The 922746-nt window shown below is 56.1% G+C and carries 844 protein-coding genes, 2 tRNA genes, 2 other RNA genes, 8 pseudogenes, 2 riboswitches and 1 other annotated feature (1 of these 859 cut by a window edge); of the genes and pseudogenes, 394 read left to right on the top strand and 462 right to left on the bottom strand.

The features are described from left to right. The 3 genes from dapA to ACUTSW_RS04800 all read right to left on the bottom strand — a co-directional run. Positions 1-570: the 5' portion of a 4-hydroxy-tetrahydrodipicolinate synthase gene (dapA, locus tag ACUTSW_RS04810; RefSeq protein WP_020438930.1), read on the bottom strand. The gene continues 315 nt to the left of window position 1, outside the view; only the first 570 of its 885 coding nucleotides appear in the window; it begins with the start codon at positions 568-570; its stop codon lies beyond the left edge, outside the window. A 203-nt stretch (positions 571-773) separates the two neighbouring features. Beyond that, positions 774-1037 (bottom strand): DUF3811 domain-containing protein, encoded by a 264-nt coding sequence (locus ACUTSW_RS04805; protein WP_006324956.1) that lies wholly within the window; start codon positions 1035-1037, stop codon positions 774-776. Between the two features lie 107 nt (positions 1038-1144). Next, positions 1145-1810 carry an HD domain-containing protein gene (locus ACUTSW_RS04800; protein WP_020438931.1) on the bottom strand — a complete coding sequence of 222 codons (666 nt, stop codon included), beginning with the start codon at positions 1808-1810 and terminating at the stop codon, positions 1145-1147. Positions 1811-2046: 236 nt separating this feature from the next. Here ACUTSW_RS04800 and ACUTSW_RS04795 point away from each other — a divergent pair, with 236 nt between their 5' ends. Further along, a complete protein-coding gene (locus ACUTSW_RS04795) occupies positions 2047-2442 on the top strand; it encodes a nuclear transport factor 2 family protein (protein ID WP_004943831.1) in 396 nt (131 codons plus the stop codon). Here the strand turns inward: ACUTSW_RS04795 and ACUTSW_RS04790 are convergent. Then, a complete protein-coding gene (locus ACUTSW_RS04790) occupies positions 2439-2708 on the bottom strand; it encodes a hypothetical protein (RefSeq protein WP_004943833.1) in 270 nt (89 codons plus the stop codon). The two genes, ACUTSW_RS04795 and ACUTSW_RS04790, sit on opposite strands and share 4 nt — an antisense overlap. A gap of 200 nt (positions 2709-2908) precedes the next feature. Between ACUTSW_RS04790 and ACUTSW_RS04785 the strand changes: the two genes are divergently transcribed. Together ACUTSW_RS04785 and ACUTSW_RS04780 are read left to right on the top strand one after the other, a co-directional pair. After that, entirely contained in the window at positions 2909-3220 is a 312-nt protein-coding gene (locus tag ACUTSW_RS04785) for a hypothetical protein (RefSeq protein ID WP_037430818.1), read from the top strand. A 30-nt stretch (positions 3221-3250) separates the two neighbouring features. Then, the gene (locus tag ACUTSW_RS04780) at positions 3251-3631 is read left to right on the top strand and encodes a nuclear transport factor 2 family protein (protein WP_020438934.1); all 381 of its coding nucleotides are present in this window, start codon (positions 3251-3253) and stop codon (positions 3629-3631) included. 9 nt (positions 3632-3640) lie between these two features. Here ACUTSW_RS04780 and ACUTSW_RS04775 read toward each other — a convergent pair whose 3' ends face one another. Next, a complete protein-coding gene (locus tag ACUTSW_RS04775) occupies positions 3641-4018 on the bottom strand; it encodes a RidA family protein (RefSeq protein ID WP_062870671.1) in 378 nt (125 codons plus the stop codon). 156 nt (positions 4019-4174) lie between these two features. On the opposite strand from ACUTSW_RS04775, the gene ACUTSW_RS04770 reads away from it, so the two are divergent. Then, positions 4175-5029 (top strand): aminoglycoside phosphotransferase family protein, encoded by an 855-nt coding sequence (locus ACUTSW_RS04770; RefSeq protein WP_445583832.1) that lies wholly within the window; start codon positions 4175-4177, stop codon positions 5027-5029. Here the strand turns inward: ACUTSW_RS04770 and ACUTSW_RS04765 are convergent. From ACUTSW_RS04765 to ACUTSW_RS04755, 3 genes are all read right to left on the bottom strand, one after another. Beyond that, entirely contained in the window at positions 4994-5497 is a 504-nt protein-coding gene (locus ACUTSW_RS04765; protein WP_434462971.1) for a cupin domain-containing protein, read from the bottom strand. The two genes, ACUTSW_RS04770 and ACUTSW_RS04765, sit on opposite strands and share 36 nt — an antisense overlap. An 83-nt stretch (positions 5498-5580) precedes the next feature. Then, on the bottom strand, positions 5581-6078 hold the full coding sequence (locus ACUTSW_RS04760) for an MEKHLA domain-containing protein (protein WP_445583831.1): 498 nt from the start codon (positions 6076-6078) through the stop codon (positions 5581-5583). A gap of 93 nt (positions 6079-6171) precedes the next feature. Next, positions 6172-7356 (bottom strand): benzoate/H(+) symporter BenE family transporter, encoded by a 1185-nt coding sequence (locus tag ACUTSW_RS04755; protein ID WP_445583830.1) that lies wholly within the window; start codon positions 7354-7356, stop codon positions 6172-6174. Positions 7357-7469: 113 nt separating this feature from the next. On the opposite strand from ACUTSW_RS04755, the gene ACUTSW_RS04750 reads away from it, so the two are divergent. Together ACUTSW_RS04750 and ACUTSW_RS04745 are read left to right on the top strand one after the other, a co-directional pair. Then, positions 7470-8033, top strand: coding sequence for a helix-turn-helix domain-containing protein (locus tag ACUTSW_RS04750; protein WP_445583829.1), 564 nt, complete (start codon positions 7470-7472; stop codon positions 8031-8033). Between the two features lie 159 nt (positions 8034-8192). After that, complete coding sequence (locus ACUTSW_RS04745; protein WP_445583828.1) at positions 8193-10283, top strand: prolyl oligopeptidase family serine peptidase; 2091 nt, start codon at positions 8193-8195, stop codon at positions 10281-10283. Between the two features lie 71 nt (positions 10284-10354). On the opposite strand, the gene dtpA is transcribed toward ACUTSW_RS04745, so the two are convergent. From dtpA to rsxD, 5 genes are all read right to left on the bottom strand, one after another. Further along, positions 10355-11875, bottom strand: a complete 1521-nt coding sequence (gene dtpA, locus ACUTSW_RS04740) for a dipeptide/tripeptide permease DtpA (protein WP_445583827.1) — start codon at positions 11873-11875, stop codon at positions 10355-10357. Positions 11876-12722: 847 nt separating this feature from the next. Then, positions 12723-13364 (bottom strand): endonuclease III, encoded by a 642-nt coding sequence (gene nth / locus ACUTSW_RS04735; protein WP_062789525.1) that lies wholly within the window; start codon positions 13362-13364, stop codon positions 12723-12725. Continuing rightward, positions 13364-14062, bottom strand: coding sequence for an electron transport complex subunit E (locus ACUTSW_RS04730; protein ID WP_013812717.1), 699 nt, complete (start codon positions 14060-14062; stop codon positions 13364-13366). The genes nth and ACUTSW_RS04730 overlap by 1 nt, the downstream gene beginning before the upstream one ends. Then, positions 14059-14688: an electron transport complex subunit RsxG gene (rsxG, locus tag ACUTSW_RS04725; RefSeq protein ID WP_004943879.1), complete on the bottom strand. Its 630-nt coding sequence runs from the start codon at positions 14686-14688 to the stop codon at positions 14059-14061. Before rsxG ends, ACUTSW_RS04730 begins: the two co-directional genes overlap by 4 nt. A 9-nt stretch (positions 14689-14697) precedes the next feature. Further along, entirely contained in the window at positions 14698-15783 is a 1086-nt protein-coding gene (rsxD, locus tag ACUTSW_RS04720) for an electron transport complex subunit RsxD (RefSeq protein WP_445583826.1), read from the bottom strand. A 379-nt stretch (positions 15784-16162) separates the two neighbouring features. On the opposite strand from rsxD, the gene ACUTSW_RS04715 reads away from it, so the two are divergent. Beyond that, the gene (locus ACUTSW_RS04715; RefSeq protein WP_445583825.1) at positions 16163-17056 is read left to right on the top strand and encodes a helix-turn-helix domain-containing protein; all 894 of its coding nucleotides are present in this window, start codon (positions 16163-16165) and stop codon (positions 17054-17056) included. A 91-nt stretch (positions 17057-17147) separates the two neighbouring features. On the opposite strand, the gene rsxC is transcribed toward ACUTSW_RS04715, so the two are convergent. The 6 genes from rsxC to ACUTSW_RS04685 form a co-directional block, all read right to left on the bottom strand. After that, a complete protein-coding gene (rsxC, locus tag ACUTSW_RS04710) occupies positions 17148-19553 on the bottom strand; it encodes an electron transport complex subunit RsxC (RefSeq protein WP_445583824.1) in 2406 nt (801 codons plus the stop codon). After that, positions 19546-20118, bottom strand: coding sequence for an electron transport complex subunit RsxB (gene rsxB, locus ACUTSW_RS04705; RefSeq protein ID WP_004943888.1), 573 nt, complete (start codon positions 20116-20118; stop codon positions 19546-19548). The genes rsxC and rsxB overlap by 8 nt, the downstream gene beginning before the upstream one ends. Continuing rightward, positions 20118-20699: an electron transport complex subunit RsxA gene (gene rsxA / locus ACUTSW_RS04700; RefSeq protein ID WP_004938443.1), complete on the bottom strand. Its 582-nt coding sequence runs from the start codon at positions 20697-20699 to the stop codon at positions 20118-20120. Before rsxA ends, rsxB begins: the two co-directional genes overlap by 1 nt. Before the next feature lie 145 nt (positions 20700-20844). After that, on the bottom strand, positions 20845-21285 hold the full coding sequence (locus ACUTSW_RS04695; RefSeq protein WP_062870685.1) for a DUF2569 domain-containing protein: 441 nt from the start codon (positions 21283-21285) through the stop codon (positions 20845-20847). 147 nt (positions 21286-21432) lie between these two features. Beyond that, the gene (gene araA / locus ACUTSW_RS04690; protein ID WP_445583823.1) at positions 21433-22938 is read right to left on the bottom strand and encodes an L-arabinose isomerase; all 1506 of its coding nucleotides are present in this window, start codon (positions 22936-22938) and stop codon (positions 21433-21435) included. 36 nt (positions 22939-22974) lie between these two features. Continuing rightward, on the bottom strand, positions 22975-24660 hold the full coding sequence (locus ACUTSW_RS04685) for a ribulokinase (RefSeq protein ID WP_445583822.1): 1686 nt from the start codon (positions 24658-24660) through the stop codon (positions 22975-22977). Between the two features lie 362 nt (positions 24661-25022). Between ACUTSW_RS04685 and ACUTSW_RS04680 the strand changes: the two genes are divergently transcribed. The 4 genes from ACUTSW_RS04680 to araC all read left to right on the top strand — a co-directional run bounded on the left by ACUTSW_RS04680 (position 25023) and on the right by araC (position 29826). Continuing rightward, positions 25023-26006, top strand: coding sequence for an arabinose ABC transporter substrate-binding protein (locus ACUTSW_RS04680; RefSeq protein ID WP_062870688.1), 984 nt, complete (start codon positions 25023-25025; stop codon positions 26004-26006). Positions 26007-26067: 61 nt separating this feature from the next. Continuing rightward, positions 26068-27603, top strand: coding sequence for an L-arabinose ABC transporter ATP-binding protein AraG (gene araG / locus ACUTSW_RS04675; protein WP_445583821.1), 1536 nt, complete (start codon positions 26068-26070; stop codon positions 27601-27603). A gap of 17 nt (positions 27604-27620) precedes the next feature. Beyond that, positions 27621-28604, top strand: a complete 984-nt coding sequence (gene araH / locus ACUTSW_RS04670) for an L-arabinose ABC transporter permease AraH (RefSeq protein WP_062870690.1) — start codon at positions 27621-27623, stop codon at positions 28602-28604. A 304-nt stretch (positions 28605-28908) separates the two neighbouring features. Beyond that, entirely contained in the window at positions 28909-29826 is a 918-nt protein-coding gene (gene araC / locus ACUTSW_RS04665; RefSeq protein WP_013812728.1) for an arabinose operon transcriptional regulator AraC, read from the top strand. Between the two features lie 168 nt (positions 29827-29994). On the opposite strand, the gene ACUTSW_RS04660 is transcribed toward araC, so the two are convergent. The 5 genes from ACUTSW_RS04660 to sodA form a co-directional block, all read right to left on the bottom strand. Then, the gene (locus ACUTSW_RS04660; RefSeq protein WP_445583820.1) at positions 29995-31119 is read right to left on the bottom strand and encodes a terpene synthase family protein; all 1125 of its coding nucleotides are present in this window, start codon (positions 31117-31119) and stop codon (positions 29995-29997) included. Continuing rightward, on the bottom strand, positions 31116-32153 hold the full coding sequence (locus ACUTSW_RS04655) for a Rieske 2Fe-2S domain-containing protein (RefSeq protein WP_445583819.1): 1038 nt from the start codon (positions 32151-32153) through the stop codon (positions 31116-31118). The genes ACUTSW_RS04660 and ACUTSW_RS04655 overlap by 4 nt, the downstream gene beginning before the upstream one ends. An 83-nt stretch (positions 32154-32236) precedes the next feature. Next, positions 32237-33214 (bottom strand): sodorifen biosynthesis class I SAM-dependent methyltransferase SodC, encoded by a 978-nt coding sequence (sodC, locus tag ACUTSW_RS04650; RefSeq protein ID WP_445583818.1) that lies wholly within the window; start codon positions 33212-33214, stop codon positions 32237-32239. Beyond that, entirely contained in the window at positions 33211-35055 is a 1845-nt protein-coding gene (sodB, locus tag ACUTSW_RS04645; RefSeq protein WP_445583817.1) for a sodorifen biosynthesis 1-deoxy-D-xylulose-5-phosphate synthase SodB, read from the bottom strand. The genes sodC and sodB overlap by 4 nt, the downstream gene beginning before the upstream one ends. Before the next feature lie 26 nt (positions 35056-35081). Next, positions 35082-35621: a sodorifen biosynthesis isopentenyl-diphosphate Delta-isomerase SodA gene (gene sodA / locus ACUTSW_RS04640; protein WP_445583816.1), complete on the bottom strand. Its 540-nt coding sequence runs from the start codon at positions 35619-35621 to the stop codon at positions 35082-35084. A gap of 470 nt (positions 35622-36091) precedes the next feature. On the opposite strand from sodA, the gene ACUTSW_RS04635 reads away from it, so the two are divergent. Together ACUTSW_RS04635 and ACUTSW_RS04630 are read left to right on the top strand one after the other, a co-directional pair. Continuing rightward, a complete protein-coding gene (locus ACUTSW_RS04635; RefSeq protein WP_445583815.1) occupies positions 36092-37132 on the top strand; it encodes an oxidoreductase in 1041 nt (346 codons plus the stop codon). Between the two features lie 75 nt (positions 37133-37207). After that, the gene (locus ACUTSW_RS04630) at positions 37208-38203 is read left to right on the top strand and encodes a bile acid:sodium symporter family protein (RefSeq protein WP_004943926.1); all 996 of its coding nucleotides are present in this window, start codon (positions 37208-37210) and stop codon (positions 38201-38203) included. Between the two features lie 32 nt (positions 38204-38235). On the opposite strand, the gene add is transcribed toward ACUTSW_RS04630, so the two are convergent. The 9 genes from add to ACUTSW_RS04585 all read right to left on the bottom strand — a co-directional run bounded on the left by add (position 38236) and on the right by ACUTSW_RS04585 (position 45733). Then, the gene (add, locus tag ACUTSW_RS04625; RefSeq protein ID WP_445583814.1) at positions 38236-39234 is read right to left on the bottom strand and encodes an adenosine deaminase; all 999 of its coding nucleotides are present in this window, start codon (positions 39232-39234) and stop codon (positions 38236-38238) included. 184 nt (positions 39235-39418) lie between these two features. Continuing rightward, entirely contained in the window at positions 39419-39997 is a 579-nt protein-coding gene (locus ACUTSW_RS04620; protein WP_445583813.1) for an AAA family ATPase, read from the bottom strand. Further along, a complete protein-coding gene (locus ACUTSW_RS04615) occupies positions 39994-40431 on the bottom strand; it encodes a PTS sugar transporter subunit IIA (protein ID WP_063198603.1) in 438 nt (145 codons plus the stop codon). The genes ACUTSW_RS04620 and ACUTSW_RS04615 overlap by 4 nt, the downstream gene beginning before the upstream one ends. A 9-nt stretch (positions 40432-40440) precedes the next feature. Further along, positions 40441-40710 carry a hypothetical protein gene (locus tag ACUTSW_RS04610; protein ID WP_063198571.1) on the bottom strand — a complete coding sequence of 90 codons (270 nt, stop codon included), beginning with the start codon at positions 40708-40710 and terminating at the stop codon, positions 40441-40443. A 204-nt stretch (positions 40711-40914) separates the two neighbouring features. Beyond that, complete coding sequence (locus ACUTSW_RS04605) at positions 40915-41757, bottom strand: class II fructose-bisphosphate aldolase (RefSeq protein WP_006324985.1); 843 nt, start codon at positions 41755-41757, stop codon at positions 40915-40917. Next, positions 41744-43111, bottom strand: coding sequence for a PTS sugar transporter subunit IIC (locus ACUTSW_RS04600; protein WP_004943944.1), 1368 nt, complete (start codon positions 43109-43111; stop codon positions 41744-41746). Before ACUTSW_RS04600 ends, ACUTSW_RS04605 begins: the two co-directional genes overlap by 14 nt. Next, on the bottom strand, positions 43104-43418 hold the full coding sequence (locus tag ACUTSW_RS04595; RefSeq protein WP_037432810.1) for a PTS sugar transporter subunit IIB: 315 nt from the start codon (positions 43416-43418) through the stop codon (positions 43104-43106). The genes ACUTSW_RS04600 and ACUTSW_RS04595 overlap by 8 nt, the downstream gene beginning before the upstream one ends. A gap of 10 nt (positions 43419-43428) precedes the next feature. After that, complete coding sequence (locus tag ACUTSW_RS04590) at positions 43429-44409, bottom strand: 6-phosphofructokinase (RefSeq protein WP_062870699.1); 981 nt, start codon at positions 44407-44409, stop codon at positions 43429-43431. 568 nt (positions 44410-44977) lie between these two features. Continuing rightward, positions 44978-45733, bottom strand: a complete 756-nt coding sequence (locus ACUTSW_RS04585; protein WP_006324989.1) for a DeoR/GlpR family DNA-binding transcription regulator — start codon at positions 45731-45733, stop codon at positions 44978-44980. A gap of 101 nt (positions 45734-45834) precedes the next feature. Here ACUTSW_RS04585 and ACUTSW_RS04580 point away from each other — a divergent pair, with 101 nt between their 5' ends. Then, positions 45835-46431: an NUDIX domain-containing protein gene (locus ACUTSW_RS04580; protein ID WP_445583812.1), complete on the top strand. Its 597-nt coding sequence runs from the start codon at positions 45835-45837 to the stop codon at positions 46429-46431. After that, complete coding sequence (locus ACUTSW_RS04575) at positions 46428-46793, top strand: NUDIX hydrolase (RefSeq protein ID WP_126482459.1); 366 nt, start codon at positions 46428-46430, stop codon at positions 46791-46793. Before ACUTSW_RS04580 ends, ACUTSW_RS04575 begins: the two co-directional genes overlap by 4 nt. A 95-nt stretch (positions 46794-46888) precedes the next feature. Here ACUTSW_RS04575 and ACUTSW_RS04570 read toward each other — a convergent pair whose 3' ends face one another. Together ACUTSW_RS04570 and malX are read right to left on the bottom strand one after the other, a co-directional pair. Then, positions 46889-48070: a MalY/PatB family protein gene (locus tag ACUTSW_RS04570; protein ID WP_445583811.1), complete on the bottom strand. Its 1182-nt coding sequence runs from the start codon at positions 48068-48070 to the stop codon at positions 46889-46891. Further along, positions 48063-49682, bottom strand: a complete 1620-nt coding sequence (malX, locus tag ACUTSW_RS04565) for a maltose/glucose-specific PTS transporter subunit IIBC (protein WP_445583810.1) — start codon at positions 49680-49682, stop codon at positions 48063-48065. The genes ACUTSW_RS04570 and malX overlap by 8 nt, the downstream gene beginning before the upstream one ends. 260 nt (positions 49683-49942) lie before the next feature. On the opposite strand from malX, the gene ACUTSW_RS04560 reads away from it, so the two are divergent. Further along, positions 49943-50974: a Mal regulon transcriptional regulator MalI gene (locus ACUTSW_RS04560; protein WP_445583809.1), complete on the top strand. Its 1032-nt coding sequence runs from the start codon at positions 49943-49945 to the stop codon at positions 50972-50974. Here the strand turns inward: ACUTSW_RS04560 and ACUTSW_RS04555 are convergent. Next, on the bottom strand, positions 50971-51846 hold the full coding sequence (locus tag ACUTSW_RS04555; RefSeq protein WP_445583808.1) for a LysR substrate-binding domain-containing protein: 876 nt from the start codon (positions 51844-51846) through the stop codon (positions 50971-50973). The genes ACUTSW_RS04560 and ACUTSW_RS04555 overlap by 4 nt on opposite strands. 257 nt (positions 51847-52103) lie before the next feature. Between ACUTSW_RS04555 and ampC the strand changes: the two genes are divergently transcribed. After that, positions 52104-53240: a class C beta-lactamase gene (ampC, locus tag ACUTSW_RS04550; protein ID WP_445583807.1), complete on the top strand. Its 1137-nt coding sequence runs from the start codon at positions 52104-52106 to the stop codon at positions 53238-53240. Positions 53241-53249: 9 nt separating this feature from the next. On the opposite strand, the gene ACUTSW_RS04545 is transcribed toward ampC, so the two are convergent. Beyond that, positions 53250-54179, bottom strand: coding sequence for a LysR substrate-binding domain-containing protein (locus tag ACUTSW_RS04545; RefSeq protein WP_445583806.1), 930 nt, complete (start codon positions 54177-54179; stop codon positions 53250-53252). 102 nt (positions 54180-54281) lie between these two features. Between ACUTSW_RS04545 and ACUTSW_RS04540 the strand changes: the two genes are divergently transcribed. Next, complete coding sequence (locus tag ACUTSW_RS04540) at positions 54282-55439, top strand: serine hydrolase domain-containing protein (protein ID WP_445583805.1); 1158 nt, start codon at positions 54282-54284, stop codon at positions 55437-55439. 45 nt (positions 55440-55484) lie between these two features. Here the strand turns inward: ACUTSW_RS04540 and ACUTSW_RS04535 are convergent, their stop codons facing one another. After that, a complete protein-coding gene (locus ACUTSW_RS04535) occupies positions 55485-57008 on the bottom strand; it encodes a YdgA family protein (protein WP_445583804.1) in 1524 nt (507 codons plus the stop codon). A gap of 143 nt (positions 57009-57151) precedes the next feature. Next, positions 57152-58330 carry a mannose-6-phosphate isomerase gene (manA, locus tag ACUTSW_RS04530; protein ID WP_445583803.1) on the bottom strand — a complete coding sequence of 393 codons (1179 nt, stop codon included), beginning with the start codon at positions 58328-58330 and terminating at the stop codon, positions 57152-57154. 554 nt (positions 58331-58884) lie between these two features. Between manA and ACUTSW_RS04525 the strand changes: the two genes are divergently transcribed. Next, on the top strand, positions 58885-59199 hold the full coding sequence (locus tag ACUTSW_RS04525; protein WP_062871337.1) for a hypothetical protein: 315 nt from the start codon (positions 58885-58887) through the stop codon (positions 59197-59199). 268 nt (positions 59200-59467) lie between these two features. Continuing rightward, entirely contained in the window at positions 59468-60865 is a 1398-nt protein-coding gene (fumC, locus tag ACUTSW_RS04520) for a class II fumarate hydratase (RefSeq protein WP_445583802.1), read from the top strand. 61 nt (positions 60866-60926) lie between these two features. Here the strand turns inward: fumC and ACUTSW_RS04515 are convergent, their stop codons facing one another. Next, positions 60927-61595 (bottom strand): peroxiredoxin-like family protein, encoded by a 669-nt coding sequence (locus ACUTSW_RS04515; protein ID WP_445583801.1) that lies wholly within the window; start codon positions 61593-61595, stop codon positions 60927-60929. 97 nt (positions 61596-61692) lie between these two features. Here ACUTSW_RS04515 and ACUTSW_RS04510 point away from each other — a divergent pair, with 97 nt between their 5' ends. The 3 genes from ACUTSW_RS04510 (at position 61693) to ACUTSW_RS04500 (ending at position 63736) form a co-directional block, all read left to right on the top strand. Next, positions 61693-62583, top strand: a complete 891-nt coding sequence (locus ACUTSW_RS04510; protein ID WP_445583800.1) for a LysR family transcriptional regulator — start codon at positions 61693-61695, stop codon at positions 62581-62583. 1 nt (position 62584) lies between these two features. Then, positions 62585-63274, top strand: coding sequence for a helix-turn-helix transcriptional regulator (locus tag ACUTSW_RS04505; protein WP_445583799.1), 690 nt, complete (start codon positions 62585-62587; stop codon positions 63272-63274). A gap of 93 nt (positions 63275-63367) precedes the next feature. Continuing rightward, positions 63368-63736 (top strand): VOC family protein, encoded by a 369-nt coding sequence (locus ACUTSW_RS04500; RefSeq protein WP_445583798.1) that lies wholly within the window; start codon positions 63368-63370, stop codon positions 63734-63736. Here the strand turns inward: ACUTSW_RS04500 and tus are convergent. Then, the gene (gene tus / locus ACUTSW_RS04495; RefSeq protein WP_445584445.1) at positions 63726-64664 is read right to left on the bottom strand and encodes a DNA replication terminus site-binding protein; all 939 of its coding nucleotides are present in this window, start codon (positions 64662-64664) and stop codon (positions 63726-63728) included. The two genes, ACUTSW_RS04500 and tus, sit on opposite strands and share 11 nt — an antisense overlap. Before the next feature lie 159 nt (positions 64665-64823). Then, the gene (locus ACUTSW_RS04490) at positions 64824-66089 is read right to left on the bottom strand and encodes an MFS transporter (protein ID WP_445584444.1); all 1266 of its coding nucleotides are present in this window, start codon (positions 66087-66089) and stop codon (positions 64824-64826) included. A 149-nt stretch (positions 66090-66238) separates the two neighbouring features. On the opposite strand from ACUTSW_RS04490, the gene ACUTSW_RS04485 reads away from it, so the two are divergent. The 3 genes from ACUTSW_RS04485 (at position 66239) to bioD (ending at position 69323) form a co-directional block, all read left to right on the top strand. Further along, positions 66239-67129 (top strand): LysR substrate-binding domain-containing protein, encoded by an 891-nt coding sequence (locus ACUTSW_RS04485; protein ID WP_445583797.1) that lies wholly within the window; start codon positions 66239-66241, stop codon positions 67127-67129. Positions 67130-67287: 158 nt separating this feature from the next. Beyond that, the gene (gene mlc, locus ACUTSW_RS04480; RefSeq protein WP_445583796.1) at positions 67288-68505 is read left to right on the top strand and encodes a sugar metabolism global transcriptional regulator Mlc; all 1218 of its coding nucleotides are present in this window, start codon (positions 67288-67290) and stop codon (positions 68503-68505) included. 146 nt (positions 68506-68651) lie between these two features. Then, positions 68652-69323, top strand: coding sequence for a dethiobiotin synthase (gene bioD / locus ACUTSW_RS04475; protein ID WP_004944013.1), 672 nt, complete (start codon positions 68652-68654; stop codon positions 69321-69323). Here bioD and clcB read toward each other — a convergent pair. Continuing rightward, on the bottom strand, positions 69320-70600 hold the full coding sequence (gene clcB, locus ACUTSW_RS04470) for a voltage-gated ClC-type chloride channel ClcB (protein WP_445583795.1): 1281 nt from the start codon (positions 70598-70600) through the stop codon (positions 69320-69322). The two genes, bioD and clcB, sit on opposite strands and share 4 nt — an antisense overlap. 274 nt (positions 70601-70874) lie before the next feature. On the opposite strand from clcB, the gene ACUTSW_RS04465 reads away from it, so the two are divergent. Further along, complete coding sequence (locus tag ACUTSW_RS04465) at positions 70875-72362, top strand: MDR family MFS transporter (protein ID WP_013812765.1); 1488 nt, start codon at positions 70875-70877, stop codon at positions 72360-72362. A gap of 35 nt (positions 72363-72397) precedes the next feature. On the opposite strand, the gene ACUTSW_RS04460 is transcribed toward ACUTSW_RS04465, so the two are convergent. Beyond that, the gene (locus ACUTSW_RS04460; RefSeq protein ID WP_445583794.1) at positions 72398-72697 is read right to left on the bottom strand and encodes a DUF1161 domain-containing protein; all 300 of its coding nucleotides are present in this window, start codon (positions 72695-72697) and stop codon (positions 72398-72400) included. A gap of 89 nt (positions 72698-72786) precedes the next feature. Next, positions 72787-73155: a DUF1283 family protein gene (locus ACUTSW_RS04455; protein WP_004944024.1), complete on the bottom strand. Its 369-nt coding sequence runs from the start codon at positions 73153-73155 to the stop codon at positions 72787-72789. Between the two features lie 149 nt (positions 73156-73304). On the opposite strand from ACUTSW_RS04455, the gene ACUTSW_RS04450 reads away from it, so the two are divergent. Continuing rightward, the gene (locus ACUTSW_RS04450) at positions 73305-73634 is read left to right on the top strand and encodes a YnfA family protein (protein ID WP_004944027.1); all 330 of its coding nucleotides are present in this window, start codon (positions 73305-73307) and stop codon (positions 73632-73634) included. A gap of 19 nt (positions 73635-73653) precedes the next feature. Here ACUTSW_RS04450 and ydfG read toward each other — a convergent pair whose 3' ends face one another. From ydfG to ACUTSW_RS04405, 9 genes are all read right to left on the bottom strand, one after another. Continuing rightward, positions 73654-74403 (bottom strand): bifunctional NADP-dependent 3-hydroxy acid dehydrogenase/3-hydroxypropionate dehydrogenase YdfG, encoded by a 750-nt coding sequence (gene ydfG, locus ACUTSW_RS04445; RefSeq protein WP_006325026.1) that lies wholly within the window; start codon positions 74401-74403, stop codon positions 73654-73656. Positions 74404-74599: 196 nt separating this feature from the next. Next, on the bottom strand, positions 74600-75121 hold the full coding sequence (locus ACUTSW_RS04440) for a GNAT family N-acetyltransferase (protein ID WP_445583793.1): 522 nt from the start codon (positions 75119-75121) through the stop codon (positions 74600-74602). Between the two features lie 98 nt (positions 75122-75219). Continuing rightward, a complete protein-coding gene (locus ACUTSW_RS04435) occupies positions 75220-76278 on the bottom strand; it encodes an aldo/keto reductase (protein WP_445583792.1) in 1059 nt (352 codons plus the stop codon). A 3-nt stretch (positions 76279-76281) separates the two neighbouring features. After that, positions 76282-77736 (bottom strand): MFS transporter, encoded by a 1455-nt coding sequence (locus ACUTSW_RS04430; RefSeq protein ID WP_445583791.1) that lies wholly within the window; start codon positions 77734-77736, stop codon positions 76282-76284. Between the two features lie 221 nt (positions 77737-77957). Then, positions 77958-79037, bottom strand: coding sequence for an ABC transporter ATP-binding protein (locus ACUTSW_RS04425; RefSeq protein ID WP_063198520.1), 1080 nt, complete (start codon positions 79035-79037; stop codon positions 77958-77960). Further along, on the bottom strand, positions 79037-79990 hold the full coding sequence (locus ACUTSW_RS04420; protein ID WP_079250985.1) for a carbohydrate kinase family protein: 954 nt from the start codon (positions 79988-79990) through the stop codon (positions 79037-79039). Before ACUTSW_RS04420 ends, ACUTSW_RS04425 begins: the two co-directional genes overlap by 1 nt. 21 nt (positions 79991-80011) lie before the next feature. After that, entirely contained in the window at positions 80012-80851 is an 840-nt protein-coding gene (locus ACUTSW_RS04415) for a carbohydrate ABC transporter permease (protein ID WP_445583790.1), read from the bottom strand. Beyond that, on the bottom strand, positions 80841-81749 hold the full coding sequence (locus ACUTSW_RS04410) for a carbohydrate ABC transporter permease (RefSeq protein WP_445583789.1): 909 nt from the start codon (positions 81747-81749) through the stop codon (positions 80841-80843). The genes ACUTSW_RS04415 and ACUTSW_RS04410 overlap by 11 nt, the downstream gene beginning before the upstream one ends. Positions 81750-81758: 9 nt before the next feature. Continuing rightward, positions 81759-83009, bottom strand: a complete 1251-nt coding sequence (locus tag ACUTSW_RS04405; protein ID WP_445583788.1) for an extracellular solute-binding protein — start codon at positions 83007-83009, stop codon at positions 81759-81761. A gap of 101 nt (positions 83010-83110) precedes the next feature. On the opposite strand from ACUTSW_RS04405, the gene ACUTSW_RS04400 reads away from it, so the two are divergent. From ACUTSW_RS04400 to xdhC, 5 genes are all read left to right on the top strand, one after another. Then, positions 83111-84283, top strand: coding sequence for an ROK family transcriptional regulator (locus ACUTSW_RS04400; protein WP_445583787.1), 1173 nt, complete (start codon positions 83111-83113; stop codon positions 84281-84283). Positions 84284-84573: 290 nt separating this feature from the next. Beyond that, positions 84574-85905, top strand: coding sequence for a guanine deaminase (guaD, locus tag ACUTSW_RS04395; protein WP_445583786.1), 1332 nt, complete (start codon positions 84574-84576; stop codon positions 85903-85905). Next, on the top strand, positions 85902-87332 hold the full coding sequence (gene xdhA, locus ACUTSW_RS04390; protein ID WP_445583785.1) for a xanthine dehydrogenase small subunit: 1431 nt from the start codon (positions 85902-85904) through the stop codon (positions 87330-87332). The genes guaD and xdhA overlap by 4 nt, the downstream gene beginning before the upstream one ends. Continuing rightward, positions 87325-89727: a xanthine dehydrogenase molybdopterin binding subunit gene (xdhB, locus tag ACUTSW_RS04385; RefSeq protein WP_445583784.1), complete on the top strand. Its 2403-nt coding sequence runs from the start codon at positions 87325-87327 to the stop codon at positions 89725-89727. The genes xdhA and xdhB overlap by 8 nt, the downstream gene beginning before the upstream one ends. After that, entirely contained in the window at positions 89711-90487 is a 777-nt protein-coding gene (gene xdhC / locus ACUTSW_RS04380; protein ID WP_445583783.1) for a xanthine dehydrogenase accessory protein XdhC, read from the top strand. Before xdhB ends, xdhC begins: the two co-directional genes overlap by 17 nt. A gap of 76 nt (positions 90488-90563) precedes the next feature. On the opposite strand, the gene ACUTSW_RS04375 is transcribed toward xdhC, so the two are convergent. After that, positions 90564-91889 (bottom strand): 6-phospho-alpha-glucosidase, encoded by a 1326-nt coding sequence (locus ACUTSW_RS04375; protein ID WP_062870729.1) that lies wholly within the window; start codon positions 91887-91889, stop codon positions 90564-90566. Further along, positions 91886-93544, bottom strand: coding sequence for an alpha-glucoside-specific PTS transporter subunit IIBC (locus ACUTSW_RS04370; protein ID WP_445583782.1), 1659 nt, complete (start codon positions 93542-93544; stop codon positions 91886-91888). The genes ACUTSW_RS04375 and ACUTSW_RS04370 overlap by 4 nt, the downstream gene beginning before the upstream one ends. Before the next feature lie 300 nt (positions 93545-93844). Between ACUTSW_RS04370 and ACUTSW_RS04365 the strand changes: the two genes are divergently transcribed. The 4 genes from ACUTSW_RS04365 (at position 93845) to dcp (ending at position 100129) form a co-directional block, all read left to right on the top strand. Next, a complete protein-coding gene (locus tag ACUTSW_RS04365) occupies positions 93845-94549 on the top strand; it encodes a GntR family transcriptional regulator (RefSeq protein ID WP_013812786.1) in 705 nt (234 codons plus the stop codon). Positions 94550-94944: 395 nt separating this feature from the next. Then, the gene (locus tag ACUTSW_RS04360; protein ID WP_445583781.1) at positions 94945-96747 is read left to right on the top strand and encodes a glycoside hydrolase family 13 protein; all 1803 of its coding nucleotides are present in this window, start codon (positions 94945-94947) and stop codon (positions 96745-96747) included. Between the two features lie 465 nt (positions 96748-97212). Next, on the top strand, positions 97213-97689 hold the full coding sequence (locus ACUTSW_RS04355) for a c-type cytochrome (RefSeq protein WP_445583780.1): 477 nt from the start codon (positions 97213-97215) through the stop codon (positions 97687-97689). 238 nt (positions 97690-97927) lie between these two features. Further along, positions 97928-100129 carry a peptidyl-dipeptidase Dcp gene (gene dcp, locus ACUTSW_RS04350; protein ID WP_166728803.1) on the top strand — a complete coding sequence of 734 codons (2202 nt, stop codon included), beginning with the start codon at positions 97928-97930 and terminating at the stop codon, positions 100127-100129. A 58-nt stretch (positions 100130-100187) separates the two neighbouring features. On the opposite strand, the gene ACUTSW_RS04345 is transcribed toward dcp, so the two are convergent. The 5 genes from ACUTSW_RS04345 to ACUTSW_RS04325 form a co-directional block, all read right to left on the bottom strand. Next, positions 100188-101495: an MFS transporter gene (locus ACUTSW_RS04345; RefSeq protein WP_062870734.1), complete on the bottom strand. Its 1308-nt coding sequence runs from the start codon at positions 101493-101495 to the stop codon at positions 100188-100190. 120 nt (positions 101496-101615) lie between these two features. Further along, positions 101616-102257: an N-carbamoylsarcosine amidohydrolase gene (locus tag ACUTSW_RS04340; protein WP_445583779.1), complete on the bottom strand. Its 642-nt coding sequence runs from the start codon at positions 102255-102257 to the stop codon at positions 101616-101618. Positions 102258-102266: 9 nt separating this feature from the next. Then, positions 102267-103019 carry a maleate cis-trans isomerase family protein gene (locus ACUTSW_RS04335; RefSeq protein ID WP_004944093.1) on the bottom strand — a complete coding sequence of 251 codons (753 nt, stop codon included), beginning with the start codon at positions 103017-103019 and terminating at the stop codon, positions 102267-102269. 16 nt (positions 103020-103035) lie between these two features. After that, positions 103036-103830 carry an alpha/beta hydrolase gene (locus tag ACUTSW_RS04330; protein WP_445583778.1) on the bottom strand — a complete coding sequence of 265 codons (795 nt, stop codon included), beginning with the start codon at positions 103828-103830 and terminating at the stop codon, positions 103036-103038. After that, a complete protein-coding gene (locus tag ACUTSW_RS04325) occupies positions 103827-104978 on the bottom strand; it encodes an FAD-dependent monooxygenase (protein WP_063198480.1) in 1152 nt (383 codons plus the stop codon). Before ACUTSW_RS04325 ends, ACUTSW_RS04330 begins: the two co-directional genes overlap by 4 nt. Positions 104979-105308: 330 nt before the next feature. Here ACUTSW_RS04325 and ACUTSW_RS04320 point away from each other — a divergent pair, with 330 nt between their 5' ends. The 8 genes from ACUTSW_RS04320 (at position 105309) to ACUTSW_RS04285 (ending at position 115784) form a co-directional block, all read left to right on the top strand. Further along, a complete protein-coding gene (locus ACUTSW_RS04320) occupies positions 105309-106367 on the top strand; it encodes a 2,5-dihydroxypyridine 5,6-dioxygenase (RefSeq protein WP_062870739.1) in 1059 nt (352 codons plus the stop codon). Positions 106368-106434: 67 nt separating this feature from the next. Next, on the top strand, positions 106435-106908 hold the full coding sequence (locus ACUTSW_RS04315; protein WP_020438979.1) for a MarR family winged helix-turn-helix transcriptional regulator: 474 nt from the start codon (positions 106435-106437) through the stop codon (positions 106906-106908). 215 nt (positions 106909-107123) lie between these two features. After that, positions 107124-107663 carry a (2Fe-2S)-binding protein gene (locus tag ACUTSW_RS04310; protein ID WP_445583777.1) on the top strand — a complete coding sequence of 180 codons (540 nt, stop codon included), beginning with the start codon at positions 107124-107126 and terminating at the stop codon, positions 107661-107663. Further along, positions 107656-111231 carry a molybdopterin cofactor-binding domain-containing protein gene (locus ACUTSW_RS04305; protein WP_445583776.1) on the top strand — a complete coding sequence of 1192 codons (3576 nt, stop codon included), beginning with the start codon at positions 107656-107658 and terminating at the stop codon, positions 111229-111231. Before ACUTSW_RS04310 ends, ACUTSW_RS04305 begins: the two co-directional genes overlap by 8 nt. Before the next feature lie 418 nt (positions 111232-111649). Further along, complete coding sequence (locus ACUTSW_RS04300) at positions 111650-112018, top strand: hypothetical protein (protein ID WP_445583775.1); 369 nt, start codon at positions 111650-111652, stop codon at positions 112016-112018. 91 nt (positions 112019-112109) lie between these two features. Further along, positions 112110-112340: a hypothetical protein gene (locus tag ACUTSW_RS04295; protein WP_445583774.1), complete on the top strand. Its 231-nt coding sequence runs from the start codon at positions 112110-112112 to the stop codon at positions 112338-112340. Positions 112341-112377: 37 nt separating this feature from the next. After that, positions 112378-113646, top strand: coding sequence for an HlyD family secretion protein (locus ACUTSW_RS04290; RefSeq protein ID WP_445583773.1), 1269 nt, complete (start codon positions 112378-112380; stop codon positions 113644-113646). A gap of 2 nt (positions 113647-113648) precedes the next feature. After that, positions 113649-115784, top strand: a complete 2136-nt coding sequence (locus ACUTSW_RS04285; protein WP_445583772.1) for a peptidase domain-containing ABC transporter — start codon at positions 113649-113651, stop codon at positions 115782-115784. Between the two features lie 38 nt (positions 115785-115822). On the opposite strand, the gene hpxO is transcribed toward ACUTSW_RS04285, so the two are convergent. Together hpxO and ACUTSW_RS04275 are read right to left on the bottom strand one after the other, a co-directional pair. Beyond that, the gene (gene hpxO, locus ACUTSW_RS04280; RefSeq protein ID WP_062792437.1) at positions 115823-116980 is read right to left on the bottom strand and encodes an FAD-dependent urate hydroxylase HpxO; all 1158 of its coding nucleotides are present in this window, start codon (positions 116978-116980) and stop codon (positions 115823-115825) included. Positions 116981-117161: 181 nt separating this feature from the next. Further along, on the bottom strand, positions 117162-117416 hold the full coding sequence (locus tag ACUTSW_RS04275) for a hypothetical protein (protein ID WP_445583771.1): 255 nt from the start codon (positions 117414-117416) through the stop codon (positions 117162-117164). A 64-nt stretch (positions 117417-117480) separates the two neighbouring features. Between ACUTSW_RS04275 and ACUTSW_RS04270 the strand changes: the two genes are divergently transcribed. Beyond that, entirely contained in the window at positions 117481-118533 is a 1053-nt protein-coding gene (locus tag ACUTSW_RS04270; RefSeq protein ID WP_062871338.1) for a P1 family peptidase, read from the top strand. Positions 118534-118555: 22 nt separating this feature from the next. Here the strand turns inward: ACUTSW_RS04270 and ACUTSW_RS04265 are convergent, their stop codons facing one another. Then, positions 118556-119062 carry a DUF1003 domain-containing protein gene (locus tag ACUTSW_RS04265; RefSeq protein ID WP_062870745.1) on the bottom strand — a complete coding sequence of 169 codons (507 nt, stop codon included), beginning with the start codon at positions 119060-119062 and terminating at the stop codon, positions 118556-118558. A 237-nt stretch (positions 119063-119299) separates the two neighbouring features. On the opposite strand from ACUTSW_RS04265, the gene ACUTSW_RS04260 reads away from it, so the two are divergent. The 6 genes from ACUTSW_RS04260 (at position 119300) to licT (ending at position 127766) form a co-directional block, all read left to right on the top strand. Continuing rightward, the gene (locus tag ACUTSW_RS04260) at positions 119300-121525 is read left to right on the top strand and encodes a molybdopterin cofactor-binding domain-containing protein (protein WP_445583770.1); all 2226 of its coding nucleotides are present in this window, start codon (positions 119300-119302) and stop codon (positions 121523-121525) included. Next, on the top strand, positions 121522-121980 hold the full coding sequence (locus ACUTSW_RS04255; RefSeq protein ID WP_004944127.1) for a (2Fe-2S)-binding protein: 459 nt from the start codon (positions 121522-121524) through the stop codon (positions 121978-121980). The genes ACUTSW_RS04260 and ACUTSW_RS04255 overlap by 4 nt, the downstream gene beginning before the upstream one ends. 11 nt (positions 121981-121991) lie before the next feature. Then, positions 121992-123296 carry a c-type cytochrome gene (locus ACUTSW_RS04250; RefSeq protein WP_445583769.1) on the top strand — a complete coding sequence of 435 codons (1305 nt, stop codon included), beginning with the start codon at positions 121992-121994 and terminating at the stop codon, positions 123294-123296. A gap of 322 nt (positions 123297-123618) precedes the next feature. After that, entirely contained in the window at positions 123619-125490 is a 1872-nt protein-coding gene (locus ACUTSW_RS04245) for a beta-glucoside-specific PTS transporter subunit IIABC (RefSeq protein WP_445583768.1), read from the top strand. Continuing rightward, a complete protein-coding gene (locus ACUTSW_RS04240; protein WP_062870749.1) occupies positions 125487-126899 on the top strand; it encodes a glycoside hydrolase family 1 protein in 1413 nt (470 codons plus the stop codon). The genes ACUTSW_RS04245 and ACUTSW_RS04240 overlap by 4 nt, the downstream gene beginning before the upstream one ends. Positions 126900-126926: 27 nt before the next feature. Further along, complete coding sequence (licT, locus tag ACUTSW_RS04235; RefSeq protein WP_004944140.1) at positions 126927-127766, top strand: BglG family transcription antiterminator LicT; 840 nt, start codon at positions 126927-126929, stop codon at positions 127764-127766. Between the two features lie 166 nt (positions 127767-127932). On the opposite strand, the gene ACUTSW_RS04230 is transcribed toward licT, so the two are convergent. Beyond that, entirely contained in the window at positions 127933-128853 is a 921-nt protein-coding gene (locus tag ACUTSW_RS04230) for a LysR family transcriptional regulator (protein WP_062870750.1), read from the bottom strand. A 100-nt stretch (positions 128854-128953) separates the two neighbouring features. Here ACUTSW_RS04230 and ACUTSW_RS04225 point away from each other — a divergent pair, with 100 nt between their 5' ends. Next, positions 128954-129526 carry a chromate transporter gene (locus tag ACUTSW_RS04225; RefSeq protein WP_013812810.1) on the top strand — a complete coding sequence of 191 codons (573 nt, stop codon included), beginning with the start codon at positions 128954-128956 and terminating at the stop codon, positions 129524-129526. Next, positions 129523-130044 carry a chromate transporter gene (locus ACUTSW_RS04220; RefSeq protein WP_006325093.1) on the top strand — a complete coding sequence of 174 codons (522 nt, stop codon included), beginning with the start codon at positions 129523-129525 and terminating at the stop codon, positions 130042-130044. Before ACUTSW_RS04225 ends, ACUTSW_RS04220 begins: the two co-directional genes overlap by 4 nt. On the opposite strand, the gene ACUTSW_RS04215 is transcribed toward ACUTSW_RS04220, so the two are convergent. After that, the gene (locus tag ACUTSW_RS04215; protein ID WP_330761962.1) at positions 130045-130401 is read right to left on the bottom strand and encodes a protease inhibitor Inh/omp19 family protein; all 357 of its coding nucleotides are present in this window, start codon (positions 130399-130401) and stop codon (positions 130045-130047) included. A 199-nt stretch (positions 130402-130600) separates the two neighbouring features. On the opposite strand from ACUTSW_RS04215, the gene ACUTSW_RS04210 reads away from it, so the two are divergent. From ACUTSW_RS04210 to ACUTSW_RS04200, 3 genes are all read left to right on the top strand, one after another. Next, positions 130601-130843: a type II toxin-antitoxin system ParD family antitoxin gene (locus tag ACUTSW_RS04210; RefSeq protein ID WP_197912673.1), complete on the top strand. Its 243-nt coding sequence runs from the start codon at positions 130601-130603 to the stop codon at positions 130841-130843. Further along, positions 130836-131129 carry a type II toxin-antitoxin system RelE/ParE family toxin gene (locus ACUTSW_RS04205; protein ID WP_197912672.1) on the top strand — a complete coding sequence of 98 codons (294 nt, stop codon included), beginning with the start codon at positions 130836-130838 and terminating at the stop codon, positions 131127-131129. The genes ACUTSW_RS04210 and ACUTSW_RS04205 overlap by 8 nt, the downstream gene beginning before the upstream one ends. A 343-nt stretch (positions 131130-131472) precedes the next feature. After that, complete coding sequence (locus ACUTSW_RS04200; protein ID WP_445583767.1) at positions 131473-132369, top strand: PhzF family phenazine biosynthesis protein; 897 nt, start codon at positions 131473-131475, stop codon at positions 132367-132369. A 145-nt stretch (positions 132370-132514) separates the two neighbouring features. Here the strand turns inward: ACUTSW_RS04200 and ACUTSW_RS04195 are convergent, their stop codons facing one another. After that, a complete protein-coding gene (locus ACUTSW_RS04195) occupies positions 132515-133417 on the bottom strand; it encodes a DMT family transporter (protein ID WP_445583766.1) in 903 nt (300 codons plus the stop codon). Positions 133418-133595: 178 nt separating this feature from the next. Here ACUTSW_RS04195 and ACUTSW_RS04190 point away from each other — a divergent pair, with 178 nt between their 5' ends. The 3 genes from ACUTSW_RS04190 to ACUTSW_RS04180 are packed head-to-tail and all read left to right on the top strand — an operon-like array spanning position 133596 to position 135307. Further along, the gene (locus ACUTSW_RS04190; RefSeq protein WP_445583765.1) at positions 133596-134465 is read left to right on the top strand and encodes a helix-turn-helix domain-containing protein; all 870 of its coding nucleotides are present in this window, start codon (positions 133596-133598) and stop codon (positions 134463-134465) included. A gap of 17 nt (positions 134466-134482) precedes the next feature. Then, on the top strand, positions 134483-134920 hold the full coding sequence (locus tag ACUTSW_RS04185) for a glyoxalase (RefSeq protein WP_445583764.1): 438 nt from the start codon (positions 134483-134485) through the stop codon (positions 134918-134920). A 54-nt stretch (positions 134921-134974) separates the two neighbouring features. Beyond that, entirely contained in the window at positions 134975-135307 is a 333-nt protein-coding gene (locus tag ACUTSW_RS04180; RefSeq protein WP_445583763.1) for an NIPSNAP family protein, read from the top strand. 81 nt (positions 135308-135388) lie between these two features. Here ACUTSW_RS04180 and ACUTSW_RS04175 read toward each other — a convergent pair whose 3' ends face one another. From ACUTSW_RS04175 to ACUTSW_RS04165, 3 genes are all read right to left on the bottom strand, one after another. After that, positions 135389-136585, bottom strand: a complete 1197-nt coding sequence (locus tag ACUTSW_RS04175; RefSeq protein ID WP_445583762.1) for a multidrug efflux MFS transporter — start codon at positions 136583-136585, stop codon at positions 135389-135391. 126 nt (positions 136586-136711) lie between these two features. Further along, positions 136712-137926: a glycosyl transferase gene (locus ACUTSW_RS04170; RefSeq protein WP_445583761.1), complete on the bottom strand. Its 1215-nt coding sequence runs from the start codon at positions 137924-137926 to the stop codon at positions 136712-136714. Next, positions 137919-138749 carry a mannosyl-3-phosphoglycerate phosphatase-related protein gene (locus ACUTSW_RS04165; RefSeq protein WP_445583760.1) on the bottom strand — a complete coding sequence of 277 codons (831 nt, stop codon included), beginning with the start codon at positions 138747-138749 and terminating at the stop codon, positions 137919-137921. Before ACUTSW_RS04165 ends, ACUTSW_RS04170 begins: the two co-directional genes overlap by 8 nt. A 294-nt stretch (positions 138750-139043) precedes the next feature. Between ACUTSW_RS04165 and ACUTSW_RS04160 the strand changes: the two genes are divergently transcribed. The 8 genes from ACUTSW_RS04160 (at position 139044) to ACUTSW_RS04125 (ending at position 147115) form a co-directional block, all read left to right on the top strand. Further along, positions 139044-139907, top strand: a complete 864-nt coding sequence (locus tag ACUTSW_RS04160; RefSeq protein ID WP_445583759.1) for a GNAT family N-acetyltransferase — start codon at positions 139044-139046, stop codon at positions 139905-139907. A gap of 246 nt (positions 139908-140153) precedes the next feature. After that, positions 140154-141026, top strand: a complete 873-nt coding sequence (locus ACUTSW_RS04155; RefSeq protein ID WP_004944177.1) for a MurR/RpiR family transcriptional regulator — start codon at positions 140154-140156, stop codon at positions 141024-141026. 17 nt (positions 141027-141043) lie between these two features. Next, the gene (gene ddpX, locus ACUTSW_RS04150) at positions 141044-141607 is read left to right on the top strand and encodes a D-alanyl-D-alanine dipeptidase (protein WP_434463026.1); all 564 of its coding nucleotides are present in this window, start codon (positions 141044-141046) and stop codon (positions 141605-141607) included. Positions 141608-141641: 34 nt separating this feature from the next. Next, a complete protein-coding gene (locus ACUTSW_RS04145; RefSeq protein WP_062870763.1) occupies positions 141642-143192 on the top strand; it encodes an ABC transporter substrate-binding protein in 1551 nt (516 codons plus the stop codon). A gap of 51 nt (positions 143193-143243) precedes the next feature. Then, positions 143244-144260: an ABC transporter permease gene (locus ACUTSW_RS04140; RefSeq protein WP_063198414.1), complete on the top strand. Its 1017-nt coding sequence runs from the start codon at positions 143244-143246 to the stop codon at positions 144258-144260. Continuing rightward, positions 144260-145174, top strand: coding sequence for a D,D-dipeptide ABC transporter permease (gene ddpC / locus ACUTSW_RS04135; RefSeq protein ID WP_434463028.1), 915 nt, complete (start codon positions 144260-144262; stop codon positions 145172-145174). Before ACUTSW_RS04140 ends, ddpC begins: the two co-directional genes overlap by 1 nt. After that, entirely contained in the window at positions 145174-146178 is a 1005-nt protein-coding gene (locus ACUTSW_RS04130) for an ABC transporter ATP-binding protein (protein ID WP_445583758.1), read from the top strand. The genes ddpC and ACUTSW_RS04130 overlap by 1 nt, the downstream gene beginning before the upstream one ends. Next, entirely contained in the window at positions 146168-147115 is a 948-nt protein-coding gene (locus ACUTSW_RS04125; RefSeq protein WP_020453820.1) for an oligopeptide/dipeptide ABC transporter ATP-binding protein, read from the top strand. The genes ACUTSW_RS04130 and ACUTSW_RS04125 overlap by 11 nt, the downstream gene beginning before the upstream one ends. A 12-nt stretch (positions 147116-147127) precedes the next feature. On the opposite strand, the gene lpxA is transcribed toward ACUTSW_RS04125, so the two are convergent. Together lpxA and ACUTSW_RS04115 are read right to left on the bottom strand one after the other, a co-directional pair. Further along, positions 147128-147916 carry an acyl-ACP--UDP-N-acetylglucosamine O-acyltransferase gene (lpxA, locus tag ACUTSW_RS04120; protein ID WP_445583757.1) on the bottom strand — a complete coding sequence of 263 codons (789 nt, stop codon included), beginning with the start codon at positions 147914-147916 and terminating at the stop codon, positions 147128-147130. Between the two features lie 234 nt (positions 147917-148150). Continuing rightward, entirely contained in the window at positions 148151-149677 is a 1527-nt protein-coding gene (locus ACUTSW_RS04115; RefSeq protein WP_445583756.1) for an MFS transporter, read from the bottom strand. A 117-nt stretch (positions 149678-149794) separates the two neighbouring features. On the opposite strand from ACUTSW_RS04115, the gene ACUTSW_RS04110 reads away from it, so the two are divergent. Next, positions 149795-150661, top strand: a complete 867-nt coding sequence (locus ACUTSW_RS04110) for a LysR family transcriptional regulator (RefSeq protein ID WP_062870768.1) — start codon at positions 149795-149797, stop codon at positions 150659-150661. A gap of 7 nt (positions 150662-150668) precedes the next feature. Here the strand turns inward: ACUTSW_RS04110 and ACUTSW_RS04105 are convergent, their stop codons facing one another. Then, entirely contained in the window at positions 150669-150950 is a 282-nt protein-coding gene (locus ACUTSW_RS04105; RefSeq protein ID WP_004944199.1) for a YjcB family protein, read from the bottom strand. Between the two features lie 294 nt (positions 150951-151244). Between ACUTSW_RS04105 and mrdA the strand changes: the two genes are divergently transcribed. Together mrdA and ACUTSW_RS04095 are read left to right on the top strand one after the other, a co-directional pair. Next, positions 151245-153170, top strand: coding sequence for a penicillin-binding protein 2 (gene mrdA, locus ACUTSW_RS04100; RefSeq protein WP_445583755.1), 1926 nt, complete (start codon positions 151245-151247; stop codon positions 153168-153170). A 102-nt stretch (positions 153171-153272) separates the two neighbouring features. Then, positions 153273-154991, top strand: a complete 1719-nt coding sequence (locus ACUTSW_RS04095) for a penicillin-binding transpeptidase domain-containing protein (protein WP_445583754.1) — start codon at positions 153273-153275, stop codon at positions 154989-154991. Between the two features lie 103 nt (positions 154992-155094). Here ACUTSW_RS04095 and ACUTSW_RS04090 read toward each other — a convergent pair whose 3' ends face one another. From ACUTSW_RS04090 to ACUTSW_RS04080, 3 genes are all read right to left on the bottom strand, one after another. Beyond that, entirely contained in the window at positions 155095-155295 is a 201-nt protein-coding gene (locus tag ACUTSW_RS04090) for a hypothetical protein (protein WP_445583753.1), read from the bottom strand. A gap of 528 nt (positions 155296-155823) precedes the next feature. Next, positions 155824-156036, bottom strand: a complete 213-nt coding sequence (locus ACUTSW_RS04085) for a glycine zipper 2TM domain-containing protein (protein ID WP_004944210.1) — start codon at positions 156034-156036, stop codon at positions 155824-155826. Positions 156037-156172: 136 nt separating this feature from the next. Further along, positions 156173-156700, bottom strand: coding sequence for a GNAT family N-acetyltransferase (locus ACUTSW_RS04080; RefSeq protein WP_445584443.1), 528 nt, complete (start codon positions 156698-156700; stop codon positions 156173-156175). A gap of 275 nt (positions 156701-156975) precedes the next feature. Here ACUTSW_RS04080 and ACUTSW_RS04075 point away from each other — a divergent pair, with 275 nt between their 5' ends. After that, positions 156976-157110, top strand: a complete 135-nt coding sequence (locus tag ACUTSW_RS04075; protein WP_006325135.1) for an AcrZ family multidrug efflux pump-associated protein — start codon at positions 156976-156978, stop codon at positions 157108-157110. A 40-nt stretch (positions 157111-157150) separates the two neighbouring features. On the opposite strand, the gene ACUTSW_RS04070 is transcribed toward ACUTSW_RS04075, so the two are convergent. The 6 genes from ACUTSW_RS04070 to ACUTSW_RS04045 form a co-directional block, all read right to left on the bottom strand. Beyond that, positions 157151-157912, bottom strand: a complete 762-nt coding sequence (locus tag ACUTSW_RS04070) for an amino acid ABC transporter ATP-binding protein (RefSeq protein ID WP_445583752.1) — start codon at positions 157910-157912, stop codon at positions 157151-157153. Beyond that, positions 157909-158826, bottom strand: coding sequence for an amino acid ABC transporter permease (locus ACUTSW_RS04065; RefSeq protein WP_445583751.1), 918 nt, complete (start codon positions 158824-158826; stop codon positions 157909-157911). Before ACUTSW_RS04065 ends, ACUTSW_RS04070 begins: the two co-directional genes overlap by 4 nt. Continuing rightward, positions 158823-159737 carry an ABC transporter substrate-binding protein gene (locus ACUTSW_RS04060; protein WP_445583750.1) on the bottom strand — a complete coding sequence of 305 codons (915 nt, stop codon included), beginning with the start codon at positions 159735-159737 and terminating at the stop codon, positions 158823-158825. Before ACUTSW_RS04060 ends, ACUTSW_RS04065 begins: the two co-directional genes overlap by 4 nt. Positions 159738-159753: 16 nt before the next feature. Next, positions 159754-161091 carry an LLM class flavin-dependent oxidoreductase gene (locus ACUTSW_RS04055; protein WP_445583749.1) on the bottom strand — a complete coding sequence of 446 codons (1338 nt, stop codon included), beginning with the start codon at positions 161089-161091 and terminating at the stop codon, positions 159754-159756. Between the two features lie 17 nt (positions 161092-161108). Beyond that, positions 161109-162428, bottom strand: a complete 1320-nt coding sequence (locus tag ACUTSW_RS04050) for an MmgE/PrpD family protein (protein WP_445583748.1) — start codon at positions 162426-162428, stop codon at positions 161109-161111. 229 nt (positions 162429-162657) lie between these two features. Next, complete coding sequence (locus ACUTSW_RS04045) at positions 162658-163545, bottom strand: LysR substrate-binding domain-containing protein (RefSeq protein WP_445583747.1); 888 nt, start codon at positions 163543-163545, stop codon at positions 162658-162660. Positions 163546-163666: 121 nt separating this feature from the next. On the opposite strand from ACUTSW_RS04045, the gene ACUTSW_RS04040 reads away from it, so the two are divergent. Both ACUTSW_RS04040 and ACUTSW_RS04035 read left to right on the top strand, forming a co-directional pair. Beyond that, complete coding sequence (locus ACUTSW_RS04040) at positions 163667-164824, top strand: serine hydrolase domain-containing protein (RefSeq protein ID WP_445583746.1); 1158 nt, start codon at positions 163667-163669, stop codon at positions 164822-164824. Then, positions 164824-165999 (top strand): MFS transporter, encoded by a 1176-nt coding sequence (locus ACUTSW_RS04035; RefSeq protein WP_445583745.1) that lies wholly within the window; start codon positions 164824-164826, stop codon positions 165997-165999. The genes ACUTSW_RS04040 and ACUTSW_RS04035 overlap by 1 nt, the downstream gene beginning before the upstream one ends. Positions 166000-166107: 108 nt before the next feature. On the opposite strand, the gene ACUTSW_RS04030 is transcribed toward ACUTSW_RS04035, so the two are convergent. After that, the gene (locus ACUTSW_RS04030; RefSeq protein WP_445583744.1) at positions 166108-166518 is read right to left on the bottom strand and encodes an Exc2 family lipoprotein; all 411 of its coding nucleotides are present in this window, start codon (positions 166516-166518) and stop codon (positions 166108-166110) included. Positions 166519-166846: 328 nt separating this feature from the next. Between ACUTSW_RS04030 and ACUTSW_RS04025 the strand changes: the two genes are divergently transcribed. Continuing rightward, entirely contained in the window at positions 166847-168262 is a 1416-nt protein-coding gene (locus ACUTSW_RS04025) for an MFS transporter (protein WP_445583743.1), read from the top strand. On the opposite strand, the gene ACUTSW_RS04020 is transcribed toward ACUTSW_RS04025, so the two are convergent. The 4 genes from ACUTSW_RS04020 to ACUTSW_RS04005 form a co-directional block, all read right to left on the bottom strand. Next, positions 168237-168794 carry a dihydrofolate reductase family protein gene (locus tag ACUTSW_RS04020; RefSeq protein ID WP_445583742.1) on the bottom strand — a complete coding sequence of 186 codons (558 nt, stop codon included), beginning with the start codon at positions 168792-168794 and terminating at the stop codon, positions 168237-168239. The genes ACUTSW_RS04025 and ACUTSW_RS04020 overlap by 26 nt on opposite strands. Continuing rightward, complete coding sequence (locus tag ACUTSW_RS04015; RefSeq protein ID WP_445583741.1) at positions 168791-169192, bottom strand: VOC family protein; 402 nt, start codon at positions 169190-169192, stop codon at positions 168791-168793. The genes ACUTSW_RS04020 and ACUTSW_RS04015 overlap by 4 nt, the downstream gene beginning before the upstream one ends. An 84-nt stretch (positions 169193-169276) precedes the next feature. After that, positions 169277-170524 (bottom strand): LVIVD repeat-containing protein, encoded by a 1248-nt coding sequence (locus ACUTSW_RS04010; protein ID WP_006325166.1) that lies wholly within the window; start codon positions 170522-170524, stop codon positions 169277-169279. A 9-nt stretch (positions 170525-170533) separates the two neighbouring features. Beyond that, positions 170534-171607: a sugar ABC transporter substrate-binding protein gene (locus ACUTSW_RS04005; RefSeq protein WP_004944331.1), complete on the bottom strand. Its 1074-nt coding sequence runs from the start codon at positions 171605-171607 to the stop codon at positions 170534-170536. Positions 171608-171829: 222 nt separating this feature from the next. On the opposite strand from ACUTSW_RS04005, the gene ACUTSW_RS04000 reads away from it, so the two are divergent. After that, complete coding sequence (locus ACUTSW_RS04000; protein WP_445583740.1) at positions 171830-172918, top strand: oxidoreductase; 1089 nt, start codon at positions 171830-171832, stop codon at positions 172916-172918. Positions 172919-173109: 191 nt separating this feature from the next. On the opposite strand, the gene ACUTSW_RS03995 is transcribed toward ACUTSW_RS04000, so the two are convergent. Continuing rightward, on the bottom strand, positions 173110-174132 hold the full coding sequence (locus ACUTSW_RS03995) for an SDR family oxidoreductase (protein ID WP_445583739.1): 1023 nt from the start codon (positions 174130-174132) through the stop codon (positions 173110-173112). Between the two features lie 124 nt (positions 174133-174256). Between ACUTSW_RS03995 and ACUTSW_RS03990 the strand changes: the two genes are divergently transcribed. Continuing rightward, positions 174257-174874 (top strand): TetR/AcrR family transcriptional regulator, encoded by a 618-nt coding sequence (locus tag ACUTSW_RS03990; protein WP_006325179.1) that lies wholly within the window; start codon positions 174257-174259, stop codon positions 174872-174874. A 23-nt stretch (positions 174875-174897) separates the two neighbouring features. On the opposite strand, the gene ACUTSW_RS03985 is transcribed toward ACUTSW_RS03990, so the two are convergent. The 10 genes from ACUTSW_RS03985 to ACUTSW_RS03940 all read right to left on the bottom strand — a co-directional run bounded on the left by ACUTSW_RS03985 (position 174898) and on the right by ACUTSW_RS03940 (position 190918). Then, positions 174898-176325, bottom strand: coding sequence for a hypothetical protein (locus ACUTSW_RS03985; protein ID WP_445583738.1), 1428 nt, complete (start codon positions 176323-176325; stop codon positions 174898-174900). Beyond that, positions 176306-178219 carry a hypothetical protein gene (locus ACUTSW_RS03980; protein WP_445583737.1) on the bottom strand — a complete coding sequence of 638 codons (1914 nt, stop codon included), beginning with the start codon at positions 178217-178219 and terminating at the stop codon, positions 176306-176308. Before ACUTSW_RS03980 ends, ACUTSW_RS03985 begins: the two co-directional genes overlap by 20 nt. A gap of 10 nt (positions 178220-178229) precedes the next feature. Next, positions 178230-179885 (bottom strand): hypothetical protein, encoded by a 1656-nt coding sequence (locus ACUTSW_RS03975; protein WP_241920764.1) that lies wholly within the window; start codon positions 179883-179885, stop codon positions 178230-178232. 13 nt (positions 179886-179898) lie between these two features. Then, on the bottom strand, positions 179899-181734 hold the full coding sequence (locus tag ACUTSW_RS03970; RefSeq protein WP_445583736.1) for a hypothetical protein: 1836 nt from the start codon (positions 181732-181734) through the stop codon (positions 179899-179901). A 67-nt stretch (positions 181735-181801) separates the two neighbouring features. Beyond that, complete coding sequence (locus tag ACUTSW_RS03965; RefSeq protein ID WP_445583735.1) at positions 181802-183943, bottom strand: hypothetical protein; 2142 nt, start codon at positions 183941-183943, stop codon at positions 181802-181804. A gap of 21 nt (positions 183944-183964) precedes the next feature. Next, positions 183965-185395 (bottom strand): hypothetical protein, encoded by a 1431-nt coding sequence (locus tag ACUTSW_RS03960; protein ID WP_445583734.1) that lies wholly within the window; start codon positions 185393-185395, stop codon positions 183965-183967. Continuing rightward, positions 185395-187146, bottom strand: coding sequence for a hypothetical protein (locus ACUTSW_RS03955; protein ID WP_445583733.1), 1752 nt, complete (start codon positions 187144-187146; stop codon positions 185395-185397). Before ACUTSW_RS03955 ends, ACUTSW_RS03960 begins: the two co-directional genes overlap by 1 nt. Positions 187147-187150: 4 nt before the next feature. Continuing rightward, complete coding sequence (locus ACUTSW_RS03950) at positions 187151-188758, bottom strand: hypothetical protein (RefSeq protein WP_445583732.1); 1608 nt, start codon at positions 188756-188758, stop codon at positions 187151-187153. Positions 188759-188843: 85 nt separating this feature from the next. Next, positions 188844-189368, bottom strand: coding sequence for a hypothetical protein (locus ACUTSW_RS03945; protein ID WP_006325192.1), 525 nt, complete (start codon positions 189366-189368; stop codon positions 188844-188846). A gap of 626 nt (positions 189369-189994) precedes the next feature. Continuing rightward, positions 189995-190918 carry a LysR family transcriptional regulator gene (locus ACUTSW_RS03940; protein ID WP_445583731.1) on the bottom strand — a complete coding sequence of 308 codons (924 nt, stop codon included), beginning with the start codon at positions 190916-190918 and terminating at the stop codon, positions 189995-189997. 103 nt (positions 190919-191021) lie between these two features. Here ACUTSW_RS03940 and ACUTSW_RS03935 point away from each other — a divergent pair, with 103 nt between their 5' ends. Continuing rightward, positions 191022-192224: an MFS transporter gene (locus ACUTSW_RS03935; RefSeq protein WP_445583730.1), complete on the top strand. Its 1203-nt coding sequence runs from the start codon at positions 191022-191024 to the stop codon at positions 192222-192224. Between the two features lie 143 nt (positions 192225-192367). Here ACUTSW_RS03935 and ACUTSW_RS03930 read toward each other — a convergent pair whose 3' ends face one another. Both ACUTSW_RS03930 and ACUTSW_RS03925 read right to left on the bottom strand, forming a co-directional pair. Continuing rightward, positions 192368-193237: an NmrA/HSCARG family protein gene (locus ACUTSW_RS03930; RefSeq protein ID WP_445583729.1), complete on the bottom strand. Its 870-nt coding sequence runs from the start codon at positions 193235-193237 to the stop codon at positions 192368-192370. A gap of 27 nt (positions 193238-193264) precedes the next feature. Then, positions 193265-194200, bottom strand: coding sequence for an NADP-dependent oxidoreductase (locus ACUTSW_RS03925; RefSeq protein WP_445583728.1), 936 nt, complete (start codon positions 194198-194200; stop codon positions 193265-193267). 102 nt (positions 194201-194302) lie between these two features. On the opposite strand from ACUTSW_RS03925, the gene ACUTSW_RS03920 reads away from it, so the two are divergent. Together ACUTSW_RS03920 and ACUTSW_RS03915 are read left to right on the top strand one after the other, a co-directional pair. Further along, positions 194303-195178, top strand: coding sequence for a LysR family transcriptional regulator (locus tag ACUTSW_RS03920; RefSeq protein WP_445583727.1), 876 nt, complete (start codon positions 194303-194305; stop codon positions 195176-195178). A gap of 98 nt (positions 195179-195276) precedes the next feature. Beyond that, positions 195277-195399, top strand: a pseudogene (locus ACUTSW_RS03915) (MmcQ/YjbR family DNA-binding protein); the annotation flags it as partial. Between the two features lie 221 nt (positions 195400-195620). On the opposite strand, the gene ACUTSW_RS03910 reads toward ACUTSW_RS03915, so the two are convergent. Then, positions 195621-196727, bottom strand: a complete 1107-nt coding sequence (locus ACUTSW_RS03910) for an ABC transporter ATP-binding protein (protein WP_445583726.1) — start codon at positions 196725-196727, stop codon at positions 195621-195623. A 365-nt stretch (positions 196728-197092) separates the two neighbouring features. Between ACUTSW_RS03910 and ACUTSW_RS03905 the strand changes: the two genes are divergently transcribed. The 6 genes from ACUTSW_RS03905 to ACUTSW_RS03880 all read left to right on the top strand — a co-directional run bounded on the left by ACUTSW_RS03905 (position 197093) and on the right by ACUTSW_RS03880 (position 204402). Beyond that, positions 197093-198328: an extracellular solute-binding protein gene (locus ACUTSW_RS03905; protein ID WP_445583725.1), complete on the top strand. Its 1236-nt coding sequence runs from the start codon at positions 197093-197095 to the stop codon at positions 198326-198328. A 198-nt stretch (positions 198329-198526) separates the two neighbouring features. Then, positions 198527-199834, top strand: a complete 1308-nt coding sequence (locus tag ACUTSW_RS03900; protein ID WP_006325200.1) for a carbohydrate ABC transporter permease — start codon at positions 198527-198529, stop codon at positions 199832-199834. A gap of 4 nt (positions 199835-199838) precedes the next feature. Next, a complete protein-coding gene (locus ACUTSW_RS03895; RefSeq protein WP_037430937.1) occupies positions 199839-200690 on the top strand; it encodes a sugar ABC transporter permease in 852 nt (283 codons plus the stop codon). Between the two features lie 4 nt (positions 200691-200694). Then, positions 200695-201900 (top strand): glycoside hydrolase family 53 protein, encoded by a 1206-nt coding sequence (locus tag ACUTSW_RS03890; protein WP_020439017.1) that lies wholly within the window; start codon positions 200695-200697, stop codon positions 201898-201900. Positions 201901-201951: 51 nt separating this feature from the next. Next, a complete protein-coding gene (locus ACUTSW_RS03885; protein WP_445584442.1) occupies positions 201952-204012 on the top strand; it encodes a beta-galactosidase in 2061 nt (686 codons plus the stop codon). 69 nt (positions 204013-204081) lie between these two features. After that, complete coding sequence (locus tag ACUTSW_RS03880) at positions 204082-204402, top strand: PTS transporter subunit EIIB (RefSeq protein WP_004944371.1); 321 nt, start codon at positions 204082-204084, stop codon at positions 204400-204402. Between the two features lie 142 nt (positions 204403-204544). On the opposite strand, the gene ACUTSW_RS03875 is transcribed toward ACUTSW_RS03880, so the two are convergent. Beyond that, entirely contained in the window at positions 204545-205810 is a 1266-nt protein-coding gene (locus tag ACUTSW_RS03875) for a maltoporin (protein ID WP_063198330.1), read from the bottom strand. Between the two features lie 266 nt (positions 205811-206076). On the opposite strand from ACUTSW_RS03875, the gene ACUTSW_RS03870 reads away from it, so the two are divergent. The 3 genes from ACUTSW_RS03870 (at position 206077) to ACUTSW_RS03860 (ending at position 208862) form a co-directional block, all read left to right on the top strand. Next, positions 206077-207150 carry a LacI family DNA-binding transcriptional regulator gene (locus ACUTSW_RS03870; RefSeq protein ID WP_062790844.1) on the top strand — a complete coding sequence of 358 codons (1074 nt, stop codon included), beginning with the start codon at positions 206077-206079 and terminating at the stop codon, positions 207148-207150. 306 nt (positions 207151-207456) lie between these two features. After that, positions 207457-207726: a metal-sensing transcriptional repressor gene (locus tag ACUTSW_RS03865; RefSeq protein ID WP_062790842.1), complete on the top strand. Its 270-nt coding sequence runs from the start codon at positions 207457-207459 to the stop codon at positions 207724-207726. An 8-nt stretch (positions 207727-207734) separates the two neighbouring features. Then, positions 207735-208862, top strand: coding sequence for a nickel/cobalt efflux transporter (locus ACUTSW_RS03860; RefSeq protein WP_445583724.1), 1128 nt, complete (start codon positions 207735-207737; stop codon positions 208860-208862). Positions 208863-208986: 124 nt separating this feature from the next. Here the strand turns inward: ACUTSW_RS03860 and ACUTSW_RS03855 are convergent, their stop codons facing one another. From ACUTSW_RS03855 to ACUTSW_RS03840, 4 genes are all read right to left on the bottom strand, one after another. After that, the gene (locus ACUTSW_RS03855; protein WP_006318355.1) at positions 208987-209181 is read right to left on the bottom strand and encodes a ribbon-helix-helix protein, CopG family; all 195 of its coding nucleotides are present in this window, start codon (positions 209179-209181) and stop codon (positions 208987-208989) included. 162 nt (positions 209182-209343) lie between these two features. After that, the gene (locus ACUTSW_RS03850; RefSeq protein WP_063198323.1) at positions 209344-210132 is read right to left on the bottom strand and encodes a spermidine synthase; all 789 of its coding nucleotides are present in this window, start codon (positions 210130-210132) and stop codon (positions 209344-209346) included. A 37-nt stretch (positions 210133-210169) separates the two neighbouring features. Next, the gene (gene fabZ / locus ACUTSW_RS03845; protein ID WP_004944391.1) at positions 210170-210625 is read right to left on the bottom strand and encodes a 3-hydroxyacyl-ACP dehydratase FabZ; all 456 of its coding nucleotides are present in this window, start codon (positions 210623-210625) and stop codon (positions 210170-210172) included. Positions 210626-210896: 271 nt separating this feature from the next. Continuing rightward, entirely contained in the window at positions 210897-211391 is a 495-nt protein-coding gene (locus ACUTSW_RS03840; protein ID WP_062870808.1) for a TIGR00645 family protein, read from the bottom strand. Positions 211392-211699: 308 nt separating this feature from the next. On the opposite strand from ACUTSW_RS03840, the gene ACUTSW_RS03835 reads away from it, so the two are divergent. The 3 genes from ACUTSW_RS03835 to ACUTSW_RS03825 all read left to right on the top strand — a co-directional run bounded on the left by ACUTSW_RS03835 (position 211700) and on the right by ACUTSW_RS03825 (position 216762). Beyond that, positions 211700-213160: a serralysin family metalloprotease gene (locus ACUTSW_RS03835; protein ID WP_445583723.1), complete on the top strand. Its 1461-nt coding sequence runs from the start codon at positions 211700-211702 to the stop codon at positions 213158-213160. Positions 213161-213478: 318 nt separating this feature from the next. Beyond that, positions 213479-215836, top strand: a complete 2358-nt coding sequence (locus ACUTSW_RS03830; RefSeq protein ID WP_445583722.1) for a TonB-dependent receptor domain-containing protein — start codon at positions 213479-213481, stop codon at positions 215834-215836. A 107-nt stretch (positions 215837-215943) separates the two neighbouring features. Continuing rightward, positions 215944-216762, top strand: coding sequence for a heme/hemin ABC transporter substrate-binding protein (locus ACUTSW_RS03825; RefSeq protein WP_445583721.1), 819 nt, complete (start codon positions 215944-215946; stop codon positions 216760-216762). Here ACUTSW_RS03825 and ACUTSW_RS03820 read toward each other — a convergent pair. Together ACUTSW_RS03820 and ACUTSW_RS03815 are read right to left on the bottom strand one after the other, a co-directional pair. Beyond that, positions 216759-217052, bottom strand: coding sequence for a SelT/SelW/SelH family protein (locus ACUTSW_RS03820; RefSeq protein ID WP_063198314.1), 294 nt, complete (start codon positions 217050-217052; stop codon positions 216759-216761). The two genes, ACUTSW_RS03825 and ACUTSW_RS03820, sit on opposite strands and share 4 nt — an antisense overlap. Positions 217053-217119: 67 nt before the next feature. Next, entirely contained in the window at positions 217120-219078 is a 1959-nt protein-coding gene (locus ACUTSW_RS03815; RefSeq protein WP_445583720.1) for a sigma-54-dependent Fis family transcriptional regulator, read from the bottom strand. Between the two features lie 195 nt (positions 219079-219273). Between ACUTSW_RS03815 and ACUTSW_RS03810 the strand changes: the two genes are divergently transcribed. From ACUTSW_RS03810 to ACUTSW_RS03800, 3 genes are all read left to right on the top strand, one after another. Further along, a complete protein-coding gene (locus tag ACUTSW_RS03810) occupies positions 219274-220290 on the top strand; it encodes a Gfo/Idh/MocA family oxidoreductase (RefSeq protein WP_445583719.1) in 1017 nt (338 codons plus the stop codon). Beyond that, positions 220290-221069 carry a TIM barrel protein gene (locus tag ACUTSW_RS03805; protein WP_445583718.1) on the top strand — a complete coding sequence of 260 codons (780 nt, stop codon included), beginning with the start codon at positions 220290-220292 and terminating at the stop codon, positions 221067-221069. The genes ACUTSW_RS03810 and ACUTSW_RS03805 overlap by 1 nt, the downstream gene beginning before the upstream one ends. A 93-nt stretch (positions 221070-221162) precedes the next feature. Continuing rightward, on the top strand, positions 221163-222086 hold the full coding sequence (locus tag ACUTSW_RS03800) for a substrate-binding domain-containing protein (protein ID WP_445583717.1): 924 nt from the start codon (positions 221163-221165) through the stop codon (positions 222084-222086). 31 nt (positions 222087-222117) lie between these two features. Here the strand turns inward: ACUTSW_RS03800 and ACUTSW_RS03795 are convergent, their stop codons facing one another. Beyond that, on the bottom strand, positions 222118-223335 hold the full coding sequence (locus ACUTSW_RS03795; RefSeq protein WP_445583716.1) for an MFS transporter: 1218 nt from the start codon (positions 223333-223335) through the stop codon (positions 222118-222120). A 96-nt stretch (positions 223336-223431) separates the two neighbouring features. Between ACUTSW_RS03795 and ACUTSW_RS03790 the strand changes: the two genes are divergently transcribed. From ACUTSW_RS03790 to ACUTSW_RS03770, 5 genes are all read left to right on the top strand, one after another. Continuing rightward, positions 223432-224370 carry a LysR family transcriptional regulator gene (locus ACUTSW_RS03790; protein WP_445583715.1) on the top strand — a complete coding sequence of 313 codons (939 nt, stop codon included), beginning with the start codon at positions 223432-223434 and terminating at the stop codon, positions 224368-224370. 160 nt (positions 224371-224530) lie between these two features. Further along, on the top strand, positions 224531-225292 hold the full coding sequence (locus ACUTSW_RS03785) for a dimethylarginine dimethylaminohydrolase family protein (RefSeq protein ID WP_445583714.1): 762 nt from the start codon (positions 224531-224533) through the stop codon (positions 225290-225292). A gap of 27 nt (positions 225293-225319) precedes the next feature. Beyond that, the gene (locus tag ACUTSW_RS03780; protein WP_004944430.1) at positions 225320-226093 is read left to right on the top strand and encodes an ABC transporter substrate-binding protein; all 774 of its coding nucleotides are present in this window, start codon (positions 225320-225322) and stop codon (positions 226091-226093) included. A 55-nt stretch (positions 226094-226148) separates the two neighbouring features. Then, positions 226149-226841, top strand: a complete 693-nt coding sequence (locus ACUTSW_RS03775) for an ABC transporter permease (RefSeq protein WP_004944436.1) — start codon at positions 226149-226151, stop codon at positions 226839-226841. Then, positions 226841-227563, top strand: a complete 723-nt coding sequence (locus tag ACUTSW_RS03770) for an ABC transporter permease (protein ID WP_062870819.1) — start codon at positions 226841-226843, stop codon at positions 227561-227563. The genes ACUTSW_RS03775 and ACUTSW_RS03770 overlap by 1 nt, the downstream gene beginning before the upstream one ends. 6 nt (positions 227564-227569) lie before the next feature. Here the strand turns inward: ACUTSW_RS03770 and ACUTSW_RS03765 are convergent, their stop codons facing one another. Beyond that, on the bottom strand, positions 227570-228025 hold the full coding sequence (locus tag ACUTSW_RS03765; RefSeq protein WP_062790820.1) for an Lrp/AsnC family transcriptional regulator: 456 nt from the start codon (positions 228023-228025) through the stop codon (positions 227570-227572). A gap of 14 nt (positions 228026-228039) precedes the next feature. On the opposite strand from ACUTSW_RS03765, the gene ACUTSW_RS03760 reads away from it, so the two are divergent. From ACUTSW_RS03760 to ACUTSW_RS03745, 4 genes are all read left to right on the top strand, one after another. After that, a complete protein-coding gene (locus ACUTSW_RS03760) occupies positions 228040-229143 on the top strand; it encodes a succinylglutamate desuccinylase/aspartoacylase family protein (protein ID WP_445583713.1) in 1104 nt (367 codons plus the stop codon). Positions 229144-229423: 280 nt separating this feature from the next. Then, positions 229424-229522 (top strand): YoaK family small membrane protein, encoded by a 99-nt coding sequence (locus ACUTSW_RS03755; RefSeq protein WP_147424934.1) that lies wholly within the window; start codon positions 229424-229426, stop codon positions 229520-229522. Between the two features lie 41 nt (positions 229523-229563). After that, the gene (locus ACUTSW_RS03750; RefSeq protein ID WP_445583712.1) at positions 229564-229770 is read left to right on the top strand and encodes a hypothetical protein; all 207 of its coding nucleotides are present in this window, start codon (positions 229564-229566) and stop codon (positions 229768-229770) included. A gap of 96 nt (positions 229771-229866) precedes the next feature. Next, positions 229867-230895 carry a zinc-binding metallopeptidase family protein gene (locus ACUTSW_RS03745; RefSeq protein WP_445583711.1) on the top strand — a complete coding sequence of 343 codons (1029 nt, stop codon included), beginning with the start codon at positions 229867-229869 and terminating at the stop codon, positions 230893-230895. Between the two features lie 9 nt (positions 230896-230904). On the opposite strand, the gene adhP is transcribed toward ACUTSW_RS03745, so the two are convergent. Both adhP and exaC read right to left on the bottom strand, forming a co-directional pair. After that, positions 230905-231930: an alcohol dehydrogenase AdhP gene (adhP, locus tag ACUTSW_RS03740; protein ID WP_062870822.1), complete on the bottom strand. Its 1026-nt coding sequence runs from the start codon at positions 231928-231930 to the stop codon at positions 230905-230907. A gap of 46 nt (positions 231931-231976) precedes the next feature. Beyond that, positions 231977-233497, bottom strand: coding sequence for an acetaldehyde dehydrogenase ExaC (gene exaC, locus ACUTSW_RS03735; protein WP_073439434.1), 1521 nt, complete (start codon positions 233495-233497; stop codon positions 231977-231979). A 276-nt stretch (positions 233498-233773) separates the two neighbouring features. Here exaC and ACUTSW_RS03730 point away from each other — a divergent pair, with 276 nt between their 5' ends. Further along, positions 233774-235579 carry a sigma-54-dependent Fis family transcriptional regulator gene (locus ACUTSW_RS03730; protein ID WP_445583710.1) on the top strand — a complete coding sequence of 602 codons (1806 nt, stop codon included), beginning with the start codon at positions 233774-233776 and terminating at the stop codon, positions 235577-235579. Positions 235580-235609: 30 nt separating this feature from the next. Here the strand turns inward: ACUTSW_RS03730 and ACUTSW_RS03725 are convergent, their stop codons facing one another. Then, positions 235610-236218: a TetR/AcrR family transcriptional regulator gene (locus ACUTSW_RS03725; protein ID WP_445583709.1), complete on the bottom strand. Its 609-nt coding sequence runs from the start codon at positions 236216-236218 to the stop codon at positions 235610-235612. 58 nt (positions 236219-236276) lie between these two features. On the opposite strand from ACUTSW_RS03725, the gene ACUTSW_RS03720 reads away from it, so the two are divergent. Then, on the top strand, positions 236277-237305 hold the full coding sequence (locus tag ACUTSW_RS03720) for an MDR family NADP-dependent oxidoreductase (RefSeq protein WP_445583708.1): 1029 nt from the start codon (positions 236277-236279) through the stop codon (positions 237303-237305). A 52-nt stretch (positions 237306-237357) separates the two neighbouring features. Here the strand turns inward: ACUTSW_RS03720 and ACUTSW_RS03715 are convergent, their stop codons facing one another. Beyond that, the gene (locus ACUTSW_RS03715; RefSeq protein ID WP_445583707.1) at positions 237358-238281 is read right to left on the bottom strand and encodes an ABC transporter substrate-binding protein; all 924 of its coding nucleotides are present in this window, start codon (positions 238279-238281) and stop codon (positions 237358-237360) included. Between the two features lie 129 nt (positions 238282-238410). Beyond that, positions 238411-240510 carry a putative bifunctional diguanylate cyclase/phosphodiesterase gene (locus tag ACUTSW_RS03710; RefSeq protein WP_445583706.1) on the bottom strand — a complete coding sequence of 700 codons (2100 nt, stop codon included), beginning with the start codon at positions 240508-240510 and terminating at the stop codon, positions 238411-238413. Positions 240511-240945: 435 nt separating this feature from the next. Between ACUTSW_RS03710 and ACUTSW_RS03705 the strand changes: the two genes are divergently transcribed. Genes ACUTSW_RS03705 through ACUTSW_RS03695 form a run of 3 tightly spaced genes read left to right on the top strand, consistent with a single transcriptional unit; the run spans position 240946 to position 244579 of the window. After that, positions 240946-242088, top strand: coding sequence for an HlyD family efflux transporter periplasmic adaptor subunit (locus ACUTSW_RS03705; protein WP_311992664.1), 1143 nt, complete (start codon positions 240946-240948; stop codon positions 242086-242088). Beyond that, entirely contained in the window at positions 242081-243637 is a 1557-nt protein-coding gene (locus tag ACUTSW_RS03700) for an MFS transporter (RefSeq protein ID WP_445583705.1), read from the top strand. Before ACUTSW_RS03705 ends, ACUTSW_RS03700 begins: the two co-directional genes overlap by 8 nt. A 24-nt stretch (positions 243638-243661) precedes the next feature. After that, positions 243662-244579: a LysR family transcriptional regulator gene (locus tag ACUTSW_RS03695; RefSeq protein ID WP_445583704.1), complete on the top strand. Its 918-nt coding sequence runs from the start codon at positions 243662-243664 to the stop codon at positions 244577-244579. 75 nt (positions 244580-244654) lie between these two features. Here ACUTSW_RS03695 and ACUTSW_RS03690 read toward each other — a convergent pair whose 3' ends face one another. Beyond that, positions 244655-247090, bottom strand: coding sequence for a glucose/quinate/shikimate family membrane-bound PQQ-dependent dehydrogenase (locus tag ACUTSW_RS03690; protein ID WP_445583703.1), 2436 nt, complete (start codon positions 247088-247090; stop codon positions 244655-244657). Between the two features lie 787 nt (positions 247091-247877). Between ACUTSW_RS03690 and ACUTSW_RS03685 the strand changes: the two genes are divergently transcribed. Beyond that, positions 247878-248024, top strand: coding sequence for an alpha/beta hydrolase (locus tag ACUTSW_RS03685; RefSeq protein ID WP_445583702.1), 147 nt, complete (start codon positions 247878-247880; stop codon positions 248022-248024). A gap of 379 nt (positions 248025-248403) precedes the next feature. Here the strand turns inward: ACUTSW_RS03685 and ACUTSW_RS03680 are convergent, their stop codons facing one another. Beyond that, a complete protein-coding gene (locus tag ACUTSW_RS03680) occupies positions 248404-249336 on the bottom strand; it encodes a LysR family transcriptional regulator (RefSeq protein ID WP_445584441.1) in 933 nt (310 codons plus the stop codon). A 267-nt stretch (positions 249337-249603) separates the two neighbouring features. On the opposite strand from ACUTSW_RS03680, the gene ACUTSW_RS03675 reads away from it, so the two are divergent. Beyond that, positions 249604-250320: an AzlC family ABC transporter permease gene (locus ACUTSW_RS03675; protein ID WP_020439042.1), complete on the top strand. Its 717-nt coding sequence runs from the start codon at positions 249604-249606 to the stop codon at positions 250318-250320. Then, a complete protein-coding gene (locus tag ACUTSW_RS03670) occupies positions 250317-250613 on the top strand; it encodes an AzlD family protein (protein WP_037430946.1) in 297 nt (98 codons plus the stop codon). The genes ACUTSW_RS03675 and ACUTSW_RS03670 overlap by 4 nt, the downstream gene beginning before the upstream one ends. 111 nt (positions 250614-250724) lie before the next feature. Here ACUTSW_RS03670 and ACUTSW_RS03665 read toward each other — a convergent pair whose 3' ends face one another. Both ACUTSW_RS03665 and ACUTSW_RS03660 read right to left on the bottom strand, forming a co-directional pair. Further along, a complete protein-coding gene (locus tag ACUTSW_RS03665) occupies positions 250725-252197 on the bottom strand; it encodes a pyridoxal phosphate-dependent decarboxylase family protein (RefSeq protein WP_004944506.1) in 1473 nt (490 codons plus the stop codon). An 18-nt stretch (positions 252198-252215) separates the two neighbouring features. After that, positions 252216-253601, bottom strand: coding sequence for a diaminobutyrate--2-oxoglutarate transaminase (locus ACUTSW_RS03660; protein WP_445583701.1), 1386 nt, complete (start codon positions 253599-253601; stop codon positions 252216-252218). Positions 253602-254539: 938 nt separating this feature from the next. On the opposite strand from ACUTSW_RS03660, the gene ACUTSW_RS03655 reads away from it, so the two are divergent. The 5 genes from ACUTSW_RS03655 to ACUTSW_RS03635 all read left to right on the top strand — a co-directional run bounded on the left by ACUTSW_RS03655 (position 254540) and on the right by ACUTSW_RS03635 (position 262516). Next, the gene (locus ACUTSW_RS03655; RefSeq protein ID WP_445583700.1) at positions 254540-255829 is read left to right on the top strand and encodes a hypothetical protein; all 1290 of its coding nucleotides are present in this window, start codon (positions 254540-254542) and stop codon (positions 255827-255829) included. Continuing rightward, positions 255826-256227 (top strand): hypothetical protein, encoded by a 402-nt coding sequence (locus tag ACUTSW_RS03650; RefSeq protein WP_004944514.1) that lies wholly within the window; start codon positions 255826-255828, stop codon positions 256225-256227. The genes ACUTSW_RS03655 and ACUTSW_RS03650 overlap by 4 nt, the downstream gene beginning before the upstream one ends. Before the next feature lie 11 nt (positions 256228-256238). After that, the gene (locus ACUTSW_RS03645) at positions 256239-256643 is read left to right on the top strand and encodes a fucose-binding lectin II (protein ID WP_013812915.1); all 405 of its coding nucleotides are present in this window, start codon (positions 256239-256241) and stop codon (positions 256641-256643) included. A 104-nt stretch (positions 256644-256747) separates the two neighbouring features. Beyond that, on the top strand, positions 256748-257140 hold the full coding sequence (locus tag ACUTSW_RS03640) for a hypothetical protein (RefSeq protein WP_445583699.1): 393 nt from the start codon (positions 256748-256750) through the stop codon (positions 257138-257140). Positions 257141-257419: 279 nt separating this feature from the next. Then, positions 257420-262516 carry an RHS repeat domain-containing protein gene (locus tag ACUTSW_RS03635; RefSeq protein ID WP_445583698.1) on the top strand — a complete coding sequence of 1699 codons (5097 nt, stop codon included), beginning with the start codon at positions 257420-257422 and terminating at the stop codon, positions 262514-262516. A gap of 31 nt (positions 262517-262547) precedes the next feature. On the opposite strand, the gene ACUTSW_RS03630 is transcribed toward ACUTSW_RS03635, so the two are convergent. Continuing rightward, positions 262548-263771, bottom strand: coding sequence for an NADH:flavin oxidoreductase/NADH oxidase family protein (locus ACUTSW_RS03630; RefSeq protein ID WP_445583697.1), 1224 nt, complete (start codon positions 263769-263771; stop codon positions 262548-262550). A gap of 71 nt (positions 263772-263842) precedes the next feature. Between ACUTSW_RS03630 and ACUTSW_RS03625 the strand changes: the two genes are divergently transcribed. Continuing rightward, positions 263843-264289 (top strand): MerR family DNA-binding transcriptional regulator, encoded by a 447-nt coding sequence (locus tag ACUTSW_RS03625; RefSeq protein ID WP_434463083.1) that lies wholly within the window; start codon positions 263843-263845, stop codon positions 264287-264289. Positions 264290-264329: 40 nt separating this feature from the next. Further along, positions 264330-264707 carry a nuclear transport factor 2 family protein gene (locus ACUTSW_RS03620; RefSeq protein WP_445583696.1) on the top strand — a complete coding sequence of 126 codons (378 nt, stop codon included), beginning with the start codon at positions 264330-264332 and terminating at the stop codon, positions 264705-264707. 6 nt (positions 264708-264713) lie between these two features. On the opposite strand, the gene ACUTSW_RS03615 is transcribed toward ACUTSW_RS03620, so the two are convergent. The 5 genes from ACUTSW_RS03615 to ACUTSW_RS03595 form a co-directional block, all read right to left on the bottom strand. Beyond that, positions 264714-265523, bottom strand: coding sequence for an alpha/beta fold hydrolase (locus tag ACUTSW_RS03615; RefSeq protein ID WP_445583695.1), 810 nt, complete (start codon positions 265521-265523; stop codon positions 264714-264716). A gap of 81 nt (positions 265524-265604) precedes the next feature. Beyond that, positions 265605-266834: a pyridoxal phosphate-dependent aminotransferase gene (locus tag ACUTSW_RS03610; RefSeq protein ID WP_445583694.1), complete on the bottom strand. Its 1230-nt coding sequence runs from the start codon at positions 266832-266834 to the stop codon at positions 265605-265607. Further along, complete coding sequence (locus ACUTSW_RS03605; protein ID WP_445583693.1) at positions 266831-267475, bottom strand: RraA family protein; 645 nt, start codon at positions 267473-267475, stop codon at positions 266831-266833. Before ACUTSW_RS03605 ends, ACUTSW_RS03610 begins: the two co-directional genes overlap by 4 nt. Further along, on the bottom strand, positions 267475-268158 hold the full coding sequence (locus ACUTSW_RS03600) for an RraA family protein (RefSeq protein ID WP_445583692.1): 684 nt from the start codon (positions 268156-268158) through the stop codon (positions 267475-267477). Before ACUTSW_RS03600 ends, ACUTSW_RS03605 begins: the two co-directional genes overlap by 1 nt. Positions 268159-268191: 33 nt before the next feature. Further along, positions 268192-268851, bottom strand: coding sequence for an RraA family protein (locus ACUTSW_RS03595; RefSeq protein WP_445583691.1), 660 nt, complete (start codon positions 268849-268851; stop codon positions 268192-268194). A gap of 122 nt (positions 268852-268973) precedes the next feature. Here ACUTSW_RS03595 and ACUTSW_RS03590 point away from each other — a divergent pair, with 122 nt between their 5' ends. Continuing rightward, positions 268974-269897, top strand: a complete 924-nt coding sequence (locus ACUTSW_RS03590; protein WP_445583690.1) for a LysR substrate-binding domain-containing protein — start codon at positions 268974-268976, stop codon at positions 269895-269897. 79 nt (positions 269898-269976) lie between these two features. On the opposite strand, the gene ACUTSW_RS03585 is transcribed toward ACUTSW_RS03590, so the two are convergent. Further along, complete coding sequence (locus ACUTSW_RS03585; protein WP_445583689.1) at positions 269977-270729, bottom strand: MipA/OmpV family protein; 753 nt, start codon at positions 270727-270729, stop codon at positions 269977-269979. 370 nt (positions 270730-271099) lie between these two features. On the opposite strand from ACUTSW_RS03585, the gene bamA reads away from it, so the two are divergent. Both bamA and ACUTSW_RS03575 read left to right on the top strand, forming a co-directional pair. Beyond that, positions 271100-273544: an outer membrane protein assembly factor BamA gene (gene bamA / locus ACUTSW_RS03580; protein WP_445583688.1), complete on the top strand. Its 2445-nt coding sequence runs from the start codon at positions 271100-271102 to the stop codon at positions 273542-273544. Between the two features lie 323 nt (positions 273545-273867). Further along, the gene (locus tag ACUTSW_RS03575; protein WP_013812921.1) at positions 273868-275073 is read left to right on the top strand and encodes an aldose 1-epimerase family protein; all 1206 of its coding nucleotides are present in this window, start codon (positions 273868-273870) and stop codon (positions 275071-275073) included. 75 nt (positions 275074-275148) lie between these two features. On the opposite strand, the gene ACUTSW_RS03570 is transcribed toward ACUTSW_RS03575, so the two are convergent. Further along, complete coding sequence (locus ACUTSW_RS03570) at positions 275149-276102, bottom strand: LacI family DNA-binding transcriptional regulator (protein WP_062870830.1); 954 nt, start codon at positions 276100-276102, stop codon at positions 275149-275151. Positions 276103-276398: 296 nt separating this feature from the next. On the opposite strand from ACUTSW_RS03570, the gene ACUTSW_RS03565 reads away from it, so the two are divergent. From ACUTSW_RS03565 to ACUTSW_RS03545, 5 genes are all read left to right on the top strand, one after another. Continuing rightward, a complete protein-coding gene (locus tag ACUTSW_RS03565) occupies positions 276399-276713 on the top strand; it encodes a PTS sugar transporter subunit IIB (protein WP_004944534.1) in 315 nt (104 codons plus the stop codon). Between the two features lie 12 nt (positions 276714-276725). After that, on the top strand, positions 276726-278054 hold the full coding sequence (locus ACUTSW_RS03560; RefSeq protein ID WP_062870831.1) for a PTS sugar transporter subunit IIC: 1329 nt from the start codon (positions 276726-276728) through the stop codon (positions 278052-278054). A 20-nt stretch (positions 278055-278074) separates the two neighbouring features. After that, positions 278075-279478: a glycoside hydrolase family 1 protein gene (locus ACUTSW_RS03555; RefSeq protein WP_445583687.1), complete on the top strand. Its 1404-nt coding sequence runs from the start codon at positions 278075-278077 to the stop codon at positions 279476-279478. Next, a complete protein-coding gene (locus ACUTSW_RS03550) occupies positions 279471-279773 on the top strand; it encodes a PTS lactose/cellobiose transporter subunit IIA (protein ID WP_006325362.1) in 303 nt (100 codons plus the stop codon). Before ACUTSW_RS03555 ends, ACUTSW_RS03550 begins: the two co-directional genes overlap by 8 nt. Positions 279774-279992: 219 nt before the next feature. Next, positions 279993-281375 (top strand): carbohydrate porin, encoded by a 1383-nt coding sequence (locus ACUTSW_RS03545; protein ID WP_006325364.1) that lies wholly within the window; start codon positions 279993-279995, stop codon positions 281373-281375. A 49-nt stretch (positions 281376-281424) separates the two neighbouring features. Here ACUTSW_RS03545 and ACUTSW_RS03540 read toward each other — a convergent pair whose 3' ends face one another. Continuing rightward, a complete protein-coding gene (locus ACUTSW_RS03540) occupies positions 281425-282015 on the bottom strand; it encodes a TetR/AcrR family transcriptional regulator (protein ID WP_434463089.1) in 591 nt (196 codons plus the stop codon). Between the two features lie 97 nt (positions 282016-282112). Between ACUTSW_RS03540 and ACUTSW_RS03535 the strand changes: the two genes are divergently transcribed. Both ACUTSW_RS03535 and ACUTSW_RS03530 read left to right on the top strand, forming a co-directional pair. Then, positions 282113-283012 (top strand): ABC transporter six-transmembrane domain-containing protein, encoded by a 900-nt coding sequence (locus ACUTSW_RS03535; RefSeq protein ID WP_445583686.1) that lies wholly within the window; start codon positions 282113-282115, stop codon positions 283010-283012. Between the two features lie 81 nt (positions 283013-283093). Beyond that, a complete protein-coding gene (locus ACUTSW_RS03530; RefSeq protein WP_445583685.1) occupies positions 283094-286180 on the top strand; it encodes a multidrug efflux RND transporter permease subunit in 3087 nt (1028 codons plus the stop codon). Positions 286181-286249: 69 nt separating this feature from the next. Here the strand turns inward: ACUTSW_RS03530 and ACUTSW_RS03525 are convergent. Together ACUTSW_RS03525 and ACUTSW_RS03520 are read right to left on the bottom strand one after the other, a co-directional pair. Continuing rightward, positions 286250-287296, bottom strand: a pseudogene (locus ACUTSW_RS03525) (NAD(P)/FAD-dependent oxidoreductase); the annotation flags it as partial. 49 nt (positions 287297-287345) lie between these two features. Next, a complete protein-coding gene (locus ACUTSW_RS03520) occupies positions 287346-287783 on the bottom strand; it encodes a winged helix-turn-helix transcriptional regulator (RefSeq protein WP_445583684.1) in 438 nt (145 codons plus the stop codon). 148 nt (positions 287784-287931) lie between these two features. Between ACUTSW_RS03520 and ACUTSW_RS03515 the strand changes: the two genes are divergently transcribed. Beyond that, the gene (locus ACUTSW_RS03515) at positions 287932-288819 is read left to right on the top strand and encodes an SDR family NAD(P)-dependent oxidoreductase (protein WP_445583683.1); all 888 of its coding nucleotides are present in this window, start codon (positions 287932-287934) and stop codon (positions 288817-288819) included. 48 nt (positions 288820-288867) lie between these two features. After that, complete coding sequence (locus tag ACUTSW_RS03510; protein WP_311992632.1) at positions 288868-289164, top strand: YciI family protein; 297 nt, start codon at positions 288868-288870, stop codon at positions 289162-289164. A gap of 118 nt (positions 289165-289282) precedes the next feature. Here the strand turns inward: ACUTSW_RS03510 and ACUTSW_RS03505 are convergent, their stop codons facing one another. After that, positions 289283-289681 carry a winged helix-turn-helix transcriptional regulator gene (locus tag ACUTSW_RS03505; protein WP_445583682.1) on the bottom strand — a complete coding sequence of 133 codons (399 nt, stop codon included), beginning with the start codon at positions 289679-289681 and terminating at the stop codon, positions 289283-289285. A 126-nt stretch (positions 289682-289807) separates the two neighbouring features. Here ACUTSW_RS03505 and ACUTSW_RS03500 point away from each other — a divergent pair. The 3 genes and pseudogenes from ACUTSW_RS03500 to ACUTSW_RS03490 form a co-directional block, all read left to right on the top strand. Further along, a pseudogene (locus tag ACUTSW_RS03500) lies at positions 289808-290458 on the top strand (SDR family oxidoreductase); the annotation flags it as partial. Then, a pseudogene (locus tag ACUTSW_RS03495) lies at positions 290455-290913 on the top strand (EamA family transporter); the annotation flags it as partial. The pseudogenes ACUTSW_RS03500 and ACUTSW_RS03495, both read left to right, overlap by 4 nt. Positions 290914-291551: 638 nt before the next feature. Beyond that, complete coding sequence (locus ACUTSW_RS03490) at positions 291552-291767, top strand: hypothetical protein (protein ID WP_445583681.1); 216 nt, start codon at positions 291552-291554, stop codon at positions 291765-291767. Positions 291768-292141: 374 nt separating this feature from the next. On the opposite strand, the gene ACUTSW_RS03485 is transcribed toward ACUTSW_RS03490, so the two are convergent. The 3 genes from ACUTSW_RS03485 to ACUTSW_RS03475 all read right to left on the bottom strand — a co-directional run bounded on the left by ACUTSW_RS03485 (position 292142) and on the right by ACUTSW_RS03475 (position 294951). Beyond that, positions 292142-292750 (bottom strand): class I SAM-dependent DNA methyltransferase, encoded by a 609-nt coding sequence (locus ACUTSW_RS03485; RefSeq protein ID WP_445583680.1) that lies wholly within the window; start codon positions 292748-292750, stop codon positions 292142-292144. Between the two features lie 171 nt (positions 292751-292921). Continuing rightward, on the bottom strand, positions 292922-293875 hold the full coding sequence (locus ACUTSW_RS03480; RefSeq protein WP_445583679.1) for a 2-hydroxyacid dehydrogenase: 954 nt from the start codon (positions 293873-293875) through the stop codon (positions 292922-292924). Between the two features lie 179 nt (positions 293876-294054). Beyond that, a complete protein-coding gene (locus ACUTSW_RS03475) occupies positions 294055-294951 on the bottom strand; it encodes a LysR family transcriptional regulator (RefSeq protein ID WP_111738462.1) in 897 nt (298 codons plus the stop codon). 84 nt (positions 294952-295035) lie between these two features. Between ACUTSW_RS03475 and ACUTSW_RS03470 the strand changes: the two genes are divergently transcribed. After that, complete coding sequence (locus ACUTSW_RS03470) at positions 295036-295821, top strand: NAD(P)H-dependent oxidoreductase (protein ID WP_166729107.1); 786 nt, start codon at positions 295036-295038, stop codon at positions 295819-295821. Between the two features lie 43 nt (positions 295822-295864). Here ACUTSW_RS03470 and ACUTSW_RS03465 read toward each other — a convergent pair whose 3' ends face one another. After that, positions 295865-296419: an NAD(P)H-dependent oxidoreductase gene (locus tag ACUTSW_RS03465; protein WP_445583678.1), complete on the bottom strand. Its 555-nt coding sequence runs from the start codon at positions 296417-296419 to the stop codon at positions 295865-295867. Between the two features lie 105 nt (positions 296420-296524). Here ACUTSW_RS03465 and ACUTSW_RS03460 point away from each other — a divergent pair, with 105 nt between their 5' ends. Continuing rightward, complete coding sequence (locus tag ACUTSW_RS03460; RefSeq protein WP_445583677.1) at positions 296525-296893, top strand: winged helix-turn-helix transcriptional regulator; 369 nt, start codon at positions 296525-296527, stop codon at positions 296891-296893. Here ACUTSW_RS03460 and ACUTSW_RS03455 read toward each other — a convergent pair. From ACUTSW_RS03455 to ACUTSW_RS03440, 4 genes are all read right to left on the bottom strand, one after another. Then, a complete protein-coding gene (locus ACUTSW_RS03455; RefSeq protein ID WP_445584440.1) occupies positions 296874-297830 on the bottom strand; it encodes a bifunctional helix-turn-helix transcriptional regulator/GNAT family N-acetyltransferase in 957 nt (318 codons plus the stop codon). The genes ACUTSW_RS03460 and ACUTSW_RS03455 overlap by 20 nt on opposite strands. Positions 297831-297901: 71 nt before the next feature. Then, positions 297902-299092, bottom strand: coding sequence for an MFS transporter (locus ACUTSW_RS03450; protein ID WP_445583676.1), 1191 nt, complete (start codon positions 299090-299092; stop codon positions 297902-297904). Positions 299093-299182: 90 nt separating this feature from the next. Further along, positions 299183-299653 carry a cyclophilin-like fold protein gene (locus tag ACUTSW_RS03445; RefSeq protein ID WP_445583675.1) on the bottom strand — a complete coding sequence of 157 codons (471 nt, stop codon included), beginning with the start codon at positions 299651-299653 and terminating at the stop codon, positions 299183-299185. Positions 299654-299739: 86 nt separating this feature from the next. Further along, complete coding sequence (locus ACUTSW_RS03440) at positions 299740-300768, bottom strand: alpha/beta hydrolase (protein ID WP_445584439.1); 1029 nt, start codon at positions 300766-300768, stop codon at positions 299740-299742. 306 nt (positions 300769-301074) lie between these two features. Here ACUTSW_RS03440 and ACUTSW_RS03435 point away from each other — a divergent pair, with 306 nt between their 5' ends. The 4 genes from ACUTSW_RS03435 to ACUTSW_RS03420 all read left to right on the top strand — a co-directional run bounded on the left by ACUTSW_RS03435 (position 301075) and on the right by ACUTSW_RS03420 (position 305406). Then, the gene (locus ACUTSW_RS03435) at positions 301075-301965 is read left to right on the top strand and encodes a LysR family transcriptional regulator (RefSeq protein WP_445583674.1); all 891 of its coding nucleotides are present in this window, start codon (positions 301075-301077) and stop codon (positions 301963-301965) included. Positions 301966-302405: 440 nt separating this feature from the next. Beyond that, complete coding sequence (locus tag ACUTSW_RS03430; RefSeq protein ID WP_445583673.1) at positions 302406-303353, top strand: LysR substrate-binding domain-containing protein; 948 nt, start codon at positions 302406-302408, stop codon at positions 303351-303353. A 47-nt stretch (positions 303354-303400) separates the two neighbouring features. Then, positions 303401-303640, top strand: a complete 240-nt coding sequence (locus ACUTSW_RS03425; protein WP_311992597.1) for a hypothetical protein — start codon at positions 303401-303403, stop codon at positions 303638-303640. Between the two features lie 269 nt (positions 303641-303909). Beyond that, positions 303910-305406 (top strand): serralysin family metalloprotease, encoded by a 1497-nt coding sequence (locus ACUTSW_RS03420; protein WP_445583672.1) that lies wholly within the window; start codon positions 303910-303912, stop codon positions 305404-305406. 52 nt (positions 305407-305458) lie between these two features. On the opposite strand, the gene ACUTSW_RS03415 is transcribed toward ACUTSW_RS03420, so the two are convergent. Continuing rightward, a complete protein-coding gene (locus ACUTSW_RS03415) occupies positions 305459-306091 on the bottom strand; it encodes a helix-turn-helix transcriptional regulator (protein WP_445583671.1) in 633 nt (210 codons plus the stop codon). Positions 306092-306785: 694 nt separating this feature from the next. On the opposite strand from ACUTSW_RS03415, the gene ACUTSW_RS03410 reads away from it, so the two are divergent. Continuing rightward, positions 306786-308060, top strand: coding sequence for a Glu/Leu/Phe/Val family dehydrogenase (locus tag ACUTSW_RS03410; RefSeq protein WP_311992594.1), 1275 nt, complete (start codon positions 306786-306788; stop codon positions 308058-308060). A gap of 43 nt (positions 308061-308103) precedes the next feature. Here the strand turns inward: ACUTSW_RS03410 and ACUTSW_RS03405 are convergent, their stop codons facing one another. Next, positions 308104-309645, bottom strand: coding sequence for a long-chain-fatty-acid--CoA ligase (locus ACUTSW_RS03405; protein WP_445583670.1), 1542 nt, complete (start codon positions 309643-309645; stop codon positions 308104-308106). Between the two features lie 261 nt (positions 309646-309906). Here ACUTSW_RS03405 and ACUTSW_RS03400 point away from each other — a divergent pair, with 261 nt between their 5' ends. Next, positions 309907-310476, top strand: coding sequence for a DJ-1/PfpI family protein (locus tag ACUTSW_RS03400; RefSeq protein WP_004944657.1), 570 nt, complete (start codon positions 309907-309909; stop codon positions 310474-310476). Positions 310477-310641: 165 nt separating this feature from the next. Here the strand turns inward: ACUTSW_RS03400 and ACUTSW_RS03395 are convergent, their stop codons facing one another. The 5 genes from ACUTSW_RS03395 to ACUTSW_RS03375 all read right to left on the bottom strand — a co-directional run bounded on the left by ACUTSW_RS03395 (position 310642) and on the right by ACUTSW_RS03375 (position 318613). Beyond that, positions 310642-311019, bottom strand: a complete 378-nt coding sequence (locus ACUTSW_RS03395) for a DUF1493 family protein (RefSeq protein WP_445583669.1) — start codon at positions 311017-311019, stop codon at positions 310642-310644. 180 nt (positions 311020-311199) lie between these two features. Next, entirely contained in the window at positions 311200-312654 is a 1455-nt protein-coding gene (locus ACUTSW_RS03390; protein ID WP_445583668.1) for an efflux transporter outer membrane subunit, read from the bottom strand. Between the two features lies 1 nt (position 312655). Beyond that, positions 312656-315826, bottom strand: a complete 3171-nt coding sequence (locus ACUTSW_RS03385; protein WP_445583667.1) for an efflux RND transporter permease subunit — start codon at positions 315824-315826, stop codon at positions 312656-312658. Positions 315827-315828: 2 nt separating this feature from the next. After that, positions 315829-316983, bottom strand: a complete 1155-nt coding sequence (locus tag ACUTSW_RS03380; protein WP_445583666.1) for an efflux RND transporter periplasmic adaptor subunit — start codon at positions 316981-316983, stop codon at positions 315829-315831. Between the two features lie 115 nt (positions 316984-317098). Beyond that, positions 317099-318613 carry an MDR family MFS transporter gene (locus tag ACUTSW_RS03375; RefSeq protein ID WP_445583665.1) on the bottom strand — a complete coding sequence of 505 codons (1515 nt, stop codon included), beginning with the start codon at positions 318611-318613 and terminating at the stop codon, positions 317099-317101. A gap of 43 nt (positions 318614-318656) precedes the next feature. Here ACUTSW_RS03375 and ACUTSW_RS03370 point away from each other — a divergent pair, with 43 nt between their 5' ends. Next, positions 318657-319364, top strand: a complete 708-nt coding sequence (locus ACUTSW_RS03370) for a TetR/AcrR family transcriptional regulator (protein WP_062870881.1) — start codon at positions 318657-318659, stop codon at positions 319362-319364. A 154-nt stretch (positions 319365-319518) separates the two neighbouring features. Continuing rightward, a complete protein-coding gene (locus tag ACUTSW_RS03365; protein WP_004944676.1) occupies positions 319519-320568 on the top strand; it encodes a type II asparaginase in 1050 nt (349 codons plus the stop codon). Between the two features lie 62 nt (positions 320569-320630). Here the strand turns inward: ACUTSW_RS03365 and ACUTSW_RS03360 are convergent, their stop codons facing one another. Beyond that, positions 320631-321824 carry a benzoate/H(+) symporter BenE family transporter gene (locus ACUTSW_RS03360; RefSeq protein ID WP_445583664.1) on the bottom strand — a complete coding sequence of 398 codons (1194 nt, stop codon included), beginning with the start codon at positions 321822-321824 and terminating at the stop codon, positions 320631-320633. A gap of 298 nt (positions 321825-322122) precedes the next feature. On the opposite strand from ACUTSW_RS03360, the gene ACUTSW_RS03355 reads away from it, so the two are divergent. After that, positions 322123-323517, top strand: a complete 1395-nt coding sequence (locus ACUTSW_RS03355) for an aminotransferase-like domain-containing protein (RefSeq protein ID WP_004944686.1) — start codon at positions 322123-322125, stop codon at positions 323515-323517. Positions 323518-323549: 32 nt separating this feature from the next. Here the strand turns inward: ACUTSW_RS03355 and ACUTSW_RS03350 are convergent, their stop codons facing one another. Beyond that, complete coding sequence (locus ACUTSW_RS03350) at positions 323550-324119, bottom strand: helix-turn-helix domain-containing protein (protein WP_004944689.1); 570 nt, start codon at positions 324117-324119, stop codon at positions 323550-323552. 129 nt (positions 324120-324248) lie between these two features. On the opposite strand from ACUTSW_RS03350, the gene ACUTSW_RS03345 reads away from it, so the two are divergent. Next, positions 324249-325154 (top strand): DMT family transporter, encoded by a 906-nt coding sequence (locus ACUTSW_RS03345; RefSeq protein WP_445583663.1) that lies wholly within the window; start codon positions 324249-324251, stop codon positions 325152-325154. Positions 325155-325162: 8 nt separating this feature from the next. On the opposite strand, the gene ACUTSW_RS03340 is transcribed toward ACUTSW_RS03345, so the two are convergent. Then, positions 325163-326077: a LysR family transcriptional regulator gene (locus ACUTSW_RS03340; protein WP_445583662.1), complete on the bottom strand. Its 915-nt coding sequence runs from the start codon at positions 326075-326077 to the stop codon at positions 325163-325165. Positions 326078-326643: 566 nt separating this feature from the next. Here ACUTSW_RS03340 and ACUTSW_RS03335 point away from each other — a divergent pair. The 8 genes from ACUTSW_RS03335 (at position 326644) to ACUTSW_RS03300 (ending at position 334782) form a co-directional block, all read left to right on the top strand. Next, positions 326644-327882, top strand: a complete 1239-nt coding sequence (locus ACUTSW_RS03335) for an SfnB family sulfur acquisition oxidoreductase (protein WP_445583661.1) — start codon at positions 326644-326646, stop codon at positions 327880-327882. 11 nt (positions 327883-327893) lie between these two features. Next, on the top strand, positions 327894-329099 hold the full coding sequence (locus tag ACUTSW_RS03330; protein ID WP_445583660.1) for an SfnB family sulfur acquisition oxidoreductase: 1206 nt from the start codon (positions 327894-327896) through the stop codon (positions 329097-329099). Continuing rightward, positions 329099-330469 carry an LLM class flavin-dependent oxidoreductase gene (locus ACUTSW_RS03325; protein ID WP_445583659.1) on the top strand — a complete coding sequence of 457 codons (1371 nt, stop codon included), beginning with the start codon at positions 329099-329101 and terminating at the stop codon, positions 330467-330469. The genes ACUTSW_RS03330 and ACUTSW_RS03325 overlap by 1 nt, the downstream gene beginning before the upstream one ends. A 32-nt stretch (positions 330470-330501) precedes the next feature. Next, positions 330502-331314 (top strand): MetQ/NlpA family ABC transporter substrate-binding protein, encoded by an 813-nt coding sequence (locus ACUTSW_RS03320; RefSeq protein WP_006325453.1) that lies wholly within the window; start codon positions 330502-330504, stop codon positions 331312-331314. A gap of 3 nt (positions 331315-331317) precedes the next feature. After that, complete coding sequence (locus ACUTSW_RS03315; protein ID WP_445583658.1) at positions 331318-332409, top strand: methionine ABC transporter ATP-binding protein; 1092 nt, start codon at positions 331318-331320, stop codon at positions 332407-332409. Then, positions 332393-333046, top strand: a complete 654-nt coding sequence (locus ACUTSW_RS03310) for a methionine ABC transporter permease (protein WP_013812980.1) — start codon at positions 332393-332395, stop codon at positions 333044-333046. The genes ACUTSW_RS03315 and ACUTSW_RS03310 overlap by 17 nt, the downstream gene beginning before the upstream one ends. A gap of 23 nt (positions 333047-333069) precedes the next feature. Beyond that, positions 333070-334020 carry a sulfonate ABC transporter substrate-binding protein gene (locus tag ACUTSW_RS03305; RefSeq protein ID WP_445583657.1) on the top strand — a complete coding sequence of 317 codons (951 nt, stop codon included), beginning with the start codon at positions 333070-333072 and terminating at the stop codon, positions 334018-334020. 339 nt (positions 334021-334359) lie between these two features. Then, a complete protein-coding gene (locus tag ACUTSW_RS03300) occupies positions 334360-334782 on the top strand; it encodes an energy transducer TonB (protein ID WP_020439079.1) in 423 nt (140 codons plus the stop codon). Positions 334783-334832: 50 nt separating this feature from the next. On the opposite strand, the gene ACUTSW_RS03295 is transcribed toward ACUTSW_RS03300, so the two are convergent. The 4 genes from ACUTSW_RS03295 to ACUTSW_RS03280 all read right to left on the bottom strand — a co-directional run bounded on the left by ACUTSW_RS03295 (position 334833) and on the right by ACUTSW_RS03280 (position 339158). Continuing rightward, positions 334833-336662: a family 2A encapsulin nanocompartment cargo protein cysteine desulfurase gene (locus ACUTSW_RS03295; RefSeq protein ID WP_445583656.1), complete on the bottom strand. Its 1830-nt coding sequence runs from the start codon at positions 336660-336662 to the stop codon at positions 334833-334835. Next, positions 336637-337569: a family 2A encapsulin nanocompartment shell protein gene (locus tag ACUTSW_RS03290; protein ID WP_004944722.1), complete on the bottom strand. Its 933-nt coding sequence runs from the start codon at positions 337567-337569 to the stop codon at positions 336637-336639. Before ACUTSW_RS03290 ends, ACUTSW_RS03295 begins: the two co-directional genes overlap by 26 nt. A 141-nt stretch (positions 337570-337710) precedes the next feature. After that, positions 337711-338664: a serine O-acetyltransferase EpsC gene (epsC, locus tag ACUTSW_RS03285; protein WP_445583655.1), complete on the bottom strand. Its 954-nt coding sequence runs from the start codon at positions 338662-338664 to the stop codon at positions 337711-337713. 53 nt (positions 338665-338717) lie between these two features. Then, on the bottom strand, positions 338718-339158 hold the full coding sequence (locus ACUTSW_RS03280) for a rhodanese-like domain-containing protein (protein WP_445583654.1): 441 nt from the start codon (positions 339156-339158) through the stop codon (positions 338718-338720). A gap of 349 nt (positions 339159-339507) precedes the next feature. Between ACUTSW_RS03280 and ACUTSW_RS03275 the strand changes: the two genes are divergently transcribed. The 7 genes from ACUTSW_RS03275 (at position 339508) to ACUTSW_RS03245 (ending at position 347313) form a co-directional block, all read left to right on the top strand. Continuing rightward, positions 339508-340458 carry a 2-hydroxyacid dehydrogenase gene (locus ACUTSW_RS03275; RefSeq protein WP_445583653.1) on the top strand — a complete coding sequence of 317 codons (951 nt, stop codon included), beginning with the start codon at positions 339508-339510 and terminating at the stop codon, positions 340456-340458. Positions 340459-340584: 126 nt separating this feature from the next. Continuing rightward, a complete protein-coding gene (locus ACUTSW_RS03270) occupies positions 340585-341892 on the top strand; it encodes an MFS transporter (RefSeq protein WP_063199525.1) in 1308 nt (435 codons plus the stop codon). 88 nt (positions 341893-341980) lie between these two features. Next, on the top strand, positions 341981-342715 hold the full coding sequence (locus tag ACUTSW_RS03265) for a MurR/RpiR family transcriptional regulator (RefSeq protein WP_006321961.1): 735 nt from the start codon (positions 341981-341983) through the stop codon (positions 342713-342715). Positions 342716-342851: 136 nt separating this feature from the next. Continuing rightward, positions 342852-344288, top strand: coding sequence for a 6-phospho-beta-glucosidase (locus ACUTSW_RS03260; RefSeq protein WP_445583652.1), 1437 nt, complete (start codon positions 342852-342854; stop codon positions 344286-344288). A 639-nt stretch (positions 344289-344927) separates the two neighbouring features. Continuing rightward, on the top strand, positions 344928-345656 hold the full coding sequence (gene pcaH, locus ACUTSW_RS03255) for a protocatechuate 3,4-dioxygenase subunit beta (protein ID WP_004944742.1): 729 nt from the start codon (positions 344928-344930) through the stop codon (positions 345654-345656). Beyond that, complete coding sequence (gene pcaG / locus ACUTSW_RS03250) at positions 345656-346279, top strand: protocatechuate 3,4-dioxygenase subunit alpha (protein ID WP_445583651.1); 624 nt, start codon at positions 345656-345658, stop codon at positions 346277-346279. Before pcaH ends, pcaG begins: the two co-directional genes overlap by 1 nt. Before the next feature lie 98 nt (positions 346280-346377). Then, complete coding sequence (locus tag ACUTSW_RS03245) at positions 346378-347313, top strand: LysR substrate-binding domain-containing protein (RefSeq protein WP_063199537.1); 936 nt, start codon at positions 346378-346380, stop codon at positions 347311-347313. Here the strand turns inward: ACUTSW_RS03245 and pcaC are convergent. The 5 genes from pcaC to ACUTSW_RS03220 all read right to left on the bottom strand — a co-directional run bounded on the left by pcaC (position 347310) and on the right by ACUTSW_RS03220 (position 353444). Beyond that, a complete protein-coding gene (gene pcaC, locus ACUTSW_RS03240; RefSeq protein ID WP_241922242.1) occupies positions 347310-347699 on the bottom strand; it encodes a 4-carboxymuconolactone decarboxylase in 390 nt (129 codons plus the stop codon). The two genes, ACUTSW_RS03245 and pcaC, sit on opposite strands and share 4 nt — an antisense overlap. Beyond that, positions 347692-349056, bottom strand: a complete 1365-nt coding sequence (locus ACUTSW_RS03235) for a 3-carboxy-cis,cis-muconate cycloisomerase (RefSeq protein WP_445583650.1) — start codon at positions 349054-349056, stop codon at positions 347692-347694. The genes pcaC and ACUTSW_RS03235 overlap by 8 nt, the downstream gene beginning before the upstream one ends. Positions 349057-349201: 145 nt before the next feature. Further along, positions 349202-350380 carry a 4-hydroxybenzoate 3-monooxygenase gene (locus ACUTSW_RS03230; RefSeq protein ID WP_445583649.1) on the bottom strand — a complete coding sequence of 393 codons (1179 nt, stop codon included), beginning with the start codon at positions 350378-350380 and terminating at the stop codon, positions 349202-349204. A gap of 10 nt (positions 350381-350390) precedes the next feature. After that, positions 350391-351746 (bottom strand): MFS transporter, encoded by a 1356-nt coding sequence (locus ACUTSW_RS03225; RefSeq protein WP_445583648.1) that lies wholly within the window; start codon positions 351744-351746, stop codon positions 350391-350393. Positions 351747-352082: 336 nt separating this feature from the next. Beyond that, positions 352083-353444: an MFS transporter gene (locus ACUTSW_RS03220; RefSeq protein WP_445584438.1), complete on the bottom strand. Its 1362-nt coding sequence runs from the start codon at positions 353442-353444 to the stop codon at positions 352083-352085. 526 nt (positions 353445-353970) lie between these two features. On the opposite strand from ACUTSW_RS03220, the gene ACUTSW_RS03215 reads away from it, so the two are divergent. After that, entirely contained in the window at positions 353971-354834 is an 864-nt protein-coding gene (locus tag ACUTSW_RS03215) for a shikimate dehydrogenase (RefSeq protein ID WP_445583647.1), read from the top strand. A gap of 38 nt (positions 354835-354872) precedes the next feature. On the opposite strand, the gene ACUTSW_RS03210 is transcribed toward ACUTSW_RS03215, so the two are convergent. From ACUTSW_RS03210 to ACUTSW_RS03200, 3 genes are all read right to left on the bottom strand, one after another. Next, positions 354873-356747 (bottom strand): bifunctional sugar phosphate isomerase/epimerase/4-hydroxyphenylpyruvate dioxygenase family protein, encoded by a 1875-nt coding sequence (locus ACUTSW_RS03210; protein ID WP_445583646.1) that lies wholly within the window; start codon positions 356745-356747, stop codon positions 354873-354875. 183 nt (positions 356748-356930) lie between these two features. Next, positions 356931-357809 (bottom strand): ATP-grasp fold amidoligase family protein, encoded by an 879-nt coding sequence (locus ACUTSW_RS03205; protein ID WP_434460140.1) that lies wholly within the window; start codon positions 357807-357809, stop codon positions 356931-356933. A 29-nt stretch (positions 357810-357838) separates the two neighbouring features. Further along, a complete protein-coding gene (locus ACUTSW_RS03200) occupies positions 357839-359164 on the bottom strand; it encodes a lysine N(6)-hydroxylase/L-ornithine N(5)-oxygenase family protein (RefSeq protein WP_202290429.1) in 1326 nt (441 codons plus the stop codon). Positions 359165-360306: 1142 nt separating this feature from the next. On the opposite strand from ACUTSW_RS03200, the gene ACUTSW_RS03195 reads away from it, so the two are divergent. Then, entirely contained in the window at positions 360307-360954 is a 648-nt protein-coding gene (locus ACUTSW_RS03195) for a TetR family transcriptional regulator (RefSeq protein ID WP_445583645.1), read from the top strand. A gap of 21 nt (positions 360955-360975) precedes the next feature. After that, on the top strand, positions 360976-361809 hold the full coding sequence (locus ACUTSW_RS03190) for an IclR family transcriptional regulator domain-containing protein (protein ID WP_020439094.1): 834 nt from the start codon (positions 360976-360978) through the stop codon (positions 361807-361809). On the opposite strand, the gene ACUTSW_RS03185 is transcribed toward ACUTSW_RS03190, so the two are convergent. From ACUTSW_RS03185 to ACUTSW_RS03145, 9 genes are all read right to left on the bottom strand, one after another. After that, positions 361806-363143 carry a D-serine ammonia-lyase gene (locus ACUTSW_RS03185; RefSeq protein WP_445583644.1) on the bottom strand — a complete coding sequence of 446 codons (1338 nt, stop codon included), beginning with the start codon at positions 363141-363143 and terminating at the stop codon, positions 361806-361808. The genes ACUTSW_RS03190 and ACUTSW_RS03185 overlap by 4 nt on opposite strands. A gap of 132 nt (positions 363144-363275) precedes the next feature. Then, entirely contained in the window at positions 363276-363965 is a 690-nt protein-coding gene (locus ACUTSW_RS03180; RefSeq protein WP_445583643.1) for a VIT1/CCC1 transporter family protein, read from the bottom strand. Positions 363966-363993: 28 nt separating this feature from the next. Continuing rightward, positions 363994-364464, bottom strand: coding sequence for a VOC family protein (locus ACUTSW_RS03175; protein WP_445583642.1), 471 nt, complete (start codon positions 364462-364464; stop codon positions 363994-363996). Positions 364465-364477: 13 nt separating this feature from the next. Then, complete coding sequence (locus tag ACUTSW_RS03170; protein WP_063199583.1) at positions 364478-364831, bottom strand: DUF1428 domain-containing protein; 354 nt, start codon at positions 364829-364831, stop codon at positions 364478-364480. A gap of 116 nt (positions 364832-364947) precedes the next feature. Continuing rightward, positions 364948-366378 carry a diguanylate cyclase gene (locus ACUTSW_RS03165; protein WP_445583641.1) on the bottom strand — a complete coding sequence of 477 codons (1431 nt, stop codon included), beginning with the start codon at positions 366376-366378 and terminating at the stop codon, positions 364948-364950. A gap of 375 nt (positions 366379-366753) precedes the next feature. Next, positions 366754-367215 (bottom strand): GNAT family N-acetyltransferase, encoded by a 462-nt coding sequence (locus ACUTSW_RS03160; protein ID WP_166729094.1) that lies wholly within the window; start codon positions 367213-367215, stop codon positions 366754-366756. Between the two features lie 92 nt (positions 367216-367307). Continuing rightward, positions 367308-367979, bottom strand: coding sequence for a methionine ABC transporter permease (locus tag ACUTSW_RS03155; RefSeq protein ID WP_004944784.1), 672 nt, complete (start codon positions 367977-367979; stop codon positions 367308-367310). Beyond that, complete coding sequence (locus tag ACUTSW_RS03150) at positions 367976-368956, bottom strand: methionine ABC transporter ATP-binding protein (RefSeq protein ID WP_445583640.1); 981 nt, start codon at positions 368954-368956, stop codon at positions 367976-367978. Before ACUTSW_RS03150 ends, ACUTSW_RS03155 begins: the two co-directional genes overlap by 4 nt. Further along, positions 368956-369768, bottom strand: coding sequence for a MetQ/NlpA family ABC transporter substrate-binding protein (locus tag ACUTSW_RS03145; protein ID WP_445583639.1), 813 nt, complete (start codon positions 369766-369768; stop codon positions 368956-368958). Before ACUTSW_RS03145 ends, ACUTSW_RS03150 begins: the two co-directional genes overlap by 1 nt. Before the next feature lie 247 nt (positions 369769-370015). Here ACUTSW_RS03145 and ACUTSW_RS03140 point away from each other — a divergent pair, with 247 nt between their 5' ends. Both ACUTSW_RS03140 and ACUTSW_RS03135 read left to right on the top strand, forming a co-directional pair. Beyond that, positions 370016-371527 carry an FGGY-family carbohydrate kinase gene (locus ACUTSW_RS03140; protein ID WP_445583638.1) on the top strand — a complete coding sequence of 504 codons (1512 nt, stop codon included), beginning with the start codon at positions 370016-370018 and terminating at the stop codon, positions 371525-371527. Continuing rightward, the gene (locus ACUTSW_RS03135) at positions 371524-372552 is read left to right on the top strand and encodes a 2-hydroxyacid dehydrogenase (protein WP_445583637.1); all 1029 of its coding nucleotides are present in this window, start codon (positions 371524-371526) and stop codon (positions 372550-372552) included. The genes ACUTSW_RS03140 and ACUTSW_RS03135 overlap by 4 nt, the downstream gene beginning before the upstream one ends. On the opposite strand, the gene ACUTSW_RS03130 is transcribed toward ACUTSW_RS03135, so the two are convergent. The 11 genes from ACUTSW_RS03130 to ACUTSW_RS03080 form a co-directional block, all read right to left on the bottom strand. Further along, complete coding sequence (locus tag ACUTSW_RS03130; RefSeq protein ID WP_445583636.1) at positions 372549-373493, bottom strand: carbohydrate kinase family protein; 945 nt, start codon at positions 373491-373493, stop codon at positions 372549-372551. The two genes, ACUTSW_RS03135 and ACUTSW_RS03130, sit on opposite strands and share 4 nt — an antisense overlap. Then, the gene (locus ACUTSW_RS03125) at positions 373480-374463 is read right to left on the bottom strand and encodes an ABC transporter permease (protein WP_445583635.1); all 984 of its coding nucleotides are present in this window, start codon (positions 374461-374463) and stop codon (positions 373480-373482) included. The genes ACUTSW_RS03130 and ACUTSW_RS03125 overlap by 14 nt, the downstream gene beginning before the upstream one ends. After that, the gene (locus ACUTSW_RS03120) at positions 374460-375476 is read right to left on the bottom strand and encodes an ABC transporter permease (protein WP_445583634.1); all 1017 of its coding nucleotides are present in this window, start codon (positions 375474-375476) and stop codon (positions 374460-374462) included. The genes ACUTSW_RS03125 and ACUTSW_RS03120 overlap by 4 nt, the downstream gene beginning before the upstream one ends. Further along, positions 375473-377038, bottom strand: a complete 1566-nt coding sequence (locus ACUTSW_RS03115; RefSeq protein WP_445583633.1) for a sugar ABC transporter ATP-binding protein — start codon at positions 377036-377038, stop codon at positions 375473-375475. The genes ACUTSW_RS03120 and ACUTSW_RS03115 overlap by 4 nt, the downstream gene beginning before the upstream one ends. 4 nt (positions 377039-377042) lie before the next feature. After that, on the bottom strand, positions 377043-378014 hold the full coding sequence (locus tag ACUTSW_RS03110; protein WP_006325526.1) for a sugar ABC transporter substrate-binding protein: 972 nt from the start codon (positions 378012-378014) through the stop codon (positions 377043-377045). Between the two features lie 190 nt (positions 378015-378204). Then, complete coding sequence (locus ACUTSW_RS03105; RefSeq protein WP_445583632.1) at positions 378205-379878, bottom strand: glycoside hydrolase family 13 protein; 1674 nt, start codon at positions 379876-379878, stop codon at positions 378205-378207. A gap of 16 nt (positions 379879-379894) precedes the next feature. Further along, complete coding sequence (locus ACUTSW_RS03100) at positions 379895-381010, bottom strand: ABC transporter ATP-binding protein (RefSeq protein WP_062870931.1); 1116 nt, start codon at positions 381008-381010, stop codon at positions 379895-379897. A gap of 61 nt (positions 381011-381071) precedes the next feature. Then, positions 381072-382433 carry a family 4 glycosyl hydrolase gene (locus ACUTSW_RS03095; protein WP_063199604.1) on the bottom strand — a complete coding sequence of 454 codons (1362 nt, stop codon included), beginning with the start codon at positions 382431-382433 and terminating at the stop codon, positions 381072-381074. Between the two features lie 32 nt (positions 382434-382465). Beyond that, complete coding sequence (locus tag ACUTSW_RS03090) at positions 382466-383311, bottom strand: carbohydrate ABC transporter permease (protein WP_006325530.1); 846 nt, start codon at positions 383309-383311, stop codon at positions 382466-382468. Beyond that, positions 383308-384300 carry a carbohydrate ABC transporter permease gene (locus tag ACUTSW_RS03085; protein ID WP_434460165.1) on the bottom strand — a complete coding sequence of 331 codons (993 nt, stop codon included), beginning with the start codon at positions 384298-384300 and terminating at the stop codon, positions 383308-383310. Before ACUTSW_RS03085 ends, ACUTSW_RS03090 begins: the two co-directional genes overlap by 4 nt. Before the next feature lie 42 nt (positions 384301-384342). Continuing rightward, complete coding sequence (locus ACUTSW_RS03080) at positions 384343-385608, bottom strand: ABC transporter substrate-binding protein (protein WP_445583631.1); 1266 nt, start codon at positions 385606-385608, stop codon at positions 384343-384345. A gap of 123 nt (positions 385609-385731) precedes the next feature. On the opposite strand from ACUTSW_RS03080, the gene ACUTSW_RS03075 reads away from it, so the two are divergent. Further along, positions 385732-386667, top strand: coding sequence for a LysR family transcriptional regulator (locus ACUTSW_RS03075; RefSeq protein WP_006318272.1), 936 nt, complete (start codon positions 385732-385734; stop codon positions 386665-386667). On the opposite strand, the gene ACUTSW_RS03070 is transcribed toward ACUTSW_RS03075, so the two are convergent. Continuing rightward, positions 386668-386937, bottom strand: a complete 270-nt coding sequence (locus ACUTSW_RS03070) for a PTS transporter subunit EIIB (protein ID WP_004944838.1) — start codon at positions 386935-386937, stop codon at positions 386668-386670. It abuts the gene before it with no gap. Positions 386938-387283: 346 nt separating this feature from the next. Between ACUTSW_RS03070 and ACUTSW_RS03065 the strand changes: the two genes are divergently transcribed. Beyond that, positions 387284-387457: a hypothetical protein gene (locus ACUTSW_RS03065; protein ID WP_013813029.1), complete on the top strand. Its 174-nt coding sequence runs from the start codon at positions 387284-387286 to the stop codon at positions 387455-387457. A gap of 56 nt (positions 387458-387513) precedes the next feature. On the opposite strand, the gene ACUTSW_RS03060 is transcribed toward ACUTSW_RS03065, so the two are convergent. After that, positions 387514-389937, bottom strand: a complete 2424-nt coding sequence (locus tag ACUTSW_RS03060; protein WP_445583630.1) for a DUF3772 domain-containing protein — start codon at positions 389935-389937, stop codon at positions 387514-387516. Between the two features lie 509 nt (positions 389938-390446). Between ACUTSW_RS03060 and ACUTSW_RS03055 the strand changes: the two genes are divergently transcribed. Continuing rightward, entirely contained in the window at positions 390447-392174 is a 1728-nt protein-coding gene (locus ACUTSW_RS03055) for an ABC-F family ATP-binding cassette domain-containing protein (protein WP_445583629.1), read from the top strand. 68 nt (positions 392175-392242) lie between these two features. Here the strand turns inward: ACUTSW_RS03055 and ACUTSW_RS03050 are convergent, their stop codons facing one another. Together ACUTSW_RS03050 and ACUTSW_RS03045 are read right to left on the bottom strand one after the other, a co-directional pair. Then, a complete protein-coding gene (locus tag ACUTSW_RS03050; protein WP_445583628.1) occupies positions 392243-392605 on the bottom strand; it encodes a cupin domain-containing protein in 363 nt (120 codons plus the stop codon). 80 nt (positions 392606-392685) lie between these two features. Further along, complete coding sequence (locus ACUTSW_RS03045; protein WP_445583627.1) at positions 392686-393498, bottom strand: AraC family transcriptional regulator; 813 nt, start codon at positions 393496-393498, stop codon at positions 392686-392688. Between the two features lie 267 nt (positions 393499-393765). Between ACUTSW_RS03045 and ACUTSW_RS03040 the strand changes: the two genes are divergently transcribed. Continuing rightward, positions 393766-394992, top strand: a complete 1227-nt coding sequence (locus ACUTSW_RS03040) for a M24 family metallopeptidase (protein ID WP_445583626.1) — start codon at positions 393766-393768, stop codon at positions 394990-394992. A 41-nt stretch (positions 394993-395033) separates the two neighbouring features. Here the strand turns inward: ACUTSW_RS03040 and ACUTSW_RS03035 are convergent, their stop codons facing one another. The 6 genes from ACUTSW_RS03035 to ACUTSW_RS03010 all read right to left on the bottom strand — a co-directional run bounded on the left by ACUTSW_RS03035 (position 395034) and on the right by ACUTSW_RS03010 (position 400552). Then, entirely contained in the window at positions 395034-396410 is a 1377-nt protein-coding gene (locus tag ACUTSW_RS03035) for a cation diffusion facilitator family transporter (protein ID WP_445583625.1), read from the bottom strand. A 26-nt stretch (positions 396411-396436) separates the two neighbouring features. Further along, on the bottom strand, positions 396437-396616 hold the full coding sequence (locus ACUTSW_RS03030) for a hypothetical protein (protein WP_434460177.1): 180 nt from the start codon (positions 396614-396616) through the stop codon (positions 396437-396439). A 112-nt stretch (positions 396617-396728) separates the two neighbouring features. Then, positions 396729-396821, bottom strand: coding sequence for a protein MgtS (mgtS, locus tag ACUTSW_RS03025; protein ID WP_013813036.1), 93 nt, complete (start codon positions 396819-396821; stop codon positions 396729-396731). 144 nt (positions 396822-396965) lie between these two features. Next, positions 396966-397988, bottom strand: coding sequence for a magnesium transporter (locus ACUTSW_RS03020; RefSeq protein WP_445583624.1), 1023 nt, complete (start codon positions 397986-397988; stop codon positions 396966-396968). Positions 397989-398060: 72 nt separating this feature from the next. Further along, a riboswitch (M-box (ykoK) riboswitch) is annotated at positions 398061-398234 on the bottom strand. A 148-nt stretch (positions 398235-398382) separates the two neighbouring features. Continuing rightward, positions 398383-400047, bottom strand: a complete 1665-nt coding sequence (locus tag ACUTSW_RS03015) for an ABC transporter substrate-binding protein (protein ID WP_445583623.1) — start codon at positions 400045-400047, stop codon at positions 398383-398385. A gap of 109 nt (positions 400048-400156) precedes the next feature. Beyond that, positions 400157-400552, bottom strand: a complete 396-nt coding sequence (locus ACUTSW_RS03010; protein ID WP_445583622.1) for a VOC family protein — start codon at positions 400550-400552, stop codon at positions 400157-400159. Positions 400553-400673: 121 nt separating this feature from the next. Between ACUTSW_RS03010 and ACUTSW_RS03005 the strand changes: the two genes are divergently transcribed. From ACUTSW_RS03005 to fusA, 5 genes are all read left to right on the top strand, one after another. Then, positions 400674-401564: a LysR substrate-binding domain-containing protein gene (locus tag ACUTSW_RS03005; RefSeq protein ID WP_445583621.1), complete on the top strand. Its 891-nt coding sequence runs from the start codon at positions 400674-400676 to the stop codon at positions 401562-401564. 244 nt (positions 401565-401808) lie between these two features. Then, entirely contained in the window at positions 401809-402825 is a 1017-nt protein-coding gene (locus tag ACUTSW_RS03000) for an iron ABC transporter substrate-binding protein (protein WP_004944876.1), read from the top strand. A gap of 25 nt (positions 402826-402850) precedes the next feature. Continuing rightward, positions 402851-404434 carry an ABC transporter permease gene (locus ACUTSW_RS02995; RefSeq protein ID WP_445583620.1) on the top strand — a complete coding sequence of 528 codons (1584 nt, stop codon included), beginning with the start codon at positions 402851-402853 and terminating at the stop codon, positions 404432-404434. After that, positions 404431-405468 carry an ABC transporter ATP-binding protein gene (locus ACUTSW_RS02990; RefSeq protein ID WP_445583619.1) on the top strand — a complete coding sequence of 346 codons (1038 nt, stop codon included), beginning with the start codon at positions 404431-404433 and terminating at the stop codon, positions 405466-405468. The genes ACUTSW_RS02995 and ACUTSW_RS02990 overlap by 4 nt, the downstream gene beginning before the upstream one ends. A 201-nt stretch (positions 405469-405669) precedes the next feature. Further along, complete coding sequence (gene fusA, locus ACUTSW_RS02985) at positions 405670-407775, top strand: elongation factor G (protein WP_445583618.1); 2106 nt, start codon at positions 405670-405672, stop codon at positions 407773-407775. Positions 407776-407808: 33 nt separating this feature from the next. On the opposite strand, the gene ACUTSW_RS02980 is transcribed toward fusA, so the two are convergent. Both ACUTSW_RS02980 and ACUTSW_RS02975 read right to left on the bottom strand, forming a co-directional pair. Further along, positions 407809-408774, bottom strand: a complete 966-nt coding sequence (locus tag ACUTSW_RS02980) for a DMT family transporter (protein ID WP_445583617.1) — start codon at positions 408772-408774, stop codon at positions 407809-407811. A 133-nt stretch (positions 408775-408907) separates the two neighbouring features. Continuing rightward, on the bottom strand, positions 408908-409570 hold the full coding sequence (locus tag ACUTSW_RS02975; protein ID WP_445583616.1) for a DUF2239 family protein: 663 nt from the start codon (positions 409568-409570) through the stop codon (positions 408908-408910). A 301-nt stretch (positions 409571-409871) separates the two neighbouring features. Here ACUTSW_RS02975 and ACUTSW_RS02970 point away from each other — a divergent pair, with 301 nt between their 5' ends. After that, entirely contained in the window at positions 409872-410294 is a 423-nt protein-coding gene (locus tag ACUTSW_RS02970) for a GIY-YIG nuclease family protein (protein WP_445583615.1), read from the top strand. Then, positions 410294-410710 (top strand): MarR family winged helix-turn-helix transcriptional regulator, encoded by a 417-nt coding sequence (locus ACUTSW_RS02965; protein WP_445583614.1) that lies wholly within the window; start codon positions 410294-410296, stop codon positions 410708-410710. The genes ACUTSW_RS02970 and ACUTSW_RS02965 overlap by 1 nt, the downstream gene beginning before the upstream one ends. Positions 410711-410714: 4 nt before the next feature. Here the strand turns inward: ACUTSW_RS02965 and ACUTSW_RS02960 are convergent, their stop codons facing one another. From ACUTSW_RS02960 to ACUTSW_RS02950, 3 genes are all read right to left on the bottom strand, one after another. Further along, positions 410715-410999: a hypothetical protein gene (locus ACUTSW_RS02960; RefSeq protein WP_445583613.1), complete on the bottom strand. Its 285-nt coding sequence runs from the start codon at positions 410997-410999 to the stop codon at positions 410715-410717. Beyond that, a complete protein-coding gene (locus ACUTSW_RS02955; protein WP_445583612.1) occupies positions 411000-411332 on the bottom strand; it encodes a hypothetical protein in 333 nt (110 codons plus the stop codon). A gap of 706 nt (positions 411333-412038) precedes the next feature. Continuing rightward, positions 412039-412866 carry an AraC family transcriptional regulator gene (locus tag ACUTSW_RS02950; RefSeq protein ID WP_445583611.1) on the bottom strand — a complete coding sequence of 276 codons (828 nt, stop codon included), beginning with the start codon at positions 412864-412866 and terminating at the stop codon, positions 412039-412041. A 230-nt stretch (positions 412867-413096) separates the two neighbouring features. Between ACUTSW_RS02950 and ACUTSW_RS02945 the strand changes: the two genes are divergently transcribed. After that, positions 413097-414530: an NAD-dependent succinate-semialdehyde dehydrogenase gene (locus tag ACUTSW_RS02945; RefSeq protein ID WP_445583610.1), complete on the top strand. Its 1434-nt coding sequence runs from the start codon at positions 413097-413099 to the stop codon at positions 414528-414530. 89 nt (positions 414531-414619) lie between these two features. On the opposite strand, the gene ACUTSW_RS02940 is transcribed toward ACUTSW_RS02945, so the two are convergent. Genes ACUTSW_RS02940 through ACUTSW_RS02930 form a run of 3 tightly spaced genes read right to left on the bottom strand, consistent with a single transcriptional unit; the run spans position 414620 to position 417496 of the window. Then, entirely contained in the window at positions 414620-415525 is a 906-nt protein-coding gene (locus ACUTSW_RS02940; RefSeq protein WP_445583609.1) for an alpha/beta hydrolase, read from the bottom strand. Further along, the gene (locus tag ACUTSW_RS02935) at positions 415515-416411 is read right to left on the bottom strand and encodes an alpha/beta fold hydrolase (protein ID WP_445583608.1); all 897 of its coding nucleotides are present in this window, start codon (positions 416409-416411) and stop codon (positions 415515-415517) included. Before ACUTSW_RS02935 ends, ACUTSW_RS02940 begins: the two co-directional genes overlap by 11 nt. Positions 416412-416440: 29 nt before the next feature. Further along, positions 416441-417496, bottom strand: a complete 1056-nt coding sequence (locus ACUTSW_RS02930; RefSeq protein ID WP_445583607.1) for a sugar phosphate isomerase/epimerase family protein — start codon at positions 417494-417496, stop codon at positions 416441-416443. 141 nt (positions 417497-417637) lie between these two features. On the opposite strand from ACUTSW_RS02930, the gene ACUTSW_RS02925 reads away from it, so the two are divergent. Then, a complete protein-coding gene (locus ACUTSW_RS02925; RefSeq protein WP_445583606.1) occupies positions 417638-418231 on the top strand; it encodes a TetR/AcrR family transcriptional regulator in 594 nt (197 codons plus the stop codon). Here the strand turns inward: ACUTSW_RS02925 and ACUTSW_RS02920 are convergent. The 3 genes from ACUTSW_RS02920 to ACUTSW_RS02910 form a co-directional block, all read right to left on the bottom strand. Continuing rightward, the gene (locus ACUTSW_RS02920) at positions 418228-418533 is read right to left on the bottom strand and encodes a cupin domain-containing protein (RefSeq protein ID WP_445583605.1); all 306 of its coding nucleotides are present in this window, start codon (positions 418531-418533) and stop codon (positions 418228-418230) included. The genes ACUTSW_RS02925 and ACUTSW_RS02920 overlap by 4 nt on opposite strands. A gap of 99 nt (positions 418534-418632) precedes the next feature. Continuing rightward, entirely contained in the window at positions 418633-420513 is a 1881-nt protein-coding gene (locus ACUTSW_RS02915; protein ID WP_445583604.1) for a potassium transporter Kup, read from the bottom strand. Positions 420514-420581: 68 nt separating this feature from the next. After that, positions 420582-421493, bottom strand: a complete 912-nt coding sequence (locus ACUTSW_RS02910) for a LysR substrate-binding domain-containing protein (RefSeq protein ID WP_445583603.1) — start codon at positions 421491-421493, stop codon at positions 420582-420584. A 170-nt stretch (positions 421494-421663) separates the two neighbouring features. Between ACUTSW_RS02910 and ACUTSW_RS02905 the strand changes: the two genes are divergently transcribed. From ACUTSW_RS02905 to ACUTSW_RS02865, 9 genes are all read left to right on the top strand, one after another. Next, a complete protein-coding gene (locus ACUTSW_RS02905) occupies positions 421664-422614 on the top strand; it encodes a branched-chain amino acid ABC transporter permease (protein WP_445583602.1) in 951 nt (316 codons plus the stop codon). A 9-nt stretch (positions 422615-422623) separates the two neighbouring features. Continuing rightward, positions 422624-423736, top strand: coding sequence for an ABC transporter permease subunit (locus ACUTSW_RS02900; protein WP_445583601.1), 1113 nt, complete (start codon positions 422624-422626; stop codon positions 423734-423736). Next, positions 423733-424503, top strand: coding sequence for an ABC transporter ATP-binding protein (locus tag ACUTSW_RS02895; RefSeq protein WP_062790563.1), 771 nt, complete (start codon positions 423733-423735; stop codon positions 424501-424503). The genes ACUTSW_RS02900 and ACUTSW_RS02895 overlap by 4 nt, the downstream gene beginning before the upstream one ends. Then, positions 424496-425209, top strand: coding sequence for an ABC transporter ATP-binding protein (locus tag ACUTSW_RS02890; protein WP_062870964.1), 714 nt, complete (start codon positions 424496-424498; stop codon positions 425207-425209). The genes ACUTSW_RS02895 and ACUTSW_RS02890 overlap by 8 nt, the downstream gene beginning before the upstream one ends. Before the next feature lie 34 nt (positions 425210-425243). Further along, positions 425244-426407, top strand: coding sequence for a branched-chain amino acid ABC transporter substrate-binding protein (locus tag ACUTSW_RS02885; protein WP_445583600.1), 1164 nt, complete (start codon positions 425244-425246; stop codon positions 426405-426407). A gap of 18 nt (positions 426408-426425) precedes the next feature. Beyond that, positions 426426-426917 (top strand): L-2-amino-thiazoline-4-carboxylic acid hydrolase, encoded by a 492-nt coding sequence (locus ACUTSW_RS02880; RefSeq protein ID WP_020439122.1) that lies wholly within the window; start codon positions 426426-426428, stop codon positions 426915-426917. Continuing rightward, on the top strand, positions 426914-428140 hold the full coding sequence (locus tag ACUTSW_RS02875) for a Zn-dependent hydrolase (protein WP_073440148.1): 1227 nt from the start codon (positions 426914-426916) through the stop codon (positions 428138-428140). Before ACUTSW_RS02880 ends, ACUTSW_RS02875 begins: the two co-directional genes overlap by 4 nt. A gap of 91 nt (positions 428141-428231) precedes the next feature. Beyond that, a complete protein-coding gene (locus tag ACUTSW_RS02870) occupies positions 428232-428579 on the top strand; it encodes an ArsR/SmtB family transcription factor (RefSeq protein WP_004944937.1) in 348 nt (115 codons plus the stop codon). A 3-nt stretch (positions 428580-428582) separates the two neighbouring features. Next, complete coding sequence (locus ACUTSW_RS02865; protein ID WP_062870967.1) at positions 428583-429116, top strand: SRPBCC family protein; 534 nt, start codon at positions 428583-428585, stop codon at positions 429114-429116. Here ACUTSW_RS02865 and ACUTSW_RS02860 read toward each other — a convergent pair whose 3' ends face one another. Continuing rightward, positions 429117-430145: a transporter gene (locus tag ACUTSW_RS02860; protein ID WP_434460219.1), complete on the bottom strand. Its 1029-nt coding sequence runs from the start codon at positions 430143-430145 to the stop codon at positions 429117-429119. It lies immediately after the preceding gene. A 204-nt stretch (positions 430146-430349) separates the two neighbouring features. Between ACUTSW_RS02860 and ACUTSW_RS02855 the strand changes: the two genes are divergently transcribed. From ACUTSW_RS02855 to ACUTSW_RS02840, 4 genes are all read left to right on the top strand, one after another. Then, positions 430350-431960: an inorganic phosphate transporter gene (locus ACUTSW_RS02855; protein ID WP_445583599.1), complete on the top strand. Its 1611-nt coding sequence runs from the start codon at positions 430350-430352 to the stop codon at positions 431958-431960. A gap of 26 nt (positions 431961-431986) precedes the next feature. Next, positions 431987-432901, top strand: a complete 915-nt coding sequence (gene ppk2 / locus ACUTSW_RS02850) for a polyphosphate kinase 2 (protein ID WP_004944949.1) — start codon at positions 431987-431989, stop codon at positions 432899-432901. 163 nt (positions 432902-433064) lie between these two features. Next, positions 433065-433898 carry a D-alanyl-D-alanine endopeptidase gene (gene pbpG / locus ACUTSW_RS02845; RefSeq protein ID WP_445583598.1) on the top strand — a complete coding sequence of 278 codons (834 nt, stop codon included), beginning with the start codon at positions 433065-433067 and terminating at the stop codon, positions 433896-433898. Between the two features lie 145 nt (positions 433899-434043). Then, positions 434044-435030 (top strand): LLM class flavin-dependent oxidoreductase, encoded by a 987-nt coding sequence (locus tag ACUTSW_RS02840; protein WP_445583597.1) that lies wholly within the window; start codon positions 434044-434046, stop codon positions 435028-435030. 66 nt (positions 435031-435096) lie between these two features. On the opposite strand, the gene ACUTSW_RS02835 is transcribed toward ACUTSW_RS02840, so the two are convergent. Beyond that, a complete protein-coding gene (locus ACUTSW_RS02835; RefSeq protein ID WP_445583596.1) occupies positions 435097-436401 on the bottom strand; it encodes an aminotransferase class I/II-fold pyridoxal phosphate-dependent enzyme in 1305 nt (434 codons plus the stop codon). 68 nt (positions 436402-436469) lie between these two features. Between ACUTSW_RS02835 and ACUTSW_RS02830 the strand changes: the two genes are divergently transcribed. The 3 genes from ACUTSW_RS02830 to pdxY are packed head-to-tail and all read left to right on the top strand — an operon-like array spanning position 436470 to position 438277. Continuing rightward, positions 436470-436724 (top strand): hypothetical protein, encoded by a 255-nt coding sequence (locus ACUTSW_RS02830; RefSeq protein WP_445583595.1) that lies wholly within the window; start codon positions 436470-436472, stop codon positions 436722-436724. Continuing rightward, positions 436721-437437 (top strand): glutamine amidotransferase, encoded by a 717-nt coding sequence (locus ACUTSW_RS02825; protein WP_445583594.1) that lies wholly within the window; start codon positions 436721-436723, stop codon positions 437435-437437. Before ACUTSW_RS02830 ends, ACUTSW_RS02825 begins: the two co-directional genes overlap by 4 nt. Then, positions 437438-438277 carry a pyridoxal kinase gene (gene pdxY / locus ACUTSW_RS02820; RefSeq protein WP_445583593.1) on the top strand — a complete coding sequence of 280 codons (840 nt, stop codon included), beginning with the start codon at positions 437438-437440 and terminating at the stop codon, positions 438275-438277. 44 nt (positions 438278-438321) lie between these two features. Here pdxY and ACUTSW_RS02815 read toward each other — a convergent pair whose 3' ends face one another. From ACUTSW_RS02815 to olsF, 3 genes are all read right to left on the bottom strand, one after another. After that, a complete protein-coding gene (locus ACUTSW_RS02815) occupies positions 438322-439035 on the bottom strand; it encodes a flagellar regulator YcgR PilZN domain-containing protein (RefSeq protein WP_445584437.1) in 714 nt (237 codons plus the stop codon). Positions 439036-439108: 73 nt separating this feature from the next. Beyond that, entirely contained in the window at positions 439109-439891 is a 783-nt protein-coding gene (locus ACUTSW_RS02810; RefSeq protein ID WP_062870977.1) for an N-formylglutamate amidohydrolase, read from the bottom strand. A gap of 97 nt (positions 439892-439988) precedes the next feature. After that, positions 439989-441710, bottom strand: coding sequence for an ornithine lipid synthase OlsF (olsF, locus tag ACUTSW_RS02805; RefSeq protein ID WP_330761718.1), 1722 nt, complete (start codon positions 441708-441710; stop codon positions 439989-439991). A 551-nt stretch (positions 441711-442261) separates the two neighbouring features. Here olsF and ACUTSW_RS02800 point away from each other — a divergent pair. From ACUTSW_RS02800 to uspE, 4 genes are all read left to right on the top strand, one after another. Beyond that, positions 442262-442573: a hypothetical protein gene (locus tag ACUTSW_RS02800; protein WP_197930932.1), complete on the top strand. Its 312-nt coding sequence runs from the start codon at positions 442262-442264 to the stop codon at positions 442571-442573. A 230-nt stretch (positions 442574-442803) separates the two neighbouring features. Beyond that, the gene (gene ogt / locus ACUTSW_RS02795; protein ID WP_062870979.1) at positions 442804-443328 is read left to right on the top strand and encodes a methylated-DNA--[protein]-cysteine S-methyltransferase; all 525 of its coding nucleotides are present in this window, start codon (positions 442804-442806) and stop codon (positions 443326-443328) included. 364 nt (positions 443329-443692) lie between these two features. Next, a complete protein-coding gene (locus ACUTSW_RS02790; protein WP_004944979.1) occupies positions 443693-444457 on the top strand; it encodes an FNR family transcription factor in 765 nt (254 codons plus the stop codon). A 126-nt stretch (positions 444458-444583) separates the two neighbouring features. Then, positions 444584-445546, top strand: a complete 963-nt coding sequence (gene uspE / locus ACUTSW_RS02785) for a universal stress protein UspE (RefSeq protein ID WP_062870980.1) — start codon at positions 444584-444586, stop codon at positions 445544-445546. 56 nt (positions 445547-445602) lie between these two features. On the opposite strand, the gene pntB is transcribed toward uspE, so the two are convergent. Further along, positions 445603-446997, bottom strand: coding sequence for a Re/Si-specific NAD(P)(+) transhydrogenase subunit beta (pntB, locus tag ACUTSW_RS02780; RefSeq protein WP_062870981.1), 1395 nt, complete (start codon positions 446995-446997; stop codon positions 445603-445605). A 10-nt stretch (positions 446998-447007) separates the two neighbouring features. After that, entirely contained in the window at positions 447008-448537 is a 1530-nt protein-coding gene (gene pntA / locus ACUTSW_RS02775) for a Re/Si-specific NAD(P)(+) transhydrogenase subunit alpha (protein WP_445583592.1), read from the bottom strand. Between the two features lie 586 nt (positions 448538-449123). Here pntA and ydgH point away from each other — a divergent pair. Both ydgH and ACUTSW_RS02765 read left to right on the top strand, forming a co-directional pair. Beyond that, positions 449124-450074 carry a DUF1471 family protein YdgH gene (ydgH, locus tag ACUTSW_RS02770; protein WP_004944994.1) on the top strand — a complete coding sequence of 317 codons (951 nt, stop codon included), beginning with the start codon at positions 449124-449126 and terminating at the stop codon, positions 450072-450074. A 245-nt stretch (positions 450075-450319) separates the two neighbouring features. Further along, on the top strand, positions 450320-451711 hold the full coding sequence (locus tag ACUTSW_RS02765; RefSeq protein WP_006325624.1) for an amino acid permease: 1392 nt from the start codon (positions 450320-450322) through the stop codon (positions 451709-451711). A gap of 36 nt (positions 451712-451747) precedes the next feature. Here ACUTSW_RS02765 and ACUTSW_RS02760 read toward each other — a convergent pair whose 3' ends face one another. Then, a complete protein-coding gene (locus tag ACUTSW_RS02760) occupies positions 451748-452155 on the bottom strand; it encodes a hypothetical protein (protein ID WP_445583591.1) in 408 nt (135 codons plus the stop codon). 130 nt (positions 452156-452285) lie between these two features. Between ACUTSW_RS02760 and folM the strand changes: the two genes are divergently transcribed. From folM to ACUTSW_RS02740, 4 genes are all read left to right on the top strand, one after another. Then, positions 452286-453008 (top strand): dihydromonapterin reductase, encoded by a 723-nt coding sequence (gene folM / locus ACUTSW_RS02755; RefSeq protein ID WP_445583590.1) that lies wholly within the window; start codon positions 452286-452288, stop codon positions 453006-453008. Between the two features lie 73 nt (positions 453009-453081). After that, a complete protein-coding gene (rstA, locus tag ACUTSW_RS02750; RefSeq protein ID WP_004945009.1) occupies positions 453082-453807 on the top strand; it encodes a two-component system response regulator RstA in 726 nt (241 codons plus the stop codon). Further along, the gene (rstB, locus tag ACUTSW_RS02745) at positions 453804-455108 is read left to right on the top strand and encodes a two-component system sensor histidine kinase RstB (RefSeq protein WP_062870983.1); all 1305 of its coding nucleotides are present in this window, start codon (positions 453804-453806) and stop codon (positions 455106-455108) included. Before rstA ends, rstB begins: the two co-directional genes overlap by 4 nt. 63 nt (positions 455109-455171) lie before the next feature. Beyond that, complete coding sequence (locus ACUTSW_RS02740; protein WP_062870984.1) at positions 455172-456671, top strand: carboxypeptidase M32; 1500 nt, start codon at positions 455172-455174, stop codon at positions 456669-456671. A gap of 168 nt (positions 456672-456839) precedes the next feature. On the opposite strand, the gene ACUTSW_RS02735 is transcribed toward ACUTSW_RS02740, so the two are convergent. Beyond that, on the bottom strand, positions 456840-457745 hold the full coding sequence (locus ACUTSW_RS02735; protein WP_445583589.1) for an alpha/beta fold hydrolase: 906 nt from the start codon (positions 457743-457745) through the stop codon (positions 456840-456842). Between the two features lie 186 nt (positions 457746-457931). On the opposite strand from ACUTSW_RS02735, the gene asr reads away from it, so the two are divergent. Both asr and ACUTSW_RS02725 read left to right on the top strand, forming a co-directional pair. Beyond that, positions 457932-458225, top strand: coding sequence for an acid resistance repetitive basic protein Asr (gene asr / locus ACUTSW_RS02730; RefSeq protein ID WP_004945019.1), 294 nt, complete (start codon positions 457932-457934; stop codon positions 458223-458225). A gap of 303 nt (positions 458226-458528) precedes the next feature. Then, positions 458529-459350 carry a trypsin-like serine peptidase gene (locus ACUTSW_RS02725; RefSeq protein WP_445583588.1) on the top strand — a complete coding sequence of 274 codons (822 nt, stop codon included), beginning with the start codon at positions 458529-458531 and terminating at the stop codon, positions 459348-459350. Positions 459351-459384: 34 nt separating this feature from the next. Here the strand turns inward: ACUTSW_RS02725 and hrpA are convergent, their stop codons facing one another. After that, the gene (gene hrpA / locus ACUTSW_RS02720) at positions 459385-463272 is read right to left on the bottom strand and encodes an ATP-dependent RNA helicase HrpA (RefSeq protein WP_445583587.1); all 3888 of its coding nucleotides are present in this window, start codon (positions 463270-463272) and stop codon (positions 459385-459387) included. A 269-nt stretch (positions 463273-463541) separates the two neighbouring features. On the opposite strand from hrpA, the gene azoR reads away from it, so the two are divergent. Beyond that, the gene (azoR, locus tag ACUTSW_RS02715) at positions 463542-464147 is read left to right on the top strand and encodes an FMN-dependent NADH-azoreductase (protein WP_004945026.1); all 606 of its coding nucleotides are present in this window, start codon (positions 463542-463544) and stop codon (positions 464145-464147) included. Between the two features lie 127 nt (positions 464148-464274). On the opposite strand, the gene ACUTSW_RS02710 is transcribed toward azoR, so the two are convergent. From ACUTSW_RS02710 to ACUTSW_RS02700, 3 genes are read right to left on the bottom strand one after another with little or no spacing between them, the layout of a single operon-like run. Further along, positions 464275-464598, bottom strand: coding sequence for a YdbL family protein (locus ACUTSW_RS02710; RefSeq protein WP_004945028.1), 324 nt, complete (start codon positions 464596-464598; stop codon positions 464275-464277). A gap of 14 nt (positions 464599-464612) precedes the next feature. After that, entirely contained in the window at positions 464613-464810 is a 198-nt protein-coding gene (locus tag ACUTSW_RS02705) for a YnbE family lipoprotein (RefSeq protein WP_004945033.1), read from the bottom strand. Beyond that, entirely contained in the window at positions 464807-467419 is a 2613-nt protein-coding gene (locus ACUTSW_RS02700) for a YdbH family protein (protein ID WP_445583586.1), read from the bottom strand. The genes ACUTSW_RS02705 and ACUTSW_RS02700 overlap by 4 nt, the downstream gene beginning before the upstream one ends. Positions 467420-467896: 477 nt before the next feature. On the opposite strand from ACUTSW_RS02700, the gene ACUTSW_RS02695 reads away from it, so the two are divergent. Next, a complete protein-coding gene (locus ACUTSW_RS02695; RefSeq protein ID WP_004945038.1) occupies positions 467897-468889 on the top strand; it encodes a 2-hydroxyacid dehydrogenase in 993 nt (330 codons plus the stop codon). Positions 468890-468909: 20 nt separating this feature from the next. Continuing rightward, positions 468910-469338, top strand: coding sequence for a heat shock protein HslJ (gene hslJ, locus ACUTSW_RS02690; RefSeq protein ID WP_445583585.1), 429 nt, complete (start codon positions 468910-468912; stop codon positions 469336-469338). A gap of 44 nt (positions 469339-469382) precedes the next feature. Here hslJ and ACUTSW_RS02685 read toward each other — a convergent pair whose 3' ends face one another. Then, positions 469383-469643 carry a DUF333 domain-containing protein gene (locus ACUTSW_RS02685; protein ID WP_062790523.1) on the bottom strand — a complete coding sequence of 87 codons (261 nt, stop codon included), beginning with the start codon at positions 469641-469643 and terminating at the stop codon, positions 469383-469385. A 551-nt stretch (positions 469644-470194) separates the two neighbouring features. Then, positions 470195-470527 carry an SMR family transporter gene (locus ACUTSW_RS02680; protein WP_004945049.1) on the bottom strand — a complete coding sequence of 111 codons (333 nt, stop codon included), beginning with the start codon at positions 470525-470527 and terminating at the stop codon, positions 470195-470197. Positions 470528-470776: 249 nt separating this feature from the next. Here ACUTSW_RS02680 and nifJ point away from each other — a divergent pair, with 249 nt between their 5' ends. Further along, positions 470777-474310, top strand: a complete 3534-nt coding sequence (gene nifJ / locus ACUTSW_RS02675; RefSeq protein ID WP_445583584.1) for a pyruvate:ferredoxin (flavodoxin) oxidoreductase — start codon at positions 470777-470779, stop codon at positions 474308-474310. 4 nt (positions 474311-474314) lie between these two features. Here nifJ and ACUTSW_RS02670 read toward each other — a convergent pair whose 3' ends face one another. Together ACUTSW_RS02670 and ACUTSW_RS02665 are read right to left on the bottom strand one after the other, a co-directional pair. Continuing rightward, the gene (locus ACUTSW_RS02670) at positions 474315-475556 is read right to left on the bottom strand and encodes an alginate lyase family protein (RefSeq protein ID WP_445583583.1); all 1242 of its coding nucleotides are present in this window, start codon (positions 475554-475556) and stop codon (positions 474315-474317) included. A 70-nt stretch (positions 475557-475626) separates the two neighbouring features. Beyond that, positions 475627-476229 (bottom strand): helix-turn-helix domain-containing protein, encoded by a 603-nt coding sequence (locus ACUTSW_RS02665; RefSeq protein ID WP_445583582.1) that lies wholly within the window; start codon positions 476227-476229, stop codon positions 475627-475629. 43 nt (positions 476230-476272) lie between these two features. Here ACUTSW_RS02665 and ACUTSW_RS02660 point away from each other — a divergent pair, with 43 nt between their 5' ends. The 6 genes and pseudogenes from ACUTSW_RS02660 to ACUTSW_RS02635 all read left to right on the top strand — a co-directional run bounded on the left by ACUTSW_RS02660 (position 476273) and on the right by ACUTSW_RS02635 (position 480734). Next, a complete protein-coding gene (locus ACUTSW_RS02660) occupies positions 476273-476986 on the top strand; it encodes a B3/B4 domain-containing protein (RefSeq protein WP_445583581.1) in 714 nt (237 codons plus the stop codon). Between the two features lie 687 nt (positions 476987-477673). Continuing rightward, positions 477674-477877 (top strand): annotated as a pseudogene (locus tag ACUTSW_RS02655) (IS256 family transposase); the annotation flags it as partial. 158 nt (positions 477878-478035) lie between these two features. Then, on the top strand, positions 478036-478509 hold the full coding sequence (locus ACUTSW_RS02650; RefSeq protein WP_445583580.1) for a hypothetical protein: 474 nt from the start codon (positions 478036-478038) through the stop codon (positions 478507-478509). 258 nt (positions 478510-478767) lie between these two features. After that, positions 478768-479237: pseudogene (locus tag ACUTSW_RS02645) on the top strand (tyrosine-type recombinase/integrase); the annotation flags it as partial. Between the two features lie 17 nt (positions 479238-479254). Continuing rightward, on the top strand, positions 479255-480193 hold the full coding sequence (ttcA, locus tag ACUTSW_RS02640) for a tRNA 2-thiocytidine(32) synthetase TtcA (RefSeq protein ID WP_063199761.1): 939 nt from the start codon (positions 479255-479257) through the stop codon (positions 480191-480193). A 142-nt stretch (positions 480194-480335) separates the two neighbouring features. Then, positions 480336-480734: a VOC family protein gene (locus ACUTSW_RS02635; protein WP_004945067.1), complete on the top strand. Its 399-nt coding sequence runs from the start codon at positions 480336-480338 to the stop codon at positions 480732-480734. Positions 480735-480952: 218 nt separating this feature from the next. Here ACUTSW_RS02635 and zntB read toward each other — a convergent pair whose 3' ends face one another. Next, positions 480953-481936: a zinc transporter ZntB gene (gene zntB, locus ACUTSW_RS02630; protein WP_004945070.1), complete on the bottom strand. Its 984-nt coding sequence runs from the start codon at positions 481934-481936 to the stop codon at positions 480953-480955. A 145-nt stretch (positions 481937-482081) separates the two neighbouring features. Here zntB and ACUTSW_RS02625 point away from each other — a divergent pair, with 145 nt between their 5' ends. Then, on the top strand, positions 482082-483143 hold the full coding sequence (locus ACUTSW_RS02625; RefSeq protein ID WP_445583579.1) for a hypothetical protein: 1062 nt from the start codon (positions 482082-482084) through the stop codon (positions 483141-483143). A gap of 75 nt (positions 483144-483218) precedes the next feature. Here the strand turns inward: ACUTSW_RS02625 and ACUTSW_RS02620 are convergent, their stop codons facing one another. Next, entirely contained in the window at positions 483219-484853 is a 1635-nt protein-coding gene (locus ACUTSW_RS02620) for a peptide ABC transporter substrate-binding protein (protein WP_062870996.1), read from the bottom strand. Between the two features lie 158 nt (positions 484854-485011). Beyond that, positions 485012-485362, bottom strand: coding sequence for a hypothetical protein (locus ACUTSW_RS02615; RefSeq protein WP_004945080.1), 351 nt, complete (start codon positions 485360-485362; stop codon positions 485012-485014). A gap of 207 nt (positions 485363-485569) precedes the next feature. Between ACUTSW_RS02615 and mpaA the strand changes: the two genes are divergently transcribed. Continuing rightward, entirely contained in the window at positions 485570-486277 is a 708-nt protein-coding gene (gene mpaA, locus ACUTSW_RS02610; RefSeq protein WP_013813106.1) for a murein tripeptide amidase MpaA, read from the top strand. Here mpaA and ycjG read toward each other — a convergent pair. Continuing rightward, positions 486274-487254 carry an L-Ala-D/L-Glu epimerase gene (gene ycjG, locus ACUTSW_RS02605; protein ID WP_445583578.1) on the bottom strand — a complete coding sequence of 327 codons (981 nt, stop codon included), beginning with the start codon at positions 487252-487254 and terminating at the stop codon, positions 486274-486276. The two genes, mpaA and ycjG, sit on opposite strands and share 4 nt — an antisense overlap. A gap of 223 nt (positions 487255-487477) precedes the next feature. Between ycjG and tpx the strand changes: the two genes are divergently transcribed. Continuing rightward, positions 487478-487981 carry a thiol peroxidase gene (gene tpx, locus ACUTSW_RS02600; RefSeq protein WP_006319550.1) on the top strand — a complete coding sequence of 168 codons (504 nt, stop codon included), beginning with the start codon at positions 487478-487480 and terminating at the stop codon, positions 487979-487981. A 63-nt stretch (positions 487982-488044) separates the two neighbouring features. Here tpx and tyrR read toward each other — a convergent pair whose 3' ends face one another. From tyrR to ACUTSW_RS02585, 3 genes are all read right to left on the bottom strand, one after another. Next, the gene (tyrR, locus tag ACUTSW_RS02595) at positions 488045-489616 is read right to left on the bottom strand and encodes a transcriptional regulator TyrR (RefSeq protein WP_445583577.1); all 1572 of its coding nucleotides are present in this window, start codon (positions 489614-489616) and stop codon (positions 488045-488047) included. Between the two features lie 329 nt (positions 489617-489945). Beyond that, positions 489946-491007, bottom strand: a complete 1062-nt coding sequence (locus ACUTSW_RS02590) for a YcjF family protein (RefSeq protein ID WP_004945097.1) — start codon at positions 491005-491007, stop codon at positions 489946-489948. Next, positions 491004-492401, bottom strand: a complete 1398-nt coding sequence (locus tag ACUTSW_RS02585; RefSeq protein WP_006325650.1) for a YcjX family GTP-binding protein — start codon at positions 492399-492401, stop codon at positions 491004-491006. Before ACUTSW_RS02585 ends, ACUTSW_RS02590 begins: the two co-directional genes overlap by 4 nt. Before the next feature lie 315 nt (positions 492402-492716). Between ACUTSW_RS02585 and ACUTSW_RS02580 the strand changes: the two genes are divergently transcribed. Beyond that, complete coding sequence (locus ACUTSW_RS02580; protein WP_445583576.1) at positions 492717-494561, top strand: hypothetical protein; 1845 nt, start codon at positions 492717-492719, stop codon at positions 494559-494561. 13 nt (positions 494562-494574) lie between these two features. Here ACUTSW_RS02580 and pspD read toward each other — a convergent pair whose 3' ends face one another. The 4 genes from pspD to pspA form a co-directional block, all read right to left on the bottom strand. Then, complete coding sequence (gene pspD, locus ACUTSW_RS02575; protein WP_006325657.1) at positions 494575-494838, bottom strand: phage shock protein PspD; 264 nt, start codon at positions 494836-494838, stop codon at positions 494575-494577. A gap of 96 nt (positions 494839-494934) precedes the next feature. Further along, complete coding sequence (pspC, locus tag ACUTSW_RS02570) at positions 494935-495294, bottom strand: envelope stress response membrane protein PspC (protein WP_004945110.1); 360 nt, start codon at positions 495292-495294, stop codon at positions 494935-494937. Next, positions 495294-495521, bottom strand: a complete 228-nt coding sequence (pspB, locus tag ACUTSW_RS02565) for an envelope stress response membrane protein PspB (protein ID WP_004945113.1) — start codon at positions 495519-495521, stop codon at positions 495294-495296. The genes pspC and pspB overlap by 1 nt, the downstream gene beginning before the upstream one ends. 59 nt (positions 495522-495580) lie before the next feature. Beyond that, positions 495581-496246: a phage shock protein PspA gene (gene pspA / locus ACUTSW_RS02560; protein WP_004945117.1), complete on the bottom strand. Its 666-nt coding sequence runs from the start codon at positions 496244-496246 to the stop codon at positions 495581-495583. A gap of 184 nt (positions 496247-496430) precedes the next feature. Here pspA and pspF point away from each other — a divergent pair, with 184 nt between their 5' ends. After that, the gene (pspF, locus tag ACUTSW_RS02555) at positions 496431-497438 is read left to right on the top strand and encodes a phage shock protein operon transcriptional activator (protein ID WP_445583575.1); all 1008 of its coding nucleotides are present in this window, start codon (positions 496431-496433) and stop codon (positions 497436-497438) included. A gap of 193 nt (positions 497439-497631) precedes the next feature. On the opposite strand, the gene zigA is transcribed toward pspF, so the two are convergent. The 3 genes from zigA to folE2 are packed head-to-tail and all read right to left on the bottom strand — an operon-like array spanning position 497632 to position 500311. Then, positions 497632-498819 (bottom strand): zinc metallochaperone GTPase ZigA, encoded by a 1188-nt coding sequence (gene zigA / locus ACUTSW_RS02550; RefSeq protein ID WP_445583574.1) that lies wholly within the window; start codon positions 498817-498819, stop codon positions 497632-497634. Between the two features lie 12 nt (positions 498820-498831). Continuing rightward, positions 498832-499392 (bottom strand): carbonate dehydratase, encoded by a 561-nt coding sequence (locus ACUTSW_RS02545; RefSeq protein ID WP_445583573.1) that lies wholly within the window; start codon positions 499390-499392, stop codon positions 498832-498834. Beyond that, a complete protein-coding gene (folE2, locus tag ACUTSW_RS02540) occupies positions 499382-500311 on the bottom strand; it encodes a GTP cyclohydrolase FolE2 (protein ID WP_445583572.1) in 930 nt (309 codons plus the stop codon). The genes ACUTSW_RS02545 and folE2 overlap by 11 nt, the downstream gene beginning before the upstream one ends. A gap of 206 nt (positions 500312-500517) precedes the next feature. Here folE2 and sapA point away from each other — a divergent pair, with 206 nt between their 5' ends. From sapA to ACUTSW_RS02510, 6 genes are all read left to right on the top strand, one after another. Further along, positions 500518-502167: an ABC transporter substrate-binding protein SapA gene (sapA, locus tag ACUTSW_RS02535; protein ID WP_004945131.1), complete on the top strand. Its 1650-nt coding sequence runs from the start codon at positions 500518-500520 to the stop codon at positions 502165-502167. Further along, complete coding sequence (gene sapB, locus ACUTSW_RS02530) at positions 502164-503129, top strand: putrescine export ABC transporter permease SapB (RefSeq protein WP_004945135.1); 966 nt, start codon at positions 502164-502166, stop codon at positions 503127-503129. The genes sapA and sapB overlap by 4 nt, the downstream gene beginning before the upstream one ends. Then, positions 503116-504006, top strand: a complete 891-nt coding sequence (sapC, locus tag ACUTSW_RS02525) for a putrescine export ABC transporter permease SapC (protein WP_006325668.1) — start codon at positions 503116-503118, stop codon at positions 504004-504006. The genes sapB and sapC overlap by 14 nt, the downstream gene beginning before the upstream one ends. After that, positions 504006-504998 carry a putrescine export ABC transporter ATP-binding protein SapD gene (gene sapD, locus ACUTSW_RS02520; protein WP_004945143.1) on the top strand — a complete coding sequence of 331 codons (993 nt, stop codon included), beginning with the start codon at positions 504006-504008 and terminating at the stop codon, positions 504996-504998. Before sapC ends, sapD begins: the two co-directional genes overlap by 1 nt. Position 504999: 1 nt before the next feature. After that, positions 505000-505812, top strand: a complete 813-nt coding sequence (gene sapF, locus ACUTSW_RS02515; RefSeq protein ID WP_004945147.1) for a putrescine export ABC transporter ATP-binding protein SapF — start codon at positions 505000-505002, stop codon at positions 505810-505812. 419 nt (positions 505813-506231) lie between these two features. Then, a complete protein-coding gene (locus tag ACUTSW_RS02510) occupies positions 506232-507422 on the top strand; it encodes a CMD domain-containing protein (protein ID WP_445583571.1) in 1191 nt (396 codons plus the stop codon). On the opposite strand, the gene ACUTSW_RS02505 is transcribed toward ACUTSW_RS02510, so the two are convergent. Continuing rightward, positions 507423-508322 carry a LysR family transcriptional regulator gene (locus tag ACUTSW_RS02505; protein ID WP_062871008.1) on the bottom strand — a complete coding sequence of 300 codons (900 nt, stop codon included), beginning with the start codon at positions 508320-508322 and terminating at the stop codon, positions 507423-507425. It abuts the gene before it with no gap. A gap of 72 nt (positions 508323-508394) precedes the next feature. Next, on the bottom strand, positions 508395-509564 hold the full coding sequence (dacD, locus tag ACUTSW_RS02500; RefSeq protein WP_445583570.1) for a serine-type D-Ala-D-Ala carboxypeptidase DacD: 1170 nt from the start codon (positions 509562-509564) through the stop codon (positions 508395-508397). Positions 509565-509840: 276 nt separating this feature from the next. Between dacD and ACUTSW_RS02495 the strand changes: the two genes are divergently transcribed. The 3 genes from ACUTSW_RS02495 to ACUTSW_RS02485 all read left to right on the top strand — a co-directional run bounded on the left by ACUTSW_RS02495 (position 509841) and on the right by ACUTSW_RS02485 (position 516659). After that, entirely contained in the window at positions 509841-512147 is a 2307-nt protein-coding gene (locus ACUTSW_RS02495; RefSeq protein ID WP_445583569.1) for an FdhF/YdeP family oxidoreductase, read from the top strand. A 209-nt stretch (positions 512148-512356) separates the two neighbouring features. Next, entirely contained in the window at positions 512357-514291 is a 1935-nt protein-coding gene (locus ACUTSW_RS02490; protein ID WP_063201048.1) for an exoribonuclease II, read from the top strand. Between the two features lie 307 nt (positions 514292-514598). Beyond that, positions 514599-516659 (top strand): carbon starvation CstA family protein, encoded by a 2061-nt coding sequence (locus ACUTSW_RS02485; protein WP_445583568.1) that lies wholly within the window; start codon positions 514599-514601, stop codon positions 516657-516659. Here the strand turns inward: ACUTSW_RS02485 and fsa are convergent. Further along, a complete protein-coding gene (gene fsa / locus ACUTSW_RS02480) occupies positions 516652-517317 on the bottom strand; it encodes a fructose-6-phosphate aldolase (RefSeq protein ID WP_445583567.1) in 666 nt (221 codons plus the stop codon). The genes ACUTSW_RS02485 and fsa overlap by 8 nt on opposite strands. A 210-nt stretch (positions 517318-517527) precedes the next feature. Here fsa and ACUTSW_RS02475 point away from each other — a divergent pair. Both ACUTSW_RS02475 and ACUTSW_RS02470 read left to right on the top strand, forming a co-directional pair. Beyond that, positions 517528-517614, top strand: a pseudogene (locus ACUTSW_RS02475) (hypothetical protein); the annotation flags it as partial. Between the two features lie 48 nt (positions 517615-517662). After that, complete coding sequence (locus ACUTSW_RS02470) at positions 517663-518409, top strand: DeoR/GlpR family DNA-binding transcription regulator (protein WP_020439138.1); 747 nt, start codon at positions 517663-517665, stop codon at positions 518407-518409. 41 nt (positions 518410-518450) lie between these two features. On the opposite strand, the gene araD is transcribed toward ACUTSW_RS02470, so the two are convergent. Continuing rightward, on the bottom strand, positions 518451-519146 hold the full coding sequence (gene araD / locus ACUTSW_RS02465; protein WP_445583566.1) for an L-ribulose-5-phosphate 4-epimerase: 696 nt from the start codon (positions 519144-519146) through the stop codon (positions 518451-518453). A 370-nt stretch (positions 519147-519516) separates the two neighbouring features. On the opposite strand from araD, the gene osmB reads away from it, so the two are divergent. After that, positions 519517-519735: an osmotically-inducible lipoprotein OsmB gene (gene osmB / locus ACUTSW_RS02460; RefSeq protein ID WP_004945176.1), complete on the top strand. Its 219-nt coding sequence runs from the start codon at positions 519517-519519 to the stop codon at positions 519733-519735. Between the two features lie 203 nt (positions 519736-519938). On the opposite strand, the gene yciH is transcribed toward osmB, so the two are convergent. Together yciH and pyrF are read right to left on the bottom strand one after the other, a co-directional pair. After that, positions 519939-520265, bottom strand: coding sequence for a stress response translation initiation inhibitor YciH (gene yciH / locus ACUTSW_RS02455; protein ID WP_004945179.1), 327 nt, complete (start codon positions 520263-520265; stop codon positions 519939-519941). Positions 520266-520276: 11 nt separating this feature from the next. Further along, entirely contained in the window at positions 520277-521005 is a 729-nt protein-coding gene (gene pyrF, locus ACUTSW_RS02450; RefSeq protein ID WP_241922184.1) for an orotidine-5'-phosphate decarboxylase, read from the bottom strand. A 328-nt stretch (positions 521006-521333) separates the two neighbouring features. Between pyrF and bhsA the strand changes: the two genes are divergently transcribed. Further along, complete coding sequence (gene bhsA, locus ACUTSW_RS02445; protein ID WP_445583565.1) at positions 521334-521594, top strand: multiple stress resistance protein BhsA; 261 nt, start codon at positions 521334-521336, stop codon at positions 521592-521594. 167 nt (positions 521595-521761) lie between these two features. Continuing rightward, positions 521762-522058 (top strand): Arc family DNA-binding protein, encoded by a 297-nt coding sequence (locus ACUTSW_RS02440; protein WP_004945188.1) that lies wholly within the window; start codon positions 521762-521764, stop codon positions 522056-522058. Positions 522059-522100: 42 nt separating this feature from the next. Here the strand turns inward: ACUTSW_RS02440 and lapB are convergent, their stop codons facing one another. The 3 genes from lapB to pgpB form a co-directional block, all read right to left on the bottom strand. Further along, positions 522101-523270, bottom strand: coding sequence for a lipopolysaccharide assembly protein LapB (gene lapB, locus ACUTSW_RS02435; RefSeq protein ID WP_004945190.1), 1170 nt, complete (start codon positions 523268-523270; stop codon positions 522101-522103). Positions 523271-523276: 6 nt separating this feature from the next. Then, complete coding sequence (locus ACUTSW_RS02430) at positions 523277-523579, bottom strand: LapA family protein (protein ID WP_006325701.1); 303 nt, start codon at positions 523577-523579, stop codon at positions 523277-523279. Between the two features lie 343 nt (positions 523580-523922). Then, positions 523923-524693 carry a phosphatidylglycerophosphatase B gene (gene pgpB / locus ACUTSW_RS02425; protein WP_445583564.1) on the bottom strand — a complete coding sequence of 257 codons (771 nt, stop codon included), beginning with the start codon at positions 524691-524693 and terminating at the stop codon, positions 523923-523925. 278 nt (positions 524694-524971) lie between these two features. Between pgpB and ribA the strand changes: the two genes are divergently transcribed. Next, positions 524972-525565 carry a GTP cyclohydrolase II gene (gene ribA, locus ACUTSW_RS02420; protein WP_006325706.1) on the top strand — a complete coding sequence of 198 codons (594 nt, stop codon included), beginning with the start codon at positions 524972-524974 and terminating at the stop codon, positions 525563-525565. Positions 525566-525621: 56 nt separating this feature from the next. Here ribA and acnA read toward each other — a convergent pair whose 3' ends face one another. Then, positions 525622-528294 carry an aconitate hydratase AcnA gene (gene acnA, locus ACUTSW_RS02415; RefSeq protein ID WP_445583563.1) on the bottom strand — a complete coding sequence of 891 codons (2673 nt, stop codon included), beginning with the start codon at positions 528292-528294 and terminating at the stop codon, positions 525622-525624. Between the two features lie 242 nt (positions 528295-528536). On the opposite strand from acnA, the gene ACUTSW_RS02410 reads away from it, so the two are divergent. Further along, positions 528537-530321 (top strand): hypothetical protein, encoded by a 1785-nt coding sequence (locus ACUTSW_RS02410; protein ID WP_445583562.1) that lies wholly within the window; start codon positions 528537-528539, stop codon positions 530319-530321. 159 nt (positions 530322-530480) lie between these two features. Here the strand turns inward: ACUTSW_RS02410 and cysB are convergent, their stop codons facing one another. Both cysB and topA read right to left on the bottom strand, forming a co-directional pair. Continuing rightward, on the bottom strand, positions 530481-531455 hold the full coding sequence (gene cysB / locus ACUTSW_RS02405; protein ID WP_004945202.1) for an HTH-type transcriptional regulator CysB: 975 nt from the start codon (positions 531453-531455) through the stop codon (positions 530481-530483). A 355-nt stretch (positions 531456-531810) separates the two neighbouring features. Further along, on the bottom strand, positions 531811-534408 hold the full coding sequence (topA, locus tag ACUTSW_RS02400) for a type I DNA topoisomerase (RefSeq protein WP_004945205.1): 2598 nt from the start codon (positions 534406-534408) through the stop codon (positions 531811-531813). A 425-nt stretch (positions 534409-534833) separates the two neighbouring features. Between topA and ACUTSW_RS02395 the strand changes: the two genes are divergently transcribed. Then, positions 534834-535085, top strand: a complete 252-nt coding sequence (locus tag ACUTSW_RS02395) for a YciN family protein (RefSeq protein WP_006325742.1) — start codon at positions 534834-534836, stop codon at positions 535083-535085. A gap of 46 nt (positions 535086-535131) precedes the next feature. On the opposite strand, the gene sohB is transcribed toward ACUTSW_RS02395, so the two are convergent. Beyond that, positions 535132-536178: a protease SohB gene (gene sohB, locus ACUTSW_RS02390; RefSeq protein ID WP_062871018.1), complete on the bottom strand. Its 1047-nt coding sequence runs from the start codon at positions 536176-536178 to the stop codon at positions 535132-535134. A 359-nt stretch (positions 536179-536537) separates the two neighbouring features. On the opposite strand from sohB, the gene ACUTSW_RS02385 reads away from it, so the two are divergent. After that, positions 536538-537299 (top strand): YciK family oxidoreductase, encoded by a 762-nt coding sequence (locus ACUTSW_RS02385; protein ID WP_063201071.1) that lies wholly within the window; start codon positions 536538-536540, stop codon positions 537297-537299. A 13-nt stretch (positions 537300-537312) separates the two neighbouring features. After that, positions 537313-537903, top strand: coding sequence for a cob(I)yrinic acid a,c-diamide adenosyltransferase (cobO, locus tag ACUTSW_RS02380; protein WP_445583561.1), 591 nt, complete (start codon positions 537313-537315; stop codon positions 537901-537903). 44 nt (positions 537904-537947) lie between these two features. Here cobO and rluB read toward each other — a convergent pair whose 3' ends face one another. The 5 genes from rluB to rnm form a co-directional block, all read right to left on the bottom strand. Next, the gene (gene rluB / locus ACUTSW_RS02375) at positions 537948-538844 is read right to left on the bottom strand and encodes a 23S rRNA pseudouridine(2605) synthase RluB (protein WP_004945221.1); all 897 of its coding nucleotides are present in this window, start codon (positions 538842-538844) and stop codon (positions 537948-537950) included. A 208-nt stretch (positions 538845-539052) separates the two neighbouring features. Beyond that, a complete protein-coding gene (locus ACUTSW_RS02370; RefSeq protein WP_445583560.1) occupies positions 539053-539850 on the bottom strand; it encodes an alpha/beta fold hydrolase in 798 nt (265 codons plus the stop codon). A gap of 151 nt (positions 539851-540001) precedes the next feature. Further along, on the bottom strand, positions 540002-540361 hold the full coding sequence (locus tag ACUTSW_RS02365; protein WP_004945227.1) for a Rap1a/Tai family immunity protein: 360 nt from the start codon (positions 540359-540361) through the stop codon (positions 540002-540004). A 114-nt stretch (positions 540362-540475) separates the two neighbouring features. After that, entirely contained in the window at positions 540476-541096 is a 621-nt protein-coding gene (locus ACUTSW_RS02360) for an L-threonylcarbamoyladenylate synthase (RefSeq protein WP_013813142.1), read from the bottom strand. 47 nt (positions 541097-541143) lie between these two features. Continuing rightward, entirely contained in the window at positions 541144-542031 is an 888-nt protein-coding gene (rnm, locus tag ACUTSW_RS02355; RefSeq protein WP_020439146.1) for an RNase RNM, read from the bottom strand. Between the two features lie 242 nt (positions 542032-542273). Then, positions 542274-542377 (top strand) — a sequence feature (Trp leader region). Between the two features lie 25 nt (positions 542378-542402). Between rnm and ACUTSW_RS02350 the strand changes: the two genes are divergently transcribed. From ACUTSW_RS02350 to ACUTSW_RS02325, 6 genes and pseudogenes are all read left to right on the top strand, one after another. Further along, positions 542403-543965: an anthranilate synthase component 1 gene (locus ACUTSW_RS02350; protein ID WP_445583559.1), complete on the top strand. Its 1563-nt coding sequence runs from the start codon at positions 542403-542405 to the stop codon at positions 543963-543965. Further along, positions 543965-545559, top strand: a pseudogene (trpD, locus tag ACUTSW_RS02345) (bifunctional anthranilate synthase glutamate amidotransferase component TrpG/anthranilate phosphoribosyltransferase TrpD). The gene ACUTSW_RS02350 and the pseudogene trpD overlap by 1 nt, the downstream one beginning before the upstream one ends. Positions 545560-545562: 3 nt before the next feature. Further along, positions 545563-546924, top strand: coding sequence for a bifunctional indole-3-glycerol-phosphate synthase TrpC/phosphoribosylanthranilate isomerase TrpF (gene trpCF, locus ACUTSW_RS02340; protein ID WP_174523961.1), 1362 nt, complete (start codon positions 545563-545565; stop codon positions 546922-546924). Between the two features lie 38 nt (positions 546925-546962). Further along, positions 546963-548153, top strand: a complete 1191-nt coding sequence (trpB, locus tag ACUTSW_RS02335; protein WP_004945250.1) for a tryptophan synthase subunit beta — start codon at positions 546963-546965, stop codon at positions 548151-548153. Next, complete coding sequence (trpA, locus tag ACUTSW_RS02330; RefSeq protein WP_445583558.1) at positions 548153-548959, top strand: tryptophan synthase subunit alpha; 807 nt, start codon at positions 548153-548155, stop codon at positions 548957-548959. The genes trpB and trpA overlap by 1 nt, the downstream gene beginning before the upstream one ends. A gap of 220 nt (positions 548960-549179) precedes the next feature. Beyond that, positions 549180-549494: a BON domain-containing protein gene (locus ACUTSW_RS02325; RefSeq protein ID WP_004945257.1), complete on the top strand. Its 315-nt coding sequence runs from the start codon at positions 549180-549182 to the stop codon at positions 549492-549494. Positions 549495-549535: 41 nt separating this feature from the next. Here the strand turns inward: ACUTSW_RS02325 and ompW are convergent, their stop codons facing one another. After that, complete coding sequence (ompW, locus tag ACUTSW_RS02320) at positions 549536-550180, bottom strand: outer membrane protein OmpW (RefSeq protein WP_006325752.1); 645 nt, start codon at positions 550178-550180, stop codon at positions 549536-549538. Between the two features lie 282 nt (positions 550181-550462). On the opposite strand from ompW, the gene ACUTSW_RS02315 reads away from it, so the two are divergent. Both ACUTSW_RS02315 and ACUTSW_RS02310 read left to right on the top strand, forming a co-directional pair. Further along, positions 550463-550903: a YkgJ family cysteine cluster protein gene (locus ACUTSW_RS02315; protein ID WP_063201088.1), complete on the top strand. Its 441-nt coding sequence runs from the start codon at positions 550463-550465 to the stop codon at positions 550901-550903. A 97-nt stretch (positions 550904-551000) separates the two neighbouring features. Continuing rightward, positions 551001-551753 (top strand): YciC family protein, encoded by a 753-nt coding sequence (locus ACUTSW_RS02310; protein ID WP_004945267.1) that lies wholly within the window; start codon positions 551001-551003, stop codon positions 551751-551753. A 47-nt stretch (positions 551754-551800) separates the two neighbouring features. On the opposite strand, the gene ACUTSW_RS02305 is transcribed toward ACUTSW_RS02310, so the two are convergent. Then, entirely contained in the window at positions 551801-553504 is a 1704-nt protein-coding gene (locus tag ACUTSW_RS02305) for a SulP family inorganic anion transporter (protein WP_041416973.1), read from the bottom strand. Between the two features lie 234 nt (positions 553505-553738). Between ACUTSW_RS02305 and ACUTSW_RS02300 the strand changes: the two genes are divergently transcribed. Both ACUTSW_RS02300 and yciA read left to right on the top strand, forming a co-directional pair. Then, positions 553739-554278 carry a septation protein A gene (locus ACUTSW_RS02300; RefSeq protein WP_006325764.1) on the top strand — a complete coding sequence of 180 codons (540 nt, stop codon included), beginning with the start codon at positions 553739-553741 and terminating at the stop codon, positions 554276-554278. Positions 554279-554353: 75 nt separating this feature from the next. Beyond that, the gene (gene yciA / locus ACUTSW_RS02295; protein WP_004945276.1) at positions 554354-554782 is read left to right on the top strand and encodes an acyl-CoA thioester hydrolase YciA; all 429 of its coding nucleotides are present in this window, start codon (positions 554354-554356) and stop codon (positions 554780-554782) included. A 64-nt stretch (positions 554783-554846) separates the two neighbouring features. Here the strand turns inward: yciA and tonB are convergent, their stop codons facing one another. Next, positions 554847-555587, bottom strand: a complete 741-nt coding sequence (tonB, locus tag ACUTSW_RS02290) for a TonB system transport protein TonB (protein WP_004945279.1) — start codon at positions 555585-555587, stop codon at positions 554847-554849. Positions 555588-555824: 237 nt separating this feature from the next. Then, positions 555825-556478: an epoxyqueuosine reductase QueH gene (locus ACUTSW_RS02285; protein WP_445583557.1), complete on the bottom strand. Its 654-nt coding sequence runs from the start codon at positions 556476-556478 to the stop codon at positions 555825-555827. Positions 556479-556659: 181 nt separating this feature from the next. Between ACUTSW_RS02285 and ACUTSW_RS02280 the strand changes: the two genes are divergently transcribed. Both ACUTSW_RS02280 and ACUTSW_RS02275 read left to right on the top strand, forming a co-directional pair. After that, positions 556660-556956: a YciI family protein gene (locus tag ACUTSW_RS02280; RefSeq protein ID WP_445583556.1), complete on the top strand. Its 297-nt coding sequence runs from the start codon at positions 556660-556662 to the stop codon at positions 556954-556956. 332 nt (positions 556957-557288) lie between these two features. Then, positions 557289-557501 (top strand): KTSC domain-containing protein, encoded by a 213-nt coding sequence (locus ACUTSW_RS02275; RefSeq protein WP_006325768.1) that lies wholly within the window; start codon positions 557289-557291, stop codon positions 557499-557501. A gap of 73 nt (positions 557502-557574) precedes the next feature. Here ACUTSW_RS02275 and ACUTSW_RS02270 read toward each other — a convergent pair whose 3' ends face one another. Then, entirely contained in the window at positions 557575-558150 is a 576-nt protein-coding gene (locus ACUTSW_RS02270; protein WP_197930898.1) for a TetR/AcrR family transcriptional regulator, read from the bottom strand. A gap of 124 nt (positions 558151-558274) precedes the next feature. Here ACUTSW_RS02270 and ACUTSW_RS02265 point away from each other — a divergent pair, with 124 nt between their 5' ends. Beyond that, the gene (locus tag ACUTSW_RS02265; RefSeq protein WP_445583555.1) at positions 558275-559750 is read left to right on the top strand and encodes an MFS transporter; all 1476 of its coding nucleotides are present in this window, start codon (positions 558275-558277) and stop codon (positions 559748-559750) included. Positions 559751-559871: 121 nt separating this feature from the next. Here the strand turns inward: ACUTSW_RS02265 and ACUTSW_RS02260 are convergent, their stop codons facing one another. Beyond that, a complete protein-coding gene (locus ACUTSW_RS02260) occupies positions 559872-560048 on the bottom strand; it encodes a YciY family protein (protein WP_004945296.1) in 177 nt (58 codons plus the stop codon). A gap of 253 nt (positions 560049-560301) precedes the next feature. On the opposite strand from ACUTSW_RS02260, the gene cls reads away from it, so the two are divergent. Together cls and ACUTSW_RS02250 are read left to right on the top strand one after the other, a co-directional pair. Next, on the top strand, positions 560302-561762 hold the full coding sequence (cls, locus tag ACUTSW_RS02255; RefSeq protein WP_013813202.1) for a cardiolipin synthase: 1461 nt from the start codon (positions 560302-560304) through the stop codon (positions 561760-561762). 56 nt (positions 561763-561818) lie between these two features. After that, positions 561819-562142 (top strand): HI1450 family dsDNA-mimic protein, encoded by a 324-nt coding sequence (locus tag ACUTSW_RS02250; protein WP_004945300.1) that lies wholly within the window; start codon positions 561819-561821, stop codon positions 562140-562142. Between the two features lie 93 nt (positions 562143-562235). Here ACUTSW_RS02250 and oppF read toward each other — a convergent pair whose 3' ends face one another. The 7 genes from oppF to ACUTSW_RS02215 form a co-directional block, all read right to left on the bottom strand. After that, a complete protein-coding gene (gene oppF / locus ACUTSW_RS02245; protein ID WP_020439159.1) occupies positions 562236-563237 on the bottom strand; it encodes a murein tripeptide/oligopeptide ABC transporter ATP binding protein OppF in 1002 nt (333 codons plus the stop codon). Continuing rightward, positions 563234-564250: an ABC transporter ATP-binding protein gene (locus ACUTSW_RS02240; protein WP_004945304.1), complete on the bottom strand. Its 1017-nt coding sequence runs from the start codon at positions 564248-564250 to the stop codon at positions 563234-563236. Before ACUTSW_RS02240 ends, oppF begins: the two co-directional genes overlap by 4 nt. Positions 564251-564261: 11 nt before the next feature. After that, a complete protein-coding gene (gene oppC, locus ACUTSW_RS02235; RefSeq protein ID WP_004945306.1) occupies positions 564262-565170 on the bottom strand; it encodes an oligopeptide ABC transporter permease OppC in 909 nt (302 codons plus the stop codon). Positions 565171-565184: 14 nt separating this feature from the next. Next, positions 565185-566105: an oligopeptide ABC transporter permease OppB gene (oppB, locus tag ACUTSW_RS02230; protein ID WP_311992390.1), complete on the bottom strand. Its 921-nt coding sequence runs from the start codon at positions 566103-566105 to the stop codon at positions 565185-565187. Between the two features lie 83 nt (positions 566106-566188). Next, on the bottom strand, positions 566189-567826 hold the full coding sequence (oppA, locus tag ACUTSW_RS02225; protein WP_445583554.1) for an oligopeptide ABC transporter substrate-binding protein OppA: 1638 nt from the start codon (positions 567824-567826) through the stop codon (positions 566189-566191). A 150-nt stretch (positions 567827-567976) separates the two neighbouring features. Further along, positions 567977-569614 carry an ABC transporter substrate-binding protein gene (locus ACUTSW_RS02220; RefSeq protein WP_445583553.1) on the bottom strand — a complete coding sequence of 546 codons (1638 nt, stop codon included), beginning with the start codon at positions 569612-569614 and terminating at the stop codon, positions 567977-567979. 690 nt (positions 569615-570304) lie between these two features. Then, positions 570305-570949 (bottom strand): YchE family NAAT transporter, encoded by a 645-nt coding sequence (locus tag ACUTSW_RS02215; protein WP_004945318.1) that lies wholly within the window; start codon positions 570947-570949, stop codon positions 570305-570307. 521 nt (positions 570950-571470) lie between these two features. Between ACUTSW_RS02215 and adhE the strand changes: the two genes are divergently transcribed. Further along, positions 571471-574143, top strand: coding sequence for a bifunctional acetaldehyde-CoA/alcohol dehydrogenase (gene adhE / locus ACUTSW_RS02210; RefSeq protein ID WP_445583552.1), 2673 nt, complete (start codon positions 571471-571473; stop codon positions 574141-574143). A gap of 125 nt (positions 574144-574268) precedes the next feature. Here adhE and ACUTSW_RS02205 read toward each other — a convergent pair whose 3' ends face one another. Beyond that, positions 574269-574853 carry a thymidine kinase gene (locus ACUTSW_RS02205; protein ID WP_004945324.1) on the bottom strand — a complete coding sequence of 195 codons (585 nt, stop codon included), beginning with the start codon at positions 574851-574853 and terminating at the stop codon, positions 574269-574271. Between the two features lie 700 nt (positions 574854-575553). Here ACUTSW_RS02205 and hns point away from each other — a divergent pair. Beyond that, a complete protein-coding gene (gene hns / locus ACUTSW_RS02200) occupies positions 575554-575961 on the top strand; it encodes a histone-like nucleoid-structuring protein H-NS (RefSeq protein WP_004945327.1) in 408 nt (135 codons plus the stop codon). 208 nt (positions 575962-576169) lie between these two features. Here hns and ACUTSW_RS02195 read toward each other — a convergent pair whose 3' ends face one another. The 5 genes from ACUTSW_RS02195 to rssA all read right to left on the bottom strand — a co-directional run bounded on the left by ACUTSW_RS02195 (position 576170) and on the right by rssA (position 581723). Beyond that, positions 576170-577180 carry an NAD-dependent epimerase gene (locus ACUTSW_RS02195; protein ID WP_445583551.1) on the bottom strand — a complete coding sequence of 337 codons (1011 nt, stop codon included), beginning with the start codon at positions 577178-577180 and terminating at the stop codon, positions 576170-576172. Positions 577181-577189: 9 nt separating this feature from the next. Next, positions 577190-578533: a UDP-glucose dehydrogenase family protein gene (locus tag ACUTSW_RS02190; RefSeq protein ID WP_062791847.1), complete on the bottom strand. Its 1344-nt coding sequence runs from the start codon at positions 578531-578533 to the stop codon at positions 577190-577192. Positions 578534-578576: 43 nt separating this feature from the next. Further along, entirely contained in the window at positions 578577-579494 is a 918-nt protein-coding gene (gene galU, locus ACUTSW_RS02185) for a UTP--glucose-1-phosphate uridylyltransferase GalU (RefSeq protein ID WP_004945340.1), read from the bottom strand. A 208-nt stretch (positions 579495-579702) separates the two neighbouring features. Beyond that, positions 579703-580716 carry a two-component system response regulator RssB gene (rssB, locus tag ACUTSW_RS02180; RefSeq protein ID WP_062871353.1) on the bottom strand — a complete coding sequence of 338 codons (1014 nt, stop codon included), beginning with the start codon at positions 580714-580716 and terminating at the stop codon, positions 579703-579705. 104 nt (positions 580717-580820) lie between these two features. Next, positions 580821-581723, bottom strand: coding sequence for a patatin-like phospholipase RssA (rssA, locus tag ACUTSW_RS02175; RefSeq protein WP_004945347.1), 903 nt, complete (start codon positions 581721-581723; stop codon positions 580821-580823). Positions 581724-581870: 147 nt separating this feature from the next. Between rssA and ACUTSW_RS02170 the strand changes: the two genes are divergently transcribed. The 9 genes from ACUTSW_RS02170 (at position 581871) to ACUTSW_RS02130 (ending at position 586303) form a co-directional block, all read left to right on the top strand. Next, positions 581871-582335 carry a YchJ family protein gene (locus ACUTSW_RS02170; RefSeq protein ID WP_020439162.1) on the top strand — a complete coding sequence of 155 codons (465 nt, stop codon included), beginning with the start codon at positions 581871-581873 and terminating at the stop codon, positions 582333-582335. Positions 582336-582461: 126 nt separating this feature from the next. Beyond that, positions 582462-583310: a formyltetrahydrofolate deformylase gene (purU, locus tag ACUTSW_RS02165; protein WP_004945352.1), complete on the top strand. Its 849-nt coding sequence runs from the start codon at positions 582462-582464 to the stop codon at positions 583308-583310. Positions 583311-583589: 279 nt separating this feature from the next. Then, a tRNA-Tyr gene (locus ACUTSW_RS02160) sits at positions 583590-583674 on the top strand. A 41-nt stretch (positions 583675-583715) separates the two neighbouring features. Then, a non-coding RNA gene (locus tag ACUTSW_RS02155) (RtT sRNA) lies at positions 583716-583842 on the top strand. Positions 583843-583938: 96 nt separating this feature from the next. Continuing rightward, positions 583939-584023: transfer RNA gene (locus ACUTSW_RS02150), tRNA-Tyr, on the top strand. Between the two features lie 45 nt (positions 584024-584068). After that, positions 584069-584195, top strand: a non-coding RNA gene (locus ACUTSW_RS02145) — RtT sRNA. A gap of 179 nt (positions 584196-584374) precedes the next feature. Further along, complete coding sequence (locus ACUTSW_RS02140; RefSeq protein WP_062871034.1) at positions 584375-584947, top strand: LOG family protein; 573 nt, start codon at positions 584375-584377, stop codon at positions 584945-584947. Between the two features lie 102 nt (positions 584948-585049). Beyond that, the gene (gene xthA / locus ACUTSW_RS02135) at positions 585050-585856 is read left to right on the top strand and encodes an exodeoxyribonuclease III (protein WP_004945359.1); all 807 of its coding nucleotides are present in this window, start codon (positions 585050-585052) and stop codon (positions 585854-585856) included. 45 nt (positions 585857-585901) lie between these two features. Further along, on the top strand, positions 585902-586303 hold the full coding sequence (locus ACUTSW_RS02130) for a pyrimidine (deoxy)nucleoside triphosphate diphosphatase (protein WP_445583550.1): 402 nt from the start codon (positions 585902-585904) through the stop codon (positions 586301-586303). A gap of 17 nt (positions 586304-586320) precedes the next feature. On the opposite strand, the gene ACUTSW_RS02125 is transcribed toward ACUTSW_RS02130, so the two are convergent. The 5 genes from ACUTSW_RS02125 to ACUTSW_RS02105 all read right to left on the bottom strand — a co-directional run bounded on the left by ACUTSW_RS02125 (position 586321) and on the right by ACUTSW_RS02105 (position 591400). After that, a complete protein-coding gene (locus tag ACUTSW_RS02125) occupies positions 586321-586611 on the bottom strand; it encodes a DUF1496 domain-containing protein (protein ID WP_445583549.1) in 291 nt (96 codons plus the stop codon). Further along, the gene (locus ACUTSW_RS02120; RefSeq protein ID WP_063201124.1) at positions 586608-588533 is read right to left on the bottom strand and encodes a DNA topoisomerase III; all 1926 of its coding nucleotides are present in this window, start codon (positions 588531-588533) and stop codon (positions 586608-586610) included. The genes ACUTSW_RS02125 and ACUTSW_RS02120 overlap by 4 nt, the downstream gene beginning before the upstream one ends. After that, positions 588533-589651: a tRNA 2-selenouridine(34) synthase MnmH gene (mnmH, locus tag ACUTSW_RS02115; protein WP_445583548.1), complete on the bottom strand. Its 1119-nt coding sequence runs from the start codon at positions 589649-589651 to the stop codon at positions 588533-588535. The genes ACUTSW_RS02120 and mnmH overlap by 1 nt, the downstream gene beginning before the upstream one ends. Next, positions 589651-590694 carry a selenide, water dikinase SelD gene (gene selD / locus ACUTSW_RS02110; RefSeq protein ID WP_445583547.1) on the bottom strand — a complete coding sequence of 348 codons (1044 nt, stop codon included), beginning with the start codon at positions 590692-590694 and terminating at the stop codon, positions 589651-589653. Before selD ends, mnmH begins: the two co-directional genes overlap by 1 nt. A gap of 154 nt (positions 590695-590848) precedes the next feature. Next, positions 590849-591400, bottom strand: a complete 552-nt coding sequence (locus tag ACUTSW_RS02105) for an NAD(P)H nitroreductase (RefSeq protein ID WP_445583546.1) — start codon at positions 591398-591400, stop codon at positions 590849-590851. 160 nt (positions 591401-591560) lie between these two features. On the opposite strand from ACUTSW_RS02105, the gene sppA reads away from it, so the two are divergent. The 4 genes from sppA (at position 591561) to ACUTSW_RS02085 (ending at position 596697) form a co-directional block, all read left to right on the top strand. Further along, complete coding sequence (sppA, locus tag ACUTSW_RS02100; protein ID WP_445583545.1) at positions 591561-593417, top strand: signal peptide peptidase SppA; 1857 nt, start codon at positions 591561-591563, stop codon at positions 593415-593417. 93 nt (positions 593418-593510) lie between these two features. Then, positions 593511-594527 carry an asparaginase gene (ansA, locus tag ACUTSW_RS02095; protein WP_063201135.1) on the top strand — a complete coding sequence of 339 codons (1017 nt, stop codon included), beginning with the start codon at positions 593511-593513 and terminating at the stop codon, positions 594525-594527. A gap of 24 nt (positions 594528-594551) precedes the next feature. Then, positions 594552-595184, top strand: coding sequence for a bifunctional nicotinamidase/pyrazinamidase (gene pncA / locus ACUTSW_RS02090; protein ID WP_445583544.1), 633 nt, complete (start codon positions 594552-594554; stop codon positions 595182-595184). A gap of 232 nt (positions 595185-595416) precedes the next feature. Further along, on the top strand, positions 595417-596697 hold the full coding sequence (locus tag ACUTSW_RS02085; protein ID WP_445583543.1) for a glycoside hydrolase family 18 protein: 1281 nt from the start codon (positions 595417-595419) through the stop codon (positions 596695-596697). 38 nt (positions 596698-596735) lie between these two features. On the opposite strand, the gene ACUTSW_RS02080 is transcribed toward ACUTSW_RS02085, so the two are convergent. Together ACUTSW_RS02080 and msrB are read right to left on the bottom strand one after the other, a co-directional pair. Beyond that, positions 596736-597008, bottom strand: a complete 273-nt coding sequence (locus ACUTSW_RS02080; RefSeq protein ID WP_004945385.1) for a YeaC family protein — start codon at positions 597006-597008, stop codon at positions 596736-596738. A 63-nt stretch (positions 597009-597071) separates the two neighbouring features. After that, the gene (msrB, locus tag ACUTSW_RS02075) at positions 597072-597485 is read right to left on the bottom strand and encodes a peptide-methionine (R)-S-oxide reductase MsrB (RefSeq protein ID WP_062871044.1); all 414 of its coding nucleotides are present in this window, start codon (positions 597483-597485) and stop codon (positions 597072-597074) included. 348 nt (positions 597486-597833) lie between these two features. On the opposite strand from msrB, the gene gapA reads away from it, so the two are divergent. After that, positions 597834-598829 carry a glyceraldehyde-3-phosphate dehydrogenase gene (gene gapA, locus ACUTSW_RS02070; RefSeq protein ID WP_004945391.1) on the top strand — a complete coding sequence of 332 codons (996 nt, stop codon included), beginning with the start codon at positions 597834-597836 and terminating at the stop codon, positions 598827-598829. An 82-nt stretch (positions 598830-598911) separates the two neighbouring features. Beyond that, positions 598912-599787 carry a D-hexose-6-phosphate mutarotase gene (locus tag ACUTSW_RS02065; RefSeq protein WP_062871045.1) on the top strand — a complete coding sequence of 292 codons (876 nt, stop codon included), beginning with the start codon at positions 598912-598914 and terminating at the stop codon, positions 599785-599787. 182 nt (positions 599788-599969) lie between these two features. Here the strand turns inward: ACUTSW_RS02065 and ACUTSW_RS02060 are convergent, their stop codons facing one another. Next, a complete protein-coding gene (locus ACUTSW_RS02060) occupies positions 599970-600734 on the bottom strand; it encodes a MipA/OmpV family protein (protein WP_434460342.1) in 765 nt (254 codons plus the stop codon). Positions 600735-601162: 428 nt separating this feature from the next. Between ACUTSW_RS02060 and yeaG the strand changes: the two genes are divergently transcribed. Together yeaG and ACUTSW_RS02050 are read left to right on the top strand one after the other, a co-directional pair. After that, on the top strand, positions 601163-603097 hold the full coding sequence (gene yeaG, locus ACUTSW_RS02055) for a protein kinase YeaG (protein ID WP_006325823.1): 1935 nt from the start codon (positions 601163-601165) through the stop codon (positions 603095-603097). A gap of 64 nt (positions 603098-603161) precedes the next feature. Then, positions 603162-604433, top strand: coding sequence for a YeaH/YhbH family protein (locus tag ACUTSW_RS02050; RefSeq protein WP_445583542.1), 1272 nt, complete (start codon positions 603162-603164; stop codon positions 604431-604433). Between the two features lie 28 nt (positions 604434-604461). On the opposite strand, the gene ACUTSW_RS02045 is transcribed toward ACUTSW_RS02050, so the two are convergent. After that, entirely contained in the window at positions 604462-604893 is a 432-nt protein-coding gene (locus ACUTSW_RS02045) for a GNAT family N-acetyltransferase (protein WP_445584436.1), read from the bottom strand. Between the two features lie 609 nt (positions 604894-605502). Between ACUTSW_RS02045 and ACUTSW_RS02040 the strand changes: the two genes are divergently transcribed. Then, positions 605503-606075 (top strand): type 1 glutamine amidotransferase family protein, encoded by a 573-nt coding sequence (locus ACUTSW_RS02040; RefSeq protein WP_445583541.1) that lies wholly within the window; start codon positions 605503-605505, stop codon positions 606073-606075. 48 nt (positions 606076-606123) lie between these two features. Here ACUTSW_RS02040 and ACUTSW_RS02035 read toward each other — a convergent pair whose 3' ends face one another. After that, on the bottom strand, positions 606124-606813 hold the full coding sequence (locus ACUTSW_RS02035) for an alpha/beta hydrolase (RefSeq protein WP_445583540.1): 690 nt from the start codon (positions 606811-606813) through the stop codon (positions 606124-606126). Between the two features lie 548 nt (positions 606814-607361). Further along, a complete protein-coding gene (locus ACUTSW_RS02030; RefSeq protein ID WP_004945416.1) occupies positions 607362-607520 on the bottom strand; it encodes a YqaE/Pmp3 family membrane protein in 159 nt (52 codons plus the stop codon). Positions 607521-607876: 356 nt separating this feature from the next. Here ACUTSW_RS02030 and ACUTSW_RS02025 point away from each other — a divergent pair, with 356 nt between their 5' ends. Then, positions 607877-608053 (top strand): GhoT/OrtT family toxin, encoded by a 177-nt coding sequence (locus ACUTSW_RS02025; protein ID WP_004945419.1) that lies wholly within the window; start codon positions 607877-607879, stop codon positions 608051-608053. A gap of 50 nt (positions 608054-608103) precedes the next feature. On the opposite strand, the gene ACUTSW_RS02020 is transcribed toward ACUTSW_RS02025, so the two are convergent. Next, complete coding sequence (locus tag ACUTSW_RS02020; RefSeq protein WP_445583539.1) at positions 608104-610221, bottom strand: TonB-dependent siderophore receptor; 2118 nt, start codon at positions 610219-610221, stop codon at positions 608104-608106. 903 nt (positions 610222-611124) lie between these two features. Between ACUTSW_RS02020 and ACUTSW_RS02015 the strand changes: the two genes are divergently transcribed. Then, positions 611125-611607, top strand: a complete 483-nt coding sequence (locus ACUTSW_RS02015) for a hypothetical protein (protein WP_445583538.1) — start codon at positions 611125-611127, stop codon at positions 611605-611607. Between the two features lie 10 nt (positions 611608-611617). Here ACUTSW_RS02015 and ACUTSW_RS02010 read toward each other — a convergent pair whose 3' ends face one another. Further along, the gene (locus ACUTSW_RS02010) at positions 611618-611773 is read right to left on the bottom strand and encodes a hypothetical protein (protein ID WP_004945427.1); all 156 of its coding nucleotides are present in this window, start codon (positions 611771-611773) and stop codon (positions 611618-611620) included. A gap of 152 nt (positions 611774-611925) precedes the next feature. On the opposite strand from ACUTSW_RS02010, the gene ACUTSW_RS02005 reads away from it, so the two are divergent. The 6 genes from ACUTSW_RS02005 to ACUTSW_RS01980 all read left to right on the top strand — a co-directional run bounded on the left by ACUTSW_RS02005 (position 611926) and on the right by ACUTSW_RS01980 (position 618707). Further along, positions 611926-612735 (top strand): ATP-binding cassette domain-containing protein, encoded by an 810-nt coding sequence (locus tag ACUTSW_RS02005; RefSeq protein ID WP_445583537.1) that lies wholly within the window; start codon positions 611926-611928, stop codon positions 612733-612735. Between the two features lie 3 nt (positions 612736-612738). Then, positions 612739-613521, top strand: coding sequence for an ABC transporter ATP-binding protein (locus ACUTSW_RS02000; protein ID WP_445583536.1), 783 nt, complete (start codon positions 612739-612741; stop codon positions 613519-613521). A 24-nt stretch (positions 613522-613545) separates the two neighbouring features. Then, on the top strand, positions 613546-615054 hold the full coding sequence (locus tag ACUTSW_RS01995; RefSeq protein ID WP_445583535.1) for an ABC transporter substrate-binding protein: 1509 nt from the start codon (positions 613546-613548) through the stop codon (positions 615052-615054). A 23-nt stretch (positions 615055-615077) separates the two neighbouring features. Further along, positions 615078-616781, top strand: a complete 1704-nt coding sequence (locus tag ACUTSW_RS01990) for an ABC transporter permease subunit (RefSeq protein ID WP_445583534.1) — start codon at positions 615078-615080, stop codon at positions 616779-616781. A 62-nt stretch (positions 616782-616843) separates the two neighbouring features. Further along, positions 616844-617404: a 3'-5' exonuclease gene (locus ACUTSW_RS01985; RefSeq protein WP_445583533.1), complete on the top strand. Its 561-nt coding sequence runs from the start codon at positions 616844-616846 to the stop codon at positions 617402-617404. A 109-nt stretch (positions 617405-617513) separates the two neighbouring features. Further along, a complete protein-coding gene (locus ACUTSW_RS01980) occupies positions 617514-618707 on the top strand; it encodes a multidrug effflux MFS transporter (protein WP_445583532.1) in 1194 nt (397 codons plus the stop codon). A 3-nt stretch (positions 618708-618710) separates the two neighbouring features. Here the strand turns inward: ACUTSW_RS01980 and dadX are convergent, their stop codons facing one another. Both dadX and ACUTSW_RS01970 read right to left on the bottom strand, forming a co-directional pair. Further along, positions 618711-619784 (bottom strand): catabolic alanine racemase DadX, encoded by a 1074-nt coding sequence (gene dadX, locus ACUTSW_RS01975; RefSeq protein ID WP_445583531.1) that lies wholly within the window; start codon positions 619782-619784, stop codon positions 618711-618713. A 72-nt stretch (positions 619785-619856) separates the two neighbouring features. Then, a complete protein-coding gene (locus ACUTSW_RS01970) occupies positions 619857-621161 on the bottom strand; it encodes a D-amino acid dehydrogenase (protein WP_063201182.1) in 1305 nt (434 codons plus the stop codon). A gap of 536 nt (positions 621162-621697) precedes the next feature. Here ACUTSW_RS01970 and ACUTSW_RS01965 point away from each other — a divergent pair. Beyond that, positions 621698-623233 carry a SpoVR family protein gene (locus tag ACUTSW_RS01965; protein ID WP_004945446.1) on the top strand — a complete coding sequence of 512 codons (1536 nt, stop codon included), beginning with the start codon at positions 621698-621700 and terminating at the stop codon, positions 623231-623233. Between the two features lie 269 nt (positions 623234-623502). Beyond that, the gene (locus ACUTSW_RS01960) at positions 623503-625467 is read left to right on the top strand and encodes an acyltransferase family protein (RefSeq protein WP_445583530.1); all 1965 of its coding nucleotides are present in this window, start codon (positions 623503-623505) and stop codon (positions 625465-625467) included. A 443-nt stretch (positions 625468-625910) separates the two neighbouring features. Here the strand turns inward: ACUTSW_RS01960 and fadR are convergent, their stop codons facing one another. Further along, on the bottom strand, positions 625911-626630 hold the full coding sequence (gene fadR, locus ACUTSW_RS01955) for a fatty acid metabolism transcriptional regulator FadR (RefSeq protein WP_062871059.1): 720 nt from the start codon (positions 626628-626630) through the stop codon (positions 625911-625913). Between the two features lie 243 nt (positions 626631-626873). Between fadR and nhaB the strand changes: the two genes are divergently transcribed. Together nhaB and dsbB are read left to right on the top strand one after the other, a co-directional pair. Beyond that, complete coding sequence (nhaB, locus tag ACUTSW_RS01950; protein WP_062871060.1) at positions 626874-628445, top strand: sodium/proton antiporter NhaB; 1572 nt, start codon at positions 626874-626876, stop codon at positions 628443-628445. A gap of 123 nt (positions 628446-628568) precedes the next feature. After that, positions 628569-629099 carry a disulfide bond formation protein DsbB gene (gene dsbB, locus ACUTSW_RS01945; RefSeq protein ID WP_445583529.1) on the top strand — a complete coding sequence of 177 codons (531 nt, stop codon included), beginning with the start codon at positions 628569-628571 and terminating at the stop codon, positions 629097-629099. A 511-nt stretch (positions 629100-629610) separates the two neighbouring features. On the opposite strand, the gene ACUTSW_RS01940 is transcribed toward dsbB, so the two are convergent. Then, positions 629611-630057 carry a YcgN family cysteine cluster protein gene (locus tag ACUTSW_RS01940; protein WP_062871061.1) on the bottom strand — a complete coding sequence of 149 codons (447 nt, stop codon included), beginning with the start codon at positions 630055-630057 and terminating at the stop codon, positions 629611-629613. 407 nt (positions 630058-630464) lie between these two features. On the opposite strand from ACUTSW_RS01940, the gene ACUTSW_RS01935 reads away from it, so the two are divergent. Next, positions 630465-630713 (top strand): CsbD family protein, encoded by a 249-nt coding sequence (locus ACUTSW_RS01935; RefSeq protein ID WP_004945460.1) that lies wholly within the window; start codon positions 630465-630467, stop codon positions 630711-630713. A 69-nt stretch (positions 630714-630782) separates the two neighbouring features. On the opposite strand, the gene ACUTSW_RS01930 is transcribed toward ACUTSW_RS01935, so the two are convergent. From ACUTSW_RS01930 to ACUTSW_RS01920, 3 genes are all read right to left on the bottom strand, one after another. Then, on the bottom strand, positions 630783-631439 hold the full coding sequence (locus tag ACUTSW_RS01930) for a fumarylacetoacetate hydrolase family protein (RefSeq protein WP_004945462.1): 657 nt from the start codon (positions 631437-631439) through the stop codon (positions 630783-630785). A gap of 82 nt (positions 631440-631521) precedes the next feature. Then, on the bottom strand, positions 631522-632595 hold the full coding sequence (locus tag ACUTSW_RS01925; protein WP_063201189.1) for a lytic murein transglycosylase: 1074 nt from the start codon (positions 632593-632595) through the stop codon (positions 631522-631524). Between the two features lie 62 nt (positions 632596-632657). Beyond that, positions 632658-632930, bottom strand: a complete 273-nt coding sequence (locus ACUTSW_RS01920; protein ID WP_013813309.1) for a YcgL domain-containing protein — start codon at positions 632928-632930, stop codon at positions 632658-632660. Between the two features lie 136 nt (positions 632931-633066). Here ACUTSW_RS01920 and minC point away from each other — a divergent pair, with 136 nt between their 5' ends. Genes minC through minE form a run of 3 tightly spaced genes read left to right on the top strand, consistent with a single transcriptional unit; the run spans position 633067 to position 634879 of the window. Further along, the gene (gene minC, locus ACUTSW_RS01915; protein ID WP_004945469.1) at positions 633067-633768 is read left to right on the top strand and encodes a septum site-determining protein MinC; all 702 of its coding nucleotides are present in this window, start codon (positions 633067-633069) and stop codon (positions 633766-633768) included. 25 nt (positions 633769-633793) lie between these two features. Next, positions 633794-634606 carry a septum site-determining protein MinD gene (gene minD / locus ACUTSW_RS01910; RefSeq protein WP_004945470.1) on the top strand — a complete coding sequence of 271 codons (813 nt, stop codon included), beginning with the start codon at positions 633794-633796 and terminating at the stop codon, positions 634604-634606. Positions 634607-634609: 3 nt separating this feature from the next. Beyond that, positions 634610-634879, top strand: a complete 270-nt coding sequence (minE, locus tag ACUTSW_RS01905; protein ID WP_004945472.1) for a cell division topological specificity factor MinE — start codon at positions 634610-634612, stop codon at positions 634877-634879. Positions 634880-635117: 238 nt separating this feature from the next. Here minE and rnd read toward each other — a convergent pair whose 3' ends face one another. From rnd to ACUTSW_RS01880, 5 genes are all read right to left on the bottom strand, one after another. Next, positions 635118-636239 (bottom strand): ribonuclease D, encoded by a 1122-nt coding sequence (gene rnd, locus ACUTSW_RS01900; RefSeq protein ID WP_062871354.1) that lies wholly within the window; start codon positions 636237-636239, stop codon positions 635118-635120. Between the two features lie 89 nt (positions 636240-636328). After that, positions 636329-638017, bottom strand: coding sequence for a long-chain-fatty-acid--CoA ligase FadD (gene fadD, locus ACUTSW_RS01895; RefSeq protein ID WP_062871065.1), 1689 nt, complete (start codon positions 638015-638017; stop codon positions 636329-636331). Positions 638018-638225: 208 nt separating this feature from the next. Then, entirely contained in the window at positions 638226-638816 is a 591-nt protein-coding gene (locus ACUTSW_RS01890) for a Slp family lipoprotein (RefSeq protein WP_062871066.1), read from the bottom strand. 101 nt (positions 638817-638917) lie between these two features. After that, entirely contained in the window at positions 638918-639619 is a 702-nt protein-coding gene (tsaB, locus tag ACUTSW_RS01885) for a tRNA (adenosine(37)-N6)-threonylcarbamoyltransferase complex dimerization subunit type 1 TsaB (protein WP_062871067.1), read from the bottom strand. Positions 639620-639684: 65 nt separating this feature from the next. Further along, complete coding sequence (locus ACUTSW_RS01880; RefSeq protein WP_004945486.1) at positions 639685-641589, bottom strand: ATP-dependent DNA helicase; 1905 nt, start codon at positions 641587-641589, stop codon at positions 639685-639687. Positions 641590-641770: 181 nt separating this feature from the next. On the opposite strand from ACUTSW_RS01880, the gene ACUTSW_RS01875 reads away from it, so the two are divergent. After that, complete coding sequence (locus ACUTSW_RS01875) at positions 641771-642115, top strand: RidA family protein (RefSeq protein WP_004945489.1); 345 nt, start codon at positions 641771-641773, stop codon at positions 642113-642115. A gap of 57 nt (positions 642116-642172) precedes the next feature. Here the strand turns inward: ACUTSW_RS01875 and mdtI are convergent, their stop codons facing one another. The 4 genes from mdtI to zwf all read right to left on the bottom strand — a co-directional run bounded on the left by mdtI (position 642173) and on the right by zwf (position 645680). Continuing rightward, the gene (gene mdtI / locus ACUTSW_RS01870) at positions 642173-642502 is read right to left on the bottom strand and encodes a multidrug/spermidine efflux SMR transporter subunit MdtI (protein ID WP_020453871.1); all 330 of its coding nucleotides are present in this window, start codon (positions 642500-642502) and stop codon (positions 642173-642175) included. Continuing rightward, positions 642489-642857: a multidrug/spermidine efflux SMR transporter subunit MdtJ gene (mdtJ, locus tag ACUTSW_RS01865; RefSeq protein WP_062791864.1), complete on the bottom strand. Its 369-nt coding sequence runs from the start codon at positions 642855-642857 to the stop codon at positions 642489-642491. Before mdtJ ends, mdtI begins: the two co-directional genes overlap by 14 nt. 551 nt (positions 642858-643408) lie before the next feature. Then, positions 643409-644050 carry a bifunctional 4-hydroxy-2-oxoglutarate aldolase/2-dehydro-3-deoxy-phosphogluconate aldolase gene (locus ACUTSW_RS01860; protein WP_445583528.1) on the bottom strand — a complete coding sequence of 214 codons (642 nt, stop codon included), beginning with the start codon at positions 644048-644050 and terminating at the stop codon, positions 643409-643411. A gap of 154 nt (positions 644051-644204) precedes the next feature. Then, positions 644205-645680, bottom strand: coding sequence for a glucose-6-phosphate dehydrogenase (gene zwf, locus ACUTSW_RS01855; protein WP_004945501.1), 1476 nt, complete (start codon positions 645678-645680; stop codon positions 644205-644207). A gap of 395 nt (positions 645681-646075) precedes the next feature. Here zwf and ACUTSW_RS01850 point away from each other — a divergent pair, with 395 nt between their 5' ends. The 3 genes from ACUTSW_RS01850 (at position 646076) to ACUTSW_RS01840 (ending at position 649562) form a co-directional block, all read left to right on the top strand. Then, positions 646076-646948 carry a MurR/RpiR family transcriptional regulator gene (locus tag ACUTSW_RS01850; protein ID WP_006325867.1) on the top strand — a complete coding sequence of 291 codons (873 nt, stop codon included), beginning with the start codon at positions 646076-646078 and terminating at the stop codon, positions 646946-646948. A gap of 180 nt (positions 646949-647128) precedes the next feature. Further along, entirely contained in the window at positions 647129-648571 is a 1443-nt protein-coding gene (gene pyk / locus ACUTSW_RS01845) for a pyruvate kinase (RefSeq protein WP_004945505.1), read from the top strand. Between the two features lie 106 nt (positions 648572-648677). Continuing rightward, entirely contained in the window at positions 648678-649562 is an 885-nt protein-coding gene (locus ACUTSW_RS01840; RefSeq protein ID WP_445583527.1) for a leucine-rich repeat domain-containing protein, read from the top strand. Between the two features lie 69 nt (positions 649563-649631). Here ACUTSW_RS01840 and lpxM read toward each other — a convergent pair whose 3' ends face one another. The 3 genes from lpxM to znuA all read right to left on the bottom strand — a co-directional run bounded on the left by lpxM (position 649632) and on the right by znuA (position 653047). Next, positions 649632-650600 carry a lauroyl-Kdo(2)-lipid IV(A) myristoyltransferase gene (gene lpxM / locus ACUTSW_RS01835; protein WP_445583526.1) on the bottom strand — a complete coding sequence of 323 codons (969 nt, stop codon included), beginning with the start codon at positions 650598-650600 and terminating at the stop codon, positions 649632-649634. A 149-nt stretch (positions 650601-650749) separates the two neighbouring features. Beyond that, positions 650750-652072 carry a murein DD-endopeptidase MepM gene (gene mepM, locus ACUTSW_RS01830; protein ID WP_062871071.1) on the bottom strand — a complete coding sequence of 441 codons (1323 nt, stop codon included), beginning with the start codon at positions 652070-652072 and terminating at the stop codon, positions 650750-650752. A gap of 21 nt (positions 652073-652093) precedes the next feature. Further along, positions 652094-653047, bottom strand: coding sequence for a zinc ABC transporter substrate-binding protein ZnuA (gene znuA, locus ACUTSW_RS01825; RefSeq protein WP_062871072.1), 954 nt, complete (start codon positions 653045-653047; stop codon positions 652094-652096). 78 nt (positions 653048-653125) lie between these two features. On the opposite strand from znuA, the gene znuC reads away from it, so the two are divergent. Beyond that, positions 653126-653884 (top strand): zinc ABC transporter ATP-binding protein ZnuC, encoded by a 759-nt coding sequence (gene znuC / locus ACUTSW_RS01820; RefSeq protein WP_062871073.1) that lies wholly within the window; start codon positions 653126-653128, stop codon positions 653882-653884. Then, a complete protein-coding gene (znuB, locus tag ACUTSW_RS01815; protein WP_006325884.1) occupies positions 653881-654666 on the top strand; it encodes a zinc ABC transporter permease subunit ZnuB in 786 nt (261 codons plus the stop codon). Before znuC ends, znuB begins: the two co-directional genes overlap by 4 nt. A gap of 62 nt (positions 654667-654728) precedes the next feature. Here znuB and ruvB read toward each other — a convergent pair whose 3' ends face one another. The 7 genes from ruvB to ACUTSW_RS01780 form a co-directional block, all read right to left on the bottom strand. After that, entirely contained in the window at positions 654729-655733 is a 1005-nt protein-coding gene (gene ruvB / locus ACUTSW_RS01810; RefSeq protein ID WP_004945523.1) for a Holliday junction branch migration DNA helicase RuvB, read from the bottom strand. 19 nt (positions 655734-655752) lie between these two features. After that, on the bottom strand, positions 655753-656367 hold the full coding sequence (gene ruvA / locus ACUTSW_RS01805) for a Holliday junction branch migration protein RuvA (RefSeq protein ID WP_004945526.1): 615 nt from the start codon (positions 656365-656367) through the stop codon (positions 655753-655755). A 112-nt stretch (positions 656368-656479) separates the two neighbouring features. Further along, positions 656480-657001 (bottom strand): crossover junction endodeoxyribonuclease RuvC, encoded by a 522-nt coding sequence (gene ruvC, locus ACUTSW_RS01800; protein WP_004945529.1) that lies wholly within the window; start codon positions 656999-657001, stop codon positions 656480-656482. A 73-nt stretch (positions 657002-657074) separates the two neighbouring features. Further along, positions 657075-657818 (bottom strand): YebC/PmpR family DNA-binding transcriptional regulator, encoded by a 744-nt coding sequence (locus ACUTSW_RS01795; protein ID WP_445583525.1) that lies wholly within the window; start codon positions 657816-657818, stop codon positions 657075-657077. 19 nt (positions 657819-657837) lie between these two features. Next, positions 657838-658284 carry a dihydroneopterin triphosphate diphosphatase gene (nudB, locus tag ACUTSW_RS01790; RefSeq protein WP_006325886.1) on the bottom strand — a complete coding sequence of 149 codons (447 nt, stop codon included), beginning with the start codon at positions 658282-658284 and terminating at the stop codon, positions 657838-657840. After that, positions 658284-660068 (bottom strand): aspartate--tRNA ligase, encoded by a 1785-nt coding sequence (gene aspS, locus ACUTSW_RS01785; protein ID WP_445583524.1) that lies wholly within the window; start codon positions 660066-660068, stop codon positions 658284-658286. Before aspS ends, nudB begins: the two co-directional genes overlap by 1 nt. A 73-nt stretch (positions 660069-660141) precedes the next feature. Beyond that, positions 660142-660333 (bottom strand): FmdB family zinc ribbon protein, encoded by a 192-nt coding sequence (locus ACUTSW_RS01780; protein ID WP_012145506.1) that lies wholly within the window; start codon positions 660331-660333, stop codon positions 660142-660144. Positions 660334-660575: 242 nt separating this feature from the next. Here ACUTSW_RS01780 and ACUTSW_RS01775 point away from each other — a divergent pair, with 242 nt between their 5' ends. From ACUTSW_RS01775 to cmoB, 5 genes are all read left to right on the top strand, one after another. Beyond that, complete coding sequence (locus ACUTSW_RS01775) at positions 660576-661154, top strand: hydrolase (protein WP_445583523.1); 579 nt, start codon at positions 660576-660578, stop codon at positions 661152-661154. A 72-nt stretch (positions 661155-661226) separates the two neighbouring features. After that, on the top strand, positions 661227-662042 hold the full coding sequence (locus ACUTSW_RS01770; RefSeq protein ID WP_445584435.1) for a DUF72 domain-containing protein: 816 nt from the start codon (positions 661227-661229) through the stop codon (positions 662040-662042). A 102-nt stretch (positions 662043-662144) separates the two neighbouring features. Continuing rightward, positions 662145-662540, top strand: a complete 396-nt coding sequence (locus ACUTSW_RS01765; protein ID WP_004945554.1) for an MAPEG family protein — start codon at positions 662145-662147, stop codon at positions 662538-662540. A 103-nt stretch (positions 662541-662643) separates the two neighbouring features. Then, the gene (cmoA, locus tag ACUTSW_RS01760) at positions 662644-663387 is read left to right on the top strand and encodes a carboxy-S-adenosyl-L-methionine synthase CmoA (protein WP_063201210.1); all 744 of its coding nucleotides are present in this window, start codon (positions 662644-662646) and stop codon (positions 663385-663387) included. After that, positions 663384-664355: a tRNA 5-methoxyuridine(34)/uridine 5-oxyacetic acid(34) synthase CmoB gene (gene cmoB, locus ACUTSW_RS01755; RefSeq protein ID WP_445583522.1), complete on the top strand. Its 972-nt coding sequence runs from the start codon at positions 663384-663386 to the stop codon at positions 664353-664355. The genes cmoA and cmoB overlap by 4 nt, the downstream gene beginning before the upstream one ends. A gap of 36 nt (positions 664356-664391) precedes the next feature. On the opposite strand, the gene ACUTSW_RS01750 is transcribed toward cmoB, so the two are convergent. The 3 genes from ACUTSW_RS01750 to cutC form a co-directional block, all read right to left on the bottom strand. After that, positions 664392-665759: an FKBP-type peptidyl-prolyl cis-trans isomerase N-terminal domain-containing protein gene (locus tag ACUTSW_RS01750; RefSeq protein ID WP_445583521.1), complete on the bottom strand. Its 1368-nt coding sequence runs from the start codon at positions 665757-665759 to the stop codon at positions 664392-664394. Beyond that, positions 665756-666157 (bottom strand): hypothetical protein, encoded by a 402-nt coding sequence (locus ACUTSW_RS01745; RefSeq protein ID WP_445583520.1) that lies wholly within the window; start codon positions 666155-666157, stop codon positions 665756-665758. The genes ACUTSW_RS01750 and ACUTSW_RS01745 overlap by 4 nt, the downstream gene beginning before the upstream one ends. Before the next feature lie 567 nt (positions 666158-666724). Continuing rightward, the gene (cutC, locus tag ACUTSW_RS01740; protein ID WP_020439185.1) at positions 666725-667483 is read right to left on the bottom strand and encodes a copper homeostasis protein CutC; all 759 of its coding nucleotides are present in this window, start codon (positions 667481-667483) and stop codon (positions 666725-666727) included. 102 nt (positions 667484-667585) lie between these two features. On the opposite strand from cutC, the gene ACUTSW_RS01735 reads away from it, so the two are divergent. Beyond that, positions 667586-668737, top strand: a complete 1152-nt coding sequence (locus ACUTSW_RS01735; RefSeq protein WP_020439186.1) for a MalY/PatB family protein — start codon at positions 667586-667588, stop codon at positions 668735-668737. On the opposite strand, the gene ACUTSW_RS01730 is transcribed toward ACUTSW_RS01735, so the two are convergent. Next, positions 668734-669297: a VOC family protein gene (locus tag ACUTSW_RS01730; RefSeq protein WP_037433035.1), complete on the bottom strand. Its 564-nt coding sequence runs from the start codon at positions 669295-669297 to the stop codon at positions 668734-668736. The genes ACUTSW_RS01735 and ACUTSW_RS01730 overlap by 4 nt on opposite strands. 922 nt (positions 669298-670219) lie before the next feature. On the opposite strand from ACUTSW_RS01730, the gene argS reads away from it, so the two are divergent. Then, positions 670220-671950, top strand: a complete 1731-nt coding sequence (gene argS / locus ACUTSW_RS01725; RefSeq protein WP_004945573.1) for an arginine--tRNA ligase — start codon at positions 670220-670222, stop codon at positions 671948-671950. Positions 671951-672023: 73 nt separating this feature from the next. On the opposite strand, the gene murJ is transcribed toward argS, so the two are convergent. The 4 genes from murJ to rimJ form a co-directional block, all read right to left on the bottom strand. Further along, the gene (murJ, locus tag ACUTSW_RS01720) at positions 672024-673559 is read right to left on the bottom strand and encodes a murein biosynthesis integral membrane protein MurJ (RefSeq protein WP_063202760.1); all 1536 of its coding nucleotides are present in this window, start codon (positions 673557-673559) and stop codon (positions 672024-672026) included. Between the two features lie 166 nt (positions 673560-673725). After that, positions 673726-674646, bottom strand: coding sequence for a Gfo/Idh/MocA family protein (locus ACUTSW_RS01715; protein ID WP_166728919.1), 921 nt, complete (start codon positions 674644-674646; stop codon positions 673726-673728). After that, on the bottom strand, positions 674639-675283 hold the full coding sequence (locus tag ACUTSW_RS01710; protein ID WP_063202756.1) for a YceH family protein: 645 nt from the start codon (positions 675281-675283) through the stop codon (positions 674639-674641). Before ACUTSW_RS01710 ends, ACUTSW_RS01715 begins: the two co-directional genes overlap by 8 nt. 9 nt (positions 675284-675292) lie before the next feature. Then, on the bottom strand, positions 675293-675877 hold the full coding sequence (gene rimJ / locus ACUTSW_RS01705; protein ID WP_006325909.1) for a ribosomal protein S5-alanine N-acetyltransferase: 585 nt from the start codon (positions 675875-675877) through the stop codon (positions 675293-675295). 344 nt (positions 675878-676221) lie between these two features. On the opposite strand from rimJ, the gene mdtH reads away from it, so the two are divergent. From mdtH to ACUTSW_RS01680, 5 genes are all read left to right on the top strand, one after another. Further along, on the top strand, positions 676222-677427 hold the full coding sequence (gene mdtH / locus ACUTSW_RS01700; RefSeq protein ID WP_062871086.1) for a multidrug efflux MFS transporter MdtH: 1206 nt from the start codon (positions 676222-676224) through the stop codon (positions 677425-677427). 86 nt (positions 677428-677513) lie between these two features. Continuing rightward, entirely contained in the window at positions 677514-677762 is a 249-nt protein-coding gene (locus tag ACUTSW_RS01695; protein ID WP_013813348.1) for a hypothetical protein, read from the top strand. A 127-nt stretch (positions 677763-677889) separates the two neighbouring features. Then, positions 677890-678537 carry a glutaredoxin 2 gene (gene grxB / locus ACUTSW_RS01690; protein WP_004945588.1) on the top strand — a complete coding sequence of 216 codons (648 nt, stop codon included), beginning with the start codon at positions 677890-677892 and terminating at the stop codon, positions 678535-678537. Between the two features lie 30 nt (positions 678538-678567). After that, positions 678568-680208, top strand: a complete 1641-nt coding sequence (locus tag ACUTSW_RS01685; RefSeq protein ID WP_445583519.1) for an ABC1 kinase family protein — start codon at positions 678568-678570, stop codon at positions 680206-680208. A gap of 153 nt (positions 680209-680361) precedes the next feature. After that, positions 680362-680925, top strand: coding sequence for a lipoprotein (locus ACUTSW_RS01680; RefSeq protein ID WP_445583518.1), 564 nt, complete (start codon positions 680362-680364; stop codon positions 680923-680925). 234 nt (positions 680926-681159) lie between these two features. Here the strand turns inward: ACUTSW_RS01680 and yebF are convergent, their stop codons facing one another. The 4 genes from yebF to dbpA form a co-directional block, all read right to left on the bottom strand. Continuing rightward, entirely contained in the window at positions 681160-681519 is a 360-nt protein-coding gene (gene yebF / locus ACUTSW_RS01675) for a protein YebF (RefSeq protein ID WP_062871090.1), read from the bottom strand. A 71-nt stretch (positions 681520-681590) separates the two neighbouring features. Continuing rightward, positions 681591-681899 carry a N(4)-acetylcytidine aminohydrolase gene (gene yqfB / locus ACUTSW_RS01670; protein ID WP_013813352.1) on the bottom strand — a complete coding sequence of 103 codons (309 nt, stop codon included), beginning with the start codon at positions 681897-681899 and terminating at the stop codon, positions 681591-681593. Between the two features lie 39 nt (positions 681900-681938). Further along, on the bottom strand, positions 681939-682262 hold the full coding sequence (locus ACUTSW_RS01665; RefSeq protein ID WP_062871091.1) for a YebG family protein: 324 nt from the start codon (positions 682260-682262) through the stop codon (positions 681939-681941). 88 nt (positions 682263-682350) lie between these two features. Beyond that, positions 682351-683733, bottom strand: a complete 1383-nt coding sequence (gene dbpA / locus ACUTSW_RS01660; RefSeq protein ID WP_004945607.1) for an ATP-dependent RNA helicase DbpA — start codon at positions 683731-683733, stop codon at positions 682351-682353. Between the two features lie 242 nt (positions 683734-683975). Between dbpA and purT the strand changes: the two genes are divergently transcribed. Then, a complete protein-coding gene (gene purT / locus ACUTSW_RS01655) occupies positions 683976-685154 on the top strand; it encodes a formate-dependent phosphoribosylglycinamide formyltransferase (RefSeq protein ID WP_445583517.1) in 1179 nt (392 codons plus the stop codon). A gap of 33 nt (positions 685155-685187) precedes the next feature. Here the strand turns inward: purT and ACUTSW_RS01650 are convergent, their stop codons facing one another. Next, on the bottom strand, positions 685188-685433 hold the full coding sequence (locus tag ACUTSW_RS01650) for a YoaH family protein (RefSeq protein WP_004945613.1): 246 nt from the start codon (positions 685431-685433) through the stop codon (positions 685188-685190). 63 nt (positions 685434-685496) lie between these two features. Further along, complete coding sequence (locus ACUTSW_RS01645) at positions 685497-686504, bottom strand: glycosyltransferase (protein WP_445583516.1); 1008 nt, start codon at positions 686502-686504, stop codon at positions 685497-685499. 528 nt (positions 686505-687032) lie between these two features. Between ACUTSW_RS01645 and pabB the strand changes: the two genes are divergently transcribed. From pabB to ACUTSW_RS01625, 4 genes are all read left to right on the top strand, one after another. Beyond that, positions 687033-688406 (top strand): aminodeoxychorismate synthase component 1, encoded by a 1374-nt coding sequence (gene pabB, locus ACUTSW_RS01640; RefSeq protein ID WP_445583515.1) that lies wholly within the window; start codon positions 687033-687035, stop codon positions 688404-688406. Next, positions 688403-688981, top strand: a complete 579-nt coding sequence (locus ACUTSW_RS01635; protein WP_062871095.1) for a CoA pyrophosphatase — start codon at positions 688403-688405, stop codon at positions 688979-688981. The genes pabB and ACUTSW_RS01635 overlap by 4 nt, the downstream gene beginning before the upstream one ends. Before the next feature lie 446 nt (positions 688982-689427). After that, positions 689428-690792, top strand: a complete 1365-nt coding sequence (gene sdaA / locus ACUTSW_RS01630; protein ID WP_006325926.1) for an L-serine ammonia-lyase — start codon at positions 689428-689430, stop codon at positions 690790-690792. A gap of 281 nt (positions 690793-691073) precedes the next feature. Further along, positions 691074-692690 carry an EAL domain-containing protein gene (locus tag ACUTSW_RS01625; protein ID WP_062871096.1) on the top strand — a complete coding sequence of 539 codons (1617 nt, stop codon included), beginning with the start codon at positions 691074-691076 and terminating at the stop codon, positions 692688-692690. Positions 692691-692708: 18 nt separating this feature from the next. Here the strand turns inward: ACUTSW_RS01625 and ACUTSW_RS01620 are convergent, their stop codons facing one another. Continuing rightward, on the bottom strand, positions 692709-694253 hold the full coding sequence (locus ACUTSW_RS01620; RefSeq protein WP_445583514.1) for a TerC family protein: 1545 nt from the start codon (positions 694251-694253) through the stop codon (positions 692709-692711). Between the two features lie 570 nt (positions 694254-694823). Between ACUTSW_RS01620 and manX the strand changes: the two genes are divergently transcribed. From manX to mntP, 5 genes are all read left to right on the top strand, one after another. Beyond that, positions 694824-695795, top strand: coding sequence for a PTS mannose transporter subunit IIAB (gene manX, locus ACUTSW_RS01615; protein WP_062871097.1), 972 nt, complete (start codon positions 694824-694826; stop codon positions 695793-695795). A 55-nt stretch (positions 695796-695850) separates the two neighbouring features. After that, on the top strand, positions 695851-696651 hold the full coding sequence (locus ACUTSW_RS01610) for a PTS mannose/fructose/sorbose transporter subunit IIC (RefSeq protein WP_004945641.1): 801 nt from the start codon (positions 695851-695853) through the stop codon (positions 696649-696651). 15 nt (positions 696652-696666) lie between these two features. Continuing rightward, on the top strand, positions 696667-697509 hold the full coding sequence (locus ACUTSW_RS01605; RefSeq protein ID WP_062871098.1) for a PTS mannose transporter subunit IID: 843 nt from the start codon (positions 696667-696669) through the stop codon (positions 697507-697509). Between the two features lie 55 nt (positions 697510-697564). Continuing rightward, the gene (locus ACUTSW_RS01600; protein ID WP_062871099.1) at positions 697565-698023 is read left to right on the top strand and encodes a DUF986 family protein; all 459 of its coding nucleotides are present in this window, start codon (positions 697565-697567) and stop codon (positions 698021-698023) included. A gap of 221 nt (positions 698024-698244) precedes the next feature. Further along, positions 698245-698428: riboswitch (yybP-ykoY riboswitch) on the top strand. Between the two features lie 11 nt (positions 698429-698439). Then, a complete protein-coding gene (gene mntP / locus ACUTSW_RS01595; protein WP_004945650.1) occupies positions 698440-699009 on the top strand; it encodes a manganese efflux pump MntP in 570 nt (189 codons plus the stop codon). A gap of 66 nt (positions 699010-699075) precedes the next feature. Here the strand turns inward: mntP and ACUTSW_RS01590 are convergent, their stop codons facing one another. Beyond that, positions 699076-700425 carry an MFS transporter gene (locus ACUTSW_RS01590; RefSeq protein WP_445583513.1) on the bottom strand — a complete coding sequence of 450 codons (1350 nt, stop codon included), beginning with the start codon at positions 700423-700425 and terminating at the stop codon, positions 699076-699078. Positions 700426-700590: 165 nt separating this feature from the next. Here ACUTSW_RS01590 and ACUTSW_RS01585 point away from each other — a divergent pair, with 165 nt between their 5' ends. Then, a complete protein-coding gene (locus ACUTSW_RS01585; RefSeq protein ID WP_445583512.1) occupies positions 700591-701328 on the top strand; it encodes an ArsR/SmtB family transcription factor in 738 nt (245 codons plus the stop codon). Here the strand turns inward: ACUTSW_RS01585 and rlmA are convergent. Beyond that, positions 701325-702143 carry a 23S rRNA (guanine(745)-N(1))-methyltransferase gene (gene rlmA, locus ACUTSW_RS01580; protein ID WP_445583511.1) on the bottom strand — a complete coding sequence of 273 codons (819 nt, stop codon included), beginning with the start codon at positions 702141-702143 and terminating at the stop codon, positions 701325-701327. The two genes, ACUTSW_RS01585 and rlmA, sit on opposite strands and share 4 nt — an antisense overlap. A 132-nt stretch (positions 702144-702275) precedes the next feature. Between rlmA and ACUTSW_RS01575 the strand changes: the two genes are divergently transcribed. Further along, positions 702276-702989: a polyphenol oxidase family protein gene (locus ACUTSW_RS01575; RefSeq protein WP_445583510.1), complete on the top strand. Its 714-nt coding sequence runs from the start codon at positions 702276-702278 to the stop codon at positions 702987-702989. A gap of 55 nt (positions 702990-703044) precedes the next feature. On the opposite strand, the gene cspE is transcribed toward ACUTSW_RS01575, so the two are convergent. From cspE to ACUTSW_RS01560, 3 genes are all read right to left on the bottom strand, one after another. Beyond that, positions 703045-703254 carry a transcription antiterminator/RNA stability regulator CspE gene (gene cspE, locus ACUTSW_RS01570; protein WP_002221949.1) on the bottom strand — a complete coding sequence of 70 codons (210 nt, stop codon included), beginning with the start codon at positions 703252-703254 and terminating at the stop codon, positions 703045-703047. 41 nt (positions 703255-703295) lie between these two features. Beyond that, positions 703296-703412: a DUF2627 domain-containing protein gene (locus ACUTSW_RS01565; protein WP_002211058.1), complete on the bottom strand. Its 117-nt coding sequence runs from the start codon at positions 703410-703412 to the stop codon at positions 703296-703298. Positions 703413-704284: 872 nt separating this feature from the next. Next, on the bottom strand, positions 704285-705283 hold the full coding sequence (locus tag ACUTSW_RS01560; RefSeq protein ID WP_445583509.1) for an MBL fold metallo-hydrolase: 999 nt from the start codon (positions 705281-705283) through the stop codon (positions 704285-704287). A gap of 222 nt (positions 705284-705505) precedes the next feature. Between ACUTSW_RS01560 and ACUTSW_RS01555 the strand changes: the two genes are divergently transcribed. Beyond that, positions 705506-705796 (top strand): hypothetical protein, encoded by a 291-nt coding sequence (locus ACUTSW_RS01555; protein ID WP_197930851.1) that lies wholly within the window; start codon positions 705506-705508, stop codon positions 705794-705796. Positions 705797-705835: 39 nt separating this feature from the next. Here the strand turns inward: ACUTSW_RS01555 and ACUTSW_RS01550 are convergent, their stop codons facing one another. The 3 genes from ACUTSW_RS01550 to ACUTSW_RS01540 form a co-directional block, all read right to left on the bottom strand. Continuing rightward, a complete protein-coding gene (locus ACUTSW_RS01550; protein WP_062871106.1) occupies positions 705836-707203 on the bottom strand; it encodes an amino acid permease in 1368 nt (455 codons plus the stop codon). 175 nt (positions 707204-707378) lie between these two features. After that, positions 707379-707615 carry a DUF4060 family protein gene (locus ACUTSW_RS01545; protein WP_004945669.1) on the bottom strand — a complete coding sequence of 79 codons (237 nt, stop codon included), beginning with the start codon at positions 707613-707615 and terminating at the stop codon, positions 707379-707381. A gap of 67 nt (positions 707616-707682) precedes the next feature. Beyond that, positions 707683-707997 carry a phage protein NinX family protein gene (locus ACUTSW_RS01540; RefSeq protein WP_006325943.1) on the bottom strand — a complete coding sequence of 105 codons (315 nt, stop codon included), beginning with the start codon at positions 707995-707997 and terminating at the stop codon, positions 707683-707685. A 169-nt stretch (positions 707998-708166) separates the two neighbouring features. On the opposite strand from ACUTSW_RS01540, the gene fos reads away from it, so the two are divergent. Further along, positions 708167-708574: a fosfomycin resistance glutathione transferase gene (gene fos / locus ACUTSW_RS01535; protein WP_241922148.1), complete on the top strand. Its 408-nt coding sequence runs from the start codon at positions 708167-708169 to the stop codon at positions 708572-708574. Positions 708575-708624: 50 nt separating this feature from the next. On the opposite strand, the gene ACUTSW_RS01530 is transcribed toward fos, so the two are convergent. Further along, positions 708625-708897 (bottom strand): YebO family protein, encoded by a 273-nt coding sequence (locus ACUTSW_RS01530; protein WP_004945679.1) that lies wholly within the window; start codon positions 708895-708897, stop codon positions 708625-708627. Between the two features lie 99 nt (positions 708898-708996). Continuing rightward, positions 708997-709140, bottom strand: coding sequence for a PhoP/PhoQ regulator MgrB (locus ACUTSW_RS01525; RefSeq protein ID WP_006325944.1), 144 nt, complete (start codon positions 709138-709140; stop codon positions 708997-708999). A 178-nt stretch (positions 709141-709318) separates the two neighbouring features. On the opposite strand from ACUTSW_RS01525, the gene ACUTSW_RS01520 reads away from it, so the two are divergent. Then, positions 709319-709552: a YobH family protein gene (locus ACUTSW_RS01520; protein ID WP_445583508.1), complete on the top strand. Its 234-nt coding sequence runs from the start codon at positions 709319-709321 to the stop codon at positions 709550-709552. Between the two features lie 40 nt (positions 709553-709592). Here the strand turns inward: ACUTSW_RS01520 and ACUTSW_RS01515 are convergent, their stop codons facing one another. Continuing rightward, a complete protein-coding gene (locus ACUTSW_RS01515) occupies positions 709593-709832 on the bottom strand; it encodes a DUF2766 family protein (RefSeq protein ID WP_004945684.1) in 240 nt (79 codons plus the stop codon). A gap of 201 nt (positions 709833-710033) precedes the next feature. Between ACUTSW_RS01515 and ACUTSW_RS01510 the strand changes: the two genes are divergently transcribed. Together ACUTSW_RS01510 and ACUTSW_RS01505 are read left to right on the top strand one after the other, a co-directional pair. Further along, entirely contained in the window at positions 710034-710246 is a 213-nt protein-coding gene (locus tag ACUTSW_RS01510) for a YccJ family protein (RefSeq protein WP_004945687.1), read from the top strand. 513 nt (positions 710247-710759) lie between these two features. Beyond that, positions 710760-711146, top strand: a complete 387-nt coding sequence (locus tag ACUTSW_RS01505; RefSeq protein WP_013813378.1) for a helix-turn-helix domain-containing protein — start codon at positions 710760-710762, stop codon at positions 711144-711146. A 28-nt stretch (positions 711147-711174) separates the two neighbouring features. Here ACUTSW_RS01505 and ACUTSW_RS01500 read toward each other — a convergent pair whose 3' ends face one another. The 5 genes from ACUTSW_RS01500 to lysM form a co-directional block, all read right to left on the bottom strand. Then, positions 711175-711528 carry a DUF1304 domain-containing protein gene (locus ACUTSW_RS01500; RefSeq protein WP_004945694.1) on the bottom strand — a complete coding sequence of 118 codons (354 nt, stop codon included), beginning with the start codon at positions 711526-711528 and terminating at the stop codon, positions 711175-711177. A gap of 428 nt (positions 711529-711956) precedes the next feature. Next, on the bottom strand, positions 711957-712898 hold the full coding sequence (locus tag ACUTSW_RS01495; protein WP_445583507.1) for a pirin family protein: 942 nt from the start codon (positions 712896-712898) through the stop codon (positions 711957-711959). A 96-nt stretch (positions 712899-712994) separates the two neighbouring features. After that, positions 712995-713159 (bottom strand): hypothetical protein, encoded by a 165-nt coding sequence (locus tag ACUTSW_RS01490; protein ID WP_169800866.1) that lies wholly within the window; start codon positions 713157-713159, stop codon positions 712995-712997. A gap of 23 nt (positions 713160-713182) precedes the next feature. After that, positions 713183-713323 (bottom strand): hypothetical protein, encoded by a 141-nt coding sequence (locus ACUTSW_RS01485; protein ID WP_004945701.1) that lies wholly within the window; start codon positions 713321-713323, stop codon positions 713183-713185. A 287-nt stretch (positions 713324-713610) separates the two neighbouring features. After that, a complete protein-coding gene (lysM, locus tag ACUTSW_RS01480) occupies positions 713611-714057 on the bottom strand; it encodes a peptidoglycan-binding protein LysM (RefSeq protein ID WP_062871108.1) in 447 nt (148 codons plus the stop codon). Positions 714058-714286: 229 nt separating this feature from the next. Between lysM and ACUTSW_RS01475 the strand changes: the two genes are divergently transcribed. Both ACUTSW_RS01475 and ACUTSW_RS01470 read left to right on the top strand, forming a co-directional pair. Then, a complete protein-coding gene (locus ACUTSW_RS01475; RefSeq protein WP_006325949.1) occupies positions 714287-714478 on the top strand; it encodes a YdfD/YebW family protein in 192 nt (63 codons plus the stop codon). Between the two features lie 130 nt (positions 714479-714608). Further along, positions 714609-714833 carry a biofilm development regulator YmgB/AriR family protein gene (locus ACUTSW_RS01470; protein WP_062871109.1) on the top strand — a complete coding sequence of 75 codons (225 nt, stop codon included), beginning with the start codon at positions 714609-714611 and terminating at the stop codon, positions 714831-714833. Between the two features lie 82 nt (positions 714834-714915). Here the strand turns inward: ACUTSW_RS01470 and ACUTSW_RS01465 are convergent, their stop codons facing one another. The 6 genes from ACUTSW_RS01465 to ACUTSW_RS01440 all read right to left on the bottom strand — a co-directional run bounded on the left by ACUTSW_RS01465 (position 714916) and on the right by ACUTSW_RS01440 (position 723011). Next, on the bottom strand, positions 714916-715998 hold the full coding sequence (locus ACUTSW_RS01465) for a porin (RefSeq protein WP_062871110.1): 1083 nt from the start codon (positions 715996-715998) through the stop codon (positions 714916-714918). A gap of 651 nt (positions 715999-716649) precedes the next feature. Further along, complete coding sequence (gene astE / locus ACUTSW_RS01460; RefSeq protein ID WP_004945711.1) at positions 716650-717633, bottom strand: succinylglutamate desuccinylase; 984 nt, start codon at positions 717631-717633, stop codon at positions 716650-716652. 11 nt (positions 717634-717644) lie between these two features. Then, a complete protein-coding gene (gene astB, locus ACUTSW_RS01455) occupies positions 717645-718985 on the bottom strand; it encodes an N-succinylarginine dihydrolase (RefSeq protein WP_445583506.1) in 1341 nt (446 codons plus the stop codon). A 240-nt stretch (positions 718986-719225) separates the two neighbouring features. Further along, the gene (gene astD / locus ACUTSW_RS01450; protein WP_445583505.1) at positions 719226-720710 is read right to left on the bottom strand and encodes a succinylglutamate-semialdehyde dehydrogenase; all 1485 of its coding nucleotides are present in this window, start codon (positions 720708-720710) and stop codon (positions 719226-719228) included. After that, entirely contained in the window at positions 720710-721744 is a 1035-nt protein-coding gene (gene astA, locus ACUTSW_RS01445) for an arginine N-succinyltransferase (RefSeq protein WP_434460424.1), read from the bottom strand. Before astA ends, astD begins: the two co-directional genes overlap by 1 nt. Positions 721745-721796: 52 nt before the next feature. Next, complete coding sequence (locus ACUTSW_RS01440) at positions 721797-723011, bottom strand: aspartate aminotransferase family protein (protein ID WP_063202703.1); 1215 nt, start codon at positions 723009-723011, stop codon at positions 721797-721799. A 660-nt stretch (positions 723012-723671) separates the two neighbouring features. Here ACUTSW_RS01440 and ACUTSW_RS01435 point away from each other — a divergent pair. Beyond that, positions 723672-724646: an alpha/beta hydrolase gene (locus ACUTSW_RS01435; protein ID WP_241922144.1), complete on the top strand. Its 975-nt coding sequence runs from the start codon at positions 723672-723674 to the stop codon at positions 724644-724646. Here ACUTSW_RS01435 and ACUTSW_RS01430 read toward each other — a convergent pair. The 6 genes from ACUTSW_RS01430 to ACUTSW_RS01405 form a co-directional block, all read right to left on the bottom strand. Continuing rightward, positions 724643-725611, bottom strand: a complete 969-nt coding sequence (locus ACUTSW_RS01430; protein ID WP_041417596.1) for an ABC transporter ATP-binding protein — start codon at positions 725609-725611, stop codon at positions 724643-724645. The genes ACUTSW_RS01435 and ACUTSW_RS01430 overlap by 4 nt on opposite strands. Next, positions 725601-726587, bottom strand: coding sequence for an ABC transporter ATP-binding protein (locus ACUTSW_RS01425; RefSeq protein ID WP_062871115.1), 987 nt, complete (start codon positions 726585-726587; stop codon positions 725601-725603). Before ACUTSW_RS01425 ends, ACUTSW_RS01430 begins: the two co-directional genes overlap by 11 nt. Further along, a complete protein-coding gene (gene opp4C, locus ACUTSW_RS01420) occupies positions 726584-727534 on the bottom strand; it encodes an oligopeptide ABC transporter permease (RefSeq protein WP_006325976.1) in 951 nt (316 codons plus the stop codon). The genes ACUTSW_RS01425 and opp4C overlap by 4 nt, the downstream gene beginning before the upstream one ends. A 2-nt stretch (positions 727535-727536) precedes the next feature. Further along, the gene (locus tag ACUTSW_RS01415) at positions 727537-728493 is read right to left on the bottom strand and encodes an ABC transporter permease (protein WP_006321561.1); all 957 of its coding nucleotides are present in this window, start codon (positions 728491-728493) and stop codon (positions 727537-727539) included. 48 nt (positions 728494-728541) lie between these two features. Further along, positions 728542-730230 (bottom strand): ABC transporter substrate-binding protein, encoded by a 1689-nt coding sequence (locus ACUTSW_RS01410; protein ID WP_445583504.1) that lies wholly within the window; start codon positions 730228-730230, stop codon positions 728542-728544. Between the two features lie 154 nt (positions 730231-730384). Further along, on the bottom strand, positions 730385-731803 hold the full coding sequence (locus tag ACUTSW_RS01405) for an aminotransferase-like domain-containing protein (RefSeq protein WP_063202694.1): 1419 nt from the start codon (positions 731801-731803) through the stop codon (positions 730385-730387). Between the two features lie 144 nt (positions 731804-731947). Between ACUTSW_RS01405 and ACUTSW_RS01400 the strand changes: the two genes are divergently transcribed. From ACUTSW_RS01400 to ACUTSW_RS01390, 3 genes are read left to right on the top strand one after another with little or no spacing between them, the layout of a single operon-like run. Beyond that, complete coding sequence (locus tag ACUTSW_RS01400; RefSeq protein ID WP_445583503.1) at positions 731948-733348, top strand: cytochrome ubiquinol oxidase subunit I; 1401 nt, start codon at positions 731948-731950, stop codon at positions 733346-733348. Positions 733349-733350: 2 nt separating this feature from the next. Further along, on the top strand, positions 733351-734358 hold the full coding sequence (gene cydB, locus ACUTSW_RS01395; protein WP_445583502.1) for a cytochrome d ubiquinol oxidase subunit II: 1008 nt from the start codon (positions 733351-733353) through the stop codon (positions 734356-734358). Between the two features lie 14 nt (positions 734359-734372). Continuing rightward, positions 734373-734522: a DUF2474 domain-containing protein gene (locus ACUTSW_RS01390; RefSeq protein ID WP_073972093.1), complete on the top strand. Its 150-nt coding sequence runs from the start codon at positions 734373-734375 to the stop codon at positions 734520-734522. A 10-nt stretch (positions 734523-734532) separates the two neighbouring features. On the opposite strand, the gene ACUTSW_RS01385 is transcribed toward ACUTSW_RS01390, so the two are convergent. The 29 genes from ACUTSW_RS01385 to ACUTSW_RS01245 all read right to left on the bottom strand — a co-directional run bounded on the left by ACUTSW_RS01385 (position 734533) and on the right by ACUTSW_RS01245 (position 769391). Beyond that, positions 734533-734799 (bottom strand): hypothetical protein, encoded by a 267-nt coding sequence (locus ACUTSW_RS01385; protein WP_445583501.1) that lies wholly within the window; start codon positions 734797-734799, stop codon positions 734533-734535. Continuing rightward, complete coding sequence (locus tag ACUTSW_RS01380) at positions 734796-735020, bottom strand: hypothetical protein (protein WP_004945754.1); 225 nt, start codon at positions 735018-735020, stop codon at positions 734796-734798. Before ACUTSW_RS01380 ends, ACUTSW_RS01385 begins: the two co-directional genes overlap by 4 nt. 122 nt (positions 735021-735142) lie before the next feature. Beyond that, positions 735143-736234: a fatty acid desaturase family protein gene (locus tag ACUTSW_RS01375; RefSeq protein WP_445583500.1), complete on the bottom strand. Its 1092-nt coding sequence runs from the start codon at positions 736232-736234 to the stop codon at positions 735143-735145. Continuing rightward, a complete protein-coding gene (locus ACUTSW_RS01370) occupies positions 736231-737313 on the bottom strand; it encodes a fatty acid desaturase family protein (protein ID WP_445583499.1) in 1083 nt (360 codons plus the stop codon). The genes ACUTSW_RS01375 and ACUTSW_RS01370 overlap by 4 nt, the downstream gene beginning before the upstream one ends. Further along, positions 737306-738439, bottom strand: a complete 1134-nt coding sequence (locus ACUTSW_RS01365) for a sterol desaturase family protein (protein ID WP_445583498.1) — start codon at positions 738437-738439, stop codon at positions 737306-737308. Before ACUTSW_RS01365 ends, ACUTSW_RS01370 begins: the two co-directional genes overlap by 8 nt. After that, positions 738436-739053, bottom strand: a complete 618-nt coding sequence (locus ACUTSW_RS01360; protein ID WP_445583497.1) for a phosphatase PAP2 family protein — start codon at positions 739051-739053, stop codon at positions 738436-738438. Before ACUTSW_RS01360 ends, ACUTSW_RS01365 begins: the two co-directional genes overlap by 4 nt. Then, positions 739050-740336 carry a F390 synthetase-related protein gene (locus ACUTSW_RS01355; protein WP_445583496.1) on the bottom strand — a complete coding sequence of 429 codons (1287 nt, stop codon included), beginning with the start codon at positions 740334-740336 and terminating at the stop codon, positions 739050-739052. The genes ACUTSW_RS01360 and ACUTSW_RS01355 overlap by 4 nt, the downstream gene beginning before the upstream one ends. Beyond that, positions 740333-741139, bottom strand: coding sequence for an MBL fold metallo-hydrolase (locus ACUTSW_RS01350; protein WP_445583495.1), 807 nt, complete (start codon positions 741137-741139; stop codon positions 740333-740335). The genes ACUTSW_RS01355 and ACUTSW_RS01350 overlap by 4 nt, the downstream gene beginning before the upstream one ends. Next, positions 741132-742148 (bottom strand): NAD-dependent epimerase/dehydratase family protein, encoded by a 1017-nt coding sequence (locus ACUTSW_RS01345; RefSeq protein WP_445583494.1) that lies wholly within the window; start codon positions 742146-742148, stop codon positions 741132-741134. Before ACUTSW_RS01345 ends, ACUTSW_RS01350 begins: the two co-directional genes overlap by 8 nt. Then, positions 742145-743152, bottom strand: coding sequence for a 3-oxoacyl-[acyl-carrier-protein] synthase III C-terminal domain-containing protein (locus ACUTSW_RS01340; protein ID WP_445583493.1), 1008 nt, complete (start codon positions 743150-743152; stop codon positions 742145-742147). The genes ACUTSW_RS01345 and ACUTSW_RS01340 overlap by 4 nt, the downstream gene beginning before the upstream one ends. Positions 743153-743436: 284 nt before the next feature. Continuing rightward, positions 743437-744114, bottom strand: a complete 678-nt coding sequence (gene narI / locus ACUTSW_RS01335) for a respiratory nitrate reductase subunit gamma (protein ID WP_062871128.1) — start codon at positions 744112-744114, stop codon at positions 743437-743439. Positions 744115-744116: 2 nt separating this feature from the next. Then, positions 744117-744839 (bottom strand): nitrate reductase molybdenum cofactor assembly chaperone, encoded by a 723-nt coding sequence (narJ, locus tag ACUTSW_RS01330; RefSeq protein ID WP_445583492.1) that lies wholly within the window; start codon positions 744837-744839, stop codon positions 744117-744119. Beyond that, positions 744836-746380 (bottom strand): nitrate reductase subunit beta, encoded by a 1545-nt coding sequence (gene narH, locus ACUTSW_RS01325; protein ID WP_445583491.1) that lies wholly within the window; start codon positions 746378-746380, stop codon positions 744836-744838. The genes narJ and narH overlap by 4 nt, the downstream gene beginning before the upstream one ends. Next, the gene (locus ACUTSW_RS01320; RefSeq protein WP_445583490.1) at positions 746377-750144 is read right to left on the bottom strand and encodes a nitrate reductase subunit alpha; all 3768 of its coding nucleotides are present in this window, start codon (positions 750142-750144) and stop codon (positions 746377-746379) included. Before ACUTSW_RS01320 ends, narH begins: the two co-directional genes overlap by 4 nt. Positions 750145-750425: 281 nt before the next feature. Then, the gene (locus ACUTSW_RS01315) at positions 750426-751679 is read right to left on the bottom strand and encodes a hypothetical protein (protein WP_445583489.1); all 1254 of its coding nucleotides are present in this window, start codon (positions 751677-751679) and stop codon (positions 750426-750428) included. A gap of 50 nt (positions 751680-751729) precedes the next feature. Beyond that, the gene (locus tag ACUTSW_RS01310; RefSeq protein ID WP_445583488.1) at positions 751730-752632 is read right to left on the bottom strand and encodes a glycosyltransferase family 2 protein; all 903 of its coding nucleotides are present in this window, start codon (positions 752630-752632) and stop codon (positions 751730-751732) included. A 103-nt stretch (positions 752633-752735) separates the two neighbouring features. Beyond that, a complete protein-coding gene (locus tag ACUTSW_RS01305) occupies positions 752736-753722 on the bottom strand; it encodes a glycosyltransferase family 2 protein (protein ID WP_445583487.1) in 987 nt (328 codons plus the stop codon). 6 nt (positions 753723-753728) lie between these two features. Further along, on the bottom strand, positions 753729-755615 hold the full coding sequence (locus ACUTSW_RS01300) for a carbohydrate-binding protein CenC (protein ID WP_445583486.1): 1887 nt from the start codon (positions 755613-755615) through the stop codon (positions 753729-753731). Next, complete coding sequence (locus ACUTSW_RS01295; protein ID WP_445583485.1) at positions 755612-756355, bottom strand: glycosyltransferase family 2 protein; 744 nt, start codon at positions 756353-756355, stop codon at positions 755612-755614. Before ACUTSW_RS01295 ends, ACUTSW_RS01300 begins: the two co-directional genes overlap by 4 nt. A gap of 1 nt (position 756356) precedes the next feature. Further along, complete coding sequence (locus ACUTSW_RS01290; RefSeq protein ID WP_006326041.1) at positions 756357-757415, bottom strand: glycosyltransferase family 4 protein; 1059 nt, start codon at positions 757413-757415, stop codon at positions 756357-756359. A 1-nt stretch (position 757416) separates the two neighbouring features. Next, the gene (locus ACUTSW_RS01285) at positions 757417-758322 is read right to left on the bottom strand and encodes a glycosyltransferase family 2 protein (RefSeq protein WP_004945816.1); all 906 of its coding nucleotides are present in this window, start codon (positions 758320-758322) and stop codon (positions 757417-757419) included. Between the two features lie 141 nt (positions 758323-758463). Beyond that, entirely contained in the window at positions 758464-759312 is an 849-nt protein-coding gene (locus ACUTSW_RS01280) for an ATP-grasp fold amidoligase family protein (protein ID WP_445583484.1), read from the bottom strand. Continuing rightward, entirely contained in the window at positions 759302-760591 is a 1290-nt protein-coding gene (locus ACUTSW_RS01275) for a flippase (protein WP_004945822.1), read from the bottom strand. The genes ACUTSW_RS01280 and ACUTSW_RS01275 overlap by 11 nt, the downstream gene beginning before the upstream one ends. 6 nt (positions 760592-760597) lie before the next feature. Continuing rightward, positions 760598-762775: a polysaccharide biosynthesis tyrosine autokinase gene (locus ACUTSW_RS01270; RefSeq protein WP_445583483.1), complete on the bottom strand. Its 2178-nt coding sequence runs from the start codon at positions 762773-762775 to the stop codon at positions 760598-760600. A gap of 28 nt (positions 762776-762803) precedes the next feature. After that, positions 762804-763937: a polysaccharide export protein gene (locus ACUTSW_RS01265; protein ID WP_020439216.1), complete on the bottom strand. Its 1134-nt coding sequence runs from the start codon at positions 763935-763937 to the stop codon at positions 762804-762806. A gap of 46 nt (positions 763938-763983) precedes the next feature. After that, positions 763984-765033, bottom strand: coding sequence for a UDP-N-acetylglucosamine--undecaprenyl-phosphate N-acetylglucosaminephosphotransferase (wecA, locus tag ACUTSW_RS01260; protein WP_445583482.1), 1050 nt, complete (start codon positions 765031-765033; stop codon positions 763984-763986). Between the two features lie 167 nt (positions 765034-765200). After that, positions 765201-766157, bottom strand: coding sequence for an NAD-dependent epimerase/dehydratase family protein (locus ACUTSW_RS01255; RefSeq protein WP_004945832.1), 957 nt, complete (start codon positions 766155-766157; stop codon positions 765201-765203). A gap of 182 nt (positions 766158-766339) precedes the next feature. Further along, on the bottom strand, positions 766340-767245 hold the full coding sequence (locus tag ACUTSW_RS01250; protein WP_445583481.1) for a winged helix-turn-helix domain-containing protein: 906 nt from the start codon (positions 767243-767245) through the stop codon (positions 766340-766342). Positions 767246-767996: 751 nt separating this feature from the next. Beyond that, complete coding sequence (locus ACUTSW_RS01245; RefSeq protein ID WP_062792539.1) at positions 767997-769391, bottom strand: NarK family nitrate/nitrite MFS transporter; 1395 nt, start codon at positions 769389-769391, stop codon at positions 767997-767999. A 363-nt stretch (positions 769392-769754) separates the two neighbouring features. On the opposite strand from ACUTSW_RS01245, the gene narX reads away from it, so the two are divergent. Then, positions 769755-771539: a nitrate/nitrite two-component system sensor histidine kinase NarX gene (gene narX, locus ACUTSW_RS01240; protein ID WP_445583480.1), complete on the top strand. Its 1785-nt coding sequence runs from the start codon at positions 769755-769757 to the stop codon at positions 771537-771539. A gap of 11 nt (positions 771540-771550) precedes the next feature. Beyond that, entirely contained in the window at positions 771551-772201 is a 651-nt protein-coding gene (gene narL, locus ACUTSW_RS01235) for a two-component system response regulator NarL (protein WP_006326049.1), read from the top strand. Here narL and ACUTSW_RS01230 read toward each other — a convergent pair. Continuing rightward, positions 772198-773712 carry a YchO/YchP family invasin gene (locus ACUTSW_RS01230; protein ID WP_445583479.1) on the bottom strand — a complete coding sequence of 505 codons (1515 nt, stop codon included), beginning with the start codon at positions 773710-773712 and terminating at the stop codon, positions 772198-772200. The genes narL and ACUTSW_RS01230 overlap by 4 nt on opposite strands. Before the next feature lie 529 nt (positions 773713-774241). Here ACUTSW_RS01230 and ACUTSW_RS01225 point away from each other — a divergent pair. Continuing rightward, positions 774242-774916 carry a prepilin peptidase gene (locus tag ACUTSW_RS01225; protein WP_445583478.1) on the top strand — a complete coding sequence of 225 codons (675 nt, stop codon included), beginning with the start codon at positions 774242-774244 and terminating at the stop codon, positions 774914-774916. Positions 774917-775080: 164 nt separating this feature from the next. Then, positions 775081-775647, top strand: coding sequence for a YbhB/YbcL family Raf kinase inhibitor-like protein (locus ACUTSW_RS01220; protein WP_445583477.1), 567 nt, complete (start codon positions 775081-775083; stop codon positions 775645-775647). A 4-nt stretch (positions 775648-775651) separates the two neighbouring features. Here ACUTSW_RS01220 and cobA read toward each other — a convergent pair whose 3' ends face one another. From cobA to chaB, 16 genes are all read right to left on the bottom strand, one after another. Continuing rightward, the gene (gene cobA, locus ACUTSW_RS01215; RefSeq protein WP_445583476.1) at positions 775652-776467 is read right to left on the bottom strand and encodes a uroporphyrinogen-III C-methyltransferase; all 816 of its coding nucleotides are present in this window, start codon (positions 776465-776467) and stop codon (positions 775652-775654) included. Between the two features lie 13 nt (positions 776468-776480). Next, complete coding sequence (locus tag ACUTSW_RS01210) at positions 776481-779132, bottom strand: nitrate reductase (protein ID WP_445584434.1); 2652 nt, start codon at positions 779130-779132, stop codon at positions 776481-776483. After that, positions 779129-783274, bottom strand: a complete 4146-nt coding sequence (nirB, locus tag ACUTSW_RS01205) for a nitrite reductase large subunit NirB (protein WP_445584433.1) — start codon at positions 783272-783274, stop codon at positions 779129-779131. Before nirB ends, ACUTSW_RS01210 begins: the two co-directional genes overlap by 4 nt. Before the next feature lie 10 nt (positions 783275-783284). Beyond that, on the bottom strand, positions 783285-784073 hold the full coding sequence (locus tag ACUTSW_RS01200; protein WP_006326063.1) for an ABC transporter ATP-binding protein: 789 nt from the start codon (positions 784071-784073) through the stop codon (positions 783285-783287). A 10-nt stretch (positions 784074-784083) separates the two neighbouring features. Next, the gene (gene ntrB / locus ACUTSW_RS01195) at positions 784084-784968 is read right to left on the bottom strand and encodes a nitrate ABC transporter permease (protein WP_445583475.1); all 885 of its coding nucleotides are present in this window, start codon (positions 784966-784968) and stop codon (positions 784084-784086) included. Positions 784969-784976: 8 nt separating this feature from the next. Beyond that, entirely contained in the window at positions 784977-786236 is a 1260-nt protein-coding gene (locus ACUTSW_RS01190) for a CmpA/NrtA family ABC transporter substrate-binding protein (RefSeq protein WP_062871153.1), read from the bottom strand. A 441-nt stretch (positions 786237-786677) separates the two neighbouring features. Then, entirely contained in the window at positions 786678-787958 is a 1281-nt protein-coding gene (locus ACUTSW_RS01185; RefSeq protein WP_062871154.1) for a nitrate regulatory protein, read from the bottom strand. A gap of 55 nt (positions 787959-788013) precedes the next feature. Beyond that, on the bottom strand, positions 788014-789588 hold the full coding sequence (locus tag ACUTSW_RS01180) for an ABC transporter substrate-binding protein (protein ID WP_445583474.1): 1575 nt from the start codon (positions 789586-789588) through the stop codon (positions 788014-788016). Positions 789589-789724: 136 nt separating this feature from the next. Next, a complete protein-coding gene (locus tag ACUTSW_RS01175; RefSeq protein WP_445583473.1) occupies positions 789725-790396 on the bottom strand; it encodes an ABC transporter ATP-binding protein in 672 nt (223 codons plus the stop codon). Further along, positions 790393-791235 (bottom strand): ABC transporter ATP-binding protein, encoded by an 843-nt coding sequence (locus tag ACUTSW_RS01170; RefSeq protein WP_445583472.1) that lies wholly within the window; start codon positions 791233-791235, stop codon positions 790393-790395. Before ACUTSW_RS01170 ends, ACUTSW_RS01175 begins: the two co-directional genes overlap by 4 nt. Further along, positions 791225-792094 carry an ABC transporter permease gene (locus ACUTSW_RS01165; RefSeq protein ID WP_063201966.1) on the bottom strand — a complete coding sequence of 290 codons (870 nt, stop codon included), beginning with the start codon at positions 792092-792094 and terminating at the stop codon, positions 791225-791227. The genes ACUTSW_RS01170 and ACUTSW_RS01165 overlap by 11 nt, the downstream gene beginning before the upstream one ends. After that, positions 792091-793143: an ABC transporter permease gene (locus ACUTSW_RS01160; protein ID WP_445583471.1), complete on the bottom strand. Its 1053-nt coding sequence runs from the start codon at positions 793141-793143 to the stop codon at positions 792091-792093. The genes ACUTSW_RS01165 and ACUTSW_RS01160 overlap by 4 nt, the downstream gene beginning before the upstream one ends. Beyond that, positions 793143-794711, bottom strand: coding sequence for an ABC transporter substrate-binding protein (locus tag ACUTSW_RS01155; protein ID WP_062871159.1), 1569 nt, complete (start codon positions 794709-794711; stop codon positions 793143-793145). Before ACUTSW_RS01155 ends, ACUTSW_RS01160 begins: the two co-directional genes overlap by 1 nt. Positions 794712-795016: 305 nt before the next feature. After that, positions 795017-795970 carry an HTH-type transcriptional regulator Cbl gene (gene cbl, locus ACUTSW_RS01150; RefSeq protein ID WP_004945885.1) on the bottom strand — a complete coding sequence of 318 codons (954 nt, stop codon included), beginning with the start codon at positions 795968-795970 and terminating at the stop codon, positions 795017-795019. 301 nt (positions 795971-796271) lie between these two features. Further along, the gene (locus ACUTSW_RS01145) at positions 796272-796967 is read right to left on the bottom strand and encodes a gamma-glutamylcyclotransferase (protein WP_062871160.1); all 696 of its coding nucleotides are present in this window, start codon (positions 796965-796967) and stop codon (positions 796272-796274) included. Between the two features lie 386 nt (positions 796968-797353). After that, positions 797354-797581 (bottom strand): putative cation transport regulator ChaB, encoded by a 228-nt coding sequence (chaB, locus tag ACUTSW_RS01140; protein WP_062871161.1) that lies wholly within the window; start codon positions 797579-797581, stop codon positions 797354-797356. Positions 797582-797711: 130 nt separating this feature from the next. Between chaB and ACUTSW_RS01135 the strand changes: the two genes are divergently transcribed. Together ACUTSW_RS01135 and chaA are read left to right on the top strand one after the other, a co-directional pair. Then, positions 797712-798530 carry a siderophore-interacting protein gene (locus ACUTSW_RS01135; RefSeq protein WP_445583470.1) on the top strand — a complete coding sequence of 273 codons (819 nt, stop codon included), beginning with the start codon at positions 797712-797714 and terminating at the stop codon, positions 798528-798530. Between the two features lie 372 nt (positions 798531-798902). Beyond that, positions 798903-800003: a sodium-potassium/proton antiporter ChaA gene (gene chaA, locus ACUTSW_RS01130; protein WP_013813448.1), complete on the top strand. Its 1101-nt coding sequence runs from the start codon at positions 798903-798905 to the stop codon at positions 800001-800003. A gap of 57 nt (positions 800004-800060) precedes the next feature. Here chaA and lpxO read toward each other — a convergent pair whose 3' ends face one another. From lpxO to ACUTSW_RS01090, 8 genes are all read right to left on the bottom strand, one after another. Then, positions 800061-800963 carry a lipid A hydroxylase LpxO gene (gene lpxO / locus ACUTSW_RS01125; RefSeq protein WP_004945898.1) on the bottom strand — a complete coding sequence of 301 codons (903 nt, stop codon included), beginning with the start codon at positions 800961-800963 and terminating at the stop codon, positions 800061-800063. Between the two features lie 232 nt (positions 800964-801195). Continuing rightward, positions 801196-801981 (bottom strand): phosphate starvation-inducible protein PhoH, encoded by a 786-nt coding sequence (gene phoH / locus ACUTSW_RS01120; RefSeq protein ID WP_004945903.1) that lies wholly within the window; start codon positions 801979-801981, stop codon positions 801196-801198. Between the two features lie 718 nt (positions 801982-802699). After that, positions 802700-804847 carry a TonB-dependent receptor PqqU gene (gene pqqU, locus ACUTSW_RS01115; RefSeq protein WP_166728901.1) on the bottom strand — a complete coding sequence of 716 codons (2148 nt, stop codon included), beginning with the start codon at positions 804845-804847 and terminating at the stop codon, positions 802700-802702. Between the two features lie 213 nt (positions 804848-805060). Beyond that, positions 805061-806359: an iron uptake transporter deferrochelatase/peroxidase subunit gene (gene efeB / locus ACUTSW_RS01110; RefSeq protein WP_445583469.1), complete on the bottom strand. Its 1299-nt coding sequence runs from the start codon at positions 806357-806359 to the stop codon at positions 805061-805063. A gap of 10 nt (positions 806360-806369) precedes the next feature. Then, on the bottom strand, positions 806370-807500 hold the full coding sequence (gene efeO, locus ACUTSW_RS01105; RefSeq protein ID WP_062871164.1) for an iron uptake system protein EfeO: 1131 nt from the start codon (positions 807498-807500) through the stop codon (positions 806370-806372). Between the two features lie 19 nt (positions 807501-807519). Further along, on the bottom strand, positions 807520-808365 hold the full coding sequence (efeU, locus tag ACUTSW_RS01100; protein ID WP_006321371.1) for an iron uptake transporter permease EfeU: 846 nt from the start codon (positions 808363-808365) through the stop codon (positions 807520-807522). A gap of 250 nt (positions 808366-808615) precedes the next feature. Further along, on the bottom strand, positions 808616-810100 hold the full coding sequence (gene putP, locus ACUTSW_RS01095; RefSeq protein ID WP_445583468.1) for a sodium/proline symporter PutP: 1485 nt from the start codon (positions 810098-810100) through the stop codon (positions 808616-808618). A 193-nt stretch (positions 810101-810293) separates the two neighbouring features. After that, a complete protein-coding gene (locus tag ACUTSW_RS01090) occupies positions 810294-810554 on the bottom strand; it encodes a hypothetical protein (RefSeq protein ID WP_445583467.1) in 261 nt (86 codons plus the stop codon). A 102-nt stretch (positions 810555-810656) separates the two neighbouring features. Here ACUTSW_RS01090 and putA point away from each other — a divergent pair, with 102 nt between their 5' ends. The 3 genes from putA (at position 810657) to ACUTSW_RS01075 (ending at position 815420) form a co-directional block, all read left to right on the top strand. Then, entirely contained in the window at positions 810657-814628 is a 3972-nt protein-coding gene (gene putA, locus ACUTSW_RS01085; RefSeq protein WP_445583466.1) for a trifunctional transcriptional regulator/proline dehydrogenase/L-glutamate gamma-semialdehyde dehydrogenase, read from the top strand. A gap of 166 nt (positions 814629-814794) precedes the next feature. After that, positions 814795-814977, top strand: coding sequence for a type II toxin-antitoxin system HicA family toxin (locus tag ACUTSW_RS01080; RefSeq protein WP_445583465.1), 183 nt, complete (start codon positions 814795-814797; stop codon positions 814975-814977). Positions 814978-815006: 29 nt separating this feature from the next. Beyond that, positions 815007-815420 (top strand): type II toxin-antitoxin system HicB family antitoxin, encoded by a 414-nt coding sequence (locus tag ACUTSW_RS01075; protein ID WP_445583464.1) that lies wholly within the window; start codon positions 815007-815009, stop codon positions 815418-815420. 32 nt (positions 815421-815452) lie between these two features. Here ACUTSW_RS01075 and tcyN read toward each other — a convergent pair whose 3' ends face one another. From tcyN to ACUTSW_RS01040, 7 genes are all read right to left on the bottom strand, one after another. Further along, positions 815453-816205 carry an L-cystine ABC transporter ATP-binding protein TcyN gene (gene tcyN / locus ACUTSW_RS01070; protein WP_062871168.1) on the bottom strand — a complete coding sequence of 251 codons (753 nt, stop codon included), beginning with the start codon at positions 816203-816205 and terminating at the stop codon, positions 815453-815455. A gap of 3 nt (positions 816206-816208) precedes the next feature. Further along, the gene (tcyL, locus tag ACUTSW_RS01065) at positions 816209-816871 is read right to left on the bottom strand and encodes a cystine ABC transporter permease (protein WP_006321381.1); all 663 of its coding nucleotides are present in this window, start codon (positions 816869-816871) and stop codon (positions 816209-816211) included. Continuing rightward, complete coding sequence (tcyJ, locus tag ACUTSW_RS01060; RefSeq protein WP_006326095.1) at positions 816871-817671, bottom strand: cystine ABC transporter substrate-binding protein; 801 nt, start codon at positions 817669-817671, stop codon at positions 816871-816873. The genes tcyL and tcyJ overlap by 1 nt, the downstream gene beginning before the upstream one ends. 113 nt (positions 817672-817784) lie before the next feature. After that, positions 817785-818777, bottom strand: a complete 993-nt coding sequence (locus ACUTSW_RS01055; RefSeq protein WP_004945944.1) for a D-cysteine desulfhydrase — start codon at positions 818775-818777, stop codon at positions 817785-817787. 125 nt (positions 818778-818902) lie between these two features. Beyond that, positions 818903-819412, bottom strand: a complete 510-nt coding sequence (fliZ, locus tag ACUTSW_RS01050; RefSeq protein ID WP_004945946.1) for a flagella biosynthesis regulatory protein FliZ — start codon at positions 819410-819412, stop codon at positions 818903-818905. Positions 819413-819468: 56 nt separating this feature from the next. Then, positions 819469-820191, bottom strand: a complete 723-nt coding sequence (locus tag ACUTSW_RS01045) for an RNA polymerase sigma factor FliA (RefSeq protein ID WP_004945948.1) — start codon at positions 820189-820191, stop codon at positions 819469-819471. A gap of 182 nt (positions 820192-820373) precedes the next feature. Beyond that, positions 820374-821615: a FliC/FljB family flagellin gene (locus tag ACUTSW_RS01040; protein WP_445583463.1), complete on the bottom strand. Its 1242-nt coding sequence runs from the start codon at positions 821613-821615 to the stop codon at positions 820374-820376. A 281-nt stretch (positions 821616-821896) separates the two neighbouring features. On the opposite strand from ACUTSW_RS01040, the gene fliD reads away from it, so the two are divergent. From fliD to ACUTSW_RS01015, 5 genes are all read left to right on the top strand, one after another. Next, positions 821897-823300, top strand: coding sequence for a flagellar filament capping protein FliD (gene fliD, locus ACUTSW_RS01035; protein WP_445583462.1), 1404 nt, complete (start codon positions 821897-821899; stop codon positions 823298-823300). 27 nt (positions 823301-823327) lie between these two features. Next, positions 823328-823738 (top strand): flagellar export chaperone FliS, encoded by a 411-nt coding sequence (gene fliS, locus ACUTSW_RS01030; protein WP_004945956.1) that lies wholly within the window; start codon positions 823328-823330, stop codon positions 823736-823738. Beyond that, complete coding sequence (fliT, locus tag ACUTSW_RS01025; protein ID WP_006326098.1) at positions 823738-824106, top strand: flagella biosynthesis regulatory protein FliT; 369 nt, start codon at positions 823738-823740, stop codon at positions 824104-824106. The genes fliS and fliT overlap by 1 nt, the downstream gene beginning before the upstream one ends. A 347-nt stretch (positions 824107-824453) precedes the next feature. Further along, a complete protein-coding gene (locus tag ACUTSW_RS01020; RefSeq protein WP_445583461.1) occupies positions 824454-825320 on the top strand; it encodes a helix-turn-helix transcriptional regulator in 867 nt (288 codons plus the stop codon). Then, on the top strand, positions 825320-825550 hold the full coding sequence (locus ACUTSW_RS01015) for a hypothetical protein (RefSeq protein WP_445583460.1): 231 nt from the start codon (positions 825320-825322) through the stop codon (positions 825548-825550). Before ACUTSW_RS01020 ends, ACUTSW_RS01015 begins: the two co-directional genes overlap by 1 nt. Before the next feature lie 259 nt (positions 825551-825809). Here ACUTSW_RS01015 and fliE read toward each other — a convergent pair whose 3' ends face one another. Next, entirely contained in the window at positions 825810-826124 is a 315-nt protein-coding gene (fliE, locus tag ACUTSW_RS01010) for a flagellar hook-basal body complex protein FliE (RefSeq protein WP_445583459.1), read from the bottom strand. Between the two features lie 317 nt (positions 826125-826441). Here fliE and fliF point away from each other — a divergent pair, with 317 nt between their 5' ends. The 15 genes from fliF to ACUTSW_RS00935 all read left to right on the top strand — a co-directional run bounded on the left by fliF (position 826442) and on the right by ACUTSW_RS00935 (position 838474). Continuing rightward, on the top strand, positions 826442-828145 hold the full coding sequence (gene fliF, locus ACUTSW_RS01005) for a flagellar basal-body MS-ring/collar protein FliF (protein WP_445583458.1): 1704 nt from the start codon (positions 826442-826444) through the stop codon (positions 828143-828145). Further along, a complete protein-coding gene (gene fliG / locus ACUTSW_RS01000) occupies positions 828142-829134 on the top strand; it encodes a flagellar motor switch protein FliG (RefSeq protein WP_241922118.1) in 993 nt (330 codons plus the stop codon). The genes fliF and fliG overlap by 4 nt, the downstream gene beginning before the upstream one ends. Next, on the top strand, positions 829127-829825 hold the full coding sequence (gene fliH / locus ACUTSW_RS00995; protein WP_062871178.1) for a flagellar assembly protein FliH: 699 nt from the start codon (positions 829127-829129) through the stop codon (positions 829823-829825). The genes fliG and fliH overlap by 8 nt, the downstream gene beginning before the upstream one ends. Continuing rightward, entirely contained in the window at positions 829825-831186 is a 1362-nt protein-coding gene (gene fliI, locus ACUTSW_RS00990; RefSeq protein ID WP_062871179.1) for a flagellar protein export ATPase FliI, read from the top strand. Before fliH ends, fliI begins: the two co-directional genes overlap by 1 nt. A 21-nt stretch (positions 831187-831207) precedes the next feature. Continuing rightward, positions 831208-831654, top strand: a complete 447-nt coding sequence (gene fliJ, locus ACUTSW_RS00985; RefSeq protein WP_006326110.1) for a flagellar export protein FliJ — start codon at positions 831208-831210, stop codon at positions 831652-831654. Further along, complete coding sequence (locus ACUTSW_RS00980) at positions 831651-832874, top strand: flagellar hook-length control protein FliK (RefSeq protein WP_445583457.1); 1224 nt, start codon at positions 831651-831653, stop codon at positions 832872-832874. The genes fliJ and ACUTSW_RS00980 overlap by 4 nt, the downstream gene beginning before the upstream one ends. A 169-nt stretch (positions 832875-833043) precedes the next feature. Further along, positions 833044-833526, top strand: coding sequence for a flagellar basal body-associated protein FliL (gene fliL / locus ACUTSW_RS00975; protein WP_004946053.1), 483 nt, complete (start codon positions 833044-833046; stop codon positions 833524-833526). Between the two features lie 5 nt (positions 833527-833531). Further along, positions 833532-834533, top strand: coding sequence for a flagellar motor switch protein FliM (fliM, locus tag ACUTSW_RS00970; RefSeq protein WP_004946056.1), 1002 nt, complete (start codon positions 833532-833534; stop codon positions 834531-834533). After that, positions 834530-834943 (top strand): flagellar motor switch protein FliN, encoded by a 414-nt coding sequence (gene fliN, locus ACUTSW_RS00965; protein ID WP_004946060.1) that lies wholly within the window; start codon positions 834530-834532, stop codon positions 834941-834943. Before fliM ends, fliN begins: the two co-directional genes overlap by 4 nt. Then, positions 834943-835344 (top strand): flagellar biosynthetic protein FliO, encoded by a 402-nt coding sequence (fliO, locus tag ACUTSW_RS00960; protein WP_004946063.1) that lies wholly within the window; start codon positions 834943-834945, stop codon positions 835342-835344. The genes fliN and fliO overlap by 1 nt, the downstream gene beginning before the upstream one ends. Positions 835345-835391: 47 nt before the next feature. Then, positions 835392-836117 carry a flagellar type III secretion system pore protein FliP gene (gene fliP / locus ACUTSW_RS00955; protein ID WP_062871182.1) on the top strand — a complete coding sequence of 242 codons (726 nt, stop codon included), beginning with the start codon at positions 835392-835394 and terminating at the stop codon, positions 836115-836117. Positions 836118-836159: 42 nt separating this feature from the next. Continuing rightward, positions 836160-836429, top strand: a complete 270-nt coding sequence (fliQ, locus tag ACUTSW_RS00950; RefSeq protein ID WP_004946069.1) for a flagellar biosynthesis protein FliQ — start codon at positions 836160-836162, stop codon at positions 836427-836429. Positions 836430-836431: 2 nt separating this feature from the next. Continuing rightward, positions 836432-837214 carry a flagellar biosynthetic protein FliR gene (gene fliR / locus ACUTSW_RS00945; protein WP_445583456.1) on the top strand — a complete coding sequence of 261 codons (783 nt, stop codon included), beginning with the start codon at positions 836432-836434 and terminating at the stop codon, positions 837212-837214. A gap of 363 nt (positions 837215-837577) precedes the next feature. Next, on the top strand, positions 837578-837865 hold the full coding sequence (gene sra / locus ACUTSW_RS00940; protein ID WP_445583455.1) for a stationary-phase-induced ribosome-associated protein: 288 nt from the start codon (positions 837578-837580) through the stop codon (positions 837863-837865). Between the two features lie 462 nt (positions 837866-838327). Beyond that, a complete protein-coding gene (locus ACUTSW_RS00935; protein WP_445583454.1) occupies positions 838328-838474 on the top strand; it encodes a hypothetical protein in 147 nt (48 codons plus the stop codon). 377 nt (positions 838475-838851) lie between these two features. On the opposite strand, the gene flgL is transcribed toward ACUTSW_RS00935, so the two are convergent. The 11 genes from flgL to flgB form a co-directional block, all read right to left on the bottom strand. Further along, positions 838852-839811 carry a flagellar hook-associated protein FlgL gene (gene flgL, locus ACUTSW_RS00930; RefSeq protein WP_062871185.1) on the bottom strand — a complete coding sequence of 320 codons (960 nt, stop codon included), beginning with the start codon at positions 839809-839811 and terminating at the stop codon, positions 838852-838854. Positions 839812-839869: 58 nt separating this feature from the next. Continuing rightward, positions 839870-841516, bottom strand: a complete 1647-nt coding sequence (gene flgK / locus ACUTSW_RS00925; RefSeq protein ID WP_063201886.1) for a flagellar hook-associated protein FlgK — start codon at positions 841514-841516, stop codon at positions 839870-839872. A 189-nt stretch (positions 841517-841705) separates the two neighbouring features. Next, positions 841706-842662: a flagellar assembly peptidoglycan hydrolase FlgJ gene (flgJ, locus tag ACUTSW_RS00920; protein ID WP_445583453.1), complete on the bottom strand. Its 957-nt coding sequence runs from the start codon at positions 842660-842662 to the stop codon at positions 841706-841708. Beyond that, positions 842662-843762 carry a flagellar basal body P-ring protein FlgI gene (locus ACUTSW_RS00915; RefSeq protein WP_445583452.1) on the bottom strand — a complete coding sequence of 367 codons (1101 nt, stop codon included), beginning with the start codon at positions 843760-843762 and terminating at the stop codon, positions 842662-842664. The genes flgJ and ACUTSW_RS00915 overlap by 1 nt, the downstream gene beginning before the upstream one ends. Positions 843763-843772: 10 nt before the next feature. Continuing rightward, positions 843773-844474 (bottom strand): flagellar basal body L-ring protein FlgH, encoded by a 702-nt coding sequence (gene flgH / locus ACUTSW_RS00910; protein ID WP_004946079.1) that lies wholly within the window; start codon positions 844472-844474, stop codon positions 843773-843775. 75 nt (positions 844475-844549) lie between these two features. Further along, positions 844550-845332 carry a flagellar basal-body rod protein FlgG gene (flgG, locus tag ACUTSW_RS00905; RefSeq protein ID WP_004946081.1) on the bottom strand — a complete coding sequence of 261 codons (783 nt, stop codon included), beginning with the start codon at positions 845330-845332 and terminating at the stop codon, positions 844550-844552. An 18-nt stretch (positions 845333-845350) separates the two neighbouring features. Next, on the bottom strand, positions 845351-846106 hold the full coding sequence (locus tag ACUTSW_RS00900; protein WP_062871188.1) for a flagellar basal body rod protein FlgF: 756 nt from the start codon (positions 846104-846106) through the stop codon (positions 845351-845353). Between the two features lie 12 nt (positions 846107-846118). Beyond that, on the bottom strand, positions 846119-847351 hold the full coding sequence (flgE, locus tag ACUTSW_RS00895; RefSeq protein WP_004946087.1) for a flagellar hook protein FlgE: 1233 nt from the start codon (positions 847349-847351) through the stop codon (positions 846119-846121). Positions 847352-847412: 61 nt separating this feature from the next. Beyond that, a complete protein-coding gene (flgD, locus tag ACUTSW_RS00890) occupies positions 847413-848090 on the bottom strand; it encodes a flagellar hook assembly protein FlgD (protein ID WP_004946091.1) in 678 nt (225 codons plus the stop codon). 12 nt (positions 848091-848102) lie between these two features. Further along, on the bottom strand, positions 848103-848507 hold the full coding sequence (gene flgC, locus ACUTSW_RS00885) for a flagellar basal body rod protein FlgC (RefSeq protein ID WP_004946094.1): 405 nt from the start codon (positions 848505-848507) through the stop codon (positions 848103-848105). 5 nt (positions 848508-848512) lie between these two features. Continuing rightward, on the bottom strand, positions 848513-848926 hold the full coding sequence (gene flgB / locus ACUTSW_RS00880) for a flagellar basal body rod protein FlgB (RefSeq protein WP_004946096.1): 414 nt from the start codon (positions 848924-848926) through the stop codon (positions 848513-848515). 159 nt (positions 848927-849085) lie between these two features. Here flgB and flgA point away from each other — a divergent pair, with 159 nt between their 5' ends. From flgA to ACUTSW_RS00855, 5 genes are all read left to right on the top strand, one after another. Beyond that, the gene (gene flgA / locus ACUTSW_RS00875) at positions 849086-849739 is read left to right on the top strand and encodes a flagellar basal body P-ring formation chaperone FlgA (RefSeq protein WP_445583451.1); all 654 of its coding nucleotides are present in this window, start codon (positions 849086-849088) and stop codon (positions 849737-849739) included. A 328-nt stretch (positions 849740-850067) separates the two neighbouring features. After that, positions 850068-850394 carry a flagellar biosynthesis anti-sigma factor FlgM gene (gene flgM, locus ACUTSW_RS00870; RefSeq protein WP_062871190.1) on the top strand — a complete coding sequence of 109 codons (327 nt, stop codon included), beginning with the start codon at positions 850068-850070 and terminating at the stop codon, positions 850392-850394. An 83-nt stretch (positions 850395-850477) separates the two neighbouring features. Beyond that, a complete protein-coding gene (locus tag ACUTSW_RS00865) occupies positions 850478-850912 on the top strand; it encodes a flagella synthesis protein FlgN (RefSeq protein WP_062871191.1) in 435 nt (144 codons plus the stop codon). Positions 850913-851142: 230 nt separating this feature from the next. Further along, positions 851143-851529 (top strand): type II toxin-antitoxin system RelE/ParE family toxin, encoded by a 387-nt coding sequence (locus ACUTSW_RS00860; protein WP_062871192.1) that lies wholly within the window; start codon positions 851143-851145, stop codon positions 851527-851529. Next, positions 851510-851812: a helix-turn-helix domain-containing protein gene (locus ACUTSW_RS00855; protein ID WP_445583450.1), complete on the top strand. Its 303-nt coding sequence runs from the start codon at positions 851510-851512 to the stop codon at positions 851810-851812. Before ACUTSW_RS00860 ends, ACUTSW_RS00855 begins: the two co-directional genes overlap by 20 nt. A gap of 42 nt (positions 851813-851854) precedes the next feature. Here the strand turns inward: ACUTSW_RS00855 and ACUTSW_RS00850 are convergent, their stop codons facing one another. The 9 genes from ACUTSW_RS00850 to ACUTSW_RS00810 all read right to left on the bottom strand — a co-directional run bounded on the left by ACUTSW_RS00850 (position 851855) and on the right by ACUTSW_RS00810 (position 862086). Continuing rightward, a complete protein-coding gene (locus ACUTSW_RS00850; protein WP_063201870.1) occupies positions 851855-852259 on the bottom strand; it encodes a flagellar protein FlhE in 405 nt (134 codons plus the stop codon). Next, on the bottom strand, positions 852259-854337 hold the full coding sequence (gene flhA, locus ACUTSW_RS00845; RefSeq protein WP_445583449.1) for a flagellar biosynthesis protein FlhA: 2079 nt from the start codon (positions 854335-854337) through the stop codon (positions 852259-852261). The genes ACUTSW_RS00850 and flhA overlap by 1 nt, the downstream gene beginning before the upstream one ends. After that, positions 854330-855481 carry a flagellar biosynthesis protein FlhB gene (flhB, locus tag ACUTSW_RS00840; protein WP_445583448.1) on the bottom strand — a complete coding sequence of 384 codons (1152 nt, stop codon included), beginning with the start codon at positions 855479-855481 and terminating at the stop codon, positions 854330-854332. Before flhB ends, flhA begins: the two co-directional genes overlap by 8 nt. Before the next feature lie 176 nt (positions 855482-855657). Then, the gene (cheZ, locus tag ACUTSW_RS00835; protein ID WP_006326140.1) at positions 855658-856302 is read right to left on the bottom strand and encodes a protein phosphatase CheZ; all 645 of its coding nucleotides are present in this window, start codon (positions 856300-856302) and stop codon (positions 855658-855660) included. Between the two features lie 10 nt (positions 856303-856312). Next, the gene (cheY, locus tag ACUTSW_RS00830) at positions 856313-856702 is read right to left on the bottom strand and encodes a chemotaxis response regulator CheY (RefSeq protein WP_006326141.1); all 390 of its coding nucleotides are present in this window, start codon (positions 856700-856702) and stop codon (positions 856313-856315) included. A gap of 68 nt (positions 856703-856770) precedes the next feature. After that, positions 856771-857820: a protein-glutamate methylesterase/protein-glutamine glutaminase gene (locus ACUTSW_RS00825; RefSeq protein ID WP_199634820.1), complete on the bottom strand. Its 1050-nt coding sequence runs from the start codon at positions 857818-857820 to the stop codon at positions 856771-856773. Continuing rightward, positions 857820-858692 carry a protein-glutamate O-methyltransferase CheR gene (gene cheR / locus ACUTSW_RS00820; RefSeq protein ID WP_064799894.1) on the bottom strand — a complete coding sequence of 291 codons (873 nt, stop codon included), beginning with the start codon at positions 858690-858692 and terminating at the stop codon, positions 857820-857822. The genes ACUTSW_RS00825 and cheR overlap by 1 nt, the downstream gene beginning before the upstream one ends. Positions 858693-858720: 28 nt before the next feature. Beyond that, a complete protein-coding gene (locus ACUTSW_RS00815; protein ID WP_062871198.1) occupies positions 858721-860346 on the bottom strand; it encodes a methyl-accepting chemotaxis protein in 1626 nt (541 codons plus the stop codon). A gap of 84 nt (positions 860347-860430) precedes the next feature. Next, on the bottom strand, positions 860431-862086 hold the full coding sequence (locus ACUTSW_RS00810; protein WP_425057557.1) for a methyl-accepting chemotaxis protein: 1656 nt from the start codon (positions 862084-862086) through the stop codon (positions 860431-860433). 290 nt (positions 862087-862376) lie between these two features. Between ACUTSW_RS00810 and ACUTSW_RS00805 the strand changes: the two genes are divergently transcribed. Continuing rightward, positions 862377-862580: a hypothetical protein gene (locus ACUTSW_RS00805; RefSeq protein ID WP_063201852.1), complete on the top strand. Its 204-nt coding sequence runs from the start codon at positions 862377-862379 to the stop codon at positions 862578-862580. A 91-nt stretch (positions 862581-862671) separates the two neighbouring features. Here the strand turns inward: ACUTSW_RS00805 and cheW are convergent, their stop codons facing one another. The 6 genes from cheW to flhD form a co-directional block, all read right to left on the bottom strand. Next, positions 862672-863172, bottom strand: a complete 501-nt coding sequence (gene cheW / locus ACUTSW_RS00800) for a chemotaxis protein CheW (protein ID WP_004946138.1) — start codon at positions 863170-863172, stop codon at positions 862672-862674. 174 nt (positions 863173-863346) lie between these two features. Further along, the gene (gene cheA, locus ACUTSW_RS00795) at positions 863347-865317 is read right to left on the bottom strand and encodes a chemotaxis protein CheA (protein ID WP_445583447.1); all 1971 of its coding nucleotides are present in this window, start codon (positions 865315-865317) and stop codon (positions 863347-863349) included. Between the two features lie 4 nt (positions 865318-865321). Next, positions 865322-866287: a flagellar motor protein MotB gene (motB, locus tag ACUTSW_RS00790; RefSeq protein WP_409442734.1), complete on the bottom strand. Its 966-nt coding sequence runs from the start codon at positions 866285-866287 to the stop codon at positions 865322-865324. Next, a complete protein-coding gene (gene motA, locus ACUTSW_RS00785) occupies positions 866284-867174 on the bottom strand; it encodes a flagellar motor stator protein MotA (RefSeq protein ID WP_006326150.1) in 891 nt (296 codons plus the stop codon). Before motA ends, motB begins: the two co-directional genes overlap by 4 nt. 158 nt (positions 867175-867332) lie before the next feature. After that, positions 867333-867917 carry a flagellar transcriptional regulator FlhC gene (flhC, locus tag ACUTSW_RS00780; RefSeq protein WP_004946150.1) on the bottom strand — a complete coding sequence of 195 codons (585 nt, stop codon included), beginning with the start codon at positions 867915-867917 and terminating at the stop codon, positions 867333-867335. After that, positions 867917-868267: a flagellar transcriptional regulator FlhD gene (gene flhD / locus ACUTSW_RS00775; protein ID WP_004946152.1), complete on the bottom strand. Its 351-nt coding sequence runs from the start codon at positions 868265-868267 to the stop codon at positions 867917-867919. The genes flhC and flhD overlap by 1 nt, the downstream gene beginning before the upstream one ends. Positions 868268-869321: 1054 nt before the next feature. On the opposite strand from flhD, the gene ACUTSW_RS00770 reads away from it, so the two are divergent. The 4 genes from ACUTSW_RS00770 to ACUTSW_RS00755 all read left to right on the top strand — a co-directional run bounded on the left by ACUTSW_RS00770 (position 869322) and on the right by ACUTSW_RS00755 (position 871685). Continuing rightward, entirely contained in the window at positions 869322-869699 is a 378-nt protein-coding gene (locus tag ACUTSW_RS00770) for a hypothetical protein (RefSeq protein WP_445583446.1), read from the top strand. After that, on the top strand, positions 869692-869907 hold the full coding sequence (gene ydgT / locus ACUTSW_RS00765) for a transcription modulator YdgT (protein ID WP_004946155.1): 216 nt from the start codon (positions 869692-869694) through the stop codon (positions 869905-869907). Before ACUTSW_RS00770 ends, ydgT begins: the two co-directional genes overlap by 8 nt. A 151-nt stretch (positions 869908-870058) precedes the next feature. Next, positions 870059-870478 (top strand): universal stress protein UspC, encoded by a 420-nt coding sequence (gene uspC, locus ACUTSW_RS00760; protein ID WP_445583445.1) that lies wholly within the window; start codon positions 870059-870061, stop codon positions 870476-870478. A gap of 172 nt (positions 870479-870650) precedes the next feature. Further along, on the top strand, positions 870651-871685 hold the full coding sequence (locus ACUTSW_RS00755; RefSeq protein WP_445583444.1) for an NADP-dependent oxidoreductase: 1035 nt from the start codon (positions 870651-870653) through the stop codon (positions 871683-871685). Between the two features lie 241 nt (positions 871686-871926). Here the strand turns inward: ACUTSW_RS00755 and sbmC are convergent, their stop codons facing one another. After that, the gene (sbmC, locus tag ACUTSW_RS00750; RefSeq protein WP_445583443.1) at positions 871927-872397 is read right to left on the bottom strand and encodes a DNA gyrase inhibitor SbmC; all 471 of its coding nucleotides are present in this window, start codon (positions 872395-872397) and stop codon (positions 871927-871929) included. A 45-nt stretch (positions 872398-872442) separates the two neighbouring features. After that, positions 872443-873285: a tryptophan 2,3-dioxygenase gene (kynA, locus tag ACUTSW_RS00745; RefSeq protein WP_006326156.1), complete on the bottom strand. Its 843-nt coding sequence runs from the start codon at positions 873283-873285 to the stop codon at positions 872443-872445. 425 nt (positions 873286-873710) lie between these two features. On the opposite strand from kynA, the gene ACUTSW_RS00740 reads away from it, so the two are divergent. Continuing rightward, positions 873711-874061 (top strand): hypothetical protein, encoded by a 351-nt coding sequence (locus tag ACUTSW_RS00740; RefSeq protein ID WP_445583442.1) that lies wholly within the window; start codon positions 873711-873713, stop codon positions 874059-874061. Positions 874062-874504: 443 nt separating this feature from the next. Here ACUTSW_RS00740 and umuC read toward each other — a convergent pair whose 3' ends face one another. From umuC to ACUTSW_RS00725, 3 genes are all read right to left on the bottom strand, one after another. Next, positions 874505-875773, bottom strand: a complete 1269-nt coding sequence (umuC, locus tag ACUTSW_RS00735; RefSeq protein WP_445584432.1) for a translesion error-prone DNA polymerase V subunit UmuC — start codon at positions 875771-875773, stop codon at positions 874505-874507. Between the two features lie 328 nt (positions 875774-876101). Further along, a complete protein-coding gene (locus tag ACUTSW_RS00730; protein WP_445583441.1) occupies positions 876102-877370 on the bottom strand; it encodes a glycoside hydrolase family 75 protein in 1269 nt (422 codons plus the stop codon). A 160-nt stretch (positions 877371-877530) separates the two neighbouring features. After that, the gene (locus tag ACUTSW_RS00725; RefSeq protein ID WP_445583440.1) at positions 877531-878748 is read right to left on the bottom strand and encodes a hypothetical protein; all 1218 of its coding nucleotides are present in this window, start codon (positions 878746-878748) and stop codon (positions 877531-877533) included. A 603-nt stretch (positions 878749-879351) separates the two neighbouring features. Here ACUTSW_RS00725 and oxlT point away from each other — a divergent pair. Beyond that, positions 879352-880608, top strand: a complete 1257-nt coding sequence (oxlT, locus tag ACUTSW_RS00720) for an oxalate/formate MFS antiporter (protein ID WP_445583439.1) — start codon at positions 879352-879354, stop codon at positions 880606-880608. Positions 880609-880658: 50 nt separating this feature from the next. Here the strand turns inward: oxlT and dsbG are convergent, their stop codons facing one another. Then, a complete protein-coding gene (gene dsbG / locus ACUTSW_RS00715) occupies positions 880659-881420 on the bottom strand; it encodes a thiol:disulfide interchange protein DsbG (protein ID WP_062871207.1) in 762 nt (253 codons plus the stop codon). A 217-nt stretch (positions 881421-881637) separates the two neighbouring features. Here dsbG and ACUTSW_RS00710 point away from each other — a divergent pair, with 217 nt between their 5' ends. Continuing rightward, positions 881638-882132: a thioredoxin family protein gene (locus ACUTSW_RS00710; RefSeq protein WP_445583438.1), complete on the top strand. Its 495-nt coding sequence runs from the start codon at positions 881638-881640 to the stop codon at positions 882130-882132. Between the two features lie 138 nt (positions 882133-882270). Here ACUTSW_RS00710 and ACUTSW_RS00705 read toward each other — a convergent pair whose 3' ends face one another. The 4 genes from ACUTSW_RS00705 to umuD all read right to left on the bottom strand — a co-directional run bounded on the left by ACUTSW_RS00705 (position 882271) and on the right by umuD (position 886878). Next, complete coding sequence (locus tag ACUTSW_RS00705) at positions 882271-883626, bottom strand: NosD domain-containing protein (protein ID WP_434460536.1); 1356 nt, start codon at positions 883624-883626, stop codon at positions 882271-882273. Positions 883627-883651: 25 nt separating this feature from the next. Continuing rightward, positions 883652-885073, bottom strand: a complete 1422-nt coding sequence (locus tag ACUTSW_RS00700) for a glycoside-pentoside-hexuronide (GPH):cation symporter (protein ID WP_004946181.1) — start codon at positions 885071-885073, stop codon at positions 883652-883654. A 138-nt stretch (positions 885074-885211) separates the two neighbouring features. Further along, positions 885212-886222: a LacI family DNA-binding transcriptional regulator gene (locus ACUTSW_RS00695; RefSeq protein ID WP_062871210.1), complete on the bottom strand. Its 1011-nt coding sequence runs from the start codon at positions 886220-886222 to the stop codon at positions 885212-885214. A gap of 233 nt (positions 886223-886455) precedes the next feature. Beyond that, on the bottom strand, positions 886456-886878 hold the full coding sequence (gene umuD / locus ACUTSW_RS00690) for a translesion error-prone DNA polymerase V autoproteolytic subunit (RefSeq protein ID WP_445583437.1): 423 nt from the start codon (positions 886876-886878) through the stop codon (positions 886456-886458). A 537-nt stretch (positions 886879-887415) separates the two neighbouring features. Between umuD and ACUTSW_RS00685 the strand changes: the two genes are divergently transcribed. Beyond that, a complete protein-coding gene (locus tag ACUTSW_RS00685; protein ID WP_445583436.1) occupies positions 887416-888036 on the top strand; it encodes a response regulator transcription factor in 621 nt (206 codons plus the stop codon). A 53-nt stretch (positions 888037-888089) separates the two neighbouring features. Here ACUTSW_RS00685 and ACUTSW_RS00680 read toward each other — a convergent pair whose 3' ends face one another. Genes ACUTSW_RS00680 through ACUTSW_RS00665 form a run of 4 tightly spaced genes read right to left on the bottom strand, consistent with a single transcriptional unit; the run spans position 888090 to position 892885 of the window. Beyond that, positions 888090-888911, bottom strand: coding sequence for an alpha/beta fold hydrolase (locus tag ACUTSW_RS00680; RefSeq protein ID WP_445583435.1), 822 nt, complete (start codon positions 888909-888911; stop codon positions 888090-888092). A gap of 48 nt (positions 888912-888959) precedes the next feature. Further along, positions 888960-890588 carry an MFS transporter gene (locus ACUTSW_RS00675; protein WP_445583434.1) on the bottom strand — a complete coding sequence of 543 codons (1629 nt, stop codon included), beginning with the start codon at positions 890586-890588 and terminating at the stop codon, positions 888960-888962. Further along, on the bottom strand, positions 890575-891003 hold the full coding sequence (locus tag ACUTSW_RS00670; protein ID WP_006326169.1) for a DoxX family protein: 429 nt from the start codon (positions 891001-891003) through the stop codon (positions 890575-890577). Before ACUTSW_RS00670 ends, ACUTSW_RS00675 begins: the two co-directional genes overlap by 14 nt. 4 nt (positions 891004-891007) lie before the next feature. Then, entirely contained in the window at positions 891008-892885 is a 1878-nt protein-coding gene (locus tag ACUTSW_RS00665; protein WP_445583433.1) for an amidohydrolase, read from the bottom strand. A gap of 313 nt (positions 892886-893198) precedes the next feature. Here ACUTSW_RS00665 and ACUTSW_RS00660 point away from each other — a divergent pair, with 313 nt between their 5' ends. Genes ACUTSW_RS00660 through ACUTSW_RS00640 form a run of 5 tightly spaced genes read left to right on the top strand, consistent with a single transcriptional unit; the run spans position 893199 to position 900494 of the window. After that, on the top strand, positions 893199-893885 hold the full coding sequence (locus tag ACUTSW_RS00660) for a hydrolase (RefSeq protein WP_445583432.1): 687 nt from the start codon (positions 893199-893201) through the stop codon (positions 893883-893885). 54 nt (positions 893886-893939) lie between these two features. Beyond that, positions 893940-894182 (top strand): DUF1427 family protein, encoded by a 243-nt coding sequence (locus tag ACUTSW_RS00655; protein WP_434463164.1) that lies wholly within the window; start codon positions 893940-893942, stop codon positions 894180-894182. Position 894183: 1 nt separating this feature from the next. Beyond that, entirely contained in the window at positions 894184-894453 is a 270-nt protein-coding gene (locus ACUTSW_RS00650) for a DUF1427 family protein (RefSeq protein ID WP_062871219.1), read from the top strand. A 23-nt stretch (positions 894454-894476) separates the two neighbouring features. Further along, positions 894477-894860 (top strand): response regulator transcription factor, encoded by a 384-nt coding sequence (locus tag ACUTSW_RS00645; protein ID WP_445583431.1) that lies wholly within the window; start codon positions 894477-894479, stop codon positions 894858-894860. Between the two features lie 30 nt (positions 894861-894890). Further along, entirely contained in the window at positions 894891-900494 is a 5604-nt protein-coding gene (locus ACUTSW_RS00640; protein WP_445583430.1) for an AAA family ATPase, read from the top strand. Positions 900495-900585: 91 nt separating this feature from the next. Here ACUTSW_RS00640 and ACUTSW_RS00635 read toward each other — a convergent pair whose 3' ends face one another. Continuing rightward, complete coding sequence (locus ACUTSW_RS00635; RefSeq protein ID WP_445583429.1) at positions 900586-901422, bottom strand: IclR family transcriptional regulator domain-containing protein; 837 nt, start codon at positions 901420-901422, stop codon at positions 900586-900588. 245 nt (positions 901423-901667) lie between these two features. On the opposite strand from ACUTSW_RS00635, the gene ACUTSW_RS00630 reads away from it, so the two are divergent. From ACUTSW_RS00630 to pcaD, 4 genes are read left to right on the top strand one after another with little or no spacing between them, the layout of a single operon-like run. After that, entirely contained in the window at positions 901668-902354 is a 687-nt protein-coding gene (locus ACUTSW_RS00630; RefSeq protein WP_445583428.1) for a 3-oxoacid CoA-transferase subunit A, read from the top strand. A gap of 11 nt (positions 902355-902365) precedes the next feature. Continuing rightward, a complete protein-coding gene (locus ACUTSW_RS00625) occupies positions 902366-903046 on the top strand; it encodes a 3-oxoacid CoA-transferase subunit B (protein ID WP_062871224.1) in 681 nt (226 codons plus the stop codon). Beyond that, the gene (gene pcaF / locus ACUTSW_RS00620) at positions 903024-904226 is read left to right on the top strand and encodes a 3-oxoadipyl-CoA thiolase (RefSeq protein ID WP_006326178.1); all 1203 of its coding nucleotides are present in this window, start codon (positions 903024-903026) and stop codon (positions 904224-904226) included. Before ACUTSW_RS00625 ends, pcaF begins: the two co-directional genes overlap by 23 nt. After that, positions 904223-904990 carry a 3-oxoadipate enol-lactonase gene (pcaD, locus tag ACUTSW_RS00615; protein ID WP_445583427.1) on the top strand — a complete coding sequence of 256 codons (768 nt, stop codon included), beginning with the start codon at positions 904223-904225 and terminating at the stop codon, positions 904988-904990. The genes pcaF and pcaD overlap by 4 nt, the downstream gene beginning before the upstream one ends. A gap of 16 nt (positions 904991-905006) precedes the next feature. On the opposite strand, the gene arsC is transcribed toward pcaD, so the two are convergent. From arsC to ACUTSW_RS00600, 3 genes are all read right to left on the bottom strand, one after another. Then, positions 905007-905438, bottom strand: coding sequence for a glutaredoxin-dependent arsenate reductase (gene arsC, locus ACUTSW_RS00610; protein WP_445583426.1), 432 nt, complete (start codon positions 905436-905438; stop codon positions 905007-905009). A 20-nt stretch (positions 905439-905458) separates the two neighbouring features. Next, a complete protein-coding gene (locus tag ACUTSW_RS00605) occupies positions 905459-906742 on the bottom strand; it encodes an arsenic transporter (protein WP_445584431.1) in 1284 nt (427 codons plus the stop codon). Positions 906743-906813: 71 nt separating this feature from the next. Continuing rightward, on the bottom strand, positions 906814-907152 hold the full coding sequence (locus ACUTSW_RS00600; RefSeq protein WP_445583425.1) for a metalloregulator ArsR/SmtB family transcription factor: 339 nt from the start codon (positions 907150-907152) through the stop codon (positions 906814-906816). Positions 907153-907317: 165 nt separating this feature from the next. Between ACUTSW_RS00600 and ACUTSW_RS00595 the strand changes: the two genes are divergently transcribed. Beyond that, the gene (locus ACUTSW_RS00595; protein WP_445583424.1) at positions 907318-908427 is read left to right on the top strand and encodes a YbdK family carboxylate-amine ligase; all 1110 of its coding nucleotides are present in this window, start codon (positions 907318-907320) and stop codon (positions 908425-908427) included. A 121-nt stretch (positions 908428-908548) separates the two neighbouring features. After that, positions 908549-908728: a hypothetical protein gene (locus ACUTSW_RS00590; RefSeq protein ID WP_006319248.1), complete on the top strand. Its 180-nt coding sequence runs from the start codon at positions 908549-908551 to the stop codon at positions 908726-908728. A gap of 71 nt (positions 908729-908799) precedes the next feature. Here the strand turns inward: ACUTSW_RS00590 and ACUTSW_RS00585 are convergent, their stop codons facing one another. Next, positions 908800-909720, bottom strand: a complete 921-nt coding sequence (locus ACUTSW_RS00585; protein WP_445583423.1) for a LysR family transcriptional regulator — start codon at positions 909718-909720, stop codon at positions 908800-908802. Positions 909721-909821: 101 nt separating this feature from the next. Between ACUTSW_RS00585 and ACUTSW_RS00580 the strand changes: the two genes are divergently transcribed. The 4 genes from ACUTSW_RS00580 (at position 909822) to ACUTSW_RS00565 (ending at position 912237) form a co-directional block, all read left to right on the top strand. Further along, positions 909822-910280 carry a DMT family transporter gene (locus ACUTSW_RS00580; protein WP_006326192.1) on the top strand — a complete coding sequence of 153 codons (459 nt, stop codon included), beginning with the start codon at positions 909822-909824 and terminating at the stop codon, positions 910278-910280. A gap of 5 nt (positions 910281-910285) precedes the next feature. Further along, on the top strand, positions 910286-910750 hold the full coding sequence (locus ACUTSW_RS00575; protein WP_004946241.1) for a DMT family transporter: 465 nt from the start codon (positions 910286-910288) through the stop codon (positions 910748-910750). A 114-nt stretch (positions 910751-910864) separates the two neighbouring features. After that, positions 910865-911461 carry a hypothetical protein gene (locus tag ACUTSW_RS00570; RefSeq protein WP_445583422.1) on the top strand — a complete coding sequence of 199 codons (597 nt, stop codon included), beginning with the start codon at positions 910865-910867 and terminating at the stop codon, positions 911459-911461. A gap of 2 nt (positions 911462-911463) precedes the next feature. Further along, positions 911464-912237 (top strand): DUF3307 domain-containing protein, encoded by a 774-nt coding sequence (locus tag ACUTSW_RS00565; protein WP_445583421.1) that lies wholly within the window; start codon positions 911464-911466, stop codon positions 912235-912237. 32 nt (positions 912238-912269) lie between these two features. Here ACUTSW_RS00565 and mgtA read toward each other — a convergent pair whose 3' ends face one another. Both mgtA and ACUTSW_RS00555 read right to left on the bottom strand, forming a co-directional pair. Next, on the bottom strand, positions 912270-914969 hold the full coding sequence (gene mgtA, locus ACUTSW_RS00560; RefSeq protein ID WP_445583420.1) for a magnesium-translocating P-type ATPase: 2700 nt from the start codon (positions 914967-914969) through the stop codon (positions 912270-912272). A gap of 200 nt (positions 914970-915169) precedes the next feature. Then, positions 915170-915868, bottom strand: coding sequence for an MgtC family protein (locus tag ACUTSW_RS00555; RefSeq protein WP_004946253.1), 699 nt, complete (start codon positions 915866-915868; stop codon positions 915170-915172). Positions 915869-916384: 516 nt separating this feature from the next. Between ACUTSW_RS00555 and ACUTSW_RS00550 the strand changes: the two genes are divergently transcribed. Then, a complete protein-coding gene (locus ACUTSW_RS00550) occupies positions 916385-918568 on the top strand; it encodes a glycoside hydrolase (RefSeq protein WP_445583419.1) in 2184 nt (727 codons plus the stop codon). Positions 918569-918632: 64 nt separating this feature from the next. Beyond that, on the top strand, positions 918633-920018 hold the full coding sequence (locus tag ACUTSW_RS00545) for a CoA transferase (RefSeq protein WP_445583418.1): 1386 nt from the start codon (positions 918633-918635) through the stop codon (positions 920016-920018). Position 920019: 1 nt separating this feature from the next. Here the strand turns inward: ACUTSW_RS00545 and ACUTSW_RS00540 are convergent, their stop codons facing one another. After that, positions 920020-920892: a LysR substrate-binding domain-containing protein gene (locus tag ACUTSW_RS00540; RefSeq protein ID WP_445583417.1), complete on the bottom strand. Its 873-nt coding sequence runs from the start codon at positions 920890-920892 to the stop codon at positions 920020-920022. A 101-nt stretch (positions 920893-920993) separates the two neighbouring features. On the opposite strand from ACUTSW_RS00540, the gene ACUTSW_RS00535 reads away from it, so the two are divergent. Continuing rightward, positions 920994-922409, top strand: coding sequence for a pyridoxal phosphate-dependent decarboxylase family protein (locus ACUTSW_RS00535; RefSeq protein ID WP_445583416.1), 1416 nt, complete (start codon positions 920994-920996; stop codon positions 922407-922409). Positions 922410-922746: the final 337 nt, after the last annotated feature.

Here is a 922746-nt window from a genome sequence, read left to right as displayed (position 1 = left end):
GAGGATCAGGTTATCTTCGCCGGTCATGACGTCGATCTCGCCGTCGTCAATCAGTGCCATGGTTGTGTCCGGGTTACCGCCGCAGTCCTTGATCGCCTTCACCTGAGGATGGCGTGCGATCTTCCTGATAGTTTGCAGTTCCATCACGATGCCGGTGCGTTGCGGGATATTGTACAGGATCACCGGCACGCTTGAGGCATCGGCAAGTTGGGTGAAGTAATCCACCAGGCCGCATTGCGATGGGCGGATGTAATAGGGCGCGGGGATCAGCACCCCGGCGATATCGCGCAGTTGGATCTCCTGCTGCATCTGCAGGGTGTCCAGCATGTTATTGCCCGATAACCCCATCACCACCTGGCTGGCCGGCACGACGTCCAGCACCGCGTCGAGCACCGCCAACTGTTCTTCATTGCTTAACGCCGCCGCTTCACCGGTGGTGCCGCAGACCACCAACCCGGAGACGCCGGAGGCGATCAGGTATTGCGCCAGCCGTTTAACCGCAGGCAGATCGACGGCGTTATTATTGAATGGGGTAACCAGCGCAACCCAAATACCGGAAAATGAAGCCATAATAAGTTCCTTCAGTGCAAACGACAGATAAGCCAGATGAGAAAATGCCAGAGGATATCCGCCGATAATGAATATTCTTCATTATGCTGTCAATTTACAACTTCTTGATAACATTGTTATTCATGATTTGAATGGGCTGATGAGTTTGGCTAATGAATCGGGGGCAATAAAAAACCCCGCACTGGCGGGGTTTTCGTATGGCATTAACGCGGTGGGCGGGTGCTGATTGAAGCGGACCAACTGAAGGTTTCGCCGCTGGGTTTGACCCGGTTGGCTTTACGTTCGGCACGCGTCGCTTTTTCAATTTTCTCGCGGGCGGCCATGATGCGTGCCACGACTTCATCCTTGGTCTTGTTGTTCTCGGCATTCGTCAGTTCCCGGCCGAGGTTTTTACGCGCCTTGTCCAGCTCGGTTTTTACTTCACGTTGCTCGCTTTCCGTCATGTCTTTCAGCGTCAGTTTTTTCATCGTTGCAGCCTGGTCAGTGAAGATGGTTGTCAGTGTACAGCAATTATTGCGGCGAAGATGCCGGTAGCGTAACGGAATCGATGCATTTGGGGCATTAACAGCGATTTTCACATTTCTTCCAGCAACTCGCTGAGGAAGCGACGCATGCGCTCGGTGCGCTCCTGTGCCATTTGTCGACCGGCCGCGGTCTGAAAGCCTTCCTGCAGCTTAAACAGTTTGGTTTCGAAGTGATCCAGCGTGAAACGCTTATCGTCATATTGGCGCTGTTGCGCCAGCGGATCGGCGGCATCGTACAGCGCGCTGCGCATACGCCCGCCGATGTAGAAACAGCGCGCCACGCCAATCATGCCGATGGCGTCCAAACGGTCGGCATCCTGGATGATTTTCGCCTCCAGGGTTTCCGGCGTAATGGCGGCAGAAAAGCTGTGCGCTTCGATGGCATGGACCGTTTTGGCGATATCCTGCGTTTCCCAATCCAGTTGCGCGAGCGTCAGAGCGGCTTTCTCCGCCGCCATACGTGAGGCCAGGTGGCGCTGCGGCGAGTTCTTTTCTACCGCGACGCAGTCATGCAACAGCACTGCCGCACACAGAATACGCCGGTCGCCGCCTTCCTGAATGCTGATCTGGCGGGCGTTTTTCCATACACGGTGCAAGTGGGCAACGTCATGCGAGCCATCGTCGGAATCGAGGGTCAGCGGTAATAGCGCCTGCGCCAATTCCTGATGGGGTGAGAAAGGCCGCAGCAATTCCTGTGGCAGCAGTGGAAAATGCACGTTTTGCTCCTTGGTGGCGGTGATTGTTAATCATCATAGCAGCCGCAGATGAGGCGGTTATGACACCGCAGTAACAGAATTGTTTACTGTATTGCAATAGACTATTGCCGTAATTACGGTTTTTGTACCGGAATAAGCAACCTACAATAGTCTCATTCCGGTCATCCCCGCCTGGTGTTAGCCTGTGTCTGCGGGGCATGGCCGGAATATCCCGCTAATGCCACAGGAGAACAGACATGCCAACGAATCTGGAAATTGTACGCGCTACCTATGAGGGTGGCAGTGCCGAAGTGAACGGTCGTAACCTGCTGGCGGCGTTGGCGCCCGAGGCAGAATGGACCGAAGCGGCAGGCTTTCCTTATGCCGGTACCTACGTTGGGCCGCAGGCCATTTTTAAAAATGTTCATCAGCGTTTAGGGACAGAATGGCAGGGCTACCGCGCCGACGTCGAACACTTCTACGATGCCGGTGAAAACGTGATCGCCCAAGGGTTCTATCATGGCACCTATGGCGCGACCGGCAAATCATTCACTGCATCCTTTGCGCATATTTATCAGCTGCGCGAGGGGAAAATCGTCAAGTTCACGCAAATCGTGGACAGCGCAAAAGTGCTGGAAGCCATGCAGGACTAAAGGCCACTGTGCTTGCCGTATTTACGATCGTATTCCCGCCGGTAGCCGCGCGCCTTGTTGCGATCGCGGATCCACAAATAGCCGCACACCAGCGCGACGGCGCCTGAAAAGGTAATGTTGCGCATATCGCGGTCATAGCAAAACACCAATACAGCATCCATCGCCGCGACAAAGGCAATCCATTTGTACATATGGGATTGCCGCCGCGTAGCCGCGTTGAGGCGCTTTAACTGTCTGGCTTCGTGCATAACCGGTTTTTGCTGCATAACTTTCCGCGGGTGATAATTCTCTTGGCGATAAATTACCAGAATATTCCTGATGGCGGCAAAGGTTAACGCACGCCGCGCCGCTGTTTTTCCCGTCGGCATTCCTCCGCTGAAAATCTGCGCACGGGGTAGTGAATAAACCCCAAAGCATGATACGTTACCTATTCACTATTTGTGTTTTTTTATTCATTCGGGGCGCAATGATTGTCAGGACCTGGCACGGGTGCGTGCCGTTACGGCATCAGCAAGGATTTACCGATCATTTAACTGTCACAGGGCTGCAGCATGCTGAAGCTACGGCTGGAAATCTTGGTGCTTTTGTTCGCCAAGAGGTCCAGGGCCAGTATGCGCACTTCTTTCTGGCCACCTACTGGGAGTCTCTGGCGGCGATAAAACGTTTCGCCGGCGAGGATTATCAGGTAGCGGTCACTTATCCGGACGATGAAGCCTTCGCTTTAATTTCAGATCCTTATGTCTTTCATCATCGGGTTGATGAAATCGCCGCGCTGTAATTGTCAGGTTAACTACGAGCAGGGGATAGTATGAACAACAAAACGATACGCCCGGAAGATGTGGTTCAGCAGCAGCTTGATGCCTATAACGCCCGCGATATTGACGCCTTTATGGCGTACTGGGCGGAGGATGCGCAGTATTATGAACATCCGGATACGCTGCTGGCCAGTGGCAAGGCGGAGATCCGCGAACGCCATATTGCGCGTTTCAAGGAGCCAAGCCTGTACGGTGAACGGGTCAAGCGCATGGCCTTGGGCAGCATGGTGATCGATCAGGAAGTGGTTACGCGCAATTTCCCGCAGGGACGCGGTAAAATGGACGTGATCGCCATTTACGAAGTTGAACAGGGCAAGATCGCGAAGGCCTGGTTCAAAGTCGGCCCGTGCGAGCTGGATGAGGGCGCATTATAGCGCCCAATCTCACAGCGCCACGACGGCTTCGATCTCCACGCATGCCTGCGGCGAGAACAGTGCGTTGACCGCGACCAGTGAACAGGCCGGCAGCGCACCATCAAAATAATCAAACAGCACGGGCCGAATTGCCTGCAGATCGCCAATGTCAGTTAAAAACACGGTGATTTTAATCAGCGCTTTGAGATTGGTGCCTTCGGCGGCGGTGATGGTCGCCAACTGCTCCAGAATGGCCTGCGTCTGTTGCTGCGCCGTTTGCCCCTGAGCTTCGGTGGCGAAGGCCGTTAGTCCGGAGACATACAGCGTATCGACGTGGCGCACCGCGTGGACATAAGGCCCGCCCGGCGTAGGTAACTGCGGATAATTAATGCGCTTCAATGACGTCATGATAAAAACCCCGCAAGATTAATTAAAAAAAACAGGCAAACTTGGTTAGGATACTGCAATTAACACCGGGAATACGCCGAGAGCTGTTGATTTCTAATAGTATCACCGGTGCCAATTTTTCACCGTGATTGCCATCAATAAGGACGCCTGCTCGCAATGAATCCGGCCTTTATTCCCTATGTGCAACGCTGGCAGTTGGAACCTGACGGCAAAGCATTTGAAACTCACAGCAGCCTGCTGATGCCGGTGCGGTATCAGGGCGCTGCCGCCATGCTGAAAATCGCCCGCGAACAGGAAGAGAAGTTCGGCGGGTTGCTGATGTGCTGGTGGCAGGGCGAAGGCGCTGCGCAAGTGCTGGCCTGGCACGAGGACGGCATCCTGCTGGAGCGTGCTCAGGGCATCCGATCGCTGGCGCAAATGGTGCGAGACGGCGACGATCGGCAGGCGACGACCATTCTTTGCCAAGTGGTTGCCCGCCTGCATGCGCCACGTTCACAGCCCTTACCGGAGCTTATTCCGTTGCACCTGTGGTTCAACTCGTTGTGGCCGGCGGCGCAAGCCCACGGCGGCATGCTGCGGCTCAGCGCCACGGCGGCGGCGGAGCTGCTGACCAGCCCGCGAGAGCAGAGCGTGCTGCACGGGGATATTCACCACGACAACGTGCTGGATTTCGGCGAGCGCGGTTGGCTGGTGATCGATCCCAAACGCCTCTACGGCGAACGTGCCTTCGACTATGCCAATATCTTCTGCAACCCCAATTACGGCATTGCCACCGATCCGGATATTTTCCAGCGCCGCGTGGAGCAGGTCTGCCAATTGGCTGGCTTGGAACGCCAGCGTTTGCTGCAATGGATCCTTGCCTGGGCGGGGCTGTCCGCAGCCTGGTTTATGGAAGACGGCGAAGCGGCGGATATCGATTTTCGGGTAGCGGAGCAGGCTGCGCGCGCGCTGGGCCTGCCGCTGCCGGAGGGGGACTCAGGGTTCACCCTCCCAATAATCGAGCGACGCTGAAGGACGTTGCAGATAGCGCACCGGTTGACCATTCTCGCGCTGGGCGATTGCCTGAAACTTGCCTGAGTCCGGATATTCCACCAGTTCAGGCTGCTCACGGGTGCTGACGGAAAGATATTTCAGCGGTACCGCCGAAGTGTTGATGATTTGGTGCGGATATTCCGGGCCGGGTGGGATAAAAATAACGTCGCCGCTTTTGATCGGCAATTGCTCACCGGCGACCCGCAGCGTTCCGGTTCCCTCCAGCACGATAAACATTTCTTCCTGCGCATAGTGAAAATGATAAGGGCAGGAACGCATGCCTGGCGCCACCACGTCGATGGACGCTCCCAGCTTGCTGGCGGCGGTGCCGGTGCCTAAACGGGCGCCGACGCTGTCATATAACGGCGGACGGCTATCGTGCGTTTTTTCGACTTCTTCAAGATTGCGGATCAGTCGCTGGGCTAACAGCGCGGCGTTATCATTCATAATCCATATACTCCATCGTGACAATGTCACTTAATGATTGACTGTGGTGGTAAAAGCCTCTAAGCCTGTCGAAGCTATACGCATCAACCTTTATCGTTTTGCACCCTGCATGTTCTCCGGTGGTTAAACCAGCCTGGTCGGCGTTTCGGCTGTGGCCAGAACAGTGCGCCCTGACCCCCACCCGGGATCTGCCATACCGCGCAATCATAAATAGTGAAGGCGTTGCCAAATTTATCGACTCGCAGGCCTTGATACCCCTGCGCGATGCCCTGGCGGGTGGTTTTATCCAGCAATTGCTGGCGTTCCGCGCGATCTACCGGCGAGGCGCTCAATCGTGAAGGCAGCGCGATAAATTCATCGAAGGAATAACCGAAACACTGCTGCGCACAATGATTGGCGTAGATAAAAACCGGATCCACACCGCCCTGATGAGCCAACAGGCTGTACGGCGCCTGTTGGTGCAGCCAGAGACAATGCTGGTCGGCAGTAGCGGCCTGCGGCCCAGGCAGGCCGCCGCCCGTCCACTGGCGATAGGCGGAATCGATACGCAGAATCAGATCAATCAGCTCGGAAGATGGCATAGCGACTCCCTTAACGGATCCAAAGCGGGGCAATAATCGCCCCTTTGACAGTTAAGCAGAAGATCGCTGAAGCGGAAAAGAATTACGCCTGGATTAATCTATTGTGCGCCGTGGCAGAGACAAAATGAGATGCGCGATCGCCCCGCCAATAATTCCCCAAAATGCAGAGCCGACGCCGAGCAGCGTCACGCCGGAAGCGGTGATCAGAAAGGCGATCAGGGCAGCATCGCGTTGCTTTTCATCCTGCAACGCGCGTTGCAAACTGCCGGCGATAGTGCCTAGCAGCGCCAGCCCGGCAATGGTGTGGATCAGTGCCGGCGGCAACGCACTGAACAACATGCCGATAGCGCCGCCGAACAGCCCGGCGAGCAGATAAAACACCCCGGCGGCCACGGCGCCCATATAACGGCGCTGCGGGTCGGGGTGCACGTCCGGCCCCATGCAAATGGCGGCGGTAATGGCGGCGATGCAAACGGAGAACCCGCCGAACGGTGCCAGCAGCAGTGCGGTCAGCGCCGTCCAGCTGATCAGCGGTGAAGTAGGGACGCGATAGCCTGCGGCCTTCAGCGTAGCGATGCCGGGGGCGTTTTGCGATGCCATGGTCACCACAAAGAAAGGTACGCCGATGCCAAGCAGCGTCGACCAAGTGAAATGCGGTGCAATAAATTCCGGCACCGCGAAAGCCAGCGGTTGCTGAGAGAGATGAATACTCCCCTGCAACGCCGCAATAGCCAGCCCCACCAGCAACGTCAGCACAATCGCATAACGCGCCAAATAGCGGCGGCTCACCAGATACACCAACCCCATCCCGGCGCTGAGCACGAAATTTACCTGTAACGAAGCAAAAGCGTCCAGGCCGAAGCGCAGCAGGATCCCCGCCAGCATTGCCGCCGAAATCGCCTGCGGAATATAGTCCATCAGCCGGGCGAACAGCCCGGTGACGCCGCACAGCAGGATCAACCCGGAGGCAAAGATAAACACGCCAATCGCTTCGTTGATCGGCGTGCCGGGCAGGCTGGTGACCAGCAGCGCCGCACCAGGGGTCGACCAGGCTGTCAGGATAGGTGTGCGGTAATACAACGAAAGCCCAAGCGAGGTCACGCCCATCCCAAGCCCCAGCATGCTCAGCCAGCCGCCGATCTGCACTGGCGCAGCACCGGCCGCCGCCGCGGCCTGAAAGATAATGGCCGCGGAACTGGTGTAACCCACCAATACCGCGACAAACCCGGCCATAACGGCGGGTAGGGTCAAATGACGCAAAGAGATGGCTGGGCGCATGGCAGACTCCGGCTATGATTGTGCGTTATAACGCACGACGATGAATGAGCATAGCATCGTGCGTTATAGCGTACAAGTGGCTATAATCAGCCGGAATTCAGAACGGGGGAATCATGCAGGAACTGTCCGGCTATCTGGCGCAAACATTGAAATCGCTGCGTGCGCAGCGCGGCTGGAGCCTGGCTCAGGCGGCTGAGAATACCGGCGTCAGCAAGGCGATGCTGGGGCAGATAGAACGCGGCGAATCCAGCCCAACGGTGGCGACGCTGTGGAAAATCGCCACCGGTTTTAACGTGGCGTTTTCCGCTTTTTTGGAGATCTCGCCGCTGCAAGAGCAGGCCACCTTGCACCGTTATGGCGATGCGCCGGTGTTCAACCAGTACAACGCCGATATGCGGGTGGTGCCGCTGTTTCCGTTCGACAGGCAATTGGGTTTCGACATGTTCGTTATCGACCTGGCGCCGGGAGCGCTCAGCGAATCGTCGGCGCACGAACCGGGCGTCATCGAACATGTGATCGTCATCAGCGGCCAGTTGGAACTGGCGGTCGACGGTCAGTGGTACAGCCTGGCCAGCGGCGAGGCAATGCGCTTTCAGGCCGATCGGCCACATGCTTACCGCAACGCCAGCCAGGAGACGGTGCGCATTCACGATCTGATCCACTATCCTAAATTTTGACTCAACGGCACGGGCGCAGGCTTTGACTCCACTGCGTCAACGATCTACCTTGTTGAAAATGAGTCTTATTTATCCAGGAAGGGGAACTTGATTTTGCCGGTTAGCAATCGACGCCAGTTTATTAAACTCAGTGCACAAACTGCAGGAGCCGTATTCGCGATGACTTCATTACCGAACAGTGTCCGCCTGGCGATGGCGGCGGAGGGCGGCGCCAGCGCCACCGATGAGTTCCTGTGGCTGGAAGCGCTGCAGGGCAAGGCCGCGCAGGCATGGGTGAAGCAGGAAAACCAGCGTACTGCTGCGCGTTTTGCCCAAGGCAAAGGCTTCCAACAGGTGGAAAAACAGGTGCTGGATATCCTGAACAAGGACAGCCAAATTCCATGGGTCGCCAAGCGCGGCGATTACTACTACAACTTCTGGCAGGATCAAACCAATCCGCGCGGGCTATGGCGGCGCACCACGCTGCAGGAATACCGCAAGGCCAACCCGGTCTGGGAAACGGTGCTGGATATCGATGCGCTCGGCAAGGCGGAAGGCAAAGACTGGGTGTTCCAGGGGTCCGTGCCGTTACCGCCGGAGTATCGTTATTGCCTGCTGGAGCTGTCGCCGGACGGGGGCGACGCCACAGAAATACGCGAATTCGATCTGGTCAGCAAAGCGTTTGTGAAAAACGGTTTTGTGCTGCCGGTGGCGAAAAGCCAGGCATCGTGGATTGATAAGGATACGCTGTTTGTCGCCACCGACTTTGGCGCAGGTTCGATGACCCAATCCGGTTATGCGCGCATCGCCAAACGTTGGCGGCGCGGCACGCCGCTGAGCGCCGCCCAGACGCTGTATGAGGCGCAACCGCAGGACATGACGGTGTTTGCTTACCATGACCACACGCCGGGGTTTGAGCGTAGCTACGTGGGTCGCAGCCTGGATTTCTATCGCCGTGAAACCTTTGTGCTGGCCGAGCAGGATCGGCAAATAAAAATTGATATCCCCGCTGACGCCGAGTTCAGCACGCACCGTGAATGGCTATTGATCAAACCAAGCAGCGACTGGGACGTGGGGGGGACGCGCTATCCTTCAGGTTCGCTGCTGGCGGCGCATTTCGATGACTATCTGGCGGGTAAACGCGAACTGACGGTGTTATTCACGCCGACCGCGCAGGCGGCGCTAAGCGGTTATAGCGGTACGCGCGACCACCTGATCCTCAGCATCATGGACAACGTGGTGAACCGACTGGAAGTGCTGACGCCGCAGGGGAAAAGCTGGCAGCGCAGGCCGCTCGGCAAGCCGGGCGCCATCAGCACGATTTCCGCCGGCGGGATTGACGATGAAACCAACGATTATTTTCTGACCATTGGCGGGTTCCTGCAGCCGACTTCGCTGTACCTGGGGAATCTCGACGGTGGCGAGGCCGAGCTGCTCAAGCAGGGGCCGCAGGACTTTGACGCCGGCGGTTATCAGGTCAGCCAGCATTTTGTCGCCTCCCGCGACGGCACCCGCGTGCCGTATTTCCAGATTTCGGCCAAAGATATCAAGCTGGACGGCAGCAACCCAACGCTGCTGTACGGCTATGGCGGTTTTGAAGTGTCGCTGCTGCCGGGTTACATGGGCAGCAAGGCTCCGGCCTGGCTGGAGCGCGGTGGGGTGTATGTGGTGGCGAATATCCGCGGCGGCGGGGAATATGGGCCGGCCTGGCACCAGGCGGCGCTTAAGCAGAACCGCCATCGCGCCTATGAGGATTTTGCCGCCGTGGCGCAGGATCTGATTGCGCGAAAAGTGACATCGTCACAGCATTTGGGCGCGCGTGGCGGCAGTAACGGCGGGCTGCTGGTGGGTAACATGCTGACGCTGTACCCGCAGTTGTTCGGCTGTATTGTTTGTGAGGTGCCGTTGCTGGACATGCTGCGTTATACCCAGCTATCCGCCGGCGCTTCCTGGATTGCCGAATATGGCGATCCGGCCAAAGCGGAGGAATGGGCGCACATCAAAACCTTCTCGCCTTATCACAATATCAAAGCGGATGTGCCTTACCCGCCGGTGCTGTTTTACACCGCCACCAGCGACGATCGCGTCAATCCGTCGCACGCCCGCAAAATGGCGGCGCGCATGCAGCAAATGGGTTATCAGCAGGCCTATTTCTATGAGAATACCGAGGGCGGGCATAGCGCTGCGGCGGATAAGAAACAGGCTGCGTTCCACAGCGCGCTGGTCAGCGAGTTTATGTGGGCAACCCTGAGCGGCAAGTCGCCAGACTGAGAATAGAGAGGTTGAAATAAAAAACGGGGCGTTGTTGAGACGCCCCGTTTTTTGTCTGTCCGAAACCGTTATCAGTTAACCGCTGCGGCGGCCTGCGCTTTCTTTTCGGTGTCTTCTGCGGTGTCCAGCGTCATGCGGTACAGCTTCGGTGCGGTCAGCATCATCAGAATGGCAATGACGGCGGTGGCGATACCGATTTGCATAAACACGTGGCTGTAGATAGCCAGCGAAGCGTGCGCGTCGTTGATGTCGCTTGGTACGGCGGTCAATCCCGCAACCTTGCCGGCAATCAGCGCGGCGGCGGCGGTGGTCAGGAACCAAGACCCCATGATAAAGCCCATCAGGCGTTGCGGTACCAGTTGCGCCACCATGGCCAGACCCAGGCCGGAGATCATCAGTTCACCGATGCTTTGCAGCCCATAGCTCAGGATCAACCAGTTAACCGACACGATACCCTGTTCGTTGGCGAAGCTGGCGCCCCACGGCAGTACCAGGAAGGCGCCGGAGCACAGGATCATGCCGAAGGCGAACTTGTGCGGCATCGGCAGACGGTCACCCATCTTGTTATACAACGCCGCCAGAATCGGGCTGGCCAGCATAATCCAGAACGGGTTCAGCGCCTGATACTGTTCAGGTTCAAACGCCAGGCCGAGGATATTGTGCTCGACGTTATGAATGGCGAAGAAGTTCAGCGAGGTCGGCATCTGGGCATACAGCACGAAGAACACTACTGCTTCCAGCATCAGCAGAAAGGCAACGATCATCTTGCGGCGCGCAGCGCCATGCAGCGTAAAGGCTTCCTTGGCGAACACGACCACAATACCCAGGGAGATAATCGCCAGCGCCCAGCGGGCAATGATCTGGTTGTGCAGCAACCAGCTTGACAGGGCAACCAGCGCCACGATGCCAACCAGCACCATCAACAGCTTCTTGACCTGCAGCGGTTTAAAGTCTGGCTTGGAGCCGTGCTGTTTCACCCATTTGTGGCACACCATAAAGTTGACCAAGGTGATCAGCATGCCCACCACGCTCAGTGAGAACGCGACGCTCCAGCCATATTTCGCCGCCAGCCACGGGGTCGCCAGCATCGACAGGAAAGAGCCGATATTGACGGACATATAGTACATGGTGAATGCACCGTCCAAACGCGGGTCGTCTTTCTCATAGCAGGTCGACAGCAGGGAGGATGGGTTCGCCTTGAACAGGCCGCTGCCCACGGCGATGGTCGCCATGCCCAGATAGACCCAGAAGATTTCATGGCCGGAGTACGCCACCATGGCATAACCGACGGCCAGTACCAGCGCACCCAGCACGATCACGCGCTTGGAGCCCAGCACTTTATCCCCCAGCCAGCCGCCGATGGCAACGAAGCCATACACCAGAGCGCTGAAGGACGAAAACAGGGTAATGGAGTCGGCTTCGCTCAGGCCAAGCATTTTGACCAGATAAACCGCCATGATGCCTTGCAGGCCGTAATAACCGAAACGTTCCCACAGTTCGATCGAGAAGATCAGGTAGAACGCCTTAGGTTGTTTGAAGGCGTTAAGACTGACGCTTTCAGGGTGTTTGCTGTTGTTGTTTGCAGTTGACACTGGTACCTCTGATTTTTCACTGCCCCGTCTCGTAGAGACGAGAAATTGCAAAAGGTGATGCAGGACTGCATCCTTCTGCGTTGTTATAGGATGGGATGACGGCGGTTAATGTTCACTATCTTTGTCAACGAGGCAAGCCGTTTGTCATACTCTGTTACATATAACGTTCGCGTTGTGAAACAACCATGTTGCAAATGTTATTCAGCATTAACTTTTGCCTTGATTTGTTTTGGCGAGTTTTTGTTTTGATTAAAAGCTATACGAAATTTAATTAGTGATATATTCTGCTGAATTGTCTTTTTGTGGTCGATATCAATACCTTTGATGATCAACCCACTGGATTGTTGTGTGTAATGGGTGTTTTGTAAAATTATAGAAATTTAAGACAATGGGGCTGGCGGTTGTGACGACGATGTGATCGTGAAAGCGTGATTTATGCCGCAATTTTTGACTAAATTTTCGCTTGAAAATAACATGGAAGTGATTTTTTCTCTGAAATCCACGAAATTGCCAAGGTTACTGCTGCTCGGTATCACATTTCTGATAAAAAATAAGGCAGTGACCGGGGAAGTGGCGCATGCAGGGTAGCGTGTGCAGAATGTTATATCTGCAACAGGCTGCAGCGTTAAAGAGCGCTGTTCAAGGCCGGAGGTTAGGGCAGACGGGCCTGAGTTCAAGCGGCTGCAACGTCGTGGCTGGGGTTATGGGACGTGGCCCAAAGAGATGGGCCCTTTGAAGGTAGAACTGCGTTGCAGGCCACCTATTTGGCCCGACCAACTTCGGAGGACATGTCTTGCGATGCGCGCCAATGACCGCCGGAGGCGATCACGGCCGTGGTGTGACAGGGTTAAGCCTCGGGGTAAGCTTTCTCTTTAAACTCGCATAAATCTTCAATGATGCAGGAGCCACAGCGGGGTTTGCGCGCAATGCAGGTATAGCGGCCGTGCAGGATAAACCAGTGATGGCAATCGACCTTGAACTCGCCCGGCACCACCTTCAGCAGCTTCTCTTCGACCTGATCAACATTTTTGCCCGGCGCGAAGTTCGTGCGATTACAAACGCGGAAGATATGGGTATCTACCGCAATGGTCGGCCAACCAAAGGCGGTATTGAGCACCACGTTGGCAGTCTTGCGGCCTACGCCGGGCAATGCCTCCAGCGCGGCGCGATCTTCCGGCACTTCGCCGCCGTGCAGCTCAAGCAGCATGCGGCAGGTTTTGATGACGTTCTCGGCCTTGCTGTTAAACAGGCCTATGGTCTTGATGTAACTTTTGACGCCGTCGACGCCCAACGCCAGCAGCGCCGCCGGGGTATTGGCCACCGGATACAACTTGGCGGTGGCCTTGTTGACGCTGACGTCGGTGGCCTGCGCGGAAAGCAGCACTGAAATCAACAGCTCGAACGGCGTGGTGTAGACCAGTTCGGTGGTGGGCTGCGGGTTGTTGTCACGCAGCCGGGTCAGAATTTCCAGGCGTTTGAGTTTATTCATTACGCTTTCTCTGCTTGTCCTGGTTCCAGCGTCGGTTCGGCCACCGACGCCCTGGCGGTGCGCGCCTTCATCCGTTCATCAATCAGGTATTTCACCGCCAACAGCAGGCCCAGGCCAATAAAGGCGCCTGGCGGCAGCATGGCCAACAGGAACGGGCTGTCGAAATGAACCACTTCAATGCGCAGCACCTTGGCCCAGCTTCCCAGCAGCATATCGGCGCCGTCGAACAGGGTGCCGTTGCCGAGCAGCTCGCGCATCGCTCCCAGAGTCACCATGACGCCGGTGGCGCCCAGACCGATAGCCATGCCGTCCAGGGCCGACAGGCCAATCGGTTTTTTAGCCGCCACCGCTTCGGCGCGGCCGACCACGATGCAGTTGGTGACGATCAGCGGAATAAAAATCCCCAGCGACTGGTAAAGGCCGAAGGCGTAGGCGTTGATCAGCATCTGCACGATACTCACTACGGCTGCGATGATCATGACGTAAATAGGGATACGGACTTCACTTGGCACCCAGCGACGCACCGCAGAAATGGATCCATTGGTCAGCGTCAGCACCAGCGTGGTCGCCAGCCCCAGCCCCAGGGCGTTGGTAACGGTAGAGGTGACGGCCAACAACGGGCACATCCCCAATAACTGAACCAGGGCGGAGTTGTTCTTCCACAGCCCCTGGACAATCAACTCTTTTGCTTCACTCATTCGCTGGCTCCGCAGGCAGGTAAGGTGTTGAGTTTAGGCGGCAGCGTTTCCATATACAATGCCGTGCGGCGAACGGCGTTGACGACCGCGCGCGGCGTGATGGTGGCGCCGGTAAACTGGTCGAACATGCCGCCGTCTTTCTTCACCGCCCAACGCTTGTCGTCCGCGCCTTCAATTTTCTTGCCGCTGAAGAACGAAATCCAGTTCGAAATGCGCAGCTCAATCTTGTCTCCCAGCCCCGGTGTTTCGTGGTGTTCGATCACCCGGGTACCGAGCACGGTGCCGTTGAAATCGGCGCCGACCAGCAACTGAATGGCGCCGGAATAACCATCCGGTGCGGTGGTTTCCAGTGCCGCCGCCGTTGGTTGGCCGTTCTTGCGTGCCAGATACAGGCGGTGCGGGGCGCCGTTGCCCAGCGCCGGGTCGCTGACCAGGAAGCATTCGGTCTGCATGTTGTTATCGTAGTTTTCCGGCGGCACCACTTGATCAAGCAGCGCTTTTTGCTGCAGTTCCGCCTGATGAGCGATGGTTTTCTGCGTCAGGCTATGCACCACGGCGGTCAGGCCGGTCGTCACTGCGGCGAACACCGCCAGCGTGGTGCCATGCTTTCTCATTGAATTTAGCATCATGGCTCCTTAGCGATGGCCGTACACGCGCGGTTGCGTGTAGTGGTCGATCAGCGGCACGGTAATATTGGCCAGCAACACGGCGAAGGCCACGCCATCTGGATAGCCGCCATAAACGCGGATCAGCCATACCAGCACGCCAATCAGCGCGCCGTAGATCAGGCGGCCTTTTGGCGTGGTGGAGGCGCTGACCGGGTCGGTGGCGATAAAGAACGCGCCCAGCATGCTGGCGCCGGAGAACAAGTGGATCAATGGCGATGCCTGATGCGTGGGATCAATCCACCAGGCCAGGCCGGAGCAGATAGCGATGGTCGCCAGCATGCTGAACGGGATCTGCCAGTGAATCAGGCGGCGCGCCAGCATAAACAGGCCGCCTGCCAGGAAGCCGAGGTTAATCCACTGCCAGCCGATGCCGGCAAGCGTGCCGCCGAACAGCGGCTGTTGCAGCATCTGCTCGACGCTATGACCGCTGCGCAGGCCGGTTTTGAAACCGTCCAACGGCGTAGCCTGACTGATGCCGTCAACGCCCATTTGCAGTTCGTGAATGGTGGCACCCTGCGCGGTATGGCCGCTGAAAATAGCCAGCAGGGTATCCTGGAATGACAGCGCGGTGGCGCGCAGTTCATCCGGCGGCAGCCAACTGGTCATCTGCACCGGGAAGGCGATCAGCAGCACCACGTAACCGACCATGGCCGGATTGAACGGGTTTTGCCCCAGGCCGCCGTAAAGCTGTTTGGCGATAACGATGGCAAAGAAGGTGCCGATAACAATCATCCACCAGGGGGCCAGCGGCGGCAGGCTGATGCCGAGCAGCAGCGCGGTCAGCAGCGCCGAGTTGTCCGCCAGCCGGGCGCGTACCGGTAATTTGCGCAGGGCGAGGATAGCGCCTTCCGCCAACAGGGCGACGATCATCGCCAGCGCGGTTTGGATCAGGTTACCGTAGCCGAAAAACCACACCTGCGCCGCCATGCCCGGAATGCAAGCCAGCATCACCCACAGCATGATGCGGCTGGTGCTTTGCTGGTTATGGGTGAAAGGGGAACTGGCGATGTGCAAGCCTTTGGCGGCTGTTTGTTGTACCGGCCTGAACTTCATAGAATCACTACACCTATCTTTGCCGTTGATCGGCAGGTTCGACGCGCCTCACAGCGGAGACGCAGGGAAAATAATAGCGCTGCATTCTACCTCAATCACTGAAAGGGTAATACGTCTTAATTGTAGGGGTATTAGGCTTTTAGCACGGGTTGCGCTGTGGCTTAATCGCGCTGTGGCGCGATCGGATTTTTTTTCGCGGCAAAACTACGCTAGCTTGAGCATGCAGTAGTCAAACTGTTGGCATCGCGGGCCGGCGTCAGGCGATAACCGCTGGATTTGTATGTTATTTTTGGTACGTTTTTTCGCACAAAATAACAACTTTTACATAATCCATGTGGGTTATTATCCCGATTATTATTAAGTTAGTGAATGCATAATAATGACTAATGAAGATGTATTTTTTATTGAAGAATTAATTGAGTGGGTTGAGATACATCTGGAGAAACGGCCTAATCTGGACGAAGTCGCACGCATTTCCGGCTACTCCAAGTGGCATTTGCAGCGCAAATTCAAGCGTATCACCGGCATTCAACTCGCCACCTACATCCGTTCACGCATCCTGACGCGTGCCGCAGTGGCGTTACGCATTACCCACCGTTCGATCATCGACATTTCAGACGAATTGGGCTTTGACTCCCAGCAGACCTTCACGCGCATGTTCAAACAGCGTTTCGACACCACGCCCAACCGCTATCGCTCGATGGACAAATGGGATGTGAAGAACCTGATGCCGCGTTTCAGTTTCGACGCCAGCTTCGCGGCCGATTACTATCCGGAGGTGAAACGTCTGACGCTGCCGGATATGCAACTGGCCGGTTTCTCGCGCCAACTGGATTTTGCCGCTGAAACCGAAATCGAACCTGCTTCCTGCATGGCGATGAAGGACGAGATTTTCACCGATTTCTTTCGCGGGCTGAATGTGGACTGCCGCCGGGTGTACAGCATCCATTCCGCCCGTAACCGTGATGACAAGCAGTGGTCATCCACCCACGTGATGGCGGTAGAGGCGGAGAACAAAAAGGATATTCTTTCGGGGCATCAGATCGACAATATTCATATTCCCGGCCGCGAGTATATTTCTATCAACCATTTGGGCACGGCGAAAGAGTGTTTACAGTTCTTCGCTTATCTGGTGACCCACGTGATGCCGGGGCTGCGCCATGAGGTGCAGGGCAGTGTGGAAATGGAAATTATTCAAACCAAAGAGTGGAACCAGGACTCGAAGATGCGTCAGATCGACGTTGATTATACCTATCTGATTTCTATTGATTAGGCTGCGTCCCTTCATGATCCGTGGTGCATTCGCAGTTCCATCAAGGGACACAGCATAACGCGCCTTGCGATCTGCAAGGCGCTTTCTTCCGTTACTCTTTTTCCGTCTCGGCCGTAGCCAGACTCTGCGCCGCCTTCTTGGCTTTGACGCGGGCAATAGCCGCTGCGACCGCCGCTTTGCGCGGATCTTCCTCCGTCACCGCCGCTGCCGGTTCGGCTGGCGCGGCTTCGACAGGCGTTTCAACTCCGGCCTGCTGCGCCGCCTTTTTGGCTTTGACGCGGGCAATAGCCGCTGCGACCGCCGCTTTGCGTGGATCCTCCTCCGTCACCGCCGCTGCCGGTTCGGCTGGCGCGGTGTCGACAGGCGTTTCAACACCGGCCTGCTGCGCCGCCTTTTTGGCTTTGGCGCGGGCAATAGCCGCTGCGACCGCCGCTTTGCGCGGATCCTCCTCCGTCACCGCCGCTGCCGGTTCGGCTGGCGCGGCTTCGACAGGCGTTTCAACTCCGGCCTGCTGCGCCGCCTTTTTGGCTTTGACTCGGGCAATAGCCGCTGCGACCGCCGCTTTGCGTGGATCTTCTTCCGTCACCGCCGCTGCCGGTTCGGCTGGCGCGGCTTCGACAGGCGTTTCAACCCCGGCCTGCTGCGCCGCCTTTTTGGCTTTGGCGCGGGCAATAGCCGCTGCGACCGCCGCTTTGCGTGGATCCTCCTCCGTCACCGCCGCTGCCGGTTCGGCTGGCGCGGTGTCGACAGGCGTTTCACCACCAGCCTGCTGCGCGGCTTTTTTGGCTTTTACCCGTGCCAATGCGGCGGCAACTGCCGCTTTACGCGGATCTTCACCTTCAGCGACCGTTGCCGCATCTGGAGCGGTTGTCGTCTCCAACTGAGCGCGGCGTTCACGCGCCTGAGCCTTGCGGGCTTCACGGGCGGCGATCATCTCGCTGTTGTCTGGGGCATCACCGCTCATTGTGCCGGTTGCCGGCGCGGCATTTTTACTGCGTACGCGCGCCAGAGCGGCCTGCACGGCATCCTGATCGTCATCGGTCAACTTGACCGCGGCTTTTTTGTGGCGTTCTTCACGCGCCAGTTTTTCGCGCTCCAGTCGCGCCAGCTTGGCTTCATAACGCGCCTTGGCTTCGGCGGTGCGTGCGGCTTCCTGATCGATGGCTTTGATCTCGGCCTTTTCCTGGCGGTAATACTGCACCAGCGGAATATTGCTTGGGCAGACAAAGGCACAGGCACCGCATTCAATGCAGTCGAACAGGTTATGATTGCGGGCTTTTTCGTGTTCTTCGCCGCGGCTGAACCAGTAAAGTTGTTGCGGCAACAGGCCCGCCGGGCAGGCATCGACGCACAGACCGCAGCGGATACAGGACTGTTCAGGCTCCTGCGGCGCCATTTCGTTGACCGACGGGGCCAGAATGCAGTTGCTGATTTTAACGATCGGCACGTTAAGGGCGGGCAGGGTAAAGCCCATCAGCGGGCCGCCCATCACCACCATTTGCTGTGCCTGCGGCTGGAAGCCGGCAAAATTCAACAGGTGCTGCACCGGCGTGCCGATGCGCGCCCACAGATTGCCCGGCTGGCTGAGCGCATCGCCGGTCAGGGTCACTACGCGCTCGATCAGCGGTTCGCCGTCGACAATGGCGCGCTTAATGGCGAAAGCGGTGCCGACGTTTTGCATCAGCACGCCGATGGCGGAAGAGTGCTTGCCGTGCGGCACTTCCTTGCCGAGCAGGATCTTGGTGAGCTGCTTGGCGCCGCCGGAAGGGTATTTGGTCGGGATCACCCGCAGGGCGATGCCCGGTTGATCGCGCAACGCCAGCTTCAGGGCTTCGATCGCTTCCGGCTTGTTGTCTTCGATGCCGATCAGCGTGACTTTAGGTTGCAGCAGGTGACGCAAAATCTGCGTGCCTTCGATAATCTGGTCGGCGTGTTCGCGCATCAGACGGTCATCGGCGGTGATATAAGGCTCGCATTCGGCGGCGTTGAGGATCAGCGTTTCCACGCCGTTCATGCCGCCCTGCAGCTTGCTGGCTGTAGGGAAACCGGCGCCACCCAGCCCGGCGATGCCGGCCTGATGAATGCGTTGCAATAGATCCTGCGCCGCCAGTTGGCGATAGTCCGCCACCGGCGCACGCTCGCACCAGCGGTCTTCGCCATCCGCCTGGATTATCACGCATAACTCCGCCAGCCCGGAAGGGTGAGCGGTGATATGCGGTTTGATGGCACTGACGGTGCCGGAGGTCGGCGCATGTACCGGCACCGTGCGGCCGCGGCCCACGGTCAGCGGTTGGCCCTTCAGCACTCGGTCACCGACGTTGACGCACAGCTCGCCTTCCGGTCCAAGATGCTGTTGCAGGGGAATAATAAAACTGTCGGCCAACGGAGCGGTGCGCAGAGGCACTCCGCTGGACTGAGTCTTCATTTCCGGTGGATGGATCCCGCCGTCGAAATCCCAAATCCGGTCTTTTTTGAAGGCGGCGAACAGATTAAGCATGTTGCTCCACGTGGATCACTTGCACCGGAATCGTCTTCATATCCCACTTCCAGTTGGCAGTGGTGGTGGCGACCGGCTTCATTTCAATACAATCGGTAGGGCACGGCGCAACGCACAGGTCACAGCCGGTACAGAGATCGGTAATTACGGTGTGCATGGCGCGCGTGGCGCCGACGATGGCATCCACAGGGCAGGCCTGAATGCACTTGGTGCAACCGATGCAGTTGGCTTCATCGATATAGGCCACCTGGCGCACCGGCTCTGCGGCGGCTTCGCTGCCCAAGGGTTGCGGCTCGACGTTAAGCAGTTCTGCCAGTTTCAGCATCACCTGCTCGCCACCCGGCGCGCATTTGTTGATCATCTCGCCGTTGGCGACGGCTTCGGCATAAGGGCGACAGCCGGGGTAACCGCACTGGCCGCACTGGCTCTGCGGCAGGATCTCGTCGACCTGCTCGGCCACCGGATCTTCTTCCACTTCAAAGCGGCGTGCGGCAAAGCCCAGCACCAGGCCGAACAACAGGCCGAGGGCGCTAAGCGCGGCAATAGCAATCCATAACGCCGTCATTAGAATTTCACCAGCCCGGTAAAGCCCATAAAGGCCAGCGACATCAGCCCGGCGGTGATCAGCGCGATGGAAGAACCGCGAAATGGCGCCGGCACGTCGGCGACTGCCAAGCGTTCACGAATGGCGGCGAACAGCACCATCACCAGCGAGAAACCGGCGGCGGCGCTAAAGCCGTACACCGCCGATTGCAGGAAGTTGTAGCCGAGATTGACGTTAAGCAGCGCCACGCCGAGCACCGCACAGTTGGTGGTGATCAGCGGCAGGAAGATACCCAGCAGGCGATACAGCGCCGGGCTGGTTTTGCGCACCACCATCTCGGTAAATTGCACCACAACGGCGATCACCAGAATGAATGACAGCGTGCGCAGGTACACCAGATCCAGTGGAACCAGAATAAAGGTGTTGATCACCCAGGCGCTGACGGAAGCCAGCGTCATGACAAAGGTGGTCGCCATCCCCATGCCGATGGCGCTTTCCAGCTTCTTGGATACGCCAAGGAACGGGCACAGGCCAAGAAACTTCACCAAAACGAAGTTATTCACCAGGACGGTGCCAACAAACAGGAGCAGGTATTCGGTCATTGCGATGCCTAAAAAAATAAAAGCCGCCTATTATCGGGAATTGGCGGCATAACGACAACATATGGATAGCAAGGTTATTGCTCTTTTTGCCCTTTTTTGGCGAAAATTTACACAATTATCCGCACAAAACGTGCCACAGCGGCACTCAGCGTTCGGTAAAGGTGCCTTTTACCCGTTGGGAACGCTTCATGTAGGGCACCAATAGCGCCGCCATCAACAGGGGCCAACCCAAACTGCGTACCGCCAGTTCGTCCGGCACCGGCGCAAAGGCGAAGGCTTTTATCGCCAGCAGCACGGTGATCAACAACCACACCAGGAACAGTTTGGGGAAACGCTGCGAGCGCTGGCAAAACAGCCACAGTAGCCACAGGGTAAAGCACCACATCGCCAGCGTGGTCAGGACGGACAAATACCATTGCAGGGTAAATGCCTGAGCGTTGGTCAGCAGATATTCGCGCGATTCCGGCATGAAAATCGCCATGCCATACAGGAGCATCATCAGGCTGGCGCTAAGCAGGGTGACAATCATATAGGCCATCGGGGCCAGCAACCAACCGCCAATACGGGTGTATTCAGCTTGAGACATAAACGGCTTCCTGGGTAAGACATGAAGCCGCATAGCTTAGCGGGTAATAGGGGGTTAGTCATCAATATCAAGCGGATGGTCGGGACAATGAGGCAAGGGCAGCACGTTTGGCTACCGGCAGCCGGTTTTGCCCCGGCTGCCGACAGATTAACGGCGGTTTAGCTGGTAGTAGGCTTCGTTCCAGCGGATTTCGTTTTTGAACGCCGGCAGAGCGGTGGCGTTATCGATCAACAAGAACTCGATGTTGTGCATCTCGGCGTACAACCGCAGTTGGTCTGCGTCCAGTGCCTGGGAGAACACAGTGTGGTGCGCGCCGCCGGCCAGGATCCAGGCTTCTGCGGCGGTGGCCAGCGTCGGCTGAGCCCGCCAGATGGCGCGCGCTACCGGCAGCTTGGGCAGCGGGTGCGGTTGTTCCACGGTATCCACCTGATTGACCAGCAGGCGGAAACGGTCGCCCATGTCGATCAGGCTGGCGTTAACCGCCGGGCCGGCCGGGGTGGAGAAAATCAATCGCGCCGGATCCGCCTTGCCGCCGATGCCGAGCGGTTGAATGTCCAGCAGTGGCTTGCTTTCTTTGGCGATTGAGGGGCACACCTCCAGCATGTGCGAACCGACCACCAGATCGTTGCCCGGCTGGAAGTGATAGGTGTAATCCTCCATAAACGAGGTGCCGCCGTTCAGCCCATCGGCCATCACTTTCAGGATGCGCAGCAACGTTGCGGTCTTCCAGTCGCCTTCGCCGCCAAAGCCGTAACCCTGTTGCATCAGGCGTTGCACCGCCAGCCCCGGCAGTTGCTTCATGCCGTGCAGATCTTCAAAGTTGGTGGTAAAGGCCTGGAAATTGCCTTGTTCCAGAAAACGCTTCATCCCCAGTTCGATGCGTGCCGCGTCGATCAGGTTCTCGCGCTTTTCACCGTTGATTTTCGCCGCATCGCTCAGCACATAGCTGGCTTCGTATTCTTCAATCAGCGTGTCCACATCGCCACGGCTGACCTCATTGATCACGCTGACCAAATCGCCGATGCCATAGGCATTGACCGAGTAGCCGAACTGGATCTGCGCGCCGACCTTGTCACCTTCAGTCACCGCCACTTCACGCATGTTGTCGCCAAAACGTGCCACTTTCAACTGCCGGCTCGCCTGTTTGGCGGCGGCGGCACGCATCCACTGGGCGATGCGGCGGTGTGCTTCAGGATCCTGCCAGTGGCCGGCAACCACGCTGTGCTGTTGGCGCATGCGGGCGCCGATAAAACCGAACTCACGGCCGCCGTGGGCGGTCTGGTTCAGGTTCATAAAGTCCATATCCATGCTGTCCCAAGGCACCTGGGCATTGAACTGGGTATGGAATTGCAGCAGCGGTTTGTTGAGGATAGACAGCCCGGCGATCCACATTTTGGCCGGCGAAAAGGTGTGCAACCAGGTCAGGATGCCGATGCACTCCTGGCGATAGTTGGCGTCGCGGCACAGTGCGGTAATTTCATCCGGTGTGGTGACCAGCGGCTTCAGCACCAGTTTTACCGGCAACCCCGCCTCACGGTTGAGACTTTCCACGACCTGTTCGGCGTGCGCCTTGACCTGTTGCAGGGTTTGCGGGCCGTACAGGTGCTGGCTGCCGATGGCGAACCAGACTTCATGCTGCTTAAATGCATCCATCAGAGACTCCTGGGGGTTAGCGTTGGGTATCGGGATTCAGCATGGCGAATCTGCGCCAGGGGCGTAGCGCGGCTCGGCGGCCAGGCACCATTGCTGATAGCGTTGATAAAGCTGTTGATAGCGCGCGACACGCGGCGGATCCGGCTGCAGCGTGCGTTCGATTCCGCAGGCCATCTGGCGCTGCGCCTCGGGCACGTTACTGAAACGGCCTGCGGCTACGGCGGCGAAGATCGCCGCACCCAGCGCGCAGCATTGATCGGAGGCGACAATCTGCAGCGGGCGGTTCATCACGTCGGCGCAGGCCTGCATGATCGTCGGCGATTTCCGCGCGATGCCGCCCATGGCCAGCACGTTGTCGACCGGGATGTCCTGCCGTTCGAAGCACTCCATGATGGCGCGGGCGCCAAAGGCGGTGGCGGCAATAAATCCGCCAAACAGCGTCGGCGCGTCGGTCCCGAGGTTCAAATCGGTAATCACGCCTTTCAGACGCTGGTTGGCATAGGGGGTGCGGCGGCCGTTAAACCAGTCCAGCACCACCGGTAGGTGATCCAGCGACGGATTGTTGGCCCAGGACTCGGTCAGCGCGGCCAGCAGGCCGGCTTCAATCTGTTTCAACTGCGGTTGCAGTTCGGGGTGGTTTTTCGCCGCCTCATGCAGCGGCCAGCTCAGCAAACGGCTGAACCAGGCATACATATCGCCAAAGGCCGATTGTCCGGCCTCCAGACCTATCAGTTCCGGTACTACGCTGCCGTCGACCTGGCCGCAGATCCCTTCGATCGCGCGCCCGTCGACCCGCTGACGATCGGCGATCAGGATGTCGCAGGTGGAGGTGCCAATCACCTTCACCAGGGTATAGGGTTGCGCCCCGGCGCCCACCGCGCCCATATGGCAATCGAACGCGCCACCGGATAACACCACGCTCTGCGGCAGCCCGAGGCGTGCGGCCCACTCGGCGGTGAGCGTGCCGACCGGCAAATCGGCGGTGTGGGAGTCTTCAAACAAAGGCCAGGGCAAGTCTTCGACCAGCAGGGGATCGAGCGCGGCGAAAAACGATTTCGGCGGCAGGCCGCCCCAGTCGGGGTGCCACAACGTTTTATGCCCGACGCTACAGCGCCCGCGTTTCAAACGTTGTGGAGCGGTGGTGCCGGACAGCAGCGCCGGCACCCAGTCGCACAGTTCCACCCAAGAGGCGGCGGCCTGCCGCACCCCGGCGTCCTGACGCGAAACGTGCAGGATCTTGGCCCAGAACCATTCGGATGAATAGACGCCGCCGATATAGCGAGAATAGTCGGGGAAATCGCCGCTGCGGCACAGCCGGTTGATAGCGTCGGCTTCCTCGATGGCGGTGTGATCTTTCCACAACACAAACATGGCGTTCGGGTTGTCGGCAAACTCCGGCCGCAGCGCCAGCACCTTGCCTTGCGCGTCAATCGGCGCAGGCGTGGAGCCGGTGGAATCGACCCCGATGCCGATCACCTGCAGCCGTTGCTGCGGGGACATGCGCTGCACCAGGCTGACGATCGCCTGTTCCATGGCTTCTATATAGTCGAGCGGGTGGTGGCGAAACCGGTTCTCTGCGGCGTTGCAGAATTCGCCGCGCTGCCAGCGAGGGTAGTAAACCACTTCGGTATCCAGCTCCTGGCCGTTATGGCAGTCAACCGCCAATACCCGCACCGAATCGCTGCCGAAGTCCAATCCCAGGGCAATAGCGTCTGCCGTCATGATGTTGACTCCTGATGTGTAAATACGCTGTGACAACCATAGGAGCGGGAGCGGTGGGCAGGTGAGGAGCCATTAGCTGGAAGTATGCACTTTTCTGCTTCGCACAGTGATTTTGTGACGGTTGTCATAAGTTGATGCTTGGCGAAACTCGCTAAATATATGCACATATCTGCTGTAATCCACGGATGTGATAGCGCTCTACATTTCGGCAACAAATACCCGCTAAAACTTAATCCGTCTTACAGCTGGTGTTGGGAGATGCCGCGCAAACAAGCGGCGCACCGACAACAGGCACCCTAATGATAACGTTTTCACGGCGAGCGAATTTATTCGCCGAAGAGAACAACACTGCGGAGAGCATCATGCATAAATTCACTAAGGCGTTGGCGGCACTGGGGCTGGCAGCCGTTATGTCACATTCGGCTGTCGCCGAGACCATGAAACTGGGCTTTTTGGTCAAGCAGCCAGAGGAACCCTGGTTCCAGACCGAATGGAAATTTGCCGACAAGGCCGGTAAGGATCTCGGTTTCGACGTGATCAAAATCGCCGTGCCGGACGGGGAGAAAACCCTTAACGCCATCGACAGCCTGGCGGCCAGCGGAGCCAAGGGCTTTGTCATCTGCACGCCGGATCCGAAGCTCGGCTCGGCGATCATGGCCAAGGCGCGCAGTTACAACCTGAAAGTGATCGCCGTGGACGATCAGTTCGTCACTGCCAAAGGCAAACCTATGGACAGCGTGCCGCTGGTGATGATGGCGGCCACCAAAATCGGTGAACGCCAGGGCCAGGAGCTGTGGAAAGAGATGAACAAACGCGGCTGGAAACCGGCGGACAGCGCCGTAATGGCGATCACCGCCGATGAGCTGGATACCGCCCGTCGCCGCACCGGCGGTTCGATTGCCGCGCTGAAAGCGGCCGGCTTCCCGGAAAAACAAATCTACTCGGTACCGACCAAGTCCAACGATATCCCGGGGGCGTTCGACGCCGCCAACTCGATGCTGGTGCAGCATCCTGAAGTGAAAAACTGGCTGATTGTCGGCATGAACGACAACACCGTGCTGGGCGGCGTGCGCGCCACCGAAGGCCAGGGCTTCAAGGCACCTAACGTGATCGGCATCGGCATCAACGGCGTGGATGCGGTCAGCGAACTGTCCAAGGCGCAGGCCACCGGTTTCTACGGGTCGCTGCTGCCAAGCCCGGACATTCACGGCTACAAGAGCATTCAGATGCTGCATGACTGGGTAGAAAAGGGTGTGGAGCCGCAGAAATTTACCGAAGTGACCGACGTGGTGCTGATCACCCGCGACAACTTTAAAACCGAACTGCAGAAAAAAGGCCTGATGTAATCACCGAGCCGCCCGCAGCGTTAACGCCGGGCGGCATTTTTGACCGCAGGAGGATCGCATTATGACCGCCGCATTGCCGTATCTGACGTTTAAAGGCATCGGTAAAACCTTCCCGGGCGTGAAGGCGCTGGACGATATCAGTTTCAGCTGCCAGGCCGGGCAGATCCACGCGTTGATGGGAGAAAACGGCGCCGGGAAATCCACGCTGCTGAAAATCCTCAGCGGCAACTACGCGCCGACCCAGGGCGAAATTCAACTGAAAGGCCAGCCGGTACAGTTCGCCAATACCACCGACGCCCTGAACGCCGGGGTAGCGATTATCTACCAGGAGCTGCATCTGGTGCCGGAAATGACGGTGGCGGAGAATATTTATCTCGGCCAGTTGCCGACCAAACTCGGGCTGGTGGATCGCAAGCTGTTGCGTTACGAATCCCGCTTGCAACTGGAGCATCTCGGGTTGGATATCGACCCGGATACGCCGCTGAAATACCTGTCGATCGGCCAGTGGCAGATGGTGGAAATCGCCAAGGCGCTGGCGCGCAACGCCAAGGTGATCGCGTTTGACGAGCCGACCAGTTCGCTGTCCGCCAGAGAGATTGAGCAATTGTTCCGGGTGATCCGCGAACTGCGCGCCGAAGGGCGGGTGATCCTCTACGTTTCGCACCGCATGGAAGAGATCTTTGCCCTCAGCGATGCCATCACGGTATTCAAAGACGGCCGCTATGTGCGCACCTTTGACGACATGAGCCAGGTCAACAACGCGCAGCTGGTGCAGGCGATGGTGGGCCGCGATCTCGGTGACGTCTACGGTTATCAGCCGCGTGAGCTGGGGCCGGTGAGATTGTCGCTGCAGGGATTGCAGGCGCCTGGCGTCAAAACCCCTATCGATCTGAGCGTGCGCGCCGGGGAGATCGTCGGGCTGTTCGGCCTGGTGGGCGCCGGACGCAGCGAACTGATGAAGGGCATTTTCGGCGCCACGCGGGTCAGCCGCGGGCAACTGACGCTGGATGGCCAGCGGCTGGACATCCGTTCGCCGATAGACGCTATCCGCGCCGGCATCATGCTGTGCCCGGAGGACCGCAAGGCGGACGGCATCATTCCGGTGCATTCGGTGCGAGACAACATCAACATCAGCGCGCGGCGTAAAAGCATCCGCGCAGGCTGCCTGATCAATAACGGCTGGGAAATCAGCAACGCCGACCACCACATCCGTGCGCTGAATATCAAAACCCCAAGTGCCGGTCAGCTGATTATGAATTTATCCGGCGGTAACCAGCAGAAGGCGATTCTGGGCCGCTGGCTGTCGGAAGAAATGAAAGTGATCCTGCTGGATGAGCCGACGCGCGGTATCGACGTCGGCGCCAAGCATGAAATTTACCATGTGATTTACCAACTGGCGCAGCAGGGCATCGCGGTGCTGTTCGCTTCCAGCGATTTGCCCGAAGTGCTGGGGCTGGCGGACCGCATCATCGTGATGCGCGAAGGCGCCATTTCCGGCGAATTATTGCATGACGATGCCAGCGAGGAAAAAGCCCTCAGCCTGGCGATGCTGCGCACCCCCGATATTGCCCCTGATGCCGCTGCGGCGGTGGCTTGATTGTGAAGGAGAAAGAGATGTCGACCATAACGACCCATTCTGTGAAAAACCGCAGCGGCCGGGGGCTGGCGCGTATCTGGGACAGCTACGGCATGCTGGTGGTGTTCGCGGTGCTGTTTATCGCCTGCGTAGTGTTTGTGCCTAACTTCGGCTCTTTCATCAACATGAAAGGGCTGGGGCTGGCGATATCCATGTCCGGCATGGTGGCCTGCGGCATGCTGTTTTGCCTGGCCTCCGGCGACTTCGATCTGTCCGTCGCTTCGGTTATCGCCTGTGCCGGGGTTACCACGGCGGTGGTGATCAACCTGACCGAAAGCCTGTGGATCGGCGTAGGCGCCGGCCTGCTGTTGGGCGTGGCGTCGGGGTTGATTAACGGTTTTGTCATCGCCCGGCTGAAAATCAACGCCCTGATCACCACGCTGGCCACCATGCAGATCTTGCGCGGGCTGGCCTACATCATTTCCGACGGCAAAGCGGTGGGCATTGAAGACGAGCGCTTCTTCACCCTGGGTTACGCCAACTGGCTGGGGTTGCCTGCGCCGATCTGGATCACCGTCGCCTGCCTGATCCTGTTCGGTTTCCTGCTCAACAAAACCACCTTTGGCCGCAATACGCTGGCGATCGGCGGCAACGAAGAGGCGGCGCGGCTGGCCGGGGTGCCGGTGGTACGCACGAAAATCATCATCTTTGTGCTGTCCGGGCTGGTGTCGGCCGCCGCCGGCATCATTCTGGCTTCGCGCATGACCAGCGGCCAGCCGATGACCTCGATCGGCTATGAGCTGATCGTGATCTCGGCCTGCGTGCTGGGCGGGGTGTCGCTGAAGGGGGGTATCGGCAAAATTTCCTACGTTATCGCCGGCATCCTGATCCTCGGCACGGTAGAGAACGCGATGAATTTGCTGAATATCTCGCCGTTCTCGCAATATGTGGTGCGCGGCGTGATCCTGCTGGCGGCGGTAATTTTCGACCGCTACAAACAGCAAGCCAAACGCACGGCGTAGAAAATCGTTAACCCTGCTCACAGTTCTGCCATCGGCTCAGGCAGTAATCTGCCGGGCCGATACACTACGTATACCAGACTGCTGACAAAGCCCGTTATTAGGGATAGCGTGCCGAAGGGGTCGTAACGGCCTTGGCCGTCGACCAATTTGCCGGGAGCAAATTGGAACGACTTCATGTCGGCCCGCAGGGTGGGACACAGGGATGTGTCCCATAATGGCCCCTCGGTGCGCTAGGCCCGGGTATCTCGGACTCAAAGACAACTTTGTCATCAACCTCACAATACAAGCCGTTTGAGGAGGACCGATGTATCATCGCATGGCACAGGAACCGCAACCGAACCCGCTGTTACCGGGTTACACCTTCAATGCCTATCTGGTGGCCGGGCTGACGCCGATCATGGCGGACGGCCCGTTGGATTTCTTTATCGACCGCCCCGGCGGCATGAAGGGCTATATTCTCAACCTGACCATCAAGGGCCAGGGAAAAGTGTTCGACGGCGAGGACACCTTTTACTGCAACCCCGGCGATCTGCTGCTGTTTCCTCCCAAGGCATCCCATTACTACGGCCGTTCACCAGACAGCGACTGTTGGTATCACCGCTGGGTTTATTTCCGCCCGCGCGCCTATTGGGCCGATTGGCTGGAATGGCACAGCAAAACCCATGAGGTAGGGCGCCTGACGCTGCCAAACAATAACCTGCTGCTGGAATTCGATCGGTTGTTCGCCAATATCGAACAGACCCAGCGTTCCGGCCGCCGTTTTGCGGAAGAGCTGGGCATGAACCTGCTGGAACGCCTGTTACTGCGCGCGATGGAAGAAGATCCGCTCAGCCCGCAAAAAATCATGGATCCGCGAGTCATCGAAGCCTGTCAGTTCATCACCGGCAACCTGGCGGGCGAGTTGCGCATTGACGAGGTGGCTCGCCATGTCTGCCTGTCGCCGTCGCGGCTGGCGCACCTGTTCCGCGAGCAGGTGGGCATCAATATCCTGCGCTGGCGCGAGGATCAGAGGGTGATCCGTGCCAAGCTGCTGTTACAGACTACTCAAGAGTCGATCGCCACCATCGGCCGGGTGGTGGGCTATGACGATCAGCTCTATTTTTCCCGCGTATTTCGCAAGCGGGTGGGGGTCAGCCCAAGCGATTTCCGCCGCCGCAGCCTGGAGATTAACTACCCGGCGAAAAGCGAGCGCCAAACGCCTTACGCGGCTGTGACCGGTTAACTGCGTTGAGGACATGCGCGGTAACCGGGCTGCCAGGGGAGAGGGAACCCGGTTACCGCGTATACGACTATTTCAGCAGCGGGTTGGAATCCGTGATTTTCTCGATGGCGATGCTATAAGTTCTCGGGGAACTACGTCGCCAGTTTAGCCATGTGCCAAATTCAAAGGTTAACGCTGTTGCCCGCGAGCCGGATCGTACTCCCACCACCATTTCAGCGCGTCTATATCGATAATGCGGGTGTTATTGAAGGTTTCAGCTGGCTGCGGTTGTGTCAGTTGACCACCTTCGAAAGCCCCTTCATCGCTATGGCCGCTCATCGATTTATAACGGCGAGTGTTTTGCGACCAGACGGTCGCGCCGACATAGTAACGAACCACCGATTCCAGATAGGCTTTCAACCCGGCAGAGGCCGTTTTTTCGACTTCGGTACGCAAACGCATAAATAGCCCCAGCAACCGCAGCCGCATTTCAAGATATTCCTCAATACCCTGCTCAAAGCTGTATTGTCGTTCGCGAATCAACACGCGGATAAGATTGTGTTCTTTATAATTCGAGCCGCGCACCATTTCTTTCAGATAGGCATGAGGCTCCGTTTCCCAGGCCATCAGGTGTGACAACATTTCAAACAACGCTCGCACGCGGCGATCCTCAAATTCCCGCTGCGACACATCAACATTGGCGATCACATGCCCCAACGTCGGGAACGACCAGGCACCGCCACCGGTTACACGCATGGAAATATAGTCATTCAGCGAAGGGGCCGGATTGATGGCCTTCCACATCTCAGACATCATGTAGATGCGTATCGATTCGACAAAACGGGCGGTTTGCTCCGGTTTGGCGTATTTATCCAGCCGGACTCGCAGGTCACGTGCAGCAAGAGCATAACGATCCTGCGAAAGCGGGTATTCCGGTGACTCAAACTGCCGCCAGATTTCCGCCGAAGCCTGAATAAATTTTTCCGGATTGCGGGAAATCGGGCCCTCATCGCAATATTCATCGTCGTAGGCAAAAGCCCACATGCAAAAATCCACCCCAACCTGCAGCAGTTCATCACTGCCAACGGGATACATCATCGATCCCAGCCAGCTACAGTGAATGTTGGCCAACCGCTGGCGCTGGTCATCATCCTGATACAGTTCAAAGCGATCCGCGTAGGCTCGGGTGGCTTGTTCGAACGGATCACTGTCATAGCAGTCCTGATCCAAATAAGGTGTGGCGTTGCCGGATGCAAAATGGGGATGAATAGCAAAGATGAACGGCTGGGGGAGTGCCGGCAGTTTAATCGTCATTCAGTGTCTCCTCTCGGATAGAATTGCGTGCTCCAGCGGCGATATACCGCCATATTGCCTTCGCCCGCCATTAATCTGGGCTGTTCGATAAAGCGCCTGTTACGCCAGACGTCAAAGTCCTCCTTAACCGTTTTAACAAACCAGTGGTGGATGTAGAGCAACAAGACCGCATAGACAAAGCGCTGCAACCGGCGCGGCAAACGTGTAACCCGCTCAACGCGAATGGTATCGATCATGCGGAACTCCCAACTCAGCGGGGCGATCTGCGTGCCCAATGCCTGGGTGCGGGCAGTCAGCCCCAAACGGGTGAACTCGGCCTCACCCACAGCGTAGCCGAGGCCAAAGCACCGCATTTTCATATTTACCACTTGGCCGAACACCTTGGCCTGCATGGTGTAAGTCATTTGATGCCGATCTTCCTGATGCCGGGTAACGACCTCCTGCAAACCATGCAGATAGGCGAAATGTAGCGGATCGGCGCTATTCTCCGTCATGTCCTGGCACAATCCCTGCAACAGAAATTTTTCATAACGGCCCTGTGAGAACCCCACAAGATCCAGCGCTGGCAGTTGCCAAGAGGGCGGTAAATCATCCTGATGACGCCAGACAAAAATGACACCGTCGATCTCGGCGATATAACGCTGCGTCAATGCTGCCGTCGGTGGTTTTTGGCCGCCCGCCGACCGCACACAGAGTCCGTCTGGATTAAAGGCTAAACCGTGGAATGGGCAAACCAGTTCTTCCCCTGTCACTTTACCGCCATAGCCCAGATGGGCACCAAGGTGTGGGCAGTAAGGATCGATCGCCCGTGCAGCACCGGATGCTGTGCGGTATAGCACCAACTCCTGCCCCATAAAAGGCACCCGCTGCACCTGCTCGGGTAACAGTTGGTGGCTGAAACCGACCGCAAACCAACCGTTGGGATAAGGTAACGGCTGTTGGCCAATCCCTGTGGCGCTGCGTTTATGTTCCGAGGCGGTCACCAGAGTAATGGGTACTACGCTGTCCCGTTCCGCCGTCGAGAATGCATCCATCGTGAGCTCCTGTGCTGAACTGACTCTGTGGGGTTGTCGCTATTTATTTCGACGGCTGGATAATCCACCGTCCTGAGCCCTGTTTATTTAACCGGTTTTTGTGCAATCACGCTGTAAGTCGAAACCTTGTTCTTCAGCAGCGCCACCGACCAGTTTTCCGCCAGCACCCTCAGCTCCTCCAGCGCGCCCTCAACCCCCGAGGGGAAATGACGCTCGATATTGGCTTTGGAGTCCATCAACCAGTGCGCTACGTCAACGTTTGACGGCAATACGCGAAAATCCTTTATGGTGAACCCGCTGTCTTCCAGCACCTGGCCAAAGTAAGCCGGCGTTTTTTGATGGCGGCAGGCCAGGCGATCAACAATATCCGGCGTATCGGACTGGTAGCGCTCCGGTTCGACGTTGTACAGGTTGTCGGAGATGATCACCTTGCCACCGGGCCGTACCCGGGCGAATAACGCGCGCATGGCTTTCTCGTACAGCTCGTTGGGGAAATGAGAGATGACGCCGCGGATGATCACCAGGTCATAAAGATCATCAGGGTCCGGCAACAGTCCGATGTCCTGCGCGTTGCACAAAAACAGATTGATGCGGCCGCTCAACCCTTGCTCGGCATGGGAGCGGGCGCAGTAGTTGAGCTGCTGCGCGCTGACGTTAACGCCGTCCAGCCGCTGGCATTCCGGATAACGTTCCGCCAGATGCTTGAGGATGTAACCCCAGCCGCAGCCGATATCCAGGATACGGCGCATCGCCGGCCGATCGCTGCCGGTTACCCCGGCCAGAAACAGCTGCTGCTCGAAATAACGGACACTGGACTCATCCAGCCCAGCGGTGGGTTTCAGTTTCGATGTCGGCGTCAGGGCAGGAGCCGTATCCTCATACACCCCAAATTGAAACAGCAGCGTATCGCCGATGGCCTTGCGCCAATGGTCCGGTTCTTCGCAGTAGGTCTGTACCACCTTCTCCTCATAGCTGTCGGTCTGGCTATCTCGGATCACCTGATACGGCAGATTTTGTAAATATACCGGATCGGGTGACTTTACTTCGGACAGATTGCTCATGGTCGCTCTCCTCGATAAACGCGCGTGTTTTCGTGTAAAAAAGCTTCACTTTCATCGGTAAAACTCCCCACGTCGGCAACAAACTTCGCCACCGGCGGTGTAACAAAGCTGACAATGGCGTTTTCGATGCCGTCGGCGTCCAGACCGCAGGTCGCCAGCAGCTCAGCCGGCTCGCCGTGCTCGACAAAATTATCCGGAAAGCCCAGCAACAAGTTGTTTACCGCGATCCCGGCGGCGGACAGGCATTCCAGGCAGGCGCTCCCCGCGCCGCCGGCGATGCAGCCTTCTTCTACCGTAACCAGGGTCTCATGGGTACGCGCCAGGCGCTGCAGCAGCCCAACGTCGAGCGGCTTGACGAAGCGCATATTGACCACGGTCGCATCCAGTCGGACGCCGGCTTCCAGCGCCGGCGTGACCATCGAGCCGAAGGCCAGAATGGCGATCCGTCGTCCAATGCGGCGAACCTGCGCCTTTCCCAACGGCAAGGTCGCCATCTCGCGCTGCGGCAGCACGCCGGGGCCACTGCCGCGCGGATAACGCACCGCCGCCGGGCCATGATGATTCAGCGCGGTATGCAGCATTTGCCGGCACTCATTTTCATCCGCCGGGCACATCAGCAGCAGATTGGGAATGCAACGCAGATAAGCCAGATCGAACATGCCCATATGGGTCGCGCCATCGGCTCCTACCACGCCGGCGCGATCGATGGCGAAGGTTACCGGCAGTTTCTGGATGGCGACGTCGTGGATAAGTTGGTCATAACCGCGCTGCAGGAAGGTGGAGTAAATCGCCACTACCGGCCGCATGCCTTCGGCGGCCAGGCCGCCGGCAAAGGTCACCGCATGCTGTTCGGCGATGCCGACGTCGAAATAGCGATCGGGAAAGCGCTGCTGAAAGGCCACCAGGCCGGAACCTTCACGCATCGCCGGGGTAATGCCGACCACGCGCACGTCGCGCTCTGCCTCGTCGCACAACCAGTCGCTGAATACCCGCGTATAGCTCAGCTTACCGGCGGGGGTGGGCAATATTCCGGCGTGCGGACAAAATTTGGCCGGCGCATGGTAGTTCACGGGATCGGCCTCGGCGTGCGAAAAGCCTTGGCCCTTACGGGTGATGACATGCAGCAACTGCACCCCGTGTCGATCGCGCACTCGCTCCAGAGCCGGGATCAGCGTCGCCAGATCGTGGCCGTCAACCGGCCCCGAGTAGTCAAAGCCCAAGGTGCTGAACAGTGACGCCGATTCGCCGCCTTGCAGAGCGACGAGATGCTGTTTCAGCGCGCCGACCGATGGCGAGATCGACATATCGTTATCGTTGAGGATCACCAGTAAGGGCAGGTCCGGATCGAGCGTGGCGTTGTTCATCGCCTCAAAGGCCAGACCGGCACTGAGCGCTCCGTCACCAATGACCGCGATGCAACGCCGGGCCTGCCGCTGCAGCCTGGCGGCGTGCGCCATCCCCAACGCGGCGGAGATTGACGTGCTGGAATGGGCGGTGCCGAAGCTGTCATAGGGGGATTCATCCCGTCTTGGAAAGCCGGAAATGCCGCCCTTTTGGCGCAGGTTGCTCATCTGTCCGCGTCTGCCGGTAATCGCTTTGTGCGGATAACATTGATGACCGACGTCCCAGACAATGCGATCGTTTGGCGTATCAAAGACATAATGCAGCGCCAGGGTTAATTCCACCACGCCGAGATTAGAGGCTAAATGACCACCGCTTTTTGCAATGCTGGATAATAAAAATGCCCGGAGTTCATGTGCAGCCTGTGCTAATTGCTCACGGGTTAATTTCCGCAAATCAATCGGAAAATTAATTAATTCCAATAAGGTATCCATAGCCATTCACCAGTCATTTAATGTGGATAGCATTAACGGGATGCAAGCTTTTCCCATCGTGTTATTTCATTGGCATCAAAACTTTTTATTATTAACCTGAACCAGGTGGTGAATTTTTCCGGATGCAATTCAACCTCATGCAATAACGGGATAACATCAATCCATCGCGAATTTTCCACTTCGTCAGGATTAATATCAGGCTCGCCTTCAAACAACCCAACATAAATATGGTCGAACTCGTGTTCAGTCAAATTTCCAGGTACTTCAGCATGATAGGTAAAGCTGGAGACCTTTTTCAATGGGGTGAAAAACCCCATTTCTTCCTGTAAACGCCGCTGGGCGGCAGCATCGGTATCCTCACCCCAGCGCGGATGGCCACAGCAACTGTTGGTCCACAATCCGGCCGAATGATATTTGCTGAACGCTCTTTGTTGCAGCAGCCATCTTCCTTTGTTATCAAATATAAAGATCGAAAATGCACGATGTAATAGCCCTTGCTGATGAACAGAGAGTTTTCCCTCCGAACGGATAGGATTATCTTTGTCATCAACGAGGATCAGCATTTCTTCCACGAGTGACCCCCGAAATAAATTCGATTGAGGATTGGGTGTTTTTTGAACAATTGAAGTTTAATTAAAGACGCATTTCTTTTATTGTCAAATTTATTTAATGATGGTTTTTAATAAAAATAAATTAATCATGATGATGACTATTTCCATGAGGAAGTATCCGCTAGTGACATATTTTTAACTTATGGTTGAACTTGACGTTAATTCAATGACGTGGGAGTTTTGCCATGGTGAAAAATATTTTATGTTAAAGCCAGGCGCTGGATGTTTTTGGCTACAGAAACAAAAGGGTCGGCTAGCCCAATGATGCTAAACCCTGTGTCCCTGACTGTAATGAAGCGCCTCGGTCATGTTGATTGCAGAGTGGGGTTATTGTGCGTCGCTGCAGTTAACATCACATTTACTTCTTGTTCCCGCCTGCGTCATGGTGTCAAATCTGATCGGTCTATAGCGAGCCAGCAAGAGGAAATATCATGGCAGAAAAAATTCGGGTTGGGCTGGTAGGTTACGGCTATGCCAGCAAAACCTTTCATGCGCCGCTGATTGTCGGCACCCCTGGCGTAGAACTGGCCGCCGTGTCCAGCAGCGATGCCGGCAAAGTGCACGCCGACTGGCCTGCGATGACGGTAGTGAGCGATCCGCAGGCGTTGTTCAACGACCCGTCTATCGATCTGATCGTCATTCCCACACCCAACGATACCCACTTCCCGCTGGCGCAGCAGGCGATGGCCGCCGGCAAGCATGTGGTGGTAGATAAACCCTTTACCGTGACATTGTCACAAGCGCAAGAGCTGAAACAGCAGGCGGAACAGAGCGGCACACTGCTGTCGGTGTTCCACAACCGCCGCTGGGACAGCGATTTCCTCACGCTCAAGGCGCTGCTGAAAGACGGCGCGCTCGGCGAAGTGGTTTACTTTGAGTCGCATTTCGATCGCTTCCGGCCGGAAGTGCGTCAGCGCTGGCGCGAGCAGGCCGGCGCCGGCACCGGCATCTGGTACGATTTGGGGCCGCACCTGATCGATCAGGCGCTGCAATTGTTCGGCAAGCCGCAAACGCTGTTTGTCGATCTGGGCGAACTGCGCCCTGGCTCGCAATCGGTGGATTATTTCCATGCTGTGTTGAACTACGGCAATCGCCGGGTGGTGCTGCATGGCACGGTGCTGGCGGCGGCGGAAACCGCGCGTTATATCGTGCACGGCACCCAGGGCAGCTTTATCAAGTTCGGGTTGGACCCGCAGGAAGATCGCCTGAAAGCCGGTGAGCGCCTGCCGCAGGCTGACTGGGGCTACGATATGCGCGACGGCGTAGTGACATTGTCACGCGATGGCATACTGGCGGAGAAGCCGTTGCTGAGCATTCCCGGCAACTACCCGGCCTATTACGCGGCAATTCGCGATGCGATTAACGGCGAGGGCGAAAACCCGGTGCCGGCCGGCGACGCCATCAAAGTGATGGAAATGATCGAGCTGGGCATTGAGTCTGCGAAACAGCAAAAGGCGTTGCCGGTGGTTTGAACGCCGTAGTTTCTGTCATCCACGGTTCCGGGTTCGCTTGGCGAACCCGTTTTACTCTTCGAGGGATCCCGATTCATGTCCTGGTTACAGCGTCTGCGCATTGATAAGTTTTTGTTGGTCCTGATTTTTGTGGTGATCGTCGCCTCGATCTTCCCCTGCGAAGGGGTATGGAAAACCTTCTTCGAACGCCTGACTACCGCCGCCATTGCGCTGTTGTTCTTTATGCATGGCGCCAAGCTGTCGCGCGAGGCGATTATCGCCGGCATGAGCCACTGGAAACTGCATTTGGTGGTGTTTCTCAGCACTTTCGCGCTGTTCCCGCTATTGGGGCTGGCGATGAATTGGATGGTGCCGGGGCTGATGACGCCGACGGTTTATCTGGGCTTCCTTTATCTGTGCGCGTTGCCGGCAACGGTTCAGTCGGCCATCGCATTCACTTCTGCGGCGGGCGGTAACGTGGCCGCGGCGATTTGCAGCGCCTCGGCGTCCAGTATCCTCGGTGTTTTCCTGTCGCCGCTGCTGGTGGGGGCCTTGATGCATACTCAGGGCGGGAACACCGACGTAGTGCACGCCATTGGTTCGATAATTCTGCAACTGATGGTGCCGTTTGTGGTGGGGCATTTGGCGCGGCCGTTGATTGGCAAATGGGTCGATCGCCACCGTAAACTGATCAACATCACTGACCGTTCATCGATATTGCTGGTGGTGTATACCGCGTTCAGCGCTGCGGTGGTGGAAGGCATCTGGCACCGCATTGATGGCTGGTCGTTGCTGACCATTCTGGTGATGTCGCTGGTGCTGCTGACGGTGGTGCTGATTATCAACACTTACACGGCGCGCTGGCTGGGGTTCGATACCGCCGATGAGATCACTATTGTGTTCTGCGGCTCGAAAAAGAGCCTGGCGAACGGCATTCCGATGGCCAACGTGCTGTTTCCGGCCGCTGCGGTGGGGGCCATGGTGCTGCCGCTGATGATTTTCCATCAGGTGCAATTGATGGTGTGCGCCGTACTGGCGCAGCGCTATGCGCGCAAAACCGCCAAACAGCGGGAGGCGCTGGCGGTGAAATAAACCGGGGCGCGTTATACGCGCCCCTTGCTTCATCAGCCCTGCACTTTATCGCGCAGAGCCTGCTTTTCCTGCTCGCTGAGGAACGCCATTTTCAGGCCGTTTTCCTGTGCGGTGCGGATTTCAGCCGGCGTCAGCCCGGCTTGTGGCGCCGATACCCGATATTCGTGTTCGATCTCGATGCCCTGAACCGCCGGATCATCGGTGTTGATCGATGCCAGTACGCCGTGGCGCAGGAATTTCGCCAGTGGATGCTGGGCCAGAGAAGAGACGGTGCTGGTCTGAATATTGGAGGTCAGGCAGGATTCGATGCCGATGCCGTGTTCAGCCAGGAAGTCCATCAGCGCCGGATCTTCAATCGCTTTCACCCCGTGGCCGATACGTTCGGCACCCAGCTCGCGGATCGCCTGCCAAATGCTTTCCGGGCCTGCGGCTTCGCCCGCGTGCACGGTAATGCGCAAGCCGGCGTCGCGGGCGCGGTTGAAGTGGCTGAGGAACAGGCTGCCCGGGAAGCCCAGCTCGTCACCGGCCAGATCCAGCGCAGTAATGCCGTCACGGTGCGCCAGCAGGCCTTCCAGCTCTTGCAAACAGGCCGCTTCGCCAAAGGTACGGCTCATGATGCCGATCAGGCGGACATCGATGCCCCGATCGCGAACGCCGGAACGAATGCCGTCAATCACCGCTTCGACTACCCCAGCCACCGGCAGTTGGTGTTTCATCGCCATGTAATACGGCGAGAAGCGCAGCTCGGCGTAGTGCAGGCCGGCATTGGCCGCGTCCTCTACGTTTTCGTAGGCTACCCGGCGGCAGGCATCCAGGTCGCCCAGCACCGCCACGCCCCAGTCCAGCTTTTGCAGAAAGCTGATCAGATCCGGTTCGGCATGGGTGATTTGCACATGCGGGCGCAGCGCTTCCAGCTCGTCAGCGGGCAGGGCCAGATTGAACTGACGGCCCAGATCGAGAATGGTTTGCGCACGGATGTTGCCGTCGAGGTGACGGTGAATGTCGGTAAGCGGTAGGCGGGAGTCAATCATGATCTGCACTCGTATTTTGTTGTAGGTAAAGTGCATATCAGTATAAAAACAAAAGAATGAAAATTGCCATTACGTTGCATAAAAAAGTGATGAAAATCACATTAATTGCGGGCGGCGTCGCATTTTTGGCTAATGGCGGGCGAGAGGCTCCCGCGTTTGCTCTGACCGGCAGTCGCGGAAAACATCAACCTGCCATCCGCTTGCCGATGTTATCGTCACCGATGCCGTACTCCGCCAGCCAATCGACAATCCTGCCTATCTCCACCGGCTGGGCCTGTTCAACCCGGAACACCGGGCCGATGGCCATCGGGGTGGCGCGTTCGGCCAGCGCCCGCAATTCAGGCAAATACTCTGCGCCGGGGTGGCCTTTGGACCGTTGGCCGATGCGCGAACCATAGCGTTCGGCCGCCAACTCGCCGGAAATCTGGTTCCACACTTCGAGGGGCTGCACCACCCCGGCTTCTCGCAGGTAATGGCGCAACGGCTCCCTGGGCTGAAAGCCGAACCAGGCGTCGATAACGTAAGTACAGCATTCCGGTGCCTGCGCCACGATTGACCAAATGGCGTCATAAGCGGCGCAGCCAAGCCGCCGATTCAGTGCCCGATCCACGTTGTCCAACCGCGACATAAACGGCTCCTTGATGCCGTCGAGGGTCAGATACGGCAGGCCGAAATGGTGCGCCAAGGCCTGCGCGACGGTGCTTTTGCCCGAGGCAGGAATGCCATTGACCAGAATGACGGTTTTTCCGCTCGTCAGAGTCATAATATTTCCACCACTTCTTGCCATATTTTCGCGGCGCGGAGCTTGTCGAGCCGCTCTTTATTGTCCAGCAAATCGACAATGGCGCGAATGCCGTCTTCGATATGCCGGTTACTGTCGGTCGCGCCGAACAGGATAACGATATCGGCCTTTTCGCTGTCGCGAAAGGCGATAGGCTCCTCCAGCAACACCATGCTGAAGCAGTTTTTAATGACCCCGCACTCCGGCCGCGCGTGGGGTATGGCGATGCCTTCGTCAAACACGTAATAAGCGCCATGGGCCAGCGTATTGCTGATCACCGCCTGATAATAAGAAGCGTGAATATAGCCGTTATCCACCAGGGGCTGAGCCGCCAGCGTAATGACCTTTTTCCAGTCCGTTTCCTTGACGCCGACCTGTATGGCGCCGGCCTCAATCAGCAGTTGTTTAATTGTCATCATGATCCCTCAGAGATTTTTCCTGATAATATTGCGCAGCTCGTCCATCTTGATAAAAACGGCATCGATATGTTGGCGATGGTTCTGGCTTTTGGCATAAATCTTTACTGCCCGATTATAGGCCAGCATTAATGCCTTATGGATTTCGCCGTCCGCCGGCGTTGCCGCCAACCGCCGTTCCAGTGCGTTAATTTCGGCTGCAATTTCATTGGCTTCATCATCGTAATTCGTGGCGGGCAGCGTTTCTTTTTCCCGCTGACGTTTCATAAAATTAAACATATATTCTCCAGTCTATCCCTGCGCCTTTCTCGCCGCGGCATGGTGTATCAATCGGCCCCTGTAAGGGCGAATATATTCGGCCCCGACTCAGGCAGGCGCAGCATGCCGCGCCCCTGCAATAGCGGGGGATCCGGGACTGATGAGTTAACCGCTTGACCGCGACTTGAAATGCACAGGGTATATATTAAGAACTAATGACAACCGTTATTTAAACAGACCGATCTTTTCCGTTAATACCTCGGTGACGGCATTGTTAGCCGGGATCAGGAATTTCCGCACGCTGTCGTTCACTTTGCCTTTTTCAAACGTCTGCTTGCAGCGCCCAACCCACTGCACGTTCATCTCGGTGCCCACGTTGACCTTTTCAATGCCGCCGGCCACCGCGCGCCGCATGTCTTCATCGCTGACCCCGGTGCCGCCGTGCAACACCAGCGGGGTATGGGTGGCCGCGGTGATTTCCGCCAGGCGCTGGTGCTGGATATGCGCCTTGCCGGTGTACAGCCCGTGGACGGTGCCGACCGACACGGCCAGCATATCGACCCCGGTTTCGTCTACAAAGCGCTTGGCGTCTTCCACGGCAGTAAAACAGATGTCCTCTTCCGCGACCGCCTTGCCGTCTTCCGAACCGCCGATGGCGCCCAGTTCAGCCTCCACCGAGACGTTACGCTGGCGGGCAATGTCGATCACTTTGCGGGTATTGGCGATATTCTCGTCCATATCAAGGTGCGAACCGTCATACATCACCGAACTGAAACCGGCATCAATCGCCGTCTCGATCGAGGCGATGTCCGAGCAGTGATCCAGGTGCAGACAGGTGGGCACGTCTTCGCTTGCCGCCAGCGAGCGCACCGAATCAACCAGCAGCCGGTAGCCCAGGTACTCGGCGGTACCGGTGGAGATCTGGATCATCAGCGGGCTGTGGGTGGCCTTTGCCGCCTTGAAAAAGGCCGGCAGCATCTCCAGGCAATGAAGATTGAATGAGCCTATCGCCTTGAAGTCGCGGGCCTTGGCAACGGATAACAGTTCGTTGAAATTATAGAGTTTCATGGACTTTCCCCTCAGGGTGTTTGGTTGATTTACCGTTAACGAACCACGCAATCAGCGTGACGAAGACAATAAACAGGGCGATGAACAGCCAGTTGCCCTGGAAGGCATGCCCCATCACCAGGCCGCTGCTGATGACGTCGGAATCGCTGAAGGTCACGCCGACAAAACCGTAACTTTCCAGCATCGGCACCAGAATGGCCGGCAGGAAGGTGATGAACAGGCCGTGAACCACGCCACCGATCATCGCGCCGCGTCGTCCGCCAAGAGCGTTACCGAAAATGCCTGCGGTGCCGCCGGCGAAGAAGTTGGTGAGCAGGCCGGGCAGGATCATCGCCAGACCGAACATCGGGAAAACGATCATGCCGATGATGGAACCCAGGGTCGTGGCCAGGAAGCCGACAATCACCGCATTGGGCGCATAGGGGAACAACACCGGGCAATCCAGCGCCGGGCGGGCATCCGGCACGATGCGCATGGCAATGCCGCGAAACGCCGGCACCAGCTCATTCAGCAACAGACGCACGCCGCTGTAGAGGATAAACACGCCGGCGACGAACTGAATGGCCTGCATAAAGGAGTACATCAGATAATTCATACCGCCGGCGTATTGGGCGATGAACTGCGGCCCGGCCGCCAGTGCGGGGATCAGGTACATCGGGATCATCACCACCGCCATCGACAGATAGGTGTCTTGCAGAAACTTGAAGTTGTCGGGTAATTCCAGATCCTCGGTGGAACGCGACCCTTTGCCGACCACCTTGGCGACCGCCGCCTGCACCAGATAACCGATGGTGCAGAAGTGCCCCAGCGCCACCTCGTCTGAGCCGGTGATTTTGCGCACTACCGGCTGCGCCAGTGCCGGCATCAACACCGCCATCACGCCGCCAAAGATCCCGCCGGTCAAAATCAGCGGCATCCCGGTCAACCCGGCTTTATAGCCGATCACCGCGCCGATGGTAGCCATCCACAACAACGCCTGCCCGGTCAGGAAAATGTATTTGAACGGGGTGATGCGGGCGATGATGATATTCACGGCGAAAATCACCAGCAGCGTCATCGCCACTTCAGAACCCAGCTCGCGGTTGGCCAGGCCGGCAATGGCGGCGACATCGGTGATGTAACCGGTCATGCCGAAGCCGTGGGTGAAGATACTGTTCAGGTAGGTCAGGGCGCCGACAATGATGTTGATGCCCGCCATCATGATCAGAAAGCCCAACAGCGTTTTGAACGTGCCTTCGGCGACTTTGCCGATGGATTTTTTCTGCAGCAACAACCCCAGCATGGCGATAAAGGCAATCAGGATCGACGCCTGACCAAGCAGATCTTTGACGATAAAATCGATCAGGCTACTCATGATGGGGGCCCTTCATGTCGCGCTCTTTCAAAAAGGCCACAATCTTTTGCTCGATTTCCGCTTTATCGGTGAGCCGGTGGAGAACAATGACCCGTTTTTTTTCTTCTTCGCTGGCGTCGGCATTTAAAATATCGGCGAAGGTTTTTTGGGTGAGAATAATATCTGATTTAAAGGCGCTGGCCTCAGAGATCGTAGTGTGATCAATATCGGCTTCAATCTCTAATTTTTTCAGCACCGCTTTTGCGCTCATTTCGATGGCAAAGCTGGAGCCGAGGCCGCAGCCGCAAACACACAGTATTTTAAGCATGGACATCTCCTCAGATTATATTTAACTGCCTGGCGAGTTTGTAATGGTGTCCTTCGGTGTCGACCAAACGTTTTTGCATGCTGATTAAATCAATCGGAATAGGTTGATTGCCGGCATTAATAATGATTGCCTTGTTTTTCATTCCGGAATGAATACAGCGCACGACTTCGCTGGCCATAAGGGTTCCCTGATAAATTTCTTCGCAGGTGGGATCGCCATTGCGCAGACCGTACCCCACGATGGTTTTGCGAATACGTACGCCAATCTTGGGTTCCAGCTGTTTAATCATGGTGTCGATCGCCCCCTGGAAGCCTGGCGAATACTCTTTTGTATATCCTTCAGAACATAAAATGATAACGCTGTTTTGCCGCTCCAGCCGGTGGGTTATTTTTTCCGCCAATGCGTTCAAGGGATGTTGGCATTCTGGAATCAGGGCAAAGTCCGCATTGGATTTTATCGCCGATTGCAGCGTCAGTTCCCCGCAGTAACCGCCCAGCAGCTCAATCATAAATACGCGGCCCGGCAGGGCGCGCCCGGTATTTCTCAGCTTGGAGACTTCTTTTATCACCTGCTCGCAGGCGGTGGAAAAGCCGATGGTGTAGTAGCTGCCAAAAACGTCATTGTCGATGGTCATGCCCACGCCAAAACAGTTAACGCCAAACTCGCTGAGCGTATTTAAAAACTGCAGCGAGCCGTCGCCGCCGGCCATAATAAGCACGTCAATGTGCAGCGCTTTAAGTTGCTTGCCGATAGCTTCATATTCACTGGCGACCAGTTTCTTTGCCGTTCGGCCAGAAGAGATAATGGGCATCGATGAAATAGAGAAATCGACCAGATCGCGTCTGGCGATGGAATGATGCTGATTAGCCAGTAAGCCCGGTATTCCGCCGTTAAACAGAACGATATCTGCCTGCGCCAGCCTGGCGACCTGAAAAATAAAGTTGTTGATACCGGTGACATCGCCACCGCTTATTACCACGCCGATTTTCATATGCCTGCTCCCAGCCCGTTCCGTTGCAGTCATTGTTATTTTTGGCATCGGTAAAATTTGCAAGCGATATCACAAAACAATCACAAATATTTCCTTCGAAGAGATTGACAGCACTATTGAGAGTGATTTTTCTGTGAGGTTTATCTCGTTTTTGTTTTTGATAGACAAAAGAGAAAAGGTGACTATTTATTGATAATCAATATGTTGCCATCCGATTGCTGCGGTTTTTTTATAAAGCGGGAAAAATAGCAGATTGGGCCGGGGTCAGTTTAATGAAATGTGATTACTCTCGCATTTTTTGTGGCAGTGAGACGAATACGTAAAATTAATATCCCTCAATATGGGGTCAGGATTAAATAGCTGCGCACTAATAGTGCTGCTGGTGAGGAGCATGCAGAGCGCCGACACGCCGTGAATCCATCCATGGAGGCTCGTATCGCGCGTCCATGCGCTCAACGGTCGGCTAACCTGCATGCTCTCCACCCGTCCCAAGCTTGGGGTGTTGCGGTATTAAACGCAGCCATTTAATAACCGCGCATTGATTAAGTCTTTTATTTGGCCGTGCCACTCAGGCCCTCACCACCGTGACCCCGGCCTGTTCCAGCGGGGCGATCAACGCGGCGTCGGTCGCGCGTTCGACGATAATGGTCTGCGCCAGCGTGATGTCGCCAATCGCAAATTGTGAGGCGGCGTTCAGCTTGGCGGCGGAGGCCAGCACCACGGTTTCTGCCGCCCGTGCCGCCAGCGCGCGCTTGATATAGGCCTCTTCGAGATCGCCGGTGCTGAGCCCGGCGGTCGGGTGCACGCCCGTCACGCCCATAAAGTAAATGTCGGCGCGGATGTGCGACATGGCTTCCACCGCGGCGGCACCCACGCTGACGATCGAGTGTTTATACAACCGCCCGCCGATCAGGATCACCTCCACCTTAGGGTGTTCAACCAACCCGACTGCCACGCTGGGGCTGTGGGTGACGATAGTTGCCTCCAGCGTGGGCGGCAGCTGTTTCACCAGCTCGGCGGAGGTGGTGCCACCATCGATGATCACCACTTGCCCTGGAATGATCATCGCCGCTGCGGCTTTGGCTATCGCGCGCTTGGCGGCCGATTCCTGCCCGTTTCTTTCGGCAAAGGTGCCGATGGCGGGGGAGACCGGCAGCGCGCCGCCGTGCACCCTTTGCAGCAGCCCTTCGCTGTCCAGCTCACGCAGATCGCGGCGGAGGGTGTCTTCGGACAGCCCGAACATTTCGCTGAGCTGTTTGGCCAGCACCTGTCCGTCCTGTGCCAGTTTTTCCAGAATGATTTTTTTGCGCTGACTGGTGAGCATCGCGTTGTCCCGTTAAATTTGCACTGCACGAAATATCTTGATCATACACGAAACTGCACGATAGTATCCAGTTCCTTTCCTGAGTTGTGGAGTTGACCAACATGATTGCGACCAAAGATCGGGTTCGTATCGTTGAAACCCGGGTGTTGTCCGACGACTGGTATCTGCTGAAAAAAACCACCTTTGATTTTTTGCGCCGTGATGGCGTATGGCAACGGCAAAACCGCGAAACTTACGATCGCGGCGACGGCGCGACCATTTTGCTGTTTAACCGGCAGGTGCAAAAGGTGGTGCTGACGCGCCAGTTCCGCTTCCCGGTGTTCGTCAACGGCCACGACGGCATGCTGATAGAGGCCGCCGCCGGCTTGCTGGACAATGCCTCGCCGGAGGAGCGCATTCGCGCCGAAGCGGAGGAGGAAACCGGCTATCGGGTGCAAAACGTGCAGAAGGTGTTTGAGGCCTATATGAGCCCCGGTTCGGTGACCGAAAAACTGCATTTCTTCGTCGGGGAATATGATGCCGACAGCCGGGTGAGCGACGGCGGCGGGGTGGAGGCGGAAGGCGAAGACCTCGAGGTGATCGAGATGCCGTTGGCGGACGCTCTGCACGCCATTCGGCAAGGAACCATTGTGGATGCCAAAACCATTATGCTGCTGCAGTTTGTGGCGCTTAACCGTACCCTGGAGAATAACCAATGAGTGCTCAATTGATTCTGATAGCCGGCCCGTACCGCAGCGGTACCGATGGCGATCCGCAGCGCATTGCCGCTAACCTGCACCATTTGGAGCAGGCGGCGCTTGAGGTGTATCAGCGCGGGCATGTGCCGGTGATTGGCGAATGGCTGGCGCTGCCGTTGGCGGCGGCGGCCGGTTCAACCCAATTGGGGGACGCGGTAAGCGAGGCGTTTCTCTATCCTGTAGCTCATCGGTTGATTGCCCAATGCCAGGCTATTTATCGCATTGAAGGCGCATCGGCGGGGGCGGATAACGACGTGCGGCTGGCCAATGAGCGCGGGTTGAACGTCTATTATCGCCTGGACGATATCCCGCAGGCGAAATGAGTAGAGGGCGAACAGGTTAGCCCTGAATGGCACAATAGCGGGTGCAGCCTGTAGCCGGTGACGGCTTGGCCAATACTCGGTGCCAGGCCGGTCGACTAAACCTCGCCCAGAACAAACCTCAGCCCGCTAATCAGTTTATCCATGCCGGCTTCCACCTTGCTGCGTGGGCAACCGACGTTCAGCCGCAGGAAGCCGCGGCCCTCTTCGCCGTAAGTGAAACCCGGCATAATCGCGACCTTCTCGCGGTCGATCAGCACCTGTTGCAGTTGGCTGTCATCAACGCCCAGAGGACGCAGATCGATCCAGGCCAGATAGGTGGCCTGCGGCGGTTGCCAGCCGAGCGCCGGGAACGCCTGGTTCAGCCGTTCGGCGACGTAGGTCAGGTTGTCTTGCAGGTAATCGCGCAGTGCATCCAGCCAGGGCTCGCCGTGGCGATAGGCGGCAATGTGCGCCACCACCGCCAACACCGCCGGTGAAGACAGCCCGTCGCGGCTTTTCAGCAGTTGAGTGTAGGCGTCGCGAGCGGCATCGTCGCTGATAAACCCGTAAGCGCCGGTCAGCGCCGGAATATTGAAGGTTTTGGAGCCGGAAGTCAGCAGGGCCCAGGGTGTGGTCGCCACCTGGCTCCATGGCGTGTGGCGCCTCTCGCCCCACACCATGTCCATATGGATCTCATCGCTGATCACCCGTACATCATGGCGTTCGCACAGCTCGGCCATCTGCTGCAACTCCGCCACGCTCCACACCTTGCCGGTCGGGTTGTGTGGGCTGCACAACAGCAGGATCTTGGTTTGCGGCCGCGCCAGCAGCGCTTCCAGGTGCGCCATATCGCACAGCCATTGGTCGCCGTCCTTGTGCAGCGGGCAGGCCAACAGTTGGCGCTGATTACCGAGGATCACCTTGTAAAAGGCGTCATAGGCCGGCGTGTGAGTGACCACGAATTCCCCCGGCGCCGACCACAGGCGGATCATCTGTGCTGCCATGTAGATCACCGACGGACCGTAAACCGCCATCCCGGTGTCGATCGCCGTATTGAAGCGCTGCTGATACCAGTGGCGCACCGCGCCGAGAAAATCCTCATGCTGCCAGCGGCTGTAGCCCAGCACGCCGTGCTGCAGGCGCTGTTGCAGCGCCTCGATAATGCAGGGGGCGGTAGCGAAATCCATATCGGAGATGGTGAACGGCAGCAGGTCATCGCTGCCAAAGCGGTCGGCAATGTAATCCCACTGCGTGCACCAGGTGCCGTGCCGATCGATCGGAGTAGAAAAATCAAACATGTGACGCTCCCTGCAGGGCGGCAGCAGGTTGCGATGCCGCTATCAGTGAGTCTAATTCATCTTTCACCGATTGTACCTGCGGGCCGATCACCACTTGCAGATTATGGTCATTGAGGTGCACTACGCCAATGGCGCGGTTGGCCTTCAGCGCCGCGTCATCCACCTGGCTCATGTCGCTGACCGACAGGCGCAGGCGGGTGATGCAGTTATCCAGCGAAACGATATTTTCGCTGCCGCCCAGCGCCGCCAAAATGGCCGGCACGTTATAACCGGATTTACCGACCGCGCCCACCGGCGCGCTTTGGCTGGCGGCGGTGTCGCTCTCGCGGCCCGGCGTTTTGATGTTAAAGCGCTGGATGGAGAAACGGAAAATGGCGTAGTAGGCGGCAAACCAGATGGCGGCGACAATCGGCACCAGATACCACTTGGTGGCGGTGCCGTGCAGGATGCCGAACACCACGAAATCGATGATATTGCCGTCGGTGTTCCCGATGGTCACGCCCAGCAGCGCCATCAGGGTGAAGCCCAGCCCGGTCAGAATGGCGTGGATGAAGTACAGGAACGGCGCTACGAACAGGAACAAGAACTCGATCGGCTCGGTGGTGCCGCCGACCACGCAGGCCACCACGCCGGAGATCAGCAGGCCCTTAATTTTATGTCGGTTTTCCGGCCTGGCGCAGTGATACATCGCCAACGCCGCACCCGGCAGGCCGCCGAGGAACGCCGGCATTTTGCCCTGCGACAGGAAGCGGGTAGCGCTTTCGGCAAAGCCGGTGGTGGTTGGGCAGGAGAGCTGCGCCTGGAAAATGGTCAGGGCGCCGCTGACGCTGTGGCCGCAAACGTCCAGCGTGCCGCCCGCCTCGGTAAAGCGGATCAGCGCCACCAGAATATGGTGCAAACCGAAGGGTAACAGCAGGCGTTCGCCGGTGCCGAAAATCATCGGGCCAAAAGCGCCCGCGCCGTTGATCACCCAGCCGAGGCCGTTGATGCCGGCAGCGAACCAGGGCCAAATCAACGGAATAACCAGCCCGCACAGGCCCAGCACCAGGGTGGTGACGATCGGCACAAAGCGGGTGCCGCCGAAGAACGCCAGCGCATCCGGCAGACGGATGGTATTGAAACGCTCATGCAGCAGATAAACGATAATGCCGACGATCACCGCGCCCAAAATGCCGGTGTCGATTGACTGGATACCGAGGATGTTCTGGATGTTATTGGCTTTTAACACCAGCGGGTCGGTGGTGGGCAGGATGCCGGTCGTGGTCAGATAAAAATTGGTGGCCAGGTTCAGCACGGCAAAGCCGACAAAGCCGGAGAACGCGGCGACGCCTTTGTTTTCACGCGCCATGCCCAACGGAATGGCGATGGCGAACATCACCGGCAAGAAGCTAAAGGCAAAAGAGCCTATCTTGCTCATCCAGGTGAACAGCAACTGGAAGGCGGGGTGGCCGATAAAAGGCAGCAAAGTGATGACATCGCGGCTGCTCAGCGAACTGCCGATCCCCAGCATGATGCCGCAAAAAGACAGCAAGGCGACGGGCAGCATGAATGTTTTGCCCAGGCTCTGGAAAAACTCCCAGAGCGTTATTTTTTGTTTTTTAGATGCTGGCATGACCGGCGGCTCCTGGCGAAAAAAACGTGCAAAAGTGATGTGTGCCCCTGTTAGGTAAAAATAAGATAAAACGTTTTACCTAGCAAAAATGCGCCGCTAATCACAATTATGGCAGGTACTTTACGGTGACAATGGTTATGCCAGTAAAACGTTTTACCGAACAAAGAGATTCGGTATACCATGGCTTCAGAGACAGGCCCTATGGCTTTTTCAGGCTGCAGCGTTTGCACACTATGCCCAGGATCGGGCTTGCAGGGGTTATGACCATCAAAAAGATCACCATCACCGATGTCGCACAGCAGGCTGGCGTCTCCGTCACCACCGTTTCACTGGTGCTGAGCGGCAAGGGGCGTATTTCGGGCATCACAGTGACGCGGGTCAATGAGGCGATCGAACGGCTGGGTTATGTGCGCAACCGTCAGGCGGCGACGTTGCGTGGCGGTGAATCAGGCGTGATAGGGCTGATCCTGCGCGATATCAGCGACCCTTTTTATGCCGAAATGACCGCGGGCCTGAGCGAGGTGCTGGAGGCGCACGGCAAAGTGCTGTTCCTCACCCAGAGCGGCCGCGACGGCAAAGGGCTGATGCGCTGTTTTGACACGCTGCTGGAACACGGTGTCGACGGTATGGTGTTGGCGGGCGGTATGCGTTCGGCGGCGGGCCTGAAGGAGAAGGCCGCAGAGCAGGGCGTTCCCCTGGTGTGCGCCGCGCGTTCGAACGGGCTGGAAGGCGTCGACGTGGTGCGCCCGGACAACATGCAGGCCGCCAAGATGGCCACGGAATTCCTGATCAAACGCGGCCACAGCCAAATTGCCTATCTGGGCGGCCAGAGCAGCTCACTGACCCGCGCGGAACGGCTGGGGGGCTTTTGCGCCACGCTGGTGCAGTATGGTCTGCCTTTTCGCTCCGAATGGATTGTCGAATGCGATGGCCATCAGCGGGCGGCGGCGGAGGCGGCGGAAAACCTGCTGCGCCAATACCCGAACATCAGCGCGCTGGTGTGTCACAAGGCTTCGGTGGCGTTGGGCGCTTATTTCGGCATTGTGCGCAGCGGGCGTAGCATAGGTTCGGAAGGCGTGGACACCTATTATGGTCAACAGGTGGCGCTGATTGGCTTTGGCGACGTGCCTGAAGCCGAACTGACCGAGCCGCCGCTGACCCTGGTGTCCAGCTCGGCATTGGAGGTTGGGCGCAGCGCGGCTTCACGCTTGTTGCAGCGGATTGGCGACGCCGGGCTGCCGGCGCAAAACGTCATGCTGCCGCCGCGACTGATCAAGCGCGGTTCGGCCTAAGCCTGTTCTTGCCGGGCCTGCTGTTGCAGCCAACCTTCGAAGATTTTCATCGCCGGGGTCATTGCGCGGGATTTCAGGCGGGTCAGCCAATAGCCGCCCAGATTCGCTTCGGCGGCAAAGGGGCGCACCAGCAGCCCGCCCTGCAATTCCCGGGCGAACATACTGGCGGGAGCCAACGCCACACCGCCGCAGTTTATCGCCCCCTCAACCATCAATCGCGACGCATCGAACACCGGGCCGTTAATGCGCCAGGGGGCGATCTGCGCGGCGGCAAACCAGCGTTCCCATTCATCCTTGCGGTAACTGCGCATCAGCAGCTCGTTTTTAAGATCTTCCGGTGAACGCAGCCGCACGGCGACCTCCGGTGGGCACAACACCGTCAACGGCGCGTCAAACAGTTTGATATTGCAGGTCGCGGGCCATAGTCCCTCGCCGAAGCGAATGGCGAAATCCATGCCGTCCGCCGACAGGTTAACCAGATTGTTGTTGGTCAAGATACGCAGATCGATAAACGGGTGGGCCTCCCTGAACGACGCCAGCCGCGGCATCAGCCAGCCGACTGCAAAGGTACCGACCACCGCAATCGTCAGTACCTCATGAAAATGGCCGCCTTCAAACTGCTGCAGTACCGACTCGATGCGGTCAAAGGATTCGGTTAACACCGGCAGCAGCGCCTGGCCTTCTTCGGTAAGATCCAGACCGCGCGGCAGGCGCTTGAACAGCACAATGCCCAGCTGTTCTTCCAGCATTCGCACCTGCTGGCTGACGGCGGCCTGGGTCACGCTCAGTTCCAGCCCGGCGCGGGTAAAGTTAAGGTGGCGGGCGGAAGATTCAAAAGCACGCAGTGCGTTCAGCGGCAGTCGGTTACGCATAACAACCTATAAGTTTTCCTTTTGGCTAGGTGAAATTATTATCGCTTGTCAGGTGAGGGATAAACACCGATATTTTGCGCACTCGTTGCAGTTATCCTGCGGCGAGCCAAGGAATAATCGATACCCATGCCTTTCAGACCGCAGCGTTGTTGGCTGCAACGTGAAATTCGCCGGGTATAATCACTCAAGGATAGGGTCACGCCGACTGACAAAAAAATCTATTGGCGGCAGCCCTTCAACACAATGAGCTTGTTATCATGAAGAGAATCCATAAGCTGGCGGTGGCGTTGCTGACCGCACTGGCGATACCGGCAGGCCATGCCGCAGATAAAGTCGACATCGATGCCATCGTTCAACCGCTGATGCAGAAATATGGCGTGCCGGGCATGGCGATCGCGGTATCGGTGGAGGGGAAACAGCAGTTTTATCATTATGGCGTGGCGTCCAAACAGACCGGCAAACCCATCACCAACCAGACGCTGTTTGAAATCGGCTCGCTGAGCAAAACCTTCACCGCCACGTTGGCGGCCTATGCCAACGATGAGGGCAAACTGTCGTTCGCCGAGCCGGCCAGCCGTTACCTGCCGGAGCTGCGCGGCAGCGCGTTTGATCATGTCAGCCTGCTGAATCTGGCGACTCACACTTCCGGGCTGCCGCTGTTTGTGCCGGACGAGGTGACCAACGACGCGCAGTTGATGGCCTATTACAAGCAATGGCAGCCATCTCAACCGGCGGGCAGCACCCGCGTTTATTCCAATCTGGGTATCGGCATGCTGGGGATGATCACGGCCAAAAGCCTGAACCAACCCTTTGCTCAGGCGATGGAACAACGCTTGTTCCCGGCGTTGGGGCTGACGCACAGCTACATTAACGTGCCGACCGGCCAAATGACGAATTATGCCCAGGGTTACAACAAAAAAGATCAACCGGTGCGGGTCACTCCGGGGCCGCTGGATGCCGAATCCTACGGCGTCAAATCCAATGCGCAGGATCTGATCCGCTACCTCGAGGCCAATATGCAGGTCGCGAAGGTGGGGGATAAATGGCGCAAGGCGCTGGACGAAACCCATACCGGCTATTACCGGGCAGGGGTATTCACCCAGGATCTGATGTGGGAAAGCTACCCTTATCCGGTGGCGCTGGCGCGCCTGACGGAGGGCAACAATGCCGGGATGATCATGAACGGCACCCCGGCCACCGCCATTACGCCGCCGCAACGGGAACAGGGCGCGGCCTGGTTCAATAAAACCGGCTCGACCGGCGGCTTCTCTACCTATGCGGTGTTTTTGCCCAAGCAAAAGATTGCCGTGGTGATGCTGGCCAACAAATGGTTCCCGAATGACGATCGGGTAGCGGCCACTTACCGCATCGTACAGGCGTTGGAAAAACCTTAAGTCGCAGCCTCAGGGCGCCGCAATGGCGCTCTGGGGCCTATCCTGCAACGGCTGTTTCTCGCGCATAAAATCAATAAACACCCGCAGTTTGAGCGGCATATGACGGCTGGCAGGGAAATAGATGAAAAAACCGGGCGAATCGCCGGCGTAATCCGCCAATACCTCCACCAGTTGCCCGCTTTCCAGCTCGCGCAGCACCGTACCGCGAAAGCGCTGGGTCATGCCTAGCCCCGCCAGCGCGGCGTCTTTTATCAGCCGATCCTCATTGAAAATCAGGCTGCCGCCGACCTCCAGCGTCAGGTGCCCGTCATTCTGCCTGAAATACCAGGGCTCAAATTTGCCGCTGCCGGGGAAACGGTAGCGCAGGCAATTATGCTCGCTCAGTGCCGCCGGCGTAAGCGGTACGCCGCGCTGCGTCAGATAGCCGGGAGAGGCGATCACCACTCGCCGTTGGCCGTTATCGATCGGCACCGCAATCATGTCTTTCTGCAACATCGCGCGCATACGGATGCCGGCATCGAAGCTGCCGAGCACCAGATCGGAAAAATGGTCGTCGGTAAACAGCTCAAGCTGTACTTCGGGGTAACGTGCCTGAAACTCTTCCAGATAAGGCATCACCAGCAGGGACGCGGCCAGTTGCGGCAAGGTAATGCGCAGCAGGCCGGAAGGTTGCCCGCGCAGGATGCGGAGATCGTCCGCCGCCACGTCTATTTGGCTCATGGCCGGCGCCACCCGCCGGTAAAAAATCTTTCCTTCATCGCTCAGCCGTACCGAACGACTGGTGCGGTTGAATAGCCTGACGCCCAGCCGCGTTTCCAGCGCCTGAATGTTTTGCGACACCGCCGGTGGCGTAACGCCCAGCTGGTTGGCCGCTTGGGTAAAGCTGCCCAGCCGGGCGACGGCTTCGAAGAACGGCAGCAACTGTAACAGTGAACTCATCGATTGCTAATTCCTGCTTAATGATTCGTTAAGTAACCCGATATTTAATTTTATAATAGACAGGATAGACTGATTCTATTCCTTCAAAGAGAACAACAAAACATGTCGACAGCGAATCAGTCATTAGCAGAAAGAGTGCAGGTGGTCAGCCAGAGGGCGATCGACGAAGGGCGCCTGGTGGGCAGCGTGGTGCTGGTGGCGCAACGGGGCGAAGTGGTTTATGCCGGGGCTGCCGGTTATGCCGACCGTGAATTGCAACGGCCAATGCGGCGTGAAACGCAGTTCCGCCTGTCGTCGGTGTCCAAGCCTTATATCACTCTGGCGGCGATGCGCATGATCGAACGACAAAAGTTGAGCCTGGACGATGCGGTAAGCCGCTGGCTGCCGTGGTTCACCCCGGCGTTGGCCGACGGTCGCCGTCCGGAGATTAAAATTCGTCACCTGCTGAGCCACACCGCCGGGCTGGATTATCGCCTGAATCAGCCTGCGGACGGCCCGTATCAGCGGTTGGGCATTCAAGATGGAATGGAGTTGTCGTCGCTAACGCTGGAGCAGAATTTGCGCTTGTTAGCACAGGCGGAGCTGCTGGCCGAACCCGGCAGCGCATTTAATTATTCACTGGCGATCGACGTGCTGGGCGCGGTGTTGGAACAGGCGGCGGGCGAGCCGTTGCCGCAGGTGTTCGAACACTGGGTCGCACAGCCGTTGAGGCTGGGCAATACCGGTTTTTACACCACCGATGCCGACAACCTGGCGACCGCTTATCACGATACCAGCGCCAGGCCGGAGCCGATACAAGAGGGGATGCGTCTGACGCTGCCGGAAGGTTTTGGTTTTGATATCGAACTGTCGCCATCACGAGCGCTTGATCCGTTGGCTTATGCCTCTGGTGGGGCCGGCATGGTCGGTGACGCCGACGACGTACTGCGGCTGGTGGAGACGCTGCGCACTGGCGGTGACGGCATTTTGCAGCCCGAGACCGTGGCGCTGATGCGTCAGCCGCACGTGGGGGCTGAAGCCGAGGTTCAGGGGCCGGGATGGGGGTTTGGTTTCGGCGGCGCGGTTCTTGCGGATGCGCAACTGGCGGCCACGCCGCAGCATAATGGCACCCTGCAATGGGGCGGCGTGTATGGTCACAGCTGGTTTTACGATCCGCAGGCGGCGTTAAGCGTGGTGGCGTTGACCAACACGGCGTTTGAAGGCATGAGTGGGCAGTATCCGCAGCAGATCCGCGATGCGGTGTACGGGATAGGGGCATAAAACCGGGGCTCCGTACAGGAGCCCCGGGGAACAACGATTTATTGCTTACTGTGCCGGTGCAGGAACTGCATCCTGAGCCGGTGCTTCATCTTCTGCCGGTGCACCCAGCAGGCCGAACATGCCGATGAACTCTTGCAGCGTCATTTTGTTGCCGTTCAGATCAACCTGGTTGTCGGCATAGTGGAAGCTGCTGCCAATCACGTCGTCTTTCAGGGTGGTCAGTTTGAACATCTGGCCCATCGCCGCCAGCCCTTGCACCTGTTGCTGTGCCAGCTTTTGCGCTTCTTCCGCGCTATAGCCTTGCAGCAATGCCGTCTGTGAGGTGGTTTCGGTGGCCATCGCGACCGGAATGCTCAGGCTTGCGTCCAGTTTTTTCACCGAACGGGCAATCAGCTGGTCCGGCGATTGTGCCGGGGAGCCGGCCTGCGCCGGATCGGTCAGGTCCAGATTCAGGGTAAAGGTGCTTTCACCCTTGCTGTTTTTCCAGCTCAGCGGCGCAATGCTGATGCTTGGATTGCCTTTCAGCAACAACGGCAGGTTTTGCAGCAAGATATCGGTGGTTTGCTGCTGGTAAGCGACCGGATCGACGGGTTGGCCCTGTTGCAGCATCGCCAGCGCCTGCTGGTTGTAACGGTCGGCAAACTCTTTCAGCGACTTGGCGTCCAGTTTGTCGATTTTCAGCGACAGCTTGCCGGAACCGAAGTCGCTGTTCTGGATCTTCAGCGCATCCATGGTGTAATCGATCTGGCCGTTCAGGTTGCTGTCTTTCTCGCCGAACTTGCTCGCCAGGTTAAAGCCGTCCAGCGTCAGGGTATCTTTGCCGTCAACGGCAACCTTGATCTGCTTCACCGCCATGTTCTGGTCGCCGAGGCTGAGATCGAACTGGCCGGCATGGGTCTGGCTCTTCAGCGTAGCGCCTTGCAAGGTAACCTGTTCGATCTGGCCGAATTGATTCGGGCCGCTGATCACGGCGCTGTCGCTGCCGGCATCCAGAGTGAAGGCCTTCATATCGCGCGAGACATCGGCATTGATGGTGGCACCGCTGAACTTCAGCGCCGATTTGTCTTTGGTGTATTCCAGCGGGATCACGTCGATGGCCGACGAGGTATCGCCGCTGTATGAAATGCGCGAGTCGGCGGTGAACAGCGACTTGCCTTTGGTAATGTCAAACAGCCCTTTGGTTGCCGGGGTGTTTTCCAGCTCGGTATGCACCGAGGCCATGCTCGGCAACAGATTGAATTTTTTCAGTTGGGCGAACGGGAAAGGGCCGTGATCGATGGTTTCCAGGAACGCCACTTCGTCGCCGGGCTTCAGTGCGGCATCGTCGGTGGTGACGCTGCCGTCGGCACGCAGCACATAACGGATTTTACTGCTGAAAATGCCGCGCTGGTAATTTTCATAACCCAGTTTGACACCGGCTTTCGGCAGGTAGGCTTTCAGTTGGCTGTTGGCGTTATCAACCACTTCACCCATCCGTTGCTCGATCAGTTTGCCGGTGTACCAGGAAGCCCCGGTCCATGCCGCGCCAAGAACCACAATGACGCTGACAGCGACTAACGATTTTTTCATAGTTCTGTTCATCCTTTATTAAGCCATCTGTTGCAAACAGATGGATGGGCAAGTTTGGGCCAACAAAAAAACGCCCGCAGGCGTTTAATTGTGAAGGTAACCCACTCTTTTTAGCAACTAATTTGCTGAAATTTACCGAGTGACTACGGCAACAGATTATAAACGCGCGCGATTCGGCCTGAACCGCTAACGCTGACCGGGGACTCGAAAGCGCCGATAAAGCCGGACTCACCCGGCTTCAACGCCAGTTGCTGCCCCTGTTTTTCCAGCACCGCTTCGCCTTCGACGCAGAACACGATGGCCGCGCTGTTTTGCGCCAGCGTCTGCGGTGTCGCGGAAAGATCGTGCAGCGAGAAGGCAAAATCCTCGACCGGGATCGGGAAGAACAGCTCATCGCCGCGTTTTTCCGGTTGGGTCAGCAGGCCGGAAACCGGCTGCGGACGGAACTGCAGGTTAGCCAGCAATTCAGGAATATCGATAAACTTAGGCGTCAGACCGGCGCGCAGCACGTTGTCCGAGTTGGCCATGACTTCCAGCGCCACGCCTTTCAGGTACGCATGCGGTGTTTCGGCATACAGGAACATCGCTTCGCCCGGTTTGAGCTGCACCACATTCAACAGCAGCGGCGAGAACAGGCCGCTGTCGTCCGGGTAGAAACCGGCGATAAAGCGCAGGGTATCCCAGGGTTCGCCTTGTTGGTTGTTCAGCGCGGCTTTCAGAACCCCGAGCGCCAGCGACTTCTGCTCACCGCTCATCGCCAGCAGGCTGGCAAACAGCGTTGACAGGTGCGCGACGTCCGGTTGTTGCAGGAAGGCGGCGATATCATGGTGTGCCCCGGCAATCGGCTGCAGCAGAGAAACGATGTCGGACAGCTCGCGAAAGCCGTTCATCGCCAGGAACGGGGTCAGCGCAAACACCAGCTCCGGTTTGTGGTTTGGGTCTTTATAATTGCGCTCGGCCGCATCCAGCGGAACGCCGGCGGCGTTTTCTTTGGCAAAACCGACAACGGCGGCGGACTTGCTGGGGTGCACCTGGATCGACAGCGGCTGATCGGCGCACAGTACTTTGAACAGGAACGGCAGCTCGCCAAAGCGGTGGGCAACGTCGGCGCCCAGCTGTTTGGGTTGGTCTTCATCAATGAGGTCGCGCAACGAGCGCAAATTGCCCTTGGCATCCGCCACGCGGGAGCTGCTCTTCGGGTGAGCGCCCATCCACAGCTCCGCCATCGGTTGCCCCTGCGGGTTGGCGATGCCATACAGCCGGGTTAAGGCGTCGTGACTGCCCCATGCATAGTTTTGCACTGCGTTGGTCATTTTTTGCATCTTGATAAACATCCTTTGCGTTCGCCGCCAAAGTGGCGGGGAGTAGCTGACTGATTATAAGGCTAAAACAAGCAGAATCTGCGCACTCATCATACGCTCATCCGATGGCGCTCAATCAGGTGCGCGATCAAACAAGGGGTGCACTTGCGTCCTTCAGAGGGTAAATAACATTTGCAACGCGCTGCTGTTCGGTATGGGCGAAGTATAACGTGATAACAATAAGCGTCACAAATGCCTCTGGCGGTTCGACGGGGTTGCAGGCGGGTAAAAAAACGCCGGTAGAAAGGGATTGTGAAGAGGGTGTTGCATCGGCAGGTTTTGCTCTGGCTATTAATGGAAACGTCAAATGCCATTTTGACGTTATTTCACACCGTTATATTTCAATGTGTGAATGTTGACGTGAATTATTACTCACTGAATATTTATATCATCATTATGTGGTTTTTTTTATTGGCAACCACACAAAGGGCTTAAATCGGAAAACAGTACCGTTCTACAGTGCAGGCAATTAAATGGATTCTTTTGATTATGGCTATTTAAACGCTGAGGCGCTGATGAAAAAATTACTACTGGTTTTGATTATGTGCACTTCCGGCGCCCATGCGGCTGTCGTTGTTACTCATGCTTATGGTTATGGCGTTCGTCGCCCGGTCGTGGTGGTGCCGGGCCCGACGATTGTCACTCCAGCGCCGGTTATCGTGGTGCCGGCGCCGGCGCCGGTTGCGGTCACCGCGGTACCGAGGGTAACTCTCCCCGTCGCGGCGGTCGGCGCAGGGATATATCGTCATAACGAACGGCAGGATGCTTATGATGAAATCAATCATCTGCAAGATGAAAGGATTAATGCCTACAATCAGCATCATCACTAAATAGTGACAGATTAGCGAAAATACCTGAACCGAGCGTCCGAGGGTGATTTTTATTGTATTGGCGCGTTAATGAAGCGCGGGCGGGGCACAGGAGGGGAACGGCAACGAAATAATAGCCATGCAATAAAAAGAAATGGAGGAAAAATGCTGTGAGGCAACTCTCTTAATGCGAATAGTTATTATGTCACTATACTGAATGGGCGTGCCGACGGGCTTGAGCGCGTTGGCGTAATCGTACATTTTTAGGAATTGTACTAAGGAGACAGTGATGGCAGCCGTTCGTATTGAAAAAGACTCCATGGGGCCCATCGACGTGCCGGCCGATCGGCTATGGGGCGCGCAAACGCAGCGTTCTCTGGCGCATTTTCGCATTTCTTCCGAAAAGATGCCGACGGCATTGATTCATGCACTGGCGCTGACCAAACGCGCCGCCGCCGGGGTAAATCGGGATCTGGGGCTGCTGCCTGCAGAACGCGCTGAAGCCATCATCAAGGCCGCCGATGAGGTGTTGGCGGACAAACACCCGGACGAATTCCCTCTGTCGATCTGGCAAACCGGTTCCGGCACCCAGACCAACATGAACATGAACGAAGTGCTGGCCAACCGCGCCAGCGAGCTGTTGGGCGGGGTACGCGGCGAAGAGCGGCGCGTGCACCCGAACGATGACGTCAACAAGAGCCAGAGCTCCAACGACGTGTTCCCGACCGCGATGCACGTGGCGGCGGTGATAGCGGTGCGCGAACATCTGATCCCCGAACTGAAAGTGCTGCACAAAACGCTGAGCGACAAAGCGGAAGCCTTCCGCGATATCGTCAAAATCGGCCGCACCCATCTGCAGGACGCCACACCGTTGACGCTAGGCCAGGAAATTTCCGGCTGGGCGGCGATGCTGCAACATAATTTGCAGCACATTGAAGCCAGCATTCCGCACATTTGCGAGCTGGCGTTGGGCGGCACGGCGGTGGGTACCGGTCTGAACACCCATCCTGAATATGCGGTGCGCGTCGCCAGGGCGCTGGCCGACTTGACCCGTCAGCCGTTCGTTACCGCACCCAACAAATTTGAAGCGTTGGCGACCTGCGATGCGTTGGTGCATGGGCACGGCGCGCTGAAAGGGCTGGCGGCCTCATTAATGAAAATCGCCAACGATGTGCGTTGGTTGTCCTCCGGCCCGCGCTGCGGCATCGGCGAAATTTCCATCCCGGAAAACGAACCGGGCAGCTCCATCATGCCGGGCAAGGTCAACCCGACCCAGTGCGAGGCGATGACCATGCTGTGCGCTCAGGTGCTGGGCAACGACGTGGCGGTGAATATCGGCGGCGCCTCCGGTAACTTTGAGCTGAACGTGTTCCGTCCGATGGTGATCCACAACTATCTGCAGTCTATCCGGCTGCTGGCCGACGGCATGCAGGGCTTTAATGAGCACTGCGCGGTGGGCATCGAACCCAACCGCGATCGCATTAGCCAGTTATTGAACGAATCTTTGATGCTGGTTACCGCTTTGAATACCCATATCGGCTATGACAAAGCGGCGGAAATCGCCAAGAAAGCGCATAAAGAAGGGCTGACGCTAAAAGCCGCAGCGCTGAAACTGGGTTACCTGACCGAGCAGCAATTCGATCAATGGGTGCGCCCGGAAGAAATGGTCGGCAGCATGAAGAAGTAACCTCCCACCTTTGATCGTCACCAAGGGGCGCAGTTCATTCATGACTGCGCCCCTTTCAGTATCAGCGTAAAGCGTCGAGCACCGGCAGCAGCTCCAGCGGATCTGGCCGACGGGTGTAATCGGCATTCACTTCGGCATAAAGGATTCGGCCATCCTGGGCGATGACATAGCGTGCCGGCATCGGGAGCGTGCCGCTGTCGTCCTGATTTAACCGGGTTAAATCGAGATTGAGTCGGTTGAGATACAGGTCGCGCAGATTGTCCGGCAGCCTGTAACGTAGCCCGAAAAGGGCGGCCAGTTGATTGCCGTGATCGCTAAGCAAAGGAAAGGTGAGCGCATTGTCGCGGATTGATTGGCGGTTGCCGCGCGTCGTCTGGGGGGAAATGGCCACTAGCTGCGCCTGGCGAGATTTCAATTCCGGCTGAGCGGCTTCCAGAGCCTGTAGCTCGATGTTGCAGTAAGGGCACCACGCGCCGCGAAAGAAGCTGATAATCAACGGCCCATTCACCAGAAGATCGTGGGAAGACAAGCGCGTATTGTCCGCATCCGGTAACTCAAACGCGGGGGCTGTATCCCCGCATTTCAACGCTCGTGCAGCGGTGCCCGTGGCGTTAAGTTCATTTATTGCGCGGCGCATCAGCTCATGATCCTGCGCTGCCAGCGTAAAGGGCAATTTACCGGCTTCAAATTCAGCCTTGAAAGCGTCGAATTTGTCCTGAAGTTTCATCATGGCTCCTGTTGGGGGCTTATTATCGCCATCTTGCCCATTCCTTAACGGCCAGTGTAGACTGCCAAAAACGCTAATGGTTATTCCCTTAAGGAATGATGTGGGCAAATTTTCTGATTTGGAAACCTTTATCTGCGTGTGCGAAACGGAGTCCTTCACCGCCGCCGCCCGCAGATTGAACGTAGGGCAACCGGCGGTTTCAAAAACCGTGGCCCGGCTCGAGCAACAGTTGAATACGCGATTGATGCTGCGTTCTACGCACGGGCTGCGGCCCACGGATGCCGGCCAACAACTTTATCAACGGGCGAAACGTATCCTGAATGAACTGGCGGAAACGGAATCCTTGGTTCGGGAAGGTGGGGCTGGCCTAAGCGGCAGGCTGCGGGTCTCCTCTGCGGCGGTATTTGCCCGAATAGTCGCTTTGCCCGATTTGACCGCCTTTCTGCAAGCCAATCCTCGTTTGGGCATCGATCTGTTGCTGGATGACGGCAACCTGTCACTGATAGAGGAAGGTGTGGATATCGCGCTTTGCACCGGTAGCCTGGACGACTCGTCCTTTACCGCTCGCAAGTTGGGTGAAATAGAGCAGTGCGTCATGGGGACCCCAGCTTACTTTTCCTCCGCAGGCGTTCCTTTGCGGCCCGAAGATTTGGCGCAGCATGAAATGGTGGTCTATCAACGCCGCAGCGGCGCTGAAAATTGGTCATTCAGCCGGCATGGGGAAACCCGCGCGCTGCGTTTACAGGGGCGAATGCGGGTCAATGCCGCCGAATGCTTGCGCGAGTTGGTGCTGTCTGGATTTGGCGCCACCGTGGCCGGCGAAGGGCTGTTTCGCAGTGAATTGCAAAGTGGGGCCGTTATGAAGGTCCTGACCGACTGGCAATTGCCGCCGTTAGAACTCTGGGCCGTTTTTCCTGGCGGCCATTTCGCTCCCGCCAAAGCCAGGGCATTCGCCGATGTAGTCCAGCAAGCCTTGTGCAGGGAGCCATGACATGTCACGTACCGAACGTTTACTGGATCTGATGCAGATCCTGCGGCGTCATCGTTATCCGGTCGCCGGCCATGCGCTGGCGCAGGAAATGAACATCAGCATGCGTACGCTGTACCGCGATATCGCCACGTTGCAACAGCAGGGGGCGGAGATCGTCGGGGAGGCGGGGGTGGGTTATGTGTTGCGGCCCGGTTTTATGCTGCCGCCGCTGATGTTTTCGCCGCAGGAAATCGAAGCGCTGGTGCTGGGAATGCGCTGGGTGGGGCGGCGTGGCGACACCCAATTGGCCGGCGCGGCGAATAATGCGCTGGCGAAAATTGCCGACGTTCTGCCCGCCGCGCTACGCGATGAGTTGGAAGCCAACACCTTGTTGATTGGGCCGATAGACGTGGCTCAGGTGGCGGACGAAACGGTGATGCTGATCCGCGATGTTATCCGCCAGGAGCGCAAGCTCGCCGTAAATTATTGCGATCTTGCCGGTAAAATCAGCGAACGCATTTTGTGGCCGTTCGCGCTTGGCTATTTTGAACAGGCGCGCATGCTGGTCGCCTGGTGCGAGCTGCGCCAGGAGTTCCGCCATTTCCGCCTCGATCGTATCCGTCTGGCTACGCCGCTGGCGCAGTGCTACCCACGCGGCCGCCGCGTGCTGTTGAAAGAGTGGTATGAAATTCAAGGCATTACTCCCCAGTAAACAATAATCACTACTGCCAAAAACTGTCAGCAGGGCGGGCTAATTTATCGCTATCGGGAACCGCCGGTTCCCTTCAGCCATGAGGACAGTCTGATGACAACCCCAAACATGACTCTGCTTTACGTCGATAGCCCGGAAAAAAGCGTCGTTTTCTATCGCCGGTTACTGGGGCGGGAGCCGGTGGAGCTTTCACCCACCTTCGCGCTGTTTGTACTGAGTAACGGCTTCAAACTGGCGATGTGGTCGAAGCATACCGTAGAACCGGCCGCAACGGCTGCCGGTGGTGGTGGTGAGATTGGTTTTCTGTGCGAGCACCCGCAGCAAGTAGACGCGCTTTGTCAGCAGTGGCGTGAGCTGGGGGTGGAGATTATCCAGCAACCGGTGTCGCTCGATTTCGGTTATACCTTCGTCGGCACCGATCCGGACGGCCACCGCCTGCGGGGCTACGCGCTCAGCCTGTAGGTGCGTCGGTATACAGATGTAGCCGTTTGACCAGTAACCGCAGCGGTTTGGCATCCGGTTTGTACTTGTGCTTGACCGTTGCGGCGTCGTAATTAAGCAGTTCGCCAATCTTCGGCACCTGCGCGCCGCTTTCCTCCTGGCACAGGGCGATCAGCGGCAGCGGACAGGGGTGTTGCACCTGTTTTTGCTGCTCCTGATACCACACCCGGGCGATTGGTTGTACCTTCACCGGGCGTTTGATTTTCAGCACCGCCTGTTGCGGCAGGCGGCTGACGTCATCGATCTCGCGGCTAACCAATTCTGCCCACTGCTCGCGAGGATGTGGCGGCACTGCGCGCCCGGCCTTCAGGCTCTTTTCCAACTGAGCCAAGACATCGTCGCGTTTCACGTTTTTGATAATGTGTTTATTGGCCCAGCCGAAGCGGACCGAATCAGGATTGCTCAGGGCGGTGATGGCGCGATAGGCGCTGAGGGTGATCAGGCCATGCAGGTGAGTGTGGACGAAATCAAACCGCTGCTCCGGCGCCAGGCCCGACTCGACGGTGATAATCTGCTCCAGTTCGGCCTTCAGCCGATTAATCAGGGCGATCTGCGCCTGCAATGCCTGGTATTGCGGCAATTCCACGGCCAGACAGATCACGCCGGGCAAGCGTACCGCCGCCTTGCTGCTGACGTTGTGTTTATTGTGATGGATAAACAGCCGTTGGTAGTGTTCCAGTGCGAGGTCGCGCGCCGCCTGGCCGACATGCTGCTCGACGGCGATTTGCTCCACCGCAGCGTGCTCTTTGCCTTTCTCTATTTCCGGCAGGCTGAACACCCGTGCCGCCAGCAGCCGCAGCGGGAGGATCTGCTGGTGGAGCGCGGCCAGAGCCTGCTCCAGCTCGGTGAAACACGCATTCATCCTGCCGATTAGACCGTATTTATCCATCATTCACCTCTTTTTTAGTTACAACATACAATAAGAGAACGGCAAACGAAAGGGCAACCTCGGCCACAGTGATAACACCAGGCCCCCAGTGGTCCAGCCTGGCAGGGGAATTAAGGCTGCCGCCTGTTTCTGCGTACAGGCAGGCGGCAAGGAGAGGGGTCAGACGCGCGCCGCTTCCGGCAGTTTTTTCAGATAGTGCACTACCAGCAGAGCCAGCAACAACATCACGCTGATAAACGCCACCACACCGTTCCAGCCGAAACTGTGCCAGAACACGCCGCCGAGCGTACCGGCGACGCTGGAACCGACGTAATAGCAAAACAGATAAAGAGAAGACGCCTGGCCTTTGGCGCGCCGCGCCCGGCGGCCGATCCAACTGCTGGCAACCGAATGGGCGGCAAAGAAACCGGCGGTAAACAGCATCATGCCGATAAAAATAACCGTTACCGGTGCCAGTGCGGTAATCAGGATACCAATCAGCATAATCAGGATCGAAGCCAGCAGAACCGGGCCACGGCCGAAACGAGATGTCATTGCGCCAGCTTTCGGTGAGCTGTAAGAGCCGGTCAGATACACCACCGACAACAGGCCGACAATCGCCTGGCTGAGGTGATAAGGATCGGACAGCAGGCGGTAGCCAATGTAGTTGAACAGGGTGACAAAGCTGCCCATCAGCAGAAAACCTTCGGCAAACAGCAGCGGCAGGCCCTTGTCGTGCCAATGCAGCCTGAAGTTAATCAGCAGGGTACGCGGGCGCAGCGAACTGGCGCGAAAATGCGTAGACGCGGGCAGAATACGCCAGAACATGCAGGCTGCGGCCAGCGCGAACAACCCGATCACCGCCAGCGACACGCGCCAGGAGAAGAAATCGGTCAGCACCCCGGTTACCAGGCGGCCGCTCATGCCGCCGATGGAGTTGCCGCTGATGTAAAGCCCCATCGAAAAGGCGACAAAGCTGGGGTGGATTTCTTCGCTAAGGTAAGTCATGCCAACGGCGGCCACGCCGCTCAGCGACAGCCCAATCAGTGCGCGCATCAACAAGATACCGTGCCAACTGGTCATAAAGGCGCAAATCAGGGTGCATATTGCCGCCAGCAACAGCGCCACCACCATCACCGATTTACGGCCGATGGCATCGGACAGCGGGCCGGTAAACATCAGGCCGAGTGCCAGCAGGCCGGTGGACGCCGACAGCGACAGGCTGCTTTCCGCCGGCGAGATGCCAAAGTCTTGCGACAGAACCGGCAGGATCGGCTGCACGCAGTACAGCAGGGCGAAAGTAGCCAACCCGGCGGAAAACAGCGCCAGAGTAACGCGCATAAACTGCGGCGTTCCGCGCTCGATGTAAGGGAGTTTATTCAGGGTGGAGCGTTTGGCTTTTGGCGCAGCAGCCGCATCGTCGTTGGCGGCCAGCGTCGACGGCATACTAGCCGCAGAACGCACAGGGGTTGTCACAGTCTTTCCTTACCGAACGTCGGGAGGTTTAAATCAGCACATCATGGGTTAACAAAATGATAGGGAGAGCTCAATTTTTTGTCTAATATATTAATAATTAAAATTAAGACGTTTAAAGTATGAATATCGAACTGAGACACCTGCGCTATTTTGTCGCCGTGGCGGAAGAATTGCATTTCGGTCGTGCGGCGGAACGTCTGCGCATTTCGCAACCGCCGCTCAGCCAGCAAATCCAGGCGTTGGAGGAAATGGTCGGCGCGCGTTTGTTGGCGCGCAACAACCGCAATGTCAGCCTGACGCAGGCGGGGGAAATGTTCCTGAAAGAGGCTTATCAGGTGCTCGATCAGGTCAGCCGTGCGGCGGAGAAGGCCGCGCGACTGGAGCGTGGCGAACTGGGCGAGTTGACCATTGGTTTCACCTCTTCGGCGCCGTTTATCAGCGTGGTATCGCGCAGTTTGCGAGCTTACCGCCAACAGCACCCGCACGTGCATATAAAAATGCGTGAAGTGAATACCAAGCAACAGATCGAACCGCTGCTCAACGGTGAGCTGGATCTGGGCGTGATGCGCAATACGCGCTTGCCGGAGGTGCTGAAGCATCAATTGTTACTGTGCGAGCCACTGGTCGCGGTGGTGCCGGAAGGGCATCCGCTGACCCATGTTGCGCCCGGCACCTTGCGTTTTCAGCATCTGGCGGAAGAACCTTTTGTGTTTTTCTCGCGAGAGGTAGGCACGGCGCTGCATGACGAAATCCTGTCGCTGTTGGCCAAAGCGGGGATCACGCCTTATATCACCCAGGAAGTCGGTGAAGCGATGACCATCATCGGTCTGGTGTCTTCCGGGCTGGGTATTTCTATTTTGCCGGCGTCTTTTGGCCGGGTGAAAGTCGATGGGGTGAAATACCTGCCGCTGGAGGAACCGGAGGCGATGACCGAAGTCTGGTTGGTGCATCACCGCCAAAGGGCGCTGACCGCAGCGGCCAAATCGCTGATGGCACTGTTGCTGCCGTGACGGAGTGCTGCGCAAATAAAACGCAATCCGCAGCGAAAGCGGGGCGAATTTGTGCGGCAAATCACATAACGAATCAAATAGTTGACGCTGTATTACAAAAGCCCCACCATAGCCTCTAGTCTTTATTTAGAAGCGCGAAAAATAGTAGGAGCAGGTTTGTGATTGCTGTTGGGCAGCCTGGGCATATCGATCAAATCAAACAAACAAATGCAGGGGCAGTTTATCGGTTAATCGATCAACTGGGCCCAATTTCGCGCATCGAACTGTCAAAACGCGCGCAGCTCGCCCCCGCCAGCATCACCAAAATCGTGCGTGAGCTGCTGGAAGCGCATCTGGTTAAAGAAAACGAATATCAGGAAGTCGGCAGCCGTGGGCGGCCGGCGGTCGGGCTGGTGCTGGACACCGAAGCCTGGCATTACCTTTCCGTTCGTATCAGCCGCGGCACCATTACGCTCGCGCTGCGCGATCTCAGCAGCAAACTGGTGGTGGAAGAGCTGTTGCCGCTGGATGCCGAACACCCTGAACCGCTGCTAAAACGCATTCTCAGTGAAGTTGACCAATTTTTTATCCGCCATCAAAGCAAACTTGAGCGGCTGACGGCGATCGCCATTACGCTGCCGGGCATGATTGATGTGGCCTCCGGCGTGGTGCACCGTATGCCGTTTTACGATGTCGTGGACATGCCGCTGGGGCCCGCGCTGGAAACCCGCACCGGGCTGCCGGTCTACCTGCAACACGATATCAGCGCCTGGACCATGGCCGAAGCGCTGTATGGCGCCTCGCGCGGCAGCCAGAACGTGATTCAGGTGGTGATCGACCACAACGTCGGGGCGGGTGTGATCACCGGCGGGCGGGTGCTGCACGGCGGCAGCCATAGCGTGGTAGAGATTGGTCATACGCAGGTCGATCCTTACGGTAAACGCTGTTACTGCGGCAACCACGGTTGTCTGGAAACCGTCGCCAGTATTGAAAATATCCTGGAGATCGCCCAGCAGCGTCTCGCGACCTCCATGAGCTCCAGCCTGCACGGTGCGCCGCTGACGGCTGAATCCCTGTGCGATGCGGCGCTGGCGGGCGATCAACTGGCCAAAGACATCATCCTCGGCGTGGGTCACAGCGTGGGGCGTATCCTGGCGATCATGGTCAACTTGTTCAACCCTGAAAAAATCCTGGTCGGTTCACCGCTGAATCGCGCGGCGGAAATCCTGCATCCGGCCATCGCCTCTTGCATTCGTCAGCAGTCGTTGCCGGCTTACAGCGACCATGTACAGGTGGAGTCTACTCAGTTCTTCAACAAGGGCACCATGCCCGGCGCTGCATTGGTGAAGGAAGCCTTGTACAACGGTTCGCTGTTGGTGCAACTGTTGCAAGGGTAGCATCAGTAATACTTATCGTTTAACGACAAAAGATTGCGCTACCTCAAGCCCTGTGCGTTCAGCATCCCCTAGAATTTTCCCGTTCGTCTCCTTCGCCTTAATGCGGCGATATTTGGATTCATGGAGCATTTCGGGGCAATTAAAACATGTTAAAGCGTTTATTTGTAACAGGCACGGATACCGACGTTGGTAAAACCGTGGTTTCCCGCGCCTTGCTGCAGGCGCTCGCCGCGCAGGGCCGTTCGGTAGCCGGCTATAAGCCGATCGCGGCGCGTTGTCAGGAAACCAGCGAAGGCATTCGCAATAAAGACGCTTTGGTTTTACAGGCGTCTTCGACCTTGCCGCTGTCGTACGAGGAAATTAATCCCATCACCTGTCTGGATGAGGTGTTTCACGCCCATGCCACCGAGGATATCAACTACGGCGTGATGAGCAGCGGGTTGCAAAGTTTGTCCGCCAGAGCCGACACCGTGGTCGTGGAGGGCAGCGGCGGTTGGCGTGTGCTGATGAACGATCTGCGTCCCTACGCCGAGTGGGTGATCCAGGAGCAATTGCCGGTGGTATTGGTGGTGGGAATCAAGCTGGGCTGCGTCAGCCACGCCTTGTTAACGGCGCAGTCGATCATTAATGACGGCTTACCTTTGTTGGGATGGGTGGCGAACCGGATTAACCCGGGGCTGGCGCATTACGCAGAAACCATTGAAGCCTTGCGTCAACGCATCCCTGCGCCGCTGTTGGGCGAAATCCCTTATCTGCCGCGCGCCGAGCAGCGCGAACTGGCGCACTATCTTGATATCTCCGCGCTGTTGAACCGTTAGGCGTTGTGATAGACCGACACTGAGCGCAAGCCGCGCGATACGGTGGTGGCGATCACGCAGGCCAGCAGGATACCGGGCAACAAGGTGTATTCGCCGGTCATCTCAAACACCATCAGTGCAGCCATGATCGGCGCGTGAGTGGTGGCGGCCAACAGGGTCGCCATGCCGGTCAACGCCATCAGCAAGGGTACGGCCGCGCCGAGTTCGGGCCAGGTGGCGCACAGTTGCCCAACCAGCGAGCCCAGCGCAGCCCCGACAAACAGCGTTGGGGTGAACACGCCGCCGGGCGCGCCGGAACCGCTGCTGGCAAGCACCGCCAGCAGTTTGCAGATCAAAATGGCGCCGACCAGCAATACGCCGGGTGGCGCGCTGAGCAGAGACTGCACCACGCTGTAGCCATTGCCCCACACTTCAGGAAACAGCAGCGACAGTAAACCAACAATGAATCCGCCCAACGCCAGTTGTAGCGGCGGCGCCAGGCGCAGCGAGCGGAACGCATGGCCGGAAGCCGACATCGTCCACAGGAACAGCGGGCCGCAGATACCGGCCAGTATCCCGAGCAGCGCCATCAACAGATATTGCACCGGCCAGGGCGCAGGCAGCGGTTCCACCAGATACAGCGGCGCCTGGCCACCGTTGAGCAAATTAGTCACCAGCAGCGCGCTGACGGCGGAAATCACCACCGGGCCGAGCGAAGCCAGCATCAGAGTGCCAAACAGAATTTCGGCGATAAACAGGCTGCCCGCCAGCGGCGCGTGATAGGCGCTGGCCATACCGGCGGCCGCACCGCAGGCCACCCACAGTTTCCACTCTTTCTCATGGGTGAAACGCTGGGCAAATACCGATCCCACCAGCGCCGCCAGCAGGATCATCGCGCCTTCGCGGCCGATGGCGCTGCCGCTGGACACCACCAGCAATGAAGCCAGGCATTTCACCAGGCTGGCGCTGACATCAAGCCGCCCGTCGCCGGTTTCTATCGCTTCCATATAATCGGTGGGCGCTATTTGCCGCTGATGCTGATAACGCTGATAAACCCACAGCAACAAACCTGCCGCCAGGCCGCCCAGGGCCGGCGTCAAGGCTCTGCGCCAGCCCGGTAATGCCGCGGCGGCGGCCACCAGGCTGTCATCTTCGTGATCGAGCAACGCCCACTCCAACCCGAGCATGGCGCGGTGAAACAGCCAAACGACCAACGCGGCGGCAATGCCCAGAAAGATGGCGGTAAACAGGCGGCGCAGCAGGGCGCGATAGTGATGCAAGTGGACCCATCGTTTCATGAGGCGGTAAAATCGTGAGAAAAATGAAAGGTTCAGTTGGGCATTGTGCTTGCCGGTCCGGCCGAAGGCCAGAGAATCTTTTTAGATTCTCCGCTGGGATCGTGGTTTCAACGGCGAAACGATAAATCCCGTTGATTTACGGTTACGTTGTCACCAAATGTTCAAATGATGCGTTTTTCGCCATTGAAAACAGGGAAGTAGACACAGCTTACGGCAGCGTTTAACCCGGCGGGTATAATTTGATGACAATAAAAATCCAGAGCCAAACAACGCTATGACTAATAACGACTCATCTGCACCCCTCGCTCATCGCCCGCTGATTCTGATCGCCTGCATGCTGGCAATGTTTATGTCAGCCATCGAGGCGACCATCGTCGCCACGGCGATGCCGACCATCATTGGCGATCTCGGCGGTTTCTCGCTGCTGGGCTGGGTCTTTGCGGTCTATTTGCTGGCGCAGGCCATCACCATTCCGATCTATGGCCGGCTGGCGGATCTATTGGGCCGCAAGCGGGTATTTTTCTTTGGCGCATCGCTGTTTTTACTGGGCTCGGTGTTGTGCGGTTTTTCGCCCAACATGTACTGGCTGATTGGTTTTCGGCTGTTGCAGGGGCTGGGCGCCGGGGCGATTATGCCGATTGCGACCACCATTATCGGCGATATCTACAGTGCGACCGAGCGGCCGAAGGTCATGGGCTATCTGTCCAGCGTGTGGGGCGTGTCGGCAATCATCGGTCCGCTGCTGGGGGCGTTTATCGTCCAGCATTTGCCTTGGGCGCTGGTGTTCTGGGTCAACTTGCCAATCGGCCTGCTGGCGATGTTTTTCCTCGGCCGTTATCTGCCTTCCAGTAAACAGGTGCGAAAACACGCGCTGGATCTGGCGGGCACGGCGTGGCTGACGCTGTTTGTCGCGGCGCTGCTAATGTCGCTGCTGCAGGCGGAAAGTTTGGGGTGGTGGGTGTTACCGCTGTTGTCGCTGGCGGCGGTTTCGCTGATGCTGCTGATCCGTCAGGAACGCCGCGCGCCAGAGCCGCTGTTCCCGCTGGCATTATGGCAAAGCCGGGTGATTGTGGCCGGCAATATTGGCGGGGTGGTGATCGGTGCGGCGATGATGGGGATCAGCGCTTTTCTGCCGACTTTTATTCAGGGCGTGATGGGCGGAACGCCGCTGGAAGCCGGAACCACGCTGGCGCTGATGTCGATCGGTTGGCCGCTGGCCAGCACCCTGAGCGGGCGGCTGATGTTGATGACGTCTTACCGTACCACCGCGTTGCTGGGGGCGCTGTTGCTGGTCGCAGGCGGGTTGATCTTATTGCTGCTGCAGCCGAACGGCGGTCTGTTGTGGGGGCGGTTGGCGGCCTTTATGGTGGGCGCCGGCATGGGGTTGTGCAACACCACGTTTCTGGTTTCAGTGCAAAACGCCGCGCATCACAGCATTCGCGGCATAGCCACCGCCTGTACGGTCTTCACCCGGATGATGGGGTCGGCCATTGGCACCGCTATTCTGGGCGCAACGTTGAACCTTAACTTGCAGTATCGTCTGCCGCAAACCGCCGATCCGGTGCAGCAACTGATGGAGCCGGCGGTGCGTGGCGCAATGACGCCGGAAAAGCTGGCCGATATCATTCAGCAGGTAGCCGCTTCGTTACATTGGGTGTTTTTGGTTTCCGCACTGATTTCGTTGCTGGCGCTGGCGGCGGCGATGTTGATTCCCGCACGGCATAGGCCGCAAGGCGAGGGTGAAGAGGCGGAACAGGCGTAAAAAAGGAAAGGGCGCGGTTGCGCCCTGAGCTGCAGTTATTGTGCGGTTTTGGTGTCTTGGCTGGTGCCGGTCTGAGCCGCGTCACCGTTGTCGTCGCCGTTGCTCAGGCGGGTGTAGACAATTTTCTGGGTGTCGTTTTCGCAGTGACCAACGACCAATCCGCCAGCCTGTTGAGTCTGGTCATTGGGCACGATGTCCAGCTTGAAGCCGGATTCCGGTACGCCATTTTTGACAATTTTCTGTGAAATGTCCGCCTTCACGCTTTCGCATGAAGCCAAGGCTGCCAAGGGGGCTGCGGTTAGCAGCAGTGCACCCAGGATAAGCGCTTTTTTCATCAATTCGTCCTTATTTGAGCATGAGCTTCCTTTGTCACAATAGCAGCAATGGCGGCGGAGGTTAACGTTCGCCGCTTGCTGCGGCGTGATTAAGGATTAATCTGACGACCGGTCTGGCGATCCAGACACTTGCGGGTGTTCGGTTCCCAATAGGCGTTAACGTTCAGGCTGTCGTCGCAGCGGTCTTCGTTATCAATCGCCTTGTCTACCTTGTCGAACTCTTTCTCCACACGGGTGTTGACCTTATGGCGCAGAGATTTGGTGTCGTTAAACTGTTCTTTACTCTGGCGTGCCGCTTCGGTGCTCATGGCGCCGCTGTTGCTGCCATCGACAGTGACGCAGGTGCTGCCCTGAGTGCAGGTGGCAGCCAACGCCGGAGCCTGCCAGGCACCCATCAACATCAGCATGGCGACCGGCAGCATCCCGCGCAGCAGTCGTTGAGTAGAAAGTGTTTTCATCGTTTCATCCTTATGAGTTAGTGTTGCCGAAAGAAGGTAACACTGGCTTAATCTCGCCCTCAGGCGTGGCAATAAATATACCACCGAGCCTTGATGCTGCACCAGCCAAGCACCGCTTCGTTTACTTTATAGAGAGAAAATCGTTACCCATGTTAAAGACTACCCTGCTATTTTTCGCCACCGCGTTAGCCGAAATTATAGGCTGCTTCTTGCCTTACCTGTGGCTGAAAAAAAACGCCGGCGTTTGGTTATTGCTGCCGGCGGCGGCCAGTTTGATGTTGTTTGTCTGGCTGTTGACGCTGCACCCGGCCGCCAGCGGGCGAGTCTATGCGGCTTATGGCGGTGTCTATGTGGCAACGGCGCTGCTGTGGTTGCGGGTGGTGGACGGGGTTAAGCTGTCGGCGTTGGATTGGCTGGGCGCCGGGGTGGCGCTGGCGGGGATGTTGATTATCGTTTCAGGCTGGCGTGCCGCCGGATAACCCGGCGGCACGGGAAAAATCAGGACTCGCGGTGGATGTTCAACCCGGCGAAGGACTGGCTGACCGGCATGATTTCCAGCGTATTGATATTGACGTGGGCTGGCAGGGTCGCAACCCAGAACACCGACTCGGCGATATCTTCCGGCGTTAGCGCATTGGCACCGTCGTAGATCTTGTCAACTTTGCCATCGTCGCCTTTGAAGCGCACGTTGGAGAACTCGGTACCGCCCACCAGGCCAGGCTCAATGTCGGTGACGCGGATACGCGTGCCGTGCAGATCGGCCCGCAGACCCAGGCTGAACTGTTTGACGAAAGCCTTGGTCGCGCCGTAAACGTTGCCGCCGGCATAGGGCCAGTTGGCGGCGACGGAGCCGATGTTGATCACATGGCCGATATTGCGTTCAACCATCGCTGGCAGCAGGGCGCGAGTCATATTGACCAGGCCTTTGGTGTTGGTATCGATCATGGTATCCCAGTCGTCGGCGTCGGCTCTGTGCGCCGGCTCCAGCCCCAACGCCAGGCCGGCGTTATTCACCAGCACGTCGATTTGGCGCAGCGTTGCAGGCAATTCGTCGATCACCTGCTGAATAGCGGCGCGGTTGCGTACGTCCAGGCGGACGATATGCAGCGCGTCACCCAGTTCGTCTTTCAACTCTTCCAGACGTTCAACGCGACGCCCGGTGGCAATCACCTGGTGGCCTTCGCGGATAAAGCGTCGTGTGATAGCCTCGCCAAAACCTGATGTGGCGCCCGTGACAAAAATGATCATGTGACTGTTCCTCAAGTGTTTATACCCTACATGCTATTAGGATTAGCATAATCCCACATCAAGTGGCAGCGGTTATCTGCATGTGCGGTAAAAAACAGTCATCGAGCGGGCAAACGGGCAGTTTTCGGTCAGTTGGCAACGAAGGGATAAGGCCGGGCCGCTAAACGATGATCAAGGGGGCGGCCCGGTAAAACGTTTAAAGCTGTGGCGGGACGTGGTAGACCACGCAGTCGTATTTGGTGTTTTCGCGCCGGCCGGCTACCACGCCGCCGAGGGATTCAGCGATGCGTCGGCTGGGGGTGTTTTGCTCTGCCACCGGGTAGATAAAGTGCTGCGGCCGGTAGCGCTCACTGGCCCAGACCGCCATGGCGTGGACAATTTCGCGGCCATAGCCGTGGCCCTGCTGAGTCTCTTTCACCCAAATGCCCAGTTCCGGCGTTTGGCTGTGCAGATCGTGTGCGCCGCCCATGCCGACAAACTTTTTACCGTCGCGCAGACGGGCAACAAAAATCACTTCCTCGCCTTCACGGATCAGCGGTAACCAGGCTTGCCAGACGTTGGCGAAGGCCTCCGGCGACGCCTCCGGTTCAAAATTCATAAAGCGCGTCAGCGTAGGGGTAATCGCCTGGTAAACCTCGTCGGCGTCTGCTGCGGTAAATGGAGCAATCAACAACCGGTCGGTGTTAAGGCGGCACTGAGAAAGGTCACTGTGAATCATTCTTATTACCTCGCTTTTCAGGCCAAAACGGCAAAAAATCCGCGCCCGTCAAAACGGGGCGGATCATCGATATTACGTTGATTAGCGGCAGATGCGACTTATTTTTGCGGCAGGTGCGGAGCCAACAGCAGCAGGTCGGCCGCCGACAGACGGTCCGGCGCGGTGGCGGCCTGGTGCCAATAAGGATAAATCAGTGGCGGGCGGCTCACTTCCTCCAGCCGCTGAAGGTCCTCCTCATTCAGGTGCAGATTGGCCGCTTGCAGGTTGTCTTGCAGTTGGGTGTCGTTGCGCGCACCGATCACCACCGAGGTGATGGTAGGCCGCGTCAGCAGCCAGGCCAGGGCGACTTGAGCCGCGGACACACCGTGCGACCGGGCGATATCCACCAGCACGTCGACGATATCGTACAGCCGTTCCTCGTCGCGCACCGGTGGCTCGCCCCAGTTGGCCAGGTGGCGGGTGCCTTCCGGCGCAGGCTGATTGCGGCGGTATTTACCGGAAAGCAGACCGCCGGCCAGCGGGCTCCACACCAGGACGCCGACGCCCTGATCCGCTGCGATCGGCAGCAGTTCATACTCTGCCTCGCGGGCCTGCAGCGTGTAATGAATCTGCTGGCTGACCGGGCGCACCAGGCCCAGGCGTTCGGCGGCGCCCAGGTGTTTCATCAGGTGCCAGCCGGAAAAATTGGACACGCCGACGTAACGCACCTTGCCGCTGCTGACCAGATGCTCCAGCGCGCGCAGGGTCTCGTCAACCGGCGTCAGGCCGTCCCATTCATGCAATTGATACAAGTCGAGATAGTCGGTGTTCAACCGCCGCAGACTGGCTTCGCAGGCGCGGATCAAATGATGGCGAGACAGCCCCGCGTCATTCGGGCCGGCGCCCATGGGGAAGCGGGCCTTGCTGGCGACCAGGACCTGCTGGCGTTTTTTGCCCAGCGCCTGGCCCAGGATCTCTTCCGCCTTGCCGGCGGAATAGACATCGGCGGTATCGAACAGGTTGATGCCGGAGTCGATACAGCGGTCTATCTGGCTGCGGGCTTCGTCAACGCCGGTATCGCCGGTTTTGGCGAATTTGCCTGCGCCGCCAAAGGTCATGGTGCCGAGACTCAGCGCCGAAACTTTCAGGCCGGAATGGCCAAGCTGACGGTATTGCATCGTTTAACTCCTTGCCTTGGTTGCCACGGATTCATCAGCGCCAGCCGGTGCCGACGAAGGGGATTTTTTCCGGCGGACTTCGCTGCCGGCATCGGGATTCAACGTCAGACTGTCTGCCACCGCCAACAGGGCGATAACGCCGATAACGCCAAACGCCAACTGGAAATCGACCAGCGGCAGGCGACCGGCCGACGGCGGTATCAGCATTTCCCCCAACCGCAGCGCCAGCGCACCGATGGCGATGCCCAGGCCGCTGCCCAGTTGCTGCGATACGGTGAACAGGGTATTGGCGCCGCCCATCTGCGGCTGCGGCACTTCGGAAAATGCCAGCGTATTCAGCGCGGTGAACTGCATGGAACGCGTCAACCCGCTGACGAACAGCAATGCCACAATCAGCCAGGTTGGGGTTTGGGGCGTCAGCAGCGCGCAGGCAAAAATGGTGGCGGCGTTCAGCAGCCCATTCACTACCAGCGTGGTGCGAAAACGGAAACGATAGAGCACGGCAGAGGTAAAAGGCTTCATCGCCAGATTCCCGGCAAACACCGCCAACACCAATAGCCCGGCGTCGAAGGCGTTGAGGCCAAAGCCGATCTGGAACAACAGCGGCAGCAAGAAGGGCACGGCGCCAATGGCGATGCGGAACAAGGCGCCACCCCAAATAGTGACGGCGTAACTTTTTATTCGCATTGCCCACAGAGTGATCAACGGGTGCGCGGTGCGTTTGGCATGGCGCACCGCCAGCGCGCCCAGCGCCAGGCTGCCGAGGATGCACAGTAGCGGCACCAGCCAGGAGAGCTGCGGGTGATTGATCAGGTCCAGGCCAAACATCAGGCCGAAGCAGGCGATGCCGGTTAGCACGAAGCCGATGGCGTCAAAGGGCACGCCTTTCTGCGGCGCTTCTTGTGGTATCAACCGCCAGGCCAGCCACAGCGCGGCGACGCCCAGCGGCACGTTGAGCAGAAAAATCCAGTGCCATGACGCGTAGGTGGTAATAAAACCGCCGACCGGCGGGCCAAGGATGGGTGCCACCAGCCCCGGCCAGGTAATGGTGGCGATAGCTTTTATCAGATCCGGTTTGGCGGTATTGCGCAGCACCACCAACCGGCCGACCGGCACCATCAGCGCGCCGCCAAAGCCTTGCAGAATGCGGGCTGCGGTAAAGGTGGGCAGGTTAACGCTGGCGGCACACAGCACCGAGGCCAGGGTAAAAATCATCACTGCGGCGGCAAAGATATTGCGTGCGCCAAAGCGGTTGGCGATCCAGCCGCTGGCGGGAATAAACACCGTTAGCGTGAGGATATAGGCGGAAATGCCGATGTTCATGTCCACCGCCCGCACGCCGAAAGCGGCTGCCATCTGCGGCATGGCGGTGACAATCACCGTACCGTCGAGGTTTTCCATAAAGAAGGCGCCGGCTACCAACAACGGCAGCGCGCTGGCGCGTGAAAACCAGCTCATGGCAAAGCGCGCCGTGTGGCGCACAGACAGAATGCAGGCATGACAAGAAACCCCGTTTCAAAAAATGTAATCCGGACGAGTTTTCGAGCATAGCGCATCGTACACAGGTTAAAAAGAGGTTAAGCGGGTGATGATTAGCGAGCGCAGCGATCTGCGCTCGCAGAGGGGAATAGCCGGTTTCAGCCCGGTTTTTTCAGGCCGAAGTCATGGGTAATCAACACTTAACTTTCGCTTAGCCGCTGGCCGCTGGCGGCGTCGAACAGGTGGATCGCGTCGATGTTGGGCGCCAGCCACAGCGGCTGGCCGCTTTCTGCATTGATGCGGCCGCTGAACTGCACATGCAGTCGGTAACCGCCCCAGGTCAGGTGCAACAGACTGACATCACCGGTGATCTCCATCAGCCGAAGCTGTGCGGGCGGTTGTTCGCTGACCTCCACCAGCAGAAAATCATGCGGGCGCAGTCCGAGGATCACGTTACTGCCCGCAATTGCCTGCCGCCACTTATCGGGCAGCGGCAGCCACAGCTCACCGCAGGTTACGCCGGGGCGATCGCCGCGCGGCGTGACGATACCCTCCAACAGGTTCATGGGCGGCGAACCGATAAAGCGCGCCACAAAGGTGTTGGCGGGCGCATCGTAGATCTCCAGCGGCCGGCCCTGTTGCACGATATTGCCGTCTTTCATCACCACGATTTGATCGGCCAGCGTCATGGCTTCAATCTGGTCGTGGGTGACGTACACCGTGGTGGTTTTGAACTGCTGATGCAGCGATTTTATCTCGGCACGCAGCTCCATGCGCAGCTGGGCGTCGAGGTTGGACAACGGCTCATCGAACAGAAAGACCTTCGGATTGCGCACCATGGCACGCCCCATCGCCACCCGCTGGCGCTGGCCGCCGGACAGCTCTTTCGGATAGCGCTGCAACAGGTGATCGATCGCCAGAATGCGTGCCGCCTGCTGCACTTTGCTCTGCTGCTCGCTTTTGCTGACCTTCATGACCTGCATGTGAAACGCCATGTTTTCCGCCACCGTCAGGTGCGGATAGAGCGCATAGCTCTGAAACACCATGGCGATATCGCGATCGGCGGGGTCCAGATCGTTAATTTTCTGTTTATCCAGCAGGATAGCGCCATCGGATAGCGTATCCAGCCCGGCCAGCAAGCGCAGCAACGTGGATTTACCGCAGCCGGAGGGGCCGACCAGCACGGTAAAGCTGCCGTCGGGAATGATCAGATCCAGCGGATTCAACACCCGCTGTTTGCCATAATATTTGGCGACTTTCACCAGTTCTACGCTTGCCATCAGATCATCTCTCCGGCGCAGGTTTTCAGGGTGTTCCAGTCCAGGTATTGACGCGGCGAACTGCTGATGGCGTGGCTGGCGGCGCGAATGCCCCAGCGCAGCGCCACCGTGGCCGAATGGCCGTGCAGGCAGGCGGTCAGGAACCCGGCGTTGAAACTGTCGCCGGCGCCGATGGTATCGACCACCTTGATCGGGTGCGCGGCAGCCTGCAACAGCCGTTCGCCGCACCACATGCGCGCGCCGTCCGGCCCGCACTTGACCACACAGGCGGCGTCGGTCGGTTGCTGGCGGTTCAGGGTGCGGGCGGCGGTGTACAGATCTTCATGGCCTGCCATGCCGCAGGTTTCTACTTCATTCAGCAGCAGAATGTCGCAGAACGGCAACCAGTCGGCGATCTGCCCGCGCAGCGCATCGCTCCAGCCCTGCGGCGGCCAGCCGGTGTCCACCGCAATGCGGTAGCCGCGCTGGCGCAGCGTTTGCAGCAGCGCCGGGTAATCCGCCAGCAAAGTGGTGCACAGGAAGGTGCCGCATAACAGCACGGTGTCGCCGTTGCCGGCGAAAAGCGGGATCTGGTGCAGCACGTCATCCTGGCTCAGGCGGGTGATGTGCCCTTGATTGCTGAAAAAGGTGCGTTCGTTGTCGGGGTGCGTCACGCCGAAGGTCAGCGAGGTTTCACAGCTGTAGGTCGGCCAATACAGCGAGCTTTCCGGGAACAGCTGCGCCAGCCAGGGGCTGAAATAGTCGTTGCCCTGATTGGCCACCAGCCGGTAAGGCGTCTCCAGCGCCGCCAAAGCCAGCGCGCAGTTGCCGGCCGAGCCGCCGGGGCGCAGCTCGCTGTGATCCAGCATCGCCTCGGTGCCTTTCTGCGGCCACTGGTGCAGGGTGCTCATGATCACGTCGACGTTGATATTGCCGACCACGTACAGGGTGGGTCTGGTGTTGGTATTCATCATGTGAATTTTTTCCCTTTTAAGTCAGCCCTTGCTGCCGCCGCTGGTTAACCCGCTGACCAGCGTTTTTTGCAGCCAAATGGCAATAAAGAGTGGCGGTATGGCGGCCAACATGCCGACTGCGGCGATCAATCCGTCATCGGTGGCGCGCCCCGCGGTGAAACCGGCGATAGTCACCGGCAGCGTCTGGGCCTGAATGTTGCTGGTAAACAGCAGCGCGTAGAAAAATTCGTCCCAGGCCAGCAACCAGCCGAACAACGCCGAGGCCCCGAGCGCCGGTTTCGCCAGCGGCAAGGTGATGCGCAGCAGTACCTGCCACTGACGCAGCCCATCCAGCCGCGCCGCCTGTTCGATATCGATCGGCAAGGCGTCGAACTGATTCTTCAGCATCCAGGTGAGAAACGGCAGGATCAGCGAGCAATAGACCAGCACCAGGCCGATATGGGTGTTCAGCAGCGTCAGCTGTTGCAGAATAAAGTACAGCGGCAGCACGAAGGCGACCGGCGGCACCATATAAATCGCCAGACTGGCGAACAGCCAGCCGTCGCGGCCCGGATAGCGTGAGAAGCTGAACGCCGCCGGGATCGCCAGCAGCAGCGAAATCAGCGTAGCGCCGCAGGCCACCAGCAGGCTATTGAACAGCGCGTGCAGGAACAGTGCCCCAGGCTGGCCGGCCTGTAACGACAGCAAGCTACCGTAGCGTGAAAAGTCCCAGCGGCGCGGCAGCCATTCCAGCGGCACGCGGGTCAGATCGGCGGAGGAACTGACGCTCATCAAAAACAGCCACAGCATCGGTGCGAGGATCGACAGCGCCAATAGCAGCGCGGCGCCATAGCGCAGTATCAGGCGGATTTTACGCTTCATCGGCGAGGCTCCTTCGGCGCTGGCGGAACAGCATCAGCATGTAGAGTGCGATCAGCAAACCGCACAGCAGGGTCATCAGCACTGCGTAGGCGGCGCCGCTGCCGGCACGCAGATAGCTGAACGATTCCTGATAAACGAAGAAGCTGAGGGTCTTGGTGCTGTCCATCGGCCCGCCGCGGGTCATCACGTAAATGATGTCGAACACCTTGAAGGCGTCGATGGTGCGTAACACCAGCGCCACCGCCAGCGGGGCCAGAATGGCGGGCAGGGTGATGGCACGGAATCGCCGCCAGGCGGAAGCGCCGTCCAGGCGGGCCGCCTCGTACAGATCCTCCGGGATAGATTGCAGTGCCGCCAGCGTCAATAGGGTGATCAGCGGGTAGTTTTTCCAGATATCCGCCAGCATCACCGCGTTCAACGCCGAGGCGGGATTGCCCAGCCAACTGCGGTAATGGTCAATGACCCCAAGCTGGGTCAGCAGCGCATTGATGCTGCCGTAATCCGGGTTGAAGTTCAGCCGCCACATAGTCGCATTGACGATGGTGGGCAGCGCCCAGGGCAAAATCACCAGCACCCGCAGCAGGTTGCGGCCGTGGAATTGCTGGTTGAGCAGCAGCGCCACCAACACGCCAATCACCCCTTCAAACGCCACCGAAACCACGGTGAAATAGAGCGTGCGCCACAGCGCGGCCTGGAAATCCGGGTCGGTCAGGGCATACAGAAAGTTATCGACGCCGACCCAGGCAGGCGTTACACCGTCACCGACCAGCGCCGCGTCGGTAAAGCTCAGCCACAGGGTGCGGCCCAGCGGCCAGGCGGTTAACAGCAGCATCATCAGCAGCATGGGTGCCAGCAGCACCCATGCCTGACGCCGCTCACGTTGGGGCAAAGTGAGCATCGTCATCCCTTAACGCAGCCGTGCCGCGCTTTTGGTGGCCGCATCCAGGCCCGCTTGCGGCGTCACCTTGCCTTGCAGGATCTGCTGCAAATCTTGCTGCAATCCGTTGGAAAGCCGTGAGTAATCGGCAGTTTCAGGGCGCGACAGCATCACGTTCAACGACTGCTTGGCGGCGGCGATCAAGGGTTGCTGGTCTTTCTGCACCGCCGGATCGTCGTAGGAAGATTTCCAGATCGGCAGGCTCAGTTTGGCGTACTTATCCTGTACCGGCTGGGAGGTCATGTAGCTGATGTACTGCCAGGCCTGATCCGGGTGGGCGCTGGCTTTGGCGATGCCGAGGCCCATCGAGCCGTTGACGGCGGAAACCTGGCCCTCAACCGATCCCGGAGCCGGCACGATGCCGACATCGCCGGCCACTTTGCTCTGCTTCGGATCGTTGGCCATGTTGTACATATAGGTCCAGTTGAGCGCGAAGGCGGCGTCGCCGTTAGAGAAGGCTTTACGCACATCCTCTTCCAGATATTCACGCGAGTTCGGGTTGGTCAGCCCCTTGTCCAGCGTGTCTTTCATGTAGCCGGCGGCCTGTAATGATCCTGGGGTGGAGAAGTTGATTTTCCCCTGCTGGAAGAACTGCCCCTTGAAGGCGGACACCAGCGTGGTGTAATCGCAAACCAGCGCCTCGGCCTGTGACCAGCTCCACACCAGAGGGTATTTGACCACGTTTTTCTGTTTCAGGATTTCCGCCTGTTGCGCCAGTTCCTGCCAGGTTTTCGGCGGGGCGCTGATGCCGGCCTTGGCCAGCATGGCTTTGTTGTAATACAGGTATTTGGTATCGAGGATCCACGGCATTCCCCAGCGCTTGTCTTTGTAAGTGACGGTGGTCATGGCGCCGTCGAAAATCTTGCCGCTGTCGTCGGCGCTGATGCGCGAGGTGACGTCCTGCAGCAGGCCGAACTTAACGAATTCGGCCGGCCAGATGGCGTCGAACAGCACCACGTCGTAGCCGTTGCTGCCTGCGCCGCGCGCCGCGACGATTTTATCGTGCAGCGCTTCGTAAGGGACGAACTCGAGGTTAACGGTGATATCCGGGTGCTGTTGGGTGAAATCTGCGGTCATGGCGCGAATGTCGTTTTCGCTATAAGCCGCCTGGGTCATAAACAGCGCGTTGATTTGCGTAGGGGCGGCAAAGGCGCTTGAGATGCAAAACGCCAGGGCAGACAGGGTACAGGCGGCCTTAGCGGCGCGGATAGGGCTTTTCATGGTGCGTTCTCCGGTGTTAAAAAGATTCTTAAATCAATTTGATTGCTTTAATGGAGGGCACCATACTGCAAACACCGATTTCCCTTTCTGCATAGGCAGTTATGACGACATCCGGCACTAACCTTGAACATGCTCGAGCACACAACCGGCGCGTAGTGATAGAGGCAATCCGTCTGCACGGCGAACTGACCCGTGCCGAAATCGCCCGGCTGACCTCACTGACGCCGCAAACCGTTTCAAATATCGCGACAGAGCTGGAGCAGGCCGGCATTCTCTCCTCGCACCTGCCACGCCGTGCCGGAGGGAGGGGCCAACCGGCGACGCCGTTGACCCTCAATCCAGACAGTGCGTATTCCATCGGCATCCATCTGGATCACCAGTCGCTTCTGATCATCGTCGTTGATCTGTCAGGAAGCGTTCGTTTCCATCGGCTGATTATGGTGCAAAAGCCGCAACCTGCTGCGACCTTGAAACTGATTTGTGATGTGCTGCAAGAAATGCGCCAACAGCCTGATATGGCCTGGGGAAAAATGCTGGGCATCGGCGTGGTGATGCCGGGGCCGTTTGGCGTGGAAGGGATCTCCTCCGTTGGGCCGACCACCCTCAACGGCTGGGAAAATATCGATGTAGTGGCTGAACTTAACGCGCAGAGCGGCCTGCCGGTGACGCTGGAGAACGACGCCACCGTCGCCGCCATCGGCGAGCGTCTGCACGGCGTGGCCAGGCAGCTCAATTCGTTTATTTATCTGTATCTCGGCACCGGCCTCGGGGCGGGGATCTTCACTGACGGGCGCATTTATACCGGCCATGCGCACAATGCCGGTGAAATAGGCCACATGATTGTGCAACCGGGCGGGCGGGCTTGTTATTGCGGCAACCAGGGTTGCCTTGAACGTTACGTCTCGCTGCAGGCAGCCTATGAGAGCTGCGGGCTGGATCCGATGCGTGCCATGCCGCAGGATCTGCTGGCATTGCCGCAGGCGCAGATCGACCGCTGGTTGGAGTCTGCGGTGCCTGCGCTGCGCCAGGCGATCAACATCGTCGAGTGCATGTTCGATGCCGAAGCGGTGATTATTGGCGGGCTGATGCCGGAAAGCATCGTTGAACAGTTGATCAAACGTTTGGCGCCCTTGCACCGCTCGGTTCGCAGCAAATACCTCGATGGTCTGCGCGTGCGGCTGGGCACCACCGGCGCGGATACCGCAGCACTGGGGGCGGCCGCGCTGCCGCTGTTCGACGAGTTCAACCCGCGTTATGAAGTGTTATTGAAATAGCCGCTTAATTTTCTCGATTTCTATTCTTGCTCGATGTTGGTGCATCGGTTTAATTTCCCAAAACAAGCAAACGGTTGCTATTTCACAGGCAACCGTTTGCTTGTTTTTTTATTATTTTGACCTGCTCGGATAATTTCAGGATATTTTTTATCTTATTGTTTACAAAGTAAAATGTATAATAAAAAACCAACTGGCACGCTACTTGCTATCCTTAAATCAACATCTGCAAACGATAAAAAACCGCCATATTCCACGGGTTGGTACGTGGGTCGGTAGAGAAGGAAAGCAAAATGAGCATTCAATTCACCACGGCTATTCGTGGCAATTTTTTCGATATCGCGGCCTGCGTGGAGAGTCCGCAACAGTTGAATGAGCAACTGCGGCATATTCCCGATGGATTAATGCTGCTCAATGAAGGGGCGATTGTCTGGCACGGCAGTTGGCAGCAGGGTGAACCGCTGTTGCCGCCGGGTTTTGAGGTGACGCATTACCGCGACAAGCTGATCGTGCCGGGGTTTATCGACACCCATATTCACTACCCGCAAACCGAAATGATCGGCGCCTATGGCGATCAGCTGTTGGCGTGGTTGAAGCACTACACTTTCCCGACCGAAAGCCAGTTCTGCTGCGAACGGCATTCCGGCAAGATGTCGGCGTTCTTCCTGCAACAACTGTTAAGTAACGGCACCACCACGGCCTTGGTGTTCGGTACGGTACATCCGCAATCGGTTGACGCGTTGTTCAGCCAGGCGGCGGCGCTGAACATGCGTCTTATCGCCGGCAAAGTGATGATGGACCGCCACGCACCGGATGAACTGCTGGAAACCCCGGAGCAAAGCTACCGGCAAACGCGTGAACTGATCGAGCGCTGGCACGGCAAACAACGCCTGGGCTATGCGATAACGCCGCGTTTCGCCCCCACCAGCACCCCAGCGCTATTGGCGCAGGTGCAACGGCTGCGCGAAGAGTTTCCGGATGCCTGGCTGCACACCCACCTGAGCGAGAACCTGGATGAAGTGGCCTGGGTGAAAGCGCTGTTCCCGGAGAACAGCAGCTATTTGGATGTGTATCACCAGTACGGCCTGACCGGCGAGAAAAGCGTCTTCGCTCACTGCCTGCATCTGGAAGAGCAAGAGTGGGATTGCCTGTGCCAGACCGGCTCGGCGATCGCTTTCTGCCCGACCTCCAACCTGTTCCTCGGCAGCGGGTTGTTCAACCTGCAAAAAGCCTGGCAGAAGCAGGTGAAGCTGGGCATTGGCACCGATGTCGGCGCAGGCACCACCTTCAATATGCTGCAAACGCTGGGCGAGGCTTACAAGATCGGCCAGTTGCAGCGCTATAAACTCTCCGCCTGCGAAGCCTTCTATCACGCCACCTTGGGCGGTGCGCGCGCGTTGGCGCTGGACGATAAAATCGGCAACTTCGGCGTCGGTAAAGAGGCGGATTTTGTGGTGTTGGATCCGGCGGTGTCGCCGCTGCAGAAGCTGCGCCATGAAAACAGCCGCGAACTGGCGGACCAGCTGTTCTTGCTGATGACGCTGGGGGACGATCGCAACGTTTATCGCACCTACGTTGACGGTAAAGTGGTTTATCGCGCGGCTGCGCACCAGGAGGCAGCATGATCCAGTTCCTGCTTAATCAAACGCTAAAAAGTGAAAGCGCGCTCGATCCCAACACCACGGTGCTGAACTATCTGCGCCGCAACCTGGGCCGTTGCGGCACTAAAGAAGGCTGTGCCTCCGGTGACTGCGGCGCTTGCACCGTCGTATTGGCCGAGCAGGAAGGCGGGCAGTTGCGCTACCGCAGCGTCAATGCCTGCCTGACGTTCGTCAGCGCGCTGCACGGCAAACAGCTGATCACGGTGGAGGATTTGAAGCAAAATGGCCAATTGCACAGCGTGCAGCAGGCGATGGTCGATTGCCACGGCTCGCAGTGCGGTTTTTGTACGCCGGGATTTGTGATGTCGATGTTCTGTCTGCAAAAGAACGGCGGGGAATACCAGCGTGAACAGGCGCAACAGGCGCTGGCGGGCAACCTGTGCCGCTGCACCGGCTACCGGCCGATTCTGGCGGCGGCGCAGCAGGCCTGCGGCGTCAAGGGCGAGGACAGTTTCGATCGCGGGCAACGGCAAACCGTGGAACGCCTGCAAGCCATCCGCGCAGCGACGCCGCTGGAAGCGGCGGGTAAACGCTGTCTGATGCCGCAAAGGATCGACGAGCTGGCGGTGTTGTATCAGCAACACCCGCAGGCAAAATTGTTGGCCGGCGGCACCGATCTGGCACTGGAGGTCACCCAGCGTCACCAGGATGTGCCGCTGATGATCGCCATTGGGCAGATTGAGGCGTTGAAGCAAGTCAGTTGGCAGGGCGAACGGTTGACGATCGGTGCCGGTGCGGCGCTGAGTGACCTGTATCCGCTGCTGGAAAAATATCATCCGGCCTTCGGCGAGCTGCTGGCGCGTTTCGCTTCGCAGCAGATCCGCAACCAGGGTACCTTGGGGGGCAATATCGCCAATGCTTCGCCGATTGGCGACGGCGCACCCATGCTGCTGGCGCTGGATGCCATGCTGAACCTGCGCTGCGGCGATGTGCGGCGTGAGTTGCCGTTGCACGATTTCTTCCTGGGCTATCGCCAGACAGCGCTGCAACCGGGGGAGTTTATCGAAAGCATCGTGCTGCCGGCCACCGCTCCGGCGGATTTCCGCGCCTGGAAAGTCTCCAAACGGCTGGAGGACGATATTTCGGCGGTATGCGGCGCTTTTAACCTGAGGATCGAGCACGGCATGATTCGCAGTGCCCGCTTGGCATTTGGCGGCATGGCGGCGACGCCAAAACGCGCCTTGCTATGCGAACAGCAACTGGTGGGGCAGCCCTGGCGGCGCGCCACCGTTGAACGTGCGGTGCAGGCATTGGCGCAGGACTTTACGCCGCTTAGCGATTTTCGCGCCAGCAGCGGTTATCGCCTGCTGGTAGCGCAAAACCTGCTGCGCCGCTATTTCATTGCGCTGACCGCGCCGCATTTGGCGATTGAGGTGACGGCTCATGAGTAATAACAAACGCATTGAAGCGACGCAGGAACAACTGGCCGAACGTTTCCGCCAGCCATTGACCACCGGGGTGGGCCGTAGCCGCAAACATGAAAGCGCCGACAAACACGTCAGCGGCGAGGCGCAATACATTGACGATCGGCTGGAATACCCAAACCAGTTGCATCTGGCGGCCAAGCTGAGCGAACGGGCACATGCGCGCATCATCAAGCTGGATTTGTCGGCCTGTTACGCCTTCCCCGGCGTGGTGCGGGTGATCACCTGGCAGGACGTGCCGGGCGAGCTGGATATTGCGCCACTGACCCACGGCGATCCGCTGCTGGCGAAGGAGACGGTGGAGTATGTCGGGCAGGTGATCGCGGTGGTGGCGGCAGAAGATCCCGAGATCGCCTGGCGGGCGGCGCAGGCGGTGAAGGTGGAGTATCAGGATTTGCCGGTGCGGCTGGACGTGACGCAATCGCTGCGCGAAGGCTTCGTGGTACAGGAGGCGCACCATCATCGGCGCGGCGATGCAGACGGCGCGCTGGCGCGGGCTTTGCACCGCATTCAGGGCGAGTTGCACGTCGGCGGCCAGGAGCATTTTTATCTGGAGACCCAGATTGCGTCAGTGATGCCCGCCGAGGACGGAGGCATGCTGGTGTATTCCTCCACCCAGAACCCGACCGAAATCCAGAAACTGGTGGCCTCGGTGCTCAATCTGCCGATGCACAAGATCACCCTCGATATGCGTCGCATGGGCGGCGGCTTCGGCGGCAAGGAAACCCAGGCGGCCGGCCCGGCGTGCCTGTGTGCGGTGGTGGCGCACCTGACCGGGCGACCGGCCAAAATGCGCCTCAATCGCCATGACGACATGCTGATCACCGGCAAGCGCCACCCGTTTTATATTCACTATGACGTTGGCTTTGACGACAGCGGGTTACTGAACGGAATCAAGATCGACCTGGCCGGCAACTGCGGCTATTCGCTCGATCTCTCCGGATCTATTGTCGATCGCGCCATGTTCCACGCTGATAATGCCTATTTTCTGCAAGATGTATTGATTACCGGCCACCGCTGCAAAACCCATATCGCGTCCAATACCGCCTATCGCGGCTTTGGCGGGCCGCAGGGCATGATGGCGATTGAGCAGGTCATGGACCATATTGCGCGCTATCTGGCGCTCGATCCGCTGGCGGTGCGCAAGACCAATTATTACGGCAAGGACCACCGCAACATCACCCATTACCACCAGCGGGTGGAGCAGAACCTGCTGCAGGAAATGACCGCTGAATTGGAACACAGCGCGGATTATCAGGCACGGCGCGAGGCTGTCCGTCGTTTCAACGCCGAGAACCCGATCCTGAAAAAAGGGCTGGCGCTGACGCCGGTGAAATTCGGCATCTCTTTTACCGCCAGCTTCCTCAACCAGGCCGGTGCGCTGGTGCTGGTTTACACCGACGGCAGCATTCAGCTCAACCACGGCGGCACCGAGATGGGCCAGGGGCTGAACACCAAGGTGGCGCAGATCGTCGCCGAAGTGTTCCAGGTGGATATTGAACGTATTCAGATCACCGCCACCGATACTGGAAAAGTGCCGAACACCTCGCCGACGGCGGCGTCGTCCGGTACCGATTTGAACGGCAAGGCGGCGGAAAATGCCGCGCTAATCATTAAACAGCGGCTGATCGACATGCTTTCCAAACAGCACCAGGTCAGCGCCGATCAAATTGCCTTCAGCAACGGCCAGGTCAGGGTGGGCGAGCGTTATTTCAGCTTCGAGCAGGTGGTTGAGCAGGCGTATTTCAATCAGGTTTCGCTCGCCAGCACCGGCTATTACCGCACGCCGAAAATTTTCTACGATCGCGACAAGGCCAGCGGCCACCCGTTCTATTATTTTGCCTACGGCGCGGCCTGCGCGGAAGTGTTGATCGACACCCTGACCGGCGAGTACAAACTGCTGCGCGCCGATATTTTGCACGACGTGGGCGACTCGCTGAACCCGGCTATCGACATCGGCCAGGTTGAGGGGGGCTTTGTGCAGGGCATGGGGTGGCTGACCAGCGAAGAACTGGTGTGGGATGAACAGGGCAAGCTGCTGACCAACGGCCCGGCCAGCTACAAAATCCCGGCGATTGGCGATGTGCCCGCCGATCTGCGCGTCACGCTGCTGGAGAACCGCAAAAACCCGGAAGATACGGTGTTCCATTCCAAAGCGGTGGGCGAGCCGCCGTTTATGCTGGGGATCTCGGTTTGGTGTGCGATCAAGGACGCGGTCGCCAGCCTGGCGGACTACCGCCAGCAGCCCAATATTGACGCGCCGGCCACGCCGGAACGGGTGCTGTGGGGCGTGCAACAGATGCTGTCAAGTGACATTGTCACTGAGCTGACGCGGGAGAACGGCGATGGACGAATGGATTGAGGCGCTGGCAGAGGCACGCAGGCGCGGCGAGCCCTGCGTGCTGGTGACGTTGGTGGACGAACTGGGCTCCACGCCGCGCAACCGCGGCACCAAAATGCTGGTGACCGCCGAACGGGCGGTCAATACCATCGGCGGCGGTCACCTGGAGTACCAGGCGCTGGCGATTGCGCGCGAGATGTTGCAACAGGGTGACGCCACGCTGCGGCTGGAGCGTTTCCCGCTGGCGGCGCGGCTCGGCCAGTGCTGCGGCGGAACCACCAGCGTGCTGTTCGAACCCTTGATCCCGCCGCGCCCGCACATCGCGCTGTTTGGCGCCGGGCATGTGGGCCGTGCGCTGGTGAACATTCTCGCCACCTTGCCGTGCCGGGTGCGTTGGGTAGATGGGCGTGCGGCGGAGTTCCCTGCGGCGATGCCGCCGGGCGTGCAGCAAGAAATTTGCGATGAGCCGCTGGAGATCGTCGATGCCATGCCGGCAGGCAGTTATTTCATCGTGATGACCCACGATCACGCGCTGGATCTGGCGCTGGCGGAGCGCATTTTGCGCCGTGGCGATGCCGGTTACTTTGGCCTGATTGGTTCGCTGACCAAGCGTAAACGCTTCGAATACAAGCTTGGTCAGCGTGGCATCAGCGAACAGGCAGTGGCCGCCATGCGCTGCCCGCTGGGTTTGCCCGACGTCAAAGGCAAACTGCCTGCGGAGATCGCAGTAGCGGTGGCCGGGGAGATTATTGCTTGTTACGGGAGGGGGGGACGGGGCTAAAACCGCGGCGGGTTGTTTTCGAAAATTGTGTGGGCGCCCCCCGAAGGTTGCGCCGCCACAGATAAGAATCGTCAAATCACTTCAGTTCTGGCCAGTAGTCTTTATTGGCTTCGAGCAGATCGTCCAGAATGGCTTTAGCGACAGAAGCGCTCGGCACGGTTTTCGAGAGCGTTATCGCCTGCCACAGTTTCAGATAGGACTTCTCAATCCAGGCTTCGACCACCAGTTTTTCAACCGCCACCTGCTGGCTCATCAACCCCTGCTGGAACAACGGGATCTTACCGACAGTCAGCGGTTCCGGCCCGTTGCTACCGACGAGACACGGAATTTCAACCATCGCTTCCGGATCAAAATTGTTGATGGCGCCCTGATTCGGCACAATCAGCAACATTCTTTCCTGAGTGTTGAATGCGATGGCGGTTGCCAGGTCAACGATGTAAGACGCGTGTTCATCAATCTCCAGTTCGCCGGCGGAAGATTTCCCCGCCTTGGTAATCGCAGCGCAGGAACTGAAAACGTGTTTTTCTCGGTGCTCCATCACCTCATTGGCGCGGGTATGTTCCGGATTGGAATGCGCAACCACGTAGTCCGGGAACAGGTAATATTTCAGGTAGGTGTTCGGGAACGTAGACGGATCTAACGCCCAGACATCTTTCGCTTTGGCGAATGTATCATTCCAACTGGCTTCGACACCCGGCTCGGCGGTTGGCGGTACATAGCCGTGTTTAGCCACATGTTCGCGGATCTTGGGCATCAGATCGTTACCCTTCAAATCTTCAATCGACGTCCACCAGCCAAAGTGATTCAGTCCGTAATAACGCACCTGCATTTCTTTACGCGATTTCAGCCCGACAATCTGCGCCATGCGTCCTTCAATGCCGATCGGCATATCGCAAATGTTGAGGATCCTGGAGTGCGGGCGCAAACGGCGCGTCGCTTCCGCCACAATTGCGGCCGGATTCGAGTAATTCAGCATCCAGGCGTCCGGGGAATATTTCTCCATGTAATCGACGATTTCCAGTACGCCGCCGATGGAGCGCATACCGTAAGCGATACCGCCAGGCCCACAGGTCTCCTGTCCTACGACACCATGACGCAGGGGGATTTTTTCGTCTTTTTCGCGCATCGGATATTTACCGACACGGATATGCGCCATGACAAAATCGACATCGCTAAAGGCCGTTTTCGGATCTGTGGTATAGCCGAATTCAATGTCCGGCGCCTGTTCTTTGAGGATCACCTTGCACGCCTCGGCCACAATTTCCTGACGTGCGCCATCGTTGTCATAAAACTTGATGGAACGCAGCGGGAATCTTTCCAAATTCGCCAGTAACATCAATACGATACCCGGTGTAAATGTGCTGCCGCCGCCGGCCACGACTACTGAGAATTTCTTCTTCATACTGCCTCCGTAATGGATGTTTTTGTCGGGGAACTCGCCCCGGATATGGATGATGGTGTGAAAGCATCTTGCTTCATCAGCGTTTCTATCTGGTCCCTGACCTGAGGAACGTGCAGGCCCACGATGATCTGAATGCCGTTGCCGCGTCGTACCACGCCATGTGCGCCCAAGGCTTTGAAGATGTCGTCACTCTGCGTCAGCGTCATGTCGCCGAGCGTGATACGCAGCCGCGTCGCGCAGTTGTTGAGGTTGACAATATTGCCGTTGCCGCCGAGTGCATGCAGATAACCCACAGCCTGAGCTTGTGCTGAAGAGGGGGCCGGGATATCGCTGGTGCGGCCCGACGGATTTTTCTGCGCCTGATAGTCAGCCTTACTGTAGAGTTTGATTTCACTATCCTCACGCCCCGGTGTCTTCAGGTTAAGACGCAGGATTAGCGTGCGGAATACCAGGAACCAGATGCCGGTGAATACCAGCCCGATAGCAATCTGGGTGAACATCATCGAGGCGTGATTGTGATACATCGGGATCCAGTTTTGCGGCAGGAACTGGTCCAGTAGCCCACCGCCCATGTTGCCGACCACGCCTGCCATGTACATCAGCGTCGCCACTGTGGCGGCAAGTAACGCATGTATGGCAAACAGCAGTGGCGAGATGAAGAGAAAGGTGAACTCAAGGGGTTCGGTAATACCGACAAGTAAGGCGGTCAGCGTCGCCGGGATCAACAGTCCTGCCACCTTGACGCGATTTTCCGGTGCGGCAGTGGCGTAGATCGCCATCGCAATACCGACCGAGCCGAAAACTTTCGAGTTGCCTTGCAACGCGAATCCGCCTTGCGGGAATAAGACTTTCAGCGGCTCTGTGCTCTCGCTGAATGCCTGCAAGTGCTCTGCCCAGTAAACCTGAATTCCGCCTTCGACAGCTGCCGGACCGAAGATAAACGGGCCATAGATGAAGTGATGCAATCCGGTAGGGATCAGAATGCGTTCCAGGAAGGTATACACCCATACGCCGAGAGAACCGGAGATCAGCATAAAGTGTTGCATCGAGAGGATGCCGGCCTGTACTTTCGGCCACACCAGCAGCGTCAGCCACGCGCAAGGGATCATCAACAGGAATCCGACGATGACCACGAAGGAGCTGCCCTGAAAAATACCGAGGAATACAGGAAGTTGTTTATCAAATAAATGATTGTGTATTGAGGTGACTATGCCAGAAATTATAATTGCACCAATAATACTGGTATCGATAGTTTTAATTCCGGCGATCATTGTCAGTCCACTGTGCCCTCCGGGATCAACGTTAAAATTAACGCCAAAATAATCGCCCCATGTTAATCCCATTGCGTTAATTAAATAATTCCAGGTCATAAAACTGACCAGTGCCGCGAGGCAGGCGCGACCTTGCGCATGTTTCGCCAGTCCGATGGGCAGGCCGACCGCGAAAATCAGCGGCATGTTGCGGAAAACAGTCCAACCACCTTCTTCTATAATATGAACAATTTGTGCGAAAAGACTGCCAGGTGCGGTGAGTGAATCCCCGAGAAACATAGGGTTCTGAAGCATGATTGCAATGCCCACCACCATTCCCGCAAACGGAAACAGCAAAACGGGGGTAAACATCGCACCACCAAAACGTTGAATTTGACTGAGCATAAATACTCCTCATATTTTTCCGGGTCAGATTTTTATTATTTCGTTTTAACCGATTTATTTTCCATTCAAAGAGTAAGGGCTTTGAAAAAAAAGGTCGCAAAACGATTAATCATTTTGTGATCGCATTCATGTTTTCTCCCTGGGTGAAGTGGTCTACTTTTATGGCGATTTGTATACATTAAAGTGTTCAAGGAAAAAATAGCCAGGGGAATAGCCAAATAAATTTCAGGTTTTACAGTGCAGTAACCTCTTTTTGTTGCGAGGTTATCAGGATTCATTTAGGGATAAAGAGGTCTTCAAGTGATCTACAAAACGCTTGCCGAACGTCTGAGAATACGTATCAATTCTGCTGATTTTGCTATCGGCGATGCTTTACCCAGTGAGAAACGTCTGGCTGCCGAATTTTCTGTATCGAGGATGACACTACGCAAAGCGGTAAATTTACTGATTGAATGGGGACTGGTACGTCGCTGTCACGGCAGCGGAACCTTTGTCGCGCAGAAAGATCTCCAGCATGAAACCCGCGGGCTGATGGGTTTTTCGGAACTGATGAAAGAACTGGGCCGCCCCACGGTGAGCGAGGTGCTGGAGTTTCGAATGATGGGAGCCCCCCCAGCCATCGCCAGCCAGTTGCGAATCAAGGCCGATGAACGCATTTACTATTCGCGTCGCGTAAGGTTTGTGGAAGGGAAGCCTGTGGTGCTGGAAGACAGTTACATGCCGGGCAGGTTATTTGGCAACCTCTCAGTCGCACATCTGGAGGGTTCAAAGTTTTCGTATATAGAAGATGAATGTCATATCAATATCGCAGGGAATTACGAAAGCTTCAGCCCGATCTTGGCAGACAGCACGATCGGCGCTCTACTGCACGTTGCCGAAGGCACGCCGCTGCTGCGGCTGACATCGCTTTCTTACAGTGATACCGGCGATTACATCAACTATTCGGTGATATTCAGAAATGCCAATGAATACCACGTGGACTACCATTTGAAGAGGAATAAATAGCGGTCGAAGGGGGGCCACATTTCTACTATATGGCAATTGCAATAATTCCCAATCTAATCATAACGTTGGTCAACGGAATTTCCCGCAAGATAACATGAAAATGTTTTTTATTATCGCAAATTAATAGTGGTTTAGAGCGTTTGCACTCACCTTGCTAACACGGTTTAGCAAAGTATGCTAAAAAACAGCTTATTTAAAACGAATGTCACTTAAAAAATGTCAATGCCTTATATTTACTTTACCCAGTCATTGTTCGGGAACATAATTGCAAAGCTTCTATTAGATACTGAAAATTAACCAGTATTAAATTAATAAATTAACGATTGAATATTTAAATGTCAGGGGAAACATTGAATTGGGTTTATTTTTCGAATAAGAAACAGGAGAGTATTGTAATGCCCCGTCAAGGATTGAAAACTGCACTAGCGATTTTTCTAACCACATCATTAACCGTCTCATGCCAGCAAGCCTTAGGTACGCAACAACCCTTGCTTCAAGAAAAGAGTATCGAACAGTCGAAAACCATTCCTAAATGGTGGAAGGAGGCTGTTTTTTATCAGGTGTATCCGCGTTCCTTTAAAGACACCAACGGAGACGGTATCGGGGATATTAACGGCATCATAGAAAAATTAGATTATCTAAAAGCTTTGGGAATTGATGCCATTTGGATCAACCCACATTATGATTCCCCGAACACGGATAATGGTTACGATATCCGCGATTATCGAAAAATCATGAAAGAATATGGCACGATGGAGGATTTTGACCGCCTGGTTTCTGAAATGAAAAAACGTAATATGCGGTTGATGATTGATGTGGTCATCAACCACACAAGCGATCAAAACGAATGGTTTGTTAAAAGTAAAAGCAGTAAGGATAATCCTTATCGCGGCTATTACTTCTGGAAAGATGCTAAAGAAGGGCAGGCGCCTAATAACTATCCTTCATTCTTTGGTGGCTCGGCGTGGCAAAAAGATGAAAAGACCAATCAATACTACCTGCACTATTTTGCTAAACAACAGCCTGACCTAAACTGGGATAACCCCAAAGTCCGTCAAGATCTTTATGCAATGTTACGTTTCTGGTTAGATAAAGGCGTATCTGGTTTACGTTTCGATACGGTAGCGACCTACTCAAAAATTCCGGATTTCCCAAATCTCACCCAACAACAGCTGAAGAATTTTGCAGCGGAGTATACCAAGGGCCCTAATATTCATCGTTACGTCAATGAAATGAATAAAGAGGTTTTGTCTCATTACGACATTGCGACTGCCGGTGAAATCTTTGGCGTACCTTTGGATCAATCGATAAAGTTCTTCGATCGCCGTCGCGATGAGCTGAACATCGCATTTACCTTTGACTTAATCAGACTCGATCGAGACTCTGATCAAAGATGGCGTCGAAAAGAGTGGAAATTGTCGCAATTCCGGCAGGTCATCGATAACGTTGACCGTACTGCAGGAGAATATGGTTGGAATGCCTTCTTCTTGGATAACCACGACAATCCGCGCGCCGTCTCGCACTTTGGCGACGATCGCCCACAATGGCGTGAGCCATCGGCTAAAGCGCTTGCAACCTTGACGCTGACTCAACGAGCAACGCCTTTTATTTATCAAGGTTCAGAGTTGGGCATGACCAATTACCCCTTCAAAGCTATTGATGAATTCGATGATATTGAGGTGAAAGGTTTTTGGCATGACTACGTTGAGACAGGAAAGGTGAAAGCCGACGAGTTCTTGCAAAATGTACGCCTGACGAGCAGGGATAACAGCCGGACACCGTTCCAATGGGATGCGAGCAAAAATGCAGGATTCACGAGCGGAAAACCCTGGTTCAAGGTCAATCCAAACTACCAGGAAATCAATGCGGTAAGTCAAGTCGCACAGCCCGACTCGGTATTTAATTATTATCGTCAGTTGATCAAGATAAGGCATGACATCCCGGCACTGACCTATGGCACATACACCGATTTGGATCCGGCAAATGATTCGGTCTACGCCTATACACGCAGCCTTGGGGCGGAAAAATATCTTGTTGTTGTTAACTTCCAGGAACAAGTGATGAGATATAAATTACCGGATAATTTATCTATTGAGTCAGTGATTATAGAAAGCAATAGCAAAAACGTGGTGAAAAAGAATGATTCCTTACTCGAGCTAAAACCATGGCAGTCAGGGGTTTATAAACTAAATCAATAAATCCCATAATCACGCCAAATGATGTAGATATATTGAAACCATTAAAACCGGCATTTATGCCGGTTTTTTTTAGCGCGAAATAGGATTTGGCCCGTCCCTCAGTGCCAGCCTAAATAACTGTGTTTAATACCGCTCCCCCCAAACTTGAGACTGGTGGAGAGCATGCAGGTTAGCCGACCGTTGAGCGCATGGACGCGCGATACGAGCCTCCATGGACGGATTCACGGCGTGTCGGCGCTCTGCATGCTCCCCACCTCAGGCGCTATTAGGCGCAGCTATTTAACTGTCGCCCCTTCATTAAAATGAATCCAGAGGGCGATGGCGTGACAAAAGACACGTCTTCCCGGACGCGATAAACAGCGTTTATCCTCAGACGCCTGGCCGTTGCGCGAAAACGAAGACCGGGGCTTGAGGGGGCAATGCCGACGAGCCTGCCAACCTCTCGTGGGCGCGAGCACATGGCTAATGAACAATCTCGCTTCAAATGTTATCGTGAGTATTACAGTGGCGCCGCCGGGCTTTGCCCTCGATTCAGGTCTGATTCACATAAAAGGTCACAGGGAAATGAACGTGTTATTCATCGCTTCGCTAGGCGCTTTATCGTTAATTCAAGCCTCATTCTCCTTCGCGGATAATGCCAATGGGAAAAACATCTATTCACAGAGATGTAGCATGTGCCACGGAACCGATCTCAAAGGCACGGGGCCATTGGCTGATAAAACCAATCCACCTCCACCTGATCTGACAACGCCCGCTTTCAAAGAACGGCTCAATGAATATCCGGGCGTTATTGTATCGTCGATAATACTTCGTCCAAATGGAGACTTGATTCCCAAAACCTTGCGAGAGAATGGGGTAAAGCTGCCGCCGTTCTCGTGGCGGCTTCAGGATCTGCGCGATTTAAATCAATACATGAGCGGTGTGATTTCAAAAAATCGATAATGTTGAGAGGAAAGGCAGGCACAGCAATCGAATGACCCTTTCAGAGTGGTTACCTGTTTGATTGAATCCTTCAGATATAGTCCAGACTGCATTCAGCAACGCGGTGTCCTGTAACGGGACACCCCATTCTAATCACTTGTTTTTGCTCAAACTGCCAACTGCGCCTAAGCTAGAATGTGGTCTGGGGACTGGGGTCCCTTTGCACTTTATTCTGTGAACATGGAGGAGTTTCGATTTGATGCGTTTATCTACATTGGTGCTGGCGATCGGCATGGCGCTGAGCGCGCAGGCACAGGCAGCAGAAACCAATCCGCACGCGAGCCATAGCGCGTTGCCCAGCGGCCAGGCGAAGGAGGCTAACGTGACCGGAGAAGCCAACCAGCACGAGAACAAGAAGAACGAGAACCCGTTCTTTTATCAGAGCCGTCTGCCATTCCAGGCGCCGCCGTTCAATCTGATCAAAGAAAGCGACTACGCCCCGGCTATCGACGCCGGCATCAAGCAAAAGCTGGAAGAGGTGGAGAAGATCGCCAATAACCCGGCCAAGCCCGATTTTAAAAATACCTTTGTGGCGTTGGAGCAGGCCGGTGCGCTGTTGACGCGGGTGATGAACGTGTTTGGCGCCATGACGTCGGCCAACACCAGCGACGCATTGCAAAAGCTGGATGAGGAAAGCTCGCCGAAACTGGCGGCGCTCGAAGACGCCATCATGCTTAACAGCAAGCTGTTCGCGCGCATCAAGGCGATTTATCAGCAGCGCGATGCGCTGAAGCTGGACGCGGAATCGCGCCGTCTGGTGGAAGTGACGTACAAGAACTTCGAGCTGGCGGGGGCCAACCTGTCCGATGCCGATAAAACCAGGCTGAAAGCGCTGAATCAGGAAGCGGCGACGCTGAGCACCCAGTTCTCCAACAAGTTGCTGGCAGCGACCAAAGACGGCGCGCTGGCGATCGCCGACAAAGGCAAGCTGGACGGCCTGTCGGAAAGCGAACTGGCTGCGGCGGCTCAGGCTGCCGGCGAGCGCAAGCTGGACAAACAGTGGTTGCTGGTGTTGCAAAACACCACCCAGCAGCCGGAGTTGCAGAGCCTGAAAGACAGGGATACCCGCAAGGCATTGTTTGACGCTTCGTGGAACCGGGCGGAAAAGGGCGACGGCAACGACACCCGACAGACCATCGCGCGCCTGGCTAAAGTGCGTGCCGAGCAGGCCAAACTGCTGGGCTTCCCGAACTATGCCGCCTGGAAATTGCAAAACCAGATGGCCAAAACCCCGGATGCGGCGCTGAGCTTTATGCGCAATATCGTTCCTGCGGCCACCGCGCGCGCCGCGCGCGAAGCCAAAGACATTCAGGCGGTAATCGATCAGCAGAAAGGCGATTTCAAGGTTGAAGCCTGGGACTGGCAGTTCTACGCCGAGCAGGTGCGCAAGGCGAAATACGATCTGGATGAATCGCAGATCAAACCTTACTTCGAACTGGATAACGTGCTGAACAACGGCGTGTTCTATGCCGCCAACCTGCTGTATGGCATCAGCTTTAAAGAGCGCAAGGACATCCCGGTCTACCAGCCGGACGTGCGTGTGTATGAAGTCTTCGATAAAGACGGCAAATCGCTGGCGCTGTTCTATACCGACTTCTTTAAGCGCGACAACAAGGGCGGCGGCGCCTGGATGAGCAACTTCGTTGAACAGTCGAAGCTGAAGGGCACCAAACCGGTGATCTACAACGTCGCCAACTTCACCAAACCGGCACCGGGTCAGCCTGCGCTGCTGTCGTACGACGACGTGATCACCCTGTTCCACGAGTTTGGCCATGCGCTGCACGGCATGTTTGCCGATCAGGAGTATCCGAGCCTGTCCGGCACCAATACGGCGCGCGATTTTGTCGAGTTCCCCTCACAGTTCAACGAACACTGGGCCAGAGATCCCAAAGTCTTTGCGCACTTCGCCAAACACTACAAAACCGGCGAAGCCATGCCGCAGGAACTGGTCGACAAAATCAAAAAAGCCGACAAATTTAACAAAGGGTATGACATGACCGAGCTGCTGTCCGCCGCGCTGCTGGACATGCACTGGCACATGCTGAGCGCGGATCAGCCGCAGCAGGACGTGGACAAGTTCGAAGCCGAATCGCTGCTGAAGGATAAAATCGATCTCAGCTACGTGCCGCCGCGTTATCGCTCCAGCTATTTCAAGCATATCTGGGGCAACGGGTATGCCGCCGGTTACTATGCCTATCTGTGGACCGAAATGCTGGCGGATGACGCCTTCCAGTGGTTCACCGAGCACGGCGGCCTGACGGCGGAGAACGGCCAACGCTTCCGCGACATGGTGCTGTCGCGCGGCAATAGCCAGGATCTGGAAAAACTGTATGTCGACTGGCGCGGCAAAGAGCCCAGCATCGAGCCGATGCTGATTAACCGCGGGCTGAAAGACGAATAAAATATTCCGATGTCTGTACGGAGAACAGAGGGCGCGGAAAAACCCGCGCCCAACCTCTTCAGCGATTAACCACCTTGGCCGGCAGAGCGATCACCAGCAGCGAACTGAGCAGCAGACAACCGGCGAAGGCCCACAGCGCGCCGCCGCTTTTACCGGTCAGATCCAACGCCAACCCCATCAGAGAGTTACTCACCAACCCGGCGATATTCGCCAGCGAACAGGCCAGCGCAAAGCCGGTTGCCGCTGCCGTGCCGCGCAAAAAAGTGGCCGGCAGGCTGAAGAATACCGGCACCGCGCCGATGATCGCCGCCTGGGCGATGGAGAACAACAGCACCGTGGCGATCACGTTATGGGTAAAGAAGGTGCTGCCGGCCATCGCCATCGCACCGACGATAAACGGCACTATGATGTGCCAGCGGCGCTCGCGCATGCGGTCGGAACTGGTGCCAATCAGCAACATGCCCAGCAGGGCGGCGACGCTCGGCAGCGCGGTCAACATACCGATGGTGGTAATGTCGGTGACCCCGGCGGTTTTGATAAAGGTCGGCATCCAGAACCCCATCGCATAGGCGCTGAGCAGGATCGAGAAATCAATGCCACCCAACATCCACACCTTGAGGTTAAAGAAACCGTCGCGGAAGCTGTGCTTGCTGTGGCCGGCTTCGGCATCGTCATGCGCCAGATCCTGCTCAATGCGTTTTTTCTCGTCTTCGGTTAACCATTTTGCCTGCCGATAATTATTGGGCAGCACCCAGAAGGTGAGCACGCCCAGCAGCACGCTGGGAATACCCTCCAGCAAGAACAGCCATTGCCAGCCATGCAGCCCGTGACGCATATCGAAATGCCCCATGATCCAGCCGGAGAGCGGGCCGCCGACCACGCTCGACAGCGGCAGGCCGATCATGAACAGCGCAATGATGCGGCCACGACGATAGGTGGGGAACCATAACGTCAGGTAATAGAGCACGCCGGGCAGGAAGCCGGCTTCCGCCACGCCCAGCAAAAAACGGATGGCGTAAAACTGATTCGGGGTAGTGACGAACATAGTGCCGGCGGAAAGCAGGCCCCAGGTGATCATGATGCGGGCAATCCACACCTTGGCGCCGACGCGTTGCAGGATCAGGTTGCTCGGAACCTCAAACAGAATATAACCGACAAAAAACAGCCCTGCGCCCAGCCCAAAGGCGGCTTCGCTCAGTTGCAGTTGATCGGCCATCTGCAACTTGGCCAGCCCGACGTTAATGCGGTCAAGGTAAGCGGCCAGATAACACAGGCAGAGAAACGGGATCAGCTTCCAGGTGATTTTGCGGTACAGCAGCGATTCTGTTCCCGCTTTCCCCGCTAACGGGGTTTCAACAATGGCCATGATGATGTCTCCAGGTGGTGCATGGTGGCCTCCGGAGGAGGTGTGTTGTGTGCTTGCTTTTGAGGCGCTTTCCGCGCCTTCTTTATTGTTCTGCTTTCCGTGCAGGTGAAGCCTTTGGGTCTACAACAGGGTTAAATAGCCGATCGCCTCCTGTTTGCTCACTACGTCGCCGTATTTGCTGTCGATGTCGAACAGGTTGGCTTCGTGCGGGCCGACGTGGCGGTCGCCCACACATTCACGCACCACGATAGTGCGAAATCCGTGTTGCACGGCGTCCACCGCGCTGGCGCGAATACAGCCGCTGGTGGAACAACCGGCCAGCAGCAGGGTATCGATGCCGAGCGCCACCAACATAGGTGCAAGCGAAGTGCCGAAAAAGGCGCTGGCGTATTGTTTGGTCAACACCACCTCGGTCGCTAGCGGCGCAACCTGGGGGCAGAACGCCGCCAGCGGATTGCCCTCGACCATGTCTTTCATCACCGGCGCTTTTTTCACCCAGATGCCGCCATCGGCGAAATGCCCCGCATGATAGCGGATATTGGTGTGGATCACCGGTATTCCTACCTGTCGCGCCGTTGCCAGCAGCGCCACACTTGAGTCGACTGCGCTGACCACGCCGGGGGCGAACAGCGGTGCGCCCTCGGTGGTGTAAGCCTGCATAAAGTCGATCACCAGCAGCGCCGGGCGCTGGCCGAAACCGATGCGGTTGCCCCAGACGCCGCTGTAGTTATGGATGAGAGAGTTATCGGGTGCGGATGCCATTTTTCCTCCTTAATAGGCGCCGGACAGCAGGGCACCGGCGCCGGGCACGATCGGCTCCAGCTCCAGCGCGGTCAGCATGGCGTAGGTGGTGGCGATGGCGGCGGTCAGCACCGGCTTGCCGGTTTGCGCTTCAACGGTGGATACCGCAGGTAAAGACGGCATTTGCACGCAGGCGGACAGCACTATGGCATCCACGCCGCTCAGGTCCATCTCGGCGACAATTCCCGGCAGTTTGGCCGGATCGTGGCGGCCAACCGCCAGGTTGTCCGGGATCTCCAGCGCGCGCCACACCTTGACCTCAATGCCCTCGTGTTCGATATAGTCCACCACCATTTGGGTCAGGGGTTTCATGTAAGGCGCCACCAGCGCGATGCGTTTGGCGCCGAGCACTTTCAGGCCACTGACCAGCGCGCCTGCGCTGCTGATCACCGGTGCGGCGGCGTTGTTGTCCTGCGTAACCTTTGCCAGCCGGGCCTGGGACTCGCGATGATAGCCCAGCCCCATCGACATGATCGCCACCAGGCAGGCATAGCCGAGCACGTCGACCTGCGCGTCGGAAAGCTCCAGCGCGCAGCGGTCTGATTCGGCGTCCATCGCCGCCAGTTCCGCTTTGCTCACATGCTTCATGCGCATGCGGCTGGAGTGAAAGGTAAAACGCTCCGGGCGGATCAACTGGCGCGCGGTCAGCATCGCCGGAATTTCGGTTTCCATCGTGGTGTTGGAACTGGGTACGATCTGGCCGATACGGTAATTTTTGGTCATGGAAAATGCTCCTCAGTTAATCCAGAAAATCGCCCAGGGCGTGGAAGAAACCGTCAAAGTCGTCCCACGGGATCATATGCCCGGCGTTTGCTACGTGCGCGAGGGTGATTTCCGGTTGTAACCTACGGATCTCCGCCTCGTCTTCCGGCAATATCACGCCGCCCAGGCCGGCGACCATCAGCAGCGTCGGCATGCTCAGGTCGGGATAATCGCGGTGACTGTCTACCTGATGGAAATCTTCATAGGCACGTTGAATGGCCGGTTCATAGCAGGTGTGCAGCCATTCGGCGCGCAACTGCCGCTGCTCCTCGCTCCAGGTCGGGCAGTAGGCGCGCATCTGCTCGGCATCCATCCCCGATAGCGCCTGGCGGATGGAATCGACGTACCACGGCCATTTTCCGGGATAGTCGCGGCGGCCGGGGCCGGAAACCGGCGGATCGACCAGCACTAACCGGCGCACGCCGGCCGGTTGCAGCACCGCAGCGCGCAGGGCAAAACGCGCACCCATGGAGTGGCCGAGCAGCGAATAGCTGTCCAGCTTCAGTGCGGCGGCGAAAGCGTTGACGTCCTGCGCGCAGGTTTCGGCGTCATAGGCCAACTCCGGGCCGCTGGAAGACAGGCCGCGCCCGCGCACGTCCAGCACGTAGGTGTCGTATCTTTCTCCCAGCCGTTCGGCGACGAACCCCCAGGTGATCGCCGGGCTGGTGATGCCGGGGATCAGGATCAGTACAGGGCCCTGGCCGCCGTAGCGCAGGTAGTGCTGGCGGATGCCGTTGGCCTGCACGTTGGCGCCATACAGGAAGCGGCTCATGCGGCGTTCTCCGATTTCAGCGCCTGCGCGTACAGGTCATAGCCGTACACCCAGGCCGGATCTTCCTGGGTGCGCAGGAAAGTATTGGCGTTGGACACCGCCTGCACGCGGGAGGCGCGTTCTTTGCGGTTGGCTTCATACAGCTGGAAGGCGGTGCGGTAGTCGGTCAGGCCGGTTTCCTGCAGGCAGCGCGCCAGCATGGCGGCATCTTCGATCGCCATCGCCGCACCCTGGGCCATATGCGGTTTCATGGGGTGGCAGGCGTCGCCGAGCAACACCATGCGGCCTTCGCTCCACAGTGGCAGCGGTTTGCGGTTCAGCAGCGGCCATTTGGTGACCTGTTCGCTGGACTCGATCAGCGCTTGCACGATCGGGTGATAACCGGCGAAGGTTTCGTACATTTCTTCGCGGCTGCTGTCGATGAAGCTGCCCTGGAAATCCCACGCCGGGTGGGGTACGCCGCTGACGTAATAGTATTCGTCGCGTTTTTGCGTGGTGTAATAGACCATCAGGTGGCGATCCGCCGACCACCACTTCACGCAGTCTTCGAAGCTCAAATTGTATTTGGCCAGTTTCTCGCCGCGGATCAGCGCACGGTGGGCCACCCAGCCGCTGTAGGTTGGCGCTTCGACGCCCAACAGGTGTTCGCGAATGCGTGAATTGATGCCGTCGGCGCCAATCACGATATCGGCGGTGGCGCGGGTGCCGTCGGCGAAGTTCAGCACTACCTCGTCGCCGCGATCCTCAATCTTGCTCAGGCATTTGCCAAAGTGCACGCTGCCCGGTTGCAGAGCGGCCATCTGCAACGCCTGTAAATCGCCACGATGCACGGTAACGTATGCCGCGCCGTACTCTTTGCGAGCAAATGCCCCCAATTCAATGCGCGACAGATAGTCGCCGCTTTCGGCATCGCGGCTGAACCAGAAATCCGGGTGCGAAGCCATTTGCTCCAGCGGCTGTTCGATGCCGAGGCGACGGAAAATCTTCAGTACGTTCGGTCCCATATGGATACCGGCACCGAGGCGTGAAAACACCGGGCTTTGCTCATACAAATCGACGATAAAGCCGGCTTTTTGCAGCAGACCGGCGGCGGCGGCGCCACCCAGGCCTGCGCCGACCACGGCAATGCGCTGTTGTTTGCTCATCATTTTTCCCCTGACTGTTGGTCTTTTTAGGCGTTGTCCGCAGCAATGCCGGACGATTGATTTGTAGTGTATACGCTAAATATAGCAAGGTTGCACAAGTGTTAATTTAGATCTCGCTCACGCTAATGGGCCGCAACTTGCTGGTAAACTCATGTTAATCACAGCCTGTTACGGGCATAAAATAGGATTTACTTATGGATTACGTTAGCGACTTGCTTCCCATTGAATTTTCGGCTTAGATGGTTAAAAGAGTGTGTTCACTTTAATTTGTGCAAAATAACTTCACCGGCGCCGAGTGCATCGGTCATTCATTAGCGAAACAGGAGATACGCCATGGCGGTCAATGAGAGTCAGCTGGTTCAACTGTTCGAGCAGGTGCTTAGGTTGTCGAAGGTGGATGCTTCGCAGAGCGTAGCCATCCTGAAAAGCCACTATTCCGATGCGCGTACGGTGCGCGCCGCCACCGATGCCGCGCTGCGGTTGGGGGCCAAGGTGTATGCGGTGGAGCTCCCCTCGTTCAACCATCCGCGGGCGATGGGCAATGACATGACCGCTTACTGCGGCGACACGGCGCTGACCGGCAACCCTGCCGCGCAGCGTGCGCTGGAAGCCGCCGATTTGATCGTCGACACCATGATGCTGTTGCACTCGCCGGAGCAGGAGCAAATATTGAAAACCGGCACGCGCATACTTTTGGCGGTCGAGCCGCCGGAGGTATTGGCACGAATGTTGCCTAACTCAGAAGACAAGGCGCGGGTGTTGGCGGCGGCGGCGGTGCTGGAGCAGGCGAAGCTGATGCGGGTGACATCCGTTGCCGGCAGCGATTTTCGCGCCCCCTTGGGGCAATACCCGACGGTGACCGAATACGGTTATGCCGACGAGCCGGGGCGTTGGGATCACTGGCCGAGCGGTTTCCTGTTTACCTGGCCGAATGAAGAGCAGGCGGAAGGGGTGTTGGTGCTGGACGTCGGCGACATCCTGCTGCCGTTTAAAAGCTATGCCCGTGAACGCATTACGCTGGAGATTGAAAAAGGCTTCGTGACGCGCATTCACGGCGGTTTCGAGGCGGAATACCTGCGCGAATACATGAAGTATTTCAAGGATCCGGACGTGTACGGCATCTCGCATATCGGTTGGGGCCTGCAACCGCGCGCCCAGTGGACGGCAATGGGCCTGCACGACAAAAACGACGGCATGTGTATGGATGCGCGCGCATTTTACGGCAACTTCCTGTTCTCCACTGGGCCGAATACCGAAGTCGGCGGCACGCGAAAAACGCCGTGCCACATGGATATTGCGCTGCGTCGTTGCGACATCAGCCTGGATGGCCAGACGGTAGTGGCTGAAGGGGAAGTGGTGGCGCCGGAGGCATCGCGGGTGCGCCAGGGTTAACCGTTGCTGTTAACCGCGGGGGTTTGTACTATTCTCGGTAGTTTCCCTAGATGGTGAGAGTAACGCAATGACGCCCCCCGAAGACTTGACCGCCGATGACGGCAAAGCCGAAAACTATCATTTTACCGAACAAGTCGGGCACCTGCTGCGCAAGGTTTATCAACGTCACGTGGCGATCTTCCAGCAGAACGTCGGCGATTCGCAACTGACCGCCGTGCAGTTTATTACCCTGTGCGCGGTGCGCGATATGGGGCCTAGCTCATTGACCGAGCTGGTGCAGGTGACGGCGGTCGATCAGGCCACCATTCGCGGCATCGTCGAGCGCCTCAAGGCGCGTGAGTTGATCACCGTCATGCCGGATCCGATAGACAGACGCAAAGTGGTGGTCGGGTTGACCGACACCGGCGCTGCGCTGTTGGCGGCAACGGTACCGCATGCGGCGAAGATCACGGAATTAACCTTCGGCACGCTTAATCCGGCCGAACGTGTAGCCTTGATGTTCCTGCTCAATAAAATGCTGGAAGACCAGCCGCCAGGCTAATTCGCTCCCCGTAACTGCGGTTGTCCGGTGAGTGGCCTGCGGCGAGGTCACGGCCCACAATACATACCCTATAGCTTTCAAGTTGCGGCCAGGCGCCCAGCTTGCTCATCCCCAGGAGCTTACTCCGGTAAGTGACTGGGGTGCGCAAGTGCAGGTAACAACGCTGCGGCTTGAAAGATGACAGGTATAACCGGAACGCAGGCGGAGACGCGAGAATGGCGATATCTGAAGTGCCGACGTCCAGGGAGGGGGCGGTAAAAAAGCTGATGGAGCACCCGCTGCTGCTGTCGGTGAACGGAAAAAGTATTCACACCCAGGTCATGACGGATACGCCGCTGCTGTTGGTGCTGCGTAACGATCTGGCGCTAAACGGCCCGAAGTACGGCTGCGGCCTCGGCGAATGCGGCGCCTGCACCGTGCTGATTGACGGCATCGCCGCACGCTCCTGCGTGATCCCGGCGCTGGGCGTGGCCGATAGGGCGATCACCACGCTGGAAGGGCTGGGGGATCGTGATCACCTGCACCCGGTGCAGCGCGCCTTTATTGAAGAGCAGGCCGCGCAGTGCGGTTATTGCCTGAACGGCATGATCATGACCACCAAAGCCCTGCTGGATCGCAACCCTTCGCCGAGCGACGGCGAAATCCGCCAGGCGCTGTCCGGCAATCTGTGCCGTTGCGGCACCCACATCGAAATCCTGCGTGCGGTTCAGCGCGCCATTATTCTCTGCCGCAGTGAGGAAATCCCGCATGACTGACGCCCGTTTCTCATTGCCGAGCCAAGCCGAATTACTGCAACGTAACGGCATACTACTGGTTATCGATCAGATCCAGCCGCCGCCGGGCCTGGTGCCGAAAGGCCAAACGCCTACCCTGAAACCCAAGGAGCAGGGGCTGTTTATCGCCATTTGCGACAGCGGCGAGGTCTACGCCTTTAACGGCCATGTCGATCTCGGCACCGGTGTGCGCACCGCGCTGGGGCAGATCGTCGCCGAAGAACTGTATCTGCGGATGGATCAAGTCTGCATGGTGCTGGGCGATACCGAAAGTACGCCAAACCAGGGGGCGACCATCGCCAGCGCCACGCTGCAAATTTCCGCCGTGCCGCTGCGCAATGCCGCCGCCGAGGCACGGCGCTGGCTGCTGCAACAGGCGGCGCAGCGTTTTAACTGTGCGGTAGATCAACTGACGTTGCACGACGGCGCTATTGTCGATCCGCAAGGGCAGACGTTGACCTACGGCGAGCTGGTGGCGGGCATGCATGTCGAGTTACCGATTTCCGGCGACGCGCCGCTCAAACCGCAGGCCGAATACCGGCTGGTGGGCACCAGCACTGCGCGGGTCGATATTCCGGCCAAGGCGACCGGCGAAACCACCTATGTGCACGACATGCGCTTGCCGAATATGCTGCATGGCCGGGTGGTCCGACCGCCGTACGCCGGTTATGACAGCGGGGAGTTCGTCGGTACCAGCCTGCTGGCGGTGGATGAGCAGTCGATCGCCGCTATTCCCGGTATCGTCAAACTGGTGGTGATCGGGGACTTTATCGGCATCGTCGCCGAGCGCGAGGAACAGGCGATCAAGGCGGCGCAGACGCTGCAGGTGAGCTGGAAGGATTGGCGACGCAACCTGCCGCAGATGACCGACGTGGCGCAGGCGCTGCGCGACAATCCGCATTCGACGCGGGTGGTGCATGACACCGGCAACGTAGATGTGGCGCTGGCGTCCGCCGATCGGCGTTTCACCCGCAGCTACCTGTGGCCTTACCAACTGCATGCTTCTATCGGCCCCTCTTGCGCACTGGCGGACTACCAGCCGCAGCAACTGCGGGTCTGGTCCGGCACTCAAAACCCGCACCTGCTGCGCGCCGACCTCGCCTGGCTGCTGGAATACCCGGAAGCGCAGATTGACATTATCCGCATGGAGGCCGCCGGCTGCTATGGCCGCAACTGCGCCGACGACGTGTGCGCCGATGCGGCGTTGCTGTCGCGGGCGGTGGGCCGCCCGGTACGGGTACAACTGACGCGCGAGCAGGAACACCTGTGGGAACCGAAGGGCACCGCACAGCTGATGGAGGTCGATGGCGGGCTGGACGCCGCAGGCCATCCCGTCGCCTATGATTTTCGCACCTATTACCCCTCAAATGGCGCGCCGACGCTGGCGCTGCTGCTGACCGGCAGGGTTGAACCCGTGCCTGTGGCTTATGAAATGGGCGACCGCACCTCGGTGCCGCCTTATGACTACCCGGCGCTGCGCGTCAGCATTGAGGATATGGCGCCAATCGTGCGCGCCTCCTGGATGCGCGGCGTATCGGCGTTGCCGAATACCTTCGCGCACGAGTCTTATATCGACGAGCTGGCTAACGCCGCCGGCGTCGATCCGCTGGAATACCGGCTGCGTTACATCAACGATGAGCGTGCCACCGAACTGATGCGCAGCACCGCCGAACGCGCCGGCTGGACGCCGCATACCGAACCGATGCAGACACCGGCGGAAGACGGCGTGCTGCGCGGGCGCGGTTTCGCTTATGCGCGCTATATACACAGCAAGTTTCCCGGTTTTGGCGCCGCCTGGGCGGCCTGGGTCGCCGACGTGGCGATCGACAAGGCCAGCGGCGAGGTGGCGGTCACGCGCATTGTGGTGGGGCACGACGCCGGCATGATGGTCAACCCGGACGGGGTGCGTCACCAGATCCACGGCAACGTCATCCAGTCGACCAGCCGGGTATTGAAAGAGCGCGTCACCTTCGAAGAATCGACGATTTCCAGCAAGGAATGGGGCGCTTACCCGATATTGACCTTCCCGGAGGTGCCGGAGGTCGACGTGGTGATGATGCCGAGGCCGTACGATCCGCCGCTGGGCGCCGGTGAGTCCGCTTCGGTGCCCAGCGCGGCGGCCATCGCCAACGCGGTGTTCGACGCCACCGGCATTCGCTTTCGCGAATTGCCGATCACCTCCGATCGGCTGCGCGAGGCGTTGAACGGCCCGGACACTGCCCGGCAGGAACCTGCGCCGGCGACCAAACCCCGGCGAAGCAAATGGTGGTTCGGCGGCGCGGCCGGTATTGTCGGCGCCCTGTTGGGCGTCGCGGCTACGGCACTGCCGTGGCGTACGGCGATTGCACCGGTCGCCACGCCGGGCGCAGGCACCTGGTCGGCCGCGACCCTGGAACGTGGGCGTCAGTTGGCCGCCGTCGGGGATTGCGCGGTCTGTCATACCGCCTCTGAAGGGGCGACCAACGCCGGTGGCCTGGCGATGGAAACCCCGTTCGGCACCCTGTACAGCACCAATATCACCCCGGACGTGACAACCGGCATCGGCAACTGGTCATTTACCGCGTTCGACCGTGCGATGCGTCAGGGCATCAGCCGCGACGGCCGCCATCTGTATCCGGCGTTTCCTTATACGTCGTTCAGCAAAATGACCGACGGCGACATGCAAGCGCTGTACGCCTACATGATGTCGCAACCGGCGGTTGCGCAAAGCAACCCGGCTAACCAGATGCGTTTCCCGTTTAATCTGCGCCCGCTGATGGCCGGCTGGAATGCGCTGTTTCTGCCCCAGGGCGAGTACCAGCCAGACCCCACGCAAACTGCGCAGTGGAATCGCGGATCTTATCTGGTCAACGGGTTGGGTCACTGCGCCGCCTGCCATTCGCCGCGTAACCTGATGGGGGCGGAAAAGGGTGGCACCGGTTTCTTGGCAGGGGCGATGGTGGACGGCTGGGAAGCGCCGGCGTTGAACCAACTGGCCAACGCGGACAAACCCTGGAGCGAAGAACAGCTGTTCCGGTATTTGCGCAGCGGTCATTCCGCCGAACACGGCGTGGCGACCGGGCCGATGGGGCCGGTGGTCAGCGAACTGGCTACGTTGCCGGAATCGGACGTGCGGGCGATGGCCGGCTATCTGATTTCCCTGAGCACCCCGACAGCGTTAAACGTGGAACCGCAGATACAGCTGGCCGGAAGTCTGCAACCCGCACTGGTGCAACAGGTCGGCGAACGTTTGTTCCAGGGCGCTTGCCAGGCTTGCCACAGCGCCGCCAGCGGTGGGCCGCAGCTGTTTGGCGTCAGTCCTGATTTGGCCAATAACACCAATATTTTCAGCGATCGGCCGGATAACCTGATCAAAGTGATCCTGCAAGGCATTGCCAAACCGGCCACCGCGGATCTGGGCTTTATGCCGGGCTTCAAGGACAGCTTCTCCGATCGGCAGGTAGCGGATCTGGTGAATTACCTGCGTCAACGCTATGCCGGCCACAAACCGGCATGGCGAGAGGTGGAAGCTCAGGTAGCCAGGCTGCGCGCCAATCCGGGCAGCCATTAGCGGCGTTATGGCCGCTGCAGGAATGCTACCCGCCGTTGCAACGGCAACGGCGCCAGCTTGCGCGCCGCCATTGCCGCCCGCCGCTGTGTCGCCGTCTTTTCTTTATCGGGTATTAATCCTGAATATTGAGATTGTTTGGCGTTCAGTTGCATAAATCGAATCGCTTTCCGTGATGACTTCAGTTTTTATCCTGGTTGTTCATTTAATTAATTGTGGCTGTTTTTTTAGTTGTTTATGTTAAGTGAAAGTATAAAAATATTTTGATGATTTAATTAAGTCATGCCTTTAATTGATGTGGGGTTATTTTATTTATGCCTTTGTTTATTGTTGACTTGGTTGTTTTTTGTGTTTATACAATTAGCAGAAGGATTAGATATGTGGCTTGTAAAAAACATCATAAATGGCGTTGGAGGGAGTTATGGAAATATTAACAAAATCAGAAATAGATATGATTGGCGGCGGTGGCGAAAGCAGCGTGGATACCCGCAGTAAAAAGGGCTGCTACGGCAACGGAACATCGACTAACTATGGTGGACAGGCTAACGGTTTCGTGCCCAATTCATCCCCCGGAATAAGCGCTGAATGCGCATGGGCTCTAGGCCTTGCCGCATTTGGCGGCGGTGTTGGCGGGGCTATTGCCGGCAGTGCCCGTGCGATTGCGGGGGGGCTAGTCTCAGGCTCAATCGGCGGCTTGTCTTCCTGTATCGGCAATGGCGGCGGAAAAGGGACGCAGAACGCATCGGAAAAAAGGTCTGGTAGTTATAATGGTGGAACCTGCCGTTGGTAATTTTATCCTAAACGGTAATTTTTAATGCAATATAGTCTGCGTGGTTGAGTTATATTGTTTTTAGTGGGGTTAATCGTTGAGAAGCAAAGGTGTGGCGATTTTTGTTGGCATATTTCTCGTCTTTTCATTGTCTCGTGATTTATTCAGAGCGGTGGGGCTAAGCCAGTCTGGTGGCTGGTTTAATATCGATATCCCTGATGGGGTGGCGAAATATATTATTATTTTCTGCGTGCCGGTGGGCATGATTGCTACAATAAAATGCCTTTCTATTGCGCTACATTGGTGTATCCGCATGGGGAAAAGTGCGGGAAAAGGAAAATAACCGCCGGTTTATAAACAGGCCTTAAGGTGTAATCCCCATGACAGGACGTCCGCCCCAGCTTTATCGAGAGGGCTATTTCGCCGCGCAAGCGACAAAGGCCGAGGGCGAAGTCGTTATTCCGCCCAGCCTCAGTTTAACCGCCTATGCCTGGGCCAGCGGTGTGCTGGTGCTGGCTATCCTGCTATTTCTGATGCTGGGCGAATATACCCGTAAAGCGCGGCTGGAAGGTGTGGTCATGCCCTCCAGCGGGCTGATCAAAGTGGTTGCCCGCAACGCCGGGCAGGTCACTGAATGTCTGGTGGCAGAAGGGGCGGCGGTTAAGGCCGGCCAGCCGCTTTATCGGCTCAGCGGCGAGCATTTCAACGGGCAGGGCGTTGGCGCGCTGGCGTCGGTGGCCGCGTCACTGGATCAGCAATACCGCATGCTGGAACATCAGCGCGAACAAGAGCGGGCGACCAGCGCTCTGCGGCAAACTGGCGTGCGACAGCGTATCGCGCAACTGAATGACGAACTGACCAGCCTGGGTTCTGCGTTGGCGCTGGTTCAACAACAGGCGGCCTTCTCGCATTCGGTGATGGCGCGTTACCGCAAGCTGATAGCCAAAGGCTATGTGTCCGAAATCGAATTCCAGCAAAAGCAAATGGAACTGTCGACGGCGCGGGAAAAGGTCGAAAGCCAACGGCAGGCGCAGTTGAGGTTAAAGCGTGAATGGGCGGCTGCGGGCTCGGAGCTGCAAACCTTGCAGCAACAGCAGCAAGGGCGGGACGCCGAGCTTGAACGCCAGTTGCAGAGCATCGATCAGCAAAAAATAGAGCTCAACGCCCAGCGCGAGACTACGCTGACGGCACCGGCCGATGGCCACATCGCCGTGGTGCTGGCCCGCGCTGGGCAGACGGTGAAACCCAACGATCCGTTGTTGATGATGGTGGCGGACGGGGCGCAGTTGCAGGTAGAGCTTTTTGCCCCGAGCAAGGCGGTGGGCTTTATCAAACCCAACCAGCGCGTCGGCCTGCGTTTTGCCTCGTTCCCCTATGAAAAGTTTGGCGTGCAATACGGTTCTACCCGCGCCATCACGCATGCCAGCCTCAGCGCCGGCGACGCGATGTTGCAAACTCCGCTGGTCTGGAAGGAAAACGAAGGGCATTACCGTGTGGTCGTGGCGCTGGATAAAACCACCATTACGGCTTATGGCCGGCAGGAACCGCTGCGCGTCGGCATGGCGGTGTCCGCAGACATTGAGCTGGACAGCCGCCGCCTGTACGAATGGCTGCTGGAGCCGTTATGGAGCCTGCAAGGGAGGATGTAAGCATGGACGTAACAGAGATGATTAACTGGGGGTGGCGAAAGCGCCTGCCGCTGATCCGCCAAACCGAATCGGCGGAGTGCGGGGTGGCCTGTCTGGCGATGATCGCTGGTTGGCATGGGCACCGGGTCGATATGCGAACGCTGCGCGCGGAATGTCATGTCTCGCAGCTTGGCATGACGTTTTCGCAGCTGATGGCGTGCGCCGAAGGCTTGAATTTAAGCGGCCGCGTCATTCGGCTGGAGCTGGATGAACTGCACCTGTTGGCCGTGCCCTGCATTTTGTATTGGGACATGAACCATTTTACCGTTCTGCGGCGGGTGCGGGGGCAAACGCTGGAATTGCACGATCCGGCGCGCGGCCTGCTGAAAATGACGCTGCAAGAGGCGAACCGCCATTTTACCGGCATCGCGATGGAACTGACGCCCACCCACAGGTTTGAAACCCGGGATCGCCGGGAAAAGATCCGTCTCACGACGTTGATTGGCAAAACGCACGGCCTGAAGCCCGCGCTGGACAGGATCTTTTGCTTCGCCGTGGCGCTGGAGGTGTTGGCGCTGCTCGGCCCGCTGATAAACCAACTGGTGATCGATGAAGTGCTGGTGGCGCTGGACGCCAGCCTGCTGACGCTGATCGTCATCGCCATGCTGCTGATGACCGGCACCCAGATGCTGCTGGAGCTGGCGCGGCAATGGGCGACGCTGACCATGGCGGTCAACTTCAACATGCAGTGGACGGCCAACGTGTTTCACCATCTGCTGCGCCTGCCGATAAGTTGGTTCGAGGCACGCAATATGGGGGATATCAGCGCCAAGTTCGATGCCGTCGACACCATACAGGACACCCTGACCACTACGCTGCTTGAAGCCTTTTTGGATGTGCTGTTAGTGGTGGGCACGCTGAGCATGATGTTTTTCTACAGCGCAAAGTTAACCCTGGTGGCCTTGGCTGCCGCCGCCGTTTACGGCCTGTTGCGCCTGTGTTGGTTCAGCACGCTGCGGAAAGCGGCGCAGGACAGCTGGAATGCCGGTACCGAGGAGTCCAGCCATTTTCTGGAAAGCCTGCGCGGCGTGTTGAGCCTGCGGGTGAACGGTGCGCTGATGCCGCGAGAATCTGCCTGGCGCAACCTGAACGTCGCCCGGCGCAATGCCCAACTGCGCGAAAGCAAACTGATGATGGTTTACGGCATCATGCAGACCGTGATCGGCAGCCTGGTAGCTGCGGCGGTACTGTGGCTGGGTGCAGGTTCGGTGCTGGCCGGCGAGTTCTCGGTGGGTATGCTGGTGGCCTATATGTCTTTTCAGGGGCGGTTTTCGGCCAGCATTAACGGGTTGATAGACAAAGCGGTCGCCTACCGAATGCTGGACGTTTACAACGAACGGCTGGCCGATATCGTGCTGACCCCGCGTGAAGGCGCGACGGCGTTACAGGCCGGCAACAAGGGTTCGGCGTACCCGGCAGGCGATTGGCCTCCCGATTTGCCGGTTCTGAGCCTGGAGCAGGTCAGCTTTAAATACGCCGGGACTGAACGGGAGATCCTGTCGCAAGTCTCGCTGGATATTATGCCCGGCGAGGTGGTGGCGTTGGTGGGGGCGTCCGGCAGCGGCAAAACTACCTTGGCCAAGCTGGTGTTGGGATTATATCCGCCATCTGGCGGGGTGATACGCACGTTGGGGCTTGAACACCGGCGTACCGATTATCAACAGACTCGTCAGCATATCGGTGCGGTGCTGCAGGAGGACCAGCTGTTTCGCGGTTCCATTGCCGACAACATCACGTTTTTCTCGCCGAAAATGGACAGCGAAAAGCTTGGCGAGTGCGCCAGACTGGCGCAGTTGGATAGGGACATTGAACAACTGCCGATGGGCTACCAGACGTTAATCAGTGAAATGGGCGGGACCTTGTCTTCCGGGCAGAAACAGCGATTGCTGCTGGCGCGGGCGCTGTATAAAGAGCCGAAGCTGTTGATTCTGGATGAGGCGACCAGCCATTTGGACGTCGCCAACGAAATGTTGGTCAGCCGCACCTTGCGCCAACTTGGTCTGCCGATTTTACTGATCGCGCATCGGCCGGAAACTATCGCCTCGGCGGACAGGGTCATAGAACTGACGGCGGGGCGCCTCCGCACGCTGGGGCTTTGAGGATTGCCCCTTCTCCTGGCCGGAGAAGGGGGAGCGGATCAGGCCAGCGGCCCGCCCAGGATGGTTTCCTTCATGCCGGAGAGAATGCGCTCGCCGGTTTCGGTTTTCAGCTCTTCGTACCAGCTGCGGGTGATCTCCATCTCTTTGCCGTGCGTCACGTCACAACGCTTGCGCGCCTTCAGCACCAGATCCTTCACCCGGTAGCTGCGCTTTTCCTGATAGCGCAGCAGCGCGTCTTCAATCCCCAGCGAGTTGGTTTGCAGCGCAATCGCCAGCACCACCGCATCTTCCATCGCCGCGCAGCCGCCCTGGCCGATATCCGGCGTGGTGCTGTGACCGGCGTCGCCCAGCAAGGCTACGCGGCCGCGCACCAACTGCTCGAAAGGTTCGATATCGTGAATTTCAATGCGGTTGACGGTGTCAGGATCGAGCGCGGCGATCAATTTCTGCACCGGTTCGGCCCAGCCTGCGAAGTAGCGCTGCAGATCGGCGCGCGCCGTACTGCGGTCTTCCGCCAGCCCGGTCGGCAGCGGAACGTCGAAGAAAAAGTAGAAACGGTTGCCGGAAACCGGCATCAGCGACACCCGCTTGCCTTCGCCGACGAAGGTGGTCCACTGATTGGCCGGCGCGATGGATTCATCAATCGCCACCAGCCCGTTCCAGTTGACGTAACCGGCATAGCGGCGATCCACCCCATGCCCGAGCACGTAAGGGCGGATAGCCGAATGGGTACCGTCGGCGGCGATCAGGAAATCACCGCTGGCCTGGCTGCCGTCCTCGAACCAGGCGGTGACGCCGTCTTGGGTCTCTTCAAGGCCGTTGACGCGCTTGCCAAAGCTAACATTGTCACGGCCATAGGTCTCCAGCAGCATGGCCTGAAGTTCGGCGCGGGCCACCGGATAAGGGCGTTCACCGACGCTGGCGATCAACGGATCCAGGCTGAAACGCGTCAGAGTCTGGCCGTGCAGATATTCCTGATAGGCCATGTAGTGCATCGGGCCGCCGAGCCGGCGCAGGGGTTCTTTCATCCCCAAATAGTTGAGGCACTTAACGCCGTTCGGCCAGATGGAAATCGCCGCGCCAACCGGTTTGATCTCTTTAACCGCTTCGAAAACCTCGGCTTCGATCCCGCAGCGCTTCAATGCGATGGCGGCGCACAGCCCGCCGATACCGCCGCCGATGATGATTGCTTTCATGTTCTTCTCCTTTGTCGCCATAACAGGGAGAAGCAATTTCCGTACCAGTCCGCGAAAGGGGCGGTGAGCGGGGTGGCGGGGGAGCTATGATGCAAATTGGTGCGCCGATGTGCCATGGCGGGGCATGAACCTGCCCCGTGGTGATCTGGCATCTTTCATATAACCGCCCTGAACATCAATGTTAAGACTGCCTGCCGGTCGATAAAAAATACGGCAAATGATAACCTGCGGCGTTAACCACAGAGTCAAAACGACGCTCCCCATCCCCAAAATCGACTCGCCATAATTCGCTCTTATTGGCAGTGACACGCTTAAATATTTCGTATCCCGCCTGCTTGCCATATTGGGCTGCCAAGCGGGGCCGGTCACGCTGAAACCCTTTGCATGCCCGGCCGAAGCCGAAAAAGAATATTTTCTCGCCGGCTTCGGCTTTCAATTTACGCTATGTCGCATTGCGCGATATGCTGTTTTACAAACGGACTGCGCCTGACGAGGTCACTATGACAGACAACCAAGTCTTTGAACGACAGAGCCTGGATAATCTGCTGAGTTACTGGCGGCGCCACCGTCGCCTGCCGGGGGCGCGCTATTTGCCCGGTCCGACGGACAGCCTGTGCGACGTGAGCGGCGTCAGCGTGGGGCATCACACGCTGGATAGCGGCGAGTGCCAGACCGGCGTGACCGCCATTATGCCGCCGGGCGACCTGTTCAATCAGCCGTTGCCCTGCGGCAGCGCGGTGTTGAACGGCTTCGCCAAACCGCTCGGCCTGGTGCAGCTCAACGAGCTGGGGGTGCTGCAAACACCGATCCTGCTGAGCAATACCTTCGCCGTCGGCACCTTATTCAACGCCATGGTGCGGCGCAGCTGTCGGCGTTACCCACAGATAGGCCGCGACAGCGCCACCATCAATCCCGTGGTGCTGGAATGCAACGACGGTTATCTCAACGATATTCAGGCGATGCCGGTGCGCGAAGAGCACGTGTTCAGCGCGCTGGACAATCACGGGATCGGCTTCGCGCGCGGCAGCGTCGGCGCCGGGCGCGGCATGAGCAGTTTCGGCCTGAAAGGAGGCATCGGCACCGCTTCGCGCTATTGCCCCGGCCTGGGGGCCACCCTGGGCGTGCTGGTGCTGGCCAACTTTGGCACGCTGGAGTCCCTCACGCTGAGCGGTGTGCGCGTGGGGCCGGCATTGGCTGCGCAATTGGCGGAGCCGCCGCCGCAGGTAGAGGCCGGTTCGGTCATCATCATTATCGCCTGCGACCGGGTGCTGGACAGCCGGCAACTCAGCCGCATCGCCAAACGCGCCGGGGCTGGGCTGGGGCGCGTGGGCAGCCATTGGGGGCACGGTTCCGGCGATATCGCGCTGGCGTTCTCCACCCGCCTGCAGGGAACCGCGTTGCCGGATGAACGGCTGGAACCGCTGTTCGCCGCGGCGGCGGACGCCACTGAATACGCGGTGCTGGACGCCTTGCTGAGTGCCGAGGGCGTCAGCGGCTTCCACCAGCATTCACGCGTTGCGCTGGGGCCGCTGCTCGATCGCTTGGCGAATTAGCTGATGGCCGCCGATCGGGCAGTTACAGGCGTTCGCGCTGGGTTAACTGGATGGCCAGATTTTCAATGCGTTCGGCCATCTGTTTGGTCAGGGTGGTTAATTCGGTGTTTTGTTTCAACAGCACCAGCAACTGTTCGGATTGCTGTTCGACGAGGGTTTGCCGCTGCGCCATCGCCTCATCTAAATCTTCCCGGTGCTGTGCGTCGGCCAACGCATGCGCCTGGTCACGTTCGGTCTGGCGGGTTTGAGCCAGCAGGATCAAGGGCGCGGCATAGGCGGCCTGCAGGCTGAACGCCAGGTTCAGCAGGATGAAAGGGTAAGGGTCAAACTTGGCGAAGCCCGCCTGGTTGAGGTAGATCCAGACGCCAACCAGCAGCGTTTGCCCCATCAAAAAGGTCGGGGTGCCGAAGAAACGGGCGAAAGCCTCGGCCTTCAAAGCAAACCATTGATCGCCAAAAGTATGGTTTAACCCATGTAATGGACGATATAAACGAAATCTCTTGTTTTGCGACATAGCCTTAATGCCCATAGATGTGCCGGTAAGATCTTTTTTATAGCACAGGTGCGCCTTCTTGCCTCCGCAGGATACAGAGCACGATCCCACAACAGAAAATGCTCGCCTCACATCAGGCTGGCTGAATAATAGGCTACGCTAATTATTGTTCTGTTGTTCTACATCCCGTCAGGGACGCAGCCGACATTTCACATAAAAAAAACGATCTCATCGCAAGGAATCATCCTGAGCGACATTTTGGAGCTATGAGCAATGACAATATCGCAAGTTCCGCTTACGCGGCGGCGGTTTATCGTCGGCGCAGGCGCGCTGGTGATTGGCGCCTATCTGCCGTCTACCGGCGCACTGGCACGTACCACTCCCGTCACGGTGCCAGAAAGCAACGCTTTTGAAGCCAACGCCTTCGTACAGATCGGCGAAGACGGCATCGTCACCGTCATCAGCAAACACACCGAAGTGGGCCAGGGCGTCTATACCGGCATGGCGACGCTGGTCGCAGAGGAGCTGGATGCTGACTGGGCGCAGGTGCGCGTAGTCGCCGCCCCGGTGGACACCAGCGTCTACAAAAACCTGTCATTCGGTTTCCAGGGCACCGGCGGTTCCAGTTCGGTGGCCAACGCCTATGACCAAATGCGGCGCATGGGGGCCATGGCGCGGGCGCTGTTGGTTCAGGCCGCCGCTCAGAGCTGGAAAACCTCAGCGCAGGAGATCACCGTACAGGCAGGCAAGATCAGTCATGCTGCCAGCGGCCGCGAAGCGGGCTTCGGCGAATTCGCCGCATTGGCCGCTAAACTGCCGCCGCCGGATCCCGCAGGGTTGACGCTGAAGGACCCGGCCAATTTTACCTTGATCGGCAAAGTGAGTGGCCTGCACCGCGTGGATTCGCTGGCGAAGACCAACGGCAGCGCGCAGTTCACACAGGACATTCATGAGCCGGACATGTTGACCGTCACCCTGAAAAAATCACCGCGCTTTGGCGGCAAAGTGGCGTCGTTTGACGCCAGCCGGGCGCTGCAGGTGCCCGGCGTGGTGGATGTGAAGCAGACCGACACCGGCGTAGCGGTCTACGCCAAAAATACCTGGGCGGCGATCCAGGGCCGCGAAAAATTGCAGGTAGAGTGGGACGATTCCCAGGCCGAAAGGCGCAATACCGAGCAAATTTTTGCCGAATTCCGCCAGGTGGCGCAGAAAACCGGCGTGGTGGCGACCAGCCGCGGCAAGCCGGACGAGGTTTTCGACAAGGCCGACAAGGTGATCGAAGCGGAATATACCTTCCCCTATGTGGCCCATGCGCCGATGGAGCCGCTCGACGGCTATCTGTTCTGGGACGGCGAAAGCGTCAAGGCGCGTTACGGCTGCCAGATCCAAACGCTCGACCATAAGCAGCTGTGCGATCTGTTCCAGCTGCCGCCGGAAAAAGTGCAAATCGAAACCATTCTGGCGGGAGGCAGTTTCGGCCGACGCATCGATCTGGGCAACCCGGCACTGGGGCCGGATCTGGCGGCGGATATGGCCGCTGCCGCCAAGGCTATCGGGCCCGGCCACGGGGTGAAGGTGGTGTGGACGCGCGAGGACGACATCCGCAACGGTTGGTATCGCCCGATGATCTTGCACCGGCTGCGCGGGGCGATCCGGGGCGGCAAGGTGGTGGGCTGGACCGACACCGTCGTCGGCCACTCCTGGACGCTCAACAGCGCCATGACGGCGCTGGTGGTCAACGGCGTCGATCAGATGATGATCGAAGGCGCCAGCGAGCTGCCTTATACCTTCGAAAGTTTCCGTTGCGACGCCCATATCGTGCCGGGCAAGGTGCCGACTTCCTCGCTGAGATCGGTCGCCAGCACCCATACCGGCCATGCGGTGGAAAGCTTTATCGATCAGTTGCTGCAGGAAACCGGACAGGATCCGGTGGAAGGGCGGCTGGCGCTGATGGGAGACGCGCCGCGCGAAGCCGGGGTGTTGCGAGCGGTGGCGAAAGCCGCCAACTGGCAGGGCGCGAAGGTGGTGGATGGCCGGGCGCGCGGCGTCGGTGTCGCCAAGGCGTTTGACACCCGGGTGGCGCAGATTGCCGAAGTGTCTATCGGCGAAGGCGGCATTCCGCGCGTGCACAAGGTGTGGTGCGCGGTGGATTGCGGCGTGGCGGTGAATCCTGACGTGATCCGCGCGCAGATTGAGGGCGGTATCGGTTATGGCCTGAGCATCGCGCTGTACGGCAACATCACTTTAAAAGACGGCCTGGTCGAACAATCCAACTTCAACAATTTCCGCCCGTTGCGCATTGACGAAATGCCGGAAATTGAGGTGATTATCGTGCCTTCAACCGAAAAGCCCACCGGCGTGGGCGAACTGGGCGTGCCGACCATCGGCCCGGCGGTCGGCAATGCGTTGGCGCTGCTCGGGCGGCCCCGCACCTCGCTTAGCCTGCCCTTACACCGTCCCAACAGCGACGCCAGCGTCCTTCCAAGGAAAACATCATGATTACTTTAACCGTTAACGACCAACCGCTGACGTTTGAGGGCGATACCCATATGCCGCTGCTGTGGTTTCTGCGCGATGAAGCTGGACTGACCGGCACCAAGTTTGGCTGCGGCATCGCCATGTGCGGCGCCTGTACCGTTCATCTGGACGGCGTGCCGGTACGATCCTGCATGACGCCGGTGTCGGCGGCGGTGGGCAAGAAAATCACCACCATCGAGGCCATCGGCGAAACGCCGGCCGGGAAAGCGGTGCAGGAGGCTTGGGTCAATCTGGACGTGGTGCAGTGCGGCTACTGCCAGTCCGGCCAGATCATGAGTGCCAGCGCGCTGCTGGCTCAGAGCAAAAATCCGAGCGATGCGGATATTGACGCGGCGATGGGCGGCAACGTTTGCCGCTGCGCTACTTACGTGCGCATTCGCGCCGCCATCCACCAGGCCGCCAAGGCGCTGGATTAAGGGAGAAACTCATGAGCAACGCCCTGAGATGGCTGTTATGGCTGATTGTCGCGGTAGTGGTGATAGCCGGCGGCTATGCGCTGTATACCCTGCTGCGGCCGGTTGGGCCGGAGCCTGCCGCGCCTATCGCCGGTGCGCCGGCCGGCATTACCGACAAACTGGCGCGCGGTGAATATCTGGCGCGCGCCGCCGACTGCGTGGCTTGCCACACCGCGCCGGGTGGCAAACCTTTCGCCGGAGGTTTCGCGTTTAAACTGCCATTCGGCACTATTTATGGCACCAATATTACCGCGGATAAAGAGACAGGTATTGGCGACTGGAGCGACGAGCAGTTTGTGCGTGCGGTGCGTGAGGGCGTCGCTCCTGATGGGAACCTGTATCCGGCGATGCCTTACACTTCTTACACCGCATTGAGCCGTGACGACGTGCTGGCGATCAAGGCTTATCTGTTCAGCCTGCCGCCGGTGAAACAGACCGACCCGCAAAACGATCTGCCATTCCCGTTCAACCAACGCTGGGGCATGAAGTTCTGGAATCTGGCGTTCTTCCATGAAAAACGCTTCGAACCGAATCTCAACCAGGATGAACAGTGGAACCGCGGTGCCTACCTGGCGACCGCGCTGGGGCACTGTAGCGAATGCCACACGCCGCGCAACCTGGCCTTTGGCATTAACCAGAGCAAGAACCTCAGCGGTGAGGTGATCCAGGGCTGGTTTGCCGCCAACATCACTCCGGATGCGCAGACCGGCATCGGCGGCTGGAGCGAGCAGCAACTGTCGCAATATCTGGCGACCGGCCACGCGGAGGGGCGTAGCAGTGCCGCCGGCCCGATGGCAGAGGCGGTGGAAAACAGCCTGCAGTATCTGACGCCGGAGGATAATCAGGCGTTGGTGAAATACCTGCGCAACATAGAACCTATCGCCGGCGACAGTGCCAGTTCGGTGAACCTGCAGCCGAAGGGCGCGTTGTCCTCCAGCGCGGTACTGCCGGGCGGGCAAGAGGATTCTCTGGGCCGCAGGCTGTTTGCCGGTGATTGCAGCGGTTGCCACCAGTGGAACGGCGTGGGCCGACAGAGTAAATACGCTTCGTTGGTCGGCAGCACGGCGGTAAACGATCCGCAGGGCCGCAGCGTGGTACAGGCGATCCTCAAAGGCACCCGCATCAGCATCGGGGAGCAGCATGAGGTGATGCCGGACTTCGGCGCCCAATATTCGGACGAAGAAGTGGCGGCGGTAGCCAACTATGTGGTCGGCCAGTTTGGCGAAAAACAAGGCAAGGTCACGGCGAAACAGGTCGCGGAACAACGCAAACAGTAACGATCGGCGAGGGGGCGTTTCTCCCCTTCGCCGTTCATCCTTGACGGCCTGCGCTAAAAAAGAGCATGGCAGAGGGCAAGGGGCGACATTGCAGTGCATTTTCGGCGAAGAGTGATGTTGCTCGCAAAGTTTGACGAAGGCAGTTGCTGAAAAAACGCAACTATGGCGATACTTCCGTCGCGACCTCCGTGGTCGCCAGACATTTTTATTAAGGCGTGTTACTGCTCAGGCAGGCAAGACCAAAATAGGAATGCACCTCTCATCATGATGAGGCGCATTTTCATTTTGGTCTTTTTTTTTGTTTTTTTACCGGGGAAAATCGATGGATTACAAACAGTTGGGCCTGGAAATATTGGCGCGAGTCGGCGGTAAAGCTAACGTCAGTAAACTGACGCACTGCGCCACGCGTCTGCGCATGGAGTTTAACGATGACAGCAAGGTGCAGGCGAAAGCCATTGAGGCCTTGCCGGGGGTGATAAGCGTGGTGGAGCGCGGCGGCCAGTTTCAGATCGTGGTCGGCAATAACGTGCAGCAAACCTTCCGCACGTTGCAAAAAGAGATTGGCGATCTCAGTGGCCGACAGGGCGAGAAGAAACAGCAGGCCAGGGGCGGGGTGTTTTCGCAGATCATCAGCGTTATCTCCACCACGTTCACGCCGGTGATCCCGGCGATCACCGGGGCGGGGATGATCAAGGCGCTACTGGCGATCCTCAAACTGACCGGTGTGATTGACGCCGCCAGCCCGACGTATCATCTGCTGGACACCATCGCCGATGCGGCGTTTTTCTTCCTGCCGGTATTACTGGCCTACGGCGCTTCGATCAAGTTTGAATGCAACCCGATACTGGCGATGACCATCGCCGGTGCCTTGCTGCACCCCAATTTGGCGCAGATGCTGGCGGCGGGCACCGCGATTGATTTTATCGGTATTCCGGTACGGCTGGCGGACTACGCCGGTTCGGTGCTGCCGATTATATTCACCGTGTGGCTGATGTCCTATATCGAGCGCTTTGCGGAGAAAGTGTCGCCGACGATGATCAAGTTTTTCACCAAGCCGATGATTATCCTGTTGGTGACGGCGCCGCTGGCGTTGGTGGTGGTCGGGCCGTTCGGTATTTTCCTTAACGACCTGGTCGCCGCAGGTGCGGCCATCGTCGACGGCAAGGCCAGTTGGCTGATCCCGATGCTGATGGGCGGGCTGCAACCCTTCCTGGTGATCACCGGCACCGCCTGGGCGATGACACCTATCGCTACCGGCCAGTTGAGCAAAAACGGTTTCGAAATGATTAACGGACCGGGCATGCTGGCGTCCAATATCGCGCAGGGCGCGGCGACGCTGTGCGTGGCTTTCCGCACCAAAAACAAAAATCTGCGCCAGCTGGCGTCTTCCGCCGGGTTCACTGCGCTGCTGGGGATCACCGAGCCTTCGCTGTATGGCGTGACCCTGAAGCTGCGCAAACCGCTGATTGCGGCGATGATCGGCGGCGGCTGCGCCGGTATCTATGCCGGGCTGAGCGGGCTGGTGCGCTATGCCTTTGTCTCTCCGGGATTGGCGGCGTTGCCGGCATTTATCGGTGAAAACCCGATGAATATCGTCCATGCGCTGATCACCTGCGCCATTGCCATCGTGGTGACTTTCGCGCTGACCTGGATCCTCGGCTTTGACGATCCGGTTGAGGAGCAAGAGCAGGATACCGCACCGGCGGCGGCTCCCATCAGCGGCGATGAGCAGCAGATTTTCAGCCCGCTGTCCGGCCAACTGGTGGCGCTGGAGCAGGTTAACGACGACGTGTTCTCGCAGGGGTTATTGGGACAGGGCGTAGCGATAAAGCCGCAGGAAGGGGTACTGCGTGCGCCGCTGGACGGTGAGGTGATGACCTTTTTGCCGTCGATGCACGCGGTGGGCATCAAGGGTGACAACGGCGTCGAACTGCTGGTGCACATAGGCATAGATACCGTCAATCTGGCCGGCCGGCATTTTGCTTCCGAATTGCAGATTGGCGATCGGGTCAAGGTGGGGGATGAACTGGTGCGTTTTGATATTGCGGCGATAACCGCGTTGGGTTACGACCTTACTACGCCGGTATTGGTGATCAACAGTGAAGCCTTCCCGCAGTTGAGCTGCCGTCAGCCGGGCAGCGTGGGCTTTGGCGAGACCATCATCGCCCTCAATACCCCCAAGGAGCCTGCATGATTTATCAACGCCTGGACGATTTCCCCGCAGATTTTCTGTGGGGGGCTTCTACCTCCGCCTATCAGGTGGAGGGGGCCTGGGATGAAGACGGTAAAAGCCCGTCGATTGTCGATATGCTCGATCATCCTGAAGAAACCGCCGATTTCAAAGTTGCCAGCGATCACTATCACCGTTTCCGCGAAGACGTGAAACTGTTCGCCGAGCTGGGGCTGAAGGCCTACCGCTTTTCCGTCGCCTGGACGCGGGTGCTGCCTAACGGCACCGGCGAGGTTAACGCCGCCGGGCTGGCGTTCTATCGGCAACTGATCGATGAACTGCAGCATCACGGCATTGAACCTGTGGTGACGCTTTATCACTTCGATTTGCCTTACGTGCTCGAACAGCAGGGCGGCTGGTCCAATCGCGCCACTATCGATGCGTTTGTCGAGTATGCGGCGGTGCTGTTTGACGCCTTTGGCGATCGGGTAAAATATTGGCTGACCATCAATGAACAGAACACGATGATCCTGCATCCGGGCGCGATTGGCATGCCGAAGGGCGGCGAGTTGCCGTCCAAACAGGTGCTGTATCAGCAAAGCCACCACATGCTGGTGGCGCAGGCCAGGGTGATGGCGCTGTGCCACCAACGCTGCCCCTCCGGCAAAATCGGCCCGGCGATTAACACCACGTCGATGTATCAGGAAACCTGCCATCCGCTGGACGCCATCGCCGCGCATAACTGGGAAACGCTGCGCTGCTGGAGTTTCTTGGACGTGGCGGTGCATGGGCGCTATAACGCGCTGGCCTGGCGATATTTGCAGGATCGCGGCCTGGCGCCGCAAATGGAACCGGGCGATGCGGCGCTGTTGCTGCAGGGCAAACCGGATTACGTGGCGATAAACTACTATTCCACCGCCACCATCGCCGCCAGCCGGGGCGATGCTTCGGACATCAGTGCCCGCGCCGGCGATCAGCAAATCATGCTGGGGGAACCGGGAGTGTACCGCGCGGCGGAAAACCCGTTCGTTGGCAAAACCCGTTACGGTTGGGTGATCGACCCGGTCGGGCTGCGCCTGACGCTGCGCAAAACCTACGAACGCTACGCGTTGCCGATATTAATTACCGAAAACGGCATAGGCGCCCCGGATGAGTTACAGGCCGATGGTACAATTAATGATGACTACCGCATTGAGTTTATGCGCCAGCACGTTGAACAGATGCAATTGGCGATCAACGACGGCGTTGAACTGATGGGGTATTGCCCGTGGGCGGCGATAGACGTGGTCAGCACCCATCAGGGCTACGCCAAGCGTTACGGGTTTATCTATGTAAACCGGGGTGAGCAAGATCTGAAAGATCTGCGCCGCATCAAAAAGCGCAGTTTTGACTGGTATCAACGGCTGATTGCCACTCATGGCCGGCAACGCTAATAAAAATAAAGGGTGATGGCCGCGACGATGAAAGTCATTAAGGTACTCAATAATAGCCTGGTGCTATCAACAGACAGCGATAACAACGAAGCTATCGTCATGGGCAAGGGTATTGGCTTTAACAGCAAAGTGGGTGACGTTCTCGACCCGGCCACTATTGAGAAAGTGTATGTGGTGCAGAACAGCCAAAAGGGCCGTGATTACCTGCGGCTGATGGAAAACACGCCGGAGGAGCACCTGGAGATTGTGCAGATGATCCTCGCTGAGGCCAACCGGCAGCTCAATGGCCGCATTAACGAGCAGATTTTCTTCACCCTGGCGGACCACATCAGCTTTGCCATTGAGCGCTATCACAAGGGCATTGCGATCCAAAACCGGTTGTTGTTCGAGGTGAAGCGCTTTTATCCGCAGGAGTTCGCAGTGGCGATGCAGGCGCTGGGGCAAATCAATCAGCGGCTTAACATCGCTCTGCCGGAAGAAGAGGCGGGGAATATCGCGTTCCATCTGGTTAACGGCCAGACCGACGTGCAGAACATGGAACATACCCTGCTGTCGGTGAAGATGCTGAAAGACATTTTCAATATCATCAAGTATCACTTTCGCATCAATATCGATACGGATTCGCTCAATTACGCGCGTTTTCTGGTGCATATGCAGTTTTTTATTCAGCGGATGGTCGAAGGGCAACAGATGGCGTCGAAAGACGACTTCATCTTTGCCCAGGTGACCAGGGAGTACCCGAATGCTTATCGCGGCGCGCTGCTGATCCGCGACTATGTGAAGAATCTGCTTGAGATGGAGATGTCGAACGATGAACTGCTGTATCTGGTGATCCACCTGACGCGTATCACCGACCAGCAGGACTAAACAGTTGCGATCAATAGTGCTACAGGTGAGGAACGTGCAGAGCGCCGACACGCCGTGAATCCGTCCATGGAGGCTCGTATCGCGCGTCCATGCGCTCAACGGTCGGCTAACCTGCATCCCTTCCACCCGTATCATGCTTGGGGGGAGTGGTATTAAACGCCGTTATTTAGCCGGAATGCTGTGCGCTGACCGCCTCCGTCACCAGCGCGCGAAAGCGCTGGATGAGGGCGGAAGAGCGGTTGCTGCGCAGCGCCAGGTACAGCGGCGCACTGAGCTGGGCTTCGTCGCTGATTGCCCGGTAGACGATGCCGTCGCCGCCCAACCGCCGCATCGAGGCCGGTACGATCGACAACCCCAGACCGGCCCCCACCAGGCTAAGCGTCGCGGGCAGGCGCGGGGCTTCTTGGATGACGCGCGGGCTGAACCCGGCGCGGTGGCAGGCGGCTAAAATGGCATCGTACAAGCCCTGGCCCGCAGGGCGGCGGTAGAGAATAAAAGCTTCGTTCGCCAACGACGCCAACGGCAATGGCTGCGCGCTGTCGACTGCCCGCGGGTGGCCGACCGGCAGGGCGACCAGCATAGGTTCGCGCAGCACCGGCTCAATGGTCAGGCCTGGAATGCCGCTGGCCGGCGAGCGCACAAAAGCCACGTCGAGCCGTTCATCCACCAGCGCATCCAGCAGTTCGCCGCTGCCGGCTTCTTCCAGTTGGGTGGTGATGCCCGGCAGGATCTCGCGATAGCGGCGCAACAGGTTAGGCACGAACGGGTGCAGCGCGGCGGAACTGGTGAAGCCGATGGCGATATGCCCCTGTTCACCGCGTGCTGCACGCTGCACCGCTTCGGTCAACAGCTCGGCGCGGGCCAACAGCGCACGCGCCTCATTAAACAGCACGTTGCCCGCTTCGGTGGCGCGTACGCCACGCGGCAGGCGCTGCAACAGTGTTACCCCCAGCTCATCCTCCAGCCCTTGCAGCAGGCGGGTCAACGGCGGCTGTTGAATAAACAGCCGTTCGGCGGCGCGGGTAATATTGCCTTCTTCAACTACCGCAACGAACGCCCGCAAGCGGCGAAGTTCGATCATAGACATACCTAAAAGGTATCCTTGTTGGTTCCGAAATGCATTAGACATCATGACATGGCGGCGCGCATCATACCAGGCATCAAAAATAAGCGATGTGGAACGAACAATGTCTGAATCGGATGCGGTAAAAAACACCCGGCTTGCGGCGGCACCGGGCAATGGGGAGCTGTTTTGGGGCTTTCTGATGCTGGGGCTGATAGGGTTTGGCGGCGTGCTGCCGCTGGCGCGCAATATGCTGGTGGAGGATCGGCGCTGGCTGAGCGGCGAACAGTTTACCGAGCTGCTCGGGCTGTGCCAGTTTCTGCCGGGGGGCAACGTAATCAACCTTTCGGTCGCGGTGGGGATGGAGTTCCGCGGCCTGCGCGGCGCTTGCTGTGCATTGCTGGGGTTGATCAGCGCCCCGACCGCGATTGTGGTCGGGTTGGGGATGGTTTACGCCCGCTTCCAGAATGATGCGCATGTGCAGCACGTGTTTGCCGGGCTGGCGGCCGCGGCGGCCGGCTTGCTGCTGTCCACCGGGATAAAGATGCTGTTGCCGCTGCGCGGTAAATGGCTGGCGCTGGGGATTGTCGCGTTGTGCCTGATAGCCATCGCCTGGCTGCGCCTGCCGCTGTTGCCGACCATGCTGGTGCTGGCGCCGCTGAGCATTCTGTTGCTGTGGTGGAGGAAGCCCTCATGATGGGCGTATTGATCTCGCTGGCGATTATTTTCACCGAGCTTTCGCTGCTGGCGTTCGGCGGCGGCATGACCATCCTGCCGGAAATGCAGCGCCAGGTGGTGGAGATTCATCAATGGATGAGCGCACAGGAGTTCAGCGCGCTGTTCGCCATGGCGCAAGCCGCGCCGGGGCCGAATATGATGATCGTGCCGCTGATTGGCTGGCACGTGGCCGGCTGGGCGGGGCTGCTGGTTTCCTCCATCGCCAAGTTCGGCCCGTCATCGATCGTCACTTTACTGGTGATGGGGGCCTGGCGGCGCTTCAAGGACAAACCCTGGCGGCGCATCGTGCAGACCGGTCTGGTGCCGGTTACCGTCGGGTTGGTGGCGGCCAGCGGGGTGTTGATTGCCGAAGCCTCTGCGCCGAGCTGGCCGTTGGCGGCGATCATCGCGTTGGCCACGCTGCTGAGCATGAACAAACGCATTCACCCGCTGTGGATACTGGCGGGCGGTGCGCTGCTCGGGCTGCTGGTAGCTTAGTCAGCGCGGTGTCAGTACAAAGCGGGCTTTACCGCCGTGGTTCATGACTTCGTAGCGTTTAGGGGCGGTCAGCGCCAGAAACGCCACCCTGCTGCCGTCGGCGTTGGTCAACGTCATGCCGTCCGGCGTCGGGCGCCAGGCTACCGGCAGTTCGGTGAGCGCCAGCGGTTGCAGGCACTGCGATGAGGCGGTGAAACGGTAGGCGTTGGTGCTTTCGATCCGTTCATCGCTCAGTTCAACGTCACAGGCGGCGATCTTGCCTTCGGTGTCGGTCAACTGCCAGTGCCCTTTCAGCGCGGAGGGGGCGAGCAACGGCAACGAACTGGCGAAGGTATTGCTGCATAACAATAGGCTCATAACGGCTCCAGTCAGGGCAATGCGCCGTAATGCGCGCAACGGGGTAAAGGGGAAAAGGGTGATCATCAGTTTCCTTACTGTCGCTTTTGTGGCCGGGTGGAAACATCTTTTGTGTCTATGATGATAGCAAAGTTGCCGGCGTTGACGTCTGGCTTTGCGGGGGTGATAATTTGTGTTAGTAATTCACACAGGAGGAGTTATGCCTAGAACAACCAGCGTAACCATTGGCGAACAACTGGATGCCTTTGTCAGTCGACTAGTTGACAGCGGCCGCTATGGCTCAACCAGTGAAGTGATGCGAACTGCATTACGTCTGCTTGAGCAAAAAGAATATCACATTGAAACTTTACGGCTTGCTCTTGAAAATGGTGAGCGTAGTGGGGAAAGCGCGTTAAGCTTGCGCGAGATCGCGGCTAAAAAGAAACGTGAGCACAATGTATAAGCTTTCGAACCTGGCTGCCGATGATTTCGCCGGGATCTACGAATATACCTTGGTGAACTTCGGTGCAAAGCAGGCTGATCGTTACACTGATGATATGGAAAACTGCCTGCAAACTCTGATTATGGCTCCTGGTATGGGGCGTGAATATGCGGAGATAAAACCCGGCATACGTCGATTTGATCATCAGCAGCATGCAATTTTTTATCGTGTTCGTGACCAAGATATATTTATCATCAGGATTCTGCATCAACAGATGGAACCGATGATTCACCTGATCGATATTTAAATATGTGAGGATAAGGAGAGGAAGGTTTTCGCCAATGGTCGAGTGAGCAGGCCGTGCGCCTTAGCGTGGTGGACATCAGCGGCGGAATGCACGCAGCGCCTTCCAGACAATCCTGCAATACCACGGTTTCTTCCCGGCAGTATCGTCACTCAGCGCTTCTCAAGGACCTACGTGATGACGCCGTTTAATCTCGCCATGGCCAACGAGCCTTTCGTCAAGGGTTAGCGGGGCAGGAACAGCAGCGGCTGCCATGTGGACCCTTCAAATAGTGGCAGATTGATAAATTGATGTAAGCCATTTAACAGAGCTATCATCAAGCCTTGTATATAGCGGATTATGGCCAATGCTCCGAAGAGATGATGTGATTCCACGCGCTTACAAGCAGGTGGATGTATTTACCACCTCGCCATTGCAGGGAAATCCCTTGGCGGTGATCCTGGAGGCTGAGGGGTTGAATGAAATGCAGATGCTTTCATTGGCTCGCTGGACCAACCTTTCAGAAACGACGTTTGTTTTCAAACCGACTAATCCGGTTGCAGATTATCAGGTGCGTATTTTTACCCCCGAAAAAGAGTTGCCCTTTGCCGGACATCCGACCTTGGGTACGGCCCATGCATTATTGGAGGCGGGGCTGGTGACCAAACAGCCGGGGGTAGTTATGCAAGAATGCGGGGTTGGTCTGGTTGCGGTCAATATCTTACCTGACGGAACCTTGGCGTTTGCCGCGCCAGCGGTAACGTTTCGAACGCCGGCGGTTGAAGAAAGGGACCTGCTAAAGGCCGCTTTTCAGCAGGCGGTTATTGAAACAGATACGATGCCGGTGATTGCCGACATGGGTATTCGCTGGCTTATGATACGCATGCCAAACGCTCAATCCTGCCTGAGGGTGACGCCGGATCATGCCATGATTAAAAAGCTGCAAATTGCCTGTCATGTTGATGGCGTGGTGATTTATGGTGCCTATTCATCTGGTGATCCAGCTGATTACGAAATGAGAGCGTTTCTGGTTGAAGGGGGGCAGTTGGTTGAGGATCCCGTGACTGGCAGCGCTAATGCGTGCCTGGCCCATCTGTTGAAGGCCAATAACTTCCCCGACGGTGGCTCGACGGCACAGGGGTATCAGGTTCGACAAGGAACCCAACTCCAGCGAGAAGGCCGGGTTAGCGTTCGTTTCATTCACGATGAGCCATGGATTGGTGGACAGAGTTGCACGCTGATTAATGGCTGGCTGCACATTTAGGCGTGGTAATCACTCACTGATTACCAGACATTGTGACCGGGAATGGGTACCGCGCCCGTTCCCGGCCTAGAGTGTACGAGTTGATAGAATGCCCCAAGATGGTAAGGAGGCATGCCAGATCGACCGCTGTTATTGCAGTTTCTCCTTACGCCGCTCGCCGCCATAACGCGGCGTACATGCCGGGTTTGGCGAACATCACCAGATTCCCCAACAGGATCAGGCACAGGCCGATCACCGCATTGAGGTGCCACTGGTAACCTTCATAGAGTGTCGAGATGCTCAGCGCCACCAGCGGGAACAGCAGGGTGCTGTAGGCCGCAGCGCTTGCGCCGATGCGGCCAAGCAGGCTGAAGTAAGCGGCAAAGGCAATCACCGACCCAAAAATCGCCAGATACAGCAATGAGCCGATATAACGGGTACTGAACTCAATCTGGAAGGATGCACCCTGGGCCAGGGCGATCAGTGCCATCAGGATGGCGCCATAACTCATGGCATAAGTATTGGTGGATAGGATGTCCAGCCCACGTCGCTGGTGGCGTGAACTGATCATATTACCGAGCGAAAAACCGTAGGTGCCGAGCGCACTCAGGCCGATGCCTTGCAACAGTTCCGGCGCCATTTGCGTGGCGACCAGATCCTGCCAGAACAGGGCGACGATCCCGGTCAGGCCCAGTACCGCCGCAGGCAGCAAGTTTGGGCTGGGGCGTTGACGAAAGAAGATCATGCCGTTGACGGCATTGAACAGTACCGCCATCGAGAAAATCACCGATTCCAACCCGCTGCTGATATAGGCCGCCGCATGGTAGAAACAGTAGAAGTTAAAGCCGAACACGCAGCAGCCTTGCAGGATGCAAAACAGGTGATCACGCAGCGCAATGCGGCGCAGGCGGCGCGCCAACAGCAGGATCAGCAACATCACCGCGGCGGAAACCACGAACCGATAACTGATCGACACCGGAATGGCTACCGGTCCAGCCTGTTGCAGGGTAATCGCAATCCAGGTGGTGCCCCAAATCAGCACCACGGCAAGGTACAACAGCACGTTCATAATCGACTCCGGCAAAATAGATTGCCGCAGTATCCGCCGTTGCTCGCTGTCGCGCTTTCAGCGCTTTGCGCACAATTGCATATTCTTGCGCTTTTTTTAGCAAAAGCGCGGGTCGTGGACTGGTGCGGTGTGGCGTCACTCTTTACACTGAAAACAATTCAGCGAAGCGGGACCGGCGATGTCCAGATACAAGGCGTTTGAAACACTGCGGGAACATAAAGCGCGGTTGCACGGCAGCGTGCAGTTGGGTTCCGGCGTGGAGCTGGCCGCCTGGTCCAACCGTGACGATCGCATTACCCAGGAAAGCGCCGATCACCATACCCTGAGCCTCTATGTCGCCGATGGCTACGAGTGCTATCAAAAAGTGCCCGGCGGCTGGAAGAACGGCGGTGGGCCGGACCGTTTCTGCATTATGCCTCGCCAGTATGAATCCACCTGGGACGTGCGCAGCGATTTATCTTTCGTGCACCTTTACTGCACCGACCGGCATCTGCGACAGGTGGTGGAGCAAACCTGGGATCGCAGCCCGGCGGCGATCGCTCTCGAGCCGTGCGCTTTTGCCGAGGATCCGCAAATTACGCTGCTGTACCGCCAGTTTTTGCTTAACTGCAACTGGCAGGATCGCGCCAATCAGTTGGCGCTCAGCAGTGCTACAACCCTGCTGATGTCGCATCTGGTTCAGCGCTACAGTCAACTGCAATGGGCTTTGCCGACGGTGCGCGGTGGCCTGGCGCCAGCGGTGGCCAGGCGGGTAAAAGAGTATATCGAGCAGCACCTCGACAAGCCGCTGTTGCTGGCGGACCTGGCGGCGCAGGCCGGGCTGAGTGAGTTCCACTTTGCCCGCATGTTCAAACATGACACCGGCCTGGCGCCACACCAGTTTGTGATGCGCGCGCGGCTGCAACAGGCGGAAAAATTGCTGTGCCACAGCTTGCTGCCGCTGACGCAGATTGCGCTGGAATGCGGCTTCAGTTCCGCCAGCCATTTCAGCAACCGCTTCAAAGCGGCTTATGGATTTGCCCCGATGCAGATGCGTCAGGGGCGCTAACCCCCACAGGAGAGAACATGGAACAGCAGTTCGCAGGACTTGGCGTATTGTTTATCGCCGGATTCGGGCCGATTACGCAGCAAACGGAGCACAGCAAGGCGTTTTATGTCGACGCGCTGGGGCTGCCGCTCAAGCCGATGCCCGACAATGCCGATTATCTGCTGGCCGAGCATGGCGCGCTGGAAGGGGTGAAACACTTTGCTTTGTGGCCGTTGGCGCAGGCGGCGCAATCTTGCTTCGGCAGCGAACAATGGCCGGCCGATCTGCCGGTGCCGCAGGCATGGATGGAGTTTGACGTCGCCGATATGGCGTTGGCCACCCAAGGGTTGATCGACAAGGGTTACCGCCTGCTGGTCGCCAACCGCGAAGAGCCCTGGGGCCAGAGCGTCACCCGCCTCCTCAGCCCGGAAGGATTGCTGATCGGCGTCACTTTCACGCCCTGGTTGCGTGGCTGAATTACAATCATGGCCCGTTAGGGAATTTTGCTGTTGGTTTATGAAGGATCAGGGATGGAAAACAAAACCCTAGAGATACTCACCTACACCCTCAAGAAGGGGACTGGCCGCGATTTTCACAAAATCATGACGGAAACCAGCGTCCCTTTGCATCGTAAGGCGGGGATCGACGTTGTCCGCTTTGGGAACTCATTGCACGATGCAGATTCGTACTTTCTGATTCGCGCTTTTGACAGTGTCGAACATCTTGAAAACGCCCAGGATGAATTCTACAAAAGCGACGCCTGGCGCACAGGCCCGAGAGCGGCGATTATCGAAAGGATTGAGCAAAGCATCAAGTCTGTACTGACAATCAGCAATGCTGCACTGGATGCGATGCGGGTTTAGCCTGTCCAAATAGATTTAACCGGAACGCTAATCAGGAAGTGCCGTTAACGGCACTTTCCCTGTTCTGAAGCATACTGCCGTTTACTTGCGTGCGCTTTCCACCTTTCTAAACTGACTGCGCAGCAGCAGGCAATTGATCAGCACCAGCGCCGCCGTTACCGCAAACACCCAGCGGAAGCCCATCAAGGCGGAAACACTGGAGCCTATCAGCGGGCCGACCACGTTGCCGAGGTACATAAACGATTGGTTATAGCCGAAGATGCGGCCCGTAACCTGATCGGAGGAATACTTCAGCAGCAGCGTCTGCACCGCAGGCATCAGGGCGCCGTCGGCAAAGCCCAGCAGGAAGCGCAAAATCCCCAATTGCAGCGGCGTTTGCACCCAGGCCATGATAGCGAACAGTAGGGTGGTTAACCCCAGCGCCGCCATCAGAATGCGGGCGGTGCCGATACGGTCGCCAAGCCGGCCGAGACGCGGCGCGGAAACCAACGCGGCAATACCGGGAACGGCCGCGATCATGCCGCTGATAAAGGCGATATTGCCGCTGTCGCCGGACAAATCCTTGATGAACAGCGTCAGAATCGGGCTGATGGAGGAGTTAGCCAATTGGATCATCAACGTGCTGATGAACAGCGTGACGATCAGCGCCGGATAAGGCAGCGACTGGAATACTGCCTTGCCGCTCAGTCGGTCGGCCTTTTTCACCTCGACGCGGCGTTCTTTTATCAGGAATAAGGTAATGAGGAAGCTGACGAACATCAGCCCGGCGGTGACGAAAAACACTACGCGCAGGCCCAGATGGTCAGCCATCAGGCCCCCCAGCAGCGGGCCGACGATCACCCCGGAAACCGGGCCGGTAGACAGAGTGCCCAGCGCCCAACCGCTTTTGTCACGCGGCACCTGTGAGGCCACCAGCGCCATAGCGTTGGGAATATAACCGGAGGTCAGGCCCATCAGCGCACGCAGCGCAAACAGCTGGTAAACGTGGGTTACCATGCCCTGCAGCACAATGACGATCGCCATCCCCAGCGAAGCGCGCAGCAGCATCAGCTTGCGGCCTTTGCGATCCGCCAGGCTGCCCCACAGCGGCGACACCAGCGCGGAGACCAAAAAGGTGCCGCTAAACACCAACCCTGACCAGATGCTGAGCGACTGGTGGCCGCTGACGCCGAGCTGTTCAATATACAGCGGCAGAAAAGGGAGGATCTGGCTCATCGCCAGCCCGGTGAAGAAACAGCCGAGCCAGACCGAAATCAGATTGAGTTTCCACGCTTCCATCAACTTATCGTACCACTTTGAATTAAGAGAGAATTATTGAGCAGGATAATAATAACACCGGTTATCAGGCGCGGGTGGCGAAATAAGTGAGCAAAAGTAAAACCCGCGTTGTGCGGGCTCAGGTATTTAGCGTTGGTTGTCCTGTTCTACGGCGTCATACAACCGCTCGAGAATATCCGGGAAGGCGGATTGTACGCGGTTCCAGCTTGGCACAAAGGGTTTATCGCCGGGGTTTTCGCTGAAGGCTTGTCCGGCCTGCGAAATCACCCGAGAGAACAGTTCGACCGCTGATTCTTCGCTGTGGCGATCGAAATCCAGACCGTTCATTTTGGCATCGTGCTCAAAGGCGTCGATCATATCCAACGCCGTGCGGTAGTAGGTGGCGCGCAGTACGCGAAAAGAATCGTTGGTGATCGGCACCCCCTGGATCGCCAATTTGCGGTACAGCGCCTTGGTGATATCGCCCGCCATACGCTGCAGGCCGCTGTGCGGATCCTCTTCCGACATCGGCTGGTGCTTATGATCGTAATTATCGGCGATATCCACCTGGCAGATACGGCTGGTGGCGGTGTTGCGGTGGACTTCCGACAATACGCCGATCTCCAGCCCCCAGTCGCTGGGAATACGCAGGTTGTTGAGAATGTGGGTACGCATGGCGAACTCGCCCGAGAGCGGGTAGCGATAGCTGCGCAGATAGTCGAGAAAATCCGAATTGCCGTACACTTTCTGCAGCGATTTCAACAGCGGAAATACCAGTAACCGGCCGACCCGGCCATTCAGCTTGCCGTTAGCCACCCGGGCATAGTAACCCTTGCAGAAATCGTAATGAAAATGCGGGTTGGCCACCGGATACAACAGGCGCGCCAACATGCGGCGATCGTAGGTGACAATGTCACAGTCGTGCAGTGCCACGCAGCTGGAACGGCGTGAAGCCAGAGTGTAGCCGACGCAAAACCACACGTTGCGGCCTTTGCCCGGTTCGTTGGGGGCCAGCCCTTCGGCGCTGAGCTGGTCGGCAATCGCCGTCAGGCGCGGCCCGTCGTTCCACAAAATGCGGTGGCGCTGCGGCAGGCGGGAGAAAAAGCTTTTTGCATGCAGGAATTGCTCATGGTCGGCGCGATCCAGGCCAATGACGATCTCCTCCAAATAGGGCACCTGCGCCAAAACATCGACGATCTTGTCCAGCGCCGGGCCTTCCAGCTCGGAATAGAGCGAGGGCAGAATCAGCCCCATGGTGTTGCGGCCGGAAAATACCTGCAACTCATATTCAAGTTCGGACAATTCGCGCTGCGCGAGATGGTGAAAATTGGTGATGATGCCATCTTGATAAAAATCACTCATGGTGAGATCTCCCGTTAATCAGAAAATGATCCAATCCTTCGCACCAGCCCTGGGGGCCTTGCAGGCGCGTACGGTACAGCCGGCCGGCGAAATCGCCCGGTAAATCGAGAGGTTTGTCCTGCTGCCCCCGGATCAACACCGCCAGATCGCAGGCTTGCAGCAGGGAAATATCGTTGGGGCCGTCGCCCAGACTGAGGGTGGTAAGGGGGGGACCGTGCGGTAACTGATAATCCGCGGTTATCCAACGGGCGGCGTTGCCTTTGCTGACGGCCGCGCTCATCACGTGATAAAAGCGCCCGCCCTGGGTCAACCCGAGATTGTGCTGCGCGAGCAGCGCGCGAAACTGGGCAAGTTGTTCATCGTTACCGGCCCAGCGCAAGGGTTCAGAACCGGCACGCCGGCGCGCCAGATGCGCCTGATCGAGCGTTAAACCTGTCCATTGCGCGACGGTTGCGTCATCCACATCGGCAAACCCTTGAAAGACAAAACCGGTCTGGCTGCGCAGTTCCCGCAGCATGGCGCACAGGCTGGGGTAATCTGCACCCAGGTGCTTGGTCGGATAGTCGGGGTGATTGCGCCATTGCGCGGGGAAGACAATCTGCGCGCCGTTTTCCGCAATAAACGGCCAGTGGCTCAGCCCGAGTTGCCGCTGCAACGGGGCGACTTCTGCGGCGGTTTTACTGGTGGCGATAATCAGCGGCGTCTGGGTGTGCGCCAGCCGCTCCAGCCACGGCTGCGCAGCCTGCCAGCGGTAGCTGTGGTGATCCAGCAGCGAACCGTCCAGATCGGTGAAAATTAACAGGTTGGGGCTCGGTTTCAGCATTTCATCTCCATGATATCGTGCGTAATTCACTGATAAACAGGTTGATTACTTTGTTGTCATGTAGACCGACGGGGAAACGGTGCGTGGCGTTGTAGAGGGTGTTTGCCGTCGACGCCGTGACTCCCCTAAGTGAAAATTGTGATGCGAATCACAATTTACCCTAACGGCTTATCGCAGGGGGTGCAAGTCTTGACTGTCCTAAGCAATGCACCACGCAGAACCGAATCTGCTACTCTGCGGGGAGGTGGTTTTCGCCAGCCAGTAAAATTATCTCTATTGAATCAGGAGGCAAACGTGCCCGAGGAAAAGCAAAGCATTCACCTGCGCCCGATGATTGAAAGGGATCTGCCGGCGGCGTTCGGGTTGTCGCAACAGGCGCGCTGGCCTCACCGCCTGGAAGATTGGCAGCAGGCGTGGGGATTGGGGGCGGGAGTGGTCGCTGTGGTCAACGGAGAGACGGTCGGCACCGCTTTGCGCTGGCTGTGGGGGGCGAATCGCGCCACTCTGGGGTTGGTGATTGTCGACGAACGGCATCGCGGGCAAGGTATCGCCAGGGAAATGGTGCAGTCGCTGATGGCGCCATTGGCTGACCATCAACTGCACCTGGTAGCTACCGAACAGGGCAAGCCGTTGTATCGGCAGTTGGGGTTTATCGAACAGGGGCGGCTGGCACAGCATCAATGCCGGGCGTTGCCTGCCCGCGACGCGGTGCCTTTGCCGGAGGACGTCACCCTGCGCCCGGCATCGCCGCAGGATCTGCCAACCCTGGCCGAGTTGGATTTCGCCGCTTGCGGCATGCGGCGCCAGCCGCTGCTGGAAACCTTGCTGAGTAGCGCCGGGCAGGCGCTGGTGTTGGAACGGCAGGGGATTGCCGTCGGTTTCGCGGTGCGTCGCCGCTTTGGTCATGGCAACATGATCGGCCCGGTAATCGCGCCCGATACTGCCTCCGCCGTCGGGTTAATCGACGCGCTGTGCCGGCCCTGCACCGGCCAGTTTGTGCGTATCGACACGCCACAGGCCAACAGCCTCGGCCCCTGGCTGGTCGAGCGCGGTTTGCCCAGCGTGGACACGCCCGCCATCATGGTGCGCGGCGCGCCTCATAGACCGGATCCTGCGAGCGTGCAGGCTTTTGCATTGGTTTCGCAAGCGCTGTCATAAAATTGAAAATCAGGTGCCACGGCGGTGCATCGCCAGATGCATTGCCCAATTGTTGTGCAATAGTTATCAACTGATGACTTTGTTGTAACCGCAGGTTTTGCCGTTCCTGCGCCGCCGTACGCCGTCGCGCGTGAAATATCCCCAGAAAGTCCGCAATTGGCACAGGCCATGCATTGTCATCATCAGTCTTTGTTACCTGAGTAACAGACAGCGGTTTGATGACAACTCACCAACAGCGGGCGAACTATGGCAGACCATCCTGATGTGATCGCACAGATAGAAGCGTCATTTGCGGTACAAACCCCGACCGGCAAGCGTATTGCCGGTTATCTGCTGGCCAATCTGGCGCAGGTGCCGTTTGAAACCGCCGACGGCATCGCCCGCAGCACGGCGACCAGCGGCATTTCGGTCGGCCGCTATCTGCGCAGCCTGGGCTATCGCAATCTCGACGATCTGAAACGTACGCTGCGTGAACAAGGGGCGGCGCTGTATCAACCCTGGGGCGTCACCGATCGTCTGGGCGCTTACCGCCGGCGGCGCGATCAGCCGCAGCCGCAAAAGCTGCGCCAGGCGTTAACCCTGGAGCTGGAGGCGATAGAGCACGTTTACCAGTTGGCCGGCGGGGAGGCGTTCAACCGCGTCAGCCGCCAACTGGCGCAGGCGGAAGCGGTGTTTGTGGTCGGCATCCAGTCTACACGCGGCATCGCCAACGCCTTTTACAGCCATCTGGAGTATCTGCGGCCCAGAGTCTATTACGCCGACGGGCTGTCCGGTACCTACGTGGAATCGCTCAATTCGGAATTTGGCGCGCCCTATCTGGTGCTGACCGACACTCGCGCTTACTCGACCATCGCCCGGCAGTATTGTCAGGCGGCCTGCGCGCGCGGGCTGCGGCTGGCGCTGATCACCGACATTTACTGTCCGTGGGCGCGGGATTACCCGATTGACCTGCTGCAGGTGAAAACCGACACCGGCCAGTTTTGGGATTCGCTGGCGCCGCTCAGTTGCCTGTTCAACCTGCTGCTGTCCTCGGTACTGGAACAGGGCGGCGCGGCGGTGGAGCAACGGCTGGCGAACAACCGCCTTCTGCAAAAAGAACTGGGCCAATTTGAATCTTAACCTCATGGGAACAGGTAATGAGTGACAATGTAACGTTAATGGATCTGGCCGAGGCGTTTCCCGATCTGCCGATCGAGTTGAAATACGCCGGCGCCGATAACCTCACCGGCCGGCCGATCTACCGCGAAAGCCGCTGCCTGTTGCATCCCGACGCGGTACGCGGTCTGACACGCAGCCTGTTGGCGGCGCGGCTTGCCGGTTTATCGCTAAAGGTGTTTGACGCCTATCGGCCGCAACAGGCGCAGGCGTTGCTGTGGCTGGCGTGTCCGGATCCGCAATATGTCACCAGCACGCAAACCGGCTCGCACCACAGCCGCGGCGTGGCTATCGACGTGACGCTGCTGGATGCGGCGGGCGCGGCGTTGGATATGGGCACCGGCTTTGATGAGATGAGTGAGCGTTCCCATCCGTTTTACCCCGATTTCCCTCCAGAGGTGCAGCGCAATCGGCTATTGCTGAATGCGGTGATGGCCGCCGGGGGGTTTTGCGGCATCGCCAGCGAGTGGTGGCATTTTGAGCTGCCCAACGCCGGTGACTATCCGCTGTTGGCCGATCGCTTCGGCTGTTTTTCTTACGATTAAAACGACGCACCTTCAACACACCAGGAGTCAGTTTATGAGCAAAGTTAAATACGCCGCGCTGGCGGTGGCAGTCGCTGTGGGTCTGGCCGGTTTGGCTCCGGCGCAGGCGGCGGTACCCAAGGATATGCTGGTGATCGGCAAAGCGGCCGACCCGCAGACGCTGGATCCGGCCGTGACCATCGATAACAACGATTGGACGGTAACTTACCCTGCCTACCAGCGGTTGGTGCAATACAAAACCGAAGGCGGCAAAGGCTCCACCCAGGTTGAAGGCGAACTGGCGGAAAGCTGGGCCGCTTCGGACGATCAATTGGTCTGGACCTTTAAGCTCAAGCCGGGCAACAAGTTCGACGACGGCAGCGAGGTTAATGCCGAGGCGGTGAAATGGTCGTTTGAACGGCTGATGAAGATTGGCCAGGGGCCGTCAGAAGCTTTCCCGAAAGATCTGCAGGTGACGGTGGTGGATCCGCTGACGGTGCGTTTCACGCTGAAAACGCCGTTTGCCCCGTTCCTCTACACGCTGGCCAATGACGGCGCCGGCATCGTCAACCCGGCGATCGCCAAGGCCAACCCGGCCGACGAAGGCAAAGCCTGGCTGGCGAATCACAGCGCAGGTTCCGGCCCTTACAAGCTGGATCGCTGGCAGAAGGGCCAGCAGTTGGTGCTGGTACCAAATCCGCATTACGGCGGCGCCAAACCGGCGTTCAAACGCGTAACGGTGAAAATCATCGCTGAAAGCGCCACCCGCCGCCTGCAATTGACGCGCGGTGATCTGGACATCGCCGAATCTCTGCCCATCGACCAGCTCACGGCGCTGAAAAGCGAAAACAAGGTGGCGGTCAATGAGTTTCCTTCGTTGCGTGTGACTTATCTGTACCTGAACAACGGCAAAGCGCCGCTGAATCAGGTGGATTTGCGCCGCGCCATCTCTTATGCGGTGGATTATCAGGGCATGGTGAAGGGCATTCTCGGCGGCAACGGCAAACAGATGCGCGGGCCGATCCCGGAAGGCATGTGGGGCTACGACGCTGCCGCACAGCAGTACAGCCTGGATGCGGACAAGGCCAAGGCCGCGCTGACGGCGGTGAAAGACAAGCCGGCATCGCTGAACTTCCTGTACTCGGTCAGCGATCCGAACTGGGAGGCGATAGCGCTCTCGGTGCAGGCCAGCCTGGCGACGGTAGGCATTAACGTCAAACTGGAGAAGCTGGCTAACGCCACCATGCGCGATCGCATCGGCCAGGGCAATTACGACATCGCCATTGGCAACTGGAGCCCGGACTTCGCCGACCCCTACATGTTCATGAACTACTGGTTCGAATCTGACAAAAAAGGGCTGCCGGGCAACCGCTCGTTCTACAGCGATCCGCAGGTGGATGCGCTGTTGAAAAAAGCGGTTTCGGTGTCCGATCAGCAAGTGCGCACCGCCGATTATCAGGCGGCGCAGAAAATCGTCATCGACCAGGCGGCCTACGTCTATCTGTTCCAGAAAAACTATCAGGTGGCGATGAACAAAGAGGTGAAGGGCTTTGTGTATAACCCGATGCTGGAACAGGTGTTCAACGTTGGGCAGATGAGCAAGTAATTCTCTTTCGGGCAGCTTTTTGGCTGCCCCCTTGCGCCACGGGAAACGACTATGAACGTTTGGAGCCTTATCCGCCAGCGCTGCTGGGGGCTGGTGCTGGTGATGTTCGGGGTGTGCGTCATCACCTTTACCATCTCGCACCTGATCCCCGGCGATCCGGCGCGGCTGCTGGCCGGCGATCGCGCCAGCGAGGAAATCGTCCAGCATATTCGCCAGCAACTGGGGCTGGACCAGCCGTTATACGTGCAGTTTGGCCGCTACGTGCTGGATCTGCTGCACGGCGATCTGGGCACGTCTATCCGCACCGGACGGCCGGTACTGGACGACCTGCGCGCCTTCTTCCCGGCGACGCTGGAGCTGGCGTTTTGCGCCTTGCTGCTGGCGATCGCGCTGGGGGTGCCGCTCGGCGTGCTGTCGGCGGTTTACCGCAATAAATGGCCCGATCATCTGGTGCGCCTGCTGTCGGTGACCGGCATCTCCACGCCGGCATTCTGGCTGGGGCTGGGGGTGATCATTTTGTTTTACGGCCAACTGAACGTCTTGCCCGGCGGCGGCAGGCTGGACGACTGGCTGGATCCGCCCACCCATATTACCGGGTTCTACCTGCTGGATTCGCTGCTGACCGGCAACGGCGAAGCGTTTTGGAACAGCCTGCAGCACCTGATCCTGCCGGCACTGACCCTGGCGTTCGTACACCTCGGGGTGGTGGCGCGGCAAATCCGCTCGGCGATGCTTGAACAACTGGGTGAAGACTATATCCGCACTGCACGCGCCAACGGCCTTTCGCACTGGCGAGTGGTACTCGGCCACGCGCTGCCGAACGCGCTGATCCCCTCGGTGACGGTGCTGGGGCTGGCGTTGGGGGATTTGCTGTACGGCGCGGTGCTGACCGAAACGGTGTTCGCCTGGCCAGGCATGGGCGCTTACGTGGTGGATTCCATTCAGGCGCTGGATTTCCCTGCGGTGATGGGCTTTGCCGTGGTGGTGTCTTTTGCCTATGTGATGGTTAATTTGATCGTCGATCTGCTTTATCTGTGGATCGACCCGCGAATGGGGCGCGAGGGCTAATGACTATGTCTCACTTTGAACAACCGTCGTCTCAAATCGAGCCACCGCCGGCGGCGGAACCTGCGCTGCGCTTTGTCGGCGCGCGGCGCGCCTGGTATCGGGTGCGGCGCAGCCCGCTGACGCTGTTGGGTGGCGCCATCATGTTCTGCGTGCTGTTTTTGATGCTGTTTTCACCCTGGCTTGCGCCGCACAATCCGGACGCCATCGACCTGACCGCGCGGCTGCTGCCGCCTTCGGCCGAACACTGGTTCGGCACCGACGAAGTAGGCCGCGACCTGTTCAGTCGGGTGCTGGTCGGCAGCCGGCAGTCGGTAGCCGCCGGGCTGGCGGTGGTGGTGCTGGCGGGCGGAATTGGCTCTCTGCTCGGCTGTTTCTCCGGCGTGATGGGCGGCACGGTGGATGCGTTGATCATGCGCTGCATGGACATCATGCTGTCGGTGCCTTCGCTGGTGCTGACCATGGCGCTGGCGGCCGCGCTCGGGCCAAGCCTGTTCAACGCCATGCTGGCGATTGCGGTGGTGCGCATTCCGTTTTACGTGCGGCTGGCGCGCGGGCAGACGCTGACGCTGCGGCATCAGGCTTATATGCAGGCGGCGCGCACCTTTGGCGCTTCGCGCTGGCATTTGATTGGCTGGCATGTCCTGCGCAACGTCATGCCGCCGTTGGTGGTACAGGCGTCGCTGGATATTGGTACCGCCATCCTGATGGCCGCCACGCTGGGCTTTATCGGCCTTGGCGCCCAACAACCGACCGCCGAATGGGGTGCCATGGTGGCCAACGGCCGTAACTATGTGCTCGACCAGTGGTGGTATTCGGCCTTTCCCGGTACGGCGATCCTGATCACCGCCACCGGTTTCAACCTGTTCGGCGACGGTCTGCGCGACTTGCTGGATCCTAAAACCCGGGGGCGTTGATGAGTGACACTACGGTTTTATCGATTGATGAGCTGCAACTGGAATTCCCGGTTTACGGCGGCAGCGTCAAGGCGCTCAACCGCGTCTCGTTGCAGGTCAAGGCCGGCGAAATCGTCGGCGTGGTGGGGGAATCCGGTTCCGGTAAATCGGTGACGGCAATGATGACCCTGCGCCTGCTGGCCGAGGACGGTTACAACGTGACCGGCGGCAAGCTGGAGGTATTGGGCACCGACGTGCTCAGCGCCAGCGAGCGGCAAATGCGCCAACTGCGCGGTGCCCGGGTGTCGATGATTTTTCAGGAGCCGATGAGTGCGCTGAACCCGACGCGGAAAATCGGCCGCCAGATGTGCGAGGTGATCCGCCTGCACCAGAGGCTGTCGGCACGGCAGGCGCGTGACAAGGCGGTCCAGTTGCTGCGTGAAATGCAAATTGCCGATGCGGAACGGGTGATGGAGCGCTATCCGTTCGAGCTGTCGGGCGGCATGCGCCAACGGGTGCTGATCGCCATGGCGTTTTCTTGCGAACCGGAGCTGATTATCGCCGACGAACCGACCACGGCGCTGGATGTTACGGTGCAGCGGCAGGTGCTGCGCCTGCTGCAACAGAAGGCTCGCGCCAGCGGCACGGCGGTGCTGTTTATTACTCACGATATGGCGGTGGTGTCGCAGCTCTGTGACCGGGTGTACGTGATGTACGCCGGGCACGTGATCGAAAGCGGGGCCACGGCGCGGGTGATTGACCACCCGCGCCACCCGTATTCTATCGGGTTGTTGCTGGCGGCACCGGAACGCGCAGAGCCGCGCAGCCTGCTGCGGGCGATTCCCGGTACGGTGCCCAATTTGAGCGCATTGCCGCCGGGTTGCGCATTCAGCAACCGCTGCAGCTACGCCAGCGGCCAATGCCGGAAAACGCCGCGGTTGACGCCATTAGCCGCTGACCCGACGCAACGGGTGGCCTGTTGGCATCCGCAGTCTATCGATCTGGAGGTGCAAAATGAACGTTGAAGCGCTATTGGAACTGCGCGACGTGCGGCTGCGCTTTCCCGCCAGCTATAACTGGCGCGGTAAGCCGAGAGAATATGTCCATGCGCTCAACGGGCTGGATCTCAACATCATGCGCGGCGAGACCCTGGGGATCGTCGGCGAATCCGGCTGTGGCAAAAGCACCTTGGCGCAACTGCTGATGGGATTGTTGAAGCCCAGCAGCGGCGAGCTGCTGCGCGCCCGTTCCGGTGGCTCCTGGTTTGGCAGCGGCATGCAGATGGTGTTTCAGGATCCGCAGTCGTCGCTCGACCCGCGCCTGCCGGTATGGCGCATTATCACCGAACCGGTCTACGTGCAGCAGCATAACGGCGTGGCAGAGCGGCGGGCGCTGGCGGCAGAACTGGTGCAACAGGTTGGGTTGCGGCCGGAGTCTATCGACCGGCTGCCGCATGAGTTTTCCGGTGGTCAGCGCCAACGCATCTCGATTGCCCGTGCGCTGTCCTCGCAACCGGATATCATCGTGCTGGACGAGCCAACGTCGGCGCTGGATATTTCGGTGCAGGCGCAGATCCTCAACCTGTTGGTGGAGCTGCAACGCCAGCGCAATCTGACCTATGTGCTGATCTCGCATAACGTTTCGGTGGTTCAGCACATGAGCGATCGGGTGGCGGTGATGTATTTGGGGCAAATCGTTGAGCTGGGGCCCACTGCGCAGGTCTTGCGTCAGCCGCAGCATCCTTATACCCGGCTACTGCTGGATTCGGTGCCGCGTGCCGGACGTGCGCTGAGCGACAGCACGATTGAAGATCGCAAAGGGGAGTTGCCGGGCAATCGCCAGTTGCCGCTGGGGTGTTTTTTCCGCGAGCGTTGTCCCTACGCCGGGGAAGGCTGCCAGATGCCGCAAACGCTGCGGGTGAATCTGGGGGGCACGGCGGTGCGCTGTCATAAAGTGGCGTGACGGCCACAGCGTTCAGCGAATGATGCCCCGCGTAGAGCGGGTAAAAAAATCCGTGAACAGCCGCAGTAACGGGTATTCCACGCTGAGGCGGGCGGCTTCTTGCCGCACGTCTTCCAGCGCCATCGCCTGGTGATACAACATGGCGTAAAGCGAATGAATAACCCGCTGCTGTTGCTCGTCGGCGGCCAGAAAGGCCGGCGCCAGCAGATGCAGGCCGTCCGGTTTGGCGCGGTTGCCGCCGGCCTGGACGAACGGCGGCAGATCCTGCACCGCGAGCGTGCCGTCGGCCAATCGTGCATGGGCACCGATAATGCAAAACTGATGCACCGCACAACGCGCGCCGACCCAACCGCCGTCGCCCAATTCCACATGCCCGGCCAGTCCGCTGTTAATGCCGATATGCGTGGCGTTGCCAATGATGCAGTCGTGGGCAATATGCACGTTATCCAGCAGATGATTGTCATCGCCGATCGCGGTGTGGCGGCAGCCTTGAACGGTGCCGCGATGCAGGGTGGCGTATTTGCCGATGCGGTTGCGATTGCCGAGGGTGAGCGTGGTCGGTTCACCGGCGTATTTCAGGTCCTGGCCGGCTTCGCCGATCGAAGAAAACTGGTCGATGACGTTGTCGCAGCCGATGCGCGTCAGGCCGTTAATCACTACGTGGGAGGCGATAGAGGTGCCTTCGCCAATCTCAACGCCGGCGGTGATAAAGCAAAAAGGACCGATGCGCACGCGCGCACCGATAATCACGCCAGGCTCAATCACGCTGCTGGCGGCAATACGGGCAGAAGGAGAAATCATGCTGCTTCCTGATGGCGGCGCGTGGCGTATCCTTCAGCCAGGCCAGACATCGGTTAACTATTAAGCCGGATTCTGGATTAATCAGGGGAAAAACAAGAAAGTGCGGGCATGAGGGCTTGCCTCTGGGCCAGGTGCAACAAAGTTGTCTGAGGCCAGCATAAGCCCCTGCCGGTCTCAGACCACCCGATTATATTTTATTTATTTTATGAACCATTCAGTAATAACGAGATGTTATTACCGGGGGAGTACGGTTGCCGTTTTCCAGGGGGCGAAAATCATCAGGCTGGCTGCAGCCAACGCCCAGGCACCGAGGCCACCGTACAGCATCACCAGGCCAAAACTTTGCGTCAAGGCAGCATGAACCAGGGGCGCCAAGGCATCCCATTCGGGGAGCGATTTCAACGCGGTGAGATTACCCGCCACTATCTGCTCCGCCACCGAATGCAGCGGCAAGGTGCCGAATGATTCGGGCAGCGTTTGTTGCAGATAAGCATCAACGCCCGCCAGCAAGATAAACCCCATGGCCGCAATATTGACAGCCAACGCGATCATTCTGGCGCTCATGTCTATCCCGGAGGCCATGCCTGCGCGGGCATTCGACACCGAACCTGTGGTGGTGTTGGTCACCGGGGTATTGGTGATGCCCAGGCCGATACCGGCGATAAGTAACCCCGGCAGCATAGCCAATCCGCCGGCATGTTCGCCACCGCTGCCTGATTTCATCAGCAGGAAACCCAGCCCAAGCGTGAATAACCCAGCGGGGATCACGGCTCCAGCACGGTAACGCAAAGCCAATCGCTCGCCCACCGGGGGGAAGACAAGCGTGGGCAACGTATAGGCGAGCAGCGACAAACCTGTGGTCAGGCTGTCATAACCCAGCCCAATTTGAAAATAGAGCGGCAGGTAGATCATAAAGGGCCAGAAGCTGAAATTCATGCCGATGGAACCCATCAGCGCCCCGGAAAATTGCCGATTCATGAACACGGAAAACTCCATCATCGGGTAGGGGCTGCGTCTCTCAACCCCGATAAACAGCAGCAGGCTGAGGGCCGCAGCCAGAAGGATCCCCCCGGCGCGAACGCTGGTGAAACCGAACACGGATCCCTGAGTGATAAAATACACCAACCCAAAAACCGACAGCGACAATGTGACGATCCCCAGAGTATCCAATTTTGCCGCCTGCGGATCGCGGGATTCTTGCACGCTGAAAATCACCAGTAACAGTGTCAGAACGGCGATGACCGCATGAATCAAAAATACCCACTGCCAGTTGGCGAGTGCCACGATAACGCCACCGATCGCCGGCCCAAACCCTAAGCCAATGCCAAAAACGACGCCCCAAATGCCGAAGGCCTGGCCACGCTGTTTGCCGCTCTGAAACTGATGCGACAATGCTGCCACCTGGCAAATCAACATGGCGCCGCCCGCCATGCCTTGCATAAAGCGGCCCAGGATCAGCAGCGTCGAGCCGTTGGCCAGGCCGCAAAGTAAGGAGGTGAGGCCAAAAGCGGCAATGGCGATGATGAAAACTCGCCTGCGGCCAAAACGGTCAGACAGCGTTCCGGTGGCCATCATCACGGCGGTGCAGGCCAGGGTGTAGGCATTCATAATCCACTGCATATCGCTGAAATCACTGTGTAATACCCGTTCCAGCGTCGGCAGTATGACCGGTACGCTGGAGATTTCCAGGCCGAACATCAGCGCGGAGAGGCATATTGCCGTTAATGCCAGTCGGTTTTTACTGGCGTGAGAGAGCGTCATGGGTTTTTTCCACAAAAGAGGGTGATGGAAACGAGCAGCCATTCTGGATAAATGCGTTGCATGATAGAAATGATTTAATTTATCGTGATTAATTAACTTTCATCATGAAATCACGCTATGAACATTGACCCGACGCTGCTGCGCACCTTCGTTACGGTTACCGAAACCGGCGGCTTCACGCGCGCGGCGCAGCAACTGAATCTGACCCAATCTGCGATCAGTCACCAGATCCGTCGGCTCGAGGAGCAGATTGGCCGGCAGTTGTTGCACCGCACTACGCGGCGCCTGACGCTAACCGAAGACGGTGAAGATATGCTGCGCCACGCCGTGCACGTTTTGCAGGCGCTCGACGCCATGCAGCGGCGCTTTGAATCCTCACCCGTGTCGGGGTCAGTACGCTTTGGCCTGACGGAGAGTTTTCTGGGGGAACGATTGCCGCCGCTGTTATCCCAGTTCGCCCGGGCTTTTCCTGCGGTCAGGTTGGAGGTCAATGTCAGTATCGGGCTGGATCTTTGTGGGATGGTGAAGGGCAACGAACTGGATTTGGCCGTCGTGATGTCGCTGGCTAACCGTATTGAGGGCAGGTTATTGCGGCGGACGCAGCTGGTGTGGGTAGCGGCTGAGACATTCAGCCTGGCGGGCTCGTCGTTGCCGCTGGCGTTGTTGCCCGCGCCGTCGGTCAGTCGCGAGGCCGGGATCGCCGCATTGGAAAGCAAGGCTATCCAATGGCACACCGCCTTCACCTCACAAAGCCAACAAGGGCTACGGGCGGCCGTGCTGGCGGGGTTGGGCATTGCCGTCATGGCAAGCGGCGATCTGGCGCCGGGAATGAAAACGGTTGATGGTCAGTATGGGCTACCTGAATTGCCCGACGTCGATTTCACCCTGATCGTCAATGGCGCGGAACCTGGCGCGGCTGCGCAGGCATTCGGCAAAATACTGCTGGAGATGTCGGCGCCGTTGCCTGCCGCAGGGGGAGATTAAGTGCGGCTCAGGGCATTGGCCAGTCGGTCGGGGTTTTGCTCATTACGTCGAAGAATACGTCTTTGGTCACTGACCAAAAATGCAGGAATCCTTCCTGGCTGAAACTGATGCCCATCAGGCCCATCACAAACCAACAGGTGGTGAACAGCCCGAGGCTGCTGAACATGAATGCCATGCCGTTACGGCTGGTCTTACGGCAAACGACGTTTAACTGGCTGGCCATAAACATCATTACGGCGCTCAGCAATTCCCAGCGCATCATAATCAAACCCGTGGCTATGGTACTCATCGAACGTGATCCTTTGTGACAAAGCCGCAGCCGGCAGGGCGCCGGAGAACAGTGCGGGCAAAAATGGAGTAGTGTGATCTGCGTCACATTGTAGCACTGGGATAAAGGGGCGCTCAATCCCTGTGCGGCATAAAAGCCGGTACCCGGAAACATTCCAATATGCTGAAACATTTATGCCATTTCATTAGCAACCTTTTAATGGGGGCCGTTAACCAATAACGCTATGCTTGCCGACTTTTCACTGCCCTGATTTATCTGGGGAAAATGTGACGTCAGACAGGTACTGCACTGCGTATGGCCCTCTTAAAAGAAAAAATCCGTGACCATTCCGCTGAGGAAATGTTGTTTATTCGCCGCGCCTGCGTGGCGATGGCGTTGGTGATCGCCTGCTTCGGCGCACTGATCGTCAACCTGTATCACCTGCAGATTAAGCAACATGCGTTCTACCAGACGCGATCCAATCAGAACGACATCAAAATGCTGCCGATTGCCCCTAGCCGCGGGCTGATATTCGATCGTAACGGCATCCCTTTGGTGCGTAATATTACGCTGTACCAGATCCAGGTTATTCCCAGCAAAATCGCCAATATGGCCGCGCTGTTGCAGGCGCTGACGCCGATTGTCGATCTGACGCCTGAGGACATCGCCACCTTCCGCGACGATATGCACCACAACGGCCGCTATAAACCGGTGACGCTGAAAAGCGGGCTGAACGACACCGAGGTCGCCCGTTTTGCGGTCAATCAATACCGTTTTGACGGGGTGACCATCGACACCTATCAGCAGCGGGAATATCCGTATGGCGCCGAACTGGCGCACGTGGTGGGTTATGTATCGAAAATCAACGATGGCGATGTGAAACGCCTCGATAAAGCCGGCATCGGCGAAAATTACTCCGCCGACCATAACATCGGCAAGCAGGGTATTGAGGCTTACTATGAGTCGGAACTGCATGGCACCACCGGCTATCAGGAAGTGGAGGTGGATAACCACGGCCGCGTGATACGCCTGCTGAAAGAGCAGCCGCCGCAGGCCGGCAAAAATATCTATCTGACGCTCGATTTGCCGTTACAGCAGTATATCGAGTCGGTGCTGAAGGGGCAGCGAGCGGCGGTGGTGGTTGAGGACCCGCGCGATGGCGGCATTCTGGCGATGGTGTCCAGCCCCAGTTACGATCCCAACCCGTTCGTTAAGGGTATCAGTTACAAAGCCTATAAAAGCTTATTGACCAACCCGGATCTACCGCTGATTAACCGCGTCACTCAGGGGCTGTACCCGCCGGCGTCCACCGTGAAGCCTTATATGGCCACCTCTGCGCTGTTCGCCGGGGTGATAACCCCCAACACCAGCTTCTTTGGTGCGCCGACCTGGACGTTGCCGGGGACTCAACGCCGTTACCGCGATTGGCTGAAGAGTGGCCACGGTATGCTGAACGTTACTAAAGCGATAGAGGAGTCCGCCGATACCTTCTTTTATCAGGTGGCGTTTGAAATGGGTATTGATCGCATTCACAGCTGGCTGAGCCAGTTCGGTTACGGCCAGGCGACCGGGATCGATCTCAACGAAGAGTATCGCGGCGTACTGCCCAGCCGCGAATGGAAGCAGCGGGTGCATAAAAAACCCTGGTATCAGGGCGATACCGTCTCGGTCGGCATCGGCCAGGGGTATTGGGTCGCCACGCCAATTCAGATGGTGAAGGCGCTCACCACGCTTATCAATAACGGCAAGGTGAAAACGCCCCATCTGTTGTATTCCATGCGCCAGGGCAATCGGGTGAGCCGCTATCAACCGCCGCTGCAGACGGCACAGATCGGCGATGCCAAATCACCGTACTGGGGCATTGTGCGCAATGGCATGTACGGTATGGCCAATTTGCCGAACGGCACCGGTTACAAGCTGTTCCATACCGCGCCGTATCAGATCGCCGCCAAATCCGGTACTTCGCAGGTATTCAGTCTGAAAGAAAATCAGACCTATAACGCCAAGATGATCCCGGTACGGTTGCGTGACCATATTTTCTACACGCTGTTTGCTCCCTATAAAAATCCGCGGGTGGCGATGGCGCTGATTCTGGAAAACGGCGGCGGTGACGGCGTGGTGGCGGGGCCAACCGCACGGGCAATCCTTGACCATATTTTTGACCCGGCCAACGCGCCGAACCCTGATGATGGGCAGAAAGTTAAACCGGAGTTAAACGACAGTGAGGATGTGCAACAGTAAACGCGTTTGTTTTTACTTTCTTACAAACTGCAATCTTCTAAAGATTTCCGTCAGGGTAGACTGAAATAATTACATAATCCGAATAAAAACGCAGGGTTAACAGTGGCGCCACTAATAAAAAAGAGCGGTAAAAATTATTCCTCACTGAGGTTTGGCTGGATTTGCGCCGGTATTCTGGTGTGTTTTTTCCTGCTGGCGTTCCGGGTGGGCTATTTGCAACTGATGGAGCATCAGCAGTTGGCGGACCAGGCGGATCAGCGCTCAATTCGCACGCAGGTACTACCGACCAACCGGGGTATGATCACCGACCGCAATGATGAAGCGCTGGCGGTGAGCGTGTCTTCGAAAGATATCGTACTGGATCCCAAGCATATTCTCGACACCCATACCGATACCGGCAACGAACGCTGGCAGAGCCTGGCCAACGTGCTGAAAATGCCGTTGACGGACGTGCAAAAGTTGATTCAGGCCAACGCCCATAAGCGTTTCGTCTATCTGGCACGCAAGGTGGAAGACGATAATGCGAACTACATCAACAAGTTGCATCTGACCGGGGTCAGCACCGTGCAAGACTTCAGCCGCTTTTATCCGATGGGCCAGGACGCTGCCGGGTTGATCGGCATTGTCGGGCAGGACAATCAGGGATTGGAAGGCATTGAGCTGGGCTTCAACCACCTGTTGCAGGGCAAGAACGGGATGCGGGTGTACCAGAAGGACGGCAGCGGGGCGGTGATTGGCGTGATCAAGAGCGTCGATCCCGTACCGCCGCCGAACGTTACGCTGAGCATCGATAAATTTATCCAGTACGTACTGTTTGCGCAAATCCGCGATGGCGTGGTGGCCAACCAGGCCGATTCCGGCTGTGCGGTGCTGGTGAAAGTCAGTACCGGCGAGGTGCTTGGCATGGCCAGTTACCCGTCGTTCAACCCGAACAACTATGCCAATACGCCGGCAAAAGATATTCGCAACGTTTGCAGTAGCGACAGCTTCGAACCGGGTTCGACGGTGAAACCGGTAGTCGTGATGGTCGGGCTGGAACATAGGCTGATTAAGCCGGACACGGTGCTGGATACTACGCCGTACCGGGTCAACGGCCACTTGATCAAGGACGTTGGCCACTGGTCCAAACTGACCATTACCGGCGTGCTGCAAAAATCCAGTGATATCGCGGTGTCGCATATCGCATTGGCGCTGCCTGCCACCGTGCTACCGGCGGTCTACAAGAGCTTTGGTCTGGGGCTGCCGACCGAGTTGGGCATCGGTAACGAGAGCAGCGGTTATCTACCGCAGCATCGTGAACGCTGGGCCGATATCGAGCGGGCGACTTTCTCCTTCGGCTACGGGTTGCGCGTTACGCCGCTGCAAATGGCGCGCGAATATGCCGCCATCGGCGCTTACGGCGTTTATCGGCCGCTGTCGATCACGCGGGTGACGCCGCCGGTCATGGGGCAGCGGATCTTGCCGGAAGAGACGGTGAAAACCGTGGTGCATATGATGGAAAGCGACGCCTTGCCGGGCGGTAGTGGGGTCAGCGCCGCGGTGCCGGGTTACCGGCTGGCGATTAAAACCGGTACTGCCGAGAAGATGGGGGCCAACGGCAAATATGACGGCGGCTATATCAACTACACCGCAGGCGTGGCGCCGGCCAGCGATCCGCAGGTGGCGCTGGTGGTGATGGTCAACAACCCGAAAGCCGGTAAGCACTTCGGCGGTTCGGTGGCCGGCCCGGTGTTCGGCAAGATCATGGCGCAGGTGCTGGAGCATATGAATATCCTGCCGGACGCTCAACCGCTGAATGTGGTTTCTCAGGTGAAGGGGTAATGTTTTTGCGTTGCCGATAGCAAGCTGAAAGGGGGGCCGGTTTCCGGCCCCCCCTTTCGTTTACCCGGCAGGCTGCGTAATAAGCTGCCGGCAAGCCAAATTATTACTTACCTTGAGCCGCCCACCATTTTGCCACACAGGCATTAGGCGCCTGGATTTTTTTGCCGTCTTTGGTGACGTAGGGAACCGGCGAATAAATAAAGGTGCAAACGCCGGCGGGACGTTGCGCGGCGGAGGCGACGGCAGACATGCCCACTGCGGAAGCCATAATTGCCGAGAGAAGTATTACGTTTGATAATTTCATAACTCATCCTTAATAATGAAAATAGAATTGTATTCTTAAGCCTCATCAAGATTCCCCTGAGGCGGTTCGAGTTCGAGAGTGTCATCATGACCTTCAGCAATGCCATTTCTTTGTTTTGAAGGGGAGACCTGGCGAGGTTATTAGCTTGTTGCGTCATCGTCTACAGCGAATTTTATTATGGATTTGCTATGAATTATTCATTAATAAATGGCGTGAATGATTTTAAGGCAGAGCCTCATTGATTAGTTATATACCTGGTGGGTGGTCAATATTTTCTTTTTAAGTAAGGTTTTTTTCTGCGGCTAACGCGCATTATTTTTCGACGTGGCTTTGACAGGGTGTTAGAACGGGGAATCGATGCAGATAAGTCCAACAGCGTTTTCAGTGATAATCGGTTGTCGTTTATCCGACGTTTGACGAGATTTTTAAAAAAGAAGAAAAAATAGACGTAAAAATAAAAATCACTCAGGCAGGAATGGTCTTTTATTACAGACGTTCCGGCCTGAGATTTTTATTATTCAGCTATCGTTAACGGCTGGTTTGGTGACCGATAATACCGCCCAGTGCCGCCCCGCCCAGCGTGCCCAGGGTGCTGCCGTCGGTCAATACTGCACCACCCAGCGCGCCTACGCCGGCGCCGATTGCGGTGTTGCGATTGCGGTTAGACATATGCCCGCATGCAGTGACAGAAAGCGTAGCCATTACGAGAACCAACACGCCGGCAACACGTTTAATGTTCATAAGAATTATCCTGGTAAAATGATCGATTACTTGGCTAAAAATACGGCAATTAATCGTTCGGTAGAAGTTGAGATGAATGTATTCCTCCGGCAGAAAATAGAATAGGTAAATATTCTTAAATTTGAGTCGCCGTATATTATTTAAGGGCCGCCAGATGGCGAATATCCGGCCAGACGTAAATCACATTGCTGGAACGCCACAACGGACCGGGATCGGTATAGTTACCGGCAGGCGTACCACCCAATGCCTGATAAAACCGCATGGCGCTGTCATTTCCGTCGACCACTCCCAGCGCAATGCTGCGAAAGCCGAGCTTTTGCATTTCTCTTGCCGCTGCACCGAGCAGCCTGCGGCCGATACCCTGACGTTGATGTTCATCGCTGACGAAAAGTGATTTTATCTCGGCATGCTCGCCAAACTGCGGATGGGAAGGGGCGTCGGCCAGACAGAATCCGACCAACTGGCCAGCCGATTCGGCCAGCAGTACTTGCGCTGCGCCTGGTTGTTGCAGTTTTTCTTGCCAGTGGACCAACCGCTTTGGTTCATCCAGCGCGGCATAGGCCGCTTGCGTTGCCAGCCCTTGGTAGGCGCTGCGCCAGACCTGCACGTGCAGACGCGCGATCGCCGGTGCATCCGCAGGCCGCGCCATTCTCAGCGTTATCATCATTGCTCCCGTTATTTGGCCGCTATCGCCATTACTTGCGCCTTGGACATCTGTTTTTCGAGCTGGCGTCCCACCGATGTTTCGGTGCTTTATCCCACCTTGCCTAGAGCATTTTTTGTCATTGTTTTAATGCAACTGTGTAAGTTACATTAGCCGCCTTCAAGTGTGATATCTGTCACATATTGAAAATACCAACAATAAAATGTGCGGTATCTCGGAGAAATTCAAGTTCATTTGTGAGCGGCTTTCTCCGCTTAAAAAACCAGGAGACAACGATGTTAGAAATGATTGAGAGTTTGGCAACCGTGGTGATCCTGGTGCCGGTAATGATAGCCGTGTTGCTGGGCTCGATTTATGGTCTGGGTGAAGTGTTTAACGTTTTCTCCGCTATCGGCAGAAAAAAAGACTGAATTCCATGATCAGGGGAGCGCAATGCTCCCCTGATGCAATTTAGAGAACCGTCGCCAGGAAGTTACGCGTTCTTTCATGCTGAGGCGCATCCAGCACCTGCTGCGCAGTCCCCGTTTCGACCACGTTCCCCTGATCCATAAAGATGATTTGATCGGCCACTTCGCGGGCAAAACCGATCTCATGGGTGACCACGACCATCGTCATGCCGGAGTGCGTCAGGCCCTTCATCACCTGCAACACTTCGCCAACCAGTTCCGGATCGAGCGCGGAAGTCGGCTCATCAAACAACAGCACCTCGGGATTCATCGCCAGCGCGCGGGCGATCGCCACACGCTGTTGTTGGCCACCGGAAAGCTCGCGTGGCCAGGCGTTAATGCGATGTTCCAGCCCTACGCGGGTCAGCAGGGCCTTCGCCCGTTCGACCACCACGGCTTTCTTTTCCTTTTTCACCAGCAGCGGCGCTTCCGTAACGTTTTCCAGCACCGTGCGGTGCGGGAACAGGTTGAACTGCTGGAACACCATGCCGATGCTTTTACGCTGCTCGGCGACCTCAGACTCCTTCAGTTCATACAGATGCTTGCCTTTTTGGCGATAACCGATCAGTTGTTCACCCACGCGGATGGTGCCGCCATCGAGCTTTTCAAGGTGGTTGATGCAGCGCAGCAAGGTCGATTTCCCCGAGCCGGAAGGGCCAAGGATCACCGTGACCGAACCGGCCGGGATCTGCAGGCTGATGTTTTTCAGCACTTCGGTACCGGAGAAGGACTTACGTACCTGGTTGATATGAATGGCTGCGCTCATTGTTCTGCCCCCTGGTTCAGTTCGGTTGGAGCCTTGCGGTTGCGCGATAGCCAGCCGCCGCGCGTGGCCCGAGTACCACGACCGAAATAGCGCTCAACATAGTGCTGGCCAATCGACAGAATCGAGGTCATCACCAGGTACCACAGCGTGGCGACCAGCAACAGCGGGATCACCTCGTAGGTGCGTTGGTAGATAATCTGCGCCGAATACAACACGTCTTGCAGGGCGATAACCGACACCACGGCGGTGGTTTTAAGCTGCCCGATCACCTCATTGCCGGCCGGCGGCAAAATGGTGCGCATGGCCTGCGGCAAAACCACTCGCCACAGGATCTGCCCACGGCGATAGCCCAATGCCTTGGCGGCTTCCAGTTGGCCGCTGCCCACGCTTTGAATGCCTGCACGCACAATCTCTGCCGCATAGGCCGACTGATGCATGACCAGAGCAATCACCGCAGCGCTGAAGGTGCTGATAATGGTGTTGGTCGGCGCGCTGGCGACCTCGCCCAGAAACGGGATCCACAGGCTGATGCGCGGGTAAAGCGCGGCGATGTTGTACCACAGGAAAAGTTGCACCAGCATAGGTACCGCGCGGAAGAACCAGGTATAGAACCAGCTTACCGCGACCAGCACCGGGTTGGCGGAGAGGCGCATCAACGCCAGCAGCACGCCGCCGGCGAAACCGAAGATCACCGAGATGACCGTCAGCTTCAGCGTCATGATCACGCCGTTGATGATTGACGCCTCGGTAAAGTTTTCCGCCACCACCGCCCATTCGAAGCGCGGGTTATGCAGCATCGAGTTGGCGATAATGCCGACGATCAGCAGCACGATCAGGGCGCTGAACCAGCGCCCGTAATGCCGATGACCGACGATGCTCAGTTCGGCATCATCGGCAGGGTGTTGCGCACTCATTTTGCAATCTCTTCGTTGATGCCGGCGGTTTTCACCGCACCGAAACCGATATCCCAACCGTCGAGGATTTTCTGGTAGCTGCCATCGGCAATCAGCGAGTTAAGCGCGGCCTGCACCGGTTTCACCAATTCGGAACCTTTTGGCAACGCGATGGCTACCGTGGTGCCTTCGATGTTGATGTCGCCGGCCAGCGCCAGCGCTTTAACATGGCTCGCCTGGTAGCGCAGGCCTTCATAAGGGCCGAAGAACATCGGCACGCGGCCGCTGATCGTCGCCTGCACGCCGGCCGGGCGGTCCGGGAAGATCGGAATGGTGATCGCCGGTTTGCCGGCGCTGACGCACTGGTCGCTGGCCTGCTGCAAACGGGTGACCTGCGAAGTGCCGGCACCGGCGCCGACGGTCTGGCCGCACAGTTGTGCCAGCTCGGTGAACGGGCCGAGCGCCGCATCTTTACGGGCGATCAGCGCCAGTTTGGAGGCATTGTAATAGCCGACGAAGTCCACCTGTTGGAAACGCTTCTTGTTGGCGTCGATGTTGGCCAGCGCCACATCGTAGCGACCGGATTTCAAACCGGGAATGATATTGTCGAAACCGCCGGTGTCCTTCCAGTGGATCGCGACACCGAGACGATCGGCAATGGCGCTCATCACGTCGATTTCACGCCCGGCCAGCGTTTTGTTGTCCGCCTCGTAGAAGGTGGTCGGCGGCGTGTTCGGGTTAGTGCCCGCCACGATAAAGCCGGCTTTTTTGACGGCGTCAGGCAGGCTGTCGTGCAGTTTCGGATCGGCACTGGCTTTCAGCGCCGCTTTGAAGGGAACATCGCCTTCGGCGGCATAGCCTGTGGCCAATGGGGCTAAGGTGGAAGAAGCCAACAGCAGGGACAGCACAGTGCGTTTAACGGTAGTTTTCATGGTATTCCCCTGCAGATTAAGCCGATTTTACGTTGGCGAAGTTGATTGCCGGTTCCGGCAGGCCCAGGTTTTCACGCAGGGTTGAATAGTGATATTCCTCGCGGAATAGGCCACGGCGGCGCAGCTCCGGTACGACCAGCTCGACGAACAGCTCCAGCTGATTTGGCAGTACGGCGGGCATGATGTTAAAGCCGTCGGCGCCTTGCTGTTCCAGCCACAGCTGGAAGTCATCGGCGATCTCTTCGGCGGTGCCGACCACCACGCGGTGTCCGCGCGAGCCTGCCGCTACCGCAGCCAGTTCCCGCAGCGTCAGGTTTTCCCGCGCGGCCAGATCGGTCAGCAGTTTCACCCGGCTTTGGCCGCCTTCGGTTGCGCCAACATCCGGCACCGGGCCATCGAGCGGGTAGTCGCTCAGATCGAAGCCGAAGCGGGCGGAAAGCTGCTCGATGCCGTTATCGATATCCACCAACTGATTCAACTGATACCAGGTCTCCTGCGCTTCAGCCTTGGTGCGGCCGATAATCGGCATCACGCCCGGCAGGATCAGCAGGTGGTCCGGGTTACGGCCGGCCTCGGCCACGTAATTTTTCTGGCTGCGGTAAAACGCCTGGCCTTCCTCCAGCGTGGCAGCGGCGGTAAACACTACCTCGGCGGTTTCCGCCGCCAGCTGCTGCCCGGCCGGTGAAGAGCCGGCTTCGATAATCACCGGGCGGCCCTGTGGAGAACGCGAAATATTCAGTGGCCCCTGAACCGAAAAGTGTTTGCCCTTGTGGTTGGCCGCGTGAATTTTGTCGTCGATGGCGTAGATGCCCTGTTGTTTGTCACGCACGATAGCGTCTTCTTCCCAGCCGTCCCACAGTTTGTAGCTGGCTTCGAGGAACTCGCGCGCCACTTCGTAACGTTCGGCGTGCGAAGGCAGATCGTCACGGCTGAAGTTGCGTGCGGCATCGCTGGAAAAGGACGTCACCACGTTCCAGGCTGCACGGCCGTGGCTGATATGGTCGATGGACGCCATGGCGCGCGCCAGATGGAAGGGTTGGTCGAAGGTGGTGGAGGCGGTGGCCGCCAGCCCGATATGGCGAGTATTGACCGCCAACGCGGCCAGCAAGGTCAGCGGCTCCAGGCGTGACATCGTCGAAGGCAAACGGTGTACGCTGGTAGCCAGCGCGTCGCCGACGAAGAACATGTCAAAGGTGCCTTCTTCGGCTTTTTTGGCGATCCAGGTGAACCAGTCGATATCGGTCGGTGATCCGCTGGCGCCTTCTGCGCGCCAGCCGCCGACATGGTGCCCCAAGGCTTGAACAAACAGGCCGAGACGTAATTGACGCGATGGTGTTGAAGGTGAAGCACTCATAATTAGTCCTCTATTTATTATTGATTTAATAATGCAATTAACCGTGCCGTCGCGCCGGGCTGCGTCAGTGCGCAGTCGTGAACCACGCGGTCGCCATCCAATTGCGGCAGCAGTTGCAGGATGCTGCGCAGCTTGGCTTCGACGTCCGTTGGGCGGGCGGCGGTTTGTTTTCTGGTGACAATGTCACTAAATTGGCGGCCGTCGTGCAGCGTCAGCGTCACGCGGTGGAAACGCAGTTCCGGATCCCACTCATCTGGCGGGGCAGAAAGGTCGGCATGCCGTTCCACCCGCGCCGCCAGTGCGGCAATCATCGGGTCGACGGGGTTTTCACCGTAATGCATCAGCGGCACGGCACCGCTGTACAGTGCATCGGCGATCACATATTCCAGGCTGAAACGCGCTTCGACGCCGTTTACCGGGCGGCGAATATAGGGAGCGGTATCCGCGCCGGGCGGGAAACTGACCTGAATGCGGCTGATGGCGGCAGGCATCTCGTCGGCGGTAATACCTTGTTCGAGCAGGTTTTCACGCAGGGCGAAGGCGGCTTCGGCCGCGCTGTGGGTACCGCCGCAGGTTGGGTAACGTTTAAACTCCAGGCCCGGTTGCAGGATGCGCCACGGCGCGCCCCAATCTGCAGTCAGCAGATCCGGCCGCTGCCGGCCGTCACCGTGGGAACTTAACAGGCTGTCAATCACGCCTTCCGGCTGGCCGGCAAAGCCCGCCTGCGCCAGCAGCACGGCATTGACCGCCGCGCGCGCCGCCAATCCGGCGTGCAGCGGTTTGGCGGCAGAACCGAACTGGCTGCGCAGCCCGGCGGCCTGGGTAGCGGCCAGGCCGAGTGCAATCTGCGTCTGGTGCGGGGTCAATCCTAAATAGCGTGCGGCTGCTGCACTGGCGGCTACCGTGCCCAGAGTCGCGGTGCTGTGGAAACCCAATTGATAATGCTGGGTTCCGGCCGCCAACCCCAATCGCCCGGCGGCTTCTACTCCTATCGCATAGGCGCTCAACAGCGCAGTGGCATCGTCGCGATCGTCGGTCAGCGCCAACAAGGCAGAGAGCACCACCGTGGTCGGGTGACCGCGTAGCGCAGGGTGGTAATCGTCGAAATCCAGCGAGTGGCTGACGTAGCCAAAATACAAGGCACGGTTCTCAGCGCCGATCGGCGGGAACACCGATTTCACCGCCGCCAGCCCGGTATCGCTCAGCGCGCCGTGGACGATCGGCAATGCGCAGGCGAAGTAGTCCATCAGGCCGCGACGGGCGGCTGACAGGGCGAGAGCATCAGGCTGGGTATCCAGCACCAGACGGGTAAATTGAGCGGTTATGAGTGATGGCAAGAGTATAAACCCTGATTTTTTATGCGGTTATGAGCCGGCCTGCGATTCAGGTTTTATTGTGTGGTGATTTTTCTCGCCCCGAAAGAACGAACGGGACTTTCATATTTCAAAATGGAATATCAAAGAAATAAGCCGGCGCGGTGAGGCCCGCCGGCAGGCACTGTCGTTGCTGGCTTAGCTGATTTTGTGCAAAGCAAAGCCGGAATTGTTCTTAAGCTGCGTTGCGCCGTTAAGCCGGAAACAACCGTTCGCTCAGCAGATCGATAAACACCCGCAGTCGGGGAGCCAGGTGCTTGCTGGAGGGCCAGAGAATTTTAAAACTGCCGGTATGGTGGCTGTGCTCGCCGAGAACCTGCTGCAACCGTTGCCCGGCCAACGCCTGTTTCACGGCGAAGTCGGGCAGGCAGGCGATGCCCTGGCCCTGTTCCGCCAGATAAATCAGCGTATCGACGGTATTGCACACCACGCTGGTACGCAGACCCTCGCCGAGGATTTTGTCCCAGTCCGCCACCGGCCAGCTTTCGACTTTTCCGGTGGTGGGGAATTTATACAGCAGGCAGGCGTGTTGGCGCAGATCGGCCGGCTGTTGCGGAATACCCGCCTGGCGTAAATAGCCGGGTGCCGCCACCAGTTGCAGGTGGAAGGTGCCCAATTGGCGGCTCATCAGCCGGGAATCTTCGGTTTCTCCGACGCGGATCACCGCGTCAAAGCCTTCCTCAATCACCTCAACCCGGCGATCGGAGAAATCCACCTCCAGCTCAATCTGCGGATATTGGCGGATAAACTCTGCCAGCACCGGATTAAGCAGGCTGCCCACCAGGGGCAAACTGACGCGTAATTTACCGCGTGGCGCACTGCGGGTATCGCTCAGTTCCTGTTCCGCCGCCGCCATTTCGCCGAGGATCCGCTGGCAGCGCTGCAAGAAAAGCGCGCCTTCCGCTGTTAGCGTCATACTGCGGGTGCTGCGGTGAAACAGCCGCACGGCCAGGCGTGTCTCCAGCCGGGCGATGCTTTTGCCGATAGCCGAAGCGGAGACACCCAGCACGCGGCCTGCCTCGACAAAACTGAGCGTTTCTGCTGACTGAACAAAAGCCGAAACGCCTGCCAGATTATCCATGTTTACCTCTATTGCGGATTCTAGTGTCCGGTATGAAGGGAAATCTAGCCTGTTTTTCCGTTAATCACCACACTCTATTCTCGGTAGCTACAGAAATTGACTGTCTACTGGAGTGTGACCCATGAGTGAATACAAGCTGGCTACCGAGGCTATTGATAAGGCCATTGATCTGGCGCTGGAGGACAAACGGCTGGTCGGTGCGGTGGTGTTGGTGGCGCAGGGTGGTGACGTGGTTTATCGCCGTGCGGCGGGCATGGCGGACCGAGAGGCCGGCAAGCCAATGGCTGCCAACGCGCTGTTCCGGCTGGCCTCGGTCTCCAAACCTATCGTTTCCACGGCCGCGCTGGTGTTAATGGCGCAAGGGCGTTTGGGGTTGGAGGACCCGGTGACGCGCTGGTTGCCGGCTTTCCGGCCGCGCACTGCCGACGGGCGCGAACCGCCAATGACGGTGCGTCATCTGATGACCCACACCGCCGGGTTGAGTTACCGGTTTTTCCAGCCGGAACAGGGGTTCTATGCCCAGGCGGGCGTCTCCGACGGTATGGATGATGACCGGCTCAGCCTGCAAGAGAACCTGCGGCGTATCGCTTCGGCCCCGCTGTTGGCGGCGCCGGGAACCGAGTGGCGCTATTCGATTGCTACCGACGTGCTGGGTGCCGTGATCGAGCAGGCCAGCGGCTTGCCGTTAGCGGAGGCGGTGGCGCAGTTGGTGACCGGGCCGCTGGCGATGCACGACACCGGTTTTACTGCCACGGATGCGCAGCGGTTGACGGTGGCTTACGCCAACCACTCCCCCGACCCCCGGCCGTTGCAACAACCCGATCGTTTGCCTTTTATCGAGGATACGGCCGGTTTTAACCTGTCCCCGGCGCGGGCGTTAGATGCTCACGCCTATGCCTCCGGCGGCGCAGGCATGGTGGGCTCCGCCGAAGATTTCTTGCGGCTGTTGGAAACCTTGCGCCAGGGCGGCGCGCCGCTGCTGCCAACGGAGTGGGTAACGGCGATGACCAGCAACCAGATAGGCTGTCTGCCGATGCCATTCTGGCCGGGGCGCGGCTTTGGTCTGGGGATCACCGTGCTGAAAGATCCGCAGGCGGCGCAGACGCCGGAATCGATCGGCACCTGGCGTATGGGCGGCACCTACGGCCATTCCTGGTTTGTCGATCCCGCGCGCCAACTCAGCGTGGTGGCCTTCACCAATACGGCGCTCGAGGGGATGGCGGGGGCGTTTGTCGGCGAGCTGTGCCAGGCGGTATATGACGGGGTGGGAGAGCCATAATGAAGATCCTGCCGCCGATTTTTTTCATCGCGCTGGGGCTGTTCGGCGTTTACTGCATCGAGTTTGGCGTGGTGGGCATTTTGCCGCTGATCATTGCGCGCTACGGGGTTTCAACCGCGCAGGCCGGCTGGTTGGTCGGTCTATTTGCCGTGACCATCGCTTTGCTGGGGCCGTTGCTGGTGCTGCTGGCTTCGCGCTTCAACCGCAAGCGAATGCTGTTGATTTCACTGGCCGTGTTCTCGCTGGTCAGCGTGCTGTCGGCTTATGCCGCCAGTTTCAGCACCCTGATGATCTTGCGTATCCTGCCGGCGCTGTTCCACCCGATTTATTTTTCGCTGGCGATGGTGGCCGCTGCGTCGTTGTATCCCAAACAGCAGGTGACCCGGGCAACCGCCTATGCGTTTATCGGCACCAGTATGGGCATGGTGCTGGGGATCCCGCTGACCCACTGGATCGCCGGTCAGTTCAGCTATGAAGCCTCTTTTCTGTTCTGTGCGTTGGTTAACCTGCTGGCGGGCGTCGGCTTATTTTTCCGCCTGCCCGACGCCGCCACGCAAAAACTTAGCTACGGCAAACAGCTGGCGATACTGCGCAGCGGCGCGCTGTGGTTGAATATTGCCGCCTGCGTGCTGATTTTCGCCGCCATGTTCTCCGTGTATGCCTACGCTACCGAATACCTGAGCCGACAAACCGCCATTCGCGAGCCGATGGTGGGTATCCTGTTGGTGATTTTTGGCGCAGGCGGGGTAGCCGGTAACCTGTTGGCCGGTAAGTTGCTGAACCGGAACCGGGTAGCGACTACGTTACTGCACCCGATAGTGTTGGCGGTCGCCTATCTGCTGCTGTATCGCTACGGCAGCGCGCAGACGGGGCCGATGATCGCGCTCTGCCTGTTCTGGGGCGCAGCGCACACCAGCGGCCTGATCGTGACCCAGATCTGGCTGACATCCGAAGCGCCACAGGCACCCGAGTTTGCTACCGGGCTGTATATCGCCTTTATCAATTTGGGCGTGGCGGTCGGTTCGGTGGTCAGCGGGTGGTTTATCGATGCGTTGGGCCTGCAGGGCAGTATTCTCTGCGGTGGGCTGTTCGCTGCGCTGGCGGTAATAACGATTGCGGTCAAGATCGGGATTTACCCACGGAGAACGGCTGTGGTGAGTGAAGGTATGGCTTGATCATGGTTGCTGCGCAGTGAGCAGGGAAGCCGGATACATCATTAATCGCCGCTGTGAATACCCACGGTGGCGATTAATTCCCTGCATGTTACTGGCGGGGGGAGGTTATTATAAACCGTTATAACCATCCCAATAAGCGCCCGTGGCTTCTTTCGTAAAGACAGTATAAATCTTTTGATTGGGATCAATTTTGTAGGTTTTATTCAAAACGATGTTATTAAGTTCCAGTTGGCTTTTAAATTGTTCGCTGGATAAGTAATCGGCTTTTGTTTTGGCCTCCGCCAGGGATAAATGGGCGTTGCGGTCGCATTTTCCCTGCTGATAAAACTGGTCAAACAGCGGCGTGCTGGCCTTGATACTGTCATGAACCAATGTCCTGATTTGCGAATCATTTTCGTTTGAGATTTGGTAAATATAGTGGGAGGCGTGTTTTTCGGCGGGGCTTTTTGCTGCGCATGCGGCCAGCATGAGGCAGCCCAATGCCAACGCACTGGCATTCACTCTTTTATTGCATTTCATTACCTTTCCTTTTGATAATTTCAAATAGAGCGAGAATACAAAATAATGCTAACAGAACCCTTTTATTTTCGTCAATAAATAAAGGTTGGCAGTTAATTGCAACGTCACTCTATTTATTTGAGTTATTATTCTGTTGCTAGTCTGTTTTATAGTTCGCTAATTATATTCGGGAAAGAATTGCTTCCGGGAAATATGACGCGTATGTCCAGTCCAGGTTACTGCAACCCAGATATGGCGTCTGATGCACTAGTAAACTGCATTTGCTGCGTCTTCCGCCTTATCAGGCGATGGCATAGGCTGCTGACAGGTTCTTTCAGGAGGCAGCAACATGAAGTTTACAGTTAAATCCGGCGGCGCAGACCCAAGGTGGGTCCTCGTCAGTCTTTCTCTTTCGATGCTGCTCTCGTCGCTGGGCACCAGCATCGCCAACGTCGGTTTGCCCACGCTGGCACAGGCGTTCAACACCTCTTTCCAGGCGGTACAGTGGGTGGTGATCGCCTATCTGCTGGCCATCACCACCTCAATTATCGCAGTGGGGCGTCTGGGCGACAGAATTGGCAGGCGGCGGTTGCTGCTGGCGGGCATCGCGCTGTTTACCTTTGCGTCTGTGCTGTGCGCTCTTGCGCCGAATATCGGGCTGCTGTTCGCAGCAAGGGTCGCTCAGGGGCTGGGGGCGGCAGTCATGATGGCGATGACCATGGCGCTGGTGGGCGATGCCCTGGGTAAAGACAACACCGGCCGGGCGATGGGGCTGCTCGGCACTATGTCCGCTATCGGGACTGCGCTCGGGCCTTCGCTGGGGGGCGCGCTGATTTTTGGTTTTGGTTGGCGGGCGATGTTCCTGATCAATCTGCCGGTGGGCCTGCTGGCGTTTATTCTTGCTTACCGTTACCTTCCGGCCCCGGCTCAGGAACCGCAAAAGGAACGGGCCAGGTTTGATTACTCCGGTACCTTGTTGCTTGGACTGACGCTGGCCAGTTATGCGCTCTCCATGACGCTGGGGCGCGGCGATTTCGGTTGGCTTAATCTGGTTCTGCTGCTGTGTGCCGCATTGGGGATCGGGTTGTTTGTTTGGGTGGAGAACAGTACGGTATCGCCGTTGATTCACCTGGCTATGTTCCGTCAGCCGGGGCTGAGCGCCGGGCTAACGATGAGTCTGCTGGTGATGGCGGTGATGATGACCACGCTGGTGGTGGGGCCGTTTTACCTGACGCACGGTCTGGGGCTGGCGGTGGAGCAGGCGGGATTAGCGATGTCGGCAGGTCCGATTACCGCTGCGGTGGTCGGCGTGCCGGCCGGCCGGTTAGTGGACAAACTGGGGGCGCAAAAGATGACGGCCGTGGGTTTGGTTATCTTGGCCACCGGCGCCGGTGTCATGTCGATGATGTCGGTAAGGCAAGGGGTCTTGGGGTACGTGCCGCCGCTTTGCGTGATCACCCTTGGTTATGCGTTGTTTCAGGTCGCCAATAATACCGCGCTGCTTAAAGACGCTACCCCCGAGCGGCGCGGGCTGATTTCCGGCATGATAAACCTGTCGCGTAACCTTGGATTGATCACCGGAGCCTCCGCCATGGGCGCACTGTTTATGTTTGCCTCGAACACGGCAGATATCAACGCCGCCGAGGCTGCCGCTGTGACCGCCGGTATGCATTTCACCTACGGAGCGGCGGCATTGCTGGCGCTGGCCGCGTTGGGCATTGCCCTCGGCGGCCGGGCGCTTAGGGTCCGCTATTCGGCGCGCTGACGGCGTAACGTTCCTGCACAAATCCATTGTCGGAATACGTCGCGGCGATCAGGCGCAGCTGTTGCTCTGCACCCACGGCACCAAACAGCGGTATGCCGGAGCCCAATAACAGCGGAACGCGCGTAATGGTCAGTTCGTTAATTAACCCGGCCAGCAGGAAGCGCTGCACGCAATTGCCGCCATCGATATACAAATGTCGGTATCCTTCATTCGCCAACCGGGCGACGATGGCCTCAGGTGCGCCAGCCTCTCGCCTTACGCTGTTTTGCAGGTGGGGCGGGATGTCGAGCGCGCGTGACGACAGAACGATCACCGGCAAGGCGCCATAAGGCCATTCGGGGAAAGCGCTCACCTTCTCATAGGTATTGCGCCCCATCACCAAGGCATCTACGTCGGCAATAAACGCCTCGAAACTCAGTCCGTTGAGCAGCGATACGGCGTATTCAGGCCGCAATAGCCAATCGATATCGCCGTCGGCTCTGGCGATAAAACCATCCACGCTGGTGGCGATGTATACCGAACATTTTATCAAAGCAAGTCCCCGCGATAGGCCAGATGAATCTTGTTGCCGTCCGGGTCACGCAGGTAAGCGCCAAAGTAACCTTTGCCGTAATTCGCGCGCTCACCGGGTTCACCCTCGGTGCTGCCGCCGGCCGCCAGGCCTGCGGCATAGGCTGCCAGCACTTGATTCTCATTGTCGGCGGTGAATGCCACCATGCTGCCATTGCCGGCGCTGGCGGGTTGACCGTTATACGGCTCGTAGGCGTAAAATCGCGGCAAGGTCAGCCCCGGTTTTATCCAACAACGCGCGGCGGGGCCGCCATCGGGCGTTACCGGCCGTTGTGTTAATCCCAGCGGCAGCAAAATGGCATCGTAAAATTCTGCGGCCTTGTCCAGATTGCTGACGCCTACGGTGATATGGCTAAACATCTCTTCTCCTTGCTCTGGGGTTCATTGCCTGTTCATTCATACTATCCCAAACAGGTAAAAAGCCGACATTGTGCCGGCCAATTTTCACCCCAGATACTCGATAATAGACAGACCGCCGTTGTAATCCGTGCTGTAGATAATGCCCTGGGCGTCGACAAACACGTCGCAGGACTGGATCACCTGCGGGCGGCCCGGGCGTTTATCCATCATGGTCTGCGGCGCGGCGGGCACCAGCGCGCCGGTTTCTTTCGGTTGATAAGGGTTGCTGATGTCGTAGGCGCGGACGCCGGCATTTTGGTAGGTGGCAAAAATCAGCGTCGAGCTGACAAAGCTTCCGGGGCGGTTCTCATGCAGATTATGCGGCCCGAAGTGCGCGCCCTTGCTGACGTAATCCCGTTCATTTGGCTGCGGGAAGGTGGAGATGCTTACCGGGTTAGCCGGCTCGCGGATATCAAACAGCCAGATCAGCTTTTCGCCGTCCTCCTGGTTGTCGAGCACCGCCTCATCCAGCACCACCAGCAGATCCCGCTCCGGCAACGGCAGCGCGGTGTGGGTGCCGCCGCCAAAGGGCGGGCTCCAGTTGCGGTGGGCGATAAGCTGCGGTTGGTTGCGATCGCGGATATCCAACAGCGTCAGCCCGCCGTCGCGCCAACTGGCGTAAGCGGTGTCACCGCTGATAATGGCATGATGCAGGGCGTAGCGTTTGCCCTCCGGCCAGGTTGGCGTCTCGCCTCCGGCGCTGTGCATGCCCGGCAACCACCAGCGCCCGGCGATTTGCGGGTTGCGCGGGTCCGCCAGATCGACAGTCAGGAAAATATAGTCGCTGTAGCCGTCAATCAGGGCCGAAACGTACGCCCATCGGCCACCGACATACCAGATGCGGTGCACGCCGATGCCCTCCAGCGCCAGAAAACCGATTTCCTGTGGCCGCTCCGGCGTGGAGATATCGAAAATCCGTACCCCGGCGCTCCAGCCGCGGGCGTCGTTGCCTGACACCGTCTGGCTGATGGCGCGAGTGTAATACACCTTTTCGTCGGCAAAACGGGCGTCGGCAAACAGATCACGGGCGTTGATCACCAACAGCAAATCGTCATGCGCCTGCAAATGCACGTTCCAGGTGCCGGGCGGCGCAGGGACAAAGCCGACGGCGCGCGGGTTTTTCGCATCGCGCACGTCGACGATGGAAAACCCCTGCGACACCATATGGCCGATGTAGGCGTAGCCCCGGTGAACCATCACCTGTACGCCATCGGGCCGTCCGCCCTGGTCGCTGTGGCCAATCAGCCGCATGTTGCGGCTGTACTCGGGTTGGGGAAGCGGTTGCGATGCCATGAACCTTCCTTATTTTTTAGCCTGTTGCGCTTCAAGCGTGGCGAACCACGGCGCAACGAAATCGTCCGATTTGCCCCAACCAGGGATCACCTTGGCCAGCGAGGCGACGTTGGTGGCTTCCGGGTGGCTCAGCAGCAGCGCTTGCGGAATGGCGGCGGCTTTAAACTCATAGGTTGCCGGGGTTTTCTCGCCGGCGATTTTGTTGGCCACCAGACGCAGGTTAACGGCTCCGATCAACTTGGGATCGACCGCCACGCTGAGCTTCCAGGCGCTGCCCTTGGCGCGCATCAGTGCCAGATCCTGGTTCGAAATATCAATGCTGTAGAGTTTGATTTCGGTGCGGCCATTTTCCTGCAACGCTTTGTACGCGCCCTGACTAAAAGCGTCCCAGGTTCCCCAGATGGCGTCGATTTTGCCTTTGGGGTACTTGGCCAGGATCGCGCCGATCTTGTTGGCCGTGTCGCCCTGAACGTCGGAAGACACCGCGCCGATAGACTCAAGCTCTTTGATGCCGGGCTGGTCGCGCAGCAGCTTCTGGTACTGCGCCTGGCGCCGCTCCATCGGAGGGAAACCCGCAACCCAAAGTTTGACGATGTTGGCTTTGCCGTCGAAGTCTTTCACCAGTTGGCCGAAGGAGAGATCGGTTAATGATGCGTCGTCCTGCTGGCTGACGGTAACGCCCGGGATCTCGCCCTGAACCGCGGTATCAAAGGCCGCCACCGCAATACCGCTGTCGGCAATGCGTTTGAGCAGAGCGGTTGAGTAAGGATCGCGCCCCTGCGACAGAATAATGCCGTCGTATTTCTGGCTGATCGCCTGATTGACGAAGTCCTGGAATTTGGCGTCGTCGCCGTTGGTCAGGAACGTGTTGACCTGAAACCCCAGTTTGCGGCCTTCCTGCACCGCCCCGGTGACGAACTGCGTGGTATTGTCGTCCGAGCCCAGATTGCGGATCACCGCAATGCGAATCGGCCCCTGATGGTTGGCGATCGCCGCCGGAACCGGTGCGGCAGTGGGGGCGGAGAAAGCGGGAAACACGGCGAACAGGCTTAACGCCAGTAATGAGGTGTTGAACAGTTTCATTAAGTTTTACCCTGCGTGGTTAAGCATCATTAAAAAACGGGAGGACAATTCATCGTCACCATTGGAATGGTTTTTTTTACCGGCATGAATTGAGGCAGCCAGTTTCCACGGCAGCCGGGCGGATGACAATGAACGAAAAATCATAAGCTAATGCAAAACAGTATTAGTCATCGGCTTTCCCGTCTCTATGATGGCAACAGCAAACAAAATAAGGACTTGAGCATGAGTGATACCCACATTCGCGTGGTCGCCGGCCCCGCCAACTATTTTGCTTTCCCCGGTGCGATTGACCGATTGGCGCAGTTTTATTCCCCGCAGCAGTTGGGCAATGCGCTGTGGATTTATGGCGAGCGTGCGCTGGCGGCCGCCAAACCCTGGCTGCCTGAGGTGTTTGACGCGCCTGAAGCCCGCAGGGTGTTGTTCAACAGCCATTGCAGCGAAAGTACGGTGCAAAGCATCGTGCAACAGGCGGGGGCGGATCGGCAGGTGGTGATTGGCCTTGGCGGCGGCGCGGTGCTGGACACCGCCAAAGTGGTGGCGCGCCGGCTGGGGCTGCCGGTGGTGGCGATCCCGACCATTGCCGCAACCTGCGCCGCCTGGACGCCGCTTTCGGTCTGGTATAACGATCAGGGGCAGGCGCTGCGCTACGAAATTTTCAACGATGCAAACCATCTGGTCCTGGTGGAGCCGGAAATTATCCTGCGTGCGCCGAAGGCGTATTTACTGGCGGGCATTGGCGATACGCTGGCGAAATGGTACGAAGCGGCGGTGCTAAGCCCGCAACCGGAACGTTTGCCGCTAACCGTGCAACTGGGCCTCAATACCGCGCTGACCCTGCGCGACGTGCTGCTCACCGAAAGCGAAGCGGCGTTGCAGGCGCTGGCGCACGGGCAATTGAGCCAACCTTTCCTCAACGTGCTGGAGGCGATTATTGCCGGCGGCGGCCTGGTGGGCGGGTTGGGGGATCGTTACACCCGCATTGCGGCGGCACATGCGGTGCATAACGGCCTGACCGCCTTGCCGCAGACCGATGCCTTCCTGCATGGCACCAAGGTAGCCTATGGCATTTTGGTGCAAAGCGCCTTGCTGGAGCAGTGGGAAACCGTGACGCAGTTAATCGCGCTTTACCGGCGGTTGGATCTGCCGGTAAGCCTGGCCGCATTGGCGGTGGATATTCACGATGATGAGCAGGTTCGGCGCCTGATTGCACGCACGTTGCAGCAGGGGGAGTCGATTCATTTGCTGCCGATAGCGCTCAGCGAAGCCATATTGCGTTCTGCGCTGAGCTATGTGGAAGCGCAAGCCGCCTAGATAGCCGCGCCTAAGAGTGCTACAGGTGAGGAGCATGCAGAGCACCGACACGCCGTGAATCCGTCCATGGAGGCTCGTATCGCGCGCCCATGCGCTCAACGGTCGGCTAACCTGCATGACCCCACCTGTCTCAGGCTCGGGGTGTGGCGGTACTGAACGAAACCGGAGGAAAGGGCTTTCCCCCGGTTCGATTAGCTTTTGGAGGCGTTATTGCGCAACCAGGCTACCGTATCGCCGATCGTTTGTTCTACCGGCCTGAATGTCAGGCCCAGTTCCCGTTCGCTTTTGGCATGATTGAAATGGGAGCGGTTGGCCTCTTTGACCATCAAACGCACCGTCGCCAAACTGAGCAAGACCGGCTTGCCGCTGAGGCGAGCGTAAACTTCCTGCAGCGCGGCGATGATATAGAGCAGCGGTAATGGCAAGGTGCGCTTTGGCGTTTGAACCCCGGCTATTTTACCCAGCAGCGGCACCAGTTGCTGCATGGTCATATGTCGTCCCGCAGCCAGATAGCGTTCTGCGCGTTTGCCGCGCTCGGCCGCCAGGATCATCGCTAACGCCACATCTCGCGCGTCAACCACTGAAAAACTGCCCGGCACCAGGCCCGGCAATTTGCCGTTCATCACGTCAGTGGCCAACTGGCCGGAAGAAGTGGGGCCAAGATCGGCGGGGCCCCACATCCAACCCGGCAGGACCAGGCTGCCGTTCATATCGGGGTGGTTTTGCAGAAACGCCAGTACCACCTCGTCAGCCAGAATTTTACTGCGGTAATAATCATCGGCATCCTCCGAACGACGCAGACAGGTTTCGTCTATCGGCATGCCCGGTTCACCGTTGAGCACCGCAATGGAGGAGGTATGAACAAAACGGCGTATGCCTGCGCGGTATGCCTGCTCCAACAGGCGCTCCGTGCCGTCGACGTTGATCGCTTTCAGTTCGGGCCAGTGGCTGCCGCCCTTGTAGTTGTCGCGAAAATAAGCGGCGGTATGAAACAGTACGTCACAGCCTTGCAGATGCGCGGCAAAGGCGGCCACATCGGTCATATCACCGGCAATCAACTCAACGCCTTCGACGGAACCGAACTGCCGGCGGCCTTTTTCCAGCGAGCGTACCAGCGCTTTGACGTGGCAACCTTTTGCAATCAACTCTCTGACCAGGTTATTGCCGAGCAGCCCGGTGGCGCCGGTGACAAAAGCCGTTTTCATGTTCATCATCGTTAAAATCTTAAGTGATTTTCAAAGTTCATATGATATCTTAATTTAGTGGGGCGCATTTAAAATATCAAGTGATATCTTAAATGCGTATCTATGACGCCAAAGCAGCCTAAAGTCGAAGAAGATGAAGACAGAAAAAAAGCGGTTAACCCGCGAAGAAAGCCAGCAGCAAACCCGCGAGCAGTTGCTTGAAACCGCACGCCAATTGTTTGTCGCCGGCGGTTACGGCGGTACCTCAATCCGGGATATCGCCAGCCAGGCCGGGTATTCTCAAGGGGCGTTTTATTCCAACTTTGCCTCCAAGGAGGCCTTGTTGCTGCAACTGTTACAACGCCATATGGAAGCGGAGGCCACGCAACTCACTGCGCTGGCTCAAAGTGATATCGATACCCCGGAGCGAGTGTTGACGGCGCTGGAGGCTTGGGCGGCGACTCTGAATCTGGAGGCTGACTGGTGCATGCTGTCGGTTGAGCTGCAGTTGCACGCGAAACGCAGCCCGGCCTTCGCCGTGGAGTACAAAAATATCTGGGACGTGCATCAGGCCAAAATCGGCGCGGTGATCGGATCACTGTTTCAACGGGTAGGCAAAGCACCGCCGGCGGATCAAAACGAACTGGCGGCGGCCTTTATGGCGATGGCGCATGGGCTGGCTTTGCAGAAGACCGGCACCGGCGCCGATCCCTCCGGCAAATTGATCATGCTGTTTCTGCGCAGCCTGCTGTTTGCGCCATCGGCAACCTGAAATGTCTATCGCAGGCGCGCCATTCACGGAACGTAAATGATTTCAAAACTCGAGGTTTTGTCGTAATAGGGCGTCATGCCCCCGTCGACGTAATAGACTTGCAGGTCATAATGATAAACCAGCTTTTTATCCGGATTGAGGATCAGTTCCAATACCGAGATCTTCACGTTGACCGAATGAGCGGGATGGTCTTTATCCAACTCGACGGTTTGATTGTCGATATTCACCAGAATACGCTTGATCGGACGCGGGCCTGAGGGATCGTAAGCACCGCTGTCGCTCCTGAATTCAACGGTTTTATTGATGTCTACCGGGGCGGACTGTTTGATGAATTCCCGTACTTTGCTTTGGTATTTGGCGTCCAGCGCGAGCAGCACCGGGAGGTTGTCCGGGTTAAAGCCGACGAATTGCACCGTCAGATAGCCCTTGAGCAACAGGTTTTGCGGTGAGCGGTCAAATAACGCATCCCAGATCAGCGCAAACTGTTGGGAGGGCAGCGTGAAGGAATCCACGATGCCGCTTTGCAGGTTGATCAGCGCATTTTTCTCCTCGGTTTTTCCATCGGGCAAGCCCAATTGCAGCTTCAGCGTGTCGGCATTGGCGAACGGCGCCAGCTTGCCGTCCAACTGCGTTTGCGCAAACTGTTCAGCGGCATCGGCGATGCGCGCCTGGGTTACCTTGGGTGAGAGAAAATAATCGAAGGTCACTTTGACATCGTCCAGCGACGTCGCGTGTTCTGCGGCGGCGAAGGAAATCGACAGCATGGGTTTGTCGTCGTCAGCGGCATTGGTGGCCAGCAGGAAGGTATCCGGCAGATAGTAAAGGTAATTTTTGCGGACATAGTCCTGATAATAGTTGTACCACACGTTCTTGTAAGGCATTGGGGTGAGAATCAACTGCAGACGCGGTGGCGGCGGCACAATGCCCTGGTAAATATAAGGGTAATAGTTTTCGGCAAAATAGAAAATTTTAGGCGAGGTAATGGTGTTGAGAATGCCGTGATCGGTGACGATGGCTACCACCAGCGTGGTTTGCGCGTCGTAATCCGACAGGGCGCGCAGCAGGGCGTCGCGCTGTTCCAGCCGATCCAGATCCAACTGCGCGTGGTAGCGGTTTTCCGTGGCGGTCAGCAACACTTTATTGAATATCATTTCGTCGACGTTGCCGAAGGTACTGAAGGTCAGCACCACATAGGGGACTTGCGGTACTTGCCTGCTCAGTGCGAAATCCAGCGTCATGCTCCAACTGGTGCCGTCGGTACTGGTGGCGATCTGGTAACGGGTTTCCCCCGAAACGATCTCGGTGCAGACCTCTGCGGCCAGATCCTCTGCCAATGTGGCCGGCGCGGCGCGATAGCGCAACCGTTTTGCCTCGGCGTCTGGAAACTGTTCGCGCGCGTTATCCAGAATGATTTTGTTCAGTGTGACCAGATCATTGAGAAAGGTATTCATGGCTATCCTCAGTGCGATGGGTGTGGGCCAAAGATCTGAATGGGTTCAGGCAGGCCGAGGTCCAAAGGAAGCGCCCGTCATGCCGCCGGTAAAGCGGGCTTTCCAACCGGTCGGCGGGCCGTTGCCAGCGGGCCAAAGCGTCAATCACGGGCGTGAGTTGCGGGATCCCACGCTGTCTGGCGTATTCCAGGGCGACGCGCCATTCGTGGGGATGAGCGTAATAGGGCGTCAGGGTGCTAAGCCTGTCGTAGTGCTTGCCGCACCACTGCACGGCCCGGTTCAGCATTTGAAGAATACGCAGGTAGGCCGGTGCCACAGCGCCGGTTTCAGCCTTTAGCGTATTGAGCAAAATCAGTGCGTTGGTATTTACGCAGCAATCCAGTTGACGGATGTCATTGTCGTCCTTCATCCAGGTATGAAAACTTTGGCACTCCGCCCACTGATGTTGCACGGCCGCCAGGCGGGGATCGACCCGGCGGACCTGATAAGCGTTCATGTGCGCAACGGTCTGCCTGAGCTGCGCCAGCGAAATGCGGCCGAACTTGTAAAGCAGTTCGGTAATGATGGCGGTGTCGTCAATGTCTGCGCAGATGTTTTGGTTCGCCATCCATGCAGGATGGGCTGCGGTTGGCCAAAAGCTGAAATGGAACGGCCGGGTTTCGCAGGCGATTAAAAAATCGAGCGCCTTCTCGATATAAGGCGCGGTCTGCGGGGTGTACTTCAGGGTTCGCAACACCTGGGCGGTGACGAAGGCATTTTCATCCCGATGCCAACGGCCATCCGGCGTTCTGACATGGGAAATAAAGGCACCGCTGGCGCACTGCTGCTCAAGCAACGCCGTCAGGTTGGGGCGGGCGTCACTTGCCGCTGGGGGGGCCGTTCTCAGTGGCAACACCTCGAATTGCGTGTTTTGCGGGCTGAAAGTGCAGCTGATGCCGTGATGGCCCTGCATATCAACCGAGAAACCGACCACGTTGAACTGCAACGGGACCTGCGCGGACATCGCCCGTTGCAGCAAGGGCAGGGTGTGGCCGCTTTGTGCCGACAGCGCTTGCACGGCAGGAAATACCCGCTGGTTATCGCCAAAGAAACCGGGCGCGATGGTGAACAGCGTAAAACTCTCCAGTGCGCCGTTTTGGCCATAGACCAGGCTAAAACCGTAGGTGGTGGGTGGGAAGCCTTCGTCACTCAACGTGTGTTTCAGTGCGCTATCCAGCAGGGGCGTTAGTGCCGCAAGCCATCCCTCGCAGCCGAAAAAGGCCATGACCGCCGCAATATCTGCGTGGGTGATCAATGCGCTGTGCCATTGAAAGTAATATTCACGCGGTGAGGCAGGCAGTTCCGGGTAATAGCCGACCATCAGCAACGACAAACCTGCCTGTTGGCAACCGGCAACCGGATAATCCGCCGCGCCGCCAGGCCATGCGGACGCGTCGGGCACTTCGGAATACACTTTGAACTTGACTGCATCCGGCGCATATTTTCGCCCCAGCCAGGAGCCAAATCGCAGCGGCTGCGCACTTTCGCGCTGCATGCGATTGACCGCGTCAAAACTGGCCTCAGCATTAGCGTGCGGGGGCGCTGCGGTGATTCGTTGGCAATGCCGGTAAAAAGCCGCGATCCCGCGATCTTCCGCGTAACGCGGCAAAAAAGGATCCAGCGTGCAGGAAAGCGCCTGCGGTTTAACCGAGGAGACGGTGAACTCAAGCGGGCAACCGTTATAGGCCAGCAGGCTGGTGTTAAAGGCGGCGGCAAGGCAACCGGAGGCCAGGCGCGCCTGGCTGAAACGGGCGATCTCGGGGGCCAGCGTGGTCCGCAAATAAGGCGCTTCCTGGCACAGGGCGTTTACCAGGGCGTTCCATGCCGCTGGCAATACTGCGTTATATTCGGCCATCGTCAGTCACCTAGGCCACGGCTGGAATAACGATGGCGGGCGGGTTCTCGGTGCCGTCACGAACGACGCTGTCGCCGCCGACCAGGAAGTACGTGATTTTATAGCCAACCTTCCAGGGTTTTTCCGTCAGGCAGCGATATTTGAAGGTCTGCTCATCACTTTTGTCTTCGGTAAACAGGTACTTCTTGGTTTTACGGCTTTGCTTGTCATCCAGATAATTCAACTCGACGATCACCTGATTGTAATTTTCCCAAGAGAATTTCCGGTCGAGGAAGATGGCTATTTCGTTGAAGGTCAACACCGATCCGGGATCCAGGTTCAGCAGGGTGGAGGCCGATGCCGTCTGCGGCTGATAGCTGCTGCTGCCTTCCCAGCCGGATACGGCGGCAGACCTGAAGACAAACTCGCTCTGGATCCGAAACAGTTCATTGCCGTCGCGGCTGCGGGAGATGACCTTGCTCCATTTGCCGTCATCGGCGACAAAAGGATCGGCAGTGTAAACCTGGCTGTTGTACTCTATTTTGAAGGCTGCGGCTTTAATGCCGTACTCGGCAAAACCGTCCGGCCCCAGCACGGTAAAATCGATTCTCTGGAAGAACGGATCGTTGACGTTAACTTCAATAAAGTAGGGCGGTTCTTTTTTTGCCCGCAGGATGTCGCTGCCGATAAAGTTTTGCGGCACGGCGGACTGGCTGAGCGCTTTCGACGAGGTGTAGTTGAAATTCAGGCTCTTGGTTTCTTCGATTCTCACCAGTTTTATTTCCAGCGAGGCGCTCGGGAACAAACCGCCTTTACCGCCTTCTTCGCCGTCTTTACCGCTGGAAATCAGCGAATCCAAAATCGAGTCGCTGGCCGATTTTGCCTGGGTATTGCTGTCGTCATTGGGTTTGAGCGACGCGGTGAAGAAGCTTTTCAGGATCTCCTCTTTAACGAATTGCAGCGCCCATTCCTTTTCCTTCGCCTCCTCTTCGCTCGGCATGCTCTCGGTCACCTTGATGATCAACTTTTGATCCTGTTGCAGCTTCTTGATCACGCTGTCAAAGCCCAACCAAAAACTGGCGGGGGTTTCCACCGGGATAGGGATATTGGCGCCAAATTTAAGATCGAACTCTTTGTAAAGGCTTTCAAACCTGGCCTCGACCTCAACTTTTAACGCCGGGGTGATGCCGGTAAAACTGAGGTTATAGGCCACGGCGGCCGGTGCCTGCGCCTGATTAAACGCCGCTTCGAGGATGACGGCCTGTTCCGGCGTCAGTTTGGCACTGAAGATGGCGCTGTTATTGCCAAACAGGCTGGGGCACTGCGCGCTGATCAACTCGCCGTTGGCACTGCCGACATCAAGCACAAAAAAGTTGACCGTGCCTTTGTCATACGGCACCTGGGCCTTACGGGCGGTTTTGGGATCAACCTTCAGTTTACGCAGGTATTCGTTGAAGGCGCTTTCCAGCTGGGCTTCATCGATCGCGGTATTCACCTCGAAGTTGATGTAACCCCCTTGCTGACCGCTGCCGTCGCCGGTGTATTTAATCAATGAAAAAATCGGCTTTCCGTCTTTCTCTGCAATATGGATATCACCGGGCAAATACCAGAACTGTTTGTCATCGGAGTCATCGGCAAAGAAGGTGATGTTGTTGATGGTGGCGGTTCTTGCTCTGAGTAATAACATGGCGTTTCCTTAATTAATTGAGGTTGGCGATATCAATAGCGTCTTGAGCGGTGGCGGTTTGGACATAGTCGGGCTTATCCCCGCCCTGGCCCGGTAGGTAACTGAACCAGATCTCCAGGTTGACAATGAGCCGTTCGGGGTCGACCTGGTCGGCGCTAAAGCGCTGGGAGGCGGCATCGATTTCGGTAAACTGAAAAATTTGCTGCAGAGGCGGGGTCTCATCGCCGGGCAAATAGGCATAGCTGGCAGACACCAGCACCGACTCCACCTGGTGCCAGTCCATACTGGCAGACAGCGTTAATACTCGCTGGTGATACAAACTGGAGAACAGGTATACGTCCTGGCTGGTCGGTTCGTTCAGCTCCGCAGAAATATGGGGCGAATTGACGGCGCTGCTGTACTCCTTGGTGACGTCAAATAAGTACTGGTCGGGGTTGGGCAACATCACCGGGTAGCTGTCCTGCTGCGCCGTCTGGCTAATCTGAAAGCTTTTCGACAGGCTGGATGCCGGCATTCCAATGTGCCGGCAGCGCAGGGTGACCAACACCGACTGGTACCAGCGCCAGTCAAACAGGCTGGCGGTTTTGATGACAAAATCATAGCGGCCGTAGAGCGACTCAATATCCAGATAGACATCATTCAATTCGGTTTGCAGCGCGCCAGAACTGACCGATCTTATGCCGCCCACCGCCTGGTTGAGGTAGACGGTGAAGTCATACTCGACGGGCCACAGCATTTTGCCGGTTTTAGGATCGGTCATGCTCGGTGACCTGAATCGTTTCGGTTTGGTATCGCCTTCGCGAAAGGTGAATTGCTCGCTTTTCGACCCATAACGAAAACGCGCCATCACCAGTTGAATGTTATCGTCCAGTTCGTCGGACAGCAGACTGATCCGGACTTCCCGGTAGGCGAAGAAATCATCCTGCAGATCGTGTTGGCTGATCACCCGATCGGCTTGATAGTCGGTACCGGCGACCAGTTCGGCAAACAAGGCCTGCGGATAAAGCGAGCGTTTGACTACCGTGGTTTCAGTCAGTTTTCCGCTTAAACGTCGTTGGTCAATATCCTCAACCGACAGCCGTTGCAGATAAAACCCGGCCTTTGGCTTGGATTGCTGCGGGACTTCGGCAAATACCGGGGTAAAAAATTCGCTGATCAGGATCTGCGTCAGTTCGGCCGCGGCCTGCTTGAAGTGGCCATCGGGGTCCGTGTCCCTGACTTTGACAGTGACCACTTTTTCGCTGATTAACCGCGACGAGGTTTCTTCGATATCGACGGAAACAATCAACAGGTTGAAACCGACCGACTCTTGCAGGAACTGATAAACCTGGTCCCAACGGGCTTCCAGCTCAAAGGTGGCTGGGGGGAGCTGTTGCAGATAGTCAATTTTGTAGCTGATGGCGATCGGCGTGGAGGCCGGCGCGTTCATCAGGCTCGCCAACAGCGCAATATCGGCGTCCGGCGGCAATTTGGCCAGCAGATAGCAGTTCTGTTGCTCACTCAATGAGGTTTTGCTGGTTTGACCGGCGATAAAGCCGGGAATGTCCAGCGTGGCGCTGCAGGCAATAGCTTGTAACGGCAATAACACCGCATCGCGCGGGATGTCCGGGCTGCCCGCTGCCGCCGCCTGTGCCGCCTCTGGGCTGCTGGTCAACTGGGTTTGCAGTGACAACATGGCATAGTAAACCGTGGCCGGTTGACTGCTGTTTCTGAATATCTGTAGTTGGACGGCGGGCTGGTTGCCGTCAATAACGCTAATGCCCGGCGCGGCCGCGCAATAATAATAAATCGGCCTGTCCGGGTCGGCTCGGATAAAACAGATGTTCTGCACTACGACCTGAGTGTTCATAGCGACCATTCCATTTTATGAAGGTGAATCAGGGCAAAGAAGCTTTGCCCTGGGGTGTCTCAGCGCATCAGTAAGTCACCACCACGATGGTGCTGGTTCCTGTCACTTCCTTCTCGACGGTTTTTTCCAGATTGTCAGCCCCGTAATACACCGTAGAGACGTAATGGATCTTCACCTCATTCTCTTTATCTGCCTGCATCAGGTCGAAGGTCAGATACTGGGTGAGGGACTTGGAGTCAAACTCGGTCAGGGCCAGGGATTGGGATTGCGTAAAGTCCCATTTCGGGTAATACACCAGCATTTCATAGGTGATCAGCGTGATATCTTTCTGGGTCGGTTTGAAGATAATGGTGTACTTCTGCGATTTCGGCAGGGCATTGGCGACCAGGATCTGGTGGCCACGGATCAGCCCATAGCCCGGTAGCTGCGGGCTGGTCTCAACGCCGCTGGGGATATAAGTCAGGCTGTCACCATCCAGGGCATAGTAATCGGTGGAGAAATAAATCGGTTTATCCACCTCGACGCCAATCGGGTAAATAAAGGGTTGAGGCGGGGTCGATTCACTGACTACCTGGCTGTTGGTCTTGAGTTTGACGCCCTTATCCGGATCGGAATATTGCGTTTTGATCACCACCTGGCTGAAAACTTTCCAGCCCATAGGATCGAGCAGCGTAGCAATGTCGGCATAAACGATGCCGCAGTCGGCCACGTTGATGGAGATAATCAAATCCTGATCGCTCTGAAGTTCGCCAGAGTGGTAGGGCTTGGCCTGCATACCGGTGAAGTTGACGGTATAGGAATATTTAAATGCACGGCCCAGCTCGGGTTTGATAAACCATTTGCCGGTTTCTTTCGCCTCGCTGTCGCCAGGGGAAAACTGCAGAGTGCTCTGATTGTCTTTGTCGTAGATGGCGGTCACCACGATATTGGCCACGTTGTATTTCGCCAGGTCCTGAGTGACAAAAAACTTGGGCTGAATGTACTGATAGAAAGGATCGTTGAGATCGTACTCTTTAAAGTAATCTTTCAGATTGGCTTCGCCGACGATGGATTGGATAGACGGCAACTGGGTCTGAGGGGCGATGGAGAAAGAGACCACCGAGTTTTCCTCATAGACGCGGGTAAAACTTTTGGTTTCGCTGAGGCTGGATTTGAATTTATCAAAGCCGTCGGCGTCATTAAGCAACTCAAGGCTCATGTCCAACCCGGTTTGGCTACTTAAAATCTGCTCTACCTGTTTTTGCCCCCAGGCGGCCAGCCCCTCTTTCCATTTATTGTATTGTTCCTGCGTCATGCCCATTTCATCGTAAGAGAGCCCGGTCTGGACATCGACCTTGATCGCGCCTTTTTCGATATATTCGCGCTCAATTTTTTTCTCATCGGCCGACCAGGTGTGGTAGCTGATATCTTGCGTTACCGACTTGGTGATCTCGCTATCGTAGCTGACGGTGACTTTGGCCGCCGGCAGGGAAGCATCCAGATTGAAATCGAAGCGAATGCCTACGCTGGAGTTCGTATCGGTGCCTTTCAACACCTGTTCGAACAGGGTGGCGCCTTCGCCTGTGAGTGAAAGGCTGAAAACGGTGTTGTTATCCCCCAGGCCTGATGGCGATACCGTGGTGGGGATTTGGCGATAGAATTTCTCGTTGCTGTCCAGAATCAATGAGGCCTGTGCCGAGGTGAGTCTCGGGACTTCCAGCTTGATTTTTGTTGGCGTCAATTCAAGCACGAATTGGTCATTACCTTGGTTGCTGTCATATAACGCGACAAATCTTGCAGCCTGATCGTCATTTAAACCGGTATTGCGCAACGCGGTATCCATGGCTGCTTTTTTGGTCGCATTTTCGGGATCGGCCACCGAGGCCAGCTCGGCTTGAACATACTTGACGATCAGGGTGGATTTCGCGAGCAGCGGCTTTTTAAGCTCGCCGAGCAACTCGATGCTGATCTTGTCTTTCATCTCCGAATCAGGCTGCGGCAGCATGACGGTAAATTGCGCATAGCCGCCCTGGGTGTCTTCGCTGCGATACTTGTAGAACATGAAATAGGGGCTTTTGGGATCCCTGGCGACAAACACCGGGATCTCCGGCACCACATAGTAAATATTCTTATCAATGCTGTCGCCATAACAGGTAAAGGCATATTCCTTGATACCCAGATACTTATCCGTGGCGATCTTGACCGATTGCTGCAAAGCGGTGGTTAACATAGGGAATTCCTCTTGTTTATGTCACTTGTTGTATTGCAGTTTGACGGGGCTGACGGTGGCCTGCTGCGGGCCAGAGTCGTAGGTTTTGGGGAACAGCGACGAGGTTTTTCCTTGCCAGCGGTAATCGATTCGGCCGTTTAGTCCGGCTGCATGGGCATTGATCCACCAGTTGGCCTGCCATTGCTGGTTGGCAAACGCGAAGCTGAAGTTTTGTTTTTTAACCTGGCCGGCAGGGACATAAGTGGCCGTGCCGTTAATCGATTTAAAGCCGTCCTTCAGGTGCCCGGCTTCAAACAGCACGCTGTAAAAGCCCAGGTCTTGCGGGGTGAGCGCGACCGCGTCTTGCCAGCCGAATTGGCTTTCATAGCTGGAGTAGTCGGAAAACGTCACTTTGAGAGTGATGTCGCCGACCGCCGTTTCGGTTTTTAAGGTCACCGGCGGGAAATTGGGCCACTGCATCGGCGTTTGCTGGCCCGCCCAACGCAGTTCGATAGACATGATGTTGAAACCGTTAGGGTTGAACCCCAGGCTGACCAGGCACTGGCGGTGCTCGATGGGTTTGTCCGGTCGGCTGGGTTCCGGCAACGGCGTTGGCGTAAAGGTGATAATGCTGTCGGCGGGCAGTTGGCCGAGCAGGGCAGCGATGTCTTGTTGCTGCGCCAGCAAATAGCGTTGCGGCACGCTGTTGCTGTAGCTGACGTCATAGCTGAGCTTGTTGGGGATCTCATCCACCGAGTGGATGTTGCGTAACGTGTTGCTGACCAGTTGCGACGCGGTTTTCACCAACGAATCCCTTACCTGCTGACGGGTCTGTTCCGAGGGGGTATTGTCAAACTGTTCAAGCAGGGTGATCACGCCGGCGTCAATCTGCTGGTTGAGCAACAGGGCGATAGCCTCCGGTTGGCGAGCCTGTTCGTTGAAGGCCAGGGTTAAAAACGCGACCCAGTCCGCATCCAGGCTGGCGGTGGCGCGGCTGCTGACGCTGAACTGACTGTGCGTGACCAGGTAAACCTGGTTTTTGGCCCCGCGAATGGCGTTGTCCAGCAGGCCGGCTTCAGCGTGGGTCAGCGGCATTTTTGACTGTTCGAACTCGACGTTATAGCTGTCTGATTCTGGCTGGCGGACAAAGCGCAGGAATAACGATTGGCGAATATCGCCTTGCGCCAGGCTGATTTTCCCCGGTGCCGGGATGAAATGCTGGCGGATATAGGCTTCGATCGCCGCCGTATCGACCGGCATGTTTGGTGCGATAAAGGTTGCCAGGCCCCCGCCGGGGCTGGTCAGCAAATGCAGTGCGCTGACTTTACCTGCCGGGGTGTCCAGCACCACCTGCGGGGTAAAGCTGCCGTAGGTGTAACACTCCGATGGCAAGGTTTGATCGTGAAACGCCAAGGCTCTGCCGAGCAGGAAAAAATTCTGTAACGTCTGTTGGGGATTCAAAGAGTCAGTCATTATTTTTCACCCTTGATATCAATCGTTTGATCGCCGGTCACATAGGGCGACCATGAGCCCGTGGAGGTTTTGTAACGAAATCCGGCAGCAAAAATAGAGGTGACATTCCATTGATATTCGAAGCTGTCCTGCTGGTGGGTAAAGGTATGCTCCGACGTTCGGGTTTCGTTTTGCGGCTGAAAGGTCAACACGGCTTTAAGCATTTCGGTGGGCAGATGGGCGGTGATCCGCGCCCGCTGTGCACCAAACTGCGGGAAACTGTAGGCACCGATGGTGGTGTCCTGGGTTATTGGCATGGGGAGCGGCACGGCCTCGCTGCCGGACAAGGAATATGCCGTCGCATCGACATAGGTATCGTCACCGAGGATCGGGCAACTGAAATAGGGCGTTGCCGCCGTTAACGCCAGGTCCTGCAGCCAGCCGGCAGAGTGGTAAAGGCCGCCAATCCGGCTTTGCTTGGTAAACCCCGGGTCAATGTTGATGGTCAGGAAATGGCAGGGCAGCGCGGCGTAATCCAGTACCAGAGCGCGATTATCACTGCGCCGCACTTCACTGCTCAGGGTGCAATAAGCGCCATCCTTCGGGTAGTTAACGCGGATTTGGTAGAAGAACGCTTGTTTGTCCAGTGCGCTGTTATGGAACCTGAAGGTCAATCGACTGCTGTCAGGAACCAGTAATTGCGTTTGCGTCTGGTCAAGCGGGTAAATATCGCCCGCCGGCACGGTGAGCTGAATGTCGATAAAGACGTTACTTTTCAACCCAAGCGGGAAGGCGTAAAAGACGTCGATCTCCAGTTCGCCCGCCGGTAGTGGCGGGGCGGTGGTGCGATGGATAATGGTATCGGGCGAGACCTTGGCAATTTGCTGGGCGGCGGCAAAAGGATCCAGCAAAAAACAAAGCGGCCGCCGGCTAAGTACTACCCTATCCAGGTTGAAGATCACCCGGCCGCCTTGCGTCGGCAGGCTCAGGCAGATCATGGCTAGGTTACTGGCCGGTGGGCCAGCGTAAGGCGAACCCAGCTGGTTGCAGAGTCTATCAAGAAACGCCTGGCTGAAAAGCAAGGTTTCCTCGGGGGCGTCAATCGGCAGCGGCGGGGTGATTTTCAGCGGCAGCCGCGCGATATTCTGGTACAGGTATTGGGTCAACAGGCCATAGTCAAAGGCTACGCGATCGCCCTCAACGGGGTGTGCGCCTTTGACCCCGGCGGCCAACTCGAGCATCAGCGCTTGGGGATCAAACTCGATGGCATAGGCGAGACGTGGCGATACCCCTTCGACAAAGCCGTCCAGCCGCGCATTAAAGCCGAGGGTGTCATCGAGCAGCGTTTTCTCAATAAGTTGGGTGCTGGCAGAATTCAGCAAAATAATAAACTGGATGCACTGTGCCGAATACCAGGTGGCATCATAGCTTTGCCCGCTCAGGGCGCTGTGATACTCGATAGGCACGTCAAACCCCAGGCTGCCGGGCAACACCGGCAGCACCCTTACGGCTTTATCCGGGTATTGCTGTTTGAAGTCCGTCAGACTTTGCTCGCCGGCAAACTGCAGTTCGGTGGTGAAGTTCAGCCAGCCATAAATGCTGTCGGTGCTGACACTGCGGACAATATCCAGCGAGAAGGCCAGTGGGTCTGCCGCCAGAATGCTGACGGATTCCGGGTATAAGAAATAGGCATCATTTTGCTGATAGGTGGCGATAAACCTTTGGCTACCGCTGATGATAATTTGCTGAAAATCCGGATATCCCTGGTACATGATATTACTTACCCGCCAGATTGAGATGGTTTTGGTAATCCTGATGCCATTCTTGAGGCAATTTGCTCAGGATATTGACCGGTCGCCGATGATATTCATCCTCACAAACCCTTTGCATCAGGTTATCGCCGACCAATATGCCATTGGCATAGAACGTATTATTGTCGTAAGGCAGCCTGTCTACCGGCGTATCTATCGGTAATTGCAGGTTATAAACCTTAATGTCGCCTTCTTTTTGCACCAGGCTGACAATTTCAGCCTCGCCATCCAGCGTAATAACCCGGCTGTCGTGATTGAGTTCTTGCGCCATGACAATGCCTGCCGATGTGATAAAAGGGTGCCCAAGGCTGGCGGTGATGTTTTTTATTTTATTACTGTTGTCTCTCAGAGTGATTTCAACATAATGGCGTTCATGCCCGGTGGTAACGGCATCAATCCTGAGTGCGTGGCCATTACGCGTTTGTATATATTCGCCGGCGCTAATGTCGGTAATGATTTTCTCGTTGCCATCTTGCAACAGGATTTTTGTATTCTCACCCAGGCAGCCATAAACGATGCACATGGGTTTTAACGGTGCGGTATTTAAAAAACGTTGATCCGGTTCAAGGTTCTTGGGGGCATTGGTAATAAATGCGACGATGTTTCTGCCCTCGACGTTCAGATTGACTCTGAATACATAATAAACCCATTCGCCAGATTCAAAATCAACCTGATTGAACTTTAACCAGTTAAGATCCCAGGAGAGGGTATCGCCATTAATTTGGGTGTTGGGCGAGTTAAAAATATTTAAATCGCCATAAGGCGTTACGGGATCGCCGCCGGCACGGGTGCGTATCAGATAAATAACATTCTTTGCGTTTACCGGCTGGTCTGCATTAAGGTCTATTTTTCCGTTATAGGTGATGGTGCCTTTAATCGGCACCCTGACGGTACCGTCGCCATCGTAGCTATAACGATAGTCACAGTCTGGCGCATCACGGGTCAAACAAATCTTTATGGCGTCCTGATTATAGAGACTACGCGGTGAATCATTGTAAATGCTTTTAGGGTAACTTTGCGTAGTAATAATTTCCGCGCCATAAAAGGTATTTTGGTCAATAGTCTGCGCGAAGGTATAAATGACCGTGACCGGAAAATCACCGGTGAGCTGACTTTGCGGATAATCGCCATTCGCAGTGATTGCGCAATCTGCGGTGTAAACGTAGGCCTTGTTGGATGTCACCTGGCCAACATTGGTCGCCCCGGCGTCAAACAGCCCGAGGGTCTGCGTCACATTGCTGGCAGATACCGGCAAGGAGCCAATGGCATCCGCACGATAGCTTCTGCCGTCGATGGAGTCCAACCGCACTATGCTGTAGACCGGTTGGGCGTAGCCGTTGCCGGCCTCGCTCAGCCGGCCTGCAGTGCGTTTACTCTGTTTCGATTGTTGCCAGACTTGGGAGAATTGCGGCGAAGCACCCGGAGTGACCCCTGCCAGTCTTAGTTGGATATCGTAAAAATCGACCAATAATGGATTGCCTGGTTCAATAATAAATATGCCGGTATTGCTATACTGGTTGATAACCGCTTGAACAATACTCTTTTCATCTGACGTATAATTTTGCGTAATCATAATATCAGGCACCCAATAAAATTCTGGCACTGTCGTGCGAAAGTATCGACGGATAAAATAATTGGCGACAAATAGGGTTGCGGATTTATTTACAGGTTGCTTTGCAATAGGAATAAATGGCACTCAGACTGTCGGAACCAAGATAGGCTTCAAATTCACCCTCAGTCGGATCGATATTGGGGTCCGCGGTCATACTGAAAAGTTCTTGAGCAAACATATCTTTGGTGGCGGAAGGTTTATTTTGAAAGTAGGCTTTTAATTTCCCTTTGCTCACCTTGCGTATCCAGGCGAACTCACCGCCAAGGGTGACCTGGCCGGTGAAGATAAAATCGTTGCTGGTATAAACGCTGATATCATTGGGATAAGCCTGATAACGAACAACCTGATTGACTTCAATATTCTTTAGAGTTTCTTCCCAGGTTTCTCTTTTTATCACGTTTAAGGCAAAGTTCTTGCCGTCAACCGGACCGTCTTTTGCATCTGCGGTTCCCCCAAATAACATGGGGCAACCTCTGGCGAAACCGGTGGCTTTCAAACCTAACAGAATAAAGTCGTTATTCCCGACAGCTTTTGGATTACTGTCAAGAATGACGTATTTTTTAATGGGCATAGTCAAATCCTTATACGCTTGTGAGTATAAAAATAGAATATATTTGCTGGTCGGGAGCGGTGATTTACTCATCTTCAACAATAGCAATGGCGACTAAAAAATCAACTGACACATAAAAATAAATGAAGTATTTTTTTGTGGATATCGAGATAACCAAGCAAATCACCACGTTAAAAAAACAGATGAAAAATCTTTTAAATAATCAAAAAAAGAGGGTGTGATTGTTCCATTTTTGTTAAATGCGAGCGTTAGATGTATGAAAACAACGAATTGGAAAACGGTTTTTTTTAAAAGCGGTAGGTGGCTTGTCATTAGTGGTAATTGTTAGCAATGTAATTAATCTATTGCTTGGGTATTTATTTATTAATGGAATTTATGCAAAGGAGGGTTAACAGAAGAAATATCGATGAAATAGATCAACAGTCATATTTATTCCAGGCTTATTATATGCAGGTGCAATGAGCATTCAGATCCTTTCGAACGGCCAAAACTCGCGAAGCGAGCCAGATCCCGGCTCGAGCATGTCGAATTTCCCAGCCGTGAAGCCGGAAGATCACTGTGGATGAACCTTCTATAGACAGGGGGCAGTTTGGATATCGAAAATTATTGTACGTTAAGCCTGTTTTTTAACCACAATCTGTCGAGGGTATATGACTCAATCTCTGATGTATGAAATCAATGAGCGCTCGTGTTTTAGCGGGCAAGTAACGCCGATCTGAATAAAGTGCGAACAATTGCAATGGGGCTGCCGATTGTTCAAACTCAACCTCGATTAACCGTCCATCGCTAATGTAGGGTTGGCAGGCTTGTTTCGATAGAATGGCAAAACCGACACCGGATACCGCAGCGCATCCTGCCATCTCTCCGCTGTTTACCCGATAATGCCCTTTAACCTTAATTGTCTCGAACCCCCCCTTTTTATTGACAAACTGCCAGGGAGCACCTTTCAGTGCACTTACCGTTGTAATACAGGGTAATTCTTCAAATTGCTGTATACGCGAAGGGGTGCCATAACGCTGAATGACGGAGGGGGCTGCAACGATGGTGCAAGGGATAGTCACCAGATGACGGGCTATGTAGTCACTGTCGTCCATCTGACCACGGCTGACAATGATAGCTAAATCCAGATCATCTCGCAGGGATTCGAAACCTGACAAATTTGTGACACAGCTGATCTCCAGGTCCGGGTACTGACAGGCGAAATCGGCAATAACAGAACCCAGCAATGCAGGACCTATTTCATTGGGAATACAGATGCGTAATGGACCCTTGAGTTGCATTTGGCGCAACGTTAATTCTGTCTCAGTTTGCTCAAGCGCCTCCAGTAATGGCTTCGCTCGGGTATAGAGTAAGTGCCCCGCCTGGGTGAGTTTCATATGTCGGGTACTGCGCTCAATGAGCTGAAGATTCAGTTTTTCTTCTAACTGAGAAATACAACGACTCACATTTGATGTCGGCATTTCAAGGACTTTCGATGCCCCAACAAAACTTTCTCTTTCAACCACCGCAATGAACACTTTCAGGGTATTAAAATCAAGAGCCGGACGCATCAATTATCCCATATATGATAATAATAAGTGCCATTTTTACCATGTAATGAACACCATTGATAGCGGTTAAACTCGGATATCTTTCATCCATAGGTTGCTTGCTATGCCACTGGTCACACAGACGTTTAATCATAAAGCCCTCATGCGGATAGCCATTGCAATGGCTTTTATCCAGTTCACCAATGCGCTGGAATATATGATGTTCAACCCTGTTTTTGCTTTTATGGCAGCAGATTTCGCAGTTCCCGTATCATTCTCAGGCTATGTATCTGGTATGTACACATCTGGGGCAGTCCTGTCGGGAATTATCGCCTTTTACTGGATTGGTCGTTTCAACAAGAAACGTTTTTTAATCGCCAATATGGCACTATTAGGCCTACTGACACTTTTGACTACATTCACTTCCAGTTTTAGTCTCCTGCTTACCCTACGATTCTGTGCAGGGTTGGTTGGAGGGACGACAATGGGTGTGGGTATAAGCATATTGATAAACAACGCGCCGACTAACTTGCGCGGAAAAATGTTGGCAACAGTGATTGCGTCATTTTCGATGGTAAGCATTGCAGGAATGCCCACTATATTATTTTTGTGCACAAATTATGGTTGGCATGTCGCTTTGTGGTTAATAAGTACACTGTGTTTTTTGGCATTACCACTGATTGTCTCCATCATCCCTAAAGACCCTGTCTCTTTCGACACACAGCACGCGGTGCCTCTCGATGTGGATACTTTACTGTTTGCTTCCAGTAATGCGCTTGTACAGTTTAGTCCAATGCTGGTCATTCCCATTCTGGTACCCTTAATGACACAACAATTGGGCGCTTCGCAAGACCTGTTGCCTTGGCTGTTCTTCGGCGGGGGAGTTACAGGTTACCTGTCTACAAAAATGACAGGGGTGTTAACCACCCGTTTTTCCGCTTTGATTCTGGCTACAGGTTCAACCATCGTCTTTATACTGAGTTTGCTAATACCCATCCTGGGCTATCAGAATGCAGCGTTATTTATTACTTTATTTCTCGGTGCATCTTACAGTCGTCTGGTTTCATCTTCAGCGGTTACGATTCAGTTTCCTGATGACAGGCAACGAGCTGGATTTTCTTCATTACAGACATCAATAATGTATCTGATTACAACCGTTGCATTTTTCCTGTCCGCTTTTCTATTACCTGATCATGGCATGGCACCACAAAATGTGAACACGCTGCTGGCAATATGTGCAGTTTCCGCATCAGGGTTCCCAATTATCGTTATCATTCTGCAAAAGAAACTGGCTAAACGTTTTCATCTGTCAGCCATCTCACCCTAACTTTCAGATTTATTACGCCCTTAAGAACAGGGCTCTTGCATCGATTGCCGCATCGCATTCCATGACTTTAGCTGTTATTAAAACAACGTTCGATGAAGGGGCGGCGCACCGCCCGGCAGTAAACTCGCCCCTTTGTCTGGTTGTTAAACCCCGGCAACAGACTCGCGAACGAAGTCTTCATAAGTGCGCAGCGGGTGCCCGATAATAGTCTGAAGCTGTTCTACGGTTCCTTCAGCGGCTTGCATGCCGAACGCCTGGATACCTGCCATCATCAGACGCATGTCATAAGCCAGCCAGCTGGGACTGTATGAAGTGAGTTGGCCTTCGAAAGCCGCGACGTCATCCCCTCCGTACAGGATCTCCCGACCCAGGGCAGAACTCCATATTTTCGCCACGGCCGCACCGGTAAGCGGTTGCGGCCCAATCAACTCCAACGTTACGCGTTCCTGCGCAGACGATGCTCTGTCGCGTCGCAGCAACTCAGCCACGGCGACATCCGCGATATCTCGCGCATCAATCATTGAGACACCTGCCGAGCCGATTGGCATAGGGTATACCGCGTAGTTCTCAATCGTTTGTTGAACCATGTGGTCGTTTTGCATGAAGTAAGCCGGGTGCAAAATGGTTGCGGGAATGTCGTGGCTTTCGATCATGCGTTCAACCGTGTGCTTGCCGGTAAAGTGAGGGACGTTAGTAAACTTGTCGGCATGAATCACCGACAGGTAAACGATGCGCTCGATGCCCGCCTCGCGAGCGAGGTTCAGCGCGATCAGGGCTTGCGTCACCTCGTCGGGCGTAACCGCATTAATCAGAAACAGCGTACGCACCGAGGACAGCGCGGCGCGCATCGAGGCGACATCGGTGAGATCTGCAACGACTTCCGTGATGCCTGCCGGAAACGCACGCTTACCTGCCTGGCGGACAAGGGCTTTGACCTCGGCGCCTGCGTCAGCCAGGCCCTGAGTGATGAGTGAACCAATGGTGCCGGTGGCACCAGTAACGAGAATGCTCATGTTTGAAACTCCTGCATGGGGATAGGGTTAACGAGAGAAGTCCGCAACGACCTTGCCGGTCCGTGAAACAGTACGATTGCGTTCGATTGCTGCTGGAATATCAGCAAAGCCCACTACGTCGCCAATTCTGGACTGAAGGGTGCCGTCGGCGACGTCTTTGGCCAGTTTTTCCAGCAATTCGGGATCGGGCTTATTCATAAACCAGAGGCCCCGGCGGTTTTCCGGCGTGCGGGTCAGAATGTCCGGCGACGACGTACCGATCACTACGCCGTCCTGCGCCAGTACCTGCCAGGAACGGTCCAGCACTTCACCCCCGACATAATCGAGCACCAGGTTTATGTCCCGGGCGACGTCTTCGAAACGTTGAAAGCGGTAGTCGATGACACAATCGGCGCCGAGGCTGCGTACAAAGTCCAGATCGGCCGTGCCCGCAGTCGCGAAGACCTCGGCACCCGCCCGTTTGGCAAACTGCACGGCGTAGGCACCCAGTCCACCGGCCGCGCCATGAATGAGGATTCGCTGGCCCGGAGAAAGCGCTCCTGCGTGGTGTAAGCTGTTCCAGGCCGCGACGGCGGCCACGGGGATGGCGGCGGCATGGACATCGTCCAGACTCTCGGGTGTCGGGGAGAGGCTGGCTTCATCGATTGCCACGAACTCGGCGTACGCGCCCAGTTCTGCCATTGCACCCATGACGCGGTCGCCGACACGAAAGCGAGAGGTATCGGGGCCGACAGCCTCGACAACCCCTGCCATCTCGGCGCCCAGGATGAGGGGGAAGGGAAGCGGAAAGGCATTTCGTACCTGGCCTTCACGGACTTTCCAGTCAATACCGTTTACGCCAGCGGCCTGAACCCGAACCAGAACCTGGCTTTGTCCCGGTGTCGGCTTTTCGATCTCGGCCACTTCTGCTGCATCGGCCCCGCCGTAGTTACGGATCAATACAGCACGTTGTATGTTGTTCATTGCAGTTCCTCGTATCTCGTTCTGATAACGAGACAGTATTCCGTTGCAATAAAAAAACAAAGAGTATAAAAAATAGACACCTTGTTTCAAAAATGGAACACCATGAACCTGAACGCGCTGTCTGATTTTATACTCGTCGCAACGAGTGAAGGGTTGGGGAAGGCAAGCCGTGCGAGCGGCATTTCCAAAGCCACGTTATCGCGACGGATCGCCGATCTTGAGGAGCAACTGGGGGTGAGGCTGATCGAGCGTAGCGCTCGCGGTTTGAAGCTCACCGAAGCCGGCGAGATGCTGATGTCCCGAACCGAAGGCCTGCTGAGTGAGGTAAGCGAAGCTATGACGGCGGTCGGTGACGGTGTTTCGACGCCTCGCGGACGTTTGCGTGTAGCGGCACCCGTTCTGTTTTCCCAGCTTTCGATGGGGCGCATTGGCGCGGAATTTTGTGCGGCCTACCCGGAAATTGAGATTGAGATCGTGGCGGAAGATCGCATGGTGGATCTCGTCGAGGAACAATTTGACGTTGCCATTCGGATCAACCCCAGTCCAGACAGCAATTTAGTCGGGCGGTGTTTCGCCAAAGACAGGCTGGTTGTCGTGGCCGCGCCTGGAATACTCAAGCCGGCACCCGGCGCAATTAGACCCGTTCCCAGCATCGTAACCTCGAATTTCCAGTTTACCCACTGGAGTCTCGATGGAGGGCAACTGGTCCTGGAGCCGATCCCAAAGCTGCGTTTCTCTTCGTTACTGATGGTCCGGGATGCGGCTATTGCCGGTGGTGGTGCCGCCCTCATTCCACAGTCCATCGCATGGAACCAGCTTGCCCGTGGCGATTTGGTTCAGTGGGGCACTGTGTCGGGCGCAGATCGAGCACTTTGGGTATTGCATACCTCCAGACGGCTTGCGGCGCCAAAGGTTCGCGCCTTCGTCGATTTCCTGTGCGCCAGATACCCGGACATGTCGCTGGTTCTGACCGGGTGACGTGACAATACTGATGAAGCATCGCGGACAGGAAAGGCAGGTATCGCACGCTTTGGTCATCTGGATAAATAAGGAAATTATGATGAAGAGAGAGACATTATTCAGTTATGCCCGCTTACCATATGAACAAAGAGCACTGGGTCAGCGTGCTTCTTTCCGGGCCGCTAACGCCAAAGGAAATACATGAACTGCTTGCTGACAGCCATGAGCTGACATCCTGACAGCATCATTCAAAAAAACAAGATGCGCGTGCTTCAATGCGCGACGCGCGTGATATCGCAGACATCGCGGCGGCTGAACGGCTGCGTCGCGGCAGGGCATCAGATGGGCTCGATAGCGTGGCTACCGGCTCGGCATAACCGGGCTTGGTGCGCTGTGATCGCGGGTCTCTCTCGCTATCACAGCGCATGACCGACAGGATTTCTTATCGGATGAAGCAGGTTCAGGATTGCGGAATGACGATATCGGCGCTGATGCGCGCTCCGTCGGCATCAAACACCAGGCATTGCTGTGCCTGGAATCCCGGTTGCAATTTTTGATAGGGCCGGAAATTCGCATCGCCGGGCAACAGCATTTTAAAACCGTCGTGGCCGTGGCATTGGCCGAACAGATAGGTGTTGTTGCCGAGCCGTTCGACCACTTCGCAGTGGAAATCCAGGCGTAACGGTGAATCTGAGTGGGTTGTCAGGTGCTCGGGGCGAATACCCAGCGTCACCGGCTCGCCGGGAGAGATCTGCTGGGTGGAGAGGGCGAGAGCCAGGGTTTTGTCTGCGCCTATGGAGACGGTCAGTAGCTCTGGCGTCCAGCTCACCACGGTGGCCGGCAAAAAGTTCATCTTCGGCGAGCCGATAAACCCGGCGACGAATTTGTTGATCGGGTTGTAATACAGCGCCATCGGCGCGCCCATCTGTTCCACCTTGCCGTAATTCATGACCACAATCTTGTCGGCCAGCGTCATCGCCTCAACCTGATCGTGAGTAACATACACCATGGTGGTTTTCAGCTCCTGGTGCAGCTTGGCGATATGCAAGCGCATATCGACCCGCAGCTCGGCATCCAGGTTGGAAAGCGGTTCATCAAACATGAAGACTTTGGGATTGCGTACGATGGCGCGCCCGATAGCGGTACGTTGGCGCTGGCCGCCGGAAAGCTGTTTGGGTTTTCTGTCCAGCAGATGGGTCAGCTGCAGGGTTTTTGCCACCATCTCAATCTGATGGCGGATCTCTTCTTTCGGCGTTCCGTTCACCTTTAATCCATAACCCATGTTTTCGGCGACGGTCATGTGCGGGTAGAGCGCATAGGACTGAAACACCATGGCTACGCCCCGGTGAGCGGGTGCCACATCGTTGACCCGTTCTTCGCCAATCAGGATATCCCCGTCGCTGATCTCCTCCAGCCCGGCAATCATGCGCAACAGCGTAGATTTACCGCAGCCTGACGGCCCCACGAACACGGCGAACTCACCGCCTTTAATCTCAAGGTTGATATTGTGCAACGTCACCGTTTTACCAAAACGTTTGGTGACATTCCTCAGTCTTATGCTGGACATCTTGTTGATCCTCGGAAGTTATCAATAGGCAAACCCTGTCAGGGCGTCTTCTGGCCGTTGTTACCGTCACCATGTAATACGTATAACAAATATTTTCTCATCGTCGTAACAGCCAGAAAGTCTTGAAAAGACTATAACTGCGCTGGATTTCAAGCCATATCACCGGTTTTCATTTCTGCAATAACGATCACACAATGGCGATAATTGTATAGAGTTGGCGCGGTTCTCAGCGTAGCGTATAACAAGCCGAGACAATGACCCGGTTATCGCATTATGCGTTGTAATACTGAACATTGTGCCTGGCCTGAAGCATCTAATCCCAAAGTGATAAAACAAAAATGTAATACCTTCACATGAGGTGGGTAATGAAAACCAAAACAATCACTGCTCTGGTACTGGCCACATTGGCGGCCAGTCAATATTCCGGTTTCGCCCTCGCAGCGGCAGGCCAACAGCTTACCGTCTGGGAAGACATCAAGAAGTCCGACGGCATCAAGGGTGCCATCGCCGATTTCGAAAAACAGAACGACGTGAAGGTTAACGTGCTGGAAATGCCGTTTGCGCAGCAGATTGAAAAGCTGCGGCTGGACGGCCCGGCCGGTATCGGCCCCGATGTGCTGGTGATCCCTAACGATCAGGTGGGTGCGGCGGTGGTGCAAGGCTTGTTATCGCCGATAAAGCTGGATCAGGCCGCAGCCGACGCGTTCACCAAGCCGTCCATCGGCGCGTTCACCATGAATCAAACGCTGTACGGCGTGCCGAAAGCGGTAGAAACGCTGGTGCTGATTTACAACAAGGATTTGCTGCCGCAGCCGCTGGCTAATCTGGATGCCTATTACGACTTCTCCAAACAGCAGCGTGCGGCGGGCAAATACGGCCTGTTGGCCAAGTTTGACCAGATTTATTACAGCCGCGGCGCGATCGCCGGCATGGGCGGTTATATCTTTGGCAACGACGGCAAGGGAGGGCTGAACCCGCTGGATATCGGCCTGAATACCCCCGGTGCGGTTGAAGCCGTCAGTTACCTGAAAAAATTCTATGCCGATGGCCTGTTCCCGGCGGGCATTATCGGCGATGGCGGGTTGAACGCTATCGATTCCCTGTTCACCGAGAAGAAAGCCGCAGCGGTGATCAACGGCCCGTGGGCCTTCCAGCCTTATACCGACGCGGGCATCAACTATGGCGTAGCGCCACTGCCAACCTTGCCGAACGGCAAACCGATGAACTCTTTCCTGGGCGTGAAAGGCTACGTGGTCTCCACCTGGAGCAAAGATAAGGCGTTGGCGCAGAAGTTCATCGAGTTTATCAATCAGCCGGCCTACGTGAAAACGCGCTATCAGGTGACCAAAGAGATCCCTCCGCTGGTGGTGATGATTGACGATCCGCTCATCAAGAACGACGAGAGAGCCAGTGCGGTAGCCATTCAGGCCAGCCATGCGACCGCCATGCCGGGCATTCCTGAAATGCAGGAAGTCTGGGGGCCGGCCAACGCGGCGCTGGAACTGAGCATGACCGGCAAACAGCCGCCAAAAACGGCGCTGGACGATGCCGTCAAACAAATCAAAATGCAAATCGAAGCGATGCAGGCCAGCAACCAGTAACCGAGCAACGGGAGGTCTCCTCTCGTTTGAGTTTGATGACAAAGTTGTCTTTGAACCCGAGATACCCGGGCCTAGCGCACCGAGGGGCACTCCGGCGGGCAAGCCGCTACGACCCCTACGGCACGCTCTCCCTAATAACGGGCTTTGCCAGCAGTCTGCAACGGGAGGTCTCCTCCCGTTTTCAAGAAGGAGCAGTGTGTGATTGTCACTCCAAGTGAAAAGTTGTCCGCCGACCGCGGCCGATACAGCCATTCCGTGGGGGCGCTGATATTGGCGCTGATCCCCGGGTTTGGTCAGTTCTATCATCGCCAATGGGCGAAAGGGCTGATCTTTCTGGTGCTGCTCACCAGCTTTGTCGGGGTGACCTGGCAGTTCCTCACCGAAGGGCTGTGGGGGCTGTATACGCTCGGCAGTGAAGTGCCACGCGATAATTCCATTTTCCTGTTGGCGGAAGGGATCCTCAGCGTACTGGTGATTGGCTTTGGCCTGGCGATTTACGGCTTGTCGATACGTGACGCCTGGGTGAATGGCAGAAAGCGCGATGCCGGCATGGCGCTGAACAGCGTGCGCAAGCAATACCAGATGCTGCTGAGCGAAGGCTTTCCTTATCTGATGATCACGCCGGGGTTTATCCTGTTGGTGTTCGTGGTGATCTTCCCCATTCTGTTTGGCTTCTCTATCGCCTTTACCAACTACAACCTGTATCACACGCCGCCGGCCAAGCTGGTTGACTGGGTTGGGTTCAAGAACTTTATCAATATCTTCACGCTGTCGATCTGGCGTTCCACCTTCTTTGACGTGCTGCAATGGACCGTGGTCTGGACACTGTTGGCCACCACGCTGCAATGCACGGTAGGGGTGATGTTGGCGATCCTGGTCAATCAAAAGGATTTACGCTTCAAACCGCTGATCCGCACCATTTTCATTTTGCCTTGGGCGGTGCCGGGCTTTGTCACCATTCTGGTGTTCGCCGGGATGTTCAACGACTCGTTCGGGGTGATCAACAATGCCATTCTGGCGTTTTTCGGCATCGCACCGAAAGCCTGGATGACCGATCCGTTCTGGACCAAAACTGCGTTGATCATGATGCAGACCTGGCTGGGCTTCCCGTTTGTGTTCGCCATGACCACCGGCGTGCTGCAGGCGATCCCGGATGATCTGTACGAAGCCGCGACCATGGACGGGGCGAGCACCTGGACCAAGCTGCGCACCATCACGTTGCCGCTGGTGCTTTACTCGATTGCACCGATCATCATCACGCAATACACCTTCAATTTTAACAATTTCAATATCATCTACCTGTTCAATAACGGCGGCCCGGCGGTGGCCGGCTCCAACGCAGGGGGCACGGATATTCTGGTGTCCTGGATCTACAAGCTGACGATGTCGTCTTCGCAGTACGCCATCGCCGCCACCATCACCATTCTGTTGTCGATTTTCGTGGTGGGCATCGCGCTGTGGCAGTTCCGCGCCACCAATTCGTTCAAGAACGACGACGCGGCCTAAGGGGATAGCAATGTCAAAGAGCATCAAGAAAGAGAAGTGGGTGCGTTTATCGCTGTCCTGGCTGGTGATTATTCTGGTGTCCGCCATCATCATTTACCCGCTGGTGTGGACCGTCGGCGCGTCGCTCAATGCCGGCAACAGCCTGTTGAGCAGTTCGATCATCCCGGAGAACCTGTCGTTTCAGCACTATGCCGACTTGTTCAACGGCAAGGTCAATTACCTGACCTGGTATTGGAACTCGATGAAAATCAGCTTCCTGACCATGGTGCTGACGCTGATCAGCGTCAGTTTTACCGCCTATTCATTTTCACGCTTTCGTTTCAAGGGGCGGCAGAACGGCCTGATGTTGTTCCTGCTGTTGCAGATGATCCCGCAGTTCTCCGCGCTGATTGCGATTTTTGTGCTGTCGCAGCTGCTGGGGCTGATCAACAGCCATATGGCGCTGGTGTTGATCTACGTGGCGGGGATGATCCCGATGAACACCTATCTGATGAAGGGCTATCTGGATGCGATTCCGAAGGATCTGGACGAGTCTGCCCGGATGGACGGCGCCGGCAACTTCCGGATTTTTATCGAAATCATCATGCCGCTTTCCAAGCCGATTATCGCTGTGGTCGCGCTGTTCTCGTTTACTGGCCCGCTGGGGGATTTCATCCTCTCCAGCACCATTTTGCGTACCCCGGACCAATATACGCTGCCCATCGGCCTGTATAACCTGGTGTCGCAAAAGATGGGCGCCAGCTACACCACCTACGCGGCGGGAGCGGTGTTAATCGCGCTGCCGGTCGCCATCTTATACCTGGCCCTGCAAAAGTACTTTGTTTCCGGCCTGACCTCTGGCAGCACAAAAGGATAATGCGATGAAAACATTCAAACCGGCTTTATTAAGCCTGTGTCTGGCGGCCGGGCTGCTGTCCGCCACGGCGTTTGCGGCGGACAGCGTCATCATCAAACCGCTGAACAATGTTCCGGCCGGCTTTATCAAGGGCGTGGATATTTCTACCCTGGCGGATGTGGAGCAGCACGGCGGCAAGTTCTACGACCAGAACAACGTTCAACAGGATCCGCTGGTTATCCTCAAACACAACGGCGTGAACTATGTGCGTCTGCGCCTGTGGGTCGATCCGCAAGACAGCGCAGGCCAACCTTATGGTGCCGGCAATAACAATCTCGCCACCACGCTGGCGCTGGCCAAGCGCGTCAAGGCGCAGGGCATGAAGCTGCTGCTGGATTTCCATTACAGCGACTTCTGGACCGATCCCGGCAAGCAGTTCAAGCCTAAAGCCTGGGACAAAATGAGCTATGACCAGTTGAAAACGGCGATCCATGATTATACCCGCGACACCATCGCCAGCTTCAAGCAGCAAGGCGTGTTGCCGGATATGGTGCAGATCGGCAACGAGATTAATGGCGGCATTCTGTGGCCGGAAGGCAAAAGCTGGGGCCAGGGCGGCGGGGAGTTTGATCGCCTGGCCGGGTTGCTGAACGCGGCGATCGCCGGGCTGCGGGAAAACCTCGATTCGCCTTCACAGGTGAAAATCATGCTGCATTTGGCCGAGGGCACCAAGAATGACACTTTCCGTTGGTGGTTTGACGAGATAACCCGGCGCAATGTGCCGTTCGATGTCATAGGTTTATCGATGTACACCTATTGGGACGGCCCTATCTCAAAGCTGCAAACCAATATGGACGACATCAGCAAGCGCTATAACAAAGACGTGATTGTGGTTGAGGCCGCTTACGGTTATGGCCTGGAAAATTGCGATGATACCGACAACAGTTTCTCCGCCAAAGAAGCGCAGGATGGGGGATATCCGGGCACCGTTCAGGGGCAGGCCGATTTTATTCGCGATCTGATGCAAAGCATCATTAACGTGCCGGATAACCGTGGCAAAGGCGTGTTTTATTGGGAACCGACCTGGATCGCCGTGCCGGGCGCCGGCTGGGCTACGCCGGCCGGGATGAAATATATCGGTGAATCCGGCAAGGATGGCAACGCGCGTGAAAATCAGGCGCTGTTTGATTGCCAGGGTAAAGTGCTGCCTTCATTAAAGTCATTTAATTAATTGCGTCGTCCGTAATAAAGAATTTCAGTGATTACTTTCTAAGGAATTATGATGAATAAATTTCCTCCTTTGAGTGCAAAGGTGCCTGGCCTATTGCATGGGGCCGACTACAACCCGGAACAATGGGTTAATTATCCGGGCATGGTGGAGAAAGATGTAGAACTGATGAAGCAGGCTAGCTGCAATATTATGTCGGTGGGGATATTCAGCTGGTCGAAGCTGGAACCTGAAGAGGGGAAATATCAATTCGCCTGGTTAGACGACGTGCTGAATAAGTTATATGAGCAGGGCATTCACGTATTTTTGGCTACGCCAAGCGGCGCACGCCCAGCGTGGTTGTCGCAGAAATACCCGGAGGTGTTGCGCGTAGGGCGCAATCGGGTACCGGCGTTGCACGGCGGCCGACACAACCATTGCCTGTCATCCCCGGTGTATCGCCGCAAGGTGAATGAGATCAACCTGGCGTTGGCTCAGCGCTATGCGCACCACCCGGCGGTGATTGGTTGGCATATTTCCAACGAATACAGCGGCGAGTGCCATTGCAGCCGTTGCCAGAGTGATTTCCGCGCGTGGCTGCAGCAGCGTTATCAGACGCTGGAGCAATTGAACGAGGCCTGGTGGAGCGATTTCTGGAGCCACACCTACAGCGACTGGTCGCAGATTGAATCGCCTGCGCCGCAGGGCGAGGTGTCGATTCATGGTCTGAACCTGGACTGGCGGCGTTTTTGCAGCACCCAGGCCACCGATTTCTGCGCGCAGGAAATTGCGCCGCTGAAAGCGGCCAATCCGGACTTGCCGGCCACCACCAATTTTATGGAATATTTCTACGATTACGATTATTGGCAGATGTCGAAAGTCATCGATTTCATCTCCTGGGACAGTTATCCGATGTGGCATAACCGGCAGGATGAAACCGGCCTGGCCTGCTATACCGCCATGTTCCACGACCTGATGCGCAGCCTGAAACAGGGCAAGCCTTTTGTGCTGATGGAATCGACGCCGAGCGTCACCAACTGGCAGCCGATCAGCAAGCTGAAGAAACCGGGCATGCATATTCTCTCCTCACTGCAGGCGGTTGCGCACGGTGCGGATTCGGTGCAGTACTTCCAGTGGCGCAAAAGCCGCGGCTCGGTGGAGAAGTTCCACGGCGCGGTGATTGACCATTCCGGGCGGCTGGATACTCGCGTCGGCAAGGAGGTGAGCGAACTGGGCCGGTTGTTGGCCGCCATGGCACCGGTCGCCGGTAGCCGGGTCGAGGCGCGGGTGGCGATTATCTTCGACTGGGAAAGCCGCTGGGCGATGGACGATGCCCAAGGGCCGCGCAACGCCGGGCTGCATTACGAGCAGACGGTGGTGGATCATTATCGTCCGTTCTGGGAACAGGGCATTGCGGTGGATATCATCAATGCCGATTGCGATCTTTCCGGCTACAAGCTGGTGATTGCGCCGATGCTGTATATGGTGCGCGAAGGTTTTGCCGCGCGGGCGGAGGCCTTTGTCCGGCAGGGCGGGCAGTTTGTCGTCAGCTACTGGAGCGGCATCGTCAATGAAAGCGACCTGTGCCATTTGGGTGGTTTCCCAGGGCCACTGCGGCCGTTGCTGGGGATCTGGGCGGAAGAGATCGACAGCCTGACGGATGACGAAACCAACAGCATTCGCGGCGTGCCGGGCAACGAGTTGGGCTTGCAGGGCCGCTATCAGGCGCGCCACCTGTGCGAGTTGATCAATCTGGAGGGCGCCACCGCGCAGGCGGTTTACGGCGGCGACTTCTATGCCGGCCGCCCGGCGTTGACGGTCAACCGCTTTGGCGACGGTAAGGCGTGGTATGTCGCTTCGCGCAACGATGCCTCTTTCCAGCGTGATTTCTTTATGGCGATAGCGCAACAGCTGGCGTTGCCGCGCGCACTGGATACGGCATTGCCGCCGAGCGTGACCGCACAGCGGCGTACCGACGGTGAATCCGAGTTCATTATCGTGCAGAACTACAGCGACAAGACTAAAGCCGTGGAGCTGCCGGGGGAGTATACCGATATGTCGAATGCTGAGGCTCTACAGGGTGAAATGACGTTGGCCCCCTGGGGCTGCCGCATATTGACCCGCAAGTTGGCCTAGTTTCTTCCCCTTGCGCCCGTTCAATCGAACGGGCGTTTTTTTACGTCTGTATCTTATGAGGAAATAACCATGGTCAGTTTAAAAGCCTTTACGCATTATTTCTCGCACCCGAAATCGCCGGTGGAAGATAATAACGTCGATATGCCGTTTTTAGAAACGCTGATGCGGCATTTGGGCGGCCGAGAAAATATCCAGCATGTCGATGCCTGTATTACTCGCTTGCGTGTAACGGTGACGGATTTAGCCAAAGTCGATACGGAAGGATTGCAACAGTCGGGAGCGCTGGGGGTGATTATTATTGGTCAGGAGGTGCACGCGATATTTGGCAAACAGTCAGATAATTTGCGTAAATTATTGGCGGAGCGTTTTTCAGTTAATCATCAGGAATAAAAAATAATTGGTAACCCCCCAAGGGGGTTACCAATGGACGACCGCAACCGGAGAGCATCGTCAAAGACACAGAAGATAATGATGAGAGAATTAAGCTACTGCCAATAAGCCAAGAGCCGTTATTTACCCTGAATTGTGCCTGTTACCACCAGGCTTCAACCTGCACGCCAAAGTTCCAGGTATTGCTGGCGGTGCCGTCCTTGAATGAATTGCCTTGCTCTGAATCGTTGAGATAGGAGGCGTATACGCGCAATTCAGGGCGGGACATGAATTCCGGTCCATCCGCCAACCCCAGCGCCAACGTGTACTTCTCGCCGCCTTGCTTGTAATGGCTGCCGTCTTTGTGGTCATCTTTCTGGTAGAAAGCGCCGGCTTCGCCAATGCCGCGCACGTACTGCGTGAACTGGTACTGTGCCCGACCCACCAGAGAGATCAGGTTACTCTTGTCGATCATATCGCTGAGATCGCTGGCGGAACCCCAGGTCAACACGTGGTTGAGGGAGAATTTATCGGTAATCGGGATCAGGCCGGTATTGATCACCCGGTAACCGGTGGCATCGCGGGTGTTGTTCCAGACGTCATACCAACCGCCGCCCTGGGACACCATGTTCTGCGCCAGGCCCTTGGTGGCGTATTGCAACACCATTTTGTTATAGCCGCCCAACATGTCCTGACTGATCTCGCCGGTCAGCATCACGCCGTTTTCCGCATCGTACAGGCCGCCGTACTCTTTTTGCTTGTTGGTCGGGTTCGGCATCGCATAATCGATACCAAACTCGGTCCAGGCGCCGGTCCACGGCTTCCAGCCGGCATAGCGCAGGTCGAGATAGTTGATGTTGAGGTCGTTATCGTTGTCGACGCGGTAGTCCACGTCGTTGCCGTCACCGCGGATCCAGGCGACGGAGATGGCGCCCGGCCCGAAGGAGAGGTTTTCCACGCCGGCGCCGGCACCTGAAATGTTCCAGTATTTGGTATCGATGATGTGCAGGTCATGACGCTGATAGTAGCGCTTGCCGCCCCAGATCACCGCGTTCGGGTCGCCCGGGATCAGCCCTTTGATTTGCAGATTAAGCTGACGCAGACCGAATTGCGCGTCATCCCCCAGCGTGGTTTCATTGTCGTTGGAGCCGTCCGACACCATGCTGACCATAGTGTCGAGATAGAAGCTGACGTCGTTCTTTTTGTAGACTTCGCTGCCCAGTTCGATCTCTCCGTAGGTATCGGATTCGTTGCCCAGACGGCCAATTTTGTTCTTCTGCCATTCTTCTAACCCACCATCCTGGGATACCCCGACCCCGGAGCGCAGATAGCCATGGAAATCGATCCCTGGGGTTTCGGCGGCAAAGGCGACCGGTGAGGAAAGCGCCATCGCCAAGGCGACAGACAATGTGCGTAGTCTTGTTTTCATGTATGCCTCATTATGTTTTTGTATTACGTTCACATCCACGCAGCAATAGAATGGCTAATCATGACAACAAACAATCGCGTTATTGATTTATTGTGATTTAGTGCAAATAAAACAGCAGGATTTGTAACGGTTAGTGAGAGAGATCACTAAGGTTTGATATGTGAACGAATAACTTTTTTGGAAATTTGATGGATGTGATCGGGGTAACTATGCGGTGAGGAGGGGGCCTGTTACAATCAATCCAGAGCAATCACAGGGAACGGATTATGAAGTCGAAAAACACCACGTTAGAGGATGTTGCCCGCCATGCCGGCGTGTCTTACCAGACGGTTTCACGCGTGTTGAACAAGTCAGCCAATGTCTCTGAAACCACGCGCCGCAAGGTTGAACAATCTATTGAGCTCCTCAGGTATGTGCCCAATCGCCTGGCGCAGCAGTTGGTGGGCAAACAGAGCCGAACGTTGGGGCTGGTCACCGTCTCCCTGGCTCTGCATGCGCCTTCGCAAGTGGCGGCGGCGGTAAAACGTTACGCCAATGCGGAAGGCTATCAGGTGCTGATTTCAATGATTGATGAGAACGTCAATCATGGCATTCAGGACTCGATCAACGATCTCAAGTCGCAGCGGGTAGAAAAGGTCATCATCAACGTACCGCTGGAGACGGCGGTGGCGGAAAAAATCGCCGCGGACAACGATGACATTACCTGCCTGTTCCTCGACGTTGACCCTTACAGTTCAGTGTTTAACGTTTCTTTCAACCCGGCGGACGGCACCCGCGCCAGCGTCAAGTACCTTTACGAGCTGGGGCACCGCGACTTTGCCTTGCTGGCTGGGCCGCAATACTCCATTTCGGCCAATTTGCGGCTGAAGAACTGGCAGGATGCGCTGCAGGATTATGGCCTGACGCCGGTCACGGTGCTGCACGGCAACTGGGATGCGCAAAGCGGTTACGCCGGCGCATTGCAGATGCTGCGTGAGACCCCGCATTTCTCGGCGGTGTTGGTGGGGAATGACCAAATGGCGCTCGGGCTGCTAAGCGCCTTCCATCAGAACCAACTGCCGATACCGGGGCAAAAGTCGGTGATTGGCTATGACGATGCTTATGAAAGCGCCTTCTTCTACCCGGCGCTGACCACCGTCTCGCTGGATCTGGATTTGCAGGGCAAGGAAGCGGTCAGGAAGGTGCTCAACACCAGCGAGAGCGAGCTGTCGCGTGCGTCATCGATTCTGTCGGCAAAGCTGGTGATCCGCAATTCCACCGGGCCGCGCGAGCATAATGACAAGGATTTGAAGCAGATTGCCGAACAGCTGCGCCTGTTGGCGCAACGCCTGGAGCAGTGATCGCTGCCAGACGTTGTTCGACATCGATATTACCCGGCTCCGGTGTTTGCGTCCCAAATCGCCAGTCGGCGCGAATCGGCAAGCGCTCTCAAGACCGCTGAATGCAGATCCGCGCCGACTGACATCACGCCCAATGCACCCATGCCGCCCTCTGGTGTAACGATCTCCATTTATCTACCTCGGCCAGCCTCCCATCGAAGTGCGCTCACAATCAGTGCAATGACCTTCAAACATACCCTCGACGACGGGTGCGATCTCAGTAGATACCAGGTATATTCATCCTATCCCCCCCCATAGGATGCAACTATGCATCAACATGAAACACACCCCGATATCATCAAGCGACTCAAGCGTGCAGCGGGTCATCTGAACAGTACAATCCTGATGCTGGAAAATGGAAGAACCTGCCTTGATATCGCACAACAGCTTCAGGCGGTTGAAAAGGCGGTGACTAATGCAAAAAAAACGCTCATCCATGATCACCTCGATCACTGTCTGGATCACGCCGTGAAGGCTGACGGGGAAGTATCACCGGCAGTTATCCGTGAATTTAAAGAAATAACAAAGTATCTCTGAGGTGCGTCATGCCCGATTTTTCCTCCCTGCTGCAGCAAGGCGTGGGTAACGCCTGGCTGTTTATCCCCAGCGCTATTTTGCTGGGTGCCTTGCATGGTCTTGAACCTGGACACTCCAAAACGATGATGGCCGCCTTCATTGTGGCTATTCGCGGCACGATGAAACAGGCGGTTTTGCTGGGGCTGGCGGCGACTGTCTCGCATACGGCGATAGTGTGGCTAATCGCTTTTGGCGGCATGTATTTGAGCCGTCAGTTTACCGCAGAGGCGACAGAACCTTATTTTCAACTCTTTTCCTCGATCATTATCTTGGGTACCGCACTTTGGATGTTTTGGCGTACCTGGCGGGGTGAACAACAGTGGAAAGCCGAACAAGCTTATGAGCATGAACATCAGGGCCATGACGAATCACACCTGATTGATACTGGCCATGGGCGCGTTGAATTGTCGATCTTTGAAGACGGCATGCCACCGCATTGGCGTTTAAGAAATGTCGCTGGGCAAAACTGGGGAGCAAAGTCGGTCACCGTGACCACTATGCGCGAAAAGGGCTTCTCGCAGATTTTTGCATTCGAGGAAAAAGACGGCTTCTTGCAATCCGTGCATGCGATCCCTGAACCGCATAATTTCACGGCGCGTTTATCCTTAGGTCATGGCGGGCATTCTCATGACTATGATGTCGAGTTCAAAGAACATGAGCATCACCACGATCACGACCATTCGGCGTTGGCAGGCTTGGATGTTTCTTCGCAGGAGTATCAGGATGCCCATGAGAAAGCGCACGCCAACGATATCAAACGTCGTTTTGCCAACCAAAATGTGACGACCGGTCAGATTATTCTCTTTGGCCTGACGGGCGGATTGATCCCATGCCCTGCGGCAATCACCGTACTGCTGCTGTGCATCCAGGTGAAGGCATTTACCTTAGGCGCGGCATTGGTACTGTGTTTTAGCATCGGCCTGGCTATAACCTTGGTGGTGGTGGGTGTTGCTGCCGCTTATAGCGTCAGGCAGGCGACAAAACGCTGGAGCGGTTTCAACACATTGGCCCGCCGTGCCCCTTACTTTTCAAGCATATTGATTGCCGCGGTGGGTATCTACATGGGTATCCACGGTTGGACAGGTTTGATGAATTGATGTGGCCCCGCGCATTGGCGGCCGCGGCTAAACGGCACGGGTTCTCTACGGGAAGACGCCAGGGCTGATGAACCCGGCGGTTGAGATGGCGCATTCCGTGCGCCATCCGGCTTCAATCCTCGGGTCAGGTGTTATCTACCCGGGGATTGGAACGGGTCGGTTGACTGGGGTATTCCACCTGATGTTTGTGCAAATAGTCCCGTATCAGTTGCCGGATCACCTGAGACGGGGTGACGTCCTGTTGCAGGCACAGCTCTTCAAGGGCTTTTTTCTTATCCGGATCGATGAGTATCGTCAGTCGTGCCGTTTTCTTTTCCATGAGGATTCCTCCAGAGGATGATAATCAAATGATAATGGCATGCTGGGTAATCGGCTATCCGACCCGCATCTTCTAAATAACTGTGTTTAATACCGCTACACCCCAAGCCTGAGACAGGTGTTCTGCATGCTCCTCACCTGTAGCACGAATAGGCGCAGCTTTTTAGTTAAAATGCAGCCGCTCAATTTTGCGCGACAGAAAACCTAAATCACAGCCAAAGGTCGGGCCGACGGCGGCGGAAAGGCGGCGCAGCAGGCTGAGCGGCGTCTCAACATGGCCCGGTGTAGCGTAAATAATGACGTTGCCGCTGGGTGCCACGCAGTAAAGAACGGTTTTAAACGCACAGTGCAAGCTGTGATACAGCAGCGTGCTGTCATCGGGCACCTCATGATAATTCAGCACCAACCAGCCCTGAGGCGAAAGGCGACCGGCGCATTGCTCCAGAAAATTTCGCGTGCCCTGTTGCGGGTCCATCGCGAAGGCGCTGTAAAGATCGGAAAATATCAGATCATATTGCCGAGTGGCGGGAGCCCGTAAAAAGTCGGCGGCATCGGCGGTGTGCAAGGTGACCGTTTCATCGGCGGGCAGGGTGAAATAACGGCGGGCGACAGACACCACCGCCGGGCGCAGTTCCACCACGTCCAGCAGCATGTTGGGATCATAGGCATGCAATGCCCGCACCAGGCTGCCGCCCCCAAGACCGAGGATCAGCGCCGCCGAAGGCGGCTGCCAGGCCACCGCCATCAGCATGGTTTTTATGTAGTTGTGCACCGGCACCTGCGGCGCGCTGATGCACATTTTGCTCTGCTCGCAAATGCCGTCGAAACGCAGGGTACGGTAGTCTTTGTGGTCAGAAACGATAATTTCACCGCAATGGTCTTCCTCCCGGGCGATGACTTGTCCACGGGGAGAGAAATCAAGGCTATTTAGCAACTTATCAACAATAGACATGGTAGCTTCGCTTTGGCTCCTTTAGAAAACGGGGGGCTTATTTACGGGCGCACATAAATTCGGCCGTACAGATGCGGCGGCCATTGACCGTCGCCATCCCGGAAAAACGGGCAATGCCGGATCGTTGCCGGACAAAGGCGACATCCATGCGCAATTGGTCGCCGGGTTGGGCCGAGCGGTAGAAACGGGCGCGTTGAATGGACGCAAAGTAATAATGCTCGCCTTCTGACAGTGGGCCGAGAAAGTAGTGGGCCAGCAGGCCGGTACTCTGCGCCAAGGCTTCCACCATCAGGATGCCAGGGAAAACGGTGGTCTGGTGGTGGCCGGTCCAAAAGGTCGGCTCATTGGCGGTGATGTTTTTGATGGCGCTCAAGCGCCCTTCAGAAATCGACGTGCCGGCAGGCAGAATGCGGTCGACCAGCAGACAGGGGAACCGGTGTGGCAGGATAGATTGAACATCCTGGTACTGTAGTGGATTTCCATTCAGCGGCATGATTGATTTTGGATCCTGTCAGCGGGACGAAGCTCGGCCAGCGGTGGCTTATGCGCCCGGCGGGAATGTAATAGCATTATAATGTTATTATCATCATATGCACTAACTGAAAATCGCCAGGTCGGGGATTAAACGCCGTTTAGTGACAACGTAACCTGAAGTTAACGATTGAAGCTGACGATTGAGATTGTCATACAACTGATTGATTAATAATTTTTTTGAGGCGGGGAGAGAGGGCCGCCATCAGGGCGATAGCGGCCAGAACGGTGAATCAGTGTTTATCACGCGTTATTTTATCGAGGTAGCCCATCAGGAAAGCGGAAAGCACGAAGGTGAGGTGGATAATCACATACCACATCAGCTTATTGTCCGGCACGTTCTTGGCATCCATAAACACCCGCAACAGGTGAATGGAAGAGATAGCGACAATGGATGCGGCTACCTTGCTCTTCAGAGAGGTGGCATCCATTTTCCCCAGCCAGCTCAACTTTTCTTTATGTTCGCTGATATCCAACTGCGAAACAAAGTTTTCATAGCCCGAGAACATCACCATGACCAACAGGCCACCCACCAGCGCCATGTCGATCAGCGAAAGCAGGGTGAGCACCAGATCCCCTTCGGTTATGGAGAAGATGTTCGGCAGAACATGCACTATCTCCTGGAAGAATTTGATCGACAGCGCCACCAGCGCCAGCGACAAGCCAAAGTAAACCGGTGCCAGCAGCCAGCGAGAGGCATACATAGCGTTTTCTATAAAGCGTTCCATAGTCATCTGAGTTTGTTACCAAAAGAGGCGCACAGTATAGCTCAGGACGCCCGGCAGAAGGCAAGCGCAGCACCTTGTACGGGGATGGGTTACTTCCAGGAGGCCGGGCATTTTATGACGGGTAATTCCCTTTTACTCAGTGCGTGTTCTCTGGGGTTATCATCCATTTTTGGTTATTTTCGCACTATATATTGAGCTCTCCATAAATCGTACTAGCATTTAAATGCTGTAATTAGGAATTTAATCGGTGTTTTATATCGAAACTGAATTATATATATCGGAAATAAATCTACCTATTGGAGAACGTCATGGAAAATTCCCTGAATGGAAAAACAAGCGGTTGGGACAGTGTTAATGATCTACTGAATTACCATAATAGAGGTAATGGTTTAACCCTCAATAATAAGCCTTCTTTCGGTGTGGAAGAGGCCGGCAAGCAAATAGCGCGCAGTGAACAAACCTGGAATGGCGTTCATGTCACCGGCAAAGGGGCTACCGTCACTTATTCCTTTCCTGATTGGGATTATAATCAGAGTAATTTAAATGCCCGTTTCGGTTCTCCAGATACCGGCCTTAGCGCCTTTACTGCCGAACAACAGGCGCAAGCCAAGCTTTCTTTGCAGTCTTGGGCTGATGTCGCAAACCTGACTTTTGTTGAGGTCGGCCCAGAGCAAAAGTCCAACATTACCTTTGGTAATTATGAGGGTAATACTCAGGCTTATGCGATTAAGCCTTACACCGGTGCCGGTAACGACTACCGCGGGCATAATACCGACGGCCAAAGCTGGTTCAACATCAATTACGATTACGCGGATCCCCGAGATGGTGTTTACGCCAACTTGCACCCCGAACTGGGTAACTACGGCCGTTTGAGCATCACTCACGAAATTGGGCATACGCTGGGGTTGGATCACCCGGGTGTTTACAATGCCGGCCAGGATCCCAGTTATGAGAAGGGGACCTATGCCGAAGATACCCGTCAGTTTAGCGTGATGAGTTATTGGGATGAAGCTGTGACCGGCGGTGATAACGGTGGCCATTTTGCCGCAGCGCCGCTGGTTGACGATATTGCCGCCATTCAGTATCTCTATGGGGCCAATACCACCACGCGCACCGGGGATACGGTGTATGGGTTCAATTCCAATACCGGCCGGGATTTCTACAGCGCGCAAGACAGCAACCAGAAACTGATTTTCTCCGTCTGGGATGCGGGTGGCAATGACACGCTTGATTTCTCGGGATATACCCAGAACCAACGCATTAACCTGACGGAAGGCTCCTACTCCGACGTCGGTGGATTGAAGGCCAACGTTTCCATCGCTCTGGGCGCAACCATTGAAAATGCCATCGGCGGTTCGGGCAATGATGTGATTGTCGGCAATAACGCCGCCAATATTATCAAGGGCGGCGCCGGTAATGACGTTATCTACGGCGGAAGTGGGCAAGATCAACTCTCAGGCGGCAACGGAAAGGATATTTTCGTTTTCGCCGCCGTGAGTGATTCACCTTATAAATCGCCTGACAAGATCCTGGACTTTGAGAGCGGTATCGACAAAATCGATCTTTCCTTCTTTAACCATGGCGATAAAGGCAACGACTTTATTCATTTCGTTGAGAACCTCAGCGGCCAGGCGGGAGAGGCATTGTTGTCTTACAACGCGCAAACTCATTTGAGTGAGTTAGCCCTGAATATCCATGGCAATGCCGGGCCGGACTTCCTGGTGCAAATCGTCGGACAGGCGAATGCCGCCACGGACTTTATTGTTTAAGCCCTTATGCGGTGGGTTATGCCCACCGTTCTTTTATGGTTTTATTCGCCCCCCTCATGACAATCCTTTCGCACACTGACTGCCCGAACCGCTTTGTAAGGATTTCGTAAGCGGTTAGGAAATTTCTCACCAATGCAAATAATAGGGTTTTAATGATATTGCTTATGATAAGCATTATCATTAACATGCTTTTATTAAGTCTACGCAGAAAGACCATTCTTATAAAATTGTTAATTTTCGTTAATACCCTTGATCCCGATTAATTACCGGGGCGAAGCAACTGCGAGCAAATACTAATAATTATTGCAGGGTTAATACATGTGCAAAACTTTTAATTACCAGGGAATTATCGGGCATTCCATCCTATGGGGGACGTTGATCGGCAGTTCCCTTAACGCTAATGCTGAAGTAAATAAAACTCCATTAGAAAAGACCACGCAAAATGAAGAGGAAATAACGGTTGTCGCGCCCGTGATTGAGAAAAAGGCCGGGACAATAACCACGATTAGCGCGCAAGACATGCAGAAAAAAGGGGGAAATGATTTCGGTTCGATCATGCGTTATGAACCGCTGATTAGCGCCACGGGCGTCAGTGGAGGATCGTCCTCGGGCAAAAGCGGTTTCGATCGCAGCGGCTACACCGGGTATAACATTCGCGGCCTGGAGAGCAATCGCGTCGGCCTGGATGTCGACGGCATTCCACAGCCAGACGCCACCGGGCGCAGCTATGTCAGCCGAGCCGGCCTTAACACCTTTGGCATCGGCAGGGACTATATTGACCCTTACATGTACGGCCAGGTGGAGATCGAATCGGGAGCGACCTCGATTGAACGTAGCAATACGTCTATCGGCGGCGCTGTTTCGTTTTCGCCGAAGTCGGCAGATCAGTACCTGTCACCGTCCAAACAGACTTACTTTGGTTACCAGAGCGATTACGACTCGTCCAACCGCAGTTGGCACAACGGCATTACCGCAGCTGCGGGCGATGACCAACTTCGCGGGGTGTTCGTTTATAGCCGCCGCGACGGCCAGGAAACGCGCAACAACAGTGGCACTTACCAGGCTTACCCGGCCAACTGGCATTCCAATGCGCTGATGGCGTCCGGTATCTGGCAGCCAAATGACGAACACAAACTCACCGGCACGGTGGATTACTACGATAAAGTCAACCACACCCATTACGACAGTTGGAACTCGGCCGGCAGCGCCATCCTGGGTACCGCCCAACAGCAGAGCAATACGCGCCGTTGGGGAGTGAGCGTGAAAGATGAATGGACACCGTACAATGATTTCGTCGATACCCTGACATCAAAAGCCTATTACCAACAGACCCAGGCGCATGACAACACTTACATGCCCACCAGTACCGGCAGCATGGAGCGGGTTTACTCCGACTACAACGTCAATACCTACGGCTTTGAAACGCTGATAACCAAAACGCTGGGGCGTCATGCATTGAGCGGAGGGCTAAACGCGAGGTTAACCGATACCGAGCGGCCATTCCGTGAAGAGCCGGCCCCCAGCGTGTCCACGGCCATCATGCAACCGGAATCAGACAGCCGCAGCTACGCGTTGGGCGGTTTTGTGCAGGACAAGATCCAATTTGATCTCGACGGGCACGGTTTTGCCGTGGTGCCGGGCGTGCGCGTGGCTCACCAAAGCACCAAGCCGCAGAACCTGACCAGCCTGACCACCGGCAGCACGGTGCTGACGGAGTCCGAGCTGGAAACGTTATACGGCAAAAGCAACACCGACACCCAGATATTGCCGTCTCTCAGCGTCGAGTACGATATTACGCCGGCGCTGATGACCTATTTGCAGTACAAGCGTGGCGCACAGTTCCCGAACGCCAGCCAGCTTTACGGCTCATGGAATCTCGGCTCCAGCTATGCGGGCACGGCGCAGTATGCGTTGATCGGCAACGCCGATCTGAACACCGAAACCAGCAACAATCTGGAATGGGGCATGAAGGGAGACGTCGTGGACGGGGTGACAATGCGCACGTCGCTGTTCTACAACACCTATAAAAACTTCATTGCGTATACCCGTTATCAACGGGCCAGCAGCCCGGACAAGTTCGCTAATGTGCCTTCCAATATCTATACCATTTATCAAGCGGAAAACCGTGATAAAGCCTATATCTACGGCGCTGAAATCAGCACCAGGGTGAATTTTGGCACCTGGTTTGAGCAGGTTAACGGGCTGAGCGCGAATTTTGCGCTGGGATATAACCAGGGCAAATCCAAGTCCAGCTATTCCGGCGATAAATATGTCGATATCGACAGCGTAGCGCCAATGAAAGCCATCGTGGGCGTAGCCTGGGATGATCCGGCGAAACGCTACGGCGCGGCGGTAACGGCAACCTTCGTCAAAGGCAAACAGGCGACGGCGACCAACCGTGAAAGCTACAACAACGCCAGCGGCAGTACGCTCACCGACGCCACCACGGAATATCTGCGCGTGCCGGGTTACGGCCTGGTGGATATGTCCGCCTATTGGCAGGTTGCCCGCAATGTGAAACTGAGCGGCGGCGTGTATAACATCACCGACAGGAAATACCGCGATTATCTGAGCAGCCGTGAACTCACGGACTCAACCCGTCAGGATGCCTACGACAATGCGTTGGCCGTCATGCCGGGAAGAACCTTCCAGCTTGGCGTCAACGTGGATTTCTAACTACCGCATTTTGATCAACCGCTAGCGTTTATGCCGCCTTTCGTCAATGAAAGGCGGCTGTCGCGCTTTAATGAGGCTGGCCATTACGCGCTTAAAGGAGACTTCGAATGAAATCATGGGTTATCGGATTACTGGCGCTGCCGTTTTCGGTATTTGCCGGCGAACGTGTGATCGCGATTGGCGGAGACGTCACGGAAATTATTTATGCTCTGGGCGCTGGGCAAACGTTGGTCGCGCGCGACAGCACCAGTCAGCAGCCGCCGCAAGCCACAGCATTGCCGAATGTCGGTTATATGCGCCAGCTCAACACCGAGGGGATCCTGGCGATGAAGCCCTCGTTGGTGATCGCCAGCGAATTGGCGCAACCCTCTTTGGCATTGCGCCAAGTCGAACAGGCTGGGGTGAAAGTCGTGACGGTGACGGGTAAGCCCGAACTTGGCGCGATCGACGAAAAGATCGCCGTCATTGCCGCCACTTTGGGGCGAGAAAAAGAGGGGAAAGCCCTGCAGGCCAAACTGGATCGTCAAATCGCCGCCGTACCGACTCATCGATTGCCGGTCAGAGTGCTGTTTATCATGGCGCATACTGGCATAGCGGCAATGGGGGCAGGTAACGGCACCGCAGCAGAGGGCGCCATTCGCAGCGCCGGGTTGGACAATGCCCTGGCTGGCGTGACGCGTTATCAGCCGCTGACTCAGGAAGGGCTGGTAGCCGCCGCGCCGCAGTTGCTGGTAATAGGTAAGGCCAGCCTGCAACGGATGGGCGGAGAAGCGAATCTCTGGGCATTGCCGGGGTTGGCGTTTACCCCCGCGGGCAAGCAGCGGCAGTTGCTGGTGATTGATGACAACGCCTTGCTGAGTTTTGGCCTGGATATGCCGACGGCCATAGGGCAATTGCGTCAGGCGGCCGAGGCCGTCGCGCCTTAACTTTTAACGCCTTTGTTATCCACGTGGCCTAATGGCCGCTCAGGGAAGCATCGATCGCGTAAACGCTGTTTGAGCGCGGCCGCGTCGGGGAAGCCGCCTTCTGTTTTGCGATCCCAGATGACAAAGCCATCCACGGTGACCTCATAAATGCCGCCGGTGCCGGGAACCAGCGTCACGGCGGCCAAATCGGTGCCGAAAGTATGGAGCAATTCTTGCGCCATCCACGCTGCGCGCAACAGCCAGTTGCATTGCGAACAATAGTGAATGGTGACAGCGGGGGACGTTTTCATTGAGCAGGCCTGGGCGGTAAGATTTCCTCATCATCGGATGCCGCCGCAGCCCTGTCAAGCCGGCCGATCAGGGGCGCAGCAGGGTCAAATCGATCTGCCATTTATTGATTTTATTGTACAGCGTGGTGCGCGATAGCCCGAGCAGCCGCGCGGCCTGCCGCAGATTGCCGCCACTGGATACAATTACCTGCATGATATGGGTACGTTCGTTATCTTCCAGCCTGGCGGAAGGTGCTGCGTCAGGCTCAGTGAGATCACGAGTGATTTCCTCAGGCAGGTCGCCCACGTCGATCTGCAACCCTTCGCACAGGTTCACCATTCGTTCCACCAGGTTTTCCAGTTCGCGCACGTTGCCCGGCCAACGCCAGGCGCTAAGGCAGGCCATCGCCTGCGGTGACACCTGCGGCGGGATTTTTTTCATGCGCGTACAGAGTTTGTGCACAAAGCCGTTAACCAGCCCGGCGATATCTTCCCGTCGTTCGCGCAGCGGCGGAACCGAGAGGGAGATGACGTTCAGGCGGTAATACAGATCGCGCCGGAAAGCGCCATTCTCTACTGCCTGCGCCAGATCGCAATTGGTGGCCGCCACGATGCGTACGTTGACCTTCACCGGGTGCGTGGCGCCGATCCGCAGCACTTCACTCTCCTGCAGCACGCGCAGCAGACTGGTTTGCGCATCCAGCGGCATTTCGCCGATTTCATCGAGCAGCAGAGTACCGCCATCCGCCAGCTCAAATTTCCCGGCGGAACCGCCACGGCGCGAGCCGGTAAAGGCACCATCCACGTAACCGAAAAGCTCGCTCTGCACCAGATCGCGCGGCAAGGCACCGCAGTTAACGGCAACGAAGGGTTCATTACTGCGTGCGCTGCCGTTGTGGATCGCCTGAGCAAACAGTTCTTTGCCGGTTCCGCTCTCGCCGGTCAGCAGAACGGTGCTGTCGCTGCGGCTGCTGGTGCGCGCCTTGGCAATGGCTTCCCGTATGCGGCTGGAATGGCCGTATATCATGTCAAAGGTATAGCTGGCGCTGACCCCCATCACGCGGCGGGTGATGGCGCGAATACGCTGGTTCTCGCGCAGGGAGAGCACCCGGCCGTCATCCGGCGCGGGCATCAACGAAATCACGCAGGAGAGGGCCGCTTTGCCTTCGGGCATAAAGACCATTTCACGATCGTTACAAAACGGCATGGTCAGCAACGAACCGGACTGCGGGCGCAGCACCTCGTCGAGGGACAGGTCGCCAGGCTCCAGGCCGTCAAAAATCTGGCGCGCATAACGGTTGACGGTTTTCAGCCTGCCGTGGCGATCGCAGACAATAACGCCTTCATTCAGCGTTTCCAGAATGGACTGTTGTTCCGCCAGCAGCCGACGCAACTGCAACTGTTGGCCGACGGCCTCCGCAGCTGCCTGCACGGTGCCCAGGGTGTGGGCGTTGAAGTTATCCGGCGTGGCGGTGAGCGTCAGCACGCCGATCATCACGCCTTCAGCGTTACGCACCGGTGCCGCCGCACATTGGCGATGGCGCTGACGCAGACCCATTTTCCAGTTTTCACCGCTTAACACATACACCAGACGCTGTTCCCGCAGGCAGCGCGCGGTGCAGTTGGTGCCCTGAACGTCCTCGCGCAGAATGCTGCCGACCGGCGTCAAATCCGCGCCGCAGTAGTGAAGGGTGACGCCGTTGGCGTCGGTCAGGTTGATGTGGCCGTCAGGGTTATAGGCCAGCAGGTTTTCCATGATGCCGTGCGCCACCTTAATCAGCTCGCTGTTTTGCGCCAGAATCATCTGCAGCCGGTCCGCGGGCGGCGAGTGATAGACAAACTCCTCGGGGTCGATGCCGTTTTCACGCGAACGCTGCCAGGATTGCAGGATCGACTTGCGGATCCAGCCGGGTTGCCCGCCTTCATTAAAAACCTGCCAGCCTTGCCAAAACAGGCTATCCCATTCACTGGCCTCCGGGCCTCCCGGGAGGCTGAAAATCGGGTCGCTCTCGTCTTTGATCGGCATCAGTCCGGCGGCAGTGTGCATGCGGTTCTCCAGTTTGGAATGTAATGTTCATTTTATTGTCATGTGAAATTGACATGTCAATTTAGTTGTCACTCTGTTGCGGTTATCTGTGCATCGCCTCACAAATTCCTCCCTTTTCGAGCTGGCATCCCCTTTGCAATACCCACAGTGAACTCCGTAGCCCGACAAGGGCGTTAACTCACATAAGGAATCACTATGAGTCATTCTCCTCACAACTTGCGCGTTGGCCTGATCGGTGCCGGCAGAATGGGCACTTTCCATGCGGAGTCATTGGCGCGGCGCGTGCCGGGCGCCGTTTTGGCCGCCGTGGCCGATCCGCTGCCGGGTGCAGCGCAGCGCTTGGCGGACAGGCTGGGCGTCAGCGCCTTTAGCGATTTGCAGAGCATGCTGGATGACAGCGAAATCGATGCGGTAGTCATTGCTTCCCCGGCGCGTACCCATGCGGAATGGGTGATTGCCGCCGCCCAAGCAGGGAAGCACGTGTTTTGCGAAAAACCGATGGCCATCACGCTGGACGAAGCGGATCGGGCCATCGCCGCCGCCAAACAGGCGGGTGTCGTGCTGCAAGTGGGGTTTAATCGCCGCTTTGTCAGCGGTTTTGCCGCCGCCATTGCCGCCGTGAAGGAGGGGGAAAATGGCGTTACCCAGCTTTCCCGATCGGTAACCCGCGATCCGCAGTTGCGCGATCCGGCGCCGATCCCCGCCTGGACCATTTTTTTGGAAACGCTGATCCACGATTTTGACACGCTGTTGCACTTCAACCCGGGTGCCAGGCCGGTTGAGGTATACGCGCTGGCGGATGCGCTGGTGCGCCCGGACTTCAAGGATAAAGGGTTACTGGACACTGCCGTGGTGACTATCCGCTTCGATAATGGCGCCATCGCTACCGCAGAAGCCAACTTCCAGGCGGTCTATGGCTATGACGTGCGCGGCGAGGTATTTGGCAGTAAAGGGATGTTGCAGGCGGGCAATATCAACCTGAATAACTGCGTGCGGTATCACGCCGTCGGCATCACCATCGAAACCTCACGTCAGGATACCGATCTGCTGCATGACGCTTATGTGGCGGAACTGACTGAATTCGCCCGCTGTGTTCAGCAGAGGGAAACGCCGCGCGCGACCGGACAGGATGCCCGCAATGCGCTGGAGATTGCATTGGCCTGCATCGAGTCGGTGAAGCAGGGCAAACCGATCACGCTGGGGAGACAATAATGGCCGGATATCAGCTGTCTGTGTGCGCCGAGATGGTGTTTCTCGATCTGCCGTTTGTTGAACGGGTAGCGCGTATTCATGCGCTCGGCTTCGGCGTCGAGATCTGGAACTGGGAAAATAAAGATCTTGATGCGCTGATTGGCACTGGCGCGCGTTTTACTTCAATGACCGGTTATCTCGCCGGCAACCTGACCGACGACGAGGATATCGCTCAACTGTTGCAAACAGCGGAACAGTCGATCGCCATCGCGCAGCGGTTGAACTGCCCCAGCCTGAATCTGCACGGCACCGGCCTGGATCCCAACGGCTTGCCGGTGAAGCCGGTGGAGGTGGTGACCGGCGCCATGTGGCTGAAGGCGGCCGATACCTTGGGCAAGCTGGCGCAGCAAGGGGAGCGCGCCGGCAAGGTGTTCACGCTGGAAAACCTCAACCTGCTGAGGGACCATCCGGGCACGCCCTTCGCCAAAGCCTGCGACACACTGGCCTTGGTTGAGGCGGTCAACAGCCCAGGGCTGAAGATGAACCTCGACCTTTATCATGCGCAAATCGGCGAAGGCAATCTCATCGAGCTTATTCGCCGTTGCGGGCCGGCGATCGGCGAAATTCAGGTGGCCGACGTACCGGGGCGGCAACAACCGGGAACCGGTGAAATCAACTATCGGGCCATTGCCCGCGCGTTGGACGAGATCGGCTACCGGGGCGTAGTGGCATTGGAAGGATGGGCATCCGATGACAGCACCGCGGCGCTGCAACAGTTCCGCGACCATTTCACTTTATAACCGCAGTAAACCCGGGCTGTGGTCTGTTGCCCGGGATGAAAAGTGATGCATTGATTTTAATAATAAATTTATCTCAACCTACAGGATGACATCATGAAAATCAGAAGCTTGCTGTTGATATTACTTAGCCTGTTTATGGCCTTTAACGTCCAGGCGAAAACTTATAAGGTCGGCGTCGCGCTGGCCAATTTCGACCTCAATTTCGTGTCCATTTTACGCTCGCAAATGGTGGGCGAGCTTAAGCAGTTGAACATGGACGGCCAGTTTGTCGATGCAAAAGGCGACGTGGCGCTGCAAGTGCAGCAGGTGGACGATTTTATCAACTTGGGGGTGGATGCCATTATCCTCAACCCGGTAGATACCCAGGGCGTGAAACCGATGATGGATGCCGCCGAGCGTGCGCATATCCCGCTGATTTTCGTCAACCGCAAACCGGAAGTTAAGCTGGGTAATGCCATGGCGTATGTGGGATCGGACTCGGCGGAAGGAGGCAAGTTGCAAATGGAGGCGCTGGCGAAACGGATGAATTATCGCGGTAATGTGGCGATCCTGATGGGGGCGCTGTCCAACGAAGAGGCGCGTGAACGCACCCGCGCGGTGGAAGAGGTGATCGCCAGGTATAAGGACATGAAGGTACTGGAAAAGCAGACTGCCAAATGGCAGCGCAATGAAGCGGTGGATGTGGTATCCGGGTGGTTGCTGAACGGCCGCCCGATCGACGCTATCGCCGCCAATAACGATGAAATGGCGATTGGCGCCATCATGGCGTTGAACCAGGCTAAAAACAAAAGCATCCTGGTGGCGGGCATTGACGGTACGCCGGACGGCCTGCAGTTTATTAAGAACGGCGGCATGGTGTTGACCATTTTCCAGGACGCCAAAGGGCAGGCCACCGGGGCGGTGCAGGTCACCAAGGCACTGCTGGAAAAGCAAAAGACCGAGGCTTACAACTGGGTGCCTTATAAAACCATTACTCAGCAGAATCTGGCGGAGTTTGTGACTGCCAATCAGCAATAGCCGCAGGTTCTGCGGCTATTGCTGGATGATTTTACTGCTCAACCGACGGGGCGCGTTTGGCCAGCATTCTCAGCGCCAAACCGCCCGCCGATGCCAGCGTGGCCAACAATACGACGCCCGGCCAACCGGCGCTTTCGAGGACTTTGCTGCCGAGAGCGGCACCGCTCGCCATGCCGATAAACACCAGGGTAAACATGATGGCATTCAAACGGCTGCGCGCTGCCGGGTTGATGGCGTAAATAATGGTCTGGTGCGCCACCAGCGTCGCCTGGATACCGAGATCAAAACCTACCGCGCTCAGCGCGATGAGCGCCAGTTGGGCGGGCAGCGGAAGCCAGGGCAGCAGAAACATCAGAGCGAATGAACACACCACCATGGCGGCACCGATTTTAGTGACGTAGTCCGGCCCGTGACGATCGGCCAGCATGCCTGCCAGGGGGGCTGCCAGCGCACCGGCCGCACCTGCCAGCCCAAAAGCGCCGGCTACGGCACTGCCAAGCTGATATTTTTCCGCCAACATCACTGCCAGCGTCGACCAGAAAGCGCTGAAGGCGACCGACAGCAAGCCCTGAGCCAACGCCGCACGTCGCAGTTCCGGGTAGTCGGCCCACAGTTTCCCCAATGAGCGCAGCAGCGCAGGGTAGCTCAGCGTGGTGTTGGGTTTAAAGTGCGGCAGCACTGCGCCGATCGTGAGTGTGATGACCAGCACCCCCAATGCCGCCAGCATATAAACGCTGCGCCAGCCGAAATATTCCGCCACCACGCCGCTGAACACGCGCGAGAGTAAAATACCGGCCAGCAACCCGGTCATCACCGTGCCCACCGTCTTGCCCCGGTTGGCGTCCGAAGCGAGCGTGGCGGCCGCCGGGATAATGTCCTGCGCCACCGTAGCGGCTAAACCGATCGCCAGACTGCTGAGCAACAACAGCGGAAATGAAGAAGAAAAACCGCACATCAGCAGGGTGAGTGCCAGCAACACGCCCTTTATCCGAATGATCTGGCGGCGATCGTGACGGTCGCCCAGCGGAGCCAGCAGCAGGATGCCCAGCGCATAGCCCGCCTGGGTCAGCGTGGGCACCATACCGGTATCGCTGACTCCGGCGTGGAACGTAGCCCCCATAATGCTCAGCATCGGCTGGCTGTAGTAAATGGACGCCACGCTCAGACCGGCGCCGGCGGCCAGCAGGAAAACGATTTTGGCGGAAAGCGCATTGTCAGGCGCGGTGGTGGTGGCTGAAATCAGGCTCATGACGGTTATCCAGAACAAGTAAAGTGGGGCTATTTTTGCCAGTTTTCGGCGGAAACTGTAGCCCCTGCACGGGTAAAACTGTTATACGTAATACGTATGAATAAAAATCCATTTCCCAATGGCGATCGTATAGCCATGCTGCAAACTCTGGTGCGCATTGTCGACAGCGGCAGTCTCTCGGCTGCGGCGGCGCAAATGAACACCTCGCAGCCCACCATTAGCCGGCGTCTCCAGGTGCTGGAGCAACTGCTTGGCGTGAAATTAATCCAGCGTACGACTCACGCCATGAAGCTGACGGACGACGGCGAGCGTTGTTATCAGCATGCGCGCAAGCTGATTGAACACTGGCAAATCATGGAGGATGAACTGCGCGGCGTGCGCGATGAACCCGTGGGCGTTTTGCGGGTGCGCGCGCCGCATGCCTTTGGCCAGGATCAGTTGATTGGGCCGTTGGGCGATTACCTGCAGCGCTATCGTCAGACCAGCGTAGAGTGGACGCTCAACGATCATTCGCCCGATTTCATTCCGGAAGGCGTGGACTGCGCGATCCACGTCGGTGCGGTGACCGATCCTTCGGTGGTAGCGGTGCTGTTGGCGCAGGTGCCGCGCATTGTGGTGGCCGCGCCTGAACTGCTGGCACGCCATACGCCGCTGGCGCAGATCGGCGATTTGGCGCAGTTGCCCTGGCTGGCGCTAAACAGTTTTTATCGCAATGAAGTGACGTTGACGCATACCGCCAGCGGCGAAGATTACCGTTTTGACATCGTCCCCAGGCTGAGTACCGACAGCCTTTATGCCGTGCGCAAAGCGGCGCTGAACGGCGTGGGGATAGCCATGTTGTCATCCTGGGTGGTCAAACAGGATCTGGAGCAGGGGTTGCTTACCCCGTTGATGCCGGGTTGGCACGCCGCGCCCTTGCCGATTTATCTGCTTTATCCCTATGCCAGTTATTATCCGGCGCGGTTGCGTAAATTCCTTGAACTGATGAAAGAGGTGATGCCACGCATCACGGGCGCACAGGCGCCAGTGCAGTGAGGGCGGCAGCTTCATGCGGCGTACAGCGGAATAGGTCGTCAGCGGAGCGATAAACAGCGTAAATGTAGAGTGCCGGCGGGCGGATTCAACCTGATTGGCGACGGTATCTGTTTGATAATCGAAGAACACCTACCGTCCATTTCACTCGAGAGAATCGCCCATGCACTTTACTCAAGCCATTGCCAGACTCCCTGCCGATAGCTGCGGCAGCGGCCAGACCACCGCTCAATTGGGCGCACCGGATATCGCCGCCACCGGCCGTCAGTTTTTGGCCTATGTGGATACCTTGCTGCGCCTGGGCCTGAAAGTGACGGTGCTACCGGCGGCCCCGGCCTTCCCGGACGCCCACTTTGTGGAAGACACGGCGGTGATAATGCCGGAGCTGGCCGTGATCACCCATCCGGGTGCGCCGAGCCGCCAGGGTGAGGTGGACACCATTGCGCCGCTGTTTGAAGGCGAGCGCCCGGTGGTGCGGATGAGCCGGCACGGCCACCTTGACGGCGGCGACGTGCTGTTGGTCGATCGTCAGTTTTTTATTGGCCTGACGGCGCGCACCGATGAAGCCGGCATTGGCGAGTTTGCCGCTGCGGTAGAGCCGTATGGCTACCGGGTGACCGCCATTGAAGTCAGCGCAGGGCTGCACCTGAAATCCATCGTCAACTATGTTGGCCGCAACACCCTGTTGCTGACGGAAGACTACCAGCAACATCCTGCCTTTAGCGGTTTTAACGCCATCGTTATCCCGGAAGCGGAGTCCTATGCCGGCAACACGCTGTGGATCAACGACACCTTGATTACCCCACGGGGTTACCCGCACACGCTGGGTCAAATCGAAAAGTTGGGCATGCCTATCGTTCAGCTCGACACCAGCGAATTTAAAAAAATGGACGGCGGCCTGACCTGCCTGTCACTTCGTTTCTAGCGCTTTCTTGCACCGGGGATCTCAGCCATGAAAAAAACATTAGCGGTTCTACTGACCAGCCTGGCCCTGGGTGGCCCGGCGGCGGCCCAGTCTTTCGATACCATCAGCTTTGGCGTCGACGGCGGTTACCCGCCTTTTGACGTGCTTTCGCCCAGCGGCGAGATCACCGGTTTTGACATCGATATCGCCAATGCGCTGTGTACGCAGTTGCATGCTAAATGCGTTTTCGTCAAACAGCCTTTTGAAAGCATGATCGCAGCGCTCAATGCGCGTAAGTTCGATGCCATAATCGCTTCGCTGACCATCACCGACGAGCGTAAAAAGGAAGTGGACTTTACCGATCGCTACTACCGCAGTTCGGCGCAACTGGTGGCGCGCAAGGGCAGCCCGTTGCTGCCGGATGCCGCCAGCCTGAAAGGCAAAACGGTCGGCGTGCAGACCGGCTCCATTCATGAAACCTATGCGAAAAAGCATTGGGCCGGACAGGGCGTGAAGATCGTTTCTTACGCCAACCAGGACAATGTCTATCTGGATTTGATGTCCGGGCGGATTAATGCGTCATTGCAGGACAATACCCAGGCGGCCAGCAGCTTTATCGATACCCCGCGCGGGCAGAAGTTTGCCTTCGCCGGCCCGGCGATTACGGACAGCAGCATCTCCTCCGACGTGGGCATCGCGGTGGGCAAAGACAACCCGGCGCTGCGTGACGCGCTCAACGGTGCCATTAAGGCCATCCGTGCCGACGGCACCTATGACGCCATCCAGAAAAAATATTTCAGCTTCGACATTTACGGCGGCTAAACCGGCGCGCTGACGCCGGCTGGCCCGGCATCAAGTCAAGTATGGGAGGCCGGGAATGGTCATCGAGTATTTGCCGTTGTTGGCACACGGCGCGGCGCTGTCGTTGTGCGTGATGTTGGTTTCTCTGGCGGTGGCGCTGGCGCTCGGCCTGATCAATGCGCTGATCAAGCTGTTCGGCCCGCGCTGGCTGCGCTGGTTATCGACGGGGTACACCACGCTGGTGCGCGGCATTCCCGAACTGGTGATTATGCTGTTGCTGTTCTTTGGCGGCGAAATGCTGGTCAACGGCTTTCTTGGCCTGCTGGGGTTGGGGCCGCTGCGCTTCAACACCTTTATCTCCGGCGTGCTGGCGATTGGTTTCGTTTTTGGCGCTTACTACACGGAAACCTTTCGCGGCGCTTTTCTCACCGTTGAGCGCGGGCAACTGGAAGCCGCAATGGCTTACGGCATGCGCCCAGGGCAGGTGTTTCGCCGCGTCTTGCTGCCGCAAATGCTGAGTTTCGCCATTCCCGGGATCAACAATAACTGGCTCGGCTTGATGAAAGCCTCGGCGCTGGTGTCGATCCTGGGGCTGGAGGACATGGTGTGGCTGGCGGAGCAGGCGGGGCGGGCAACGCAAAAACCCTTCCTGTTCTATTTCCTGGTAGCGCTGATCTATATGGTGATCACCGCGATCTCCAGTTGGGGCTTTAGCCTGCTGGCGCGCCGCTACGCTCTGGCTTCCTCGACCGCAGCAGGAGCACGCTGATGACTCTGCAAGATATGCTGGAAGTGACGCCCACTTTTTTGTGGAGCGACGGTTCTGATGTGACGGGGCTGGCGCTGACGGCCAAACTGTTTTTGCTGTCGGTGGTGCCGGGCCTGCTATTGGCGGTGCTGATGGCGGTCGGCCAGGTGTATGGCCCGCGCCCGCTGTCCTGGTTAATCCGTTGCGTGACCTATTTTTTCCGTAGTACGCCGCTGTATCTGCAATTGATGCTGATTTACTACGGGCTGTCGCAGTTCGACGTGGTGCAGTTGGGCTGGCAGAACGATCAGCCTTTCTGGCTGCTGTTTCGTGACGCCACCTTTTGCGCCACGCTGGCGTTGGTGCTCAATACCAGCGCCTACGTCGCGGAACTGTTGGCCGGCATGATGGGCACCTTTCCCAGGCAGGAGTGGGTCGCCGGTGAGGCGTTTGGCATGAGTCAGTGGCAGATAATTCGCCGACTGGTGCTGCCGGCGACGTTACGGCGGGGTATTCCTGCGCTGAATAACGAGATGGTCTTTCTGCTGCACGCCACCTCGCTGGCAAGCACGGTGACGCTGCTGGACATTACCGGAGTGGCACGCGCTTTTTACGCCGCCACCTATTCGCCGTTTATTCCCTTCCTGATGGCGGCGGCGCTTTATCTGCTTTGCACCTTCCTGCTGATCTTCCTGTTTTCACGGGCAGAGCGGCGCTGGCTGGCCTTTATCCGCCGTGACTAAGGCGGCTCAGGATCGCTTGATGGATTGCAACTCGGTCAGGGTAACGATTTTATCCACCCGGAATTTTTTGCTGGTCAGCCAGGCGTCGGCCAGCAGCCGGTAGCTTTCCATGCTGCGGCAACCGATGCGCACCAGAAAATCGAAACTGCCGCTGACCAGCCAGCAATCCAGCACCTCTGGGGTATTGCGCATTTCCTGCTCGAACGCGGGTTGGGAATGGCCATGATCGGCCAGCGCGATTTGTGCCTGTATCACAAAGGCATGCTCCGGTTCCGGCAGTTCGATAATGGCGCGGTAGCCACGGATAATGCCGTCGCGCTCCAGCCCGCGCACCCGTTCCTGGCAGGGGCGAGCGGTCAGGTTGACCTGCTCGGAGAGCTTTTGATAGGAAATGCGGCCATCCCGGCACAGTATTTCAAGGATTTTTTTGTCGATTCGATCAAGCCGGGCTTTCTTTTCCACAGATAGGACGTCCAATGAAAAGTAAACATCATAAGTTACCTGAACATGCCCTGGGTGGGCAGCGCCAATTCACCAGTTTTCATTTCGGCCAGCCCGGCCAGGGCGAAAAGATTTACCTGCAGGCCGGTCTGCATGCCGACGAACTGCCGGGCATGCTGGTGCTGCATTATCTTAAAAGATTACTCAGCCAGGCGGAACGGCGCGGTGAACTGCAAAGTGAAATAATCATTGTCCCGATCGCCAACCCGCTGGGGCTGGCGCAGGTGCTGCTCAACGGCGGCGTCGGGCGGTTTGATCTGGTCAGCGGCCGCAATTTCAATCGCGACTTTCCCGATCTGGCTCTGTTGCTGCACCAGGAGGACTTTGCCTCGTCGGAGCCTGCCGTGCCGCAGGTACGCGCTGCGATGCGCGAAGCCTTGCACGCTATGCCGGACCGCAGCGAGGTGGAAGCCCTGCGCCGACAATTGCTGTTACTGGCCTGCGATGCCGATGTGGTGCTGGACCTGCATTGCGATGACCGCGCGATATTGCATATGTATGCCGACCCGGCCTGGCGCGAGCAGGCGGAAGATCTGGCGCGCTGTATGGGGATCGGCGCGGTGCTGCTTTCGCAAGACAGCGGGGGCGGCTCGTTTGACGAAGCCTGTGGGCTGCCGTGGCATCGGCTGGCGCAGCGGCACCCCGCGTTAAACCTGCAACCCGGCTGCATGGCGGTCACGCTGGAACTGCGCGGGCAACAGGATATCGGGCACCAATTGGCCGGCAACGATGCCGAACGTCTCTATCGTTATTTGCAGCACCGTGGCGCAATCGCGGGCGAGCCGCCGGCAATACCTCGGTTGGATGTCGCCATGTTGCCGTTTGCCGCCGGGGAGATTGTTACTGCGCCCGCCAGCGGCATTCTGCTGCCGTTGCGCCAGCCGGGTGAGTGGGTGGAGGCGGATGAAGCCGTGGCGGAAATCATTGACCCGATCACCGATACGGTAAAAGCGGTGCGTGCCCAGGCGGGCGGGCTAATCTATGCCAGCCGCCGCGCACCCTTCGTCACCCTGGGGGCGGAGATCATGAAGATCGCCGGTAAAACGCCCTATAAAGGCGGCGGTGGCCTGGCGTCGTGATAGGCATTAAAAGAGCGGTGATAACAACATTCACCGCCGCATCTGCCGAGTATCAGCCGGCTAATGGCGGGATACGCGACAATCAACGCTTGATACCCTTCGCCAATCTCTGAAAGCCAGTTCATGTTGCGTCAAAGGCGTGGCAATGATCCTGGGGCTGATTGAATTCACCCATGCCATGAATGAAATGCATGAATAGCGGGAAAGATGGCTAGCCGACCACCGTCCATGTTAAATTCGCTTGTAGTCCCGTAGCGCCTGATGACAAAGAGAATTAAAAATGAAGATCGGTTATTTTTTCCCTATTGCGATTATTGTTGCGGCCGTGGCTCTGCTGACCCTGTTTATTGTCGGCGGTTATGCCACTCCGGGCGGTTGAGCGCCATCATGTAATCGATCGGGCCAGAGAAGTCAGTGTCTATGATCACAGCAAAACCGCGCCGCCCGCATGGGCGATGGGTCTATTACATTTTGTATGAAGATATTCTGTGGCCTTGCCCCGTCAAGTGGGAGTGGGAAAGCAGTTACCATGCCTGGTTGCCTTTTTACTACTCGCCAACCCTGGAATTTGTTGCCGGCAATCCCGCCAAAGCGACAAAAATCACCAAAACCAAGACCAAGGTCTGAATCGGGTCGTTTGACTAATCCAAGCCCGTCTGGCTACCCTTAACCTGTCTCTGGCGCCAGCGCCCACACGTCCTCTGCCGCTAAGGAAGCCTGATCATGCGTAACTTTTCTTGCCCGAACTGCGGGCAGCAGCTGTCGTTTGAAAACTCGCTGTGTTTGTCCTGTTCGAGCTCCCTGGGGTTCGATTTGCCAGGTCGAAAATTGGTAGCGATCGCGGCTCCCGACCTTGTGGGCAACGCTCCCCCGGAACAGGGGCACCTGTGCGCCAATATGCATATTGCGCAGTGCAACTGGCTGGTGGCGCAAGAAGGGGAATTGTGCGCCTCGTGCAGCCTGACCCAAACCCGGCCGGCGGATGATGATGCGGAAGCGCTCCCGCTGTTTGCCGAAGCCGAAACGGCCAAGCGCCGCCTGATACTGGAGTTGACCGAGTTGGGCCTGCCGATAGTCAGTAAAAATGACGATCCGAACAATGGGCTGATCTTCGAGTTGCTTTCCAGCGAACGGCGTCAGGTGCTCACCGGCCATGCGAACGGCGTAATTACGCTGGATTTGGAGGAGGGGGATGACGTTCACCGCGAGCAGCGTCGTATCTCCATGGGTGAACCTTACCGCACGTTACTGGGTCACTTCCGTCATGAGGTGGGGCATTACTATTACGGCCAACTGATCATTCAGCCCGAACAGCGGCAGGCGTTTGCCAATCTGTTTGGCGATCCGGATGCGGATTACCAGCAGGCGCTCGATCGGCACTACCGGCAGGGCGCCCCGGAAGGTTGGCATGAATGTTACGTTTCCGCCTATGCCACCATGCACGCTGCAGAGGATTGGGCGGAAACCTTTGCTCATTATCTGCATATTCGCGACACGCTGGACACGGCGGCAGCTTACGGTTTTGCCGCGCCAGATGCCGCTTTCAACCATTCAGATGAAACCCCGGATTTTGATCGCCTGATCGGGCAGTGGCTACCGGTCTCCTGGGCGCTGAATCAGCTCAATCGTTCGATGGGGCATGCCGATCTTTACCCCTTTGTGTTGCCTGCACCGGTCCTGGAGAAAATGCGATTTATTCACCAGACCATTGCCGACGCGAATAAAAAGGGCACCGATCAACCAGTGCCCTGATGCGTTGACTTAAAGCGACATATCCACCACCACGCGGCCGGTGATTTTGCCCTCGCGCATGCGGCCGAAGATGTCGTTGATTTGATCCAGCGGTTCTACCGAGATGGTTGCCGCGACTTTATTACGGCCGGCAAAGTCCAGTGCCTCTTGCAGATCCTTGCGCGTACCGACAATCGAACCGCGCACCGTCGTGCCTTCCAGCACCATATTGAAGATTGAAAGGTCAAAACTGCCCGGCGGCAGGCCATTCAATACCATGGTACCGCCACGTCGCATCACGGTGGTCGCCTGTTCAAATGCCTTTGGCGATACCGCCGTCACCAGCACGCCGTGCGCGCCACCGAATTCCTGATGGAAAAAGCGGCCAGGATCGACGTTTCGCGCGTTAGCCACCACCGAAGCGCCCAGGCTTTTGGCGAAGGCCAGTTTGTCATCGTCAATATCGACCGCCGCCACGTTCAACCCCATCGCGGTGGCGTATTGGATCGCCAGATGCCCAAGACCGCCGATACCGGAGATGACCACCCAGTCGCCGGCCTTGGTATTGGTCATTTTCAGACCCTTATAGACGGTGACGCCGGCACAGAGAATCGGTGAGATAGACAGAAAATCGACGTTATCGGGCAGAATACCCACGTAATTGGCATCGGCCAGGCAGTATTCGGCAAAGCTGCCGTTAACCGAATAGCCCGAGTTTTGCTGGGAATGGCACAGCGTTTCCCAGCCGCCGAGACAGTGTTCACAGTGCCCGCAGGCAGAGTAAAGCCAGGGCACCCCTACGCGATCACCTTCTTTTACGTGGGTAACGCCGGCGCCCACCGCCACGACGTGACCGGAGCCCTCATGCCCAGGAATAAAAGGCGGGTTGGGTTTGATCGGCCAGTCGCCGTCGGCGGCGTGCAGATCGGTATGGCACACCCCGGTGGCGGCAATTTTCACCAGGATTTTTCCGGGCGCGATCTCCGGGATCGGGACCTCTTTAATCACTAACGGTTGTCCAAACGCAGTCACCACAGCAGCTTTCATCGTTTTCATTTTCAGACCTCGAGAAGTTGTAGGGTTGGAACAGGGCAATCTTCAGTTAAAACAGGCCTTGCGGTTTGGCGTCATAACTCACCAACAGGTTTTTCACCTGCTGGTAATGCGACAGCGCCACCTTGTGCGTTTCGCGACCGACGCCGGAGTTTTTATAACCGCCGAAGGCGGCATGCGCCGGGTAGAGGTGATAACAGTTGGTCCAGACGCGTCCGGCTTTGATGGCACGCCCCATGCGATAGGCGCGGTTGCTGTCACGGGTCCACAGGCCTGCGCCCAGCCCGAACTCGGTGTCGTTGGCCAGCGCCAGCGCTTCGGCTTCGTCTTTGAAGGTGGTGATGCCGATGACCGGCCCAAAGATCTCTTCACGGAAGAAGCGCATGCTGTTATTACCGGTGATGAGCGTTGGCTGGAGATAGAAACCTTGCTGCAACGTCTGTTCCTGGCTGGTGCGCTCGCCGCCGGCGATGATTTTCCCGCCTTCGTTTTTGGCGATTTCGATGTAAGAGAGGATCTTGTCGAACTGCTGTTGGGACGCCTGCGCGCCGATCATGGTGTCGGTGTCAAACGGGTCGCCCTGGCGAATAGTGGTGATGCGCGCCAGCACTTTCTCCATAAATTGCGGGTAGATTGACTCCTGGATCAGCGCGCGTGAAGGGCAGGTACAGACTTCACCCTGATTGAAGAAACCGAGGATCAGCCCCTCAACCGCCTTGTCGATAAACTCCGGTTCGGCCTGCATGATGTCTTCAAAGAAGATATTGGGCGATTTCCCGCCCAGTTCCACGGTGCTGGGAATGATATTCTCCGCCGCGCAGGCCAGGATATGCCTGCCCACCGGGGTTGAGCCGGTAAAGGCGATTTTGTCGATGCGCTTGCTGGTCGCCAACGCTTCACCGGCCTCTTTGCCAAAGCCGTGAACCACGTTGAGCACGCCCGGCGGCAGCAGATCGCCAATCAGCTCCAGCAGTACGCAAATGCTGAGCGGGGTCTGTTCTGCCGGCTTGAGCACCACGCAGTTACCGGCGGTCAGCGCCGGGGCCAGTTTCCAGGCCGCCATCAGCAGCGGGAAGTTCCACGGGATAATCTGCCCAACTACGCCCAGCGGCTCGTAAATATGGTAGGCCAGGGTGTTTTGGTCAATCTCTGTAGCGGTGCCTTCCTGCGCGCGCAGGCAACCGGCGAAGTAGCGGAAATGATCGATCGCCAGCGGGATGTCCGCATTCAGCGTTTCGCGGATCGGCTTACCGTTGTCCCAGCTTTCGGTCAGCGCCAGCATTTCCAATTGCGATTCCATGCGATCCGCGATGGCCAGCATCACGTTGGCGCGGTTTTGTGCGCTGGTGTTTCCCCAGGCCTCAGCGGCGGCGTGCGCCGCATCCAACGCCCGCTCAATGTCCTGCGCGTCGGAGCGCGGGAACTCGGCGACAGTTTTCCCGGTTACCGGGGTAGTGTCGGTAAAGTAGTTACCGGAAACGGGTTCGACAAATTTGCCGCCAATGTAGTTGCCGTAGCGTTGTTTGAAAGAAACCAGCGAGCCAGGCAAACCGGGATGGACATATTTCATGTTAAACACCTCTCAAAGGAACACGGGCTGTAGGAGGGATGCCAGGCTGTGGCACCGTGCCTAAACATAAGCATTGCCTATGCCACATTGTTCCATTCTTGAGGTGTTTATTTGTTAACCCATTTAATATCATTGAGTTAATGAGAATAAATACCTGCAGTCGGCAATAAAAACGGTGATTAATCATTCATTTCTATTATTTTTTGTGTTCCATGTCGCAACGCATGAGACACATTCATGATACAAAAATGCAACACTTTTGCGCGGGAGAAAGTCATGTTGCATAAAGAACGGACAGCCGTAACGGGGTTCGCCTCCGACCATGAAAGCAGGACTCTCCCCAGCCCACTGTCAGAGTCCTGGCGGCGCAGCCAACACTACGGGCTGAGCCGGGCCGACGACCACGTTCCTCTTGTTCGGCCCGCCGTGCTGAATGAAGTGCGCGGGCAAAACGGCTGGGTGGCGCAGTTGGCCCAGCCGCTGATCGCGCGTCTGGGTGGTGAAATCAACCGACAACCTTCCATCATTGTGGTGTCTGATGCCAGCGGGCTGGTGTTGGAGACCTGCGGCAATACCCATTTCTTGCGCAAGGCGTCGCGCATAGCGTTGGCACCGGGCAATCAGTGGGGGGAGCAAGAGCGCGGCACCAACGCGATCGGCACCGCGCTGGCGCTGGGAGAGTTGTGCGAGGTGAATGGCGACGAGCATTTTCTTAATCAGAACGCGGGGCTTTATTGCTCCGCCGCACCGATTTTTCGGCCTGACGGGCAAATAGGCGGGGTGCTGGATATCTCGACGCCGGTGCAACACCCGTACGGTGATGCCCGATCACTGATTCTGCAGGCGGTTCGGCACATTGAACATCAATGGGTGAAGAGCACCGTCACGGATCAACACTGGACGCTCAGCCTGCACAGCGATGCGCATATCCTCGGGACTGCGCACGAACTGATCCTGGTCTTCCGCGATGACGTTCTTACTGCCGCCAACCGGCTGGCGATGCAAGAATTTAACCTTTCACCGGCGTCCTTTGGGGCGCTGGATTTCGCCACGCTGTTCCCGGAGCTGTCGCGACAGACGCTGAACTCGCCCAGTCAGACACGGGCGGCCAACCGTCGCCGCTATTACTCGCTGCTGGAGATGCCAGAGCGGCATTCGCATGTCGTCCGGCCCTTTGTTCAACCTTTTGATCGGGACGGAGCAGACAAACAGAAAGCGTTGCGTATCCTGAACGCCGGCCTTGCGCTGTGCATTACCGGGGAAACCGGCTGTGGCAAGGAGCACTTCAGCCGGCGGCTGTTCCAGGAGAGCAAATGGCGGGAGGGCAACTTCGTGGCGATCAACTGCGCGGCGCTGCCTGAAAACCTGATCGAATCCGAGCTATTTGGTTATGCGCCCGGTGCCTTTACCGGCGCCAATCCCAAAGGCTATGCCGGCAAGATCAGGGAGGCCGACGGCGGGGTATTGTTCCTGGACGAGATTGGCGATATGCCGCTGAGCCTGCAAACGCGGTTGCTGCGCGTACTGCAGGAAAAAACCGTCACCCCGCTGGGCAGCCGCCACGCCTGTTCGGTAGATTTTTCGCTGATCTGCGCCACCAACCGCAATCTGAACACCCTGGTGGCGGCGGGGGAATTCCGCGAGGATCTGCTGTACCGCATTCAGGAGTTCAGCCTGTGCATTTCACCGTTGCGGCAGCGGGCGCATGTCGATCGCTTCATTCTCAGCCTTTGGCATGAGCTGGGCGCCGATAAGCGCGGCATCAGGCTGGCGCCGGACGCGCTGGCCGCGTTGGCCCGCTATTCGTGGCCCGGCAATGTGCGGCAACTGTTGAGTACGCTGAAGGTGCTGCTGGCGTTGGCGGATGACGACAACCTGATTGCCCTTGAGGATCTGCCGGAACAGTTCAACGCGTTGCCGCCGCTTTGCGCGGTGGCCAACGCCGTTTCGCAAGCCGAGCCGGAGGTTTTTGCCGCCATCAGAAATGCCAACGGCAACATCAGCCAGGCGGCCAAATTACTGGGCGTATCGCGCAGCACGCTTTATCGCAAAATGGAGAAAAAGCGCCTCAATGCAGATTGAATGAGCTTACACGAGAAAACCAAGGTGAAATTAGCCCTTCAAATAACAGGTCACCAACAAGATTAATTCACGTTTTAGGTCTGATGATGCTAATTGCCCACGCCGCGATGCATCATGCACGACGCCTTCAATTGCAGAAGCCAGCACCTGGCTGGCGACTTGCGCTCGTTCTGAACCCAACTGACTGGCAGTAAAGGTAGCGTAATACTCAGCATAGCGACGTTCAAAGTCATGATGTGCGTCACGCCCGGAGAGCGGCACTTCATCAAGCAAAACACGGTGCAAACGCGGATTAATTAAATGCGCGGCGATTATGCCATCAATCATTCGTTCAACCGCCGCCATCAATGAGTCAGCCTGCGTAGCCTCGTTAGCGGTTTCAAAAACCAGCAATATCGACGCGAGATGTTGTTCGCGTATCGCTTCTGCCAGAGCCAACTTATTGGGAAAATACTGGTAAAGCGAACCAATACTGACCCCGGCGATGCGAGCCACTTCATTGGTGTTAAATTTTGCCCATCCGTTTTCAGCCAATAAGCGAGTAGCAACATCCAGAATGATGCCGACCAAAAATCGTGAACGGCTTTGCTGCGGCATTTTACGCATGCTTCGTGCTGTATCTGGAACACGAGTATTCACGTGATGGCTCTCCGATTGATAATGCGAGTATTAACTCACATATCAACAGGGAAATAAAATGGTCTTTGCAACGCAGCACAACAGGAAAATCAATCTGCTTAAACGCTCTTCTGGCATGCCAGGGCCCGATAACTTTGAGATTATTGAGCATCCTGATATCGCCTGTGGCGAGAATGAGATATTGGTTCGCAATTGCTGGTTTCGGGTCTCAATATCTACCCGCCTGATGATGAGTGAAGAAGCCGAAAGTGTAAAAGGCATTCCGTTTCCACCCATCAACATTGGCGATACGCTGGCAGATGCGGCAATTGGCGAGATTGTGTCTGCGCCTGCTGCAAGCGGTTTGCAACCGGGCGAGTTCGTGCTTCATCCGTTTGGCTGGCGAGAATATGCCGCTGTCGACATAGATCTCTGCACTCGATTAGGCAACAAGCTGATTAATCCTGCCGCCTATCTGGGTCACGGCTGGACGGCATATGCGGCTTTGACGCGTGCGACGCAGGTTAAACCTGACGATGTGGTTTTTGTTTCGAGCGGAGCGGGCGCGATTGGCTCCATGGCGGGACAAATAGCCCGTAAGCTGGGTGCCAAACGAGTCATTGGCAGTACTGGAACGCCTGAAAAAGCTTCATGGATGAAGCGAGAATTGGGTTATGACGAGGTCATCATTCGCGGTGACGGTACTATCAGCGACCAATTGCACCGCTATGCGCCCGACGGCATTGACATATTTATTGATATTGTAGGCGGTGAGCAATTGGAAGCCGCGGTTTCTCACACTCGGGAAGGTGCGAGGATTGTCCTGCTTGGGGCGCTATCGGCCGAACTTGCAGATGCAAAGTCGACCAAATATGCTCCTGTGGAAATAGACGCTTTCGCTATTATCGTCAAGGGAATTACGATGCGCGGATACAGCGCTGACGAAAATCCGGAAGTATTTGCTGAATGGCTTTCCTGTCTATCACAACCTTCATGGGCGGACATCGAATTTCCTGTGACCCGGTTTAAAGGACTGGAATCGGCACCGTTGGCACTGAAAGAGACGTGCTCCGGCAAGGCACGCGGTCTGGTACTCGTTGCGCTTTAAACAACATTTAAGGGCGCCGGCGGTAAGAACCGGCGCCTTGAAAGCGGGAAGATCAGTCCCCTAATCCCAGAGGATTGATTTCAGAATGTTCGATTTTCTCGTCGCTTTCCGCCCAGCGATCCAACACTTTCAGGTAGCTGCCGTTGGCGATGGCACTGTTGAGCGAAGCCTGCACGGCATCAACCAGGCCGTTGCCCTTTTTCAACGTCACGGCGATGTTGGCGCTGCGCGGCCAGCCGCCAGGCACTATGCCGACCAGCTTGGTTTTGCCGTTTAACTTGGCCTGATAGGCGCCGGCTACGTTCGGCCCGAAAGTCGCATCGGCCCGGCCGGATTGGATCGCCAGCGTCGAGGCCGCTTTATCGGTAACGTAGATCGGTTGGAGAGCGGGCAGTCCTTTGGCCTGATTCTCTTTATCCCACGCCAGCAACACCGCCTCCTGATTGGTGCCGGAGTCGACGATGATCTTCTTGCCGGCGATATCCGGTGCGGATTTTATCGAGGTGATTTTACTGTCGGCCTTCACGTAGAAGCCCAGCGTGTCCTGGCGATAAGTGGCAAAGTCGAATTTGGTTTTACGCTCATGGGTGACTGTGATGTTATAAATTGCCGCGTCGTATTTCCCTGAGGTCACCCCCAGCGGCCAGTCTTCCCAGGATGTCGGCACCAGTTTGAGTTTTAGCCCAAGCCCATCGGCGACCAGCCGGGCAATATCCGACTCACTGCCAATCACCGTTTTATTGTCGCGGGCGTACATCCCGAACGGTGGGCCGCTACCCAATATCGATACGGCGACGGTTAGCGTACCCGGTTCCACGAATTTAAATCCCGCCGGGATCTTGGCTACGGCCTCTGGGCTTTTAACCGTGTTGATCGGGGTTTCATTGGCGATTAGATCAATTCCCGGTGCGGCATTGGCGATGAAGGACATGCTCAGAAGTGCCGCCGCTGCGGTTAATTTAGCGCTATACATCATGATTATTACCTGCATTATTATGTTGTTGAGGCGGTCTGCTCACTATCCTCGAAGCCGCTAAATCTGTGAACGAACAAAATTAACTAACTAATTTTAGAAAAATCAGGTTGCAGCGAAATGTTGCCTGCCTCAATCGTCAATTTCTTCGTTATAACGAGCATTTTCCCGCAGCAGGTTGATCACCTTGGGCGCCTCAACGGCCTTGCTGAATAAAAAGCCCTGTCCGAAATAAAAACCGGCGTCGCACAACGTCTGGCGCTGCTGCTCGGTTTCAATTCCTTCGGCGATGATATCGATAGCCAATTTCTGCCCCAGAATGCCCATGCTTTCGACGATGCCCAATATGGCCGGCTCGTCGTTCATCCGGCGGATAAAATCGCAATCCAGTTTAATGCAGTCCAGCGGGTAGTTCATGATATGCGTAAAGGCCGAATGCCCGGTGCCAAAGTCGTCGAGCGCAATCCGAATGCCCATTTCCTTGAGCATTTGCAAGGCCCGCAAAACATACTTTGAACCGTGTTTGTTGAACGCATGTTCGGTGACCTCCAGCTCGATGAGGTGGTGCGGGATGCGGAACATCAGCAATCGTTGCAGGAAGGTTTCGGCATAGTTGTCGCGTAAAAACTCGATAGGGGACGCATTCAACGACACCGGCAAAACGTCTACCCCGGCATCGATCCAACGCGAGATGTCGGCAAAGACTTTCATCTGCATGGCTTCGCTGATTTTGCTCGCCAGCTCATAGTCACTGAAGGCTTCACTGACGGTATCCGGCAACTGCATGCCGTTTACCGGACAATACCAGCGCAATAGCGCCTCAAAACCCACGATAGCGCCGTTGGCCAAATTGACTTTCGGTTGATAGCTGGGGCGGATGCGGTTATCACGCACAATCTGCCGCGCATGGTTAAGCTGTGAGGCGCGCGCCTTTGCCTTCTCCATCATCTGCTGATTGAACATATAAACGCCGCCGCGGCCGCCGTCTTTAAGTTCATACAGCGCGGTATCGGCGCACTTCATCAGTTCCGATGGGTCGCGGGCGTCCTGAGGGTAAACGGCGCAACCTATGCTCATGCCGCAATGCAGCGCCTTACCGCCGTGGGTGATCGGCGATTCGAGTTGCAACAGAAAGTTATTGGCGATTTTGAAGATATCCTGCTCATCGTCCACGTCGCTGATGACCACCGCAAACTCATCGCCGCCGAGCCGGGAAACAAAAGAGTTAGGGTTCAGGTGCGCCGTGAGCCTTTTGGATAACACGCGCAACAGATGATCGCCTGCGGCATGCCCAAGGGTGTCGTTAACCAGTTTAAAGTGGTCGAGATCCAACAGAATCAGCCCGAGCAATTTATTGTTGCTCAGGGCGCGTTTCATTTCCTGTTTTAACTTTTTCTTGAATAACCGTCGGTTAGGCAACCCGGTCAGTTCGTCATATTCACTGGCGATCAGCAAACGCTTTTCCGCTATTCTTTGCGAGGTCACATCGCGGGAAACGCACAATATATTTTGTATCCGGCCATTTTTATCGGTGACCGGGCTGAGGATATTATCCCAGTGCTGCATCTTGCCATTCGGTGCGCTGCTAAGGCCGGCAAATCTGGCATTGCGGCCATTCAACACTTTGCGCAGCGCTTTTCTGCCGCGCTTGCGTATTTCTACCGGCAGCAGCCCCAGCCACGACATGCCAAACTGTTTTTGGTTTTCATCCAGGCCAAGAGCAATGCAGCCGGCTTTGTTCATGTGCAGCAACGAACCGTCATTATTGATGATCTTGATGCAGTCGACGCTGGCATCGAGCATGTTTTTCTGCGCAGCCAAGGTCGCTGCGAGGATATGTTTTTCCAGCACTTGTTCATGGATATCCACGCAGGTAAGGGACCAGCGCGGTTCTCCAGGCTGGGGATCTTTGGCGGCGTTGAACGACAGCAAAAACCAGCGGAACTCACCGCTGCAATGGCGCAGGCGGCTTTCATTCACGAACGAGGTGGCGGTAGCCATTGCCTGCTGCCAAAGGCTGTGCACCGGCGCGTAGTCAGCCGGGTGCAGGGCTTTCAGCCAGCCGCTATCCTCATTATCAAACGAGGCTCCACCGGTATATTCGCGCCACCCTTTATTAAAGTGTCCGCCCAGGCTTTTACCCACGCCAATGAGATTCGGTAACCCGTCAAAAATTACATTAGCTATATCAACAGGATGATTGTCATCACTGCGATCAGGTAAAACGTTCATGTCTTGTTCCTTTATGAAAACCGCCTGAGATTCGCTCCAAAAGGAACTGTTTTAATAATATTCGTGCCTGCGGGAATATGCCAATAACCGGGCCTGGCGCGATAAAAATCCGATTGGAAGAATGAGATATAATGCCGGGTAAAACAGTAGGATTATTCTTGTAAAATGAGGGCCGTTTTTTTAATCATCATGATGTCACTTAATTCAATGCCCATTCACCATGGCAGAGGTCAGGCGGCAGCGAAACCGATTTGCTGAAATTTCCCTTGTTTACGTTGAGTGTACCGATCCGGTACAGCGTCGCATTGGCAATGAAGCACAGATCACTCGCCTTTGTTGTCCTATTTTTAGGACCAAGCGTCACATGTTTCAGTATTGTTCCTTATTCGAGACGACGATAGGCTTCCTGACATCCCCTCCAGGAAGCATGACGCGATGAATGAAGAGCACAAAACCAAACCCGTTCCAAATAAAACACAGCGGTTATTGCTGCTGTCGGCAGTGCTGTTGGCCGGCGCTGCCGTTTATGCCGCCTGGACAATCCGAAACCACGATTCGTTGATGACCGAAGATGCTTATGTTGAGGGTAATCTGGTGCAGGTAACGGCTCAGGTATCGGGAACGGTTACGCAAATAGCCGCAGACAACACCGATTATGTTCAGCGAGGAGAAGGCCTGGTCACCATCAACCCGATTGATGCCCGTTTAGCGCTGGAGAAGGCAAAATCGCAGTTGGCTGCTGCGGTACGGCAGGTACGCAACCAATATGCGGTGCTGGCGGAATTGAAAGCGGCGATCGCCGTGGACCAGACAGCACTGGATAAAGCAAGGGCTGATTTCAACCGACGTGAAGGGTTGCGACAGAGTATTGCTATTTCCACAGAAGAACTGGCGCATTCACGCGATGCTCTGAGCAACGCGCAGGCGACCCTTAATGTGACCGTCCGTCAGTATCAGGCGGCGCAAACGCTGACGGAAAACACGACTTTGCAAACGCATCCCGATGTGCTTGAAGCAGAGTCAACCCTGCGTGCGGCTTGGCTCGACTATCATCGTACGCAAGTTATCGCTCCCGTAGCCGGCTTTATTGCCCAACGCAGAGTGCAGGTAGGGCAGCATGTTACCGCTGGGGCGTCGTTGATGACGGTGGTTCCTCTTGACGCTGTCTGGGTCACGGCCAACTTCAAAGAAACGCAGTTGGGCAGCCTGCGCGCCGGGCATAAGGTTACGCTGACCTCGGACCTCTATGGCCACGAGAGACGTTACCACGGCCAGGTCGTAGGGATTGAACCAGGAACCGGTAGCGCCTTCTCGTTGTTGCCGGCACAAAACGCCACGGGGAACTGGATAAAAGTGGTGCAGCGAGTCCCTGTTCGGATCGCTTTGGATCCCGACGAGTTGGCTCAGCATCCTTTACGGCCTGGTTTGTCGATGACGGTCTCTGTCGATACCAGTACTGCCGGTACCGCGCTATCAACGCTGCCATCTCATCGTCAGAGTTGGGAAACGTCGGTTTATGATCGGGAAGATGAGCAGGCAGCGGCAATTATTCAGGAGATCCTAAAGCAAAATGGCTAATACATCATCCTGGCACATTACCCGTCCCGCTCATCAAACGCTGTTGCTCGTGACCATATTTCTGCTAACCACGCTAGATTTCTTGCAGGTCGGGATGATCGCTTTTGCGGCCGCTCCCATTATGGGCGAAACCGGCAGTTCGCCAGAAGAATACAGCTTTATTACCGCAGCCTATGCCTGCGTGGCGATCGTAATGATCTCCATGCAGTGCTGGTTGGTCGAACGAATGGGGTGGCGGAGATATATTTGGGGTTCACTGGCTATTTTCAGTCTGGGTGCCTGGATTTGCGCGCAAAGCAATACTTATTATCCGTTCCTGTTTGGCAGGGTGGTGATGGCGGTGGGGGGAGCTTCGTTCATGACGGGGGCGCGGGTGTTGGTTAATCTGTTGCCGCCCAGCCCACTGCGCTTCACTGGCATCAAGGTGTTTGCCTCCGGCCTGGCGTTGGGGACTGCACTGTCTCCTTTTCTTGCCGCGCTGGCCGTGAGTGAAGATACCTGGTCCGCACTTTTCCTGATGTTGATAGCCGTGGCGCTGGTGGTCTTTGTGACCGCGTCGTTTTGTTTACCCTGGCAGACGCCGCCGGAACTGACAAAAAGCCAGTCTCATCCTTTCTTGCTGATGTGGCTGGCGGGAGGGGCATTCGCCATGCTGTGGGCATTGCAGCGCTCAAACTACAATTTTTTCAGTGATTTGCTGATTCTGTCGATTATCGCCCTGACGGGTTTATGCGCCTTGATTTACTTTTTTAACAGTATGGTGCGTTTCCATGGCGAGCCGTTGCTGATGGTGAGAACGCTGTTTTCCAATCGACGCTATATTGTCGGGTTATTACTGTTTTCACTTTGTTACCTGGTGCTAGGGGCCAATAACTACATCATTCCGCAAATTCTCCAGCAAGCTTTGGGGTTCAGTTGGAGCACTGTGGGGAATTGGCATGCGTTGGGGCTGTCATCCGCATTGGTCGCCTGGCTGATGATGGGCTTCATCATGACTAAACGGCCTGCATCCAAGAAGTTTTTCGTTAGCGGGTTTCTCGCGTTAGCGGCCTATGGCTGGATAATGTCCCGATTAACGCCGACGGCCAATATCATGTCGGATATCCTGCCGGCGCTGTTGTGCAATGGCATCTTCATCATGCTGGTGATGGCCACTACTGCCATGCACACTTTTCGAGAGGTCCAGCAGAATGAAACGGTTTTCTCTCATGCTCAGCAGGTTAAAAACATGGCCGCTCAACTCTGCATGGCACTGGGGATTTCTGCCGCGACCATTGGCATGCAGTGGCGCGCTACAGTGCACTATGCGGTGCTGAATACCGAAATCACTGCCAATAATCCCCGTTACGCGGATACCCTTGTGCAAGTCAGCACGCTGTATGCCCGGCAGGTGGCTACACCGGTGGCGGACAATATGGCCTTCGCCTGGGTGGCTCAAATGGTGAAGCAACAGGCTACGCTATTGGCGGGTCAAGATTATTTCCTGTTGGTTGCTCTGGTTGGTGCTTTGGGCGCTATCATAATGGCCGTGCAGCAATTGATGAAATGACCGGCCTCAAAACAGGACATTACAATGGATTTTAATGACATCTATTATTTTTATCTGGTGGCCGAACACAAGGGGTATACCGCCGCCGAACGTCAGTCCGGATTAACGAAGTCTTTATTGAGCCGCCGCGTGACCCAGCTTGAGGAACGGCTTAAGGTACGTCTGATTCAAAGAAATTCCCGCCGTTTTGCCCTGACGGCGGCAGGGCGCATATTGCACCAGCGCGCCGCAGATATGGTCAAAGAGGGCGTGGCGGCTTATGACTCGGTATCTGAGTTAACGGCGGAGCCCTCCGGGTTGGTACGGGTAAGTTCCCTCACCGTATTGGCGCAATATCACTTGGCGCCGATTTTACCGGGGTTTATGACCCGCTATCCTCAGGTCCGCGTAACGATAGACGCTACGGACAGGCACGTTCAGGTCATTGAAGAAAGTATGGATTTGGTGCTGCGGGCCAGCAGGTGTATTGACGAGGAACCGGGATTGATTGCACGTCCGCTGGCAACCAGTCGCCTTATACTTGTCGCCAGCCCCGGATTCCTGAAGCGACACGGCATGCCGGGATCGCCAACGCAATTAACGAAAATGCATACGTTAAGCTCTGTGCTTGATCGTTTGGAAGGCGAGCAAAAATGGGAACTCATCAATAATATCACCGAAGAAGGGATCACCATTACCCATGACCCGATGTTGTTTTGCCTAAATCCCAGGGTGCAATTGGAAGCGGCGGTGAATGGCGTTGGTATTGGGCTTATTCCCGACATCATCGCTTATCCGGCCATTGCTGAAGGGAAGGTGATTCAAATATTGAAACCCTGGGCCACCCATGAACGTATTATTCACGCCGTATTTCCCAGCAGGAAGAACATGAATCCTGCGGTCCGGGCGTTTTTGGATTACCTGATCGTGCATTTGCCTGAATCATTGCGCATTTCACTGTAACTTTTGAGCTGTAAAAGACGTAAAAAAGCCCCTGTCGTTGCGAAAGGGGCTTGGCGTTATTGCTAACCTTGAGCGTTACTTCTCAAGCGCGTAAGCGATCACGTAGTCGCCACGGTCCGGTGACTGGCGTGCGCCGCCGGCGGAGATAAGAATGTACTGCTTACCGGTGGTCGGTGAGACGTAGCTCATCGGGGTGCCGCCGCTGCCGACCGGCAGACGCGCTTTCCACACTTCCTTACCGGTGGATGAATCAAATGCCCGCAGGTAGTAATCCTGGGTGCCGGCGATAAACACCAGGCCGCCCTGGGTTGCCAGCGTACCGCCCAGCGTTGGCATGCCTACCGGCATTGGGGCGCGCATTTTAATGCCGAATGGCCCGGTATCCTGCACGGTACCCGCCGGTACTTGCCACACCACTTTCTGGGTTTTCAGATCGATAGCGGACAGGGTGCCGAACGGCGGTTTCTGGCACGGAATGCCCAGCGGCGACATAAAGCGGTTCTTGTTGACGCCGTAAGGGGTGCCTTTTAACGGCACGGCGCCCATGCCGGCGTTAACCGATTCGCCACCGTTGCTGGCCGGCGCATTGGCGTCGGTTTTTTGCGGGATCATCTGCACCCACAGGCCCAAACGCATATCGTTGGCGAAGATGTAGTGGTTGTTCGGATCGGTAGACAATCCACCCCAGTTCATGCCGCCCAACGAGCCGGGGAAGCTGAGTGAGAGATCGGTGTCCGGTGCGGTGAACAGACCATCATAACGCATCGATTTAAAGCTGATGCGGCACATCAACTGATCGAACGGTGTTGCGCCCCACATATCGGATTCGGTTAACTTTTCAGCGCCAATCTGCGGCATGCCGACAGAGAAGGGCTGCGTCGCCGAATACTGCTCGCCCGGAATGTTGCGGGTTTTCACCGGCAGCTCTTTCACTTCGGTCAGGGGTTTGCCGGTGTGGCGATCCAGCACGAAGATCTGCCCGGTTTTGCCGCCGAATACCAGTGCAGGGCGGCTGGTACCGTCCTTCATCGGGAAATCGATCAGGCTAGGTTGCATCGGGACATCGAAATCCCACAGATCGTTATGTACGGTCTGATAAACCCATTTTTCTTTCCCGGTTGTCGCGTCGAGCGCCAGAATGGACGCGCCGTATTTGTGGTCCAACGCGTTGCGGTTAGCGCCCCAGAGATCCACAGAAGAGCTGCCCATTGGCATGAACACGGTGTTCATCGCCGGATCGTAGGACATCGGTGCCCAGGAGTTCGGTGTGCTGCGCACAAAGGTCTGGCCCGGTTTCAACGCCGCGTTCGGGTCTTGATTGCCCGGGTCGAACGCCCAGCGCATTTCACCGGTGATCACGTTAAAGCCACGCAACACGCCGCCAGGCATGTCGGTTTGCACGTTATCAGCCACGCGGCCGCCCACGACGACGGTGGTGCCTGCCAGCGTAGGGGCGGAGGTCAGCTGGTATTTCGGATCCGAGGCATCGCCCAGCCCGGCTTTCAGATCGACGATGCCGTTGTTGCCAAAGTGCTGGCAGAACTCGCCGTTATCGGCATTGATCGCCACCAGGCGCGCATCGATGGTGTTCATCAGAATACGGCGCTGACAGCTGTCACCGGCCGCAAGCTGAACCGGTGCTGCAGGCGTTGAACCTGGGACCGTCGGCGGTGGCAGGGTTTTGGTGGCGTCGAAGTAGGCCAGGCCGCGGCAGCGGTTCCAGACCTGCGATTGCGCGTTGATTTCACGCTTCCAGATCGCTTTCCCGCTGTCGGCTTCGACGGCGATGACGTTGTTGTGCGGCGTACACAAGAAGATGCGGTTGCCGATTTGCAGCGGCGTCTGTTGATCTTCTGCGCCGTTGCCGCCAGGGCTGATCGGCGTATCGCCAGTATGGAAGGTCCAGGCGACTTTCAGATCTTTCACGTTATCGCGGGTGATCTGATCAAGCGCCACGAACCGGCTACCGCCTGGGGTATTGCCGTAGTTGTCCCAGTCTTTTTGCTGTTTGGTTTTATCTACCGGGATCAACGGCAATTGCTGGCCGCTGAAAGCGACGGTGGGGTGAGGCTGGAACATCTGCACGAAGGCGCCGATCATACCCACAGCCAACACGGCGGAGAGCAGATAAGAGAGTTTCGCCAGCGGCGATTTCCCTTCTGGTTTACGCAGTGCAGGCCAGCTAAGGAAGGCCAGAATCATCAGGCCGGTTGGCACCATCAGCCGCGAAATCAAGGGCCAGAAATCAAAACCGGCGTCGGCCACTGACCAAATCAGCGTACCGATGAAAACCAGCAGGAACAGCGTGACTGCCGAGGATTTGCGACGGAAGAATTGGATGGCGGAAAGCAGGGTGACGATACCGGCAATCAGGAAGTAGGCGCTGCCGCCGAGCGAGACTAACTTTCCGCCGGCAATGGCGAAAAATAAGCCGGTAACGGCAAGAATTACCCCTAATAAACAACACCATAATTTAAGCTTTATACCCGGCCGGGCAGTTGAATCAGACATGTTCAGGCGGTCTCCGAAAATAATGTGTCTTACTACTCGTTTCCCAAAGTGTAATCGTTGCGCCGCACTCTGCTCTAAGGCGGGGTGCGTGGCAAAAAATTAAACAGTGAATTCGCCGAATTGTACCATTTGATTCGTTAGGCTGTTAAGTATATGTTGCTTTTGACACGAATTATTAATAAAAATCCGAGGATGATTCTCTGTATGCCATTGCGCAGCCCCCTTTAGTTACCTACCTAAACTACTTTTTCGCCCGGCCTTGAGACATCCCCTAAGAAAAGTCGGCCTGTAAAAAGCGAGTTTATTTAGTTTCATTAATTTCTTGCGAGTATTTGCCGTATATAACTAAGGCCTGGACGATTTATAGCCTTAATTTTGTTTCATCGAGGGGGGAGTGTGAAGTTTCCGACAATCGCCTTTATTGCTGTCATTTTTTGCCCACCAGCGGCTTTTGCCAGCCAAACTCAGCCGATATCCTGGGTTTCCTGCAAAAACAGTTCTTTTAATCAATGGTTCGACGGGGGAGAGATCCCTGCGCGGCTACCGCAGAGCGTTTCCCGAAAAATATAAGGGCCCTGGTATTCGACGGCGTGATGGACATCTAGGACGATGCGTTCAGCAGCGATTACAAACAGGCATTATCCTTCCAGCATTCATTCGAACGTTTTGCTGCTTATTGTGAAGAAGAGCAGCAGTGCCCATTAATGAAAGCCGATGCCACGGCGATATATCCCGCGTTGCTGGAAAAAGTAGATAACCTGGCGCCCCTTATGAGGGGGCCAAACGGATGGCGACGTTTTTTAACAGCCCTTTGATTACGGTGAATGGCGACGGGTATACGATTGCGCTTTCCAACGTCAATCAATGCGTAGATGATGAAGTGATTGATTATTTTATTTCCCCTGAAAAAGTAAGGGCCAATAAAAAGTGTTAGCCTTGATGGATAATTAATAGACCGGTGAGCGCCAATATATTGTGTCTTCGATATTTCTGGCGCTTTTATTTTTGTATTTTCGGTTTATTTAGTTACATAAGGTTAGAAAACCGAATTCATTACGTTAATATTCCCGCTCCACTATGCAGTGCTTCGATTGATTGGGCGTCATCGTTTTAATGCACTGCATAGTGGGCACTATTAAAGCCAAATGAATCAAACCAATAAATACCTTTCATAATAATGGTTGCGCTGCGTAATTATCCAGCCCAACGCTCCTTTGGGTTCTCTTTGCCCTAAACCGTTCAAGCTTGTATTACTACTCTATCCGACGTTTTACTCCGGCATAAGAAACACATCACGGCATCTGTTTGCTTTTTCATGACTCCGGTGCTTGCCGGCGGCAAACAGTCAATACCAATTGCCGAAGCCAACGATGGGCCGGATCCACTTCGGAGCGCGGATGCCACATTTGCGAGACGGTAATGCCCTGGGTTTTTACCGGCAGTTCAAAAGCGAAAAGTGCGGCGACAACCCCGTTCCCACTAACGATGGGTTGATTGATAAGAAAAGAGGCGGGCACCAGCGCCACCAGGTCAGACGCCTGAGCCACCGCCAGCGCGGCGGGAAAGCTCGGCACCACGGCGGCGATGTTCCGCTCCAGCCCCAACTCCGCCAGCGCCTGGTCCACCGGCCCGTTTATCCGCCCGCTGCGCGAGGCGACAACGTGCCCGCAGGCAACATAGTGCTCAAGGGTCACGTCAGGCTGTAGTGCCAGCGGATGTCCCTTCCTTGCCACCCCCACGAACCTGTCCCTGAATAGCGCTTGCAGGCGTATTTCCGGCCCCATGTCACCCAACACGCCGATCTCGAGATCAACCAAGCCTTCTCGCAAAGGCTTTGAGGTTTTCTCGGGTTTTGGCGCAAAGCGCAGACGCACCAAGGGGGCTGCCGTTGCCGCCGCCGCGATAAGCGCTGGGCCAAAAGCCTCCACAAAGCCGTCGTTGGTACGCAGGATAAAGGTGCGTTCCAGCGTGGCCGGATCCAGCTCTGTTGCAGAAGGGCGGAGTACGGCGCGTGCCTCAAAAACGGTATTTTGCGTACGCTCGCGTATCTCTTCGGCATAAGGTGTCAGCACCATATTGCGCCCGGCGCGCACCAGTAAAGGATCGCCGGTTGCCGTGCGCAAGCGGCTGAGCGTGCGGCTCATGGCCGAGGCGCTTAACCCAAGACGCCGCGCCGCGCCGGCCACACTGCCTTCGGCCAGTAACACGTCGAGGGCAATGAGCAGGTTGAAATCGGGATCAGTCATCATGCTTCGTATCCTGAACCAAAGAAAAAGAGAGAAGGCGTTCTGTGCAGGTTATCAATGTCAATGCTGCGTCTTCCGCCTTCTATTATATCCTACGCCAAGGCCGCTTCCGTCTGTCGGATCTACATTATTCGGCAGACAAATATTGCCGTTTGAGGTTATCGTATTGGCGGCCCAAAATGCTCAATTTTGTTTTTATATCAGTACCGTAAATTGTATCGCTTTAACGCCTTACCTTAAGGTGGGGGAACCGAAGGACATTATGTGATGGATAATTATTCTCGCAGCAATTCGTTTACACAGGGAGTGAAAGATGGAATCCCCTTGCTGCTCGCCATTGCGCCTTACGCTCTGGTTTTAGGCGCTCAGGCATCAAAGGCCGGTCTTGCCACGCCAGAGCTTGGCCTGATGACGGCGCTGAACTTTGCCGGTGGCTCGGAGTTTGCGGCCATCCAGCTCTGGCAGGAACCGCTGCCGGTACTGACCATCATTTTGCTGACATTTTTGATCAACAGCAGGCATATCATTATGGGAGCGGCTCTGACGCCTTATCTCAAGCATCTTCCTCGTCGTAAAGTGCTGCCGGCACTTTTCCTGATGGCTGATGAGGGCTGGGCGGTGGCCTATTCTAAAACCCTGAAGAATGCCGCCATCATGCCAGCGGATAAGAGCCTCTCCATGCCTTACTTCCTCGGGGCCTGTTTCCCTTTTTATCCCGTCTGGGTGGGATTTTCGGTGCTGGGGTGCCTGGTTGGCCCAATATTGGGAAATGTAGAAGAGTATGGTTTCGCGATGGCTTTTCCCGCCACGTTTATTGTCCTTCTTCGGGGAATGTGGAAAGGATATCGGGCTGCCCGCCCCTGGTTGGTCAGCCTGGCGGTTGCCGCGGCGGTGTATCTTGTCATTCCTGGCCATGCCTATGTGCTTGCAGGAACGTTCAGCGGGTTATTGGCGGCATGGTTCTGGGGAGATAAAAATCAATGAGCTGGGCTGCCTGTTTAACCATCGCCGGGATGGCGTTAGTGACCTATCTGAGCCGGATACTGGGGTATCTTGTCTTGAGAAATCGCCACCTCAGCCCCCGCGCAAGAAGCGTCATGGAAAGTGCGCCCGGATGCGTAATGGTGTCAGCCATCTCACCTTACTTTGTGTCATCCAATCCGGCAGAAATTATCGCCATGTTTATCGCGATAGGCTGTGCTATTCGGTTTTCGATGCTGCCGACGCTGATTATTTCCATAGCCTCACTGGGCATGCTGCAGATAGTGCTTAACTGATGGTCAGGTTTCTCAGACCCTCGTTGAGGAGAGAAACCTTCTGCGATCGCAATAAAAAAGCCGATAGCAGAATGCTATCGGCTTTTAACTGCAGTTAACGGCAAACCGGGTTTAAGCGGTCGGCAACTGCTGTGCAGTGGTTTCCACCAGCGCCAGCAACACTTTAATGTCTTCCAGGCTGACGGTCGGGTTCAATAACGTCATTTTCAGGCAGGTGACGCCATCAAACTCGGTAACGCCCACGTTGGCGCGGCCCGATTCCAGCAGAGCATCGCCAATCCGTTGGTTGAGCAATGCAATCGCCGCATCGCCGCTCGCCGCCAACTGTGGCGGGAGGTAACGGAACAGGACGCTGGCCAACTGCGGCTGCATAACCAGTTCCAGCGACGGTTGATCGCCGATGTAGTGCGCAACCTGCTGCGCCAGCGTAACGCCGTGATCGATGATCTCCGCGTACTGCTTTTGCCCCAGAGCTTCCAGACCCATCCACAGTTTCAACGCATCGAAACGGCGGGTGGTTTGCAGCGATTTGGACACCAGGTTCGGCACGCCTTGCGCTTCGTCGAACTCGGAGTTCAGGTAGGCCGCCTGATAGCGCATCAGCTCATAGTGACGGGCTTCTTTCAACAAGAAGGCGCCGCAACTGATGGTCTGGAAGAATTGCTTATGGAAGTCCAACGTAATGGAATCCACCAATTCAATGCCATCCAGATAATCGCGGTATTTCTCCGACAGCAGCAATGCACCGCCCCAGGCTGCATCGACATGCACCCAGATCTGGTGTTTCGCCGCCAACTGAGCGATAGCGCGCAGGGGATCGATAGCACCGGCATCCGTGGTGCCTGCGGTCGCTACAATCGCCAGGATCTGCTCGCCATTAGCTTCGGCCTGCGCCACTTTTTCGGCTAAATCGTTCAGGTCCATACGCGCGAACCGATCGGTTTTCACCAGCGTGACGGATTGATAACCCAGACCCAGCAACGCCATGTTCTTTTGCACCGAGAAGTGGGCGTTTTCAGAACATAAGACTTTAATCTTTTTCAGGTTGCCGACCAGGCCATCCTGCTGGATAGAGTGCCCCTGGCGCGCAAAGAAGGCATCGCGCGCCAACATCAGGCCCATCAGGTTGCTCTGGGTACCACCGCTGGTGAATACCCCGGCATCGCCAGGCTGATAACCCACCTGGGTACGCAACCATTCGATCAACTTCATCTCGATGATGGTGGCGGATGGGCTTTGATCCCAGGAGTCCATGCTTTGGTTGGTGGCGTTAATCAAAACCTCAGCGGCCTGGCTGACCACCAGGCTTGGACAATGCAAATGCGCCACGCACTGCGGGTGGTGAACCGACAGGCTGTCTTTTAAAAAGTACTCAATCGCGCGTTCAATCGCGGCCTGGTTGCCCAGGCCCTGTGGATTGAAATCGAGCGTAATGCGTTCACGCAGTTCGGCAACGGTTTTCCCCTGATACATCTCAGGTTGTTGCAGCCACTGCACAACGGCCTGGCTACTTTGTGCAATCGCTTGCTGGTATGCCTCGGTGCTTTGCGCCGAGGCCGCCAGAATCGGGTTTAACTTGGACATCGCGGTCATTCACTCCACTCAGACGGGTTTGACGCCGGCCGCTAACAGGGCTTGTTCAAATTTATCCAGGAAAATACCCAACTCATCGTTGGTGATCAGCAGGGAAGGCAGGAGACGCAGTACGCAACCATTGCGGCCACCGCGCTCCAGAATCAGCCCGGCTTCAAAGCATTTTTTCTGCAGCAATGCGGATAATTGGCCATCGGCAGGGTAGCAACCCATATGATCTTGCGCTTCGCCAGGTTTGACGATCTCAATGCCAATCATCAAGCCCAGACCACGCACGTGACCTATCACCGGATAACGCTTTTGCAACTCGGCCAGTTTGGCTTTCAGCCATTCGCCCTGGGCAGCCACTTTTTCGGCAATCTGGTTGTCTTTAAGGTGCTGCAGGGTGGTCAGGCCGGTAGCCATCGCCAATTGGTTGCCGCGGAAGGTACCGGTATGGTGGCCAGGCTCCCAGGCGTCAAACTGCTTCTTGATGGCCAGTACGGCCAATGGCAAACCGCCGCCTACGGCTTTGGACATCACGATGATGTCCGGCTCAATGCCCGCGTGCTCAAAGGCGAAGAATTTGCCCGTACGCGCAAAGCCGGCCTGAACTTCATCGATGATCAGCAAAATGCCGTGTTCCTGAGTGACTTTGCGAATGCGCTGCAACCACTCGGTCGGCGCCGGGTTAACGCCGCCTTCACCCTGAACGGCTTCCAGAATGACGGCCGCAGGTTTACGTACGCCGCTTTCGACGTCATTGATCAGGTTTTCGAAATAGTAGGTCAATGCCTTGACGCCAGCCTCGCCGCCAATGCCCAGCGGGCAGCGGTACAGGTGCGGGTAAGGCATAAACTGGACTTCCGGCATCATGCCGTTGATGGCTTCTTTCGGTGACAGGTTACCCGTTACCGCCAGCGCACCATGGGTCATGCCATGATAGCCGCCGGAGAAGCTGATCACGCCGGAGCGGCCAGTGTGTTTTTTTGCCAGTTTCAGTGCGGCTTCAACGGCGTCTGCGCCGGAAGGGCCGGTGAACTGCAGGCAATACTCTTTACCCTGGCCGGGTAACAAGGAGAGCAGATATTCGGAGAAACGATCTTTCAACGGCGTTGTCAGATCGAGAGTATGTAACGGCAAGCCGCTGGTAATGACATCTTGGATGCTTTTCAGCATGTCAGGGTGGTTGTGCCCAAGCGCCAAGGTTCCGGCGCCAGCCAGGCAGTCAAGATACTGATTATTCTCAACGTCTGTGATCCACACGCCCTCTGCTTTGGCAATGGCCAGCGGCAATTTGCGCGGATAACTCCTGACATTCGATTCAAATTCGGCCTGTCTCGCCAAATAGGTTTCATTGTTTCCGTTTAATGAATTCGCAACTAAAGTGTCAATACGGACTTTATCCGTCATCATATCTCTCCTACAACCGGGGGTATCAAAACGCCCTGGTTGAATTAATTGAATTTAAAAGTAAACCCGGTAAAAAATCGCGTACAATATATGGCTTTTTAGCCTGGGACTCAATAGCTTATTTCCCTTTGATTTTACTGATTTTTTTTAGCTTCAATCAATATGTTGCTGTTTTTATGACCGTTCGTGGCTCCCCCGAGGTTGCACCTACCGGCTAAAATGTTTGCTGGCAAACATTTAGACACGTTTTTTGTGTGGCGATAGACTGACCGGCGGGGGATGGCTAGTCCGCCAGGCCGCGCCAGTCGCGACCTTAAGCAGAGGCGGTACGTGAATCAATAAATATCGAATAATTGCGGCCGTATTTTATTATCATGGTGAGTATGTACCCGGATGAATACATAATTTTTATTTGAGGATCTTTGCAGGGAATTACCCTTGATGCTATATTAAAAAAGATTCACGACCCCAATGTTTTATCGAACATTCACATTTAAAGTCATTTCAATAAATATAAAGATCACGCTAATAGAGTTAAACATAAAAACATTAGCTTTCAGAGTGACTTTTATTTTTCTGCCGCATACCGCCACGGAATAATTACGCCTTTTATTTTCCTCGAAAAAAGGAGGCGCCGTTGTTTATTGTTTTTATGCGAGGCTTCTATGAACTTAATTTATCGGGCGTTATTCTACGCCTTTGCAGTGTTGCTGTCCTTTTTTAGCAGCACTGCGGTTGTTGCCGGCCAGCTAATATTGAAAAACACCTCCTTATCGCCCATTACTTGCACGGTTGACGGTTGGACGATTTCTTCAGGCAGCAGTTTCGATTGGTTCATTAAGGTGCAGCCGGGGCAGTCATTCTTTGTCGGACAGAACACCAGCAGGCCGAAAGACCCTGTAATTAATTGGGCAAAGTGCAATAACCTGCAAACCCGCGCGATGACCATAACGCCCAGCGGCCCCAATCAAACGCTGGTGCTGAATGGGCAACAAACGCAAGTATTGAACGTCTCGCTTTATCCTTTTCTTCCTACGCTGCCCACGGATAACTTCGAAAATTTGGTCGCCTATATTGTGCAGACTTATCAGTCGCAGCACCCGCAGGTGTTACTCAATGCCGTGCTGAATCCGCAGGTGAATATTTACAGTTTTACCGAGTTGCCGGTCCTGCTGGGTAATGATGGATTTGACGTGATTGAGCTTGATGTCCTTTATCTGGGTTTCCTGGCGGATAATCATCTGATCAACCCCGCCCAGATTACCGGCGAAGCGCCCTGGGCCGTGGCGCTGGCGGGGGCGACTTACCAAGGCCAGTTATGGGCGATCCCCAGTTGGCTCTGCATGGACTTTTTCTACGCGTTCGATCAGGCGATTCAGCAGCAGAAAACCTTGTCGAAAATGCTGAATTATTTGAATACCCGAACCTCGTCAGTCGCCAAAATGGCAGGCAGCTTTAATGGCAGTTGGGCTATTCCTTCCGATTATATCAACGCTTATGTGCAGACCTATGGTTACGGTGCGTTGCAACAGGCGATGCAAATGCCGCCTGATAACGGCGTTGTCCATCAATTGGTTTCACTGTCTGATACCTGCAGCTTTAACGGGGTCAACAAGTGCACCAATAACACCTATCATAACGCCCCGAATGGCGGTGCCGAGCAGGTGTTCGCCTCCGGGCAGGCCAGTACCGACATGGGCTTTTCCGAGCAGTCTTTCTACGTGAATCTCTATTCGTCGGCGCAAAAACCGCTGTATGTCGTGCCTACCCCTTGGGGAGAACACCCCCAACCGCTGTTATTTGAAGATGCTTTTGTTTCCAGCGCCGCGACGTGCAAGCCGGGCAGCCAATGTGCGGCCAATGCGCAAGCGTTCACCACGTTAATGACCGGGACGGCGATGAAAAATTATATCGTGCAGTCCAAAGATCTGCCCGCCGGTACGCCGTGGCGGACGTTGTTGGTGGCCACCCAGCAATTCTGGCAACAGCCGATCATTACCGATAACAGTTATTACCAACAGCTATCGTCGATATTTATGACGGCAAAGGCGTTTCCTAATAACTTTACGGCACAAAGCCAGGTTGCCATGGCCAATGACATTTGCAATGCCCTAAAACAGCAGCAGCCTGATTTTGTTTGTAAAAGCAATAATAGCACCGGCTTGTTAGCCCCATCTCACGGCAGTTCCATCATCAACCCAGGCAACACTGATAGCAGGAGAGGTTTATGAGTATTGGACCCGTTTCCGGTAATGGCATCACCATCACCTTACCCGTAGGCAAAACGCTATTTTGGACCGCCAATGTTCAGGCATCGTACTCACAATATGTTCTGGTTCGCGACTCGACGAATCAGGTGGTTATTGAGAGCAAAGGTGCATCGACAGGCGGGCATTCGCCGACCCAAATTGGCCAGGGCTCGTTTGTTACCGCAGGCAGCGGGGTTTATACCGTTTTCATTGGCTATAACAATGGCCAGTCCTGGTCCCAGGTTATGTGGGATGAAATCGCGTTAAATATCGGCAGCCAGATTTACTCCAGTTGTTTCAATTTCATTAGTGAAGACGGCGCGGATCAGGATTTCAATGATACCTGCCTGACACTGACCTGGTTTAACAGCATCGGTTGAGGAGCAAAGACATGGCAATTGGACCCGTAAATGGCAATGGTATTGCCATCAATATTCCCTCCGGAAAAATAGTTTTTTGGTCTGCTCTGGTTCAAAGCTCGGCAAACCAGTTTATTCAGCTGAAAGACAGCAGTTCAAACGTGGTTTTCACTACGCAGGGGGCCAGTTCCAGCGGCGGCACACCCACGCAGATAGGCGAGGGGTTCTTCCAGGCTGCGGATGCCTCCGGGAATTACACCATCTGGATCGGCACCAATAGCGGGCAACGCTATTCGCAGGTGATCTGGTCGCAGGATGTGATTACCAGCGGCGCAACGGTCTATTTTGGCAAATACATCTTTGCCAGCGAAGACTACACCGACAATGATTACAACGATTCATTGCTACAGCTGCAGTGGTTCCAGTTCGTGGGTTAACTCCTCGACCAAAAGGCCGATCGAGCCGAGCGGGACAAAGCCGCTTGGCTCGAAAAGATCCTCGCACCAATAACAAATCTGACGACACATTGATGGAGGTAGTGATGAAGGCACTAGCAGGTAAAAATCAAATGTCTTATGGCGGAGATGGTGGGTCTTTCAACTCCATCCAGGATACCGGCGGCCAACAGGTGGTGATCAAGAGCGGCAGCAAAATCGATTCCATACAAATTGGCAATAACAAATATGGCGGTGGTGGCGGTGGCACGTCGGCCAGTTTCAAGCTTCCGCAAGATGGGAAATTTACTATTTTGCGCTTGTGCACCAATGATGATGTCGTCGGTTATATCAAACTGGTCTGCGATGGCGTGACCTATGAGGCGGGGCGCGTGACCGGGGATGGCGATTTGTCTTTCGGCACCGGATTGACCGTATCCTTCGCGGGCTTTTCGTCCGGCTCCATGATCGACATGATCTTGTTCAACACTTATTACTGATCTGCCTGTTGAAGGCTGCAGCGGATACTCATTGACGCACGCGAGTGCACGATGGGCATCCGCCGCACAGTGTTTTTCGTGGTATGAGTTTGCGTTGTCGGCGCGACTGCGCGTGAGTCGGCCGTGGGGGCAAGCCGACATTTTTGCAGCGATGGCCGCCTATTCTGGAACGCCGTCGTCAACCATATCCGTGCGATATCTTGCAGGCTGAATCTCTCTACCGGCATGTCGGGAGGAAGAGCGGTCGTGCGCACGAAATACCGATAGATAGGGCGTGCCATGGGAAACAAAAATAATCTTGATGTCAAGGTGCTCGAGAATCAGGCGGCCAACCTGAAAGTGAAAGCGAACTTGCTCGCTGCGTCGTCCAGCGAACCGGGATATTCCAACGCCCCGACTTATAGCGCCCTTGGCTATGAGGTCGATCCGCGCACAGGCACGCTGCAGGTTACTCTTTCGCCGCCGACTTTCTTTGGTGCCTTGGGCAGCAACATCACGCCTTCCATCGTTTACAGCCCGCAATCTATCGCCTCGGGGATCACGCTTCTTGGGCTTCCTTTGGGCTGGAGCTATTCATTCAGCTATATCGCAGCGAGCCAGGTATTTATTAATGGTTCGTCCGCTTATTACATCGACGATATGTATGACTCGGGTTTGCGCTACTACAACCTGAAGGATCTTGTCTTCACCAACGATTCGGGGACGTTCCCTTACGATAACCAGCTAACGTACAGCAATACATTGCAATTTATCAGCGGCGAAACGCAGTATTTCGACGCTCACGGCAGATTGATTGGCGTGGTGGACCGCTGGGGCAACCCTGCCATTTTTTATTACACGAAAGAGGGCGATGTCTATAGCAGCAAGTTGTCCAGCATCGTCGGGTTTGCCGGGCAGGCGATCACCTTCGCTTATAGCGGCGAGGGCATCGAGATCGCTTATCCCCAGGGAGGGAAAAACGATATCTCCTTTGCCTATCTGGTGGATAGCCAAAGCTATCTGGTGGGTTACGTCAATCCGCTGGGGCAAAAGTTCACCATCGCCAATCGAGGCGGGCTGGTCAGGAACGACTTGATTTCTCAGATTACTTATCCGAACAACGTCTCGGTCGTCTATGAATACACCACGCTGCGTTATTATGTCGATGCGAACCGGTCGCAGTTTTATCGCATCGATTGCATCGCCGCGACAAGGCAGAGTTATGTCGATACCGCCGGACAAATCCAGACAAGGTCGGTTTCCTATTCCTATGACCCCAACGGCGATGCCCACGATTACACGGGTTATCCGACATACATCATGGGGAAATATCAAGATACCCTGCTGCAAAGCAATGACGACGATTACCGCTATGTGAGCCAGGTCGACGATGGCGTGCTCGTTGTGGAGCATCAATACAATCGGCTCCATCTCGAGCTCGTGACGAAGACCTTCACCAAGGATGCACCGCGCCGGCTTATCCGGCAGGTCGCCAATACGTTCATCAGCGAAACCGACGGGAAATACTTTCCGCCGTACTACGAATTAAAACTGATACCGAATTATCAGACCCCCATCAAGGTCGTGACCGAGATCTACAACGACGCGGGGGAAACGCTAATCAGCGAGATAGAATCGGATTTCGACGATTACGGCGCGCCGACGGAAGTCCGCTCCTATAGCAGCAGGGTGGCGGGCGAGGTGCCCAAACTGCTCAATAAGGTGCAAACCCTTTACGATTATGCCGGCTATGGGCAGCTTGTCCGGCAGGATACTTACGACTGTACGGATGGGACTATCCTCAGAAGAATCGCCAATGACCTGACCGACGACAAGAAGAATATCGCAACGAGCACAGACGGCTTTGTCGTCTCCACCGCTGGAAAAGACATATTTAGCCCGAACAAGAAGATCACTTATCGCTACAACGCCTCGGGCAAGGTTGTTTACGAGAAGTTGGAATGGGCCGATGGCGAAAACCATGCGCTGGAGAGCACGGAGACCTCGACCCGTTACGCCCTGGCCGTTCCCGTATTGACGGTCACCACCACCAATGCGCAAGGCATACCGAATACGACTGAAATCGATACGGTGACGGGGTGGATGATTAGCCAGGTTAATGCCCTGAATTATGGTTCCAGCTATACCTATGACAATATCGGCCGCCAACTGACCTCGACCGATCCCATGGGCGTGGTGACGGAGTGTATTTTCGACGACCCCGTCAACAAGGCCACGACCCGATATGCCAACGGATATGAAACCTACACCTACAACAATGGGTTCACGGATTTGGTCAAAACCGCCGACAACGGCGGTAATGACAAGGCGGAGCGTACGCTCACCGCCAATGGGTACAACGACAAGGGCCAATTGATCTGGACCGAAGGCATCCTGGGCGCCGACTCCCGGATCCTGTATACCTATGACAGCAGAAACCAGCTGGCCACGGCGACGGATGCGCTTGGCAATGTCAATCGCTACGAATATGACACCGTGGCTCAAACCAAGACCGAGTTCTTTAACGGCGTCAAGGTGAGCACGTTGAGCAAGCATGACAATGCGCTCAACCAAGTCACTTACTCCAGCCAGCTTTCTTCCGAGAGCCTGTCGGCGTCGAGCCTCTCCAACAGCTATTCGAACATCATCAAGTCACTGACGGGGGAGCCATCGGCAGGGAAGGAATGGCTGGCGGCATCCTTCCAATACGATGTCAATAATCAGGTCAGTTCCTACAGCGCGACAGGCAGTGACGACATCGTGCAACGCCAGGACATTTCAAGGGATTTATTTACCAATGCGGTATTCACCGGCGTTGATGTCAGCGCACCGGAGACGAAAGCGTCCACCGCCGGCGGCGATACCTATTTTTACGATAATTTGAATCAGTTGCTCACCGACACCAATGCGCTCGGCCAGCAGTACTCGTATGTCTATAACGAGATCGGCCTGGTATCCAGTTACACGGATTATGCGGGAACGGTGTTCGCATGCGGCTACAACGCCAATAACCAGTTGGTATCGGTTGCATGGACTGACCAGGGGGCGCAGTGCAAGAAGCAATATACCTATGATCCCTTGACGTATAAGGTGCGGAGCATAGAAGAGTTCCGCCAGGGGGAGAGCAACGGGAGTATTGCGTATGGCTACAGTTTGGGCGGTGCGATTGAGTCGGTGACCTATCCCGACGGGAAAAAGATCCTTTACGAATATGACCTCGGCACGGGGCTGCTCAGCACATTCACCGATGCCATAGGAAAGGTCACGCAATATACGTACGACAATTATGGCCGGGTAACTCGGCAACAGATCGTCGGAGAGGATTACAGCGTCCAGACCGACTATTACAGCAAAGAGGAGAGCGCCGCCAACAGCGGCAAGCTCAAGTCGATCCAGATCAGCAACGGCATCTCGAGCAGTTTCTCCTATGATGGTTTCGGTTCCCTTGCGCAGGCGGTCATCACCGATACGTCCGAGGGGGCGACCCATCCTGTTTTGCTGGTGACGCAATATACCTACGATCCGATCACCCGTAACCTGGTCACGCTGCAATCCAGCTCGGGCGCGTTTGCGCAAGATGCCAATTTGAATTATCTGGCGAACTACAGTTTCAACAGCCTCAACCAGCTTACGGAAGAGCGGAAACAAATCCTGGGTGGCGAGGTTGTCGTCACGGCCTACCGGTATGACGCGGCCTGCAACGTCATCCAGGAAGAGCGCAGGGTCGGCGCGACAAGCCAGTCGACGACCTATACCTACGATCAGGACAACAAGTTATTGCGTATCGACGCCTCGTCCGGCGCAAGAAACTTCGCCTACGACGCCAATGGCAATTTGACAGACGATGGGACGGGCGGCACATATCGCTACAACGCGCAAAACAGGCTGATTGGATATAGCGATGTCGGCGGCAATCTGGTCGCCGAATACGATTACTACCCCGATGGGCTGCGGGCCAGTAAAAAGGTCAATGATGGCGCGGCGATACGGTTTTATTACGACTATTCCTCATCCCCCAATATCGTCAATGAGATACAGGGAGATAAAACCAGCCACTACCTGGCGCACGGAAGCAAGAGATACGTTCGCCTGGTCGACAGCGCAGGGATCACCGTCCCCGACTATTTCATCTCCTCCTTCAGGGACATCGTCGGCGTCCTCGATGCCTCCTGCGAGAGGGATGCCAGCTACGCTTACGAACCCTATGGGCAAGAAGAAGGTGCCAGTCAACGGCTTGCCGATATCAGCGTAAACCCGTTCAGATATACCGCCGAATATACCGATCTCGAGTCTTCCCTGATCTATCTGAGGGCGCGTTACTACCATCCCGGCATCAAGCGCTTCATGAGCCGGGATACCACCGACCTTATCAACCGCTACAACTATGCGAATGGCAATCCCATCATGGGCAGCGATCCCAGCGGGGATTTGAGCATAGGATGGATGATCGGTGCGGCTATCGCGGGCGTCGCCGTGGGGCTTATCACGGGCGGCGCAGGCGCATTGGTCCTGGGTACGGGCATGGGCGCCTCGATCGCGGTCGGCGCGGTGGCGGGTGTGGCCGGTACGGCGGCCAGTAATGGCGTCACGGAATGGGGTCTCCATGCGAGCGGCGAACCTGGATTGAGCGCCAAGGATTGGGGCGTCAGCCTGCTGGCGGGGGCGGTCTCCGGCGCAGTCGGCGCCGGCGTCGGCGGCGCGGTCGGTCGTGGAGCGATGAGCACCGCGATGAATGCGGGCTGGTCGGCCGGGAGAGTTACGGCCGTCGGTGTCCTGTCGGCTTCAGTGTCCGGCGGTTTCTCCGGCTCGGTGGCATCCGCCGGCGTCACTGCCGGCTTCGAACATCAGGCATTCTTCAGCGCCGACGTGTGGGAAAACATCGGCATCAGCGCCGCGGTCGGCATGGGAGCCGGCGTGATGGCTTCGGGCGCGCATTTCGGTTTCGGGAAAGTCGGCGGCATCCGTACCACGCCTGTGGAGATGAGTGCCACGGAGTTCAGCGTCGTTACGGACACGAGCACGCCCAATACCATTCTTGAGTTCAATCCCCGAGAAGCCAATCAATGGCAAGGTGGTAATCTGGGGGCGATGACCGCAGGGCAGGATACGGTGATTGTGCATGGGCACCCGCGATTCTCGTTCCCTGAGGATGTGCATGGCCGGTATCGGTATGCTTCCGCCAAGACCACGGCCCAGGCGATACAGAATAATATCGGGGGCGGCGGGGGCACCATCAGGCTGATTTCTTGTTCCGCCGGGAAATGGATAGGCGTGGAAAACATGGCGCAAACCATAGCCAATACGCTCAATCGACCGGTGGAGGCCTATACCGTCGCCATTAGCATTGCTGAGGTGGTCAATGGCACAGTGACGCCTGTCACTTATCGGCCTGTGTAGAAGCGGCATTGCCCCCTCATTCCATTCGCACTTAGGCCCGCTGTTGGAGCCATTCGCGATAGCGACGGGTTATGCGCTTTGTACGCAGTTGGCTAACGATTAACGAGACCAGCGGCGAGTAACGTACGCTGCGCGAGTGGCCATTGCCCAGTGCTCGCAGGCGACGTGTGATCAGCGCCATGCGAGCGAGCGCCGCCATCGTTTTGTTTTTCCATTCAACCGGCTTGGGCAACGCGTGCGGTTCCTTGCCGGCTTGCCACTGCAGCGGCAGGTCGGGTACCTCAGCCAGGGCCGTTGCCATGCCTGCCACCGCAATACCGCTCTCCAGCACTTGCTGAGCGACAGCCTTGCGAGCGATACCGCCCGTCGTCATTATCGGCATGTCGGCGACCGCCGCGAGCTCGCGGGCGAACGTCAGGAAATAGGCTTCGCGCGCCAACGTACGGCCATCCGCCGTTTTGCCCTGCATCGCCGGGCTTTCGTAGCTGCCGCCGGACAATTCGACCAAGTCGACCGGCAAACTGTTAAGCAACAAGATCACCTGCTTTGCATCGTCTTCGGAGAAGCCGCCGCGCTGGAAATCGGCGGAGTTCAACTTGATCGCTACGCAAAAACCTGGCGATACTCGCTTACGCACAGCCTGTACCACCTCTAACAGTAAACGTGCGCGATTAGCGAGGCTGCCACCCCATTGATCGGTACGCTGATTGGCCAGCGGCGACAGGAACTGAGAGATCAAATAACCGTGCGCAGCATGAATTTGCACCCCGGTGAACCCTGCTTGCTCGGCGGCGTGTGCGGTGTCGGCAAAGCGGGTGATGACTTCCTCGATCTGCATCGGGCTCATGGCAGTTGGCTGAGCGAACATCTTGCTGTGTTTCCCCATTTCCAGCGCGATAGCGGAGGGGGCCCAGGCGGTGCCACCCATTGCGGCCATGACCTGGCGGCCGGGGTGATTAATCTGCATCCAGACTTGCGTGCCGTTGTGACGCGCAGCTTTTGCCCAGGCTTTAAAGGGTTCCAGCGGAGTATCCGCCTCAAGCGCCACGCCACCTGGACCGGTCATTGCCCGGCCGTCGATCATGACGTTACCGGTAATGATTAAACCGACGCCACCTTGCGCCCAGCTACGGTATAAACGATGCAGTGCGTGGCCGGGCAGTTGGCCTGCGTCGGCCATATTTTCCTCCATCGCGGCTTTTGCCAAGCGGTTGGGAAGGCGGCTGCCGTTGGGCAGAATAAGCGGACTAAACATGATGGTGATTCCTTAATCGGTGGTTGATATCATGTAGACTAAGATTAAAGTTAACTTTAAGGTCAAGCGAAATGAAGATAGGTGAATTGGCGGAGCGTTCGGGTATAACGGCATCGGCGATACGCTACTATGAGCAACAGGGGTTGCTGCCCAAAGCGGTACGTGGCGCCAATGGTTATCGCCTGTATGGGCAAGCGTCGCTGGAGCGGCTGCATTTGATTCAGCTCGGGCAAAGCTTGGGTTTTACGCTGGAGGCCATGGGTAATCTGCTGGCGCTGGAGGGCATAGCCTATGAGGACAGCCTGACGCAGAACCTCGACGCGCGGCTTGCCGAGATCGACCGGGTGATGGCGACTCTGAGCGCACAGCGAAAATCGTTGTTGGAGGCGAAGCGCAAGCTGGCCATCCTGGGCATCGAAGGCATGTGCCAGGAAAAGGAAACCTCGGATTTGGTGGCAAAAAAGACAGCAGGTCACCGGCAAAAAAGTGACGATGTCACCACAACATCGAGCAAATGAACCAGAAGTACTCGCAGGTATAAGCAAAAAGGAGCGTGTTTTGACTGTTTCAGCCATGATCCCATCGCTGGAGATGCAACTGCATCAGCCGGCGACGCGCAACAACCGCAAGCTTGTCAGTGAATTGCTGCATGACGATTTTGAAGAGATTGGCCGCTCGGGCCGGCATTATGATAAGCAGCAAACCGTTGCGGCGCTTGAGCAAGAAACCGGTCGGGCAGTGATTCATGCCGAAGATTTCAAGCTGGCCATGATTACGGAGGGCGTGGCGTTACTGACGTACAAAAGCTTTCAGCGTGATGCCGCAGGCAATATCACGAGGCGTACCTTGCGGTCATCTGTCTGGGTGTTATCAGAACATCAGACCGGCGAGCGTTGGCAACTGCGTTTTCATCAGGGTACGCCGGCAACGGAGTAGCGCGTTTTATGACGATGTTGAGTTCTGTAATGAGCGAATGTTAGCCCACATCGCCATTGGGTTTGAATACATGGGAAAGTGACCGCAGCAGGGAATCTCCGCCAGAACCACGCCTCGCTCCTGAATAAAACCCAGATAGGATAGATGGGCATTTTGCTCACCGTACATAAACATCTTCGGGCAGGGCAAACCAAGAAACTTGTCCATAAGCTCACCCCGGTCCGAATATTCCACCATGGATTGGAAGATCCCTCTTACCGCTCCGGCACGGACCTTATGCCGTAGGCTGGCGGCATACAGCGCGCTGCCCCAGGCGGGCGAATGGTGGGTGCGTTCAATAAAATCGTCAAAGAATTCTTCATCATGGGCTGCGGGATAATCGGCAATTTGCCGGCTCAGAAAACAATCTTCCGGGGCGATATTGCCTTCGATATCGACAAAGCTCAATACGCGTTCTGGCCAGGCATGCGCCAGCATCAAGGCGGTTAATCCGCCCATGGAGTGCCCGACCAGATGGAAGCGTTCAAAACCGAAGTGGTCGATCGCTTTGGACGCCGTTTCGACTAAAAACGGAATGGAAATCTTGCTTAGATCGGCACACTGCGTTTCTCCACAGCCCGGCGCATCATAGGCCAGAAAGGCATGTTGGTTGAACTCCGCATAGCGAACAATGTCGGCATAATCCTCTTTGGTTGAACCAAAGCCATGGAGAAAAACAATAGGCTCACGTTTTCCATCGCGGTACAGAGACGCCAGTTGCACGTCAACGTTCTGCACCTTGAGCAAAAGGGAGCGCTGGTAGAATTCGTTTTGCATTGTCGTTATTCCTTTCTTGAACCATTGGCCAAAGCGGCCGAAGAGGGTGAACTTGTCCGGTTTGACTCGCCATGGTCATTGTTAGCGTTGGTCGGGGTGCGAGAGTTGTTCACAAAAGTGCTTAATCAGGGTACAGGCCTGCACCAGTGAATCATCATCCAGCGCATAGGCAATACGGATATGGTTCTCCAGACCAAATGCGCTGCCCTGTACGGTGGCAACGCCGGTTTCGTCCAGCAGCGCGTTAACCACATCTTCATCCGTTGCGAGAAGAGTGCCAGCCTGCGTAGTTTTACCGATAAGACCGCGACAGCAGGCAAAGGCGTAAAAAGCGCCTTGCGGTATTATGCAATGCAACCCCGGCGCCTGGTTGATCAGCCTGACCATCAGATCGCGTCTTGCCTGAAATACCGCACGAGAGTGCCGAATGAAATTCTGCGGCCCGGTTAAGGCGGCTAGGGCGGCGTATTGAGAAATCGTGCAGGCACCCGAGGTTTGTTGCCCCTGCAGCTTTTCCATGGCTTCGATCAGCCAATGCGGCCCCGTTCCGAAGCCAATACGCCAACCGGTCATGGCATAGGCCTTGGAAACGCCGTTCATGGTCAGAATGCGATCGCGCAAACGGGGTTCAACCTGAGCAAGCGTGAAGAATTCGATATGATCGAAAATCAAATGCTCGTAAATATCATCGGACAGCACTAACACGCCCGGATGTGCGAGCAGAACTTCAGCCAGGGCCTGGAGTTCTTGTCTGTAATAAACCGCACCGGTGGGATTGGACGGCGAGTTCAAAATCAGCCAACGCGTTTTGGGTGTGATGGCTCTTTCCAACGCCTGCGGCGTGAGCTTAAAGCCGACGTCGGCATGACAAGTGACGACAATCGCTTTGCCGCCGCAAACCTGGACCATTTCGGGATAGCTGACCCAATAAGGCGCCGGAATAATCACCTCATCGCCTTCATTCAAGGTTGATGCCAACGCATTGAAAATCACCTGCTTACCGCCGTTGCACACCAGCGTATTGCACCAGTCGACCACCAGGCCGTTCTCGCGCTGGAATTTTTCGGCGATAGCTTCACGCAACGGGCGTAACCCCGCAACCTGGGTATAACGAGTAAGGCCCTCCTGGATTGCGGCAATACCGGCTTCGCGAATATGTTCCGGCGTGTCGAAATCAGGTTCACCGGCGCTAAGTGAGATAACCTTTTTCCCTGCGGCACGGCGAGCGGCCACGCGGTCCATGATTTTATAGGTCGCAGAGGGTTTTGCTGCACTGAGAAACCGGTTCAATGTCGCGCTGTTACCGCTCATTTTGCGGTTCTCCATTGAGTCAGCCCCATCAGTTCCAGCGTGCTGTCGCCATGACGTAACCTTTCCATCATCGCCGTTTCTTTCTCCATTCGCGCCAGGCCGTTCGCCAACGTCGCGCCAACGTCTGCGGCGGGAATAATAATTACGCCGTCGTCATCGGCGACCACCAGATCGCCGGCCGCCACCGGGGTGCCGCTAAAGTTAATCGGTTGTCCCACCGAGGGGGCGCTGGCTTTCAATGTTCCGCGTACTGAGATCCCCCGGGTAAATACCGGGAAGCGGTGCGCAACGATCGCGGCAATATCACGTACACCACCGTCAATGACCAAACCGACAATGCCGGCGGTTTGCGCGGCAATCGTCAGCACTTCCCCCCAATAGCCGGCGACGTATCCACCGGTCGCAACCACCAAAATACTGCCTCTAGGGGCGTTTTCTAAGGCGATATGGATAGCCAGATTATCGCCAGGGGCGCATTCAACCGGCCAGGCGGGGGCCGCAACGGTGCTACCTGCCCAAACGGGGCGAATGGCGGGATCGACGGAACTGGTCGGAATGCCCGAGGCTTCATACAGGGTGGATGAGCCGAGGCTACAGGCACTGTTCAGCTGTTCGTTGCTATAGATAACCGTGGCGGACATTATGCTTTCCTCTGTAATGAGTGGTAACCCAACGTCGCACGCGCTTGTGCCAGGGTATCGCCCTGGATAATGCGTTCTCGGATCGCGGCTTCTGTCTTTTCGATATGATGGGCAATGTCAGCCACTTCCCGTGCGCGTGCGCGAGGCACGACAACCACGCCATTAGCGTCCGCAACGATAATATCGCACGCGGCAACCCGAACGGTACCTATCGATACCGTGCCATTAACCGCCTCCACCTCGACACGATCCTTGCCCGTACGCATAAAACGGCCCGCAGTAAACAGGGGGTAATTATCGGCCAGGGCTTTGCCGACATCACGGCATACGCCGTCGATGACCGTCGCGGCAATCCCGGACATCCCGGCATATTGGGTCATGATGTCCCCCCAGACCGTACAATCTGTCCTGCCGTCGTTGTCGATAACCACCACATCGCCTTCGGCAACCTCGTCAATGAAATCGCCCACAGAGCCGGCCGGCGTCGTGGCGGGAACATATTTCACGGTATAAGCGGGTCCAACCACGACCTTTGTATAGTTCGCTAACGGCATAATGCCGAACGCCTGACCATGAATACCCAGTTTATCGAGTGCGTCCGAAACGCCGGCGGTATCGAGCCCGGCAAAAAGGGCAACCAATGACCGAACCTCTTCACGTTCGGAGGGGGAAAGGTGGCTCATAACAAAACTCCGGTAATAGGGGGGGCAACAAGGTTACTTAGGGTTAATGGCGTCGAACTCTTTATCGTGCATCACTTCGGCGACTGAACGCCCGGCACGCACGGCGTCAACCATGCCGGTCTGTCGGCGCACAATGCGTTCACCCAGCGCGAGGACCTCTTCTATCCGTGCGGCGCGAATAAAAACGGTTCCGCAACGATCGGCTATCACATAATCGTCCTGCTGTACCCTGACGCCAGCCAGGGTGACGGGAGTTCCGGCAGCCAATTGAACAACGCGGTTACGTGCGCTGATCATGGTGATCCCCCGGCCGTATACCGGATAGCCAATCGACTCGCTGCCCTCGATATCACGGCTGAGGCCATCAATCACCGAGCCTCGGATCCCTTTGGCAACGGATGCATTGGCGAGAATATCGCCCCAACAGGAAATGCCCTCTTGCCCGCCGGCGATGACCAAGATCCGATTGGCCGAGCCAATGGCATCAATCACCGGGGAAATGAGATGAACGGTCGGCTGGTTATCTGTCTTTGCACCGAGCTGAATGGTGCTGGCGCGGCCGACAATTTTTGGGCAATCCCATAATGGCCGTAGCCCATAAGTCGCACCCGGTAATTCAAGAAAATCCAGGGCATCGGAAACGGCGTTAGTGTCCAGCAACGCCAGGCGAGTAAGCAGGTGGTCATCAGTCATGCAGTAGGTTCCTCGGCAAAGTTTGGACGATAATTGCAGTGGGTTACTGATATGTAAATTACGATTAAACTATCTCCGTGATACGATTTAAGGAACAGCAAGACGATCATGGGAGGCCGGTAATGAGCGGAATCGACTTTAGGTTAATAAAACAACTTTGGCTGTTTCTGGCAGTTGCAGAAGAAGAGCACTTTGGGCGCGCCGCACAACGATTGGGAATGTCCCAACCGCCGCTGACGGAACAAATTAAAGTGTTGGAACACTCGCTGAAATTGCAGCTTTTCGATCGTTCACGACGCGGTACTCGCCTCAGCCCGGCGGGCGCTGCCTTGTTACCCGCCGTCAGGCAATTTGCCGGGCAACTTCAGCAGTTGGAAAGGGTGGTGCGCGAGGTGGCCGCCGGGCATTCCGGGGTGCTCAATATTGGCGCCATTACTTCAGCCATGCTGGAGACCATGCCGCCATTTCTCGACGAACTCCGCAAGCGCCATCCCAATCTGACGGTCTTTATCCGTGAAATAGACAGCGTAGACGCCATTCCTTACCTTGAGACTGGGGAACTGGACTTGGCCTTTGTACGACTTGAAGGTGAAATAGGCAGTGGGATTGCCACTCTGCCTTTAGCGGAAGATCGTCTCGCGGTCGCATTGCCGGCAGACCATCGGTTAGCTTCGCTTACTCGGATCAAATTCAATGCGTTAGAAGGCGAACAATGGGTTATGCCGGCGCGGCAGGTCAGCCCGGTTTACTTTGATATGTTGACATCCGCCTGTCGCACGCACGGTTTTGCCCCGCGCGTTTTGCATGAAGTCAGGTCGGTGACCTCGCAGATAGCCTATGTCAGTTGTGGGCAGGGGATTGCGTTGATCCCGGCTTCAATGCGTAAGCTGGTTCCAGAGAATGTGGTGATCCGTCCTTTGCGGGAGAAGTTAATGGTCGTGACCGCCGCGGTAGCGTGGAATACCCAACGTCACCACCCCATGGTTGATGTCGCCATTTCCTTGCTTAAAACGCATCAGGTTTCGCCCGGTGTTAAGGCCGTTTAAATATCCTTGTTTAAACGGCGCGATTGATTTATATAAAAACGCACGCGACCCAATAAAATTAAAGCAAACAATATCCGTGTCAGAAGGAATAATTAACGCCAAAGGAGAGCGAGCCGGTATTTGACTTATCCACCATTGGGCTGTCTTTAACGGTATTGGGCAGCGATTCGTAGCGCGCAGAGACAAAAGTATCCCAGCTTTTATTAATATGATAGCGCACGGCCAATTCCAGGTAAGGGGTCAAACTGTCGTCCGGGGTATAACTGGCCAACCCGCTTCGGCGCGATTCGCCAGCGTTGATGCCATAGTAATATTTATTTTGGTTTTTGCTGTCCCACCTAACGCCGGCTATCGGGGTGATTTCCCAGTCATTCAGGTGGATGGGGTACAGATAGGCCAGATCGCCCACCAGGCCGTTGCTATTGTTCAACACGTCAGCGGAAAGTGCCGTGCGAATGGCCCCCCAGGCGGCGCGATGGGTGTACTCAACGCCGGCCATTGCCGTTGAACGGCGCTTGTTCAGACGCTTCATTTGCTCATCGTCACTGTTGCCGGGTTTGAAATGCAACGGCGAATAATAACCCATCACATCCAGTTGATTCTGTTCGTCTTTCCACAGGTGATAGCCTCCTTTTAACCCGTGCAGATAAAAGTCTTCACCCTCATACCCAATGAGCGGCAGTGCGGTCAGGGTATTGTCCGTATCACGATAGGGGCTGATGCCACCTCCCGCAGCCGCGCCAAGCGACCATTCACCGGCGAACGCGCCTGAGGCATAGAAAAGAGGAAGAATCAAAAGCACGCGGCATGTCATTACGGGATAAAGGCTCATAAGGTCTACCTGAATATCAATATCCACGGAGTGTGGTACCCAGGGAATTTATAGCAACCAAGGCATAAAAAACTCATATTTCCATTTTTTTTACGCGAACTTGATTATTTTCTTACAAAGGTTCATCCCTTACCGCTGTGGCCATTTTTCGGTTGTCATTCCACAAGCGATTGGCGAAAAAGTTTAAGAGTGTCAGGTTTGTGAAAATAATGCGAAAGGACGGGGGCTTGCTTTGAATTATTTATAGGGCGAGCAGTCAGTGGGATATCTCTTTAAATGACAGTGCCGAGAATACTATGCCGATAAAAACGGATGTTCCGCATGGCCGTGGTAAAGGTTTTCCCACATTGATAAAGCCGACGCAGTATTTATGAACACTCGAGACATGCCAATCAAGATGAAGAAATCAATTGTTGCGATGCTATTCCTTAACAGCCTGTCGGCCTATGCCGCAGACGGCTTCCTGGTGAAAGATATCCACTTTGAAGGGCTCCAGCGCGTTGCGCCAGGCGCCGCTTTGCTGAGTATGCCGGTACGCGTTGGCGATACGCTGTCTGACGAAGATATCAGCAATACTATCCGCGCGTTGTTCACCACCGGGAACTTCGACGATGTGCAGGTTCTGCGTGACGATCATGTCCTGATTATTAAAGTCAAAGAGCGGCCGACGATTGCCGGTATCTCTTTCTCCGGCAATAAAACGGTGAAAGACGACATGCTAAAGCAAAACCTTGAGTCTTCGGGGGTGCGCGTGGGCGAGGCTCTAGATCGCACCAGGCTGTCTTCGATCGAGCAAGGCATGGAGGATTTTTACTACAGCGTGGGCAAATACAGCGCCCGCGTAAAAGCGGTGATCACGCCATTGCCGCGTAATCGCATCGATCTGAAGCTGGTGTTCACCGAAGGGGTGTCGGCCAAAATCCAGCAGATCAATGTGATCGGCAATCAGGCCTTCCGCACGGACGAACTGCTCGCCAACCTGCAACTGCGCGATGACGTGCCCTGGTGGAACCTGGCGAGCGATCGCAAGTACCAGAAACAGAAACTGGCCGGCGATCTTGAAACCTTGCGCAGTTTTTACCTCGATCGGGGTTATGCAAACGTCAAGATCGACTCAACCCAGGTGAGCCTGACTCCGGACAAAAAGGGCATTTATATCACCATCAACCTTACCGAAGGCAGCCAGTACTCGCTGTCCGGTACTTTGCTGAATGGCAATATGGCGGGGTATTTGCCGCAGATCGAAGCCTTGACGAATATCCAGCCGGGCGAGTTGTACAACGGCGCAAAAATCACGCGTATGGAAAATGACATCAAGCAGCTGCTGGGGCGTTACGGCTACGCTTTCCCGCAGGTAGGGATAGAGCCTGAAATCAATCAGAAAGCCAAGACAGTAAAACTGCACGTCAATGTCGATGCCGGCAAGCGTTACTCGGTGCGCAGGATCCGCTTTGAAGGTAACGGCACGTCGAAAGATTCCGTTTTACGGCGCGAGATGCGGCAAATGGAGGGGGCGTGGTTAGGTAACGATCGGGTAGAACAGGGCAAGCAACGCCTGAGTCGCACCGGCTTCTTCGAAACGGTGGAGACGGAGACCCAGCGAGTGCCGGGATCACCGGATCAGGTCGATGTTGTCTATAAGGTTAAAGAGCGCAATACGGGGTCCTTTAACTTTGGGCTCGGTTACGGCACGGATAGCGGGGCCAGTTTTCAAGTGGGCGTCAGCCAGGACAACTGGCTGGGCAGCGGGAATACCGTCAGTTTTAATGGCACCAAAAGCGACTCTCAGACCTATATCGAACTGTCGATGACTGACCCTTATTTTACGGTGGACGGCGTAAGTTTAGGCGGGAAGATCTCTTATAACGACTACGACGCGGAAGATGACGATCTCTCCGAATACACCATGAAAAGCCTGGGCATCGGCGGCAATCTTGGCTTCCCGATCGGCGAAAACAGCTCGCTTGGCCTTGGCCTCGACTATGCCAATACCCGTCTGAGCGGTATGGCACCGCAGGTGGCTATGTGGCGCTACCTCAATTCGGTCAATGTAAACCCCGGCATCACCACGCAAGACAACGATAACGATGCCCGTTTCACGGCCAATGATTTCTTTACGAGCGTGGGGTGGAATTACAACACCCTTGACCGCGGTTTCTTCCCGACAGACGGGACCAGCGCCAGCCTGAACGCCAAGATTACCGTGCCGGGGTCGACCAACAGTTACTACAAGGTGACGTTCAGCGCCAATCAGTATCTGCCCTTGAGTAGCGATAATAAATGGATAGTGATGGGGCGCACCAAAGCTGGCTATGCCGATGGTTTCGGCGGCCATGAGGTGCCGTTCTACGATAACTTTAATGCCGGCGGTTCCAGCAGCGTACGGGGTTTTTCTTCCAACAGTATCGGCCCTAAAGCGGCTTATTATCATTGCAGCGGGTCGGAGAGTGCCTACAGCGACTGCCCGGTCGACAAATCCGATGATGCCGTGGGCGGTAACGCCATGGCTATTGCCAGTACCGAGTTGATATTCCCGACGCCGTTCATTAATGACCGCTATGCCAATTCATTGCGCACTTCGCTGTTTGTCGATGCCGGTACGGTCTGGGATACCCATTGGCAGAATACCTCGCAAACGCTCGCGGCAGGGATCCCGGACTACGGTGACCCGAGCAATATCCGCGTTTCGGCCGGTATTGCATTGCAATGGCAATCGCCGTTGGGGCCGTTGTCCTTCTCCTATGCGTTCCCGATCAAAAAGTACGAAGGGGACAAGGCAGAGCAATTCCAGTTCAACATCGGTAAAACCTGGTAATCCCAAGGTAAAGCCTGCAAATTTCCTGTGGGCTTTATTTTCTGGTAATGGATTGATAATGAATAATAAAAACCAACCAACGGATGCAGGATTTTTTTGCTGACACCTTACAGCAAACCCGTACCTTTACCGTGCTCAACATCGATTAATTTCGTGATTGCTCATCATTTATTGCAGCGTAAAGGTGATTTTGTCCGCATTATTTTTCATTGTTATTCCGTTGTTATCGGAAAGGTGACTCAACTCTCTTTTTAATTGGCTGCCGAGATCTATTTTTTCATTGTTTTAGCTAAAACCTTTCAGCTAACGTTAAGGACAGCACCATGAAAAAGTTAATTACACTTTCGGCGGTTATCTCTTTGATTTCATGCGCAGTAAACGCGCAGACCATTGTATTGACCGACACGGAAAAAGGCATTGAACAAGGCAATTGGCAGACCGACAGCCAAAAGCTGAACATCACGGGGGCAGGCTTCAGCTTACAGCAACAGGTGCTGCACGGCGGAAAACAGGAAGGTTCCAAGGTGATCACCTTAAGCAGTGCCGGCCTGACGATTGCCCTGAGCCCGACTCGCGGCATGAACATTCTGAATGTGAAGGGGTCCGACGTCCGACTGGGCTGGGACTCACCGGTAACCGAGGTGGTCAACCCGGCTTACATCAATCTGGACAGCCGCAATGGCTTAGGGTGGCTGGACGGGTTTAATGAAATGATGGTGCGCTGCGGCTTTGAATGGACCGGGCACCCTGGCGTCGACAACGGCACGCTTTACACGCTGCATGGCCGCGCCGGCAACACGCCGGCCTCCAAAGTGGTGATCGAGATCGCCGAAAAAGCCCCGTACGAAGTCCGCATTCGCGGGTTGCTGAAAGAAAATACCTTCAAGAAAAGCAACCTGGAAACCTGGACCGAACTGCGCTATATCCCTGGTACACAATCGTTTTCAATCCACGATCGCGTGACTAATCGCGCCGATTACCCACGGGATTACGAAATCATTTACCACAGTAACTTCGGCAAACCGTTACTGGAAGAAGGTGCGGTATTCAGCGCCCCGATCAAGGAAATTTCGCCTTTTAACGACTACGCCAAAGCCGGCCTGAAAGACTGGGCAACTTACCAGGGCCCGACCAAAGGCTTTGATGAAATGGTGTTCAACATCCTGCCTTATGCGGATGCGCAAGGCAAAACGCTTGCCATGCTGCACAACCGGCGCGGGGATCGCGGCGTGGCGATAGGTTTTGATACCCACCAGTTGCCGCTGCTGACATTGTGGAAGAATACGGATACCGAACGCCAGGGGTACGTCACCGGCATCGAACCGGGGACCAACTATGCCTATCCGGTGAAAATCGAACGGGAGCAAGGGCGAATCAAACAGCTGCAGCCTGGCCAAAGTACCGACTTCGAGCTGACCTATACCTTGCTGAAAGATGCTGAACAGGTGAAAGTGTACCAGGACAAGATCAAGACGCTGCAGGGGAGCAATCAACCCAAACTGGTTGAGACGCCTATCGCGGTAGAATAGTCGTCAATGGGAACCGTACCGATCGCGGGCCAACTTTGTTGGCCCGTTTTGTTTTCTTGCGGCGCCGGTAATCGCTTAACGCTTGTGCCTGTCCGGGATAATCAAATCTCCGCGCAGCACGCAGGCGCCGAGCATATCCCGGGTTTTTTCCGTCAACCAACTGACGATACGCGCCGCCATGGCGTCCATGGAATATTCGATGGACGGGATCGCCGGAATGCCCGGCAAATGCAGCGAACCGGCCAGGCTAAAGACCATGATGTCGTCCGGTACGGATTTATTGAACGCCTGTAGCTGGGTAATCACTCGCTGCGCCTCCTGCTCGTCCGCCACCAGCAGCGCGTTGAAATTGAGCGTGGTGGCGTTATTGAGCAGCACCTGTACCGCAACGGAAGAGGTGGTCGAATCCATAAACACCAGGTTGCGATTGAACGGCAAAAAGTTGTTTTCCAGCGCGAGCTTATAACCCAGCAACACCTGATCGGCACAGCCGCCGGCATCCGGCTGGATCAAGGCTATTTGGCGTCTGCCCTGGCTAATCAGATAATTGCAGGCACTTTCGGCGGCGAAAGCGTGGTCGAACTGAATGCTGTTAGGCGTGTCGGCCTCAGCGCAATCGACCAGGATCACGTTGTCATGCGGGATGTTGAGCGGGAAACGGGCACCGATAATCAGCACGTCGTCGCACAACCCGCAGGTGAGTTCGTCCAGCGCGTTCATCACGCCCGCTTTGGTATTGGCGAAACGCAGCAGCAGATGCTTTTGATGCTGGCTGAGCTGTTTTTCCAGCGCATAAAGATAACCTGTGGTTTGGTTAATGTTCTCCTGCGCGCAGATAACCCCGATGCAGCCCGTCGATTGGCTAAGCAATGATTGCGCAATGACGTTGGGCCGGTAATTGAGCTCTTCCGCCGCCTGCAATACCGCGAGACGGCTGGCTTCCTTAACGCCGCGCGATCCACTCAACACCCGTGAGACTGTGGCTTTTGACACCCCAGCTAAACGTGATACATCGTTGATTGTTGACATCTTTCTCTCCTGACAGACCAAGCTGCAGCCTGTAAAAACCCATCCGGTAATGGCTCACATTATCGCCGCCAGCAGTATAACCGTTTTCCTTTTTTCATGGAAACCGATTTTCCACACCATGTCAAAACACCTCAAAACAAGACAAAAAAATGTGATGACAATCCAATAAAAATCCCTTGCAGTGGCTAGATTATGATGAGTATCACACTTCCACTCTCACCCGATGGAAAACGGTTTCCGTATGATATCCAATCACTCCCGCATTCAGGTTATTTACCCGTTGAGGAAGGTTGTCGATGTACAAAATCATGCTGTGTTGTTCCGCTGGGATGTCTACCAGCCTGCTGGTCAGGAAAATGGTGGAGGCGGCGAATGAAAGGGGGTTGCCGGTCGAGATCGACGCCTATGGGGTAGCCGAGTTCGATACGCAGTTTCCACGCTATCAGGTGGTGCTGCTGGGGCCGCAGGTAAAATATATGCTTAAAACACTGTCAGAAAAGGCTGCCGTCCAAGGCATACCCGTTCAGCCCATTGATCCGATGGACTACGGCATGCAGCGCGGTGAGAAGGTACTGGACTATGCTCTGTCGCTGATCGCAGCGGCGCACTAAAAAGGTGTTCCTATGAGTTCGTTATATCAGTCAATGATTGCCGTCATCGAGCAATCCATCACCCCGTTGGCCGGCCGCCTGGGGCAGCAGAAATATGTCATCGCCATCCGCGACGGTTTTACCGCTGCGTTGCCGTTTATGATTATTGGTTCGTTCATGCTGGTCTTCATCTTTCCGCCGTTCTCCGCCGATACCACGAACAGTTTTGCGCGTGGCTGGCTGGATTTTTCGCAGACTTACCGTGCGCAACTGATGTTGCCGTTCAACCTGAGTATGGGGGTGATGACTTTCTTTATCTCCGTGGGGATTGGCGCCAGCCTCGGGCGGCAGTTTAATCTCGATCCTGTAATGTCCGGCCTGCTGGCATTTATGGCCTTTTTGCTGGTGGCGGCCCCTTATGCAGACGGCAAAATATCCACCCAGTATCTCTCCGGGCAAGGGATTTTCACCGCTCTGATCACCGCCATTTACTCAACCCGCGTTTACGCCTGGCTCAAGCAGAACAATGTCACTATTCGGTTGCCGAAAGAGGTGCCTACCGGGGTTGCGCGTTCGTTTGAGATCCTGATCCCGGTCCTGGTGGTGATTGGTACGCTGCATCCGCTGAATCTGTTTATCGAAGCGCAAACCGGCATGATCCTGCCGCAGGCGATTATGCATCTGCTGGAACCGCTGGTGTCCGCCTCGGATTCGCTGCCTGCCATTTTGCTGTCGGTATTGCTGTGCCAGATTTTCTGGTTCGCCGGTATCCACGGTGCGCTGATCGTCACCGGCATCATGAACCCGTTCTGGATGGCGAACTTGTCGGTAAATCAGGCGGCGCTGGCGGCGGGGACGGCATTGCCACACGTTTATTTACAAGGTTTCTGGGATCACTATCTGCTGATTGGCGGCGTCGGCTCGACCTTACCGCTGGCGTTCCTGCTGTTGCGCAGCCGCGTTGCGCACCTGCGCACTATCGGCAAAATGGGCGTAGTGCCGAGCTTCTTTAACATCAATGAACCGATCCTGTTTGGTGCGCCGATCATCATGAACCCGATGTTGTTCATTCCGTTCGTCTGCGTTCCCATGGTCAACGCCGTACTGGCCTATACCGCGACACGTTTGGGATGGCTGGCGCAGGTGGTATCGCTCACGCCGTGGACCACGCCGGCACCCATCGGCGCCTCTTGGGCGGCAAACTGGGCGTTCAGCCCGGTAGTGATGTGCGTTATCTGTATGGTGATGTCCGCCCTGATGTACTTGCCGTTCCTGCGTGCCTACGAGCGCTCTTTAATGAAAACCGAAGAGCAAAAAGCGCAGAGCGGTGCACCGCTGGCCGGAACTGTCAGCAACAACTGATATTTATGGAGAAGCGAAGCATGAAATACGTATTTCCCGAAGACTTCTGGTGGGGCAGCGCCAGCTCTGCGCTGCAAACCGAAGGGGACAGCCGGCAGGGCGGTAAAAGCCCGACAATTTGGGACACCTGGTACGCCAATCAACCCTGGCGCTTTCATCAGCAGGTGGGGCCGCAGGAGACATCGACCTTTTACCGGAACTGGCGCCAGGATATCGCGCTGCTGAAACAGCTCAACCATAACAGTTTTCGTACCTCTTTGAGTTGGTCGCGGCTGATCCCGGACGGAACGGGCGAGGTGAATCCGCAAGCGGTGGCGTTTTATAACAACGTGATTGATGAGCTGCTGGCGCAGGGCATCAAGCCGTTTATTACGCTGTTCCACTTCGATATGCCGATGGCGATGCAGGAGAAGGGCGGCTGGGAAAACCGTGACGTGGTCGCGGCCTTTAGCCACTATGCGCAGGTCTGCTTTGAGCTGTTTGGCGACCGGGTGATGCATTGGTTCACCTTCAACGAGCCGATTGTGCCGGTCGAAGGCGGCTACCTGTATGATTTCCACTACCCCAACGTGGTCGACTTTAAGCGGGCGGCGACGGTGGCATACCACACGGTGCTGGCGCATGCGTCGGCGGTGCGGGCGTTTCGCGCCGGGCTTTACGCCGGAGAGGTCGGTATCGTGCTGAACCTGACGCCGTCTTACCCGCGTTCGCAAAATCCGGCGGATGTCAGTGCCGCGCACCACGCCGACCTGCTGTTTAACCGCAGTTTCCTCGATCCGGTGCTGCGTGGCGAATATCCGGCCGATCTGGTGGCATTGCTGAAAACCTGGGATCAGCTTCCGGCCTGCCAACCCGGCGATCGGGCGCTGATCGCCGAAGGAAAGATTGACCTGCTCGGTGTTAATTATTATCAGCCACGACGCGTGAAATGCCGTGACAGCGCCGTAAACCCACTGGCGCCCTTTATGCCTGAATGGTTATTCGAAAACTACGAAATGCCCGGCAGAAAAATGAACCCTTATCGCGGATGGGAAATTTACGAACCGGGTATTTATGACATTCTGACCAATTTACGCGTTAACTATGACAATCCGCGCTGTTTTATTTCCGAAAACGGCATGGGTGTGGAAAACGAACAACGCTTTACTGAAAACGGCCAAATCAACGATCGCTATCGTATTGAATTTGTCTCTGAACACCTTAAATGGCTGCATAAAGGCATTAGTGAGGGCAGCAATTGCCTCGGCTATCACATGTGGACGTTTATTGATAACTGGTCATGGTGCAACGGATATAAAAATCGCTACGGCCTGGTGCAATTGGATTTGGCCAGCCAGCAACGTACCGTCAAGAAAAGCGGAGAGTGGTTTGCCGCTACCGCCGCAGACAATGGGTTTAACGAACAGGAGACAAATGATGATTGAATTGGAAGACGCGGTCATGGAGATTATCGTCAACGCCGGCCAGTCGCGCAGCCTGTGCTTTGAGGCGCTGCGCGCCGCGCGGGAAGGCAACATCGGCGAAGCCAAAGCGCTGTTGCAGCAGGCCGATGGCTTTTCGCGCCAGGCGCATCAGATGCAAACCAAACTGATCGAACAAGATGCCGGTGAAGCCCGGCAGCCAATGACCTTAATTATGGTACACGCACAGGATCATTTAATGACGTCTTTACTGGCGCGTGAATTATCGGAAGAGATTATTCATCTTTACCAACGCTAATAACACATTATTCATTCCAATAAGGGGAAATAATCACGAAAATTATTTAACTGTTCTGTACCCATGAAAATAATAAAGAATCAGCTTGTTTTGGTGATAGCACGGTTTTTTAAAACCAGAACAGGATGGCTGTTATCTAAAAATAAACCAGCCCACACCCTATCATTAAAGCTGCCTGCAGGCGGCTTATAGGATCACGTGTGTACAATTGAGATAACCATGAAAATATATAATAAATTGCCAATAGCGCTGGCGGTAATGGCCGCGCTTTGCTCTGGATCCGTATTCGCTCAAGAATTTACGCAAGAACAAATCGATGCCATCGTGGCAAAAGCGGTAGATAAAGCCCTGGCGCAACGGCAGGCGAAAATAGATGCCGCCGTAAACAAAAAGGCCGATGTGATTACCGAGCCGCAAAGCACCGCCCAGTCACCGGATATGGCGATCCCGTTTGGCGTCAAATTTTCCGGTTACGCCCGCTATGGCGCGCAGTTCCAGGGCGGCGATCAGAAATTCGTCGGCGTTGACGGTTCCTATAACGGCGCGTCCGCGCTGGGCCGTTTGGGCAACGAAGGCAATGGCGGCGAATTCCAGCTATCTAAAGCGTTCAAAGGCGATAACGGCGCAATCTGGGATATCAATGTGATGATCGACCATTGGGGCGATGAGGTGAACCTCAAGAAAGCCTACGCCGGCGTCACCAATATTCTGGCCTCCAATCCGAATGCCTATCTGTGGGCCGGCCGCGATTTTCATCAGCGTCCGCAACAGGGCATCAACGACTATTTCTGGATGAATCACGACGGTCAGGGCGCCGGGGTAAAGAACTTTGATATCGGCGGCGTGCAGTTTGACGTCGCCGCCGTCGCTGCCGTGGAGTCTTGTGATCCGAGAGTGGCGGAAGACGAAGCCAACCCGTCGCGTATCACTTGTACCGGTGGCTCAGGCACTGGCGATAAAGGCAACTACGCGCTGACCTCAAAAATTCACGGCATGAAGGTTGGCCCGTTGGATTTGGAACTTTACGCCAACTACGGCTTTGACTCGAAAGCCGTGGAAAGCGATGACCGCCTGAAGGCCTGGCAGGGCGGCGTGGTGCTGAGCCATACCGGCGACAAAGGCGTGAATAAGGTCATCGCCCGTTACTCCAACAATGCGGATAACAGCGTCTACAACAAAACGGACGAGTTGACGGCGGTCTACGCCAGCTTCGAGGGGAACTACAAGTTTACCCAGCAGGCGCAGGTGGAATACCTGCTCGCCTTCCATGATTACTCCAACGACGCCGACGGTGCTGATAATCGCCGCAACTACGGTGCGATTGTACGGCCGATGTATTGGTGGAACGACGTGCATTCAACCTGGCTGGAGGCCGGTTACCAGCGGGTTGACTACGATCAGGGCGGCGATAACCACGGCTGGAAACTCACGCTGTCGCAGAATATTTCGATTGCGATGGGGCCGGAGTTCCGCCCTATGCTGCGCTTCTACGTCACCGGCGGTGAAGTGGATAACAAACATACCGCACGCGTGAATGGCACCGACGACGATACCCAACTGGATTCGTTCAACGTCGGCGCAATGTGGGAAGCCTGGTTCTGATAAAAGACCCGCGGGGTGGCTGCAGAGGTAGCCACCCCCGTTGCCCCGTCTATTTGTTGTCGATAAGCAGCAAGTTTCGTTGAATGAAATCGTCAATGTCTTCTTCCGCTTGTTTCAACGCTTGCGCAGAAGGCAGGGTAAAAAGATGTTCACCGTAACCAAACAGCATGGCGTCCAGTTGCCGCGCTACGCGTTGCGGGTCAACGTGGCGAAACGTTTTTTCCTCGATGCCTGATTCGATGATATGAGTCAGCACCTGATGCCACTCGGCTAAAAAAGACTGCATCAGATCCGAATAGGCTTCGTTATGTGTGGACAGCAGCCATAAGGAACCATACAGCTTCCTGGTAGGGTCCGGCGTTTCGGATATCATGCCATCAATAAATTCTTGCAGTTTCTGAGCGGCGGGTAAGGGCGCAATGAGAGTGCGAAATTCTTCCAGTTCGCGGTGCATGAAGTTTGTTAAGGCTTCAAGGCACAGGGATTGCCAGTCTTTAAAATAGTGATAAATATGACTGCGAGAGATGCCTACGTACTCGGTAAGCTCGCGGGTGGTGACTTTCTCAATGCCTTTTTCTATAAACAGTTCTACAACGCCATGCAGAATTTTGTCTCTCATCAGCTCAGACTTGCCTTTCATCTCTTTCCTCCCATTGACTTTGAGCAATCGCTCAAATAGCATGACTTTATTGTTTTGAGCAACCGCTCTAATTTTAATTTTAACAGAAACAACCACAATGAACAGTCAAAACATTACGGCACCGCCCGTGGCTGGCAGCGCGTCCAACACGTTGAAATCACTCGCAAGGCGCCATCGAAAAAAGTTGTTCTTTACCTTCCTGCTGGTGGTCGCGGAGAACGTCACGTATCTGCTGTATCCGATGCTGGCCGGCATTTCCATTAATGCCATTTTGTCGGGGCAGATGTTAAACGCGATGCTGTATGGCGTGATGATCTTATTCATGTGGTGCCTTGGCGCTGCACGCCGAAGCGTGGATACGCGTACCTTTGCCAGAATTTATGCCGCGTTGGCGGTATCTGTGGTCATGACGCAACGCAAAAACAGGCTCAACCCTTCAACCGTGGCCGCGCGCGTAGCCTTATCGAGAGAGTTCGTCGATTTCTTCGAGTTGCATTTGCCTACGCTCATCACGTCGCTGGCCGCCATGCTGGGGGCCGCGGTGATGTTGCTGGTCATTGAATTCTGGGCGGGTGTCGCTTGTCTGGTCATACTGGCCTTTCTGGCCTGTTTCCTTTCCCGTTATGCCCATAAAAACGAAGCGCTGTACAACAAGCTTAATAACCGCCTTGAAAAAGAGGTGGATTTCGTTAATAAGGCCACCGTGCTTTCTCTGGAGAGGCATTATTTGACGCTTGCCACATTGCGCATACGGCTCTCCGATCGCGAAGCGTTGGGGTATTTGTCGATTGGTGCGCTGGTTGCCCTGCTGTTTAGCCTGACCATTGCATGGATGACTCAGTCGGCGGGTATCACTGCCGGCCATATTTACTCGGTAATGACGTATATGTGGATGTTTGCCACAAGCCTTGATGACGGCCCGCAGCTATTGGAAAAATACTCAGAACTTAAAGACATTGGTAAGCGGGTGAGCACCGAGACCGGAGAGGGAGGTTAGCGCTGTTCGGTTTTTTAACTATGCATGAAGAATGTATGCCGGGCCTCTAAATCGTTTTTAAATCAATACGGGTATCATTAAATGTCCCAGTTCTTTATTGAACGGCCTGTTTTTGCCTGGGTGATAGCGCTATTCATTATTCTTGGCGGTATTTTGGCCATTCCCCAATTGCCGGTGGCCCAATATCCGGCCGTTGCACCGCCCAGCGTGTCGATAACCGCTACCTATCCCGGCGCTACGCCGGAGACGATGAACACCTCAGTGATCTCCCTTCTTGAGCGCGAAATATCGGGGGTCGATAACCTGCTTTATTTTGAGTCGTCCAGCGACACCTCGGGGATTGCGTCCATTACGGTGACGTTTAAACCCGGCACGGACATCAAACTCGCCCAGGTGGATATTCAGAACCAAATAAACGTGGTTGAACCTCGCCTCCCGCAAGTGGTGCGCCAAAATGGCGTGAACGTTGAGGCCGCGAACTCGGGCTTTCTGATGATGGTGGGGTTGAAGTCACCTTCCAGGCAATATCAGGAAGCCGATCTGAGCGACTATTTTGCCCGTAATGTCACCGATGAGCTGCGTCGGGTGCCTGGGGTCGGTAAAGTCCAGTTATTTGGGGCAGAGAAGGCCATGCGTATCTGGCTGGATCCCGTCAAAATGTTCACTTATAAGCTGTCGGTTAATGATGTGATCACCGCGCTTAGCCAACAAAACCTTTTTGTTTCGCCGGGCAGCATTGGCGATGAGCCGGCGGCAAGCGGGCAGCGGGTGACTTATCCGCTTACGGTGAAAGGACAACTCTCTTCTCTGGCGGAATTTCGCAATATTACGATTAAAGCGAACGGCAATGGCTCGCGCTTAACGCTGGCGGATGTCGCTCGAGTGGAGTCCGGTCTGCAAAGCTATGCATTTGCGATCCGTGAGAATGGCTTGCCCGCGACGGCGGCTGCGATCCAGCTTGCCCCTGGCGCGAACGCCATCAGTACGGCAGAAGGGATCCATGCGCGGCTTGCCGATCTCTCGGTAAACCTGCCGCAGGGGATGACGTTTTCTGTTCCTTTCGATACGGCGCCGTTTGTCAAACTGTCGATCGAGAAAGTCGTCCAGACCTTCATTGAAGCGATGGTGCTGGTCTTCCTGGTGATGCTGCTTTTTCTGCACAAAATACGTTGCACTCTTATTCCCGCCATTGTGGCGCCGGTGGCGTTGTTGGGCACATTCACCATCATGCTGTTCAGCGGTTTTTCCATTAATGTCCTGACAATGTTCGGCATGGTGCTGGCTATCGGCATTATTGTAGATGATGCGATCGTGGTCGTGGAGAATGTGGAACGCCTGATGGAAGAAAAGGCGTTGTCGCCGAAACAGGCTACACGCGAGGCAATGAAGGAGATTACCCCCGCAATTATCGGCATTACCCTGGTGTTGACTGCCGTATTTATCCCTATGGGTTTTGCCAGTGGCTCGGTCGGCGTCATTTACCGACAGTTTACGCTCTCGATGGCCGTGTCCATTCTGTTTTCAGCCTTTTTGGCCCTGACGCTGACGCCGGCCCTCTGCGCGTCCTTATTGAAACCGCATACCCAAAAAGAAGGCCCCGGTGGCAAATTTTCACGCGGATTCAATCGCTATTTTAACGCCTTAGCCGTTCGTTATCAGTCAGGACTGGGATATGTGTTAAAGCGTACCGGGAGAACGATACTGCTTTATGTCGCGATTTGCGGCGCACTGCTGGTGGCCTTGCAAAATCTGCCTTCATCATTTTTGCCGGAGGAGGATCAGGGCTATTTCATGTCATCGATTCAATTGCCTTCAGATGCCACTATGGCGCGGACGCGCGAAGTGGTGGAGCGCTTCGAAGCTACCATAGCGACGCGTCCGGTTGTCGCGAACAATATCTCGATCCTCGGTTTTGGCTTTTCGGGGTCGGGCCCCAATACGGCGCTGGCGTTTACCACGTTAAAAGACTGGCAGTATCGAAACGGCCAGACCGCTCAGGACGAAGCCGATTTTGTTCAGACAGCCTTAAGCAGCATACCGGACGCCACCACCCTAAGCCTGTTGCCACCGGCCATTTCTGATATGGGGACCTCATCGGGGTTCACGCTGTATATTGAAGATCGTGCCGGAACAGGTTATTCCGCGTTGAGGCAGGCGACGGAAAAGCTTGTCGAGCTTGCCAATCAAAGTTGGGTATTAATGGATGTTTACATTGATGGCTTAGCGGAGGGTATCAGTGTTTCACTGAATGTCGACAGGGAAAAAGCGGAAGCCTTCGGCGTTTCATTTGACGATATTAGCCAGGCGATCTCCGCCGCTTCGGGTTCTTATTATGTGAATGACTATACGGACAACGGCCGTGTTCAGCAGGTTATCGTCCAGGCCGATACTGCTTACAGAATGCAGTTAACGGATTTACTGAAGGTTTCCGTCAAAAACAAAACGGGCGAAATGGTGCCGCTTTCCGCTTTCGTTACTGCTGCCTGGGCTCAGACACCACGCCAATTAAACCGATATCAGGGGTATCCTGCGTTAAAGGTGACGGGCAGCGCTGCGCCTGGCGAGTCCAGCGGTGCCGCCATGGCGGAAATGGAGCGGTTGGCGAGCGAATTGCCGCAGGGCTTTAAAGCCGAATGGGCCGGCAGTTCGTTGCAGGAAAAAGAATCCACCGCTCAGCTCCCCATGCTTATTTTGCTCTCTATCCTGGTCGTATTTATGGTGCTGGCCGCGCTTTATGAAAGCTGGTCAACGCCTTTGGCGGTGATGTTGGTCGTGCCATTGGGCCTGGCAGGGGCGGTATGCGCGGTCATCGTGGCGGACATGTCGAATGATGTCTTTTTTAGAGTGGGGATGATCACCATCATCGGACTTTCTACCAAAAATGCCATTTTGATCGTCGAGTTCGCCCGGCAGTTGCGTGCTCAGGGTATGGATATCATTGCCGCGACATTGCTGGCGGCCAAACAACGGCTGCGGCCAATTATGATGACTTCACTGGCCTTCACGCTGGGCGTCGTGCCGTTGATGCTCGCGACCGGTGCCAGCGACAAGACCCAACACGCCATTGGCACAGGCGTCTTTGGCGGCATGATCAGCGGGACGTTGTTGGCGATATTCTTTGTGCCGGTGTTTTATATTTCCGTCATGCGTCTGTTTGAAAAAAAGTAAATGCGTATACCCTGCAGCGGAAATGGCCCGGTGCAGGGTAATGGCGCATGATGACAAACTGCGGCTGCCGCCTTGGCCAGAGAAGAAACGCGCCGGCCGATAACTTTCAAGCATTTCCAGCGATTTACCGGTGACCAACTCCTCACTTATCATTCTCCCCAAGGTGGCTGCGCAGGTCACTGCCGGATGCATCACCGCCACGTAAACGCCTGTTGCATCCCCCATGAATCCGATGACCGGGCATCCATCTTCCGGCACAGGCCGCAGCCCTACCGATTGGCTAAGCAATTGCGCCGACTCTGTGCCTTTTAAGGCGACTTTCATCGCCGTGAGCGTGTCAGAGGCGACTCCATCCATTCCGCCGGTTGCCGGATAATCTTCCACGGCTAAAATATCCCCGTTGCGGGTATGGCGAACCTCTATGTCATGGCCTGAAATCAGGGTGTTAACTACGTGGCCTGTCGCGCCGTACCGCAATAAAATGGCCGGCGAGGCCATGATCGGCAGCGGGGTACCCATGGCATCGAGCAGGGGCGATATACCTGTTCCGCACGCCAGGATGAGGCAATCCGCCTTCAATACGCCCTCTGACGTCTCGATGCCGGTAATTTTGCTTCCTGCTCGGGTAAACCCGATTACCGCCGTCTGGGTTTTGAGCGTGGCCCCGAGACTACAGGCTTTATCCAGCAGGACACGAGTGGCGTCTATGGGATCGACAGCCCCATCTTGCTGCGCATAATAAGCCCGTTGCGGCGGGTTATTCAGCGCGGGTTCAAGTTGGGATATGCCCGGTTGCCGAAGCAAGCTATCGTCGGCCTGGCTCTCCAGTGAAAAATCGTCGTAACTGAGCGCTCCCGTCCAGTTCACCCAGAGTTCCGGTATCTCTTTTTCCAACCGATGCCAGTCCGCCACCGAGGCGCGACGAAGAAGGGCATCTGGCGCATCATCACTCACCGTAGTGTGTATCCAGCCAAAAGAGCTGCCGGTGGCCCCAGCAGCCGGGTGATCTTTATCGATAACGGTCACTTTTATCCCGCGGCTGGCCAGGTGATAAGCTATCGAAGCACCCATAATTCCCGCACCTACAACAATCATGTGTTTTTCTGTGGCACACATACCGAATCCCTCGTGTCACTGTCCGTTCAATAAAGAATTTTGCCAGCTATCATTCCGGGAGCACCATCTGGATTGCGCGAGTGCCAATCTCGGCCCCAGTGACGGTATCAATGGCTATAGCGTTGACTTCAGTTCCCGCCTCGGCATCCAGCAGACGGAGCAGCTTGCCTTCGCCGCGGTGCTTTTTACCCCAGGCGCCAATCATGATAAGCACCGGCAGAAAGTCGCGGCCAGCCTCGGTCAAAATATACTCTTCGCGCAGCGGACGCTCTGAATACTGCCGCTTCTCAAGCAGATTCTCTTCGGTCAACATCGCCAGCCGTTTGGTCAGCATGGTGGGGGCAATCCCCAGGCTTTTGCGGAACTGGTCAAAGCGCGTCATCCCGGAGTTGGCATCACGCAGGATCAGCATTGTCCAGGCATCGCCGAGAAAAGCGACGCTGCGGGCGATAGGGCAGATGTTTTCAGAATAGGAATTTGTGCTCATAATTTTCACCTCACTAACTACTGAAACGATACTATCACGCAGGCTTGTCTCAGCCGACTCCTTTTTAACTATCATTTTAGTATTGACTAACTACTAAAACGATACTAACTTAAAGCGGGTCATCACTGCGACCTGGCGGTGCCGGTACGTGCCAGCGGCATATTTATCCATCACTGATATCTCTATTGCACTGCGGAATGTGAAACCACACCGCCTTTTGGAAAAGCTCATTATGAAAAAGACCGTCTTAATTACAGGTGCATCATCGGGTTTTGGACTGATGCTCGCCAACAGCCTTCACCAGCAGGGGTTTACCGTTATCGGCACCAGTCGCGAACCGGAAAAATACGCGGCTAAAGTCCCGTTCAGGTTGTTGAAATTGAATATTGACGACGACAGCTCAATTACTTCGTTTGTTTACGAATTATTCCAGTTCACTAAACAGTTGGATGTGCTAATTAATAATGCCGGTTATATGGTGACCGGCCTTGCCGAAGAAACGCCGATTGAACTGGGCAGACAACAATTTGAAACCAACTTCTGGGGCACGGTTAAGCTGACCAATGCCTTGCTGCCTTATTTCAGGGCGCAAAAGCAGGGGCAAATCATTACGGTCAGTTCTATTGTTGGCCTGATCGGCCCACCAAACCTGTCTTATTACACGGCTTCCAAACACGCCGTTCAGGGTTATTTCAAATCCCTGCGCTTCGAGCTGGATCAATTCAATATCAACGTCAGCATGGTCGAGCCGATGTGGTTTAAAACCAACCTGGCCCACAATGCCGTTTCCGCGCAAGGCCGTAACATTGCCGACTACAACACCTATCGCAAGCAGGCCATGGCCGCAACGCAGAAGGGCATTGATGAAGCCGAAGCGCCTGATGCGGTGATCAAAACCATTTCCGGCCTGATAACGGCGAAGAAACCGAAATTCAGCAACCCTGTGGGGAAAATGAGCAGAATAATCCTGTTCCTTCAGCACCACATGCCAAAAATCTTTGAAGGTGAAATTCTGAAAAGCGTGAAGTCTGCATAACAGAAATAATGTCTGCGACGTTTAAATGACTTCAATGAGGGACTGACCATGAAATATTACTTGTGCAAATTTATACCGCCGCGAGCTAATTTCCTGACTACGATGTCTGCCGACGAACAAAAATGGATGCAGCAGCACGGTGACTTTCTAAACGAGCTGCTTGCCCAAGGCCTGATCGTGGCTCATGGCCCGGTGATTGATGAAAAGGGTGGCTATGGCGTCTCGCTCTACCAAATTGCCGATGAACAGGATATCGCTGCCATTACAGCGGAAGACCCCATTGTGAAGAATGGTGTCGGCCACTACGAACATTACTCCATGTTGCATTTGAAAGCCCGCGGTTAACCTCAGCCGGCGAAACGTTATCGCCCGTGAGAGGGAGTTATCCCGTGACCAGACCTCGAAGGGTAAAGATTGCTCTTCGAGACCTGGAGCCGACAGCTGAAAATTATCGGCTCCACCCCTATCTGGCAACTGCATCGGGGCAATTGTGCGCCAGTGTTAGTGCCGCCAAATTGTTCTCAATCCAGTCCGCTAAATCCCGAACTTTGGCCGCAGCTTCTTTTCCAAGTGGCGTGAGCGTGTATTCCACGCGTAGCGGGACGATGTTGTAGTCATAGCGGTTAATCATGCCGTCTTTCTCTAATAACTGCAGAGTTTGAGCCAGCATTCGCTCACTGACTCCCCCGATCCTGCGGCGAATTTCACTGAACCTCAGTGTTCCGGGCAGCAACGCGATCAGAATAAGTACCCCCCAACGGCTGGTAAGATGGCTCAAGATTTCGCGTGAAGGACAGGCCGCGACCATTACATCGCCACGCAACATTTTTTCGGATAAAGGTTCAATCAAGGGGTTTGTCATAACGCCTCTTTGGACAGGTGAAATAATGCCTTACTTACTTTTTTGTACGTACTTACTATAAATTAGTGCATGGTCTATAGTCGAGTTGTGATTAACCTGCACAATCAAATTTCAAGGAGTTTTGCCATGACTATTGCCATCACCGGTGCCACAGGCCAGTTAGGCCGTATCGTTATTGATAAGCTTAAACAGAAAGTGGCGGCCAGCGACATCGTTGCTTTGGTACGCACCCCGGAAAAAGCGCAATCGCTTGGGGTTAGCGCGCGTGCTGCCGACTATGCGCAACCGGACACGCTCGACGCAGCGCTGGCCGGCATCGACAGTCTTTTGTTGATCTCTTCGAGTGAAGTCGGTCAACGTACCGTCCAGCACGCCAATGTGATCGCCGCCGCGAAGAAGGCGGGCGTGAAGCACATTGTCTACACAAGCCTGCTCCACGCGGACGTCTCGCCTCTGAACCTGGCCGGCGAACATATGGCAACTGAGACCGCGATTAAGGCCTCTGGCCTTTCCTACACGATCATGCGCAACGGTTGGTACACTGAGAACTACACTGGCTCCGTCGGCGCAGCACTGGCCAATGGTGCCTTTATGGGAAGCGCAGGTGAAGGCCGGATTTCATCGGCCAGCCGTGAAGATTTCGCAGAAGCGGCAGTGGCGATTTTGAGCAGTGCCGGCCACGTGAATGTGACCTACGAATTAGCCGGCGACACGGCATGGACACTGAAAGATCTGGCAGATGAGGTATCCCGCCAGACGGGCAAGGACATCGCCTACCTTCACCCCAGACAATATTTGAGCCTATTGGCATAGCCGCAGCTTTGCTGGGAGCGGGGTGCATGGCAACCGGCGTCTGGTTAACACGCCGCTGGCAGATAAACATGCCGGTAATGGCGTTGACTGGTTGGCAACTGGTGTTGGGCGGAATGATGTTAGCACCCGCGGCGTGGCTTTTAGACGCACCTTTACCCACACTGACCGCTTCACAATATGCCGCTTACACCTATTTGAGCCTTGCCGGCGCGTTTGTGGCTTACGGCTTGTGGTTCCGTGGCATCACCCGTCTTCCTGGTGTTGCGGTGGCTTCATTGGGATTACTCAGCCCGTTAACTGCCGTTTTGCTCGGCTGGATCATGCTTTCTCAGACCCTCAGCAGCGCGGCTCTCTTTGGATTCATCATAGTGCTGATTAGCGTGCTGGTTGTACAGCGCTCGTCAGTTCGCGCTAATTAAAACCATCAACTCTTCATTTAAACAGGATATCAGACAATGAGTTACCCCTGATGATAGTTGCAGTGGGATACCCGGAAGATGACTGTTTGACGCAAAAAATCCGCCGGCCGCTTAGCGAAGTACTGTCTTTCGTTTAAGTGTTGCAATGTACGCTGATAAAGATCTTTGCCAGATTTTCTCTATTTTTATCAACGTTCTGAAAGAGATCTAGCAACAACCATTTGCGGCTCGTGGCAGCTCAGGTCAGCCAATGACAGTGGCCAGTAAGGATCGCGTTATGGACTAGGGGGGCCAACAATGGCATTTAGTGACAATGTCACTAAGTTATGTTAAATGGCAGGCTAGATAACCAAGTGAATGACGCGGATGATATTCTGGTATTTCACCTGAACACGTTGAAATCGCCCCTGAGGCTTTTGGCATGCTTTATGAGGAGAAGCTGGCCAGAAGTAGTCAGAATTCTGCGAGCTACGGCGAAAAACCCAGGGCATTAAAGAATGCCAATAGTTACAGTGAGGAAGTGCTGAGGTATCGGCTGATTTAGGGGGAATTAACGGTGCGTTTTGGCGAAATCTGCAAGGTTATGGCAGCCAGTTAATTTCAGATTTCACGTAGCGCGATCAAAAAAGAAGGGCCTTTTGACCGATTCCACCGGTTTCTTGCCCGTGCTTCAATCACTGGAAGGCCCAGATCCATCTGCAGGCGACGCGGCGACGCGTAACAATGCAAATATCGTCGACGAATTACTGCATGACGATTTTGAAGAAACCAGGTGCTTGGACAACGCTATGACAAAAACGGTAAACAGTTGCCGCGCTGGAAAATGGAAACTGACCATCCGCAGGGTCAGCTAACGATGATTGCCGGGAGCATTGCTGAGATATAAAGTTTTCAGCTTGATGCAGACGGCAAGGTGGCTCGTCGCATAGCGCGTTCGTCAATCTGGTTGTGTTGTCTTCATTAGAAAGCGGTGGTTATTGGCAAACGCTTTTTCATCAGGACACGGCGATCGATGAGTGAGACCGGGATGTTTAAACCGGGATGTGCCTAAGCAAATTCTGCGAAAGAAGCCGGCAAAGACTGAAGGTGAGGAGAGTTAGAGTCTAAAGGAATAGCCCGGTGCGTATCCATTGACGCTATTTAACATAATATACATTATGCGCACCTAGATAAGGATACGTAGATTCTGAGGTTTTGGCCTTTGTCATGACCTTATCCGCATCTCGCCTCAGATTGTGCTTTGCGCTAGCCATACTGTTCTTCCTCCGCATTCAGGATCTTCGAAAACCATCTTCACAACGCGAAAGCCATTTTCATGCAGCAACTGCCGATACTCTGCCGGCGCCAGGCTCGAATGATACAATGGCTCGCCTTCAAATGTGCCAATCGCTTCGCCATCACTTGTGCCACTGGTAAACATCAATGCTGCTTTGCTGCCAGCATGCTTGCGGAAAACGCTGAACATCTGACGTTGGTCATTACGAGTAAGATGAAAAAAACTGTCCCAGGCAATCAGCCCACCAAAAGTTTCATCCAGTGCCAATGCTCGCATGTCTGCCACTCGCCACTGCTGATGCGGAAATGTCTTCAAGCATGAGTCGATCATTGATCCTGAGCTATCAATCCCCAGTACGCCAAAACCTTGTCGAATGAAATATTCGGCGATCGGCGTTCCATTACCGCAACCGATATCCAGGAGCCTTGCATTTGTCGGTACCAGATTCAGGAATCTGTCCAGCCAAGGCCGCTCAAACAGATCCGTTGTCCGCAACCTTTTCCAGGCTTCGGCATGCTGTTCGTATAAAGTGATGATCTTCGCGGCCGCAGAATGTGTCATTTGCTCTCTTCTTTTTGATCGCGCTACGTGAAATCTGAGAAATATTGGCATACTTGGGCTTACAGAATGCGTCAATAACACGTCACTTTTTGCTCTTTCAGCCATTTTTGGCCTGCAGATTTCACCAAAATACGTCGTTTAGATGCTGAAAATTAACACGCATGGCCCACGTTAAGTGACATTGTCACCTGAAATCACCTGCGTAAGCGACGGTTCTGCCAGGAAATGTGCCGACAGATTATCAATAACCAACTGGACCGTTGCGGCAATGGCCTCGGGAGATCGCCCGGCGATATGCGGCGTTAAAATAACGTTGGTTAACCGTGCAAGCTCCGGCGGTACGGCAGGTTCGCCCTCTACCACATCAAGAGCCGCGCCGGCGATGCGTTGACGTTGCAGGGCGTTGATAAGTGCCGGGGTATCCACCACGCTACCGCGCGCAATGTTGATCAGAAAGCCGTTTGGGCCCAGAGCATCAAGCACCTCCGCGTTAACAATGTGGCTGGTTTGCCCGCCGCCAGGGGTTGCGATCACCATAAAATCGGCCCATTCGGCTAAGGCAACCGGGCTTGCACAATAGCGATAAGGCGTGTCGTTACGTGGTTGGCGGTTGTGGTAAGCCACGTGCATCTCAAAGCCCCTGGCCCCGCGTTGGGCAATCTGCATGCCGATATTACCGAGACCGAGGATCCCCAGTTTTTTGCCGAAAACCATCGGGCGCGGTTGCCGTGCTTGCTTCCATTCCCCCCGGCGAACGGCCGCATCGGCCTGCGGGATCCCGCGGGCAATGGCCATCAGCAGCGTTAACGCGTGGTCGGCAACCGAGGCATCATTGGTGCCGGGGCCATGCGTCACGACAATACCCCGCGCCTGTGCGGCCATAAGGTCAATATTTTCGTAGCCCGCACCGAGTGCGCAGATGATTTCAAGCGCCGGCAGCGCGGATATCTCGTTTGCGCTGAGCCCAATGGAACCGTTGGTCAGTACCGCCTGTACATCGACCCTTGGTTTTTGCGCCGTCCATGCCGCTATCGAGCTGGCGGCATGGACGCTAAAACCAGCCTGTTCGAGGCAGGTATGATGTTCGTGCGCAAGTTCAACCAGTATCAGAAGATGGCGTTTCATAGAAAATGTTCCGGCGGCAAGAATGGCTATCGCCAGAATACCGCGATGGTGCCCGGACCTTAAGCCGGAAAGTGCTGATTACGAATCTGCGCTGTATTAAACCAACGACGCGAGGAAAGGCTGTTCCCGCAGCCAGGCGATCGTTAACTCCCCTATTACTTCCATTAATAAATCAGCCGTTAGCTCACTGCTGCGACGATATGCTCGCGCAGCCATTGATGCGCCGGATCGCGATGGGATCGTTCGTGCCACAGCATGGCCATTTCAAATCCGGGGACCTCGATAGGTGCTTCAACCACCTGTAGCGCCCGGTTATTGCGCACCAGCCGCCAAGGCAGCATGGCCACCAGATCGGAGCTGGCCAGGACAGACATGATGAACAGGAAATGAGGAACCGAGAGCACCACCTGGCGCTGCAGGCCAGCCTCCGACAATACGCTGTCCGTATTGCCGAAAAATCCCCCGCCGTCCGGCGATACCACCACGTGCTCCAGCCGGCAGAACTGTTCCAGCGTAGGGGTTACCGCCAGTTGAGGATGACCGGCGCGGCCTGCCAGGACGTAACGTTCGCTAAACAGGGTGCGCCGCCGCAGATTCTCTGGCGCTCCTTCATGAGTATGAAAAGCAAGATCAATTTCCCCTTGCTCCGCCTGCCGGGCCAGGCGAGCGGGCACGGCTTCGAACACCGCCAACCGGGTGCCTGGAGCCAAAGAACGCAGGCCAATCAAGGCGGGCAAGACGATGGTCGACTCACCATAGTCTGAGGCGGCCACTCGCCAGGTATTGCCGGCGCTGGCGGGTTCAAAAGGGCTCGCGGGCGCCACGGCTTGCTCCAGCGCCTCAAGCGCCTGCCGCAAAGGCTCGCGCAACGCCTCGGCTCGCGCGGTCGGCCGCATGCCTCGTGGCCCCGGCAGCAACAACGGGTCGCCAAAAATCTCTCTCAGCTTGGCGAGATGCACGCTAACCGAGGGCTGAGAGAAATTAAGGCGTTGCGCCGCTCGCGTCACATTATGTTCGGCGAGCAAGGCATCCAGCGTCACCAGCAAATTGAGATCCAGCCGTCTGAGATTAGTCATGGTAATACCTGGAATGTCAGAAATTCATTTCTACTATACCTGACAAAAACCTACCCTGCTTTTATCTTGCAACGGAGGTCTACCATGAATGTTCTTCTTGTCTACGCACACCCAGAACCGCAGTCGCTGAACGGTTCGCTGAGGGATTTTTCAATCAAGCGGTTGGAGGATGCCGGGCATACCGTTCAGGTATCCGATCTTTACGCCATGCAGTGGAAAGCCGTGCTGGACGCGGATGACAGCACAGCAACACAAACGGGCGAGCGGTTCGATCCTGTACGCGATTCCCAACGTGCATTTGCCGATGGGCTGCAAAGCAAAGACATTGAACTCGAACAGCAAAAGCTGCTGTGGGCCGATGCGGTGATCCTGCAATTCCCGCTGTGGTGGTTCTCGATGCCGGCGATCCTCAAAGGCTGGGTTGAGCGGGTTTACGCCTACGGTTTCGCCTATGGCGTGGGGGAACACTCCGACACCCATTGGGGCGATCGTTATGGTGAAGGCACGCTGGCCGGCAAGCGCGCCATGCTGATGGTCACCGCCGGTGGTTGGGAAACGCATTATGGCCCGCGGGGCATCAACGGACCTATGGATGATATTTTATTCCCGATCCAGCATGGGATTTTGCATTACCCCGGTTTTGACGTACTGCCGCCGTTCGTGATCTACCGAACCGACAAGATAGACCCGGCGCGATTTGCCGCGGCCTGTGAGGTACTAGGGCAACGTTTGGACAGCCTGTGGGATACCCCGCCTATTCCGTTCCGGCGGCAAAATGCCGGGGAATACCATATTCCCGAGCTGTCCTTGAAAGAGCATATCGCGCCAGGCCGCTCGGGGTTCACTGTGCATAGCAGCGATAATCAATAACTCTACCGCGCGCGCCATTTAATACGGCGTGCGCGGTACAGGGCTAGTTCAAATTGGCGATAAAGGCTCGATACTCTGACGCGCTGCGTTCAATATCATGATGATTTAAGGGTTCAACTTCGACGTCAGGGGTATTTTCCTTGCCGTAGAATGCGTGGAATGAACCGTATTTTGCCCGCACATAGTCAACTGTGATTTCAAAAGGCCGCAAAATCTCATCCAGTGAATACTTATATTTGCCCTCCTGCGAGTAACCCTTAGCGCTGATCCCCGCCGTGACGGCCAGTGCCACCTTGCGATCTTTCATCTTATAACCGCTGCTTGAACCATAGGCCCAGCCATAGGTCAGTACATCATCCAGCCACTTCTTCAGGAGCGGCGGCGAACTGAACCAGAATACCGGAAACTGCAGAACGATTTTTTCATGTTGCTCAATCAGTTGCTGCTCTTTTTCGACATCGAACCGCCAGTCTGGATAGACCTTATACAACTCATGAATGGTATAAAGATCGGGATATTTCCTCAGCTCGGTCAGCCAGGCTTTATTTATCATCGAGTTTTCAATATCAGGATGCGCGACTACTACCAGCGTTTTCATTCAGACTTCCCCTTTCAATGAGTTCACCGGGGCATCATATGCTATGCTTTATTAATGTAAAATACGCACACTGACTACATATACTAACCTTTAGGAAAGTATCAAATGAACGTTGAATATATCTGCAGCCCAACGGGCATCGACCTCGAACAGACCGGATATGGCTATACGCTGTCGGTGATCAGCGGGAAATACAAAATGATTATTATGTACTGGTTGGCGCAATATAAACCGGTATTACGTTTCAACGAATTGCAGCGCTGCATCGGCACCATTTCTTATAAAACGCTAAGCTCGACGTTAAAAGAACTGGAAAGAGACGGCATCGTCATCAGAAAGGAATATCCGCAGATCCCGCCCAAGGTCGAATACAGCCTCTCGGAGCGAGGCCGCACGTTGATCCCGGTCATAGATATGATGTGTGCCTGGGGGGAAACTCACCGCGCTGAAGCGCTCAGCCCTGCGGACGAATAAATAATTGTTCGGTCATCGGTTGGCCCCACTGTTCACCCTGCTGTTCTTCTGTAAGGACAAAACCGACGCTTTCATACAGATGCCGGGCCGCATCCAGCCCTTTGAACGTCCACAGGTGCGTTTCACGGAATCCGCCTTCATCGCAAAAGGCCACCGCCCGGTTCAGCAATCTCCGGCCCACGCCGCTGCCGCGCAGGCTGTCATCGATGATAAAGGCACGCAGATGGGCGCGATTATCGCCCAGTGACTCGCCGTCGATGGAAACCGAACCGACAATTCGGCCGTCGCTGAGCGCAGACCAGGTCTCGTTCACCGGATGAGACAGGCGCCCAGCGAGATCGGCCAGCGCCGCCCCTACTGTAGATTCAAAAAATGCGCCGAACCCAACCGTCCGCGAATAATACTGCATATGCATTTCCAGCGTTCTGGCGACAAAACCGGGGCGGTAACCACTGGCAATCTCTACCTCAGGTACCGGCAACGCCCCGTCACCGACCCGGTGCGCGCGCAATGCGGCAGCATAGGTTTGCAGACCGGCGGCAATGCCGGCACCGGCCGCCGCCGGCAGAGTGCCCAGAGCATTCAGCACCTGCCGTTCGGCAAAGCGATTAATCCCCGCCAAGGTTTGCCGCCCTTGTTCCGTCAGCCGCAGAATTTTCTCCCGCGCGTCGCGCTCGCTGGGTTGCGTAACCAGTTCCCCTGCCTTGATTAACTTGTTCAGCATGCGGCTTACGCTGGATTTTTCCAGATTGAGCACCGTACACAGCTGCGCGGCGGTATCAACCTGCCGATCGCCGATTTCGATCAACGCATGCACGGCGGAAGGCGGCAAATCTGTCCCCGCCAGAGTGCTGCCCATAAAACCCAGCTCGCGCACCAGATGGCGTGACGCATCCCTGATAGGCTGCAAATAAAGACGGCTCTCGGCGGTGGGCATCATAATGGCCTCTCCAATAAAGTTGCATAATACAACCATATCAGAGAAAGCCACAAATTCAAGAGTACGAATCAAAACCCCTGCTCTGGCCGTTGCAGGCGGCGTCCGTTTCCTATCACTCCTGCCGCCAGCATCAGTAAAACTGCGCCGCCGATCAACGGCGCGGCCCCGCCGATGGCATCCAGCAAATGCCCGCCGACAGCTCCGCCCAGCATGATGGCTAACTGAATGGATGCCACCATCAGGCCACCGCCGCTCTCCGGTTCGTCATTAATCTCTCTGGCAAGCCAGGTAGACCAGCACACCGGAATGGCCGCGTTCAGCATGCCCCATCCGACCATCATCAGCGCAACACCAGCAAATACATGGCCCGCGCCGACCATGCCGAGGGTCACCACCGCCAGGCCGACCGGCAACCAAACCAGCAGCCGATACAGGTGATTGCGCTGCAGCATGGCGCTGGCGAAATGCGTGCCTGCGAAACCTGCTGCCCCCAGGCCCAACAACAGCAAGGAGAGTTTGTTTGAGTCAACACCGGTCGTGCCTTCCAGAAAAGGACGGAAATAGGTAAATGCGGCAAAGGCACCGGCAAAGGTCAGCATGACCGCGAGCATACCTATGGCGACATGGCGGCGTTTGAGCAAACCGAACAGGCGTGTGAGCGGAATGCTGGCCTGTGGCGGCATCGACGGCAGGCTTTTCGCCTGCCAGACGAGGTTGATCAAAACCAGAGGAACCAGGCTCGCAAACACCCAACGCCATCCGAAGTGCCCCCCCATATAAGCGCCAATCGGCGCTGCAAATGCGGTGGCGACCGCATTACCCATGTAAATGGTGCCGAGCGCGTTGGGGATCCGGTGCGCAGGAACCAGGCGGATCACCGTAGCGGTAGCCAGCGACCAGAAACCGCCCACGGCCAAACCCAGCAGTGCGCGGGCGACCATTAGCAAGGAAAAGCTGGGTGCCAGAGCGATCAGAATCAGTGACAACAGCATAAGCACCGTCATGCTCATCAGTACATAGCGGCGATCAAAGCGGCCTGCTATCGGGCCGATAAACAAGCTGGCCAACACGGCGAACAAACCTGAGATGGAAATTGCCTGCCCGGCCATGCCCTGCGTAGCATGCAGATCGCCCGCGATAGGCGTCAGCAGGCTGACAGGCATAAACTCTGAAGCGATCAGTAGCGCAACGCACAGCGCCATGGAGCCGATGGCACTCGCCAGAGAACTTCTTGACGAGGATCGGGTTGAGGTGGTCATGGGTTACTCCGAAATGAAAATATCCCCGTTAAACGCCAAGGGCATATTATGGGCAATGAAGATGAATGAACGCAGTCAAACACATCAAATTCAATTCCCAAGGGAGATTGTTACGCGCATGATCCCCGGTCGGTTAAGGGCATCGATGCCTGAAGTGATTTTGCCAATTTTGATAACCCCTGCGGCTTCAGGTCCCGGACCTCGGTAGAAAGCAATGTTTCCCCACGGGGCATAATAAGCAATATCCCCGGTGGCGCCGGCATCAGACTCGGGGGCCGCGTCTTGCGAAAGGCGATGTGGCAGCGAGCCACTGATTTTCTCCGCATCACCGTAGTCTTTCAGCGTTAAGGTGAGTGGCAGCAGCTTGACGAAGCTCCGCGCCGTCGGATTATCCTCAAGCGTTGCCGTCAGAGAGGTGGAACCCATGGCTATCCGAATATCATGCATTTTTACCTGCCTGGTAGCATTGGAACTGTCCTGGGCCGCTTGTAATGTGCTGACTGTCAACAGCATAAAGAGCAGTGCCGCATATTGGCTAACCCGCATAGAAGTCTTTTCCATGGCCTGTCCTTTATATTCGACGTGCTGTTAAGCTCAGGTTACAGGCCGCGCGGACCAACGCGGCCTGGGGGGCGGAGACGAAACGCTTACTTCAGATTGCTATGGAAGAAGGAAGCCAGCTTGGCGAACGGGATCAGGTCGGTACGGTCATACAGATCCACATGGCCGGCACCCGGCACTATGACCAGTTCTTTCGGTTGACCGGCCAGTTTATAGGCCTCTTCGCTGAACTCACGCGAGTGGGCTTCAGAACCCGTGATGAACAGCATCGGACGAGGAGAGATCGTCTCAATGTCGTTGAACGGATAGAAGTTCAGGAACTTGACGATACTGGTCAGCGTCGGGTGGGTAGTCAGCGCCGGTGACGAACCTTTAGGGGTGAATTCGCCGCGCGGCGTGCGGTAGAAGTCATAGAACTCACGTTGAATAGCCGGTGTGTCCGCTGTCAATTCATGCACAGTACCACTGACGTATTCGGTTTTTCCGCCCGCGAACTCCACATCACGCTGTTCGGATGCGGCAGCGATCATCTGCTTTCTCTGCTCCAGCGTTTGCGAGTGTTTGAGTCCATTGCGCGCTGCCGCACCCATATCATACATACTGACCGTCGCAACGGCTTTGATGCGCGAGTCGATTTTCGCGGCACTGATGACGAAGCTGCCGCTTCCGCAAATGCCCAGCACGCCAATCTGCTCTTTATCAACCCAAGGTTGGGTTCTCAGGTAGTCAACCGCTGCGCTGAATGCTTCCGCGTAAAGGTCTGGCGCAACGACGTTGCGGGGTTGCCCCTCACTCTCACCCCAGAAAGACTGATCGATAGCCAGGGTGACAAACCCTTGCTCAGCGAGTTTCTGTGCATAAAGGTTCGAGCTCTGCTCTTTCACCGCCCCCATTGGATGCCCGATGACTATCGCGGGATAGTCGGTGCCCTGCTTCCGATTCTTGGGCATATAAAGGTTCCCTACAATCTTCATTTTGAATTGATTGTTAAAGGTGACCTTTTGCGTCGTTACCTTCTCGCTCCGGTAAAAGTTATTTGCACCGTTAGACATATCGGCTGCCATAGAGGTGAATGAACTGACCAGCAGGGCCAGGGATAAAGCTATTTTCTTCATCGGATTGCTCTCGGTTGAAATAGTGAAGTCGATTTCTTCGGTATTGGTATAAGTAAATCGGGGAATCAAAAATCAAACCTGAACGGGGGGCATTTATGTAAACGCCTCACTTCAAGTTTTATTTAAAGGGCCTGTCGACGCAGTCAATATAACAACAACAATTAGAACAATTAATGCCAAAAATCTTTACGCTTTTGTGAGAAAAATTCATCAATAGTTTTCCCTCAGCCTGCATTTGGGTAAGATGATACACACTCAGGCACCCGCCCAATCAACGCCTGAACCCAGCCCCAGAGGAGAAGCAAAATGGATGATCTTAAAGCCTTTCTGAGCATTGCCAGATTGCGGAGCTTTACCAAAGCGGCGGCGGAGATTGGCGTCACCCCTTCAGCTCTGAGCCACACGATCAAAACGCTGGAGGAAAAACTGGGGTATCGCTTGCTGACCCGAACCACCCGCAGCGTGGCCCCCACCGAAGAAGGCGAAATGCTTATGCGTAGCCTGGGGCCCTTATTCGAGCAGATAAACGATGAGCTGGAAAAGTTGGGGGCGATGAGGGACACACCGAGCGGGACGATTCGCTTGACCGGTGCCGATGATTCCGTTCAGTACCTGATTCGGCCGGTGTTGGCGGATTTTCTAAAAAAATATCCTGAGATTAATATTGAAATCGGTATCGATTACGGCTTTACCAATATCGTCCAGGAGCGCTTTGATGCGGGTATCCGTCTGGGAGAGTCTATTGACAAGGACATGGTGGCGGTAAGGATCAGCCGGGACTGGCGATTATGCGTTGTGGCGACGCCCGCTTATTTCCAGCAATATTCCGCCCCGCAAGCCCCTAACGATCTTATCCGGCATAACTGCATTAATATCCGTCATTCAATCACCAGCGGCGTTTACGCCTGGGAATTTGAAAAAGGCAAACGTCAGTTCAGCGTAAAAGTTAAGGGGCAATTCACGGCAAACAGCACCCTGCATCAGTTAGACGCCGTGCTGGCGGGTATCGGCATTGCTTACCTACCCGATTACCTGGTCGCCCCTTATCTCCAGAGCGGGCAACTGACAGAAATTCTCTCTGAATGGTGCCCGTATTTTCAGGGGTATCACCTTTATTATCCTCATCGCCGCCACGGTTCGCCGGCCTTTATGGCACTGGTCGACATCCTGAAGGAAAATTACCGCAAGACTCTTTAGCCACTCGCAGAAGTTCACCTTCGTTATCCTCCCAGAACTGGCGGGAAGATACCGGGAAAGTTTCCCCTAAAGCCAGATCGTTTTTTGGTAAAGAGAGAAATTCCCATATGGAAATAATTTCCTGGCTACGCCCTTCTTATTTTATTTTTTTGGCAAAAATAAATAGGAGAAGACTTAAATTTCAAACAATGAATATTTATTTAATTATAAGCTTATAGTATGTGGTTATATGAGTTTCCTGCAAGCAATGCTCAATATGAAATTTACTCATCGACAAAGGTCAGAATTTACAGCTGATGTTTTTCAGGTAAACTGCGCACAGTCACGGAAATGCTCACTCTTGTGATTACTTTACTTATTTAAGTGCAGTCTATCACCCATTGATCGCAGCCTGATATTTATGATGGGGATATCCGTATATTTTACATGAGAATGCCTGCATGTCCGTACTTAAAACCTTACCCAAACAAATATCGTTATGGGATTTAAACTTGTTCTTCCTTGTAGCTAAATGGCTTAGCTTCAACCGGGCAGCTCAGGAAATGGGTATTACACCTGGATACGTAACTAAATGTATCCATTCGCTTGAAAAAGCTCTGGATACCAAGCTTTTTGTTCGTACTACCCGTCAGGTGATGCTGAGTAAAAGCGGTGAGTTCTTTTTTATTAAAGTTAAAGATATTCTTGGCGACGTTGAAGATGCCATTTTTGGCATAAATGCCTTGCAGGACGTGGCCAGCGGTAATGTGAGGATCAGCTGTAATACTTATTTGGGCCAAAACTATCTGGCACCGGTATTGTCTTTAATGGAGCGGCAAAACCCCGGCTTAAACATATGGCTGGATCTGACCAATCAACAGAACGATTTGATTGCAGACGATATTGATATCGATATCCGCATTGGCAGCGTGAAAGAGCCTCATCTTGTGGCTTACAAAATAGCCACCAGCTTTCGTGTGCTTTGCGCCTCGCCGCTCTATCTCAAACGCCATGGCACCCCTGCGGAGCTTGACGATCTCAGCAATCATAACTGTATCCTGTACCGTCCGCGCGAGGAAAGTATGGGGCTGTGGAGGCTTGCGGACAGCCGCTGCGGGACAGAAAGCAAGGTTAAAGTGAGCGGTACGCTGTCCGCCAGTCACAGCGACGTAGTCAAAACCTGGGCAATTAAAAATCACGGTATCGCCATGCTGCCGCTTTGGGGGGCAGCCCCAGAATTGGCCTCTGGGGTATTGGTCAGAGTTTTACCGCACTACCGGCAATCTGCCGATATCATCGCGGTAATCAAAAATCAGGAGAAGAAGACGCACCTCATTCGTAGCTGCGTAGATTTTATAAAAACTCACTTACAGATCGGCCTTCCCCCCAATAATCATCTTGATGATTAAAAATAGGGATGCACTTCGTTAACGCAATAGCATGGAGCGAAACCGCAATGAAGCAAGGTATAGACATCAAGATTTTTGGCCTTACCGGCAACGTGGAAGATATCAATGCAGAAGTCTATGCAATATTGGATAAATGCTTTTCCCATATCGCCGCAGGAAAAAAAACCGTCAACAAATCAGGCGTATTGGCCTATTTAGTGGAGGAAATAGAAGCGCAATCCTGTGATTACACCAGGAAACTGTACCGCGTTGCGATTGAAATGGTTGGAATGGCGCCTTCTGAATAACCATTTACCTTTATTTTCTTCAAAATGATTACTTCCTGTTTGGAAAGTTACTTTTTCCCTCGGAAGAGTGTACAGCACAAAGAGTCATGACTAGATTTTGTGGATTACGAAAGTGATTCAATCACATGTAATAGCATTATCGATTTATTTTGGCGTATCCTTTCGCCCTTCTTCCCCACCAGCGATATATCCTCGTTCACCGTGGCATTAGCGAATGCACAGGTGGCCGAACAAACCGTAACAGTAGGTAAAATGAGGGGCAGCAATCAATGAGTGGGAAAAACTACATCTATAGCCAATATGATAAGTCCGTTTTGGCTGACGGCAATGATCCATCCGTTTATAAAAGTATCGATCTCTTCTGGCATTATCAGGAGCGCGGTAGTTTTACCCTGAATGGTAAACTGTCTCAGAGCGCCGAGTCGGCAGGGATCAACCTGGCTCGCCCACTGCTAACCTGGAATGGCACAGGTCAGGAGGCGACAGGCAAAGGCGCAACGGTCACTTTTGCCTTCCCGACCTGGAGTGAGCATGATCAAAATGGCTATGGTGATGGCGGGTTAAGCGGGTTGGACGCTACGCAAAGGGCTTTTGCCAAAGCATCACTGCAAGCCTGGGCCGATGTCGCCAACCTGAAATTTAAGGAATTGCCCGCTTCTCAAAGCCAAAATGCGCAAATCAAATTCGGCAATTTTACTCAGGTTAAAGATGATGACTTTAACTATGCGTCGTATCCGCATACGTTAGAAAATAACCAACCTATCCTCGACGATTGGGGCAAAGACATGTCAGGCCAGGTATGGCTTCTTGATCTGCCGGAAAACCGCGATCCTGCTTCAGGCGGGGGTTACGGCGCACAGGTTTTTACCCATGAACTTGGCCATGCGCTGGGGCTTGATCACCCGGGAAGCTATAACGGCGGCGCTCCCACCTATCGAAATGACGCAGCCTACGCGGAAGACACCAACCAGTTTTCCATAATGAGCTATTTCTCCGAGGTTAGCCCGGCGTCCAACCCCACTATCGGCGACTTCAAAGGTTATTACGCGTCAGCCCCGTTGATGGATGATATTGCCGGTATGCAATACCTATACGGTGCCAACACCACGGCGTTTAACACGAGCACCGTTTATGGCTTCCATTCGAATACCGGGCGCGGTTATCTGTCGGCCACCGACAGCAAGAGCAAACTGATTTTCAGTGCCTGGGACACCGGTGGCAATGACACCTTCGATTTTTCCGGCTTTGCCGGCAACCAACGCATTAACCTTAACGAGGGCGCGTTTTCTGACGTTGGCGGGCTGAAGGGCAATGTGTCCATTACTCAGGGCACCCGCATTGAGAACGCCATCGGCGGCAATGGTAACGATATTCTGGTCGGTAATACACTGAACAACCAGTTGAAAGGGGGCGCCGGCAACGACTTTATCTTTGGCGGTGCAGGTGCGGATACCTTATGGGGTGGAGCAGGCAAAGACACCTTCGCTTATGCCGCCGCCTCGAATTCCACCGCCAAAACGCCAGATTGGATCAAGGACTTCACCACCGGCGTCGACAAAATTGATTTGAGCGCGTTTGCCGGTGAAATCAACTTCGTCAAGGCGTTCACTGGCGAGGCCCACGAAGCGACCTTAACCCTCAATAGCGGCAACAGCGTTCTGGCATTGGATCTGCGCGGTCACGATGCAGACAACACCGGCTGGCAACCTGATTTCCTGCTCAAGATCGTCGGCCAGGCTAACGCCAACACGGATTTTATCGTTTAACCCTTTACTGAGGCATAAGCGGGGATCCTCCCGCTTTTTCGGCGAGGGCTTCTCAAGGGGCACCCTCGCCTTTTTTTAACTCTTTCAGATACTTGTAGACCGTTGCGCGGCCAAGGGATAATACGTTGGCGATATAATCGGCGGCGCTTTTGGCCTTGAATGCGCCTTCATTATAGAGATCGATCACCAATCGCTTTTTTTGCTCACGGCTCAATGATGCCAGCGACGTGCTCTGAAGGCGGAGCCACTCATGCAGGAAGGTATTGATCTTCTCTTGCCAGTCATCCTTGAACAGCTGCTGCGGTTGCGGTTGCAAACGCGTCACCGACAAGAACATGTCCAGCGCGTTTCTGGCGTCCTCAAACATACCGGTGCTCAGGTTAACGCACAGCAGATAGCTCGGATTACCCTGTTCATCGCGGGCGGGAATGCTCACCGAGCGCATTTTTTTGCCATCCCAATTGAGCTTTTCGTAAGGACCGGTGACCGGCGCACCGCTGTTGATATCAAAATCGTCCAGGCCGGCATCGTCACCCGGTTTGCGTTTCGACAGGTTATTGGCGAGGTAGACGACTTTGTTGGTCGACAGATCGTGTATCACCACTTCCACGTTAGGGAAAAACAGGGCTGCGATACCGTCGGCGACCGACTGCAATAATTCAAGTTGAGACGTGGGTTTCAGCACCGGGCTGTTTCTCCGTAGCGATAAGCATGATGATATTGGCCGATTTTCATCATCTGGACAGCCGCTTAGCATACCTTACTTGCCGTGGAATGCCGAGCGGGAGAGCGGCCGTCCTGCTGCTGCTTGCTCCTCGATTCGCCGCTGCGTTGATAGAACATTTGGAGCCAGAAGCGGCAAAATTGCCACCCGCCATTTTGTTAACGGAAAGTGAATATCGCCACAGGCCATAAAACGACGGTGCGGACTGTGCTGTAGCCCACATTTTGCGTGAACAGTCCGTTAACGGCATAAGATTTTCAATATATCAGCCAGTTGAAGCCGATTTCGTTTAATAAAAACGCGATATCAGGCCGTTTTAACAGGAATTCCCCGCGGCCGTCAGGAAACGGCATTGTCAACATGGTGGTTAAATAAAATGAAACTTTTTGATCACATTCAAGCTTCTGACAAATAGGTAAAGGCAAAAATTATGCGTTTTTTGTGCATAAAGTATGAATAGCTCGCCCAACCTCTCGACAAAAGTAATTAACTATTCATTTTTACCCGTCAAAACCCATTGGAAACCGGCCTGCAGCCCGATCAGGGGGGGCTAACAACCGGCAGGTTTAATGGTAAATTTAGCGTCGCAAAAGTGTTATGCACTTAGTAATCCACGGTTAAACAAAATAAATACCTATATAAAAAAAGGTTGGTTATGGAAAAGCTATCCTACGCTTCAGAAAGCAGCACAACGGCCTGGGCCACCTACTTGCAACAAATCGACCGCGTTGCACCTTACCTCGGTGACCTGTCTCGTTGGGTTGATACCCTCCGTCATCCCAAGCGTGCGCTGATTGTCGACATCCCATTGCAGATGGACGACGGTTCTATCCGCCACTTCGAAGGTTTCCGCGTTCAGCACAACCTGTCGCGCGGTCCGGGTAAAGGCGGCATCCGTTACCATCCGGATGTTGATCTCGATGAAGTCATGGCGTTGTCAGCATGGATGACCATCAAATGTGCGGCGGTCAACCTGCCTTACGGCGGTGCCAAAGGCGGTATCCGCGTCGATCCTTTCAAACTGTCTGAAGGCGAGCTGGAGCGACTGACCCGCCGCTACACCAGCGAAATCGGTTTTATCATCGGGCCGCAGAAAGATATTCCTGCGCCGGACGTCGGCACCAACTCGAAAGTCATGGCCTGGATGATGGATACCTACTCCATGAACCACGGCACCACTATCACCGGCGTGGTTACCGGCAAGCCTATTCACCTCGGCGGTTCTCTGGGCCGTGAAAAAGCCACCGGTCGCGGCGTGTTCGTCACCGGCAGCGAAGTGGCCAAGCGTCTTGGCGTTGAAATTGAAGGCGCTAAAGTCGCGGTACAGGGCTTTGGTAACGTAGGCAGCGAAGCCGCTCGTCTGTTCGTTGGCGTCGGTGCCCGCGTAGTGGTGATTCAGGACCACTCGGCCACCCTGTTCAACCCGGAAGGCATCGACCTGGCCGCGCTGACCGAATGGCAGACCAAGAACAAGCAGATCGCGGGCTTCCCTGGCGCCAAAGAGATTGAAAGCGAAGCCTTCTGGTCGGTTGACATGGATATCCTGATCCCTGCGGCGCTGGAAGGCCAGATAACCCGCCAGCGCGCAGAAATCCTGAGCGCCAAGCTGGTACTGGAAGGCGCTAACGGCCCAACCTATCCGGATGCGGACGACGTGCTGCGTTCACGCAACATTACCGTAGTGCCTGACGTTATCTGTAACGCCGGCGGCGTGACCGTCAGTTACTTCGAATGGGTGCAGGATATGGCCAGCTACTTCTGGAGCGAGAGCGAAATCAACGAGCGTATGGACAAGATCATGACCGACGCTATGGTTCACGTCTGGAACAAGGCCGAAGAGAAAACGTGCAGCCTGCGTACAGCGGCTTATATCGTCGCCTGTGAGCGTATCCTGACCGCACGTAAAGAGCGTGGCATTTACCCGGGCTGATGCCTGGTTTCCCGGCTTGCCTTTGCAGGCCGGGATTTCATTCCTAGCGCAGACAGCGCTTCAACACCTTTCCGGTGCTGGTCATCGGCAAACGTTCGACAAACTCCAGAATGCGCGGGTATTTGTACGCCGCCAGCCGCTCCTTGCTCCAGGCGATCAGTTCATCTTCGGCAATGCCGTCGTCCCCCTCCTTCAATACCACCACCGCTTTAATTTCCTCGCCCAGCGCGGGATGCTCTACGCCGATCACCGCCACCAAAGACACCGCCGGATGGCGCATCAGCACCTCTTCAATCTCGCGCGGGTAGACGTTAAAACCGCCACGGATGATCATGTCCTTGGCGCGGTCGACGATAAAATAGAAACCGTCGGCATCGCGGCGGCCCAGATCGCCGGTTCTGAACCAACCCTCGTTATCCAGCACCTCGGCCGTCGCCTCCGGCCGGTTCAGGTAGCCCTTCATGATGTTGTAACCGCGCACCGCCAACTCGCCAACCTGATCGACGCCGTCAATCGGCTGGCCGGTCACGTCCAGCAGCCGCACTTCCACGCCCCAAATCGGCTGGCCGATCGAGCCGGCTTTGTTCTGCCTGCGCGGATGATTAAAGGTGGCGACCGGGCTGGTTTCAGACAGCCCGTAGCCTTCGAGAATATTGATGCCGAAGCGGCGGGAGAAATCCTCCAGGATCTTCACCGGCAGGCTGGCGCCGCCGGATACCGCCATGCGCAGCGTGCTGCGCAAGCGCGCCAGGTCCACCCTATCGTCCAGCGCGTTCAACAGTGCCCAGTACATGGTCGGCACGCCGGCGAAGAAGGTAATGCCATGTTTTTGCATCAGCGCGATGGCCTGGGCGGCGTCAAAGCGCTCCATCAACACCAGCGTGGCGGCGCTGGCGAAACCGGCGTTCATTTGCACGGTGGAGCCGAAAGTATGGAACAACGGCAGCGTCACCAGATGGCGATCGGGATCCGTTTCCGATCCCTCGAACAGCCGTACCGACCCCAACGCATTGAGCGTCAGATTGGCATGGCTCAGCTCCGCCCCCTTGGCGCGCCCGGTGGTGCCGCTGGTGTAGAGCACCACCGCGGTGTCGGTCTCCGCCGTGGCCGCCGAACAAAACGCGGCGGGCTGCTCGGCGATCGCCTGATTGAAACGTTCCCCGCTCAGCGGCAACCGGTCGCCGATAATCAGAAAGTCGCGGCAATGCTCGGCGTTGTCAAAAGCGCGCCGCGCTTCGGCCGCCAGCGGCAACCCCTCGCTGCCCTCATGGCAGAAGAAGGCCACCGCCGCCGAATCCGCCAGGTAATATTCAAATTCGGCGCTTTTCAACAGGGTATTCAGCGGCACAACGGTGGCGCCGATTTTGAGGATGCCATAGTAGATGGCCGGAAACTCCGGCCGATTAGGGCAAGCCAGCGCCACCCTTTCACCGGCCCTTACCCCGCGTGCGATCAACAGATGTGCCACCCGGTTGGCCATCTCATTCAGCGCGCGGTAGCTGAGCGGAGTATCGTCCTGTACCACCGCCGGGCGGTCTGGCCAGGAACGCGCGCTCTCTTCAAGCAAGGTAGCCAAATTAAGCATCGAGGATTCTCCGTGAAAATTGAGCGGCCGGCGAAGCGCCGCAGTATCACGAGTATAGAATCAGGGAATAGAAACAATGCCTTAACCATCACAATTTGGTTAGATAAATAGAGGCAAAAGGAGATTATATTCAAACAGATTTCATTGGGTTATCTGTCCCTGCTTAATTTACCCCCCAGGAGACGCAATTGATCCTCCAGGAGATTGGTGATTTTTTCGGCCATACTTAGGCTTTATCCCTATTCCCGGAGCACAGCCATCATGAGCAAGAAGAAGATTTTGATGCTGGTCGGCGACTATGCCGAAGATTACGAAACCATGGTGCCGTTTCAGGCATTGCAAATGATTGGTCACCAGGTGGATGCCGTCTGCCCCGATAAAGTCAAAGGCGACTACATCATGACAGCTATCCATGATTTTGACGGTGCGCAGACCTACAGTGAAAAACCCGGCCACCGCTTTATCCTGAATGCCGATTTTGCCGCCGCACGGGAGGAGGATTATGACGCCCTGCTGATCCCCGGCGGCAGAGCGCCCGAGTACCTGCGCCTCAACCCGCAGGTGATCAAGTTGGTGCAGGCGTTTGACGCCGCACGCAAACCGATAGCCGCCGTGTGCCACGGCCCGCAACTGCTGGCCGCCGCCAATGTGTTGAAAGGCCGAACCTGCAGCGCCTACCCGGCCTGCGCTCCTGAAGTGCAGTTAGCCGGCGGGCATTATGCGGATATCGGTATCGATCAGGCCCACGTCGACGGCAATCTGGTGACCGCCCCAGCCTGGCCGGCGCATCCGCAGTGGTTGGCGAAATTTGCCGAGGTGTTGGAACAATAAACCCGGTGCAAAAAAGGCCCGCAATCGGACATGCGGGCCAACAATACAGCACAAGGCATCTATTCTGATGCTGCCTCTATCATAAGAAGTTCTCTTTTCCGCTGGCGTTAATTTAGCGTCCGGGAACAGAAAATAATGCGTTATGTTATCCGCACCGGTTTCGCATCATTTTAATTGTTCAATCAGAAAATGGATATCATAAAGCCAGCGCTTGGCCCGGGCGGATCGTACCAGCATGTAAACATACAGCGGCCGGATCCTTTCCATTTCCAGATCCCAGTCATTCACGCGGCGAGGCGACGCGGAGAATAATATCCCCGACTTTGCTTCTTGCCGAAAATACAGATCGTGATTGTAACTGCTGTTGTCTATGTTGAAGGTGTCGAAGTAGCCGCGCATCAGCGTCTCCGACATCGGCAAGGTCAGGCTAAGCTCTTTGTTTATCTCGGTATTCAGAGTGACGGCGATGCCCTTTTTAAGAAATCCGGGGGTGTTATATCTGTCGATAACGGAAATTACTTGTTGCTGAATATCACTGTCCATTTCAACCTCAATATATTTGGCCGCGGGAAAGAAGCGATATTTCTCTGACCTTTCTTATTGTATCGAGTTCTTCGGGTCGGGGTTATTTTCCTTTTCTTTACATTTCTCTCACCGGATAAATATAAAAACGCAGGGTGATAACATCCCCCTGCGTAATCGGTTTATTGATTGCGAATAAAGTTAACGGGTCAGGGTCGCGCTATTGGCGACCACGCTATCCCCCTGCTTCTCCGCCGTAATGCCGCCCCCCAGTACCTTATACAGCGTAATCAGGTTCTGGTACTCGGTTTGCTGTGCGCTGATCAACGATTGGCGAGCGGTGTACAGCGTCCTCTGCGCGTCCAGCATGTTCAGGTAGGTATCCACGCCGTGCCGATAACGCAGTTCAGCCAGGCGGTAATATTCCCGCGAGGCAGCCACGTAGCCGGTTTGCGCCGCCAGTTGCTCCCCAATGGTGCCTTTGCGCGCCAGCGCATCGGCCGTTTCCTGGAACGCCGTCTGCACCGCTTTCTCATAAGTGGCGACGTACAGATCCTTTTGCGCCTTGGTGTAGTTAAGCTGCGAGGTGTTATAGCCGCCGGTGAAAATCGGCAGGCTAATGCTCGGTGCAAAGGACCAGACGCCGGCGCCCTTGCTGAACAGGGACGACAGCTCCCCGCTGCCCACGCCGCCGCTGGCGGTCAGGCTGATCGACGGGAAGAACGCCGCGCGCGCGGAGCCGATGCTGGCATTGGCCGACTTCAGATTATGCTCGGCTTCCAGGACGTCCGGCCGGTTCAGCAGCACCTGCGACGACACATTGGCCGGCATGTCTTTCATGATGCCGGACAGCGCCTCGATCCCGTTCGGCAACAGGCTTTCGGGCACGCTTTGCCCCACCACCAGATCCAGCGCGTTTTTCGCCTGCGCGGCGCTGGTGGTATAGCTGGCGACGTCTGAACGCGCCTGCTGATAAACCGTGTCCGCCGAAGCCACATCCACCATCGACAAAATGCCGTTTTGCTGGTTTTTACGCGTCACTTCCAGCGACAGCCTGGCGCTTTCCATCGTGTCTTTGGCAGCCGCCAACAGGCTGCGTTCCGCCGCCACGCTCACCCAGTCGGTGACGATATCGGCGATCAGCGTCAGGCGCGTACTTTTTGCCGCCTCTGACTCCGCCAGATAGGTCTCGAATTTTGAGCGCGACAGGCTGCGGTTTTTACCGAACAGATCCAACTCAAACGAACTGGTGCTGGCGCTGGCTTCGTAGCTCTGGCTGATCGCGGTCGCATTGCCGTTGCCGGTCAAAGAGCGTGAACGCGTGCCGTCCACCCCTGCGTTGATGGTTGGGAACAGTTCGGAACGTTGTTCGCCGTATAACGCGCGTGCCGATTCAATGTTGGCGATCGCTTCACGCAGATCACGGCTGCTGCTCAGCCCCATCGCCACCACCTGCCGCAACTGGGCATCCACCACATAATCGCGCCACGGGATATCCGGATAGCTCAGCGAAAGCTTACCGCTCGGCGTGGCATAGGCGGCACCTTGCGGCAGGTTTGTCGGCACCGGCGCCTGCGGCCGCTGGTAGTCCGGATCCAGTGAAATACAGCCTGCCAGTAACAGGGGGAATGTCAGAGTTATCAAACGTTGCAGCACATTATTCTCCTGCCTGTGGCGTGGTGCTTTCTACCTGTTTGGCGGCGACCGGTTTACGTGCAAATACCCGGCGTACCAAAACGTAGAACAAAGGAACAAAGAAGATCGCCAATAGCGTCGCGGTAAGGGTGCCGCCGATAATCCCGGTGCCAATGGCTATGCGGCTGTTGGCGCCGGCACCGGTGGAGATTGCCAGCGGCAATACCCCGGCGGTAAACGCCAGCGACGTCATCAGAATGGGCCGCAAGCGCATACGGGATGCTTCGACCGCCGAGGCGATCAGCGTTTCTCCGTGCTGGTACTTCTCTTCGGCAAACTCCACGATCAGAATGGCGTTCTTGGCCGACAGGCCAATAATGGTCAACAGCGCCACCTGGAAGTAGATATCGTTTTCCAGACCGCGCAGCGTAACCGCCAACAGCGAACCCACCACGCCCATCGGCACCACCATCATGACCGCGAACGGGATCGACCAGCTCTCGTACAACGCCGCCAGGCACAGGAACACCACCAAGAGCGCGATGGCATACAAGGATCCCGCCTGGCCGCTGGTCAGGCGCTCCTGATAAGAAAGCCCGCTCCAGGAGTAGCTGCTGCCCGCGGAGAACTTCGCCGCCAGTTTTTCCATTTCATCCATCGCGGTGCCGGAGCTGGTGCCCGGAGCGCCTTCGCCGGTGATTTCGAACGACGAAAGCCCGTTATAACGCGACAGGTTTTCCGGCCCGTAGATCCAGCGCGATGAGGCAAAGGCCGAGAACGGCGTCATGCTGGTCGTGGTCGTGCCTGAACTGGTGCTGGTTGAGCTGCCGCGCACAAACCACTTATCCAGATCCTCCGGTTTTGAACGGAACTCCACATCCCCCTGCATATAGACTTTCTTCACCCGGTTGCGGTCGATAAAGTCGTTAACATAGGTGCTGCCGAAAGAACTGGTGAGCGTGCTGCTGACGTCGCCGGCGCTCAGGCCCAACGCTTGCAGCTTGTCATTATCGATATCCACCTGCAGCTGCGGGGTGTCCGGCAAGGTGTTGGCGCGCACGGCGATCAGGCCAGAGTTTTTACCGGCGGCGGCAATAATCTGGTCACGCATCGCTTGCAACTCAGCACGGGTCGTTGCGCCTTTGGCCTGCAACTCGAAGGTGAACCCGTTGGACTGGCCAAATCCGTCGATCGACGGCGGACTCATCGAAAACACCTGAGCATCGCGAATGCTGGCGAAGTGCCCCATGGCGCGTTTGGCAATCGCGTCGGCGGTGTTATCGCTGCCGCTGCGCAGGCTCCAGTCCTTGAGGCTGACGAAGGCCATGCCGGCGTTCTGGCCGCTGCCGCTAAAACCAAAGCCGTTGATGGTAAAAATGCTGTTGACGTTGGCCTTCTCATTGTTGAGGAAATAATCCTTCACCTCGTCGCTGACCACCGAGGTACGAGCGTCGGTAGCGCCTGCCGGCAGCGTATACTGCACCATCACCATCCCCTGATCTTCGTTAGGCAGGAAGCCGGTCGGCAGGCGCATATACATGACGGCGGCCGCGATCAGCAACAGACCGTACATCAGCAGATAACGCATGGGGCGGTGGATCACCCTGCCGACCTTGTCGGCATACTTCGCCTGCAGCCGGTCATAACCCCGGTTAAATTTGCCCAGCAGGCCTTTGTCGGTCAGTTCCTCATGCGCGGGTTTCAGCAATGTGGCGCACAGCGCCGGTGCCAGCGTCAGCGCCAGGAGCACCGAAAGCGCCATGGAAGAGACGATAGTGACGGAGAATTGGCGATAGATAACCCCGGTGGACCCGCCGAAGAATGCCATCGGCAGGAACACCGCAGACAGCACCATCGCAATGCCCACCAACGCGCCGGTGATCTCTTTCATCGACTTTTCCGTCGCTTCGCGCGGCGGCAGTTTTTCTTCACGCATCACGCGTTCGACATTCTCGACCACCACGATGGCGTCATCCACCAACAGCCCGATGGCCAGTACCATGCCAAACAGCGTCAGGGTGTTGATCGAATAACCGAACACCGCCAGCACGCCAAAGGTGCCGAGCAGCACCACCGGCACGGTAATGGTCGGGATCAGCGTCGTACGCAGGTTCTGCAGGAAGATGAACATCACGATCACCACCAGCACCACCGCTTCGAACAGCGTCTTCACCACTTCTTCAATCGAGATATTGATAAAGTCGGTGCTGTCTTTCGGGTATGCGACCTTGTAGCCGTCAGGCATGGATGACTGGTATTCGGCTACCTTGGCCTTGACCAGCTTGGCGGTGTTGAGCGCATTGGCCCCTGCGGCCAGCTTGACCGCAATGCCCGCCGCCGGGTGACCGTTCAGGCGGGCGCTGGAAGAGTAATCCTCGTTGCCCAGCTCAACCCGCGCCACATCGCCCAGGCGAACCAGGGCCCCGCTGCTGTCGCTTTTCAGGATGATATTGCGAAATTGCTCCGGCGTTTGCAGCCGGGATTGCGCCTTGACCGTGGCGGTCAGTTGCTGGTCGGCACCGGCCGGCAGATCGCCGACCTTACCCGCAGAAACCTGGGTATTCTGCGCCTCAATCGCCGTCTCCACATCGGACGGCATCAGCGAATAGGACGCCAGCCTGGTCGGGTTCAGCCAGATACGCATGGCGTATTCCGAGCCGAACACCTGCACGTCGCCCACGCCGTTAATGCGCGACAACGGGTCTTGCAGATTACTGACCAGATAGTCGGAGATATCGGCCATCGTCGCCTTGTCGGTCTCATCGTACAGACCGACGATCAGCAAAAAGCTGCTCTGCGATTTCTTGACCGTTACCCCTTGCGAGGTGACCTCAGACGGCAAGCGGCTTTCCGCCTGCTGCACCTTGTTCTGCACCTGTACCTGGGCGATGTCCGGATCGGTCCCCTGATCGAAGGTGACGTTGATGCTCACCGAACCGTCGGAACTGCTGGTCGACGAGAAATACAGCAGGCCGTCCAGGCCGGTGAGCTGCTGCTCAATGACCTGCGTCACGCTGTTTTCCAGGGTTTCCGCATCGGCGCCCGGATAGGTAGCCGAAATGGCGATCTGCGGTGGAGAGACGTCCGGGTATTGCGAAATGGGCAGCGAATTGATCGACATCAGGCCACACAGCATGATGATGATCGCGATCACCCAGGCAAACACCGGCCGCCGAATAAAGAACTGCGCCATGATTACTGCTCCCCACCGTTAGCCGTACCGGTCGCCGTCTGCTTTTGCACTTCAACCGCTTTAACGTCGACCCCGGCGGCCACCTTATTGGTGCCTTCGACGATCAGGCGATCGCCGTCGTTCAGCCCTTTACTGACCAACCAGTTGCTGCCGATCACCCGTTCGGTGGTGACCGTGCGCTGTTCAACCTTGTTTTGCGCATTCACCACCAACGCAGTGGCCTCACCTTTGGCATTGCGGGTGATGCCCTGCTGCGGTGCCAGAATGCCTTTCGGATCGACGCCGTTATCAACTCTGGCGTGAACGTACATACCCGGCAGCAATTCATGCTCCGGGTTAGGGAATACGGCGCGCAGCGTAACTGAGCCGGTAGACTCATCCACAGACACTTCCGTCAGTTCCAGTTTGCCGTCATGCGCATAAGGCGTGCCGTCTTCAAGCTTGATGACGACCGGTGTGACATCGTCACGTTTTAAGGATGCCTGCAGTTTGCGCAATCTGAGCAGTTGGCTGCTGGACTGCGTGAGATCGACATAGATGGGGTCCAGCGCGCGGATAGTGGCCAGCGCATCGGTCTGGCTGGCGGTAACCAGCGCACCCGGCGTCACCGAGGAAATACCGATACGGCCGGAAATAGGCGCGCGCACCTGGGTATAAGCGAGATTGATTTTGGTGGTTTCCAGCGCCGCCTGATACTGATCGACGGAAGCGACCGCCTCCAGATAGGTCGCCATCGCATCGTCCGCATCCTGTTTGGAGACGCCATTCTCTTTCACCAGCGCCGCGTAACGTTGTGCTTTCAGGCGGCTGGATTTCACCGTCGCCTGCGCGCTTTTCAACTGTGCGGCAGCCTGGTTATAACTGGCCTGATAAGTGGCGGGATCGATTTGATACAGTACCTGGCCGGCTTTTACCTCGTCCCCTTCGGTAAACAGACGCTGTTTGATAATGCCGTCAACCTGTGGACGAACGTCCGAGGTCATGGTGGCGTTCACCCTGCCGCTCAAATCGCTGCTCAGCGTGACCGGTTGGCCGTGCAGCGTCGCGACCCCCACCTCCGGCGTGCCGCCCGCTCCCATCGGGGCTCCGCCGGGTTTGCCATCACAGGCGGTCAGCAATAACGCCAGGCCGACAAGAAAAATCTTTTTGCTCTGCATCGAGTATCTATCCTATTGAGAACGTTTATTCTCAATATATAGATTCCGATCTTTTTAGTCTGACAGGGTTACGTAAGGATTCGGTAAAAGTCCTTCGCAAAGCATGAGAGACGCCCTATTTTTGCCGCAGCGGCACGTCTTTCAGCAACCAGGTCAGCGCAAAGGCCAGCACCATGACCCAGGCGGCAATCTGGTACACCGAGTGGATCGCCCCGCCGAAAGCCTGCAGATAGTCTTGCTGCAAGGCCGCCGGCAAATGGTGTACCGCCGCCGCGCCCAGAGAACGCGGCAGTTGCGTGCCCTCCGGCAACAACACGGCCAGGCGGCTGTGCAGCACGTTGGTAAAAATCGCGCCAAACACCGCCACGCCGATCGAACCGCCAATCGAACGGAACAACGTAGCGCTGGAGGTGGCGACCCCCATATGCTGCGGCTCCACGCTGTTTTGCGCCGCCAGAATCATCACCTGCATCACCATGCCCAATCCCAGTCCCAACAGGCTGATATAGAGATACAACTGGTGCACCGGCGTCGAATTTGTCAGCGTGCCGAGCAGGATCATGCCTGCCAACGCACACAGGGTGCCGATAATCGGGAAGATACGGTATTTGCCCCTTTTGCTGATCAGCCTGCCGCTGACGATCGAGCTGATCATGATGCCGCCCATCAGCGGCAACAGCTGCATCCCGGCCTGCGAAGGCGTCGAGTCTTTCACCACCTGCAAATACAGCGGCAGGAAGGTCACCGACCCAAACAGTGACATGCCGATGATAAAACCGATCAAACTGCACAATACAAAGGTGCGATTACGAAACAGCCCCAGCGGAATGATCGGCTCGCTCGCCAGCCGCTCTTCGTAGATAAACCCGCCCAACGACACCAGCCCAAAGGCCAGAATGCACCAGAGCTGCCCGTCCGACCAGGCCATGACAGTACCGCCCTGGCTGGTAAAAAGGATGATGCAGGTCAGCGCCGAGGCGAGATAAGCCGCCCCCAGATAGTCGATTTCGTGTTTAACCCGGTTGACCCGCGACTGGAACACCGCGCCGATCACCAACAGGGCGAAAAGCCCCAGCGGCAGGTTGATATAGAAGATCCATCGCCAGGAGAAATGCTGCACCAGCAGCCCGCCGATCAGCGGCCCAACCACCGTCGCCAGGCCAAATACCCCGCCGAACAACCCCTGATAGCGTCCGCGATCGGCCGGCGGGATCACGTCGCCCACCACCGCCATGGTCACCACCAATAAACCGCCGCCACCCAGCCCTTGTAACGCGCGCATCAGGATCAATTGCGTCATGTTCTGCGCCAATCCGCACAGCACGGAACCGAGCAAAAACACCACGATGGCGATTTGCAGCACGATCTTGCGGCCGAACAGATCGCCGAACTTGCCATACAGCGGCACCACGATGGTCGAAGCCAGCAGATAGGCCGTCACGACCCAAGACAAATTCTCCAACCCGCCGAACTCGCCGACGATGGTCGGCAGCGCGGTCGAGACGATGGTCTGATCGAGCGCCGCCAGCAGCATCACCAGAAGCAGCGCGGAGAACAGCAAACGGATCGAGGGCGCCTGTTCAGACGCCCTGCCGTTATCTTCGTGGCCTGCGGTGTTATCAATGCCCATTTGAGTGAGTCCGCTTGTAATTAATTAACTGAGTAATTAATATATGAGTTATTCTTTTCTCCGGTCAATGGATCTCGCCGCGATGACAGCACAAAACGTTAAAAAAAACCCCTCTCCACGCCGCCCTGGCAGGCCCAGCGGCGCGGCCAACGGGGCAGAAAAACGGGAGCATTTGCTCGACACGGCGCTGAACTTGTTCGCCCGTCAGGGCATTGCCGATACCTCGCTGAACGCCATTGCCCGCGAGGCCGGCGTTACCCCGGCGATGCTGCACTACTACTTTCACAACCGTGAACAGCTGCTCGATGTGCTGATAGACGAACGTTTCCTGCCGGTGAGAATCGCCGCAGGCGACGTTTTCGACGCCAACGAAGACGATCCGGTAGCGGCTTTCACTGAGTTGGCGCAACGGTTTATCGATATTTCCATCGCGCACCCGTGGTTCGCCCCGCTGTGGTTGCGCGAAGTGATGAGTGACAGCGGCGTATTGAAGCAGCGGATGGACGAGCGCTTTGGTGACAAGCAACGCAAAACGGCGATGCAGTCCATCGTACGTTGGCAGGCGGAAGGCAAGCTGCATGCCGATCTGGAGCCCTCTCTGCTGATTGTCACCCTGTTTGGCATGACGCTGCTGCCGTTGGCCACGGCGTCAAAATGGCAGCGCGATAACTCCCTCAGCCCGCTGCGTGCCGACGATATTGCCCGTCACGCCATTACGCTGCTCACTCACGGCCTGGGGCCGCAACGCTGAAGAGAGATCCATTCTGGTGCGGGCCGCTCCCGCACCGGGTGCAATACCCACCTTGATCCGCTCGCTTTCCCTCTATTGGCGCCCGTCGCTTAACTGGCACCCTTTTTGCTTTGGCTACTCCGCCTAATTTGGCTTTTTAATCAGGGGTAGCGCTATGTTTCAAATAATTAGAGTGGCATTTGTTTTATTGACCTTAGGTTGCGCCAACGCGGCGACCGCCGCCGGGGAGTTACCGCACATCGTTATTTTGGCCACTGGCGGTACCATCGCCGGCTCGGCAGCCTCCAATACCCAAACCACCGGCTACAAAGCCGGGGCGCTCGGGGTGGATACCTTGATCGCCGCGGTACCGGAAATGCAGAAAATCGCCCGGGTGGACGGCGAGCAGATTGCCAATATCGGCAGCGAAAACATGACCAGCGAGATCCTGCTCAAACTGTCAAAACGCGTCAACGAACTGCTGGCGCGCGATGACGTCGCCGGCGTGGTGATCACCCACGGTACCGACACGCTGGACGAGTCGCCCTACTTCCTTAACCTGACGGTAAAAAGCAACAAACCGGTGGTGTTCACTGCCGCCATGCGCCCGGCGACCGCCATCAGCGCCGACGGCCCGATGAACCTGCTGGATGCGGTGACCGTCGCCGCCGATAAACAGGCAGCAGGCCGCGGCGTCATGGTGGTGCTGAACGATCGCATTGGTTCCGCCCGCTTCAGCACTAAAACCAACGCCACCACGTTGGACACCTTCAAAGCGCCGGAGGAAGGTTATTTGGGGGTGATTGTCGGCGGTAAACCTTACTTTGAAACCCGGGTGGATAAAATTCACACCACTCGCTCGGTCTTTGACGTGCGCAATGTCAGCGCGCTGCCGAAAGTCGACATTATTTACGGTTATCAGGACGATCCTGAATACATGTATGACGCCGCCATTCAGCACAAGGTAGACGGAATTGTTTATGCCGGCACCGGTGCCGGGTCGGTTTCAGTGCGTAGCTCGGCCGGGATCAAAAAAGCGGAAAAAGCCGGCGTGCTGGTCGTCCGCGCCAGCCGCACCGGCAGCGGTATTGTTTCTGAAGATGCGGGCCAGCCCGGCCTGGTTTCCGACTCGCTCAACCCGGCTAAATCACGCATTCTGTTGATGCTGGCGCTGACCAAAACCCATAATCCGCAGGTGATTCAGGACTATTTCCACACCTATTAATCTGCGCCCTTCCCTCAGAGCCAGGCGGCTCTGAGGGGATCTCTTTCATCGTCAATCGCGTTCTATCTGGCCAACAACGGACGGCGGCCAGAAAGCACAGTCAGGGAGAAGTGCGCAGCCAGCCCGAAGATCAACCCCCAGAATACCGACGCCATGCCTAAAAAGTTCATGCCGGACGCCGTGACCAGGAAAGTGATTAACGCCGCTTCTCGCTGCTTCTCGTCGGCCATTGCGCCGGTCAACCCGGTGCTGATGGCGCCAAATAGCGCCAGCCCGGCCAGCGAGATAATCAGTTCTTTGGGTAATGCAGTAAACACCGAGGCCAGCGTCGCGCCGAAAATCCCCATCACAATATAGAAAATCCCGCAGGCCACGCCGGCGATGTAGCGTTTGCTTTTCTCGCGGTGCGCCTCTTCGCTGGTGCAAATCGCGGCGGTAATGGCCGCCAGATTCACCCCGTGCGAGCCAAACGGCGCCAGCAATACTGAGGCAATTGCGGTCATCGAGACGATCGGCCGAGCCGGTGTGGCGTAACCTGAGGAGCGCAACACCGCCATGCCGGGCACATACTGACCGGTCAGCGTCACCAGCGTAAGCGGCAGTGCGATATTAATGATGGCGTGCCAGCTCCAGGCCGGGGTAATCAGAACCGGGTGGGCTACGCTGACGACGATATCCCCGCCGTTCAACATGCCGCTCATTCCCGCCACTGCGCCGCCGGCCACCAACACGGCGACAATGGCATAGCGTGGCAACAGGCGTTTAAACAACAGGTAGGTCACGAACATGGCCATGACCAGCGTCGGTTGCAACTGAATGGACACAAACATCTCGGCGCCAAAGTGGAATAAAATCCCGGCCAGCATGGCGGCGGCGATCGACCGGGGTAATTTACCGATCAGTTTATCGAAGGCGCCGGACAGACCAATGACGGCGATAATGAGCGAAGAAACGATATAAGCCCCCACCGCTTCGTTGATCGTCACCCCTGGCAATAACCCGACCAGCAATGCCGCGCCGGGCGTAGACCAGGCGGTGATCACCGGCACTCGCAGGCGCCAACTCAAAATCAGGCCAGTAACGCCGCTGCCGATGGAGATGGCCCAAATCCAGGAGGAGATCACCTCCGTGGACAAGTGCGCCGCACTGGCGGCCTGAAACACGATGATCAACGGGCCGGCGTAAGACACTATCACCGCGATGGCGCCCGCCACTACCGCCGAAAGAGAAAAATCCTGTCGCAATCTGTCCATCATTACCCCTATCAATGCATATCGATTAAATCGATGTAATATGCCAAAAAAGAAAAGCCCCGATAAATCAAATTAAAAACAACAAGTTGAAGATACATAAACAAACAAAATTTCGAAAATAACATCGATTGAATCGAGTTAATTTAAGTCGATTGTATCTGTGTAATTCTTTCTGTGTTAATACTTATTACATCAATTTAATGGCTGGCTTATACTGTAATCGTCTTATCCCCACCCTGCGGCCAGCAATGCCAAAGCAGAAAGCCCGTGGGGATAGCCATTCAAAGCATACAGAGGGTCTATGTGGACACCGCGCTTCAGTGAGAAAAATGCCCCGGTGTATTTGCTGATTGCAGATGCGCTGCAAAATGACATCAACAACGGCGTGCTGCCTGCCGGTTCACGTTTGCCTACATTGAAAGAGTTGGCGCAGACGCTGGCCGTTACGCCGGGCACCGTTAATCGCGCTTATGAAGAAGCGGCGCGGCGCGGGCTGGTTCAGGGTGAAGTGGGCCGCGGGACCTTTGTGCTGGCTGCGCCTGAAAGGGCCATGGAAAGCGCGCGCCTGCCGCATTTTAGCCCTTCATCTTCCGCCCAACGGGATCATATCGATCTGTCGGTGATCAAACCGGAGGTGCAGGCCCAGGAACAGGGGATCCGCACCGCGCTCGAGCATCTGGTCGCCAGCCCGGAGCTGGGGCTGGCGCTCGACTATTCGCCGGAAGGCGGGCATCCGGCGCATCGCGACGCCGGTGCCAGCTGGCTGCGGCGTTTTTTGCCTGACGTACACTGGCAGCAAGTGGTGTTGACCGCCGGCGCTCAGCACGGTTTGCTGGTCGCCATCAATGCCCTGACGGCGCACCAGGATCTTATCCTGTGCGAAGCGCTGTGTTATCCGGGCATTATTTCGCTGGTACACGGCAATGGACGGCGGTTGCGCGGGGTCGAAATGGATAGCGAGGGCATCGTGCCCGACTCGCTGAGAGCACTGTGCCGCCAGGAAAAACCGGCGATGCTGATCTGCGTGGCTAGCTGCCAAAACCCCACCACGGTGGTGATGTCGAACGCCAGACGGGCCGAAATCGCGCAGATTGCCCGCGAGTTCGATTTTTATATTCTCGATGACGACATTTACGGTTTTCTTACCGCAGAGCCGGTCGAGGCGCTGTCTTCGTTTGCTCCTGAACGCTCGGTGTACCTGACCAGCCTGTCGAAAAGCATCTCACCGGCGTTGCGCATCGGTTATCTGCATGCGCCGGCGGAAACCCTGTCGCGGTTGACGTCGATGGTGCGAACCAGCATCTGGATGCCTTCCCCGCTTATCGCGCAGTTGGCCAGCAATATCGTTACTTCCGGCATTGGGGCTGAAATGCTGCAAACCCAGAAGCAAGAAGCGGCGGCGCGCCAGGCCATCGCCGCAGAAGTTTTCCACGGGCTGGAGGTCGCTTCGCAACCCTACGGTTACCACATTTGGGTCACTCTGCCCGAGCCCTGGACCAGCGATGAGTTCGCCAATCTGGCGCGCGCTCAGGGGGTGAATATTTCCAGCGGCACGCAATTTCTGGCCGAACGCAGCGGCCACACGCGTGCCGTGCGCATCGTGCTGATGTCGCCAACCAGCCGCAGCGAATTGAAATTTGCCCTGACCAAGCTGCGCAGCATGATCGAATCCGCAGAACCCCGCCTGTATTACTGAGGCCCTGACCCGGCGCGCTTTACCGCGCCGGGTCAGCCTTGTTCAATCAGCATCACCGCCGTGGTATCCGCCTCCAGGGCTTCAAAAATATGCTCCCGATCGGCGGAGTAACTGATGTAATCCCCCGCGCTCAACTCCACCGGCTGCTCCGTCGGCCCGATTCGCGCCCTGCCGCTGCTGATAATCACGTGCTCAATGGTGCCCGGCATATGCGGGCGTGAAACCCGCGTCTCGCCCGGCTGAACGCGCAAACGGTAGATATCGCGCTGTGCTCCCGGCGGGCAGGTTGCCAGCAATGTAGCGGCATAGTTGGCCTGTTCGGAAACCGTGGTAACCCCTTCGTTGGCGCGGATCACCTGTACGTGCTGACGCGGTTGAGAGATTAACCGGCTGACCGGCACGTCGAGGGCCATCGCCAGCGACCACAAGGTTTCCAGGCTTGGGTTGCCGCTGCCGGTTTCCAATTGCGAAAGCGTCGATTTTGCGATGCCGGCGCGGCGCGCCAGTTCGGTGACCGACAGCCCCAACCGCTCGCGTTCGCGGCGAATGGCGGCCGAAAGCAGGCCGATGGGTGTGCCGGTATTGCTGGAGTTATCGCTCATTGTTCACCATATCATTCGTTCGTTCGACTTGACGAACAAGCATGCACTGTTCATCATAATGTTCAGTTGTTCATTTTAATGGTGTTCGTCGACGGCGGCAAGCACGGCACTCAATCAGGGAGAAGGCAAATGAAGGTAAACACCCGCGGCGTAGTACAGATGACCCTGGCGATGGTGATCTCCGGCACCGTCGGCTGGCCGGTGATCGCGCTAGGGCAACCGCCAACGACGGTGGTTTTCTGGCGTTGCGCTTTTGGTGCGCTGGCGATGTTGATCGCCTGTGCCCTGCTTGGCCTGTTGAAGAAAGGCATGCTGACCCGACGTCAGGCCGCCGTGGCGGTATTGGGTGGCATGGCGCTGGTGCTGAACTGGACGCTGTTGTTTGGCGCTTATGCCCATGCCTCTATCGCCGTGGCCACGGTGACCTATCACGTCCAACCTTTTATGCTGGTCGGGCTGGGCGTACTGTTCTTTGGCGAAAAACTGACGGCAAATAAGCTGGCTTGGCTGCTGCTGGCCTTCGGCGGCATGCTGCTGATTATTACCGGCCGCCCCGGCGCTAGCGGCTCAGGATCGGATTACTTTATCGGCGTGCTGTTGGCATTGGGCGCGGCGTTTATGTATGCGGTGGCGGCGGCGATCGTCAAAGGGCTAAAAACCGTGCCGCCGCATTTGATCGTGTTGATCCAGCTCAGCGTCGGGGTGGTGGTGCTGGCGCCGTTCGCCGGCCTGGCCCACCTGCCCTCAACGGCCAATGCCTGGTTGCTGCTGGCGACTATCGGCCTGGTGCATACCGGGCTGATGTCTTCGCTGCTGTATGGCGCGATCCAGAAAATCCCCACCAGCCTGGTCGGCGCGTTGTCGTTCATCTACCCGCTGGTGGCGATCATCGTCGATTGGGCAGTATTCGGACACCGCCTCAGCCTGATGCAGCTCTTGGGCGCAGCCGCCATCCTGATTGCCGCTGCGGGCATGAACTTTGGCTGGCGAGTGATGCGCGCGGGTAAAACCGCCCGCACGGTGGAGGAGCAGTAACCGGCGGGTTATTTTTTCAAGGTGTGCAGGCTGGCGAGCACCTTCTGCAACGCCCTGCTCAGCGGCTTATCCTGGCGCAGTACGATGCCCAAAGTGCGTTCAAGCGCGGGCGTAAGAGCGTCTCCCCGGGTGCCGGACAGTGCCATGCGCGGCACAATGCTGTACCCAAGCCCGGCGGCAACCATCTCTTTGATCGCCTCTATGCTGCCCAGTTCCATTACCGGCGCGGGTTTAACCCCCGCGCCAAGGAACCAGCCATCAATCAAACGACGGGTGCTGCTGCCGGATTCAAAAGCCACCCACGGGAGCGCACCCAGAGTTTGCGGGGTGTACGTGGCAGGCAAATCGGGGGAATCGGCCGGGAAAATGACGGCAAACTCGTCTTGCAGCAGCGGCGTCAACTGCAAACTGCGGCCATTGGCCGGAAAGGTCACCAATGCGATGTCGATGCGGTTTTCTTCCACCGCTTTTACCATGTCATCGGTGTTGCCGGTGCGCACCCCGACGTTCAACAAGGGATAAGCCTGTTTCAACTCCCGCAGCAGCGTCGGCAGCAAATGGATACAGGCCGTGGCACCGGTGCCCAGCGTCACGGTGCCGGCAATCTCCTGCGCGTGGCCGGCCATGTCGCTCAGCGCATGATCCACCGCCGCATTGATGTGACTTATGTGTTCCAGTAGCGCCTCACCGGCGGACGTCGGCCGCACGCGCCTGGCGACCCGCTCCAGCAGCCGAACGTGCAGCCGCTGTTCCAACTGCCGGATTTGCAAGCTGACCGCGGGCTGGGTCAGCCCCAGCACTTCCCCTGCGGCGGAAAAACTCCCTTGCCTGACCACCAAAGCAAAAGTCTGAAGCTGGTCCAAATTAAGCTTGCCCACCACGCAATACCCCTTATGCAAAATGCCGATGCCGGTCCCCCACATGAGGAACCGGCATCGCTGAGTGTATCCTTGCGGGCCGCCTTTGTAATCAGGCAGGACCCGGCGCGCATTGCGTTATGCATAACGAAGAGCCTTGATGGCGTTTTTGCAGAAAGCCTGACGGCGGTGAAAGTATTATCCCGAAAACCTCAAAAGCTAAGCGAAATAACGTATTCGACCCGTTTTAAAATAGCTGTTACCTCTATTAGCAGACACGGAGGAGGAATTAACGATGACGCGTTATGTGTGGAATAACCGGCTGAAACAGCGCATCCGTTTCAGCTACTGGAATGAGCTGTGCGTCACTGGCTGCGCGGGCAGAGCCCCTCTTGCCCGCGGGTGTTCGTTATCGGTGCGGGAAAATCATCCCCCGCCTATCGCAAAGCTAATTAATCGCTAAGCAATGGATTATTTATAATAAGCCTTTGCTTTACACCGCAACCTGCAAATTATTATTATCACTTCGTACCCCACCCGTTGTAACAACTTAAATTTTAATTATATTTCATCGCGCTACGCCCGCGGCGGCGCGCTATTTACTGCCGTCTCCGTATTATGAGGACATCGTTATGGTTGTTTCTGTTTTGCCTGCGCCGGATACGGCCAATTTCCCTCCCGCAGAAGAACGGACCCACAGGATTGTCGACGACCAACAGGCACTGGATGCAGCACGACAAGTCGCCGTGGCCGCCGCGCCTGAAGCCCAACTGCGTGACCGCCAGCGGCGCTATCCGTTGCAACAGTTGGCGCTGTTTACCCAGTCTGGCCTCGGTGGCATTTCCATTCCGCGCGAATACGGCGGACCGGAACTGTCCTTTACCACGCTGGCGGAGGTGTTTCGCCTGATTTCCGCCGTCGATCCGGCGCTGGGGCAAATTCCGCAAAACCATTTCGGCCTGATTCAGTTAATCCGTGATGCCGGCAGCGAAGAACAAAAACGGCGTATTTTCGCGGCGGTGCTGGCCGGCCAACGCATCGGGAACGGTGGCCCGGAGAAAAACAGCAAGCACACGCTGGATATGCAGAGCCGCTTACGGCAAACCGCAGACGGCCTGCGCTTTACCGGCGACAAATTTTACTCCACCGGTGCGCTGTTCGCCCATATCGTCGCCGCCAAGGCACTCGACGATCGGCAGCAGCCGGTACTGGCATTGATCCCCCACCCGGCGGCAGGCCTGGAGATCGTCGACGACTGGTCCGGCATGGGGCAGCGCACTACCGCCAGCGGCACGGTGCGCCTGCGCGAGGTTCTGGTCGATCCGGCCAATGTGATCCCGCTGCTGCCGCTGGCAGAAAAACCGACGATTCAGGGCGCCGTTTCCCAACTGATTCAGGCCGCCATCGATGCCGGCATTGCGCAGGGTGCGCTGGACGAGGCCACCCAGTTTATTCGCGAGCGTTCCCGCCCCTGGATCGACGCAGGCGTCGAACGCAACGCGGACGATCCCTACATTCTGGCCGACGTCGGCCGGCTCAGCATGGAGTTGAGCGCGGCGAACGCCCTGTTGCGCCGTGCGGCGCGGACGCTCGATGAGGTTGACCGCTGGCCGGTAACCGCCGAAAGCGCCGCAACGGCGTCGATCGCGGTCGCCGAAGCCAAGGTGCTGACCACGGAAGTGGCGCTGTTGGCCAGCGAAAAGCTGTTCGAATGGTCCGGCAGCCGCGCCACGCTGGCGGAGCACGGCCTCGATCGTCACTGGCGCAACGCACGCACCCACACGTTGCACGATCCGGTGCGCTGGAAATACCACGCCATTGGCGAGTACTACCTCAACGGCCGCTTTCCGGCGCGCCATTCGTGGATTTAAAGGAGCAGAACATGACTACCCAGGTAGCCCCTCAACGCGTGGCGCAACGCATTACCAGCCCCGAACAGGCGCTGGAGACCGCACACCGGCTGGCGGAGCAATTCAGCCCGACCGCCGCCGAGCGTGACAGCCAACGGCGATTGCCGGTTGCCGAACTGGCAGACCTGTTCGCCTCTGGGCTCGGCGCGATTACCGTGCCACAAGAATTTGGCGGCCCGGCGTTGTCGAACCGCGTGCTGGCGCAGGTCATCGCTATTCTCAGCCAGGGCGATGCGTCGATCGGCCAGGTGCCGCAAAACCATTATTACGCACTGGAAGTGCTGCGGGTGAACGGTTCGCCGCAGCAGCAACGGCGGCTGTACCAGGAAGCGCTGGCCGGCGTGCATTTCGGCAATGCGCTGGCGGAGTTTGCCAGCAAGGCCGCCCACCACCGCAGCACCTCGCTGGCCAGACATGAAGGCCAATGGCAGCTGTCGGGCCAAAAATTTTACGCTACCGGCGCGTTGTACGCCGGGCGCATCCCGACCGCCGCGCGGGGTGAAGACGGTAAAGAACAGTTGGTGTTTTTGCCGCGCAATACGCCAGGCCTGAGCATCACCGACGACTGGTCCGGATTTGGTCAACGCACCACCGGCAGCGGCAGCGTGACGCTGGAACAGTGCCCGGTCGATGAAGAGGATATCGTGCCCTTCCAGACGGCGTTTGAACGGCCGACGCCGGTTGGCCCGCTGGCGCAAATCATGCACGCCGCCATCGATCAGGGCATCGCCAAAGCCGCGTGGCAGGACATGCTGCAATTTGTTCGCAGCCGTTCGCGCCCGTGGATTGATGCCGATGTCGAACACGCCAGCGAGGACCCGCTGACGCTGGACCGCATCGGCAAAATTTCCGCCCGCATTCAGGCCGGTGACGCCCTGCTGGCGGTGGCCGGTGAAGCCATCGATGTCGCTCAGCGCCACAGCGATGCCCTGTCGGTTGCACAAGCCTCGATCGAGGTTGCCACGGCGCGCGCCTGGACCACCGAGGTCGCGCTGGCCGCCGGTAATCTGCTGTTTGAGTTGGCCGGTAGCCGTGCCACGCTGCAGGAATATAACCTCGATCGCCACTGGCGCAACGCCAGAACCCACACCTTGCACGACCCGGTGCGCTGGAAATACCCGGCGATCGGCAATTACGTGCTGAACGGGGTGCTGCCGCCGCGCCGGGGGACTCTGTAATGAGCGTCATCGCCAAAGAGGTTCTGCTGAACGCCTTCAACATGAACTGCGTCGGCCATATTCATCACGGCATGTGGACCCATCCGCAGGATCGTTCCACCGAGTTCAACCAGCTCAGCTACTGGACCGAGCTGGCGCAACTGCTGGAGCGTGGACTGTTCGACGGGTTGTTCATCGCCGATATCCTCGGCGTTTACGATGTCTATCAGCAAAACATCGCCCTGACCGCCCGCGAGTCGATACAGCTGCCGGTTAACGATCCGCTGTTGCTGGTGTCGGCGATGGCCGGAGTGACCCAACATCTGGGCTTCGGCATCACCGCCAACCTGAGTTACGAAGCGCCCTATCCCTTTGCCCGTCGCTTGTCGACGCTGGACCATCTGACCCAGGGCCGCATCGGCTGGAATATCGTCACCGGCTATCTGGACAGCGCTGCGCGTGCGATGGGGTTGAACGAACAGATCGGGCACGATCGCCGTTACGATCAGGCCGATGAGTTTCTCGACGTTGCCTATCAATTATGGGAAGGCAGCTGGGAAGATGACGCCGTGTTGGCCGACCGTCAACGGCGTATTTACGCCGATGCGCAGAAGATCCACAAGGTGACCCACCGCGGCGAATTTTATCAGGTGGAGGGCTATCACCTGTCTTCGCCTTCGCCGCAGCGCACCCCGCTGTTGTTCCAGGCCGGCAGCTCGTCACGGGGTATTAAGTTCGCCGCCCGCCACGCGGAGTGCACCTTCGTTAACCACGCCACCCCGGCGGTAATGAAAGCGCAGGTGGACAAGCTGCGTACCGCAGCGGTGGCGGCCGGCCGTCAGCGACAGGATTTGAAAGTGTTTATGGGAGTCGGCGTTATCGTTGCGCCAACCGCCGCCGAGGCGCAGGACAAATACCGTGAATATCTGCGTTACGCCAGCCCCGAAGCCGGTCTGGCGCATTTTTCCAGCTCGACCGGTATCGATCTTTCACGCTTTGGTCTGGACGACCCGATCCAGGCCGGGCCGACGCAGGCCATTGAGTCGGTAACCCAAACCTACAGCGGCTGGACCCGCCGCCAACTGCTGGAACAGCACGCCATGGGCGGGCGTTATCCGCTGGTGGTGGGCGATCCGCAACAGGTGGCGGATAGGTTGCTGCAATGGGTGGATCAGGCCGATATCGACGGGTTTAACCTGACGCGCATCGTTAACCCAGGCAGCTACCGCGATTTTATCGATTTGGTGGTGCCGGAGTTGCAAGCGCGTGGTCGCTATAAAACCGCCTACCGCGCCGGCAGCCTGCGGCAAAAGCTGTTTCGGCAGCAGGATCGCTTGCCGCAAAGCCATCCGGCGGCCGGCTGGCGTCTGGGTGCGCCGTTACCCGTTTGAACCCTTACTTTTTCTTTTGAAGGAACAACCCTATGACAATACCCTCTCGGACAAAAACACTGCTGTTTTCGGCGCTGCTGGCACTCTCAGGCGCGGCGGCTGCGGCCAATGATTACAGCGGTGCGCTGAAAGTCGGCACCACCGCTGCCTTCGCCCCGCCGCTCGAGGTGGCGGCGGAAGAGGCTCGCAAACAGGGGCTGAAGGTCGACATCATCGAATTCAGCGACTGGACCGCGCCGAACGTCAGCCTGGAAAACGGCGATATCGACGTCAACCTGTTCCAGCACCTGCCGTTCCTGCACAACGCCAATAAAGAAGGCAATTTCCACCTGGTGGCCTATGCCCCGGCGATCATCAATAACGTCGGGCTGTACTCCAAAAAATACCAAAGCATCGCCGATCTGCCGGAGGGCGCCAAAGTGGCGATCGCCAACGACGTGATTAACGGTGGCCGCGGTCTGTTGCTGTTGCAAAAAGCCGGGCTGATTAAGCTCAAACCGGGATCCGGCCTGCAGGCAACCCAGGCAGACATCGTCAGTAACCCTAAACACATCAAAATTATCGAAGTGGAAGCGGTGCAACTGGCACGCACGCTGGAGGAAGTTGACCTGGCGCAGGGCTATCCGCACTACCTGCGGCTGTCCGGCACCGTCGATCCCAACAGCGCCCTGCTGTTCGACGGCCTGGAAAACCCGGAGTACGTGATCCAGTTCGTGGTCCGCGATGGCCATCAGGATGACCCGCGCCTGCGCAAGTTTGTCGACGTTTACCAGCATTCGCCGGTCGTGCGCGCCAAACTCGACAGTTTTTACGGCAAGCTCTATCAGCCGGGCTGGAGCCAGTAGTTTATGTCCAGCCTGATTTTGCCTAACCCAGGCGCCCTAGTCGCCGACGAGGTGGTGCGCCGCCATGATGACACCCACCTGCGCTTTACCCGGATCAGCAAGCGTTACCCCGGCCAACTGACCGAGGCGCTGAAGGCGATCTCCTTGGACATTCGCCGTGGGGAGATCTTCGGCATTATCGGCCGCAGCGGCGCCGGCAAGTCGTCCCTGATCCGCACCATTAACCGGCTGGAACGCCCCAGCGGCGGCAGCGTGGAGGTCGATGGCGTTGATATCGGCCAATTGAATGAAGATCAACTGGTGGCCTACCGGCGGCGCACCGGCATGATTTTCCAGCACTTCAACCTGCTGTCGGCCAAAACCGTCCGGCAGAATATCGAGTTGCCGCTGCGGGTGGCGGGCGTGCCGATCGCCGAGCGGCGCGGCAGAGTGGACGCATTGCTGGCGCTGGTCGGGCTGAGCGACTACCCGGACGCCTATCCGGCGCAGCTTTCCGGCGGGCAGAAACAACGGGTCGGCATCGCCAGGGCGCTGGTGCATAACCCCGAATTGCTGTTGTGCGATGAAGCCACCTCCGCGCTCGATCCGGAAACCACCCGCGCCATTCTGGCGTTGTTACAGCGCATCAACCGTGAGTTCAACATCACCATAGTGCTGATTACCCATGAAATGGAGGTGATCCATGATATCTGCCACCGGGTGGCGGTGCTGGAACGGGGGGAGATTATCGAATGCGGCCCGGTGTGGCAGGTGTACGGCAATCCGCAGCAGGAAACGACCCGCATCCTGCTGACCCCCTCACACGATCGCTTGCCGGAGGAATGGGTTGGGCGGATCGCCGCCACGCCCCCCACGCCGGATGCACCGCAATTGATCCGGCTACGCTACCGTGGCCAAGGTGCATCGCTGGAGCTAAACCACGTGCTGGCGGCTTTTCAGGGCAGCGTGACGCTGGTGGAAAGCGCCATTGAGCATATTCAGGGGCGCGCCATCGGTTATCTGTTGTTAACCGTGACGCCGTCACCGAATAATCGAACCATTCCGCAGACGCTGGCCGACAGCGTGGAGGTCCTGGGCTATGTCACTGTTGCTTGAACGGCTGTGGGCCGGATTTCTCGATACATTGCTGATGGTGGGCGTTTCTTCCCTGTTGGCGCTGGTGCTGGGATTGCCGCTGGCGATCTTGTTGGTGGTCAGCGAACGCGGTGGATTGTATGAGCAGGTTGGCGTTCAGCGGGTGCTCGGCTGGTTGGTGAATCTGTTCCGCTCGATCCCCTTTTTGATCCTGATGGTGGCGCTGATCCCCTTCACCCGCATGATTGTCGGCACCTCTTACGGCGTATGGGCCGCCGTGGTGCCGCTGACCATCGCCGCCATGCCGTTTTTCGCGCGTATCGCCGAAGTCAGCCTGCGAGAGGTGGATCACGGCCTGGTTGAAGCGGCGCAGGCAATGGGCTGCCGCCGTGGGCATATCATTCGTCATGTGCTGCTGCCGGAAGCCATGCCCGGCATTGTCAGCGGCTTTACCATCACCCTGGTGACCATGATTAACGCCTCTGCGATGGCCGGAGCCATAGGCGCAGGCGGCTTGGGTGACCTGGCTTACCGTTATGGTTACCAGCGTTTCGACACCCAGGTGATGCTCACCGTCATCGTGGTGTTGGTGGCGCTGGTGACCCTGCTGCAATTTTTTGGCGATCGGCTTTCCCGCCGGTTAAACCACCGTCATTAACCTTTACTGACCGGATATGTGTAATGAAAAAACTGAAAGCCTCGCTGATCGCCGCTTCGCTGCTGTTGGGTGCATTTGCCCTGCCGACCGTTGCGGCGCAGGAAAAACCGCAGCAAATCACCATTGGTTACCAGAAAGCCAATATCTTCGCCCTGTTGAAATATCGCGGTACGCTGGAGCAAACCCTGACGCCGCAGGGCATCAAGGTGCGCTGGATTGAGTTTCCCGCCGGGCCGCAAATGCTCGAAGGGCTGAACGTCGGCAGCATTGATCTTGCGGCGACCGGCGATGCGCCACCGGCCTTTGCCCAGGCTGCCAAAGCGGATTTGATCTATCTGGGGCATTCGCCGGCCAGCCCGAAAACCGAAGCCATAGTGGTGCCGCAGGATTCGCCGATCAAAACCGTTGCCGACCTCAAAGGTAAACGCGTTGCGCTGAACAAAGGCTCCGACGTCAACTACCTGTTGGTCAGCGCGCTTGAACAGGCCGGGCTGAGCTACAAAGACGTGACGCCGGTGTATTTGCCGCCGAGTGACGCCCGCGCCGCCTTCCAGCGCGGCAGCGTAGACGCCTGGGTGATTTGGGACCCTTACTACGCCGAGGTGGAAACCCACGCCAACGCCCGTCTGCTGAAGGATGCCGAAGGTCTGGTGCCGCATTACACCTTCTATCTCGCCAGTCGCCATTTTGCCGAAACCTACCCGGACAGCGCCAAATTGGTGATCGACCAGCTAAGTGAACTCAGCGCCTGGGCCAATGCCCATCAGGACGACGCGGCGAAGATCCTGGCGCAAAGCACCGGGTTGGCGCAGGCCATTTGGGCCAGAGCCCTCGCCCGCATGCCGTTCGGTAGCCAACGCATGACGCCGGCGGTATTTGCCGAACAGCAGCAATTAGCCGACAAGTTCACCGCGATCGGCCTGCTGCCGGTCAAGGTGGACGTCAGCGCCGCACGCTGGTCTGAAGATAAGTAACCTGCTGAATACCTTTGTATTGATTCAGCTAAGCAAAGCGATATTCGGCATTTAACCTGCGGGGATATTTTCATTATTATCGGGATATGTCTCTGGAAGCATTTTCTTTCAGGGCCTGTCTACCGGAGTTTTTGTCCTTGTTTCGTTCGTCGCGAACTTATTTTTGGCCGCACTTATGTGCGGCTTTTCTTTTTGTGGTTAAAAACACGCTAAACGTGCAATTTTCCACGTTATTCAGGCTCCCCCTCTATACTGTTTCCAGTGAAAAAATATGCCCCCCTAAATGGTGGAATGGGAGTTAAATCGCTCCCTGACGGAAACCTGAGCAGGAACCATGACATGACACGTTTTATCCTTATGCCGCTTGCCACTGTTATTCTGGCAGGTTGTACGCCAATGAAACCCTCAGGATGTGAAAAAACCAGCGCCGTGGGTGATTGTATTTATGCAAGGGGTGCCGAAAACACCACGTCGAAGGTTGTTCAGCCCCCCAATTTGGGCTGTGACGGGCAAGTTTTTTACGAACGTCCGTTTTATCCCGCTGCAGCAATGGCGAAAAAGATTGACGGTAAAATAACAGGTACGTTTGACGTTGATGATAGAGGTAAAGCAAAGAATATCGAACTAACGGGAAATCCCGAATTCTATTATGAAGCGAAAAGCGCTATTGCTCGTAGCTGCTGGAAACCCGGTAGCTTGCATGAAAAAGTCTCGTTTACCTTCAACGTTACCGGTGATGCAACTCTGGGGGCCGGGGGATAAAAAAACCGGCGCAGAGTGCTCTGCGCCGGCCGGGTTATCACGTCTTGTTGCTAGCGCCCTTTCGCCAGCTTGTGCAAGGTTGCCGCCAACAGATCCACTTCCTCGTAGGTGTTGTAAAACGCCAGCGATGGCCGCACCGTCGCCTCGACGCCAAAGCGCCGCAGGATCGGTTGGGCGCAGTGATGGCCGGAACGCACCGCAATGCCTTCACGGTTAAGCGCGTTGCCCACTTCTTCGGTACGGTAGCCGCTCAGCACAAACGACAGCACGCTGGCCTTATTGGCCGCGGTGCCAATCAGGCGCAGGCCCGGAATGCGGATCAACTGCCCGGTGGCATACTCAAGCAATTCATGCTCGTAACGGTTGATATTATCGAGCCCCAGGCGTTCGACGTAGTCCAACGCCGCCCCCAACCCCACCGCGTCGGCGATGTTGCCGGTGCCGGCTTCAAACCTGGCCGGTGCCGGCTGGTACAGCGTTTTCTCAAAGGTGACATCGGCAATCATATTGCCGCCACCCTGCCACGGCGGCAGGCTTTCCAGCAGCTCCGCCTTGCCGTACACCGCGCCGATGCCGGTTGGGCCAAACACCTTGTGGCCGGAGAACACGTAAAAATCCGCATCCAGCGCCTGCACGTTAACCTTCAGGTGCGATACCGCCTGTGCGCCGTCTACCAACACCCGCGCTCCGGCCTGATGAGCCAGCGCAATCACCTGCTCGACCGGCGTCACCGTGCCCAGCGCATTGGATACCTGGGTGATCGACACCAAACGGGTACGCGGCGACAAGAGCTTGCGGTATTCATCCAGCAGAATCTGCCCGCTGTCATCCACCGGGATCACCCGAATTTTAGCCCCCACGCTGGCGGCAAGCTGCTGCCAGGGCACGATGTTGGCGTGGTGTTCCAACTGGGAAACCACGATTTCATCGCCTTCGCCGATGTGTTGCCGGCCAAAGGTATTGGCAATCAGGTTAATGGCTTCCGTTGCGCCTCGGGTAAAGATAATTTCCGCCGGTGATTTGGCCCCCAGAAAACGGGCAACGCTGTTTCTGGCCCCTTCATAGGCATCCGTTGCCCTGGCGGCCAGCTCATGCGCCGCACGGTGGATATTCGAGTTTTCATGGGCGTAGAAATACGCCAGCCGATCGATAACCACTTGCGGTTTATGGGTGGTGGCGGCGTTATCCAGCCACACCAGGGGTTTGCCGTTAACCCGTTCCGCAAGAATGGGAAAGTCGCGGCGTACGGCATGCACATCAAAACTGCTGCGCGGCCGTTGCTGCGGTGCGGCTTCTCGCCGTGGCTGCCCCTGTTCCAGGAAATAATACTGCCCGCTGGTCGCCTCTTGCGCTACGCCGCTAACCGGTGCGGCGACGGCAGGAAACAGCGATCCGATAACCGACTCCAGCCCGCCATTGACCGCCCCTGCAAAGGGTTGGTCACTAAGATGGGCCTGACCGGTGAGCGCCTGGTTCGCCAGACCGTCCAGCCCGGTATCCGGCGAAAACCGTTTTTGCCGGGCCTGATTTTCGCTCAGAAAATAGAACCCCGCCGTCGCCGCCGGATCCCGTGGCTGAGGCAGCGTTGGCGGAGCCAAAAAGGCCTGCCGCTCTGCGCCCTGCTGCCAGCCGGACAACCTTTGCGCCTCCAGGCCATCGGTAGCCAGTGCCGGCTCTAGAGCCGGCGTAGCGGTCTGTGGCAACACCGTCGTGGCGCGTTCGCCGCCTGCGGCCGGTTGCAGCCCTGCACCAGCTTCACGTCCAGGCAAGGCACTGAAGATCTGATTAGCCAGGTTAGCCAGCGCGTTAACGTCCGGCAATCCGGCTGGCGGCTGCGCCTCGTGAGGCAATGAATTACTTGTAACTGTCTGGATAGTCATGATATTTGCTCACATCAACATCGTCTAAAACGGCAACGGCATCTTCAGTCAGAACCGCCAATGAGCAGTAAAGGGAGATCAGGTAGGAGGCTATCGCATTGCGGTTAATCCCCATAAAGCGCACCGACAGCCCCGGGCTTTGCTCACCCGCGACGCCCGGCTGGTAAAGGCCAATGACGCCCTGACGTTTTTCCCCGGTACGCAGCAGGATAATTTTGGTTTTGCCTTCTTCGTCGATGGGCAGCTTGTCCGAGGGGATCAGCGGCAAGCCACGCCAGGTGAGAAACTGCGAACCGAACAGACTGACGGTTGGCGGCGGCACGCCACGGCGGGTGCACTCGCGGCCAAAGGCGGCGATGGCTAACGGATGAGCGAGGAAGAAACCGGGTTCTTTCCATACTTTGGTGATCAGTTCGTCCAGATCGTCCGGCGTCGGCGCACCGGTCAGCGTTGAAATACGCTGGGCGTCATCGACGCTGGCCAATAAACCGTACTCAGGGTTATTGATCAGCTCGTTTTCCTGGCGCTCTTTAATGGTTTCAATGGTCAGGCGCAGCTGTTCGCGAATCTGATCGTGCGGGCTGCTGTATAAATCGGAAACGCGGGTATGCACGTCCAGAATGGTGGTAACGGCATTGAGAAAATACTCGCGCGGCGCTTCTTCGTAATCCACATAGGTCTGGGGTAATAACCCTTCATCGCGCTGCGAGCAGGCAACCTGAACATTTAACGGGTTCTTGACCTTGTTCAGGCGGAATATCCCTGCCTCGACCGGTGTCCATTGCAGCAAATGCACCAACCAACGCGGTGTGATAATGGATAATTGCGGGACGGTTTTTGTCGCGTTAGCCAATTGCCGTGCTGCATTATCCCCTAATGCAAGCCGGGCGTCATTGTGTTGAGACATGGTTGTTTCTCCTGAAAAAATAGGCTGGTGAAAAATAATTAATAATTACCGGTTAAATAGCGCGTTAAATAAAATATCGATTTATTGATTCCGTTTCGCAGACCTCACTGCGGGTTATTAACATTGTTGAAATGCACCACATTAAATACCTGAGCCAAATTCATGACTGTCGCTCTGGATATTTGCCTGGCGAATATTGCTGCCCGGTTTGACGCTGCGCGTCAGCCAGACGTTGCCGCCAATGGACGATCCCTTGCCAATGGTAATCCTGCCCAGCAAAGTGGCGCCGGCGTAGATCACCACATCGTCTTCAATAATCGGATGGCGTGGCTGCCCTTTTTGCAGAATGCCGGACTCCTCGGTGACAAAGCGTTTGGCGCCCAGCGTGACCGCCTGATAGAGGCGTACCCGCTTGCCGATAATGGCGGTTTCGCCAATCACTACGCCAGTGCCGTGGTCGATAAAAAAGCCGTCATCGATTTGTGCACCGGGATGAATATCGATACCGGTTTCACCGTGAGCCTTTTCGGCGATGATGCGCGCCAGCAAAGGAACGCCTGCGAGATAGAAATAGTGCGCCAGCCGGTGGTGGATAATGGCGTTGACGCCGGGGAAACACAGTAACACCTCGTCCACGCTGCGCGCCGAAGGATCGCCGTGATAAGCGGCCAGAATGTCGCTGTCCAACCGGCGGCGAATGGCCGGCAACACGGTGGCGAACTGCCGCACCAGCGTCACCGCCTGCGTATTGAGAGAGTCCCCAAGCTCTGCGTCGTCGCCCTCGGAACGGCTAAACCCCAGAGCAAGGCGCACCTGAATCAGCAATGCATTCAGCACCGCGTCCAGCGTATGGCCAACGAAGTAGTCTTCGCTTTCATGGCGCAGATCGTCCGGCCCCAAGCGCATCGGGAATAAAATCGCTCGCAGCGATTCGGTTATTTCGCTGACCGCACTTTTCGACGGCAGTTCCTTTTGCCCGGAAAGCGACGCCTGGCCGCTGCGCTCGCGCCAGGAGAGCCGCGCTGAGCGCAGCTCATTAACGATATCGGCAAGTTGCCAGTTGGTATTTTCTTGCGGCTGTGAAAAGCGAGTCATAATTCCCTCTGTTTATGTGATAACGCCCAATGACCCACTCGGTTCGAGCGCCGTCAGGCTGTCTTTAGCCAGGGCAAGTGTCGTGCGCCCTCAATCCCGCCTTGTACGCCGTAAGCCTGCGTATAACCGGCTTTAAGGGCCGCCAGCACCGCATCGGCGGAGCGTTTGCCGGTTTGGCACAGCAGGATGACCTGCTGTTGTTTGTCGACGACTTTGCTTAACTCAAGGAAAAAACGTGGGTTGCGGATTTTGTTCGAGCCGGTTAACCAGGGAACCCGCGCGGATTCCTCAACGTAGCCAAAGGTTTTGCGCTCTTCCGGGGTGCGGATATCCACCAACACCGCCGCCCCGCTGTTGACTAATTGCCAACTGGCTTCCGGCGTCAGATCGCGTTCAAAATCGGCGGTATTTTGGGCGACGTAGTTATCCCTGCCTGGGTTATCCGCATTCACGTTGGAATGGGTTTTAAACCTTTGTGCAGATGCGTAGGACATATTCACCTCCGGCATATTCTCTATTTTTCAGTAGGGTTGTTTTCGTTCATTAACTTCAATTTATTACCCTTTCCGACCAGCAATAAATAACTTTTCATTAGGGCTTATAGTAAAAGCATCTAGCCCGACTTAGCTAAAATCAGGCTAATGAAAACCAATTATTGGCTTATGAATTTCGATTTTCGCGTGGCTATGTTACAGCGCGCTGTTACCCGTTTTCTCCCGTCGATCACATTACGGGTAACACAGTTTATTAACACTCTTCAGCGTGATATCTGTCGCAAAACCGCCGTCTGAAAACCGCTTTGATAACAACAACGAAACCATGGTGTTTTCTGAACAGGTAAAAATGATGACCGATACCCCCAATGACGTATTGTTGATCGCCCCGTTAATGGACAGCCTGCTTGCACGCCTTGAGGCCAACTTTGTCGTGCACCGTCTCTACGAACAGGCCGACCCGGCCGCTTTCCTGGCGGCCAATGGAGGAACCCTCACCGCACTGGTCACCCGTGGCGATATTGGCGTTGCCACGTCGGTACTGGAACAACTGCCGAATCTGGGGCTGATTGCCGTTTTCGGCGTGGGTACCGACGCCATTGACCTGAGTTATACCCGGCAGCGCAGCATCGCGGTCACCATTACCTCCGGCGCACTGACGGAGGACGTGGCGGATATGGCGCTGGGGCTGCTGCTGGCAACCGCGCGCCAGCTGTGTCACTACGACCGTTTTGTGCGTGAAGGCCGCTGGCTGCAGGAAGCGCCGGGCCTGTCGGTGCAGGTCAGCGGCAAGCGCCTCGGCATTTTTGGCATGGGCAACATCGGCCGCGCCATTGCCCAGCGCGCTGCCGGTTTCAACATGCATATTCAATACGCCAGCCACCAACAGGATGGCGCATTACCCTATGCCTACTTCCCCGATCCCCTCTCCCTGGCGCGGGAGAGCGACTTCTTTGTTATCGCTATTTCCGGCGGCAAAGACAGCATTGGCCTGGTGGACAAGACGATCTTCGACGCTCTGCCGCCGCACGCGCTGGTGATTAACATTGCCCGCGGCAGCATCGTTAATGAACAAGATCTGATCGATGCCCTGAACAGCGGCGCCATCGCAGGCGCCGGGTTGGATGTCTACGCCGACGAACCCAGGGTGCCCGCCGCGCTGATTGGCATGAACAATGTGGTGCTGCAACCCCATGTCGCCAGTGGCACGCACGAAACCCGGCAAAAGATGAGCGATATCGTGTTCGCCAACGTCAGTGCCTATTTCAGGCACCAGCCTCTGCCCAACGCTATCGAATAATTAACAGGTTTTACTCATTTTGAACGACAGAACCTTATTTATACCCTATGAATTTCAAGCTGCAGCCGACAACGCTGCGGCTTGAAAGGCGACGGGTATACCCTGTGCCCGCAAAGAGAGATCGCTATGGATAATAAAATACCCAACACCCGCTGGTTGCGGGTTATTGCCCCGATCCTGATCGCCTGCATTATTTCTTTTATGGACCGGGTTAATATCAGTTTTGCGCTGCCCGGCGGCATGGAAAGTGATTTGGGCATCACCAGCCAGATGGCCGGCCTGGCCAGCGGCATTTTCTTTATCGGTTACCTGTTTTTGCAGGTGCCCGGTGGGCGCATCGCGGTTAACGGCAGCGGCAAACGTTTTATCGCCTGGTCTTTGTGCGCGTGGGCGGTAGTTTCGGTGGCCACCGGATTTGTCACCAATCACTATCAATTGCTGGTGCTGCGCTTTGTTCTGGGCATTTCCGAAGGGGGTATGCTGCCGGTGGTGCTGACCATGATCAGTAACTGGTTCCCGGAGAAAGAGCTGGGGCGCGCCAACGCTTTCGTCATGATGTTCGCCCCTCTTGGCGGCATGCTTACCGCACCGATCTCCGGTGCCATCATCAATCAGCTCGACTGGCGCTGGCTGTTTATTCTCGAAGGGTTGCTGTCGCTGCTGGTGCTGGCCGTCTGGTGGCTGTTGATCAGCGATCGACCGCAGGAGGCGCGTTGGTTGCCGGCACGCGAGCGTGAATATCTGATAACCGAATTGGCGCGTGAACGCCAGGCACGCAGTAAAGCGCAGCCGGTCAGTAATGCCCCGCTGAGAGATGTGTTTCGCAATAAAGGGTTGATGAAGTTGGTGCTGCTGAACTTCTTTTATCAAACCGGCGATTACGGCTACACCCTGTGGCTGCCCACCATCCTGAAAAATCTCACCGGCGGCAATATGGCCTCGGTCGGATTTCTGGCCATTTTGCCCTTCGTCGCCACGCTGCTGGGGATTTACCTGATTTCGGTACTCACCGACAAAACCGGCAAACGCCGCCTGTGGGTGATGGTTTCACTGTTCTGCTTCGCCGCCGCGCTGTTGGCTTCGGTGGTACTGCGCCATAACGTGGTGGCGGCCTATATCGCCCTGGTGGTCTGCGGATTCTTTCTCAAGGCCGCTACCAGCCCGTTCTGGTCGATGCCTGGCCGCATCGCCTCGGCGGAGGTGGCTGGCGGCGCACGCGGCGTGATCAATGGCCTGGGCAATCTGGGCGGTTTCTGCGGGCCTTATCTGGTGGGCGTGATGATTTATCTGTACGGCCAGAACGTCGCCGTTTGCGGGCTGGCCGTCTCGCTGATTATCGCCGGTATTATCGCCTGGCGGTTGCCGAAGGAGTGCGATCTGACCGGGTCCGAACCGGCACATGACGCCCTGCTGGAAAAGGCCAAACGCGCCTGAAAAGCAACGGAAACCACGAGCGGGCTACGGCAAAATTTGCTATGTTAGCCCGCTGATTACGCTCTGTTGCCACTAGCCGGATAAGTCTATGTTTACCCATAAAGCAATCGCCGAACTCAACGCGCTGGAAATGATGGTTTATAACTACGTCATCAAAAACAAGAACCCGGTGATGTACATGACGATCCGCGAACTGGCCGAGGCTGCCGGGGTGTCTACCACCACCGTGTTGCGCTTTTGCAAGAAAATGGGGTGCGAGGGGTATTCCGAATTCCGTATTCGTTTCAAGCTGTATCTGGAACAGGCGGAAGTGATGCCGATGGATTTTGGCACCAGCGAAATCATCAGCTTTTTTAAAAGCATCAACAACGACGAGTTTAATCAGCAAATCGATCAGGCGGTGCAGCATATCGCCGCGGCGGAACGCATTATTTTCGTCGGCGTAAGCACCTCGGGCGCGTTGGGCAGATACGGTGCGCGTTTCTTTTCCAACGTCGGGAAATTCAGCACCCATATTGACGATCCATATTACCCAATAAACAGCGATATGTATAAAAGCGCGGTGGCGATTATGCTTTCGGTCTCCGGCGAAACCGAAGAGATCCTGCGTCTCGCCAGCCAGTTCAGCCTGCATCACTGCAAAATTGTCAGCATCACCAACAACGAAACCTCGTCGTTGGCCAAAATAGCGGACTTCAACCTCTCCTACCACGTCCCCCAACAGCTCATTGCCGGTCAACATAATATTACCACCCAGATCCCGGTCATTTACATTATTGAAACCATCGGCAAGCGGCTGGGGAATATTAACGCCGCAAAATAAAACAGCCTGTTTTTTTAATGTGACAAGTTACCGAAGCGGCGATTTGTTATATCGTGACTTTTAATTCCAGCTTGCTACTCTATTCTCAGACGCTAACAAAATAGCCTTTCATTAATAAACGAATGAGAATCCAACAATGAAACAGCAACAGTTACCGAAAGATTTTCTGTGGGGGGGCGCCGTCGCCGCGCACCAGGTTGAAGGCGGTTGGGATCAGGGCGGTAAAGGCCCAAGCATTGCCGACGTGCTGTCGGGCGGCTCGCACGGCGTGGATCGCGTGATGACTGATGGCGTATTGGAAGGTTATAGCTACCCGAACCATGAAGCCGTGGATTTCTACGGCCGCTATAAGCAGGACGTGGCACTGTTTGCCGAAATGGGCTTCAAATGCTTCCGCACCTCAATAGCCTGGACGCGCATCTTCCCTAAAGGGGATGAGCTGGAGCCGAACGAAGCCGGCCTGCAATTCTACGACGATCTGTTTGATGAACTGCTGAAATACAACATTCAGCCGGTGATCACCCTGTCCCACTTTGAAATGCCTTATCACCTGGTGAAGGAATACGGCGGCTGGAAAAACCGCAAGGTGGTGGATTTCTTCGTGCGCTTCAGCGAAGTGGTGCTGCGCCGCTATCAGCACAAAGTGAAATACTGGATGACCTTTAACGAGATCAACAACCAGAGTAACTACCAGTATCCGCTGTTTGGTTACTGTTGCTCGGGTGTGGTGTACAGCGAAGAACAGAACCCGGAGCAAGCGCTGTATCAGGTATTGCACCATCAGTTCGTCGCCAGTGCGCAGGTAGTGAAACTCGGTCACCAGATTAACCCGGAATTCAAGATCGGCTGCATGCTGGCCTGCGTGCCTTTCTATCCGTTCTCCTGCAAGCCCGACGACGTTATGTACAGCGTCGAGGCGATGCACCAGCGTTACCTGTTCACCGACGTACAGGTACGCGGTTACTACCCGTCTTACCTGCTACGCGACTGGCAGCGCAAGGGGTTCCAGATTGAAATGCAGCCGCAGGACGAGCAAACCCTGCGTGAAGGTTGCGCAGACTACATCGGTTTCAGCTACTACATGAGCAACGCCCTGCAGGCGGATGCACCAAGCAGCAGCGACGCCATGTTCGGTTTCCCGGGCAACGTGCCGAACCCGTACGTTAAAGCCTCCGATTGGGGCTGGCAGATTGACCCGGTTGGGCTGCGTTATTCGCTGAACGTGTTGTATGAACGCTACCAGAAACCGCTGTTTATCGTTGAGAACGGTTTTGGTGCCTTTGACAAAGTAGAGGCCGACGGGCAAATCAACGACGACTACCGCATCGACTACCTGAGCGCACATATCGAGCAGATGAAAAAAGCGGTGATCGAAGACGGCGTAGATCTGATCGGTTACACCCCTTGGGGCTGTATCGACTGCGTGTCCTTCACTACCGGTGAGTACGGCAAGCGTTACGGCTTTATCTATGTGGACAAGCATGATGACGGCACCGGCACCCTCGAGCGTTCGCGCAAAAAGAGCTTTGACTGGTACCGCAACGTGATCGCCAGCAACGGCGAACAGCTTTAAAAATCACCGGTTTTTTCTTATGAAAACGCGAATGAGCCACAGCAATGTGGCTCATTTTTATTGGAGTTTTGACATCCTCACTCGCTCAATAAAAACAATCAAAACGCCAATCAACATTGATACGAAAAGCATTAAAACAAAAGTCACAAACCCGTCTAAACCATTCAGTGTGTTTATATATTTAATCGTGCAGATACACGTAAATAATGTAAAAGCATAATCCATTGATTTCTTGATGCATCCATTCATTGTCAGCCTCGAAAATTCACAGACTACTCACCGAATCACGTTTATTTACGTGAGCGGACATTATCGTCTATTGCCACTAAAATAATTGATAATAGTTATCATTATCGAAGTTGAAATATCAGTGACCGAAAACGAAATGTCAACACGTGAAGTAGACAACCGTGACCGACATCCTGCTTCCTTTACCTCTGAATACTTCTGCGGAATATCGCATTTATGTTCTCTCATTACATAACCTCAGGTTATGTAAAAAGCCGCTAAATGTCACTTTATCGTAACACTTCGGCTTGCGTAGACTCAGTGTGGGGACAGGGTTTCTCCCCTTCGCGCTGACATAACAACAAAACAGATCAGCCCTTTGTATCCTGCCTATGCCATGAGGATTTCCGCATGAGCCAGATAAATGAACTGTACCATCGCAACTACGATCGGCATCCGCCGGCGCTGGTGCCGGAATATAAAACCAGCGTGTTGCGCTCGCCGAAGAACGCTTTAATCTCGCTGCAAAATTCGCTATCAGAAATCACCGGTCCGGTGTTCGGCCAGCATGAGCTGGGGGCGCTGGATAACGATCTGATCCTTAATTACGCCAAACAGGGTTTGCCGATCGGCGAGCGGATTATCGTGCACGGCTATGTGCGCGACGAGAACGGTCTGCCGCTGCGCAATGCGCTGGTAGAGGTGTGGCAGGCCAACGCCGGCGGGCGTTATCGCCATAAAAAGGATCAGTATCTGGCACCGATAGATCCTAATTTCGGCGGTTGCGGCCGCATGTTGACCGACGATAACGGCTATTACTTCTTCCGTACCATCAAGCCCGGCCCCTATCCGTGGCGCAACCAGGTCAACGACTGGCGCCCCGCCCATATTCATTTCTCGCTGTCCGGCGACGCCTTCGCCCAGCGGCTGATCACCCAAATGTACTTTGAGGGCGATCCACTGATTGCCAGTTGCCCAATCGTACGCGCCATCAAAAATGACGATGCGGTGCGCACGCTGATCGCCGGGTTGGATAAAACCGCCTCGATTCAATTGGACAGCCTGGCTTACCGCTTCGATCTGGTGCTGCGTGGCCACCGCGCTACGCTGTTTGAAAACCGTCTGCAGGGGAAAGCATAATGCCGCAACAGTATCTGCCGGAAACGCCGTCGCAAACCGCCGGGCCTTATGTGCACATTGGCCTGGCCCCCTTTGCCGCCGGCTTCGACATCTTTGAAAACAACTTTAATCACGTTCTGACCCAGCCGGAAACCCAGGGCGAACGTATCACCCTCGAAGGTCGAGTGTTTGACGGCAGCGGTTCTCCGATCCGCGATGTGCTGCTGGAAATCTGGCAGGCCAATGCGCACGGCCGCTACAACCACCCGGGTGATCAACAGCACGAGAAGCCGCTGGACAGCACTTTTCGCGGTTGGGGCCGCAGTTGTTCGGATTTTGAAACCGGCCACTATCGCTTTGAAACCATCAAACCCGGCGCAGTTTGCGGACGTGACGGCCGCCTGATGGCACCGCACGTTAATCTGTGGATCGTCGCGCGCGGCATCAATCTTGGGCTGCATACCCGGATGTATTTTGCCGACGAAGATGCCGCCAACCGGCAAGATCCGGTGCTGAATCTGATCGAACTGGAGGTACGCCGCAAAACGCTGATTGCTCACCCCGAGCGCCGTGGCGACGAACTGGTGTATCGTTTTGACATTGTTATTCAGGGCGATCGCGAAACGGTGTTCTTCGACCTGTAGTTCCCGCCACCGCCGCGGCCGCAAAAAATCTGCACGCCAGTGCAAATATGCGGCCGCCGTCACTTGTTGCCGCTGGGGAAAATTCCCTACACTGGGGCATGAAAAAAGCCAATTTATTTATGCAGCGCATGCGCTTGCGCCACATCAACGGGTTTGTCGCGGTGGCGCAGGAGCGCTCGCTGAGCCGCGCTGCCGACAAACTGAGTCTGAGCCAGCCGGCCCTGTCGAAAACGCTGAGTGAACTGGAAGCCTTGACCGGTAATCGCCTGCTGGTACGCAGCCGACAGGGAACCCGCTTGACCGAACAAGGCGAACAGTTTTTGGGGTATGCCACGCGGGTGCTGGAGGCGCTGACCGCCGCCGGGCACGCGCTGGACAGACTGGACGACGCACCGGCGCGGGTGCTGCGTATCGGCGCATTGCCGACCACCGCGCTGGGCATGCTGCCGCAGTCGATCGGCCAGTATCAGCAGGCGCACCCTTATTCGCGTATTCAGGTGATCACCGCCAAAAATACCGAACTGCTGACGCAGCTCAAAGCAGGCGACATTGACGTGGCGATTGGCCGCATGGCCGAACCGGAAATGATGAGTGGGATTGCCTTCGAACTGTTGCTGCTGGAATCCTTGCTGATGGTGACACGTCCTGGGCACCCTCTGTTGAGCGAGACCATCACCCTCGAGCAGGCGCTGAGCTACCCGGCCATTTTGTCGCCCAAAGGCACGGTGCCGCGCCACAATACCGAGAATCTGCTATCTACCCAGGGGTTCAGCCTGCCAGGCCAGTATATCGAAACGCTGTCGGCCTCTTTGGCGCGCCAGATGACGTTGCAATTTGACTATGTGTGGTTTGTGCCTTCCAGCGCGGTTAAAGCCGATATCGCCGCCGGGCAGCTTATCCCCCTGCCGCTGCCCACTCAAGGCATGGAGGAAACGGTGGGCATTTTGAGCCGTAATGACGGCGAACTCAGTGAAGCGGCGCTGGCGTTTATCGCCACCGTGCGCCGCGTTGCCAACGCCAAAGGTTCCGCTTAGCTCGCCTCGCTATCCTGTTCGGCGAACACCTCTTCCGCCAGATGGAATGCCGAGTTTGCCGCCGGCAGGCCGCAGTACAGCGCGCTTTGCATCAATACTTCTTTGATCTCCTCGCGGGTCACGCCATTATTTGCTGCCGCTTTCAGGTGCATGCGCAGCTCGGCTTCGCGGTTAAGGGCGATCAACATGGAAATGGTAATCAGGCTGCGGGTGTGGCGTGCCAACCCTGGCCGGGTCCAGATCTCCCCCCATGCGTAGCGGCTGATAAAATGCTGAAATTCCTCGTTTAACGGGCTGAGCCGGTCAAGACTGCGATCAACGTGTGCATCTCCCAACACGGCCCGCCGCACCTCAATGCCCTGCTGATAACGTTGCTCATCATTCATATCGTTTTGCTCCTGCGGTTAACAGGGATGCCTGTTCCAGCACCCGTTGAGTAAATGTCTGCGCGCTGCCGAGGTAATGCTGCGGATCCAGCAACACCGCCAGCCGCTGCGGGGTTAAATGGGCCATTATCCTGCTGTCTTCCAGCAAGACGTCGAGCAACGTGCGTTGCTGCGCCAGCGCCAGATGGCACTGTTTTTCAATCAGCTGATGCGCCTGCTGGCGGCCGATAGCTTCGCCCAACGCCATTGTCACGGCTTCGGCCATGATCAACCCACCGGTTAACTTCAGGTTATGTTGCATCTGCTGCGGGAACACCTGCAAACCGGCGATCAGATCGCCCGCCGTATGCAATGCGCCTGCCGCCAACATCACCAACTCTGGCAAGCTTTCCCACTCGGCGTGCCAGCCGCCCAGGCCACGTTCATGTTCCTGCACCATAGCGGCATGCAACCCGCCGACCAGCGCCGGAACCCGGTTGGCCGCCGCGAGGATCACCGCGCAGGCCACCGGATTGCGCTTATGTGGCATGGTGGAGGAACCACCGCGCCCTTCTGCCGCCGGTTCGGCGAGCTCCGCCACTTCGGTTTGCATCAGCAAAGAGATGTCTCGCGCCAGTTTGCCCAGCGTACCGGTTAAACCGGCGTACCAGCCGGCAATCTCCAGCAGCCGATCGCGCTGGCTGTGCCAGGGCGTATCCGCCGCGCTCAGTTGCAACCGCACGGCCAATGCGGTCACCAGCAGATCGCCTTCTTCACCCAATGACGCCAACGTCCCCGCCGCGCCGCCCAGTTGCAGCGCCAGCACCCGCGAGCGCATTTCATCGAGCCGCTGCCGGTAACGCAGCAAAGCATCCAGCGTACCGGCCAACTTTAGCCCCAGCGTGGTCGGCAGCGCGTGTTGCATCCAGGTGCGCCCAACCAGCACGCAATCCTGATGCAGAGTAATTTGTTGTACCAGTGCCGCCATCAACCGGTTCAGATCCTCTTGCGTGAGGGTGATAGCCTGCCGCAGTTGCAGCATCAAACCGCTGTCGATAGCGTCCTGGCTGGTTGCTCCCCAGTGAACAAAGCGTGCGGCACCGGTATCGCGCTGCGCGACCAACGCCGTGAGTTGCTTCACCAGCGGGATCGCCAGGTTACCGGCCTGCGCCGCCGCCTGCGCCAGCGCGGCGCTGTCTATTAAATGACTGTGGCAACAGGCGGCGATGTGTTGCGCGGCGTCTGACGGAATGATCCCCAACCCGGCTTGTGCCGTGGCCAGCGCGGCTTCGAAATCCAGCATGCCCTGCAAGGTGGCGGTATCGCTAAAACATTCGCTAACCGCTGAAGACCGCAACAACGGCGTCAGTAATTCCATAAATTCTCCGACCTAAAAGGGGCTTTTTCCGATGATGGCGCGGCCCAAGGCAGGGTGCAAGAGCGATAAACGCTACTTTGGGCGATAATCGAAACATTGAACATCTTTCTGCTGCCGGTTGTGTTTTTTGTGATCCCGGTTGGGGTCAGCTCATCTGAAAAGGTGAGCCGACGTAATTTTCCGCCAGAACGGTCATGGCACTGCGCGACTTGACCGTATATTGCAGTTCCGACAGCTGCAGCCGCTGTTGGAATGGGCTGCCGTCAGGATGGGTGTGCAGCATGTTGGTCATCCACCAGGAAAAATGCTCGGCGCGCCATACCCGCTTGAGGGCATCGTCGCTGTAGCTGTCCAGCCGCCGCCAGCTTTTGCGCAGATAAAACGCCTCCAACGCTTGCGACAGCAGGCAGACGTCCGCCATCGCCAGGTTTAACCCTTTCGCCCCGGTCGGCGGCACGATATGCGCCGCATCCCCCGCCAGCAGCAGGCGCTTGCAGCGCATGGGCTCAGTGACAAAGCTGCGCATGCCAACCACGTTTTTCTGGAAAATACGGCCCTTTTTCAGCGACCAGCCGTCGTGATTTTCCAACCGGGTTTCCAGTTCGTTCCAGATGCGATCGTCCGACCATTGGTCGACGTTTTCCGTCGGATCGCACTGAAAATACATCCGCTGCACGCCTGCCGACCGGGTGCTGATCAGTGCAAAGCCCCGCGCGTGCCTGGCGTAGATTAATTCATCACTGGAAGGCGGCGCCTCCACCAGAATGCCGAACCAGCCGAAGGGATAGATCCGGGTGTAATCCTGGCGCAACCCACCGGGCATCGCCGCCCGGCTGATACCGTGAAAACCGTCGCAACCGATAACGAAATCGCAGCTTAGCTGCCGCTGTTCGCCGGCGTGGCGGTAGTGAACCTGCGGCCGTTCGCTGTCCAGCGCCTGTAATGACACTTGCTCAACCTCAAAATAGAGCTGGGCCTGCGCCGCTTGCCGTACGGCGATCATATCCTTCAACACCTCGTGCTGGGCATAAACGGTGATCGCCCTGTCAGTGAGCTCGGTGAGGTCTATCCGGTGCTGTTGCCCGCCAAACGTCAGCCGAATGCCGTGGTGCTGCACGCCTTCTCTGCGCATCCGTTCGCCGAGCCCGGTTTGATTCAGTAAATCTACCGTGCCCTGCTCGAGCACCCCGGCACGAATAGTGGATTCCACCGCCTGTTGGCTGCGCGTCTCCAGCACCACGGACTCAATACCCTGCAGATGCAGCAGGTGCGATAACATCAATCCGGCGGGGCCGGCGCCGATAATGGCGACCTGTGTACGCATGCTTATCTCCTTACAGCGCTTTGTTGAGCGAGCCGGGCAGCACCGGCGTTCGGGTGGAAAAGTGTTTGATCATCAATGCCACTGCGGCAACCAATGCGGGAATGGCCAGCAGAGTGAAAATGGTGCTGAACGACAGCTGCATTTGCATCAGCATCCCGCCGCTCATGGCGCCAAGGATGCCGCCGAAGCGCCCCAACCCCAGCATCCAGGCCACGCCGGTCGCCCGCCCCTGGGTCGGATAAAAACCGGCGGCCAACGCCGGCATTGAGGACTGCGCCCCGTTCATGCAGGTACCGGCGATAAATACCGTCACCGCCATCAGCACCGGATGGGTATAAACGTAACCAATCGCGCAGACAAACAGCCCGGTCAGCAGATAACCTACCGCCACCACCTTGTGGGGGTTCATTCGGTCCATCAGCCAGCCGATGATCAGCACGCCAATGCCGCCGCCCAAAGGAAACAGTGCGGTAATCAGCGAAGCCTGACGGATGGAGGCGCCGGTTTCGCGGATCAGCAGCGGTAACCAACTGGTCAGCAGATAGAAAATCATCAGGCCCATAAAGTAGGTCAGACACAGCATCAGCGTGCCCATCAGATAGCGTTGGGAGAAAATCACGCCCAGCGCCGATTTCGCCTTCACCTGGCCACTTTCACTCAGGGTAAAACGCAGCGATTCCGACAAATTGACCGGTGCTATACGCTTGAGCACCGCAGCGATGCGTTCGCGGGGGTAACCGCGCACCACCATGAAACGAGCGGATTCCGGCAAGGCGACAATCAATACTACCGCCAGCAGCAGCGGCATTACGCCGCCCAGCACCATCACGCTCTGCCAGCCAAAGTGCGGGATCAACCAGGCGGAAACGAAACCGCCCATGGAGGAACCGAGCGGAAAGCCGCAGAACATCAGGTTCACCAGCAGCGCACGTTTGCGCTCGGGCGCATATTCCGACATCAGGGTGGCGGCATTCGGCATCGCCGCCCCCAGGCCCAGTCCGGTTAAAAAACGCAGTAACGTCAACATGGGCAGCGAGGTGGCAAACGCCGTCAGCAGGCTGAAACCGCCAAACAGGATCAGCGATATCACCAGCACCTTTTTGCGGCCAATGCGGTCCGCCAGCGGCCCGGCGGTCAGCGCGCCCACCGCCAGCCCCACCAGTGCGGCACTCATCACCGGCCCCAGCGAGGTCTTCTCAATCCCCCAGTCCTGCACCAGCGAAGTGGCAATAAAACCGATGATCGCAGTATCGAATCCGTCCAGCGCCACCGTTAAAAAACACAGTATCAGGATCATCCACTGATAACGGGAAAAGGGTTTGTCATTGATAAACGACTGAATCTCTAAAGTGTTCTGATCGGACATAGGGCGTTTCCTAAGTTGACCTGGCGCAATAAGCCCGGCGGGAACGGCCAGACGCGACGCTGGCATAATCGCTTTTTGTGCGATTATCGAAACTTAGTTCGTTAATCGACGTTTAAATCAAAACACCGCCAACAATAAGTTTCAATATTGTTAAATTAATTAGCGTGCGATTACCGAACGAGAAAACGTCAAACTTTATGTAAAGTTTTTATTTTCAAATGGATGAGTGGGTTTTCCGCAAAATGGAATGAATGGTTTTCTGTGAACTGATTAACATTGATGAAACATAATTTCAGCCGCGCACCGGCCTGATTAACCGGCGCGCTGCCTCAAGGATCAAATGCTCTTGGCGATTTCCCCTGTAGGTAACTGGGCCTGGCGATTATAGCCCCGGATGCCCTTAAGGAAGATGGCGCAAGCGGTGATCACCGCCGGGATGGCGATAATGGCGAAGATGCGTTCGAATCCCCACCCCAGCGCCAGCATCTCTGCGCCGGCAAAGGCGCTGAGAATAGCGCCAATGCGCCCGACGCCATGCATCCAACTGGACCCGGTCGCCCGCGCCTCGGTCGGGTAATAGTGCGCCGACAGCGCATTCATGCCGGTATTGGCACCGTTCAGGCAAAAACCGCAGGCCAACGCCAGCGCGCCGAGCATCACGCTGCTGTGAGAAGCCAACCCTATCATCACCGTGAAACAGGCGCCCAGCAGGTAGATCACACCCAGTGCCCGATGGGGATTAACCCGATCCATCAGCCAGCCGGCAAACAGCGAGCCTGCGGTGCCGCCGGCCTGATACAACGCCGTAATCACCGCCGCTTGCGCCACGCTCATTCCAATGCCTTTCACCAGCGTCGGCAGCCAACTGCCCAGCAGATAGACCAGGAACAACGCCATAAAATACCCCAACCATAGCATGATGCTGCCAAAACGGTACTGAGGCGATACCACAATCTGCATCGCGCCTTTACCGGGGGCAACCAGCGGCGGCAAAGTGTAACGCGTGTTGGCGTCGGTACTCCCCGGCGCCAGTTTTTCCACAATTTTGCCAATGCGTTCAGGGCTGGCGCGCTTGGTCACCAGGAATCGCACCGATTCCGGCAGTTTGGCGAGCAGCAGCGGCACGCTAAGCAACGGCAGTATGCCCCCCAGCAGCAGCAGCGCATGCCAGCCCATTTGCGGGATAATCCATGAAGCGGCAAATCCCCCCAGCGCAGCGCCGAAGGTGAATCCACAGAACACGACGGTGATAATGAACGATCGTTTCTTTTCCGGTGCATATTCGGATATCAGGGTGCCGACGTTCGGCATCGCCGCCCCCAGCCCCAGCCCGGTCATGAAGCGGAAGAAAATCATTTGCTCGATATTGTGCGAAAATGCGGTGATCAGCGTCCACAAACCAAAAAAGAACACGCTGTTGATGATAATCACCCTGCGGCCCATCCAATCAGCCAGCGGCCCGGACAGCAACGCGCCTATCGTCAGGCCGATCAACGCCGCACTGATCACCATGCCAAGTTGATGATTGCCAACGCCCCATTCGCTTTTCAGCTCCGGCGCGATAAAGCCCATCAGGGTAATGTCGAAACCGTCCAGTGCAATAACGATAAATCCAAGCAAAACGATCAATTTTTGATACCCGGATAACGGGCGATCGTTAATCAGTGTGCGAACATCAATTTCGTTTGAAGCCACAATGTCTTCCTCCGTACAGTCGGCTCAGGCCGCAAATGTCGTTATAAGCGTCGGGACTGTCTCCGCGTCGCTGTGTTATTCGCTTTACGGCCACCAGGGCTACAGGCGCAAATGAATGCAAATGTTCGATAATCGCACCAACATTCAAATATCGCACTTCCAATGTAAGAACTCTCAAGCGAGTCGGCAACGGAGGGTATCGATAATCTGGGCGGTTATCGAACCCATTGGTACGTTTGTCGCCAAGTTAAAACACCGCTCTACCGAGAGCCGATACTACAAAACGCTGAAAACTAATGTAATTAATAACCCTATTGCCAGGTGAAACACCAGCGCAGCGGCGAAAAATAATGTTGTCGAAGTGTGAGGAAGATCATTATGACGATACCAATACCCGCGAAATGGTTAACATTCAGGCAACATGATACCGATCACAAATCAAAAATAGCCGGTTTACATAAAGTACCAAATGGTTCATTTTTTATTCATGCCGTCATCCACGGCGACCCAGCCCAGACACGGAGAAACCATGAATAATGATCCACAACGCCCCCCGCTCTATTTGCTTGCCCTGCTGGGCCAAGGCATTCAGGGTTCGCTGTCACCGCAACTGTACGAACAGGAGGCCCGTCGGCAGGGGCTGCGTTGCGCCTATCAACTGCTGGATTTCACCCAGCGCGGCTGGGCCGACGACCGCCTGCCGGAAGTGCTCGACAGCCTGGCGCTGTTGGGTTTCACCGGCTGCAATATCACGCATCCGTTCAAGCAACAGGTCATTCCCTGGCTGGATGAGCTGTCGCCGCAGGCCAGCGCCATCGGCGCAGTCAATACCGTGCTGTTCCAGAATGGCAAACGCATTGGTCACAACACCGATTGCGACGGGTTTATCACCCACTTCAGCCAAGGATTGGCTGGCGAAAATATCCATCGCGTGGTTCAGGTGGGTGCGGGCGGCGCAGGCTATGCGGTAGCTTATGGCCTGCTGGCGCACGGCGTCGACCATTTGATGTTGCACGACCGTGATCCGGCGCGCAGCCACAGCCTGCAACAGCAGTTGGCGCGACATTTTGGCGAGCAGCGGATTAGCGTGACGGAAAACGTAGCCGGGGCGCTGGCCGACAGCGACGGCCTGGTGCAGGCTACGCCGATCGGCATGACAGGCCACCCCGGCATGCCGGTGGATATCGACTGGCTGCAACCGCGCCACTGGCTGGCGGACGTGATTTATGTTCCCCGGGAAACCGAGTTGGTGAAAAAGGCCCGCGCAAAAGGCTGCCGGGCCATCGTGGGCGACGGCATGGTGGTGCATCAGGCTGCGCTGGCGTTTCAGCTGTATACCGGACATGCACCGGATACCGAAAGCATGAGCCAGGTATTCCGGCAAGTCGGCTAATCGGAACGGGCGCGGTCAATGTGAACCGCGCCCTGCTATCACCGCAATTGCCTCATCGCCGCCAAACGCGCTGCACCATTCACCGCACCATACTGGGCGTACCCGCCAAGCCTTTGCAGTAATTCAAAGAAGAAGCGCCCTTCGGCAAAGGGTTGGCTGTAAACGTGCAGCAGTTCGCCGCCCTGCGCATCGCGATCGTAGAGGATATGGTGCTGCGCCAGCCGGGCGATAAAGGCGTCATCGAGATCAAAACGGGCAGCCAGATCTTCGTAGTAGTTATCGGCGATGGTCAACAGCCGCATCCCCTTGGCTTTGGCTTGTTCAACCGCCTGAAAAATATCCCCGGTCGAGAACGCAACGTGTTGTAACCCTGCGCCGTGGTAAGTCTCCACCGTTCTGGCGCTGAGCGTCGCGCTGCTCTGCGAGACGTTAAGCGGCAGGCGGATACCGTTACAGCGGCTGTGCATCACCCGGCTGTGCACCAGCCCGTAAGGATCCGGCAGCAGTTGTTCGCCGTCCGGTTCGAAACCCGGCACGCAGCGCAAAAACATCACCCAGTTTTTTAAGGCGCTTTCAGGCATCGCCACCGCCAAATGATCGATACTCTCAAGTTCAAAAACACAGCGCGATGGTCGTTCGCGCAGATGGAAGTCATCCTGATAAATCGCTGCCTCGCCGCCGTTTACCGGGGTCTCGACCAAATAAATCAGGCTGCCGTCGGGCGCGCACAGAGCCGGAATACGGTGTTCGTTAGGGCCAACCTGCCCCTGATAGACCGGATAACCGAAGTCATGCGCCCGCTGCAGCAAAGCGGACGGATCCGCCACCCGCCAGGCCACTGCGCACAGCGAAGCGCCATGCCGTTCACGGTAGTCATCGGCGAAAGAGTCGTTTTGCTGGTTAAGGATGATGCGAACTGCGCCGTTCTGATACAGCGTCACCGCCTTGGAACGGTGTTCACCGCGCAGGCTGAACCCCATTTGCTGCAGCCAACCGGCCAGACTTTCCGCTTCCTGCCGGTTTACCGCAAACTCGATAAACTCGATCTGCTGGCTTTCGGGCAAAGGCGCGCTGCGGAACAGGTCCGGCGTGAGCGGTTGCGTGGCGGCCACCTGTTCTTCCAGATACAGCAGCGAGCGCAGGCCGTCCTGCGCCGTTGGGGCGCTCGGCGTAGCGCGAAAACCGTCGTTGAAAATCTCCAGCGACCAGGGGCCGGCGTAACCTTTTTCGACCAGGCGGCGGGCGAACTCGACCAGCGGTAATTCCCCCTGGCCGGGGAAGCAGCGGAAATGCCGGCTCCATTCGATCACTTCCATGTTCATCAATGGCGCGTCGGCCAATTGCAGGAAACTGATTTTCTCCGCCGGGATATCGTCCAGTTGATCGAGGTTATCGCCCAAGGCCAAAATATGAAAGCTGTCCAGCACCAGTCCCAATGCCGGGCTGTCGACGGCGCGAACCCGTTCCCAGGCCTGGCGATAGCGATTCACATGCCGCCCCCAGGCGAGCGCCTCGTACCCCACCACGATGCCCTGTTGCTGCGCCAGGTTCGCCAGACGCCCCAGATCTTCAATCTGCAGATCAATATCCGCAGAGCAGTCGGGTGCCACATTGCTGCACAGCAGCATGCGATCGCAGCCCAGCTCCTGCATCAGCGCAAACTTGCGCCGCACGCGCTCAAGGTTGGCCGCCAGGCGGTCGCGCGGGCCGCCCTCAAAGTCGCGGAACGGCTGGAACAGCGTAATCGCCAGCCCAAGATCCTGCGCCAGCCGACGGATATCCGCCGGTTTGCCGGGATAATACAGCAGGTCGTTTTCAAAAATCTCCACGCCGTCAAAACCGGCGGCGGCAATCGCTTCCAGCTTTTCCGGCAGGGTTCCTGCAATGGATACGGTGGCTATAGAACGAAACATGACTTTTCCCCTTTGCGACAGTGGTTACAAATCGGCTCGCCACCGTTAAAGGGGGAAACGGGCGGCGGCATATGCAACTATAAATGAACCATAAGGTTCATTATGTCAATGTGCCGCCCGCGAACGTTAACAACTCTTTAACCAGGATCACAAAAGCGCCGTCACTGCGCAGGAGATCAGATGTTATTTCAGCTTAAGCATCTTCCCGAGCAGGATATCCGTGGGTTCGAGTATGTCCGTATCAATCCCTGCCGAGGGTGTGAAGGTCAATTCACCAAAGATGACTTTGCCATTGGTGATATAGAAATCAACGCGGACAAATTCAAAGGGCGCAGACAGTTTCCTGGCGTACTCAAACAGCTCATCGTAACCTTCGGGTTTCACAAAAGCGTCGATCTCTTCCTGGCTGAGCGCCAGGCAATCTTGGCTATAACAAAGAAACTTGAAGTCTTTATCGAAAAAATAATATTTAGGCATGCCGGTTTCTCTGCCGACACACAGTAACGTGCAGTAAGGAACACCGTGGAAGCAGTATATTTTATAATCATCAGGCCCAGCGCCATTCGATGACTCTATGAATTTCTCACCTATTATTTTTTTATTGATGTTCTTATAATTTAACTCTGCATAGACCTTCCAATAGTCCTCGCGCATCCAGTTTTCGATGGTTTTCGATGTTTGCACCCGATCCAATGAACTTTTATCCTGACAAATCAGGTTGTAACCCGAACCGTGGTTACCCTTAATCACGAACTTGTCAGGTAAAGACTCCCACGGGATCTCCTGAACCGAATCGCAGGCGAAGTAAAGTTCATTGAGAAGTTCTTCACATCCCTGCGCTTTCAAATACTCCCTAACTGCGTATTTATCCGCGCATTGCGTGACCAGTGCGTTGTTGCTGTAATTGTTAAGTTTAAGATAATTTATCTTCTCGTTCCATGTCGAAGGAGGCTTTAAATTTAACTCTTTCCCGAATGCCTTTTTATATATAAGTTTGGTCTTGAACGTCGGCGCGAAAGTAGCCAATTGATTCATGATGAATTTATTAATGTGTTTTCTCATGCAACCTGTCTCATCATTTGATAACAATATTAAAGGGGTGACCAAGCGGCCATCAAGGGATTTAAAGCGACGGGTTGTTCTTGCTCACTGCGCCATTGAATCATCGCCGGAGTGGTGCTCAAATCAAATTGGTTGTGGCCTAAAGCTCGATTGAGAATACGTGCCGATCGCCAGGCCACCAGGCTAAGCTGCGGATCGGCAATGCCGTGGTGATGCATGCTGGCGTTAACGGCAAACAAGCAATTCTCATGTTCCCCTTCCCGCTCAAGGGTAAAATCAGAAGCGATACGGTATTGCCCATCGGGGGTGGTTAACAAACGATCAGCCAGTGAGTCAAGAAATGCCGGACGGACCTGTTCATAGCCGGTCGCAAAAATGACCACGTCTGCATCAAAGCTTTCTCGCCCTTGATCAAGGTGATGCAGCGTCTCTAACCGATAAGCATTATCTTTGGCATTAAGGGCCGTAACTGAGCGGCTGGGCAGCAGGCTCACCCATCGTTTCTCGCGGAGTACGTCGAAGTGGTGATACATCGCGCGGTAAATTGCCAACAGAGACTCGCTGGTGATCCCATCGGAAGTCATCTTTTGTTCTTGCAGCATGTGTTCTTTGGCTGAGTGGCCGAGCGTGTAGAAGTTGTCGACATAATCCGGCGTAAAATACTCGTTGGCAAAGGCGGCTTCATCAAGTGCGTTGTAGTTGTTGCGCCGAGATATCCAGCCAAGGTGTTCTGGTCGGCCCCATTCCCCTTGGAAAATATTCAAGAACAGGTCAGCACCGCTTTGACCGCCGCCCACAATGACCACGCGTTTTCCGGCAAGGTTTGGCTGGCGCAACATCATTTCGCTGGCGTGAAAGCATTGATCATTTTGTTCGGTCACGCAGTTCGGCAGTTTGATTTGCTTGCCTATGCCCACACACAGGTGTTTAGCGTAAAGCACGTCATTCTGGGTGGAGACGACAAACTGCCGCTGTTCGTCATCAAAGTCCACGCGGCGAACCTCTTGATTGAACATCAGCGAATCCAACCCCGTTGCCGCCCAGTTGAGATAATCGGCAAACTCTTCGCGCGACGCAGTACGCTGTTCAGTCGTCAGGAAGCGGTAGAACTTTTTACTCTTCACCAGATAGTTGAGAAAACTATAAGGGTTGGTTGGCGAAACGGCGGTGACCAGATCCTTCAAAAAATGGGTCTGCATATTGCTATCTGCCAGGATCATGCCGGGGTGCCAGGAAAAGTGCGGTTTGCGTTCGAGGAATTTGCAATTGAAACCCTCGATTTCGCTTCCAAGCGCAGCAAGACTGAGGTTGGACGGGCCGATACCAATGCCGATAAAGTCCAAACGCTGGTTCATTGTGTGTGCTCCTGTGTGAATAAATCTATTTCCCAAAAATACATCATGTGGCTGGATAAAATAACGCAACGCGCATTCCCAATGGCATTGGGATTATTGACGCCATCAGAATCACGTCCTGCATTATTGTTGCCAAGCCCGAACGCCTGCCATTGACGACTGCAAGATAAAAATAACGGATCCATTGCGTCGTTTTGTTTCAATTGAAATTGTCACTCATCGTATTTTGATAAATGAATCTCAAATCAAATAAAAACAATTTTCAGCGCTATGAAAAGAGAATGCTTTAGGAGACACTGTCGAGTTGATGGAATTCGACGGATTGACCGAGGAATTCATAACATCTCCCTATGTTAATTTGCATATTCCGCATAGCATCATCCTTAATGAGACATTGCCGAATCAGAGTATCGCTAAAGCTGAAATCTGGCATGTGAAAAAGCATAAAATTAAAGTCAACACACAGGTTATCAATGTGAAATTAAAAGTGAAATCGTCAATATTCATGAAATTTCACTTTGGTTTGGCCTCTTTCGCCCCTAAAACCTGGGTTGTTACATCAACAAGAAACCAATAAAACATAAAAATTCAATGCATTACAAACAGCCGATTAAAAATCAGCCGTTGCACCTGACCTTGCGCAATGCCTGTGCAATTTCTATCCATTCACATCTTCGCAGGCGACATTGTGAGCAATTTGAAATCCAAAATCGGATTCTTCATCCTGAATTCGTCATTTTTTACCCGAGAAAAAGCGTAATCAGAGGCGTTGAAAATTTAAAAAAACACTTTTCCGTACGCAATGCCGTCAGTTTGTGTACAATAATTTTTAAATCCGGCTTAGGGTTCCATCTCAAATTCAACTTCTGTTCAGATTGATATATTCTCGGCTCCGTGATTATAAGCAAGAAAGTAATCTCTTATTAATGTCATTCCCTTTTCGACTCAGGTTCTTTCTCTACACAGCCTATTCCCTCCTTGCATTAACGCCTATTCGACGATCGTCGCTCAACATCCCGACGCCCCGCCATGCCTCTTTGAGCAACATGATGGCGCTCACAAAAGCGCTGACGTGGCAGATTGTATTACCGGGTTACCCCGGTTACTCTTAACCGGTGTCCCCAAAACGATAAGTGACTGATGTGTTGAACAATGATGAGATCCCCGCGACCAAACGCAAAAATGACCCCGTTGGTCTGAAGCAGCGAATTTTCGCCGGGGCGCTGTGCGAGTTTGCCGAGGCGGGCCTGAAAGGAGCTCGCATGGAAAATATTGCCGAGCACGCGTCCACCACCAAACGCATGGTGGTTTATCATTTCAAGAACAAGGAGTCGCTCTATCTGGAGGTGCTCGAGCACGTATATCAGCATATCCGCGCGCACGAATCCGCGTTGGATCTGCAAGCGTTGCCGCCGGTAGAAGCGATGACCCGGCTGGTTGAAGAAAGCTTCAATTACCATGCGGAACACCCTGACTTTATCCGTGTGATTTGCATGGAAAACATGCTGCGTGGCCAGTACATCCGTCAGTCCCCGCGCATCAAGGCACTGAATCAGAGCGCCTTGACCTTGCTGGAAGATATTTTGCAGCGCGGCAAGCAAAACCGGGAGTTTACTGCAGATGCCAGCGCCGCCGACGTGCACCGCTTGATCAGCAGCCTGTGTTTCCACTATGTTGCCAACCAATACACCTTTAATACGCTATTCGAATGTCATGAACCGCCGGAGGATCAGGTTATCCATAACCGGCGGCTGGCCGTCGTGGCGACCCTGCGCTATCTGGCGCTGTAGTCTTTGAAACCGGGAGCCTGAATGGCCAAGACCTCTGCCGGCGACAACATCGCCACCCATGACATTTCACTGTCCGCCGCCAGCGGCGATCCTTTCAAGGGCGATCCCAACTTTATGGCCTCGTTGGCGCGGGGGTTGGAGGTGATCCAGGCCTTTACCCCGCAACGCCGCCTGATGTCGATTTCGCAAATCAGCCAGAAAACCGGCATTCCACGCGCGGCGGTGCGCCGTTGCCTGTACACCCTGAACAAGCTGGGGTTTGTCTACGCGCAGGACGGCAAAAACTTCGAGCTGCGTCCGCGTATTCTGACGCTGGCTCACGCCTATCTCGGCTCGACGCCGTTGGCCAAAGCTACCCAGCCGGTGCTGAAACACATCAGCCAATTGCTGAATGAATCCTGCTCTATCGCCACGCTGGACGGCGACAACATTTTGTATATCGCCCGCGCCTCCGCCGAGCGCATCATGACTATCGATCTGAACATAGGCAGCCGGCTGCCTGCATTCGCCACCTCGATGGGGCGCGTGCTGCTGAGCCATCTGCCGGCGGATAAACGGGATGATTACCTGCAACGCATCACCCTGATGCGCTATACGCAATACACCATCGGCTCCATCGACAAACTGCGCGAGGAGCTGGATAAAGTCCGCGCGCAGGGGTATGCGATTAACGATCAGGAGCTGGAGATCGGGCTGCGTTCCATTGCCGTGCCGATCATGTCGGCCAACGGCAGCGTCACCGCCGCGTTAAACGTCGGCGTACAGGCCGGCCACGTTCCGGTAAGCGAATTGACCGAACGCATCCTGCCGATCCTGTTGGAAGGCGCACAAGAGCTTTCGCTGCTGACGCACTAACCGGCTTCGCGTGCGTTGGCCAGGTATTTCGCCATCTCCGCCTCTGGCACCATGCCGCCGCCGGTAGCCCATACCAGGTGAGTGGCCTGGTTCATCTGCCGTTCATCCAGCCCGCGTTCGGCCAGCCATTCGGGGCTAGCCGCCACCCGCCACGGCCCCGCCATGCCCGCCAGCGCCGAAGGCTCCAACTGAATGTGCTCCTGACGGTCCAACAGCCCCAGCAACGCGAACATCTCGCTATCGCTTAAGGTGTAAAAACCGCTGAGCAGGCGCTCCATGGCGCGGCCGACAAAACCGGAGGCACGCCCAACCGCCAGCCCGTCCGCTGCGGTTTGATTATCTATGCCCAGATCCTGCACGGCGATCCGGTCATGCAGCCCGGTATAGACCCCAAGCAGCATGCACGGCGAGTGCGTCGGCTCGGCAAAGATGCAGTGAACGTGATCGCCAAAGGCCAGTTTCAGCCCAAAGGCCACCCCACCGGGCCCGCCGCCGACGCCGCAGGGCAGATAGACAAACAGCGGATGCTGCGCGTCAACCTCAATCCCACGCTCGGCGAACTGCCGCTTCAGGCGACCACCGGCCACCGCATAACCGAGAAACAGCGTTTGCGAGTTTTCGTCATCGATAAAAAAGCAGCTCGGATCGCCCGCCGCCTGTAGCCGGCCCTGTTCAACGGCGACGCCGTAATCCTGTTCGTACTCAACCACGTTGACGCCATTGTCACGCAGCTTCTGCTTTTTCCATTCGCGCGCGTCCGCCGACATGTGCACGCTAACGCTGAATCCCAGCCTGGCGCTGATGATGCCGATCGACATCCCCAGATTGCCGGTTGAGCCCACGGCGATACGATAATGGCTGAAAAACTGGCGAAACTCCTCCGAGAACAGCTTGCCGTAGTCGTCCGTAAGCTGTAACAACCCCGCCGCCAGCGCCAGTTTTTCCGCATGCGCCAGCACCTCATAGATGCCCCCGCGCGCTTTGATTGAGCCGGAGATCGGCAGATGGCTGTCTTTTTTCAGCAGCAAATGCCCTCCGAGCCTCAGTCCATAGCGCTGGTCGAGCGCAGTTTGCATCGCCGGGATGGCGACAACCTCGGACTCGATCACGCCGTTGGCAGCCCGGGTTTCCGGAAAAGCTGCACTCAGATAGGGGGCGAAACGCGCCAGCCGCTGCTCCGCGTCGGCGACGTCGTCGGCGCCCAATCCTACGTACGGCAACCCCGCCTGCAAGGTCGTTGCTCGCGGGTTGAACCAGGTTATCGGTTTGAGGTCGATCAGGTCCTGCACCAAAGGGAATTGCGTAATCCACTGCTGAATCTGTGATTTATCCATTGTTATTCTCTGCGCCAGGTAACGATTTCCCTAGGGTGCAGCGATTCACCGGCGCTGACAAATGATAAAAACTCAGCCTTGCGTGAGCGGCATTAATGCAAAAACTGATTTGTTGCGCGGCTAGCGTAACCATTACCCCAGCGCGGACCCAAACAGCAGGCCAACGCCGGAGGAAACCGCCATCGCCAGCGCGCTCCAAAACAGGATACGCACTATGCCCGGGCGGATCGGTGCGCCGCCTGCCCTGGCGGCAACACCCCCGAGAATGCCCAAAGACACCAGCGCGGAGACCACGATGGCCGGAATGGTCCATGCGACCGGCGCCAGCACCGCGACCAGTAACGGCAGCAGCGCCCCGACGGAAAAGCTCAACGCCGAGGCCAGCGCCGCCTGTAATGGCCGCGCCGTGGTGATGGACGAAATCCCCAATTCATCGCGGGCATGCGCGCCCAGCGCATCATGAGCCATCAGCTTTTCCGCCACCTGTTTGGCCAGCGCCAAATCCAACCCGCGATGCACATAGATAGAGGTCAGTTCACGGTATTCGCCCGGGTAATCGCTGAGCAACTCCGACTGCTCCTCCGCCAGAGCGGCCCTTTCCGTATCCGCCTGCGATGATACCGAGACGTATTCCCCGGTCGCCATCGACATCGCCCCGGCAACCAGCCCGGCAATGCCGGCAAGCAAGATACCGCCGTGCGCCGCATTGGCCGCCGCCACGCCGAGCAACAGACTTGCCGTCGAGACAATCCCGTCGTTTGCGCCCAGCACCGCTGCCCGGAGCCAACCTATATTCTCAATGCTGTGCCGTTCTTTGTGCATCGGGTGCGTCCTTGTTGTGGGGATAAAGTTAGCCGCGAGCCGCCGCTTCCAGCCCGGCGATATCCAGTTTGACCATCTGCAGCATAGCTTCAGTCACCCGTTTCACCTTCGCGCTGTCGGGGTCGCTCATCAACTCACCCAGCCGCTGAGGGACAATTTGCCAGCTCAGCCCCCAGCGATCGCGCAACCAGCCGCACTGCTCAATGACGCCGTCTTCGCTTAACGCCTCCCACAGCCGATCCACTTCCGCCTGATCCGCGCATTCGACCATAATCGAAAAGCTGTGATTGAATGCATCCAGCGGGCCGGCTTCGATAGCCGCATAGCGCTGATCGCCGAGAGTAAAGGCCGCCAATTTTACGCTGCCTGCAGGGCCGCTTGGGGTATCGGCGGGCAAGGTAGAGCTCCAGGTCAGGGAAGAACCGGGGATCAGCGCTATGTAACAGCGCAGCGCCGCTTCCATGTCTTTTTCAAACCACAGGTGTTGTGTGATCTTCATCGCCCCCTCCTCGCTACTCGTCAAGGATCGGTTCGAAACCGCCGAAAATCATGCGTTTGCCGTCAAACGGCATCTGCTCGCCCAGCGCCTTCATGCGCGGGTCATTCATCATTTTCTCGTTGGCGGCATCGCGCGCCGCTTTTGAGGGATATTCGATCCAGCTGAAAACCACCACTTCATCGGCTTCGGCTTTCACCGCACCGCGAAAATCGGTGAGTTTACCTTCGGGCACGTCGTTGCCCCAACATTCGACAATCCGCGTCGCGCCGAACTCTTTAAATAAGGGGGCGGCCGTGGCGGCCAGCTTAAGGTACGCCTCCTTATTGGCGGCAGGCACCGCCACAACAAAGCCATCAACATAGTTCATGAGATGATTCCTCCTGTCCGTTCGGACATCAGGTAGGGCGCAAGCGGCATTGCTCACGCTCCCTTCCATTTTAGACCCCCTGGCCGGGGTCAACCATGAACGACAAGCGGCAGGTTTCAGCGGCCGCGGTAACTCAGTGGGGATATTTCTGGCGTGGCGACACGGTTGCGGCCGCTGTTTTTGGCTTTGTAGACGGCCATGTCAGCGATTTTCAACAGATTATCAAGATTTTGCTCTGTACCGCCGATGCAGGTAACCATACCGATGCTGACGGTGATTTGCAGATGATTGCCGGCAGGCATGGCGATCGATTCGATTTCCACCCGCCGGCGCAGACGTTCGGCCAAATACACCGCATCTTCCTGACGTTCGATAAGCGCAACGATCGCGAACTCCTCCCCGCCCATGCGGCCAAACAGATCGGAATCGCGCAGGTCGCCGGTAATGGCGCGGGTAAAGGAAATCAGTGCGGCATCACCGCCGGAGTGCCCAAAGCGATCGTTAATGGATTTGAAGTAGTCGATGTCCAGCATCATGACGCAGACCTGCTCGCCTTTTTGGGTGAGCAACCGCGAGCCGCGCTGCATAAAGGCATTACGCGTCAGCACGTGGGTCAGAGCGTCATGGTTCGCCACGTGCTCCAGTTGCCGCAGCAGCGCATTGCGGGCGAAATTCATGCTGGCGATCGCAATCGGGCCCAGCGCCAACAGCGCTACCCCGAGGCGCATCGACACGGTGTTCTGCAACGCCTTCATATCGACGTTAATGGCGATCAGACCCAAATCAATGGCCAGATGGCACCATAAAACGTAGATCAGCACCACCACCAGAGTGGTGAACAGTGAAAACGACATCGCCAGCCACAGCAGGATCGGCACGGGGAAAATCACGGCGCCAGGCCCGCCAATCAGGATACTGCCAATGCAGGCCAGCGCTAACAGCACCAGAACCGCCAGTTTTCTGCCGCTGCCAGGCCGGATAATGCCGTGAACGACGCTGCGCAGGTAGCCCCGCCAATCCCCAGGCAAGGCCAGGATAAACGGCATCAGCGTAATGTAATTGGTAAACTCCGAAGACATCCATAGCGCCAGTGCGGGGAAATACTCGCGATCAAACAGCAGCACCGAGGCCCCGGCACCGATCACCCCGGTGGTACCGGCGCTGGCCAGACAAATGGCAAACAGATAAACGCTGGATGACGTGCGTTCCAGCGTTTTGACCTGCGGGGGCACAAGTTTAAACAACTGATACCCCACCACGACGCCGGCAATATTGGCACCGTTCAGCAACAGGGCTTTGTCGAGCGGGCTACCGGTGATCAGATCTGCCGTCAAATACCCCAATATCGCCATCACCCAGCCTAAACGGCTGACAAGCTCCGGATAACGAACGAACACCGCCAGCAACACTGCATTGCTCGGCCAAAAGGCCGCCAGAAAGCCAATGGGCCGGCTCTCAATGCCGAAGATACAGGTGGCGAACACCAACATAAAGACGGTGAGCGCAGGCTGTAATTTTGTGGTGTCAGGTGACTGGGTGGTGTGCATCTTGCTTCCAGAGCGTTCAAAGAATACGGATAACATCCTGCCAGCATGATGAGGGGCGACAACCGATTCATCATACCTGACGACGCGCGTTAAAAATGAGCGGTCAGAGTGGCATTATTGCTACTTTCACAGGTCCGATCACCTGTTAATTGAAGGTTTGCCAATATATTTCTAGATCAACTGTAGCGCCAAATGGCGCTTTGCACCCGCCGTCCAGCACGCATACCGCAAAGCAGGATCAAGGGAGAAAGCGTTGGTATGAATAACGTGCGGATTATTGAAGGGGGGCCACACAACCTGAGCCTGTGGCCATGATGTTCAGATCTTTGCGCCGTTCATCAACGGCGCCTTGTTGTGGCGGATTTTCCCGTAATTTCAAAGCATCTTTCGGTACATCACAAAACCGGGTCTGTCCGCCAGTTTGTCGTACAGCTGTATCGCGTTCAGATTGGTTTCATGCGTATTCCAATATACGCGCGGTAAAGCGAGACTCTCGGCCCGCGCATAGACGGCATTAATCAATGCCTTCGCGACGCCTTTTCCCCGGGCCGCTTCATCGGTAAACAAGTCTTGCAGATAACAGTTGGGTTGGATCTGAATAGTGCTACGGTGCAACAGATAATGTGTCAGCCCCACCAACTTGCCGTCATATTCCGCCACTAACGCATACATAGGTTCATAGGCGTCAAAAAAACGCGACCAGGTGGTTTGCGTAACCTCATCCGACAATGCCGTAGCGCCCTGGCGGCCATAAAACGCATTGTATCCCTGCCACAACAGATTCCATGCAGCAAAATCTCGCGTTTCAAGTTCCCTGATCTTAATGGCTCCGCTCATGCTTTCCTCTATAACTCGGTGATTTTCAGCATGTAGCTTAGTCCGTACCTCAATGTTGCGCCAAGTCGGCACGCACCCAATGACAAAGCCTCCTAACGCCGATGCGCCAGCGAGCGGACCAGGCGATCGCCCAGGGTTTGCACGCCCTGCACCAGGAGTACCAAAATAATCACCGTCGCGATCATCACCTGATTGTTGAAACGTTGATAACCGTAACGGATCGCCAGATCGCCTAATCCGCCTCCGCCGATCACGCCGGCCATGGAAGAAAAACCAATCAGCATCACCACCGTCAGCGTCAGCCCGGCCAACAGCGTCGGCAAGGCCTCCGGCAGCAGCACTTTAAAAATGACGTGGCGCACATTGCCGCCCATCGACAAAATTGCTTCGATCCGCCCTTTTTCTACCTCATCCAAGGCAGATTCGACGATGCGAGCAAAGAACGGAAAAGCGCCGATGGTAATCGGCACTACCGCCGCGGAGCTGCCTAACGTGGTGCCGATAATCAGCCGGGTTAACGGGATCAAGGCTATCAACAGCACCACAAACGGCAGCGAACGCCCCAGATTGACGATAGCGCCCAGCGCCCCGTTGATGCGCGGTGCGGGCAAGATGCCCTGCTTGCGGGTGATAAACAGCACCACGCCAAGCGGCAGACCGATCAATAAGGTAAACAGCGATGCCAGCGCCACCATATACAAGGTTTCGCCGGTGGCGTTCAGCACCAGCGCCAGAAGATCTTCCCAGGACAATTGATTTCTCATAACAATTCGGCCCTCACGCCCCGTTGATTGAGGAACGCCACCACCTCCGCCAGCGGCAAGCCGCCCTGCGGCGATCTCAACCCCACGCGGAAACGGCCGACGCTCTGGCCGGCAATCAGTTCAACGCCCCCACCCAGCAGCGTAACGTCCACCGCATGGCGCTGCGCCAGTTCGCTGAGCACCGGCGAGGCGCGCACGCTGTCGAAAAATGTCAGCTCCGCCACCTGGGTCTCCGGTGCCACCGGTGTCAGGCAGCCCGGCAACAGCGCCTGCCCCAGCGGCGATGCCGGGTTCGCCAACAATTTGCCAATCGGCCCCCATTCAACCACCCGACCGGCGGCCAATAGCGCCGCATGGTCACAAATGGCCTTGACCACGTCCAGTTCGTGGGTGATCAGCACAATGGTTAACCCCAACTGGCGGTTGATGTCTTTTAACAAGGCAAGAATAGAGGCGGTGGTTTCCAGATCCAGCGCGCTGGTCGCCTCATCGGAAAGCAAATAGTCCGGCCGGGCCGCCAGCGCCCGGGCTATACCGACACGCTGTTTCTGTCCGCCTGAAAGCTGTGAAGGAAAGGCGCGTGCCTTGTCGTTCAGCCCGACCAGATCGAGCAGTTCACCGGCGCGGCGAATACGTTCCGCACGCGGTACGCCGGCGATCTCCAGCGGCACGGTGATGTTATCTCGCACGTTGCGGGCATGCAGCAGATTGAACCCCTGAAATATCATGCCGATACGTTGGCGCTGGCGCCGCAGTTCCGCGTCGCTCAGTTGGGTCAGATCGCGGCCGTCCATCAAAATGCGGCCCTTGCTGGGCCGTTCCAGTAAATTAAGGCAGCGGATCAGGGTGCTCTTGCCCGCGCCGCTGCGGCCGATAATGCCGAACACCGAGCCGTCGTTAATGGTAAGCGACACCTGCTCCAGCGCCGGCGGTTCACCGACGCCGTAGGTTTTACCTAGCCCTTCTACGACAATCATCAGCCGGCGTCCGCAGCTGTCACGGGGATCACCGAGCCCTGATATTTTTGCTGAATGAATTTAGCTACCTCTGGCGATTGCAAATCTTTGGCCAGCTGTTTGATGCGCGGATCGTTCTCCAATTGCGGCGTCGTGACCAGAATATTGGCATACGGATTATTTTTCGGGCTTTCCAGCCCCAGCGCGTCCTTGGCTGGCGTAAGCCCGGCCTCCAGCGCATAGTTGCCGTTAATCACCGCCAAATCGACGTCATCCAATGCCCGCGGGATCTGTGGCGATTCAATCTCCAGTATCTTGAGATGTTTGGGATTGTTGGCAATGTCTTTTGGCGTTGCCTGATCCTTGGCCGGATCGTTAAAACCGGCTTTCAGGGTAATCAGCTCTTGCGCCTGCAGCAGGTACAGCGCCCGGCTGAGGTTAGTGACGTTATTGGGCACCGCCACCTTGGCGTTGTCCGGCACCTCGCTCAGCTTTTTATACTTGCTCGAATAGATGCCCAACGGCTCGATATGCACGCTGGCCGACACGGCAAATTTTGTGCCCAGCGCCTGCTCTTGCGAATGCAGATAAGGCAGGTGCTGGAAGTAGTTGGCATCCACGTCGCCGTGCGCCAGCAGCTCATTGGAATTCACGCCGTTACTGATCTCAATCACCTTCAGTTTCAGCTGCGGGTCAATTTTCTGCACGTAGGCCAGGATCTCCGCGTGGGGCACCGGATCGGCCGCCACCCGCAGCGGTTCCGCCGCCAACAGAGAGGCCGGTAGCGCGAGCGCCGTCAGCAGAGCCAAACGGGAAATTGTCGTTTTAAACATGGTCACCCCCAAGGAAAGATCAAAACTCTGCGTCGGTTAAGAACCGCACGTTCTTATTTATGGTTATTTGATGCCATAAAGTAATAAAAAACTAGCACCAAGCCTTCGCGCGCCACCAATACCATTCCGTTATAAGGTATTAATAATCATAATCTTATTAATGAATTAGCTTTCCCGGAAATGGCATATGGGTTCCGTTCCTTCATTGCTACGCTGACAGCCTCGTTCCCCGCAGGCTGGCGCTCTCATGGATTATTATCTCGGCATCGACATAGGCACTTCGAAGATCAAGTCGGTTTTATTCGACGAGCAGTTTAATCAATGCCAGGTTGCCAGCTGCGCCAACCTGACCGAAGTGCCGTTCCCCGGCTATGCCGAGCAAGATATGGAACAGCTGTGGCGCAATGTGGTCACGACATTGCGAGCGCTGGCCGACTCGCCGTTGTTGCAGCAAGGGCGCATCCGCGCCATTGGCCTCTCGGGCCAGGGCGAAGGCGCCTGGCTGGTCGATGCCGCTGGGCAACCGGTTCGCAAGGCCATTTTATGGAGCGACACCCGCAGCGCGCCTTTAGTGGCGCGTCTCAAGCAACAGCCGGAACGGGAAGAAAGGCTGTTTCGGGCAACCGGTACCCGCCTGCTGCCGTGCAACAGTTCGCTGATCCTGAAATGGTTGGCGGAAAATCAGCCCGCCGCGCTAAACAGCGCGCGCTATTTCTTCTTCGCCAAAGACTGGATCCGCTATCGCCTGACCGGTGCGGCCAATCTTGAGTTGACGGATACCGGCACCTCACTGCTCGATCTTCACAGCGAAACGCTTTCCGACGAGGTCTTGACGGAGCTGGGTATGCAGGCCCTTCGGCCACTGTTCCCGCCGCTGTTGCGCCCCGGCCAACGCGCTGGAGAGATCAGCGTGCAAGCGGCCGCTGTCACCGGGCTGGCGGCGGGCATTCCGGTGTGCGCCGGTGCGCTGGATGTGTCGGCGGCAGCGCTGGGCATTGGCGCCGTGCATCACGACGACGTTTACACCCTGTTGGGTACTACCTGCTGCACCGGCATTGTCTGCGACAGCCTGGCGCAGGTCAGCCCGAAGACGCGCTTTGTCGCCCATGCGCAGCAAGGACGTTATATCAACCTGTTCGCCATGCAGGCGGGCACGCCGAACCTGGACTGGGCAGTACGTGAGCTGGGCAGCGATGCCGATATCGAGCGTATTGGCGAGCAGATCGCCGCCATTCCCGCCGGCAGCGGCGGTGTGCTCTATCAGCCCTATCTGAACGGTGAACGCGCACCCTTCTACAGCCAGGCGGCCCGCGCAGGTTTTTTCGGCATCGGTCAGCATACCGGCAATCTGCACCTGCTCCGGGCGGTGTTTGAAGGGCTGGCGTTCGCCATTAAAGACTCGCTGCACGACTACCCACCGCAGGGCGATCTTTACCTTGCCGGCGGCGGGGCCGCTTCGGCCGTCTGGTTGCAGATCATCGCCGACTGCACCGGCCGGCGGGTGATCACCAGCCGGGTGAAAGAACTGAGCGCCCGAGGCGTGGCGATTTTGGCGGCGCAAAGCATTGGAGTGACGGTGTCACATGAAACGCTTGTTCAGGCCGAAAGCCGCCGGCTATTTATCCCCGATCCGGCCAACCAACAGATCTATCAGGCGCTCTATCCACTGTTCCGCCAGTTACGCCTTCAGCTTGAACCGCTGTGGCAAAGCCGGGAGCAAATACTCAATGCCCTTAACGCAGGAACCCCCGCACCATGAAAACCCTCTTTACCGCCGAATACGCCGGTTCGCTTGAAGATTTCCGCCAACTGGGCGAGCTGGTCATCCGCGGTTGGGCGGCCGGCGAAAGCAAGCTGACCGAAGACGCGCTGATTGATCTGGCCCATGACGCCAGCTTTATCATCACCAGCTACGACGATATTACCGCCCGGGTGATCGACGCCTGCCCGCAGTTGAAACTGATTGCCTGTACCCGCGCCAATCCGGTCAATATTGACCTGCAGGCCGCCGCACGGCGCAATATTCCGGTGATCTACACCCCAGGCCGCAATTCGGACGCCGCGGCGGAGCTGACGCTGGCGTTGATGCTGAACCTGGCTCGCCATATTCCCCAGGCCCACGCCGCGCTCAAACGCGGTGAGTTCACCCGCGAGCAGCCGCAAACGGCGGCAGCCAAAGAGGGTCTGCGCAGCGATGTGGTGTGGGACGTGGATAAATCCAGCCCCTATGAAGTGTTTAAAGGCAGTGAATTGCGCAACAAAACGCTGGGTATCGTCGGTTACGGCAGCATTGGCCAACGCGTAGGCCGTATTGCCCGGGCTTTCGGCATGCGGCTGTTGGTGGCGGACCCTTACGTTTCCGGGGTAGAAATTAACGAGCCGGGTATTGAGAAAACCACGCTGGAACAGCTGTTCGGCGACGCCGATTTTATCAGCCTGCACCTGAAAGCGACGCCGCAAACCGACGGGCTGATTGGCCGTGAATTGTTTAACCGCATGAAACCCCACGCGCTGTTTATCAATACCTCGCGCGCGGCGGTGGTGATTGAAGAAGATCTGATTGCCGCCCTGCGGGAGAAACGGCTGGCCGGCGCGGCGCTGGACGTGTACGCCAGCGAACCTATTTACCGCCGGCATCCGTTTATCACCGAATTCGACAACGTGGTGATTACGCCGCACATCGCCGGTGCCACGCGGGAGACGCTGGTCAAACATACCGAAATGATCGCCCAGGACATCCAACGCTATCTCAAAGGCGAGCCGTTGCTGTACGCCTGGCGCTAAGCGCCGCGCGGCGTCTGCTGCATAAACCGCCGGGTGTGTTCCCAGTCGATCACCCCGGCGTCCGATCCCAACCCGCCTGCAACCAACCCCGCCACCGCCGTCGCCAGCAGGCAGGCTTCCTGCACCGCCAGCCCACGGCTTAGCCCGGCGATAAACCCACCGCAGTAGCTGTCGCCGCAGCCGGTGGTGTCCACGACCTCAACCTGATAGGCCGGAATGCGCACGCAGGCATCGCGGGTGACGATAAAGGATCCCTGCTCACCGGCTTTGAAAATACAGCTCCCCACCCCGTGGTCGAGGAAAAACGCGCCAATCTCCTGCGGCGTTTGCCGGCCGGACAGGTAAGCCGCCTCCTCCAGCGACGGCATAAAGTAATCGACGCTGGGCAACAGCGGCAGCAACAACGCCAGGGTATGCGGGCCAGGCGCAATCAGGTCGAAACTGGTGGTAACGCCGAGCCGTTTGGCATGGCGCAACAATTTGGCGCTTTGACCCTCGTCCATCGCCGCCAGCAGCCCGGTGCCGCCATGATGCAAGAAACGGGTATCGCACAGCGCGTCAAAGTCGGCATCGTCAACGAACAGGAAATCCGAGGCCCCACGGTAATGCAGCGCCGGGCGCTCGCCGTTGGGCCTGATCGGCAAAATGGTGGCGGACGTTTCCGCCCGTGCCGTGCGCTGGATCAGCGAGCAATCGATGCCCAGCCGACGGTAGGCATTGAGGATAAACTCCGCCTTTTCATCCTCGCCAAGACAGGCCGAGGTGGCGGTGCGTATCCCCAGCTTGGCGGCATTCATCACCGCGCCGCTGGCGGTGCCCGCCGGGTTCAGCCGGATCTGCTCGATAAACTGCACGCCGCCGCCTGCCGGGATAGCGCTGACCGGTCGCCCCGCGATATCGAGCAAGGTTAAACCGACAAATACCGCATCATATTGACTCACCGCCGGCCTCCGCCTGTTGCGTCTGTTTTAACCGGCTCTGGATAAAGGACAGCGCCAGCGCCACCACCAGGATCACGCCGGTCAGCGCGTCTTTCACCATAAAGTTCAGCCCCATCAGGTTCAGGCCGTTCGCCACCATGCCCAGAAACAGCACGCCAACCAGCGTGCCCAACACGTTGGGGCGCCCCTGCGGATGAAACGCGGTGCCGATAAACACCGCCGCGATGGCGTCCAGCAAATAGGCCTGCCCGGCCAGCGGGGTAAACTGGCGCAGGTTGGCCGAAAGGATCACGCCTCCCAGCGCGCAGGTCATGCCTGAGACGATCAACAACCAGCACAGGTAACGACCATTGCGGATCCCCACCGCACGGGCGGCCTGGGGATTCAGCCCGATGGCATGAATCCGCTTGCCGAAGATGGTGCGCTCGAAAAACAGAAAATAGCCCAGCAGCAGTACGGCCGCGATAACTATCGGTAACGGCACGCCGCCGAGGTTCCCTACCGCCAGATCGTGATACTGCTGCGCCATGCGGCGGTAGGCGATCGAACCCCCACCGTCGGTATAAATACGTTCGATGCTGCTGCCGATGAAAAAGGTGCCGAGCGTCGCCAAAAAGGGCTTAACCCGGAAGTAAACGATCAGCAACGCATTGAGTGCGCCGATCAATGCGCCGCCGGCCAGCGCGGCGACTATCGCCATTTGCCAACTGAGCTGGTATTGCTTCAGGGCGATCAGCGCAAAAGCCGCGCCAAAATCCAGCGCGACGCCCACCGACAGGTCAACGCCACCGGCGGTCACTACCAGCGTCATGGCCAGCGCGACAATCAGCAATATTGCGTTACCCTGTAACAGATTGCTAAGGTTGTCCAGGCTGTAAAACACGCTATTGCCCCAGGAGAAGAACAGGAAAAAAGCGATAACAATCAGCATAAAGCCGTAGCGAATCAAAAGTTTGTTCAACGCCGTCATGGGTTTCCCCCCCGGTTTTGCCTTGCAGCGGCGGCCAACACCAGCAGGATCAGTCCGCCTTTGATCGCCCCGACCCAAAAGATGTCTACCCGCAACAGCGCCAGCCCGTTCGACAACGCATTGACCAGCAAGGCCCCCAGCAGCGCCCCCCAGACGGTCACGACTCGCCGGCGCGAGAAGGCCGCGCCGATAAAGGTCGCCAGTACCATTTCCAGCAGCAGCGGTTCTTCACTGCCGGGTGAGCTGCCTGAGCCACGAGCCACCAGGGCAAAGGCCGCCAACCCGGCCGCGGCCGCCGCCAGCAGGTAAGAGCCAATCACCAGCGGTTTGACGCGCAAACCGGAGATCTCCGCCGCTTCGCGATTGCCGCCCGCCGCCTGCAACTGCATGCCCCAACGGGTGTGGTGCAATGCCCAGCCAAACAACGCCAGCGCGGCGAGCATTAACCACACCATCAGCGGCAACCCCAGCCAGGTGTCGTCACGCAGCGCGACAATGGCCGCGTCACTGACGCTGATGCGCCGCTGTTGGGTGATCAGGTTGGCAATACCCACCACCGCCACCGAACTGGCCAGCGTTGCCAGCAACGGCGGCAACCCGACAGCCACCACCAATAAAGCATTGACGCCCCCCGCCAGCAGCGCCGCGCCAAATGCCAGCACCGCCAGCCACAGATAACCGTCACCGTCGTGAGTGAGGCCGTTACTGATGATGGCCGCCCCCAACACGGCGATCGCCGGCAGGGAAATATCGATGCCGCCGGAAACCACGTCATCGCCGCCGCCGCTGATCACGCAGGTCAGGCCAAAACAAAGTATCGCCAGCGGCACGCTTTGTTTGAGAATAATGCTCAGATTCTGCCAACTGATGAAGTACGGCGCCTGCAAGCAGAAAAACAGCAGCAGCGCGGCAAACAACAACAACGGAATTTTATTGGCGATCTGCTCTCCGGGCGGCAAAAAGCGACGCCGGGAGGAGCGTGCCGCCACATTGCCCTCGGTCAATTGGCTCATAGAACCGCCTCCTGTACTAAAGGGGACGCCGTTGAACCGCCGCTGGTCAACGCCAGCAGCGCGTCCTGCGTCAGCCCGGCGGTACGGACATTAGCGACAATCTCGCCGCGCAACATCACCAGAATGCGATCGCACAGCCCAATCAGTTCGCTGCCGTCGCTGGACGACACCAGTACGCAGCGCCCTTCAACCGCCTGGGCGGCAACCAGTTGGTAAATCTCCGCCTTGGCGCCGATGTCTACGCCCAGGGTAGGTTCGTCGAGGATCAACAGTTGCGGGTTAGTCGCCAGCCAGCGTGCCAGAATCGCCTTTTGCTGATTGCCGCCGCTTAACAAACGCACCGGCAATTGCAGATTACGCGGGCGGATATCCAACTGTTCCGCCAGCGTTTTGGCGTGCAGCCGGGCCTTTTTGCGCAGTTCCCACCCCGCACGCGCCAATGTGCCAAGCGACGCCAGGTTGATGTTGTCCGCCACCGGCATGGGCAACACCAGACCGGTATGCCGCCGATCGCGAGGCACCAGCGCCATCCCCGCGGCAGTGGCTTGTGCCGGGGAAGCGATGCGCACCGGCTTGCCGGCTATGCGCAGTTGCCCCTGCTTCAGCGGGCGCAATCCATACAGAGCGTCGATCAAGGCTTCGCGGCCGGAACCCAGCAACCCGGCGATGCCGACGATCTCCCCCGGCGCCAGTTGCAAGCTGACATCGCGCAGCTGTGCACCGTCCGACAGACTTTCTGCGCTAAGCCAAGGCTCCGCCGCCGCCCGTCGTGCCGGGCGCGAGGCAAACAGGTGGGTGATTTCGCGGCCGACCATCATCGGGATCATGCGTGCAATATCGCCATCGCCCAGTTGTTGCAAGGTACCCACGTCGCGGCCATTGCGAAACACCGTGACACGGTCACAAATTTGGGCGATTTCCGCGAGATAATGAGAGACGTAAATAATGGCGATGCCGCGCTGTTTCAGCCGGGCAATCGCGTTAAACAACAATTGCGACTCTCTGGCTTCCAGCGGCGCAGTAGGCTCGTCAAACACCACCAGTTGCGCCTGCCCGTCGATTAACGCCCGGGCTATCTGCACCAGCTTGCACTCGGCAATGCTGAGATCGCGGATCAGTCGGTTACCGTCCAGGCGGGTGTCCAGCACCTCTGACAGAAACCGTTCTGCGTCATGACGCATGCCGCGCTTGTCCAATCCCAGCCAACGGTTACGCCGCTCCTGGCCGACATACACGGACTCCGCCACGGTGAAATGCGGGATCAAATGCAGTTCCTGATGGATAAATCGCACCCCGGCCGCCCGTATCGCCGCCGGGGTGACGAAAGCCAGCCGCCGGCCGCCAATGCGAACCTCCCCGCCGTCTTGCGCGTAAACTCCGGCGAGGATCTTGATCAAGGTGGATTTACCAGCGCCATTTTCGCCAATCAGGCCGTGAACTTCGCCCGGCAGCACTCGCAGTGAGGCACCGCTGAGCGCCTGGGTACCGGGAAAACGTTTCTCGATGCCAATCATTTCCAGGCCGCCCACGGCGGGAGCGGCCTGCGTTTCCTGCTGGCTCATGGCGTTATTTCAGCTCGCCGTAGCCGAGTTGTTTGTACACCGCCTTCGCCTCTTCCGGCCCTTTCACCGGCAATACCGGCACAAAGGTTTGCGGTTGCAACTTTTCGCCGGCGAAATAGCGCGCCACGTTATCCGCTGAAGTGGTGCCGATTAACCGCGGCTGTTGCGCCACGTTGGCAACCAGCGGGCTGCCCTTCTCCGCCATGATTTCCAGGGTTTCCGGCCCGGCGTCGATCGCCGTGACCTTAACGTCACCGGCGCGGCCGCTCTCTTCCAGCGCCTGCACGATGCCGATTGCCGGCTGGTCCCAGCAGGCGACGTGAATCGCGTCCAGAGTGCCTTTCGGATGCTGGCTTAGCAGTTCGAGGGTTTTCTTGCGCGCATCTTCCGGCGAGTTGGCGTATTGCTCGGCCAGCTCCGGTTGAATGATTTTGATGTCCGGGTAATCTTTCAACACGTACTTCCACAGATCGTAGCGAATGCCGCAGATGCGCAGTGAGTTGGAGAAGGCGTTGAACACCGCCACATTGCCTTTGCCGCCCAGCGCCTCGGCAGTATAACGACCAATGGTGCTGCCGATGCTGTAGTTGTCCGAAGTGGTGTTGTTGATGGAATACGGCGATACATGGTCAACGGTGAATACCGGGATCCCGGCGGCGCGCAACGCTTTGAATTTGGGCTCGACGGCGCTGTCGCCCAAAATGCTGATCACCGCATCCACCTTGCGCGCCAGCAGGATATCGTGATTGTCGGCATGTACCTGATTATCGCGGCCGCCATCGACCGCCACCACTTTGCCACCCAGATGTTCCACTTCGTCGCTGGCGCCTTTGAACGCTTCGCGATCCCAAAAATGCTGCGTGCCGACCACCGCCACGCCAATGGTTTTCCCCTGCAATGAAAGCGCCGCCTGGGCGCCGTGAGCAGCGAAAACTGACAGTGCCAGCGCTGTGATTTTAATAAGTTTTTTTGTCATTTCTGTTATTACCCTGTTATTCATCCCCTGATGGAACGAACAAAAGCTAGCAACAGGCTATGGCAAAGCGAAATAACAATACCGGTTATGGTTAGTTAAAAAGCGGGATTGTTCCGTGGGATGAAAATGCGGCCGGTGTTGCTCTTCGTTTACACCCAGGCCCCGGCCGCAAAGCGGGTTGAATCAGCCCCTATGCCTGATAAATCCGTGCCTCATAAGGGCGCAGCGTCTGTGGCTCTCCGCCGTGTGGATAATTGCCCAACCGCAGTTGCCAACTGTCCAGCGCCAAAGATTGGGGATCAACCTGTTGCGGTTCGCCGCTCAGGTTGCACAGCACCAGCAGTTGCCGGTCATCCAGAGTGCGGGTATAGGCGTAAATATGCCGATGTTCGTCCAGCAGCAATCGGTAACGGCCATACAGCAGCGCTGGGGTCTGCTTGCGTAACCGGATCAGCGCACGGTAGAAATTCAGCACCGAGTCCGGTTCCCCACTCTGGCGCGCCACATTGATATCGCGGTAGTTGACGTTAAGCGCAAACCACGGCGTTGCGGCGCTAAAGCCGCCGTTAGGCCCGTCGTTCCAGGGCATTGGCGTGCGTGAGTTATCACGCGAACTGCGGCGCAGCGTCGCCAGGATCCGCTCTTCACCCATTCCCTGTCGGCGCAGATCGGCGGCGCGATTTTTGGTGGCGACGTCGTTAAAGTCATCCAGGCTAGCAAAGTGGGTATTGGTCATGCCCAATTCCTGCCCCTGATAAATAAACGGCGTTCCCTGCATCAGAAAATACAGCGCGGCAATGGCGGTGGCGCTTTCGCGTTGGTAGCGCCCGTCGTCCCCCCATTTCGACACCACGCGCGGAATATCGTGGTTCTCGACGTACAGCGCATTCCAACCCTTGCCCTCCAATAACGTCTGCCAGCGGGTGAAAATGCTCTTCAGGCCGATCAGATCCAGCCCGGCATCCGGCGCCTGCTGGTTGGCGGTTTCCCACAGCTTGACGTGCTCGAACTGGAAAATCATGTTCAAGCGGCCATGCCGTTCTCCCACCCATTCTTCCCCCTGTTCCGCCGAAGCGCCGTTCATTTCCCCCACCGTCATGATGTCGTAGCGGTTAAACACCTGTTCGCACATCTCATCAACGTAATCCAGCAGCCCATCGTAGTTGAGATGCCGTTCGAACGACGGCACGTAACGCAACCCTTGCGGGTTCGGCATGTCGGTCAGCCCCGGCTGTTTTTTCATATGGCAAATGGCGTCGATACGGAAACCGTCGATGCCCTTGTCCAGCCACCAACGCATCATGTCATACAGCGCCGCGCGCACCTGCGGGTTCTCCCAGTTCAGATCCGGCTGGCGCTCGGAGAACAGATGCAGAAAGTATTGTTCGCTGCCGGGATGGTACTTCCAGGCCGAGCCGTTGAAAATGCTCTCCCAGTTATTGGGCTCCGCACCGTTTTTGCCGTCGCGCCAGATATACCAATCGCGCCTGGCGCTGGATTTTGATGAACGGGATTCAATAAACCACGGATGTTCGTCCGACGTGTGGTTCACTACCAGATCGAGTATCAACCGCATGCCGCGCGCATGGGCCTCCGCCAACAGGCGATCAAAGTCCGCCATGGTGCCAAACTCGGTCATGATCGCCTGATAGTCGCTGATATCGTAGCCATTGTCGTCGTTCGGCGAACGGTACATCGGGCAGATCCAGAGGGCGTCAACGCCCAGCCACTGCAAATAGTCCAGCCGCGCGGTAATGCCGTTCAGATCGCCAATGCCGTCACCGTTGGAATCCATAAAGCTGCGCGGGTAGATTTGATAAACCACCGCCTCTTTCCACCACCGCGCCGTTTGCGCACCGCTCATGTCATGCTTCCTTATGTTAATGCGCCTGTTCCGACGCCAAAATGCGCGGGAACGCGCGACCCTGGCGGTCAAACAAATAACAACACTCTACCGGCAGGCGCACGCCGACGGTTTCTCCGGCCTGAATGGTCGAGCGTTCGGGATTGCGCAGCACCCAGGGTTCCGCCGCGTTGCCGTTATCCAGATAGAGGTAGGTTTCGTTGCCCATATGCTCGACGAACATCACCTCGCCATGAAACTCGCACTGCGCCTGTTCACCGCCGCGAATATGTTCTGGACGAATGCCGACGTTGACGCTCTGGCCTTCCGCCGCCACCGGTGTGGCGATTGGCAACACCAGCGCCTTGCCGTTGTCCAGTTCCACCACGCTCTGCCGCTCACCGGCACGCCGCAGGATGGCCGGGATCAGGTTCATCTTCGGCGAGCCGATAAACTGGGCGACAAATTCGTTGGCCGGCTGATCGTAAAGCTCCAGCGGCGTTCCCACCTGCTCGACATGCCCTTTGTTGAGCACCACGATGCGGTCGGCCAGCGTCATGGCTTCGACCTGATCGTGAGTCACGTAAATAATGGTCGAACCCAGCCGTTTATGCAGTGAAGCCACCTCCATGCGCATTTGTACGCGCAGCGAGGCATCGAGGTTGGACAAGGGTTCATCGAACAAAAACAGCTTAGGTTCGCGCACTATGGCGCGGCCAATCGCCACCCGCTGGCGTTGCCCGCCGGACAAATCCTTCGGACGCCGCTCCAGCAAGGGTTCAAGCTGCAAAATGCGGGCGCTTTCGCGCACCCGACGGTCGATCTCCTCCGCCGAATGGCCGGCAAGTTCCAGCGCAAACGCCATGTTCTTGTATACGCTCATGTGCGGATAGAGCGCGTAGGACTGGAACACCATGCCGATACCGCGCTCGGACGGCGTATCGTCATTGACGTAGTTGCCATCGATATACATGCCGCCGCTGCTGATCTCCTCCAACCCGGCGATCATGCGCAGCAAAGTCGATTTTCCGCAGCCGGAGGGCCCGACGATCACCACGAACTCCCCGCTGTTGATCCGCAGATCCAGCGACTTGATAACCTCTGCGTTAGCGCCATAGCGTTTTTGCAGTTTTTCCAGCGTTAATTGCGCCATATTCCTCCCGAACCCCAGGTAGTTGCATTCAAGGGGGCGCAAGCGCGCCCCGCCATCCGGCTTATTTCAGGTAATCGAGCCACGGCCCCTGGCGTGAAATCATCACGTCCACCAGTTCCGGTATCGCGCGGCATTTATCGTTGACCGAGTCCACCAGCAGCGCCTGGATAACCAGGTCGCGCGAACCTTCAATCACTGCGTCGGCGGTCAGATCGTGAATCGCAATCTGGTTGCTCAACAGGCCACCGATGCCCGCAGGCATGTCGACCTTGATGCCGTGCACGCCCTTGCGGTCGATAATCGCCGGGACTTCGACGGCAATAAACGCCGGCAGCTGCTTGATAAACCCCTGATTCGGAATGTTGACCGCAGATTCTTCATAACCGGAATCGGTGAGGATCCCTTCCATGATCGGCACCACGCGTTCTTTCAGCTTCAGTTCGATTTTTGGCTGCACATGCCCCAGATAGTTGCGGTAGAAGGTGTAGAAATCGAGGATGCCGCGGTGATCGCTGACTTCGCTGGCCCAGCGGATGTACTCACCAAAGTGGCTGTCGCCGGTGATAGGCAAATGGTGAAACTTCTCCAGGATCTCTTTGAACAGCGTGCGGTCCGCCCACGGGTAGGCGCTGTCTTTGCCGCCCAGCGCATCGCGTTCGGTGCTGCCTTCTGTCTCCACCAGTTTGCCGTGATTACGGGTGTAAGCCAGAATATCGCTGTAGCCCGGCAGGCGGGAGAAATAGTCCGGTGCCTTGGCGCGTACGTCGACGTAAGCGTCTTTGCCGCTGTCTTTATAGCTGGCCTCCAGCAACACGCTGAAGTGGTTCAGCCCGGCGGCGCGCAGGCTGAGGTTGTCGAAGGAGGTGCCGAGCATTTCCGGCAGATAACGCTCAAGTGAGGCGATTTCATGGCACATGCCGACAAAATTGAGCTGCGGGAAACGGCGATGTACGGTGGTGCAAATGCGGCTCATCGGGTTCGAGTAGTTGAATACCCAGGCGTTCGGGCAAATGTCCGCCACGTCGGCGCAGATGTCGAGGATCGGCGGAATGATGCGCAGCGAGTGGAACAGCCCGCCGGGGCCACCGTTTTCACCATACACCTGCTGAATGCCGTACTGCTGCGGGATCTGCCAGTCGAGATCCCACAGGGCAAAACGGTCGCCCACTTCAATGGAGATAATCACGAACTCCGCTCCGCTCAGCGCGGTTTTGCGATCGGTGGTGGCGCTGACGGTAAACGGCAGATCTTCCGCAGCCAGGAAGTCACGGGCGGTTTTCTCGGTCACGGCCAGCGAGGCCGGGTTGATGTCATGCAGCACAATTTCACTTCCGTACAGCGTCTTGCTCTGGAAGATGTCGCCCAGGGTGCCGTAGCCGAATTGCGCGCTGCCTGCGCCCACTAAAACGATTTTTGTAGCCATTGCATTTCTCCTGCTTCAGGGTTAATCGAAAATCAGCCTTTTACTGCGCCGTTGGTTAATCCGCTGACGATGCGACGCTGGAAGATCAGAACCAGCACGATGATCGGCAGTGTGACGATGACCGAGGCCGCCATGATGGTGCCCCAGGGAAGTTCGAACTGAGAGGCGCCCTGCAGCATGCCGATCGCCACCGGCACGGTACGCTTGCCGCTGGAGATGACAAACGTCAGGGCGAACATGAATTCATTCCAGGCGCCGATAAACGCCAGCAGCCCGGTGGTCACCAACGACGGCCCCATGATGGGCGCGAAGATGCGGGTAATGATGGTCCAGGTGTTGGCGCCGTCGACGATTGCCGCCTCTTCCAGTTCCGCCGGGATCGCCTTCATAAAGGTGGTCAGCACCCAGACGGTAAACGGCAGAGAAAATGTGGTGTAGGACAGCACCAATGCGCCCAGCGAATCGTACAACCCCATAAAACGCACCAGTTCGAACATGCCGGACAGCACCGCCACCTGGGGGAACATCGAGACGCACAAAATGGTGAACAGCAGATATTTGCGGCCGCGAAAACTGATGCGCGCCAGAGCGAAAGCGGCGGTAATCGACACCAGCAGGCAGATACCCACCGTCAGCGTTGCCACGACGATCGAGTTAAACAAGCTGCGGGCGATGCCGTTATCCATCAACGCCGTCAGGTAATTGCCCCAGTGCGGCGCACCCGGCAGGTAAGCGACCTGGAACAGGCTTCCCCCCGAACGCAGTGAGGTGATCAGCGCGTAGTAAAAGGGAAACAAACAGATGACGCTGGCCAGCGCGGCACCGGCGAAAATCAGCGCCTTGTGGCCGTATTTGTGTTGTTGGCGAGTCAGTTTCATGCGCGTTTCTCCTTGTCATTCAGGCGGCCCAGCGTGAGGAAGCAGGCGGCGATACCGGCCACCATCATGAACACCAGCACCGAAGCGGCCGAGCCGGAGCCCATTTCCTGATAGCTGACCATGCGATCGCGGGCATAACCGGACACCGAGATGGTGGCTTCACTGTTGGAGGTCAACACATAGATCAGGTCGAATACCCGCAGCGCATCCATCACCCGGAAAATCAGCGCGACGATCATCGCCGGCATGATCAACGGTAACGTGATGCGCCGGAACCGCTGCCAGGCGTTAGCCCCGTCCACCCGTGCGGCTTCATACAGATCGCCCGGGATAAGCTGCAACGCGGCCAGCAGCATCAGCGCCATAAACGGCGTTGTTTTCCAGACGTCCGCAATCACCACCGCCCACATCGACAACCCCGGCTCCGCGACCCAGGCCAGCGGCGCGGCGATAATCCCCGACTTGAGCAGCAGATCGTTCACCACGCCGTACTGATCGTGGAACATCCAGCCCCACATCTTGGCGGAGACAATGGTCGGAATCGCCCAGGGCACCAAAATGGCGGTGCGCACCAGGCCCTGGCCGCGAAATTTCTGGTTCATCAGCAGCGCCAGCAACATGCCGAACACCAGTTCCAGCGATACCGACAGCAGGCTGAAACGCAACGTATTGCCCACCGCCTGCCACCACTGCGGATCCGCCAGTACGCCGTACGAGTGGCCGCCCCCGGTCAGATCCAGATAGTTGGCGAAGCCGACAAAGCGGTATTCATCCGGCGCATCCAGCATGGCGTCGGTAAAGCTGTAAAACAGGGTGCGCAGCAGCGGCCAGCCGGCAACCGCCGCCAGCAGCAACATTGCCGGCGCCACCAACAGCCAGGCGATGCGGCTACGGCGCTGCCGATGATTAAGCTTGCTGCGCCTGACCGACTGCACTGCCGCCGGGGCGGGCGTGGCCGTCAGGGTTAACCTGTGTGTATCGCGTTTCATGCATCAGACTCCGGGCCGTTAATGGGGGGAATTGCACTGCCTTCAACGCCATCCTCTGGCTTTAATCCGCTCCAGCCGCTGCTGTAAATCCGCCACCGCGGTGACACCGTCACTGTCACCGCGCAACACATTGAAAGTGGCGTTGTAGATGGCTTTCGATACCTGCGCATACTGTCTTTTGGTCTGCGTCGCCGGGCGCGGCATCGCCTGCGAGAAAATGCCCTTGAAGTCCGCCAGGTACGGCGCCTGCGCCAACACCTTGGGATCGTCATACAGCGCGGTGCGCGACGGCGCCCAGCCCATCAGCGCCAGCGCTTTTTTCTGCGATTCGGCGTCGCTGACGATTTTCAGCAGCGCTATCGCCGCCGCGGGGTTTTTGGTGTAGGCGCTGATCGCCCACTGCCACCCCCCCAGCGCGCTGACCGATTTGCCGTCCGCGCCCTTTGGCAGCGGCAGCACGCCGATCTTGCCTTTGATTGCGCTGCTGCTGTCCTGCGCCAGCACATAGGCGTAGGGCCAGTTGCGCATAAACAGCGCGTCGCCGTTCTGGAACACCGCGCGGGACTCTTCCTCCATGTAACCCAGCACGCCCTTCGGCGAGATAGTGCCGATCCAGCCGGCAGCCCTGTTCAACGCCTGCGCCGCCTGCGGGTTATTGATGGTGATGTTGCCGTTGGCGTCGATAAACCCTCCGCCGTTCTGCGAGGCTACCCATTCCAGCGCGTTGCAGGTCAGCCCTTCGTAGGATTTACCCTGGAACACCAGGCCCCAGAAGTTCTTATGGCCCGCCTGCCGTTCACCCTGCTGAATACGGGTAGCGATGCGCGTCAGTTCATCCCAGGTGACCGGCGGCTGTTCACCGTACTTTGCCAACAGATCTTTGCGGTAATAGAGCGCCCCGGTGTCCAGATAAGCCGGAACCGCCTTGACCCGCCCATTGACTACGTTGTTCTGCCAGGCGGCGGGGAAAAAATCCTGCCGGATATCGCTCACGCTGTCGGTCAGATCCAACAGGTGCTTGTTCAGCACGCCGATCCACACGGTATCGGCCTGAAACAAATCAATGGCGCTGGAATCCTTGGCGGCAAACAGCTGCTGAAACAGCGACAGCTTTTCGTCGGAGGCGCGGGGAAGATCGATAAACTCCAGGGTATGGCCGGTCTGAGCCTCAAAGCGCTGCTTAATCTCATTGCAGAACTGACGGCCCTCTTTGCTGGGCGCGCATTCCATCCGCAAGGTATCGGCCAACGCCTGGCCGGACATCAGCGCCAGCGCGGTGGCGACCATACTCGGTATCAATCTTCTCATTGCGTCCTCTCTGGTGGCGGCTGGGAATACCGGCATAGGAGCAAACTATCGAAGGCGGGCTATTGGCGGAAATCGTTTTTCATCGCTAAGATATAGAAACTTTCTATACCAATAGCGGAAAACATGATCGTGGACAAAATTCTGCGGCAGTTTATCGAAGTAGCGATGTTCAAAAATGTGAGTCATGCAGCAAACAAGCTTTGCCTGAGCCAGCCGACGCTGACCCACAACATGAAGAAACTGGAAGAGAACCTGGGGGTGCAACTGCTGGAGCGCACCTCAACCGGGGTTAACACCACCGAATACGGCGATCTGCTGCTGGAACAGGCGCAGATGATGCAGCGCATTTATGACAACACGCTGATCAAGCTGGCGTTCATCAAGGCACGCCAGGAACAGAGCCTGCGCATGGGCACCGGCCACGCCTGGTGGTATATGTTCGTGCGCGACAGCTTTAATGCCTACCGCAGCCTGCACTCTACGGTGAATATTCATATCGATCTGGGTAACCACCTGCGCCTGATGGATCTGCTGCTGGGCGGGGATATCGATATGTTTATCGGTCATGAAATTCAGGGGTTGAATCCCAAGGCCGGCATCAGCTTTTTGCCGCTGTTCAGCACCACCGACAGCATGTTCGTCCGCAGTGGGCACCCGCTGGCAGGCAGGCAGGTTGGGCCGGACGAATTATTGGATTACCCTTGCGTGGAACTGACGCCGGATGAAAGCCGCTATCAACATATGGTGGAAGACATGCAGCCGAAGAAAATGGCGCGTAACCGGCTGCATTTGGCGGAACGGGTGATTTGCTCGACTAACTCGATGATGTCGGCGGTGGACATGATCAACGATTCTGACGCGGTGATGCTGGCTTATCCCACCTGTATGGCGGGTTATTTCGCCGACTACGGCATTGTGCCGCTGAAAACGACGCAGGAAAGCCTGCGTTGCACGGTGGGCATTTACCTGATGCGCGAAAAGGCGGATGCGCCCCACGTGGTGCAGATGCAGGCATTAATGCATCAGCATCTGGAGCAGATCCGCCCTCTGTTGCTGTAGTTATTTCTCGCCGGTCACTGCGATCAACGCCTGATACAAGGGCCGGGCGTTGCCTGGCCCCACCACCAGTTGAAACTCGGGGGTGTGGCGCGACGTTTCCACCTCCAGCAACGCCTTAACCCCATCCAGAGCCTCCATCCCCGGCCGATCCAGGCGGCTGCCATCGCGCAGTTCCGCCCTGATGCGGCTGGCGCAGTATCGCAGTTTGATCAGATTGTCCGCCCCGCCGAATGCCGCCAACACCGATGCCGCCAGCTCATGCTTTTCCATTTTGCCTCCTGAGAGAGTTTGCCACATGCCGCTGCAGCATAGGGCCGGTCGCCGGGCAAAGTGAAATTGATTTCGGCCGGAAGGATATAGAGTGAATCTATGGCGGACAAAAAAACGGCAATCATTGATATCCCTGCGCCACCGGCAGCGCTATGGTAGGCCCTGAGTTCACAGAATAACCAGGGAACGCAGATGAACCGATTAATCTGGGCTATCGTTATATCATTACTGATCGTTTGCATGCTGCTCTACATAATGACCGGCGCCAAGGTCTGAAGCCCGACGCGACGATCAAAAAGGGTATCCGCGGTAATGCACGGCAGTGAGATTGCTCGAGGAGAGTGAAATGAAAGCGATAATCCCTGCGTTGCTGATTTTTGTCCTTTCCGGTTGTATTGGCAGAGGCGGCCCACAGGACGTGCCGCCACCGCCGGTACATAATGATCCGCAGACCTGCAACAACTCATCCGCCAGTGCCAACAGCGACTGTTCGCAATCGGTAGTGCCGGCGATGCACTAATCGGCGGACTGGCGGGCCATCGAGAAACGCGCCGGCCCGCCGCCCTCCGGCAAAGGTTAAGAGGACTGCTCTTCTTCGTTGGCCAGATTCTTCGCCTGCTGTTTCATAAACACCACTTCCTGCGGGCTGGACATATTGACCCGCTGCGCGCGCAGCAGTTTGAGGATATTAAACAACAGCTCGCTCTTGGTGGCGCCGACCATGCGCGGGCTGGCAACGTAGCCGGTGACGCTGAGGATGATGCCTTCAGGGCCGAGCTGGCTGAAACGGACATAAGGCGCCGGCGTTTCCTGAATGGCGTCATAATCCTGATAGGCGCTCAGCAGAATATTGCGCACCTGCTCAGGATCGATATCCGTCGGGAAGGTCAACGCAATGGTCACCACGCCCTGGGCGTTGCCCATGGTGGCGTTACGTACGTTCTGCGAGATCAGCTGCGAGTTGGGCACGATCATCGTCGAACGGTCGCTGAGTTGGATTTCGGTGGCGCGGATGTTAATCCGGCGCACGTCACCCTCTACGCCGCCGATGCCGATCATATCGCCGACTTTCACCGGCCGTTCCGTCAGCAGGATCATGCCGGAAATAAAGTTCTTCACGATCTCCTGCAAGCCAAAACCGATACCGACCGACAACGCACTGACAATCCACGCCAGATTATTCCACTGGATGCCCAACGCCGCCAGGGTGATCAGGATCAGCAGCACATAACCCACGTTGCTGAACAGCGTGACCAAGGATGCACGGATACCGATATCTGAAATGGTTTTCGGCAGCAGTTCATGGCTCAGCCAACGCTGGGTCACCCGCATGATATAGATGCCGATGGCCAGGCATATCACCGCGTTGATCAGGTTGCCGGGCACGATGTTCAGGCTCTTCAACCCTTCGCCACTCAGAATGGCGATAATCTTGTCCAACAGCGAGTTAGGCGTGGTGGTGCCGAAGGTGCCGTTAAACAGCGCGACAATCATCAGTAACAGCAAAGAACATTTGGCGACGGCGGTAAGAATAATCGCCATCTGCTCCAGATGACGGTCCTTAAAGTTAAAGGACTTCTTGAGCATTTTGCCGCTGGCGGTTTGTGGCGAGAAAATCGCGCCGCACAGATCGACGGCAAACAGCAGCAGGAAATAGAACGCCATCAATACCAGAGCGATCCAGATCACCTGATAGGTCAGGAAACGGGCGAAAGCGATATAGCCAATCAGCAGCGAGAACAGGATGACCAGCGAGCCCACCAGCGTGCCCATGTGCAGCAACCCGCTGATGGTGGAGCGTTTCTCGACGTGTTCGCCCTGCTGCTCCAGCTTGCGGCGGATACGTTGGGCGCGCAGCGGCATCGCCAGCAGCACCATGCCGATCAACCCGGCCACCAGGCCATTGCCGAAAATGGTCGCGGCCAGGCTGGCGCTCACCACGTTATTGATCTGTTCAACGGTGCCGAACGCCAGCGCCAACCCCGCCAGCAACGGCGAGAAGAAACGCAGGCCGGAGGCGACGGCGTCATCCAGCGAGGCCAAACGCCATGACGGGCGGTTAAGCGAAAGCGTCGCACGCCCCAGCCCGGCGATCAGCGCGCAGAAGATCCCCAGCCGATTAAACCCCTCGGCGAAATCCTCCAGCATGGCCGGCAGCGGCTGCACGCGGGTAAAGGTGAGATACAGCAGATTCAGCGCGATGCCGGTGGTGATGACCGTGACGCTGACGATCGCCATCGCCATAAAGCTGCGGCGCAAACGCCCGTCCGGCAGATAACGAATGCTCACCCAGGCCAGGAAACGCTCGGATAAATAACGCCCCCACGACCAGATAACGACCGCCAATAGCAGCAGGCCAAGAGTGCCGTAGCGCCACTCCTCCTGCCAACTGGCATCCCACGCCTCTTTCATGGCGACATGGAACTGATCCAGCCGCTGCGCGTCATCGTCCGTAGGTTGCACGATCGGCGACCAGAACTTGGCCCCCAATACGCTGCCGGTATTTAGTGCCAGCTGGGTTTTGAATGCCACGCGGCGCATATCACCGATTTGCTGCCCCAGATCGAGCACGCCGGTTCTCATCTCCTGAGCGCGTTTTACCGCATCATCCAGCTGCTTCTTGCTGTTGTTCAACGCGTTGCGCTGTTGTACCACGGCAGCGGTTTCAGGCATCGAACCGGCGGCGGGTTGCGGGCCCAAAACGTCCAACTGCCCCTGCAGCTTTTCCTGCGCCGGTTGCAGATCGGTTGCCAGTTTTTCCAGACCCGCAGCCAGCTCGTCGGTGGTCTGCCTCAGCTTACTGAGCTGGTTATCTGTGCTGGCCTTGGAGACCTGCTGTTTGATGCTGTCCAACTGTTTTTGGTAGTTTTTCAGCGCGGCGGCGGCATCCGGCGCGCTGATGGCAACAGGGTCATCCTGTGCGGCGACGCTGGTCAACGGCGTCAACTGCAACCCAAACAGCAGGAACAGGAAAAGAAGGATCTGACGGGGTTTTAACATAAATTCAGTGCTCGGCAATGGCATGATAGACAGACGAAACAAACGGGCCGGTATTGACTATTTACCGGCCCGTTTGGCTAATCATAAACTGAGATTATGATAGCTGCTTAATCTCAGCTTAAATATCAGTATTATTCCCATTCAGCACGATTATTCCTGCTGCTGCGTCGCCGCGCACAGCACCACCTGAAATCTGGCCGCTTTTGGTCGTTAGCCTACTGATAACCTGAGCTATTGGGCAGTGGCGCATCCTGAAGAATACCCCTATACTCAGCCCATCTATTAACCAACATTATAAAAGGAGGATTACTATGCCGATGTGTGAATTGTTTTTTTACTCACACTTCTATAGTAATTGCCGCTGCTCAAGCATTACCGGTATCGTGCTGCGATAACCCAGGCTTGAGCGAAGCTTACTAAAAATTGAGTCCCTTCCCTCCGGCTTACCGGGTTGTCGTCAGCGATGTTTGACGATAGGCATTTGCATGCCTGTAACTCTTGAGTAAGCAATGAGCACATTATTATCTGCACAATCCGTCGGTTACGACAACGCGTTCGGCCCACTGCTGGCTGAGGTTTCCTTCAGCCTGAAAAAAGGCGATCGCATCGGTTTAATCGGCCACAACGGCTGCGGCAAAAGCACCCTGCTTAAAATCCTCAGCGGCGCTCTGCCCGCCAGTACCGGCAGCGTTACCCTCTCTCACCAATGCCTGATGGCGCGAGTGGAACAACATCTTCCCCCCGAACTGCACGGCTGCACTCTGCTGGAGGCGGTACTGGCGCGCCTGCCGGAAAACCTGCGCGTCAGCGAAAGTTGGCAGGCGGAAGTCCTGCTGACCAGCCTGGGGTTTGCCGCGTCCTCCTGGACATTGACCGCCGGTACCCTGAGCGGCGGCCAGCATACCCGCCTGCTGCTGGCGCGCGCGCTGATCCGCCGGCCGGACCTGCTGTTGCTGGATGAACCCAGCAACCATCTGGATCTGCCGACGCTGTTGTGGCTGGAGCGGTTCCTGCAAAGCTGGCCGGGCAGCTTCGTGCTGGTTTCCCACGACCGCTACCTGCTGGATAAGGTGACCAACTGCACCTGGATCCTGCGCGATAAAACCTTGCAGTTCTTCCGCTTGCCCTGCTCTGCGGCGCGTCAGGCGCTGGTGGAGAAGGATGCGGCGGATGCGCATCGCCGCCATGCGGAGCAAAAGGAGATCGAACGGGTGGAAAAAAGCGCCCAGCGGCTGGCGGTCTGGGGACGGGTGTACGACAACGAGGATCTGGCCCGCAAGGCCAAACAGATGGAAAAACGGGTCGACCGTCTGAAAGAAGATCAAACCCAGCTGACGGCCGCTACCCAATGGCGGCTCCGGCTGCGGGGTGAAGCCCTGGACGCCGATCGCCTGTTGGCCCTGCCGCAACTGGATGTACGCCCGGCAGCCGATGCGCCGGTGCTGTTTCGCCTGGCGCACCTGCGGGTGAAAAGCGGCGATCGCATCGCCATCGTTGGCCGTAACGGCTGCGGCAAATCCTCGCTGTTGCGGCATCTGTGGCGGGAATACCAAAGCGTCGTTTCCGGTGAGGTGGTATTCCACCCCAGGGTGCGTATCGGGTATTACGATCAGAGCCTTCAGCAGTTGCAGGATGGCGATACGTTGAACGAGGCGTTGACGCACTTCGCTCCGCTGACCGAAGAGCAGCGCAAAATGGCGCTGATTGGCGCCGGTTTTCCTTACCTGCGCCATCAGCAACGGATCAGCACCCTGAGCGGTGGCGAGCGTTCGCGCCTGCTGTTTGTCGGCCTGACGCTGGCCAACCATTCGCTGTTGCTGCTCGACGAGCCGACCAACCATCTGGACATGGAAGGCAAAGAGGAGCTGGCGGAAACCCTGCGCGAGTTTGAAGGTGCGGTGATACTGGTCACTCACGACCGCATGTTGATAGAAAACAGCTGTAACCGCTTCTGGCTGATTGACCATCAACAGTTGGAAGAATGGCAGGATCTGGAACCGGTCTATGCCCGGCTGGCGGAAGAACCCGGTGCCGAGCCACAAGCGGCCAGGCAAACCGCCTCCGGCGACAGCGAGGGGTTACACCATGACGAAGAGCGGCTGCTGGCCTGCTTGTTCGAACTCGAGGCTAAACTGCAGGAGGATTTGGCGCGTAAAACCAGGCACCAGAAACCGGCGTTGCAACAGCAATGGCGCAATGAAATTGCTGAAATCACTGCCCGGCTGAAGCTGGACTGACCTTCACAGGCCGCCTGTTTTGGCGGCCTTTCTATTATCCCCGGTGCAGATTTGCCGGGCGAGCTTGATCAAATCCAGACATCGTTGACCGCAGTACGTTCTCCCCGTTCGTCACCGGTGTTCAGCACGCCGCGAGGTTCGATAAGCATCAGTTGGGTTTCGATCTCGGCAGAGGTTTTGTGTTCGATGCCGCGCGGGACCACATACATCTCTCCCGCATTGACCAGCACATGACCATCGCGAAAATCAATGCGCAAAACGCCGTCCAACACGATAAGGGTTTCATCGGTTTCCGCATGCGTATGCCAGATGAAGTCACCGTGAATTCTGACCACTTTAAACTGGTAGTCATTCATCTCGGCAATCACTTTTGGTTGCCATTGTTCAGAAAACAGAGAGAGTTTATTAGCAAAATTAATAGGTTGATACATTTTCAGGCTCCTTGGTTAACAGGAGCCCAGCATAGTTGACCCGGCGGGCGGCAATCTTGAATGATTGTGCAACTTCGCGATTAACCTCCGTTGATAAACTTCAGCCAGCGGCCAGGAGAAACGCCAAAATTGCTGACAAATTGACGCGTCATGTGGCTTTGATCCGCAAATCCCGCATCGATTGAAATATCTGCCAGATGATGGCCCGCCAACATCCGCCGTCTGCAATGTTCAAGACGACGCATAGTGACGTAGCGGTAGGGGCTGGTGCCAAACAGCACCCGAAAATCCCGGCTCAGACTCCAGCGATCTCGGCCGCTGATCGAAGAAAGCTCATCCAGGGTAATATTTTTATCGAAACAGGCATGGATATATTCCCTTGCCCTTTCAGCCGCCTGATAGTCAAACGCCCGCCGTTGATAACGTTGCCCCCCGACAACGGCCAGGGTTTGCGCCAGGTCATAAAGCGCATCCTCTTCCTCAAGCGTTTCAAACGGATCCTCCATAGCCCTGAGCAAGGGTTGAGCCGCAGCAAAGAGTCTTGGGTCGTCGGAAAGACCGCCCGGAATAAAGGGCAACGGCTTGCCGCCGAGTATCTTTTGGATTAATGCAGGCTCGATATAAACCATGCGGTATTGAAATCCCTCCTCCGTACCCGCCTCTCCGTCATGGACCTCATCCGGATGCAAGACCAGGGTGCCGCCGGGCAGGCTATGGCGCCTGCCGCCACGATAGTTGAAACTTTGCACACCGGACAACGTGCGGCCAATGGCGTAGGTGTCGTGGCGATGGAGCTCATAACCGTGGCCACCGAAAAAAGCTTCGATACGCTCAATTTGCATTGGGGACCGGGCCGGTTTTACCCAGTCTTGCAGGTCTTTATTTCGTGACATGGGGAGATACCTGCGTCTGTCGAGACAACGAGACTCTATTGATAATCGTTAAAGCTCGCGTTGGCTAGTCGTCCCCGTTAAAAATGACCATTTAAGACAACGACAATCGAAATATCGGCATTGACGGCGTTGGGGAAAAGCATTGTGCCGTAATCGCTATCTTTCCTGTCTATTGGAGCCAAGTATTGTCGCCGCATTTTATTTATCATGGGACTAAGCACGCTGGGATATTGGCCCTGATATTGAACATTCCGCGAGGAGAAAAACATGGCTACTGGTATTGGCGGCTGTACGCCACAACAGGCCTTGGAACAGTTGCAACCGTTAACGGACAACCCGCCTGCAATCGCCAGCGGCGAGTATCGACAACGCATTCAGCACGCACAGCGTCTGATGCGCGAAAACGACATTGATGCCTGCTATATCAATGCCGGCAACAATCTACTCTATTTTACCGGTACCTCTTGGTCTCCCAGCGAACGTATGGTGGGTGCAGTGATCCCGGCCGAAGGTGAAATCGCTTATATTGCGCCCTGGTTTGAAATAGGTACCTTCAAAGATGCGCAAGTCATCGAAGCCGAAATATTTAGCTGGCATGAGGAGGAAGACCCCTACCAGCTGTTCTTCACCTTGCTGGCATCTCGCGGGCTGACGGGTACGGGCAGGCGGCGCAAGGTGGCGATTTGCGAAACGGCTTCGGTAACGCTGTTCCTCGGCCTGCGGCAGTACGCCGGCGATATTGAACTGATCGGCGCACAAGCCGTCACCGGTCACTGCCGCAGCCGTAAATCACCGACGGAAATCGCACTGATGCAGACTGCTAATAACATTACCTTGAGAGTACAGCAGGCGGCAGCCAGCATTTTGCACCCAGGTATCACCGCCAGCGAACTCATCGATTTCGTTGATAAAGCCCACCGCAAAATGGGCACCACCGGCTCTTACTTCTGTATTGCACTCTTCGGATCCGACAGCGCGTTTCCGCATGGCGTGAAGGAACCCAAGCCTCTGCGGGACAACGATATCGTGCTACTGGATACCGGTTGCCGATATAAGGGATATTTGTCCGATATCACCCGTACTTATGTGTACGGCGAACCCAGCGCGCGACAACGTTTCGCCTGGCAAGCGGAGCATGAAGCACAGGCTGCGGCATTTTCTGTTATCGCGCCTGGCGTGCCCTGTCATAAAGTGGATGACGCGGCACGCCAAGTCCTGGCCTCTTATGGCTTCGGACCGGATTATCAGTTGCCTGGCTTGCCGCATCGCACCGGACACGGTATCGGGCTGGACATTCATGAGGCTCCGTATCTGGTCCGCAAACGGCAGGAACAGCTCGATGTTGGCATGTGTGGCAGCATCGAACCCATGCTATGTCTACCTGGCGAGTTCGGTATCCGCCTTGAGGATCATTTTTACGTTACTGAAGGCGGAGCACACTGGTTTACCCCGCCGGCAAAATCCCTGGATGACCCTTTCGATCTAGCATCCTGACCCCCTTTCATGGCGGCCACCCACGGTCGCCGCATGCCGGCTCACGAGGCAGGTTTAATCGGCTCCACGTGCCCCACTGCCCGCGAAATGGTGGGGTAAAACGCCCGCAGTTGGCGTTCTATGTGGTCCACCGCGTCGTGAGCCGCCACAATGGACGCGGCCGGCGACACCCGGCAATGAAAATTGACGATAATGCCATCTGCCGTTTTCCGCGCCCGGATGTTATGTACGTCCTGCACCATTTCCCCCTTTTCCACCGCAATTCGCAAGATCTGGCGGATATTAGCCAGTTCATCCGGCTCTACGTCCTCACTGGCAATCCAATGAGGTATCTGCGGTTCAAGGTGAGTTTCGATTTCCGTGTCTTCACCGATAGCCTGGCGCAGAAGGTTTTCAATCTCGCTGGCGATATCGTGCGCCTGCGCCACGCTGGCGCTGGCCGGCACCGCCAGATCCATGCTGATCGACATGCGTTCCGGCAGTTGCTGCAACGCCACATTTTGCACCACCGCACCGTGATTGGCGGCAATCACCCGGATGCGGGTCGCCATGTCTTCATCGCTGCGGGTTTGCGGGTTGGCAATCACCGTGGCTTCGGCGTGGGCATACTGCCGCTCCAACCGCTCGGCAATGGACTGCTTCAGCGCGTTGATGCGCTCCAGTGGCAAGGTGCGGCAGACGGCGACGGTCACCTCAATAAACAGGGCCGCACCGGCATTGCGAATGCGGATATTCTCGGTCGCCAATATTGCCGGAAAACTATCCAGTAACGTGCTGATCTCCTCTTTGGCACCGGCAGGCGCTGTGTCCATCAGCGAATCAAACGAACGTTTGCCTAACTTCAAGGCAGCGACCACGATAAAACCGGCTACGATCAACGCCGCAATCGCATCTGCGCGGGTGAACCCCAGCAACACAAATACCATCCCCAGCAGCACCACGGCGGAAGACAACATATCGGAGAAGAAGTGCAGCGCGTCGGCTTCCAACGCCGCGCTGTCGGTGGCTTTCGCCACGCGATTCAGCGCCTTGACGCGGAAATAGTCGACCACAATCGAGATCAACAGCACTGCAATCACCACCGGCGCGGCGATAATCTCATGCGCCTGCCCCAGCAGGCTGGTGCCGGCCTCATAAACAATCCAACCCGCAGCGCCCAACAGCAGCAGCACTTCAAACAACGCCGCCAAATTTTCGACTTTGCCGTGACCAAAATGGTGGTCCTCATCGGCCGGTTTGTCGCTGATGCGCACCGCCAGCCAGGTAATGCTGGTGGCGACAAAATCGGTGAAAGAGTGTATCCCTTCGGAAATAAGGCCAATACTGCCGGTAAAAATACCCGCAGCAAATTTACCGGTCGCCAATAACCCACTGGCTATCATCGAGTTTCTGGCCACGGACTGTTTTTCATTTTGCATAGTACGGCTCACATTCGCATTGGAATTTATTTTTTAATTTTTGCAGACAATTGCCAGACAAAAGCAACCAGCAGCATACTACCCGAGAATGTCAGCATTAAACTAGACAGGAATTCTGATTTTCCGGTTGAATAAAAATAAATCTCATTAACACCCGCAGAGATCATTAAAATGGCATAAAGCAAACCAAGAATAAAAATAATCATTATCGTTTCACTCGTTAAAACCGCATGCGGCGGTCAGAGTTTTATCGGTATCCTCCCCGTCGTAAATAAAACACTTCGGGGAGGATGCATTCCGGCGGTTCTTCAACGTTCATTAATCATCCCATTTGGTGCTCATATAGGCGGCTAACAGGCCCAGTGAGCTGATGATGCTCAGGAATCCTACAAAAATTGTCATGTTTCCCATTATTATTTCCTCAGTTAACGGTTATCGATAAAAACCTCTTTAATTAAAAAGTGGGTTAAAAGATTATTCATTGCTATTAACGCGCCTCCTTATTGGGTGAGATAAAATGTCCGCTCCGGCAGCGACACGAAGCGGATTTTCGGTTTAAATATGCAGAATGTGCTGGGCAACTTTGAAATAGATAATCAGGCCAGTGCCATCTATAAAGGTGGCGATAAAGGGTGCGGACACCACCGCCGGATCTATCCCAAATTTTTTCAGCAACATAGGGATAATCGAGGACACAATCGCGCTCCAGACGGTGATCGCTACCAGCGACAGGCTGACGACCATCGTCACGTCCATTCCCACCCCCATGATCCACGCGCGAACCCAGGCGGCGACGCCGATAGTGGCGGCTATCAGCAGCGAAGTGGATACCTCTTTGCGGATCACCGAGCCCAGATTGCGCAGGCTGACTTCGCCAAGCGCCATGGCGCGTACCAGTGTGGAAGTGATCTGCGTACCGCTGTTACCGCCGGTGCCAATCAGCAGCGGGATGAAGAACGCCAGGGCGATCGCCGCCTCCAGTTGGTCTTCAAACGCCTTCAGTACGTTGCCGGTGTAAGCCTCGGCGACGAACAGCATCAGCAACCAAACCGAGCGTTTGCGCCATAACGCCCAAGGGCTGGTTTCCAGATAGGGCTTGTCCAGCGGCAAGCTGGCGCCCTGTCGTTGCGCATCCTCGGTGTTTTCATCCTCAATCAGCCGGGCGATTTCTTTTTCCCCCAACACCCCGACCAAGGTTTTATTCACCACCACCGGCACTACGTCCAGCCCACCTTTGCCCAATAAATGGGCGACGTCATTACGATCGTCGTCGGGCGATACCTGGAAATAGCTGTGGTTAATCATTACCCCAACGGCTTTATCATCCTCCTCGCACTGCAACAGTTTTTTAACCGACAGCGTACCCCGCAATTGATAATCGTTGGCGGTGACAAACAGCTGAGTCGGAATTTCATCCGTTTTAAGTTGTGAAAGAAAGTATTCTTTGGCTTTATTGACCGTCATATTACCGGGAACGGTAATAAAATCGGCGTTCATATAGTTTGCTACCGAGGACTCATCCAGCACTTCAGCATTGGCCAGCGCCGGAGATGAGTAATTTTGATGTGACTTCATCATGTTAGTCCCTATTTCTGTTTAAACTTCAACAGCGAATCGCATAGGGGCGTTAACCACAGAGGGAGTGCAGACAGCCTATCTCCGCGTCCAGGTTTTAGCACTATACAACGTATCTGATGTATTTATCAGAAGTTACCTTGGGCTAAACCTTAATCCGATAAAGCCTGTCTTAACCTTGGGCATCTCTCGATGTCGTCAGATCAGTAACCTGTGTTTGTATAGGAGCCTCGCCAAACGAGATACTGCATATAAACTACGGGAGGCATTATAGCCGCGGTTTTTTTGCGGTGGGCGTAAATCTGGCTGGCCGTTTATGAAACATTTAGAAAAAACCATTTTAACCGTAAAGATAATAAAAAGGGGGCAGAAAAATCCCACCCCTATTATTAGGACGTCAGTGAGCGATAATATAGGCGTTCTTGTCGTACAACGGCCCCTGTCGGGTAAAATCGATGCCTTTCACATAGGGTTTGACCAGCGTGGCGTTGGCTTCGTAATAAACCGGCGCCACCGGCGTATCCACCGCCAACCTATCCTCGGCCTGTTGGAAATAGTGCTGTACCTGCTGCGGTGTCTTCGCCGCTGTGGCCTGATGCAACAACCGATCGTAATTCTCGTTGGCATATTTGGCGGAGTTTTCACTGCTGGTAGAGCGGAAGACGTTCAGGAAGGTGGACGGATCGTTGTAGTCTGCCAGCCAGCGAGAAAAAGCTACGCTGTAATGCCCATTGTTGATGTTATCCAGCGTCACCTTGCGCTCCTGGCTTTGCAACGTAGCATTAACCCCCAGATTCTTTTTCCACATCGCACTGCTGGCGATGACAATCTTCTTGATGGTGGCGTCATTGCTGTACAACAAATTGAACTGCAACGGGCGCTCAGCGTTGAATCCGGCCTCCGCCAGCAGTTTTTTCGCCTGGGCGACCCGCTGCTCCTGCGACCACCCCGCCGCCTCACCGGCCTTCAGCGTAAAACCACCGGCCCCGGAGGGGGTAAAGGTCCAGGCCGGTTGCTGGCCGTAGCCCAACACCTTGGTGGCGATGACCTCTTTGTCCAGCGCCAGATTTAACGCCTGCCGCACCCGTACGTCATTAAAAGGGGCCTGCCGGGTGTTAAAAGCAAAATAGCTGGTGGACAGTAACGGATAAGTCACCAGTTGTTCCTCACCCTGGCTCTTTTTCAACTGCTGATAGAGTTCCGGCGGGGTGCTATAGCCCAGCTCGATCTCCCCAGCACGAAAGCGCGCCACCTCGGGGAATCCTTGCAGCGGCAGGAAAGTCACTTTGTTAAGCGCCGTATGGGCGTTGTCCCAATACTGAGTGTTACGTTCCACCACCACTTTTTCGTTCACCACCCACTGCGTTAACCTGAAAGCGCCGTTGCTGACGAAATTCTGCGGTTGCGTCCAGTTTTTGCCGTATTTTTCCACCGCCTTGCGGTTCACCGGCAACACAGGGAAATGCACCAACTGTTTGAGCAGATAGGAGTTCGGCTCAGACAGTGTGACCTGCAGGGTATTGGCATCCAGCGCCTTCACCCCCAACTCCGCCGGCGGTTTGCTGCCGGCATTAATCTCCGCGGCGTTAAGCACATAGGCCGAGGCCAGATAGCTGCCGTACGGCGAGGCGGTTTTGGGATCGGTCAGGCGACGCCAACTGAAGACGAAATCCTCGGCGGTAACCGGATCGCCGTTCGACCATTTGGCTTCCGGGCGTAAATGGAAGGTCCAGACATTGCCCTGGTTTTCCCATTGGGTGGCCAGCGCGGGAATAACCTCGCCGTTTTTCCCCACCCGCAACAATCCTTCGAACAGGTCATTGAAGATATTAAACTCCACGTTGCTTTCAGCCAGATTGGGATCCAGCGTCGCAGGCTCATAGCCATTGGCCCGCACCAGTTCCTGCGTGGCCGCTAGCTTGACGCCCACCGGCACTTCGGCAGCATGAGCCAGCGAAGCTGCTTGCAATGAAAGGAAGATTAGACTGGCTAATCCGTTAAATCTGAATGAATATTTCACGCCTTTATCCCTTATTGGTGTTTTGCAGACGCTCATATTCATTGAAGCAGCTGAATAAATTAAATGATTAATCGCTATGACTCATAACCAAAAGCCGTGATGAATTTCTTTCATTATCAAATAAATACCCGCCAACATGGCGGACATCGGTTTACAGCGGTTGAAACAACGTCAGTTGCAATCCGGCCGGCGCTTCCAGCCGGTTATTGATCGAATTGAAGGGCGTAACCCGCGGCTCGGACAACACCTGCGCGCCGCCCTGCGCCAGGCTGGCCGTGGTTGCGGCAATATCGGTCACCTCAAATGCCACCCGGATCCAACCGGAAACGCGCGCTCCCACTTCTATCTGGTCGATATAAGCGGCGGTGGCGGGTTCCACCAGCTCCAGCGTGGCCTGGCCCGCCTCGAGGATCGCCACCCTGCCGCTGTCTGGCGGCACCGCATCGATCTGGGTCAACCCCAGTCGATCGCGGTAGAAAGCCAGGGCGTTATCAAAATCTTCGGTGGTGATCACCAGACGAAGCTGTTTTACCGATGATGCAGACATAGTTATCTCCTGGTTATTTTGCTGAGTAATTTTCATCTGTTAACCTGCATACAGAAAATAACCCGCCAGCAAATGGCAATTCAAAGTCATAGTTCTCAACCAAAGATGAAAATAGCTCATCATGAAAAGAAAACTGCCGCCCCTGGGGTCACTACGGGCTTTTGACGCGGTCGCCAGACTGCAGAGTTTTAAACTGGCTGCGGAAGAAATTGGCGTTTCGCCGACGGCCATCAGCCACCAAATTCGGTTGCTGGAGAGCCTGCTGGGCGTCAGCGTGTTCGAAAGAACGCCGCGTAAGGTGGAATTGACCGCCGACGGCAAGATCCTGCAACAGGCCAGCGCGCAGGCGTTCAACCTGTTGCAGACGGCGGTGGAGAATATCGGTGAACGCCAGCGCCCGGCGGTGTTGACGTTGTCCGCCACCACGGCGCTGATCACCCACTGGCTGGTGCCGCGTTTGCCGGCGCTGTTGCGGCAGTTTCCCGCCATCGATCTGCGGTTGCACGCCGATGACCGCATTGTGGATTTGCGCAGCAAGCAGATTGATGTGGCGATCCGCTACGGCAACAGGCCGGATGACCTGCTGTCGCCGCGATTGCTGCAACAGGACCGCTTCATGCTGGTCGTCAACCCGCAGTTGAATGTCGCTTCAATCGCGGATCTGTTGCAAACCACGCTGATACACATCGATGGCCGCCAGGTGCCGCAACCCTCCCCCGACTGGCCGCGTTGGCGCAGCGAGTTTGGCCCGGCGGCGCTGACGGTCGACGCCGGCCCGCGCTTTACCGACGAAGCCCACGCCATTCAGGCGGCAATCGCCGGCCAGGGCGCGGTTATCGCCAGCCAACTGCTGGTGCAGCATGCGCTGGAGAGTGGCGTGCTGGTGGCGCCGTTCAAGCACTCGCTGCCGGGCGCTGCGCATTATTTTGTCAGCAACCCCGACGGCAAGCACAGCCTCGCCGTAGCGCAACTGGCAGACTGGTTTGCGGTTGAGATGGCGGCGTCTGAGTAGGCGAGCGCGTGAGGGGATATTTCCAACTGCATGAATTATTTCGACATTAGGCAATCAGTTCAGAGTATTCAGGCTGAAGCTTAATTTTTCCTTAAGGCGAGTTAATTTATGAGCGAATGCAAAAAATAATTTAATACGAATCGTTTTCACTATCATTATGACTGTTCTTGGCTACAATCGGGCCTGCTTGCGCTCGCCAGGCGATATTCGCTTTTCTTCTTCGACCTCTAAAAAGGATAACAGTATGAAGCTGCGTCTTTCTTCTCTAGGCCCCGTTGCCCTGCTCGCCTCATCAATGATGCTGGCGTTTTCCGCTCATGCGGCCCCTGCCGATGACGGCATCGTTATTTATAACGCTCAGCACGAAAATCTGGTGAAATCCTGGGTGGATGGCTTTACCAAAGACACCGGCATCAAGGTCACCCTGCGCAACGGCGGTGACAGCGAGTTGGGCAACCAACTGGTGCAGGAAGGCAGCGCATCCCCCGCCGACGTTTTCCTGACGGAGAACTCCCCGGCGATGGTGTTGGTGGACAACGCCAAACTGTTTGCCCCGCTGGATGCCGCGACGTTGGCGCAGGTTGAACCGCAGTACCGCCCGCAGCATGGCCGCTGGATCGGCATCGCCGCCCGTTCAACCGTATTCGTCTACAACCCGGCCAAACTGACCGAAGCGCAATTGCCTAAATCGCTGCTGGATCTGGCCAAGCCGGAATGGAAAGGCCGTTGGGCCGCTTCGCCATCCGGTGCGGATTTCCAGGCGATCGTCAGCGCGCTGCTGGAGCTGAAAGGCGAAAAGGCCACGCTGGAATGGCTGAAAGCGATGAAAACCAACTTTACCGCCTATAAGGGCAACAGCACGGTGATGAAAGCGGTCAATGCCGGCCAAATCGACAGCGGCGTGATCTATCACTATTATCCGTTCGTCGACGGTGCCAAGACCGGCGAAAACAGCAAAAACGTCAAACTTTACTACTTCAAACACCAGGATCCGGGCGCGTTCGTCAGCACCTCCGGCGGTGGCGTACTGGCTTCCAGCAAACACCAACAACAGGCTCAGGCCTTCGTGAAGTGGATCACCGGCAAGAACGGCCAGGACATTCTGCGTACCAATAACGCCTTCGAATATGCGGTAGGCGTGAACGCGGCTTCCAATCCTAAACTGGTGCCGCTGAAAGAGCTGGACGCGCCGAAAATCGACGCTTCGCAGTTGAACGGTAAAAAAGTAGTTGAACTGATGACCGAGGCCGGGCTGCTGTAAGCCGGTTTTAGAGAGTTTTTACCTTATGTCGAATATTGGCCTTAACGCCACCGGCGCAACACCGCGTTACACCACTACCCGGCTGCATCAGCGGCCGGGGTTGTTTATCGTGGCGGCTGCCCTTTTGCTTTCCCTGTTGGCCCTGTTGCCGCTGGGGTTTGTCGTCAGCGTGGCGTTTGAAACCGGCTGGCAGACGGTAAAAGCTCTGGTATTCCGCCCCCGGGTGGCCGAACTGTTGCTCAATACCCTGTTACTGGTGGTCTTCACGCTGCCAATTTGCGCCATTCTGGGGGTCACACTGGCCTGGCTCACGGAGCGCACCACGCTGCCGGGCCGCCGCATCTGGTCGCTGCTGGCGACCGCGCCGCTGGCGGTTCCGGCATTTGTGCAAAGCTATGCCTGGATCAGCCTGGTGCCCTCGATGCATGGGCTGGGAGCCGGGGTATTCATTTCAGTCCTCGCCTACTTTCCGTTTATTTATCTGCCGGCCGCAGCGGTGCTGCGTCGCCTGGATCCCGGCATTGAAGACGTCGCCACGTCGCTCGGCACCCGTCCCTTGGCGGTGTTTTTCCGCGTGGTGTTACCGCAGCTCAAACTGGCGACCTGGGGCGGATCGTTACTGATCGCGCTGCATCTGCTGGCGGAGTACGGCCTGTACGCCATGATCCGTTTTGACACCTTCACCACCGCCATTTTCGATCAGTTCCAGTCCACCTTTAACGGCCCGGCAGCCAACATGCTGGCCGGGGTGCTGGTGTTGTGCTGCCTGGGTTTACTGCTGTTGGAGGCCGCCAGCCGCGGCCGCGCGCGTTATGCCCGGGTAGGCTCCGGCAGTGCCCGCAGCCAAACCCCCTACCGCCTGGGGCCGGTGACGACTCTGCTTGCCCTGCTACTGCCTTTGGGCCTTAGCGCGCTGGCGCTGGGCGTGCCCTTTATCACTCTGGCCCGCTGGCTGACGCTGGGCGGGATTGAGGTCTGGCGCAATGCGGATTTACTGCCCGCGTTGCTGCAAACGCTGTCGCTGGCCGCCAGCGGTGCGTTGCTGATCACGCTGTGCGCCGTCCCGATGGCCTGGCTGTCGGTTCGTTATCCGGCGCGGCTGTATCGGCTGCTGGAAGGCTGCAATTACGTCACCAGTTCGCTGCCCGGCATCGTGGTGGCGCTGGCGCTGGTGACCATTACCATTCACAGCTTCCGACCGATTTATCAGACGGAAATCACGCTGCTGTTGGCCTACTTGCTGATGTTTATGCCACGGGCATTGATCAACCTGCGTGCAGGCATTGCCCAGGCACCGGTGGAGTTGGAAAACGTGGCGCGCAGCCTTGGCCGCTCACCGGCGCAGGCGCTGTGGAGCACCACTTTGCGGCTGGCCGCACCCGGCGCGGCTGCCGGTGCAGCCTTGGTGTTTCTGGCGATAGCCAATGAGTTGACCGCGACGCTGCTGCTGGCGCCGAACGGTACCCGCACGCTGGCGACCGGCTTCTGGGCGCTGACCAGCGAGATCGACTACGTGGCGGCTGCACCTTACGCACTGATTATGGTGGCGTTATCGCTGCCATTGACCTGGCTTCTTTATTCTCAATCTAAACGCACGGCGGGATTATGAGTACGCTTCAACTGCAGGGTATCGGTAAGTCCTATAATTCGGTCAAGGTACTGGAGCACGTGGATTTGCAGGTGGCACAGGGCAGCCGCACCGCGATTGTCGGCCCTTCCGGCTCGGGAAAAACCACCTTGCTGCGCATTATCGCCGGCTTTGAAATACCGGACAGCGGCCAGGTTATCTTGCAGGGCCTGCCGATGGCCAACGGCAGCGGCTGGGTGCCGGCGCACCTGCGCGGCATTGGCTTTGTACCGCAGGACGGCGCGCTGTTTCCGCACTTTACCGTGGCCGGGAATATCGGTTTCGGCCTGAAGGGCAGCAAGCGTGACAAGCAGCGGCGTGTTGATGCGTTGATGGACATGGTGGCGCTGGATCGGCGGCTGGGCGCGCTGTGGCCGCATGAACTTTCCGGCGGGCAACAGCAGCGGGTGGCGCTGGCGCGCGCGCTGTCCCAGCAACCCAAGCTGATGCTGTTGGACGAGCCCTTCTCCGCCCTGGATACCGGCCTGCGCGCCGCAACCCGTAAAGCGGTGGCGGAACTGCTGGCGGAAGCCAAGGTGGCGTCAATTCTGGTGACCCACGATCAGACGGAAGCGCTGTCGTTTGCCGATCAGGTCGCGGTGATGCGCAATGGCCGGCTGGCGCAGGTGGGCCCGCCGCAGGATCTCTATCTGCGACCGGTGGATGAGCCAACCGCCACCTTCCTGGGGGAAACCCTGGTGCTTTCAGCCAAACTTGAACACGGCTGGGCCGATTGCGTTCTGGGCCGGATTGCGGTGGACGATCGCCAACGCCAGGGGCCTGCCCGCATCATGCTGCGCCCGGAACAGATCCAAATCAGCCTGTCCGAGCCGGCGCAACAGGGCCAGGCGGTGGTCACCAGCATCGATTTCGCCGGTTTTGTCTCGACCCTCAACCTGCGCATGAGCGGCAGCGACGCCGCTATCGAAATAAAAACCGTCAGCCGTGAAGGCATCCGCGCCGGTTCCCAAGTCTGCCTGAATATCATCGGGCAGGCGCATATCTTTGCCGGGTAACGTTATGGGGCGGCTCGCCGCCCCGAACATTCAGGCTTCACCTATCGCAGCCATTGCTTAGTAAATCCCCCTTCATCAACTACGATTATTCTGTGACCGATTCATTCACTTGAAGGTCCAGAAGGTAACCCATTGAGGATTATCATAAATATTCATGCTATTTAAGCCGCCCTTCGTTAACGCGGCTAAGAAAGGTTAATTATGGCACGTACTACCCCTATCGAACGCTACCGCAATATCGGCATCTCGGCGCACATTGATGCCGGCAAAACCACCACCACCGAGCGGATTCTGTTTTACACCGGGGTCAGTCACAAGCTGGGCGAAGTGCACGATGGCGCAGCCACCATGGATTGGATGGCGCAGGAACAAGAGCGCGGTATCACCATTACCTCGGCGGCGACCACCTGCTTCTGGAACGGCATGCAGCATAATTATCCGCAGCACCGCATCAATATTATCGATACCCCAGGGCACGTTGACTTTACCATCGAGGTCGAGCGCTCAATGCGCGTACTGGACGGTGCGGTCATGGTCTATGACTCGGTGGGCGGCGTGCAGCCGCAGTCAGAAACCGTCTGGCGGCAGGCCAATAAATACAAGGTGCCGCGGCTGGCGTTCGTCAACAAAATGGACCGCGTCGGCGCCGACTTCTTCCGCGTGCGCAAAATGATGATCGAACGTTTGAAAGCCAATCCGGTGCCGATCGTCATCCCGATTGGCGCCGAAGACCACTTCACCGGCGTGGTGGATTTGGTGCGCATGAAGGCCATCCTGTGGGACGAAGCTTCTCAGGGCATGAGTTTCAGTTTTGAAGAGATCCCGGTCGAACTGCGCGATTCTGCGCAAGAATGGCGGGATAAAATGATCGAAGCCGCCGCCGAAGGCTCGGAAGAGCTGATGGACAAATACCTCAACCAGCAACCGCTGAGTGAAGAAGAGATTGTTCGCGGCCTGCGCCTGCGCACCATCGCCGGTGAAATCCAGCCGATGCTGTGTGGCTCGGCCTTCCGCAACAAGGGCGTACAGCGCATGCTGGACGCGGTGATCGAACTGATGCCCTCGCCGCTCGACGTTCCGCCGATGGAAGGCCATGACGAACACGACAATATCATCATCCGCCGGGCCGCCGACGACGAAAAATTCTCGGCGCTGGCGTTCAAGCTGATGACCGATCCCTTCGTGGGCCAACTGACCTTTATTCGGGTATATTCCGGCGTGCTGGCCAAAGGCAACAGCGTCTATAACCCGATCAAAGACAAAAAAGAGCGCATTGGCCGTATCGTGCAGATGCATGCCAACGACCGCAAAGAGGTCGAAGAACTGCACGCCGGTGATATCGCCGCCTGCGTGGGGCTGAAAGACGTCACCACCGGCGACACCCTGTGCGACCCTAACGCCATCATCACGCTGGAGAAAATGGTGTTCCCGGAACCGGTGATTGCGCAGGCGATTGAACCCAAAACCAAAGCCGACCAGGAAAAAATGGGCATCGCGCTGCAACGCCTCACCTCCGAGGATCCGTCGTTCCGCGTACGCACCGACGAAGATTCCGGTCAAACCATTATTTACGGCATGGGCGAGTTGCACCTGGAAATTATCGTCGATCGCATGCGCCGTGAATTTGGCGTGGCGACCACCACCGGCAAACCGCAGGTCTCTTATCGCGAAACCATCCGCAAACGCGTGGTCGACGTGGAGGGCAAATTTGTGCGGCAGTCCGGCGGTAAAGGCCAATATGGCCACGTGGTGTTAACGGTGGAACCGAACGAACCGGGCAAAGGCTTCGAGTTCTTCGATGAAATCAAGGGCGGCGTGATCCCGGGCGAGTATATTCCTGCGGTGAAAAAAGGCGTGCTGGAAGCGCTGAACAACGGCGTGCTGGCCGGCTATCAGATGGTTGACGTCAAAGTACATTTGACCTTCGGCTCTTACCATGACGTCGACTCCTCTGAGCAAGCTTTCCGCATGGCGGCGATCTTTGGCTTTAGAGAAGCCTGCCGCGCGGCTGACCCGGTGATCCTGGAACCGATCATGGCGGTAGAGGTGGAAACGCCGGAAGACTATGCCGGCAGCGTGATGGGCGATCTGTCGTCGCGGCGCGGTCTGGTGCAAGGCATGGAGGATATCCCCGGCGGTGGCGGCAAGGAGATCCGCGCCAAAGTGCCGCTGTCCGAGATGTTTGGCTACTCGACCACCCTGCGCTCGATGTCCCAAGGCCGCGCGACTTACACCATGGAGTTCAGCCACTACGCCGAAGCGCCGCGCAACGTGGCCGAAGAGATCATTCACCACAGTAAACGTTAAGGGGTTCACTGCCTGCCGCCTACGCGGCAGGCGTCACTCTTTCTCTGCCAACCGCACTACCACCGGCTGCGGTTTGATGCGCATCGCGTAGACCACCCCGATCATCAGGCAGGCGATACCGCACAGCGTCAACAGCGGCGGCCACGTCTGGCGCAGCATGAAGGTATAGGCCAGCCCCGCCAGAATTTCGAAGACGATCAGCGGCCCCACCAACACCGTCGGCAAGCGCTGGCTCGCCTCATTCCAGCACAGCGCGCCAATCCACGAACACAACATGCCGATGGCAATCATCAAAGGGACGAACACACCCGGCCTTGGCCCAAACGGCAGCGCAAACGCCGGCTGAGTCAGGGCCAACTGGCCGCAAACCAACAGGTAACCTACCAACGCCAGCGGCAAGGTGACTACCCCCTGGGCCGTCGCCCAGGTGGCCGGTCTTTGGTCCGGGTTTTCCCGCAGCCAGCGGGCATTGCGCAGCGGGAACCAGGTCCAGCAGGCCACCGCCAACAGCGCCAGCCCCAAACCGCTGATATAGCGCCAGAGATCGAGCGGTGCCGTATTGCCCTTCAGTTCGGCGACGTTGACGAACGCCAGCCCACAGGCGATCAACACCAGCGCCGGCGTTAACTTCCGCCAGGAAAGCCGCCCGTCATGCCGGCTGTAAAACAGGTTGGCGGTGACTGAAATCACCACCGGCAGCGTACCGATAATCATGGTGGACACCGGCGCCCCGGTACGTTGAATGGCGCTTGCCAGGCACAGGTAATACAGCAGGTTGCCGATCGCCGTCAGTTTGAGCGCTTCAAGCCAGTCTTTACGCTGCAGCTTTCGCAACCGGCGGCGATCGAGCCAGGCCAACGGCAAGGCAATCAGGCCAAAGGCCAGGTAACGCCCGGTGGACTGTAACGCCGCAGGATATTCGGGGATCAATACCGGGCCGACAAAAATCAGCCCCCACATCAGCCCAGCCGAGAGGGCAAATAACACGCCAACAAACATAGTGACTCCATCAAACCCGTGAATGAATTTCAGGAGCAGCCTAGCCCAATTGCTCGTGGCGATATTGTAGGAGGTTGCTGTTTTAGCGGGCCAAGCTGGGAAACTACGTTAAGCCTGTTTTTATGGTGATATTTTAGCCGGCCTTAGTAGCTCTCTTAGTGGGTTGATCTGATAAACCGAAAGCCAAGCGTAGAGTATAAGCCTTAATATCTACAGGCCATGCTGCAATACATTGTTCAAGTTTGGTTCGATTGTCTGCGAAAAGTGCGCGAACTCCCTCCTCATAGCCAGGCAAATCTCCGGCGATTGCCTGCATGAACTGATAAGCAGCCTCATGAGCTGCCCGTTTTTGTTCACGCTCCCCCTCCGAGCGCATGGCCTCGTCTACCAGACGCCTGAGTATAGCGGATGCGCTGCCGGGTCGGGTGGTTAACCAGTCCCATTGACTGGGCAGTAAGGTTACCTCGCGAGCAACGACACCTAATTTTGGTCTACCCCGTCCTTTCGATTCTGCAGAATCGTCTTCCATCGTCTCTGCCGACTTGTCCCGGCGGGGGGCATAACGCCCCGTGAATTGCTGGGGAGGACAGGAAAGCCTCTCTACAACGTCAGCATCGGACCCTCGCAGGTCCAAGTCGATCACGCTGCCTGTCATATCATCAAAGACAAGAAATGTTCTTAACGATCCCTTTCCGAGCTCATTTTTAACGGCAAGTGCAACCTCAACCAACGGACCTGAGAACAGCAACTGTTGGTCACCAAAGGCTGTCGAAGCCTTAGACAGGTATTCAGACATGCATTTAACCTCAATGGGATGTTAAGGGTCATTAATATACCCGGATAAAATTAAGAGTAAATATTATGAAGACAGTTTCATTCTGATTAGCCACCTTTTTGACGACATCCGCGAAACTTGCCACTACCGGTGACTCATAACAGCAGCAAATTCAGACTATAACCCCATTTACCGATGATGAGAGGCCCTCTTCCAGGGGCTGTCTGCCCCATTCACCATCAACCCCAAATTTTCATGCGGTATAGCGATAGGCATATTTACCCGGGTATTATTGACAGGGAATATTATCCGGGTATTATTCGTGAAAACGCATACCGCTGACAACAAAACCATGACTTACCTGAAACGAAGAGGAGGGATGATGACAGACAAACAAGCGCTGAAACGGCAGTACCTGGACACGAAAACCCGAGCGGGGGTGTATGCGATCCGTAACAAGATTACGGGGCGAGTATTGGTTGCAGGCAGTGCTAACGTTCAAGGAACACTCAACCGGCATCTTTTTGAACTGCGATATGCACAACATCGGAACTTGAGACTTGCGCAGGATTGGGTCGAGTATGGTGAGAGTAACTTTCTCTTTGAGGTACTCGACAGGGTTAAAGCCAGTGAAGATCCCGCTTTCGATGCCGCGCGGGAATTAGAAATATTGGTGAGCCTGTGGCGCCAGGAAATCCGCAGCCCCGACCAACTTAGCTACGACGAACCCAGGAAGAAGCCTTGATGAACACAAATCTCGATTTTTGTTTGGCGTTATATCGTGCTCAGGCCAGTCTGCAACTTAAGCTTGACGATGAATTGGGCACATATCATGGCATCAGCTTCAGTGACTTTACGCTACTGAATGTTATCGCGCGATCGGACGGCGATCGGGTCAATATATCAGTACTCGGGGAACAGATTGGTAAACCGCAATCAGCCGTAGTGCGTCAATTGATCGTTCTCGAAAAAATTGGCCTCGTTGCACGCGACAGCACCAATGGGCTTCGTCAGGTCGTGCTTCGCGCCCCCGGCCGTGTATTGGTGAACGTGGCGCGTGAAACTGCAGCGAGTGTTGGCACAAAAGCTCTCGAGTCATTTACCCCGGCAGTGGTTGCAACTGTTTTCGCCGCAATGGTAACGCTGGCAAATGCGTCTTAATGCTCTAATGAGCAACGCCGTCAGTATCGAAAAGTTGGGCATACCACAGCAGTACAACGACAACATACAAATGTGACGAGAAAAATTCAGGTGTCGCTTTTGATTTTAATGGTTTAGGTGTGCTGTTCTTGTTAGATGCACTCAGTTTTGCTATTTCAGCATAGCAGGTTGCTGTTTTAGCGGGGCGTGGCACGATCTGGTGATGGGGGTTATCAATGCCGGTCAAAGCGTAAACAACAGCCTCTGTACCCACGATACAGAGGCTGTTGTGATAGTGATAAAATTTCACCTACCTAAATGGAACCCCACGATCTCTACCAGAGCTGTTATTACAGGTTCCGCCAATACCAATGGCTGCGGAACCCATAGCCGTTGCAATCCCTGCACCATTTCGGCTAACAAATGCGCCAGCGATGCCAATAGCGCCAGAGGCGATAGCAGCCACACAAGGATTTGATAAATCTTGAAATAACCCATAGTCTTTAGCAGCAAGATTAGGTTGAAAACCATTAGCCTGAGCCCCATATCCAATGCCGCGGTAAGTTTCCTTGTCCCCGCCATTGTTTCCATCTCCGCTACCGCTGATTAACTGATGTTCTTTTAAAGTAAGTATTATCATCATATTCCTTTTCGATGTTTTATTTTATAAGCTATTTTTTACTATTGAACCAAAGCCACTTAAGTGGTTTGACAATCAATTCCGCTAACTTTATTGAACCATACAAAACGAACAAGGGTATCAGTACCCTATCCAAACCTTCCGGGATTGCAACAAACCCCCAAGAAATATGCAATGTCTTAAGCAGGGTTGTCATTATAAAAATAGATAATAGCGAAGTGACAGATAACTCAATGACTTTCAGCACCCTCATTCTTTACACGCCTCATGATCTTTTCTTTTAAATTAGCAATATAATTCAAAATGTTATGGCAATAAAAGAGAGAGGCTCAGTTTACCTGACAAAAGTTAAACCTGAGAAATTACCGCCACCCTCATTATCAGCCTGGTCAATGTTATTATTAAATTTTCGCAAAAAAAACATATGAAAACGAGTTTTTAATTAATTGATAATATAAACGATACGTTTTAGCCAGAACGCTAATAAATATAAATCACGCCTTCTGGATAATTATTATCCGATAAATATAAAAACATCAATAAAAAAGATAAATATCTTTAAAAATCTCTGCGAAGCGTTAACTTTCTACCAATATGTCCACCTGTTAATTAATCCTGTAATGCTCCAACAGTCAGAGAATTGAATGTCACCTTCCCTTGGCATCCTCAAAAGAAGAGCATTTTTACTCGCGTACATTAATGGCGATACTCAGCGGGCCATGACCTGTTTTTGATAGCGCACAGGCGTGACGCCGTAACGGTTGGCGAAAGCGCGGGTTAAATGCGCCTGATCGGTTAGCCCCGCCGCCGCGGCTACCTGCGCAGCAGGCATACCGCGCCCCAGCATCAGCTTGGCTTGCGCAAGGCGAATCGCCATCAGCATCTGCTGGGGCGATACATGGTATTCGGTTTTGAATTTGCGCAAAAAATGGTACGGACTGAGCGACACCAGCGCCGCCAACTGATCCAGCGTGATGGCAGCGGAAAAGTTATCGCGCAGGTAGGTTTTGACGATGTCAAAACGGTGCGCCGGCTCATCTTTCAGCGGCCGTGCGGTTCGCGCGTGGGGGCGGAAGATCGCCACCACTTGCAGCAGCAGGTCATCAATCGTCATCGGATCCCGGGCTTGCCACAGTGCGGCCAGCGTCGCCGAAAGTTGCCGCGCTGCCTGCGGATCCTGGCGTACCGCATCGGTAAACCAAAAACCCTGCTCGCCGGACAGCAACTCCAGCGCCTGGGGTTCAAGATAGAGCATTCGGTAATTCCAGCCACCGGCCGTTTCCGCCTCGCCGGTGTGAAGTTCGTCCGGGTTCATCAACACCAGCGAACCCGGTGCCGCCAGATGCTGCGCACCACGATAACGAAAGCGCTCGGCGCCGACATCGACGGTGCCGATGGCGAAAGCGTCGTGGGTATGCGGTTCGAAGACATAGCGCTCGATATGGGCGTGGTAAAGCTCTACGCCCGGCAGTTGCGGCAACTGCCGGAACTGTGCGCAATCTTTTTCGAAGGGGAACTGCTGTGGAACACCCTGCACTCTACCTCCATCTCCTGCAACCGCCCTGCATCAAGGCCAAACCTGGCTTGTATGATAGTCAAACCGATGCCGTTTGAGTAGTGCACACCGCGGTTCCCTGGACGATCGCGCTCATTCGGCGTAGGGTATTTTACCCATCGCCTGGCGTCTGTTGATCGGCGTCAGCGGGTTTGATTATCCCGCCGCAGAGCGGGAAACGGTGTTTAACTCCCTGAAAGTAAGAGGCAAAAATGTATCCAGATACTCAACTCTATATTGACGGACAATGGCGCAGCGCAGTCGCCGGCAAAACCCTGCCGGTCACCAACCCCGCTACCGATGAGGTCATTGGCAACGTGGCGCACGCCGCACAAGCCGATCTCGATCTGGCGCTGGCCGCTACCGAACGCGGTTTTAAACTCTGGCGCGACACCTCCGCCCATCAGCGCGCCATCCTGATGCGTAAAGCCGCCTCCTTGCTGCGCGAACGCGCAGACTCTGTCGCCGCCATCATGACGCAGGAACAGGGCAAACCGGTGGCTCAGGCCAAGGTTGAGATCCTTAATTCGGCGGACGTCATTGACTGGTTTGCCGGCGAAGCCAGCCGCACCTACGGCCAAATCATCCCTGCCCGCAGCCGCGATGTTCAACAGCAAACCCTTAAGTTGCCGGTCGGCCCGGTTGCCGCCTTTACGCCGTGGAACTTCCCGATCAACCAGATCGTGCGCAAGCTGTCCGCCGCGCTGGCCGCCGGTTGCTCGATCATCATCAAAGGCCCGGAAGAAACCCCGGCCTCACCGGCAGAGCTGATCAGAGCCTTTGCCGACGCAGGCATCCCGGCTGGCGTGATCGCGCTGGTGTACGGCACCCCGGCGGACATCTCCGAATACCTGATCCCGCACCCGACCATTCGCAAGATCTCGTTCACCGGCTCCACCCGCGTGGGCAAACATCTGGCAGCGCTGGCCGGGCAGCATATGAAAAAGGCCACCATGGAGCTGGGCGGCCACGCGCCGGTGTTGATTTTCGACGATGCCGATCTCGACGCCGCCGCCAAAGAGCTGGCACTGGCCAAGTTCCGCAACGCCGGCCAGGTCTGTATCGCCCCAACCCGTTTTCTGATCCAGCAAGGCGTCTATGAAGCCTTTGTAGATAAATTCACCGCAGCGGTGCGCGACATCAAGCTGGGCAACGGGTTGGATGAAGGCGTGACCATGGGGCCGATGGTGCTGGAGCGCAGCGTCACAGCCATCGATGCCTTCGTGAAGGACGCCATCGACCAGGGCGCCAAGGCCAGCACCGGCGGCAACCGTCTGCCGGGCAGCGGCAACTTCTTTGAGCCAACGGTGCTGCGCGACGTCCCGCTGAGCGCGCGGGCGATGTCTGAGGAGCCGTTTGGCCCAGTCGCCCTGCTGCGTCCGTTCGCCACCTATGAGGAAGCGATAGCCGAGGCTAACCGCCTGCCTTACGGTCTGGCGGCCTACGCCTACAGCCGTAGCATCGCCACGGTAACCGCGCTGGGCCGCGATGTGGAAAGTGGCATGCTCAGCATCAACCACATCGGTTTCGGCCTGCCTGAAACGCCGTTTGGCGGGGTGAAAGACTCCGGTCACGGCACCGAAGGCGGCAGTGAGGCGATCGAATCCTATCTGGAAACCCGCTTCGTCACCGTCGCCGGCCGTTAGACGCCCATAGCTGGAAACGCCAATGCCCCGCAATGCCAATGCGGGGCATTAGTCACACCAGGCGCAGCTTTCAGCACACTAACAAAAGGTTAGACGGCCTTGTCGAACAGCACCCGCGCCGCCGAGGTTAACCCCAGCATATGGATACAGGCATGCACCATGCCCGGCAATCGCTCGCAGCGCACGGCTACCCCGTCCTCACGCAGTCGTTGCGCATACTGCTCGGCCTCATCGCGTAACGGATCGTACTCGCAGCTCAGAATGGTCGTCGGTGGCAACTGCCGTAAGGTTTCGGCATGCAATGGCTCGGCGTAAGGATTGCGCGGTTTCCCCTCTTTACCCCGATACGTCTCCCAGCAAAACGCCATCACTTCCCGGGTCAAGAAATACCCCTGCGCGTAGTCGTCATAACTGGCGGTATTCATAGCGCCGCTCAGCGCCGGATACAGCAACAGCTGATGTTCGATCTGCGGCCCTTCTCGGTCACGGGCCAGCAACGCCACGGCCGCCGCCAGATTGCCGCCTGCGCTGTCGCCGCCAACCGCGACGCGCCCGGCGATAATCCCCAGCTCATCCGCCCGCTCAACCACTGCGCACAGTGCCTGGTAAAAATCCTCCAGCGGCCTGGGGAACGGATGCTCCGGCGCCAGCCGGTAATCGACCGACAGGATCAATCGGCCCGTGGCATTGGCCAGCGCCTGACAAGGCCGATCATACAGCGCCAACGACCCCAGGCACCAGCCGCCGCCGTGGGCGTACAGCATGGCCGGTAAGGGGGTTTCCCCCGCGCTCAGCGGTAGATAAGCGCGAATGGCGATCTCATGGCCGTCGTTGGCGGTGACCGTAAAATCCCTCACGCCGCCGCTGGCTTCCGCTTCGCCCTGCAGTTGCAGCAGCACGGCCTCGGCGGCGGCGCGCATCTCGGCCAGGGAACCGGGTGCCGCCGCACCTGCCGTATCCGCCAGAAAACGGGCAATCTGCGTATCAAGCGGCATAGGTCTGCGCCTCCGACAGGAATGGCACCACCAGGGCGATAAACGCCTCGTGACACTCTTCGGTAATAAAATGACCGCAGCCGGCGACCGTCTCACCCCGCAGATCCACGGCGTTATCTCGCAACGTGACAAAAGGCGCATCGCCAGTGGCGTGCTCTGCGCCGATGGTCATCACCGGCATTTCGAGCCTGCTCTCGGCACGCCGCTGGTTTTGCTGCACGGTCTCGGGAATGGCGCGGTAGTAATCAAAACCGGCGCGCAGGCTGCCCGGTGCAGAATAAGCAGCAATATAGGTTTCTGCGGCCACCCGATCACGGCGATAAGACCAGCGGTTAAAGATGTAGCCGAGATACTCCCTCTCACGGCCCAGCGTCAACGCCTCTGGCAGATCCGCCAGTTGGTTGAACATGAAATGCCACAGGAAGATGTTTTGGTCCGGCGACACAAAAATCGGCGGTGCGGGGGCCAGCCCAGGGATCACCGCCTCGGTCAGCACCAGCCTTTCCACCGCCTGCGGATAGTCGCTGGCCAGCGCATAGCCGATCCACATGCCAATATCGTGGCCGACCAATGCATAACTCGGGTGCCCAAGCTGCAGCATGGTCTGGTGCAGCACGGCAGCGACGCTGCCGGTGTCGTAACCGCCGGTGGGTTTATCCGAATCGCCGATACCCGGCGGATCCACCGCAATCGCCTTAAAGCCGGCCGCTGCCAGCGCCTGCATCACATAACGCCAGGTATACCAGGTCTGCGGCCAACCGGGGATCAGCAATACCGGCCGGCCTTCGCCGAGGGTGACGCAGTGAATGCGGTTGCCGTTGACCCGTGCATAGACGTGTTCGGGTTCAGGTCCATTCAGCATGGACCCGTTATTTTGCATTTTCATGGGTGTTCTCCGTGGTGGAATAGCGCGGCTCAGCGCAGGCCGAGCAAGGTATTGATCTGTTGCTGGTCGACCGGCGCGCCGGCAAAGTCATCAAACACCTTGTCGGTGACGTTGATGATATGGTCGCGGATAAAAGCCGCCCCTTCGCGGGCGCCGTCCTGTGGGTGCTTGAGGCAGCATTCCCATTCCAGCGTCGCCCAACCGGCGTAGCCGTGCTGCGTCAGCCGGGAGAAAATGCCTTTGAAATCCACCTGGCCATCGCCCAGCGAACGGAAACGCCCGGCGCGTTCGGTCCACGACTGGTAACCGCCATAAATGCCCTGCCGCCCGGTCGGGTTGAACTCGGCATCCTTGACGTGGAACATGCGGATAAAATCTTTATAAATATCGATGTAATCCAGGTAGTTCAGCTGTTGCAGCACGAAGTGACTCGGATCGAACAGGATCTGGCAGCGCGGGTGGCCACCGACGCGCTGATGAAACATTTCAAACGTTACGCCGTCGTGCAGGTCTTCACTGGGGTGAATTTCATAACACAGGTTCACGCCCTGTTCGTCGCAGGCATTCAGCACCGGCAACCAGCGTTTCGCCAGTTCATCGAACGCCGTCTCGATCAACCCGGCTGGGCGCTGCGGGAACGGAAACAGGTAGGGCCACGCCAGCGAGCCGGAAAAGGTGCCCATCTCGCTCAGCCCCAGCCGCGCGGAGGCTTTGGCCGCCAACAGCAACTGTTGCCGCGCCCATTCGCCGCGCGCCTGCGGGTTGCCGTACAGCGCCGGCGGCGCAAAGCTGTCGCACAACGCATCATAAGCCGGGTGCACCGCCATCAACTGACCAAAAATGTGGGTGGTCAGTTCGCTGACTACCAGCCCCTTGTCTGCCAACATGCCGATCAGTTCATCGCAGTAAGTCTGGCTTTCCGCTGCGGTAGCCAAATCGAACAGGCGGCGATCCCACGCGGGGATTTGCAGCGCTTTAAAGCCGGTGTCCGCCGCCCATTGCGCAATGGCGGGCAGACTGTTAAAGGGGGCGGTATCGTCACTGAATTGTGCGAGATGCAGGCTTGGACCTTTCAAGGTTTTCATCGTAAACTCCTATTGGTTGTCGATTGACAAACAATAGGCTCAAATGAATCCCGCAGCAAGCAGATTTTAGAAATTCGTTGGCGTCAGAGGCGATTTAAGCGATCCTATCTCACTGAATGACAGGCAAACAGGAGCCGACCGATGGCAGGCAGACCACGCGAATTCGACCGCGAACAGGCATTACTGAAGGCACGAGATCTCTTCTGGCGTCAGGGATACGAAGGCACTTCGATGTCGGATCTGGTGGCCGAACTGGGCATCGCCTCAGCGCGCATATACAAGGCGTTCGGTTCGAAGGAATTGCTGTTCCGCGAAGCCATCGCCAGCTACGAAAACCACGAAGGCGGTTTTGCTGAGCGGGCGTTCAGTGAGGAAACCGGCGTGCGGGCGGCGATAAAGCGCCTGTTGGAAGACGCGGTGACGCTCTACAGCCGTACCGACCTGCCACAGGGTTGCATGGTGGTCTCTTCCGCCGCCAGCGTCAGCGCTGAAAACAGCGGCATTAAAATCTGGCTGGCGGAACACCGCCTGCTGCGCACCCAGGGCATTATTGAGCGGTTGCGGCTGGCGGTGAAAAACGGGGAGCTACCGGCGGATACCGACGCCGACAGCCTCGGCGATTACTTCGCGGTCTTTTTGCACGGTTTATCGATACAAGCACGTGACGGCGTCACAAAAGAACGGTTGTTAGCGGCGGTCGACGTGGCGTTGTCCGCGCTGGGCGACCGGCATTAATTCTCGGGCAAATCAACAATCACCAGCGTGCCGTGGCTGCCCGCCAACACGCGATGCGGCACGCCGGCTGTGGCCTGATACAGTTGCCCGGCGTTCACCGTAATTTCCTCGCCCTGCACCGCCAAGCGCAGTTGGCCTTCGATCACCAGCAGCGTCTCATGGTATTCGTGAACCTCATCGTCAATGGCGCGCTGATCCATTCGCAGCACTTTGATATTGGCGGAACCGACGTGCCCCAGAATGCTGGAACGCCATGCCTGCGGCAAATCGGCAGCCAGCGCAGTAAGATCGAACAGTGACATAAACCCTCAGAGCAAAGCCGCGCACATCGCGCCACCGCACTATAGCGTGCGCCATGCCTGCGGCTAAATAACCGTTGCTTTTAACCTATAGCCAGACCGTCACACCGGCACCCGGCGGCTGATCTCCACCACCTGATCGCTGGGGAGATAGTAGTAATCCGTCACGTGCATGCCGTTACGCACCATCAGCGCAAAGATACTGCGCTGCCACGCCGGTAACCTGTCGTTTTCTTCGCGGCGCACCACGGTTTCATGTCCCAGATAATAGGTGGCGTCGTCAAAATTCAACCCGGTTTTCTGCGCCTCGTCGTGGTGCAATAACCGGGGAATGTTCGGCCGTTCCATAAAGCCGTAGCTGGCCACGCCGCACCAGAAGCCCGGTGACTGCTGCCGCATTACCAACCGCTCGGCATTCGCCACCCGTGGTTCGTTCACAATCATGATGTTCAGCGCCAACACATCGGCATGCAGCGAGCCGTTACGTTTGACGTGCCATTTCATCACCGGCGGCGTGCCATTCAGATTACGGGTAAGAAATATCGCCGTACCCGGCACCCGAGGAATGGCCTGCGCTTCGATCTGCGCCAGGAAATCTGCCAGCGGCAGGCTCTTTTCACCCAGCGTGCGTGACGCCGCAGCCACGCCGCGATGCCAGATCAGCATCACGCCATAAACCAGGCTGGCCAGCAGCAACGGCACATAGCCCCCTTGCAGCACCTTGCTGAGGTTAGCCACCAAAAAGCTGAGATCGACGATGAAAAATCCGCCGGCAACCATCAGGCTGGCGGTGAATCCCCAGCGCCACACCTCGCGCATCGCCACAAACAGCAAGCCGCTGGTCATGATCATGGTGAGCGAAACGGCGATGCCGTAAGCGGCGGCAAGGTTATCGGAGGATTTGAAGAACACCGTCAGAAAGACCGTCACCGCCATCAGCAGCCAGTTGATGGCACCGATGTAAATTTGGCCGTAGCTCTCCTCGGTGGTTTGCTTCACCCGCAAGCGCGGCAACCAGCCAAGCTGGATCGCCTGACGGGTCATGGAAAAGGCCCCGCTGATGATCGCCTGGCTGGCGATGATGGTGGCAAGGGTAGCCAGGATCACCAAGGGTATTTGCATTATCGGCGGGCACAGGCGGAAAAAAATATTCTGGGTCACGTCGGCGCCGGAGAGGATCAGCGCGGCCTGCCCGGCATAGTTCAGCAACAAACTGGGGAACACGATGCCGAACCAGGCGAGCCAGATAGGTTTTTTGCCAAAGTGGCCCATATCGGCGTACAACGCTTCTGCGCCGGTTACGCAAAGGAACACTCCGCCCAGTACCAGAAAACTGGTCACCCCGTTTGAGAACAGAAAGTGAATGCCGTACAAAGGATTCAACGCCATCAGCACCGCAGGGTGATGGATAATTCCCCAAATGCCCAAAGCTGCAATGGAAAAAAACCACAGCGCCATAATCGGGCCAAACACCTTGCCGATTCGTGCAGTGCCCAGCGGCTGAATGGCGAACAAGCTGACCAGGATCACCACCGCCGCAGGTAAAATATAGGGCTGCGATTCGGGCAGAACAATGTTCAACCCTTCCAGCGCCGACAATACCGAGATCGCCGGGGTGATCGCCCCGTCGCCATAAATCAGCGCCGCCCCGAACAGGCCGGCAAATACCACCATCGGCCTGGCGCTCTTCTTGCTGACCAGCAGCGACATCAGCGCCATGATACCGCCCTCGCCGCGGTTATCGATCCGCATGGCGAACATGGCGTATTTGAGCGAGGTCACTATCACCAGCGTCCAGAAAATCAGCGATAACAGGCCGAGGATCACCGGCGCGGACGGCGCATCACCGGACAGATAAAGCACGGTTTTCAGGGTATACAGCGGGCTGGTACCGATATCGCCGAACACCACGCCCAACGCGCCACCGGCCAGCAGCGGCAGACTCATTTTTGGCGTTTGTTCCAGCTCGTTTTCTGCAGTCATCAAACACTCCGGTTAACCCATTGCACTCTACTCAGGATAGCCAATTCAGGCAGTTAACGCGTGTCTGTTTATTGACCTGCGGCCTCGCGCAGCAACCACTGCTGCAGATTCTGCCCCTCTTGCGACAACTCGCTGTCTGCCCGCACGCACAGGTAATAATCGCGGCCATCGTCAATCGGCCGGTCAAACAACTTAACCAGTTCGCCGCTGTTAAGATAGGGCTCGATCAGCGGCTCGCGCATCAGGGCGCAACCCAGCCCCGACTGCACCGCCGCCAACGTCAGCAGGCCATCCTCGAACATCGGCCCGGAGCTGCGCAGCGGCCGCCTGACGCCGGCCTGCTGGAACCACTGCATCCAGGTATTGCGTTCTTCGTCGTGCAACAACGGCAGCGGCGAAAGCTGATCCGGCGTATCCAGCAGCCCATGCAGCCTGATAAAACTGCGGCTGCACACCGGCACCATTTTGCCGGACATCAGTTTTTCGCTGCGATAGCCGGTCCATTGCCCCACGCCAAAGCGAATCGAAATATCTGCGGCGTCACTGAGATAGTTACGGTGGTTGGCATACACCACGTTGATGTCGATATCGGGATTTTCGCGCAAAAAGCCGTGCAAACGCGGAATAAACCAGCCCATGCCGAACAGCGGGATCAGGCTGATGGTCACCTGCCGGGAGGCCGATTGCTCACGCACATGCTCCGTCGCCTGGCGCAGCACGTTAAACGCCGAACGGATCGAGCGGTAATACTCACGCCCTTCGCTGCGCAGGATCAGGTTACGGCCCTGCCGTTCGGTGAGCGGCATTTGCAGAAAAGCCTCCAGCGTTTTGAGCTGATGGCTGACCGCCGAGGGAGATATCGCCAGCTCCTTCGCCGCAGCGGTAATGCTGCCCAGGCGGGCGATAGCCTCGAACGCCCGTACGGCGCGCAGCGGCGGATCGTTCGGCAACAGGGCGTCGTACTCTTCTGTTTTTTTCATATATTGACTATTTTGGTAAAAAATCGGCCATGAGTTAAAATTAATATACAAATAAATCAATAAATTAAAAACACGCATTTTTTATATAAGAAATTATTTTTCCGTATTTTACAATTTTTTTTAATTCTCTACTCTGAGCCCCCTGAATCATTATTTTCGGGACTCCCCCTATGGATACGCTGGTACAGCAGACCGTCAACGGACTGATGCTCGGCAGTATTTATGCGCTGATCGCTCTGGGTTACACCATGGTGTACGGCATTCTGCGCATTATCAATTTCGCCCACGGCGATGTGCTGATGGTCGGCGCGCTGAGCGCCCTGTCGGCTATCGGCGTGTTGCAGCATCATTTCCCCTCTCTGTCGCCGTACACAGTGCTGTTGCTGGCGACGACGATCGCCATGGCGGTCTGCGCGCTGGTGTCGATGAGCATTGAACGCCTGGCCTATCGCCGCCTGCGCAATGCCCCGCGCCTGGCGCCGTTGATCAGCGGTATTGGCGTCTCGCTGCTGCTGCAAACGTTGGCGATGCTGATCTGGTCGCGCAATCCGTTGATGTTCCCGCAACTGCTGCCCATGTCCCCCATCGCCTTGACCCAGGGCAGCGCCGAGCATGCGCCGGCGGTGATCACCGGCACCGGTATCGCCACGCTGGTTGTCGCCGTGCTGGTGATGGCCGGGCTGCTGTTGCTGGTCGAACACTCGCGTTTTGGCCGCGCGATGCGTGCCACGGCGGAAAACCCGCAGGTCGCCGGTCTGATGGGCATCGATCCCAACCGGGTGATCGTGTTGACCTTCGCCCTCGGTGGTGCGCTGGCGGCGGTGGCGGGCGTCATGATGGCCAGCAACTACGGCAACGCCGGCTTCTCCATGGGCTTCCTGCCGGGCATCAAGGCTTTTACCGCCGCGGTGCTGGGCGGTATTGGCAACCTGCGCGGCGCCATGCTCGGCGGACTATTGCTGGGGCTATTCGAATCGCTGGGTACCGGTTATCTCGGCGAACTGACCGGCGGCACCTTCGGCAGCAATTATCAGGACGTTTTCGCCTTCCTGATTCTGATTGCGGTGCTGGTATTACGCCCATCCGGGCTGCTGGGCGAGCGCGTCGCTACCCGCGCCTGAGGAGATAAAATGACCGTTCTGACCACCTCCCTGCAAACCGCCACCCCGGGCCGCGCCAGACTCAGCGTCGCGCTATTTATGCTCGGCCTGCTGCTGGCCCCCTGGCTGGCCGGGGCCGCCGGCGGCAACTATTGGGTGCGAGTGATCGACTTCGCATTGCTGTACCTGATGCTGGCGCTGGGGCTGAATATCGTCGTCGGCCTGACCGGCCTGCTGGACATGGGGTTTATCGCCTTTTACGCAGTCGGCGCCTACCTGACCGCACTGCTGTCTTCGCCACACCTGACCGAACAGTTTCCGTTGCTGTTGCACTGGTTCCCGGATGGCTTGCATCTGTCCATCCTGCTGCTGATACCGCTGTCCGCCGTGCTGGCGGCGCTGTGCGGCATCCTGCTCGGCGCACCGACGCTGCGCTTGCGCGGCGACTATTTGGCGATCGTCACGTTGGGTTTCGGCGAAATCGTGCGTATTCTGATGCGCAACCTCGATCGCCCGGTCAATATCACCAACGGGCCAAAGGGCATTTCCGGCATCGATCCGGTCAGCCTGTTCGGCCTGAAGTTTTCCGGCATGCATGAGTGGTTCGGCATCCGTTTTTCCTCGCTGTATTTGTATTACTACCTGTTCGCCGCCCTGCTGCTGGCGATCCTGTTTATCTGCCTGCGCCTGCAACATTCACGGGTCGGTCGCGCCTGGACCGCCATCCGCGAAGATGAGGACGCAGCGCGGGCGATGGGCATCAACACCCGTAACTTCAAACTGCTGGCATTCGCCATCGGCGCCACGTTCGGCGGCATCGCCGGTGCGCTATTCGCGGCATTCCAGGGATTTGTCTCACCGGAATCCTTCACCTTGCAAGAGTCGATAGCCGTACTGGCGATGGTGGTGCTGGGCGGTATGGGGCACATTCCCGGCGTGATCCTCGGCGCGTTGCTGCTGGCGGCGCTGCCGGAGCTGTTGCGCAGCACCATGGGGCCGCTGCAACAGGCCCTGTTCGGCCAAGTGTGGATCGATCCGGAAATTATCCGCCAACTGTTCTACGGCCTGGCGCTGATTCTGGTGATGTTGTATCGCCCTGCGGGCCTGTGGCCGGCGCGTCATCAATCGGGAGCCGCATCATGACGCCATTGCTCACCCTAAACCATGTCAGTAAACGCTTTGGCGGGCTGACCGCCGTGGATGACGTCAGCATGAGTATCCGCCGGGGGGAAATCTATGGGTTGATCGGGCCGAACGGCGCCGGTAAAACCACCTGTTTCAATCTGATTACCGGCCTGTACCGCGCCGATAGCGGTGAGTTCCACCTGTTGGATCGTCGCTACAAACCGCAGGCGATCGACAAAGTCGTGCAGGCCGGCATCGCTCGCACCTTCCAGAACCTGCGGCTGTTCAACGAGATGAGCGTGCTGGAAAACGTGATGGTGGGCTGCCATGTACGCACCCGCAACGGCCTGTGGGCGGCTATTTCACGTCACCGCCGCGCCCGCGAGGAAGAACAGGCAACGCGCGAGAAGTCCCACGCGCTGCTGGAGTACGTCGGCATCAGTCAGTTCGCCCATTACCGCGCCGGCGATCTTTCCTACGGCCACCAGCGGCGGCTGGAAATTGCCCGCGCGTTGGCTACCGACCCGCAGTTATTGGCGCTGGATGAACCGGCCGCCGGCATGAATGCCGCAGAGAAAGTGGCGCTGCGCGAGCTGCTGCAACGCATCCGCGAAAGCGGCAAAACCCTGCTGCTGATCGAGCACGACGTCAAGCTGGTGATGGGATTGTGCGACCGTCTGACGGTGCTCGACTACGGCAAAGTCATCGCCGAAGGCGAACCCGCGCAGGTAAGGCGTGAACCGGCGGTGATCCGGGCTTATCTGGGAGGAGCTGCGCATGTCTGAACCCTTACTGTCCGTCAAACGGCTAAAAGTGTCTTACGGCGGCATTCATGCAGTGAAAGGCATCGATTTTACGGTTAACCACGGCGAACAGGTGACATTGATCGGCGCCAACGGCGCGGGCAAAACCTCCAGCCTGCGCGCGTTGACCGGCCTACAACCCTTCGAAGGAGACATCCTGTTCGACGGCCAGTCCATCCGCGGTGTTCCTCCGCATCGGTTGCTGCAACAGGGGCTGGTGATGGTGCCGGAAGGCCGCGGCATTTTCGCCCGCATGACGGTGCTGGAAAATTTGCAGCTTGGCGCCTACTCCCGCCGCGATAAACCGGCGATCCAGCAGGACCTGGAGCGAGTTTGCGCCCTTTTCCCACGCCTGCGCGAACGGTTGCGACAACAAGCCGGGCTGCTCTCCGGCGGCGAACAACAAATGGTGGCAATGGGCCGTGCACTGCTCAGCCGACCACGTCTGCTGGTGCTGGATGAACCCTCAATGGGCCTGGCACCGATCGTGGTCGAAGCCATTTTTGACGTGATCAAAACCCTTGCCAGTGACGGTGTCACGCTATTGCTGGTGGAACAGAATGCACGGCTGGCGCTGGAATCGACCGATCGCGCCTACGTGCTGGACAGCGGCAGCCTGAGCCACAGCGGCCGGTCTGCCGGCATGCTCGACGATGAAAAAATCAAACAAGCCTATCTGGGCGAATAACCGTTTTTACTTTTAACCGCACCGGGAGTTTTACATGAACAAGATAACTCGCTTTAAGCCGTTGGCCCTGGCCGCCGCCGTTCTGGCTACCCTTGGCACAGCCGCGCCTGCGCAGGCCGCCGACACCATTCTGATCGGTCTGGCCGGCCCGCTGACCGGCCCTTCCGCCCGTATCGGCAAGGATCTGGAAAACGGCGCTCAGTTGGCGATCGCCGACGCCAACGCCCAGAAGCCGACGCTGAACGGCAAACCTGTCACCTTTAAACTGCTTTCCGAAGACGACCAGTCCGACCCGCGCACCGCCGTTGCAGTAGCGCAGCGCCTGGTGGACGAAGGCGTCGCTGGCGTGGTCGGCCACTGGAATACCGGCACCAGCATCCCGGCGGCCCGCATTTATCATGATGCCGGCATTGCCCAGGTGGCACCGGTCGCCACAGGCCATGCCTATACTCAACAGGGGTTTGATACCAGCTTTCGCGTGATGGGCCATGATGACGACGGCGGTAATTACGCCGGTGAATATGCCGTCAAGGTGCTGAAAGCCAAACGCATTGCGGTCATCGACGATCGCACCGCGTTCGGCCAGGGGCTGGCGGACGAGTTTATCAAGTCGCTGGCGGCGCAGGGCATACAGCCGGTAGCCCGTGAATACGTCGATGACAAAACCGTCGATTTCAGTGCGGTGCTGACTACCGTTCGCAGCAAAAATGCCGATCTGATCTTCTTCGGCGGCGTGGATTCACAGGCGGCACCGTTGGCCCGCCGTATCAAACAGCTGGGCATGAGTACTCAACTGATGGGCGCCGGCGGCTTCGTCAGCCAAACCTTCCTGACGCTGGCGCAGAAGGAAGGCGAAGGCGTGGTGGCGCTGGAACCGGGCCTACCGCTGGATCAGATGCCGGGCGGCAAAGCCTTTGAGCAGGCTTACCGCGACCGTTACAAGACCCACATCGAACTGCATGCGCCGTTCGCCTATGACGCCACCCGGGTATTGATTGCCGCCATTGAGCAGGCAGGATCCGCCAATCCGGCCGATTATCTGCCGAAACTGCGCGCCATTCATTATCAGGGCGTCACCGGCAACATCGCATTCGATCCGCAGGGCAACCTGCAACAGCCAAGCTTCACCCTCTACAAGGTGGTCGACGGCAAATGGCAGCCGCAGAGCGTGTTGGGCGGCGCTAAAACACAACAATAAAGCAAGGGGAGCAAGGTGATGAGCTGTGCAAAAAACGAACTGGGCATTCTGGCCCGTCGGCGTATAGAGGCCGAGATCATCAAGCCGATCTACCAGATTCTGGTGCGTGAGATCGGCAAGGAGCGCGCGCAGGCGGTGATTGGCGAAGCCATTGAAAACGCCGCCATCGATGCGGGCAAGCAGTTTGCCGCGCAGGAGCCGAATGGCGCCGATTTGCAGAGTTTCGCCGCCTTGCAGTATCTGTGGGAAAAAGACGATGCGCTGCAAGTAAAGGTGATCCATCAAGACGAGCAGCAGTTCGACTATAACGTCACCCGCTGCCGCTATGCCGAGATGTATCACGAGATGGGGCTGGGCGAGATTGGCCATCTGCTGTCGTGCGCCCGCGACAGCCAGTTTATCGTCGGTTATGCGCCGGACGTCGAGCTGCAACGCACCCAAACCATTATGTCCGGCGCGCCCTGCTGCGATTTCCGCTATGCCGTAAAACCGTCGGGAGAGAAAAAATGACCCAACAGGTTAACGGCGAACGTCTGTGGCAAAGCCTGCGCGATATGGCGCAGTTCGGCGCCATCCCGAAAGACGGCGTCACCCGGCTGGCGCTGAGCGAGGAAGATCGTCAGGCGCGCGACCAATTGCGTGCCTGGGCGCTGGAAGCGGGATGCAGCGTGCGGGTCGATCGCATGGGCAACATGTTTTTGCGCCGCGAAGGAACCCGCCCGGAACTGGCACCGGTCGTCACCGGTTCCCACGTCGATTCCCAACCCAACGGCGGGCGCTTTGACGGCATTTATGGCGTGCTGGCCGGGTTGGAAGTGATCCGCACCCTGAACGATCGTCAGATTGCCACCGAACGCGCGCTGGAGGTGGTTAACTGGACTAACGAGGAAGGTGCCCGCTTCGCCCCGGCGATGATCGCCTCCGGCGTGTTTGCCGGTGTGTTCGATGAAGAATACGGCCTGTCTCGCCGCGATGCGCAAGGCATCAGTATCGGCGAAGCGCTGAAGCAAATCGGCTATGACGGTGAAGACCCGGTCGGCGGCAGACCAATCCACGCCGCCTTTGAGCTGCATATCGAGCAAGGCCCGATCCTCGAGGCGGAAAACGTCGAGATTGGCGTGGTGACCAGCGCGCAGGGCCAACGCTGGTACGAGCTGGAGATCCTCGGTTTCAGCGCCCATGCGGGCACCACGCCGATGGAACGGCGCCGCGACGCCCTGCTCGGCTTTGCCGCTATGGTCACGGCGGTCAATCAGATCGGCCTGGATTTCATGCCGGACGCCCGCGCCACGGTAGGCATGGCGCAAATCACCCCCAACTCGCGCAATGTGGTGCCGGGCAAGGTGTTTTTCAGCGTCGAGTTCCGTCATCCGCAGGAGGCGGTGCTGGAACAGATGGAACGGCGGTTGCTGGCGGCGGTCGCGGAGGTGGATGCCGGCACGTTGAGCGCTCGCGCCGAACGCATCTTCCAGTATCAGCCGATACGCTTTGATCAAGGGTGTATCGACAGCGTGCGCCAGGCCGCGCAGGCGCTGGGGTATTCGCACCGGAATATGGTTTCCGGCGCGGGTCACGATGCCTGTTATCTGAGCCGGGTAGCCCCCACGGCGATGATTTTTATTCCCTGCGTGGACGGCATCAGCCATAACGAGCTGGAAGATATTTCGCCCGCCTGGGCCACCGCCGGCGCCAATGTGCTGCTCAACGCGCTGTTGGCGCAAACGGCTAGCTGATCTCCTCGCCCCGGTTAACCGACCGGGGCAATAGCAAAAAATATTCAACAAACTGGTTGAATATTCATCGTGCTGTTCTATATTCAACCATATGGTTAAATTATCTTCCTCACAGCTGGACGCCATTTTCCACGCGCTTTCCGACCCGACGCGCCGCGCTATTTTGCGTGCGCTGGCTGACGGCGAGCACAGCATTGGTGAACTGGCCGCGCCGTTGCAGATGTCGTTTGCCGGCGCCTCCAAGCATATCAAAGCACTGGAGCTTGCAGGCCTGGTGCAGCGAACCGTGCAGGGAAGAAACCATATCTGCCGGCTTGAGCCCGGGCCAATGGCACAGGCCATGCAATGGCTGCAAACCTACGAGCATTTCTGGACAGAACGGCTGGACGCGCTGGAAATAGCGCTGCGGCAGCCCGAACAGTATCCTCCCAAGGAGTGAACCATGAACGACTACGGTATGATTATTGAAACCGGCACGCTGCGCATTCAGCGGCTGCTGCCCGGCCCGATCGAGCGGGTCTGGGCCTACCTGACGGAATCCGACAAGCGCGCCACCTGGCTGGCCGCCGGCGAAATGACGCTGGAAAAAGGCGCTGTGGTGGAGTTGGTATTTCGCAATTCCGATCTGACGGGCGAACACGAGCAGGCCCCCGCCAAATACAAACAAAGCGACTGCAACGGCAAACACCTCGGCCATATCACCTGCCTTTTCCCGCCGCGGCTACTGAGCTTTACCTGGGAGGAAAAGGATCAGAACCGCCCTTCCGAAGTGACCTTTGAGCTGACCGAACAGGACAACGCGGTGTTGCTGACGGTCACCCACCGCCGCCTGGCCAACCGTGACGACATGCTCAGCGTGGCCGCAGGCTGGCATACCCATCTGGATATTCTGCTCGATCGCCTGCACGATCGTCAGCCACACTCGTTCTGGACTACCCACGCCAAGCTGGAAGAAGAGTACCGGGCGAGACTGTAATCAGCTTTCATCCCGGCGTCTGAACGCCAGATAGCCGGTGATCAGCGTAAAACCGCCGACCAGCAGCACCAGCAGAATAAAACCGTGGTGATTGCTGGCCAGCGGGATCCCTCCCACGTTCATGCCGAAGAAACCGGCGACGATGTTAATCGGCAGCGCCAGCACGGTGATCACCGTCAGGGTGTACAGCGTACGGTTGTTCTGTTCCATCTGCTTGGCGCCAATCTCCTCTTGCAGCAGGCGAATGCGCTCGGTCAGGCTGGCCAGATCGTTCAGCACCACGGTGAACTCTTCGGTGAACTGCCGCAGATCCTGCACCACGTCCCGGCTTAACCAGGCCGGTGGCCGGTTCAGCAGGCGAAACAGTGCGGCGGGCTCCGGCGCCAGCAGGCGCTGAAAGCGCAGCAACATGCGGCGCATGCGCCCCAGTTCGGTGCGGTTGCGTTTCACATGATTGCTCAGCAGGCGATCTTCAATGGTGTCGACATACTGGTTGGCCTGTCGCACCACCTGCTCCAATACATCTTCCTGTTCTTCCAGCAAGTGCGCCAACAGTTCGGTGGACGACGCCAGTTGCAATGGCCCCAGACGCCCCAGCAGCCGTTCGATCAACCGCAGTGGTTTGTGCCGCACGGTAACCACCAGCCCGCTGCGGCAATACAGCCACAGCGTGGCGATTTCCGGGTTATTTTCTTTGGGATGGAAAATCACGTCGTTGAGCACCGCAAACAGGTCATCCCCTTGCCGTTCAATGCGCGTGGTATGGGAGCCGTGACGAATTTCGTCGAAGAAAAAATCGGAAATCGCGAAGTGATTTTTCAGCCATTTCTCTGCCGCCGCATGGTTCAGATTAAGGTGCAACCAGATAAACCCTTCGCCCGGCGACAGAGCCAGGTAAGCCTGGCAGGCCTGCTGCGAAGAAACCCGCAGCGGCGCTTCTCCCGTGCGGAACACGTGGCCGTAAATCAGCCCGGTCACTTCATCATCAAAATCGAGTTTGTGCATTTTATCCGCAACCGTTTGAACCATAAATCTTTATCCCGAATAACCGCATTAATCAATAAGCCAGACTCAGCCTTTATATCAATCTTTAAATACCAACGTTAATTATTTTCACTTTTCCAGATGATTAATATTACCGTCATAAAAAAGTCACATTATTTCCCAATACTTTCATGGCAACGCCGTTCAACACCGTCAGTATTCTAATGAAGTTTATCGGGAAGGTCCTTTATGAGCGATAACAGCGCCGTTCAAGCGGGTGTGCCCTCTGCATCCAGCCTGCCAAAGATCTACCAAAAGAACAGTCGACTCACTGTTCTTTTTTTTGTTTTTTTATTAGTACTGGGGATCGCTTTTGCCGGGGTAAATCTATTTAACGACGTGACCGACGCTGGTGCAGTATATACCAGCTATCTCCCTTTTCTTTTATTGGGGTTAGCGCTGCTGATTGCGCTGGGCTTTGAATTCGTTAACGGTTTTCACGACACCGCCAATGCGGTGGCCACCGTTATTTACACCCATTCCCTGTCGCCGATGGTGGCGGTGGTCTGGTCAGGGTTTTTCAACTTCCTCGGCGTTTTGCTCTCCAGCGGCGTGGTGGCGTTCGGCATCATTTCGCTGCTGCCGGTTGAATTGATTCTGCAAGCCGGCACCGGTAACGGCTTTGCCATGGTTTACGCCCTGCTGTTCTCGGCGATTATCTGGAACCTGGGCACCTGGTGGCTCGGGCTGCCTGCCTCCTCGTCGCATACGCTGATTGGTTCCATCATCGGCGTGGGCGTGGCTAACGCCCTGATCCACGGGCGCACCGGCACCAGCGGCGTGGACTGGGGGCAGGCGATTAAAGTGGGTTATGCGTTGCTGCTTTCACCGGTGATCGGTTTTGTGTTTGCCGCCCTGCTGTTGCTGGCGTTGAAGGTGTTCGTTAAAAACCGCCAGCTGTACACCGCACCCAAAAATGATGCGCCGCCACCGCTGTGGATCCGCGGTTTGCTGATCCTCACCTGTACCGGCGTCTCCTTCGCCCACGGCTCCAACGACGGGCAAAAAGGCATGGGCCTGATCATGCTGATCCTGGTCGGCACCATGCCGATCGCCTATGCCCTGAACCGCTCAATGTCGCCGGAGCAAATCCCGCGCGTGGCGGCGTTGGCGGAAGTCACCAAAAACGATCTGTTGCGCCAATTCCCGGCGGTCAGCCAAGTGCCGCCGCGCGAGGTGCTTACCGGTTATGTGCGTACCAATGAGCTGACGCCGGACGTAGTGCCCGCGCTGGCGCAGTTGACCGGCGCCATCGGCGATCAAGTCCGCCAGTACGGTTCCGTCGACAAGATCCCGGCGCAGGCAGTGTCCAACACCCGTAACGATATGTATCTGGCATCGGAAACCATCAAGCACCTGAAAGCGGAAAAGCAGCTTCAGTTTTCCACCGACTCACAGCGCAATCTGGATGCGTTGAAAGGCGATCTGGACAGCGCCACCCGCTTTATCCCGTTCTGGGTCAAGGTGGTGGTGGCGATTGCCCTCGGCCTTGGCACCATGGTCGGCTGGCGGCGCATCGTGGTTACCGTCGGTGAGAAGATCGGTAAAAGCCACCTCACCTACGCCCAGGGCGCCAGCGCCGAACTGGTGGCGATGACCACCATAGGTGCGGCGGACGCCTTCGGCCTGCCGGTTTCGACCACCCACGTCCTGTCCTCCGGCATCGCCGGCACCATGGCGGCCAACCGCTCCGGCCTGCAAATGTCGACCCTGCGCAACCTGCTGATGGCCTGGGTTCTGACGCTGCCGGCCTCGATACTGCTTTCCGCCGGGCTGTACTGGGTTTTCACTCATTTCTAAAACCGGGTTAACACGGAGAATCAATTATGGCTATGCATGAATTTAACCGCGACGACACCTTCAACCAGCGCCTGCTGCAGGAGTTTTATGACAGCTATGACGAGGAGCTGGAAATGGAGCTCGATGACCTGCGGTTTGACGACACCGAAGTGGACAGCGATCAGAAAAAAGCCTGGCGCAAACAGTATTTCCGCGAGCTGTTGCGCCTGCAGGGCGAACTGGTGAAGCTGCAAGACTGGGTAATGCGCACCGGCCACCGCGTGGTGATCTTGTTTGAAGGCCGCGACGCCGCCGGCAAAGGCGGGGTGATTAAGCGCATCACCCAACGCCTGAACCCGCGCACCTGCCGCGTGGCCGCGTTGCCAGCACCGAACGACCGCGAGCGCACCCAGTGGTATTTCCAGCGCTACATTGCCCACCTGCCGGCTGCGGGTGAAATCGTGCTGTTCGACCGTAGCTGGTATAACCGCGCCGGGGTGGAAAAAGTGATGGGTTTTTGCAACGACGAGGAATATGAAGAGTTTTTCCGCAGCGTGCCGGAATTTGAGAAAATGCTGACGCGCAGCGGCATCAAAATCATCAAATACTGGTTCTCGATCACCGATGACGAGCAGGAGCTGCGCTTCCTCAGCCGCATCCACGATCCGCTGAAGCAGTGGAAGCTCAGCCCGATGGATTTGGAGAGCCGCCGCCGCTGGGAAGACTACACCGAGGCCAAAGAAGTCATGTTAGCGCGCACTAACATTCCGGAAGCCCCCTGGTGGGTAGTTCAGGGCGTCGACAAGAAAAAGGCGCGGCTGAACTGCATCAGCCACCTGCTCCAGCAACTGCCTTACGAAGAGACTGAAGGCAACGTGATCACTCTGCCGCCGCGCAAGCGCAGCCCGGACTATAACCGCCATCCGGTGCCTGACGATATGGTAGTCCCTGAAGTGTATTGATTTTCAATCGGGGGGATGGGTTGCCATCCCCCTGCCTGACACCATGATGAATACTCTGACCTTTTGTCGGAATATTCATCGCCTTCACCCTATTTTCTCCACATTTGCTGTGCAGACTCTTACCGATATTTTTTAGCCAATTAGTGTAAGAGCCTCGCTTGTCATGTCATTCTTAAATTGTGTTATCCCCTTCTCCCTTCGGCGTTTTCGCGCCGTTATCGCGCTCAGCCTGCTGTTTGTTATCGCACCTGCACAGGCCGCCGCACCACTGGTATTGCATTCAAAAGCCGTGTTGGTCGTCAATCAGCGTACCGGCAAAACACTGTTCCAGAAACAGGCTAATCGCGTGCTGCCCATCGCTTCGCTGACCAAGCTGATGACCGCTATGGTGGCGCTGGACAGCCGCCGTCCGCTGGGCAATAAAATGAGGGTGACCGCCGCCGATCGGGATTTGTTGAAGAAAACCCACTCGCGGCTGACCCTGGGTTCGTCACTCAGCCGCCGCGATATGTTGCACATTGCGTTGATGTCCTCCGAGAACCGTGCGGCAGCCGCGTTGAGCCGTAACTACCCCGGCGGCCGCAAGGCATTTATGGCGAAAATGAATCAGAAGGCGCGCAGCATCGGCATGAAACACGCCCGTTTCTATGACCCTACCGGGCTAACGCCGCGTAATGTCGCCAGCGCCAACGATCTGCTTAAAATGGTCAATCACGCTTATCGCTATCAAACCATTCGTCGTTTCAGTACCGATAAGCAGCATGTCGTGTACCCCGGGCGCGGCCAACTGGTGTACCGCAGTTCCAACGGGCTGATCAATAATCGCAACTGGAAAATTCAACTGCAAAAAACCGGCTATACCAACGAGGCCGGTCACTGTCTGGTGATGAGAACCGTCATCAAAGGGCAGCCGATAGTGATAATTCTGCTGGGCGCGCAGCAGCGTTATGGCCATTACGCTGATGCGCTGCGCCTGAAAACCTGGCTGGAGTCCTGAGCGCAAGCACCGCCTGGCTTAAACCGCGTTGCGCATATCTAAATCCGTTTTTTATCAATGGAATATCCTATCCCGAATCAGTATTAAGCCCTTTGCCTCCTGCATGGTATTTGTCATAAATAATTGATGATAAAGGAGCAGGAAAATGGCTTATGCCTTAAGCGTGTTGGATAAAAGTCCGATTGCCGAAGGAGAAAGCGCCGCCCAGGCGCTGGCGCGTACGCTGCATCTGGCGCAGCAGGCGGAAATCTGGGGCTATCGCCGTTTCTGGTTGGCGGAGCATCACAATACCCCGCAGCTCGCCTGCCCTTCACCCGAGGTGTTGATCGCCTATTTACTCGGGCAAACCTCACGTATTCGCATCGGTTCCGGCGGCGTAATGCTGCAACACTACAGCGCTTATAAAGTTGCGGAAAACTTCAACCTGCTGGCGACGCTTGCACCGGGCCGGGTCGATCTGGGCGTGGGGAAAGCCCCCGGCGGGCTGCCGCTCTCTACCCAGGCGTTGCAGGCCGCGCACGACCAACAGCATAAACCGGATTTCCCGCAGCAGTTGGCCCAGCTCAATGCTTATCTGAATGACGATGCACAACCTGGTCTGAGCGCCACCCCCCAACCTGAGCAATCCGCCCAACGCTTTCTGTTGGGTGCCAGTAGCGAAAGCGCTCAACTGGCCGCCGAACACGGCTGGGCCTTTGTTTTTGCCGCACAGCTCAATGGCAATCCAGACGATATTCAGCGGGCGCTGACGCACTACTCCGCGCAAAGCGGTGGCCGCAAAGCCCTGCTGGCGGTAGCGGCGATCGTCGCAGACACGGCTGCGCAGGCCAAAGAGTTGGCGGCCGGGATCCAGCAATACCGCGTGCACGTGGCCGGCGGGCAGAGCGTGACCGTTGGCAGCCTGGAGCAGGCGGAGAGTTTTGTTCAGCAGGCCGGCGCGACCGATTACCGCATCGAGCCGCGCGAGAGCCATATTCTGCTCGGCACTGCGCAGCAGGTACGCCGGCAGTTGGACCAACTGCACCAGCAATATGGCGTGGAGGAGTTTGTCATTGATACGCCGGTTAGCCAACCCGCCGCCCGCCTGGCCTCTTTGCAACTGCTGGCACAGGAGAGTCTGGCGTTGGCTTGATCGGTGAGCGGAGCTATGCGTTAAATCGGCATTGACCATTGGCCATACCGATTTGATGCCTAACATTCAGTTAACCGAGGTGCCGGCGACCATCGCCACCGCCAAATCCTGCGCCAGCCGCTCTCGTTCTTCCTCCAGCAGGTTGGCCAGGCTGATACGGACAGCCGGGCCACTTTTCAGTCGGAACGGCTCACCGCTTTGCACCAACCAGCCGCGCTGCGCCATGATTTGGCTGGCGGCGGCTTCTGAGCGTACCGGCAACCAGATATGCACCCCTTCCCCCGACGGCAACGGCGTGCCGGTCAGTGCGCCCATTCGCGCTGCCAGCGCATCGCGCCGCGCCTGATAGGTTTCCTGTGCCCGTAACAGCAAGCCATCGTCCTGCACCTGAGTCCATAATTTGACGGCAATCTGCTGCAAGATATGGCTGACCCAACGCTCACGGATGTATTGATCGGCACGCATCGCCTGCAATAGCGACGGTTTGCCGCAGGCCAACGCAATGCGCAGGTCCGGGCTGAGGAACTTACTCAACGACAGCACATACAGACCGTTGTCGGCACTGCAGGGTAAATGCAGTGGTTGTTGCGACAGCGGCCCCCAGAAATCATCGACGATCGCCAGGCAATCGGGCCGTTGCGCCAGGAACTCGCGCCAACACTTGGCGCGGGCAGCGCTGAGCGACATACCCGTCGGGTTCTGCGCGCGCGGCGTGAGGATCACCGCGCAACCCAAGGTTGCGGCATCCTTCTCCGGCAGTTGGCACCCTTGATCATCGACCGCCAGCGGCAGCGGTTTTAGGCGAAGGTGCCGTAACAACGTCAGCAGCGGCGGCCAACAAGGATCTTCCACCCATACCGCCCCCCCCGGTGCCGCATGGCAGCGCAGCGCCTTTTCAATGGCGTCCAGCGCGCCGGAAAACACCGCCGGTTCGCCCAACGCGGCACCTTGTTCTGTGAGCCACTCGCGGCCCAGCGTGCACAATGCCGGTAAATCGCCGCTGACGTCATAGCCATTTTGCTGAGGGAAGACGTCATCCTTGCCCAGCGACAGCGCCGGTAACAGCGCCGCATCCAGATTGCCACTGGCTAAATCGCGCATGCCTTCAGGCACCTGGCGTACGCTGCGCACCGCCCTTAACGGCTGGTCAAGCACCTGGGTACCAGCGCGGCCGCGGGTGGCCACCAAGCCGGCATCCCGCAGCTTGCCGTACGCACTGGCGACCGTATTGGGGTTCACCCCCAGTTCCCCGGCCAACTGACGCACCGGCGGCAACAGGTCACCCGGTTGCAAATCGCCCCGTTTTATCTGCGCGCCTATCTGTTCAGCAATCTGGACAGCGCTGCCGCCTTTTGCATACAATGAGCCCATACATAAAACCTTTTTGTATTAGTTCAAACAAGTTTACCCGTTTCGAACGCAAAAGTTAAGGGGTCAAAATGGAAAAACATTACGTACTCGACATACAGCACGCCGGCAAAGCCTTCGCTCGCATGCAGATGTTCACGCCCTGGGCTGCCGATCAACTGCAACAGGCCCTGGCCTTGTTTCCCGCCGAGCAGGGCTACCAATTGCACATCAGTCAGGTCAAAGAGCGGCGGATCCTTTATCAGAGCGGCGCAAGCGGTATTACCGTGCTCGGCGATGCGTTGGAACTGGCGCCTTATCACCATGCGAGGGAGATAGCGCAATGAAAAAAGTTGTCGCTATCAGGCATGTAAATTTTGAAAACCTCGGTATTCTGGGATCACTGCTTTCACTGCGTGGCTATCAGATTGACTATTACGATGCCGGCCGTGACGATATCCGCGCCATCAACAATGAAGATGCCGATTTGCTGGTAGTGCTCGGCGGGCCGATCAGCGCCGCGCAGCATTTTGCCGGACAGCAGCACTATCCGTTTCTTAACGACGAGCTGGCGCTGGTCACCCAACGGTTACAGCAACGTCAGCCCACGATCGGCATTTGCCTGGGCGCGCAGGTGATGGCTCAAGCTTTGGGCGCCGGTGTAGTGTCGCTGGGCGTGAAAGAGATTGGTTACGCGCCGCTGACGCTGGCGGAAAATGAATACTCCGTACTGGCGCCGCTGGCGGCAACGCCGGTGCTGCACTGGCACGGGGATATGTTTAACATCCCGGAGGGGGCAACCTGCCTGGCCAGCACCGAGGCTTGCCGTTATCAGGCGTTTGAATATCAGGATTTCGCGCTTGGGTTGCAGTTCCACCTGGAAGCCGATCATCGCGATATTGAACGCTGGTTGGTTGGCCACGCCTGTGAGCTGGAGTTGGCCGGTATCGACCCGCAGCAATTGCGCGACCAGGCCATACGCTACGGTGCAGAATTGGAACGACGCGCCCGCCAGGTGTTTGCGCGGTGGCTGGATAAAAACGAACAAAGGACGCGTTAGATGCAACAAGCTTCTCAATTGCAATCGCCGCTGATTGATGTGGTCAGCATTCAATCGCAGGTAGTGTATGGCAGCGTCGGCAACGGTATCGCCTATCGCACCCTGCTGAAAAAGGGGTTGGAAGCGCTGCAGGTGCCCAGCGTGCTGTTCGGCTGTCCGCCCTATTACGGCGCCCCCAGCGGCGGCGTGATTTCCGCCGAATGGTTTAGCGGTTTTCTGGAGGATTTGATCGCTCGCGGTGTAATGAAACGCACGCGGGCGGTGATCGTCGGCTATCTGGGTGATGTCGCCCAGTGTCATATTCTGGACGCTTGGTTGCAACGGGTTCGCGCTACCAATCCGCAGATAAAAATCTATATCGATCCGGTGATGGGCGATTACGGTGAAGGCGTATACGTGGACCCGCGTATCGTCAGTTGTTATCGCTCGCCGTTCCTGAGCCTCGCCAATGGCCTGACGCCCAATGGGTTTGAACTGGAGCAACTTTGCGGGCACAGCCTGGCTACGCGGGAACAGACGCTGCACGCTGCACAGGCGCTGTTAAATGACACGACCGAGTGGGTGTTGGTGACCAGCGCACCGGGCATAGCGGAAAACGACGACGAGTTAGGGTTATTGCTGGTCAGCCACAATCAGGTGCAAAGCTATACCCACCCTAAAATCAAATCGAAGGTGAAAGGCACCGGTGACATGTTTACCGCGCTGCTGGTCAGCCATTTGCTGCACGGCAAAAGCCTCAACGACGCCATAGTTACCGCCGGCGGCGAGGTGTGTGACGTGTTGGCGGAAGCGGAGCATTTCGGTTGGGAGGAGATTGGCAGCCTGCGCGCCTTGAGATAGGACAGAGTCATCGCGGGGCAGCTCGCTGCCCCTGTTCGTCTGATTCAGCGTTTCTTCTTTTTATTGAAATCTAATTCAAACGCAAACACCGCGCTCTGGATTTTTCTTTCCATTGCCAGGCCGAGATTGATAAAGCGGCACGACAAACGCGAGAAATGCACCGGTTTGTCATTGTCATCCAACTCTTGATCTTCGTTGATCACCATCAGTTCCATATTGACCTTGAAACTGCCGTAGCTGCCAAGATCCAACAGCGCCTTTTTGAACTGGAGACCCGGTTGAAGTTTGTCCGGCAGCGGGCCATCGAAGCGCAAGCCCACACCGCCGGCAGAGATATCGTGGATCCTTAATTGGTACGCGGTACCGTCGGCATATTCTCCGCTGCAGAGAAACTGACGCCAGTGTGGCGTGGTGACACGGAATTGACGGCGGCGCTGGATGTAAACCAGCTCCTTTGGCAGGCGGGTTGAACAGGCTTGAACGCCCAGATGGTGGGTAAATTCTGGTTGGCCAACGGCAAATTCGATCTTCGCATCATTGCTTTCAATCACGATGGTAAATTCGCCACCCGCCCGCGTATCCGCATCGTCGCCGCTGAAAACGATATTGTCGGGCCCAACGCTCAATAATAAACTCTGAAACTGCTGCTGCTGGTTAACGACCCGCAGCGGGGTGCGTTGTTTACAAATGTCACGCAATATCGCCAGAACCTCAAAACGCTCCCGTTTGATAAACAATCCGTTATCATTGTGCTCCACACGTCTCTCCTGACTCTTCCCAATGGCGATTACACATTCCTTACAGTTATCATCACTGGGAATATTCCTAAAGTCAAATTTGCCAGCGATGCCAGGCCTGTGGGAGCAGTCTTGCGAAGCGTTTTGCCCAGGCCCGCTGGCCACGTTCATCGGCGATCAGATCCTGGCGGATCTCGATGCCCACGTAAGGTAACCCGCGCCGTTCCGCATGCACCGGTAGGGTGTAATCCGTCGCGTCGGTCATCGCATAAGGTTCGTTGACCCCCACCAGCAAATCCCCCTCCTCCCGCAGCAGCTCTGCCAGCAGGTGGGCAAACGCCGGTTGGCGATTAAACAACAGCCCAACCTGCCAGGGGCGGGAATGGCCTTTGAACACCGGCGTAAAACTGTGCATCGCGATAATGGCGGTGGGTTTTTCGCGCAGCTGCCGCTCGCCCAGCGTATCGTCGATGCGGTGGTGATACGGCAGGAAAATTTCCCGCTCGCGGGCCAGCGCGTGCTCGGCATCAATGCCGATATTGCCGGGAATAGGCGTCAGCTCCGACAGATGCGGGATCGAGCTGGCGATGCCCGGAGCCCGATTGCAGTCGATCACCAAACGTGAGTAACGCTGATGAATCAGCGTGGCATCCAGATGGCGGCTAAGGTGACGTGAAACCTCCAACGCGCCAATATCCCAACCGATATGACGGTCGATTTCACCGGGCGGCAGCCCCAGATCGCCCAAGCGTTGCGGTATCGCCTGGCCGGCGTGATCGCACAGCAATAAAAAGGGCGCGGTGCCCTTGGGCGTTTCAACCGCAACGGCGTGAGGCTCATCGGCGGATAACAATTGCGGAACAAAGGACTGTGGCATGCAAAACTCCGGGGTGGGATAAACCCTCATCCTAGCGCTATCCCACCGCTGGCCCCAAGCCGGGGCTTAGATCAAAAACGCATGATTGCGTGGCCGATCACTCTATGCAGGTTTCCTGCGGCTGATGAACCGCAATATAACGCTGGAAGCGCGACGGTTTTAGCCGGGTGAGATCAACCAACACCAATCCGTCAATACAGTTGTTGAACGCCGGATCGGTGCCAAAATCAATAAACTGCACCCCGCCCGGCTCACACAGCTCGGTATATTGTTTATACAAGGTCGGGATCGAGCAGCCGATGTTGCTCAGCAGGCTTTTCAGCCGCACCAGATCTTCTTGATAATTATCGCCGGCAAATTGCGCCAAGACCTGCGGCAACGAAGCAGGATAAGGCTGCCGAGACTGCGCCAACGCGCTTCCCGGTGAGAAATACAGCCGGTAGAAGGCGATCAACAGGTCACGCGCCGCCACCGGCATACCGCCGGAGATGGAAACCGGACCAAACAGATAGCGATACTGCGGGTATTTTGCCAGGTAGGCGCCAATACCCAACCACAGGTAATCCAGCCCACGTTTGCCCCAGTAGGCCGGTTGGATAAAGCTGCGGCCCAGTTCGATGCCCTGCGCCAGGATCGGTGCCATATCGCGGTCATAATGGAACAGGCTGTTGCTGTATATGCTTTCCAGGCCCTTGCGCTCCAACTGCTCGGCGGTGGGGATAAAACGGTAGGCGCCGACAATTTCCAGTTCGTCCGCATCCCATAACACCAGGTGATAATAGTCGTCGTCATAACTGTCCAGATCGCGCCGGCGGCCGGAACCTTCGCCCACCGCGCGGAAAGCGATCTCGCGCAGGCGACCTAGTTCACGCAGGATAGGCGTACGAGCCTCATCCTGGCGGCGATACAGGTAAATGATTTTGCCGTCCGGCGTTACGCCAAGTTGTTCGCAATTTGCCAACGCCTTCTTCAGCTCAAGCCGATCTTCAGGCAGGGCGATGGCCGATTCGCTGGCGAACAGCCCTTCCTTGCCCTGGCCCAAACGATAAACGTGACGACGGAAGCGTTCGGCCAAATCTTTGGCGCTGGTGTGACCATCGTGCCAGTTGGCGAACGGAATGCGGCCACCAACGCGGATTTTGATACGGCCGCCCTGCTGCTGGAACATTTCACGTACCAGCAACAAAGTGGATAACGGGCGGTAGACCAGCGAGGTGAAGTAAAACAGGTTGCTGTTACGCGCGCTGATGTGGATCGGCACAATAGGCGCCCGCGCCTTGGCCGCCAGGCGTAAGAAACCGGTATGCCAGTGGCCGTCGCGAATGCCTTTCGGACTCATGCGCGACACTTCGCCGGCGGGGAACAAGATCAGCGCACCCTGTTTGTCCAGCTGCGCCTGCATGCCTTCAATTTGCTTGCGGCTGGTTTTATAACCCACGTTGTCCACCGGCACGAACAGGCTGCGCAGCGGTTCAATATAGGTCAGCAGTTGGCTGGCGACCACCTTCACATCCGGACGCACCGCCGCGACCGCACGCAGCAACACCAGACCGTCCAGCGAGCCGATGGGATGATTCGCGACCAACACCACCGGTCCCTGGCTTGGAATATTTTCCAGATCGCCATCCACCAGCTCACAGCTGAGGTTGAAGTAATCGACCACTTGCTCGATCAAATCCAAGCCCTTAAGGTGCGGATAATCGGCAGCAAACTGTTTGAATTCTTTTTCGAAGAGTAAAGTTCTGAGCAGGCTACGCTGCCAGGCAGGGGTATTGCGGTGTGGAAATGCATCTTGCAACAGAGAATCCAAGCTAAACATCGCGTTATCTCCTGGCTTAGTCGCTGCAAACTTAAGCCAGCGCTATGACCCTAACATGTCAGTTACATGACAGAAAAATGAAATCCCTCGCCTATCAGGTATAGCAAATTATTGAAGAAATGGCGGTGACGGTTTTTCCATCACTGCCGGCGTAGCATTTTATGCGCCTGAAACCCGCACCTTGATGCGCCGAACATCGGCCACTGGAACGACGCACCGGCAAAGACGGGGTTAACCGGTAGCGCAGAGCCACGGGGGGAAAGCTATTCCATGCGCAACATTCCGACAGCCTGGAGGGGTTATTATGCGACATATTTCACATTATTCCCGCACGGCCAACCACAAAATCATTAACCCGGCTTCACTATGATCTACATCATGGCATTACCTTACCCCTCTCACTATTATCAAGTTAATTGGCATGGAGTATAAGAATACTACCTAAGCCATTTCCCAGCCTGAGATGCTGAGTATTTATTCTTTGATAGCGGCCATTATATTTTTTAACTTTTTTATGGTTGGCATAATTTATTCTAATCGAGGAATTAATCATGTCTCATTCTCTAATCGCACTGGTACTGTTCGCCTTGTTACCGGCAACCTTGCACGCAGCCCAGGAAGCCAGCAAGGGCAGCCCATCCGGCACCCTCTATTTTGCGGGTAAAATAGCTGCGCCCACTTGTGAAATTAGACGGGATGACGGCCAGTTCGTTTCATCCTGCTACCGAAAAACCGCTGACAGCCGCTTCGGTTATATCACCATGCCGCTAAGCGCAATGTCATCGGAATTAATTTCCGACGCCACCATCGAAAAAATAAACAATAATCCTGACATGCAGAGAGTAACACTGAGTTATAACTGACCCTGGAAAAGCATCAATAGCCACCAAGGGAAAGCAATATAAAACCGCGTACAAATTGTAAGTTAACCTTATAAATTGGAACGCATCATTGATGCTTTCACCCGGTCCTCTACTCTCATCCCCGCGATGGGCAAGACATCGTTGCCCATCCATCTTCATGTCCGAAATCCGCCATCGCACCGTCGCATTTCGTGCAATAATCTCCCCATCAAACGTGAGGAGTGATCAAAATGCAGACCTTTTTTATTGATCGTATGGCGACGCCGGTTGGCGAACTGGTGCTGATTGCCGACGAACAGGACCGTTTGCGCGCTATCGACTGGACCGAGCACGAAGTGCGCCTGATGAAGCTGATGAATACCCATTACCGTGCCGACCGTTTCCAACTGCAGGAAAAGCATAACCCCGGCGGCCTGACCGACGTCATGCAACGGTATTTTGCCGGTGAGCTGACGGTGATAGACGACCTGCCGGTGATGACCGCAGGCACTGAGTTCCAGCGCACCGTCTGGCAGCAACTGCGCCAGATACCCTGCGGCGAGATCATTACCTATGGCGAACTGGCGAAACGCATCGGGCGCCCAACCGCCTCCCGGGCGGTCGGTATGGCCAATGGCTCCAATCCGATCAGCATTGTGGTGCCTTGCCACCGGGTGATTGGTTCGCAGGGTGCATTGACCGGTTACGCCGGCGGTGTGCAGCGCAAACAGTGGCTGCTGAAGCACGAAGGCTATTTGCAGAAAGACTTGCTTTAATGCGCCAGCGCGCTCTGGCGTGGTTGGGGAAAGTAGATCGGCCGGAGCGAAGCAGGCAATATTGCAAGTTCCGGCTGCTACTGCGTAACCCAATGGCTGGAAATGCCGAGAGTAAAAGATTCCTTATGCAAGAAAACCCTGCGTAATTTGCGGTTTCTGACGGGGCATAAAGGGCGGCTGCGCCTGCAAGCCATTCACGTAAGTTATAAACAAATCAAAAAATTTCAGTCAGCTACAGGATAATCATCGGCATAAGCGAGCAAAATTCGCACACAACACCCCTCTTCATGTTAACGCTACCCTTATCACCTGCAACAAAAGATGTTAAAATTGACGCATATCAATTATTGAATGAGCGTAATCTATGATCCCGGAAAAACGCGTGATTCGTCGTATCCAGTCTGGTGGTTGTGCGATCCATTGTCAGGACTGCAGCATCAGCCAGCTGTGCATTCCTTTTACTCTTAATGCTCATGAGCTGGACCAGCTCGACAACATTATCGAAAGGAAAAAGCCTATCCAGAAGGGGCAGACCCTGTTTAAGGCCGGCGATGAACTGAAATCCTTGTACGCTATCCGCTCCGGGACCATCAAGAGCTACACCATTACCGAACAAGGTGACGAACAAATCACCGGCTTCCATCTGGCAGGCGATCTGGTCGGTTTTGACGCCATTGGCGGCCTGAAGCATCCAAGCTTCGCTCAGGCACTGGAAACCGCAATGGTCTGCGAGATCCCGTTTGAAACCCTGGACGACCTTTCCGGTAAAATGCCTAACCTGCGCCAGCAAATTATGCGTTTGATGAGCGGCGAGATTAAAGGCGACCAGGATATGATCCTGCTGCTGTCGAAGAAAAATGCCGAAGAGCGCCTGGCGGCGTTCGTCTACAACCTGTCGCGCCGCTTTGCGGAACGGGGCTTCTCACCGCGTGAGTTCCGCCTGACCATGACCCGTGGCGACATCGGCAACTATCTTGGTCTGACCGTTGAGACCATCAGCCGCCTGCTGGGCCGCTTCCAGAAAAGCGAAATCCTCAGCGTCAAAGGCAAATACATCACCATCGAAAACGTCGACGCCCTGTCGGTGTTGGCCGGCACGCCTCGCATCAACGTGACCGTAAACGCCTGATCCCATGCCGGGTCAATAATTCCGCAGAATTATTGACCCGGCTCATCTCTGCCGCTGTTCTGATTTTCAATGTTGGGTTACTCTGTAAATTAACAGACTGTTGATTTTCAGCTGTAAGGAGGCCCTATGGCGAAGTATCAGAATCTTCTGGTGGCTATTGACCCCAATCAGGACGATCAACCGGCGCTGCGTCGGGCGGTTTACCTGGTAAAACGGAACGGCGGGCGTATTAAAGCCTTTCTTCCTATCTATGACTTCTCTTACGAGATGACGACCCTGCTCTCCCCCGACGAACGGACGGCGATGCGGCAAGGCGTTATCAGCCAACGCGCCGCGTGGATTAACGAGCAATGCCGTTTTTACCTCGATGAAGGCGTTCCTATTGAAATCAAAGTGGTCTGGCATAACCGCCCTTTTGAGGCGATCATTCAGGAAGTGATCACCGCCAAGCATGATTTGCTGCTGAAAATGGCACATCAGCACGACCGGCTGGAATCGGTCATTTTCACCCCGACAGACTGGCATCTGTTACGCAAATGTCCGTGCCCGGTGTGGATGGTCAAAGATCAGCCCTGGCCGGAAGGCGGCAAGGCGGTGGTCGCAGTCAATCTGGCCAGCGAAGAACCCTATCACGATCCGCTGAACATCAAGCTGGTGCAGGAAACCGTCGAACTGGCGCAAAACGTCAACCAGACGGAAGTGCATCTGGTCGGAGCCTACCCTGTTACCCCTATCAATATCGCCATTGAACTGCCTGATTTTGATCCCAGCGTCTATAACGACGCCATTCGCGGGCAGCATCTGATCGCCATGAAGGCATTAAGGCAGAAGTTCTGTATTAACGAAGAGTTCACCCACGTTGAAAAAGGCCTGCCGGAAGAGGTGATCCCGGATTTAGCCGAACACTTGCAGGCGGGCGTGGTGGTGTTGGGGACATTAGGCCGCACCGGTATTTCTGCGGCGTTTATCGGCAACACGGCAGAACATGTGATCGACCATCTGAAATGTGATCTGCTGGTGATTAAGCCGGAAAATTTCAACTGCCCCATCGAAGTCGATGAAGACGATGAACACGACGACGAGGACTGATTTTCGGGCATAAAAAAACACGGGCCAATTAAGGCCCGTGTTTTTACTGGCTGCGGTTAATTCTGCAACGCTCTCAGTATCGCTTCCACACTCTCTTTGGCATCGCCAAACAGCATCTGGGTGTTCTCTTTGAAGAACAACGGGTTCTGCACGCCGGCGTAACCGGTGTTCATCGAACGTTTAAACGCAATCACGTTTTGCGCTTTCCACACTTCCAGCACCGGCATGCCGGCGATCGGGCTGCGCGGATCCTCCAGCGCGGCCGGGTTCACCGTGTCGTTGGCGCCGATCACCAGCACGGTATCGGTATCCGGGAAATCTTCATTGATTTCGTCCATCTCCAGCACCACGTCGTATGGCACCCTGGCTTCCGCCAGCAGCACGTTCATGTGGCCCGGTAAACGCCCGGCAACCGGGTGAATGCCGAAACGCACTTTGATGCCGCGCGCGCGCAGTTTTTCGGTGATTTCCGCCACCGGATATTGTGCCTGCGCGACCGCCATGCCATAGCCTGGGGTGATGATCACCGAAGTGGAATTCTTCAGTTGCTCGGCCACCTCTTCCGCCGTGGTTTCACGATATTCGCCCATTTCTTCCGCATTGCCGGTCGAGGAACCATCGGTACCGAAACCGCCGGCAATCACGCTGATAAATGAACGGTTCATCGCCTTACACATAATGTAAGACAGGATCGCGCCCGAGGAACCCACCAACGCGCCGGTAACGATCAGCAGATCGTTGCTCAACATAAAGCCCGCAGCGGCGGCCGCCCAGCCCGAATAGGAGTTGAGCATCGACACGACTACCGGCATGTCGGCACCGCCGATAGAGGCAACCAGATGCCAACCGAAGGCCAGCGCGATCGCGGTCATCAGCACCAACGCCACCGCCTGCCAGCCCACGCTGTCGGTACGAACGAAAACGACCAATAGCAGGAAGGAGATCACCAGCGCCGCCAGGTTCATCTTGTGGCGATTCGGCAATGCCAGCGGTTTGGATGAGATGATGCCACGCAGTTTACCGAAAGCGACAATCGAACCGGTGAAGGTGACCGCACCGATAAAGATGCCGAGGAACACTTCGGTCAGATGGATATTCTCCATCACCGGCTCCATCGGCGCGCCGTGATCCAGGTAGCTGTTCAGGCCCACCAACACCGCCGCCAGGCCAACGAAACTGTGCAACACCGCCACCAACTCCGGCATTTCGGTCATTTCGACTTTTTTCGCCAGATAGACGCCGATGGAACCACCGATAATCATCGCAATGATGATCCAACCCACGTTGCCGGAATCCGGCCCGAGGATGGTGGCAATCAACGCAATTGCCATCCCGGCGATGCCAAACAGGTTGCCCTGCTTCGACGTTTCATGGCGCGACAGACCGGCCAGGCTGCAAATAAACAAAATAGCGGCAACAATGTATGCAGCTGTAACTAATCCTCCAGACATGTGCTACCCCTTAGTTCTTGCGGAACATCTTCAGCATGCGCTGAGTGACGGTGAATCCACCAAAAATATTGATGCTGGCAATCAGCACGGCGATGAAGGAGAGGAAACTCACCCAGCCGCCGTGACCAATTTGCAATAACGCACCGACCACGATAATCCCTGAGATCGCATTGGTGACCGACATCAACGGGGTATGCAATGCATGGCTGACGTTCCAAACCACGTAGTAACCCACCACGCAGGCCAGCGCAAACACGGTAAAGTGAGACAGGAACTCTTTTGGCGCGGCGTTAGCCAGCCAGCCGAACAGAATAATCGCCAGCGCGATCAGCCCGTATTTCAGCCAAGGTGAAACCGGTTTCGCCGCCGGTTTAGCTATCGGCGCCGCCGCTTGCGCCGGCTTCGGCTGTGCGGAAACCTGGATTGGCGGAGCAGGCCAGGTCACCTCGCCGCTGCGCACCACGGTGACGCCGCGGATCACGGTGTCCTCGAAATCGATATCGATCTCGCCGTTTTTCTCTTTCGTCAGCAATTTCAGCAAATTAACCAGGTTAGTGCCGTAAAGCTGTGAAGACTGGGTCGGCAAGCGGCTTGGCAGATCGGTATAGCCAATGATTTTTACGCCATTGTCAGTGACGGTCACGCGGTCGGCCACGGTCAACTCGCAGTTGCCGCCGTTTTGCGCCGCCAGATCGACGATCACGCTGCCCGGCTTCATCGAAGCCACCATCTCTTTAGTGATAAGCTTTGGCGCAGGTTTACCCGGGATCAGCGCGGTGGTGACAATAATGTCGACCTCTGCCGCCTGGGCGGCAAACAACGCCATCTCAGCCTTGATAAAGGCTTCCGACATCACTTTGGCATAACCGTCGCCGCTGCCCGCCTCTTCCTCAAAGTCCAATTCGAGGAATTCTGCGCCCATGCTTTGCACTTGCTCTTTTACTTCCGGGCGGGTGTCAAAGGCACGCACGATCGCCCCCAAGCTACCTGCCGCGCCAATCGCCGCCAAACCCGCGACGCCGGCACCGATGATCATCACTTTCGCCGGTGGAACCTTGCCGGCTGCGGTGATCTGGCCGGTGAAGAAACGGCCAAACTCGTGTGCCGCTTCAACAATCGCGCGGTAACCGGCGATATTGGCCATCGAGCTGAGCGCATCCATCGACTGCGCGCGGGAAATACGCGGCACCGAATCCATCGCTATCGCGGTGACGTTGCGCGCAGCCAGTTTTTCGATAAGCTCCGGGTTTTGCGCCGGCCAGATAAAACTGACCAACGTACTGCCCTCACGCATTAACGCGACCTCGTCCTCTTGTGGCGCGTTAACTTTCAAAATCAGATCCGATTGCCAAACGTCGGCAGTATCGGTAATCGTCGCCCCTGCGGTTTCATAAGCCGCATTGTCAAAGCTTGCCAGTTTACCCGCGTCGCTTTCGACAGCGACGGTAAAGCCCAGCTTCAGCAGTTGTTCCACCGTTTTCGGCGTTGCTGCAACCCGGGCTTCATTGGCCAACCGTTCTCTTGGTACACCAATACGCATAATGTTCCCTTCTCACCTGTCTTTGATGATGTTTATTATCTTCCTACCCATAGCAGTAGCGCCGGCTGACATCTCGCCCCGTCGTCTTTCAAGACTGTGCATTGTTGGCTGCAATTTGAAAGCCACAGGGTGACTTGTCGGCATCGAATTAAGGCACCATCTATAACCTACTGAAAATATGATCGATGATCCATAATTGCTTACGCATTCACGCCTGTTTTTACATAAAAATTCAGACAACGACATGACAAATCGCAATTTTAAGTTAAAAAGCCGCACGCACCGCCGTTTTTGCTGCAGATTTGTGACGAACGCGTACCTGAAGATATCCGCCACACGCGGCCAGAATGAATGAAAGTTATAAAATTGTGAATAATTAACACTTATGTCATCAAAGGCTTTATTATTGAAACTTATGGCGATTACGCAGCAAATGGCGTAAACAATCCTTCATGGGATTTGTCTCATGTGATGACATAAAATGCTGAGACACTTGTCGAGATTACATGTAATAATCGGCGGCTGAATTACCCATAAACAGTTCAGCACGTTATAAACGTTAATGCGCTTGGCGAAAGGATTTTTTATGAAGCTGAAGAACACGATCATCGCATCAGCCTTGTTATCACTCACTGCGCTGTCTGCTCATGCGGCACTTGAGTTAACTCCTGAAAAAGCAGCGGCGCTGAAGCCGTTTGATCGCATCACTATTACCGGCCGCTTTAATGCCATCAATGAAGCCGTTGAGGCCGTATCCCGCCGTGCAGACAAACTGGGCGCAGATTCCTTCTACATCCAGGACAGCAATAACAGCAACAATGGCGGCAACTGGCGCGTCACCGCAGATCTTTATCATAAAGACGCGGCAGAAGTGAGCAAAGAGCCGAAGTACCGCGTCATTAACGGCGTGACCGAATTACCGAAAGAACAGGCGTACCTGCTTGAGCCTTACGATACGGTAACCGTCAGCGGTTTCTACCGCAGCCAGCCGGACATCAACGACGCCATCACCAAAGAAGCGAAAAAGAAAGGCGCTGCCTCATTCTTTATTGTCCGTCAGGTTGATGCTAACCAGGGTGGTAACCAGTTCATCACCGCCTACATCTATAAAGCCGATGCGCCTAAGCGCGTGGTCCAGAGCCCGGATGCCATTCCTGCCGACTCTGAAGCTGGCAAAGCTGCATTGGCCGCCGGTGGCGCTGCTGCCGCCCAGGTTGAAATCCCGGGCGTGGCCTCTTCAGGCTCGCCAAGCCGTGACGTAGGCCGTTTCTTCGAAACCCAGTCTTCTACCGGCCAACGCTATACCGTCACGCTGCCGAACGGCACCAAAATCCAGGAAGTGAACAACGTCACCGCCGCGCAGATGGTACCGTTTGATTCCGTGACCTTCACCGGTCACTTCAACAGCATGACGGACATTTCCACCGAAGTGGCGAAGCGTGCCGCTGCGAAAGGTGCCAAGTTCTACCACGTGACTCGTCAGTGGCAGAACAAGAGTGGTGGCAACCTGACCGTAAGTGCCGATCTGTTCAAATAAGTTTCACTTCGCGGTTTACTCTCGGGCAGCCATTGGGCTGCCCGTTTTTTTGCCGATTAGCCACCCACGCCGGTTGAATAATTTTTTGTAAATTCCGCATATTCAATCATTGCATCAGCAACGATCCATCCGTAGAATTTGCGCCTGTTTTTAGGGCTATTAGCTATTTGTTCAGTAATTGTCATTACGTTGTTACTGCCAATCAGTTACCTAACAGTTGTTTATTCTGCGCTCAGGATCCGTCATTGGAAAAAAAACTAGGTCTTACCGCGTTAACCGCATTGGTGCTCAGTTCCATGCTGGGCGCCGGGGTTTTCAGCCTGCCGCAAAACATGGCGCAAGTCGCCAGCCCGGCCGCACTGTTGCTGGGTTGGGCGATCACCGGCGTCGGCATCCTGTTTCTGGCTTTTGCCATGCTGTTGCTCACCCGCCTGCGGCCCGATCTGGACGGCGGGATTTTCACCTATGCGAAAGAAGGCTTTGGCGAGTTGGTGGGCTTCTGCTCCGCATGGGGATATTGGCTATGTGCGGTGATCGCCAACGTCTCCTATCTGGTAATCGTGTTTGCCGCACTGAGCTTGTTTACCGATCGCGGCGGCGATGTCATTTTGGGTGACGGCAATACCTGGCAGGCGCTATTGGCGGAATCATTGCTGCTGTGGATCGTGCATGCGCTGGTGCTGCGTGGGGTGCAAACCGCGGCCAGTATCAACCTGGCGGCAACATTGGCCAAGCTTTTGCCGCTTGGCCTGTTTGCCGTCTTGGCGGCTATCGCGTTCAAAATGGACGTATTTACCCTGGATTTCCACGGCGTCGCGCTCGGCAAACCGGTGTGGGAACAGGTAAAAAACACCATGCTGATTACTCTGTGGGTGTTTATCGGCGTGGAAGGCGCGGTGGTGGTTTCCGCGCGAGCACGCAATAAAAAAGATGTGGGCCGTGCAACCATGTTGGCGGTGCTCTCCGCGCTGGCGGTTTACCTGATGGTGACGCTGCTGTCGCTAGGGGTGGTGCCGCGCAGTGAAGTGGCCGGGATGCGTAACCCCTCGATGGCAGTGCTGATGGTTGATCTGATTGGCCCCTGGGGGGATGTGATTATCGCCGCCGGCCTGATCGTGTCCGTATGCGGCGCTTATTTGAGCTGGACGATTATGGCCGCTGAAGTGCCGCTGCTGGCCGCCCAGCACGGCGCTTTTCCTAAAATATTCCGCAAGCAGAACAAGAATCACGCGCCTTCGGCTTCGCTGTGGCTGACCAATATTGCGGTGCAATTCGCACTGGTGGTGATCTGGCTGACCGGCAGCAACTATAACTCGTTGCTGACTATCGCCTCGGAAATGATTCTGGTGCCTTACTTCCTGGTCGGCGCCTTCCTGTTCAAGGTCGCGCTACGCCGTCAGGACAAACGGCTGATGTTCGCCGCCACCGGTGCCTGCCTGTACGGTATTTGGCTGCTGTACGCATCAGGGTTGATGCATCTGTTGATGTCGGTGTTGCTGTATGCGCCGGGGTTGCTGGTGTTTATCTATGCTCGACGCGGGCACGAGAATGTCAAATTGCTGAATCAGCTGGAGAAAAGCAGCATCTTGCTGTTGCTGGTGGCCACGGTGCCGGCGGGTTGGTTTATGCTGCAGTAGTGAAGGACGGCCGGGTGGAATCACCCGGTCAATACCTTAGGATGCGCGCAAGGTAATGGTCATGCGTTCCCCTACCTGAGAGATGATAATCCCCTCAACGCACTCTTGCTGAATGGCCGCCAACTGCTGTTGGCTCAACGCATACGGCAGTTTAATGTCGAACACTGCCAGCCCCTGCTGCTGCGCCAGATCGATCAGGCGCACGATATTGGTTTCGTCGCTGACCTGGGTGGATACCACCTGCAGCGCCAGTTCCTTCAACTGCTCTTTTCGCGTTTGCGAGGCGCAAGCCTGAGATTTCAATACCATGCCAAAAAATGGCATCACACCATAGATTGCATCAACAAAGCGCCAGTGCTTCTTGCACGATGCGGACAGAAAATCCATGTAATCAAAACAGATTTTCTCACTGCGCGCGACGGATGCAAGGTGACTGCTGTTCATCCCTTCCTCCCTCTCATTGCCAGTGTATTACATCCTGAAATGGATAATCGATGCGAAGCTTTAACGAATTTCCGACGTATAATGGCATAATTCCCCTATTGTTTGCCAGTCTGTCCAGGAGCTTTAATCAATGGAACATCACAACTCCGCACCGGTGCTTATCACCGGCGGCGCACGCCGGATTGGGCTGGCGTTGGCCAGGTCATTCTTGCAGCGTGACATCCCCGTGATCATTGCCTATCGTAGCGATTACCCGGCACTGAACGAGCTGAAAAGTCTGGGAGCAACGTGCATTCAGGGCGACTTTTCGACTCACGACGGTATTTACCGCTTTGCCGAGCGGGTGCGCCAGGCCGCACCGAAATTGCGCGCAGTGATCCACAACGCCAGCGCTTGGTTGGCCGAATCTGCGGAAGTGCCGCCGGAGCAGGTTATGGCAGCGATGCTGCAAATCCACGTTTATACCCCTTATCTGCTCAATCAGTTGCTGGAGCCCTGTCTGCTTGGCCAAGGGCAGGCAGGCGCAGATATTATCCACCTGACCGATTATGTGGTGGAGAAAGGCAGCGACAAGCATATCGCTTATGCTGCCAGTAAAGCCGCGCTGGACAACATGACACGCTCTTTCGCCCGTAAACTGGCGCCGGAGGTCAAGGTCAACGCCATCGCACCGGCGTTGATTATTTTCAATCCGGGCGATGATGAGCCTTATCGTCAGCAGGCTCTGGCAAAATCGCTGATGAAAATCGCCCCGGGCGAAAGCGAAGTGGTCAACCTGGTCAATTATTTGCTGGACAGCCGTTATGTCACCGGCCGCACCCATGGTGTGGACGGAGGACGACCTCTGCGCTAGGCAAAGATGTGCATGGCGTATCGCTGACCCCCGCGTTATGCTGAACTCCGTTATTCTTATAAAACCTCTGAATATGCATAAAATTGTTTTTGTGGAAGACGATCCTGAAGTCGGCAAGTTGATTGCCGCCTATTTGGGCAAGCACGATATAGAAGTGTTGATTGAGCCGCGTGGCGACAGTGCGCAAGCACGCATAGAGCAAGAACTGCCGGACCTGGTGCTGCTCGACATTATGCTGCCCGGGAAAGACGGCATGACGCTGTGCCGCGATTTGCGCCCGACCTTCCCCGGGCCGATCGTGCTGCTCACTTCGCTCGACAGCGATATGAACCATATCCTTTCATTGGAAATGGGTGCCAACGATTACATTCTGAAAACCACGCCGCCGGCGGTTTTGCTGGCACGGCTGCGTTTACACCTGCGCCAGCATGGCAATCATCCCAAAGAAGAGTCAACGCAACCGATCACCCAACACAATGCGCTGCATTTCGGGTTGTTGTGCATCGATCCCGTTAACCGCCAGGTGACGTTGGGTGAAGAAGTGATCACCCTTTCCACCTCAGATTTCGATCTGCTGTGGGAACTGGCCACCCACGCCGGGCAGATCATGGACCGCGAGGCACTGTTGCAGAATTTGCGCGGCGTGAGCTACGACGGCCTTGATCGAAGCATCGACGTGGCGATTTCCCGTCTGCGCCGCAAGCTGTACGACAATGCGCTGGAGCCCTTCCGCGTCAAAACCGTGCGCAATAAAGGTTATCTGTTCGCACCCAATGCCTGGGAGTTCGTACAGCAATGAGAAAGCTTTTCGTGCAGTTCTTCCTGCTGCTGTTCGTCTGCTTTCTGGTGATGGCGATGTTGGTGGGCCTGGTGTACAAGGTCACAGCCGAACGCGCCGGTCGCCAGTCAATGGACGACCTGATGAAAAGCTCGCTGTACCTGATGCGCAGTGAACTGCGGGAAATTCCATTGAAAGACTGGAATAAGACCATCGCGACGCTGGACTTGAATCTGTCGTTTAAGCTGCATATCGAACCGCTCGGCAAACAGGATCTGAGTGAAGATCTGAAAAAACGTCTACGCCTCGGCGAAATTATCGCTCTCGACGATCAATACACCTTTATGCAACGCATCCCGCGCAGCCATTACGTGTTGGTGGTCGGCCCCATTCCGTACCTGTTCTACCTGCATCAGATGCGGCTGCTGGATCTGGCGCTGCTGGTGTTTATCGGCATGTCGCTGGCGTTGCCGGTATTTTTATGGATGCGTCCGCACTGGCAAGATTTGCTCAAGTTGGAGAACGCCGCCCAACGACTCGGCGCAGGCCATCTGGATGAGCGCACCCATTTTGACCCGACCTCGAGCCTGAACCGGCTCGGGGTGGCATTCAACCAGATGGCGGACAACGTCAATACGCTGATTGCCAGTAAAAAACAGTTGATTGACGGTATCGCCCATGAATTGCGCACCCCTTTGGTGCGGCTGCGCTACCGGTTAGCGATGAGCGATAACCTTTCCGATGGCGAACAACAGGCGCTAAACCGCGATATCGGTCAGTTGGAATCGCTGATAGACGAGCTGCTGACCTACGCGCGGCTGGATCGTCCACAGGTGGCGCTGAATATAGAACCGCTCGACCTGCCCAACTGGCTGGAAGACAAAGTAGAGGATATGCGCCTGATTCATCCGGAGCGCGAGATCCAGCTGGATATTCCGCATGCCGGCGATTTTGGCGGCGTCGATTTACGGCTGATGGAGCGGGTACTGGATAATCTGGTGAACAATGCCTTGCGCTACAGCGAACAGCGCCTGCGCATCGGCCTGTGGTTTGACGGCGACGCAGCCTGCCTGCAGGTAGAAGACGACGGACCAGGCATACCACCTGAAGAACGCGAACGCGTGTTCGAACCCTTCGTGCGCCTCGATCCCAGCCGCGATCGCGCCACCGGTGGTTGCGGGCTGGGCCTGGCGATTGTTCACTCTATCGCCGTCGCCTATCAGGGCCAGGTTTACGTAGACGCCAGCTCACTCGGCGGCGCCAGCTTCCGCTTCTGCTGGCCAGTGAAGCCCACTTTCAATTTAAAAGCAGACCCGGTGTAACCCCGTCAGCACAACAGTCTGAACGATCAGGTTATCCGGCTCACAATAATAGGGAGCCAAACAATGACATCTGCACATTCGCCTTCATCCGCCTACCGCGAACTGCGCGCCATTTTCACCCGACTATCGAGATTCGGCCACCTGTCCGCCATTGCCGGCTGGGATATGCAGACCATGATGCCGCCGGGCGGAAACAAAGCGCGCTCGGAAGCACTGGCCGAACTGAGCGTGCTGCAACACCAGATTTTGACGGCGGAAAATACCGGCCGCCTTTTTGAACGCGCGCAGCAGGAAACGCTGGATGGTTTTGACCAGGCCAATTTGCTGGAAATGCGCCGCCAATATGACAACGCCGTACTGGTGCCGGAGTCGCTGGTTGAGGCTAAATCGCTGGCTGGTGCACGTTGTGAACACGCCTGGCGCTCCCAGCGCCCCGCCAACGACTGGGAAGGGTTTTCGGAGAACCTGCGTGAAGTGGTCAAACTGACCCGTCAGGAAGCGCAGATCCGTGCTGAAGCGGCAGGTTCAAGCCGCTATGACGCCCTGCTCAACCTGTATGAGCCAGGCATGCGCAGCAGCGATATTGACCGTATTTTTGGCGATCTCAAAACCTGGCTGCCCGATCTCCTGCAAAAAGTGGTGACCAGGCAGGCCCAAGAGCCTTGCCTCATTCCCGAGGGGCCGTTCAAGGTCGATACCCAGCGTCAACTGGGTCTGAGCGTGATGAAACTACTCGGTTTCAACTTCGATGGCGGCCGCGTGGACGTCAGCGCACACCCCTTCTGCGGCGGTGTGCCGGAAGATGTTCGTATCACCACCCGCTACAATGAGAAAGAATTTCATACCGCATTGCTCGGCATTATCCACGAAACCGGCCATGCACGTTACGAGCAGAACCTGCCGCGTGATTGGCTGGGTCAACCGGTGGCGCAGGCGCGTTCTACCGCGATCCACGAATCGCAAAGCCTGCTGTTTGAAATGCAGTTGGCGCGTGGCGGTGATTTCCTGAAAATTCTGCGCCCGTTGATTATCAAGCAGTTCGGTGAGCAGCCGGCGCTGGAGGAAAGCAACTTCATCCGCCTGAATCAACGCGTTAAACCTGGCCTGATCCGCGTGGATGCGGACGAAGTGAGTTACCCGGCGCATGTGATCCTGCGTTATGAAATAGAGAAAGCCCTGGTCGAAGGCGCTATTGAAGTGGAAGATATCCCGGCGCTGTGGAACGAAAAAATGCGCGATTACCTTGGCCTGGATACGGTCGGTAACTACCGCAATGGCTGCATGCAGGATATTCATTGGACCGACGGCGCTTTCGGTTACTTCCCGACTTATACGTTGGGCGCGATGTACGCTGCGCAACTGTTCCACAGTGTTCGTGAAGCGCTGCCTTCGCTGAGCAGCGACATCGCCGAAGGTAACCTGACGCCGTTATTCCATTGGCTAAAACAGAATATCTGGTGTCACGGTAGCCGTTTCTCTACTGATGAGCTGATCACCAAGGCTACCGGTGAAACGCTCAACCCACGCTATTTCCGTCAACACCTGGAAAACCGCTATCTGTAATGCCCCAGGCACGGGTAAAACCGTGCCTTCTCCTGCTTTGCCTACGTCCTTCCATAGAGCACTGCCTTCGCTTACGACGCCTTAGCTACAGAGTGGCAGTTGGTGGCATCACATATGCATGTTGTAACTAAAATAACCATGCAGGCCAGCGCATTTCTGCCGGCCAGGCTACCGCGCGGCGTGTTCGCTGATCATCTCTATCAACTGCGAACGCAACTGAGGCGGCAGATCGTGGCCCATCCTCGGGATGATCTGCAGCTGCGAATGGGCTATCGCTCTGGCGACGGCAACGCCACCGGCTTTGCGCACCAGGCGATCGGCATTACCGTGGATCACCAGCGTCGGTGCCGTGATCCGGCGGCTGTAACGCCGCAAATCACCACTGCCGAGTAACGCGGATAATTGACGTTGCAGGCCTTCTGCATCCATCCCCCGCTTTAATAACCGCCTTACCAGCGTATCAAGCTCCGCCTCCTCTACCGGATAGGCCGGGCTGCCCAGTGCGCGCAACCCCTCTTTCAGAGACTGGCATTGCTGTTGCGGCGTCGCATTTACCTGCGGGCGCCGCAGCAACAGTTTCAGCAATGACGGTGCCGGCGGCGGCAATAACGGTTGGTTGGTACTGGAAAACAAGATGGTCAGCGACTTTACCCGCTGCGGATATTCAGCCGCCAGCACCTGCGCAATCATTCCGCCCATCGATGCGCCCAATACGTGCGCCTGAGCTATTTGCAGGTGATCCAGCAAGTGCACCGCGTCTTTCGCCATGTCTTCAAGCGAATAAGGTACCCGGGTTTGCCAGCCCAACTGAGCCCGTAATATCAATAGCCACAAAGGCTGCGATCTTTTGCCCTGAGTCTTGCCGGACAAGCCTACATCGCGGTTATCGAAGCGAATCACCCGAAAGCCCTTCTCCACCAATGCCCGGCAGAACGCCTCCGGCCACAGCAACATCTGTGCGCCGATGCCCATAATCAACAGCAGCGGCGGATGAGCGATATTGCCCCAGTCTTCATAAGCTATCGGAACTTCACCCTGTTCGGTGAGCCCACGGCGGATGGCGATATCGTTCATTTCCTGTCCCTTTTTAGCATTGTGGCACCGTGCATTATAGCGGCCGCAGGTTAGCTCCCACGGCTTGTACATTAGGTTACACGCCGAAACCAATCACTCACGGAAAGCATTCCGCCATTTGCCTACTATCTTAACACCGGCCCCGCAGTGGGCTTGATACATGACGAGTAATTTGAGGATTCTTTTATGAAAAAAGTATTAGCTCTGGTTGTTGCCGCTGCAATGGGTCTGTCTTCTGTTGCCTTCGCTGCTGACGCTGCCACCACCACTACCGCACCTGCGGCGACGGCGACCACCACTACTACTGCTGCACCGGCTAAAACCACTCACGTGAAAAAACATCACGCAAAGAAAGCGGCAGTTCAAAAAGCGCAGTCGGCTAAAAAGCATCACAAAGCCACCGCTAAAAAAGCCCCGGCTCAGAAAGCTCAGGCAGCAAAAAAACACCACAAAAAAACCAGCCATAAAAAAGCTGCGTAACAGCAATCTGATGTGAGGTTCCCCTCACCAAACCAGAATTGATTTGTCCAACACCCGGTTCGCCGGGTGTTTTTTCATCGGGGGTTCTCATCAATGCTGCGCCGCTACTTATTTGAAATCATTCTGATCGCCCTGATCCTGTGTGGGTTGATCGCCACCTTCTTTTATTTGTAGCCGCAGATCCCTCTCGGGTTATAAATTATCGAAAAATCAATCACTGCCCATCCACACAATAGCTAAATCAGTCTATAGTTAGCATTCCGTGTGTTTATGGATAATTCGTATTTGCCAGGCAAGAGACCTATGCGCATAACCGTTTTGCTGTTGCTGTGCTCATTCCCGCTCGCACTCCCCCTCTCAGCACGGGCCGATAGCCCATCCGACACGTCGACGGCTGAGCAAACCCGCTTATTTTTTGGCAAGGATGAACGGATAAAAGTCACAGAAACCGAGGGTTGGCCCTGGCAGGCGATTGGCCAGGTAGAAACTGCCAGCGGCAACTTGTGCACCGCCACGCTGATCTCTCCTCATCTGGCGCTTACTGCCGGCCATTGCGTACTGGCACCGCCTGGCCAATTGGATAAAGCCATCTCCCTGCGTTTTGTTGCCGGCAATAAAACCTGGAAATACCAGATCGACAATATCGAAACCTTGGTCGACCGCAAGTTGGGGAAAAAACTCAAGCCTGACGGCGAGGGCTGGATCGTGCCGCCGGCAGCAGCAGCCTATGACTTTGCGCTGATCCGCCTGAAGGATAAAAAACCGCTGCCGATTAAACCTCTGCCATTGTGGCAAGGCGACAGCAAAGCGCTGACTCTGGCGATGAAACAGGCCAAGCGACTGATTACTCAAGCGGGTTACCCGGGAGATCATCTGGACGATCTCTACAGCCACCAGAACTGTAAAGTGACGGGTTGGGCGCAACAGGGGGTGCTGTCGCACCAGTGCGATACCCTGCCTGGCGACAGCGGTTCGCCCTTGCTGCTGAAAACCAACGACGGTTGGTCGTTGATCGCCATTCAAAGCTCCGCGCCGGCAGCGAAAGACCGTTACCGCGCCGATAACCGCGCGTTGGCAGTGACCGGCATACGCGATGCGCTGGACGCGCTGGCTGCAGGAAAATAACGATGGGGGGTCATCATACTGACCCCCTCTTTGTCTAGGCCGAGAGCTGTTCGATAGTCTGCAAGATACGCTTGTCCGAAATCGGATAAGGCGTACCGAGTTGCTGGGCGAACAGGCTGACGCGCAGCTCTTCGATCATCCAGCGTACTTCTTGCACTTCGTCATCCTGTCGGCGTTTCGGCGGCAACTTGTTCAGCCACTGTTGCCAGGCCTGCTGCACCTGATCCACCCGCAGCATCTGCGCGCGGTCGCGGTGCGGATCAATCGCCAGCTTCTCTAGCCGGCGTTCAATCGCCTGCAAATAACGCAGCGTATCCGGCAGGCGCTTCCAGCCATTGTTGGTGACGAATCCACGATAAATCAGGCCGCCAAGCTGGTTTTTGATATCCGAGAGCGCCAGCGCCAACGACATGTCCACCCGGCCCTTCAACCGCTTGTTGATGTTGAATACCGTGGTCAGGATTTGCTCTACCTGCCTGGCCACCCCCACCACCGTTTCATTCAACTCGCCGCGCACCAACTCCTGCAGGCGCGCGAAGTTATCTTCCTGCCATACCGGCCCGCCATGTTCGGCAATCAGCTTGTCGATGCCGCACGAAATGCAGTCGTCGATCAAATCCAACACCTTGCCATAAGGGTTAAAATACAGCCCAAGCTTGGCTTTGTTGGGCAACTTTTCATGCAGATACTTGATTGGCGATGGGATATTCAGCAACAACAGGCGGCGCGTACCCTGCCACATCGCCTGTTGCTGCTCTTGCTCACTGTCGAACAGGCGGATCGCCACGCTGTCTTTTTCATCCACCAGCGCCGGGTAGGCTTTCATCGAGTAGCCGCCGCGTTTCTGCTCATAAAACTCGGGCAATTTGCCGAAGCTCCAGATATGCAAATTGCTTTGTTCCAGCCCGTCATCCGCCACCGCCGACAGCGTCTCCTGCACTTTATCCTTCAATTGCAGCTTCAGCGCCGTCAGATCTTTACCTTCGAGCAAGGTTTTGTGATTTTCACCGACGATCCGGAAAGTCATTTTCAGGTGATCGGGCACCTGATCCCATTGCCAATCGTCACGTGACACCGTCACGCCAGTCATGCGGCGCAACTCACGCTCCAGCGCGTCCAGCAGCGGCAGTTCCAGCGCGGTCACCCGCCCGAGGAAAGCCTCGGCGTAGTTCGGCGCCGGAACAAAGTTACGGCGAACCGGCTTCGGCAGCGACTTGATCAGCGCAATCACCAGTTCGCGGCGAATACCCGGGATCTGCCATTCAAAGCCCTGATCTTCAATCTGGTTGAGAATAGGCAGAGGAATGTGCACCGTGACGCCATCGGCGTCGGCGCCCGGTTCGAACTGATAAGTCAGACGTAGCTTGAGATTGCCCTGGTGCCAGGTATTCGGGTAGTCCAGCGCGCTGATTTTGTTGGCGCCGTCCTTGATCAGCATCTCTTTTTCAAAGCTGAGCAGATCCGGCTTTTGTTTACCGGCCGTTTTCCACCAGTTGTCAAAATGACGCCCGGACACAATATCGCTCGGTATGTGCTGGTCGTAGAAACTGAACAGGGTTTCGTCGTCCACCAAAATGTCACGGCGACGCGATTTGTGTTCCAGCTCTTCCACTTCGGCGCGCAGCTTCAGGTTGGCGCTGAAGAACGCATGCCGCGTCTGCCAGTCACCTTCCACCAGTGCATGGCGGATAAACAGCTCACGGCACAGCAGCGGATCAATAGTGCTGTAATTGACGGGTCGCGCAGCGACAATCGGCAGCCCAAACAGCGTCACTTTTTCATTGGCCATCACCGCGCCCTGGGATTTCGACCAGTGCGGCTCGCTGTAACTGTGTTTCACCAGGTGCTGGGCCAGCGGCTCAATCCACTCGGGCTCGATGCGCGCGGCGATGCGGCCCCACAGGCGGCTGGTTTCCACCAGTTCGGCCACCATCGTCCACTTCGGCGGTTTCTTGAACAGGCCGGAGCCTGGGAAGATCGAGAAACGGGCGTTGCGGGCACCGGTGAACTCTTGCTTGTCGGCATCCTTCTGGCCAATGTGCGACAGCAACCCGGTGAGCAACGCGGTATGCACGCTGCGGTAATCGGAAGGCTCGCTGTTAACCGGCAGCCCCAGTTCTTTCACCACCTGGCGCAGTTGGGTGTAGATATCCTGCCATTCACGCACCCGCAGGTAGTTAAGGAAATCATTGCGGCACAGCCGGCGGAACTGGCCGGAGGAGTGCTCTTTTTGCTGCTCTTTCAGGTAGTCCCACAGGTTAACGTAGGCCAGGAAGTCCGAGTCTTTGTCGGCGAAGCGGCGGTGTTTCTCGTCCGACGCCTGCTGTTTGTCCATCGGCCGCTCTCGCGGATCCTGGATCGACAACGCGGCAGTGATAATCATCACTTCACGCACGCTGCCGCTCTTTTGCGCCTCAAGCACCATGCGCGCCAGGCGCGGATCGATAGGCAACTGCGCCAATTGGCGGCCCTGCGGGGTGAGTTGGTAATGGCCATTTTCGGCCGTTTTTATCGCACCGAGCTCCTCCAGCAGGCGCACGCCATCCAGAATATTGCGCTTGTCCGGCGCTTCGACAAACGGGAATGCGGCGATATCCCCCAGCCCGAGCGACGTCATCTGCAAGATAACCGACGCCAGGTTGGTGCGCAGGATCTCCGGATCGGTAAACTCCGGCCGCGACAGGAAATCCTGTTCGGAGTACAGGCGGATACAAATACCGTCCGACACACGACCACAGCGGCCTTTACGCTGGTTGGCGGAAGCCTGCGACACCGGTTCGATCGGCAGGCGCTGGACCTTGGTGCGGAAACTGTAGCGGCTGATGCGTGCGGTGCCCGGATCGATGACATACTTGATGCCCGGCACCGTCAGCGAGGTTTCCGCCACGTTGGTCGCCAACACAATGCGGCGGCCATGATGCGACTGGAACACCCGGTTTTGTTCGCTGTTCGATAGCCGCGCATACAGCGGTAATACTTCGGTATGCGGTAAATCGAGACGGTTCAACGCATCGGCGGTATCGCGAATTTCACGCTCGCCGCTCATAAAGATCAGGATATCCCCAGGCCCTTCGCGGCCGAGTTCATCCACCGCGTCGAAAATCGCCTGCAGTTGATCGCGATCGGTATCCTCGGCGTCGTCCACCACCGGTCGATAACGCACCTCGACCGGATAAGTGCGGCCGGAAACTTCGATAATCGGCGCATGATTGAAATGGCGCGAAAAACGCTGCGGATCGATGGTTGCCGAGGTAATGATGACTTTCAGATCCGGGCGTTTCGGCAACAGTTCGCGCAGATAACCAAGGATAAAGTCGATGTTCAGGCTACGTTCGTGCGCTTCATCGATAATCAGCGTGTCGTACTGCATCAGCAGCCGGTCCTGCTGGATTTCCGCCAGCAAAATACCGTCGGTCATCAGCTTGACCAGCGTATTTTCCCCGACCTGATCGTTAAAGCGCACCTTATAACCGACGCTACCGCCGAGCGGCGTTTCCAGCTCATCGGCAATGCGGTTTGCGACAGTGCGCGCCGCCAGGCGCCGTGGCTGGGTATGGCCGATCAGCCCCTTCACCCCACGCCCCAGCTCCAGGCAGATCTTCGGCAACTGGGTGGTTTTCCCCGAACCGGTTTCCCCGGCGACAATCACTACCTGATGGTCACGGATCGCGTTCAGGATATCCTGCTTTTTCTGGCTGACCGGCAGGTTTTCCGGATAGGTGATTTTCGGGCAAGAGGCGGCGCGCGCCTGCACTTTCTGCAACGCCGCCGCAATGTCACTTTCTACTTCAGCGACGGCCGCCTGCTGAGCATCGGGATTTTTGATTTTTCGTGCGCCCTGCAACCGACGTTGCAGGCGTTGTTGATCACGGAGCATCAGTTCGCCCAGTTGGGCAGAGGATGCCGCGAGCGGAGATTTCACGTTCGGTATTCCTTGTCTCATCGCTGCCGTATCAAGGTTTAGCAACGGTTTAATGATGTGTAAGCACGTTTTCAGCTTTAGCCGCTCAGAATATCACAAGCCGCTTTTTCCCCATAATCCATCTGCTTAAGCGGCATTGGGTCATTCAATAAAATCGAACAAAGATCTCGAAATATTGCGCTATCACTGTTGGAAGAATGTGAATAGAGTGTACTGCATGCAAGGGACGCGTTGTCCTGATGTCACTGTCATAACGTAAGGAATTACCGATGAGCAAAGTATTGGTTCTCAAATCAAGCATCCTGGCGGGTTATTCTCAGTCCAACCAACTGGCCGATTTCTTTGTGGAACAGTGGGCCAACACCCACGGCAACGACACCATTACCGTCCGCGATCTGGCCGCACAGCCAATCCCGGTGCTCGACGGCGAGCTGGTTGGCGCACTGCGTCCTTCCGATACGCCACTGACCCCACGCCAGCAAGAAGCGCTGGCGCTGTCAGACGAACTGATTGCAGAGCTGCAGGCCAATGACACCATCGTTATGGCGGCGCCGATGTATAACTTCAACATCCCGACTCAGTTGAAAAACTATTTCGACCTGATTGCCCGTGCCGGCGTGACCTTCCGTTACACCGAAAACGGCCCTGAAGGTCTGGTGAAAGGCAAACGCGCCATCATCCTGACCAGCCGCGGCGGCATTCATAAAGGCACGCCAACCGATCTGGTTGAACCTTACCTGCGTCTGTTCCTGGGCTTCATCGGCATTACCGACGTTGAGTTCGTCTTCGCCGAAGGCATCGCCTATGGCCCGGACGTTGCAACCAAAGCGCAGGCTGATGCCAAAGCCGTGCTGGCGCAAGTTGTCGCCGCCTGATGCTTCTCGCAGGGGCAATGTGCCCCTGCCGAACCCTACCGATCTGCGTTAATACCTTTCAGACCTGCAGTGCCCTCATAAAAATTCCAGATTTGTATTGCCGCTGCGCGCCAAACGGCGCGCTTTTTTATTTCTTCAACCACTGACCGTTAATGCCACGCACGTACTCTCCCGCGGGCGCACGCGTCACCAGCTTCTGCCCGGCCATGCGCGCCACTTCATCGATGGCGATATGGTTGCCGTCCGCCACTTCCTGATATTTTTCGGTACGTCCGGCGTTAATATTTTTCACCAGCGCCAGGGTTTCGGCGTCCTGCTTGACCGGGGCAATATAGCCGCTGAGCGTCTCGCCCACCCGGCCCTGCTGTTTGGCTTCATCCAGCGTCAGCGCCATCGCCATACTGCTGAATAACCAAGCGACCCCCACCAAGCCTAAATAACGTTTTTTCATTTTTGGTTTGGCTCCTAGAACAGACCGCTTTGGGTTTTCAGCAGATTATCGACGTCCTTATCCACCTTGATGTGTATTTCATGTTCGATCTTCACGTTCATATTGATGGTAATCGGGTCTTTGGGCGTCGCGACCTCAATACGCGGCACGCAGCCGCTCAGCAAAGAAGTGCCCAATACGGCGACCAGCAAGGGCCCGCTGATGATTTTCATGGTTGTTCCCCGGGTTTTGAGAGGGCCTGCTCTAGCCACTCCTGTAAATTGTCGCCAAAGCGCAGACTGCGCCATAGCTGAAACACGTTTTCCTGATGGGTATAGTTCAGGATAACCTCACGTTTGGCACTTTTTTGCGGGTTAAGCCCGTCAATGTGTGCTTTTAGCGTCAGTTCGCCCAAATTGTCGAGATCGACACTGGCCCGCGAACGGTTGATCTCCATGTAGCGCAGCCAGTCTATCGCCGCCCCGGTCGCCAGATTATTGCTGCCGATAGCATCAGCCATGTCTTTGTCCAGCCGCAGCGTCAGCATGCCGGCATTGGCGATCCACCCATTGCGCACCAGCCATTTGGGGTGATTGAGGTACAGAGGCAGCTCACCGTCGACCTTGCCGGACATGGCAAGCTGTTTTGGCTTCAAGGCGGTAAACAGCGCGCTCAGATCCACTTTATCCAGCTTCAGCACCGCAGCATCATGTTGCGGCATCCGCAACGCCGACAGGCTGATATGCCCGTTCAGCACATCCAGGCCGACATTGCTCAACGTTAACGGCGCCGGCTCGCTGTAGGGATAAAAGCCCTGAAGATCGGCCGTGATATTCTGCATTTCGAACAGATTGCTGAATGACTTGATGCGCAGCGTCACCGGCCCTTTGGCGCCCAGTTGCCACAAATGATTTTTCAATCGGTAGGACATGACAAAATCCAGACCGCTCATCTCACCGTCTTTCAGCCACATGCCGCCATTGTTCACCACCCAGTGGCCACCGGCTTCAAAGCCCTGTACGCGGGCAGCAGAAAAGGCCGACTGAGCATAAAACTCGCCGTCGCGCAGTTTGATATTGAGATCCGGCGAGATCAACGGCTGGAATACTTTCAGCGATTGTTTCGGCCACCAGCCTTCGCCGCGCAGCCGCTCGCCGTCCCAACGGCCATGCAAGGCGATGGGCCCAATCTGTTCCGCCTGCAATTTTCCCTGCCACTGGAAGCTGTCCGGCGTCGTACCTTTAAGCTGCAACGCCAGCACCGGTGCGGGTAAGTGACCACCGTCCGTGAAACTGACCTTGCCGGCCACCAGTTGTATATCGGCATTGAACGCCGGGTTCTGCTCGCCACGCTGCCAGCGCAGTGGCTGCCCCAGGCTGAGACGCGGCGCATCGACCGTTACCAGGCCATACTTCAGCTTGTCAAAGCCGGTGGAAAGGCGATCGAGAACAATCGTCGTGTCCTGCCAACTGCCGCTGCCGGCAACGTCCCAGGCCGCCTGCAACGGCGGTAACTGTCCCTTCCCCCAATAGCGCCATTGCCAATTGCCGTGGTCCGGCCAAAAATCCTGCGCTTTGCCGTCCAGATGCAGTTTAAAGCGGCCCCAGTAACTGTCGCTGGCGCTGATGATGGCCTGCAGGCGGCCGGTAATGCCGCCGGCGGTAACCTTGACGCCGGCCAGCGGCAGGCGCGCCTCTTCCAGTTTCATTTCCGGCGAGGCGTTGCCCCACAGGCGTAACAATGACCCTGGCTGCAAGACCAGCGTGGGATTAAGGATAGTGCCACTGAGAATGCCGGGAATAGAGGCTGTCATGGAAAAATCGGCCAGATTCGCCTGGCCGGTCAGTTGGAAACGCAGATCGCTGTCGATCAATCCGACCTTGCCCGGCCCCAGCGTCAACACCGCATTGCCTTTACCATTGTGGCCGGCGGTAATCACATTCAAACGAGCGCTGATTTGGGTTTCATCAAGCCCCTTGCTCCAGTCGTGCAGCGCCACGTTCAGCCCGCCGTTAAGCGGCTGCTGGCTGTAGGGCCAACGCCACTCGCCTTGATTGATGCTGACCTGCTGCGGGGTGATTTCCCAGGGTAACGTCACCAGCGGTTTATCGTCGCCCTTTTCCGTTAGCGTCAACACGCCTTGTTGATGCTGCCAGCGCATATCGAGCAGCAACGGCTTTTCCAGATAACCGGTTTGCATCTCGCCCTGCAACGCGCCCTGGACGGGCATGCTGTCCAAATCCAGCGGAATGGCAATCTTGCCGGTCAAATGCAGGGGTTGCGGGCTGTTGGGCGGGGTAAGCGTCACGCTGTTCAGCGTCAGTTGCTGATGTTTATCCAGCACGGCTTCAACGCTGAGGTTCTTCCCCTGGTACCGCAGGTGCTGGCCGCCAGCAGAAGCTTGCAATTGCAGCTTTCCGGCGTAGTGTTGCCACGGGATTACCGTGAAATCATTGATGGTCACATCCAGCAACGGCAGCTGTTTTTGCAACTTATCAAGCGCCAGAGGAGCGCTGTTGGCGTCGCCGGCAGGCAACTTTGATAAACAGGCGCTATCGATGCTGAGTTTGTCGCCGATCAGTTGCCAGCGCCCCTGCCGATAAGTCAACCGGGTCGGCCCGACGGCGGCCAGCAAACAATCCTGTGCGGTAAACCGGGCACCGTCCAGTTGCAAGGCACCCTGCTGCCAACGCAGTTTGCCCTGCAAAACCAGCTGACTGCCCTGCGGCAGCCAATGGGTGAGCACGCGCGGCAGCCAGCGTGGCAGAGTTTGCCACAACGCCAACAGCAGGATCACAATCCCCACCACAATCCCTATGAATACTTTCAATCGCTTAGTCATTAAATGATTGCTTCATTCCTGAGTTAGGCATTAATCGCCCGAACCGTACGCCGTGTAGGGTAAGTCTATGCCTGAATTGGCAATAATGATGGCACGAATTTGACATAGGGTGAAGTCGATAGCACCGGTAACGCCTGTTCAGGCGGTTTTCCAGCCATCGATGCTGCCCTTGTAGACTTTAGTTACATATTCATAATGTGAATAATATATGTTTCAGACTTTTGTTATTGTAGTTGCGGTTGTTCATTAATAGTCTTGCAAGCATTCTAACAAAAGTCAGCCGCGAGCTTACTATACTAGAGAAGCCATTCCCCACCCCCCGTGGGGATTTTTTTACCTCGCCCCCCGCGCCCTTCCGCTACTCTTAATCCTGCCCCCCAACAAAGCGTTTTTACCCATACCGAAGATAAGCTAACCAATTGTAGAATTTACTAAAATCTGTTAAATTCGTCACAAAATCACGCGGGAGAAACCACGATGAAATTGGCGATATACAGCACCAAACAGTACGACCGTAAATATCTCGAACTGGTGAATCAACAGTTTGGTTATGAACTGGAGTTCTTCGACTTCCTGCTCAGCAAGAAAACCGCCAAAACTGCCGCCGGTTGCAAAGCGGTGTGCATTTTCGTCAATGACGACGGAAGCCGTGAAGTGCTTGAAGAGCTGGCGGCACTGGGGGTTGAAATCCTGGCCCTGCGTTGCGCCGGTTTCAACAATGTGGACCTGGACGCCGCCAAAGAATTGGGCATCAAAGTGGTCCGCGTACCGGCTTATTCTCCGGAGGCTGTGGCGGAGCACGCCGTGGGGATGATGATGTGTCTTAACCGACGCATCCACCGCGCCTACCAACGTACCCGCGACGCCAACTTCTCGCTCGAGGGGCTGATCGGCTTCAACATGCATAATCGCACCGCTGGGGTGATCGGCACCGGTAAAATTGGCGTGGCAGCCATGCGTATCCTGAAAGGGTTCGGCATGAAACTGTTGGCTTACGATCCCTATCCAAGCGAGCAAGCGCTGGAGTTGGGCGCAGAATATGTCGATCTGAAAACGCTGTATGCGCAATCGGACGTGATCACCCTGCACTGCCCGCTGACGCCGGAAAACCATCACCTGCTGAATACCGACGCTTTTGCGATGATGAAGGACGGTGTCATGATCATCAACACCAGCCGTGGCGGCCTGATTGACTCCTCGGCGGCAATTGACGCGCTGAAGCAGCAGAAAATCGGCGCGCTGGGGATGGACGTATATGAAAATGAACGCGACTTGTTCTTCGAAGACAAATCCAATGACGTGATTCAAGATGACGTATTCCGTCGCCTGTCAGCCTGCCACAATGTGTTGTTCACCGGTCACCAGGCTTTCCTGACTGAAGAGGCGCTGACCAGCATCTCGGAAACCACACTGAAAAACGTCAATCAGTTGGATCGCGGTGAAAATTGCCCTAATCAGCTTAACGCCTGATTTTTTAGTGAGGGAAACGCATGAAAAAGTGCCTGCCTATGGCGTTAGCAGCGCTGTTATTAACGGGGTGTGGAATGAACCAGAGCGGTAAAACGGTCACGGAAGACGACCTGTTACATCACAATTTCGTGCTGCAAAGCGTGGACGGCGTTGCGGTGAAGCCGCAGCCCGGTAACGCCCCGAGCATTGAGTTCGGTGAAAAAATGCATGTTTCCGGCGCGATGTGTAACCGCTTCTTTGGCAGCGGTCAGTTGCAAAACGGCGTGCTGACGGTGAAAAACCTGGCCTCAACGCGGATGCTGTGCACCGATGCGCAACGCAATCAGTGGGATCAGACCCTCAGCGCAGTGCTGGAAAAAGGGGCAAAAATCAGCCTCAACGCTCAGCAGTTAACGCTGAGCGGCGGCGACCATGTCCTGGTATATACCCTGCGAGACTGGGTGCAGTGATCCCTGTTCACCAGGCTGTGTGATCGGCCTGGTGTTCTTTTTTGTTAACCGGCGGTCGAGCAAGCCCCTTTACCCAGGGTCCACTCCTCACACTGCTTACCGTTCGGCATCTGGCACATTCTTACCGCTTCACCGTTTAAATTATGAGCCACGGTAGTGACGCCGCCAACGCTGGCGCAGTTGGCGCTGGTCTGTAACGTATTGATTCTTGCGCTGTTGCCCTGCTGAACTGGTTCTTCACTCTTGCTGCTGCATGCGGCCAAAAGCAGTACGGCGCCGGCAAGCAGCCACGTTGATTTTTGCATTATTTCACTCCTGAACCCGGAACTGCGCTGTGTAAAATCGCCATTGCTGATAACCCGCGTCACTTTAAATGCGGACACGTTCAGTTATCTTTGATGCAAACCCGTTTAATTTAGCCTGATAAATTAATTATGGAAATATATTCCTGCAATTATTTGGCGTTTATTTGAACAAAATCGCCATTATTAACGTTACGGAATTTCTTTAGCTCCGATGCCTTGTCGGCACCGAGGGTCGGTGACGTACTGCGGGTTTGCAGGCAACGGCGTCGCCGTGGCGAGGATCAGTGACAACCAAAGTTTGAAATCTTGCTGGCGAGCGAGGCGGAGGTGGGGCTCTAGGGCTGCTGCACATTTTTAGCTATCGAAGCGGGAGATATTGCGGGCCGCCCTGTTACGGGTTAATACATCCGCGGCATTCAGGCTGTAGCTGTGTTGGCCTTAATTTGAAATTGGCTGGGTACAACAGTCCCTTATTTTCCGTTATTTATTCCTGAATGATTCAGCCAGCGTCACTGAATGTCACGCTGGCTATTTTCACATTAAAATAACAATCAATGCGCCGCCGTTTTCGACAATAAATTAATCACCAGTACGCCGGCAATAATTAATACCATGCCGATCACCGCAGGCAGATCCAGCTTTTGCTGATAGACGAATACGGCCGCTATCGACACCAGAACAATGCCCATACCCGACCAGATAGCATAGACTATCCCCAGCGGCATGGTTTTCACTACCATTGACAGCCCCCAGAATGCCACGGCGTAGCCCACGACAACCACCAGCGAGGGCCACAGTCGGGTAAAGCCTTCAGAGGCTTTCAACATGGTGGTGGCGATCACTTCCGCAACAATCGCCATGGTCAAATAGATAAATCCGCTCATCGTTTTTTCTTCTGTAAGTGAACACGTTCACCAGTATGGCGCGTCGCGAATAAATTGTCGTTAAACCACCCGGCTAATTCTCCGTTTGAAAACAATTTTTACCGAAAATATTACCTCGTGCGTGTGCCCTGTTGATTTTTCGCCCGCCACACAAACGCGATAAAGGGCCAATATATCCCTCTGCTAGACTTTGTTAATTACTGCGAGAGGCAACTTTCGCAGCTTTTTGAGCAATGAAAGGTAAAGTCGATGATTACTACAGATGGTAATAATGCAGTCGCTTCCGTCGCCTATCGCACCAGCGAAGTGATTGCCATCTACCCGATCACCCCCAGTTCAACCATGGCGGAACAGGCGGATGCCTGGTCCGGCGACGGCCGCCCAAACATCTGGGGAGACGTGCCACGCGTGATGGAAATGCAGTCCGAAGGCGGGGCCATCGCCACCGTGCACGGTGCGCTGCAAACCGGCGCCTTGTCGACCTCATTCACCTCATCGCAGGGCCTGCTGCTGATGATCCCGACGCTGTACAAGCTGGCCGGTGAGCTGACGCCGTTTGTGCTGCACGTCGCCGCGCGTACCGTGGCGACCCATGCGCTGTCGATCTTCGGCGACCATTCCGACGTAATGGCCATACGCCAGACCGGCTGCGCCATGCTGTGCGCCAGTAGCGTCCAGGAAGCGCAAGACTTTGCGTTGATATCCCAAACGGCGTCCCTCAACAGCCGCCTGCCGTTTATTCATTTTTTCGATGGTTTCCGCACCTCGCACGAAATCAACAAAATCGTGCCGTTAAGCGACGATACCCTGCGTCAGATGCTGCCGCAGGAAGCGATTGACGCCCACCGCAGCCGTGCTTTGTCACCGGACCACCCGGTGGTGCGCGGTACTTCCGCTAACCCGGATACCTATTTCCAGTCGCGTGAAGCCACTAATCCCTGGTACGACAGCGCCTGCCAGCATGTGATTGATGCGATGGACAAATTCGCGCAGGTCACCGGGCGGGCCTATCAACCCTTTGAGTATTACGGCCACCCGCAGGCCGAACGCGTAGTGATCCTGATGGGTTCCGCTATCGGCACCTGCGAAGAAGCGATTGACGCCCTGTTAACGCGCGGTGAAAAGGTCGGCGTGCTGAAAGTACGGCTGTTCAGGCCCTTCTCCGCTCGGCACCTGCTCAGCGTGCTGCCGGAAAGTGCCCGGAAAATCGCCGTACTGGACCGCACCAAAGAGCCGGGCGCGCTGGCGGAACCGCTGTATCTGGATGTGATGACCGCACTGGCCGAGGCCTTCAGCCGTGGCGAACGCGCGGACATGCCGATGGTGATCGGTGGCCGTTACGGCTTGTCCTCGAAGGAGTTCGGGCCGGACTGTGCGTTGGCGGTATTCAACGAACTGCAACTTGCCAGGCCGCGCCCGCGCTTCACCGTCGGCATTTTCGACGATGTGACCGGCCTTTCCCTGCCGCTCAGCGAAGAAACCCTGCCACCGCGCGCTTCGCTGGAGGCGTTGTTCTACGGCCTGGGCAGCGACGGCTCCGTATCCGCCACCAAGAACAACATCAAAATCATCGGCAACAGCACGCCAATGTACGCGCAAGGGTATTTCGTCTACGACTCGAAGAAGGCCGGCGGCCTGACGGTTTCTCATCTGCGCGTCAGCGAACAGCCCATCAATTCGGCCTATTTGGTCAGCCGCGCCGACTTCGTCGGTTGCCATCAACTGCAGTTTATCGATACCTACCAGATGGCGGAACGGCTGAAACCCGGCGGCATCTTCCTGCTCAATACGCCGTACGGGGCCGATGAGGCGTGGTCACGGCTGCCGCAGGAGGTTCAGGCGGTGCTGCAGCAGCGCCAGGCGCGTTTCTATATTATCAACGCGGCAAAACTGGCGCGCGAGTGCCAACTCGGCGCGCGCATCAATACCGTTATGCAGATGGCGTTTTTCCAACTGACGCAAATTCTGCCGGGCAACGTGGCGCTACAGCAACTGCGGGATGCTATCGCCCGCAGCTACAGCAGCAAGGGCCAGGAGATCGTCGAACGCAACTGGCAGGCGCTGGATGCCACGCTGGATGCGCTGATTGAGATCCCGCTGCAACCGATCGACGGCAGCAGCCCGTTGCGCCCGCCGGTAGTCTCGGATGCCGCCCCCGATTTTGTCAAAACCGTTACCGCCGCGATGCTGGCCGGGCTGGGGGATGCGCTGCCGGTCTCGGCCTTCCCGCCGGACGGCACCTGGCCGGTCGGCACCACTCAATGGGAAAAACGCAATATCGCCGAGACGATCCCGCTCTGGCAGCCGGATCTCTGCACCCAATGCAACCACTGCGTCGCCGCTTGCCCGCACTCCGCCATCCGCGCCAAAGTGGTGCAACCGCAGGCGATGGAGCACGCCCCCGCCAGCTTGCAGTCGCTGGATGTCAAAGCGCGTGATATGCGCGGGCAGAAGTATGTGCTGCAAGTCGCGCCAGAAGATTGTACCGGCTGTAACCTGTGCGTAGAGGTGTGCCCGGCGAAAGACCGCCAGAACCCGGACATCAAGGCGATCAACATGGCTTCGCGCCTCGATAATCTTGAGGTGGAAAAGCAGCATTACGATTTCTTCCTGCAGTTGCCGGAGATCGACCCAGCGCAGATAGAACGCATCGACATCCGCACTTCACAGTTGATCTCGCCGCTGTTCGAATACTCCGGCGCCTGTTCCGGCTGTGGCGAAACACCCTACATCAAGCTGCTGACCCAGCTCTATGGCGACCGGTTGCTGATTGCCAACGCCACCGGCTGTTCATCCATTTACGGCGGCAATCTGCCGACCACGCCTTACACCACCAACGCCGAAGGCCGCGGCCCGGCGTGGGCCAACTCGCTGTTCGAAGATAACGCCGAATTTGGTCTGGGCTTCAGGTTGACGGTCGATCAGCACCGTAGCCGCGTGCTGCGGTTACTGAATACGCTGGCGCCGCAACTGCCTGAGCCGTTGGTCAACGCGTTGCAGATGATCGACGTTGCACCGGAACCGCGCCGCCGACAGATCGCTGAATTGCGCGGCTTGTTGACGCAAATCGAGGGTAACGACGCCCGCCAGTTGGCGACCGACGCCGATTATCTGGTGGATAAATCCATCTGGCTGATTGGCGGCGACGGCTGGGCCTACGATATTGGTTTTGGCGGATTGGACCACGTCCTTAGCCTGACCGAGAACGTCAACGTGCTGGTGCTGGATACCCAGTGTTACTCCAACACCGGCGGCCAACAGTCGAAAGCCACGCCGCTCGGGGCGGTCACCAAGTTCGGCGAGCACGGCAAACGCAAGGCACGCAAGGATCTGGGCGTCAGCATGATGATGTATGGCCATGTGTATGTGGCGCAGATCTCCCTGGGCGCGCAGCTCAACCAGACGGTGAAGGCCATTCAGGAAGCGGAGGCCTATCCGGGCCCGTCACTGATTATCGCTTACAGCCCCTGTGAAGAGCACGGTTACGATCTGGCACTTAGCCACGATCAGATGAAACAGCTGACCGCCACCGGTTTCTGGCCGCTGTACCGTTTCGATCCGCGCCGCGCCGACCAGGGTAAACCCGCGCTGGCACTGGACTCTCGACCGCCAAACAGCGAGTTGACCGAAACCCTGCTGAAAGAGCAGCGCTTCCGCCGCCTGAACTCGCAGCAACCGGAGGTCGCCAGCGCGTTGTACCAGGCCGCCGAGAAAGAGCTGAAAGAGAAGTACGACTTCCTCAGTATGTTGGCCGGCAAGACGGAACAATCGTCCGCCGAGTAATCCTTCAGGGCGCGACCGGTTCGCGCCCTGCTTCCAACCAGCTTTGCCGCTGCGCTTCTTTTACCGCACCGCGCACATAGTTTTCTTTTCCCTGCCATTGCGCAACGTCGAACCGCGCCTTCTCGATCACCGGCTGGTAACGATCTGTTTTCATTAAGCTATCCGTCTGAATCAACAGCGGCACGATGCGCACCCCAACCCGATCAAGGCTTGGATAGGGCCATTTCCGCCCTGCATCAGCGTAAGGTGCCATAAAGTCCAACGCCGCCAACAACGAACTGCCTTGCGCCGAGCGGTAATGCCACAAGTCAATGCCCTGGCGCTGCGCCACCCCGGCCATCAGCACCAACGCCTGCAGATTGAAATAGCTGTAATGGAACGAACGGGTGCGCAACAATTCTTGCGGCTGCGAACCGTTAACGGCGAGTTGTAAATCAAGCTTATGCTGCGTCAGCGTCGCCATCTCCCGCACCACGTCATCACGCCCGAGCCAGGCGGCAATCCCCGCCACCTGAACGGCATACCAACTGCCGTGGTTATTCTTCGCGGCGGCCTCTTGCTTGCCGGCGGGGCTGTGCAGCAGCCAATTGAGGTAGCTGCCAAACCATTGTCGCATCCGGCTTTCATCGGCCACCGTCCAGCCTGGCGTCTGGCGCAACAGCAGCAGGCTGTCGACAATGCGGGTGGCGAAATAACGCCCGTCCAGAATGCCGTTACCGCGGCCGCTGTCGCGCCCTGGAATACCCTGTGCGTAGTTGAGGTTCGGGTTCATCCGCGTTTGCGGGTTGATAAACCAGGCGCGGATCAATGCGATCGCCCTGTCGCTATAGCGTTGTTGCCCGGAGAAATAACCCGCCAACGTCAGAATCTGTACCCGCTGAGTGAACTCCGCCAACCGCACGCCATCACTCTGCTCATTTTTACTGGTCGGATTCACAAGCCCATCACGGCGCACCCAGGGCAACCCGTTCGCTTTGCCGGCATCTGGCCACCAGTAGGCACCGAGGCTCAGGTAATCGTGCTTGTCGCCGCTGGCTGGGAGCAGGCCTTTCTCGGTCACGCTGAGCAAAGGTTTGTGTATCTCTCTGTCGGCGTCCTGCAGCAGCCGCTTATAGTTAGCGTCACCGCTGAGATGGGCTTTTACCTGTGACAACGAAGGTTGCTGCAAGAAAATGCAGCACTCTGCGGCGTGGGCCGCAAACGACGTAAAACAAAGCAATAACCCGGCCTGCAAGAATTTGCGCATAATTCCCCCTGCCATATGACCCCTTACACGGACGCGCTCTTGGGATAACACCCGGCAAACCGGCAATCTGTCAGGAGTGAAGTTCGGCCACTGTCATGGTGAAGATCAATTTCCCCTCACCCTGATTTGAATAATGATGCGGCACATCGGTGCTGGCGACGGCAGAAGCACCCTCAGGAATAATCATCTCGGTACTCCCCACCTTCAGGTTGAGAACGCCCTGCTCAACATGCAACAGCTCGAAGGTGCCTCGAGGGTGGCCCGCGGAGGCAAACAGCTCATCAGGAAACATCTCCCAGCGCCACAGCTCAATCATATTCGGCCCACGCGTCCCCGCCAGCAAACGGGCTGTTCCGCCCGAGTCACCCGTCCATAATGTAGGTATTTCTTTTTTATCGATAAGGTAAGCGGAGGGTGCATCGGTGACATTAACGACATCGGCAACAGAAAGACCCAGCGCCGCCGCTATTTTGCACAATATGGCAATGCTCGGGTTAGCTGCACCCTTCTCGATTTCTACCAGCATCCCTTTGCTGACGCCAGCCCTGCGTGATAGCTCATCAAGCGTCAATTTCTTGTTTTTGCGGTGCTGTTTGATGGTGCTTGAAACCGCTTCATTGACGCTTTGAATGTCCGCGCCGTGCTCGGTCGATATATTGACTTTATTGGTCATTAGTCATTACCATGAAATAAATTAGTCATTATAGGATTATCAGATGTTTTCAGTTCTTCCGTCAATCGATCCCAAAGTGTCCTCCGTGGCGCCCGGCTTCAGAGCCTTAAGCATTACGGTTGAAGCCGCACCCATTATCTACCCGAGGATTGCCGGCCAGGCTTTGGAACTGGCTTGTCATTCTATTTCTGCGGGTGATGCCCCCTGGGCTGAGGCTCATCTTGCCGCCTGGGGAGAGGCATTTACCCGATTCGGCGCCAAACCCAAACGCACCCCCTGCTCTGCAGAAGCATTGCGCAAACGGGTCATGCGAGACGGCTCGCTACCCAGTATCGACCCCGTAGTTGACCTCTATAATGCCATCAGCATTCGGTACGCCATTCCCGTTGGCGGGGAAAATATTGAAGCCTATGTCGGGCAACCCAGGTTGGTGGTTGCCGATGGAAGCGAACTGTTTGATACGGTGAAAGACGGTGAAGTGGCACATGAATCACCGGAACCGGGAGAAGTCGTCTGGCGCGACGATCTGGGCGTAACTTGCCGTCGCTGGAACTGGCGCCAGGGGGTAAGAACCCGGCTGAACGCAGATGCCGACAAGATGTGGTTTATTCTGGAGAGCCTGCCGGCCATGCCGTTACAGGCGTTGTTTGATGCCGGCGAGGAACTGATCAAGGGGCTGCATCAGATGATGCCGGGCGTAAAAACCGAGCAGACACTGATTGGTTTCGATCTGGCTGAAGAACATCAAACGAAGTAAAAAGACGGCTTTTGCTCCTCATTGGGCCATGCCTGGAGCTCATGCATAAAACGTGCTGGCATTCGTCGTCGTAATCCGTACCCACGCATGCGGCAAATTACCAAGCCGATGGCGAAAACAGCTCACGCTTCATCGACCACGCTTAGTGCGCTCCTTGTCCGGCAAGCCACAGTTGGGCTCGCCCTGAATTATTTATGTGGTTTCCTTGCCTGAAATGGCATAGCCACAAGTACGCAAAAAAAATATTAATTTGAATATTTATCCTATCACACATGCAAATTAAATGTTCTTGATATACTCCTACATCAGCAAATTGGCGTCGACAGTCCTGAATCCGAATATGCATTAAACGCCAGTATTTCCCGGCAGCCGATTAACATCAGAGATGAAACTATATTAATTTGAATATTTATCCTCTTATACATTCAAATTAAATGTTCTTGATATACTCTTACGCCAGGAAATTGGCGTTGATAGTCCTGAATTCGAATATACATTAAATGCCAGTATTTCCCGGCAGCCGATTTACATCAGAGAAGTGCTCTCAGATAACCCAGGTAGGGAGCCATAGAGCGTATCTAACCAAATGCACCCTTCTGATGTGTTTTCGGGTATGCTTTCCCTATGTCTCTCTATTGAGCATATCACCTCCGTCAGGTGACCAGTATCAGTGTGCCACTACAATTGACCACGACACTTCGTAGCAAACGAACCAAGAACTGCGGCTCGAGGGCGACGACACTGGCGATGATATTTAAGCTACTCCAGTCAGCTCAAAAGAGTTGGAATCAACTTAAGAGATTTGAGCTGTTGACTCTGGTCGTCAACAACGTGCCGTTCAAAGACGGAGAGCAGGTGGAAAACAAAGCATCAGACCGGAGCGTTGTCTAATGGCTTCATACACCAGATTTGACAATAACTCCGAAATCATCGATAAGGAGAATACTCACCTATTAAAAGAGAAGAGAATATCGTAATTTATTTTAACCAACGACCACTTAGTGATTAGCTGGGTGTTATCTGAGAAAAGTTAATTCGGGAGATTAAAAATGAGCAAATTATTTTTGTATGATCAAGCTTCAGCATCAACCGATACTTTAACTGTTATGAGAAAAAAGAAATATGTTTGCACGGCATTAACTAACGATCCGGATTTTTTCTGGCAGTCGATATTGGCATTAGAACCATCTAGTATTTTCGTGTTGCTGAGCCATGGAGACCAAAATGGCCCTTTGGCGGTGAAAGGTACCGTAGGGGATGACATTGATCTTATCAGATTTAGTGACATCATAAAGAGAAACAAGTTAGCACTATATCTTCTATCTTGCCATACAGGACTCGACCCTTGTGGATCTACTCTAACTAAGAATGGACTCAATTTTGTCGCACCTAAAGGATCAGCTGATTTTCAAACAATTGGTAGTGAGCAAATAAGCGTATTTTCCAAAGACGGTACAACTTTCCCCGGATGGACAGGTCCGCTTAGTCCGAACAGGTCAAACAAGGCACTTTCTCTCCCATAAGGGTTTTGTTGAATAAATAGAAATTTCCCTAGGCAACCGGTTAGAGTCCACGTCTCCATTACCCGCGGCGGGCTCGATGTCAAACACGGTGTCTGGCGCGACCTGCTCTTCAAAAAACAGCAGGTCGAATCCATCGATGCGTGTCAATAGACCGATTTTCGCTGCGCCAGCAGTTGGCTATTTTCGCCTCAGCGCCGTTGACCCGCTGTCATATAGCGGATACCGCTGTGACGGTGCTCCTCGTTGTACCAGCTGACGAAGATGACTGCTGGGAACCGTACGATCGCCCTGCTGGCTCCGGCGTTGGAAGCTCTACGCGCACAACGGCTATTAACTGCGTTGTAGCCCAAGACGGAAATCACCTTTCATCACCGCGAATACGGCAAAACGGAGAAGCAGCGGCTACATTTCGTTTTTATGCCGCGCACGGCCAAAGGTGAGCAAAAAGCCTACTATTCTCTGTCGTCGATTGGAGAGCGCTGGAATGCGGCTGTAAAACGCGCTGGCATTCGGCGGCGTAATCCGTACCATACGCGGCATACTTTTGCCTGCTGGTTGTTGTCAGCAGGCGCGAACCCATTTTTATCGCAAACCAGATGGGGCATGATATGCGCATAGGGTCTTCAGGCCTCGGGGGCAACAGGGAAGAAATGAATAATGACCCAAACCGCCTGTTGAATGTTAAACTCGCGGTCTATATGTCATGCCCCCATAGTGCCCCCAATTGAAAACGAGCACGATTTAAATGTCAGAAAAACAAACGGTTAGTCAAAAAGAGCAGTACAACCTCAACAAATTGCAAAAGCGCCTGCGTCGCAACGTAGGCCAGGCGATCGCCGATTTCAACATGATTGAAGAAGGCGACCGCATCATGGTCTGCCTGTCCGGCGGCAAAGACAGCTACACCATGCTGGAAATCCTGCGCAACCTGCAACAAAGCGCGCCGGTGAACTTCTCGCTGGTGGCGGTCAACCTCGACCAGAAACAGCCAGGCTTCCCCGAGCATATTTTGCCCGCTTATCTGGAAAGTCTGGGGGTGGAATACAAGATTGTCGAGGAAAACACCTACAGCATCGTCAAGGACAAAATCCCTGAAGGCAAAACTACCTGCTCACTGTGTTCACGCCTGCGCCGCGGTATTCTTTACCGGACCGCCACCGAACTGGGCGCGACCAAGATTGCCCTTGGCCACCACCGTGACGACATTCTGCAAACGCTGTTCCTCAATATGTTCTACGGCGGCAAGCTGAAAGGCATGCCACCCAAGCTGATGAGCGACGATGGCAAGCATGTGGTGATCCGCCCACTGGCCTATTGCCGTGAAAAGGACATCGAGCGTTTCTCGGTGGCCAAAGAATTCCCCATTATTCCGTGTAACCTGTGCGGTTCACAGCCCAACCTGCAGCGTCAGGTGATTGGCGACATGCTGCGCGATTGGGATAAACGCTATCCGGGCCGTCTGGAAACCATGTTCAGCGCAATGCAAAACGTGGTGCCTTCACACCTGAGCGATTACAACCTGTTTGATTTCAAAGGCATTCACCACGGCAGCGAAGTGGTAGGCGGTGGCGATCTGGCCTTTGATCGCGAAGATATTCCGATGCAACCGATCGGTTGGCAGCCGGAGGATGCAGACGAAACTGCACCGGCGCTGGAGCGTTTAAACGTTCTCGAAATCAAGTAAGCCCTGGCGCCGCCCGTTATCTGCGGGCGGCGTTCTTTCCTCCCGACAGTTTTCGATCCTGCTCACAATTTCAGCATAATTTATCGGACAGCGCCGCCTTTCCTCTATACTGTGTATTCATACAGTCATAAGGAGATTGCCGATGAACATTACCCCCTGCTTATCCCACGTTTCCCTGGGTACCAATCATTTCGATGCCGCCGCCGAGTTTTACGATAGTACGCTCTCCGCATTGGGCTGCCGGCGAGTGCTGGAGCACCCCGGCGCTATTGGTTATGGCCGTGATTACCCGGAGTTCTGGTTGCAGGTGCCGATCGATAACCAACCCGCCTCTACCGGTAACGGCGTGCACGTAGGTTTTTTCGCCACCAGTAAGCAGCAAGTCGATGAGTTTTACCGGCTGGCGCTGCAGGCCGGCGCGAAAGATGAAGGAGCCCCAGGATCACGACCACACTATGGCGAAGCCTATTACGGGTGCTTTGTTCGCGATCTGGACGGGCATAAAATCGAGGCCAGTTTCTGGGACGAAAGCGCGGCCTGAAGGCGGTAAACTGCAGACAAAAAAATGCCGGTGGTTAGACCGGCATCGTATGAATCAATGTGCTATGCAGCAATTCTAAATATAAGAAAGTAAGACAATTATGGAGCGCAACGCCCATCGCTTGACGTTGCATTCACCTGCGAGAGAGATCATGCCCCATTTCCGCCCGGCAAAAGTTGATATCGCTCAATGTTAACCGGGTTTTCGCGCTTTTTTGGCTACAGCCAGCGGCTGCGTTTCAACCACCAGGCCACGCCGAGCACTAACCCCGTCAGCATCAGGCAAAACGTGGCAAAACCAAAGGGATTGCCCCCGCCGGGAATGCCGCCCAGGTTAACGCCGAACAGTCCGGTCAAAAACGTGGTGGGCAAAAATACCATTGCCAGTAGCGACATGGTGTAAGTTCGGCGGTTCATGGCATCTGCCATCACGGTGGTAATTTCATCGGAAAGGATCGCGGTACGCGCAATGCTGCCATCCAGATCGTCCAGACCGCGCCCCAGCCGGTCGGCAACATCTTGCATACGGCGTCGATCGTCATCGTTCATCCAGGGCAACCGCTCGCTTGCCAGCCGGGAAAATACGTCGCGCTGCGGTGCCATGTAACGGCGCAACACAATCAGTTGTTTACGGATCAGCGCCAACTGCCCGCGCTCCGGGATTTGCTGCTCCAAAAGCGCATCTTCCAGATCGATGATCTTATCGTGCAGATCCTCGATAAAATCGCTGGTGTGATCGTTCAGCGCATCGGAAACCTCCACCAGCCAGTTGCCGCTGTTGGTCGGCCCGGCTCCGCTTTGCAGATCGTTCACCACCTGATCGATGGAGTACACCTTACGGTGCCGGGTGGAGACGATCAGTTTATCGGTCAAGTAAACGCGGATGGTCACCAACTGATCCGGCCGTGAGTTGGCGTTGAAATTAATACTGCGTAACGTGATCATGGTGCCATCGCCCAGGCGGCTGACCCGCGGGCGTGAGCTTTCCCCTGATAACGCTTCTCTTACCGCATCCGGCAACAGCGGCGTAGTGTTCAGCCATTCAGCGCTGGCTGGGTGCGCATAATCCAGATGCAGCCAGCAAGGCTCATCGCAGGTGATTTTATCATCGTAGTCAATCGATGTTACGCCACCTTTGCCGTCTAGCTGGTAGGCATACACCGCATCAGGAACCTGTAACTCGCGCCCCTCAATGACATCCATTCCTTATCCCCTTCGCTTTTCAGTTACACCAGAGTCTAGCGTTAATGTTTTGCGACTCAAAGATAAAGCCGCTTGATGCTTACCCCTGACTCGCACCTTATGCGCTAACATGGGTGAATAACGACCAACGTTCAGCCTGGTACCCATGAAATACGCATCGACATTACTGTTGGCCTCTATTTTGACGCTTGCTCCTGCGCCATTCTATCCGCTGTTTGCCGCACAGGGCCCGCTCGAGGGTATCTCTGATGCCTATCAACTCAAGCTCGGCGACTCGGCGGGTAATTTGCCTTATTACGTCGCCAAAACCCACGGACGAACACCGCATTCCGCGTTAATCGTGCTGCACGGCCACCCCAGAGATGCCGGGAAAACGCTGGCTGCGGCGCTAAAAGCGGCACGACTGGCAGGTAAAATCGACGACACTTTACTGGTTGTGCCGCTCTATCCGGTTCCCACCGCGCAGGCCAGGCGCTGCCACTCGCCCGGCGTTCCTGCGGCGCAGCCGGGTGATGCCTTGTGGAGTTGCAGTTCCTGGATAGAGGGCGGGCTGGATTTACAGTCAAAGGTCAGCTCGTTTGCCGCACTTGACCAATTGATCGTCGAACTGAAAATCAAATGGCCGCAGTTACGGTGGGTCACTGTCGCTGGATTTTCCGCCGGTGCACAGTTCGTGCAGCATTATGTCGGGTTTGCGGAACCGCCCACCGGCGTGAGCGTGCGTTATGTCGTTTCCGACCCCGGCAGTTGGCTTTACTTCGATCGCCTGCGCCCACAGCCGGCTGTCGACTGGCGCAGTTGCAGTCAGGAAAAAGGCTGCGATTTTACCTGGACGGAAGTTAACACCGACTCGTGCCCAACCCTAAACCACTGGAAATACGGTATGGAAGATATCCCCGCTTTTCATGGCCAAACCCGCGAGACGGTGCGTCAGCGCTATGCCGCGGCGGACATCACTTATATTGAGGGAGGAAAAGATACCGGCAACGCGCCCGGCGCCTTCTACAAAATACTCGACAAATCCTGCGCCGCGCAGGCTCAGGGCCCCTACCGTCTGCAACGCGGCATCGCCTATGCGGCTTACGATCGGCGGTTTATCGCCCCTGGCGCCAAACGTCAGTTACTGATCGTCCCCGACTGCGCGCACGATGTGTCTTGCGTATTTCCTTCCAGCATTGCGCGTAAGGCGTTGTTTGTGGCGCCATAACCGCCATCGTTCCGCCCAAAAATAAAACCCCGCCATTAGCGGGGTCTGATAAAAATACGTAGCAAACGCGGCAGATCAATGCTGCAAAATATACATTGTCTGGCTGTAGGCCACGTCCTCCGGGTTGGTGATCGGGTAGCCTTTTACCCAGGGCTTGATCAGGCGACCGTTGGTGTACTGGTAAATTGGCGCGATCGGCGCCTGTTCCGCAATGATCTGTTCCGCTTTATTGTAATCCGCCGTCAGGGCCTTTGCGTTGGTTTCCCGGCTGGCCTGCGCCAGCAGATTGTCATACTTGGCGCTCTTGAATTTGGCGATATTGCCGCTGTGGGAAGAGCTCAGCAGCGACAGGAAGGTCGATGCCTCGTTGTAATCACCCACCCAGGAAGCGCGCACGACGTCGAAGTTACCGGTGTTGCGGCTGTCGATGTAGGTTTTCCATTCCTGGTTTTGCAGCTTGACGTCAATCCCGAGCGTTTTCTTCCACATCGACGCCACGGCAATCGCGATTTTCTGATGGCTTTCCGAAGTGTTGTACAGCAGCGTCAGTTTCAGCGGATTATTTGGGCCGTAGCCGGCGGCCTGCATCAACGCCTTGGCCTGCGCATTCAGTTCCGCCTGCGATTGCTGCTGCATCAGGCTCACTTCCGGTTTGAACCCGGCGGTGACGTCCGGCGTGAAGTGGTAGGCCGGCTTCTCACCGGTGCCCAGCACTTTTTCGGCGATAATTTTACGGTCGATCGCATACGACAGCGCTTTACGCACTCGCACATCATTAGTCGGCGCACGTTGGGTATTGAAGGCGTAATAATAGGTACCGAGCTGATCCGGGGTATAAACCTGGTCCGGAATGTCTTTCAGCAACTTCTGGTACATGTTTTTCGGGAAGGACTCAGTGATATCGATGTCGCCGGCCAGATAACGCTTGGTGGCGTTGGACTCCTGGTTGATCGGCACAAAGGTCACTTTGGTCAGCACGGTATGCGCGTGATCCCAATAGTGTTCATTTGGCGTCAGCACCAGTTTCTCATTGACCACCCGCTCTTGCAGTTTAAACGCACCGTTACCCACCAGATTGCCGACTTTGGTCCAGTCATTGCCGAATTTCTCCACCACCGACCGGTTCACCGGGAACAGGCTGAAGTTGGCGGTCAGGCTGACAAAGTACGGTACCGGTTTGTTCAACTGCACTTTAAAGGTGTAGTCATCCAACGCCGTTACACCCAGCTTATCGGCAGGCAGCTTGCCGGCGATGATCTCGTCGGCGTTCTGAATGCCGGCCAGTTGGGCGAACCAGGCAAAGGGTGACAGGTTCTTCGGCTCAACCAGGCGTTGCCAGCTATAAACGAAATCCTTCGCCGTTACAGGGTCACCGTTTGACCAGCGCGCATCTTTACGCAGCGTGAAGATATAAGTTTGATTATCAGTCGTCTGCCAACGGGTGGCGACGCCGGGGATCACCTTGCCGTTGGCATCCTGATTCACCAGCCCTTCGAACAGGTCACGCGCCAATTGCGCCTCCGGCAAGCCCACGGCCTTGATCGGATCCAGTGAGGCCGGCTCATCTTTAATATGGCGAACGATTTCCTGCTTTTCCGCCAGAGTGGTGCCTGGGGGAACCTGCGCCGCCATCGCGCTGCTCAATCCTGCGCCAATAGCCACTGCACACAACGCCAAACGAAAACCTTGCTGAATTTTTCTTCTCGTCATTCTGATTCATCCCCGTTAACCATCTGAATTTTTTATCATATAGCACAAGATCCCTCTCACCTATAGCCCAGGGCGGACAAGATGCAAAAACTGAGGGCCAGACAATAAAAAATGCCCGTGCGACAACGTCGGCACGGGCATTTTTGTCTCAGGGAGAGTTAGTCGTACAGGTGAATGCTGTTGATGCGATAGCTGAACTCTTCGCCCTCTTCCTCGTCGAAAATGGTGAAGAAGCTTTGTTCGGCGAGCGGTTTAGAATATATATCGGTTTTTTGCATCTGGCGCGACTCGGCATCGTCATAACCATAGTCGAGATAGAAGGTGTTTTTCTGGTAGTCGACGTGCAGAGTAAAGGGATAATTGGACTCATCGCCACGCCCGTCATCATTTTTCACCACGCCGAACCATTCCCCCTGACGGATCTGGTTTTCCTCATCCACGCCGCACAGCAGCGTGATGGTATCCTTTTCATTTTCGCTATAGCTGGCAACTATTCTGGCTACTGGCATGTTAAATCCCCTGCTTGGTTATTGGGTTAGCTTTGCCGATAGTATAACAACAGCGAAATGACCGGCGCGGTTTTATTGTTGCTCGCGCCAGCGCACAGCTCACATATCAGGCAAAGGTGAAACAATAGCTCTGGGAAAGATAAGCCAAAGCGTAATACACTGAATAAAATGATAATGACTCTCGACATTTAACTCAGGGACAACACCATGATCCAGCATCGACCGCGCAGTGAACGTGGCCAATTGGCCGTTGCAGGAGAGAATTACGGCAGTTCGCTGTTAGGGGCACCGCTGCTTTATTTCCCCGCAGCCATCAGCGGGCCGGAAACCGGGCTGATCATCGCCGGTACCCACGGTGACGAGGGAGCCGCTATCGTCACCCTTTCTTGTGCGCTACGCAGCATTGCGCCAAACCGGCTGCGCCATCACGTGATACTGGCGGTCAATCCCGACGGGTGCCAACTGGGGTTGCGCGCCAATGCCAACGGCGTTGACCTGAACCGTAACTTCCCTGCCGCCAACTGGCGCTCCGGCGATACGGTTTATCGTTGGAACAGCGCAGCGGAGGCACGAGATGTGAAGCTGTCAACCGGCGGCCGCCCCGGTTCAGAACCGGAAACCCAGGCGCTGTGCCACCTGATTCACCGGTTGAAACCGCACTGGGTGGTGTCGTTTCACGAACCCTTGGCCTGCATTGAAGATCCCGCCAGTTCCCAACTCGGAGTCTGGCTTTCACATAAGTTTGCTTTGCCGCTGGTCACCAGCGTGGGTTACGAGACGCCGGGTTCGTTCGGCAGTTGGTGCGCCGATTTGTCGCTGCCCTGCATTACCGCCGAATTCCCGCCGATCTCCGCCGATGCCGCCAGCGAGAGCTATCTCGATGCAATGGTAGAGCTGTTGACCTACCAGGATTAATTCTGCCTTGGGGCGAGATTGATCGCCCCATAGTCAAAATCCAGCCCCGCGTCGACGTCCTTCGCCAGCCAGGTTGGGCCATCCAAATCCACAAAACGCGCCCCTGGGGCCAAGGGTAACGCCGCGTTGATCGCCCGTGAAGTACACAACATGCAGCCGAGCATAATGGCGAAGCCCTGCTCGCGCGCCTGCTTAGCCAAAATCAGCGCTTCCGTCAGGCCGCCTGTTTTATCCAACTTGATATTGACCATCTGATAGCGGCCGATAAGCGCCGGCAGATCGCGACTGGTGTGGCAACTCTCATCGGCACAAATAGGCAGCGGGTGGATAAAGTTCTCCAGCGCGCCGTCATCGGCGGCCGGCAGCGGCTGCTCCAACATTGCCACTCCCAGATCCGCCAACAGTTGGCAACGCGCAGCCAGGCCTTCCGCCTGCCAGGACTCGTTGGCATCGACGATCAGCGTCGCTTCCGGCACCGCTGCGCGGATGGCCACCAACCGTTCGCTGATCAGGTGATTATCCAGCTTGATTTTCAACAGCCGTGCGCCCTGCTGGTCGAGTTCGCGTGCGGCGAACGCCATTGCCTCCGGCGGGCCGATGCTGACGGTTTGCGCCATCAGGATGCGTTCCGGCGCCGTGACACCGCTGCGCTGCCAGCGGCTCTGGCCGCTGAGACGGCACTCCAGATCCCATAGCGCCGAATCCACCGCATTGCGCGCCGCGCCTGCGGGCATCAACTGCTGCAACTGCTCACGCGTCACTCCCCGTTCGATAGCCGGTGTCACCTCCGCCAATTGCGCCAGCACCGAGGCTTCGCTTTCGTCATAGCGCGCATACGGCGTGCATTCGCCGATGCCGCGCACACCCTGCAGTTCAATCTCGACCACCACCACTTTCGCTTCGGTGCGGCTGCCGCGGGCAATGACAAAGGCGGTATGCAATGGCCAGGCTTCTGGGTAAAAACGCATGCTTCTCATAACGGCTCCTGAGCGAAAATAGCGTATAAAAACGGGCTAGCGGGCGGATGTTTTTTGGACACAACCTAATATATACAACTATTTAGCAAACTTTATATATCCAACCCACAATTGTTGACTTAAACTGACGCCAGGGCGTGAACCTAATGGCAAACCCAGCCATAGCGGCTATTTTATTAGGTTCATCCCCTTTGTATAAACACCTGTAAAAGGAACCAAGCCAATGACTCAGACAGTACATTTCCAAGGCAACCCGGTCAGCGTTGCAGGCCATCTGCCACAGTCAGGCGAACAAGCCAAAGCGTTCTCGCTGGTTGCCAAAGACCTGTCAGACGTAGCGCTAAGCAGCTTCGCGGGTAAACGCAAAGTCCTGAACATTTTCCCAAGTATTGATACCGGCGTTTGCGCTGCCTCGGTACGTAAATTCAACCAACTGGCCAGCGGTCTGGATAATACCGTGGTGCTGTGCATCTCCTCCGATCTGCCGTTCGCCCAGTCACGCTTCTGCGGCGCGGAAGGCCTGAGCAACGTAGTGACGCTGTCTACCCTGCGTGGCGCAGAATTCAAACAGGCTTACGGCGTCGAAATCGCTGAAGGCCCGTTGGCGGGTCTGACTGCACGTGCGGTCGTGGTGCTGGATGGCCAGGACAATGTGCTGTACAGCGAGCTGGTGAATGAGATCACCAACGAGCCGGATTACGATGCTGCGCTGGCTGCACTGAAGTGATGTCACCAGGGCCGGCTTTCGCGGGCTCTGATAAACGAAACGGGCGCCGCGGCGCCCGTTTTTTTATTCTTCGCTTTCCCCCGCCGCCTTGCGGCTGCTGAGGCCATACTCGCGCAGCTTGTTGGCAATCGCGGTATGCGAAACCCCCAGGCGTTTCGCCAGTTTTCGCGTGCTCGGGTAAGTGCGGTATAGCCGCGTCAGCACCGAACGCTCGAAGCGCTTGCTGATATCGTCCAGCGAGCCGTCCAGCACTTCGTCGCCCAGCGACATCTCGACCTCAAATTCCGGCAGCACGATATCCTGCGGGCGCAGCTCAAAGCCTTCCGTTTGCGTCAACGCACGGTAGATGGCGTTTTTCAACTGCCGCACATTGCCCGGCCAGCCATACTTGCTGAGGAAACTCCCCAGATCGTTCGCCAACTTCGGCCGCGCCACACCCTGTTCGTCGGCAAAGCGCGCCACAAACAGCTCGGTCAACGGCATGATGTCCTGCGGACGTTCGCGCAGCGGCGGAATAGTGATGGTCAGCACGTTAAGGCGATAATAGAGATCCTCGCGGAATTCACCGCGTTGCACCAGCTCCGTCAAGTTTTTCTGGGTGGCGCAGATGACCCGCACATCCACGTGTACTTCGTGTTCTTCCCCTACGCGGCGGAAAGTGCCGTCGTTAATGAAACGCAGCAGTTTGGTTTGCATGCGCGGCGACATTTCACCGATCTCATCCAGCAGCACCGAGCCGCCGTGCGCCTGTTCGAAGAAGCCTTTCTTGCCCTCCAGCGCATTGGGGTAAGCGCCGGGCGCATGGCCGAACAGCTCGCTTTCCACCACGTCATCCGGCAGTGCGGCGCAATTCAGCGCCAGGAATGGCTGTTTGCCGCGCGGGCTGCGCAGGTGGCAGGCGCGAGCCAGAATGTCTTTGCCGGTACCGGTGTCGCCGACCAGCAGCAACGGCGCATCCAGCATCGCCAGTTTACGCGCCTGTTCCAGCACTTGGCGCATTTTCGGGCTGACGGCCACGATATGATCGAATTCGGTATCGTCGTTCACCGACAGGTTCTGTAGCTGGCGCCCCATGCGTGCAGTCGACTTGAGCATGACCACCGCGCCAACGGTGGCGTTCTGCTGGTTTTCGTCTTCCAGATAGATGGGGGTGATATCCATCAGGAAATCCTGGCTGCGGATCACGACCCGTTCGGAGTGAGGCGCCGTTTGTTCGCTCTCCAGCCAGCGGCTGAAGTTATAGCCGCCAATCAGAGCCGTAGCCGTTTGATTGCGGATTTTATCTTCGCTGAAGCTGAACAGCACCTGTGCCGCCGGGTTGGCCAACTCGACCTTGCCCCGCATATCAATCGAAAATACCGGCTCCGGCATCGACTCAAGCAGCGCCCGCAACGCACGGTGTTCACGCTCGGACGGCATGAAGTTAACGGTGCGCACGTCAGTCACGCCTGCAATGCGGCGGATCTCCGCCATCAGCGCGCGGAAGGTGTCAAAATCCAGTTGGGAAAAATTGAGGTAAATGCGGCCGACGGGATCGATTTCGATACCCCGTAAATCGATGCTGCGCGATACCAAAAGATCGAGTAATTCTCGAGTCAGACCGAGCCGGTCTTCGCAAAATACTTCCAAACGCATCAGTGTTGGCCTTATCTCTGCAGGTGCGGGGATGACTGACGATGATGATACTCTCTCACCCCGAGCGGTAGAAGCAATCTGTCAGCAAAAGTTGACAGAACTCTGATTTATCGCCGTTGTTGATGATTTTAAACGCAAGTAAATAACACCATCGGCGTCATTTTAGTTCATTTGCAGAGAGTTATCATAACCGGCAATAATTTTTTAGATAAATATAATGTGATTGCAGGGGGATCGTCTTTCGTCAACCAGGGGTTACGTATTGAGCTGTGCGGTGGCTATTGATGCAGAAACAAACAACTGCGCCCAGGGCGGGCGCAGTGGGTGAGTTACTTGGCTTTATTGTCGTTTTTTTTCATGGCGTCTTTCAGTTGACCGACCAACTGGCTGCGGAAATCCCCGAGTTTGGGCTTCTCACCTTCCAGCCACGGAAGCGGGCGGCACAGCTCCATCGCCTTGATGCCCAGCCTGGCGGTCAGCAAACCGGCGCCAATGCCTTGGGCTGCACGGGCGGACAGCCGTGCAGCCAGATCCTGTGACATCCAATCCATCCCCACCTCGCGTACCAGTTCGGACGCACCGGCAAAGGCGATATTCAACAGCACCAAGCGGAACAGCCGCAGACGGCTGAAATAACCCAGTTCAATGCCGTACAACGCCGCAATGCGGTTGATCAACCGAATGTTACGCCAGGCGATAAATGCCATATCCACCAGCGCCAGCGGGCTGACGGCGATCATTAATGTGGATTCTGCCGCCGAACGGCTGATTTCACGACGCGCCTGATTATCCAATACCGGTTGCACCAGCTTGGCATAAAGCGCTACCACTTCGCGGTCATTTTGAGTTTCATGCAAGGAAGCCTGCCAGCGCTGTAACGCCGGATGCCCCTGATCGAGGCCGGCCTGCCGCGCCAGCTTCTCGCAGAATTCGCGCCCCTTGCCCAACCCGTGGCTGTGCAACAATTCCCGCGCTACGTCGCGCTCTTCCGCACGCTGGCGCAGACGATACAACCTGCGCCATTCGGTCACGACCGACCCTACCCCGGCAAACACGATCAAGCCGCCAGCCACGCCGCCGCCCATGGCAATCCAATCCTGCTGCACCCAAGCGGTATGCACCCACTGCACGCCCTGTGCCACCACGCTGACGCCGAACAACGCCAACCCGGCAGTAACCATTTTGCGCCACAGGCTGCGTTTGGGTTTCAAGGCGGCATTGATAATGCCTTCGGCGCGCCCTTCTTCCTCTTCTTGTTCCAACTCAGGCGCGGCCGGGAAAAAACGCTCCGCCTGCTGTTCATCAAAGGCGACGTTGGCGCGCAATATCGGTTCTTGCGGCGGCTGCAACGGCTCTTCAAAATCGATACGCGGCTTTATCGGTTCGCTCATCGCAATTTATCTCCCAGTAAAAACTCCATCACCGCGTCCAGACGGATGTGCGGCAACGGGCTGTCTACGCTCATGGCGCGGGGACGAAACTCATCAAAGTGGAAACCCTGGTTTTGCCAGAAAGCCGGCCCCGGCAAACGCGCCGGTACTTCGCCGGGGAACACCGTCAACGGCGCGCCATCGACGAGGCGATTGCCCTTCAAGGCCGGGATTCGCTGCCCCTGGTGATCGACGATGCCGCTTTCGGTCGCCTGTACGGAGGCCAATCCCACGCAATCCATGCTGATGCCCTCAAACGCCGCGTTCTGCCACGCTTCCTGCACCAACTGCTGCAACAACGACACCAGATTGGCGTGCTGGTCGGCGGTAATGTGATCCGCCTTGGTGGCGGCAAACATCAGCTTGTCGATGGTCGGCGAGAACAAGCGACGGAACAGCGTGCGCTTACCGTAGTGGAAACTTTGCATCAATTGGGTCAGTGCCAGCCGCATATCGTTGAACGCCTGTGGACCGCTGTTGAGCGGTTGCAGACAGTCAACCAGCACAATTTGCCGATCGAAACGGACGAAATGTTCTTTATAGAAGTTTTTGACTATTGATTGGCAGTAGTAATTGAAACGCGCCCGCAGCATACCGATGTTGGTGTGCTTGTCAGCCTGCGCCAGCTTCGATTCGCCGAGGCTGTCGACATTGGGCCACGGGAAGAACTGCAGTGCCGGCGCGCCGGCCAGATCGCCCGGCAGCACGAAGCGGCCCGGCTGGATAAAGTGCAAGCCTTCGCTTTTGCAACGCAACAGATAATCGGTGTAGGCCTGAGCAATGGCCGCCAACTTGTTTTCGTCGGCCGGCGCGAGCGGATCGCAACCTTTGCACAGTTCTAGCCAGGGTTTGGCCCACTCGGCGCGATCGCCCTGCAACAGACCGGCCATCTGGCGCGACCAGGCCAGATAGTCCTGTTCCAGCATGGGCAAATCCAGCAACCATTCACCGGGATAATCGACGATTTCCAGATACAGCGTCGAGGTATCTTTAAAATGCCGCAGCAACGAGTCGTTGGAACGGTAGCGCAGCGCCAGGCGAATTTCGCTGACGCCGCGCGTCGGGGTCGGCCAGCTTGGCGGGGTGCCATAAAGCTGTGCCAACCCTTCATCATAGGTAAAACGCTGAATGCCAAGATCGCGCTGCGGAATGCGTTTCACGCCCAGAAGCCGCTCTTCGCGCACTGGCGAAAACAACGGCATGCGCGCACCGCTGTGAACGTGCAGCAACTGATTGACGAAGGCGGTGATAAAGGCGGTTTTGCCGCTGCGGCTAAGGCCGGTCACCGCCAGACGCAAATGGCGATCCATCCCGCGGTTGACCAGCGAGGTTAACTCATTTTGCAGTCGTTTCATTTTTCGTAGAGTGACTTCCTTTTGTTCTATAAAACATGGAGTTATATAAATTCGTTAATCTCGGCAGTCTATGAGCATTATTATAGTCATAAGCCAGATTATTTTATGTCATGGATAAGGTCTTTCGCGCCTGCACCGCTTGCCATGCATGTTATTCGTTGTGCGGTATATAGCCGAACGACCTAATATCGCACCTCATAAAAAACCAAGATAGCATTATCTTGCTGGGAATAATCTCAATATTGCACCTTTAGCCCGAAAAAATTTGGCGTCGAAGATGCTTTCTCTAACATTTAATACTACCCGGAGAACTCTATGAGTGCAATTAATTTAGAGCAAAACATAGCCGCAGCAAGCACTATGAATGCATTAAGAAACACCTTGCCAGAATATGATGGGCAACGTATTTTTTTAACGGAGTACTATGCGGGAAAAGGCAAAGGCGGTGGCGTATTTACAGGTTATCTGAACATTGCCAATGCAATTGATGACGGCGGATACTCCACTGTTATAGTTAATCAATCAACAGCAGTGTGGCGACGAAACGATTTAACGCAACTTTCTTTATATGATGGCGGTTGCGATCCTACCCTAAGTGATAACAGCTCATTTATTCAAAACATTTCACTGATACAAGGCGAACGCTCGGTAAAAATCCCAAGCGGTTACTGGAATATTGCAAAGCCGGTCATTTTTCCAGCTAACAGAGGGATCGCGCTCTACGGCGAAAACAGTTTTAACGGGCGTGCAGTGTTAACCTACTCTGGGCCAGATCTAACTGATATTTCAGATGTTAGTGGAGTTATTACCGTTTCTGCCAACGCAGGGGAAATGACGTATAGTGGGATCAACTTCAGAAACTTTCAAATACGTGGCAATAATAAAATCATTAGCGGATTAAGCATAAAATACGCTGGTTACGTACAGGTACAGAATGTAAGCATCCTCTATTGCAAAGGTGCAGGTCTCTATCTTGATAAAGTTCAGGATAGTTACTTTAAATTCCTTGAGGTCCAAGGCTGCGGCAGAACTTCCGGCGATTATAACAGTTATGCCGACATTACAGATTATGAGAAAATGCTACTGGCCCCCGTTCATTTAACCTCAACCATCAAGGACGATGATTGTAACATGTTGCGCTTTGAAGATTGCCAATGGGAAGCCAACCTGATCAGCCCGACTATTTACATTCATGGCGGCATTGGATTGTGGTTCACGAAATTGCATATGGAACATCGTAGCGGCCCATTGAAAACATTAATTGGAGAAAATACCAATGCCAGCCGATTATTACACATGAACTCTGGGGAAGTTTATCTTAATGAAATTCAGGCGTCGGAAGTAAATGATTTGGTTTACAGTACGGGGTATGGTGTTTTGTATGTAACCAATATTAACCGTGCGGGGAATATTACGCATGCTGCATCCGGGAAACGGTTCAATATTTTCATGAGCGGATGCTGGTTACAAGACATGAACTTTTCCTCCAGCGTAAAGGCCATGATCAGCAACAGTTGGTTAGCGAATCTGACGTGGAGCCACCCTTCTTATCCGAGTACTATTTCTGACACCTATTTCTCCGGCAACGTTGCCCTTACCGGAGATGGCGCAAATACCCGGATCGATCTGGCAGACTGTCAGTACGGCAGCGTAAGCTGTAACACCAGTAATCTGCGCTTCCTTGGCGGCCGCTGCCTGGGCGACTTTCGTTATGCCTCACTATCTGGCGCAGGTTCGGTCATCGATGTCGATGTCGAAGGCGCGACAACTATCAGTACTAGCTATGGCAGTTCATATCAACCAGGAAAAAGCAGCTATAGCGTGGCGCGTGTCGCCGATGTTCCCAAAGAGCTAGGGAGTGTAATGCGCCCTATCGGCTCCGAATGGTTCAATACAGCGGTAACCGGGGACCAGGAAGGCGCGATTTACAGTTGGGTGAAAACCGCTGCCGGCTGGCGGCCTAACAGTCGCATCAGCCGCTTTGGTACCAATTTATCGTCAATGACGTTTTCTCAGCTTCCTGCTGCGGTCTCCTGCAAAGGCACCGTTATTTTCTGTACCAATACTGCAGCCTCTCCCTCGGCTCAGGCCATTATCAGCGACGGCGCAGACTGGATCTATCTGGCAACACCGGGGACGAAAGTGACCGCCGCCCATTAAAGTTTATGCCACCCTATCTGGGTGGCATTTTTGCACCCGCTACGTAACGACCAAATACCTTGTTCAGGCCTTTGCGAAACAGGGGTTCCAACACCAGCGCCAGCACAAAGCGAATCGGTTTGCGGCCAACGGTCCGCAGCAGCCAGCCAGCCGCGCCGGCAGGGCCGTAATTCAGTAACGCCATGATGATCACTTTAGACAATGTCTTCAGCACCGTCCCTGCTCCTTGTTTGATTCCAGCGGATTTAACGGCCTTTGCGGCATAGGTTTTATTCATTTATCAATGCCCTCCGGCACGGTTGCTTGAAACAGGGTGATGGCAGGCGCAATGCCTGACCTGCGCCACACGCAGGTCATTGCACGCGAGGCAGGGCTACAGCTTGCGGAAACGGCTCTGTACGCCGAAGGTGTCCGACGTGACATAACGTTCAACCTGACGCAATTGCTGTTCGCCGCTGCCCAACTCATACTCCAGTTGATCGAGCAATTGGCGCGGCGTCTTGTAGTTTTCGCCTTCGAAACGGCTGGCCGGCGCTTCATCCAGCACGAAAACCAGCGCGAAATAGGCCACCAGCGTGAAGAAAAACAGGCCGAAAATCATCGACAGCACCACTATTACGCGGATCAGACGCACCGGCACGTCGAAATAATGGGCCAGCCCGGCGCAGACCCCCTTCACCATGCCTTCCTCAGGTACGCGATAAAGTTTTTTACTGCCCAGAGTATTGCTCATCAAGACTGTCTCCAGTTCGGGTGTTCCGCATCGAGGATTTCTTCCAGCGCCTGAATGCGTTCACGCATGCGCTTGGCATCGTCGGCCAACTGCGCCAGACGCTGCATTTCCTGATGGCTCAGTTGAATGCCGCTTTGTTGCCGATTGCTGTAATGCAGCCAAAGCCAAATCGGTGCGACAAACAACACGAAGATTGTCAACGGAATGGCAAGTAGTAGAGCACTCATTTCTTTTCCTTCTTATTGCGTCTTTAATAGGCGGCCACCTCGCCGTGGCCGCTGTCGCCTTACTCAGTGCGGTTCATTTTGGCTTTCAGCGCCGCCAGTTGTTCGCTGATGGCATCGTCGGCTTTCAGTTCGGCAAACTCCTGGTCCAGAGACTTCTTTTTACCGATGATGACGCTTTCCGCTTCGGCTTCCATATGATCGATTCGGCGCTCAAACTGTTCGAAACGCGCCATCGCCTCATCCAGTTTGCCGCTGTCGAGCTGGCGGCGCACGTCGCGGGAAGAGGATGCTGCCTGATGGCGCAGCGTTAACGCCTGCTGGCGCGCACGGGTTTCGGTCAGCTTGTTTTCCAGCTCGCCGATTTCGCTTTTCATCCGGGCCAATGTCTCTTCCACGGTAGACACTTCGTGGGTCAGCGTGGAGATCAGGTCAGCCACCTTCTGTTTTTCGATCAGCGCCGCACGGGCCAGGTCTTCTTTATCTTTGCGCAGCGCCAGTTCGGCCTTGTCCTGCCAATCGTTGAGCTGATTTTCACCCTGCTCAATGCGGCGCAGCAGTTGCTTTTTCTCCGCCAGCGCACGCGCCGAGGTGGAACGAACTTCAACCAGCGTGTCTTCCATCTCCTGGATCATCAGGCGCACCAGTTTTTGCGGATCTTCCGCCTTATCCAGCAGCGTATTGATGTTGGCGTTCACGATGTCGGCAAAACGAGAAAAAATACCCATAATTCACTTCCTCTTGGTTCTGATGGCGTCTGAAGCGCCGCGTTAAATAATACAGCTTGCCCAAAGACTTAATCAAAACTCGTGCCAACTTTTATTTCATTGAATAATAAAGATTATTTATTTTTGACACTCCGTCAACTTGCTGTAGAGTGATTATTTTCACCAAACATTGGCGAATTTCATCATGAGCGAACAGTTAGAAAACCTGCTGGGCGAAGCGAACGCCTTTGTCGAAGTATTGGAGCAAGTCTCGCAACTGGCAAAGTTGAACAAGCCGGTGTTGGTGATCGGTGAACGCGGCACCGGCAAAGAGCTGATCGCCCACCGTCTGCACTACCTTTCCAACCGCTGGCAAGGGCCGTTTATCTCGCTTAACTGCGCGGCTTTGAATGAAAACTTGCTGGATTCCGAGCTGTTCGGCCATGAAGCGGGAGCCTTTACCGGCGCGCAGAAACGCCACCTGGGCCGCTTTGAACGCGCCGATGGTGGCACGCTGTTTCTGGACGAACTGGCTACTGCCCCCATGCTGGTGCAGGAAAAACTGCTGCGGGTGATTGAATACGGGCATCTGGAGCGCGTAGGCGGCAGCCAACCGCTGCAGGTTGATGTGCGGTTGGTGTGCGCCACCAACGATGACTTGCCTGCGCTGGCGGCAGCGGGGAAATTCCGCGCCGATCTGTTGGACCGGCTGGCGTTCGACGTCGTTCAACTGCCGCCGCTGCGCCAGCGGCAGCAAGACATCATGTTGCTGGCTGAACACTTTGCGATTCAGATGTGCCGCGAGCTGTCGCTGCAGCTGTTCCCCGGTTTTACTGAACGCGCCTGGGATACGCTGCTCGCCTATAGCTGGCCGGGCAACGTGCGGGAATTGAAAAACGTGGTGGAACGTTCCGTATACCGGCACGGCACCAGCGCCAACGCGCTCGATGAGATCGTTATCAATCCCTTTGCCCAACGGGAAAGCCCCTTCCCGCTGCCGGAGCGCGAAACGCGCAATGACCGACCGACGCTACCGCTGGATTTAAAAACCTGGCAGTTGGAACAGGAAAAATCGTTGATCGAAGCGGCGCTGCAACAAGGGAAATTTAACCAACGCAAGGCGGCGGACCTGCTGGGGCTGACCTATCATCAATTGCGGGGGATGCTGAAAAAACATGCTCTCCTGCAAAATGGAGCTGCGGAAGAAGACTAATGGGCAAAAAAAAAGCCAGCACCCGAGCTGGCTTAAAAAACACTGGAAGCAATGTGAGCAATGTCGTGCCTTTCACAACAGAGCCACTGAGCGTGGCCTTTCGTGAACGGCAAACAAATGATAATAGTTATCACTATCAACTGTAAAGCACTTTGTTGAGAATATTTCTCATCACCACACTGATGTTGTGTACTTACCACTCAGGGAAGGGATCGGCCATCCTCCGCCAATAGTCCACACCGGCCACCATTTCGTCATCGGTCAGTAAGCAGGCATCCAGCAAGCGGGTAATCTCCGCCTGTCGCAAATTCTGGCCGATAAACACCAGCTCCTGACGCATATCGCCAAACGGCTCCACCCATTTCGCCTGGATCTGCGCCCGAGTTTCTTCATCTTGTGGCCAGCTCTCCTGCGACAGCGCGCGCCAGAAGGTGCCCGCCAGTCCATAATGAGCGATGCCACCGGCCTGACTCCACTGCCCCGCTTGTCTCGGGCGCGTAGCCAGCCAGAAGAACCCCTTTGAACGCAACAACTTGCCGCCCCCCCAGTCGCCGTTGATCATCCGATAAAATTTATCCGGCGCAAACGGCCGCCGCGCCTGATAGACAAAGCTGCTGATGCCATAGTTTTCCGTCTCCGGAACATGTTCGCCTCGCAACTCCTTCAGCCAGCCCGGTGCCTGTTGGGCCTTTTCGAAGCTAAAACTGCCGGTGTTCAATACCGCCTCCAGCGGCAATTTACCGAGGGAGATGGGGATAATATTGGCATCCGGGTTAAGGCTCGTGAGCAGCGCCATCACTTCCCCCTGCTGTTCTGGCGTCAGCAAGTCGGTTTTACTCACCAGCATCACATCACAAAATTCGATTTGCTCGATAAGCAGGTCCGCCACGCTGCGTAGATCGTCCTCGCCCAGGCTTTGCCCGGCCTCCTGCAACGTTTGAGCCTGCTGGTATTGCTGCATAAAATTCACGCCATCCACCACCGTGACCAGCGTATCCAGCCGGGCGAACTGCGACAGGCTTTCACCCTGTTCGTCTTCAAAGGTGAAAGTTTCCGCCACCGGCAGTGGTTCTGAGATCCCACTGGATTCAATCAGCAGATAATCGAAGCGACCGGCCTGCGCCAGTTCGCGCACCGAGATCAACAGATCTTCGCGCAGCGTGCAGCAAATACAGCCATTGCTCATTTCCACCAGCTTTTCCTGTCGGCGATCGAGCTGGACCTGGTTTTCGATCAGTGCGGCATCAATGTTCACTTCGCTCATGTCATTAACGATCACCGCAACGCGCATGCCCTGACGGTTATTCAGAATATGGTTGAGCACCGTGGTTTTACCAGCGCCGAGAAAACCGGAAAGTACGGTAACGGGTAACGGATTCATCAGGTTCCTCACTTAAAACTCATTACGTAATGCCTGGTAGCCGCGAACCAGTTCGACGTTAGTGGCGGCCACTTCTTCAGAAAATTGCAGCGCGTGGCGATCGACCTGGCAATACAACGACAGATCGCTGTCGGCGCCGACGCGCTCGGTCGATGGGATATACAGGTTCTCCGGCAACGTGACGCCATCCACCACCGCGTTGTACCGCACCACGCAGCCGGAACGGATATGGCAGTTGAACAGCACGCTGTTGAACCCGATAAACACCCGATCCCCGATGCGGCACGGGCCGTGAACAATCGCGCGATGTGCGATGGAGCTGTAGCTGCCGATGGTGACCGCCGCGCCGCTTTTCGAGTGGATCACCACGCCGTCTTGAATATTCGAGTGAGAACCGATAACGATCGGCTCCATATCGCCGGCCGCATTCAGTTCATCGGCGCGGATCACCGCGTAGGGGCCGACGTAGACAAAATCTTCGACAATCACCCGACCACAAATAATGGCGGTAGGATCGATATAGGCCTTTGGCGATACCTGCGGCAGGTGGCCACTGGGGTTTTTACGCAGCATCGCCTTCCTCCCGCCAGTTCAGTTCGGCCACCGCATTGTGGGCGTGCAGGCTTTCCTGATGCTCCACCCGCAACGAAAATCCTCGCAGGCCGCATTGGCTGCGCAGCATCCGGTACAGACGGCGCGCGGCGTCCTCGCAAAACATCAGGTTTTGGCCATTAGCCAGGGCGAAGGCCTGCTCATCGCAACGCTTTACCAACGTTTGCGACGGCGTGCCCAGCGCATGCTCAATACGATCGATTAAATTGACCACCGGTAACGCCGGTTCACTGCCACCGAGCGTCAGCGTCACCCAGGCCCAACTGCGCTGGCTGTGCGGGGTCGCGGGCATTCCCTGCTCACCCAGCCAATCGATCACCTGCTGCCGATCGACCCTGTCCGGCTCCTGTTCAAAATCAAACTGAAACTGCTGTTGCGCCAGTTGACGGCTGAGCGCCGCCGAGCTGGGACAGGTGGAGGAATAGGGCACGCCGATCGTCAACGACAGCGTCATAACCCTGGCCAAGGTAGCGTCAATGCGCAGCGGATAGGCTTTCCAGCCGCGGTGCGGCGAGAGTAGCGCCGGACGTGACACCAGCAGTTCGCCGCGGATGCTCAGGCTGGCATGGTCGCTGTGTTCAGGCTGCGAAGCCAAAAAAGCATCCAGCGTTCGCCCGATGCGCTGCGGCGTCAGTTCGCCTTGCGTCAATTCATCCAACGCGAGATACAGCCGCGACATGTGTATTCCCCGCACACCCTGCCGACCGGCACGCAGATTGATCCCGGCATTAACCTTCGCCATCAGCGGTTTGCCCGCAAGCTCCAGCGGCAGCGCTATCTCTTGCATCCCGACCCAATCGAGCCCGACGTCACTCATCTCACCCCGCCAGGCCTGGGCATCCGGCAATGGCTGGCGGGGTGGAAGTGCAATCTTGTTCATACGTCCCCTTGCTGTTATTGATATCGTGCCTGGGGACGGTAACATGAAGTTGTTATGTTATAACATATCATTTTAAAGATTTTTTGCCTGTGGCGGCAAAATGTTCAATCAAGTCGCAGAAAACTCTGCCATTTTGCTCAATGGATTGGGCAGTTCGCCAGAGTGCGATACACTAACTCTATTGCTTATTAACCCATGAAGCGTCTATGCGTGGTTTACCCCTTTGGATACTGTCATTGTGCCTTACGAGTTCTGCCCTGGCCTCAACACCGCCCGCGCCTACCGCGGCTCCGCCGTTGCCGGACATCCGCCAGAGCGGCTTTGTCTATTGCGTCAGCGGCATACTGAACACCTTTAATCCGCAGATGGCCAGCAGCGGGCTGACGGTCGATACCTTGGCCGCACAGCTGTACGATCGCCTGCTGGATGTCGACCCTTATACCTACCGGCTGATCCCCGAACTGGCGCAAAGTTGGGAAGTGCTGGATAACGGCGCAACCTACCGCTTCCACCTGCGCAAGGACGTGCCGTTCCAGACCACCGCCTGGTTTACGCCAACCCGCAAATTGAATGCCGACGACGTGGTGTTCAGCTTTGAACGCATGTTTAACCAAAAGCATCCGTATCATGACGTCAACGGCGGCGAGTATCCGTACTTCGACAGTCTGCAGTTTGGCGACTCGGTGCAAAGCGTGAAGAAGCTCGACGACTACACCGTCGAGATCCGCCTGCAGGCGCCGGACGCCTCGTTTTTGTGGCATATCGCCACCCATTACGCCCCGGTGATGTCGGCAGAATATGCGGAAAACCTGACGCGTGAAGGCCATCAGGAAATGATCGATCGCGAGCCGGTCGGCACCGGGCCCTTCCTGTTGAATGAATATCGTTCGGGACAATATATCCGTCTGGCGCGCAATGACGTTTACTGGAAAGGCCAACCGCGCATGCCACAGGTGGTGATCGATCTGGGCGCCGGCGGCACCGGCCGGCTGTCGAAGTTGTTGACCGGTGAGTGCGACGTGCTCGCTTATCCCGCGGCCAGCCAGCTCTCGATTCTGCGCGACGATCCGCGCCTGCGCCTCACGCTGCGGCCGGGCATGAACATCGCCTATCTGGCCTTTAACACCCGCAAACCGCCACTGAACAATTTAAAAGTGCGTCAGGCCATTTCGCTGGCAATCAACAACCAGCGCCTGATGCAGTCGATTTACTACGGCACGGCGGAAACCGCCGCCTCCATTCTGCCGCGCGCGTCGTGGGCCTATGACAACGAAGCGCACGTTACCGAATTTGATCCTGCAAAATCGCGCGAAATGCTCAAGCAAGCGGGCATTGAATCGTTGAATCTGAAGCTGTGGGTACCCACCGCCTCGCAATCTTATAACCCCAGCCCGCTGAAGACCGCCGAACTGATCCAGGCCGATTTGGGTCAGGTTGGCATTAACGTCACTATCGTGCCGGTCGAGGGGCGCTTCCAGGAGGCGCGCCTGATGGAGATGAACCACGATCTCACACTCACCGGCTGGGCCACCGACAGTAACGACCCGGACAGTTTCTTCCGGCCGCTATTGAGTTGCGCGGCAATCCGCTCGCAAACCAACTATGCTCACTGGTGTGACCCGGGGTTTGACGAGGTGCTGCAAAATGCCCTGCTGTCACAGCAGTTGGCGCAGCGCATCGAAAACTACCAGAAGGCGCAAAAAATTCTTGAGCAGCAACTGCCGGTGTTGCCGCTGGCCTCCTCATTGCGCCTGCAGGCTTACCGCTACGACATCAAAGGACTGGTATTGAGCCCGTTCGGCAACGCGTCATTTGCCGGGGTGTACCGTGAATCCGCGGAGGGGCCGAAAAAGTGATTATCTTTACCTTGCGCCGTATCTTGTTGCTGTTGATCACGCTGTTCCTCCTGACTCTGGTCAGCTTTAGTCTGAGCTATTTCACGCCGCGCGCGCCGCTGTACGGCGCCGCCCTGCTGGATGCCTACCACTTTTACTTCGTCAGCCTGCTGCACTGGGACTTTGGCGTTTCCAGCATTAACGGTCAGGCGATCAGCGAGCAACTGCGCGAAGTGTTCCCCGCCACCATGGAACTGTGCCTCCTTGCTTTCACTCTGGCGTTGTTTATCGGCATTCCGCTGGGGATTATCGCCGGCGTGATGCGCGGAAAATGGCAAGACACCGCCATCAGCACCTTTGCCCTGATCGGATTTTCGATGCCGGTTTTCTGGTTGGCGTTGCTGTTAATGCTGTTTTTCTCGCTGCACCTTGGCTGGTTGCCGGTCTCCGGCCGTTTCGACCTGCTGTATCAGGTCAGGCCCATCACCGGTTTTGCGCTGATTGATGCCTGGCTGTCGGATTCGCCGTACCGTTCCGAGATGATCGGCAGCGCGTTGCGCCATATGATATTGCCGATTACCGCGCTGGCGGTGGCCCCTACCACCGAAGTGGTGCGCCTGATGCGGATCAGCACCGACGACGTGCTCAGCCAAAACTACATCAAAGCCGCCGCTACCCGGGGCTTGTCCCGCTTTACCATTATCCGTCGCCATGTGCTGCATAACGCGCTGCCGCCTATCGTTCCCAAGCTGGGGTTGCAGTTCTCCACCATGCTGACGCTGGCGATGATCACCGAAGTGGTCTTCAATTGGCCGGGCCTGGGGCGCTGGATGATTAACGCCATCCGCCAGCAGGATTATGCGGCAATCTCCGCCGGCGTGATGGTGGTCGGCACCTTGGTGATCGCCATTAACGTCCTGGCCGATATTTTGGGCGCAGCAACCAACCCACTGAAACATAAGGAATGGTATGCCCTTAGATAACGTATACCGCGAAAAGAAAATGCCCAGCCCGCTGCTTTACACCTGGCGGATTTTTTACGGCGATGCCCTGGCGATGATCGGCTTCTACGGCGTGATCGCGCTGCTGTTGCTGTGCGTATTCGGCAGCCTGCTGGCGCCTTATGCGCTCGATCAACAGTTCCTGGGCTATCAGTTGCTGCCGCCTTCCTGGTCGCGTTACGGCAACGTTTCCTTCTTTCTCGGCACTGACGATCTCGGCCGCGATATCCTGAGCCGTCTGTTGACCGGTACCGCCGCCACTTATGGTTCGGCGTTGTTGGTTACCGTCGCCGCCGCCTTTTTCGGCGTGATCCTCGGCGTGTTTGCCGGCGTGACCCACGGCCTGCGCTCGGCGGTGCTGAACCACATTCTCGACACCCTGCTCTCCATTCCCTCTTTGCTGCTGGCGATTGTGGTGGTGGCGTTCCTTGGGCCAAAGCTCGAGCACGCGATGCTGGCGGTCTGGCTGGCGTTGTTGCCGCGCATGGTGCGCACCATCTACAGCGCAGTGCACGACGAACTGGAAAAAGAGTATGTGGTGGCGGTGCGACTCGACGGTGCCTCGACGCCGCAAATCCTGTGGTATGCCGTGATGCCGAACATTGCGGCGGTGCTGGTGACCGAATTTACACGTGCATTGTCGATGGCGATCCTGGACATCGCCGCACTCGGTTTCCTCGACCTCGGCGCACAGTTGCCCTCTCCTGAATGGGGCGCCATGCTCGGCGATTCGCTGGAGCTGGTGTATGTCGCGCCCTGGACGGTAATGCTGCCCGGTGCGGCAATCCTGATCAGCGTGTTGCTGGTTAACCTGTTGGGCGACGGCATGCGCCGCGCAATCAACGCAGGAGTGGAATAATGCCGTTACTTGATATCCGCAACCTGACGATTGAATTTATGACCGCCGACGGGCCGGTCAAGGCGGTCGATCGCGTCAGCATGACGTTGACCGAAGGTGAAGTACGGGGTTTGGTGGGTGAATCGGGCTCGGGCAAAAGCCTGATCGCCAAAGCGATTTGCGGCGTAACCAAAGACAACTGGCGCGTCACCGCCGACCGTTTCCGCTTTGATGATATCGATCTGCTGCAATTGACGCCGCGCGAGCGACGCAAACTGGTCGGGCATAACGTCTCGATGATTTTCCAGGAACCGCAGTCGTGCCTGGACCCTTCGGAGAGCATCGGCCGCCAACTGGCGCAGGCGATCCCCGGTTGGACCTATAAGGGCCGCTGGTGGCAGCGTTTCAATTGGCGCAAACGTCGTGCCATTGAGTTGCTGCACCGCGTTGGCATCAAAGACCATGTCGACATCATGGGCAGCTTTCCCTACGAACTGACCGAAGGCGAATGCCAGAAAGTGATGATCGCCATCGCTCTGGCCAACCAGCCGCGCCTGCTGATTGCCGATGAACCGACCAACGCCATGGAGCCCACCACTCAGGCGCAAATTTTCCGCCTGTTGGCCCGGCTTAATCAAAACAACAACACCACCATTTTGTTGATCAGCCATGATTTGCAGATGATGAGCAAATGGGCCGATCGGGTGAATGTGCTGTACTGTGGCCAAACGGTGGAAAGCGCGCAGTGTGAAGATCTGTTGGCTGCCCCTCACCATCCGTACACGCAGGCGCTGATCCGCTCAATGCCGGATTTTGGTCGTTCATTGCCGCATAAAAGCCGGCTCAATACGCTGCCGGGCGCCATTCCATCGCTGGAACATCTGCCGATCGGTTGCCGGCTGGGGCCTCGCTGCCCCTACGCGCAGAAAAAGTGCATCGAGACGCCGCGCCTGCGCCCGGTGAAAAACCACTTATTCGCCTGCCACTTCCCGTTGAACATGGAGGAGCAATAACATGGAAACGCTGTTGGAAGTGCGCAACCTGACCAAAACCTACCGTTACCGCACCGGACTGTTCCGTCGCCAGCATGTTGAGGCGGTGAAATCGGTCAGCTTTACCCTGCGTGAACGGCAGACGCTGGCGATCATCGGTGAAAACGGTTCCGGCAAATCGACGCTGGCCAAAATGCTGTCCGGCATGGTTGAACCTTCATCCGGGGAACTGCTGATTGACGATCACCGGCTCGGCTACGGCGATTATCGCTATCGCAGCCAGCGTATCCGCATGATCTTTCAAGATCCGAGTACGTCGCTTAACCCGCGCCAGCGCATCGGCCAACTGCTTGACGCCCCGCTGCGGCTGAATACCGATCTGGAAGGCCCAGAGCGTGAACAGCGCATCTATCAGACGCTGCGCCAGGTGGGCATGCTGCCGGACCACGCCTATTATTATCCGCATATGCTGGCCTCCGGCCAGAAACAGCGTGTGGCGCTGGCCCGTGCGCTGATCCTGCAGCCCAAGGTCATCGTCGCCGATGAGGCGCTGGCTTCGCTGGATATGTCGATGCGTTCGCAGATCATCAACCTGATGCTGGAACTGCAGGAGAAACACGGCATCTCGTACATCTATGTGACTCAGCATCTGGGCATGATGAAGCACATCAGCGATCAGGTTATGGTGATGCACGAAGGGGAAATCGTTGAGCGTGGCAGCACCGCCGAAGTGCTGGCCGCGCCATTGCACGATCTGACCAAGCGCCTGATCGCCAGCCATTTCGGTGAAGCGCTGACCGCAGACGCCTGGCGGCGCGACGGCGGCCGATTCTGACGCTTGCAGAAAACCCGCTTTCGAGCGGGTTTTTTATTGCCGAACAGCCCGCCGCGCTTATCCAATAACCTCAAATACAAATTACAATTTTGTTATATATCATTATATTTTATTCCATTCAGTTATTGATTAGCACTTAACATTATTTTATCTCGCCTATCGAATCGGTGAGGATATCCCCTACGTTGAGCTTATTAAACGACAGGATATCGCACTGATGAACAGCCCCCGCAATCGCCGACTCGCGCAGTTTCTGCTCGCTTTAGCCGCAGGTTTCTCTGTTTATGATCACGCATTGTGTTGCGATGACCGCCGCTGATCCTGCCATTCCATGCCCGCCCAGGGTATGCACCTCTTTTGTCTTGCCGCCGCTGCCTGTCGCACCGGTGGCCGTTGCTCATGATTAAGGATTACCCCCTATGGAACTACTACGTCGACAACATAATGCCCAGTGGTATCACGAAACCCAAAGCAGCGTTCGCGGAGACCAGCCGCTTGAGCCGCAGGCGGCCACTATCCGCGACAGATTCTTGCTGGGGCTGGGCGCATTTGCCGACGAAGCGTTGAACACCGCACTGACCGCGCGCGCCGGGGTATTTAATGCCTCGCACGCCAGCTATCACGTGCTGTTCCCGGATCATGTGGCACTGACAAGAATGGTGACATTGTCACCTTACGATCGCCTTAGTACCGCGCTGACCGTGGCTCAGGTGACCGGCGTTCAATCCCTTTGTAGCCATTACGCTGCTCGCCTCGCCCCGCTGCACAGCCCCGACGCCTCACGTGAAAGCAACATCCGCCTCGCCCAAATCACGCAATACGCCCGGCAGCTCGCCAGCCAACCGACCCTGATTTGCAGCAAAGCGCTGCAACAGCTCAGCGATGTCGGATTAAGCCCGGCGGATATCGTGACCTTCTCGCAGATTATCGGTTTTGTCAGTTACCAGGCGCGCGTCGTCGCCGGCGTGGCGGCGCTGGCCGGGCGGCCAACGGGCGTGGTGCCCGGTTTCCCGAATATAGAGGATGCTGAAGGAGTGGAGTTCACCGAAGAGGAACTGGCGTGGCAATCACGATTACCGCCGATAACCCCGGAAGACGCTCGCGCTGAACAGCTCGACGTGCTCGACCAAAGCCACCCGGACGCTCGCAGCGAGCCTTATTATCTACTGTTGGCCCACGATGCCCCCGCGCTGCGCGAACGCAACGGCGTCTTTAACAGCATCAACGCTGACGGTTACGGGCTGTCGGCGCGGTTGAAAGCGCTGGCGACGCTGGCCGTTTCGCGCATTAACGGCAGCCGCTATTGCGCATCGACCGTGGCCCAGGATATTCAGGACGCCGCATTGGCAGACGCCCTCTTCACCGACATTAACCGCGGGCTGGAAAGCAGCGATAATCCCGTAGCCCAGGCGGTGATCCGCGTTGCCGCAGACCTGACCCGCACGCCGGAAAAGTTCACCCCGCGCAGCGTACAGCCGCTGTTTAACAGCGGGCTGAATCAGGCTCAAGCCCTGGACGTGATCCTCACCGGTGCCCTCTACGCCTGGGAGAACCGTTTACGTCAGACCCTCGGCGATACACAGACGATAGGCGAGAGCCAACCGGCATAATTACTGCTGCAGCAACCAATTGCCGGCAGCGTCAAAAAAGTGCTGAGCCAGCGGCGTTGCCCGCCCCGGCTCGGCAATCACGACTGCCGCATGACGCGACATGGCGGGAATGGCGACTGGCCGCCGCTGCAGGTCCGGCGTCATGGCCGGCAGCAGGTTACCTTGCGGAAACAGGCCGCAGCCCAGGCCAACAAAAATGCCTTCCAATAGTTGGAAAATAGACGTGGTTTCCATGCGCGCATGCAACGTCAACCCGGCTTCACGGAAGTGTTGATCGAGGTAACGACGGAAGTAACGTGTAGGTTCAGCCAGGCACAGCGGCAGCGCGGTGACCTCCGCCAAGGTCAAAGGTTTATCCCCCACCAAGTGCGGGAAGTGCTGCGGATGGAAGACCAGCTCGACGCCGGCGTCAGCCAAAGGCTGCGACTGAAAATGCAGCTCTTTCAGCGTCGCCAACTCAAAGAAACCGATGCCGATATCCACGGTATGCGCCGTCAAGGCTTCCAGCAACTGATCGGCGCTCAACACCGCGACCCGATAGTCCAACTGTGGGAAACGCTCGCTGACCGCTTTCAGCATTTGCGCCAGTGAAATGCTGCACTGCGGCACGGCACCGATACGCAGGGTGCCGTTAAAGCCGTGCTTGAGCGATTCCACCTCCAGTTTCAACCCCTGATAAACCGATACAATCTCGCGCGCCCATGCCAACACACGCTCGCCTTCCGCGGTAAAACCTCCGAAGTTATTACCGCGGTTGATCAACGAAACACCCAATTCTTTTTCCAGGTTTTTCAACCGCATGGATAACGTTGGCTGGCTAACGAAACTGGCTTCCGCCGCCCGGCCAAAGTGGCGCTCTCGTTCCAGATTACACAGGTAAATCAGTTGTTTAATATCCATAAGGCAGCTCGGGAAATAATGACTGTCCTTAGTATATCACTGCGGGAACTTTTGGGCGCTGTGCTCGATGGATCAGAGTTTCAGCTTCGCATAGTCCATCAGGCGCGAGAACATACCGCCGTTGTTTACTGGCTGCAGCACCACCAGCGGCAGAGTTTTCAACAGCTTGCCGTTATCGCTGATGCGGATCTCCCCAATCGGCTGCCCCTGTGCCAACGGGGCGTCAAGACGCGACGGGGTTATCACATACTGGGCTTTCAACTTGTCCGCCTCGCGCTTTGGCAGGCTGAGGTATTGATCCTGCTCACTGCCCACCGGCACAAGGTGGCGATCGCCATACCACACTTTTTCCTGCCCCAGCGTTTGCCCGGCGCTAAACAGATGCACGGTGGCGAAATCTCGCAGACCCCAGGTCAGCAGTTTACGGGCCTGATCTTCTCGCCCTTTGGCGCTTTTACCGCCCATCACGACGGCAATCAAACGCCGGTCGCCTTCGGTTGCGGAGGCAATAATGTTAAAACCGGCCGATGCGGTATGACCCGTTTTCAGGCCGTCCACCCGCAGGTTTTTATCCCACAGCAGCCCGTTGCGGTTCTGTTGGGTGATCCCGTTCCAGGACAGCGATTTTTCGCTGTACATATGATATTCCGCCGGTTCGCTCATGATGATGGCGCGTGAAATCACCGCCAAATCGCCGGCCGTAGTGAACTGGCCAGGTGCGTCCAGCCCGTGGACGGTTTCAAAATGCGTATTTTGCAGGCCAAGTTGAGTGCTTTTTTCATTCATCAATTTGACGAATGCGGCCTGGCTGCCCGCCACGTAGTCCGCCATCGCCACGCAAGCATCGTTGCCGGAGTCAATAATAATGCCGCGACTGAGATCGCGCACCGTGACCCTGTCACCGGGTTTCAGGAACATCAGCGAGGAGCCCTTGAACACCGGATTGCCCTGCGCCCAGGCGTCTTTGCCCACGGTCACTACGTCATCCAGGCGAATTTTGTGCTGATCGAGCGCATGATCAATCACCAATCCGGTCATCAGTTTGGTCAGGCTGGCCGGATTGCGTCGCTCGTCCGCATTGTTCTCCGCCAGTACCTGGCCGGTGGTGTAATCCATCAATACGTAAGAGGCCGCGTCTATCACCGGCGGTGTATTGAGAGGGAAACTGAGTGGCGCATCCGCCGCCTGTACTGCCAACGGCAGCAGAACTCCGGTTATCACAGACAATACTGAACGCTTCACTCACCCATCCTTAAATAAAATTCTAATATAATCCGCGAGATAGACTGCACTAAAGGCCCAGTCAGCGGAATCATTAGTCTTTTTCAGGGAATAACATAGTGCAACCATTTGTATGTCCGGCCGAGGACCGGGATAGCGAGCGATAAATCCGCTCTATGCCGCGATTACCTAATTCTATTAGACGCTCATGCCCTACCCACCTAAACTTGCGACATAAATACCTATAACGATTAAAGAATCGTTTACTTTTTAGCTACAACACATGCGAAAACAATCATGAAATTCAAACCGTCAATAAAGCCGTATACCGGCGCGGCAGGCGGCTGGGGTTCACTCGAAGCCACCACGCGCTACGTGCTCGACAGCAAACAGACGCTGAAAAACCTGCGCAATCTGATGCGCGTGAATAAGGTACGCGGCTTCGACTGTCCGGGCTGCGCCTGGGGCGACGACAATCACAGCACCTTCAGCTTCTGCGAAAACGGCGCCAAGGCGGTCAGTTGGGAAGCTACGCGCAATGCGGTTGAACCGGCATTTTTCGCCACCCACAGCGTCAGTACCCTGCAACAGCAAAGCGACTATTTCCTCGAGTATCAAGGCCGCATTACCCATCCGATGCGCTATAACGCCGAAACTGACCATTACCAGCCGATCAGTTGGCCGGACGCGCTGGCACTGATCGCCCGGCACATCCAACAGATGGATAATCCGAACCAGATCGAACTTTATACCTCCGGCCGCGCCAGCAACGAAGCCTCTTATCTGTATCAGCTGTTCGGTCGCATGCTCGGCACCAGCAATTTCCCCGACTGCTCGAACATGTGCCATGAGGCCAGCGGCGTCGGGCTGAAACAAAGCATCGGCGTGGGCAAAGGCACCATTCGCATGGATGACTTCGAAAAAGCCGACGCCATCTTTGTGTTCGGCCAAAATCCCGGCACCAACCATCCACGCATGCTGCACAGCCTGAAAAACGCCGCCGCTCGTGGCGCGCGCATCGTTAGCTTTAACACCCTGCGCGAACGCGGCCTGGAGCGCTTCGCCGATCCGCAAAACCCGATTCAGATGCTGACGCCAACATCGTCACCAATAAGTTCAGCTTATTTTCAGCCCAACCTCGGCGGGGATATGGCGGCGGTACGCGGCATGGTGAAAGCGCTGCTCGAGAGCCATCGCCGGCGTTTGGCGGCCGGTGAGCCTGGCCTGTTCGATTTGGCGTTCATTGAGCAGCACAGCGTCGGCGTGGAGCGCTACCTGGCGCAGGTGGATGCCACCTCCTGGGCCCACATCATCCAACAGTCTGGCCTCAGCGAAGCGCAACTGCGGCAGGCGGCGGCGATTTATCAGGGCGCCGAACGGGTGATTTGCACCTGGGCGATGGGCATCACGCAGCATAAGCATTCGGTGCCGACGGTGCGCGAGATAACCAACCTGCAACTGCTGTTCGGCCAGTTGGGCAAACCGGGCGCCGGCCTGTGCCCGGTGCGCGGCCACAGCAATGTACAGGGCAACCGCACCATGGGCATTGACGAAAAATCACCCAAGGCGCTGCTCGACAGCCTGGAAAAACATTTCAACTTCTCCCCACGACGCGAGCCGGGCCATAACACGGTAGAGGCCATCGAAGCGATGCTGCGCGGTGAAGTGAAGGTGCTGCTGGCGTTGGGCGGCAATCTGGCGGCCGCCGCACCGGATACCGAACGCACCGCCCGCGCCCTGCGCTGCTGCGATCTGACGGTACATATCAGCACCAAGCTCAATCGCAGCCATCTGGTCACCGGTAAAGACGCGCTGATCCTGCCGACGTTGGGGCGTACCGAGCAGGATCTGCAGGCCAGTGGCCCGCAGTACATCACGGTGGAGGATTCATTCAGCATGGTTCACGCCTCCGAAGGCGTCGGTAAACCGCTGGCGGATACCCAAAGGTCGGAAACCGCCATTGTCTGCGGTATCGCCGATGCGGTGCTGGGCAACAAGCCATTGGATTGGCTGGCGCTGGCAGATGACTATTCGTTGATCCGTGACCATATCGCCGCCACCGTTCCCGGCTTCGAGGATTTCAACCGTCGCTGCGATCAACCCGGCGGTTTCTATCTGGGCAATGCCGCCGCCGAATTGCGTTTCGCCACGCCTAGCGGTAAAGCGGAATTCAGCGCAGCCCCGCTGCCAAAAAGCCTGCTCCCGGAGTTCGACGGCCAAAAAGCGCCGTTCACGCTGCAGACTCTGCGTTCACACGATCAATACAACACCACCATCTACGGATTGGATGACCGCTATCGCGGCGTGTATGGCCAGCGTGAAGTGCTGTTTATCCACCCGGAAGACCTGGCGGCGTTGGACATGCAGGACGGTGAGTTTGTGGAGATCGAAACCCTGTGGAATGACGGCGTCATTCGCAAGGTGAGCGGTTTCAAACTGGTGAGCTACGATATTCCGCGCGGCAACCTGGCGGCCTACTATCCGGAAACCAACCCGCTGGTGCCACTGGCCAGCTTTGGCGACGGTACCGGCACGCCGACCTCCAAATCCATTCCGGTGACGATCCGCCGCTGTGCGGCGCAACCGACGCGGCGTATCGCCTGACCTGATGCGCCCGGTTTACGCCGGGCGCATGACGCTCTGCGGCCACCTTGCGCACGGCGGTTTTCCTTCCCGCCTTTTGATCGCCGGATATTCAGTAAAATCGCGTGCCAACGCAGGAAAACCGTGACGTTAGGCTTGCCCGCAGCGGGTGATTCGCGTAAAACTGTCTGCCGCAAATCTTGCCACTCACAACCCATTCACTGGACGATATGTTTCAAGATAACCCGCTGCTGGCGCAGCTTAAACAGCAACTTCACTCTCAGACCCCGCGCGTTGAAGGCGTAGTAAAAGGGACTGAGAAAGGCTTTGGCTTTCTTGAGGTCGACGGTCAAAAGAGCTATTTCATCCCACCGCCGTACATGAAGAAAGTCATGCATGGGGATCGCGTGATCGCCACCCTGCACACCGAGAAAGAACGCGAAATCGCCGAGCCGGAAACCCTGGTCGAGCCATTCCTGTCGCGCTTTGTCGGCCGCGTGCAGAAGCGTGATGACCGCCTGTCCATCGTGCCCGACCATCCGTTGCTGAAAGACGCGATTCAGTGTCGCCCGGTGCGTGAACTGACCCATAACTTCCAGGCCGGTGACTGGGCGGTAGCGGAAATGCGCCGCCACCCGTTGAAAGGCGATCGCGGCTTCAACGCCGATCTGACCCACTTCATCACCGACGGCGAAGATCATCTGGCTCCTTGGTGGGTCACGCTGGCTCGCCATAATCTGGAAAAAGAAGCGCCTGAGATGGTGGCTATCAGCGAGCCGGACGCCGCGCTGCCGCGTGAAGATCTGACCGCGCTGAATTTTGTCACCATTGACAGCGCCAGCACCGAGGATATGGACGATGCGTTGTTCGTTCAGGACAACGGCGACGGCTCGCTGCAACTGACCATCGCCATTGCCGATCCTACCGCTTACGTAGCGCAAGGCAGCCCGTTGGATGATATCGCCCGCAAGCGCGCCTTCACTAACTACCTGCCGGGCTTCAACATTCCGATGTTGCCGCGCGATCTGTCTGATAACCTGTGCTCGCTGCGCCCGAACGAACGCCGTCCGGTACTGGCTTGCCGCGTCACCATAGGTACCGATGGCGCGTTGGCTGACGACATTCGTTTCTTCGCCGCCGAGATCGAGTCGAAAGCCAAACTGGTTTATGACGAAGTCTCCGACTGGCTGGAGGGCATTGCCGGCTGGCAGCCGCCAAGCGACGAGATTGCACAGCAAATCACCCTGTTGAAACGCGTCTGCGATGCCCGCAACGCCTGGCGCCATCAGCATGCGCTGGTGTTCAAGGATCGCCCTGATTACCGCTTTGTACTGGGCGAAAAAGGCGAAGTGCTGGATATCATCACCGAACAACGCCGCAGCGCCAACCGTATCGTTGAAGAGTGCATGATTGCCTCCAACGTGTGCGCCGCCATCGTTCTGCGCGATCGCCTGGGCTTCGGGATTTACAACGTGCATACCGGTTTCGATCCGGCGCTGGTGGAACAGGCGGTGACCGTGCTGCAAGCCAACGGTGTGGAAGCCGATGCCGAGAAACTGCTGACGCTGGACGGGTTCTGCGAACTGCGCCGTCATCTGGACTCGCAACCTACCCAGTTCCTCGACAGCCGTATCCGCCGTTCCCAGACTTATGCCGAGATCAGCACCACGCCAGGCCCGCATTTCGGCCTGGGGCTGGAAGCCTATGCCACCTGGACCTCGCCGATCCGTAAATACGGCGATATGGTCAATCACCGTCTGCTGAAAGCCATCATCGCCGAACAGCCTGCCGAAAAACCGCAGGACGACGTGACGGTCCAATTGGCGGAACGCCGTCGTCTTAACCGTATGGCGGAGCGTGACGTCGGTGACTGGTTGTATGCACGCTACCTGCAAGACAAAGCCGGCACCGATGAACGCTTCAATGCGGAAATCATCGACGTGACCCGAGGCGGTCTGCGCGTGCGCCTGCTGGACAATGGTGCGGTCGCCTTTATCCCTGCACCGTTTATTCACTCGGTGCGTGATGAAATGGTCTGCAGCCAGGATACCGGCACGGTGCAAGTGAAAGGCGAAGTCGTCTATCGTCAAAGCGATACTCTGCAGGTCAACATCGCCGAAGTGCGTATGGAAACCCGCAGCGTGATCGCCAAACCGGCGGCATAATCTTGCGCGAGTAGCCCAGCATCATGTAAACACCGGCAGGGAAACCTCCGGTGTTTTTTTTCGTCGGTCGACAGGCCATACCGGTGAAAAGATCCGGATGATGCGAGGCTTCGTTATCGCCCTCTTACGTCCCTTGCAGCTCTCCGCAACAGCGACATCACATTGTTTTTACGCTATTACTCAACCAGCATCACATTTCTCATCCGACCTGCTACTTTTCGCGCGCAAAACTCCTATTTTTAATCTGTATTCATTCTCCATAAGAACATCTCTTTCTTTATCTCTGCACACCAAGGAGTTGTTGATCATGAAAAACGTCAAGTCCGGGATCATCTGGCTGGTGGTGGCGTTAGTCGGTGCATTTGCCTTCGCCATGCTGGCGCTCAGCCGCGGAGAGCATGTTAACGCGGTCTGGCTGGTGGTAGCTGCCGTCGCCTGTTACAGCATCGCTTACCGTTTCTATAGCCTGTTCATCGCCAAGAAAGTGTTTGAGCTTGACGACCGCCGTATGACGCCGGCGGAACGTCGTAACGATGGCCTGGACTATGTCCCGACCAACAAGTGGGTGCTGTTTGGTCACCACTTTGCCGCCATCGCCGGCGCCGGGCCACTGGTGGGGCCGATTCTGGCCGCGCAGATGGGCTTTTTACCGGGCACCATCTGGATCCTGGTCGGCGTAATGCTGGCCGGGGCGGTGCAAGACTTCCTGATCCTGTTCATCTCTACCCGCCGCGACGGCCGCTCGCTGGGTGAAATGGCCAAACAGGAACTCGGCGCCTTCGCTGGGGTGATCACCATGCTTGGTGCTCTGGGCGTAATGATCATCATTTTGTCTGCACTGGCTCTGGTGGTGGTAAAGGCGCTGGCCGACAGCCCGTGGGGGCTGTTCACCATCGCCGCCACCATTCCTATCGCGCTGTTTATGGGCGTGTATATGCGTTTTATCCGGCCGGGGAAAATCGCCGAAATCTCGGTGGTCGGCTTCGTGCTGATGCTGCTGGCGATCATTTACGGCGGCAATGTGGCGCAACACCCTTACTGGGGCCCCTTCTTTACGCTGCATGGCACCACGCTGACCTGGGTGCTGGTGATCTACGGTTTCGTCGCTTCGGTGCTGCCGGTATGGCTGTTGTTGGCGCCCCGTGACTACCTTTCCACCTTTATGAAGATTGGCGTCATTATCGGGCTGGCGATAGGCATCGTCTTTGCCATGCCGGAAATGAAAATGCCTGCGGTATCGCGGTTTATCGACGGCAGCGGCCCGGTATTCGCCGGTTCACTGTTCCCGTTCCTGTTTATCACCATCGCCTGCGGCTCGATTTCCGGCTTCCATGCGCTGGTGTCCAGCGGCACCACGCCGAAACTGGTGGAACGTGAAAGCCACATCCGTTTTATCGGCTATGGTGCCATGCTGATGGAGTCCTTCGTGGCCATCATGGCGCTGATTTGCGCTTCGGTGATCGACCCCGGCGTTTACTTCGCCATGAACTCTCCGGCGGCGCTGATTGGCACCACGGTGGAAAATGCCTCGCAGGTCATCAACAGCTGGGGCTTTATCATCACGCCGGAAACCCTGACGATGATCGCCAAAGACGTGGGTGAGCATTCGATCCTATCGCGCGCTGGCGGCGCACCGACCTTTGCTGTGGGGATGGCGCACATCATCACCGAAGTGTTTAACAGCCGCGCGATGATGGCGTTCTGGTATCACTTCGCCATTTTGTTTGAGGCGCTGTTCATTCTGACCGCCGTCGATGCCGGCACCCGCGCCTGCCGCTTTATGGTGCAGGATCTGGTTGGCGTGGCGATCCCGCGGCTGGCCAACACCCGCTCATGGTTCGGTAATCTGGCAGGGACGACGGTGGCCGTCGCCGGTTGGGGTTTCTTTGTTTATCAAGGCGTGGTCGATCCGCTCGGCGGCATCAACACCCTGTGGCCGCTGTTCGGCATCGGCAACCAGATGCTGGCCTCAATGGCGTTGATCCTCGGTACCGTGGTGCTGTTTAAAATGAAAAAACAGCGCTACGCCTGGGTGACCATTCTGCCAACCGTCTGGTTGTTCATTACCTCGATGACCGCCGGCTGGCAAAAAATCTTCCACGAGAAACCCAGCATCGGCTTCCTGGCGCAGGCGAAGAAATTCTCCACCGGCATTGAGCAAGGCACACTGATTGCCCCGGCCAAATCGCTGAAAGATATGGAAACCATTGTCTTCAGCAACCAGATTAACGCGGCTTTGTGTGCGTTCTTTATGCTGGTGGCGGTAACCATGCTGGTTTCTGCGTTCTTTGTGATCCGCCGGGCGCTGAACGCCAGCCGACCTACGGCAAATGAGTCGCCAGTCGTCTTGCGTGAAGAAACTAGTTAAGCAGGTTGGTGCCGAATGCTCCCTGCCAATCCTGTTCGAACTGTTCGACAGCCGCCTGTACCGCCGGAGCGGCAAGGAACTGTTCGGCCACATCGACAGGCAAGGTAATGGCCTGGCAACCCGCCAGCAGGCACGCCAGTGCCTGCCGCGGGGTCTTGAAACTGGCGGCCAGCACCCGGGAGGCCGGTGCATGCAACGTCAGCAATTGCTGCAGTTCATGCACCATTTCGATGCCGTCACCGCCCTGCGCGTCCAGCCGGTTAACGTAGGGGGCTACGTATTCCGCGCCGGCCAGCGCCGCCAACAACCCCTGGCCGGCACCGTAGACTGCGGTGCCCAGCGTTGGGATCGACATCGATTTCAGTTTTTTAATCGCCGCCAACCCTTCTGCGGTCGCCGGGATCTTGACCACCAACCCAGGCACTCGCTGATGAAGCAGCGCCGCCTCCGCCACCATGCGCTCGGCGTCATTGGCCATCACTTGGGCAAACAGCTTGCCGGTCCCGCCCAGGGCATCACGCAGCGCCGGCAGCACCTCCCAAATGGGTTTCCCCTCTTTGGCGACAATGCTCGGATTGGTAGTGACGCCGTGCAGCGGCAGAATGCGTGCCAGGCGTTTTACAGCATTCACATCAGCGGTATCGAGATAAAGCTCCATTACGAACTCCTGAATCTTCTGTGGGCGAATTCAAACTCTCATCATAGTAGGACAAAAGAACTTATGATTTTTGATCGCAATCAAATCAATTTTCATTCAAAACACCTTTAATATGAAAAATGGCGTAGTTGAATGACGGGTCACTTGCGTTCCCCACTCTGCAGCGCTATTCAATCCCTGCCGATCCGAGCATTCGCAGCGTAGTCTGCTCGCATCGCTGGATATTCCGCTTTCTTTACCGCATCATCTTCTGACGCGCAGGATGGTATTATTGCGCGAACAGAACATACTATTTAAACAATAAATATTAGCGGTCGCACATTGGTAGCCGCACATCAGGTCGATATGAATTCAAGACAACAAACAATTCTGCAGTTGGTGAACGAACGCCGAAGGATCAGCGTCAGCGATCTGTCGCGCACCACAGGTGTTTCAGAGGTCACTATCCGTCAGGATTTGAACCTTCTGGAGAAGCGCAGCTATCTGAAACGGGTGCATGGCTCTGCGTTGGCGCTGGAAAGCGACGACGTCGATGCCCGCATGATGTCCAATTTTTCTCTCAAGCAGAAGCTGGCGCGATTTGCCGCTGCGCAGGTTAACGACGGCGAAACCATCTTTATAGAAAGTGGCAGCACCAACGCCCTGTTGGCGCGCTATATCGCCGAGCGCAAAACCATCACGCTGATCACCGTCAGCCATTATATCGCCAACCTGCTAAAAGAGAGCGATTGCGAGGTAATAGTGCTGGGCGGCATGTATCAGAAAAAGAGCGAGACCGTGGTCGGGCCGCTGACGCGCATGTGCATTCAGCAAGTGCATTTCAGCAAGGCGTTCATCGGCATTGACGGCTACCATGCGGAAACCGGCTTTACCGGCCGCGATATGATGCGTGCCGACGTGGTCAACGCCGTGCTGGCGAAGGGCGTGGAAAATATCGTGCTGACAGACTCGTCTAAATTTGGTCAGATCCAACCCAATCCTTTGGCATTGCATGGCAAGGTTGATCGGGTGATCACCGATTCACGCCTGGAATTGGAGTATCAACATCAGTTGAAACGCCAGGGAATACGGCTGGACAGGGTCGGCGATTAATCGCCTCGAGGAACGGCGGGCATGACTTGCCCGCCTGATGATCACTGTCCGTAATAAGCGTTTTTACCGTGCTTGCGCAGGTAGTGCTTATCCAGCAGCGTTTGCTGCATGTTCGCCAGCCCTGGCGTCAACTGGCGTGAAAAAATCCCCATATAGGCAATCTCCTCCAGCACGACGGCATTGTGCACCGCGTTCTCCGCGTCTTTGCCCCAGGTAAACGGCCCGTGCGAATGTACCAGTACCGCCGGCATGCTGGCCGGATCCAATCGCCTTTCGCGGAAGGTTTCGACGATCACCCTGCCGGTCTCCCATTCATAACGCCCGGCGATTTCCTCATCCCGCATTGTTCGCGTACAAGGAATGTCGCCGTAGAAGTAATCGGCATGAGTCGTGCCCCAGGCGGGAATATCCTGGCCGGCCTGCGCCCAGATGGTGGCATGTCGCGAATGGGTGTGCACGATGCCGCCGACCGCGTTGAACTCGAGATACAATGCCCGGTGGGTATCACTGTCTGAAGAGGGTTTTTTATTGCCCTCCACCACCTTGCCGCTTTCGAGTTCCACCACAACCATGTCGTCGCGGGTCATCACCCCATACTCCACCCCCGAAGGTTTGATCACCATCAGCCCTGCCTGGCGGTCAACGGCACTGACGTTGCCCCAGGTGAAGGTCACCAGATGATGGCGTGGCAATGCCAGATTAGCGTCCAATACCTGCTGTTTGAGATCGTTGAGCATTTGTCTTTCCCGGTTAAGCCTGTCTGCGAATATTGTCGGTAGGCCGGCGACGGGGCGGTATGGCATAAATCGCTAAAGACCGCGTAGGCTTCTGCTGGATGCGGAGTTCTGTGGGGTTAGCGGCGAATCGCTCATATCAACGAAGGAGAGGCATCTGGAATTTCGGACTATTTACCTGTTTATTGACCAACGGAAGCTTATAGTGAATTTGGGCAGAGAGACCGCTTTCAACTTTTTATTGTTCTGCCCTTAACAAATAATGCCAATTTTTATATCGATACTGTATGGGAGCCGATAGCAGGCCGAATTTATGGTTCACGCCTATACTTAAAGGGCACTTCCATATAGCCAATGCTAAGGAGAAGTCATTATGATGATTATCAATAAACGTTTCGCCACCGCCGCTCTGGCACTGACTCTGGCCTTTTCACTCAGCGCTTGTTCCAACATGTCCAAACGCGACCGTAACACCGCAATTGGTGCCGGCGCAGGGGCCGTAGGCGGCGCAGTGCTGACCGATGGCAGCGCATTGGGTACGCTTGGTGGGGCCGCCGTTGGGGGTATCATTGGTCATCAGGTAGGTAAATAACCTGCCCGGCCACTTTATATACCTCTGCCGACAGGCTGGCAAAAGCGTTTTCGCTTTGACGTATTAAGCATAATAAAGATTATTTCAGGTCTGTTTTACCTTCAAGCCATGGCATTTTCGCCATCGACGGGCTCCGGTCCGACAGCTCGACCTAAGCCATGCCGCAGCTATTGCACCGCGGCATGGCACTCCGCCTGCGGCAGTTAACCGCCCGCCAGCTTGACCTTCATTCCTTTGGCTTCCAGCAACTGCTTAAGCAGATCGCGCTTATCGCCCTGGATCTCGATCACCGCGTCTTTGACCGAACCGCCACAGCCACATTTCTTCTTCAGCTCTGCCGCCAACTTTTCCAGCGCCGCATCGTCCAAATCAATTCCGGTGATCAGGCAAACGCCTTTCCCCTTGCGTCCGCTGGTCTGGCGCTGAATGCGTACGATGCCGTCACCCTTGGTTCGCTGCGGTTTGGCCTCTTCTTGCTTGATACGCCCACTGTCAGTGGAATAAACCAGCCGGCTATTGTCGTCATTCATCTCGAGCCCCCTCAGGCCAGGGAAGCGCGAATAGCGCTCAGCGTAGCGGCAGGATCGGCAGATTGGGTGATCGGACGCCCAATCACCATATAATCTACCCCGGCGGCCTGCGCCTGCACCGGCGTCATAATGCGGCGCTGATCGCCGGCTGCGCTGCCCTCTGGACGAATGCCTGGCGTGACCAGTTGGAACTGACGCCCGCAGGCCGCTTTCAACCGTTCAGCTTCATGCGCCGAACAGACAACGCCGTCCAGCCCGCAATCACGGGTCAAACGCGCCAGCCGCTCAGCCTGTTCAGCCGGGGAAATGTTGATGCCGATAGCTTGCAGATCCTCAGCCTCCATACTGGTAAGAACGGTAACGGCGATCAACAGCGGTGCCTCTGCGCCATAAGGCAGCAACGCTTCTTTAGCCGCGGTCATCATGCGTGCGCCGCCGCTGGCGTGGACGTTAACCATCCATACGCCCAGTTCGGCCGCTGCCGCTACCGCATGGGCCGTGGTATTGGGGATATCGTGGAATTTTAAATCCAGGAATACGTCGAAGCCACGAGCGTGCAAATCACGCACCAATTGCGGCCCAAACAGGGTGAACATTTCTTTGCCCACTTTTAACCGGCAGTCCTGTGGATTAATGCGATCGACAAACGCCAATGCGGCGCCAATATCTGCGTAATCCAACGCAACGATGATTGGAGATGATCTTAAGTCATTGTTATTGATGTTATTTTCAGACTTCATTTCTTCTACCTTCTTTAAAATGGACATAACCAGGTAACAACCCACCAAACTGACCGCCGCATTCTACATGCCGGCCGGCAGAAATCCCAGCCGCAGCGCACCCTGCCGTTAAGTAATGTTAATCCATCGTTCGTCATCAAGCGTCAATAAAGCCTCAAAACCAATAGCGCAGGCTGCGTAAAGCGCCGTAAAGATGCGTAAATTATCAATCAGATATTTTGAACAAGATACTCAGCATTATCAGATTTTAAATCCTCATGGATGCTTTATTATTCAACTCATCGGAAGCGAACTGCTTCCAACCTAAAAAAACTAACTGGAGTCACCCATGAAAACCATCAAATATTTTGCAGCTGCTGCCGCCATCGCCCTGACCTCTTTCGCTACCTTCGCCGCTGAGCCGGTTAATTTGCAGCAGGCTAACGACCTGGCCCCTGCCGGCGTAGTCTCCGCAGGCCACGCGACGACCCTGAGCGGTCTGGAAGCCAAACTGGCGGCGAAAGCAGAAGCCCAGGGCGCCAGCAGCTACCGTATTATCTCCGCCGGTGGTAACAACTTGCTGAGCGGTACTGCCATCATTTACAAGTAATTCTCTTCGCTATAGGGCCCGGCACGCCGGGCTCTGCCTATTTTCCCGCCATTACGTTCATTATTCCCGCGCTCAATGTTACATAAATATTAAATTTTTATTACACCCTAGACTCTTACTCATTACTGGCTTAGCTTGAAGGTATCTTCCCGCAGAAAGGCTTCAAAATGAGCGAGATATCTACACTAACCATCAAAATCCCTCTGGAACTCAAAGAGAAAATTCGTGCTATTGCCGCTGATAACCAACTCTCTCTGAGTGCTGAGGTGTGTCAACGCCTTGAAAGCAGCTTCGAAGCGCCGGTTAAAGCGGAAAAAACCGCTAAAAAATCGGATGAGCTGCACCACGGCGAAATCGATAATCAGGGGATTGAAGAAGAAATCGAACAGCCTCTGAATCAAAAAGAATTGAAAAAGCTGCGTCAGTTGCTGAAAGGCGGCGTGAAAGCAGGCAAGAAAAAGTAATTCCGTCTACTACGAAAAACGGGGCGTTCATCGCCCCGTTTTTTATTGCCCATCCAGCCCTCGAATCGGCTTAACCGATGCCCAGGCCCGACATGACGGGCAATGCCAATAAAGTGAATGCGCGGTAAAACCGCATTTATGGCAACGATAGCGCGGCTTGGTGCGGATTTGCTCACCCACCATATCCCGCAGCAGCAGCAGGCTCTCTTTTGCGCGCCCATCTTCGGCGTCCGCCAGGTGGTAATCCATCAGGCGGTAAAACACGCGCATGGTCGGATGACGCTGTAACTGACGGTTGATATACACCTGAACTACGTCGCGCCCTTCATGCTGTTCGATGATCTCCGCCAGCATCAGTTCGGCGGTCGCGCCCGTATTTTCCTCAACGCAACGTTTGAGGAACTCCGCCCAATCCTGCTGGTTTTCCAAATGCTGATAACATTCATGCAGCATAGGCAGCGTTTCGCTTACCAGCTCTTTATCCTGATTCAGCACCCGTTGCAGAGACTCGACCGCTTTGGCGTATTCAGCCTGCGCCATGTAAATGCGGCCGACCATAATCGACACACGGGCGCACTGTTTATCCGCCGAGGCCGCACGTTTCAGCAGGCTCATCGCCTTATCGAGATCGTCACTGCCCATTGCCTGGAGCGCCAGCTCACAGTAGAAATGCGCGATCTCGATACGTTGTTTGTCTTTACCCAGCTTGACCAGTTTTTCCGCCACATCGATCGCTTTCAGCCAGTCGCTGGTTGCCTGGTGGATAACCAGTAATTGCTGCAGCGCCGAGATACGGAAATCCTCTTCGCCGACCAACTGGCCGAACATGTCTTCCGCGCGATCGTACATGCCGGCGGCCATATAGTCGCGGCCCAGCTGTTGTACCGCCAGCAGGCGTTGTTCGAAAGTGAGAGAAGCGCTTTCCATCAGCGCCTGATGGATGCGTATTGCGCGGTCGACCTCGCCGCGCGAGCGGAACAGGTTACCCAGCGTCAGGTGGGCCTCAACGGTGGTGCTGTCCTCTTTCAACATATCGAGGAACAGATCGACCGCTTTATCCTGCTGATTGGAAAGCAGGAAGTTAACCCCGGCCACGTACTCACGCGACAGGCGGTTGGCTTCCTGTTGTTTATCCTGTTGAGCACTTCTGCGCCCCATGTACCAACCGTACGCGGCAGCCACGGGCAGCAACAGAAACAACAGCTCTAACATAGAAGATTATTCCTTGCTGACAACGGACTGAGCTGCCGGCTCAGCAGGTTGTTCAAGCTGCAGTTCCAGCCTCTTGACTTTGCGTTCGGCTCGCCCCAGCGCAATGCGGGTACGCAGATAAAACAGGCCGCAAATGACCCAGCCGAGAACAAAACCGGCGCCAAACAACGCAGCCAACAGGGTCGATATACGATAATCACCCTGCGCAACCAGGTAATTAAAACTCACAACCTGATCGTTATGCGCGCCCAACGTGACAGAAATCACGAAAACCACCAGAACCAACAAAAAAATCAGCAAATATTTCACATTCTTTCCCGCGATGCCGAGTTAATCGGATGAATTATACCCGATGTATTTCAAGTTGCCGCCTGGCGGCGACTTGAAAGACGAAAGGTATATGCCAATACGTGGCGTCCCTCCCATTAAGTTAGCATTTCCCATCGTGCCAGGGAAACCCTGCGGCACGATAAAACCAGATATCTGCCGGCATATTCGGCAGTAAATGGCGCTCCCGGGGAAATTAATGAGAAAGCTTCTCAAAATAATGAATTTATAAAGATATGGGGGCAATCATAGCAATTGCAATGATTGGCGAATGTAAGAGATTAATACGGCGCCTTTTCGGCGCCGCATCAAGTGACAATGTCACCTAATGTTTTCTTCCGGACGTTCTTTCCACCACTTCCTGTTGCTCCTGAGGAGGCAGCGTCAGCGGGCCAAACCAGCGCTGCGCCAGCCAGCAGGCAATCGTCACCAGCAGCCAACTGATCAATGTCGCCATCGCCAGGTCGCGCGGCCAGTGCATGCCCAGCAGCAAACGGCTGCCCATCACGCCGCTCGCCCACAGCATCAGCAATGCGACGGTTTTGTAATGACGGCGCGGCCACAACAGTCCCACTCCCAGCAATGCCCAGGTGGCGGCGAACAGGGTATGCCCTGAAGGAAAGGCAAAGCCGGTTTCAAACTGCCAGTGCTTGCGCAGCCAGACGGGCACCAGCGGCTGATCATGCAACTGTTCCGCCACCAGCGCGCTGCGCTCTTTGCGAGGCAGCGAGTAAAAGTATTTTTCGTCCACGCCGTGATTTTGCTCCAGCCAGACGACAAAAGGCCGTGGCTCCTGTACACGATCCTTGATCAGTGATTTAACGCCCTGGCCGATCAATACCGCGGCAGAGAGTAAAATGACCAGACCTATGGCTGCCTTGAGGCGAAAGCGCAGACACCAAAGAAACCAGGCGGAGAGAATGATGCTGGTGATGATTCCCCACGGCGAGGTCACGGTTTCGGTGATCCAATAAAGGCCTTTCAGCAAGGGGTCGTTACCGCCCGGCAGCCATTGCCAGCCGGATAACCACACGGCCAGCGGCATCAGCAACAGCACTATCGCCCCCGCTGCCGTACGTTTTGCTATCTCAAACATTCCAGGTTTCCTTTGTTTAAGCCAAAGGTCAGTGTAACAATCTTGCAATATCGATAACACTCGAAAAATTAAACAGATAACAAACCTGTCGCAATAATAATGAGCTGAAAACGCCGGATGCTGGTTTGCTGAGCACCTCAGGGCAAGAAGTTGTGGCAAAATAACCGATAATTAACGAAATAGAGATCGTCGTTGCGCGTTTTAATACTGGTCAGGTCACTGCGTCGGACGTAGGATGCGCAACAATGATTGAATCGGATGTGTTTGTGGAGAGCAACATGCAGCTTAAACGGGTGGCAGAGGCAAAACTGCCAACACCTTGGGGCGATTTCCTGATGGTAGGATTCGAAGAACTGGCTACCGGGCACGATCATCTGGCGCTGGTCTTCGGTGATATTACCGGCGCGACGCCGGTACTCTCACGCGTACATTCTGAATGTCTGACCGGCGATGCGTTATTCAGCCTGCGCTGCGACTGCGGTTTCCAGCTGGAAGCGGCGTTGGAGCATATCGCAGAAGAAGGCCGCGGCATCCTGCTCTATCACCGCCAGGAGGGTCGCAATATCGGGTTGCTGAACAAGATCCGCGCTTATGCCTTGCAGGACAAGGGCGCCGATACCGTAGAGGCCAACCATCAACTCGGCTTTGCCGCTGATGAACGTGATTTCACCCTGTGTGCGGACATGTTCAAATTGCTGGGCGTGGACGCGGTGCGTTTGTTGACCAACAACCCGAAAAAGGTTGAGATCCTGACCGAGGCGGGGATCAACATCACCGAGCGCGTGCCGTTGATCGTCGGCCGCAATCCAAAAAATGAACGCTACCTGGCGACCAAAGCCGCCAAAATGGGCCATTTGCTGGACCAGAAGTAATTTCCCTTCAAAAAATCAGGGCGCCATCAAAGGCGCCCTTTCTTATTACCCTACTCTTACAGCATTTTCCTGATCACATAGTGCAGAATGCCGTCGTTCTCGTAGTAGGTCAGCTCATTGCCGGTATCGATACGGCAGCGGGTATTGACCACGTCCTGACGACCATCCGCATAAGTGATATGCACCGGCACCGTCTGCCCCGGCTTCAGCGTTTGCAAGCCGCTTACGCTGATCTGCTCATCCCCGCTCAGCCCCAGTGTTTTGCGGTTGACGCCTGCCGGGAACTCCAGCGGCAGAATGCCCATACCGATCAGGTTCGAACGATGGATACGCTCGAAGGACTCGGCAATCACCACCCTCACGCCCAGCAGACGCGGCCCCTTCGCCGCCCAGTCACGGCTGGAGCCGGAGCCATACTCTTTCCCGGCAATGACCGCCAGCGGCACCTGCTCCTGCTGATACTGCATGGCGGCATCGTAGATCGACAGCTGATTTTGCGACGGAATATGACGGGTGTAGCCTCCTTCAACCCCCGGCACCATTTCGTTGCGGATACGGATATTGGCAAAGGTGCCGCGCATCATTACTTCGTGGTTACCACGACGCGAACCGTATGAGTTGAAGTCCTGCGCCGCGACACCGCGATCGCTCAGGTAGCGCCCCGCGGGGCTGTCACGCTTGATATTCCCCGCCGGGGAGATGTGGTCGGTGGTCACAGAATCCGCCAGAATGGCAAGAATGCGCGCATTCTTGATATCCTGCACCGGATCCGGTTTCACCTGCATGGTGCTGAAGAACGGAGGGTGGCGGATATAGGTGGAATCAGCCTGCCATTGATAGGTGGCCGATCCGGTTACCTGAATCGCCTGCCAATTGGCGTCGCCGTCAAACACCGCGCCATATTCCTTGTGGAACATTTCGGTGCGAACCTGCTCCACCGCCAGAGCAATGTCCTGGCTACTCGGCCAGATATCCTTCAGATAAACCGGCTTGCCGTCACGCCCGTCACCTAGCGGCTCTTTGGTCAGATCAATCTTCATGCTGCCTGCCAGCGCATAGGCCACCACCAGCGGCGGCGAGGCCAGCCAGTTGGTTTTCACCAGCGGGTGGATGCGTCCTTCAAAGTTGCGGTTACCCGACAGCACCGCGCCCACGGTAAGATCGCCCTCTTTGATCGCCTGCTCTATGGGCTCAGGCAATGGCCCTGAGTTGCCGATACAGGTGGTGCATCCATAACCCACCAGATTAAAACCCAGCTCTTCAAGGTATGGCGTCAGTTTGGCGCTGTCGAAATAATCGGTGACGACCTTGGAGCCTGGCGCCAGAGAAGTCTTCACCCAAGGCTTGGTCCGCAAGCCTTTGTTCACCGCATTCTTCGCCAACAGGCCGGCGGCCATCATCACGCTGGGGTTGGAGGTATTGGTGCATGAGGTGATCGCCGCGATCACGACCGCACCATTGTGCAGTTCGTGCTCCCGGCCACTGAGGGTAAAGAATTTGAATTCCGACTTGATCTTCTGGCTGGCGATGTCCAATTCGGTTGCAGCATTAAACGCCTTCGGCACATCCGGTAGCGCCACCCGATCCTGAGGGCGTTTCGGCCCGGCGAGGCTGGCTACCACCGTCGACATATCTAAAGCCAAGGTACTGGTAAATACCGGTTCGTCGCCCGGATGGCGCCACATGCCCTGCGCTTTGGCGTAGGTTTCCACCAGCGCAATTTGCTCATCGCTACGGCCGCTCAGTTTCATGTAGCCGAGTGTGACTTCATCCACCGGGAAGAAACCGCAGGTGGCACCAAACTCCGGTGACATATTGGCGATGGTAGCCCGATCGGCCAACGGCAAGCTGGCCAGCCCATCACCGTAGAATTCAACGAATTTTCCGACCACGCCGTGCTTGCGCAGCATTTGGGTCACCGTCAACACCAGGTCAGTAGCGGTGATGCCTTCGCTGAGTTTGCCCGTCAGCTTGAAACCCACCACATCTGGGATCAGCATGGATACAGGCTGGCCGAGCATCGCCGCTTCAGCCTCAATGCCGCCAACGCCCCAACCGAGAATGCCCAGGCCGTTAATCATGGTGGTATGAGAATCGGTGCCGACCAGGGTGTCCGGGTAGGCAACGTGCCTGCCGTTTTCGTCAGTGTGCCACACCGTCTGGCCGAGATATTCCAGATTAACCTGGTGACAGATGCCGGTGCCTGGCGGCACCACACGGAAGCGGTTGAAGGCTTTCTGCCCCCAACGCAGGAAAGTGTAGCGCTCGTGATTGCGCTCCATTTCGATACGCACGTTTTCTTCAAACGCATCGTCGTCACCGAACTCATCCACGGTGACCGAGTGGTCAATCACCAGATCAACCGGCGACAGCGGGTTAACCTGGTCAACATTGCCCCCCAACCGCTGCACCGCTTCGCGCATGGCGGCCAGATCCACCACCGCAGGCACGCCGGTAAAATCCTGCATCAAGACGCGCGCCGGGCGGTAGGCAATTTCGCGATCGGCATGGCCGGTTTGCAACCAATCGACGATGGCTTGCAGATCCTCAACCTGCACGGTGTCGCCATCCACATGACGCAGCAGGTTTTCCAACAGCACTTTCATTGATTTTGGCAGCCGGTCGATATCACCCAACTGTTTCGCCGCCAATGGCAGACTGTAGTAGTAATACTCGCTGTTCAACGCAACCAGCTTATCCAGACTCGTTTCTCTAAGATCGGACGACATAGCTCCTCCATTTCTTATTATGACTAAAACAGGGTAATCACTGAGGTCTTGTTTAAAGATACCACATAGAGAAATTAACGTTTTGATAACAACACGTTTTGATCAGAACGATAGGCAGAAGCAATCAAGTGAGCGAAGTGACGTTGGCTCAACAAGTTAATCGCCAATGTTTATTGAACCCTGACAGGGCCCGAACAAAGTGCCTCTCCTTTCCCCCGACGCTACTCTTCACAGGCAAAGTCATGCAGCAGGTACAACCATCTGGACCCCCTGCCTTGCATGTCAATTTTTCATTACATGGGAAGAAAAATATGGCCGAGACTAAAATCAATACGCTTGCAGATGTGGCTGCATTAAGGGCTACCGAACCAGAATCAGAAGGTCAGGTGATTTTGTTACGCGGCACTGCCGATCGCGTGCTTTTCTATGTTTATAAAGCAGGCGACAACACGGCTGATGACGGTACATTGACGGTAGTCACTCAGGCGGGCAAACGCTGGCGTTTGGTTCGAGACGGTAATACGCTCGAACTTGTCTGGTTTAAGACCGTCAATAACAGTTGGGACCAAGCAATGGAGACATTGCTCCACCATGCCTCGACGATCAATGGGAATGCAGCCAAAATTGTATTTCCGCGTGGAACAGTGAATTTTAAAAAACCTATAGTGCTGGATTACAGCAAAGATTGGTTTTTGGAAGGGCAAGGCGGCCACGGCGCTTCAGGTACCGTGCTCGACTTTAATATTCCGCGTAGCGCAGGCTATGGTGATTACGGTGCTATCCATTGCTGGGGCGAACCTTTTGGATTCCAACAGCTCACTCTGCGCAACCTGATGGTACAAGGGATTGGTACCAGCATCGTTGATCCCACCCAAGACGAAAAAGGTCGGGCATACTGCCACGGCGTCTATTGTCGTACCACTGCCACCATGTGGGAAGATGTCGCTATACAAAACTTCCGGGGTTCAGCGTTGTACCTCGACAATGCCTTCGATAACAACTTCAACCGGGTTTCCGTTTTTGCCTCTGGCCGTATGAAGGACGGTTACAGCTACACCAACCTTGACGATGTCGCCAACCCAGATGCTACCGCTTACCCACCCCTGTTAATCATGAGCACCCGCCCTGGCGATCAAAGTAATTTTAACCGCTTTTTTGATGGTTCTATCGAGCTGAACAACGTTACGCCGTTTGTTGAGGTCCGTGGCGGCATTCAAATGCACTTTACGCGAATGCACGCTGAACGCCCCGGTGGGGGTGACGCTGAAGGCCATTGGCCATTAGGGACCTTCATCAAAGTGGGGGGGGAGATTTGGCTAACCGAATGCGGCATTAGCAATTTCACGCGCGCCGTTTCTTACGGTCCATACGCCCAAATGGTGATCAATGGTTGTCACCGCCTTTCAGGGGATATTTATCCTTACGATACGACAACGATTGGCAACGGTCGTATCAAACTCGATAACACCCTCTGCAGCGGTTTGTATATATCAGGCAATATTCAGGGTGATTACCAGATCAGCAACAGCGTGCTGAATTACCTGAGGACAGTTGTGATATCGGGTTCAACTCTGGTTACCAACTGCAGGATCAACGGCGATGTGACGATCGCTGCAGCAGCAGGCACACCGCTCGGTTCCGCTGGCGGAGTCAAAATTAGCAATAGTCAGATTACCGGTAGCCTTATCGCGGGCACCACGGCACAGCGAGTTAGCGTTGCCGGCTGCCATATTTTCGGCGATCTGACGTTACCGGGCGCCAATTGCAGCGCAGTACATAACGTGGTGATCGGGAAAGAATCCATTGCGGCTACGGGAAATAACATCAGCATCGGCAAAACCTCTCCGGCCATTATTTATGTTGATAACAGCTATACCGAAATCAGCGGCACCATTCAAAAAGGAGCACTAATTCTGAAGCGTGAGGCGTTGGCCAACCAGTCACCAGGCTGGGTGTGTACATTCAGCGGTGCTCAGGGTTCTGGACTGAAAGTGGCGCCATTAGCCACTTTGGGGGCAGAGGTTTGACATTTCAGCAGCCTTGTTATTCACGGGATTGCCAGTATGAACTGGAGACTTTTTGACCAGTTATGGTATTACCAACTTACTGATTGCTGATACGCGGTAAAAAGCAAAACGGGAGGGGGAACCCTCCCGTTTCTCTAAGTGAAAGCGGGTATACGGCGTTTACTTAATCGGCAGCTTGATGTCTTTGAACATCGCTTCGATCTCTTCGTTGGATCGCAGTGCTACCGCGTTGTCGACCACGTCGCGAGTCAGGTGCGGTGCAAAGCGCTGGATAAAATCGTACATGTAGCTGCGCAGGAAGGTGCTGCGACGGAAGCCGATTTTGGTGGTGCTGTAAGTGAAGATATCACGCGCATCCACGGTCACCAGATCCGGATCCTGTACCGGATCCACCGCCATGCTGGCGATCACCCCGACCCCTAATCCCAAACGCACGTAAGTTTTGATCACATCGGCATCCGTTGCGGTGAATACGATGCGTGGCGTCAGGCCGGCACGGTTGAACGCCGTGTCCAACTCGGAGCGACCGGTAAAGCCGAAGGTATAGGTGACGATCGGGTACGCCGCCAATTCTTCAATGGTGATATGACTTTTGCCGGCCAATGGGTGATCGGGTTTCACTACCACCGCACGGTTCCAGTGGTAACAAGGCAGCATGATTAAGTCGTCGTAAAGATGTAGCGCTTCGGTGGCAATGGCAAAGTCTGCATTGCCTTTAGATACCGCTTCCGCTATTTGGGTCGGCGATCCCTGGTGCATGTGCAACGAAACGCGCGGATAACGCTCGATAAAGCCTTTGATGACGTTAGGCAACGCATAACGCGCCTGGGTATGGGTAGTCGCGACGTACAGCGAACCTTTATCCGGATAGGTGTGCTCGCCGGCGACGGCTTTGATCGCATCCACTTTGGACAGAACTTCACGCGCGATGCGGATGATTTCCTGGCCTGCGGGGGTAACCTGGGTAAGGTGTTTTCCGCTGCGAGCGAAAATCTGGATACCCAACTCATCTTCCAGCATTCGCACTTGCTTGCTGATACCGGGTTGTGAAGTGTAAAGCCCTTCTGCCGTCGATGAGACATTCAGGTTGTGGTTAACCACTTCCACAATGTAACGAAGCTGCTGCAATTTCATATCTTATACCATCCTAGGTTAAACACTGCGGCTTACCCGCAGCCAGGTATATCGGTGTCGCCCCGGTATGCTGAAAACTAACAAGCCTTAACACAGTGTCTCACCCAGATGCTGAAGAAAACGCCGTTATTAATAAGCTTTAATCATAAAAAAACTTTTTATATAACCACTATATCACGTAGCAGCTTCAAGTATAGATCCGCGTCACACCATGATAACGATTATTTTGCATTGCTATCAACGCGAAACCCCAGCCCAGTGAAGGAAAAACGGCAAAAAATAGACCCGCTACCGTTCAGGCAACAAAAAACCAGCCACAAGGGCTGGTTTTTATTATTGCATTCAGGCTGCAAACTTACTTTTTGCCTTCAACCCATTTGCCGTCAACGTAGAAAGCGGACCAACCCGTGGCCTTGCCGTCTTTCTCTGAAGAGACATACTGCTGTTTGGTTTTACGGCTGAAACGCACCATCGTTTTGTTGCCTTCGCCATCCGCTACCGGCGCATCCGCCAGGTAACGCAGTTTTTCCGGCAGACGATCCTTGAAACGGGCCAGCTCTTCTACCAGCGGCGCACGAGTCTCGCGCGATTTAGGGAAGGTGTTGGCCGCCAGGAACACGCCGGCTGCACCGTCGCGCAGAACAAAGTAAGCGTCTGACTTTTCGCACGGCAATTCCGGCAATGGAACCGGATCTTCCTTCGGCGGCGCAACATCGCCGTTACGCAGAATTTTACGGGTGTTTTTGCACGTCTCGTTGGTGCAGCCCATGTACTTACCGAAGCGCCCCATTTTCAGGTGCATTTCGGAACCACATTTGTCGCACTCAACTACCGGGCCGTCATACCCTTTCAGGCGGAATTCGCCCTCTTCGATTTCATAGCCGTCACACGCAGGGTTATTACCGCAGACGTGCAGCTTACGCTGGTTATCGATCAGGTAGCTGTCCATCGCCGTGCCGCATTTTTGGCAACGATGGCGAGCACGCAACGCGTTGGTTTCTGCATCATCCCCTTCGAGGATATTCAGCACTTCCGTTTCCGGCACCAGGTTAATGGTGGTTTTGCAGCGCTCCTTCGGCGGCAGCGCATAACCGGAACAACCGAGGAACACGCCGGTACTGGCGGTACGGATGCCCATTTTACGGCCGCAGGTCGGGCAATCGATGCTGGTCATGACCATCTGATTCGGACGCATACCGCCGTCTTCAGGATCTTTCTCCGCCGTTTCCAACTGTTCGCTGAACTCGGCAAAAAACTCATCCAGCACCGCTTTCCACTCGGCGTGGTTATTGGCTACCTGGTCAAGGCCGTCTTCCATGCGCGCTGTAAAGTCATAGTTCATCAGCTCACGGAAGTTTTCTTCCAGACGGTCAGTAACGATCTCACCCATTTTCTCGGCGTAGAAACGGCGGCTTTCGACCCGCACGTAGCCACGGTCCTGAATGGTCGAGATGATCGACGCATAGGTCGATGGGCGGCCGATGCCGCGCTTTTCCAGCTCTTTCACCAGCGAGGCTTCGCTGTAACGCGCAGGCGGTTTGGTGAAGTGCTGGCTCGGGATCAGCTTTTGCAGTTCCAGATCGCTGCCTACTTCAACATACGGCAAGGTGCGGTCTTCATCACCCTTGCGCAGAGCAGGCATCACTTTGGTCCAGCCATCGAAACGCAACGTACGGCCTTTGGCACGCAGTTGATAATCGCCGGCCTTCACTGACAGCGTAGTGGAATCGTACTGCGCAGGCGTCATCTGACAGGCCACGAACTGGCGCCAGATCAGCTGATACAGCTTTTGCGCATCTGCTTCCATATCTTTCAACTGCTCGGCCAGCACGTTCACGTCCGACGGACGGATAGCTTCGTGCGCTTCCTGAGAGTTTTCTTTGCTGCTGTACTGGTTTGGCGCTTTCGGCAAGTACTTGTCACCGAAATTGTCGCCGATATAGCCACGCACCATGTTGAGCGCATCCTGGCTCAGGTTGGTGGAGTCAGTACGCATGTAGGTGATGTGGCCGGCTTCATACAGCCGCTGAGCCATCATCATGGTTTTCTTCACGCCAAAACTCAGACGGGTGCTGGCCGCCTGTTGCAGCGTAGAGGTAATGAAAGGCGCGCCCGGCTTGCTGCTGGTAGGTTTGTCTTCGCGATCCAGCACCGTATAACGGGCTTTCTCCAGCAGTTTGAGGGCGGCGTGGGTCTGCTCACGGTTAACCGGTTTGAATGGCTTGTCGTGGGCATGCGTCACTTCCATCTGCAGCGCGGTATCATTCTTCGCCAGCAGATCGGCGTGCAGTTCCCAGTACTCTTCCGGCACGAAGGCTTTGATGTCGCGTTCGCGCTCCACCACCAACCGTACCGCAACGGATTGCACGCGCCCAGCGGACAGGCCGCGGGCAATTTTCTTCCACAGCAGCGGCGATACCATGTAACCCACCACGCGGTCCATAAAGCGACGCGCCTGCTGTGCGTTAACACGATCGATATTCAACTCGCCCGGCTGTTTAAAAGCCTGTTGGATCGCGTTCTTGGTGATTTCGTTGAACACCACGCGGCTAAAGCGTTTGTCGTCACCGCCGATCACTTCCCGCAGGTGCCAGGCAATGGCTTCCCCTTCGCGGTCAAGGTCCGTTGCGAGATAAATGTGGTCGGCGTTTTCCGCTAACGATTTTAACTCTGCGACAACTTTTTCTTTACCTGGCAGAATTTCATAATCCGCTTTCCAGCCATGGTAAGGATCGACGCCCATTCGATTTACCAGCGCCGTTTTCTCATCTTTTTTAACTTTCTTCTTGGCTTTGTCTTCGGTTGAGTCAGCGCTCTTTTTGCTGGCTGAGCCACTGGTCGGCAAATCACGGATATGACCGACGCTGGACTTCACCACGTAGTCATTACCTAAGTATTTATTAATAGTTTTGGCTTTTGCCGGGGACTCAACTATTACGAGAGCTTTACCCATATTTACCTTTACCTAAATTTGTTTCTTCTAAAAAGAAGTCTTTTATCTCGCCGTGCCGCAGCGATTCATATCTCTTTTTTATATTGCGGCAGTCTGGCAAGAGATCAACATGTTTTTTTCTTTTGGTTGCTTAACTGCTCAACCTGAACGCAAGTTGTTGATCCTGCCAGCTAATCACCCATGCCCCAGAAGTATGGCCGTGTGAGACTCATTCATGGCGTAAACAAAACCTTCCACCTGACGCCGCAAAATCCCACACTGTACCTGATAAAAAGCGTCACGCAACCTAATTAGCACGGAAACAGCGATTTCGCCAATCGACAGATACCGCTAGCCATCCAGACGGCAAATAAACCTTAGTCTGTTTGCGGATAAATGCGAACCGGCGTTAGAATACGCGCAGAATTTATGATTGGAGTGTAATAATGTGCACTAATACTACCCCCATTGGCCGTGAGGCTCTGTTGCAAGAAGCAAATAATATTATCCGACAACATGAAGATTATCTGCAGGGCATGGTGGCTAACGACGTTGAACAAAAAGGCAGCGTTTTAGTTTTCCGCGGCGAATTCTTTTTGGATCAGGATGGATTACCTACGGTAAAAACCACTGCTGTATTTAATATGTTTAAACATTTGGCCCACGTGCTTTCCGAAAAATATCATTTGGCCGATTAAGAAAAAAACGGGGGTTTTTAGCCCCCGTTATGTTTAATCAAAACGCTTAAAGCAACGGTTTTTCACCGCGCTGCCACCAGCGCAGCAGCAAACGGTCGACGCTTTCCGCAGCGCTGCCGGTAAATCGATCCATCAGACGTTTACGACGCGTATAGCGCACCCCGACCACTTCGTGATTTTCCATTTCGGCGATCAGCAGATCGTCACTGGTGCCAATCGCATCAATCAGCCCTTTCTCTTTCGCCTGAGAGCCAAACCAGTGCTCGCCGGTCGCCACGCTGTCGATATCCAGCGAAGGCCGTTGTTGGTGTACAAATTCTTTGAACAGTTCATGGGTTTCATTCAGATCTTCGCGGAACTTCTCACGCCCCTGTTCGGTGTTTTCCCCAAACAGCGTCAGCGTCCGTTTGAACTGGCCTGCCGTATGCAACTCCACATCAATATCGTTCTTTTTCAGCAGGCGATGGAAGTTGGGAATTTGCGCCACAACGCCGATAGAGCCGATGATGGCGAAGGGCGCCGCAACGATGCGATCCGCCACGCAGGCCATCATATAGCCGCCGCTGGCCGCTACCTTGTCTACCGCTACCGTCAGGCGGATGCCGCCGGTACGCAGACGCGCCAACTGTGACGACGCCAGACCATAACCATGCACTACCCCGCCCGGGCTTTCCAGCCGTAGCAGTACTTCGTCCTGCGGCGTTGCCACTGCCAACACCGCCGAGATTTCTTCGCGCAGCGAAGTCACTTCATGGGCATCCATGCTGCCTTTGAAGTCCAGGACATACAGGCAGGGTTTGGTTGCTTCAACGGCACCGGCTTTAGCGCGTTGTTTCTTCAGTTTATCGTCGGCTTTGGTCTGTTTTTTAAACTGTTTACTCCAGGCTTTTTGTTCCGCTTCCCCCATACGCGCCAGGCGCATGTCGCGTTGCATCTCGCGATATTGCTCCCCGAGATCAGTCAGCTGAAGCTCACCTTTCTGACGGGTCTTACGTTGCCCAATGCTGACCGCCAGCAACGCCAGCGCAGCGATGGCAATCACTACCGTCGCGACTTTGGCCAGAAACAGGCCGTAAATAGATATAAACTCCACAGATTCCGCCTTTATTTACAGGTTGTTAGTATGATCTCGTTCATTCTAGCCAACCGACGCAGTGGCTGTCGCGGCTAAATAAAAATTCCTTGTGATGCCTCTTTACTATGTGGGCGCATTTTGACTTAACCAAGCCGGCGCTGTTCCATTTTTGTTACAAAAGAATGCCGATTCTGCTGCCTAATCATTGAAAATACGATCCATTTGAGGCATATAACACGGATTATTCATCAACATGATGAGCCAAATTCGCTGCGGGGCCCTGCATGCGGTCGAGCCTTTGCTCCCGCCTGGGTCTCTTAATCCACACCACTCCCCGATGCAAGCGGGAGACAGCCACCACGGCGCGAGGAATTATTGTGCATTACCAACCTAAACATGACCTGCTGGAACAAAGAATCATCCTGGTCACCGGCGCCGGTGACGGCATCGGACGCGAAGCCGCACTTACCTATGCCAAATTTGGCGCACAACTGGTGCTGCTGGGCCGTACCGAAAGCAAGCTACGGGCGGTACAAAGCGAGATCGCCCGGCTGGGCGGCGCACCCAGTTTCACCGTTACGCTGGATTTGCTGCACACCACGCAGGAACAGTGCAAACAGGTTGCGGATGATCTGGCCACCCAGATCCCGCGCCTCGACGGTGTTTTGCATAACGCCGGGCTGTTGGGGGATATCGCTCCAATGGCTGACTTGTCGATGGAGATGTGGCACGACGTCATGCAGGTCAACGTCAATGCAACCTTTATGCTCACCCAGGCGCTGCTGCCACTGCTGCTGAAATCCAACTCGGGATCGCTGGTATTTACCAGTTCCAGCGTGGGTCGTACGGGCCGCGCCAACTGGGGTGCCTACGCGGTGTCCAAATTTGCCACGGAGGGCATGATGCAGGTGTTGGCCGAAGAATACAAAAGCCGCCATCTTCGGGTAAATTGCATCAATCCTGGCGGAACGCGCACTCAAATGCGCGCATCGGCCTTCCCGAACGAAGATAAAAACAAACTGAAAACACCGGCGGATATTATGCCGCTTTACCTCTATTTAATGGGCGATGACAGCCGCCGAAAAACCGGCATGAGCTTCGATGCTCAACCCAATCGTAAACCCGGCGCCGCTGAATAAAGGAGGCTTTATCATGGCCGAAGACCGCCATCAACAACGTCAGCAGCGCCTGAAAGAACAGGTCGACGCTCGTATCGCCGCCGCCCAGCAAGTCCGCGGTTTAGTGCTGGTATTCACCGGTAACGGTAAAGGCAAAACTACCGCGGCGTTCGGCACAGTAACGCGCGCCGTCGGCCACGGTATGAAAGCCGCCGTTATTCAGTTCATCAAAGGCGAGTGGCCGAACGGGGAGAAAAACCTGCTGCAGCAGCACGGGGTAGAATTCCAGGTAATGGCAACCGGCTTTACCTGGGAAACCCAGAATAAAGCCGGCGATACCGCAGCCTGTCAGGCGGTATGGCAGCACGGCAAACGCATGCTCGCCGACAGCAGCCTGGATCTGGTGCTGTTGGATGAGCTGACCTATATGGTCAGTTACGGCTATCTTGAGCTGGATGAACTGCTGGAAGCGTTGCGGCAGCGCCCTGCGCACCAGACGGTCATTATCACCGGGCGTGGCTGCCATCGCGATCTGCTGGAACGGGCGGATACGGTGACGGAAATGCGGCCGGTAAAACATGCGTTCGACGCAGGTATCATGGCGCAACAGGGAATTGACTGGTAACGAAAAGAAAACGCCGCAGCCCAGAGAGGGTTGCGGCGTAATGATTAGCTGCGCTTGCTTGGTTTGCCGGACTTGCTGCCTGGCGCGCTGCGGCGGCCGCTGCCCGCCACCTGGGTATGGCGTTTGACCGCACGACGGATCTGATTCGCTTTCACGCGGCGACGCTCGCGCTCCACCGGCATCTTGCTGACCGTTTCGGGCTTCAACTCAACCAATTCGCGCAGATAGTTAATCGCCGGCAGTTCCAGCTCGGTCCAACCGCCACGCGGCAGGCCTTTAGGCAGATCGATATCGCCGTAACGTACGCGGATCAGGCGACTGACCTGCACGCCAACCGCTTCCCAAAGACGACGCACCTCACGGTTACGCCCTTCGGTCAGAGTCACGTTGTACCATTGGTTAATGCCTTCGCCGCCCTGGAAAGTGATGGTGCGGAAGGCGGCTGGGCCATCTTCCAACTGAACGCCCTTGCTCAGTTGCTTCACTTTTTCATCGTCAATCTGGCCAAAGACACGCACCGCGTATTCGCGCTCGACTTCACGGCTAGGGTGCATCAGGCGGTTTGCCAGCTCACCGTCGGTGGTGAACAGCAGCAGGCCTGAGGTATTGACGTCCAAACGCCCCACCGCTACCCAGCGAGAGCCACGCAGCTTAGGCAGGCGATCAAACACCGTCGGACGGCCTTCAGGATCGCTACGGGTACAGAGTTCACCTTCCGGCTTGTAATAAGCCAGCACGCGGCATACCGTTTCTTCGGATTCTTTAATTGAAAGTACGTGACCATCCAGACGAATTTTCATCGAGGCAGTCACTTCAACGCGGTCGCCCAGTTTGGCGACTTTACCGTCAACGCTGACGCGGCCGGCTTCAATTATGGTTTCGATTTCACGACGCGAGCCATGGCCGGCGCGCGCTAAAACTTTTTGTAACTTTTCGCTCATTGAGCAACCTCTAGTGTCGCCTTCACAGGCGTCGGGGGGATGACCACTGCGGCGACAGGCACCACGGTGGTAACAATACGTTTACTTGGATCGAACCGCGCATTATACAGGCTTTCTATAGTGTTGGAACCCACTTTATTAGCAGTCCGATTATCGAAATCTATTAACCGCGGGCTCAGGCCCGCATCAGATTAAGCCAGGCAAAAGGTTAATCGCCAAGAAGGTTAACCACCGCCCGATAGACTTCATCCGGCCGCTCGAGGATCCCCAGGTGCGTTCGGGCATGTTCCAGCCGCAAGACCGAGAAGAACGGATGGTCGGTAGCAAAAACCTGCTGTTGCCTCAGATAATTTTCATCACGATCCAGCGAGTAAATATGCCTGCACGGGAGCGGCGGGCCAAGTTCGCTCAACCGGTTAAGCGGCGATTGGTATTGCCGATAAGCGTGTTCTATCGCCACGCCGGCGGCTTGCCAGAGGCGAAAGTCCTCACGGGCCATTTCAACGGTCAGATGATGCTTCACCGGCTGATGGTCAACCCCGCCTTGCCAGAAGGCAAACAGGGCATCGCGCGCCGCCAGCCATTGCTCTGGCCGTTGCATTTGTTGCACCGACTGGAAAAATGCCGGCGCGGGTTGCGTCATGATCCAATCGAGAAATACCAGGCCTTTGACCTGCTGCGGCATGAGCTCTGCCAAGGCGACGGCAATCCAACTGGCGTGAGCCACCGAAAGCGTCACAAAGCTTTCCACCTGCAGGGCAGCCAGCAGCTGATGGATGTCCGCCAGCAAGTCTTCGGCGCCAAGCGAAAGCGCGTCATCACAGGATGACAGGCCGTGCCCACGCCAGTCGAAGCTAATCACCCGGTATCGCTCACTCGCCAGCGCGCTGAAGGGGGCAAATACCGTTTTTGGCTCACACCAGCCGGGCAGCAAGACCAGCGTCAACGGGCCGGAACCGGCATCATGATAATCGAGGGAGTGGGTACCAAAGTGAAACGCTGTCATTTTACCTCCTGAAGCGTCATGTCCTCAAAGCGGTTAAGAGGGCTTGTGCGCAGGAAATAAACTGACAGCGTTTGGCGATTTAATCTATTGAAGAACGTGCTAAAAAACGGGGAACGCACCAAATGAAAATATACGCACCAAACGAACGAATTTAGTGCCTTTCACAAGGATAAGCCGCGGTTAACGCCAGCATGATCACTGAAGGTGCAGAATAATGCAGCTGTTCCGGGTGTTCATTTAAATAATGCATTACCGCATCGGAAGCCATGCCTACGCTCATGCCGGCGTCCGGGCAAATATTGCGGTTACCCTGCATCGAATAGGTGTCAAAGACGCCGGCCACATAGCCCATGAACATTCCGCCATCGAGCGCTTCCGCAACGGTAGCAGCTCCATTTTTGTTTTTCACATAGCCGCCCGTTTCAGACAGCAAGGCGTTACCGGAATAAAAACCGGCATTGGCCACAGAGGAAAACAATAAGACCGCTAAAAGAGAACCCCGTTTAATCATCGCTATGCATCCTGCCTATTTTCAGTTTTTGATTGTGTAGAATAGCGGCTTTCACGATAAATGACGTCGTTTCAGCCACTTTTCAGAAAATGAGCAACCGCCGCAGCGATAAAATCAACGGAAAGGCGTTATGTCGCCCGCACCTTCGCGCACCACTTCCGGCGCCGACTCAGTCAGATCAATCACCGTGGTCGGCTGCTGGCCCAGGAAACCGCCGTGGATCACCAGATCCACTTGCTTGCCCAGATGATCGCTGATCTCTTCCGGATCGGACTCGGCGAAATCGTTGCCTGGTAACATCAGCGTGGTCGACATCATCGGCTCGTTCAGCACTTCCAACAGCGCCAGTGCAATCGGGTTCGAGGGTACACGCAGGCCGATGGTTTTGCGTTTGTCATTCATCAGGCGGCGTGGCACTTCTTTGGTCGCTTTCAGGATGAAGGTGTAGTTGCCGGGCGTGTTGTTTTTGATCAAACGGAATGCGGTATTGTCGACATAGGCGTAAGTCGAAAGCTCGGACAAATCGCGGCACATCAGCGTAAAGTTGTGGTTACCGTCCAACTGGCGAATACGGCAAATACGTTCCATCGCCGATTTTTCTTCCAGCTTGCAGCCCAGCGCATAACCGGAATCTGTCGGGTAGACAATCACTCCGCCCTTGCGCAGCACGTCCACCGCCTGGTTGACCAAACGCGGTTGAGGATTATCTGGATGAATATAAAAAAGCTGACTCATGACTTGCTCCTAAAATGATGCACGCGGGCGCATCCGCCCCCGTTAAATCAATATACTGCAGCCTGCTGCGGTTGCGGCCAGTCACGCCACACCGGCTCAACGCCACCGGGTAACCACAGTTTACGGCCCAGTTCGATCCACGCGCAGGGCTGATGAAAATCAGACCCCTGCGATGCCAGTAATTGATACTCTTGCGCATACTTCGCCAGTAGCGAACGCTCATGCGGTGCTTGCTGACACTGGGCCACTTCCATCGCGTCGCCGCCGTGTTCGGCAAAATGCGCAAACAGCCGCTTCAGCCATTTGGCCGTCAGATCGTAACGGCCCGGATGCGCTATCACCGCCTGCCCGCCAGATTGATGAATCACATCAATGGCTTGTTTTATTGTACACCACTGTGGCGGAACGTAACCGGTTTTGCCCTTGGCCAGATATTTCTTGAACACCTGCGCCATGTTGTCGGCAATGCCGATCTGCACCAGATAGCGTGCAAAGTGCCCACGCGTCACCGCCCCGCCGTCCGCCAATTTTTGCGCGCCTTCGAAGGCGTCATCGATGCGTGCTTTTGCCAGCCGTACGCCAATTTCCTGCGCACGCAGGTTGCGACGTTCAGTCTGTTCGGCCAATAACTGCACCATCGCCGGATGGGCGATATCAATCCCCAGGCCGACGATATGAATCTCGTGGTTTTCCCACAGCGTGGAGATTTCTACCCCATTCACCAGTTGCAACGGCAGCGACAACTCGGCAATAGTGGCGGCGGCCGCAGCCAGCCCATCGGTGGTGTCGTGATCGGTGATCGCCAATACGCCAACCCGCATTTCAACCGCCCGCTGCACCAGTTGCGCCGGTGTCAGGTAGCCGTCAGAGGCGGTGGTATGGCTGTGGAGGTCGTAAAGGGTAAACGCGGAAGGCTGGGGGTTGCTGTCTGTCAAAAGAAATATCCGGCAATGGCTTGGCCTTCTATCATACCCGCGATCGTCGGCCGGACGGAAATCTATTCTGGCCCGTTCACATTCGCCCTGATGAAAATAACTCACGTTTGCCGCTAAAACATTGTGTAAAAAGAGGGTTGACTTTACTCCTGCGAACCAGTTAACTAGTACACAAGTTCAGGGGCATCCCCTGGTTGGATGATAATCGAGAGAGCAAAGATATGAACAAGCAAACTTCTCTTCTTCGTTGGTGGCGTACTTCCCTTTCGCGGGCGGTGTAATCACGCATACCTGTCATCTGACACTGCAGATTCCCTAAGCCCGCTGGTAATGCGGGCTTTTTTATGGACAAAATCTAACTGGAACCACCCATGATGAACATCAAACCACAACTCACACTGCTGAAGGCGGAAACCCACTACCGGGGCGATCCGACGACCATTTTCCATCAGTTGTGCGGCGCGCGCCCGGCCACCCTGCTGCTGGAGTCTGCCGAAATAAACAGCAAGCAAAACCTGCAAAGCCTGCTGGTGATCGACAGCGCCCTGCGCATCACCGCGCTGGGCCGCAGCGTCACGCTGCAGGCACTGACCGCCAACGGTGCGGCGATGCTGCCGCTGCTCGATGAAGCACTGCCGGCGGAAGTGCAGATTCAGGTTCGCCCAAACGGCCGCGAACTGACCTTCCCGGTCATCGATGCGGTGCAGGATGAGGATGCCCGTCTGCGCTCACTGTCAGTGTTTGACGCACTGCGCACTCTGCTGACACTGGTTGACGCCCCGGCGGACGAACGTGAAGCGGTCATGCTCGGCGGCCTGTTTGCCTATGATCTGGTTGCCGGTTTCGAAGATCTGCCGGCGCTGCGCCAGGATCAACGTTGCCCGGACTTCTGCTTCTACCTGGCGGAAACCCTGCTGGTGCTGGACCACCAGCGCGGCGTGGCTCGCCTGCAGGCCAGCGTGTTTACCGCCGATGCGGCGGAAGAACAGCGCCTGCAACAGCGTCTTGAGCAGTTGCAGACCCAGTTGAAGCAGACCCCGCAACCCATTCCGCATCAGAAGCTGGAAAACATGCAGTTGAGCTGCAACCAGACCGATGAGGAATACAGCGCCGTGGTCAGCGGACTGCAGCAGGCCATTCGCCAGGGCGAGATTTTCCAGGTAGTGCCGTCACGCCGCTTCTCTCTGCCATGCCCGGCCCCGCTGTCGGCCTACCAAACCTTGAAAGACAGCAACCCAAGCCCTTACATGTTCTTTATGCAGGACGACGAGTTCACCCTGTTCGGCGCCTCTCCGGAAAGCGCGTTGAAATACGACGCAAGCAACCGTCAGATCGAAATTTACCCTATTGCCGGTACCCGTCCGCGTGGCCGCCGCGCTGATGGCTCGCTGGATCTGGATCTCGACAGCCGCATCGAATTGGAAATGCGCACCGATCACAAAGAACTGGCCGAGCATCTGATGCTGGTCGATCTGGCGCGCAACGATCTGGCGCGCATCTGCCAGGCCGGTAGCCGCTACGTGGCGGACCTGACCAAAGTGGACCGCTACTCTTTCGTGATGCACCTGGTTTCCCGAGTGATCGGTACCTTGCGCGCCGACCTTGACGTGCTGCACGCCTACCAGGCTTGCATGAACATGGGGACCCTGAGCGGCGCCCCCAAGGTTCGCGCCATGCAGTTGATCGCTGCCTCTGAAGGCTCCCGTCGCGGCAGCTACGGTGGTGCTGTGGGGTATTTCACCGCCACCGGCGATCTGGATACCTGTATTGTCATCCGCTCCGCATATGTTGAAGACGGTATTGCCACCGTGCAAGCCGGCGCCGGCGTGGTGCTGGATTCTGTTCCTCAGGCGGAAGCCGATGAAACCCGTAATAAGGCACGTGCCGTGCTGCGTGCCATTGCCAGCGCGCACCAAGCCAAGGAGGTGTTCTGATGGCCGATATCTTACTGCTCGACAACGTTGATTCCTTTACCTATAACCTGGTCGATCAACTGCGTGCCAGCGGCCACCAGGTGGTGATTTACCGCAACCAGATTTCTGCGGACGTGATTATCGAGCGCCTGCAACAGTTGGAACAACCGGTGTTGATGCTGTCACCGGGCCCAGGTACGCCATCCGAAGCCGGCTGCATGCCGGAGTTGCTGCAACGCCTGCGCGGCCAGTTGCCGATTATCGGCATCTGCCTGGGGCACCAGGCGATTGTAGAGGCCTACGGTGGGCACGTCGGCCAGGCGGGCGAGATCCTGCACGGTAAAGCCTCGGCCATTAGCCACGATGGCGAAGGCATGTTTGCCGGTATGGTGAACCCGCTGCCGGTGGCTCGCTACCATTCACTGGTCGGCAGCAATATCCCGGCCGAACTCACCGTTAACGCTCGCTTCGGCGACATGGTGATGGCAGTACGTAATGACCGGCACCGCGTATGTGGTTTCCAATTCCATCCGGAATCGATCCTCACCACCCACGGCGCACGTTTGCTTGAGCAAACTCTGGCCTGGGCGCTGGCGAAATAATAAGGGAAACGACGATGCAACCTATTCTTGAAAAACTGTACCGCTCAGAATCAATGAGCCAAGAGGAAAGCCAGCAGTTGTTCAGCGCCATCGTGCGAGGCGAGCTGGAACCCAGCCAACTGGCAGCGGCACTGATCAGCATGAAAGTCCGCGGAGAGCGCCCGGAAGAGATTGCCGGTGCCGCCAAGGCCCTGCTGGCCGACGCCCTGCCGTTCCCACGCCCGGATTATCCGTTTGCCGATATCGTCGGCACCGGCGGCGACGGCACCAACAGCATCAATATCTCTACCGCCAGCGCCTTTGTGGCGGCGGCATGCGGTGCCAAAGTGGCAAAACACGGTAACCGCAGCGTCTCCAGCCGTTCCGGTTCTTCGGACCTGCTGGCGGCATTCGGCATCCGCCTGGATCTGCCGGCGGAAGAGTCCCGCCAGGCGCTGGATGAACTGGGCGTGTGTTTCCTGTTTGCACCGCAATATCACACCGGTTTCCGCCATGCGATGCCGGTACGCCAACAGTTGAAAACCCGTACGGTATTTAACGTGCTCGGCCCGTTGATCAACCCGGCACGTCCACCGCTGGCGCTGATCGGCGTTTACAGCCCGGAGCTGGTGCTGCCGATAGCCCAAACTCTGCGTGTGCTGGGTTATCAGCGTGCCGCCGTGGTGCACGGCGGTGGCATGGACGAAGTGGCAATTCACACTGCGACCCATGTGGCGGAGCTGAACAACGGTGAGATTGAAAGCTACCAATTAACGCCAGAGTCCTTTGGCCTGCAACGCTACCCGCTGGAAGCCCTGCAGGGCGGATCGCCGGAAGAAAACCGTGACATTCTGGCACGGTTGTTACAAGGTAAAGGCGACCCGGCGCACGCCGCAGCGGTAGCGGCTAACGTGGCGCTGTTACTGAAGTTATTCGGGCATGAAGACCTGCGCCAAAACGCGCAGCAGGCACTGGACATGATTCACAGCGGGCAAGCTTACGAGCGCGTCACCGCACTGGCAGCAAGAGGATAAATGATGCAGGAAACCGTGCTCAACAAGATTGTTCGTGATAAAGCGCAATGGGTCGCAGCACGACAGCAACAACAACCACTGGCCAGCTTTCACAATGAAATCGTCCCAAGCGAACGCGGCTTTTATCATGCGCTGCAAGGGGCCAGAACGGCATTTATTCTTGAATGCAAAAAAGCGTCCCCTTCCAAAGGGTTGATCCGCGAAAACTTTGATCCGGTCGAAATCGCTTCGGTCTACAAGGATTTCGCTTCGGCCATCTCGGTACTGACTGATGAAAAGTACTTCCAGGGCAGTTTCGATTTCCTGCCGCTGGTCAGCAAGACGGTTACGCAGCCGGTGCTGTGCAAAGATTTTATTATCGACCCGTACCAGATCTACCTGGCGCGGTTCTATCAGGCCGATGCCATCCTGCTGATGTTGTCGGTGCTGGACGACGATCAATATCGTCAGTTGGCAGCCGTGGCGCACAGCCTGAACATGGGCGTGCTGACCGAAGTGATCAGCGAAGAAGAACTGCAGCGGGCAATCGCGCTCGAGGCACGCGTGGTCGGCATTAATAACCGTGACCTGCGCGACCTTAGCATTGATCTGGACCGTACCCGCCAACTCGCACCACGCGTGCCGCACGGGGTGACGGTGATCAGCGAATCCGGCATCAACAATTACGGCCAAATCCGCGAACTGAGCCACTTCGCCAACGGGTTCCTGATCGGCAGCGCACTGATGTCGGAAACCGACCTGCGCGCCGCCGTACGCCGGGTAACGCTGGGCGACAATAAAGTCTGCGGGCTGACCCGCCCACAAGATGCCGCAGCCGCCTATCAGGCCGGCGCGATCTACGGCGGGCTGATTTTTGTCGGGCGTTCACCGCGCTATGTCGACATCAACCGCGCCCGCGAAGTGATTGCCGGAGCGCCGTTGAAATACGTCGGCGTGTTCTGCGACGCGCAGGTGGAAACCCTGGTGCAAACCGTTGAACGCCTCGGTCTGAAGGCAGTGCAGCTACACGGCGCGGAAGATCAAGCCTACATCGACGCCCTGCGCGCCAAACTGCCTGCCTCTTGCCAGATCTGGAAAGCGCTGAGCGTGAAAGACAGCTTGCCGGCACGTGATCTGCAGCACGTTGACCGCTATCTGCTGGATAACGGCGCCGGCGGCACCGGCCAGCGTTTCGACTGGTCGGTATTGCACGGCCAAAACCTGGGCAACGTGATGCTGGCGGGCGGTCTGAGCGCAGACAACTGCGTTGACGCAGCCAAACTCGGCTGTGCCGGGCTGGATTTTAACTCCGGCGTCGAGAGCGAGCCCGGGATTAAAGATCCTGCCCGCCTGGCGGCAGTGTTCAAGACCCTGCGCGCCTACTGAATGCGAACACAATTTAACGGATAATAACGGGAACTATAATGACGCTGCTTAACCCCTACTTCGGCGAATTTGGTGGCCAATATGTGCCGCAGATTCTGATGCCGGCATTAAAACAACTGGAAGAGGCCTTCGTCAGCGCACAGCGCGACCCTGAATTCCAGGCTGAGTTTATCGATCTGCTGAAAAACTACGCCGGCCGCCCGACGGCGCTGACGCTGTGCAAAAACCTCACCGCCGGCACCAAAACCAAGCTGTACCTGAAGCGTGAAGATTTGCTGCACGGCGGCGCGCACAAAACCAACCAGGTTCTGGGGCAAGCGTTGCTGGCCAAGCGCATGGGCAAAACCGAAATCATCGCCGAAACCGGTGCCGGCCAGCATGGCGTGGCCTCTGCTCTGGCCTGTGCATTGCTCGGCCTGAAATGCCGCATCTATATGGGCGCCAAAGATATTGAACGCCAGTCGCCGAACGTGTTCCGCATGCGCCTGATGGGTGCAGAAGTGATCCCGGTGCACAGCGGCTCCTCCACGCTGAAAGATGCCTGCAACGAAGCGCTGCGCGACTGGTCCGGCAGCTATGAAACCGCCCACTATATGCTGGGTACCGCAGCCGGCCCGCACCCGTACCCGACCATCGTGCGTGAGTTCCAGCGCATGATCGGCGAAGAAACCAAAGCGCAGATGCTGGAGCGCGAAGGCCGCCTGCCGGACGCCGTATTGGCGTGCGTCGGCGGCGGTTCTAACGCCATCGGCATGTTTGCCGACTTTATCGATGACGTCAGCGTTGGGCTGATCGGCGTGGAACCTGCCGGTCTCGGTATCGAAACCGGCCAACACGGTGCGCCGCTGAAGCACGGCCACGTCGGTATCTATTTCGGTATGAAAGCGCCGATGATGCAGACCTCCGAAGGCCAGATCGAGGAATCCTATTCCATTTCCGCCGGGCTGGACTTCCCGTCCGTCGGGCCGCAGCACGCCTATCTGAACAGCATTGGCCGTGCCGAATATGTGTCGATTACCGACGACGAAGCGCTGGATGCCTTCAAGGCTTTGTCGCGCAGCGAAGGCATTATCCCGGCGCTGGAGTCCTCCCACGCCCTGGCGCACGCGCTTAAAATGATCCGTGAAACGCCGCAGAAAGAACAGATCCTGGTGGTTAACCTGTCCGGCCGCGGCGACAAAGACATATTTACCGTTCACGACATACTGAAAGCTCGGGGAGAAATCTGATGGAACGTTATCAGCAACTGTTCAAACGTCTGGAAAGCAACAAGGAAGGCGCCTTCGTCCCGTTTGTCACCCTGGGCGATCCGAACCCGGCACTGTCGCTGCAGATTATCGATACTCTGGTTGAAGCCGGGGCAGATGCGCTGGAGCTGGGCATCCCGTTCTCCGATCCGCTGGCCGACGGCCCAACTATCCAGAGCGCTGCGCTGCGTGCCTTCGCCTCCGGCGTGACGCCGACCCAGTGTTTTGAAATGCTGGCCGCCATTCGTCAGAAGCACCCGTCCATTCCTATCGGCCTGCTGATGTACGCCAACCTGGTATTTCATAAAGGCATCGACGCCTTTTACCAGCGTTGCGCCGAAGTCGGCGTGGATTCGGTGCTGATTGCCGACGTGCCATTTGAAGAGTCTGCGCCCTTCCGTGCCGCCGCTACCCGCCACGGCATCGCGCCTATCTTTATCTGCCCGCCAAACGCAGACGACGATTTGCTGCGTGAAATCTCTTCGCACGGACGGGGTTATACTTACCTGCTGTCCCGCGCAGGCGTTACCGGCACCGAAAGCCGCGCTCAATTGCCACTGCATCATCTGGTGAACAAACTGCGCGAATACCATGCCGCGCCACCGCTGCAGGGGTTCGGCATTTCCGAGCCTGCGCAGGTGCATGATGCGCTGCAGGCTGGTGCCGCCGGTGCGATCTCCGGTTCGGCGATCGTCAAAATTATCGAGCAAAATCAGGCGCAGCCGGCAGAAATGCTGACTCGGCTGGCGAACTTTGTTCGCGAAATGAAAGCCGCGACCCGAAGCTGATCCTCCCTGAGGCGGGCGTGATGGATCGCGCCCGCCGATAACATCTTGTTTCCTCTCAGTGTTGTTCGATTTTTTTACATCTAAAATTTGAACAAACTCGCTTATTGACTCACACTTGAAAGTGCCCGTTGCAGATTTCTGCATTTTGCGGAAATACTGAGCGTTTTCAGGTAATAACCTGAATGTAGTTTCAACAATAACATTGCATGGAGAGTAATTTATGAAGCTATTTAAAACCCTTTCGGCCTTATGCATGGCAGCCGTTGTGGCATTCGCAGTAAGCGCCTGCGCGCCGACAGCGAAATCCGAGGGGACTGGCGGTTATATTGACGATACGGTGATTACCACCAAAGTGAAATCAGCACTGCTGGCAGATAAAAACATCAAGTCGAGAGAAATCAGCGTAGAGACCTTTAAAGGCCGGGTGCAATTGAGCGGCTTTGTCACTTCCAGCGAAGATGCCAACCGTGCGGTGCAGACCACACGCGGCGTGGCAGGTGTTAAATCCGTTGAGAACGTCATGCAACTCAAATAACGATCGCAGGGAGGCATTGCGCCTCCCTGTCTCGGTCATCCTCAGAAGCGATAACCCGCCCCGAACATAAACACCCAAGGATCCAACCGCGTATCAATACTGTGATGGTTGCCGTTGGCGTCATCAAAGCGGGTTTTGGTCTCGATATTCATCCACCACACCGACATATTCAACATCCAGTGTTCATCCAGGTTGTAATCCAGGCCCGCCTGCGCAGCGACACCCCAGGAGTCTTTCAGGCTCAGATTACTCAGCCCGGCTCCTTTGCCATTGTCATTGAATTTTTCATCAAAGAAGGTGGTGTAGTTCACGCCAAGCCCCAGATACGGACGCAGTTTGTCCTGCTTGTCGCCAAAGTAATATTGCGCCATCAGACTCGGCGGCAGATCGCGCACCGTGGCGATATTGCCGTTCACTGCCGCGCCGTTCAACGACACCTTATGGCGGAACGGCGTCGCAGCCAGCAGTTCCACGCCAATATTGTCCGTTACCATATAGCCGAAAGTCAGGCCGAGCTGGGTATTATTATCGGCATTGAAGGATCCCTGCCCCAGTACGTCGTCCGATCCTGCATTGGGCCGAACCGTCGCCGCCCCCGCGCGGAAAAGAAAATCACCCGCCTGATGCGCGCTTGCCAACATTGGAGCCATCATAGCCGCCAATACCACCAGAGTTGTCTTTTTCATTATCCATTCCATTTGTGTGGTTACTAGTCGGAAGGGAATATACCTACTTACGGGTATTTATGATCCCATCGGGATCACATCTTATGTGTAAATTTTTTTATTCCTACTAAAAACAAGGTTACCTAAGGGACTAATAAATCGAGAATTGATCTGAATCAAAAAATGCATTTTGTTGCAAAACATCTGCATGTTCAAACTTCAGTTGCTAAAAAAACAGCCACTGAGTAAGTTCATTATCCGTGTTGGTTTTGGTGAGTGCCGTCAGGAGTCGGCGCGATCAAGATGAGCGAAATTCATAATCCCTGTGTCAGTTGCGGCGCATGCTGCGGCTATTTTCGAGTGTCATTCTATTGGGCCGAAGCGGAAGATGGCGGCGGCGTGGTTCCTATCTCTCTTACCGAGCCCTTAACTCCCTTTTTGCGTTGTATGCAGGGGACCAACAGCAAGTCCCCGCGCTGTACCGCTCTCGAGGGCGAAATCGGCAAGGCCGTGTCCTGCTCCATTTATCTCAATCGCCCCAGCCCTTGTCGCGAATTCGATCAGTCCGGAGAAAACGGCCTGCGCAACGAAGCCTGCGATCGCGCTCGCGAGCGTTATGGTCTGCCGCCGCTGCCGGTTCCTTTACCCTTGTCGCTGCCAATAACGGTGATTGCCGAAGAAATAGCCGCAATGCAACTCGCGGGGTGCCACAGCGACGCGGAACAAGGTACAATCGCCCACTGATTTTGCTATATACCTATGAATTTCAAGTTGCGGCCAACCATGGCGCAACTTGAAAGGCGATGGATATATCTTTGTTTCTCGACGCCAAGGAGTCTGCATGCCTATCACGGCCAACACGTTGTACCGTGACAGTTTTAACTTTTTCCGTAATCAACTGACCAGCATTCTGATGCTGGCGCTGTTGACCGCGTTCATTTCTGTGCTGCTCAATCAGGTTTTTAGCCCTGACGTCGAGCAGTTGAAGATCTTGTCCGCAACGGAAGGTGATTTTACGGCATCCGCCGGAATGGGGATCCAGGAAATCATTCAGCAAATGACGCCCGAGCAGCAGATGGTGTTATTGAAGGTGTCAGCTGCTGCCACTTTCTCCGCTTTGGTGGGCAACGTGTTGTTGGTTGGCGGGATGCTGACGCTGATTAGCCTGGTTTCCCAGGGGCAACGCATCAGCGCGCTGCGCGCTATTGGCGCTTCTGCGCCGGAATTGCCGCGTTTGCTGTTGCTGCTGTTTATCTGCACTCTGCTGATTCAGCTAGGCTTGACGCTGTTCGTCGTGCCGGGCGTAATTATGGCGATCGCCTTCTCGCTGGCGCCGGTGATCACCACCGCGGACAAAAAAGGCGTGTTCGCGTCGATCAAGTTGAGCTGCAAACTGGCCTTCGCCAATGCACGCGTGATTGTGCCGGCCATGATGCTGTGGTTGGCCGCCAAGCTGCTGGTGTTGTTTATGGTGAGCCACCTTTCGGTACTGACCCCGAATGTCGCCAGCGTAGTGCTTACCGCGCTGAGCAACCTGGTTTCCGCCCTGTTGCTGATTTACCTGTTCCGTCTGTATATGCTGCTGCGCAGTTGATCTGCCTGCAGTAACTAAAAGGGCACGCCTCGGCGTGCCCTTTTTGCTTATGGAACCGCAGCCGTCTCAGCCTGTTCCTTACTTTGAATCAGCTTCAACGCCAGATACAAATCCGGCACCAGAATCAATTCCCGATCGCGTCCCAGCCGATTGATGCGGAACCAACGCGTCAGCTCGGTTCGCCTCCCTGCCAACACCAGCTTAACGTTACGCTGTAACAGATCGCGCTTCAGCTCATCTATCGCCGCCAGAACGCTGATATCCGCGTGGGTAAAGCTGGCGACAGCATCCACCACCACCCAACGCGGCTGAAATGGTGTACTGTCCACCAAATTCAGGATCCGGCGCTTGAAGTACGCCACGTTAAAATAGGTTAACGGCGAGTTGAAGCGGTACATCATCACGCCGGGTACCGCTTTAACGCCGTTGTTGTTGCCCATCGAGTGGATCATGCCCTCGTCGTTCACACCCAGCAACTGCTCCGTCGGACGAAATACCGTGCGCAGGAACTGCATCAGCCCCAGCAATACCGCCAGGCCGATACCGCTGATCACCCCCACCAGCAGCACGCACAAGAAGGTGAACATGGCCAACCGGAAGGCCTGCGCATTGCGGCGGCGCATAATCCAGATGCCCCGAAAATCCAGCAACGACCAGGCGGCATACATCAGCACTACGCCTAACCCCGCTACCGGAATAAACTGCAGCGGCGCCATCAGGAACAACAGCACGAAAGCAATCACCCCCGCTGCAATGATCGACACCAATTGACTCTTGCCGCCGTTGGCATCGTTAACCGCAGTACGGGAATCCGCCCCGCTGATGGCAAACCCCTGCGAAAGCGCCGAAACGATATTCACCAACCCCAGCGCGCGGAACTCAGCGTCGGCGTTCACCTCATAGCCATTCTTTGCCGCAAAACTGCGCGCAGTCAGCATCATGCTGACAAAACTCACTACCGCCAGGTTGAGTGCCGGGATCACCATGTCTCGCAGCAACCCTGGCTGGAAATCCGGCCACTGGACTATCGGTAATACGTCGCTAAACCCCCCCACCGTCACTACGCCATGCCGTTGTAACCCGCCTATCCAGGTGACGAAAGCCGCCAATACGATGGCAAACAACGGTGCCGGCCAGTTAGGGCGCCATTTTTTAAATCCCAGCAGCGTGACCAGCGTCAACAGCGACACCGCCATGGTCAGCCAGTCGCTGTGCATCAGGTTGCCCGGCAGCGCGTAAATGCGCTCAATCAACTGCGCAGGGTGAACGCCAAAACCGAGAACCTTGCCGATCTGATCGACCATGATAGTGATCGCCACACCGTTCAGCAGCCCGCTGAGTATCGGCCGGGAGAGCAGATCCGCCAGTGCGCCCAGTTTGAAACGGCTAGCCAACAGGCACCAGGCGCCCATCATTGCCGTCATCATAATGGTGAGTTGCCAGTGCCGCTCCATATTACCCGCAGCCAGCGGCGTCACTACTGCGGCTATCACTGCACAGGTGGCTGCGTCCGGCCCGACAATAAGCTGGCGCGACGATCCGAAAAACGCGTAGGCGACCATCGGCAAAATACAGGAGTACAGCCCCACCACCGGGCTGACCCCGGCCAGCTCGGCGTAAGCGATCGCCACCGGCAATGCCACCGCAGCTACGGAGAGCCCGGCGCGTATATCCGGTTTAAGCCAACTGCGTTGATACCCTAATAAATGCGTCAAACCAGGCGTCAACGCCTGGAGAGATTTCCACTGCATAAACTGTTTTCCGTTATAAATTATCCGTCTATTATTACGCGTATCATGAGATGCCAGGGCCGCGCTGGCAATCGGCCCACCACGAAGTCGCGACCTCAATCGTAAGTTTATGCAAATTCCTGCTTTCATGGCAGAAATCCGGCCCCCAAACGCCGATAATCAGCGCTTCCCAGCGGTACACAGAGCCCGCCGAATCCGGTATAGTCGGGCGATGAACAGATGATGGATTGATTTATGAAGCAGTTTCTTGATTTCCTCCCGTTAATTGTCTTTTTTGCTTTTTATAAGCTCTACGATATCTACGTCGCTTCCGGCGCGTTGATTGTCGCTACCGCACTGGCGCTGGTGTTCACCTGGATCAAATACCGCAAGGTCGAGAAGATGACGCTGATCACCTTCCTGATGGTGCTGGTGTTCGGCACCCTAACGCTGGTATTCCATAACGATTTGTTTATCAAATGGAAAGTCACGGTCATCTATACCCTGTTTGCGTTGGCGTTGCTGATCAGCCAACTGGTGCTCAAGAAGCCGCTGGTTCAGCGCATGCTGGGTAAAGAGCTGACGCTGCCGGACAAAGTGTGGAGCAACCTCAACCTGGCCTGGGCGGTATTCTTCCTGGTCTGTGGCCTGGCGAATATCTACGTCGCCTTCTGGCTGCCGCAAAGCGTTTGGGTTAACTTTAAAGTGTTCGGCCTGACGGCGCTGACGCTGGTGTTTACCCTGCTCAGCGGTATTTATATTTATCGGCACATGCCGGAAGAACAGAAAAAATAGTTACAAAATTGTTAATGCCCGTAGCGCTTGCTGCGGGCAGTATAATGAAAACCCTTCTTTGATAAGCAGACGGCTATGACTCAACAACGACCTTTACCCAGTGGCGAAATGGTGCTGCGTACTCTGGCAATGCCGGCAGATACCAATGCCAACGGTGATATTTTTGGCGGCTGGCTAATGTCGCAAATGGACATTGGCGGCGCTATTCAGGCGAAAGAAATTGCCGAAGGACGCGTAGTGACAGTGCGTGTCGATGGTATGACCTTCCTGAAACCGGTCGCAGTGGGTGATGTGGTTTGCTGCTATGCGCAGTGTATCCGTACCGGCCGCAGTTCGATCACCATCAATATAGAAGTGTGGGTAAAGAAAGTGTCCTCCGCGCCTATCGGCCAGCGCTACCGTGCAACCGAGGCGGTATTTACTTATGTGGCGGTGGACGATGAGGGCAATTCACGCGCCCTGCCCGATGGCAAAATGAACTTCCGCGTCGGCTTTGAAGAATAACTGAAATGCAGGCAGCAAAAAGGGTCGCTTCGGCGACCCTTTTCTATTGGCGCCAACGTCGATATCAGTCCATCTCCGTGGTGCCGTTTATTTTAAAGCGGATATTAACGACGCGATCTTTCGCTTCCTTGGCTTCGTAACGCCACTTGCGCAATGCCTGTTTCACTTCACGCTCGAACATATTGCGTGGTTCCGCAGACAGGATACGCACGTTGGTCACGCGGCCGTCGCTGTCGATATCAAATTGAACCCGCACACTGCCTTCAATCTGCAAGGCTCTGGCGCGCGGTGGGTAGATCGGATCTGCACGGCTGATTGGCTTCGGCCCCACATCACGCGAATTGCCCTGAACCGGCGCTGAAGGCGCTTGCTTCACCGGCGCTTTGTCGACTGGCTTGGCCGGCTCGTTGTTTTCAAACGGCGATGGCTCGCGCGGCTCGGTTTTCTGCGGTTCGCGTTTGACCGTTTTTTCGACCTTCGGCTTCGGTTTCGGCTTCGGTTTGGGTTTTACCGGCTCAGGCTTCAGTATCGCCTTTGGCGGTGGCTCTGGCAGCGGTTCCGGCTCTGGTTCCGGTTCCGGTTCCACCTGCGGTTCTGGCTCAGCAGGCGCGGGCGGCGGCGGCTCGGCCATTGCCGCGGTATTGACCATCATGACGCTGATCGGCGCATCCTCTGGTTTCGGCAACTCCATGACTTCATTGACAGAAGCATAGAGCAAGCTCGCCACCAAGGCGCTATGTAAGCCAACGGACAGGACAATCGGCACTGATAAACGGCGATTAAGGAACATCTTTTTTAGCGGCATAATGATTCTGTTTCCTCTGGTTCGCCAAGTTTAAATGCAAATAGCAATCATATTCAATAACGAATGGCAAACTATCGCTTTAATCGTCATTATTCATTGCTAAAACCTGTAAACTCATGGGGATATTAACCTTTTATTTGCATTTTTACTGAGGATTTCACACGCTCTATTAACCTGATTTATCGCGACAAAAACAAAAAAACCCGCCGTAGCGGGTCATTCGTCACCAATGCGGCGTTATTCTTCATCACCGTAATACAGCACGCCCAATTTGATCAGTGGCCGCGCCTGCGCTTTGCGATGCAGGTTGGTATCACGCAACGAATAGACACAGCCACAGTATTCTTGCTGGTAGAAGCGTTCGCGCTTGCTGATTTCTATCATTCGCGATGCGCCGCCTTTTTTGCGCCAGTTGTAATCCCAATACTGCAGGTCAGGATATTTTTCTGCCGCGCGCACACCGCAATCGGTGATTTGCTGCATATTCTTCCAGCGGGAAATACCCAGCGAACTGGAGATGGTGTCGTAGCCGTTTTCATGTGCGTACAACGCGGTGCGCTCAAAACGCATGTCGAAACACATGGTGCAACGGATCCCACGCTCTGGCTCGTTTTCCATGCCTTTGGCGCGGGCAAACCAGTTATCGGTATCGTAATCGGCGTCAATAATGGGTATCCCGTGCTGCTCGGCAAAGCGAATGTTCTCCTCCTTGCGCAGCAGATACTCTTTTTGCGGGTGAATATTCGGGTTATAGAAAAAGATGGCGTATTCGATGCCGGAGGCCTGAATGGCTTCCATCACCTCACCGGAACAAGGCGCACAGCAGGAGTGCAGCAACAGCTTGCTTTTGCCCTCAGGCAAGTCGAGTTTATCCCTAACCAGTTCCGTCATTTCCTCACCTCTCACACAGGGGTTCAATTCATCGCGCGGCCGCACTATACGAATAAAAACTAGCTGCTTCAAGGCATAAGCGCCAGCTAGAGGTAAATTCCCCCTGCCAGGCATTCCCTTGGCTCGTCTTTTGCGCTACCTTGAATCACCCCTTTTATACTAATGATTTTAAAGGTGAAACATGCTTTATCTGATCTACGCGCAGGACGTCCCCAACTCATTGGAAAACCGTCTGTCGGTGCGGCCGGCGCATTTGGCACGCCTGCAGGCGCTGCGGGATGAAGGCCGTCTGGTGCTTGCCGGCCCAAACCCGGCTATCGACAGCAACGATCCGGGTAGTGCGGGCTTCAGCGGCTCTACGGTGATTGCGGAATTCGCCTCGCTGGCGGATGCCCAAACCTGGGCTGAACAGGATCCCTACGTCGCTGCCGGCGTTTATGGTGACGTAACGGTAAAACCTTTTAAGCAAGTATTTTAGATAGTTATCAAATAAACCTGTTGCTTTCCATTATAACGGGTTGCACTGCTACAATTACGGGTCACGTTAGGTGGTCCGTGACTTGTTTCTCCACTCGTCTCAGAATGAACAACACCGTAAAAAAAAGCCAGCACGGAGTGGCTGGCTAAAGGGGTCTTCGAGGGAATATCTTATGAGATAACCCTACGCTTTCCTCTTTGGCCCCGCCAGCTATCGGTGCGATAGCTTTCCTCATAAAGCGAAGCGTATGGCGGCGCATTCCAGCTTCTGGTATGGTTAACGGGCAGCCTATAACCATATAAATAATAATGAATTAACAGAGGGGAGTATACTTGCAGCGACAACCGGTTTCATCTTCAAGAATTATATCAATAGGCTATGATGAAACTGCTCAGGTTCTGGAAATCCAGTTTCGTGATGCAGGGATCTATCAATATATCGGGGTTCCCAATCGAATCTACCAGGACTTTGTCGTGGTGGTTTCGAAAGGCAGATTTTATGACGGCGTCATAAAGGGCAAATACCTGTGCCGTAAAACAGGGTAACCGACCAGGCCGATATCAACCCGGCCTGCGCGCCAACCCCGAACGGTATCGGGGTTAAGGTGACTTTCGCATATTACTTCGATGCCGGATCCTCTGCAGCCGTTTGGCTTTGCGCCAGAATCAGTGCCTGCATATCCGTAAACATAGCGTCCCATTCTTGCTGGTCGATATTCATCAAACCAAAAAAACGCAGCATAAATGCCCCTTCGGTGGCCAGAAAAGCCAGCCGCGCGCGCCTTCCCTGCTCAGTGGTCAAATCCAGACCGGCAATCCGGCTGCGGTACCATTCACGCGTGCTGTCCAGATGCTCCGGCGTTTGAATCAGCGTCGCCATCAACCCCGCAGCCTTGGCGCTGGAGGCCTGATCGGAACTTCTGGTCGCCTGCATATGCGCCTGCACGGCGGTGATCGCCGAGGGGTTCTCCCCGGCAATCGCGTCGAACAGAGTGTCATACGCCTTGCCCCAGCGTTCAAACATCGCATCAATCAACGCATCTTTACTGCCGAAGCAGTATTGCACTCCGCCTTTGGAGATCCCCATCGCTTTTGCGACGGAATCAATGGTCAGTCCGGCGGCGCCCTGGTTGGCGACAATCTCTTCGGCCGCATCCAGAACTTTGTCACGATCGATGCTGCGTTGACGTCCCATTGATAGACCTCTCTTTTCAATACGTACGTATGGATATATATTATGACCAGTATACCACCAGTGGAGACTGGGGTTTACCTTCTGGCTGCGCATCCGCGCCGGCCGCATTTTTTGGAATAATATTATGTTCGTAAACAACCGCTGGTTGATCCTGGCCTTAATCTCCAGCGCACTATTTCTGATCGTTATCGACATGACGGTGTTATACACCGCCTTGCCGCGGCTGACGCAGGCGCTGGATGCCAATGCGTCACAAAAATTGTGGATCGTAAACGCTTACCCGTTGGTGGTTGCAGGTCTGTTGCCTGGCGCAGGCATGCTGAGCGATCGCGTCGGTCATAAGCGCCTGTTTATGGCCGGATTGCCGGTTTTTGCCACCGCCTCACTTTGCGCTGCTTTTTCGCCCACGGCAGAATGGCTGATTGCTGCACGCGCATTCCTTGCCGTAGGTGCCGCCATGATGATGCCGGCAACCCTGTCCATCGTCCGTCATATCTTTACCGACGAACGCGAGCGTGCGCTGGCTATTGGCATCTGGGCGGCGGTAGCCTCCAGTGCCGCCGCGCTGGGGCCCGTGGTCGGCGGGGTGCTGCTGGAATATTTCTGGTGGGGGTCGGTGTTTCTGATCAACGTGCCGGTGGTAATGTTGGTACTGCCGCTGGCATGGCGATTGATACCGCACTGCGGCGGAGAGAATACGCGCCCTTACGACATCATAGGCTCGGTACAAATCATGATCGGCCTGGTGGGCAGCATCTATGCGCTGAAAGAATTGAGCAAAACGGCACCTTCGTTTATTGCGTTAGCGATGGCCGCGGCGCTCGGCATTGTCTCTCTTGTCTTTTTTGTGCGCCGCCAAAGGCAAACGCAATACCCGATGATCGACTTCACGCTGTTCCAAAACCGGCTGTTTGCCGGTGGCGTCGGCGTCGCCTTGCTCTCGATGATAGCGCTGATAGGCGTGGAACTGGTTCTGAGTCAACGCCTGCAACTGGTTCTCGATCTGAGCCCATTGCAAGCCGCGCTATTTATTTTGCCGATCCCGCTGGCCTCCGTGCTGGCCGGGCCGCTGACTGGCTTATTCCTGCCCCGCTACGGCGAACGCCGCATGATGCTCGGCAGTTTTATGCTGACCGGTTTCGGGATCGCAGGTCTCGCCCTGTTCTATCAAAGCAGCGTTTTATTGCAATTGGTTTGCCTGTGTATCACTGGTTTTGGCGTCGGTGGCGCCATTACCGCCGCATCCACCGCCATCATGTTGAATGCGCCTGAAGAGAAGTCCGGCATGGCGGCGTCGATTGAAGACGTTTCCTATGAACTGGGCGGGGTTTTGGGTATCACCCTGCTCGGCGGGCTAATGACTGCCGTCTATAGCCACAGTTTGACGTTGCCGGGCAGTTTGCCGGTGAGCGACATCGCCTATGACAGCATTGATGAAGCTCTACGACTGGCCGCCACTCTGGCCACCGATCAGGCTGAACAGCTAAAACAACTGGCGCGCATGGCTTTCGACCGGGCATTTATCGCGGTACTGATAGCGGCAGCGCTATTAATGGTGCTGGGGGCAGGCATGGCGAAATGGACTTTAGGCAAGAAGTGATAACGCTCTGAATCAGGGAGCGTTTGTCGCCGAGGAATACAAGGGCGTATCCCATAATACCCCCAGGCTTAAAGGCAACTTTTTCATCGAATTCACAGTCCCTGCCGGGACTGTTTTCGTTTTACCACTCGTAGGCGACCACAAACAGCAATGCGCGCCGGTGCTGGTCATCCAGGCGACGTCGCACCCGAATAATGTGCCGGTTGCTGCATGACTGGCGCTCCAGCCAGCGATGCCTGCGGCGCTGACTCTGCCGCAGCATCCGCCAACGGCCCACCTCGTTTCTACTGCGTCTCATCGTTTCGTCACTCGTCCGTCAAATGCCAACGGCGGGCATTATAACGCTTTCGCCGTGCGATCCAAGCCGCAGTTCGTCGCACTTTCACGCCGCCAAGCGACGCGATGGCCGGATAAAAATGTTTTTTTCGCTTTCAGCAAGTGCCTTAAGGCAATCATATTTATGCAACATAAGCGCCGAGAAAAGGTTCCCCCTTTACCATTCTGTGCGTACACTCATTGTTGGTGGTTTGCGAACAGGATTTTTCGCCTTTATGACAACATTTTATACCGTAATCAGTTGGCTCATGGTGTTCGGTTACTGGCTGCTTATCGCCGGGGTCACGCTACGTATTCTAATGAAACGTCGCGCTGTACCTTCAGCCATGGCCTGGCTGTTGGTTATCTATATTCTGCCGTTATTCGGTATCGTGGCCTATTTATCTTTCGGCGAATTGCATTTAGGCAAACGTCGCGCCGAACGAGCCAAAGCGATGTGGCCCTCGACTGCTCGCTGGCTCAGCGAATTAAAAGAGAGCCAACGGATCTTCGCTACGGAATACAGCGAGGTTGCCAGGCCTCTGTTCCAGTTGTGCGATCGTCGCCAGGGTATTGATGGCGTTAAGGGCAATCAACTGCAATTGCTCACCACCACAGACTCGACGATGAAGGCCCTGATCCGCGATATCGAGCTGGCACGCCATAATATTGAGATGGTGTTCTATATCTGGCAACCCGGCGGGCTGGTGGATCAAGTCGCCGAATCGCTGATGGCTGCCGCGCGACGCGGCGTGCACTGCCGGGTGATGCTGGACTCTGCCGGCAGCCTGCAGTTTTTCCGCAGCCCTTATCCGGGCATGATGCGCAATGCCGGCATCGAGGTGGTAGAAGCGCTCAAGGTTAACCTGTTCCGCGTGTTCCTGCGCCGAATGGATTTACGCCAGCACCGCAAAGTCATCCTGATCGACAATTACATCGCCTATACCGGCAGTATGAATATGGTCGATCCGCGTTATTTCAAACAGGGCGCAGGCGTCGGCCAATGGATCGATCTGATGGCGCGTATGGAAGGCCCGGTCGCCAGCACCATGGGTATCGTTTATGCCTGTGACTGGGAGATTGAAACCGGCAAACGCATTCTGCCGCCGCCGCCCGATGTCAATATCATGCCGTTCGAACAAGAAAGCGGCCACACCATTCAGGTTATCGCCTCCGGCCCCGGCTTCCCGGATGAGATGATCCATCAGGCGTTGCTGACCGCCGTGTACTCTGCGCGTGAGCAATTGATCATGACAACGCCCTATTTCGTGCCGAGCGACGATCTGCTGCATGCCATTTGCACCGCCGCGCTGCGTGGCGTTGAAGTCAGCATCATCGTGCCGCGCGACAACGATTCAACGATGGTACGCTGGGCCAGCCGTTCCTTCTTTTCCGAATTACTCGAGGCCGGCGTGCACATCCATCAGTTTGAAGGCGGCCTGCTGCATACCAAGAGCGTACTGGTCGATGGGCAACTCAGCCTGGTAGGCACGGTGAATCTGGACATGCGCAGCCTGTGGTTGAACTTTGAAATCACCCTGGTCATCGACGATGACGGCTTCGGCAGCGATCTGGCCTGCGTGCAGGATGACTATATCGCCCGCTCACAGTTGCTGAACGCCCAAGAGTGGCAGAAACGGCCGTTCTGGCACCGTATTGTCGAACGCCTGTTCTACTTTTTCAGCCCGCTGCTATAAAAGCCGCGTCGGGCATGGTTTAATAACGCCAAATCATTTTTGATCAGGATTTTTTTATGGATTTGAATAACCGCCTTACCGAAGACGAAACGCTGGAACAGGCTTATGACATCTTTCTGGAATTGGCCGGCGACAATCTGGATCCGGCGGATATCCTGCTGTTCAACCTGCAATTTGAGGAACGCGGCGGCGCCGAGCTGTATGATCCGGCGGAAGACTGGTCGGAACATGTGGATTTTGACCTGAACCCGGACTTTTTTGCCGAAGTGGTCATTGGTCTCGCGGACAGCGATGGCGAACCGATCAACGACGTGTTTGCCCGCGTATTGCTCTGCCGTGAGAAAGACCACAAGCTGTGCCACATTTTGTGGAAAGAATAAGCGCCCTGCTTGCATGAAAAAACCCGCCAACGTTGGCGGGTTTTTTGTTGGTGATGCAGCGAACAATGCTGCGGCTTGAAGACGACGGGTAAATTATAAAGGATCGACTTTCAGGCACGACACCGCATGGCGGAAACTCCCCTCCAGCAGCGGCCGGGTTTTGGCGCATTCAGGCCCGGCAATCGGGCAGCGAGTGCGGAACACGCAGCCTGAAGGCGGGTTGATCGGCGAAGGCAATTCCCCTTCCAGCAGTTGGATCTGTTTTTCCCTCTCCTTGTCCGGGTCCGGGATCGGCACTGCCGACATCAGCGCTTTGGTGTAAGGGTGCTGCGGGTTGTGGTACACCTCATCGTAGGTTCCCAACTCCACCGCATGGCCCAGATACATCACCAGCACGCGGTCGGAGATGTGCTTGACGACCGCCAGGTCATGGGCGATGAAGATCAACGACAGCCCCATTTCACGCTGCAGTTGCTGCAACAGGTTGACCACCTGCGCCTGAATCGACACATCCAGTGCAGAAACCGGTTCGTCACAGATCACCAACTTCGGTTCCAGGATCAGCGCACGCGCAATGCCGATACGCTGACACTGACCGCCGGAGAACTCATGCGGATAGCGGTTGATCAAGTTTGGCAACAAGCCTACCTTCAGCATCATCGCCTTCACCTTGTCCTTCACTTCCTGACGCGGCATCTTCGGGTAATAGGTGCGCAACGGTTCGGCGATGATTTCGCCGATGGTCATGCGTGGGTTCAGCGAGGCCAGCGGATCCTGGAAGATCATCTGGATATCGCTGCGCGTTTTGCGCCAGTCGGTATCGCTCATGCCGAGCAGATCCTTACCTAACCAGGCAACGCGCCCGCTGGTGGCTTTCACCAGGCCGATAATGGCGCGTGCGAAGGTCGACTTTCCGCAACCGGACTCGCCAACCACGCCCAGCGTTTCCCCTTCGAACAACCGCAACGTTACGCCGTCGACCGCCTTCAGGGTTTTCGCCGGCTGCCAGAACCACTGTTTGTCATCATGAATGTCGAAGTGCACTTTCAAATCGGCCACTTCGAGCAGCACTTTCTTCTCGGTTACCGCTGTCATACCAACGCCTCCACCGGTTTAAAGCAGGCGCGCAGGCGCCCTTCACCAAACTGCTCCAACGGCGGAGCGCTCGCACATTGTTCCATAGCGAACTGACAACGCGGCTGGAACGGGCAACCTTTCGGCAGACGCAGCAGATTCGGCGGGTTGCCGGGAATGGTCATCAAGGCTTCACCTTCAGCGTCCAAACGCGGTACCGCATTCAGCAGACCGATGGAATATGGGTGGCTCGGGTGATAGAACACATCACGCGCGCTGCCGTATTCCATCGTGCGCCCGGCGTACATGACCAGCACCTTATTACAAATACCGGCCACCACGCCCAAATCGTGGGTGATCATGATAATGGCCGTGTTGAACTCGCGTTTCAGTTCATTCAACAACGTCATAATCTGCGCCTGAACCGTCACATCCAGTGCGGTGGTAGGTTCATCGGCAATCAATAGTTTGGGCCGACACAGCAACGCCATGGCGATCATCACCCGCTGGCGCATACCGCCGGAGAACTCATGCGGATACATGCGCATGCGCTTGCGCGCTTCCGGCATTTTTACCGCATCGAGCATACGCACCGACTCTTCGAAGGCTTCGCTTTTGCTCATTTTTTTATGCAGCATCAGCACTTCCATCAGTTGCTCGCCAACGCGCATATAAGGGTTAAGCGACGTCATCGGATCCTGGAAGATCATCGAAATCTCTTCCGCACGCAGCTTGTTGAGCTGTTTTTCCGGCAGATTGAGGATTTCGCGGCCGTTAAATTTAGCCGATCCGCCAATGCGGCCGTTGCTGGCCAACAGCCCCATCAGCGCGAAAGCGGTCTGGGATTTGCCCGAACCGGACTCACCGACGATGCCCAGCGTTTCACCGGCTCGCAGGTCGAAGTTCAGATCGTTCACTGCCGTCACGTCACCGTCCGGGGTGCCGAAGGTCACGCGCAGGTCTTTTACATCCAGCAACAGCGGCGATTTGGCGACGGCACTGGTTTGCAACTGCGGGTTTTCAATGGTGCTCATGATGGCACTCCTTAACGATCTTTCGGGTCGAGGGCGTCACGCAGACCGTCGCCGATAAAGTTGAAACAAAACAGAGTGACTACCAGGAAACCCGCCGGGAACAGCAGCAACCACGGTGAAACTTCCATCGAGTTGGCGCCGTCGCTGAGCAATGCGCCCCAGCTGCTTAATGGCTCCTGCGTGCCCAGCCCCAGGAAGCTGAGGAAGGATTCGAACAGGATCATGCTCGGCACCAGCAATGAGGCATACACCACCACCACGCCAAGCACGTTAGGCACGATATGGCGCAGTACGATATTTCGGGTTGAAACCCCGCACACCAATGCCGCTTCGATAAATTCTTTACGCTTTAAGCTCAGGGTTTGCCCACGCACAATACGCGCCATATCCAGCCACGACACCATGCCGATTGCCACAAAGATCAGCAGGATGTTTTGACCGAAGAAGGTCACCAGCAGGATCACGAAGAACATAAACGGGAAGGAGTTGAGGATCTCCAGCAAACGCATCATCACCGAGTCGGTCTTGCCGCCCAGATAACCTGACATCGCGCCGTACAGGGTACCGACAATCACCGCCACCAGCGCCGCAGCCACGCCGACCATCAGCGAGATGCGCCCGCCAATCGCCACGCGCACCAACAAATCGCGGCCGGAGGAGTCAGTGCCGAAGTAGTGCGCAGATTCAAGGCTCGGCGCAGCCGACATCATCGCCCAGTCGGTATCGTCATAGGCGAACTGAGACAGCCACGGCGCTACAATCACAAACAGGGTAATCAGCCCCAGCACAAACAGGCTGCTGACCGCCGCACGGTTATGCACAAAGCGGCGACGGGCATCCTGCCACAGGCTGCGCCCTTCCACTTCCAGCTTTTCGCCGAAGTGTTCCAGAGCTTCGCTGTTCTTTTTCGTCAACATCATTTGCGTGCTCCAGCTTAATAACGAATTTTGGGATCGATAACGGCGTACAGCACGTCAACAATCGCGTTAAACAGAATAGTCAGGCCACCTACCAGAATGGTCAGGCTCAATACCAGAGAATAGTCGCGGTTCAGCGCACCGTTAACGAACAGCTGGCCGATGCCCGGCAGGCCATAAATGGTTTCGATCACCATCGAACCGGTGATGATGCCGACAAAGGCAGGCCCCATATAAGAAAGCACCGGCAATAACGCAGGTTTCAAGGCATGACGCAGAATGATGCGGCGCATTGGCAAACCCTTGGCACGGGCTGTACGGATAAAGTTTGAGTGCAGCACTTCAATCATCGATCCGCGCGTAATACGGGCGATACTGGCAATATAGGCCAGCGATAACGCCACCATCGGCAGGATGATAAATTTCGGTGCCCCGCCGTTCCAACCGCCACCCGGCAGCCATTTCAGCGTGATGGCGAAAATCAACACCAGTAACGGCGCCACCACGAAACTGGGGATAACCACCCCGGTCATGGCAAAGCCCATTACCGTATAATCCCATTTGGTATTTTGATTCAGTGCGGCAATGACGCCGGCGCTAACCCCCAATATAACTGCCAGCAAAAACGCGGCCAGGCCCAATTTGGCTGAAACCGGGAAAGAGGCAGCCACCAGATCGTTGACCGAATAATCCTTGTATTTAAAGGACGGGCCAAAATCACCTTGCGCAAGTTGAGCCAGATAATGGCCGTACTGTTTCCAGATAGGATCATTCAAATGGTATTTGGCTTCGATATTGGCCATCACTTCCGGCGGCAATGCACGCTCACCGGTAAAGGGGCTGCCGGGGGCCAAACGCATCATGAAGAATGAAATGGTGATAAGGATAAATAGTGTCGGGATCGCTTCTAACAAGCGACGAAATATAAATTTTAGCATTGCCCTAACCCTGTGCTGCAGCCTGATAACGGCTTATTATTCTCAACATGGGCCGGCGGTTCTCACCGCCGGCGCTTACCGTATCAATGCTTGATGATGTACAGGTTTTTGTCGTACACGTTATCAAGCGGGTCTTGGCCGGTGTAACCGCCAACATAAGGTTTCACCAGACGGGCATTCACATAGTAATAAACCGGAACGATGGCGGAGTCTTTATCCAGCTGAACTTCGGCTTTCTGATACAGTTCGGCACGTTCTTCTTTGGTTTTCGCCGTCAGCACGTTAGCCATCAGCTTGTCGAACTCGGCGCTCTTGTAGTGCGGGGTGTTACTGCTGCTGTCAGACAGCATCATGTTCAGGAACGAGCTAGGTTCGTTGTAGTCCGCACACCAGCCGGCGCGAGATACGTCATAGTTACCCTGATGACGGGTATCCAGGAAGGTTTTCCACTCCTGGTTCACCAGCTTCACATCCACACCCAGGTTTTTCTTCCAGATGGAGGCGGCGGCAATCGCCAGCTTCTTGTGCAGATCTGAGGTGTTGTACAGCAGCGAGAAAGTCAGCGGTTTGCCTGGGCCGTAACCCGCGTCTGCCAGCAGTTTCTTCGCCACTTCGTTGCGTTTTTCCTGCGTCCAACCGAACCATTCCGGCGGAGTCAACTTGGCGCCATCGGTATAAGGCGGCGTGAAGCTGTAGGCAGGCAGGTCACCCTGGTTTTTCACTTTATTGGTGATGATGTCGCGGTCCAGGCCCAGTTTCAGCGCTTCACGTACGCGCTCATCGGTAAACGGCGCTTTCTGGTTGTTGATTTCGTAGTAATAGGTACACAAGTACGGATCAACATGAACTTCTTTCGGGATCTCTTTTTTCAGCTTCTGGAACAGCTCGATCGGCATGTTGTTGTAAGTCATGTCGATTTCGCCGGTACGGTAGCGGTTAACGTCGGTCACTTCCGACGCAATTGGCAGGAACGTGACTTTATTAATGATGGTTTTTGCGTTATCCCAATATTCCGGGTTACGTTCCAGTACGATGCGTTCGTTGACTACCCAGTCTTTCAGTTTATAAGCGCCGTTGCTGACGTAGTTGGCAGGCAGAGTCCACTTCTCGCCATACTTCTCTACGGCGTCTTTAAACACCGGTTTCATCGCGTAGTGCGGAGTCATTTCAACCAGGTAAGGTACCGGCTCGGTCAGGGTAACCTGGAAAGTATGGTCGTCAATGGCTTTCACGCCCAAGGTTGATTTGTCTTTCTTGCCTGCGATGATGTCATCCACGTTTTCTACGTGGGCGTATTGCAGATAGCTGGCATAAGGGGATGCGGTTTTCGGATCCACTACGCGTTGCCAGCTATACACGAAATCTTGCGCCGTTACCGGTTTGCCGTTCGACCATTTCGCGTCTTTACGCAGGTGGAAGGTCCAGACTTTAAAATCCTTGTTATCCCAGCTTTCCGCCACACCCGGCACGATGGACCCATCCAGGCTGTTGTTGGCCAGACCTTCCATCAGATCGCGCGTTACGTTATTTTCCGGCACGCCTTCGATTTTATGCGGATCCAGCGACTGTACTTCCGAACCGTTGTTTTTAACGATCTCTTGTTTATCTGCCAGTTGCACACCTGCGGGCACGACGGCAGCAATTGCGCTGCCGGTTGCTGTGATGCCCAGCGCGGCAATGATGCCGGCGGCAAGGATGGTTTTCTTCGTGATGTTGGTCATTGATATACTCCAGTTTTTTATTATCACAGACTCATCGTGGAGCCTGCGTTGCCCGTGAGCGGACCTTGTTATACCGACTGCAGGTGAACGAATGCGGCAGCCGGCCTTCCCTGTATTACTCCTCGTTGTTGGCGTGGCGTAATACCCCTTTTACTGCTTGATGATGTACAGATTTTTTACGTCGGTATAATCCAGCGGATCTTTACCGGTAAAGCCCCCCACCGACGGCCTGATCAGGCGCGCGCTGATGCGGTAATACACCGGGACCAACGCCGAATCTTTATCCAACTGCGCTTCCGCCTGCTGATAAATCACGGCGCGTGCAGCCTCATCCGGCGCCTTCAGCGTACTGGCCATCAGGGCGTCGAATGCCGGGCTCTTGTAGAAGATAGTGTTCATGCTGCTATTGGAAACCACCAGATTCAGGAAAGCGCTTGGCTCGTTATAATCGCCGCACCAGGTCGCACGCGCCACGTCGTAGTCCCCTTGATGACGGCTTTCCAACGAAGTTTTCCACTCCTGATTACGCAACGTGACATCTGCCCCGAGGTTTTTCTTCCACATCGACGCCGCAGCGATCGCCTGCTGTTTGTTTTGATCAGAGGTGTTGTACAACAGCGTGAACTTCAAAGGTTTTGCCGCAGTGAAACCGGCTTGCGCCAACAGTTTCTTCGCTTCGGCATTACGCTGCTCCTGACTCCAGCCCGCCCATTCCGGCGTGGTGAACCTGGCACCATCGGTAAATGTTGGGGTGAAGTTGTACGCCGGGATCTGGCCCTGGCCCATGATTTTGTTGGCGATGATGTCGCGATCGAGCGTTAGCTTCACCGCAGTGCGCACCCGGACGTCGGTAAAAGGTGCACGCTGATTATTGATCTCGTAATAGAACGTGCACAGGAACGGGTTAACGTGCAGTTGCTCCGGGATTTCTTTTTTCATCTTCACAAACAGATTCGGTGGGATAGCATTGTTGGTGATATCAATCTCACCGCTGCGGAAGCGGTTGACGTCGCTGACTTCTGAAGTGATCGGCAAGAAGGTCGCCTGGTCGATGATCGTTTTCTTGTTGTTCCAGTAGCTCGGGCTGCGCTCAAGCACAATGCGCTCATTCACCACCCACTCTTTCAAGCGGTAAGCGCCGTTGCCGACATAGTTGGCGGGCAACGTCCATTTGTCGCCAAACTTTTCAACTACCGCCCGTTTTACCGGTTTCAACGAGGTGTGGCTCAACATGCTGACAAAGTACGGCACCGGCTCGCTCAGTTGAACCTGCAGCGTTTTGTCATCGATAGCCTTGACGCCAAGAGTTTGCGGGCTTTTCTTGCCGGCCAGGATATCGTCGACGTTTTCAATTTTGGCGTATTGCAAATAGCTGGCGTAAGGGGAAGCGATTTTGGGGTCGGCCAGACGCTGCCAACTGTAGACAAAGTCCTGTGCGGTAACCGGAGAACCGTCGCTCCACACCGCATCCGGGCGCAGGTGGAAAGTCCAGGTTTTAAAATCCTGGTTTTCCCAGGTTGCGGCGGCGGCCGGCACCACATGCCCATTGGCGTCGGTGCTGACCAATCCTTCCAGCAGGTTAAGAATGATATTGCTTTCAGGTGTTCCTTCGACCTTGTGCGGATCCAATGAAGCGACTTCGCTGCCGTTGTTGATCACAATGCTTTGCTGTTGGGCCAATTGCACCCCGGCCGGAACATCGGCCGCCTGTACGGAATAAACGGCGCTGATACCCAGCATGCCGGCAATGAACATGGTCAACGGCGTGCGCTTCATTGTTTGCTGCATAGTCGAGGCTCCTTTTCACCGACAAGCATTGCTTATCGATATTTGTGAAGTTTTTATAAGAATTCTAAATAACGGACACCAGCAAGAATCGTTCCTACTTTGACGACGCTCTGCAATTATCTAAGCGAATAAAGTTGCTCGGAAATTAGCAGAAGCCAAATTCCATAGCCAATAATTTTTACAGAAATGTTAAGCAATTCTCTTTTATTGCCCAGTGTGCGATTTTCCCCACCGCTAACCAGACAACCCAGGGAGCAATTAACAAATTGATTTTATTGAATAAAATTTAAATTAGCCTTGTGCAATTTCTGCACCATAGGCCAGAACGTACCACAAAGAAACATTCAGTTAACAAAAACCCCGTTCAAAGAACAAACGCCTGCTTATACGCGGTTAATCACTAATAACACCTGGATGAAAGCGAGACAAGCCCTACAGAATGATGTGACTAAATTAACAGCAGATTTGACATTAGGCAGGCTATAACGGGCAGAAAAGGCGTAAGATAAGGGTTAAAAATAGCGGTTAGAGCTTTTATTGAGCAGCAAAGTGGGATTTATGCCACATCATGGTGCAAGTGAAGAAAATTTATTCACATTTCGCACTATATTAATGCGAGCCAATAATTAATTTTAACTTTTAAAATTAATTTGAGTCGCGAATTATCCTATTCGCGACCCACTGACCTGATTACAACAGCCCCGGGAATATGGCTTTAATACCGGTAACAATAAACTCGATACCCAATGCCATCAGCAGCAGACCCATGATTCGGGTAATAACGTTGATGCCGGTTTGTCCCAATAAACGCACCAGCAAGGGAGCGGCACGGAACAGCAGCCAACAGCAGAAAGCAAACAACGCAATCGCCAGGCTAAAACCCAGCAGGTTTTGCCAATTGTGATAACGGGAACTCCAGACAATAGTGGAGCTGATAGCGCCCGGCCCCGCCATCAGGGGCAACGCCAACGGCACTACGCCGATGCTTTCACGGATCGCGCTCTCCGATTTTTCCTGTTTGTTCTGTTTATCTTCACCCAGCTTGCCGCTGATCATCGACATGGCGATGCTTACCACCAGAATGCCGCCGGCAATGCGGAACGAATCAATAGAGATGCCGAACATGCGCAAAATCCCCTCCCCCAGAAACAGCGAGGTCCACAGGATAATGGCAACCGACAGGTTGGCGGTCATGTTCGTTTTATTGCGTCCGGCCGCCGCCTGGTAGCTGGTCATGCTGATGAACACCGGCAAAATACCCACCGGGTTCACCAGCGCAAACAGGCCGACAAAAAATTTAATGTAGCCGGAAAAATCCAACAGAGATTGGCCCACAAATGACTCCGCTTAAATAGCTTTGATAAGTGATACTGCCTACGCGCGCTAATGTAATTGAATTGCCACGGGTAATCCATTGGCCAAATGCAGCATTTTTATCCATTAAGAATAAAAGTCATGAAGCAATTCACTATTGTTAAAGTAATGTGTGGTTTATGATTTTTTTATGTTTAAAAAACACCTCTGCAACACAGTTATCAAGAATAATTATCAACAACTCAAGCTGAATGGTGTCAGCCTGCACTTTTCATGATTTAAATCACAAAATCGCTAATCAAGAGTAGTTAAGCTCTTAGTCGTAGTCAGGGAGTAGAACAGGTTAAGGAAAAAGAGGTATCTCTGTTCAGCCCACCGGTCTTCCCCAGAAGCAGTGGGAAAGCTCTTTAAGCAAATCAGCAGCATGCGTTGTACAGTATGGAAAGCCCTTGTTTTTAAGCAGCATTTTCCGCTTAGGTGTCTATACTAGTTGCTCGCACGGCTTATTTACTGAAAGAGTTTAACATTATCAGGAGAGCATTATGGCTGTAACGAATGTCGCTGAACTGAACGAGCTAGTCGCACGTGTCAAAAAAGCCCAGCGCGAATATGCCAACTTCACTCAAGAGCAAGTTGATAAAATCTTCCGCGCTGCTGCCCTCGCCGCTGCCGATGCCCGTATTCCCCTGGCCAAAATGGCCGTCGAAGAATCCGGTATGGGTATCGTTGAAGATAAAGTGATCAAAAACCACTTCGCTTCAGAGTATATCTACAACGCGTATAAAGATGAAAAAACCTGCGGTATCCTGTCTGAAGACGATACTTTTGGCACGATCACCATCGCCGAGCCTATTGGCTTGATTTGCGGTATCGTACCGACCACCAACCCAACCTCTACGGCTATTTTTAAAGCGCTGATCAGCCTGAAAACCCGTAACGGCATTATCTTCTCGCCACATCCGCGTGCGAAAAACGCCACCAACAAAGCGGCGGATATCGTGTTGCAGGCGGCCATCGCTGCCGGGGCACCAAAAGACATCGTCGGCTGGATTGACCAGCCTACCGTTGAACTGTCCAACCAGTTAATGCACCACCCGGACATCAACCTGATCCTCGCTACCGGCGGCCCAGGTATGGTGAAAGCCGCCTACAGCTCCGGCAAGCCTGCAATCGGTGTTGGCGCCGGTAACACTCCGGTGGTGGTTGACGAGACAGCGGACATCAAACGCGTTGTTGCCTCTATTTTGATGTCTAAAACCTTCGACAGCGGTGTGATTTGCGCCTCCGAGCAATCTGTCATCGTCGTTGACTCCGTCTATGATGCAGTGCGTGAGCGTTTCTCTTCCCACGGCGGCTACCTGCTGCAGGGCAAAGAGCTGAAAGCGGTCCAGGACATCATTCTGAAAAACGGCGGCCTGAACGCGGCCATCGTCGGCCAATCTGCGCCGAAAATCGCTGAAATGGCCGGCATCAAAGTACCTGCCAGCACCAAGGTGCTGATCGGTGAAGTGAAATTGGTTGATGAATCCGAACCTTTCGCTCACGAAAAACTGTCTCCGACGCTGGCAATGTATCGTGCCAAAGATTTTGAAGACGCCGTCAGCAAAGCGGAAAAACTGGTCGCCATGGGCGGTATCGGCCATACGTCCTGCCTTTACACCGACCAGGATAACCAACCGGAACGCGTTGCCTTCTTCGGCGACAAGATGAAAACCGCACGTATCCTGATCAACACCCCGGCGTCTCAGGGTGGTATCGGTGACCTGTACAACTTTAAACTCGCTCCGTCACTGACGCTGGGCTGCGGTTCCTGGGGTGGTAACTCCATCTCTGAAAACGTCGGTCCAAAACACTTGATCAACAAGAAAACTGTAGCGAAGCGAGCAGAAAACATGTTGTGGCATAAACTTCCGAAATCAATCTACTTCCGCCGTGGTTCATTGCCTATCGCGCTGGAAGAAGTAGCGACCGACGGGGCAAAACGCGCCTTCATTGTGACCGACCGCTACCTGTTCAACAACGGCTACGCAGACCAGATCACCACGGTTCTGAAATCGCACGGCATTGAAACAGAAGTGTTCTTTGAGGTAGAAGCTGACCCAACGCTGTCCATCGTGCGTAAAGGCGCCGAACAGATGAACTCCTTCAAACCAGACGTGATCATCGCGCTGGGCGGCGGTTCACCGATGGATGCTGCGAAGATCATGTGGGTGTTGTACGAGCATCCGGAAACCCATTTCGAAGACCTGGCGTTGCGCTTTATGGATATCCGTAAACGTATCTACAAGTTCCCGAAAATGGGCGTCAAAGCAAAAATGATTGCCGTCACCACTACCTCAGGTACCGGTTCTGAAGTCACGCCGTTTGCGGTAGTGACCGACGATGCGACCGGCCAGAAATACCCGCTGGCTGACTACGCATTGACGCCGGATATGGCGATCGTTGACGCCAATCTGGTGATGAACATGCCGAAATCCCTCTGTGCCTTCGGCGGCTTGGATGCAGTTACCCACGCACTGGAAGCTTATGTATCGGTACTGGCGAACGAATACTCTGACGGCCAGGCGCTGCAAGCCCTGAAATTGCTGAAAGAATATCTGCCAGCCAGCTACAAGGAAGGTGCCAAGAACCCGGTAGCCCGTGAGCGTGTGCACAACGCCGCGACCATTGCCGGTATCGCGTTTGCCAACGCCTTCCTGGGGGTTTGCCACTCCATGGCCCACAAACTGGGCTCTGAGTTCCATATCCCGCACGGCCTGGCCAACGCCATGTTGATCTCCAACGTCATTCGCTATAACGCGAACGACAATCCGACCAAGCAGACGGCCTTCAGCCAGTACGACCGCCCACAGGCACGTCGTCGCTACGCTGAAATCGCCGACCATCTCGGCCTGAGCGCACCGGGCGACCGTACCGCGCAAAAAATCGAGAAGCTGCTGGTATGGCTGGATGAGATCAAAACCGAGCTGGGCATCCCTGCTTCCATCCGTGAAGCCGGCGTGCAGGAAGCCGACTTCCTGGCGAAAGTCGACAAACTGTCCGAAGACGCCTTTGACGACCAATGTACCGGCGCCAACCCGCGTTATCCGCTGATTGCCGAACTGAAGCAAATCATGCTGGATACCTTCTACGGGCGTAAGTTCAGCGAAGCGGACGAGGAAGAAGTTGTGGTTGCACCGGTTGTGGCCAAAGCGGAAAAAAAGTCCAAAAAATAACGGTTCATTGAGCCGACAAAAAAACCGCCGAAAGGCGGTTTTTTTATGTTGATAAATCATTCATTCGGCCTCACGGCACCGTAGCGCTAAAACGCCCCACAATGCGTGCTACGCTGCCCAGCGGCTTACTCCAGTGCGTGTATGGCTTCCTTGTAATGTTTGCGGCAAACGGACACGTAGCTCTCGTTACCGCCTATCACGACCTGTTCACCTGCATGCATTGCCTGGCCGCTTTCATCCAGCCTCAGGACCATATTCGCCTTGCGGCCGCAGTGGCAGATGGTTTTCAACTCCACCAGTTTATCCGCCCAAGCCAGCAAATATTGGCTGCCGATAAACAGCTCACCCAGAAAGTCGGTGCGCAACCCATAGCACAACACCGGAATATCCAGTTGGTCGACTACGTCGCACAATTGCTCAACCTGTGCTTTCGTCAAGAATTGGCTTTCATCCAATAACACGCAGTGTACCGGCTGCTGCTGATGTTCCTGAGCAATCATGGCATAGAGCATTGAGTCATTATTATAGAGCTGCGCCTGAGACGACAATCCGATGCGCGAACTCACCTTCCCTACGCCAAAACGATGATCGATTTCGGCAGTAAACACCAACGTGCGCATACCACGTTCTTGATAATTATATGAAGATTGTAACAGCGCGGTGGATTTTCCTGCATTCATAGCAGAATAATAAAAATAAAGTTGAGCCATGGGCCCGCAACTCCAATGGTATAAGAAATATTCAGACGTTGATTCAAGCGCTAAGTGTACCATAACCCGTCGGCCTGCTCATGCTCTGGGTTCTCAATATCCTTGGAAAGGTAATAGCAGGCTTTCAAATGAAACATTTCGTTCTGATCCAGCCCCTCTTTTACATCTATTTACAGGATAATCTTTGCCTGCCATCACTATTAATTACCGCTAATGATTTGCCCTCCGCATTAATGGTTAAGCTAGTGGAGAGACGTCGTCGCACGACTGTCCCCCGGTTACAGACTCAAATCTATTAACCCCAAAAGGGAGCGCCGAGAAATTTAATGACATAAAACAGACAAAGGCACAGTTCTTGACGTTATCTTTACCCGCATACCCCCATTGTTTACAATGTCTGCATACTGAAACACGTGATTAAGCCCACAGAATTCGTCGTAATATCGATATAAAACACAATTATAACTTAGCCATAAATGCCTTGTAGCCCCATCAAACATAGTGCGGCTGTTGAAAATTTGACTTAAAAATGGAGGTTGTAATACTTAACATCCCTACCTATATTAGCCAAACGGATCTGATTAACCGTTTTTTTAAAGATAAATTTGAGTACTCCTTTCAATTTGGCTATTGCAGAAAAGAAAAGAGCACTCTATTATTATCCAGACGCCCCCCACCAATATAATTTGAGACTAGGATAATGAGCGAAGCATTAAAGATTTTGAACAACATCCGTACTCTACGCGCACAGGCAAGAGAATGCAGCCTGGAAACGCTGGAAGAGATGCTTGAAAAACTGGAAGTTGTTGTGAACGAACGTCGCGAAGAAGACAGCCAGGCTCAAGCAGAAGTGGAAGAACGTACCCGTAAACTGCAGCAATATCGTGAAATGTTGATTGCTGACGGTATTGACCCAAATGAACTGCTGCAAACTATGGCTGCGACTAAAGCCGCTGGTAAAGCCAAACGTCCAGTACGTCCAGCTAAATATCAATATAAAGACGAAAACGGCGAACTGAAAACCTGGACCGGCCAGGGCCGTACCCCGGCAGTGATTAAGAAAGCTATCGAAGAGCAAGGTAAATCTCTGGACGATTTCCTGCTGTAATAGCATTTCGCTGCACGTTAAAAAGGCTCCCTATGGGAGCCTTTTTGTTATGTGTATTTTCTGCCTGCCAAGCCCACAGCTTAGCTTTGACGCAAATATCCGCCCACGCCAGGCTCCCCATTCTTCTTATCGCCTGAGCTATCCCTGGTGTTTTTCAAGACATAAAAAAGGGGCCGCAGCCCCTTTATAACATTGTTCAGTTGTTCAATTACTGAACTTTATAAAATGACTTATACCACTCGACAAAGCGTTTCACGCCTTCTTCAACACCGGTTTCCGGCTTGAAGCCGATAACGCGATAAAGCTCGGCGGTATCCGCGCTGGTATCCAAAACATCGCCAGGTTGCATCGGCAGCATATTCTTGCGCGCCTCAATCCCTAACGCCTGCTCCAGTGCGCGAATATATTCCATCAACTTCACCGGGCTGCTGTTGCCGATATTATAGACACGATAAGGCGCAGAACTGGTTGCCGGTGAACCCTGCTCGACCGTCCATGCCGCGTCAGCCTGAGGAATAATCGCCTGCAACCGCACAATAGCCTCAGCGATATCGTCAATGTAGGTAAAGTCACGGTGCATCTCGCCGTGGTTATATACGTCGATGCTTTCGCCCGCCAATATGGCCTTGGTAAATTTAAACAACGCCATATCCGGGCGGCCCCACGGGCCATATACGGTAAAGAACCGCAGGCCGGTGGTCGGAATACCATATAAGTGGGAATAGCTGTGCGACATCAGCTCATTGGCTTTTTTGGTTGCCGCATACAATGACACCGGATGATCAACTGAGTCTTCCGTCGCAAAGGGCAGTTTACGGTTCAGACCGTATACCGAACTGGAGGAGGCATATAACAGATGCTCAACTTTATTGTGGCGACACCCTTCCAGCACGTTTAAATGCCCAATGAGATTGGCATCCGCATAGGCCAGAGGATTTTCCAGCGAATAACGTACACCCGCCTGCGCACCCAGATGAATCACCCGTTGAAACTTTTGCTCTGCAAACAGCCCCGCCATACCCTCGCGATCGGCCAGATCCAGCTTAATAAACTGAAATTCAGATTTATCCGAAAGCAACTCAAGGCGGGCCATTTTCAGGCCCACATCATAATAATCATTCAGGTTGTCGATACCGACAACCTGATGCCCGGCAGCCAACAAACGCTCAGCAATATGATAACCAATAAACCCTGCAGCGCCTGTAACCAGGAATTTCATGTTCACCCCTTAAATAACCGGCTGAATGGACGCGCCACGGCCGATTGCATAATACGTGAAACCGCGGCTTTCCAGACGTTCTGGATCAAACAGGTTGCGGCCATCAAAAATGACAGGCTGTTTAAGAGAACCTTTAACCACATCGAAATCTGGCGCACGGAAATTCTGCCATTCGGTACAGATAACCAGTGCGTCAGCCCCCTGCAGCGCCGCCTCTTTGGTGCCTACCAACTTCAGGTCGTCACGCTGACCATAGATACGCTGTACCTCGTTCATGGCTTCTGGGTCGAAGGCCTGAACAATAGCACCCGCTTCCCACAGTTGCTCCATCAGCACTCGGCTGGAGGCCTCGCGCATGTCGTCGGTATTGGGTTTGAATGCCAGCCCCCACAACGCAAAGGTTTTACCTTTCAAATCTTCACCGAAGTGATGTTTGATAAATTTGGTCAGCTTATATTTTTGCTGATAGTTAACCTGCTCTACCGCCTGCAACAGTTTTGGCTGGTAACCAATATGCTCCGCAGTGCGGATCAGCGCTTGAACGTCTTTCGGGAAGCATGAGCCGCCGTAGCCGCAGCCCGGATAGATGAAGTGGTAACCGATACGCGAGTCAGAACCGATCCCCTGGCGCACTTTCTCAATATCCGCACCCAACATTTCGGCCAGATTGGACATTTCGTTCATAAAGCTGATCTTGGTCGCCAGCATACAGTTGGCGGCATATTTGGTCAGCTCGGCGCTGCGGATATCCATCATGATCATGCGATCGTGATTGCGGTTGAACGGCTCGTAAAGCTCACGGATAGGTTCGATAACCTCTTTGTTATCGGTACCGATAACAATACGCTCCGGACGCATGCAGTCCGCTACCGCCGCGCCCTCTTTCAGGAACTCCGGATTGGAAACCACGTCGAATGGCACTGTGCTGCCGCGTTTTTTCAGGGTTTCTTCCATCACCTGGCGTACTTTATCCGCAGTACCGACCGGCACTGTAGATTTGTCGATCACCACCTTGCGATCGGTCATATGTTCCGCGATGGTGCGCGCTACGGCAGTCACGTATTTCAGATCGGCAGAGCCGTCTTCATCCGGTGGCGTCCCCACGGCGATGAACTGAATGGTACCGTGTGCAACACCGGCTTTAGCGTCGGTGGTGAAGTGCAGACGACCCGCTTCATAGTTCTGTTGCACCAGCGGCGTCAGACCGGGTTCAAAAATGGGGATATTCCCGTTCTTAAGGTTTTCGACTTTACGCTCGTCTACATCAATACACATAACGTCATGGCCGACTTCTGCCAATACCGCAGCCTGTACCAGGCCAACATAGCCAATACCAAAAACTGTTACTTTCATGGGAAAATCCTAGTTTTTCAAATTAAGACGAAAGATAAATAAATTATTTCTTATCAGCGGCCAACAGTTGTTGCAACCACTGAGAAAATTCTTTGCCAAGGCTGGCATGGCGCAGACCATACTCGACGAAAGCCTGCATGTAGCCCAGCTTGTTGCCGCAGTCATGGCTCACCCCTTTGAGGTGATAGGCTTCTACGGTTTCCTGCTGCATCAGCATTTCAATACTGTCGGTAAGCTGGATCTCGCCGCCGGCGCCTGGAGGCGTTTTCGCCAGCAACGGCCAGATATCGGCAGAAAGCACATAGCGGCCAACAATAGCCAGGTTTGACGGCGCTTCGTCTGGCGAAGGTTTTTCGACTACACTGACCATCGGAGCGCTTTCGCCCGCCTGCAGTTCATAACCTTTGCAATCAGCCACGCCATAATTGCCGACATCTTTCTGCGGCACAGGTTCAACCATAATCTGGCTGATGCCGGTTTGTTCGAACCGCTGCAACATTTCGTGCAAATTGTCTTTTTTCAGATCGGCGCTGTACTCATCGAGGATCACGTCCGGCAAAATTACGGCAACCGGCTCATCGCCCACCAATGGATAAGCGCACATGATGGCATGCCCAAGGCCTTTCGCCACCCCTTGACGCACTTGCATCACGGTGACGCCCTTCGGGCAAATAGACTGCACTTCATCCAGTAGTTGACGCTTAACGCGTTTTTCCAGCATTGCTTCCAGCTCAAAACTGGTATCGAAATGGTTTTCAATCGAATTCTTGGAGGAATGGGTGACCAGCACAATCTCGTTAATCCCTGCCGCAATGCATTCGTTGACCACGTACTGGATCAATGGCTTGTCAACCAGCGGCAACATTTCTTTTGGGATGGCTTTTGTCGCCGGCAACATTCGTGTTCCCAAGCCTGCAACCGGGATCACTGCCTTTCTGATTTTACGATTTACAGCAGGCATTATTTCCTCTCTCTAATAGAATTTGCGCTCATTTTGTGAGCTTCATCTGCCATACAAAAAACCTTCGGAGTATACCAGTTTATGACTGTCTGGCATTAGTCTGAGCACAAATAGAAAAAATTTAGGACAATTACCCAATCAGATTTTCTGAGATAAAAATAAGTATGTTGAATATCTTAATTTCAAATAATATTTTTACAACTGCTTGCTATTCGGCGCTAAGCATCAGCCGCAGCCTGCCCCCAGAGCCCCAAACCTGACACTGCCAGGCGGAACAGTGCTGGCTGATTTGGTTCATGTAGGTTGCGCCCAGCATACCCAGAGGCACGCCGTTGCTCAGTTGGATTTGATTGTCACCGGTATTCACATTGGCATGCAGGCCCGCAGAAACCAGAATCAGGTTTTTATATTCGGCGTGATAATAACCAACTAACAGAGGGAATTGCCCTTCCAGCTTGCCTTGGCGCAATAATTGATTAACTTGCTTTAACAGTGTTGTCATTTGCGGCAACCGATGACGCTGATTAACTAAATGATCCTGTAATAATCCGTTAAATAAAGCACGCAGCAACAGCGCAGCCAATACGCCATTATCACCGGCGCGGGTAACATCCAGGCAATAGAAAGCCAGATCCTTATCCGACAGTGCGGCTATATCGAGCACCAACCCCGGATTCTCGCTGGTGGTTAATTGCCGATAATTAATCCGACAATGGGCTACGGTCTGTTGCACCGGCGGCTGAAGCTGTTTGAGTAATTTTACCGCTTCGGAAGGATTTTTACTCAGCGCATTCCAATCCTTGAACAGCTCTGCTTCTTCCAGAGCCGGGGAGGTAAACATATTGGGATATAAACACCCCAATACCGCTTCACGCAGTCGGTTCAGATCGGCCACCGGTTTCAGCAACACGTCCTGCACGCCCAAACGCAGCACCTTGGCGATATCTGCCATTTTATCCGTGGCCGAAATCACCAGCACCGGGATTTGCAGGCCTTGCAGCCGCAGATGTTCGACAAACTCGATCCCGCCCATTTCCGGCATGGCGAGATCGCACAAGATTAAATCGGGATGGACATCGTCGACGGCACTCAGCGCCTGCAAACCATTGGTCGCTTCACTGGTCTCCGCTCCCAACGATTTCAAATAGCCAACAAGCACGGAACGAAACACCAGTTCGTCCTCGACGATCAAAATCCGCTTGTGAGTGAATGGTAATGCCATCAGCCGAGCCTCTTCCCTTTTCATAGTGTAATAGTGGCTCAAAAAGGTCATTTACGCTTGCCGGAAAATGTCCCAACCGCACGTTGCCCCCCTGAAACCGGCAGCTATTTATTTTTTATCAATGGCAACAGCATATCGAGCTGTTTTTCCACCGCCAGTTCGCCGGCTTCAATCGCCTCATTGGCGCGGTGAAAGTCCAGCGTTGAAATTTGCGGGCAGTAGGGTTGAATCAACACATCGGGCGGATCGCCGGCCATGCGGTTGCGTTTCAGGCGATTTTCCAACACCTGTATCGAAGTCCCCATGATTTCCATCGCCGTTGGCGTGAAGTTAGGCTTTCTCAACGTCATCTTGCTGATTCGTTCGCGTAAACGCCCCCGCCAGTTGCGGGCAGGGAGATCGTTCGGCTCTTCCATATCATTGCGAACCGAGAACAAATCCTGCTGCATCAAATGCGCGTCATGTTGCAGGTCAACGGCGATGACGATATCGGCGCCCATCGCGCGAGTTAATGAGATGGGAACCGGGTTAACCACCGCGCCATCCACCAGCCAATAACCGTCGAACCACACCGGCGCCAACAAGCCGGGCATGCTGCATGAAGCTCGTACCGCCTGATGAATATCCCCTTTCGTCAACCACAACTCCCGCCCGGTACTCAGATTAGTCGCCACGGCACCGAATTTCAGAGAGCACTCGGCAATATCATCGATCTTCAACAACTGCCCCACCGCATTGAACACCCGCTCGCCCCGCAACAGGCCGCCCCGCTGCCAGGACAAATCCATCAGCCGAATCACATCCCAATAGCTGAACGAACGCACCCACGTCTCCATGGCGGGCAGACGATGGCTGGCAAAAGCGGCCCCCACCAGCGCGCCAACCGAGCAACCGGCTACTATATCGACCTCAACGCCCAATTTCTTTAGCGCGTTGATGACACCGATATGCGCCCAGCCTTTGGCCGCCCCCGCCCCTAATGCCAGTCCCACTTTAATTTGTCGCATAACGCCTGCCCTTTGCCCGGTAAATTGTATCAAACCTGCTGTCAGCGTAGATTGTCACGACCGAATAATGTTAGGTAACATATGCGCTAAATTCATTTCATCATCGTTGGCCCGTTCTTTTTCGTGCCGGCCATTTTAGGAGTTACCTTGCCTGAATTATGCCCCTGTGGCGGAGGTCTGGAGTATAGCGCATGCTGCGAACCCTACATTAACGGGGTCAGATTCGCCCCCACTCCAGGCACGTTAATGCGCTCGCGCTTTAGCGCCTACGTGAAACACAATGTTGATTATCTGATCGCTACCTGGCATCCCGATTGCCATGCCAATGAATGGCGCAAGTCCATCGTCGACAGCTTCAAAGGCACCGAGTGGCTTGGTCTGACTGTAGTAGAAGAAAAAGAAGGCCATGATACCGGCGAAGGTTTTGTAGAATTCATTGCGCGCTTCGTTGACGCCGACAGCGGCGAACACAAGGCGATGCATGAGCGTTCGCGCTTCCTTCAGCTTGACCAACGCTGGTACTATATTGATGGAACCAAACCCCAGCCTGGCAGAAATGCAATTTGCCCCTGTGGTTCAGGTAAAAAATATAAAAAATGCTGCGGGCGTTAGCCGGTTGTCATTGTGTCCCATAGCGTTCAGGCCACAGCCGACCAGGCTGCCGCTTGAAGATAAAGACTATAAAAACTCTCGCCTGCACAGACAGGACGTTCAGTATCAGACAGGATCCTCATTCCCATGCCACACCAAAATGTACAAAGAAAAGTTTTGCGCACCATCTGTCCGGATGCCAAAGGCCTGATCGCCAAGATCACCAACATTTGCTACAAACATGAACTCAACATTGTTCAAAACAATGAGTTTGTTGATCACCGCACCGGGCGTTTCTTTATGCGTACCGAGCTGGAAGGTATCTTCAACGACACCACGCTGCTGGCAGATCTCGACAGCGCCCTGCCGACAGGCTCTGTTCGCGAACTGCACAACTCCGGCCGTCGCCGCATTGTGGTATTGGTGACCAAAGAAGCACATTGTCTGGGCGACTTGTTGATGAAAAGCGCCTACGGCGGTCTGGATGTAGAGATTGCTGCGGTTATCGGCAACCACGATACGCTGCAAACGCTGGTAGAACGCTTCGATATTCCGTTCCATCTGGTCAGCCATGAAGGGTTGACGCGCGACCAGCACGATCAAAAAATGGTGGCTCAGATCGATCAATATCAGCCGGATTACGTGGTACTGGCCAAATATATGCGCGTGCTGACCCCGGCATTTGTTCAGCATTACCCGAACCAGGTGATCAATATCCACCATTCGTTCCTGCCGGCCTTCATTGGTGCGCGGCCTTACCATCAGGCTTACGAACGCGGGGTAAAAATCATTGGCGCTACCGCACACTACGTTAACGATAATCTGGACGAAGGCCCAATCATCATGCAGGAGGTGATTCATGTTGATCACACCTATTCTGCTGAAGATATGATGCGTGCCGGGCGTGACGTAGAGAAAAACGCGCTCAGCCGCGCGCTGTATCATGTGTTGGCCCAGCGGGTATTTGTTTACGGTAACCGCACGGTTATTCTGTAACGGCCAAATATATCCGATAAATTTCAAGTTGCCGCCAGGTGCCAACTCGCTCACCTCAGAAGGGAAAATATTTCCCACAGGGGTGAGCAAGCTCCGCCAAAAACGCGACTGCTTGAAAGGTTAGGGGTATAAAACGGGGCCTTTCGTTCAGGAATGCACCGCCACGGGCAAAAAATCGGCAAACGATTCATTTTCTGCATTTCAATACTTTACACGCGCGCTTCATTTGATATGATGCGCCCCGCTTACCGAGACAGACGTTTCGCAAGCAAGGCCAGTGGTGGGGTTCCCGAGCGGCCAAAGGGAGCAGACTGTAAATCTGCCGTCACAGACTTCGAAGGTTCGAATCCTTCCCCCACCACCATCTTCTCTCTGTTAATGAGAGCACAGCGAAAGCTGAAGCTACATAAAACACCGAGGGGGAGGATGAGAAGCTTCGACAAGGTTCGAGTCTCACGCAGTGAGACAACGTGCTTTAGCGCGGCCCGAAGGGTGAGGAACGAAGAGACGAATAATCCTTCCCCCACCACCATCTTCTCTCTGCAAAGAGTGAAGTCGCAGTAAAGAAACCGGCCAGGTTTCTTCCGGGCAAAACCGGAACGACAATTTGTAAACCCATGAATATCATGGTGGGGTTCCCGAGCGGCCAAAGGGAGCAGACTGTAAATCTGCCGTCACAGACTTCGAAGGTTCGAATCCTTCCCCCACCACCATCCTTGTACTTCCCCTTTAATTTAAATCAAACTCAGCCGTAGCCAACCGCTCCCTTTCGGGGAAGGATGAGAAGCTTCGACAAGGTTCGAGTCTCACATCGTGAGACAACGCGCTTCAGCGCGGCCCGCAGGGTGAGCCGCGCAGCGGCGAATAATCCTTCCCCCACCACCATCCTTGTACTTCCCCCTTAATTTAAATCAAACTCAGCCGTAGCTTGTCACATCACTAATCAAAATAGCTGCACATCACATTTATCAGTTACCTTAACCATTCGCCTCACGCTCAGCTTGAACTCCGGTCAACAATTCGCTATACCACTGACTTCTTTAATGCAGTAAGGAAAAAAGTGCATGCGTAACAATATCTGCGTTTTTTGTGGTGCCAGCGAAGGTGCTAACCCTGCTTATGCCGATAATGCCCGGCAATTGGGCCGGACGCTTGCCAGCCAGGGTAGACGTCTGATCTATGGTGGCGGTAAAAAAGGGTTAATGGGCATTGTGGCGGACGCAGTGCTTGAAGCCGGTGGTGAAGCCGTGGGTGTCATTCCTGAACGGCTGGTAGAAGCAGAAACCGCACATCGTAGTCTGACCGAATTGGAAGTCGTGCCGGACATGCACACCCGCAAGGCACGCATGGCGGCCCTGGCGGACGGTTTTATCGCCCTGCCCGGCGGTATTGGTACTCTGGAAGAACTGTTCGAGATCTGGACCTGGGGCCAGATCGGTTATCACAGCAAACCGGTTGGCCTGCTGGATGTAAACGGGTTCTATCGCCCGTTAAACAATTTCCTGCAGCATGTAGCCGATCAGGGCTTTATGCGCCATGACTACCTCGGCACCCTGCATCTCAGCGAATCACCGCATACCCTGCTGCAACAATTCGACGATTACCAGCCAAAGAATTACGATCGCTGGGCAAAATAACGCGGCTTGCCGGCGGCGGCAGTTGCCGCTGGCCTGCGTTACATTTCCGGCCAAACTCTGCTACTATCTCAACACATTTTTCTCGCGAAAACGGCACCGCTCATGAAGTTTGTCTCTTTCAATATCAATGGACTGCGCGCGCGTCCGCATCAACTGTCCGCAATTATCGAACAGCACCAACCCGACGTGATTGGCCTGCAGGAAACCAAAGTTCACGATGACATGTTCCCGCTGGAAGAAGTCAGCCAGCATGGCTATCATGTGTTCTATCACGGCCAAAAAGGCCACTACGGCGTCGCACTGCTGACTAAAGATGAGCCGATTGCCGTACGCCGCGGGTTCCCTACCGATGACGACGACGCACAGCGCCGCATCATCATGGCCGATCTGGCCACACCTCAAGGTACATTGACCGTAATTAACGGCTATTTCCCGCAGGGAGAAAGCCGTGACCATCCGACCAAGTTCCCGGCCAAATCACGCTTCTACCAGGATCTGCAGAACTACCTGGAGCAGCAACTTTCCGTGGAATCGCCGGTGCTGGTGATGGGCGACGTAAATATCAGCCCAAGTGATTACGATATCGGAATCGGTGAAGAAAGCCGTAAACGCTGGTTGCGCACCGGCAAGTGTTCCTTCTTGCCGGAAGAGCGCGAATGGATGGACCGCTTGCTGAACTGGGGTCTGGTAGATACCTACCGCCATGCCAACCCGGGGCGCAACGATGAATTCTCATGGTTTGACTACCGCTCACGAGGGTTCGATGAGAACCGGGGTCTGCGCATCGATCTGCTGCTGGCCAGCACGCCGCTGGCAGCGCGCTGCACCGCAACCGGCATCGATTACCAGATCCGCGGGATGGAAAAACCGTCGGATCACGCCCCGGTCTGGGCAGAATTCTCGCTGTAATTCCTCCAACCCCGGCAATTGCCGGGGTTTCACTCTGTGGTACGCATGAAAATTATCGACGTCGTCGCCGCCATCATTGAAAAGAATGGCAAAATTTTACTGGCTCAACGCGATGCAAACAGCGATCAGGCCGGCTTGTGGGAGTTTCCCGGCGGTAAGGTCGAGGAAGGTGAAAGCCAGCCGCAGGCGCTGGCACGTGAACTGGATGAAGAGTTGGGGATTATGGCGAGCGTAGGGAATTACATCGCCAGCAACCAGTGGCAACACAACGAACGCATTATCCGGCTGCATGCCTGGCGTATTGAAGCATTCAGCGGCGAATTGCAGAATCGCTGCCATTCCGATTTTGTCTGGCTAGCACCGGAACGGGCGTTCGACTATGCCCTGGCCCCGGCAGATGTGCCGCTGCTAGCGGCCTATATTGCCTCTTTGCCGCTCAAGAACTAAACGGCAACGTTACCTCGTCACTTTTTCAAGCGGATCCAGATCAACGGGTTGGTGCCAACCACGTTGGGATCGCGAGTGCATTGCAGTACTTCCCCTTCGACCTTGAGCACCGCTCCTTCAGAATAGTGTTGATCCTGATAAATGCAGCACCGGCTGCAGGGCTGTGCTACCGGCTGGGCGGCGTCTTTCGCCGTGCCCCAAATTTCCGGCGCCACCGGCAACACTACATCCACATCACCACGATTGGCAGCCGCAACAGTGGAAAACAACAGCCCACCAGTTGCCAGCATCAGTAACCCATGATTCACTCGCTTTTCTCCCGCGCCTTGCCGGCGCTTTTCTTGCGTTTTTTTGCCCCGGCGGAAGGCGACGGCGGCAACCCGCGAAACGCCATACTCGCCCGGCTTTGCTTGGCCTGATAAATCAGCTCCTGCAAAGTGCCTACCAAGGGTTGCATAAAGTCCTGATAGCGGCAGGATTTTTCACTGATTTGCGTCAGCGTAGCCTCCCAGTTGGCCGTCATATCAGGGCGAGCGGCAATATCCGGCAGCGAATGGATCAACGCCCGACCGGTCTCGCTGGAATGAATATAACGCCCTTTCTTGTACAAAAACGCCCGCTTGAACAGCAACTCAATGATGCCCGCACGCGTCGCCTCGGTACCTAAACCATCGGTCGCTCGCAGGATTTTCTTTAGCGCTTTATCTTGTACGAAACGCGCTATGCCAGTCATGGCAGAAAGCAGACTGGCATCGGTGAAAGGCCGCGGAGGCTGAGTCTGGCGTTCCACCACCTCACCACGTTCGCACAATAGCTCATCATCTTTCGCCACCACCGGCAACGGAGAACCTTCGTTTTCTTCGTCGCGTTCTTTACTGCCCAGCAGCGTCCGCCAGCCCGCTTCGGCCAGGAAACGCGCTTTGGCAACAAATTTCCCCCCGGCGATATCCAGCTCAATCACGCATTTGCGGAACATGGCATCCGGGCAAAACTGCATCAGGTACTGGCGCGCCACCAACCCGTAGACGTTCAATTCGTCCTGACTGAGGCTCACTTTGCTGGCGCGGGCAGTAGGAATAATGGCATGGTGGGCATCAACTTTTTTATCGTCCCAGCAACGGTTGCGGCGATCGTTGTCGATCACCGGCTGCGGGTAAAGATCCGGCTGATGAGCGCTGATCGCGTTAAGCACCGCATGACGCCCGGCAAAATGTTCTTCCGGCAGATAGCGGCAGTCGGAACGCGGATAGGTGATCAATTTATGCGTTTCATACAACCGCTGGCATACATCCAGCACCTGCTGCGCACTCAGGTTGAAACGTTTGGAAGCCTCAATCTGCAGCGTCGAGAGCGAAAACGGCAGCGGAGCGGTATCTGATTCCCGTTTATCATTATAGGACGTGACCAGCGCAGGCTGGCCCTCGATGCGTTTAAGCACGTGCTCCGCCAGCGGCCGGTGCAGCAGACGCCCTTCTTCGTCCTGATAAGGCTCACAAGAGTCACTCGGCTGCCAAAGCGCGACAAAGCGCTCTTCCTTTGGCGTCACGATGTGCGCTTTGACTTCAAAGAAGTCTTTTGGCACAAAGTTTTCAATCTCTTCATCACGCCGCACCACTAACCCCAACACCGGCGTCTGCACCCGCCCAACGGACAACACGCCGTCATAGCCGGCATTTCGCCCTAAAATGGTATAGGCGCGGGTCATGTTGATGCCATACAGCCAGTCAGCGCGGGAACGCGCCAGCGCGGAGACGCACAGCGGGATAAAGTCGCGGTTGTCACGCAGCCGTTCTATAGCGCGCTCCACCGCCTGCGGGTTGAGATCGTTAATCAGGCAACGGCGCACGCTGTGACGTTTTTCCGGCGTCAACGCCAGATAGTCCAGCACCTCATCCACCAGCAATTGTCCTTCGCGATCCGGGTCACCGGCATGCACTACCTCGTCAGCATCATGTAATAGCTTTTTAATCGCATTAAGCTGTTTACTGACCGAGGGACGCGGCTGCAGTTGCCACTTTTCGGGGATAATGGGCAGATCCGCCAGCGACCAGCGCGCATAGCGGCTATCGTAGGCATCCGGCTGCGCCTGCTCTAGTAAATGGCCCACACACCAGGTGACCACATCATTGTTGCCACAGGCAATAAACCCGTCACCGCGACGATGCGGTTTGGGAAGAACGTCGGCAATGGCGCGCGCCAAACTCGGTTTCTCGGCAATAAACAGTCGCATTATTCACCGTTATTCTGGCTGTACGTCATCAGGAATTCTCTTACTTCAGCATAATTCCCGCGGAAGACAATCCGCCGGGATTTCTTTTCCAATTGATAGTGATACATCGGATCATAGTAGTGCTGCAACAACGGCACCAGCCACTCCTGATGCGCGTCACTATTACCGCCGGCATACTGGAATTGCAACGCCCATTCCAGCCGCTGCGTCAGCAGTTGGAAGCGCTCCATTCCCAGGCGACGGCGAATGGCGAACAGGCCGTGATGCAGATACTCAGCGTATTTCTGCCAGCCCGGCTCCGCGCCGTAGGTCTGTTCAAACCCTATGCGCATGCGAACGATATATTCATCCTGCAACCGCGCCAGACGCACCTCAAAGGGATCGTCAATAACGGCCACCGGCGCTTGCTGCATGCGGTTGAAGATCGGTAGCGGCAGGTTATTGCTGCCGATAATGCGCCCTTCATCCTCCAGTATCCAACGGCGGCAGCCACCATGCTGTTTTTTCAGCAATAACACAGCCAGACGATTCTCAAAATCAATCTGCGAGCTCTGCGCCACCAGCGTTCGGCCAAAAGATGAACCGCGATGGCGCGCTGCGCCTTCCAGATCGATACCCTCTGCCAACTCGTTGACCAACAGGGTTTTACCGCTGCCGGTGTTGCCGCCGACCAGCACCATGGGCAATTTTGCGCTCTGTTCCAGCGTGCCGAGCAGGAAATGACGCAGCGCCTTGTAGCCGCCGCTGATGCGCGGGTACGCCACCCCAGCCTCACGCAGCCACTGCTGTACCAGCTGTGAACGCAGCCCACCACGGAAACAGTAGATATACCCTTCCGGCCATTGGGCACACTGTGCCAGCCAGGCCGCCGTGCGCTGCTCACGCAACCTGCCGTTTACCAAGCTGTGGCCCAGTACTATCGCCGCATGCTGCCCCTGCTGTTTGTAGCAGGTGCCCACCGCCTGCCGCTCGCTGTCATTCATTAGCGGCAGATTCAGCGCATTGGCGAAAGCGCCCTGTTGGAACTCAACCGGCGCTCGCACATCAATCAGCGGAATATCCTGCAAAAAAATACGACGATAGTCGTGGGTGTCGGCCCGTGGTGGAGTAGATGACACTACACAACCTCAATCAGTGGCTTACCCGGCGTTGCCGTATGCAGTTCACCGATGGCGGTTAGCTGAATACCGTGGCGTTCGGCAATCGCCAGCACCTGCTGTTCCGCTTCAGGAAGTACCGCCAGCAACAGGCCACCGGAAGTTTGCGGATCGCACAACAACTGGCGCTGCAGATCGGTCATGTCACCAATCAGGTGGCCGTAGCTGTCAAAATTACGCCCGGTGCCGCCCGGCACGCAGCCTTCGGTAATATAGCGTTCGACATCCGGCAGTTTCGGCACCTGATCAAACCATAACGTCGCCTGCAAATCTGAACCCTGACAAACTTCGCTCAGATGGCCCAGCAGCCCGAAACCGGTGACATCAGTCATCGCCGTCACGCCGGCGACCTCGGCAAAATCCGCCCCCGGTTTGTTCAGTTGACACATCACTTCCGTCGCCAAACCTTCATGTTCAGGGCGCAGTTTGCTTTTCTTCTCCGCGGTGGTCAGCACGCCAATACCCAGCGGCTTGGTAAGGAATAATTGGGCGCCGGCTTTCGCTGCGCTGTTTTTCTTTACCCGGTCGGTATTGACGATGCCGGTTACCGCCAGGCCAAAAATGGGTTCGGGGGCATCAATCGAGTGGCCGCCGGCCAGTGCAATACCCGCCTGCTGGCAGGCGTAACGCCCGCCGTCAATGACCTGCTGCGCCACTTCCGGCGGCAGTGTGGCTATCGGCCAGCCGAGAATGGCTATCGCCATGATCGGTTTGCCGCCCATGGCATAGACATCGCTGATGGCGTTGGTGGCGGCGATGCGGCCGAAATCGAACGGGTTGTCGACGATCGGCATAAAAAAGTCAGTGGTACTGATGATGCCAACGCCGTTGCCGATGTCATACACCGCAGCATCGTCACGGGTCTCATTGCCAACCAGCAAGCGCGGATCGACAAACTTTTCCCGTTCGCTGTGCAGAATTGTTTCGAGAACTTTCGGTGAGATTTTGCAACCGCAGCCGGCACCATGGCTGTACTGGGTCAAACGGATCGCTGGCGATGTCATATACCACTCCCTTCGATTAACGGCATTCAAGATATCATAGGGTAGCGCTTGCCGACGGGATTGATAAGAGCGGGCTGCCGATAACCGTACAGCCTGCTCAGAAACAACGCAGAATTGCGGGATTCGGCGCATTTTCGCGCAACCCCGCAGGGGATCAGAAGTAACTGACGAACGGTGTGCTGTCGGGGGCGACAACTTTAGTAGCGGCTTTCAACTGCGGCGTGCCCAGATAGAGGAAACCGACGATTTCGTCTTGCTCACGGCAACCAAAGGCTTCGCGAACCAGCGGGTGTTCGGTCCAGGCACCCGTGCGCCAGATCCCGTTGAAGCCCTGCGCCAGAGCGGCCATCTGCATCGCCTGTACCGCGCAACCGGCAGAAACCACCTGCTCCCAACGCGGCACCTTGGTTTCTTCGCTGCAATGCGCCACCACCGTGATGATAAGCGGAGCGCGGAACGGCGCCTTTGTGGCTTTTTCTACCGCAGCGTCGTCCAGTTGATCCTGTTTCGCAGCAGTTTGTAACAATTGGCTGAAACGCTCCAGACCCTGATTCTCGATCATCACAAAGCGCCACGGCTGCAGCGCACCGTGATCGGGCGCACGAAGGCCCGCATTGATGATATTCTGGCGAATATCCCCCGTTGGCGCTGGGGCCGCGAGGCGTGATGCAGAACGGCGATTCAGTAAAAGATCCAGTGCATCCATCGTAAACTCCCAATAATAATTTTCATTACGATCACGTTAACATAGCTCAACGGTGAGTTACAGCCTCGGCGATAGCCCTCGTGACTCACGATTTAAAGCTGACTTTTCTTCGGCCGCTCATTAGGATAGCGGGACATTCTCGACTCTTGTTGGAGAGCACATGCGCACATTGTGGCAAATCATTGCCGGCGTTTTCAGGTGGACATGGCGTCTGCTGAACTTTATCAGGGAACTGGTCCTTAATCTGTTCTTGGTGTTGCTGATCCTGGTTGGGGTCGGTATTTATCTTTCATTCCAGAGTTCCACTACCCCTGCCGTCCCGACGAGCGGTGCGCTGCTGGTTGATTTGAGCGGCGTGGTCGTTGACCAACCGTCAATGAACAACAAAGTACGCCAGTGGGGCCGCGAACTGCTGGGCGCTTCCAGCAACCGTCTGCAGGAAAACTCGCTGTTCGACGTGGTCGACAGTATCCGCAAGGCCAAAGACGACAAAAACATTACCGGCATGGTATTGCAGTTGAATGACTTTGCCGGCGCCGATCAGCCTTCGCTACAGTACATCGGCAAAGCACTGCGAGAATTCCGCGATAGCGGTAAACCGATCTTCGCCATCGGCGACAGCTATAACCAGACGCAATATTATCTGGCCAGCTACGCCAACAAGGTTTACCTGTCGCCGCAGGGCGCGGTCGATCTGCACGGCTTTGCCACCAACAACCTTTACTACAAATCGCTGTTGGAAAAACTCAAGGTCACTACCAATATCTTCCGCGTCGGCACCTACAAGTCAGCCGTGGAACCCCTGATCCGCGACGATATGTCACCGGCGGCGCGCGAAGCCGACAGCCGTTGGATCGGCGGGCTGTGGCAAAACTATCTGGATACCGTGGCGGCCAACCGTCAGATCACTCCGCAGCAGCTGTTCCCGGGCGCGGCAGGTGTACTGACCGGCTTGCAGGCGGCCGGCGGGGATACCGCCAAGTTTGCGCTGGACAGCAAATTGGTGGATGAACTGGCGTCACGCACCGTTATCGAGAACCAACTGATCAAAACCTTCGGTTGGGATAAACAGGCGAATGATTTCAACGCCACCAGCATCTACGATTATCAGCCAAAACCAACGCCGGATCAGGGCGGGAAAATCGCCGTAGTGTTTGCCAATGGCGCCATCATGGATGGCCCGCAAACGCCGGGCGCCGTTGGGGGGGATACCACCGCCGCGGAACTGCGCCAGGCTCGTCTTGACCCGTCAATCAAAGCGGTGGTGTTCCGCGTGAACAGCCCAGGCGGCAGCGTCAGCGCCTCCGAAGTGATCCGTTCTGAACTGGCTGCAGTGCGTGCCGCAGGCAAACCTGTGGTGGTGTCGATGGGCGGTATGGCGGCCTCTGGCGGCTATTGGGTCTCTACGCCGGCGGACTACATCATCGCCAGCCCGAGCACCCTCACCGGTTCCATCGGCATCTTCGGGGTCATCAATACCTACGAGCAAACGCTGGACAGCATCGGCGTGCATACCGACGGCGTCGCAACTTCGCCGTTGGCGGACCTTGCAGTGACCAAGGCGCTGCCGCCGGAGTTCTCGCAAATGATGCAGTTGAATATCGAGAACGGGTATAAGAACTTTATCGATCTGGTTGCCAAATCTCGCAAAATGACGCCGCAACAGGTCGATCAGATCGCTCAGGGCCACGTGTGGCTTGGCAGTGACGCCAAAGCCAATGGCCTGGTCGATCAGTTGGGCGATTTCGACGATGCGGTGAAGAAAGCCGCCGAGTTGGCGAAGCTGAAGCAGTGGCAGCTTAACTGGTTTGTCGATACCCCAAGCCTGACCGACATGGTGCTCAGCCAGTTTGGCGTGTCAATTCACGCCATGTTGCCGGCGGCCATTCAGTCGATGCTGCCGGCTCCACTGGCATCGGTCGCCATGGCGGTGAAGGAGCAACCGGGATTATTCAATAATCTGAACGATCCGCAAAACCGCTATGCCATCTGTTTGACCTGCGGAGAAGTCCGCTAACAAAATATTCCTGCGCCCGGCACACGCCGGGCTTTTTTTCTGCCGTTATCCCCCTATAATTCAGCCCATCTTATTTCTGTCAAAACAATTACTATGCAAAAAAAATCCATTTACGTCGCCTACACCGGCGGTACCATCGGCATGCAACGCTCGGAACAGGGCTACATTCCGGTTTCCGGCCATCTGCAACGCCAACTGGCACTGATGCCCGAGTTCCACCGGCCGGAAATGCCGGACTTCACCATTCATGAATACGCGCCGCTGATCGACTCTTCAGACATGACGCCGGAAGATTGGCAACACATCGCCGACGACATCAAACGGAATTACGATAGCTATGACGGCTTCGTCATTCTGCACGGCACCGACACCATGGCCTTCACCGCTTCAGCGCTGTCGTTCATGCTGGAAAACCTGGACAAACCGGTGATCGTGACCGGCTCGCAAATCCCGCTGGCAGAACTGCGCTCAGATGGCCAAACCAACCTGCTGAACTCGCTCTATCTGGCCGCCAATCATCCGGTAAACGAAGTCAGCCTGTTCTTCAACAACAAGCTGTTTCGCGGTAATCGCACCACCAAAGCGCATGCAGATGGCTTCGACGCCTTTGCTTCACCCAATCTGCCCGCGCTGCTGGAAGCCGGTATTCACATCCGCCGCCAGAACGGCATCGACAGCCCGGTTTGCAACGGCGAACTGCAGGTCCACAACATCACGCCGCAACCGATCGGCGTGGTGACGATTTATCCGGGCATTTCCGGCGCTGTGGTGCGCAACTTCCTGCTGCAACCGGTGAAAGCGCTGATTCTGCGCTCTTATGGCGTGGGCAATGCGCCGCAAAAAGCGGAGCTTGTCGATGAATTACGCGATGCGTCCGAACGCGGCATCGTAGTGGTGAACCTGACCCAATGCATCTCAGGCCGGGTGAACATGGAAGGTTATGCCACCGGTAATGCCTTGGCCCATGCAGGGGTCATCAGCGGCTTTGACATGACCGTCGAAGCGGCGTTGACTAAACTGCATTATTTGCTGAGCCAACCGCTGACGCCGGAGCAAATCCGCAGCCAGATGCAGCAAAACCTGCGCGGCGAGCTGAGCATTACGGGCTAAGTCTACCCAGATTACGGAGCCGAGATGAAAACCGCCCTGTTGTTAATCGATTTGCAAAATGATTTTTGCCCCGGTGGCGCGTTAGCGGTGGCGGACGGCGATGCCACCGTTATCGCCGCCAATCAGGCGATTGCCGCCTGCGTGGCGCGCGGTGAACCGGTAGTCGCTTGCCAGGATTGGCACCCCGCCAATCATCGCAGTTTTGCGGTAAATTCAGGGACTGAGGTCAACACGCAAGGTGAGTTGGCAGGATTGCCGCAGGTGTGGTGGCCGGTGCACTGCGTGCAGGAAAGCCACGGGGCGCAATTGCATCCGCAGTTGCACCGAGAGGCCATTGCCGAGGTGTTCCGTAAAGGTCAAAACCCGGATATCGACAGCTACAGCGCCTTCTTTGACAACGGTCACCGAGCGCAAACCGCGCTGGACGGTTGGCTGAGAGCGCAGGGTGTCACTCACCTGGCTATCATGGGTCTGGCGACCGATTACTGCGTGAAGTTTAGCGTAATGGATGCACTGGAACTGGGATATGTGACATCAGTGATTACCGACGGCTGCCGCGGCGTCGATTTACAGTCAGGTGACAGCCCAAAAGCGTTCCAGGCAATGGAGCTGGCCGGAGCACAACTCGTTACCCTGTCACAATTCATCGCACATTGATTCCAGCGGGCGCCCCAGGCGCCCGCTTCTTCTCCCTCGGTGCAAATCTCGACACCGCTCACATTCCAACCATTCTCCCGTGATTACATCTTGTTCCCAGACGTTGCTTTTGCTGTTATGACCGCTGATGCCTTCGCATCAATCGGTTATACGCATCCGGGGCCCCCTGAGCCCGGCTTTATGTTACCGCCTCAGGCGGTTTCGGTCGGCCTTGCCGACCAAAGGAGATAACATGGCATTACCCCGTAAACTGCTGCCTTTGCTGGTAGCGGTGCAGTTAGGCATGGCCGGAACCAGTATGGCTCACGCGGCGTCTTATCTGTCCGTCGGTTATTTTAACGGTGGCGGCGACGTCACTGCTGGCCCCGGTGGCGATATCAACAAACTGGATGTCACCCAAATCACCCACCTCAACTACTCTTTCGGCCTGATTTACAACAACGAGAAAGAGGAAAACAATCCGGCGCTGAAAGATCCGGCTCGGTTGCATCAGATCTATTTATCGCCGAAGGTTGAGGCCGATCTGAAACTGTTGCCGGTGTTGCGTAAGCAAAACCCAGAACTGAAGGTGCTGCTTTCCGTTGGCGGTTGGGGAGCGCGCGGTTTTTCCGGTGCTGCCGCCACACCGGAAAGCCGGGCAATATTTATCCGTTCGGTACAACAGGTGATTAAACAATTTCACCTCGACGGCATCGATCTCGATTGGGAATATCCGGTCAACGGTGCCTGGGGCCTGGTCGAAAGCCAACCGGCGGACCGCGCCAACTTCACCCTGCTGCTGGGGGAACTGCATAAAGCGCTGGATAAAGGCAAATTGCTGACCATCGCCGTCGGCGCCAACGCAAAAAGCCCGCAGGAATGGGTAGATGTGAAAGGCATTGCGCCCTATCTCGATTACATCAACCTGATGACCTACGACATGGCGTATGGCACCCAATATTTCAATTCCAACCTGTATGACTCTAAGCAGTGGCCAACCGTCGCCGCCGCCGATCGTTACAGCGCCAATTTCGTGGTGGATAACTACCTGGCAGCCGGACTGAAACCCGCACAGTTGAACCTGGGCATCGGCTTTTACGGCCGGGTGCCCAAACGGGCTACGGAGCCGGGCATCGATTGGGATAAACCGGATGCAGCCAAAAATCCGGTTACCCAGCCCTATTTCACCGCACGTGAAACCGCCGTGTTCAAGTCACTGGGGTTGGATCTGACCAAGGACAGCTATTTTAAGTACAACGATATCGTCAGCAAGCTGCTGAACGATCCACAGCGCCGCTTCAGCGCCCATTGGGACAACGACGCCAAGGTTCCCTACCTGACCCTGCAATCCGCCGAGGGCAAACCGTTGTTTGCTATTTCGTATGAGAATCCGCGTTCGGTCGCGATCAAGGCTGACTACATTAAAAGCAAGGGGCTGGGCGGCGCCATGTTCTGGGAATATGGCGCAGACGACAACAATCGGCTGGCACACCAGTTGGCGGAATCATTGAGGATAAACGGCGGGAAACGCTAAACCGGCAGGGCGATGGTTGCATCGCCCTGTCTTCGGATTTATTGCGGCTTCAACTTAACCAGCGGTTCGGCAACGAACTGCTGTTTCAGTTCCTGCTTGCTCTTCATCACTATCTGGCCGTCGGTGCCAATAGTCATATGCTGCGGATCGGCATTATTCAACGATTGCCACAACATCACCGCCTGCAGACTGTTTTCTTTCTGTTCCGGCGTCAGCGCAACGCCGTCTGGCCATTTACCCAGTTCTACCGCCTGTACCAGGCGCTGATAGATCTCCGGGGTCATTGCGGCAATCAGGTCTTTCACGTCCATCAGAGCATTTCCTCATTCGTGGAAGAATAATTAGCTGAATCGATTTTTCTGGCTGAATAATCCTCAGCCGGCTGTTTTTTCGCCGTTCTCGCCGTCGGTAAAACTCAACGAAGCCGAGTTAACGCAGAAGCGTTCACCGGTAGGCTGCGGGCCATCGGGGAATACGTGCCCCAGATGAGCGTCGCAGTGGCCGCAGCGAATCTCGATTCGATGCATATTGTGTGAATTATCATCAATATAACGAATCGCATCGTCGGATACCGGCTCATAGAAGCTTGGCCAGCCACAGCCGGAGTCATACTTGCTGTCGGAATAGAACAGCGGATAGTTGCAACACAGGCAATGGTATACACCCTCGCGCTTATTGTGCAGCAATTTACCGGAGTACGGCGCTTCAGTGCCCCGTTCCTGGGTCACATAACGTTGGATTTCATTCAGTTCCGTGGCCGGATGGTCAGGGGTTGTGTCTTTAGCCATTTGCGTGATTCTCTGAATGTGGATAATGTCAACGAAAACAATGAGTAATAATAACAAAAAATTAACAACATTGCAGTGCTTTTTGGCCTAAACTGTAGCGCATAAAGGTCACGCCGCGGCATTATGTGATACCGATCACATATATGAAGCAGGGTGACTTTATACTTGGCGGTTTGACCCCATATAACGGATGAGGCCGAACGCAAACGGAATGTGCAATAAGCAAGCAGATCAAGCCCCGTGATTTGATTTGCAGCAAGAATTGACACGATTCCGCTTGACGCTTGGTAAGGTTTTTGTAATTTTACAACCAACCTTTTATTCACTAACAAATAGCTGGTGGAATATATGACTATCAAAGTAGGTATCAACGGTTTTGGCCGTATCGGTCGCATTGTTTTCCGTGCTGCTCAAGAACGTTCTGACATCGAAATCGTTGCAATCAACGACCTGTTGGACGCAGAGTACATGGCTTACATGTTGAAATTTGACTCTACTCACGGCCGTTTCAAAGGCACTGTAGAAGTCAAAGACGGCCATCTGGTTGTTAACGGCAAAACCATCCGTGTTACCGCAGAGAAAGACCCGGCTAACCTGAAGTGGAACGAAGTGGGTGTTGACGTTGTTGCAGAAGCGACCGGTATCTTCCTGACCGACGAAACTGCACGTAAACACATCACTGCAGGCGCTAAGAAAGTTGTTCTGACCGGCCCTTCAAAAGATGCGACCCCAATGTTCGTACGTGGCGCAAACTTTGAAAAATATGCTGGCCAGGATATCGTTTCCAACGCATCTTGCACCACCAACTGCCTGGCTCCGCTGGCTAAAGTTATCAACGACAACTTCGGCATCGTCGAAGGTCTGATGACTACCGTTCACGCGACCACCGCTACTCAAAAAACCGTTGATGGCCCGTCTCATAAAGACTGGCGCGGCGGCCGCGGCGCATCCCAGAACATCATCCCTTCTTCTACCGGCGCAGCTAAAGCAGTTGGCATCGTTCTGCCAGAACTGAAAGGCAAACTGACCGGTATGGCGTTCCGCGTTCCAACTCCAAACGTGTCTGTAGTTGACCTGACCGTTCGTCTGGAAAAAGCAGCGACCTACGAAGAAATCAAGAAAGCCATCAAAGCCGCTTCTGAAGGCTCTATGAAAGGCGTTCTGGGCTATGTTGAAGACGAAGTGGTTTCTACTGACTTCAACGGCGAAATCCTGACTTCCGTGTTTGATGCCAAAGCGGGTATCGCGCTGAACGACAACTTTGTGAAACTGGTTTCCTGGTACGACAACGAAACTGGCTACTCCCACAAGGTTCTGGATCTGATCGCTCACATCTCCAAATAATGGAATGATGGAAAGCTGATAATGAGGGGCGACATTTTTTGTCGCCCTTTTTTTGTTTCTGCGGCGAACTAAAGGCAACCTAATGAACGAAAAAATTTTCACCCTGCCCGTTACCGAACAAATTTCACCTTACATCAGTCAACGTCAGCTCGAAGAACTGCCGGTAGTGATCGTCTCCCACCCGAAAGTCCGCGCCGCCGTTGCGCTGCAAGGCGCACACCTGTTAGCCTGGCAACCTGCCGGTGATAAGCCGGTTATCTGGCTGAGCAACAATACCCCCTTTAAAAAAGGCAGCGCCATTCGCGGCGGTGTGCCTATTTGCTGGCCCTGGTTTGGCCCGGTAGCGCAACCCTCGCACGGTTTCGCCCGCAATCAGCCCTGGAACCTGACTGCGCACGATGAAGACGACAACGGTGTCATTCTGACCTTTACCCTGAAAGACAATGAGCAAACCCGCAAGCTTTGGCCGCATGCCTTTACGCTGATTGCCCGTTTCAAGCTGGGTGAAGAATGCGAGATTGAGCTGGAGTCACACGGCGACTATCAGGCTACCGCAGCGCTGCATACTTATTTCCAGATTGGGGATATTGAACAAGTAAAAGTGGCGGGCCTCGGCGAACCTTATATCGACAAAGTGGCCGGTGGAGCAGAAGCTCGTCAGACCGGAGACCTGGTATTTATTGGTCAAACCGATCGGGTCTATACTCAACCGGACGCTTTCAGCCTGATCAAAGATCCTTCTCTGCAACGCACCATTGAGGTTCATCACCATCATATGAGCGATGTGATTGCCTGGAACCCAGGCGTGGAGCTGTCCTGCAGCATGGCAGACATGGCGAATGACGGTTATAAAACCATGGTTTGCGTGGAAACCGGCCGCGTCAGTAAGCCGTTGGTGGCCGCTGGCGAACAACCAGCCCGGCTGGCGGTAACCTTCCGCAGCCGTAAAAAGGCTTGACGCTTATAGGGCGGCGAGCCAGTCGCCCTGTTTCCCCCCTTGCCCCCCTCGAACGACATATCGCACTATACCCGCGTTATGCCCACACTTAACGCACACTACGCGCGCACCACAGATGTGCAAAAGGAGCGCAAGCGCCCCTTTATGATGCAGTCATTGCACAATATTCGTGCAATTTTCTTTTAGAAGCTGTAGCTCACACCTGCCATCAGCAACCCGGTGTAAGATTTATCCACCATTGGGCTGTCTTTCACTTCACTAGACAGCTGGATGTAACGCCCGGTGAAGAAAGCATCCCAGTCCTTGTTGATCTGATAATTGGCGCTCAGTTCAACGTAAGGTGCCCAGCTGTCGCCCGGCTTGTAGCTGTCCAGACCACTGCGGCGAGATTCGTTATCGCTGACACCGTAGTAGTATTTGTTCTGGTTTTTGCTGTTCCACATCACGCCCACACCAGGAATCAGGGTCAAGGCGTCTAAATCGAATTTGTAGAGATAAGCGACATCCGCTTCCAGACCGTTGCTGTTGTCCAGAGTATCACCGGTAAAGGTGGAGCGGATCGAGCCCCAATCGGCATTATGGGTATAAGCCAGGCCAGCCATCAGCGTGCCGCGTCGTTTATCCAGACGCTTCATGCGGTCGTCATCGCTGTCGCCGGGACGAAAACCAAACGGCGAGTAATAACCCATTACGCTCAGTTGGTTTTCCTGATCTTTCCACAGGTAGTAACCGGCTGTCAGCGTGCGGAAGTAGAAGTCGTCGCCTTCATAGTTAATGACAGGCATCGGATAGACGCGAGTCTTATAACCACGGTACACGTCAGGGCTAACCAGCGCTGCAGCACCGAGTGACCAGGTTCCTGCCTGAGCACTTTGCGCAAAAACCATTGCGGAAGCGACAATTGCTAACGTTTTGAGTTGAAAATTTTTCACTGGTTCTTTTTCCATAAATAACAGAGTTAATTGCCGACTTAGTTTATGTGAAAATGCCGTTACGCGCCTAATCTTTACAATAGAAAACAACCAAGATCGAATAAGTTAGATCAGAAATATGAATTAATCATGGCGGAACAATGACGTTTTTTGCCGCAAGCCGCGCCAGACAAGGCGTTTGCTCATCCTTGTCACAACTGAGTCATTGATATGACTTAAAAAAAGCTTTTTATGACGCAGGAAATTTTCCGGTATGCCAACTAAGCTTAATCAGAAGGCGAATTTATCCTGAGCCCAGTGGCAATACAACGCAACTCGCGATAATAAGCGTATCAAGTTGGCATACGGGTTGCTGTACTCAGGTAATAACTTCTTCTTTCGGGAGCCAAAACACTATCACCAGCTCCCTTTAACCTGTGCTAATAACGAAAAGGACGGGCATCATGAACATATTTGACCACTATCGCCAGCGCTATGAAGCTGCCAAGGACGAAGAGTTCACACTGCAGGAATTTCTTACCATTTGCCGGCAAGATCGCAGTGCGTATGCCAATGCGGCCGAACGTCTGCTAATGGCTATCGGTGAACCTGTTATGGTCGACACCGCGCTTGAGTCACGCATGTCACGCCTGTTCTCCAACCGCGTGATCGCACGCTATCCGGCTTTCGAAGAGTTCTACGGTATGGAAGAAGCTATAGAACAAATAGTTTCTTACCTGAAACACGCCGCGCAGGGGCTCGAAGAGAAGAAACAAATTCTTTACCTGTTGGGCCCGGTGGGCGGCGGGAAATCATCGCTGGCAGAACGTCTGAAAGCGCTGATGCAACGCGTGCCGATTTACACTTTGAGCGCCAACGGCGAACGCAGCCCGGTCAACGACCATCCGCTGTGCCTGTTTAATCCGCAGGAAGATGCCAATATTCTGGAAAAAGAATACAACATCCCGAACCGCTACCTCGGCACTATCATGTCGCCGTGGGCCGCAAAACGCCTGCATGAATTTGGTGGCGACATCACCAAATTCAAAGTAGTGAAAGTGCGCCCTTCCATTCTGGAACAGATAGCCATCGCCAAAACGGAACCCGGTGATGAGAATAACCAGGACATCTCTGCGTTGGTCGGTAAAGTGGACATCCGTAAACTGGAGAACCACGCCCAGAACGATCCGGATGCCTACGGTTATTCAGGCGCTCTGTGCCGTGCCAACCAAGGGATTATGGAGTTCGTAGAGATGTTCAAAGCGCCGATCAAGGTGCTGCACCCTCTGCTTACGGCTACCCAGGAAGGTAACTACAACGGTACCGAAGGCATCTCCGCCCTGCCGTTCAGCGGGATTATTCTGGCTCACTCCAACGAATCCGAGTGGGTGACTTTCCGTAACAACAAAAACAACGAGGCCTTCCTCGACCGCGTTTATATCGTCAAGGTGCCGTACTGCCTGCGGGTGTCGGAAGAGATGAAAATCTACGACAAGCTTCTTGATCACAGTGAACTGACCCATGCACCTTGCGCCCCCGGTACGCTGGAGACGCTGGCACGCTTTACCGTGCTCTCTCGCCTGAAAGAGCCGGAAAACTCGAGCATTTACTCGAAGATGCGCGTCTATGACGGTGAAAGCCTGAAGGACACCGATCCAAAAGCCAAGTCGTACCAGGAATACCGCGACTACGCAGGGGTCGATGAGGGCATGAATGGCCTGTCCACCCGTTTCGCGTTCAAAATCCTGTCGCGGGTATTCAACTTCGATCACGCCGAGGTAGCCGCCAACCCGGTGCACTTGTTCTACGTACTGGAACAGCAGATCGAGCGTGAACAGTTCCCGCAGGATCAGTCGGAAAAATATCTGGAACACCTGAAAGGCTATCTGATCCCGAAATACGCCGAATTCATCGGTAAAGAGATCCAGACCGCTTATTTGGAATCCTACTCGGAATACGGTCAAAACATTTTTGACCGCTACGTGACCTATGCAGACTTCTGGATCCAGGATCAAGAGTACCGTGATCCGGATACCGGCCAGCTGTTCGATCGCGAATCCCTGAACGCTGAACTGGAAAAAATCGAAAAACCGGCCGGCATCAGCAATCCGAAAGATTTCCGCAACGAAATAGTCAACTTCGTGCTGCGTGCCCGTGCTAATCATAGTGGCCGTAACCCTAACTGGACCAGTTATGAGAAGCTGCGTACCGTGATCGAGAAGAAAATGTTCTCGAACACCGAAGAGTTGCTGCCGGTGATTTCGTTTAACGCTAAAACCTCAACGGATGAGCAGAAGAAACATGACGACTTCGTCGACCGCATGATGGAAAAAGGCTACACCCGCAAACAGGTTCGCCTGCTGTGTGAATGGTATCTGCGGGTCAGAAAGTCTTCATAACAGCTAATGAGAATTAGCGTCATGGAGATGGCGTAGAAAGTTGGCAACGTCGTTTGGGGGAAGTATGGCGTATTTTATTGACCGACGGCTTAACGGCAAAAACAAGAGCATGGTGAACCGCCAGCGCTTCTTGCGCCGCTACAAGTCGCAAATCAAACAGTCGATTGCCGAAGCCATCAACAAGCGTTCGGTCACCGACGTGGACAGCGGGGAGTCGGTTTCAATCCCCAATGGCGATATCAACGAGCCTATGTTTCATCAAGGCCGCGGTGGCACTCGCCACCGCGTTCATCCCGGTAACGACCATTTTGTGCAGAATGACCGTGTCGAGCGCCCTCAGGGCGGCGGCAGCGGCGGGGGTGGCGGTCAGGGAAACGCCAGCCAGGATGGCGAAGGCGAGGATGAATTCGTCTTTCAGATATCCAAAGACGAATACCTTGATCTGCTGTTTGAAGATTTGGCGCTGCCGAACCTGAAAAAAAATCAGTATAAGCAGCTTACCGAGTACAAAACTCATCGGGCCGGCTACACCGCCAACGGCGTGCCGGCCAATATCAGTGTGGTGCGTTCGCTGCAAAACTCACTGGCGCGACGTACCGCTATGACTGCCGGAAAGCGGCGTGCCCTGCATGAGCTGGAAGGCGAGCTCACCCAGTTGGAAAACACCGAGCCGGTGCAATTGCTGGAAGAGGAGCGGCTGCGCAAAGAAATTGCCGAACTGCGCAAAAAAATCGAAAGCGTGCCCTTTATCGATACTTTTGATTTACGTTACAAAAACTATGAACGTCGTCCTGAACCTTCCAGCCAGGCGGTAATGTTTTGTCTGATGGACGTTTCCGGCTCCATGGATCAGGCAACCAAGGACATGGCTAAACGTTTCTATATCCTGCTCTATCTGTTCCTGAGCAGAACCTATAAAAACGTCGACGTGGTGTATATCCGCCACCACACCCAGGCGAAGGAAGTGGATGAACAGGAGTTCTTCTACTCGCAGGAAACCGGCGGCACTATCGTTTCCAGCGCGCTAAAACTGATGAATGAAGTGGTTGAAGATCGTTACGACCCGGCTCAATGGAACATTTATGCCGCACAAGCCTCGGATGGCGATAACTGGGCCGATGACTCACCGCTGTGCCACGAACTGTTGGCAAAAAAACTGCTGCCGATGGTGCGTTATTACAGCTACATTGAAATCACCCGCCGTGCCCACCAGACGCTGTGGCGTGAATATGAAGACCTGCAGGCCAAATTCGATAACTTTGCCATGCAGCATATCCGCGAGCCGGACGATATTTATCCGGTATTCCGCGAGCTTTTCCATAAGCAAACGGCATAATATTTATTAAAACAGCCAGTTAATCTTGTTAGCTGGCTGTTCCTTTTACAGGAAAAAAGAACACCCTCTCAGGATCGTTTTCATCCAGGTTTTCAATACAACCGCTCTCAGTAAAGCCGGCTTCCAGTAACAGCCTCTTCATGGGTAAATTCGAACCGTTAGTTGAGGTAAACAGCTTGGGCCGCTCGCAAAGCGATTTTAATTGTTCGAGTAACTTTCGCCCCACGCCTCTGCGTCGGAACCGCTCATCGACCATAAGAATGTCGATAAACCCATAACCGTAAAAGTGATAGTGCAGCACGCCATAAGCCACTATTTCACCAGCAAGCTCTGCAACATGGCAGACACCGGCCTCGCACCACTCACGGATCTCGGTGTGACGGTGCAGATCATGCGATGCAAGGGTATCAAAACCGATCAACACATTAATATCCTGCGTTGTCGCAAGGCGAAAAATCATTTTTCCCATCCTAGTCTTTCTTGCCATTAGCACAATCAGCGCTAAGGTAAATCCTAATTACGTTTTCTTTACGCGTTACTCATTGCCTGTATTAGGAATATTCCTATTTAATGGATTGCCAAATTGCAATCTTAGGTGAGAGCTATGGAACTACTTCCAATCGCAATCATCGTCGTTTTGATGGCAGTTGTCGTATTTTCCTTTGTCCTCTATTGGCGGCAAAGAAGAACAAGTACTTTCAACACCAAGCGGAAACGACGTTAGGACGACTATCCACAAGGACGTGGTCCAACAGTAACGCTTACAAGCCGCCCCACCACCGCGTAAAACCCTCTTTGAGGATATTCTGATACATACAACACCTTGAACCTTTCACTTGTCCATAAAGTTTACGTGGGTTAGTGTCACCTTCTGAAGGTTCACACCACCTCATAACCAGAATAAATCCAATAGCTAGCTATCATCCCTTAATCCCGCCGTCGTGCGGGATCTTTTTAACGCCAGGAAAAATCACCCCTGCCAGAAATTGACAGTAGCACCCATTAAACTTGGTATCCTGCGGCAAACAATTCCGCGGGCCATTTCAACCTCATAGGGAAATACACGCCAATGACACGTGCCATAACTGTTCTTACCGATAATTTTTCCGATTGGGAAACCGCTCTGATCAACTCCACTTGTCGAGGCTATTACGGTTTCGATACCCGTTTTGCTTCGCCCAAAGCCACCCCCATCGTTTCCTCTGGAGGGATGCTTGTTACCCCGCAGCTATCCATTGAAGCCATCAACCTCGACGAGGTAGACCTGTTGATCGTCTGCGGCGGCACGGCATGGCAAAGTGGACAGGCGCCAGACATCACCGCGTTGGTCGCCGAGGCTCACCGAAAAAACATCGTCGTCGCCGGTATTTGCGATGGAACTCGCGTATTGGCACAGTCGGGCGTGCTCGATAATCTCCGCCATACTTCCAATTCAGCGGAAAATCTGTCGCAACTGAACTATGCGGGAGCCGCGTACTATCAGGATGTGCCTTATGCCGTTGCCGATCAACGCGTCATCACCGCGCCCGGCACCGCGCCCGTCAGCTTTATGGCCGCGATCCTTGGCGTGCTTGGTTTTAACGACGAGAATCTTAAAGCCTATTTGGCGATGCATGCGGCCGAACACAGCAAACCGGTTTAAGCGGCCTGCGGCAAAAAACCGCTGTTGCAAGGCCTTGGTAAGGATATTTCATGAGGTGCTCGCCGCTTCATCAATCAAAGCGACCACTTCTTGTGGGTGCGAGGCAAGCGACGCATGGCTGGCATTCAACGTAATCACTTTTCTAGCGTTCAACCGGGCCGACATGCGCTGCTGATTCTCAGGCGAGATCATCCGGTCGTCGCTGGAAATTTGGTACCAGGAAGGTTTGTGCTTCCACGCAGGCTCATTGATAACGTTACCGAAGGTGCTTGCCAGCGGAGCCTTTTGCGTCACCGCCATCACCAGAGCCTCATCAGAGGAAAGATCCTGGCCGAAGCTTTCATGGAACTTGTCCGGTTTAATCCATAAATAACCGTCGCTGTCCGGCACCAGATTAGCCATAGCCTCCGGAGGATGTTCCTGCGTGATACCACCAGGGCTTTCCCCGGCATCCGGCGCAAAGGCGGCGATATACACCAGCCCGACCACGTTGGGTTGGTTACCCATTTCGGTAATAACCGCACCACCATACGAATGACCAACCAACAAAACCGGCCCTGCCTGCTGAGCCACCATTTTGCGCGTACGCTCGGCATCATCGGCCAACGATGTCAGCGGCATTTCTACGGCGTGTATCGAGTGATAACCTTTACGTGACAATTCGCTAATCACCTTACTCCAGTGCGCGGCCCCACCCCAAAATCCATGCACCAGGACTACTGTAGGTTTTGTATTCATACCTGATTCCTTCTTTAAGATGACGGCGTTACGCCGGCCCGCCTGTGCAAGGTCAAACGCCGTTTAGACCTATGATATATAGTTCACCCCAGCAGATTCCGGCAATAGCTACGAATAGTTAACGCGGCTGGCTGCACCTCCTCCTGACGTTCCATTCACCCCGCGTCATTTCCCAGATGTCTGATGACATGCCCACGCAGACACCTCCCATAACCAAACCTAAACGCAGTTGCAAATCAGCATGAAAACCACTTTAAAACTAGGATTTTTACCCATTAGGATATAAAATCCCATGTAAAAACAATGGGAAGTAAAAGTACCAAACATCAAAAGGGAATTTTCACGTGAAGGAAATGATCTCCATCCTTTTCATCGTAAGTCTGTTGGCGATGCTTTTTTCATGGTTGTTTGTCTACGGCCTCAACATTTATTAGACGGCGGAACGGCGTAAAAAAACCCCGGCATGCGAACGCATACCAGGGTTGAGAGTCTCGGACTACATGAACATGTCCCCCAGTGCAAAACGGCTGGGCCAGATGATGGCGCCACTACTGTTTAGTCTGGATCCAGAAGGCATGAATCAATCCAGGGAAATAGCCCAACACAGTCAGGATAATGTTGAGGATAAAAGCCCCGCCGATACCTTTATCAAGCAACACACCCAGCGGCGGTAGAATAATGGTAAATACGATTCGCCAAAAACTCATACTCTCTCCTCACTTTCTCCAGGGCCTACCAACATATTATATCTGCCAAAGGCTTTCAAATTATCCGATTAATTGGGCAACCGCGAGCAGTGGGGAATTATGTTCTTCCGCTTCGCCAATACGGCCGCCGAACAATTTCCCCCACCGAAGATTCCTGAGTTTCCCTCGCGGGTAAACCTATGTCCTGATTTATCCCATTATCGCCAACAGGAGCCGTCCCTTGCACGTCAGAGCCCAATAGCAGCATTAATAATGTGGTTATAAATAATAAACTAAATAAACAACTAATAAGCATTGATTATGTGGAATTAAGCCCCTAGAATTCGCGGCTTAAAAATACAACTGGGATAGGTTTCATGTCACCGCTGTGGGTTGCGACACAATATTTCTATTTAATAGGCCTTTTAGTTTCTATGGTTTTTACCTATTTAGTCAGCCGGGATACCATCAAAATTCGTTTTATCAGCGCGTTGACGATTGGTTTGACCTGGCCGCTAAGCCTGCCGGTGGTGTTGCTTTTCTCCCTGTTCTAGCAATGTAAAACCGCCCCGTCGGCAAAGCGACGGGGCGATACTGCCTTTCCTCAGAAATCGTACCCTAGGGTAGCCATCACAGAACGCTCCGCCCCCCAATAGCAATAGCCGGTGCCATAACAGGCCGCGACGTATTTCCTGTCGGTCAGATTATTGACGTTCAACTGAACGTAGGCGCCTTTCATTGATGGGTTCACGCTGCCCAAATTCATCCTCACTGAGGCATCCACCAGCGTCACCGAAGGAATGCGCAGCGTATTTTCATTGTCTGCCCACTGCTTGCCGATATAACGCACCCCAGCGCCAAGATCCACGCCGAATCCGGCCGCGTATTTACCCCACAGAGAAGCCATATGGTCAGGGGCCAGATACGGCGTATTGCCGTTGTTGCCATCGATCGCGTCTTTAAACTTCACCTTGTTGTAGCTGTAGCCGGCAATCAGATCGAAACGTTCGCTGATCTTGCTGCGCGCTTCCAGTTCAATCCCCTGCGAATGCACTTTGCCGGCCGGCAGATAATAACTTTGCTGCACCACCCGGTTGGCAACGTCTTTCTGCGTCAAATCGTACAATGCCACGCTGTAAATCGATGAGCTGCCTGGCGGCTGATATTTCAACCCCACCTCATACTGCTCACTGGTGCTCGGTTTCAGCATGTGTCCGTTTTGATCGGGCAGCGCCTCAGGCGTTACCGCCGTACTGTAGCTGGCGTAAGGTGAAAGACCGTTATCAAAGTGATACAACAAGGAGGCACGGCCGCTGAAATTATCATCGCTGCGCACATCGCTGGTGCCGGTATTGAGCGTCGTATTTTTAGACTCGATACGATCGAAGCGGCCGGACAGGTTCAGATACCAGTTCTGTAAGTTGATTTCATCCTGCAGATATACGCCGCTCTGCTCGTAGTGGCGCCTGGAGTCGGTATGCGTCAGGCCGGTTAACGCCGCCCCGCCGGACACACCGGTATAAGGATTCAGCTGCGATGCGCCGGCAGATTCTTCCCACAAATTATTGCGAAAGCGCTGGTAGTCCAGCCCCAGCATGACCTTATGATCCAGCGCCCCGGTGGTAAAGTCGGCTTCCAGTTGGTTATCGACGGCAAAGGCGTCCAGCGAAGTGGCAGAACCGCTGTAATAACGGTTCAGCAAACGGTGATCGTCATTCCAGCCAATCTGATACACCTGTTGCAACTCGACATTGGAATGGGTGTAACTGGCATTCTGACGGAAAGACCAGACGTCGTTAAAACTGTGGGAGAAAGCATAGCTGTAGATTTGCTCCCAGCGTTTGAACACATTCCGGCTGCTCTCACCGTCAAAGAATCCGCGCCCCAGTTTGTCGCCCGAGCTGGAATAGAGGCTGCCATCGGCCGGCACGGCACTGTGGTAACCGCCGGAAGGATCCTTCTGCAGGTAGGCTTTGAGCAACAGCGAGGTATTTTCATCCGGCTGCCACAGCAATGAGGGGGCGACGGCATAGCGTTCTTCACGCTGATGGTCGTACATGGTTTCGCTGCTGCGCGTCATGCCGGTCAGCCTGTAAGCCCACTGTTCAGACAGCGGTCCGGTCACATCGAAGGCGCCGCCCTGAGTACTATTGTTGCCTGCCATCAGGTTAACGTGCCCTTCCGTGGCGAACTGAGGCCGCTTGGATGTCAGCGCGACCAATCCACCCGGAATGCTTTGCCCATACATCACCGAAGAGGGTCCTTTGATGACGTCGACACGTTCCAGGAACCAGGGATCAACCTGCAAGGCGTTATAAGTGCCACCGTCACTCAACAGACGCAGGCCATCAAGGAAAGTGTTATTGACGTCACCGCCATGAAAACCGCGCAATGCAATGGTGTCATAGCGGGTGGCGCCACCGGAAAAATTGGTGAAGACGCCTGGAGCATATTTCAGCGTATCGTTAACCGTCTGGGCATTCTGATCGGTCATCTGCTGCCGAGTCACTACCGAGATCGACTGGGCCGTCAGGGCTAACGGTCTGTCCGTTTTCGTCGCCCCCTGGCTGGTCGTAGCCTGATAGCCCTGTGTCGCCGCCTCCGCCGTATCGGCAGATTTGGCAGTGACAACCAAAGTATCCTCAGCCATCGAGGTTAGTGGCAGGAACATGGCGAGCGCGCAGAACAGACGCGATCGTTTAACCGGAAAATGCATCGACATCTCTGTAACCCCTGGTAAATACTCAAAATCACGCCGAATAAGATTCTCTGTCAGCAGCGCTGGCTGACAACGTCTGCAGCGGATCTATCAGCGCACTGAATTCAATGAAAAGATAATATTAATGATAATTATTATCTTTATCGACAAAAAGTTTCAAGCATGGTGCCGTTTTTTATGAGCTGGAAAAGTGTTTCATCGTCACTGAAAAACCAAGGGTGAAAGCTGGGTTAGTAGCCTGAAATAAAAGAAGTAAAAAAAATGCCAGCGCGAGGCTGGCAACAAAGATTGGAAGCAATGTGAGCAATGTCGTGCCGGCTTGGGTGGCACATAAGGAGACAATCCTTCTACCCTTACCGACCATCAAATGATAACGACTATCATTATCTATTGTAAAGTGCTTTTTATCTACCCCTTTTTGTCAACGCACAAGGGGGGTTCATCGATGCTTTGTCCTGCCAAGCCAACGATATAAACCCAATATCGCAAAAAAAATGGCCGCCACCAGGGCATTGATTGAAAGCCATACCACTAATATGGGCACAACGGTCTGATAGATCGGAATCCCGCGTGCAGCAGCGAAGGGATTGAGATGCCAGGATCTAATAAGAAAAAAGGGGTTCAAGTTAAACCATTGGCAGAACAAGGCGATGAGCGTCGGCGGCAGGAAAAAGTAAAGTCCCAACGTGGCAACCAGTAAACATACCGTAGAGTGACCGTTTTTATAATTTTTCATATCAATGTATTGTCATTACTCTTTCGCTGAAAATACCCTGGACGTTACCGTTTGAACAGACCCAGCAGGCGCTGATTAGTTCCCGTTTAGGGGTAAAATAAAGCCCGTTTGGCGTTTAATTTTCATTTAGCTCTTCGGTGTTATAACGCTATCCAGCTCAGGAGGCCCCAATGATACCGGACTATTGCCCTATCTCGCCAAACAACCAAAAATTCAAAGTCATCTATGGTTGGTATATATATGCCGTCTATACACTGTTGATCTTTAATATCTACCTGGCCGTGTATAACGTCTGCGTCAGGTATCCTATTGAATCGCCAATGATCTCATGGTTTCACAGCCTGTTCATCGCTTTTATACTCTACCAATTGCTTAAAAAACGAACGCGTTTTGCCTGGTTAATGCTGGCCTATTTTATTCTGATGCGACTCTATTACGCCAACATATTGCATATCGAATTTAATTCCTGGAGCCGGGGATTGGTATTCGTGATCCTGACAGTGATGTTCACCGGTACGGTTGCTCTGGGACAACTCGCAACGCCGCCGTTGCGTCAGGATTGGCTGGCGCGATTAGGCTGGCGGCAATGGGCTACGTTAGCCTGCCTATCCGGGATACTGACGCCATTGATCACTACCGATTATCTGGGTTGACGACGGTCATTTATTTTGGAATATGCGGCTCGGAGATATCAACCATACGGCACAACTTGGTGTAGTTACTGGATTGCTCGCACAGTTTATCGGTGACGTAAACACCAAGGTAACCCAGTACCAGCACATAGGCGGCCATGCACAGAATAAAAATCAACGTTCTCACCGATAGAACCAACCTGACAACAATACCTTAAGCATCATACCTTGATTTCCCTGCTTTAGACTATTTCAAAGTATTTCAGAAATCTGCTGGTCATTTCACGCCAACAAATGTTATGTTATTACATATCATAATTGCTTTACACAGACACGCTAATGGAAAACCAAAGCCCGCCGTTACTCACCGTAGAACAGTTGACGCTGTCGATTAACGGGGAAATCAAAATCAGCGATCTGAACTTCACCCTACATGCCGGCGAACGGCTATGCCTGCTGGGCGCATCAGGCTCAGGCAAATCACTCACCGCCGCTGCCATTTTGGGCACGCTGCCGCATGGTGCCGAACTCAGCGGGTCGATACGACTATTGGGGCGAGAAATCAGCGGCCAACGTTTACAACAGCGCAAGTCACTCTCGCTGGCAGCCATTTTTCAAGATCCTTTTACCAGCCTCAACCCCCTGACCACCGTGGGTAAGCAATTGATCATGGCTCTGCGTGGCCGGAGCGGCATGAGCAAAGAACACACCCAACGCTGCGCCACAGAACTCTTGGCTGCGCTGGGCCTGCCGCCGGAGAGCATCATGATGCGCTACCCCGGGCAATTGTCCGGCGGCCAATGTCAGAGGATCTGTGCGGCTCTCGCACTGAGCGGCGAGAAAAGCCTGCTGATAGCGGATGAACCTACCACCGCACTGGACATGGTCAGCCAGCATCAGTTAATCGATATCCTGAAGCGCTACACCGAGCGCCCCGCCGCGCCCGCCCTGCTGTTTATCACCCACGACCTTGCCGTCGCCGCCAGCCTGTGCCAACGGGCCATCGTGCTGGCGAACGGCACGATAGCCGAGCACGGTTCTGTCGCGCAGCTGTTGCGCCACCCTGTACATCCATACACTCAGCGGCTGGTTGCCACGGTACTGCGCCCGGCATTCGGTCATGACTCCTCTATGAGTATGGCGGGATAACCAATGAGTCACCTACCGGTCAACGCCGCACTGCCTTTTATCAGCCTGCAGAATGTCTGTCGGCAATATGCGTCGGCGTCCGGTGGCCTTAGCCCTACCGATCTGAATCTGTATGCCGAAGAACGCATCGGGTTGGTTGGCTGCTCCGGCGCAGGCAAATCCACCTTGCTCAAGCTGCTGCTAGCGCTCGATGCGCCGGATTACGGCCATATCTTCTGCCAGGGTACCGCGATTCGCCCAGCGTCCGTTCGTCGGCTGCGTTGGTACCGACGCTTGGTGCAGTATGTCCCGCAAGACGCCCACGCCTCGCTCAATCCACGCCATACGGTCGCCGAACTGATTATCGCCCCGCTGCGCCAACTCGGTCTGCCGCAGGATCCGGGTATCACTGCAGAGCGTGCTCTGCGTCAGGTTGAACTGGATGAACACCTGCTGTACGCCAGACCGGGCCAGCTTTCCGGCGGGCAGGCACAAAGGGTGGCACTGGCACGCGCTATCGCGCTGCAACCTCGTTTTTTACTGGCCGATGAGCCGGTCAGCGGTCTGGACCAGCCCTTACGCCAGCAGATCATCAACCTGCTCGATCGTATTGCCCGTCAGCAACGGATGGGAATGCTGCTGGTCTCCCATGATATTTCATTGGTGGCCGCCTTGTGCCATCGCACGCTGGTGATGGATCACGGCGCCATCGTGGAAGATCGCCCAACCCACGATCTGTTGCAATCGCCCCGGCATGTCGCTACCCGCGCGTTGATCGCCGCAATCCCATCATTACCCCCCTTTTAGCCCTGAGACCTTGAGGAGTTCTGCATGTTGAATCCGCGTATTATTGGCCCGACCGGCTGCCTGCTAGCCGGCAGCTTGCTGCTTGGCGGTTGCTTTGAACCTGCAAAACCAAAAGAAAGTGCCGCCGAAGAAAAACGTATCCGGCTGGCCATGCTGCAGCCGCCCCGCTCCGGGTTAACGCCGTTGAGCGACGATGCCTTTAAACTCTCGCGCTGGAGCAATGCCGAAACCCTGGTGGTGCTGAACGCCAATGGCGATGCCGAGCCGGCACTGGCGACTGAATGGCAGCAAATCGATGAACGCCGCTGGCGCTTTGTGCTGCGTCAAGGTGTCAGTTTCCACGACGGCAGCGTAATGACGGCGCAAAGCGTAGTGCGTTCACTTTCAGCGGCGATAAATGCCGCGCCGAAACCACGTATTCTGGACGGCGTTGAGCTGTCGATCACCGCCGAAGGCGATAATGCCGTGCTGATCTCTACAGCCCGCCCCGACCCTTTAATTCCGCAACGGCTGTCCAGCCCGCAACTGGCGATCCTCGCTGAACGGGCCTACACCGCCAACGGCGTGGTCAATCCGCTGCAGGCCGGAACCGGCGCTTTCGTGTTAACAGAAATCAACGGCACCAGCAGCGCACGGCTAAATCGTTTTGACGGTTACTGGGGCGAGAAAGCCGCCGCACCGGGGATCGACGTCAGTTTTGTGCCGGACAGCAATGCGCGTGCCGCCGCCCTGAGAACCGGCAGCGCCGATCTGGTTGAGGCTCTGCCGGTATCGCAGTTGCCGCTCATTGAAGCGGGGCTGATCCACGAAGTCCCGATGCCGCGCACCAATACGCTGTATCTGAACACTCGTGTCGGCGCTTTCCGCGATCCTGCGGTGCGCGCAGCGGCGGCGGCAGCGGTTCAACGTCAACAGTTAGTGGACAACGTCTACGAAGGTCGTGCCGATCTTGCCACCGGGCTGCTTGGCCCCGCATTACCTTGGGCCGCCTCATTACGGCAACCGCAACCGGCTATCCCGCCGGCGGCGGTGAAAGTCAAAACCATTACCCTGGCGACCTTCAGCGATCGGGCAGAGCTGCCCGAAGTCGCGGTTTATCTGGCGCAACAGCTCAGCGCAGCCGGTTTTACAGTAAAGCAGGAGGTGCGGGAATACGCCCACATTGAAGCCGATGCGTTGGCGGGCAAATTCGATGCGTTTATTTTGTCGCGCGCCACAGTGTTGGATTCCGGCGATCCGGTAGCCTACATGTACAGTGATTTTGCCTGCCGGGGATCGTTCAATATCGCTCAACTCTGTGACCCCGCGGTGGACAAAGCCTTAACCCACGCGGCGACCATCCCGGCCGGCGCGCAAAGACGCCAGGCGATTATCGAGGCGGAGAGACTCATCCTCGCCACGCATGCGGCTATCCCCTTGTTGCATGAAAGAGTTATCCAGGGTGAAGCCGCCACCATGCAGCACGCAGAACGCGATCCGCGTGAACGTCGGCTGGTGACACCGCGCAGCGTTATTTCCACCGGGCAGCCCTGATCGTGATAAAGCGCTCGATAAAGATGTTGTTGCCACTCGCCTCACGCCTGCTTGCCCTGCTGGCAATGATTTTGCTCATTGGTCTGATGCCTTGGATTTCCGGCCGCGATCCCGCGCTCAGCCTGCTGCGGGCTCGCTCAAGCGAGCAAGAGGCGACACCGGAAGCCCTGAATGCCATTCGCCAACGATTCGGTTTGGATGACGGGCCGCTGGTGCTGCTTGGCCGGTGGTTTTCCGGGTTGTTGCGGGGGGATGCCGGTAACTCCTGGATCTCGGGTCAGCCCGTGCTGGAAGGCATGCTGCAGGCCGCCGGAGTGTCTTTGATCCTGATGGCCTGCGCGCTCACGGTGGCGCTGTCGGTAGCACTGTTGTTGGCGTTGCCAACCCTGTGGCATGGCATGCGCGGCGACAGTCAGCGCCCTGCTGGCGTTCTGGCCGTAGCGCTGACCTCCCTGCCGGAATTTTTGCTGGCGGCGCTGTTGCTGATTGTCGGCGCCGTCTGGCTGCGCTGGTTCCCGCCCTACGGCTGGCAAAGCCTCCAACACGCCGTTCTGCCCGCGCTGGCGCTGGGCCTGCCCGCTGGAGGATTGTTGGGCCTGTTGTTCAGCGACGGGCTGGCCGCAACCTTTTCTGAACGCTGGTTGATCACCTGGAGTCTTGCCGGTATCTCCCGGAGGCAACGTCTCTTGGCGGTATTGCGCCGCACGTTGCCCGCCCTGTTGCCACAGATTGGTCTGGTGCTGGTAGGGCTTACCGGCGGCGCCATTGCCGTCGAGAAGGTGTTCGCCATTCCCGGTCTTGGTCGGGCGACCTTAGGCGCTGCCATCGCACAGGATCTGCCTGCGCTGCAGTGCGGTATCCTCATTCTGCTGATGATCGCCTTCAGCGCCGGTTTCCTGGCGCAGGGAGCGCATTATCTGCTGCTGGGCCGCATCGCCGCGTCCCTGCCTAATGCGCCGCAACCCCAGCACAGCGCCAAAGGCAGTTATCTTGTCGCCGCAATCGCCGCGCTATTGCTGTGCCTGCTGGTGCTGAGCGGGATCATCCGCGATCCATTCGCGTCCCTGCATATGCGCCTGCAACCGCCCGGCCTGGCATTACCCTTTGGCGCCGACGCCACCGGCAGGGACATTCTGGCGCGGGTCGCCCACGGCGCGGTGAATACCAGCCTGCTGGCGCTGGGCGTCAGCTTCGCTTCACTGATCCTCGGAATGCTATTTGGGTTGATGCCGCGCCTGATGTGCGGGGTGATTGAACTGGCCAACGCCACGCCCCCTATCATGGCAGGCCTGTTGGTCATCGCCATTACAGGTCCTTCAGCCTATGGCGCCGCGTGCGCGGTGATGTTGGTCAGTTGGGCGCCGTTGGCGGCACACTGTGCCTCGTTATTGACGGAGGCGCGTACGCAGCCCTATATCCGCATGCTCCCCGTATTGGGGATAGGCCGCCTGCATACGCTGACGCACTACCTGCTGCCGGCGTTAGTCGGGCCGTTGCTTCGTCACGCCATGCTTCGCTTGCCGGGTATTGCGCTGGCGCTGGCCGCGCTGGGTTTCCTCGGCCTGGGGCCTCAGCCGCCGGGTGCAGAATGGGGGCTGGTGCTGGCCGAAGCCATGCCTTATATCGAACGAGCGCCCTGGGGCGTTGTAACCCCGGTGGCCGCCCTGGTGTTACTGGCAGTGTTGGCGGTAACGCTGGCTAATGCCGCAGGCCAGCGCCGTGGCTGACTGCGCATCCTCGCCCGGTTTGTAGTAACATACTACGATGACTCAGCCTGCGGAGATCGCCAATGCACCATCTGATGCTAGACATTGAAACTCTGGACATAAAACCCAGCGCAGTGATCCTGGTGGTTGCCGCCGTATTTTTTGATCCCAAGACCGGCCAGCTCGGCGCGGAATTTGAAAACGCCGTCAGCAGCCAAAAAGATCAGCCGGGCAGAACCATCAGCCTGGATACCGTGGCCTGGTGGGCAAAGCAGTCTGACGAAGCGCGCAAGCTTGCCTTTGCCGGAACCGAAAGCCTAAAGCGCGTACTGACCAGCCTGAGCCGTTTTATCCATATGAACAGCACAGACAGAGTGAAGGTCTGGGGGAATGGCAAGGAATTCGATTGCGCGATCCTCGAGCATGCTTTCCAGCAGTTGGAAATGCCCTGCCCATGGAAGTTTTGGGACACGCAGGATGTGCGTACGGTGATCACCCTGGCCGAACTGCACGGCTTCAACCCGAAGAAAGAACGCCCTTTCGAAGGCACACCGCATCGGGCGCTGGACGACGCCAAACACCAGGCGCGTTACGTGGCGGATACGGTTTCCGCACTTTATTATCACCAAGCCTCTGCCGTGTAATGGGGGTCGGCAAAATTAGCCCGTCGAACGCTTGTGCTTTGCCTCTTTCTATTTGACGCCAGAATCTCTACTCTACCTCTCTTTGTCACTAGGACGTGCTGTTTTTGTTATGCAAAAATTTCTGTTTCTGCTTCTTAGCCTGGTGCTGCTCGGCCCGCTGGGCATCGATCTCTATCTGCCGACCATTCCCGCTATCGCACTTGGCCTTAACAGCAGCGAAGCGCTGATTCAGTCCACCATTTCACTGTTCATTCTGGTGTTGGGCCTGGGGCAGGTTATCGCCGGCCCGCTGGTGGATAACTACGGCCGCAAGCCGGTCGCATTGGCCGGCGTCGTTATCTACATGATCGGCGCGGCAATGGCGGCATTGGCGACCACGCCAACGGTGTTTGTTGCCTCACGCCTACTGCAGGGCGTAGCGGTGTGCTGTACGGCGGTAGTGGCGTTCAGCGGCGTACGTGACCGACTGAACGGCGACGACGCTGCACGTGCCTACGGTTTTCTCAACGGCACGCTGAATATTATCCCTGCGCTGGCGCCGCTGCTCGGCGGGTTGCTGGCGGAAGCTTTCGGCTGGCGCGCCCCGTTCTGGTTCCTGGTTTGCTATGCCCTTGCGGTGCTGGTGCTGATCGCCCTGCGCCTGCCGGAAACCCGGCCGGCGGATACCGTTCGGGTCAAAGGATTGCCGATGCGGCAATATGCACGCATCCTCAGCGATCGTAACTTCCTGTCCTTCGCCGTGGTGAACTCAGGGGCAATGGGAATGGCGTTAACCTATGTTTCGCTGGCGCCGAACGTGCTGATGGGCACCGCTGGGCTGACGCCTCTGCAGTTCTCGCTGGTATTTGGCGCCAACGGTTTTTGGATCATGCTGGTGAGCTTTTTCGCCAACCGCATTATTCACAAAGTCGGCCGGCCGATTTGCCTGGCGACCGGCGGAGTATTGATGGGAATCGGCTGCATTGGGCTGTTACTGGGCGTTAGCCTGCTTTCCGGCGCGGCGCAAACCCACTGGCTGGCGTATATGCTCCCGGTCGCCTTCGCCTGTGCGGGCCTGGCGTTTGTGATGGGCCCGGCAACCAGCTACGCGCTGGAGCCGTACTCCAATGAAGCCGGCGTCGCTTCGGCGTTGGTGGGCTTTGTGCAGATGGCCGGCGGCGCAGCGCTGGGCCTGTTGGCAATGGCAATGCCGTTGCCACCGAAGCTGTCGCTGGCGTTGGTCATGCTGGCGGGCTGCTTGCTGGCGCTGCACGCACGGCAGCGCAGCAAGCAAATTAAAAGTCAGTTGAAGAAAATTGCCTGAGGTTTACGCCTCGACGGTGACTGGCACTCTCGCGGCCAGCGCCGTCAGCAACTCATAACCCAACGTGCCTGCCGCTGCGGCGACATCGTCAACCGGCAGGCGCCGCCCCCACAATTCCACTTCCGCACCAATGTCAGCGCCTGGACAGGGCGTCAGATCAACCGCCAGCATATCCATGGAGACCGTGCCCACCGTATGCGTCAACACGCCATCTACCCAAACCGGCGTGCCGCTCGGCGCATGGCGAGGATAACCGTCCGCATAACCGCAGGCCACTACGCCGATACGCTGCGCAGCCTTGGCGCTGTAACGCCAGCCATAACCGACACGATCACCACTTTTCAGCGTCTGAACGCCAATGATTTCGCTACTTAACGTCATGGTAGCCTGCAAGCCGCTGTCGGCGATATCGCGCCACTGGCCGCTTGGCGATGCGCCATACAGCACTATGCCTGGCCGTACCCAACTGCCGTGGGTTTGCGGATGCCACAACGTAGCGGCGGAATTCGCCAGGCAGCGCGGCAAAGGGATTCCAGCCGCCGCCCCCTCAATGACAGTCATTTGCTCTGCCACGCCCTGTGGGCCGTCGGCGGTGGCAAAGTGGCTCATCAGCGTCAGGCTGGCGATATTACCCATTTCCCGCGCTTGCAACCAAACGCTGTGCAAACGATCCGGGGAAAAGCCCAGTCGATTCATCCCGCTGTTCACTTTCAGATAAACATCCAGCGGCGCGGACAGTTTGGCTGCCGCTATCGCTGCCAGTTGCCAGTCGCTGTGTACCGAGGTAGTTAAACGATAGCGGTCGAGCAGCAGCAAATCTTGTGGCTTGAAAAAACCTTCCAGCAGCAGAATCGGCCCTTGCCAACCGGACTCTCGCAGTAAAATGGCCTCGGCGAGATCCAGCAAGGCGAAACCGTCGGTTTGCCCCAGGCTACGCCAGACATGTTTGATTCCGTGGCCATAAGCATTGGCTTTTACTACCGACCAAATTTTGGCGCTGGGGGCGAAACGACGAATCACCTGCAGGTTATTTTCAAAAGCGGAAAGATGCAGCGTGGCGGTAATCGGGCGAGGCATGGATTCTCCTGCGGACTGGCGGTTGAAGTCACGGGCCAGCGCCCGTGACTTCAGCATTATAAATTAAGAGGATTAACGCGCTGGATGCACATCGTTCAAGGGTGTGGGGTGCTCGTTGCGAAAGTCGGCGCTGTATCGCGCCACCGCCAGATCGTCTGAAGGGATAGCCGGCGTGATTCCGGAAATCAGATCGGAAAGCAATTGCCCGGAGCCGCACGCCATGGTCCAGCCCAAAGTACCGTGCCCGGTATTGAGGAACAGGTTTTTCAGCGAAGTCTTGCCAACAATCGGCGTGCCGTCCGGCGTCATCGGACGCAGACCGGTCCAGAAAGTCGCCTCTTCAATCCGCCCGCCGTTAGGGTAGAGATCACGTACCACCATTTCCAGCGTTTCCCGGCGTTTCGGCTCCAACTGGGTATTAAAACCGACAATTTCCGCCATACCACCGACGCGAATGCGTTTGTCGAAACGGGTAATGGCGATTTTGTAGGTTTCATCCAGAACGGTCGAGAACGGCGCCGCAGCTTCATCCGTAATAGGAATGGTCAGTGAATAGCCTTTCAACGGATAAACCGGGATCGAGACCAGATCGCGCAACAGTGCGGTGGAGTAAGAGCCGAAAGCCACGACGTAGCTGTCAGCCTTGAACACTTCTGCGCCACACTGCACACCGCTGATCTGATCGCCGTCGACCAGCAGACGATCAACACTGCGGTTATACAAGAAGGTGACGCCCGCCTGCTGCGCCAGCTTGGCCAGTTGCTGAGTAAACAGTTGGCAGTCACCGGTTTCATCATTGGGCAATTGCAGACCGCCGGTCAGCTTGTGCGCGACCTGCGCCAGTGCAGGTTCAACCGTCGCCAGTTGGTGGGCTTCCAGCAGTTTATAGGGCACGCCCGCCTCCTCCAGCACGGCAATGTCTTTCGCCGCACTTTCGAACTGCTGCGGGGTGCGAAACAGCTGCAGCGTGCCACCCTGACGCCCTTCATACTGGATGCCGGTATCCTGACGCAGCGCCTTGATGCAGTCACGGCTGTATTCCGCCAGCCGCACCATGCGCCCTTTATTGGTCATGTAGTGTGAGGTATCGCAGTTTTTCAGCATTTGCCACATCCAGCTCAACTGGAAACTGCTGCCATCCAGGCGCACCGCCAACGGCGCATGGCGTTGGAACATCCATTTGATGGCTTTCAACGGCACACCCGGCGCAGCCCACGGAGCCGCATAGCCCGGCGAGATTTGGCCGGCATTCGCCGCGCTGGTTTCCATTGCCGGGCCAGGCTGGCGATCGATTACCGTCACCTCGTGACCGGCCTTCGCCAAATACCAGGCGCTGGCAACGCCCACCACCCCACTACCTAAAATTACCACTCGCATCGCTGACTCCAGCTCAAGGCTTCACAAAGCATAATCTTCTGCTCACAGGAAATTAACTCAGTGGAAAAATCCGTCCAACATCTTCGTCATCAAACGTGACAACATTCACAATTAATTTATCGTTCATGGCCGCGCCTTTTGCAATACCTACCTATAAATAGCGATAAGATGTCGTCCAAGGCCAGTTTTAGAGGGCAACAGCCGCTGATATGCTATCAATGCTAGCGTTGATAGCATCAAAAAAAACCGGGATGCGCAACAAGCTTTTAACAGAATATAAAAACGAAACACGCGCATTTAAACAGAATAAAAAACCAATAAAGCATCCTTTTATCGCCATAACCTTTTACCGATGGTCGAGTCTGCCATAGCAGAAAAAACTCAGGGCAAAATCCCCCCGGCTCCCCGTTGTGGAGAGGTTGCAGGCAGATCGTTGAATTTTTACGCTTTATATCATTATTCCCTATGCGCAGTTTGAGCTACGATTGATACAGGGTCTGCCGTTCGAGCAAGGTCCGTAATAAGAGGGTGCGCTGATGACTACTTCAACACATGATAAGGTCAAGGAAGATAAGCGTCTGAGCGATGGACCGGACTGGACGTTCGAGTTGCTGCAGGTGTATCTGGAGCACATCGATCGCGTAGCCAAACATTACAAGCTCGACACCTACCCGCATCAGATCGAGGTTATCACCTCAGAACAGATGATGGACGCCTATTCGAGCGTGGGCATGCCGATTAACTATACCCATTGGTCATTCGGTAAAAAATTCATTGAAACCGAGCAGCGCTATAAGCATGGGCAACAGGGCCTGGCGTATGAAATCGTTATCAACTCCAACCCCTGCATCGCCTATCTGATGGAAGAAAATACCATCACCATGCAGGCCCTGGTGATGGCGCATGCCTGCTATGGGCACAACTCCTTTTTCAAAAATAATTACCTGTTCCGCAGTTGGACCGATGCCAGTTCGATCGTCGACTACCTGCTGTTCGCCCGCCATTACATCAGCCAATGCGAAGAGCGTTACGGCGTTGAGGAAGTAGAAAAACTGCTCGACTCCTGCCATGCGCTGATGAACTACGGCGTGGATCGTTACAAACGACCGCAGAAAATTTCGCTGATAGAAGAAAAAGCGCGACAGAAAAGCCGTGAGGAGTACCTGCAAAGCCAGGTAAATACGCTGTGGAAAACCCTGCCGCGGGTCGAACGCGAAGAGGCGCCTGAACAGGCACGCCGTTATCCGAGCGAACCTCAGGAAAATATTCTCTACTTTATGGAAAAAAATGCGCCACTGCTTGAGCCTTGGCAGCGTGAGGTTCTGCGTATCGTACGCAAAGTGAGCCAGTATTTTTATCCGCAGAAACAAACCCAGGTGATGAACGAAGGCTGGGCGACATTCTGGCACTATACCATTCTTAATCACCTGTACGACGAAGGCCGGGTCACCGAGCGTTTCATGCTGGAATTCCTGCACAGCCATACTAACGTGGTGTACCAGCCACCGTACAACAGCCCGTACTACAACGGCATCAACCCTTATGCGTTGGGCTTTGCCATGTTCCAGGACATCAAGCGCATTTGCCAATCGCCGACGGAAGAAGATCGTTACTGGTTCCCGGATATCGCCGGTAAAGACTGGCTGGAGACCTTGCATTTCGCCATGCGCGACTTCAAGGATGAGAGCTTTATCAGCCAGTTCCTGTCACCCAAGATCATGCGTGATTTTCGGCTGTTCACCGTGCTGGATGACGACCGCAATAACTATCTGGAAATTGCGGCTATTCATAATGAAGCCGGTTACCGGGCGATTCGCCAAGAGCTGTCTGCGCAATATAACCTGAGCAACCATGAACCTAACATTCAGATTTGGAATGTGGATTTACGCGGAGATCGTTCGTTGACGCTGCGCTACATCCCGCAAGATCGCGCGCCGCTGGACAAGAGCCGTCGCGAAGTGATGAAACATCTGCATCGCCTGTGGGGCTTCGACATTATTCTGGAACAGCAGAACGAAGACGGCAGCGTCGAGTTGTTGGATCGTTGCCCGCCACGCCCGGCGCCACTGTGATTAGATATGCTACGGGTCGGCCACTTCGTGATTGCGAGGTGGCCAACACTTTCACGCAACCTCTTATCAAAGACACTATGCATTGAAACTAATTACTCGTAACTTTCGATAAATAAATTTGCATGGTGAGGGAAAAATCCTAAAGCATCACTGAAAAGTGTTTTTTCTTTACAAACCCAACATGCCCTTGCACTATCCTTGCGTCCTCATTACAAGTAGCACTTACATTGTAATATTTTTATAAATCCTGTGGTTATCTAGGTGACTCAATGGAAAACGTAGTAAAAGAAACGGTTAAGAGCTATAGACGAGATATCGATGGCTTACGTGCCGTAGCGATACTGTTGGTAGTTCTTTATCACTCTGGCGTCAGTTTTTTGAGTGGTGGTTTTATCGGGGTAGACGTTTTTTTTGTCATCTCTGGTTTTTTGATTGGCGGTATCATTTATACTGAACTGAATAATAAAAACTTCTCCTACAGTCGCTTCTATGTCCGAAGAATAAAGCGAATTGCGCCAGCACTATTGGTCATGCTGTTTTTTTGCTCGGCATTCGCTTTCTTTTATCTATCACCTCTTGAGCTTAAAGATTTTAGCCTATTCTCTGGCTCAACGATATTATCAGTGCCCAACATTATGCTCTGGCACAAGACCAACTATTTTTCACCTAATGCCGAGCTAAACCCACTATTAATGACCTGGTCTCTGGGGGTTGAAGAGCAATTCTATATTTTCCTACCAATTATTCTATCGGTAATCATCAGGTTTAATAAAAGAGCCGTAGCCTCCATAGCAGTAATATCTATTGTATCATTTGTTGCTTGCGTTATCCTGACCAAAACAAACCCACTATTCTCCTTCTTTATGTTACCTACTCGAGCCTGGGAACTTGGAATTGGTGTTATGCTATCCATAATGCATAAAGAAGGAAGATTCAACAGCTTATCCATTTTAAAAAAAGAATTTCTACTAATTATTGGATTATCATTAATTTTATTTTCCGCTGTCGCCTTCAATAAAAACACGATGTTCCCTGGCTATGCCGCTCTATTGCCCGTTCTGGGGTCTGCGATGATCATCCTTGGAAATGGACGAATCAGCGCACTTTTACTGGGCAATCGATTTATGGTATTCATCGGCTTGGTATCTTACTCTTGGTACCTGTGGCACTGGCCATTATTGTCTTTCGCACGTTTAGGCATAAATGGCCAACTACCGATGCACAGTGGAATTATAATTTCAGGCATAGCACTTTTCATTGCGTACCTGTCCTATTTATTTGTCGAAACGCCGTTCCGTAAGGGATTTAAGTTTTCAAATAACAAAATAATTTTCGGATATGTCGCAGCATCACTTATTTTGCTTTCACCTACTTTTGCCGCTTACCTGTTACAAGGTATTCCTCAGCGCGTGAACCCTGCCGTAGCACAGGCAGAAATTGATAAGTTGGATCGCATTGCCGATCGCTGCCTGGTAGGTTACGGCTCGACGTCTTATTCCAAGGATAAATCCTGTGTGCCAAACACCGGGCAAGATGCCGTTGCATTGGTTGGTGACAGTCACGCTGCAGCGCTGCGTGGGGGGGTTGACCAATATGCCAAGAAATCTAATATGGCCGTTTACCAATTAACTAAAGCATCATGCCCCATGTTACTTGGCGCCACAAAAGCAATGGGTGATTACCCTTCTCACGCAGCAGAATGTGAGTCCTACAATAGTAAGGTATTAGCACTTATTACTCGCAATGAGAAAATTAAAACCGTTGTTATCTCCGCATTCTGGGATTCTGGTGTTAATGACAAAAACGGGGACTATACAGCAATCAACTCCACGCAGAGCGGAATTGTCGCACTGACCACAGGGTTGAACAATGTTATCCAAAGACTGAATGACTCAGGTAAAAAGGTCATATTGGTTAAAGATGTTCCTTTCTTGAAATTCAACGTTGTCAGGGCGATAGACAATCAGCAAATCCCCTTACGCCGTACCATCAATGAGCTGATCCAACCGGTTTCATTGAATAGTGAATCAACAACTGACTATCGTCTACCGCAGGAGAAAGTCAACGCACTGCTAGCATCAGTAGCAAATGACCACAGTATTGAGATATTTAATCCGGTACAGAATTTATGTGATGTTACGGGATGCAAATTTAAAAGCAACAATCGACCACTTTACTATGACAATCAACATCTGACTTATTTAGGAAGCGCATACGCTTTACACGGTTTGTAGATAACAATTGCACTAACGCCCGATATACCCATCGGGCTTTTTTTTTAATATCTACGTGAATACTGCATCCCGTCATTCTGAATGTAGGAAAACCATCTTGAATTAATTTATCAAGCCATTTCTTCAATGAAACATACTCAACGGAATATCCGGTGCTATATAAATATCATGGAGTAACCCGTTCGAGGACGAACAGGTATGACGATTATCAGAATGCGCTGATAAAAAGCTGACAAGATACTGAAGACAGAGTTTTACTCAACGTCCGACATCGAACAGACGCGACATGAAGGTAAAAGAGTTAGCAAAATTAACAACGCGCGGCAACCGCCTATATCGCTGGCATACAAAAGCCCGACGAGGTTCGTCGGGCGCGAAGATAATCAAAAGTGTCAATCTACAGCAAAACGAGTTAATCACTCAATTTTGGACAAGAGTGAGTACTAACGGCGGGCGTCGGTCAGGTCGCTCGGCATGGTGCCTTGCATGCTCTGCCAAATGGCACCGCTGTCTTTACCGTAGTTCCGCACACAATCCATGACCTGATCGTAGGATTTATCATGGCACAGAGTCGACAGCTTGCTGTAGAAGGCCAGTGCCAGCTTGCGTGATTCCGGGTTGGAGAAATAGTAACGGCCAACGCGGGTATACAAGCCTTTCAGGCCGTTGAAGATCAAGCCGTAGATCGGGTTGCCGGAAGCAAACGCCAGGCCGCGGAAAATTTCGTAATCCAGCCAGTTGAAGGCATCCGCCTGATCTTCCACTTGAGTAGCTTTAGCCAGCACTTCCAGAGCCTGCTCCGGATGGTTACGCACTGCGGCACGAATAAAGATCGAGGCGATATTGGTGCGTACCGACAACAAATTGTCGATCAATTGCGGGACGCTTTTATGATCGAGGCGCGCCAGGGTCTCAAGAATATTGAGGCCGGATGTTTCCCAGAAATTGTTTACTTTGGTCGGTTTGCCATGCTGAATGGTCAGCCAGCCATCACGGGCCAGGCGTTGTAAAACTTCACGTAACGTGGTGCGAGTGACGCCAATCAGTTCCGAAAGCTCACGCTCCGCGGGCAAAATAGAGCCAGGGGGGAAGCGATTATTCCAGATACTCTCGATAATGTATTCTTCCGCGAAACCGGCAGGACTCTGCGCCTTTATGACCATGTTTTTGACGTTCCGTTGCGACGATAATCAGTAATAGTAATCGGCTGATCATACCAGATCGCACCAGCATGACATAGCGTGAGCGAAAAACATTAAACGAAAGTGTGCATAAAGTGGCAAAAATTGTGCAAAAACACCACTTCTGAGAAATTTCTCTTCGTAAAGCAAGGCCCTATTGTCTCCGCCCCTGCGACATTGTTAGGGTAATATGCAACCACTTATTTTCAGGACATGTCACGCAAAATGGAAACAACCCTACGCAGTGCTCTGGTGAAGAACTTTCTCGGGCAATCACCTGACTGGTATAAATTGACCCTCGTCGTTTTCTTATTGGTCAATCCATTGGTTTTCTTCCTGGTCGATCCCTTTATCGCCGGTTGGCTGTTGGTGATAGAGTTTATCTTCACCCTGGCGATGGCGCTGAAGTGTTACCCCCTGTTGCCGGGCGGCCTGCTGGCGATTGAAGCGGTGCTGATTGGCATGACCAGCCCTGCTCGCGTGGGCGAAGAAATTGCCCATAATCTGGACGTGCTGCTGCTGTTGATCTTTATGGTAGCCGGCATCTACTTTATGAAGCAGTTACTGCTGTTCGTGTTTACCAAACTGCTGCTCAATATTCACTCTAAAATGCTGCTTTCGCTGGCGTTCTGCCTGGCCGCAGCGCTGCTGTCCGCCTTCCTCGATGCGCTGACGGTGGTCGCTGTGGTGATCAGCGTCGCCACCGGGTTTTACTCGATCTACCACAATGTGGCGTCTAACCGCTCAGATGGCCATACCGACGTCGGTGACGACAGTGAACTGGCGAGCGACGATCACAAGCAAACGCTGGAGCAGTTCCGCGCCTTCTTGCGCAGCTTGCTGATGCACGCCGGCGTCGGCACCGCACTGGGCGGCGTAATGACCATGGTGGGTGAGCCGCAAAACCTGATTATCGCGAAAAGCGCCGGCTGGGGGTTTGCCGAGTTCTTCTTGCGAATGGCTCCGGTTACCTTGCCGGTGATGGTTTGCGGCCTGCTGCTCTGCCTGCTGCTCGAACGCTTTGGCGTTTTCGGTTACGGCGCCAAACTGCCGGAACGGGTGCGCGAGGTGCTGAAAGAGTTTGACCGCCAGGCCGCAGCAGGACGCAGCAAGCAGGAACAGGTCAAACTGGTGGTCCAGGCACTGATCGGCATTTGGCTGGTTATAGCCTTGGCCTTTCACCTGGCGGAAGTTGGCCTGATCGGTTTGTCGGTGATCATTCTCGCTACCTCCCTGTGCGGCGTAACCGACGAGCACGCTATCGGCAAGGCTTTCCAGGAAGCGCTGCCCTTTACCGCCCTGTTGACGGTATTTTTCACCGTGGTCGCAGTGATCATCGAGCAACATCTGTTCAGCCCGATCATCCAGTTTGTCCTGCAAGCGGAACCCTCTTCGCAGTTGGCGCTGTTTTATCTGTTTAACGGCCTGCTGTCGTCAGTCTCCGACAATGTTTTCGTCGGCACGGTTTACATCAATGAGGCGCGCGCCGCATTCAACAGCGGAGCAATATCCCTGAAGCAATTCGAAATGTTGGCAGTCGCCATCAATACAGGAACCAACCTGCCTTCTGTCGCCACGCCGAATGGTCAGGCGGCATTCTTGTTCCTGCTGACGTCTGCACTGGCGCCGCTGGTGCGTTTGTCCTATGGACGAATGGTGTGGATGGCTTTGCCCTATACTGTGGTATTAACCTTGGTTGGGCTGCTGTGCGTACAGTTTACTCTGGCGCCGATGACCGAGCTGCTAACCCAGTGGCACTGGCTGACGTTGCCTTCAATCGACACCGCTGCGCATTAAAGTGCTAACCCACTCTGCTGTCGGCGACTATTTTTGTGCTGAATCCGGCCCAGGTGGCTGGCAGCGGGGTTGAATTGGTTTACACTGCCGGTTCAATTGCTTACTGCATGGAAGAATAAATATATGTTGCAATTCTTTAACCGTTGCTCGCAGGGGCGCGGTGCTTGGCTGCTAATGGCCCTGACTGCGCTGGCGCTGGAATTAGTAGCGCTCTACTTTCAGCACGTAATGCTGCTGCAACCCTGTGTGATGTGCATCTATGAACGCTGCGCGCTGTTTGGCATTCTGGGCGCCTCGCTGGTCGGTGCTATCGCGCCGAAAACGCCGCTGCGCTATATCGCTATCCTGCTGTGGATTTACAGTGCCTGGGAAGGTTTACAGCTGGCATGGAAGCACACCATGATCCAACTGCATCCTTCGCCGTTTAATACCTGTGATTTCTTCGTCAGTTTCCCGTCCTGGCTGCCACTGGATAAATGGCTGCCGGCGGTATTTCACGCTTCCGGCGACTGTTCAGTGCGCCAATGGCAGTTCCTGTCGCTGGAAATGCCACAGTGGCTGGTAGGTATCTTTGCGGCCTATCTGCTGATCGCCATCGTCGTGTTGATCGCTCAGTTTGTTCGCCCGCGTCGTCGTGACCTGTTCGGTCGCTAAGCGGAGCATTACGACATAATGAAAACGGCGCCTCAGGGCGCCGTTTTGCATGGGGTTGCTTGTGATTTTCAGAGATAACCCGACGTCAAGTATGCGTAAGGTAATAAACGAGCACTATCAGTGCGCCAGCCACTGCAAACAGCCGTATCATTTTCATTATTGTACTCTCGAAACCAAGCGGGAGAGCGGTCAAAGTACCTAATATCATGACGATAAAGAAGCGCCCTGGCTGGATTTTGCAGGTAATTTACATAACATTAAGTTTGAACGGCATGGCACGTTAATCGCAGGGGGAATGTATTACCCGACCGTCCCTAAGATCGAGAAGCAAAGAGCGGTGATTTTGCACTCATTAAGTTCATACAAAAAAACTCATCATAGTGATGCATTATTGCATCAATATTTTGATGAACTTCTGTCAAAAAATCCTTATAGTAACCGCAAGTTGTATCCCGATTTCCCTGGTGTTGTTGTGTGTCTTGCCCCTCTCTCTTTGCAGGGGCTTTTTTCCTTATCTTGCCCAACTCGGCTTGTTCAAAATATGGTCCTGCCAGTCCACCACTTCACTCTCGCGCACCGCAATGTGCCGTACCGTAATACGTTCACCGTGCATCGCCGCCTTGGAACCGCTTACCAGCGGGTGCCATGAAAACAGCGGTTTACCCTCGCCAATCAGGCGATACGCACAGGTCGGCGGCAGCCAATCAAACGTGGTGAGATTTTCGCGCGTCAGCTTGATGCAGTCTTCTTCCAGCTCGAAGCGGCGTTCATAGTTGCGACACTGACACGACTTAATATTCAACTGGTTGCAGGCTACGTTGGTGAAATAAATCTCGTCGGTATCTTCGTCGATCAGCTTATTCAGACAGCACTGCCCACAACCGTCGCACAGCGATTCCCACTCTTGTTCTGACATTTCCGCCAGCGTTTTTTGTTGCCAAAAAGGGATTTGTGACATGTTCGCGTCCGGTATAGGTAAATGAATAGATAACCTGCGTACAGGTTTTGAGGGTGCACTATATAGATATCAGAGCCAATTGGAAAGGCCGAAAATACAATATAATCATAATGATAACCATAATGCCGCTTAAAAAAAACGCTATTTAAAACAATAACGTCCACCATTGAGCAACAAGAATATCATGGTGTTACCGGTTGTATCCGGTGAATAAAATCACAGCCACTGCCCTCAATTATACGTACAAATTACAGGTCCAACACCTTTTGGTGCATCCCGTCTGACGCCATCGGCATTCCCCTCGACAATGTTCGGAATCATCTCATTAAGCACGTTATGCCGCCTGGAACGGAATAATGCTGCTATGTTTAATGTTCGCCTTTAGAACAGAAAATAAGGAGCTAAACATGTTTGGAAAAGCAGAAGACAAGGTCAATGAAGCTGCTGGCGCTGTTCAGGAAGCCTTCGGTGAGGCAACAGATTCGCCGGAGCATCAGGTCAAAGGCGCGGCCCGCAAGTATGCCTCTCAGGCCAGCTATGCGGCTCGCGATGCGGCTGACACGGTGCGGACCCAGGTTGAGTCCAACCCGCTTGCCGGCGTAGCTATCGCCGCAGCCGTAGGTATCGTTTTCGGTTTCTTGTTGGGCCGTAAATAATCCGGTGCCAGAGCGGAAACAGACAAAAGGCCCTTTCGGGCCTTTTTTAATTCTGTGCCGCCGGCGGTTTTAAATCACGCGGGTGCTCAGTGATTTACCGTTAAGGGTAATCTTCAACATATCGCCAGAGCTCATCGGACCGACGCCCTGTGGCGTGCCGGTAAGAATGATGTCGCCCGCACGCAGCGTGAAGAAACGGCTCATATAGCTGATCAGCGGCAAGATTGGGGTAATCATATCGCGAGTGTTGCCCTGCTGACGCAGTTGGTCATTCACCGTCAGCGACAGCTCGGCATTTTGCGGATCGCCAAACTCCGCTACCGGAATAAAACCGGAGATCGGGCATGAACCGTCAAAACCCTTGGCTTTTTCCCAGGGTTGCCCGGCCTTCTTGAAACCCGCCTGCAATTCGCGCAGCGTCAGATCGAGTGCCACGCCATAACCGGCGATAGCACGCGCTACGCGATCTTCATTCGCCTGCTTTAACGGCGTACCGATAAGCACGGCCAACTCCACTTCATGGTGCACCGACCCGAACTCTTTTGGGATCGCCACCGGCTGGCGAATGTCGCACAGCGCTGTTTCAGGCTTGATAAACACTACCGGCTCTGCCGAGGCCGCACTGCCCATTTCCTTAATATGATCGGCGTAGTTACTGCCGACGCAGACCACCTTATTAACCGGGAAATCAAGTAGTGAACCCTGCCAGTCTCTATGTTGATACATACCGCCTCTCCCTACAATCATGTAGGGGCTTAGCATGCTAAGCCCGTTATTCCACGCTCTGGTGGGGTACCGTAGCGCTAATTTATTGCCCGATACCGTCAGCCATCATACCCACAGCAATCGCAAAATAGTAAGAGCGATTCCAGTGCATGATGGTCCGGAAATTATCATAAACCAGAAACGCGCGGCCCTGCATGTCATCTGGTGTGATAACCCAACTGCGCAAGGTTGAGTGCGGAAGCGCTGAACCGTCAGGCCGCCGTACACCGCGTTTTTGCCATTCGTTTACGCTGCGAGCCTGACGATCTTTCAACCCCAGGCTATCGGTGCCAAAGCCCGCCGGCAGCGTCACTTCCCTGCCCCAACCAATGCCCCGTTGCCAGCCCTCACTCGCCAAATAGTTGGCGGTGGAAGCGAACACGTCGTCAGGGTTGTTCCAGATATCGATACGGCCATCGCCGTCGCCATCCGCCGCATAGCTCAGGAACGAGGTCGGCATAAACTGGCATTGGCCCATCGCGCCGGCCCAGGACCCCTTTAGCTGGGTACTGCCGACCCGGCCCTGTTCCACGATCTGCAGCGCCGCCATCACTTGTTGGGTGAAGAAGGCTTCACGCCGGCCTTCAAACGCCAAGGTGGCAAGCGCCGAAATAACATCTTCACGCCCCTGAATCTTGCCGAAGGCGCTTTCCATTCCCCACAACGCCACGATATAACGCCCTGGAACGCCATAACGCGCGGTGACGCGGGTCAGTTGCGGCCGATATTGCCGGGACAACGTCCGGCCTTGCTCGATTTTGGCGGGTGGCAGTACGCGTTTGAGGTAATCATCCAGCGTGATTTTCTTTTCCGGCTGATTACGATCGGCCTTGATGACACGGTCAACAAAATGCGCGTTGGCGAAGGCGTTATCGAGGGTTGCCTGACTAATCCCCTGCGCCAACGCCTGGCGCTTCAGTTGCTCTACATAAGCCGGGAATTGCGCAGGATCGCGGCCAGTTTCAGCCAATGTGGCCACTGTAGCGGTCGTTGTCGGCGCAGGCGCACCCGACGGGGCTGACTCTTCCAGAGCAGCGGCCTGCGCAGCTGTCTGCTGACAGACGCCGCATCCCAGCATCAACAGAGTTAACGCCACCGTTATCGCCGACAATTTCATCACACTGTTCCTTAGTCGTTTTGGGGTACTGATTCAGCCAAGCCCCTGCGCGCCAGCAGTGATTATTTTTTGTCCTCTGACAAATGCTGGTTTAATAAATTTTCCACTGGCGGTGGGAATTGCAGATAAAACCCTTCCTCTTTCAAGGCTTCTTTCACTTTCTCAATATCCGCCGAGGCTAACTTTTCCCGTCCTTCGAGGGAAATCACCATCGCCAATTGCGGCGTACCGAAACTTTTCATCAGATCTTCCGGCACTCGGGAGAAATCGTCTTTTTTTTCGACATAAAGATAAGTTTGATCCCGTTTTGGGCTTCTATAGATCACACAAAGCATTTTTTTAACTCTATTTAATTGGGGCAGCGTCTTGCCTGGATATAACTCTGACTATAACATGCTTATAGTACTTCGGAATATCGCACCCCGATTGGTATTCCGGGGATTTAAAGTTGCTGAGACTGAGTCAGGATAGATGTCACAATCGCCAATTGAGCTAAAAGGCAGCAGTTTTACCCTATCGGTTGTTCATTTGCATAATTCGGAACCCGAGGTAATTCGTCAGGCGTTACTGGAAAAAGTGGAGCAAGCGCCCGCTTTTTTGAAAAACGCCCCTGTTGTTATCAACGTTGCAACGCTGAACGGCGATGCAAACTGGAAAGAACTTCAACAGGCTGTCACGGCTGCGGGTCTGCGCGTTGTTGGCATCAGCGGCTGCAGAGATGAGCGTCAGAAACGCGCTATAACCCGTGCCGGGCTGCCGTTACTGAACGAAGGCAAAGGCCAAAAGATGGCCGCCCCGGAACCGGCCCCTGCGCCTGCCCCGGTGGTGGATATCAACGCCCCTGCCAAAACACGCATCATCAGCGCCCCGGTCCGTTCCGGCCAACAAATTTATGCCCGCAACTGCGATCTGATCGTGACCAGCAGCGTCAGTGCCGGGGCCGAATTAATTGCCGATGGCAATATTCACATTTACGGCATGATGCGCGGTCGTGCGCTGGCCGGTGCCTCAGGAGATACGCAGTGCCAGATTTTTTGCACGCACCTGGGTGCTGAGCTAGTCTCTATCGCAGGGCAGTACTGGTTGAGCGACCAAATCCCGTCCGATTTTCTCGGGCAGGCAGCACGACTCAGCCTGTTGGATAACGCTTTAACCATACAACCTTTAAATTAAGCCCTTTTGACAAGGAATCCATTTCATGGCACGCATTATTGTTGTTACATCGGGTAAAGGGGGCGTTGGCAAGACCACTTCAAGCGCGGCCATCGCTACCGGCTTAGCCCAAAAAGGTAAGAAAACCGTAGTGATCGATTTCGATATCGGCCTGCGGAACCTTGACCTGATCATGGGCTGCGAACGCCGGGTGGTGTACGATTTCGTCAACGTGATTCAGGGTGATGCCACGCTGAATCAGGCGTTAATCAAAGACAAACGCACTGATAACCTTTATATCCTGCCGGCGTCGCAAACCCGCGACAAAGACGCACTGACCCGCGAAGGCGTCGAGAAAATCCTCAACGATCTGGGCGAGATGAATTTTGACTTCGTGGTCTGTGACTCACCTGCCGGCATCGAAACCGGTGCGCTGATGGCGTTGTACTTCGCCGATGAAGCCGTGATCACCACTAACCCGGAAGTCTCCTCGGTGCGTGACTCTGACCGTATTCTGGGCATCCTGTCTTCCAAATCGCGTCGCGCCGAGAAAGGCGAAGCACCTATTAAGGAACACCTGCTGCTCACCCGTTACAACCCGGGCCGCGTCAGCCGTGGCGACATGTTGAGCATGGAAGACGTACTGGAAATTCTGCGCATTCCATTGGTCGGCGTTATCCCTGAAGACCAGTCCGTACTGCGTGCGTCTAACCAGGGCGAGCCTGTTATTCTTGATGTCGAGTCTGATGCCGGTAAGGCCTATGACGATACCGTTAGCCGCTTGTTAGGAGAAGAACGCCCCTTCCGCTTCATTGAAGAAGAGAAGAAGGGCTTCCTGAAACGCCTTTTTGGGGGATAAACCATGGCATTACTAGACTTCTTTCTGTCCCGCAAAAAACCGACAGCCAATATAGCCAAGGAACGGCTGCAAATTATCGTCGCAGAGCGTCGTCGTGGGGACAGTGAGCCCCATTATCTGCCTGATCTGAAACGCGATATTCTGGCGGTAATTTGCAAATACATTCAAATCGACCCTGAAATGCTGCACGTGCAGTTTGAGCAGAAAGGGGACGATATTTCGGTACTTGAACTCAACGTGACATTACCGGAATCGGAAGAAGCAGCTAAATGATTGCGACGCATTAATTACCCCCTGTATATTTTTTACAGGGGGTAACTGTATGCACATCCAGTTATTGAGATAAAAAGCACCCATTAACCGTTTTCTCCCTTTGAGATTAATCTCAATTAATCTTGCGCCGCAGTTGTTTAAAGTAAAGGATGGCGATAAAAGCATTTTCTTCGGCTATTCCTAATAAATAACCAGAGCAGCGTTTCCTTACCCTGCCCTCTGTTTTTCTACCCATCGATTAATAATTTTTCAGAATGTCCTGAAGTGGCGTCGCTAATAAATCACCGCGCCAACCGCTGACTAATTCCGGCAGGCTGTCACCGCTTTTCAATTTCCAATGCCAATTCAGCAGTTGGTTAATCTGCCGACGCGATGCCAGCAATTCACTGCTCAACCCGCTTTGTTCACTGACGATAACGATCGCCGCTTTGATATCCTTGAACACTTTCTTATAGCCTGGCTGGTCGATCAGGTTGGACAACGGCTCGGGCAGTGCAGCTTCATCCAGCTCGCTGGCCTCGGCCACCAACGCCAGCAACGTCTTGCCGTGATAACGAATTTCCGGGCCGCTCAGGCCGAGCGAATCCAACTCTCCCAACGAAGTTGGCATATAGCGCGCCACCTGCCAGAGATTTTCCTCGCGTACCACAAAGTTTACCGCCAAATCACGTTCGCGCGCCTGACGCAGTCGCCATTCCGCCAGTTTCTGCAAACAGCCCAGTTGGCGCGGGCGCAGCTGCCAGGCGTTGGTGATTTCACGGTAGGCCAATTCCGGCGCCAGCGACTCGCTGCGGCGCTGACAGAGCAGCAGGCACTCATTGGCGGCGGCGGCAGTCCAACCGGCGTCTTCGGTTTCCTGCACCAGTTGCTTGGCCATCGGCAGCAGGTAGAACACATCGGCTGCGGCGTATACGCACTGTTTTTCCGTTAGCGGACGCGCCAGCCAATCCGTACGGGATTCACTTTTATCCAGATCTACCTGCATATACTCCGTCACCAGAGTCGCAAAACCACAAGACAGCGGTCGACCGGTAAAGGCTGCCAGGATCTGAGTGTCGACCATCGGGGTCGGCAGCGTTTTGAACGCATTCAGAAATACCTCAAGGTCTTCGCTGCCGGCGTGCAGGAATTTCACAATCTGGGTATCGCTCAGCAGATCGATAAACGGCTGCCATTGCTTGATCGGCAAGGGATCGATCAGGGAGAGTTGTTCACCGTCGTATAACTGAATCAGGCCTAACTGCGGATAGTAGGTACGCGTTCTGACAAATTCGGTGTCCAACGCAATCTGGGCATGGTTTCTTGCCTGCTCGCAGACCTGCTGCAATCCGGCATCGGTAGTGATCAACTGATAGTTCAAAACGTCATTCTCTTGGTCGCTTTCATGATTCAAACACAACAACGCCGGCATTCACCGGCGTCGTTGATCTGTAAGGCGTGGATGATAACCTAGGCGGCATCGGCCGCCCGCGTTTTTTTCTGCTCATCACGCAGTTCTCGCCGCAAAATTTTACCGACGTTAGATTTCGGCAACTCGTCGCGGAACTCAACAATTTTAGGCACTTTATACCCGGTCAGGTACCGGCGGCAATGGGTCAACAGCTCTTCTTTGGTCAGAGAGGCGTCTTTCTTCACCACGCAAATCTTGACCGTTTCACCGGACACGTCATTCGGCACACCAATCGCAGCAGACTCCAGCACCTTCGGATGCTGGCTGACCACGTCTTCGATCTCATTCGGATAAACGTTAAAACCGGAAACCAGAATCATGTCTTTCTTGCGATCGACCACGCGTACAAAGCCCGACTCGTCAACTGTAACGATATCGCCGGTTGCGAGCCAGCCCTCTTTTAACACTTCATCAGTGGCGTCCGGCCGCTGCCAGTAGCCTAACATAACTTGCGGTCCTTTGACCCACAGTTCGCCCGGCTCACCCACCGGCACATCATGGCCATCATCATCCACCAGCCGAATATCGGTGGACGAGACGGGCAGACCGATGCTGCCGCTGTAGTGCGTCAGATCGTGCGGGTTACAGGTAACCAGCGGCGCACATTCCGTCAGGCCATAACCCTCAAGCAAATGCCTGCCGGTGACCTTCTCCCACTTGTCCGCCACTGCCTTCTGCACCGACATCCCGCCCCCGACCGAGAAACGCAAAGTCGAAAAATCCAGCTTGTGGAAATCTTCATTATTGAGCAGCGCATTATACAGCGTATTGACGCCGCTGATGGCAGTGAATGGGTATTTGGCCAGCTCTTTCACCAGCCCCGGAATATCGCGCGGGTTAGTGATCAGCAAATTGCGACCGCCCAGCTCGAGAAACAGCAGGCAATTCACCGTCAGTGCAAAAATATGGTAGAGCGGCAGCGCGGTGACTATCAGTTCCTGACCATCGCGGAACAGCGGCCCGTAGGCGGCGTTGCACTGCGCCAAATTGGCCTGCATGTTACGGTGCGTCAGCATTGCGCCCTTCGCCACACCGGTGGTACCGCCGGTATATTGCAGAAACGCCAGATCGGAATTGATGATATCGGGTTTGACATACTGCAGGCGGCGCCCGCGTTGCAAGGCGCTACGGAAAGAAATTGCGGCCGGCAGATGGTATTTCGGCACCAGTCGCTTAATGTACTTCACCACAAAGTTGACCAACGTGCCTTTGGCGGTGGAGAGCTGGTCACCCATGCGCGTCAGAATGACATGTTTTACCTGGGTATTGAACACCACTTTTTCCAACGTATGGGCAAAGTTGGAGACGATCACGATAGCGCCGGCGCCACTGTCATTCAGTTGGTGTTCCAGCTCGCGCGGTGTATACAGGGGGTTAACGTTTACCACCACCATGCCGGCGCGCAAAATACCGAACAGCGCGATCGGATACTGCAACAGGTTTGGCATCATCAGGGCAACGCGATCCCCCTTCTTCAAGCCCAACTCATTTTGCAGGTAAGCGGCAAAGGCCCGGCTGCGTTCCTCCAGCTTACGGAAGGTCATCATCTCGCCCATGTTGATGAAAGCAGGTTGATCGGCATAGCGCTGAACCGCATTTTCAAACATTTCGACCAAAGATGAATAATGATCGGCGTCGATCTCTGCCGGAACATCTGCCGGGTAACGTTTTAACCAGACCTTATCCAAGGTATTACTCCTGAAATCATTGCTCATTATCATCGCAGCCCCTAACACGCAGCCAAATCATAACAATATTTTAACTCAGCAGACCAGTTTGGGTTTTAAACATTATTCAGGTTGCGATGTACATCACTAATTGGCGGTATTTCCCTGTGCCAAAAGGAAAAGGCGGCCGGAGCCGCCCTGGTAAAATTTGTTAACTTCAAGCACAACCCTACTCGGTAACGATGGTTTGGATCTGCGTAGGACCAGGATTGTACCAGCCATACCCTACGCCCCACCCCGGGCCCCAGGTGCCGCTGCGCCAGCCCCATGGCCCCATCGGCGCCGGTGGCATCATCACCTGCTGGGTCAGGTGCCAGCGCTTGTAACCTGTGGCGTTCATCGTTACAAACTTGTACGGCGTCATGCCGATTTTGCCTTCTTTCACGCCGGTTATTGGCCCGACAACGGTAACCAACTGACCTTTAAAATCGACCGGCTCCAGGAAACCGTTGACCGTAGCGAGCAAACGGCCCCGTGATGGTTCGCCCAGAATCGGCCGGGCGCCAGAATCGAGCGGCACCGCCGCGATCTCGAGCACCGTGCGCCCCTGTTCGTTAGCGACATTCACTACGGTGCCGCCAAAGCGGGCTTCAGCTCCTGCAAACAGGTTCGGCGCATTTTGCACCGAAGACAACTGCTGCACCGGCGTCGCCGTACTGCCTTTGATCGCATCCGGCACGGTTACGCAGCCTGACAACGCCAGCGCGCCGCCGGCTATGGCCAGCAGCGACATTTTTTTACTTACAGTGCGGGTTAACATCGTCGCAATCTCCTGAAATGGCTGTAACTTTGACATCAAATCGCTGAGCAAGTTGCAGTTCATTCATAGCCCGGATTCAACCACAGCACAATAGGCTGCCGCTATTCGCGCCCAGGCAGCTTTTTCCAGGTGACTTCGTTGCGCAGGTAAGTCGGTTCGGCATTTTCTACCGCCACCGACAGCCCTTGTTGCCAGGCATGCAGCGCCAGCGGCAACATGTCTTGCGCTTGCGGCAGCAGCATTTGCCCATCGCGCAGGCCCAGGGAAGAGCCTGCAATCAGATCCGGGTAGGTTTGCCAGCCGGTGCCCACATGCGCCCAGTTGCCTTGCAGGCCTTGCGCGCGTTCCAGCGCTTGCTGTGGCGAAAGCACAGCTTCACCTTCGCTTTCCAGCCAAATGCCGTCTTGCCCGCGCTCAAACTGCCCCCAGTAGACTTCCCCCATCCGCGCATCAATCGCCGCCAACACTCGATCAGCGCCGGTAACGCGCCAGGCGCCCTGCGCCATGGTTTGCAGCGTAGAGATGCCCAGCATTGGCAACTCGGCACCCAACGCCAGCCCTTGCGCAATGCCGATACCGATACGTACGCCGGTAAAGCTGCCGGGCCCGCGGCCAAAAGCCAGCGCGTCGAGTTGATTAAGGGTTAAACCGGATTCCGCCAGCACTTGCTGCACCATCGGTAAAATGCGTTGCGTATGCTCACGTGGGCACAGCTCAAACAGGGCGTGGATTTCGCCTTGATTCCAGATGGCGACGGAACAGGCTTCCGTCGCCGTATCGATCGCTAAAATTCGCGTGGACATACCAACCTCTGGCGGGAAAAAACAGGGCGCGCATTGTAGCACAGCCCTGTGGCTGCGCCTATCCGCTAGCGTTCAGCCTGCAGGAAGGCAATCGCCTGAGCGATATCCCGCGTGCGCGGCGTCGGCGGCAGGCTATTGAGGAACACCTCGCCATAAGGCCGCATCACCAGACGGTTATCGCAGATAACCAGCACACCGCGATCGTCAGTATCGCGGATCAGGCGTCCGACACCCTGCTTCAGGGTAATGACCGCATCCGGCAATTGCACGTCGTTGAACGGATCGCCGCCGCGCAGCCGGCAATCTTCAATTCGTGCCTTCAACAGCGGATCGTCGGGCGAGGTAAACGGCAGCTTGTCGATGATCACACACGACAAAGCGTCACCACGCACGTCAACCCCTTCCCAGAAACTGCTGGTCGCCACCAACAACGCGTTGCCGGCCTCGACAAACTGCGCCAACAGTTGGCCTTTACTGGTTTCCCCTTGCAACAGTACCGGCAGCGTCATGGTGGCACGGAACTCCTCCGCCAGTTCGCGCATCATCTGGTGCGAAGTGCAAAGGAAGAAACAGCGGCCATTATTGGCTTCAATCAGCGGCCGCAGCATGCGCGCCAACTGGCGGGCGCCGCCGGGTTGATTCGGCGAAGGCAGAAAACGCGGTACGCACAGCAAGGCCTGGTTGGCGTAGTCGAACGGGCTGGCCAACAACAAGGTTTTGGCTTTGGTCAGGCCCAACCGCTCGGTAAAATGCCCCATCTGCTCGTTGACCGACAGCGTTGCCGAGGTAAAAATCCAGCTGCCCGGTTTCTCATCCAGCAGCTCACGAAAACGATCCGCCACCGTCAGCGGCGTCAGTGCCAACACGAAATGGCGTGAATTGCATTCATACCAGTAGCTGAAGCCTGGCTCGTTGACCTCTTTCAATCGTTTGAGGCGTGCGCGATACAGCGTGGCGCGCTCGAAGGCGGCGTCCAGCAAGGCCGAGCGGCCAAGGGACAGTTTAACCACGTCGTAGCACAGCTCCAACGCGTCATCGAGCAGCAGCAGGGCGCGCTGCACGTTCGGTTGACCAAGCACGTCGCGCAGGTTGCCGCGAAACCCCGGCTCCCCCAACATCAAACGGAAATCCTGGGTACTCTGGCTGAGGCGATCGGCGCTTTTTTGCAACTGTGCGGCGTCGCGCACTTCGGTGCGGTAGGCAATAGTAATGTCTTTAGCGAGATCCAGCAGTTGGCGGCTGGTCAGTTGCTTGCCGAAATACTGGCTGGCGATGTCGGGGATCTGATGGGCTTCGTCGAAAATCATCACGTCAGCCTCGGGGATTAACTCGGCAAATCCGCCCTCTTTCACCACCATATCCGCCAGAAACAGATGATGGTTCACCACGATAACGTCGGCATCCATGGCACGACGGCGAGCCTTGACCACAAAGCAATCTTTATACAACGGGCAGTCGCTGCCCAGGCAATTGTCGTTGGTACTGGTCACCAGCGGCCAGATAAAGCTGTCTTCCGCCACGTCGCTGCAACTGCTGATGTCGCCCTCTTTGGTCAATGATGACCATTTGCGCAAATGGACCAGATCGATCAGCGTCTGTCCGGCCAGCTCACCGCCGGCCATTGATTGTTGCTCCAGACGCTCCAGACACAGGTAGTTGGAACGCCCTTTCAACAGCGCCATCTTGCCTTTGTACTTGAGCGCTTTGGCGACGGTAGGCAGATCGCGTGCATAAAGCTGGTCCTGCAGGGCTTTTGAACCGGTGGAAATAATCACTTTGCGATCGGCACGCAGCGCCGGCACCAAATAGGCGAAGGTTTTACCGGTACCGGTGCCCGCTTCGACCACCAGTTCCTGTTTGAAATTAATGGCCTCGGTGACCGCTTCCGCCATCTGCCGCTGAGCTTCACGCGGTTTGAAACCCTTGATTGCCTGCGCCAGTGCGCCGTCTGTTGCGAAATCGTCCGTCACGCTATCTCTCTGCCAGTGTAATTCAGCGGTGATTATGCCAATCCTGCCGCACGGCTACCACAGACTTTTACCCTATGGCTTTCAAGCTGCACTGCAGCTTGAAAGACGACGGGTTTATCGTCGCGTATTTCTGCCGACGGCTGTGTTACCCTTAAGGTGATGATGATATGGAGATAACTGAATGAACATCGAACGCATTGATCCCGACCAACGCTGGTCCGAAGCTGTGATTCACAACGACACCGTCTATTACACCAGCGTACCGGAAAATCTGGATGACGACGCCACCGCACAGACGGCAAACACCCTGGCAGCCATTGACGTGCTGCTGGCCCGCGTTGGTTCCGACAAGAGCCGGATATTGGATGCCACTATTTTCCTGGCAGACGCCGCAGATTTCGCCGCGATGAACGCCGCCTGGGATGCCTGGGTGGTTGCCGGCAGCGCACCGGTACGCTGTACCGTGCAGGCCAAATTGATGAACCCGAAGTACAAGGTTGAAATCAAGATTATCGCCGCGCTGTAAACAAAAAACCGCAGGGAGTGACCCCTGCGGTTTTTATGTTGTCATTCTGCGCGCTGATTAAGCCAGTTTGATAATCACCATTCCCGCCAACAGCAGCGCCAGGCCGATCCAGCCCTTGGCATTCAGCCGCTGGCCGAACAGGATCCAACCGGCGGCGATGGTCGCGGCAATACCGAAACCGCCCCAGAGCGCATAGGCCACCGACAGATCAATCCCCTTCACCGCCTGCGCCAGCGCACTGAACGCGCCCAGCACCGACAGCAGAGACAACAGACCCATCCATACTTTACGGAAACCGTCCGACATTTTCAGAAAGATGTTGGCGACAATTTCCAGGACTATCGCCAGTGCCAGAAACCCGATGTGGTACAACTCAAGCTGTTGCATGGTTGTTACCTCGCGGGCTGACCTGTTTTCGTACCTTGCGGGTGCCGGATTTCACCAGCATGATGCCGGCAATCAACGTCACCAGACCCAACACTTTCAACGCAGAGATCGGCTCATCAAACCACAACACGCTGAACAGCGTAATAAACAGGATACCGATACCTTCCCATAGCGCATAGGCCACGCCAAGGGCGACGCGTTTTATCGCCAGCGACAGCATTACGTAAGAAGCGGTGATCATCACATACATCACGATATGCCCGGTCATGCCGCCGCTGATACTGGCGTATTTCATCGACAGGGTACCGATAATTTCGGCCACGATAGCCAAACCTAAAAAGATCCAATAAATCATAATTTTTCTCCCAAACGGCGAATAACGCACGCTAAGGCGTATTTATCCCGATTTATCTCGTCGGACAGGCGCAATAAGGCGCTGGCGACGCAGAGATCCCTGGGGATAAATTGACCCAAACGTAATAAAAATGTTTGCCCGGCTACGCGGAATGACGAAGGACTGAGCCTGTCACCAGCACCGGTTAAGGGAGAAAGACGCTATAGCTCGCTGCACCAGTGATGCTCACTGGCAAGGATGGCAGAAAGGAAAAGCTGGCAAGTAGAGGTTCTGAGGGTAGTTCCGTTAAGTTTCATCATAATTATTCTCTATTCTCAGCCGCACACCGTGCGATTTGCCCAATATCCTCATAAAAGTAAAATTTTCAACTGCGATATTTGTACCATAGCCAAAATAAGAAAGCAAACTGCCGTTTTCACAAAAAGTAGAAAAAAACGGGTTAAAAATAAGAAAGTTAAGCATTTTAAAAATAAAAAAAGGTTCAACGGGCCGTTGAACCTTGATGATTTCAAAGGTGGGCAAACAATCGCCAATCCCAGGCGCGGCGCGGGTTACAACGCTGCGCCCTTGACGGCGCTGCGCGCCAGTTCGCTGATGCGTTCGTAGTCGCCGCTTTCCAACGCGTCGGCCGGCACCAGCCAGGATCCACCGATGCACAGCACGCTTTTCAGCGCCAGGTAATCTCGGTAGTTATTCGGCGTGATGCCTCCGGTCGGACAAAAACGCACCTGCGGGAATGGGCCGCCGATAGCCTGCAACGCTTTTACGCCGCCGTTGGCTTCTGCCGGGAAGAACTTGAACTCGCGCAGGCCGTAATCCATGCCCAGCATCAGCTCTGAAACGGTGCTGATGCCCGGAATTAACGGAATAGTCCCTGCGGTAGCGGCTTTCAGCAACGCCTCGGTAAGGCCTGGGCTGATAGCGAATTGCGCACCGGCCTCGGTCACCTCTTGCAACTGTTGGGGATTAATTACCGTACCTGCGCCGATAATCGCCTCCGGCACCTCTTTGGCAATGGCGCGGATCGCCTCCATGGCGCAGGCGGTACGTAACGTCACCTCCAGCACGCGAACGCCACCGGCGACCAGCGCTCTGGCCAGCGGCACCGCATGTTCCAGTTTATTGATCACAATGACCGGAACCACCGGGCCCGTCGTCAGGATCTGTTCTGCGCTGGTTTTCCAGTTTTTCATTATTATGTCTCCACTACTTACGGTTTATAAATGGCACGCCCCTGCCACAGGGCTCCGCAAGTGTATGCGGGCGTCCGGCCGTACCCTAAGTGAGGTTGCTATCCCGTGTTCTGCGGGCAAAAAAATGCCGGCAGATAAGCTGCCGGCGGCGTCGTTACTCGAACTCGTTCCAGGAACGGCCATCGCGGGTGATCATCGCGACCGAGGCTACCGGGCCCCAGGTACCAGACTGGTAAGGTTTCGGCGCTTCGTTGTCCGCTTTCCAGGCGTCCATGATGGAGTCGACCCATTTCCAAGCCTCTTCCACCTCGTCACGGCGCACGAACAGCGCCTGAATGCCGCGCATGGTCTCCAGCAACAAACGCTCGTAGGCGTCTGCCACGTGCTCCTGGTTAAAGGTTTCCGAGAAACTCAGATCCAGCTTGGTGGTTTGCAGGCGGTGCTTGTGATCCAACCCCGGCACCTTGTTCAGCACCTGGATCTCGATACCTTCATCCGGCTGCAGTCGAATGGTCAACTTGTTCTGCGGCAGTTGCTGGTAAGAATCGCTAAACAGGTTCAACGGCGGGTTCTTGAAGTAAACCACCACTTCAGAACATTTGGTCGGCAGGCGTTTACCGGTACGCAGGTAGAACGGCACGCCGGCCCACTGCCAGTTGTCGATATCCACGCGGATAGAAACGAAGGTTTCGGTGTTGCTGCTTTTGTTCGCCCCTTCCTCTTCCAGGTAGCCAGGCACTTTTTTGCCCTGCACAAAACCGGCGGTGTATTGGCCGCGCACCGTGGTTTCACGCACATTGGTCTGATTAATGCGGCGCAGCGAGCGCAGCACCTTCACTTTCTCGTCACGAATGCGATCGGTGGTCAGATCCGCCGGCGGCGACATGGCAATCATGGTCAGAATTTGCAGCAGGTGGTTCTGGATCATGTCGCGCATCTGGCCGGCCTGGTCAAAGTAGCCCCAGCGCCCTTCGATGCCCACCTCTTCCGCCACGGTGATCTGTACGGAATCGATAGTGCGGTTGTCCCAGTTGGAGGCAAACAACGAGTTGGCAAAACGCAGCGCCAGCAGGTTCAGTACCGTCTCTTTACCGAGGTAGTGGTCAATACGGTAAACCTGGGACTCGTTGAAGTACTCCGCCACCTGATCGTTGATCACGCGGGAAGACGCCAGATCGGTGCCCAACGGTTTTTCCATCACGACGCGCGCCGGGTCGTGATTCAGTTTTGCCTCGCCCAGCCCTTTGCAGATCGCGCCGAAGGTGCTTGGCGGCATGGCGAAGTAGTTGATGGTGGTGCGATGCTTCTGGTCCAGCATTTTACCCAGTTTGGTAAAGTTTTTGCTGTCGTTCACATCCAGGTTGCAGAAATCCAGGCGCGCGCTCAGCGTAGCCCAGAGTTCGTCATCCAGTTTTTCTTTCATAAAGGTGCCAAGCGCTTCCTTGACCACCTTGATATAGGCTTCTTTATCCCACTCGGCACGGCCAACGCCGATAATCCGCGTTTCCGGGTGGATATGGCCGGCTTTTTCTAACTGGTACAGGGAAGGCAGCAGCTTACGACGCGCCAAATCGCCTTTCGCGCCGAAAATAACCAGGTCACACGCCTGGGCTGTAGAGGTTACCGCCATGTTCATCTCCTCGTTGCAGGATATTTGTAATTTTCTTACATTACTAATGTACTCTCTTTGACTACGGCCAGTAAACCCGGATCAAAAGCAGAAAAAAAGCCCCAGAAACTCCAGTGTTAAGCGCGATCGGGCGTAAACGCCGCTGACGAAACTAAAAACTGTAATTTTCTGTCTTTTTTGACGCTCTTTTACCATTATGAAAGTTAGACACAGGTCATGTTCTGATGAAAAAAGTCTGCATACCCTCTGTCGAGACTGCCAACGGTTACCGGCACGTAGTATATTTTCATTAAACCGGCATTGATTTCTCCTTTGATTGAAATCGACATATCCGATGGATTCCAAGTGGCAGCTTGAAAGTCTGCGGGTATAAAACCATGAGTGACTCTCGTTATATGAATACGCTGGAAAAAATCCAGAGCCATCTGGAGCTCCTGAGCAAATCTGAAAGGAAAGTCGCCGAGGTGATCCTGGCCTCCCCACAAACCGCCATTCACTCCAGTATCGCCACGCTGGCCAAAATGGCGGACGTCAGCGAACCCACCGTCAACCGTTTTTGTCGCCGTCTCGATACCAAGGGCTTCCCCGATTTTAAGCTGCATCTGGCGCAAAGCCTGGCCAACGGCACCCCGTACGTAAATCGTAACGTGGAGGAAGATGACAGCGTCGATTCCTACACCGGTAAAATATTCGAATCGGTGATGGCCTGCCTGGATACAGTAAAGGCAAATTTGGATATTGCCGCAATCAATCGTGCGGTTGACCTGCTTACGCAGGCAAAAAAGATCTCTTTCTTTGGTTTAGGCGCGTCGGCGGCAGTCGCCCACGACGCGATGAACAAATTTTTCCGTTTTAATATCCCGGTGGTCTACTTCGATGACATCGTCATGCAACGCATGGGATGCATGAACTCCAGCGAAGGCGACGTGGTGGTATTAATTTCCCACACCGGCCGCACCAAAAACCTGGTTGAAATGGCGCAACTGGCGCGCGAAAACGACGCCACGGTGATCGCCATCACCTCACGCGATACCCCCCTCGCCCATGCGGCGACGCTTTCTCTGCTGCTCGATGTGCCGGAAGACACAGACGTTTATATGCCGATGGTGTCCCGAATTGCGCAATTAACGCTCATCGACGTTCTGGCTACCGGATTTACCTTGCGCAGAGGGGCTAAATTCAGAGATAACTTGAAGCGGGTCAAGGAAGCGTTAAAAGAATCGCGCTTTGATAAGGGCGCAGTTATTCCGAATAATTTCGACTCGTAACCGATGTAAAAAACCTGCCGAAAAATTTGAACGGCAGTCTTAGAGGCAGTACCTGTAAAACGCTCATGCGGGTAACCCGGGTGAAACATCAGTGTAGTAAAATTACATTTCACTCCTGGTTTCGTTATCCGACGTTATCGCAACACCAATACTTTGCTTCACCAGTCAACGGAGTAATACATGTCCAGACGGCTCAGAAGAACCAAAATTGTTACCACCCTAGGCCCGGCTACTGACCGCGACAATAATCTTGAAAAGATCATTGCTGCCGGCGCTAACGTGGTTCGGCTCAACTTTTCCCATGGCAGCGCGGAAGATCACCAGGCTCGCGCGGATAAAGTGCGCGAAATCGCTGCCAAACTGGGGCGTCACGTCGCTATTCTGGGCGACCTGCAAGGGCCGAAAATCCGTGTTTCCACCTTTAAGGAAGGCAAAATCTTCCTCAATATCGGTGACAAATTTCTGCTCGATGCCAACATGGCAAAAGGCGAAGGCGATAAAGAAAAAGTCGGTATCGACTATAAAGGCCTGCCTGCCGACGTGGTGCCGGGCGACGTACTGCTGCTGGACGATGGCCGCGTACAGTTGAAAGTGCTCGAAGTTCAGGGCATGAAAGTGTTTACCGAAGTGACCGTTGGCGGCCCGCTGTCCAACAACAAAGGCATCAACAAACTGGGCGGTGGCCTGTCCGCAGAAGCCCTGACCGAGAAAGATAAAGCCGATATCATTACCGCGGCAAAAATCGGCGTCGACTATCTGGCGGTTTCCTTCCCGCGTACCGGCGAAGACCTGAACTACGCACGCCGTCTGGCGCGCGATGCAGGTTGCAACGCCAAGATCGTTTCTAAAGTTGAACGCGCCGAAGCCGTGTGCAGCGACGAAGCAATGGACGACATCATCCTGGCTTCCGACGTGGTGATGGTCGCCCGTGGTGACCTGGGCGTTGAAATCGGCGATCCGGAACTGGTCGGCATTCAGAAAAAACTGATCCGTCGCGCCCGCACGCTGAACCGCGCCGTCATTACCGCGACCCAGATGATGGAATCGATGATCACCAACCCGATGCCAACCCGCGCCGAAGTCATGGACGTGGCGAACGCCGTGCTGGATGGCACCGACGCCGTAATGCTGTCTGCCGAAACCGCTGCGGGCCAGTACCCGGCGGAGACCGTGGCGGCGATGGCGCGCGTTTGTCTGGGCGCTGAAAAAATCCCAAGCATCAACGTCTCCAAACACCGTTTGGACGTACAGTTCGACAACATAGAAGAAGCCATTGCCATGTCTTCAATGTACGCCGCCAACCACCTGAAAGGCGTGACTGCACTGATCGCCATGACAGAGTCGGGCCGCACTGCGCTGATGATGTCACGTATCAGCTCCGGACTGCCGATCTTCGCCATGTCACGTCATGAGCACACGCTGAACCTGACGGCGCTGTATCGCGGCGTTACGCCGGTTTATTTCGACAGCCATAACGACGGCGTCATCGCGGCCAATGACGCAGTGAATCGCCTGCGCGACAAAGGCTTCCTGGTTTCCGGCGACCTGGTGATCGTGACACAGGGCGACGTGATGGAAACCGTTGGCACCACCAACACCAGCCGTATCCTGCGCGTAGAATAACCTCGCTTGCCGCCGGCCGTTAACACGGCCGGCATTTTTTCCCGCACCGCCCTTTCCGCCTGATAAACTCGTCTCCAGTCGCCGCTAAGGCAAACGGAGAGCCAAGATGCTTCATCAACACCCACAGCAAAACAGCAGTTCGCTTGCATTGGATCTTGACGGCCAGGGGCTGGAAAGCCTGGATGATGACCGCCTGCAGGGCAGCGCATTACTGAAAATCAGCCTGTACGACAATCGCCTCCGCCAGTTTCCGGCGCAGATCTTTCAGCATCGTGCGCTGCAGGTACTGAATATCTCCTGTAACCAACTCAGTGAACTGCCGGAAGAGCTCGGCCAATGGCAAAAACTGGCGATGCTGGATTGCGGTCACAACAAAGCCGAGCGCGTGCCTGCCAGCATCGGCCAACTCAGCGAACTGACCTATCTTTATCTAAGCGACAACGCTTTCAGCACGCTCCCCATAGAGCTGGGCCGTTTGCATAAATTGCGCTATCTAAACGTGACCGATAACCTACTGAGCGAACTGCCGGCTGCTATCGTTCAATTGAGCGGCCTGCAGGAACTGAGGCTGTATAACAACCAGATTACCGTGTTGCTGGCCGCCATCGGACAGTTGAGCGCACTGCGGGAACTGCACCTGATGAATAATCGTCTGGAAACGTTGCCGGAAGAGATCTCGCAATTGTCTGAACTGGCGGTGCTGGACGTGGAAAATAACGCCATCAACAGGCTGCCTGCGGCATTCTGCCACTTAGCCAGCCTGACCGACCTCAATCTGCGCGCTAATCAGCTACGGCAGCTGCCAGGCTGTTTCGGTCAACTAACGGCGCTCACCACGCTTGACCTGCGCGCTAACCGGTTGAGTGAGCTGCCGGACAGCATGGCGGCATTGACTCGTCTGCGGCGATTAGATTTGCGCTGGAACAACTTCGCCCAAATGCCTGCGGTACTGGAACCATTGATGGCGCAAGGCTGTATGGTGCATATATAAGCGCAGTAAAAACAAAGGGCCAGCCACCTTTCGATGGCTGGCCCTTGTGGCCGGAAGCGACTGTACCGCTTAGCGATACAAATCGTCGCGTGAATAGGGCTCAGTTTCCCCTTCTTTACGCGTTTTCAGCAGTTTGAGGATCCAGGTGTATTGCTCTGGATTCGGCCCTACCAAATTCTCCACTTCTTCATTCATGCGACGCGCAATATAGGGGTCATCGGCCGTGGCCAAATCATCCATCGGCGGGCGAATATGGATATCCAGCATGCTGGTTTTGCCGTCATACACCGGGAACAAAGGCACTATTGCCGCACGGCACACCTTCATCAGGCGCCCCACCGCGGGCAGCGTCGCTTTGTAGGTAGCAAAAAAGTCGACGAACTCGCTATGTTCGGCGCCGTGATCCTGATCGGGCAGATAATAGCCCCAATACCCCTGACGCACCGAGCTGATAAACGGCTTGATGCCGTCATTGCGCGCATGCATTCGGCCGCCAAACTTACGGCGCACCGCATTCCACAGATAATCCACCAAAGGGTTGCTTTGGTTGTGGAACATCGCCGCCATCGGCTGACCACGTGCCGCCATCAGCATTGCGGGTACATCCACCGCCCATCCGTGCGGCACCAGGAAAATCACGTTGCGACCTTCATCGCGGATCTTATCCAGCACCTCTTCGCCGTGCCAACGCACGCGCTGCAGCACTTTTTCCGGTTTGGTGCAGGCCAGTTCCGCCATCAGAATCATTGATTGCGGTGCGGTGGCGAACATCTCGTCAATAATGTGCTCGCGTTCGTTTTCCGACACTTCCGGCAGGCAATACAGCAGGTTGATACGCGCACGGCGGCGGGCGCTTTTTGCCACCTTGCCGACCAGTTTGCCAACTGCACCTAGCACCGGATCGCGCAAGCGCGCAGGGATCAGTGAAATGCCGGCCATCAGCCCGGTTCCCAGCCAAACGCCCCAGTAGCGTGGGTGGTAAAAGGCTTTTTGAAATTGCGGGATGAACTCCAGGTTCGATTTTTTCTCGTTTTGCATGCACAAGCTCTTAACTTAGCGGTTCGGCTAATCATAATTGCAAAGACTGATTTTGCAATTAACAACGACGAAGCGCCAATATAAAACAGCATCGGCCCGCAATCAGGCCGATGGAATCACTGGCGCGGCAACGCGCCCGAACAAAAGGATTAGTCCAACTGCAGTTGAGGAACCACTTCCTTCACCTGCGCCAGATAATCGCTGCGGTCTTTACCGCTCAACCCTTCGGAACGCGGCAGTTTCGCCGTCAACGGGTTGACCGCCTGTTGGTTGGTCCACATTTCGAAATGCAGGTGCGGCCCGGTCGAACGGCCGGTGTTACCCGATAACGCGATGCGGTCGCCACGTTTGACCTTTTGCCCTGGTTTAACCAGCAGTTTTTTCAGGTGCATATAACGTGTGGTGTACTGACGGCCATGACGGATCGCCACATAGTTGCCTGCGGCACCGCTGCGTTTAGCGATCAATACTTCACCGTCACCTACCGCCAGCACCGGGGTGCCAACCGGCATCGCAAAGTCGACGCCTTTATGCGGCGCAATGCGTCCGGTCACCGGATTCACCCGGCGCGGATTGAAGTTTGAAGAAATGCGGAACTGCTTCATGGTTGGGAAACGCATAAAGCCGCGCGCCAGGCCGGAGCCCTGACGATCGTAGAATTTGCCGTCTTCAGCGCGAATGGCGTAGTAATCTTTGCCGCCGGAACGCATACGTACGCCCAGCAACTGGCTTTGCGAGCTCTTGCCGTCAAAGTGTTCGCGTGACATCAATACCGAGAATTGATCGCCCTTGCGCAGTTTGCGGAAATCCAACTGCCACTGCAGCGCTTTGATTACCGCGTTGATTTCAGCGCGGCTCAAGCCGGCAGCACTGGCGCTGCTGACGAAGCTGCCGTTGAGGCGGCCGCTGATCACGTTATTACGCCATTCACCCTGCTGGGCTTCCTGGGTTTCTTTGAAACTATTGCCTACGCGATCGTAGGTGCGGGTTTCACGCCGGGAGACTTCCCAGGTCAAACGCTGCAGATCGCCGGCATCGTTTACCGTCCACGACAACTGCTGACCAATCTTCAGATTACGCAGATCGCGATTTTGCGATGCCAGCATAGAGACGTCCGACATATCTATGCCGTACTGGGTCAGAATGCTGCCCAGCGTATCACCGGTAGAAACTACATATTCATGCACGCCATCTTCGCCGGCGACCTTCTGGTCCAGCTCATCCTGTGGGATGTCATCATCGGGAGTGGCTTGGTCAAGGTCGATCGGCTCACTGGCTTCTGGCAGTAAGGACCGTAACTGGCTGGATTCTAATTCGATGTTCTTTACGATGGGGTTATGTTCTGGGTGATAAACAAAAGGCCGCCAAACGGCGACGGCCAGTGTAACCACTGTCAGCGACCCCAGCATGACGCGATGGGGCCGTGGCAGATTGTTATACGCCAGAGCGATAGTTCGGACTATCTGCTGCACTCGATATTTTCCTCATAATCTTTACTTCAGGCAGCTCACGTACTGGTTTGACAGCTGAGTCAGGAAGCTCCCGTAGCTGTCTTTCCCCAGTGCGATGCCGGTGCCCAGCGGGTCCAGCGTTCCAGAACGCACTTTGGTACCCTTGGCAACGGCATTGATTACGGCCGGCCTGAATTGTGGCTCAGCAAAAACGCAGACTGCTTTCTGCTCAACCAACTGTGTTCGAATTTGGTGTAGGCGCTGTGCTCCAGGCTGTATTTCGGGATTAACGGTAAAATGGCCCATTGGGCTCAAGCCGAAGTGTTTTTCAAAGTAGCCGTAAGCATCATGAAAAACAAAATATCCCTTGCCTTGCACAGGCCTAAGCATGTTACCAACATTTTTGTCAGTTTGCGTCAGCAGATTCTCGAACTGGCGCAGGTTTGCGTCTAATTTGTCCTTATTTTGCGGCATAAGTTCCAATAACCTGTCGTGAATCGCGATCGCGGTCACTTTTGCCACTTCCGGGGATAACCAAACGTGCATATTATATTCGCCGTGATGATGTCCATCATCTTCGCCATGATCTGCATGGTTATGCGCATCCCCGGCATGTTCATCTCCATGATCGTCGTCGTCACCCTTCATCAACAGGGGCTTCACCCCGCTCAGTTCACTGATGGCCAACTGACGATTGGCCGATACCGGGGTGAGCGATTTGGTCAGAAAGGCTTCCATGTCCGGCCCTACCCACACCACCAGATCGGCGGCGCGCAGGCGCTGAATATCGGAAGGCCGCAGAGCAAAATCATGCGGCGAAGCGCCATCCGGCAGCAACACCTCGGTTGACGTCACGCCGTCGGCTATCGCAGAAGCGATAAACCCCAGCGGACGAATGGAAGTCACCACCGCGGCATAAGCGCTGTTCAGCGGCCCGGCCATCATCAATGCGCTGGCCAGCAGCGTGCGTTGCAGCCATTTATTTTTCTGTGCCATTCTCAGTAATCCCGTCGTTTTCATCAGCGAGGCGTGATATTATAACATTCGGTTAGTTCTGCAAAATGTAATCACGAGATGTCTACACTGACAACGCTAAAAAATATCACCGTCTCCTTTGGTAGCCGCAAGGTCCTGTCGAATATTTCGCTCAGCCTCCAGCCGGGCCGTATTCTGACGCTGCTCGGCCCAAACGGTGCGGGTAAATCTACGCTGGTGCGGGTGGTGCTGGGGCTCATTGCGCCAACCGAAGGCACGCTTGAACGCGAGCCGGGCCTGCGCATCGGTTATGTGCCGCAAAAACTGCACCTCGATGCCACCCTGCCGCTCACCGTCAGCCGTTTTATGCGCTTGAAACCCGGCGTCAAAAAGGCCGATATCCTGCCGGCGCTGAAACGCGTGCAAGCGGCCCATCTGCTCGAGCAACCGATGCAAAAGCTTTCCGGCGGCGAAAACCAAAGGGTGCTGCTGGCACGTGCGCTGTTGAATAAACCTCAGTTGCTGGTGCTGGATGAACCGACGCAGGGGGTCGACGTCAATGGCCAACTGGCGTTGTACGATCTGATCGATCAACTGCGTAAAGAGCTGGGTTGCGCGGTATTGATGGTTTCCCATGACCTGCATCTGGTAATGGCGAAAACCGATGAGGTGCTGTGCCTCAACCAACACATCTGCTGTTCCGGCGCACCGGAAGTGGTGTCGATGCACCCTGAATTTATCGCCATGTTTGGTAACCGGGGAGCGGAACAGCTGGCGGTTTATCGCCACCACCATAATCACCGTCACGACCTGCAAGGACGCATTGTGTTGAAGAAAACCGGGGGCCGTGAGGCATGATCGAACTGTTATTACCCGGCTGGCTGGCCGGGGTGCTGTTGGCGGGGGCCGCAGGTCCGCTAGGCTCATTTGTTGTCTGGCGTCGAATGTCCTACTTTGGCGATACCTTGGCGCACGCCTCGCTGTTGGGTGTGGCCTTCGGCCTGCTGTTGGATGTGAATCCTTTCTATGCGGTGATTGCCGTAACGCTGGTGCTGGCTCTGGTGCTGGTGTGGCTGGAGCGCCGGCCGCAACTTTCCGTTGATACCCTGCTCGGCATTATGGCGCACAGCGCGCTGTCGCTGGGTCTGGTGGTCGTGGCGCTAATGTCCAACGTGCGGGTCGATCTGATGGCCTATCTGTTTGGCGATCTGTTGTCTGTCACCTTTAGCGATATCTGGATGATTGGCATCGGCGTCAGCATCGTGCTGCTGATTCTGTGGTGGCAGTGGCGCAACCTGCTGTCGATGACCATCAGTCCTGAGCTGGCGCACGTAGACGGCGTTAATCTGGTGCGGGCACGCACCGTGCTGATGCTGGTCACCGCTCTGACCATTGGTCTGGCGATGAAGTTCGTCGGCGCGCTGATCATCACTTCACTGCTGATTATACCGGCGGCCACGGCACGCCGATTCGCCCGCACGCCTGAGCAGATGGCCGGTTATGCAGTGCTGGTGGGCATGCTGGCCGTCACTGGCGGGCTGGCCTTCTCGGCATTTTACGATACCCCGGCAGGCCCCTCGGTAGTGCTGAGCGCTGCGGTGCTGTTTGTGCTGAGTTTATTCAGGAAGCAGCAGGCCTGATACCGGGCTGCCGATTGACGTGACAAGGGCCGCATCAGCGGCCCTTTTTAATGTTTTAATTCTTACTCTTCGCGCGCAATGCCAAAGTGTTTATAGGCATGATTGGTCGCCATTCGTCCACGCGGCGTTCGCTGGATAAAACCCTGCTGGATCAGGAAGGGTTCAATAACGTCTTCGATGGTTTCGCGCTCCTCGCCAATCGCCGCCGCCAGGTTATCCAGGCCCACCGGCCCGCCGGCGAACTTGTCGATTATCGCCAGCAACAGCTTGCGGTCCATGTAGTCGAAACCTTCGGCGTCAACGTTCAGCATGTCCAGCGCCTGCATCGCAACTTCGCCATTGATCACGCCGTTGGCCCGGACCTCGGCAAAGTCGCGTACCCTGCGCAGCAAGCGGTTGGCGATACGCGGCGTTCCGCGTGCCCGACGAGCCACCTGGTGAGCGCCCTCTTCCGAGAGATCCAGCCCCAGGCAGTTGGCGCTGCGTGAAACGATATGCTGCAAATCGGCGACCTGATAGAACTCCAGGCGCTGCACAATCCCGAAGCGATCGCGCAGCGGTGAGGTCAAAGAACCGGCACGGGTGGTAGCGCCCACCAGCGTAAAGGGCGGCAGATCGAGTTTGATCGACCGCGCAGCCGGGCCTTCGCCGATCATGATATCCAGTTGGTAATCTTCCATTGCCGGATACAATACTTCTTCCACCACCGGCGACAAGCGATGGATTTCATCGATAAACAAGACGTCGTGCGGCTCGAGGTTGGTCAGCATCGCCGCCAAATCGCCCGCCTTCTCCAACACCGGGCCGGAGGTAGTGCGCAGGTTAACGCCCATCTCATTGGCGACGATGTTCGCCAGCGTGGTTTTACCCAGCCCTGGCGGGCCGAAGATCAGTAAATGGTCCAGCGCGTCGCCACGCTGCTTGGCCGCCTGAATAAAGATTTCCATCTGCTCACGCACGTGCGGCTGGCCGACATATTCCGTCAGCAGCTTTGGCCGAATGGCGCGATCAAGAATTTCTTCTTCGTTGATCGGCTCAGCAGAAATCAGGCGATCGGCTTCAATCATTCTCTATCCCTTATCAACCTTACAGTGCGGCGCGCAGCGCGTCGCGGATCAGGGTTTCGCAATCGGCGCCCGGCTTGGCGATTTTGCTGACCATGCGGCTGGCTTCCTGCGGTTTATAGCCCAATGCCACCAGTGCAGAAGCGGCTTCTGCTTCCGCGTCCAGCTCGGCCGCCTGCGTCGCCGAAGCGGGCAGCGTGATCTCACTGCTGTTATTGAACAGATCGCCATTAAGCCCTTTGAAGCGGTCTTTCATTTCGACCACCAGCCGCTCGGCGGTTTTCTTGCCCACTCCCGGCAATTTCACCAATGTGGTGATCTCTTCACGTTCTACCGCGCTGACAAACTGCTGTGCGGACATCCCGGACAGGATAGCCAGCGCCAGTTTTGGGCCCACGCCGTTCACTTTAATCAACTCGCGGAACAGTGCGCGCTCTTGTTTATCGTTGAAGCCGTACAATAGCTGCGCGTCTTCGCGCACCACAAATTGGGTAAATACGATAGCTTCTTGCCCCAGGTCCGGCAGCTCATAAAAGCAGGTCATGGGCATATGCACTTCATAACCCACGCCGTTTGCCTCCAGTAACACCAGCGGCGGCTGCTTTTCCAGAATATATCCTCTGAGACGACCTATCATTTACCCTCCTGCAGAATTCTTGAGCATGACCGACTGCCATGCCGTGCTGGTAAAGCTTATAACATAAAAAAGGCTGGATGAATATCCAGCCTGAGTTGTCACTGACCAAGCGCTACTTTAAACGGCCACGAGCCAGGTTTAACCGCCCTTCGCTCATTCGCAGCACGTTTTGGCTGAGATGGCAGTGGGTGATGGCGATAGCCAGCGCATCGGCGGCGTCCGCCTGGGGGTTGGCCGACAGTTTAAGCAGCGAGCGCACCATGTGCTGCACCTGCGCCTTCTCTGCCGCACCGGTGCCGACCACCGTTTGCTTCACCTGACGCGCCGCATATTCAAACACTTCCAGATCCTGGTTCACGGCAGCAACGATCGCCACGCCGCGCGCCTGCCCGAGTTTGAGCGCCGAATCCGGGTTCTTCGCCATAAACACCTGTTCGATAGCGAAAAAATCAGGTTTAAACTGGGTGATGATTTCGCTGACGCCTGCGTAGATCAATTTCAGCCGCGTCGGCATGTCATCCACCACGGTGCGAATGCAGCCACTGGCGATATAGCTCAGTTGGCGGCCCTGCTGGCGAATGAGACCATAACCGGTGACGCGCGACCCGGGATCGATACCCAATATGATCGTCATCCCTACACCCACCTTGCGTTAAGCATTAACATCGCCAGGCGCTGCCACAGAGCAGCGCCGTACTGCCACTCCATTACAGCGTCGCTGCAACCTCGTCGGAGATTTCGCCGTTGTGGTAAACCTCCTGCACGTCGTCACAGTCTTCCAGCATGTCGATCAAACGCAACAGCTTCGGCGCGGTTTCTTCATCCATATCGGCCTTGGTCGATGGGATCATGGAAACTTCCGCCGAGTCGGCGGCGAAACCGGCCGCAGTCAGCGCATCTTTCACCTCGCCCAGGTTTTCCCAGGCGGTGAATACGTCGATAACGCCGTCGTCGTAGCTGACGATATCTTCAGCGCCAGCTTCCAGCGCCGCTTCCATCACCGCGTCTTCATCCAGGCCCGGTGCATAAGTGATTACACCCTTCTTGGTGAACAGATAAGCCACGGAACCGTCGGTGCCGAGGTTACCGCCGCATTTGGTGAAGGCATGACGCACTTCGGCCACGGTACGGTTGCGGTTGTCGCTCAGGCATTCGATCATGACGGCAGTGCCGCCCGGACCGTAACCTTCATAAATGATGGTTTCCATGTTGGAATCATCATCGCCGCCTACGCCACGCGCGATGGCGCGGTTCAGGGTGTCGCGCGTCATGTTGTTGGACAGCGCCTTGTCGATCGCCGCACGCAGACGTGGGTTAGCCCCTGGATCTCCACCGCCCAGTTTCGCGGCGGTCACCAGCTCGCGAATAATTTTGGTGAAAATTTTACCGCGCTTGGAATCCTGCGCAGCTTTACGGTGCTTTGTGTTGGCCCACTTACTATGACCTGCCATAAAAAATCTCCGAAAAAAATTACTGGACTGAATTAATCACAAACTCTTCAATCGCCTGCTGATTGCTCCAGGACTTGGTCAACTTCACGGCTTGCGCCGCCTCAAGCCAGCGGTAAGCATGATGCTCGGTAATCACCGGATCACGCTCTTCAGGCAACGCCAGACAGAACCAGTGCTCTTTATTGCGCGTGGTTCCCGGGGCATAGCGATGTCGCAAATGGACAAAGAGTTCAAACTCCACACAACGCTGGCAATCGAACAACGGCAGATTCTCTGCTTCGATATCGATGCCGACTTCTTCCATGACCTCACGCCGTGCGGCATGCGGCGGCGACTCATTTTCCTCCAGGCTACCGGTAACCGACTGCCAGAATTCGGTATCGTCGCGCCGCTGTAACATCAGCACCCGTCCACTGGATTTGGCGTAAATCACGACCAAAATGGACTCGGGCCGCTTGTAGCTCATCACTCGTTCTCTTCCGGTAACGCGGCTTTCTTGACCACGCAAATCCCCAACTCCTGCAACGACGCCGGGTTGGCAAAGCTTGGCGCTTCGGTCATCAGACAGGCAGCCGCGGTGGTTTTCGGGAAGGCAATCACGTCACGAATGTTGTCGGTGCCGGTCAGCAGCATCACCAGTCGGTCCAGACCAAAGGCCAGGCCGGCGTGCGGTGGCGTGCCGTACTTCAATGCATCCAGCAGGAAGCCGAATTTCTCGCGCTGTTCGTGTTCGTTGATGCCCAGAATGCTGAAGACCGTCTGCTGCATTTCGCTGCGGTGAATACGCACGGAACCGCCGCCCACTTCATAGCCGTTGATCACCATGTCATAGGCATTGGCAATGGCCGTGGTTGGCGCCGAATTCAGTTCTTCCGGGCTCATGTCGCGCGGTGCGGTGAACGGATGGTGCATCGCCGCCAGGCCGCCCTCACCGTCTTCTTCGAACATTGGGAAGTCCACCACCCACAGCGGCGCCCAGCTGTCCAGCTTGGTCAGTTGCAGATCACGACCCAGTTTCAGACGCAGCGCACCCATCGCATCGGTCACAATCTTGACGCTGTCTGCGCCGAAGAACAGGATGTCGCCGGTCTGCGCGTTGGTACGCGCCAGGATCGCCTCCAGCACTTCCGCGCTGAGGAATTTGGCGATCGGGCTTTGTACGCCTTCCATGCCGGCGGCACGGTCGTTGACCTTCAGCCAGGCCAGGCCTTTGGCGCCATAGATGTTAACGAAGGTGCCGTACTCATCGATCAGCTTACGAGTCAGCTGCGCGCCGCCCGGAACGCAGATAGCGGCTACGCGGCCTTTGGCATCGTTAGCCGGGCCGGAGAATACTTTGAACTCAACGTCTTTCACCAGATCGGCAACGTCCACCAGCTCCAGCGGGTTACGCAGATCCGGTTTGTCGGAGCCATAGCGACGCATCGCTTCGGCGAAGGTCATGACCGGGAAATCGCCCAGATCCACGCCCTTCACATCCAGCCACAGGTCACGCGCCAACTTTTCCATCACTTCACGCACTTGATCGGCGGTCATGAAAGAGGTTTCAACGTCGATTTGGGTAAATTCAGGCTGACGGTCAGCACGCAGATCTTCATCGCGGAAGCATTTGACGATTTGGTAGTAACGATCAAAACCCGACATCATCAGCAGCTGTTTGAACAACTGTGGCGACTGCGGCAACGCATAAAATTTACCTTTGTGCACACGGCTCGGCACCAGGTAGTCACGCGCACCTTCCGGCGTGGCTTTGGTCAACATCGGGGTTTCGATGTCGAGGAAGCCGTTGCTGTCCATAAAGCGACGCACGAAGCTGGTGATTTTGGCGCGGGTCTTCAGGCGATCGGCCATTTCCGGGCGACGCAGATCCAGGTAGCGGTATTTCAGGCGCGCTTCTTCAGTGTTGACCTGGTTGGAGTCCAGCGGCAACGGCTCGGAGCGGTTGATGATCTCCAGAGCATGAGCGAACACTTCCACTTCCCCGGTGGACATATCTTTATTGATTTGGCTGTCCGGACGCGCACGCACGGTGCCGACAATCTGAATGCAGAACTCGTTGCGCAGGTCGTATGCCTTGTCAAACGCGGCTTTCTGGTCCGGGTCGAAGAACACCTGCACGATGCCTTCGCGGTCGCGCATATCAATAAAGATCAGGCCGCCCAGATCGCGACGACGGTTGACCCAACCACACAAAGTGACTTCCTGGCCCACGTGGGACAGATTCAATTGCCCGCAATATTCAGTACGCATACGCTATCCTTTTGGCTTAAGCCGATTCCGCGCGGGCTTTTGCGCCGGCCACGCGGCTGTTAACTGATGAACTCTATTTATTACCCGGTTTGAAGTCTGTTGCATACCAACCGGTGCCCTTTAACTGGAAACCCGTGGAAGAAATCAACTTGGTTAACGCGGGCTGCCCACACGCCGGACAGTCAGTCAGCGGCGCATCGGAAAATTTTTGCAATTTCTCTAACCGAAGGCTGCAAGCACCACATGCATATTCATAAATCGGCATAGTTCGTTGGAGTAAAGTGTGTTGAAAAAAGGCGATCATTATAAAGGAAATTCATGCTCCAGATAAGTGCGAACACAGCTTTGTTGCAGCACTAAATGGCGTGTTTTTGTCCGAAGTAACACATTGATTAACAAATTTCTCATTAACCGGTGACCCTTTTTTCACGTAGCCTGAATTCACCCTGGTTTTAGTGCGCCGTTCTGGCTGCGCATATTTTATCCACCCAGTAACGGGAGACCCCGATGTTGAAACTCGATGCTCAAACCACAGCGCTGGTGCTGATTGATTTGCAAAACGGCATCCTGCCCTACGCCGGCGGGCCGCACAGTGCCGAAAGCGTGGTAGCCCACGGCGCGCAACTGGCAGCGCGTTTTCGCTCGCTCGACGCGCCGGTGATCCTGGTGCGCGTCGGCTGGTCCGACACATTTGCCGATGCGCTGAAACAGCCGGTGGACAGACCCACGCCATCGCCGGCGGGCGGATTACCGGCAAACTGGTGGGAATTTCCGGAATCTCTGGCGGTCAGCGTCGGCGATATTCTGGTGACCAAACGTCAATGGGGCGCGTTTTACGGTACCGAACTGGATTTGCAATTACGCCGCCGCGGCATTAAAACTTTGGTGCTGGGCGGGATCGCCACCAATATCGGCGTTGAATCCACCGCCCGCGCCGGCTGGGAGCACGGTTACGAGTTAGTGATAGCCGAAGACCTGTGCAGCGCGCAAAATACTGATATGCACCGGTTTGCCTTCGACAATATATTCCCACGCCTGGCTCGCGTGCGCAGCACCGGTGAAATTCTTGCCGCACTCGGCGAATAACATTGCAGAGGCGTCACATGCCGCGCCCGCGTTTACCTCACAAAGACATTCATTAAGGAAGATGACGCGTTGATCTACATCGGACTACCACAGTGGCAGCACACAGCCTGGAATCGCATCGGGCTGCGCGATCTGGCGGATTACAGCCGCTATTTTAACTGCGTGGAAGGCAACACGACTTTCTACGCGTTACCCAAGCTGGAGATCGTTCAGCGCTGGCGCGACATGACCACCGATGATTTTCGATTTTGTTTCAAGTTCCCCTCAGAGATCAGCCATAAGGCCGCTCTGCGTAACTGCGATGCCGAACTGCAGGCATTTTATCACTGCCTGAGCCCGGTCCATCAGCGTATCGGGCAGCTTTGGTTGCAGTTACCCTCGGCATTTGGGCCGGATGAATTACCACGCATGTGGCAGTTCTTTGACGGGTTGCCGAAAGAATTCACCTACGGCGTAGAAGTACGTCACCCGGCTTTCTTCGCCAAGGGCGAGGAAGAACGGCTGTTGAATCAGGGGCTGCATCAGCGCGGTATCAACCGGGTGATCCTCGACAGCCGGCCGGTGCATCATGCCGCCCCTGACAGCGCCGCAGTGCGTGATGCCCAGCAAAAGAAACCCAAACTGCCGGTGCATGCGCTGGTCACCGCCCACAATCCGCTGGTCCGTTTTATCGGCAGTGACGTGTTGCAAGACAATCTGCGTTGGTTTGACGCCTGGCAGCAGAAACTGCCCATATGGCAACAGCAATCCACCCCCTTCCTGTTTATTCATACGCCGGATAATGGCGATTCACCGCAACAGGCGCAAAAAATCTGGCAGCAGCTTCATCAGGCTATTCCTAATTTGCCCCCGCCACCGGACTGGCCGGAGCAGGATGCACTGTTTTGACCGATTAATCTGACCGATTACATCAGATTTTTCCTCGCGACAGTGATTGTAATGGCGGCTATGATGCTCGCTGCCAGTTTTGGTTAGGGAATGGAGTTAAAAATGGTAAGCGCGCTTTATGTCGTGCTCGGCGCATTGTTGTTGATCAAACTCTCTTATGACGTGGTTAAGTTAAGGATGCAGTACCGTGTCGCCTACGGAGACGGCGGCTTTTATGAGTTGCAGACCGCCATCCGCGTTCACGGCAATGCCGTAGAATATATTCCTATCGCCGCCGTACTGCTGGTGATCATGGAAATGAACGGCGCAGGAATATGGATGATCCATATTTGCGGCCTGATGCTGATGACCGGGCGCCTGGTGCACTACTACGGTTTGCGTAACCGTGAAGTCCGCTGGCGCCGTTCAGGTATGGCCGCAACCTATATTTCGTTGGTCCTGATGGTGTTGGCCAACATTTTCTATCTGCCCTGGGATCTGATTTTCAGCCTGTATTGATCTTCTGTTCGTCATCAGGCGGCCCCGCCGCCTGCTTCCGCTGCGCTTTCTTGCCGTTATCTGTTAGAATACGCGCCTTCGAATTCTGAACTGACTTCCCGCTATGCCAAACCGCGATACTCTTTTTTCTGCCCCCATCGCCAAACTGGGCGACTGGACCTTCGACGAACGCGTCGCTGAAGTGTTCCCCGACATGATCCAGCGTTCCGTTCCCGGCTATTCCAACATCATTTCGATGATTGGCATGCTGGCCGAACGCTTTGTGCAGCCAGACAGCCAGGTGTATGACCTGGGATGTTCATTAGGCGCGGCAACGCTGTCGATGCGTCGGAATATCAAGGTGGCGGGTTGCAACATCATCGCCGTCGACAACTCTCCGGCGATGGTCGAACGTTGCCGCCGCCATATTGACGCTTTTCGCGCCGATACGCCGGTAGAGGTTATCGAAGCCGATATCCTCGATATCAAGATCGAAAATGCTTCCATGGTGGTGCTGAACTTCACCCTGCAATTCCTCGAGCCGGCTGACCGTCTGCGGTTGCTGGAGCAGGTTTATCGCGGTTTACGCCCAGGCGGTGCGCTGGTGCTGTCGGAGAAGTTCAGTTTTGAAGATGCTGACGTCGGCGAACTGCTGTTCAACATGCACCACGATTTCAAGCGTGCCAACGGCTACAGCGAGCTGGAAATCAGCCAAAAGCGCAGCATGCTGGAAAACGTCATGCTGACCGACTCGGTTGAAGCCCACAAGGCACGCCTGAAACAAGCCGGTTTTAAACATGCCGAAGTGTGGTTCCAGTGTTTTAACTTCGGTTCACTGATCGCGTTGAAAGCGGGAGCTGGGCAATGATTGAGTTTGGTGATTTCTATCAGCGCATCGCTAAAGGCAACCTTAGCCACTGGCTGGATACCCTGCCCGCGCAGCTCAGCGCCTGGCAGCGCGAGTCGCTGCACGGCAAATTCAAACAGTGGTTTAACTCGGTTGAACACTTGCCGGAACTGACGCCCACCCGTCTCGATTTGCTGCACGGCGTGCGGGCCGAAATGGAGGCACCGCTGTCGCCGGGCCAGTTGGAAGGCATCGAAAAGATGCTGCGCACCCTGATGCCGTGGCGTAAAGGCCCATTCTCGCTGTACGGCATCGACATTGACACCGAATGGCACTCCGACTGGAAATGGGATCGCGTTCTGCCGCACATTTCACCGCTGGCCGGCCGCACCATTCTGGACGTCGGCTGCGGTAGCGGCTATCACCTGTGGCGTATGGTGGGTGCCGGTGCACAGATGGCGGTGGGTATTGATCCAATGCAGCTGTTCTTGTGCCAGTTCGAAGCGGTTCGCAAACTGCTGGGTGGCGATCAACGCGCTCATCTGCTGCCGCTGGGTATTGAGCAACTGCCCGAGTTGGCCGCCTTTGATACGGTATTTTCCATGGGCGTGCTGTACCACCGCCGTTCACCCTTGGATCATCTGTATCAGTTGAAAAATCAGTTGGTTTCCGAAGGCGAGTTGGTATTGGAAACTCTGGTGGTGGAAGGCGATCGCAACCAGATGTTGGTGCCGGGCGATCGTTATGCCCAAATGCGCAACGTCTACTTCATTCCTTCGGCCGAAGCGCTGAAGTGTTGGCTGGAGAAATGCGGTTTTGTCGACGTCAAGATTGCCGACATGTGCGTAACCAGCACCGAAGAGCAGCGCCGAACCGACTGGATGACCAGCGAATCACTGGCCGAATTCCTTGATCCCAAGGACAGCAGCAAGACAATTGAAGGTTACCCGGCCCCGTTGCGTGCGGTGCTGGTGGCCAGAAAACCTTAATTCTTGCCAAAAGGGCCTGGATAACCAGGCCCCGCATTACCCCTTATCGGCATCCACTACCCGCAGTTCATACACCATGGTAGCGTTCGGCGGGATTTGCGGCGCATAGCCCGCTTCACCGTAAGCCAGTTCTGGTGGCACCACCATGGTCAGCGAACCATGATTTCTCAGGTAACCTATCGCCTCGCGGAATAACGGCGGATAGGCTGACAGCGGTTGAGAAAGTACCTTCCCACTGCGATCCATATCCTGAATCACCCGGCCATCGGTCAACATCTCTTTCACCACGATATCCACCAAAGAGGTTTCAGCAATAGCTTCATCGCCCAGGTAATCGACCCGGAACCAGAAGCCAGCGGACGATTTCTTTGCACCTTTTTTCTTCCTGAACTCAGAAACGAAAGATTCGCCTTTGGCCTGTTGGTCTTTCGCCGCCTTGGTTCTGCCGGCATTCACCGTTTTTTCCGACTCTGCCAACGCGCTCGCCAACACCGCCTCACTCAATTGATAGTGGCCATTGAAGGTGTCGATCATGCCGCCCAACAACGTCGTTTTATCGGGATCGATTCCCCACGTTTTACGCTCCGCCAGCAGGGTCTGGATATCTCGTCCCAGCGCTACACCGGCGGCATAACTCTGCTGTTCCTGAGGTTTCGTCAACATCAGCTTGTCCGGCAACAGCGTGGCCCGTGAACGCAGATCGTCAATTTCCTTGCGCAAACGCTTCTCCACCTGATTGCCGGCAACCCGCTCTTGCTCAGCCTCGCTTGCCCGCTTGCTTACCTGCTCGAATTGCTGAGCTGATTTAGCATTTTCTTCAAGCGCAGCGGCAAGTTGCAGCCCATTATCTTCAAGCTGTTTCGCCTGCTTTCGGTTTTTATCCTGAAGCTGCGTCAACTGCACCTGAAGTTCACTCATCGTCTTGTGCGCCTCAGCTATCAACGCCTGCGCCTGCCGTTCCGTCGGCGTCAGATTTAACGCCTGCCGTACACCGCTGGCAAACTCACTCAAGGCGGTGAAATCTTGTTGTGAAGGCGCAGTGGTTGGTGCCGTCAACGTTGAAGCGACGCGCAGCGCCGTTAACTCCTGCTGCAGGGACTGAATGGCGGCCTGTTGGCGCTCAAGTTGAGCTTCTTTCTCCCGCAACGTTTTGTGGACTGCCATCAATTGTTGCCGTTGATTAGCGGCAGGCTCCCGAACTTGACTCACCTTAACCGTTGGTTTTTGAACCGGTATCTGGGTTGGCTGCTGCTTGTTTACCGGTATTTCCTGTGCCCCCTGTTGGTGATACTGTTCGGCAAACTGCAATAAGACAGGCACGCCGTCATCCGCATAAAGCGCACCCGACGCCGCCATCAGCGGCAGCATCAGGCTAAAAAAAGTCTGTCGGGAGCAAGAGATCATTGAATACGTTCTCCCCGCTCGGCGAGGCCGGTCATCATGGTGGTACTGATATCGGCGCAAATGCGGTTGGTGCGATAGCGGTAAAGCGCATCGACGGTTTCCTGAGTGTCAGTATTTACCCTTGTCCGCATCCCGGCATATTGCGCCGCGCCACTCATCAAGGTGTCAAATTCACGTTTGAATTTTTGGTATTTCTCGGGATCCATATTGCGCATTGCCTCAAGCTCATGTTGGCATTGCTGCATACGCTCGGCTTCGCGCTGTTTTTTATCTTGCTCCACCACTTCTGTCGCACTCTCTTTATTCACCAGAGGTACAGGCCGTTTGACGTTTTGGCAGCCGGCCAATGTCATGGTCAATAAAAGTGAAGCGGTTAGGCGGTATGCCGTTCTGGTCATTATCTTTATCTCCTTGTTAAACCTGACAAGCACTTCCGTTTATGGCCGTGACGGCCATTCGGCGGCCTGTGGCAGGCTTCCTTAGTGGTATTACGATAACTTTCTCTCGCCTATCTCCGTCGCTTCTCAGCAGCCGCGTTGCTGGCTGCAACTTGAAGACCATTGGGTATAGAGAACAGGGCTATTGAAAATAAAATAGTTAAATTCACCGAGTGGTAAAAATATAATTCAGGTTATTTCTTAGATTAAACCTCATTCATTCATGGCGTTTATAACAATAGTGCGGAAAATTTAAATTAATGATATTAAATGACCGGTGTAAATTAAATTTATCAGCTGTCATTAATAATGACAAGGGAATACCAAAAGCATCCGATAATAACGAGCCTGATGAGAAATGCCTGTCGTTTAATCTATCTATATTGCCACTCATCGGGCTTTTTCGGGCATAAAAAAAGCCCCGACAAAACGCCGGGGCCTGGTACTCGCGTGATCACCGAGGGTTCAGTTTCACGCCAAGGGGCTTTAGCCCGGAAACCGGTAATCAGAACACGGTTAGCTGCGTGTTTATGCGCTTTGCGCCAAGGGATCAACCAAGGCCAGCGCGTTTTTCATCGCTTCCACCATTTCGCCATCCACGCAATAATGGCTAAATTCATCGAACTCATTGTCTGAACACATGGTCACGCCGGCTTTGCGATAGCGCATGGTCGAAGGCACCGCGTGGCCGGAGGAACTGTGCACCTCCTGAACGCCGATATCCACAAACTTGTGCAGGTTGCTGAGCCGCACACCGGCGCCAGCCATAATCACGGGCCCCTGGCTGGCATGCACCAGATCGCGCAGCAACGGCAGCCCAAGCTCGGCGCTTTGTTGTTGACCGGAGGTCAATATCCGCGCAACTCCCAGTTGCGTCAGTTGATCAAGTGCCACCATTGGGTTCTGACACATGTCGAAAGCGCGATGGAAGGTGACCGCCATATTGCCGCTCAGCCGCATCACTTCACGCATGCGCGGCAGGTCGATATGCCCTTCTTCATCCAGCATACCCACCACTACGCCGGCAAAACCCATGTCGCGGATCTGCACGATATCCTGCTTGATCACGTCGAAATCCACCGCACCGTAGCAAAAGTCCCCGCCGCGCGGGCGGACGATCGGATGCACCGGGATGGATACCCTGTCGCGCGCCAGGCGCAGCGTACCGTAGCTGGGCGTCAAACCGCCCTCGCTCTGGCTGGCACATAATTCTATGCGATCAGCGCCTGCCTGCTCCGCCGTCAGCGCGCAATCGACGCTAAAGCAGCAAACTTCCAGTTTAATCATTGTCACCCCCAGATGACGGCCAAAATGTGACGGCAGTTTGTTAACTTCAGAATTTCTCGCGTAGGCTCATTGATAGACATGAACCTGTTCAGGGTAATAACTATGGCATTCAATTTTGATCAATGGGTAGACCGTAGTCACAGTGACAGCGTTAAGTGGGATAAATATCGCGACCGCGACATCATTCCGCTTTGGGTCGCCGACACCGACTTCCGCTCCCCGCCAGCGATCATCGACGCATTGCAGCGGCGCGTAGCGCATGGCGTGTTCGGCTACGGCCATCCATCCCCTGAACTTATTGAGGTTTTTACCCGCCGCATGGTAGAGCGCTATGGCTGGCACATCAAGCCCGAATGGCTGATTTTCCTGCCCGGTCTGGTCTGTGGGCTGAATCTGTGCGTCCGCGCCTTTACCGCTGAGGGTGAAGGCACTCTGGCGCCGTCACCCATCTACCCGCCGTTTCGCAAAGCGGCGAAATTCGCCGGACGCCCGCATCTGCCGGTGCCGCTCAAGCTGCACGACCGGCGTTGGCTGCTGGATTTCGACGCGATAGCGGGCCGGCTCGGTGGCAGCGAAAAATTGCTGCTGCTGTGCAACCCGCAAAATCCGGGCGGAACCGTCTACCGGCGGGAGGAGTTGTCGCAACAGCATGAATTCGCCCGTAGCCATGATTTGATCGTCTGTTCGGATGAAATTCATTGTGATCTGTTGCTTGAGCCGGGTTGCGAACACATCCCCTTTGCCACGCTTAATGAAGACGCAGCCCAGCGTAGCATTACGTTGATGTCGCCATCGAAAACCTTCAACATTGCCGGATTAGGGGCCTCAATGGCGGTGATTCCCAACGCCGGCCTGCGCCAAAAGTTGGCCCGCGCGCGCAGCGGCATAGTTCCGGAAGTCGACGTGCTGGCGTTGGTCGCCGCACAAGCCGCCTACCAGGACGGGCAAGGCTGGTTGGACGCCCAGTTGGCGTATCTGCGCGCCAACCGCGATTTGGTGACCGAACGCATTAACGCCATGCCCGGCCTGTTGCTGCACCCGATAGAAGCCACCTATCTGGCCTGGATCGATTGCAGCCAACTGGCGACCGACAATCCACACGCTTTCTTTGAACAGGCCGGGGTGGGCTTAAGCGCTGGCCTGGATTTCGGCGACCGCAGGTTTGTACGTCTGAATTTCGGCTGCCGGCGCGAACTGCTTACGCAAGCGCTGGATCGCATGATGCTGGCCACCCAAGCGCTGATGCCCGGTTAAGCTTGCTCGCTGGCGACGATTTCCCGGATGGAATACGGGTGAAACTTAATCGTTACGCTGCCGTCGGTGATCGCCAACGTCGGATTCGGCAATCGCTCGCCCTCCCCCTGCGGCGAGCTCTGTTTCAATTTGATCCCCGGTGCCAACAGTGCCTCGTCGGGCAAATGGCTCAGCGCGCGCGCATACAGCGAGGCCGGTTCGCCGCTAAGCACCAATTCCACATGTTCCCATCCCTCGTGAGGATAACGCTTGTCCCCCGGATAAGGCAGTTCCACGCAGTCAATTAGCCACGGACCTACCTGCAACGGCTGATGCAGATCGAACAGGCAAATCGGGCGTCCGTTGATCGTCGCTTCAGACAACAACGAGCCGCATTGCTGCAACCCCTGCCGCCAGCGTTCAGCGGTGGTGTTTTGGTGGCAACGCACCGAAATGTGGTCCGCGCTGAACTGCGACAAATCCAGATGCAGTTTTTGCGCAAACTGGCTCAGCGCCTGTTCAAAACGCGGCAGATCCAGCGCCAAGTCATTAAGCTCGGCAATGGCCGGGAAGATCGTCATAGGGGCCTCGATACGAAGGAAAGCGAATTCAGGGGGGCTAATTTACACGGCTGAGACGCGGCTATCCACGTTTTGCCCAGGAAAATGTAACATTTGTGTCCGTCGCATTACCGCCGTGTAAAATATTTCGACTAACGTTGATAAAGGGCACAAAAGAACAAGCGTTACCCACCTTATTAAGAGCACCGTTAAAAACCGAGCCTGATTAATTAAACTTCGGAATCTTCGCATGTCATAGATAGATTTTTCTTATGACGGAAATATTTCAGGAATTATTAACTTAATAAGCTGTATTGAATCCGGAAAATCACTCTACTCACTCGATAACTCGCCATAAAAACAACAAAGTCAACAATGAGCATACGAGACAATTCCAGTAAGAATAATGAAATCAACCATTTGTTTTAATTGAATTTTATACCCAGAAGCGGTGAGACTTATCTTAAATGAAGTTTTAATAATTGCTTATAAAAAGCAATTAAGCTACTTTGGGGAAAATCAAAACTTGAGATAACAACCATGTTTCTTTTAATCATATCTTTATTGTTGGTCGTTATTGCCGCGTACGCAATTTACCGCCATTTCAAATCACGCAGTATTAACACTCTGGACTCCCGTCGTCATAACAAAAAACGTTAGTTCTGATTATTTCATTTCCTTATCACCTATTCCTTTTCACTCATTTTGACCTTCTTGTGCTGCACACGCCCCCCTTGAAACACACTCCCTTTGTTGGCCCGGTATTTTCAAACCTGCACTTTCGCCTTCCCCCCGGCGCCAACTGCTGACGTAACACATCAGATCGGTTACAATTACAGGCTGTTTTGTGGTGGGCTGCCGTCTCGACGCACAGCCAGAAAACCACCTTTGAATCCCACAGGGGCATGGCATACGGCCCCTCGTTCGTCATTAAGGTAACCCGGTGAATATTCAGGTTCTTCTTTCAGATAAGGTCAGCCAGGCGCTGATTGCCGCAGGCGCGCCAGCCGATTGCGAAGCACAGGTCCGTCAGTCAGCAAAAGCACAATTTGGCGACTATCAGGCCAACGGCGTGATGTCCGTAGCCAAGAAACTCGGCATGCCACCACGTCAGTTGGCGGAAAAAGTGGTCCAGCTGCTTGATCTCGGCGACATCGCCAGCAAAGTAGAAATCGCCGGCCCCGGCTTTATTAATATCTTCCTGAACGGCGAATGGGTTGCGCAACAGGTTGATCAGGTGCTGAATGCGCCGAAGCTTGGCATTGCACCGGTTAAACAACAAACCATCGTCATCGACTACTCCGCGCCCAACGTGGCGAAAGAGATGCACGTCGGTCATTTGCGTTCGACCATTATCGGCGACGCCGCCGCACGCACCCAAGAATTCCTGGGCCACAAAGTGATCCGCGCCAACCACGTCGGCGATTGGGGCACCCAGTTCGGCATGCTGATTGCCTACCTGGAAAAAATGCAGAATGAAAATGCCAGCGACATGGGCCTGTCCGATCTGGAACAGTTCTATCGTGAAGCGAAGAAACACTACGACGAAGATGCGGAGTTCGCCGAACGTGCCCGCGCCTACGTGGTGAAATTGCAGGGCGGCGATCAATACTGCCTGAAGATGTGGCGTAAGCTGGTCGACATCACCATGGCGCAAAACCAGCTCACCTATAACCGCCTGAATGTCACCCTGACCGAAGACGACGTAATGGGCGAGAGCCTGTATAACGCGATGCTGCCGGAAATCGTCGCCGATCTGAAAGCCAAGGGGCTGGCGGTAGAAAGCGAAGGCGCCACCGTGGTCTTTCTCGACGAATACCAGAATAAAGACGGCGAACCTATGGGCGTCATCATCCAGAAGAAAGATGGCGGCTACCTGTACACCACCACCGATATCGCCTGCGCCAAATACCGCTACGAAACGCTGGGTGCTGACCGCGTGCTCTATTACATCGACTCCCGCCAGCACCAGCATCTGATGCAGGCATGGACCATCGTGCGTAAAGCCGGTTACATCCCGGATTCGCTCTCGCTGGAACACCATATGTTCGGCATGATGCTGGGCAAAGACGGCAAGCCGTTCAAAACCCGTGCGGGCGGTACGGTGAGGCTGTCCGATCTGCTGGATGAAGCTATCGATCGCGCCGGCAAACTGATTGCCGAGAAAAACCCGGATATGCCGGCAGAAGAAATGCAGCACCTGGCAAATGTCGTCGGTATCGGCGCAGTTAAATACGCCGATCTGTCAAAAAGCCGTACGACCGACTATATCTTTGACTGGGACAACATGCTGGCATTTGAGGGCAACACCGCCCCTTATATGCAGTATGCCTATACCCGTGTGGCCTCGGTATTCAAGCGTGCCGGTCTCGATGAGAACAGCCTGACCCTGCCGCTGGTGATGACCGAAGAACGTGAGATTGCGCTGGCGACCCGCCTGCTGCAATTCGAAGAAGTTATCACCACGGTGGCACGCGACGGCACTCCGCACGTGATGTGTACTTACCTGTACGACCTGGCAGGCTTGTTCTCCGGCTTCTACGAACATTGCCAAATCCTGAATGCAGACAGTGAAGAAGCGCGTCAAAGCCGCCTGAAACTGGCATTGCTGACCGCCAGAACGCTGAAAACCGGTCTGGATACGCTGGGTATCGATACCGTCGAACGCATGTAAGCCAACGTCTGAAGACGAAAAAGGGTCGCCGAGGCGACCCTTTTTTTATGCAATGGCGACCGGAAATTCCCGTTTATGCCACCCGGCGCGCGAAGTCCCGTGGGCGGAAGCCCAAACCGGCCAACACACCAAAATAGGCGATCACGCCCGCCACCACGACCACCGCCAGTCGCAGCAGGCGCTCCAGCATATTGCCCTGATCCCATGCCGGCATCAGCCACATTACGCCAACCAATACCACTGACATCACGATTACCGCAATCACCAGTTTGGTGAGGAACGTTGCCCAACCAGGCTGCGGGTGAAAAATCTTCTGTTTACGCAACTGCCAGTACAGCAGCGAAGCGTTAAGGCAGGCTCCCAGCCCAATCGACAGCGAAAGGCCGGCATGCTTTAGCGGGCCAATAAACATCAGATTCATCACCTGCGTCATGACCAGCGTGATAATGGCGATTTTTACCGGCGTTTTGATGTCCTGCCGCGAATAGAAGCCCGGCGCCAGTACCTTCACCACGATCAACCCCATCAAACCTATCGAGTACGCCACCAGCGCACGCTGGGTCATGGCCGCGTCGAAAGCGCTGAACTTGCCATACTGGAACAGCGATACGGTCAGGGGTTTCGCCAATATCCCCAGCGCGATAGCGCTCGGCAGCGCCAGCAGGAAGCACAAACGCAGCCCCCAGTCCATCAGGCGCGAATACTCATCGTGGTTACCGCTGGAAAAACTCCTAGCCAGCGACGGCAGCAGAATGGTACCCAACGCCACGCCCAGCACGCCGGAAGGAAACTCCATCAGACGGTCGGCATAGTACATCCAGGATACCGAGCCCGAGACCAGGAATGAGGCGAAAATGGTATTGATAATCAGCGAGATTTGGCTTACCGAAACGCCAAAAATCGCCGGCCCCATCTGGCGCATCACACGCCATACGCCGGCATCGCCCAGCTTGAGGCGCGGCAAGACCAACATACCGATCTTTTTCAGATGCGGAAGTTGGTAGCCCAGTTGCAGCACGCCGCCCACTACCACCGCCCAGGCCAACGCCAGCACCGGCGGGTTGAAATAAGGTGCGGCAAACAGCGCAAAACCAATCATGCTGACGTTCAACAGCGTCGGCGCAAAGGCCGGAATCGAAAAACGGTTCCAGGTATTGAGGATCGAGCCCACCAGCGAAGCCAGTGAAATCAGCAGAATATAAGGGAAAGTGATGCGCAGCAGCGACGACGTCAGCGCGAACTTGTCCGGCGAATCAACGAAGCCCGGCGCGGTAATGTAGATCACCCAAGGGGCAGCCAGCATCCCCAATACGGTGACCACCGCCAGCACCAGCGTGAGCAAGCCGGAAACGTAGGCGATAAAGGTACGAGTCGCCTCCTCACCCTGCTGGGTTTTATATTCGGCCAGGATCGGCACAAAGGCCTGAGAAAATGCGCCTTCGGCAAAAATACGGCGCAGGAGGTTGGGCAGTTTGAACGCCACGAAGAAGGCATCCGTCGCCATGCCGGCACCAAACACGCGCGCCACTATGGCGTCACGGGCAAAGCCCAGCACCCGTGAAAACATCGTCATAGAGCTCACGGCGGCCAGTGATTTTAGTAGGTTCATGTGGTTGTCTGATGTGTCCCGTAAATGTCGACGCCTGCATCAGCAGGCGTCCGTAAAACTAGCGGATAAGTTTACGCATCCACAGCAGAATAGCTACCGCCATATGTTACATAGAGTTATAGACACATCCCGCAATAGCGCATGCGCCCCGCGCGGGGCCGTCGCCTTACAAACCGGCATCCTGCAGCAGCCGTTCGATCACCCGTTGCGCGGCGATAGCCTGTTCCCCGGCCGTTTCCGGCACGGTCTGGTTGCTGACAGACGCGATAAAGTGCCGGATAGCGCCATCGAAACCGCGCTGCGCCAGCGTGGTCTGCCAACCCGGCGCCGGATGCTCCAGTACGCCCTGTGGATCTTCCCGCAACCATTGCCGCATATCGTTCACCTGATACACCGCCCCCTCGGCCACCGCCTGCACGCTTTCACGCTGGCTGCCGGCCCGACGATGCATACTGGTAGTCACCAGCGTTTCGCCGCAGGCAAAATGGTGTTCGGCGTACAGCAGTTCACCGGCGTCTGTGGCGCGCAGGTGGCCGCTGAGTAGGTGCCCCGCACTTCCCCCCAGCCACAGCGCGGTATCGACCACGTGCAAATAATCATCCAACAGGGTAAAGCGCAGGCCGTTTGGCCCTACGCTGTCTGCCCGGTGCTTATCCATGCGAATCGACGCCGGCCGTTGCATTTCCTGTTTCAACTGAAGATACAAGGGGGAGAAACGGCGGTTAAAGCCCACCATCAACGTTTTGCCCTGCTTCTCAGCCAGTGCGATCAACTGCTCGCCCTGCTCCACGGTCTCCGCCAGCGGTTTATCGACATAAACATGCACGCCATGGCGCAACAGTTCGCTTATCACCTGAAAATGGCTGGCTGTGCTGCTGTGAACAAATACCGCGTCACACTGTTGCGCCAGGCTATCCAGGCTGGAAAAGCAGGCCATGCGATAACTGTCGCATATCGGCTGCGCTTTTTGCTGATTAGGGGAAAAACCGCCGACCAGCGCCCAATCCGCTGCCTGTGAAAGGATGGGCAAGTAGGCTTTTTGCGCGATGCCGCCCAGCCCTACGACACCAACGCGTAACTTAGTCATGCTGCCCCCCGGCCAGTAACGTCTGCAACTGCCGTTTCAATTCTGCGACTTCGCTTTCCAGCACGCTGACGCGTTCACTCAAATCCGCATCGTCAATCTGCGCAACCTCCGCCGTCGTCTCATCAATCTGGCCGCTGAACAGATGCATAAAACGGCTTTCTCGCTTGCCTGGCTCCCGCGCCAAACGCACGACAAACGGGCCATCCTCCCGGGCGCTTAATTGCTGCAGTACCTGCTCCACTTCAGAGACATCGCTGAATTCATGCATGCGATTGGTACGGGTACGCAATTCACCGGGGGTTTGCGCCCCGCGCAGCAATAGCGTGGCTATCACCGCCAGTTCGGCGGCAGACAGTTTCAGTTGGCCGAACTCAGAATTGCAAAAGCGGTGTTCATACTTGACCACCCGGTTACCGAAACCGCTCAGCGTACGCAGAAAATGTTTTTTCAGCAGCAGGTCGAGAACCTGCTGCACTTCGCTTTCCGTCAGATCCATCACCGGTTCGCGGTTGGTTTTCTGGTTGCACGCCAAGGCGATGCCGTTCAGGGAGAGAGGATACTGATCCGGAGTGGTGACCTGTTTTTCCAGCAGGCAGCCAATCACTCTGGCTTCTTTAGCGCTTAATTCGTATTTCATTATTTGGCCTCAGCGTGGCGGTAGCCATTCTTTATTGGTGAATGCCGTCAGAACGTGATCCTGCCACTGCCCATCGATCAGCAGATAATCCTTGGCATAACCTTCACGTTCAAATCCCAGACGAGCGAGCAACGCGCCGCTGCGTTGATTGTGCGGCATATAGTTGGCCATAATGCGGTGCATGCGCTGCTGACGCAGCATGTAGCGGAGCGCCGACTGCAGCGCTTCATACATCAGGCCCTGCCCCTGCCATTTTTCGGCCAACGAATAGCCAAGGAAACAGGCATAAAACGAACCGCGCAGTACGTTGCTGAAGTTAGCTACGCCCCGCACTTCATTTTCTTCCGGATCGAGCAGGATAAAATAGTACGCGCTGCCCTGCTTTTGCATTTCAGTGATCATCCCAAGCCGCGCCTGCCAGCCGGAAGGGTAACAATGGCTTTCATCCCGCACCGGCTCCCAGGGTTTCAGGAAAGCCCGGTTCTCGGCATAGTATTCCGCCAGACGATAGGCATCGCGTTCATGGACTAAACGCACGACCTGTCGGTCGGTGATGAGACGTACTTTTGGTGATGCAGAGCGGTAGCCAAACATCATTTCCCCCGCGGTCAGAACGGTTCGATAAGAAGTATTTATTGGGGCGCGTCCGGATAATAATCCCGTAACGATCATATCCTGAGCCATTATTTTCCAACGACCGGCGCAGAACCGCACTTACCCTCATTTAATATAACCGTAGCCTGCCCCGGAGGTAAAACCCCGACAGCTCAGTAAATAAGCGATTAGTCATTTTACGGCTATTTTCGTGCGGTTTTGTCGCGCAGGTAACGTATTGACGATAAAAAAATATTATCTACCTGGCCCCTATCGGTAGACGGAGATTGGGTACAAACTAAACGGGTTGCACTCCTCTCCCTCTTAATTGCTCGTGGTGAAGCATGTCTCTGGTATCGCAAGCTCGGAGCTTGGGTAAATATTTCCTGTTACTCGATAATCTGTTAGTGGTTTTGGGTTTCTTTGTGGTCTTCCCGCTTATTTCGATCCGCTTTGTCGATCAACTCGGCTGGGCTGCGGTAGTGGTGGGTGTCGCTCTGGGCTTACGGCAGTTGATTCAGCAGGGATTGGGGATCTTCGGCGGCGCAATCGCCGACCGGTTCGGCGCCAAACCGATGATCGTCACCGGCATGCTGATGCGCGCGGCAGGCTTCGCCACCATGGCGATGGCCGATGAACCCTGGCTGTTGTGGTTCTCTTGCGCCCTTTCCGCACTCGGCGGCACCCTGTTTGATCCACCGCGCACCGCACTGGTGATTAAGCTCACCCGCCCGCATGAGCGCGGCCGTTTTTATTCTCTGCTGATGATGCAAGACAGCGCCGGTGCGGTGATTGGCGCCCTGATCGGCAGTTGGTTGCTGCAATATGACTTCCACTTTGTCTGCTGGGTTGGCGCTGCCATTTTCGTGCTGGCGGCAGGCTGGAACGCCTGGTTGTTGCCGGCTTACCGTATTTCCACCGTTCGCGCCCCGATGAAGGAAGGCATGATGCGCGTGCTGCGCGACCGGCGTTTCCTGACTTATGTGCTGACGCTGACCGGCTACTACATGCTGTCGGTTCAGGTAATGCTGATGCTGCCTATCGTGGTCAATGAAATCGCCGGCTCGCCGGCAGCGGTAAAATGGATGTATGCCATTGAAGCCGCGCTGTCGCTGTCACTGCTCTACCCGCTGGCGCGCTGGAGCGAAAAACGTTTTCGCCTGGAACAACGGCTGATGGCGGGCCTGCTGCTGATGACCCTCAGCCTGTTGCCCGTCGGCCTGGCGACCAGCCTGCAAGGCGTTTTCTCTCTGATCTGCTGTTTCTACCTAGGTTCCATCATCGCCGAACCTGCGCGGGAAACCCTCAGCGCCTCGCTGGCGGATCCGCGCGCACGCGGCAGTTACATGGGATTCAGCCGCCTGGGGCTGGCTTTGGGCGGTGCGCTCGGTTACACCGGCGGCGGTTGGATGTACGACACCGGCCGTGCGCTGAACATGCCCGAACTGCCGTGGATCCTGCTAGGTATCGTGGGTTTTACGACACTGTTCGCGCTGTACTGGCAGTTCAATCCGCGCACTGCCGCACCGGCGATCCTGCGCGGCGGCTGAGTTTCTTCTCTAAGTTGCCAGAAAATCAGCCGAATTTCCCAGAGCTGCTATCCTGATAGTAAAAACATAAACGGGAGAAGTTGGCGATGAGTGACGAAGATAAATTACCGCAACTGTTGGAACACATGGTACTGAACCTGCGCATGATCTACGCGCGCTCAACGTTGGTAGAAAAAGCGCTGGCCCACATCATTGCTGAAAATGCGACGCTGAAGAGTGACATCATCAAACAGTTGCAAATAGTCAACGCAGCCAACGACCGCGATAAAATCGATTTGGAAGAGGCACGTACGCACCTGATAGACGTCATCAATTCCGTGCCCACAAAAAAATAATCTCTGCCCCGGCCCGCGTGTAATGCGCGGGCCACGCCACAATAACGCACCTTCCAACACAACTCTTCGCGACAGCCTCAGTATGCTGTGATAACTATTGCTGTTCAAACCTAAAACCGGAGCAAGCATGAAACTGTTTATCTACGATCATTGCCCATTCTGCGTTAAAGCCCGCATGATTTTCGGCCTGAAGAACCTGCCCGTCCGCCTTGTCACCTTGCTAAGCGATGATGAAGCTACGCCCATCAGCATGATTGGCAAGAAAATGGCGCCCATTCTGCAAAAAGACGATGGCAGCTACCTGCCGGAAAGCATGGATATCGTGCGCTATGTCGATAATCTCGACGGCCGGCCGCTGCTGACCGGCAAGACCAACCCGGCGATCGCCGACTGGTTGCAACGGGTCGGCGGTTACTCCGCAAAATTACTGTTGCCGCGCATCGCCAACGCCGATTTCGAAGAGTTCGCCACTGACAGCGCCCGCCAATACTTTACCCACAAGAAGCAGGCTTCAATAGGTGATTTTTCCGAGCACCTGGCCAACAGCGCCGATCTCATTGCTGAGCTGGAAACCGATCTCCAGGCGCTTTCCAGCCTGATCGTCACCTCCGATGCGGTGAATGGCTCGCTGTCGGAAGATGATATTCAGCTGTTTCCGCTGCTGCGTTCTCTGTCGATTGTCGCCGGGGTTACGCTGCCGGAAAACGTGGAGGCCTACCGCAACCGTATGGCGCAACTCAGCGATGTTCCACTGCTGCTCGATATGGAACAGTGAAACCTCTCGCAATAAGGATATAGCGCGCCTATGTTAAAAATGGTGTTGGTCACCGCCCGTGATCGGGTGCGACTGAAAGAGATTTCCTCGGTGTTAATCCGCTACGGATTGCAGGATATCATTCGTCTGCTGGGCTTGGGATCCCTGCTGAGCGGGGCCGAAAGCGGCAATGTTCAACAAGACAATCAAACCCTGCCGGAGCGTTTGCGCACCGCGCTGGAGGCGCTGGGCCCGACCTTTGTCAAACTCGGTCAAATTCTGGCTACCCGTTCAGACCTGCTTGACTCAAGTTGGACCGACGAGCTCGATCGCTTGCACAGTCAGGCGTCTACCCTGCCATGGAGCGAGCTGGCAGCACAAATCACGGCCGATCTGGGCAGCGATCCGCACAGCCTGTTTGCCGAGTTCGACAGCACGCCGCTGGCCGCCGCCTCAATGGCGCAAATTTACCGTGCACGCCTGCATAGCGGTGAAGCGGTGGTGATCAAGGTGCTGCGGCCAAGCCTTGCGAAAACCATTCACGCCGATCTGCGCCTGCTGACTTATCTGGCGGAGACCGTAGAGCAGCAAAGCCCCGCGCTGGCCCGTTACCGCCCGCGCCAGATGGTGCGAGCGTTGGCGACCGCGCTCAATCACGAGCTGGACCTGACCCATGAAGGCAATAACTGCGAACGTATCGCCGAATGCTTTACCCAGCATCCTGAGGTAGCAATTCCGAAAATTTACTGGCAATGGTCGTCAAAACGGCTGTTGGTCCAGGAACTCTTGCCTGGCACCGCGCCGGAAAACCCGCGACAGTTGGCAACTGCCGGCTTTGACGGCCCGTTGCTGGCCCAGCGCGGCGCACAAGCCTTTATGAAAATGGTGCTGGAGCATCGCCTTTACCACGCCGATCCTCATCCCGGCAACGTCATGGCGCTAGCGGGTAACCGCGTCGGTTTTATCGATTTCGGTATGGTGGGGCAGCTTTCCGAACGACGTCGCAACCAACTGTTACTTCTGTTGCAAGCCATCGCTGAACGCGAATCCGGCGGCATCGTCAATACCCTGATTGCCTGGTCGGACAGCGATCCGCTTGATCTGTTGGATCTGGAGTTGGCGGCGCAGAACTTCCTCGATAAGCAGGCGTCTTCCACCCTGACATTAGGCAAGGCGTTGACCGATCTGCTGGTGATGGCACGTGAGCATCAGTTAGCGATGCCGCCGGACCTGGTGCTGCTGTTCAAGGCGCTGATTACCGCTGACGGCGTGCTGCACCGGCTCGATCCCAACTTTGATATTATCGCCGCGTTGAAACCCCTGCTGCAGCAGGTGATGTTGCAGCGTTATTCCCCCGATGCGGTGCAGCGACGCATGTTGGCGTTGGGTGCAGAAGCGCTGGATGCCGGTGAAGAGATCCCGCAAACCCTGCGGCTGCTGATGCGCCGTTTGAAGCGCGGGCAAATCGGTGCCGACATCAACGTCAAGAACATCGATCAATTGGGCAAGGCGCTGGAGAGAGCGGCTGTCACGCTGGCTATCGCCATTGTCACCGCTGCCTTCGCGCTGGGGCTGGCACCTTATCTGATGCACGCTTCGCCGCGGCTTTGGGGCATTCCGCTGTTTCCTGCGTTGGGTGGGCTTGCCTGCCTGGGCGGCGTGCTGTTGCTGGCGCTGCGTCTGCGGCGCTGAGCAGTTTCAGCGTTATCCGATAGGTGATGCCGTCTTTCACGCGCACTATCATTTCGCTTGCCACCGTCAGCGATTTCCCTCACAAGCGGTGGCCGTTTATAATGACAAATCAATTATCTGCAGCATGTTGTTGGCAGTAGCTATGAGGCACAAATGAAGAAAATTCTGATGGGCACAGCCGCCCTGCTGTTCGCCGGCGTCTTGGCCGGTTGTAATCAGCTCACCCAATACACGCTCAGCGAGCAGGAAGTGAACGATTACCTGCAAAAGCACAACGATTATCGCAAGCAAATCGGCGTGCCGGGGCTGTTGGATGCCAATATTGTGCTGACCCAGTTAAAAAGCCAGATTGGCCGCACTGAACCGGGCAAGGTCACCCTTTCCGGCGATGCCAAGGTGAATATCAGCTCAATCCTGGGCCCGCAGACTGCGGACCTGAAACTGACGCTGAAAGCACAGCCGGTCTATGACCGTGAACAAGGTGCGGTATTCCTGAAAGACATGGAGCTGACAGACTATAGCGTGCAGCCGGAGAAAATGCAGACGGTGATGAAGGCCCTGACCCCTTACCTGAATCAGTCTCTGAAATCCTACTTCGATCAAAAACCGGCCTACGTGTTGAATCCGGATAACAGCAAAACCGAAGCGCTGGCGAAGAAGCTGGCAAAAGGGCTGGAAGTGAAGCCCGGCGAACTGGTTATTCCGTTCACTGACTAAGGCAAACCGCTAAAACTAAAAAACCCGCTGATAAGGTGGGTTTGAGATTGATAACAACGTTGTCTTTGAGCCCGAGATACTCGGGCCTAGCGCAGCGAGGGGCGCTCCGGCGGCAAGCCGCTACGACCCCTTCGATACGCTCTCCCTAATAACAGGCTTTGTCAGCGGTCTGAAACCCGCTGATAAGGCGGGTCTATTATTTTTCAGACAGGCGATAGCCTGAAAGCAGTGGCGTTACTGCGGTTCGCTGTAGCTGATTTCACCCGTGTTGCAGTTAAGGGTAACGTTATAGGTTTTATCCTGCTTGGTGCCCCGTACCGTCAACGGCACCTGCCAGATCGCGTCCTTGCCGGTGATGGCTTCCGGGCTGATCCAGGCTATCGGGGTGGCTGTGCCCAGCAACTTTTTATCCGATGCCCAGCGCGTGATGCGGTTCTGCAGATAATCGCGTTTTACCTGAGCGGCGACGTCTGCCGGTTGCAGGCCGGTGCATTGCGCCACTTTGGCCGTGCGTTGCTCTTGTGCCTGTACCGCCGTCGTCAAACCCGCCATGGCCAACAGCGCTACGGCCAAACTCAGTCCCGTTCTTTTCATATGCCCTCCAGTTGTGATTGACACTATCCATGGGTATTTGCCCCCTGGCTCACAACAGGTCTGGCAAAGGATCAGCGTTTTACAAAGCTGATGACAAACAGCTCATCCAACCCCGGATAGATTTCCTTGATCACCTGCTTCAGCTCGCTGAGCGACATATTTTCTTGTTTGGCATGCTGTTCGGTTAGCGCATCAAGGTGAACCGGTGTGACTGACAGCACTTCAATAAAACAGAAGAATACGTCGTCTTCATTACGGCTAACGCGCAATACCTCACCGGGCTGAAAGTGGGATTCACTGGCGTCCCGGAGAGTAATGGTTTTGAGCCCGGCCAGAATGTCTTGCTCAAAGCGACTGAAGAAAGTTATTCCACGGGTCATTCTAGATCCTTTTTCATCACATTGCCGCAACATAAGTCATTATGCTGCCTGCTTTTCTGACGCAGATCCCTCTTTTGAGGTAGCGACGGATTTTTCCGTTTTCACTTTGGTCGGTTTCTTCGGTGCTTCCGCCGGCGCAGCGCCACGCAGAATCTGCCCCAGCGCGTCTTTATGCTCCGCCAGGAAGAAGCTCAGCCCTTCACGCTGCTCCTCATCCAGGTTCAAAGGCGCCTGCTGCAGCCATTCACCCAGGCTGTCCGCCAGGTCCAGCATTTTGTCGTAAGCATCGGCTTCTTTCTTGGTTGCGAAAGTCATCTTTTCCTCACCGTTTCTCACCACCACATATTTTACTTCAACGGCCATGTGTGCATTCCTCAAAGGTTAGAATACTGTATTTTTATACAGTATAAGGTGATTTTACGCAGGGATGCAAGCGCACCCCTGACGCGGATTATTTCAACAACCGCACCTTGCAGTTCTTGCCTTTGATTTTGCCCTGCTGAAGCTGTTGCAGCGCCTTGCGAGCACTGGCCTTGCGGATCGCCACATAGGCGTGTACCGGGAACATGTCGATTTTGCCCACTTCAGCGGCCGTCAACCCGGCATCTCCGGTCAAAGCGCCGAGAATGTCGCCAGGGCGAATTTTGGCTTTGCGCCCGCCGTCGATGCACAGGGTGACCATTTCGGCCTCCAGCGTGGTATTGGAAGCACCGCTCAGTTCAGATACCGGCGCCCAATTGACCGCCTTGCGCTGGTACTCTTCAATCGCATGCGCACGTTCCATCTCCTGCGGCGTACACAGGCTGATCGCCAGGCCGTTCAGGCCCGCGCGGCCGGTACGGCCAATACGGTGTACGTGTACTTCCGGATCGAACGCCAGCTCATAGTTGACTACCAGCTCCAGCTCTTTGATATCCAGCCCGCGAGCGGCAACGTCGGTCGCTACCAGCACCCGGCAACTGCGGTTGGCAAAACGCACCAACACCTGATCGCGATCGCGCTGTTCCAGATCGCCGTGCAACGCCGATACGCTGATGCCACGGGCTTCCAACGCTTCATATACGCTCTGGCAATCGCGCTTGGTGTTGCAGAACACCACGCAGGAAGAAGGTTGGTAATGGCGGATGGCGGATACCAGCACCGCCGGACGCTGATCGCGGGTGGTTTCGTAGAAGCGTTGTTCAATGGAGGTTTGATCATCGCCATCGTCCACTTCCACATTCAAGGGATCACGCTGCACGCGGGCGCTGATGCGCTCGATGCCGCTCGGATAGGTCGCGGAGAACAACAGAGTCTGGCGCTGCGGCGGGGTGTAACTGATCACATCGTCGATGTCATCGGCAAAGCCCATGTCCAGCATGCGATCGGCTTCGTCCAGCACCAGCACTTTCAGTTCATCCAGCACCAGCGTTTTCTTGCGCAGATGCTCCTGAATACGCCCCGGCGTGCCCACCACGATATGCGGCGCATGCACCAGCGAATCGAGCTGTGGCCCCATAGGTTGGCCGCCGCACAGGGTCAGGATTTTGATGTTCTGGGTAAAGCGCGCCAGGCGACGCAACTCTTTGCTTACCTGGTCAGCCAACTCGCGCGTCGGGCACAAGATCAACGCCTGCGCCGCCACCTGGGAAACATTGATTTTATCCAGCAGGCCGATGCCGAACGCAGCCGTTTTACCGCTGCCGGTTTTTGCTTTGGCTCGTACGTCCTGCCCTTTCAGGATGGCGGGCAACGCGGCGGCCTGCACCGGCGTCATTTCGGCATACCCCAGTTCGTTGAGGTTGGCCAACTGTTCGGCTGGCAGCGGCAGGGAAGAAAAAGATACTGTGCTCACGGCGATAACTCTTATATGGCAAATGGAATGGCGGCGCGCCCACGGGCTGGCGCCGAATCAACCGCAGATGATAACAGAGATAGTAGGGATTACGGATTTCACGCATAAAAAAAGCCGCCGGATGCATTTATTTGGCAATAACATCGCCAACTCCATCCCCCGCCTGCACGCGCAAACGTTTTCGTATATACTGCACACCCGTTATCAGACCGCCTTAAATCCACAGATCCAGGTACGAGACTATGTTAACTATTGGAACCGCCCTGCGCCCGTCCGCCACTCGCGTTATGCTGCTCGGCTCCGGCGAGCTGGGTAAAGAAGTTGCCATCGAATGCCAGCGTTTAGGACTGGAAGTGATTGCCGTAGACCGCTATGCGGACGCCCCGGCCATGCACGTGGCGCACCGCAGCCACGTCATCAACATGCTGGACGGCAACGCGCTGAAAGCCCTGATTGAACAGGAACGTCCCGATTACATCGTGCCGGAGATCGAAGCCATCGCCACCAGCATGCTGGTTGAGTTGGAGCAACAAGGGCACCGCGTAGTGCCCTGTGCCGAAGCAACGCGCCTGACCATGAACCGCGAAGGTATCCGCCGCCTGGCCGCAGAAACCCTGGGCCTGCCAACCTCCAGTTACCGCTTCGCCGACGGTGAAGAAGCCTTCCGGCAGGCCGTCGCCGACATTGGCTATCCGTGCATTATCAAACCGGTCATGAGCTCCTCCGGTAAAGGCCAGAGCCTGATCCGCAACCCGGAACAGCTAAAAACCGCCTGGGATTATGCCCAACAGGGCGGCCGCGCCGGCGGCGGCCGAGTGATTGTCGAAGGCCTGGTGAAGTTTGATTTTGAAATTACCCTGCTGACCATCAGCGCGATCGATGGTGTCCATTTCTGCGCGCCAATAGGCCACCGTCAAGAAGACGGTGATTACCGTGAGTCGTGGCAACCGCAACGGATGAGCGAACTGGCGCTGAACCGCGCGCAGGAGATCGCGCAAAACGTGGTGCAGGCATTGGGCGGATTTGGTCTGTTCGGCGTTGAATTGTTCGTCTGCGGCGATGAGGTGATCTTCAGCGAGGTGTCACCGCGCCCGCACGATACCGGCATGGTAACGCTGATCTCGCAGGATCTGTCCGAATTCGCCCTGCACGTTCGCGCCTTCCTTGGCCTGCCCATTGGCGCCATTCGCCAGTTCGGGCCTTCGGCCTCGGCGGTGATCCTGCCGCAAATGACCAGCAGCGATCTGCGCTTCAGCGGTTTGGAACGCGCATTGAGCGGCCACAATCAGTTGCGCCTGTTCGGCAAACCGGAAATTAACGGGCAACGCAGGATGGGCGTGGCGCTGGCAACGGCGGAAAATGTGGAAGAGGCGGTGGCATTAGCCAAGCAGGCTGCCGCTGCGGTAGTGATTGAGGGATAAAACGTTGGGGCCGGCTTGCCGGCCCCTGCAACATCAATAGTTTTCGTCTTCTTCCGAATCGTCGTCAGCCTGTTCGTCCGGCCTTTCCTGATAGTCTTCGTCTTCGTCTTCATCATCAAACAGAACGCTAACCTGGTCGCCCTGGTGTTTTTCGCGGATTTCCTGCGCGACGCGCGCGATGGCTTCACCACTGCTCATGCCTTGTTCCATCAACAGATGGATACGGTCCGCAGCGTCCTGCTGCTCTTGGTGACTCAATGACGGCATACCTGCAAGCATGTGTTTCTCTCCGGCAAAATGGAGGGGGATTATACGCCTTAAACCGGCGGATCCCAACGTCTGTTATTCGGCGGCGGGCTGCGAGCAATGATCGCAATCCCGCCACTGCTTCAGACGATGCAACCACAACGTAACGTGCCAGATCTGCTTGAGGCCGCGTGCGTTAGCCGCCATCGTTCTATCAATACCACGCTGATAAAACTCACCGGTGATTTGGCACTGTGCAGCCGGCTCAGGCTCCCGCCGAATACTGTGGCAAATACCCAACGCCTCGCGGGCGATCTGCCAGTGAAAAGCCGGTCGAATAACCATTTTGCCGGCATAGCGTTGGTTAAGCACCACCAGCATTTCCACTATTTTCATATAGTGTCGCTGGTATTCCACGTTCGCCTTGCCGGTGCGGCGGCGATTGCTGATGGATTGATCGTGCACCCGTTGCCGGTACAAGGCTTTGCTGAGGTACTTGACCCGCTGCGCATTAAACATCACCTCGGTGGTCCAGGGAATATCTTGGTGATGTAACCCCGGTTCGAAATACAACTGATGCCGCTTAATAAAATCAAGGCGATACACCGCCAACCAAACCACATGAATAAATTTTCTTGTTTTCAACGCCCGCTCTAGCCATTGTGCCCCGCTAATAACGCCGGTGTCGCCCAATCGCTTGTGCGGAATAATCTCTTGCAGTTCGTTTTCTCGGGAAAAATAACGTTGGCCGTTACACTGCATGACATCTAATTGTTCTTGTTCGGCCAAGGCCACTAACGTTGAATACATTTCAGGCGCCAATAAATCATCCGCATCCGGAAATGCCACATATTTTCCCTGCGCAATAGCCAGCCCCGCATTGCGTGCGCAGGAAACGCCGGAATTAGGCTGATCGATCACGGTAATATGCGGGTATTGCCGCGCATAGCGGTGGGCGATAGCGCCAGAGCCGTCGGTGGAACCGTCATTAACGATGATCACCTCCAGCCGCCGCTCATCCTGAGCCAACAACGACGCCATGAAAGGCTCAAACAGTGCTCCCGCGTTATGCAACGGGACAATGACACTCAGGATTAAGGGCATAGGCAGCTCTTCGCAAAAAGTAACGAATAAATAGTTCTATTTTCTAAAAAAACGGTGCGCAGTTAAATGAAGCGATTCGATGTTAAATAATCAAACCAGGCCTCCGAGTACGTTTTTTTTCAACGACATTGCTTTAATTTGTATTCCCCGCAGATAGCAGATAAAGGGGAACGCCGCGACAGTACGAGACAGCAAAATTTCGTTTGTGACGTTGTTGGCAATAAGGCATGTCGTCCTCACTATTTTTGATGACACCCCGAAACAATAACAGGATAAAAACAATAAATTGTTTTATTTTCAATCAGCACCTGCTGATTAAAATTGATTTAACCTCAGCCTGAATTATTATTTTCTAACACATAAAATTGTCGTTAATGGCGCAAAAAATGCTTCATTACAAAATCGTTTACTCGCTGTTTATGTGAAGTGTGCTCTGGCGCCCAACGCCAGAACATGCACCCGCCGGTCGAATATGGCAGAATAGCGGGCAGAAACCGCCGTTCCCGTCAGTCAGGTTTATTGAGGCCCATGAGCGCAACCGCACCGAATCTTAAGTCTTTGCCTTACACCCGTACCGCCCTGCTGGAGCATTTTGCTCCGCTGGCACAGCAGCCGTGGGCGATGTTGCTGCACTCCGGCTTTGCCGAACACTCGCATAACCGTTTCGATATCCTGGTCGCAGATCCCTGCACAACGCTGATCACACGAGGGCAAATCACCGAGGTTCGCCGCGGTGAAGATGACCGACAGTCGCAAGAAGATCCGTTCAGCCTGCTGCAAGAAGAGTTGGAAAAACAACAGTGGCATCCCGCGGCAGATCCCAACCTGCCGTTTCAGGGGGGCGCACTCGGGCTGTTCGGTTACGACCTGGGGCGCAGAGTGGAAAAGCTGCCGCAATGGGCGCAAGCGGATATCGCGCTGCCGGATATGGCGATCGGCATTTATGACTGGGCGCTGATTGCCGACCACCACCGGCAGACATTGACGTTGCTCAGCTACGGCGACACGGAACAGCGCTGGCAGTGGCTTAACACACAACGGCCGGAACCGCAGCAGGCATTTGCCTTGACCAGCCGCTGGCAGGCCAATATGACGCGCCAACAGTACGGCGAAAAGTTCCAGCGCATTCAGCATTACCTGCGTAGCGGTGATTGCTATCAAATTAATCTGGCGCAACGCTTTTCAGCAGATTATCAGGGCGATGAATGGCAAGCCTTTCAACAACTGAACGCCAGCAACCGCGCCCCCTTCTCCGCCTTTTTGCGCCTGCCGGACAACGCCGTACTGAGCGTTTCGCCCGAGCGTTTTCTGTGGCTGGAGAACCGGCACATTCAAACCCGCCCGATCAAAGGCACCTTGCCGAGGCTGGACGATGCCGATCAGGATGCGCAGCAGGCGCAGCGATTGGCACACTCTGCGAAAGACCGTGCGGAGAATCTGATGATTGTCGACCTGCTGCGTAATGATATCGGCCGTGTTGCCGAGCCGGGCAGCGTGCGCGTCCCCGAATTGTTCGTGGTCGAACCCTTCCCCGCAGTCCATCATTTGGTCAGCACCATCACCGCCATCCTGCCAGAACGCACAGCAGCAACCGAACTGCTGCGCGCTTGCTTCCCGGGTGGCTCCATTACCGGCGCGCCAAAAGTGCGGGCGATGGAAATCATTGAGGAGCTGGAGCCGCAGCGGCGCAATGCCTACTGCGGCAGCATAGGTTATATCAGCGCCTGCGGCACCATGGACACCAATATCACCATCCGCACGTTAATCACCGAAAACGGTCGCATTTACTGTTCTGCAGGCGGCGGCATCGTGGCCGACAGCCAGGAGCAAGCGGAATATCAGGAAACCTTTGATAAGGTCGGCCGTATCTTGCCGCAATTGGGAGAGGTTACCTCGTCGTGAGCCAACCGATTTACCCGACATCGCTTGCCGCTTTTATCAGCCGCTTCCAACTGCAGTTGCCGCAGGCGTCACAGATTTCGCACAATACCCGCCCGGCGGCGGTGCTGATCCCTATTGTCTGCCGCCCCGAACCCACTCTGCTGCTCACCCGCCGCGCCGACTCACTGCGTAAACATGCCGGCCAGGTGGCATTTCCCGGCGGCAAAACCGATGCCGAAGATGGCTCGGCGATTATCACCGCACTGCGTGAAGCACACGAAGAAGTGGCGATCCCGCCCCAGTCGGTGACCGTGCTTGGCCAACTGGCGCCGCTTGACAGTAGCACCGGGTTCCAGGTCACGCCGGTGGTCGGCTTGATCGCGCCCGATGTGCAATTCAGCGCCAACGAAGACGAAGTGGCCGACGTCTTTGAGATCCCGCTGCATGAAGCGTTGACGCTGTCGCGCTATTATCCGCTGGATATCCACCGCGCAGGCCACTCGCACCGCATTTATCTTTCCTGGTATCAGAGTCAGTTTGTCTGGGGGTTGACCGCCGCCATCATTCGCCGGCTGGCGCAGCAGGTGAGTATTTAACGCCAGATACGTGACACAGATCACAAGACAAACGGTTACCTGCGCAACAGGCGCGGGTAAAGCGATCGGCATCACTTCATTCCTCTGCTTTTTCAACTACCTTTCTGGCCATGAGAGTTTTAAAAAAACTGTAAACCCTCTCTTCAACCTTACGAAATACCTGTAAAATACTGCCGTCCGGAATAAACCACTATCAATATAGGGATTAAACCGGCAGCGCCCCGCAACGGAAGCTGGCGCGATTGTCATTAACTGAGTTTGGGCAACGGAAGGTTCCACGGCTGACCGGCTGCCAGAGACAATCAATAAGTGAGCCAACACCAAGGATTATTTTATTTCATGCGAAAAAGGCAACCGAACCCGTACGGGCCTTTTACAATATCGCTGTTCCCTGCGCGGTTTTTAACCGATGCAGCCATAACAATATGCCTCTAAGGAGTTTTAGCGTGATTAGCGTTTTCGACATGTTTAAGATCGGCATCGGCCCGTCCAGCTCTCATACGGTTGGACCGATGAAAGCCGGCAAACAGTTTGTCGACGATCTGGTAAATAAAGGCCTGATGCCTTCTATCACGCGTGTAGCTGTAGATGTTTACGGCTCACTCTCATTGACCGGTAAAGGTCACCATACCGATATCGCTATCATCCTCGGCCTGGCGGGCAATATGCCGGATACCGTTGATATCGATAGCATCCCGAGTTTTATTCGCGATGTAGAACAACGTCAACGCCTGATGCTGGCCAGCGGCCTGCATGAAGTCGATTTCCCGCGCGACGGCGGCATGGTTTTCCGCAGCGACAACCTGCCGCTGCACGAAAACGGCATGCAGATCCATGCCTTCGCTGGTGATAAAGAAGTTTACAGCAAGACCTACTACTCCATCGGCGGCGGTTTTATCGTCGATGAAGAGAACTTCGGCAAAGCCGACGAACATGAGCTGACCGTTCCTTACCCGTTCAATTTTGCTCGTGAAATGCTCGATCACTGCCGCGAGACCGGACTGTCTTTATCTGGCATGGTGATGCAGAACGAACTGGCACTGCACAGCAAGCAGGAAATCGAAACCTACTTCGGCAATATCTGGCAGACCATGCGCGCCTGTATCGATCGCGGTTTGAACACCGAGGGCGTGCTGCCTGGGCCGCTGCGTGTACCGCGTCGCGCTTCCGCGCTGCGCCGTTTGCTGGTTTCCTCCGATAAGCTGTCCAGCGACCCAATGAACGTTATTGACTGGGTCAATATGTTCGCGCTGGCGGTTAACGAAGAAAACGCCGCCGGCGGCCGCGTAGTCACAGCGCCAACCAACGGCGCTTGCGGCATCGTTCCTGCCGTACTGGCCTACTATGACCACTTTATCGAATCCGTCAGCCCGGACATTTACATCCGCTACTTTATGGCTGCGGGCGCCGTCGGCGCACTCTACAAAATGAACGCTTCCATCTCTGGCGCCGAAGTAGGCTGCCAGGGAGAGGTCGGCGTCGCCTGCTCTATGGCGGCGGCAGGCCTGGCTGAATTGCTGGGTGGCAGCCCGGAGCAAGTTTGCATCGCGGCGGAAATCGGCATGGAGCACAATCTGGGTCTGACCTGTGATCCGGTTGCCGGGCAGGTTCAGGTCCCTTGCATTGAACGTAATGCGATTGCGTCCGTGAAAGCGATCAACTCGGCGCGCATGGCGTTGCGTCGCACCAGTGAGCCACGCGTTTCTCTGGATAAGGTGATCGAGACCATGTACGAAACCGGCAAAGACATGAACGCCAAATACCGCGAAACTTCGCGCGGCGGCCTGGCGATAAAAGTGCAGTGCGATTGACCCCACACCCCGCCTTCACGGCGGGGTTTTTCTTTGTATAAGATCTTGATAATCAACTCCCTACTCGTCACAAGTGACGCCGTCACTCAAAACTCCCGTTACAATATCGCGCCGATCCACCGGTTAACCTGCAATTTAGCCCTTTGTTTCTCCAAATTTAAATAATTTACTGGGTTACCATCACTCTTGTATAACGACAGGCTAGAATTAGCCGAGTATCATCCCATGGCAGTTTGGCCGGACGAGGATTCTGGGCTAGCTTACCGAACAAGGATTTACCGATGTTGATGACCCAACTTGCCGTGACTAAATACCGCTATTACCGTTGGCTTCTGGCCGGGGCGGTTGGGTTGGCTATTCTGCTGCTCTCGCTGTACACCCGCTACTATCAGGAACTCGGCACCATCGAGCAAAGCCAGCGGGTGCTGGCCACCCGTACCGTCACCAAGATCAATAACCTGCTGGCGCCTGCGGAGCTCCAGGCCGGACGCTCCATGCCATTGCTGGACCAACCCTGCCAGACCTCAATGCCGACGCTGCGCTTTCGCGCTGCGCAAAATCAGGCGCTGCGGGCCGTACTGTTGGTCAAAGACGGGATTATTTACTGTTCCAGCCTGTTCGGCGTGCGTAACTATGTTTTCAGCGCCATTTTGCCTACCCTGGCAGACGGTAGCGCGAAGTTAGCCCTGCGCCCTTCTCTTTCGGTCGCCAAAGGGGTGCCAACGCTGATCATGTGGACGCCGGTAACAGCCGATAACAATCTCAACGGCGTGCTGCATGTATTCAATATTGAGCTGTTGGCCAATTTCCTGCTGGAACCGCAAGAACCCTACGCACAACGGGTGGTGCTGAACGTCGGTGACAACAGCCTGGAATACGGACGACGGGAGATCCTGCGCAGCGATACCCTGACTACCGGCCTTCTCTATACCGCAAAATCAGCGCAATACCCTTTCTCCATCTCGCTGTTTGGCCCGCAGGCAAGCCGGCTCGCCCTGGCTGCGCTGCCGCGCCATATTCCGCTGGCATTGCTGATCAGCCTGCTGGCGGCCTATGTCGTGTACCTGCTCACCGCCAACCGCATGAGCCTGTCCTACCATATTGGCCACGCCATTACCCATCGCGAATTCCGCGTTTACTGCCAGCCGATCATCAACGCCGAAACGGGCCGCTGCATCGGGGTGGAAACCCTGCTGCGCTGGAAAAACAAACGCCAGGGCTGGATCTCGCCGGACGTATTTATTCCCCTCGCGGAACAACATGGGCTGATCATCGCCCTGACCCGCTACCTGATGGGCACCGTGGTGGAAAACCTGCAGTTGTTCCCGCCACGTCCGTCGTTTTACATCAGCATTAACGTCGCCGCAGAGCATTTCAACGCGGTCACCCTCATCGACGACATTCGACGCATCTGGCTACCGGCCCAACCGATGCCCTCGTTGATGCTGGAGCTTACCGAACGCACCGCACTGTCTGAAATTCAGTATGAGCAAATCAAGACGCTGAAAGAAATGGGGATCATGCTGGCAATCGATGATTTCGGCACCGGGCACAGTTCGCTCAGTTACCTGAAAAAACTCAGCCCTGACGTGTTGAAAATCGATCGCGGTTTTACCGCCGCCATCGGTACCGATGCGATCAATGCCACCGTCACCGATACCATCATTACTCTGGCGCACAAGTTGAAGCTAAAGCTGGTGGCGGAAGGCGTGGAAACCGAGGAACAGGCAGATTACCTGCGTTCACACGACGTGAACGCGCTGCAAGGCTTCTATTTCGCCAAGCCGATGCCAATCAACGTATTTCCGCTGTGGTTACAGCAGTATGAATCGAAGTTGCGAGCGATGAGTGCGCGTGAGGAGCGACAGAAAGAAAGGGAAAACAAGCCGGAGGCGTGATGCCCCCGGCTCGTCATGTTACTGCTGTTCCTCGTCGTGAGGCGTCACTTTAGTGATACGCACCAGTTCGATGCGGTACTCCGACACTTCAATAACTTCGAAACGCAGCTGGTTTAGCTCCACCACATCCCCCGCAGCCGGCATCTGGCCGTAATGAGAGAGCAGGAAACCCGCCAGTGTGGCGTAATCCGCCGTCGGGCTGACCAAATCTTCGCAGCTCAGCGCCTGCTCCAGCGAGTGCAAGTCGGTGCCGCCCTTCGCCAGCCAGCTTGCGCCTTCCACCACGATATCCGGCGTCTCATCTTCGTCGGGGAATTCGCCGGCGATGGCCTCCAGCACGTCCAGCGGCGTTACCAGCCCCTGTACCACGCCAAATTCATTGGTCACCACCACCAGACGCCCCTTGGCACGACGCAATACCGCCAGCAGGTTAATCACGTCCATGGTTTCCGGCACCACTATCGGCGGCGTGCGTGCGGCAAACTCGGCGATATCGTCACCCTGTTCTACCGCCACCAGCAGATCCTTGGCACGCACCACGCCGATAATCTCATCCAGCGAGTCACGGCAAACCGGGAACAGGCTGTGCGGCGTATCCAGCAATTGCTCGCGCACCTCTTCACGTGAGCGATCGCAATCCACCCACGAGATTTCGGTGCGCGGTGTCATTACGCTGCGCAATGAACGCGAAGCCAGCGTTAGCACGCCGCTGATCATATAGCGCTCTTCAGCGGCAAAAGTTTCGTTCACCGGCTGCGGTACGGCTTCGTCCGTTTGCTGTGCGCGCTGTTGACCCATCAGACGCATAATCGCTTCTGCGGTACGCTCGCGCATCGGGCGGTGCGCCTGGTGTTTGATAAAGTTACGGCGGGCAATCTGGTTAAACAGCTCGATCAGGATCGAGAAGCCAATAGCTGCGTACAGGTAACCTTTAGGAATATGCATGCCAAAACCTTCGGCAATCAGGCTCAGGCCGATCATCAGCAAGAAACTCAGGCACAGCACCACTATGGTCGGATGGGCATTCACGAAGTTGGTCAGCGGTTTTGACGCCACCAGCATCACCACCATGGCGATCACCACCGCCGTCATCATTACCGGCAGGTCGTTCACCATCCCCACGGCGGTAATCACCGCATCAAGCGAGAACACGGCGTCAAGGATCACAATCTGCACCACCACCGCCCAGAACTTGGCGTAGCCACGGTTGGCGCCATCCTGGTGCGTCTGCCCTTCCAGCCGTTCATGCAGTTCCATAGTGGCTTTGAACAACAGGAAGACACCGCCGAACAGCAAGATCAGATCACGGCCGGAGAAACTGAAATCCGCCACGCTAAACAGCGGCGTAGTCAGCGTAACCATCCAGGAAATGACCGACAACAGGCCCAGACGCATAAACAGCGCCAGCGACAGACCGAGTATGCGCGCTTTATCGCGCTGCTTCGGCGGCAGCTTATCGGCCAGAATGGCGATAAACACCAGGTTGTCGATACCCAGCACAATTTCCAATACCACCAGTGTAAGTAACCCAGCCCAAATCGAGGGGTCCATTAAAAATTCCATATCAGACTCCGGAAAAAAGACAGGATTGCCGAGCGTGGCTCAGGCGTGACGATGCTGACGCAGAGGGCGCGCAAAGAACAACAGCAAGATAACGGGATTGCAGTACCGGGGGATGGCCGAACGGCCGTGTGACTTGTGTTACGCCAGCAGGTGGCGGGTGGAACCTTGAAAAACAGTAACTTCGGTGACAGTCCATAGGGTGGGCTGAGGCCCTTCACTCCTAAATATGAAAGAGCAAATACTCTAGCAGGAATTTTTTTTACGGCAAAGAAGCTTTTTTACCTTCAGCATCGTCTTGTAACAGGTCTGTTGTTTAATTCTGCAAACGCCGTATTAAGAGTTATCTGAGCGCTCAATAACAGAGCAATGTCACAAAATTTATTTTTTCACTCACTAAAATAAATGACGCCAATGTGAATTAACGCGCACAGGCTTTTGAAACTGCGCGAGAAATGTTAAGCCCGCGTTTCTGATTTTCTACCATAATGTATCTGAACCGCGGAAGTGACTGCCAGAAAGGAAATCAAGAACGACACAATCCGTGCATGAAGTTCAATGAGGAGGTAGCGAGTGGCAATAGCTATTATCATCGGCACACACGGGACCGCAGCGGAACAATTGCTGAAGACGGCGGAAATGCTATTGGGCGAGCAAGATAACGTCGCTTTTATAGACTTCGTCCCCGGTGAAAACGCCGAAACGTTAATCGAGAAATATAATCTGAAAATCAGCGAGCTAGACACCAGCGGTGGTGTCTTGTTTCTGGTGGACACCTGGGGCGGCAGCCCATTCAACGCGGCCAGCCGCATTGCCGTCGATAAAGAAAACTATGAGGTCGTCACCGGGGTTAACATTCCCATGCTGGTGGAAACGTTCATGGCGCGGGACGATAACCCAGGCTTCGACGAATTGGTCGCACTGGCGTTGGAAACCGGCCGTGAAGGCGTAAAAGCGCTGAAAAAACCGCAAGAAGAGAGTGTTAAGCCCGCGGCACCACAGAGTTCCCCCGCCGCCAAACCCGCCGCACCGCAGGCACCGCTTGGCCCCAATGACCGTATGAAGATCGGCCTGGCACGCATCGATGACCGTCTGATTCACGGCCAGGTTGCCACCCGTTGGACCAAGGAAACCAACGTCAGCCGCATCATTGTCATCAGCGACGAAGTCGCCGCCGATCACGTTCGCAAAACCTTACTGACCCAAGTGGCCCCGCCGGGCGTTACCGCGCACGTGGTCGACGTGGCGAAAGCCATCCGCGTATGGAACAACCCGAAATACGCCGGTGACCGCGTCATGCTGCTGTTCACGAATCCGACCGATGTTTGGCGTCTGGTCGAAGCCGGCGTAGATATCACATCGGTGAATATCGGCGGCATGGCGTTTCGCCAGGGGAAAACCCAGGTCAACAACGCCGTGTCGGTCGACGAAAAAGATATCGAAGCGTTTAAGAAATTAAACGATCGCGGTATCGAACTGGAAGTTCGCAAAGTCTCGTCCGACAGCCGGTTAAAAATGATGGACCTGATTAACAAACTCAATTAATGGCGCAAGCCAATAATTATTTTACTCAGAGCTCTTTGGTCATAGGAGAAGTGCAATGGAGATCACCACTCTTCAGATTGTGCTGATATTTATCGTTGCCTGTATCGCCGGGATGGGATCCGTTCTCGACGAGTTCCAGTTCCACCGTCCGCTGGTCGCCTGTACCCTGATTGGCTTTATCCTCGGTGATATGAAAACCGGCATCATCATCGGCGGTACGCTGGAGATGATCGCCCTGGGCTGGATGAATATCGGTGCCGCGGTCGCGCCAGATGCGGCGTTGGCTTCCATCATTTCCACCATTCTGGTTATTGCCGGCGGCCAGAGCGTCGGTGCCGGTATCGCGCTGGCCATACCGCTGGCGGCGGCCGGGCAAGTGCTGACCATCATCGTGCGTACGCTGACCGTGGCCTTCCAACACGCGGCAGACAGCGCAGCGGAACGCGGCAGTTTGCGCGCCATCACCTGGATCCACATCTCCGCCCTGCTGTTGCAGGCGATGCGTATCGCCATCCCGGCGGTTATCGTGGCCATCTCGGTGGGCACCGCAGGCGTTCACGCTCTGCTTAACTCGATCCCGGAAGTCGTCACCAGCGGCCTGAACATCGCCGGCGGGATGATTGTGGTGGTCGGTTACGCCATGGTGATCAACATGATGCGCGCCGGTTACCTGATGCCCTTCTTCTACCTCGGCTTCGTTACCGCCGCCTTCACCAACTTTAACCTGGTGGCGCTCGGCGTCATCGGCGTGGTGATGGCCGTGCTTTATATCCAGCTCAGTCCGAAATACAACAAGTCCCAGGTTGTACAGGCTGGTCCGGCTAATGCCAACGATCTCGATAACGAACTCGATTAGGAATAGGTGAGAGACATGGTTGATACAACAGCTCAAAAGAAACTCACGCCGGCCGATATTCGCGGTGTGTTCCTGCGCTCGAACCTGTTCCAGGGCTCATGGAACTTCGAACGCATGCAGGCGCTGGGTTTTTGCTTCTCTATGGTGCCGGTGATCCGCCGCCTGTACCCGGAAAATAACGACGACCGCAAACGGGCAATCAAACGTCACCTGGAATTCTTCAACACCCACCCTTACGTAGCGGCGCCAGTGCTTGGCGTTACCATGGCGATGGAAGAACAACGTGCCAACGGCGCGCCGATCGACGATGCAGCCATCAACGGCATCAAGGTCGGTTTGATGGGGCCTCTGGCCGGCGTGGGCGACCCGATCTTCTGGGGCACCGTACGGCCGGTATTCGCAGCGCTCGGCGCCGGTATTGCCATGAGCGGCAGCCTGCTTGGCCCTATTTTGTTCTTTGTCTTGTTCAATCTGGTGCGCCTGCTGACCCGCTATTACGGCGTGGCGTACGGTTACCGCAAAGGGGTGGATATCGTTAATGACATGGGCGGCGGCTTCCTGCAAAAACTGACGGAAGGAGCGTCCATTCTTGGCCTGTTTGTGATGGGGGCATTGGTTAACAAGTGGACGCACGTGAATATCCCGCTGGTGGTGTCGAAGATCACCGATCAGACCGGGCATACCACTGTGACCACGGTGCAAACCATTCTCGATCAGTTGATGCCGGGTCTGGTGCCGCTGCTGCTGACCTTCGGCTGTATGTGGCTGTTGCGCAGAAAAGTGAATGCGCTGTGGATTATCATCGGCTTCTTCGCCATCGGCATCTTCGGTTACTGGATTGGTCTGCTGGGCCTGTAAAGCTAATCGCAACCGGGGGGAAACCCCCGGTTTTTTTTATTTGTGGAGTTGAAAGATGTCACTGACCGATGGCGTATTACTGATTTTTACCGCGCTGATGCTGCTGTATGCGATTTACGACGAATTCGGCATGAACCTGCTGAAGGGCAAAACGCGGCTTAAAGTGCAATTAAAGCGCCGCAACCGGATCGACTGCCTGATTTTTGTCGGCCTGATTGTCATTTTGATTTACCGAAACGTCACCACCAACGGCGCAATATTGACCACTTATCTGCTTATTTCTTTAGCGCTGATCGCCATCTATATTTCTTATATTCGCTGGCCCAAGATACTGTTTAAAACCCAGGGTTTCTTTTATGCCAACACCTTCATTGAATATAACCGCATTAAAGCCATGAATTTATCTGAAGATGGCATCCTGGTCATCGACCTGGAACAGCGCCGGTTACTCATTCAGGTTACACAATTAGACGACCTGGAGAGGATTTATCATTTTTTCGTTGAAAATCAATGAATAAATAATACTTAAAGTTTCACCCCTGCCGATAACACGCGCTGTATATGGATAATTAATCAACAACCCCAGCGCTTATCCGTTTATTATTTACGCAACATTGTTGCATCCGCCTACATTATATTCCCTCTTGCAATTCTTTAATGAAAACAATTCTCAATTCCAAAAAGAATATTCTCAAGTAATTAAGGTTGTCGTCGTCAGAAATATTATGGTATGGTTGCGCCGTCATTGGGGAGTAGCCGGTTTCTGGGCAATAAAACGCCAGAAACGCCCGTATCAACATACTCGTTTCGGACTCTGAAACGTGGTGCGGGCAGCCAGGTAAGGTTGGCGAGACCATAGACACGTAACTCCGTCGTATGGTTGGGGGTGGGTTACGTGTATATGGAGCCGCCCGGCCGAGGCTATTTAACATGAATCTTTCCGCTACACTCATTCTCGCTTTTGGCATGTCTATGGATGCGTTCGCCGCGTCGATCGGCAAAGGTGCCAGCCTGCATCAACCCCGTTTTCGTGAAGCCCTGCGCACCGGACTCATCTTCGGCGTGGTCGAAGCCATTACGCCGATCATCGGTTGGGCAATTGGCCTGTTCGCCAGCCAATACATCATGGAGTGGGATCACTGGGTAGCCTTCTCGCTGCTGTTTATTCTCGGTACGCGCATGATTGTCGAAGGCATCAGAAACCGGCCGGACGAAGTGGAAAAAGTGAAACGCCACGGCTTCTGGCTATTGGTGGCCACCGCTATCGCCACCAGCCTTGATGCCATGGCGATCGGCGTTGGTCTGGCCTTCCTGCAGGTCAATATTGTGCATACCGCCATGGCCATCGGCATGGCCACCATGATTATGGCAACGCTGGGTATGATGATTGGCCGCTTTATCGGGCCGCTGTTGGGCAAACGCGCAGAGATCATCGGCGGCGTGGTGTTGATCGGTATCGGCATCAATATTCTGCTGGAGCATTTGGGCTACCTCGCCTGATTGTCGCTGAACGCAAAAAACCTGCCAATGGCAGGTTTTTTCGTTTCTGGCAACGCATCGCCTTAGCTACCGCCCGGTCGCTTGCCGGCCTCCTGCACGCGAGGCAAACCTGATCGCCAATCCCCATAGAACAGCCGTGAGCAACGACAGGCCTATCGCGCCGCACACGGCGAACTGGATCCCCTTTTCCAGCGGATGAAACGCCGTCATTAGCGCACCGAAAATCGCCACGCCAAACGCGGAGCCGCTTTGCCTGCCGGCATTGAGCACGCCGGCGGCAACGCCCGCCCGTTCACTCGCGACCTCATTCAACAACGCCGCCGTGGCCGCAGGCGTAATGATCCCGGCCGCCAGGCCAAGCAAGGGGAAACACAACGCAATACGCCAGTAAGGCGGGCTTTCGGCCAGCGCCAGCAAGCCACCGAAACCCAACGCATAAAGCAGCAAACTGCAATAAACTACCCGCCCCGCACCCAACGCCTGAACCAGATGGCCGCAAAGAAAGCTGCCCAGCGTGACCATAATGGTCAGGGGAAGAAATGCCAGGCCGGACTGCAGCGGCGACCAACCCCGTACCTCTTGAAAATAAAGATTCAGCAGAAAGAACGCCCCGTAAAACACCAGAGCAGAAACCAGCGAAACCCATGCCGAGGCGGAAAAAACCACGCTGCGGAAAAGCGCCGGCGGCAGCATCGGCTGCCGGCTTCGTCGCTCTATCGCAACAAACATCAGCCAGCTCAAGGCAGCCACGGCGATACCGCCCAACACCCAACCAGAGTGCCAGCCAAGCCGCGCGCCCTCAATCAACAAGGCCACCGAAGTGGCTAGCGCCACAATCACCGTCCCCTGCCCGGCGTAGTCCATCTGGCGCAAGGATAGTGGCGGGCGAACGGCCGCAATGCGCAGAGTCAGCCCGATTCCCAACGCAATCACCGGGATATTGATCCAAAACAGGCTACGCCAGCCCAGCAATTGGATCAGCACGCCGCCGGCCAGCGGCCCCGCAGCCATCGCTACGCCGCCGCATCCGGCCCATACGCCAATGGCTCCCGCCCGCTGTTTCGCCTCGGGGAAGGCCGCGTTAATCAGCGTTAAGGAACTGGGCACCAGCAAAGCGGCCCCAACGCCTTGCAATATTCTGGCGGCGACCAGTACGGGTAATGCCCCCGCCAGCCCGCAAAGGGCAGAAGCGCAGGCAAAGATCGCCAGCCCGGCAAGGTAGACTTGCCGCCCCCCTAACCTGTCGCCCAGCGTCCCGCCACTGAGCAACAAACTGGCGAACGCCAACGTATAAGCGTTCACTACCCACTGCAGACCGCTAAGCCCGGTACCCAGATCGGCGGCGATCGGCGGCAAGGCGACGTTAACGATCGACGTATCCAGGATGACGATGACATAGCTGAGGCTGGTTGCCATCAGTACTCGTTTTTGTTGTTTATTCAAGCTTGCCACTCGTTGCGTACCCAGGTTGATGAAACAGGCATTGACTATAAGCCGCTCTTAGCCTGGAATACTTCGAAGCATATCGAAGTGTACCTTGAACGATGAAAACATCGCCTGCTATCGATAAAGGAGAAACTCGTGGGCCAACATAATATTGCATCCGTTGCGCATCTGATCGCCGAACCGGTGCGGGCGGTGATGTTGATCACGCTGGCCGACGGCAATGCGCTATCAGCCAGTGCGCTTGCAGAGGCGGCAGGCGTCACCCCGCAAACCGCCAGCTCGCATCTGGCAAAGATGTTGGACGGCGGCTTGCTTAGCGTCGAACAGATTGGGCGCTATCGCTACTATCGTCTCTCGGGGCCGCACGTCTCGCATCTGCTGGAAAGTCTGGCGTCGATCGGGCCGGTAACGCCGGCATGGCGCAATACGCCCAACCGTTCTGCGCGTGAGATGCGCTTCGCGCGCTGTTGTTATGATCATCTGGCCGGGAAAGTCGGCGTCGCCGTAACGCGCAGCCTGCTGAAACAAGGGCTAATCGTCGAAAATGGCGCATGCGAATATGTGCTGACGCCGACCGGCGCCAATTGGTTACAGGCGTTGGGCGCCGAGGCGGCCGCAATAGAGCCAGAGGGGGTTGGCAAAGGCCGCCAATGTTTGGACTGGACCGAGCGGCAATATCACCTCGCCGGGCCGCTGGCGGCTTATCTGCTGGACGCGTTTTGCCATTGGGGCTGGCTGCAGCGCTTGCCGGCAACCCGGGCGCTCAAAGTTACCCCAAGGGGCTGGACGGCATTGAAAACGCACCTCGCCGTTGAGCGCGCAGATCTGGAGGACGATGCGGTCAATGGCGAAGCGGCATATCCGGTGGTTTAATCGGCTTGGCGACGGTACAGGCCTATAACGAAATCCGTTTCACAGGCGAATGCTTCGCCGGCACTCAGGCGCTGTTGCACCTCTGGAGAAGCCCGCCAGGCGAAAGGCGTCATCTGCAGCAGGTTGGCCGCCTGCTCGCCCGGCAACGTCATCGGGTACGCCAGTGCCTCGAGCCGCTCGCAGTCAAAGCCCGTCAGTTGCTCATCGGATTCCGCGTGCAGTTGCACCTGCTGATAAACCTGTTCTTTCAATTGATACAGATGGCGCGGGCCAGGCGATACCGTCACTACGACGCCGCCGGGTTTGACCACCCTCGCCAGCTCTTCGGCTTTGCACGGCGCGTAAATGCGCAGGATCGCGTCCAAAGAACGGTCGGCAAAGGGTAAACGGTGGCTGGACGCCACGCAGAATGACACCGCAGGGTAACGCTTGGCCGCATAGCGGATCGCCACTTTGGCAACATCCAGCCCATAAACGGTGATGTCGCGCGGCGCCAATCGTGCCGCCACTTCAGCGGTGTAATAACCTTCGCCACAGCCAATATCCAGCAGCGCCTGCGCCTCGCCATCCAACGCCTGTTCCAGCAGTTCCGCCACCCGTTGCTGCAACGGTCGATAAAATCCGGCATCGAGAAAAGCGCGCCGCGCCTGCATCATTTCCGTGCTGTCTCCCGGCTGCTTCGAGCGTTTATGCTGCACAGGCAGCAGATTGACATAGCCTTCTTTGGCGCAGTCAAACTGATGATTGGCATCGCAACGCCATTGCAAGTGAGAAAGAAGAAGCGGCTGGTGACACAGAGGGCACTGATAAGACATGGTTGGATTCCAGAGAGATACGGCGCAGGTAGTCTAAAGAAGGCTTCTGCACGATGCAAGGCAGGCCTAGCCAACGGGTAAAAAAGCTGGCTACACTGACGATATGTTTTCTGACGCAGGCAAAGACGTTATATGACCGACTACTCCCCGCTTCTCAGCACCGTTCCGGCCATTCAGCACGGTTTCGGCCACAAAAGTGCCCTGCTGCCCGGCCATCTGCAACCCTATCGCGCCACGCTGCCGGAAAAAAAACAGGTGCACGGTACTCGCATCGTCGACATTCATCATGCGGCCCAAATTTGCGGTGAAGCCGACGGTTTCTACACCACCCAACCCGGCATTCTGCTCAGCGTATTGACGGCAGACTGCCTGCCGGTCATTTTCAGCCGCAATGACGGCTCGGCCATTGCGGCCGTGCATGCCGGTTGGCGCGGCTTGCTGGATGGCATTCTTGAGCAATTGGCGGCGCGAATCAGCCGCGATGACTCAACGGCAAACTGGGTGGCCGCCATCGGCCCGGCTGCCGGCCCGTGCTGTTATGAGGTGAACGAAGAGCTGGTTACGCGCTTTAAACAGCAGTTGCCGCTGCCTGCCGCCTTGATCAGTCCAAGCTATCGCCACCTGGATCTGGCCGCCATCGCCGAATACAAACTCAGCCAACTGGGGTTTGCCGCCGTTGATCGCGCCGGGAGTTGCACCATCTGCACGCCGAATACCGACTCGCGGCACCCGCAGCGCTTTAAATACACCAGCTACCGCCGCAACAGCCACCGGCGTGAGCAGGATCCTGGGCACCCAGGCATTACCGGCCGCAATCAGTACGCGGGGATTATCATCGCCGGCTGAGCGCAGACACGAAAAAGCCCGCACGAAGGCGGGCTTTTTGTACAGCTGACGCTGATTAGATAGCAGTAACGTTCACTGCAGATGGGCCTTTCTGGCCATCTTGGATTTCGAACTCAACGTTCTGGCCTTCAGCCAGGGTTTTGAAGCCGTTACCCTGGATTGCAGAGAAGTGTACGAACACGTCTTTGCTGCCGTCAGCTGGGGTGATGAAACCGAAACCTTTAGACTCGTTGAACCACTTAACTTGACCTTTGATCTTTGCCATCTTGAGTATTTCCTTTGGATTGTTTAAACCGCCCGTAGGCGTTACATAGACAAACTAGAGTCGTTACTGCTTGAGGCACTAAGATAAGGATCGGCAGAGAAGCGGTATTCAACGCTAACGTCTTTACTCAGAACTTCTTTACTGAAAATGCCACACATATACAGAACTGTACCTCGTTTTACCCAGATGCGTTATCACATACTCTGTATTCGATGGCAAGCCATTTTTAATCACTGATGGACCTGTCGCACATATTTGAAACGGTCGATAGCAACATAAGCTTAAATAGGCTAAAAGATGTTGAAGCCTTAGCTATTTTCTGCTTAACGCTCACACCGCGCTACACTCCGCAGCCTGACTGAATTTTAACAATTCTTTCATCCGATCGCTCCTCTGCGTTGCGACATATAACCGCCATCGGGCGCTTAGAACGTTAAAAAATTTGAATCTTTATGGAATTTCTTATACAACATTTGAATATCGATGAACGGGTGCCTTTGACCTCAAACTCATCAGACCACTCAGTCGCCATCTGGACGGCCCAACGCCGGTGCCGCCGCCTGTCTGATAACCTTCCCGTCTCCGGAGAAAATAATACCGATGCTAATTATTAATATTAGTTATCGCGAATACCCGCTGCACAATCGGATCCCCGGCAAAAAACAAATGACGCTGCCGCTTTAAGGTGCATAAGCATGCAACGGGGAAAATTACGCACCATCGTTGTGCATAACCGGATAAATATCCTGCTGACGACAGGATTAAATAACGGCAATAACCCTAACATCCGTGAGAATGTATAACCGAATTAAATCTTAAAAAGACAGGGGGTATTTACTCTGCCGACAAAACCCACTCTCGGGTCTAATTATTTTGTCTTTTTGCGCACCTCACTATTCGCACTCACTCATCAGACCCGGCACCTGATAACGCCCTCCGCCGTTCCCCCGTACAACGGCAGCCCGCAACCGGGCGGCCTTGCAGGCGGTTCAATCCGAAAAACCGTCCTTCACGGGACGAAGGTTAACCATTAAGAGTTAGAATCAAGCGCAATGCGCTCGCCAATTTTGATTGGCAAGAACTGATGCCGCTCTATTCCGGCGGAACTCAACGCCAGATTTAATTGCTGTGGCGGTTCATCCAGCGACTCATCGGCCAATTCAAAAACACCCCAATGAATCGGAATAACCCGCGGCGAATTTAATTGCTGATACAGCGTCACCGACTGCTGCGGATCCATATGTTGTTCCTGCATGAACCAACGCGGTGCATAAGCGCCTATCGGCAACGCCGCCACGTCAAATGGCCCCAGGCGCACGCCGATATCCGCCAGCCGCTCCGAATAACCGCTGTCGCCAGAAAAATAGAAACGCAGCGACGGATGATGAATAACCCAGCCGCACCACAAAGAGCGGTTGCGATCCCACAGGGTACGCATGCTCCAGTGACGCGCCGGCGTACAGTGGAACCTTAACTCGCCCAATGACAGGCTGTCCCACCAGTCCAATTCCTCCACACGCTTGAGGCGATAACGCCGGAACCAGCTTTTTAACCCCAGAGGCACGATAAAGGTCGCGTTGGGAAAACGTCGCGCCAATTGGCGCACGGTCCGCCGATCAAGGTGGTCATAATGGTTGTGAGAAATCAACACCACATCCACCGCCGGTAATTGTTGCACCGTCAATGGCGGCGGCGTTTTACGTTTAGGGCCGTAGAAACTCAGCGGAGATGCGCGTTGCGAAAGCACCGGGTCGATCAGGATATAGCGGCCATCCAGACGCAGCAGCATCGAAGCGTGCCCCAGCCACCAGATGCCGTCATCGCTGCCGCTGAGGTCGGCAGGCTGCCACCAGCGCTGGGTAAACTGCTGATACCCCAACTGCGGCGGTTTGGGCAACCCTTGCTGCTTGCGCTCATTTTGCCAGCGTCTCAGATCCCCTTCCTGACGCTGAGTCGGTTCCGGATTGCGAAACCCCTCGGGGGTGTGGTGAGCTTTCGCGGCATCATAGTAACGATTGATTCTCTTCAAATTGCTCTCCCGACCACTGCGGACACCCTGCACGGGCAGATTAGATAACATAACAAGATAGTCGATTGGCGTGCTTTGTGAACCGTGCTCACCTCGGGGGGGACCTTTTCGGATATTGTGTTGTCACAGTCCCTATGAGCATGCCAGGGCCATAAAGAGCCTGTTAAGCATCTCTTAAGATCTTTATGATTTACTTATAGGACATTCAGAAAAGGAGAAGTTATGAGCCGTTCTACATCACGCAAATCACGTGTTCGTCTGGGCCGTATCCGTAGCGCGATGCGGCAACAGAGGCAATATTGGAAAATGTACGCAGCGATGAAGCTCCGCCGGGTGAGAGTGCCGGCACCGCTGGTGCTGTTGTTTGGCGCGCTGGTGAGTTTTTTCATGTTGGGCGTGCTGATGCTTAGCGTGGTCGCTATCGATATCGTTACCACCCTGTTCCTGCTGTGCAGGAAGCTGTTGGGGCTGGGCCGCGGCAATCAGGGCACTGCCTTTATGCCACGTAGCTAGAGCCTGAATCGGAGGCGCACAAGGCGCCTCCGTTATAGATTAACGCCGCACTTTGGCGCCTTTACGGCGCGTCAGCATAAAACCAACCCACAGCAGCAGGATCCATACCGGCATCAGCAGTACGGAGATGCGGATCCCCTCGCTGAAATACATGATCACCAGAATCAGACTGAGAAACGCCAGGCACAGGTAGTTGCCAAACGGATACCACAACGCCTTGAAGCTCGGGATCACCCCCTGACGGTTTTTCGCCGCACGGAACTTCAGGTGCGCCAGGCAAATCATCACCCAGTTAATCACCAGCGTAGACACCACCAGCGCCATCAACAGCTCAAACGCCTTGCCGGGCATCACGTAGTTGATCAGCACGCCGACAGAAGTCACCAACGCCGACAGCGCAATGGACAGCACAGGTACGCCGCGCTTATTCACCCGGGTCAACACCTTCGGCGCATTCCCCTGCGTCGCCAAGCCAAACAGCATGCGGCTGTTGGCATAGACCCCGCTGTTATACACCGACAGCGCCGCCGTCAGCACCACCACGTTAAGGAGGGTCGCCACCAGGTTGCTGTTCAGCGCGTGGAAAATCATCACAAACGGACTGCCGCCTTCCACCACCTTGTCCCATGGGTAGAGAGAAAGCAGTACGGTCAGTGAGCCGATATAAAAAATCAGGATACGGTACACCACCTGGTTGGTGGCTTTCGGAATGCTGCGGCGCGGATCGGCGGCTTCCGCAGCCGTGATGCCGACCATCTCCAGCCCACCGAATGAAAACATGATCACCGCCATCGCCATGACCAGCCCTTCTATGCCGTGCGGCATAAAGCCCCCCTGCTCCCACAGGTTGCCGAAGCTGGCTTGCGGGCCGCCATTTCCGCTGACCAACAGCCAGGCGCCGAAGACAATCATGCCGACAATCGCCACCACCTTGATGATGGCGAACCAGAACTCCGTTTCACCATACAGGCGCACGTTGACCAGGTTGATCAGATTAATCAGCACAAAAAATACCGCAGCGGAAACCCAGGTCGGGATGTCCGGCCACCAATACTGAATATAAATCCCTACGGCGGTTAACTCGGCCATGCCGACCAGAATGAACATGGCCCAATAGTTCCAGCCGGAAAGGAAACCGGCGAAATCGCCCCAGTATTTATAGGCAAAGTGGCTGAATGAGCCGGCGACCGGCTCTTCAACCACCATTTCACCCAGTTGGCGCATAATCAGAAAAGCGATAACGCCACCGATTGCGTAGCCCAGCAGCACGGAAGGACCGGCCATTTTAATGGTCTGTGCAATGCCGAGAAACAAACCGGTGCCAATGGCGCCCCCAAGGGCGATGAGTTGTATATGTCTGTTTTTTAAACCGCGTTTTAGCGGAGTATCCTGTTGCTGACCGCCCATCTTATCCTCATATGGCGTTGAATCCCGTCGTTTTCGCACAAGATTTCGCCAATCAATAAATGTATCTGCGGGCGGCTTTTTAACACTTAACCCCGGGAGCATCAAGGAGAAGCACCCCGGCAACAGGGACCAGGATGCTATTTTATGCAAAGAATGGCGCAGGAATGGCTGGGATTCAGCCTGGCAGGCCGCACAGTTTGGTCAGATTGCGTGCGCCAATCATCAGCGTCGCGACATAGGACTGGCGACGCGTAACCACTTCCACTGCCACGCGATCGTTTTGATATTTTATCAGGTAGGTTGAGGGCCAGCCCTGTCGGCGCTGCCCAAAGCTTTCGGCATGACGATCGATTGCCGCATGGGCAATCACCAGATGAGACAAGTTTTTATCACCTTTAATAATGCGCTTCATAAACAGGCTCCGCCAGAGACAGTTCTGTTGTCATAAAAAGGGAAAAATCATCAGTATTTCTGGTGGTTCAACGGGCCATCTCGGTAGTTTGCTGGCTCAGCAGGAAACAGATCATCGCGGCGCGCAATGGGCTGTTGCTGTCTGCCTGCCACTCACCGCGCTGGGTGATCATACGGGCCTGCCACAGCGGGTTATCGCTTTGGCCGTCAGCATTCAAACTGATTTTATTGGCGCAGATAATCGGCCAGGCATCGGAGGGGTTCTTGCAATAATCTTTACCTTTCACGCCGCCGTAAGGATACCATTTTTCCGGGTTTTCTCCGGTGATCAACGCAATGCTGCGGTTCACCTCGGCGTCGCTTTCTTCATACCATTTAATCATCGGCTTCATCCATCTTTCGTAAGGTTGGCGCTACATTACGATGCCAATACGACAGATTTATGACAAAGCGACGGCTTTCATATTATCCATACTAATGTTTTTTGCTCTTTATATTCTCCATTCGGATGATTACACTTTTTACCTGTTTCATTGCCCGGAAATTATCGCCATGTTGAGCGGCCTTAACCACCTGACGCTCGCGGTACGTGACGTCAACCGCAGTTTCGATTTCTACACCCGTCTGTTGGGATTCATCCCGCATGCGCGCTGGCAAAATGGCGCCTACCTGTCCCTTGGCGAACTGTGGTTGTGTCTGTCATGGGACAGTTCGCGTGCGACGGACACGCCGGGAGACTATACCCATTATGCGTTCAGCGTGACGGAGGAAAATTTTGCACCCGCCGCATTACGGCTACGCCAGGCAGGAGTAAAAGAGTGGAAAAGCAACCGCAGCGAGGGGGAATCACTGTATTTTCTCGATCCCGACGGGCATCAGTTAGAAATTCACAGCGGCGATCTGGCCAGTCGTCTGGCAGCATGCCGTGCTCAACCTTATCAGGGGATGGAGTTTTTCTGAGGAAGGCGGGTGGCACAAAGTGCGTGAAGCGCCACCCGACAGGCAGCTGATTAACGTTCGGGGATGAATCCCTTGAAATCCAGCGCCGGGCTGAGATCGTCATCGTCCGCCACGCTGTCGCCGCGGGCGCTTTGCGCCAGGCTCTTCAGTAACGCCGTTTGTTGGCGCTGCTGCTCGGCTATTTCCTGCAACAGGCGAATCTGTTCATTGGCACGCACGCTGGCGCGGTTCACCAGGAACCAGCCCCATAATCCCACCAGCAGCGCCAGCGCTGCGATGGCCAGCGAAACCAGGCTATTTGGACCAAAACCTAAATCGTACATGGACAACCCTATCTACTGCTAAAATCAGGCGGACATCTTAGCACTCCGGGGATGGGCACGAACATCTCCGCGGAAAATTGTTGCGCACCACCGCGCACCTCACCAGGGAACAAAGCGAGTGATTGAACAAATTCCCAACGCAAACCTCTCCCCCTCATCGCAATAACTGTCCAGTGCCAGCAGATAAAAAAACAGACAGGCAGCCAGAGCCGCAATTATCACGAGGATTTTTTTTCGCAACAAATTTTAGCAGCCTCATTGTTATCTTGGTAATTGGTTACTCAGCCTATCACGGCCAACTTAAACGAAGTTTAACCGGTCGTTTAGAAATCTCACCTGGGTTTATTTTTCAGAATGTTACCGTTGCGCCCTGCTCTGGCTCGTGGCTATATCGCTACGACAGTCAATAACAGGAGTCACAATGGGTAAGCTGATTAAGTGGATCGCGGTGCTGGCGGTGCTGTATGGCGTATTTCTGTTTTCGGGGTACGGGGTGCTTATCGGCAGCAATCAAAACGTCGGTGGGCTGGGGTTGCAGTGTAAATACCTGACGGCGCGGAATGTGGTGATAGCGCAGTATCTGCACGGTGACAACGGCGTGATTGGCATTGCCGACTGCCCGCTGTTCAAAAAGATCGAAACGGTGGTGGATTGATCACCACCGTCCGAAACCGCCGTCAAACGGCGGTTTCCCATCAATTACGCGTGAATTTCATCTCAATCAAAGCAATCGCTTTTTCGATAGCCCGCCGCGTCACCGGATCGGCGCCGGCAGGATGGGTGGAAAAATCGATGCTTTTCAACTGACTTGCCATTTTGTCCCGCACCTCGGTCGGTGCGATAACGTCAATGACATCCAGAATTTGTTTGATGACCAGTTGGCAGGCGACCAGATCGGATGCCAATTCCTGATCGTTGCTCAGCATGTCGGACATAGTGACTTTCCTTCTTAGTTCAGACGCCGCACAGAATACCATGCCACCTGCCGCTTTTCCGCCCCCCACGCCGTTTGCCGCTGAATTTTCAGCGTTAATGCGCATTGGTCAGCAAAACGCCCTGCCGAATTGGCCTATACTTGGGGCTTGAGCGTTGCGCTTGGCGGCGCATTGCAAATCCTAACCTGACGGGAGAACGTGATGGCAAACCACAATGTGAAATCCTGGGCGACAGTGCGCGAAACTTCGGTTGAAATTGCCGAGGCGATTTTTGAGCTGGCGAAGAACGACGAGATATTGGCGCAAAAAATCTGGGAGGAAGGCAGTGACGAAGCCTTGGAAATGGCCTTCGCCAAAACCAGTGCCGATCAGCTGTACTGGGGCGAAGAAACCGTAGAGCGCAAAAACGTCTGATCGGACGTTATCAACAAAAAGCCCGGATGAACGATACCCTGTGCATTTCAGGTTGCAGCCAAAACGCGCTGACGCGAAACACGACGGGTATGACCATCCAGGCTTTTTCGGTAGTCTGTCACATCCCACAGCGGGCTATATTGTGGCCTGATCTCACGGCTCTTCACCTCCCACACCTTCCGCATTATTCATTCTCATTACCGGTGTCACCATAAAAGCGGCAACGCCCACGATTACAACCAGAGTAATAATCACTGTCATTAACATGCGATCACCCCATCAACGCTGAGTTGTTACGGCTGACTCTGTCTAGGCGGTTTATTTCCTGCGGCCTGAACCACTTTAGTATCAGCGGTAACGGGCAATCTCAGATTAGCCGCTTTTCCTTCCGGCTGACAAGCCACCTGATGATGGTTTTTCCGAATAATTTCGCCCTGGAGCGGGTGGGCTTTTTGTCCGGGGCGGCAAGTTGTGTATACTTCACCGCTATGTAGATCTCACACAGACGCACTGATGATACAAGAACATCACCTCTCATTAGTCTGCGCCCTCAGTAAATGGGTCGAAACTCACCTAGGTAGAGTGATCCATCTCGAAGAGTTGGCCGAGTACTCCGGCTACTCCCTGTGGCACATGCAGAAGCTGTTCAAAGAAGCGACCGGGATTTCGCTGGGCAAGTATATCCGCGAGCGCCGCCTGGCCGGTGCGGTTTATCAATTGCGCAGCAGTGACGCTACCATTTTTGACATTGCACTGGATTTTGGTTTTGGCTCGCAGTCACATTTTACTTATATGTTCAGAAAACGGTTCAACATCACGCCTTATGATTTCCGCCAGGATTTAAGCGTGGATTTGCACATCGCCCCGCCGTTGCACGTCATCCATCAAAAAACCGCCTGACCGCTCTCCCGCCGTACCCGCCGGCGGGCTAATGGGCCCAAATCACCACCAAAATGGCAATCAACGCAGGGAGGGCCTGGACCTTAAGAATTTTACGGCTCGCCGTCAGGCCGCCGAAGATGCCCGCCACCAGCACGCAGCCGAGGAAAAACAGTTGCACCGTCGGGTCAGCACGCCAGACTCCCCATGCCAGCCCGGCAGCCAGGAAACCGTTATACAACCCCTGGTTAGCGGCCAGCACCCGCGTTGCAGCCGCAAATTCCGCCGTAGTGGCGAACACGCGTCTGCCGGTCGGCGTCTGCCAAAGGAACATTTCCAGGATCAGGATATACAGATGAATCGCGGCTATTAATATCACGATAACATTAGAAAGAATTACCATTGTATTTTTAAAGGTTAATTAAGAATCAGGTTTAATAAGTATAACCGCATTCGGAAAATTGCGAATAATCAGACATAAAAAAACCCGCCGCAGCGGGTCTATTACCTAATTACTCAGTGTTAGCTTAGCACAACAACCAGCATAGCTGCGATAGAGATCCAAAAAGCCGCCGTTGCAATAACAACATGGGATAATCTTGCACGATAGAGTACTTGGCTCATAATGACCTCACAGGCTTCTGACTAGCGGTTAGATAACAACACTTCTTGAAAGATATCTTAATCCACTGCTCCGACCAATTATTTGCGCCAGATCACTATTTACCAGATAAACTATATTCGATCTAAAACATGGACTTTCGATCACATTAATTCAGCGTTGATAGAAAGAAATGAATAAGATCGCCTCATCGTTATAGCCAGAGAGCATCAAACCTCGCTCCAGGGCAGGCGTGGCGCGGTCATACGCGGCCCGCTATAACCACTCACATCCGGAAAACGGCTATTCCCCTGCTCCCAGTCATGCTGCGCCTGGGTAATATCTTGCTTACTGTGGCCGACAAAGTTCCACCAAATGAGAATCTCTTCGTTTAATGGCACCCCGCCGATTAATAATGCCCGACTGCCCTTCTTGGCATTTAACCCGATTTGGTTAAGATTCATGCCTAAATAGGCGAACTCATCAGGTGAAAATTTTTCATCATTAACCTCAATTGCACCAACAAGGGGCAAAAAACCTATTTCATAGTCTTCCCGCAAAGGTAAGGGTAAATAGCCGTCGCTCTGCCACGCCAAATCAATGGCGATTAATGGCGAAAATGTAAACACCGGAGAACGGTATTGCTCAAACTCGCCCACCAACAAAGTATGCCTAACCCCATTTTTTTCCCAGGACGGCAAGTCGGGATAATGATCGAAGCGCGGCGCCATATCGGCATCGCCGGCTGGGAGAGCAATCCACAGCTGTGCAGCATGTAAACGCCGATCTTCCCCCGTTGACTGTTCGGTATGGGCGATACCGCGCCCTGCCGTCATCAGATTGACCTGGCCCGGACGAATCACCTGCTCGCTACCCAGGCTGTCGCGATGCAGCACCTCTCCTTCAATCATCCAGGTAAAGGTTTGCAAGCCAATATGCGGGTGCGGCCCCACGTCCATGCCTTTAGAGGAGCCGCTGAAGACCGAAGGCCCGGCATGGTCGAGAAAGCACCAGGCGCCCACGGTACGGCGTTCGCGGGTAGGTAAGGCGCGATTGATCGGGATACCGCCGACTTCGGCATTGCGTGCGGTAATGCGTTGTATTTGACGCACACCCTCGACCACGGGACAGTCACGGGAAGAAGAAGAATGGGTTGGGCGGGAGTTGCTCATGGTAACGCCTCCAGAACGGCACACAGGTTGAATTGATGGCAAAGCCAGCTTATCACACAGCCGGCGGCCTCGATGCAACCTGGGGGACGGAGAGCGTCAGGACGTCTTGATATAGCAGCCTTTTACATCAACTTCGTCACGTGCATGCTTCAAATCGGAGAAATACGTCACACCAAAGAGTATCGATACGACCAACAACACGGAAACCAGCAGGCCGATAACAGCCAGCAGTTTGGTTTCATCGTGGAGATTATGCTCCATTTTATCTCCTGTACAGAACGACATCATGTCAGCCACAGGGTGACTGACAGCGTAAAGATGATCAGGGAGCAGGACGCGATCGCCAGCACAATGATGGCAAACTGCGCATCTCCCAGAGTTTCACGGTAGTTTTTGTCTTGTGAGGCATTACGTTGTTCTTTCACAAAATCTATCTTAACTCATCACGCGTAAACGCTACTGTTATGGGATGGTCGATAAAAACTCGCTACTGCGGTTTTCTTAGATTCTGCGTCAACGCCATTCAGACCTCAATAGTGGCAAGACGCTATCAACTTTCCTCGCCAGGGTCAACATCCCCGGGAGCAGAGGCGGCGGCGAGTATAAAACATTCACAACTTTTATTAAAATCAAAAAATAATCAGTAAAACTGATAGGACCTGCGATAAAAAAAGCCCGATATCACATCGGGCTCCTGGATATCTTATCTTCTTTACTGCGGAATGCGCAGAACCTGTCCTGGATAAATTTTGTCCGGGCTGGATAGCATGGGTTTGTTCGCTTCGAAGATCTTGTTGTACAGATTGGCGTTGCCGTACACTTCTTTCGACACTGCGCTCAGCGTGTCGCCCTTCTTCACGGTATAGAAACGGCTCTCGGCTTCAGATTGTGCAACAGACACCTTGTCTTCCACACCGCTGATACCCGCCACGTTACCGATCGCCACCAGGATTTTTTCTTTCAGTTCCTGGCTGACGGCGTCCCCGGTCACCACGGCTTTGCCATCCACCACCTGCACGTCGACCTTATCGGTACCCGGCAGGCCTATTTTATCCAGGTGCTCCTTCAGTTTGGCGCTTTGGTCTTCGGCAGTCGCATTGCCGGTCACTGTGTCCCACAGTTTTTCGCCAGCTTCTTTGACGAAGTTAAACAATCCCATATTCACTCCTTTCGATGGTTACAATGTTGCGTTCACTTAAGGCTTGTTAAGCTTAGCACTGCAAAACGGATATTCAATTGCTCCTGCGGCATTCAGCCGCTGGAGTAATCCGAAAGTGCACCCTTTTGTTGCCAATCCATCGCTTTGCATCGATTTTCGCGCTGAAAGACACCCCGTTTTTACCTACAATAAAGGTATGGAGAGATTTGGGTAGAGGACGCAAGACGTTATGTACGCACTGGTGATGTTTGTATGTTATCTGGATGGCGGCTGCGCCGATATCGTGGTTGACGTGCTGCGCAATGAACCCCAGTGTCTGGTCGTCATGAAGGAACAAAATCTGCGCCACGCCGGGTGTTTTCCGGTGGAGGATTTTATCGATGGTTTCTGGCTACCTGCCAGTGAATATGCGCCGTTGTAGAGCGGCCGTCCATTTTTCCACTATTTACCTCTGAGGAATTTCTGAATTCATCGGAAAAGAGGTATGTCTACGATATTTTATACCGCCACTTTGCTAAATTGCCTCACCCGAACGATATGGAGACGGCGTCATGCCCGTATCTGCTCTCTCAGACGAACATTATGAAACCCTGTTACGCGATGTCAGCCTGGTACTCGGTGGCGCGGTGATCCAACTGATCAATCTCAACAAGAAAGTGTCCGGCAATAATATTCTGGCCCATTTGGTCGCCGAGATTGAACATGAGAAAAATCAGCAGCGCTTTGAAACCCTGCGCTCCGCTATTGAAGTCGTGGGCCTGGCAGCCAAAGGATAGCGTCCCAAATAAAGAAGGCAGAGCTTGCGCCCTGCCTTTTGACCGTTATCCCGACACAGGATGAAGGTAATAGCGTTGAAACTTAGAAACGATAAGTCAGGTTGACCGCAACGATATCGTCTGTGCTCAGTTTCAGCTTGTTGTCGTCATTCAGCTGGTTGATTTTGTAATCAACATAGGTGTACATGTTTTTGTTGAAGTAGTAAGTCGCGCCCACTTCCACGTATTTCACCAGATCGACATCGCCAAGCCCTTCGATATCCTTACCTTTGGACTGCACGTAAGCCAGAGAAGGACGCAGACCGTTTTCGAACTGGTATTGAGCGACCATTTCGAAGTTCTGAGTTTTGTTGGCGAAGCCAGACACGCCGTTACCGCTGATTGGCGTCATGTTGCGGGTTTCCGCATACATTGCCGCCAGATAAACCTGATTGGCGTCGTATTTAACCGCAGTGGTCCAGGCCGTCGCGCTGTCGCCTTTGCCGTACTGCAGTTTCTTTTGATCGCTGGTGCGGTTCGAGTCAGAGAATGCCGCCGCCACACCGATACCTGAGCCGCCGATATCCTGGTAATCCAATGACAGACCGTAGCCGTCACCGTTCTGCTTGGTCACGCTGCGACTGTCGCCGTCGTTTTTGCCCTGGTACTGTACTGCCAGGTTCAGGCCTTCCACCAGACCGAAGAAGTCACGGTTACGGTAAGTCGCCAAGCCGTTGGAACGCGCGGTCATGTAGTTGTCGGTGTAGCTGTAAGAATCGCCGCCGAATTCCGGCAGCATGTCGGTGTAGGCTTCCGCGTCGTACACCACGCCGTAGTTACGGCCGTAGTCGAATGAACCGTAGTTGGCGAACTTCAGACCGGCAAAGCCCAGACGGGTTTTGGTGCCCGTAGTGCCCTGCGCTTCGTCGTGGTTGGCCTGGACGTTATATTCCCACTGGCCGTAACCGGTCAGTTGGTCATTGATTTGCGTTTCGCCTTTGAAACCCAGACGGACATAAGTCTTGTCGCCATCTTCAGATTTATCATCGCTGAAAACATGTTTGGCGGAAACGCGACCGTACAGGTCAAGTTTATTGCCATCCTTATTATAAATTTCAGCCGCGTTGGCAAAGGAGGTGATTGCCGCAAGGGCAACAGCTAAGGCTAATACACTGCGATTCATCATTTATTTTCCTAGATATTATAATTAAAAACCTGCCCATCACGCCCAATTTATGATTTGGGCTGTGATCTTTATCATTTAGTATTTTATGAGCGCCCCTAATCAGGGGCCATGTGACATTAGCATCATGAATCCAAACTTCAAAAGAAAAAGTTCATAAAATACCGTGGGTAAAGCATGTTTATTTGTAACTTAATATTACAGAACAGACCAGCATCAAATCATTGATTCATATTGATATTTGACACATAACTTATAACCAAATTGGTGCATTGCACCAATTTAGTGCAAATCACTTTCTTTTTGCCTACTTTCTAAACGATACGTAAATAACATGAAACTTAGCGTGGTTACTAATAACGTTACTTATTTCACATTTTTATCTGAACAAAGTCGCTGCGTTGATTTAGACCATTAACCGAGTTTTAATCAGATCTTTTACAGGTTCTCATAGTCAATACGATTCAAACCGTCAAAATAGTAATACCGGGGGAAATTAAATTTAAGAAATGGCGACAGTGAATAGCGGATATATAAAGAGAAGGGAATGAACAAATACTACAGAATAATACACCACATTAACTCCAGGTTGCAGCTGACAACGCTACAACCTGGCGCACACCGCAAATGAAAACCGCCAACATGGCTGACAGATTAATACAGCGTGCTACGCGGCACCTCTGTCAGCACCATACCGGCACGCAGCCCAAGCGCAACGCCAGGATTGGGGAACAAAATCCACTCGCTGGCATGTTGAACCCGGTACTCTTCACCCGGTTGCTCGCACAATAAAGTGCCCTGCTTAAGCTCGGTAAAATTGGCGGTATCGTCGCTAAGGTGCAGCCTGAAAGCCTCACTGCGCTTAATCAACGACTGTTCTACGCGGAATAGGCGCAGCGCTTCACCCAGCCGAGAAGGTAAAGGTTCAGCGCTCACCACCCCCTGCAACGCACGGTTAATGGCCGCAAACTGTAGCAGATCGTTGCTGCCGAAGGGTTTCGCCTTGCCCAGCTCCAACGTACAACTTGCGGCGTCGGCGTGCTCGCTGGAAAAATGACTAAAGGTGCCACCGGGCGCACTGTGGATCACCAGCGCGTCAAGATCGGCGGCATCCAGCACCCCCAGCATCTCCGCACTGTAAGGCCGCGTCTGGAAGGGCAGAATGCCAAAACGCGGCAGCCGCGATTCACGTATCGCCGTGTGCAGATCATAATGGAAACGCGCGGCCTCTTCCCCGTCGAAAAACGCCGTTATCACCTGCTCCAGTTGCTGCGCCCGCGCGGTTTCACCACTGTGGTTAAACTCGCGATAGCGGCCGCCGAACATGCGGTTCATGTCACTGTGCAGATAACGTTTACCTGCACGTATCGCCGCCGGGTTACCCAGCACCACCAGCAGCCGCACCGCCAGCGGCCTTTCGCCCGCCAGCAGCGCATTGACCAATTGGTTCAGCAGTTCAATCGGTGCCGTTTCATTACCGTGTATTCCGGCGGAAAGCACCACCGCCTGCCGGTAAGCCTGGTGCGGGGTGATTTCCAACAGGCCTTCCCCCAGCCAGCGCCAGTGCACATTCAGGTTATCACCCTGTTGGTTGGCCGGGGCTTGCCCCGCCAGCGTCAGGGCCAACAAATCAAACATGGCAGCTCCGTCTATTGTTGGAAAGGATAAACCGACCCCAGCCCGAGGATAGACGTCAACGCGTCCAGCGCATCGCGCCCCTCGCGCAGCAACTGCGGGTCGGCCAAATCGTTTTGCGTCAGCCGATCGCGATAATAGCGATCGACCCACTCATTGAGCGTAACGAACAGCGTATCGTTCATCATCGCGCGCGGATTCACCGCCCGCAGTTCCTGTTCATTCAGCGCCACACGCAATCTCAGGCACGCCGGCCCGCCGCCGTTACGCATGCTCTCACGCAGATCGAATACCTTGATTTCATCGATCGGCCCGCCGCCGGCCACCATCTCGCTCAGATAGCGCCACACGCCGCCATGCTGACGCGACTCTTCCGGCACCACAATCATCATCTTGCCGTCAGGTTTGGTTAGAATCTGACTGTTGAACAGATAGGTCGATACCGCATCCGCCACTGAGACCTGCGCCGTCGGCACCTCAATCGCCGTCAGTTCGCTGTCCAGCGTCGCCATCTTGCGGCGCACCTCGTCCAGCGCTTGCTGCTGCTGATGAAACGCCTGCTGATGATGGAACAGCACGTTCTGGTTACTGACCGCAATCACGTCGTTATGAAACACGCCCTGGTCGATCACCGCCGGGTTTTGCTGCACAAACACGGTGTGCTGCTCATCCAATTGATGCAGCCGGGCAATCGCCTCGCCGGCCTCACGCGTCTGGCGTGCCGGGTAACGCGTCGGTGCGGTTTCGCCGCCAAACTCCTGGCGGCCATAAACAAACATCTGCACGCTGCGTTTGCCATAGTCGCCACCCAGCCGATTGTGGTTGGCCGCGCCTTCGTCACCAAACAGCGCCACCTGCGGCAGGGCTTCGTGGTGGGTGAAATGACGTTCATCGTTGAAAATCGCGCGCAGCACGCCGGAGGTGGTCTCGGCCTCAATCGCACGATGGAATTTATTGTTCAGGTTGGCGGCGGTGAAATGCACCTTGCCATCTTTGCTGTCCGCCGAAGGCGAAACCGTGGCCGCATTGGCGGTCCACATACAGGAGGCCGAACTGAGCGCCGACAACAAACGTGGCGACTGACGCATCGCCTGCGCCAACACGGCCTCATCGCTGCCGCTGAAACCCAGTTTGCGCAGCATCGGCACATGCGGCCTCTCCTGCGGTGGCAAAACCCCCTGCTGGAAGCCGAGATCGGCCAGCGCCTTCATCTTCAGCAAACCCTGTTTGGCCGCCAGTTTCGGGTTGGACACGCTGTTTTGGTGCTGCGTAGAGGCTTCATTACCAAACGATAATCCGGCGTAATGATGGGTCAGGCCCACCAGACCATCAAAATTGACTTCATATCCTGCCATGCTGTTCTCCCGGACCGAGCAGGCTCGGCCCTATTCAAAAAACATACCCCGTGAATTTCAAGTTGGCCGATTTAGCGCGTCCATGCGCTCGCGGCATTTGTACATTCCTGTACAGCACAACCAGGCGCTCAGCTAAATAGCGGCGTCTGGCTGTGGGGCGTCATACCGAGCGCCGAGCTCCCTGAGGGTTGTTGCACTCAACGGTCGGCTAACCTGTAATGACCCCCACCGGCCTCAAATTTAGGGTGTATCGGTATTAAACGACAGCCCTGGCGACAGACTTGCCGGCAGAGTCAAACTTTCGCTTTCCAGCGACGCCATTGGCCAAGCGCAGTAATCCGCCGCGTAATAGGCGCTTGGGCGGTGGTTGCCCGAGGCCCCCACGCCGCCGAACGGCGCGGCACTGGAGGCACCGGTCAAGGGTTTGTTCCAGTTGACGATACCGGCGCGCGCTTCCAACAGCAGTTGGTCAAACCGCTCACGCTGCGGCGACACCAGACCGACAGACAGGCCATAGCGCGTCTGGTTGGCGATGCGTAACGCCTCGTCAAAGTCGTTATAGCGAATGACGGTGGTCAGCGGGCCGAAATATTCTTCATCCGGCACGTCCCGTACGCCGGTCACATCGATAATGCCGGGGCTGAGCAGCGCACTGCCGCTTTCCAGCCGCTGCATGGTCAGCAAGGCTTTGCCACCCAAAGACAACAAATGATGCTGCGCCGCCAGCATTTTTTCCGCCGCCGCAGAGGAGATCACCCCGCCCATGAACGGCTGCGGTTCGGCGTCCCAGCGACCGACGCGCAGAGCGCCCGCCACCTGAACCAAACGCTCGATAAAGGCATCGCCTTCGCTGCCGCGTTTCACCAGAATGCGGCGCGAACAGGTGCAACGTTGGCCGGCGGAGATAAACGCCGACTGAATCGCCAGATTGACTGCCGCATCGCGATCGTCGATCTGATCGACAATCAGCGCATTATTGCCACCCATTTCAAGCGCCAGCATCTTTTCAGGCTGCCCCGCCAACTGGCGATGCAGGTGATAGCCGGTGCCTGCGCTGCCGGTAAACAGCAGACCGTCGATATCCGCGCTGGCGGCCAGCGCCTCGCCGGTTTCACGTCCGCCCTGCACCAGGTTGATCACCCCGTTTGGCAAACCGGCCTGCTGCCATAGCTTCAGCGTTTCCTCGGCGGTCAGCGGCGTCAGCTCGCTGGGTTTAAATACCACCGTATTTCCCGCCAGCAAGGCAGGCACAATGTGGCCGTTAGGCAAATGGCCCGGGAAGTTGTAAGGCCCGAAGACCGCCAGCACGCCATGCGGCCGGTGGCGCAGCACCGAAGCGCCGTCTGCCATCGCGGTTTCACTGATGCCGGTGCGCGCCTGGTAAGCCTGCAGGGAAATCGCCACTTTGCCGGTCATCGCCTGCACTTCGGTCAACGTTTCCCAGCGCGGTTTGCTGGTTTCACGGCTGATCACCGCCGCCAAATCCTGTTTATGCGCTTCCAGCAGGGCAGCAAAACGCTTTACCAACTGCTCACGCTGTTCAAACGGGGTACGGGCCCAGGCCGGGAACGCGGCGCGAGCAGCCTCGCAAGCGGCGGCGACATCACTGCCATCGGCGGCATTGGCCTGCCACAGCGTCTGGTTGTCGACCGGATCGGTTTTGCCGAATTCAGCGCCCCGGCCCTGTTGCCAGGCGCCGTTAATAAACAGTGCAGGATGTGACATTAGGCTTTCTCCTTTGAAATGAGGGGGATGACCCGCACTAGGCTACCTTGCTCAACGCCCAGCGCCGCAGCGGTTTCCGCATTGAGATGCAGACGCTCGTCATACAGATCGGCATTGACCAGCAGTGCGCGGTAGGACTGATAATGATCGTTGGCCACCAGAAGAGCCGGCGCATCGGCGCGCATTGGCGTCTCGTCCAGCACCACTTTCACCGTGCGGCTCTCTTTGACCGCACGGATATGGTCGATTTCCGCTTCCAGCGTCGGGCCGCCGTCGAAGATATCGACATAGCCCTGATAGCGCAGACCTTCAGACTCCAGCACCCGGCGGGCAGGAACGGTCTGTGGGTGCACCTGGCCAATCACCTTTTGCGCATCCTCAGCCAGGAAATCGACATACAGCGGGTGTTTCGGCATCAGTTCGGCGATAAACGCCTTCTGTCCGGTACCGCTCAGGTAGTCCGCCTTGGCGAACTCGATGGAAAAGAAATGGTTTCCGACGCTCTCCCAGAACGGCGAACGGCCCTCTTCATCGGAGAAACCGCGCATTTCGGCAATCAGCCGCGCGGAAAAACGCTCACGGAAAGCGGCGATAAACAGGAAACGCACCTTCGACAACAGCTTGCCGTTTTCGCCGTGACGGTAGTCCGGATCGAGGAACAGCGTACACAGCTCGGAATGGCCGGTGTGATCGTTGCTGAGAAACAGCGTCGGCACCGATTTATAGACGTTCAACTGTTTGGACGCGTGCACCTGGGTACCGACGCGAAAGCTGTACCAGGGTTCAGTCAACCCAACGGCCACTTCAATCGCGCAAACCCCTACCGCCTGCCGGCGCTCGCTGTCCTCCAGCACAAACAGATAGCACTGCTCGCCACGCGGAAGTTCGCCTTGCCAGGTTTTTAACGCCCGCTCAATGCGCGCCGACAACGTATCTTCATCTTGCGGCAGGGAAGTGAGACCGATGCCGGATTTACCGGCAAGCGTCAGTAAATCAGCCAAATCGCGACGCTCTATAGGGCGAATAATCATCATAATGCGAACCTCGTCAGAATCAGGCTGCGCCGGTTAAGGCGCAGCCTGTGTATTAGCTGCAAATCCGCGCCACGGCACGCGCGAATCGCGCCAGCCCCTCTTTCACATCCTGCTCTGGAATGATCAGTGAAGGGGTGAAGCGCACCACATCCGGGCCGGCGATCAGTGCAATCACGCCCTCTTCGTTGGCCAACTGGGTGATCTGTTTTGCCTTGCCGGCATAATCCTTATTCAACTGGCAGCCAATCAGCAAGCCGCCGCCGCGAATTTCAGAGAAAATCGGGTATTGCCGGTTAATTTCGTTCAAGCCGTCGATAAACCACTGGTGGCGCTGCTTCACGCCTTCCAGCACCTCTGGCGTGTTGATGATGGAAAACACCGCGCCCGCCACCGCCGTCGCCAGCGGGTTGCCGCCGTAGGTGGTGCCGTGGGTACCTACGCCCAGGGTTTTGGCCAATGCGTCGGTGGTCAGCATGGCGCCAATCGGGAAGCCACCGCCCAGCGCTTTAGCGGTGGTCAGCACGTCCGGCACGACACCGTATTGCATGTACGCGTACAGATACCCTGTGCGACCCACGCCGGTTTGCACTTCATCGAAAATCAGCAACGCATCGTGGCGATCGCACAGCTCACGCAGGCCCTGCAGGAAAGCGGCATCGGCCGGCAGCACGCCACCTTCTCCCTGAATCGGCTCCACAATCACCGCGCAGGTCTGGTCGTTGATCAGCTCAGCCGCGGCAGCCAGATCGTTAAACGCCGTGTGGCTGATACCGCCCGGCAGCGGCGCAAAATCTTTTGAATACTTCGGCTGGCCGCCGGCAGACACGGTGAACAGCGTCCGGCCGTGGAAAGCGTTATTGAACGCCACAATCTGGTTCTTGCCGGCGTTGCCGTTGTCCAACGCACGTTTACGCGCCAGCTTCAGCGCCGCTTCGTTGGCTTCCGCCCCGGAGTTGCAGAAAAACACTTTTTCGGCAAAGGTGGCGTCAATCAGCTGTTTCGCCAACAGCAGTACCGGTTCGTTGGTATAGCCGTTGCCCAGATGCCACAGTTTCCCCGCCTGCTCCACCAGCGCCGCCTTCACCGCCGGATGCGCATGCCCCAACGCATTAACCGCGATGCCGCCGGCAAAATCGATGTAAGACTTACCCTGCTGGTCCCAGACCTGTGACCCCTCCCCCCGAACCAGAATAAAATCAGCGGGGGCATAAACCGGGACCATCCAGTCGTCGAAAGACTGGCGGGTAACTGCGATTGGCTGTTCCATAATGACCTCATAACCTCAGCAAAGGCTGAATTTTGACTGTAAGGGCCGTTCCTGCCCGGATATTCCGCAACAAAACAAAAAAACCGCACCGTTGATTCCGCTTTTCGCCCGGTGATAACTCTGCCATCTACCGGCTATTCAGAAACAAATCTGTTACATAAAATCGGTTTTCCACTATTTATGCCGCGTATCCGGTCTCTGAACGGGGAATAAATGTTAACGAGCAGTTAAAATACATGCCGTTTGATAAAGAGTGTAGAGCAGCTATCGTGCCAAAACGGGATTTTTGGCGAATATCGCGTTTTTTTTCGTTAAAACAACGGCTTACAATGCATACTTATTCAATAATTATGCATTGCTAATGAATAATTGGAAAAATAAGGCTAAAAATCATCATTGGCCGCGAAATCCTATTCAATTGCAAAAAACTTCAATATTTCTGATCGCGCTCGCAAAAATAATTTGGCCCGATTTGCGCCCGATCACACTTTCGCCCCATTAGAGTGCAGCGAATGCACCAGAGACGAGCAACCCCGCGTCAGTTAAGGCTCTGCCGGGCCATGCTCCTGTCCGCCGGCGGTTCATCCACACGCCAGATCACCTATTTGTTAACCAGCAACTACACTGTGATTTCGACCACCCCGCACTTGAGGAGCCATGATGTCTAAAAAAACTGTTGATCCCACCCAACCGGCAGCGCAAAAGGATATTCGCGTATTCCTGGATGCGTTAAATGCCGGCGGCGGCAAACCGATGGAACAGATGAAGCCGAAAGAGGCGCGTAAAGTGCTGGAGGGGGCGCAAAGCAGCGTTGAGGTGCCGCTGTACGAAGTCGAAATCAGCGAGAAGACCATCCACGTTGAGGGGCAGGATATCCTGCTGCATCTGGTGCGACCGGCCAAAGTAAAAGAAGCGTTGCCGGTATTCATGTTCTTCCACGGCGGCGGCTGGGTGCTGGGCGACTTCCCGACTCATGAACGGCTGGTGCGCGATTTGGTGCACAGTTCCGGTGCCGCGGCGGTGTTCGTCAATTACACCCCTTCACCGGAAGCGCATTATCCCACCGCCATCAACCAGGCCTATGCCGCCACAGAATGGGTGGCCGAATACGGCGAAAAAATCAACGTCGACGGTTCCCGGTTGGCGGTCGTCGGCAACAGCGTAGGCGGCAATATGGCGGCGGTGGTCAGCCTGATGGCCAAGGAAAAAGGCACGCCGGCGCTGCGCAGCCAGATTCTTCTGTGGCCCGTGACCCATGCCAGCTTTGATACCGACTCCTATCACCAGTACGCCGAAGGCCACTTCCTGACGCGCAACATGATGAAATGGTTCTGGGACAACTACACGACCGACAAGGCACAGCGCAAAGAGATTTACGCTTCACCGCTCAATGCCACGCTGGAACAGCTGAAAGGCTTACCGCCGGCGTTGGTGCAGACTGCAGAGCTGGACGTGTTGCGCGACGAAGGCGAAGCCTATGCTCGCCTGCTTAACGCCGCCGGAGTAGAAGTCACTTCCACTCGCTATAACGGGCTGATCCACGATTATGGCTTGCTGAATCCGATAGCCCACGTCCCGGCGGTGCACTCGGCCATCCACCAGGCCGGGCGCGCGCTGAAACACTATCTGGCCTAATCGGCATAATGGCACGCCACACGGTGCCCTGCAGCCAGGGTACGTAACGCGGGGGCCTGTTGCCGACACTGAGCGGTAGCCTGCGGGCAACGGGGATGAAAACGGCAGCCGTGCGGCGGTTGAGCCGGGTTGGGCAACTCCCCCCTGGCCATCGCCTGCGGCTGCCGCAGTGGATCCAGGCTGGGCACCGCCGCCAGTAACGCCTGGGTGTAAGGATGCCGCGGTTGGCGAAACAGGCTGTCGCGATCGGCGCTCTCGACAATCTGACCGAGATACATCACCGCCACGTCCTGACACAGGTGTTCTACCACCCCAAGATCGTGCGAAATAAACAGGAAGGTTACGCCCTGCTGCTCCTGGAGATCGGAAAACAGGTTGATGATCTGCGCCTGAATCGAGACGTCGAGCGCCGAAATAGGCTCATCGGCGACGATAAACTCGGGCTGTAAGATCACCGCACGCGCAATGCCGATGCGTTGCCGCTGACCGCCGGAGAACTCATGCGGGAAACGCCCATAGTGCTGCGCCGACAGCCCGCAAATTTCCATCGTGTCGATCACCCGATCGCGCAGTTCATTTTTCCCCACCAACCCATGTTGCAGCAGGGCTTCGCCAATCGCATCGCCAACGCGCATTCTCGGATTCAGCGAACTGTAGGGATCCTGAAACACCAGTTGCATCTTCGGACGCAGGGCGCGCAGTTGGCGTGGGCTGAGCGCATCCAGCGCCTGCCCGTTAAACGACACTTCACCGGCGGTTTTATCATGCAGCCCCAGCAACGTGCGGCCAACGGTGGTTTTACCGCTGCCGGATTCGCCCACCAAACCGAAAATGGTGCCCTTGCGAATGGCGAAACTGACGTCATCCACCGCCCGCAATTGCCCGGTCGTTTGGCCGAACAGGCCATCGCGCAGCGGGAAATATTTCTTCAGCCCCTTCACTTCAACCAGTAATTCAGCCGACATGAATACGCCCTCCCGCGTTCAGAAAGCAGGCGGACTGACGTTGCGCATGGCCATACAGCGGCGGAATGCCGTCACGACAGCGTGCACTCGCCTGCGAGCAACGATCGGCAAAAGCGCAATGGTCGGGCAAACGGGCCAGATCGGGCACCTGACCGGGGATCGAATACAATCGGCGCCGCCGCTGTCCGGCCACCGGCCGCGAAGCCATCAGCCCCTGGGTGTACGGATGCTGCGGGTTAGCCAGCACCTCTCGGGTGGCCCCCTGCTCGACAATGCGCCCGGCGTACATCACCACCAGCCGGTCTGCCATCTGAGCGATGACCCCGAGATCGTGGGTGATCAGCATCATCGCCATATTGTGCCTTTGCGCCTGTTCACGCAGCAACGCCAGGATTTGCGCCTGCACAGTGACGTCGAGCGCCGTGGTCGGCTCGTCGGCAATCAGCAACGCCGGGCGGCAACTGATGGCCATGGCGATCATGATGCGTTGCAGCATGCCGCCGGAAAGCTGGTGCGGGTAGCTGGCCATCAGCTGTTCTGCACGCGCCAATCCCACCTCCGTAATCAACGCCGTCGCTTCCCGCCAGGCGGCCTTCGGCGCCGCCCCTCGGTGGCGGATAAGCGGCTCCACCAGTTGCTCGCCAATGGTCAACACCGGGTTCAACGCGCTCATCGGTTCCTGGAAGATCATCGCCAGCCGGTTGCCGCGCAAATCGGCCATCTGCTGCGGACGCAGTTTCAACAAATCCTGGCCGTCAAAATGAATCTCACCGCCGTCGATCTGTGCCAGCGGCTGCGGCAACAACCCCATCATCGCCAGGGCGGTGACGCTTTTGCCACAACCGGACTCGCCAACCACGCCCAGCGTCTGCCCGGCGTGCAGTTCGAAACTCACCTGCTGCACCGCCCGCACCCGGCCTTGCTCGCCGTTGAAGGCCACCGACAGTTGATTAAAGGCTACCAGCGGTTGGCTCATCGTCTTACCCCGTTCATTTTCGGATCGAGCGCGTCCCGCAGGCCGTCGCCCAGAATGTTAATCGCCACTACGGTGATAAAAATCGCCAGGCCCGGCGGCATCCACAGCCAGGGGCGACGCTGAAAATCGATCAGGCTGTTGGCGGCATCCATCATGTTGCCCCAAGACGGCGTCGGCGGTACCACACCCAGCCCCAGATAGCTGAGCGCCGATTCGCTGAGAATGGCGTTGGCCACCCCCATGGTCGCCACCACGACCAGGATCGGGATGGTATTCGGCAGCAGATGGCCGAAAATACGTCGCCGCGTGGACAGCCCCAGCACTTCGGTCGCCAGCATGAAATCACGCTCGCGCAGCGACAGGATTTGGCCGCGCACCAGCCGCGCCAGTGAAGGCCAGCCCAACAGGCTGAGCATGATCATCACCATGTAGATACGGTAATCCGGCGAGACGTCCAGCTCGGACAACATCGCTCCCATAATGATCAGCAGCGGCAGGCTGGGGATAGTCATCAACAGATCGGCAAAACGCATGATCAGCTTGTCCACGATGCCGCCCAAATAGCCGGATAACGCCCCCAACAGGTAGCCGAGCGTTACCGACAGCAGCATCGACACCAGGCCGATGGTCAACGAGATGCGCCCCGCCAGCAGCAGGCGGGTGTAAATATCGCGGCCGAGAAAATCCGTACCCAACCAGTGCGCGGCATTGGGGGCCTGGTTAATGTTCAACGCGTCGCCGGCGTCATCCTGCCACGGCGACAGCATCGGCCCCAAAATGCACAGCACGGCCAGGATCAGCAACAACAACAGCGAGGCCATCGCCAGCCGGTGGCGCCGCAGCCGTTGCCAGGCCTGTGCGGCCGGCGGTGGCGACAACTGCGCCAGCGCCGGAAGTTGCGCCTGCCGCCAGCGGCGACGGCGACCAAAAAACAGCGTTGCCAACATGTTTACCTCAAACGAATTCGTGGGTCGGCATAGGCGTACAGAATGTCCGCCAGCAGGTTGCCCAAAATGGTCAGCACCGCCAGAAACAGCGTAAAGCCCATCAGTACCGGATAGTCGCGCGCGGCCAGCGAGTCGATGTGAATATGCCCCGCCCCCGGCCAGTTGAAGATCTTTTCGGTGATCAGCGCGCCGGAAAACAGCGCCGGCAGCTCAAACCCCAACAGCGTGATGATCGGCAACAGCGCATTGCGCAGCGCATGTTTAACGATCACCGTTTTTTCTTTAAGTCCCTTGGCGCGCGCGGTGCGGATATAGTCCATGCGGATAACGTCCAGCATGCTGGCGCGGAAATAGCGCGTCAGGGTGCCGGCCTGCAACATCACCAGCGCCAATACCGGCAACAGCAGGTGCGCCGCCACTTCCAATACCCACGCCAGTCCAGTGGCCTCACTGCCGGTGCGCAGCATGCCGCCCGCCGGCAACCAATGCAGATCGACGGCGAACCATTTAATCAACAGCAGGCAGAGGAAAAAGGTCGGAAATGACATGGCACCGAACACCGCGACGGTGACCAGATGATCGAACAGCGAATAGGGTTTCATCGCCGAAGCCACGCCCACCGCCAGCGCGATGCCCCAGTACAGCACCAGGGCTACCGAAGCCAGCAGGAACGAGTTCCAGATGTACTGGTTCAACAGCGTGCTGACCGGAATTTGGTATTGCAGCGAAAAGCCGAGGTTGCCTTGCAGCAACTGGCCGAGCCAGTGCCAATAGCGGATGAGCAGCGGCTGGTCCAGCCCATACAACGCCCGCAGTTCGGCGGCGCGCTGCGGCGTCAGGTTGATGTTGCCGTCAATAAAGTCGCCGGGGGTCAGCGCGAAGATAAAAAAGATCAGGAGTGATGCCAGCAGCATCATCGGAATGGTTTGCAGCAGGCGGCGCAGGATAAAATTTCTCATGGTGTTTTCCCTCGCCGCCGCGCACGATGGCGCGGCGGCGTCTTGCCGTTACTGAACCCGTTTGACGTCCGGCAGGCTGCCGGTCAGGCCGTTGTAGACGTCCGGTTTAAAGCCGGTTACACGGGCGCTGCTGGCGCTGAGGATTTTGCGGTTGCCCAGCAGGATCACCGGCGGATCTTCGGCCAAGACCTGATACAACTGGTGATACAACGGTTTGCGTTGCCCGATATCCAGCGTAGCGTTGGCCTGGCCGATCAGCTTGTCCACCTGCGGGTTGTTGTAGCCGGTTTCACTCACCTGGCTGATGTAATCGCGCACCCCATCATGCGGATCGTTCAGGCTGCTGGTACTGAGTGATGCCAGGTCATAATTGCCCGCCTTGCGTTGCGCCAATAAGGCGTTGAAATCCAGCACCTGCGGCTTCAGCAGCACACCAATCTGCCGGTAGTTGTCTTTGGCGATCGGCACCAGCGCGTCATTCAGCAATTTTTTGGTCACCAGCAGCGTCAGCTCCAGCTTTTTGCCGTCTTTTTGGCGAATGCCGTCCGCGCCCGGTTTCCAGCCGGCCTGCTCCAGCAGTTGCTTCGCTTTGTTGACGTCGTAGGCGTACGGATTAATACCCTGTGGATCGTAAGCCCAGGAAACAGGAGAGATCGGCTGATTAGCCACGGTGCCGTACCCCTGATACACCACGGTAATCAGCTTTTGGCGGTCCAGCCCGTAGATTAAGGCCTGCCGCACGCGCGCATCCTGCAACGCCGGCCGCTTAAAGTTGAAATCGATACGGCTGTAGTCGCTGGAGCTGTACAGATTGATGTTGGCAAAGCCGAGCAGCTTCAACTGCTCAATGTCATCCGGCTTGGCGGTGAAGGCGTCGTAATCGGTTTCGCCGGTCTGGAACAGTTGGAAGTTGGTGGCCGGGTTGGTCACGCGGTAAATAAAGCGCGCCACGGCTGGCTGACCGAGGTAGAAGTTCGGGTTGGCGTGGAAACGGATCTCCTGCCCCGGCACGTATTTATCGTAAATATAAGGCCCGTTGCCCAACGGCTTGCCGTTCAGCGCACGCACGCTCTCCAGCTTGCCGCGCTGGTAATCCTTGCCGTAATAGGCTTTCGACAGCACCGGCCCGCCGATCAGTTGCAAGGTCGTCGCCCCCGGCTGGGTGGTGGTGATTTGAATAGTGCGATCGTCGATAACCTTCAGCCCGCTGATGCTGGGCGCGGTGCCGTTTTTGTATTCCACCCCGCCCTGGATGTGCGCCGGAGCAATGTCGGTGTCGCCGTCATAGGCCGGGTCATGCAGCAACGTCAGGGTAAAGGCGATATCTTCCGCTTTTATCGGCGATCCGTCGCTGTAGACCAGGTTGGAGCGCAGCTTGAGGGTATACACCCGGTTGTCCGGGCTGATCTGCCAGGATTCTGCCAGCCGCGCCACCGGTTTGCCCTGGCTGTCCAGGCCAATCAAGCGGGTGAAAATCACGTCGGTAACGTTCTCGTCCCAGCCGTTGGTAAACAGATAAGGGTTAAAATTGCCCTGCGGCTCAAGAATACCGGCCACCACGGTGTCTTTACGCAACTTGGCGGCCGCCGGCACCTGGCTTGGGTCGGTTGCCGGGGTAATGCCTTCCGTCAGGGATTCCGCCTGAGCGCTGAAGGCCAGGCCCACGGCACAGGCTATCGCCAATGGCGCCAGCCGTTTTTGCAACAGTTTGTTTATCTTGTTTTTTATTCTGCTCACCCACTGCCCCTTGTCTGCCCGTTGATTAAATGTGACAAAATTTATCGCAGAGTAATGGGCGGCCGGAGGGCTGTCTAACAACGAAACCGGCATTCCATTGCCGGATAAAGCATTATGAATTTTTCTATTGCGATGCTTACCTGCGCGGCGCCACTCAGCCTGCCGGTTCGAGCTGCCGGATAAGTTTGGCTAAGGTTTTGATCGCCGCCTCATGCTTGTCGCTCCAGTCGAAAGAGGCGTTCAGGCGGAAGCAATGGTTGAAATGATTGCCGGTGGTGAACATTCTGCCCGGCGCGATGCTCACCCCCAGCGCCAGCGCACGCTGGTACAGCTCCATCGACGACAGCGCAGGATCCAGCTCCAGCCAAAGGAAGTAACCTCCGTCGGGCTGGCTGACCTTCACGGTGGGCGGAAAATGGTGGGCAATCGCCTGGCGCATCATGCTCTGGCGCTGGGCCAGCAGCCGCCGCAAACGCCGCAGGTGAGTATCGTAGCCGCCGTGCAGCAGGTAGTCGGCAATCGCCATTTGGGTCGGCACGCTGGTCGATACGGTGCTCATCAGTTGCAGCCGCTGGATCTGCTGCGCGTAGCGCCCCGCCGCCACCCAGCCGACGCGAAACCCCGGCGCCAGGCATTTGGAAAACGACGAGCAGTGCAAGATCTGGCCGCCGTTGTCCAGCGCCTTGGCCGGCAGCGGCCGTTCCGCACTGAAGTACAGCTCACCGTAAACATCATCCTCAATCAACGAAATCTGCCGTTCACGCAGCAAGGACACCAGCCGCTGCTTGTTCTCCTCCGGCAGGGTGGCGCCCAGCGGGTTCTGGAAGTGGGTCATCAGCCAGCAGGCCTTGATCGGATACTGTTCCAGCGCCTGCTCCAGCGCGTCCAGATCGATACCGTCCTGCGGATGGGTGGCGATCGCCACCGCCTTCAGCCGCAACCGTTCGAGCGCCTGCAACGCGCCGTAAAAGGCCGGCGATTCAATCGCCACGTAATCGCCCGGCTGGGTCACCGCCTGCAGGCTGAGGCTCAGTGATTCCATTGCCCCGGCGGTAATCACTATCTCGTCCGGAGCCACCTGCATGCCGCTCAGCGCATAACGCTGGGCGATGTTACGCCGTAGCGCGTCGTTGCCGGGCGGCAGGTTGGCCAGCGAGCTGTGCGGCGTAAACTTGCGCGCCACGCTGCTCAGCGCCCGCGCCAGCTTCGGCTGGGCAAACAGCGTAGCGTCGGGAAACGCCGAGCCGAAAGGGACGATTTCCGGATCCTTGCACGCCTGCAACACATCGAAAACAAAGGTGTTGATGTCCACCTGCTCGCTCAACAGCATCTTCTCGCCACGCACCGGCTGCGGCAGCGGCTGCGGGCGCGCCGCCACGTAGTAGCCGGACTGCGGCCGGGCGACGATCCAGCCCTGGCTCTCCAGCAACTGGTACGACTGCACCACCGTCATCAGGCTGAGACCGGCCCGCTTGCCGCTCTCTCGCAGTGAAGGCAGCTTGTCTCCCGCCCGCCACACCCGGTTCTGAATTTGTTCGCGAATCTGTTGCGCAAGCTGTTCGTATCTGGTCATAAGCCCTAACTGTTATATGAAAAAGTGAAATAACTGTCACTATTATAGTCACTGTACTCCGTGCTTAACTTGACGCCAAGCTTTCCACAAAAAAATTACAGCTATACTGAAGAGGTTATTTTATGTCCAACCCAAGGAGGCGCCATGCTGGGTCTTGATGCACTGGAACTTGCCAGAATACAGTTCGCCTTCACCGTGTCTTTCCATATCATTTTTCCTGCGATTACCATCGGCCTGGCCAGTTATCTGGCCGTGCTGGAAGGAATGTGGCTGAAAACGCGCAATGAAGCCTATCGCGACCTGTACCATTTCTGGTCCAAAATTTTCGCCGTCAACTTCGGCATGGGCGTAGTTTCCGGTTTGGTGATGGCCTACCAGTTCGGCACCAACTGGAGTTTCTTCTCCGAGTTCGCCGGCAGCATAACCGGCCCGCTGCTGACCTACGAAGTGCTGACCGCCTTCTTCCTTGAGGCCGGTTTCCTGGGGGTAATGTTGTTCGGCTGGAACCGCGTCGGCCCTGGCCTGCACTTCTTCGCTACCTGCATGGTGGCCCTCGGCACGCTGATTTCCACCTTCTGGATCCTGGCGTCCAACAGCTGGATGCAAACCCCGCAGGGACACGAAATCATCAACGGCCAGGTGGTGCCGGTCGACTGGCTGAAGGTGATCTTCAACCCGTCATTCCCGTACCGTTTGCTGCACATGTCGACCGCCGCTTTCCTGTCCTCGGCCTTCTTCGTCGGCGCTTCCGCCGCCTGGCACCTGCTGCGCGGGCGCGACACGCCGGCAATGCGCAAAATGCTGTCGATGGCGATGTGGATGGCGCTGATCGTCGCGCCGGTGCAGGCGATGATCGGCGATGCCCACGGCCTGAATACGCTGAAACATCAGCCGGCGAAGATCGCCGCCATCGAAGGCCACTGGGAAAACCCTCCGGGCGAGGCCACACCGCTGATCCTGTTCGGCTGGCCGGATATGCAGCGCGAAGAAACGCGTTTCAAGTTGGAAGTGCCCTATCTCGGTAGCCTGATCCTGACCCACAGCCTGACCGAACAGGTGCCGGCACTGAAATCCTTCCCGCCGGAGGACCGCCCGAACTCCACCGTGGTGTTCTGGTCGTTCCGTATCATGGTGGCGCTCGGGATGCTGATGATCCTCGCCGGGGTATGGAGCCTGTGGCTGCGCTGGCGCGGCGGGCTGTACCAGTCACGGCCTTTCCTCTATTTCATTCTGTGGATGGGGCCTTCCGGGCTGCTGGCGCTGCTGGCGGGCTGGTTTACGACCGAAATCGGCCGACAGCCGTGGGTGGTGTATGGCCTGTTGCGCACCAAGGACGCCGTTTCTGCGCACGGCGACCTACACATGAGCATCAGCCTGCTGGCGTTTATCGTCGTTTACTGTTCGGTGTTCGGGGTGGGGTATTCCTACATGATGCGCTTGATACGTAAAGGGCCGCAGCAGCATGAGCATAAAGAAGATGACACCGAAGGCCGGCCGTCGCGTCCGCTGTCTGCGGTGAAAGAAACTCTGGATGACAGGAGCTGAGCATGGGCATTGATCTTCCGCTGATTTGGTTTGTGATCATCGTGTTCAGCACCATGATGTACGTGGTAATGGACGGCTTTGATTTGGGTATCGGCATCCTGTTCCCTTGGGTTAAGGACAGCAGTGACCGCGATGTGATGATGAACACCGTCGCCCCGGTCTGGGACGGCAACGAAACCTGGCTGGTGTTGGGCGGCGCGGCGCTGTTCGGTGCCTTCCCGTTGGCTTACGCGGTGATCCTCGACGCGCTGGCGATCCCGCTGACGCTGATGCTGTTCGGGCTGATCTTCCGCGGCGTGGCCTTTGAGTTCCGCTTCAAAGCCAAAGAAGAAAAGCGCCACATCTGGGACAAGGCATTTATTTGGGGTTCGATCTTCGCCACCTTCAGCCAGGGAGTCGTGGTGGGTGCCATCATCAACGGTTTCCCGGTCAGCGGTCGCAGCTATGCAGGGGGTGCGCTCGACTGGCTGACACCTTTCGCGCTGTTCTGCGGGCTGGGGTTAGTGGTGACCTATGCCCTGCTCGGCTGCACCTGGTTGGTGATGAAAACCGCCGGTGACCTGCAAGCGCGCATGTACCGGCTGGCGACGCCGCTGCTGCTAACCCTGCTGCTGGTGCTGGCGGTGGTCAGTATCTGGACGCCGATTGCCCACCCGGAAATCGCCGGCCGCTGGTTTACGTTGCCAAACCTGTTCGTGCTACTGCCGGTGCCGGTACTGGTGCTGCTCAGCGCCTGGGGCATCCAGCGCGGGGTAACACGCGGCGCGCACTATTCACCGTTTATGCTGACCCTGCTGTTGGTGTTCCTCGGCCTGAGCGGATTGGGCATCAGCATCTGGCCGCTGCTGATCCCGCCGTCCATCACGCTGTGGGACGCGGCCGCCCCGCCGCAAAGCCTTGGCTTTATGCTGGTTGGCGCGTTGTTTATCATCCCGATTATTTTGGTTTACACCTTCTGGAGCTACTACGTGTTCCGGGGCAAGGTCAGCCATGAACATGGCTATCACTGATGAGGGAGGAGAGCATGAACGATAAAACCGCAACCGCACCCACTCCCTGGTGGAAACGCGTCGGCTGGCTGGTGATCATCTGGAGCGCCAGCGTGCTGGGGTTATTCCTGGTCGCTTCAATATTCCGCCTGCTGATGACTGCGGCGGGCATGAAGTCGCACTGACCGATAGGGTTTATCGAGTCGCGCTGTCAGGAAAGTAAAAGGAAATCACCAACGTGACCAAAGGCAAGGCGCCGATCTTCAACAGCTCGAACACTTGCCTGATAGGCTCGCTTTGATCCCAATAAGCGTGGGCAATAAAAACGCCCACGCTTATCACAAAAATCCCGCACAATACCTGGCGTGCCAATCGCAGCCGCTCCATTTCGTCAAACACCAACACCTGTTCCAGGTAAACCCTGCCGGCCTCATCTCGCAGATTTGTGTCTTCGACGCTCATGGGAAGATCCCCACGACTTGCCCCACGGCCTCCAACTGTTCGCCCTTCTCTCGCACGATGCCAAGGGACGTCCCATCCTGTTTCATCCAGTGCTTATCGGCAATGGCGATCAGCGCAAAAGCCATCTTGATCACCTCGGTTTTCTCCATCCCATGACGGCGGGCTATATCGTTTAGATCATCATCAATCTTATTTGATAAACGAATCGGCAAACTACGCATGCGCCACCTCCTGTGGCTGTCTGTCAGTGATATAGAGTCTACTTTACCGGTACGCATCGTTCAATTAGTGAACTGCGTAACGTCTCGCAAATTCAGCAGGTTGCGACAGCATAATCCCTCAATTATACCTGCGGCGGTTTTCGCCCCATCTCGCTGAGAAAACGCTGCTGTAACCGCAGCAACTCCCCCAGTTCAAGTACCCGATAGTCGATACCATAGCGCGGGGCCACCTCGGTAATGATGCGGCTCAACGCGGGATAATGCCGGTGGCTCCAGTGCGGGAACAGGTGATGCGTCAGATGCAGATTCGCCCCGCCCAGCCAATACCCCAGCCAGCGCGGCCGGGTGCGCCAGTCAAAGGTGGTAGCGAACACGTGGCGATACCTGCCGTGTGGTAACGCCCCCTGCTCCGGCGCCTGATAAAATTTCGCCTTGGCCCAGTGGGTGCCGATGATCAGCATCACGAACAGCAGTGAAGAGAGCATCTGGCTCAGCAGATAAACCAGCAGGATCTCGCTGATGCCGATCTCCGGTGGCAGCAGATAACCCGGGATCGCCAGCGCCAGAAGAAAATGCGCCGCTTTGCCCGCCAGAAAAATGCCCCAACCGCGCGCCCCTTGCTGCGCCATGCGTGCCGCCACCCGGGTTCTTCCCGCCCGATCCAGCCAGTCGAACAACCAGATGTAATACGGGAATGTCATGGCCGCCACCAACGGCCAGTAATATCGCTGTGCGCGCATAAAGGGTTTCCAGCGCTGGAACGGCGTCTGACGCAGCACGCCGTTGGCGTCGATATCGGGATCGTAGTGTTCGATATTGTTGTGCGCATGATGAAAAATAACGTGCCGCACACGCCAGCAATCAGAGTCCAGCCCGAGCGGGATGCTGACCAGGCCGTTCAACCAGCGGTTGGCCCAGGGCCGTTTGAAAAACGCGTTGTGCGAAGCATCGTGCACCACGTTTACCGTCAGAAACATGCCGATAAAGATAAAGCCGAAATAGCAGGCGAAATAGGCCCAGACGTTCCGCTGCTGCAGGCCAACAACATAACAGAGCGCGCACAGCGCCAGCAGCACCGCCACCTTCGCCAACATGCCGACATCGGCGAAACGGTGGTCGCGATTGACGGCCAGATAGTCATGGGCCGCCTGCATCAATGCACGATGCAGCCCGGTATCATCGCGCCGAAAAGCCAGCGGACGCAGCGGCTTCATGGCTGCCCCATGCGGCGTAAAAACTGCTGTTGTTGCGCCAGCAGTTCGCGATAGCCGATACAGCGGTATTCCATGCCGTGCTGTGCGGCCAACTGCGCCACAATGTTGGCCAGCGCCGGATAATGGCGATGATTCCAGCCGGGGAACAGATGGTGGGTCAGGTGATAATTCAGCCCACCGGTCAAATGCTGCAGCCAGCGCGGGGACGTCAGCCAGTCGCAGGCGGTGGCGAAGTTGTGACGATACCAACCGTGCGGCATGCTCGCCCCCTCAGGCACTGGGTAAAACTCGGCCTGTGCCCAGTGGGTGCCCAGTAACAAGAACACCACCAACAGCGAGGCGCACATCTGGCTGAGCGTGTAGGTCAGCAATACCCACGGCCAGCCAATGCCATTGTGTTGGCACAGCACCAGCGGCACGCCCAGCACCAACAACAGATGTCCAATTTTGCACAGGATAAACACCGCCCAACCGCCACGGCCCGGCAAAATGTTCTTTTCATGCAGCGGGGTTTTGCCCAGGCGATCCGACCAATCAAAAATCCAGGCGATATAAGGCAAGGAGAGCGCTGCGATCAGCGGCCAGTAAAGATGCTGATAACGCATATGCTTGCGCCAACGCTGGAACGGCGTCTGGCGAAAGAAACCGTTCTCCTCGGTGTCCAGATCGTAATGTTCAACGTTGGCGTAAACGTGGTGATACTCCACATGGCGTACCCGCCAGTAATCCGGATCCACCCCCAATGGCAGGGTTACCAGCCGCCCCACCAGACGGTTCGCCCAGGGGGGGCGCAGAAAGGCATTGTGCGAGGCATCGTGATTCACATTCACGTTAAGCAGCATCCCCATAATCACAAACAGGAAATAGCAGCCGAAAAACGCCCACGCCTGCTGCTGCATCAGCGCCAGGGCATAAAAACCGCCGCACAACGCCAGCAGCAGTGCCGCCAACGCCAGCCGCCCGGCGTCGGCGTAGCGATGGTCATCCGCCAGATAAGCATGCGCCGCACGCTTAAGCGCGCGATGAAACGCCTGTTCCCCGGCGGCGGGGAAACTCAGCGGCGAAAGCGTGTCAGCCATCGGGTTCTTCCTCCGGTGCAGGCGCCGCTTTCCGCCCCCAGCCCAGTGCCACGCACAGGGCATGCAGCGCGGTAGCCGCCATGGTGATGTGCCAATAGCGTTGCGGCCAGCCAAGATACCCCATAAACAGCAACATCATTCCCAGCGTCACCAGCAGCCAGGCGACAATCGCCCAGCCGCGCCCTTCCGACATGCCGCCCAACGCGACCGATCCCAGCGCCAGCAACGCCAGCAGCGCCATTTGCGGCCAGTGAGTGTCGGCGTAGCCGTAGCCATACTGGTCGACATAGCCAATCACCAGGGTAAATAACAGCATCGCGCCGCTGAACAGGCTGAATGCCGAACAGCGGAAGCTAACGTTCGCCGCTGTCGGGCGCCACGCAAGGCGGAAATAACGCAAGAACGGCAGGTTACTGGCCCAAAACGGGTTGTCGGAGGCTTTATCCCCACCGACACCATAGGCAAACGGCGTTTCAGGCAGGCTCGGGCAAAAAGTGCCGAACAGCTTGTCCCAGAAAATAAAACTGCCGCCGAAGTTCTTGTTCGAATAGGCCGGGTCTTTGACATGATGTACCCGGTGGTGGGCCGGAGTGACCAGAATTTTCTCCAGCACGCCAAGCCGGGGCGTCAGGGCATTGTGGTTAAACAGTTGGATGCTGTAATGCAGGATCGAGACCGTGACAAACACCGTCAGCGGCACGCCCACCAGCGCCAGCAGTAAAAAGAACGGTATCGAGGTCAGCGACGAATACCAGGAGTTACGGACCCCCAGCGACAGATTGAAATGCTCGCCCTGGTGGTGCACCACGTGTACCGCCCACAACACCCGCAGATAATGGTGCAAGCGGTGCAGCCAGTAAAAACCGAAATCCCATGCCAGCAGCGCAAACAACCACATCAACAGCTTGGGCCAGCCATCCAGCAGGCCCAAGCTGAAATGCGCGGCCACATAGCCGTAGCAGGTGATCTCCAGCCCGCGAAACAGCCACAGCATGATATGACCGGAATTCAAATTGAACACCACGTCATGCCAGTTGACCCGCTGCCGTTGCACCCACTGCAATACCCCGGCTTCGCCGACGACGACAAACAGCATGAACACTATCGGCATGGCTAAATCGCTCATCCTGCCTCTCCTTTTACCCTATCTCGCCGGGCGCCTTTAATGTGCAGGGCCAGCCAGCCGGCCAGCAACGCCAGTAGCGCCCCGCTCACCAGATCGACAAACAAATGACGGCGCAGTTGCAAAATTGAAACGGCGATCGCCGCCGCCCAAACCAGCAAAAGCACCGTCCTCACCTTACGCTGCCGGTCGCTGAGCGCCCACACCGCCAATACCGTCAGCGCCATATGCAACGAGGGCAGGCAATTTTGCGGTGAATCTACTCCAATCAGTGCCGCCAGCACCTCAGAGCTTAAACCGGTGCCGCTATCCACCGGATATGCCATCGTGGTCGGCCACAACAGGTATATGGCGCCGGCCCCCAGAGCGGTCAGTTGCATGGCCGTTGCCAGCCATTTGACCCGATGAGCCGGTGCCAGCAAATACCCCAGCGGAATGAGGATAAAGAAAGACAGATACAGCCAAACGGCAGCCGGGCTGAAGGGGATCCAGCGGTCAATCGCCGCAGGCGATATCAGGTGCCCCGCCCCTTGCCACCGATCGGCGCTGGAATAAATGACCCCAACAAATCCCCAGCCCAACAACATCTGCCTTAGCCGAAACAGGATTGTTTTCATGCCATCCCCGCCAACCGGATGATCCGCCGTCTTTTTCTGTCAAATTCCGGCATCACCGCCTGTACCGTTAATTGCCACTCCAGCAGGTCGGTAGCAATGCCCTGTTGCCCGAGCACCTCGACCAGGTGCGCCTGACAATGCGCCAACTCAGCCTGGGTGCCATCGGCAATCAATTGCAGACGCCGTGGCGCGTGTTGAATCAGCCGATAGTCGCTGGTCAGCGGCAGCGCATTGGCAATCGCCCGGCTGCACAAGTCGGCAAAGACCACCTGGGCTTGCCGCTGCCTATCCGGCAGAATCAGTTGATCGTCCCTGCGCCCTTCAATGCGGGCTAGCGCCATCGTCGGCTGCCCACACGGGCAGGGTTCGGGGCGCCTGACCAGCACGTCATCCAACCGATAACGCACTATCGGCTGGGTGCTGCGGGTAAAGTCGGTGATCAAGGGGGTAAAACGGTGCTCATCGAGCCACTGCGGTTCAATATGCAAAAACTCTTCGTTCAGATGCAGCGTGCCGTGCGCGCAGGTGGCGGCCAGGAACCCCTCGGTGGCCTGATACACCTCGCCCACCGTCGGAAAAACCTGCGCCAGCAAGCGGCGATCCTGTTCCTCCAATACCTCCGCCACCGAAATCACTTTTTTCACGTTGAGGACGATCTGTTTATTCAGCACCGCCAAGGCCAGCGCGCGCAGTACCTGGGCCGGTGCCACAATCAGGGTGGGTGCCTGCTGCTCCAGGCGCGGCAACTGTGCGCTAAACGGGGCAAACAGGTCATAGAAATCCAGACTCAGCCAGCGATTATTGACGCTCTGATAGAGGTTATTGTCCGCCCGCAGAAACAGCGCGACGCGTTCGCCCGCAAACAGCCCATCCGGCAGCATCTTCGCCAACATGCCGCCGGCCCAGACTTGCTGCTCGCGCGGGCCGACGACGAAAATGCCGCGCTGACCGGAAGTGCCAGAAGACAACCCAACGCTGTATTTACCGATTTTCGGCGTGAAATCCCGCTCAGTCTCGCTGCGCTGCGCGCAGGCGAGCAACGTGTCGCGCTGCAACCCGGCGGTATTCATTTGGTCGAATTGCGCCATCATCAGCGCCTTGTCCATCAGCGGCCAGGCGGCGATCGGTTGCCGGCTGAAGCGCCTGAAGTAAGGGCTTCTCGCCAGCACCCGGCGGGCGAAGACGTTAAGCCGTTTGGCCTGATGCGCCTCCAGTGCCGCGCGATCGGCAAAAATTAAGCGCCGGGCGCGAAAATAGTGCCACAGCGTCATTAACGGGATCATAGATCCCCCTCGTGGCACAGAAGAATGTTCACGTTGCCGCCCGCCCACAGTTGGTTCAGCCGTTCCAGCGTGCGGTAATAGCCTTTGGGATCGTCCATCACCAGATTGGCCAGCACTGACGGCCCTCGCAGTTGCTGATAGCTCAAGGGCGACCAGGCGGCATCGCTGGCCAACAGCGTCCAGCCGCTCTCGGTGAGAATAAACGCGCCGATATGGCCCGCCGCGTGACCGGGTAACGGCACCAGCAGGATCTGCCCTTCACTGCCCGGCAGCACATATCCCCGCTCAAAAGGTGCCAGCAGCGCAGGCAGACTCACCTGCGGAAAGCCCTCGATAAAGTGCAGGCCACTCTCGAAATCGTCGGGGATCAAACCGGGGATAAAAGCGCGTTTTAACGCAGCAAAGCCACGCAGCGTGCGGGTTTGCTGCCAGCCTTCACCAGAGCAGATAAACTCGAGATGATTAAAATCACGCAACCCGGCAATGTGATCGGCATGAAAGTGCGAAACAATCAGAGCCTGAATATCATTGGCGGCATAACCGGCGCCGCGCAACTGCTGCGCCAGCGACTCTGCGGGATCGAAATAGACCGGCGTCATATGGCGGTAAAGGCGAAAAATGCCCGACTGCGTTTGCTGCTGGAAATAATGCGCATAACCGGTATCCCACAGCCAGCGGCGGTTCCCTACCTCCAGCAGGTAAGCGCGTGCCGGGAATTTACACACCCGCAAACCCGCCCCGCGCAGCGCCATGCAACCAATGTGAGTGCAGTAGCCCACTTCAAAGACCCTGACCTTAGCCATGGTTCGCCCCCCGCGGATTTTTAAGCCACTCGCCGGTCAGGCGGATCCCCTCCTCCATCGAATAGCGCGGCCGATAGCCCAGCTCTTCAACGGCGCGGGCTTGGCTCAGCGTCATATCGAAATGCACCGCCGCCACGCTGTAGCGCGTCAGCAACGGTTCTTTGCCGGTAAAGCGAGCCAACAGTTCAAGCCCGCCGGCCAACGCGTAGAGCAACGGGTACGGCACCGCTTGCAGTCGGTAATTCAGCCCCAACTGCTGGTGCAACAAGGCGTGCAGCATGTCAGCCAGCCGCTGCGGCTGGTGATTGGTGATGTTGTAAACCGCGCCGGATGCCAACCGGGGCCGGCAACTGGCCAGGTCCATCGCATGCACCACGTTCAACACAAACGTCAGATCCAGCATCGCCCGCCCACCGCTGGGCAAGCGCAACACGCCCCCATCGCGTTCGAGCTGTTGCAGCAACCTAGGCACAATCACCCGGTCATGCGGCCCAAACAGGCCCCTGGGGCGCAGAATAACGTAGGTGGTTTGCGGGTAGCGCGGCACCAGCGCCTGCAACCGCTGCTCGGCGGCATACTTGCTGCCTGCGTAATGGTTGGCGAAGCGTCGGGCGCGGTAACCCTCATCAACATCCTGATGCGGACGAAAATCGAAGTAAATCGCCGGGGTGGAAATATGAATAAAACGCCGGATGCCGCACTGGCCGGCCGCCTCCGCCAGTTTTTCCGTCGCGGTAGCATTGGCCTGATAGAACGCGTTTTTATCGCCCCAGGGTGAAGATTTTGCCGCGCAGTGCCAGACCCAATCGCAGTCGGCCATCAGTTGTCGGCACTGCTCCAGCGTAGCCTGCACCAAATCCAGCGGGACAAATTCGGCGCCCATCTGACGCAACCTCTGTCCGGCCTGGCTGTCGCGCCCGGTGGCGCGCACCTGATGACCCGCCTCCAGCAACCACTGCGCCGCATTGCGCCCCAGACCGCTGGTGGCCCCGGTAACCAGCACCTTCATGGCAGCAACACCATGCCGGCCAGCGACAGCCCGGCGGCGGTGCCGATCAGCATCACCGGTTTGCCGGGATTAAAGCGGCCTTGAGTGACCGCTGCGTGCAGCGCCGTAGGAATGGATGCCGCGACCTGATTGCCGTGGTAGGGATAAATATCCACCAACACCTCGTTGGAAACGTGCAGGCGCTTGCGCATGTGTTCGAGCGAAAGATGGCTCGCCTGATGCGGCACCACGGTGGCGATTTGCGCCAGTGTCAGCCCGCCGGCCGCCAGCAAGCGGGCAAGATAGCCTTCGATCAATGCCGAAGCCTGCCTGAACAGCTGTTTGCCCTGCATATGGAACAGAAAATCGCTGGCGGTCATGCCGGCGCGCGGATTACGGCGGGTGCCGCCCGCGCGGATCTCACACAGCTCGCTGCCCGCCGGATAGGTTTCCACCAAGCTTGCCAGAATGCCGCCGGCGCCGTCGCCGCGTTCGACAATGGCGCAGGCCGCGCCGTCGCCAAAGATCAGCGAGGACTCCTCATGCTCCCAGTCGATGCCGCGCGAAGCCAAATCCGCCGACACTATGGCAATGCGCCGATAGGTGCCGGCATTCAGCAGCCCGGCGGCCACCTGCAGGGCGGAGATAAAGCTCACGCAACTGCTGTTGATGTCAAAACCTGGGGTGCCTGGCGCCAGTCCGGCTACCTTGAGAATGTGCGCAGCGGTGCAAGGTAGCGCCTGGACAGAAATCGCCGAGGCGGAAATCAGCAGGTCAATCGAGTGTGCGTGAAGCGAGTGGCGGGCCAAGGCGTCATGTAATGCGGCAGCGGCCAGTTCGGCCTGACTGGCGTCGTCGGTGGCGTGAAAACGGTGAACAATCCCCGAGCGTTTTTCAACATAGCCGGCCGGTTTGCCCAACAGGCTATCCAGCGCGGAGGACGCTATACAGTTTGGCGGCAAAGCCACGCCGGTGGCGATGACTTTGAGAGGTAACAAAGCGGGTGAACCAGAGTGTATTGTCATTATTATTAATAAGTAACCTGAATATCCATAAAGCGACCTCCCGGCGCTGTCGGCATGGCGACGGCGGCAGGTCATCCCCGGTTTTTAATTTCCCAAATGCCCCTTGAATCTGGGCTAGCGATCGTAGTTATGCGGTGCAAGCAACCGGTATCCGCCGGCGCAGCCATCGTAACCATACTGAGATATTGACGTCAGGGCAAGACAGCAAAAATGCACCGATTAAGGTGCATTTGTGTTGAGGGCAAGAAGGGGATCTCGCCGTGTTGATTCTGGTGTTGCGATGCTTAGCGGCGGTTGCGTACCAGTTGGTAACGGCGGGTCAGGTATTCCACCGGCACGCTCCAGATATGCACCAGGCGGCAGAACGGGAACAGCACGAACAGCGTCATGCCCAGTACCATATGCAGTTTAAAGATCGGCGCTACGCCCACCAGGTAGTGTGACGCTCCGGCATGGAAAGTCACCACCGCCTGCGCCCAGGCCACCAGCTTCATCATTTCGCTGCCGTCCATATGCTGGGCGGAGAACGGAATGGTCAGCAGGCCAAGACACACCTGCACCACCAGCAACGTCAGGATCATGATATCGGCAAAGCTGCTGGTGGCACGCACTCGCGCATTGGTCAGACGGCGTTTCAGCAGCAGCGCGCCGCCGATCAGCGTCATCACGCCGCAGGCACCGCCGGCGATCATCGCCAGTTTCTGCTTCACATCGATAGGCAGGAAGGCTTCATACATCCAGTGCGGCGTCAGCATGCCGAGAAAGTGCCCGGCGAAGATGCCCAGGATACCGATGTGGAACAGGTTGGAGGCCAGACGCACGCCTTTTTTGTCCAGCATCTGGCTAGAACCGGCGCGCCAGCTGTATTGCCCGTAATCGTAGCGCAGCCAACTGCCGATCAGAAAAATCGCTCCCGCCAGATAAGGGTAAATATCGAAGAAGAACAGATTCAAAAATTGCATGATTAGCGTCCTTTGGTTCCGGTTAGCGCCTGCGTCAGGTCCAGGTACTGTGGCGCCACGGCGCCGGCAAAACGCCGCTGGTGCGCCGTCTGCTGTGCCGAAGCGCAGCCCTGCTCACCTAAAAACTTGATCTGCTCCTCTTCCCACACCGCGTCCAGCGCCTGCGGCGTGTCGTCCCTGGCCTCACCCGCCACCTGGCTCTCCAGGCTGGCGCTATCGACGCCGGTGCCGGACAGCGTCAGCAACAGATCAAACAGCACCGCATACGGGCTTTCGCGCTGCTGCAACCGGGCGCCGAGCAGCGCCAGAATCGGGGCGATGTCCTGTAACCCTTCAGCGGCCTGCGCCTGGCTGCGGCTGGCGAGATACTCCAGATACAACGGCAGGAAATCCGGCAGTTCGCGGCTGTCGATCTCCAGCCCGGCGGTGCGGTATTGCGCCATCAGATCGACCATCGCCTGACCGCGATCGCGTGACTCGCCATGCACGTGCTCAAACAGCAGCAGCGAGGTGGCGCGGCCCCGATCGAACAGCTCGCAGTATTCGGCCTGTACGTCCAGCAACGGACGGGCGCAGAAGCGGCGAATAAACAAAATCAGCTGCGCGCTGCGGTGCAAATCCAGCTCGTTGGCCGGCTCCAGCGCCTCGATCAGCGCCTTTTGGTGGTCAAACAAGGCCTGCTCCGGGTAATCCAGCAGGCGAGCAATCACTTTCAGGCTAATCATGAGATATCCTCCCGGCGGCCGGTTTTTTGGGTAACGTCGATGGCGTCGATGCGACGGCTGTTGAACAGATTGAATTTACCGTCGCTGCCGTGACAACCGTCGCCAAAACTGAAACCGCAGCCTTTGCTTTCCGGGAAGGCTTCTCGCGCCAGTTCGCGGTGGCTGGACGGGATAACGAAACGGTCCTCGTAGTTGGCGATCGCCAGATAGCGATACATTTCCTGCGCCTGCGCTTCGCTAAGCCCCACCTGCTCCAGCGCGCTGGTATCCACCACGCCGTCCACGGTTTCCGCGCGCTTGTAGTGGCGCATCGCCAGCATGCGTTTCAGCGCCAACAGCACTGGCGCGGTATCGCCGGCAGTCAGCAGATTCGCCAGATATTGCACCGGGATACGCAGGCTTTCCACGTCCGGCAGCACGCCGCTGTGCGCCAGCTCACCGGCATCTGCGGCGGACTGGATCGGCGACAACGGCGGCACATACCACACCATCGGCAGCGTGCGGTATTCCGGGTGCAGCGGCAGCGCCAGCTTCCAGTCCATCGCCATTTTGTACACTGGCGACTGCTGGGCGGCCTCAATCACCCCTTGCGGAACGCCATCCTTCAGCGCCTGAGCAATCACCGCCGGGTCATGTGGATCGAGGAAGATATCCAGTTGGCTCTGGTAAAGGTCTTTCTCATTTTCGGCCGCGGCAGCCTGTTCAATGCGGTCGGCGTCATACAACAGGACGCCCAGATAACGGATACGGCCGACGCAGGTTTCCGAACAGACCGTCGGCTGGCCGGACTCAATGCGCGGATAACAGAAGATGCATTTCTCGGACTTGCCGCTCTTCCAGTTGAAATAGATTTTCTTGTACGGGCAACCGGTCAGGCACATGCGCCAGCCGCGGCATTTATCCTGATCGATAAGCACAATGCCGTCTTCGCCGCGCTTGTAGATCGCCCCGCTCGGGCAGGTAGCGACGCAAGCCGGGTTGAGGCAGTGCTCGCACAGGCGCGGCAGGTACATCATGAAGGTGTTTTCGAACTGGCCGTACATCGCCTTCTGCATGTTGTCGAAGTTTTTGTCCTGCGCGCGTTTTTCGAATTCGCCGCCGAGGATCTCTTCCCAGTTCGGGCCGTTTTCGATCTTCTTCATGCGCTGGCCGGTGATCAGCGAGCGCGGCCGGGCGATCGGCTGATGCTTGCCCTGCGGCGCGGTATGCAGAGTCTGGTAGTCGTAGTCGAACGGCTCGTAATAGTCGTCCAGCGCCGGCACGTCCGGGTTGGCGAAAATCTTCGACAGCAGCCCAACGCGGCTGCCCATGCGCGGTTCCAGTTTGCCGTTGATTTTACGGATCCAGCCGCCCTTCCATTTGTCCTGATCTTCCCAGGCGTGCGGATAGCCGACGCCCGGTTTGCTTTCCACGTTGTTGAACCAGGCGTATTCCATGCCCTCACGGCTGGTCCAGACGTTCTTGCAGGTCACCGAACAGGTGTGGCAACCGATGCATTTGTCCAGGTTCAGCACCATGCCGACTTGCGAACGAATTTTCATTTTGCTTTCTCCTGCCGGCTGCCCTGCGAGTCGTCGTTGCCTTCACCGTCTAACCAGTCGATCCGGTTCATTTTGCGCACCACCACGAACTCGTCGCGGTTGGAACCGACGGTGCCGTAATAGTTGAAACCGTAGGCCAACTGCGCATAACCGCCGATCATGTGGGTCGGTTTCGGGCAAACGCGGGTCACCGAATTGTGGATGCCGCCGCGCTGGCTGGTGATTTCCGAACCGGGAATATTCACGATGCGTTCCTGCGCGTGGTACATCATGGTCATGCCCGCAGGAATGCGCTGGCTGACCACCGCCCGCGCGGTCAGCGCGCCGTTGGCGTTAAAGGCCTCGATCCAGTCGTTGTCCTTGATGCCCAGATCCTGGGCGTCGTCTTCACTCATCCAGACAATCGGCCCGCCGCGCGACAGGGTCAGCATCAGCAGGTTGTCGCTGTAGGTGGAGTGAATGCCCCATTTCTGGTGCGGCGTCAGGAAATTCAACGCCTTCTCTTTGTTGCCGTTCGGCTTCCGGTTCAGCAGCGGCTGCGCGGCGCGGGTGTCGATCGGCGGGCGATACACCAGCAGGCTTTCGCCAAAGGCGCGCATCCATTCGTGATCCTGATACAGTTGCTGGCGACCGCTGAGGGTGCGCCAAGGGATCAGCTCATGCACGTTGGTGTAACAGGCGTTATACGACACATGCTCATCTTCCAACCCTGACCAGGTGGGGCTGGAAATGATTTTGCGCGGCTGAGCCTGGATATCGCGGAAGCGGATCTTTTCATCTTCCTTGTTCAGCGCCAGATGGCGGTGATCGCGGCCGGTAATGTTGCCCAACGCTTCCCACGCCTTGACCGCCACCTGCCCGTTGGTTTCCGGCGCCAGCGACAAAATCACCTCGGCGGCGTCGATCGCGCTTTCAATCTTCGGCCGGCCCATCGCCGGGCCTTCGGTTTTCACGTAGTTGAGTTTTTTCAGGAAATCGACTTCGGTCTGGGTATTCCAGGTGATGCCTTTACCGCCGTTGCCCAGCTTATCCAGCAAGGGGCCCAGCGAGGTAAAGCGCTCGTAGGTGGCCGGGTAGTCGCGCTCCACCACTAAGATGTGCGGCGCGGTTTTACCGGGGATCAGCTCGCATTCGCCCTTCTTCCAGTCTTTCACCCCATAAGGTTGCGCCAGTTCTGCCGGGGAGTCGTGCTGGATAGGCAGCGTCACCACGTCGGTTTCCTGCGCCAAATGCCCTACACACACCTCAGAGAAGGCTTTGGCGATGCCCTTGTAGATCTCCCAGTCGCTCTTGGAATCCCAGGCCGGATCGACCGCCGCCGACAGCGGGTGAATGAACGGATGCATATCCGAGGTATTCATGTCGTCTTTTTCGTACCAGGTGGCGGTCGGCAGCACGATGTCAGAATAAAGGCAGGTGCTGGACATGCGGAAATCGAGCGTCACCACCAGATCCAGCTTGCCTTCGCCGCCGTTATCCAGCCATTCCACTTCCTGCGGCTTGGCAGCGCCCTGTTGGCCCAGATCCTTGCCCTGGATGCCGTTTTCAGTGCCCAGCAGGTATTTGAGCATGTACTCATGGCCCTTGCCGGAGGAGCCCAACAGGTTGGAGCGCCAGACGAACAGGTTACGCGGGAAGTTCTGCGGGTTGTCCGGTTGCTCGGCGGCGAAACCAAGCCGCCCCGTCTTCAGCGCGTCGACGGTGAAATCTACCGGCGTCTGCCCGGCGGCTTTCGCCTGCGCCGCCAGATGCAGCGGGTTAACGCCCAGCTGTGGCGCAGAGGGCAACCAGCCCATGCGTTCGGCACGCACGTTGAGATCGATCAGGCTGCCGCCAAAGCGCGACTTGTCCGCCAGCGGCGACAACAGCTCTTCGGTTGCGACGGTTTCATAGCGCCATTGGCTGGAGTGGTTATAGAAGAACGAGGTGCTGTTCATATGGCGCGGCGGACGTTGCCAGTCGAGCCCGAACGCCAGCGGCAGCCAACCGGTTTGCGGCCGCAGTTTTTCCTGGCCGACATAGTGTGCCCAGCCGCCGCCGCTTTGGCCGACGCAACCGCAGAAGATCAGCATGTTGATCAGGCCGCGGTAGGTCATGTCCATGTGGTACCAGTGGTTGACGCCGGCACCTACGATAATCATTGAGCGGCCACGGGTTTTCTCGGCGTTGTCGGCGAATTCGCGGGCGATGCGGATAATGTTGTGGCGCGACACGCCGGTGATCTGCTCGGCCCAGGCCGGCGTGTAAGCTTTGACGTCGTCGTAATTCGCGGCGCAGTTGGCGTCGTCCAGGCCACGTTCCAACCCGTAGTTGGCCAGAGTCAGATCGTAGACGCTGGTGACCAAAGCTTCGCTGCCGTCCGCCAGGCGCAGACGTTTTACCGGCAGCTTGTGCAGCAGGATCTCGTCCAGCGCCACGCTGTTAAAGTGCTCGCCCTCGGTTTTTATGCCGCCAAAATACGGGAAGCCCACCTCGGCTATTTCGTCATGAACGCCCATCAGGCTCAGTTGCAGCTCCACGTCCTGTTGGCCTTTACCTTCGCGCTGTTCCAGGTTCCATTTGCCCTGCTCGCCCCAGCGGAAACCGATGGACCCTTGCGGCGCCACCAGTTCGCCGCTGCGCTGGTCGATAGCAACGGTTTTCCACTCCGGATTGTTTTCCTGCCCCAGGCCGTCCACCAGATCGGCGGCGCGCAGCAGGCGGCCGGCGGCGTAATAACCTGCTTCACGCGGCTCCAGCACGACCAACATCGGCATATCGGTGTAACGGCGCACATAGTCGCGGAAATAACCGACCTCGCGATCCAGGTGGAATTCTTTCAACATCACGTGGCCCATCGCCAGCGCCATAGCGCTGTCGGTCCCCTGCTTGGGGTTCAACCATTGGTCGCACAGCTTGGCCACTTCGGCGTAGTCCGGCGTCACCGCCACGGTTTTGGTGCCTTTGTAGCGCACTTCGGTGAAGAAATGGGCATCCGGGGTGCGAGTCTGCGGCACGTTAGAGCCCCAGGCGATGATATAAGAGGAGTTGTACCAGTCGGCAGATTCCGGCACATCGGTCTGCTCACCCCAGGTCATCGGCGAAGCCGGCGGCAGATCGCAATACCAATCGTAGAAGCTCAGGCAGGTGCCGCCGATCAGCGACAGATAACGGGCGCCGGCGGCATAGGACACCATCGACATCGCCGGGATCGGCGAGAAACCGATGATGCGGTCCGGGCCGAAGGTTTTGGCGGTATAAACGTTGGAGGCGGCGATCAGTTCGTTCACCTCCTGCCAACTGGAACGCACAAAGCCGCCGCGGCCGCGGGCGACCTTATAGCTCTTTGACTTTTCGGGGTCGGAGACGATAGAGCCCCAGGCATCGACCGGATCGCTGTGCAGCGCCTTCGCCTCACGCCACAGTGCGATCAGGCGTTTACGCATCAGCGGATATTTCAGTCGGTTGGCGCTGTACAGATACCAGGAATAGCTGGCGCCGCGTGGGCAGCCGCGCGGTTCATGATTGGGCAGATCGGGGCGGGTGCGCGGGTAATCGGTCTGCTGGGTTTCCCAGGTCACCAGGCCGTTTTTGACGTAAATCTTCCAACTGCACGAGCCGGTGCAGTTCACTCCGTGGGTCGAGCGCACAATCTTGTCGTGCTGCCAGCGGCTGCGGTAGCCGTCTTCCCAGTCGCGGTTGGTGTTCAACGTCTGGCCATGATCGCCAGAAAAAGGTTCCGCCAGTTGCTTAAAATAGCGGAAACGGTCTAGAAACTTGCTCATCCGGAGTTCTCCTGAAGGCTCTTGTCGTTATAAGAAGACATGCTCAATCTGCCGCCAGCCTACTGAGGCGACAAAGGCGGCAAATTGATTGCGATCAAGGGAATAGAGGGAGATAAACGGGGAAGCAAGCGTGACTACCCCTAAAGTATAATCAGGAGAAGAAAGGCCAGTTTATTGAAAGTAAAAGTAAAAAATGAGGGATTGCGTTTAATGGGAGGGGTAACAAACCGGGCTGGGGTATTTGGGGGTAGGATGCGGGGCAGAGCCCGCATCCGGCAGTATTAACCGAGATCCATTTCGTGCCCTATCCACTCGCCGCTGTCGCGGTTGATAAAGCGCAGATACTGCTCGTACTCTTCTTCGCCGTAGAACAGGTTCAGCAACGGCGTTTTGTAGAACGACTGCCACATTTCCCCCAGCAGGATGGGGCGACGCGGGACATAAATATTCTCGATAAGGTTGTAGCCGGTGGCCATCAGCATGAAACACAAGAAGAAATAATTAAACCGGCCGCGCAGGAAAGAACCCTGGTGGGCGACGTAGTAAAACAACAGGAACACCGACGCCACGCTCGCATAGCGGCTCGCCGCCTGCAATGAGCTGGAACACAGGAAGACAAACACCACCAGCCAGGCCGCAGCGTTTTTGATATCCCCGGCCTGGTTGCGCATCGGATTGCCCAGCATATACCCGCCGAGGAACAGCGCCGGGAACAGGATAATCAGGAAGTTAATCATCCCGTTGGCGTTACCGCTGGTCAGATAGTCGCTGGCATACATGCCCGAGGTATAGACGTCCGAGTAGCTATTGATGCCGGAAATCGTAATATGCGACAGGATAAACGGCAGTGCGAACTTGGCGGTCACCAGCGCAATGGCGCTGAACAATACCGTCAGCGGGCGGTTCAGGCGCATCAGCCTGCTGCACAGGAAAACGCCGACCAGCAGCATGCTGGAAAAGTGGGTCAGCATGGCGAACAGCATCAAGCAGATGGCAAGCGTTTGATTTTTCTTATGGCAAAACAGCGTCATGGCGAGTGTCATCACGGCCATAGAGAAACCAAAGCGCAGCCCCATGGCGATGATAAACGGGTTGATCAAAAACAGCACAGCCACATGCAGCAGAACAAACTGCCGGGGGGAAAACGTCTTGCCGGAGTGCAGCATCACAATATTCAGCGCGCTGAGATAACAGTAAACCGACAGCGCGGTGTAAAGCCCCGGAATGACGAAAAAGGGAATGCCCAGCGTTTTGAAAATGTAAAAGTTGGCATAAAGAACGATGTCCACCTTACCCTGGATCACGTCACCCAGCGTAGTGGCCGAGGTGATGGCCGCGTAATTGGCAAAGTGGCGATAGAGATCCGCCAGCGGCGGGATCTTGATGAAAAAGAAAAAAAAGCACAGCGCTATCAGCAGATAGGCCATCGAGTTTTTCTTTCCTGGACGCAGCGTGGCGATACTCTGTATCAAAGCAAATAGCGGCACCGTCAACAACAGCACGCTGCCGATCACCGTAGAACGTTCAAAGCGCATAATCTTCCTCTGGATGGGTTCGCCCTTCACCGCACATCACACATGGCCCTTCAGAAGGGGACGCCACGGAAAAACAGGTTGCGGATGATATTTTTCATGTAAACCCCGGCCATCAGGCCGCTGTTTACGTAGACAATGCCCTTCAGACCGTACACTACGCCCGCCAACCGGCTCTTGCCGTCGGTGATGATACGCGAATCGATGCAGGTATGCCGCAGACGCATAACCTTGCGCGCCCGGGGCGATATCTGCGGCATCAGCCGCCGCTCGAACAGCATTTTGTTGCGATACCCGATAATGCCTTTTGGGCTGGAGGTAATGCGTTCACCGTCATGGTCGTTATGTACCGCCAGGCGTTCATGCAGCGTACCGATGCGCGCCCCGGCCGCCAGCAGCCGATACAGGAAAATATGGTCCTGGTAGCGCGGGGTGTTGAAAAAGCCGCGCACCGCAATCGCCGCGCTGCGCCGCATCATGATCATCGGCGTATAGGCTACGCCGGCCAACATAAAGTCTTCCAGGCCGTCGCAACGGGCGCGGTAATAATGGTCTGCGTTAATCTGGCCGTTTTTCAGAATATCCATATCGCACAGGCTGACGTCATAATCGCTCTGGCGCATAAACGCCAGTTGGTGGGCAATCTTCTGCGGATGGTAGTAATCGTCGTCATCCAGAAAAGTGATGTACTCCCCGCTTGAACGCAGGATCCCGCTGTTGCGCGCCAGCGCCCCGCCGCCGTTGTGCCGACGCGGATAATAGATAATCTGCCCCTTATCAATATAGCCTGCCAGGCATTCGCGGGTTGCCAGGCGGTGCGCATCGCCTTGCGGGTTGTCGTCCACCACGATGATTTCCAACGCGCGGTGGGTTTGCGCCAGCACGCTGTCAATGGCGCGCGTCAGCAACTCGCTGCGGCCATAGGTGGGTATGATAACGCTGACTTTGATGTCCATGGTCTTATTCTGCCTGTAGGGGGGCGAATACATTCACCCCGTTTAACATGGGCGCAGCATGCGGCGCCCCTACTCGATCCGGGAATGGGCAAATACAGCGCCGCTATCCGCGCAGGCTATAAAGCCGGGCCATCAGGTAGTAGGCCAGCGGGCTGCGATAGAACAACCGGTTCTTGCGGCTCAGCAGTTTGCGTTCCTCTGCGCGCAAACCGGAATAGCGGCGTTTCAGTTCGCCGGTTTCCCGCAACGCGTCGCGCAGCCCGAAAAAATCCAGCCCCACCAGCAAACGTGCCTTCAACGTGGTGACATAAAGGATCGAATACAGCCCATTCCCCGTTCCCTGGAGCCGCCCGCTGTCGGCGCCGGCGATCGCATAATCCAGGTCATCCAGATCGCGCCGCTTTGGCGCACGCGTAATGCCGTTCGGGTTGGCACGGTATCCCACCAGCGGCGTATCGCACATCACGATGCGTTCCGCCTTCAGGTACAGTTGCGGGATTAGCTGAATATCCTCAAAATTGCGCCCCTGCGGGAAACGCATCTCGTCGAATAACGTTTTGCGGTAAATACGCGCCCAGGCAAACCACATGCTGCGATTGAAGCTGTCCGCCAGCAGCGCCATGTGCGTGTCGCGATCCTGCGGGGCGGCATTGCCGGGCACGATGGCCAGGGTGCAGTCCGGCTGGATTTGGCCGTTGTTCATCACGGAAAATCGCTGGGCATTGAAAGCCACGATGTCCGCCAGCGGGTTATCCGCCAACAGCCGGCCCAGAATGCTGAAATACCCTTCCAGCAGCACATCGTCGGAATCCAGGAAACCGACATGTTGCCCCTCGGCATGCGCAATGCCGCTGTTGCGCGCCTCGCTCAGCCCCTGGTTATGCTGCCGCAGAATGCTGACCTGCGGTTTCAGTTGCGGGTAACGGCACAACACCTCTTCGGCAATGTCGATGGAGTCGTCCGGGCTGCCGTCGTCCACAATGATCACCTCCGCCCAATCAGGCAGTTGTTGCAGTACCGAGCAAAGGCACGCCTCAATGTAAGCCTCGACCTTATAGACCGGAATAATCAGGCTCAGGGTGGTTTTCATGATCGGTTATCCTTTCTTTTCTGTTTGACGTTGCACCTCTACCGCGCTGCTGCCCATCGACGACAACTGCGCGTCGATCTGCGTCTTCCCTTGCGCTCGCCAGCCCGCAGGCAGATCGAAACGCGCCGACATCGGCCGATAGTAAGGGTTGGCGATCAACACCAGACCGCGCTCGCCGTTGATAAACAGCCGCGCCGGGATGGCGGTATTGTTGCCCTGCAGCAAGACGCTTTCGCCAGACAGCAGGTAGGGGTTAAAGCTGACAATCTGCTGCGCTACGCTGGCCACGCCTCGCCAAACCGCATCGAACTCCCGCTGGCTGAAGCCGCCGCGTTGGCGCTTGTAGAACAAGTCGGTATAGGAATAAAACAAGATGCCCTTCGCGCCGCCAATCAGGCCCAGCCAGGCCTGATTGCGCATCTCCGCCTCAGTGGGCTGGCGCGGTTTGCGTTTTGGCGCGTAAGCGGCGTGATCCATGATCTGCATCACCAGCCAGGCACCCTTGACCTGGCGCGCCACCTGGCTGGTGATACGCGTGTATTCCAGGGTTCGCGTCAGATCGGCATCTCTGCCGACCGGGTAAGGATCGCTGGCCAGCACGTCCGAACTGTTGAAATAGGCGTTAAGCGTGCCGGTCTTGTCCAGCACCTGGAACGTCAGGTGATCCGGATCCAGTCGTTTCACCTGCAGGTGTTTTTCTTCAATCTGCGGCACATACTCCGGCCCCAGCTCATCGTTGATGTACCAGGCAAGCAGGTTCGGTTCATGTTTGAACTTTTCGACGTAATTCGCCGTCAGTTGCGGGTAACTCAGTTTGGTTTGCGGCGCGAACCGGGTGCCGGGATACAGGTCTTTCAGCGAGAAAATCACCTGCAAACCATATTGCTGCGTTTTGCGGAAATAACGGTTCGGATCGCCCACGGTGCCGTAGTTGTAATTCAGCAGCGTGTTGAAACCGGCATCGCGGATACGCGCCAGGTGCTCATCCGTCGCCATCTCACCGTACATGTAAATGCCGAGCGGGAAGAAACGCTTCCCCTGTTTCAGGGTATAGCCCTGCGCATCCAGCGCCACTTTCGGTTGCGGGCGGCCGACGCTGATCGGCATCTCGCTGCGCTGGCTGCGCTGAGTCGCCACGTCCGTCACCTGCTGCTGCAGGCGGTATTCCCCGGCGGCCAGCCCGGCCGGCAGCGTGAACTCTACCTGCTGTTTCCCTTCAATGCGGTAACGGCGGCTGTCGCTTTTCACGGCGGCACTTTTTCCGTCGACCAGCGTGCTGTCCACTTGCACCTGCTGCGGATCCACGACCTCGATCAGGCTCGATGCCGCGCCGTTGCCTGCGCGCATCTGGTACAGCGCCGGCGCAACCGGCTGCCGACAGGCGTAAACGTCGTCAAACCAAGCGCTGCCGGTCGTACCGCGGCGCAGATAAACCCCCAGCACCACCTTTACCGCCCGCGCCGGCACCCTGAAATCGCCGGTGACCGGTTGCCAGCCGCTGGTGCCCAGCACGCCCTGCGGGTAGCTGCCCGCCAGAAAGCGCCCCTGATCGTCGTAGCTTTCGACAAACACCGTTGCGCCCTGGTTGTCGCCCTTGCCCTTCAGGTTCTCGCCGCGCACCCAGGCGCCGAAAGCCAGCTGTTGGCCCGCTTTGACCGACAGCGTCTGCAACATGTTGTGATAGTTGGCCGGATTGTGGTTTTGATAAAACAGGCTGGCCTGGCCGGTATGGCCGCCGGACACCACCTCTGCGGAAGCCAGCGACCAGCCCGCACCGCCTTGCTCAAAGCCGGGGTTAGCCAACAGGTTGTCGCTGCAAGGCGCGGCATGGGCCTGCACGGCCAGCCCGACGCCCGCCAACAGGCAGGCGAAAGAGAGCTTGCTGATATTCATTGTCGTTTCATCACTGCGCTGTACAGGTAGGAGAAGAACAGGTAGCAGGACTTCTGGTAGGACAGCCCCAAATGGCGACGATAGATTTGCCACTGCCAGTCCGCCGCCTTGATTTTGTTGCCCGACAACGAGTGGGCGGAAAGACGGTAAAAAGCCAGCGGTTCAGGAATGCAGTACGCCAGACGGTTGCGCGCTTTTTCCAGCACCGACAGCCACATCACATAATCCTCATGCCCTACCTTGCTCTGGTAGATCTTGCCCACCCGGCGCTGGTTGTACATGCCGGTCAGGTTGCCGATCCAGTTACTTTTCAGCATGTCCTTGTAGGCGATAATCTCGCCTGCGCCACGGTAGTTTTTCACCAGCGCCGGATCATTTTCGAAGGTGTAATAATGCGAACACACCACGTCGTAGCGGTTGGTCTTCAGGACGCCGACCTGGCGCGCCAGCTTGTTTTCGCGCCAGACGTCGTCGCTGTCGCAGAAAGCGATATAGTCGCCGCGCGCCGCCTCAATGGCGATGTTGCGGGTTTCGGCCACGCCCTGGTTGGTGTTGTTGCGAATGTAGGTCAGACGATCGTGAATGAAGGGTTTAACCACGTCTGCGGTGTTGTCCGTCGAAGCATCGTCGATCACATACAAATGGTAATCCTGATAAGTCTGGTTCAACACACCCAGGATCGACTCTTTGATAAAACCGGCGGCGTTGTACGCCGGCATGATTACTGACACCTTTTCCATCTTAACCTCCAGCGATAAGCTGTTGCCATTGGGGATATATACGTTCAGGGATGTACTGTTGCGCCCGCTCCAGCGAATGCAGGGAGAAGCGCTTACGCAACTCGCCGTCAGCGATCAGCGCCAGGGTGCGTTGGCTAAAGGCAGCGATATCGCCTTCCGGCACCAGATAACCGTTGCCGCCATCGTCAATCAGCTCGGCGGGGCCGGTCTGACAGTCAAACGCCACCAGCGGCAGGCCAAAGCTCATCGCTTCAATCAGCACCATCGGCAGCCCTTCATAACGGGACGTCATCAACAACATTCCGGCCTGCCGGTAGTGACTGGCGATATCCGGAGTCGCCGGCAACAACTTCACCTGTTCGCCAAGGCCGGCTGCATCGATTTGCCGCTGCAATGCGGCGCGATCCGGGCCGTCGCCGACGATATGCAACTGCCAGCCCGCCGCTTGTTGCGCCGTCCGCTGCCAGGCCGCAATCAAGCGGTCAAAGCCTTTCTGGTAACACAGCCGCCCCACCGCCAACGCCACCGGCTGCGGCTCCTGCTGCGGCGGCCGTATCGGGAACGGCGAGACGTTCTCGATCACCCGGCATTTATGCTCGGGCACCCAGCGGCTGATAGTGGCCAGATCTTTCTTGGTCAGCAGCACGGTGTGGTCGCCCAGCCGATAGACCAACACCTTCAGCCACTTCATCGGCCAGGCATACTGATGGAAACTGACGTGTTCGCTCAGCAGCAAGCGGCTATGCGGGCACAACAACCGCAGATACGGCACCATGATCGACGAGAGTTTGCCCATAGATACGGTGACTATCACGTCATAGCGCCCGCGCCGCAGAAACCGCGCCAGCCGCCAGGGCCACAGCGCGGACCTGCCTGACATGAAGCGCAACTTAACTTCTGGCTCGAGCGGGTAAAACGCCCGATCACCGCTGATCGACACCAGATCCACCTGATGGCCCAAACGCGCGGACAGCGCGTTGGCCAGGCTGCTGGCTACCCGCTCGGTACCGCCTTTTTCGGCGATGTTCTCAATCACGATCGCTACTTTCCGTTGTTGCATGTCATCTCCGAAACCCCTCACGGGCTGTGCGCAACAGGCGTCCCCCTAACGGAAACAGCCCCAGTCTGGCCAGGCAGTCGCCGTACAGTTTGATCGCCTTGAACTTGCTGCTCAGAGCGTGATGCTCCGCGCGCGATGAGTAATAGTTGAACGCCTGCAGATTCTCGCTGTACAACGAAGCCAACAGGTGTTTGCTGGCAAACCCGCTGATATAGCGGCCGCTGGCGTTCAGGTAAGCGTCAATAAACTGTTCACTGGCGTCGATGTTCATCCGGCTGCGATCCGTCGCGGCATCGCCGCAACGGATGAACACCCCGAGCCCCTCGTCAAAGGCCACCCTGGCGCCCAGATTGGTGGCATTGACCAAAAACCCCCAGTCCTGGTATTTGTAAAGGAACTCGGGAAACAAAAAACGCCGGTCATCTTTTTTACGCAGGCTGATGGCGGAAGTGCGAATATCGCCCATATCGAGAAATAAAAAATCCGCCCCAGTCGCCCCCTCTTTGTAATCAAATCTATAGCTGCGGATATTCTTGTCATTCACCGTGCTGTAATTGCCGAAAACAATGTCCAGCCGGGTATCCTGGTGGCGTTTCAGCCGGCGAATAATATAATTGGTGCTGAAGAAATCCTCCGGTTCCAGAAAGAAAACCACCTCTGCACGCGCCAGGCGGAAGCCGGTATTACAGGACGCCGCCGTGTTACTGCGCACTTTATTTTCATGCAGGCGCGCCCGACGATTAGCGGCCAATAAACTGCGCATTTTTTCCAACTCTTCTGGTTCTGATGCATCATCAACCACAATAATTTCATAATCGAACCCGAAACAGGCGTTGGTCATACGGACTAATGTTGCGGCCAGACTGGCTGAATTATTAAAAGCGGGCATGACAATTGATAAGTCCATTTACTACCTCAACAATATATTATCATCTGGCAAAACAGTGGTAATGCCAGCGGAATAGTTTGTTATCCCAGCATATCCTTGCCCGGTTATTCCCCCCCATCCTGCAGCGATTAAAATACGCGCAGCCTACCGGTCATTTAATTAATCCTGAAAATAACTGCCCCACTCCTGTTCAATGGTTTCTGGCATCAGCCTTTGCAACCCGGCCCCCGGGGTAAACGTCAGTTCGCCAAAATAGATACGCTCTTGCACCTGATAAAAATCCACGCGCACATAAGAGAACTGCTCCGCCATCTGCCGTGCCAGGAGCAACATTTTCTCCAGCCTGCTGGGTTTATCCATGGGCACTTCACTGTTTGGCACGCCCATGCGGATCTCGGTGCGGTTCCAGTCGGCGTCAAAAAAATCTCGCCGATGATCAATAAAGCGCTGATAATCTATCTGGATGAAAAACCGAATATCTCCCCCCTGATTAAAGCAGTGGATCTTGATATCATTCGGCGTTTGCCCCTCTTCCAGCAGCATTTTCTCGACCATGATGCACGGCGGGATATCCTTATAATGACGTTCGCGGTAAACCTGATAAAAACTCTGCCGCAGCCAGCTGTTGGTTAACACCCGTAACTCATTGAAGCTGGTTTGGCTTTTATCGAACACCAGTTTGTTATAACCGCTGCCGTGGTTTGCCTTGATCACGAAGGCGTCAGGTAATGCCTGATACATTTCCTCGGTTAATTGATTACCGTGCGCATAAAGATCGATCAGGTATTCTTTCCCCCACAGCTTTTCAATATAGTCGCGCACCCGATATTTGTCGGATAGCTGAGTATATATCGCCAAAGGATAGACCTTCCTGCGCATTAATTTTTCACTATATCTTTTCGGCTGCGACAAATGCGGTATTTTCCGAAAAAACAGAGCGTATTTTAACTGATGATATAACGCGTCGGGCATATTACGGTAAAAACCCTTCACCAGATTATTTAACATAAATTTCTCGCACCTTCCCTATTAACTGAGGTAAACAACGGTAGCAGGTCAACTGCAATCTCGTAATTTGCCCTCTTCTGAAGAAGCCATTAAGTACAAAGAATGAAATAAACTCCGTTATCAGGGTTGAAACCGCCGCACCTACTATGCCGTAACGCGGTATCAACGCCAGATTCATCAGCACGTTGGCCAACGCGGCCAGCGGCATTTTTATCGCTATAAATCGATAGCCCCCAAACAGCACTATCGCCCGATAGGACACGGTGCCCATCACCGAGAACAACGACGTCACCGAACACAGCGCCAAGATGGTGGCGGTTTCGCGGTAGCTGTCGCCAAACATCAGCGCCACGATCGGACCCGGGAACAACGACAGCAGCAAGATCACCGGCATGGAGAGCGACAACACCACCAGATACAGCAACCGGATACGTCCTTCCTGTTCGGCCAATGAGCGGGCATTCGCCACGCCCGGCATCATTGAGGTGATCAAGGCAATGGGGACGAATATCCATCCCTGGCTCAGGGTAATCGCCGCGCTGTACAAGCCGACGCTGTGCTCGCCCAGTACGTTGCCGATCATGATCTGATCGATACGCGTGTAGACGACGATCGACAACCCGGAGACCGCCAGCGGCAAACCTACCTTTAACAGATAACGACCATAGCGCCGCTTGTGACGCCCGCTGATCGCCCGCATACCGCCCTGCTCGCGGCGAAACAGCACCCAACGCACGGCGTACGGGATCAGGCTGCTCACAACATAGGGCACGGCAAACCATTCCAACGGCAATTTGGCATGCACCAGCGCCAGCCGCAGAATGATTGACAGCAACAGAGCCAGGTTGTTGATCAGCGTGTTCAGCTTCGATTTCAACAGCGCGTCGTAATAAATCTTGTAGACGTCCTGAATAGAGAAATACGCGCTGGCGAGCATCAACAACATCATGATCTGACTGGTACGATCCTGCGTCAGCACAGCCCAGGCCATCAGCGGCACGGCGATCAGCGCAAAAAGCTGGCGCCGCAAACGCATCGAGGCCATCATCAGCCGAATACCGCTGCGCCGCCGCTTGGCGACGCGGTTGAACAACACCGCATCCGCCCCCAGTTGTACCAGCGGCACGGCAATGGCGATCACCGACAGCAGATAGTTAATCAGACCGTATTGCGCCGGCCCCAGATAACGCGCTACGTACACCGAAACGAAAATCCCCGAAAGGCTCAACGATATCCGTTCCAACATCAGCCACAGGGAGTTCATCAGCATCGCTTTCATGCGCGATTACACCTTTTCCTGATGACTGGGGTAAGCAAAGGCGTAGTAGCCGGCGTCGGTGGCGGTTTTTTTCACCATGCCGTTCAGGATCACCCCTTTAATCGCCACGCCGTTCTGCTCGAAACGACGCATGCTAGTTTCGATCTGCCGGACGGTGTCGACCTCAAAACGCACCACCATCAGCGCAGTGCCGACATGGTGACCCACGATGGCGGCGTCGGTCACCGCCAGCACCGGCGGCGTGTCGATCAGCACCAAATCGTAGTTCTGCCTCGCCCACTGCAGGAAGTCGGCGAAACGCTGATGCATCAGCAGTTCGGACGGGTTCGGCGGCACCTGGCCACGCGGCACAAAATCCAGATTGGCGATAGCGGTTTTCTTCACCGACTGATCTGGCGCAATCAACCCGGACAGCATGTCCGACAACCCGCCCTTGGCGCTGTTGTTGAACCAACGGTGCAGGAATCCTTTGCGCATGTCTGCGTCGATCAGCAGCACCCGTTGGCCCGCCTCGGCGATCACCACCGCCAGATTGGTGCTGGTGAAACTTTTCCCGCTGGCGGGGCTGGCGCCGGAGACCATCAGGATATTGTTTTTGGCCTCCATCATGGCGAAGTGCAAACTGGTGCGCAGGCTGCGGATGGCTTCGACGGACAAATCCCCCGGTTCTTCCCTGGCCAGGATCGGCAGCTTGTCACCGCCATTTTTGACCAGTAGCTGCTGGTGAGTGCGGTTACGTTTTTGCTGCCACGGCGACAACGGGACCGTGGCATACACATTGATACCGCGCTTTTCCAACGCCTCGGTGTCACTGACGCCCCGCTGGAGCGCCGCGCGCAATACCACGATCGACGCTGACAGCACGCCCCCCATCAACAACGCGAAGAGCACGATCATCGCTTTTTGCGGTTTTACCGGCCGCAGACCGCTTTCCGCCTCATCGATAATGCGGATATTGCCCACGGTGCCCGCTTTGCTGATGCTCAATTCCTGCTGCTTGTTCATCAGTTGCATGTATACCTGCTGATCCACCTGCACATCGCGGGTCAGACGCAGAATTTCCTGCTGCGTTTTCGGCAACGTCTGCACCTGTTTGCCGAGCCGCGCCTTTTCCGCCTCCAGCGTGGCGCGCTTTTCCAGCAGTGCGCGATAGGCCGGATGCACGCGGGTATAAAGCTTGGAGATTTCCGCTTCTTTGAAGGTCAGCTCATTCAACTGGGCCTCCAATTGAACCTGAGTATCCAGCACCGATTTGGCTTCCAGCGTCAGGTCCACCGAGTCGTTTTGCTGACGGAACTGGTTGAGCTGATTCTCGGCGTTGTTGAGCGACGTCTGGGTGCGCGGCAGCTGTTCGTGCAGGAAAGCCAGCATGCGCTGCGCTTCCTCGGTTTTGCGATCCACATTCTGTTGCAGGTAGTTATCGGTGATGCTCTTGAGCACCGCTTCGGCGCGCTGCGGATCCTCGCCGGCCAGGTTGAACGTCATAATGCCGCTTTCCTTGCCGCCAGGGGCAACGTCAAGCAGGTTGCGAAGATCGTCCACCGCCTGCTGGCGCGGCACGTTGACCACGCTAAACTCAGTGCCCGGCAATGCCTCCAGCGCAGTGACGTTCATCGCCCAGGCCCCCTGCTTCAGCGGTTGTCCGACGGTGCCGCTAAACAAGTTCTTCCCATCATGGCTCAGGCTATAATGTTGCTTATCCTGCACGGTCAGGGTCAGTTCCTGGCCCTGCATCGCCGCCGGCACCGTCATCCCCGAGATGAGCAATACCGGTGGCGGTTCGCCGCTCAGGCGGGCCAGCCCCTTGCCGAACAGCGGAAAGTAATCCGGGCTGATGCGCACCGTCAAACCGAGATCGTCCACGGTTTTGCCAATCACGTAACGTGATTTCGCCAGCGAAACCTCATCTTGCGTCGCTGAATTCTGACCCATCGAACCCATCGAGTTGTCCAGCGTCTCGCGCAGCAGCGAATCGCCCGAAAGCTGTTTTTCCACCTGCACCAGCGCGGTCGCCTGATAGATAGGCGTCGCCATCAAGGCATAGGCACAGCCCAGGACACCGGCGACGCCGGTCACCAGCAAAATGCGCCAGCGATTATCCCACAGCGGGCCAATCAGCCGTTCCCAGTCCAGTTTCTCGTCCTGCTCGGCCATCACAATCGGCATTGCATTATTCTTCATCATCGGTGTTCCTTAAGTCAGCGTGGCGGGGTTACCAGTTACGCACCCGCAACGTGGCCTCGCTGAGGTCGTTAAAGCTGGAAATCGTCGGTACCAGCTGGCTTATCAAGCGGTTCCAGCGCGCAATCGGCGCTGCGGTGACGTACACCACGTCGTAAGGTTCCAGCTGAAATTCTGTGCCCATCGCCAGTGCAGCAGCATCAGACAGGTCGAACTGGTACAAAGACGCCAGCCGCTGCGGCTGTTTGCCGCCGTTCGGGCGGATCACGAACACGCCGGTGGCATCGGCCACCGTCTGGCTGATACCCTCTGAACTGCCCAACGCCTCCGTCAAGGTCATGCCGCTGCGGTCCATTTTCAGCGTCGCCTGTTTACCGACCTCACCCATCACAAACACCTTCAACTCGTCATTGCGCGGCACATACAGAATGTCGCCCGGCTGCAGCAGTTGGTTCTGGCCGGTATCGCCGCGCTGCATCAGCGCCTGCAGGGAGATGGGCTGTTCCTTGCCCTGGTGAGTCAGCACCACGTTGCGCCAGTCGGCGTTGTCCGTCAGGCCGCCGGCGGCGTTAATCGCATCGAGAATCGTCAGCGGCACGTTGGTCACCGCCTGCTGCCCTGAGGTTTTCACTTCGCCGGTCACATACACTTTCTGCGAGCGGAAAGCGGCAATGCTGACGTCCACCTGCGGGCTTTCCACATAGCGTGCCAGCCGGTTGGCGATCTGATTGCGTACTTCGGTGACGGTTTTTCCCACCACCTGCACCCGGCCGATATACGGGTAGAAGATCGCCCCGTCGGCATGCACCCAGTTGCCAGTATCGCTGGCGCTGCGGTATTGGCCGGCAGGCGTGGTCAGTTCCGGATGGTCCCAAACGGTGACGTTAAGCACATCGCCGACGCCGATGCGGTATTGGTAACTCTGCAAGCGCTGGTCCAGCGCCGGGTTTGGCCGGGCCACCGGCTCCACGCGGCGCATTTTTTCCAGCAGCATCGGCGTTACGCGGTACACCTGGACCTGCTTATCCAAATCGAAGTCTTCATCCTGCTGGGTGACTTTGGCTTTCCCTTGAGTAGGCAGGTGCGAACCTGGAAATGTCGTGCAGCCGCTAAGCAACGCGGTGGACAACACCAGCGGCATCAAATGAGGTAAGTGAAGGTTCATGACAGTACCGTGAAAAAACGGGCCGCCGTTGCGGCCCGTGGGAGGATTAACGATCGGCGGTAGGGTTATCGGTAAAAATCGGTGCCTGACGCGGTTCATGCAACATGACAAAGTAACCGAAGAAGCAAAGTACAAAGGCCACCAGCATCTGGTAGTCCGGCAGTTGCAGGACCTCGCTGCAGATACCTACGCAGGCCAGCGTCACCGCCAGCATGCAGCTCATCGCCAATGCCTGGCGCGCATTGAGACCACGCCGCATCAGGATGTGATGCAGATGGTCGCGACCGGCCTTGAAGGGGCTCTGACGGCGCAGCAGTCGGCGCACCATGACCGTCACCATGTCCATCAATGGGATAGCGATCAGCCACAGCGCGGTCACTGGCCGTATGACAGCGTCCTGCCCCTGGGTGGCGACGATCAGCAACCACAGCACGCTAAAACCAATCACCATGCTGCCGGCATCGCCCATGAAAATCTTGTTGCGCAGACCGAACATGCTGAGGTTAAACAACAGATAGGCCGCCAAGGCCGCGATCAGGCTCAGGCACCACATCGCCAGTTTTTCTTGCCCCGCCAGACCAAACAGAATCGCCAGTGCGATAAAAGTGACGCAGGACAACGCGCCAAGCTGGCCGTCGATGCCGTCAACCATGTTATAGGCGTTAATCGCCCCCCAGACCGCCAGCGGCGTGATCAGCAAGGCTATGTAACCCAGCATCAGCTCCTGATGCCCCCACAAATAGCCGAAGGAAGTAAGTTGCATCCCTGCCGCCAGCATCATCGCCAGCGCGATCCCTCCCTGCACGATGACGCGCGGCGCCACCGGCAGATCAAAACGGTCATCAAGCACACCCAACACCACTAACGCCGTGACGCATAACAGGTAAATATTGCTATGCGGCAACCATTCAGGTTGCCAAAACGTCACCAGCATGAGGGTGAGATAAATGGCTATTCCGCCAACCAGCGGTATATGCCCCTGATGACGCTTGCGGGCATTGGGTTTATCCACTAATCCCACCGCCAGCGCAGCACGGCGTGCAATAACCACCAGCGTCAGCGCCAAAATAAATATTATGCTCAGTTGATATAACATTGTTCCTCCAGCGAATAAGCACGCTACCGCCCTTGAGTTACAGCTCCCAATGCGCTATTAACAAAAACAAAATTGACATCGCCAGGATATAAGTCAGCATAAGCTCATCCTGTTAACTACAGATTCATCCGAAAAATAAAAGGCGTTAGCGCATGAGAAATATATCTCTAGGAAAACTCATGCTTAATGGTTCTTTCGATTGCCAAATTAAGTTCAACCGGCGCTTCGAAATTGTTTTGCACATTGCTTTTAAATTGTGTTCTGGCGCAGAATTTTTGTACTCTCACGCGGCTAATAGGGAATTTACGGTGACTTATTTTACTCACCACATCCAATGCCGCAGCGCCGCAGATCCCGAATATATAAGGAATCCGAATGGTTTTGTTCTCTCTGCCCAATGAGGACGAAATAACGTCGACCAGTTGGTTCATGGTGAAATCCGGTTTATCAACATAATTGCTGACCTGATAACTGGCCTGCTGATCCAGCGCATACTCCAGCCTGGCTGCAATATTCTCGACATAAGCCATGGATTTCATATTATTGCCGCTGCCAATCATTACGAAACGGCCGCTGGCGATCTGACGGAACAGGTTATAAACGTTGCCGCGATTATTTTCGCCGAATACCACGGTCGGACGGATAATGGTCAACTTATTGTCACCGTCGGCCTTGCGCCAGGCTTCGTAGACATACTCCGCTTCCAGCTTGGATTTACCGTAATGGTTAAAAGGTTCAAAACGCCCTTCTTCGCCGGTTTCCTGGGTAACGAACCCGTAGACCGCCACGGATGAGGTAAAGATAATCTGCCTGATGTTCAGCGAAGAGGCCGTCATGCAAACATTACGCGCCCCCTCGACATTAACCTGATAATACAGCGAGATCGGATCGACATTATCCTGATGCTCTGCCGCAAGATTAATCACGGCATCACACCCCGCCAGTGGCTGCAGCAAGGTCTGCGGCTGGGTTACATCGCCAAACTGATAGAGCTCCGGAAAATGTTCGCTTTGTTTCTTGTCTACAATCGTCAAAATCAGATCGCTACGCGCACTCAGGCGCTTAACCAAACGCGTTCCGATAAAACCGGAACCCCCGATGATAGCTACTTTACGCTTATCCATATTTGTCACTCAGCCAAGTTTTCCATTAATTCCCACCGCAGAATTGAGGCGAGACGCTTAATACGCGTTAGATCATGGAAACCAGACTGGACAAATCGGCCCAAGCTTTCAAATAACAAATAATGAAATAACAATATTTGCCGAATGTAAAATTATGGGGAAAGATGAAATGTCGGTGTAGACTAATTTTTAACTTCGTAAGCAACCTGATATTGAATGGTTTTATTCGGCAGAATAAGATTAATCTTACCTTTACCTTTGGCCTCTGAAATTTCGTATTTCACCGGCTGTTTAAACTTCCCCTGTTTGGGATCGATGCACTCGATGGTCGCCTGCTCCAGGCTTTCGCCCTGATAAAGGCAAAGCAGCGTTTGCGGGCCGTTAGATTGGGGGTTGTTCAACGTCAGGGTAAGCACCACGCGGGTGTTGTTTTGTATATCATTGATAATCGGTGGACGAGTTTGGTTCCCCAGCACATAGGAAAAATGTGAAATAATCAGCAGTGAGACAAACACCGACAGGTACTTCACCACTCTGACGGCAGGAACGGAGAAAAAACCCGCCGATGCAGTCATTTTATTTCTTATTGTTGTATTTTTCAGCGGTACGGATACCACAGCAACAGGTGGCCCGGAACTCGTAATCGCTTCCTCATGCGTGTCTATTTTCTCGGCGCTAATTTCATCGTCTTGATTTCCACTTTCAGATATTTCCGCTTGAAAATCTTCGTTAATATTCCCAGAAACTTTCCATATTTCATCAACACCATATTCATCCTCCTCCGATATAAAGTGAAAAGCGGCCTTGTTTTCCACCTTATAGCCCAGGCGTGGAATCGTTCTGATAAGCGTATGTTCAACATCACCTATTTTCTGACGAATTGATTTAATTGTTTGATTTATCGTCGAATCTGAACAATAAGTTCCTTTCCATATATTTTCTATAATTTCCGTACGACTAACCAGTTCAGGGGATCTGGCGACCAGAAGTGAAAGTATCTGATACTCCTTCCAACGCAGGCGAAATTTTTCCCGGGAAGGTGTCAGAACATCTAGATTCCTAATCTTTATTCTTTTATCAAGATTCACTTTTAATTTCCTTAACGTGCCTGTCCTGCACACTTTGTATAGAAATATGAAAAAATGTTCAAGAAATTAAATGTAAACTCAACAGGTTGTATTCATTGGATGTTTATTTTTATAAAAATTCGCTGATTTCATTTTTTACATCACCTCGAATACCAAAGATCCGATTCTCAGAATGTTCTCTTTTTCCCTGTTGGTAACATGGTTTCTTTTCATGTTTACCGGCAATAAAAATCAGCCAACAGACTGATTTAAAACAAAAAGCCCGTATATGTTATAACTTTGTTGGTTAAGTGAAATTGTGAAATTCACCCGAAAACCTGCAAGTATCACCTGTTTTTCCACCTAATCCGATTGCCAGATAGCCTACAAAAAGCCAGCGAAAACAGAATGAGAGTTATCTGATTTAATCACTTCACGAAACAAAGCACCAAATACAAAGACATATTTTCAATTTGGCTACACAACCTTCAAATAATGAAGATCTCTGTCACTCACCATAACAGGCTATGTCACCAGCATGCTTTATTTCTGTAAAAATTCCGACAAGAAAATGAAAATCACGCTAACAATAATATTGTGGAGTATTCTTCATTGAAAAACATGAAGTGAGAGATGCACCTATAAAAAAAGAGAAATTCAGCATGGGGAAATAAGAATATTACCTAAAGGCGGGGAATTTCACTGCGGAAAAACAAACTACGCGGAGAGTAAAAGAAACAGTCCCTCCCCTTTCGGGGAGGAACAAATCGCATCAGGCCGTTTTTTTACGACCGTACACAGCCCAGGTAATCACCACGCACAACAGGTAAAACACCAGGAAAATTTTCATCGCGCCCGCCGGAGAACCGGTCAGCGCCAGAGAAGTGCCAAATGCTTTCGGAATAAAGAAACCGCCGATGGCGCCAATCGCCGAGATAAACCCCAGAGCGGCTGCGGAATCGGTTACCGCTTCGCGCTGTGCGCTTTCGTCGCTCCCGCCTCGAGCCTTAACGCGCTCGAGGGTAATTTTACGGAAGATCACGGCGATCATCTGGAAGGTCGAGCCGCTGCCCAAACCGGCGGTAAGAAACAGCAGCATAAAGACGCCGTAAAACGCAATAAAGGACCCCGTATGCCCAGCCCCCGGTAAGGTCAGGAACAACAGTGCGGCAAACACCGCCATCAACACAAAGTTAATCAGCGTAACGCGAATACCGCCAAACCGATCGGAAAGCGCACCGCCAACCGGCCGTGCCAGGGCGCCGAGGAACGGGCCGAAGAAGGCATAATGCAGGATCACCACGTCCGGAAACTGCGTCTTCGACAACATGGCGAAACCGGCGGAAAAACCGATGAAGGATCCGAAAGTGGCAAGATACAGCAGGCTCAGCATCCACAGATGGCCGCGCTTGAGCACCGGCAGCTGTTGTCTGAGCGAGGCCTTCGAAGCCGCCAGGTCGTTCATGCCGAACCAGGCCGCCAGCGTGGCGATCAACAGGAATGGCACCCAGATCCACGCGGCGTTCTCCAGCCACAGTTGACTGCCGTCCGGCTGAACCTGACCCGTGCCGCCAAAAACGCCGAACATGGCGATGGAGATCGCCAACGGGGCCACCAATTGCATCACGCTGACGCCCAGATTGCCCAACCCGCCGTTCAAGCCTAATGCGCCGCCCTGCCTGGCCTTTGGAAAGAAGAAACTGATGTTGGCCATGCTGGAGGCAAAGTTGGCGCCGGCGAAGCCGCACAGCAGAGAGATGATGACAAAAACGCCATAGGCCGTAGAGGTATCCTGAACCGCAAACCCCAGCCACAGGCAGGGGACCAGCAGTAAACAGGTGCTGATTGCCGTCCAGCGGCGGCCGCCGAACATCGGGATCACGAACGAATAAGGCACGCGCAGGATGGCGCCCGAAACGGAAGGCAACGCGGTGAGCAAAAAAAGCTGGTCGGTAGTGAAATTGAAACCGACCTTGTTCAGATTGACCGCAACCGCACTGAACAGCATCCAGACGCAGAAGGCCAATAACAGGCAAGGAACGGAAATCCACAGGTTGCGACTGGCAATCGCCTGACCACGCTGTTGCCAGAACTCGGTGTCCTCAGGTTGCCAGTTCTGAATAACCGCACCTGTTTTTTTTGATGATGACATTGCAGATTGCGACATAAAAACCTCAGAGACAGGGTGATAACTCCGCACACCCTAGGTGGCGGCCCCCAGGTCAAAGTTGATGTAAATCAATCGGAGTGCAGGTAGTCATGCGCGGGAAACACACCGACATCCCTTTATGAGTAAGGGGTTACTCCAGAAAATATAACTATAAATCAATTGGTTGAAATTAACGCCGCACCACTGCTGCCCGCCTGTAGCGGCGCGTGGAAACTAAGGGTTACTTCGTTAGAGGTATGGGGTTGCCTGCAACTATGGTGAAAAATAACGCCAAATCGTTACCGCCTTCGCTGGCACCGCCTGCTTTCGCCCTCTGGTTTCCAGCCGTCGCCACACTCTACCTCCGGGGATCCAAGCAACATGAAACGCCTGTTAGCTCCACTTTCCATCGTTAATCAGGTGGCCATGCTGATGATACTGCTAGGCATATTGGGCATCGCCGGAATGGGCATTTCCGCCTGGATGTCGCAGAGCATTCAGGGCAACGCGCATGCCATCAATAAGGCCGGCTCGTTGCGTATGCAGAGTTATCGCCTGCTGTCGCAGGTTCCGCTGGATGCTCGCAGCGAAGCGCTGGTCCGCGAACTGGATCAGGATCAAGACAGCCCCGATCTTCAACGTTCGCTGGAACAAGAGGAGATGACTGAACAATTTCAGACGCTGCATGATTATTGGCAGCTAACCCTGCTGCCGCAGTTGCGTCAGGCTCGGCACCCGGACGAGGCTGCGCCGCAGGTCGCGCATTTCGTCACCCTGCTGGATAAGCTGGTGTCCGACATTGACCGCCAAACCGAACGGCGGCTGTTGATGGTAACGCTGGTACAGGCGGTATTTATCGCGCTGACACTGTTCTTGTTGGTCGGTACCATCTGTTACCTGCGCCGTCGCCTGCTGCATCCGTGGCGGCAACTGGTGGCGATGGCGCTGTCGGCGGGCCGTGGCGATTTCAGCCGGCGTTTTGCCCAACGCGGCCACCAGGATGAAATGGCCTCGCTCGGCGGCGCGTTAAACACCATGTCCGACGAACTTGCCGCCATGTACAGCGGGCTGGAGCAGCGGGTGGCGGAAAAAACCACCGACCTGCAACAAAAAAACCAGGTGCTGAGCTTCCTCTATAAAGCCAGCCGCCAGTTGCACGGCAATGAGCCGCTGTGCAGCCGCCTGACGCCGATACTCAATCAACTGCAAAGCCTGACGCCGCTGCGGGCCATTCAGGTTCGCCTGTACGAGAACAACAGTCAGGAACAATTCGTACAATTGAGCGGCAACCTGCCGCTACGGCCGGAATACTGCACCAACCCGGTCTGCAGCGCCTGCCTGAACGACGATGGCCAACAACACGCCCATCACCCTTCCCTGAGCTGGAGTTTAAGCGACAAACTGGGGGATTACGGGGTGATCGTCGCGCAGCACCTACCGCAACAGCCGCTAAATGACGATCATCGCCAGTTGGTTAACACGTTGGTAGAACAACTGACCAGCGTGTTGGCGATTGAACGCCAGGTCGATCATCAGCAACAGCTAATGTTGATGGAAGAACGCGCAGCGATTGCGCGTGAGTTGCATGACTCCATTGCTCAGTCGCTGTCGTGCCTGAAAATGCAGACCGGTTGCCTGCAAATGCAGGGCGCGGAGCTCTCACCCGCCAACCTGGCGCTGGTGCGACAAATGCGTGAAGAACTGAACATCGCTTACCGCCAATTGCGCGAGCTGTTGACCACGTTCCGCCTGCGTCTGACCGAACCGGGGCTGCTGGCGGCGCTGCAGTCAACGGTACAGGAATTTAGCCAGCGGCTCGGCGTTGCCATCGATCTCGATTACCAGTTGACGCCACGCACGGTGCCTTCTTATCAGGCTATTCACCTGTTGCAGATTGCCCGCGAAGCCTTAAGCAACATAAATAAACATGCCCAGGCCAGCCGGGTAAGCATCCAGGTGGTCAATCGACGAGGCGAAGTTACCCTGAGCGTCTGCGATAACGGACGCGGGCTGCCGGAAGAGACCGCCCGCCCCGATCACTATGGCCTGATAATTATGCGCGATCGCGCCAAAAGCCTGCACGGCCACTGCGAGATTTTACCCTGCAGCGGCGGCGGCACTGAAGTCCGGGTGGTATTCAAACCGGACAACCACGCCATCGATTAATGAGAGAAACCATGACGACTGAAACCGCTGCCACCATTTTACTGATTGATGACCATCCGATGCTGCGTAATGGCGTAAAGCAGCTGATCGCTATGGACCCACGCCTGCAGGTGATTGCCGAAGCCGGCAATGGCGAACAGGGCGTCGCGCTGGCCGAAGAGCACGATCCTGATCTGATCCTGCTCGACCTGAACATGCCGGGCATCAACGGTCTGGAGACGCTGGATCGCCTGCGCATGACCGCGCTATCGGGCCGCATCGTGGTGTTTAGCGTCTCAAATCACGAAGATGATGTGGTCAGTGCTCTGAAACGCGGCGCCGACGGCTACCTGCTGAAAGACATGGAGCCGGAGGATCTGCTGAAGGCCATGCATCAGGCAGCTGCGGGCCAGATGGTATTAAGCGAAGCCCTGACGCCGGTCCTGGCCGCCAGCCTGCGTGAGAACCGCCCCAGCGCCGAACGCGATATCCAGCAACTGACGCCGCGTGAGCGCGATATTCTGAAACTGATCGCCCAGGGCCTGCCTAACAAAATGATCGCCCGCAGGCTGACGATCACCGAGAGTACCGTCAAGGTGCACGTCAAACACCTGCTGAAAAAAATGAAGCTGAAATCGCGCGTTGAAGCCGCCGTCTGGGTATTGCAGGGGAAAAACGGTTAATCCTCGCCGTTCAGTGGCCCGGTCTGCGCCGGTATCGCCGGCGTTTGCAAGGTTTTCGCCGGCGGCAACCCCTCGTCGGTGCCGGAAGACAGCGTCAGGGGCGGCGTCACTTGCAGCTGGATCCAGTTGGATGTCACTAACTGGTGTTTATCGTCTTCCAGCGTAACCGATAAAGAGTAACTGTTGCTTGCGCCCGGAGAGGCATCCCACTCAGGCACAATCAGGCTCCAGCCGTGCGGATCGTTACCGTTTTGCGGCGGCGTCAGGCTCAGAGCCTGGGTATCCCCCTGCCAACTGACGCGGGCTATTTTGTTGGCCGCTTTGATTTCAAGCACCAGCGGCAACGTTTCCCCTTCCTTCAGGCTCCACGGCGGCGTAGCCAAAAACACCTGCAGCGTTTTGCGTTGTCGGAACGCCAACACCGGGACATTTTTGCGTTCGATATTGTCATAGCGGCTACCGCGCAGCGACTTGGCCTGCGCAACGTACTCTGGCGATATCTGTTTCACCAGGGGAACACCAAGCCGGTAACTCAGCGCCAGTTCGATCTGATCCTGGCTCACCCCGCCTTCGCCCATCTTGTGCAACGCTTTCACCGTCACCAGCGGCACCGGCGTGTAATTCACCCCAAACTGCATGGCACGCGGATCGCTTTGCTTTTTACCGCTGCCGAACAGATCGACATTCTCCCCCCAGTACTGCTCATAGCTGAGAGAACCGCCAATCTGGCGGTAGAATGGCAGGTAGCCTTGAGTGGTAATGTCATAACCGTTCGCCGGTCGGCTGAGGAACACCGCGTCATTTTTCTGCTGCGCCAGCGCCGACAACGGATAGTAATAATTGGCGGAAAAACGCAGGAAATCGCCCCAGGCTTCGGCGCCCACGCTGGCACGGTTGTGCCGGCGCTCAAAATCGCTGTCGAGCACCGTGTTATATCCCAGCAGCCAATCCCCGGCGACCCAGCGTTGCCCAATCCCCAGGTTGCCCAGCGAACCGTCGTTTTGCTGCAAAAGACCGAGCTGGCTGTAAGTCAGCAAGCCGTTGACGTCATACAGCGGGCTGAACAGTTGGCCGCTGCTGCCGGCAAAATCCCCCTGATTGGACACCGCCAGCGACAGTTTGGCGGTGCCCAGCGGCGATAACAGCTCCTGCGCTTGCTGCTGCAAGACGTCGTTTGCCTGACCCAACACATAGTTCTCGGCGCGGGTACGCACCTGCTGGCCGGAAACGTTATTCAAATTACGCTCACCCAGCTGTTTCGCCATGGTGGCCCACTCTTTCTCACGCGCAGCGTCGTCCTGGGCGTTGCCGCCAAGCTCGGGTAAATCATTGCCCGACGAATGAGCGAGGGAATCGGGTGCCGGCGGGGATTCAGCCTGGGCGGGCAACGCGCCGCAAAACCAGGCAAGTAGCCACACCAGCAGCGCCGCCGGTAAACTGCCGGTCAGGCGAGGGAGAAAATGAACGGCTTTTTTCACTCTGCAGCGTGTTTTTTGTCTAACGTCAGTCATTACTTTGTCGCCATCCCCTCATCCGGAGAGCAAGGCGCATCAATCCTTTTTTTGCTGCGGCCACTCCAGGCGGCAGACAACTCAACCTTCGCACACTCTGACACAGGGCATTTATCCCCTTTCAAGGGCCCAGCGCCAAAACGCATCATGAATACCCAAGCCTAGTGGATTTGTGATGAGAAACCATCGGATAAACCTCAGTTATTCATGTGACAACGTAACAAAACCACCACCTCCACGGAGGCGATGGCATCAGGCCATAAAATTACCCGGTTCCGAGCCGCCAAAAGGAGTGAATTCACTTTATTTCACCTAAAATTTTGCCGAAAAAAACTTCAGACGGAAATCAGCGGGACCAATAACGTCTTGATTATGCGTAGCAATACGCAATTTTTTGCTATCCCTCTGTTAGCTGAACAATGCTTTGCGGCCAGGCTCGCAATGCCAATCATTGATGGCGTCATTTTTCCCAATCAACCGTATTTTGCCGCTATGTTGAACGCTGATTTCAGCTCGGTAAGGACGTTTTATGCTCGATGACGCGCAACACGATCTCTGGCATCGCTGCCTGTTTATCCCGGCCCTGCTGCTTGCTGCAGCCATCGCTACGCGGTTGATTCACTGCGTATCGGCAAGCCTGCCGGGGCCCTCGCCAAAGCAGGCGCGCTGGGTGATGGGGGCTGCCCTTTGCGCCGGGCTGGCGGCATTGCCTTTCGGCATGCCGCTCCTGCACCGCGTGGTGTTGCTGCCGGTGGCGGCGGTATTGATCGCGTTGGCGTTTATCGATTGGCGGCACCGCTTGTTGCCGGATCGCCTGACACTGCCGCTGCTATGGGCCGGGCTGCTGGTGAACCAGCAAGGCTATTTCACTTCGCTGGCGGAGGCGGTGTCAGGGGCCGTCGTCGGTTATCTGTCGCTGTGGCTACTCAACGCGGGCTATCGCCGCCGACATCAACGGGATGGCATTGGGCAAGGGGATTTTAAACTGTTGGCGGCATTAGGCGCCTGGGTCGGCTGGCCCGCCCTGCCGATGTTGGTCACCGGTGCGGCGGCGACGGGACTCTGCGCGGTGGCCATTGCCGGCCTGATGCGTAAACCCGGCCGGCAAACTCCGCTGCCGTTCGGCCTATATCTGGCGACGGCGGCCTGGCCGTTGCTGCTGTCGACGGCCGGCAAGGGAATAGCGCAGTTCAACGGGGTATAACGCTAAATTTCACCTTATTTCACTCTGGCGGTAAATTGGCACAGGGCCATTTTACCGCTGTTATAGCCCACTGTCGGTACGGCTGTTATGGCGACTCTTCACCTGCACCGCTATCCTTTGGCTAAGCCAAAACGGGGTTTTGCCTAAATCAATACGGGGGTTATATGATCGGTCATGGTTTATCCGCACTCGCGCTCGGCGCGGCGTTACTGACGGGGTCACTGTCATTCGCGGCGCAGGCGGCCGGCACCTTCACCCTCACCTCGCCGGCGTTTCAGGATGGCGGAATGCTGGCGCAAAAATATGCCGGCGCGACACCGGGCAATGCCAGTTGCACCGGCGATAACGTTTCACCTCCGCTGAACTGGGCCAACCCACCGGCAGGCACCCAAAGTTTCGCGCTGCTGCTGTCCGATCCCGAAGGGCGCAGCGGCCTTGGCGTCAGCCATTTGGTGGCCTACGGCATTCCCGTCTCGGCCAGCGGCTTCACCGAGGGCGATCTCACCCTGGGCAAAGGCTTTGTTGGCGGCAAAAACTCGCCGGGTACTGCGGTTTATCACGGCCCTTGCCCCCCGACCGGATCAGGGTTGCACCACTATACTTTCGTGTTGATCGCCACCGATCTCCCGCCCCATGCACTTGGCCCGGGCTTGACGCGCGAACAACTCCTGGAAAAACTGCAAGGCCACGCCAAGGGCGGCGCGGGCATTATCGGCCGCTTCGGCCAATAGCCGCTCAGGCCGTCAACGCCTCTGCCGGGATCTCTGCGGTCACCGCCGCAGCGCGGTACAGGCTGACCACCTCACCGATCACCAGCAGGCTGGGCGAAACCGGCCGCTGTCGGGCTATGATCGCCGGCAGTTCGCCCAAGGTGCCGATCAATACCCGCTGCTGCGGCTGGGTGCCGCGTTCAATGATCGCCAACGGCATCTCCGCCGCCATACCATGGCGCAACAACTGTGCGGCGATGGTTTCACTCAAGGCCAGCCCCATATAAAACACCAGCGTCTGCCCCGAACTGACCAATCCCGGCCAGTCCAGATCCACCTCGCCGTTACGGCAATGGCCGGTAATAAAACGCACCGACTGCGCGTAATCCCGATGGGTTAACGGAATACCGCTTGCCGCCGCACAGCCACTGGCGGCGGTAATGCCCGGCACCACGTGGCAGGCCACGCCATGATGCTGCAACCAGGCCATCTCCTCGCCGCCACGACCAAAAATAAAAGGGTCACCACCCTTCAACCGCACCACCCGATTGCCGGCCTGCGCCAGCTCTACCAGCAGTTGTTCGATCTCCGACTGCGCCAAAGTGTGGCAGCGCAGGGATTTACCCACGTCGATACGCAACGCCTCCGCAGGCAGCAGCGCCATCACCGCCGGGGAAACCAGGCGATCAAACACCACCACGTCCGCCTGCTGGAGAACCCGCAGCGCCTTCAACGTCAGCAGCTCGGCATCCCCCGGCCCGGCACCGACCAACCACACTTCGCCCCGGCGCACCGGCTGGCGACGATCCCCAGCCAACATCAGCATTTCAAGTGCCTTCATTGCATCACCTCCGCTATGCCACCCGTTGGGCCGCATGCTGTTGAATCAACTTTTTCAGTTCCGGCAAACAAGAGCCGCAGTTGGTGCCGCATTGCAGACGATCGCCCAGTTCACTGGCGCTGTGGCAGCCCGCCTTAATCGCCGCAATAATGCGGTTCTCGCCCACGCCGAAGCAGCTGCAAATCGTCGCCCCGCCCGCCGTCTGCCCCGCAGCCCCTCGCCCCGCTAACAACGCCAAGCGCTGCGCTCCGCCGACCGGCGGTTGTGCAAAAGCGCTCAGAATTGCCGGTCGATCGAGCATCGGAGCCTGTTGGCGAACATAAAACGCCAGTTGCACCTCGTTCTGACGCCAACCAATGACGTGCAAACCGCGCTGAGCCAGCTGCGCGGTTTGCAGCGTCAGCCCCGCCAAGGGGAAGTGTCGCCGCAACCAGTCCTGCCAGTCTTCGACCGGCCGTTGCCCGGCCATGATGTAGTGGGTCAGGCCGTCCTGCGCTACCCGGCTCCAGTAAATGCCCGCCGGCGGCGCCACCTCGGCGCGCAAGAAGATCTCCGCCTGCCAGCTCGTTGGCCACAAGCTGACCCGTACCGGCGCATGTTTGCTTTCCGGCTGGCCGGAATGAGCATCGACCACCGGCGGGATCAGACTGTCGACCCGGCCCTGAGCGGTAAACTGACCATTCCAGTGCATAGGCGCGAATACGCTGCCGCGCCGCTGCCCCGGATGACACTGGGCCCGCGCCAGCATCCAGCCGTGGGGTGAACTCAGCCGCACCAGGGCGTTATCGCCAATGCCCAACGCCGCAGCATCCTGCGGGTGCATTTCACAAAACGGCTCGCTGAGATGGCGCATCAGGCGCGCCGCTTTGCCGGTGCGTGTCATGGTGTGCCACTGATCGCGGATACGGCCGGTGTTCAGCACCATCGGGTAACGCGGCGATACCGCATTTTGCGGCAGACGCGGCGTCACCGGCAGCAGTTGCGCTTTGCCGTCCGCATGGAAAAAGCGGCCATCGCTGAACAGACGCCGACACCCGCCAGGGTGCTGGGTATTGACCGGCCACTGCACCGGTGCCATACGCGACCACTGCTCCCGATCCCCCTGCGCCAGCAGGCTGATATCGAACGCGCGCGTTCCATTATTCTCAAACCCTGACAACGCGGCGTGCTCACTGAAAATCTCCGAAGGGTGCCGGTAGCCGAACGCCGCCCCATAGCCCATGCGCCGAGCCACCTGGCTGAGGATCCACCAGTCGGCCCGCGCCTCTCCCGGCGGTGGCAAAAACGCGCGCTGGCGGGATATGCAGCGTTCGGAGTTGGTGACACTGCCCTCTTTTTCGCCCCAAGCCAGCGCCGGCAGGCGGATGTGAGCCAATTCTGCGGTATCGGTCACCGCCATCACTTCCGACACCACCACCAGCGGGCACTGTTTCAACGCCTGTCGCACCGCGTCCGCATCCGGCAGCGATACCGCCGGGTTGGTGCCCATGATCCACACCGCCTTCACCTGCCCGGCGGCCATCGCCTGGAACAGTTCGACCGCGTTCAGGCCGGGTTGCCTGGCAATGCCCGGCGACTGCCAGAAACGCTGCACCCGGTCGGTATCCTCGTCGCTGAACCCCATATGCGCCGCCAACTGATTAGCCAGCCCGCCCACTTCACGCCCGCCCATCGCATTCGGCTGGCCGGTAATGGAAAACGGGCCGCTGCCCGGCCGGCCAATGCGCCCGCCCGCCAGGTGCAGATTGATGATTGCATTGCATTTATCCGCACCGCTTGAAGACTGGTTGATACCCATGGAATAGAGGGTCACCCAGTCGCGCGATGTTTTCAGCAAGGCGAAAAAGGCCAGTACGGCGCTGAGCGGCAGTTCGCAAAAATCCGCTACCCGTTCCGGTGCCCAGTCGGCCACCGCCACCAGCGTTTCCTCCACGCCGTTGGCATGCTGATGCAAAAAGGCGTTATCCAGGCCGTCGTGCTGCGCCAGCCAGCGCAGCGCTCCGGTAAACAGAGCGGCGTCGCTGCCAGGGCGCAGCGGCAGGTGAAGATCGGCAATATCGCAGGTCGCCGTCTCTCGCGGATCAATCACCACCACGCGCATCTGCGGCCGCTGCTGACGCGCCTTCACCAGCCGCTGATACACCACCGGGTGCGCCCAGGCGGTATTGGAACCGGTCAGGATCACCAGATCCGCCTGTTCGATGTCCTCATAACAACAAGGCACCGCATCGCCACCGAACGCCCGCTTGTAACCCACCACCGCCGATGCCATGCACAGCCGGGAGTTGGTGTCGATATTGGCCGCGCCGATAAAACCCTTCATCAGCTTATTGGCGACGTAATAGTCCTCGGTCAGCAACTGGCCGGAAGCGTAAAACGCCACCGCCTGCGGGCCATGCTGCTCGATCACGCGGCTAAAACGCAGCGCCACCTGCTCCAGCGCTTCGTCCCAGCCCACCGTTTGGCCGTCAACCTGCGGTTGCAGCAAGCGGCCCGCCAAATCCAGGGTTTCTCCCAACGCGCTGCCTTTCACGCACAGCCGCCCCTGATTTGCCGGGTGGGCGACATCGCCGCTGACCGCCACCGCGCCGTCGCTGCGCTTTTCGACGGCGACGCCGCAGCCAACGCCGCAGTAAGGACAGGTGGTGCAGTGTGCGGCGGTCATGATGCAGCGCCCGTCGCTTCCGGCATGGCGGCCTGCACCGCCAGCGGTTGGCTGCACACCCAGACTCTGCCCGCCGTCACCCGTACCGGCCAGGCGGTAACACCAGATTGCGCGTTATCCACACAGCTGCCGTCGCTCAGGCGGAAACGCTGCTTGTACAACGGGGAGATCACCACAGGCACACCGGCTACGTCCCCCAGCAACCCGCGCGCCAGCACGTTGGCGTCGCTGTCCGGCTCCTGATTCGCCAGCGCATAAACGCCGCTGCCCGGCAGATGGAACAGCGCAATCTGCCGCTGCCCCAGACGTGCGGCAATGCCGGCATTGACGGGAATGTCCGCCAACGCGCAGACATCCAGCCATTGATCGCCTGCGGCCGAGGCCGGTTGCACGTCGATAACCTGCCCGCGTTCCTCCCCGCTCGCCGGGCGGCGCTGCCCGCGCTCCGGCTGCCAGACGATGGCTTCGTCCGGCCGATCGCTGTTCACAAAGGCGCGGAACAGCTTAAGACGATCCGGGCTGGCGAGCGTGGTCTGCCATTCGCACTGATAGCTGCCGACCACCGCCTGCATGTCGTTCTCCAGATCGGCGGCGATGCCCAGGCTATCCTCCAGCACCACCTCACGCAGGTAATCCAGCCCGCCTTCGAGGTTATCCATCCAGGTGCTGGTGCGCTGCAGGCGATCGGCGGTGCGGACATAGAACATCAGGAAACGATCGACCATGCGGATCAGCGTGGCGGTGTCGAGATCGCTGGCGAACAAATCCGCATGCCGTGGCTTCATGCCGCCGTTGCCGCACAGGTAAAGATTCCAGCCTTTGTCGGTGGCGATCACCCCAACGTCCTTGCTTTGCGCTTCTGCGCATTCGCGCGTGCAGCCGGAAACCGCCATCTTGATTTTGTGCGGCGATCGCAATCCCTTGTAACGGTGCTCCAGTTCAATCGCCAGCGCGGTAGAATCTTGCACGCCATAACGACACCAGCTTGAGCCGACGCAGGATTTCACCGTACGCAGCGACTTGCCGTAGGCATGGCCGGTTTCAAACCCGGCGTCGACCAGTTGCTGCCAGATTTCCGGCAGTTGCTCCAGGCGTGCGCCAAACAGGTCGACCCGCTGGCCGCCGGTGATTTTGGTGTACAGTTGATAACGCTGGGCAACTTGACCGATGGCGATCAGCCCTGCCGGGGTAATTTCACCGGCCGGCACGCGCGGCACCACCGAATAGGTGCCGTCCTTTTGGATATTGGCGAAGAAACGATCGTTGGTGTCTTGCAACGGCAGGTGCTGCGGCTTGAGCAGGTATTCGTTCCAGCACGACGCCAGAATCGATCCCGCCAGCGGTTTGCAAACTTCGCAGCCGTGCCCATGACCATGTCGGGACAGCAGATCGTCGAAGGTGCGGATATTGCCGACCCGCACCAAGTGATACAGCTCCTGGCGCGAGTAGGCGAAATGTTCGCAAACGTCCTTTTTCACCACCACGCCGCGTTGCTGCAGTTCGTGCTCCATCACCTGTTTCACCAGGGCGGCGCAACCGCCACAGCCGGTGCCGGCTTTGGTGCAGGCTTTCACCGCCGCCAAATCGCCGCAGCCTTGGTCCACCGCACAGCTGATATCGCCTTTACTGACGTTGTGACAGGAGCAAATCTGCGCCGTGGCCGGTAACGCCGATACGCCCAGCGCTTTTGGCGCGCCGCCGGCCGAGGCCGGTAGAATCAGGCTTTCCGGTGCGGCGGGCAACGGCAGGTCATTGAGCATCATTTGTTGCAGCGTACTGTATTCGCTGCTGTCGCCGACCAATACCGCCCCCAGCAGCCGTTTGCCGTCGGCATCAACCACCAGTTTTTTATACACTTCCGCCGGGCCGTCGACCCAGCTGTAGCTTTGGCTGCCGGGCGTATGGCCGTGCGCATCCCCGATCGACGCCACCTCGACGCCCAGCAGTTTCAGCTTGGTGCTCATGTCTGCGCCGCAGAACACGCTTTCCCGCCCGGCCAGCAGATCCGCCAGCGTGCGCGCCATTTGATACCCCGGTGCCACCAGCCCGAAAATTTGGCCGTTCCATAACGCGCATTCGCCGATGGCGTAAATGGCGTCATCGCTGGTACGGCACTGGCTGTCAATCACGATGCCACCGCGGGGTCCCACCTCCAGTTCGGCGGCGCGGGCGAGCTGGTCACGCGGCCGGATACCGGCGGAAAACAGAATCAAATCAACATCCAGGGTTTCACCGTCGGCGAAACTCATACTGTGACGGTGTAACGAACCCTCGATAATCGCCTGTGTTTGCTTGCCGGTGTGTACGCTCACGCCCAGCGCCTCAATCTTTTTACGCAGCATCGCCGCGCCGCCGTCATCCAGTTGCACCCCCATCAGGCGCGGCGCAAACTCCACCACGTGGGTTTTCAGCCCAAGCTGCTGCAAGGCATTGGCGGCCTCCAGCCCCAACAGACCGCCGCCGACCACCACGCCCACGCTGGCGCTGGCGGCGCATTCGGCAATCGCCGCCAGATCCTCCAGCGTGCGGTAAACCAGACAGCCGGGGCGATCGTTGCCGGGGATCGGCGGGACAAACGGATAAGAGCCGGTCGCCAGTACCAGGTGGTCGTAGGCCGTTTCGCGCCCCTCGGCGTCGATTACGCATTTGCGCCGGCGATCGATGGCGCAAACCGCCTGCCCCAGCCGCAGCTCAATCCCGGAACCTTCGAAGAAACCCGCTTCCACCATCGACAGCGAGTCGGCGCTGCGGCCGGAGAAAAATTCCGACAGATGGACCCGGTCATACGCCGCCACCGGCTCTTCGCCAAAGACCACGATGTGATACTGCTGATGCAGTTCGCGAGCGACCAGTTGTTCCAGGAAGTGATGACCGACCATGCCGTGTCCGGCAACCAGCAAAACGGGCTTATGCATATCCGATGTCCTCTCGTCAGACGCCTGCGGCGCCTCGGGTTCGCTACTGCCAAACAGCAGGGCTTCCGGCTGATTCACCGGCTGACCGAGCTGCCGCAGATAAAAAGGGCTGTCCTGGGCGTCGCCGTACAACACAACGCCCTGTAATCTGCCGTGGCGCACCAGCAGGCGGCGGTAATGCTGCACCTGTGGGTCTTCGGCGTGGTGAAGCTCGGTTTGCGCGTCGGCGATCATTTCGCCGGCGCTGAACATCTCGATGCCGCTGACCTTCAGGCGGGTATGCAGCGGCGCCGGTCGGTAGCCCGGCACCTGTTCACCGCTCAACCGCCGCGCCAACAACTCCGCCTGTTGCCAGCAAGGTGCGACCAGACCGAAGGTGGTGGCGTCGAGCTGGGCGCATTCGCCGATGGCGAAGATCGCCGGATCTTCAGTCTGCATCCGATCGTCGATCAAAATGCCGCGCTCACAGCCCAGCCCGGCGGCCTGCGCCAGGCTGATTTCGGGCCGCACCCCGGCGGCAATCACCACCAGATCGCAATCGCACCGCTCGCCATTACTCAGCGTGGCGGCCTGAACCTGCTCTGTGCCGTGGAACCGGCTGGCCTCACAGGCCAGCCGACATTCGATACCGCGTTGCAACAGATTGTGTTGCAGCATCCGCCCGGCGCGGGCATCCAGTTGCCGCTCCATCAGGTGTGTGCCACGGTGCACCACGGTGGCGGTCATGCCGCGCTGCGTCAGGGCGGCGGCCGCCTCGATCCCCAACACGCCGCCCCCTACCACCAGCGCATGCCCCCCTGGCCGGCAGCGGCCAAGCATGGCTTCAACGTCGTCCAGCGTGCGAAAACCGTAAATGCCGTTCAGCGTCACGCCGGGCAGTTGCGGCATCAGCGGACGCGAACCGGTGGCGAGCACCAGCAGGTCATAAGGCACCTCATGCCGGGCCGTCATCACCCGCTTGTGCCGCCGATCCACCGCCAGCGCCGGTTCACCGGCCAGCAGCCGCACGTCGTGCCGGTGATACCAGTCAAGATCGTGCAACAGGGTCTCGCTGAACGCCTTTTCCCCCGCCAGCACCGGCGACAACAGAATGCGGTTGTAGTTGCCGCGCGGCTCCTCGCCAATCACCGTGATGGCATAGCGCGCGGGTGCCAGCCGGCAGAGCGTCTCCACCAGCCGCATCCCGGCCATGCCGTTGCCAATCACCACCAATTGGGTTTTGTCCATCATTCGGCTCTCATGCCGCTTTCGCGTGCTTCTCGTAGAGGAACTTCAGCACCTGGCGACGGTAATGGTGATAATCCGGGTCGTCCGCCAGCGCTACCCGTGAACGCGGACGCGGCAACTTCACCTCGAGAATTTCACCGACAGTGGCCGCCGGGCCGTTGGTCATCATCATCACCCGGTCGGACAGCAGCACCGCTTCATCGACGTCATGGGTGATCAGCACAATGGTGGTGTTCAACCGTTGCTGGATTTCCATCACCGCATCCTGCAGATGGGCGCGGGTCAGCGCATCCAGCGCGCCAAAGGGCTCGTCCATCAGCAACACCTTGGGCTTCATCGCCAGCGCGCGGGCGATGCCGACGCGCTGTTTCATGCCGCCGGAGATTTCATGCGGCCGCTTGTGCAACGCGTGGCTCATATGCACCAGCTCCAGGTTGTGCTCGATCCACTCGCGCATTTCGCCGCGCGTCATTTCGCGCCGGAATACCTGATGCACCGCCAAGGCCACGTTTTCGTAGGTGGTCAGCCACGGCAGCAGCGAATGGTTCTGGAACACCACGCCACGTTCTGGCCCCGGCCCGGTGATTTGCCGGTTATCGCACAACAGCACGCCGTCGCTGGGCAGAGTCAGCCCGGCGATCAAATTCAGCAGCGTCGACTTGCCGCAGCCGGAATGGCCGATCAGGCTGACGGTTTCTCCTGCCTGGATATCGAAACTCACCCGATCCAACGCGATAAACTCCCCCTGTGGGGTGGCAAAGCGCTGGCTGACGTTCTGGACCTGAATAATCGGTTTCATGGCGCACTCCTTAACGGTTCTGATAGCTAAAACGTTTTGCCAGTAACATCAGCCCCTGCTCGAGCAGCAGCCCCACCACGCCGATCACGATGATGGCGATGATGATGTTTTCGACGTTGAGGTTGTTCCATTCATTCCAAATCCAAAAACCGATGCCGACGCCGCCGGTCAGCATTTCCGCCGCCACAATCACCAGCCAGGCGATGCCGATGGACAAACGCACCCCCGTCAGCACATACGGCAACACTGCCGGAAACAGGATTTTGCGCATCACCGTCCATTCAGACAGCTTCAGCACCCGCGCCACGTTGAGGTAGTCCTGCGGAATGCGCGTGACGCCTTCTGCGGTGTTGAGGATCATCGGCCAGATGGAGCAGATGAAAATGGTCCAGGTTGATGCCGGTTCCGCACGCTGGAACAGCAGCAGGCCAATCGGCAGCCAGGCCAGCGGGCTGACCGGGCGCAGCAGCGAAATAATCGGGTTGAGCATGTTCGCCAGAAAGGCAAAGCGCCCCAGCAGGAACCCGGCCGGTATACCGACCAACGCCGCCAGCCCAAAACCGGTGGCTACGCGCTGCAACGAGGCCAGTACGTTCCAGCCGATCCCCTGATCGTTCGGCCCGGCGGAATAAAACGGATCGGCAAACAGCGTCAGCGCCGCCTGCCAGGTCGCCACGGGCGTCGGGAAACCCTTGCTGTTGAGCGCGGCGATCTGCCAGACAACCAGGGTCACCACCAGCCCCAACGCCGCGGGCACCGCACGGCGAAAAGCATTCTGCAAAGGCAAACGCCAGCGCGCTTTGGGTTGCGGCTTCGCGGCAGCCGGGATTTTCAGCGGCACGACTTCCGCACAGGTCGGCGTTGGCATATCAATACGTTCAGCGAGATTTTTCATCGGTTACCTCAGCGCTTTAAAGAGAAACTGTTGGCGTATTCCGCTGGATTGCTGCCGTCCCAACGTTTACCGTCAAACAGCGTGCTGGCGCGCATGTCGCTGCCGGGAAGATTCACCCCGCCCACCGCGCTTGCCGCCTGTTTGTAGATCTCGATGCGGTTGATTTTTTGCGCGACGGCCAGGTAGTCCGGCTCGGCGCTCAACAGGCCCCAGCGGCGATGCTGGGTCAGGAACCACATGCCGTCAGACAGATACGGGTAGTTCACCTCGCCATCGTGGAAAAAGCGCATCGCATGAGCGTCCTGCCAGGATTTGCCCAGACCGTTTTGGTATTGCCCCAGCATGCGGCCGGTGATCACTTCCGGTTTGGTATTGATGTAGGCGCGCCCCGCCACTACCTGGGCGGTCTCCTCGCGGTTGGCGTCGGAGCTGTCTATCCAGCGTGCGGCGTCCAGCACGGCGGCGGTCAGCGCGCGGGCGCTGTTCGGGTTGGCCGCCACCCAGTTCCCCGTGGTGCCCAGCACTTTTTCCGGGTGATCGGGCCAGATTTCCTGGGTGGTGACGGCGGTAAAACCGATGTTTTCGGCGATGGCGCGCTGGTTCCACGGCTCCCCGACGCAGAAACCGCTCATGTTGCCGATCTTCATGTTCATCACCATCTGCGGCGGCGGCACCACCACGTTGCGCACGTCGTCAAACGGATGAATGCCGGCGTTCGCCAGCCAGTAATAGAGCCACATGGCGTGAGTGCCGGTCGGGAAGGTTTGGGCGAAGGTGTAAGTGCCCTTGGCGCTGGCGTCGACGTGTTTTTTCAGCGCGGCCGCATCGGTGACGCCGGCCTGCTTTAACTGGTTGGAAAGCGTGATCGCCTGACCGTTGTTGTTGAGCGTCATCAGCACCGCCATGTCGTGCTGCGGCCCGGCTACGCCCAATTGCAGGCCATAAACCATGCCGTACAGCACGTGCGCCGCATCCAGCTCGCCGGACAGCAGCTTGTCGCGCACCGCCGCCCAACTGGCTTCTTTGCTGGGAATGATTTTGATGCCGTATTTTTCGTCAAACTTTTTCACCGCCGCCATCACCACCGAGGCGCAGTCGGTGAGCGGAATAAAGCCCACGCGGATCTCTTTTTTCTCCGGTGCGTCAGAGCCTGCCGCCCAGGCCGTATTCATCAGGCCAGGCAGCAACATGCTGCCGCCCAGCGCCGCGCTGCCGGCCAAAAAGCGGCGGCGCGTCAACTCAAGCCCAGGGTGTTTGGTGTGCGTCATCAGCAAGTCCTTCAATCAGGCGATAAAAATAAAAAAGGCGTCCCATCAGCACATTCCACCATTGGGGTGAACATGCTGAAAGGACGCCTTTATCCAAATTCTTGTTGGCAATCCGGCCGCCATTGGCCGGGTTACGTTTTAGTTAATGCAGCTTGCGTGCCAAATCGCCAAATCTGTCATTTTAAACCCACCAATATGTACCCCATGAATTTCAAGTTGTAGCCAGGCGCCTAGCTCGCTCATCCCCAGGCGCTTACTTAAGTCACTGGGGTGAGTGACAAATCTGTCGGGAACCGATTTGAACGCTGCTCGCAGCGGCCCCGAAGGGGCAAGGCCCATAGATGGGTCTTGCAAGCAGGTAACAACGCTGCAGCTTGAAAGGCGACGGGTACGTTGCACAACGGCAAGGCATTAACTGCACTGACGGTGTGCATATACTCCTTAAGGAGTATTCCCGGTGGGCGGTAAAATATCCGCCACCGCCAGCATGGCATTGGCGATATCAATCAGCCGCTTGTTTTGGTTCATGGCCATCTTGAGCAGCAGCCGGTGAGCGTCCTCCTCGGTCAAGCCGCGATGCCGGATCAGCAGCCCTTTGGCGCGTTCGATTTGCTTGCGCTCATGCAGCGTCGCACGCGCCGTCGCCAACTCCTCTGACAGCACCTGCAACCGCTGCGACTGCTGCTGAATCAACTCCATCATGGAACGGCCCAGACGCGGATTGATGCCGTCCCCCATCAGCGGCGACGCCGCCCCCAGCGGGGTGGCCACAAACACCGCGTAGCTTTCTCTCGCCTGTTGCGGCACGTAATCGACATAATCCAGCTCCAGCGAGCGCTGGGCCTCGGCCAGGCTGTGGCGGCAACTGGCCATCAGCGCCTCTTCCAGCCGATCCTCTATCTGTTTCATCAGGTCAATGCGCGCACTGGTGATCTCGAACCAGCGCAGGCTGGTGTCGGCGCGATCGCTCAACTGCAATTGGGTACAGGCAATGCGACGCAGGCGTTCAAACTCGCGGTCATCCTGCTGCTGTATGCGCCGCCACTGGGCCAGCGACTGTTCGTCGGCGAACTCGCTGAAGGTTTGAAAACAGCGCTCCTGGCCTTCGATCAACATCAGTAACTGCTGATGGGAGGCTTCACTGAAATGCATGGCGGCAAAACCGGCCGCGCCGATTGCCCGCTCTTGCCCGGCCAGTTCCTTGCCTTGCATAAAGCTGAACATGGCGATCAACGCACGCGTCATGGCGGGTTCAACGCAGGCATCCGCCGCCTCGAATACCAGCGCCAGCAGGCTGTGAATGATGTTATTGAAGGTGTCCATGGCCGCAGGCTGCGAGACCTGCTGCTGCTGTACTTGCCGGCGCAGCGCGGGCAAAGCGGTGAGGTTGTGCAACGCACAGGCGATGCGGCTGAACAGGCGGCTGGCGCTGGCCAGCGGTGCCGTGGCGGCATCCAACTGCGCCAATTGCCGTTGCACCGCCAGTTCGGCCTGCTCCACGTCCTGCGTTCTGCCGGGCAGCCGTTCGCCGAACAGCGCGCCCTGTGAACACAGATAAATATTGACGGTGCCGCGCTCCCGCTGAAGCACGTGGATCAGTTGGCTCACCCGGCCAACCAACTGGCCCATCTGCAGCAGCTGTTGCAGCACGGTGATTTCGCAGCGTTTGGACGCCAGCAGAAAATCGCCGGCGCTGGGCGGGAAAGCGCTATTACGGCTCATGACAGGATCCCCGTTACGGTAAATAGGCCGATCCTGCAAAAGCCGTGCCGTAGTGTTACTTACTCACGCGATCCAGATAAAGCATGCTGTTGGCGATATTCAGCGTGGCCCCCTTGATGTTGTCGCGCAGCGCCACCAGCGTTTGCCCTTGCAACGCGACGACGTACGGCGAGCTGGCCTGCACTTCATGCTGCAAGGCTGCATAGCGCGCGGCGCGTTTTACCCCATCGCCTTCTGCCGCCGCCGCACGGGTTTCCGCACTCAGCGCCGGTATCGTCCACTGGGTGCGCCAGGCCAGGGTTTTCGGGCCGTTCGGCACGTTGTAAGCAAAGGCGCTGGCGTTGGTGTTCGGGTCCAGATAGTCGGCGCCCCAATAGGTGAAGATCGCCTGGAAATCGCGACCGCGCATCTTGCCCCACAGATCGCTTTCTACCACCGGGTGAATATCCAGTTGCAAACCGGCCTTGGCAAAGCTGGCCTGCAGCGCTTGGGCGATATCGGTATAAGGCGGTTGGTTAATGACGATCAAATCGATGCGCGTACCTTCAGCGATACCGGCGTCATGCAGAATCTGCCTGGCCTTTGCCACGTCAAGTTTGAACGGCTGGTCCGAGACGGCACCGTCCAGCCCGACCGGCAGAAAAGCCTGATGAACGCGGTATTGCCCTTTCAGCAGATCTTTCGCGATGGATTGGTAATCCACCAGCCAGCGCGCCGCCTGCCACAGCGCCGGATTAGCCAACGCCGGCTGCTGTTTGTTGCCGGTATTGAAGCCGAGGTAATACACCTTTGCCGAATCATGTTGCTCAATACGCACGCCCTTTTCATTGCGCAACGAGTTGAACTGATCGGCCCCCAAATCATAGGCCACGTCGGCGTCGCCCTTCAGCAGCAGCAAGCGGCGGGTGCCGGCGTCGCTGACGTTCTTCAGCAACACCGTTTTCAACTGCGCTTTGGGCTGGGCGTAATCGTTACGGCTGAACAACAGCGCCTCGTGCGGCACATAGTTGCTGACCCGGTAAGGGCCGGCACCGGCGGAGTTCGAACGCAGCCAAGCATTGCCGAAATCCCCCGCCTGGCTGTGTTCGCTCAGCAGCTTCTCATCGACAATCGACGCCACCGGTGCGGTCAGCAATCGCAGCGCCAGTTCGCTGCCGATATTCGCCGGCCAGCTCAGTTGCAACTGGTTGTCGTTGAGTTTTTTCAACTGGCTTTCAACGTTGTCCGGCGTCCAGCCGAATTCGCCGAGAATAAACGACGGCGCCTTGTTCAGTTTCACCGCACGCACCAGCGAGAAGATCACGTCCTCCGGCCGTACCGGATTGCCGGAGGCAAAGCGCTGGTTGTCATGCAGGGTAAAAATCAGGCTGTGACCATCTGCGCCCGCCTGCCAGCCGCTGGCCAGTTCCGGTGCCAGCTTTTCCGGCGTTTCACGATCGGGTGCCAGCAGGCGCTGGTACAGATTGACCAGGTTGGCCGAGCTGACGGTTTCAAAACTCTCGGCCGGATCGAGGCTGATAATCCCCTCCAGCGAACTGACCACGACCAGCGTATCTTGCGGAGTGGTGGCCTGCGCGCCGAAACTTGCTGCCAGGGCGCTGAACACTAAGGTTGGGATGAGACGTTTCATTGCTGCACTCTCCATCAATCACGCGGATGCGTTATTTTTCGAGTGTAGGGGGGTGAGTTTATAAGAAGAACGACTATAAATTGCTTTATTTATTACACAGATGAATATACCCGCCGCAGCCACGGCGGGTATTGCTTCAATTCACCAGCCGGCCGTGCGCCATCGCCACCGAGCGATCGCACATATGGTCGATGACGTCGGCATCGTGGCTGACCAGGATCATGGTCAGATCACCCGCCTGCTTCAGATCGTTGAGCAGGTTGAGGATTTCCGCCTGTACCGACATGTCCAGCGCCGACGTCGGCTCGTCCAGCAGCAGCAGTTTCGGTTTCAGCAGCAGCGCCCGCACTATCGCCACCCGCTGGCGCTGGCCGCCGGAAAGCTGGTGCGGATAGCGATCCAGCAAGCGCGGGTCCAGCCCCACTTGCCGAAAACCGGCGCTGATTTTCTGCTCGATATCGCGCTCTTTCAGCAACTTCAACGGCTCCGCCAGCGTGCGCAACAGCCGGTGCTTGGGGTGCAGCGAAGCATAAGGGTCCTGAAACACCATCTGCACCTCACGCCGCAGCGTGCCGGTGAACGGCCGGCCGGGCTTCAGATCCTGGCCCAACAACCGGAAACCGCCGATCCAGTGCTCGTTCAACCCGGCCAGCACCCACAGCAGCGAGGATTTACCGCAGCCTGAGGGGCCGACCAGCCCGAAGCATTCACCTTGCTCGATATGCAGATTGACGTCATACACCACCGTGCGTAACTCATAGCCCTGGCGGTGGCTGACGCTGAGGTTGTCCAAAGTAATCAGGCTCATTTCAGCGCCTCCAGCAGCGCACGATCCAATACCGGCAGGGGTTTGCCGTGGGTTTCCCGGCTCGGCCGGCACGACCATAGCGTGCGGGTATAAGGATGCGTGGCCGAAGCCAACTGGTCAGCAGGCAGTTGATCCAGCAGCTCGCCCTTGTACATCACCAGGACCCGCTCACAGTAGTGTGCCACCTGCTGCAAATCGTGGCTAATCAGAATCAGCCCCATATTGCGCTGCTCCACCAGATTTTCGATCAGTTGCAACACCTGATCGCGCATCTGGTGATCGAGTGCGGAAGTCGGTTCATCGGCAATCAACAGCTGCGGATCGTTAATCAGCGCAATCGCCAGCATCACCCGCTGCCCCATGCCGCCGGAAAGCTGATGCGGGTAGCGCTGACGCAACGCCGTCGGGTCAGGCAAGCCTACCGCCGCCAGCATGTCCAGCACCTTTTCCCGCCGTTCGGCCCGGCCCAGGCGAGTGTGCAGCAACAGCGGCTCCTCCACCTGCTTGCCAATCGGCTGAGTGGGGTTCAGCGCATGCTTGGGATCCTGCATCACCATCGCCACTTTTGTGCCACGCAGGCGGTTCCACTGACGCTCGTTCAGTTGCGTAAGTTCATCCCCGCCCAACGTCAGGCGCTGCGCCCGCACTTGCAGCGGCGGGGGCAATAGCCCCATCAGCGCCCGGGCGGTCAAGGATTTGCCGGAACCGGATTCGCCGACCAGCGCCAGCCGCTCTTGCCCCATGCTGAAAGAAATCTCTTTTACCAGCGCAACCGGCTGTGGCGCCGGCAGCAGCACCGACAGCCGGTCGGCGATTAATAAGCGGTTATCAATGCCCATGACGAGGATCCATTTTATCGCGCAGGCCATCGCCCAGCAGGTTAAAAGCCAGGCTGGCGAACAGGATCGCCCCGCCCGGCACGGCGGCCACCCACCATTGATCGAAAATCACTTTACTGCCCTCGGCCACCATTGACCCCCATTCGGCGGTCGGCGGCGCAACGCCCATACCGAGAAAACCCAAACCGGCGGCGGACAGGATAATCCCGCCCAGGCTCAGCGCGGCGCGAACGACCGCGCTCGGCAGGCACAACGGCAAAATATGGCCGGCCATCAACCGCAGGCCGCCAATGCCCTGCATGCGCGCCGCCGCCAGATAGTCACTGCGACGCAACGCCAGGGTTTCCGCCCGCGCCTGACGAGCGAAAGAAGGCCAACTGGTCAGCGCCAGCGCCAACGCGCCATTCATCAGGCCCGGACCGAGCACCGCGACAAACGCCAGCGCAATCACCAGGCTGGGCAACGACAGAAAAATATCGGTCACGCGCATCAAAATACGCTCCGCCCAGCCGCCGAGATAACCGGCGCTGATGCCCACCAGCAGGCCAATAGGAATGGTCAGCAACAGGATCAGGGACACCAGAATCAGCGTCGGGCGGGCGCCGTAAATCACCCGCGACAGCAAGTCGCGGCCAAAACCGTCGGTGCCCAGCCAATGGCCGGAGGAAGGCGGCAGCAGGCGCAACTCAATGTGTTGCAGATTGGGGTCGAACGGTGCCAGCCACGGGGCCAACAGCGCGGTCAGGATCAAGATCGCCACCAGCGTCGCGCCAATCGTCAACGTCGTCAGCCGACGGCGTGAAGGGTAGCCGGTAGCCGGTGCGCCCTGGGGCTCATGTTCGGAAAGGTATTGGCTCATCGGGTTCGCGGGTCCACTAAATAAGTCAGTGCGTCGGCCAGTGCGTTAAGCACCACGAAACAGGTGCCGATCAGCAGCGTAGCGCCAAGAATGGCCGGCGTATCGGCGGCAAACAGCGCGGTGGTCAGGTAACGCCCGACGCCCGGCCAGGCGAACACCGTTTCGGTCAGTACCGCGCCTTCGAGCAGGCTGGCGTAGGACAGCGACAAAACGGTGATCAGCGTGCCGAGCACGTTGGGAAACACGTGGCACAACAGAATGCGCACGCGGCTGGCGCCTTTGGAACGCGCCAGCGTGACGTACTCTTTGTTGCACTCTTCCAGCATCGCCGCACGCAGCAGCCGGGTGATGCCCGCCATCGACAACAGCGCCAGCGCCACCACCGGCAGCCACAAGTGGCTGATGGCGTTGTAAAACATCTCGCGATCGCCGGACAGCCAGCTATCAATCAGCACAAATCCGCTGCGCGGCTCCATGCTGTAAAGGTAGATATCATCCAGCCGTCCCGGCCCCGCCGACCAATGCAGCGTGGCGTAAAACAGCAGCAGGCCCAGCAGGCTGAGCCAGAAGATCGGCACCGAATAGCCTATCAGCGACAGCAGCCGCGCCGCGTTATCCAGCCAACTGCCCGGTTTGAGCACCGCCAGAAACGCCAGCGTAATGCCGCCGAGAGCGCCGAGGATAATGGCGCAGGTGGCCAGTTCTACCGTCGCCGGGAAGGTACGCAACAGATCGCTCAGCACCGGCTGCGAGGTGATGCGGGATATTCCCATGTCGCCGTGCGCCAGATGCACCAGATAGCGCCAGAACTGCACCGGCAGCGGCTGATCCAGCCCCAAATCGTGGCGCACCTGGGCGTAAGTGGCTTCGCTGGCGTGATCGCCGGCAATTTGCAACGTAGGGTCGATCGGCGCCAGATGCGAGAGCATAAAGGTGAACAGCAACAGGCCGAGCAGCGTCAGCGCCAGGGACAGCACGCCGGTCAACAGCCTGCGGCCCCAGCGCCAGCTGTGCCGGGCGAACCCGGCAGAGGAAGAACGGGTTGTCATTACTTGCTGACCTTGCTGTAGAACACCATGTCGGGGTTGATGCCCTGCACGTAGCCTTTCAGATTGTCACGCACGGCGATCAGGCTGCGCGCCTGCAAGCCGATAACAAATGGCGAGCTTTGCTGAACGGATTTCTGCAACTGTTGGTAATCCGCCACCCGTTTGGCGGTGTCATTCTCCGCCGTGGCCGCCAGCGTGAGCTTATTCAGCGCGGGAATTTGCCAGTTGGCGCGCCAGGCCAGGGTTTTACTGCCGTCTTCCGGGTTATAAGCGAAGGCGGCGGCGTTGGTGTTCGGGTCAAAATAATCCGGCCCCCACGAGGTCAGGACCGCGTCATAGTTAAGGGTTTTGACCTTGGTGGACACCTGAGCGCTAAGCCCCGGCACCAGATCCACTTTCACGCCACCCTGGGCGAAACTGGCCTGCAACGCTTGGGCGATATCCAGGTACGGCGGCTGGTTGTTGACGTCCAGCTTAAAGCTGACGTTTTTCAGACCGGCCTTCGCCAGGATTTCTTTGGCTTTTTGCGGATTAAAACTGTACGGGCGGTCCTTCAGCGCGCCCAGATACCCTTCCGGCAGGAAGGCCTGGTGGTTCTGGAACTGGCCTTTCAGCAGATCGTTGGCAATGCCGTTATAGTCAAACAGCCAACGTGCCGCTTCCCAGAACGCCGGGTTACCCAGCGCCGGCGACGCCTTGGCGTTGAACTGCAGGAAATAGAGGGAGGCGTACGGGATCGCCAGCGGTTTTACGCCCGGCTTGTCTTTCAGCGCCGCCATCTGATCTGCGCCCAGGTTGCGCGCAATATCGGCGTCGCCCTGTTCCAGCAGCAAGCGGCGCGCAGCCGGATCCGGCACGTTCTTGATCAAGACGGTTTTCAGCGTTGGCGCGCCTTCCGGCGAGGTCGGGTTGGCATCCAACACCACCACTTCATGCGGCACATAGGTGCGGATTTTATACGGGCCGCTGCCGGCGGAATGGCTGTTCAGCCACTGATGCCCCAAATCATCGCCCTGCTGGTGCGCCAGCGCTTCTTTGGCATCGACAATCGACGATACCGGCGCCGACAGCAGGCTAAGCACGAACGCCGGGCTGACGTTTTCGCTCCAGCTTATTTTCACCTTGTGGTCGTCCACCTTGCTCAGGTGCTGGTCGACGTTTTTAGCGTTCCAACCCAGTTGGGTGAGGATAAACGACGGTTCCAGGTTCAGCTTCACCACCCTTGATAGCGAGAAGATCACGTCCTCCGGGCGCAACGGGTTGCCGCTGGAGAATTTGGCGTCCGGCCGCAGGCTGAAGGTCAGGCTGCGGTTATCGCTGCCCGCCTGCCATTCGCTGGCCAGCGTAGGCTTGAGGTCGATAGGGTTCTGCGGATCCGACTGAATCAAACGCTGATACAGGCTGTTGAACGATTGTACCGTGGTTAACTCAAAGCCCTGGGCAGGGTCAAAGCTGACAACGTCATCAATTGACTGGGCAATCACCAACGTATTCGCCGGGGTTGCCGCCTGCGTGTTGAAACTGGCCGCTACGGCCAAAAATAGCAAAGAAGGAACGAACGCTTTCATCAGAAACTCTCCAACCGGATGGAATTTATAGTAATTTCGCGAGTGTATGTGAGTGCATTCGGCAGGCGAAGGTACTTAAATAACTATAGATATTCTTTTTATATCTATAGATGAGGTTTTGATTATTAAGCAGGCTAAGCTCTGCGACGTTGCCCCTTGTCTGCGATTAGCGTGCGGCCTGTCAAGGCCGGGGATGATCAGATGAGAAAAGGTAAACGCCGTCTGGTCGGAGAGTTATTGAAAAAGCCGCTTTAGGCTCCTCTATCGCCGGGCAATCTGCCCGGCTTTTTATGTTCATCGCCGGGTCAAATCTGGTAATCGATCACCGCATCCAACTGTGAGGAGAATACCTTGTCCTTGATTTCGGTCAGCGATAGCGTCGGGTTGCACAGCTGGATAAACCGCCAGGCATAGTTACGTTGTAACTGACTACGTTTCAACCCCAGCCACACGGTATTGGGTTCGAACAGATGCTCGGCATTGAGACTGACCAGGCCGTGGTCGCGCTCTTTCTCGTACGACATATCCGCCAATACGCCGACCCCCAGCCCCAACTCGACATAGGTTTTAATCACGTCGGAATCCTGCGCGCTCAGAGCGATATCCGGCGTCAGGCCGGCGGCCTTGAAGGCGGCATCCAGCCGTGAACGGCCGGTAATGCCCTGCCGGTAGGTGATCAGCGGCAGCGTGCTGAGCATCTCCAGCGTGACCTGCGGCTGGCGGGTCAGCTCATGCCCTTCCGGCACCAGTATGGTGTGATGCCAGCGGTAGTAGGGAAATGCCGCCAGCGATTCGTCGCTCATCAAGCGTTCGCTGGCAATACCGATATCGGCTTCGCCGGAAGCCAGCATGGCGACAATTTCTTCCGGGCTGCCCTGGTTCAGCACCACTCTCACCCGCGGATATAACGCGCGAAACTCTTTAATCACCCCCGGCAGGCTGTAACGTGCCTGAGTATGAGTCGTAGCGATATGCAGTTGGCCGGAGTCGTTGCTGCTGAATACGTCTGCCAGGCGGCGGATATTATTGGCATCATTCAGGATACGTTCAGCCACCACCAGCAATTCTTTACCCGGTTCGGTCATGCCCAATAAACGCTTCCCGCGGCGGATAAATATCTCAATGCCCAGCTCTTCTTCCAACTCACGAATATGACGGCTAACCCCAGATTGCGAGGTAAATAACGTGTTGGCGACCTCGGTCAGGTTGTAGTTGCAACGCGCCGATTCACGAATAATTTTTAGTTGTTGAAAGTTCATCCCTTCCCCCTGTCGAGCAATAGTGTTAACGACAGTGATACTGAGTCTGGCGGGAGGGAACAAATAAGAAATAACCTTTACTTATGCATTTTAATGCTAAGTGGATTTTTCACGGCCGTGAATTAACTGTTTCTTCGAGATAAAATAACGAACACCTTTAAAATTAACGACATATAAAACCACTTAATTATTATGGATTAGATATTCCGGCGAAATAAAGTTATTAAATATAGGCATTGGTTATATATAAAAAGGCCCTGCATGCAGAGCCCGTTTGGAAAGGATGTTTCGGCAGAGAGAATCAGGCAGTCGCTTCACCGCCAATAGGGCCGGACGTGTTCTGCTGTAACCACTGCTGCACATAGTTGACCAAATCGCCGATGCAGTCGTCCTTCATGCCGTGGTTTTTCAGCTCGTTATCCAGTGCAAACAGGTATTGGGCATTGGTGCCCAACGGCCCGCTGGCGCTGGCTATCAGAGGCGCTATCACCTGATGGCTGGTGTCTTCTTCAAACAGCGGGTGTTGCGGATTCATCACGAATACCAGCGCGGTGACCACTTCGCCATCAGCAAGCTGGAGATCGCACCAGGTCGGCAGGTAACAGCCGGTCACCATTTCGCGTTTCCACAGCAGTTCCAGTTCTTCGCGCAGCTTCTCTTCCGGCAAGCGGAACGCCAGCCCGGTAGTATGGCCGCCCTCTTTCAGCGCCAGCATGCGCCCCGGCTGATGCAGGGTGCCGCGCCCGGCGGTTAACCGCAGGCAAAACGCACGGTGCCAGCCCTGCAGCGTAGCCGGACGCACCTCTTCGGATTCGAATACCGGGTTCCACATCAGCGAGCCATAACCGAATATCCACACCGGGCTGTTATCCGGACGACGGGATAAAGTACAATTCAGCGAGGCCGCACGCTGCTCTGATGTCAGTAACAGCGACTCCTCAATTGTGCCGAATGCTGTTTTGCAATCTGCCTTTTGCAGAAAATCTCGCGTTAACACCTTAACAACCTCCTGGGAATAGACGACTCATACTCCCTGCCACTGCGATCTCTGGAATTTTTATTTATTGGATGCGGAATTTTATTAATTCAATATACCCAAAATAATTGGAGCTGCATCAAGGCGGCAAGACCGTAAATCCCCGGGAGCTTAGTAAACTAAGTGACTGGGGTGCGCGGACGCGGCCAACACAGATGCAGTTTCAAGTATGAAGGGTATAAGTCACTCCACGATAATAATGACCTTATTCTTTTCTCGATCCGCAATCAAGTTTCAAAACGTAGATAAAGTGAAAAAGTATTTGTACGCGAGAGCAATAATATTAATTGCATGCTTAGCTATGCAGATATTGTGATTTTACCGGCACCCGCAACCGGATTTTAAGGTTACTTTTTGTGCCAACGGTCGTCGTCGCCTTTGCGATAGGCCTGCTTCACTGCCGCCCAGGCGACTTTATGCGCCGTTTCTTCGCGGCTGTCATCGCCGCGACGGTCATCAGGATCACGATATTGATCCCAGGCGCTATTAAACGCTTCTTTATAGATCTCTTGTGCATGATCCGGCAGCACATTTTTCACATTGTCAGGTAAGGCGCTCTTGCTGTTGTACGGCATTATTTTTCTCCCATAACGACGTATGAATCTCTAAGCCTAGTCAATACCGCCTGCCACCTCAATCAGCAAACGATTCTCATTATCAAATGACATGATATACTCGGCACCATACGAACATAAGGAGATCACCGTGAATACCGATGCCCCCCGCTCACGCGCGCCTTACCTGATTGAAGTCGCCGCTGTCCGTGACATTGCGCCGCACCTGCGCCGCATCACCTTTAGCGCGCCAGACCTGCGCTATTACCCGGCGCAAGCCGCTGCCGCACACATCAAGGTTTTCCTGCCGCTCGCAGGCCAACGGCAACCGGACCTCCCAACGTTGACCGCTAACGGCCCTGTTTGGGCAGCGGACGCGGTACGCCCGATTATTCGTACCTATTCGGTACGCGCCGTGCGCCCGGAACTGGCAGAAATCGACATCGAATTCGCCATCCACGACCATAGCGGCCCGGCGGTAAACTTTGCGCGCCAGGCTAAAGCGGGCGATAAAATTGGCATCAGCAACCCTGGCGGCCCCAAACCGATGCTGCCGCCAGCCGATTTCTACTGCCTGGCCGGTGATCCTTCATCTTTACCCGCGCTGGCCGCGTTGCTGGAACAGCTGCCGGCGAGCAGCGAAGGCCATGCTTTTATCCGCGTGGATACTGCCGCCGACGTTATCAGCCTGAAAAAACCTGCCGGCGTCGAGCTGAATTGGATTATCGGCGGCACCGAAAAAACGCCGGAGCTGATAACCCAATTTTGCGCATTGCCCTTGCCGCAGGCCGCCACCCAGTTCTGGCTGGCGGGTGAAGATCGCCTGGTGGTCGAGCTGCGCCGCTACCTGCGCCGCGATCGCCAATGTGATCGTAATCAGCTTTATGCCGTGCCTTACTGGCGTGAGGGGTTAAATGAAGAGGGTTATCATAATAAACGGCATGAAATCATGGATAACATTGACGACTAATGGGAATTTTTCCCTTTATTAACCATGCAATGCGTGTATAACTGCAATTTACGCGCCATTGATGCGAAAAGTTAATCCCACTACGTAAAAGTAAGTAAATAAAACCGCATCAGATGCGGTTTTTTTGTTAACCTTGTCACACAAAGCAAGCAATTGCTTTTTCGAGTAACACAACATCACATCATTACCCGACACAAGACACCGGGTGTATCCTATTATTATTAAATATAAATATGCCCAATGGATTTCAAGCTGCGGCCAACAATGCGGCAGCGTGAAAAGCGGCGGGTAAACATTCTGGATACGCGAGTTGCCGTACTGCGGCAGTCAGCGATGACGGGTCCACGCTGTTTGAGAAGGAGTACCATCAAAATGAAGTCGCAACACGATCCTGGCCGATCCAAATCCCGCCACACCGAGTACTCGCTGATTTTTCCGATCGCCGCCCTGGTAGTCCTGAATCTGTGGGGCAGCACCAGCAACTTTCCTTTGATCGTCGGCATTAACATCGTCGCCCTGATCGGTATTCTCAGCAGCGCCTTTAGCGTGGTGCGCCATGCGGACGTGCTGGCTCATCGTTTGGGGGAACCCTACGGCTCGCTGATCCTCAGCCTGTCGGTGGTTATTCTGGAAGTGAGCCTGATTTCAGCGCTGATGGCGACCGGCGACGCGGCCCCTGCGCTGATGCGCGATACGCTTTATTCCATCATCATGATCGTCACCGCCGGGCTGGTAGGCGTTGCGCTGCTGCTCGGTGGGCGCAAATTCGCTACCCAGTACGTTAACCTCGGCGGCATCAAACAGTATTTGATGGCCATTTTCCCTCTGGCGATCATCGTGCTGGTGTTCCCGAGTGCGCTGCCGGGGGGTAACTTCAGCACCGGTCAGGCACTGTTGGTCGCGGTGATTTCTGCCGCCATGTATGGCGTGTTCCTGGTGATCCAGACCAAAACCCACCAGAGCCTGTTCGTGTACGAGCATGAAGATGACGACGGCGACCCGCACCACGGCAAGCCTTCCTCGCACAGCAGCGCTTGGCATGCGGGCTGGCTGGTCGTGCATCTGATTGCGGTGATCGCGGTGACCAAATTCAACGCCAACCCGCTGGAAGGTTTGCTGACCAAAGTGAATGCCCCGGCGCAGTTTACCGGCTTCCTGGTGGCGCTGCTGATCCTGTCGCCGGAAGGTCTGGGCGCCCTGCGCGCCGTGTTGAACAATCAGGTGCAGCGCGCCATGAACCTGTTCTTCGGCTCGGTATTGGCGACCATTTCCCTGACGGTGCCGGCAGTAACCATCATCGCTACCCTCACCGGCCAGACGCTGATCTTCGGCCTGCAGACACCGCATATCGTGGTGATGTTGACGGTCTTGCTGCTGTGCCAGCTGTCGTTCTCCACCGGGCGCACCAACGTGCTGAACGGTACCGCGCACCTGGCGCTGTTTGCCGCCTACATGATGACCATCTTTTCCTGAATGACCGAGGGGCGCACTCTGCGCCCCTCTTCTTATACCGCCTTGTACCGCCAGGATTTATACCGCGAAGAAAATGCCCGCCGCGATCCCGCCAAACAGAATCCATTTAATGATGTAATAACCGGTGCGGTTCCACGCCTTTAGCCGTTTCCCCACTTTGCGCACCGCATAAATATACTTGAACAGTTTGTTAACGCCGCCGGTGCGATCGCCCTCTTCGTTTGGCGCAGTGGCCGCGCTCATCAGATTACGCCCCAGCCAGTGGTTGACGCTCTGCGCCCAGCGATAACGCATCGGCCGCTCGATATCGCAAAACAGAATCAGCCGGTTTTGCCCGCTCTGGTTTTCGGCGTAATGCAGATAGGTTTCATCAAACATCACCCCTTCTCCGTCACGCCAGCTGTAACGTTCGCCGTCGACTTCAATAAAACAGCGATCGTCATTGGGCGTAATCAACCCCAGATGGTAACGCAGCGAACCGGCGTAAGGGTCACGGTGACGCGGCAGGCGGCTGCCATCCGGCAGTTCGGCAAACATCGCCGCCTTGACCGAAGGCAGACTGCGCAGCAGCGCGGTGGTCTGTGGGCACAGGCTCATCGCCGACGGATGGTTGTCTTCATACCATTTCAAATAAAAACGCTTCCAACCGGTTTTGAAGAACGAGTTGAAGCCGGCATCGTTGAATTGATCCGAAGCTTTAATTTGCTGGATCGCCATCAACTGCTGCCCTTCGTCGCGAATGGTTTGCCAATTATCCCGCAATACCGCCAGTTCGGGAAATTGCTCCGGTTGCAGATAAGGCGTTATCGGCGCGCGCGAGAACAAGTACATAAAAACGTTCAGTGGCGCGGTAAAAGTGGAATGATCGGAAAGCTGCCGCCAGAAGGTATAACGCACCCGGCCGCGATAATGGATATAGACCACACATAAAATAAATAAAATTAAAATAATATATTTCATGACTGAACCGCTGTGAGAAGCCCAACACCTGTGCGCCAAACCGGCGCACAACGCAACTACTTCCGTTTGCCAGGTAAAGGCTGGCGCCAATTTGGAACACCATTAATCATTAACGCTAATGCAACGGAAATCCATACAAAAACCTACAATAATTTACACAAAGAATAAACAGGCGTGGATTTCCGGCAGAAATGAAAAAGGCCGCCGAAGCGGCCTTGTCGTAGCAGGCAGGTTAACTGTAGGCGTTGAGCGTACGCTGGCACAGGGCGGAGCGGACGCAGTCTTGTTTATCAAAGCGGATGATGCCGATCATTTCATCCTCCTCGAAGCGCTCCATCGCATCGCTGAGGCCGGACTTCACGCCGCGCGGTAAATCGCACTGGGTTACGTCACCATTGACGATTACCGTTACGTTCTCACCCAAACGGGTCAGGAACATCTTCATCTGGCTGGCGGTGACGTTCTGGGCTTCATCCAGGATAACGACCGCATTTTCGAAGGTACGCCCGCGCATGTAGGCGAAAGGCGCGATCTCTACCTTGCCGATTTCCGGGCGCAGGCAGTATTGCATAAAGGACGATCCCAAGCGGCGCACCAGAATGTCATACACCGGGCGGAAATAAGGGGCGAATTTCTCAGAAATATCCCCGGGCAAGAAACCGAGGTCTTCATCCGCCTGTAAAACCGGACGCGTAACAATAATCCGATCCACTTCTTTATGTATAAGGGCTTCTGCCGCCTTCGCGGCGCTGATGAATGTTTTGCCGCAGCCGGCTTCGCCGGTGGCAAATATCAACTGCTTTTTATCTATGGCGATTAAGTAATGACCCTGAGCTTCGGTTCTAGCCTCGATGGGAGAGCTATCGCGCTTGTCTCGCGCCATGCCGATAGACTCAACTCCACCCATTTGTACCAGCGAGGTTACGGACTCTTCTTCCAGCTGGCGATGACTACGAGCGTCACGACGAATAACGCGTTTCGCTTCACGACGTGCTTTGATCACTGCTTTTTGTCTCATAGTGGCACCTTACAGTTTGTTTCACCTACCGCAGCAGCCTGGCCGCGCGATTATGTTTCACATACAGATGAGGTTTTGGCTTCCTTCAGAGCCAATAAAAGCCAATAGACGAAGTGAATACACGGGCGTTGTAGCGCACCGTTTTTTCACGGGAGAACGCGGTTGCGTAATTAATTGTGGAGTAAAAAGTGACAAGAATTTGTCATGCCGGGAATGCGGAGTTGCCAGGAAAAGAGAGTCGGAGAGAGAACCCTCGTTACAACGAGAAATCAGAGAAGGTGTATTGTTTTTTCTTTCCAGCCCAACCAAGGACTTTACCATTAGCGATCCCCGCAGTGTTATTTACAGCTTCCGCTGTGCACCTTGTGAAAACTACCGCCAGATGATTACAGTATAATGACATTCAAACCCATCGCGTTACTAAAATGTAAAAAAATTTAATCTTTTTTGTTTTCAGATAACGCCAGAACACTATATCACGCTGTTTACGCCATTCCAGAGAAATTTTATCACCCAGCCAGATCAAATAGTTATGATTAAAAGTGGCGGATGACATTTTGGTTTCCCGATTAAATTTCGCACAGGCAAAAACGCGATTTTATCCGCAATATCAGCGGCACGCCTTCCCCCTGGCGCCCTACTTCATTAATAAAAAAGGCGGGAAATCTCCCGCCCTGAAGTACCAGGTATACGCGCCTAAGGTGGGCCGAAAGTGCCTTTACTCGAAGGAGTAAGAGACGCTCACGCCGCCGCCCCAGTTCCTGCCCGGCGCCGGTTCGTAATAACGGCCGTTGCCTTCATTGACGATGACCGAGCCAACATATTGGCGGTCAAACAGGTTGTCCACGCGGCCGAAAACGTTAAGCATCCAGTTCCCTACCGGATAGCGGTAGCCGGTATTCAACCCCACGGTGGTATAGGACGGTGCCTGTTCGGTGTTTTCATCATTCACCTCGATGTCGCTCATGTAGCGCACCTCCGCGCCGGCATACCAGCCTTCCGGCGGGGCCCAGGCGAAGGAGGCGAACCCCATATTGCGTGCAATGCCCGGCATGCGGTTGCCGCTTGGCACCTTATTGGCCGCCGTACACTGGCTGTCGCCGCACACGTCATCCCGGTAGCGCGCATCCAGCAGCGTCCAGGCCAGTTGCAGCCGCCAATCGTAGGCAAACTGCTGGTCCAGCGCCAACTCCAGCCCGCGCCGACGGGTTTGCCCAGCGTTTTTGTAGCTGGTGCGCCCGTTGCTGCTCTCATCGACGACAATTTCATTCTTGGTGTCGGTCTGGAAAACGGCGGCGGTCAACAGACCGTTGCCGATACGCGTTTTGCTGCCAAACTCCACCGTATCGCTGGTTGCCGGTTTCAGCCCGAAATTGAGCCCGCTTTGGTCGCCGGGGCGATAGGACAACTCGTTGATGGTCGGGGTTTCGAAACCGCGACCGGCGGAAAGATACAGGTTCCAGCCGCGGCTGACGGCATAATTGAGGGAGCCGGCCGGCAACCACTGATGGTAGCTGGCGCTGCCGCTGTCATCGCCATTGCTGCCGGTGACGTAGTGATCGTTGGAATCAAAATTAACGGTGCTGTAACGCGCACCGGCATCCAGCGTCAGTTGCGGGGTCAGTTTCCATGAAGTTTGCAGATAAGGGTCCACATTCCACATCAGGTTGCGCTCGTTGCGGCGCAGCGCGCCCTGGGTGCCCAGCTCGGTCACGCCGTTGGACTGGGTAAAGTTTTCATACCCTTTGCGCTGTTCGGTCATGGTTTCATAGTCCAGACCGCCGGTCAGAGTGTAAGGCACCGCCACCAGTTCGCCACGGTGGGTCCAGCGCGTATCAATCCCCTGATAATGACGCGTCAGGTCAATCACCCCGCCCGGGTGCTGTGCGCTGCGCTGCTGTACCGCGACCGGGATCGACTGGTACTGAGTGGTTTCGCGTTCGCCGGCGTACATCATCACGCTCAGGTCATCATTGACGCCCATCTGGCGTTCATAGTGCAATCCGGCCTGGGTTTGCGAGGTGGTTTTACGCGTATTGTATTGATCGGCTCGCGGTGCCTGCCGTGGGTTGTCGTGCCATTCGGCAGACGTCAGGCCGCCGGGATCGTTGGCGTTGATATCCACGCTGTTGAACAGCAGCGTAAGCGTGCTGACATCGTCGATACGCACGCCCAGCTTGGCGTTGCCGAGGTTTTTTTGCGCACCGCTGTGGTCGCGGAATCCTTGAGTGGTAAACCGCGTGCCGGAAATGGTGTAGTTAACGTCGCCGGCATGGCTGCCATCCCCGGTTGCCCCGGAGGCTTTGATGCCATTGCGCCAGGTGCCGTAGCTGCCAAAATAGCTGCCCGCCTCAATGCGGTTGGGCTGTTGGCCGGTTTCGGTTTCCACATTCACCATGCCGCCGGAGGAGTTGCCGTAAAGCGCGGAAAACGGCCCACGCAGCACTTCCACCTTGTCGACCGAGTTCAGGTCGATATTCGAGGTTTGCCCCTGCCCATCCGGCATGGTGGCCGGAATGCCGTCCACATAAATCCGCACGCCGCGCACGCCATACATAGAACGTGCGCCAAACCCCCGCACCGATAACTGCAAATCTTGCGCATAGTTCTGGCGGTTTTGAATTTGCAGACCAGGCACGCTGCCCAGGCTTTCAGACAGGTTGATCTGAGGCTTGGCGTCACGGATTTGATCGCCATTCACCACGCTGACGGCGGCGGGCGTCGAGAGTTCGGAAAGGCCGCTGCGTTTGGCGGTCACCACCATGGTCTGTTCCCCCTCGCTGTCTTGCGCATAGCACAATGAAAGGGGCAGTAAGGCGGGAATGACGATGGCGGACGCCAGCGTGTTTTTACGGGTGTTTTTCATCAAGAGAATGCCGTTAAAGGGATCGGGAAATCTGAACCGTCTGGAACAAAATGGCTGGCATGTTAATACTTTTAACAAACAAATGAAAACAGTTAGCCATAATTAAAAACCCGGATTCCCGGTTGCGCAAGGCCACGGAATATTTAAATAAGATCGGTTCGGTGCGGAGGGCCGATGAAAAAAGGCGGGATGAACCCGCCAGATTGAATATGACTACGCTTTCAGCAAACCGCTGCCAAGGTAATCATTGCCGTCTTTCACCCCCGGCAGCGCAAAGAAGTACCCGCCGCCAATCGGCTTCACGTACTCTTCCAGCGCCTCGCCGTTCAGGCGTTTTTGCACCGTCAGGAAGCCTTTCTCCAGATCGGCCTGATAACAGACGAACAGCAGCCCCATTTCCAGCTGGCCGGAATTGGACACGCCGATCGAATAGCTGTAACCACGGCGCAGTAACAGATTGCTCTGGGTTTGCGGGGTGCGCGGGTTCGCCAGGCGGATATGCGCATCCATCGGGATGGTTTTACCCTCGGGATCCTTAGCGTAGTCCGGCTCGTCGTGCTCATGCTTCATGCCGAGCGGCGCGCCGCTGTGCTTTTCACGGCCGAAGATGGTTTGCTGCTCCTGCAACGGCGTGCGGTCCCAGAACTCGACGTGGAAACGGATAATCCGCAGCGCCTGATAGCTGCCGCCTACCGCCCAGGCAGGTTCCCCTGCGTTGTCCGCCACCCACACCACCTGATCCATCAACGGCTTGTCGCCGGTTTTCGGGTTGGCGGTGCCGTCTTTAAAGCCCAGCAGGTTGATCGGCGTTTCTTTGCCTTTGCTGCGCGCGGCGTGAGCGGAAATAAAGCCTTCCCGCTTCCAGCGCACACTGAGCAAGTCCGGGGAATGCTTGATGATATCGCGCAGCGCGTGGATAACCGTTTCATTGGTATTGGCGCAAATTTGCAACACCAGATCGCCATGACACAGGCTGGCGTCCAGCGAGTCGTTGGGGAAACGCGTCATCTTTTGCAGCCGCAGCGGTTTTTGCCCCTGCAGGCCAAAACGTTCGTCAAACAGCGAAGTCCCCACCGACACGGTGATGGTCAGGTTGTCCGGATAGATCTCCGGCCCCATGATGCCCGAGTCGAGCGGTGGCAGCTTGGGATCAACCTCAGGTGCCTTGCCGCCGCTGGTCAGAAACGCAATGCGGGCAGTCAGCAACCGGAACAAGCGCTCCAGATCCTGCTTGTTGCTTGCCAGCACGTCAAAGGCCACCAACATCATCGCGGCCTGCTGCGCGGTGAGGATCCCACCCTGATGCGCGCCATAGAACGGCTGTTTCTGCCAGCGCTCGTCCTGCGACGTCGCCAGCGGTTCGGCGCCCTTCTCTGCGGCCTGCGTCAAACGGCTGCCGCCCAGCGCCAGAACACCCAGCCCCAGCCCCTGCAGCAAACGACGGCGCGACGGTGACGCCGCGCCTGTTGATTGCGGATGCGGCCCGTTGCCCGGGCCGATCTTGTTGCTCATAGTGCTTGCCTCAATCCAGACCCAGTACGCCACGCAGTTGTGACAGGTCTTCCGCCAGGGTAGTGATCGGCCCTTTCATTGCGTTACGATCGGCGTCGGTCAGCTTCTCGTAAGACTCATAGCCGTCTTTGGTTTTGTATTTTGCCAAAATGCCATCAACGGTTTTGAAGTTGGCGTCAATCTTGTCCAGCAAGGGTTTGTTGGCCTTAACCAGCAGCGGGCGCAACAGGTTAACGATTTTCTGCGCACCGTCGACGTTGGCCTGGAAATCCCACAGGTCGGTACGGCTGTAACGGTCTTCTTCACCGCTGATCTTGCTCGCCGCCACTTCCTCGATCAAGCCGGCCGCGCCACCCACCACCTTGCTTGGCGGGAAGGTCAGATCGTTCACGCGCTTTTGCAGTTCAAGGGTATCGTTGTACAGGCGATCGGCGTATTTGCTCATGTCTTTGGTGGTGTTGTCGGCAAACAGCGCTTTCTCCAGACGGTGGAAACCGGTGAAGTTCGGATCTTCGGCTTTCTTCTCGTAGTCGTCTTCACGGGCGTCAATGCTGCCGTCCAGATCGGAGAACAGCTCGGCGATCGGCTCGATACGCTCATAGTGCTGGCGAGTTGGCGCATACAATTTGCGCGCTTGCGCGACATTGCCGGCTTTTATCGCGTCGGTGAACAGCTTGGTCTGCTTGACCAGCCCTTCCACTTCTTTAGTGACGTAAACCTTGTACTCGGCAATCGGCCCAACCAGATCCAGCGCGTTAGGTTTGCCGTCGGTAGCCGCACCCGCCGTAACGATCAGTTTGCCTTTCGGGTTGCTGAGCAGCCCGCAGGTCATATCGTATTCGCCCGCTTCCAGATTGGCGGTCATCTTCTGGGTGAAACCCGGCGCGATGTTTTCGCGCTCTTCCACCACCATCACCCCTTTCAGGATTTCCCATTCCACGTTTTTCTGGCTGGTGTTGTGCACCACAAACTGGGTTTTTCCGGCCGGCACGGTCAGTTGCATCGGCTCGCACTGCTTGTCGTTAACGGTAATCTTCACCTGCGGCACGTCCGCCGCCAGGGCATCGATGCTCAGCGCGAACGCCGGGATAGCCAGTAATGCTGCGTGCAACGCCTTGCGGCGGAATAACGGAGTAGACATACAAGATTCCCTATTAAAATTAATGATTGATTTTACGTTGCGCCGAAACCGCTGCCGGTTCCGCACGCTGCGGCAGGAAAAAGAAAATCAGCGCCGGGATCAGATACAGGAAATAGACCGCCACTTCGCTCACCGTCGGCGCTTCCTGGTAACCGAAGATACCTTCAAGCAGGGTGCCAAACAGCGAATGAGTGGACAGATGGTTGCTGAGATCAAACGCGATATCCTGGAAATGGTTCCACAGCCCGGCTTCGTGGAAAGCGCGGATCGCCCCGGCGGCCAGGCCGGCGGCAACGAACAGGATAAACAGGCTGGTCCATTTGAAGAATTTGGCCAGGTGCAGCTTCACGCCGCCCCAGTAGAGCGCCATGCCGAGCACGATGGCGGCGACCAGGCCGAGCACCGCGCCAATCGGCGCTTCGATGCCGACGTCCTGCTGGAAGGCCGCCAGCAGGAAAAATACCGACTCCAGCCCTTCGCGGGCCACGGCGAAGAATACCATCGCCACCAGCGCCCAGCCCTGGCCTTTGCCAGAATTGAGCGCGCTGTCGATGGCGCCTTCCAGATGCACCTTGACCGATTTGGAGACCTTACGCATCCAAAACACCATATAGGTGAGGATCAACACCGCAATCACCGCGACGATGCCTTCGAACAGTTCCTGCTGTTTCTGCGGGAATTCGCCGGTGGTTTCATTAATGAAGATGCCGAGCGCCAGGCACAGGGCAGCGGCGACAATCACCCCTATCCACACCACGCCTAGCCATTGACCGCGCTGGGTGCGTTTCAGGTAGCTGGCGATCAGGCTGACGATCAGCGCAGCCTCCAGCCCCTCACGGAACATGATAAGGAAGGGAACAAACATAAGTAATAACCCCTAAAAAGGCTTCTGCCGCGAAGCGTCCGCACGCCAGGAATGGCCGCAGCGCTAATGTAAAGAAAAGTAAAACACAACGATAGTGATTATCATTCTGCCAAAAAGAAATACAAGGGGAGCAAGGGTGATTTTTTCTAATCAAATGTCGCGAGGTGTTTCCGGCAGAGGACAGAAACGACGAAGTAAGAAATGACAAAGGGCGCATTAAGCGCCCTTTTTGACTCGCACTGCGAGAGGGTTAAACGGTTTTGAACTCAGCTTCCGCCTTGTCGAAACGTTCGGTCATGGTGGCCGAAGGCTGGCGACCCATCAGGCTCACCACCACAATGGCGATGCAGCCGAACAGGAAGCCCGGGATGATTTCATACAGATCCAGCCAGGCGAAGTGTTTCCAGACAATCACCGTCGCGGCACCCACCAGCATGCCGGCCAATGCGCCGTTGCGGGTCATGCGTGACCACATCACCGAGATCAACACTACCGGGCCAAAGGCGGCGCCGAAGCCGGCCCAGGCATAGCTTACCAGGCCCAGCACGCGGTTTTCCGGGTTGGAGGCCAACGCGATCGCCACCAGCGCCACAACCAGCACCATGATGCGACCGACCCATACCAACTCGCGTTGGCTGGCACCCTTACGCAAGAAAGCTTTGTACAGGTCTTCGGTAATCGCGCTTGAACACACCAGCAATTGGCAGCTCAGGGTACTCATCACCGCCGCCAGGATCGCCGACAGCAGAATGCCCGCCACCCATGGGTTGAACAAAATCATCGCCAGCTCGATAAACACGCGTTCGCCGTTTTGCGACACGTTGCCCGCCTGATCCGGGTTGTTGGCGAAGTAGGCAATACCGAAGAAACCGACGGCAATGGTGCCCGCCAGGCACAGGATCATCCAGGTCATACTGATGCGACGTGCGCTGCGGATGGTGCGGTGGGAATCCGCCGCCATGAAACGCGCCAGGATGTGCGGCTGGCCGAAGTAACCCAATCCCCAACCCAGCAGCGAAAGGATAGCCACAAAGTTCAGGCCTTTCAGCATGTCGATGTTGGCCGGGCTCTTCGCTTCAATCACCAGCATTGAAGTATCGATACCGCCTACCGCCAGGATCACGAATACCGGTGTCAGGATCAGCGCGAAAATCATCAGGCTGGCCTGCACGGTATCGGTCCAGCTCACCGCCAGGAATCCGCCGATAAAGGTATAAATGATCGTGGCTGCCGCACCGGCCCACAGCGCCGTGCCGTAACTCATGCCAAAGGTGCTTTCAAACAAGCGCGCGCCGGCCACGATGCCGGATGCACAGTAGATGGTGAAGAACACCAGGATAACAATGGCGGAGATCACCCGCAGCAACTTGCTCTTGTCTTCAAAGCGGCTGGTGAAATAATCCGGCAGCGTCAGGGCGTTATTGTTGGCTTCGGTATGCACACGCAGCCGCCCCGCCACCAGTTTCCAGTTGAGGTAAGCGCCGATCGTCAGGCCAATGGCAATCCAGCTTTCCGAGATGCCGGACAGGAAGATGGCGCCCGGCAGGCCCATCAGCAACCAGCCGCTCATATCCGATGCGCCGGCGGAGAGCGCGGTCACTACGCTGCCCAGGCTGCGGCCACCCAGAATATAGTCGTCGAAGTTATTGGTTGCCCGGTAGGCAAGTAAGCCGATTAACACCATCCCGAAGATATACACCAGGAAGGTCACCAGCATAGGTGTGCTCATTGTCATGAAATTCTCCACTCTCATTATTATTTCGCGCTGTATTGCGATATTTGCTACTTGCCGATCCGCCGGAACGAGGCGAAATGGCGAACAGGCTGCGAGTGAAAATAGTTTCCTCCCGCAATTGTCTGACCGCCGGCTATCCTAGATGACCTGTTCGTTATCCAACAAGACATTTAACAACAAAGTTACACAAAGTTTACCCTGCGTCACATTTAACCGTTTTTACGGTTGCACCATTCACCCCAAAACCGAGTTGCACCTCCAGCAACCCTGCGCTTACCCCTTGTATTACTGGGGGCAATGAACTCAAACAGCCAACTGCTGCCTCTTTGGCAGAGAACCCAGCAAGAATCGTGCCGGTTGCCGATGTTAAAAAATCGATGAAACTCACACTTCGTTCATCAGCCTGATTTAACACGGTTGCACAAAGTTGCAACATGCTGGATATTGTCTGCATTATTCACACCGCATAACGTACGAACCTATCCCAGCAGCCTATGTGGCCCGTAGTTTGTATAGCCTGATGGGATAGGTTCTTTAACACAGGAGTTGGATTGGCATGGGCACTACCACAATGGGCGTGAAGCTCGACGAAGCAACACGCGACCGGATTAAAGACGCGGCACAGCGTATCGACCGCACGCCGCACTGGCTCATCAAGCAGGCCATTTTCAATTACCTCGAGCGTCTCGAGAACGGTTCCGATATTCCTGAAATTCCAGCACTTGCCGCCGCGGCCCAGGCCGAAGCGGACGACATTATGCCGCAAGCGCTGGAAGAGTCCCACCAGCCATTCCTTGAATTTGCAGAACAAATTTTGCCGCAGTCGGTCAACCGGGCCGCCATTACCGCCGCTTATCGCCGCCCGGAGACCGAAGCGGTGCCGATGTTGCTCGAACAGGCGCGATTACCTGCCGATCTTGCCAAAGCTACCCATAAGATGGCTTACGACATCGCCGAGAAACTGCGTAACCAAAAGAGTGCAAACGGCCGCGCCGGCATGGTGCAAGGTCTGCTGCAAGAGTTCTCGCTTTCCTCGCAGGAAGGCGTGGCGCTGATGTGCCTGGCGGAAGCCCTGTTGCGCATTCCGGACAAGCCAACTCGCGATGCGCTGATCCGCGACAAAATCAGCAACGGCAACTGGCATTCCCACCTCGGCCGCAGCCCGTCGCTGTTCGTTAACGCCGCCACCTGGGGCCTGCTGTTCACCGGCAAGCTGGTATCGACCCATAACGAAGCCAATCTGTCCCTTTCGCTGAACCGCATCATCGGCAAAAGCGGCGAACCGCTGATCCGCAAAGGCGTGGATATGGCGATGCGCCTGATGGGCGAGCAGTTCGTGACCGGCGAAACCATCGCCGAAGCGCTGGCCAACGCACGCAAACTCGAAGACAAAGGCTTCCGCTACTCCTACGACATGTTGGGTGAAGCGGCGCTGACCGAAGCCGACGCGCAGGCCTATCTGGTGTCCTACCAGCAGGCTATCCACGCTATTGGCAAAGCCTCTAACGGCCGCGGTATCTATGAAGGCCCGGGCATTTCGATCAAACTCTCCGCCCTGCATCCGCGCTACAGCCGCGCGCAGTACGAGCGCGTAATGGAAGAGCTTTACCCGCGCCTGCTGTCGCTGACCCTGCAGGCCCGGCAGTATGACATCGGCATTAACATCGACGCCGAAGAAGCCGATCGTCTGGAGATCTCGCTCGATCTGCTGGAGAAGCTGTGCTTTGAACCGCAACTGGCCGGTTGGAATGGCATTGGCTTCGTGATCCAGGCGTATCAAAAACGCTGCCCGTTCGCCATCGACGCGGTTATCGACATGGCGCAACGCAGCCGTCGCCGCCTGATGATCCGCCTGGTGAAAGGCGCCTATTGGGACAGCGAGATCAAACGCGCCCAAATGGACGGACTGGAAGGCTATCCGGTATACACCCGCAAGGTCTACACCGACGTGTCTTACCTGGCCTGCGCCCGCAAACTGCTGGCGGTGCCAAACCTGATTTACCCGCAGTTCGCCACCCACAATGCCCACACATTGAGCGCGATTTATCATCTGGCGGGCAACAACTATTATCCGGGTCAGTATGAGTTCCAATGCCTGCACGGCATGGGCGAACCGCTGTATGAGCAAGTGGTGGGCAAAGTGGCCGACGGCAAACTGAACCGCCCTTGCCGCATCTATGCGCCGGTCGGCACCCATGAAACGCTGCTGGCGTATCTGGTGCGCCGCCTGCTGGAAAACGGCGCCAACACCTCGTTCGTTAACCGCATTGCCGACGCAACCCTGCCGCTCGACGAACTGGTCGCCGATCCGGTCACCGCAGTTGAGGCCCTGGCCGCAAACGAAGGCCAGATTGGCCTGCCACACCCGCGCATTCCGCTACCGCGTGAGCTGTATGGCGATAAGCGCACCAACTCCAGCGGCCTGGATCTGTCCAACGAACAACGTCTGGCCTCGCTGTCCAGCGCACTGTTGACCAGCGCCACCCAGCCATGGCGTGCAGAACCCATTATCGACGCCGAGCTGGATCAGGGCGTGGAACAGCCGGTGATTAACCCGGCCGAGCCGGGCGATGTGGTCGGTTACGTGCGTGAAGCCACCGAAGCGGAAGTCAGCCGGGCGCTCGACGCCGCCGCCGCCGCCGGCCCAATCTGGTTCGCTACCCCGCCTTCCGAACGCGCCGCCATTCTTGAGCGCGCCGCAGAACTGATGGAAGGCCAGTTGCAAAGCCTGCTGGGCATCCTGGTACGCGAAGCGGGTAAAACCTTTAACAACGCCATCGCCGAAGTGCGCGAAGCGGTCGATTTCCTGCATTACTACGCCGGCCAGGTGCGCGACGACTTCGCCAACGACAGCCATCGCCCGCTGGGCCCGGTGGTCTGTATCAGCCCGTGGAACTTCCCGCTGGCGATCTTCACCGGCCAGATTGCCGCGGCATTGGCGGCAGGCAACAGCGTGCTGGCCAAACCGGCCGAGCAAACTCCGCTGATTGCCGCACAGGCGGTGCGCATTCTGCTGGAAGCCGGTATTCCCCAAGGCGTGCTGCAACTGCTGCCGGGCCAGGGTGAGAGCGTCGGTTCGGTGCTGGTCAACGACGCCCGCGTGCGCGGCGTGATGTTTACCGGATCCACCGACGTCGCAGGCATCCTGCAACGCAGCATCGCCGGTCGCCTGGATCCGCAGGGCCGCCCAACGCCATTGATCGCCGAAACCGGTGGCCTGAACGCCATGATCGTCGACTCCTCCGCCCTGACCGAACAGGTGGTGACGGACGTGGTCGCCTCGGCCTTCGACAGTGCCGGCCAGCGCTGTTCCGCACTGCGTATCCTGTGCATTCAGGAAGACGTGGCGGAACATACGCTGCAAATGCTGCGCGGCGCGATGGCCGAATGCCGCATGGGTAACCCGGAACGCCTGTCTACCGACATCGGCCCGGTGATCGACGCCGAAGCCAAAACCGGCATCGAACGTCATATCCAGGCGATGCGCGCCAAGGGCCGCAAAGTCTATCAGGCGGCGAAAGGCAATGCGCAGGATGAGAACGAGTGGTCACGCGGCACCTTTATCAAGCCGACGCTGATCGAACTGGACAGCTTCGACGAGCTGCAAAAAGAGATCTTCGGCCCGGTGCTGCATGTGGTCCGCTTCCAGCGTACCAATCTGGAGTCGCTGGTCGATCAGATCAACGCCGCCGGCTATGGCCTGACGCTGGGCATTCACACCCGTATCGATGAAACCATCGCCCGCGTCACCGAACGCGCCAAAGTGGGCAACCTGTACGTTAACCGCAACATGGTTGGCGCGGTCGTCGGCGTGCAACCCTTCGGTGGCGAAGGCCTGTCCGGCACCGGCCCGAAAGCCGGTGGCCCGCTGTATCTCTATCGCCTGCTGGCCAACCGACCGGACGACGCCGTTCAGCGCACCCTGAACCGCCAGGACGACGAACGCCCGCTGGAAGCCACTGCTCGGCCGCTGCTGCTCAAAGCCCACCAGGCGCTCGAGCAGTGGGCGGTTGCCGAAAAACACAGCGATCTGGTGCAGTTGGCGCAACGTTACGCCGAACTGGGCCAGGGCGGCACCGTTCGACCGCTGCCGGGCCCGACCGGCGAACGCAACACCTACGCCCTGCTGCCGCGTGAGCGCGTGCTTTGCCTGGCGGACAACGAGGCCGATGCGCTGACTCAACTGGCTGCAGTGCTGGCAGTTGGCAGTAGCGTACTGTGGCCGGAAGCCGAATTGCAGCGCACGCTATACCGCCGCCTGCCGACGGCTGTTCAGGCACAAATCAGCTTCAGCAAGGACTGGCAGCAGGATAAGGTGGAGTTCGACGCCGCCATTTACCACGGCGACGCCGATCAACTGCGTACCCTGTGTGAACAGATCGCCCAACGCAGCGGCGCAATCGTCTCGGTACAGGGCTTTGCCCACGGTGAAACCAACATCCTGCTGGAACGCCTGCTGATCGAACGTTCGCTAAGCGTCAACACCGCCGCCGCCGGTGGTAACGCCAGCCTGATGACCATCGGTTAACCTTTAAAGAGGGATTGCAGCCCTTTGTAATCCACTCTGCTATCACCCTCGCAAACCCTGCACCCGTGCAGGGTTTTTTATTGTCTGCACAAAAGCGGAACGCTAGCCTAGTCATCTCGTCGCCATTTAGTGTGTATGGTGTGTACAATAAAGGGATGATAAGTGCGTGAAAAGTGCAGAACTGATCAGGCTGTTAGAACGGGAAGGTTGGGTTTTAGAGCGGATAAAGGGAAGCCACCCTCAGTTCAAACACCCGAGATCTCGTCTGGTGATCACCGTTCCACACCCGCGTAAAGATCTGAAACCGGGAACGCTGCGCCAAATCATGAAAGATGCCGGGCTGTGCTGACCCGGCACCATGAGTTAACAGGAGAAAACATGTTCTACCCTGCTTATGTACATTCAGACCACGATGGCAGCGCCAGCGGTTTCTTCCCCGATGTGCCGGGCTGTTATTTTGCCGGCGACACCCTCGATAAAGCCTTTGAAGATGCCAAAGGCGCGCTGGACGCGCATTTCGAACTCCTGAGCGAAGACAACCAGGCCATCCCGCGCCCACAGGCCGTTTCCTTCCATCTGGCACAGGAAAACGACGCCCTGAACGACGGACAGTGGCTGCTGGTCGATATCAATATGGATAAGTTCGATGGGCGGGCGGAACGTATAAATATCACCCTGCCGCACCGCTTGCTGAACCGCATCGATTCGCTGGTGCAGCAGCATCCTGGCTATGGGAGCCGCAGCGCCTTTTTGGCCGCAGCCGCCCGTAATGAATTATTGAAAGTCGATTAGTCGAGAGTCAGGGGGCAAAACGCCCCCCTTTCTCATTGATTCAGAAACTTGTCGAGGAATTGCTGGGTGCGCTGGTGTTGCGGGTTGGCGAACAGTTCTTTGGCCGGGCCCTGTTCAACGATACGCCCGTGGTCCATAAAAATGGCGCGGTCGGCAACGTCGCGGGCAAAGCTCATTTCATGCGTCACGATCACCATGGTGCGCTTCTCTTCTGCCAACGAGCGAATGGTGTTGAGCACCTCGCCCACCAGCTCGGGATCGAGCGCGGAAGTGGGTTCATCAAACAGGATCACTTCCGGCTGCATCGCCAGAGCGCGGGCAATGGCCACACGTTGCTGCTGGCCGCCGGAAAGCCGGCGCGGATAAGCGGACTCTTTGCCGCTCAGCCCGACTTTGGCCAGCAAAGCACGGGCGCGCTGTTCGGCGCTGGCTTTGCTTTCGCCCTTAACGATGACCGGGCCTTCAATAATGTTCTCCAGCACCGAACGGTGCGGGAACAAGTTGAAGTTTTGGAACACGAAGCCCACCTGCTGGCGCAATGCCCGCACCTGTTTTTTCTGTTTGCTCAGCGGCTTTGAACCGTCGATCTGAATATCGCCGACGCGAATGGTGCCGGAATCCGGAACCTCCAGCAGATTAATGCTGCGCAGCAAGGTGGTTTTCCCCGAGCCGCTCGGCCCGATAATCGCCACCACTTCACCGGCGTTAACCTCCAGATCGATCCCGTGCAGCACCGTTTGGCCGTTGAACTGCTTGACCAGTTTTTTTACTTCGATGGCACTCATGCGTTACTCCTGATCCTGGCGGTTAACGTGGGCTTCCAGACGATTTTGCAGTGCCGAAAGCAGGGTCGCCATCACCCAGTAAATCAACGATGCCGCCAGATACAGGGTAAACACTTCCAGCGTACGCGAGGTGATCAACTGCGCCTGACGGAACAGCTCAGGCACCTGAATGGTCGCCGCCAACGAGGTGTCTTTCACCAGGCCGATGAAACTGTTGCCCAGCGGCGGTAAGGCGGTGCGCGCCGCCTGCGGCAGGATCACCCGGCGCAAGGTTTGCCAGCGCGTCATGCCAATGCTGGCTGCGGCTTCCCACTGCCCTTTTTCAATCGACGAAATCGCCGCACGCAGCGTTTCCGAGGTATAGGCTGCGGTGTTAAGCGACAGGCCAATCAGCGCCGCCGGGAAGGGATCAAATTCGATGCCGAACTGCGGCAGGCCGTAATAAATCATGAACAACTGAGCGATTAATGGCGTGCCGCGAAACAGCGACACATAAATACGCGACAGCCACGACAGCGGCCATAATGGCGAAAGGCGCATCAGCGCCAACAGAAAACCAAGCAGTAAACCGAGCGCCATCCCCCCCAGACTAAGCTGGAGGGTAAGTATCGCGCCCTTCAATAAAAATGGCGCTGAATCCAGCGCCAGTTGAATACTTTCGTGCATTATTTAGTTACGTCCGCGCCAAACCATTTCTCGGAGATCTTCGCCAGCGTACCGTCTTTTTGCATCTCGGCAATCGCCTGGTCAATCGCTGCCAACAGTTCCGGGTTGTTTTTACGCACCGCGACGCCGGACTCCTGACGAGAGAACGCCGGGCCGGCAACCGCCAGCGTATCGCCGGTTTTCTTCACCAGATCCAACGCCGCCAAACGGTCAACCAGAATGGCGTTGATACGGCCAATGCGCAGATCCTGGTATTTGGTCGGGTCGTCATCATAGGTACGTACGTCAACGCCCTGCACGTTTTCACGCAGCCATTGCTCGTAGTTGGTACCCAGGCCAACGCCGACCTTTTTACCCTTCAGATCTTCCGGCTTGGCAATGGTGCCTTCGTTGCCCTTCTTCACCAACGCCTGAATACCGGACACGGTATAAGGCGTTGAGAAATCATATTTCTTCTTGCGCTCGTCGGAGATCGTCACCTGATTGATCACCACGTCGATGCGTTTCGACTCCAGCGATGCCAGCATACCGTCCCATTTGGTCGGGTTCAGCTTGGCCTTCACGCCGATGTGCTGTGCCAGCGCGTTGGCGAAATCCACTTCGAAACCGGTCAGGTTACCGTCTTCGCCCTGGAAGCTGAATGGCGGATAGGTGCCTTCCAGCCCGACAATCAGAGTGCCGCGCTGCTTGACCTGCTGGAGCAGATTGTCGGCGGCATAGGTTTGTGCGCTTAAACCGGCGGTCAGCGCAACGGTCATCACGCCCAACAGCAATTGACGACGAACTTTGGAAAAGATCATAAACACCCCATCTGTTGTTTATCTTTTTGATATCAGCACTTTACCAGTGCGATTGGCCGCACAAAGGAATATAACATTATAAATATAGTTCAAAATGGAATAACAAGCTGCCGTCACACCTGCGGATGGTAGGCAAACAGCGCCGGCGCACCGCCGGTGTGAATGAACAGTATCGGGCCATCGTCGCAAAAACGCTGCTGGGCAATGCCGTCGATCAGGCCGGCCATCGCTTTGCCGGTATAGACAGGATCCAGCAACACGCCTTCCTGCTGCGCCAGCAACTGCACCGCCGCGGTACCCTCTTCGTTGGGCATGCCATACTGCGGCGCAAAATACTCGTCCCACAGCTTGATCGGCGCCAGAGTGTCGATGCCTAACGAGCAGGCCAGCGCTTTTTGAATCAGCTCAACCTTGGGCAATTGGTCGATCACTTTACGCGAAACCGTAACGCCAATCAGTTCAGTCTCCGGCAGCAGTTGCTGAAGGCCGACCGCCAGCCCGGCATGCGTACCGGCACTGCCGGAAGCCACCAGCACCGAACTGAAAGCGACGCCGCTACGCCGGCTCTGCTCGGCGATTTCCAGCGCGCACTGCACGTAACCCAACGCGCCCAACGCATTGGAGCCGCCCACCGGCACCACATAAGGCCGGAAACCCTGCCCTTCGAGACGCGTCGCCAGATCGGCCAATTGCTGCTGCGGATCGTGCAACGCTTCGCACATCACCACTTCGGCGTTGAACAGCCCGAGCAGCAGACGGTTGCCGTTGGTGAGGTAGTTTTCCGCTTGGGTGTCGATCGGGTTTTCCAGCAACGCCACGCAGTGCAGGCCGAGTTTTGCCGCTACCGCCGCAGTTTGGCGTACGTGATTGGATTGGATGGCACCGGCGGTCACCAGCGTGTCCGCGCCCTGTCGCAGGGCCTCGGCAGCAAGATACTCCAGTTTTCTCAGTTTGTTGCCGCCCATCGCCATCGGCGTGACGTCGTCACGTTTGATGTAAATTTCACGGCCAAGGTAGTCTGAAAGGCGAGACAGTTTTTCGAGCGGTGTGGCAGAGCCGACTAAATCCAGGCGCGGGAATTGCGCCAATTGCTGTTGCAGATTCACAACGTCCCCCAGGGAACAGGTATCAACATCCAAAGTATAGATTTATCAGATGTGGGCCGAATAATCACTCTTTTTGATGAGACGCAAAGCGGTGAACCCCCGGCCGGCGCGCCGGGGAGACGGGATCAGTAACTCTTCTGCCAGGCGATATATTGGTCGTATTTACGCAAAGCAATGCGGTAATTATTGTGTGCGGCGCTGGGCAAGTCTTCGATAATGCGCTGATGGTTATTGCTGCTGGCGAACTTGTCCGCCGGATAGTTGCGCGCCACCAGCATTTCGTCCAGCCGACGCAGACGCACCACGTATTCGCGGATAGTGCTGTGGCTCATCTCGGTCTGCTCAAACAGATACTGTTTGAACGCCATGATATCGAAATAGCTCGGATGGCTGTTGCAGGAAATCTCACTGCAAAAACGGCATAGCGCGGTCAGCTCATTTTGCACATTCAGCCAGACGTTATCGTCAATCGGCTGGTCCATGCGCGCAATGGCATCTTTGTTAATGATCTTGCCTCGGAACACCAACGCCATGCGATCCAATAACTTACCGCACTGGGAGCAATGGGTTTGGCTGTGTTTGTAATCTTTCAAATAACGGCTCAGCGGCCGTTTTTTCAATAATATTCCTGGCATAAGGCAGTCCGGTTATCGCAACGGTAATCAGGTTGAAGGGTAAGCGTTGATTCGCCTCAATTTTCGGCCGCCAGACGGGCGCGCAGCCGCTTGATCGCCTGACTGTGCAGTTGGCTGACGCGCGATTCCCCCACGTCCAGCACGGCGCCGATCTCTTTCAGGTTCAACTCTTCCTGGTAATACAGCGTCAGCACCATTTTTTCGCGCTCCGGCAACGCGTCGATAGCGTCGATCACCCGCTGGCGGAGGTTGCCCTCCAGCAGATGATGCAGCGGGTTGGCCTCTTCGTGCCCTTCCAGCAGCGGCTCTGCGCTTTCGCCATGCTCTTCGCGCCATTCGTCGTAGGAGAAAAGCTGGCTGTTATTGGTGTCCAACAGTATTTGACGGTACTCATCCAGCGGGATATTCAGCGTCTGCGCGACCTCCACTTCACTGGCCGGGCGGCCGAGCCGCTGTTCCAGTTGCCGCATCACCTGTGCCACTTCACGCGCATGCCGACGCACGCTGCGCGGCACCCAGTCGCGGCTGCGCAGCTCATCGAGCATTGCGCCGCGAATGCGCTGCACCGCATACGTGGTAAAGGCGGTTCCCTGCAGGGCGTCATAACGCTCAACGGCGTTCAACAACCCGATTCCCCCGGCCTGCAGCAGATCGTCGAGCTCCACGCTGGCGGGCAGCCTGACTTGCAGGCGCAACGCCTCGTGGCGCACTAACGGAACATAGCGCAGCCAGAGAGAATTTTTGTCCATCACGCCTTCGGCGGTATACAGATCGCTCACTATGTCTAAAACCTGCGGATAAGAGAGTCAGCGCTATTATCCGTAGGGGGCAAAATGCCAATCGGCTGAACAGTCGCACAAAATAGGCTTTATTTGCGCCATGCATTAACTTCTGGGCGCGCACCATAAAAAAACCCCGCCGAAGCGGGGTTCTTTACGACAGGTTAATCGCGGAGAATCGATTAACGCAGCAGGGTCAACACGTTCTGGGTAGACTGGTTAGCCTGTGCCAGAACGGAGGTGCCTGCCTGTTGCAGGATGTTGGCACGGCTCATGTTGGACACTTCGGTCGCGTAGTCGGCATCCTGAATACGGGACTGAGAAGCGGACAGGTTGTTCACGGTGCTGTTCAGGTTGTTGATAACAGAATCGAAACGGTTCTGTACCGCACCCAGAGAAGAACGCAGTGAGTCAACCTGTGACAGCGCTTTGTCCAATACAGACAACGGATCCTCAGTGGTCGGCGTGGTGCTCATTTCTGCGCCTTTGCTGACTTTACCCGCAGAGTCTACGTTAGCTTTGAAGTATTTGGCATTTGCGCCAGTGCCTTCCTGGATAACGTAAGATTTGCCGCTGTCATAAGACTTCAGGTTAGCCGCGTCAGCGCCGGTTGCAGTCACTTCCTGCTTAACGGTAGTAGTAGCGCTGGTGCCGGTCAAACCGGTGGTGTCAGTCGCTGCGATCGCAGTGATGTCACCTGAAGTTTTGTCAACGGTGGCCAGGTAGTTCTTACCATCGGTACCTACCGCATAAACGTCGCCGGTTGCGTCATCTTTGATAAAGCTGGCTGGTGCTGCACCGTTAGCCTGCTTGTTGGTGGTGTTGGTGATGGCGATATCTTTGCCGTTTGGTACAGTCGTCGCCGCGCCACCCACTTTGGTAGGATCGATAGAGGTCGCAACGCTGAACTTGTCCAGGCCCAGAGTAGAAGAGTTGATGTTTTTCAGGTCGATATCGATAGTTTCGTTATCGTTGGCGCCCACCTGGATGGTCAGTTTCTGGTCGCCGCTCAGCACTTTCACGCCGTTGAAATCGGTTTGCGCAGAGATACGGTTGATCTCGGACATACGCTGGGTGATTTCGTCCTGGATTGACTGCAGGTCGCTGGAAGAGTTGGAACCGTTCTGGGACTGTACGGTCAGACGACGGATGTTTTGCAGGTTGTCGTTGACTTCGTTCAGTGCGCCTTCGGTGGTCTGCGCCAAAGAGATACCGTCGTTAGCGTTACGGGAAGCCTGAGTCAGGCCTTTGATGTTAGCGGTGAAACGGTTAGAGATCGCCTGACCCGCAGCATCATCCTTCGCGCTGTTGATACGCAGACCGGAAGACAAACGCTCGATCGCAGTGCCCAGAGTGGATTGGGATTTGTTCAGGTTGTTCTGCGCCATCAGCGACAGGCTGTTGGTGTTAATTACTTGTGCCATTGTATGCTTTCCTTACGAATCAGTTGCGATATTCGCATCACGGTTAAAAGGTTCGGGCTTCGTTGCCCACGGCGTCAACCACCGTCCCATCAGGTATCGGCCCTCCCCCTGCAACCTTTAGAAATTTTTTATTTTTTTTTCGCTTTCGGGCAATGGCATAAATAACGCTGTTTTTCCTTCTTCTATTGCGCCATCGGTTTTTTATTTTTTCAGTAAACTTTTTCTCCACTGGGCCGATAAACGCGTAAAGCGAATAAAGTCATTATTAAGGAGAATTACGAATGGCATCGATCAGTTCATTAGGCATCGGCTCAGGACTCGACCTCAACGGCTTGCTGGACAAGCTGACCAAAGCGGAGCAGCAACGTCTGACGCCCTACACCACCCAGCAGACCAGCTACAACGCAAAACTGACCGCTTACGGCACCCTGAAAGGCTCGCTGGAGAAGTTTGATACCCTGAGCAAAGATCTGGCCAAACCTGATTTCTTTAATAACACCACCGCCAGCACCCACGATCAGTTCACCATTACCACCAATGCCAAAGCGGTACCGGGCAACTATGTGGTCGAAGTCGAACAGTTGGCGCAGTCCCAGACGCTGACGACTCAGGCAACCATTAGCGATCAGGCCGCCGAACTCGGTACCTCCGGCGCCAGCGGCCGCACCATCAGCATCACCCAGGGTAACCCGGCCAAAACCGTTAATATCCCTTTGAATGACGATCAAACCTCGCTGCTGGAAATGCGCGATGCGATCAACAGCGCGAAAGCGGGCGTCAACGCCAGCATCATGCGCGTTGGCGATAACAAGTATCAGTTGGCGTTAAGCTCCTCGGCCACCGGCGAAAGCAACAAGATGTCGATCAAGGTCAATAATGACGATGCGCTGAACGACATTCTGAGCTACGACTCCAGCATCCCCAGCGGTGCCATGAAGCAGACGGTTCCCGCGCAGGATGCCAAAATCAAGGTTAACGGCACGGAGATCCAACGCAGCACCAACACCATTGCCGATGCCCTGCAAGGCGTGACTCTCGATCTGAAAACCAAGACCAAGGTCGATGAACCGCAAAACCTGGTGATCAGCAACGATAAAACCGGCTCCGCCGATAAAATCAAAAGCTGGGTCGACAGCTACAACTCTCTGCTGGACACCTTTAATTCGCTGTCCAAGTTTACCCCAGTGAAAAGCGGCGAAGAGCAGTCGGCGAAAAACGGCGCACTGCTGGGCGACAACACCCTGCGCGGTATTCAATCCTCAATCAAAAGCGCGCTCAGCGCGGCGCAGGATAACCCGGAGCTGAAGGGGCTGGGCAATCTGGGGATCACCACCAATGTTAAAACCGGCAAACTCGAGCTCGATAACGAGAAACTGAAAAAAGCCATCGATGAGAAACCCGCCCAGGTGGCGAATTTCTTTGCCGGCAATGGCACGGATACCGGCATGGCGACCGAAATCCACAATGAAATTCAAAATTATATTAAAGCCGGCGGCGTGCTCGAGAATGCGACCAAGAGTATCAACACCAATCTCGATCGCCTGAATACGCAAATTACCCGCGTGACAGAAAGTATTCAGAGCACCATCGACCGCTATAAACAACAGTTTGTTCAACTCGATACCATGATGTCCAAACTTAATGGCACCAGTAATTATTTAAACCAGCAGTTCTCATCCAAATAAGAACTTTTTAACCAGGTAATAAATCGCATGTATAACCGTAGCGGAACTAAGGCCTACGCCCAGGTCAGTTTGGAAAGTGGCGTAATGAGTGCCAGCCCGCACCAGTTAATCGTGATGCTTTTCGACGGGGCGCTCAGCGCCCTGTTACGCGCACGCATTCTGATGAATCAGGGTGATATCGCCGGCAAAGGGCTGGCCATATCAAAAGCCATCAACATTATTGATAACGGCCTGAAAAACGGCCTCGACCACGATCAAGGTGGCGAGATGGCCGATAATCTGGCTGCGCTGTATGACTATATGAAACGGCGCCTGATGCAGGCCAATCTGCATAACGACGAAGCGGCGATCGCCGAAGTGGTCAAGCTGCTGGAAAATATTGCTGACGCCTGGCGCCAGATTGGTCCCAATTATCACCCTTCTCAGGACGCCGTATAATGGAACGTCAACAGCAACTGCTAGCCGCGTATCAGCAAATTTATGCCCTGAGCAGCCAAATGCTCGCGCTGGCGCAAACGGAAAGATGGGAAGACCTGGTTGAGCTGGAACTGGCCTACGTTCAGGCGGTAGAGAAAACCGCCGATTTTACCGGCAAAGCGGGACCATCAATGGCGTTGCAGGAATTGTTGCGCAATAAGCTGCAGCAGATCCTGGACAACGAAAACGAGCTGAAACGCCTGTTGCAACGCCGCATGGACCAGTTGAAAGAATTGATTGGCCAATCGACGCGCCAAAGCGTGGTCAACAGCACCTACGGTCAGTTTCACGATCGCGCCCTGCTATTAGGGGAACCGCAAATCAGGTGAGCCAGTTATAATAACGACATTTTATGGATAAATAGCACCATACGCTATTTACACCCGATTAATTCAGGATATTAATCCATGATATTTGAATTACTCATGCCTATCATATTTATCACCCAGGCTCCATAGGGGCGAATATATTCGCCCCTGCTAACGCGGGCGTGGCATGCAGCGCCCCTAGGATACGGATAAATATCACTCCGACACGGACGTTTTCTGTTCAGCAGGAAATTGATTTTTGATAGATAAAACACGTCGTTGTGTTTCACAACGCATGGAAAAATGTTGCTCCGACGCCCATCAAAGCGTAAAGATATTCCCAGATAATGGCTGCGAAATGAATATCGATGGAACGTACAATTAATCTTTGTCCCGGGATTGGTGCCTCTGCGCACATCATTCAGCATACTGAATTATTATTCCCTTCAGTTTATTTTGAGCAACCCCATCTGTATCTGGTACAGCAAGGCCACAAACGCGTGCGCTGGCAACAGCATGAAGTGGTGGCCCATGCGGGAGAACTGTTGATTATCGACGGGGGGCAAACCGTGGATATTATTAATGGCCTCTCCGATGAAGGCGTATTCAGTTGTCAATTGCTTATCTGCGATCCGCTATTGTTCCACATACAGCAAACTCCCGATGAAACCGCCCCACCGGCCCCGTTCGACGCGGTGTTGGCCTTACGCAACCTTCCCTGCGCACTGATGCACAGCTTTGAGACCACCAGCCTGGCGCTGGCGCTTAAACAGCGTTTCCCTCCCATCATCATCCGCCACAAGATGTTGGAAATCCTGCTCTGGCTAAAGCAATTCAACATCAGCTTTATTCATAACGAGGCGAGGAATTTAACGCAGCGGGTGCGCCGCTGCCTGGCGACCGACCCGCATAACATCTGGACGGCGGCCAAAGTGGCGGAAAGTCTGTCGATGAGCGAAGTCGTGCTGAGGCGCAAACTTTCTCTAGAAAACACCGCGTTGCGCAATTTAATGATCGACGTGCGCATGAGCAGCGCGCTGACGCTGCTGCAATCTACCGATTGGCCTATATCCGCCATCTCTCAACACGTCGGGTATGAAAGTTCTTCGCGGTTTGCCGAGCGTTTCCGCAAACGTTTCGGTTTTGCGCCAACGGCCATTCGCGGGCACCAGCGGATCATGGAGCCCGGCGCGATCCAGCCCTATCGCCTCAGCCTGATGGAGGACCCGGAGTGATGTCCATCCTGCAAATTAAATCATTGCACAATGAACTCACCGTTTATGCACCCGGCGTTAGCGGAAAATGGTCAGCTGCGATAGCATCGGCAAACCTTAATACCGCCAGAGGTGAATCAACAGTGCTCAACGAAAAATTGCTGCTTTCCCTTGCCGTGTTGCTTGTCGGCCTGTGGCTTATGGGTCTGCTGTACGAAGAAGACGCTATGCGGATGCTGGCGGGGAAATAAATCAGCAGGGCCACGCGTAGTGGCCAATGACTATTTAACTTTGTTTAATTAATACCGTGATCAATCCAACTAAAACGATCAATATTAACACACTGAAAAATCGCCATCTGCTCTCACTTTTGCTGCTCATTTTTATTACCTGATAATTAAAATGTCTTAAACTCGCACAATTATAATCCAGCAATAAGTTCAGTAATTTGAGACAAAGCATGTTTTTTATGCGTTTACTCAGGCGATTGATTTCAAAGAACTCAACCAATCACACCGCCATATTCATCACTTCCTGATAAGCGGAAACCAGCTTATTGCGCACCTGCACGCCCATTTGCAGCGAGATGGACGATTTTTGCAGATCGACCATCACGTCGTTCAGGCTGATGCCCGGTGCGCCCAGTTCGAAGTCTTGCGCCTGTTTGCGCGCCGCCTGCTGGGTCTCGCTGATCTTGCCGATAGCCGCTTTCAACTCGCCGGCAAAGCTGACGCCCTGCGTCGCTGAACCCTGGTCAATCTGCCCCGCCTGAATCGCCGTGGCCTGCAATTGCTGCAATACCCCTTCAATCCCCTGAATTGCCATTGTGACCTCAATAAAGACTCTGCTGCCGGATGCGTTTTCATCAGGCACTACTTTGATGCTGAGGAGCCTACCACAGCATTTTTATCCTAAAGCGGTTAATTAACTGCAAAAAACCCGGCTTATCGAGCCATCGAAATCGCCCTTAAGGGCAAATAATGGCACGCCCAGAAATGGGAGCGCCGCTATTTAGAAGATATGTGTATCAGGGAGTCTGTTTTGTCACCACACAACGCTAACCACACCGTTCATCAGCCTGGCAGGGAGCTACGCCGTGGCTTGCACCGGATACTGAGCGACATTGAAGGACACGGGATAAAATGAGTGCTTCAATAACCGCCACCGAAAGCCGCGAAAATGGCCTGCAAGCCCTGTGGGACCGTCTGCGCGCCAACCCGAAAATCCCACTGCTGATCGCCGCTTCTGCGGCAATCGCCATTGTGGTCGCGTTGCTGTTATGGGCGAAAAGCCCGGATTACCGCGTGCTGTACAGCAATCTTAACGATCGCGACGGCGGTGCCATCGTTACCCAATTGACGCAGATGAATATCCCTTATCGGTTTGCCGAAAACGGTGCTGCGTTGATGATACCGGCCGATAAGGTCCATGAAACCCGCCTGCGTCTGGCGCAGCAGGGATTGCCGAAAGGCGGTGCGGTGGGCTTCGAATTGCTGGATCAGGAAAAATTCGGCATCAGCCAGTTTAGCGAGCAGATCAACTATCAGCGTGCGCTGGAAGGCGAACTGTCCCGCACCATCGAGTCGCTGGGGCCGGTACAAAACGCCCGGGTGCATCTGGCGCTGCCCAAGCCTTCGCTGTTTGTCCGCGAACAGAAGTCCCCTTCCGCCTCCGTCACCCTGACGCTGCAACCCGGCCGAGCGCTGGATGACGGCCAGATCAACGCTATCGTTTATATGGTCTCGAGCAGCGTGGCCGGATTGCCGCCGGGCAACGTCACGGTGGTCGATCAGGCCGGTCGCCTGCTGACCCAGTCTGACGGCGCCGGTCGCGATCTGAACGCGGCGCAGTTGAAATACGCCAACGAAGTGGAAAACCGCTACCAACGCCGCATCGAAGCGATTCTGGCGCCGATGGTCGGCAATGCCAACGTGCGCGCCCAGGTCACCGCGCAGATCGATTTTGCCACCCGCGAGCAAACCGACGAAGAATACCAACCGAACCAACTGCCGAATCAGGCCGCCGTGCGCTCTCAGCAAATGAGCCAGAGCGAACAGCTTGGCGGGCCGCAGGTCGGCGGCGTGCCGGGTGCGCTCTCCAATCAGCCTAGCGCGCCGGCGACTGCGCCGATAGAAACCGCCAAAGCCAACGCTGCTGCCGGCAATAACGCCACTGGCGCCAAACCTAACGCCACCGCCACCCGCAGCACTGCGGCCAACGGCAGCGGGCCACAGAATACCCGTCGCGATGAAACCACCAACTATGAGGTCGATCGCACCATCCGCCACACTCAGCAGAAGGCCGGGACGGTACAGCGGCTGTCGGTGGCAGTGGTGGTCAACTATCGCGGCGTCGATAAAGACGGCAAACCCTTGCCGATGAGCAAAGAGCAACTGGCGCAGATCGAATCGCTGGTGCGTGAATCCATGGGCTTCTCCAGCAGCCGCGGCGATACCCTGAACGTGGTCAATACGCCGTTTACCGATACCGAAGTTACCGGTGGCGAACTGCCGTTCTGGCAAACCCAGAACTTTATCGATCGTCTGTTCGATGCCGGTCGCTATCTGCTGGTCTTGCTGGCGGCCTGGCTGCTGTGGCGCAAGCTGGTGCGCCCGCAACTGCAAAACCGTCAGGCGGTGCAACAGGCCGCGCTCGCCGCCGCCAACGCACCTATGACCAAGCCGGCTGACAACAATAAACCGAGCAATGAGGAGCTGGCGCAGCACAGAAAATCGCAGCAGCGCGTCAGTGCAGAAGTCCAGAGCCAGCGGATCCGCGATCTGGCTGATAAAGACCCGCGCGTGGTCGCTCTGGTAATCCGCCAATGGATGAGTAACGAATTATGAGTCTGACCGGAACCGAAAAAAGCGCCATCCTGCTGATGACCTTGGGTGAAGACCGCGCCGCCGAGGTGTTCAAACACCTCTCCTCGCGTGAAGTGCAGCAGCTCAGCGGCACCATGGCCAGCATGAGCCAGGTCTCGCACAAACAGCTGGGCGAAGTCCTGCGCGAGTTCGAAGACGATGCCGAACAGTACGCGGCGCTGAGCGTCAATGCCAGCGACTACCTGCGCTCGGTGTTGGTCAAAGCCCTGGGTGAAGAGCGTGCCTCCAGCCTGTTGGAGGACATTCTCGAATCGCGCGAGACCACCACCGGCATGGAAACCCTCAACTTTATGGAGCCGATGAGCGCCGCCGATCTGATCCGCGACGAACATCCGCAAATCATCGCTACCATTCTGGTCCATCTGAAGCGCGGCCAGGCGGCGGATATTCTGGCACTGTTCGACGAACGCCTGCGTAACGACGTGATGCTGCGCATCGCCACCTTCGGCGGTGTGCAACCGGCGGCGTTGGCGGAACTGACCGAGGTGCTGAACAACCTGCTCGACGGCCAGAACCTCAAGCGCAGCAAGATGGGCGGCGTACGCACCGCAGCCGAGATTATCAACCTGATGAAAACCCAGCAGGAAGAAGCCGTTATCGACGCCATGCGCGAATACGACGGCGAGCTGGCGCAGAAGATCATCGACGAGATGTTCCTGTTCGAAAATCTGGTGGAAGTCGACGATCGCAGCATCCAGCGCCTGTTGCAGGAAGTGGAAGGCGAATCGCTGCTGGTTGCGCTCAAAGGCGCGGAACAGCCGTTGCGCGAGAAGTTCCTCAAAAACATGTCGCAACGCGCCGCCGACATTCTGCGCGACGATCTGGCCAACCGTGGCCCGATGCGCATGTCGCAGGTTGAGAACGAACAGAAAGCCATCCTGCTGGTTGTGCGCCGATTGGCGGAGAGCGGCGAAATGATTATCGGCGGTGGCGAGGACACCTATGTCTGATCGCATTAACACCCTGCCGTGGCAACCCTGGTCGCTCAACGATCTGCTGGAACCCAAACCGCCGATCGAGCCTTTGCTGCCCATTGAAACGGACGCCCTGTCGCCGGACGACAGCGCCGATCGGCAACAGCAGTTGCTCCAGTTGCGCCTGCAAGCGGAGCAGCAAGGCCAACAGCTGGGCTATGCCGACGGCCAGCAAAAAGGCTATGAAGCGGGTCTCCAGGCCGGTATGGAAGAAGGTCGCCAGCAGGGTTTGCTGGAGGCGCAGCAGCAACAACAGCCGCTGACTGCACACTGGCAGCAACTGATCACCGAGTTTCAGCACACGCTCGATGCGCTCGACAGCGTGATCGCTTCGCGTTTGATGCAGTTGGCGCTGACCGCCGCCAAACAGGTGCTAGGTCAACCGCCGGTATGCGACGGTACCGCCCTGCTGGCGCAGATCCAGCAGTTGATCCAGCAAGAGCCGATGTTCAGCGGCAAGCCGCAGTTGCGCGTGCACCCGGACGACTATCAGCGTATCGAACAGCAACTGGGTGCCACGCTCAGCCTGCACGGCTGGCGGCTGTTGGCGGACGGTCAATTGCACCCCGGCGGCTGCAAGGTCAGCGCCGAAGAAGGCGATCTCGATGCCAGCCTGGCGACGCGCTGGCACGAACTCTGCCGCCTGGCTGCGCCGGGAGACGTGTAATGACCGCTCGCCTTGGCCGCTGGCTGTCCTCGCTGGATACGCTGGAAAAACGCATCGCTTGCACGCCTACGGTTCGCCGCTACGGCCGCCTGACACGCGCCACCGGGTTGGTACTGGAAGCCACCGGCTTGCAATTGCCGATCGGCGCCACCTGCCTGATCGAACGTCACAATGGCGGTGAGGTACAGGAAGTGGAAAGCGAAGTGGTCGGTTTTAACGGCCAGCGGCTGTTCCTGATGCCGCTGGAAGAAGTGGAAGGCATCGTGCCCGGCGCACGGGTTTACGCCCGCGTTGCGCCGGAAGGGCAAAGCGCCGGCAAGCAACTGCCGCTCGGCCCGGCGCTGCTGGGCCGGGTGCTGGACGGCAGCGCCAAACCGCTCGACGGCCTGCCCGCGCCGGAGACCGGCTATCGCGCGCCGTTGATCACCGCCCCGTTCAACCCGCTGCAACGTACGCCGATCGAACAGGTGCTGGACGTCGGCGTACGCACCATCAACGGCTTGCTGACCGTCGGGCGCGGCCAGCGCATGGGGCTGTTTGCCGGCTCCGGCGTCGGTAAAAGCGTCTTGTTAGGCATGATGGCGCGTTACACCCAGGCCGATGTGATTGTCGTCGGTCTGATCGGCGAACGCGGCCGCGAGGTCAAAGATTTTATCGAGAATATCCTCGGCACCGAAGGCCGAGCGCGCTCGGTGGTGATCGCCGCCCCGGCGGACGTCTCGCCGCTGTTGCGTATGCAGGGCGCCGCCTACGCCACACGCATCGCCGAAGACTTTCGCGATCGCGGTCAGCACGTGCTGTTGATTATGGACTCGCTCACCCGCTACGCCATGGCGCAACGTGAAATCGCGCTGGCTATCGGCGAGCCGCCGGCCACCAAAGGGTATCCGCCCTCGGTGTTCGCCAAACTGCCGGCGCTGGTGGAGCGCGCGGGCAACGGCATCAGCGGCGGCGGGTCGATCACCGCGTTTTATACCGTACTGACCGAAGGCGATGACCAGCAAGATCCGATAGCCGACTCGGCGCGCGCCATCCTCGATGGCCACGTGGTGCTGTCGCGTCGGCTGGCGGAGGCAGGCCATTACCCGGCGATCGACATCGAAGCCTCTATCAGCCGCGCCATGACCTCGCTTATCGACGAAGAACACTACCGCCGGGTGCGCAATTTCAAACAGATGCTGGCCAGTTATCAGCGTAACCGCGATCTGATCAGCGTCGGCGCCTACGTAGCAGGCAGCGATCCGCTGCTGGATAAGGCCATGACGCTGTACCCGCAGATGGAAGCCTATCTGCAGCAGGGCATTTTTGAACGCAGCGGTTACGACGACGCCTGCCAACAGTTACAGCAGTTGATCGTTTAACGTCACAAAAGGCTGAACCCGATGAAACCACAGTCACCTCTGATTACCCTGCGCGATCTGGCTCAGGATGCGGTGGAACAGGCTACGCAACAGTTGGGCCAGGTGCGCAAAGCGCAACAGGCGGCCGAGCAACAGCTTTCCATGCTGCTCAATTATCAAGACGAGTACCGCCAGAAGCTGAATCACCAGTTGAGTGACGGCATGGACTCTTCACACTGGCAAAACTACCAGCAGTTTATCGGCACGCTGGAGCAGGCCATCGATCAGCACCGCCGACAACTGATGCAGTGGGGCCAGAAGGTAGACCACGCAATGAAACAGTGGCAGGACAAACAGCAGCGGCTGAACGCCTTCGACACTCTGCATACCCGCGCCCAAAGCGCAGAACGGCAGGTGGAGAACAAACGGGATCAAAAACTGATGGATGAGTTCGCTCAACGCAGTTCACAAAGGAATCTACACCCATGAACCTGAATGCCTTGCCGGGCAGCATAGCGCCTGGCGATGCCGGCGTGCTGCCGGACGCGCAGTTGTCGATGGATGACTCGCAGCTGTCCTCGGCCTTTGCCCTGCTGCTCGGCGCACGTACGCTGCCGGCCGACAAAGATGAGGGCAAGCTGCCGCCGGCGCTACTGAGCGCAGAAGATGACAACACGCCGGCGCTGAGCCGCAACCCGCTAAACCCACTGCTCGCCGCCTTCAGTGAACGCGATGGGCTGCTGGCGCCCGCCTTGTTAAGCGACACCCAGCCGCCAGTCGCGGCGGGCGGCGATGACAAGACGCAGGATAAAAAACCGGATGCCGTCTTGCGCCCCGTCGGTGAAATAGACGCCGCCACGCTGCAGGCGCTGTTCGCCATGCTGCCGCTGGCCGTTAGCCCTGCCGCGCCGAGCGCGGCCGCAACGGGCCCAAACCTTGAAGGCGAACAGGACCCGGCGCACCCTGCCGCCCTGCTGAGCGCCGCGCTGAATCAACAGCCCAATGCCGCAGGCTTCCCGATGACGCAGCCCGCAAAAGCCACGTCGCCAGTGAGCGAAAAACCGCTGAACCTTGACGCGCGCACCGACGGCCCGCAGCCAACCGCGGCCCCCCATGACCAACCGGATGCAGCGCCGCTAAAATTCAGCGCCGATACCCAGCCTCAGGCACCGGTCAACCACCTGATGGTGCCGCCGGTCGCCAGCCCGGTCGTGGCGACAACGCCGAACGCCTCCCTGGTCACCGCCCCGCCGACACCGCAATTGAACGCCCAGCTTGGCAGCCCGGAGTGGCAACAGGCGCTGAATCAGCAGGTACTGATGTTCCATCGCAACGGTCAGCAAAGCGCCGAACTGCGCCTGCATCCGCAGGAGCTGGGTGCGCTGCAAATCACCCTCAAACTGGACGATAGCCAGGCGCAGTTGCACATCGCTTCAGCGCACGGCCAGGTGCGCGCCGCGGTGGAAGCCGCCATGCCGCAACTGCGCCATGCCCTGGCGGAAAGCGGCATCAATCTGGGGCAAAGCAGCGTTGGCGGCGAGCCCACGCCGCAGTGGCAACAGCCACAGCAGCAGACGGCGGACGATCGGGGCCGACCGGCCTACCGCGATAGCCACGGCGAGAGCGATCTGGCCGCCGAAACCCTCATCGCCCCGGCACAATTGCAGGCGATGGCCCGCGCCGTCAGCGGCGTTGATATTTTCGCCTGAGCGGCGGCAAACGTTCAAGCTGGCACGTTTTTCCCCGCCTATTCTGGCTATTGCACACCGGAATAGGCGCGATAATACCTTTACATGTCATGCGTGAGGCTTTTGCGCGCGCTATGCCCGGCAGCGGTTCGTAGACTCTCGGGTGTCACTACAGGAATTTGATTTAGCTATGTCTCAAAACACCCTACCGGCAGCACCGAAACGCCCCCTCTTGGTCATCCTGCTGGTGTTGATTACCGTCCTCGCCTGCGGCGCGGCAGGCTACAGCTGGTGGCAACTGAAACAACACAAAGACGGCGCTCAACCCGCCGCCAAAGCACTGCCGCCGGCTGCGCCGGTGTTTATGCCGTTGGATACTTTTACCGTCAATCTGGTTACGCCGGATAACAACCCCGATCGCGTGTTGTATATCGGCCTGACGTTGCGCTTACCGGACGAAAACACCCGCCGCCAGTTGAACGATTTTCTACCGGAAGTACGCAGCCGCCTGTTGATGCTGCTCTCCCGTCAGGAAGTGGGCCAACTGAGCAGTGAACAAGGGAAACAGCAACTGGTGGCGCAGATTAAGGACGTGCTTAGCCCGCCGCTGGTTAAGGGACAACCGAAGCAGGTGGTCAGCGACGTGCTGTTCACCGCCTTCATATTGCGGTAATCACTATGGGCGACAGCATTCTTTCACAGGCAGAGATCGACGCCTTGCTCAACGGCGACAGCGCGGGGGATGAACCCGAAGCGGTGGTCAGCAACGAGAGCGAGGTCAAGCCGTACGATCCGACCACCCAGCGCCGAGTGGTGCGCGAACGGCTGCACGCGCTGGAAATCATCAATGAACGTTTTGCCCGGCAGTTCCGTATGGGGTTGTTCAACCTGCTGCGACGCAGCCCGGACATCACCGTCGGCCCGATCAGGATCCAGCCGTATCACGAATTCGCCCGCAACCTGCCGGTGCCCACCAACCTCAACCTGGTGCACCTGAACCCGTTGCGCGGCACCGCGCTGTTCGTGTTCGCGCCGAGCCTGGTGTTTATCGCCGTCGATAACCTGTTCGGCGGCGACGGCCGTTTTCCGACCAAAGTGGAAGGCCGCGAGTTCACGCCAACCGAACAGCGGGTGATCAAACGCATGCTGCGCCTGGCGCTGGATGCCTATGGCGACGCCTGGAGCGCGATTTACAAGATCAATGTGGAATACGTGCGCGCCGAAATGCAGGTGAAATTCACCAATATCACCACCTCGCCGAACGACATCGTGGTCACCACCCCGTTCCAGGTGGAAATCGGTGCGCTGAGCGGTGAATTCAACATCTGTATTCCGTTCGCGATGATCGAACCGCTGCGCGAACTGCTGACCAACCCGCCGCTGGAAAACTCGCGGCAGGAAGACAGCCAGTGGCGTGAAACGCTGGTGAAGCAGGTGCAACATTCCGAACTGGAACTGATTGCCAACTTCGTCGATATCCCGATGCGGCTGTCAAAAATCCTGAAGCTGCAGCCGGGTGACGTATTACCGATCGATAAACCGGAACGCCTGATCGCCCACGTGGACGGCGTACCGGTTCTGACCAGCCAATATGGCACGTTAAACGGGCAGTACGCCCTGCGTGTTGAACATTTGATTAACCCTATTTTGAATGCTCTGAGTGAGGAACAGCCCAAATGAGTGATCCTAAGCAACCGTCTGGCGAAGGAAAGGAATCCGTGGACGATCTGTGGGCTGATGCGTTTAACGAACAGCAAGCGACCGAAAAAACGTCCGCAACCGACGCGGTATTCAAGTCGCTGGAGGCACAGGATGCCGTCGGCAGCCTGCAGGATATCGATCTGATCCTGGATATCCCGGTCAAGCTGACCGTGGAATTGGGCCGCACCAAAATGACCATCAAAGAGCTGCTGCGCCTGTCGCAGGGATCGGTGGTGGCGTTGGACGGGCTGGCGGGTGAACCGCTGGACATTCTGATCAACGGCTATCTGATCGCCCAGGGCGAAGTGGTGGTGGTGGCCGACAAGTTCGGCGTACGCATCACCGACATCATCACCCCATCCGAACGCATGCGCCGTCTGAGCCGCTGATGAACCCAGGTACCGCCGTGCCCGGCCAGGGCACACTGCAACCCGCGGCACCGGCACTGCCGGCCGGCTCGGTGTTGACGCAAGTCAGCACCGCGCTGGGCGGCATTCTGCTGCTGATCCTGCTGGCCGGCTGGCTGTTCCGCCGCCTGGGGTTTGCCCCCCAGGCGCGCAACAGCAAACTGCTCAACCTGCGCGCCAGTTGCCAGGTCGGGCAGCGTGAGCGGGTGGTGGTGATTGAAGTGGATAACACCCTGCTGGTGCTGGGCGTGACCGCGCAACAAATCACCCCGCTGCATACGCTGCCGGCTCCAGCGCGGGATAGCGAAGCAGCCGACGCCGCGCCGGCTGACTTTCGCCAACTGATGCAAAAAGTTCTGAAACGTCCGGAAAAATCGGCATGAAACCCATCGCTCATTGTGTCGCCCCGCTTTATCGAAGCGGGAAGAATATGCCCTGGCTGGCTGCCACCCTGCTGCTTGTCAGCCCGGCGGCATTGGCACAGTTGCCCGGCCTGATCAGCCAGCCGCTGGCCAACGGCGGCCAAAGCTGGTCGCTGCCGGTACAGACGCTGGTGCTGCTGACGTCGCTCAGCTTCCTGCCCGCCATGCTGCTGATGATGACCAGTTTCACCCGCATCATCATCGTGCTCGGGTTGCTGCGCAACGCGCTCGGCACCCCCTCGGCACCGCCGAATCAGGTGATGCTCGGTCTGGCGCTGTTCCTGACCTTTTTCATCATGTCGCCGGTCTTCGACAAGGTCTATCAGGACGCCTATCTGCCGTTCAGTCAGGACAAAATCAGCCTGGACGCAGCCCTGGATAAAGGTTCCCAACCGCTGCGCGAGTTTATGCTGCGTCAGACGCGTGAAACCGATCTGGCATTGTACGCCAGGCTCGCCAACCAGCCGCCGCTGGCCGGACCGGAAGCGGTGCCGATGCGCATTCTGCTGCCGGCTTACGTCACCAGCGAACTGAAAACCGCGTTCCAAATCGGCTTCACGGTATTTATTCCGTTTCTGATTATCGATCTGGTGGTCGCCAGCGTGTTGATGGCGCTGGGGATGATGATGGTGCCGCCCGCCACCATTTCACTGCCGTTCAAACTGATGCTGTTTGTGTTGGTGGACGGCTGGCAATTGCTGCTCGGCTCGCTGGCGCAGAGTTTTTATTCGTAAATTTATTCAGGTGGCCGCCACGCAGCCACTGAGGAACTCACAATGACACCCGAATCGGTCATGGCGCTGGGCACCGAGGCGATGAAAGTGGCGCTGGCGCTGTCCGCCCCGCTGCTGCTCGCCGCGCTGGTCAGCGGCCTGGTGGTCAGCCTGCTGCAGGCCGCCACCCAGATCAACGAAATGACGTTGTCGTTCATTCCCAAAATTCTGGCGGTGGTCGCCACTATCGTGGTTGCCGGGCCGTGGATGCTGAACCTGTTGCTGGATTATATGCGCACGCTGTTCAGCAACCTGCCGAATCTGATTGGTTAGCCATGCTCACCGTTGACAGCGCACAGTTCGGCATCTGGCTTAGCCACTATTTCTGGCCTCTGCTGCGCATTCTGGCGCTGATCAGCACCGCGCCGGTATTCAGCGAAAAACAAATCGGCAAAAAGGTGAAAATCGGCCTCGGCGGGCTGATTGTCATCCTGATCGCCCCCGGGCTACCCACCAGCGCCGTTCCCATTTTCTCCGCCGCCGGTTTGTGGCTGGCAGCCCAGCAAATCCTGATTGGCGTGGCGCTCGGGCTGACCATGCAGTTCGCCTTTGCGGCGATACGCCTGGCCGGCGAAGTGATCGGCATGCAGATGGGCCTGTCGTTCGCCACCTTCTTCGACCCCAGCGGCGGACCGAACACGCCGGTGCTGGCGCGGCTGCTCAATCTGCTGGCGATGTTGCTGTTTTTGAGCTTTGACGGCCACTTGTGGCTGATTTCCCTGCTGGCCGACAGCTTCCACACCCTACCGATCCAGCCCGCCCCGCTGAACGGTAACGGTTTTCTGGTATTGACCCAGGTAGGTTCGCTGATTTTTATCAACGGCATGATGCTGGCGCTGCCGCTGATCTGCCTGCTGCTGACGCTGAACATGGCGCTCGGCCTGCTCAACCGCATGACGCCGCAGCTGTCGGTGTTCGTTATCGGCTTCCCGGTCACCATGACCATCGGCATTATGACCATCGGCATGATGATGCCAATGCTGGCGCCGTTCTGCGAACACCTGTTCGGCGAATTTTTCGACCAGTTGGCAGGCGTTATCGGCGGCATGACTTTCTGAATCCCCACCGGCTACCCACACCCCCCCGCCCGCCCGCCACAAGACAAAATGGCAATAAACCGGCTTTACCGGGACAAAAACGTGATAAAGCCCTTTTATCCAGATTAAGGTCAAAATGTCCGCCACGACTTGAATAAAAAAATACCCGACCTAGAATAGCCCCATCGACAGAATATAATCGACAATTCACTTTTTGAGAAAAGGTTATAAAAATCCAATAGGGCGAGTTATTAAACCACTGAATGATTAACCCACGTATTTATTAATTACGTGCAGGACCGGCACGTCATAAAAACATGCGCCCGGCTTGGCTGCCGGCTGCAGGGCGAAGCGTTGACCTCTGATAACGACAGGAGTGATATCATGATTAAGGCTAAAACCAACCGCAAGGCAAGACGTTTATTTGGCATGACCCACTGGACCAGCAACCGTTTTAGAGTGGTTTTTAACGAAACGTCGAATGGCGGCGAATGGCGGCGAATGGCAAGTGGAAAAGAAAAAGAAATAAGGCTTTTATTTATAATCTGGCAGAGTAATATCCTCACGCTGCTTTTCGCGTACGATATCCATAACGCCGCTGCGCGTTACATCGAACCAGCAGCCTGTTACTCTGCCAGCATCCAAATGCACAATCGACGCCCCCCTGGTTAATTCCCCTATATTCCAATGCCGACACAACGTTCATTATATAATTGCATGCCCTGCTTTATTACTAGAAATGTTTATATAAACACACAATTAACCTCAAAAAAAACACTCTTGAAAAAACAATAAAACGGAAGTATGTTATTTTAATACCAAACAAAGGTAATCATATTTCACATGAAAAGTTGGTATGCACATGAAAATAAAATTGACGATTGAAGGCTTGATAATCGGCATCGTCAGCGTCTTACTGATGACAAGTACATTGAAAACTCAGGGACTGTCATGGGGACTATTTACCATGCCAGTGGAGTTGAGCAACGCTTTTATCTATATGTTCACGTTATACGGTTCGATAAAAATGACAGAATATCTTTATCGACCTATACGCTGGTTATTAATGCAAAGCAGTAACTCAAAGCAGCCGTAAAACAGACACGATAAATAATTACCAAAAGGACAGTGCTCATGCTAAAGGAAATGACCAAAGCAGAAATGCAACTTATCGGTGGTGCCGGCACAGCAATAGACATTATGGCTACTGCCGCCTTTATCAATATAGGCGGTCAATGCAATAAAGACTCTGGCCGCGATCGCGGCGTGCCCTTCCGCTAACGATTAGCGTAAATAGAAAGAGAATGGCGGAGAAAAAAAGGCCCGTCACTCAAGCCTGTTATGGGAGAAAGAGTGACGTGCCAAACAGTGCGCCCGGTTTCAAGAGTTCCCCACTGCTGTGTTACAGCGATAACGTCCTCTAAGCACACCCAACCAGGTACCCGCCATATATCCACGACGAGTGTTTGTTATTACCCTATGGATTTCGAGTTGGCCGCTCTGGCGCATCCATGCGCTCGCGGCATTCGTCCATCCCTGTACAGCACAGCCAGGCGGCAAACGCGTGCATCTCCAGGAGCTTACTCAAGTCAGTGACTGGAGTGCATGCGTGCAGCCAACAACGCTGCAGCTTGAAAGACGACGGGTATCGACGGGAATTATCGATTCATCTGGAACAGCGACATACCCTGCATATCACCGAAGGTTTTGTAGGATGCCTGCAAGGCCGCCTGCTGCATGAAGTAGCTGGAAATCGACTCGGTCAGATCGGCATCCACCAGCGCACTCATTTGCGTTTGGTTGATCATGTCGCGATCCTTGCCAATACTGTCCAGCGTATCCATTTCCTGCAGTTGGTTGCCCAACTCGGCGCGCACGCTGAGCACCTTGTTATAGGAGTTGTCCAGCCCGCGATTGGCCTTGGCCATCGCGTCGTTCACTTGCTGTTTGGTGGCATCGTCCGCCCCGTCGAGCGGGGTTTTCAACGCTTTCAGCGCGATATCGATGCTTTCGAACACGTTGGACACCGATGCGCTGCCGTCCGGCTCCGGCTTGGGGTTGCTGGTCAACGACATGAATACCGTATCGCCGGTATGGCCGACCGTCATGATGCGATTGGCATCCACTTTCTGCTCGACCGGCGTATTGCCACCCACATAGCTGACCGAACCGCTGTTGTTCGCAAACGGCGGCTTGTCATTCTCAAAACCGCCGAACATAAAGCGGCCATTGCCGTCGGTACTGTTGGCCTGGTTAAGCAATTGGTCTTTCAGCCCCTGCAACTGGGTAGCCAGCGAATCGCGGTCGTTGTCGCTTTTGGTGCCGCCGGCATTGACGATCAGTGCTTTCATGTCCGAAATGGTGCTGGTCGCTCCGGCCAGCACCGTCTCTTCCATCGACACGCTCTGGCGGGCAAAGGTGCGCGCCAGCGCATATTGGGTGTTTTCCGACTGGGACTGGGCCAGCATCACCGCCTGCGACGCCGCCAGCGGATCGTCGGACGGGTTACTGACTTTTTTGCCGGTGGAAAGCTGTTCTGCCGCCTTCATAAACAACGACTGATTACCGGTAATGCCGGTCATGTTCTGCTGGTACATCATGCTGGTGCTCATGCGCATGGTGCGGGTTCCTCAAAATCAGCGGCCGGAGCCGCCGGGGCTCCGGTTAAAATGAAAATCAACGGATATTCAGCAACGTATCGAACAGCGTGCTGGCGGTCTGAATCACCTTCGAGTTCGCCATATAATATTGCTGGAAGCGCAACAGCTCGCCGTATTCTTCGTCCAGGTTGACGCCCGAAATCGACTGCTGTTGGTTTTCCAACTGCTTGACGATGTTGCCCTGCGAGGTGGCGGTCACCTTGGCGGATGCGGTCTGATTGCCGACGCTGCTCACCAGGCTGGCGTAAGCGCCGCTGAAGGTGGCCTTGCCGTCCACCAATTTTTGGGTTTGCAGATCAAGCAGCTTCTTGGCGTTTTCATTGTCACCACGGCCGCTGTCATCTTTGCCTGCGGCAGCGATGTTGGCGGAATCGGTGATGGCGACCTTCAGGCTGCCCGCCACGTCGCTGACCGGCTTGACGGTAAAGCTGTCATTCTTTTGCGCAGTGCCGTCAATGCCGACTTTCAGGCCATCAAAACTCAACGTCGGGTTGCCGGCGGCGTCAGTACCCGCCGTGGCGTTAACTTTGACGTTATCCGGCAGGCGGCTCACCTGCCAGTTGCTGCCGTCAAATTCCACCCGGTAATCATTGGCCTTCACCTTGCTGGTATCGGTGTAGGACACCGACAGCGCGGCATCGCCGGTATTGCGATTGTTGTCCACTGCGCGGGCGCCGCCAAAGCTGAAGAAATCCGTGCCGGCATCGCCGTTGAGATCGAACCCGGCGCGGTGCTGTTGGTTAAAGCTGTCTGCCATCGCCAACGCGAGTTGCCCCAGTTGATTGCGGGCGCTGTCCAGCGATTCGCTGCGGAATTTCAACACGCCGCTGACGCTGCCGCCGGTGATTTGGCCTTCCGGTATTTCGCTGGCGCCGTTGCCGCGGTCATACCCCATCGTCAGACGGGAAGGATCGCCGCTGGTGGGCACCGCCGCGACCTGGTAAGCATTGTTGCCCTGCACCAGCGTCAAGCCGTTGGCGAAAGAGACGGTGTAGGCATCGCCGTCTTGCTGAGTCACCTGAACGCCAACCACTTTGTTCAGGTCGGTAACCAGCTGATCGCGCTGGTCCAGCAACGCATTGGGCTCGCCGCCGCTGCCGCGCAGACGGGTGATCTCTTCGTTCAGTTTGGCGATCTGCTGGCTGTAGCTGTTGATCTGCTGCGCACTGTCGCTGAGCTGCTGATTCACGCCGCTGTCCATGTCGCGCAGGTATTTGTCGGTATTGTTGAACTGATTGACCAGGCCATTGGCCTTGCCCAGCACCGTCTGGCGCGCGGCGTCATCACCGGCGTTGCTGACCAGATTTTGCAGGTTGCTGAAGAAGTCCTGCATGTTGGTCGACAAGGTGTTGGTCTTGCTGGCCAACAGGTTATCAATCTGCGAGATTTTTTCGAAATAGGCGTTCTGCGCCCCGGCCTGGCTCTGCGCACCGCGCAACTGGCTGGTGATGAACTGGTTATATTCCCGGTTGACGCTGGTGACGGTGACGCCGTTGCCGATAAAGCCGCTCATAGTGCTCATGCCGCCGTTTTGCGCCAGGATCGCCGTCTGACGGTTGTAGCCCGTCACGTTGTAATTGGAAATGTTGTTACTGACGGTGCTGAGCGCCACCTGCGCCGCATTCAGCCCGCTCATGGCGGTATTGATTAAGCTATTGGACATAGAAGTTCCTTTTACTGCGGCGCCGGTGGCCCACAGGAGTCAATGAATCTGCCGAGCCATTCGCTCAGCCTGTCTGTGTTATCGGCAAAAACGGAGGAAACTTGAGAGGAAAAACCGGGTTCAGCATGCTGAATTCTTACGTTTTAATGCTGCTTATCGCGTAGGGGCGTTACATGCCGCACCCGAAAACTAGAACAGATCCTTCAGGTCATGGGTATAGGCTTTTACCACCTGCTCGCCGGCGTTTTTCATCTGCTGGATCACGCTGACCAACTTGTTGGCGTATTGCGGGTCGGTGGCGTATCCGGCCTGTTGCAGCGCATGCGCTGCCTGCTCCGGGCTGCGGGCGGCGACCACATCGGCGTAACGCGGGTTATTGGTCAGCAACTTGACGTAGTCGGCAATCGCCTCGACGTAAGAACCATAAACCCGGAACCGTGCCTTGATCTTCTTCGCCGCCCCCTGCTCAAACTCGGTGGTGGTGATCTCGGTCACCGGGCCGTCCCAGCTGCCGCCCGCCTTGATGCCGAACAGGTTGTAACTCGGCGAGCCGTCGGCGGTCGGGATCTCGCGTTGGCCCCAGCCGGATTCCAGTGCCGCCTGCGCCACAATCAGCTGATGCGGAATGCCGCTCTGCTGGCTGGCGACGCGTGCCGGGATCGACAAACGGGCGACAAAGTTGCCGCTGTTGAGCGACAGCGGCGCGGCCGCCGGCGCTTTCGGTACCGCACGGCGGATCATCTGTTCCAGTGCCTGATTCGGCAGCGTTTGCAGCACTTCCCTGTCCTGAGAAAAAATGTCTAACGCCATCGGCGACATCCCCGCAGTTTCGCTCGGAACGGCGTTGGCATTGGCCATCTGTTTCACCATCATATCGGCCAGCCCCAGCCCCTTCTGCGACATCTGCTGGGCGATCTGCTGGTCGTACATCGAGGTGTAGAGCCGCGACTGATCGCTGCTCAGCACCCCATCCTGCGGCAGCGCGGCGCGCATGCTTTTCAGCATCATCTGCACGAACATGCCTTCAACCTGCTGCGCCACCTGCTTCAGGTTGCCCTGCGGATCGGCCGCTGCGTCGCGTTTCAGGCCGTTCAGCGCCTGGGCGTCATAGGCGGCGCCCGACATCGCCATCAGATCGCCGGCCATCAGATAATTTCCAGCTTGGCACGCAAGCAGCCGGCGCTTTGCATCGCCTGCAGGATCGACATCAGATCGATCGGCGTAGCGCCCAACGCGTTGAGCGCACGGATCACATTGTTCAGGTTGGCGCTGGCATTCACCTTCTGCAGCGAACCGCCCTGCTGCTGCACCGAAATCTGGGTATTTGGCGTCACCACGGTCTGCCCGCCGCCAAACGGCGTGTTCGGCTGGCTGACGGTATTTTGCCGATCCACCACCACCGACAGGTTGCCCTGCGCCACCGCACAGGAATCCAGGATCACGTCGCGGTTCATCACCACCGATCCGGTGCGTGAATTGATGATCACCTTGGCGTCAATCGCCCCGACGCTGACGTTGATGTTCTGAATTTCCGCCAGGAAACGCACCTGCGAGCTGTTGCCCTGTGGCACCAATACCTGAATGGTGCGGGCATCCAGCGGTGAGGCGGTGCCGCCGCCGCGCTGGCGGTTGATGGCGTCGCTGATCTGCTGCGCCAGCGTGAAGTCTTCGTTATTGAGTTGCAGGTTAATCACCCCGCCGTTGCCGAAAGTGGTCGGCAATTCACGCTCGATAGTCGCACCGTTGCTGATGCGCCCTCCCGCCAACTGATTGACCTGCACGCTGCTGCCACCGGACGACGCACCGGCGCCGCCCACCAGCACGTTGCCCTGCGCCAGCGCGTAAACCTGGTTATCCACGCCTTTCAACGGCGTCATCAGCAGGGTACCGCCGCGCAGGCTTTTGGCGTTGCCCATCGAGGACACCACCACGTCAATGTTCTGCCCGGTGCGCGAGAACGGTGGCAGCTTGGCGGTGACCATGACCGCCGCTACGTTTTTCAACTGCATATTGGTGCCCGGCGGTACGGTAATGCCCAATTGCGACAGCATATTGCTCAGGCTTTGGGTGGTGAACGGCGTCTGCATGGTCTGATCGCCGGAACCGTCCAGCCCCACCACCAACCCGTAACCGATCAGGGCGTTGTCACGCACGCCCTGCACCGTCACCAGATCGCGGATGCGTTCCGCCGTCGCCGGTAAACAAACCAGCCCAACGAACAGCGTAATCAATAATTTTTTCAGCATCGATCAATCCTTAGAACGGGGAAACATTTAAGAAGAAGCGTTGTAACCACCCCATGGTCTGCGCTTCGTTGATATAGCCGTTGCCGACGTATTCAATGCGCGCATCCGCCACCTGGGTGGAGGTGACCGAGTTACTGCCGCTGATGGTGCGCGGGTTAACCACCCCGGAGAAACGGATAAATTCGGTGCCCTGGTTGATGGCGATCTGTTTTTCACCCACCACGTGCAGGTTGCCGTTGACCAGCACCTGATTGACCGTGACGGTAATGGTACCGCTGAAGGTATTGTTGGCGTTGGCCCCGCCCTTGCCGCCAAAGGTGCTGTCGCCGGAGATATCCATATCGGCGCGCGCGTTGCCCAGCAGGCCGTCGAGATAACGCGGCGACGTGGCGACGCCGAACTTGCTCGCCCCATTGCGGCTGGCGTTGGCGGAGGAACTTTTGCTGGCGCTGACGTTTTCCTGCAGCACGATGGTCAGAGTATCGCCGATATTGCGCGGGCGGCGGTCTTCAAACAGCGGCTGATAGCCGTAGTTCATCGGCTGTACCGTCTGGAAAATCGATCCGTTCGGCACCGGAGCGCCCGCCGGCGCCGGCTGCGCCGTGGTAGCGCCATCAACCAGGGGTTTATGCGGAATATAGGCGCAGCCGCTCAGCGTCAGCATCGCCATCGCCGCCAGCCAGCGCTTTCCTTGCTGCGGCGCGTTTGCCATCAGATATGTGGTTACCACGGGTCTCGCCTTTGTTTCACGAAATAGGGTGACGGGCGCACCGGCGGCGCCCGTCAATTACAGTTGCGTCAGTTTTTGCAGCATCTGATCGGACGTTGATACCGCTTTGCTGTTGATCTCGTAGGCGCGCTGGGTCTGGATCATGTTGACCAGCTCTTCAGCCACGTTGACGTTAGAGGTTTCCACATAGCCCTGATAAAGCAGGCCCGCGCCGTTCAGCCCTGGCGTGCTTTCGTTCGGCGCGCCGGAACTCTCGGTTTCCTGGTACAGATTCTCGCCCACGCTTTCCAGGCCGCTGTCATTGATAAAGGTGGTCAGGGTCAACTGGCCCACCTGTTGGGCCGCGGTCTGCCCCTGCTGAGTGACGCTGACGATGCCGTCACGGCCGACGGTAATGCTCAGGGCGTTGGCCGGAATGGTGATCGCCGGCTGTACCTGGAAACCGCTGGCGGTCACCAGTTGACCGTTCTGGTCGATCTGGAAAGAGCCGTCGCGGGTATAAGCCTGGCTGCCGTCCGGCAACATCACCTGGAAGAAGCCCTGGCCTTTAATCGCCACGTCTTTGCTGTTGTTGGTCTGCGACAGGTTGCCCTGGCTGTGCAGACGCTCGGTCGCCACCGGACGCACGCCGGTACCGATCTGCAGGCCCGACGGCAAGGTAGTCTGCTCGGATGACTGCGCGCCCGGCTGACGCATGGTCTGGTACAGCAGATCTTCAAATACCGCACGCTGGCGTTTGAAGCCGTTGGTGCTGACGTTCGCCAGGTTGTTGGCGATGACGTCCATATTGGTCTGCTGCGCATCCAGACCGGTTTTGGCAATCCATAAAGATGGGATCATGGGTTATTTCCTTGCTGCTTAACTCAGTGATAACAACGAGTTGGCGCGCTGTTCATTTTCATCCACGCTGTGGATGACCTTCATCTGCATTTCAAAGCGACGGGCGTTGGCGATCATGTCGACCATGGTTTCCATCGGCTTGACGTTGCTGCCCTCCAGCACACCCGGCATCACCCGCACCAGCGGATCGTTCTGCAACTGATTGCCGCGTTGCTGCTGGGTTTCCGGCGTCAGGCGAAACAGCCCGTCGTCGCCGCGCATCACTTCACGCGCATTGGCCTTCACCAGCTTCAACCGCCCTATCTGGGCGATGGTGTTCGGCGGATCGCCGGCGTTCAGCGCCGAGATGGTGCCGTCGGCGGCGATGGTGATCTCTGCCGACGGCGGCACTTCAATCGGCCCGCCATCGCCCATCAGCGGCCTACCCTGCACCGTCAACTGCCCGGCGGACGAGATCTGGATGTTACCGTTGCGGGTGTAGGCTTCGCCGCCATCCGGCAGGCTTACCGCCAGAAAACCGTCCTGCTGCAACGCAACGTCCAACGGGCGTGCGGTATAGTTCAGCGCCCCCTGGCTCATGTCGGCACCCGGCGTCGACGCGGCGACCAGCGTACGCGTCGGCAGGCTAGGCCCGTCTACCGGTACGGCACGCAACGCCGAAAGTTGAGCTCGAAAGCCCGGCGTCGAGGCGTTGGCCAGATTGTTGGCGGTGACGGACTGCTGCTCAAGCGTCTGTCGCGCCGCGCCCATCGCGGTATAAATCGCGTGATCCATAAATCAATCCTATTAGCGCAGGCTGACCAGCGTCTGCAGGATGGAGTCCTGCGTTTTGATGGTCTGGGCGTTCGACTGGTAGTTACGCTGTGCGACGATCATGTTCACCAACTCCTGGCTCAGATCGACGTTGGAGGCTTCCAGCGCACCGCTGGTCAGCTTGCCGAAACCGCCGCTGCCCGCCAGCCCTACGCGCGGTTGGCCGGACGCGCCGGTTTCCTGCCATACGTTATCGCCCTGCGAGGACAAGCCTTCCGGGTTGGAGAAGTTGGTCAATACGATTTGGCCCAGCAACTGGGTTTGCTGGTTGGAATAGATCCCCACGACGCTACCGTCATTATTGATCTGGAAGTTGGTGTACTCACCGGCGGTATACCCGTCCTGCGACACCTTGCTGACCGAGTCGCTGCTGACGCTCTGCTGCATGCTCTTGGCAAAGCTCAGGCTGAAGTTCTGCGCCGGGGCGCCGTTGGTGGCGGACATCGGGATCAGCATGCTGAATTCGCCGGTGGTGCCCTGCTTGCTGGTGGTGCTGACCAGGTTGCCGCTGGTATCGAACGCCATCGTACCGGCATCCGTCACCGGAGAGCCGGGGATGTTGCCTTCCTGGGTGTACACCTGCCAGTTGTTGTCGGAGGTCTTCACAAAGTAGGCATTGATATTGTGCACATTGCCCAGCGAGTCATAGGCGGTAATCGAGTTGACGTAGTTGTAGGAATCCTGCTTGGCGGGATCGAACGTCTTGTTATCCGGGACTTTATGGGTGGACTTCAGGTTGGCGACCATGGTGCCCGAGGTGGTGGACTTGGCGGTCATCATCCCTTCCGGAATGCTCAACGGCACCGGGTTGGCGCCCTGCTGAATGGTCGGCGGTGAACCGGCTGCCGGGAAACCGGTCAATTGCAAGCCCTGCATGTTGGTCAGGTTACGGTTTTCATCCAGCTTGAACTGGCCGTTGCGGCTGTAGAAAATGCCGCCGTCCTTGTCCTGCAGGCGGAAGAAACCGTTGTCGGAAATGGCGACGTCGAGTGCGCGGCTGGTGCCGGTCGTGGTGCCGCCCTTGAAGTTCTGAGTGATCCCCGCCACCTTGACGCCCAAGCCGACCTGCGAGCCGGCGAACATATCGGCAAAGGAAACGGTGCCTGATTTAAAACCGGACGTGGCGGAGTTCGCGATATTGTTACCGATCACGTCCAGGTTGGTTGCTGCTGCGTTCAAGCCGCTTACTGCCTGAGAAAAGGCCATGTCATTCTCCGAATAATGTGCAGGCTATCGTCCGATAACGCCTGAGAAACAAGTGATAGAGTTATAAAATCTGCCGAACGTCTTCCAGCGTCGCGCTGCCCGCCAGGCCCAGATCCAGCTTCGTGCCGTCTGAACCGCGGATAACGCCATTGACCATGCCAAAATGCAGGCTGCGCGCCACCAGCTGTTCGCCATTGCCCTTGGCGTTGATCGCCACGGTGTAGGCGCCGTCGGGGGCGGTGGTGCCGTCTGTCAGTGAACCGTCCCAGGTAAATGAGTGCACGCCGGCGGTCAGGCCGCCGATATCAATGGTGCGCACCGCTTTGCCGGTGGCGTCGGTGATGGTGGCGGTTACCGTGTCGGCGGCGCGCTCCAGTTCGAGGCCAAACGGCGTGGTGCTGACTTTGCCGTCTTTGCTGCCGACCAGAATGTTGCTGCCGGGCACCATCACGCCGTGACCGATGAGCGCGGTTGCCTGCAATGACTGATTGCTGTTGATCTGGCCGGAGATCGACCCCAGCGTGGTATTGAGTTTTTCGATGCCCTGAACGGTGTTGATCTGCGCCAACTGCGTGGTCAGCTCATTGTTCTGCATCGGGTTGGTCGGATCCTGGTTTTTCAACTGCGCCACCAACAGCGTCAGGAAGTTGTTCTGCAGATCCTGGCCGGTGTTGCTTTTGGCGTTGACGCCGGTGACGGTGTTATCCAGCGATTCATTGGTGGTTGCGGCAATGGCCATGCATAGCTCCGGTTACTGACCCAGCGTCAGGGTTTTCATCATCATCGACTTGGTGGTGTTGAGCACCTCGACGTTGGCCTGGTAGCTGCGCGAGGCGGAAATGGTATTGACCATCTCGCTCACCACATCCACGTTCGGCATGCGCACATACCCTTTGCCGTCCGCCAGCGGATTACCCGGTTGATACACCAGACGTTCCGGCGCCGGATCGTCGACCACCTGAGATACGCGCACCCCACCGGTGGGTTGCCCGGCGGCGGCGGCCACCTCAAACACCACTTGTTTGGCGCGGTAGGGTTCGCCGTCCGGGCCGGTGACGCTGTCGGCGTTAGCCATGTTGCTGGCGCTGACGTTCATGCGTTGCGACTGGGCGGAGAGCGCCGAACCGGAGATATCGAAAATATTCAGTAGCGACATGCGCCTTATCCTTGTTGTAACACTGACATCATCCCTTTGATCTGACCGTTGATCAGCGTCAGGTCGGTCTGATACTTCAGGCTGTTATCGGCGAAGTTGGTGCGTTCGCGATCCATGTCCACCGTATTGCCGTCCATTGCCGGCTGATCCGGCACGCGAAACAGTAAATCGAGCTGCGGCGGCTGCATGTTTTGCGCCGGGATATGGCGTGCAGACGTCATATTCAGCGCGATGCCGCTGCCGCTGACGCGGCCCTGTGCCAGCACCTTGTTCAACTGGCCGGCGAAATCGATATCCCGCGCCTGATAGCCCGGTGTGTCTGCGTTGGCGATGTTAGCGGCCAAAATCTCTTGCCGCTGGGCGCGCAGATTCAGCGCCTCTTGACCAAAGCGCAGAGCAGCGTCCAGTTTGTCGATCATGCTCCCTCCGCGAGGTTAAAATTTGGAGCCGACAGCATAAACGCCCCTTCCGCCAGCCTATCGCGGGAATAAGGGCAAAATGCGTCGCTATTTGTCTGCTTAGCCTGCGCGCAGTCCGGGTAAACTTACCCGCACACGATGGCGCTTGAGGAAGCGAAGATGAAAGGTAAAATACTGTTGTTCGCCGCCCTGCTGTGCAGTCTGAACGCACAGGCCGACGATCTGGCGGCACAGATCGATCGCTTCATCAGCGGCCAGTTCAGCGGCAACCCGGTACAGGTTAAGGTGCTGGTGCGCACGCCGGCGGCACAGTGGCCGCAGTGTGAGTTTCCGCAGTTGTCGCTTGCGCCGAACGCCCGTCTCTGGGGCAATATCAGCATTTCGGCGCGTTGCGGCCAGGAACGGCGTTTTATACAAACGCAGGTGCAGGTGATCGGCAACTACCTGGTGTCGGCGCGTAGCATCAGCGCCGGCAGCCGGCTGACGGCCGCAGACGTGAAGCTGAAAAGCGGCCGACTCGATACCCTGGCACCACGCACCCTGACCAATGCGGACAAGGCGTTCGGTGCGGTCAGCCTGCGAAATATCAGCCCCGGCCAACCGCTGACCTTCGCCATGCTGCGCCGCGCCTGGGTGATCAAGGCCGGTCAGCCGGTGCAGGTAACGGCGCAAGGCACCGGGTTTAACATCAGCGGCGCAGGCAAAGCCATGAACAACGCCGCCGCCGAGGACAGCGTCCGCGTACGCATGGCCTCCGGACAAATCGTCAGCGGTATTGCCGATGGTGACGGTACGATTCGCATCACTTTATAAAAAGGTAAAGGTTTATAAAAACCTGCCGATAAGAACAATATAAGCAGAGGTTGATGACAAAGTTGCCTTTGAGTCCGAGATACCCGGGCCTGGCGCACTGAGGGGCTATTATGGGACACATCCGTGTGTCCCACCCTTAGGGCCGACAGGGAGTCGTTCCAATTTGCTCCCGGCAAATTGGTCGGCGGCAAGCCGCTACGACCCCGTCAGCACGCTCTCCCTAATAATGGGCTTTGTCAGCTGTCTGAAGCAGTAATTACCTGGCCGCCAGGGCCGCAAAAAATATCAGCCATTGCCCGTCGGGCCGCGGCATTGATGGAGATTGACCATGAGTATCGATCGCACCCAGCGGCTGCAGCCCGTGACAACGGTGCAGCCGCGTGAAACACCGGCAGAAAATCAACTTCAGCCGCGCAAGGCTGTTCAGACGGAAAGCGCCGTCAGCGGCACCCAGGTAAAATTGAGCGACGCGCAGGCGCGCCTGATGCAACCGGGCACTCAAGATATTGATATGAACCGGGTGGACGCTATCAAGCAGGCGATCCGCCGCGGCGAATTGAAAATGGATGCCGGCAAAATTGCCGATGCGCTGCTGCAAGACGCGCAGAGCGATGCCCAATGGATGTCAAACGGCAGTCGGCCGCCGAAGGCATAATCGGGTGATGCAATCTGGCCTGCATTGCCCGCAGGGCTGCGGCGTGAAAGATTAAGGGACACTCTGAAAGGTGATGAATCGCAATGGAAAATCTGCCACAGCTGCTTGATAATTTGCTGGAAACCCTGAATGCACTCGATACGGTGCTGACGGAAGAACATCATTTGCTCTGCTCCGGCCAACTGCCGGGCGTAGCGTTGCAGCGCGTTACCGACGTCAAGAGCCAGCTGTTGGCTACGGTGAACTACCTGGAACAGCAACGGCTGGAGCTGGAGCGCGCACAAAGGCAACAGGCGCCCTATGCCGCGCACCCGCGTCTGGCCGACGCCTGGCAGCAAGTACAGTTGCTCAGCCAAAAGTTGCGCGAGAAAAATCAGCATAACGGCCTGTTGCTCAATCAGCAGATTGATCATAACGCCCAGGCGCTGGCGATCCTCGGCAAGAACAACAAATCGCTTTATGGCCCGGATGGCCAGTCGCGCAGCGGCAGCCTGCTGGGGCGAAAAATCGGCGTTTAATCAATGGCAATGCGCCCGCCCCGCCGGCTTGGCCGGGCGCAGGTTCTCCAACTGCGAGGCTGCTCGCGCTTCTACCTCCCTCTCTTCTGATCACCTGTTTTTATTTGCGTAATACTGCGCATATTGTTTCATGCCTCGTTTCATTCTCCCGTGTCTTCCCCCACCCTGTTTTGGTTTTTAAATCGCTTGATCTATACCCGAGAAGGGGATAGATTCCACAGGGAGAGTGGATGACGGATATTTACCTCACCAAAACGTTTCAGGCATTTGCCACTCGTGAGCGCATTAGCGACGCCACGGTGATAAAAGCCGCGCAAGAAATGCAAAATCAACTGTACGAAGCTAATCTGGGTGGCTGCGTTTATAAAAAACGGATCGCCCGCACGGGCGGCGGGAAACGCGGAGGTTATCGCGTTCTGATCGCTTTCCGGGACGAAGACCGGCTGTTTTTCATGCGCGGTTTCGCCAAAAACGAAAGGGAAAATATTACAGGTGAAGAACTGGCGGGTTTGCAACATCTGGCCGCGCTCTATCTGGATTATTCTCCTTTCAGGCTTTATCAGTTGGTCAACAACAAGGAATTGAAGAGGCTAACCTATGAGCAAAATTCTCGCTGAGATCCACCAGGAAGTTCAGGGGCTGCACAAGTCAGGGTTTGTCGATGATGTCACTATGCGCACTTTCGACATGCTGTGCCTGCACCCGGTGAAAGATTACACCCCAGCCGATATTCGTGCCCTGCGTGAGCGCGAGAACGTCAGCCAACCCGTGTTTGCATTACATCTGAACGTCAGCAAAAAGGCAGTGCAAAAATGGGAGCGTGGCGAAGCGCGGCCTAACTCCGCCGCGATGAAACTGCTTTCGCTGGTCGATCGCTACGGGCTGTCGATTCTGGCCTAAGCTGCGTCCACCCTTTTCCCTGATGCCGTCGCAGCTTATACATCACTGATAATTCACAATCACCTGATTGCCAATCACCCGCAGCGGCGGATTCAATCCGCCGCGCGCCTGCACGTAATAGACAAAGCGCAATTCGGCATTAGCCGGTTCCCCGTTCAACCCGTTGCTGCTGCCACTGCCGCCGCCCAACGCAATGCAACGGGTCAGCGTACAGAGCTGTACCTGCAAGCCGGCCGGTTCGGCGGCCAACAGCCGATAACGCCAACTGACGCTGGTGATGCGTGCATTCGGATCCGGCAATGCGTAAGGCGTGTGCAGACCAGGCGATTCGCCGCGAACGCCGCCATATTCCAGCGTAGCACCGACGCTGTCGGCCACCCAGGATCCCGACACCGCCTGCGCGCCAAGCGGCGCCAGCAGGCAGAGCAACGGCAAACAGTGTTTCATTATGCAGCTCCAATCGTCGACGTCATGCGGATTTGGCGATCGTCGTTGATTTCCAGATTAGACAGCACCACCATCTGCGGCAGGCTGCGGCGCAGGAAGCGCGCCAACAACGCCCGCAGCGCGTGGTTTACCAGCAGCACCGGTGGCGCGCTGAGCATTTCTTGCCGCTGTAACGCCTGTTTGGCCTGCTCCAGCAGACGGTCCGCCAGCCCCGGCTCCAATCCACCACCGCCCTGCAACGCCTGTAACAACAAGCGCTCGAGCTGGGTGTCCAGACCAATGACCTGAATTTCGCCGTTGCCCGGGAACCATTGCTGGGTGATCGCCCGCCCCAGCGCAACCCGCACCACGGTGGTCAGCTCATAAGGGTCGGTTTGCGACGGCGCATGTTCCGCCAGCGTTTCAATAATGGTGCGCATATCGCGGATCGAGACCCTTTCCGCCAGCAGGTTCTGCAATACCTTATGCAGCGTGGTCAGGGACACCACGCCGGGTACGAAATCTTCAGTCAATTTCGGTATATCCTGCGCTACGCGATCCAGCAACTGCTGGGTTTCCTGCCGGCCAAACAGTTCGCTGGCGAACTGGCCAATCAAATGATTGAGATGGGTCGCCACCACGGTGCTGGCCTCCACCACGGTAAAGCCCTGGATCTGCGCCTGTTCGCGCAACGCACTGTCAATCCATACCGCTTCCAGCCCAAAGGCCGGATCGACGGTTTTATCTCCCGCCAGTTCGCCCACCGCATTGCCCGGGTTAATCGCCAGCCAACGCCCCGGTTGCGCTTCGCCGCTGCCGATTTCTACGCCCTTCATCAGGATCCGGTAGCTGGCGGGCGACAACTCGAGGTTATCGCGGATATGCACCACCGGCGGCAGGTAGCCCATCTCTTGGGCGAATTTTTTACGGATGCTGCGGATTCGTCCGAGCAGTTCGCCGTTTTGCTGGAAATCCACCATCGGGATCAGCCGGTAGCCCACCTCCATGCCCAACGGATCTTCCAGTTGTACGTCTGACCAACTGGCTTCTACCGCCTGTGGATTATCCTGTGCCGGCGGTATCTCCTGTACCTTCGGCGCTTGTTGATCGCGCCCCCGCAGCCACCAGGCCAACCCCAACAAGGCAGCGGTGAACAGCAGGAACACCAGGTTCGGCATTCCCGGCACTAGGCCCAGCAGGCCAAGCACTGCGGCACTGAGCAACATCACGCGCGGGTTGTTGAACAGTTGGCCGACCATCTGTTCGCCCACGTCCTGATCGGTCGCCACGCGAGTCACGATGACGCCGGCGGCAGTCGAAATGACCAGCGCCGGGATCTGCGCCACCAGGCCGTCACCGATAGTCAGCAGGGTGTAGGTTTCCGCCGCCGTACCCAGCTCCATACCGTGCTGGATCACACCGACCAGCAGACCGCCGACCACGTTCAATATCATGATCATCAGCCCGGCGACCGCATCGCCGCGCACGAACTTGCTGGCGCCGTCCATTGAGCCGTAGAAATCGGCTTCCTGCGTTACCTCGGAACGGCGTTTTTTCGCCTCTTCCTCACCGACCAGACCGGCGTTGAGATCGGCGTCGATCGCCATCTGCTTGCCGGGCATGCCGTCCAGTACGAAGCGCGCCCCCACTTCGGCGATACGCCCGGCGCCCTTGGTGATAACCATAAAGTTGATCAGCACCAAAATGATAAACACCACGATGCCGATGGCGAAGTTCCCCCCCACCAGGAAGTGGCCAAAGGCCTCCACCACGCGGCCGGCGGCAGCGGAACCGGTATGCCCTTCCATCAGGATGATGCGCGTCGATGCCACATTGAGCGACAGGCGCAGCAGGGTCGAGAACAGCAATATGGTGGGGAATGCAGCGAATTCCAGCGTGCGCTGGGTAAACATCGCTACCAGCAATACCATGATCGACAAGGCAATATTGAAGGTGAACAACAGATCGAGGATAAATGCCGGTAACGGCAGCACCATCATCGACAGGATCATCAGGATCAGGATCGGGCCGGCCAGTACCTGCCACTGCGTATCTTTAAAACTGCCCGGCAAACGAAGCAAGGCGGCCAAATTAGCCATTAGAGTTACTCTCTCCAGCAAAATCCAGTGCTTCCGGCACCGGTAAACGTTCAGGTTTCTTCGGGATCAGACCGCCCTCGCGCCGCCAACGTCGCAGTTGGTAAACCCAGGCCAGAACTTCGGCCACGGCGGCATACAGGGTGGCCGGGATGTGTTGTCCAATCTCACTGTGCCGATACAGCGCTCGCGCCAGCGGCGGCGCCTCCAGCATCGGAATGCGGTGTTCCGTGCCCAGTTCACGGATGCGCAGCGCAATTTCGCCGGCGCCTTTGGCCAGCACTTTCGGCGCACTCATTTTTTGATCGTTGTACTGCAACGCCACGGCGTAATGGGTCGGGTTGGTGACTATCACGTCGGCCTTAGGCACGTCGGCCATCATGCGGCGTCGGGCGATAGCGCGCTGCTGCTGGCGGATACGGCCTTTAACGTGCGGATCGCCCTCCTGATCCTTGAACTCGTCGCGAATGTCCTGCTTGGTCATTTTCAGCTTTTTAAAATGGCTCCACAGCTGGTAGAACACGTCAAACGCCACCATCGGCGTCAACCCGAGCACCACCAACAGACCGCAGAAAATGATCATGCGCAGCGCATTGCCGAGCGCATCGAGCGGCTGTTGCGTCACCAGATGCAGCATCTCCGCCCAGTGGTGCCACAGGTACAAACCGGTGATCCATCCCACCAGCGTCGCCTTCAAAAGGCCCTTCAGCAGCTCCGCCAGCACCTGACTGGAAAACATTCGTTTCAGCCCCGACAGCGGGTTCATCCGTTTTACATCGAACTTGAGCGATTTGCCGCTTAACAACAGGCCGCCCAGCAGCATCGGCGCGGCGATAGCCACCAATACCAGACCCGCCATGATTGGCAGCAGCGCCCACACCGCCTGCCGCAACAGCATGCCCAGTTGGCGCAGCATCTGTTTGTCGTTGCTGACCATCGTATGATCGAAATTCAGCCCCTGGGTCAGCATCGCCGCCAGTTGCTGCGCCATGCCGCCACCGGCAACCCAGATGATCGACAGCCCCGCGACCAGCATCAACACCGACGTCAGCTCGCGCGAACGCGGGATCTGGCCATCCTCGCGCGCCTTTTCCACCCGGTGGGCCGTGGGGGCTTCGCTTTTTTCCAGATCGCTGTCTTCAGCCACGGGCGCGCATCCTGTGCCAGGGGGGAATAAAATTGCGGCCAGCATGCCAAAAAAACGCTGACTTCATTGATGGAACAACGGGGGAAAAGGCGGGTTATTTGGGGGATGAGGAGGAAGCGCAGGCATTGCGCCCACATGCGACATCTGGGGCGCAATAATGTGCGCCCCAGAAAGCGTCAGAAACCGAGGCTGTCGAGCAGGTCATCCACCTGCGCCTGGTTGGCGATAACGCCGGCGCCGTTTTGATCGAGTTGCGGACCGTTGAGCAAGCTGTCGTTCGGCTTTTTCTCCTTCGCCGGCTGCTCTGGAATATTTTCCATCAACACCATCAGCAGCTGCTTTTCGATCTCCTGCACCACGTCCATCATGCGTTTGATCACCTGCCCTGTCAGATCCTGGAAATCCTGCGCCATCATGATTTCCAGCAACTGGGCGTTGGTGAACGCCGTATGTTCCGGCACCTGTTCCAGATACTGCCGGGTATCGGTGACCAGTGCGCGCGCGTCGGCCAGTTCGATCGGATCGGCAAACCAGTCGTCCCAGCGCCCTTTCAGCGCTTTGGCCTCTGACTCCAGCTCCGCCTGGCGTGGCTGCGCCGCTTCCACGCAGTTCAACGCCCGTTCCGCCGCCTGCGCCGTCATGGTGACCACGTAATCAAGCCGATCGCGCGCATCCGGGATTGCCTCTGCCGCTTGGGCGATTGCCTGATCTAGCCCCAGTTCACGCATGCTGTCGCGCAACATGCGCGTCAGTTGACCAATGCGGGAAATTATCTCTCCCGCAGTCGCCGCATCGCTGGCAGGCATTGGAATGTCTCTCATCGCCCTCTCCTTACATGCCCAGTTTTTCAAAGATCTTATTGAGCTTTTCTTCCAGCGTCGCCGCCGTAAAAGGTTTCACCACGTAACCGCTGGCACCGGCCTGCGCCGCCGCGATAATGTTTTCTTTCTTGGCTTCCGCCGTCACCATCAGTACCGGCATCGCCGCCAGCGCGCCGTCGGCGCGAATGGTTTGCAGCAGTTCGAGGCCGTCCATATTCGGCATGTTCCAGTCTGATACCACAAAATCGAAACCGCCGGCGCGCAGCTTGTTCAGCGCATCCGCGCCGTCCTCAGCCTCTTCAACATTGTTAAAGCCCAACTCTTTCAACAAATTTCTGACGATGCGACGCATAGTGGAGAAATCGTCCACCACCAGAAATCTGAGATTTTTATCTGCCATGTTCACTCCCAAAGTGTTAACCGTTCAATTATGCAAAACCACCGCCGCCGTAAGGCGGCAATATAAAATCAAATGCGCAGCGCTTGCCCGCCGGCAATTTGCGCCAGCATGCGTTGGCTCATGCGATCCAGCTCCACCACCTCACTCACCCCGCCGGTGGCGATAGCCTCGCGCGGCATGCCGAACACCACGCAACTGGCCTCGTTCTGCGCCAGGGTATAAGCGCCGGCGCGGTGCATTTCCAGCATGCCCATCGCTCCGTCATTGCCCATGCCGGTCAGGATCACGCCCACCGCATTGCGCCCGGCGAACTGCGCGACAGAACGGAACAGTACGTCTACCGAAGGCCGGTGACGATTGACCGGCGGGCCGTCATTCAACTTCACCTGATAGTTGGCGCCGCTGCGCGACAGTTCCAGATGGCGATCGCCCGGCGCGATATAAGCATGGCCCGGCAGCACCCGCTCACCGTCCTCGGCCTCTTTCACCGTGATCTGGCACAGCTTGTTCAACCGTTCGGCAAACGATCGGGTGAAGCCCGGCGGCATATGCTGGGTGATCAACAGCGCCGGGCTGGTGGCCGGCAGCGGTTGCAGCACCTGACGGATCGCTTCGGTGCCGCCGGTGGAGGCGCCGATGGCAATCAACTTCTCGCTGCTCAGCAACGGCGTATGGCTAAGGATCGCCGGCGCCGGGCTGTTGGAGCGCTGCGGTAACCGCGCCTTGGCCGCCGTACGGATTTTCTCGGCAATCAGTTCGCTGTAAGCCAGCATGCCTTCGCGGATGCCAAGCTGCGGTTTGGTGACGAAATCCACCGCCCCCAGTTCCAGCGCGCGCAGGGTGATCTCCGACCCTTTACCGGTCAGCGACGACACCATCACCACCGGCATCGGCCGCAAGCGCATCAGTTTCTCCAGGAAGTCCAGCCCGTCCATGCGCGGCATTTCAACGTCCAGCGTCAGCACCTGCGGGTTAAACTTTTTGATCATATCGCGCGCCACCAGCGGATCCGGCGCGGTCGCCACCATCTCCATATCGGAATGGCTGTTCACAATTTCGGTCATCAGCTGCCGCATCAGGGCCGAATCGTCTACGCTCAATACTCTGATTTTACTCATTACCTCTCCTTGGTCAGGCCATACACGGTCTGCCCACGCAAGTAGAAATCCCGGCTGATCTGGCTGAAGTTCTCGGAGTGGCCGGCAAACATCAGGCCCCCCGGTTTAAGCAAGGGCACAAAGCGGCGCAGGATGCTCTCCTGCGTCGCCTTATCGAAATAAATCATGACATTGCGGCAAAAAATGGCGTCAAACTGCCCTGGCAGCGCCCATTCCGGCGCCAGCAGGTTGAGCGACTGGAAATTCACCCGCGCCGCCAACTCCGGCCGTACCCGCACCAGCCCCTGATGCGGACCGGTGCCGCGCAGAAAATAGCGCTGCATCTGCGCCGGCGTCAGAGTGCGCAGATCCTCGTGGCGGTAAACGCCCGCTTCGGCCTTTTCCAGCACCTGGGTATCGATATCGCTGGCCCATACCTGACAGCCGCTGGCGCGTTGCCCCAGCGCTTCGTTCAGGGTGATGGCGATCGAATACGGTTCTTCCCCGGTCGATGCCGCCGTACTCCACACGCAATAGCCGTTGGGCCGCTGGCGCGCATGCTCCGCCAGGATCGGGAAGTGGTGCGCCTCGCGGAAAAATGCCGTCAGGTTGGTGGTCAGCGCATTGATAAACGCCTGCCATTCGGCGCTGTTCGGATCACTTTCCAGCAGGGCCAGGTAATCGCCGAAATCGTTCAACCCCAGCAACCGCAGCCGGCGTACCAGGCGGTTGTAAACCATCTCGCGCTTGTGTTCCGCCAGCACAATGCCGGCGCGCTGGTAAATCAGTTGGCTGATACGCCGAAAATGCACGTCCAACAGCGGCAGGCGCTGCACCATCTGCGTCAGTAAGGATCCAGGATCCCGGTTAGGGGTCGACGGCGCCTGTTTCATACCCTATCACTCATAAAAAACGTGCTGCTTATGCGGTTTGACAATCTGAGGTTTCCTTTACCACGGGTGAAACTGCGTCTTGATTGTTGCCCGGCGCGGCGAAGTTATCGTCTGCCAGACGGAATACCGACACCGCATCGGCCAGGGTTATCGCCTGATCTTCCAGTGCGGCCGCCGCCGAGGCGGCTTCCTCCACCAGCGCGGCGTTCTGCTGGGTTACCTGATCCATTTGGGTCACCGCCTGCGTGACTTGCTCGATGCCGCGGCTCTGTTCATCGGACGCCGAAGCGATTTCGCCCATGATGTCGGTAACCCGGGTGACCGAGCGCACGATGTCCTGCATGGTCGCGCCGGAGTTTTCCACCAGCACCGAACCCTGTTTCACGCGGCTGACCGACTCGTCGATCAACCCTTTGATTTCTTTCGCCGCCTGCGCGCTGCGGCTGGCTAAATTGCGCACTTCACCGGCCACCACCGCAAAACCTCGCCCCTGTTCACCGGCACGCGCCGCTTCTACCGCCGCGTTCAGCGCCAGGATGTTGGTCTGGAAGGCAATGCCGTCGATCACGCTGGTAATGGCGCCAATTTTCTGCGAACTGTTGGCGATATCCTGCATGGTGGTCACCACGTCGCCGGCCATTTCGCCGCCCTTGGCTGCCGTGGCGGAGGCATCGCGCGCCAGTTGCGAGGCCTGGCGTGCGTTGTCGGCATTCTGTTTCACCGTGGCGGTCAACTGCTCCATGCTGGCGGCGGTCTCCTCCAGCGAGGCAGCCTGTTGCTCGGTGCGCGAAGAGAGATCGTTGTTGCCCTCGGATATTTCCTGCAGGCCAATCAGGATGGATTCTGCGCCATCGCGCACTGCGCCGACGGTGCCAATCAACGAACGCTGCATGTGCTGCAGACTGGCGAACAGCTGGCTGATTTCATTGCGGCCATAAACCTGGATCGGCGTAGCCAAATCCCCGGCGGCGATGCGGTCAAAATGGCTGCGCATGATATTCAGCGGTTGCACCAGCATATTGCGCAACCACCACAAGGCGCTGCCGGTCACCAGGATAAGCATCAGCACCGCACCGCCCACCAGCCAGCCGGACAACGAGAAGGATTGCTGATTGGCGGCGTTGGCCGCATCGACATTGGCATTCACCAGTTGCAGATACTGGACAAAATCGGCCTCGAACAGGTCCTGGGTTTTCTGCGTCGGCTGGTCCATAAACGCCTGCAGGTTATTGTTCTCCAGGAAGCCAATCAGCTCACGCAGCGCGCTGCGCAACCGGTTATAGCTGGCTTGGGTGGTTTCGGTCAGTTGCTGTTCCTGTTCGCTGTGACGCGGTACCGCCAGGAACTGGTTGAAATAGAGATCGGCTTTCTGCAGTGAGCTGCGCGCATTGCCCATCAGCGCATTCACCTGCTCTTGCGGCAGCTTAAGCGCCGAACGGGTGCCGGCGCGGTTCAGCGTATTGCGGGCCTGTAGCAGCGATACCCAGCTCAGGCTGAGAGCATCGCGCTGCTGGCTGCCGAGCGTGATCAGGTTCAGGTTGTGGTGATCGGAACGGAAAGCGGTGTACGACAAGCCGCTGGTGGCCAACTGCATAACACAAAAAGTCATCAACAACAGAAACAAACTGGTAGAGACGCGGATTCGGTTAAACACTGTGAACCTCCTTGCAGCCGGCCGACGGCCAGCTTACGACGGGGAATAAGCCTCCCGCAGAACTGCGAGGAGGCCCAATGTCGGTTAGAACGTTTCCCAGTTATCCTGCAGATCGCTGGCGTTCGTTTTTTTATGATTGAGCACCGGGAGAACGGTGGCTTTGCCGGCAGGCATTTTGAATTCGTCCTGGCCTTCCGCTTTCAGGCGGAATACCGCCACCGACTGCGTCAGCATGCTGGCTTGCTCTTCCAGAGCCGCTGCCGCAGAGGCGGATTCTTCTACCAGCGAGGCGTTTTGCTGGGTGACACGGTCCATTTCCGCCACCGCCTGGCCGACCTGATCGATACCGCGGCTCTGTTCGTCGGAGGCCGAGGCGATTTCACCCATGATGTCGGTGACGCGGGTGACCGCGTTTACGATGTCGCCCATGGTCTCGCCGGCGCTTTCCACCAGCACCGAGCCCATATCGACACGGCTGACCGAGTCTTCAATCAGACCCTTGATTTCCTTGGCTGCCTGCGCGCTGCGCTGGGCCAGGTTACGCACTTCCCCCGCCACCACCGCAAAGCCACGGCCCTGTTCGCCGGCGCGTGCCGCTTCTACCGCCGCATTCAGCGCCAGGATGTTGGTCTGGAAAGCAATGCCGTCGATCACGCCGGTAATGTCGGCAATTTTCTGCGAACTGCCGGCAATGTCGTGCATGGTCTGCACCACGTTGGCCACCACTTTGCCGCCCTTCTGCGCGGTTTCTGAGGCGCTCAGCGCCAGTTGGCTGGCCTGACGGGCGTTTTCGGCGTTCTGTTTCACCGTGGCGGTCAACTGCTCCATGCTGGCGGCGGTTTCCTCCAGCGAGGCGGCCTGCTGTTCGGTGCGAGAAGAAAGATCGTTATTGCCGGCGGCGATTTCGGAGGCGCCGCTGTAAATGGCGTCGGCCCCCTGACGCACGCCGCTGACGGTCTCGATCAGTTCGTTCTGCATGTGTTTGAGGCTGGCGGCCAGCACACCCATTTCATTGCGGCTGGTCACGGCAATCGGTTGGGTCAGATCGCCGGCGGCGATCATTTTGATATGATCGATCATGCGGTTAAGCGGACGCACCAGAATGTGGTGGATACCGCTCCACACCAATACGATCACCGCCAGCACCACGACCAACACCACGACCAGCGTCCAGATAGCGAAGCTGAAGGAGTTGTTGCTGTCTTCCACCGCGCTTTGGTAGAGCTTGTCGTTTTGCGCCAGGTAGGTGTTGTAGATGTCTTCAAAGCCGTTCTGATAGCTTTGCGTCGGTTGGTCGAAGAAGGCGTTGATCTTGCCTTCGCCCAGCAGTTGAACCAACTCGGACAACGCACCGTGCAAAATACCGTATTGCTGTTTGAGCTTTTCGGCAGACTGCGCGTCCTGACGAGGACTTAGAGGAATTTTGTCATAGGCGGCATAATGTTGTTCCGCCACCAGCAGGTTGTTTTTGGCCCCAGCCAGCAGGTCGGTAACGCTGGCGCCGCTGCCAATCTTATTGGCATCCATCATGTAACGGATCCCGGCGCGGTTCAGCGTATTGCGAGCCTGCAGCAGGTTAACCCAGCTTTCGTTCAAATCGGACTGCTGCTGGCGAATGGTCTGCAAAACGGTGAAGTTTTCTTTGTCATTCTTTAGTGAGGAGAAAAAGAGCCCGCCCGAAACCAGCTGCAAGGCGCCAAATAACACCAGTACCAGCAACAGGCTGGTGACCACCTTCATACGATTAAACATGTTTTCCCTTGTTGAAAGCCCGCGCGGACAGGCCCGAAGTCTGTTGATTGACAAAGTTATCGGCGCTGCGGGGCAGAACTTTATGCGAGGAGGTAACTATTTTTGGGTGGGGGGGTTGGGCGCACCGTGCGGCGTCCCTGCGGCGCAGAGCAATGGCTGCATATTGTTTTGTCATATGCAGGGTTCAGCACGCCGCCCTCGTATCGCCACAGGGCTTGGCGCGTACGCCCGCCAGGCGTAACATCCTGCCATCATCGGAAAGCATTTGTGAGGACGAGATGGAGAATCGACGAATCAAACGGGCGGCGTGGGTATTTGCGGGATTCTTGGCCGCCAACTTGCTGAGCAGCCTGTTGAGCTCAACGACGCAGGTCAACCTGTTGCGCAGCGCCACGGTTGCGGCGCTGTTCGCTGCCGGTTACCTGCTGGTGACCAGCCGTGTCTGGAAAAGATACGTGCTGCGCTTGAAGGATATCGATTAGTCGGGCAATGCATCATCAGGCGCTACCCGTTTTTGGGGCACAACATGCGGCGGAGATCCCTTGCCGCATGCTGAACCCGTCTCATCGCCAATCAGGCGCTTTTCGCCACGCTGTCGACCAGCGACATCTCTTCGCTGCTCAGCAGCTTTTCGATATCCACCAGGATCAGCATGCGATCGCCCAGCGACCCCAGGCCGGTCAGGTATTCGGTCGCCAGCGTCACGGCGAACTCCGGCGCCGGGCGGATCTGCTCGGTGGTCAGCGACAGCACGTCGGATACGCCGTCAACCACAATACCCACCACCCGCAGGCCAAAGTTCAGCACAATCACCACGGTGTTTTCATCGTAGGACACGTCCTGCTGGGCAAATTTCACCCGCAGATCGATAATCGGCACAATCACGCCACGCAGGTTGGTGACGCCCTTGATAAAGGCCGGCGTATTGGCGATACGCGTAACCTGATCGTATCCGCGGATCTCCTGCACCTTGAGGATATCGATGCCATATTCCTCGTTGCCCAAGGTAAAAATCAGGAACTCCTGCCCTACCGTTTCGCCAGCCAATTTGCTGACGGTTGCCAGTCCTGCCATATCATTCACCTCTACACCAATCGATTAGTTATTATCAGACGGCTGCCAAAGTCCGTTATTAGGGAGAGCGTGCCGAAGGGTGGGACACAGGGATGTGTCCCATAATAGCCCCTCGGTGCGCCAGGCCCGGGTATCTCGAACTCAAAGACAACGCTGCCATCAACCTCATTATTATTATGCAGCCGCGTCCGTCAGACGTTGTTCGCGGTTCAGCGTTTGCAGCGCCGACACATCGACAATCAGCGCCACGCTGCCGTCGCCCAGAATGGTCGCGGCGGAAATCCCCGGCACTTTGCGATAGTTGCTTTCCAGATTCTTCACCACCACCTGATGCTGGCCGATCAACTGATCCACCAGCAGCGCATAGCGGCGGCCTGCGCTTTGCAAGATCACCACAATGCCCTGAGTGGCATCGGTTTTGGCACCCGCCACCTCAAACACCCGGAACAGTTCCACCAACGGCAGATATTCGCCGCGCACCTGCAACACCCGCTCGCCGCCGGCCAACGGATGCAAGTCTTCGGCTTGCGGTTGCAACGATTCCATCACCGCATTGAGCGGCAAGATAAACACTTCGTCGTTCACCTTGACCGACATACCGTCGAGGATCGCCAGCGTCAACGGCAGCAAAATGCGAATCGCTGTGCCCTTGCCTGCCTGCGAGTGGATTTCTACGTGCCCACCCATTTCCTGAATATTTCGCTTCACCACGTCCATGCCGACGCCGCGGCCCGACACATCGGTCACCTGCTCTGCGGTGGAAAAACCCGGCGCAAAGATCAGCATGCCGACCTCTTCATCGCTCATGCTGTCGCTGACCGACATCCCTTGCGACGCCGCTTTGGCGAGAATTTTTGCCCGGTTCAGCCCGGCACCGTCGTCGGTCACCTCAATGCAGATATTGCCGCCCTGATGCTCCGCCGACAGAACCAGATTACCCACAGCCGATTTACCGGCGGCAACGCGCGTGGCCGGGTCTTCGATGCCGTGATCCAGGCTGTTGCGCACCAGGTGCGTCAGGGGATCGATAATGCGTTCGATCAGACTCTTGTCCAACTCGGTAGAACTGCCCTGCAACTGCAGCTCCACCTGCTTGTTCAGTTTGCCGGCCAGATCGCGCACCAGACGCGGGAAGCGGCTGAACACGTACTCCATCGGCATCATGCGGATCGACATCACCGATTCTTGCAGATCGCGCGCGTTACGCTCCAGTTGGCTCATGCTGTTGAGCAGATCGCCGTGATTGACCGGATCCAGGCTGCCGGAACGCTGCGCCAGCATCGACTGGGTGATCACCAGTTCCCCGACCAGGTTGATCAGTTGGTCAACTTTTTCCACCGCCACACGGATGCTGGTCGACTCGCTGGCCTTGGCGCGCGGCTTCGGCGCTTCGGCAACCGCAAGCGCCGGCTTGGCTACCGTCGGTTCTGTAGCCTGAACGGCTGGCTGTGTCGGCACCGGCGGCAACTCGGCCTGCGGCGGCTTGGCGAAGCTGATTTGCTCCGGCTCCAGCACGAAACACAGCACTGCGCTGATGTCATCTTCGCCGGCAGAGGTCAGCAGCGTCACTTCCAGGCTGCTTTCGGTCTGTTGCGGGTTTTTCACCTCGCCCAGGTTACCCAACTCTTCCAGCATCAGCGGGATTTCATTCGGCTTCAGGCCACTGAGGCAAACCCGCATCCCGCCCTCTGTCGCCGAAGGTGCGGCGACGGCAGTTTCCGTCAACGCAAGCGCAGCGGGAGCATCCTGCTGCTGTGCGTCCAGCGCAAGCTGCCGCAACGCCTGACAGATATATTCAAAGCTGTCGGCGTCTGGCTTTTGCGACGTTTTATAGGCGTCCAGTTGCTCCTGCATAATGTCTTTGGTTTCCAGAAACAGGTTGATAATTTCAGTGCTCAGGCTCATCTCCTGACGCCGCGCACCGTCCAGCAGGTTCTCCAGCAAATGGGTAGTTTCCTGCAGCACCGAGAAGCCGAAGGTCGCCGCACCGCCCTTGATCGAGTGCGCTGCGCGGAAAATGGCGTTCAGCGGTTCAATGTCCGGGGCCAGCGGATCCAGCTCCAGCAGGTGTTGCTCCATGTCGGCCAGCAACTCATCTGCTTCATCAAAAAAGGTCTGATAAAAAGCGCTAATATCCATGCTCACGGGGTCACCTCTGCTGTGAGTCGCTGTTAGTCGGTGAAGGGACTGCCGCCGGCTGCTCCGGGGCGATAAGGGTCGCCGGTGCCGTTGCCGACGGCGCCAGAGGCTTCAGATCAACCGGCCGGGCGATGCCCATCGCGTTGCTTTCGCCATTTTCGTGTTCAATGCCCTGTTGGGTTTGCTTGTTCAGCACCAGCACGGTGATGCGTCGGTTGATGGCATCATCGGCACCGTGCTGTTTCAGGCTCATGGTGGCGGCCATGCCCACCACCCGCAGCACCTTGCCCTCCGACAACCCGCCGGCGATCAGCTCGCGCCGCGAGGCGTTGGCGCGATCGGCCGAAAGCTCCCAGTTGCTGTAGCCACGCTCGCCGGTGGCGTAGGGAATATCGTCGGTATGACCGGACAGGCTGATTTTATTCGGCAAGTCATTCAGGATCGGCGCAATGGCCCGCAAGATATCGCGCATGTAGCTTTCTACCTGTGCGCTGCCGGTTTTGAACATTGGCCGGTTCTGACTATCGATGATCTGAATGCGTAACCCTTCATCCATCATGTTGATCAGCAGATGCGGACGCAGCGCTTTCAGGCGCGGATCGGATTCAATCAGCTCATCCAGCTTTTCCCGCAGCTTGTTGAGCCGCAGTTCCTCGTCACGCTTCTCCAGCGTATCGATCTGTTTTTTCACCAACCCATCCTTCTGAGTGGGGTCATCCCCACCCCCCGGGATCGGGCTGCTTTCCGAACTGCTTTTGTCGCCGGTGGTCAGCGCCACCTTCAACGGCGTGCGGAAATATTCGGCGATTTGCGTCAGCTCCTGGGGGCTGGCTATCGCCAGCAACCACATCACCAGGAAGAACGCCATCATGGCGGTCATAAAGTCAGCATAGGCAATCTTCCAGGAGCCACCGTGATGCCCCGCCTGATGCGATTTGCGTTTTCTGACCAGAACGACCGGGTGATTCTGTTTCATGCCTGCTCTTCTTCCGTCGCCTGCTGCGCCGGCGCCTTAACGCGGCGCACGTGTTCTTCCAGCTCAACGAAGGATGGCCGCTCGGTGGTGTACAGTGTTTTACGGCCAAATTCGACCGCAATCTGCGGCGCATAGCCGTTCAGGCTCGACAGCAGCGTGACCTTGATGCATTGCATCATTTTGACGTTTTCCGCGCTTTTCTGCCGCAGCAGGGTCGCCAGCGGCGAGATAAAACCGTAGGCCAGCAAAATGCCGAGGAAGGTACCGACCATCGCGTTGGCGATAAGCGCACCCAACTCGGCCGCCGGGCGATCGGCCGAAGCCAGCGCATGCACCACGCCCATCACCGCCGCCACAATGCCGAAGGCCGGCAACGAGTCGCCGACCATCGCCAGGCTACCGGCCGGCACTTCGCTTTCCTGTTCGAAGGTTTCGATCTCTTCGTCCATCAGCGCTTCAATCTCAAACGCATTCATGTTGCCGCTCACCATCAGCCGTAAGTAATCGGTAATAAATTCCACCAGGGTGTTATCGGCAAGGATGCGGGGATAATTAGAAAAAATTTCACTTTCCTGCGGGTTATCGATATCGAACTCGAGGGACAACATGCCCTGTTGACGGGATTTGGCCAGCAGGCGATACAGCAACGCCATCAGATCCATGTACAGATCCTTGCTGTACTTCGAACGGCGCATCAGTTTGGGGATAGCGCGCAGGGTGGATTTTATCGCCTTACCGTTGTTGCCTACGATAAAAGCGCCGATGCCCGCACCGCCGATGATCAAGAACTCCGACGGTTGATAAAGCGCACCGAGATGCCCCCCCACCATCATGTACCCCCCAAAAACCGCCCCCAATACCACGAGATAACCCAAAATAACTAACACACGCATTCCTTAAATTAACAATGTGGATGGAAGGTGGGATAAGCGCGCTTTTGAGCCGCAACGGCGCAGCAGTCCAGGCTGCGCCGACGGGTTCGGTATACCGAACCCTGCGTTTCACAAGTCGATTTAGGTCTGGACGAACCGGCGTTGCCGCCGGCTCAAATTGCGCGTTTAACCTGCTCGTCCGGCTGTTGAGGAATAATATCGGCCAGTTGCGGCGAAAGTTTACGTCTTTTTACTGCGCGGGAAGGGGGTTGGCATAAACTGCAAACAAAACTGTTCAAGGGTTGGTGCGCGTGGGTGATAAAAGTGCCGCCACAACAGTTGCAGGCGGAGAGCTGCAACATGCCGCTGTCGACGAAACGCACCAACGTCCAGGCGCGGGTCAGCGCCAGCAACGGCGTCTCCCCCGCCGGATGCGGACACTGTTCCAGATACAGACGATAGGCTTTGATCACCGCCTCGACACCGGTGCAATACCCGCTCTTCATCAGGAAACTGTAGGCGTTGTAAAACATGGATGAATGGATGTTCTGTTCCCAGGTCATAAACCAGTCGGTAGAGAACGGCAACATTCCTTTCGGCGGCGGACTGCCGCGCAATTCCTTATAGAGTTTGATCAAACGCCCGCGGCTGAGCTGAGTTTCACTTTCCAGCATCTGCAAACGCGCACCCAGCGTAATCAATTCCATCGCCAGCTGGATGTCCTTGGCTTCCTGAACAATACTTTTCTCTACCATCATCAGGCTCTTTTCTTCGTCGCACTACCGTCTTTAGCCGATAGTTCTTGCAGTAAATGGCTTGATAGCAAAATGCCCGTATGGATTTGCTGCAGATCGTCCACACGTGACTCTTTCGTCAGGCGTTCGATAGTATGGCTTTCGTTAAAACGGAAGTGACAGACCAACTGGTTAGTCTCAGCCAGTTTGACCATTTGCGGTAACGTGAGTTGAGCGAGCGCATCGGCCATGGCTTCGTCGATACCCAGACGGAACATCGCCGATGCTTTTTCATCATTAATCAGACGCTGTGCTAAAAGTAAATATGACAAATTTATGTCATAAATATGCTTAAGTAATTCAGACGTACCCATATTCCCCATCCCGACAGACTATGTTTAAAAACATACGCTGGGTGATAATTTTTATCGCCCGTGACCTGGGTTTGTTCCCGAAGTTGGCAAATGAATCCCTGAATAACGGCCGTTATAAATTTTTCAACATCTCTAAATTCGGACCATCATTCAGTATTTGATACGTGCGCAAACCAATGTGTATGGATGTACAGCATTTTGCTTCGATAGTGTGTAGTCACCATGAAACTATTTTTACAAAATTAATAAGATTATTCCTAAAGCAGCGCAACTCTACCCCCGAACCATTAGCACACACAACGTAAGTAGGAGGCAATTTTAAATACAATGTGACATAGATCACAAAAATAAAAAATAATTAAGCCAAATACCCCCTTATACGTCCATTTTTTAACCGTGTTTTTGCTTAAAAATCAGCCATAAGTAAAAAAACGTCTTAAAAACAATGTATATGAGCCCAAAAAATATCATTTTTAGATCAATTCGAACAAAAGCATTACCAAACCAAAATAACAGAACAAAAATCTGTTCGTAGCCGGTAAATGCAGTATATATAACCATTTAATTAACAATAAACTATCAACCCTCAAAAAATAACACACGGAAACTATAAGGGCATTAAGTTTCAGATTTGACTTAAAGAACGGCTCATCGCCTGTTTTAATTTTAAGCGAAAGTGCATATTAGGTTAACAATGGGTTGCTTGGGTTATGAACAAGAAAACAGACGTAACGACATGTTTCTCGATTTGCAGAGTTAAGGCGGCGGATTTAAGCTTATGTCTCCCCATAACGTTTTATCGGCAGAGATAATTAAAACTTTAATCATTTTTTCATTGTAAAAAATTTAAATATCGCTGGGCGATTATTTTTCGATAAAATTTACCCGTGTATTTTTACCACCATATAAAATAAAACGTAGTTTTATTTTACTTTTTTTTCTCCGGGCGAGCTATTTCATTATTCGCTGCGGCCAGAGAACCAACCATATAACGTCGGTAATGTTGTCAGCGGCTGCCATAAGAGAATTGAAGACGCCCTGCGGTAGGTTTCAGGTGAATGCGCTCGACCGCCGGAGAGCTTCAACGCGAAGAAAAAAATCCCCTCAGGAGGATGCTGCTCAGCGTTCACCGCCCCGGTTTACCCTCGCCCCGTTGCCCTTGCCGGCCCACTCCCCCTCCTCCAACGGCCTGAGACTTTCCCTATTTCGCGCATTTACCGGCAGGATGACATTGCCGATACCGCGTGGGCATATTATTATTCTTCACGCAAAGGCGCTGGCAGCGCAGCCGATTATTACCCTATTGCAATTTATTCATTTGAAATTGATTTTTCAGGTCGAACATCACTCTTTTGACGCCGTTCTGGGTGACCGCGTGATGTTTCTTCGTCCGGCCACCACTCTTAATAGGCTATATTTTAATCATGAATGATACCTTCGATTACCTGATGACGTTCCGCAAATGCTCCAGTCTGGACAGCGTGGAAAAAGTGTACGACAAGCTTAACTATTCCATTGATAACGATATTGAAATGAGCAATATGTACCGTGCGGCCGATCACCGTCGTGCCGAGCTGGTTGCCGGTAAATTGTTCGATTTGGGCAAGGTGCCAAAAACGCTGTGGGCGCAGGTGCTTTAATTTTCCTTCATTACGCGCGAAAGCCCCTTTATCTTTTATTGCTAAATAGCGGCAATAATCTCCGATTTATTGTCGCGCGTGATACAAAACACATTTATCAAACGCACCAGGCTCTACTCTTTATCTTAAGCATGAGAAACGGGGGTAGAAGATGGGATATAAAAACGTTCTGGTTACTGTCGCCGTAGCGGCTGACAGCCACCGCCTGGTTGAAAAAGCCGTCTCCATCGTGCGCCCTTCTAATGGCAAAATCACCCTGCTGAGCACGATCGCCAACCCGGAAATGTACAATAATTTCGCCGGGCCGATGCTGGGCGATTTGCGTGCGCTGATGGAAGAAGAGACGCTGCTGTTTATGGAGGAACTGCGGCTACGAGCCGACTACCCAATAACCGATACGCTGATCGTTCATGGTGAGCTGAGCGACAGCCTGAGCTACGCCCGCCAGCGCCAGCCGTTTGATCTGGTGATCTGCGGCAACCACTGCGACAGCATGATGAACAAGATCTCCTGTTCTGCTGCGCGTTTTATCAATACCAGCCATATCGACGTGCTGATCGTCCCGCTCTGATACCCGAAGGTTTGATTGCAAGACCGCCGCTACGGCGCTCTTATTTCGTCATCACGCGCTTTTGACTCTGCGATAGCCCCTGTCGATTTAAGGGACGCCTAAGCACATTAGGCCATTTCCCCTTGCCGATGATTGACTAGACTTAGGATTCTGTCCGCATAAGGAGTTCCTGATGTCTCAATCCGAACAACAAAATCGCCGCATTCTGCTGGCCTCACGTCCGCACGGTGAACCTACCGCAGACAATTTCCGCCTGGAAACGACGGATATACCTCAACCCGCCGCTGGCCAGGTGCTTTTACGCACCGTTTATCTGTCGCTTGATCCCTATATGCGCGGCCGTATGAGCGATGCCCCGTCTTACGCTCCGCCGGTGGAGATCGGCCAGGTCATGGTCGGCGGCACGGTGTCGCGCGTTGTTGCATCGCAACACCCGAATTTCAAACCCGGAGACTGGGTGTTGGGCTACGACGGCTGGCAGGATTATGCGCTGTCTGACGGCAGCGGCTTACGTAACCTCGGCGCGCAACAAACGCAGCCCTCCCGCCTGCTCGGGGTCTTGGGCATGCCGGGCTTTACCGCTTATATGGGCCTGCTGGATATCGGCCGGCCGCAACCCGGTGAAACCCTGGTGGTTGCCGCAGCCAGCGGCGCCGTCGGTTCGGTCGTTGGCCAGGTAGCCAAGCTGAAAGGTTGCCGTGTGGTCGGCGTGGCGGGCGGTGCGGAAAAATGCCGCTATGTGGTGGAAGAACTGGGCTTCGATGCCTGTGTCGATCACCGGGCTGCCGACTTTGCCGAACAACTGGCCGCAGCCTGCCCACAGGGCATCGACATTTATTACGAGAACGTCGGCGGTGCGGTGTTTGATGCGGTGATGCCGCTGCTGAACGCCAGAGCGCGTATTCCGGTCTGCGGCATTATCGCCCATTATAACGCTACCGATTTACCCGACGGCCCGGATCGCCTGCCAATGCTGCAGGGTCTGATTTTGCGCAAGCGCATCCGCATGCAGGGTTTTATTATTTTCGATGACTACGGTTCAGAGTATGGAGACTTCCTGCAACAGATGGGGGAATGGGTCGGACAGGGCAAAATCAAGTTCCGCGAGGATGTGGTCGACGGGCTGGAAAATGCGCCGCAGGCGTTTATCGGCCTGTTACAGGGTAAAAACTTCGGCAAGCTGGTGATCCGCGTCGCCGACGAGTAACCGAAAGCCAGGGCGCAGTTCCAGTCTGCCATGCCCTGGCGTTACCTCAATGCCGCTGTCTCAGTGCAGCGCGCCGCCGACGTTCGTCAAGTCCCCGTCAAACGGCTCGATGCCGGTCACCGATACCCTCACCATCGTCACACCTTATGCCGTGTTTAAATTCGTAGGGTATCAGCCTAAACGGGGCAAAATGATGATGGAAATATGTTATCCACATATGCCGCTGCACCAGGGCCTGCGGTTATATTTTTTTCACCGATTGATAAATGTCGAGATCAAAATAACCATCGGCTTCACAGTCGTTGAGATAGTGCTCATAGCACACGCCCTCCGTCGGTTGATAGCCGCTGGCCGGCAGTTCCTTTTGATAGAAATCGCTCCATGCCCGTTCAAAATCGCCGTCGGTAATGCGGACGTGATAAATCCCGTAGAGCCCGGCAGGCAGCGTTTGCAGCGTAAATCCCTCACTGCCCGGCGTGGGCAGCGTAAAATCGCTCGCCACGGTAAACACCACGTCGGCCCGCAGGCGTTCGGGCGCCACCTCAGCCGGATCGTCCCAATACAGCACCAGCCATTTGCCGGGCACAATACCCTGTTGCTGTTGCCAGGCCATCAACCGTTCGAGGCCCAAAGGAATGGTCTGCGGGTAAGGCCCTACCACCCGCACCCCCACAACCTGTTCTGCTGCCCTATCCTCAATCCTTATCGCCATCACGATCTCCTCGCTACAAGATTACCCCTGGTTTCTGCACACGCGCTAGGCGCCAATTTCGGTGCGCACGTCCAGCAGCTCCGGGAAAAAGGTCAGATCCAGCGCCTTTTTCAGGAAGCTGACGCCGCTGGAGCCACCGGTACCCGATTTGAAGCCGATAATGCGCTCTACCGTCTTCATATGACGGAAACGCCACAGGTGGAAGCTTTCTTCTATATCCACCAGCTTCTCGGCCATTTCATAAGCTTCCCAATACTTTTGCGGGTGGTCGTAGATCTCTTTGAACGCCGGCAACAGATTCGGGTTACGTTGGTATGGCTGCGTCCAGTCGCGGTCAATACATTCCTGCGGGATCGGCAGGCCGTGACGGGACAGGTAAAGCAGGTATTCGTCGTACAGGCTTGGCGCCTCGAGGATCGCTTTCAGCGCCGCGTGTTTTTCCGCATCATTACTGAACACCGCCAGCATGGCCGCATTCTTGTTGCCCAGTAAAAACTCGATGGAGCGATATTGATGGGACTGGAAGCCCGAGGAGTTGCCCAGCACGTCACGGAATTCAACATACTCCGACGGCGTCAGGGTTTCCAGCACCGCCCATTGTTCAAACAGCAGCCGCTGAATCTGTTTGACCCTGGCCAGGATCTTGAAACAGTGGCTGAGCTTGTCTTGTTGCACCAACGCCCGTGCCGCCTGCAGTTCATGCAGCATCAGCTTCATCCACAGCTCAGAGGTTTGGTGCTGCACCACGAACAGCATTTCATCATGATGCTGCGGGTTGGACAGAGGATGCTGGCAATCCAACAACTGGTCCAGGCACAGGTAATCGCCGTAACTCATGCGTTTGGAAAAATCGGTGACAATCGCGCTTTCTAATTCTCGTTTGTTCATCTGTACTCTCCGCGGTACCACGGCCGGAAGCGGCGTGGAACGTGCTGCAAAGAGAAAACAATAGTACAGAACCCTCACGCCCGAAGGACTATAAACGAGAGTTGCCTCGCAGATCTCGGTCATGATGAGGCCTGGGGTAATCTCGTATCGGTAAAGGTGCGGGAGGAGTCTCATTCCCGGCGCGAGAATCTGAAAACATCAACAAAAAAAAATAACAAACCAAACGGGAGTATTACAGTGGATTAATATCGATTTGCCTTACCATCATTATTTAATACACCAACTTACTGCAACCGATAACATATTTACCTTTCCATTTTATTTTCCAAAAAAAACACTTGATATGATAATTGCCATGCGCTAATAATTAATCACCTTACAGAGGTCATCATTACAATAAATCATATATTCAAAAGGAGTTGGTTATGGAAATCGTTGATGCAGTTTGGTTCGACTCTATCGCAGGCGGTCGCGGCAATAATGGTGGAGATCGTACCGATAATGGCGGAAGAAATAAGGGTGGAAGTCAATCCGGTAACAACAATGGTTCAGGTAATTACTACGCCAAAAATACCTCGGAAGACTGTATCAATGGGATGGGCGTTGGTGCGGCATTGGGTGCATTTGGTGGGTTACCCGGTATAGCCGCTGGCTTGATTGGCGGCGCAATTACCGGGAAATGTTTCCAAGACACCAATAAAGGCGGCGGTAACGTAGGAATGGGTAAAGGCGGCAACAAGTGCGGGTCAAGCGCGGGTGGCAGTTGTTCCTGGTAAGCGTTCACACTAAAAAATGATTTCTATATTTTGTTGTCAGGCTCACTTTCGGCAAGTCTCCTGTAGAGAATTAGCCTGCCCATTTTGAATTATAACAACGCAACCACCTGGGAATTCATTAATTAAAGACGGCAGTTAACACCTGCCGTCTTATAGATTAACAAAGAGTTATAAATGGATAAAATCATCAGAGCCATAATTATATTTTTCGCCATACTTTCCATCTCCCCTTTCCTTAGTGGGGCCGGAGTGTTAACACCGGGTTCCGTGTTCTCTGCACCCGCGGGCATATCCAAATTTATGATTACCCTCGCCACCGGCTACTTTTTTGTTTCTTTATCCTTAAAGTTCTATGATTTCTTACGAAAAAGTAAATGAATATCACAGCAAACCACTACCATCAGGCAGCCATACTCAATCCCCTTTGCGAGGCTGGATCGGACTCAGCCAACCCTAACCTTGATAATATCGCTAAATTTAGTGGTATAACCCGGTGACAGCATTTCGCGTTTCATCTGCCACGGCTTGACGATGCCCTGTCCGGCAAACCAGATGCGGCCGCGCCCTTCCCGGTTGAGCTTGTCCAGCGTCGCCATCAGTTGGCCGCTGTTGCGCCGCGGCGGGCAGTCGTCGAACAGGTCAATTTGCGCCATGGTACCGGCACTGAAATCCCCCAGTATCACGCCGCCTTTCAGGTAACGGCAGCCCTCCCGCCAGATGCTTTCCAGCGCACGCACTGCCATGGCAATAATATCGCGGCTGTCGTTGCTCGGCGTTTGCAGCCGGGCGGTGCCCAGGTTGCTGTAGTAACCCTCACCTGCGGAATGTGGGCTGGTCTTGATAAAGACCGACACGCTGCGGCAATAGCGTTCGTCCTGCCGCAGTTTTTCCGCCGCGCGCTCCGCATAGCTGCAAATCGCCTCCCGCATATGCGGGTAATGGGTCAACCGCTGGCCGAACGAACGTGAGCAGATAATCTGCTCTCTGGCCGCGGCCTCATCCTCCAGTTGCAGGCAGGATTCCCCGCGCAGCTCGCGCACCGTGCGTTCCAGTACCACGCTGAAAGTTTTGCGCACCAGCCGGGTGTCGCAATCCGCCAGTTGCAATGCGTTTTCAATCCCCATCGCCCGCAGTTGCCGGGTCAGTCGGCGGCCGACGCCCCACACTTCCTCTACCGGTATCAACGCCAACAGCTTGCGCTGACGGACAGGATCCGAAAGATCCACCACGCCCCGGGTACCTGGCCAACGCTTGGCGGCGTAATTGGCCAACTTGGCCAGCGTCTTGCTGGGCGCAATACCCACGCCCACGGCCAAATGCGTCTCCTGCAAAATCCTTTGTTGCACCTGGCGGCCAAACTGCGCCAGATCGGCACAGCGATTAACGCTATCCAACCGCAGAAAGGCTTCGTCCAGCGAATAAATTTCCACCGCCGGCGCCATCTCGTCCAGAATGCTCATCACCCGGTGGGACATATCGGCATACAGCGCGTAGTTGGAAGAGAACACCGCCACATTGCGGCGGCGCATCTCCTCTTTGATCTTGAAATACGGCGCCCCCATCGGCACGCCCAGCGCCTTGGCCTCGGCGCTACGGGCGATCACGCAACCGTCGTTATTGGACAGGACTATCACTGGCCGCCCCTTCAGGTCCGGCCGGAAAACAGTCTCGCAGGAGGCATAAAAGCTGTTCACATCCACCAGAGCGAACATCGTCATGCCACTCCATAGCAAGGGCTCGGCATGATCGCATCGGGTTCTGGGCAACGGGGTTGAGGCGTTTTCATAATGCACAACTTAACTGTATATATATACAGTTAATGATAAACAAAAATCACCGCCCTGCAAGCAACTTTGCCGGCAGGATGCGGTGTGAATCGCTAAGACAATCATTTTCAGTGAAATTTGATTTGCCGGGCACAGCCTGGGTAGCGATGGGCCGTCACCGCACGACAATGAACACAACGCGTTTTGATATTGCTTTGTATCCCGGTTACGGCCCACGTTATGTCAGGGCATTATCTCCCGCACGGGTACGGGTTTATTTTTGCGTCATTCGTAGAGCGTAGCGCCACTCGCCCACCGCTGAACCGTCTCCGTCGAGAGATCTCAAATGAATGCCGAAATGTTGATTGTCAAAAATGGACGCATAACCCGGATGATCTTCAGACAGGGATACGAAGCAATAAACATGGTCAAATTGCGTCAAATGCCCTCTGGGACCTGAGACACAGATGTCCCCGGCGATTAAAGCGGCTCTCTTGGTTATTTTTGTCCAACCGTTGGACAAAGCCCATTCGGCAAAATCGTCAACATTAATCGATGCCCTGCTCCCCAGTTTTGGGTAGGGTAAAGCACAGAGTTTGAGGCAGCTGACTTGATGTGCCACGCATCCATTTCTGGTTGCCGTTGGGCTGTATGCCGGAACAAACCAGTCCTCAACCTCCTCCCGAATCAACCCGTAGTTATTTTTAAAAAGACCCACGAATTTCTCCGCATGACTGTCGGCAAGCTCAATAAATTCAGCGAAGCTCTCTAACGGTAAGCCTGGGATTGATTTAACTTTAACCCTTGGCAAAGACTGTAAAATAAGCCCAAGTTCGAACGTATCAGAATACCCCTTTACAATTCGCCCACCAGATTCGGATGATATTATTACCGTAGGCCTTCCATTCTTATCCGTACTTAACTCGACAGCTGAAATTTTACTATTTCCCAAAGGGATGCTAAAGGGCAGGTTTTCATTAAATAGCTCTCTACCGTACTCCTGGATAGTTTCAAAATTCACAGTGGTTCTTAAACTCGCCGAGCCTGCGATGATTTCGTATGTGACACCATAGTCTAATCCGCTGATTATCTTTTTCTTTCCTTTCCCCCATGGGTTTCCCCCAAGCGCTTCAATAGCCGAAATTGACGCTTCTCCAATGTATTTACCGCCGCCAACATCAGCACAAATAGCATAAACAAAACGATCCTTATAGCTGAGCTTAGCCAGGTCGCCCATTTTGACGTCTATACCGGTCACCTCTTTCCAATTGCCTGGAATAACATAGTAAGGAATAACACGCGCATTGACGTAGTCGCCCTCACCCTGCCAACCGGTTCCATCCTTTCTTTTTCTAAGGCTGGTTTCTATCTGGCCTGTCGCATCGATCTCTTTTGCATCTGGGCTTCCATCCGCGTCGGTATCCGCATCGGCAATGATCAAGATATGGCCATCATCTTTAATCATGACAACAGGATCGGGTATGGTGGGTTCGTCCGGCGAAACCTTATGATTTTTCCAGGAATGTGTGATTAATTTTGGCATGGTATTGTCCTCTTCGTTCGAACAACATGGGTTAAACATATGCCACTGCCTACGAGGGTTTTCTTATTATTACTGCCGGATATTTTTTATAATGGTATGAAAAATTTTTATCATTACCACTTAAAACATCCATAACATCATATAACAGTCTAAGACAGGATCACTTGAGAGCCCCCTTGTTAGTATTATTAGGAGTGGCATCTACATTGCAGCCCTCAATCTTGACCTTAACTTTTTTACTATTGAATACATCACAGGTATCAAGAAATTCAGGGATCGTAACAGTTATTCCGCTATAACCAATAGCGACCGGATACGGAAAGACTTGCTGAAGCGTTATGCCGCTTGCAGTAACACGGGTTACAGTCCCCGTGGCCCCGGGAGCACCTGGCGCCATTGCTTGAGAGAGTTGGCTCATTGACGTATTTATACTGTCAATCTGGTTTTGTATTGATTGAACATTTTGTTGGGCCACATTGGATTTCTTCCCGGCATCAACATTGGCCGCCGCCTCAGTGCCATTAGCGCTGCCATCAGGCTTTATTTTATTAAGCTCGTTCATTAATGCGGATTTTTTCTTCGATAAATTGACTAATTCTGAAATTGTCGCTGAAGCTGACGCGCTAAATCCCTCGGAGGACGATATCGTAACATCAAGGGAGCGTGCGTAATACACGGTAGTAATAAATACAATCCCCGGCTCGACTTTGGCATTTGTTCTGTACATATTCTGGATATTGAGAATGGACGCTTTCATTTTATCATCAATAAATTGCAGCGTTTGGGTATTGACCTCTTTTCTCCACTCTCTCATTTTATCCGCACCCGTGCTGAAATCTATACTTAAAGATTCTGCATTAGGAACGTTGTATGTGACTGTATAGGCCGTTTTCTTTGCCAATCCAATTTTCGCCGCCCAACCGTCAGCTGGAAAGCCGGCGCCAAAGCTCGCACTGCCTACTGAAGCGAATCTGAACCCTGGAAATGCAACAATATTATTCACTCTTCTCCCCGAGGCCGGGTAGCTTAAAAATGGTTCAGGCCGGTGCTTCACATCACTCGCATCAGTCCACTCTGCGGTGCGTTGAAAATCAGGTGCTTTGGTAAATGCATCGCTAACGTCAATCGATGTATATCTTATCGGCTGAATGGTATAGAACTCTGCGGGGATTTTTATTTTTCCCTGCGCGGGGCTAAACGGCGTTATGTATATATCACCGGGAAAGAACTCACCGCTGGGCGGATAAATAGGATAAAACCCTAATTGCCTTGAATTGTCATGCCATTCCTTAGACACATCGCCCGCATCTTGACGATCTGCACACCCCAAAAGAATAAAGGTAAAAAAAACCATTATCGTCACAATGACATTTTTCATAGTACTCACCTGTCTAACAATGCCCGACATGACCTTCCAAGGAACCCTATCATAAGATGACAAAGCGCCTTGCCTCATTATTAATTCATAGCAAGCGACCGAAAGAATTAACAATAATGAGAAAAAATAAAAATTTAAAACTATCAATAAATACTGCTCAGAATTAAAGGGATAACCCCAACGAAATAAATAGCGATTAATATCGTGACAATGCTAACCGTTAGCAAAGTATCTCTCGGCCAAGCGCCGTTTAAGCGCCGTAACCAGTTCAGCAGGATCTGCCGCGGCCTTCTCCAGCTTATAAATACTGGGGCAACCGCTACAACACGAATATTCGTTAGCTATTTAATCTCAGGCTATTCAGAAAAAATTATACTTAACCTATTAATTACATTGATTAATGCCGCACTAACATTGTCCAGTTGCACTATACCCGTGCGAAATATCTTCACCCTCTCCTTCCAGCCAAATTTAAAATGAAATTATAAAAAACATCCATCACCTTGTTAAATAAAGAATTTATTATTTATTTTTTATCCTGGCACGCTTAATGCTCATTCATCTGCATCGGCAGATACAACACTTATACCTTGGGAGATTTAAATGACCCTAGTCAGCGAGTCAGTAATAGAAAAAAGTAATCAGCGGTGGACACAACTCCTTTTGGGATTGATCTGTATGGCGGCGATTTCCAGCCCGCAATATGTCTGGACATTATTGACCAAATCACTGTCGGCCAAGCTGGGCGTTGATCTGCCCGCGTTACAGGTCACCTTTTCGCTGCTCATCATATTGCAAACGTTCTTCTCGCCCTTCCAGGGCAAACTTATCGATCGCTTTGGACCACGGCTATTAATCTCCATCGGCACGCTGCTTTCGGGATTTAGCTGGATTATTTCATCCCAGATCAGCAACCTGACTGAGTTCTATCTGGTTTATGGCTGTCTCGGTGGGCTGGGTACCGGCATTGTGTACATCGGCGTCGTTGGGTTGATGGTTAAGTGGTTTCCGCAACAGCGCGGCTTTGCGGCCGGAGCCGTGGCTGCCGGATATGGCATGGGGGCGATTTTAACCACCTTCCCCATCAGCATTTCTCTGGGCAGCTACGGCCTGGAGCAGACCATGATGGTCTTCGGCGGCCTCTTTGCCCTGGTGGGCTTTCTGGCCAGCCAAGGGTTGAAAGTACCGGTCAATGTTGACTTGCAGCCGGCCAGCACCAGGCTGGAGCAGAGCAAACGTCAGTTCACGTCAAAAGAAATGCTGCGTCAGCCTCTGTTCTGGCTGATGTTTGTCATGATGGCAATGATGTCCACCTCTGGGTTGATGGTGACGTCACAGATGGCTATTTTCGCTGAAGATTTTGGCATCAGTCAGGCGGTGGTTTTTGGCTTGGCGGCACTGCCCCTGGCGTTAACCCTGGACCGCTTCACCAATGGGCTGACTCGCCCGCTGTTCGGTTTTATTTCCGACCGCTATGGACGGGAAAAAACCATGTTTATCGCCTTTGCGCTCGAAGGTGTCGCAATGACGCTGTGGTTGATGTGCCGTGAGGACCCACTGTTATTCGTTTTACTTTCCGGAGTGGTGTTTTTTGGTTGGGGGGAGATATTTTCTTTGTTCCCTTCAACATTAACCGATACCTTCGGCAGCCAAAACGCCACCGCAAACTATGGCTGGCTGTACATGTCGCAAGGGATCGGCTCTATTTTTGGCGGCCCATTGGCGGCACTGCTTTATCAGCATACGCAAGGATGGCACGTTGTTTTTGGTATGGCGATTTCCTTTGATTTTATCACCGCCGCACTGGCCCTTTGGGTGCTGAAACCCTGGCGCTCACGCTTTATGCGCCAACACGGCTGATAATAAGCAGGGTGATCTGAGCCGCGGTCACCCTGCAAATGGCATGCGAACTATTTACAAGCCACAAGATTGGCCATTTGCTCTTTATCCGGCAGACCGGCGATCTGTTGAAGCACGTTGGCATGGTTCAGATAATAAATCGCCGGTGTGCCGTTGGCGCCCAGATCGTCCATCAATTTCTGGTTGTACTGGATCTGAGAAAAAATCGGTTGCGGCGTTTTTTCCAGGAGTGCCGGCTTGCTTTTGCCGCCAGACAGTTCGAAATCCTGCCACACCTTCGCGGGGTTGTCGGAAGCCAATATCGCCGCCGCGTAACGGCCGCTGTCGGGCTGCATGACACCGACCAACTGCGTTTTCATGGCGATTTTATTGTCTTTGATATAGGGCTGCACTTCCTGCCTGAACGTTTTACAGTAAGGGCAAAAAGGATCGGCAAACACGACAATCTGGCAATTTGCCTTATCGCTGCCTTCCAGGATGCCTGGCGCTTTTAAGAGCCTTTGCCACATCTCCCGACCGGCAGGGATGTAAATCTCTTCTTGTATGACTTTTTCGCTCAGGTTACTGCCGTTCTCATCGTACATATAACCTGATATGGCATGCTTCTTGTCGGGGGTCAGATAAATTGTCACCCCCGTTCCTTGATATTTGCCCAACCACCCCTGAACGCCACCTGGCGCGGTGAAGGGTTTGATGATTTCAATACCTTGTTTTTCCAGTTGTTTGACCGGTGCGGGAAGCGCAGCAGGCGTTGCAGCCTGAACCTGCGTGCCGATAAGCACAGCAGATAACGCGAGGAGGTATTTGTTCACTCTTATCTCCTTATAATAGGTACTCGTTGTGGGCCTTTATATCACAAACCACCGCTCCTCCCGTCACTCGCTAAACGGCAACACTCGCCTCTGTCTCATAGCAACAAATTCTCCTGCCCCGTTTGGCTGAGGTAGAATGGCAAAACAGATCCCATTGGCCTTTATCATTGCCAGAGTGATGTGATGCCGAGTGCCAGTTAATACCTAAGGAGAATACATGCAAGATTTCAAAGCACTGCTTGATGCCGCATCGGGTTACGGCGAATTTGTTGCCGGCGGAACAGAAGAAGACAGCAAGGCATTGCGACATTTTGAGGTGCTTGCCACAGGGGCATTACCTGACGATGTCATCAATAAGTTGTCACGGCTTCCGGGTTCATACAGCATTCTGGTTGCGGCTGAAATGTGGTGCCCCGACTGCCATAAAAACTTGCCCGTTATCCATGCCGTTGCCGCGTCAACACCGGCTATTCGTTTGGGCATAGTTACGCGCGATAAGGCGGAAGCCGTCTTTAAAGCACACTTTGGTGTCGATAAAGTCAAAATTCCGTTTGCGGTGGTACTGGATGAGAATGCGACTCCGCTGGGGCAGTTTATTGAACGGCCTAAAACCGCCATCGGCAAGAACGGAGAAGTGACCGAAAGTTACAAAAACGGCGAACTTCTGGCCGATACCGCCCGTGAAGTGACTTCAATTTTTCCTCAGGGCTGAGGATCGCCAGAAAACCCGATCAAACAACGCCAGGCGAGTGAGCCTGGTGCTGGGTGGCACCGGATACTAATAAAAAACGAGTAATATCAATAAGAGTCTTAGCCCTGCTTATTTGCAGGGCTTTTTTGAATAGACGATTTATACCCCTGGCATTGGCGTGGCTCTGAATGCATTTACAGCCTTGTCCATAACAACCTGTGCGTTGCTTCCCGAATCAAGAACCGTATTTTTAACCGATTCGTTTTCTATCAGTACGGTGGTCACGTCAAGCGCCTTCAATTGATCGGTAGCCAGCAAAGCGCCCACTTGCGTAGCGAAACAAGACCCCGTTGCTATAGCCTGCACCTCCGACGCTTCGGTAGTGGCAACAATATGATTGCCAGAAATATAATTTCCCTGCCCCGAAGCGATACGTATTATTACAGGTGTTGCACCAGGGGGCGTGACATACTGGGTACCTATCGTTTCAGAAATATGATTGGCAATCACAGAGTTATTGTCACCACTGATATAGAGAATGCCATACAAATCATCCAAGCCATTGTTGTATGCCTGCATAGGAGGCCAGGGTTCACGGTCACGTAAAAAGTGATTTGAAGAAACCAAATTTTCCGAGCAGTTTCCCTGGAGCACCACCATTCCCGGGTAAAATGAATGAAATCTATTGCTGGAGATAGCTGAGCGCACTACGCCAGAAAAATGGACGCTGCTTTTACCCCGTGGGAAAATATTGTTGGCCGTAATTAAAAGCCCACCAAAATTCTCAGCATAAATTGAGTAGCCTTTATAACCAGCGCCTATCAGATTATCGGTCACTTTTGACGCCTGCCCCGAACCCCGTAGCTCTATACAGTTTCCGCATTCAGCGATGAAATTATCATGAATATCCAGCGCATCTGCATTATAAATAGTCACCCCATGCTCCAAATACACCATCCCCATACCGGTAATCCGGAATGAGTCTTGAGCACTGGCAATATAAATACCTGTTTTCCCGTTTGTGTAGCTATTTTCTGGATCATTGTTTCCTGAACCATCATCCAAAAAATGTAAACCATCAATACAAAAGTCAGCAAACTCTACCGAGCTAATTCGGGGTGCGCCATCACGCCGAACATAAAACGCGGCTCCTGCATGCTCCTCATCGTCAGCCGCTGACGATATGCCCACCTGTATTCTGCTGCCCCCCGGCCACACTTCGTGCCAGTTTGCCAGCTCACTCTCCGGAGTATTAAAACGAATACTTGAAGAGGTGAAACCATGACCAGAACCCGCAATTTTCAGATAGCTGATGTCAATAACCACCTGCGTAGTAAGATGATAGTCACCTGGCGGGATATAGATAACGGCGCCTGGTTTACCACCTTCATTCATATCAACGTCCGTTTGCCTGCTTTTAACATCCGCGATAATGCTATTAATTACCTCGCCAATATCCTCATACGGATTACCCACATTCCATTCTGTTACATCGTAGTAATTTTCACTCGCCATTAATTAAACCTCTTATAAGATGACATTAAAGGACAGGAACGTCTTTATATTCCAGTGATTGGCCCCGACCGTTCTCCAGCTCACGCTTTGCAAGATCGACTTTGATTTTTTCGAGGAGCGCATTATTCAGCTTGAAGTAGCGCACCATAAACGCGCTGATGAAATAACTCACCATGGGCAGTAACGAGAACATCATGATAATGCCCTGAATCGTCTCCGTATTCTGTGCCGGTTTATTGGCAATATACCCGGTAAACGACAGTATCCAGGCAACGATCGCGCCGGCCACCGCCAGCCCCATTTTCAACATAAACAGGTTGCCGGCGAAGGAGATACCGGTCAGGCGTTTACCGAATTTCCAGTCGCCGTAGTCGTCAACGTCGGACATCATTGCCCACAGAATGGGGCCCGACTGGATTAAATGCAGAATATTGATGACGATAAACAGCGTTAACAGCGGTGTCAGCGATTTCGGGTCGACAAACCATAACGCAAAGGACAGGATGCCGAGAATGATGTTGATAATGCGGAACAATTTTATTTTATCGAAGCGATCGGTGAGCGGCTTGGCAATCACGCTACCCAGCATATTGCTGGCGACGCCGAGCGCCATAAAAAAGGTGATAAATCCTACTGAGGCCTGCATTACGTAGGTGGCGTAATAGATAGTGACCGCTCCGCGAATAAAAGCCGGGAAGACATTCAGGAAGGTAATCGAAATCATCAGTAGCCATTGGTCATTTTTGGCGATGTCTTTCAGATCCCGCATTAAGCTGTCGTTGGCTTTAATCGAAACGACGCGTTCCTTGATACTGGAGAAGCAGAACAGGAACATTAAGGTCGCAGCGCCGCCCATGATCATCATCGTCATCTGGAAACCGGAAGCCCGGTCGCCATTACCCAGCCAGTCGGTCAGGGGCAGGATGGAAGAAGAGACGATAAGCGTCGCCAGGCCGTTCAGGAAGAAACGCCATGACAGACAACCCATGCGTTCTTTCTGGTTCAATGTAATGACGCCCGCTACCGAGCAATAGGGAATATTGATTGCCGTATAGATCAACGACATCACCAGATAAGTTACCCATGCATAAATGATTTTTCCGTTCATGCTCAGGTCTGGTGTGGTGAACATCACGACGGCACCCAGACCAAACGGCAGCGCCATCCACAACAGCCAGGGCCGAAATTTACCCCAGCGGCTTTTGGTGCGGTCGCAAATAGCGCCCATGACCGGATCGCTAAAGGCGTCAAAAATGCGGATGACCAGAAATAATGTGCCCACAATCCCGGGATCCAAGCCATACACATCGGTATAGAACCATGTCAGGTACAGCGCCAGCACGCTCCAAATCATGCAGGATCCGGCATCCCCCATACCGTACCCCACCTTTTCTTTCAGGCTCAGCTTTTCGTAAGCGCTTTGCTTTTCTATTGCGGTAGCAGACATAAACCCACCTCTTTATTGCGCAGTCATGAATACAAAGCACGGGCCGTGTTCCAGCCATCAACGCCAGCACTTTCATCGTTTTTTGTTAAAAGGAATCCCTGGCGCAAACAGTTGCACCTTGGCTAAACCTGAATCGAATTACAGGGTAGTGATGTGAATATTAACGCTGCTCTCTCGTATAATTAATCGTGAGACAATTTCATGCATTTCGATACTTTCCTGCCTAACTTGATTTTTCACCATTTGAAAGGCCAGATGAGCAATTTCGCTTATCGGTTGTGCCATGCTGGTGATCTTTTTTGTTTGCGCCAATAGGGTGTTGTCGAAACTGGCGATGGCAATATTCTGAGGTACCGCAACGCCTTTTTCTTTTAACCCATCAATAATATAACTGGCGGCGACATCGTTATAAACTAAAAGACAGGAACAGGTTTTATGCTGCTTCGTTAATTTTTCGATGATGACATCAAGTATATTTATATGGCCTGATATTTTTTCTCCCACGCCTTTGGTTATCCAGAACTGGTTCTCTTTGGCTAGAGCCAGACCATGGCTGCTGATTTTTTTACTGTAGGAAGACACTTTTCGATTATCGACACCTTCCTGAGCAACAAAACCAAATGAGGTATGCCCCGTTTGCATGAAATGTTCCGCAATACTTTCCGCGCCTTTACCTTGGTTAATTGATACGGAGTTAAAAAAACGGGAAACCTGCGTTACGACTGCCACCGGAATGTTGGTGATCGTTAACCACTCAGAGAGTTCAGCTTCCACTTCTGTCGGTACCCACAGCAGGCTGTCGATCCCCATGCCAACCAAGGTATGGATAATTTGCTTATCCTGCTGCGGTTGATTCTGATGCGTTTTAACGATAACCGACTTACCAATGTATCTGGCCTCTTCTTCAAATGTCGCCAGCAGCTCACAGAAGTGAGGGTTAACCAGATTAGGCAATACCACGCCAATCAACCCGGAACATTTGCCGCTAAGTTGAAAGGCGCTCTTGCTTGGCACATAACAAAGATAATCCATCGCATCACGCACCGCCTTGCGTGTTTCCGCCACTACGCTGGGGTGGTTATTTAAAACCCGCGATACGGTGGCGGTAGAGACCCCGGCTTTTTTTGCTACGTCTTTAATGGATGCCATAATGATTAATGCGTCTCCCTAACAATGGAACTCACTATAAAGTGTGACGGGAGTTGAAAATGCAAGCCAGTTCACATGTCGTTGTGTTACATCAAACCACGGTTTGCGCTCTCAATTTTATCTATCGCGGGGTTTTGTTGAGTCAATAGAACTTTGGGCCGCCAGCAGGTTCGGAACGCTGTCCTTCTGGTTTGATGCGCAGGTCCTCCAGGCCGGGACTTTTAATTTCCCCCTCACACCGCAGCATAGACAATAAAGGTGACCACGCCGAAGATCTCCAGCGCGTCTTCGTCACCGAAGACGATCGGCGAATAAGCCGGGTTCATCGGCAGCAGCCGCAGATCGGGGTGGCGCTGCAACTTCTTCACCGTGAACTCGCCGTCGATGGCGGCAATGACAATGTTCCCGTGCTCCGCCCGCAGTGAACTGTCGACGATCAGCAGATCGCCATCCTTGATGTTGCCCTCGACCATCGAATCGCCGCTGGCGCGCACAAAGTAAGTGGCGTTGGGGTGCCGCACCAGCAGTTTGCCGATATCCAGCCGGGCTTCCACATAATCCTGCGCCGGAGAAGGGAAACCGCAAGCCACGGGATCGACAAACAGCGGCAGTGCCGGCGTGGTTTTATTGTCTTCGGAAGGGGAAATGAACAACATAATGAACAACCTCACTTAACTGTATTTTTATACAGTATCGCAAAGAATTTATCGCGTTCAAGTTGTTTACTTGAGGATCCCGGGAACCGATTGATGCCGTGGGAAATTTAGCTGCCCTGGCCGGCCGGCAACCTATCTGCATTTTCCCCCTCAGGCATCAGTAAACACCTTTACTGCAAGAGCACGCCATAGCTATAATAGTATGATTTTTCACTAAAAATTGATCAGTTTATTCTCGATTTGCCTATCATTTCAGCCGGTCTGCTCACCGATGAGCAGACCTTCGCACTGATATGATCGCTCTGTGTTCATCGTCTAAACTACAAGTCTTTATCTTTTTCATTGAGGTGTAACCCCAGCCTGAATGGCCTGCAGCGCAGAGCAGCCTGATTATCCCCCGCCATGTCTTCATTTTGACATCCGGATCGGGTTAATTAGGGGGTAGCACGAGCGCATTTGCCGGCCGAAGAACGGCGGGCTGCGTGGGATTCCCTTGGGTACATGCCCGGTTTCAGGGCGTAATTGCAGAGGCAAGCTATGGAACATGTCGTTTATGTCGTCGATGATGACCATTCAGTCAGGCAATCTATTGTCAGGCTGTTAAACTCTGCCGGCTACAGTGCCGTTGATTTTGACTGTGCAGAAGCCTTTCTTTCACACTCCTTTCCCGCCATACCCGGCTGTATCATTCTGGATATGCGCATGCCGACCGGAGATGGTTTCGAGGTAACCGAGGCGCTGAAAGCGAGCGGCCGGGAAATGCCGGTGATCTTCCTTACCGGCTACGGCACCATCCCGCTGTCGGTACAGGCGATGAAAGCCGGTGCGCATGAGTTTTTGACCAAGCCGGTCGCTTCCGACGATCTGCTGAAGGCGGTTCAGGAAGCCCTCAATCTGGCCGAGGAAAATTCAGATCAGTTGCGCGAGCATTACGAACTGAAACAGCGGCACCTCACGCTGACGCCGCGCGAACAGGAAGTGCTGGAGCTGACGATTAAAGGCTTGATGAATAAACAGATTGCCGCAGAGCTGGGCGTCAGTGAAATTACGGTCAAGGTACATCGTCGCCGGGTGATGGATAAAATGCAGGTGCGTTCTCTCGCGGATTTGGTGCGTCATGCCGAGCGGTTAAATCTCAGTAAATCCAAAGCATCCTGACAAATCGGCTCATGTGCAGGCATACAGGGAACCCCGCACATGAGCCATTTTGCTTAGCGAGCCTGTAAAAACGCCAGGAGATCGTCGTTTAACCGGTCCTGATGCGTTACGGCAAAGCCGTGAGGCGCATTGTCATACACCTTCAGTTCAGCGCCAGGGATCGTTTCAGCGGCCACTTTACCGGTGACGTCAATCGGAACGACTTGATCGTTGCTGCCGTGGATCACCAGCGTAGGCACATCAATCTTCAGCATATCGTCACGGAAGTCGGTTTCCGAGAACGCAGTCACGCACTCGATGGTCCCCTTCAGCGATGCCAGCAAAGCAATGTTCAGGGTCTGGGTCAATACGCCTTCAGAGATCGTCTGGCCGGCATTGATGCCGTAAAAGGGCACGTTGAAATCGCTGATGAACTGGGCGCGGTCTTTACGTAACCCATTGCGGATCCCTTCGAAAACGGACAAGTCCACGCCTTGCGGATGCGTTTCGCTTTTGCCAAACATTGGCGTAACCGCGCCTAACAACACCAGACCGGACACGCGTGCGCTGCCGTAGCGGCCGATGTAGCGGGCCACGTCGCCACCGCCCATAGAAAAGCCCACCAGCGTGACGTCCTGCAGATCAAGCTGCGTGATCAGTTCATTGATGTCCGATGCGAAAGTGTCGTAGTCATAGCCGGTCCAGGGCTGATCTGAACGGCCAAAACCGCGGCGGTCGAACGCAATGACACGGTAGCCGCGTTCAGCCAGAAAGTTTAGCTGGCTGTCCCACATATCCGCGTCCAGCGGCCAGCCGTGGCTGAACAGCACCGGCTTCCCCTTCCCCCAGTCTTTGTAGTAAATCTGCGTACCGTCGTTCGTTTTAATCGTGCTCATAACAGACCCCTTGGCAGTGTTTATAAACTCAGAGGCTGACGGACCCGGTTAAACCGGCGCCACCAGATAACGGATCAGCGGCAGTGTTTCGCCCTGATGAAATGCACAAATACGGTTTTGTATTTTCTGGTCATTCATGGTGTAACGCTCCTGCTGGCGCAGGTACTCCATCCAGGAACCGACCACAAACGTCTCGACAAAAACGCCGGGCTGAAGGATGTCCTCATACACGGACCAGTTGATGGCGCCGCCGCGCCGCCTGACGCGCCGCATGTCCTGCATGCATACCGTGAAGGCGCGCGCATCCTCTGCCGTAACCAAATATTCGTAGCTCACCATCACCGGCCCACGGTCATGGCGCACATCCAACTCAGGCGTGGCGCCCTGTTCCGTACTGATGTCCAGGTTCAGGTCGGGATCCTGGTCCAAACGCCAGCGGTAAACCGTGGTGCTGGCCAACACCATACCCAACGCGGCCACGCACAGTGAAACGGGAATGCCGAAATGCGAGGCCAACTGTCCCCAAATGGCGCTGCCGGCGGTCATGGAGCCGAAGAAGACGGTCAGATACACCGCCAACGCGCGTGCTTTCACCCATTTCGCCGCGCTGCGCTGTGCGCCGAGGTTCAACGTAGACAGCACCGCTATCCAGGAAAAACCGGTGAAAAATTCAAACGCGTTGAGCAGCCAGACGTTACGGACAAACGCCAACGCCAGCATCGTGACGGCAAACAGCAGGCTTGCCAGCACCATCAGCCGATCCGGGTTGAAGGACTTACGCAAGCGAGGCAGTAACACCGCACCGAAGATGGCCCCTACGCCGATAAAGGCCAGCATGATCCCGTAACCGCCCGGACCAAGCCCAAGTTCACGTCGCGCGACCAGCGGCAGCAAAGCCCAGCCCGCACTGCCGAACGTGAAAAAAGCTACCGTACGAACCAGCACATTGCGCAAAACCGGTGCGGCATGTACATAGCGAAACCCGGCGCGAACGGCGGAGAAAAAGTGCTCGGGCGGCAGGCGCTGAACGCTCGGTTCCGCCTTCCAGCGGTAGAGCACCCAAGCTACGCCCAGCACCGAGATGGCGTTGAGCAAAAACACCATCCAGGGGCCGGCGAAGGAAAGAATCAGGCCCCCCAACGCCGGGCCGATGGCGCGGCTGATGTTGATGCCCAATGAATTGAGCGCAATGGCCGGCCCCATCTCATTTTTGCTGACCAAATCAGGCACAATGGCCTGGAACGGCGGCGAACTCATGGCCGCACCGGTGCTCAGCAGGAAGGCCGCAACCAACAACACGCTAGGGGTGACGTGGCCCGTCACCGACAAAAGGGTCAGCCCGGCCGCGGCGATAAACACCCAGACCTGCGAAAACAGCAGGTATTTACGGCGATCGACAATATCCGCCATCACCCCGGAAGGCAGCGCAAACAGAAACATCGGCAAGCTGCTGGCCACCTGGACCATGGCGACGGACAGCGGATCGGCACTGAGCGTCAGCATGGTCCAGTTCACCCCAATATCGTTCATCCATGAACCGATATTGGAAACGACGGTGGCTATCCACAGCATGCGGAACACGCGTTGACGTAGCGGTTGCCACGGCGATGCGTTCACCGCCGGCACCTCTTTCAGCGCTTCAGCTGTGATGCTGTGAATATCATTAATCTGCGTCATAACGCCTCTCCAGCGGCCTGTCTGCACCGATACGCCACTTACCCGGCCCGGTTATCGCCAGCGTGGTAAAGATGATCAGCAGCAGCCAGCCGAATTGCCCTTCGGCGATAGACCAACCTGGGTGCACGAACAGCATCGCCACCAGCAGCACGCCGATAATGGGCAGACAGGCGATACGCGTACCGAACCCCAGAATAATGAACACCGGGCAGACCACTTCCGCCAGAATGGCGGGCAACAGGCTCATGTAAGGTCCGAAGCCAAAAGGATCTTCGATGCGTGTCAGTTCTTCGCTGAAATTAAACACCTTCGGCAAACCATGCACATGCAGCAAGAGCAGGCTTCCGGTCAGGCGCAGGAAGAACAGCCCCAGATCGATCCGGGGCGCGATGAAAAATGCAGATGACGTTTTCATAGGATTAAAACGCAAAGCAGCTGCAGCCAAGCGTGCCCCAGAATGCATTGTCATCTGCAACGGGTACGCTGGAACCGCGGGCAATATCATGATTGTGGGTATGTACCCCACAAGGGCCGCTGCAATGATGCGCCTGTGACATCATGCCCACGCGTGCATTCGCTACCGGCGGTGCGCTGCGGTAGTGACCCGGCACCTTCACCACCGGCGACCAATCCGGCAACACCGGAATGGACGGTGGCGCCAACGGCCCGAACGTGCCGGCGGCATAAACGATGTCGCCACCGACCACCGTCAGCACGGATTCGATGCCCTTGATCTCTTCTTCAGGTACGCAGAAGTAATCCTTGCTGAGTACCGCCATGTCCGCCAGTTGGCCCACTTTGATCTGCCCTTTTTTGCCCTGCTCGCTGGAGAACCAGGCGCTACCCTGCGTCCACAGCATCAGCGCGGTATCGCGATCCAGACGCGCATTGGCGTCATACATCTGCATGCCGCCCAGGGTGCGGCCGGAAACCAGCCAGTAAAGCGCCGTCCACGGGTTGTAGCTGGCCACGCGGGTGGCGTCCGTTCCCAACCCCACCGGCACGCCGGTTTCCAACATGCGGGCCACCGGTGGCGTGTGGCGGGTCGCTTCAATGCCGTAACGCTCGGCAAAGTATTCGCCCTGGAAGGCCATACGGTGCTGCACGGCGATGCCGCCGCCAAGCTCCTTGATCCGATCGATGTTTTTCTGGGTCACGGTTTCCGCATGGTCAAAGAACCAGTGCAGACCATTGAACGGGATCTCGCGGTTGACTTTTTCAAACACGTCCAGCATGCGGCTGATGGATTCGTTATAGGTCGCATGCAGGCGGAATGGCCAGCGATGCTCGACCAGGTGGCGTACGACACGCTCCAGTTCGTCTTCCATGCCTGGCGCCAAATCCGGACGCGGTTCCAGGAAGTCTTCGAAGTCCGCGGCGGAAAACACCAGCATTTCACCTGCGCCATTATGGCGGAAGAAGTCGCTGCCCTGGCCCGGCGTCAACATGTCGGTCCATTTTTCGAAATCTTCCAGTTCATGCCCCGGCCGCTGGGTAAACAGGTTGTAAGCGATGCGCAGCGTCATCTGCTTTTTCTCATGCAGTTCGGCGATCACTTGGTAGTCTTCCGGGTAGTTCTGGAAACCGCCGCCGGCATCGATGGCGCTGGTCAGGCCCAGACGGTTCAGTTCACGCATGAACTGACGGGTCGAGTTCACCTGCTGTTCCAGCGGCAACTTCGGCCCTTTGGCCAATGTGGCGTAGAGGATCATCGCGTTAGGGCGCGCAATCAGCATGCCGGTCGGGTTGCCGTTGCCGTCGCGCTGAATTTCGCCGCCTGGCGGGTTGGGCGTGTCTTTGGTATAGCCCACCACTCTCAATGCTGCGCGATTGAGCAGTGCGCGATCGTAAAGATGAAGAATAAACACCGGGGTGTCCGGCGCCGCTTCGTTGATCTCATCCAGCGTTGGCATGCGGCGCTCGGCAAACTGGAACTCCGTCCAGCCGCCCACCACGCGCACCCATTGTGGCGATGGCGTACGCAGCGCCTGATCTTTCAACATCCGCAAGGCATCCGCCAGCGACGGCACGCCTTCCCAGCGCAATTCAAGGTTGTAGTTCAGGCCACCGCGGATCAAGTGAAGGTGTGAGTCATTAAGCCCCGGAACCGCAGTGTGCCCTTTAAGATCCACCACTTTCGTGCCTTCGCAGTGGTGCTGCATCACTTCAGCGACGGTACCGACTTCAAGGAACTTGCCCTCGCGGATCGCCACGGCTTCCGCCAGCGGGTTTTCGCGATCGACAGTATGAAACTGCCCGTTAACCAGTATCAAATCAGCTTTGCCCAGCGAAACCATAGGTCCTCCTGTCTGAGACGTCCGGTTCAGGCACAAAGCCGCCGGACACAACGTGCGCGGCCTTTTCAGAGCGGCGCGAATTGAAAGGATTATGGAATAGGAATGGGAAAAGACCAGTTATACAAAGGGATAGATATACCAAAGTATAGGTATACGAAAGGTTAGTTATACCAACAGATAATAGTTTTGCCCCCCACCCCAGCCTAACATTCAACCCGTTGATAGCGTTTACCACCCGGTAGCTTTCGGCTCTGTCGCTGCGCCAACGGCGTGACGGCCTTGTTACTTTTAACCTCATCCCAAGGGTATTTTTATGACAACCTCTAAGCTCGAAGTCCTTACGCCTGCCAACTGTCAGATTATTTTCATCGACCACCAGCCTCAGATGGCTTTTGGCGTGCAATCGATTGACCGCCAGGTGCTGAAAAACAACACCGTTGCCCTGGCGAAAGCCGCGAAGGTATTCAACATTCCAACCCTCATTACAACCGTTGAAACCGAGAGCTTCTCAGGTAATACCTATCCGGAACTGCTGGACGTGTTCCCTGGCAAAGACATCCTCGAGCGGACCTCGATGAACTCATGGGACGATCAAAAAGTGCGTGACGCGCTGGCCGCCAACGGCAAGAAAAAAGTGGTGGTTGCCGGCCTGTGGACCGAAGTCTGCAACAACAGCTTTGCCCTGTGCGCCATGCTGGAAGGCGACTATGAAATCTATATGGTGGCTGATGCGTCAGGCGGCACCTCTAAAGAAGCGCACGATTATGCTATGCAGCGCATGATTCAGGCCGGCGTGATCCCGGTAACTTGGCAGCAGGTGATGCTGGAATGGCAACGTGACTGGGCGCACAAAGAGACCTACAACGCGGTGATGGATATCGTGAGAGAGCATTCGGGCGCTTACGGCATGGGCGTGGATTATGCCTATACCATGGTGCACAAAGCGCCTTCACGTCAGAAGAGCGAGCACCACACTCTGGCGCCGGTCGCCGCCCGCTAACCGCGGGAAGCCGGCCGGTACAAAGCCCGGCCGGCTTCATCCCAGGAGATAATGATGAGCGCAGGATTAATTTCCCTTTCCGTCGGCGTCCTTATTGGCCTGCTCTATGGGCTGCTTAAAGTCCGCTCGCCGGCTCCCCCGGCGCTGGCGCTGGTGGGGCTACTGGGAATGCTGGCCGGCGAAAGCTTGATGGGACAGGTGCTGCAACCGGAGCAGACCGCCAACACTCGGCTTTGTCAGACACCGCCCGGCACGGCGGCCTCTTCCACTGTAACCTGCCCTGCGAAAGGAGACTGAAATGAAAGCATGGCTCGTTTCGCTGGCCATTGGCCTTCTGGCCGGTATTATCTATGCAGCGTTGAATATTCATTCACCGGCCCCGCCGGTTATTGCCCTTCTAGGCCTGTTGGGGATGCTGATCGGCGAACAGATTATCCCGGTCACCCGGCGGCTGATAAACCGACAGCCGCTGACGCTGGCGTGGTTTCGCCATGAATGCGTCCCCAAAATATGCGGAACTCCACCGGCCAAGGCTCAGACGACAACAGAGGACCCTCCGCTTAAGTAATGACCTGTCAGAGGAATATCAGCATGATGCTGCCGCAGCGCATTGCCATTGTCGATGATGAACGTTCTGTCCGCAGCGGGTTAATCAACCTGCTGCAGTCTGACGGTTACACGACATACGCCTTTGAATCCGCAGAGGCGTTTTTAAACGAACAAACCGCGCTGTCAGACGCTTCGTTGGTTATTATCGACATCAAGCTAAAAGGAATGGGTGGCTTCGAGTTTTATGAAAAAATAAAGACTTACGCAACGCCGCCACCGGTGATATTTATATCCGGCCACGGTGATGAGAATATGCAACGGCTAGCCCTTAAACTCGGTGCCGTTGCTTTTTTGCGTAAGCCTATCGACATCGACGCGCTCCTGGGCCTGATCCAATACGCATTGAGAGACGATAAAAACGCCTGATGACAAAACCGCTTCCTGCGAGAGAGCCTAATGAATGATCCGCTAATACCGCCAGACCGGGCTGCCCTTCCTGATTTTCAGGATGGGCAGTTTTTTGCATTTAAGGATGATGTCATTTTTACCCCCCTGGTTCAGGAGGGCTGCATCGTCTGGATGAACGGGCGGCACCCTTTTTCGAGCGGGGCTTTCATCCTCGCCACTGCGGTCAGCGATGAGGCGGAAGCGGACGCGACGCAACTGCTGAAAAATGAATTTCTGCTGCGTCCCTACCTGTCCGACGCCTGGGCGGTAAAACCCGCCGCCTGCACGCAGTATCGCGGCCGATACGCGCTGGTCTATCCGTCTTTTGCCTTTGATTCCCTGGCCCGCATAACGGGGCAGCCGATGGCCTGCATGGCCAGCTTCCTGGAGCTTGCCATCCGGATATGTGCCCCACTGCGTCAGATGCACAGGCACAACCTGATCCACGGCGATATCAAGCCGGGTAACATCTTTATCCAAGGCGATACCTCATGCCGCCTTGCCGGGTTTGGTCTTACGACGGGCACTGCGGAAGAGTTAAAACAAACCCGCCTGCCGTTTTTTGGCGGCACGCTCGCCTATATGTCACCCGAACATACCTCGCGCACGCAAAGATCGGTGGACAGCCGCAGCGATCTCTATAGCCTTGGCATCGTTTTTTATGAGCTGCTGACCGGCTCTTTGCCCTTCGACCTCAGCGAAGGCGGCCTGGCGGAATGGGCGCATCACCATATCGCTTCAGAGCCACGCCCGCCTCATCTGCTGCGCGAACAGGTACCGGCCATGCTTTCAACGCTGGTCCTGCGGTTGTTGGCCAAGTCGCCCGATAATCGTTACCAGACGGTCGATGGGCTGGTCGCTGACCTGCGCCGCTGTCAGGCTACCTTGACCGATGACAATGACATCATGCCCTTTCCTCCCGGGTTGCAGGATCGTGCACCTGAGTTTCATCTCGCCGAGACGTTGTACACCCCCCATCCACAGAGCCGCGAGCTTGTCGCCGCGTTCGACAAGGTTAATCAGAGCGGAACCCACACGCTGGCGGTCATCAGCGGGCCTTCGGGCATCGGCAAATCCTCGCTGATCGCCTCAGCGTTAAAAGAGCTGAAAAACCGGCGCACGCTGCTTGCCGTGGGTAAAGTCGACCAGTTCTCATCGTCGCTGCCTTATGGGGTGCTGACCTCCGCCTTCCGGGCGCTGACCCTGAAACTGCTGGGATTGCCGGCAGAAGATGTCGCTCTCTGGAAAACCCGCCTGGCGCGCACGCTGGACGGTTACGAGGGGCTGGCCATTAACCTTGTACCGGAACTGGGTCTGTTGCTGGAGCGGAAATCCCGGCAGGCCCCCGACTCGCTGACGACCGATGCCCGAGCCCGCTTTAATCTTATGATAGTCAGCCTGGTCAATACCTTTGCCACCCCCGGCTGTCCGCTGGTGCTGCTGATTGACGATATTCACTGGATCGATGTCGCCAGCTTGCAGGTGCTGGAATATCTGCTTAAAAACAGCGATGCGCTGCCGTTACTGTTGGTGGTTGCCCTGCGCGATCCCTCTTCAACGGACAACCTTTCGATGTCTGAGGCGCTGGGCCGGCTCCGCGATGCGGCTCAACGTAAAATCGACATCATACCGGCGCCGCTCTCGGTTAAAGCCGTCGCTCGTTGGCTGGCCGACGTCTTCCAGCGGCGCTCAACCGACACCCTCGACCTGGCTCGTCTGATACATGAAAAAACCGGCGGCAACCCACTGTTCGTGCATGAGTTTTTCAAACGTATCGTCGATGACGGCCTGGTGACGCACAACAAGTATCAAGGCAAGTGGTATTACGACGTGCCGACCATTCGGGCACGTCATTACACCGAAAACGTCGTCGGCCTGGTATTGCAGCAACTGGAGAAAATGCCCGCAGAAACCCGCAAGCTGTTAGGCAGCCTGGCCTGCCTGGGCAGCAGCGGCGAGCTTGGCACCATTAGCCGCGTCCTGAACCTCTCCGATACGGATATCCGCTATCAACTGCACCCTGCGGTTACCGCCCAGTTGATTACCCTGTCTGCCGACACCTATACGTTCCCCCACGATCGCGTGCAGGAAGCGGCCTTCGCCCTGCTGGATGCCGGCGAACGGGGGCATCTGCACCTCACGACGGCAAGCCTGCTGGCCGAAGCTTCACGCCAGGCGGCGGGCAATGAGATGCTGTTCCGCGCCATTCACCATGTGTCCGCAGCCATTGACTGCGTACAGCCGCCGCAACAGCGCAAAATGTTTCGTGAATTGAGCATGCTGGCGGCCCGCCGCGCGAAGCGTTCCGGGGACTACCTCTCCGCACAGCGATATCTACAGACCGCCCGTGCACTCGGCGGCCCTGCGTCTGATAATGCCTCCGATTTCGCGTTGGAGCTGGAGGAAGCCGAGTGCGCGTTTTTGCTGGGTAACCTGGTTGCGGCGCGGCATTTGAGCGACCGGTTGCTGGCTTCGCCTGGCGGGTTGGCGGAAAAAATCTCCGCGGCCAATTTGCTGGCGGAAGTGCATATGCGCCAGTCGGATAACCCGCTGGCACTGGAGACCGCATTAAGCTGGCTGACGGTATCCGGTATTACGCTTAACCGATACCCCGACGATGCGGAATGCGAGGCGGCCTGGAAAATGCTCCACGTCCGTATCGGTGAGAACCCGGCCGCTATTTTCAATCAATTGCCGCTCATGGCCAGTCCTGAAACGGAAGCCGCGATGAGTTTGCTGGCCCGTGCCAGTCTGTCCGCCAGCTTCATCAGCCCACGTCTGCACTTCATGTTGCTGTGCCAGATGCTGCATCTGACGCTGGAACACGGCATTACCGGCGCCTCAACGTCGGCGATGGGCTGGTTTGGCGTGCTGATTGGTCACCGCTATGACGAATATCGGTTGGGCTTTAAATACGCGGTACTTGCCCGTGAACTCGTGACGCGCCACGGTTACAGCGTTTACGAAGCGAAAACGCTGCTGCCGCTCGATCAGTTGAGCGTCTGGACCCAGCCGCTCTCCTACACCACCGAATGCGCCAAAGCCTGCTTCACGGCGGCGGTGACGCACGGCGATCTGACCGTCGCCTCTTTTGCCGCCTGTCATCAGATCATTAACTTTTTAAGCCGCGGCGATCATCTGGATAACGTGCTGACCAGCATCGAACGGGGACTGGCCTTTGTGCGGAAATCCCATTTTCCGGACGTTGAGCGCATTATGTTGATCCAGCGGCATTATGTTGAGCATTTGCGCGGGGTATCGCCAGGAGCCTGGGGCGGCATGGATGCGCTGCCTGACTCGCTGCTGCCGACCGCGCCGGAACAGGCGCCGCAGCAAATGTCCACCATGATGTTCTGGTTCTGGCTGTATCGGGGCATGACGCATTTTGTCGCCGGCGAATACCCGCAGGCGGAAGAGTCGCTGAAACAGGCTGAGTCCTTTTCCTGGTCTGCGCCGGGGCATATCCACCTGCTGGATTTGCATCTGTACAGCGCGCTGACGTTAAGCGCTCAACTGACACCGGATACCTTCTCCGTTGAACACCGGCGAAAACTGCAAAAGCACCATGACAAAATCGCGCTCTGGGCACGCATTAATCCGGGCACATTCGCCGACAAAGAAGCGTTGGTGTATGCGGAGATTGCCCGCCTTGACGGCATGAACAGCATTGCACTCGAACAGTATGAAAAAGCGGTAAGGCTCTCGCGGGACTCGGGTTTCAACCCCAGCAATGCGCTGGCTCATGAACTCGCGGGTCGCTTCGCGCTCAGTTGCGGCTACCATACTGCCGCCGATGCTCACTTTCGGGGCGCAATGGCGGCATGGGGGCGCGCAGGTGCGCAGGCCAAGGTGAATCAGCTGAAACAGGCTTATCCCCATCTGGTGTCCCCTGGCCAGGCAACGCCTTATGACACCATCGCCTTTGCCCAGAATGAAGAAATCCGCGATCTGCAAAGTGTCATCAAAGCATCGCGTGCCCTGTCTGAAGAGATCAATCTGGAACGGCTTATTCAGATACTGATGACCATGCTGTTGGAACGTGCCGGTGCCCAGCGCGGCCTGTTGATCCGCATATTGGATAACAACATTCCTGAAATCGAGGCAAGCGCCTATACCGGCAGCGACGGCGTCAGGGTGCGGATTATAAAAGATGTGCCGATGGCCACCGACATGCCGCTGTCGGTACTGTCCGCCGTGATCCGCACCGGGCAAGAAATACGCACCGGCAAGCCGGAAGAATTCAGCCCTTTCTCGCAGGATCCTTACCTCGTGACTTCCGGCGCCGCCGTTTTGTGCGTGCCGATGTTCAAGCAGGCGCGGCTGGTCGGCGTGTTGTACCTCGAAAACCGCTTAATGCCTGAAATCTTCACCGCCGAGCATTCGAAAGTGGTTAACCTGCTCGGCGCGCATGCCGCAGTATCGCTCGAAACCGCAAGACTGTATGCCGAATTGCTTGAGGAGAACATTCAGCGCAGGCGAGTGGAGAAAGAGCTCAGAGCAAGCCAGACCTCGCTGATGCTGGGCGAGCAGATCAGCCATACCGGCAGTTGGCGTTGGGAGCTGGAGCAGGATCTGATGTTCATGTCCGAAGAATATGCCCGTATTCTCGGCCTGCCCGAAAAGCAGAAAATGATTTCTATGGCCGAGTTTCTTACCTTCGTTCACCCGGACGACTATGCGCGAGTCAGCACCGTCGTCACCGACGGGGTAAGAGACGGGCAACCCCTCAGGGCCGAGTTTCGCATCATGAGCGCGGATGGCGTTTGCCGCTACATATTGGGCATAGGTAACCCGGTCGGCGTGGGCACCGAGGTCTACGAATACTACGGCACCATCACCGACATTACTGCTCAGCGGCAGACGGAAGACGCCGTCAGAGTGGCCCAGGCCGAGCTGGCCCGCGTTTCCCGCGCGACCACCGTCGGCCAGTTGACCTCGTCCATTGCGCACGAAATCAATCAACCCTTGATGTCGATTGTCTCGAACGCCGGGGCAAGCCTGCGCTGGCTGAACCACGACCCTGTCCGGCATGACAATATTCGTACGGGGCTGGAGGAGATCATTGCAGAAGGCCAGCGCGCAGGTGAAATCATTCGCAGCCTGCAAACCCTGACGCGCAAGCAGGAGCCGGTCTTTTCTCGTATCGATCTGCACTATCTTGTCCGCCATATCATGACCCTGTCGCGCAGCGAAATTGAGCAGCGCCGCGTGGCGGTAGAGTATGAACTGAAGGCCGCCGACAGCTTTATCTTTGGCGACAGCATTCAGATCCAGCAGGTGCTGATTAACCTGGTGATGAACGCGATAGAAGCCCTGTCGGAAGTGAGCGATCGTGCGCGAACGCTTAGGATAACCACGTTGAACCCAGATGACGGCAGGGTTGAGCTACGCATAATGGACAACGGCGTCGGGCTGGATCCTGACGTAATGGAACGGGTTTTCGATTCTTTCTACACCACAAAAGCACAAGGAATGGGGATGGGGTTGACCATCAGCCACGCCATTATTGAACGCCATCGGGGCGCGCTGAAAGCGCAGGCGGCGGAACCCTACGGCAGTTGCTTCAGTTTTGTGGTGCCAATCAGCGGCAGTGAAAGCGCGATTAAGCCGTAATGTGCACAAGAATTTGCGTGATCATCGGGTGAAATTCCGGTGGCCCGTCTCAGCCAAGCGGCCCGAATGAGGCGGACCACCGGGTTAGCGGCTACAGCAGCAGCGCCAGTTCCATCGCCGCGCGTTGCAGCTGTGGCAGCACCCGCTCACGCAGCTCCGCCGAGGAAATTTGCGAAGCATTGACCCCCACGTTCATTGCCGCCACCACGCCGCCGCCCTTGCGCGAATGCATCGGCACAGCGATCGAACGCAGACCAATCTCCAGTTGCTGATCGTTGATGGCATATCCCTGCCTGCGCACTTTCGCCAACTGTTCACGCAACTGTTCCGCGTTGGTCACGGTGTGCTCGGTCAGCGGTTCGAAGGTCACCCGCGACAGATAATCCTCCAGTTGTTCCTCATTCAGCGCACTGAGCAAAACCAGCCCCATTGACGTGGCGTAGGCCGGCAAGCGGCTGCCTCGCCCCAGATCAATCGTCATGATGCGCTTCACCGAGGCGCGAGCGATATACAAAATGTTGTCGCCGTCGAGCGTTGCCACCGAGCAGGACTCGTTGAGCAGCTTGCTAAGGTAATCCAGCGAATTCTGCGCCGCCTTCGCCAGTTCGGAAGAGGAAAGATAGGCGTGGCCGATGGTCAGCACCCGAGGCAGCAACCGATAATGTCGGCCATCGGGGCAATGCACAAAACCCAGCGCCCGCAGAGTGTACAGGCAACGGCGCACCGCAGCGCGCGGAATACCGGTAATCTGGCTGATTTCGGAAACCGACATCTGTGAATACTGCGGCTGGAAGGCCTGCAACACCTCTAACCCCCGGGCCAGCGAAGCCATAAAGTTGGGATCGCCCTTGTACCTCTCGTTGCTTAAATCGCCTATCTCCTGCAACCGGCGCAGCTCTCCGCCGCCAAATTCCGAAACATCACCCATCCTGATCCTCCCTTCTTTCGATGACGCCTGGGCTGATACGCCCGAAGTGCCGAAAACAGTGCCGAAACAACGCCAAATATCGATTTAGTTACCTGCATCACAAAATGAGCAGCTCAACCACCAATGTTTCGATAATCGCACAATACGCTGATATTCGCACTTGTCGCTGTATTTTTCATCATTTAATTTAGAGCCAGAACCACCAGTGTGACGCTGAATTAACCGTAGCCTACTCAGGAGAGCTGATGATCGATAAAAACGTGGCATCCGCAGACGCCGCCGTCGCCGATATACCGGATGGCGCCACCCTTATGGTCGGTGGTTTTGGCCCTGCCGGCCAACCCTGCGCCCTGCTGGATGCGCTGATCCGCCACCGCCCGCGCGAGCTGACGCTGATCAGCAATAACGCCGGTAACGGGGATTTCGGCCTGGCCGCGCTGCTGAAGGCCGGCTGTGTGCGCAAAGTGGTGTGCTCTTTCCCGCGCCAGTCCGACTCCTGGGTATTTGACGATCTGTACCGCCGCGGCGAACTGGAACTGGAGCTGATCCCGCAGGGCAATCTGGCCGCCCGCATTCAGGCCGGCGGTTCCGGCCTCGGCGGCTTCTACACGCCGACCGGTTACGGCACCAAACTGGCGGAAGGCAAGGAAACCCGTGAGATAGACGGCCGCCAGTACGTGTTTGAACTGCCGCTAAAGGCCGATTTTTCTCTGATCAAGGCTGAAAAAGGCGACCGCTGGGGCAACCTGCTGTATTCCAAAACCGGGCGCAACTTCGGGCCGATCATGGCGATGGCCGCCCATTGCACCATCGCTGAAATCAATCAGCTGGTGCCCCTGGGCCAGTTGGATCCTGAAACCATCATCACGCCGGGGATCTTCGTGCAACGCCTGGTAACTTCCCCGGCAAGCGCAGCGCAACTGTCGGCTTAAGGAACGGACTTATGTCAAAACTCACTCATCAGCAGTTGGCCGAGCGCATTGCGCGCGACATCCCGGAAGGCGCCTATGTGAATCTGGGCATCGGCATCCCGACGCAGATCGCCAACTACCTGCCGGCGGACAAAGAAATTTTTCTGCACAGCGAAAACGGCATCCTCGGCATGGGCCCTGCACCGGCAGAGGGGCTGGAGGATCCTGATCTGATCAACGCCGGCAAACAGCCGGTCACGCTGCTGAAAGGCGGTTGTTTTTTCCATCACGGCGACTCTTTCGCCATGATGCGCGGCGGCCACCTGGATATCTGCGTACTGGGTGCTTATCAGGTCTCCGAACAGGGTGATCTCGCCAACTGGAGCACCGGCGCACCGGGGGCCATTCCGGCAGTCGGCGGCGCGATGGATTTGGCGATTGGCGCACGCCAGGTCTTTGTGATGACCGAACATCTGACCAAAAAAGGCGAATGCAAGATTGTCCGCCACTGTACCTATCCTCTGACCGGCGTCGGCTGCATTGACCGCATCTACAGCGATCTGGCAGTGATGGACGTTACGCCTCAGGGCCTGGTGGTACGCGAAATATTCGGCGGGCTGACCCCGCAGCAATTACAGGAAGTCACCCCGGTCGAGTTGACCTTTGCCCTTCAGCACGGAGAACCAACGCATGAATCCAGCCTATCTGTGTGACGCCGTTCGTACGCCTTTTGGCCGTCTGAACGGCAGTCTCGCCACTGTCCGCGCCGACGATCTGGCCGCCCTGCCGCTGAAAGCGCTACAGGCGCGCCACCCGCAACTTGACTGGAGCGCGGTAGACGACGTGTTGCTCGGCTGCGCCAACCAGGCGGGAGAAGATAACCGCAACGTGGCGCGCATGGCGCTGCTGCTGGCCGGCCTGCCGGTGCAGATCCCCGGTTGCACCCTCAATCGTCTGTGCGGCTCCAGCCTGGATGCGGTGGCGATGGCGGCCCGCGCCATCAAGACAGGTGAAAGTGAGCTGATGATTGCCGGTGGCGTGGAAAGCATGTCGCGGGCGCCGTTTGTGATGGGCAAAGCGGAGAGCGCCTTTAGCCGGGCGATGAAAATAGAAGACACCACCATGGGCTGGCGGTTTATCAATCCGCAAATGCAGGCGCAATACGGCGTGGACTCTATGCCGCAGACCGCTGAAAACGTAGCCCTGAAGTTTGGCATTAGCCGCCAGGATCAGGATGCTTTCGCCCTGCGCAGCCAGCAACGCACCGCAGCGGCCCAGGAAAGCGGTTTCTTTGCCGAGCAACTGATCGAAGTCAGTCTGGCTCAGAAAAAAGGCGACCCACTGCTGTTCCGCCAGGATGAACATCCGCGCGCCACTACGCTCGAGGCACTGGCGAAGTTGAAACCGGTAGTTAATCCGCAGGGTACCGTCACCGCCGGCAATGCCTCCGGGCTGAACGACGGTGCCTGCGCACTGTTGCTGGCCGGAGAGCGCGGAGTAGCCCGCCACGGCTTGCAGCCAATGGCACGCATTGTCGCCAGCGCCGTGACCGGCATTGAACCTTCGATTATGGGCTTTGCGCCGACAGAGGCGGTGCGCAAAGTGCTGAAAATCGCCGGTCTGACGCTCGATCAAATGGACGTTATCGAACTTAACGAAGCCTTTGCAGCGCAGGCGCTGGCGGTGACTCGTGAGCTGGGACTGAGTGACGACGCCGCACAGGTGAACCCGAACGGCGGCGCGATTGCGCTGGGCCATCCGCTGGGCGCTTCCGGTGGCAGGCTGGTGATGAACGCCGCCTGGCAATTGCAGAAAACCCGGGGACGCTACGGGTTATGCACCATGTGCATCGGCGTTGGCCAAGGTATTGCGCTGATCATCGAGCGGGTATGAATATGGACATCGACTATCGCCTCGATGGCCGCGCCGGTGCGCCGCTGTTGGTGCTGTCCAACTCGCTCGGCACCACCTTCGACATGTGGCAGGCGCAGTTGCCGGCATGGTGCGAACACTTTCGCGTGTTGCGCTACAACCAACGCGGCCACGGTGCAACCCCCTTGCCGGAAACCCCGCTGCGGCTGGAAACGCTAGGCAATGACGTTGTCGACCTGCTCGACCGGCTGGGTGCGCCAAGCGCCCACTTCTGCGGCATTTCGATGGGCGGGCTGACCGGGCTGTGGCTCAACCGCTACCACCCGCAACGCATCAAGCGCTTGGTGGTGGCAAATACCGCCGCGCACATCGGCAGCGCTGAAGGCTGGCAGCAGCGTGCGCAGCAAGTGCGTTGCGAGGGGTTGGCGGCGGTGGCCGCCGCATCCCCTTCACGCTGGTTCACCGAAGCCTTTTTGCAGCGCTCGCCGCAGCAGGTTGCTGCGCTGGTTGACGGGCTGGCAGCAGGCGACGCCGCCGGTTACGCAGCCTGCTGCGACGCGCTGGCGCAGGCCGATCTTCGTAACCAAACCCGCCAGATGGCGCGGCCGATGTTGGTCATTGCGGGGGAGCATGATCCGGTCACCACCGTGGCGGACGCCGAATTTTTGGTAGCCAACGCGCCACATGCCCGGTTAAACGTCTTGCCGGCCTCGCATATTTCCAACGTGGCCTGCGCGGAAGCGTTCGGCCAAAACGTTATCGAGTTCCTGACCGAGAAAGGATGACGGGCCGGCGGGCCTGTCATTTTCCCGTGATTCGTTGCCCCAAAGCATCAATCACCGGCTCGCCGTCTTCTTTGCTGAACGGACCCTGCTGGGGATCCGGCAGGATATCCAGCACCGCTTCCGACGGGCGGCACAGCCGCGTGCCCAAAGGCGTCACCACGATCGGCCGGTTAATCAAAATCGGCTGTTGCAACATAAAATCGATCAGTTGAGCATCGCTCCACTGTGCGTCCGCCAGCCCCAGTTGTTGGTAAGGTTCGACGTTTTTGCGCAGCAACTCACGCACGGAAATGCCCATGTCGGCAATCAGTTTGACCAGTTGATCACGGCTGGGCGGCGTCTCCAGATACAAGATCACCGCAGGCTCCACGCCGCTGTTACGGATCAATGCCAGCGTATTGCGCGAGGTGCCGCAGGCCGGGTTATGGTAAATGGTTATCTGGCTCATGGGGTTCTCTCTTGTTAACACTAAAGCGACAGGCGCAGGGCCAGAGCGGCCAACGCGACAAACAACACCGGAAGCGTCATCACTATCCCCACCCGGAAGTAATATCCCCAGGTGATGACGATATTTTTCTGCGACAGCACATGCAGCCACAGCAGCGTAGCCAGGCTGCCGATCGGGGTAATTTTCGGCCCCAGATCGCTGCCTATTACGTTGGCGTAAATCATCGCCTGCTTGATCACGCCGTCCGCGTTGCTGCCGTCGATCGACAGCGCGCCCACCAGCACCGTCGGCATGTTATTCATGATCGAAGACAAGAACGCCGTCAGAAAGCCGGTCCCCAACGTGGCCACCCACAGCCCCCGCTCGGCCAGGCTATTCAGCATACCGGACAACAGATCGGTTAATCCCGCGTTGCGCAAACCGTAGACCACCAGGTACATGCCCAACGAGAACACTACGATCTGCCAGGGCGCACCACGCAACACTTTACCGGTGTCAATCGCATGCCCCCTTTTCGCCACTGCCAGCAGGATCAACGCCCCCACGGCGGCGACCAGGCTGACCGGTACGCCAAGCGGCTCCAGGCCAAAGAAACCCACCAGCAGCATGGCCAACACGCCCCAACCGGCTTTAAAGGTCGGTAAATCGCGGATCGCCTCGCGCGGCGGCCGCAGCAGCGCCAGGTCATAGCTCACCGGAATATCCTTGCGAAAATACAGGTGCAGCATCGCCAACGTTGCGACAATGGCGGCAATGTCCACCGGCACCATCACGGCGGCATACTGAGTAAAACCCAGCTTGAAAAAATCTGCCGAGACGATGTTCACCAGATTAGAGACCACCAGCGGCAGGCTGGCTGTGTCGGCAATAAATCCCGCCGCCATCACGAACGCCAGCGTGGCGCCCGAGCTGAACCCCAGCGCCAGCAGCATCGCAATCACAATCGGCGTAAGGATCAGTGCCGCGCCGTCGTTGGCGAACAGCGCCGCCACGCTAGCCCCCAGCAACACAATATAGGTGAACAACCACCGCCCTTTGCCCTTGCCCCAGCGCGCAACGTGCAGCGCCGCCCACTCAAAGAAGCCGGACTCATCCAGCAACAGGCTGATGACGATCACCGCGATAAAGGTCGCCGTGGCGTTCCAGACAATGTGCCAAACCAGGGGAATATCGCCAAGGTGCACCACGCCGGTCAGCAGTGCCAGCACCGCCCCAAGCGAAGCGCTCCAGCCAATGCCCAACCCTTTTGGCTGCCAGATCACCAAAATGAGCGTCAGAATAAAAATTGCCCCAGCCAGTAGCATCATCTCTCCCTGGCGCATCACGCCACAAATACATATGAATTTTCGAATATATAAAAACAAATTTTTTAACGTTACCGGCAGAGCGCCCGGCCACCCGATGCAGCTTGCTGTGCCAGTTCGGCGAACCCTTGCTGCTGACTGAGCCAGGCTTGCTCGATAATCGCCGCAGCCCAGGCCGGCATATGCGGTGACAACCGGTAAAAGATCCACTTACCTTCACGGCGATCGAGCAACAGGCCGCTTTCACGCAGCATAGCGAGATGACGGGAAATTTTGGGCTGCGACTCGTCTAACGCACCGGACAGCTCGCATACGCACAGTTCCCCTGCCTGGCGCAACAATAACACCAGGTTCAACCGGGTGTCGTCCGACAGATTTTTAAACAGTTTCAGCGGTGTCAGTGATGGCATAGATTTCTCTCCGAATGATAGCCGCCATCATAATTCGCAGCCGGGCGATGTCAACAACACATATGGATAATCAAATATAATAGCCCTTTTACAAAGCATCCGCGAACGTCAAGGCCCTACTGACGCACTATACTGAGTACATCGCCGCAGTTCTGGAGATGTGTGATGTCGCTACCCTTCAAATGTTCGGAAAGGCTTACCCTTGGCACGGAGATAGAACTGCAACTGGTGGACAATGACAGCTACGATCTGTCTCACAAGGCCGACCGGGTGGTGGTGGACGTCGACGACAAAAAACGCGTCAAGCACGAGCTGACCAAATCGATGGTGGAGTTAAACAGTTCGGTGCATACCGATATCGGCGAACTGTTGGCAGAGCTGAACGAGCTGACCGGGAAGATACGCGCAAGCGCACAGCGCATTGATTGCGACGTCTGCGGTGGAGGCCGCCATCTGAGCAACGACTGGCGTCAACAGGTCATTACCGACTCCGAACGCTACACATTGCTGGCCAGCCGCTTTGGCTACCTCTCCAAGCTGGCCTGCGTGTTCGGCCAACATATCCATATCGGCGTCAACGACGGTGACGAGGCTATGTATCTGTGCCATGCCATGACGCCCTATTTGCCGCATCTGATTGCCTTGAGCGCCTCTTCGCCGCTCTACCAGGGCGTCGATACCCTGTTTGCCAGTTCCCGTTTCAGCGCGCAAAACTCTTTCCCCAACTACGGCTGCCTTGAGCAAATCTATAATTGGGACGAATTCACTGTCTATTATGAAAGACTTACCAGTGCCGGGGTGATTGAAGGTATCAAGGACATTTATTGGGACGTGCGTCCAAAACCGGAGTTAGGTACGGTGGAAGTCAGGGTCTGCGATACGCCGTTGCATATTCACCATGCGGCCACATTAGCCGGTTACTGCCGGCTGCTGGCCAGATACCTGTTGGATAACAGGCAAAGGGTTGTTGCGGAATATGTCGCCTTTACCAACTACAACAAGATCAATGCCTGCCGCCACGGCTTTGGCGCCGACTATGTGGATCCCGCCACGCTGCGCCGCTGCAGCCTGACATCGCATATGCTGGCCACACTCGCCGTCCTGCGGCCTGGCGTGCAAAACAGCGAAGAAAACGCGCTGCTCGATGGTGTTGAGCATTACGTCAAGATCGCGCTGAACGATGCGGACCGCATACGCCGCCTGCGGCATAACGGCCTGCAGCAAAAGGAAGTGATCAAACAACTCTGCCACGAACTGTTGCAGCCGCCGCATTAAAACGGCTCGCCACCACACAGGTTTCAGCTATCGATTCCATACGCCAAAGCGACTGTTCATTACGTGCTATTCCCCTACAATCAGCCTTAACAAAACACCATTTATTCTCACCGGGGGCACGATGTACAATTTCTCACGCTATCAGGCAAAAGAACTGGCGCTGGCTTATATGAGCGGCAAAAAACACGATCTGTCACCGCAAGAATTTCTGCAGCAGTTGAAAAGCAGCGAAAGATCTTTTGAATACTTGCTGAAGCACGGCGCCGAGCAACCGCGCGAAATGTTGGTAAAAAGCTTTTAAACCCCACCTCAGCCTTCGCCGGTGGCATGCCAAACAGGCGTGCGTATTCCCGGCTGAATGACAATGCGCTTTCATGTCTGACGTTGGACGTCCCAATAAGGCCGTTCCCCACCCAAGTGCGCCAGCAGGAAATCGACAAAGGCCATGACTTTCGCCGGCACGTGTTTGCGTTCCGGGTACACGGCATAAATCGCGTGTTCCGGCAGCTTGTGATCCGGCAACAGTTCGATCAGCCGCCCCTGCGCAAGATCGTCTCCGACGATAAAGGTCGGCATCTGACAAACACCCAGGCCGGCGAGCAACGCTTCACGTAGCGCCTCACTGTTATTTACCTGGTAATTCCCCCTCGGCTGAAAACGTACCGCCCCTTCAGGCCCCTGAAACTGCCATTCGCTGCCAGCACGGTAGTAGCTGTAAAACAGGCAGTTATGCTGCGCCAACTGCACCAGATCCTTTGGCGTGCCGCAGCGCGTCAGATAAGCCGGCGCAGCGCACAATACGCTGTAGCAAGGCGCGATACGCCGGGCAATCAGGCTCGAATCGGCAAGCCGGCCAATGCGGATCGCCAGGTCATAGCCCCCCTCCACCAGATCGACCAGCTTATCGTCCATCATCATATTGATTTCCACCTCCGGGCAGGCGGCCAAAAAAACCGGAATCAACGGCGCAACGTGCAAACGGCCGAACACCATCGGCACGCTGAGCCGCAAAATGCCCTGCGGCTGCCCCTGCAATCGCGTGATGGCGTCTTCCCCTTCCTGCGCCACCGTGCAGGCGTTCCGCGCATAACCAAAATACTGCTCGCCCGCTTCGGTCAGGCTCAGGCTGCGGGTGGTGCGATGCAGCAACTGCACGCCCAGCGAGCCTTCCAGTTGGGTAATGCGTTTACTTACCGCAGACTTGGTAATGCCCAGCCGCTGGCCGGCCGCTGAAAAACTGCCGCATTCCACTACCGCTACAAACAACGGGATAGCCGCAAAATTATCGGTCATTTATCGTCAACTTTTACTCAACAATGAGTTTCCATTGTAGTGGATTATGACGATAACAAAAACAATGTACGCTGTTCGCCACTGTAAAAATGGAACCTGACATGATGATACGCGGACGTTTCTCCGATCCTTTGCTGGCGTTAACCGCCGGTGCTTTGCTGGCCCTGATGATCAGCGTCAACAGCGGACTGGCGAGCTATAACAGCCCGCTATTCGCTTCCTGGGTGGCTCATGGCGTTGGCGCGATCGCCGCCTGGTTGTTGCTGCTGTTGTTGCTGCGCCGCCGTACGCCCCTCTCTCCTGCGACGGCGCCCCCCCGCTGGGCCTATTTGGGCGGTATTCCGGGTGCCCTGACCGTGGTAGTGGCCGCCATCACCGTCAATAGCCCGCTGGCGCTTGCCGGTAGCCTGGCGCTCATGCTTACCGGTCAGGTGTTGTTCGGCATGCTTTCCGACAGCCGCGGCTGGTTTGGCGTCATTCAACGCCGCCTGCGCACCAACGACATTATCGCCACGCTGCTGATCCTCGCCGGCTGCGCCCTGCTTATTTTTCTGAGATAACCGCCATGCTAACCTTGGTACTCCTCGCGCTGTTCAATGGCGTCTGCATCAGCATCAGCCGCGCGGTCAATGGCCGTCTGGCGTTAAGTCGCGGCGCTTTCCAGGCCTCGCTCTGCAATCACATCGTCGGTTTTTTGTTCCTCAGTCTGCTGCTGGCGACGGGGGGCGGGTTCAATGGCCTCCCGCTTGGTCATGCCCCGTGGGGAGCCTACCTTGGCGGGGTCATCGGTGCGCTGTTCGTGGCGCTGAACAGTTACGTGCTGCCGCGCCTTGGCACTCTGCGCGCCGCACTGCTGATTATCAGCGGCCAAATGCTGGCGGGCGTCATCATAGATCGCCTGCGCGACAGCGGCGCTCCGGTCGGTGCGCAGATCTTGGGTGTCGGGCTGATCCTGCTCGGCGTCGCTCTGGCGCGGAGGGAAAAACCCCTTATTGCGCTGATCCATAACGTTCTTAAATTGCGCGAATAATTCGCCTTTAGAAGCGAATAAACGCTAAATTCGCATTCAGATACGAATAATTGACATATTCGTATTTAGGTGCGAATTTTAACGGTAAATTATCGCTTCAGAGCAGAGAAAAGCATGCAAACGCAACTCAGCGTAATCACCGGCGATCTGGTCAACTCCCGGCAATTCGACACCGCAAATTACATTACCGGGCTAAACGCCCTGCTCAACCGGCTGCAACAGGCCAAGCTTATACAGCGGTTCGAGATTTTCCGCGGCGATGGCTTCCAGGCGGTGGCCGAATCGCAATCCGGCCTGCTGCTGGCGGCATATATCCGTATCGCACTCAAAGCAATGGACGTCGGCCAGTGGGACGCCCGCATCGCGGTGGGCCTGGGAGATGGCCAGGAGCGAGCGGCAGGTTATGCCAGCGCCTTTGTGAATTCCGGCCACGCGCTGGACAGCCTGGATAAAAATTGCAGGCTGGCTCTGAAAAATGACAATGCCGAGACGAATGCCATTGTCAGCGATCTGTTGCCAATGTTAGATCATGTGATTGGTCGCCTGTCGCAAACCGAGGCGCAGATAGTACAGGCGCGGATGTTTGCCGCCACCAACCTGGAGGTGGCCGAGAAACTGCATAAAGCCGCTTCCACGGTCTCCGCAACGCTAAAACGAGCTGCCTATGAGGAGATCATGCGATTTATTCACGCGATTAACAGGATCACCTGAAGATGGATTTAACCTACGCGCCGTTGCTGACCTGGTTGCTGATTGTACATTTGCTGGCCGATTTCCCGCTGCAACCGCTCAGTTGGGTGGAGGATAAAATTCGCCGTCGCGCGCGTTCGCGTTTCCTGCTGTTGCATGCCTTGCTGCACGGTATATTGGCCGCCTGTGCGGTGGCGAGTTTCGGTCTGCTGCATGGCGGGCTCACCGCCGCCGCCGCGCTGGCTACTTTGCTGGGTATCGCTATCAGCCACTATTTTATCGACCTGCTGAAAGTCACCCTCCTGGCCCGCCTCAGCCGGGCCGGCGGCTTTCTTCTCGATCAATGCCTGCATCTGACGGTGATTGTTCTGCTGTGGCTGTGCCTGGTGCCAGAACCCCGCAACCTGATAGCCACGCTTGGCGCCGCCGCTACCGGCGGGCAGTTTGGGCTGATGTTACTGGCGTATTTAGTGATTTATATGCCGATGGGCGTTCTGATTGGGCAATTGCTGGCGCACTGGACGCCGCAAATGCCGCCCTCGGCCAAAGCCGATAGCGATTCGCTGTTACGCGCAGGCAAGCAGATTGGCTACCTGGAAAGAACGCTGATACTGACGTTTGTGCTGATCGGCCAAATTCCGGCGATCGGCTTTTTGCTGGCCGCAAAGTCTATTTTTCGCTTTGGCGACCTGCGACAGAGCGATGACAAAATGCGTACCGAGTATGTGCTGCTCGGCACGCTGTTTTCCTTTACGCTGACCATCTTGCTCGGTCTGCTGGTAAAAAAATTATTATAACCGCCAGGCATTGCGCCCGGCGGTCAGGGTAATTACAGCCACTCACCGAAGCGGCGAATATAAAAACGCTTCATCATCTGCGCTACTACGCAGTAGCTGACCAGCGTGCCGGCCAGCCACGGGAAATATTCCCACGGCAAGGGCTGTAAACCGACCCAGGCACCCAGCGGCGAGAACGGCAGATAAATGCCCAACGCCATTACCAGCGCCGTGGTCAGCAGAACCGGCAATGCGGCGGTACTTTGGATGAACGGGATCTTCTGGGTACGCAGCATATGCACCACCAGCGTTTGCGATAACAACCCTTCAATAAACCAGCCGGACTGGAACAATGCCTGATGCTCGACGCTGTTGGCGGCGAAGACGAACCACATCAGCGCATAGGTGGTGATATCAAAAATGGATGAGGTTGGCCCAATCCACAGCATAAAGCGACCGATGTTCTTCGCATCCCACTTGCGCGGCTTGCGCAGGAACTCTTTGTCCATCTTGTCCCACGGCAGCGACAACTGGGAAATATCGTACATCAGGTTCTGAATCAACAGGTGGATCGCCAGCATCGGCAAAAACGGGATAAACGCACTGGCCACCAGCACCGAAAATACGTTGCCGAAGTTGGAGCTGGCGGTCATGTTCAGGTATTTGATGATATTGCCGAAGGTTTCACGGCCTTTGATGACCCCTTCTTCCAGCACCATCAGGTTTTTTTCCAGCAGAATGATATCCGCCGACTCCTTGGCGATGTCGGTGCCGGTATCCACCGAGATACCGACGTCCGCATCGCGCAGCGCCGGAGCATCGTTAATACCGTCGCCGAGGAACCCGACGGTATGGCCATTCGCCTGCAACATCTTCAACACCCGCGATTTCTGTAGCGGTGTCAGTTTGCTAAAGACCGTGCGTTGCTCCACCTCACGCGCCAGCGTTTCATCGTCCATCTGTTCAATTTGCGGGCCGGAGAGCGGCTCGCCCGGCTCCAGCCCCACATCGCGGCAAATCTTGCAGGTGATCACCGGGTTATCGCCGGTCAATACCTTCACCGCCACGCCGTTTTCCTGTAGTGCGGCTATCGCTTCCTGCGCGCTCTCCTTTGGCGGATCGAGGAAGGTCAGGACGCCCTGGATCACCATATCGCGCTCATCGGCCATGCTCAGCGGCAAGGGATCTTTCTGCTCACCCAACTCCCGCGTCGCCAGCACCAGCACGCGGAATCCATCCTCATTATACTGGGCGGCAAGCGCCTGCAGCGCCGCACGCCGCGCCTCATCCAGCACCAACGTCTGCTGCCCCTCGCGCACGTGGGTGGCGATGTCCAGCATCTCCTCCACCGCCCCTTTGCAGATCAGCCGCTGTTGGCCATTTTCATCCGCCACCACGATCGACAGACGGCGGCGCACAAAATCGAACGGCAGCTCATCTACCTTGCTAAACCGCCCCAGCGCCTCGATGCCCGGCTTGCCGCGCCCGAAGCGGATCACCGCCTGATCCATCAGATTTTTCATGCCGCTTTGGTGGGCGCTGTTCAACCACGCCAGGTGCAACACCTCATTATCTTTGGCGCCGCCGACGTCCAGATGATGCTCGAGGATAATGCGATCCTGAGTCAGGGTGCCGGTTTTATCCGTACAGAGCACGTCCATAGCACCGAAGTTCTGGATGGCATTCAGGCGCTTGACCACCACTTTGCGCCGCGACATGGCAATCGCGCCCTTCGCCAGGTTGGAACTGACGATCATCGGCAGCATCTCCGGCGTCAATCCCACCGCCACCGCCAAAGCAAACAGCGCCGCTTCGCTCCAGTCGCCCTTGGTAAAGCCGTTGATCAGCAACACAATCGGCACCATAACCAGCATAAAGCGGATCAACAGCCAACTGACGCTGTTCACCCCACGATCGAAGGCCGTTTGCGAACGGGAGCCGACGATCGACTTGGCCAGTGAGCCAAAATAGGTGCGCCCGCCGGTCGCCACCACTACCGCCGTGGCGGTGCCGCTGGCGACGTTGGTGCCCATCAGGCAGATGTTCGGCAGTTCCAACAGCGCATGCTCGCTGGAGACTTCCTCCTCGCTCGATTTTTGGCTGACGTTGCCCATCGCATCGTATTTCTCGATCGGGATTGCCTCCCCGGTCAGGATCGCCTGGCTGATGAACAGATCGCGTGAAGCAAGCAGGCGCACGTCCGCCGGCACCATGTCCCCGGCGGAAAGCTGGATGATATCTCCCGGCACCAGTTCGCGAATTGCCACTTCCAGCGTCAAAGGCTGTGCGCTGTAGCTGCTGCGACGTAATACCGTTGCGGTAGTGCGCACCATCGATTTCAGCGTTTCCGCTGCCTTGTTGGTCCGGTATTCCTGCCAGAAACGCAGCAGCCCGCTGAGTGAAACCATCACCAGTATGATGATCACACCAATGAGATCGGTTTCTTCACCGCGCCGGAGAGGCAACCAGTAATCGGTAAAGAAACTGATCGCAGCCAGCACCATAAGAACAAAGATAAATGGATTATTAAATGCGCCAATCAGCTGCACCAGCGCGTGCGGCGCTTTCTCATGGGCAACCTGATTAACGCCAAATTGCTCCAGGCGTTCATCGGCGTCGTCCTGGGTCAGGCCATTACGGTTGCATTTTAAATTTGCCAGCGTCTGATCGACGCTGTTTTTCGCTTCTTGCGCGATGGCGTAAGGCGCCTCTTTTTTATCGCGACGGCGTAGGTTGTCATTAATATAGGTCATAACGCTATTCTCTTATCTTATTCTGCGCACAGGGTTACCCCGCCTGATTAACAGGTGAATAAGCGCAGAGTGGAATTTTATTTAATCAGTGTCATTGCCGGGTTTTATAACCACAGGCAATCACGTCGAACAATCAATATTATGGGATCATCGTCCATGACGCCTCCTTACCACCAAATGAAGTGAATATTAATGAAGAATTAAACAGGTAATTCAGAAGCCACTCGCCAGCGTACGGCGCTCACGCTTTTTTCCAGGCTGACGCGGCAGACAATACCCTCGATTTCTTTTTGCGCTGCGGGATTGGCCGTTATCTCGGCACAAACCTCAAGCTGGCCGGGAATGGATATATCGGCGCTGCGCAAAGATTGCAATCTTAGTGCCACGCCGTTCAACGCCTGCAATATCAGCGTGCGTACCAGTATTTCATCTTGTTCGCCGCAGGTAACCTGAATGCGATAACACAGTTCCAGGTCGGTCGCCTGCTGCTGAGGTTGCAGATTGATGCGCTGCGCCGCTTCGCGCAGCAGAATATTCGCGCACAGGATCACCAGCGTCGCCAGTACTGCATTCCAGTACTGCCCCAGGCCACACAACACGCCAATCGCCGCCGAGCACCACAGCGTGGCGGCGGTATTCAGGCCACGGATGTTCAGCCCTTCGCGCATGATCACCCCGGCACCCAGAAAGCCGATGCCGGAAACAATCTGCGCGGCAACCCGCCCGGCGCTGGAAGGATCGGTGGACATGGAGCTGAGGATAAACACCGCCGCACCGGTGGCCACCAGCGCATTGGTGCGCAGGCCGGCCATACGCTGACGCCACTGCCGCTCGGCGCCAATAACCGCGCCCAGGCTCATCGCCAGTAATAAATTTAAAACAAAAGGAGTCATAGCCATGACTGTCCCCTTAATAAACTGCAGGAGATAAAATCATGTGCTTTTTAGCACACGCGAACTTGCGCCAATAATATATTAGCGAACGAACGCGTCAGTGCCTGGAGGGAAAAGGCTGTGGCTGCAAATTGCCATAATAACGTCCAAATCAATTCGCCTGATGCCATTGGGCCTCAGGTACAACAATGAGATTCGGGTTTGCACAGCTCGGAATAAAAAGAGAGGGGTGCTGCCCGCCGTTTTCGGCAAGCAACAAATCAAAAAGAGGATTGGTCAGCTTGCCTTATTTATATCGCTACAACTAAAACTGTCCAATTGTGTTTCCTCACTGAAATTTTGGCTGAGTATAGTGACGCAGGGTAATGATGTAAAGGCGAATTTATTAAACGGAAATTAAACTGCATAACGCCATTTATTTGACGTGCAACGCAATCTGCCGCATTGGCTTTTGGTGATGCGCTTATTATCTATAGACTAGCGTCTCAACAGGACATTAATCCCCGAAGGACAGCCAATCCGATGAACATGCTTCGCCTTTCCATCAGTTTCGCCCTGTTTACCGCCTTCCCCGCCGACGCCCTGTTACTGCAACAGGGAGCGGCCCGTTTTGATATCGACCCGGCCACGCTGCAAATCACAACAGGCAAAACCATCGTCAATCAGGCTCAGGCCGCGCAAGCCGTGGCCGAACTGCAAAGCACACCAACGCAGGCCCGTTGGCAATGGCCGGACAGCGCCATGCAGGTGTCCGCCAGGCTTGAGAACGGCGATCTGCGTCTTGGCTTCAACACCCGCCGGGCGCAGACGTTGAATTGGTTCACCCTGCCGCAGCAGGCCGACACCCTGTTGTTGTCAATAGGTGAAGGCAGCCGTATCCCGCTGGATAATGCCGTCTGGCAGCAGTATCTGGTTAAGGAAATGACGCCGCTAGATACCAACTGGGATCTTAAGTTGCCATTGTGGAGCCTGGAGCAGCAGGGCAAGGTGTATAGCTGGCTGCTGCTTACGCCGTTCAGCAATCAGGTCAACTTTGCCAGCGCAAAGGGCGTATTCAGCATGCGCAGTAGCCACCAGTTCAACCGTTTTAATCAGCAACAGACTTTCGACGTGTTGCTGCATGTGGGTGAAACGCCATTATCCGGCGCACGTCGTTATCGCCAGTATTTGCAGCAAAGCGGCCAGTTCAGCAGTCTTCGCGATAAAATCCGCTCGGCCCCGGAGGGCGAAAAACTGATTGGCGCCACGCATATCTATTTGTGGGGCGACAAACTGCTGGCACCCGCTGACGTGAAAAACTGGCCGGGCTTGTTGTCCTGGCTTACCTCCCCTCCTGGCGAAGGGCTGCGGCAAAAAATGGAGGCCGAAAACCAGAAAGCTCTGCGCCAACTGGCGGGAAAAACGCCGGAGGGTTGGCAACAACTGACACTGATCGACGCTCTGAACCAGGCGCTGGTCGCGCTGACGCCGCTCAACGCTACGCCGGATGACCCAGACTTCCTGGAAGCGCAACATCGGCAGGCCGCCAGCATGCGTGAATTGGCGCAGCGGCAGCTTGGCGCCTATCTGGCACCGGCAGATAGCTGGGGCCAGGGGCTGGCGAAACCACTGATCGAGGCGCTGCATCAGGCCGGGTTGCCGCGCCTGTGGTTGGGCACCGATAATTGGACCGCCGAGTTTCTGCATCCGCAGGCGGTGGAGAGCGCCAAGACATTGGGCTATCTCATCGCCAGTTACGACTCTTACGACACGGCGATTCCCCGAGGAGTCAACGACAGCTGGCTGACGGCCCAGTTGCCGGCAGCGCTGCGTGAAGACTGCGCCATCGTACGCGGCAACGGCACTAAAAAACCCGGTTTCGGCAAGCAAGGCTACTACCTGAATCCCGGTTGCGTACTGCCCTATTCCCAACAGCGCATGCGCAGCCTGATACAACTGGCCGGGCTGAACAGCCTGTTCCTTGACGTTGACGGCACGGGAATGGTGTCTGATGACTATCAGCCCAATCACCCTACCGGCGCTGCGCAAATGGCGCAGGCGCGCAACGCGCGGCTGGCCTGGTTCAGCGACACGCTAAAACTGCCGCTTGGTTCTGAGGATGGCAATGCGGTGACCGCCCGCCACATCATGTTTGCCCACGGCATGGAAACCTGGGGCTTCGGCTGGGGTGATAAGCAAATGAATCAGGATAAATCCTCGCCCTACTATCTGGGTGCCTGGTGGCCAAACGCGCAACCGGCCTTTTTCTTCAGCCCGGCCAAGGTAAAAGAACCCTACCGAACGGTGGAGTTTGATCCGCGCTATCGCCTGCCGCTTTATCAGGCGGTATTTCACGATGCGATTATCAGCAGCCACCACTGGAATTACGACAACCTGAAGTTCAGCGATGTCAAAACCCTTCGCAGTCTGCTCAGCCAGTTGTACAACACCGCGCCGATGTTCCATCTCAGCCGAGCCACCCTGCAGGCACGCCTGCCGGAGATCAAACGGAGCGATGCGGCGTTCCGCCCGCTGCATCAGGCGTTGTGGGATAAGGCGCTGACGGACTTCCGCTGGCTGGATACGGCGGGTTGGGTACAGCAAACCACCTTCAGCGACGGCTCAACGTTGATCGCCAACTTTGGCAACCAGCCGTTCGAGGGCATCGCCGCCCATAGCCTGCGTGCCAAGCTGGCGGACGGTCGCACCCTGAACATCACGCAATAGCAACTCCGGCCGGGGTGAACTACGCTAGGCTCAGTCCCCCGATCGGCAACGATGGAGTTTACTGATGCCTACCCTTACCCAAAAGCTGCTCGAAGAAATCTGGCAAAACCTGAGCCACAACCCTCCTCCTGTGGGCCAATTGGCGCTCAGCGGCGAAGGCGAACTGGCCAGTGCATTCCCGGTGACCGAACTCGCTACGGCCTGTTGGGGCGCCGCCGGCCTGGCCTGCGCCGGGCTGTTGCAACAAAGCAAAGGCGGTATGCAGCAGGCATTGGTCGATCGCCGGCTGGCTTCGCTGTGGTTCGGTTGGACCTTACGGCCGCTGGGGTGGCAACTGCCTGCCGCCTGGGATGCGCTGGCGGGCGATTATGCCACTCGCGACGGCTGGATCCGTCTGCATACCAATGCGCCGCATCACCGCAAAGCGGTAGAGCGGGTGCTGGGGCCGCATCAGGATAAAGGCACGCTGGCGCAACGGGTGCTGGAGTGGCAAAAAAGCGAATTGGAACAGGCGGTGATAGAGGCCGGTGGCTGCGCGGCGGAAATGCGTTCGGTCGAGGCGTGGCGGCAGCATATTCAGGGCAAAAGCGTCGCACAAGAGCCGTTAATCCATCAAACGCGGCAACCTGAAGCCCCACCCCCTGCCTGGACGTTGCCGGCCGCCAGACCGCTGCACGGCGTGCGGGTGTTGGACCTGACGCGGATTATCGCCGGGCCGATCGCCACCCGCTTTCTGGCCGGGTTGGGTGCAGACGTATTGCGTATCGATCCCTACGGTTGGGATGAACCGGGCGTCGAGCATGAAGTGCTCCTCGGCAAACGCTGCGCGCGCCTGAATCTGAATAACGCCCACGATCGCCACACCTTTGAGCACCTACTGCAAAACGCCGATGTCATCGTTCATGGCTACCGCGCCGGCGCGCTGGAAAAATTGGGCTATGGCGCGGAACAACGGCGTACGTTGTCACCGGGGTTGATCGACGTCTGTCTGAACGCTTACGGCTGGAGCGGCCCATGGCGTGGGCGGCGCGGTTTCGATAGCCTGGTGCAAATGAGTTGCGGGTTGGCGGCATCAGGTATGACGTGGAAAAACGCCGCCATGCCGGTACCATTGCCGGTACAGGCACTGGATCACGCTACCGGTTACCTGATGGCGACGGCGGTGCTGCATGGCATGCGCGAACGGCTGGCGCGTGGCACCGGTTACAGTGCACGGCTGTCCCTGGCCCGCACCGCACAGATGCTGTTCGATAATCCTTATCCGCTGGAGCACCTGTCAAAGCCGCTGGCGCCGGTCACCGAGGCCGATGAAAACCCGGAAACCGAGTTGACCCATTGGGGTGCTGCGCTGCGCCTTTGTGCCCCGTTGCATCTGAACGGGACTGCGCTGCAATGGGCCCTGCCCGCTACCGCTCTGGGCACTTCCCAGCCGGAGTGGCTGCGTCGCTGATTCAGGCCAGTTGGCGTTGTAACCAGTGTAATAACTCTTCGACCGCCGGCGTCAATCCTGCGGTCTGTGGCCAAACCAGGTAAAAATCGCCATTATCCAGATGCCTGGCCTCGGCCAGCGCCACCAGCCGCCCCTCCGCCAGGGCATCACTGACCAGCAGCCTTTTCACCAGCGCAATGCCGAATCCCTGCTCGGCCGCACGGATCAGCAAACCGGCGTCATTGAACAACGCCATTTGCTGACCGCACTCCCCCCGTTGGTGCGCCGCGAACCACCTGCGCCACGGCGTAACATCATGCTCCAGCAGCGGCGTGCGCGGTGAACCCTTGTCGAATGCCGCCTGCCACTGTCGCGCCAACTCAGGGGTGGCCACCGGTACCACCTCTCCGGAAGCGATACGCTGTGCCTGCAAGTTCGGCCATTGGCCCTCGCCAATACGGATAGCCGCATCAAACCCCTTACGCGACAGATCCTGCACCGCCAGAGAAGCGTCGATATCCAGCGCAATGCCGGCGCAGGCCTCGCGGAAAGCGGGCAGTCGCGGCATTAACCAATAGTGTGCGAAGGAAGGCAGTACGCTGATGTGCAGCCTGTAGCTTTGCGCAATACGCCTGACGCGGCCAATCCCCTGTTGCAGCGCCTGTAGCGCCGGTTCCGCCACCGCCAACAGTTCGCGGCCGGCGGCGTTCAAACGCAACCCGCGCCCGTGTCGTTCAAACAAGGGGCAGCCGATCGCCTGTTCGAGCTGCTGGATCTGTTGACTAACCGCGCCGTGGGTCAGATGTACCTGCTGCGCGGTGGCGCGCAAATTCTCCAGTTTGGCGGCAATCACAAAAGTCGGCAGGGTATGCAAGGGAACACGCTCATTAAGCATTGGTTAGTCCAGCTATCCAAAAGGGTCATTTTTCATCGATTTTCGCACTAAAGCAAATGGTCTAAGGTGTCACCCTTATCCTCTTCTCTCCGGAGCCACAGATGCACCCTCGCTTACAGCAGGATCTTGACCAATTTCCACAAATACTCGACCGGACCCGCCAGTTGGCAGAGGGGTTTCTTGCCGGGTTGAAACAGCGTCCGGTTTACCCTCCTCTTGAGGCCCAACAGCTGCAGTTGGGCGACGACCAACTGGCGGACAGTGGCAACGGCGCTTTGGCGACGCTGGAGGATTTCTGGTTACGCTATGCCGAGGGCCTCTCAGGCAGCGCCGGGCCGCGTTATTTTGGCTTTGTCACCGGCGGCGCAACTCCGGCCGCGCTGGCGGCGGATTGGCTGGTTAGTGCCATAGACCAAAACAGCCTACTGAGCCACGACACCGTGGCCGCAGCGATTGAGCTGGCCACTATTGAACAATTGAAGTCGTTGCTGGGTTTACCGAAAGCATTTAGCGGCAGCTTTGTCAGCGGGGCGACCATGGCCAACTTTGTCGGCATCGCTATTGGCCGCCAGTGGCTGGGGCAACAACGAGGAATTGATGTCGCCGAACAGGGATTGGCGGCATTAGGGCCAATACAGGTGCTGTCGGCGAATGCCCATTCCAGCAGCGTGAAGGCACTCAGCATGCTCGGGATCGGCCGCGATGCGCTGAAAATCGTCGATTGTCTGCCGGATTCCGAAGCCATGGACACCGCAGCGCTGGAACGGCACCTGGCCGCCAGTAATGGCGCACCTGTCATCGTGCTGGCCAGCGCCGGCACGGTCAACACCGTGATCTTCGACGATTTGCCGCGCCTGCTGGCACTGCGCGAGCGCTACCCGTTCTGGTTGCACGTTGATGCCGCGTTTGGCGGTGTCGCCGCCTGTTCACCGCACTACTCCCCGCTGTTGACCGGCTGGGAGCAAGCGGATTCAATCACCGTTGACGCACATAAATGGTTGAATGTGCCCTATGACAGCGCCATTCAATTCACCCGTCATTTGGAACTGCAGATGCAGGTTTTCCAAAACCATTCGGTCTATATGGAAGCGCCGACGTTGCGCCCGGACGACTACCTGCACCTGACGCCGGAAAACTCACGGCGTTTCCGCGCCCTGCCGTTATGGATGGCGCTTAAGGCCTATGGCCGCAGCGGCATGCAAGACATGGTTGAGCGTAATATCCAGTTGGCGCGCCTGTTGGGCGCAGGGTTGGATGCCAGCGAGGGTTTTCATCTGCTGGCGCCGGTCAATTTGAACGTGGTGTGTTTCGCTCTCAGTAACGTTGAAGGGGATGCCGCGGCCGCACGGGATCGCTTTATCGCCCGGCTCGATCGACATGGCATAGTGCGCTGCACCCCCACGCATTATAACGGGCAACCCGGGATCCGCGCCGCATTGGTCAATTGGATGACGGAAGAAGAAGATATCCGCCTGGCGCTGGAATCATTGCGGCACTGCCTGCCTGAAGCGCTTTAATCACAGAGTTTAAGGGCGCCCCTTGCGGCGTCCTGCTTTTATTGTTATTGCTACCAACAGACGGCAAGCAGCAGGCCTGGCGCATTGTCCCCTAATCGCCCCTCTTCGGCACCATACTAGCCACAATGGACAAAACAGTTCAGAGAAACCAATTAATCACTCTCTGACATTTCTCACATTTTGTGGAATAGCACATATAGCTACATCAACTCGTTGTTATAACGCCTGTTTCCTTAACAAAGAACCGGTTCCATGTTAACTCAATGTGACTACCGGATATCACAACTGATAAAAAAAGAAAAAATTCTTATTATCAAATATGAAAATAAGATAAATA

The sequence above is a fragment of the Serratia sp. TSA_198.1 genome (assembly GCF_052686505.1).
This window is presented reverse-complemented; position numbering and strand designations above follow the sequence as displayed.

What these genes read in the sequence shown, in the direction of transcription:
- ACUTSW_RS01980 (WP_445583532.1), top strand. Translation starts at nt 617,514, where the DNA reads ATGCAAAAATTTCTGTTTCTGCTTCTTAGCCTGGTGCTGCTCGGCCCG.
- mdtJ (WP_062791864.1), bottom strand. Translation starts at nt 642,857, where the DNA reads ATGATTTATTGGATCTTTTTAGGTTTGGCTATCGTGGCCGAAATTATC.
- ACUTSW_RS02370 (WP_445583560.1), bottom strand. Translation starts at nt 539,850, where the DNA reads ATGACAGCGTTTCACTTTGGTACCCACTCCCTCGATTATCATGATGCC.
- ACUTSW_RS03090 (WP_006325530.1), bottom strand. Translation starts at nt 383,311, where the DNA reads ATGAAACTGACTCGCCAACAACACAAATACGGCCACAAGGCGCTGATT.
- ACUTSW_RS02300 (WP_006325764.1), top strand. Translation starts at nt 553,739, where the DNA reads ATGAAGCAGTTTCTTGATTTCCTCCCGTTAATTGTCTTTTTTGCTTTT.
- ACUTSW_RS01375 (WP_445583500.1), bottom strand. Translation starts at nt 736,234, where the DNA reads ATGAAGCCGCTGCGTCCGCTGGCTTTTCGGCGCGATGATACCGGGCTG.
- ACUTSW_RS04555 (WP_445583808.1), bottom strand. Translation starts at nt 51,846, where the DNA reads ATGCGTAACCGACTGCCGCTGAACGCACTGCGTGCTTTTGAATCTTCC.
- ACUTSW_RS03375 (WP_445583665.1), bottom strand. Translation starts at nt 318,613, where the DNA reads ATGGGCATTGATAACACCGCAGGCCACGAAGATAACGGCAGGGCGTCT.
- pspB (WP_004945113.1), bottom strand. Translation starts at nt 495,521, where the DNA reads ATGAGTGCTCTACTACTTGCCATTCCGTTGACAATCTTCGTGTTGTTT.
- ACUTSW_RS04325 (WP_063198480.1), bottom strand. Translation starts at nt 104,978, where the DNA reads ATGATGAGCAAACAACAGCGCATTGCCGTGGTCGGCGCAGGCCTGGGT.
- ACUTSW_RS03320 (WP_006325453.1), top strand. Translation starts at nt 330,502, where the DNA reads ATGACAATACCCTCTCGGACAAAAACACTGCTGTTTTCGGCGCTGCTG.
- gapA (WP_004945391.1), top strand. Translation starts at nt 597,834, where the DNA reads ATGACTATCAAAGTAGGTATCAACGGTTTTGGCCGTATCGGTCGCATT.
- ACUTSW_RS04515 (WP_445583801.1), bottom strand. Translation starts at nt 61,595, where the DNA reads ATGATGAAACTTCAGGACAAATTCGACGCTTTCAAGGCTGAATTTGAA.
- ACUTSW_RS01920 (WP_013813309.1), bottom strand. Translation starts at nt 632,930, where the DNA reads ATGCTTTGTGTGATCTATAGAAGCCCAAAACGGGATCAAACTTATCTT.
- ACUTSW_RS02190 (WP_062791847.1), bottom strand. Translation starts at nt 578,533, where the DNA reads ATGAAAGTAACAGTTTTTGGTATTGGCTATGTTGGCCTGGTACAGGCT.
- ruvB (WP_004945523.1), bottom strand. Translation starts at nt 655,733, where the DNA reads ATGATTGAAGCCGATCGCCTGATTTCTGCTGAGCCGATCAACGAAGAA.
- ACUTSW_RS03710 (WP_445583706.1), bottom strand. Translation starts at nt 240,510, where the DNA reads ATGAACGTTTTACCTGATCGCAGTGATGACAATCATCCTGTTGATATA.
- folE2 (WP_445583572.1), bottom strand. Translation starts at nt 500,311, where the DNA reads ATGAACAAGATTGCACTTCCACCCCGCCAGCCATTGCCGGATGCCCAG.
- ACUTSW_RS03230 (WP_445583649.1), bottom strand. Translation starts at nt 350,380, where the DNA reads ATGCGTACACAGGTCGCCATTATCGGCGCCGGCCCCGCCGGATTGATG.
- tyrR (WP_445583577.1), bottom strand. Translation starts at nt 489,616, where the DNA reads ATGCGTTTGGAAGTATTTTGCGAAGACCGGCTCGGTCTGACTCGAGAA.
- ACUTSW_RS04260 (WP_445583770.1), top strand. Translation starts at nt 119,300, where the DNA reads ATGACAATATCGCAAGTTCCGCTTACGCGGCGGCGGTTTATCGTCGGC.
- ACUTSW_RS03410 (WP_311992594.1), top strand. Translation starts at nt 306,786, where the DNA reads ATGGAAAAGCTATCCTACGCTTCAGAAAGCAGCACAACGGCCTGGGCC.
- ACUTSW_RS04685 (WP_445583822.1), bottom strand. Translation starts at nt 24,660, where the DNA reads ATGACGGCAGACGCTATTGCCCTGGGATTGGACTTCGGCAGCGATTCG.
- ydgH (WP_004944994.1), top strand. Translation starts at nt 449,124, where the DNA reads ATGAAGCTGAAGAACACGATCATCGCATCAGCCTTGTTATCACTCACT.
- ACUTSW_RS04110 (WP_062870768.1), top strand. Translation starts at nt 149,795, where the DNA reads ATGAACATTGACCCGACGCTGCTGCGCACCTTCGTTACGGTTACCGAA.
- ACUTSW_RS01925 (WP_063201189.1), bottom strand. Translation starts at nt 632,595, where the DNA reads ATGAAATTGTCGGCGATAACGGTGGCGTTAACTCTGTTGATGCTGGGA.
- ACUTSW_RS02810 (WP_062870977.1), bottom strand. Translation starts at nt 439,891, where the DNA reads ATGCCACAGTCCTTTGTTCCGCAATTGTTATCCGCCGATGAGCCTCAC.
- ACUTSW_RS03040 (WP_445583626.1), top strand. Translation starts at nt 393,766, where the DNA reads ATGGCTACTGGTATTGGCGGCTGTACGCCACAACAGGCCTTGGAACAG.
- ACUTSW_RS01550 (WP_062871106.1), bottom strand. Translation starts at nt 707,203, where the DNA reads ATGGGCGGTCAGCAACAGGATACTCCGCTAAAACGCGGTTTAAAAAAC.
- ACUTSW_RS01300 (WP_445583486.1), bottom strand. Translation starts at nt 755,615, where the DNA reads ATGAATATCAGCAAGCTCTCTTTCGCCTGCCTGTTGGCGGGCGTCGGG.
- phoH (WP_004945903.1), bottom strand. Translation starts at nt 801,981, where the DNA reads ATGAGACAAAAAGCAGTGATCAAAGCACGTCGTGAAGCGAAACGCGTT.
- ACUTSW_RS04680 (WP_062870688.1), top strand. Translation starts at nt 25,023, where the DNA reads ATGCATAAATTCACTAAGGCGTTGGCGGCACTGGGGCTGGCAGCCGTT.
- ACUTSW_RS03175 (WP_445583642.1), bottom strand. Translation starts at nt 364,464, where the DNA reads ATGAAGATCACACAACACCTGTGGTTTGAAAAAGACATGGAAGCGGCG.
- ACUTSW_RS03585 (WP_445583689.1), bottom strand. Translation starts at nt 270,729, where the DNA reads ATGAGCCTTTATCCCGTAATGACATGCCGCGTGCTTTTGATTCTTCCT.
- ACUTSW_RS04795 (WP_004943831.1), top strand. Translation starts at nt 2,047, where the DNA reads ATGCCAACGAATCTGGAAATTGTACGCGCTACCTATGAGGGTGGCAGT.
- efeU (WP_006321371.1), bottom strand. Translation starts at nt 808,365, where the DNA reads ATGTTTGTTCCCTTCCTTATCATGTTCCGTGAGGGGCTGGAGGCTGCG.
- ACUTSW_RS02510 (WP_445583571.1), top strand. Translation starts at nt 506,232, where the DNA reads ATGGAACTACTACGTCGACAACATAATGCCCAGTGGTATCACGAAACC.
- ACUTSW_RS03715 (WP_445583707.1), bottom strand. Translation starts at nt 238,281, where the DNA reads ATGATGTATAGCGCTAAATTAACCGCAGCGGCGGCACTTCTGAGCATG.
- purT (WP_445583517.1), top strand. Translation starts at nt 683,976, where the DNA reads ATGTTAACTATTGGAACCGCCCTGCGCCCGTCCGCCACTCGCGTTATG.
- ACUTSW_RS04155 (WP_004944177.1), top strand. Translation starts at nt 140,154, where the DNA reads ATGGCAGACCATCCTGATGTGATCGCACAGATAGAAGCGTCATTTGCG.
- ACUTSW_RS03005 (WP_445583621.1), top strand. Translation starts at nt 400,674, where the DNA reads ATGAAAAGAAAACTGCCGCCCCTGGGGTCACTACGGGCTTTTGACGCG.
- ACUTSW_RS02885 (WP_445583600.1), top strand. Translation starts at nt 425,244, where the DNA reads ATGAACAAGATAACTCGCTTTAAGCCGTTGGCCCTGGCCGCCGCCGTT.
- cheZ (WP_006326140.1), bottom strand. Translation starts at nt 856,302, where the DNA reads ATGAGAGACATTCCAATGCCTGCCAGCGATGCGGCGACTGCGGGAGAG.
- pqqU (WP_166728901.1), bottom strand. Translation starts at nt 804,847, where the DNA reads ATGAAAAACACCCGTAAAAACACGCTGGCGTCCGCCATCGTCATTCCC.
- ogt (WP_062870979.1), top strand. Translation starts at nt 442,804, where the DNA reads ATGCAGACCTTTTTTATTGATCGTATGGCGACGCCGGTTGGCGAACTG.
- oppF (WP_020439159.1), bottom strand. Translation starts at nt 563,237, where the DNA reads ATGACAGCGGTAACCGAGAAGAAAGTGCTGCTCGAAGTGGCCGATTTG.
- fliS (WP_004945956.1), top strand. Translation starts at nt 823,328, where the DNA reads ATGTATAACCGTAGCGGAACTAAGGCCTACGCCCAGGTCAGTTTGGAA.
- ACUTSW_RS01270 (WP_445583483.1), bottom strand. Translation starts at nt 762,775, where the DNA reads ATGATGAAGAATAATGCAATGCCGATTGTGATGGCCGAGCAGGACGAG.
- ACUTSW_RS04500 (WP_445583798.1), top strand. Translation starts at nt 63,368, where the DNA reads ATGACAACCCCAAACATGACTCTGCTTTACGTCGATAGCCCGGAAAAA.
- narX (WP_445583480.1), top strand. Translation starts at nt 769,755, where the DNA reads ATGAAACGCCTGTTAGCTCCACTTTCCATCGTTAATCAGGTGGCCATG.
- ACUTSW_RS00600 (WP_445583425.1), bottom strand. Translation starts at nt 907,152, where the DNA reads ATGCCATCACTGACACCGCTGAAACTGTTTAAAAATCTGTCGGACGAC.
- ACUTSW_RS04455 (WP_004944024.1), bottom strand. Translation starts at nt 73,155, where the DNA reads ATGAAAACACTTTCTACTCAACGACTGCTGCGCGGGATGCTGCCGGTC.
- pcaD (WP_445583427.1), top strand. Translation starts at nt 904,223, where the DNA reads ATGAATATGGACATCGACTATCGCCTCGATGGCCGCGCCGGTGCGCCG.
- ACUTSW_RS04525 (WP_062871337.1), top strand. Translation starts at nt 58,885, where the DNA reads ATGAAAAAATTACTACTGGTTTTGATTATGTGCACTTCCGGCGCCCAT.
- ACUTSW_RS03795 (WP_445583716.1), bottom strand. Translation starts at nt 223,335, where the DNA reads ATGAGCCTGATTTCAGCCACCACCACCGCGCCTGACAATGCGCTTTCC.
- ACUTSW_RS04585 (WP_006324989.1), bottom strand. Translation starts at nt 45,733, where the DNA reads ATGCTCACCAGTCAGCGCAAAAAAATCATTCTGGAAAAACTGGCACAG.
- ACUTSW_RS04345 (WP_062870734.1), bottom strand. Translation starts at nt 101,495, where the DNA reads ATGGCCATTGTTGAAACCCCGTTAGCGGGGAAAGCGGGAACAGAATCG.
- murJ (WP_063202760.1), bottom strand. Translation starts at nt 673,559, where the DNA reads ATGAACCTACTAAAATCACTGGCCGCCGTGAGCTCTATGACGATGTTT.
- adhE (WP_445583552.1), top strand. Translation starts at nt 571,471, where the DNA reads ATGGCTGTAACGAATGTCGCTGAACTGAACGAGCTAGTCGCACGTGTC.
- tpx (WP_006319550.1), top strand. Translation starts at nt 487,478, where the DNA reads ATGACTCAGACAGTACATTTCCAAGGCAACCCGGTCAGCGTTGCAGGC.
- ACUTSW_RS02060 (WP_434460342.1), bottom strand. Translation starts at nt 600,734, where the DNA reads ATGGAAAAAGAACCAGTGAAAAATTTTCAACTCAAAACGTTAGCAATT.
- ACUTSW_RS03825 (WP_445583721.1), top strand. Translation starts at nt 215,944, where the DNA reads ATGAAATCATGGGTTATCGGATTACTGGCGCTGCCGTTTTCGGTATTT.
- fsa (WP_445583567.1), bottom strand. Translation starts at nt 517,317, where the DNA reads ATGGAGCTTTATCTCGATACCGCTGATGTGAATGCTGTAAAACGCCTG.
- ACUTSW_RS02980 (WP_445583617.1), bottom strand. Translation starts at nt 408,774, where the DNA reads ATGTTTGTTGGCGTGTTATTTGCCCTCTCGGCTGGGCTGATGTGGGGG.
- ACUTSW_RS00700 (WP_004946181.1), bottom strand. Translation starts at nt 885,073, where the DNA reads ATGTCTGCTACCGCAATAGAAAAGCAAAGCGCTTACGAAAAGCTGAGC.
- ACUTSW_RS03300 (WP_020439079.1), top strand. Translation starts at nt 334,360, where the DNA reads ATGACACGTTTTATCCTTATGCCGCTTGCCACTGTTATTCTGGCAGGT.
- pcaH (WP_004944742.1), top strand. Translation starts at nt 344,928, where the DNA reads ATGAGCCAGATAAATGAACTGTACCATCGCAACTACGATCGGCATCCG.
- ACUTSW_RS03030 (WP_434460177.1), bottom strand. Translation starts at nt 396,616, where the DNA reads ATGATTATTTTTATTCTTGGTTTGCTTTATGCCATTTTAATGATCTCT.
- opp4C (WP_006325976.1), bottom strand. Translation starts at nt 727,534, where the DNA reads ATGTTGGCAACGCTGTTTTTTGGTCGCCGTCGCCGCTGGCGGCAGGCG.
- ACUTSW_RS04805 (WP_006324956.1), bottom strand. Translation starts at nt 1,037, where the DNA reads ATGAAAAAACTGACGCTGAAAGACATGACGGAAAGCGAGCAACGTGAA.
- ACUTSW_RS00660 (WP_445583432.1), top strand. Translation starts at nt 893,199, where the DNA reads ATGACAACCTCTAAGCTCGAAGTCCTTACGCCTGCCAACTGTCAGATT.
- ACUTSW_RS01020 (WP_445583461.1), top strand. Translation starts at nt 824,454, where the DNA reads ATGGAACGTACAATTAATCTTTGTCCCGGGATTGGTGCCTCTGCGCAC.
- fliN (WP_004946060.1), top strand. Translation starts at nt 834,530, where the DNA reads ATGAGTGATCCTAAGCAACCGTCTGGCGAAGGAAAGGAATCCGTGGAC.
- ACUTSW_RS03595 (WP_445583691.1), bottom strand. Translation starts at nt 268,851, where the DNA reads ATGACTGATGACCACCTGCTTACTCGCCTGGCGTTGCTGGACACTAAC.
- ACUTSW_RS03170 (WP_063199583.1), bottom strand. Translation starts at nt 364,831, where the DNA reads ATGAACTATGTTGATGGCTTTGTTGTGGCGGTGCCTGCCGCCAATAAG.
- clcB (WP_445583795.1), bottom strand. Translation starts at nt 70,600, where the DNA reads ATGAAACGATGGGTCCACTTGCATCACTATCGCGCCCTGCTGCGCCGC.
- dadX (WP_445583531.1), bottom strand. Translation starts at nt 619,784, where the DNA reads ATGCCTCGCCCGATTACCGCCACGCTGCATCTTTCCGCTTTTGAAAAT.
- ACUTSW_RS02910 (WP_445583603.1), bottom strand. Translation starts at nt 421,493, where the DNA reads ATGAAAAAAACAGAAGAGTACGACGCCCTGTTGCCGAACGATCCGCCG.
- pcaC (WP_241922242.1), bottom strand. Translation starts at nt 347,699, where the DNA reads ATGAATGATGAGCAACGTTATCAGCAGGGCATTGAGGTGCGGCGGGCC.
- asr (WP_004945019.1), top strand. Translation starts at nt 457,932, where the DNA reads ATGAAAAAAGTATTAGCTCTGGTTGTTGCCGCTGCAATGGGTCTGTCT.
- ACUTSW_RS04370 (WP_445583782.1), bottom strand. Translation starts at nt 93,544, where the DNA reads ATGCTCAGTCAAATTCAACGTTTTGGTGGTGCGATGTTTACCCCCGTT.
- ACUTSW_RS02045 (WP_445584436.1), bottom strand. Translation starts at nt 604,893, where the DNA reads ATGATTTTTCGCCTTGCGACAACGCAGGATATTAATGTGTTGATCGGT.
- flhA (WP_445583449.1), bottom strand. Translation starts at nt 854,337, where the DNA reads ATGGCTAATTTGGCCGCCTTGCTTCGTTTGCCGGGCAGTTTTAAAGAT.
- ACUTSW_RS01730 (WP_037433035.1), bottom strand. Translation starts at nt 669,297, where the DNA reads ATGACGATCTTCCCGGCCATTGCCGAGCTTAATGACTTGGCGCTGGAT.
- ACUTSW_RS01365 (WP_445583498.1), bottom strand. Translation starts at nt 738,439, where the DNA reads ATGAGCGATTTAGCCATGCCGATAGTGTTCATGCTGTTTGTCGTCGTC.
- ACUTSW_RS03315 (WP_445583658.1), top strand. Translation starts at nt 331,318, where the DNA reads ATGTCCAGCCTGATTTTGCCTAACCCAGGCGCCCTAGTCGCCGACGAG.
- ACUTSW_RS02030 (WP_004945416.1), bottom strand. Translation starts at nt 607,520, where the DNA reads ATGAGTTTTTGGCGAATCGTATTTACCATTATTCTACCGCCGCTGGGT.
- exaC (WP_073439434.1), bottom strand. Translation starts at nt 233,497, where the DNA reads ATGAAATATGTCCATCCCGGTTTGCCTGGCTCGCTGGTTTCTTTCAAA.
- ACUTSW_RS00650 (WP_062871219.1), top strand. Translation starts at nt 894,184, where the DNA reads ATGAAAGCATGGCTCGTTTCGCTGGCCATTGGCCTTCTGGCCGGTATT.
- osmB (WP_004945176.1), top strand. Translation starts at nt 519,517, where the DNA reads ATGATGATTATCAATAAACGTTTCGCCACCGCCGCTCTGGCACTGACT.
- ACUTSW_RS04290 (WP_445583773.1), top strand. Translation starts at nt 112,378, where the DNA reads ATGACAGGACGTCCGCCCCAGCTTTATCGAGAGGGCTATTTCGCCGCG.
- ACUTSW_RS04075 (WP_006325135.1), top strand. Translation starts at nt 156,976, where the DNA reads ATGTTAGAAATGATTGAGAGTTTGGCAACCGTGGTGATCCTGGTGCCG.
- ACUTSW_RS01390 (WP_073972093.1), top strand. Translation starts at nt 734,373, where the DNA reads ATGAACGATAAAACCGCAACCGCACCCACTCCCTGGTGGAAACGCGTC.
- ycjG (WP_445583578.1), bottom strand. Translation starts at nt 487,254, where the DNA reads ATGAGAAGCATGCGTTTTTACCCAGAAGCCTGGCCATTGCATACCGCC.
- ACUTSW_RS00595 (WP_445583424.1), top strand. Translation starts at nt 907,318, where the DNA reads ATGTCGCTACCCTTCAAATGTTCGGAAAGGCTTACCCTTGGCACGGAG.
- ACUTSW_RS02495 (WP_445583569.1), top strand. Translation starts at nt 509,841, where the DNA reads ATGAAATTCAAACCGTCAATAAAGCCGTATACCGGCGCGGCAGGCGGC.
- cysB (WP_004945202.1), bottom strand. Translation starts at nt 531,455, where the DNA reads ATGAAATTGCAGCAGCTTCGTTACATTGTGGAAGTGGTTAACCACAAC.
- ACUTSW_RS04545 (WP_445583806.1), bottom strand. Translation starts at nt 54,179, where the DNA reads ATGAGTTCACTGTTACAGTTGCTGCCGTTCTTCGAAGCCGTCGCCCGG.
- ACUTSW_RS01860 (WP_445583528.1), bottom strand. Translation starts at nt 644,050, where the DNA reads ATGAAAAACTGGAAAACCAGCGCAGAACAGATCCTGACGACGGGCCCG.
- ACUTSW_RS04240 (WP_062870749.1), top strand. Translation starts at nt 125,487, where the DNA reads ATGATTTATCAACGCCTGGACGATTTCCCCGCAGATTTTCTGTGGGGG.
- add (WP_445583814.1), bottom strand. Translation starts at nt 39,234, where the DNA reads ATGATTGACTCCCGCCTACCGCTTACCGACATTCACCGTCACCTCGAC.
- narH (WP_445583491.1), bottom strand. Translation starts at nt 746,380, where the DNA reads ATGAAAATTCGTTCGCAAGTCGGCATGGTGCTGAACCTGGACAAATGC.
- ACUTSW_RS04025 (WP_445583743.1), top strand. Translation starts at nt 166,847, where the DNA reads ATGAAGTTTACAGTTAAATCCGGCGGCGCAGACCCAAGGTGGGTCCTC.
- chaB (WP_062871161.1), bottom strand. Translation starts at nt 797,581, where the DNA reads ATGCCGTACAACAGCAAGAGCGCCTTACCTGACAATGTGAAAAATGTG.
- ACUTSW_RS01890 (WP_062871066.1), bottom strand. Translation starts at nt 638,816, where the DNA reads ATGTTAACCCGCACTGTAAGTAAAAAAATGTCGCTGCTGGCCATAGCC.
- ACUTSW_RS00685 (WP_445583436.1), top strand. Translation starts at nt 887,416, where the DNA reads ATGGAACATGTCGTTTATGTCGTCGATGATGACCATTCAGTCAGGCAA.
- tonB (WP_004945279.1), bottom strand. Translation starts at nt 555,587, where the DNA reads ATGCCGCTAAAAAAGATGTTCCTTAATCGCCGTTTATCAGTGCCGATT.
- fliI (WP_062871179.1), top strand. Translation starts at nt 829,825, where the DNA reads ATGACCGCTCGCCTTGGCCGCTGGCTGTCCTCGCTGGATACGCTGGAA.
- ACUTSW_RS02940 (WP_445583609.1), bottom strand. Translation starts at nt 415,525, where the DNA reads ATGCCGCTTGATACGCAGATTGCCCGTTTTCTGGCGGATACGGCAGGT.
- ACUTSW_RS00850 (WP_063201870.1), bottom strand. Translation starts at nt 852,259, where the DNA reads ATGAAACACTGTTTGCCGTTGCTCTGCCTGCTGGCGCCGCTTGGCGCG.
- ddpC (WP_434463028.1), top strand. Translation starts at nt 144,260, where the DNA reads ATGACTATGTCTCACTTTGAACAACCGTCGTCTCAAATCGAGCCACCG.
- ACUTSW_RS03645 (WP_013812915.1), top strand. Translation starts at nt 256,239, where the DNA reads ATGGCAATTGGACCCGTAAATGGCAATGGTATTGCCATCAATATTCCC.
- ruvC (WP_004945529.1), bottom strand. Translation starts at nt 657,001, where the DNA reads ATGACGATCATATTGGGTATCGATCCCGGGTCGCGCGTCACCGGTTAT.
- ACUTSW_RS04400 (WP_445583787.1), top strand. Translation starts at nt 83,111, where the DNA reads ATGACGACATCCGGCACTAACCTTGAACATGCTCGAGCACACAACCGG.
- dcp (WP_166728803.1), top strand. Translation starts at nt 97,928, where the DNA reads ATGCGTTTATCTACATTGGTGCTGGCGATCGGCATGGCGCTGAGCGCG.
- ACUTSW_RS01405 (WP_063202694.1), bottom strand. Translation starts at nt 731,803, where the DNA reads ATGACCAGATACGAACAGCTTGCGCAACAGATTCGCGAACAAATTCAG.
- ACUTSW_RS04080 (WP_445584443.1), bottom strand. Translation starts at nt 156,700, where the DNA reads ATGATAACGCTGAGAATGGCGCGGCCTGCGGATGCACCGGCGATCGCG.
- ACUTSW_RS03540 (WP_434463089.1), bottom strand. Translation starts at nt 282,015, where the DNA reads ATGAAAGGCAAGTCTGAGCTGATGAGAGACAAAATTCTGCATGGCGTT.
- ACUTSW_RS04410 (WP_445583789.1), bottom strand. Translation starts at nt 81,749, where the DNA reads ATGCTCACTTTGCCCCAACGTGAGCGGCGTCAGGCATGGGTGCTGCTG.
- ACUTSW_RS01510 (WP_004945687.1), top strand. Translation starts at nt 710,034, where the DNA reads ATGGCAAACCACAATGTGAAATCCTGGGCGACAGTGCGCGAAACTTCG.
- ACUTSW_RS01190 (WP_062871153.1), bottom strand. Translation starts at nt 786,236, where the DNA reads ATGACGCACACCAAACACCCTGGGCTTGAGTTGACGCGCCGCCGCTTT.
- trpA (WP_445583558.1), top strand. Translation starts at nt 548,153, where the DNA reads ATGGAACGTTATCAGCAACTGTTCAAACGTCTGGAAAGCAACAAGGAA.
- pdxY (WP_445583593.1), top strand. Translation starts at nt 437,438, where the DNA reads ATGCAACAAGCTTCTCAATTGCAATCGCCGCTGATTGATGTGGTCAGC.
- ACUTSW_RS03345 (WP_445583663.1), top strand. Translation starts at nt 324,249, where the DNA reads ATGAAGGTAAACACCCGCGGCGTAGTACAGATGACCCTGGCGATGGTG.
- ACUTSW_RS01015 (WP_445583460.1), top strand. Translation starts at nt 825,320, where the DNA reads ATGTCCATCCTGCAAATTAAATCATTGCACAATGAACTCACCGTTTAT.
- pspF (WP_445583575.1), top strand. Translation starts at nt 496,431, where the DNA reads ATGAGCGAACAGTTAGAAAACCTGCTGGGCGAAGCGAACGCCTTTGTC.
- cydB (WP_445583502.1), top strand. Translation starts at nt 733,351, where the DNA reads ATGGGCATTGATCTTCCGCTGATTTGGTTTGTGATCATCGTGTTCAGC.
- ACUTSW_RS04755 (WP_445583830.1), bottom strand. Translation starts at nt 7,356, where the DNA reads ATGCGCCCAGCCATCTCTTTGCGTCATTTGACCCTACCCGCCGTTATG.
- ACUTSW_RS03690 (WP_445583703.1), bottom strand. Translation starts at nt 247,090, where the DNA reads ATGTCTGATTCAACTGCCCGGCCGGGTATAAAGCTTAAATTATGGTGT.
- ACUTSW_RS03570 (WP_062870830.1), bottom strand. Translation starts at nt 276,102, where the DNA reads ATGTCAACAATCAACGATGTATCACGTTTAGCTGGGGTGTCAAAAGCC.
- ACUTSW_RS03270 (WP_063199525.1), top strand. Translation starts at nt 340,585, where the DNA reads ATGGATAATAAAATACCCAACACCCGCTGGTTGCGGGTTATTGCCCCG.
- nhaB (WP_062871060.1), top strand. Translation starts at nt 626,874, where the DNA reads ATGGAAACAACCCTACGCAGTGCTCTGGTGAAGAACTTTCTCGGGCAA.
- ACUTSW_RS01625 (WP_062871096.1), top strand. Translation starts at nt 691,074, where the DNA reads ATGTTGATGACCCAACTTGCCGTGACTAAATACCGCTATTACCGTTGG.
- ACUTSW_RS00535 (WP_445583416.1), top strand. Translation starts at nt 920,994, where the DNA reads ATGCACCCTCGCTTACAGCAGGATCTTGACCAATTTCCACAAATACTC.
- sodC (WP_445583818.1), bottom strand. Translation starts at nt 33,214, where the DNA reads ATGAGCAATCTGTCCGAAGTAAAGTCACCCGATCCGGTATATTTACAA.
- cheW (WP_004946138.1), bottom strand. Translation starts at nt 863,172, where the DNA reads ATGGCAGGACTGGCAACCGTCAGCAAATTGGCTGGCGAAACGGTAGGG.
- ACUTSW_RS02025 (WP_004945419.1), top strand. Translation starts at nt 607,877, where the DNA reads ATGTCACCGCTGTGGGTTGCGACACAATATTTCTATTTAATAGGCCTT.
- ACUTSW_RS03685 (WP_445583702.1), top strand. Translation starts at nt 247,878, where the DNA reads ATGGCGACGTTTTTTAACAGCCCTTTGATTACGGTGAATGGCGACGGG.
- cobO (WP_445583561.1), top strand. Translation starts at nt 537,313, where the DNA reads ATGGCCGAAGACCGCCATCAACAACGTCAGCAGCGCCTGAAAGAACAG.
- ACUTSW_RS03470 (WP_166729107.1), top strand. Translation starts at nt 295,036, where the DNA reads ATGAATGTTCTTCTTGTCTACGCACACCCAGAACCGCAGTCGCTGAAC.
- ACUTSW_RS04130 (WP_445583758.1), top strand. Translation starts at nt 145,174, where the DNA reads ATGAGTGACACTACGGTTTTATCGATTGATGAGCTGCAACTGGAATTC.
- ACUTSW_RS00810 (WP_425057557.1), bottom strand. Translation starts at nt 862,086, where the DNA reads ATGAAGGTGGTCACCAGCCTGTTGCTGGTACTGGTGTTATTTGGCGCC.
- ACUTSW_RS04090 (WP_445583753.1), bottom strand. Translation starts at nt 155,295, where the DNA reads ATGAAATTATCAAACGTAATACTTCTCTCGGCAATTATGGCTTCCGCA.
- flgM (WP_062871190.1), top strand. Translation starts at nt 850,068, where the DNA reads ATGAGTATCGATCGCACCCAGCGGCTGCAGCCCGTGACAACGGTGCAG.
- ACUTSW_RS00550 (WP_445583419.1), top strand. Translation starts at nt 916,385, where the DNA reads ATGAACATGCTTCGCCTTTCCATCAGTTTCGCCCTGTTTACCGCCTTC.
- sbmC (WP_445583443.1), bottom strand. Translation starts at nt 872,397, where the DNA reads ATGGCGATAAGGATTGAGGATAGGGCAGCAGAACAGGTTGTGGGGGTG.
- ACUTSW_RS01500 (WP_004945694.1), bottom strand. Translation starts at nt 711,528, where the DNA reads ATGGTAATTCTTTCTAATGTTATCGTGATATTAATAGCCGCGATTCAT.
- ACUTSW_RS04070 (WP_445583752.1), bottom strand. Translation starts at nt 157,912, where the DNA reads ATGAGCGCAGCCATTCATATCAACCAGGTACGTAAGTCCTTCTCCGGT.
- fusA (WP_445583618.1), top strand. Translation starts at nt 405,670, where the DNA reads ATGGCACGTACTACCCCTATCGAACGCTACCGCAATATCGGCATCTCG.
- ACUTSW_RS01490 (WP_169800866.1), bottom strand. Translation starts at nt 713,159, where the DNA reads ATGGAGCATAATCTCCACGATGAAACCAAACTGCTGGCTGTTATCGGC.
- ACUTSW_RS02790 (WP_004944979.1), top strand. Translation starts at nt 443,693, where the DNA reads ATGATCCCGGAAAAACGCGTGATTCGTCGTATCCAGTCTGGTGGTTGT.
- ACUTSW_RS03890 (WP_020439017.1), top strand. Translation starts at nt 200,695, where the DNA reads ATGAAAACATTCAAACCGGCTTTATTAAGCCTGTGTCTGGCGGCCGGG.
- ACUTSW_RS00545 (WP_445583418.1), top strand. Translation starts at nt 918,633, where the DNA reads ATGCCTACCCTTACCCAAAAGCTGCTCGAAGAAATCTGGCAAAACCTG.
- fliJ (WP_006326110.1), top strand. Translation starts at nt 831,208, where the DNA reads ATGAAACCACAGTCACCTCTGATTACCCTGCGCGATCTGGCTCAGGAT.
- ACUTSW_RS04780 (WP_020438934.1), top strand. Translation starts at nt 3,251, where the DNA reads ATGAACAACAAAACGATACGCCCGGAAGATGTGGTTCAGCAGCAGCTT.
- sapD (WP_004945143.1), top strand. Translation starts at nt 504,006, where the DNA reads ATGCCGTTACTTGATATCCGCAACCTGACGATTGAATTTATGACCGCC.
- pntB (WP_062870981.1), bottom strand. Translation starts at nt 446,997, where the DNA reads ATGTCTGGAGGATTAGTTACAGCTGCATACATTGTTGCCGCTATTTTG.
- ACUTSW_RS02840 (WP_445583597.1), top strand. Translation starts at nt 434,044, where the DNA reads ATGGCTTATGCCTTAAGCGTGTTGGATAAAAGTCCGATTGCCGAAGGA.
- ACUTSW_RS01795 (WP_445583525.1), bottom strand. Translation starts at nt 657,818, where the DNA reads ATGGCAGGTCATAGTAAGTGGGCCAACACAAAGCACCGTAAAGCTGCG.
- ACUTSW_RS02015 (WP_445583538.1), top strand. Translation starts at nt 611,125, where the DNA reads ATGATACCGGACTATTGCCCTATCTCGCCAAACAACCAAAAATTCAAA.
- ACUTSW_RS03780 (WP_004944430.1), top strand. Translation starts at nt 225,320, where the DNA reads ATGAAAAAAACATTAGCGGTTCTACTGACCAGCCTGGCCCTGGGTGGC.
- epsC (WP_445583655.1), bottom strand. Translation starts at nt 338,664, where the DNA reads ATGACTCGCTTTTCACAGCCGCAAGAAAATACCAACTGGCAACTTGCC.
- ACUTSW_RS00705 (WP_434460536.1), bottom strand. Translation starts at nt 883,626, where the DNA reads ATGGCGAGTGAAAATTACTACGATGTAACAGAATGGAATGTGGGTAAT.
- ACUTSW_RS04490 (WP_445584444.1), bottom strand. Translation starts at nt 66,089, where the DNA reads ATGCCGTCGACGCTGGCCGCCAACGACGATGCGGCTGCTGCGCCAAAA.
- ACUTSW_RS00755 (WP_445583444.1), top strand. Translation starts at nt 870,651, where the DNA reads ATGTCTCAATCCGAACAACAAAATCGCCGCATTCTGCTGGCCTCACGT.
- ACUTSW_RS03590 (WP_445583690.1), top strand. Translation starts at nt 268,974, where the DNA reads ATGAGCGGAATCGACTTTAGGTTAATAAAACAACTTTGGCTGTTTCTG.
- trpB (WP_004945250.1), top strand. Translation starts at nt 546,963, where the DNA reads ATGACGCTGCTTAACCCCTACTTCGGCGAATTTGGTGGCCAATATGTG.
- ACUTSW_RS03120 (WP_445583634.1), bottom strand. Translation starts at nt 375,476, where the DNA reads ATGAGCCAATTGACCGAGGGCAATGTGGCGGCACGCTCCTCCCGGCGT.
- ACUTSW_RS04615 (WP_063198603.1), bottom strand. Translation starts at nt 40,431, where the DNA reads ATGACAATTAAACAACTGCTGATTGAGGCCGGCGCCATACAGGTCGGC.
- ACUTSW_RS03140 (WP_445583638.1), top strand. Translation starts at nt 370,016, where the DNA reads ATGGATTATTATCTCGGCATCGACATAGGCACTTCGAAGATCAAGTCG.
- ACUTSW_RS03855 (WP_006318355.1), bottom strand. Translation starts at nt 209,181, where the DNA reads ATGGAAAAGAAAACGGCACGACTGACGATACTCATCGATCCGGATAAG.
- ACUTSW_RS03340 (WP_445583662.1), bottom strand. Translation starts at nt 326,077, where the DNA reads ATGTGGGGGACCGGCATCGGCATTTTGCATAAGGGGTATTGCGTGGTG.
- ACUTSW_RS03790 (WP_445583715.1), top strand. Translation starts at nt 223,432, where the DNA reads ATGAATAAAAATCCATTTCCCAATGGCGATCGTATAGCCATGCTGCAA.
- ACUTSW_RS00580 (WP_006326192.1), top strand. Translation starts at nt 909,822, where the DNA reads ATGATGATACGCGGACGTTTCTCCGATCCTTTGCTGGCGTTAACCGCC.
- ACUTSW_RS03420 (WP_445583672.1), top strand. Translation starts at nt 303,910, where the DNA reads ATGAGTGGGAAAAACTACATCTATAGCCAATATGATAAGTCCGTTTTG.
- ACUTSW_RS02220 (WP_445583553.1), bottom strand. Translation starts at nt 569,614, where the DNA reads ATGCAGCAAACAATGAAGCGCACGCCGTTGACCATGTTCATTGCCGGC.
- ACUTSW_RS04315 (WP_020438979.1), top strand. Translation starts at nt 106,435, where the DNA reads ATGACGCCCCCCGAAGACTTGACCGCCGATGACGGCAAAGCCGAAAAC.
- rsxA (WP_004938443.1), bottom strand. Translation starts at nt 20,699, where the DNA reads ATGACCGAATACCTGCTCCTGTTTGTTGGCACCGTCCTGGTGAATAAC.
- ACUTSW_RS02825 (WP_445583594.1), top strand. Translation starts at nt 436,721, where the DNA reads ATGAAAAAAGTTGTCGCTATCAGGCATGTAAATTTTGAAAACCTCGGT.
- ACUTSW_RS02800 (WP_197930932.1), top strand. Translation starts at nt 442,262, where the DNA reads ATGTCTCATTCTCTAATCGCACTGGTACTGTTCGCCTTGTTACCGGCA.
- ACUTSW_RS04750 (WP_445583829.1), top strand. Translation starts at nt 7,470, where the DNA reads ATGCAGGAACTGTCCGGCTATCTGGCGCAAACATTGAAATCGCTGCGT.
- tsaB (WP_062871067.1), bottom strand. Translation starts at nt 639,619, where the DNA reads ATGTCCACGCGAATTTTAGCGATCGATACGGCGACGGAAGCCTGTTCC.
- ACUTSW_RS00605 (WP_445584431.1), bottom strand. Translation starts at nt 906,742, where the DNA reads ATGCTACTGGCTGGGGCAATTTTTATTCTGACGCTCATTTTGGTGATC.
- ACUTSW_RS01465 (WP_062871110.1), bottom strand. Translation starts at nt 715,998, where the DNA reads ATGATGAATCGCAGTGTATTAGCCTTAGCTGTTGCCCTTGCGGCAATC.
- minC (WP_004945469.1), top strand. Translation starts at nt 633,067, where the DNA reads ATGTCACAATCGCCAATTGAGCTAAAAGGCAGCAGTTTTACCCTATCG.
- ACUTSW_RS04225 (WP_013812810.1), top strand. Translation starts at nt 128,954, where the DNA reads ATGTCTGAATCGGATGCGGTAAAAAACACCCGGCTTGCGGCGGCACCG.
- ACUTSW_RS03510 (WP_311992632.1), top strand. Translation starts at nt 288,868, where the DNA reads ATGAAATATTACTTGTGCAAATTTATACCGCCGCGAGCTAATTTCCTG.
- ACUTSW_RS03355 (WP_004944686.1), top strand. Translation starts at nt 322,123, where the DNA reads ATGTGGACACCGCGCTTCAGTGAGAAAAATGCCCCGGTGTATTTGCTG.
- ACUTSW_RS04200 (WP_445583767.1), top strand. Translation starts at nt 131,473, where the DNA reads ATGCTCCGAAGAGATGATGTGATTCCACGCGCTTACAAGCAGGTGGAT.
- ACUTSW_RS01650 (WP_004945613.1), bottom strand. Translation starts at nt 685,433, where the DNA reads ATGCTTGCAGGTATGCCGTCATTGAGTCACCAAGAGCAGCAGGACGCT.
- ACUTSW_RS03835 (WP_445583723.1), top strand. Translation starts at nt 211,700, where the DNA reads ATGGAAAATTCCCTGAATGGAAAAACAAGCGGTTGGGACAGTGTTAAT.
- ACUTSW_RS03475 (WP_111738462.1), bottom strand. Translation starts at nt 294,951, where the DNA reads ATGACTAATCTCAGACGGCTGGATCTCAATTTGCTGGTGACGCTGGAT.
- malX (WP_445583810.1), bottom strand. Translation starts at nt 49,682, where the DNA reads ATGCCAGCATCTAAAAAACAAAAAATAACGCTCTGGGAGTTTTTCCAG.
- ACUTSW_RS01565 (WP_002211058.1), bottom strand. Translation starts at nt 703,412, where the DNA reads ATGTGTGGCATTTTCAGTAAAGAAGTTCTGAGTAAAGACGTTAGCGTT.
- ACUTSW_RS04620 (WP_445583813.1), bottom strand. Translation starts at nt 39,997, where the DNA reads ATGACTCTGACGAGCGGAAAAACCGTCATTCTGGTCAATGGCATTCCT.
- arsC (WP_445583426.1), bottom strand. Translation starts at nt 905,438, where the DNA reads ATGAGCCAGATAACCATTTACCATAACCCGGCCTGCGGCACCTCGCGC.
- ACUTSW_RS04305 (WP_445583776.1), top strand. Translation starts at nt 107,656, where the DNA reads ATGACTGACGCCCGTTTCTCATTGCCGAGCCAAGCCGAATTACTGCAA.
- topA (WP_004945205.1), bottom strand. Translation starts at nt 534,408, where the DNA reads ATGGGTAAAGCTCTCGTAATAGTTGAGTCCCCGGCAAAAGCCAAAACT.
- ACUTSW_RS03335 (WP_445583661.1), top strand. Translation starts at nt 326,644, where the DNA reads ATGGTTGTTTCTGTTTTGCCTGCGCCGGATACGGCCAATTTCCCTCCC.
- ACUTSW_RS03575 (WP_013812921.1), top strand. Translation starts at nt 273,868, where the DNA reads ATGAAAAAGTTAATTACACTTTCGGCGGTTATCTCTTTGATTTCATGC.
- ACUTSW_RS03095 (WP_063199604.1), bottom strand. Translation starts at nt 382,433, where the DNA reads ATGGCTACAAAAATCGTTTTAGTGGGCGCAGGCAGCGCGCAATTCGGC.
- rsxD (WP_445583826.1), bottom strand. Translation starts at nt 15,783, where the DNA reads ATGAAGTTCAGGCCGGTACAACAAACAGCCGCCAAAGGCTTGCACATC.
- ACUTSW_RS01385 (WP_445583501.1), bottom strand. Translation starts at nt 734,799, where the DNA reads ATGAGCGTCGAAGACACAAATCTGCGAGATGAGGCCGGCAGGGTTTAC.
- ACUTSW_RS02895 (WP_062790563.1), top strand. Translation starts at nt 423,733, where the DNA reads ATGACGCCATTGCTCACCCTAAACCATGTCAGTAAACGCTTTGGCGGG.
- pyk (WP_004945505.1), top strand. Translation starts at nt 647,129, where the DNA reads ATGTCCAGACGGCTCAGAAGAACCAAAATTGTTACCACCCTAGGCCCG.
- ACUTSW_RS01605 (WP_062871098.1), top strand. Translation starts at nt 696,667, where the DNA reads ATGGTTGATACAACAGCTCAAAAGAAACTCACGCCGGCCGATATTCGC.
- ACUTSW_RS01745 (WP_445583520.1), bottom strand. Translation starts at nt 666,157, where the DNA reads ATGACCAGAACGGCATACCGCCTAACCGCTTCACTTTTATTGACCATG.
- ACUTSW_RS01520 (WP_445583508.1), top strand. Translation starts at nt 709,319, where the DNA reads ATGGGTAAGCTGATTAAGTGGATCGCGGTGCTGGCGGTGCTGTATGGC.
- ACUTSW_RS01310 (WP_445583488.1), bottom strand. Translation starts at nt 752,632, where the DNA reads ATGGACATCAAAGTCAGCGTTATCATACCCACCTATGGCCGCAGCGAG.
- cls (WP_013813202.1), top strand. Translation starts at nt 560,302, where the DNA reads ATGACAACATTTTATACCGTAATCAGTTGGCTCATGGTGTTCGGTTAC.
- ACUTSW_RS00695 (WP_062871210.1), bottom strand. Translation starts at nt 886,222, where the DNA reads ATGGCATCCATTAAAGACGTAGCAAAAAAAGCCGGGGTCTCTACCGCC.
- ACUTSW_RS04085 (WP_004944210.1), bottom strand. Translation starts at nt 156,036, where the DNA reads ATGAACATTAAACGTGTTGCCGGCGTGTTGGTTCTCGTAATGGCTACG.
- ACUTSW_RS02625 (WP_445583579.1), top strand. Translation starts at nt 482,082, where the DNA reads ATGAAATACGCATCGACATTACTGTTGGCCTCTATTTTGACGCTTGCT.
- ACUTSW_RS03100 (WP_062870931.1), bottom strand. Translation starts at nt 381,010, where the DNA reads ATGGCGCAATTAACGCTGGAAAAACTGCAAAAACGCTATGGCGCTAAC.
- ACUTSW_RS04015 (WP_445583741.1), bottom strand. Translation starts at nt 169,192, where the DNA reads ATGTTTAGCCATATCACCGTAGGCGTCAGCAATCTGGACAAGGCCGCA.
- ACUTSW_RS04210 (WP_197912673.1), top strand. Translation starts at nt 130,601, where the DNA reads ATGCCTAGAACAACCAGCGTAACCATTGGCGAACAACTGGATGCCTTT.
- narL (WP_006326049.1), top strand. Translation starts at nt 771,551, where the DNA reads ATGACGACTGAAACCGCTGCCACCATTTTACTGATTGATGACCATCCG.
- ACUTSW_RS03530 (WP_445583685.1), top strand. Translation starts at nt 283,094, where the DNA reads ATGTCCCAGTTCTTTATTGAACGGCCTGTTTTTGCCTGGGTGATAGCG.
- ACUTSW_RS03395 (WP_445583669.1), bottom strand. Translation starts at nt 311,019, where the DNA reads ATGGACAGTGATATTCAGCAACAAGTAATTTCCGTTATCGACAGATAT.
- ACUTSW_RS02350 (WP_445583559.1), top strand. Translation starts at nt 542,403, where the DNA reads ATGATGAACATCAAACCACAACTCACACTGCTGAAGGCGGAAACCCAC.
- ACUTSW_RS04190 (WP_445583765.1), top strand. Translation starts at nt 133,596, where the DNA reads ATGTCCAGATACAAGGCGTTTGAAACACTGCGGGAACATAAAGCGCGG.
- ACUTSW_RS01750 (WP_445583521.1), bottom strand. Translation starts at nt 665,759, where the DNA reads ATGATCTCTTGCTCCCGACAGACTTTTTTTAGCCTGATGCTGCCGCTG.
- ACUTSW_RS03435 (WP_445583674.1), top strand. Translation starts at nt 301,075, where the DNA reads ATGGATGATCTTAAAGCCTTTCTGAGCATTGCCAGATTGCGGAGCTTT.
- ACUTSW_RS03210 (WP_445583646.1), bottom strand. Translation starts at nt 356,747, where the DNA reads ATGTTTCGTTCTATAGCCACCGTATCCATTGCAGGAACCCTGCCGGAA.
- ACUTSW_RS03020 (WP_445583624.1), bottom strand. Translation starts at nt 397,988, where the DNA reads ATGATGAAGTCACATCAAAATTACTCATCTCCGGCGCTGGCCAATGCT.
- ACUTSW_RS03960 (WP_445583734.1), bottom strand. Translation starts at nt 185,395, where the DNA reads ATGACTGACTCTTTGAATCCCCAACAGACGTTACAGAATTTTTTCCTG.
- yciH (WP_004945179.1), bottom strand. Translation starts at nt 520,265, where the DNA reads ATGAATGACGACAATAGCCGGCTGGTTTATTCCACTGACAGTGGGCGT.
- ACUTSW_RS02930 (WP_445583607.1), bottom strand. Translation starts at nt 417,496, where the DNA reads ATGAAAACCTTGAAAGGTCCAAGCCTGCATCTCGCACAATTCAGTGAC.
- oppC (WP_004945306.1), bottom strand. Translation starts at nt 565,170, where the DNA reads ATGATGTTGACGAAAAAGAACAGCGAAGCTCTGGAACACTTCGGCGAA.
- nth (WP_062789525.1), bottom strand. Translation starts at nt 13,364, where the DNA reads ATGAATAAACTCAAACGCCTGGAAATTCTGACCCGGCTGCGTGACAAC.
- ACUTSW_RS04660 (WP_445583820.1), bottom strand. Translation starts at nt 31,119, where the DNA reads ATGACGATTAAACTGCCGGCACTCCCCCAGCCGTTCATCTTTGCTATT.
- ACUTSW_RS00670 (WP_006326169.1), bottom strand. Translation starts at nt 891,003, where the DNA reads ATGAAAACGTCATCTGCATTTTTCATCGCGCCCCGGATCGATCTGGGG.
- cheR (WP_064799894.1), bottom strand. Translation starts at nt 858,692, where the DNA reads ATGAAACAGGCGCCGTCGACCCCTAACCGGGATCCTGGATCCTTACTG.
- mdtI (WP_020453871.1), bottom strand. Translation starts at nt 642,502, where the DNA reads ATGCAACAGCTTGAGTTGTACCACATCGGGTTTCTGGCACTGGCGATA.
- ACUTSW_RS02470 (WP_020439138.1), top strand. Translation starts at nt 517,663, where the DNA reads ATGAATTCAAGACAACAAACAATTCTGCAGTTGGTGAACGAACGCCGA.
- putA (WP_445583466.1), top strand. Translation starts at nt 810,657, where the DNA reads ATGGGCACTACCACAATGGGCGTGAAGCTCGACGAAGCAACACGCGAC.
- ACUTSW_RS04055 (WP_445583749.1), bottom strand. Translation starts at nt 161,091, where the DNA reads ATGAGTGCTTCACCTTCAACACCATCGCGTCAATTACGTCTCGGCCTG.
- fliR (WP_445583456.1), top strand. Translation starts at nt 836,432, where the DNA reads ATGCTCACCGTTGACAGCGCACAGTTCGGCATCTGGCTTAGCCACTAT.
- ACUTSW_RS03875 (WP_063198330.1), bottom strand. Translation starts at nt 205,810, where the DNA reads ATGAAAACAAGACTACGCACATTGTCTGTCGCCTTGGCGATGGCGCTT.
- ACUTSW_RS03820 (WP_063198314.1), bottom strand. Translation starts at nt 217,052, where the DNA reads ATGAAAACGTCCCCCGCTGTCACCATTCACTATTGTTCGCAATGCAAC.
- ACUTSW_RS03810 (WP_445583719.1), top strand. Translation starts at nt 219,274, where the DNA reads ATGAGTCATTCTCCTCACAACTTGCGCGTTGGCCTGATCGGTGCCGGC.
- narI (WP_062871128.1), bottom strand. Translation starts at nt 744,114, where the DNA reads ATGCAATTTTTGAATCTGTTCTTCTTCGATATTTACCCTTATCTGGCG.
- ACUTSW_RS02855 (WP_445583599.1), top strand. Translation starts at nt 430,350, where the DNA reads ATGAGCGATAACAGCGCCGTTCAAGCGGGTGTGCCCTCTGCATCCAGC.
- ACUTSW_RS03295 (WP_445583656.1), bottom strand. Translation starts at nt 336,662, where the DNA reads ATGACTATCCAGACAGTTACAAGTAATTCATTGCCTCACGAGGCGCAG.
- ACUTSW_RS00725 (WP_445583440.1), bottom strand. Translation starts at nt 878,748, where the DNA reads ATGAAAAATGTCATTGTGACGATAATGGTTTTTTTTACCTTTATTCTT.
- ACUTSW_RS04435 (WP_445583792.1), bottom strand. Translation starts at nt 76,278, where the DNA reads ATGCAATACCGTCAGCTTGGCCATTCCGGCCTGAAAGTTTCGGCGCTG.
- ACUTSW_RS01305 (WP_445583487.1), bottom strand. Translation starts at nt 753,722, where the DNA reads ATGAAAACCACCCTGAGCCTGATTATTCCGGTCTATAAGGTCGAGGCT.
- ACUTSW_RS03750 (WP_445583712.1), top strand. Translation starts at nt 229,564, where the DNA reads ATGATCACAGCAAAACCGCGCCGCCCGCATGGGCGATGGGTCTATTAC.
- guaD (WP_445583786.1), top strand. Translation starts at nt 84,574, where the DNA reads ATGAGCATTCAATTCACCACGGCTATTCGTGGCAATTTTTTCGATATC.
- flhD (WP_004946152.1), bottom strand. Translation starts at nt 868,267, where the DNA reads ATGGGTACGTCTGAATTACTTAAGCATATTTATGACATAAATTTGTCA.
- mgtS (WP_013813036.1), bottom strand. Translation starts at nt 396,821, where the DNA reads ATGGGAAACATGACAATTTTTGTAGGATTCCTGAGCATCATCAGCTCA.
- ACUTSW_RS03070 (WP_004944838.1), bottom strand. Translation starts at nt 386,937, where the DNA reads ATGGAAAAGCATGAGCTGGCGGCATCGGTGTTGGCGGCATTCGGCGGG.
- ACUTSW_RS00805 (WP_063201852.1), top strand. Translation starts at nt 862,377, where the DNA reads ATGGAGAATCGACGAATCAAACGGGCGGCGTGGGTATTTGCGGGATTC.
- pspD (WP_006325657.1), bottom strand. Translation starts at nt 494,838, where the DNA reads ATGAATAAAACCTATGCCGCAAAGGCCGTTAAATCCGCTGGAATCAAA.
- flgG (WP_004946081.1), bottom strand. Translation starts at nt 845,332, where the DNA reads ATGATCCCATCTTTATGGATTGCCAAAACCGGTCTGGATGCGCAGCAG.
- ACUTSW_RS01775 (WP_445583523.1), top strand. Translation starts at nt 660,576, where the DNA reads ATGTTGAAACTCGATGCTCAAACCACAGCGCTGGTGCTGATTGATTTG.
- ACUTSW_RS03925 (WP_445583728.1), bottom strand. Translation starts at nt 194,200, where the DNA reads ATGAACAACATACAACGTGCTGTATTGATCCGTAACTACGGCGGGGCC.
- ACUTSW_RS03830 (WP_445583722.1), top strand. Translation starts at nt 213,479, where the DNA reads ATGTGCAAAACTTTTAATTACCAGGGAATTATCGGGCATTCCATCCTA.
- efeO (WP_062871164.1), bottom strand. Translation starts at nt 807,500, where the DNA reads ATGTCTACTCCGTTATTCCGCCGCAAGGCGTTGCACGCAGCATTACTG.
- ACUTSW_RS03200 (WP_202290429.1), bottom strand. Translation starts at nt 359,164, where the DNA reads ATGAACCAGCGTTTGGACTTTATCGGCATTGGTATCGGCCCGTCCAAC.
- zigA (WP_445583574.1), bottom strand. Translation starts at nt 498,819, where the DNA reads ATGAATCCGTTACCCGTTACCGTACTTTCCGGTTTTCTCGGCGCTGGT.
- ACUTSW_RS04270 (WP_062871338.1), top strand. Translation starts at nt 117,481, where the DNA reads ATGACAGACAACCAAGTCTTTGAACGACAGAGCCTGGATAATCTGCTG.
- ACUTSW_RS03885 (WP_445584442.1), top strand. Translation starts at nt 201,952, where the DNA reads ATGAATAAATTTCCTCCTTTGAGTGCAAAGGTGCCTGGCCTATTGCAT.
- ACUTSW_RS03705 (WP_311992664.1), top strand. Translation starts at nt 240,946, where the DNA reads ATGAATGAAGAGCACAAAACCAAACCCGTTCCAAATAAAACACAGCGG.
- ACUTSW_RS03105 (WP_445583632.1), bottom strand. Translation starts at nt 379,878, where the DNA reads ATGAGCGGTGCGCAAACGGCGCGGTGGTGGAAAGAGGCGGTGGTTTAT.
- ACUTSW_RS01875 (WP_004945489.1), top strand. Translation starts at nt 641,771, where the DNA reads ATGAACATCGAACGCATTGATCCCGACCAACGCTGGTCCGAAGCTGTG.
- ACUTSW_RS04265 (WP_062870745.1), bottom strand. Translation starts at nt 119,062, where the DNA reads ATGGGCATTAAGGCTATGTCGCAAAACAAGAGATTTCGTTTATATCGT.
- ACUTSW_RS00570 (WP_445583422.1), top strand. Translation starts at nt 910,865, where the DNA reads ATGCAAACGCAACTCAGCGTAATCACCGGCGATCTGGTCAACTCCCGG.
- ACUTSW_RS01165 (WP_063201966.1), bottom strand. Translation starts at nt 792,094, where the DNA reads ATGAGCCAATACCTTTCCGAACATGAGCCCCAGGGCGCACCGGCTACC.
- putP (WP_445583468.1), bottom strand. Translation starts at nt 810,100, where the DNA reads ATGACAATGAGCACACCTATGCTGGTGACCTTCCTGGTGTATATCTTC.
- ACUTSW_RS02830 (WP_445583595.1), top strand. Translation starts at nt 436,470, where the DNA reads ATGGAAAAACATTACGTACTCGACATACAGCACGCCGGCAAAGCCTTC.
- ACUTSW_RS03670 (WP_037430946.1), top strand. Translation starts at nt 250,317, where the DNA reads ATGAGCTGGGCTGCCTGTTTAACCATCGCCGGGATGGCGTTAGTGACC.
- ACUTSW_RS03880 (WP_004944371.1), top strand. Translation starts at nt 204,082, where the DNA reads ATGGTCAGTTTAAAAGCCTTTACGCATTATTTCTCGCACCCGAAATCG.
- ACUTSW_RS02735 (WP_445583589.1), bottom strand. Translation starts at nt 457,745, where the DNA reads ATGAACGATATCGCCATCCGCCGTGGGCTCACCGAACAGGGTGAAGTT.
- ACUTSW_RS04415 (WP_445583790.1), bottom strand. Translation starts at nt 80,851, where the DNA reads ATGAAGCGTAAAATCCGCCTGATACTGCGCTATGGCGCCGCGCTGCTA.
- lapB (WP_004945190.1), bottom strand. Translation starts at nt 523,270, where the DNA reads ATGTTAGAGCTGTTGTTTCTGTTGCTGCCCGTGGCTGCCGCGTACGGT.
- ACUTSW_RS04580 (WP_445583812.1), top strand. Translation starts at nt 45,835, where the DNA reads ATGATTGCGACCAAAGATCGGGTTCGTATCGTTGAAACCCGGGTGTTG.
- ACUTSW_RS02490 (WP_063201048.1), top strand. Translation starts at nt 512,357, where the DNA reads ATGTTTCAAGATAACCCGCTGCTGGCGCAGCTTAAACAGCAACTTCAC.
- ACUTSW_RS01495 (WP_445583507.1), bottom strand. Translation starts at nt 712,898, where the DNA reads ATGAGCAACTCCCGCCCAACCCATTCTTCTTCTTCCCGTGACTGTCCC.
- ACUTSW_RS03760 (WP_445583713.1), top strand. Translation starts at nt 228,040, where the DNA reads ATGAAAAGTAAACATCATAAGTTACCTGAACATGCCCTGGGTGGGCAG.
- ACUTSW_RS00675 (WP_445583434.1), bottom strand. Translation starts at nt 890,588, where the DNA reads ATGACGCAGATTAATGATATTCACAGCATCACAGCTGAAGCGCTGAAA.
- ACUTSW_RS02020 (WP_445583539.1), bottom strand. Translation starts at nt 610,221, where the DNA reads ATGTCGATGCATTTTCCGGTTAAACGATCGCGTCTGTTCTGCGCGCTC.
- lpxA (WP_445583757.1), bottom strand. Translation starts at nt 147,916, where the DNA reads ATGATTTCTCCTTCTGCCCGTATTGCCGCCAGCAGCGTGATTGAGCCT.
- fabZ (WP_004944391.1), bottom strand. Translation starts at nt 210,625, where the DNA reads ATGCCGCTGAATGGAAATCCACTACAGTACCAGGATGTTCAATCTATC.
- ACUTSW_RS03280 (WP_445583654.1), bottom strand. Translation starts at nt 339,158, where the DNA reads ATGTCCTACGCATCTGCACAAAGGTTTAAAACCCATTCCAACGTGAAT.
- oppB (WP_311992390.1), bottom strand. Translation starts at nt 566,105, where the DNA reads ATGCTAAAATTTATATTTCGTCGCTTGTTAGAAGCGATCCCGACACTA.
- mdtH (WP_062871086.1), top strand. Translation starts at nt 676,222, where the DNA reads ATGTCTCTGGTATCGCAAGCTCGGAGCTTGGGTAAATATTTCCTGTTA.
- ACUTSW_RS04170 (WP_445583761.1), bottom strand. Translation starts at nt 137,926, where the DNA reads ATGAGTGATTTTTATCAAGATGGCATCATCACCAATTTTCACCATCTC.
- ACUTSW_RS03015 (WP_445583623.1), bottom strand. Translation starts at nt 400,047, where the DNA reads ATGAATATGAGCGTCTGCAAAACACCAATAAGGGATAAAGGCGTGAAA.
- ACUTSW_RS03745 (WP_445583711.1), top strand. Translation starts at nt 229,867, where the DNA reads ATGCGTAACTTTTCTTGCCCGAACTGCGGGCAGCAGCTGTCGTTTGAA.
- lpxM (WP_445583526.1), bottom strand. Translation starts at nt 650,600, where the DNA reads ATGCAAAACGAGAAAAAATCGAACCTGGAGTTCATCCCGCAATTTCAA.
- ACUTSW_RS01780 (WP_012145506.1), bottom strand. Translation starts at nt 660,333, where the DNA reads ATGCCGATTTATGAATATGCATGTGGTGCTTGCAGCCTTCGGTTAGAG.
- ACUTSW_RS03985 (WP_445583738.1), bottom strand. Translation starts at nt 176,325, where the DNA reads ATGAATACCTTTCTCAATGATCTGGTCACACTGAACAAAATCATTCTG.
- ACUTSW_RS01665 (WP_062871091.1), bottom strand. Translation starts at nt 682,262, where the DNA reads ATGGCCGTTGAAGTAAAATATGTGGTGGTGAGAAACGGTGAGGAAAAG.
- ACUTSW_RS03930 (WP_445583729.1), bottom strand. Translation starts at nt 193,237, where the DNA reads ATGAGCATTCTCGTTACTGGTGCCACCGGCACCATTGGTTCACTCATC.
- ACUTSW_RS04300 (WP_445583775.1), top strand. Translation starts at nt 111,650, where the DNA reads ATGGAAATATTAACAAAATCAGAAATAGATATGATTGGCGGCGGTGGC.
- ACUTSW_RS03675 (WP_020439042.1), top strand. Translation starts at nt 249,604, where the DNA reads ATGGATAATTATTCTCGCAGCAATTCGTTTACACAGGGAGTGAAAGAT.
- flgL (WP_062871185.1), bottom strand. Translation starts at nt 839,811, where the DNA reads ATGCGCATGAGCACCAGCATGATGTACCAGCAGAACATGACCGGCATT.
- ACUTSW_RS03010 (WP_445583622.1), bottom strand. Translation starts at nt 400,552, where the DNA reads ATGTCTGCATCATCGGTAAAACAGCTTCGTCTGGTGATCACCACCGAA.
- ACUTSW_RS02240 (WP_004945304.1), bottom strand. Translation starts at nt 564,250, where the DNA reads ATGAGCACCATTGAAAACCCGCAGTTGCAAACCAGTGCCGTCGCCAAA.
- zntB (WP_004945070.1), bottom strand. Translation starts at nt 481,936, where the DNA reads ATGGATGTCATTGAGGGGCGCGAGTTACAGGTTCCTGATGCGGTGTAT.
- rssB (WP_062871353.1), bottom strand. Translation starts at nt 580,716, where the DNA reads ATGGCATTACCATTCACTCACAAGCGGATTTTGATCGTCGAGGACGAA.
- ruvA (WP_004945526.1), bottom strand. Translation starts at nt 656,367, where the DNA reads ATGATAGGTCGTCTCAGAGGATATATTCTGGAAAAGCAGCCGCCGCTG.
- pcaG (WP_445583651.1), top strand. Translation starts at nt 345,656, where the DNA reads ATGCCGCAACAGTATCTGCCGGAAACGCCGTCGCAAACCGCCGGGCCT.
- ACUTSW_RS02725 (WP_445583588.1), top strand. Translation starts at nt 458,529, where the DNA reads ATGCGCATAACCGTTTTGCTGTTGCTGTGCTCATTCCCGCTCGCACTC.
- ACUTSW_RS02585 (WP_006325650.1), bottom strand. Translation starts at nt 492,401, where the DNA reads ATGAAACGACTGCAAAATGAGTTAACCTCGCTGGTCAACCGCGGGATG.
- ACUTSW_RS02680 (WP_004945049.1), bottom strand. Translation starts at nt 470,527, where the DNA reads ATGAGCGGATTTATCTATTTGACCATGGCGATTGTTGCGGAAGTGATC.
- ACUTSW_RS03065 (WP_013813029.1), top strand. Translation starts at nt 387,284, where the DNA reads ATGAAAGCGATAATCCCTGCGTTGCTGATTTTTGTCCTTTCCGGTTGT.
- purU (WP_004945352.1), top strand. Translation starts at nt 582,462, where the DNA reads ATGCCACACCAAAATGTACAAAGAAAAGTTTTGCGCACCATCTGTCCG.
- ribA (WP_006325706.1), top strand. Translation starts at nt 524,972, where the DNA reads ATGCAGCTTAAACGGGTGGCAGAGGCAAAACTGCCAACACCTTGGGGC.
- ACUTSW_RS03235 (WP_445583650.1), bottom strand. Translation starts at nt 349,056, where the DNA reads ATGGAATTACTGACGCCGTTGTTGCGGTCTTCAGCGGTTAGCGAATGT.
- ACUTSW_RS03155 (WP_004944784.1), bottom strand. Translation starts at nt 367,979, where the DNA reads ATGAGAAATCAATTGTCCTGGGAAGATCTTCTGGCGCTGGTGCTGAAC.
- tus (WP_445584445.1), bottom strand. Translation starts at nt 64,664, where the DNA reads ATGGATAAATACGGTCTAATCGGCAGGATGAATGCGTGTTTCACCGAG.
- rstA (WP_004945009.1), top strand. Translation starts at nt 453,082, where the DNA reads ATGCATAAAATTGTTTTTGTGGAAGACGATCCTGAAGTCGGCAAGTTG.
- ACUTSW_RS01680 (WP_445583518.1), top strand. Translation starts at nt 680,362, where the DNA reads ATGAAGAAAATTCTGATGGGCACAGCCGCCCTGCTGTTCGCCGGCGTC.
- ACUTSW_RS03225 (WP_445583648.1), bottom strand. Translation starts at nt 351,746, where the DNA reads ATGTCCGATCAGAACACTTTAGAGATTCAGTCGTTTATCAATGACAAA.
- sapF (WP_004945147.1), top strand. Translation starts at nt 505,000, where the DNA reads ATGGAAACGCTGTTGGAAGTGCGCAACCTGACCAAAACCTACCGTTAC.
- ACUTSW_RS02360 (WP_013813142.1), bottom strand. Translation starts at nt 541,096, where the DNA reads ATGAGTCAGCTTTTTTATATTCATCCAGATAATCCTCAACCGCGTTTG.
- fliQ (WP_004946069.1), top strand. Translation starts at nt 836,160, where the DNA reads ATGACACCCGAATCGGTCATGGCGCTGGGCACCGAGGCGATGAAAGTG.
- rssA (WP_004945347.1), bottom strand. Translation starts at nt 581,723, where the DNA reads ATGCGACAAATTAAAGTGGGACTGGCATTAGGGGCGGGGGCGGCCAAA.
- ACUTSW_RS03870 (WP_062790844.1), top strand. Translation starts at nt 206,077, where the DNA reads ATGAAGTCGAAAAACACCACGTTAGAGGATGTTGCCCGCCATGCCGGC.
- ACUTSW_RS01380 (WP_004945754.1), bottom strand. Translation starts at nt 735,020, where the DNA reads ATGCGTAGTTTGCCGATTCGTTTATCAAATAAGATTGATGATGATCTA.
- ACUTSW_RS01735 (WP_020439186.1), top strand. Translation starts at nt 667,586, where the DNA reads ATGGCATTCAATTTTGATCAATGGGTAGACCGTAGTCACAGTGACAGC.
- ACUTSW_RS03970 (WP_445583736.1), bottom strand. Translation starts at nt 181,734, where the DNA reads ATGAACACTCAGGTCGTAGTGCAGAACATCTGTTTTATCCGAGCCGAC.
- ACUTSW_RS03480 (WP_445583679.1), bottom strand. Translation starts at nt 293,875, where the DNA reads ATGAAACGCCATCTTCTGATACTGGTTGAACTTGCGCACGAACATCAT.
- grxB (WP_004945588.1), top strand. Translation starts at nt 677,890, where the DNA reads ATGAAACTGTTTATCTACGATCATTGCCCATTCTGCGTTAAAGCCCGC.
- ACUTSW_RS02835 (WP_445583596.1), bottom strand. Translation starts at nt 436,401, where the DNA reads ATGGGCTCATTGTATGCAAAAGGCGGCAGCGCTGTCCAGATTGCTGAA.
- ACUTSW_RS01515 (WP_004945684.1), bottom strand. Translation starts at nt 709,832, where the DNA reads ATGTCCGACATGCTGAGCAACGATCAGGAATTGGCATCCGATCTGGTC.
- ACUTSW_RS03695 (WP_445583704.1), top strand. Translation starts at nt 243,662, where the DNA reads ATGGATTTTAATGACATCTATTATTTTTATCTGGTGGCCGAACACAAG.
- ACUTSW_RS01180 (WP_445583474.1), bottom strand. Translation starts at nt 789,588, where the DNA reads ATGAAACGTCTCATCCCAACCTTAGTGTTCAGCGCCCTGGCAGCAAGT.
- olsF (WP_330761718.1), bottom strand. Translation starts at nt 441,710, where the DNA reads ATGTTTAGCTTGGATTCTCTGTTGCAAGATGCATTTCCACACCGCAAT.
- ACUTSW_RS03755 (WP_147424934.1), top strand. Translation starts at nt 229,424, where the DNA reads ATGAAGATCGGTTATTTTTTCCCTATTGCGATTATTGTTGCGGCCGTG.
- ACUTSW_RS00860 (WP_062871192.1), top strand. Translation starts at nt 851,143, where the DNA reads ATGACGGATATTTACCTCACCAAAACGTTTCAGGCATTTGCCACTCGT.
- lpxO (WP_004945898.1), bottom strand. Translation starts at nt 800,963, where the DNA reads ATGAAATATATTATTTTAATTTTATTTATTTTATGTGTGGTCTATATC.
- ACUTSW_RS00645 (WP_445583431.1), top strand. Translation starts at nt 894,477, where the DNA reads ATGATGCTGCCGCAGCGCATTGCCATTGTCGATGATGAACGTTCTGTC.
- kynA (WP_006326156.1), bottom strand. Translation starts at nt 873,285, where the DNA reads ATGAACAAACGAGAATTAGAAAGCGCGATTGTCACCGATTTTTCCAAA.
- ACUTSW_RS01985 (WP_445583533.1), top strand. Translation starts at nt 616,844, where the DNA reads ATGCACCATCTGATGCTAGACATTGAAACTCTGGACATAAAACCCAGC.
- minE (WP_004945472.1), top strand. Translation starts at nt 634,610, where the DNA reads ATGGCATTACTAGACTTCTTTCTGTCCCGCAAAAAACCGACAGCCAAT.
- ACUTSW_RS00680 (WP_445583435.1), bottom strand. Translation starts at nt 888,911, where the DNA reads ATGAGCACGATTAAAACGAACGACGGTACGCAGATTTACTACAAAGAC.
- ACUTSW_RS02365 (WP_004945227.1), bottom strand. Translation starts at nt 540,361, where the DNA reads ATGATTAAACGGGGTTCTCTTTTAGCGGTCTTATTGTTTTCCTCTGTG.
- ACUTSW_RS03935 (WP_445583730.1), top strand. Translation starts at nt 191,022, where the DNA reads ATGCCACTGGTCACACAGACGTTTAATCATAAAGCCCTCATGCGGATA.
- ACUTSW_RS03860 (WP_445583724.1), top strand. Translation starts at nt 207,735, where the DNA reads ATGCCCGATTTTTCCTCCCTGCTGCAGCAAGGCGTGGGTAACGCCTGG.
- astB (WP_445583506.1), bottom strand. Translation starts at nt 718,985, where the DNA reads ATGGCAGGATATGAAGTCAATTTTGATGGTCTGGTGGGCCTGACCCAT.
- fadR (WP_062871059.1), bottom strand. Translation starts at nt 626,630, where the DNA reads ATGGTCATAAAGGCGCAGAGTCCTGCCGGTTTCGCGGAAGAATACATT.
- ACUTSW_RS02620 (WP_062870996.1), bottom strand. Translation starts at nt 484,853, where the DNA reads ATGACGAGAAGAAAAATTCAGCAAGGTTTTCGTTTGGCGTTGTGTGCA.
- ACUTSW_RS03465 (WP_445583678.1), bottom strand. Translation starts at nt 296,419, where the DNA reads ATGAAAACGCTGGTAGTAGTCGCGCATCCTGATATTGAAAACTCGATG.
- ACUTSW_RS04245 (WP_445583768.1), top strand. Translation starts at nt 123,619, where the DNA reads ATGGATTACAAACAGTTGGGCCTGGAAATATTGGCGCGAGTCGGCGGT.
- ACUTSW_RS00635 (WP_445583429.1), bottom strand. Translation starts at nt 901,422, where the DNA reads ATGGGTGATGTTTCGGAATTTGGCGGCGGAGAGCTGCGCCGGTTGCAG.
- ACUTSW_RS03045 (WP_445583627.1), bottom strand. Translation starts at nt 393,498, where the DNA reads ATGTCACGAAATAAAGACCTGCAAGACTGGGTAAAACCGGCCCGGTCC.
- ACUTSW_RS03605 (WP_445583693.1), bottom strand. Translation starts at nt 267,475, where the DNA reads ATGTCCGCCACGGTTATCTATAGCAACGAACAGCTGAACAGTGCCTGT.
- ACUTSW_RS03920 (WP_445583727.1), top strand. Translation starts at nt 194,303, where the DNA reads ATGAACCTGAACGCGCTGTCTGATTTTATACTCGTCGCAACGAGTGAA.
- ACUTSW_RS03610 (WP_445583694.1), bottom strand. Translation starts at nt 266,834, where the DNA reads ATGAGCGGTAACAGCGCGACATTGAACCGGTTTCTCAGTGCAGCAAAA.
- ACUTSW_RS03990 (WP_006325179.1), top strand. Translation starts at nt 174,257, where the DNA reads ATGAAGACAGAAAAAAAGCGGTTAACCCGCGAAGAAAGCCAGCAGCAA.
- ACUTSW_RS01200 (WP_006326063.1), bottom strand. Translation starts at nt 784,073, where the DNA reads ATGAAACCGATTATTCAGGTCCAGAACGTCAGCCAGCGCTTTGCCACC.
- ACUTSW_RS00900 (WP_062871188.1), bottom strand. Translation starts at nt 846,106, where the DNA reads ATGGATCACGCGATTTATACCGCGATGGGCGCGGCGCGACAGACGCTT.
- ACUTSW_RS00855 (WP_445583450.1), top strand. Translation starts at nt 851,510, where the DNA reads ATGAGCAAAATTCTCGCTGAGATCCACCAGGAAGTTCAGGGGCTGCAC.
- lysM (WP_062871108.1), bottom strand. Translation starts at nt 714,057, where the DNA reads ATGGGATTGTTTAACTTCGTCAAAGAAGCTGGCGAAAAACTGTGGGAC.
- ACUTSW_RS01090 (WP_445583467.1), bottom strand. Translation starts at nt 810,554, where the DNA reads ATGCAGACAATATCCAGCATGTTGCAACTTTGTGCAACCGTGTTAAAT.
- ACUTSW_RS02740 (WP_062870984.1), top strand. Translation starts at nt 455,172, where the DNA reads ATGACATCTGCACATTCGCCTTCATCCGCCTACCGCGAACTGCGCGCC.
- ACUTSW_RS01610 (WP_004945641.1), top strand. Translation starts at nt 695,851, where the DNA reads ATGGAGATCACCACTCTTCAGATTGTGCTGATATTTATCGTTGCCTGT.
- ACUTSW_RS02040 (WP_445583541.1), top strand. Translation starts at nt 605,503, where the DNA reads ATGACACGTGCCATAACTGTTCTTACCGATAATTTTTCCGATTGGGAA.
- ACUTSW_RS02860 (WP_434460219.1), bottom strand. Translation starts at nt 430,145, where the DNA reads ATGGTTCAAACGGTTGCGGATAAAATGCACAAACTCGATTTTGATGAT.
- fliD (WP_445583462.1), top strand. Translation starts at nt 821,897, where the DNA reads ATGGCATCGATCAGTTCATTAGGCATCGGCTCAGGACTCGACCTCAAC.
- ACUTSW_RS01715 (WP_166728919.1), bottom strand. Translation starts at nt 674,646, where the DNA reads ATGACTAAGTTACGCGTTGGTGTCGTAGGGCTGGGCGGCATCGCGCAA.
- ACUTSW_RS01960 (WP_445583530.1), top strand. Translation starts at nt 623,503, where the DNA reads ATGGAAAACGTAGTAAAAGAAACGGTTAAGAGCTATAGACGAGATATC.
- ACUTSW_RS03505 (WP_445583682.1), bottom strand. Translation starts at nt 289,681, where the DNA reads ATGACAAACCCCTTGATTGAACCTTTATCCGAAAAAATGTTGCGTGGC.
- ACUTSW_RS03000 (WP_004944876.1), top strand. Translation starts at nt 401,809, where the DNA reads ATGAAGCTGCGTCTTTCTTCTCTAGGCCCCGTTGCCCTGCTCGCCTCA.
- ACUTSW_RS02410 (WP_445583562.1), top strand. Translation starts at nt 528,537, where the DNA reads ATGCAGCAGGTACAACCATCTGGACCCCCTGCCTTGCATGTCAATTTT.
- yeaG (WP_006325823.1), top strand. Translation starts at nt 601,163, where the DNA reads ATGAACATATTTGACCACTATCGCCAGCGCTATGAAGCTGCCAAGGAC.
- rstB (WP_062870983.1), top strand. Translation starts at nt 453,804, where the DNA reads ATGAGAAAGCTTTTCGTGCAGTTCTTCCTGCTGCTGTTCGTCTGCTTT.
- ACUTSW_RS03085 (WP_434460165.1), bottom strand. Translation starts at nt 384,300, where the DNA reads ATGAAACGCGATACACACAGGTTAACCCTGACGGCCACGCCCGCCCCG.
- ACUTSW_RS00935 (WP_445583454.1), top strand. Translation starts at nt 838,328, where the DNA reads ATGCTAAAGGAAATGACCAAAGCAGAAATGCAACTTATCGGTGGTGCC.
- ACUTSW_RS03180 (WP_445583643.1), bottom strand. Translation starts at nt 363,965, where the DNA reads ATGCACAAAGAACGGCACAGCATTGAGAATATAGGTTGGCTCCGGGCA.
- ACUTSW_RS01295 (WP_445583485.1), bottom strand. Translation starts at nt 756,355, where the DNA reads ATGGAAAAGGTGTCAGTAATCATGCCGGCGTACAACGCCGCCGGTTTT.
- ACUTSW_RS03305 (WP_445583657.1), top strand. Translation starts at nt 333,070, where the DNA reads ATGAAAAAACTGAAAGCCTCGCTGATCGCCGCTTCGCTGCTGTTGGGT.
- ACUTSW_RS04605 (WP_006324985.1), bottom strand. Translation starts at nt 41,757, where the DNA reads ATGAAACTCTATAATTTCAACGAACTGTTATCCGTTGCCAAGGCCCGC.
- ACUTSW_RS00640 (WP_445583430.1), top strand. Translation starts at nt 894,891, where the DNA reads ATGAATGATCCGCTAATACCGCCAGACCGGGCTGCCCTTCCTGATTTT.
- ACUTSW_RS04320 (WP_062870739.1), top strand. Translation starts at nt 105,309, where the DNA reads ATGGCGGTCAATGAGAGTCAGCTGGTTCAACTGTTCGAGCAGGTGCTT.
- ACUTSW_RS04570 (WP_445583811.1), bottom strand. Translation starts at nt 48,070, where the DNA reads ATGTTTGATTTTTCTACTCCGATCGATCGGCACGGCACCTGGTGCACG.
- ACUTSW_RS03460 (WP_445583677.1), top strand. Translation starts at nt 296,525, where the DNA reads ATGAACGTTGAATATATCTGCAGCCCAACGGGCATCGACCTCGAACAG.
- ACUTSW_RS02945 (WP_445583610.1), top strand. Translation starts at nt 413,097, where the DNA reads ATGTATCCAGATACTCAACTCTATATTGACGGACAATGGCGCAGCGCA.
- flgJ (WP_445583453.1), bottom strand. Translation starts at nt 842,662, where the DNA reads ATGGCCGGCGATCTGATGGCGATGTCGGGCGCCGCCTATGACGCCCAG.
- flgC (WP_004946094.1), bottom strand. Translation starts at nt 848,507, where the DNA reads ATGTCGCTACTGAATATTTTCGATATCTCCGGTTCGGCGCTCTCCGCC.
- ACUTSW_RS03365 (WP_004944676.1), top strand. Translation starts at nt 319,519, where the DNA reads ATGTTTCAAATAATTAGAGTGGCATTTGTTTTATTGACCTTAGGTTGC.
- ACUTSW_RS04460 (WP_445583794.1), bottom strand. Translation starts at nt 72,697, where the DNA reads ATGAAAAAAGCGCTTATCCTGGGTGCACTGCTGCTAACCGCAGCCCCC.
- ACUTSW_RS03545 (WP_006325364.1), top strand. Translation starts at nt 279,993, where the DNA reads ATGAAAATATATAATAAATTGCCAATAGCGCTGGCGGTAATGGCCGCG.
- ACUTSW_RS03550 (WP_006325362.1), top strand. Translation starts at nt 279,471, where the DNA reads ATGATTGAATTGGAAGACGCGGTCATGGAGATTATCGTCAACGCCGGC.
- ACUTSW_RS03145 (WP_445583639.1), bottom strand. Translation starts at nt 369,768, where the DNA reads ATGTTTAAAACGACAATTTCCCGTTTGGCTCTGCTGACGGCGCTCGCG.
- rluB (WP_004945221.1), bottom strand. Translation starts at nt 538,844, where the DNA reads ATGAGCGAAAAGTTACAAAAAGTTTTAGCGCGCGCCGGCCATGGCTCG.
- ppk2 (WP_004944949.1), top strand. Translation starts at nt 431,987, where the DNA reads ATGGCTATGCATGAATTTAACCGCGACGACACCTTCAACCAGCGCCTG.
- araD (WP_445583566.1), bottom strand. Translation starts at nt 519,146, where the DNA reads ATGCTCAACGATCTCAAACAGCAGGTATTGGACGCTAATCTGGCATTG.
- ompW (WP_006325752.1), bottom strand. Translation starts at nt 550,180, where the DNA reads ATGAAAAAGACAACTCTGGTGGTATTGGCGGCTATGATGGCTCCAATG.
- ACUTSW_RS02035 (WP_445583540.1), bottom strand. Translation starts at nt 606,813, where the DNA reads ATGAATACAAAACCTACAGTAGTCCTGGTGCATGGATTTTGGGGTGGG.
- ACUTSW_RS02395 (WP_006325742.1), top strand. Translation starts at nt 534,834, where the DNA reads ATGTGCACTAATACTACCCCCATTGGCCGTGAGGCTCTGTTGCAAGAA.
- ACUTSW_RS01345 (WP_445583494.1), bottom strand. Translation starts at nt 742,148, where the DNA reads ATGAAGGTGCTGGTTACCGGGGCCACCAGCGGTCTGGGGCGCAATGCG.
- ACUTSW_RS04695 (WP_062870685.1), bottom strand. Translation starts at nt 21,285, where the DNA reads ATGTCTCAAGCTGAATACACCCGTATTGGCGGTTGGTTGCTGGCCCCG.
- ACUTSW_RS04005 (WP_004944331.1), bottom strand. Translation starts at nt 171,607, where the DNA reads ATGAAACTGTTCAACACCTCATTACTGGCGTTAAGCCTGTTCGCCGTG.
- ACUTSW_RS01245 (WP_062792539.1), bottom strand. Translation starts at nt 769,391, where the DNA reads ATGTCGCAATCTGCAATGTCATCATCAAAAAAAACAGGTGCGGTTATT.
- ACUTSW_RS03965 (WP_445583735.1), bottom strand. Translation starts at nt 183,943, where the DNA reads ATGTTAACCACCGCTTTGCAGCAATCGGTCAAGATCGCCACGGATAAG.
- ACUTSW_RS01710 (WP_063202756.1), bottom strand. Translation starts at nt 675,283, where the DNA reads ATGAAATACGAATTAAGCGCTAAAGAAGCCAGAGTGATTGGCTGCCTG.
- pabB (WP_445583515.1), top strand. Translation starts at nt 687,033, where the DNA reads ATGAGCGCAACCGCACCGAATCTTAAGTCTTTGCCTTACACCCGTACC.
- fliO (WP_004946063.1), top strand. Translation starts at nt 834,943, where the DNA reads ATGAACCCAGGTACCGCCGTGCCCGGCCAGGGCACACTGCAACCCGCG.
- ACUTSW_RS03955 (WP_445583733.1), bottom strand. Translation starts at nt 187,146, where the DNA reads ATGTACCAGGGATATCCGGATTTTCAGCAAATTATCATCAGCGGTAGC.
- araG (WP_445583821.1), top strand. Translation starts at nt 26,068, where the DNA reads ATGACCGCCGCATTGCCGTATCTGACGTTTAAAGGCATCGGTAAAACC.
- ACUTSW_RS00710 (WP_445583438.1), top strand. Translation starts at nt 881,638, where the DNA reads ATGCAAGATTTCAAAGCACTGCTTGATGCCGCATCGGGTTACGGCGAA.
- ACUTSW_RS02965 (WP_445583614.1), top strand. Translation starts at nt 410,294, where the DNA reads ATGAACACAAATCTCGATTTTTGTTTGGCGTTATATCGTGCTCAGGCC.
- trpCF (WP_174523961.1), top strand. Translation starts at nt 545,563, where the DNA reads ATGCAGGAAACCGTGCTCAACAAGATTGTTCGTGATAAAGCGCAATGG.
- ACUTSW_RS00555 (WP_004946253.1), bottom strand. Translation starts at nt 915,868, where the DNA reads ATGGCTATGACTCCTTTTGTTTTAAATTTATTACTGGCGATGAGCCTG.
- ACUTSW_RS02580 (WP_445583576.1), top strand. Translation starts at nt 492,717, where the DNA reads ATGAGTGCAATTAATTTAGAGCAAAACATAGCCGCAGCAAGCACTATG.
- pspC (WP_004945110.1), bottom strand. Translation starts at nt 495,294, where the DNA reads ATGAGCAATACTCTGGGCAGTAAAAAACTTTATCGCGTACCTGAGGAA.
- yciA (WP_004945276.1), top strand. Translation starts at nt 554,354, where the DNA reads ATGACTCAACAACGACCTTTACCCAGTGGCGAAATGGTGCTGCGTACT.
- ACUTSW_RS01645 (WP_445583516.1), bottom strand. Translation starts at nt 686,504, where the DNA reads ATGCCCTTAATCCTGAGTGTCATTGTCCCGTTGCATAACGCGGGAGCA.
- fliZ (WP_004945946.1), bottom strand. Translation starts at nt 819,412, where the DNA reads ATGCCAGGAATATTATTGAAAAAACGGCCGCTGAGCCGTTATTTGAAA.
- chaA (WP_013813448.1), top strand. Translation starts at nt 798,903, where the DNA reads ATGAAGTCGCAACACGATCCTGGCCGATCCAAATCCCGCCACACCGAG.
- ACUTSW_RS02990 (WP_445583619.1), top strand. Translation starts at nt 404,431, where the DNA reads ATGAGTACGCTTCAACTGCAGGGTATCGGTAAGTCCTATAATTCGGTC.
- yqfB (WP_013813352.1), bottom strand. Translation starts at nt 681,899, where the DNA reads ATGACCCGTGGAATAACTTTCTTCAGTCGCTTTGAGCAAGACATTCTG.
- ACUTSW_RS03275 (WP_445583653.1), top strand. Translation starts at nt 339,508, where the DNA reads ATGATGACCGATACCCCCAATGACGTATTGTTGATCGCCCCGTTAATG.
- ACUTSW_RS02505 (WP_062871008.1), bottom strand. Translation starts at nt 508,322, where the DNA reads ATGGATATTAAACAACTGATTTACCTGTGTAATCTGGAACGAGAGCGC.
- sodB (WP_445583817.1), bottom strand. Translation starts at nt 35,055, where the DNA reads ATGGCTATGGATACCTTATTGGAATTAATTAATTTTCCGATTGATTTG.
- ACUTSW_RS03075 (WP_006318272.1), top strand. Translation starts at nt 385,732, where the DNA reads ATGATCGTGGACAAAATTCTGCGGCAGTTTATCGAAGTAGCGATGTTC.
- pspA (WP_004945117.1), bottom strand. Translation starts at nt 496,246, where the DNA reads ATGGGTATTTTTTCTCGTTTTGCCGACATCGTGAACGCCAACATCAAT.
- rsxB (WP_004943888.1), bottom strand. Translation starts at nt 20,118, where the DNA reads ATGACGGCGTTATGGATTGCTATTGCCGCGCTTAGCGCCCTCGGCCTG.
- ACUTSW_RS04355 (WP_445583780.1), top strand. Translation starts at nt 97,213, where the DNA reads ATGAACAATCTCGCTTCAAATGTTATCGTGAGTATTACAGTGGCGCCG.
- ACUTSW_RS04560 (WP_445583809.1), top strand. Translation starts at nt 49,943, where the DNA reads ATGACCATCAAAAAGATCACCATCACCGATGTCGCACAGCAGGCTGGC.
- ACUTSW_RS01930 (WP_004945462.1), bottom strand. Translation starts at nt 631,439, where the DNA reads ATGTATCAACATAGAGACTGGCAGGGTTCACTACTTGATTTCCCGGTT.
- ACUTSW_RS04420 (WP_079250985.1), bottom strand. Translation starts at nt 79,990, where the DNA reads ATGATGAATACCAACACCAGACCCACCCTGTACGTGGTCGGCAATATC.
- ACUTSW_RS04230 (WP_062870750.1), bottom strand. Translation starts at nt 128,853, where the DNA reads ATGTCTATGATCGAACTTCGCCGCTTGCGGGCGTTCGTTGCGGTAGTT.
- ACUTSW_RS03840 (WP_062870808.1), bottom strand. Translation starts at nt 211,391, where the DNA reads ATGGAACGCTTTATAGAAAACGCTATGTATGCCTCTCGCTGGCTGCTG.
- ACUTSW_RS04540 (WP_445583805.1), top strand. Translation starts at nt 54,282, where the DNA reads ATGTCGACAGCGAATCAGTCATTAGCAGAAAGAGTGCAGGTGGTCAGC.
- ACUTSW_RS03535 (WP_445583686.1), top strand. Translation starts at nt 282,113, where the DNA reads ATGAACAGTCAAAACATTACGGCACCGCCCGTGGCTGGCAGCGCGTCC.
- ACUTSW_RS02440 (WP_004945188.1), top strand. Translation starts at nt 521,762, where the DNA reads ATGAGCGAGATATCTACACTAACCATCAAAATCCCTCTGGAACTCAAA.
- nudB (WP_006325886.1), bottom strand. Translation starts at nt 658,284, where the DNA reads ATGAGCTACAAGCGGCCCGAGTCCATTTTGGTCGTGATTTACGCCAAA.
- folM (WP_445583590.1), top strand. Translation starts at nt 452,286, where the DNA reads ATGGAACATCACAACTCCGCACCGGTGCTTATCACCGGCGGCGCACGC.
- ACUTSW_RS01225 (WP_445583478.1), top strand. Translation starts at nt 774,242, where the DNA reads ATGCTCGATGACGCGCAACACGATCTCTGGCATCGCTGCCTGTTTATC.
- ACUTSW_RS02650 (WP_445583580.1), top strand. Translation starts at nt 478,036, where the DNA reads ATGAGCAAATTATTTTTGTATGATCAAGCTTCAGCATCAACCGATACT.
- ACUTSW_RS04425 (WP_063198520.1), bottom strand. Translation starts at nt 79,037, where the DNA reads ATGGCAAGCGTAGAACTGGTGAAAGTCGCCAAATATTATGGCAAACAG.
- cbl (WP_004945885.1), bottom strand. Translation starts at nt 795,970, where the DNA reads ATGAACTTTCAACAACTAAAAATTATTCGTGAATCGGCGCGTTGCAAC.
- uspC (WP_445583445.1), top strand. Translation starts at nt 870,059, where the DNA reads ATGGGATATAAAAACGTTCTGGTTACTGTCGCCGTAGCGGCTGACAGC.
- ACUTSW_RS03615 (WP_445583695.1), bottom strand. Translation starts at nt 265,523, where the DNA reads ATGCAAAACGAATTCTACCAGCGCTCCCTTTTGCTCAAGGTGCAGAAC.
- fliE (WP_445583459.1), bottom strand. Translation starts at nt 826,124, where the DNA reads ATGGCAATTCAGGGGATTGAAGGGGTATTGCAGCAATTGCAGGCCACG.
- ACUTSW_RS01285 (WP_004945816.1), bottom strand. Translation starts at nt 758,322, where the DNA reads ATGGACTTATCAATTGTCATGCCCGCTTTTAATAATTCAGCCAGTCTG.
- rsxC (WP_445583824.1), bottom strand. Translation starts at nt 19,553, where the DNA reads ATGCTTAATCTGTTCGCCGCCTTCAAAAAAGACCGGATTTGGGATTTC.
- ACUTSW_RS04330 (WP_445583778.1), bottom strand. Translation starts at nt 103,830, where the DNA reads ATGAGCCGCTTCCTGTATGGCGCCAACGTGCAGGCCAACGGCATCCGC.
- ACUTSW_RS03080 (WP_445583631.1), bottom strand. Translation starts at nt 385,608, where the DNA reads ATGAGAAGATTGATACCGAGTATGGTCGCCACCGCGCTGGCGCTGATG.
- ACUTSW_RS03165 (WP_445583641.1), bottom strand. Translation starts at nt 366,378, where the DNA reads ATGCACACCACCCAGTCACCTGACACCACAAAATTACAGCCTGCGCTC.
- ACUTSW_RS03520 (WP_445583684.1), bottom strand. Translation starts at nt 287,783, where the DNA reads ATGAGCACAAATTCCTATTCTGAAAACATCTGCCCTATCGCCCGCAGC.
- ACUTSW_RS03730 (WP_445583710.1), top strand. Translation starts at nt 233,774, where the DNA reads ATGTTGCATAAAGAACGGACAGCCGTAACGGGGTTCGCCTCCGACCAT.
- ACUTSW_RS02270 (WP_197930898.1), bottom strand. Translation starts at nt 558,150, where the DNA reads ATGGGACGTCAACGCAGCATCGATCGTGACAAAGTTCTGGATGCGGCC.
- ACUTSW_RS04145 (WP_062870763.1), top strand. Translation starts at nt 141,642, where the DNA reads ATGAGCAAAGTTAAATACGCCGCGCTGGCGGTGGCAGTCGCTGTGGGT.
- pgpB (WP_445583564.1), bottom strand. Translation starts at nt 524,693, where the DNA reads ATGTTTGAGATAGCAAAACGTACGGCAGCGGGGGCGATAGTGCTGTTG.
- ACUTSW_RS00625 (WP_062871224.1), top strand. Translation starts at nt 902,366, where the DNA reads ATGTCAAAACTCACTCATCAGCAGTTGGCCGAGCGCATTGCGCGCGAC.
- ACUTSW_RS02280 (WP_445583556.1), top strand. Translation starts at nt 556,660, where the DNA reads ATGCTTTATCTGATCTACGCGCAGGACGTCCCCAACTCATTGGAAAAC.
- ACUTSW_RS04465 (WP_013812765.1), top strand. Translation starts at nt 70,875, where the DNA reads ATGACTAATAACGACTCATCTGCACCCCTCGCTCATCGCCCGCTGATT.
- cutC (WP_020439185.1), bottom strand. Translation starts at nt 667,483, where the DNA reads ATGATTAAACTGGAAGTTTGCTGCTTTAGCGTCGATTGCGCGCTGACG.
- ACUTSW_RS02285 (WP_445583557.1), bottom strand. Translation starts at nt 556,478, where the DNA reads ATGACGGAACTGGTTAGGGATAAACTCGACTTGCCTGAGGGCAAAAGC.
- licT (WP_004944140.1), top strand. Translation starts at nt 126,927, where the DNA reads ATGAAAGTCATTAAGGTACTCAATAATAGCCTGGTGCTATCAACAGAC.
- ACUTSW_RS02120 (WP_063201124.1), bottom strand. Translation starts at nt 588,533, where the DNA reads ATGCGACTGTTTATTGCCGAGAAACCGAGTTTGGCGCGCGCCATTGCC.
- ACUTSW_RS04405 (WP_445583788.1), bottom strand. Translation starts at nt 83,009, where the DNA reads ATGAAAAGCCCTATCCGCGCCGCTAAGGCCGCCTGTACCCTGTCTGCC.
- ACUTSW_RS04715 (WP_445583825.1), top strand. Translation starts at nt 16,163, where the DNA reads ATGACTAATGAAGATGTATTTTTTATTGAAGAATTAATTGAGTGGGTT.
- ACUTSW_RS02005 (WP_445583537.1), top strand. Translation starts at nt 611,926, where the DNA reads ATGGAAAACCAAAGCCCGCCGTTACTCACCGTAGAACAGTTGACGCTG.
- araA (WP_445583823.1), bottom strand. Translation starts at nt 22,938, where the DNA reads ATGGATGCATTTAAGCAGCATGAAGTCTGGTTCGCCATCGGCAGCCAG.
- flgK (WP_063201886.1), bottom strand. Translation starts at nt 841,516, where the DNA reads ATGTCCAATAGCTTAATCAATACCGCCATGAGCGGGCTGAATGCGGCG.
- flgA (WP_445583451.1), top strand. Translation starts at nt 849,086, where the DNA reads ATGAAAGGTAAAATACTGTTGTTCGCCGCCCTGCTGTGCAGTCTGAAC.
- sppA (WP_445583545.1), top strand. Translation starts at nt 591,561, where the DNA reads ATGCGCACATTGTGGCAAATCATTGCCGGCGTTTTCAGGTGGACATGG.
- ACUTSW_RS04105 (WP_004944199.1), bottom strand. Translation starts at nt 150,950, where the DNA reads ATGAGTACCATAGCCACGGGTTTGATTATGATGCGCTGGGAATTGCTG.
- ACUTSW_RS03445 (WP_445583675.1), bottom strand. Translation starts at nt 299,653, where the DNA reads ATGGAAAAGACTTCTATGCGGGTTAGCCAATATGCGGCACTGCTCTTT.
- ACUTSW_RS00825 (WP_199634820.1), bottom strand. Translation starts at nt 857,820, where the DNA reads ATGAGTAAAATCAGAGTATTGAGCGTAGACGATTCGGCCCTGATGCGG.
- ACUTSW_RS01840 (WP_445583527.1), top strand. Translation starts at nt 648,678, where the DNA reads ATGCTTCATCAACACCCACAGCAAAACAGCAGTTCGCTTGCATTGGAT.
- ACUTSW_RS01685 (WP_445583519.1), top strand. Translation starts at nt 678,568, where the DNA reads ATGTTAAAAATGGTGTTGGTCACCGCCCGTGATCGGGTGCGACTGAAA.
- ACUTSW_RS03905 (WP_445583725.1), top strand. Translation starts at nt 197,093, where the DNA reads ATGAAAACCAAAACAATCACTGCTCTGGTACTGGCCACATTGGCGGCC.
- ACUTSW_RS01340 (WP_445583493.1), bottom strand. Translation starts at nt 743,152, where the DNA reads ATGACAATACACTCTGGTTCACCCGCTTTGTTACCTCTCAAAGTCATC.
- ACUTSW_RS00565 (WP_445583421.1), top strand. Translation starts at nt 911,464, where the DNA reads ATGGATTTAACCTACGCGCCGTTGCTGACCTGGTTGCTGATTGTACAT.
- selD (WP_445583547.1), bottom strand. Translation starts at nt 590,694, where the DNA reads ATGACATCGCCAGCGATCCGTTTGACCCAGTACAGCCATGGTGCCGGC.
- ACUTSW_RS03380 (WP_445583666.1), bottom strand. Translation starts at nt 316,983, where the DNA reads ATGCAGAGCAAAAAGATTTTTCTTGTCGGCCTGGCGTTATTGCTGACC.
- ACUTSW_RS01290 (WP_006326041.1), bottom strand. Translation starts at nt 757,415, where the DNA reads ATGCAACAACGGAAAGTAGCGATCGTGATTGAGAACATCGCCGAAAAA.
- ACUTSW_RS04360 (WP_445583781.1), top strand. Translation starts at nt 94,945, where the DNA reads ATGCCCCGTCAAGGATTGAAAACTGCACTAGCGATTTTTCTAACCACA.
- ACUTSW_RS01170 (WP_445583472.1), bottom strand. Translation starts at nt 791,235, where the DNA reads ATGGGCATTGATAACCGCTTATTAATCGCCGACCGGCTGTCGGTGCTG.
- ACUTSW_RS03770 (WP_062870819.1), top strand. Translation starts at nt 226,841, where the DNA reads ATGACTCTGCAAGATATGCTGGAAGTGACGCCCACTTTTTTGTGGAGC.
- ACUTSW_RS04215 (WP_330761962.1), bottom strand. Translation starts at nt 130,401, where the DNA reads ATGAGCCTATTGTTATGCAGCAATACCTTCGCCAGTTCGTTGCCGTTG.
- ACUTSW_RS02880 (WP_020439122.1), top strand. Translation starts at nt 426,426, where the DNA reads ATGAGCTGTGCAAAAAACGAACTGGGCATTCTGGCCCGTCGGCGTATA.
- ACUTSW_RS02900 (WP_445583601.1), top strand. Translation starts at nt 422,624, where the DNA reads ATGACCGTTCTGACCACCTCCCTGCAAACCGCCACCCCGGGCCGCGCC.
- ACUTSW_RS03995 (WP_445583739.1), bottom strand. Translation starts at nt 174,132, where the DNA reads ATGATGAACATGAAAACGGCTTTTGTCACCGGCGCCACCGGGCTGCTC.
- ACUTSW_RS00630 (WP_445583428.1), top strand. Translation starts at nt 901,668, where the DNA reads ATGATCGATAAAAACGTGGCATCCGCAGACGCCGCCGTCGCCGATATA.
- ACUTSW_RS04180 (WP_445583763.1), top strand. Translation starts at nt 134,975, where the DNA reads ATGGAAAACAAAACCCTAGAGATACTCACCTACACCCTCAAGAAGGGG.
- ACUTSW_RS01315 (WP_445583489.1), bottom strand. Translation starts at nt 751,679, where the DNA reads ATGCGCTTTGAACGTTCTACGGTGATCGGCAGCGTGCTGTTGTTGACG.
- ACUTSW_RS03635 (WP_445583698.1), top strand. Translation starts at nt 257,420, where the DNA reads ATGGGAAACAAAAATAATCTTGATGTCAAGGTGCTCGAGAATCAGGCG.
- sapC (WP_006325668.1), top strand. Translation starts at nt 503,116, where the DNA reads ATGCCCTTAGATAACGTATACCGCGAAAAGAAAATGCCCAGCCCGCTG.
- ACUTSW_RS02085 (WP_445583543.1), top strand. Translation starts at nt 595,417, where the DNA reads ATGGCATTACCCCGTAAACTGCTGCCTTTGCTGGTAGCGGTGCAGTTA.
- rimJ (WP_006325909.1), bottom strand. Translation starts at nt 675,877, where the DNA reads ATGTTTGGCTACCGCTCTGCATCACCAAAAGTACGTCTCATCACCGAC.
- ACUTSW_RS04000 (WP_445583740.1), top strand. Translation starts at nt 171,830, where the DNA reads ATGAGTGATACCCACATTCGCGTGGTCGCCGGCCCCGCCAACTATTTT.
- ACUTSW_RS03815 (WP_445583720.1), bottom strand. Translation starts at nt 219,078, where the DNA reads ATGCACACTGCCGCCGGACTGATGCCGATCAAAGACGAGAGCGACCCG.
- ACUTSW_RS02660 (WP_445583581.1), top strand. Translation starts at nt 476,273, where the DNA reads ATGTTTTCAGTTCTTCCGTCAATCGATCCCAAAGTGTCCTCCGTGGCG.
- ACUTSW_RS03310 (WP_013812980.1), top strand. Translation starts at nt 332,393, where the DNA reads ATGTCACTGTTGCTTGAACGGCTGTGGGCCGGATTTCTCGATACATTG.
- ACUTSW_RS03785 (WP_445583714.1), top strand. Translation starts at nt 224,531, where the DNA reads ATGCACTTTACTCAAGCCATTGCCAGACTCCCTGCCGATAGCTGCGGC.
- ACUTSW_RS03865 (WP_062790842.1), top strand. Translation starts at nt 207,457, where the DNA reads ATGCATCAACATGAAACACACCCCGATATCATCAAGCGACTCAAGCGT.
- ACUTSW_RS02195 (WP_445583551.1), bottom strand. Translation starts at nt 577,180, where the DNA reads ATGAAATTCCTGGTTACAGGCGCTGCAGGGTTTATTGGTTATCATATT.
- ACUTSW_RS02590 (WP_004945097.1), bottom strand. Translation starts at nt 491,007, where the DNA reads ATGAGCGAACCGATAAAGCCGCGTATCGATTTTGAAGAGCCGTTGCAG.
- ACUTSW_RS02050 (WP_445583542.1), top strand. Translation starts at nt 603,162, where the DNA reads ATGGCGTATTTTATTGACCGACGGCTTAACGGCAAAAACAAGAGCATG.
- ACUTSW_RS01545 (WP_004945669.1), bottom strand. Translation starts at nt 707,615, where the DNA reads ATGAAGCGCATTATTAAAGGTGATAAAAACTTGTCTCATCTGGTGATT.
- adhP (WP_062870822.1), bottom strand. Translation starts at nt 231,930, where the DNA reads ATGAAAACGATGAAAGCTGCTGTGGTGACTGCGTTTGGACAACCGTTA.
- ACUTSW_RS03600 (WP_445583692.1), bottom strand. Translation starts at nt 268,158, where the DNA reads ATGAGCCACCTTTCCCCCTCCGAACGTGAAGAGGTTCGGTCATTGGTT.
- ACUTSW_RS04185 (WP_445583764.1), top strand. Translation starts at nt 134,483, where the DNA reads ATGGAACAGCAGTTCGCAGGACTTGGCGTATTGTTTATCGCCGGATTC.
- ACUTSW_RS01995 (WP_445583535.1), top strand. Translation starts at nt 613,546, where the DNA reads ATGTTGAATCCGCGTATTATTGGCCCGACCGGCTGCCTGCTAGCCGGC.
- ACUTSW_RS02685 (WP_062790523.1), bottom strand. Translation starts at nt 469,643, where the DNA reads ATGCAAAAATCAACGTGGCTGCTTGCCGGCGCCGTACTGCTTTTGGCC.
- oxlT (WP_445583439.1), top strand. Translation starts at nt 879,352, where the DNA reads ATGACCCTAGTCAGCGAGTCAGTAATAGAAAAAAGTAATCAGCGGTGG.
- ACUTSW_RS04785 (WP_037430818.1), top strand. Translation starts at nt 2,909, where the DNA reads ATGATTGTCAGGACCTGGCACGGGTGCGTGCCGTTACGGCATCAGCAA.
- ACUTSW_RS03190 (WP_020439094.1), top strand. Translation starts at nt 360,976, where the DNA reads ATGGCCAAGACCTCTGCCGGCGACAACATCGCCACCCATGACATTTCA.
- ydfG (WP_006325026.1), bottom strand. Translation starts at nt 74,403, where the DNA reads ATGATCATTTTTGTCACGGGCGCCACATCAGGTTTTGGCGAGGCTATC.
- ACUTSW_RS04195 (WP_445583766.1), bottom strand. Translation starts at nt 133,417, where the DNA reads ATGAACGTGCTGTTGTACCTTGCCGTGGTGCTGATTTGGGGCACCACC.
- fliF (WP_445583458.1), top strand. Translation starts at nt 826,442, where the DNA reads ATGAGTGCTTCAATAACCGCCACCGAAAGCCGCGAAAATGGCCTGCAA.
- znuA (WP_062871072.1), bottom strand. Translation starts at nt 653,047, where the DNA reads ATGGCACAGAAAAATAAATGGCTGCAACGCACGCTGCTGGCCAGCGCA.
- dsbB (WP_445583529.1), top strand. Translation starts at nt 628,569, where the DNA reads ATGTTGCAATTCTTTAACCGTTGCTCGCAGGGGCGCGGTGCTTGGCTG.
- fliP (WP_062871182.1), top strand. Translation starts at nt 835,392, where the DNA reads ATGCCCTGGCTGGCTGCCACCCTGCTGCTTGTCAGCCCGGCGGCATTG.
- ACUTSW_RS03265 (WP_006321961.1), top strand. Translation starts at nt 341,981, where the DNA reads ATGTTTACCCATAAAGCAATCGCCGAACTCAACGCGCTGGAAATGATG.
- ACUTSW_RS03115 (WP_445583633.1), bottom strand. Translation starts at nt 377,038, where the DNA reads ATGAGCCAGCAGGAAACGCAGGCCGCTCCCGCCGTGGGCGGCCTGGAA.
- ACUTSW_RS03330 (WP_445583660.1), top strand. Translation starts at nt 327,894, where the DNA reads ATGACTACCCAGGTAGCCCCTCAACGCGTGGCGCAACGCATTACCAGC.
- araH (WP_062870690.1), top strand. Translation starts at nt 27,621, where the DNA reads ATGTCGACCATAACGACCCATTCTGTGAAAAACCGCAGCGGCCGGGGG.
- ACUTSW_RS03980 (WP_445583737.1), bottom strand. Translation starts at nt 178,219, where the DNA reads ATGGCCGAATATAACGCAGTATTGCCAGCGGCATGGAACGCCCTGGTA.
- ddpX (WP_434463026.1), top strand. Translation starts at nt 141,044, where the DNA reads ATGAGTGACAATGTAACGTTAATGGATCTGGCCGAGGCGTTTCCCGAT.
- ACUTSW_RS04310 (WP_445583777.1), top strand. Translation starts at nt 107,124, where the DNA reads ATGGCGATATCTGAAGTGCCGACGTCCAGGGAGGGGGCGGTAAAAAAG.
- ACUTSW_RS03325 (WP_445583659.1), top strand. Translation starts at nt 329,099, where the DNA reads ATGAGCGTCATCGCCAAAGAGGTTCTGCTGAACGCCTTCAACATGAAC.
- ACUTSW_RS01590 (WP_445583513.1), bottom strand. Translation starts at nt 700,425, where the DNA reads ATGGCAACCAGCCTCAGCTATGTCATCGTCATCCTGGATACGTCGATC.
- hslJ (WP_445583585.1), top strand. Translation starts at nt 468,910, where the DNA reads ATGAAAAAGTGCCTGCCTATGGCGTTAGCAGCGCTGTTATTAACGGGG.
- ACUTSW_RS02995 (WP_445583620.1), top strand. Translation starts at nt 402,851, where the DNA reads ATGTCGAATATTGGCCTTAACGCCACCGGCGCAACACCGCGTTACACC.
- ACUTSW_RS01940 (WP_062871061.1), bottom strand. Translation starts at nt 630,057, where the DNA reads ATGTCACAAATCCCTTTTTGGCAACAAAAAACGCTGGCGGAAATGTCA.
- ACUTSW_RS03640 (WP_445583699.1), top strand. Translation starts at nt 256,748, where the DNA reads ATGAAGGCACTAGCAGGTAAAAATCAAATGTCTTATGGCGGAGATGGT.
- ACUTSW_RS04115 (WP_445583756.1), bottom strand. Translation starts at nt 149,677, where the DNA reads ATGACGCTCTCTCACGCCAGTAAAAACCGACTGGCATTAACGGCAATA.
- ACUTSW_RS03385 (WP_445583667.1), bottom strand. Translation starts at nt 315,826, where the DNA reads ATGGCGCAGTTCTTTATTCGGCGGCCGGTGTTTGCCTGGGTGATCGCG.
- flgD (WP_004946091.1), bottom strand. Translation starts at nt 848,090, where the DNA reads ATGGCCATTGCCGCAACCACCAATGAATCGCTGGATAACACCGTCACC.
- ACUTSW_RS03245 (WP_063199537.1), top strand. Translation starts at nt 346,378, where the DNA reads ATGAAAAAAGCCAATTTATTTATGCAGCGCATGCGCTTGCGCCACATC.
- ACUTSW_RS04775 (WP_062870671.1), bottom strand. Translation starts at nt 4,018, where the DNA reads ATGACGTCATTGAAGCGCATTAATTATCCGCAGTTACCTACGCCGGGC.
- ACUTSW_RS01575 (WP_445583510.1), top strand. Translation starts at nt 702,276, where the DNA reads ATGACCGACTACTCCCCGCTTCTCAGCACCGTTCCGGCCATTCAGCAC.
- ACUTSW_RS02665 (WP_445583582.1), bottom strand. Translation starts at nt 476,229, where the DNA reads ATGACCAATAAAGTCAATATATCGACCGAGCACGGCGCGGACATTCAA.
- rlmA (WP_445583511.1), bottom strand. Translation starts at nt 702,143, where the DNA reads ATGTCTTATCAGTGCCCTCTGTGTCACCAGCCGCTTCTTCTTTCTCAC.
- ACUTSW_RS02635 (WP_004945067.1), top strand. Translation starts at nt 480,336, where the DNA reads ATGAACATTACCCCCTGCTTATCCCACGTTTCCCTGGGTACCAATCAT.
- ACUTSW_RS02870 (WP_004944937.1), top strand. Translation starts at nt 428,232, where the DNA reads ATGGTTAAATTATCTTCCTCACAGCTGGACGCCATTTTCCACGCGCTT.
- ACUTSW_RS00575 (WP_004946241.1), top strand. Translation starts at nt 910,286, where the DNA reads ATGCTAACCTTGGTACTCCTCGCGCTGTTCAATGGCGTCTGCATCAGC.
- ACUTSW_RS01320 (WP_445583490.1), bottom strand. Translation starts at nt 750,144, where the DNA reads ATGAGCAAGTTTCTAGACCGTTTCCGCTATTTTAAGCAACTGGCGGAA.
- ACUTSW_RS04335 (WP_004944093.1), bottom strand. Translation starts at nt 103,019, where the DNA reads ATGACCAAAAATTACCGTATCGGCCAGATCGTACCCAGTTCCAACACC.
- manA (WP_445583803.1), bottom strand. Translation starts at nt 58,330, where the DNA reads ATGCAAAAAATGACCAACGCAGTGCAAAACTATGCATGGGGCAGTCAC.
- ACUTSW_RS04140 (WP_063198414.1), top strand. Translation starts at nt 143,244, where the DNA reads ATGAACGTTTGGAGCCTTATCCGCCAGCGCTGCTGGGGGCTGGTGCTG.
- cobA (WP_445583476.1), bottom strand. Translation starts at nt 776,467, where the DNA reads ATGAAGGCACTTGAAATGCTGATGTTGGCTGGGGATCGTCGCCAGCCG.
- oppA (WP_445583554.1), bottom strand. Translation starts at nt 567,826, where the DNA reads ATGACCAACATCACGAAGAAAACCATCCTTGCCGCCGGCATCATTGCC.
- ACUTSW_RS03950 (WP_445583732.1), bottom strand. Translation starts at nt 188,758, where the DNA reads ATGATTACGCAAAATTATACGTCAGATGAAAAGAGTATTGTTCAAGCG.
- pncA (WP_445583544.1), top strand. Translation starts at nt 594,552, where the DNA reads ATGAAAACCGCCCTGTTGTTAATCGATTTGCAAAATGATTTTTGCCCC.
- ACUTSW_RS02710 (WP_004945028.1), bottom strand. Translation starts at nt 464,598, where the DNA reads ATGAAAAAACGTTATTTAGGCTTGGTGGGGGTCGCTTGGTTATTCAGC.
- ACUTSW_RS02205 (WP_004945324.1), bottom strand. Translation starts at nt 574,853, where the DNA reads ATGGCTCAACTTTATTTTTATTATTCTGCTATGAATGCAGGAAAATCC.
- ACUTSW_RS01555 (WP_197930851.1), top strand. Translation starts at nt 705,506, where the DNA reads ATGAGCCGTTCTACATCACGCAAATCACGTGTTCGTCTGGGCCGTATC.
- ACUTSW_RS03455 (WP_445584440.1), bottom strand. Translation starts at nt 297,830, where the DNA reads ATGCCCACCGCCGAGAGCCGTCTTTATTTGCAGCCTATCAGGGATGCG.
- ACUTSW_RS01355 (WP_445583496.1), bottom strand. Translation starts at nt 740,336, where the DNA reads ATGATCCCGTTAATGACGCTGTGGCACTATTTTCGCGCCCGGCGCTTA.
- ACUTSW_RS02325 (WP_004945257.1), top strand. Translation starts at nt 549,180, where the DNA reads ATGAAGCTATTTAAAACCCTTTCGGCCTTATGCATGGCAGCCGTTGTG.
- msrB (WP_062871044.1), bottom strand. Translation starts at nt 597,485, where the DNA reads ATGGCTAAAGACACAACCCCTGACCATCCGGCCACGGAACTGAATGAA.
- wecA (WP_445583482.1), bottom strand. Translation starts at nt 765,033, where the DNA reads ATGTTATATCAACTGAGCATAATATTTATTTTGGCGCTGACGCTGGTG.
- flgE (WP_004946087.1), bottom strand. Translation starts at nt 847,351, where the DNA reads ATGGCCTTTTCTCAGGCAGTAAGCGGCTTGAACGCAGCAGCAACCAAC.
- flgB (WP_004946096.1), bottom strand. Translation starts at nt 848,926, where the DNA reads ATGATCGACAAACTGGACGCTGCTCTGCGCTTTGGTCAAGAGGCGCTG.
- ACUTSW_RS04450 (WP_004944027.1), top strand. Translation starts at nt 73,305, where the DNA reads ATGTTAAAGACTACCCTGCTATTTTTCGCCACCGCGTTAGCCGAAATT.
- ACUTSW_RS04065 (WP_445583751.1), bottom strand. Translation starts at nt 158,826, where the DNA reads ATGAGTGCGCAACACCCTGCCGATGATGCCGAACTGAGCATCGTCGGT.
- ACUTSW_RS02670 (WP_445583583.1), bottom strand. Translation starts at nt 475,556, where the DNA reads ATGCGCAAATTCTTGCAGGCCGGGTTATTGCTTTGTTTTACGTCGTTT.
- ACUTSW_RS01530 (WP_004945679.1), bottom strand. Translation starts at nt 708,897, where the DNA reads ATGTACGATTTAGGTTTTGGTCCAAATAGCCTGGTTTCGCTGGCCATC.
- ACUTSW_RS03775 (WP_004944436.1), top strand. Translation starts at nt 226,149, where the DNA reads ATGGTCATCGAGTATTTGCCGTTGTTGGCACACGGCGCGGCGCTGTCG.
- ACUTSW_RS02920 (WP_445583605.1), bottom strand. Translation starts at nt 418,533, where the DNA reads ATGTCACTGTTCGATCTTACTGCGCTGGCTGCCGATTTGCCGCAGGCA.
- ACUTSW_RS02935 (WP_445583608.1), bottom strand. Translation starts at nt 416,411, where the DNA reads ATGAAAATGCAAAATAACGGGTCCATGCTGAATGGACCTGAACCCGAA.
- fos (WP_241922148.1), top strand. Translation starts at nt 708,167, where the DNA reads ATGTTGAGCGGCCTTAACCACCTGACGCTCGCGGTACGTGACGTCAAC.
- hns (WP_004945327.1), top strand. Translation starts at nt 575,554, where the DNA reads ATGAGCGAAGCATTAAAGATTTTGAACAACATCCGTACTCTACGCGCA.
- ACUTSW_RS04010 (WP_006325166.1), bottom strand. Translation starts at nt 170,524, where the DNA reads ATGGCATCGCAACCGCTTCCCCAACCCGAGTACAGCCGCAACATGCGG.
- bhsA (WP_445583565.1), top strand. Translation starts at nt 521,334, where the DNA reads ATGAAAACCATCAAATATTTTGCAGCTGCTGCCGCCATCGCCCTGACC.
- narJ (WP_445583492.1), bottom strand. Translation starts at nt 744,839, where the DNA reads ATGATTAGCCTGAAAGTGATTGCTCGCCTGCTGGATTACCCGGAGCAG.
- ACUTSW_RS01230 (WP_445583479.1), bottom strand. Translation starts at nt 773,712, where the DNA reads ATGACTGACGTTAGACAAAAAACACGCTGCAGAGTGAAAAAAGCCGTT.
- ACUTSW_RS03400 (WP_004944657.1), top strand. Translation starts at nt 309,907, where the DNA reads ATGAGCAAGAAGAAGATTTTGATGCTGGTCGGCGACTATGCCGAAGAT.
- ACUTSW_RS04745 (WP_445583828.1), top strand. Translation starts at nt 8,193, where the DNA reads ATGACTTCATTACCGAACAGTGTCCGCCTGGCGATGGCGGCGGAGGGC.
- ACUTSW_RS00740 (WP_445583442.1), top strand. Translation starts at nt 873,711, where the DNA reads ATGGAAATCGTTGATGCAGTTTGGTTCGACTCTATCGCAGGCGGTCGC.
- ACUTSW_RS03625 (WP_434463083.1), top strand. Translation starts at nt 263,843, where the DNA reads ATGAAGATAGGTGAATTGGCGGAGCGTTCGGGTATAACGGCATCGGCG.
- fliH (WP_062871178.1), top strand. Translation starts at nt 829,127, where the DNA reads ATGTCTGATCGCATTAACACCCTGCCGTGGCAACCCTGGTCGCTCAAC.
- ACUTSW_RS04595 (WP_037432810.1), bottom strand. Translation starts at nt 43,418, where the DNA reads ATGCTTAAAATACTGTGTGTTTGCGGCTGCGGCCTCGGCTCCAGCTTT.
- ACUTSW_RS03135 (WP_445583637.1), top strand. Translation starts at nt 371,524, where the DNA reads ATGAAAACCCTCTTTACCGCCGAATACGCCGGTTCGCTTGAAGATTTC.
- ACUTSW_RS04030 (WP_445583744.1), bottom strand. Translation starts at nt 166,518, where the DNA reads ATGAAATGCAATAAAAGAGTGAATGCCAGTGCGTTGGCATTGGGCTGC.
- ACUTSW_RS01040 (WP_445583463.1), bottom strand. Translation starts at nt 821,615, where the DNA reads ATGGCACAAGTAATTAACACCAACAGCCTGTCGCTGATGGCGCAGAAC.
- mgtA (WP_445583420.1), bottom strand. Translation starts at nt 914,969, where the DNA reads ATGACCTATATTAATGACAACCTACGCCGTCGCGATAAAAAAGAGGCG.
- umuD (WP_445583437.1), bottom strand. Translation starts at nt 886,878, where the DNA reads ATGTTGTTCATTTCCCCTTCCGAAGACAATAAAACCACGCCGGCACTG.
- astA (WP_434460424.1), bottom strand. Translation starts at nt 721,744, where the DNA reads ATGATGATTATTCGCCCTATAGAGCGTCGCGATTTGGCTGATTTACTG.
- pcaF (WP_006326178.1), top strand. Translation starts at nt 903,024, where the DNA reads ATGAATCCAGCCTATCTGTGTGACGCCGTTCGTACGCCTTTTGGCCGT.
- fliL (WP_004946053.1), top strand. Translation starts at nt 833,044, where the DNA reads ATGTCTCAAAACACCCTACCGGCAGCACCGAAACGCCCCCTCTTGGTC.
- ACUTSW_RS03850 (WP_063198323.1), bottom strand. Translation starts at nt 210,132, where the DNA reads ATGTCTATTGTTGATAAGTTGCTAAATAGCCTTGATTTCTCTCCCCGT.
- ACUTSW_RS02975 (WP_445583616.1), bottom strand. Translation starts at nt 409,570, where the DNA reads ATGTCTGAATACCTGTCTAAGGCTTCGACAGCCTTTGGTGACCAACAG.
- ACUTSW_RS03805 (WP_445583718.1), top strand. Translation starts at nt 220,290, where the DNA reads ATGGCCGGATATCAGCTGTCTGTGTGCGCCGAGATGGTGTTTCTCGAT.
- bioD (WP_004944013.1), top strand. Translation starts at nt 68,652, where the DNA reads ATGTTAAAGCGTTTATTTGTAACAGGCACGGATACCGACGTTGGTAAA.
- ACUTSW_RS01155 (WP_062871159.1), bottom strand. Translation starts at nt 794,711, where the DNA reads ATGAAAGCGTTCGTTCCTTCTTTGCTATTTTTGGCCGTAGCGGCCAGT.
- ACUTSW_RS03185 (WP_445583644.1), bottom strand. Translation starts at nt 363,143, where the DNA reads ATGGATAAATCACAGATTCAGCAGTGGATTACGCAATTCCCTTTGGTG.
- ACUTSW_RS01695 (WP_013813348.1), top strand. Translation starts at nt 677,514, where the DNA reads ATGAGTGACGAAGATAAATTACCGCAACTGTTGGAACACATGGTACTG.
- galU (WP_004945340.1), bottom strand. Translation starts at nt 579,494, where the DNA reads ATGCCTGCTGTAAATCGTAAAATCAGAAAGGCAGTGATCCCGGTTGCA.
- xdhB (WP_445583784.1), top strand. Translation starts at nt 87,325, where the DNA reads ATGAGTAATAACAAACGCATTGAAGCGACGCAGGAACAACTGGCCGAA.
- xdhC (WP_445583783.1), top strand. Translation starts at nt 89,711, where the DNA reads ATGGACGAATGGATTGAGGCGCTGGCAGAGGCACGCAGGCGCGGCGAG.
- ACUTSW_RS02905 (WP_445583602.1), top strand. Translation starts at nt 421,664, where the DNA reads ATGGATACGCTGGTACAGCAGACCGTCAACGGACTGATGCTCGGCAGT.
- ACUTSW_RS01275 (WP_004945822.1), bottom strand. Translation starts at nt 760,591, where the DNA reads ATGAAAGCGATGCTGATGAACTCCCTGTGGCTGATGTTGGAACGGATA.
- ACUTSW_RS04430 (WP_445583791.1), bottom strand. Translation starts at nt 77,736, where the DNA reads ATGAGCTGGTTTTCACGCGCCAGCGCGCTGCCGTTGTTGGTAGCCGGC.
- ACUTSW_RS01160 (WP_445583471.1), bottom strand. Translation starts at nt 793,143, where the DNA reads ATGACAACCCGTTCTTCCTCTGCCGGGTTCGCCCGGCACAGCTGGCGC.
- ACUTSW_RS00980 (WP_445583457.1), top strand. Translation starts at nt 831,651, where the DNA reads ATGAACCTGAATGCCTTGCCGGGCAGCATAGCGCCTGGCGATGCCGGC.
- ACUTSW_RS02265 (WP_445583555.1), top strand. Translation starts at nt 558,275, where the DNA reads ATGTTCGTAAACAACCGCTGGTTGATCCTGGCCTTAATCTCCAGCGCA.
- ACUTSW_RS04125 (WP_020453820.1), top strand. Translation starts at nt 146,168, where the DNA reads ATGAACGTTGAAGCGCTATTGGAACTGCGCGACGTGCGGCTGCGCTTT.
- ACUTSW_RS04535 (WP_445583804.1), bottom strand. Translation starts at nt 57,008, where the DNA reads ATGAAAAAATCGTTAGTCGCTGTCAGCGTCATTGTGGTTCTTGGCGCG.
- ACUTSW_RS04505 (WP_445583799.1), top strand. Translation starts at nt 62,585, where the DNA reads ATGTCACGTACCGAACGTTTACTGGATCTGATGCAGATCCTGCGGCGT.
- cmoA (WP_063201210.1), top strand. Translation starts at nt 662,644, where the DNA reads ATGCCAAACCGCGATACTCTTTTTTCTGCCCCCATCGCCAAACTGGGC.
- hpxO (WP_062792437.1), bottom strand. Translation starts at nt 116,980, where the DNA reads ATGAAAGCAATCATCATCGGCGGCGGTATCGGCGGGCTGTGCGCCGCC.
- ACUTSW_RS03055 (WP_445583629.1), top strand. Translation starts at nt 390,447, where the DNA reads ATGAGCACATTATTATCTGCACAATCCGTCGGTTACGACAACGCGTTC.
- mrdA (WP_445583755.1), top strand. Translation starts at nt 151,245, where the DNA reads ATGGCCCTCTTAAAAGAAAAAATCCGTGACCATTCCGCTGAGGAAATG.
- ACUTSW_RS03450 (WP_445583676.1), bottom strand. Translation starts at nt 299,092, where the DNA reads ATGACCACCTCAACCCGATCCTCGTCAAGAAGTTCTCTGGCGAGTGCC.
- ACUTSW_RS04655 (WP_445583819.1), bottom strand. Translation starts at nt 32,153, where the DNA reads ATGGATGCATTCTCGACGGCGGAACGGGACAGCGTAGTACCCATTACT.
- ACUTSW_RS04035 (WP_445583745.1), top strand. Translation starts at nt 164,824, where the DNA reads ATGAAGATCCTGCCGCCGATTTTTTTCATCGCGCTGGGGCTGTTCGGC.
- ACUTSW_RS01965 (WP_004945446.1), top strand. Translation starts at nt 621,698, where the DNA reads ATGACTACTTCAACACATGATAAGGTCAAGGAAGATAAGCGTCTGAGC.
- ACUTSW_RS01175 (WP_445583473.1), bottom strand. Translation starts at nt 790,396, where the DNA reads ATGAGCCTGATTACTTTGGACAACCTCAGCGTCAGCCACCGCCAGGGC.
- cheY (WP_006326141.1), bottom strand. Translation starts at nt 856,702, where the DNA reads ATGGCAGATAAAAATCTCAGATTTCTGGTGGTGGACGATTTCTCCACT.
- ACUTSW_RS01415 (WP_006321561.1), bottom strand. Translation starts at nt 728,493, where the DNA reads ATGAGAAATTTTATCCTGCGCCGCCTGCTGCAAACCATTCCGATGATG.
- ACUTSW_RS04375 (WP_062870729.1), bottom strand. Translation starts at nt 91,889, where the DNA reads ATGAAGAAGAAATTCTCAGTAGTCGTGGCCGGCGGCGGCAGCACATTT.
- ACUTSW_RS01425 (WP_062871115.1), bottom strand. Translation starts at nt 726,587, where the DNA reads ATGAGCCAACCGCTGGTAGCCTTTAATCAACTGTCGGTGGCCTTCAAC.
- ACUTSW_RS03440 (WP_445584439.1), bottom strand. Translation starts at nt 300,768, where the DNA reads ATGAAGAAAATAGCTTTATCCCTGGCCCTGCTGGTCAGTTCATTCACC.
- ACUTSW_RS01765 (WP_004945554.1), top strand. Translation starts at nt 662,145, where the DNA reads ATGGTAAGCGCGCTTTATGTCGTGCTCGGCGCATTGTTGTTGATCAAA.
- ACUTSW_RS04790 (WP_004943833.1), bottom strand. Translation starts at nt 2,708, where the DNA reads ATGCAGCAAAAACCGGTTATGCACGAAGCCAGACAGTTAAAGCGCCTC.
- ACUTSW_RS03650 (WP_004944514.1), top strand. Translation starts at nt 255,826, where the DNA reads ATGAGTATTGGACCCGTTTCCGGTAATGGCATCACCATCACCTTACCC.
- ACUTSW_RS00540 (WP_445583417.1), bottom strand. Translation starts at nt 920,892, where the DNA reads ATGCTTAATGAGCGTGTTCCCTTGCATACCCTGCCGACTTTTGTGATT.
- ACUTSW_RS00915 (WP_445583452.1), bottom strand. Translation starts at nt 843,762, where the DNA reads ATGCTGAAAAAATTATTGATTACGCTGTTCGTTGGGCTGGTTTGTTTA.
- ACUTSW_RS03050 (WP_445583628.1), bottom strand. Translation starts at nt 392,605, where the DNA reads ATGTATCAACCTATTAATTTTGCTAATAAACTCTCTCTGTTTTCTGAA.
- astE (WP_004945711.1), bottom strand. Translation starts at nt 717,633, where the DNA reads ATGTTTGATTTGTTGGCCCTGACGCTGGCGGGGCAAGCCCCGGCCAAC.
- ACUTSW_RS01255 (WP_004945832.1), bottom strand. Translation starts at nt 766,157, where the DNA reads ATGGATAAGCGTAAAGTAGCTATCATCGGGGGTTCCGGTTTTATCGGA.
- ACUTSW_RS03350 (WP_004944689.1), bottom strand. Translation starts at nt 324,119, where the DNA reads ATGAGCGATAACTCCAGCAATACCGGCACACCCATCGGCCTGCTTTCG.
- fliG (WP_241922118.1), top strand. Translation starts at nt 828,142, where the DNA reads ATGAGTCTGACCGGAACCGAAAAAAGCGCCATCCTGCTGATGACCTTG.
- ttcA (WP_063199761.1), top strand. Translation starts at nt 479,255, where the DNA reads ATGTCAGAAAAACAAACGGTTAGTCAAAAAGAGCAGTACAACCTCAAC.
- ACUTSW_RS04760 (WP_445583831.1), bottom strand. Translation starts at nt 6,078, where the DNA reads ATGCCATCTTCCGAGCTGATTGATCTGATTCTGCGTATCGATTCCGCC.
- ACUTSW_RS02140 (WP_062871034.1), top strand. Translation starts at nt 584,375, where the DNA reads ATGCGTAACAATATCTGCGTTTTTTGTGGTGCCAGCGAAGGTGCTAAC.
- ACUTSW_RS01540 (WP_006325943.1), bottom strand. Translation starts at nt 707,997, where the DNA reads ATGATTAAATGGTATGAAGAAAGCGACGCCGAGGTGAACCGCAGCATT.
- ACUTSW_RS04765 (WP_434462971.1), bottom strand. Translation starts at nt 5,497, where the DNA reads ATGAATGATAACGCCGCGCTGTTAGCCCAGCGACTGATCCGCAATCTT.
- ACUTSW_RS01185 (WP_062871154.1), bottom strand. Translation starts at nt 787,958, where the DNA reads ATGAGCCGTAATAGCGCTTTCCCGCCCAGCGCCGGCGATTTTCTGCTG.
- ACUTSW_RS00590 (WP_006319248.1), top strand. Translation starts at nt 908,549, where the DNA reads ATGTACAATTTCTCACGCTATCAGGCAAAAGAACTGGCGCTGGCTTAT.
- ACUTSW_RS01470 (WP_062871109.1), top strand. Translation starts at nt 714,609, where the DNA reads ATGCCCGTATCTGCTCTCTCAGACGAACATTATGAAACCCTGTTACGC.
- flgH (WP_004946079.1), bottom strand. Translation starts at nt 844,474, where the DNA reads ATGGCAAACGCGCCGCAGCAAGGAAAGCGCTGGCTGGCGGCGATGGCG.
- ACUTSW_RS01400 (WP_445583503.1), top strand. Translation starts at nt 731,948, where the DNA reads ATGCTGGGTCTTGATGCACTGGAACTTGCCAGAATACAGTTCGCCTTC.
- bamA (WP_445583688.1), top strand. Translation starts at nt 271,100, where the DNA reads ATGAACACTCGAGACATGCCAATCAAGATGAAGAAATCAATTGTTGCG.
- ACUTSW_RS03940 (WP_445583731.1), bottom strand. Translation starts at nt 190,918, where the DNA reads ATGCGTCCGGCTCTTGATTTTAATACCCTGAAAGTGTTCATTGCGGTG.
- ACUTSW_RS03370 (WP_062870881.1), top strand. Translation starts at nt 318,657, where the DNA reads ATGAGTTATTCTTTTCTCCGGTCAATGGATCTCGCCGCGATGACAGCA.
- ACUTSW_RS03060 (WP_445583630.1), bottom strand. Translation starts at nt 389,937, where the DNA reads ATGTTAAAACCCCGTCAGATCCTTCTTTTCCTGTTCCTGCTGTTTGGG.
- ACUTSW_RS02890 (WP_062870964.1), top strand. Translation starts at nt 424,496, where the DNA reads ATGTCTGAACCCTTACTGTCCGTCAAACGGCTAAAAGTGTCTTACGGC.
- ACUTSW_RS01370 (WP_445583499.1), bottom strand. Translation starts at nt 737,313, where the DNA reads ATGGCTGACACGCTTTCGCCGCTGAGTTTCCCCGCCGCCGGGGAACAG.
- ACUTSW_RS02310 (WP_004945267.1), top strand. Translation starts at nt 551,001, where the DNA reads ATGCCTATCACGGCCAACACGTTGTACCGTGACAGTTTTAACTTTTTC.
- ACUTSW_RS04220 (WP_006325093.1), top strand. Translation starts at nt 129,523, where the DNA reads ATGATGGGCGTATTGATCTCGCTGGCGATTATTTTCACCGAGCTTTCG.
- ACUTSW_RS00585 (WP_445583423.1), bottom strand. Translation starts at nt 909,720, where the DNA reads ATGACCGATAATTTTGCGGCTATCCCGTTGTTTGTAGCGGTAGTGGAA.
- ACUTSW_RS02260 (WP_004945296.1), bottom strand. Translation starts at nt 560,048, where the DNA reads ATGAGACGCAGTAGAAACGAGGTGGGCCGTTGGCGGATGCTGCGGCAG.
- ACUTSW_RS04770 (WP_445583832.1), top strand. Translation starts at nt 4,175, where the DNA reads ATGAATCCGGCCTTTATTCCCTATGTGCAACGCTGGCAGTTGGAACCT.
- ACUTSW_RS02315 (WP_063201088.1), top strand. Translation starts at nt 550,463, where the DNA reads ATGAGCGAAATTCATAATCCCTGTGTCAGTTGCGGCGCATGCTGCGGC.
- ACUTSW_RS01600 (WP_062871099.1), top strand. Translation starts at nt 697,565, where the DNA reads ATGTCACTGACCGATGGCGTATTACTGATTTTTACCGCGCTGATGCTG.
- ACUTSW_RS04250 (WP_445583769.1), top strand. Translation starts at nt 121,992, where the DNA reads ATGAGCAACGCCCTGAGATGGCTGTTATGGCTGATTGTCGCGGTAGTG.
- ACUTSW_RS04730 (WP_013812717.1), bottom strand. Translation starts at nt 14,062, where the DNA reads ATGAGTGAAGCAAAAGAGTTGATTGTCCAGGGGCTGTGGAAGAACAAC.
- ACUTSW_RS02105 (WP_445583546.1), bottom strand. Translation starts at nt 591,400, where the DNA reads ATGGATGCACTGGATCTTTTACTGAATCGCCGTTCTGCATCACGCCTC.
- pbpG (WP_445583598.1), top strand. Translation starts at nt 433,065, where the DNA reads ATGTCATTCTTAAATTGTGTTATCCCCTTCTCCCTTCGGCGTTTTCGC.
- ACUTSW_RS04255 (WP_004944127.1), top strand. Translation starts at nt 121,522, where the DNA reads ATGATTACTTTAACCGTTAACGACCAACCGCTGACGTTTGAGGGCGAT.
- ACUTSW_RS03205 (WP_434460140.1), bottom strand. Translation starts at nt 357,809, where the DNA reads ATGAGAAAACACATTAATAAATTCATCATGAATCAATTGGCTACTTTC.
- acnA (WP_445583563.1), bottom strand. Translation starts at nt 528,294, where the DNA reads ATGTCGTCCGATCTTAGAGAAACGAGTCTGGATAAGCTGGTTGCGTTG.
- efeB (WP_445583469.1), bottom strand. Translation starts at nt 806,359, where the DNA reads ATGAGCAACAAGATCGGCCCGGGCAACGGGCCGCATCCGCAATCAACA.
- ACUTSW_RS02705 (WP_004945033.1), bottom strand. Translation starts at nt 464,810, where the DNA reads ATGAAAATCATCAGCGGGCCCTTGCTGGTCGCCGTATTGGGCACTTCT.
- ACUTSW_RS04060 (WP_445583750.1), bottom strand. Translation starts at nt 159,737, where the DNA reads ATGAAAACTACCGTTAAACGCACTGTGCTGTCCCTGCTGTTGGCTTCT.
- ansA (WP_063201135.1), top strand. Translation starts at nt 593,511, where the DNA reads ATGCAAAAAAAATCCATTTACGTCGCCTACACCGGCGGTACCATCGGC.
- rsxG (WP_004943879.1), bottom strand. Translation starts at nt 14,688, where the DNA reads ATGCTAAATTCAATGAGAAAGCATGGCACCACGCTGGCGGTGTTCGCC.
- astD (WP_445583505.1), bottom strand. Translation starts at nt 720,710, where the DNA reads ATGTCACATCCTGCACTGTTTATTAACGGCGCCTGGCAACAGGGCCGG.
- ACUTSW_RS03700 (WP_445583705.1), top strand. Translation starts at nt 242,081, where the DNA reads ATGGCTAATACATCATCCTGGCACATTACCCGTCCCGCTCATCAAACG.
- azoR (WP_004945026.1), top strand. Translation starts at nt 463,542, where the DNA reads ATGAGCAAAGTATTGGTTCTCAAATCAAGCATCCTGGCGGGTTATTCT.
- ACUTSW_RS02760 (WP_445583591.1), bottom strand. Translation starts at nt 452,155, where the DNA reads ATGAACAGCAGTCACCTTGCATCCGTCGCGCGCAGTGAGAAAATCTGT.
- ACUTSW_RS01990 (WP_445583534.1), top strand. Translation starts at nt 615,078, where the DNA reads ATGTTGTTGCCACTCGCCTCACGCCTGCTTGCCCTGCTGGCAATGATT.
- ACUTSW_RS04440 (WP_445583793.1), bottom strand. Translation starts at nt 75,121, where the DNA reads ATGATTCACAGTGACCTTTCTCAGTGCCGCCTTAACACCGACCGGTTG.
- ACUTSW_RS03665 (WP_004944506.1), bottom strand. Translation starts at nt 252,197, where the DNA reads ATGTCCAAGTTAAACCCGATTCTGGCGGCCTCGGCGCAAAGCACCGAG.
- ACUTSW_RS04485 (WP_445583797.1), top strand. Translation starts at nt 66,239, where the DNA reads ATGAATATCGAACTGAGACACCTGCGCTATTTTGTCGCCGTGGCGGAA.
- ACUTSW_RS04575 (WP_126482459.1), top strand. Translation starts at nt 46,428, where the DNA reads ATGAGTGCTCAATTGATTCTGATAGCCGGCCCGTACCGCAGCGGTACC.
- ACUTSW_RS04635 (WP_445583815.1), top strand. Translation starts at nt 36,092, where the DNA reads ATGGCAGAAAAAATTCGGGTTGGGCTGGTAGGTTACGGCTATGCCAGC.
- nifJ (WP_445583584.1), top strand. Translation starts at nt 470,777, where the DNA reads ATGATTACTACAGATGGTAATAATGCAGTCGCTTCCGTCGCCTATCGC.
- ACUTSW_RS01360 (WP_445583497.1), bottom strand. Translation starts at nt 739,053, where the DNA reads ATGAAAACAATCCTGTTTCGGCTAAGGCAGATGTTGTTGGGCTGGGGA.
- uspE (WP_062870980.1), top strand. Translation starts at nt 444,584, where the DNA reads ATGGCGAAGTATCAGAATCTTCTGGTGGCTATTGACCCCAATCAGGAC.
- aspS (WP_445583524.1), bottom strand. Translation starts at nt 660,068, where the DNA reads ATGCGTACTGAATATTGCGGGCAATTGAATCTGTCCCACGTGGGCCAG.
- mntP (WP_004945650.1), top strand. Translation starts at nt 698,440, where the DNA reads ATGAATCTTTCCGCTACACTCATTCTCGCTTTTGGCATGTCTATGGAT.
- motB (WP_409442734.1), bottom strand. Translation starts at nt 866,287, where the DNA reads ATGAAACAGAATCACCCGGTCGTTCTGGTCAGAAAACGCAAATCGCAT.
- ACUTSW_RS03800 (WP_445583717.1), top strand. Translation starts at nt 221,163, where the DNA reads ATGAAAATCAGAAGCTTGCTGTTGATATTACTTAGCCTGTTTATGGCC.
- ampC (WP_445583807.1), top strand. Translation starts at nt 52,104, where the DNA reads ATGAAGAGAATCCATAAGCTGGCGGTGGCGTTGCTGACCGCACTGGCG.
- ACUTSW_RS02700 (WP_445583586.1), bottom strand. Translation starts at nt 467,419, where the DNA reads ATGACTAAGCGATTGAAAGTATTCATAGGGATTGTGGTGGGGATTGTG.
- ACUTSW_RS03125 (WP_445583635.1), bottom strand. Translation starts at nt 374,463, where the DNA reads ATGACGGCGTTGAACAAACTTTTGATTCGCTACGGCTTTATGCTGATT.
- ACUTSW_RS03720 (WP_445583708.1), top strand. Translation starts at nt 236,277, where the DNA reads ATGGTCTTTGCAACGCAGCACAACAGGAAAATCAATCTGCTTAAACGC.
- ACUTSW_RS03485 (WP_445583680.1), bottom strand. Translation starts at nt 292,750, where the DNA reads ATGACACATTCTGCGGCCGCGAAGATCATCACTTTATACGAACAGCAT.
- flhC (WP_004946150.1), bottom strand. Translation starts at nt 867,917, where the DNA reads ATGATGGTAGAGAAAAGTATTGTTCAGGAAGCCAAGGACATCCAGCTG.
- ACUTSW_RS01430 (WP_041417596.1), bottom strand. Translation starts at nt 725,611, where the DNA reads ATGTCGGCTGAATTACTGGTTGAAGTGAAGGGGCTGAAGAAATATTTC.
- ACUTSW_RS04040 (WP_445583746.1), top strand. Translation starts at nt 163,667, where the DNA reads ATGAGTGAATACAAGCTGGCTACCGAGGCTATTGATAAGGCCATTGAT.
- ACUTSW_RS03565 (WP_004944534.1), top strand. Translation starts at nt 276,399, where the DNA reads ATGTACAAAATCATGCTGTGTTGTTCCGCTGGGATGTCTACCAGCCTG.
- ydgT (WP_004946155.1), top strand. Translation starts at nt 869,692, where the DNA reads ATGAATGATACCTTCGATTACCTGATGACGTTCCGCAAATGCTCCAGT.
- ACUTSW_RS02130 (WP_445583550.1), top strand. Translation starts at nt 585,902, where the DNA reads ATGAAAATTATCGACGTCGTCGCCGCCATCATTGAAAAGAATGGCAAA.
- ACUTSW_RS03260 (WP_445583652.1), top strand. Translation starts at nt 342,852, where the DNA reads ATGAAACAGCAACAGTTACCGAAAGATTTTCTGTGGGGGGGCGCCGTC.
- ACUTSW_RS03150 (WP_445583640.1), bottom strand. Translation starts at nt 368,956, where the DNA reads ATGATTGTCGTAGAAGGGCTAGGTAAAACCTACGGCGTCGGTGAACCG.
- xthA (WP_004945359.1), top strand. Translation starts at nt 585,050, where the DNA reads ATGAAGTTTGTCTCTTTCAATATCAATGGACTGCGCGCGCGTCCGCAT.
- ACUTSW_RS01280 (WP_445583484.1), bottom strand. Translation starts at nt 759,312, where the DNA reads ATGTTAAATAATCTGGTGAAGGGTTTTTACCGTAATATGCCCGACGCG.
- ACUTSW_RS01350 (WP_445583495.1), bottom strand. Translation starts at nt 741,139, where the DNA reads ATGGCTAAGGTCAGGGTCTTTGAAGTGGGCTACTGCACTCACATTGGT.
- ACUTSW_RS03945 (WP_006325192.1), bottom strand. Translation starts at nt 189,368, where the DNA reads ATGCCCATTAAAAAATACGTCATTCTTGACAGTAATCCAAAAGCTGTC.
- umuC (WP_445584432.1), bottom strand. Translation starts at nt 875,773, where the DNA reads ATGTTCGCTCTGGTGGATGTGAACAGCTTTTATGCCTCCTGCGAGACT.
- ACUTSW_RS02305 (WP_041416973.1), bottom strand. Translation starts at nt 553,504, where the DNA reads ATGCAGTGGAAATCTCTCCAGGCGTTGACGCCTGGTTTGACGCATTTA.
- ACUTSW_RS00665 (WP_445583433.1), bottom strand. Translation starts at nt 892,885, where the DNA reads ATGGTTTCGCTGGGCAAAGCTGATTTGATACTGGTTAACGGGCAGTTT.
- ACUTSW_RS03290 (WP_004944722.1), bottom strand. Translation starts at nt 337,569, where the DNA reads ATGTCTCAACACAATGACGCCCGGCTTGCATTAGGGGATAATGCAGCA.
- ACUTSW_RS03215 (WP_445583647.1), top strand. Translation starts at nt 353,971, where the DNA reads ATGAATAATGATCCACAACGCCCCCCGCTCTATTTGCTTGCCCTGCTG.
- ACUTSW_RS02065 (WP_062871045.1), top strand. Translation starts at nt 598,912, where the DNA reads ATGAACGAAAAAATTTTCACCCTGCCCGTTACCGAACAAATTTCACCT.
- nirB (WP_445584433.1), bottom strand. Translation starts at nt 783,274, where the DNA reads ATGGACAAAACCCAATTGGTGGTGATTGGCAACGGCATGGCCGGGATG.
- cmoB (WP_445583522.1), top strand. Translation starts at nt 663,384, where the DNA reads ATGATTGAGTTTGGTGATTTCTATCAGCGCATCGCTAAAGGCAACCTT.
- ACUTSW_RS02695 (WP_004945038.1), top strand. Translation starts at nt 467,897, where the DNA reads ATGAAATTGGCGATATACAGCACCAAACAGTACGACCGTAAATATCTC.
- ACUTSW_RS01265 (WP_020439216.1), bottom strand. Translation starts at nt 763,937, where the DNA reads ATGAACCTTCACTTACCTCATTTGATGCCGCTGGTGTTGTCCACCGCG.
- ACUTSW_RS02955 (WP_445583612.1), bottom strand. Translation starts at nt 411,332, where the DNA reads ATGATGATAATACTTACTTTAAAAGAACATCAGTTAATCAGCGGTAGC.
- ACUTSW_RS01220 (WP_445583477.1), top strand. Translation starts at nt 775,081, where the DNA reads ATGATCGGTCATGGTTTATCCGCACTCGCGCTCGGCGCGGCGTTACTG.
- ACUTSW_RS04600 (WP_004943944.1), bottom strand. Translation starts at nt 43,111, where the DNA reads ATGAGTAGCCTGATCGATTTTATCGTCAAAGATCTGCTTGGTCAGGCG.
- ACUTSW_RS04285 (WP_445583772.1), top strand. Translation starts at nt 113,649, where the DNA reads ATGGACGTAACAGAGATGATTAACTGGGGGTGGCGAAAGCGCCTGCCG.
- ACUTSW_RS01210 (WP_445584434.1), bottom strand. Translation starts at nt 779,132, where the DNA reads ATGACCGCCGCACACTGCACCACCTGTCCTTACTGCGGCGTTGGCTGC.
- fumC (WP_445583802.1), top strand. Translation starts at nt 59,468, where the DNA reads ATGGCAGCCGTTCGTATTGAAAAAGACTCCATGGGGCCCATCGACGTG.
- ACUTSW_RS04590 (WP_062870699.1), bottom strand. Translation starts at nt 44,409, where the DNA reads ATGAAAATCGGCGTGGTAATAAGCGGTGGCGATGTCACCGGTATCAAC.
- ACUTSW_RS00655 (WP_434463164.1), top strand. Translation starts at nt 893,940, where the DNA reads ATGAGCGCAGGATTAATTTCCCTTTCCGTCGGCGTCCTTATTGGCCTG.
- ACUTSW_RS04630 (WP_004943926.1), top strand. Translation starts at nt 37,208, where the DNA reads ATGTCCTGGTTACAGCGTCTGCGCATTGATAAGTTTTTGTTGGTCCTG.
- ACUTSW_RS01620 (WP_445583514.1), bottom strand. Translation starts at nt 694,253, where the DNA reads ATGGAATTTTTAATGGACCCCTCGATTTGGGCTGGGTTACTTACACTG.
- ACUTSW_RS02875 (WP_073440148.1), top strand. Translation starts at nt 426,914, where the DNA reads ATGACCCAACAGGTTAACGGCGAACGTCTGTGGCAAAGCCTGCGCGAT.
- cspE (WP_002221949.1), bottom strand. Translation starts at nt 703,254, where the DNA reads ATGGCAAAGATCAAAGGTCAAGTTAAGTGGTTCAACGAGTCTAAAGGT.
- znuB (WP_006325884.1), top strand. Translation starts at nt 653,881, where the DNA reads ATGATCGAACTGTTATTACCCGGCTGGCTGGCCGGGGTGCTGTTGGCG.
- ACUTSW_RS04205 (WP_197912672.1), top strand. Translation starts at nt 130,836, where the DNA reads ATGTATAAGCTTTCGAACCTGGCTGCCGATGATTTCGCCGGGATCTAC.
- ACUTSW_RS03630 (WP_445583697.1), bottom strand. Translation starts at nt 263,771, where the DNA reads ATGTTTAGTCCGCTTATTCTGCCCAACGGCAGCCGCCTTCCCAACCGC.
- ACUTSW_RS01850 (WP_006325867.1), top strand. Translation starts at nt 646,076, where the DNA reads ATGAATACGCTGGAAAAAATCCAGAGCCATCTGGAGCTCCTGAGCAAA.
- ACUTSW_RS02080 (WP_004945385.1), bottom strand. Translation starts at nt 597,008, where the DNA reads ATGGACGTGAAAGACCTGATTGCCGCAATGACCCCGGAGATCTATCAG.
- ACUTSW_RS03660 (WP_445583701.1), bottom strand. Translation starts at nt 253,601, where the DNA reads ATGATGACGGATAAAGTCCGTATTGACACTTTAGTTGCGAATTCATTA.
- araC (WP_013812728.1), top strand. Translation starts at nt 28,909, where the DNA reads ATGTATCATCGCATGGCACAGGAACCGCAACCGAACCCGCTGTTACCG.
- ACUTSW_RS02000 (WP_445583536.1), top strand. Translation starts at nt 612,739, where the DNA reads ATGAGTCACCTACCGGTCAACGCCGCACTGCCTTTTATCAGCCTGCAG.
- tcyL (WP_006321381.1), bottom strand. Translation starts at nt 816,871, where the DNA reads ATGCACGAAAGTATTCAACTGGCGCTGGATTCAGCGCCATTTTTATTG.
- ACUTSW_RS03655 (WP_445583700.1), top strand. Translation starts at nt 254,540, where the DNA reads ATGACCATAACGCCCAGCGGCCCCAATCAAACGCTGGTGCTGAATGGG.
- minD (WP_004945470.1), top strand. Translation starts at nt 633,794, where the DNA reads ATGGCACGCATTATTGTTGTTACATCGGGTAAAGGGGGCGTTGGCAAG.
- ACUTSW_RS02545 (WP_445583573.1), bottom strand. Translation starts at nt 499,392, where the DNA reads ATGCTGCGTAAAAACCCCAGTGGCCACCTGCCGCAGGTATCGCCAAAG.
- ACUTSW_RS03425 (WP_311992597.1), top strand. Translation starts at nt 303,401, where the DNA reads ATGAAGCAAGGTATAGACATCAAGATTTTTGGCCTTACCGGCAACGTG.
- xdhA (WP_445583785.1), top strand. Translation starts at nt 85,902, where the DNA reads ATGATCCAGTTCCTGCTTAATCAAACGCTAAAAAGTGAAAGCGCGCTC.
- ACUTSW_RS01440 (WP_063202703.1), bottom strand. Translation starts at nt 723,011, where the DNA reads ATGGAACAGCCAATCGCAGTTACCCGCCAGTCTTTCGACGACTGGATG.
- tcyN (WP_062871168.1), bottom strand. Translation starts at nt 816,205, where the DNA reads ATGAGTGCCATCGAAGTAAAAAAACTGGTCAAGCAGTTCAACGGCCAA.
- ACUTSW_RS02485 (WP_445583568.1), top strand. Translation starts at nt 514,599, where the DNA reads ATGAAAAACGTCAAGTCCGGGATCATCTGGCTGGTGGTGGCGTTAGTC.
- ACUTSW_RS03680 (WP_445584441.1), bottom strand. Translation starts at nt 249,336, where the DNA reads ATGACTGATCCCGATTTCAACCTGCTCATTGCCCTCGACGTGTTACTG.
- ACUTSW_RS01505 (WP_013813378.1), top strand. Translation starts at nt 710,760, where the DNA reads ATGATACAAGAACATCACCTCTCATTAGTCTGCGCCCTCAGTAAATGG.
- ACUTSW_RS02915 (WP_445583604.1), bottom strand. Translation starts at nt 420,513, where the DNA reads ATGACTGCAGAAAACGAGCTGGAACAAACGCCAAAAATGAGTCTGCCG.
- ACUTSW_RS01970 (WP_063201182.1), bottom strand. Translation starts at nt 621,161, where the DNA reads ATGCGAGTGGTAATTTTAGGTAGTGGGGTGGTGGGCGTTGCCAGCGCC.
- ACUTSW_RS02865 (WP_062870967.1), top strand. Translation starts at nt 428,583, where the DNA reads ATGAACGACTACGGTATGATTATTGAAACCGGCACGCTGCGCATTCAG.
- fliT (WP_006326098.1), top strand. Translation starts at nt 823,738, where the DNA reads ATGGAACGTCAACAGCAACTGCTAGCCGCGTATCAGCAAATTTATGCC.
- ACUTSW_RS03405 (WP_445583670.1), bottom strand. Translation starts at nt 309,645, where the DNA reads ATGCTTAATTTGGCTACCTTGCTTGAAGAGAGCGCGCGTTCCTGGCCA.
- ACUTSW_RS02250 (WP_004945300.1), top strand. Translation starts at nt 561,819, where the DNA reads ATGGATTTGAATAACCGCCTTACCGAAGACGAAACGCTGGAACAGGCT.
- znuC (WP_062871073.1), top strand. Translation starts at nt 653,126, where the DNA reads ATGTCTACACTGACAACGCTAAAAAATATCACCGTCTCCTTTGGTAGC.
- ACUTSW_RS03560 (WP_062870831.1), top strand. Translation starts at nt 276,726, where the DNA reads ATGAGTTCGTTATATCAGTCAATGATTGCCGTCATCGAGCAATCCATC.
- mpaA (WP_013813106.1), top strand. Translation starts at nt 485,570, where the DNA reads ATGATCCAGCATCGACCGCGCAGTGAACGTGGCCAATTGGCCGTTGCA.
- ACUTSW_RS04610 (WP_063198571.1), bottom strand. Translation starts at nt 40,710, where the DNA reads ATGTTTAATTTTATGAAACGTCAGCGGGAAAAAGAAACGCTGCCCGCC.
- fliM (WP_004946056.1), top strand. Translation starts at nt 833,532, where the DNA reads ATGGGCGACAGCATTCTTTCACAGGCAGAGATCGACGCCTTGCTCAAC.
- ACUTSW_RS04165 (WP_445583760.1), bottom strand. Translation starts at nt 138,749, where the DNA reads ATGCTGAAACCGAGCCCCAACCTGTTAATTTTCACCGATCTGGACGGT.
- ACUTSW_RS02615 (WP_004945080.1), bottom strand. Translation starts at nt 485,362, where the DNA reads ATGCCAGTAGCCAGAATAGTTGCCAGCTATAGCGAAAATGAAAAGGAT.
- pntA (WP_445583592.1), bottom strand. Translation starts at nt 448,537, where the DNA reads ATGCGTATTGGTGTACCAAGAGAACGGTTGGCCAATGAAGCCCGGGTT.
- ACUTSW_RS01935 (WP_004945460.1), top strand. Translation starts at nt 630,465, where the DNA reads ATGTTTGGAAAAGCAGAAGACAAGGTCAATGAAGCTGCTGGCGCTGTT.
- ACUTSW_RS01075 (WP_445583464.1), top strand. Translation starts at nt 815,007, where the DNA reads ATGTTCTACCCTGCTTATGTACATTCAGACCACGATGGCAGCGCCAGC.
- ACUTSW_RS03910 (WP_445583726.1), bottom strand. Translation starts at nt 196,727, where the DNA reads ATGTCCAGCATAAGACTGAGGAATGTCACCAAACGTTTTGGTAAAACG.
- ACUTSW_RS03160 (WP_166729094.1), bottom strand. Translation starts at nt 367,215, where the DNA reads ATGAGCGGAGCCATTAAGATCAGGGAACTTGAAACGCGAGATTTTGCT.
- ACUTSW_RS03430 (WP_445583673.1), top strand. Translation starts at nt 302,406, where the DNA reads ATGTCCGTACTTAAAACCTTACCCAAACAAATATCGTTATGGGATTTA.
- zwf (WP_004945501.1), bottom strand. Translation starts at nt 645,680, where the DNA reads ATGGCGGTAACCTCTACAGCCCAGGCGTGTGACCTGGTTATTTTCGGC.
- yebF (WP_062871090.1), bottom strand. Translation starts at nt 681,519, where the DNA reads ATGAAAAGAACGGGACTGAGTTTGGCCGTAGCGCTGTTGGCCATGGCG.
- ACUTSW_RS01435 (WP_241922144.1), top strand. Translation starts at nt 723,672, where the DNA reads ATGTCTAAAAAAACTGTTGATCCCACCCAACCGGCAGCGCAAAAGGAT.
- sapA (WP_004945131.1), top strand. Translation starts at nt 500,518, where the DNA reads ATGCGTGGTTTACCCCTTTGGATACTGTCATTGTGCCTTACGAGTTCT.
- pyrF (WP_241922184.1), bottom strand. Translation starts at nt 521,005, where the DNA reads ATGAAGTCTGAAAATAACATCAATAACAATGACTTAAGATCATCTCCA.
- ACUTSW_RS03975 (WP_241920764.1), bottom strand. Translation starts at nt 179,885, where the DNA reads ATGTTATTACTCAGAGCAAGAACCGCCACCATCAACAACATCACCTTC.
- ACUTSW_RS01475 (WP_006325949.1), top strand. Translation starts at nt 714,287, where the DNA reads ATGTACGCACTGGTGATGTTTGTATGTTATCTGGATGGCGGCTGCGCC.
- ACUTSW_RS03110 (WP_006325526.1), bottom strand. Translation starts at nt 378,014, where the DNA reads ATGACAAAAAAACTTATTAAAATCACAGCGCTGGCACTGTCAGTTTTC.
- ACUTSW_RS03360 (WP_445583664.1), bottom strand. Translation starts at nt 321,824, where the DNA reads ATGATGGACAGATTGCGACAGGATTTTTCTCTTTCGGCGGTAGTGGCG.
- ACUTSW_RS02925 (WP_445583606.1), top strand. Translation starts at nt 417,638, where the DNA reads ATGGCAGGCAGACCACGCGAATTCGACCGCGAACAGGCATTACTGAAG.
- ntrB (WP_445583475.1), bottom strand. Translation starts at nt 784,968, where the DNA reads ATGAAAAATCTCGCTGAACGTATTGATATGCCAACGCCGACCTGTGCG.
- ACUTSW_RS00730 (WP_445583441.1), bottom strand. Translation starts at nt 877,370, where the DNA reads ATGCCAAAATTAATCACACATTCCTGGAAAAATCATAAGGTTTCGCCG.
- ACUTSW_RS04175 (WP_445583762.1), bottom strand. Translation starts at nt 136,585, where the DNA reads ATGGAAGCGTGGAAACTCAATCTGATTTCGGTCTGGCTCGGCTGTTTC.
- sra (WP_445583455.1), top strand. Translation starts at nt 837,578, where the DNA reads ATGATTAAGGCTAAAACCAACCGCAAGGCAAGACGTTTATTTGGCATG.
- ACUTSW_RS00865 (WP_062871191.1), top strand. Translation starts at nt 850,478, where the DNA reads ATGGAAAATCTGCCACAGCTGCTTGATAATTTGCTGGAAACCCTGAAT.
- ACUTSW_RS04045 (WP_445583747.1), bottom strand. Translation starts at nt 163,545, where the DNA reads ATGGATAATCTGGCAGGCGTTTCGGCTTTTGTTCAGTCAGCAGAAACG.
- ACUTSW_RS04340 (WP_445583779.1), bottom strand. Translation starts at nt 102,257, where the DNA reads ATGGCATCCGCACCCGATAACTCTCTCATCCATAACTACAGCGGCGTC.
- ACUTSW_RS03035 (WP_445583625.1), bottom strand. Translation starts at nt 396,410, where the DNA reads ATGCAAAATGAAAAACAGTCCGTGGCCAGAAACTCGATGATAGCCAGT.
- ACUTSW_RS03555 (WP_445583687.1), top strand. Translation starts at nt 278,075, where the DNA reads ATGAAATACGTATTTCCCGAAGACTTCTGGTGGGGCAGCGCCAGCTCT.
- tcyJ (WP_006326095.1), bottom strand. Translation starts at nt 817,671, where the DNA reads ATGATCTTTTCCAAAGTTCGTCGTCAATTGCTGTTGGGCGTGATGACC.